The 922,746-nt window shown below is 37.8% G+C and carries 821 protein-coding genes, 20 tRNA genes, 6 rRNA genes, 1 other RNA gene, 2 pseudogenes and 1 riboswitch (2 of these 851 running past the window's edge); of the genes and pseudogenes, 387 read left to right on the forward strand and 463 right to left on the reverse strand.

Annotated features, from left to right (window positions below; genetic code table 11):
• The 15 genes from FW768_RS12355 to rpsU form a co-directional block, all read right to left on the reverse strand.
• Positions 1–1,494 carry the 5' portion of an efflux RND transporter permease subunit gene (locus FW768_RS12355; protein ID WP_153395846.1) on the reverse strand. The gene continues 1,605 nt to the left of window position 1, outside the view, so 1,494 of the gene's 3,099 nt are visible here — the first part of the coding sequence; it begins with the start codon at positions 1,492–1,494; its stop codon lies off the left edge, out of view.
• Between the two features lie 61 nt (positions 1,495–1,555).
• Positions 1,556–2,638: an efflux RND transporter periplasmic adaptor subunit gene (locus FW768_RS12360; protein ID WP_153395848.1), complete on the reverse strand. Its 1,083-nt coding sequence runs from the start codon at positions 2,636–2,638 to the stop codon at positions 1,556–1,558.
• A gap of 2 nt (positions 2,639–2,640) precedes the next feature.
• Positions 2,641–3,885: a TolC family protein gene (locus FW768_RS12365; RefSeq protein ID WP_153395850.1), complete on the reverse strand. Its 1,245-nt coding sequence runs from the start codon at positions 3,883–3,885 to the stop codon at positions 2,641–2,643.
• A 122-nt stretch (positions 3,886–4,007) separates the two neighbouring features.
• A complete protein-coding gene (locus FW768_RS12370) occupies positions 4,008–5,372 on the reverse strand; it encodes an ATP-binding protein (RefSeq protein WP_153395852.1) in 1,365 nt (454 codons plus the stop codon).
• Positions 5,373–5,375: 3 nt separating this feature from the next.
• Positions 5,376–6,056: a response regulator transcription factor gene (locus FW768_RS12375; RefSeq protein WP_153395853.1), complete on the reverse strand. Its 681-nt coding sequence runs from the start codon at positions 6,054–6,056 to the stop codon at positions 5,376–5,378.
• A gap of 222 nt (positions 6,057–6,278) precedes the next feature.
• A tRNA-Thr gene (locus FW768_RS12380) sits at positions 6,279–6,350 on the reverse strand.
• Positions 6,351–6,392: 42 nt separating this feature from the next.
• Positions 6,393–6,465: transfer RNA gene (locus FW768_RS12385), tRNA-Gly, on the reverse strand.
• An 87-nt stretch (positions 6,466–6,552) separates the two neighbouring features.
• Positions 6,553–6,633: transfer RNA gene (locus FW768_RS12390), tRNA-Tyr, on the reverse strand.
• Between the two features lie 20 nt (positions 6,634–6,653).
• Positions 6,654–6,727, reverse strand: a tRNA-Thr gene (locus FW768_RS12395).
• A gap of 91 nt (positions 6,728–6,818) precedes the next feature.
• Positions 6,819–6,891: transfer RNA gene (locus tag FW768_RS12400), tRNA-Gly, on the reverse strand.
• 88 nt (positions 6,892–6,979) lie between these two features.
• Positions 6,980–7,060 (reverse strand) — tRNA-Tyr (locus tag FW768_RS12405).
• A gap of 20 nt (positions 7,061–7,080) precedes the next feature.
• Positions 7,081–7,154, reverse strand: a tRNA-Thr gene (locus tag FW768_RS12410).
• A 110-nt stretch (positions 7,155–7,264) separates the two neighbouring features.
• On the reverse strand, positions 7,265–7,555 hold the full coding sequence (locus FW768_RS12415; protein ID WP_153395856.1) for an HPF/RaiA family ribosome-associated protein: 291 nt from the start codon (positions 7,553–7,555) through the stop codon (positions 7,265–7,267).
• Complete coding sequence (locus FW768_RS12420; protein ID WP_153395858.1) at positions 7,552–8,439, reverse strand: tyrosine-type recombinase/integrase; 888 nt, start codon at positions 8,437–8,439, stop codon at positions 7,552–7,554. The genes FW768_RS12415 and FW768_RS12420 overlap by 4 nt, the downstream gene beginning before the upstream one ends.
• Before the next feature lie 84 nt (positions 8,440–8,523).
• Positions 8,524–8,721 carry a 30S ribosomal protein S21 gene (gene rpsU, locus FW768_RS12425; protein ID WP_062697349.1) on the reverse strand — a complete coding sequence of 66 codons (198 nt, stop codon included), beginning with the start codon at positions 8,719–8,721 and terminating at the stop codon, positions 8,524–8,526.
• Between the two features lie 379 nt (positions 8,722–9,100).
• On the opposite strand from rpsU, the gene FW768_RS12430 reads away from it, so the two are divergent.
• Positions 9,101–12,937: a T9SS type B sorting domain-containing protein gene (locus tag FW768_RS12430; protein ID WP_153395860.1), complete on the forward strand. Its 3,837-nt coding sequence runs from the start codon at positions 9,101–9,103 to the stop codon at positions 12,935–12,937.
• A 155-nt stretch (positions 12,938–13,092) separates the two neighbouring features.
• Positions 13,093–13,493, forward strand: a transfer-messenger RNA (tmRNA) gene (gene ssrA, locus FW768_RS12435).
• A gap of 506 nt (positions 13,494–13,999) precedes the next feature.
• On the opposite strand, the gene FW768_RS12440 is transcribed toward ssrA, so the two are convergent.
• Positions 14,000–14,794 (reverse strand): helix-turn-helix domain-containing protein, encoded by a 795-nt coding sequence (locus tag FW768_RS12440; RefSeq protein WP_153395862.1) that lies wholly within the window; start codon positions 14,792–14,794, stop codon positions 14,000–14,002.
• 67 nt (positions 14,795–14,861) lie between these two features.
• On the reverse strand, positions 14,862–16,277 hold the full coding sequence (locus FW768_RS12445) for an aldehyde dehydrogenase family protein (protein ID WP_153395864.1): 1,416 nt from the start codon (positions 16,275–16,277) through the stop codon (positions 14,862–14,864).
• Positions 16,278–16,651: 374 nt separating this feature from the next.
• Here FW768_RS12445 and FW768_RS12450 point away from each other — a divergent pair, with 374 nt between their 5' ends.
• The 5 genes from FW768_RS12450 to pyk are packed head-to-tail and all read left to right on the forward strand — an operon-like array spanning position 16,652 to position 20,830.
• Positions 16,652–16,891, forward strand: coding sequence for an acyl carrier protein (locus FW768_RS12450; RefSeq protein ID WP_002976354.1), 240 nt, complete (start codon positions 16,652–16,654; stop codon positions 16,889–16,891).
• A 34-nt stretch (positions 16,892–16,925) separates the two neighbouring features.
• On the forward strand, positions 16,926–18,170 hold the full coding sequence (fabF, locus tag FW768_RS12455) for a beta-ketoacyl-ACP synthase II (protein WP_153395866.1): 1,245 nt from the start codon (positions 16,926–16,928) through the stop codon (positions 18,168–18,170).
• Positions 18,171–18,179: 9 nt separating this feature from the next.
• On the forward strand, positions 18,180–18,941 hold the full coding sequence (gene rnc, locus FW768_RS12460) for a ribonuclease III (protein WP_153395868.1): 762 nt from the start codon (positions 18,180–18,182) through the stop codon (positions 18,939–18,941).
• Positions 18,919–19,392, forward strand: a complete 474-nt coding sequence (locus tag FW768_RS12465; RefSeq protein WP_153395870.1) for an IPExxxVDY family protein — start codon at positions 18,919–18,921, stop codon at positions 19,390–19,392. Before rnc ends, FW768_RS12465 begins: the two co-directional genes overlap by 23 nt.
• Positions 19,385–20,830: a pyruvate kinase gene (gene pyk / locus FW768_RS12470; RefSeq protein ID WP_153395872.1), complete on the forward strand. Its 1,446-nt coding sequence runs from the start codon at positions 19,385–19,387 to the stop codon at positions 20,828–20,830. Before FW768_RS12465 ends, pyk begins: the two co-directional genes overlap by 8 nt.
• A gap of 86 nt (positions 20,831–20,916) precedes the next feature.
• Here pyk and FW768_RS12475 read toward each other — a convergent pair whose 3' ends face one another.
• From FW768_RS12475 to hutI, 6 genes are all read right to left on the reverse strand, one after another.
• Positions 20,917–22,818: a WG repeat-containing protein gene (locus FW768_RS12475; protein ID WP_153395874.1), complete on the reverse strand. Its 1,902-nt coding sequence runs from the start codon at positions 22,816–22,818 to the stop codon at positions 20,917–20,919.
• 1 nt (position 22,819) lies between these two features.
• The gene (locus tag FW768_RS12480) at positions 22,820–24,112 is read right to left on the reverse strand and encodes an aldehyde dehydrogenase family protein (protein ID WP_153395876.1); all 1,293 of its coding nucleotides are present in this window, start codon (positions 24,110–24,112) and stop codon (positions 22,820–22,822) included.
• Between the two features lie 136 nt (positions 24,113–24,248).
• Positions 24,249–25,172 (reverse strand): formimidoylglutamase, encoded by a 924-nt coding sequence (gene hutG / locus FW768_RS12485; RefSeq protein ID WP_153395878.1) that lies wholly within the window; start codon positions 25,170–25,172, stop codon positions 24,249–24,251.
• Between the two features lie 126 nt (positions 25,173–25,298).
• Positions 25,299–27,311: a BCCT family transporter gene (locus FW768_RS12490; RefSeq protein ID WP_153395880.1), complete on the reverse strand. Its 2,013-nt coding sequence runs from the start codon at positions 27,309–27,311 to the stop codon at positions 25,299–25,301.
• A gap of 399 nt (positions 27,312–27,710) precedes the next feature.
• The gene (locus tag FW768_RS12495; protein ID WP_153395882.1) at positions 27,711–28,814 is read right to left on the reverse strand and encodes a DUF695 domain-containing protein; all 1,104 of its coding nucleotides are present in this window, start codon (positions 28,812–28,814) and stop codon (positions 27,711–27,713) included.
• Between the two features lie 8 nt (positions 28,815–28,822).
• Positions 28,823–30,049 carry an imidazolonepropionase gene (hutI, locus tag FW768_RS12500; protein ID WP_153395884.1) on the reverse strand — a complete coding sequence of 409 codons (1,227 nt, stop codon included), beginning with the start codon at positions 30,047–30,049 and terminating at the stop codon, positions 28,823–28,825.
• A 235-nt stretch (positions 30,050–30,284) separates the two neighbouring features.
• On the opposite strand from hutI, the gene ruvB reads away from it, so the two are divergent.
• From ruvB to coaE, 4 genes are all read left to right on the forward strand, one after another.
• Entirely contained in the window at positions 30,285–31,307 is a 1,023-nt protein-coding gene (ruvB, locus tag FW768_RS12505; RefSeq protein ID WP_153395886.1) for a Holliday junction branch migration DNA helicase RuvB, read from the forward strand.
• 63 nt (positions 31,308–31,370) lie between these two features.
• The gene (locus tag FW768_RS12510; RefSeq protein WP_153395888.1) at positions 31,371–31,985 is read left to right on the forward strand and encodes an FMN-binding negative transcriptional regulator; all 615 of its coding nucleotides are present in this window, start codon (positions 31,371–31,373) and stop codon (positions 31,983–31,985) included.
• A 14-nt stretch (positions 31,986–31,999) separates the two neighbouring features.
• The gene (locus tag FW768_RS12515) at positions 32,000–32,866 is read left to right on the forward strand and encodes an MBL fold metallo-hydrolase (protein WP_153395890.1); all 867 of its coding nucleotides are present in this window, start codon (positions 32,000–32,002) and stop codon (positions 32,864–32,866) included.
• A gap of 9 nt (positions 32,867–32,875) precedes the next feature.
• Complete coding sequence (gene coaE, locus FW768_RS12520) at positions 32,876–33,505, forward strand: dephospho-CoA kinase (RefSeq protein WP_153395892.1); 630 nt, start codon at positions 32,876–32,878, stop codon at positions 33,503–33,505.
• A gap of 331 nt (positions 33,506–33,836) precedes the next feature.
• On the opposite strand, the gene FW768_RS12525 is transcribed toward coaE, so the two are convergent.
• From FW768_RS12525 to lpxB, 13 genes are all read right to left on the reverse strand, one after another.
• A complete protein-coding gene (locus FW768_RS12525; protein ID WP_153395894.1) occupies positions 33,837–38,315 on the reverse strand; it encodes a GEVED domain-containing protein in 4,479 nt (1,492 codons plus the stop codon).
• A 165-nt stretch (positions 38,316–38,480) separates the two neighbouring features.
• A complete protein-coding gene (locus tag FW768_RS12530; protein ID WP_153395896.1) occupies positions 38,481–41,426 on the reverse strand; it encodes a reprolysin-like metallopeptidase in 2,946 nt (981 codons plus the stop codon).
• Positions 41,427–41,752: 326 nt separating this feature from the next.
• Entirely contained in the window at positions 41,753–42,412 is a 660-nt protein-coding gene (locus FW768_RS12535; RefSeq protein ID WP_153395898.1) for a DUF6048 family protein, read from the reverse strand.
• Positions 42,378–42,851, reverse strand: coding sequence for a DUF6452 family protein (locus FW768_RS12540; RefSeq protein ID WP_153395900.1), 474 nt, complete (start codon positions 42,849–42,851; stop codon positions 42,378–42,380). Before FW768_RS12540 ends, FW768_RS12535 begins: the two co-directional genes overlap by 35 nt.
• A 4-nt stretch (positions 42,852–42,855) precedes the next feature.
• A complete protein-coding gene (locus FW768_RS12545; protein ID WP_153395903.1) occupies positions 42,856–45,333 on the reverse strand; it encodes a zinc-dependent metalloprotease in 2,478 nt (825 codons plus the stop codon).
• A gap of 36 nt (positions 45,334–45,369) precedes the next feature.
• Positions 45,370–46,776: a 23S rRNA (uracil(1939)-C(5))-methyltransferase RlmD gene (gene rlmD, locus FW768_RS12550; protein ID WP_153395905.1), complete on the reverse strand. Its 1,407-nt coding sequence runs from the start codon at positions 46,774–46,776 to the stop codon at positions 45,370–45,372.
• A gap of 159 nt (positions 46,777–46,935) precedes the next feature.
• Positions 46,936–48,471 (reverse strand): TlpA family protein disulfide reductase, encoded by a 1,536-nt coding sequence (locus FW768_RS12555; RefSeq protein ID WP_153395907.1) that lies wholly within the window; start codon positions 48,469–48,471, stop codon positions 46,936–46,938.
• A 316-nt stretch (positions 48,472–48,787) separates the two neighbouring features.
• On the reverse strand, positions 48,788–49,555 hold the full coding sequence (locus tag FW768_RS12560; RefSeq protein WP_076551643.1) for a succinate dehydrogenase/fumarate reductase iron-sulfur subunit: 768 nt from the start codon (positions 49,553–49,555) through the stop codon (positions 48,788–48,790).
• A gap of 28 nt (positions 49,556–49,583) precedes the next feature.
• Positions 49,584–51,596 carry a fumarate reductase/succinate dehydrogenase flavoprotein subunit gene (locus FW768_RS12565; protein WP_153395908.1) on the reverse strand — a complete coding sequence of 671 codons (2,013 nt, stop codon included), beginning with the start codon at positions 51,594–51,596 and terminating at the stop codon, positions 49,584–49,586.
• 15 nt (positions 51,597–51,611) lie between these two features.
• Positions 51,612–52,274 (reverse strand): succinate dehydrogenase cytochrome b subunit, encoded by a 663-nt coding sequence (locus tag FW768_RS12570; protein ID WP_153395910.1) that lies wholly within the window; start codon positions 52,272–52,274, stop codon positions 51,612–51,614.
• Between the two features lie 143 nt (positions 52,275–52,417).
• Positions 52,418–54,190, reverse strand: coding sequence for a ComEC/Rec2 family competence protein (locus FW768_RS12575; RefSeq protein WP_231128682.1), 1,773 nt, complete (start codon positions 54,188–54,190; stop codon positions 52,418–52,420).
• A gap of 176 nt (positions 54,191–54,366) precedes the next feature.
• Positions 54,367–55,449, reverse strand: coding sequence for a glycoside hydrolase family 99 protein (locus tag FW768_RS12580; protein ID WP_153395912.1), 1,083 nt, complete (start codon positions 55,447–55,449; stop codon positions 54,367–54,369).
• Between the two features lie 60 nt (positions 55,450–55,509).
• Complete coding sequence (gene lpxB, locus FW768_RS12585) at positions 55,510–56,622, reverse strand: lipid-A-disaccharide synthase (protein ID WP_153395914.1); 1,113 nt, start codon at positions 56,620–56,622, stop codon at positions 55,510–55,512.
• 135 nt (positions 56,623–56,757) lie between these two features.
• On the opposite strand from lpxB, the gene FW768_RS12590 reads away from it, so the two are divergent.
• Complete coding sequence (locus FW768_RS12590; RefSeq protein WP_062702342.1) at positions 56,758–57,267, forward strand: DUF2480 family protein; 510 nt, start codon at positions 56,758–56,760, stop codon at positions 57,265–57,267.
• A gap of 135 nt (positions 57,268–57,402) precedes the next feature.
• The gene (locus FW768_RS12595; RefSeq protein ID WP_153395916.1) at positions 57,403–58,056 is read left to right on the forward strand and encodes a DUF937 domain-containing protein; all 654 of its coding nucleotides are present in this window, start codon (positions 57,403–57,405) and stop codon (positions 58,054–58,056) included.
• A 53-nt stretch (positions 58,057–58,109) separates the two neighbouring features.
• On the opposite strand, the gene FW768_RS12600 is transcribed toward FW768_RS12595, so the two are convergent.
• Positions 58,110–58,223, reverse strand: coding sequence for a 30S ribosomal protein THX (locus FW768_RS12600; protein ID WP_082377253.1), 114 nt, complete (start codon positions 58,221–58,223; stop codon positions 58,110–58,112).
• A gap of 290 nt (positions 58,224–58,513) precedes the next feature.
• Positions 58,514–59,077, reverse strand: coding sequence for a hypothetical protein (locus tag FW768_RS12605; protein ID WP_153395918.1), 564 nt, complete (start codon positions 59,075–59,077; stop codon positions 58,514–58,516).
• A gap of 225 nt (positions 59,078–59,302) precedes the next feature.
• Here FW768_RS12605 and FW768_RS12610 point away from each other — a divergent pair, with 225 nt between their 5' ends.
• A complete protein-coding gene (locus FW768_RS12610; protein WP_153395920.1) occupies positions 59,303–59,869 on the forward strand; it encodes a hypothetical protein in 567 nt (188 codons plus the stop codon).
• A 75-nt stretch (positions 59,870–59,944) separates the two neighbouring features.
• Here FW768_RS12610 and FW768_RS12615 read toward each other — a convergent pair whose 3' ends face one another.
• The 7 genes from FW768_RS12615 to FW768_RS12645 form a co-directional block, all read right to left on the reverse strand.
• Complete coding sequence (locus FW768_RS12615) at positions 59,945–60,574, reverse strand: response regulator transcription factor (RefSeq protein WP_153395922.1); 630 nt, start codon at positions 60,572–60,574, stop codon at positions 59,945–59,947.
• Positions 60,575–60,576: 2 nt separating this feature from the next.
• Complete coding sequence (locus FW768_RS12620; RefSeq protein ID WP_153395924.1) at positions 60,577–62,784, reverse strand: tetratricopeptide repeat-containing sensor histidine kinase; 2,208 nt, start codon at positions 62,782–62,784, stop codon at positions 60,577–60,579.
• A 187-nt stretch (positions 62,785–62,971) separates the two neighbouring features.
• Entirely contained in the window at positions 62,972–63,424 is a 453-nt protein-coding gene (locus FW768_RS12625; protein ID WP_153395926.1) for a hypothetical protein, read from the reverse strand.
• A 16-nt stretch (positions 63,425–63,440) separates the two neighbouring features.
• A complete protein-coding gene (locus FW768_RS12630; RefSeq protein ID WP_153395928.1) occupies positions 63,441–64,148 on the reverse strand; it encodes an SMI1/KNR4 family protein in 708 nt (235 codons plus the stop codon).
• Between the two features lie 388 nt (positions 64,149–64,536).
• On the reverse strand, positions 64,537–65,172 hold the full coding sequence (locus tag FW768_RS12635; protein ID WP_153395930.1) for a hypothetical protein: 636 nt from the start codon (positions 65,170–65,172) through the stop codon (positions 64,537–64,539).
• Positions 65,173–65,420: 248 nt separating this feature from the next.
• On the reverse strand, positions 65,421–66,911 hold the full coding sequence (locus FW768_RS12640; RefSeq protein ID WP_153395932.1) for a hypothetical protein: 1,491 nt from the start codon (positions 66,909–66,911) through the stop codon (positions 65,421–65,423).
• A gap of 210 nt (positions 66,912–67,121) precedes the next feature.
• The gene (locus FW768_RS12645; RefSeq protein ID WP_153395934.1) at positions 67,122–68,516 is read right to left on the reverse strand and encodes an MATE family efflux transporter; all 1,395 of its coding nucleotides are present in this window, start codon (positions 68,514–68,516) and stop codon (positions 67,122–67,124) included.
• Between the two features lie 142 nt (positions 68,517–68,658).
• Here FW768_RS12645 and FW768_RS12650 point away from each other — a divergent pair, with 142 nt between their 5' ends.
• The 4 genes from FW768_RS12650 to FW768_RS12665 all read left to right on the forward strand — a co-directional run bounded on the left by FW768_RS12650 (position 68,659) and on the right by FW768_RS12665 (position 74,442).
• The gene (locus FW768_RS12650) at positions 68,659–68,949 is read left to right on the forward strand and encodes an ankyrin repeat domain-containing protein (protein WP_394349976.1); all 291 of its coding nucleotides are present in this window, start codon (positions 68,659–68,661) and stop codon (positions 68,947–68,949) included.
• Positions 68,950–69,176: 227 nt separating this feature from the next.
• Positions 69,177–71,363, forward strand: coding sequence for a S41 family peptidase (locus tag FW768_RS12655; protein WP_153395938.1), 2,187 nt, complete (start codon positions 69,177–69,179; stop codon positions 71,361–71,363).
• Between the two features lie 200 nt (positions 71,364–71,563).
• Positions 71,564–73,318, forward strand: coding sequence for an aspartate--tRNA ligase (aspS, locus tag FW768_RS12660; RefSeq protein ID WP_153395940.1), 1,755 nt, complete (start codon positions 71,564–71,566; stop codon positions 73,316–73,318).
• Between the two features lie 77 nt (positions 73,319–73,395).
• The gene (locus FW768_RS12665; RefSeq protein WP_153395942.1) at positions 73,396–74,442 is read left to right on the forward strand and encodes an acyltransferase family protein; all 1,047 of its coding nucleotides are present in this window, start codon (positions 73,396–73,398) and stop codon (positions 74,440–74,442) included.
• Between the two features lie 124 nt (positions 74,443–74,566).
• Here FW768_RS12665 and FW768_RS12670 read toward each other — a convergent pair whose 3' ends face one another.
• Positions 74,567–75,835 (reverse strand): adenylosuccinate synthase, encoded by a 1,269-nt coding sequence (locus tag FW768_RS12670; protein ID WP_153395944.1) that lies wholly within the window; start codon positions 75,833–75,835, stop codon positions 74,567–74,569.
• Positions 75,836–75,971: 136 nt separating this feature from the next.
• Positions 75,972–76,541, reverse strand: a complete 570-nt coding sequence (locus tag FW768_RS12675) for a Crp/Fnr family transcriptional regulator (RefSeq protein ID WP_153395946.1) — start codon at positions 76,539–76,541, stop codon at positions 75,972–75,974.
• 141 nt (positions 76,542–76,682) lie between these two features.
• Here FW768_RS12675 and ku point away from each other — a divergent pair, with 141 nt between their 5' ends.
• The 3 genes from ku (at position 76,683) to ligD (ending at position 80,019) form a co-directional block, all read left to right on the forward strand.
• Positions 76,683–77,468: a non-homologous end joining protein Ku gene (ku, locus tag FW768_RS12680; RefSeq protein WP_153395948.1), complete on the forward strand. Its 786-nt coding sequence runs from the start codon at positions 76,683–76,685 to the stop codon at positions 77,466–77,468.
• On the forward strand, positions 77,468–78,073 hold the full coding sequence (locus tag FW768_RS12685; protein WP_153395950.1) for a DNA polymerase ligase N-terminal domain-containing protein: 606 nt from the start codon (positions 77,468–77,470) through the stop codon (positions 78,071–78,073). The genes ku and FW768_RS12685 overlap by 1 nt, the downstream gene beginning before the upstream one ends.
• 71 nt (positions 78,074–78,144) lie before the next feature.
• A complete protein-coding gene (gene ligD / locus FW768_RS12690) occupies positions 78,145–80,019 on the forward strand; it encodes a DNA ligase D (protein WP_153395952.1) in 1,875 nt (624 codons plus the stop codon).
• A gap of 1 nt (position 80,020) precedes the next feature.
• Here the strand turns inward: ligD and FW768_RS12695 are convergent, their stop codons facing one another.
• The 5 genes from FW768_RS12695 to FW768_RS12715 all read right to left on the reverse strand — a co-directional run bounded on the left by FW768_RS12695 (position 80,021) and on the right by FW768_RS12715 (position 83,299).
• Complete coding sequence (locus tag FW768_RS12695; RefSeq protein WP_185151974.1) at positions 80,021–80,527, reverse strand: hypothetical protein; 507 nt, start codon at positions 80,525–80,527, stop codon at positions 80,021–80,023.
• An 8-nt stretch (positions 80,528–80,535) separates the two neighbouring features.
• Entirely contained in the window at positions 80,536–81,270 is a 735-nt protein-coding gene (locus tag FW768_RS12700) for an SDR family NAD(P)-dependent oxidoreductase (protein WP_153395956.1), read from the reverse strand.
• Positions 81,271–81,509: 239 nt separating this feature from the next.
• Entirely contained in the window at positions 81,510–81,872 is a 363-nt protein-coding gene (gene yajC / locus FW768_RS12705) for a preprotein translocase subunit YajC (RefSeq protein ID WP_062702310.1), read from the reverse strand.
• Positions 81,873–81,882: 10 nt separating this feature from the next.
• A complete protein-coding gene (locus tag FW768_RS12710; protein ID WP_153395958.1) occupies positions 81,883–82,392 on the reverse strand; it encodes a DUF1573 domain-containing protein in 510 nt (169 codons plus the stop codon).
• A gap of 1 nt (position 82,393) precedes the next feature.
• Entirely contained in the window at positions 82,394–83,299 is a 906-nt protein-coding gene (locus FW768_RS12715) for a transcription antitermination protein NusB (protein ID WP_153395960.1), read from the reverse strand.
• A gap of 91 nt (positions 83,300–83,390) precedes the next feature.
• Between FW768_RS12715 and FW768_RS12720 the strand changes: the two genes are divergently transcribed.
• Both FW768_RS12720 and FW768_RS12725 read left to right on the forward strand, forming a co-directional pair.
• Entirely contained in the window at positions 83,391–85,058 is a 1,668-nt protein-coding gene (locus FW768_RS12720) for an ABC transporter ATP-binding protein (protein WP_153395962.1), read from the forward strand.
• Positions 85,059–85,157: 99 nt separating this feature from the next.
• Positions 85,158–85,493 carry a DUF3276 family protein gene (locus FW768_RS12725; RefSeq protein ID WP_029295477.1) on the forward strand — a complete coding sequence of 112 codons (336 nt, stop codon included), beginning with the start codon at positions 85,158–85,160 and terminating at the stop codon, positions 85,491–85,493.
• 200 nt (positions 85,494–85,693) lie between these two features.
• Here the strand turns inward: FW768_RS12725 and FW768_RS12730 are convergent, their stop codons facing one another.
• On the reverse strand, positions 85,694–90,736 hold the full coding sequence (locus tag FW768_RS12730) for a DUF4132 domain-containing protein (RefSeq protein ID WP_153395964.1): 5,043 nt from the start codon (positions 90,734–90,736) through the stop codon (positions 85,694–85,696).
• A gap of 26 nt (positions 90,737–90,762) precedes the next feature.
• Complete coding sequence (locus FW768_RS12735) at positions 90,763–91,197, reverse strand: hypothetical protein (RefSeq protein WP_153395966.1); 435 nt, start codon at positions 91,195–91,197, stop codon at positions 90,763–90,765.
• Positions 91,198–91,754: 557 nt separating this feature from the next.
• Between FW768_RS12735 and FW768_RS12740 the strand changes: the two genes are divergently transcribed.
• Positions 91,755–93,557, forward strand: coding sequence for a lytic polysaccharide monooxygenase (locus FW768_RS12740; protein ID WP_153395968.1), 1,803 nt, complete (start codon positions 91,755–91,757; stop codon positions 93,555–93,557).
• A gap of 448 nt (positions 93,558–94,005) precedes the next feature.
• Here the strand turns inward: FW768_RS12740 and FW768_RS12745 are convergent.
• The 11 genes from FW768_RS12745 to FW768_RS12795 form a co-directional block, all read right to left on the reverse strand.
• Positions 94,006–94,081, reverse strand: a tRNA-His gene (locus FW768_RS12745).
• Between the two features lie 35 nt (positions 94,082–94,116).
• Positions 94,117–94,836 (reverse strand): bacillithiol biosynthesis deacetylase BshB1, encoded by a 720-nt coding sequence (gene bshB1 / locus FW768_RS12750; protein ID WP_153395970.1) that lies wholly within the window; start codon positions 94,834–94,836, stop codon positions 94,117–94,119.
• A gap of 74 nt (positions 94,837–94,910) precedes the next feature.
• Positions 94,911–96,560: a tetratricopeptide repeat protein gene (locus FW768_RS12755; protein ID WP_153395972.1), complete on the reverse strand. Its 1,650-nt coding sequence runs from the start codon at positions 96,558–96,560 to the stop codon at positions 94,911–94,913.
• 91 nt (positions 96,561–96,651) lie between these two features.
• Positions 96,652–97,524: a PstS family phosphate ABC transporter substrate-binding protein gene (locus FW768_RS12760; RefSeq protein ID WP_153395974.1), complete on the reverse strand. Its 873-nt coding sequence runs from the start codon at positions 97,522–97,524 to the stop codon at positions 96,652–96,654.
• Positions 97,514–97,711 carry a C4-dicarboxylate ABC transporter gene (locus FW768_RS12765; RefSeq protein WP_185151975.1) on the reverse strand — a complete coding sequence of 66 codons (198 nt, stop codon included), beginning with the start codon at positions 97,709–97,711 and terminating at the stop codon, positions 97,514–97,516. Before FW768_RS12765 ends, FW768_RS12760 begins: the two co-directional genes overlap by 11 nt.
• Before the next feature lie 75 nt (positions 97,712–97,786).
• Positions 97,787–98,629, reverse strand: coding sequence for an energy transducer TonB (locus FW768_RS12770; RefSeq protein ID WP_153395976.1), 843 nt, complete (start codon positions 98,627–98,629; stop codon positions 97,787–97,789).
• A gap of 23 nt (positions 98,630–98,652) precedes the next feature.
• Entirely contained in the window at positions 98,653–99,219 is a 567-nt protein-coding gene (locus FW768_RS12775; RefSeq protein ID WP_153395978.1) for an ExbD/TolR family protein, read from the reverse strand.
• Between the two features lie 10 nt (positions 99,220–99,229).
• A complete protein-coding gene (locus FW768_RS12780; protein WP_153395980.1) occupies positions 99,230–99,832 on the reverse strand; it encodes an ExbD/TolR family protein in 603 nt (200 codons plus the stop codon).
• Between the two features lie 59 nt (positions 99,833–99,891).
• A complete protein-coding gene (locus FW768_RS12785) occupies positions 99,892–100,755 on the reverse strand; it encodes a MotA/TolQ/ExbB proton channel family protein (RefSeq protein ID WP_153395982.1) in 864 nt (287 codons plus the stop codon).
• Between the two features lie 240 nt (positions 100,756–100,995).
• Positions 100,996–103,809: a leucine--tRNA ligase gene (gene leuS / locus FW768_RS12790; RefSeq protein ID WP_153395984.1), complete on the reverse strand. Its 2,814-nt coding sequence runs from the start codon at positions 103,807–103,809 to the stop codon at positions 100,996–100,998.
• A gap of 277 nt (positions 103,810–104,086) precedes the next feature.
• Entirely contained in the window at positions 104,087–104,563 is a 477-nt protein-coding gene (locus FW768_RS12795; RefSeq protein WP_153395986.1) for a lipocalin-like domain-containing protein, read from the reverse strand.
• Between the two features lie 198 nt (positions 104,564–104,761).
• Between FW768_RS12795 and FW768_RS12800 the strand changes: the two genes are divergently transcribed.
• Genes FW768_RS12800 through FW768_RS12810 form a run of 3 tightly spaced genes read left to right on the forward strand, consistent with a single transcriptional unit; the run spans position 104,762 to position 107,147 of the window.
• A complete protein-coding gene (locus FW768_RS12800; protein ID WP_153395988.1) occupies positions 104,762–105,739 on the forward strand; it encodes an acyltransferase family protein in 978 nt (325 codons plus the stop codon).
• 23 nt (positions 105,740–105,762) lie between these two features.
• Positions 105,763–106,518 carry a glycosyltransferase family 2 protein gene (locus tag FW768_RS12805; protein ID WP_153395990.1) on the forward strand — a complete coding sequence of 252 codons (756 nt, stop codon included), beginning with the start codon at positions 105,763–105,765 and terminating at the stop codon, positions 106,516–106,518.
• Positions 106,518–107,147, forward strand: coding sequence for a deoxyuridine 5'-triphosphate nucleotidohydrolase (locus tag FW768_RS12810; RefSeq protein ID WP_153395992.1), 630 nt, complete (start codon positions 106,518–106,520; stop codon positions 107,145–107,147). The genes FW768_RS12805 and FW768_RS12810 overlap by 1 nt, the downstream gene beginning before the upstream one ends.
• On the opposite strand, the gene FW768_RS12815 is transcribed toward FW768_RS12810, so the two are convergent.
• The 5 genes from FW768_RS12815 to FW768_RS12835 all read right to left on the reverse strand — a co-directional run bounded on the left by FW768_RS12815 (position 107,139) and on the right by FW768_RS12835 (position 111,579).
• Positions 107,139–108,371, reverse strand: a complete 1,233-nt coding sequence (locus FW768_RS12815) for a 3-deoxy-D-manno-octulosonic acid transferase (RefSeq protein ID WP_153395994.1) — start codon at positions 108,369–108,371, stop codon at positions 107,139–107,141. The genes FW768_RS12810 and FW768_RS12815 overlap by 9 nt on opposite strands.
• Positions 108,372–108,417: 46 nt before the next feature.
• Complete coding sequence (locus FW768_RS12820) at positions 108,418–108,885, reverse strand: DUF1648 domain-containing protein (protein ID WP_153395996.1); 468 nt, start codon at positions 108,883–108,885, stop codon at positions 108,418–108,420.
• A gap of 19 nt (positions 108,886–108,904) precedes the next feature.
• On the reverse strand, positions 108,905–109,621 hold the full coding sequence (locus tag FW768_RS12825; protein ID WP_153395998.1) for a C40 family peptidase: 717 nt from the start codon (positions 109,619–109,621) through the stop codon (positions 108,905–108,907).
• An 80-nt stretch (positions 109,622–109,701) separates the two neighbouring features.
• Positions 109,702–110,349, reverse strand: coding sequence for an O-methyltransferase (locus FW768_RS12830; RefSeq protein ID WP_153396000.1), 648 nt, complete (start codon positions 110,347–110,349; stop codon positions 109,702–109,704).
• A 396-nt stretch (positions 110,350–110,745) separates the two neighbouring features.
• On the reverse strand, positions 110,746–111,579 hold the full coding sequence (locus tag FW768_RS12835) for an OmpA family protein (protein WP_153396002.1): 834 nt from the start codon (positions 111,577–111,579) through the stop codon (positions 110,746–110,748).
• A gap of 90 nt (positions 111,580–111,669) precedes the next feature.
• Here FW768_RS12835 and tilS point away from each other — a divergent pair, with 90 nt between their 5' ends.
• From tilS to FW768_RS12870, 7 genes are all read left to right on the forward strand, one after another.
• Positions 111,670–113,004 (forward strand): tRNA lysidine(34) synthetase TilS, encoded by a 1,335-nt coding sequence (gene tilS / locus FW768_RS12840; protein WP_153396004.1) that lies wholly within the window; start codon positions 111,670–111,672, stop codon positions 113,002–113,004.
• Position 113,005: 1 nt separating this feature from the next.
• Complete coding sequence (locus FW768_RS12845; RefSeq protein ID WP_153396006.1) at positions 113,006–115,075, forward strand: protein-disulfide reductase DsbD family protein; 2,070 nt, start codon at positions 113,006–113,008, stop codon at positions 115,073–115,075.
• Positions 115,076–115,216: 141 nt separating this feature from the next.
• Complete coding sequence (locus FW768_RS12850) at positions 115,217–116,761, forward strand: T9SS type A sorting domain-containing protein (protein WP_153396007.1); 1,545 nt, start codon at positions 115,217–115,219, stop codon at positions 116,759–116,761.
• A gap of 51 nt (positions 116,762–116,812) precedes the next feature.
• Complete coding sequence (locus FW768_RS12855) at positions 116,813–118,312, forward strand: T9SS type A sorting domain-containing protein (RefSeq protein ID WP_153396009.1); 1,500 nt, start codon at positions 116,813–116,815, stop codon at positions 118,310–118,312.
• A 198-nt stretch (positions 118,313–118,510) separates the two neighbouring features.
• Positions 118,511–119,026 (forward strand): ExbD/TolR family protein, encoded by a 516-nt coding sequence (locus FW768_RS12860; protein WP_153396011.1) that lies wholly within the window; start codon positions 118,511–118,513, stop codon positions 119,024–119,026.
• 87 nt (positions 119,027–119,113) lie between these two features.
• Positions 119,114–119,896: an alpha/beta fold hydrolase gene (locus FW768_RS12865; RefSeq protein WP_153396012.1), complete on the forward strand. Its 783-nt coding sequence runs from the start codon at positions 119,114–119,116 to the stop codon at positions 119,894–119,896.
• Between the two features lie 78 nt (positions 119,897–119,974).
• Positions 119,975–120,796, forward strand: coding sequence for a patatin-like phospholipase family protein (locus FW768_RS12870; RefSeq protein ID WP_153396014.1), 822 nt, complete (start codon positions 119,975–119,977; stop codon positions 120,794–120,796).
• A 20-nt stretch (positions 120,797–120,816) separates the two neighbouring features.
• Here the strand turns inward: FW768_RS12870 and FW768_RS12875 are convergent, their stop codons facing one another.
• Positions 120,817–121,821, reverse strand: coding sequence for a DHH family phosphoesterase (locus FW768_RS12875; RefSeq protein ID WP_153396016.1), 1,005 nt, complete (start codon positions 121,819–121,821; stop codon positions 120,817–120,819).
• A gap of 235 nt (positions 121,822–122,056) precedes the next feature.
• Between FW768_RS12875 and rpmH the strand changes: the two genes are divergently transcribed.
• Both rpmH and FW768_RS12885 read left to right on the forward strand, forming a co-directional pair.
• On the forward strand, positions 122,057–122,215 hold the full coding sequence (gene rpmH, locus FW768_RS12880; protein ID WP_062702430.1) for a 50S ribosomal protein L34: 159 nt from the start codon (positions 122,057–122,059) through the stop codon (positions 122,213–122,215).
• A 154-nt stretch (positions 122,216–122,369) separates the two neighbouring features.
• Positions 122,370–123,080 carry a cell division ATP-binding protein FtsE gene (locus FW768_RS12885; protein ID WP_153396018.1) on the forward strand — a complete coding sequence of 237 codons (711 nt, stop codon included), beginning with the start codon at positions 122,370–122,372 and terminating at the stop codon, positions 123,078–123,080.
• 26 nt (positions 123,081–123,106) lie between these two features.
• Here the strand turns inward: FW768_RS12885 and FW768_RS12890 are convergent, their stop codons facing one another.
• The 3 genes from FW768_RS12890 to FW768_RS12900 are packed head-to-tail and all read right to left on the reverse strand — an operon-like array spanning position 123,107 to position 125,848.
• Positions 123,107–123,808 carry a tRNA1(Val) (adenine(37)-N6)-methyltransferase gene (locus FW768_RS12890; RefSeq protein ID WP_153396020.1) on the reverse strand — a complete coding sequence of 234 codons (702 nt, stop codon included), beginning with the start codon at positions 123,806–123,808 and terminating at the stop codon, positions 123,107–123,109.
• On the reverse strand, positions 123,808–125,262 hold the full coding sequence (locus tag FW768_RS12895; RefSeq protein WP_153396022.1) for a sensor histidine kinase: 1,455 nt from the start codon (positions 125,260–125,262) through the stop codon (positions 123,808–123,810). The genes FW768_RS12890 and FW768_RS12895 overlap by 1 nt, the downstream gene beginning before the upstream one ends.
• Position 125,263: 1 nt before the next feature.
• Positions 125,264–125,848 (reverse strand): riboflavin synthase, encoded by a 585-nt coding sequence (locus FW768_RS12900; protein ID WP_153396024.1) that lies wholly within the window; start codon positions 125,846–125,848, stop codon positions 125,264–125,266.
• Between the two features lie 49 nt (positions 125,849–125,897).
• On the opposite strand from FW768_RS12900, the gene pdxA reads away from it, so the two are divergent.
• The 10 genes from pdxA (at position 125,898) to FW768_RS12950 (ending at position 134,601) form a co-directional block, all read left to right on the forward strand.
• Positions 125,898–126,989 (forward strand): 4-hydroxythreonine-4-phosphate dehydrogenase PdxA, encoded by a 1,092-nt coding sequence (pdxA, locus tag FW768_RS12905; protein WP_153396026.1) that lies wholly within the window; start codon positions 125,898–125,900, stop codon positions 126,987–126,989.
• 84 nt (positions 126,990–127,073) lie between these two features.
• A complete protein-coding gene (locus FW768_RS12910) occupies positions 127,074–127,604 on the forward strand; it encodes a YceD family protein (protein WP_153396028.1) in 531 nt (176 codons plus the stop codon).
• A gap of 66 nt (positions 127,605–127,670) precedes the next feature.
• A complete protein-coding gene (gene rpmF, locus FW768_RS12915; RefSeq protein ID WP_007843326.1) occupies positions 127,671–127,874 on the forward strand; it encodes a 50S ribosomal protein L32 in 204 nt (67 codons plus the stop codon).
• A gap of 127 nt (positions 127,875–128,001) precedes the next feature.
• Entirely contained in the window at positions 128,002–128,484 is a 483-nt protein-coding gene (gene accB / locus FW768_RS12920; RefSeq protein WP_153396030.1) for an acetyl-CoA carboxylase biotin carboxyl carrier protein, read from the forward strand.
• 97 nt (positions 128,485–128,581) lie between these two features.
• A complete protein-coding gene (gene accC, locus FW768_RS12925) occupies positions 128,582–129,937 on the forward strand; it encodes an acetyl-CoA carboxylase biotin carboxylase subunit (RefSeq protein WP_153396032.1) in 1,356 nt (451 codons plus the stop codon).
• 79 nt (positions 129,938–130,016) lie between these two features.
• Entirely contained in the window at positions 130,017–130,568 is a 552-nt protein-coding gene (locus tag FW768_RS12930; RefSeq protein ID WP_153396034.1) for a YdcF family protein, read from the forward strand.
• Between the two features lie 335 nt (positions 130,569–130,903).
• The gene (gene tssD / locus FW768_RS12935; RefSeq protein WP_153396036.1) at positions 130,904–131,308 is read left to right on the forward strand and encodes a type VI secretion system tube protein TssD; all 405 of its coding nucleotides are present in this window, start codon (positions 130,904–130,906) and stop codon (positions 131,306–131,308) included.
• A gap of 309 nt (positions 131,309–131,617) precedes the next feature.
• Positions 131,618–132,865: an ornithine--oxo-acid transaminase gene (rocD, locus tag FW768_RS12940; protein WP_153396038.1), complete on the forward strand. Its 1,248-nt coding sequence runs from the start codon at positions 131,618–131,620 to the stop codon at positions 132,863–132,865.
• Positions 132,865–133,620, forward strand: coding sequence for a glycosyltransferase family 2 protein (locus FW768_RS12945; RefSeq protein ID WP_153396040.1), 756 nt, complete (start codon positions 132,865–132,867; stop codon positions 133,618–133,620). The genes rocD and FW768_RS12945 overlap by 1 nt, the downstream gene beginning before the upstream one ends.
• A 237-nt stretch (positions 133,621–133,857) precedes the next feature.
• Positions 133,858–134,601: a polysaccharide deacetylase family protein gene (locus FW768_RS12950; protein ID WP_153396041.1), complete on the forward strand. Its 744-nt coding sequence runs from the start codon at positions 133,858–133,860 to the stop codon at positions 134,599–134,601.
• Here the strand turns inward: FW768_RS12950 and FW768_RS12955 are convergent.
• Positions 134,598–135,677, reverse strand: a complete 1,080-nt coding sequence (locus FW768_RS12955) for a glycosyltransferase family 4 protein (protein ID WP_153396043.1) — start codon at positions 135,675–135,677, stop codon at positions 134,598–134,600. The two genes, FW768_RS12950 and FW768_RS12955, sit on opposite strands and share 4 nt — an antisense overlap.
• Positions 135,678–135,736: 59 nt before the next feature.
• Between FW768_RS12955 and FW768_RS12960 the strand changes: the two genes are divergently transcribed.
• The 6 genes from FW768_RS12960 (at position 135,737) to FW768_RS12985 (ending at position 143,011) form a co-directional block, all read left to right on the forward strand.
• Positions 135,737–136,714 carry a glycosyltransferase family protein gene (locus FW768_RS12960; RefSeq protein ID WP_153396045.1) on the forward strand — a complete coding sequence of 326 codons (978 nt, stop codon included), beginning with the start codon at positions 135,737–135,739 and terminating at the stop codon, positions 136,712–136,714.
• The gene (locus tag FW768_RS12965) at positions 136,711–137,898 is read left to right on the forward strand and encodes a glycosyltransferase family 4 protein (protein WP_153396046.1); all 1,188 of its coding nucleotides are present in this window, start codon (positions 136,711–136,713) and stop codon (positions 137,896–137,898) included. Before FW768_RS12960 ends, FW768_RS12965 begins: the two co-directional genes overlap by 4 nt.
• Positions 137,899–137,972: 74 nt before the next feature.
• A complete protein-coding gene (locus tag FW768_RS12970) occupies positions 137,973–139,193 on the forward strand; it encodes a glycosyltransferase family 61 protein (RefSeq protein ID WP_153396050.1) in 1,221 nt (406 codons plus the stop codon).
• A gap of 42 nt (positions 139,194–139,235) precedes the next feature.
• On the forward strand, positions 139,236–140,144 hold the full coding sequence (locus tag FW768_RS12975; RefSeq protein WP_153396052.1) for a glycosyltransferase family 2 protein: 909 nt from the start codon (positions 139,236–139,238) through the stop codon (positions 140,142–140,144).
• Between the two features lie 350 nt (positions 140,145–140,494).
• Positions 140,495–142,006: a glutamate--tRNA ligase gene (gene gltX, locus FW768_RS12980; protein WP_153396054.1), complete on the forward strand. Its 1,512-nt coding sequence runs from the start codon at positions 140,495–140,497 to the stop codon at positions 142,004–142,006.
• A gap of 48 nt (positions 142,007–142,054) precedes the next feature.
• Positions 142,055–143,011: an acetyl-CoA carboxylase carboxyltransferase subunit alpha gene (locus FW768_RS12985; RefSeq protein WP_153396056.1), complete on the forward strand. Its 957-nt coding sequence runs from the start codon at positions 142,055–142,057 to the stop codon at positions 143,009–143,011.
• 68 nt (positions 143,012–143,079) lie between these two features.
• On the opposite strand, the gene FW768_RS12990 is transcribed toward FW768_RS12985, so the two are convergent.
• Complete coding sequence (locus FW768_RS12990; RefSeq protein WP_153396058.1) at positions 143,080–143,796, reverse strand: DUF6759 domain-containing protein; 717 nt, start codon at positions 143,794–143,796, stop codon at positions 143,080–143,082.
• 143 nt (positions 143,797–143,939) lie between these two features.
• On the opposite strand from FW768_RS12990, the gene tsf reads away from it, so the two are divergent.
• The 12 genes from tsf (at position 143,940) to FW768_RS13050 (ending at position 161,015) form a co-directional block, all read left to right on the forward strand.
• Positions 143,940–144,767, forward strand: a complete 828-nt coding sequence (gene tsf, locus FW768_RS12995) for a translation elongation factor Ts (RefSeq protein ID WP_153396059.1) — start codon at positions 143,940–143,942, stop codon at positions 144,765–144,767.
• 278 nt (positions 144,768–145,045) lie between these two features.
• Positions 145,046–145,540, forward strand: a complete 495-nt coding sequence (locus FW768_RS13000; RefSeq protein WP_153396061.1) for a hypothetical protein — start codon at positions 145,046–145,048, stop codon at positions 145,538–145,540.
• A 23-nt stretch (positions 145,541–145,563) separates the two neighbouring features.
• A complete protein-coding gene (locus FW768_RS13005) occupies positions 145,564–145,992 on the forward strand; it encodes a hypothetical protein (protein ID WP_153396063.1) in 429 nt (142 codons plus the stop codon).
• A gap of 62 nt (positions 145,993–146,054) precedes the next feature.
• Positions 146,055–146,504, forward strand: a complete 450-nt coding sequence (locus FW768_RS13010; protein ID WP_153396065.1) for a hypothetical protein — start codon at positions 146,055–146,057, stop codon at positions 146,502–146,504.
• Positions 146,505–146,753: 249 nt separating this feature from the next.
• On the forward strand, positions 146,754–150,089 hold the full coding sequence (locus tag FW768_RS13015) for a T9SS type B sorting domain-containing protein (protein ID WP_153396067.1): 3,336 nt from the start codon (positions 146,754–146,756) through the stop codon (positions 150,087–150,089).
• Between the two features lie 81 nt (positions 150,090–150,170).
• Positions 150,171–153,056 carry a T9SS type B sorting domain-containing protein gene (locus FW768_RS13020; RefSeq protein ID WP_153396069.1) on the forward strand — a complete coding sequence of 962 codons (2,886 nt, stop codon included), beginning with the start codon at positions 150,171–150,173 and terminating at the stop codon, positions 153,054–153,056.
• 240 nt (positions 153,057–153,296) lie between these two features.
• Positions 153,297–156,689 (forward strand): T9SS type B sorting domain-containing protein, encoded by a 3,393-nt coding sequence (locus FW768_RS13025; protein WP_185151976.1) that lies wholly within the window; start codon positions 153,297–153,299, stop codon positions 156,687–156,689.
• A 318-nt stretch (positions 156,690–157,007) separates the two neighbouring features.
• Positions 157,008–157,796, forward strand: coding sequence for a hypothetical protein (locus tag FW768_RS13030; protein WP_153396071.1), 789 nt, complete (start codon positions 157,008–157,010; stop codon positions 157,794–157,796).
• 295 nt (positions 157,797–158,091) lie between these two features.
• Complete coding sequence (locus tag FW768_RS13035) at positions 158,092–158,865, forward strand: DUF6759 domain-containing protein (protein ID WP_153396073.1); 774 nt, start codon at positions 158,092–158,094, stop codon at positions 158,863–158,865.
• 306 nt (positions 158,866–159,171) lie between these two features.
• Positions 159,172–159,849, forward strand: a complete 678-nt coding sequence (gene trmB, locus FW768_RS13040) for a tRNA (guanosine(46)-N7)-methyltransferase TrmB (RefSeq protein WP_153396075.1) — start codon at positions 159,172–159,174, stop codon at positions 159,847–159,849.
• A 15-nt stretch (positions 159,850–159,864) separates the two neighbouring features.
• A complete protein-coding gene (locus FW768_RS13045; protein ID WP_231128683.1) occupies positions 159,865–160,566 on the forward strand; it encodes a DUF6759 domain-containing protein in 702 nt (233 codons plus the stop codon).
• Between the two features lie 5 nt (positions 160,567–160,571).
• On the forward strand, positions 160,572–161,015 hold the full coding sequence (locus FW768_RS13050) for a DUF6759 domain-containing protein (RefSeq protein WP_153396077.1): 444 nt from the start codon (positions 160,572–160,574) through the stop codon (positions 161,013–161,015).
• Between the two features lie 132 nt (positions 161,016–161,147).
• On the opposite strand, the gene rpsB is transcribed toward FW768_RS13050, so the two are convergent.
• The 3 genes from rpsB to rplM form a co-directional block, all read right to left on the reverse strand.
• Positions 161,148–161,909, reverse strand: a complete 762-nt coding sequence (gene rpsB, locus FW768_RS13055; RefSeq protein ID WP_153396079.1) for a 30S ribosomal protein S2 — start codon at positions 161,907–161,909, stop codon at positions 161,148–161,150.
• A 203-nt stretch (positions 161,910–162,112) separates the two neighbouring features.
• The gene (gene rpsI, locus FW768_RS13060; RefSeq protein ID WP_047373582.1) at positions 162,113–162,499 is read right to left on the reverse strand and encodes a 30S ribosomal protein S9; all 387 of its coding nucleotides are present in this window, start codon (positions 162,497–162,499) and stop codon (positions 162,113–162,115) included.
• Between the two features lie 6 nt (positions 162,500–162,505).
• The gene (gene rplM, locus FW768_RS13065; RefSeq protein ID WP_027375420.1) at positions 162,506–162,961 is read right to left on the reverse strand and encodes a 50S ribosomal protein L13; all 456 of its coding nucleotides are present in this window, start codon (positions 162,959–162,961) and stop codon (positions 162,506–162,508) included.
• A 344-nt stretch (positions 162,962–163,305) separates the two neighbouring features.
• Here rplM and FW768_RS13070 point away from each other — a divergent pair, with 344 nt between their 5' ends.
• Both FW768_RS13070 and FW768_RS13075 read left to right on the forward strand, forming a co-directional pair.
• A complete protein-coding gene (locus tag FW768_RS13070) occupies positions 163,306–164,409 on the forward strand; it encodes a DUF3667 domain-containing protein (RefSeq protein WP_153396081.1) in 1,104 nt (367 codons plus the stop codon).
• Positions 164,410–164,500: 91 nt separating this feature from the next.
• Complete coding sequence (locus FW768_RS13075) at positions 164,501–165,622, forward strand: DUF3667 domain-containing protein (RefSeq protein WP_153396083.1); 1,122 nt, start codon at positions 164,501–164,503, stop codon at positions 165,620–165,622.
• 30 nt (positions 165,623–165,652) lie between these two features.
• On the opposite strand, the gene FW768_RS13080 is transcribed toward FW768_RS13075, so the two are convergent.
• Positions 165,653–165,985: a hypothetical protein gene (locus tag FW768_RS13080; protein ID WP_153396084.1), complete on the reverse strand. Its 333-nt coding sequence runs from the start codon at positions 165,983–165,985 to the stop codon at positions 165,653–165,655.
• A 242-nt stretch (positions 165,986–166,227) separates the two neighbouring features.
• Here FW768_RS13080 and FW768_RS13085 point away from each other — a divergent pair, with 242 nt between their 5' ends.
• Entirely contained in the window at positions 166,228–169,575 is a 3,348-nt protein-coding gene (locus FW768_RS13085) for a methylmalonyl-CoA mutase family protein (protein ID WP_153396086.1), read from the forward strand.
• Between the two features lie 52 nt (positions 169,576–169,627).
• Here FW768_RS13085 and FW768_RS13090 read toward each other — a convergent pair whose 3' ends face one another.
• The 4 genes from FW768_RS13090 to FW768_RS13100 form a co-directional block, all read right to left on the reverse strand.
• Positions 169,628–170,518, reverse strand: coding sequence for an AraC family transcriptional regulator (locus FW768_RS13090; protein ID WP_153396088.1), 891 nt, complete (start codon positions 170,516–170,518; stop codon positions 169,628–169,630).
• A 219-nt stretch (positions 170,519–170,737) separates the two neighbouring features.
• Entirely contained in the window at positions 170,738–173,167 is a 2,430-nt protein-coding gene (locus tag FW768_RS13095; RefSeq protein ID WP_153396090.1) for a TonB-dependent receptor, read from the reverse strand.
• A 45-nt stretch (positions 173,168–173,212) separates the two neighbouring features.
• Positions 173,213–173,338, reverse strand: a complete 126-nt coding sequence (locus FW768_RS23855) for a hypothetical protein (protein WP_262885781.1) — start codon at positions 173,336–173,338, stop codon at positions 173,213–173,215.
• 129 nt (positions 173,339–173,467) lie between these two features.
• Entirely contained in the window at positions 173,468–176,200 is a 2,733-nt protein-coding gene (locus FW768_RS13100; RefSeq protein ID WP_153396092.1) for a M16 family metallopeptidase, read from the reverse strand.
• A gap of 127 nt (positions 176,201–176,327) precedes the next feature.
• Between FW768_RS13100 and FW768_RS13105 the strand changes: the two genes are divergently transcribed.
• Both FW768_RS13105 and FW768_RS13110 read left to right on the forward strand, forming a co-directional pair.
• Entirely contained in the window at positions 176,328–177,029 is a 702-nt protein-coding gene (locus FW768_RS13105; protein WP_153396094.1) for a Dph6-related ATP pyrophosphatase, read from the forward strand.
• 219 nt (positions 177,030–177,248) lie between these two features.
• Positions 177,249–178,382 carry a serine hydrolase domain-containing protein gene (locus FW768_RS13110; RefSeq protein ID WP_153396095.1) on the forward strand — a complete coding sequence of 378 codons (1,134 nt, stop codon included), beginning with the start codon at positions 177,249–177,251 and terminating at the stop codon, positions 178,380–178,382.
• Between the two features lie 110 nt (positions 178,383–178,492).
• On the opposite strand, the gene FW768_RS13115 is transcribed toward FW768_RS13110, so the two are convergent.
• Genes FW768_RS13115 through FW768_RS13125 form a run of 3 tightly spaced genes read right to left on the reverse strand, consistent with a single transcriptional unit; the run spans position 178,493 to position 180,225 of the window.
• A complete protein-coding gene (locus FW768_RS13115; protein ID WP_153396096.1) occupies positions 178,493–179,125 on the reverse strand; it encodes a hypothetical protein in 633 nt (210 codons plus the stop codon).
• Between the two features lie 51 nt (positions 179,126–179,176).
• Entirely contained in the window at positions 179,177–179,905 is a 729-nt protein-coding gene (locus tag FW768_RS13120) for a hypothetical protein (RefSeq protein ID WP_153396097.1), read from the reverse strand.
• The gene (locus FW768_RS13125; RefSeq protein WP_153396098.1) at positions 179,902–180,225 is read right to left on the reverse strand and encodes a PadR family transcriptional regulator; all 324 of its coding nucleotides are present in this window, start codon (positions 180,223–180,225) and stop codon (positions 179,902–179,904) included. The genes FW768_RS13120 and FW768_RS13125 overlap by 4 nt, the downstream gene beginning before the upstream one ends.
• Positions 180,226–180,316: 91 nt before the next feature.
• Here FW768_RS13125 and FW768_RS13130 point away from each other — a divergent pair, with 91 nt between their 5' ends.
• From FW768_RS13130 to FW768_RS13160, 7 genes are all read left to right on the forward strand, one after another.
• Positions 180,317–180,835 (forward strand): 2'-5' RNA ligase family protein, encoded by a 519-nt coding sequence (locus FW768_RS13130; protein WP_231128684.1) that lies wholly within the window; start codon positions 180,317–180,319, stop codon positions 180,833–180,835.
• Between the two features lie 67 nt (positions 180,836–180,902).
• Entirely contained in the window at positions 180,903–181,457 is a 555-nt protein-coding gene (ruvC, locus tag FW768_RS13135) for a crossover junction endodeoxyribonuclease RuvC (protein ID WP_153396100.1), read from the forward strand.
• 622 nt (positions 181,458–182,079) lie between these two features.
• The gene (locus FW768_RS13140; protein ID WP_153396101.1) at positions 182,080–183,150 is read left to right on the forward strand and encodes a DUF4407 domain-containing protein; all 1,071 of its coding nucleotides are present in this window, start codon (positions 182,080–182,082) and stop codon (positions 183,148–183,150) included.
• Between the two features lie 14 nt (positions 183,151–183,164).
• Entirely contained in the window at positions 183,165–185,030 is a 1,866-nt protein-coding gene (locus FW768_RS13145; protein WP_153396103.1) for an AAA family ATPase, read from the forward strand.
• Positions 185,031–185,157: 127 nt separating this feature from the next.
• Positions 185,158–185,745 (forward strand): phage tail protein, encoded by a 588-nt coding sequence (locus tag FW768_RS13150; protein ID WP_153396105.1) that lies wholly within the window; start codon positions 185,158–185,160, stop codon positions 185,743–185,745.
• 3 nt (positions 185,746–185,748) lie between these two features.
• Positions 185,749–186,435 (forward strand): T9SS type A sorting domain-containing protein, encoded by a 687-nt coding sequence (locus FW768_RS13155; protein WP_231128685.1) that lies wholly within the window; start codon positions 185,749–185,751, stop codon positions 186,433–186,435.
• Positions 186,436–186,537: 102 nt separating this feature from the next.
• Positions 186,538–186,738, forward strand: coding sequence for a KTSC domain-containing protein (locus tag FW768_RS13160; protein ID WP_153396107.1), 201 nt, complete (start codon positions 186,538–186,540; stop codon positions 186,736–186,738).
• A 62-nt stretch (positions 186,739–186,800) separates the two neighbouring features.
• Here the strand turns inward: FW768_RS13160 and FW768_RS13165 are convergent, their stop codons facing one another.
• From FW768_RS13165 to FW768_RS13200, 8 genes are all read right to left on the reverse strand, one after another.
• Complete coding sequence (locus FW768_RS13165; protein WP_153396108.1) at positions 186,801–188,690, reverse strand: zinc-dependent metalloprotease; 1,890 nt, start codon at positions 188,688–188,690, stop codon at positions 186,801–186,803.
• A 325-nt stretch (positions 188,691–189,015) separates the two neighbouring features.
• Positions 189,016–190,476 carry an IMP dehydrogenase gene (gene guaB / locus FW768_RS13170; RefSeq protein ID WP_153396109.1) on the reverse strand — a complete coding sequence of 487 codons (1,461 nt, stop codon included), beginning with the start codon at positions 190,474–190,476 and terminating at the stop codon, positions 189,016–189,018.
• Positions 190,477–190,649: 173 nt separating this feature from the next.
• Positions 190,650–191,354, reverse strand: a complete 705-nt coding sequence (locus FW768_RS13175; RefSeq protein WP_153396110.1) for a hypothetical protein — start codon at positions 191,352–191,354, stop codon at positions 190,650–190,652.
• 28 nt (positions 191,355–191,382) lie between these two features.
• Positions 191,383–191,883, reverse strand: coding sequence for a DUF4252 domain-containing protein (locus FW768_RS13180; RefSeq protein ID WP_153396111.1), 501 nt, complete (start codon positions 191,881–191,883; stop codon positions 191,383–191,385).
• A 12-nt stretch (positions 191,884–191,895) separates the two neighbouring features.
• Positions 191,896–193,182, reverse strand: a complete 1,287-nt coding sequence (locus FW768_RS13185; RefSeq protein ID WP_153396112.1) for a DUF4252 domain-containing protein — start codon at positions 193,180–193,182, stop codon at positions 191,896–191,898.
• A 15-nt stretch (positions 193,183–193,197) separates the two neighbouring features.
• Positions 193,198–193,872 carry a hypothetical protein gene (locus tag FW768_RS13190; protein ID WP_153396113.1) on the reverse strand — a complete coding sequence of 225 codons (675 nt, stop codon included), beginning with the start codon at positions 193,870–193,872 and terminating at the stop codon, positions 193,198–193,200.
• On the reverse strand, positions 193,847–194,356 hold the full coding sequence (locus tag FW768_RS13195; protein ID WP_153396114.1) for an RNA polymerase sigma factor: 510 nt from the start codon (positions 194,354–194,356) through the stop codon (positions 193,847–193,849). The genes FW768_RS13190 and FW768_RS13195 overlap by 26 nt, the downstream gene beginning before the upstream one ends.
• An 83-nt stretch (positions 194,357–194,439) precedes the next feature.
• A complete protein-coding gene (locus FW768_RS13200; protein ID WP_153396116.1) occupies positions 194,440–194,790 on the reverse strand; it encodes a helix-turn-helix domain-containing protein in 351 nt (116 codons plus the stop codon).
• 190 nt (positions 194,791–194,980) lie between these two features.
• On the opposite strand from FW768_RS13200, the gene FW768_RS13205 reads away from it, so the two are divergent.
• Both FW768_RS13205 and FW768_RS13210 read left to right on the forward strand, forming a co-directional pair.
• Complete coding sequence (locus FW768_RS13205; RefSeq protein ID WP_153396118.1) at positions 194,981–196,255, forward strand: hypothetical protein; 1,275 nt, start codon at positions 194,981–194,983, stop codon at positions 196,253–196,255.
• 15 nt (positions 196,256–196,270) lie between these two features.
• Positions 196,271–196,855, forward strand: a complete 585-nt coding sequence (locus tag FW768_RS13210) for a DUF6705 family protein (protein WP_062702551.1) — start codon at positions 196,271–196,273, stop codon at positions 196,853–196,855.
• Positions 196,856–196,943: 88 nt separating this feature from the next.
• On the opposite strand, the gene FW768_RS13215 is transcribed toward FW768_RS13210, so the two are convergent.
• Together FW768_RS13215 and FW768_RS13220 are read right to left on the reverse strand one after the other, a co-directional pair.
• Entirely contained in the window at positions 196,944–198,104 is a 1,161-nt protein-coding gene (locus tag FW768_RS13215; RefSeq protein ID WP_153396120.1) for a GlmU family protein, read from the reverse strand.
• A 339-nt stretch (positions 198,105–198,443) separates the two neighbouring features.
• Positions 198,444–198,695, reverse strand: a complete 252-nt coding sequence (locus tag FW768_RS13220; RefSeq protein ID WP_002976190.1) for a type B 50S ribosomal protein L31 — start codon at positions 198,693–198,695, stop codon at positions 198,444–198,446.
• A gap of 183 nt (positions 198,696–198,878) precedes the next feature.
• On the opposite strand from FW768_RS13220, the gene FW768_RS13225 reads away from it, so the two are divergent.
• The 5 genes from FW768_RS13225 (at position 198,879) to FW768_RS13245 (ending at position 203,255) form a co-directional block, all read left to right on the forward strand.
• Complete coding sequence (locus tag FW768_RS13225) at positions 198,879–200,288, forward strand: hypothetical protein (protein WP_153396122.1); 1,410 nt, start codon at positions 198,879–198,881, stop codon at positions 200,286–200,288.
• Positions 200,288–200,614, forward strand: a complete 327-nt coding sequence (locus tag FW768_RS13230; protein ID WP_034731670.1) for a nucleotide pyrophosphohydrolase — start codon at positions 200,288–200,290, stop codon at positions 200,612–200,614. Before FW768_RS13225 ends, FW768_RS13230 begins: the two co-directional genes overlap by 1 nt.
• A gap of 169 nt (positions 200,615–200,783) precedes the next feature.
• Complete coding sequence (locus FW768_RS13235) at positions 200,784–202,001, forward strand: 3-phosphoshikimate 1-carboxyvinyltransferase (RefSeq protein ID WP_153396123.1); 1,218 nt, start codon at positions 200,784–200,786, stop codon at positions 201,999–202,001.
• An 81-nt stretch (positions 202,002–202,082) separates the two neighbouring features.
• A complete protein-coding gene (locus FW768_RS13240) occupies positions 202,083–202,565 on the forward strand; it encodes a hypothetical protein (RefSeq protein WP_153396125.1) in 483 nt (160 codons plus the stop codon).
• A gap of 18 nt (positions 202,566–202,583) precedes the next feature.
• Positions 202,584–203,255, forward strand: coding sequence for a hypothetical protein (locus FW768_RS13245; protein ID WP_153396127.1), 672 nt, complete (start codon positions 202,584–202,586; stop codon positions 203,253–203,255).
• 512 nt (positions 203,256–203,767) lie between these two features.
• Here the strand turns inward: FW768_RS13245 and FW768_RS13250 are convergent.
• Entirely contained in the window at positions 203,768–205,612 is a 1,845-nt protein-coding gene (locus FW768_RS13250) for an alkaline phosphatase (RefSeq protein WP_231128686.1), read from the reverse strand.
• 248 nt (positions 205,613–205,860) lie between these two features.
• On the opposite strand from FW768_RS13250, the gene FW768_RS13255 reads away from it, so the two are divergent.
• From FW768_RS13255 to FW768_RS13305, 11 genes are all read left to right on the forward strand, one after another.
• The gene (locus FW768_RS13255) at positions 205,861–206,649 is read left to right on the forward strand and encodes an SDR family oxidoreductase (RefSeq protein WP_153396129.1); all 789 of its coding nucleotides are present in this window, start codon (positions 205,861–205,863) and stop codon (positions 206,647–206,649) included.
• A gap of 27 nt (positions 206,650–206,676) precedes the next feature.
• Positions 206,677–207,537, forward strand: coding sequence for a WG repeat-containing protein (locus tag FW768_RS13260; protein ID WP_153396131.1), 861 nt, complete (start codon positions 206,677–206,679; stop codon positions 207,535–207,537).
• Between the two features lie 10 nt (positions 207,538–207,547).
• Complete coding sequence (locus FW768_RS13265) at positions 207,548–209,152, forward strand: BamA/TamA family outer membrane protein (RefSeq protein ID WP_231128687.1); 1,605 nt, start codon at positions 207,548–207,550, stop codon at positions 209,150–209,152.
• Positions 209,153–209,522: 370 nt separating this feature from the next.
• A complete protein-coding gene (locus FW768_RS13270) occupies positions 209,523–212,669 on the forward strand; it encodes a SusC/RagA family TonB-linked outer membrane protein (protein WP_153396133.1) in 3,147 nt (1,048 codons plus the stop codon).
• A gap of 20 nt (positions 212,670–212,689) precedes the next feature.
• Positions 212,690–214,201 (forward strand): SusD/RagB family nutrient-binding outer membrane lipoprotein, encoded by a 1,512-nt coding sequence (locus FW768_RS13275; RefSeq protein ID WP_153396135.1) that lies wholly within the window; start codon positions 212,690–212,692, stop codon positions 214,199–214,201.
• Between the two features lie 165 nt (positions 214,202–214,366).
• Positions 214,367–216,712 carry a phosphocholine-specific phospholipase C gene (locus FW768_RS13280; RefSeq protein WP_153396137.1) on the forward strand — a complete coding sequence of 782 codons (2,346 nt, stop codon included), beginning with the start codon at positions 214,367–214,369 and terminating at the stop codon, positions 216,710–216,712.
• A gap of 221 nt (positions 216,713–216,933) precedes the next feature.
• Positions 216,934–217,512 (forward strand): hypothetical protein, encoded by a 579-nt coding sequence (locus FW768_RS13285; protein ID WP_153396139.1) that lies wholly within the window; start codon positions 216,934–216,936, stop codon positions 217,510–217,512.
• Positions 217,513–217,616: 104 nt separating this feature from the next.
• Entirely contained in the window at positions 217,617–218,417 is an 801-nt protein-coding gene (locus FW768_RS13290; protein WP_153396141.1) for a WxL protein host-binding domain-containing protein, read from the forward strand.
• Complete coding sequence (locus FW768_RS13295) at positions 218,410–221,148, forward strand: COG1470 family protein (protein WP_153396143.1); 2,739 nt, start codon at positions 218,410–218,412, stop codon at positions 221,146–221,148. Before FW768_RS13290 ends, FW768_RS13295 begins: the two co-directional genes overlap by 8 nt.
• Positions 221,149–221,153: 5 nt before the next feature.
• The gene (locus tag FW768_RS13300) at positions 221,154–221,678 is read left to right on the forward strand and encodes a hypothetical protein (protein WP_231128688.1); all 525 of its coding nucleotides are present in this window, start codon (positions 221,154–221,156) and stop codon (positions 221,676–221,678) included.
• A 9-nt stretch (positions 221,679–221,687) separates the two neighbouring features.
• Positions 221,688–222,257 carry a hypothetical protein gene (locus tag FW768_RS13305; RefSeq protein WP_153396147.1) on the forward strand — a complete coding sequence of 190 codons (570 nt, stop codon included), beginning with the start codon at positions 221,688–221,690 and terminating at the stop codon, positions 222,255–222,257.
• Positions 222,258–222,627: 370 nt separating this feature from the next.
• On the opposite strand, the gene rrf (FW768_RS13310) is transcribed toward FW768_RS13305, so the two are convergent.
• The 28 genes from rrf (FW768_RS13310) to FW768_RS13445 all read right to left on the reverse strand — a co-directional run bounded on the left by rrf (FW768_RS13310) (position 222,628) and on the right by FW768_RS13445 (position 258,706).
• A 5S ribosomal RNA gene (gene rrf, locus FW768_RS13310) occupies positions 222,628–222,736 on the reverse strand.
• 157 nt (positions 222,737–222,893) lie between these two features.
• Positions 222,894–225,653, reverse strand: a 23S ribosomal RNA gene (locus FW768_RS13315).
• A 157-nt stretch (positions 225,654–225,810) separates the two neighbouring features.
• Positions 225,811–225,884, reverse strand: a tRNA-Ala gene (locus FW768_RS13320).
• 82 nt (positions 225,885–225,966) lie between these two features.
• Positions 225,967–226,040: transfer RNA gene (locus tag FW768_RS13325), tRNA-Ile, on the reverse strand.
• Between the two features lie 207 nt (positions 226,041–226,247).
• Positions 226,248–227,764, reverse strand: a 16S ribosomal RNA gene (locus tag FW768_RS13330).
• Between the two features lie 1,261 nt (positions 227,765–229,025).
• Positions 229,026–229,134, reverse strand: a 5S ribosomal RNA gene (gene rrf, locus FW768_RS13335).
• Between the two features lie 157 nt (positions 229,135–229,291).
• Positions 229,292–232,051 (reverse strand): 23S ribosomal RNA (locus tag FW768_RS13340).
• Positions 232,052–232,208: 157 nt separating this feature from the next.
• Positions 232,209–232,282: transfer RNA gene (locus FW768_RS13345), tRNA-Ala, on the reverse strand.
• Positions 232,283–232,364: 82 nt separating this feature from the next.
• Positions 232,365–232,438 (reverse strand) — tRNA-Ile (locus FW768_RS13350).
• 207 nt (positions 232,439–232,645) lie between these two features.
• Positions 232,646–234,162, reverse strand: a 16S ribosomal RNA gene (locus FW768_RS13355).
• Together the 16S, 23S and 5S rRNA genes with 4 tRNA genes alongside form the textbook arrangement of a ribosomal RNA operon.
• A 545-nt stretch (positions 234,163–234,707) precedes the next feature.
• Positions 234,708–235,388, reverse strand: coding sequence for a hypothetical protein (locus FW768_RS13360; RefSeq protein ID WP_153396149.1), 681 nt, complete (start codon positions 235,386–235,388; stop codon positions 234,708–234,710).
• A 10-nt stretch (positions 235,389–235,398) separates the two neighbouring features.
• A complete protein-coding gene (gene rfbD / locus FW768_RS13365) occupies positions 235,399–236,259 on the reverse strand; it encodes a dTDP-4-dehydrorhamnose reductase (protein WP_153396151.1) in 861 nt (286 codons plus the stop codon).
• Between the two features lie 53 nt (positions 236,260–236,312).
• Positions 236,313–236,798, reverse strand: a complete 486-nt coding sequence (locus FW768_RS13370) for an acyl-CoA thioesterase (protein WP_153396153.1) — start codon at positions 236,796–236,798, stop codon at positions 236,313–236,315.
• A gap of 67 nt (positions 236,799–236,865) precedes the next feature.
• Positions 236,866–237,369 carry an OmpH family outer membrane protein gene (locus FW768_RS13375; protein WP_153396155.1) on the reverse strand — a complete coding sequence of 168 codons (504 nt, stop codon included), beginning with the start codon at positions 237,367–237,369 and terminating at the stop codon, positions 236,866–236,868.
• A 64-nt stretch (positions 237,370–237,433) separates the two neighbouring features.
• Positions 237,434–237,985 (reverse strand): OmpH family outer membrane protein, encoded by a 552-nt coding sequence (locus FW768_RS13380; RefSeq protein ID WP_153396156.1) that lies wholly within the window; start codon positions 237,983–237,985, stop codon positions 237,434–237,436.
• A gap of 10 nt (positions 237,986–237,995) precedes the next feature.
• Complete coding sequence (gene bamA, locus FW768_RS13385; protein ID WP_153396158.1) at positions 237,996–240,533, reverse strand: outer membrane protein assembly factor BamA; 2,538 nt, start codon at positions 240,531–240,533, stop codon at positions 237,996–237,998.
• Between the two features lie 27 nt (positions 240,534–240,560).
• Positions 240,561–241,310 (reverse strand): isoprenyl transferase, encoded by a 750-nt coding sequence (locus FW768_RS13390; protein WP_153396160.1) that lies wholly within the window; start codon positions 241,308–241,310, stop codon positions 240,561–240,563.
• A gap of 5 nt (positions 241,311–241,315) precedes the next feature.
• Entirely contained in the window at positions 241,316–242,206 is an 891-nt protein-coding gene (gene porG / locus FW768_RS13395) for a type IX secretion system protein PorG (protein ID WP_153396162.1), read from the reverse strand.
• Between the two features lie 213 nt (positions 242,207–242,419).
• Positions 242,420–244,915: an exopolysaccharide transport family protein gene (locus FW768_RS13400; RefSeq protein ID WP_153396164.1), complete on the reverse strand. Its 2,496-nt coding sequence runs from the start codon at positions 244,913–244,915 to the stop codon at positions 242,420–242,422.
• A gap of 2 nt (positions 244,916–244,917) precedes the next feature.
• Entirely contained in the window at positions 244,918–245,778 is an 861-nt protein-coding gene (locus FW768_RS13405; RefSeq protein WP_394349977.1) for a polysaccharide biosynthesis/export family protein, read from the reverse strand.
• A gap of 31 nt (positions 245,779–245,809) precedes the next feature.
• Positions 245,810–246,937 (reverse strand): glycosyltransferase family 4 protein, encoded by a 1,128-nt coding sequence (locus tag FW768_RS13410; RefSeq protein WP_153396168.1) that lies wholly within the window; start codon positions 246,935–246,937, stop codon positions 245,810–245,812.
• 110 nt (positions 246,938–247,047) lie between these two features.
• On the reverse strand, positions 247,048–248,034 hold the full coding sequence (locus FW768_RS13415; RefSeq protein WP_153396170.1) for a glycosyltransferase family 2 protein: 987 nt from the start codon (positions 248,032–248,034) through the stop codon (positions 247,048–247,050).
• Positions 248,031–248,807 carry an SGNH/GDSL hydrolase family protein gene (locus FW768_RS13420; RefSeq protein WP_153396172.1) on the reverse strand — a complete coding sequence of 259 codons (777 nt, stop codon included), beginning with the start codon at positions 248,805–248,807 and terminating at the stop codon, positions 248,031–248,033. The genes FW768_RS13415 and FW768_RS13420 overlap by 4 nt, the downstream gene beginning before the upstream one ends.
• A gap of 14 nt (positions 248,808–248,821) precedes the next feature.
• Positions 248,822–249,889: a formimidoylglutamase gene (locus tag FW768_RS13425; protein WP_153396173.1), complete on the reverse strand. Its 1,068-nt coding sequence runs from the start codon at positions 249,887–249,889 to the stop codon at positions 248,822–248,824.
• 149 nt (positions 249,890–250,038) lie between these two features.
• Positions 250,039–252,600: a type I DNA topoisomerase gene (topA, locus tag FW768_RS13430; protein WP_153396175.1), complete on the reverse strand. Its 2,562-nt coding sequence runs from the start codon at positions 252,598–252,600 to the stop codon at positions 250,039–250,041.
• A gap of 258 nt (positions 252,601–252,858) precedes the next feature.
• Positions 252,859–256,302 carry a T9SS type A sorting domain-containing protein gene (locus tag FW768_RS13435; protein ID WP_153396177.1) on the reverse strand — a complete coding sequence of 1,148 codons (3,444 nt, stop codon included), beginning with the start codon at positions 256,300–256,302 and terminating at the stop codon, positions 252,859–252,861.
• Between the two features lie 257 nt (positions 256,303–256,559).
• Positions 256,560–257,699, reverse strand: coding sequence for an EpsG family protein (locus FW768_RS13440; RefSeq protein ID WP_231128689.1), 1,140 nt, complete (start codon positions 257,697–257,699; stop codon positions 256,560–256,562).
• Positions 257,696–258,706, reverse strand: coding sequence for a hypothetical protein (locus FW768_RS13445; protein ID WP_153396179.1), 1,011 nt, complete (start codon positions 258,704–258,706; stop codon positions 257,696–257,698). The genes FW768_RS13440 and FW768_RS13445 overlap by 4 nt, the downstream gene beginning before the upstream one ends.
• A gap of 171 nt (positions 258,707–258,877) precedes the next feature.
• Between FW768_RS13445 and FW768_RS13450 the strand changes: the two genes are divergently transcribed.
• From FW768_RS13450 to FW768_RS13470, 5 genes are read left to right on the forward strand one after another with little or no spacing between them, the layout of a single operon-like run.
• Positions 258,878–262,555 carry an MMPL family transporter gene (locus tag FW768_RS13450; protein ID WP_231128690.1) on the forward strand — a complete coding sequence of 1,226 codons (3,678 nt, stop codon included), beginning with the start codon at positions 258,878–258,880 and terminating at the stop codon, positions 262,553–262,555.
• A gap of 43 nt (positions 262,556–262,598) precedes the next feature.
• Positions 262,599–263,513 carry a dialkylrecorsinol condensing enzyme DarA gene (locus FW768_RS13455; protein ID WP_153396181.1) on the forward strand — a complete coding sequence of 305 codons (915 nt, stop codon included), beginning with the start codon at positions 262,599–262,601 and terminating at the stop codon, positions 263,511–263,513.
• 1 nt (position 263,514) lies between these two features.
• The gene (locus FW768_RS13460; RefSeq protein ID WP_153396183.1) at positions 263,515–264,654 is read left to right on the forward strand and encodes a beta-ketoacyl-ACP synthase III; all 1,140 of its coding nucleotides are present in this window, start codon (positions 263,515–263,517) and stop codon (positions 264,652–264,654) included.
• Positions 264,654–265,085, forward strand: a complete 432-nt coding sequence (locus tag FW768_RS13465) for a hypothetical protein (RefSeq protein ID WP_153396185.1) — start codon at positions 264,654–264,656, stop codon at positions 265,083–265,085. The genes FW768_RS13460 and FW768_RS13465 overlap by 1 nt, the downstream gene beginning before the upstream one ends.
• Before the next feature lie 6 nt (positions 265,086–265,091).
• On the forward strand, positions 265,092–265,535 hold the full coding sequence (locus FW768_RS13470) for an ABC transporter permease (RefSeq protein ID WP_153396187.1): 444 nt from the start codon (positions 265,092–265,094) through the stop codon (positions 265,533–265,535).
• 353 nt (positions 265,536–265,888) lie between these two features.
• On the opposite strand, the gene FW768_RS13475 is transcribed toward FW768_RS13470, so the two are convergent.
• Complete coding sequence (locus FW768_RS13475; RefSeq protein ID WP_153396189.1) at positions 265,889–268,801, reverse strand: M16 family metallopeptidase; 2,913 nt, start codon at positions 268,799–268,801, stop codon at positions 265,889–265,891.
• Between the two features lie 263 nt (positions 268,802–269,064).
• On the opposite strand from FW768_RS13475, the gene FW768_RS13480 reads away from it, so the two are divergent.
• From FW768_RS13480 to FW768_RS13505, 6 genes are all read left to right on the forward strand, one after another.
• The gene (locus tag FW768_RS13480) at positions 269,065–269,469 is read left to right on the forward strand and encodes a hypothetical protein (protein ID WP_153396191.1); all 405 of its coding nucleotides are present in this window, start codon (positions 269,065–269,067) and stop codon (positions 269,467–269,469) included.
• A gap of 65 nt (positions 269,470–269,534) precedes the next feature.
• Positions 269,535–270,530, forward strand: coding sequence for a BtrH N-terminal domain-containing protein (locus FW768_RS13485; RefSeq protein ID WP_153396193.1), 996 nt, complete (start codon positions 269,535–269,537; stop codon positions 270,528–270,530).
• A 1-nt stretch (position 270,531) separates the two neighbouring features.
• Positions 270,532–271,290 carry an ABC transporter ATP-binding protein gene (locus tag FW768_RS13490; protein WP_153396195.1) on the forward strand — a complete coding sequence of 253 codons (759 nt, stop codon included), beginning with the start codon at positions 270,532–270,534 and terminating at the stop codon, positions 271,288–271,290.
• Positions 271,277–272,545, forward strand: a complete 1,269-nt coding sequence (locus tag FW768_RS13495) for an ABC transporter permease (protein WP_153396197.1) — start codon at positions 271,277–271,279, stop codon at positions 272,543–272,545. Before FW768_RS13490 ends, FW768_RS13495 begins: the two co-directional genes overlap by 14 nt.
• Positions 272,546–272,595: 50 nt before the next feature.
• Positions 272,596–273,024, forward strand: a complete 429-nt coding sequence (locus FW768_RS13500; RefSeq protein WP_153396199.1) for an acyl-CoA thioesterase — start codon at positions 272,596–272,598, stop codon at positions 273,022–273,024.
• On the forward strand, positions 273,021–274,154 hold the full coding sequence (locus tag FW768_RS13505) for a beta-ketoacyl synthase N-terminal-like domain-containing protein (RefSeq protein ID WP_153396201.1): 1,134 nt from the start codon (positions 273,021–273,023) through the stop codon (positions 274,152–274,154). Before FW768_RS13500 ends, FW768_RS13505 begins: the two co-directional genes overlap by 4 nt.
• 63 nt (positions 274,155–274,217) lie before the next feature.
• On the opposite strand, the gene FW768_RS13510 is transcribed toward FW768_RS13505, so the two are convergent.
• The 3 genes from FW768_RS13510 to FW768_RS13520 all read right to left on the reverse strand — a co-directional run bounded on the left by FW768_RS13510 (position 274,218) and on the right by FW768_RS13520 (position 276,945).
• Entirely contained in the window at positions 274,218–274,739 is a 522-nt protein-coding gene (locus FW768_RS13510; protein WP_153396203.1) for a DUF6705 family protein, read from the reverse strand.
• Between the two features lie 85 nt (positions 274,740–274,824).
• Entirely contained in the window at positions 274,825–275,619 is a 795-nt protein-coding gene (locus FW768_RS13515; RefSeq protein WP_153396205.1) for a DUF6438 domain-containing protein, read from the reverse strand.
• 15 nt (positions 275,620–275,634) lie between these two features.
• On the reverse strand, positions 275,635–276,945 hold the full coding sequence (locus FW768_RS13520) for a hypothetical protein (protein WP_153396207.1): 1,311 nt from the start codon (positions 276,943–276,945) through the stop codon (positions 275,635–275,637).
• Between the two features lie 172 nt (positions 276,946–277,117).
• Here FW768_RS13520 and FW768_RS13525 point away from each other — a divergent pair, with 172 nt between their 5' ends.
• The 11 genes from FW768_RS13525 (at position 277,118) to FW768_RS13575 (ending at position 285,062) form a co-directional block, all read left to right on the forward strand.
• Positions 277,118–277,657: a beta-ketoacyl-[acyl-carrier-protein] synthase family protein gene (locus FW768_RS13525; RefSeq protein WP_153396209.1), complete on the forward strand. Its 540-nt coding sequence runs from the start codon at positions 277,118–277,120 to the stop codon at positions 277,655–277,657.
• A 93-nt stretch (positions 277,658–277,750) separates the two neighbouring features.
• Positions 277,751–278,008, forward strand: coding sequence for a phosphopantetheine-binding protein (locus FW768_RS13530; RefSeq protein WP_153396211.1), 258 nt, complete (start codon positions 277,751–277,753; stop codon positions 278,006–278,008).
• Between the two features lie 77 nt (positions 278,009–278,085).
• Positions 278,086–279,285, forward strand: coding sequence for a beta-ketoacyl-[acyl-carrier-protein] synthase family protein (locus FW768_RS13535; protein ID WP_153396213.1), 1,200 nt, complete (start codon positions 278,086–278,088; stop codon positions 279,283–279,285).
• On the forward strand, positions 279,282–280,343 hold the full coding sequence (locus FW768_RS13540; RefSeq protein WP_153396214.1) for a beta-ketoacyl synthase N-terminal-like domain-containing protein: 1,062 nt from the start codon (positions 279,282–279,284) through the stop codon (positions 280,341–280,343). The genes FW768_RS13535 and FW768_RS13540 overlap by 4 nt, the downstream gene beginning before the upstream one ends.
• 97 nt (positions 280,344–280,440) lie before the next feature.
• Positions 280,441–281,196, forward strand: coding sequence for a polysaccharide deacetylase family protein (locus tag FW768_RS13545; RefSeq protein WP_153396216.1), 756 nt, complete (start codon positions 280,441–280,443; stop codon positions 281,194–281,196).
• Positions 281,189–281,815 carry a LolA family protein gene (locus tag FW768_RS13550; RefSeq protein ID WP_153396218.1) on the forward strand — a complete coding sequence of 209 codons (627 nt, stop codon included), beginning with the start codon at positions 281,189–281,191 and terminating at the stop codon, positions 281,813–281,815. Before FW768_RS13545 ends, FW768_RS13550 begins: the two co-directional genes overlap by 8 nt.
• The gene (locus FW768_RS13555; RefSeq protein WP_153396220.1) at positions 281,781–282,422 is read left to right on the forward strand and encodes a hypothetical protein; all 642 of its coding nucleotides are present in this window, start codon (positions 281,781–281,783) and stop codon (positions 282,420–282,422) included. Before FW768_RS13550 ends, FW768_RS13555 begins: the two co-directional genes overlap by 35 nt.
• A 2-nt stretch (positions 282,423–282,424) precedes the next feature.
• The gene (locus tag FW768_RS13560) at positions 282,425–283,027 is read left to right on the forward strand and encodes a porin family protein (RefSeq protein WP_153396222.1); all 603 of its coding nucleotides are present in this window, start codon (positions 282,425–282,427) and stop codon (positions 283,025–283,027) included.
• A gap of 4 nt (positions 283,028–283,031) precedes the next feature.
• Entirely contained in the window at positions 283,032–283,412 is a 381-nt protein-coding gene (locus FW768_RS13565) for a hotdog family protein (RefSeq protein ID WP_153396224.1), read from the forward strand.
• On the forward strand, positions 283,409–283,885 hold the full coding sequence (locus FW768_RS13570) for a hypothetical protein (RefSeq protein WP_153396226.1): 477 nt from the start codon (positions 283,409–283,411) through the stop codon (positions 283,883–283,885). Before FW768_RS13565 ends, FW768_RS13570 begins: the two co-directional genes overlap by 4 nt.
• A gap of 4 nt (positions 283,886–283,889) precedes the next feature.
• Positions 283,890–285,062, forward strand: a complete 1,173-nt coding sequence (locus FW768_RS13575) for a DUF2062 domain-containing protein (protein WP_153396228.1) — start codon at positions 283,890–283,892, stop codon at positions 285,060–285,062.
• Positions 285,063–285,438: 376 nt separating this feature from the next.
• Here the strand turns inward: FW768_RS13575 and FW768_RS13580 are convergent, their stop codons facing one another.
• The 9 genes from FW768_RS13580 to FW768_RS13620 form a co-directional block, all read right to left on the reverse strand.
• Entirely contained in the window at positions 285,439–286,692 is a 1,254-nt protein-coding gene (locus tag FW768_RS13580; protein ID WP_153396230.1) for an alpha/beta hydrolase, read from the reverse strand.
• A gap of 6 nt (positions 286,693–286,698) precedes the next feature.
• On the reverse strand, positions 286,699–287,064 hold the full coding sequence (locus FW768_RS13585) for an SdpI family protein (RefSeq protein WP_153396232.1): 366 nt from the start codon (positions 287,062–287,064) through the stop codon (positions 286,699–286,701).
• Complete coding sequence (locus tag FW768_RS13590; RefSeq protein ID WP_153396234.1) at positions 287,061–288,743, reverse strand: C45 family autoproteolytic acyltransferase/hydolase; 1,683 nt, start codon at positions 288,741–288,743, stop codon at positions 287,061–287,063. Before FW768_RS13590 ends, FW768_RS13585 begins: the two co-directional genes overlap by 4 nt.
• A complete protein-coding gene (locus FW768_RS13595; protein ID WP_153396236.1) occupies positions 288,730–290,265 on the reverse strand; it encodes a phytoene desaturase family protein in 1,536 nt (511 codons plus the stop codon). The genes FW768_RS13590 and FW768_RS13595 overlap by 14 nt, the downstream gene beginning before the upstream one ends.
• Before the next feature lie 132 nt (positions 290,266–290,397).
• Complete coding sequence (locus tag FW768_RS13600; RefSeq protein ID WP_153396238.1) at positions 290,398–291,282, reverse strand: LpxL/LpxP family acyltransferase; 885 nt, start codon at positions 291,280–291,282, stop codon at positions 290,398–290,400.
• Between the two features lie 112 nt (positions 291,283–291,394).
• Positions 291,395–291,649, reverse strand: a complete 255-nt coding sequence (locus FW768_RS13605; RefSeq protein WP_153396240.1) for a phosphopantetheine-binding protein — start codon at positions 291,647–291,649, stop codon at positions 291,395–291,397.
• Between the two features lie 6 nt (positions 291,650–291,655).
• Complete coding sequence (locus FW768_RS13610; RefSeq protein WP_153396243.1) at positions 291,656–292,876, reverse strand: beta-ketoacyl-[acyl-carrier-protein] synthase family protein; 1,221 nt, start codon at positions 292,874–292,876, stop codon at positions 291,656–291,658.
• 100 nt (positions 292,877–292,976) lie between these two features.
• Complete coding sequence (gene fabG / locus FW768_RS13615; RefSeq protein WP_153396245.1) at positions 292,977–293,708, reverse strand: 3-oxoacyl-ACP reductase FabG; 732 nt, start codon at positions 293,706–293,708, stop codon at positions 292,977–292,979.
• 78 nt (positions 293,709–293,786) lie between these two features.
• Positions 293,787–295,307, reverse strand: coding sequence for an HAL/PAL/TAL family ammonia-lyase (locus FW768_RS13620; protein ID WP_185151977.1), 1,521 nt, complete (start codon positions 295,305–295,307; stop codon positions 293,787–293,789).
• A gap of 98 nt (positions 295,308–295,405) precedes the next feature.
• Here FW768_RS13620 and FW768_RS13625 point away from each other — a divergent pair, with 98 nt between their 5' ends.
• The gene (locus tag FW768_RS13625; RefSeq protein ID WP_153396249.1) at positions 295,406–296,659 is read left to right on the forward strand and encodes an NAD(P)/FAD-dependent oxidoreductase; all 1,254 of its coding nucleotides are present in this window, start codon (positions 295,406–295,408) and stop codon (positions 296,657–296,659) included.
• A 39-nt stretch (positions 296,660–296,698) separates the two neighbouring features.
• Here the strand turns inward: FW768_RS13625 and FW768_RS13630 are convergent, their stop codons facing one another.
• From FW768_RS13630 to FW768_RS13650, 5 genes are all read right to left on the reverse strand, one after another.
• Complete coding sequence (locus FW768_RS13630) at positions 296,699–297,304, reverse strand: hypothetical protein (RefSeq protein WP_153396251.1); 606 nt, start codon at positions 297,302–297,304, stop codon at positions 296,699–296,701.
• A gap of 146 nt (positions 297,305–297,450) precedes the next feature.
• Positions 297,451–298,056, reverse strand: a complete 606-nt coding sequence (locus tag FW768_RS13635; protein ID WP_153396253.1) for a hypothetical protein — start codon at positions 298,054–298,056, stop codon at positions 297,451–297,453.
• Positions 298,057–298,111: 55 nt separating this feature from the next.
• Positions 298,112–298,711: a hypothetical protein gene (locus tag FW768_RS13640; protein ID WP_153396255.1), complete on the reverse strand. Its 600-nt coding sequence runs from the start codon at positions 298,709–298,711 to the stop codon at positions 298,112–298,114.
• A gap of 23 nt (positions 298,712–298,734) precedes the next feature.
• Positions 298,735–300,027, reverse strand: coding sequence for a phenylacetate--CoA ligase family protein (locus FW768_RS13645; protein ID WP_153396257.1), 1,293 nt, complete (start codon positions 300,025–300,027; stop codon positions 298,735–298,737).
• A gap of 144 nt (positions 300,028–300,171) precedes the next feature.
• Entirely contained in the window at positions 300,172–301,860 is a 1,689-nt protein-coding gene (locus FW768_RS13650; RefSeq protein ID WP_153396259.1) for a M23 family metallopeptidase, read from the reverse strand.
• Between the two features lie 329 nt (positions 301,861–302,189).
• On the opposite strand from FW768_RS13650, the gene ileS reads away from it, so the two are divergent.
• From ileS to FW768_RS13690, 8 genes are all read left to right on the forward strand, one after another.
• Positions 302,190–305,579 carry an isoleucine--tRNA ligase gene (gene ileS, locus FW768_RS13655; RefSeq protein WP_153396261.1) on the forward strand — a complete coding sequence of 1,130 codons (3,390 nt, stop codon included), beginning with the start codon at positions 302,190–302,192 and terminating at the stop codon, positions 305,577–305,579.
• A 59-nt stretch (positions 305,580–305,638) separates the two neighbouring features.
• Positions 305,639–306,019: a TraR/DksA family transcriptional regulator gene (locus FW768_RS13660; RefSeq protein ID WP_002983772.1), complete on the forward strand. Its 381-nt coding sequence runs from the start codon at positions 305,639–305,641 to the stop codon at positions 306,017–306,019.
• A gap of 79 nt (positions 306,020–306,098) precedes the next feature.
• Positions 306,099–306,344 carry a DUF6576 domain-containing protein gene (locus tag FW768_RS13665; protein WP_153396263.1) on the forward strand — a complete coding sequence of 82 codons (246 nt, stop codon included), beginning with the start codon at positions 306,099–306,101 and terminating at the stop codon, positions 306,342–306,344.
• A 16-nt stretch (positions 306,345–306,360) separates the two neighbouring features.
• Positions 306,361–306,552 carry a DUF2683 family protein gene (locus tag FW768_RS13670; protein ID WP_153396264.1) on the forward strand — a complete coding sequence of 64 codons (192 nt, stop codon included), beginning with the start codon at positions 306,361–306,363 and terminating at the stop codon, positions 306,550–306,552.
• Complete coding sequence (locus FW768_RS13675) at positions 306,552–307,190, forward strand: lipoprotein signal peptidase (protein ID WP_153396266.1); 639 nt, start codon at positions 306,552–306,554, stop codon at positions 307,188–307,190. The genes FW768_RS13670 and FW768_RS13675 overlap by 1 nt, the downstream gene beginning before the upstream one ends.
• Positions 307,191–307,202: 12 nt before the next feature.
• Positions 307,203–307,847, forward strand: a complete 645-nt coding sequence (locus tag FW768_RS13680; RefSeq protein WP_153396268.1) for a SanA/YdcF family protein — start codon at positions 307,203–307,205, stop codon at positions 307,845–307,847.
• 31 nt (positions 307,848–307,878) lie between these two features.
• A complete protein-coding gene (locus FW768_RS13685; protein WP_153396270.1) occupies positions 307,879–309,048 on the forward strand; it encodes a hypothetical protein in 1,170 nt (389 codons plus the stop codon).
• 6 nt (positions 309,049–309,054) lie between these two features.
• Complete coding sequence (locus FW768_RS13690; protein ID WP_153396272.1) at positions 309,055–309,579, forward strand: hypothetical protein; 525 nt, start codon at positions 309,055–309,057, stop codon at positions 309,577–309,579.
• On the opposite strand, the gene FW768_RS13695 is transcribed toward FW768_RS13690, so the two are convergent.
• Entirely contained in the window at positions 309,576–310,937 is a 1,362-nt protein-coding gene (locus FW768_RS13695) for a hypothetical protein (protein WP_153396274.1), read from the reverse strand. The two genes, FW768_RS13690 and FW768_RS13695, sit on opposite strands and share 4 nt — an antisense overlap.
• 139 nt (positions 310,938–311,076) lie before the next feature.
• On the opposite strand from FW768_RS13695, the gene trpS reads away from it, so the two are divergent.
• A complete protein-coding gene (gene trpS, locus FW768_RS13700; RefSeq protein ID WP_153396276.1) occupies positions 311,077–312,045 on the forward strand; it encodes a tryptophan--tRNA ligase in 969 nt (322 codons plus the stop codon).
• Between the two features lie 75 nt (positions 312,046–312,120).
• Here the strand turns inward: trpS and FW768_RS13705 are convergent, their stop codons facing one another.
• From FW768_RS13705 to FW768_RS13745, 9 genes are all read right to left on the reverse strand, one after another.
• On the reverse strand, positions 312,121–313,404 hold the full coding sequence (locus FW768_RS13705; RefSeq protein ID WP_153396278.1) for a sensor histidine kinase: 1,284 nt from the start codon (positions 313,402–313,404) through the stop codon (positions 312,121–312,123).
• Entirely contained in the window at positions 313,404–314,075 is a 672-nt protein-coding gene (locus tag FW768_RS13710) for a response regulator transcription factor (RefSeq protein ID WP_153396280.1), read from the reverse strand. Before FW768_RS13710 ends, FW768_RS13705 begins: the two co-directional genes overlap by 1 nt.
• A 104-nt stretch (positions 314,076–314,179) precedes the next feature.
• Entirely contained in the window at positions 314,180–314,413 is a 234-nt protein-coding gene (locus FW768_RS13715; protein WP_153396282.1) for a hypothetical protein, read from the reverse strand.
• 12 nt (positions 314,414–314,425) lie between these two features.
• Positions 314,426–314,875 (reverse strand): PepSY-like domain-containing protein, encoded by a 450-nt coding sequence (locus FW768_RS13720; protein WP_153396284.1) that lies wholly within the window; start codon positions 314,873–314,875, stop codon positions 314,426–314,428.
• 422 nt (positions 314,876–315,297) lie between these two features.
• Entirely contained in the window at positions 315,298–315,993 is a 696-nt protein-coding gene (locus tag FW768_RS13725) for a YjjG family noncanonical pyrimidine nucleotidase (RefSeq protein ID WP_153396286.1), read from the reverse strand.
• 203 nt (positions 315,994–316,196) lie between these two features.
• Positions 316,197–316,787 carry an RNA polymerase sigma factor gene (locus FW768_RS13730; protein ID WP_153396288.1) on the reverse strand — a complete coding sequence of 197 codons (591 nt, stop codon included), beginning with the start codon at positions 316,785–316,787 and terminating at the stop codon, positions 316,197–316,199.
• A gap of 197 nt (positions 316,788–316,984) precedes the next feature.
• Positions 316,985–317,476: a hypothetical protein gene (locus FW768_RS13735; RefSeq protein WP_153396290.1), complete on the reverse strand. Its 492-nt coding sequence runs from the start codon at positions 317,474–317,476 to the stop codon at positions 316,985–316,987.
• Positions 317,477–317,560: 84 nt separating this feature from the next.
• Positions 317,561–318,841: a methionine adenosyltransferase gene (gene metK / locus FW768_RS13740; RefSeq protein WP_153396292.1), complete on the reverse strand. Its 1,281-nt coding sequence runs from the start codon at positions 318,839–318,841 to the stop codon at positions 317,561–317,563.
• A 233-nt stretch (positions 318,842–319,074) separates the two neighbouring features.
• Positions 319,075–320,025 (reverse strand): LysR substrate-binding domain-containing protein, encoded by a 951-nt coding sequence (locus tag FW768_RS13745; protein WP_045501350.1) that lies wholly within the window; start codon positions 320,023–320,025, stop codon positions 319,075–319,077.
• 132 nt (positions 320,026–320,157) lie between these two features.
• Between FW768_RS13745 and FW768_RS13750 the strand changes: the two genes are divergently transcribed.
• From FW768_RS13750 to FW768_RS13770, 5 genes are all read left to right on the forward strand, one after another.
• Entirely contained in the window at positions 320,158–321,645 is a 1,488-nt protein-coding gene (locus tag FW768_RS13750) for a catalase (RefSeq protein WP_153396294.1), read from the forward strand.
• A gap of 104 nt (positions 321,646–321,749) precedes the next feature.
• On the forward strand, positions 321,750–322,517 hold the full coding sequence (locus FW768_RS13755; RefSeq protein WP_153396296.1) for an enoyl-CoA hydratase/isomerase family protein: 768 nt from the start codon (positions 321,750–321,752) through the stop codon (positions 322,515–322,517).
• Between the two features lie 43 nt (positions 322,518–322,560).
• Complete coding sequence (locus FW768_RS13760) at positions 322,561–322,983, forward strand: deoxycytidylate deaminase (protein WP_062698645.1); 423 nt, start codon at positions 322,561–322,563, stop codon at positions 322,981–322,983.
• A gap of 6 nt (positions 322,984–322,989) precedes the next feature.
• Positions 322,990–323,904: a site-specific tyrosine recombinase XerD gene (gene xerD, locus FW768_RS13765; protein WP_153396298.1), complete on the forward strand. Its 915-nt coding sequence runs from the start codon at positions 322,990–322,992 to the stop codon at positions 323,902–323,904.
• Between the two features lie 42 nt (positions 323,905–323,946).
• A complete protein-coding gene (locus FW768_RS13770; protein ID WP_153396300.1) occupies positions 323,947–324,459 on the forward strand; it encodes an NUDIX hydrolase in 513 nt (170 codons plus the stop codon).
• Between the two features lie 96 nt (positions 324,460–324,555).
• On the opposite strand, the gene FW768_RS13775 is transcribed toward FW768_RS13770, so the two are convergent.
• From FW768_RS13775 to FW768_RS13810, 8 genes are all read right to left on the reverse strand, one after another.
• A complete protein-coding gene (locus tag FW768_RS13775) occupies positions 324,556–325,014 on the reverse strand; it encodes a heme-binding domain-containing protein (RefSeq protein WP_153396302.1) in 459 nt (152 codons plus the stop codon).
• A gap of 4 nt (positions 325,015–325,018) precedes the next feature.
• Complete coding sequence (locus FW768_RS13780) at positions 325,019–326,773, reverse strand: Ig-like domain-containing protein (RefSeq protein ID WP_153396304.1); 1,755 nt, start codon at positions 326,771–326,773, stop codon at positions 325,019–325,021.
• Positions 326,774–326,798: 25 nt separating this feature from the next.
• Positions 326,799–328,061: a serine hydrolase domain-containing protein gene (locus tag FW768_RS13785; protein ID WP_153396306.1), complete on the reverse strand. Its 1,263-nt coding sequence runs from the start codon at positions 328,059–328,061 to the stop codon at positions 326,799–326,801.
• 137 nt (positions 328,062–328,198) lie between these two features.
• The gene (locus tag FW768_RS13790; protein WP_153396308.1) at positions 328,199–329,128 is read right to left on the reverse strand and encodes a 2-hydroxyacid dehydrogenase; all 930 of its coding nucleotides are present in this window, start codon (positions 329,126–329,128) and stop codon (positions 328,199–328,201) included.
• Positions 329,129–329,254: 126 nt separating this feature from the next.
• On the reverse strand, positions 329,255–329,797 hold the full coding sequence (locus FW768_RS13795) for an acyl-CoA thioesterase (RefSeq protein WP_062698653.1): 543 nt from the start codon (positions 329,795–329,797) through the stop codon (positions 329,255–329,257).
• On the reverse strand, positions 329,785–330,537 hold the full coding sequence (locus FW768_RS13800; protein ID WP_153396310.1) for an HU domain-containing protein: 753 nt from the start codon (positions 330,535–330,537) through the stop codon (positions 329,785–329,787). Before FW768_RS13800 ends, FW768_RS13795 begins: the two co-directional genes overlap by 13 nt.
• A 138-nt stretch (positions 330,538–330,675) precedes the next feature.
• On the reverse strand, positions 330,676–332,814 hold the full coding sequence (locus FW768_RS13805) for a TonB-dependent receptor (RefSeq protein ID WP_153396312.1): 2,139 nt from the start codon (positions 332,812–332,814) through the stop codon (positions 330,676–330,678).
• 291 nt (positions 332,815–333,105) lie between these two features.
• Complete coding sequence (locus FW768_RS13810; protein ID WP_231128691.1) at positions 333,106–333,810, reverse strand: WG repeat-containing protein; 705 nt, start codon at positions 333,808–333,810, stop codon at positions 333,106–333,108.
• Between the two features lie 374 nt (positions 333,811–334,184).
• Here FW768_RS13810 and FW768_RS13815 point away from each other — a divergent pair, with 374 nt between their 5' ends.
• Entirely contained in the window at positions 334,185–336,968 is a 2,784-nt protein-coding gene (locus tag FW768_RS13815; RefSeq protein ID WP_153396316.1) for a bifunctional aconitate hydratase 2/2-methylisocitrate dehydratase, read from the forward strand.
• 321 nt (positions 336,969–337,289) lie between these two features.
• Positions 337,290–339,557 (forward strand): aconitate hydratase, encoded by a 2,268-nt coding sequence (locus tag FW768_RS13820; RefSeq protein WP_153396318.1) that lies wholly within the window; start codon positions 337,290–337,292, stop codon positions 339,555–339,557.
• A 194-nt stretch (positions 339,558–339,751) separates the two neighbouring features.
• Here FW768_RS13820 and FW768_RS13825 read toward each other — a convergent pair whose 3' ends face one another.
• Together FW768_RS13825 and FW768_RS13830 are read right to left on the reverse strand one after the other, a co-directional pair.
• A complete protein-coding gene (locus tag FW768_RS13825; RefSeq protein ID WP_153396320.1) occupies positions 339,752–340,435 on the reverse strand; it encodes a LytR/AlgR family response regulator transcription factor in 684 nt (227 codons plus the stop codon).
• Positions 340,422–341,444 carry a sensor histidine kinase gene (locus tag FW768_RS13830; protein WP_153396322.1) on the reverse strand — a complete coding sequence of 341 codons (1,023 nt, stop codon included), beginning with the start codon at positions 341,442–341,444 and terminating at the stop codon, positions 340,422–340,424. The genes FW768_RS13825 and FW768_RS13830 overlap by 14 nt, the downstream gene beginning before the upstream one ends.
• A gap of 191 nt (positions 341,445–341,635) precedes the next feature.
• Between FW768_RS13830 and FW768_RS13835 the strand changes: the two genes are divergently transcribed.
• From FW768_RS13835 to FW768_RS13845, 3 genes are all read left to right on the forward strand, one after another.
• Positions 341,636–343,762 (forward strand): outer membrane beta-barrel family protein, encoded by a 2,127-nt coding sequence (locus tag FW768_RS13835; protein WP_153396324.1) that lies wholly within the window; start codon positions 341,636–341,638, stop codon positions 343,760–343,762.
• 41 nt (positions 343,763–343,803) lie between these two features.
• Complete coding sequence (locus FW768_RS13840) at positions 343,804–344,643, forward strand: DUF5694 domain-containing protein (RefSeq protein WP_153396326.1); 840 nt, start codon at positions 343,804–343,806, stop codon at positions 344,641–344,643.
• A gap of 136 nt (positions 344,644–344,779) precedes the next feature.
• Positions 344,780–347,005, forward strand: coding sequence for an outer membrane beta-barrel family protein (locus FW768_RS13845; protein WP_153396328.1), 2,226 nt, complete (start codon positions 344,780–344,782; stop codon positions 347,003–347,005).
• 87 nt (positions 347,006–347,092) lie between these two features.
• Here FW768_RS13845 and FW768_RS13850 read toward each other — a convergent pair whose 3' ends face one another.
• From FW768_RS13850 to FW768_RS13900, 11 genes are all read right to left on the reverse strand, one after another.
• Positions 347,093–347,803, reverse strand: coding sequence for a HesA/MoeB/ThiF family protein (locus FW768_RS13850; protein WP_153396330.1), 711 nt, complete (start codon positions 347,801–347,803; stop codon positions 347,093–347,095).
• Complete coding sequence (gene thiH / locus FW768_RS13855) at positions 347,800–348,930, reverse strand: 2-iminoacetate synthase ThiH (RefSeq protein ID WP_153396332.1); 1,131 nt, start codon at positions 348,928–348,930, stop codon at positions 347,800–347,802. The genes FW768_RS13850 and thiH overlap by 4 nt, the downstream gene beginning before the upstream one ends.
• A gap of 8 nt (positions 348,931–348,938) precedes the next feature.
• Positions 348,939–349,715 (reverse strand): thiazole synthase, encoded by a 777-nt coding sequence (locus FW768_RS13860; RefSeq protein WP_153396334.1) that lies wholly within the window; start codon positions 349,713–349,715, stop codon positions 348,939–348,941.
• Positions 349,716–349,801: 86 nt separating this feature from the next.
• A complete protein-coding gene (locus FW768_RS13865) occupies positions 349,802–350,416 on the reverse strand; it encodes a thiamine phosphate synthase (protein WP_153396336.1) in 615 nt (204 codons plus the stop codon).
• Between the two features lie 19 nt (positions 350,417–350,435).
• Entirely contained in the window at positions 350,436–351,023 is a 588-nt protein-coding gene (locus tag FW768_RS13870) for a thiamine phosphate synthase (protein WP_153396338.1), read from the reverse strand.
• Positions 351,020–352,831 carry a phosphomethylpyrimidine synthase ThiC gene (gene thiC / locus FW768_RS13875; protein ID WP_153396340.1) on the reverse strand — a complete coding sequence of 604 codons (1,812 nt, stop codon included), beginning with the start codon at positions 352,829–352,831 and terminating at the stop codon, positions 351,020–351,022. The genes FW768_RS13870 and thiC overlap by 4 nt, the downstream gene beginning before the upstream one ends.
• Before the next feature lie 12 nt (positions 352,832–352,843).
• Positions 352,844–353,050: a sulfur carrier protein ThiS gene (gene thiS / locus FW768_RS13880; RefSeq protein ID WP_153396342.1), complete on the reverse strand. Its 207-nt coding sequence runs from the start codon at positions 353,048–353,050 to the stop codon at positions 352,844–352,846.
• Between the two features lie 58 nt (positions 353,051–353,108).
• Positions 353,109–353,205: riboswitch (TPP riboswitch) on the reverse strand.
• Between the two features lie 151 nt (positions 353,206–353,356).
• Entirely contained in the window at positions 353,357–354,037 is a 681-nt protein-coding gene (locus tag FW768_RS13885; protein ID WP_153396343.1) for an RluA family pseudouridine synthase, read from the reverse strand.
• Between the two features lie 6 nt (positions 354,038–354,043).
• The gene (locus tag FW768_RS13890) at positions 354,044–354,361 is read right to left on the reverse strand and encodes a hypothetical protein (protein ID WP_153396345.1); all 318 of its coding nucleotides are present in this window, start codon (positions 354,359–354,361) and stop codon (positions 354,044–354,046) included.
• A gap of 3 nt (positions 354,362–354,364) precedes the next feature.
• Positions 354,365–355,180 (reverse strand): 3-methyl-2-oxobutanoate hydroxymethyltransferase, encoded by an 816-nt coding sequence (panB, locus tag FW768_RS13895; protein ID WP_153396347.1) that lies wholly within the window; start codon positions 355,178–355,180, stop codon positions 354,365–354,367.
• A 63-nt stretch (positions 355,181–355,243) separates the two neighbouring features.
• Entirely contained in the window at positions 355,244–355,957 is a 714-nt protein-coding gene (locus FW768_RS13900; RefSeq protein WP_153396349.1) for a Crp/Fnr family transcriptional regulator, read from the reverse strand.
• A gap of 89 nt (positions 355,958–356,046) precedes the next feature.
• Here FW768_RS13900 and FW768_RS13905 point away from each other — a divergent pair, with 89 nt between their 5' ends.
• From FW768_RS13905 to FW768_RS13950, 10 genes are all read left to right on the forward strand, one after another.
• Positions 356,047–358,425: a heavy metal translocating P-type ATPase gene (locus FW768_RS13905; protein WP_153396351.1), complete on the forward strand. Its 2,379-nt coding sequence runs from the start codon at positions 356,047–356,049 to the stop codon at positions 358,423–358,425.
• A gap of 109 nt (positions 358,426–358,534) precedes the next feature.
• A complete protein-coding gene (gene ccoS, locus FW768_RS13910; protein ID WP_153396353.1) occupies positions 358,535–358,744 on the forward strand; it encodes a cbb3-type cytochrome oxidase assembly protein CcoS in 210 nt (69 codons plus the stop codon).
• 27 nt (positions 358,745–358,771) lie between these two features.
• Entirely contained in the window at positions 358,772–361,033 is a 2,262-nt protein-coding gene (gene ccoN / locus FW768_RS13915; protein WP_153396355.1) for a cytochrome-c oxidase, cbb3-type subunit I, read from the forward strand.
• 18 nt (positions 361,034–361,051) lie between these two features.
• Positions 361,052–361,252: a CcoQ/FixQ family Cbb3-type cytochrome c oxidase assembly chaperone gene (locus tag FW768_RS13920; protein ID WP_062698701.1), complete on the forward strand. Its 201-nt coding sequence runs from the start codon at positions 361,052–361,054 to the stop codon at positions 361,250–361,252.
• A gap of 10 nt (positions 361,253–361,262) precedes the next feature.
• Entirely contained in the window at positions 361,263–362,141 is an 879-nt protein-coding gene (locus FW768_RS13925; protein WP_153396357.1) for a c-type cytochrome, read from the forward strand.
• A gap of 98 nt (positions 362,142–362,239) precedes the next feature.
• Positions 362,240–363,694 carry a cytochrome c oxidase accessory protein CcoG gene (ccoG, locus tag FW768_RS13930; RefSeq protein WP_153396359.1) on the forward strand — a complete coding sequence of 485 codons (1,455 nt, stop codon included), beginning with the start codon at positions 362,240–362,242 and terminating at the stop codon, positions 363,692–363,694.
• Between the two features lie 9 nt (positions 363,695–363,703).
• A complete protein-coding gene (locus FW768_RS13935; RefSeq protein WP_153396361.1) occupies positions 363,704–364,156 on the forward strand; it encodes a FixH family protein in 453 nt (150 codons plus the stop codon).
• Positions 364,147–364,905, forward strand: a complete 759-nt coding sequence (locus FW768_RS13940) for a sulfite exporter TauE/SafE family protein (protein WP_153396363.1) — start codon at positions 364,147–364,149, stop codon at positions 364,903–364,905. The genes FW768_RS13935 and FW768_RS13940 overlap by 10 nt, the downstream gene beginning before the upstream one ends.
• Before the next feature lie 24 nt (positions 364,906–364,929).
• Positions 364,930–365,661, forward strand: a complete 732-nt coding sequence (locus FW768_RS13945; protein WP_153396365.1) for a hypothetical protein — start codon at positions 364,930–364,932, stop codon at positions 365,659–365,661.
• Between the two features lie 78 nt (positions 365,662–365,739).
• On the forward strand, positions 365,740–366,516 hold the full coding sequence (locus FW768_RS13950; protein WP_153396367.1) for a hypothetical protein: 777 nt from the start codon (positions 365,740–365,742) through the stop codon (positions 366,514–366,516).
• A gap of 57 nt (positions 366,517–366,573) precedes the next feature.
• Here FW768_RS13950 and serS read toward each other — a convergent pair whose 3' ends face one another.
• A complete protein-coding gene (gene serS / locus FW768_RS13955) occupies positions 366,574–367,842 on the reverse strand; it encodes a serine--tRNA ligase (protein WP_153396368.1) in 1,269 nt (422 codons plus the stop codon).
• Positions 367,843–367,909: 67 nt separating this feature from the next.
• Positions 367,910–368,434: a hypothetical protein gene (locus tag FW768_RS13960; protein ID WP_153396370.1), complete on the reverse strand. Its 525-nt coding sequence runs from the start codon at positions 368,432–368,434 to the stop codon at positions 367,910–367,912.
• A 71-nt stretch (positions 368,435–368,505) separates the two neighbouring features.
• Between FW768_RS13960 and FW768_RS13965 the strand changes: the two genes are divergently transcribed.
• The gene (locus tag FW768_RS13965) at positions 368,506–369,738 is read left to right on the forward strand and encodes an oligosaccharide flippase family protein (protein WP_153396372.1); all 1,233 of its coding nucleotides are present in this window, start codon (positions 368,506–368,508) and stop codon (positions 369,736–369,738) included.
• The gene (locus tag FW768_RS13970; protein WP_153396374.1) at positions 369,725–370,333 is read left to right on the forward strand and encodes an acyltransferase; all 609 of its coding nucleotides are present in this window, start codon (positions 369,725–369,727) and stop codon (positions 370,331–370,333) included. The genes FW768_RS13965 and FW768_RS13970 overlap by 14 nt, the downstream gene beginning before the upstream one ends.
• A gap of 21 nt (positions 370,334–370,354) precedes the next feature.
• Here FW768_RS13970 and FW768_RS13975 read toward each other — a convergent pair whose 3' ends face one another.
• The 6 genes from FW768_RS13975 to FW768_RS14000 form a co-directional block, all read right to left on the reverse strand.
• The gene (locus FW768_RS13975) at positions 370,355–370,843 is read right to left on the reverse strand and encodes a hypothetical protein (protein ID WP_153396376.1); all 489 of its coding nucleotides are present in this window, start codon (positions 370,841–370,843) and stop codon (positions 370,355–370,357) included.
• A gap of 187 nt (positions 370,844–371,030) precedes the next feature.
• The gene (locus FW768_RS13980) at positions 371,031–371,810 is read right to left on the reverse strand and encodes a (Fe-S)-binding protein (protein WP_153396378.1); all 780 of its coding nucleotides are present in this window, start codon (positions 371,808–371,810) and stop codon (positions 371,031–371,033) included.
• A complete protein-coding gene (locus tag FW768_RS13985) occupies positions 371,800–372,423 on the reverse strand; it encodes a hypothetical protein (protein ID WP_153396380.1) in 624 nt (207 codons plus the stop codon). The genes FW768_RS13980 and FW768_RS13985 overlap by 11 nt, the downstream gene beginning before the upstream one ends.
• A 10-nt stretch (positions 372,424–372,433) precedes the next feature.
• The gene (locus FW768_RS13990) at positions 372,434–373,762 is read right to left on the reverse strand and encodes a (Fe-S)-binding protein (protein WP_153396382.1); all 1,329 of its coding nucleotides are present in this window, start codon (positions 373,760–373,762) and stop codon (positions 372,434–372,436) included.
• 9 nt (positions 373,763–373,771) lie between these two features.
• Complete coding sequence (locus FW768_RS13995) at positions 373,772–374,722, reverse strand: MlaD family protein (protein ID WP_153396384.1); 951 nt, start codon at positions 374,720–374,722, stop codon at positions 373,772–373,774.
• Between the two features lie 127 nt (positions 374,723–374,849).
• On the reverse strand, positions 374,850–377,003 hold the full coding sequence (locus FW768_RS14000) for a peptidylprolyl isomerase (RefSeq protein ID WP_153396386.1): 2,154 nt from the start codon (positions 377,001–377,003) through the stop codon (positions 374,850–374,852).
• Positions 377,004–377,265: 262 nt separating this feature from the next.
• Here FW768_RS14000 and lon point away from each other — a divergent pair, with 262 nt between their 5' ends.
• The 3 genes from lon to FW768_RS14015 all read left to right on the forward strand — a co-directional run bounded on the left by lon (position 377,266) and on the right by FW768_RS14015 (position 381,553).
• Positions 377,266–379,671 carry an endopeptidase La gene (gene lon, locus FW768_RS14005; RefSeq protein WP_153396388.1) on the forward strand — a complete coding sequence of 802 codons (2,406 nt, stop codon included), beginning with the start codon at positions 377,266–377,268 and terminating at the stop codon, positions 379,669–379,671.
• A gap of 223 nt (positions 379,672–379,894) precedes the next feature.
• Complete coding sequence (locus tag FW768_RS14010; RefSeq protein ID WP_153396390.1) at positions 379,895–381,007, forward strand: AI-2E family transporter; 1,113 nt, start codon at positions 379,895–379,897, stop codon at positions 381,005–381,007.
• A 168-nt stretch (positions 381,008–381,175) separates the two neighbouring features.
• Positions 381,176–381,553, forward strand: coding sequence for a DoxX family protein (locus tag FW768_RS14015; protein WP_153396392.1), 378 nt, complete (start codon positions 381,176–381,178; stop codon positions 381,551–381,553).
• A 66-nt stretch (positions 381,554–381,619) separates the two neighbouring features.
• On the opposite strand, the gene FW768_RS14020 is transcribed toward FW768_RS14015, so the two are convergent.
• Positions 381,620–382,978 (reverse strand): acyl-CoA dehydrogenase family protein, encoded by a 1,359-nt coding sequence (locus FW768_RS14020; protein ID WP_153396394.1) that lies wholly within the window; start codon positions 382,976–382,978, stop codon positions 381,620–381,622.
• Between the two features lie 207 nt (positions 382,979–383,185).
• On the opposite strand from FW768_RS14020, the gene FW768_RS14025 reads away from it, so the two are divergent.
• From FW768_RS14025 to FW768_RS14075, 11 genes are all read left to right on the forward strand, one after another.
• Positions 383,186–384,100: a DUF4349 domain-containing protein gene (locus FW768_RS14025; protein WP_153396396.1), complete on the forward strand. Its 915-nt coding sequence runs from the start codon at positions 383,186–383,188 to the stop codon at positions 384,098–384,100.
• 155 nt (positions 384,101–384,255) lie between these two features.
• Positions 384,256–385,131, forward strand: a complete 876-nt coding sequence (locus tag FW768_RS14030) for a TraB/GumN family protein (protein ID WP_153396398.1) — start codon at positions 384,256–384,258, stop codon at positions 385,129–385,131.
• 24 nt (positions 385,132–385,155) lie between these two features.
• Positions 385,156–385,665, forward strand: a complete 510-nt coding sequence (locus FW768_RS14035) for an RNA polymerase sigma factor (protein ID WP_153396400.1) — start codon at positions 385,156–385,158, stop codon at positions 385,663–385,665.
• Entirely contained in the window at positions 385,655–386,260 is a 606-nt protein-coding gene (locus tag FW768_RS14040) for a hypothetical protein (protein ID WP_153396402.1), read from the forward strand. The genes FW768_RS14035 and FW768_RS14040 overlap by 11 nt, the downstream gene beginning before the upstream one ends.
• A gap of 206 nt (positions 386,261–386,466) precedes the next feature.
• Complete coding sequence (gene pgi, locus FW768_RS14045; RefSeq protein ID WP_153396404.1) at positions 386,467–388,107, forward strand: glucose-6-phosphate isomerase; 1,641 nt, start codon at positions 386,467–386,469, stop codon at positions 388,105–388,107.
• A 62-nt stretch (positions 388,108–388,169) separates the two neighbouring features.
• Positions 388,170–389,054, forward strand: a complete 885-nt coding sequence (locus tag FW768_RS14050; RefSeq protein ID WP_153396406.1) for a bifunctional 5,10-methylenetetrahydrofolate dehydrogenase/5,10-methenyltetrahydrofolate cyclohydrolase — start codon at positions 388,170–388,172, stop codon at positions 389,052–389,054.
• Between the two features lie 6 nt (positions 389,055–389,060).
• Positions 389,061–389,690 (forward strand): 7-carboxy-7-deazaguanine synthase QueE, encoded by a 630-nt coding sequence (locus FW768_RS14055; RefSeq protein ID WP_153396408.1) that lies wholly within the window; start codon positions 389,061–389,063, stop codon positions 389,688–389,690.
• A 43-nt stretch (positions 389,691–389,733) separates the two neighbouring features.
• A complete protein-coding gene (locus tag FW768_RS14060) occupies positions 389,734–391,104 on the forward strand; it encodes an exopolysaccharide biosynthesis polyprenyl glycosylphosphotransferase (RefSeq protein WP_153396410.1) in 1,371 nt (456 codons plus the stop codon).
• A 116-nt stretch (positions 391,105–391,220) separates the two neighbouring features.
• A complete protein-coding gene (locus FW768_RS14065; protein ID WP_153396412.1) occupies positions 391,221–391,973 on the forward strand; it encodes an MlaE family ABC transporter permease in 753 nt (250 codons plus the stop codon).
• Positions 391,973–392,788 carry an ABC transporter ATP-binding protein gene (locus FW768_RS14070; protein ID WP_034726904.1) on the forward strand — a complete coding sequence of 272 codons (816 nt, stop codon included), beginning with the start codon at positions 391,973–391,975 and terminating at the stop codon, positions 392,786–392,788. Before FW768_RS14065 ends, FW768_RS14070 begins: the two co-directional genes overlap by 1 nt.
• Complete coding sequence (locus FW768_RS14075; protein WP_153396414.1) at positions 392,772–393,383, forward strand: outer membrane beta-barrel protein; 612 nt, start codon at positions 392,772–392,774, stop codon at positions 393,381–393,383. Before FW768_RS14070 ends, FW768_RS14075 begins: the two co-directional genes overlap by 17 nt.
• Positions 393,384–393,422: 39 nt before the next feature.
• On the opposite strand, the gene FW768_RS14080 is transcribed toward FW768_RS14075, so the two are convergent.
• Together FW768_RS14080 and FW768_RS14085 are read right to left on the reverse strand one after the other, a co-directional pair.
• Positions 393,423–393,734 (reverse strand): hypothetical protein, encoded by a 312-nt coding sequence (locus tag FW768_RS14080; RefSeq protein ID WP_153396416.1) that lies wholly within the window; start codon positions 393,732–393,734, stop codon positions 393,423–393,425.
• A gap of 87 nt (positions 393,735–393,821) precedes the next feature.
• Positions 393,822–394,628 (reverse strand): M48 family metallopeptidase, encoded by an 807-nt coding sequence (locus FW768_RS14085; protein WP_153396418.1) that lies wholly within the window; start codon positions 394,626–394,628, stop codon positions 393,822–393,824.
• A 107-nt stretch (positions 394,629–394,735) separates the two neighbouring features.
• Here FW768_RS14085 and FW768_RS14090 point away from each other — a divergent pair, with 107 nt between their 5' ends.
• Complete coding sequence (locus tag FW768_RS14090; protein WP_153396420.1) at positions 394,736–395,287, forward strand: DUF4251 domain-containing protein; 552 nt, start codon at positions 394,736–394,738, stop codon at positions 395,285–395,287.
• Here FW768_RS14090 and meaB read toward each other — a convergent pair.
• Positions 395,284–396,270: a methylmalonyl Co-A mutase-associated GTPase MeaB gene (gene meaB / locus FW768_RS14095; RefSeq protein ID WP_153396422.1), complete on the reverse strand. Its 987-nt coding sequence runs from the start codon at positions 396,268–396,270 to the stop codon at positions 395,284–395,286. The genes FW768_RS14090 and meaB overlap by 4 nt on opposite strands.
• Before the next feature lie 164 nt (positions 396,271–396,434).
• Here meaB and FW768_RS14100 point away from each other — a divergent pair, with 164 nt between their 5' ends.
• Complete coding sequence (locus FW768_RS14100; protein WP_153396424.1) at positions 396,435–396,725, forward strand: c-type cytochrome; 291 nt, start codon at positions 396,435–396,437, stop codon at positions 396,723–396,725.
• A gap of 24 nt (positions 396,726–396,749) precedes the next feature.
• Positions 396,750–397,037 (forward strand): cytochrome C, encoded by a 288-nt coding sequence (locus FW768_RS14105; protein ID WP_153396426.1) that lies wholly within the window; start codon positions 396,750–396,752, stop codon positions 397,035–397,037.
• Positions 397,038–397,058: 21 nt separating this feature from the next.
• On the opposite strand, the gene FW768_RS14110 is transcribed toward FW768_RS14105, so the two are convergent.
• The 15 genes from FW768_RS14110 to FW768_RS14180 form a co-directional block, all read right to left on the reverse strand.
• Positions 397,059–398,060 carry an enolase C-terminal domain-like protein gene (locus FW768_RS14110; protein ID WP_231128692.1) on the reverse strand — a complete coding sequence of 334 codons (1,002 nt, stop codon included), beginning with the start codon at positions 398,058–398,060 and terminating at the stop codon, positions 397,059–397,061.
• Between the two features lie 64 nt (positions 398,061–398,124).
• The gene (locus tag FW768_RS14115; protein ID WP_153396428.1) at positions 398,125–398,625 is read right to left on the reverse strand and encodes a tetratricopeptide repeat protein; all 501 of its coding nucleotides are present in this window, start codon (positions 398,623–398,625) and stop codon (positions 398,125–398,127) included.
• Positions 398,612–399,310 carry a peptide chain release factor H gene (gene prfH, locus FW768_RS14120; protein ID WP_153396430.1) on the reverse strand — a complete coding sequence of 233 codons (699 nt, stop codon included), beginning with the start codon at positions 399,308–399,310 and terminating at the stop codon, positions 398,612–398,614. The genes FW768_RS14115 and prfH overlap by 14 nt, the downstream gene beginning before the upstream one ends.
• 2 nt (positions 399,311–399,312) lie before the next feature.
• The gene (locus FW768_RS14125; RefSeq protein WP_153396432.1) at positions 399,313–399,858 is read right to left on the reverse strand and encodes a hypothetical protein; all 546 of its coding nucleotides are present in this window, start codon (positions 399,856–399,858) and stop codon (positions 399,313–399,315) included.
• Positions 399,859–400,023: 165 nt separating this feature from the next.
• Complete coding sequence (locus FW768_RS14130) at positions 400,024–401,415, reverse strand: RtcB family protein (protein ID WP_153396434.1); 1,392 nt, start codon at positions 401,413–401,415, stop codon at positions 400,024–400,026.
• A gap of 26 nt (positions 401,416–401,441) precedes the next feature.
• On the reverse strand, positions 401,442–402,176 hold the full coding sequence (locus tag FW768_RS14135; RefSeq protein WP_153396436.1) for a hypothetical protein: 735 nt from the start codon (positions 402,174–402,176) through the stop codon (positions 401,442–401,444).
• A gap of 411 nt (positions 402,177–402,587) precedes the next feature.
• A complete protein-coding gene (locus FW768_RS14140; protein ID WP_153396438.1) occupies positions 402,588–403,550 on the reverse strand; it encodes a M28 family peptidase in 963 nt (320 codons plus the stop codon).
• A 46-nt stretch (positions 403,551–403,596) separates the two neighbouring features.
• Positions 403,597–405,717, reverse strand: coding sequence for a methylmalonyl-CoA mutase (gene scpA / locus FW768_RS14145; protein WP_153396440.1), 2,121 nt, complete (start codon positions 405,715–405,717; stop codon positions 403,597–403,599).
• A 136-nt stretch (positions 405,718–405,853) separates the two neighbouring features.
• A complete protein-coding gene (locus FW768_RS14150; RefSeq protein WP_153396442.1) occupies positions 405,854–408,871 on the reverse strand; it encodes a reprolysin-like metallopeptidase in 3,018 nt (1,005 codons plus the stop codon).
• Between the two features lie 136 nt (positions 408,872–409,007).
• Complete coding sequence (locus FW768_RS14155; protein WP_153396444.1) at positions 409,008–411,110, reverse strand: prolyl oligopeptidase family serine peptidase; 2,103 nt, start codon at positions 411,108–411,110, stop codon at positions 409,008–409,010.
• An 88-nt stretch (positions 411,111–411,198) separates the two neighbouring features.
• Positions 411,199–411,870, reverse strand: a complete 672-nt coding sequence (locus FW768_RS14160; RefSeq protein WP_153396446.1) for a hypothetical protein — start codon at positions 411,868–411,870, stop codon at positions 411,199–411,201.
• 70 nt (positions 411,871–411,940) lie between these two features.
• Positions 411,941–413,026: a peptide chain release factor 1 gene (gene prfA / locus FW768_RS14165; protein ID WP_153396448.1), complete on the reverse strand. Its 1,086-nt coding sequence runs from the start codon at positions 413,024–413,026 to the stop codon at positions 411,941–411,943.
• Between the two features lie 55 nt (positions 413,027–413,081).
• The gene (locus FW768_RS14170; RefSeq protein WP_153396450.1) at positions 413,082–414,380 is read right to left on the reverse strand and encodes an APC family permease; all 1,299 of its coding nucleotides are present in this window, start codon (positions 414,378–414,380) and stop codon (positions 413,082–413,084) included.
• Positions 414,381–414,509: 129 nt separating this feature from the next.
• The gene (locus FW768_RS14175) at positions 414,510–417,347 is read right to left on the reverse strand and encodes an alpha-amylase family glycosyl hydrolase (RefSeq protein ID WP_153396452.1); all 2,838 of its coding nucleotides are present in this window, start codon (positions 417,345–417,347) and stop codon (positions 414,510–414,512) included.
• 245 nt (positions 417,348–417,592) lie between these two features.
• Positions 417,593–418,645: a T9SS type A sorting domain-containing protein gene (locus FW768_RS14180; protein WP_185151978.1), complete on the reverse strand. Its 1,053-nt coding sequence runs from the start codon at positions 418,643–418,645 to the stop codon at positions 417,593–417,595.
• Between the two features lie 141 nt (positions 418,646–418,786).
• Between FW768_RS14180 and FW768_RS14185 the strand changes: the two genes are divergently transcribed.
• Positions 418,787–419,659: an AraC family transcriptional regulator gene (locus FW768_RS14185; RefSeq protein WP_185151979.1), complete on the forward strand. Its 873-nt coding sequence runs from the start codon at positions 418,787–418,789 to the stop codon at positions 419,657–419,659.
• A 340-nt stretch (positions 419,660–419,999) separates the two neighbouring features.
• Here FW768_RS14185 and FW768_RS14190 read toward each other — a convergent pair whose 3' ends face one another.
• Positions 420,000–420,284, reverse strand: a complete 285-nt coding sequence (locus tag FW768_RS14190) for a hypothetical protein (protein ID WP_185113860.1) — start codon at positions 420,282–420,284, stop codon at positions 420,000–420,002.
• Between the two features lie 94 nt (positions 420,285–420,378).
• Positions 420,379–421,986: a fumarate hydratase gene (locus FW768_RS14195; RefSeq protein WP_153396458.1), complete on the reverse strand. Its 1,608-nt coding sequence runs from the start codon at positions 421,984–421,986 to the stop codon at positions 420,379–420,381.
• 221 nt (positions 421,987–422,207) lie between these two features.
• Between FW768_RS14195 and fumC the strand changes: the two genes are divergently transcribed.
• Entirely contained in the window at positions 422,208–423,602 is a 1,395-nt protein-coding gene (gene fumC / locus FW768_RS14200; protein ID WP_153396460.1) for a class II fumarate hydratase, read from the forward strand.
• A gap of 233 nt (positions 423,603–423,835) precedes the next feature.
• Here the strand turns inward: fumC and FW768_RS14205 are convergent, their stop codons facing one another.
• From FW768_RS14205 to FW768_RS14265, 13 genes are all read right to left on the reverse strand, one after another.
• The gene (locus tag FW768_RS14205) at positions 423,836–424,876 is read right to left on the reverse strand and encodes an outer membrane beta-barrel protein (RefSeq protein WP_153396462.1); all 1,041 of its coding nucleotides are present in this window, start codon (positions 424,874–424,876) and stop codon (positions 423,836–423,838) included.
• 29 nt (positions 424,877–424,905) lie between these two features.
• Positions 424,906–425,523, reverse strand: coding sequence for a hypothetical protein (locus FW768_RS14210; protein ID WP_153396464.1), 618 nt, complete (start codon positions 425,521–425,523; stop codon positions 424,906–424,908).
• The gene (locus FW768_RS14215; protein ID WP_153396466.1) at positions 425,504–426,070 is read right to left on the reverse strand and encodes an RNA polymerase sigma factor; all 567 of its coding nucleotides are present in this window, start codon (positions 426,068–426,070) and stop codon (positions 425,504–425,506) included. The genes FW768_RS14210 and FW768_RS14215 overlap by 20 nt, the downstream gene beginning before the upstream one ends.
• 123 nt (positions 426,071–426,193) lie before the next feature.
• Positions 426,194–427,129 carry a Dyp-type peroxidase gene (locus FW768_RS14220; protein ID WP_153396468.1) on the reverse strand — a complete coding sequence of 312 codons (936 nt, stop codon included), beginning with the start codon at positions 427,127–427,129 and terminating at the stop codon, positions 426,194–426,196.
• A 315-nt stretch (positions 427,130–427,444) separates the two neighbouring features.
• A complete protein-coding gene (locus FW768_RS14225; RefSeq protein ID WP_153396470.1) occupies positions 427,445–428,176 on the reverse strand; it encodes an ABC transporter ATP-binding protein in 732 nt (243 codons plus the stop codon).
• A gap of 4 nt (positions 428,177–428,180) precedes the next feature.
• Positions 428,181–429,647 carry a DUF5687 family protein gene (locus FW768_RS14230; protein WP_153396472.1) on the reverse strand — a complete coding sequence of 489 codons (1,467 nt, stop codon included), beginning with the start codon at positions 429,645–429,647 and terminating at the stop codon, positions 428,181–428,183.
• Positions 429,648–429,700: 53 nt separating this feature from the next.
• On the reverse strand, positions 429,701–431,350 hold the full coding sequence (locus FW768_RS14235; protein WP_153396474.1) for a DNA repair protein RecN: 1,650 nt from the start codon (positions 431,348–431,350) through the stop codon (positions 429,701–429,703).
• A 95-nt stretch (positions 431,351–431,445) separates the two neighbouring features.
• Entirely contained in the window at positions 431,446–431,964 is a 519-nt protein-coding gene (locus FW768_RS14240) for an SMI1/KNR4 family protein (RefSeq protein WP_153396476.1), read from the reverse strand.
• A gap of 3 nt (positions 431,965–431,967) precedes the next feature.
• Entirely contained in the window at positions 431,968–432,873 is a 906-nt protein-coding gene (gene porD / locus FW768_RS14245; RefSeq protein WP_153396478.1) for a type IX secretion system protein PorD, read from the reverse strand.
• A 36-nt stretch (positions 432,874–432,909) separates the two neighbouring features.
• Entirely contained in the window at positions 432,910–434,115 is a 1,206-nt protein-coding gene (coaBC, locus tag FW768_RS14250) for a bifunctional phosphopantothenoylcysteine decarboxylase/phosphopantothenate--cysteine ligase CoaBC (protein WP_153396480.1), read from the reverse strand.
• A gap of 124 nt (positions 434,116–434,239) precedes the next feature.
• Positions 434,240–434,563, reverse strand: coding sequence for a DNA-directed RNA polymerase subunit omega (locus FW768_RS14255; protein ID WP_027372958.1), 324 nt, complete (start codon positions 434,561–434,563; stop codon positions 434,240–434,242).
• Between the two features lie 41 nt (positions 434,564–434,604).
• Positions 434,605–435,600, reverse strand: coding sequence for an outer membrane protein assembly factor BamD (locus tag FW768_RS14260; protein WP_153396481.1), 996 nt, complete (start codon positions 435,598–435,600; stop codon positions 434,605–434,607).
• A gap of 103 nt (positions 435,601–435,703) precedes the next feature.
• Positions 435,704–436,333 (reverse strand): TetR/AcrR family transcriptional regulator, encoded by a 630-nt coding sequence (locus FW768_RS14265; RefSeq protein WP_153396483.1) that lies wholly within the window; start codon positions 436,331–436,333, stop codon positions 435,704–435,706.
• A 99-nt stretch (positions 436,334–436,432) separates the two neighbouring features.
• Here FW768_RS14265 and FW768_RS14270 point away from each other — a divergent pair, with 99 nt between their 5' ends.
• From FW768_RS14270 to FW768_RS14285, 4 genes are all read left to right on the forward strand, one after another.
• Positions 436,433–437,059: a TatD family hydrolase gene (locus FW768_RS14270; protein WP_153396485.1), complete on the forward strand. Its 627-nt coding sequence runs from the start codon at positions 436,433–436,435 to the stop codon at positions 437,057–437,059.
• Complete coding sequence (locus tag FW768_RS14275; RefSeq protein WP_153396487.1) at positions 437,052–437,777, forward strand: tRNA threonylcarbamoyladenosine dehydratase; 726 nt, start codon at positions 437,052–437,054, stop codon at positions 437,775–437,777. The genes FW768_RS14270 and FW768_RS14275 overlap by 8 nt, the downstream gene beginning before the upstream one ends.
• Complete coding sequence (gene rnpA / locus FW768_RS14280) at positions 437,777–438,151, forward strand: ribonuclease P protein component (protein WP_153396489.1); 375 nt, start codon at positions 437,777–437,779, stop codon at positions 438,149–438,151. The genes FW768_RS14275 and rnpA overlap by 1 nt, the downstream gene beginning before the upstream one ends.
• 453 nt (positions 438,152–438,604) lie before the next feature.
• A complete protein-coding gene (locus tag FW768_RS14285) occupies positions 438,605–439,204 on the forward strand; it encodes a DUF4126 domain-containing protein (protein WP_153396491.1) in 600 nt (199 codons plus the stop codon).
• Here the strand turns inward: FW768_RS14285 and FW768_RS14290 are convergent.
• The 17 genes from FW768_RS14290 to FW768_RS14370 all read right to left on the reverse strand — a co-directional run bounded on the left by FW768_RS14290 (position 439,201) and on the right by FW768_RS14370 (position 456,555).
• Positions 439,201–440,310 carry a tetratricopeptide repeat protein gene (locus FW768_RS14290; RefSeq protein WP_153396493.1) on the reverse strand — a complete coding sequence of 370 codons (1,110 nt, stop codon included), beginning with the start codon at positions 440,308–440,310 and terminating at the stop codon, positions 439,201–439,203. The two genes, FW768_RS14285 and FW768_RS14290, sit on opposite strands and share 4 nt — an antisense overlap.
• Positions 440,311–442,461: a hypothetical protein gene (locus FW768_RS14295; protein WP_153396495.1), complete on the reverse strand. Its 2,151-nt coding sequence runs from the start codon at positions 442,459–442,461 to the stop codon at positions 440,311–440,313. It abuts the gene before it with no gap.
• Between the two features lies 1 nt (position 442,462).
• On the reverse strand, positions 442,463–442,993 hold the full coding sequence (locus FW768_RS14300; RefSeq protein WP_153396497.1) for an LptE family protein: 531 nt from the start codon (positions 442,991–442,993) through the stop codon (positions 442,463–442,465).
• Positions 442,990–443,691 (reverse strand): DUF4013 domain-containing protein, encoded by a 702-nt coding sequence (locus FW768_RS14305; protein WP_153396499.1) that lies wholly within the window; start codon positions 443,689–443,691, stop codon positions 442,990–442,992. The genes FW768_RS14300 and FW768_RS14305 overlap by 4 nt, the downstream gene beginning before the upstream one ends.
• Positions 443,692–443,707: 16 nt before the next feature.
• A complete protein-coding gene (locus FW768_RS14310; protein WP_153396501.1) occupies positions 443,708–444,994 on the reverse strand; it encodes a sigma-54 interaction domain-containing protein in 1,287 nt (428 codons plus the stop codon).
• Between the two features lie 33 nt (positions 444,995–445,027).
• Complete coding sequence (locus FW768_RS14315; protein ID WP_153396503.1) at positions 445,028–445,825, reverse strand: tetratricopeptide repeat protein; 798 nt, start codon at positions 445,823–445,825, stop codon at positions 445,028–445,030.
• Positions 445,797–446,315, reverse strand: coding sequence for a hypothetical protein (locus FW768_RS14320; protein WP_153396505.1), 519 nt, complete (start codon positions 446,313–446,315; stop codon positions 445,797–445,799). The genes FW768_RS14315 and FW768_RS14320 overlap by 29 nt, the downstream gene beginning before the upstream one ends.
• Positions 446,316–446,324: 9 nt before the next feature.
• Positions 446,325–447,761 (reverse strand): tRNA (N6-isopentenyl adenosine(37)-C2)-methylthiotransferase MiaB, encoded by a 1,437-nt coding sequence (gene miaB, locus FW768_RS14325; protein WP_153396507.1) that lies wholly within the window; start codon positions 447,759–447,761, stop codon positions 446,325–446,327.
• 113 nt (positions 447,762–447,874) lie between these two features.
• Positions 447,875–448,612 carry an energy transducer TonB gene (locus tag FW768_RS14330; protein ID WP_153396509.1) on the reverse strand — a complete coding sequence of 246 codons (738 nt, stop codon included), beginning with the start codon at positions 448,610–448,612 and terminating at the stop codon, positions 447,875–447,877.
• 40 nt (positions 448,613–448,652) lie between these two features.
• Entirely contained in the window at positions 448,653–449,033 is a 381-nt protein-coding gene (locus FW768_RS14335; protein ID WP_153396511.1) for an energy transducer TonB, read from the reverse strand.
• On the reverse strand, positions 449,020–449,430 hold the full coding sequence (locus tag FW768_RS14340) for an energy transducer TonB (protein ID WP_153396513.1): 411 nt from the start codon (positions 449,428–449,430) through the stop codon (positions 449,020–449,022). Before FW768_RS14340 ends, FW768_RS14335 begins: the two co-directional genes overlap by 14 nt.
• Before the next feature lie 13 nt (positions 449,431–449,443).
• Complete coding sequence (locus FW768_RS14345) at positions 449,444–449,929, reverse strand: hypothetical protein (RefSeq protein WP_153396515.1); 486 nt, start codon at positions 449,927–449,929, stop codon at positions 449,444–449,446.
• A gap of 111 nt (positions 449,930–450,040) precedes the next feature.
• The gene (locus tag FW768_RS14350) at positions 450,041–451,774 is read right to left on the reverse strand and encodes a thiamine pyrophosphate-dependent enzyme (protein ID WP_153396517.1); all 1,734 of its coding nucleotides are present in this window, start codon (positions 451,772–451,774) and stop codon (positions 450,041–450,043) included.
• Positions 451,775–451,944: 170 nt separating this feature from the next.
• The gene (gene lysA / locus FW768_RS14355) at positions 451,945–453,144 is read right to left on the reverse strand and encodes a diaminopimelate decarboxylase (protein WP_185151980.1); all 1,200 of its coding nucleotides are present in this window, start codon (positions 453,142–453,144) and stop codon (positions 451,945–451,947) included.
• A gap of 262 nt (positions 453,145–453,406) precedes the next feature.
• On the reverse strand, positions 453,407–454,630 hold the full coding sequence (locus FW768_RS14360) for a 3'-5' exonuclease (RefSeq protein WP_153396521.1): 1,224 nt from the start codon (positions 454,628–454,630) through the stop codon (positions 453,407–453,409).
• Between the two features lie 40 nt (positions 454,631–454,670).
• Positions 454,671–454,994, reverse strand: a complete 324-nt coding sequence (locus tag FW768_RS14365; RefSeq protein ID WP_153396523.1) for a hypothetical protein — start codon at positions 454,992–454,994, stop codon at positions 454,671–454,673.
• A gap of 34 nt (positions 454,995–455,028) precedes the next feature.
• Positions 455,029–456,555 (reverse strand): helicase HerA-like domain-containing protein, encoded by a 1,527-nt coding sequence (locus tag FW768_RS14370; RefSeq protein ID WP_153396525.1) that lies wholly within the window; start codon positions 456,553–456,555, stop codon positions 455,029–455,031.
• 380 nt (positions 456,556–456,935) lie between these two features.
• On the opposite strand from FW768_RS14370, the gene FW768_RS14375 reads away from it, so the two are divergent.
• Genes FW768_RS14375 through FW768_RS14385 form a run of 3 tightly spaced genes read left to right on the forward strand, consistent with a single transcriptional unit; the run spans position 456,936 to position 459,044 of the window.
• Positions 456,936–458,345 carry an MBL fold metallo-hydrolase gene (locus FW768_RS14375; protein WP_153396527.1) on the forward strand — a complete coding sequence of 470 codons (1,410 nt, stop codon included), beginning with the start codon at positions 456,936–456,938 and terminating at the stop codon, positions 458,343–458,345.
• 4 nt (positions 458,346–458,349) lie between these two features.
• A complete protein-coding gene (locus tag FW768_RS14380; protein ID WP_185151981.1) occupies positions 458,350–458,727 on the forward strand; it encodes a rhodanese-like domain-containing protein in 378 nt (125 codons plus the stop codon).
• 17 nt (positions 458,728–458,744) lie between these two features.
• Positions 458,745–459,044 carry a thioredoxin family protein gene (locus FW768_RS14385; RefSeq protein ID WP_153396531.1) on the forward strand — a complete coding sequence of 100 codons (300 nt, stop codon included), beginning with the start codon at positions 458,745–458,747 and terminating at the stop codon, positions 459,042–459,044.
• 68 nt (positions 459,045–459,112) lie between these two features.
• Here the strand turns inward: FW768_RS14385 and FW768_RS14390 are convergent, their stop codons facing one another.
• Positions 459,113–459,865: a nitrilase family protein gene (locus FW768_RS14390; RefSeq protein ID WP_153396533.1), complete on the reverse strand. Its 753-nt coding sequence runs from the start codon at positions 459,863–459,865 to the stop codon at positions 459,113–459,115.
• Between the two features lie 108 nt (positions 459,866–459,973).
• Here FW768_RS14390 and FW768_RS14395 point away from each other — a divergent pair, with 108 nt between their 5' ends.
• The 7 genes from FW768_RS14395 (at position 459,974) to FW768_RS14425 (ending at position 465,208) form a co-directional block, all read left to right on the forward strand.
• The gene (locus FW768_RS14395) at positions 459,974–460,414 is read left to right on the forward strand and encodes a DUF6646 family protein (RefSeq protein ID WP_153396535.1); all 441 of its coding nucleotides are present in this window, start codon (positions 459,974–459,976) and stop codon (positions 460,412–460,414) included.
• A 103-nt stretch (positions 460,415–460,517) separates the two neighbouring features.
• Positions 460,518–461,999 (forward strand): RIP metalloprotease RseP, encoded by a 1,482-nt coding sequence (rseP, locus tag FW768_RS14400; protein WP_153396537.1) that lies wholly within the window; start codon positions 460,518–460,520, stop codon positions 461,997–461,999.
• Positions 462,000–462,079: 80 nt separating this feature from the next.
• Positions 462,080–462,153: transfer RNA gene (locus FW768_RS14405), tRNA-Asn, on the forward strand.
• A gap of 367 nt (positions 462,154–462,520) precedes the next feature.
• Positions 462,521–462,594, forward strand: a tRNA-Asn gene (locus FW768_RS14410).
• 63 nt (positions 462,595–462,657) lie between these two features.
• Entirely contained in the window at positions 462,658–462,849 is a 192-nt protein-coding gene (locus FW768_RS14415) for a hypothetical protein (RefSeq protein WP_153396539.1), read from the forward strand.
• A 59-nt stretch (positions 462,850–462,908) separates the two neighbouring features.
• Positions 462,909–463,670: a hypothetical protein gene (locus FW768_RS14420; protein ID WP_231128694.1), complete on the forward strand. Its 762-nt coding sequence runs from the start codon at positions 462,909–462,911 to the stop codon at positions 463,668–463,670.
• A 98-nt stretch (positions 463,671–463,768) separates the two neighbouring features.
• The gene (locus FW768_RS14425; protein WP_153396541.1) at positions 463,769–465,208 is read left to right on the forward strand and encodes a serine hydrolase domain-containing protein; all 1,440 of its coding nucleotides are present in this window, start codon (positions 463,769–463,771) and stop codon (positions 465,206–465,208) included.
• Positions 465,209–465,300: 92 nt separating this feature from the next.
• On the opposite strand, the gene FW768_RS14430 is transcribed toward FW768_RS14425, so the two are convergent.
• Together FW768_RS14430 and FW768_RS14435 are read right to left on the reverse strand one after the other, a co-directional pair.
• Positions 465,301–467,871 carry a DUF4132 domain-containing protein gene (locus FW768_RS14430; protein ID WP_153396543.1) on the reverse strand — a complete coding sequence of 857 codons (2,571 nt, stop codon included), beginning with the start codon at positions 467,869–467,871 and terminating at the stop codon, positions 465,301–465,303.
• 10 nt (positions 467,872–467,881) lie between these two features.
• Complete coding sequence (locus FW768_RS14435) at positions 467,882–468,271, reverse strand: hypothetical protein (RefSeq protein ID WP_153396545.1); 390 nt, start codon at positions 468,269–468,271, stop codon at positions 467,882–467,884.
• Positions 468,272–468,870: 599 nt separating this feature from the next.
• On the opposite strand from FW768_RS14435, the gene FW768_RS14440 reads away from it, so the two are divergent.
• Positions 468,871–471,399, forward strand: coding sequence for a DUF5686 family protein (locus FW768_RS14440; RefSeq protein WP_231128695.1), 2,529 nt, complete (start codon positions 468,871–468,873; stop codon positions 471,397–471,399).
• A 210-nt stretch (positions 471,400–471,609) separates the two neighbouring features.
• Here the strand turns inward: FW768_RS14440 and FW768_RS14445 are convergent, their stop codons facing one another.
• The 3 genes from FW768_RS14445 to rplU form a co-directional block, all read right to left on the reverse strand.
• On the reverse strand, positions 471,610–471,777 hold the full coding sequence (locus FW768_RS14445) for a bacteriocin-like protein (RefSeq protein ID WP_153396547.1): 168 nt from the start codon (positions 471,775–471,777) through the stop codon (positions 471,610–471,612).
• Between the two features lie 196 nt (positions 471,778–471,973).
• On the reverse strand, positions 471,974–472,231 hold the full coding sequence (rpmA, locus tag FW768_RS14450) for a 50S ribosomal protein L27 (RefSeq protein ID WP_027372929.1): 258 nt from the start codon (positions 472,229–472,231) through the stop codon (positions 471,974–471,976).
• A 12-nt stretch (positions 472,232–472,243) separates the two neighbouring features.
• Entirely contained in the window at positions 472,244–472,819 is a 576-nt protein-coding gene (gene rplU / locus FW768_RS14455) for a 50S ribosomal protein L21 (RefSeq protein WP_076357125.1), read from the reverse strand.
• Positions 472,820–473,004: 185 nt separating this feature from the next.
• Here rplU and FW768_RS14460 point away from each other — a divergent pair, with 185 nt between their 5' ends.
• The 7 genes from FW768_RS14460 to FW768_RS14490 all read left to right on the forward strand — a co-directional run bounded on the left by FW768_RS14460 (position 473,005) and on the right by FW768_RS14490 (position 480,439).
• Positions 473,005–473,892, forward strand: a complete 888-nt coding sequence (locus FW768_RS14460) for a neutral zinc metallopeptidase (protein WP_153396549.1) — start codon at positions 473,005–473,007, stop codon at positions 473,890–473,892.
• Between the two features lie 112 nt (positions 473,893–474,004).
• Positions 474,005–475,093, forward strand: coding sequence for an acyltransferase family protein (locus tag FW768_RS14465; protein WP_153396551.1), 1,089 nt, complete (start codon positions 474,005–474,007; stop codon positions 475,091–475,093).
• Between the two features lie 149 nt (positions 475,094–475,242).
• Positions 475,243–475,821, forward strand: a complete 579-nt coding sequence (gene miaE, locus FW768_RS14470) for a tRNA-(ms[2]io[6]A)-hydroxylase (protein ID WP_153396553.1) — start codon at positions 475,243–475,245, stop codon at positions 475,819–475,821.
• Between the two features lie 14 nt (positions 475,822–475,835).
• Complete coding sequence (locus tag FW768_RS14475; protein WP_062698892.1) at positions 475,836–476,453, forward strand: DUF502 domain-containing protein; 618 nt, start codon at positions 475,836–475,838, stop codon at positions 476,451–476,453.
• A gap of 90 nt (positions 476,454–476,543) precedes the next feature.
• Complete coding sequence (locus FW768_RS14480; protein ID WP_153396555.1) at positions 476,544–477,920, forward strand: tryptophanase; 1,377 nt, start codon at positions 476,544–476,546, stop codon at positions 477,918–477,920.
• 277 nt (positions 477,921–478,197) lie between these two features.
• Positions 478,198–479,277 carry an FAD-dependent oxidoreductase gene (locus FW768_RS14485; RefSeq protein ID WP_153396557.1) on the forward strand — a complete coding sequence of 360 codons (1,080 nt, stop codon included), beginning with the start codon at positions 478,198–478,200 and terminating at the stop codon, positions 479,275–479,277.
• A gap of 4 nt (positions 479,278–479,281) precedes the next feature.
• Positions 479,282–480,439 carry a pyridoxal phosphate-dependent aminotransferase gene (locus tag FW768_RS14490; RefSeq protein ID WP_153396559.1) on the forward strand — a complete coding sequence of 386 codons (1,158 nt, stop codon included), beginning with the start codon at positions 479,282–479,284 and terminating at the stop codon, positions 480,437–480,439.
• A gap of 70 nt (positions 480,440–480,509) precedes the next feature.
• On the opposite strand, the gene FW768_RS14495 is transcribed toward FW768_RS14490, so the two are convergent.
• Positions 480,510–481,727, reverse strand: coding sequence for a PQQ-dependent sugar dehydrogenase (locus FW768_RS14495; RefSeq protein WP_153396561.1), 1,218 nt, complete (start codon positions 481,725–481,727; stop codon positions 480,510–480,512).
• Positions 481,728–481,835: 108 nt separating this feature from the next.
• Here FW768_RS14495 and FW768_RS14500 point away from each other — a divergent pair, with 108 nt between their 5' ends.
• The 3 genes from FW768_RS14500 to uvrB all read left to right on the forward strand — a co-directional run bounded on the left by FW768_RS14500 (position 481,836) and on the right by uvrB (position 485,850).
• Positions 481,836–482,207, forward strand: coding sequence for a BlaI/MecI/CopY family transcriptional regulator (locus tag FW768_RS14500; protein WP_153396563.1), 372 nt, complete (start codon positions 481,836–481,838; stop codon positions 482,205–482,207).
• Between the two features lie 2 nt (positions 482,208–482,209).
• Positions 482,210–483,601, forward strand: a complete 1,392-nt coding sequence (locus tag FW768_RS14505; RefSeq protein ID WP_153396564.1) for a M56 family metallopeptidase — start codon at positions 482,210–482,212, stop codon at positions 483,599–483,601.
• Positions 483,602–483,858: 257 nt separating this feature from the next.
• Complete coding sequence (gene uvrB / locus FW768_RS14510) at positions 483,859–485,850, forward strand: excinuclease ABC subunit UvrB (protein ID WP_153396566.1); 1,992 nt, start codon at positions 483,859–483,861, stop codon at positions 485,848–485,850.
• A gap of 208 nt (positions 485,851–486,058) precedes the next feature.
• On the opposite strand, the gene FW768_RS14515 is transcribed toward uvrB, so the two are convergent.
• From FW768_RS14515 to FW768_RS14530, 4 genes are all read right to left on the reverse strand, one after another.
• Positions 486,059–486,280: a DUF3820 family protein gene (locus tag FW768_RS14515; RefSeq protein WP_153399915.1), complete on the reverse strand. Its 222-nt coding sequence runs from the start codon at positions 486,278–486,280 to the stop codon at positions 486,059–486,061.
• Positions 486,281–486,291: 11 nt separating this feature from the next.
• The gene (locus tag FW768_RS14520; protein ID WP_153396568.1) at positions 486,292–487,383 is read right to left on the reverse strand and encodes an AI-2E family transporter; all 1,092 of its coding nucleotides are present in this window, start codon (positions 487,381–487,383) and stop codon (positions 486,292–486,294) included.
• 16 nt (positions 487,384–487,399) lie between these two features.
• A complete protein-coding gene (locus tag FW768_RS14525; RefSeq protein WP_153396570.1) occupies positions 487,400–488,134 on the reverse strand; it encodes a beta-carotene 15,15'-monooxygenase in 735 nt (244 codons plus the stop codon).
• A 71-nt stretch (positions 488,135–488,205) separates the two neighbouring features.
• Positions 488,206–488,928, reverse strand: coding sequence for a hypothetical protein (locus FW768_RS14530; protein WP_185151982.1), 723 nt, complete (start codon positions 488,926–488,928; stop codon positions 488,206–488,208).
• Positions 488,929–488,975: 47 nt separating this feature from the next.
• Between FW768_RS14530 and FW768_RS14535 the strand changes: the two genes are divergently transcribed.
• Together FW768_RS14535 and FW768_RS14540 are read left to right on the forward strand one after the other, a co-directional pair.
• Complete coding sequence (locus FW768_RS14535) at positions 488,976–489,953, forward strand: aminodeoxychorismate synthase component I (protein ID WP_153396574.1); 978 nt, start codon at positions 488,976–488,978, stop codon at positions 489,951–489,953.
• Complete coding sequence (locus FW768_RS14540) at positions 489,937–490,563, forward strand: aminotransferase class IV (RefSeq protein ID WP_153396576.1); 627 nt, start codon at positions 489,937–489,939, stop codon at positions 490,561–490,563. Before FW768_RS14535 ends, FW768_RS14540 begins: the two co-directional genes overlap by 17 nt.
• Here FW768_RS14540 and menD read toward each other — a convergent pair.
• The gene (gene menD, locus FW768_RS14545; protein ID WP_153396578.1) at positions 490,560–492,236 is read right to left on the reverse strand and encodes a 2-succinyl-5-enolpyruvyl-6-hydroxy-3-cyclohexene-1-carboxylic-acid synthase; all 1,677 of its coding nucleotides are present in this window, start codon (positions 492,234–492,236) and stop codon (positions 490,560–490,562) included. The two genes, FW768_RS14540 and menD, sit on opposite strands and share 4 nt — an antisense overlap.
• An 84-nt stretch (positions 492,237–492,320) precedes the next feature.
• Here menD and FW768_RS14550 point away from each other — a divergent pair, with 84 nt between their 5' ends.
• Both FW768_RS14550 and FW768_RS23545 read left to right on the forward strand, forming a co-directional pair.
• On the forward strand, positions 492,321–493,271 hold the full coding sequence (locus FW768_RS14550) for an isopenicillin N synthase family dioxygenase (protein ID WP_153396580.1): 951 nt from the start codon (positions 492,321–492,323) through the stop codon (positions 493,269–493,271).
• Between the two features lie 368 nt (positions 493,272–493,639).
• A complete protein-coding gene (locus FW768_RS23545; protein ID WP_185151983.1) occupies positions 493,640–493,804 on the forward strand; it encodes a bacteriocin-like protein in 165 nt (54 codons plus the stop codon).
• 100 nt (positions 493,805–493,904) lie between these two features.
• On the opposite strand, the gene FW768_RS14555 is transcribed toward FW768_RS23545, so the two are convergent.
• The gene (locus FW768_RS14555) at positions 493,905–494,951 is read right to left on the reverse strand and encodes a PA0069 family radical SAM protein (protein ID WP_153396582.1); all 1,047 of its coding nucleotides are present in this window, start codon (positions 494,949–494,951) and stop codon (positions 493,905–493,907) included.
• Positions 494,952–495,074: 123 nt separating this feature from the next.
• Complete coding sequence (locus tag FW768_RS14560) at positions 495,075–495,269, reverse strand: hypothetical protein (protein WP_153396584.1); 195 nt, start codon at positions 495,267–495,269, stop codon at positions 495,075–495,077.
• A gap of 173 nt (positions 495,270–495,442) precedes the next feature.
• On the opposite strand from FW768_RS14560, the gene FW768_RS14565 reads away from it, so the two are divergent.
• Positions 495,443–495,793, forward strand: a complete 351-nt coding sequence (locus tag FW768_RS14565; RefSeq protein ID WP_153396586.1) for a hypothetical protein — start codon at positions 495,443–495,445, stop codon at positions 495,791–495,793.
• 40 nt (positions 495,794–495,833) lie between these two features.
• Here FW768_RS14565 and FW768_RS14570 read toward each other — a convergent pair whose 3' ends face one another.
• The 4 genes from FW768_RS14570 to FW768_RS14585 all read right to left on the reverse strand — a co-directional run bounded on the left by FW768_RS14570 (position 495,834) and on the right by FW768_RS14585 (position 502,632).
• The gene (locus tag FW768_RS14570; RefSeq protein ID WP_153396588.1) at positions 495,834–498,491 is read right to left on the reverse strand and encodes an AsmA family protein; all 2,658 of its coding nucleotides are present in this window, start codon (positions 498,489–498,491) and stop codon (positions 495,834–495,836) included.
• 367 nt (positions 498,492–498,858) lie between these two features.
• Complete coding sequence (locus tag FW768_RS14575) at positions 498,859–499,605, reverse strand: T9SS type A sorting domain-containing protein (protein ID WP_153396590.1); 747 nt, start codon at positions 499,603–499,605, stop codon at positions 498,859–498,861.
• A gap of 55 nt (positions 499,606–499,660) precedes the next feature.
• A complete protein-coding gene (locus tag FW768_RS14580; RefSeq protein WP_153396592.1) occupies positions 499,661–501,526 on the reverse strand; it encodes a T9SS-dependent choice-of-anchor J family protein in 1,866 nt (621 codons plus the stop codon).
• 41 nt (positions 501,527–501,567) lie between these two features.
• Positions 501,568–502,632: an Omp28-related outer membrane protein gene (locus FW768_RS14585; protein WP_153396594.1), complete on the reverse strand. Its 1,065-nt coding sequence runs from the start codon at positions 502,630–502,632 to the stop codon at positions 501,568–501,570.
• Positions 502,633–502,836: 204 nt separating this feature from the next.
• On the opposite strand from FW768_RS14585, the gene FW768_RS14590 reads away from it, so the two are divergent.
• From FW768_RS14590 to FW768_RS14600, 3 genes are all read left to right on the forward strand, one after another.
• Complete coding sequence (locus FW768_RS14590; RefSeq protein ID WP_231128696.1) at positions 502,837–503,322, forward strand: TlpA family protein disulfide reductase; 486 nt, start codon at positions 502,837–502,839, stop codon at positions 503,320–503,322.
• 5 nt (positions 503,323–503,327) lie between these two features.
• On the forward strand, positions 503,328–504,980 hold the full coding sequence (locus FW768_RS14595) for a DUF6029 family protein (RefSeq protein ID WP_153396596.1): 1,653 nt from the start codon (positions 503,328–503,330) through the stop codon (positions 504,978–504,980).
• A gap of 87 nt (positions 504,981–505,067) precedes the next feature.
• Positions 505,068–507,137 carry a protein-disulfide reductase DsbD family protein gene (locus FW768_RS14600; protein ID WP_153396597.1) on the forward strand — a complete coding sequence of 690 codons (2,070 nt, stop codon included), beginning with the start codon at positions 505,068–505,070 and terminating at the stop codon, positions 507,135–507,137.
• Positions 507,138–507,189: 52 nt separating this feature from the next.
• Here the strand turns inward: FW768_RS14600 and FW768_RS14605 are convergent, their stop codons facing one another.
• The gene (locus FW768_RS14605) at positions 507,190–507,984 is read right to left on the reverse strand and encodes a DUF2797 domain-containing protein (protein ID WP_153396599.1); all 795 of its coding nucleotides are present in this window, start codon (positions 507,982–507,984) and stop codon (positions 507,190–507,192) included.
• Between the two features lie 86 nt (positions 507,985–508,070).
• Here FW768_RS14605 and FW768_RS14610 point away from each other — a divergent pair, with 86 nt between their 5' ends.
• The 9 genes from FW768_RS14610 to msrA all read left to right on the forward strand — a co-directional run bounded on the left by FW768_RS14610 (position 508,071) and on the right by msrA (position 521,915).
• Positions 508,071–509,093, forward strand: a complete 1,023-nt coding sequence (locus tag FW768_RS14610; RefSeq protein WP_153396601.1) for a GDP-mannose 4,6-dehydratase — start codon at positions 508,071–508,073, stop codon at positions 509,091–509,093.
• 143 nt (positions 509,094–509,236) lie between these two features.
• Positions 509,237–509,458 (forward strand): DUF2795 domain-containing protein, encoded by a 222-nt coding sequence (locus FW768_RS14615; protein WP_002662059.1) that lies wholly within the window; start codon positions 509,237–509,239, stop codon positions 509,456–509,458.
• 127 nt (positions 509,459–509,585) lie between these two features.
• Positions 509,586–512,660 carry a preprotein translocase subunit SecA gene (gene secA, locus FW768_RS14620; RefSeq protein WP_153396603.1) on the forward strand — a complete coding sequence of 1,025 codons (3,075 nt, stop codon included), beginning with the start codon at positions 509,586–509,588 and terminating at the stop codon, positions 512,658–512,660.
• A 152-nt stretch (positions 512,661–512,812) separates the two neighbouring features.
• Positions 512,813–514,981, forward strand: coding sequence for a TonB-dependent siderophore receptor (locus FW768_RS14625; protein ID WP_153396605.1), 2,169 nt, complete (start codon positions 512,813–512,815; stop codon positions 514,979–514,981).
• 41 nt (positions 514,982–515,022) lie between these two features.
• Positions 515,023–516,219 (forward strand): PepSY-associated TM helix domain-containing protein, encoded by a 1,197-nt coding sequence (locus FW768_RS14630; protein ID WP_153396607.1) that lies wholly within the window; start codon positions 515,023–515,025, stop codon positions 516,217–516,219.
• Positions 516,219–518,342 (forward strand): TonB-dependent receptor, encoded by a 2,124-nt coding sequence (locus FW768_RS14635; protein ID WP_153396609.1) that lies wholly within the window; start codon positions 516,219–516,221, stop codon positions 518,340–518,342. The genes FW768_RS14630 and FW768_RS14635 overlap by 1 nt, the downstream gene beginning before the upstream one ends.
• 51 nt (positions 518,343–518,393) lie before the next feature.
• Positions 518,394–519,608 carry a PepSY-associated TM helix domain-containing protein gene (locus FW768_RS14640; RefSeq protein ID WP_153396611.1) on the forward strand — a complete coding sequence of 405 codons (1,215 nt, stop codon included), beginning with the start codon at positions 518,394–518,396 and terminating at the stop codon, positions 519,606–519,608.
• 83 nt (positions 519,609–519,691) lie between these two features.
• On the forward strand, positions 519,692–520,660 hold the full coding sequence (locus FW768_RS14645) for an ROK family protein (RefSeq protein WP_153396612.1): 969 nt from the start codon (positions 519,692–519,694) through the stop codon (positions 520,658–520,660).
• 700 nt (positions 520,661–521,360) lie between these two features.
• The gene (gene msrA, locus FW768_RS14650) at positions 521,361–521,915 is read left to right on the forward strand and encodes a peptide-methionine (S)-S-oxide reductase MsrA (protein ID WP_153396614.1); all 555 of its coding nucleotides are present in this window, start codon (positions 521,361–521,363) and stop codon (positions 521,913–521,915) included.
• A gap of 42 nt (positions 521,916–521,957) precedes the next feature.
• On the opposite strand, the gene FW768_RS14655 is transcribed toward msrA, so the two are convergent.
• Positions 521,958–522,812: a hypothetical protein gene (locus FW768_RS14655; protein WP_153396616.1), complete on the reverse strand. Its 855-nt coding sequence runs from the start codon at positions 522,810–522,812 to the stop codon at positions 521,958–521,960.
• Positions 522,813–523,195: 383 nt separating this feature from the next.
• Between FW768_RS14655 and FW768_RS14660 the strand changes: the two genes are divergently transcribed.
• From FW768_RS14660 to FW768_RS14685, 6 genes are all read left to right on the forward strand, one after another.
• The gene (locus FW768_RS14660) at positions 523,196–523,393 is read left to right on the forward strand and encodes a hypothetical protein (protein ID WP_153396618.1); all 198 of its coding nucleotides are present in this window, start codon (positions 523,196–523,198) and stop codon (positions 523,391–523,393) included.
• A gap of 74 nt (positions 523,394–523,467) precedes the next feature.
• Positions 523,468–525,105 (forward strand): tetratricopeptide repeat-containing sensor histidine kinase, encoded by a 1,638-nt coding sequence (locus FW768_RS14665; RefSeq protein ID WP_153396620.1) that lies wholly within the window; start codon positions 523,468–523,470, stop codon positions 525,103–525,105.
• A gap of 12 nt (positions 525,106–525,117) precedes the next feature.
• Positions 525,118–525,783, forward strand: a complete 666-nt coding sequence (locus tag FW768_RS14670; RefSeq protein ID WP_153396622.1) for a response regulator — start codon at positions 525,118–525,120, stop codon at positions 525,781–525,783.
• Positions 525,784–525,908: 125 nt separating this feature from the next.
• A complete protein-coding gene (locus FW768_RS14675; protein WP_153396624.1) occupies positions 525,909–526,115 on the forward strand; it encodes a hypothetical protein in 207 nt (68 codons plus the stop codon).
• Positions 526,116–526,134: 19 nt separating this feature from the next.
• A complete protein-coding gene (locus tag FW768_RS14680; RefSeq protein WP_153396626.1) occupies positions 526,135–526,503 on the forward strand; it encodes a DUF6232 family protein in 369 nt (122 codons plus the stop codon).
• A gap of 17 nt (positions 526,504–526,520) precedes the next feature.
• Positions 526,521–526,811: a hypothetical protein gene (locus FW768_RS14685; RefSeq protein ID WP_153396628.1), complete on the forward strand. Its 291-nt coding sequence runs from the start codon at positions 526,521–526,523 to the stop codon at positions 526,809–526,811.
• An 82-nt stretch (positions 526,812–526,893) separates the two neighbouring features.
• Here the strand turns inward: FW768_RS14685 and FW768_RS14690 are convergent, their stop codons facing one another.
• The 3 genes from FW768_RS14690 to FW768_RS14700 all read right to left on the reverse strand — a co-directional run bounded on the left by FW768_RS14690 (position 526,894) and on the right by FW768_RS14700 (position 528,791).
• Entirely contained in the window at positions 526,894–527,343 is a 450-nt protein-coding gene (locus FW768_RS14690; RefSeq protein ID WP_153396630.1) for a GNAT family N-acetyltransferase, read from the reverse strand.
• Positions 527,336–527,959: a ribosome biogenesis GTP-binding protein YihA/YsxC gene (yihA, locus tag FW768_RS14695; RefSeq protein WP_153396632.1), complete on the reverse strand. Its 624-nt coding sequence runs from the start codon at positions 527,957–527,959 to the stop codon at positions 527,336–527,338. The genes FW768_RS14690 and yihA overlap by 8 nt, the downstream gene beginning before the upstream one ends.
• Positions 527,960–528,029: 70 nt before the next feature.
• Entirely contained in the window at positions 528,030–528,791 is a 762-nt protein-coding gene (locus FW768_RS14700; protein WP_153396633.1) for an alpha/beta fold hydrolase, read from the reverse strand.
• 272 nt (positions 528,792–529,063) lie between these two features.
• On the opposite strand from FW768_RS14700, the gene mraZ reads away from it, so the two are divergent.
• From mraZ to FW768_RS14780, 16 genes are all read left to right on the forward strand, one after another.
• Complete coding sequence (gene mraZ / locus FW768_RS14705) at positions 529,064–529,522, forward strand: division/cell wall cluster transcriptional repressor MraZ (protein ID WP_153396635.1); 459 nt, start codon at positions 529,064–529,066, stop codon at positions 529,520–529,522.
• Positions 529,523–529,563: 41 nt separating this feature from the next.
• A complete protein-coding gene (gene rsmH, locus FW768_RS14710) occupies positions 529,564–530,457 on the forward strand; it encodes a 16S rRNA (cytosine(1402)-N(4))-methyltransferase RsmH (RefSeq protein ID WP_153396637.1) in 894 nt (297 codons plus the stop codon).
• Between the two features lie 100 nt (positions 530,458–530,557).
• Positions 530,558–530,923 carry an FtsL-like putative cell division protein gene (locus FW768_RS14715; RefSeq protein WP_153396639.1) on the forward strand — a complete coding sequence of 122 codons (366 nt, stop codon included), beginning with the start codon at positions 530,558–530,560 and terminating at the stop codon, positions 530,921–530,923.
• Positions 530,907–532,898, forward strand: a complete 1,992-nt coding sequence (locus FW768_RS14720) for a penicillin-binding transpeptidase domain-containing protein (protein WP_153396641.1) — start codon at positions 530,907–530,909, stop codon at positions 532,896–532,898. The genes FW768_RS14715 and FW768_RS14720 overlap by 17 nt, the downstream gene beginning before the upstream one ends.
• A 63-nt stretch (positions 532,899–532,961) precedes the next feature.
• On the forward strand, positions 532,962–534,422 hold the full coding sequence (locus FW768_RS14725; protein WP_153396643.1) for a UDP-N-acetylmuramoyl-L-alanyl-D-glutamate--2,6-diaminopimelate ligase: 1,461 nt from the start codon (positions 532,962–532,964) through the stop codon (positions 534,420–534,422).
• A gap of 34 nt (positions 534,423–534,456) precedes the next feature.
• Positions 534,457–535,698: a phospho-N-acetylmuramoyl-pentapeptide-transferase gene (gene mraY, locus FW768_RS14730; protein ID WP_153396645.1), complete on the forward strand. Its 1,242-nt coding sequence runs from the start codon at positions 534,457–534,459 to the stop codon at positions 535,696–535,698.
• Positions 535,699–535,783: 85 nt separating this feature from the next.
• Complete coding sequence (murD, locus tag FW768_RS14735; RefSeq protein WP_153396646.1) at positions 535,784–537,121, forward strand: UDP-N-acetylmuramoyl-L-alanine--D-glutamate ligase; 1,338 nt, start codon at positions 535,784–535,786, stop codon at positions 537,119–537,121.
• A 22-nt stretch (positions 537,122–537,143) separates the two neighbouring features.
• Positions 537,144–538,382 (forward strand): FtsW/RodA/SpoVE family cell cycle protein, encoded by a 1,239-nt coding sequence (locus FW768_RS14740; RefSeq protein WP_153396648.1) that lies wholly within the window; start codon positions 537,144–537,146, stop codon positions 538,380–538,382.
• 104 nt (positions 538,383–538,486) lie between these two features.
• Positions 538,487–539,584 (forward strand): undecaprenyldiphospho-muramoylpentapeptide beta-N-acetylglucosaminyltransferase, encoded by a 1,098-nt coding sequence (gene murG, locus FW768_RS14745; protein ID WP_153396650.1) that lies wholly within the window; start codon positions 538,487–538,489, stop codon positions 539,582–539,584.
• Positions 539,585–539,633: 49 nt separating this feature from the next.
• Complete coding sequence (gene murC, locus FW768_RS14750) at positions 539,634–540,992, forward strand: UDP-N-acetylmuramate--L-alanine ligase (protein WP_153396652.1); 1,359 nt, start codon at positions 539,634–539,636, stop codon at positions 540,990–540,992.
• A gap of 53 nt (positions 540,993–541,045) precedes the next feature.
• Positions 541,046–542,011, forward strand: coding sequence for a cell division protein FtsQ/DivIB (locus FW768_RS14755; protein ID WP_153396654.1), 966 nt, complete (start codon positions 541,046–541,048; stop codon positions 542,009–542,011).
• An 89-nt stretch (positions 542,012–542,100) separates the two neighbouring features.
• Positions 542,101–543,486 carry a cell division protein FtsA gene (gene ftsA / locus FW768_RS14760; RefSeq protein ID WP_153396656.1) on the forward strand — a complete coding sequence of 462 codons (1,386 nt, stop codon included), beginning with the start codon at positions 542,101–542,103 and terminating at the stop codon, positions 543,484–543,486.
• Positions 543,487–543,605: 119 nt separating this feature from the next.
• A complete protein-coding gene (gene ftsZ, locus FW768_RS14765; protein WP_153396658.1) occupies positions 543,606–545,528 on the forward strand; it encodes a cell division protein FtsZ in 1,923 nt (640 codons plus the stop codon).
• A gap of 86 nt (positions 545,529–545,614) precedes the next feature.
• Positions 545,615–546,061 carry a GatB/YqeY domain-containing protein gene (locus FW768_RS14770; protein WP_153396660.1) on the forward strand — a complete coding sequence of 149 codons (447 nt, stop codon included), beginning with the start codon at positions 545,615–545,617 and terminating at the stop codon, positions 546,059–546,061.
• 423 nt (positions 546,062–546,484) lie between these two features.
• Positions 546,485–546,895 carry a BrxA/BrxB family bacilliredoxin gene (locus FW768_RS14775; protein ID WP_153396662.1) on the forward strand — a complete coding sequence of 137 codons (411 nt, stop codon included), beginning with the start codon at positions 546,485–546,487 and terminating at the stop codon, positions 546,893–546,895.
• A 104-nt stretch (positions 546,896–546,999) separates the two neighbouring features.
• Positions 547,000–548,514 carry a GH3 auxin-responsive promoter family protein gene (locus FW768_RS14780; RefSeq protein WP_153396664.1) on the forward strand — a complete coding sequence of 505 codons (1,515 nt, stop codon included), beginning with the start codon at positions 547,000–547,002 and terminating at the stop codon, positions 548,512–548,514.
• A gap of 230 nt (positions 548,515–548,744) precedes the next feature.
• On the opposite strand, the gene FW768_RS14785 is transcribed toward FW768_RS14780, so the two are convergent.
• Both FW768_RS14785 and FW768_RS14790 read right to left on the reverse strand, forming a co-directional pair.
• Positions 548,745–548,963, reverse strand: a complete 219-nt coding sequence (locus FW768_RS14785; protein ID WP_153396666.1) for a hypothetical protein — start codon at positions 548,961–548,963, stop codon at positions 548,745–548,747.
• Positions 548,964–548,965: 2 nt separating this feature from the next.
• Positions 548,966–549,166, reverse strand: coding sequence for a hypothetical protein (locus FW768_RS14790; RefSeq protein WP_153396668.1), 201 nt, complete (start codon positions 549,164–549,166; stop codon positions 548,966–548,968).
• A 472-nt stretch (positions 549,167–549,638) separates the two neighbouring features.
• Here FW768_RS14790 and FW768_RS14795 point away from each other — a divergent pair, with 472 nt between their 5' ends.
• Entirely contained in the window at positions 549,639–551,477 is a 1,839-nt protein-coding gene (locus FW768_RS14795) for a helix-turn-helix domain-containing protein (protein ID WP_185151984.1), read from the forward strand.
• 82 nt (positions 551,478–551,559) lie between these two features.
• Here FW768_RS14795 and FW768_RS14800 read toward each other — a convergent pair whose 3' ends face one another.
• The 10 genes from FW768_RS14800 to FW768_RS14845 form a co-directional block, all read right to left on the reverse strand.
• A complete protein-coding gene (locus FW768_RS14800) occupies positions 551,560–551,970 on the reverse strand; it encodes a hypothetical protein (protein WP_153396672.1) in 411 nt (136 codons plus the stop codon).
• 30 nt (positions 551,971–552,000) lie between these two features.
• Entirely contained in the window at positions 552,001–552,360 is a 360-nt protein-coding gene (locus tag FW768_RS14805) for a hypothetical protein (protein WP_153396674.1), read from the reverse strand.
• Positions 552,361–552,364: 4 nt separating this feature from the next.
• Entirely contained in the window at positions 552,365–553,339 is a 975-nt protein-coding gene (locus tag FW768_RS14810; RefSeq protein WP_153396676.1) for an endonuclease/exonuclease/phosphatase family protein, read from the reverse strand.
• 77 nt (positions 553,340–553,416) lie between these two features.
• On the reverse strand, positions 553,417–554,421 hold the full coding sequence (locus FW768_RS14815) for an endonuclease/exonuclease/phosphatase family protein (RefSeq protein ID WP_153396678.1): 1,005 nt from the start codon (positions 554,419–554,421) through the stop codon (positions 553,417–553,419).
• Positions 554,422–554,430: 9 nt separating this feature from the next.
• The gene (locus FW768_RS14820; RefSeq protein ID WP_153396680.1) at positions 554,431–555,159 is read right to left on the reverse strand and encodes a rhomboid family intramembrane serine protease; all 729 of its coding nucleotides are present in this window, start codon (positions 555,157–555,159) and stop codon (positions 554,431–554,433) included.
• Positions 555,160–555,161: 2 nt separating this feature from the next.
• Positions 555,162–556,949, reverse strand: coding sequence for a DNA mismatch repair endonuclease MutL (gene mutL, locus FW768_RS14825; protein ID WP_153396681.1), 1,788 nt, complete (start codon positions 556,947–556,949; stop codon positions 555,162–555,164).
• 238 nt (positions 556,950–557,187) lie between these two features.
• Positions 557,188–558,015 carry a YoaK family protein gene (locus FW768_RS14830; RefSeq protein ID WP_153396683.1) on the reverse strand — a complete coding sequence of 276 codons (828 nt, stop codon included), beginning with the start codon at positions 558,013–558,015 and terminating at the stop codon, positions 557,188–557,190.
• Between the two features lie 31 nt (positions 558,016–558,046).
• Entirely contained in the window at positions 558,047–558,541 is a 495-nt protein-coding gene (locus FW768_RS14835; RefSeq protein ID WP_153396685.1) for a hypothetical protein, read from the reverse strand.
• A gap of 274 nt (positions 558,542–558,815) precedes the next feature.
• On the reverse strand, positions 558,816–560,216 hold the full coding sequence (locus FW768_RS14840; protein WP_153396687.1) for a HAMP domain-containing sensor histidine kinase: 1,401 nt from the start codon (positions 560,214–560,216) through the stop codon (positions 558,816–558,818).
• A 3-nt stretch (positions 560,217–560,219) separates the two neighbouring features.
• The gene (locus FW768_RS14845; RefSeq protein WP_153396690.1) at positions 560,220–560,927 is read right to left on the reverse strand and encodes a response regulator transcription factor; all 708 of its coding nucleotides are present in this window, start codon (positions 560,925–560,927) and stop codon (positions 560,220–560,222) included.
• A gap of 213 nt (positions 560,928–561,140) precedes the next feature.
• Between FW768_RS14845 and FW768_RS14850 the strand changes: the two genes are divergently transcribed.
• From FW768_RS14850 to FW768_RS14875, 6 genes are all read left to right on the forward strand, one after another.
• A complete protein-coding gene (locus tag FW768_RS14850) occupies positions 561,141–561,710 on the forward strand; it encodes a helix-turn-helix domain-containing protein (protein WP_153396692.1) in 570 nt (189 codons plus the stop codon).
• Between the two features lie 423 nt (positions 561,711–562,133).
• On the forward strand, positions 562,134–564,959 hold the full coding sequence (locus FW768_RS14855; protein ID WP_153396694.1) for a TonB-dependent receptor: 2,826 nt from the start codon (positions 562,134–562,136) through the stop codon (positions 564,957–564,959).
• Positions 564,960–564,968: 9 nt separating this feature from the next.
• On the forward strand, positions 564,969–566,264 hold the full coding sequence (locus tag FW768_RS14860; RefSeq protein WP_153396696.1) for a DUF5690 family protein: 1,296 nt from the start codon (positions 564,969–564,971) through the stop codon (positions 566,262–566,264).
• A gap of 14 nt (positions 566,265–566,278) precedes the next feature.
• Positions 566,279–567,433, forward strand: coding sequence for a TIGR03364 family FAD-dependent oxidoreductase (locus FW768_RS14865; RefSeq protein ID WP_153396698.1), 1,155 nt, complete (start codon positions 566,279–566,281; stop codon positions 567,431–567,433).
• A gap of 6 nt (positions 567,434–567,439) precedes the next feature.
• Entirely contained in the window at positions 567,440–568,108 is a 669-nt protein-coding gene (locus FW768_RS14870) for an HAD-IA family hydrolase (protein ID WP_153396700.1), read from the forward strand.
• Between the two features lie 260 nt (positions 568,109–568,368).
• Positions 568,369–570,225 (forward strand): LamG-like jellyroll fold domain-containing protein, encoded by a 1,857-nt coding sequence (locus tag FW768_RS14875; protein ID WP_153396702.1) that lies wholly within the window; start codon positions 568,369–568,371, stop codon positions 570,223–570,225.
• Positions 570,226–570,312: 87 nt separating this feature from the next.
• Here the strand turns inward: FW768_RS14875 and FW768_RS14880 are convergent, their stop codons facing one another.
• The 8 genes from FW768_RS14880 to FW768_RS14915 all read right to left on the reverse strand — a co-directional run bounded on the left by FW768_RS14880 (position 570,313) and on the right by FW768_RS14915 (position 582,000).
• Entirely contained in the window at positions 570,313–570,792 is a 480-nt protein-coding gene (locus FW768_RS14880; RefSeq protein ID WP_153396704.1) for a GNAT family N-acetyltransferase, read from the reverse strand.
• Positions 570,793–571,023: 231 nt separating this feature from the next.
• Positions 571,024–572,439 (reverse strand): aminotransferase-like domain-containing protein, encoded by a 1,416-nt coding sequence (locus tag FW768_RS14885; RefSeq protein ID WP_153396706.1) that lies wholly within the window; start codon positions 572,437–572,439, stop codon positions 571,024–571,026.
• A 44-nt stretch (positions 572,440–572,483) separates the two neighbouring features.
• Positions 572,484–572,849: a hypothetical protein gene (locus FW768_RS14890; RefSeq protein ID WP_153396708.1), complete on the reverse strand. Its 366-nt coding sequence runs from the start codon at positions 572,847–572,849 to the stop codon at positions 572,484–572,486.
• 201 nt (positions 572,850–573,050) lie between these two features.
• Positions 573,051–577,856 carry a DNA repair ATPase gene (locus tag FW768_RS14895; RefSeq protein WP_153396710.1) on the reverse strand — a complete coding sequence of 1,602 codons (4,806 nt, stop codon included), beginning with the start codon at positions 577,854–577,856 and terminating at the stop codon, positions 573,051–573,053.
• A 232-nt stretch (positions 577,857–578,088) separates the two neighbouring features.
• Complete coding sequence (locus FW768_RS14900; protein WP_153396712.1) at positions 578,089–580,110, reverse strand: flotillin family protein; 2,022 nt, start codon at positions 580,108–580,110, stop codon at positions 578,089–578,091.
• Positions 580,111–580,231: 121 nt separating this feature from the next.
• Positions 580,232–580,882 (reverse strand): hypothetical protein, encoded by a 651-nt coding sequence (locus FW768_RS14905; protein WP_153396714.1) that lies wholly within the window; start codon positions 580,880–580,882, stop codon positions 580,232–580,234.
• 2 nt (positions 580,883–580,884) lie between these two features.
• Positions 580,885–581,586 (reverse strand): PspA/IM30 family protein, encoded by a 702-nt coding sequence (locus tag FW768_RS14910; protein WP_153396716.1) that lies wholly within the window; start codon positions 581,584–581,586, stop codon positions 580,885–580,887.
• An 18-nt stretch (positions 581,587–581,604) separates the two neighbouring features.
• On the reverse strand, positions 581,605–582,000 hold the full coding sequence (locus FW768_RS14915; protein ID WP_153396718.1) for a YbjN domain-containing protein: 396 nt from the start codon (positions 581,998–582,000) through the stop codon (positions 581,605–581,607).
• Positions 582,001–582,122: 122 nt separating this feature from the next.
• Between FW768_RS14915 and FW768_RS14920 the strand changes: the two genes are divergently transcribed.
• Entirely contained in the window at positions 582,123–582,734 is a 612-nt protein-coding gene (locus tag FW768_RS14920) for a helix-turn-helix domain-containing protein (RefSeq protein WP_153396720.1), read from the forward strand.
• 140 nt (positions 582,735–582,874) lie between these two features.
• On the opposite strand, the gene FW768_RS14925 is transcribed toward FW768_RS14920, so the two are convergent.
• A tRNA-Leu gene (locus tag FW768_RS14925) sits at positions 582,875–582,956 on the reverse strand.
• 326 nt (positions 582,957–583,282) lie between these two features.
• Here FW768_RS14925 and FW768_RS14930 point away from each other — a divergent pair.
• The 5 genes from FW768_RS14930 to FW768_RS14950 are packed head-to-tail and all read left to right on the forward strand — an operon-like array spanning position 583,283 to position 585,344.
• Positions 583,283–583,447, forward strand: a complete 165-nt coding sequence (locus FW768_RS14930; RefSeq protein ID WP_153396722.1) for a hypothetical protein — start codon at positions 583,283–583,285, stop codon at positions 583,445–583,447.
• 14 nt (positions 583,448–583,461) lie between these two features.
• The gene (locus tag FW768_RS14935; RefSeq protein ID WP_153396724.1) at positions 583,462–584,025 is read left to right on the forward strand and encodes a zinc-ribbon domain containing protein; all 564 of its coding nucleotides are present in this window, start codon (positions 583,462–583,464) and stop codon (positions 584,023–584,025) included.
• Positions 584,026–584,037: 12 nt separating this feature from the next.
• The gene (locus FW768_RS14940; protein ID WP_153396726.1) at positions 584,038–584,277 is read left to right on the forward strand and encodes a hypothetical protein; all 240 of its coding nucleotides are present in this window, start codon (positions 584,038–584,040) and stop codon (positions 584,275–584,277) included.
• 7 nt (positions 584,278–584,284) lie between these two features.
• On the forward strand, positions 584,285–584,770 hold the full coding sequence (locus FW768_RS14945) for a hypothetical protein (RefSeq protein ID WP_153396728.1): 486 nt from the start codon (positions 584,285–584,287) through the stop codon (positions 584,768–584,770).
• 19 nt (positions 584,771–584,789) lie between these two features.
• Positions 584,790–585,344, forward strand: a complete 555-nt coding sequence (locus FW768_RS14950) for a hypothetical protein (protein WP_153396730.1) — start codon at positions 584,790–584,792, stop codon at positions 585,342–585,344.
• A gap of 13 nt (positions 585,345–585,357) precedes the next feature.
• Here the strand turns inward: FW768_RS14950 and FW768_RS14955 are convergent, their stop codons facing one another.
• The 5 genes from FW768_RS14955 to FW768_RS14975 form a co-directional block, all read right to left on the reverse strand.
• Positions 585,358–585,699 (reverse strand): YrhB domain-containing protein, encoded by a 342-nt coding sequence (locus tag FW768_RS14955; protein ID WP_153396732.1) that lies wholly within the window; start codon positions 585,697–585,699, stop codon positions 585,358–585,360.
• 23 nt (positions 585,700–585,722) lie between these two features.
• On the reverse strand, positions 585,723–588,296 hold the full coding sequence (locus FW768_RS14960) for a hypothetical protein (RefSeq protein WP_153396734.1): 2,574 nt from the start codon (positions 588,294–588,296) through the stop codon (positions 585,723–585,725).
• Positions 588,297–588,805: 509 nt separating this feature from the next.
• Positions 588,806–588,889 (reverse strand) — tRNA-Leu (locus tag FW768_RS14965).
• Positions 588,890–588,895: 6 nt separating this feature from the next.
• A tRNA-Gly gene (locus FW768_RS14970) sits at positions 588,896–588,971 on the reverse strand.
• A 4-nt stretch (positions 588,972–588,975) separates the two neighbouring features.
• Positions 588,976–589,057, reverse strand: a tRNA-Leu gene (locus FW768_RS14975).
• A 181-nt stretch (positions 589,058–589,238) separates the two neighbouring features.
• On the opposite strand from FW768_RS14975, the gene FW768_RS14980 reads away from it, so the two are divergent.
• Genes FW768_RS14980 through FW768_RS14990 form a run of 3 tightly spaced genes read left to right on the forward strand, consistent with a single transcriptional unit; the run spans position 589,239 to position 591,199 of the window.
• Entirely contained in the window at positions 589,239–589,616 is a 378-nt protein-coding gene (locus FW768_RS14980) for a DUF3127 domain-containing protein (RefSeq protein WP_153396736.1), read from the forward strand.
• A gap of 58 nt (positions 589,617–589,674) precedes the next feature.
• Complete coding sequence (gene aat, locus FW768_RS14985) at positions 589,675–590,328, forward strand: leucyl/phenylalanyl-tRNA--protein transferase (RefSeq protein ID WP_153396738.1); 654 nt, start codon at positions 589,675–589,677, stop codon at positions 590,326–590,328.
• Positions 590,315–591,199 carry a DMT family transporter gene (locus tag FW768_RS14990; protein ID WP_153396740.1) on the forward strand — a complete coding sequence of 295 codons (885 nt, stop codon included), beginning with the start codon at positions 590,315–590,317 and terminating at the stop codon, positions 591,197–591,199. The genes aat and FW768_RS14990 overlap by 14 nt, the downstream gene beginning before the upstream one ends.
• A gap of 225 nt (positions 591,200–591,424) precedes the next feature.
• On the opposite strand, the gene FW768_RS14995 is transcribed toward FW768_RS14990, so the two are convergent.
• From FW768_RS14995 to FW768_RS15030, 8 genes are all read right to left on the reverse strand, one after another.
• The gene (locus FW768_RS14995; protein WP_153396742.1) at positions 591,425–592,807 is read right to left on the reverse strand and encodes a tetratricopeptide repeat protein; all 1,383 of its coding nucleotides are present in this window, start codon (positions 592,805–592,807) and stop codon (positions 591,425–591,427) included.
• A gap of 362 nt (positions 592,808–593,169) precedes the next feature.
• Positions 593,170–594,138 (reverse strand): quinone oxidoreductase family protein, encoded by a 969-nt coding sequence (locus FW768_RS15000; protein WP_153396744.1) that lies wholly within the window; start codon positions 594,136–594,138, stop codon positions 593,170–593,172.
• Positions 594,139–594,345: 207 nt separating this feature from the next.
• The gene (locus tag FW768_RS15005; protein ID WP_153396746.1) at positions 594,346–594,921 is read right to left on the reverse strand and encodes a Crp/Fnr family transcriptional regulator; all 576 of its coding nucleotides are present in this window, start codon (positions 594,919–594,921) and stop codon (positions 594,346–594,348) included.
• Between the two features lie 53 nt (positions 594,922–594,974).
• Positions 594,975–596,357 (reverse strand): phosphoglucosamine mutase, encoded by a 1,383-nt coding sequence (glmM, locus tag FW768_RS15010; RefSeq protein ID WP_153396748.1) that lies wholly within the window; start codon positions 596,355–596,357, stop codon positions 594,975–594,977.
• A 73-nt stretch (positions 596,358–596,430) separates the two neighbouring features.
• A complete protein-coding gene (locus FW768_RS15015; protein ID WP_153396750.1) occupies positions 596,431–597,450 on the reverse strand; it encodes a DUF4421 family protein in 1,020 nt (339 codons plus the stop codon).
• Between the two features lie 220 nt (positions 597,451–597,670).
• Positions 597,671–599,704 (reverse strand): ferrous iron transport protein B, encoded by a 2,034-nt coding sequence (feoB, locus tag FW768_RS15020; protein ID WP_153396752.1) that lies wholly within the window; start codon positions 599,702–599,704, stop codon positions 597,671–597,673.
• A complete protein-coding gene (locus tag FW768_RS15025; protein ID WP_153396754.1) occupies positions 599,704–599,958 on the reverse strand; it encodes a FeoA family protein in 255 nt (84 codons plus the stop codon). Before FW768_RS15025 ends, feoB begins: the two co-directional genes overlap by 1 nt.
• Positions 599,959–600,105: 147 nt before the next feature.
• Complete coding sequence (locus FW768_RS15030) at positions 600,106–601,029, reverse strand: GLPGLI family protein (protein ID WP_153396756.1); 924 nt, start codon at positions 601,027–601,029, stop codon at positions 600,106–600,108.
• Positions 601,030–601,477: 448 nt separating this feature from the next.
• On the opposite strand from FW768_RS15030, the gene FW768_RS15035 reads away from it, so the two are divergent.
• Positions 601,478–601,975, forward strand: coding sequence for a DinB family protein (locus FW768_RS15035; protein ID WP_153396758.1), 498 nt, complete (start codon positions 601,478–601,480; stop codon positions 601,973–601,975).
• Between the two features lie 62 nt (positions 601,976–602,037).
• Here FW768_RS15035 and FW768_RS15040 read toward each other — a convergent pair whose 3' ends face one another.
• Entirely contained in the window at positions 602,038–604,788 is a 2,751-nt protein-coding gene (locus FW768_RS15040) for a Plug and carboxypeptidase regulatory-like domain-containing protein (protein ID WP_153396760.1), read from the reverse strand.
• Positions 604,789–605,019: 231 nt separating this feature from the next.
• On the opposite strand from FW768_RS15040, the gene FW768_RS15045 reads away from it, so the two are divergent.
• On the forward strand, positions 605,020–605,355 hold the full coding sequence (locus FW768_RS15045) for a helix-turn-helix transcriptional regulator (protein WP_153396762.1): 336 nt from the start codon (positions 605,020–605,022) through the stop codon (positions 605,353–605,355).
• A 126-nt stretch (positions 605,356–605,481) separates the two neighbouring features.
• Here FW768_RS15045 and FW768_RS15050 read toward each other — a convergent pair whose 3' ends face one another.
• The gene (locus FW768_RS15050; RefSeq protein ID WP_153396764.1) at positions 605,482–606,252 is read right to left on the reverse strand and encodes a GLPGLI family protein; all 771 of its coding nucleotides are present in this window, start codon (positions 606,250–606,252) and stop codon (positions 605,482–605,484) included.
• 45 nt (positions 606,253–606,297) lie between these two features.
• The gene (locus tag FW768_RS15055; protein WP_153396766.1) at positions 606,298–606,510 is read right to left on the reverse strand and encodes a hypothetical protein; all 213 of its coding nucleotides are present in this window, start codon (positions 606,508–606,510) and stop codon (positions 606,298–606,300) included.
• A gap of 629 nt (positions 606,511–607,139) precedes the next feature.
• Here FW768_RS15055 and FW768_RS15060 point away from each other — a divergent pair.
• Entirely contained in the window at positions 607,140–608,021 is an 882-nt protein-coding gene (locus FW768_RS15060) for a cupin-like domain-containing protein (protein ID WP_153396768.1), read from the forward strand.
• A 50-nt stretch (positions 608,022–608,071) separates the two neighbouring features.
• Here FW768_RS15060 and FW768_RS15065 read toward each other — a convergent pair whose 3' ends face one another.
• From FW768_RS15065 to FW768_RS15150, 18 genes are all read right to left on the reverse strand, one after another.
• Complete coding sequence (locus FW768_RS15065; protein WP_153396770.1) at positions 608,072–608,860, reverse strand: T9SS-dependent choice-of-anchor J family protein; 789 nt, start codon at positions 608,858–608,860, stop codon at positions 608,072–608,074.
• A 120-nt stretch (positions 608,861–608,980) separates the two neighbouring features.
• Positions 608,981–610,705: a M14 family metallopeptidase gene (locus FW768_RS15070; RefSeq protein ID WP_153396772.1), complete on the reverse strand. Its 1,725-nt coding sequence runs from the start codon at positions 610,703–610,705 to the stop codon at positions 608,981–608,983.
• A gap of 168 nt (positions 610,706–610,873) precedes the next feature.
• Entirely contained in the window at positions 610,874–611,608 is a 735-nt protein-coding gene (locus FW768_RS15075) for a metallophosphoesterase family protein (RefSeq protein ID WP_153396774.1), read from the reverse strand.
• 30 nt (positions 611,609–611,638) lie between these two features.
• The gene (locus FW768_RS15080) at positions 611,639–612,181 is read right to left on the reverse strand and encodes an RNA 2'-phosphotransferase (protein WP_153396776.1); all 543 of its coding nucleotides are present in this window, start codon (positions 612,179–612,181) and stop codon (positions 611,639–611,641) included.
• 18 nt (positions 612,182–612,199) lie between these two features.
• Positions 612,200–613,147 carry an ADP-ribosylglycohydrolase family protein gene (locus FW768_RS15085; RefSeq protein ID WP_153396778.1) on the reverse strand — a complete coding sequence of 316 codons (948 nt, stop codon included), beginning with the start codon at positions 613,145–613,147 and terminating at the stop codon, positions 612,200–612,202.
• Positions 613,147–613,833: an SIR2 family NAD-dependent protein deacylase gene (locus FW768_RS15090; protein ID WP_153396780.1), complete on the reverse strand. Its 687-nt coding sequence runs from the start codon at positions 613,831–613,833 to the stop codon at positions 613,147–613,149. Before FW768_RS15090 ends, FW768_RS15085 begins: the two co-directional genes overlap by 1 nt.
• A 77-nt stretch (positions 613,834–613,910) precedes the next feature.
• On the reverse strand, positions 613,911–614,417 hold the full coding sequence (locus tag FW768_RS15095) for an O-acetyl-ADP-ribose deacetylase (RefSeq protein ID WP_153396782.1): 507 nt from the start codon (positions 614,415–614,417) through the stop codon (positions 613,911–613,913).
• Entirely contained in the window at positions 614,407–615,318 is a 912-nt protein-coding gene (locus FW768_RS15100; protein ID WP_153396784.1) for an ADP-ribosylglycohydrolase family protein, read from the reverse strand. Before FW768_RS15100 ends, FW768_RS15095 begins: the two co-directional genes overlap by 11 nt.
• Positions 615,315–615,833 carry a DUF4291 domain-containing protein gene (locus FW768_RS15105; RefSeq protein ID WP_317163092.1) on the reverse strand — a complete coding sequence of 173 codons (519 nt, stop codon included), beginning with the start codon at positions 615,831–615,833 and terminating at the stop codon, positions 615,315–615,317. The genes FW768_RS15100 and FW768_RS15105 overlap by 4 nt, the downstream gene beginning before the upstream one ends.
• Positions 615,834–616,073: 240 nt before the next feature.
• A complete protein-coding gene (locus tag FW768_RS15110) occupies positions 616,074–617,309 on the reverse strand; it encodes a TIGR02452 family protein (protein ID WP_231128698.1) in 1,236 nt (411 codons plus the stop codon).
• A 12-nt stretch (positions 617,310–617,321) separates the two neighbouring features.
• On the reverse strand, positions 617,322–617,792 hold the full coding sequence (locus tag FW768_RS15115; RefSeq protein ID WP_153396786.1) for a macro domain-containing protein: 471 nt from the start codon (positions 617,790–617,792) through the stop codon (positions 617,322–617,324).
• 2 nt (positions 617,793–617,794) lie between these two features.
• Complete coding sequence (locus FW768_RS15120) at positions 617,795–618,205, reverse strand: hypothetical protein (protein WP_231128699.1); 411 nt, start codon at positions 618,203–618,205, stop codon at positions 617,795–617,797.
• Positions 618,206–618,220: 15 nt separating this feature from the next.
• Positions 618,221–619,291, reverse strand: coding sequence for an adenylosuccinate synthetase (locus tag FW768_RS15125; protein WP_153396788.1), 1,071 nt, complete (start codon positions 619,289–619,291; stop codon positions 618,221–618,223).
• A gap of 3 nt (positions 619,292–619,294) precedes the next feature.
• Entirely contained in the window at positions 619,295–620,149 is an 855-nt protein-coding gene (locus FW768_RS15130; protein ID WP_153396790.1) for a hypothetical protein, read from the reverse strand.
• 2 nt (positions 620,150–620,151) lie between these two features.
• On the reverse strand, positions 620,152–620,487 hold the full coding sequence (locus FW768_RS15135; RefSeq protein WP_153396792.1) for a hypothetical protein: 336 nt from the start codon (positions 620,485–620,487) through the stop codon (positions 620,152–620,154).
• 82 nt (positions 620,488–620,569) lie between these two features.
• The gene (locus tag FW768_RS15140) at positions 620,570–621,118 is read right to left on the reverse strand and encodes a prolyl hydroxylase family protein (RefSeq protein WP_153396794.1); all 549 of its coding nucleotides are present in this window, start codon (positions 621,116–621,118) and stop codon (positions 620,570–620,572) included.
• Positions 621,119–621,148: 30 nt separating this feature from the next.
• Positions 621,149–621,691 carry an NADAR family protein gene (locus FW768_RS15145; RefSeq protein ID WP_153396796.1) on the reverse strand — a complete coding sequence of 181 codons (543 nt, stop codon included), beginning with the start codon at positions 621,689–621,691 and terminating at the stop codon, positions 621,149–621,151.
• A 409-nt stretch (positions 621,692–622,100) separates the two neighbouring features.
• Positions 622,101–622,796, reverse strand: a complete 696-nt coding sequence (locus FW768_RS15150; RefSeq protein ID WP_153396798.1) for an NUDIX hydrolase — start codon at positions 622,794–622,796, stop codon at positions 622,101–622,103.
• Positions 622,797–622,922: 126 nt separating this feature from the next.
• Between FW768_RS15150 and FW768_RS15155 the strand changes: the two genes are divergently transcribed.
• Both FW768_RS15155 and FW768_RS15160 read left to right on the forward strand, forming a co-directional pair.
• Positions 622,923–623,561 carry a DUF1579 domain-containing protein gene (locus FW768_RS15155; protein ID WP_153396800.1) on the forward strand — a complete coding sequence of 213 codons (639 nt, stop codon included), beginning with the start codon at positions 622,923–622,925 and terminating at the stop codon, positions 623,559–623,561.
• 115 nt (positions 623,562–623,676) lie between these two features.
• Entirely contained in the window at positions 623,677–623,886 is a 210-nt protein-coding gene (locus FW768_RS15160; RefSeq protein ID WP_153396802.1) for a hypothetical protein, read from the forward strand.
• Between the two features lie 38 nt (positions 623,887–623,924).
• Here the strand turns inward: FW768_RS15160 and lepA are convergent, their stop codons facing one another.
• From lepA to FW768_RS15180, 4 genes are all read right to left on the reverse strand, one after another.
• Entirely contained in the window at positions 623,925–625,721 is a 1,797-nt protein-coding gene (lepA, locus tag FW768_RS15165) for a translation elongation factor 4 (RefSeq protein ID WP_153396804.1), read from the reverse strand.
• 169 nt (positions 625,722–625,890) lie between these two features.
• Positions 625,891–626,397, reverse strand: coding sequence for a hypothetical protein (locus FW768_RS15170; protein WP_153396806.1), 507 nt, complete (start codon positions 626,395–626,397; stop codon positions 625,891–625,893).
• Positions 626,398–626,405: 8 nt separating this feature from the next.
• Positions 626,406–626,930 (reverse strand): hypothetical protein, encoded by a 525-nt coding sequence (locus FW768_RS15175; RefSeq protein WP_153396808.1) that lies wholly within the window; start codon positions 626,928–626,930, stop codon positions 626,406–626,408.
• Between the two features lie 17 nt (positions 626,931–626,947).
• Entirely contained in the window at positions 626,948–627,499 is a 552-nt protein-coding gene (locus FW768_RS15180) for an RNA polymerase sigma factor (protein ID WP_153396810.1), read from the reverse strand.
• A gap of 203 nt (positions 627,500–627,702) precedes the next feature.
• On the opposite strand from FW768_RS15180, the gene FW768_RS15185 reads away from it, so the two are divergent.
• From FW768_RS15185 to porW, 4 genes are all read left to right on the forward strand, one after another.
• Positions 627,703–628,452, forward strand: coding sequence for a Rossmann-like and DUF2520 domain-containing protein (locus tag FW768_RS15185; protein ID WP_153396812.1), 750 nt, complete (start codon positions 627,703–627,705; stop codon positions 628,450–628,452).
• Entirely contained in the window at positions 628,442–628,960 is a 519-nt protein-coding gene (locus FW768_RS15190; protein WP_153396814.1) for a KdsC family phosphatase, read from the forward strand. The genes FW768_RS15185 and FW768_RS15190 overlap by 11 nt, the downstream gene beginning before the upstream one ends.
• A gap of 9 nt (positions 628,961–628,969) precedes the next feature.
• Positions 628,970–629,524 (forward strand): Maf family protein, encoded by a 555-nt coding sequence (locus FW768_RS15195; protein WP_153396816.1) that lies wholly within the window; start codon positions 628,970–628,972, stop codon positions 629,522–629,524.
• 87 nt (positions 629,525–629,611) lie between these two features.
• Positions 629,612–632,194 (forward strand): type IX secretion system periplasmic lipoprotein PorW/SprE, encoded by a 2,583-nt coding sequence (gene porW / locus FW768_RS15200; RefSeq protein WP_153396818.1) that lies wholly within the window; start codon positions 629,612–629,614, stop codon positions 632,192–632,194.
• A gap of 13 nt (positions 632,195–632,207) precedes the next feature.
• Here porW and tsaB read toward each other — a convergent pair whose 3' ends face one another.
• The 11 genes and pseudogenes from tsaB to rpiB all read right to left on the reverse strand — a co-directional run bounded on the left by tsaB (position 632,208) and on the right by rpiB (position 641,727).
• The gene (tsaB, locus tag FW768_RS15205) at positions 632,208–632,888 is read right to left on the reverse strand and encodes a tRNA (adenosine(37)-N6)-threonylcarbamoyltransferase complex dimerization subunit type 1 TsaB (protein WP_153396820.1); all 681 of its coding nucleotides are present in this window, start codon (positions 632,886–632,888) and stop codon (positions 632,208–632,210) included.
• 90 nt (positions 632,889–632,978) lie between these two features.
• The gene (locus tag FW768_RS15210; RefSeq protein ID WP_153396822.1) at positions 632,979–633,728 is read right to left on the reverse strand and encodes an SDR family NAD(P)-dependent oxidoreductase; all 750 of its coding nucleotides are present in this window, start codon (positions 633,726–633,728) and stop codon (positions 632,979–632,981) included.
• 89 nt (positions 633,729–633,817) lie between these two features.
• Entirely contained in the window at positions 633,818–634,189 is a 372-nt protein-coding gene (locus FW768_RS15215; RefSeq protein ID WP_153396824.1) for a YraN family protein, read from the reverse strand.
• Between the two features lie 7 nt (positions 634,190–634,196).
• Entirely contained in the window at positions 634,197–634,607 is a 411-nt protein-coding gene (locus FW768_RS15220) for a hypothetical protein (RefSeq protein WP_153396826.1), read from the reverse strand.
• 19 nt (positions 634,608–634,626) lie between these two features.
• Positions 634,627–635,118, reverse strand: coding sequence for a hypothetical protein (locus FW768_RS15225; protein ID WP_153396828.1), 492 nt, complete (start codon positions 635,116–635,118; stop codon positions 634,627–634,629).
• 3 nt (positions 635,119–635,121) lie between these two features.
• Positions 635,122–636,051 carry a S66 peptidase family protein gene (locus FW768_RS15230; RefSeq protein WP_153396830.1) on the reverse strand — a complete coding sequence of 310 codons (930 nt, stop codon included), beginning with the start codon at positions 636,049–636,051 and terminating at the stop codon, positions 635,122–635,124.
• Positions 636,048–636,734, reverse strand: a complete 687-nt coding sequence (locus FW768_RS15235) for a LysE family translocator (RefSeq protein ID WP_062700513.1) — start codon at positions 636,732–636,734, stop codon at positions 636,048–636,050. Before FW768_RS15235 ends, FW768_RS15230 begins: the two co-directional genes overlap by 4 nt.
• Before the next feature lie 286 nt (positions 636,735–637,020).
• Positions 637,021–639,174 (reverse strand): ribonuclease R, encoded by a 2,154-nt coding sequence (gene rnr / locus FW768_RS15240; protein WP_153396832.1) that lies wholly within the window; start codon positions 639,172–639,174, stop codon positions 637,021–637,023.
• 625 nt (positions 639,175–639,799) lie between these two features.
• Positions 639,800–640,051, reverse strand: a pseudogene (locus tag FW768_RS23710) (thrombospondin type 3 repeat-containing protein); the annotation flags it as partial.
• Positions 640,052–640,210: 159 nt separating this feature from the next.
• Positions 640,211–641,044 (reverse strand): hypothetical protein, encoded by an 834-nt coding sequence (locus FW768_RS15250; protein ID WP_153396836.1) that lies wholly within the window; start codon positions 641,042–641,044, stop codon positions 640,211–640,213.
• A gap of 248 nt (positions 641,045–641,292) precedes the next feature.
• Positions 641,293–641,727 carry a ribose 5-phosphate isomerase B gene (gene rpiB, locus FW768_RS15255; RefSeq protein WP_153396838.1) on the reverse strand — a complete coding sequence of 145 codons (435 nt, stop codon included), beginning with the start codon at positions 641,725–641,727 and terminating at the stop codon, positions 641,293–641,295.
• 556 nt (positions 641,728–642,283) lie between these two features.
• On the opposite strand from rpiB, the gene FW768_RS15260 reads away from it, so the two are divergent.
• On the forward strand, positions 642,284–643,474 hold the full coding sequence (locus tag FW768_RS15260) for a phosphoglycerate kinase (RefSeq protein WP_153396840.1): 1,191 nt from the start codon (positions 642,284–642,286) through the stop codon (positions 643,472–643,474).
• Positions 643,475–645,168: 1,694 nt separating this feature from the next.
• On the opposite strand, the gene FW768_RS15265 is transcribed toward FW768_RS15260, so the two are convergent.
• The 6 genes from FW768_RS15265 to FW768_RS15290 all read right to left on the reverse strand — a co-directional run bounded on the left by FW768_RS15265 (position 645,169) and on the right by FW768_RS15290 (position 653,890).
• Positions 645,169–645,990 (reverse strand): class I SAM-dependent methyltransferase, encoded by an 822-nt coding sequence (locus tag FW768_RS15265; RefSeq protein WP_153396842.1) that lies wholly within the window; start codon positions 645,988–645,990, stop codon positions 645,169–645,171.
• A gap of 114 nt (positions 645,991–646,104) precedes the next feature.
• Complete coding sequence (mnmG, locus tag FW768_RS15270) at positions 646,105–647,967, reverse strand: tRNA uridine-5-carboxymethylaminomethyl(34) synthesis enzyme MnmG (protein WP_153396844.1); 1,863 nt, start codon at positions 647,965–647,967, stop codon at positions 646,105–646,107.
• Positions 647,968–648,114: 147 nt separating this feature from the next.
• Positions 648,115–648,534, reverse strand: a complete 420-nt coding sequence (ybeY, locus tag FW768_RS15275; RefSeq protein ID WP_153396846.1) for an rRNA maturation RNase YbeY — start codon at positions 648,532–648,534, stop codon at positions 648,115–648,117.
• A 4-nt stretch (positions 648,535–648,538) separates the two neighbouring features.
• Complete coding sequence (locus FW768_RS15280) at positions 648,539–650,695, reverse strand: patatin-like phospholipase family protein (RefSeq protein WP_153396847.1); 2,157 nt, start codon at positions 650,693–650,695, stop codon at positions 648,539–648,541.
• Positions 650,696–650,697: 2 nt separating this feature from the next.
• Positions 650,698–653,145: a bifunctional UDP-N-acetylmuramoyl-tripeptide:D-alanyl-D-alanine ligase/alanine racemase gene (locus tag FW768_RS15285; RefSeq protein ID WP_153396849.1), complete on the reverse strand. Its 2,448-nt coding sequence runs from the start codon at positions 653,143–653,145 to the stop codon at positions 650,698–650,700.
• A 157-nt stretch (positions 653,146–653,302) separates the two neighbouring features.
• The gene (locus FW768_RS15290) at positions 653,303–653,890 is read right to left on the reverse strand and encodes a thymidine kinase (protein WP_153396851.1); all 588 of its coding nucleotides are present in this window, start codon (positions 653,888–653,890) and stop codon (positions 653,303–653,305) included.
• A gap of 61 nt (positions 653,891–653,951) precedes the next feature.
• Here FW768_RS15290 and FW768_RS15295 point away from each other — a divergent pair, with 61 nt between their 5' ends.
• From FW768_RS15295 to fabG (FW768_RS15310), 4 genes are all read left to right on the forward strand, one after another.
• Positions 653,952–655,409, forward strand: coding sequence for a hypothetical protein (locus tag FW768_RS15295; RefSeq protein ID WP_153396853.1), 1,458 nt, complete (start codon positions 653,952–653,954; stop codon positions 655,407–655,409).
• A gap of 9 nt (positions 655,410–655,418) precedes the next feature.
• Positions 655,419–656,093 (forward strand): 16S rRNA (cytidine(1402)-2'-O)-methyltransferase, encoded by a 675-nt coding sequence (gene rsmI / locus FW768_RS15300; protein ID WP_153396855.1) that lies wholly within the window; start codon positions 655,419–655,421, stop codon positions 656,091–656,093.
• Between the two features lie 44 nt (positions 656,094–656,137).
• Positions 656,138–657,613, forward strand: a complete 1,476-nt coding sequence (locus tag FW768_RS15305; protein WP_153396857.1) for a WG repeat-containing protein — start codon at positions 656,138–656,140, stop codon at positions 657,611–657,613.
• Between the two features lie 168 nt (positions 657,614–657,781).
• Positions 657,782–658,525 (forward strand): 3-oxoacyl-[acyl-carrier-protein] reductase, encoded by a 744-nt coding sequence (fabG, locus tag FW768_RS15310; protein WP_153396859.1) that lies wholly within the window; start codon positions 657,782–657,784, stop codon positions 658,523–658,525.
• 55 nt (positions 658,526–658,580) lie between these two features.
• Here the strand turns inward: fabG (FW768_RS15310) and FW768_RS15315 are convergent, their stop codons facing one another.
• Positions 658,581–659,621, reverse strand: a complete 1,041-nt coding sequence (locus FW768_RS15315) for a GMP reductase (protein ID WP_153396861.1) — start codon at positions 659,619–659,621, stop codon at positions 658,581–658,583.
• A gap of 37 nt (positions 659,622–659,658) precedes the next feature.
• Between FW768_RS15315 and FW768_RS15320 the strand changes: the two genes are divergently transcribed.
• Genes FW768_RS15320 through FW768_RS15330 form a run of 3 tightly spaced genes read left to right on the forward strand, consistent with a single transcriptional unit; the run spans position 659,659 to position 662,084 of the window.
• Positions 659,659–660,438 carry a prolipoprotein diacylglyceryl transferase gene (locus FW768_RS15320; protein ID WP_231128700.1) on the forward strand — a complete coding sequence of 260 codons (780 nt, stop codon included), beginning with the start codon at positions 659,659–659,661 and terminating at the stop codon, positions 660,436–660,438.
• The gene (locus FW768_RS15325; RefSeq protein WP_153396863.1) at positions 660,435–660,662 is read left to right on the forward strand and encodes a hypothetical protein; all 228 of its coding nucleotides are present in this window, start codon (positions 660,435–660,437) and stop codon (positions 660,660–660,662) included. The genes FW768_RS15320 and FW768_RS15325 overlap by 4 nt, the downstream gene beginning before the upstream one ends.
• An 18-nt stretch (positions 660,663–660,680) precedes the next feature.
• Complete coding sequence (locus FW768_RS15330) at positions 660,681–662,084, forward strand: radical SAM protein (RefSeq protein WP_153396865.1); 1,404 nt, start codon at positions 660,681–660,683, stop codon at positions 662,082–662,084.
• Between the two features lie 80 nt (positions 662,085–662,164).
• Here the strand turns inward: FW768_RS15330 and surE are convergent, their stop codons facing one another.
• Positions 662,165–662,935, reverse strand: a complete 771-nt coding sequence (gene surE, locus FW768_RS15335) for a 5'/3'-nucleotidase SurE (protein ID WP_153396867.1) — start codon at positions 662,933–662,935, stop codon at positions 662,165–662,167.
• Positions 662,936–663,397: 462 nt separating this feature from the next.
• On the opposite strand from surE, the gene FW768_RS15340 reads away from it, so the two are divergent.
• Positions 663,398–666,187, forward strand: a complete 2,790-nt coding sequence (locus FW768_RS15340) for a chondroitinase family polysaccharide lyase (RefSeq protein ID WP_185151985.1) — start codon at positions 663,398–663,400, stop codon at positions 666,185–666,187.
• Positions 666,188–666,320: 133 nt separating this feature from the next.
• On the opposite strand, the gene FW768_RS15345 is transcribed toward FW768_RS15340, so the two are convergent.
• Entirely contained in the window at positions 666,321–666,491 is a 171-nt protein-coding gene (locus tag FW768_RS15345; protein WP_153396871.1) for a lmo0937 family membrane protein, read from the reverse strand.
• A 338-nt stretch (positions 666,492–666,829) separates the two neighbouring features.
• Here FW768_RS15345 and FW768_RS15350 point away from each other — a divergent pair, with 338 nt between their 5' ends.
• Positions 666,830–668,959, forward strand: coding sequence for a carboxy terminal-processing peptidase (locus FW768_RS15350; protein ID WP_153396873.1), 2,130 nt, complete (start codon positions 666,830–666,832; stop codon positions 668,957–668,959).
• A 55-nt stretch (positions 668,960–669,014) separates the two neighbouring features.
• On the opposite strand, the gene FW768_RS15355 is transcribed toward FW768_RS15350, so the two are convergent.
• Entirely contained in the window at positions 669,015–669,518 is a 504-nt protein-coding gene (locus tag FW768_RS15355) for a superoxide dismutase family protein (protein WP_153396875.1), read from the reverse strand.
• Between the two features lie 249 nt (positions 669,519–669,767).
• Between FW768_RS15355 and FW768_RS15360 the strand changes: the two genes are divergently transcribed.
• The 9 genes from FW768_RS15360 to FW768_RS15400 all read left to right on the forward strand — a co-directional run bounded on the left by FW768_RS15360 (position 669,768) and on the right by FW768_RS15400 (position 677,914).
• On the forward strand, positions 669,768–670,670 hold the full coding sequence (locus FW768_RS15360; protein ID WP_153396877.1) for an AraC family transcriptional regulator: 903 nt from the start codon (positions 669,768–669,770) through the stop codon (positions 670,668–670,670).
• A 93-nt stretch (positions 670,671–670,763) separates the two neighbouring features.
• The gene (locus FW768_RS15365; protein WP_153396879.1) at positions 670,764–673,010 is read left to right on the forward strand and encodes a TonB-dependent receptor; all 2,247 of its coding nucleotides are present in this window, start codon (positions 670,764–670,766) and stop codon (positions 673,008–673,010) included.
• A gap of 90 nt (positions 673,011–673,100) precedes the next feature.
• Positions 673,101–673,751, forward strand: a complete 651-nt coding sequence (locus FW768_RS15370; protein ID WP_153396881.1) for a hypothetical protein — start codon at positions 673,101–673,103, stop codon at positions 673,749–673,751.
• 176 nt (positions 673,752–673,927) lie between these two features.
• Positions 673,928–675,244 (forward strand): 2TM domain-containing protein, encoded by a 1,317-nt coding sequence (locus tag FW768_RS15375; protein ID WP_153396883.1) that lies wholly within the window; start codon positions 673,928–673,930, stop codon positions 675,242–675,244.
• A gap of 13 nt (positions 675,245–675,257) precedes the next feature.
• Positions 675,258–675,551, forward strand: coding sequence for a 2TM domain-containing protein (locus FW768_RS15380; protein WP_153396885.1), 294 nt, complete (start codon positions 675,258–675,260; stop codon positions 675,549–675,551).
• A gap of 86 nt (positions 675,552–675,637) precedes the next feature.
• The gene (locus tag FW768_RS15385; protein WP_153396887.1) at positions 675,638–676,207 is read left to right on the forward strand and encodes a methyltransferase family protein; all 570 of its coding nucleotides are present in this window, start codon (positions 675,638–675,640) and stop codon (positions 676,205–676,207) included.
• A gap of 303 nt (positions 676,208–676,510) precedes the next feature.
• Complete coding sequence (locus FW768_RS15390; protein ID WP_153396889.1) at positions 676,511–676,807, forward strand: 2TM domain-containing protein; 297 nt, start codon at positions 676,511–676,513, stop codon at positions 676,805–676,807.
• 31 nt (positions 676,808–676,838) lie between these two features.
• Entirely contained in the window at positions 676,839–677,114 is a 276-nt protein-coding gene (locus tag FW768_RS15395; RefSeq protein WP_153396890.1) for a 2TM domain-containing protein, read from the forward strand.
• Positions 677,115–677,170: 56 nt separating this feature from the next.
• Positions 677,171–677,914 (forward strand): LytR/AlgR family response regulator transcription factor, encoded by a 744-nt coding sequence (locus FW768_RS15400; protein WP_153396892.1) that lies wholly within the window; start codon positions 677,171–677,173, stop codon positions 677,912–677,914.
• 15 nt (positions 677,915–677,929) lie between these two features.
• On the opposite strand, the gene FW768_RS15405 is transcribed toward FW768_RS15400, so the two are convergent.
• Positions 677,930–678,826, reverse strand: a complete 897-nt coding sequence (locus FW768_RS15405; RefSeq protein ID WP_153396894.1) for a hypothetical protein — start codon at positions 678,824–678,826, stop codon at positions 677,930–677,932.
• A 114-nt stretch (positions 678,827–678,940) separates the two neighbouring features.
• Here FW768_RS15405 and FW768_RS15410 point away from each other — a divergent pair, with 114 nt between their 5' ends.
• Both FW768_RS15410 and FW768_RS15415 read left to right on the forward strand, forming a co-directional pair.
• Positions 678,941–679,663 (forward strand): glycine-rich domain-containing protein, encoded by a 723-nt coding sequence (locus FW768_RS15410; RefSeq protein WP_153396896.1) that lies wholly within the window; start codon positions 678,941–678,943, stop codon positions 679,661–679,663.
• Between the two features lie 14 nt (positions 679,664–679,677).
• Positions 679,678–680,031 carry a hypothetical protein gene (locus tag FW768_RS15415; RefSeq protein WP_153396898.1) on the forward strand — a complete coding sequence of 118 codons (354 nt, stop codon included), beginning with the start codon at positions 679,678–679,680 and terminating at the stop codon, positions 680,029–680,031.
• A gap of 56 nt (positions 680,032–680,087) precedes the next feature.
• Here FW768_RS15415 and FW768_RS15420 read toward each other — a convergent pair whose 3' ends face one another.
• Positions 680,088–680,297: a hypothetical protein gene (locus FW768_RS15420; protein WP_153396899.1), complete on the reverse strand. Its 210-nt coding sequence runs from the start codon at positions 680,295–680,297 to the stop codon at positions 680,088–680,090.
• A gap of 80 nt (positions 680,298–680,377) precedes the next feature.
• Positions 680,378–681,565, reverse strand: coding sequence for a tRNA 2-thiouridine(34) synthase MnmA (gene mnmA / locus FW768_RS15425; protein ID WP_153396901.1), 1,188 nt, complete (start codon positions 681,563–681,565; stop codon positions 680,378–680,380).
• Positions 681,566–681,681: 116 nt separating this feature from the next.
• On the opposite strand from mnmA, the gene FW768_RS15430 reads away from it, so the two are divergent.
• Positions 681,682–682,209 carry a hypothetical protein gene (locus FW768_RS15430; RefSeq protein ID WP_153396903.1) on the forward strand — a complete coding sequence of 176 codons (528 nt, stop codon included), beginning with the start codon at positions 681,682–681,684 and terminating at the stop codon, positions 682,207–682,209.
• A gap of 63 nt (positions 682,210–682,272) precedes the next feature.
• Here FW768_RS15430 and FW768_RS15435 read toward each other — a convergent pair whose 3' ends face one another.
• Together FW768_RS15435 and FW768_RS15440 are read right to left on the reverse strand one after the other, a co-directional pair.
• A complete protein-coding gene (locus FW768_RS15435) occupies positions 682,273–684,057 on the reverse strand; it encodes a T9SS type A sorting domain-containing protein (protein WP_153396905.1) in 1,785 nt (594 codons plus the stop codon).
• A gap of 155 nt (positions 684,058–684,212) precedes the next feature.
• Entirely contained in the window at positions 684,213–686,747 is a 2,535-nt protein-coding gene (locus tag FW768_RS15440) for an ATP-dependent Clp protease ATP-binding subunit (protein ID WP_153396907.1), read from the reverse strand.
• Positions 686,748–686,898: 151 nt separating this feature from the next.
• Here FW768_RS15440 and FW768_RS15445 point away from each other — a divergent pair, with 151 nt between their 5' ends.
• The 5 genes from FW768_RS15445 (at position 686,899) to FW768_RS15465 (ending at position 690,620) form a co-directional block, all read left to right on the forward strand.
• Complete coding sequence (locus FW768_RS15445; RefSeq protein WP_062700699.1) at positions 686,899–687,123, forward strand: hypothetical protein; 225 nt, start codon at positions 686,899–686,901, stop codon at positions 687,121–687,123.
• Positions 687,123–688,220, forward strand: a complete 1,098-nt coding sequence (locus FW768_RS15450) for a glycosyltransferase (protein WP_153396909.1) — start codon at positions 687,123–687,125, stop codon at positions 688,218–688,220. The genes FW768_RS15445 and FW768_RS15450 overlap by 1 nt, the downstream gene beginning before the upstream one ends.
• Before the next feature lie 101 nt (positions 688,221–688,321).
• A complete protein-coding gene (locus FW768_RS15455; RefSeq protein ID WP_153396911.1) occupies positions 688,322–688,741 on the forward strand; it encodes a SufE family protein in 420 nt (139 codons plus the stop codon).
• Positions 688,742–688,743: 2 nt separating this feature from the next.
• On the forward strand, positions 688,744–689,715 hold the full coding sequence (locus tag FW768_RS15460; RefSeq protein ID WP_231128701.1) for a glycosyltransferase family 9 protein: 972 nt from the start codon (positions 688,744–688,746) through the stop codon (positions 689,713–689,715).
• Positions 689,715–690,620: a glycosyltransferase family 2 protein gene (locus tag FW768_RS15465; protein ID WP_153396913.1), complete on the forward strand. Its 906-nt coding sequence runs from the start codon at positions 689,715–689,717 to the stop codon at positions 690,618–690,620. The genes FW768_RS15460 and FW768_RS15465 overlap by 1 nt, the downstream gene beginning before the upstream one ends.
• A 260-nt stretch (positions 690,621–690,880) precedes the next feature.
• Here FW768_RS15465 and FW768_RS15470 read toward each other — a convergent pair whose 3' ends face one another.
• The 4 genes from FW768_RS15470 to FW768_RS15485 all read right to left on the reverse strand — a co-directional run bounded on the left by FW768_RS15470 (position 690,881) and on the right by FW768_RS15485 (position 694,661).
• Positions 690,881–691,138, reverse strand: a complete 258-nt coding sequence (locus FW768_RS15470; RefSeq protein ID WP_153396915.1) for a hypothetical protein — start codon at positions 691,136–691,138, stop codon at positions 690,881–690,883.
• 7 nt (positions 691,139–691,145) lie between these two features.
• Entirely contained in the window at positions 691,146–691,874 is a 729-nt protein-coding gene (locus FW768_RS15475) for a cysteine peptidase family C39 domain-containing protein (RefSeq protein ID WP_153396917.1), read from the reverse strand.
• A gap of 345 nt (positions 691,875–692,219) precedes the next feature.
• Positions 692,220–692,498 (reverse strand): hypothetical protein, encoded by a 279-nt coding sequence (locus FW768_RS15480; protein WP_153396919.1) that lies wholly within the window; start codon positions 692,496–692,498, stop codon positions 692,220–692,222.
• A gap of 12 nt (positions 692,499–692,510) precedes the next feature.
• Positions 692,511–694,661, reverse strand: coding sequence for a hypothetical protein (locus FW768_RS15485; protein WP_153396921.1), 2,151 nt, complete (start codon positions 694,659–694,661; stop codon positions 692,511–692,513).
• 131 nt (positions 694,662–694,792) lie between these two features.
• Here FW768_RS15485 and FW768_RS15490 point away from each other — a divergent pair, with 131 nt between their 5' ends.
• Complete coding sequence (locus FW768_RS15490; protein WP_153396923.1) at positions 694,793–695,239, forward strand: hypothetical protein; 447 nt, start codon at positions 694,793–694,795, stop codon at positions 695,237–695,239.
• 70 nt (positions 695,240–695,309) lie between these two features.
• Here the strand turns inward: FW768_RS15490 and FW768_RS15495 are convergent.
• The 3 genes from FW768_RS15495 to FW768_RS15505 form a co-directional block, all read right to left on the reverse strand.
• Positions 695,310–695,384: transfer RNA gene (locus FW768_RS15495), tRNA-Val, on the reverse strand.
• Positions 695,385–695,417: 33 nt separating this feature from the next.
• Positions 695,418–695,492, reverse strand: a tRNA-Val gene (locus FW768_RS15500).
• A 43-nt stretch (positions 695,493–695,535) separates the two neighbouring features.
• Complete coding sequence (locus FW768_RS15505) at positions 695,536–696,780, reverse strand: bifunctional folylpolyglutamate synthase/dihydrofolate synthase (RefSeq protein ID WP_153396925.1); 1,245 nt, start codon at positions 696,778–696,780, stop codon at positions 695,536–695,538.
• A 98-nt stretch (positions 696,781–696,878) separates the two neighbouring features.
• On the opposite strand from FW768_RS15505, the gene FW768_RS15510 reads away from it, so the two are divergent.
• The 5 genes from FW768_RS15510 to FW768_RS15530 are packed head-to-tail and all read left to right on the forward strand — an operon-like array spanning position 696,879 to position 701,085.
• Positions 696,879–698,204, forward strand: coding sequence for a TolC family protein (locus tag FW768_RS15510; protein WP_153396927.1), 1,326 nt, complete (start codon positions 696,879–696,881; stop codon positions 698,202–698,204).
• A 1-nt stretch (position 698,205) separates the two neighbouring features.
• The gene (locus tag FW768_RS15515; protein WP_153396929.1) at positions 698,206–698,805 is read left to right on the forward strand and encodes a SprT-like domain-containing protein; all 600 of its coding nucleotides are present in this window, start codon (positions 698,206–698,208) and stop codon (positions 698,803–698,805) included.
• Complete coding sequence (locus tag FW768_RS15520; RefSeq protein WP_231128702.1) at positions 698,799–699,881, forward strand: mannose-1-phosphate guanylyltransferase; 1,083 nt, start codon at positions 698,799–698,801, stop codon at positions 699,879–699,881. Before FW768_RS15515 ends, FW768_RS15520 begins: the two co-directional genes overlap by 7 nt.
• 39 nt (positions 699,882–699,920) lie before the next feature.
• Complete coding sequence (locus FW768_RS15525; protein ID WP_153396931.1) at positions 699,921–700,586, forward strand: hypothetical protein; 666 nt, start codon at positions 699,921–699,923, stop codon at positions 700,584–700,586.
• Positions 700,555–701,085, forward strand: coding sequence for a GNAT family N-acetyltransferase (locus tag FW768_RS15530; RefSeq protein WP_153396933.1), 531 nt, complete (start codon positions 700,555–700,557; stop codon positions 701,083–701,085). The genes FW768_RS15525 and FW768_RS15530 overlap by 32 nt, the downstream gene beginning before the upstream one ends.
• 48 nt (positions 701,086–701,133) lie before the next feature.
• On the opposite strand, the gene FW768_RS23715 is transcribed toward FW768_RS15530, so the two are convergent.
• Together FW768_RS23715 and bcp are read right to left on the reverse strand one after the other, a co-directional pair.
• On the reverse strand, positions 701,134–703,059 hold the full coding sequence (locus FW768_RS23715; protein WP_231128703.1) for a T9SS type A sorting domain-containing protein: 1,926 nt from the start codon (positions 703,057–703,059) through the stop codon (positions 701,134–701,136).
• A 169-nt stretch (positions 703,060–703,228) separates the two neighbouring features.
• Positions 703,229–703,675: a thioredoxin-dependent thiol peroxidase gene (gene bcp, locus FW768_RS15540; protein ID WP_153396935.1), complete on the reverse strand. Its 447-nt coding sequence runs from the start codon at positions 703,673–703,675 to the stop codon at positions 703,229–703,231.
• 33 nt (positions 703,676–703,708) lie between these two features.
• On the opposite strand from bcp, the gene nth reads away from it, so the two are divergent.
• Positions 703,709–704,329 carry an endonuclease III gene (gene nth / locus FW768_RS15545; RefSeq protein WP_153396937.1) on the forward strand — a complete coding sequence of 207 codons (621 nt, stop codon included), beginning with the start codon at positions 703,709–703,711 and terminating at the stop codon, positions 704,327–704,329.
• A 3-nt stretch (positions 704,330–704,332) separates the two neighbouring features.
• On the opposite strand, the gene FW768_RS15550 is transcribed toward nth, so the two are convergent.
• The 3 genes from FW768_RS15550 to FW768_RS15560 form a co-directional block, all read right to left on the reverse strand.
• Positions 704,333–704,695: a hypothetical protein gene (locus FW768_RS15550; RefSeq protein WP_153396939.1), complete on the reverse strand. Its 363-nt coding sequence runs from the start codon at positions 704,693–704,695 to the stop codon at positions 704,333–704,335.
• A gap of 3 nt (positions 704,696–704,698) precedes the next feature.
• The gene (locus FW768_RS15555) at positions 704,699–705,145 is read right to left on the reverse strand and encodes a DinB family protein (protein ID WP_185151986.1); all 447 of its coding nucleotides are present in this window, start codon (positions 705,143–705,145) and stop codon (positions 704,699–704,701) included.
• Between the two features lie 155 nt (positions 705,146–705,300).
• Positions 705,301–707,097, reverse strand: coding sequence for a DUF885 domain-containing protein (locus FW768_RS15560; protein WP_153396941.1), 1,797 nt, complete (start codon positions 707,095–707,097; stop codon positions 705,301–705,303).
• A gap of 166 nt (positions 707,098–707,263) precedes the next feature.
• Between FW768_RS15560 and FW768_RS15565 the strand changes: the two genes are divergently transcribed.
• From FW768_RS15565 to FW768_RS15580, 4 genes are all read left to right on the forward strand, one after another.
• Complete coding sequence (locus tag FW768_RS15565; protein ID WP_153396943.1) at positions 707,264–707,725, forward strand: hypothetical protein; 462 nt, start codon at positions 707,264–707,266, stop codon at positions 707,723–707,725.
• 173 nt (positions 707,726–707,898) lie between these two features.
• Positions 707,899–708,603, forward strand: a complete 705-nt coding sequence (locus FW768_RS15570; protein WP_153396945.1) for a MotA/TolQ/ExbB proton channel family protein — start codon at positions 707,899–707,901, stop codon at positions 708,601–708,603.
• A 9-nt stretch (positions 708,604–708,612) separates the two neighbouring features.
• A complete protein-coding gene (locus tag FW768_RS15575) occupies positions 708,613–709,011 on the forward strand; it encodes an ExbD/TolR family protein (RefSeq protein ID WP_153396947.1) in 399 nt (132 codons plus the stop codon).
• A 33-nt stretch (positions 709,012–709,044) separates the two neighbouring features.
• Complete coding sequence (locus FW768_RS15580) at positions 709,045–709,929, forward strand: energy transducer TonB (RefSeq protein WP_153396949.1); 885 nt, start codon at positions 709,045–709,047, stop codon at positions 709,927–709,929.
• Between the two features lie 15 nt (positions 709,930–709,944).
• On the opposite strand, the gene FW768_RS15585 is transcribed toward FW768_RS15580, so the two are convergent.
• The 9 genes from FW768_RS15585 to FW768_RS15625 form a co-directional block, all read right to left on the reverse strand.
• Positions 709,945–710,337, reverse strand: a complete 393-nt coding sequence (locus FW768_RS15585; RefSeq protein WP_153396951.1) for a hypothetical protein — start codon at positions 710,335–710,337, stop codon at positions 709,945–709,947.
• A 117-nt stretch (positions 710,338–710,454) separates the two neighbouring features.
• Positions 710,455–711,858 (reverse strand): nucleoside recognition domain-containing protein, encoded by a 1,404-nt coding sequence (locus tag FW768_RS15590; protein WP_153396953.1) that lies wholly within the window; start codon positions 711,856–711,858, stop codon positions 710,455–710,457.
• Between the two features lie 204 nt (positions 711,859–712,062).
• Positions 712,063–712,572, reverse strand: a complete 510-nt coding sequence (locus FW768_RS15595) for a DUF6973 domain-containing protein (RefSeq protein WP_153396955.1) — start codon at positions 712,570–712,572, stop codon at positions 712,063–712,065.
• Positions 712,573–712,626: 54 nt separating this feature from the next.
• Entirely contained in the window at positions 712,627–713,481 is an 855-nt protein-coding gene (gene accD / locus FW768_RS15600) for an acetyl-CoA carboxylase, carboxyltransferase subunit beta (protein WP_153396957.1), read from the reverse strand.
• A gap of 89 nt (positions 713,482–713,570) precedes the next feature.
• Positions 713,571–714,641: a class II fructose-bisphosphate aldolase gene (fbaA, locus tag FW768_RS15605; RefSeq protein ID WP_153396959.1), complete on the reverse strand. Its 1,071-nt coding sequence runs from the start codon at positions 714,639–714,641 to the stop codon at positions 713,571–713,573.
• Positions 714,642–714,710: 69 nt separating this feature from the next.
• A complete protein-coding gene (locus FW768_RS15610) occupies positions 714,711–715,577 on the reverse strand; it encodes an NAD kinase (RefSeq protein WP_153396960.1) in 867 nt (288 codons plus the stop codon).
• Between the two features lies 1 nt (position 715,578).
• The gene (locus FW768_RS15615) at positions 715,579–716,229 is read right to left on the reverse strand and encodes a CBS domain-containing protein (RefSeq protein WP_153396962.1); all 651 of its coding nucleotides are present in this window, start codon (positions 716,227–716,229) and stop codon (positions 715,579–715,581) included.
• Between the two features lie 187 nt (positions 716,230–716,416).
• On the reverse strand, positions 716,417–716,947 hold the full coding sequence (locus tag FW768_RS15620) for an RNA methyltransferase (RefSeq protein ID WP_153396964.1): 531 nt from the start codon (positions 716,945–716,947) through the stop codon (positions 716,417–716,419).
• 4 nt (positions 716,948–716,951) lie between these two features.
• Positions 716,952–717,572 carry a toxin-antitoxin system YwqK family antitoxin gene (locus FW768_RS15625; protein ID WP_153396966.1) on the reverse strand — a complete coding sequence of 207 codons (621 nt, stop codon included), beginning with the start codon at positions 717,570–717,572 and terminating at the stop codon, positions 716,952–716,954.
• 55 nt (positions 717,573–717,627) lie between these two features.
• Between FW768_RS15625 and FW768_RS15630 the strand changes: the two genes are divergently transcribed.
• Complete coding sequence (locus FW768_RS15630; protein ID WP_153396968.1) at positions 717,628–718,227, forward strand: hypothetical protein; 600 nt, start codon at positions 717,628–717,630, stop codon at positions 718,225–718,227.
• A 10-nt stretch (positions 718,228–718,237) separates the two neighbouring features.
• On the opposite strand, the gene FW768_RS15635 is transcribed toward FW768_RS15630, so the two are convergent.
• Complete coding sequence (locus FW768_RS15635; protein ID WP_153396970.1) at positions 718,238–719,116, reverse strand: bestrophin family protein; 879 nt, start codon at positions 719,114–719,116, stop codon at positions 718,238–718,240.
• A 264-nt stretch (positions 719,117–719,380) separates the two neighbouring features.
• On the opposite strand from FW768_RS15635, the gene FW768_RS15640 reads away from it, so the two are divergent.
• Positions 719,381–720,259: a cupin-like domain-containing protein gene (locus FW768_RS15640; protein WP_153396972.1), complete on the forward strand. Its 879-nt coding sequence runs from the start codon at positions 719,381–719,383 to the stop codon at positions 720,257–720,259.
• Positions 720,260–720,410: 151 nt separating this feature from the next.
• On the opposite strand, the gene FW768_RS15645 is transcribed toward FW768_RS15640, so the two are convergent.
• Entirely contained in the window at positions 720,411–720,941 is a 531-nt protein-coding gene (locus FW768_RS15645; protein ID WP_153396974.1) for a GNAT family N-acetyltransferase, read from the reverse strand.
• Between the two features lie 144 nt (positions 720,942–721,085).
• On the opposite strand from FW768_RS15645, the gene mutS reads away from it, so the two are divergent.
• Positions 721,086–723,674 (forward strand): DNA mismatch repair protein MutS, encoded by a 2,589-nt coding sequence (gene mutS / locus FW768_RS15650; RefSeq protein ID WP_153396976.1) that lies wholly within the window; start codon positions 721,086–721,088, stop codon positions 723,672–723,674.
• A 30-nt stretch (positions 723,675–723,704) separates the two neighbouring features.
• Here mutS and FW768_RS15655 read toward each other — a convergent pair whose 3' ends face one another.
• A complete protein-coding gene (locus FW768_RS15655) occupies positions 723,705–723,863 on the reverse strand; it encodes a hypothetical protein (RefSeq protein ID WP_153396978.1) in 159 nt (52 codons plus the stop codon).
• A gap of 155 nt (positions 723,864–724,018) precedes the next feature.
• Between FW768_RS15655 and FW768_RS15660 the strand changes: the two genes are divergently transcribed.
• From FW768_RS15660 to FW768_RS15670, 3 genes are all read left to right on the forward strand, one after another.
• Positions 724,019–724,507: a TlpA disulfide reductase family protein gene (locus tag FW768_RS15660; RefSeq protein WP_153396980.1), complete on the forward strand. Its 489-nt coding sequence runs from the start codon at positions 724,019–724,021 to the stop codon at positions 724,505–724,507.
• A gap of 9 nt (positions 724,508–724,516) precedes the next feature.
• Positions 724,517–725,176: a thioredoxin family protein gene (locus tag FW768_RS15665; RefSeq protein WP_153396982.1), complete on the forward strand. Its 660-nt coding sequence runs from the start codon at positions 724,517–724,519 to the stop codon at positions 725,174–725,176.
• Positions 725,177–725,268: 92 nt separating this feature from the next.
• Complete coding sequence (locus FW768_RS15670; protein ID WP_153396984.1) at positions 725,269–725,667, forward strand: ribosomal maturation YjgA family protein; 399 nt, start codon at positions 725,269–725,271, stop codon at positions 725,665–725,667.
• Between the two features lie 98 nt (positions 725,668–725,765).
• Here the strand turns inward: FW768_RS15670 and FW768_RS15675 are convergent, their stop codons facing one another.
• From FW768_RS15675 to FW768_RS15695, 5 genes are all read right to left on the reverse strand, one after another.
• Entirely contained in the window at positions 725,766–726,155 is a 390-nt protein-coding gene (locus tag FW768_RS15675) for an energy transducer TonB (RefSeq protein ID WP_185151987.1), read from the reverse strand.
• A gap of 31 nt (positions 726,156–726,186) precedes the next feature.
• A complete protein-coding gene (locus tag FW768_RS15680; RefSeq protein ID WP_185151988.1) occupies positions 726,187–727,101 on the reverse strand; it encodes a YARHG domain-containing protein in 915 nt (304 codons plus the stop codon).
• Positions 727,098–727,736 carry a DUF2306 domain-containing protein gene (locus FW768_RS15685; RefSeq protein ID WP_153396988.1) on the reverse strand — a complete coding sequence of 213 codons (639 nt, stop codon included), beginning with the start codon at positions 727,734–727,736 and terminating at the stop codon, positions 727,098–727,100. Before FW768_RS15685 ends, FW768_RS15680 begins: the two co-directional genes overlap by 4 nt.
• A gap of 209 nt (positions 727,737–727,945) precedes the next feature.
• Positions 727,946–728,269, reverse strand: coding sequence for a hypothetical protein (locus FW768_RS15690; protein ID WP_153396989.1), 324 nt, complete (start codon positions 728,267–728,269; stop codon positions 727,946–727,948).
• Positions 728,270–728,271: 2 nt separating this feature from the next.
• Positions 728,272–729,474 carry a BaiN/RdsA family NAD(P)/FAD-dependent oxidoreductase gene (locus tag FW768_RS15695; protein ID WP_153396991.1) on the reverse strand — a complete coding sequence of 401 codons (1,203 nt, stop codon included), beginning with the start codon at positions 729,472–729,474 and terminating at the stop codon, positions 728,272–728,274.
• Between the two features lie 113 nt (positions 729,475–729,587).
• Between FW768_RS15695 and FW768_RS15700 the strand changes: the two genes are divergently transcribed.
• From FW768_RS15700 to FW768_RS15715, 4 genes are all read left to right on the forward strand, one after another.
• A complete protein-coding gene (locus FW768_RS15700; RefSeq protein WP_153396993.1) occupies positions 729,588–730,082 on the forward strand; it encodes an acyl-CoA thioesterase in 495 nt (164 codons plus the stop codon).
• An 86-nt stretch (positions 730,083–730,168) separates the two neighbouring features.
• Positions 730,169–731,233, forward strand: a complete 1,065-nt coding sequence (gene thiL / locus FW768_RS15705; RefSeq protein ID WP_153396995.1) for a thiamine-phosphate kinase — start codon at positions 730,169–730,171, stop codon at positions 731,231–731,233.
• Between the two features lie 77 nt (positions 731,234–731,310).
• Positions 731,311–732,129 (forward strand): AraC family transcriptional regulator, encoded by an 819-nt coding sequence (locus FW768_RS15710; RefSeq protein WP_153396997.1) that lies wholly within the window; start codon positions 731,311–731,313, stop codon positions 732,127–732,129.
• Positions 732,130–732,297: 168 nt separating this feature from the next.
• Positions 732,298–733,488: a multidrug effflux MFS transporter gene (locus FW768_RS15715; protein WP_153396999.1), complete on the forward strand. Its 1,191-nt coding sequence runs from the start codon at positions 732,298–732,300 to the stop codon at positions 733,486–733,488.
• Positions 733,489–733,568: 80 nt separating this feature from the next.
• Here FW768_RS15715 and FW768_RS15720 read toward each other — a convergent pair whose 3' ends face one another.
• The 3 genes from FW768_RS15720 to pepT form a co-directional block, all read right to left on the reverse strand.
• Positions 733,569–733,814, reverse strand: a complete 246-nt coding sequence (locus tag FW768_RS15720) for a hypothetical protein (RefSeq protein WP_153397001.1) — start codon at positions 733,812–733,814, stop codon at positions 733,569–733,571.
• 85 nt (positions 733,815–733,899) lie between these two features.
• Positions 733,900–734,469, reverse strand: coding sequence for an energy transducer TonB (locus FW768_RS15725; RefSeq protein ID WP_153397003.1), 570 nt, complete (start codon positions 734,467–734,469; stop codon positions 733,900–733,902).
• 5 nt (positions 734,470–734,474) lie between these two features.
• Positions 734,475–735,722, reverse strand: coding sequence for a peptidase T (gene pepT, locus FW768_RS15730; RefSeq protein ID WP_153397005.1), 1,248 nt, complete (start codon positions 735,720–735,722; stop codon positions 734,475–734,477).
• Positions 735,723–736,463: 741 nt separating this feature from the next.
• Here pepT and FW768_RS15735 point away from each other — a divergent pair.
• Positions 736,464–737,312, forward strand: coding sequence for a hydroxymethylglutaryl-CoA lyase (locus FW768_RS15735; protein WP_153397007.1), 849 nt, complete (start codon positions 736,464–736,466; stop codon positions 737,310–737,312).
• A gap of 124 nt (positions 737,313–737,436) precedes the next feature.
• Positions 737,437–738,273 carry a sulfurtransferase gene (locus FW768_RS15740; protein ID WP_153397009.1) on the forward strand — a complete coding sequence of 279 codons (837 nt, stop codon included), beginning with the start codon at positions 737,437–737,439 and terminating at the stop codon, positions 738,271–738,273.
• 112 nt (positions 738,274–738,385) lie between these two features.
• Here FW768_RS15740 and FW768_RS15745 read toward each other — a convergent pair whose 3' ends face one another.
• From FW768_RS15745 to FW768_RS15760, 4 genes are read right to left on the reverse strand one after another with little or no spacing between them, the layout of a single operon-like run.
• Positions 738,386–738,712, reverse strand: coding sequence for an SUF system Fe-S cluster assembly protein (locus FW768_RS15745; RefSeq protein WP_062698447.1), 327 nt, complete (start codon positions 738,710–738,712; stop codon positions 738,386–738,388).
• Positions 738,713–738,715: 3 nt separating this feature from the next.
• Positions 738,716–739,417 (reverse strand): 3'-5' exonuclease, encoded by a 702-nt coding sequence (locus FW768_RS15750; protein WP_153397011.1) that lies wholly within the window; start codon positions 739,415–739,417, stop codon positions 738,716–738,718.
• A gap of 16 nt (positions 739,418–739,433) precedes the next feature.
• Positions 739,434–739,781, reverse strand: coding sequence for a tRNA-binding protein (locus FW768_RS15755; RefSeq protein ID WP_153397013.1), 348 nt, complete (start codon positions 739,779–739,781; stop codon positions 739,434–739,436).
• On the reverse strand, positions 739,778–740,287 hold the full coding sequence (locus FW768_RS15760) for a hypothetical protein (RefSeq protein ID WP_153397015.1): 510 nt from the start codon (positions 740,285–740,287) through the stop codon (positions 739,778–739,780). Before FW768_RS15760 ends, FW768_RS15755 begins: the two co-directional genes overlap by 4 nt.
• Positions 740,288–740,873: 586 nt before the next feature.
• Here FW768_RS15760 and FW768_RS15765 point away from each other — a divergent pair.
• From FW768_RS15765 to FW768_RS15810, 10 genes are all read left to right on the forward strand, one after another.
• Complete coding sequence (locus FW768_RS15765) at positions 740,874–741,746, forward strand: helix-turn-helix domain-containing protein (RefSeq protein ID WP_153397017.1); 873 nt, start codon at positions 740,874–740,876, stop codon at positions 741,744–741,746.
• Between the two features lie 737 nt (positions 741,747–742,483).
• On the forward strand, positions 742,484–744,064 hold the full coding sequence (locus FW768_RS15770) for a tetratricopeptide repeat protein (protein ID WP_153397020.1): 1,581 nt from the start codon (positions 742,484–742,486) through the stop codon (positions 744,062–744,064).
• Positions 744,065–744,238: 174 nt separating this feature from the next.
• Positions 744,239–744,811: a hypothetical protein gene (locus FW768_RS15775; protein ID WP_153397023.1), complete on the forward strand. Its 573-nt coding sequence runs from the start codon at positions 744,239–744,241 to the stop codon at positions 744,809–744,811.
• Between the two features lie 112 nt (positions 744,812–744,923).
• On the forward strand, positions 744,924–747,761 hold the full coding sequence (locus tag FW768_RS23945; RefSeq protein ID WP_185151989.1) for a DUF11 domain-containing protein: 2,838 nt from the start codon (positions 744,924–744,926) through the stop codon (positions 747,759–747,761).
• A 90-nt stretch (positions 747,762–747,851) separates the two neighbouring features.
• Entirely contained in the window at positions 747,852–748,382 is a 531-nt protein-coding gene (locus FW768_RS15785; RefSeq protein WP_153397027.1) for a hypothetical protein, read from the forward strand.
• A gap of 81 nt (positions 748,383–748,463) precedes the next feature.
• Entirely contained in the window at positions 748,464–748,916 is a 453-nt protein-coding gene (locus tag FW768_RS15790; RefSeq protein WP_153397029.1) for a hypothetical protein, read from the forward strand.
• A complete protein-coding gene (locus tag FW768_RS15795; RefSeq protein WP_153397031.1) occupies positions 748,906–749,352 on the forward strand; it encodes a transposase in 447 nt (148 codons plus the stop codon). The genes FW768_RS15790 and FW768_RS15795 overlap by 11 nt, the downstream gene beginning before the upstream one ends.
• Positions 749,353–749,371: 19 nt before the next feature.
• Positions 749,372–749,572: a hypothetical protein gene (locus FW768_RS15800; protein ID WP_153397033.1), complete on the forward strand. Its 201-nt coding sequence runs from the start codon at positions 749,372–749,374 to the stop codon at positions 749,570–749,572.
• A gap of 28 nt (positions 749,573–749,600) precedes the next feature.
• Complete coding sequence (locus tag FW768_RS15805) at positions 749,601–749,849, forward strand: hypothetical protein (protein ID WP_153397035.1); 249 nt, start codon at positions 749,601–749,603, stop codon at positions 749,847–749,849.
• Positions 749,809–750,186 carry a transposase gene (locus FW768_RS15810; RefSeq protein ID WP_153397036.1) on the forward strand — a complete coding sequence of 126 codons (378 nt, stop codon included), beginning with the start codon at positions 749,809–749,811 and terminating at the stop codon, positions 750,184–750,186. The genes FW768_RS15805 and FW768_RS15810 overlap by 41 nt, the downstream gene beginning before the upstream one ends.
• An 83-nt stretch (positions 750,187–750,269) precedes the next feature.
• Here the strand turns inward: FW768_RS15810 and FW768_RS15815 are convergent, their stop codons facing one another.
• A complete protein-coding gene (locus FW768_RS15815) occupies positions 750,270–750,908 on the reverse strand; it encodes a DUF417 family protein (protein WP_153397038.1) in 639 nt (212 codons plus the stop codon).
• Between the two features lie 61 nt (positions 750,909–750,969).
• A complete protein-coding gene (locus FW768_RS15820) occupies positions 750,970–751,800 on the reverse strand; it encodes an AraC family transcriptional regulator (protein ID WP_153397040.1) in 831 nt (276 codons plus the stop codon).
• A 281-nt stretch (positions 751,801–752,081) separates the two neighbouring features.
• Between FW768_RS15820 and FW768_RS23550 the strand changes: the two genes are divergently transcribed.
• The 3 genes from FW768_RS23550 to FW768_RS15835 are packed head-to-tail and all read left to right on the forward strand — an operon-like array spanning position 752,082 to position 758,746.
• Positions 752,082–756,158: a hypothetical protein gene (locus FW768_RS23550; protein WP_185151990.1), complete on the forward strand. Its 4,077-nt coding sequence runs from the start codon at positions 752,082–752,084 to the stop codon at positions 756,156–756,158.
• Positions 756,159–756,176: 18 nt separating this feature from the next.
• Positions 756,177–756,515, forward strand: a complete 339-nt coding sequence (locus FW768_RS15830; protein ID WP_153397042.1) for a hypothetical protein — start codon at positions 756,177–756,179, stop codon at positions 756,513–756,515.
• Positions 756,515–758,746 (forward strand): hypothetical protein, encoded by a 2,232-nt coding sequence (locus FW768_RS15835; protein WP_153397044.1) that lies wholly within the window; start codon positions 756,515–756,517, stop codon positions 758,744–758,746. The genes FW768_RS15830 and FW768_RS15835 overlap by 1 nt, the downstream gene beginning before the upstream one ends.
• Before the next feature lie 142 nt (positions 758,747–758,888).
• On the opposite strand, the gene FW768_RS24015 is transcribed toward FW768_RS15835, so the two are convergent.
• A complete protein-coding gene (locus tag FW768_RS24015; RefSeq protein WP_153397046.1) occupies positions 758,889–758,993 on the reverse strand; it encodes a hypothetical protein in 105 nt (34 codons plus the stop codon).
• Positions 758,994–759,210: 217 nt separating this feature from the next.
• Positions 759,211–759,696 carry a hypothetical protein gene (locus FW768_RS15845; RefSeq protein WP_153397048.1) on the reverse strand — a complete coding sequence of 162 codons (486 nt, stop codon included), beginning with the start codon at positions 759,694–759,696 and terminating at the stop codon, positions 759,211–759,213.
• 684 nt (positions 759,697–760,380) lie between these two features.
• On the opposite strand from FW768_RS15845, the gene FW768_RS15850 reads away from it, so the two are divergent.
• The 4 genes from FW768_RS15850 to FW768_RS15865 all read left to right on the forward strand — a co-directional run bounded on the left by FW768_RS15850 (position 760,381) and on the right by FW768_RS15865 (position 763,992).
• Positions 760,381–760,962 carry a DUF4840 domain-containing protein gene (locus tag FW768_RS15850; RefSeq protein ID WP_153397050.1) on the forward strand — a complete coding sequence of 194 codons (582 nt, stop codon included), beginning with the start codon at positions 760,381–760,383 and terminating at the stop codon, positions 760,960–760,962.
• An 86-nt stretch (positions 760,963–761,048) separates the two neighbouring features.
• Positions 761,049–761,615 carry an RNA polymerase sigma factor gene (locus FW768_RS15855; RefSeq protein WP_153397052.1) on the forward strand — a complete coding sequence of 189 codons (567 nt, stop codon included), beginning with the start codon at positions 761,049–761,051 and terminating at the stop codon, positions 761,613–761,615.
• Complete coding sequence (locus FW768_RS15860; protein ID WP_153397054.1) at positions 761,608–762,990, forward strand: porin family protein; 1,383 nt, start codon at positions 761,608–761,610, stop codon at positions 762,988–762,990. The genes FW768_RS15855 and FW768_RS15860 overlap by 8 nt, the downstream gene beginning before the upstream one ends.
• A gap of 36 nt (positions 762,991–763,026) precedes the next feature.
• Positions 763,027–763,992, forward strand: a complete 966-nt coding sequence (locus tag FW768_RS15865; protein WP_153397056.1) for a T9SS type A sorting domain-containing protein — start codon at positions 763,027–763,029, stop codon at positions 763,990–763,992.
• Positions 763,993–764,090: 98 nt separating this feature from the next.
• On the opposite strand, the gene FW768_RS15870 is transcribed toward FW768_RS15865, so the two are convergent.
• The 5 genes from FW768_RS15870 to FW768_RS15890 all read right to left on the reverse strand — a co-directional run bounded on the left by FW768_RS15870 (position 764,091) and on the right by FW768_RS15890 (position 770,352).
• Complete coding sequence (locus FW768_RS15870) at positions 764,091–765,194, reverse strand: hypothetical protein (RefSeq protein WP_153397058.1); 1,104 nt, start codon at positions 765,192–765,194, stop codon at positions 764,091–764,093.
• Between the two features lie 184 nt (positions 765,195–765,378).
• Positions 765,379–766,149: a T6SS effector amidase Tae4 family protein gene (locus FW768_RS15875; protein ID WP_153397060.1), complete on the reverse strand. Its 771-nt coding sequence runs from the start codon at positions 766,147–766,149 to the stop codon at positions 765,379–765,381.
• Positions 766,150–766,210: 61 nt separating this feature from the next.
• Positions 766,211–768,088: a hypothetical protein gene (locus tag FW768_RS15880; protein WP_153397062.1), complete on the reverse strand. Its 1,878-nt coding sequence runs from the start codon at positions 768,086–768,088 to the stop codon at positions 766,211–766,213.
• A gap of 373 nt (positions 768,089–768,461) precedes the next feature.
• The gene (locus tag FW768_RS15885; RefSeq protein WP_153397064.1) at positions 768,462–769,703 is read right to left on the reverse strand and encodes a hypothetical protein; all 1,242 of its coding nucleotides are present in this window, start codon (positions 769,701–769,703) and stop codon (positions 768,462–768,464) included.
• A 286-nt stretch (positions 769,704–769,989) separates the two neighbouring features.
• A complete protein-coding gene (locus FW768_RS15890; RefSeq protein WP_153397066.1) occupies positions 769,990–770,352 on the reverse strand; it encodes a hypothetical protein in 363 nt (120 codons plus the stop codon).
• Positions 770,353–771,564: 1,212 nt separating this feature from the next.
• Between FW768_RS15890 and FW768_RS15895 the strand changes: the two genes are divergently transcribed.
• Complete coding sequence (locus tag FW768_RS15895) at positions 771,565–773,097, forward strand: YifB family Mg chelatase-like AAA ATPase (RefSeq protein ID WP_153397068.1); 1,533 nt, start codon at positions 771,565–771,567, stop codon at positions 773,095–773,097.
• Positions 773,098–773,297: 200 nt separating this feature from the next.
• A complete protein-coding gene (locus tag FW768_RS15900) occupies positions 773,298–773,492 on the forward strand; it encodes a bacteriocin-like protein (protein ID WP_409017691.1) in 195 nt (64 codons plus the stop codon).
• Positions 773,493–773,541: 49 nt separating this feature from the next.
• On the opposite strand, the gene FW768_RS15905 is transcribed toward FW768_RS15900, so the two are convergent.
• Entirely contained in the window at positions 773,542–774,018 is a 477-nt protein-coding gene (locus tag FW768_RS15905; protein WP_185151992.1) for a YdeI/OmpD-associated family protein, read from the reverse strand.
• Between the two features lie 73 nt (positions 774,019–774,091).
• A complete protein-coding gene (locus FW768_RS15910; protein WP_153397074.1) occupies positions 774,092–776,302 on the reverse strand; it encodes a S46 family peptidase in 2,211 nt (736 codons plus the stop codon).
• Between the two features lie 86 nt (positions 776,303–776,388).
• On the opposite strand from FW768_RS15910, the gene FW768_RS15915 reads away from it, so the two are divergent.
• Positions 776,389–776,823, forward strand: coding sequence for an META domain-containing protein (locus tag FW768_RS15915; protein WP_153397076.1), 435 nt, complete (start codon positions 776,389–776,391; stop codon positions 776,821–776,823).
• A 90-nt stretch (positions 776,824–776,913) separates the two neighbouring features.
• Here FW768_RS15915 and FW768_RS15920 read toward each other — a convergent pair whose 3' ends face one another.
• The 4 genes from FW768_RS15920 to FW768_RS15935 form a co-directional block, all read right to left on the reverse strand.
• Positions 776,914–777,330: a hypothetical protein gene (locus FW768_RS15920; protein ID WP_153397078.1), complete on the reverse strand. Its 417-nt coding sequence runs from the start codon at positions 777,328–777,330 to the stop codon at positions 776,914–776,916.
• Between the two features lie 9 nt (positions 777,331–777,339).
• Positions 777,340–779,886, reverse strand: coding sequence for a beta strand repeat-containing protein (locus tag FW768_RS15925; RefSeq protein WP_153397080.1), 2,547 nt, complete (start codon positions 779,884–779,886; stop codon positions 777,340–777,342).
• 5 nt (positions 779,887–779,891) lie between these two features.
• A complete protein-coding gene (locus FW768_RS15930) occupies positions 779,892–780,374 on the reverse strand; it encodes a T9SS type A sorting domain-containing protein (RefSeq protein ID WP_153397082.1) in 483 nt (160 codons plus the stop codon).
• Between the two features lie 162 nt (positions 780,375–780,536).
• The gene (locus tag FW768_RS15935; RefSeq protein ID WP_231128704.1) at positions 780,537–781,244 is read right to left on the reverse strand and encodes a LytR/AlgR family response regulator transcription factor; all 708 of its coding nucleotides are present in this window, start codon (positions 781,242–781,244) and stop codon (positions 780,537–780,539) included.
• A 206-nt stretch (positions 781,245–781,450) separates the two neighbouring features.
• Here FW768_RS15935 and hflX point away from each other — a divergent pair, with 206 nt between their 5' ends.
• The 9 genes from hflX to FW768_RS15980 all read left to right on the forward strand — a co-directional run bounded on the left by hflX (position 781,451) and on the right by FW768_RS15980 (position 790,910).
• The gene (hflX, locus tag FW768_RS15940; protein ID WP_153397084.1) at positions 781,451–782,674 is read left to right on the forward strand and encodes a GTPase HflX; all 1,224 of its coding nucleotides are present in this window, start codon (positions 781,451–781,453) and stop codon (positions 782,672–782,674) included.
• The gene (locus FW768_RS15945; protein ID WP_153397086.1) at positions 782,674–783,303 is read left to right on the forward strand and encodes a DUF4919 domain-containing protein; all 630 of its coding nucleotides are present in this window, start codon (positions 782,674–782,676) and stop codon (positions 783,301–783,303) included. The genes hflX and FW768_RS15945 overlap by 1 nt, the downstream gene beginning before the upstream one ends.
• A gap of 22 nt (positions 783,304–783,325) precedes the next feature.
• On the forward strand, positions 783,326–784,609 hold the full coding sequence (locus FW768_RS15950; RefSeq protein ID WP_153397088.1) for a cation:proton antiporter: 1,284 nt from the start codon (positions 783,326–783,328) through the stop codon (positions 784,607–784,609).
• 41 nt (positions 784,610–784,650) lie between these two features.
• Positions 784,651–785,373, forward strand: a complete 723-nt coding sequence (locus tag FW768_RS15955; protein WP_153397090.1) for a DNA alkylation repair protein — start codon at positions 784,651–784,653, stop codon at positions 785,371–785,373.
• Positions 785,374–785,464: 91 nt separating this feature from the next.
• A complete protein-coding gene (locus tag FW768_RS15960; RefSeq protein WP_153397092.1) occupies positions 785,465–786,133 on the forward strand; it encodes a hypothetical protein in 669 nt (222 codons plus the stop codon).
• 16 nt (positions 786,134–786,149) lie between these two features.
• Entirely contained in the window at positions 786,150–788,168 is a 2,019-nt protein-coding gene (locus tag FW768_RS15965; protein ID WP_153397094.1) for a hypothetical protein, read from the forward strand.
• Entirely contained in the window at positions 788,169–789,416 is a 1,248-nt protein-coding gene (locus FW768_RS15970) for a hypothetical protein (protein WP_153397096.1), read from the forward strand.
• Between the two features lie 16 nt (positions 789,417–789,432).
• On the forward strand, positions 789,433–789,816 hold the full coding sequence (locus FW768_RS15975; protein WP_185151993.1) for a DUF6122 family protein: 384 nt from the start codon (positions 789,433–789,435) through the stop codon (positions 789,814–789,816).
• A 23-nt stretch (positions 789,817–789,839) separates the two neighbouring features.
• Complete coding sequence (locus tag FW768_RS15980) at positions 789,840–790,910, forward strand: calcium:proton antiporter (RefSeq protein ID WP_153397098.1); 1,071 nt, start codon at positions 789,840–789,842, stop codon at positions 790,908–790,910.
• A gap of 64 nt (positions 790,911–790,974) precedes the next feature.
• Here the strand turns inward: FW768_RS15980 and FW768_RS15985 are convergent, their stop codons facing one another.
• Positions 790,975–791,355, reverse strand: coding sequence for a group III truncated hemoglobin (locus FW768_RS15985; protein ID WP_153397100.1), 381 nt, complete (start codon positions 791,353–791,355; stop codon positions 790,975–790,977).
• A 132-nt stretch (positions 791,356–791,487) separates the two neighbouring features.
• Between FW768_RS15985 and FW768_RS15990 the strand changes: the two genes are divergently transcribed.
• Together FW768_RS15990 and FW768_RS15995 are read left to right on the forward strand one after the other, a co-directional pair.
• A complete protein-coding gene (locus FW768_RS15990; RefSeq protein WP_153397102.1) occupies positions 791,488–791,976 on the forward strand; it encodes a YkgJ family cysteine cluster protein in 489 nt (162 codons plus the stop codon).
• Positions 791,977–792,356: 380 nt separating this feature from the next.
• Positions 792,357–792,695 (forward strand): hypothetical protein, encoded by a 339-nt coding sequence (locus FW768_RS15995; RefSeq protein WP_153397104.1) that lies wholly within the window; start codon positions 792,357–792,359, stop codon positions 792,693–792,695.
• A 303-nt stretch (positions 792,696–792,998) separates the two neighbouring features.
• Here FW768_RS15995 and gdhA read toward each other — a convergent pair whose 3' ends face one another.
• The 3 genes from gdhA to FW768_RS16010 form a co-directional block, all read right to left on the reverse strand.
• Positions 792,999–794,357 carry an NADP-specific glutamate dehydrogenase gene (gene gdhA, locus FW768_RS16000; protein WP_153397106.1) on the reverse strand — a complete coding sequence of 453 codons (1,359 nt, stop codon included), beginning with the start codon at positions 794,355–794,357 and terminating at the stop codon, positions 792,999–793,001.
• Between the two features lie 190 nt (positions 794,358–794,547).
• The gene (gene dprA / locus FW768_RS16005) at positions 794,548–795,657 is read right to left on the reverse strand and encodes a DNA-processing protein DprA (RefSeq protein WP_153397107.1); all 1,110 of its coding nucleotides are present in this window, start codon (positions 795,655–795,657) and stop codon (positions 794,548–794,550) included.
• Between the two features lie 34 nt (positions 795,658–795,691).
• Entirely contained in the window at positions 795,692–796,459 is a 768-nt protein-coding gene (locus tag FW768_RS16010; protein WP_153397109.1) for a rhomboid family intramembrane serine protease, read from the reverse strand.
• Positions 796,460–796,711: 252 nt separating this feature from the next.
• Here FW768_RS16010 and FW768_RS16015 point away from each other — a divergent pair, with 252 nt between their 5' ends.
• Together FW768_RS16015 and FW768_RS16020 are read left to right on the forward strand one after the other, a co-directional pair.
• Positions 796,712–797,638 (forward strand): DUF3078 domain-containing protein, encoded by a 927-nt coding sequence (locus tag FW768_RS16015; RefSeq protein ID WP_153397111.1) that lies wholly within the window; start codon positions 796,712–796,714, stop codon positions 797,636–797,638.
• Positions 797,639–797,853: 215 nt separating this feature from the next.
• Positions 797,854–798,777: a DUF3078 domain-containing protein gene (locus FW768_RS16020; RefSeq protein ID WP_153397113.1), complete on the forward strand. Its 924-nt coding sequence runs from the start codon at positions 797,854–797,856 to the stop codon at positions 798,775–798,777.
• 68 nt (positions 798,778–798,845) lie between these two features.
• Here the strand turns inward: FW768_RS16020 and sufD are convergent, their stop codons facing one another.
• The 5 genes from sufD to FW768_RS16045 form a co-directional block, all read right to left on the reverse strand.
• Entirely contained in the window at positions 798,846–800,153 is a 1,308-nt protein-coding gene (sufD, locus tag FW768_RS16025; RefSeq protein WP_185152049.1) for a Fe-S cluster assembly protein SufD, read from the reverse strand.
• A gap of 113 nt (positions 800,154–800,266) precedes the next feature.
• On the reverse strand, positions 800,267–801,010 hold the full coding sequence (sufC, locus tag FW768_RS16030) for a Fe-S cluster assembly ATPase SufC (protein ID WP_153397115.1): 744 nt from the start codon (positions 801,008–801,010) through the stop codon (positions 800,267–800,269).
• Positions 801,011–801,028: 18 nt separating this feature from the next.
• The gene (locus FW768_RS16035) at positions 801,029–801,535 is read right to left on the reverse strand and encodes a GNAT family N-acetyltransferase (RefSeq protein WP_153397117.1); all 507 of its coding nucleotides are present in this window, start codon (positions 801,533–801,535) and stop codon (positions 801,029–801,031) included.
• A gap of 7 nt (positions 801,536–801,542) precedes the next feature.
• On the reverse strand, positions 801,543–802,991 hold the full coding sequence (gene sufB, locus FW768_RS16040; RefSeq protein WP_153397119.1) for a Fe-S cluster assembly protein SufB: 1,449 nt from the start codon (positions 802,989–802,991) through the stop codon (positions 801,543–801,545).
• An 83-nt stretch (positions 802,992–803,074) separates the two neighbouring features.
• Positions 803,075–803,404 (reverse strand): HesB/IscA family protein, encoded by a 330-nt coding sequence (locus FW768_RS16045; RefSeq protein WP_153397121.1) that lies wholly within the window; start codon positions 803,402–803,404, stop codon positions 803,075–803,077.
• Positions 803,405–803,605: 201 nt separating this feature from the next.
• On the opposite strand from FW768_RS16045, the gene FW768_RS16050 reads away from it, so the two are divergent.
• Positions 803,606–804,511 (forward strand): GLPGLI family protein, encoded by a 906-nt coding sequence (locus FW768_RS16050; RefSeq protein WP_153397123.1) that lies wholly within the window; start codon positions 803,606–803,608, stop codon positions 804,509–804,511.
• An 11-nt stretch (positions 804,512–804,522) separates the two neighbouring features.
• The gene (locus tag FW768_RS16055) at positions 804,523–805,386 is read left to right on the forward strand and encodes a GLPGLI family protein (protein WP_153397125.1); all 864 of its coding nucleotides are present in this window, start codon (positions 804,523–804,525) and stop codon (positions 805,384–805,386) included.
• A gap of 125 nt (positions 805,387–805,511) precedes the next feature.
• Here FW768_RS16055 and ypfJ read toward each other — a convergent pair whose 3' ends face one another.
• Positions 805,512–806,372: a KPN_02809 family neutral zinc metallopeptidase gene (gene ypfJ / locus FW768_RS16060; RefSeq protein ID WP_153397127.1), complete on the reverse strand. Its 861-nt coding sequence runs from the start codon at positions 806,370–806,372 to the stop codon at positions 805,512–805,514.
• A gap of 78 nt (positions 806,373–806,450) precedes the next feature.
• Here ypfJ and FW768_RS16065 point away from each other — a divergent pair, with 78 nt between their 5' ends.
• Genes FW768_RS16065 through FW768_RS16075 form a run of 3 tightly spaced genes read left to right on the forward strand, consistent with a single transcriptional unit; the run spans position 806,451 to position 808,228 of the window.
• Positions 806,451–806,771: a hypothetical protein gene (locus tag FW768_RS16065; RefSeq protein WP_153397129.1), complete on the forward strand. Its 321-nt coding sequence runs from the start codon at positions 806,451–806,453 to the stop codon at positions 806,769–806,771.
• Positions 806,771–807,097, forward strand: a complete 327-nt coding sequence (locus tag FW768_RS16070; RefSeq protein ID WP_153397131.1) for a hypothetical protein — start codon at positions 806,771–806,773, stop codon at positions 807,095–807,097. The genes FW768_RS16065 and FW768_RS16070 overlap by 1 nt, the downstream gene beginning before the upstream one ends.
• Positions 807,098–807,100: 3 nt before the next feature.
• Complete coding sequence (locus FW768_RS16075; protein WP_153397132.1) at positions 807,101–808,228, forward strand: glutathionylspermidine synthase family protein; 1,128 nt, start codon at positions 807,101–807,103, stop codon at positions 808,226–808,228.
• Here the strand turns inward: FW768_RS16075 and FW768_RS16080 are convergent.
• From FW768_RS16080 to FW768_RS16135, 12 genes are all read right to left on the reverse strand, one after another.
• The gene (locus tag FW768_RS16080; RefSeq protein WP_153397134.1) at positions 808,218–810,296 is read right to left on the reverse strand and encodes an LTA synthase family protein; all 2,079 of its coding nucleotides are present in this window, start codon (positions 810,294–810,296) and stop codon (positions 808,218–808,220) included. The two genes, FW768_RS16075 and FW768_RS16080, sit on opposite strands and share 11 nt — an antisense overlap.
• Positions 810,297–810,512: 216 nt before the next feature.
• A complete protein-coding gene (gene ribH, locus FW768_RS16085; RefSeq protein WP_153397136.1) occupies positions 810,513–811,031 on the reverse strand; it encodes a 6,7-dimethyl-8-ribityllumazine synthase in 519 nt (172 codons plus the stop codon).
• Positions 811,032–811,034: 3 nt separating this feature from the next.
• A complete protein-coding gene (locus FW768_RS16090) occupies positions 811,035–811,742 on the reverse strand; it encodes a tetratricopeptide repeat protein (RefSeq protein WP_153397138.1) in 708 nt (235 codons plus the stop codon).
• 219 nt (positions 811,743–811,961) lie between these two features.
• Positions 811,962–812,498, reverse strand: a complete 537-nt coding sequence (locus FW768_RS16095; RefSeq protein WP_153397140.1) for an adenine phosphoribosyltransferase — start codon at positions 812,496–812,498, stop codon at positions 811,962–811,964.
• On the reverse strand, positions 812,499–813,707 hold the full coding sequence (locus tag FW768_RS16100) for a hypothetical protein (RefSeq protein WP_153397141.1): 1,209 nt from the start codon (positions 813,705–813,707) through the stop codon (positions 812,499–812,501).
• A 97-nt stretch (positions 813,708–813,804) separates the two neighbouring features.
• A complete protein-coding gene (locus FW768_RS16105; RefSeq protein WP_153397143.1) occupies positions 813,805–814,821 on the reverse strand; it encodes a hypothetical protein in 1,017 nt (338 codons plus the stop codon).
• Between the two features lie 141 nt (positions 814,822–814,962).
• Complete coding sequence (locus FW768_RS16110; protein ID WP_153397145.1) at positions 814,963–816,294, reverse strand: quinol:cytochrome C oxidoreductase; 1,332 nt, start codon at positions 816,292–816,294, stop codon at positions 814,963–814,965.
• Between the two features lie 8 nt (positions 816,295–816,302).
• Positions 816,303–817,004: a c-type cytochrome gene (locus tag FW768_RS16115; RefSeq protein ID WP_153397147.1), complete on the reverse strand. Its 702-nt coding sequence runs from the start codon at positions 817,002–817,004 to the stop codon at positions 816,303–816,305.
• Positions 816,997–817,518 (reverse strand): DUF3341 domain-containing protein, encoded by a 522-nt coding sequence (locus FW768_RS16120; RefSeq protein WP_062698310.1) that lies wholly within the window; start codon positions 817,516–817,518, stop codon positions 816,997–816,999. Before FW768_RS16120 ends, FW768_RS16115 begins: the two co-directional genes overlap by 8 nt.
• Positions 817,505–818,902 carry an NrfD/PsrC family molybdoenzyme membrane anchor subunit gene (nrfD, locus tag FW768_RS16125; protein ID WP_050021927.1) on the reverse strand — a complete coding sequence of 466 codons (1,398 nt, stop codon included), beginning with the start codon at positions 818,900–818,902 and terminating at the stop codon, positions 817,505–817,507. Before nrfD ends, FW768_RS16120 begins: the two co-directional genes overlap by 14 nt.
• 25 nt (positions 818,903–818,927) lie before the next feature.
• Entirely contained in the window at positions 818,928–821,996 is a 3,069-nt protein-coding gene (locus tag FW768_RS24060; protein ID WP_153397149.1) for a TAT-variant-translocated molybdopterin oxidoreductase, read from the reverse strand.
• Positions 821,997–822,019: 23 nt separating this feature from the next.
• Positions 822,020–823,375: a c-type cytochrome gene (locus FW768_RS16135; protein WP_153397151.1), complete on the reverse strand. Its 1,356-nt coding sequence runs from the start codon at positions 823,373–823,375 to the stop codon at positions 822,020–822,022.
• A gap of 185 nt (positions 823,376–823,560) precedes the next feature.
• On the opposite strand from FW768_RS16135, the gene FW768_RS16140 reads away from it, so the two are divergent.
• The gene (locus FW768_RS16140) at positions 823,561–824,109 is read left to right on the forward strand and encodes an SPOR domain-containing protein (protein WP_153397153.1); all 549 of its coding nucleotides are present in this window, start codon (positions 823,561–823,563) and stop codon (positions 824,107–824,109) included.
• Positions 824,110–824,155: 46 nt separating this feature from the next.
• Here FW768_RS16140 and FW768_RS16145 read toward each other — a convergent pair whose 3' ends face one another.
• From FW768_RS16145 to FW768_RS16170, 6 genes are all read right to left on the reverse strand, one after another.
• Positions 824,156–825,433, reverse strand: coding sequence for a DUF6080 domain-containing protein (locus tag FW768_RS16145; protein WP_185151994.1), 1,278 nt, complete (start codon positions 825,431–825,433; stop codon positions 824,156–824,158).
• A 76-nt stretch (positions 825,434–825,509) separates the two neighbouring features.
• A complete protein-coding gene (locus FW768_RS16150) occupies positions 825,510–826,325 on the reverse strand; it encodes a T9SS type A sorting domain-containing protein (RefSeq protein ID WP_153397156.1) in 816 nt (271 codons plus the stop codon).
• Between the two features lie 77 nt (positions 826,326–826,402).
• Positions 826,403–827,944 (reverse strand): protein adenylyltransferase SelO, encoded by a 1,542-nt coding sequence (locus tag FW768_RS16155; RefSeq protein WP_153397158.1) that lies wholly within the window; start codon positions 827,942–827,944, stop codon positions 826,403–826,405.
• Between the two features lie 75 nt (positions 827,945–828,019).
• A complete protein-coding gene (locus FW768_RS16160) occupies positions 828,020–830,398 on the reverse strand; it encodes a penicillin-binding protein 1A (RefSeq protein WP_153397160.1) in 2,379 nt (792 codons plus the stop codon).
• A 6-nt stretch (positions 830,399–830,404) separates the two neighbouring features.
• Entirely contained in the window at positions 830,405–830,869 is a 465-nt protein-coding gene (locus FW768_RS16165) for a gliding motility lipoprotein GldH (RefSeq protein ID WP_153397162.1), read from the reverse strand.
• On the reverse strand, positions 830,862–832,253 hold the full coding sequence (locus tag FW768_RS16170) for a PSP1 domain-containing protein (RefSeq protein ID WP_153397164.1): 1,392 nt from the start codon (positions 832,251–832,253) through the stop codon (positions 830,862–830,864). The genes FW768_RS16165 and FW768_RS16170 overlap by 8 nt, the downstream gene beginning before the upstream one ends.
• Before the next feature lie 282 nt (positions 832,254–832,535).
• Here FW768_RS16170 and FW768_RS16175 point away from each other — a divergent pair, with 282 nt between their 5' ends.
• The 5 genes from FW768_RS16175 to FW768_RS16195 all read left to right on the forward strand — a co-directional run bounded on the left by FW768_RS16175 (position 832,536) and on the right by FW768_RS16195 (position 838,462).
• Positions 832,536–833,774 carry an OmpP1/FadL family transporter gene (locus FW768_RS16175; protein ID WP_153397166.1) on the forward strand — a complete coding sequence of 413 codons (1,239 nt, stop codon included), beginning with the start codon at positions 832,536–832,538 and terminating at the stop codon, positions 833,772–833,774.
• A 10-nt stretch (positions 833,775–833,784) separates the two neighbouring features.
• Positions 833,785–835,263 (forward strand): SGNH/GDSL hydrolase family protein, encoded by a 1,479-nt coding sequence (locus FW768_RS16180; RefSeq protein ID WP_153397168.1) that lies wholly within the window; start codon positions 833,785–833,787, stop codon positions 835,261–835,263.
• A gap of 85 nt (positions 835,264–835,348) precedes the next feature.
• Positions 835,349–836,287 (forward strand): ribose-phosphate pyrophosphokinase, encoded by a 939-nt coding sequence (locus FW768_RS16185; protein WP_153397170.1) that lies wholly within the window; start codon positions 835,349–835,351, stop codon positions 836,285–836,287.
• Between the two features lie 55 nt (positions 836,288–836,342).
• Complete coding sequence (locus FW768_RS16190) at positions 836,343–836,996, forward strand: 50S ribosomal protein L25/general stress protein Ctc (protein ID WP_153397172.1); 654 nt, start codon at positions 836,343–836,345, stop codon at positions 836,994–836,996.
• 245 nt (positions 836,997–837,241) lie between these two features.
• Entirely contained in the window at positions 837,242–838,462 is a 1,221-nt protein-coding gene (locus tag FW768_RS16195; RefSeq protein ID WP_153397174.1) for a cysteine desulfurase, read from the forward strand.
• A gap of 42 nt (positions 838,463–838,504) precedes the next feature.
• Here FW768_RS16195 and FW768_RS16200 read toward each other — a convergent pair whose 3' ends face one another.
• The 5 genes from FW768_RS16200 to hemA form a co-directional block, all read right to left on the reverse strand.
• A complete protein-coding gene (locus tag FW768_RS16200; RefSeq protein ID WP_153397176.1) occupies positions 838,505–839,167 on the reverse strand; it encodes a hypothetical protein in 663 nt (220 codons plus the stop codon).
• Between the two features lie 81 nt (positions 839,168–839,248).
• On the reverse strand, positions 839,249–840,286 hold the full coding sequence (hemE, locus tag FW768_RS16205) for a uroporphyrinogen decarboxylase (protein WP_153397178.1): 1,038 nt from the start codon (positions 840,284–840,286) through the stop codon (positions 839,249–839,251).
• Positions 840,287–840,356: 70 nt separating this feature from the next.
• The gene (locus FW768_RS16210) at positions 840,357–841,028 is read right to left on the reverse strand and encodes a uroporphyrinogen-III synthase (protein WP_153397180.1); all 672 of its coding nucleotides are present in this window, start codon (positions 841,026–841,028) and stop codon (positions 840,357–840,359) included.
• A gap of 73 nt (positions 841,029–841,101) precedes the next feature.
• A complete protein-coding gene (hemC, locus tag FW768_RS16215; RefSeq protein ID WP_153397182.1) occupies positions 841,102–842,010 on the reverse strand; it encodes a hydroxymethylbilane synthase in 909 nt (302 codons plus the stop codon).
• Positions 841,997–843,271 carry a glutamyl-tRNA reductase gene (hemA, locus tag FW768_RS16220; RefSeq protein WP_153397184.1) on the reverse strand — a complete coding sequence of 425 codons (1,275 nt, stop codon included), beginning with the start codon at positions 843,269–843,271 and terminating at the stop codon, positions 841,997–841,999. The genes hemC and hemA overlap by 14 nt, the downstream gene beginning before the upstream one ends.
• 367 nt (positions 843,272–843,638) lie before the next feature.
• Between hemA and FW768_RS16225 the strand changes: the two genes are divergently transcribed.
• From FW768_RS16225 to FW768_RS16250, 6 genes are all read left to right on the forward strand, one after another.
• Entirely contained in the window at positions 843,639–844,664 is a 1,026-nt protein-coding gene (locus FW768_RS16225; RefSeq protein WP_027381028.1) for a rod shape-determining protein, read from the forward strand.
• A 28-nt stretch (positions 844,665–844,692) separates the two neighbouring features.
• Positions 844,693–845,547, forward strand: coding sequence for a rod shape-determining protein MreC (mreC, locus tag FW768_RS16230; protein WP_153397186.1), 855 nt, complete (start codon positions 844,693–844,695; stop codon positions 845,545–845,547).
• The gene (locus tag FW768_RS23730) at positions 845,540–846,046 is read left to right on the forward strand and encodes a rod shape-determining protein MreD (RefSeq protein ID WP_153397188.1); all 507 of its coding nucleotides are present in this window, start codon (positions 845,540–845,542) and stop codon (positions 846,044–846,046) included. The genes mreC and FW768_RS23730 overlap by 8 nt, the downstream gene beginning before the upstream one ends.
• Complete coding sequence (locus FW768_RS16240) at positions 846,043–848,079, forward strand: peptidoglycan D,D-transpeptidase FtsI family protein (protein ID WP_153397190.1); 2,037 nt, start codon at positions 846,043–846,045, stop codon at positions 848,077–848,079. The genes FW768_RS23730 and FW768_RS16240 overlap by 4 nt, the downstream gene beginning before the upstream one ends.
• Positions 848,076–849,305, forward strand: a complete 1,230-nt coding sequence (gene rodA, locus FW768_RS16245) for a rod shape-determining protein RodA (protein WP_153397192.1) — start codon at positions 848,076–848,078, stop codon at positions 849,303–849,305. The genes FW768_RS16240 and rodA overlap by 4 nt, the downstream gene beginning before the upstream one ends.
• An 86-nt stretch (positions 849,306–849,391) precedes the next feature.
• Positions 849,392–849,973: a pentapeptide repeat-containing protein gene (locus FW768_RS16250; RefSeq protein WP_153397194.1), complete on the forward strand. Its 582-nt coding sequence runs from the start codon at positions 849,392–849,394 to the stop codon at positions 849,971–849,973.
• Between the two features lie 186 nt (positions 849,974–850,159).
• Here the strand turns inward: FW768_RS16250 and FW768_RS16255 are convergent, their stop codons facing one another.
• The 3 genes from FW768_RS16255 to FW768_RS16265 form a co-directional block, all read right to left on the reverse strand.
• On the reverse strand, positions 850,160–850,870 hold the full coding sequence (locus tag FW768_RS16255) for a C40 family peptidase (protein ID WP_153397196.1): 711 nt from the start codon (positions 850,868–850,870) through the stop codon (positions 850,160–850,162).
• Positions 850,871–851,207: 337 nt separating this feature from the next.
• On the reverse strand, positions 851,208–853,403 hold the full coding sequence (locus tag FW768_RS16260; protein ID WP_153397197.1) for a glutamine synthetase III family protein: 2,196 nt from the start codon (positions 853,401–853,403) through the stop codon (positions 851,208–851,210).
• A 174-nt stretch (positions 853,404–853,577) separates the two neighbouring features.
• Positions 853,578–853,982, reverse strand: coding sequence for a hypothetical protein (locus FW768_RS16265; protein ID WP_153397198.1), 405 nt, complete (start codon positions 853,980–853,982; stop codon positions 853,578–853,580).
• A gap of 162 nt (positions 853,983–854,144) precedes the next feature.
• Between FW768_RS16265 and FW768_RS16270 the strand changes: the two genes are divergently transcribed.
• The 3 genes from FW768_RS16270 (at position 854,145) to FW768_RS16280 (ending at position 858,596) form a co-directional block, all read left to right on the forward strand.
• Positions 854,145–855,836 carry a DUF6909 family protein gene (locus FW768_RS16270; RefSeq protein WP_153397200.1) on the forward strand — a complete coding sequence of 564 codons (1,692 nt, stop codon included), beginning with the start codon at positions 854,145–854,147 and terminating at the stop codon, positions 855,834–855,836.
• A gap of 196 nt (positions 855,837–856,032) precedes the next feature.
• On the forward strand, positions 856,033–856,503 hold the full coding sequence (locus FW768_RS16275) for a DinB family protein (RefSeq protein WP_153397202.1): 471 nt from the start codon (positions 856,033–856,035) through the stop codon (positions 856,501–856,503).
• A gap of 254 nt (positions 856,504–856,757) precedes the next feature.
• A complete protein-coding gene (locus FW768_RS16280; RefSeq protein ID WP_153397204.1) occupies positions 856,758–858,596 on the forward strand; it encodes a M1 family metallopeptidase in 1,839 nt (612 codons plus the stop codon).
• A gap of 84 nt (positions 858,597–858,680) precedes the next feature.
• Here FW768_RS16280 and FW768_RS16285 read toward each other — a convergent pair whose 3' ends face one another.
• Positions 858,681–858,848 (reverse strand): bacteriocin-like protein, encoded by a 168-nt coding sequence (locus FW768_RS16285; RefSeq protein ID WP_153397206.1) that lies wholly within the window; start codon positions 858,846–858,848, stop codon positions 858,681–858,683.
• Positions 858,849–859,066: 218 nt separating this feature from the next.
• Between FW768_RS16285 and FW768_RS16290 the strand changes: the two genes are divergently transcribed.
• From FW768_RS16290 to FW768_RS16305, 4 genes are read left to right on the forward strand one after another with little or no spacing between them, the layout of a single operon-like run.
• Entirely contained in the window at positions 859,067–859,825 is a 759-nt protein-coding gene (locus FW768_RS16290) for a type III pantothenate kinase (protein WP_153397208.1), read from the forward strand.
• Positions 859,826–859,844: 19 nt separating this feature from the next.
• Positions 859,845–860,381 (forward strand): GNAT family N-acetyltransferase, encoded by a 537-nt coding sequence (locus FW768_RS16295; RefSeq protein ID WP_153397210.1) that lies wholly within the window; start codon positions 859,845–859,847, stop codon positions 860,379–860,381.
• A gap of 51 nt (positions 860,382–860,432) precedes the next feature.
• Complete coding sequence (locus FW768_RS16300) at positions 860,433–861,005, forward strand: hypothetical protein (protein WP_153397212.1); 573 nt, start codon at positions 860,433–860,435, stop codon at positions 861,003–861,005.
• Positions 861,005–862,156 carry a hypothetical protein gene (locus FW768_RS16305; RefSeq protein ID WP_153397214.1) on the forward strand — a complete coding sequence of 384 codons (1,152 nt, stop codon included), beginning with the start codon at positions 861,005–861,007 and terminating at the stop codon, positions 862,154–862,156. Before FW768_RS16300 ends, FW768_RS16305 begins: the two co-directional genes overlap by 1 nt.
• A gap of 132 nt (positions 862,157–862,288) precedes the next feature.
• On the opposite strand, the gene FW768_RS16310 is transcribed toward FW768_RS16305, so the two are convergent.
• The 9 genes from FW768_RS16310 to FW768_RS16350 all read right to left on the reverse strand — a co-directional run bounded on the left by FW768_RS16310 (position 862,289) and on the right by FW768_RS16350 (position 868,629).
• Positions 862,289–862,720, reverse strand: coding sequence for a nucleoside deaminase (locus FW768_RS16310; protein ID WP_153397216.1), 432 nt, complete (start codon positions 862,718–862,720; stop codon positions 862,289–862,291).
• Positions 862,721–862,725: 5 nt separating this feature from the next.
• The gene (locus FW768_RS16315; RefSeq protein ID WP_231128705.1) at positions 862,726–863,349 is read right to left on the reverse strand and encodes an energy transducer TonB; all 624 of its coding nucleotides are present in this window, start codon (positions 863,347–863,349) and stop codon (positions 862,726–862,728) included.
• Positions 863,350–863,404: 55 nt separating this feature from the next.
• The gene (locus tag FW768_RS16320) at positions 863,405–864,325 is read right to left on the reverse strand and encodes a helix-turn-helix transcriptional regulator (RefSeq protein ID WP_153397218.1); all 921 of its coding nucleotides are present in this window, start codon (positions 864,323–864,325) and stop codon (positions 863,405–863,407) included.
• Positions 864,326–864,501: 176 nt separating this feature from the next.
• A complete protein-coding gene (locus tag FW768_RS16325; RefSeq protein WP_153397220.1) occupies positions 864,502–865,095 on the reverse strand; it encodes a hypothetical protein in 594 nt (197 codons plus the stop codon).
• A 13-nt stretch (positions 865,096–865,108) separates the two neighbouring features.
• Entirely contained in the window at positions 865,109–865,516 is a 408-nt protein-coding gene (locus FW768_RS16330) for an SMI1/KNR4 family protein (protein WP_185151995.1), read from the reverse strand.
• 226 nt (positions 865,517–865,742) lie between these two features.
• Positions 865,743–866,309: a hypothetical protein gene (locus tag FW768_RS16335; RefSeq protein WP_153397224.1), complete on the reverse strand. Its 567-nt coding sequence runs from the start codon at positions 866,307–866,309 to the stop codon at positions 865,743–865,745.
• Positions 866,310–866,558: 249 nt separating this feature from the next.
• Positions 866,559–866,798 carry a hypothetical protein gene (locus FW768_RS16340; protein ID WP_185151996.1) on the reverse strand — a complete coding sequence of 80 codons (240 nt, stop codon included), beginning with the start codon at positions 866,796–866,798 and terminating at the stop codon, positions 866,559–866,561.
• Between the two features lie 108 nt (positions 866,799–866,906).
• Positions 866,907–867,944, reverse strand: coding sequence for a patatin-like phospholipase family protein (locus FW768_RS16345; protein ID WP_153397228.1), 1,038 nt, complete (start codon positions 867,942–867,944; stop codon positions 866,907–866,909).
• A gap of 184 nt (positions 867,945–868,128) precedes the next feature.
• Positions 868,129–868,629, reverse strand: a complete 501-nt coding sequence (locus FW768_RS16350) for a M15 family metallopeptidase (RefSeq protein ID WP_153397230.1) — start codon at positions 868,627–868,629, stop codon at positions 868,129–868,131.
• A 184-nt stretch (positions 868,630–868,813) separates the two neighbouring features.
• On the opposite strand from FW768_RS16350, the gene FW768_RS16355 reads away from it, so the two are divergent.
• On the forward strand, positions 868,814–870,397 hold the full coding sequence (locus tag FW768_RS16355; RefSeq protein ID WP_153397232.1) for a Na+/H+ antiporter: 1,584 nt from the start codon (positions 868,814–868,816) through the stop codon (positions 870,395–870,397).
• 284 nt (positions 870,398–870,681) lie between these two features.
• On the opposite strand, the gene FW768_RS16360 is transcribed toward FW768_RS16355, so the two are convergent.
• Together FW768_RS16360 and FW768_RS24035 are read right to left on the reverse strand one after the other, a co-directional pair.
• Positions 870,682–871,212 (reverse strand): META domain-containing protein, encoded by a 531-nt coding sequence (locus tag FW768_RS16360; protein ID WP_153397234.1) that lies wholly within the window; start codon positions 871,210–871,212, stop codon positions 870,682–870,684.
• Positions 871,213–871,325: 113 nt separating this feature from the next.
• Positions 871,326–871,458: pseudogene (locus FW768_RS24035) on the reverse strand (IS1595 family transposase); the annotation flags it as partial.
• Between the two features lie 16 nt (positions 871,459–871,474).
• Here FW768_RS24035 and FW768_RS16365 point away from each other — a divergent pair.
• Positions 871,475–872,752 (forward strand): Y-family DNA polymerase, encoded by a 1,278-nt coding sequence (locus FW768_RS16365; RefSeq protein ID WP_153397236.1) that lies wholly within the window; start codon positions 871,475–871,477, stop codon positions 872,750–872,752.
• Positions 872,753–872,807: 55 nt separating this feature from the next.
• Here FW768_RS16365 and FW768_RS16370 read toward each other — a convergent pair whose 3' ends face one another.
• The 3 genes from FW768_RS16370 to FW768_RS16380 form a co-directional block, all read right to left on the reverse strand.
• On the reverse strand, positions 872,808–873,419 hold the full coding sequence (locus FW768_RS16370; RefSeq protein WP_153397238.1) for a YdeI/OmpD-associated family protein: 612 nt from the start codon (positions 873,417–873,419) through the stop codon (positions 872,808–872,810).
• Positions 873,419–874,558 (reverse strand): serine hydrolase domain-containing protein, encoded by a 1,140-nt coding sequence (locus FW768_RS16375; protein WP_153397240.1) that lies wholly within the window; start codon positions 874,556–874,558, stop codon positions 873,419–873,421. The genes FW768_RS16370 and FW768_RS16375 overlap by 1 nt, the downstream gene beginning before the upstream one ends.
• 198 nt (positions 874,559–874,756) lie before the next feature.
• Positions 874,757–876,298 (reverse strand): glycine--tRNA ligase, encoded by a 1,542-nt coding sequence (locus FW768_RS16380; RefSeq protein WP_153397242.1) that lies wholly within the window; start codon positions 876,296–876,298, stop codon positions 874,757–874,759.
• Positions 876,299–876,539: 241 nt separating this feature from the next.
• On the opposite strand from FW768_RS16380, the gene FW768_RS16385 reads away from it, so the two are divergent.
• The 3 genes from FW768_RS16385 to FW768_RS16395 all read left to right on the forward strand — a co-directional run bounded on the left by FW768_RS16385 (position 876,540) and on the right by FW768_RS16395 (position 878,729).
• Positions 876,540–876,734, forward strand: coding sequence for a DUF4177 domain-containing protein (locus FW768_RS16385; RefSeq protein WP_153397244.1), 195 nt, complete (start codon positions 876,540–876,542; stop codon positions 876,732–876,734).
• Positions 876,735–876,759: 25 nt separating this feature from the next.
• The gene (locus FW768_RS16390) at positions 876,760–877,455 is read left to right on the forward strand and encodes a pseudouridine synthase (RefSeq protein ID WP_153397246.1); all 696 of its coding nucleotides are present in this window, start codon (positions 876,760–876,762) and stop codon (positions 877,453–877,455) included.
• Between the two features lie 236 nt (positions 877,456–877,691).
• The gene (locus FW768_RS16395; RefSeq protein WP_153397248.1) at positions 877,692–878,729 is read left to right on the forward strand and encodes a quinone-dependent dihydroorotate dehydrogenase; all 1,038 of its coding nucleotides are present in this window, start codon (positions 877,692–877,694) and stop codon (positions 878,727–878,729) included.
• A gap of 32 nt (positions 878,730–878,761) precedes the next feature.
• Here FW768_RS16395 and FW768_RS16400 read toward each other — a convergent pair whose 3' ends face one another.
• On the reverse strand, positions 878,762–879,649 hold the full coding sequence (locus FW768_RS16400; protein ID WP_153397250.1) for a hypothetical protein: 888 nt from the start codon (positions 879,647–879,649) through the stop codon (positions 878,762–878,764).
• 16 nt (positions 879,650–879,665) lie between these two features.
• Entirely contained in the window at positions 879,666–880,910 is a 1,245-nt protein-coding gene (locus FW768_RS16405) for a DUF445 domain-containing protein (protein ID WP_153397253.1), read from the reverse strand.
• Between the two features lie 255 nt (positions 880,911–881,165).
• Between FW768_RS16405 and msrB the strand changes: the two genes are divergently transcribed.
• The 3 genes from msrB (at position 881,166) to FW768_RS16420 (ending at position 882,876) form a co-directional block, all read left to right on the forward strand.
• Positions 881,166–881,612: a peptide-methionine (R)-S-oxide reductase MsrB gene (gene msrB, locus FW768_RS16410; RefSeq protein WP_231128706.1), complete on the forward strand. Its 447-nt coding sequence runs from the start codon at positions 881,166–881,168 to the stop codon at positions 881,610–881,612.
• A gap of 17 nt (positions 881,613–881,629) precedes the next feature.
• Complete coding sequence (locus FW768_RS16415) at positions 881,630–882,019, forward strand: DUF7079 family protein (RefSeq protein ID WP_153397255.1); 390 nt, start codon at positions 881,630–881,632, stop codon at positions 882,017–882,019.
• 98 nt (positions 882,020–882,117) lie between these two features.
• Entirely contained in the window at positions 882,118–882,876 is a 759-nt protein-coding gene (locus FW768_RS16420) for a murein L,D-transpeptidase catalytic domain family protein (RefSeq protein WP_153397257.1), read from the forward strand.
• Between the two features lie 109 nt (positions 882,877–882,985).
• Here the strand turns inward: FW768_RS16420 and fabF (FW768_RS16425) are convergent, their stop codons facing one another.
• The 6 genes from fabF (FW768_RS16425) to FW768_RS16450 all read right to left on the reverse strand — a co-directional run bounded on the left by fabF (FW768_RS16425) (position 882,986) and on the right by FW768_RS16450 (position 888,227).
• Positions 882,986–884,227: a beta-ketoacyl-ACP synthase II gene (fabF, locus tag FW768_RS16425; protein WP_153397259.1), complete on the reverse strand. Its 1,242-nt coding sequence runs from the start codon at positions 884,225–884,227 to the stop codon at positions 882,986–882,988.
• 80 nt (positions 884,228–884,307) lie between these two features.
• On the reverse strand, positions 884,308–884,733 hold the full coding sequence (locus FW768_RS16430) for a PaaI family thioesterase (RefSeq protein WP_153397261.1): 426 nt from the start codon (positions 884,731–884,733) through the stop codon (positions 884,308–884,310).
• Between the two features lie 10 nt (positions 884,734–884,743).
• Positions 884,744–886,012 (reverse strand): acetyl-CoA C-acetyltransferase, encoded by a 1,269-nt coding sequence (locus FW768_RS16435; RefSeq protein ID WP_153397263.1) that lies wholly within the window; start codon positions 886,010–886,012, stop codon positions 884,744–884,746.
• Between the two features lie 11 nt (positions 886,013–886,023).
• Positions 886,024–886,629, reverse strand: a complete 606-nt coding sequence (locus tag FW768_RS16440) for a TetR/AcrR family transcriptional regulator (RefSeq protein WP_153397265.1) — start codon at positions 886,627–886,629, stop codon at positions 886,024–886,026.
• 229 nt (positions 886,630–886,858) lie between these two features.
• Entirely contained in the window at positions 886,859–887,275 is a 417-nt protein-coding gene (locus FW768_RS16445; RefSeq protein ID WP_062698185.1) for an OsmC family protein, read from the reverse strand.
• 91 nt (positions 887,276–887,366) lie between these two features.
• A complete protein-coding gene (locus FW768_RS16450; protein WP_153397267.1) occupies positions 887,367–888,227 on the reverse strand; it encodes a helix-turn-helix domain-containing protein in 861 nt (286 codons plus the stop codon).
• A gap of 272 nt (positions 888,228–888,499) precedes the next feature.
• On the opposite strand from FW768_RS16450, the gene FW768_RS16455 reads away from it, so the two are divergent.
• The 11 genes from FW768_RS16455 (at position 888,500) to FW768_RS16505 (ending at position 907,023) form a co-directional block, all read left to right on the forward strand.
• A complete protein-coding gene (locus FW768_RS16455) occupies positions 888,500–889,378 on the forward strand; it encodes an AraC family transcriptional regulator (protein ID WP_153397269.1) in 879 nt (292 codons plus the stop codon).
• A gap of 416 nt (positions 889,379–889,794) precedes the next feature.
• A complete protein-coding gene (locus FW768_RS16460; RefSeq protein ID WP_185151997.1) occupies positions 889,795–892,692 on the forward strand; it encodes a SusC/RagA family TonB-linked outer membrane protein in 2,898 nt (965 codons plus the stop codon).
• Between the two features lie 11 nt (positions 892,693–892,703).
• Positions 892,704–894,329: a SusD/RagB family nutrient-binding outer membrane lipoprotein gene (locus FW768_RS16465; protein WP_153397270.1), complete on the forward strand. Its 1,626-nt coding sequence runs from the start codon at positions 892,704–892,706 to the stop codon at positions 894,327–894,329.
• 189 nt (positions 894,330–894,518) lie between these two features.
• Complete coding sequence (locus FW768_RS16470; protein ID WP_153397271.1) at positions 894,519–895,820, forward strand: MFS transporter; 1,302 nt, start codon at positions 894,519–894,521, stop codon at positions 895,818–895,820.
• Positions 895,821–895,855: 35 nt separating this feature from the next.
• Entirely contained in the window at positions 895,856–896,827 is a 972-nt protein-coding gene (locus FW768_RS16475; RefSeq protein ID WP_153397272.1) for a glycoside hydrolase family 130 protein, read from the forward strand.
• A 124-nt stretch (positions 896,828–896,951) separates the two neighbouring features.
• Positions 896,952–899,186, forward strand: coding sequence for a GH92 family glycosyl hydrolase (locus FW768_RS16480; protein WP_153397273.1), 2,235 nt, complete (start codon positions 896,952–896,954; stop codon positions 899,184–899,186).
• 33 nt (positions 899,187–899,219) lie between these two features.
• Positions 899,220–900,647, forward strand: coding sequence for a glycoside hydrolase family 125 protein (locus tag FW768_RS16485; protein WP_153397274.1), 1,428 nt, complete (start codon positions 899,220–899,222; stop codon positions 900,645–900,647).
• A 120-nt stretch (positions 900,648–900,767) separates the two neighbouring features.
• Positions 900,768–903,179 carry an endo-beta-N-acetylglucosaminidase H gene (locus tag FW768_RS16490; protein ID WP_153397275.1) on the forward strand — a complete coding sequence of 804 codons (2,412 nt, stop codon included), beginning with the start codon at positions 900,768–900,770 and terminating at the stop codon, positions 903,177–903,179.
• 147 nt (positions 903,180–903,326) lie between these two features.
• Positions 903,327–904,184 (forward strand): ROK family protein, encoded by an 858-nt coding sequence (locus FW768_RS16495; protein ID WP_153397276.1) that lies wholly within the window; start codon positions 903,327–903,329, stop codon positions 904,182–904,184.
• Positions 904,185–904,205: 21 nt separating this feature from the next.
• Positions 904,206–906,476, forward strand: a complete 2,271-nt coding sequence (locus FW768_RS16500) for a GH92 family glycosyl hydrolase (RefSeq protein WP_153397277.1) — start codon at positions 904,206–904,208, stop codon at positions 906,474–906,476.
• 49 nt (positions 906,477–906,525) lie between these two features.
• Positions 906,526–907,023 (forward strand): cupin domain-containing protein, encoded by a 498-nt coding sequence (locus tag FW768_RS16505; RefSeq protein ID WP_153397278.1) that lies wholly within the window; start codon positions 906,526–906,528, stop codon positions 907,021–907,023.
• A gap of 91 nt (positions 907,024–907,114) precedes the next feature.
• Here FW768_RS16505 and FW768_RS23735 read toward each other — a convergent pair whose 3' ends face one another.
• The 6 genes from FW768_RS23735 to FW768_RS16535 all read right to left on the reverse strand — a co-directional run bounded on the left by FW768_RS23735 (position 907,115) and on the right by FW768_RS16535 (position 913,586).
• The gene (locus FW768_RS23735) at positions 907,115–907,219 is read right to left on the reverse strand and encodes an MFS transporter (RefSeq protein WP_317163093.1); all 105 of its coding nucleotides are present in this window, start codon (positions 907,217–907,219) and stop codon (positions 907,115–907,117) included.
• Positions 907,220–907,414: 195 nt separating this feature from the next.
• Positions 907,415–910,114: a TonB-dependent receptor domain-containing protein gene (locus FW768_RS16515; protein WP_153397280.1), complete on the reverse strand. Its 2,700-nt coding sequence runs from the start codon at positions 910,112–910,114 to the stop codon at positions 907,415–907,417.
• 67 nt (positions 910,115–910,181) lie between these two features.
• A complete protein-coding gene (locus FW768_RS16520) occupies positions 910,182–910,541 on the reverse strand; it encodes a hypothetical protein (protein ID WP_231128707.1) in 360 nt (119 codons plus the stop codon).
• A 19-nt stretch (positions 910,542–910,560) separates the two neighbouring features.
• A complete protein-coding gene (locus tag FW768_RS16525) occupies positions 910,561–911,190 on the reverse strand; it encodes a hypothetical protein (protein ID WP_153397284.1) in 630 nt (209 codons plus the stop codon).
• A gap of 78 nt (positions 911,191–911,268) precedes the next feature.
• A complete protein-coding gene (locus tag FW768_RS16530; RefSeq protein WP_002982671.1) occupies positions 911,269–911,955 on the reverse strand; it encodes a response regulator transcription factor in 687 nt (228 codons plus the stop codon).
• An 83-nt stretch (positions 911,956–912,038) separates the two neighbouring features.
• Positions 912,039–913,586 (reverse strand): sensor histidine kinase, encoded by a 1,548-nt coding sequence (locus FW768_RS16535; protein WP_153397286.1) that lies wholly within the window; start codon positions 913,584–913,586, stop codon positions 912,039–912,041.
• 469 nt (positions 913,587–914,055) lie between these two features.
• Here FW768_RS16535 and FW768_RS16540 point away from each other — a divergent pair, with 469 nt between their 5' ends.
• Positions 914,056–914,541: an SRPBCC family protein gene (locus tag FW768_RS16540; RefSeq protein WP_153397288.1), complete on the forward strand. Its 486-nt coding sequence runs from the start codon at positions 914,056–914,058 to the stop codon at positions 914,539–914,541.
• A 126-nt stretch (positions 914,542–914,667) separates the two neighbouring features.
• Here FW768_RS16540 and FW768_RS16545 read toward each other — a convergent pair whose 3' ends face one another.
• The 5 genes from FW768_RS16545 to FW768_RS16565 all read right to left on the reverse strand — a co-directional run bounded on the left by FW768_RS16545 (position 914,668) and on the right by FW768_RS16565 (position 919,605).
• Positions 914,668–915,009, reverse strand: coding sequence for a hypothetical protein (locus tag FW768_RS16545; RefSeq protein ID WP_153397290.1), 342 nt, complete (start codon positions 915,007–915,009; stop codon positions 914,668–914,670).
• 410 nt (positions 915,010–915,419) lie between these two features.
• Positions 915,420–917,465, reverse strand: a complete 2,046-nt coding sequence (locus tag FW768_RS16550) for a S9 family peptidase (protein ID WP_153397292.1) — start codon at positions 917,463–917,465, stop codon at positions 915,420–915,422.
• Positions 917,466–917,618: 153 nt separating this feature from the next.
• Positions 917,619–917,867, reverse strand: a complete 249-nt coding sequence (locus FW768_RS23860) for a T9SS type A sorting domain-containing protein (RefSeq protein ID WP_153397294.1) — start codon at positions 917,865–917,867, stop codon at positions 917,619–917,621.
• Positions 917,868–918,183: 316 nt separating this feature from the next.
• Positions 918,184–918,924, reverse strand: coding sequence for a uroporphyrinogen-III synthase (locus FW768_RS16560; RefSeq protein ID WP_153399946.1), 741 nt, complete (start codon positions 918,922–918,924; stop codon positions 918,184–918,186).
• A gap of 12 nt (positions 918,925–918,936) precedes the next feature.
• The gene (locus FW768_RS16565) at positions 918,937–919,605 is read right to left on the reverse strand and encodes a DUF4271 domain-containing protein (protein ID WP_153397296.1); all 669 of its coding nucleotides are present in this window, start codon (positions 919,603–919,605) and stop codon (positions 918,937–918,939) included.
• A 76-nt stretch (positions 919,606–919,681) separates the two neighbouring features.
• On the opposite strand from FW768_RS16565, the gene FW768_RS16570 reads away from it, so the two are divergent.
• The 4 genes from FW768_RS16570 to FW768_RS16585 all read left to right on the forward strand — a co-directional run.
• Positions 919,682–920,398: a polyprenol monophosphomannose synthase gene (locus FW768_RS16570; RefSeq protein WP_153397298.1), complete on the forward strand. Its 717-nt coding sequence runs from the start codon at positions 919,682–919,684 to the stop codon at positions 920,396–920,398.
• Positions 920,395–920,763 carry a DUF4296 domain-containing protein gene (locus FW768_RS16575; protein ID WP_153397300.1) on the forward strand — a complete coding sequence of 123 codons (369 nt, stop codon included), beginning with the start codon at positions 920,395–920,397 and terminating at the stop codon, positions 920,761–920,763. Before FW768_RS16570 ends, FW768_RS16575 begins: the two co-directional genes overlap by 4 nt.
• A gap of 71 nt (positions 920,764–920,834) precedes the next feature.
• Positions 920,835–921,965, forward strand: a complete 1,131-nt coding sequence (tgt, locus tag FW768_RS16580) for a tRNA guanosine(34) transglycosylase Tgt (protein WP_153397302.1) — start codon at positions 920,835–920,837, stop codon at positions 921,963–921,965.
• A 17-nt stretch (positions 921,966–921,982) separates the two neighbouring features.
• Positions 921,983–922,746, forward strand: the 5' portion of a protein-coding gene (locus tag FW768_RS16585; RefSeq protein ID WP_153399948.1) for an LptF/LptG family permease. 346 nt of this gene lie beyond the right edge of the window; only the first 764 of its 1,110 coding nucleotides appear in the window; its start codon is at positions 921,983–921,985; its stop codon lies beyond the right edge, outside the window.

A 922,746-nucleotide genomic window follows, 5' to 3' on the forward strand; every position in this document is an offset into this window, starting at 1 on the left:
GGAAAGAACCGGAACCAGGGTTAGCGTGAATATCAATGCTCCCATCAGTGCAAAACCCAGGGTAAAGGCTAAAGGTGAGAACATCTTTCCTTCTACTTTCTGAAATGAGAAAATAGGAATCAGGGAGGTAATGATGATCAGTTTTGAGAAGAAAATGGCTTTTCCCAAACCTGTTCCTGTCTGCTTGATCCAGCCTCCTTTGGCCAGTTTGTTGAACTTTTCAGTTCCGTATTTATGTGCTTTATGATCGAGCATTACGAAGAGCCCTTCCACCATGACGACGGCTCCGTCTATAATAATCCCGAAGTCTACAGCTCCCAGAGAAAGAAGGTTTGCGCTCATTCCCGCCAGTTTTAAACACAGGAAAGCAAACAGCAGGGACAAAGGAATGATGATGGAAACAATCAGAGTTGTTCTCCAGTCTGCCATAAAGATCAAAACAATTACCGTTACCAGTACAATCCCTTCAATCAGATTGTGCATTACAGTGTGTGTGGTAAAATCCATCAGGTTATCTCTGTCGTAGAAAGTAACCATTTTCACATCTTTTGGAAGGATTTTTTCGTTGAGTTCTTTAATTTTCGCTTTTACTCCTACCAGAACCTCTCTTGGATTTTCTCCTTTTCTCATCACCACGATTCCTTCCACGGTATCATCATGATGATTCAGGGCTGCCTGCCCTACTCTCGGCATAGAGCTTTCATGAACATCTGCAACATTCTTTACCAGCACAGGATTTCCACTGTCGTTATGTATGGTAATATTCCCAATATCAGAGATGGATTTCACAAGTCCTATGCCTCTTACCACATAAGCCTGCCCGTTCTTTTCAATAACATCTCCTCCTACGTTCAGGTTACTCTTGGTAACGGCATCATATACCTGGAGTGGCGTAAGATTGTATTTATCCAGTGCCCGTGGATCTATACTTAATTCAAAAACTTTGTCCTGGCCTCCAAATACATTGATATCTGCTACTCCGGGAACTCCTCTTAAGGCTCGATCGATAACCCAGTTCTGAAGGGTAAGCAGTTCTCTGGAGTCTTTGGTTTTACTTTCAAGGGTATATCTGAAAATTTCACCGGTTGGCCCGTAGGGTGGCTGTACTTCAGGATCTACCTCATCAGGAAGGCTAATGGTTCTTAATTGGTTATTGACCTGATTTCTGGCAAAAGTATCATCCACCCCGTCGTCAAAAAGAATTTTCACGATAGAAAGACCAAACATGGTAGTACTTCTTACGTTTGTTTTCTTTTGAACCGGGCTCATGGCCAATTCGATGGGGGTGGTAACGAAACGTTCGACTTCTTCGGCACTCCGCCCATTCCATTGGGTTATAATGACAATCTGGGTATTGGTAACATCAGGAAAAGCTTCAATGGGCATATTTTTGAAGCTGATAAAGCCTGATATTGCTAAAATAGCAACCCAGATAAAAGTAAAAGCTTTATTCTTTAAGGAAAAAGCAATTATATTTTTAATAAATTTATTCATGATTGATTACATTGATGACCTAAAAAAGCCGTTGAAAGAATTTTAAAACAAAGTTTAAAAATTAGCTGTTCAGGGAACGGTAAATCAGTAACTGGTTGTTGGTGATCACTTCTTCTCCTTCAGACAGGCCTCCTCCCACATAGGTAACTTCTCCTACCTGCTTCATTACTTTTATTTCTTTCACTTTAATGTCGGTTCTGGATTTAAAAACCACTACAAAGCTTCTGTTGTCATCGAAGATCACTGCTTTTGAGGGTACGGTAAGCGCTGTGCTGCTCTCAGAGCTGGAAACCTTTATCGTTGCTTTGCTTTCCGGGATCAGGAGGCCATTAGCATTATCCAAAACAACTCTTGCCTGCATGGCATTGGTTTCGGGATCAATGATCTTAAATATTTTATCAATTTTTCCGTCAAAAATTTTATCCGGGTAAGATAAAGTGGAAACCTGAGCTTTCATTCCAAGGCTGATCTTGTCTATATCAGATTCGTTTACGTTCATGATGGCCCATACATTGGTGGTATTGGCTACATCGAAGATATTTTCGCTTCTGTCACTTCTCAGCTGCATATCTTTATTGATATTTTTCTGAACAATGTATCCACTGATTGGCGCTACAACACTGTAAATATTTCCTTTTTTTACATTGTATACCGTACTTACCGCGGTAGCCCTCTGCAGTTGGTCCTGTGCTTTCTGCAGAACACTTTTGGCTTCCAGAACTTCTCTTTCTGTGGTCAGCTTTCCTTCAAACATTTCTTTAGCTACCCTAAGATTGTTCTGGGCAACCACCAGATCAGTTTTAGCATCACTTACGTCTTTCTGTACTTCTGCGAGTTCTGTACTTCTGATGGTGGCCAGAACCTGCCCTTTTTTCACATAATCGCCCAATTCTGCATTTACGCTTAAAACGTTTCCTCCTACTAAAGGGTAAACATCAATATAACTGTTTTTATCAGCAGAAATTTTTCCGTAGAAATTATATTCATCTTCTATATATTTTTTTTCAACTTTGGCGAGAGAGATGGAGCTCAGCATGGTATTGCTCAGTTCAAACCCTTTTTTGGCCTGCGGCCTCACTTCTTCTTTTTTTCCGCAGGATAGTAAAGTCAGAGCGATCAGTACAGGGATAATATATTTTTTCATGATTAATAGAAGATTTTGGTTTGTATTAATTGATTGAGTTGTTCTGCAGACTGGATGATCTCATTTTTCATATCATAGATCTGAAGGGCTGTCTCCCTGTAGCTGTCCATAAAGTCTGTAAACTCAATAAGGTTTACATTCCCTTTCCTGAAGTTTTTCATCATCCCGTCATACACTAGATCCATATTATTAAGATCTGTTGTTTTGATCTCTGCCAGCTGATCGTATTGGGTTTTCCATGTTTTATAAGCTGCCCGGACTTTTGTTTCAAGGTTTAATTTCTGATAGTCTGCATTTTTCTGATTCTGCTGAATGGCATAATTCGCTTTTTCAACATTTCCCTGATTGGCTCTCCATAAAGGCAGCGGAATAGCCACCATAAGATTCACTTCATTTTTAAATGTTCCTCCGTTCTGGTCCCATCCGGCACCTACGTTCAGATCCGGAACATTCATAGATTTTTGCCACTGGGCGTATAATTTGCTGTTTTCTATTAATTTTAAATAATACTGATAGTCTGCATTGTTTTCCAGCGCTTTCTTTTTAAGTTCTTCATCGTCACCAAAAGGCTGGGCAGCCAAAATATCCTTTGCTTCGGCATCGGAAATCCGGGGTTCAATATCTTCGGTAATCCCTGTCAGTAGTTTTAAGCTCTGTTCGAATTCAAGAATATTTTTATTAATTCCCAGCTTATCATTGTTCAGCTGGATCACAAGGCTCTGTAATCTTACTTCGTCTTTAAGGGAAACGTTTCCTTTTGCCGACTGTACGCGGTAGGCACTCAAAAGGTCATTCATATACCCTAATTGCTTATTGGTATTGTCAAGTTTAAGTTTTTCGTAGTAGAGATTGAAATAAGCAGTACGTAGCTGGGCCCTTAAATCTACAAGCAATTGAGAAAACTGTAACTGGGCCAATTCTTTATTTGATTTTGCAAAAGCAATTTCATTCTTCTTTTTCCCGCCCATGTAAATCAATTGGGTAACCTGGGCTCCTTTTGCATGGCCTGCATCAAATACTTTATTTCCTTCGGGATTGTAAGCATTAATCTGGCCGCTGAGCTGAGGAAGCTCCCAGATTTTTGCCTGCAGAATATCTGCATCAGCCATGTTGATGTTGTATTGTTCTGCGAGAAGCTGTAGGTTATTGCTCTGAAATGCTTCTTCACACTCCACAAGCGACAGCTCCCGCTGCTGCCCTGCCATGAATGAGGAAATGGCAATGAGCAGTCCGACAATCTTGTTCATTCTTTCTATTTATCAACAAAATTGCCTCTACAGGATTAAAATGCTCTTAAAGATTGCTTAAAAAAAAATTAAATTTTGCTTGGGTAAAAAAGTCTGTGGCTAAACGGAATATTCCTGACAATTTATTTATTGAAAATTATACTGAATTTATTAAGATTTTCAGATGGTGAAGAATATATGATCTGCGCACCATGATATTCAAGAATTCTTTTAACGATACGAAGCCCAAGGCCTGAGCCCGAAATATTCTGTGAATTGTTTCCTCTCATAAAAGCCTCAAAAAGCCTGGATTGCTCCTCCTCCGGAATCGTATTACCATGAGAAATAACATCTACCATAAGCTCTTCATTGGTTTCCGTAATGAGGACATCCATTTCTGCATCATCAGAATATACTGCGGCATTCTTAAACAGATTAATAAAAACAATAACCAGCAACGACTGGATTCCATTGATGATAAGAAGACCATTTTCAGAAGTATCTTCAGAGATGAGAAAATCCATTTTAAGCGTTGGGTAACTTTTTTCAACGGCTTCAAAGGCTTCAAAGATCACTTCATCAATTCTTACTTCTTCATAAATACTCTGGATATTTTCTTTATCAAATTTTGTCAGCAGCAGCAAAGAGTTTGTAAGATCAGATAACTGATAAATATCGCGTTGGATTTGTTTTAAAGAGGATAGCGTTTTTGGGGAATGTTCTTCAAATTTGATCAGATTTTCCAACTGAAAGGCCATTCTTGTAATGGGAGTTCTGATCTCATGCGATGCACTGGCTGTAAAATCTTTCTGTGACTGAAAAACATCATCCAGCCTGCCAATCATGGTATTGAATGATTTTGCCAATACATTGATCTCATCATCAGACTGCCGGACAGGGATCTCTGTAGTCAGCTTATGAGCCGTCACTTCTGAAATTTCCTGGTTAAGATCTTCCAAAGGACGTAAAAATTTTCCCATGAAATAATAACTCAAAAAGCCGATAAGAAGCGTACTCATTACATAGGCTGTAATCAAAAGATATTTCAGGAATGCCAGCTTTGATTTGCCATTGGTATCAAAAGCACTGGTAAGAATATAATAATTTTCACCGTTGATATTGCGTAATGCCGCATAAATCTCGGGAACTGTTTTTTCTGTATAGATGATTTTCTTTTCATCTAATTCTTTAAGCAATGTATTATCCCAGGTTACGTTCCGGTCTTTGATTGTACTGTAAATAAGCTCTTTCTGAGCATTAAAAATTAAAATCGTTTCATTCAGAAGGATATTATCCGAATTTTCATTAAAAAAAACAGGGGCTTCTTCTTCAAAATCCTTAGACTTTGAAATAAAATGAGTGGTAAATTCCAGACGTTGCCTGAATCTTTCTTTGAATTCGTCTCTTCGAAAATCATTAAAGGACAGGTAAATCACCGCCATTACCATTGCAAAAAGCAGGGAAAAAGCGATGCTGAGCGTTAATGCTATCCTTCTTTTTAACGACATTTATTATAACGGGCTTAAATAATATCCAAATCCTGAACGGGTATGAATAAGTTTAATTTTAAAATCTTTATCAATCTTTTTCCGTAAAAAGTTAATATAAACCTCTACGGTGTTGGTATTCGTATTAAAGTTATGTTCCCATACATGTTCAGTGATCTGTTGCTTGGAAACGGTTCTCCCCTGTGCTTCGGCCAGATAAACCAGCAGCTGGAATTCTTTCAGGGTAAGGGCAATTTCATTCCCTGCACGGTAAACCTTCTGCTCAGTTTTATTAATGATCAGATCATCTACCCGAATAATATCCTGATCTGTGGTATCTGACGGCGCTTTTCTTCTTAGAAGGGAGTTCATTCTCAGTAAAAGCTCTTCAAACTGGAACGGTTTTACGAGATAATCATCTGCAAGACGGGTAAAAGCATCCTTTTTATCGGAGATATCGCCATAAGCCGAAATAATAATGATAGGCGTATTCTTATCAAAGGAACGAATAGTCTGACAGACATCAAGTCCATTTATTTTAGGAACATTGATATCGAGCAGATATAGAGCATAGGTATTGTTCTTAATCTGGCGGAGAAAAGTTTCTCCGTCATAGATCTTATCACAGGTAAAATTATTTGATTCTAAAAATCTGCAAAGCTCCGCAGAAAGAATAAGATCGTCTTCCAGTAAAAGAATATTCATCAAAATTTATTTTACACGAATTTAACGAAAATTTTATGGTCCCGGATCATCCATAAAAAATAGATAGACAGTTTTAATTAAATTTTAAGCTGTAAATGGAATAATACAGATTATAAACTCACAAAAGATAAAGGATCAGTTTCAAAATTTGGGAAGAATATTTTTTATTAATTTCTGGCTTGCAGGCATAAAAAAATCCCGAAAAAATCCGGGATGATAGTGAGCCAACTACGGGACTTGAACCCGTGACCTCTTCCTTACCAAGGAAGCACTCTACCGCTGAGCTAAGTCGGCATTGAACCAAAAAAATCACACTGATTAGCGTGATTTTCTTTGAGCGGAAGACGGGGGTCGAACCCGCGACATTCAGCTTGGAAGGCTGACGCTCTACCAACTGAGCTACTTCCGCAATTTTGTTTCCAAAACTATTGGTAAACGCTGTGCAAAACTAAGAAAAACTATTTAATCCTGCAACTTTTTTTTCTAATATAAAATGTGGGGAGAGCAGGATTCGAACCTACGAAGCCGAAGCAACTGAGTTACAGTCAGTCCCATTTAGCCACTCTGGAATCTCCCCAGATATTTTATATTAAATTGAGCCTCCAGAGGGATTCGAACCCACGACCCCGAGATTACAAATCACGTGCTCTGGCCAACTGAGCTATGGAGGCATTTTAATATTTCGACTGAAAGCGGTGGAGAAACTCTACTCTACGCATTTCAGTAGTGAAAAAAAAATCACCCTTTTTGAGTGATATTTTGAGCGGAAGACGGGGGTCGAACCCGCGACATTCAGCTTGGAAGGCTGACGCTCTACCAACTGAGCTACTTCCGCAATTTTGTTTCCAAAACTATTGGTAAACGCTGTGCAAAACTAAGAAAAACTATTTAATCCTGCAACTTTTTTTTTCTAATATAAAATGTGGGGAGAGCAGGATTCGAACCTACGAAGCCGAAGCAACTGAGTTACAGTCAGTCCCATTTAGCCACTCTGGAATCTCCCCAGATATTTTATATTAAATTGAGCTTCCAGAGGGATTCGAACCCACGACCCCGAGATTACAAATCACGTGCTCTGGCCAACTGAGCTATGGAAGCATTTAATAAAAAAGAATTCAAAAGATCGCTGTTCCCTTTTTGCGAGTGCAAATATAGAACGGATTTTTTGAATTCTCAAATTTTTCTATAACTTTTTTTAAACTTTTTTACTACGCCATTTCTTTTTTCTTGATTAGTAGCTTTTTAGCAGTATCAACACAAAGGTCTAGACTTTCTTCAAAACTGGCAGATGTCTTTTTTACTACAATATCGTCTCCCGGAACCGCTAAAATAATTTCAGCTGTTTTATTCGCTTTATCGGCGTTATTTTCAACTTTCAGAAAAACCTTACACTCATGAATTTTATCATAGAAGGTATCTAATTTGCTTACTTTTTTGTCAATGTGTGATTCTAGTGGTTCGTGTGGAGTTAAACCAATTGATTGTACTGTGATCTTCATAATTCTTCTTTTTTAGACGCTCTAGGATGAGCCTGATTAAACACTTTTTTCAATTGTTCAATATTAGCATTCGTATAGACTTGAGTACTTGCAAGACTTGAATGCCCTAATATTTTCTTTACTTTGGAGATCTCCGCCCCATTATCCAGAACATGTGTAGCAAAACTATGCCGCAGGATATGAGGGCTTCTTTTTTCTTTTGTTGTTACAAGACTAAGGTACTTATTAACTACCACATAAACAAATTTTTCATTGAGTTTTTTACCCTTTTTATTGACAAAAAAATAGGTTTTATGTTCGTCCGTAGGTTTCCTTATTTCCAGATAACTTTCAAGCAGCTCCGAAAGGCCTTCGGAAATCGGAATAAATCTTTCTTTATTCCCTTTTCCTATTATTTTCAGTTCGTTTCCGCTTATATTAACATACTCAAACATCAGGCCACAAAGTTCTGCTTTCCGGATTCCGGTCTGATATAACACTTCCATAATACATCTTTCGAGAATATCATGTACTTCTATAAATATCCGGTCATTGAGATCCTGCATTTCCTCCTGTGACATAGGAATCTGTTTTTCAGCATAAAACTTCAGAGAAGACATCCCTTCTGCCGGAGAAATTTTAATTTCTCCTATTTTTAAAAGGAAAAGATAAAAACTTCGCAGAGATGATAATTTTCTGTTGATGCTTCTTTTTGAAATTCCATTTTCGCTTAATTCAATGATAAAATTCCGGATTACTTTTTTGTCAGCTTTGGAAATGTCATCTGAAGATTCTGTTCTGAGGAAGAAATAAGAAAAATCTTCAAGATCTTTTTTATAGCTTGTAATGGTATGAGGAGAATACCTCTTCTCGAATTGTAAATATTCTAAAAACTTATATAGCATTTACGTAGGGTATAAAAACAAAAATTCACCTCTCAAATATACGTATTTAAGAAGTGAATTAATGTATGCGATTTAAGAAAATTCTTAAGCCTGCTCTTCTTTGCTAAGATTTCTCTGCTTGTGAGCAGCTTTCAGTCTAGCTTGTCTTAAAGTTACAGAAGGCTTAATAAACTGTTGTCTAGCTCTTAATTGACGAACTGTACCTGTTTTATCAAATTTTCTTTTATATTTTTTTAAAGCTCTGTCGATGGATTCACCATCTTTTACTGGAATTATTAACATATTTTACATCTCATTTTGGATTGCAAAAGTAATATATTTTCATTAAACAACAAAATTATATCCAGTAAAAAAAGATAATGGGTTTTAATTTCAACTAAAAACATTATAAAAACAATAAATCAATATCCAAATCAATGAAATACATTTAATATTTAAAGTTAAATTATGAATTTATTCAAAATAAAATAATAAAACATTAAGATAATCATATTTTGATTAAATTTGGATTTTTAAAAATAATAAAACAAAACAGCCATGAAAAAATAATTACTCTTATTTATAACCTTCTTCCTCTCAACTCAGCTTTTTATTTTTTTACCCGCCCTAAGTAACAGCAGATTATATCAATAAAAGTCATTTTAAAAAAACACTTCCAGATATGCTAAAAAAAATACTTTTTACTATACTAGCACTCTTTTACCTATCTCTTACCGCACAGGAAGACTGCATTTCAGCGATCACGGTATGTGGAAACTCCAATATCAATTACACACCATCAGGAATAGGAAATATTAATGAAAATTTAGGAGGATGTCTTTCATATGAAAATCATTCAGTCTGGTATAAATTTACCATTGCAACCAGTGGCACCCTTACCTTTGACATCACCCCAACAGGACCTGTCGATTATGACTGGGCAGTTTATGGCCCGAATGTAACCTGCTCCAACAGAGGAACCCCTATCCGCTGTAATGCCTCCGGGGAAAACGGAGCTACAGGACTGAATATGAGCAGCACACAGACTTCCGTACCCGGAGGCTTCGGCCAGCCAAGGTATTGCAAATATATGGATGTACTCGCCGGGCAGACCTATTATTTATATGTAGATAATTGGTCGACCACTGTTTATACATTTAATTTAACATGGGGAGGTACTGCTACTTTTGTTTCACCTTTCAATAATTCGTCTGCAGCTCCCAATCCATTTATACCACCGGGAGCTCCGGGACCGAATGCCAATTCACCGCGGGAAATCCCAATCTGCGGAAATACAGCCGTTTTCGATTTCAGTTCTTTATCAGCAGGAATATTAAACGGAAATCCCAATTTCACGGTTACTTATTTTAACAATGCCAATAATGCGGCTACCGGAACGAATCCCATCACAGCTCCAACCACCGTAAACACTACCAATACTTACTATTATAATATTAACTATCAAGATCCAAACAGCCCTGGAAGTACGATCAATGCCTGCAAACAGACCAATGCCATTGTTTTCAGAAACAAAAGTATTACTGCTTCAATAACACCTTCGGCCACTGTTTTATGCCCGGGAGGAAGCATTACCTTAACTTCTAACAACCCCACAGGAAATACATGGTCTACTGGAGCTACTACCCCTTCTATTACAGTAACTTCTCCGGGGACTTATACTTTAACAACTACCAATGGAACATGTACGAGCGCTCCGGTTTCTACTACGATTACTCAAGATACGGATCCCGCTGTAAGTATTACAGGAAATTTAGTACTCTGTGAATCAACCAGCACGCAGCTTACCGCTTCTTCCACAGGAACGGGAAACACTTACACCTGGTCTACAGGAGCAACGGGGAATACTATTTCGGTTTCAACACCGGGAACCTATACGGTTACTGTGAAAACCCCTTCCAACTGCCAGTACACAAAATCTGTCACGGTAGCACAAGGTGTGGTTCCTGTTGTTCAGAATTCAAGCTTGAGCCAATGTTCAAATACGGCAACAGCTATTTTCGACCTTACCTCATCGCAACCCAATATCAGCCAAACAGCTAATGTAAGTTTCGATTATTATGTGAATCAAGCAGATGCGATTGCAGGAAATACGAATACAATTACGAACCCAGCAACCTATAATTCAGGTAATGCAACGATCTATGTCCGGGTAAAATCAGCAATCTGTTCTAAAATTGCACAATTGCAATTAAATATTACGCAATCGACCGCACCGAGCATTACAGCATCTTCGTCTACGATATGCTACGGAGGGAATGTTACCCTCACATCAAGCATCAGCACCGGAAACACCTGGTCTACAGGAGCAACAACCCCATCGATCACCGTTACAACCGAAGGCATCTACACTTTGACCAATACAAGCGGAAATTGCACCAGTACTCCCGTTTCAGTTACTATAAATAAAGAGAACGACCCGAATGTGACCATTACAGGAAATTTATTACTGTGTGACCAAACCAGCACACAACTTACAGCTGCTTCGGCGGGGACAGGAAACCTCTACACCTGGTCTACAGGAGCAACAACACCAGCGATTACTGTAACGTCTCCGGGAACTTATACTGTTACTGTGAAAACGCCCGCCAACTGCCAGTACACGAAATCTGTTACGGTAGCACAAGGCATTGTTCCTGCTGTTCAGAATTCAAGTTTGAGCCAATGCTCCAATACGGCAACAGCTATTTTTGATCTTACTTCAGCACAACCTAATATCAGCACAACTTCAACTGTAAGTTTTGATTATTATGTGAATCAGGCAGATGCGATTGCGGGAAATGCGAATACCATTACGAACCCAACAACCTATAATTCAGGTAATGCTACCATTTATGTCCGTGTAAAATCAACAACCTGTTTTAAAGTAGCCCAGCTGCAGCTTTCCGTTACCCAATTCCCTGTGCCAACGATCAGCGCATCTTCTACAACGATATGCTATGGAGGGAATATCACTTTAACTTCAAGCAATGCAACGGGAAACACATGGTCCACAGGAGAAACAACCCAATCCATCACCATTACAGCTCCCGGCACCTACACTTTAACGGGGGCAAACGGATTGTGCTCAAGCGCACCGGCATCCATTAGCATTTCGGCAGAAAACAATCCGAATTTACAGGTTTCCGGAAATCTTTCTTTCTGCCCGGGATCTTCAACTATACTGACCGCTTCTTCACAGGGGACAGGAAATACATTTACATGGTCAAATGGAGTAAATGGAGCCTCTAATACGATTAATATACCCGGCACTTATACTGTTACCGCTACAACACCTGCCGGCTGCCAATATCAAAAATCCGTAGTCGTAACTATGGATAATGCCATCATTGTAAATATTGCTCCACCGGCACAGATCACCTGCACCAACCCGCAAATCACACTCAATGCAACAGCTTCAATCTATCAGCCCGGAGCCACATTCCTATGGACAGCTTCTAATGGAGGGTCTATTATTTCAGGAGGCAGTACTTTGACTCCTACCGTTAATAATGGTGGAACTTATACTCTTACCATTACAAGTGCAGCACCTTTAGCATGTACCAGCCAGGCTTCAGTAGTGGTTAACAAAAACATAACCCCTCCTACTATTGCTATTTCTGCACCTAAACTTACTATTTGCCTTGGGGAATCTGTGGTTCTTACTGCCACAGGGGCTGCTACTTACACCTGGACAGGTATTCCAGGCAACGGAAGCTCGCAGACAGTGTCACCTACTACAACCACAACGTATACGGTAACCGGAACCGGAGTTAATGGATGCGCTGCCCAGACGCCGGCTACAATAACAATTAATGTTGTTCCTGAAATTGTTTCAACCCTACATGACATTGAAATCTGTAAAGGAGACAAAGCTATTCTGGATGCAGGATTCGGACCTAACTACACTTATTTATGGAATACAGGAGCAACCACCCGGACCATTAATGTAGAGCTTGAAGGAAATTATTCAGTTACTATAAGCAACGGAGTCTGCTCAAAAACATTCACTGCTACGGTAAGGTATATTGTTACGCCTGAAATCCTGAATATTATTTATAAGGACAATACCTTAACGATCAATATCAAAAACAGTGGAAACCTTCCGGCAGAGTACTCCATAGACGGAGGGGTAACATGGCAGTCATCCAATATATTCACCAACGTACTCAGAAATACTCAATATCCTATTAAAGTAAGAAACAGAGGAGCATTATGCGAAACGAATACAACTTATTATACGTTTTTCATGTCCAATGTTATCACTCCAAACTATGACGGCATTAATGATGGGATTGATTTCAGTATCATCAGCAGATATGGAAACTTTGAAGGAAGTATATTTGACCGATACGGAAAATCGATTTTCAAGGTCACTCCTAAAAATCCGATATGGGATGGTAAATATCTTAACGCCCCACTTCCTACGGGCAGTTACTGGTACCGTTTATTCTGGGAAGATAAAATCAGTAAAAAACCTGTAGAAACATCAGGCTGGATATTATTAAAAAATAGAGATTAATTTTTATACAACTGCCGACAATCTATGAATGTCGGCAGTTTTGTTTCACCCCTATGAATCAGAATCCTCCCCTTATTACTATAATTAAAAAAAGCAATGGCCGATATTAACGGTATTTAAACAAAATATTCTATATTTGCAGTCACTTTATTCATGGGGTTGACTGGTTTCGACAGCAAGACCAATGGGTAAGTAAGCATGCAGAGAACCGTAGCGCGATCTCTATAATCCCTTGCTACAAAATTTTAACTGGCAACGAAGAGTTCGCTCTTGCAGCTTAATATCGAAGTATAGTAGATCAAGCGTTTTCCCGAAGATTTCAGTAGGGAAGCAAGATATTCCACAAATGCTCTGTTCTGCGGCGTTTGATTCTGGGATATAGGAATGCGGAAATAAGGTTTTAGAAACTTCGGCTAAAGCACGAAAATTTAGAAGATAAGCTGGAAGTTGGGTGTCTGCCCTCTGCCTCCAGTCGAAAACCAATGGTAGAATAAGCATGTAGAAAGCTTATGTATTGCTTGTTTGGACGAGGGTTCGAATCCCTCCAACTCCACTTTTTAAACTAGAGAGAATTTGTATATAATTACACTTTCTCTTTTTTGTTTTTCCCAAAGCCACTCAAAAACGTCTTACCTTATCTTTCTATTATAAAAGTCAATATCACAAAGCAAAAAAAATCCCCGAATTGCTTCGAGGATAAAAACTAATAACCATGAAAACTCAAATAAATGAGAATCATGGCAAAGGTACTCATAAATAATGAATAACAGCAAATAATGAAGCCGCAAATTGCAGTTATTCAAAATATCAATTGCTTTTTATTTATATATTTAGTCCAACTAAAAAACTATAAACCATGAAATACAGGATTATCAGCAGCTTTTCTATTGAAGAGATATAAAAAGAAATAAACAGTTTATTATTGCAGGGCTGGAAATTTCAGGGAGGTATATGAATATACGAAAAAGGCTTCATTCAGGCTGTAGTAAAAGATAAGTAAAATAAAAGGGGCTGGTTCAAAAAAGAGCTAGCCCCGTTTATGATTTCTTATACAAGAAGATGCTATAAGGACAATTTACTAGGTGGCAATCCAAATTGCTTTTTAAATGCAAATGAAAAATGGGAAAGATCTTCAAATCCGAGATCCAGATAGATATCCGAAATCTTTTTCCCTTTTTCCAGAAGATAACGGGCTTCCTGTAACCTTCTTTGAAGCAGCCATTTTCCGGGTGCTGTTCCGAATATCTTTTCAAAATCTCTTTTAAAAGCAGCCAGGCTTCTTCCGGTAAGGTAGGCGAAGCGGTCAAGTTTTACATTAAAATGGTAATTCTTCAGCATAAACTCTTCAAGATTGATCTTGTAAGGTTCGGAAATATCATAGAGAATATTCTTTAATGACGGATCATATCCAAATAATAGCAGCAATGCTTCTTTCTGTTTTAAGAAAGCCAGTTCCGGAGATTTATTTTCTAAAAGATCCTGATAGTGCAACAGAGATTCCATAAAATATTTCAGATGCGGAACATGTGACAGCTCTATAAAAACAGGAGTTTTAACTTTTTCCGGAACTGCAAAACGTTCCTCTGTGCTCATCTGCTTCAGCATTCCGTCATCAAACCTGATGGATAAAGATTTAAACCCTGCTCCCTCACCTGGTTTTTTCAAAAACTTTAATAACTGATTTTTCCTGACAAGATATACATCTCCGCTCCGAAATACCTTCCTATTCTCCCCGTCATTAAGTTCCATCTCTCCTGAAATTACCATAGACAAGGCATTGTAAGAAACAAACTGCTCGCCTTCACGAAAAACAGTAAAGTAGCAGGAATAATTGATATAATTTAAGTCTTCAGACATTTTTATACGATTCATATTGAACGAAACCTTTCGGTCTGACTGTTAAATATACTGCTTTTAATTATTTTTATATTAATATTGATTTAGGCTCCAGATATTCTTCTAAACCATATGCTCCAAATTCTCTTCCAATTCCCGACTGTTTAAATCCACCGAACGGAGCCAGAGGATCATGCTTAAAGCCGTTGATACAAACCCTTCCGGCTTCAATTTGTGACGCGACATTCAAAGCACGTTTCTCATCCGCAGAAGAGATATAAGCAGCCAATCCATAAGTGGTATCATTGGCTATTGCAACAGCTTCTTCTTCATTTTCATAAGGGATAATGGATAGTACAGGACCAAAGATTTCCTCCTGTGCAATCCGCATATCGTTGTGAACATTGGTAAAAATAGTAGCCTTTACAAAGTTTCCGTTTTCAAGACCTTCGGGTTTTCCAATACCTCCTGCTAATATCTCTGCTCCTTCTTCTATTCCAAGCTTAATATAAGATTGTACCCGTTCGTATTGCTTTTCAGAAACCATGGGTCCTACATTGGTCTCTTCATTAGCAGGATTTCCAACAACAACCTGCATTGCAGCTTCTTTTGCAATGGTGTTTACTTCTTTGATTTTTGAACGGGGAACCAGTAAACGCGTAGGCGCAATACAAGCCTGGCCACTGTTCATATAAGCTCCAAAAACAGCCTGAGGGATGACCTGTTTCAAATCTGAATCATCAAGAATAATATTAGGTGATTTCCCTCCAAGTTCCAACGTAACTCTCTTCATTGAATCCACGGCTCCTTTAGCGATCATTTTACCTGTCTGGGTAGAACCCGTAAAGGATATCTTAGCCACATCATTACTATTAACAATCTCATTCCCCACAATACTGCCCAATCCGTTCACCACATTAAAGATACCTTTTGGAAGGCCTGCATTATGAAAACACTCCATAATAACCTGTGTCTGCAATGCACTCATCTCGCTGGGCTTTACCACTACCGTACATCCTGCTGCAACGGCAGTCGCAAACTTATTGCAGATAAAGCTGTTGCTGGAATTCCAGGGAGTAATAATTCCTACAACGCCAACCGGTGTCATCTGTACCTGAGTATTTCCGGCCTTCCTGGTAAACTCGAAATCACGTAAGGTCTCTATCATATGATCAAAACCTCCTACCATATTCTGAAAGCTCATGGTACAAAACTGTCGTGTTCCTCCATATTCCAGGATCATGGTTTCAATAAGATCTTCTTCACGGCCCTGTACAGATTTCTTTAGATTTTCAAGAATGACAATACGTTCTTCTATAGTTGTTTTCGAAAATGTTTTAAAAGCTTCTTTTGCTGCGGCAATCGCGTTTTGTGTATCTATTTCATCCCCCAGTACTACTTCTCCAATTTTCTGATGGTTTGAAGGATTAATAAGGTCAAAGACTTCAGTACCGTTTAATCCGGTAAATTCACCATTGATGTAAGCTTTGTCTATACGTTTCATAGGTATGTATGTATTTATTTTAATTGTACAGGACAAAGTTCCGATAATAAGGATCTCATCATTTTGTTGTAAAGCTCAATTCAACTTTGTTAAAAAGCTCAGCTTAATCATTCATGTTTGTTTCAGAATGATGAGGTAGGGTGAAAAAATGGTTCTTTTAGCAATAGCTGGCTAAAAAAAATCAAATCGGTTTCAGATAAAATCAAATTCAATCACCATATAATATATACAAATATAAACTCCTGAAAACGAAAAGACTAAAGTTTTATTATCCAAAATCCGGAATCGTTGTCCACAAAAAAGACTAAAAAAATGTTTTATCGTAAAGAATTTTATATATTTGCACCATCTAACAATTAAAAAAATAATTTACTATGTCAGACATTGCATCAAGAGTAAAAGCTATCATCGCTGATAAGCTTGACGTTGAAGAAACAGAAGTAACTCCTGAAGCTAGCTTCACTAACGATCTAGGAGCTGATTCATTGGATACAGTTGAACTTATCATGGAGTTTGAAAAAGAATTCAACATTCAAATCCCTGATGATCAGGCTGAAAAAATTACTACTGTAGGACACGCTATCGCTTATATCGAGGAAGTAGTAAATAAATAATATTCTTCAACAAAAAAGAAAATTTAAAAAGTTTATGGAATTAAAAAGAGTAGTTGTAACCGGTTTTGGCGCAATAACACCGATTGGAAAAAATGCAAAAGAATACTGGGAAAATCTTGTGAAAGGTGAGAGCGGTGCAGCTCCGATTACTCTTTTTGATGCCACAAACTTTAAGACCAAGTTCGCTTGCGAAGTAAAAGGGTTCGATCCATTGCAGCATTTCGATAAGAAAGAAGCTAAGAAAATGGACCGTAATACTCAATTGGGTATGGTAGCTGCTAAAGAAGCAGTGGCACATTCCCGAATTATTGAAGACAATGTGGATAAAAACAGAGTCGGTGTCATCTGGGGTTCAGGAATCGGAGGTTTAGAAACTTTCGAAACTGAAGTTTTAGGTTGGGCCAACACTGAAATACCAAGATTCAACCCGTTCTTTATTCCTAAGATGATCGCGGATATTACGCCGGGACACATCTCAATTGAATACGGATTCCACGGGCCGAATTATACAACGGTATCTGCATGTGCGTCTTCTGCAAACGCTTTAATTGATTCCAAAATGCTTATCCAGCTTGGAAAAGCAGACGTTATTGTGTGCGGAGGCTCTGAAGCAGCCGTTACAGCAAGTGGTGTTGGTGGATTCAATGCAATGATGGCACTTTCTACAAGAAATGATGATCCTAAAACAGCATCAAGACCATTTGACAAAGACAGAGATGGATTTGTACTGGGTGAAGGTGCAGGATGTATCATCCTTGAAGAATATGAGCACGCGGTAAAACGTGGTGCCACAATTTATGCAGAATTAAAAGGAGGCGGTATGAGTGCAGACGCACATCACATGACGGCCCCACATCCTGAAGGCTTAGGCGCTTACCTGGTTATGAAAAACTGTATGGAAGATGCAGGCTTAACTGCTGATGAAGTAGACCACATCAACATGCATGGTACCTCTACTCCATTAGGAGATATTGCAGAATCCAACGCAATTTCAAGACTATTGGGTGAACACGCTTACGATATTCAGATTAATTCTACAAAATCAATGACTGGTCACCTTCTGGGTGCTGCTGGTGTCATTGAAGCTATCGCTGCGTTGGGAACTATTATTCATGGTATTGTTCCTCCTACCATCAACCATTTTACTGATGATGAAAATATTGACAGCAGACTTAACTTTACGTTTAACAAAGCTGTGAAAAAAGATGTAAAAGTAGCCATGAGCAATACTTTTGGATTTGGCGGGCACAACGCTTGCGTTCTATTTAAGAAAATCTAAATTTACTGAATGGAGTTACAGAAATACTTTTCTAAATTCCTTCTCAAAAAAAGAAAAAGAAAATTAACGGAGAGAGACTACTTCCTTAGTACTGAACTGAACAAAATGTTGGGTACCGAGGTTCAGAATGTCGCGCTCTACCGTGAAGCTTTTTCTTTGAAAAGTTCTTCTAAAAATCAAGACAGCAATTATGAAAGGCTTGAATTTTTGGGAGATTCTGTTTTGGGTACCATTATTTCCTGCCATCTGTTCCAGACTTATCCTCAGGCCAATGAGGGCTATCTGACACAGATGAAATCAAAAATCGTAAACAGGAAAAACCTTAATAAATTAGGAGAAGATCTTAAGCTTACCGACCTTCTGCAGAAGCAGGGTTCTGCAGCTTTAGGTGAAAATATCTCCGGAAATTTATTTGAGGCACTTATTGGTGCCGTTTATCTGGATTTTCAGTATGACGCCTGTAAAAGAATTATTCTTGAAAAGCTTCTGACCCCTACGGAAATCAACAAGCTTGAGAACAAAATTGTAAGCTACAAAGGCCTTCTGCTTGAATGGAGCCAGAAGAAAAAAGTAAATATAAAGTACGAAACCTGCGAGGAAATCCAGGCGAATAAGGCGGTCGTCTTCAGGTGCCATGTATGGCTGGGAGATGAAAGAATAGCTAACGCGGCAGAGACTTCCAAGAAAAAAGCAGAGGAAAAGGCAGCACAGAGGGCATTTTATATTTTAAACAAAAAAGAAAACATACTTGGAAATTCAAAAACTTTATGATCTGGATGATATAGAATTTGAAGATATTGCCATAGGATTGGTAAGATTAGCAAAAGATATACCCGCTCATGAGTTTTTCTACAAAATAAATCAGAACAACGGCCTCAATTTTTCCAGAAAGAAGGATCTTGTCTTTCACGGGGACTATTATGACTATTTTTTTCCAAGATTTGAAGCCTACCACAAGTCTACCAGGACTTGTTTTACATTTATTTCAAACCGGTCTTCGGAAAGTAAGCAAAAAAAACTACAGACCGAGCTCTTCACAGGAGAAGAAAACATTAAATTTTTATTAAATAATCAGGCAGATGTAGAATATATTCTGCATAGTTCGGAACAATTTCCTGATTTTTCCGTAATTTTGCTCCCTGAAAATCTTGTGTTTCCGATACAAGATTACACACTAAGTTCTGACGAAGAACTTTATCAAATTATCCAGTATTATGAATAAGTATTTAAAGAAGACAAAAATTATCGCAACACTAGGACCTGCTTCTTCATCGAAGGAGGTCATGTTAGGACTCATGAAAGCGGGTGTTGATATTTTCAGAATAAATTTCTCACATGCGGATTACGACCTGGTTCGAAGCAATATTGACATCATCAGAGAACTCAATAGAGAATACGGCTATTCAGTAGGAATCCTAGGCGACCTTCAGGGACCAAAGCTGAGAGTAGGCGTTGTAAAGGAAGGTTCTTATCTTAACCCGGGAGATATCCTGACATTCACCAATGAAAAAATAGAAGGTGACTCTACCAAGGTTTATATGACCTATCAGCAGTTTCCTCAGGATGTAAAAGTGGGGGAAAGAATCCTTATTGATGATGGTAAACTGGTACTGGAAGTAACGGAAACCAATGAAAAGGATACGGTAAAGGCTAAAACAATTCAAGGGGGTCCTCTGAGCTCTAAAAAAGGAGTAAACCTTCCTAATACCAATGTATCTCTTCCTGCGCTTACGGAAAAAGATATTCAGGATGCTAACTTCATGCTTGACATGGAGGTTGACTGGATTGCTCTTTCATTTGTACGCCATGCACAGGATATCATTGATCTGAAAAAGCTGATTGATGCCCACCCGAACGGTAAATTCAAAACACCAATTATTGCGAAAATTGAAAAGCCTGAAGGGGTTAAAAATATTGATGAAATCTTATTGGAATGTGATGGCTTAATGGTTGCCCGTGGTGACTTAGGTGTTGAAGTTCCGATGGAAGAAGTTCCTGCGATCCAGAAAAACCTGGTAGAAAAGGCAAGATTCTATTCAAAACCGGTGATTATTGCAACCCAGATGATGGAAACTATGATCAACAGCCTTACGCCGACAAGAGCGGAAGTAAATGACGTAGCCAACTCTGTATTGGACGGTGCTGATGCGGTAATGCTTTCCGGAGAAACTTCTGTAGGAAGATACCCGGTGCAGGTAGTGGAAAACATGGCAAAAATTGTAAAGAATATTGAAATGACCCATTTTTATCAGCATAAAAATGAGCCAATCGAGAAAGATTACAACTGCATCGATGAAAGATTCATCACCAACAGGGTATGTCTTGCTGCGGTAAGAATTGCTAAAACAACCAACGTTTCTGCTATTGTTACGCTTACACATTCCGGATATACAGCATTCCAGCTTGCTGCCCACAGACCGAATTCCCATATCATTGTATACAGCGGTAACAAAAGAGTAATCACCATGTTAAACCTTCTTTGGGGAGTACATGCTTACTATTATGACATGAAAAAATCTACGGATGAAACGATTATCCAGGTCAATATGTTAACGCATAATTACGGGTATATTGAAACCGGAGATTTCGTAATCAACATCAATGCTACTCCATCTTACGAAGGCGGAAAAACCAATACATTACGATTGACAACTGTCTAAAATAAGTAATAGGCAATAGGCAAAGCTACTTTTTGTCAAAGCATACAAAAAAACTCCCGGGATATTTTCTTCCGGGAGTTTTTGTTTTATCTAAAGTCTTCTTCGTCAAAATTATAATTCAGTTCAGATGCTTTTATTGAATTCTTATAGATGTCCAGTAAAATTCGCCTGTCAAAAAAGCCAATGCCTTCTTTCATTGCAGGAGGTTCATAATCAAAACCACCAGGATAAAACTCTTCCCCGTCTTTCTGTATCAGTGAATACCCAAATCTTTTTCTGAGTACAAAATATCTTTCCGCATAAAAGCCTTCCTCTACCTCCTGAACATCTTCCATTTCAAAAGGAATAATCACTTTATTATTTTCATCTACCGCTCCTAACTTTTCATCTTTAATAAAAAAGTAATATCCATTATCATCATTCCCTCTTTGATAGCGGTCATATTCTGAAGGGATAACTTTTTTATTTCTTGTCATAACGCCCACTTTTTTATCTTTCCAGATCACGGCTACAGATGGATCAGAAAAAGAGCTTATGCTATGATTTTCAAACGGAATTATGACTTCACTCTTATAATTAAGGATTCCGGAAGCTCCGTCTTTTTTAAAAAGAATCCAATATTTTCCAATATTTTTTTTATCTTCTTCTTTATCCGGAACGATGAAATCAAAAGCAATATCGAAAAAGCCTTCATCATATATAAAAGGAATAATCACCTTATTTTTATGATTGATCAATCCTTTCTTCCCCTCCTTATTAATGGCCAGAAAATACCCTGTATCTCCCAGCGGAGCCAGTCTTTTGTATATCTGGGGAATAATTATTTTCAGATTGGAGTTTCTGATCCCAAAATTTTTATTCTGTCCGGCAACGATATATTTTTTACCGGGCATCCAGAATGACTCATCAAATACCCTGTTGGTTTCCGGGTCATAAACATTAACAATAGTTTTATTGTCTTTATAGGTGGATAAAAGAATAAACCGGTTTTGATACAAGTCTGCCCGATGGTATTTAAAAGGAGTTACAGGTTGACCTTTTTTATTGATTAAACCTACAGAACCTCCTTTCAAAGCTTCATAGAAATCCCCTGCTTTCAAAATTCTTTTATATTTTTCAGAGATAATTTCGCCTTTTTCATTGACTAAAAATGAGCCACTCTTTTGTTCTAAAGCGATTGTATTTCCATTAAAGCTGTAGCTTAACAAACTTGTTTCTGTGTGAGTGTCTTCTCCATAAGGCTGAAAATCTTTGTTTAACAGATACCATGTATACTTTTTGTCTTTCTCTACCAGTCCGAAATAAAATTTGTTAAACGCAATCATATCCTGATACCTGAAATTCGTGAGATGTTCTCCCTTCAGGTTTACCAGATCACTTTTCCCGTCTTTTTTTCTTTCTTTTATAAAATATTCAGATAATTTATAGGTATTGGAATCTATGGAAAGAAAGGAATCGGTTCCAGATTCATATAGAACTTTCATATCTTTTTTCCTGATGAGCTGATCAGCTTGATAGCCCTTCCCAATCCAATACTCATCAGAAATGCTTTCTACGTCCCTGAAATAGTCGCTTACCCGCATTCCTTCTTTATCTATAAAATAATACATGGGTGTGGTATCTTCTTCTGTACATAGATTTTCCGCACTACAATTACGGTCTATGGGAACATTTATTTTTACCTTCGAATATCCGTATTGATCAAAAGCAGAAGCAGAAGTATATTCGGGCGGAATGATTTCTTTACCGGTCTGATCTATAAATCCCCATTGCCAGCTATAATTTCCATCCTTTAAAACTCTGGCTCTTCTTTCATCCGATTTTCTAGAAACCTTCTGAAACATGCCTATAAGTTTATATTTTTCCTGAAGGCTTTTAATATCCGTAGAATCTGTCATCACCCCATAACGGTCTATTGGAATAAGTTTTTGTGATGAGAGCAAACCAAAGCCAAGGCAGAGAAAAAAAGGATAGACCGTTTTCTTCATGTTAATTTCCAACGATGGTTTTCGCCGTCACAAATTCTTTTAAAGCCAGTAAAGAAAGTTCTGTTCCATATCCTGAGGCTTTGCTTCCACCGAATGGAAAACGCGGATCAGAACTGGTCATTCTGTTGATATTTACCGTTCCTGATTCAAGATTTTCAATGAAATATAACTGACGCTCTTTGTTGGCCGTCCATACAGAATTGGAAAGTCCGAAAGGAATATCGTTCGCCATTTGTAAAGCTTCTTCGTCATTTTTTGCCGTCATAATCATTCCCAGAGGTCCGAAAAGTTCCTCTTTTAAAATAGGATTTCCCTCCTTAACCCTTATTAAACCAGGTTTAAATTCGTTTTCTGAGATTCTTTCCAGAGGAATAATGATTTCTGCACCATTTTCCAAAGCTCTGTTGAACTGAGCTTCCAGTTCATCCGCGAGGTCAGGCCTTGCCATTCCGGCTAATTTGGTTTCCTTATTTAGAGGATCTCCAATTTCATATTTTTTATATTCTTCAATGAATTTCGGTAAAAACTCATCTTCAATTTTTTCAGCAATGATAAATCTTTTTGCTGCTGTACAGGTCTGTCCGCAGTTTTGAAGTCTTGATTTCACTCCGAACTTTGCTGCTTCATCCAGATTTGCATCTTCAAAAATGATGAAAGCGTCACTCCCACCTAACTCAAGCAAAGATTTTTTAATATTTAAACCAGCGATAGAAGCTACTTCTCCCCCAGCCTTTCCGCTGCCCGTTAAGCTCACTCCTTTTACAGCATCATGTTCAAGGATTTCCTTGACAGCCTTATGTCCTACTTCAAGATTCTGGAAAACTCCTTCAGGGAAACCTGCCTCTAAAAGAACTTCTTCAATTGCGTTTCCGCTTCCGAAACAAATTGAAGCATGCTTAAGAACCACGGTATTTCCGGCTAAAATAGCAGGAACAGCAAACCTCAGCACCTGCCAGAAAGGAAAATTCCAGGGCATCACGCCTAAAATTACGCCTTTCGGAGCATAATGAACTTCAGAATAAGCAAATTCAGACACCACTTTTTCAGGTTTTAAAATATTTTCTGCCTCTGCATAATAATTCATCATTAGGGCACATTTTTCCACCTCAGCAATTGATTCTGAAATGGGCTTATTCATTTCCGTAGTAATGATCCTTCCAAATTTTTCCGAATTATTTTTTAAAATTTCTGCCGCCTTTGCAATCAGCTTCTGTCTTTCTTCAAACGGCACTTTTCTCCATGATGAAAATGTCTTATCTGCTTTAATAAGTTTATTTTCAATTAACTGTTCCATAATTTAATTTCTGTTTTAAATTCAAATCAATGAATTTATTTAATGCTTCTTCTTTAAAAGCATCATGAAAGCAACAAATTTTGTTCCTTAAGTTTATATAAAATAATGATTTTCTCTATTGAGACAATATATGTTCTTACACCATAAACCATTCATTCAAAAGACAGGCTGCCAGCCTTGCTGTTCTGTCCTGAATATCAAAAGAAGGATTTACTTCTGCTGCATCCAGTGACACTACTTTTTTATTTTTTAAGATATGCCTGTAAAAATGCATGAAAGTAGCATCCGCAAAGATCCCGTTGTAGGCAGAAGCTGATACGCCGGGCGCAATGGAAGCATTGAATACATCCATACAAATAGTAAGATAGGCATAATCTACGTTGTCCAGCAATTCGTCAATACGCTGATAAATGGATGGAAGGTTTTCAAAAAAGAGTTCATCGGCAAGAATGTACTTCATCCCGTACTGATGAGCGGTATCAAAAAGTTTTAATGTGTTTGAATTTCTCTGGATTCCTATGTGCAGGGAATTGATTGGTCCTTCCTGTGCAATCTGCCAGAATCCTGTTCCGGAGCTTGGCCCTACTTTTTTTTCCGGCTGTCTATTATCAAAATGAGCATCAATATTAATGATCCCTATTTTCTGTTCCGGAAAAGCAGTTTTCACTCCTAAATAATGGGCATAAGTTACTTCATGGCCTCCGCCCAGCACTAATGATTTTCCTCCTTTTAAAAGGACTTTTGATACATTTTTAGCAAGACTGTTCTGAGCCGTTTCCAAGTCTCCGTTTTCACAAGTGATATTTCCGAAATCCAGCAAAGAAAAGTCAGGGAAAATAACCGGAAAATTGGACATATTTTTCCTGATCACATCAGGTGCATCCTTTGCTCCGAGGCGTCCTTTATTTCTTCGTACTCCTTCATCTACGGCAAAACCGTGCATAACGAAATCATTCGTTGAAATAGTATCGTAATTGTGTTCATCTTTTACTCTCTGAAACAGCCTGTGGAAAAGAAGCTCTTCTCCATCCAGTCTACCCTGCCAAATATCTTGAAACATAATCCTTTAAAATTCAATTTTAGTCACATCATTATATCCAGTAAAGCTAGCTAATATTGTTTAGATAAAAAAGCTCTGTTCATATATTATGCAAAGAATTTAGGATAAGAATAACTTGAGCTTATTCTATTCTTTTTTCTGATTGGCATTGCTGCTGATGAACATTTCATTTCGTTCTTCTGAAATAATTTCCAAAAACCGTTCATAATGCTTCAGCACGTCAGAAATTAATTCATTCTTGGTAAAATACTGCACATCATAACCTTCTCTTCCGTCTCCAAAATAGGATCTTGGATAATGGGTTTTATTATCATCAATTTCCGGCAGGTTTTCTTCATTCATGATATGTTCAGAAACTGTTTTTATCTGATTTTCGATACCGTAGACAAAGTTATTCACAACCCCCTGATGGATTTCTATTTCTATTCTGACAGGATTTTCACCATGATTTATCTGCGCTTTAATTCCGTTGGTCGCAAATTCCTGCTGCAGTTCTGTAAAGGCTTCTTTGCCTTTCACCTGAATGAAATGGTCTACGGAAGCATTATCTTTAAAGGAAACGATATTTTTTAAACGTTCTTTCCAGAATTCACCAGACCATGGAACAGTAGACACTGAAAAGTTTCTGTCATAATATTTTTGGTCTATCACCAATCCTTTCATCAGGCTTACCATAAACAGAATTACTACAATGGAAAACGGTAATGCTGTAATTAAGGTCATGCTTTGTAGTGCTTTCAAACCTCCCACATTCAGCAGTAAAAGAGAAAGAACAGCCAATAAAACACCCCAGAATACAACCTGCCATTTTGGAGATTTACCGGCATTTTTGGTGGCAATACTGTTCATGACAAATATTCCCGAATCTGCTGATGTAACAAAAAAGATAAGAATGATAAGAATCACGAAGAATCCTGTAAATTCTGATAAAGGCAGGTACTCTAAGAACCGGAACATTAATGCGTCCGGATCTGTGGCAAACTGACTTAACTGCCCGTTGGCAATATTTAAATCAAACCAAATGGCACTGTTTCCGAATACGGACATCCAGATAAAATTGAACAACGTTGGTAATATTAAGACTGCAAGGATAAATTCTCGTATTGTACGCCCTTTGGAAATCCTCGCAATAAACAAGCCTACATATGGAGACCAGGAAATCCACCATGCCCAGTACAGGATGGTCCAGTCGTAAAACCATGGCAATGCATTTTTCTCATAAACATGGGTATTGAAGGTAAGATTGAAAAAGTTATTGATATAATTTCCCAGTCCTTCTGTAAAACTTCCGATCAGATATACTGTTGGTCCCAATATCAGCACAAAAATCAGGAGCCCTATCACACTAATGACATTGATATTACTTAAAATCTTCACTCCTTTTCCTACTCCAGAGATGGCAGACATTACGGAAAGAGCAACAAGGGTAACCACAATGATGATCTGATACATAAAACTGTTCTCAGGCGTAATATGAAGGATATTCAGTCCGGAACTGATCTGTACCACTCCAAATCCCAGCGTGGTAGTGATTCCAAAGAAAGTACAGCATAAGGCAAAAACGTCAATAGCATTGCCCCATTTTCCGTTGATCTTATTTTTTAACAAGGGATAAAAGCAGCTTCGTAATGAAAGCGGAAGCCTGTAACGGTAAGCAAAGTAAGATAAAGAAAGTCCTACCACTCCATAAATAGCCCATGCATGGATTCCCCAATGGAAAAAGGTATAGAGCTGCGCCTGCTTGGCCCGGCTTACATAATGATTATCCGCAAAAACGTCTGAAGAATAATGCTGCATGGGTTCAGCCACACTAAAATAGATTAATCCAATCCCCATTCCTGCGGCAAACAGCATGGAAATCCAGGAAAAGAAGGAATATTCCGGCTTACTGTCATTCGCTCCCAGCTTAATGTTAGCATATTTACTAAACAGCAGATATACCAGGAAAATTACAAAAAGCGTTACAGACCAAACGTACACCCAATTTAAATTAACGAATATGAATTGTTTGATTTCATTCAGGATATTTTCCGTTGGTTGTGGATAAACTGCAGACAAAAAACAGGTTCCTATAATAAAGAGCAAACTCGGAATAGTGACCCCTTTGTTAAAAGTAGATCTAACATTTTGAAAATTCATCTTTTTTATTTTCGAATTTATAGTATTGACAAGTCTTCCTGGTATGGGATATAGCTGTAAAAAAGTACTGAGAAATAAGAAAATATCCAGGTTTTCCGGGATCTCCGGTGCACTTAAGAACTATTGAAAAATGCGTTATTTATCTAAAAATCAACGCTAATCGAGGCGCAAGATAAGAAAACTTATAGAAAATATGAAAAATATGGAGGACTTTATGATTTTATGATATCGGCTTTTAAGGCCACTTATCTAATGAAACTTAACCTGCAGATGAAAGATCTACAAAAGCTTTAAGGTATCCCGCAGATTTCACAATTGACACAGATCTTTACAATTTTTCAATACTTACAAATTGGGTAAAGAATAAAAAATGCAGAAGAAAAATTCCTCTGCATTTTGTTAAACGGCATTATTGTAATATTTAAAATACTGCCAATATTTATCTTTAAAGATTCTGAATGAGGCTTTGTATTCAGGGTTGCTATCTTGTATTGCTTTAAAAATTTTAGAAATTTCTCTGAAATCTTTTCCTGCAAAATAGCATTCCTTGACGTTATCAGCAGTCTCTCTACCTATATACAAATATCCTTTCTCTTTCAGTTCTTCAATAGCTTTATCTTCAATATCGCTTAATTTTTCAAAATCTTCTTTTTCAGGAAGTCCGTCATTGTTATCTCCATTATATTGAAATTTAAGAACAGAAATCCAGGGATAAGAAGCCTTTGCATCATATTGTAGTAATGGAAGATTCATGCAGGCAATAAGCGGTCTTTCATTGCCTAAAGTAGCTCTGAGAACAGAAAATGTATCTTCTTCATTAGCTCTTTTTACCTTTTCATACTTTTCTGTAAATTCCTTCTCTCTCCATAGCAGGAAATCTTTCAGCTTTTCAATAGGAACCAATTCTTTTTTTGCCTGATCTTTTCCAATGATATTGAATACATCAATTTGCGTTGCGAAATTCAATTCACCTAAAAAATGGTCTAAAAATATACATATTCCGGTGGTAATCTGCCCTTTATTTTCTTCATTTACACCTTCGTAAACAAATGTAAGATCAATTTCGTCCGGATATTCTTCCGATTCGTTGGAATAAAAGAAAACATTATCCCGTGTAAATTCATAACCGTTCATCTGAAGGGCTATATGATCTATATTTTTAGCCGGTTTTAAAGCGGTAAACAGCCAATGATTGTACTTCGGGGCAGCATTGATTAATTCTTCAGCAAAAACCATATTTTTTATTTCTCCGTCTACCGTAATGATGAGCTCTGCAGTAGTATCATCAGACATCCCTGTAAGAAAATAGAAGTGTTCATTGATCTGGCGCAGTTTAGGAGAGAGAACATCAAAAAAGTCCTTTTCAATGGATGACACCTCTCTGTTTTTCACAATTTCGTAAAAATCTTTCTCTCTGGTCTGAAACCAGTTCCAGAAGTCTTTATAGGTACGAATTTCCTGTCCTGGATCTTTTTTGCCGAGGATTTTATCAAAAATGCCCATAAGAGTGTTTATTTTACAAGGTTTCCATCAATATAAACATGTTCTGCACTTAAGCTTCCCTGATTGTAAAGGATATTCTGGAAGTTATTGGTTTTAAACGTCACAAAGTCTGCTTTTTTACCAGGTTCCAGTTTCCCTCTGTCTTCCAGATTAAGAGCATACGCAGCACGGTAAGTCATTCCTGCCAGAACTTCTGCCGTCGTCAGTTTTTGGAATGTTGCCAGAATAGAAGCCTGGGTAATTAAATTCCCCATAGGTGCCGATCCCGGATTCCAGTCACTTGCAATCGCTACAATAGCACCTGCATCCAGTAATTTTCTTGCCGGAGTAAATTTCTCTCCCAACCCTAAGCTTGCCCCCGGAAGTGCTGTTGCCACTGTATCCGATTCTGCTAAAAACTGAATATCTTCATCAACCGTTGCTTCCAGATGATCTGCGGATTTTGCTCCTACTTCCACAGCTATTCGAGAACTTCCCGGGGTAAACTGGTCTGCGTGAACAGTAATTTCAAAACCTAAGTCTTTAGTTTTAAGTAAGAAATCTTTACTTTCTTCTGGCTGGAACGCAGATTTTTCAATAAATATATCGACACGCTGTGCCAAGTTTTCTTCTTTTACTTTTGGTAAAATTTCGGTAAGAATGTATTCTAAATATTCAGGATTGCTTCCTTCGAAGTCTCTAGGCTTTAAATGAGCAGAAAGACAGGTGGGAACTAAAGTAGCTTTAGTGGACTCCTGTGCTTTTTTGATGATCCGAAGCATCTTCAATTCATTTTCCACATCCAGACCGTAACCGCTTTTTACTTCAATGGTTGTAATTCCAAGATCAACCAGAAATTTGATTCTTTCTAATAATGTTTTCAGCAATTCTTCTTCTGAAGCTTTTCTTGTGTGCTGTACAGAACTCCAGATTCCTCCTCCACTTTCAGCGATTTCCAGATATGTTTTCCCGGCGTTACGCATTGCAAAATCATTAGCTCTGTTTCCTCCGAAACAGATGTGCGTATGTGAATCTACGAAGGCAGGAAGAACAACCTGTTCTCCTCCCATCTTTTCAATTTCTATTGTTGGGTTTTCTGATCTTAACGTATCAAAATTTCCAATTTTCTGAATGATATTGTTATCTACTACAATTCCTCCGTCAACAATAATTTCCAGTTGCTCATCAGAAAGTTTTCCTCTTAATGGTAAGTTGGCAAGTGTTACTACCTGCCTGAATGGTCCTAGTAATTTCATTTATTTAGACTATGGGTTAGAAGATGAACTATTTAATTCATGATTTCAGATCAATCATAATTTTAAATTCATAGTTCAACTTTAATATTTCCTCTCAAAAATACTTAAAATATCTCAATATATTAAACTCATTACGCGATCTGCTTTCATCCCGGCCCTGGTCTCTGTGCTTTTCTCAATCTGCCTTTCAACCTTATTCTAAATTTCCTATCTTTGAAGTAAATGAAATGAATTAATGCCAGATTTTTTACATCCAGATAAGGAAAATTACTCGCATGAAGAGCTTATGCAGGAAGAGCAGATCCGGCCCCAGAGTTTTAAAGACTTTGCGGGTCAGAGAAAAACGTTGGAAAACCTTGAGGTTTTTGTATCGGCTGCCAAAAGACGTGGTGGCGCTCTCGATCATGTTCTTCTTCATGGTCCTCCGGGCCTGGGTAAAACCACTTTAGCGAATATCATTGCCAATGAACTGGGAGTAAACTGCAAGATTACTTCCGGCCCTGTATTGGATAAACCGGGAAGTCTGGCGGGACTGCTGACTAATCTGGAGGAAAATGATGTTCTTTTTATTGATGAAATTCACCGTCTTTCTCCTGTAGTGGAAGAATATCTTTATTCTGCGATGGAGGATTACAAAATAGATATTATGCTGGAAACCGGCCCTAATGCACGCAGTGTACAGATCGGGCTTAATCCTTTCACTCTGGTAGGAGCTACCACCCGAAGCGGAATGCTGACTAAACCCATGCTGGCCAGATTCGGGATTCAAAGCAGGCTGGAATACTATTCTGTAGAGCTTTTATCTATGATTATTCAGAGAAGTTCAAGAGTTTTAGGAAGCACTATTTATGAGGATGCAGCCATAGAAATAGCCCGAAGAAGCCGCGGAACTCCAAGAATTGCCAATGCTCTGCTGAGAAGGGTACGCGATTTTGCTGAAATAAAAGGGAATGGTGAGATTGAAATCAACATTACAAAATATGCCCTGAATTCTCTTAACGTAGACGAGTTTGGTCTGGATGAAATGGATAATAAGATCATGCGTGTCATGATTGAAAATTTTAAAGGGAAACCGGTCGGAATTTCCGCTTTGGCAACCTCTATCGGAGAAAATCCTGAAACTGTAGAAGAGGTGTATGAACCATTCCTAATCCAGGAAGGTTTTATTATTAGAACACCGAGAGGAAGGGAAGTCACTGACAAAGCCTACAAACATTTAAATATTTCAAGACCTAAGAATCCGGGAGAACTTTTCTGATTCAGGGTTTTAAGTTCAAGGTTCAGATTTCAGAGTTTAAAGTTAATGAGAAGTTATTAGTTTATGTTTATTCCTAAATTATACAGAAGTGAAGATTTCGATGTGATGAGAACAATTATCAGCGAAAATTCTTTTGCTTTATTGATTTCCTCGGTGGATAAAATCAGGGCCACCCATTCTATGATGATGCTTAACGAAAATGATCCTGAAAATGTTTATATTGAAACTCATATTTCCAAAGCCAATCCTCAGGCAAAGACTTTAAAGGATGGCGATGAAGTACTGTGTGACTTTTTAGGAGCCCATACTTATATTTCAAGCAGCTGGTATGATCATATTAATGTTTCAACATGGAATTATGAAGCGGTACAGATTTATGGAAAAATACAGTTAATGAACTCTGAAGAGCTTTATCTGCATCTTGAAAAACTGACTTCCAAGTATGAAAAATTTCAGCAGTGTCCGATGATGGTTAAAGATATGGGACAGGAATTTGTAAAAAAGGAAATGAAAGGGGCTTTTGGGCTGAAGATCATTCCGACGGAAATATTCATCAAACAGAAGCTTTCGCAAAACAGAAAAGAAGGGGATTTTCAAAGTATCATTTCACATCTTGAAAATTCTTCTGATATTTATGGAGCAAAGATTGCTGAAAAAATGAAATTAATACAGAAATAATAATCAAAATATATATGAAGCTATATCCAATACAATGTGGAAAATTTAAACTGGATGGCGGTGCCATGTTTGGCGTCGTCCCAAAGAGTCTGTGGGAAAAAACCAATCCTGCAGACGAAAGAAACCTGATTGAACTGGGAACCCGTTCACTGCTTGTTGAAGACGGAAAGAAACTAATCCTGATAGACTGCGGTCTGGGTAATAAACAGGATGATAAATTCTTCGGGCATTACTCGCTTTGGGGCGATGATAACCTTGATAAGAATTTAAAAAAATTCGGTTTCATAAGAGAAGACATTACGGATGTTTTCCTTACTCACCTTCATTTTGACCACTGCGGAGGTGCTATTGAATGGAATGATGACAGAACGGGATACAGACCCGCCTTTAAAAACGCACAGTTCTGGACCAATGAAAACCACTGGCAATGGGCTACAGAACCTAATGCCAGAGAAAAAGCCAGCTTTCTGAAAGAAAATATCATTCCAATGCAGGAAAGCGGACAGCTCAACTTTTTACCACTTCCTACAACAGGAAATTACGGATTTGCCCCTGATTTGAAAATGGACGTGATTTTTGTGGACGGACATACCGAAAAACAGATGCTTCCGGTTATTCAGTATCAGGAAAAAACAATTGTCTTTGCTGCGGATCTTATTCCTACTGCAGGACACATTAACCAGGTGTATGTAATGGGCTATGATACAAGACCTCTCCTTACTCTTGAAGAGAAAGGAAAGTTCCTGAAACAGTGTATTGACAATGAATATTTACTATTCTTTGAACACGATGCCCATCATGAACTGGCCAGTCTTAAAATGACAGAAAAAGGAGTAAGGCTTGATGAAACCTATAGTTTTAATGATGTTTTTGGATATTAATTTTTAATCATGGAAGAATTACATTCAGAAACACAGAAAGCAGAACCGGAACCATCACCCAAGATTATTGGACTCACCGGAGGAATAGGATCAGGAAAAACAACGGTTGCCCGTTTTATTGAAGAATTGGGGTTTCCGGTTTATTATTCGGATGACAGAGCAAAAAGTATCGTCAACGATAATGAAGATTTAAAAATAAAGATCAAAGAATTATTAGGAGAAGATGCCTATGATAAGGATGGTCTTTATGACCGGAAATTTGTTGCCGGAAAAGTTTTCAACAATAAAGATCTGCTCCAGCAATTAAACGAGATCATTCACCCTGCAGTAAGAATTGATTTTGAGGAATGGGTAAAAAAACAAACGAAGTATCTGGTTTTTAAAGAAACAGCTTTATTGTTTGAATTAAAACTTAACAGGCAATGTTATAAGTCTCTTTTAGTGACGGCAGAAGATAATATCAGAACCAAGAGAGTGATGGACCGTGATGGCAAAACCTACCGCGAAGTAGAAGCTGTTATGGAAAAACAGATGCCTGAAAAAGATAAAATAAGACTGGCAGACTGTATTATCTATAACAACACTAATCTGGAGGATCTTAAAGAACAGACCGAAAAGATCATTTTTACTATTGAATAAATCAATTCCTGTTAACTTCTTTATTTTACATTACAGAATTGAAACCATAAAAATAAGCCCTCAAAAATGAGGGCTTATTTTATTTAATCTGAGTTCGGGCTAAGAAGGATGATTAGTTATAGGCATTGAAGCTCACTGTTAAATCAAACTGCCTTAAAAAGATAAAGTACTTTAAAATTTAAAGAATCATCCTTAATATTCTAACCTATGAACCTCAATTGATACTAATCTACAAGCTTTCTCATGGCAGCCGGAAGAAGGGTTTTTAAAAATTTTGAAACCAAAAAAAAGCCCTCATTTCTGAGGGCTCATTTTATTTGAAATTTATTGATTATTCTTTGATAAATTTCTTTTGTACGGTGTTACCGTTGTCATCAATATCAATTACATATACTCCGTTGATCAGTCTGCTTACATTGATCTGGTTGTTTAACAGAATACCTTCTGCGATCACCTGACCTGCTGCATTGTAAATTTTATATTTCGCTTTTTTGCTGATATTTTTCACAAACAACACTGAACTTACAGGGTTTGGATAGATCATGATATCATCCTGGTTCAATGAATTCGGAACACCTTGTTTAGCAATTCTTACAGAATAGTCTTCAACCTCTCCGTTCTTCATATTCACACAGTTTACTGGAATACCATCTCTTTCCATTGCAACTCTCATCACAACATATTTATGAGTAGATGTACTTACGAATGCATCAGCCGGTACACTGAATGTTCCTGATACAGGAGTTGTTGTATTCGGTGGTGAAGTAAATACTCTTTCATTGATATCAAAGTATCCGTTTCTGTTAAAGTCAATCCATACAGCAATACCTTCATTATGATTAGTACCAGTCCATTTTTTCTCGATTGAAATCTCATTTCCTGTAGATCCTTGAACAAGTTCAATGAAAGCACCCGGAACTCCTGTATAATCTGTATAGCTTGATGCTCCTGATTCATTCTTCATTTCAGGTCTTCCGTTAGGTTTTACTGTAACTTTAGAAATATGTTCTCCCGTAGAGCTTAGTGCTCCCATCTGGCAGTAGATTACGGTTGGTGTTGTGAAATAGTACGGAGGAGTATAAGTTCCAGGGGTACCATTACATACGTTCACAACCTGCATTTCATATCTCGTAAGTTCAGTTAATCCTGTGATTGTATAAGTAGGATTTACTGTTGTAACTGTTGTCCAGCTCGGAATACCTACTTTTCTGTATCTAAGGATATATGTTGCTCCAGTGAATCCTTCCCATACTACTTCAGCACTTGTTGGAGTAAGCTGAGTAATTGTTAATCCCGGAGGAGGAAGTTCACAAATTCTATCTGTTGTAAATACTTTTGGATTAGAATATGGATTAATTCCAGATTCTCCATTACACTTGTTCGCCACTCTTACTTCATAAGTAGTATATGGATCCAGGTTGTTCAACTGGTACGTGTTAGTAGGAGGTACAATACCTGTAATCTGATTCCAGGTAGTTGTTCCAACTTTTCTCCATTCAAAAATGTATGTTGAACTAGCTACTACCGGAGCCCAAGTAATGAGTGCTGAGGTAGAAGTAATATTACTTACCGTAACATTCGGAGGAGTAGGATCACATCTTGTTGTGAATGTCTTTATTGGTGTAAAGTTTCCTGTTACTCCACCACAAACCGCAGCAATCTGAACTTCATAAGTGGTAGCATTTGCCAATCCTGTAATAACAAGTGGAACGTTATTCAGAACAGTAGAAGCATATACTTCTGTCCAGGTTCCAGGAGGAGGTCCCTGTGTTCTGTATCTTACAAGATACGTAACTGTAGTTGCAGGACCATTAAAAGCAATTGTCGCAGAGTTGTGTGTAGGTGTAATAGTAGGCTGGTTTGGAGTAGTTGATGTACATGGTCTGATTCTTACCGCATAATCTTCCACTTCTCCGTTAGCCGCATTCTGACATATTGTTGGTGCGCTTCCACGTTTCAATACCACTCTCATTGTGGTAGTATACTGTCCTACATAAGCATCAGCCGGAACATTGAAAGTTCCTGTAATAGGAGTAGTTGTATTTGACGGTGAAATAAGGATACGCTCTCCTGTTTCAAACTGTCCGTTTCTGTTGAAGTCAATCCAAACTGTAATAGCATCACTATTGGTTGCTGCTGTCCAGCCTTTAGCTACAGAAATTTTATTACCGACAGAACCTGCATCAAGAGTGATCAGAGTTTCCGGTGTTGTGTAGCTGAAATAATTGGTCTGTACAGTAGTGTTACTCATTACCGGTACACCAGGGTTAATAGAAGTAACGGTTACATTTGAAATGTGGTCGTTAGTTCCTGTACCTGTCATATCACAATATGATAACGGAGGTGTAGTAAACTGTACTGCTGTAGAATATGCTCCCGCAACACCTGTTCCACACTTGGTAGAAATCTGTACATCATATTTAGTCTGCTCTAAAAGACCAGTAATGGTATAGTTATTTACCCCTGCTGCTAAAGGAACAGCTGGAATAGTATAGGTACCAGCTGTTGCCAGTTTCCATCTGATGGTGTAAGAAGCGTTTGCAACTGCATTCCAATATACTGTAGCTGTGTTTGCAGTAACGTTGGTTACTGTAATATTGGAAGGCGGAGCATTAGTACATGCCGGCTGATCAACCAATTTTACAGCATAATCTTCTACTTCACCATAAGTAAATGTACCACAGGCTTCAGGAGCACTGCTTTCTCTTAAAGCGACACGCATACGGGTAGTAAGTGCACCGCCATAAGCACCTTCTGCTACGGTTGGTACGTAGAAAGTTGCAGTAACCGGAGAAGTAGTATTGCTTCCGGAAGTTAAAACTTTTTCTGAAGGCTCAAATACACCATTTCTGTTAAAGTCAATCCAAACTGCGGTTGCAAAAGACCATTGGTAATCCGGCCATGTCTTGGTAATTGTAACCGTATTATTATTTAATCCTCTTGATAAAGTAATCAATCTTGTAGCGTCAGTAGTATAGTCCGTATAATTACTGAAACCAGAAGTACTTGTCACTGGTATACCACCTGTTGGGTTTACTACAACTTTGCTGATATACCCATCAATTGTTGCACTTGTAGAAGCTGCAGCGCAATACGTAATAGGAGGAGTGGTAAAGAATACTCCGGCAGAGAATGGTCCCTGGTTTCCATTACATTTGGTCGCAATCTGAACTTCATACTGAGTCTGTTCAGTCAGACCTGTAAGAGCCAAACTTGATGTCAGAGGTGTATTTATGTTAACTGTTGTCCAAGCTCCGTTAGGTGCTACCCTATACTGTACTACATAGGTTGCCCCGGTTGTAGGGGTCCATGTTACAGTAGCTGAAGTAGGTGTAATACTGTTCACTGCAATATTGGCAGGAGGTGCTGTAGTACAAGGCTGAAGAGCCTCACTTACCAATATCAGCCTTGGAATATTAGAATATCTGGTGGTTGCTGCAGGAGGAGATGCAGGATCTGCATTGGTTCCGTCTTCATAGAACATCATTCCTCTGTTGGTACCAGCAGCATACTGTCCCCAGCTTGTAGCAGCATCGGCATAACCAGGAGAGTTCTCATCCACTGCAATTACAATATTACTTGTTCCATCCCACACGAACGGAGTGGTAAGAGGAATAGTAACCCATTGTCCATTAACAAGGTTAGGAATAGTTCCCGTAAACACCTGCTTCAGGTTAGGTAAAGTAACCCAGTTTGTTGTACTTGAGAAATTATTTTGTGTAGTATTTCCCATATACACTACCCAATTATTATAATTGGTCTGAGGTGTCGTAGCCGTACCTACAAAAAATTTGATGGCAGTAATATAATTGGCTGTACCTGCTGCTGTTATTTCCGCAGCGGTATAAATCTGCTGTGAGTAGTTGTATCCGTAATAGGTCTGTACAGGCAACGGCCCCGTAAGAGTTCCCTGCCCAATCTGACCAGGAGTAAACGACGGACCTGCCGCCCAGGCACTTTTATCTGTACCAGAACACACTGATCTTACCCACCAGTAATACGTAGTACCTGTAGTCAATCCAGGAATGTTAACCGTAGTACCTGTAACAGGTGTACCTGGTGTACCTGCTGCAGGAGGTGTATTGGTTGTAGTATAATAATATTCATAACCATTAGCCGGAGCTGTTCCCTGAGGAGCCCATGAAAGTCCTGCAGAATTAGCTCCTACAGTAGGGACTGCCAATGATATAGGGAAAAGACATGAAGGCACTGAGAATGAAATATTATCAATAGATGCCGGAGGGTTTGATCCCTGTGAGGCATCATTAACCCATTCAAATACCAGACGCATAGTACCACCAGCAAATGTATTAATAGCTAAGTTGCTAGTAGAATAATTTTGCCAGGTTGACTGAAGTTCAAACCGCCCACCACTTACCAGTGTTCTTCCGGTACCGGTAGTAATTGCCGTTCCCGGAGTAAGAGTATATGTGGTAGGAACCAGCCATACTCTTAAATAATCATAGGTAGACTCTCCGTTAGCTTTCCAGTCAAACGAAAAGTTACCAATAACAGATCCTGTCGGAATGGTAATATCCCTGTAGGCAAAAGTAACACTTTTGATACTGTTGTCATAAGCATTGGTAGTTCCGTTATCATCAGAAATGAAAAGGGAATTCCCGGGATTTCCGACCACGTTACCGTGCACCCATTTGTTGGTCTGGGTACCATTCAAAATTGTGAGATCATTACCAGCCGTAAAGTCCTGGCTATAGGGTAATGTCGCAGGTGTCTGACCATAAAGCTCTGATACAAAGCCAATGTTTATCAAACACAGAAGAAGTATTAAAGAAGTAAAGAGTTTCTTCATAATGTTCTCATTATTATATTAATCATACAAATCTAATCATTTTTCATTACTAATCTCACAGGAACAAGTATTTTTTTTGTAAAATTTTCATAATATTCGTTTTTACATCATAAAATAAAAAATCCCCAGGAAACCCGGGGATTAATGCTATTTTAAGCGAATCGGTTATTTTTTGATGAACTTAGATCTGAATTGATCTTTTCCTTTATCATCTATAGTGATCACATATCCACCTTTAATTAAAGAAGAAACATTGATCTTTCCACTGTTGATATTTCCATCACTTACAAGCTGGCCGGCAGCATTATAAATTTTATAGGCAGCTTTATCTGAAACTTTTGTTACGTTCAGGATATCGCTTACCGGGTTAGGATAGATCTGGATTCCGTCATTAGCTTTTTTAATGTCGCTTGTTCCTAAATTTGGTGAAGTTACAACAACATTGTAGTCTTCAACTTCTCCGTATAAACCTACAGTCCCACATGGAGGTGTAGAAATTACATAAGGTGCCGACTGGTAATAGAATACACTGGCTCTCATTCTTAATCCCTGTCCTATAACAGCATTAGCCGGAACTGTAAATGAAGCTGTAACAGGGTTCTGTGTATTGGTTGTTGCATTAGAAACCATTAAAATTCTTTCGCTATCTTCAAAGCTTCCATTTCTATTGAAATCGATCCATGCAGTTACCATTTCCGGAACAGGAGTACTGGTCCATCCTTTTGTAATAGACAGTGTATACTGGTTACCTGCTACCAAATTGATCTGCAATGCAGGATTCGTAGTATAATTGGTATACACACTAGGACCTGAAGGGTTACTCGCTAAATTTCCTAATGATATGTTGGCAATATGATCATCTGTTCCGTTTCCGGATTGTACGTTACAATATACAAGACCTGGTGTTGTAAATCCTGAAGATGCAGAATAAGTTCCTGTAGTTCCAGAGCAAACTGTTGCAATTTGTACTTCGTATGCAGTTCCATCAACAAGGTTTGGCAATGTTACTGTATTTGAAGATGTATTAATAGTCTGCCAAGTCGTCTCACTTACTTTCTTATATCTTACAACATAAGTAGCCGTTGGTACCGGCGCCCAAGTTACTACAGCAGAACTAGGGGTAATGTTACTTACACCAATACCGCCTGGCGCAGTACCATCACAAGCGATTAATGTTACTACATTGATTGCTTTAACTGCATAGAATACATTACCTATTGAAGAAATTCTCAATTTAATGATCTGCCCATTCAATGAAGAAGGGAAAGAAAACACTTCTGAGCCATCATTGGCTGTTGTATTTGAAAGAACAGTCCATGATGTTCCATTGTCTGTTGTATAATCAATTTTAACATTCGCAGAATTGTATGGAGCCGAAGTTGTATTGGCCACATCCCATTCAACGGCAGTTGGTGAGTTATGATATACATACTGAGTATTCACTTTAAATGGTCCGTCATTTCCAACTACAATGGTTTGTGTTCCATAATTAGTCTGCTGTTCTGCAGGGTTTGGGTTATTATCTCTTACGGTTACAGCAAAGTTGGTTGTTCTTGCTACTTTAGAAACAGATTCCCAACCGTTGTTTGAATTATCCAACACTCCGTCAAGCACTGAAGATAATTTAGGGAAATATCTTGTAGGACTTGTACTCGCTGGCTGTGATCTGAATGTAGCCCCTGAAGTAGTCGTTCCAAGATTATTTTTATCGATAACAAGTGCAGCATTATCAATCTGTTCCCATACATAAGTAAGTGGGTTATTTTCCTGATCTGTAGCAGAAGCAGTCAATACAAACGCTGTTCCTTTAGGGATATTATAAGTAGGTAATGCAGCAACAACAGGAGGGTTGTTGGTAACCGGAGTTTCTACATCACATAACTTGTTGGTAAGATTGGTTTGAATCTGCTGGATGCTCACATGATGAAAAAACGGGTCAGAATGTGCTTGAACATCCGTAGTAGCACCAGTAATACCGGCATATCCCATAATAGTAGTCCCTGAACCTGGTTCAACATTCTTTCCGGCGGGTTCCAACGCATGGGCAAAGGTGTGGTTAGCTCCAAGCTGGTGGCCCATTTCGTGAGCGACAAAATCAATATCAAAATTATCCCCTACCGGGCTTGTACTCTGAGTAAAGGCAGATCCTTTTGCTCTATCAGTAGTCGCAACCGGAGATATACATACGCAACCGATACATCCTGCATTTCCGTTATTTCCCGCAGCATTAAACACGTGGCCTATATCATAGTTCTCGCTGCCTACCAATGATGTAAGCGTCTGCTGCAACTGTAAATTTAAATTGTTCGAATAGGGATCTGAGGTAGCATCTGTAAAAATAATATTCTCAAAATCCTGAACATTTAAGTGAAGAGCAAGGTCTTTTTCGAAAACGGCATTTACTCTTGTCATTGTAGCGTTCATAGCCTGAAGTGCCAATGGTTTGGTACCTCCATGAAAAGTAGTGTATTCTCCTGTAGCAGAAAGAGCCAATCTCATGGTACGGTACTTCTTGTCTGAGCTTCTGGAGAAATCTGTCGGCTGGTTATTGAAATTCTGCCCAGATCTACGCATTTGTTCTATCTGATGAACTTCATTTGGATTTTCTGATGTAGTACAGACAAAACTTTTACCTTCCGTGTTTACCGTTTTAGGATGAACGCCATAAAGTGTTTTATCTGCATTCTGTGGATCAATAAATTCATATTCCCCGCCTTTGATAATCATAGACTGGAAATCATTCGGAGCCAATGAGAATCTCAGGTATTTTTCAGGATCATCAATCCCAACTCCCACATAGGAGCCTAAATTATACCTGTCTGCAAGGGACTTTACAAGAACCGGAAAACTGTATACATTAAATTTTTCAATTTTCCCACTCAATGTCGGAATGGAAATAACCACTGGCTTACTTCCTTTTCCCATTTCCTGGGCATTTTTAAGCTGGTCTCTTAATAAGTTAATGTCCAGTTTGAAATTCTGCCTCACCATTCCGGTAGGTGATTTCAGATCAATTGACTTGACTTTTGTTTCCGGTTTAGCGGGCGACCACTGTGCGAGGGCCGTTCCTCCTACCAAACTTAAACATAAAGTAGTAATAAGTTTTTTCATAAATTACTTTTTAACAAATTCATATCTGGCAAAAATATAAAAAATATCCAACGAAACAGCCAAAAAGATAACTTTAAATTAACATAATAACATTAAAATCAATTATTAAACAACAAAAAAGACCAACAAAACGAATAATCAAATTAAAAAACAAAAGATAAAAATCAACAATATGAAAACAAATAACACATTATTTACAGCAATAAACACAGTAAAACTTAATTTATTGTATTTTAAGAAAATAACACTATTTCTTTTTTCATTCTACCCATAAACATAAAACTCCGGAAGTACCGGAGTTTTATGTCTATATCATTATTTATATTTTAAAACTTATAGGCAATATTCCATGCAAAGCCCATATTGAATTTGGAAGAACTTCTGCCAAATCCCGGAATGATCATTGGTGATATATTATCCTGCTTAGAAGTATATGCAAGATATCTTGGCTGAAGGTTCACATCAATATAAAAGTTAGAGTCAAACAACTGAACTCTGCCTCCCAGTGTTCCTTCCACCCAGAAAGAAGATTGAGAGGAAGACGGAAAGGCTACTGAGGAAGTACTTCCCCCAAATCCACGCACCGGGATAGCCATATATTCCTGGTTGTAAAAAGCTCCCCCAACTTTACCTCCGGCATAGAAACCATTGAACGGATTTTCTGTATCTTTTGCCAGCATATAAAATGCTCCCAACTTCACAAAAGGACCGCTTGCTTTGGCATCATACCCATTCTTCTGATACACATTTTTTTCAAAGCCTGCTTCAGCAATGGCATGAACATTTTCCTTTATTCTGGAAGAGATAAACCCCTGATACAGCATACGGTCTGAGAAAAAAGAGACCCCGGTATTCAGTGCATCAAGACCTACCATGAAATTAGGCTCGTATTTCCATTTGGTTTTCTTTGTTTCTTTTTCTTCCTGAGCCAGCGTCAGTATTCCGATCAGGCTAAAAAAGAAGGTAAATGCTAGTCTTGTCCTCATTCTCTATTTGATTTTGTGCTACTTCCGTTGCTTTTACAGGATCAGCTGTTATTAATTCTGCTTTCAGATTCTCATAGGATTTTTTTACACCACATCCCGGAGACACATAGGTAGCTTTTGTGGTATAGCTTATTCTTACCTGAGATTCTTTTCCCTTATCTTCTAACCTCACATAAACATCGGTATAGGCGTTATCATCCACTCTTAAGGGAGCAAGTACTGATTCAACATTCTGCTGTCTTCCCAGCTCCACTTTTCCGGAACCATAATCTACGGCAACATAGACGTTTTCCAACGCCTTAATTTTGCCATCCTGAGACTTGAAGCCTATTTTCATTCGCGGGGTTCCCTCTCCGCTTTCACAGATATCATCATCTCCTCCGCATGACCAAATCATACAAAGGCCACATAATACTATAAGGTATCTAAGGTATTTCATATTTCTATTTTGGGTCTAAAGCTTTTTCTATTCTGAAAACAAGATCTTCATAGTGGTATTTATTAACGGTATTGGGATCTGTTTTTACCGAAAGTTCTTTCTTTATTGTATTTAAATTACCTCTGGCAATGGCAGCAACATCAGATTTGTCTGAAACTTTTGTATCCACAAGTTTAATCAGGTTATCTACATAGCTTCTCTGAAGGTTTCTTCCATATACATCAGGATTCTGCTTTTTAATAATCGAATTATTAAGGTCTGCAAAAAGATCAATCACAGTATAGGTATTCTGATCAACCGCTTCCATCTGATACATATTCTGTAATACAAAAGGACTTAAAATTCTTGTAAGAACACCATTCTGAATTTCTTCAACCGTTTTTACAGGTGTTTTTCCTGTTTTTTCAAATATCTCTTTTTTAAGTAGCCATTGTGGTACTGTAAATACATTCTCTTCTAAAAATCTCATGGCTTCCTGCTGATCTTTTTTAGCAACTGCTTCATATACTACTCCGGACTGTTCTGCTGTTTTAGGAGTTTCCATCTGGCCACCAATGTATTTTGAAACATGTCCTGTGTACCTTCTGAATTGTGACACAACCTGATCATACATCATTCCAAGGTTTTCATAATCTTCATTTGGAGTCGCCGTCCATTTGTCAAGATTATCTATAATTCTCTTCAGGTTCTTGATTCCGTACGTACTGGCCACCATGGCATTATCTCCTACCTGCTCGCTCTGAGATCTAGGATCCAAAGGATTGGTTTCTGTACCAAACCAAAGTCTTTCATTCTTCAGGTTTTTAATAATCCATTTATTCAGATGCTCTTTTTCAGCATCCGGAGTATTGTACTGATAAAATCTCCTGTATCCCCATTCAATGGCCCAGTCATCATAGTCACCAATTCTTGGCATAATTCCTGAATCACCAATATTATCTTCCGGCTGTGCAACATAATTAAATCTTGCATAATCCATGATGGAAGGGGTATGACCATTTTTTTCCAGCCATTTTTTATCTCTTAACTTTTCAACGGGCACGGTAGAACTTGAGCCAAAATTATGCCTTAATCCTAAAGTATGTCCTACTTCATGAGAAGAAACAAAACGGATCAGTTCTCCCATCAGTTTATCATCAAACTTTACCTTTCGGGCTCTTTCATCATTAGGTGCAGCCTGTACAAAATACCAGTTTCTCAGCAGAAGCATTACATTATGATACCAATTGATATGGCTTTCCAGAATTTCCCCTGTTCTCGGATCGGAAATAGAAGGTCCTGAAGCATTGGGGACATCTGAAGGTTTATAGACAACGGCAGAGAATCTTGCATCTTCAAGACTCCATTCTGGATCTGTTTTAGGATCCGGAACTTTTGCGTACACCGCATTTTTGAAACCTGCTTTTTCAAAAGCCTTCTGCCAGTCGTTCACTCCCTGAATCAGGTAAGGAACCCATTTTTTAGGGGTTGCAGGATCAATATAGAATACAATAGGTTTTGCAGGCTCTACCAGTTCTCCTCTTTTATATTTTTCAAGATCCTGAGGTTTAGGCTCCAGTCTCCATCTTTTTACCAGAGAAATTCTTTTTACTCCCTGAGGATCTAAATCGAAGTCTGTATATCCGACTGCAAAATACCCTACTCTTGGGTCAAAATAACGTGCCTGCATCTTATTTTCCGGAAGAAGAACGAAAGATGAGTTAATCTCTACGGTATAGTTTCCGCTTACTTTCGGAAGATCGGCCGGTGGAATTCCCGGTAAAGGTCTGCCTAAGGTACGTGCAAAAGTTTTTGTGGTATTAACTTCTATATTTCCAGGGAATGATTTTACGAAGTTTACAAAAGACATATCTTTCTGAAAAGCTCCTACTTTGAAGGCTTCTTTATTCCTTACAGAGAAAGAAACCATTTCATTGTCAGAATTCAGGAGATCTGTTACCTCAATTACTGAAGATTTCTTATCATTTCCGTATGTTTTTACATCAAAAGATTTAATGATAGATTGCACATTATTTCTGATCACAGAATTATACATATCTGATGTAGAATCTTTTGCATAATCTACGTACGAAATAGATCTAAGAAGGATTTTATCTTTTGGACCTTTTTCAAAGGCAACTACCTGCTGGCCGATTTGGTCTCCGGCATAACCGGTAGTTCCCGAACGCATTCCTGCAGCTGCTTTGGTAAGTCTTGTTACCAAAAGGAATTCCTTTTTCAGCATTTTGTCAGGAATCTCAAAGTAATATTTATCTTCAATTTTATGAACGGTGAAAACACCCTGATCCGAAACTGCTTTATCGGTAATGATCTCTTTATAGGATTTCATAGCCGGTTTCTTCTTCGGGTCATCTTTTTTTACTTTGGCTGTATCTGTTTTTACTGCCGTAGAATCTTTCTCTTGTGCTTTCAATCCACTTTGTCCCAATGACAGCGCCAGCGCAATGAGTGCTGCATTCCTAAGGTTTTTCACTTCTTTCATTTAAAATTTTCAGGTTATATTTTCAAATTTAACTCATTATTTTTTAATCAACAGGGCTATATTTTCAACATGGTGCGTCTGTGGAAACATATCTACAGGAAGTATTTTCACCAAGGTATAGTGTTCTTTCATCAAAGCAAGATCTCTGGCCTGTGTTGCTGAGTTACAGCTTACATAGACTACTTTTTCCGGGGAAAGCTTCAGGATCTGTTCTACCACTTTCTGGTGCATTCCGTCTCTTGGCGGATCTGTAATTAACACATCGGCTTTAGGGTGATTTTCAAGGAACTCGTCATTAAAGATATCTTTCATATCTCCACAGTAGAAAGTACAGTTATCAAGACCATTGAGCTCTGCATGCTCTATTGCAGCATCAATCGCCTCCTGAACGGATTCTATTCCGATGACCTGTTTTGCATTTCTTGCTACATATTGTGCAATAGTTCCTGTTCCTGTATATAGGTCATAAACAACTTCAGTTCCTTTCAGATCTGCAAATTCCAGGGTTTTTCTATATAATTCAAGAGCTTGTTTATAATTGGTCTGAAAAAAGGATTTTGGACCTATTTTAAATTGAAGTCCATCCATTTCTTCCATCAGATAGCCTTCACCAAAGTAAACGTTGATATCCAGATCGTAAATAGAATCATTCGGTTTTGGATTGATGGCATATACCAGTGTTTTAATCTGAGGGAATTTTTCCAGTAAAAACTCAAAAAGCTTTTCTCTGTTTTCTTTATCTTCCTGATAAAGCTGGAATAATACCATCCACTCTCCTTTGGAGTTTTGTCTCATCATGAGTGTTCTCAGGAATCCTGCATGATTTCTTACATCGAAAAATTCAAGGCCGTTATTATCGCTGTATTCTTTTACGGCTAATCTTATGGCATTGGACGGGTCTTCCTGAAGGAAACATTCTTTAAGATCAAGAATTTTGCTCCACATTCCCGGAATATGGAAACCAAGGGCATTCTTATCGTTGATATCCTCCTGTGAATTGACTTCATCCAAGGTCAGCCAACGTGCATTGGAAAACGAAAATTCCATTTTGTTTCTGTAGAAATATTGTTCTTCAGCACCCAGAATCGGCACGGTTACAAAGTCATCAATTCCGCCAATTCTTTTGATATTATTATAGACTTCTTCCTGTTTGAAATCGAGCTGTTTTTCATAGCTCATATTCTGCCATTTGCATCCACCGCAGGCTCCGAAATGGATACATTTAGGTGCTGTTCTGAAAGGAGATTCTTCTACAATTTCTATGGCTTCTGCTTCAAAATATTTGGATTTAGCCTTCTTTACTCTGGCATTTACCAAATCCCCCGGTACTGCTCCTGAAACCAAAACAGTTTTACCATCCTCAGTTTTCCCTATGGCTACTCCTTTAGCCCCTGCAGCCAGAAGCCTGATATTTTCAAGAATTATATTCTTCTTCTTTTTCATCCTTAAAATTCAATTTTTTCTAAGACTGGATGGAATCTTTCGGTCTCATCCCTCAATTTCTATTTTTCTAAATTATAAAACCTTCCGGCTTTATCCCGCAAAAATACAATAAAAAAAAACCTTATCCGAGGATAAGGTTTTCATGTATGTTAAAGTTTACTATTTTACAGGTTCAGGCTGTGGATTTACAGGTTGTGCTGGCTGTGAAGGGTCTACCATCATTCCTCCTCCAGGCTGAAGCTGGATATTAGGATTTACTTTAGGGGCTGTAAGACCCGTCTGCTTGTCCAGAATACTTACCAGATCCTGTTCTCCGATATTAACAAAAGATCTGCTGGCAATTTTACCGTCTTTATCAATCACTACGAAACATGGCAGCTTAAATCCATAGATTCCGTATTTTTTTGCAACGTCTGAGTTCAGACCTCCTTCACCGTATACATTTACTCCCGGAATACCTTTCAAAAGAGCATTGCTTGTTTTGATAAACTGATCTTTTGTATCATCTAAGTTCACAAATGTGAAGTTCATTTTAGATTTATAGAAATTCACTACTTCTTTCAGAATTGGAACAGTTGCTTCTGCGATGTAGGGATTCCATGATGCATAGAATACAAGCATTGTTGGTTTTCCTTTTCCTTCTGAAATTTTATATGATTTCCCGTCTTGTTTAATTAATGAAGCATCCGGAGCTGCCTCTCCAACTTTCACACCAGTTATTGCCAGGTGAAGATCTTTTAAACTCTTTTTAATTCCACTGTCTTTGATCTCTTCATTAATGATCTTAGAAACTCTGTCCAGTGCTTTAGGATCTGCTCCCGGACGCATATCCTGAGCAGCGATAAATGAAAGAAGATAATCTTTCTTCGTCTGTGGCGTTTCTTCTTTCTGGCTTTTCAAAAACTGAGAGAATAGTTCAGTTAAAGTTACCCCAGGATTATTAGCTACTTTAGGCTCAGCGAATTTCTGGAAATCAGCGTTATATTTGTTTAGTAGGTAGCTTCTGTAGATAGGGCTTGTCTTCAGCATTTTATCTTTATTCTCCTGCAGCTTGTCTTCATAATCCGTAAAGGCTTTTGTTACTTTAAAAGCTGGGCCTTCTGACATTTTCTTCATCATTTCGTACTGCGCCATGATGGTAAGAACCGTACTTGAAACATCCATTTTCTTCCATTCTACGATGTCGTTATCAGGATTGAATTTCTTGATGTTCTCATCAATATTTTTCTTGATGTCGCTATCTATTTTCTGAACTCCTTGAAGAAATGTTTTTTCATCTTTTCTCATCAGTTCAGGAACGTTTGCTTTCTGTGCATAAGTTCCAAGATATTTTTGGGTAGCTACAAAGAAATCGTTATTCTTTTTAGCATCACCGGTAATCACATATTCCATAGGGAATGTAGCACCGTTACCGGAAATATTTAAAGTTTGACCTGCTTTTAAATAAATCAGATTTCTTTTCTCTCCGTAAGAAATCTCATACATCCCGTCTTTCGGGGCATCAAAGGAACCGGAAAAATTTCCGTTTTTATCTAGTCCTAAATTCACCAAAGGTAAGGTAGCAACACCGGAAGCCTCTATCAGCTCAATTCTTTCCAACGGTGATCCACCTGTGATTTTTCCTTTTACTTCAACTTTTTTTGAACAAGACATCGCAAAAACCGCGATGATAAACAATAAAAGATATTTTTTCATTTCAATTTTTAATATTACACAAAAATACGCTTTTTAGGGCTTGTTAATTCACCCTGATTATTTTTTTTGAAAAATTTATAACAACCCTTTAATAAGGCATTATACAATGCTTTTTATCTTTGTCAGATTCTCTGATATTCACAGAATCTGCTGAAAGACCATTTTCACTGTACATTATTATATGCTCACCAAATATAGACTTATTCTATAAAGAGCACCAAGTACTTTTCGGAACTTAACAAACTTTAACAGGAAAATAATTAAAAAAAATCGTCTCCAAAAATGAAGACGATTTTTTATTGTATTTAAATCAATTCTATCCCTGATCTACAAGAGCAGCCATGTATTCTCTGTTCATTCTTGCGATATTCTCAAGAGAAATACCTTTAGGACATTCTATTTCACATGCTCCTGTGTTTGAACAGTTTCCGAATCCTTCTTCATCCATTGCCTTCACCATGTTCAGAACTCTTCTCTTCGCTTCTACTCTACCCTGAGGAAGTAAAGCATACTGAGAAACCTTAGCTCCCACGAATAACATCGCAGATCCATTTTTACAAGTAGCTACACAAGCTCCACATCCGATACAAGCTGCAGCATCCATTGCTTTATCTGCATCTTCTTTAGGAACAGGAATTGCGTTGGCATCCAATGTATTACCGGAAGTATTCACAGAAATGAAACCACCTGCAGCCATTACTCTGTCGAATGCGCTTCTGTCTACCATTAAGTCTTTAATCACCGGGAAAGCAGCACTTCTCCAAGGTTCAATAACGATCGTTTCTCCATCTTTGAACATTCTCATGTGAAGCTGGCAGGTTGTGATACCTGTGTCCGGCCCATGAGCTCTACCATTGATGTAAAGTGAACACATCCCGCAGATTCCCTCACGACAGTCGTGATCAAAAGCGATAGGTTCTTTACCTTCGTTAATTAAATTTTCGTTCAGGATGTCTAACATTTCCAGAAAAGAAGAATCTGTAGACACATCTGATATTTTATAGGTCTCAAACTGACCTTTAGATTTATTATTTTTTTGTCTCCAAATTTTCAGCGTAAGATGTAAGCCTTTTTTTGCACTCATAATGTTATATTTATAGGTTGGAGATTATTTATTTGTAACTTCTAGTTTTAACCTCGATGTTGTCATATATCAGTTCTTCTTTATGCAACACTTCCGCATTGATATTTTCACCCTGATATTCCCAAGCTCCGACGTATTTGTAGTTTACGTCATCTCTTTCCGCTTCACCATCCGGAGTTGCATGATCCCAACGGAAATGTCCGCCACAAGATTCTTCTCTGTTTAGCGCATCGATAGCCATTAATTGACCTAATTCAAGGAAGTCTGCTACTCTGAATGCTTTTTCAAGTTCAGTGTTCATACCTTCACCTTCACCAGGTACTCTTACGTTTTTCCAGAAGTCATTTCTTACTTCTTCAATTTCTTTGATTGCTTCTGCCAATCCTTCAGGAGTTCTTCCCATTCCAACTTTGTTCCACATAATGTGTCCCAGTTTCTTGTGGAAGTGGTCTACTGAATGAGTTCCTTTGTTGTTCAAGAAGAAATCAATTTTATCTTTAATTCCTTTTTCAGCTTCAATAAACTCACCTGAATCGGTAGGAATAGTTCCTGTTCTGATGTCTGCTGCAAGATAATCTGCAATCGTGTAAGGAAGTACAAAATATCCGTCTGCAAGTCCCTGCATCAAGGCAGATGCTCCAAGTCTGTTCGCTCCGTGGTCTGAGAAGTTAGCTTCACCAATGACGAAACATCCCGGAATAGTAGACTGAAGGTTATAATCAACCCACACACCTCCCATGGTATAGTGAACTGCAGGATAGATCTTCATTGGAGTTTTGTAAGGATCATCGGCTGTAATTTTTTCGTACATTACGAATAGGTTACCATATTTCTCCTCAACCCAGCTCTTTCCTAGATCATAGATCTGCTGATCAGTTGGATTATGAATATGTTTTTCGATAGCGGCTTCTTTACCTTTCTTCATGATCTCTGTAGAGAAATCAAGGTAAACTCCTTCCTGAGTATCATTATTTTCGATTCCGAATCCGGCATCACATCTTTCCTTGGCTGCTCTTGAAGCAACGTCTCTAGGTACAAGGTTACCGAATGCAGGATATCTTCTTTCCAGATAGTAATCTCTGTCTTCTTCTTTAATATTTTCCGGTCTTAATTTACCTTCTCTGATGGCTACTGAATCTTCAATCTTTTTAGGAACCCAGATTCTTCCTGAGTTTCTTAGTGATTCAGACATCAAAGTCAGCTTAGACTGCTGAGTTCCGTGAACCGGGATACAAGTCGGGTGAATCTGTACGTAGCAAGGATTAGCGAAATATGCTCCTTTCTTGTGAATCTTCCAGGCTGCGGAAACGTTTGATCCCATTGCATTGGTAGAAAGGAAATATACGTTTCCATACCCTCCTGAAGCGATTACTACAGCGTGAGCAGAGTGTCTTTCTATTTCACCTGTTACCAGGTTTCTTGCGATGATTCCTCTTGCTTTTCCATCAACAATGACAAGGTCTAACATTTCGTGACGGTTGTACATTTTGATTCTTCCTTTACCGATCTGACGGCTCATGGCAGAATAAGCACCTAATAATAATTGCTGTCCTGTTTGTCCTTTTGCGTAGAAAGTTCTTTTTACCTGAACCCCACCAAATGAACGGTTATCTAACTGGCCGCCGTAATCTCTACCGAAAGGAACCCCTTGGGAAACACATTGGTCAATAATATTAGCAGAAACTTCAGCCAATCTGTAAACGTTGGCTTCTCTTGCTCTATAGTCACCACCTTTGATGGTATCGTAGAATAATCTGTATGTTGAATCCCCGTCACCCTGATAGTTTTTAGCAGCATTGATCCCCCCTTGAGCGGCAATTGAGTGTGCTCTTCTTGGAGAATCCTGATAACAGAATGCTTTTACATTATATCCCTGCTCTGCCAAAGTAGCAGCAGCAGAACCTCCTGCCAAACCTGTTCCTACAACAATAATATCAATCTTATCTCTGTTGTTTGGGGCAACAAGGTTCATATGGTCTTTATGATTTTTCCATTTATCCTTTAGAGGACCTGCTGGAATTTTTGAATCTAATTTACTCATATTAGTATATTGATATTATTGAGTTACAAAGTGATAAATTGCGATAAAAATAAAACCTGCAGGAATAAGGATTGAATACCATTTTCCGAAAGCTTTAATTACCGGAGTATATTTTGGATGTCTTGCACCGATTGACTGGAATGAAGACTGGAATCCGTGAGCTAAGTGTAGTCCTAACAGAACAAAAGAGATCACGTATAGAGCAACTCTCCAAAGGTCTGCAAACTTCTCGTGCAGTTCCGGCCAGAAACGTTCAGCATCAGGAGCTTTTCCATCAACATACTTATATGTAATTTCATGAAGCCAGAAATCATATAAGTGAAGCGCAAGGAAAGCCAGAACAACAGCACCGGAAATAATCATATTTCTGGACATCCATGAAGAGTTCACAGAAGGGTTGTTTGATTCGTACTTTACCGGACGTGCTTTATTATTCTTGATTTCCAATACAAATCCCATTACAAAATGGAAAATTACTGCAAAGCCAAGAATAGGCTGCATTAAGAACTGCACAAACGGATTATAGCCCATAAAGTCAGATGCCGTATTGAAAGCATCACGGTTAAGAACTGATAATAAGTTGGTTGTCAAATGCAGTATAAGAAAAATCAGCAAAAACATAGCTGATAATGCCATAGCATATTTTCTACCTATCGTAGAACTCGTTAAACCTGCCATATAAGTTTAAATTTGAATTTCCACAAAATTAAGAAATGTTAACAATATCGAAAAGTGAGAAATCTCACAATTAGCCAGTTTGTAACCTTTCTAAATAAGAATCTAATCCGTTGTAAATGCAGGAAAAATGAATTTCAAAAAGGTTATTTTAAATCATAAATTTCACCTTCATATTCAATACGTCCTGTCGTCATTGGAAATGTCTTTAAATTAAAGCTCCGGACCCGTCTGGAAGAGCAGTAAGGGTTGATAATAAACTTCCGGATCTTCTCTTTTTCTGAGCTTTCAGAAATCCAAAATTCAACTTTATTTCCTTTTTTTATTGAAAAAATTCTGCTTTGATTTACCTTATAAAAAAGAATTTCACTCCTTTGACTTTCATACACATTACATCCTGTCCGAAAAATAAAAAATACAACCATTACTGCCAGCAGTCTGGTCCCGTTTCCAAGGCTGTATTTCCGGAGCAGAACCCCCGTCATATAAACCATTACAAAGAGGAGAAACACTTCAACCACATTCATCGGAATATTTGTATAAAACAATGATTCAAATTTTGCAAACCAATGAATGACTTTCAAAAGAATATCAATAAAGAAATCATAGATTACATTGAGCAATGTGAAATCGAGCTGCAGAGTGATAAGAATGGTCATCAGAAATGAAAATACAATAACGAATTCCGAAAAGGGTACGATCAGGATATTGGCAGGAAAGGAAATAAGGGAAAACTGATGAAAGTAATACAGAACCAATGGCAACGTTGCGAGCTGTGCAGACAGTGATAGGGTAACTGTATTGAACAGTAGTTTTTTCAAATAATGATCCTGTTTAGGAAAATACCGCAGCAAAGGCTGATTCAGCCAAAAGATGCCCAAAACAGCCAGAAAGCTAAGCTGAAATCCCACGTCAAAGATCTGTTGCGTATCCAGACACAGAATAATCAATGCCGACAGGGAAAGGGAATGAAGCAGGTCCGGTTTTCTCTGAAGCAGTACATATACAAAATATACACTCAGCATAATACATGAGCGGACTACCGAGTTTCCGAATCCTATGAATCCTGCAAATAGCCAGATGAAAAGCAAACTTATGACCACCACATATTTTCTGAAGTACAGAGGGCAGAAACGGGTAAACAGAAAATAAAAAATACCGAAGATTACAATAACATGTGTTCCGGATATCGCCAGAAAATGAACCAATCCTGACCTGCTGAAATCCTGTACGGTATCAAGATCAGTTTCTGTCCTGTCTGCCAGAATCATTCCTTTTAAAAACTCCCGGGTTTTACCGGACATTTCTGCATGATCAATTTTCTTCAGTACATGAAGCCGCTGCTGCTTAATTTTTTCAGCAAAGGTTAAATCATTCCTTACAGATGACGATACTTCTCTTGAAATATAACATTGATATTCAATACCATTCCTTTTTAAATATGCTGCATAATTAAACTGGAAATCATAGGGCGGCGGCTCCGGTTTTGAAATGTAAGCTTCTGCTTTATAGTAATGTTTAAAATCCAGTTCATTATTCTTTTTAGGGATATAAATGACCGCTGACAACTTTCGATTTCCAACCTGAGCCTCTGCTTCATATTTTTTATTTTTCTCAGTAGAATTTAATTTTTTTGAGATTTTAAAAACAATTGCTTCACTGGAAGAAAATGAATATTTCTGAGGCTGAAAAGTATTGAAAAAATGAAGAGCCACAGCTACTCCGAAAAACATCAGCCCCAGCAGAACCGGCTTTGATTGATGCAGCCAATAAGAATGAAAAAAATTCAGAATCAGGATCAGAATACAACCTGAAATGACAAAATAAACAGATTTTCCACTCAGCAAAAAGTGATCCTGAAAAAAAATCCCCAGAATAAAGCACACGGTAAGAGTAAGGATAGGCTGTTTATTCACCATCAATATTTAGACATAAAAATTATTGATTTCTATGTCCTGCTGCTAACACTGGTTTTGCAGAGTTACAGCATTTTCACCTAATGAATAAACAATAGGAAGCTTTAATATTTACTATAAAACCAAGAGTTCATAAAAAAATTAAAACTATCCTTTATAAAATCGTTTTGTACCGGAATTTATTTTTCCAAGAACCGGTCTGCCAGTCTTTTGGTTTCTTTAATGTAAAACCGTGGATCTTTTCCATAATCTTCGTAGGTAAAATCTCCTGCCTTTTTAGATACTGCAGGTTCTATCTGTGTTCCCTCATGCCATTCGTTGAATGAAGTTACACCTATCAGTTCCGGCTTAACTTTTATGGCTGCATCAAACATTCTTTCGTAATACTTTCCGTTTTCTCTGCTTTTAAAATTTGCTCCATTCCAGGGTCTTATTCTTGTATCAGAATATCCGGGGCCAACACACGGAATAAAAATAAGACGATGTTCTTTTGCATATTGGGACAGGTAATCCCAATTGGAAACTGTACTCCCGAAGACAAAGCCTTCACTGGCAAAGTAAGTATAAAATCCATCAAAGCCTGCCTTATCAAAGAAAACCGCATCATTTTTTTCTACCCATAAACCAATATAAAGGGCATCCAGATCTGTTTTCCTGAGTGTTTCCTTTCCGTTTTCGGAAAGTAATTTCGACCATTCTTCCGGAGAAATTTTATAACTGTCGTATACATAAAACAAAGGCTTCCCCTCTTTTCTGTAAAAAGCATGATGGCCGGAATAGGTATGAATCAGATAGGAAATCTGTTCTTTAAATTCAGAAATATTTTTATAGAAAGGCTCTATATGAAAGGCAATTTTAAGCCCCTGCCGGTCAGCGGCATCAAGATATTTTGTAACACTTTTATCGGTATATGAATCTTTGCCCAGCCAGCTTATGACGACAACTCCAACGCCGGAATCTTTGATCATTTTCATATGTTTACCGATAATTTCAGAATCATTGGAACTGTAATTTCCTAAAGCCGGATAGAAATTAGCTCCGATATCGTCACCGCCTTTATAGTTTCCCAGATTATTCCATTGAGGATCTTTCCAATGCGGAAGAATATCATGATTCCAGTGATGATACTGTCTATCAACAGCAGGATTTCCGTACCAGCCGTAATAGAAGACCTGTATCTTTTCCCGTGCACTTTGCGCAGAAAGTTCTGATAATGAAAAGAGCACTATGAAAAACGCCAGTAAATTTTTAAAATAATTCATGTTAATCCGCATACACTCACAGTATTATTAACAAATTGCTCTGAAATATCTATTCCATAATTATGATCTCTGTACTTTCATAATTACTTCTGCAGCATGATCGCTGGCCCCTTTTCCACCCAACTTTTCTCTTAAAAGACTATAATCGTTCAGTACTTTCTCTCTTGTTTCTCCTCCCAGCATTTTATTCAGTTCGCTCACCAGATTTTTGGTAGTAAGATCATTCTGAATCAGTTCTTTTACCACTTCCCGATCCATAATCAGGTTGACCAGGGAAATGTAATTGATATTTTTTACAAGCCTTTTCGCAATCGCATAAGAGATACGGCTTCCGCGGTAGCATACTACCTCAGGAATATTCAGCAATGCGGTTTCTAAAGTGGCGGTTCCTGAAGTAACAAGCGCTGCTTTGGAACATCTCAGCAGATCATAAGTTCTGTTGGAGACAAAATGCACATTGTCATCTACATATTTCTGATAAAACTCCTTCGGAAGACTTGGAGCACCGGCAATCACAAACTGATAATTTTTAAAATGCGGCCTTACGGAAAGCATGATCTCAAGCATCTTTTCCACTTCCTGTTTTCTGGAGCCGGGAAGAAGGGCGATGATTTCTTTTTCATTCAGTCCGTTTTCTTTTCTAAAATCTTCAATACTAATGTCCTGAAGCGTAGAAATCGCATCAAGCAATGGATGTCCTACAAAGTGAGAGTGTACTCCGTGTTTTTTATAGAAATCTTCTTCAAATGGAAGAATCACCATCATTTCATCCACGTATTTTTTAATAATCTCTACTCTTCCTTCTTTCCATGCCCAAAGTTGAGGAGAAATATAATACACGACTTTAATTCCGAGCTCTTTTGCAAATTTTGCAATTCTTAAGTTAAATCCCGGATAATCAATCAGGATGAGTACATCAGGTTTATTATTCTTAATATCTTCTTTACAGAATTTGATGTTGTTTAGAATGGTTCTCAGGTTCATGGCAACTTCCAGAAACCCCATAAACGCTAGATCGCGGTAATGTTTCACCATTGTTCCGCCCTGCTTCTGCATAAGATCTCCACCCCAGAACCTGAATTCTGCATCAGGATCTTTCTGTTTAAGGGCTTTCATTAAGTTGCTTCCATGCAGATCTCCGGAAGCTTCACCTGCAATAACATAATATTTCATTTCTTTCGAAATCTTTTTTATTTGTACAACCTTCACACCATTTTTATCATGGGAGGTTATCTATGATCAAGATAGAGAACAAATTAAGTCTGGTATAGATCTAATTTGTAAATTTGCTCAAAGATAATGATAAAAATGTCAGAAGAATTTGAAATCCGAAATAAAGTTGCGGAAAGTGGTTTAATCAATTTTGACCTTACCGATCTTGTTCCGAAAGGCGTAAGAAAAGGGATTGACCTTAAAGATTTCCTGTTTATGGAAATGATTCTTAAGGAAAAGGATTTCCGCGAAAAAGTGGCAGCCATTGATGTTGAAGAATATCGTGACGCCTATGTTTATATCTATAATTCCGCAGAAGCTATTGTTCCTCTCTGGGCCTATTTTTTGTTGACAGCTAAACTGACAGATGTTACCAAAAAAATTGTTTTCGGAAACCGTGAAGATCTTGAAGTTATCCTGATGCATAATGCTATTCAGCGCTATGATTTTGATGAAATGAGAGGAAAAAGAGTTTTAGTAAAGGGTTGTTCAGATAAAGAGATCCCGGAAAATGCCTATATTGAATTGGTTGAGCAGCTAAAGCCTATTGTAAAATCTTTAATGTTTGGTGAAGCCTGTTCTAATGTGCCAATTGTAAAGAATTAATTTTTCAGAAATCTGAACATCAGGCTGCCTGTTTCTAATAATTCTAAATTTTAACAATAATTATGAAGCTTAGAAATTTTATCAGGCATATTTTTTGATAACTTTGGTTCACTTAATAATTAAATAAACACAAACATGAGTTTAATTGACCTACTTACAGGGAACACCAGCAATCAGGTTGCTGAACAGGCTGAAAATAAATTTGGAATCAGCAGAAACCAGATTATTGCTTTACTGGCAGTCGCTGCCCCTCTGATTATTTCTTATCTCAGAAACAAATCACAGGACTCCAAAGAAGCAGAAGCCCTGAACAACGCTCTGGATAAAGACCACGATGGAAGTATCCTTAATGACGCTTCACAGATCGAATCAAGACAGGCAGAAGGCGGATCTATCCTTGACCATATTTTTGGCGGGCAAAAAAGCACTGTAGAGAACCAACTTTCTCAGAATACAGGAATCTCCATTGACAAAATAGGACCAATCCTTGCCATGTTAGCTCCTGTTGTAATGGGCTATATCGGAAAAGAAAAGCAGCAGAGCAATGTAGGTGCAGGTGGTTTGGGAGATCTTTTAGGAGGAATCCTTGGAAATGCATCCAACCAGGCTCAGGCTCAACAGTCTAATCCTTTGAATGACATTTTAGGAAGTGTTTTAGGAGGAGGACAATCCCAATCTTCAGGAAGCCCGTTAAATGACATTTTAGGAAGCGTACTTGGAGGTGGAAACAACCAACAGCAAAGTGGCGGCTTAGGCAGTATCCTTGGAAATATTTTAGGAGGAAAATAATTTAATTTGTATACCTAGAAAAGGCCGGAGAAATTTCTCCGGCCTTTTTGCTTTTACGACTTTGCTTTGTTTTCAGCAGCACGTTTAGAAGATTTTCTCGGTCTTCTTTTTCCATAGCTTCCCGAATTGATCTTACCTCTTCTTGATTTTTTGTCTCCTTTTCCCATAGTAAAGTATTTTTTGATTGAAACGAATTTACAAAAAACCACTTAAAACACAGGGAATAAAGCTGTTAAAGTTTTTATAAAAGAGGGAAGATGGAAGCAGGAGGATGGAAGTTTAATACTACCCCGTTTAGCGGAAAATCTATTTATTTGGTCTGGATTAAAAGGTTGGAAATTATTTTTAGTTACAGATATTGATCATCACTATCACTTATTACTCATTACCTATTACTTATCTTCAAGCTTCATCCATCAGAATCCCTTTCCTAAACCAAAGCTATTTAAAAATTTCCCTATCCTTCAAAATCGCCACAGTCATGCTCTTTGAAAAGTGACAGAGCTTTTTGGGTGGTAAAATACCTGGATATTCTTTTGTTATTCAATTCCAGTTTCTGTCCTTCCATAACAAGCTCATAAACGGGGGCTTTATCTATCTGAGTTAAAATATAAGTTCTTTCCGGTGTTTTTAGAATCGTTTTGTTTCCCTCATTAGAGAATGAAAAATCATTGATTTCGAAAATATCTTTTTCATCGCAGACGTTGGTCCATACCATTTTATTCTTTGTCACAGATAGGCTTGCCAGATCGCATGAATAACAATTGCCAGAGAACTCTATTCCATATTTCTCATATACATTGGTACTTTTACTGTTCAATACATCAATAGGAACCAATGTTGAAAAGTCGCCCGGCAGCTCTGGGTCTGCTACTGTCTTCTTTGCCGGAATAAGTACAGCATTTGTATCTGTTTTTTTTATTTCCGCAGAATCTGTTTTATTTACTTTTCTTTCTGCAGAAGGTGAGCAGGCAGCCAGAAAAGCGATCACTACAGAAAAACTGATGATTACATTTTTCATTTTTATAAAATAATTTACAATATTTGATTTACTGTTTGTAAAATTGTCTAAAATACCCCGTTCAATATATCCCTGTTTTCAGCCATTTCTGACCTGTATGAGGCATTTTATCGGCTACTGATCTAAATTCAGCAAGGCTAACCCAGCTGAAAAACCCCTGAAACCAGCCAGTGTTTATGGAACCAAAGTCCAATATCTTTGCAGCAGTTATTTAAAAGATATACCATGAAAAAAATAAGCTTAACCCTCCTTTTTTCTTTATTAAGTGTAATAACTTTTGCACAGTCGCTGAAAGTAGTTATCAAACAGGACGGAAAAGTAATCAAGCCTGTCAATGATGTTTATGATCTGAAAAAATCAGCTTTCCAATTTGAAATTACTTCTACGGATCTTGAAGGTTTTTTAGTGGGAGCTACCACAAATAAGGATATTTACGCAGCGGCTTTAGGTGTTTACAGTGCTGAAGTTCCATGGTTTCAGAATACGGGTATGGCAGAGGAACTGTATAATAAGGACAAAGAAATGTTTTTGATGGATCAGGCACCGTCATATTGGTACTACACCGATGCTAAAGATCACAGATTTGATAAAAACCCTAAAGGCAGCTTAAAGCAATGGACGGGTACCCGCACGATTACTAGATTTTATGATGTGCTGGTAGATCAGCCTATCAATTTAAAAGATTTTGACGGGAGAGTTTATCTGTTAATGTACGAGCCTGTATATAATGACGAATATGATTTAACAGGAAAGAAAAACCTGTTCCAGGCTGCATTGAGGTTCAAAGATTAATAATAAGACACCTAATTATTTGATTTTATATAAAAAAGGTCTGCTTTTACGATGTAAGCAGACCTTTTTGTTAGATTATTCGATAATCAAACCGTATTCTATGGCCAGTTTAATGGCTGAGCTCAGATTGGCGGTTTGAAATTTTTCAATAAGATTTTTCCGGTGGCTTTCTACGGTATGCGGGCTGATAAAAAGCTTTTCTGCCATTTGATTGGTCGTAAGTCCTCTCGCGGCTTCAGCCAAAATTTCCTTTTCTCTTCTGGTAAGTTTCGGAACCTGACTCAATCCGTCCGGTGATTTTTTCTCCAAAACAGACCTTGTCTGCGAGCATAAAAACTGTTGACCGGTATAAACGGTATTAATACCTTCCAAAATTTCGGAAACTGAAGCATTTTTCTGAATGTATCCCAAAGCACCCTCCGCCAAAGTACTGTTGATTACAGGCAGTTCATTGTGAACGCTGAGCATGATAATCTGAAGGCGTTCGTATTTTTTCGTTAAAGGTTTGATGAGTTCAATACTGTTGGTATCTGCCAGATTAATATCCAGAAGCAAAATATCGACAGCCTGTTTTGCCAGACCTTCATTCATTTCTGAAACGTTTCTGAAGCAATCTACCACATCTATGGTATCACTGTTTCCTAAAATATTCTTCAGCCCTTCCAATAGAAGCGGATGATCGTCTGTTATAGCTACTTTTATCATGTTTAATGAATAGGTATTTGAAGTTCTATGCTGGTGCCAATATTCAGTTCGGACCTGATGTTCATCGTTCCTTTTAAAAACTGAACTCTTGACTCTATATTATGGAAACCGGCTGTTTTTCTCACATCTAAACTGGCTGGATCAAAACCTTTGCCGTTGTCCTCTACTGTGAGATTTAAAATATTCTCTTCTTCACTGATCTGAATAATAATTTCTGAAGTTTCAGCATGTTTTATGGCATTGTTGACCAATTCCTGAATAATCCTGTACAGGATCAGCTGCTTTTCTTCTGATATTGAATTGGTGTAACCGATCAATTCAGTATGGATGTCTAACGCACTGTTGGACATGCGGGAAGCAAACTCTTTAATGGCTGTTTCCAGACCGTATTTCATGAGTAAATCGGGCATTAAATTATGTGCGACCCGTCTCAATTCTTCTACGGCGCCATCAATCTGGGTAATTGATTTTGAAATTCCTTCTTCTATATTTCCGTATTGATGGGGACTCAAAGAGGACAACTGAAGTTTGGTTCCTGAAAGTAAACCTCCCAGTCCGTCATGAAGATCACGAGCCAGACGGCCACGCTCCTGTTCCTGCCCTTCCAGCAATGCCGTAAGTGTTGATATTTTTGAATTCTGCTTTTCTTTTTCCATGGCCAGAGCATGCAGTTCATCTCTTTGCTTCAGTGAATTCGCCCTTTGTTTATAGGCATACAGCAATAAGATGATCAGAACAATGGAAACCACAATAAAAATAATATAGTAAGTACTGATCTTTTCTTTGAAGGCTAACAGCTTTTTATAGTTGTTGATGTCGTTGTTCTTTTGCCTTGTTTCTAATTTTGCCAAACGAAGCTGTTGTGCTCTTTTTTCGGATTCAAGCTCTGAAAATTTCAGCCGTTCCCGTTGATTTTCTTCTACCAGTTTTAAGTTGTTATAAACCTGTTCACGCTGTGCTCTAAGGATGTTGATTAACCTGATCTGCTGTGCCTTTTTATCACTCTCCAGCTGCAGTTTTATATATTTCTGTTCCTGCCGTTCTTTCTCAAACTGCGATTCCAGCCTTTTGGTTATATCCAGTTTTTCCTGATCGTAAACGCTTTTGTATTTATCTACATAACTTTTATAATAAACCAAAGCTTCTTTGTAATTACCCTGCTCTTCGCTGATTTGGGACAGAGATTCAAGAATTGACAGTTCTATATTGTGATCTCTCACAGGGCTTTTACCAATTTCCATGGAAGCCTTCAGAAAGTAAGATTTAGCTAAATCATAATTTTTATCCTGTATGGCCAGCTCTGCCAGAATTCCAAATGAAGAGGCAATATGGATGGCATCGCCGGTTTCCAGACTTACCTTGTTTGCTAATTGGGCATATTTCATTGCCTTTTCTTTGTCAAAACTGGTGTACAAGTTGGCTAAATTGATGGCTGCATAGGAAAGATTACTCTTATTGGGCATCACATCCTTGCTTTTGTTGAAAGTGGTAACCGCCTGCAGATAGTACTGCTCTGCCTTATTTCTCCAGTCAATATTTGATGGACTCTGCACATATTTTTGCTCGTACACGTAACCCATCCGCATATACGCATCGAAGATAAGATTGGGATCATTCTGTTTGGATGCCAGCACCAGAAACTGTTTGCTGTATTTTTCTTCCAGCTGGTATTCATTCAGGTTAGAATAAATGGTGGACAATTCTTTAACTACGGTAGCAAATCTTCCATACAGAGTAGAAGTTGTTGGTGAATTTTCGTAATAGTCGATAGATTTCAGGTAAGCGGCAACGGCATCGGTCGTTTTATTGTTACGTACTAAAACCCATCCTTTTGCATATTCAAAATAACCTTTAGCTTCTTTATTATCTGTTTTTAAGCTATATATTTTTGCCAGGTCCAGACTTTTTGACGATTCAGCTTCTTTATTGTCTAGCCTGTAATTCATCGCCTGAACAGCATATAGAATGGTGGCATACTTTCCATCAGCCTGTTTTATTGCGACGGGAATATTGGCTTTTAAAATCCGGTATGACTGATCTTTGTCATTATGTAGAAATAATGCTTTGGCGTATTTGGGAGCCAGATTTAACCGTTCTGTTGTTTTATCTGAAGCATTGTTATATTCCTTTTCCAATCTGCTTACAGCATCCTGTGCCTGAGCAAAAAACGGAAAAACCAGTACAATCCATATAAATAACAACCTGTGCATCAAATCCTTATCTCTATTAAATTTTATTATCGTAAAGAATGTAAATATAGGCAAAATACCCGTGATCTATTTCTGAGCCATGTTCTTGGGTGAAAGATTCCTGCCTTTCCGCTTCTTCACTTCAAAAATCATTCTGAGCAGTCCGTCGTTTTAGAAATTTTAAGGCAGCTATTAACTCTTAGGTCATCTATTTTTTCATAAGTTGTAGCTGTTTCCCTTGTTTCACCATAGTAAAAGCCATGGTTTCTGCTGGTTTAAAAATCTTTACAGGTGCTTCACAGGTTCCTGACTGTCTTATACTATCAACTTCCATTTCTATCCGGTTGACTTCCGTTAAATAATATCTTCCGTATATTTCAGTAAAGCAGTCGTTTCCACATTCCCAGCTATCATAACTTTCAAATTTTTCGTCATCCAAAAAGTTGATTGCGTGAAAATTGAAAATCAAAGCAGTGTCTATTCTTGGTGACAGATCATAAGTTTTCTCACCATCCGGCTTAATAAGTCCGCCTGCATCAACAATCCAATGCGTATTTTTCAGATCATTCGGAACATTTGTTTTTTTTCGTTCAGGATCTTTGCAGCTAAAGGTCATAACCAAAATGAGGCACAAAAATGGGAAAACAAAAGTATTTTTCATAGCTTTATTGATCTATTTACTCTGTATAATCAAATTTTGTGTTTAATTTTTCAAAGGCGATTTCCTTCTGAATGAGCTTTTCAAGTTCGTCAAAAGTCAGCAGACCTTCTGCTTCAAATTCGCGGCCATTCGGTGCTTTGTAGGTATATTCAAAAATATCACGTTGATAAATCCCTTCTAATATTTCAATCTGATTAGATGTTAAATATTTACGGTGGGTTCTCAGCTGATTGTGTAAATTCTTTTTGATTTCGTCTTCAGAATCCCCTTCAAACATAGAATATTCATCCATTTCGGTTAAAGATTCCAGAAGCTGTCTGAAGATAAAATCCTGTAGGTTTTTGGCTAAAATTTCAGCTTCAGAATCGTCATGTGGAAAAAAAGTAACCGGAATTTCACCATTGACTTCCATATCCAATTGAAAAACATACAAATCGCCGGCTCCATTTTTCGCAAAAGGAACCATTTTGTATATGGGATTGATATCGTAGATTTCGTGGTTAATGATTTCCCTGATTGCGCCAGGGTAAGCCACCGGATCCCAGATTTCAATATCATTCCCAAACAGAAGCAAAGGCGGATTTTCCTTTAGAGTGGGAAAAACATGGGTGTACCAACCGCTTCCTTCCGTACCCCAATCAAGCATTTTATCATCGTATAATTGCCTGTAAAGCGCAGGGTAGGTAAAATTAAATTCTTTTTCTAAATCTTGAAAAGTGGTCATTCTTATACTATTTTGTTTATTGATTTTTATACAATATAACTTTTTATTTTGTCCAGTGAGACGACAATCCTGCCAAGATCAACTATTACTTTTACAGCTTCTTCTTCACTCAGTTTTATTTTGTTACTGTTTTTACCCATTGTTTATTACTGTGTGTTTGTTCGAAATAAGAATTTTTCATTTTAATCCGGGGTGAAAAAGAAAGCTATAAAAGTTATAAAAATTAATGTCTATCTAAGGGTGAATAGCCGGCATTAACTATAATGAAGTACTGCCAGAGGTTTTACCGCTTTATTTTCTAATAAAAATTGAGTTTAAAGGTATTAAAAGAGGATGAATGAAGATATCCCTGATAATAGTGGTTTTTTATGCATTGGTTGAAATCCTTTCAATAATTCATTTCTTTTCTGGCTTCTTTTAATATTTTTTCAGCTTTCAGCCTTATCTCTTTGGGCAATAAGCTGAAGTTGGTATCTTTTACTTCACGATACTGATCTTCTTCCTGAAACGGGATCCAGCCGGTAATTTTTGATTTTGATAATGTTTTACCACCCATATTCGTGTAAATAATCACCTTAAGAGGTTTTGCTTCCAGACCGTCTGATTCTTCAAAATAAGTAAGATAAAACTCAGGGAAACCATTCTTGTCGGCATCACCTATTTCACAGAAATTGATCAGATATCTGGGCTGGGCCAGACCTTGTGAAAAGTCTTTAAAGGTTACCTGTGGAATTAATCCGCCATGATCTTCCAGAAAAATACCCGCGTGTAAATCTTTTGGATTCTCCCCTAAATAAGTGGGACTTTTAGCTTTGCTTTCGTTCAGAAACCAAATATAACTTCCATTGTTAGGGACAAATGCCTGCACAATCATCACCGGATTTCCTGATAATGGATTTCCAACCTCATCAATAATCTCCTTGTATTTTTTATCTGAAGAAAAATATACTCCTGTCCGCATTTGGGCAAAAGATAGTACACTTACAATACAAGCGCCAACAGGTAAAAGCTTTCTAAAAATCATAGTCTAATGTTTTTTCAATGTATTATTTAACCTCAGTTCGGAATAAAAAATCTGATGGATGCAGGTTTGAAGCTGGATGATGGAAGAGGGAAGTTTTGAAAGTCATTAAGAACAAATATTGATCTGTTTTTATTTAATTTGATTTTCTGGTAGCTTTCAATATGTATAACTAAAAGTAATTTCCAGCCTCCTTCTTCCATCTTCCAACCTTTTACCTTTTAACTCCTTAACCCGAATTCTCCGGTTATTTAATTCTCTTTGTATTCTTTTCCTGAAGCAATGTCAATATAGTAATAAATGGTTTGCCCTGAATTAAGCTTAACACTCACCTGTCCGTCCGAATTAATGGAGGTATAACTTTTTGATCCTATACTTTTCTTATTCTTGTTGTCATAAAGTGTATACAATCCGTTTTCCTCTTTTTGAAGTGTATAGATCTGTTTTTCTGTATCCAGAACCGAGATCGCATGATACTCTGGCCTGATCTCCCAGGCCTTGTCATGACTATTCCACAAGCCCATGGTTCTCCGTTGTTTTTCGTCTTCAACCCGAATCAGATACAGGTTATTCATCCCTTGATAAGAGTTTATCTTTCCGAATTTCCAGTTTTTGTTTTTGTTATTGAACTGATTGGGTAAAATCATTTTTCTGTCGGGCCAGACCAGGTTTCCGACCTGATCCAGAACCTTGAAATTATACGTATCAATAGAATCTGTAACATTTCCTTGGGTATCAATATAAAGCCAGTCGTACGCCCAGATATCATGATCATAATTAAAAACACCAAGCAAAAAATAAGGTGAATTCGTTATGGAGTACACCAGAGAAGTTTTCTTTATAAAATCGATCTGTGAAGCCGTGGCCTTTGTAATTTCTTTTGGGAATGCCTTTTCATATTGTGGAAAAGGGTAAACCTCATCGTTTCTGTTATCTGCTAAAAGCTTAGGAACTTCCGGGTTATATCGTTCTTTATTGACCTCATTCAGCATTATGGTTTCCTTTCCAAACCGCATTAAAAGTGTTTCAGTTCCTTTCAGCCCGCTGTGAATTGGTTTTTTCTGATCCAAAACATACATTGAAAAAGTTGCATTGGAAGCTTTGATAAAGCGTTTATTTTCCAGTAATTCAGCAATATTCTGCTCCGTTTTATGTAAACGGCCTTGTTTGATTTCGTAAAGGGCTTCGTTCCAGAAAACATGGCTTTCATCTACCGAAACAAAATTCAGGTAATAACTATCCTCCAGATACGGAATGTCTTTATCAAGTAAGATTTGTTTCGTTTCTACAACTCCGATCTCAATTTTATGATACGTTTGTTCTTTCTTGATACCCCCTCCTAAGATATTCCAATCCCACTTCCAGGCAGGCATTTTCTTTTCGTATTCAATATCTTTTTTATAAAATGTAAGTCCGTTTACTACATTTAGACCGATTGGGATGGCTGAAAAATCCAGAACTGTTTTTCCATTTTCGTCTATAACAGCATATTCATTTTTTTCATTTTCAACAACGGCAAAACCTGTAGAAGTAAATATGGACGCACTCCGGAATTTTTGATTGCTAACAGGTTTCAGACTTGTTTTATCCACATAAATAAAATCATTCTGCTTCGTTAAAAACGGAACATTGTTTATGGTTTTTGTTTTTGAAGGAATTAACTGAGAATTATCTTTTTTTTCCTGTGTACAGGCTGCCACTGAAGCCAGCATACAAAAGATACTAAATAGGGTTATTTTCATGCTTCAAAATTCTATTCATCTGAGTAATCAATATTAGAGAGAATTGAAGCATAAGACAATCCCGGTTATCAGCCATATTTCAGGTGGGACAAAAAATAAAAAACGGCTGTCAATATGTATTAACAACCGTTTTCCCTGTTTTAATTTAAAAAATATATTGAGCTTAAACTATCATCTTAATCTTTAAAAACTTTCCTCCTTCTGTCTTACTCATACTTTCACCATTTTCCATTTTCCTTTTTTGAACAGAATAAAAGCGACAATCGTAATTAAAGTTTCGGCTGCCGGAATAGATATAAAGACGCCTTTCGGTCCCATTTCCATATGTTTCGAAAGAAAATAGGCCAGCGGAATCTGAAACAGCCAGAATCCGAAAAAATTCACCCATGTTGGTGTCCAGGTATCTCCCGCTCCGTTAAATGCATTGATCATGACCATTCCTATTCCATAGAAAATAAAGCCGGTACTCATGATGTGTAGTGCATTTTTAGCAAAAGCCTTAATTTCGGTTTCCTGGGTAAAAAATCCTACCAGAAAATCTCCCAACAGGAAAAAAATGAGACTTACTGCCAGCATGAAGATGACGTTATACTTTACGGTTTTCATCACAGACTGTTCTGCTCTCAGCATTTCCCCGGCTCCCATATTCTGTCCCACCAGCGTAGACGCTGCATTACTCAGCCCCCAGGCCGGAAGCATAAAGAACATCATCAGCCTCAAAGCCGTCTGATAACCTGCGGAAGCATCTTCTCCACCCGTGGTAGCAACCAGTTGGGCAAGAAAAATCCAGCTGCATGAAGCAATCACAAACTGAAAAATCCCGGGTGTTGCAATTTTCACAATAGATTTTATCAGCTCAAACTGTGGCTTAAAATAAGACAGCCTGATTCTGATCTGGGTATCTGCAATTAAAAGATGATAGAGCTGATAAATAACCCCGATACTTCTTCCGATTGTAGTAGCCAGAGCTGCTCCTGTCAGTCCCATAGCAGGAATAGGCCCGAAACCTTTAATCAGTACCGGACACAGGATAATATTGGCAATATTGGCAATCCAGAGGGATTTCATGGCAATGGCAGCATTTCCAGCGCCTCTGAAAATCCCGTTGATCAGAAACAAAAGCATAATAATCACACTGCTTCCCATCATAATCCTTGTGAAATCCTTTCCATAAGCTGCAGCTTCCGGTTTTGAACCCATCAGAATTAAGATTTCTTCGGCAAAGACCACACCCAGTATGCTCAGAATAAAAGTAACAGCAAATGATACCAACAGAACCTGTGCCCCACTCCTGGATGCCTTCTCCGGATTTTTTTCACCAATTCTTCGGGCTACCAAAGCAGTTGCCGCCATACTCATCCCAATCGCAATGGAGTACATCACAGAAAGTACAGATTCTGTAAGGCCAACCGTCTGTATTGCATAGCCGCTTTCTTTTAAATGGCCTACAAAATACAGGTCAACCAGTGCAAAAACAGATTCCATCGCCATTTCCAGCATCATTGGGATGGCTAAAAGAAGTACAGCACTTCTTATGTCTGCTTTTGTATAGTCTGCCTCCTCTCCGCTTAATGCTTTTTTAATAAAACTGATATATTTTGACATGCTGCCGGATTTATTTTAAGCAAAAATATTGATTCAAAACTGAATGATACTTAGCATATGAAAAGTTTTTAAAGAATACTTTTTTATTATCCAAAAATAAAACAACAACAATTTATTATCGTAATACAATAAATATTTATACATTAACAACTGTTCCAAAATAGAGAATACCTCCTATTCATTGCTGTCACTGGCCATTAAAATGAACAGTAAGGAAGTCTTTCAAAAACTCTTAGAAGAAAAGGCTAATCTGGAGAGTGTCTGTGACGGTAAAACCCCATTGATGTTCGCTGCAAAATATGGGAATACAGAAATGGCAAAAAAACTTCTGGCAGCAGGAGCCCAAAAAAATACTAAAACAGAAAGAGGATACACCGCTCTGGATTATGCAAAGAAATATGACGAACCAGAGGTCATCAAAATTTTAGAATAAATTGATTTACATCACCTATATTGTACCCGGATAACGAACATCCGGGAATTTTTATATATGCGATTCATCTGGATTATACATCATATGATCAAAAATTCCCCCATTAGGCACATATCTGTTAAAGTTTCCTTAAAAAGAAAATCTACAATTATAATATTTCCATAAAAAAAGCGTTTTGTGTAGCATATAACCTGTTTAACTCCCTAGATTTGGGAAAAATTAAAACCATGAAAAAAAACATTACAGCATTTCTTGCGCTTCTGTTTTTCGCCAGCTATCAAGGCCAAACGAAAATTGACAATCTGAATTTTGAAAATAATGAAAATAACCTTCCGAAATCATGGACTATTATTGATGGAGGAAAATCAACGATCTCGATAGATGGAAAGGAAAAATATGAAGGAAAATATTCTGTTTTGGCAGAAGCTCCGGAAAAAGCTGATATGGTAGGCATGATGCGTATTCTTCCTGAAAATTATGCCGGAAAGAAAATTACTATTTCCGGCTATATCAAAACAGAAAATGTAACTGAAGGGTTTGCCGGATTCTGGATGCGCATCGATCCGAAAATAGGATTCAATAATATGCAGGATAAAGGCATCAAAGGCACTACACCCTGGACGAAATACGAAACCACCCTTGATCTGTCTCCTGCAGAAACCAAAAAGATCTTCATCGGTACACTTTTAACAGGTAAAGGGAAAGCCTGGTTTGATGATATTAAAATTACCATAGACGGCAAAGATATCCAGGAAGCGGCCGTTTTCCAGAAAAAACAATTCAATGCCGATCTTGATAAAGAATTTGACAATGGCTCCAAAATCAGCAGTATTGATCTAAGCAAAAAGAATCTTGATAATTTAAAGAACCTTGGCCTCATTTGGGGATATTTAAAATATTACCATCCCAATGTTGCTGAAGGAAAATACAACTGGGATTATGAGCTTTTCAGAATCCTTCCAAAAATCAGCGGAACCTCAGCACAGGAGAGAGACAAAATCCTTACAGAATGGATTAAAGGACTGGGAACTTTTCAGACTGAAAAAATAGCTATTGATTCCAAAAACGTAAAGATCACTCCGGATCTGAACTGGATTACCAATTCAGGATTTTCAAAAGAACTTTCTGATCTTCTTCTCCAGCTAAAAGATGCTAAAAGGCCTAAAGCCAATTATTATCTGGATTTCTATGAAGGGGTAGGAAATCCTGATTTTGAGCGTGAAAAACCTTATGAGAACAGTACATATCCTGATGCAGGCTTCCGTCTTCTTTCCCTGTACAGATACTGGAATATCATTCAATATACTTTTCCGTACAAAAATCTTATCCAGGAAGACTGGAAAGGGGTTTTATCTGAATTTATTCCGAAGTTTGCAGATTCCAAAAATGAAACAGAGTATACGCTTTCCACTTTAGAAATCATTGCAAGAATCCATGACACTCATGCCAATGTATGGGGAGCTAATAAAGCCCTGGAAAAACACTTTGGAGCAAGGTATTCTCCTGTAAAGCTTGTATTTGCCGAAAATAAAGCGGTAGTAAATGGTTTTCACAATGATCAATTGGGCGCTGAGACAGGATTACAGACCGGAGATATTATCACCGAAGTCAATGGAAAGTCTGTTGCCCAAATCGTAAAAGAGATGCTGAAACTTACTCCGGCATCCAACTATCCTACCCAGCTCAGAGATATTGCCAAAAAACTTCTAAAAAGCAATGTAGAGACCGTAACCGTTAAAATTTCAAGAAACGGAAAATCAGAAAGCAAAACGATAAAAACCTATGAATTTAAGGATCTGAATCCTAAAAAAGAGACGAGAGAGTTCTTTAAAATGCTGGATGATAAAACGGGTTATTTCTTTATGGGAAGCTCAGACAGCAAAAAACTTCCGGAAATTTTCGAGCAGATGAAAGGTACGAAAGGGATTGTCATTGATTTCAGAAGCTATCCGCCTGATTTCGTTGTATTCTCTATGGGAAAACTGCTGAAGCAGAATTCTACCGATTTTGTAAAATTTACCCAAACTACCAATCAGATGCCAGGTCTATTCACCTTTACTCCAAATCTTGCAGTAGATGGGAATGGTGCTGATTATTATAAGGGAAAAATCGCCATCCTGATCAATGAAACTACCCAGAGCAGTGCTGAATATCATACTATGGCCTTCAGAACAGCTCCTACTGCCAAGGTTTTCGGATCTACAACTGCCGGTGCAGACGGAAATGTTTCGAGAATTCTTCTTCCGGGAAATATCAGCACCATGATCAGCGGTATCGGCATCTATTATCCGGATGGAAAAGAAACCCAGAGAATAGGAATTGTTCCCGATGTAGAAGTAAAACCTACTGTTGAGGGAATCAAAAATAATAAAGATGAGGTGCTGGACAAAGCACTTGAATGGATCAAAAGCTGATCTTAAAGTCTTTGAGACCAATTTTGAGGCTGCACGCTTCATTTTACCACAAAACAAATTCAAAAAACTTCCGAAAGGGAGTTTTTTTGTTTATAAAACTTTCAAAAATCCTATCTTTGCACCCTGAATTCAAAGTCCGATAATCAAACTCTGAAAAACCAGACTTTGAATCTTAATCATTGAACTTTAAACAAATAATTATGTTTCGATCACACACCAACGGAGAATTATCTCTGAAAAATCTAAATGAAGAAGTTACACTTTCAGGATGGGTACAGACTATCCGTGATAAAGGATTTATGATTTGGATAGATCTTCGGGATCGTTACGGAATTACCCAGCTGGTTTTGGACCAGGAGCGTTCTTCTGCGCAGCTGATGGAAGAGGCTAAAAAATTAGGCCGGGAATTTGTGATTCAGGTTACCGGAAAAGTAATTGAAAGAGTAAGCAAAAACCCTAATATTCCGACAGGAGAAATTGAGATTTTAGTTGAAAAACTGTCAATCCTTAATGACTCTCAGCTTCCCCCATTCACTATTGAAGATGAAACAGACGGCGGCGAGGAACTGAGAATGAAATACCGTTATCTGGATATCAGAAGAGCACCGGTAAGAGATAAACTGATCTTCCGTCACAAAATGGCTCAGAAGGTTAGAAATTACCTTTCAGACGAAGGATTCATTGAAGTGGAAACACCAGTACTGATCAAATCTACTCCGGAAGGAGCGAGAGACTTTGTGGTGCCGAGCAGAATGAATCCGGGACAGTTTTATGCCCTTCCGCAATCTCCACAGACATTCAAACAGCTTCTGATGGTAGGCGGTATGGATAAATATTTCCAGATCGTAAAATGTTTCCGTGATGAGGATTTAAGAGCGGACAGACAGCCGGAATTTACACAGATCGACTGTGAAATGGCTTTCGTGGAGCAGGAAGACGTTATGAATGTTTTTGAGGGAATGACCAAAACCCTTTTAAAAGATATTACAGGAAAAGAGTTCGGAGATTTCCCAAGAATGACTTTTGCCGATGCGATGAGAAAATACGGAAACGATAAACCGGACATCCGTTTCGGAATGGAATTCGTAGAGCTGAACGAACTGGTAAAAGGAAAAGATTTTAAAATATTTGATGAAGCTGAGCTTGTTGTAGGAATCAATGTAGAGGGATGTGCAGAGTATACAAGAAAACAGATCGATGAGCTTGTTGACTGGGTAAAACGTCCGCAGATCGGAGCTTCAGGAATGGTTTGGGCGAAATTCCAGAATGACGGTGTGAAAACATCATCGGTAAACAAATTCTATAACGAAGAAGATTTAACGAAGATTATCGAGAAATTCGGAGCTAAGGAAGGCGATTTAATGCTAATCTTATCCGGAAATGAAAATAAGGTAAGAGCTCAGCTTTCTGCTTTAAGAATGGAGCTTGGAAACCGTTTGGGATTAAGAAAAGGAAATGAATTCGCTCCACTTTGGGTTGTAGACTTCCCACTTCTGGAATGGGACGAGGAAACCGGAAGATACCACGCGATGCACCACCCTTTCACTTCTCCTAAACCTGAAGATACTCATTTGATTGAAACTGATCCCGGTAAAGTAAGAGCCAACGCTTACGATATGGTTCTTAACGGAAACGAAATCGGAGGAGGTTCTATCAGAATTTTCGACAAAGACCTTCAGTCTAAAATGTTTGACCTTTTAGGATTCACCAAAGAGGAAGCAGAAGCACAGTTCGGATTCCTGATGAATGCATTCAAATACGGAGCACCTCCTCACGGTGGTTTAGCATTCGGATTTGACCGTTTAGTGGCGATCCTTGACGGAAATGAAGTAATCAGAGATTATATTGCATTCCCTAAGAATAATTCAGGTCGTGATGTGATGATTGATGCTCCGGCTTCCATTGCAGAAGCACAGCTGGATGAATTGGAAATTAAGCTGAATTTAAAAGCATAAACCTTATCAAAAAACAGTTAATTTGTTGGTTTAATATAAAAACCAACAAATTAACTTTCTTTCTTCATTAAAAAGAAATGAATATAAAGCTAAAACATTACAATGAATTAGACGGTGTAAGAGCAGTTGCCGTTATCATGGTAATGTTTTTTCATTTTTTTCAGAATATTGACAGCTCCAGCTCTATCATAAAGCTTAGCCTTTTCGGAAAAACAGGTGTTTCGTTATTTTTTGTATTATCAGGATTTCTCATTACCCGGATATTACTGAATACCAAAGAAAAGACATCTTATTTCAAATCATTTTATACAAGGAGAGCCCTAAGAATATTCCCTCTATATTTTTTATTTCTTTTCATCTATTATTTTATTTTTCCGTTGGTTTCGGATTGGCATTTAGCCAGTTTCTCCGAACAAATCTGGTACTGGACTTTTACACAGAATTTTGCTATGACCTTTGGATGGGATAATTTTGGCCCTAATTATTACTGGTCTTTGGCTGTAGAAGAACACTTTTATCTGTTCTGGCCGTTAATTCTCTATTATTGTCCGATAAAAAAGATTAAATGGACCGTTTTATTCCTTTGCATCCTTTCTTTTTTAACAAGGGTTATTCTTATTAAAAATAATATTGAAGAATCTCTATTTACTTTCGCAAGATTAGATGAGCTGGCTCTGGGTTCATTTCTGGCCATCCTGGAACGGGAGAATAAATTAATAAGCAGCAACTCAAAAAAATTCTTTGCAGCTTTTATCATATCATTGTTTCCTTTATTCTACCTTACTTTTAAAAATGGTTCCTACTCTCTGCTCGATAATAGTATAAGGCATCTAGTACTTGGGCTTGTCTATACAAGTTTTGTGGCTTTCATCGTATCTGTTGATTCAAAAAACAGGATAAAACAACTCCTCAACACTCATTTATTCAGCTTTACAGGGAAGATAAGCTATGGACTTTACGTTTACCATCCCACCTGTTTTTTAATCATTCATTACTATTTAAAAAATACCAGCATTATCCTCAGCTTTATTTTAAGCTTTGGATTGGCCTATATTATTTCCATATTGAGCTACTATTTTTTTGAAAAAAGATTTTTAAAACTGAAAAATAAATTTCCCAACTAGACTTTATTCAAGTAAAAATCTCCCTATACAAAAAGATACTTCAGAACTGCCAGAATACCCGCTAAAATGTTGATCTTGAAAATGTCTTCAGTTCTATTAAAAGAAAGTTCCGTTTACAGGAAATTTACTTCATTTTCAAAATCTCCTCTCTCCCCGGTCCGGTAGAAAGATAAGCCACAGGGATTTTCAGTTCCTCTTCCAGAAAGGAAATAAATTCTTTTAATTCATCCGGTAATTCTGAAATTCTTTTTATTGCCTTAACATCGGCATCCCAGCCTTTCAGCCATTTAAGGACAGGTTTTATATTTTCAGAAAGCCTGCCTGAAACGGACTCCATGCTTCCGTTTTCCAGTTCATAATGAGTACAAATAGCGACTGACTTCATTCCGCTCAAAACATCTGCCTTTGTAAGAACCAGCTGGGTAACTCCGCCGACCATCACAGCATATTTCAAAGCAGGAAGGTCAAGCCAGCCTATTCTTCTGGGCCGTCCTGTATTGGAACCGAACTCATGGCCTATAGTTCTTATTTTTTCTCCCTCTTCATTAAAGATCTCCGTTGGAAATACTCCGTTTCCTACTCTTGTACAATAGGCTTTAGCAATACCATAGATCTCACCGACTTTTTTCGGGGAAACACCCAATCCACTGCATGCCCCTGCTGCCGTAGTTGAGGAAGAGGTAACGTAAGGATAAGTTCCATGATCAATGTCCAACATTACTGCCTGGGAGCCCTCTGCCAAGATCTTTTTCCCTTCAGATAAAGCATTATTCAGATAGATTTCCGTATCTGTGCATCTGAATTTCTTAAGAAAATCCACTGCATCAAAAAATTCGCTGCTGATCTCTTCAATAGAAGGCAATATCATATCTCCTCCGGCAAGAAATCTGTAATCTCTTTTTAAGATTTGCTCTGTTCTATTTTTAAAATCCTGGGAATACATATCTTCCACCCTTAAGTTCTGTCTTAAAATCTTGTTGGAATACGCCTGTGCAATGCCGTTTTTGGTAGTTCCTATCGTAGTATAATCCGGATTTCCCTCCATAAAAACATCCAGAAGCTTATGGGTCGGAAGTACGAAATGGGCCTTTCGGGAGATAACCAGATTGTTTTCCGGGTGAATGCTTTCATCAAATAACTGCAGATTCAAAATCTCTTTTTTCAGGCTTACCGGGTCTAAAACTACCCCCGTTCCGACAACATTCTGTAATCCCTTCATAAAAATCCCCGAAGGAATTGATTTAAGGGTGATTCTTTTGCCATTTCTCTCAATGCTGTGCCCTGCGTTCGCTCCACCGTTAAAACGTGCTGTAATGTTGTAGTTTTCGCTGATGAGGTCTATAAACTTTCCTTTTCCTTCATCTCCCCACTGCAATCCTAATACAATATCCATATTTAAAATTTTATGGTACAAAGCTATGATCGTTATAAAAGGCGGCCATTGTCATTTGGCAAAAAAGTTCTTTTTAAGAAGAAAGCCGGAAGAGGGAGGATGAAAGTTACAAATACTATACCTTCGGAATGTCTATTTAAAGAATATTTCTTCTTATCCTGCTTAATGAAGAAGGAGTAATTCCGAGATAGGAAGCCAGCATGGATTGAGGAACCCTGTTCGCAAGGCCCGGATAATGTTCCAGAAAATGGATATACCGGGATTTTGCATTCAGATTGAGCATGGTACTGGCTACTTTAAGCTTATTTTCGGCAACAAAGGCATGAAGCTTTGAAAAAAGAACAGGCCATGCTGAAATTTCATTTTCCAACATTTTAAAATGATCAAAATTGATCTCCAACAGAACGGCATCTGTGATAGCTTCAATATATTCATTGGACGGAACCTGATCGGCAAATCCGTGAAAATCTCCGATAAACCGGCCTTCATAAATAAAAAAACGGGTAAAATCATCACCTTGCTTATTATAATATAAAGAACGGAATACACCCTCTTTCACAAAAGCAATCTTACGACTGACTTTTCCGGCTTCTACGAAAACATCACCTTTCTGAATGACCGTTTCCTGAAGCCCTTCAACGATCAGCTGTTCTTCTCTTTCATTCAGTATTCCGAATTTCCGGATATAATTCAACAATTCTTTCATATTAAAAAAGAGTCCTTTGGAAATTTAAAGGTAGAAAAAACCGCTGTAAAAGCCATTGCCATTTGGCAATAAAGGATAGAAAATGTACCACACGCGCTTTCATCGGCATGCTAATTGATTGATTTTTAAAAACGTAAGACAATGAAAGCAATTTGGAATGGCGCCATTGGCTTCGGTTTAGTAAATATTCCCGTTAAAATTTACTCCGCCACCGAAACCAGCAAACTGGACCTCGATATGCTCGACAAATCTGACTTTTCTAACATCAAATTCAAAAGAGTAAATGAAAATACGGGAAAAGAAGTGAAATGGGAAAACATTGTAAAAGGTTATCTCATGGATGATCAGTACATCGTTCTGAACGATGAAGACTACGCAGCAGCAAATCCGGAAAAAACAAAGATACTTTCCATAGACCAGTTTGTAAAGGAAGATGAGGTAGACAGTGTTTATTTTGAAACCCCTTATTATCTGGAGCCACAGAAAAATGGTGAAAATGCTTACAGGCTTCTGCTGAAAGCTCTTGAAGAAACCGGAATGGCCGGGATAGGAACTTTTGTGCTTCGTGAAAGTGAGGCCATCGGACTTATCCGTCCGTATAATGATGACATCCTTGTTCTGAATCGTCTGAGGTTTGATCAGGAAATCAGAGATTACGCGGACCTGAAAATACCTGCTAAAAAAACTCCAAAGCCTGCCGAGCTGAAAATGGCCGTAAGCCTTATCAAGCAGCTTTCACAGGATTTTGATCCTCAAATGTATAAAGACACCTATTCTGATGAGCTGATGAAGATCATTAAGCAGAAAGCAAAAGGTAAAAATATAAAAGCTCCAAAAGCTGAACCTGCCAAAGAAGGCAAAGTGATTGACCTGATGGCTCAGCTAAAAGCAAGTTTACAGCATTCTAAATCTAAATCCGCATCCTGATGGCTCTTAAAGATTATCACAACAAAAGAAAGTTCGATGAAACCAGCGAACCGAAAGGAAAAACAAAAAAAAGCATAGACAAACTTATTTTTGTAGTTCAGAGACATGCCGCAACGCGACTTCATTATGATTTCAGACTGGAAATGGAAGGCGTACTGAAAAGCTGGGCTGTTCCGAAAGGACCTTCGCTCGATCCGAAAGATAAACGTCTTGCGATGATGGTTGAGGATCATCCCTATGATTACAAAGACTTTGAAGGCAATATTCCGGAAGGTAATTACGGTGCCGGACAGGTAGAAGTCTGGGACAGCGGGACCTACGAACCTCTGGAAGAAAACTCTAAACTGTCTGATGAAAAGGAGCTGTTAAAAGAACTTCACGCCGGTTCGTTAAAATTTATTTTGCACGGAAAAAAACTGAAGGGTGAGTTTGCCCTCGTTAAAATGAAAAACACAGAAGACAATGCTTGGCTGCTGATTAAACATAAAGATGAATTTGCAGAGAGTTCTTATGATGCGGAAGACAACACCTCACCCAAATCTTTGGTAACGAAATTTTTAGAGGAAAAAAAAAGCCTAAAAAACAACGGAAGAAAGAAGTCATAACTTCAGAAAAAAGCTTCAGAAACTTTAATTCCCTAACGAATGAGAAGAAGCTTAAATCCTTCATCAGACCAATGGTTGCCAAATCATCTGAAAAAGCATTTGATGATGAGAAATGGATCTTTGAAATAAAATGGGACGGCTATAGAGCCATTGCAGACCTCAGCCATGATGACCCCTTATTCTATTCCCGAAACGGAATTTCGTTTTTATCAAAATTCGGAAAAATCGCAGAAGACTTCAGCACTCAGAAATATAAGATGATTCTGGATGGTGAAATTGTGGCTTATGATCATAACGGAAGACCTAGTTTTCAGCTATTACAACAGATCGGAGACAATCCTGAGCAGGCTCTGGCTTATCAGGTCTTTGATCTTCTTTGGCTGAACGGCTATTCCACCGAAGATCTTCCCCTTCTGCAGCGGAAGGAACTGCTTAAAGAAGCTTTAACAGAAACAGAAATCATTAAATATTGTGATCATATTCCGGAAAAAGGAACTGCCTTTTTTAAACAGATGAAAAAAATGAAACTTGAAGGGATGATCGCAAAAAAAGCAGATAGCCGATATATTGAAAATCACAGAACCGGTGACTGGCTGAAAATAAAGTTCAGCAATACAGATGAAGCTATCATCTGCGGTTTTACAGAGCCGAGGGGTTCACGTGAGAGCTTCGGTGCATTGATCTTAGGAAAATTTATGAATGGTAAACTTAAGTACTGCGGTCATACAGGAACCGGCTTTAACAATGAATCATTAAAACAGCTTCACCAACAGCTTCAGAAACTGACTATAAAAACCTCTCCGTTTGAAACGATTCCTAAAACCAATATGCCTGTTATCTGGACGAAACCTGAGCTGGTTTGTGAAATTAAATATTCGGAAATCACCAAAGACGGCATCTACCGCCATTCTGTTTTTGTAACTCTCCGGGAAGACAAAGAGCCCGAAGAAATTGCAGAGGCTGAAAATAAATTAAGTTCAAACCGCAAACATCCAAAAATAATGAAAGCCAAAAGTTCGTTAAAAAAAACTGAAAATTCTGAAAAAGAAATTACTCTAAATAAGCATAAGGTAAAACTTACCAATCAGGATAAGATTTATTTTCCAAAAGATGGTATTACCAAAGGGGATGTGATAGAATATTATCAGTCTGTTGCCTCGTATATCCTTCCCTATCTTAAAAACCGGCCTTTGTCTCTGAACCGTTTTCCGAACGGCATTGAAGAGCAAGGCTTTTATCAGAAGGATGCCGGTGATAGCATTCCTGAATGGATCAAAACGACACAGGTCTACTCGGAATCCAATGATAAATATATTGATTATATCTACTGTAATGACAAAGCAACTCTGGCTTATCTGAATAATTTAGGCTGTATTGATCTCAACCCATGGAACAGTTCCCTGCCCGACCTGGAACATCCTGATTATCTTGTTCTGGACCTTGACCCATCAAAAAAGAACACATTTGATGATGTAGTTGAAACGGCCCTGCAGGTAAATGAAGTTTTAAAATCCGTTAAAGTGAAAGGCTATTGCAAAACTTCCGGAAGCACAGGAATCCACATTTATATTCCGATGGATGGGAAATATGATTTTGAACAGGTAAAAGATTTTGCACACATCCTGATGAAGCAGGTAAATGAAAAACTTCCCAAAATCACTACTCTGGAAAGAAGTCTTCAGAAAAGAGATGATAAAAAAATCTATCTCGATTATCTGCAGAACAGAACAGGACAGACTTTAGCGAGCGCATATAGTTTAAGGCCTAAAGAAGGAACCGCTGTTTCTATGCCGCTGGAATGGAATGAACTGAAACCTGGATTGAAACCTATTGACTTCAATATTCATAATGCGCTTGAAAGGATTAAAGAGAAGGGAGATTTATTTAAACCCGTTCTGGAAAAGGGAATTGATATGATGAAGACATTGGAATTGTTGCAGCCATAAATTAATAAAGCATTTCTTTAATTAATTTACTATACTCTTCCTGTTTTTTAAAGTCCCTGCCCATGTCTGTATCAATTTCATATTTATCCTGAAATTCAAGGTGCTCTTTATACATATCATCATATGTTTTTTGAAATTTTTCTATAAAGTCCTGTGAACCTTTGATCTCGACATCTATTTTCTTCTGCAATTTTTTTGCGAATATTTCCGCAATATCAAAATGGCCCTGCTCATGGGCTAAAAGTTGCAGTGTTTTATACTCAGGTTTTACCCAAGATGACAATTGATCAAAATCAGCATATATTTTAACTTTAATTCTTCCTGTCCAAATAGATTGTGATAAGATTTTGAATTTTATACTGACTGAAGAAACAGCAGCTGCCGTACTTATACCAATTTCACCCTTAAAATCATCAAATGACAACCTATTTTGGCGATTCCATTCAAGGTTCTGTTGTGAAAAACATAAAGAGGGTATTAAAATAAAAATTGATAGCAATAGTTTCATAATACAAATCAAGGAAGTTTTGCGACCAGGCTTTCCGGTAATATTTTCAAAATCAAATAAATAATTTTCCACTTAAAATTGGGAACAATAGTAAAGGTATTTCCAGCATTCACAATGAATTTCGCTACATAGTCCGGTTCCATAATCAGAGATTCATTCAGTTGCAGCCCTTCATTGATCTTGGTTCTGATGTAGCCAATCACCAAAACATTTACAATAATTTTTCTGAAAGCAAGCTCCTGTCGTAACCCTGCTAAATACTGGGTAAATGCAGCTTTCGTACTTCCATATACAAAATTGCTTTTTCTTCCCCTTACTCCGGAAAGCGAAGACAATCCGACAATCCTTTCCAGATTTCTATTGCTTTGATCCGTTGCAATGATGTTTAGGATAGATACCGCCCCCATATAATTAACCTGCATCATCTGGCTGGCTCCTTTAAAATCTTTTAATGCTTTTTCATTATCCACTAAAAATCCGGCAGCATACACCACAATATGAGGTTTTGCAGGAAGGCTGTCATAAAATGACTGGTGAGAATCAAAATCTACAGCGTCAAAGTACAAAATTCTGATTTTTGAAGCATCCAGACTGTTCTCTGTCACAAATTTCTCCAGTGATCTGGTATCCCGTGAAGCCGCCATTACTGAAAATCCTTTTTCAATATACTGTTTTATACACTGCTTGGCCACATCTGAATTGGCTCCTAAAATGAGAACGTTTTTGCCTGTATTCTGATTCATTCCACAAAGATATTTTATTTGTTTTTATTGGATGAAATAGAACAGTCTTAAATATACATCCGATTATACCAACTAAACCCGACAGGCTTTAGAAACCTGTTAGGTTTCAATTAAGATTCTCAAAATACAGAGTTCTATATCTCTAATCAGGTTATTTCTCTTTAAATTCTTTTTAATAAAAAAATCCGGCGCGGTGAGCTTTGCTCACCGCGCCGGAAAAATATCTTCAAACTGAAAAATTATTTTGTTTCAGCTTCATTTTCTTTTTTATCTGCTGTTTTTTCAGCAGCTTTTGCCTTATCTCCAAAACGCGCTTCAGTAAATTCTCTTGAAACCGCTGCTTTTTCGAATTTCAGCTTTCCGGATAATGTTTCAATAACGAAACCATCGTCCTGAACTTGGGCAATTCTTCCGTGAAGACCTGAAGTAAGCACTACTCTGGTTCCTACTTTTAAAGTTTCCTGGAAGTTCTTTTCCTGTTTTTGCTTTTTCATTTGCGGTCTTATCATCAGGAAATAAAAACCTACAAACATCACACCCATCATGATCAGCATCATTGAAGAAGATCCTTGTGGCTGTGCTTGTAAAAAGATTGTTAACATATAAGTTAAATTAAGGTTGAATGTTCGCTGTGAACGTTAATCTGATTGGAGACTTCTCTACATTGGCGAATACATCTGCATACTTCTGAACGTTTCCGTCGAAGTTAGTAGAATCAAAATGCAATGTAATTTTTCCTTTTTTACCTGGAAGAATCGGTTCTTTCGTAAAATCAGGAGCTGTACATCCGCATCCTGGCTTTACTTCAGAAATTACTAACGGATTGTTTCCAGTATTGGTAATTTCGTATACGTGCTCTACTTTATCTCCTTTTTTGATTTTCCCAAAATCGAAGTTGCTTTCACCTAAAGCCACTGTAGTTGATGGCTGGGTAGAAACCTGCGCAGGAACACCTGCCTCAGCGGTTACAGGAGTTACTGCAGAATCTGCAGGAGTACCAGCTGCTGAAGCTGTAGAATCTGTTGTAGTTTCAGTAGTCTGAGTTTCTTTGTTTTCTTTTTTGCAGGAAACCAAACCAAAGCCTATAATAGACAAAGCGATAATTGATAACGTCTTTTTCATGTTAAATTCTATTTTGATCTTTACAATATTTATCCAAAATTCCGTTAATGAAAATATTGGAACGGTCTGTAGCAAATACTTTCGCAATTTCAATATATTCATTAATAATAACTCTTGAAGGCGTAAAAGGAAAATTATCCAGTTCAGAGATGGAAGTTGACAAAATTACTTTATCCATTAAAGAAACTCTTTCCAGATCCCAATTTTCCAGTCTTTCTTCCAATTTCTTTTCATTGATTTCCCAGTTATTCAGCGTATCTCTAAGCAGTTTGCTGGCAAAAGTTTTATCCTCTTCATCTTTGATCATTTTAATCAGAGTTCTGCTTTCTTCATCTTCTTTCAGAAAACCAATTGTTTTCTGCACCATGGAATTGGCAATATGGATATCATCATACCATGAAAGTTCTTTGTCCCCTAAATAATCATGAAAATCATCATTTTCAGCGATATATCTTAAAAACAGTTTTCCAATGAACTTCTGATCATCTTCAAAAGAATATCCATCTTCTTTCATGAAATCCTGATATCGTTTTCCTGCAGTGATTCTCTGGAAAGTCTTCACCAATAAATCATCATGCATATCCCACTTCAGCTGTTTGTGCTGGCCTGTAAAAAATAACCTTTCAGGGTTTTCTTCCAGTTTAATCAGGATCTGGTTGTTGATGAATTTTTGGTTAGGATTGATATCAGCATCAGTTTTAATGAATTTATTTTTCCCGATCTCGATCTGGTTTTCTGCCAGTTCTTTGAGGGCTACTAAAAAATTCAGCTGATAGATGTATAGATAATAGATTTTCTCTATTCCTGAGAACATATTTTTCTCTAAAACATCAAACTTTACAGGATTCTGGTAGTAAGAATACACTGTTTGTACTACTTTTTCACGGATTTGTCGTCTTCCTAACATTCAAAGAGCTTTTTTATGGCTGCAAAGATACAAAATTTAAAATTGATGAAATTCGTAGTATGGTCACATTTTCGTAATTTTGTAAAACTTTATGAAAGCGCTAAAAACTTTAAACCCCTATTTTTGGAAACACAAAATACTTTTGTTTTGGGGGTTCTTATTTATCATTGCCAGTAATTTTTTCAATATATATAAAGTTCAGTTTATCGGAAAATCTGTAGACCAGCTTGCTGATATGAAAAACGGAAGTCTTGGCTTCAATAAACAGGTACTTATTTATGTGGCAATCATTGTGGCCAGTTCTCTTCTGACAGGTTTTTTTACATTCATGATGAGACAGACCATCATTGTAGCTTCAAGAAGGATTGAATATGAATTGAAAAATAAAATCTACAGGCATTATCAGGATCTGTCTTTAACAGATTACAAGCAGACCACCATCGGAGATCTGATGAACAGGCTTAGTGAAGATGTGGTTGCTGTAAGAATGTATCTTGGCCCCGGTGTAATGTACGTAGTGAACATCATCGTTTTGGTTGTGATCACGGCCATCTATATGGTGAGTACAGATACGTCTATGACTTTATGGACTCTTCTCCCGCTTCCGATCCTGTCTTATCTTATATTTAAGGTAAGTTCTATTATTAATAAGAAATCGAAGGTCATGCAAAAAAGCCAGTCTGCGATTTCTACATTTGTACAGGACAGCTTTTCAGGAATCCGCGTAGTGAAGTTTTTTGCTAAAGAAAAATACATCGAGAAAAACTATGGCATCAAAGTAACGGATTATCAGGACAAAGCTTTGGATTTAGCCAAAACAGAAGCATATTTCTTTACCATTATTCTATTTGTAATCGGGCTTTTGAATGTTGCTGTGATCTGGATTGGAGGACAGAAATATATTGCAGGAGAACTGAGCGTGGGTAAAATTGCAGACTTCTTTATGTACATCAACATCCTGATATGGCCATTCTCTTTGGTAGGTTGGGTAACTTCAGTTAACCAGAGGGCTGAAGCCTCAATGCAGAGGATCAATGAATTTATGGATAAAAAATCAGAGATTGTAAATACCAACTTTGAGACTTATCCAATTAAAGGGGATATTGAATTCAGAAATGTGACTTATGTTTATCCCAATACAGGAATCACAGCGCTTGACAACTTAAATTTTAAGATTAACGCAGGTGAATCACTGGCCATCATGGGTAAAACCGGAAGCGGAAAGTCTACTATTGCTCTCCTGCTCTGCCGATTGATTGATCCCACGGAAGGAGAAATTCTTATTGATGGGAAAAATCTTAAAGAGCACAATCTGGACAATTACAGAAAATTCCTTGGTTATATTCCTCAGGAAAGCTATTTATTCTCAGATTCTATTGAAAATAATATTGGCTTTGCCATCGATAACCCTTCTCATGAGAAAGTAGTGGAATATGCAAAAATTGCTGATGTAGATAAAAATATTATTGAATTTAAAGAGCAGTATAAAACACTTGTAGGTGAACGCGGAGTGATGCTTTCGGGAGGTCAGAAACAGAGAATCTGCATCGCCAGAGCCCTGATCAAAGACCCTAATATCATCATTTTTGACGACTCTTTATCTGCTTTGGACACCAAAACGGAACAGAATATTCTTGAAAATATTGACAAAAAAATTCGTAACGCTACTTCCATAATTATCACACACAGAGAGTCTAGCGCTCAAAAAGCAGACAAAATCCTCAACCTTACCGAAATTGCCAATTCTGTAACCGCATAGCCGTTTCATTCCCAATTGTTAAATAAATCATAAAAAAAATTTTGTGATTAAAAGAATTCTTTTATATTTGTTCTTAACAAGATTAAAAAATATCTAACAATGAGTGAATACAAGGAACGCCATGAAAATGAAATTTTCACTAAGGTGTTAAAAGCAGGGAGAAGAACTTATTTCTTTGATGTGCGCGAGACGAAAGCAGGAGATTATTATCTTACGATTACCGAAAGCAAAAAGAATTTCGGGGAGAATGGGGAAGCTACATTCGAGAAGCACAAAATTTATCTTTACAAAGAAGATTTTAAAAGTTTTCAGGAGATGTTTAATGAGTCCACAGATTTCATCATTAACGAAAAGGGTGAGGATGTAATTTCAGAAAAACATGACAAAGACTTCAAAAGCAGAACCTACACAATTGATTCTGACGACGAAGTTTAAAAAAAGAATATCTAAAAACACAAGCATCTGAAAAAGGTGCTTTTTTTTGTATCTGAAAATGTGCAGATCAAAGTACAAAACGAGATCAGGTTGTAAAAACTTACTTTGCCTTGATAAATACCTCTAATGGACATTATAACAAAAGGTACACCCTTGAAAGTGTACCTTTTTAGTTTTATAAAAGCTTTACAATTGATCTTCTATACAAATTCTCTTTTGATCTGGGAAAGTATAGTCGGATCCTGTATTTCATTGTCTTTGGCCAGCAATAAAACTTTAGACAGAGCTTCCGCAGATTTTGGATCATCATCGGCAAAAGGCAAGAATAATCTTCCTCTGTGCTGTGAATGAACGGGAAGTATGGACAGATAATTGCCCGGAACCTGATGCACAACTGCACTGCCCAGGTGAACACTGTATTCCGCCATTTTTCCTTTAACCAATACGTGTGAGCCTTCAATTCTTACATTATCCAGCTTGAAAAGTTTTGCTGTTTCCTTCATCAATACCGCCCTCATTTCAATGGAAGAATGGCTCGCCTCCGGATCTACATTTCCAACGTGGGCAACCGATACCACCAGATCCACATCACGCATGACCTCAGAGAACAGCCTCGGGTTAATCTCTTCAAAAGGAATATTCTTATACGTTTTCAATGAATGGAATTCTATGGTTTCCAGGGTCGGGCTCTCTATATCGGCAGGTGAAAACCAATCAGCCATCGCATACAATTTCACCTGAAAGCCTTCTTTATGGTAGACTTTCTGTAATCCTTCTTCGTGGTCTACTTTCCATCCTCTTGTTTTCAGAAGGGCTAAAGTATGTTTCGGCTGGATCTGATGCCCTGCATAACGGCGTGATATAGATTTTTCCTTCAGTTCATCAGGAGTCGGCACGTACAATTCCCTGAAAATCTGTTTGAACGGCTGGATCAGCTTTTCTGTAAAGCAGTAATGCTGATAGTCACTCCACACAGAATTATGATGCAGATCCACACAATGAGCAATACGCAGAGTATTATCTTCGCTTAATTTCTGAATTTCTCCATGGGTATTCACCAGATTTCCGTTATGGAAGAACCCTATTTTCCCGTCATTGGAAATAAACACCAGCTTTTCCAGATGTTTTACAATAACCGGATGTTCAAATAAATTTTGAATTTCAGCAAAAAGGAATTCATCCCCCCTGATCATTGCCTCTTCCAAACCTTTCCGGGAACGGGTCCACTGCTCACGCATAATCTTCCTATAACTACCCAGCTCCAGAATAGCTTTATCTTTTTTAATTTTCGGCGGAATTGATTTCAGCTGTTTATCATCCCGGAACACGACAAGCTCGGCTTTCCCGTCAGTTTCTATGATTAAACCTACCGTTACACCATCTATTGTTACTTGTGTTTCTTTTGACAGCAGGTTTTGGATCTGTTTGGTTTCCATTGCCCAGGTCAGCCGGATTGGATCAGGATAGCCTGCATTTCTGGCTAAGTTTTCTAAAGCAACTCTTACCGCCAATGCTTCACTGGCCTGCTTCATAGAGCCAAATTCACGGCTTTCTTTTTTGAACTGCTGTATATATTCGTACCGGTTCAGTACATCTTTCTCCGGGTTGGTTTTACTTAACGGAACAAGTCCATAGACACGGAGAAAATCCTGATCCCGTTTATCTTTTACTTTAGCCGTTACTTCTTTTATTTTCAGACTTCCGGTAAGAGTGTCAGAATAAAGCCTTGCGCGGCGGTGTCCGTTTCCGTCAGAAATATATTTGGCGGATTCGTAAAGCATTTCCCAGCGGGTTTTCCCCAATTCTTTATATGCCTGAGTAAACCAATCTTTATCTACTGCCCCGTCTTTAAATTCCTGAATATCCACAGATGAATATTTTGCAGCCTCACTTTCCAGCTCTGAATTCTGTTCCTGATAAGCCCCGGTTTTAGTATGGGCATGCATCCACCAAATCGCTGAATCCAGACCTTTCCAGCCTAAATAACTACTGATTAACTTCTGCCATTGCGGAGCATACACAGCAGCCTGTATCAGGCGTAATTCTGTAATATTCTCCTTTTTCACCATTTCGTTGAATGATTTCTGGGTATCTGTCTCCAGAGGATAGCACTGAGATAACAGATAAGAAAAGAGCTTCTGCTTGGTCATGCTTTCATTGCCATAGCTGTATATATAATTGGCATACAACCCGGATTTACCCAAGCCTTTCAGGATCTGCACAAATCTGTCTGCCCCGTAAATTGCCCGGAATTCCTGTACAAAGTGGGAAACAGCAGTATTGGCATCACCACGGATAAGTTCTACGTCCAGGAATTTGTTCTGTATTTCTTTGATCATCGGTTTCAGGAAAGGGAAAATTTCCAGCAGCTTCTCGCTGTTCTTATAGAATTTAACAGTCGTAAGGTTTCTTATGACGGAATCTCCCGTGAAAATTCCTTCGTACAGTTCATCTTTGGTAATGATCTTCAGTTCGTACGCTTTACAGAATAAATAAAAATCCGGAACAGTATGTTTTACATTTTCCGGCAGTCCGTTAAACTGCATCCAACGGAATAAGTTCCATAACTTGGTTAATTGCTCATCTGTAATTTTCTGGTACGGAACTGCATCTAAGAACAGATTAAAAAATCCCGTCTGCTGCCAGCCGTTTCCGTCATACCTATAATAATAATCGTTTTCTTTTGCTTTATGATTGATAATTTCCTCCGGAAGATTGGCAAACAAAGTACTGCAGATATCCAGTAAGAAATCTGTTCTTTCTTCAAATACAAATTTATACCGCAGGGAATCCAGAATGTACTTAATAGGATTATCCCAGAAATAGCCTCCTTTTTTAGGATTCGGAAGGACATCCTTACAATAGAACACATAGTTTTCAAGAAAATCTCTGAACTTTTTACGGTCGCAGCTTTCCGCAAAGGTCATCAGGAAAAGATCTCTTGGCTCAAGCCCCGAATCTTTATACCATTGCTCCCAAACTTCATGCAAAGGATAATTCTCAGCAAGCTGTGCACCTGTAAAGCCTTCGGTGTTTCTTTTCATTTGTGTGAAACTATTTCCCAACAACTGCTTTTGCATTGATCCATCCCAGTTTTCAAATTCGTATTCGTGGTCTTTATGTTTCTGGAACAGGTCATTCAGTTTTTTCAGTTCTGCCTTTATCTGACTTAATGGCTGTGTGAAACCGTATTTTTCTTTTTTAACAGCCTGTGCATATACTGAATCCGTCTTCACTTCCGGTAGCTCAAATTTAGAAATAACCTTAGGATCATAGAATCCAAAGCCATTTTCAGGAGAAAGCTGTTCTTTATCCCCGGAAGGATTAAGCTGGTCAAGAAGATTCTGTTCCCTCTCAGAGATCTTTGTTTTTTCTGAATATTGTTTTGTCCATTCCGTGATTCGGGCCGGCACTCTTCTGTTTTTTTGAAGCTGAAGCATGAGATCGAGGGAAGCTGTTCTCTGCTCTACATCTCCTTTGGTCATTAGTTCTTCCACAAACGGAACAACCGCTTCATCTTCCTGCTGGATAACCAGTTCAATCAGTTTCTTACGGAGTGTTCCGCCTTTTCTTTTGAACATATCGAAGAAAGTCATTACCTCCTCTTTATTCAGAGGATTCTGAAGGAGCACATTAATTCCTGAAGCAATCAAAGATTCTCCCCTGTCCTTTATAATTCTGAAAGCAAATTCTTTCTGAAAAGGAGTAACAGCATTTTTCTTTTTCCCCATTCCGTAAGAGAATGAATAGCAGTAAAAGTCTCCTAAAAGTGCTCTCGTTAACTGTTCACGTAATGAAAGTTCAAACTGATCGAAATAAGAAAGTACCAGATCCAGCTTTGCTTTATCTTCTCCCACCAGGTAGAACATTGAAGAATAGAAATTACTCTTATTAAAAGCAGCATTAAGCCACGAGAATATTTTTCCCTCGAATTTCTTTTCTTTTATGTCTATCTTTTGGGTTAATTCATGAAGCTTCTCAAAGAAATCCGGGTAATCTGCATTATTGATATAGAATTTTGAAACTGTATTCACACTTAACAATGAAGATAAGGGATACCCAACAAATGCCAGAACCTGCAGATCGTCTTCCTGTATTGCTTTATAGAATAACGGCATCTGAATATAAGGATCTCCGGTTTCCACAGCAAATTTTACAGCCAGACATTTTTTTTCCGTATTTCCTTTATCAAAGAGCTGGTGCAGATAAGGAACTGTTTTTTCCACATCCCAGACCGCCTGCACCCAAAGTGCCATATAGACTTCGTTATTGTTTTTACTTTTTATGGCATTAGGAATCTCTTCCGGATTATTGAAATAGGTATCTGCTAATGAAACAATGTTTTTTACTACTGATTCTTTTTCTGCATCCCATCCCAAACCGGTCCAGGTATCAATAGCCCGTACAACAGAAGAAAAACGGGTAAGTTTATGCTCAAGAATTACATGAACCATGTACTGAAGGGCTCCGATACTGGTTTCATCCAGAGCTTCGAGTATAGTTTGGCGAAGACCTTCCTGTCTCTGGGCTGCCAGCAGCAACTTTTCAACTAATTCCCAGCAGTGCTTCTGCTCACTGTTTAGTAAAGCCTTAATGATATTTCTGGATACTTTTCCTTCTGTATGCTTATTGAAAATGATATCCTCAATCAGTTGGTAAACAGCTTTATTCCCTGTGTCGATGGCTGCCGACCATATATAAAACTGATATGAATTATGAGTTACCGCCTGATCATTGATGATCTGTTCTTCCAGTGAAAGATCATAATGCTGATTACCACTGCTGTAATTATAGATCATCGGAAACTTTATCAGCTCTCTCAACAGGTTAACCTGGTTAAGCAATAAATACTTCTCATTATTCGGGGCCCGGAATGAACGGCGATAATATCCCGTCTGGTACATTTTATAAGCCATTTTATTCCAGACATATTTCACCAGATCAGCATGAGCTCCAAAATAATAGACCAGTAATTCATAGTACTCTTTATCCTCCCAAATATCAGATTTGATGTACTGTTTAAGCTTTTCTGTCTCTTTAGAGCCTACAGTAAGTTCCTGATAATAATCTGTTTTTCCCTTCAGCAATAGCGCCATCTCTGCTACATGTCTTTTAAGAATAGGCTTATCCGGAAAGACACGAGAAGAAATATTTCCCTCTGCCAGTGCTTTAAGATCTTTTTTTACTTTTTCATAATAATTGCTGACGAGGGTCTTTGATTTTAGTTTTTCTGTAATTTCCATTTATATTGTTACTTAGTGTGATTATTTTACCAATAGCTTCCTGCCAGAAAGGTGAGCCTGATGAAAGTGAAGGTATATTCCTGACTCAGATCAATGGTCTGGGCTAGGTTTTCAAGCTGTTCATCATTATAAAATACAGCAAACAATCCGTCTTCAAAAGCCTGAATGGCGTTTTCCTGAGCTTTTGCCAGATCTGCTTTCTTTTGATTGTAAATGCTTCCGAACCCTACTTTTCCAGTATCGGTAAGGATATTCAGATAATTGTCTACAGGGATTTTAGCATCATCTTCGTCTTCCAATTCAAATGATTTTGTATTAAATGCTTCAACTTGCTGTTGAACAATACGCTTTAATAGCTCTTCCAGGGTAATACTGTTTTCTGAATATCCTATTTCAAGCTTCTGTTCTGCAAGAACGGGATGTTTCTTTCCTAATTGTTTTACAGTGACCTTTATTTCCATATTTGAAGTTAGTGTGGACTAAATATAGGGAAATTTTCAGCCTCCATGTGTTATATTCACCTTTTTACCGCTTATCAAACTCCAGCTTTACATTAAAAAAAAATCTATACATCCCATTTATTTTTAAGGAAATAAAAATGAAAAAGCGATATTATTTAGTGTTTTTGATTGTTTTCAATAATTTCCGATGATCTATACAATATAAAAATGGATAAATAAATTTGAAAATCAGATAATTATCAACAATTTCCCTTAAGACTTACTCTTCGTTTATGCTTCTTCCTCGTAATAAATTGGAATATATACTGATCTTTTATCGATTTTGGCTGAAAAAAAATTCTACTTAAATGTTTTAATAAAACACATTATGATACTATATTTTACATTTTATATTGTATTTTTTATAATTTCTTTTAATTCTATTTAATTTTTATTGAAAATCATTTAATTTAAAGAGTTTCTGTAAATTTGGAAATTGTCTTTTGGATATTTAAGATGTTGTAAGAGCTATGATTTAATTCAGAGATTGATAAAAAACCAACTTAAAATATATAAATATGATTAACCGTAAATTCTTTTTTCCGGTATTATTAATTCTGGCCATACTTGTGCCTTCTTTTGCTAATCTATCAGCTCACGGATATGTGGTAAGCCCCGCTTCACGGGGATACCAGGGAAGTCTGGATAAAGCCACAATAGGTTATGGTGCAGCATTGGCGTTGTATGGAACAGTTATTAATGAACCTGGATCCTTAGAAGCTCTTAAAGGCTTTCCTGCACTTGGACCTGCAGATGGGAAAATTGCTTCAGCAAATGGAAGTATAGGAGGAAACACTCTGCTGGACATTCAAACTGCTGACCGTTGGAAGAAAACAAATATTACAGCCGGTGTGAATACTTTTATCTGGAAATATCTTGCTTATCACGCAACAGCGAAATGGCATTATTATATGACCAAACCCGGGTGGAATCCAAATAAACCTCTTACCCGCCAGGATCTTGAACTTATAGGAGAGGTATCACATAATGGTACACCACCACAAGACAATATTCCTCACCATATTACAGTTCCGGCTAACCGTACAGGGTATCATGTTATCTTAGCAGTATGGGATGTTGCAGATACCGAAAATGCATTTTATAATGTAATTGATGTAAATGTAACGTCTGGAACAGGAATTTCCATACCACCGGCAGTACCAACGGGTCTTGCTCAAGTGGGAGTAACAAGTTCTTCAGCTAAAATCAGCTGGACACAACAGGCAGATGCTGTGTCCTATACTGTTTTCCGAAACGGCCAAAGTTTGCAGCAAGTGAGTGTGGCACAATTCGAAGACCAGGGATTGTCTGCCAATACGGTTTATACTTATGAAGTACAGGCAAAAGGTTCTAACGGATTGATATCAGGAAAAAGTACTCCGCTTACTGTAAAAACAAATAGTGAAGGAATTCCGGAAAAGCCTGTAGCGCCAACAAACCTTCATTCAATGGGAGTAACAGAAAACTCCGTTTCAATAATGTGGACCGCTTCAAGCCACACCCAAGGAATCAAAAACTATCAGATCTTTGAGAATAATATTAAAATTGGAGAAACTGTACAAACCCATTTTTTACGTTCAGGTTTATCCCAAAATACAGAATATCGTTATACTGTGAGAGCTGTTTCCATGAATGAACAGCTATCTGAATTCAGTAATGAATTAAAAATCAGAACCAAGACAGCATCCCCGGGTGGAGGGCAGATATATTGTGGGGCAGAGCAGTATAAATCTGCCAATGCATATGCTACAGCCGGGACAAAAGTCTTCTATTCCTGCAGAATCTGGAAAAACAAATGGTATGCGAATCCAGGTGAGCTTCCGGGAACAGATATGGTTTGGGAAGAAGTGAACATATGCAGCGAAGGACCAAACTGCATGTCTAATCCTCCTGTTACCTATTGCGGATCTCAGGAATATAATTCGATAAAGGTTTATCCAGCAGCCGGAACAAGAGTGTTCTATGCATGTAAGATATGGGAAAACAAATGGTATGCGAATCCTGGGGAAGCTCCGGGAGCAAATCCTGTATGGAAAGTAATAAGTGATTGCAATGAAGGCCCGGCCTGCTCAACAGGAGTTACAAATAGAGAAAGTGCTCTTTCGGTAATAGTATCTGACAATATGATCAACTTTGTACCGGAAAGCCAGTACGGGAAAATAAACCGGGTGAGCGTAATTAACTCTGGTGGAATTGAGATGATATCTGCTTCTTCCCCTGCAAAAAACAGCATTAACATCAGCCATCTTCAACCCGGAATCTATTTTGTGAAAATTCATTATAAAGATGGAAACAGGATCACTAAAACCATCAGAAAATAATAGATAAAAATATAGAAATATAAATGGAGGCTATCTCACTTTTGAGACAGCCTCTTTTATTTTTTATCGCTATTCCTTCCTAGTCCAAAAGAGAGAAATTACTATTTGGAAGTCCAGTCAGAATAATCCGGGGCATTAAATAGCCAGATATGACAAAGAAAATATCAACTCCTGTAAAGCCTACTTTAAAAAAAGAAAATTTAAAATGATATAGCAATACGCAACTACAGATATTGCCCGGAGAAAGGAAATATCATTTCTGAATTTCATGAATCAATTTTAAAGGAGATATTGACGAATCATCAAATATTCTCAATTCAACAAAATTGGTAAGAAAGCTTTTAAAAGTAATTTACAAATCGTAAGGTTGTACGAAATAATAATCTTCTTTTTATGAATTGAAGTTGTATAAAAATAAAAAAGTACACTATAAAAGTGTACTTTTCTTGGGTGAATGATGGGTCTCGAACCCACGACCTTCGGAACCACAATCCGACGCTCTAACCAACTGAGCTACAATCACCGTTTTGTGAGTGCAAATATAGGAAAGATTTTTTAATTACAAAACAATTCCATCAAAATTTTTCAAAGCAATTAACTTTTCTGTTGTAAAGCCCTCAGCATAAGCAACTCCCGATAATCGACCTAAATCCTGAGCACGGTAGGTCAGGCTCTCAAAAAAGTCTTTTGTGGCAATCGGAGTGACGGGTTCTTTAGAAGCCGGGTCATAAAACTGAGTTTTGAAAGCCATGCAGGCCTCAATTTTTTTATCCAGATGCTCAGAGATGTCAATAACGAATTCAGGTTTGATATCTTTCCACTGAATATAATGGAAAATATGCTTTGGTCTCCAAACTTCCTGATTTTCTCCATCCAGAACTGTTTCAATTTTTCTCAGTCCGGACAAAAAGCACGCATCCGACACTAATTTCGCTCCTTTTGCATGGTCCGGATGTCTGTCATCAATAGCATTGGCTAAGACGATTTCCGGCCTATATCTGCGGATCATTTTTACAATCCTCATCTGATATTCTTCGGAGTTCATTAAAAAGCCGTCTTTCATTCCAAGATTCTCTCTTGCTGAAACCCCCAATATTTTTGCAGCCTCTGTGGCTTCTTCTTTTCTTGTTTCATCGGTTCCTCTTGTTCCGAGCTCTCCTTTGGTAAGATCTACAATAACGCAGGTCTTCCCTTCCGAAATCATTTTGGCTATCGTTCCGCCACATCCCAGCTCTACATCGTCAGGATGTGCTCCAAAAGCAAGTATATCTGTTTTCATAGTATAAAGATAAGCTTTAAAATAAAAACTTCCCAAACATTACGAATGGGAAGTTTTAATATCTATAATTTAAATTATTTATTGATCTCTGCGTTTAATTTTACAGCATCCTGATAACTTGGATCAAGCTGTAAGGATTTAGCAACATAATCTTTAGCTTTTGCAGCATCAGAGTCTTTTACCATATAAGCTACAGCAAAGTAAGCATAAGCAAGAGTTTGCTTATTAGCATCTCTATCAGCTGGTTTTACTGTACTGATGAATTTTTCATAAGCAAGTTTTGCTGCATCATTATTTCCTGCCTGCTGGTAAGAGTATCCCTGACTGTAATAAGCCGGAGCCCAGTCCGGAAGAAGGGCAATCATTTTCTGCCATGTAAGAACAGCACCATTCCAGTTTTTAGCGTCCTGATAAGCAGTTGCTAACTTGAATAATGAATCTGAATCCTGTGAATTTTCAGCTACTTTTTTCTTAAGTGCTTCAATTTCTGGAGTAGTAGGACCTTTATCAGCTTCTGCCTGAGAAGCTCCACCCCCTGCAATATTCGCTAATTCTACATCCCATTTCATTGTTTCATCTTTTGCAGCTTTAGCAATAGCAATTTTCTGCTGTGCTTCGTTCGTTAAAGCTGTTTTCTTAGCCGCATCCGTTTCTGTCTTAGCTAAACCTGCTGCGATAAGTCCCTGAAGCCCCTGGTCTGCAGGCTGGATTCTTGTTTTCTCTGCCTGAGAAACAAAAGTATCCATATTTTGTTTTGCTTCTGCGTAGTTTCCATCAGCATAAGACTGATATGCTCTCAACTTAAATTTGATTGGATCTTCAATTTTATCAAAGATTTTATCTAATACAGTTTTAGAGTTTGCATAATCTTCGTTAGTGAAATATAATTTAGAAATTTCTAATTGTGTATATGGATCTTCGTCAGCATATTTTGTATAGTTGATAAGGTCCTGAGTAGCTTTTGCGTTCTGCTGGTATCTGATGTCATAAGATGCCAGAGCTTTGTAGGCAGGTGCGTAAGTAGCATCTACACCAATAGCTTTATCAATACTCTGTTTAGCCTGCTGCCATTGTTGTGCAGCCATCCATAAAGTCGCCATTCTTGTATATACAGACGCTTTATTTTTAGCTAAAGGAAGTGCTTTGTCGTAAGCAGACATTGCTTCTCCCGGGTTTCTCTTCAACCTATAAGCATCCCCCAGTGTATAGTAGAAATGAGCAGGAACTCCTTTCTTTTCAGCTTTCTCAATTGCTTTTGTAAGATATTGGATTGCTGCATCCGGAGCACTGTTTTTTTCAAATAAAGTCAATGCTTCAGCAGCTCTGAACAATACTTCAGGATCTTTTTCTCTAGAATCAGTTACAATTTTCTGAATTTCAGTGATGGCGCTTTTATCACCTTTACCTAATTTTACAGTAGCCAGACCGATTTTGTTTAAAAAGCTCTTACCATCTGCAGCCAGACCTTTGTTGAAACTTTCGATAGCTTTAGCATAATCAGGCTCTCCTTGCTTTAAATAAGTATTTCCTAAGTAGAAGTAATTCTCAGCACTAGGCTCTTTCGCGATCATATTCGTGAAATTAGTTTTTGCCTGTGCAAATTTATCACTGTCTATGCTGTTAATACCGTCCTGCAGCGTCTGTGCAGAAGCGAAACCAGCAAAAAATACTACGGCTGCTCCAAAAGCAATCTTCTTTACATTCATAATCATTATATCTTTCATTTTATATTTTTCTATATTCGAGTTATATTCTACGCAATTTTCAGACCAAAATGTTATTTATCTGAAGGGTAAAATACGATTTTAATATTTATTAACGCATTTGTACCTCTCTCTTATAGAGGTTGTAAGGCTGTAATCCTTCTTTTTCTACGATCATCTGCCCCAGCTGGGTACATGAGTATCTGATAAAGCCATTGGCTATGTTAAAATTGCCTTCATTGGTTAAAAAATACAGGACACGGGTGAATGGATACTTCATTTCACGCATTCCTTCAGAATCAGCGGTATATAGCTTTCCTTGATCCTGTATCGGAAGGACTTTTACCATTTCCCTCAGTTTTTGAGAGGTTTTATCATAAGGTCTACTGAATGTGTTAAGCCCAATAACACCAATCTTTCCCGGATATTTCCCCAGTTCTTCAATAATATTCTGGTTTCCCGGAATGATAGAGAATTTAAGATCTTTAGGTTGTTTTTTTAATTTCTGAGCGACGAAGTTCAGGTTACTGGAATTGGTTCCGTCAAAAATGAAATTCTTATCATCAGATTCCATCCCATTTTTAATTTCATCCATAGAAATACTTTCTTTAGGAGAATCTTTAGGGACAACAAAAATGACAGCATCTGCTGCAAATTTAGCGGGAAGAAACTTCAGATCTACCTGTTCTTCATAAGTTTTCTTTTCTTCGGGAGTGAGATCTCTGGACATTACTGCAATTCTCGCTTTGTCATTAAGAAGATCAATAAAACCCAGGTCTTCTTTCTTGGTAACCACTTTGATGTGTGTATCCGGATAATTAATCATATATCCTTCTGCCAAAGCTTCTGTAACGCTTTTGAAGGATTCATCCGCAAGAATGGTAAGATCCCCTTTATGATAAGACGGAGATTTTTCTTCTTTTTTGCAGCCTACAGCGATGACACTTAAAACACAAAGCATCAATGCTTTACAACTATTCTTCATTTCCTGAATTTTTAATTTTTGCAACCGCTCTATAGATTCTAAAAATCCCATAAAGAATAAGCACTGCTCCCAGTGCATAAGCAACGGCAGGCTCCAGAATCGTAAAGAAAAACTTGTAGACAATAACTACACCTCCCAATACGATATAAAACAATCCTGTAATTAAGGATAACCAATTGAACATCATGTAACAAAAATACCAAAAAAAATAAAAAAGAGAAGCATATGCTTCTCTTTTTCTTTATAAGTTGAATAAGAATTATTATTCAAAGTTCATTGTGAACGGAACGCTATAGTAAGATCTAACGCTCTCCCCGTTTCTTTTCGCAGGAGTCCATTTTTTCAGTTTCTTAACTACACGCACTGCTTCATTGTTGAAGTCGCCATTTGGAGATTTCTCTTCAATTACAACTCCGGAAACGGTACCGTCTCTTTCTACAACGAATTTAAGCTTAGCTTTAAGCGTACCTTCACCTCCTTCCATTAATGAAGTATCAAAGTTTTCCCCAAGGAACTTTCTCAATGCTCCCATACCTCCAGGATATTCTGCAGACTGGTCTACATCTTTGTAGATCTCGTTAGGGTTATTCGTCTTCACCTCTGCAGTACTTGCTTTAGTACCTGTAGATGGCGGTGGTGGCGGTGGTGTATAGGCCGGAGCCTTTACTCCTTCCTGATTTTGTAAACCAGTAGTCGTTTCTAACTGCTTAGAAATCGGCGGTGGAGGAGTTTCAATTTTCGGAGCTTTTACAGGCTCAGGAACCACGTTCTGGATCACCTCAATTTTCTCTTCCTCTTTTGGAGGTGGAGGTGGTGGAGGTGGTTCTTCTTCTTTAGGCTGCTCGATAATCGGATCTTCTTCAATAATATTTAATAGATCTGCCTTTACTTCCTGTTTAGGCGGAGCTGTAAGATTCTTGATCGTAAGATAGATGAACGGAGACAAAGCCATAAGTAGGAATAAAGACGTTCCGACAATAAAAGATTTTGTCAAAAGTCTAGGATACTGATGTCTAAGGTCATAGGCACCATATTCCTTGTTTCTATTTTCAAATACGATTTCGTCTAAAGTAAGATTCTGACCGTATACATTTTCATCTGCCATAGATATACAATTTTATGGTTAAATTACTTTGTGGCAGCCGGTGCAGAAGCACCACCTATTTTTTTCTCGTAAATTGCTTTTTCCCAAGGCTTCAAGTCGGTTACCCCGTACTGTTCGCTTTTGGTAATGGCCATTTCATCAAGAATATCCACGAAGTTTTTATATACAGCATCGTCAGTCGGCTTAATGATCACCGTAAATTTGGTTTGATCTGCAGCTCTTGCTTTTGCCTGCTCAATAACTTTTCTGATTCCAGCTCTGTCTAAGGTAGTTTCATTAAGATTCTGATCGTTCAGGGATGTATTATCCTGCTGATGCCAGAACACTTTGTTGTCTTTACCTAATAATATTGAGATAGAGTTCGAAAGTTTAATTTCTGTTGGAGGTGGTTTTTTAGTTTCATCTTTCGGTTTTGCCGGAAGACCCAAATCCATAACATTCGGTTTGCTAAATGTAGTTGTGAACATAAAGAAGGTAATCAATAGAAAACCCAAGTCCACCATCGGAGTCATATCAACTCTGGTACTCTGCTTCTTGGAACGTACCTTGCCGCCTTTGGCGCCCTTATCCTGTACTTGTACTTCTGCCATTTCTAATGATTTACGGTTTACCTTCTTGTGATGTAATCAACCAAAATTTAAGAAAATCAATATCTCTCAAACCCTCAAACAGGCTTTTAACTTTAGGGTATTCGGTAGTAACGTCACCTTTGATTGCTAATTTGTAATCAGGATTAACGCTTAAACTCTGTTGTACCCAGTCGATTAACTGCTTATTTGTACTATCCATCGGAATCCCTGTAGGACTCTTATAATTTTTCTGCTCATCTTCAGACAGATCGAGATAGCCTTTCAGCTGGTTCATAGGAACCCCGATTGCCTGTACTTTCTGGAAAGCAGCTTTTTGTTTGTTGTCAAAAGTCATTTTATACTTTTCACCCATTTTTTCCAAAAGCGCTAATCTTTCTGATGCGTTTTCTACTGGTTGGAAATAGAATTTTCCGTCCGGTGTAGCATTAATAGTCATAAGACTGGCATCAGGAAGAAGTTTTTCAGATATTGAAGATGGCGGTTTAATCTGCTCCACGTCAGGTTTTTTAAACTGAGTGGTCAATATAAAGAACGTAAGTAGTAGGAACGCAACGTCACACATTGCCGTCATGTCCGTAATTACTCCGTGTCTTTTTGGTTTGACTCTCGCCATTATTATTAATGATTTTTAATTAAACTTCTTTTTACTTACTGCAAATTCCTTGCTAATTCTTAGTTGAATTCAGCGAAAGACTGCTGGATGCTCATAGCGATCTCGTCGATCTTATAAGTTAATCCGTCAATTTTAGAAGTAAAGAAGTTGTAAAGGATAATAGCGATTGCTGAAGTACCAATACCTAAAGCCGTGTTGATCAATGCTTCAGAAATACCTGTAGAAAGTGCAGCAGCATCTGGAGTACCACCACCTGAACCTAACGCGAAGAATGCCTTGATCATCCCGATTACCGTTCCAAGAAGTGCTACTAGCGTTGCAACAGTTCCTAAAGTAGAAAGGATCATCATGTTTTTCTCAAGCATTGGCATCTCAAGAGTAGTAGCTTCTTCGATAGCTTTGTTAAGAGCTACCATTTTTTGCTCTTTATTTAAAGTAGTATCATGAGAAAGCGCTTTGTAAGTAGTAAGACCTTCCTTCACTACGTTACCAACAGAACCTTGTTGTCTATCACACTCTTCTAAAGCTTCATCAATTTTGTTTTTGTTCAATAAGCTTCTTACCTGAACTACGAAGTTGTCTAAGTTTCCTTTACCAGCAGCTTTGCTTAGTACGAAATATCTTTCAAAAGAGAAAACAATTACAGTAATCATGAAAGTAATCAAGATTGGTACGATAACCCCTCCTTTGTAGATAATACCTAAAAACGACTCTGGGTGAATGTCTTTTCCTTCAACACTTGAAAAGGCTACAGATCCACTTCCTAGTTTGTCTGCATCTTTAAAGTTTCCTGGGCTTCCAAGAACGAATAAATAAATACATACTCCTATAGCAAATAGAATAGGAATAATAACAGCTGGATTTAAACCTCCTGCTTTTCTAGCAACTACTTGCTCATCATTTTTTGAAACATTCATTTCCATATTTAACTAAATTATATTGTTTTAAATTTTTACAGGGTGTAAATTAAAGGCAAAATTAATTAAAATGCAAGAGTCTTAAATAAACATTTTGCATTTTTTTGATAAAGAAAATTTAATACGATTTCGATATAATAATTATTTTTAAAAATTTTATTTATTTTCCCCAATTTTAACATTTGGGTTAAAAATTTAAAAAAATAAGCCCTTCATTTTTTTTAATTTGCCAATGTTAATTTTTTTTTAAATTACGATATTCACAATACGGTGAGGCACAACAATGATTTTTTTAGGGGTTTTGCCTTCCAAAATCTGTTGCATTTTTTCATCTGCAATCACCAAATCTTCTACCTCCTTGGCAGATAATTGAGCTGAAAGTGAAATTTTGAACTTCATTTTACCATTTACACTTACCGGATACTCAATTTCATCTTCAATCAGATATTCTTCATTCAATACCGGGAACTTTTCAAATTCAATAGAAGTGTCATGTCCCAGTAAACTCCAAAGCTCTTCACAGATGTGCGGAGCATACGGAGAGATGATAACGGCTAATGGTTCCAAAATATTGCGCTTGTTGCATTTTATTTTTTGCAGCTCGTTCACAGCAATCATAAATGATGATACTGATGTATTGAAAGAGAAGTTTTCAATATCGTAAACCACCTTCTTTATTAAGGTATGTAAAACTTTGTATTCTGCCTTTGTAGGCTCTTCATCAGAAACTTCAAAAACATCTCCGTTGAAATACAGGTTCCAGAATTTTTTAAGGAAACCGTAAACTCCGCTTAGTCCTTGGGTGTTCCAAGGCTTAGACTGCTCTAATGGCCCTAAGAACATTTCATATAGTCTTAGCCCGTCTGCTCCGTATTCATTACAGATATCATCAGGATTCACTACATTATATTTTGACTTGGACATTTTTTCTACTTCACGGTCTGTGATGTATTTTCCATCCTCTAAAATAAATTCAGCATCGGCATAATCCGGTCTCCATGCTTTGAAAGCTTCTGTATCTAATTCATCTGAAGTTCCTTTTAATAAGGATACATCAACGTGAATTTGTTGTGTTGAATAATTTCCTGCTAAATTTTTAGAAACATATTGGTTGGTTCCGTCAATTCTGTAGACAAAAGCACTCATCCCAAGAATCATCCCTTGGTTGATCAGTTTCTGGAAAGGCTCATCATGATTGATATATCCTCTGTCTTTTAAGAACATATTCCAGAAACGGGAATACAGTAAGTGTCCGGTAGCATGTTCGCTTCCTCCTATATATAAGTCTACCTGTCCCCAGTAATCTGAAAGTTCTTTATTGGTGAAAACCTCTTCATTTTTCGGATCCATATATCTAAGGAAGTACCATGAACTTCCTGCCCATCCAGGCATTGTGGATAATTCTAAAGGGAAAACCGTTTTGTCATCAATTAAATCTGTAGCAACCACCTTCTGGTTTATCTCATCCCATGCAAAAGTTTTTGCATTTCCTAATGGCGGATCTCCGTCTTCAGTTGGTAAATATTTTTCAACTTCCGGAAGTTCCAAAGGCAATGCAGAAGTTGGTAACGTGTAAGGCATTCCATCCTTATAATATATAGGAACCGGTTCTCCCCAATAACGCTGTCTTGAGAAAATAGCATCACGCTGTCTGTAATTGGTCGTTCCGTGGCCAATTCCTTTGTTTTCAATTTCTGAAATTATTTTTGATTTGGCATCGTTATAACTCATTCCGTTTAAGAAATCAGAGTTCACACAAACCGAATCTTTAGAATCAAAAGATTTCTCCTGAACATCTTCTTCAGTTTCTACAACTTTTTTAATTTCCAGATTAAATTTCTTTGCAAATCTGTGATCACGTTCATCATGTGCAGGAACAGCCATTACCGCTCCTGTTCCGTAGCCCATCAATACATAATCTGAAATATAAATTGGCATTTTTTCTCCGCTGAACGGATTGACTACATAACTTCCGGTGAAAGCACCGCTCACGTTTTTCACGTCAGCCATTCTGTCTCTTTCTGTTTTTTTGGAAGTTTCTTCTATATAAGTATCTACTTCTGCTTTTTGTGCGTCTGTAGTAATGGTTTCCACTAAAGGATTTTCAGGAGCCAACACCATAAATGTTGCTCCGAAAATGGTATCAGGCCTTGTAGTGAACACTTCAACAACCTCATCGTGTCCTTCTACCTGAAACTTCACCTGAGCTCCCTGAGATTTCCCGATCCAGTATTCCTGGGAATCTTTCAAAGGCTGCGGCCAGTCCAAAGTAGCAAGTCCTTGTAACAGTCTTTCAGAATAAGCTGAGATTCTCATGCTCCACTGCATCATTTTTTTCTGGAATACAGGGAATCCTCCTCTTTCGGATTTCCCGTCTTTTACCTCATCATTAGCCAGTACTGTACCCAAAGCCGGACACCAGTTTACCGTTGTTTCAGCTCTGTAAGCCAAACGGTAATTTAATAAGATATCTTCTTTATCCAGTTCTGAAGCCTTTTCCCATTCTTCTGCGGTGAAATTTAATTCATCGTTCTGATTGGCATTTAATCCTTCTGTTCCTTTTTCCTCAAAATGACGGATCAGGGTATCAATAGATTCGGCTTTGTCTGTATCTTTATTATACCATGAATGGTACAGCTCGATAAAAATCCACTGGGTCCATTTATAATAAGAAGAATCGGAAGTTCTCACTTCTCTGCTCCAGTCGAATGAAAAACCGATTTTTTTCAGCTGTTCTTCATATCGGTTGATATTCTGCTCAGTAGTTACAGCGGGATGCTGTCCTGTCTGGATGGCATACTGTTCAGCAGGAAGACCAAAACTGTCATAGCCTACCGGGTGGAGCACATTAAATCCCTGATGTCTTTTATATCTCGCATAAATATCTGATGCAATATACCCCAGCGGGTGCCCCACGTGAAGCCCTGCCCCGGATGGATACGGAAACATATCTAGAACATAAAATTTAGGTTTGTCTGTGTTATTGGAAGTCTTGTACGTTTGATTTTCCTCCCAGTATTTCTGCCACTTTTTTTCTATCTGCTGATGATCGTAAAACACTTTATTATAGATATTAGATGTTAAACTCCAGATTTCAGGTATTGTTTAGTTCTGAAATCAAGATTCACAAAAATAATGATTTTAAAGGAAATGGAGATTTAATTTTTAATTAATTGCCGGAGATGCATTTAGAGCCTGTTTCAGTTTTAAGATAAACATTCTAAAAGTGAAGTGCACTTAATGGTTTAAAAAGTTAAATGACCAATCCTATTTTCGACTCATTATTAAAAAAAAAATCTCATCCGGAGATGAGATCTTTATCTTATGCTAAAATATATTATTGCTGAGGAATTCTCTTCATCGTATATGTTCTCGTCTTAAATACATTTGGGTTTTCTGTATTTTCTCTGATAGCAAGATTCAGGGTAGTTTCATTAAGGGTAACAATCTTCCCACTTGCAGGCTCTACAGTTCCCTGGTATTTGATCACCACTGTTTTGGCACTTTTATCATAGGTATACGTAAAATTACGGTCTGATGATATAGCACACTGCCCCGGAGTTGCAGAATCCCCCCAATCTGTTCTTTTACCTACAGTTTCTGTATTGAACCTCCATCTGGAATCTTTCTGACAAGTGGTATAAGTAATCTCGTCTGAAACCGGAGTTTCTCCTGTCTCTATAGTGGTAACAACTTCTTTGTATGGCTGCCATACACCTACCAACGGATATTCCATTTCATTATCGTTGTCGTTATTACATCCTGTAGCTACAAATAATGATAAACCTGCAAATAGTAATGCTAATTTCTTCATATACTCAAATTTTCAAGCGCTAAAATTATAATTTTTTTGATTTATATTACTATTTTTTGTGAAAAATTATTTTACAATTCTATATTTCTGCCAATTTTAACACAAGACAGATCAAAATCTGTCTTATTTAATAAATATTGAACCTGCTGAAACACCCGTATTGTATTAAAAAAGTTATTTTTGTAGCAAAGAAAAAAAATGCAAAACATAACGAAAAATAATTTTGACTTTATCCGTGTTCTCCTCGCTTTCATTGTCTTTGTTGGACATCTGGGAGCATTAAGCTTCTCTAAAGAGCTCGCCGTTTTAGAAAACAGCCCCGTAGAAATTGCCGTTTTTTCGTTTTTTGTGGTCAGCGGATTTTTAATTGCGCGAAGTTATGACAGATCATCCAGCCTTAAAAGCTATGCAAAGAAAAGATTCAACAGGATTGTTCCCGCTTACCTGTTGGTTGTATTTCTTTGTGCGATCCTGCTCAGTCTGGTAAGTACACTTTCTTTTTCGGAATATTTCGGCAATACGCAGGTTTATAAGTATTTGTTCTGGAATTCTCTTTTCCTGAATTTTAAAGCTCCCTGGCTACCGGGCGTCTTCGGCAATCAGGCTGTAAACGGAGCACTCTGGACCATGAAGGTAGAAATGTGCTTTTACATTGCTGTTCCCCTGATGTTTTTATTATTCGGAAAAAATAATAAATACAGAACGACCAGTCTGATTGTACTATATTTTCTTTCGCTCATTTATCTCAATTATTTTGAAATGGCTGGGAAAATTTCAATGTCCAAGCAGCTGCCGGGATCACTGTGTTATTTCATAGGAGGAATGTTGATTTACTTTCATTTTGATCAATTCATCAAACACAAGAACATCCTTTTCATCATCGCTATTATTACCGTATGGATTGATCTGTTTTTCAAAATAAAACTATTCTCCCCCATCATGATCAGCATCATTGTGCTGTATATCGCCTACTCTTTTAAATTCCTGAATAATTTCGGCAAGTATGGGGATTTCACCTATGGAATCTATATATTCCATTTCCCTATTATCAGAACATTTCAAACAACGGGTCTTTTTGCTGATTACAATCCATATCTCATGAGTTTTGTATGCATGTTCGTGGTGATTGGAGTAGGAATTGCTTCATGGCATCTGTATGAAAAGAAATTTTTATAATTTTGAACGATATAACGACACAAATGCAAGACCTCGTCTCCATCATTACTCCATGTTACAACTCTGCAGAATTTATCGAAGAAACGATACAGTCTGTTCTTAACCAAACCTACCAGAACTGGGAATGGCTGATTACTGATGACCTATCCAGGGACAACACCGTTGAAATCATCAGAAAATACAACGATCCGAGAATAAAACTACAGGTCCTAGAGAAAAACGGAGGAGCAGGAAACGCCAGAAACAAAAGCCTTGAAAGAGCCACGGGAAGATATATTGCGTTCCTAGACTCTGATGACTACTGGTACCCAGAATATCTGGAAACGATGACAGGTTATATGCAGGAACATCATGCAGAGCTTGTATATTGTAATTATTCAAGGTGTAATGAGCAGCTTCAGCCTGTTCTTAAAGATTTCGAAGCAGACAAGATTGTTACGTTCTCTAATCTTCTGAAAACCTGCAGACTTGCTCCGGTTTCTACAATGTATGATACCAAAAGAGTTGGTAAATTTTTCTTTCCTATTAAAAGCAAACGGGAAGATCATGTGATGTGGCTAAACCTTTTAAAAGTAATCCCGGAAGGCAAGCCCTTAAAAAAGACCCTGGCAAAATACAGAATGCGCGAAAATAGTGTTTCCAGAAAGAAAAAAAATATCATCATAGATCAATATCTTGTATATAAAGATTTCATGGAATTCTCTACTATAAAATCACTTTATTATACCGCCAACTGGGCTGTGAACGGGTTCCTTAAGTATTCTAAAATTTTCAACTGATGGAGTATTCAAAAGAATTCAAAGCGGCACTGAGCGCTTTTTCAAATATAGAAAAGGACAGGCTTATTTTCAGATTGCTGAAGAAAGACAAGCTCCTGTCTAAAAAGTTATATTTCGAGCTTATAGATCCGGAAACTACGGACGATAAAAGAAACGCCATGGAGGAGAACGTTGCAGAAAAAATTCTTCTGGCTTCCAAATACATCGGCAATTCTCAATATTTTCTGAGTGTTATCCGGAAAATAAGTGCAGAGATTACAGAACATGTTAAAATAACTACCGATAAATTCGGGGATGTTTCGCTTAATTTACTTCTTATCAACAAAATTTTAGAATACAATAGCGATCTCAGCAGGCAAAGGTTTGATCATGTTTATAAATTATACCTTTATATTATCAATAAAGTATTTAAAGCTCTGATACTTGCGAAAAAGCTGGATGAAGATTACTGGCTGGAAATTGATGACTTCCTGAGAACAACCCAATCCGGCATAGAAGAAAATCATTACCTTCTGAAATTATCCACCAACAACGGCCTGGATATGAACTGGCTCCGCGATTGTGAAAGCATTCCGGAAAATATAGAACAAATCATGAAAGGGATTAAAAGCCAGGGATTTTTAAAATAAAATTTTCTGAAGGATAAGTTCTGTGGAATTAGGTTTTTCTTCTACAAATTTTCCGGCATTCTGAGACATTGATTCAAGCTCTTCTTCATTATTGAGAAGGAATAAAATAAAATCTGCGGCGGCATTTTCTTCAGAAAAAGACTTACCTCCTTCTGCAGCAATCAGGTCATCTGCTTCCGGATTCTTTTTGTAGTGATTCCCAAAAACTACCGGGATTCCAAATGTTGCTGCTTCGAGAATATTGTGAAGCCCTGCATCATGAAAACCACCTCCTACTACTGCTATATCTGCATAGAAATAGAGCTTTGACAATAATCCGATGCTGTCTATAATTAAAATCTGAGATTCTTTTACAGCTGCTTCAGCATTGTTAATTTCACTGTATACCAAAGCATCAGGGAAGATACTTTTTAGATGCTCTACTCTTTTCAGATCATGAGGTGCTATAATTAATTTCAGATCTGCATTTTTCCTGAAAACTGTTGCCGCTATTTTCTCTTCCGCCTGCCAGCTGCTTCCAAAAACCACGGTTTGTTTACCGTCAATGAATGTATTGATATATTCTACATGATTATCACGCTTCTTAAGCTGTTTTACACGATCAAACCGCGTGTCACCCGCTACCGAAGAATTGGTAAGTCCTACACTTTTGGCAAGTGCCATAGAAAACGGCGTCTGATGAAAAAACCAGTCAACATTTTTCTGAAGCTGCTTTACAAACCATTTTCCATACGATGTGAAGAAAGACTGTCTTTCATAAAATAATGCGGAAACTACATAGATTTTAGTCCCTTTATTTTTAAGCTCAGCCAAAAGGTTATACCAATAATCATACTTCACCGTAAAAAATAGTTCAGTATTAAATTGTGATACAAAGTCTTTTACAATACTTTTCTTATCAAAGGGAAGATAGCAGATCACATCTGCGTTATATTTCTTTTTAATCACATTTTCATAACCGGAAGGTGAAAAGAAAGTTACCAGAATTTTATGATACGGATAATTCTCTTTCAACTTTTCCAAAACAGGAAGACCCTGCTCATATTCCCCAAGGCTGGCCGCATGCATCCAAATAACTTTATCGGAAGGTGAAAAAGCGTTTTTTACTTTTTTCAATGATTCTTTTCTCCCGTCAACTCCTTTTTTAGTTTTATCATTAAATAACGAAAAAATCTTCATTCCGAAGATAAGAAGACTAACAAACAGGTTATAAAAGAAGGACATCTGAATTATTTTTTAAATTTAATTTTATGACGATATTGAGGAGATATCATTTAAACAAACCAATAAAAATAAAGACGGTGATCAGGCTTCCGAAAATAGCCAGAATAGCTCCTCCAAAAGGAACCCGTGGCTTTACGTTTTCATCAAAGGTATAGCGGAACATATAATCCTGGAGATTCATGAAAATCAGAAGTACCAAAGTAAGTATCCATCTGACAAAAATTTCCATGATCAGAAATTGGGCATCTTTGTTCTGTTCGGTAATTTCTACCGGAAAATTAACAGCATTGGCATACCTTACCGCAAAAGTGAGCACTACAAATAAAGCAGCTGCCACCCCCGGCATCAAAAAGGCGGACTTCCGGCCTCCGAAATGATCTGCTTTTCCATAAAAATCAAAGTGAACAGGAATTTTCTCCGGAAGTGTTTTGTATTGCTTCAGAGTAAATCTCCAGAAGAAGATCACCAATCCAAAATTTAAAACATCAAAAGCGGTCAACAGAATATTCTCCATTTCAGGCTGATTTTAAAGTTTAAAGCACATTTTTAATCACTCTCAGCTTATGAGTGTGTTTATTCATTTCTTTATTAAAGATCCCTGTGGAGTCTAAAATATCAATTCTTACTTTTCCTGAAGCATGAATGATTCTCTGGTTATCCAGCATGATGCCTACATGAATAATTTTTCCTTCAGGATTTTCAAAAAATGCTAAATCTCCGGGCTGACTTTCTTCAACAAAAGTCAGGGGCTCTCCTACTTCTGCCTGCTGATAAGTATCTCTTGGAAGCTTAATCCCATGAATTTTATATACCAGCTGCGTAAAACCGGAGCAGTCTACAGCAAAAAAACTTTTACCTCCCCACAGATAGGGAACATTCAGAAATTCTTTGGCAGCCAGAGCAATACTTTCGCGCAGATCATGGCTTCTTCTTGAAGCCACTGCAGGAAATTCTACTTCAGACCCCATGGAGAGAAGTGTTTTTCCATCATTCATCAGCACGGAAGAAAAGTCTTCAGTGATCACGGTAACTTTTCTTTTTTCCAGCTCCTCATCCGTTACAGGTTTCAGCTGTTTGGTATCCATCCATCCTTCGTACCCGTCATAATGCATTTTTATCCTGGTCCAGTTTTTATTCACTTCCAGAATGTCTGCGCTTTCTCCAAACAATATTTCCGTAACAATTTCCGCTTTATCAGAACCTTCTGCCCGTACCGGTGCTACAGTGACTATACAAATTCCTTTGTTCATTTTATTCATTTAGAAGTTAAGAAATTGAACGGTTCAGAAGATATAACATCCCTAAATCCCTCAATCTCTATATCTTTTAATTACTTCCTGCGAAGGAAGTTTACTCCGTCCCGCAAAGGTAAAATAAGATTTTCAAAATCATCATCTTTTGCAATTAAATCGTTCAGTTCTTTAATGGACTGTGTTGATTTTTGTTTAGGATTTTCTTCCAGAACTTTTCCGTACCACAAAACATTATCAAACATTACAACAGAGCCTGATTTTGTTCTGGGTTTTATCAGTTTGAAATATTCAGCATAGTTTTCTTTATCTGCATCAATAAACACGAGATCAAAAAACTCATCTGTTTCTTTCAGAAATTCTTTTGCATCCTGAAGCCTGAAATTGATCTGTCCTGCATATTCACTGTTTTCAAAATATTTTTTCGGCAGATAGGCAAGATCTTCATTGACATCCAGTGTTGTTATTTTTCCTTCACCAGATAATCCGGCAGCTAGACATAAAGTAGCATATCCTGTAAAAGTTCCTATCTCAAGAACATTCTCAGGCCTTATTATTTGGGAAATAATCGTCAAAAGTCTTCCCTGCTGATATCCGGAGATCATGTGAGGCTGTGTTGTTTTCTGATAGGTCTCTCTTCTTAATTTTTTCAAAATTTCAGGTTCTGAAGAAGCGTGGGTTTCCAGATACCGGTCCATTTCAGGATTTTTTTCTTCGAAAAAGCTCATGCTGCAATTTTTTTGTTATTCAAATGTACTTAAAATATAAGAAAAACCCTCCATTCCGGGGCTATTCATCAAGATATACGGTGATCACGATTTAAAATACCGTAAAAACACGGATACCCTGGCATTCATAATAACGATACATTTGCAAAGAACAAAGGGTAAAAACACTAAAGGAAAAACAATGAATGTGGCTGAAAAACAAATTAACCAAGAGAATCAGAAGACCGCAAAGCCAACAAGCAGAGCGGTTTCTTCGTTAAAAAAAACTAAAACCGAAATATCCAGCTCATTTTTGCAGCGAATTATTTCCTTATTGAAAAAAGAAGAATTAATTTGATTAAAAAAAACAGATCCCGAATTTCTTCAGGATCTGTTTTTTATTTTAAGTTATTTGCATTACTTCTTAGGAGCAATATCCATCAGTTTCATAAACTCATCAAGTTTAGGCATAATGATGATCTCTGTTCTTCTGTTTTCCGCTCTTCCGGAAACACTCATATTAGTTGCCTTAGGATTGTATTCAGAACGTCCTCCCGCAGTGATCCTTGCAGGATCTACCCCAAATTGTGTCTGTAACACTTTTGCAATAGCTGTACCTCTCAATGCAGAAAGATCCCAGTTATCTTTTGGCAGATTAGGAGAACTTAGTGGAGCATTATCCGTATTACCTTCAATTAATACAGAATATTTATCGTAATCATTAATTACTTTCGCCACTTTCCCTAACACTTCCTGAGCTGCAGGCAGTACATTGTAATCTCCTGTTTTGTATAGCATTTTATCTGAAAGCGAAATCATAACTACTCCTTTCAGAACTTTCACTTGTACATCATCATCCGTTACATTATCCAAAGATCTTTTCAGCTTGTTAGATAATGCAAGGTTAAGACTATCGTTCTTAGCATTATTAGAAATCAATTGTTTGATGTAAGAATTAGACGCATTGATCTCCCCTACCAGTTTATCGATATTAGCCGAACTTTTCCCTGTATTGGACAAACATGCATCCAAAGATGATTTTAAAGCATCATGCTGGCTTTTCAACAGATTGTTTTCACCTGCCAATGCTGAATTCTGAGACTTTAAATCCTGAATTTCTCTTTGTCTTTCTCCAATATTTTCAATACACTGCTTATAGTTTGTGCTCAAAGCGTCATACTGTTTTTTACTGACACAAGATGTCAATCCCAGCGCCATTGCAGAAACTGCTAAAATTTTAAAAATCTTCATAAGTAATCATTTTTAGACGAATCAAAGTTAGGGAAATTCAATTGAATTATATGGATTATCTTTGCATAAAAGAAATTCCCAACCTAAGTCTTGGAAAAAATAAGTTTAAAAAATGAGTTAAAAAATCTGGTCAGCCATCCGGAAAAACGCAGTTATCTTCTGGCGGTGAGCGGAGGTGCAGATTCTATGGTTCTGGCTTCGCTGTTCAGGGATTTCAGAGATGAAATACAGAATTCAGAATTCAAAATCCAGATTGCCCATATCAACTATAAACTGCGTGGAAAAGACTCTGATCTCGATCAAGAAACGGTACAGGATTTCTGCGAGAAAAATAATATCCCGTTTCATCTTTATGAAGTTTCAGAAAAAGACAGAAAACCTGAAAACTCTATCCAGCTATGGGCCAGAGAACTCCGTTATGATTTTTTCAGAAAGATTAAAGAACAGGAACAACTTGAATTCCTGGTAACTGCCCATCATTTGAATGACCAGCTGGAAACTTTTCTTATCAATTTATCCAAAGCATCCGGAATTAAAGGGCTTAGCGGAATTCCTGCGAATGACAACCACATCCTGCGCCCTCTTTTACATGTTTCAAAAGACGAGATCTATAAGTTTGCTGAGAAAAACGATATCGCTTTTCGGGAAGACCTTTCCAATAAAAAAAGTGATTATTTGAGAAATAAGATCAGAAATGAGATTGTTCCGAAGCTTTTGGAAACGAATAATCATTTCCTTAACAATTTCAAAAGAAGTATGTTCTATCTGAATCAAACCAAAGATTTTGCTGAAAAACAGATTCAGGAGATTGAAAATAAGCTCACCGTATTTAACCCTGACCATAAAATCTTATCAAAGGAAAAGCTGGATCAGGAAAGTGATTTCGTGAAGTTTGAGATTTTAAAAAAATATGGTTTCGACCAGGAGAATGAAATCCCCAAAATTTTCAAAGCAGAAAACGGCAGCTCTTTTTTTTCAAAAGAGTATCAGTTGATCGTCAGCCGTGATGAATTCATTTTTATTAACCTGAATTTAAAACAGGAAATCAAAAAAGAAATCATTGTTGCCGAAAATATTGATCTTAGTGAAGCTTTGCTGACTATCAATCTTCAAAATTGTATTGAAGATATTGATGGAATTAATAATAATTTCAACTGGGATTTTGATGCTGAAAGAATTCAATTTCCAGTGTATTTAAGAAAACAACAGGACGGAGATGAAATTTATCCTTCGGGATTTTCAGGTAAAAAGAAAGTCTCTAAGTTTTTTAGGGACGAAAAATTATCTATTTTAGCGAGGCAAAAAATTTGGATCCTGTGTGACAACAATAATTCCGTTCTCGGAATTATTCCGTTAAGACAGGACAGAAGATATGCAAAAGGTGAGAAAACGAAGCGTGTTCTCAAAATTTTTAATGAAAAGTAAAATGAAATTTAGAAACTGGTTTTTAGCAGTCCTCCTATTTTTAGCGGCAGGAATCAATGCACAGATTAAAAATCCCGTAAAATTTAAGTTCACCGTCAATGACTTAGGGAACAATCAGTATGAAGCTGTTTTGAATGCCACCATGGAAAGCGGATGGCATATTTATTCCAAAGATCTTCCTGAAGATACCGGGATTCCTACTGAATATAAGGTTTCAGGGAAAAATATTGAACTGATTGGTAAATTCACCGAAGTCGGTAAAAAGCACGAGGAATTTTCTGAGGCTTTCGGAGGAACTATTGTATATTACTCCAATACAGCAGGCTTCAAACAGAAATTCAAATTAAAAGATCCCACAAAACCCGCAGACGTTACTTCTGAAATTACCTATCAGACCTGTGATGACAGGGTGTGTCTGGCTCCCAATACTTTAGAATTCAACCAAAAAGTTACTCCAAAAGGTGTTGAGGAAGCAGCAGCGACTGACGAAACGGCTGAACCAGCCAAAGATTCCGCAAAAGTAACAGAAACAGTTGCTACAGATCCTGCAAAAGGAGAAGTAACGATTACAGAGGCTTCTAAACTGGACCCAAAACAACTGAAAATTGAAACCCTTGATTTCCAGAAACCACTAACGGACTGCGGAACAGCCTCAACAAAGGTGGATGAAAATTACTGGACCTATCTGTTCTTAGGGTTCATCGGAGGATTAATTGCCTTACTGACCCCTTGTGTATTCCCAATGATTCCACTAACGGTTTCATTCTTTACTAAAGGAAGCAAGAACAAGGCAAAGGGGAAAAGAGATGCATTGATCTATGGATTTTTCATCCTTTTAATCTTCGTTTTGCTAAGTCTTCCGTTCCACCTAATTGATGGAATTGCCGGAAATATTTTCAACGAAATTTCTACCAGTGTATGGCTGAATATTGCGTTCTTCATCATATTTATCTTCTTTGCAGGTAGTTTCTTCGGATACTACGATATTACGCTTCCAAGCTCTATTGCCAACAAATCTTCAAAGGCTGAGGAAGCAGGAGGAATTATCGGTATTTTCTTTATGGCTTTAACGCTTGTGATTGTTTCATTCTCATGTACGGGCCCTATTCTGGGAAGTTTATTGGGAAGCGCTGTAACAGGCTCTACCAACGTTCCGATGCTGCTTACTTTTGCTCTGGCAGGGTTCGGACTGGCATGGGCGATTGTTTTTGGGCTACTGGCTTTATTCCCTCAGGCTTTACAAAGTCTTCCGAAATCCGGAGGATGGATGAATACCGTGAAAGTGGTCTTAGGTTTTGTAGAATTGGCACTGGCTTTAAAATTCTTATCCAAAGCTGACCTGGTTTCCAAAACATTCTTCTTAAAAAGAGAACTTTTCATTGCAATCTGGATTATCATTGCATTAGGCCTCGCTTTATATCTGTTCGGGCTGATCAGATTCCCGCATGACGATAAAAAACCTAAAATCTCCATTACCAGAAAGATTTTGGGGGCTTTGGGAATGGGTTTTGTGATTTATCTGATTCAGGGATTAATTCCTTCTGACCGTCCGAAACTTCAGCTGTTAAGCGGAATCCTCCCTCCTCTGAATGTAAGTTATTTCCATGACGAAAAAGACGGCATCTTAGGAATGCATCCTGAACATGATTTCTTTAAAGCCATTGAAATTGCGAAGAAAGAGAACAAGCCTATCCTGATTGATTTTACCGGATATGGATGTGAAAACTGCCGTAAAATGGAAGAATTTGTATGGAGCGAACCGGATATTTTACCAACGCTTCAAAACGATGTTGTTCTGGCTTCTTTATATGTTGATGACAAGGAAGAGCTTCCGGAAGACCAGAAAACAAAGATTGACCTTGGGGACGGACAGATCAAAAAGGTAAAAACTATTGGGGACCGATGGAGCTTATTCCAGCAGGTCAACTTCAATAATAATTCCCAGCCTCACTATGTTTTAATAACGCCCGACGGAAAGGTAATCAACACTCCGGTTTCAGGATACATGCCGAAAGAAGATTTTAAAAAATTCCTCGAATGCGGCGTAGAGTATTTCAAAAAAAGTAAATAACAATAAATAAAAAAGACTGTTTCATTTTGAAGCAGTCTTTTTTGTTGCCAATCAAGCAATATTTCTAATTTACTGTTGATATAACAACAGGTATTATTTTTTTTAATAATTTAGAACATTGATAACCAATCACAAAGATCTATGAAATATTTTAAATCTATTTTCTTCTTCTTTATCATTTCCTCCGGCATTTCTGCACAAGCTCCTTCTATACAATGGCAAAAAGCTCTGGGTGGAAATAGCTGGGATCAGGCACATTCTGTTCTACAGACTTCGGACGGAGGATACATCATGGCCGGCGAATCTTCTTCTGCCAACGGAGATGTTACAATAAATCATGGAGCTGCGGACTTCTGGATCGTCAAGCTAAATACTTCAGGAGCTATACAATGGCAAAAATCACTGGGTGGAACTCTTGATGACGTTGCCAATTCCATTCAACAGACCTCTGACGGAGGATATATTATTGCCGGCGCGTCTTCTTCTACCAATGGAGATGTTACCGTAAATCATGGATATTCCGATTACTGGATTGTGAAGTTAGATTCTTCAGGAAATATACAATGGCAGAAATCATTGGGTGGAAATAAAGAAGATATAGCCCATTCTATTCAGCAGACTTCTGACGGAGGATATATTATTGCTGGTGAATCTTATTCTACCGACGGAGATGTTACCGTAAATCATGGATATTCCGATTACTGGATTGTAAAGCTGGATACATCAGGAAGCATGCAATGGCAGAAGTCATTGGGTGGAAGTTCTTATGACAGAGCACGTTCAGTCCAACAGACCTCTGACGGAGGATATATTATTGCTGGAGGATCTCTTTCTACCGATGGAGACGTTACAGGAAACCATGGTCAGGAAGATTTCTGGATCGTAAAATTAGATTCTTCAGGAAACATACAGTGGGAAAAATCATTGGAAGGCAATCTAGCTGATTTTGCAGAATCTATCCAGCAAACATCAGACGGGGGATACATCGTTGCCGGCGGGTCCAACTCTGTTAACTCTGAAATCCCGGTAACGTTTGGAATCTCAAATTATCGTGTAGCCAAATTAGATTCTGACGGAAATATGTTATGGCAAAGATATTTCGGGGGCAGTGGCAACGATTATCCCAACTCTATCCAGCAAACTTCTGACGAAGGATATATTGTTGCCGGAGGAGCTGCATCTTTAGACGGAAATATTACAGGAAATCATGGACTTGTTGATTATTGGATCATCAAATTAGATTCTTCAGGAAACATGCAATGGCAGAAATCATTGGGAGGAAGTCAATTTGATGAAACACATTCCATCCAACAGACCAGTGATGGAGGATATATACTCGCAGGCATGACCGCTTCTGCAGACGGGGACATTACAGGATATCATGGAGACGGTGATGCCTGGATTGTAAAATTAAATGCCAAGCAATTAAGCACTGCAGAAAATCACCTGGGTAATAAACCCGCTGTTTATCCAAATCCGGCAAAAGATTTTGTATATATCAGCCCATTGCATGGTGAAACAACCATCAGCATTACAGACATGACCGGAAGAAAATTATTTGCTCAGAAATACAATGACCAAAAGGCAGCCATAAATGTCAGACAATTTACAACAGGTACTTATTTCATCCAGGTAATGCATGAGGATAAAATAATTGTTTCTGAAAAACTGCTGATCAGCAAATAGAACAACAACAAGAAGACTATCATCCTAAAATCAACACAAATTCAGTACTTTATGAAATATTTTAAATTTATTTTTTTCTCCGTTATGATCTCCTCCGGCCTTACAGCTCAGAACAATACCATAGAATGGCAGAAATCATTTGGAGGCAGCCGGATGGAACAATCTCCGGATATTCACCAGACTAATGACGGAGGGTATATCATAGCAGGTTCTTCCAACTCCATTGATGAAGGTATGGGCAACCATGGCTTTTTCGATCAATGGGTTATCAAGGTGAACGCTGCAGGAACTGTTGAATGGCAAAGATCCTATGGAGGCACAGCAGATGATAAAGCCAACTCTGTACGGCAAACTAATGACGGAGGGTATATTGTAGCCGGTTCCACCCGTTCAGTTAATGGAGATGTTTCCGGCAATCATGGTCAGGAAGATTTCTGGATTGTAAAGCTGAATTCCACAGGAAACATAGAATGGCAGAAAACCTTAGGCGGAAGCGGTAATGATGCCGCTAGGTGTATCCGCCAGACACCTGATGGAGGGTATATTGTAGCGGGAAAATCAGAATCCAATGATGGAGACATTACCGGAAATAACGGATATCTGGATGGCTGGATTGTAAAACTTGATCAAAACGGAGGAGTCACATGGCAGAAATCTATTGGAGGGCCCAATTTTGAAGAATTCAGCTCTCTTGAACTCACGGCAGACGGAGGATATGTAATGACTGGTAATATAAGCACGAGCAACAGCGATTTTAATTACTGGATCGTAAAAGTAGATTCTTCAGGGAACACCCAATGGTCAAAAAATTACGGTGGTTCTGCTTCAGATACCGCCAATTCATTAAAACAAACTCCCGACGGAGGCTATATCATTGCAGGAAGCTCCAACTCCAGCGATGGAGATATTACAGCTAGTAATGGCAATTATGATTACTGGGTCATCAAATTGGATCCCCTCGGAAATCTGCAATGGCAAAAATCTTTTGGAGATCACCTGTATGATCATGCTTTCGGTATTGATAATACAGATGACGGAGGGCTTGCTGTTTTAGGTTACTCTGCTACAACAGATACAACCAACCCCAGTTCCAATGATTATTTACTGATAAAATTAAATGCTAACGGAGATACAGAATGGCTGAGAAGATATGGCGGCACACACGATGATTATGCATCCGCTCTACAGCAGACTGCGGACGGGGGTTATATTATGGCCGGCGTATCTAATTCTTTTTCTGTTTCTCAAGGCAATTATGACTACCGGATTATAAAGCTGGGACCTGACACACTGGGAACAAACGAGAATACATCTCCTCTACAGATCTCATTTTCTCCTAATCCTGCAAAAAATGTGGTTTACATAGGCCATCTTCCTGGTGAAACAGTAATAAATATTACTGATATGTCCGGAAGAAAATTATTCAGCAGAAAATACAATGAGTCAAAAGCGGCCATAGATGTTACTCCATTCATCAACGGTGTATATCTGGTTCAGATTCAGCATAAAGGAAAAATAATTTTATCTGAGAAATTAATCATCAGTAAATAATAAAAACCTCCTTAAAATATCATAAATCATTATAAAATAAAAAAAGATTAATCGATTTTAAATGTTAAAATTGAATCATTTTACAAAATCAACTACCAAATTAAAAATTAAGGTATAAACTTTGCATGGATTTTTTCAAATAAAGATCAAAAGTTCAATCTTTATTAAAATTTGTTTAACATTTAAAAACTATGTACCATGGCTGAAGTAAACACTCAGGAAAAACAAGGCGGAAAACAAAAGAAAAAATTAATCAGGGTAGATATGACCCCAATGGTAGATCTGGGGTTTCTATTGATCACCTTTTTCATGTTTACCACTAATTTTACAAAACCCAACGTAATGGATTTAGGACTGCCCGCAAAAAGCCCTGTTCCCACTACTAATGTAATTGATGACAAAAATCAGATTACTTTTATTCTTGGTAAAGACAATAGGGTATTTTATCATCAAAGCAATGAGAAAGAGCTAAATACAGCTAATTTAAAAGAAACGGATTTCAACGGCGTAAACATTTCAAAGACTATTTCTGAAGCGTTTAAAAAAGCTCCGGTTCCGAGTAATTTCACGGTCATTATCAAACCAACAGATGATGCCAATTACAAAAACTTCGTAGATGTTCTCGACAATGTTGCAATCTCTAAAAAAGAGCGATACGGCATCGCAGATATAAAACCTTGGGAAAAGAAAGTTTACACTGAATTAACTCAATAAAAGCAAAGGGCATTTTTACAATGCTCTTTTTTTATTTAAATTTGAAACTGTAACGAACTTTATTTTAACTGTAACACGATTGAAATCATGCTGAATTTTGAGAAAAAAGGAAACGGAAAAGAAACCCTGGTACTACTTCACGGCTTTATGGAAAATCTTTCAATATGGAATGATATGGAATCTCATCTTTCCAAAGATTTTTCTCTGTTAAAAATTGATCTCCCGGGACACGGGCAGTCTGAGGTTTTTGCGGAAGTTCACACTATGGAACTGATGGCAAATGAAGTGAAAAAAGTTTTAGACCACGAAAATCTTCAAAAAATACACCTTTTAGGGCATTCTATGGGTGGTTACACAGCATTAGCCTTTGCCGAAAAGTATCCTGCCTCTCTTAAAAGTCTTACCCTATTCTTTTCTACTTACTTTGCGGATGATGAAGAGAAAAAACAGCAACGCATCAAAAGTTACAGGATCATCAAAGATGCATTTGCCCATTATGCCAGAGCCGGCATTCCTAATCTGTTCAACCCTAACGAAAGGGATATTCTGGAAGGAAAAATTGAAACCGCACTTGAAACCGCTTTATCAACCAATAATCTGGGAGCTTTAGCCTGCGTAAAAGGCATGGTAGAAAGAACGGATAAAAAGCACATCATGGAAAATCTGGAAGCTAAAATTTTAGTATTGGCAGGAAAACATGATAATGCTGTAAAAACGGATGCCATGATTAAACATCTTCCGGACAGAACAAATATAAAATCATATATCCTGGACTGCGGACATAACGGGCATTGGGAAAAACCAGCCATCTGCGCAGAGATCATCAATACTGAACTTCTTCATAACCTGCCGAAAAAACTGATCCTGTAAACGGACTTTATCAGCTTGGAGAGATATACCAATTCTATATTAAAAAATCTTGTATATTAGTAGGGAATAATTATTTCAATGGGTTTATTCTCCTTCAAAAAAAAGCAACCGCCGGTCATCGGCCTCACTCTTTCCGGGGGCGGAATGCGGGGAATCGCCCATATTGCAGTCCTCAAAGCCTTGGAAGAATACGGGCTTAAACCTCATATTATCTCAGGAACCAGTGCAGGTTCTATTGTCGGTGCTTTTTATGCTTTCGGAAAAACGCCAGATGAGATGATAGACATCGTTAAACAAACGACCTTCTTTTCCCGGTCTTACCTGAAGCTTTCCAAGAACGGAATTTTCAGCTCGAATTTCATTTTAAAACTTTTTAAAGATCATTTTCCTGAAGATGACTTTAAGATCCTGAAAATACCCGTTTATGTTACGGCCACAGAAATGACTCACGGAATTGTTGATTTTTTCTCTGAAGGTGAACTTTTCAGACCGCTTCTCGCTTCATCAAGTGTTCCTTTTATTTTACCACCGGTAAAAATTGATGAAAAAATATATGTAGACGGCGGAGTTCTGGATAACCTTCCTATTGAACCGATTATTGACAAATGTGATTTTCTGATTGCTTCTCATGTGAATTCAATAAGCTATGACGAGCTTAAAAAGATGAGCCTGATGAAAGAATTTGACAGAATCCTCCACCTTGCCATCGCCAAATCTGTTTATTCTAAAGCCAAATCCTGCGATATCTTCCTGGATCCTCCCAAGATGACCAAATTCAGCTTATTCAGCAAAAAAAATCTGGATGAAATGTTTGGCGAAGTATATGAATACACTTGTCTGGAACTGGAGAGCAAAGGATACACAAGGGGCTCTTTTCTAAAACCAAAACAACAGGTATAGACTTTTATCTTTCTATGGGGTTAAAATACTTCCCCTTCTACCTTCTTCTTAAATGTTTCTATCGTATCCCATAATGATTCATCAGATTTCCCTCCGGCAGCATTGATATGCCCTCCTCCATTGAAATATTTTCTTGAGAACTGGTTCACATCTACATCATCTTTGCTTCTGAAAGAAATTTTAATAAAATCTTCATACAGATCTTCCATAAAGAAAGCAGACATTTTCACCCCGACAATACTTAAACCATAATTCACAAAGCCTTCTGTATCTCCTTTCTGGAAACCAAACTCTTTAAGCTCATTTCTTGTAAGAGACAGAACAGCAACCTTTCCGTCATTTACCACCTCTATTCTTCCCAATACTAAAGCAAGCAGATGAAGACGGGAAACCGTGTTGGTATCCCAGGTATTGGAGGTAATCACCGATGGATCTGCTCCCTTTTCTATTAAATTGGCAATAATCCTATGGGTAGCAGCACTTGTAGAACGGAAACGGAACCCTCCGGTATCTGTCATAATTCCGGTATACAGACATTCTGCAATATCCAGATTCACCAGCTGTTCTTTATTCAGCGCTTCAATGAAATGATAGATCATCTGGGAAGTAGCGGGAATTACGGTATCAGAATATACAAAATCAAAGTTTTCAGGCTGCTGATGGTGATCAATCAGAATTTTCTTAGCAGAGGCTTTAGTCAGCCACTCCCCTAGAAGGCCTATTCTGGAAGGAGAATTAAAATCAAGACAGAAAATCACATCTGCTCCGCTAATCATATCGAACGCCAGTTTTCTTTTGTACTCTCCGATGATCACTTTCTTAGCTTCCGGCATCCATTTCAGAAATTTCGGAAAATCATTGGGTACAATTACTTCCGCATGAATTCCTTTTGTCTTTAAAAAATGTTTCAGCCCCAGACTGGAACCAATAGCATCTCCATCCGGATTATAATGGGTAAGGATAACGATTTTGTTCTCAGGAGTAAGTAATGTATTGATTTCTAAAAGTTCTGCAGGTGTAAACATCCGGTGTTTATTTTTCTTTAATTTTAAGTTTTCAAAGATAAAGCTTTTAAATAAATCATTTAAATATTATTTTTGCATCCGGAATTTGCCTTTCCTTCGGGATTTGTAAATAATTGATTAAAAAATAGATCAAATAATTTCAAAAAAAGATAGTTAAAGTTTGTAACTTATAATTTTTTCTATATCTTTGCAACCTGAAAATTAATAGATATAATTACGATTTAAATATATAGTAATGAGTAAAAGAACATTCCAGCCATCAGAAAGAAAGAAAAGAAACAAACACGGTTTCAGAGAAAGAATGTCTACGCCAAATGGAAGAAGAGTTTTGGCTGCGAGAAGAGCTAAAGGCAGAAAGAGATTAACTGTAAGTGCTGCACGCGCTAAGAGATAATTTCTACATTATCATATACAAATCATGCTTGAAAAGAAGTTTTTCAGGCATTTTTTGTTGTTAAAATTTACTAAAATTTAGGTTCTTTAAGCTTCTTTTGTCTATTTTTAAGATCTCAAAAAATATTTTAGAAATAGCACGTTAAAATTGAATTATGCCACATACAAATATCTCCGGAGATAATATCATAAGTTTACAACACGCAAAGATTGCGCAAAAAAGCTTTACTGTTCTTTCTGATGTTAATCTTAACATTAAAAAAGGAAGATTCTGCTACCTTATCGGAAAGACAGGTTCCGGAAAAAGTTCCCTATTGAAAACCCTTTACGGACACATTCCGTTAGCAGCAGGGCATGGGGCTGTAGTTGGTTTTGATCTTGCTAAAATGAGACCTTCAGACATTCCCAATCTGAGAAGAAAACTGGGAATTGTATTCCAGGACTTCCAGCTTCTTTCCGACAGAACCGTTGAAAAGAATTTGAGATTCGTTCTTGAAGCTACAGGCTGGAGCGATAAGGTAAAAATGGAAGACCGCATCAACGAAGTATTGGGAAGCGTGAACATGAAAAGCAAAAAGCACAAAATGCCGCACGAACTTTCCGGAGGTGAGCAGCAGCGTATTGCCATTGCGAGAGCTTTATTGAATCACCCGGACCTGATCCTTGCCGATGAGCCTACGGGAAACCTTGACCCGGAAACCTCCAATGAAATCATGACCTTACTAAAGCAGGTTGCCCTTGAAAACGGAGCCGCAGTAGTAATGGCTACCCATGACTATCATATGATTCAGAATTTCCCGGGAGAAGCGATCAGATGTGAAGACGGTAAAGTTTCTGTACTGGACACAACTGAATTATTTGAATAAGAAAATTAAAGGAACAAAGTAATCCGTTAATCTTTTGTCTTAAAAACATGAAACTCTTTGGTGAGTTCAAGATATTGGTCCGAGTATTGTCTCGGACTTTTTTCTATCACAAAATCAAATTCCGATAGAGATTTTTCAGTTAAAGAAAATTCAAGAATCAACCTTTTGGTTTTTGAATTTTCAATCCCCTGAATATTAATTCTTCTTATTAAAAATAGATGACTTTCAAAAGCAGCCTTGATAAACACCCCTCCGGCTTCTACCGGAATAATAACAGATAAAATCCCATCTTCACTCAGAAACTTCACAGAAGCCTCTATAAGCTGCCTGAAATTCAGTTCAACAGTCTGACGTGCAATCTTGTCTTTTTCAGATCCGGATTCTTCAAAATAAGGAGGGTTGGAAACGATAAAGTTGAACTTTTCTTCTGTTTCAAACGTCTTTAGATCCTGATGCAAATTATTCAGTCTTGAATGATAGGGGGAATTTTCAAAATTAGCTTTTGTAAGAGCGACAGCGGCTGCATTAATATCCAGTCCAAGAAAAGATGCATGCGTATTTCTTTGTGCAAGCATCAATGAGATCAGCCCGGTTCCCGTTCCGATTTCCAAAACACGGGAAGCATTTCCCACATCAGCCAAAGCACCAAGCAGCACACCATCTGTCCCAACCCGGAAGACTTCTTTTGCCTGCCGGATTTCAAAATTTTTAAACGTAAAAGATTTCACTATAGATTAGTAGGGAGTGTAATAATGAATGTTGATCCTTTTCCTACTTCAGACCTTACCGTAATTTCCCCTTTATAGTCTTCAATCATTTTTCTGACCATAGAAAGACCAAGTCCCATTCCACTGTTTTTCGAGGTAAAATTCGGTTCAAAGATTCTTTCGTACATATTTTCTGGGATTCCGATTCCGTTATCCTGAACAGAGATCATCACTCTTCTCTGATGCTGTTCCACATCTACATTAATAATCAGTTTTCTTTCATCACTTTCAGCCTGTTTCGCATTGGTAACAAGGTTGGTAATAATTCTGGAAAGGTAGATCCTGTCCATATTGATCATAATATTTCCTTTATTGGAATGCATAAAAATACTGTCATCATTGAAAACACGAAGAATATCTTCTACTTCTGTATTCAGGTTGATCACTTCATTATTTTTTTCCGGAAGTTTAGCAAACTCAGAGAATGCCGATGCTACGGTAGCAATCAGATCGATCTGGTCTACCATCGTTTTACTCATCTGTTTTACTCTTTCCCTAATATTCGGATCTTCAGGATCAAATTTTCTTTCAAAATTCTGAATGGTAAGCTTCATTGGCGTAAGCGGGTTCTTTACTTCGTGTGCCACCTGCTTTGCCATCTCCCGCCATGCTTCTTCCGAGGCCTTGAAACGAAGTCTTTCTTTCTGATCCTGAATCTGTAGAATCATTCTGTTATAAGCTCTTGCCAAAGCATTCAGTTCATCATTTTTATAATATCTGATGGGACGCATTTCATTTTCAAACAACGTGATCCTTGTAATCATATCAGAAAACTTCGTAATATTCTTCGCAAGACCATTAGAAGTAACCCAGCTTATCCAGATACTGAACAGAATCAGGAAAATATCTACCAGAAGAATGTATTTCACAAACTGATTCAATACATCAAAATAAGCTGATTCATTATGATATAAAGGAATATATACAATTCCGATAGGTTCCAGATCATTATTTTTCAAAAGCAGGTAAGAAGAAGTAAGCCCCGCATCTTTGGTCTTGTCATACCCTCTGATATCAACCCTTGCTTCAGTAGCCAGAATTTTATTAACAATATAGAGGGGGATCGTTTTCTGATCAATCTGGGTTTCATCTTTATTAGAAAGAATATAATTCCCTTTAAGATCATAAATAACAATATCATGCTGATTGATATCTGCAATTTCGAAAATCTTGTTTCCGAGTACCTTGGAAATATCCTCTGTTTTTACTAGCGTCTGGCTGACTGCATAATCCAGAAATCTCATGACCGCATTGGTCTTCTCCTGCATTTCAATATTACTCTGTTCCTGGGAATTCTTCCTCAGTACAAAATAAGGAACAAGTGATGTGGCAACAACACTTAAAAAACATACCAGCAGAAACCCGAAAAACACACGGTTTCTTAAACTATACCCTTTGTATTTATTGATTGGCATCCTACTTTTTAATTAACCTAGCAATATACTTACCAATAATATCAAATTCTAAATTAACTTTATCTCCGGTTTTGAGATGCTGCATATTGGTAAACTCCCAGGTATATGGAATAATCGCTACAGAAAACTGTTTTTCTTCACTTTTTGCCACCGTAAGACTGATTCCGTTTACGGTAATTGATCCCTGAGGAACCGTTACAAAACTGCCATCATCCTCATATTGTATGGTCACAAAATAGCTCCCATCTTTATTTTCTATCCCGATTACTTCACCAGTCTTATCAACATGCCCCTGAACAATATGACCATCAAGTCTTCCATCCATCTTCATGCATCTCTCAAGATTTACCACGGTTCCCAATTCCCATTTTCCAAGATTGGTTTTTTCTAAAGTTTCGTTGATAGCAGTTACCACATAATGATTTTCCTTAATCTCTACAACGGTAAGACAACATCCGTTATGGGCCAGACTTTGATCTATTTTCAGCTCATTGGTAAACGGACACGTAAGGGTAAAATCAATGTTGCTCCCTTTTTCTTCTATTTTTTCAATTACACCGACTGCCTCAATAATTCCTGTGAACATATTATTTTTTGCTAAATTTGTAAAATTATAATCTTCAAAGATAATCAAAATGAGCCCAAAAAACCATAAAGTACGAGTAGGAATTTCAATCGGTGATTTCAATGGCATCGGCCCCGAGATCATTATGAAGTCTCTGAAAGACAAAACCATTACGGATTTTTTCACTCCAGTGATTTTTGGTTCGGGAAAACTATTCACGTATCAGAAAAACATTTTCAAGCTTAACCTGAACTTCAATTACATTAATGAAGCATCACAGGCTCAGGGCGGAAAACTGAATATGGTAAACCTTACCAAGGAGAATGTGAATGTAGAAATGGGTGTTCCTACAGAAGAGTCCACCAAGATGGCTATTGATTCCCTGGAAATGGCTACGGAGGCTCTAATGAAAGGAGACATTGATGTTCTTGTGACTGCTCCGATCAACAAAGATGAAATGGTAAAAATGGGCTTTAAACATGCCGGCCATACAGGATATTTTGAAGAAAAATTCAACAAAAAAGGACTGATGTTCCTGGTGACTGAGGATTTAAAGGTGGCTGTTTCCACCCACCACATTCCTATTGCTCAAGTAGCAGAAAACATTTCCAAAGAGAAGATCAAAAAACAGATAAGAGCTCTGAACCAGACACTGATCGAAGATTTCTGTATCCAAAAACCGAAAATTGCTGTGCTTGGACTGAATCCTCATGCAGGAGATGGCGGCGTAATAGGACGTGAAGAGATTGAGATCATCGTACCTGCTGTAAAAGAACTTTCAGACAATGGAATTCTGGCTTTCGGACCTTTTCCGGCAGATAGTTTTTTCCAGCCTAATAAATACAGAAGTTTTGATGCGGTCTTAGCAATGTATCACGACCAGGGATTAGCTCCTTTCAAAACCCTTGCTTACGAAGAAGGTGTAAATTATACAGCCGCACTTCCATTCATCAGGACTTCTCCGGATCATGGAGTAGCTTATGATATTGCCGGGCAAAACATAGCCGATGAGCAGAGTTTTACTGAAGCTATCTTTACAGCTATTCAAATTTTTAAAAACAGAAGTGAATATAATGATCTGATGAGCAACCGTCTACAACCAAGAAAACTGAATGTTGATAACGGAATAGATGAAGATCTCCCTGATGAAACTGAAGCATAATTTGTTAAAACAAATTTTAAATTAATTTGTTATGGATTTTATTTGTTATTATAAAAAAATTGCATATTTTTGCACACTCATTTTATGGACAAGTTAAGAAACTATGACGTAAGCTTTTCAGGACTTAAAAACGGAAAGCACGAGTTCAAATTTGAGATAGATAAAACGTTCTTTCAATTATTTGACACTGAGCAGGAATTTACAAATCCTAAAATAGAAGTGAATATTCTTTTAGAAAAACACACTACTTTTTTAGAATTTGAGATCAAAGTACATGGGACGGTAGAACTGATTTGTGATATTACCAATGAAGAATTCGACCATCCTATTGAAAACCACATCAAGGTTTTAGTGAAATTCGGAGAAGAATATGATGACAGCGAGGAAGATGTTATCACCATCCCGGCGGGAGACCATGCATTTAATGCAGCACAGTTGATTTACGAAAACGTACAGCTTTCTATCCCGATGAAAAAACTTTCACCCAATGTAAGTGATGAAGATCTGGAACTCCTTGATCAGTTCAGCCCGAAAGATATTGAGGAAGCAGAAGAGGAAGAACATGAAAGTGATCCCAGATGGGATGCCTTGAAAAAGTTAAGAGACAATAATTAAATAAAATAATTTAAATATGATGAGATGATGAATCTCATCGCTCATCAATTAAAAAAGTTATTCAAAATGGCACATCCAAAGAGAAGACAGTCGTCTACAAGAAGAGATAAGAGAAGAACTCACTACAAAGCTGTAGTTCCTCAATTAGCTAAAGATGCAACAACAGGAGAGCTTCACCTTTACCACAGAGCTCACTGGCATGAAGGGAAATTATACTACAGAGGAAAAGTAGTATTGGAAAAAGAAGTAGCAACTACTGAAGAAAACTAAGAGACGCTTTTCGCTGAAAAAGCCTCATTTTAATACAAAAACCGTCCAATTTTGATAAAATTAGACGGTTTTTTGTTGTTTTTTATGTTTTTTTGGTATCTTTGGCTCAAAATCAAATATCAAATTTATGGACATTAAAGACATACAAAATCTTATCAAGTTTGTATCTAAAGCTGAAGTATCAGAAGTAAAGTACAAAACTAAAGATTTCGAAATCACTATTAAAACTCCATTAGCGGGAAGTGATGCAGTATATGCACAGCCTGCTGTATACCACACAGCTCCTCAGGCTGTAGCAGCTCCGGCACCGGTAGCAGCTACTCCGGCAGCATCTGCTGAAAAAGCGGAAGCAGCTTCTGATGATAGCAAATATGTAGCGATCAAGTCTCCAATGATCGGTACTTTCTACAGAAAGCCATCTCCTGATAAAGATGTATTCGTAAATGTTGGTGATGAAGTTTCCATCGGAAAAACGGTTTGCGTAATTGAAGCAATGAAATTATTCAACCAGATTGAATCTGAGATCAGCGGTAAAATCGTTAAGATCTTAGTAGACGATGCTACTCCGGTAGAATATGATCAGCCACTATTCTTAGTAGATCCGTCTTAATTGAGAACTTAGATGTTAGACATTAGATGTTAGACTAAATTCTACATTAAATAACATTATCTAATTTTCAAATTATCTAATTTTCAAATTGAAGAAGATGTTCAAAAAAATATTAATAGCCAATCGTGGCGAAATTGCAATGCGTATTTTACGTACTTGTAAAGAAATGGGGATCAAAACCGTTGCAGTATACTCTACTGCTGATAAAGACAGTCTTCACGTAAGATTTGCTGATGAAGCGGTTTGTATCGGTCCTGCGATGAGTAAAGACTCATACTTAAAAATCCCTAACATCATTGCTGCAGCGGAAATCACCAATGCCGATGCGATCCACCCTGGTTACGGATTCTTATCTGAAAATGCTAACTTCTCCAGAATCTGTGAGAGAAACAACATCAAATTCATTGGTGCTTCTCCTGAGCAGATCGAAAAAATGGGTGATAAGGCCAATGCCAAAGCAACCATGAAAGCAGCAGGTGTTCCTTGTGTACCTGGTTCTGACGGATTGATTGAGTCTTATGAGCATGCCGTAAAAGTTGCTGAAGAAACAGGATATCCAGTGATGATCAAAGCTACTGCAGGTGGTGGAGGTAAAGGAATGAGAGCTGTATGGAAAGCCGAAGATCTTAAAGATCACTGGGAATCTGCCATTCAGGAAGCTGTAGCAGCTTTCGGAAACGGAGGAATGTATATGGAAAAACTGATCGAAGAGCCTAGACACATCGAGATTCAGGTTGCGGGTGACCAATTCGGTAAAGCTTGCCACCTTTCTGAAAGAGATTGCTCAGTACAGAGAAGAAACCAGAAACTGACTGAAGAAACTCCTTCTCCTTTCATGACTGACGAACTTCGTGAGAAAATGGGCGACGCGGCTGTAAAAGCTGCCGAATTCATTGGATATGAAGGTGTAGGTACTATTGAATTCCTTGTAGACAAGCACAGAAATTTCTATTTCATGGAAATGAATACAAGAATCCAGGTAGAACACCCTATTACTGAACAGGTAATTGATTATGACCTGATCAGAGAACAAATCCTTCTTGCAGCAGGAACTCCTATTTCAGGAATCAATTATTACCCTAAATTACACTCTATTGAATGCAGAATCAACGCTGAGGACCCTTACGCAGATTTCAGACCTTCTCCGGGGAAAATCACAGGATTAAACATTCCTGGCGGACATGGAATCAGAGTGGACACTCACGTTTATTCAGGATATACAATCCCTTCCAACTATGACTCAATGATTGCAAAGCTTATTACTACGGCACAGACCCGTGAAGAAGCTATTGCTAAAATGAGACGCGCTTTGGAGGAGTTCTATATTGAGGGAGTAAAAACCACTATTCCTTTCCACAGACAACTGATGGATAATGAGGATTATCTTGCAGGAAACTATACTACAAAATTCATGGAAGATTTTGTAATGGATAGAAAATATGATAATCACTAAGATTATTTAAAATAAAAACTTTAAGCTGCCTCTTTTTGGGGCAGTTTTTTATTTTTGTACTTATTCAATCGTGAAAGTGATGTTGAAAAAAATTTTTAAATATATTCTGATTGCAGGTATCTTCTGGTTTATTATTCATTCTCTTTATATTACGTATGATGGTCTTACGGACGCCAGACAGAAAGCTGATCTTGCTGTAGTATTCGGGAATAAGGTGAATGAAGACGGAACACTTTCACCCCGGCTGAAAGCAAGGCTTGATAAAAGTATTGAACTGTATCAAAAAAAGCAGGTCAGAAATATACTGGTAAGTGGCGGGTTGGGTAAAGAAGGCTACTGGGAAGGCACAGAAATGAAAAAATACCTGATTAAAAATAAAATTCCACCAACATCTATTCTTGTGGATAACTTTGGGGATAATACTGAAAAGACAGTCCTCAATACCATAAAAGCAGCAGACAGTTTAAAATACAGTACACTTATTTCGGTATCTCAGTTTTATCATCAGACAAGGATAAAAAAATTATTTCGGGAGCATCATTTTAAAAATATTGAAAGTTCAAGCCCAAAGTATTTTGAAACAAGAGACCTTTATTCTGTTTTCAGAGAATTTTTTGCTTATTATTTATAGAAGAGTAGTAAGTATATCAATAAAGATCCTGAACATCATTTTGAAGCCGGATTTATTGATCATATGACTTTCTTTGTTTTTACTAAACTCTAAATTCAGGATAGATGAAATTAACTTAACCTCTCTATCCATCAAACATTCCTGTATACAGACTACTGCAAATCATATAAATAATTGATTCACAAACATCAATTTACCTAACAATCGTTAGTCGCACTATTACTACACTTTTTAAAATTTATACCTATTTTATTTTTTTCTACCGGAATTACTTCTATTTTTGGTGACATAAGAAATCAAATCACAGAATATTAATCCATAAAAATTTACAAATCATGGCAGAAAAAAATTCGAGAGGAATTTTAAAATTCAACGGAGGAGACGGTCAGAAACTATTAAAACTGAACTATAGTGTATCTAGATCTACAGACGTTTCAGGACGTGTAGCATCAGACCCGTCCAACGCTCTTATCAAAATTACAGTAGAAGCGACTGAAAAATCAGATATCCTTGAAAGCTTATTAAACGGAAAGTATAAGCCAACAACAGGAGAAGTTACCTTTAACAAGTCTCACGAAGAAGGTACACTTACCACTTTAAAGTGGAACAACGGATATGTAATCCAACACGAAGTAGACTTCGATGCGATAGATGACAACAGTATGTATATCAGCTTTGTCATAAGTGCAGAGCAGATTGATCTTGGAACATCATCTTTCCACGGAGACTGGCCATCTTAAAAAATGCCGCTTTATAATAAAAACTAACAAAGACAGAATGGCTATGGTCATTCTGTTTTTTTATCTTCATAGTTCAATAATCGCTAATAAAGAAACCAGAACTGTAATTCAACATTATAAAAAATATCTGTGGCTAAAAATGCTTGTCTGGAAAGATATAATACCTGCATGGCATGACCAGACCAAGAAATATTTTCTGATACAGCTTCATTCAGCCTTAAAATACACTTTAATTCCATGCCTCTGCGCTATTCCATTTTAGTTGATGCATCTCATTAATAATGCTTAAATTTGTCAAAAACCAAAAATATGTCAACAGCAGAAACAACAAAAAACTCACAGTATTTTATTGACCTTGAAGACAGGCATGGAGCACACAACTACCACCCTCTTCCTGTAGTTCTTGACCGCGGAGAAGGCGTTTTTGTATGGGATGTGGAAGGTAAAAAATATTATGATTTTCTTTCAGCATATTCTGCTGTGAACCAAGGGCACTCCCATCCAAAGATCGTAGGCGCATTGGTAGATCAGGCACAGAAACTGGCTTTAACATCAAGAGCTTTTTACAACTCCAAACTGGGAGAATATGAGCAGAAGATCACTAGCCTATTTGGGTTTGACAAGGTTCTTCCGATGAACTCAGGAGCTGAGGCAGTAGAAACCGCTGTAAAATTAGCAAGAAAATGGAGCTATGAAGTAAAAGGAATCTCTGAAAATGCAGCAAAGATCATCGTTTGTGAAAATAATTTCCACGGAAGAACGACAACTATTGTTTCTTTCTCCAACGATCCCGATGCCAACCAGAACTATGGACCTTTCACACCAGGGTTTATTAAAATTCCTTATAATGATATTGCTGCTTTAGAAGAAGTTTTAAGCAGAGAAGCCGAAAATATTGCTGCTTTCTTAGTAGAACCCATTCAGGGGGAAGCAGGAGTTTATGTACCAGATGAAAACTTCCTGAAAAATGCGTCTGAATTATGTAAAAAATACAACGTTCTTTTCATAGCAGACGAAGTTCAAACCGGAATCGCAAGAACCGGAAAGCTGATCGCCTGCCATCATGAAAATGTACAGCCGGATATTCTGATCTTAGGAAAAGCACTTTCCGGAGGAATGTATCCTGTATCTGCCGTTCTAGCAAACGATTTTATTATGAATGTGATTAAGCCAGGACAGCACGGATCTACTTTCGGAGGAAATCCTATTGCCTGTGCGGTTGCCGTAGCGGCATTAGACGTTGTAGCTGATGAAAAACTATCCGAAAGAGCGGAACATTTGGGACAGGTTTTCAGAGCTGAAATTGAAAAAATCATCGAGAAAAATGATCTTATTACCAAAGTAAGAGGAAAAGGACTTCTGAACGCCATCCTGATCAACGATACCCCTGAAAGTTCCACAGCATGGAACCTTTGTCTTCAGCTAAAAGAAAATGGTCTTCTGGCTAAACCTACCCACGGAAATATCATCAGATTGGCACCGCCATTGGTGATTACAGAAGAACAGCTTTTAGATTGCGTAAAAATCATTGAAAAAACGATCACAGAATTTCGTTAATGAAACTATCAGTCTGTTATATTATTTTTAACGGAGAAAGAATCATTGAGAAAAGTATCAGAAGCGTTTATGAAATTGCTGATGAAATTATTGTCGTTGATTCTTTTTCCATGGACAAAACTGAGGAAATCTGTACTGGGTTTCCGAAGGTAAAATTTATCAAAAAAAAGTTTGAAGGATTCGGCGACCAGAAAAATTATACCCTGGCACAGACTTCAGGCGAATGGATCCTTTTTCTGGACTCTGACGAAGTTCCGGATGCTACGGCTGTACAGGCTATCAAAGATATTCTGAACAGCAGTTCTCCCGCCTATAAAGTATATACCATTCATTTCAACAATATCCTGCTGAAAAAAACAATCAGATACGGAGGTTGGGGAACTGTATGGAGAGAGCGGTTCTTCAAGAAAGGCCATGGAAAATATTCTGATGACCTGGTTCATGAAAGCTTCATTACTCAGGATAAAATAGGAAAACTTCCTGGAAATATAGATCATTATACCTATAAAAGTATTGCCCACCATATTGAAAAGATTAATAACTATACGCAGCTGATGGCGGAAAAAAAGGTAGCTAACGGTAAAAAAGTTTCCTTATTCAAAATCATATTCTCCCCTTTCTTTGATTTTATGAAAACCTATTTTTTCAAACTGGGCTTTATGGATGGAGTGGCAGGATTTTATATTTCCGTCACCGGAGCTTTTTATACCTTCCTTAAATATATTAAGATCAATGAAATTCTTAGAGTTAAATAAAGATCTTCATATCAAATATCAGACAGCCGTAATTTTTACTACGGCTGTCTGATATTTATACCTTTAACTCCTTATTTTAATATATTTTTAAGCTAGTGCTTTCAATTTTTAATTAAATTTGAGGAGTATAATAACAGATTGTTATTTGCGTCAAATAAAAAGCACAATATGGATCTCCGGAACTTTTATATGTTTTGAATTCCATAAAAAATAACGGGATCTTAAATTCAGATAACCATGTTCAGATTCTTTAAAAGAATACTTGGATTTTCAAAAGCAGAAAGTGTCCGTATTCTCATGTATCATAAAGTTCAGCCTGAGAAAAACATCTCCGGAAAAGATACATTAGCTGTTTCTGTGGAAAATCTGGAAGAACAGCTTCAATACGTTAAAAACAATTACAATACCTTATTTTTCACCGAACTGGAAGCCAACAAAGCTACAGAACGTAAACTGATCCTGACTTTTGACGACGGCTACCTTGATAACCTGCAATACCTGGCTCCTTTGCTTGAAAAATATCAGCTGAAGGCTACTATTTTTATTCCTACGGAGCTTATTCAGAATGATGAAACAAGTGAGCAGCGCAGCCTGATGACCTTTGAGGAAATCAGGTCTTTAAACCGTAATTTTATAGAAATCGCCCTTCATAGCCATTCTCACAGAAATTATTCACAAATAACGCTTCAGGAAGCTTCAGATGATCTTCAGAAAAACATCAGCACTCTTGAGGAGAAAAAAATACCATTTACTAAGGTTCTGGCTTACCCTTACGGCCAGTTTCCTAAAAAAGGAGAAGCTAAGAAAGCATTTTTTACCATGCTGGAAAATACAGGCATTACCTCAGCTGTACGTATTGGAAATAATATAACTTATTTTCCGTGGAAAAACAAATTTGAGATCAAAAGGATTGATATAAAAGGGAGCGACAGTTTTGATCTTTTTAAATGGAAACTGAGACTTGGAAAAGTTAAACTTTAGTTCAGCAGCTCACCATATAGTTTTTCATATGCATCTGCCATCTCTCTATATCCAAATTTCAAAGCTCTTTCTTTCAGCTGTAAAGCATATTCGCTGGCTTTCGCTCCATAGGTCTGCATTCCTGACGCGTATACCTGCTGCATATTTTCTGCTGAGAAATCATCAAAATAAAATGCAAGATCCCCTCCTATTTCCGGAAGGCTCGTCAGTCTGCTCAGAAAAACAGGCTTCCCAAAATACATGGCTTCTACAGGCGGGATTCCAAAACCTTCTGCCAGTGAAGGATGGCAATATGACTCACAATGCTGAAGAAGAAAATATTTCTCATCATTATTTATATTTTCCAGAATATGCACTCTGCTTTCCAAACCTAAAGCTTTCGTTTTCTCCAGAAACTTCTCTTTATAGGCTGATTTTGCAGAAGAAGTTACCAATACAAGGTCTCGGTCGTTTTTTGTCAGAAGATCCAGCAGTACTTCCTGGTTTTTCTTGGGGAAAAGCACTCCGATATTCAAAATATATTTTTTTCCGATGAAACTATATTTATTGTTAGAATTAAAATCTGTAATTTCGGGAAAGATCAGTCCGTTATATATGACCTCAACCCTTACATCCTTATTCAGTATGAAAAGATGTTTGTTTTTAAGGAAGTCTTTCTTTACAAAATCCGAGATGCAGACAATGGCATTTGCATTTCCTATATTCTTCTGGACAAGTCTGGTACTCTTTTTGACTTTCTTTTCGGAACTGTTGTCGTGCAGAAAATTAAGATCATGAAGAGTAACCACTTTTTTTTGCCCACTTTTGATATGATGAAAGTAATCAGAAAGCTGGTGGGCGGTATGGATCAGCGAAAAAGATCCGGTACTGACAGGAATTTTTTTCTGCCAGAACTTCCAATCGAGAATAATGAACTTACTCTTCGTTATTGGCATGTTCTTTCTGGGACCATAAAAAGAATACTCAAAATCAGAAACTTTCTCATCCAATCCCCTGATCAGGGAGATGCATACATTGGCAATTCCCGACTTCGGGTACTTCAGTCTTTCGGCGTCGATAAGAATTTTCTTTCTCATTATAATCGGGCTTTTCGCCAAAAATATAAATTTAAATATGAATTTTTTATTTTTGCACTATGAAAATTTGTTTAATTAGTTTCGACTTCTGGCACTATGATGAGCATATCGTGGATAAACTGAATGAGAGAGGCATTCAGGCTTGCCATATCAACATAGGATCCTTCACTCATAAGAATACGGGAGAGCGTCTGAAGAACACTTTCAGCAAAATTTTCTTAGGCAAAAACCCGAAATATCATAAAAGACAAAATTTCATCCTCGAATCACTTGAAAAAATTGGAAAACAAGATCAGATTCTTGTGATTAATCCCGAAGCTATTGATGAAGAGATTCATCAGAAGATCAGAGAATATGCTGACCGCAACATTGCTTACCTTTACGACAGCATGGCCAGAAACCCGGCCACCCATCTTCTGCACTATTTTGATACGGTTTTTTCTTTTGATGATGAAGACGTAAAAAATTTCGGATTCGAAAAGATTACTAATTATAATTATCTTGAATATCTTCCGGCAGAAAAACAGCATCCTAATTTAGACTTATTCTATATTTCTTCTTATGACCAAAAAAGATTATCTGCCTTAAATGTACTCATTAACAGACTTTGTTCTCTGAAAGTAAAATTTGAAGTATACATGGTGGGTAAAAAAGGGTGGAAAAATAAACTGAACCAGATCTTCGATAAAAAGAATATAGAAATTCTGAAGTTTGGAAGAAGAAAGATTCCCCATCACGCACTGCCTTCTTACTATAAGAATACAAAAGTGGTTCTGGATCTGATGCGGGCTGATCAGACCGGGCTTAGTTTCAGGATCTTTGAAGCAATGGCCCTGGAAAAAAAGATCATTACAGATAATCCTACTATTTCCAGTTACGATTTTTACAATCCTAATAATATTCTGCTGCTGAATAAAAACTTCAGCAATGTAAGACAGGATTTTTTTGAAACGCCATACGAAAAACTGCCTGAAGCAGTTTATTATAAGTATACCCTGGATCATTGGGTGAATACTGTTTTTAAACTGAATTCATGAAAGAAATCAAACATGTACTTATTGTAACCAAAGAGTACAAATGTTCCCGGACGCCAAAAGTAGGCGGAACCGGTACTTTTTACAGAAACTTATCCGAAGAACTGGTAAAACGAGGTATTTCGGTACATGTTTTTCTGATCTCAAAGTACGCTTTCGATATTCAGGAAGATGGCGCGACTATTCATTCTATTAAAGATATCTTCAAATCTAGCCCCGTTCTTGAATTGCTAAGATCCGCTACCGGAAAACTGAAAGTTCTGGAGCCATTACATTTTAAGATCTATCTTTCGGAGAAAAAAGCGATATCAGATAAAATCAACAGTTGGATCAGGAAAAACAACCTTCATTTTGATGTTGCAGAGACCCATGATTTTGACGGACTGGCACTTTCTATTCCTCAAAATATCCCTTATGCTGTACGATGCCATGGCTCATGGTCTGTACTGGAAAAATATTTCGGCTATAAAAAAGCGCATAAAGGACGTATTTTCTGTGAGAAAGAAGCTTTTAAAAAATCCGAACATATCATTACGATATCCCGGTACAACGAAACGATCAATACCAACCTTTTCAATATTAAAAATCCGAGACTGATCTACAACGGAGTGGATGAAAAATTCTATAGCCCTGATGAAACCATTCAGATCATACCTAAATCTGTTTTTTTCCTGGGAAATGTTACTTTTGAAAAAGGAGCAGAAACCATGATCCGTGAATTTATCAAACTTAAAAAAGCGCATCCAGAAACTTCCCTGCATTTTATAGGAAGACCCAACCATTATCCGGATTACGTTAAAGATCATGTACAGGAACCGGAGATCAGAAATGCCATTCATTTTCTGGGCAACAGAAACGGAAAAGAAATTGTAGAGCTTATCAGCAAAGCTGAAGTAGTATGTTTCCCATCTAAAGGTGAAAATTTTAGCTTATCTTTGCTGGAAGTAATGGCCCTGCAAAAAGCTGTGGTATGCTCCCCTATAGATTCTTTTAAAGAGGTCATACAGGATTCAGTGAACGGTCTCATTGCTGATGAAGAAAACTTTCACAAAAAAATAAGTCTTATTTTTGAAGACAATGATCTGAGAAACCGTCTCTCATTGAATGCCAGAAAAACTGTAGAATCAGCTTTTGGTATTGACAGAATGGTTGATCAAACGATCAGCTTTTATCAGGAAATTCTGTAGAAATGTACACTTTCTTTCTATCATAAGATCTGAAATAACAGCCAATAATCTTAGATCATCCCAAGTTATAGAATATGAATGCAAAGGAACAAATTGAGAATCTAGAGGTTGAACTTAAAGCCCTCAGGAGAAAATATTATATCAAATCATTTTTCAGGAAAGCCAAAAGGCTTGTCACTGATTTTTTACCACTGGATTCTATTCCTGCTGAATATTGTACAGAAAGAATCAAAATAAAAGAAAAACATGAGGGAGATCTTTATCTTCCCAAAACATTCGGGTCACAGCAGGTTTCTGTAAAAACACCTAAAAATGAAGTGGAAATCTTTGCACTGCAGAATGTGTTATGTATTCCTGATTCCACATACTTTTTAGACATCAAAAAACAGAAGATCTTTTATGAAAGATGGCATGATGATGACCGGATCATTTATGTGTATAATACTGTGAATCTGATGCAGCATTCTATGACACTGGCTAAGGTTAAGAATCACAAAAACATCTATTATAATGAGGAAGCCATTTTTCTTGGGGGAACGTTTACATTCAACTATTATCATTTCCTGATCGATATTCTTTCAAAAATTGAATTTTTCAACCATATTCCGGATGCTAAAAGTAAGCTGATTGTTGTAGATTCAGATGTGGAAAAAGTTGAAAACCTGAAAGAGCTTTTACAGTTCTTCCTGAAGGATTATAAGATTGTATTCCTCAACCACGATAAAAACTATTATCAATTTAAAAAACTGTGGCACATCACCAGCATTAATTATGCAGTTCCGAATATTATGCCGGGGGAAAAATATGATGCACGGTTTGCTAAAATATCAAAAGAATCTCTTCAATACCTAAGAAAAACCTGCTTTGACGGCCTGGATATGAGTAAAGTACAGGTACAGCCTGTGAAAAGGATATTTATTGCCCGAAAATCTAAGTTCAGAAAATATAATGAAGAAGAAGTTCTGGAAGTTTCAAAAAAACATGGCTTTGAGGCAGTATTCTTTGAAGACCTGAACATTCATGAACAGATCTACATGGTAAATAATGCAGAATATATCATAGGCCCAAGTGGTGCGGCATGGACGAATCTGATCTTTGCCAATCCGGGAGCTAAAGGACTTTCCTGGTACAGTGCCGTATGGGGAGATTTTCCTATTTTTTCTACTCTGGCTGCAGAAATGAACTTTGATCTGAATTTTTATATCTATCCTCAGGACGAAGAAGGTTTCCACGAAGATTACAGACTGGATCCGGATATTTTTTCTCAAAAGCTGGAAGAAGTATTAAGCCTTTAATATCATTTCATTCCCTATCTGTCATATTCGTACCTTTGCCTCATGAATAATCCGCCTCTTGTAAGTCTTGTTATCATCACAATGAACCATGAAAAGTTTATTGAGCAGGCTTGTATGTCTGCTATTTCACAGACTTATCCCAACTATGAGATCATTCTTTTGGATAATGCCTCCACAGACAAAACATTTGAAAATGCAGAACGGGTACTTTCGCAGTTTACTCAACATTATAAGCTGATCAGGAATACTGAGAGTTTTGGGGTTGCTAAAAATATCAATACAGCAGTTGCACAGGCTTCAGGAAAATATGTTTCCCTTCTTTCCGGAGACGACTGGTATACGGAGGACAGCCTGGCAGAAAAGGTGGCTTTCATCGAAAAAAATACTGTTGACTTTATCCTTTCAGATGGGTATAGATATTACCAGGATGAGGATAAAATAACAGAAGTCTATACTCATAAAGAAAAGAAAAGAGTAATGGACAGCATGGAGAATTTTTTTCACGAAAATGTTGCTGAAAACAGAACTGCCAATGTAGGAACTTTTGTAAAAAGAGAACTTCTGGTACAATATCCGTTTGATGAAAACATCAATACCGAAGATTGGGACATGAATCTGAGACTTACTTCCAAAGGTTATAAGATAGGGTTTATCGATAAAAAATTATTTTATTACAGAATTCTTTCAACCAGTTTATCGAGAAACTGGAAACTGATGGAAGATTCGTATAAAAAAGTGACAGGAAAATACCTGAATTATATCAAAGCCGATAAAGACCTTGATCAGAAATACAGACTCCAGCTGCTTCATTTCAAATATGAGGTTTTACTTTCTGATACGCAATCAGAATCCGAAAAGAAGAAATTGCAGATGGAATGGAAAAAAGAAAAATACAGGATCAAATACAAAAATCCGGTTCTGTTCTTTAAACTGCTTATGTTAAAAAAATAAATAACGTGAGTTCGGGTTAAGGAATTTAAATTTAAAAGACCGGAAGATGGAAGAAGCAGGCTGGAAGTTAATTTTAGTTATAGGTATTGAAAGCCTCCGGAAAGTTAAATAAAAACAGATCAATATTTGCTCTTGATGACTTTCATAACCTCCCTCTTCCATCATCCGACTTCAAACCTGCATCTATCAGATGTTATTATCCCGAACTCTGAGGTTAAATACAACGGATAGAGTTATTTTTAACTTCATCTTTTTTATGTTCACAAGCCGTAAAAAGCCTGAAACCAATTTATAAATCATCTTTAAAAACGCATAATTTTAAGTAAATTTGCACCAAAATTTTAATTGAAATGGAGAAAGTAAGAGTACGTTTTGCTCCAAGTCCAACAGGACCTTTGCATTTAGGAGGCGTAAGAACCGCATTATATGATTATCTTTTTGCCAAAAATCAGGGCGGAGAATTTGTATTGAGAATTGAAGATACAGATACGGCAAGATATGTAGAAGGAGCTGAAGAATATATTGAAGAAGCTTTGGAATGGTGTGGAATTATCCCGGATGAAAGTCCTAAAAAAGGAGGAAAATTTGCCCCTTACAGACAATCTGAAAGAAGAGACATCTATGACCGGTATACCGAGCAGATCTTAAAAACAGACTATGCTTACCTGGCGTTCGATACCCCTGAAGAACTGGATGCCATCCGTGCGGAATACGAGGCAAAAGGTGATGTTTTCTCCTATGACAATAAAACCAGAAACAGACTGAGAAACAGTCTTGCTCTTTCTGAGGAAGAACTTCAAAAGTTATTGGCTGATAAAACACCGTATGTGGTACGATTTAAAATGCCGGTAGACCGTATTCTGAACCTTGAGGATATCATCAGAGGAAAATTCTCTGTGAATACCAATACCCTTGACGATAAAGTTCTGGTAAAAAATGACGGAATGCCGACCTACCATTTTGCCAACATCATTGATGACCATGAAATGGAAATCTCCCACGTGATTCGTGGGGAAGAATGGCTTCCTTCTCTGGGGCTGCATACTTTATTATACGAGGCAATGGGCTGGGAAGCGCCTCAGTTTGCTCACCTTTCTTTAATTCTAAAGCCGGAAGGAAAAGGGAAATTAAGTAAAAGAGACGGTGATAAATTCGGGTTCCCGGTGTTTCCACTAGATTTCAAAGATCCTGTAACAGGTATTGTGTCTAAAGGGTACAGAGAGAACGGTTATCTTCCTGATGCCTTCATCAATATGGTTGCCCTTCTTGGGTGGTCTCCTGCTGACGACAAAGAAATCTTATCTCTGGATGAAATGTGCAAAGAATTTGACCTTCATAAAGTACATAAGGCAGGTGCACGATTCAGCAAAGAAAAATCGGAATGGTTCAACCACCAGTACATGCAGATGAAATCTAATGAAGAGCTTCTTCAGATCTTAAAAAATACGGACCTTGATCTGTCTGGTGCTTCAGATGAGAAGCTACTAAAAGTGATTGGCCTGATGAAAGAGAGAGCCACTTTCCCTAAAGATATTTATGAAAGCGGAAAATTTTTCTTCGAAGCTCCGGTATCTTATGATGAAAAGGCATCCAAAAAAGCATGGAACGAGGAAACATCTGCTATTTTAGGTGATCTTGCTGAAACACTAAACGGAACGGAAACCTTCAACGCAGAAGCTTTAAAACAGGTTGTTCACGATTTTGCAGACAGCAAAGGCTTGGGAATGGGGAAAGTTATGATGCCTTTACGCCTCTCTTTAGTGGGAGAACTGAAAGGACCAGATGTTCCGGACATTCTGGAAACCCTTGGAAAAGAGGAAAGTATCTCCAGAATAAACAATGCTATCAATAATTTTAAATAGGTTCCCATAATTTTTCATAAATTTGAAAGATTTAATTTACTTCAAGAAATGGAATATTTAAGTTTCGAACTTCCTATCAAAGAACTAATGGATCAACTTCAGACTTGTTCTTTAGTAGGAGAAGAAAGTGGTGTTGATGTAAAATTAGCATGCAGCCAGATTGAGGATAAGATTTTAGAAAAGAAAAAAGAAATCTACAGCAACCTCACTCCATGGCAGAGAGTACAAATGTCCCGTCACCCGGATCGTCCATACGCATTGGACTATATCAAGGGAATGACAGACAAAGGCAGCTTCTTAGAACTTCACGGAGACAGAAATTTCGCTGATGACCCTGCAATGGTTGGCGGTTTAGCTACTCTTGACGGTCAGAAAGTAATGATCATAGGAACCCAGAAAGGAAGAACGACCAAAGAAAGACAGCACAGAAGATTCGGGATGCCGAATCCGGAAGGATACAGAAAAGCTTTACGTTTGATGAAGCTTGCTGAGAAATTCAATATCCCTGTCATTACTTTAGTGGATACCCCAGGGGCTTACCCAGGATTAGAAGCTGAAGAAAGAGGCCAGGGAGAAGCTATTGCCAGAAACATTTTTGAAATGGTACAGCTTAAAACTCCGATCTTCACTTATATTATTGGAGAAGGAGCCAGTGGCGGTGCATTAGGAATTGGCGTAGGAAATAAAGTATATATGTTGGAAAATACGTGGTATACAGTAATTGCTCCGGAAAGCTGCTCGTCTATTTTATGGAGAAACTGGGACCACAAGGAAGATGCAGCCAATGCACTGAACCTTACTCCTGCAGATGCTTTAAGAGAAAAGTTTATTGACGGAATCATTGAGGAACCGCTTGGAGGTGCTCATTATGACCCTGAAACCACTTATTTAAACCTGAAAAATTCTATTTTACAGAATATCAAAGCTTTTTCCAAATTCACAGGACAGGAGCTTGAAACCCAGAGACAAGAGAAATTCATTGCGATGGGACAGTTTAAAGGATAAAAAAACAAAACGGTTAAGAAAAATTTCTTAACCGTTTTTACTTTAGTTTTCTTCTTATTAATTTATTTCTATTCTGCTATATTCAGTACCAGCTCAATATCCTGAGTAATTTTTTTCGAAGAAGAATATTTCGCATCGCAGATGGACGTACTCAGTACATATTCTCCTTTATCAATCAGGATAAAATTCTGTCCTTTGGCCGGAACATTCATGCTGTACGCTTTTTTCCCATTGATCTTTATGACCAGTGGACAGCTGGATTTATTTCTGATATTTACATAAGCTTCATTTTTTCCCGCATCATTATTAAAAAGATGGGTAAGCATGGCAGCTGTTCTTTTAGCTTCATCACTTGGTTCAGATTTACTTGATCCTGCACTTTTCAATGATCCTGCAGAGGCATAGTTTACGGTTCTTTCAGTTTTTGCAGGTGAAGAAGTATTGGATGCTAATGTTTTTCCGCTTTTTACTTCGGTATTTTTAGCACTATTTTCTGTTTTTTCTCTTCCCACCGCCATAATAGCAGGTTTCGTTTCCGAAGATGAATTATCTGCAAGAATGATCTCCACCAATTTTCTTTTAAAGAAATCGGTTCTGGCATGTCCGGGATTCTGTTTAAGGAAACCTGCAATTATTCTCGGCTCTTTTGACGTTTCAGCTTCCTGTTCCGTATAGATGATCACCGTTTCTTTTTCCACAACCGCTTTAGATTTCGTTTTTTTCTTTTTTTGCGAGAAACCTAAGGTAAAAATGCATAGAAATATGAGTAGAAAGATTTTTTTCATTAATCAAGGCTTTAAAATAGTATTAAATATATCAATAACGTGAAAAGTCATTTTTTAGTTTATCATTAAAATTATTATCTTTGCACTGCTTTAAAATTAAGCTAAAAATTAATACTAATCTTAAATAAAAAATAATAGATATTATGTCTTATACACCAGTTGCTGCAGACGTAGCGAAATTAAGAAACCAAACAGGTGCAGGTATGATGGACTGCAAGAAAGCTCTAGTTGAAGCTGAAGGAGACTTCGAAAAAGCTGTAGATATCCTTAGAAAAAAAGGACAGAAAGTAGCTGCTAACAGAGCTGACAGAGAGTCTTCTGAAGGTGCTGTAATCGCAAGAGTAAACGAAGACAACACTTTAGGTGCTGTTATTTCTTTAAACTGCGAAACTGACTTCGTTGCTAAAAACGAAGCGTTCATCGAGCTTGCTTACGAATTAGCTGAAATGGCTATTTTCGCGGCTACTAAAGAAGAGCTTTTAGCTACAGATTTCCACGGTCTTACTGTTGCTGAGAAATTAATTGAGCAAACAGGTGTTATTGGTGAGAAAATCGAGATCGGAACTTTCGAAAGAATCGAAGGACCATTCTTAGGTGCTTACATCCACGCTGGAAACAAAATTGCTGCAATCACTTCTCTTTCTGCAAAAGTAGACGGAGCTGACGAAGCTGCTAAAGCTGTTTCTATGCAGATTGCTGCCATGAACCCAATCGCTTTGGATGAAAATGCTGTTTCTCAGGAAACTATTGACAAGGAATTAGAAATCGAAAGACATAAACTTGTTGAAGAAGGTAAGCCTGAAAACATTATCGATAACATCCTAAAAGGTAAAATGCAGAGATTCTACAAAGACAATACTTTGGTACACCAGGATTTCATTAAAGATCCAAGTATCTCAGTTGCTGATTATGTAAAATCTGTAAACGGAGACCTTAAAGTAACTGGATTCGTAAGAGTAAGCTTAGCTTAATTCATCTTATTCAGAAAAACATATGCCCCGGAGCTCATTGCTTCGGGGCTTTTTTATATTTAATCGTAGATTAATTGCATAGAATATTAGACTCCTCTGATAGGGCTAAAGCCCATTCTATTGAATATTGATGTCTTTTTAATTATTTATAGCTATAAAAAATTTATGGAGGTTGATCTTTATAACGTCCTCCTTTTTTCTCTTAATTTCAAACCTACCTCTTTCGGGGTATTTTTTTTACCGGTGTGAAGGCGTAGATTTGCTATAAACAGCCAGACATGAAATATCTTATCCATCGATATATCCTAATACTGTCTATTTTAACGGGATCATTCTTCTTTTCCCAGAAAGCTGCCACAGTACAAATCCTGAATCTTTACCTGAAGAAAGATCTAAAATTGCAGTTAAAGTCCAATCGTTTTGAAGATACTTTAAAAATAATTGCTCCCTATCAACTACATAACGGCATTTTATCTATAGAAATAGAAACGAACGGAAGCTTTCATTATATAGAAAAGCAGGAAGTTCTTCTTTCTGAAATCACCGGAGTGGCCAAGGATATTAATGTCGTATTTAAAACCCGGCAGGACGCAGTAAAGACAATACGACATTATACCGGAAAGAATAAGGACATCCCGGGATATGAGAATACGGGAAGTATGTTCTTCACAGGAATAAGACAGACCCTGAAAAATGAATATCTTGGCAAAGCTCTGTTGAAAGCTTTTGCAAATGATGGCTACACCATCAGCATCCTTCACTGGTATGATTAAATAACCAACAAATAAAATAAATCATGAAAATCACCCCCTCTTTTATTGTACTGCTGTTATGTCTTTTATTTACAGCTTGTCAACCTTCAGGAACTCCTGACAATTTTCTCCTGATGGATCAAAACATTCAGCTACCGGAAGGTTTTTCTAATGCTGTGGAAAAGAAATACAGTGTTCAGAAGAATATTGATAATACCGGAGCTGTATGTACGTTTGATGTTACTACCTTAGAAAAAGCGCCTTCTAATTTTGTAGTGAAAAACATTAAGATCACATTAAACAAAGGAGCACAAAATATTAAATTTAAAGCCTTGGTACACGCTCAAAACTTAAATCTTGGTACAAAAAAGGCATATAACACCTATTGTACAGTAGAAATAAAAAATGAAAAATCCGGTAACGTCATCAAAATTTATGTTGTCACAGCCCAAGGAAAAGTCAATGTGCTGTAATCACCGGTAAAAAATAATAGTCCCATCAGGATTAATTCAAAATCCATTATATTCCACAAAAAATGTCTGATAAAACCCGTTTCACCGATCAGAATAAAACAATTTCCGATTTCTATGATGAAGTCTGGGTAGTCTGCCCCGTTTGTGAGCAGAAAGCATTGGCCAAAACTGAGAAGGAACAGAAAAAAGCAAGATTGTACTGTCCCGGTTGTGGTTATAACAAAGAAACCACCATGGAATCTTGCATTTTCGGATACAAAACACTCATTATAAGAGCCGCTCATGTTTACTTTGGAGCAGAGCTCTGGCTTCAGCATTCTTTTAAAGATGATGTATTCTGTGCTTATAACGGCAGCCATCTGGAATACTTGGAAAAGTATATTGCGGCTGATCTCCGGGAACATAAAGACCGTACTCATTTTACACTTCTTGAAAAACTTCCCAAGTTTTATCATGAAGCTAAAAACCGGAAATCACTTTTAGCGATCATAGGAAAACTGAAGAAAAAATAAGGCGATAAATAGGAAGCAAGAATGCACGATTTGCCGTCAACCTAGAAAGTATGCTATTAATCAATTGAAAGAGCCCTGAAAATGGGTTCTTTTTTTATTGTTCATCACCGAAGAAAGATTTATTGGTGTTAACAAAATATGACGTAAATTTTAAATATTCGACAATCCATCAATAAAGATCAATTGTTTAATTTTTTTCTATAAAAAATTGATTATTAATGCTTAAATTTGCGGCCCTTATAGTAACGCATGAAAAAATTTCTACTCGCTTTTTGTACATTTTTCTGTTTATTAGTCAATGCACAATTAGATACAGAGCACTGGTTTGCTCCTATGTCCGCAAGTTCTCTTCAGGGAACTCCAAAATGTTATTTATATCTGTCTACCAATGAAGTTACACCTTTCCAGGTTCAGGTTTATAATAACAACACTGTATTTTCTACCGTACAGGTAAGCAAAGGAAATCCGGTCCAGGTAACGGTTCCTTATCAATACATGATTTCCTCTACCCTGTCTAACCTTTTTACATCCAATTCTATGGGACTGTATGTAAAAGGAAACAAAAAATTCTTTGCCAATTTCAGGTTTACGGTTCCTAATCAGGCTGAAATTATTACATCAAAAGGGCTAGCGGGTATCGGAAAAAACTTTTTCGTAGGAACAGCTCCTGTTACTTCAGCAAAAGAACACGTTAACTCAACGGTGGGAATTACTGCTACAGAAGACAATACTACAGTGACTTTATCAGGATACAACCCTGGTGTTGTTTTCTCTGACGGTGTTTCGGCTGCTTCAAGAACCTTTACTCTTAACAAGGGTAAATCATATATTATTGAAGCTAAAAGTACACTCTCCACAGCCAATTTAAGAGGGCTGATCGGAGCAAAGATCACAGCAACAAAACCGATCTCTGTAACGAACGGGAATTTCAATAGCATCTATACTACTCAGAACAGTACGAATGTTGATGTACTGATGGATCAGGCTGTTCCGGTAGAAAGATTAGGTAAAGATTTTGTACTGGTAAAAGGAAACGGGCCGGCCGCCTCCGGAATGGAAGCCGCATTGGTCATCGGTACGGTAAACGGAACTGTCCTTACCATCAACGGAAACCCTGGTAACACCGTTACCCTGAACGCCGGAGAACACCGAATTATCCCGGGAACCAACTACAGCACCCAGGGAAATAATATGAGCATTTCCTCCAATAACAATGTTTATGTCTATCAGCTTCTTGCAGGAACTTCAGGAAATACTGTTTATGCAACAGGAGGAATGAACTTTATCCCGCCACTAAGCTGTTTTCTTCCTAAAGAGATCAATGAAATAGGGTTTATCAACAGAATTGGTGTTGATTATTTTGATACCAAACTTAATATCATTACGCAGGCAGGTGCAACAGTCGCCTTTAACGGAGCTACTCCTGCAGCTTCTACCGGTCCCTATCCTGTAGCCGGAAATGCGAACTGGGTAACTTATTCTATACCGTATGTTTCAAACACGATAACGGTAACTTCTACAAAACCTGTTACTGCAGGTATCGCAGCAGGAGACGGAGCCGTAGGATATGGAGGTTATTTTGCCGGATTCTCTTCAGTACCAGCGATTACCAAAACCGGAGACTGTTACACCGGGGTTCGTCTTGAAGTAGACAGCAGCTATGATTCTTACCAATGGTATTTTAATGGAAATCCTATTAACGGAGCCACCACATACTTTATTAATCCTGAGCTATACGGAGCAGGAACCTATACCTGTTACATCACAAAGAACAACTGTGAATCCAGAATGACTTATGAGTATGAATATACTTTATGTCCGCCCATCTCAACCACAATATATGATATCGGTTCGTGTAATACGAAAGTGATTACGCCTGTATTTACCAACTCAACTCAGACCATTAATCCTTCCCAAACCAGCATCATCGTACAGCCAACCAATGGAACTGTAGCTATAAATCCGGCTAACGGACAGATTACATACACTCCTAATCCGGGTCTTACAGCTGATGCAACGGATACATTCACCTATTATATCTCAGGAAACGGAAATCCTGCTGATTTTGAATATTTCAAAGTCAACATGAATATTGATGTTCTTCAGACGCAAAATGCTACGATGTCATCCTGTGCGGGAGCTACCGGAAACGGGACTTATAATCTTACAACGGCTGTTGTTACTCCGGATACAGGTACTACAGCAACGTATTTTACCAATGCTAACTTAACAGGTCAGATTACTATTCCTACGACTTATACAGGTCCTGCGGGAACAATCTACGTTAATGTTACATCTTCATTCGGGTGTAGCAAAACAGCACAAATCACTTTAACTCAAAATCTTTCCCCTAATATCAATACAGCCAATTTCAACGCGAATTTCTGTGATGATGATTTTGATGGGATCATTAATGTTAATTTCAATAACGTAACTCCTCAGATTGTAGCTAATTCTGCCAATTTCACTGTAAAATATTACCTTACCCAGGCTGATGCTACCGCAGGAAACAATAATAACCTTCCTTCGAACTGGACATACACTGCCAATACAACGGTATATGTAAGGGTATTTTCCAATGTAAGCGACTGCCCTTCAGCTTTTGGACAGATCAATTTTACGATAGGAGCCAAAATTCCACTGATCACAGCAAACGCAGTGGCTGATATCTGTGATAATGATCTTAGCGGATCGGAAGCAGTTAACCTTAATGACTATAAGAACCTGTTTACTCTGGATCCTAATATTGTTCTGTCATTCCATTCTACACTGGCCAATGCTCAGGCAGGAACGAACGCTATTTCTCCAAATCAGAATATTACGTCTGTACATACTTTCTATGTAAGATTTCAAAGTACTACAGGATGTCCCAATACCGGTACACTGAAGCTTACTTTAAAAACCCCTAAAAAATCTGAAACACTGCACGATCAGGTGGTATGTTCTAATGATAAAGCAATCCTGAATCCAGGTCCCGGATTTACGTCTTATCTATGGAGCACTGGTGCCACTACTCCAACCATTACGGTAGGAGCAGGAAACTATTATGTAGATCTTGGATTCAACGGATGTGTATACCGCCAGTATGTAAAAGTAACAACAGCACAGGCTCCTACCATTACCAGAATAGACCTGGCGGGGTCTACGGCAACAGTATATGTAACCGGAGGTACACCTCCTTATCAGTATTCCCTTGATGGATTCAACTACCAGCCTTCTAATGTTTTCATGAACTTGTCAAGAGGAATTCATAAAGTATATGTGCTGGGAGCAGACGGATGTCTTCCTGTTTCTAAAGAATTTTTAGTGATCAACCTTGTGAATACCATCACTCCGAACGGAGACGGAATTAATGATGTTCTTAACTATTCTGAGCTGAAAATAAAAGATAATGTAAGCATAGAAGTAGCTGACCGCTATGGTGCTTCTGTTTACCGTTCGGCAGACAAAAATTATATTTGGGACGGAAAAGTGAGCGGACGCAGTATTCCTACGGGAACTTACTGGTATGTAATACGATGGACAGAACCTGATACTAAATTATCAGTTTCCTATTCCGGATGGCTTTTAATTAAAAATCGATGATAAAAATTAACTTTTATTTACATTTCATTAACACTATTTGAAATATTATTTTAATTTTGTAGAAATCCTAATCCCATACACATGAAAAAATTTCTACTCAGCTTAGTATTGGTTTTTTTGACGGTAAATATGGTTTTTGCACAAAGGGACACCGAACACTGGTTTGCTCCTATGGCCGCAAGATCACTTGCTCTATCGTCTGCTAAACAGGCATTATATCTGTCTACAGATTCTACCACTCCTTTTGATGTAGAAATCTACAGCCGAAATGCTACCGGCTATCAGCTGCTGGCAACAAGAACGATCAGTAAAGGCGACCCTAAAACATATGATGTAGCAACAGCAGTAATGACTACTTCAACTTCTACAGAACTCTTCAAATCGGTAAACAAGGGTCTGTATGTTAAAGGAACAAAACCATTTTTCGCCAATTACAGATTCAGTGTAACCAGTCATGGGGAAATATTAACCTCTAAAGGTAAAGCTGGTATCGGAACTAAATTTTATGTAGCTACAGCCCCTGTACTTGCGTCATCATCATTGATGCAGTACCTTAATTTTACGACAGGGATTATGGCTACAGATGACAATACAACGATCACTGTTACAGGATATGATGCGGGTGTTCAGTTTACCAATGGTACAACAGGAGCTACTGTTCCCACGATGAACATCACTCTTAATAAAGGGCAGTCCTACATCATTGAAGGACAGATGAACAACGGAACCAATGCAGCCGGATTTATCGGTGCTAAAATAGAATCCAACAAACCGATTTCTGTCACCAACGGAAATTTCAATGGTCAGTTTGCCCTTCCGGCGACTTCCGCTCTTTCATCAGATATTGTGATGGACCAGTCTGTTCCCGCAGACCGATTAGGAAATGAATTCATCATGGTAATTGGAAATGGTGGAACCACTAAAGGAATAGAAGACGCACTTATTGTAGCCACAGAAAATAACACCGAAGTTTACCTGAACGGATCAACATCTCCTGTTCAGGTTCTTAATGAAGGACAGTGGATGAGAGCAGGGCAGGGTCCAAACGGCACATTTGTTAACCCTTATATCGATCAGGGAAGCGGGCACCTGAATATGCACATCAAAACGTCAAAAAATGTATACGTATACCAGATGCTTGCCGGGCTTCTCAATACTGAGGCAACGGTAGGATTCAATTATATTCCACCGTTAAACTGTTTCCTTCCAAGAAGAATTGATGAGATAGGAAAAATAGAAGAACTTCCGGAAACCAGCAGTAGCGGGGCTAAAAATGTAAAATTAAATATCCTGACTGAAGCGGGAGCTACCGTTACCGTTACAGCCAACGGAGCCCCTCCTACCAACCCAACAGCAGCACAGGGACCTTTCCCTGTAGCCGGAACTACAGCATGGGTATCTTACTCCATTCCTAATGTTACCGGAAATGTCACCGTTACTTCTACAAAAGCCGTTACTGCAGGGATTGCTGCAGGAAGTGGAGCTGTAGGATATGGAGGTTATTTTGCAGGATTCTCTTCAATTCCTGTTATTACAAAACGTTCCGGAGAATGTGCCCCGGGAATCATATTGGAAGTGGATGACAGCTATGAAGGATACCAGTGGTACCGAAATGGAAATATCATCGTTGGAGCAACAACCAACGTATATGCTCCAACGCTTTCAGGAAACTATACTGTAAGAGTAAGCATGGGAACATGTCCACCTCTTACCACCCCAATTTATAAAGTATTCAGCTGTTTAAAAGAAACTACACAGGCTCTTAATATTTGTGCAACCAGAGTGATTACTCCTGCATTCACAGCATCTTCACAAACTCCGGTGCCTGGTACTGTAGTGATTGTTACTCCGCCTACCAATGGTACTGCAGTTGTTAATCCTAACGGAACGATCACTTACACTCCTACAGCAAATTATAACGGACCGGATAAAATTGTTTATAAATTCTGTGGTAACGATACTGAATTTACAGATTGCGAACAGATCACTTTAAATCTTACTGTAGTTCCGTTCGTCGTAAAAGATGCAGAGATCAAAGCCTGCTGGTATGACGTAGCTCCTTATGCTTATTTTGATCTTACAAAAGCTGACATCACAGATTATACTTTAGCTATTAAAAAGTATTATCGTACAATGGCAGACCTTAATGCCGGAACCAATGAAATTACCCCTGCTGATAATTTCCCTGCTACCGGAGGTATCGTTTTTGTTAAGGTAACAACTCTTGAAGGATGTATGGCCATTTCAAAAATTACGCTTACCCCGCTTCCTATCAGAAAATCACCAATTCTGGTAGATCAATATATCTGTATCGATAGCAGAACCAACCTGGATGCAGGTCCTGGATATGATTCCTATTTATGGAACACCGGAGCAACAACATCATCTATTCAGGGTGTTGGAGTTGGAGAATATTCTGTAATACTGGGTAAAAACGGATGTTTCTTAACACAGATTGTAAGAGTTAGAAAAGCTGAAGATCCGGTGATCTCTCAGATAGAAATTTCGAATACCACTGTAACAGTAATAGCCAACGGAGGTAAAGCTCCTTATAAATATGCAGTAGACGGACAATCCAACTGGCAGGATTCTAATATATTCACAGGATTGACCAGAGGACAGCATACATTCTATGTAAAAGATGCTTACAACTGTAATCCTACTTCTGTAGAAATTACCGTTCCGAACCTGATCAATGCCATTACGCCAAACGGTGATAATAAAAATGATTATATTGACTACAGTGAATTATCTTACAAAGAAAATCTTTCTTTCATGATCTATGACCGATATGGAAATAAGGTATTCACCGGAGATAAATTCAACAACTACAAATGGAACGGAAGACACTTTGACAAGAAAATACTAACCGGAACGTACTGGTATCACATCAACTGGAATGAATCTAACAAAGAGAAGACTCCAATTAAGTATACCGGATGGGTTTTAGTGAAAAATATAGAGTAAACGAAACTTTACTATGAATTTCAACCACGATTATAAATCGTGGTTTTTTTATGTATTAAATGTAAACTCAATAATAAAAACAGACAGCCATAAAATATACAGGCTGAAGCTTGGCCAAAACAGGGAATAGCAGATAAACAGTAAAACTTTCAAAACCACGAACTTAAAATCGTGGTTTTTATTATTTTTTAAGGCATTAATACAATTTATTATTAAATTTGTGATAAACCTGTAATCTGAATGAAGAAAATTCTATCTTTTTTATTTATATTTTATATTTTCACCTCTATTTCCGGCCAGCTGGACAGAGAGCATTGGTTTGCCCCTATGGTTGACAGAACAGGTAATCCTGATCGATATCAGAAGCTCTATTTATCAACAAACAGAACTACCTCTTTTCCAGTCAGCATCTACAATAATAATATCCTGATAGGTACTGTAGATATCAGCAAAAATAATCCTCAGAAGTTCGACGTATTAAGGTCGTACATCATTACTACCCAACAGGCGGATTTGTTTACGCCTACCTCTAAAGGCCTCTATCTGAAAGCCGAATTTCCTTTTTATGTCAATTTAAGGTTTTCAGTTTATAATCATGCGGAAATCATTACCTCAAAAGGGATTCCGTCTACGGGAAAAAACTTCTATGTAACCACTGCTCCCATCTCCGTTTCCAATCCCATACTGAATTTTATGACCAGTATTCTTGCCACAGAAGACAATACCACAGTTACAGTAAACGGATATAAACCTACAGTACAATTTTCAAACGGAACAACCGGAACAACCAATCCTACGATGACTTTCACGCTGAACAAAGGGCAGTCCTATATTATAGATGGTCTCGGTACCGTAAATACGGATGGATTTATTGGTGCAAAGATTACTGCTAATAAACCCGTAAATGTCACCAATGGAAACTTTAACGGTCAATATTCCGGAAATATAACAACCAGCTCCGATATTTTAATGGATCAGTCGGTTCCTGTTGAAAGGCTGGGAAGTGAATTTGCTTTGGTAAAAGGAAACGGCGGTATAGGGGCTAATATGGAAGGTGCTATTATTGTTGCTACTGAAGATAACACGTTAGTATATGTCAATAATGAAATTCCGCCTGTAGCTACTTTAAATACCGGGCAGTATTTTGTTATTCCTGATACCAAATACCAAAACCAGGGAAACAACCATTATAACCTTTATATCAGAACGTCCAAAAATGCTTATGTTTATCAGATTCTTGCCGGAGACTCCACAACCGGAAATGAGTCAGCTACCGGAGGTTTCAATTTTATTCCGGCTCTGAACTGCTATCTACCCAAACAGATCAACGAGCTGGGTTTCATCAACGAAAATTATGTTCTTTCCAACAACAATCCTCTGGGTATTCTCAATATTCCTACCAAACTGAACCTTATCACTGAAAGAGGGGCCAGTGTTACAGTAAACGGAGGAGTTCCTCCCGCAACAACAGGACCATTCAACATGACTGGAACCACCAACTGGGTTACCTATGGCATTCCCAATGTTTCAGGAAATATTACCATTGTTTCGGACAAAGCTATTACTGCTGGGATTACAGCAGGAAGTGATGCTGTGGGATATGGAGGATTTTTTGCTGGTTTTCCCACACAGCCGGTTATTCTCAAATCCGGAGGTGATTGTGTTCCCGGTATTGTACTTACAATAGATCCTATTATTTATGACTCCTACCAGTGGTATGTCAACGGTGGGATTATTCCCGGCGCTACCGGATCATCCATTACGCCTACACAATCAGGATACTACACCTGTTCCGTAACGATGGGCAGCTGTGCACCTTTGATTACAGAACAATTTAAAGTACAGAATTGTACAAAACTGACTACCGTATCTTATAATGTCTGTACTCCACTGACAATAACTCCTACATTCAGCAGCTCGGCACAAACTCCTGTAGTCTCTACCATTGCTATTACTACAGCTCCTGCGCTAGGAACCGCAACAATAAACCCAACAACCGGAGCAATTACCTATACCCCTACCCCGGGAGCTTCCGGAACGGACACCTTCACGTACACGTTCTGCGGCAATGATCCTGTTTTTACAGATTGTGAAACGGTAACGGTTACCATTAATATAGAATCACTAACTGTTAGCAATGTACCCCTCAGAGCCTGTAATATCAACGGGCAGGGAACTTTTAACCTGACAACCGCGAATGTTACCAATAACTCACCAGTAACCATTACTTATTATCCAACTCTTATCGACGCGCAGACTGAAAATGCAGCCGCCCTTATTACAGCACCTAATACCTATACTGCACCTGACGGAACCATTGTATATGCCGTTGTAAAAAATTCGATAGGATGTAAAAGTATAGCACAGATCACTCTTTCATTATATAATCTGGCCATTGTTCAGGATAATTATACAGGGGTTTTCTGTGATGATAATTTCGATGGAACAGTTAATATCACCTTATCCGCTATCACTGCCATTGTATTGAATAACCCGACCTATTTTACCAATGTAAGGTATTATGCTTCATTGACTGATGCCAATGCGGGAAATAACAATACACTTCCGAATAACTGGAGCTACACCGCTGTTACAACGATTTATATAAGAGTGGATTCTCCCGATGGATGTGCTGCAGTGATTAAGCCGTTAAAATTCAGTATCGGAGCAAGGGTTCCACTGATTACTACAGCTGCATCTGTTACTCTCTGTGATGACGATCTGGATGGAGTAAAAACAGTCAGTTTAGCTTCACTTATTCCGTCATTTACATTAGACCCAAGTGTTACGTATACTTTCTATGCTACTTTAGCTGATGCACAGAATAACACCTCTCCGATAGCCGCATCGGTGACCGTTACCACAGCTGCCCAGACGTATTATATCCGGTTTGAAAAGAACGGAGTGTGCCCTGAAGTCGGCTCGATTAGAATTACTCTTAAAGTACCTAAAAAATCAGATATTTTAAAAGATAAGATCATTTGTCCTAAAACCACCACGACTTTAGATGCAGGCCCCGGATTTGAAAGTTATCTGTGGAGCACAGGTGCTACTTCACCTTCCATTACCAATGTTCCTGCGGGAAGTTATTGGGTAGACCTTGGCTTCAATGGTTGTGTTTACCGTCAGAACGTTACGGTGTCAGAATCTCCACTGCCTATGATCACTTCAATTGAAATTAACGGATCTACTGTTACAGTAGGCGTAAGCGGAGGAACTCCTCCTTATGAATATTCTCTGGATGGAGTTAGCTGGCAGAGTTCAAATGTTTTCAATAATGTACCGAGAGGCAACCACACTGTTTTTGTAAAAGATTCCAACTACTGTGCGGAAGTTAAAAAAGAGTTCGCCTTGATCAACCTGATCAATACAATTACTCCAAACTATGACGGTCATAATGACCAGATTGATTATTCAGCCTTAATGGCCAATGATAATCTGGAATTCAGGATATTCGACCGGTATGGAGCAGAGATCTTCAGAGGAACTCCAAGCAACCGGTACATCTGGGACGGAAAACTGGGCGGAAGACCTGTACCTACGGCTACCTATTGGTACTTCATCAGCTGGACAGAATACGGATCCGCTATTTCGGTGAAATATTCAAGCTGGCTTTTGGTAAAACACAAATAGCCTGCATTCAATATAATGAAAATAAGATGAACGGACCGGAAGAAGGAAGAGAAAGATTAGAAATTATTGTTGGATATATACTTTCTGAAAGTTATCCTAAAAATGATACTATTCAATGGGGGTTTCTTCCCTCTTCAAACCCTTAATTTCTGCATCTGGCAGGTAAAACCGACCTTCTTCTGTTAGTCATTTCTTCATTTGTAAAAGCTTATAACATTCATTAACAGTTTACTATAAAAGTTTAATATAACTTTAACCTGTAATCGTCATCTTATAAGGTATAAATTGCTGTATTTCTGCGTAATTTTGCCCCCATATATGAATAAGCTATTTACCCTTTTTCTGTTGATTTTTATAGTAAAGATCAATGCACAGATATACTCCGGAGAGGTGTTTTTAAAAGATAACTCGATTCTGTATCTCAACCAGGTCTACGTTACCAATCTGAATACCCAGAAAACCGTACTTACCGATTATAACGGAAACTACAACATTCCTGCAGCGCCCGGAGATGTGATCCGTTTTACTTCTATTGTTACAGAACGGAAAGATGTAAAGCTTACTTCTCAAATGCTTCAGCAAAAAAATCTCATCGAACTGAAGATTGCTTATTATGAAATTCAGGAGATTGTGATCAGCAGATTCAAACCTACGGGAAATCTAAGATATGATGTTAATTCAATAAGAAAAGAAGATAAAGGACTGGCTCTTAAAAAAGTGATCGGGCTTCCTGAGCCTAAAGGAGACGGAACTTCTCCGGAACTTCCGGTTGCCGGGCTTAGAGACGGCGGACTTACCTTCAGCTTAGGCAGCATCTATGATCTTCTTTCAGGCGAAAGAAAGAAAAAACAACGTTATATGGCTTATGAAAGGATGAATAGTTCTGTAACCCAGATTAAAAATTACCTGGGAACAGAATACTTTCTTAAATTTAAAATTCCGGAAAACCTGATCGATAACTTCCTGCAGTTTGTATATACCTCTGAAAATATACAGGGCTATGTACTGGCAGGCAATTTTGAAGCCATAAAAGTTCCGATTGAAAAATACCTTCCGATCTATCAAAAAAGGCTTAAAAACTCTAATCTTCTGGAAGTTGTTAAATAAAAATAAGGCAGGTCACCCATGGAATGACCTGCCTTTTCAATATTTTCATTGATTTTTTTCAAATGCAAAAGCCATATCTGAAGATAGCAGGCTGACCAGGATTAGCTACCTCTGATTATTATGCATTTTAAAAATCCATAGTATATATTTTTAAATATTCAAAAATATGTTTATTTTTATCTCACGATAATGTGTTTAAAATAAACATAATTCTATTTCGTTATCATATTAAAAGCTAATTACCCCCAAACACAAATTAAGAGGAAAACATTTTTTTTAAATTTAAAATTTGTTAATGAAAAAATTACTTTTATTTTTTGGTTCGGTTCTCTTCATCAACCTGTCTGCCCAGAAAAAGGGAAAAGACTATGCGGATATTCTAAAAAGCAAAAATATCTATGAAATCAATGCTTTTTTAAGAGATGCTCACCCTGATGACCCTAAAAGATCCGTTCTGAAGCCGCGGGTAATGGAAATGATGAAAGAATACATTAAAAACGCTCATCCGGCAGACCAGAAAGTAAAAGATATGCAGGAAATGCTGGCTCTGCTCAGAAGAAGACCTTCTACCAAAATCAGTTTCGATGAGATGAATGCCATTATCAAGCAGAAACAGATTGCAAAATATAAAGCTGAACTTGCCGCCAAACAGCCGACAACGGTATATATCCCAAGTACTGCCCAAAATACGTATGTGGTAAATACAACAGCCAATACTGCCATACCTAATGCAGAAGCAGAAGAATTCAATATGCTGATGGCCGTAAACCCGGTAGAACATCAGAACCGTACTGTAAAAATATTAAATTCATTATTTGATAATGATCCGAATAGCAAAGAGAGCATTGTACTGATTCAAAATAAATCAGACTGTAATATCATCGTGAGAATGGAGGGCGTAGGAAACACCAAATACAGGCTTGCTGTTCCTGCTCATGGTGAAAGTTCCATTGTTATAGACAAAGGCCAATATCTCTTCACCAGTTTGGTATGCGGGGCACAATATGCTTCACAAAAGACGATTCAGAAAGCGATTATGGTGGCACTAGGAAGCTCAGGTACGCAATAAAATCATTATAAATAACCTGAGATTTCGGGTTAGGAAGTTTGAGCATAAAGGTTGGAAAATAGAAGTTACTTTTAGTTATAGATACTGAAAACCACTGTAAAATCAAATTAACTAAAAAAGGATAACCAAATATTATTGATAACCTTCAGAATTTCCTTCTTTCATCTCTCAGCTTCAAACCTGTATCAATCAGATATTCTTACCCCAAACTGAGGCTAAATACGCTCATTGCATGTCTTTTAAAGATAAAAGGCAAGGTATTCTGTGCAAATTTTGTTACTTTTGCAGGATTTTATAAATGACTCGATGGGCAAAAATAAATTAGCAAGATTCGCAGAAAACAAAATATTACCAAACGTTATTCAGCCAACAAGAGAAGAAGCTTTAGAAGGCTTCCCGCTTAAAGGAAAATGGAGAGATGATTTTTTTAAAAACGAGAACCCTATCGTTCTGGAGCTTGGCTGTGGAAAGGGAGAATATTCAGTAGGTCTGGCCAGAACATTTCCTGAAAAAAACTTTATCGGAATTGATATCAAAGGAGCAAGATTCTGGTTCGGCGCTAAGGAGGCTGTGGAAAACGGTATGAATAATGTAGCCTTCCTAAGATCACAGATTGAACTTGTAGATCATTTTTTTGCAGAAAACGAAGTAGACGAAATCTGGATTACGTTTCCCGATCCACAAATCAAATACAAGCGTACCAAGCACAGACTAACCCATCCTGATTTTCTTAACCGTTATAAAAAATTCCTAAAACCGGGAGGAATCATTCATTTAAAAACTGATTCCGAGTTCCTTCACGGCTATACATTGGGATATTTGCAAGGTGCAGGTTATGAGATTATCACTGCTCACCATGACATCTATGGCGCTCCGGAATACGATCCAAACACAGAACATTTAAGAGATATTAAAACCTATTATGAAGAATTGTTCTCTTCTAAAGGTAAAACAATAACTTATATAAAATTCCGTATAACCTGATGAAATAAAACATTGATGAAAAAAAAATTTCTGACCATCCTTCTCTTCACATTTCTAATCCCTAGCTTTGCTTACACACAGAAAAAAAGCAAAGAAATCCTCAAAAGCACAAATATCAAGGAAATAGAAGAGTACCTTAAAAACGCCCACCCTGATGATCCAAAAAGAAGTGTCCTGAAACCCAAACTCATTGCACTAAAGAATTCTGAATGGACCAAAGGGGCTAAAAATGCCAAACCTATGGAAGCCAGACCTGTCATTACGGATATTCCCAACAGGTTTATGAGAAATTCAAGCTCTGCAGATGCCGAAGAATTTAAAAAGCTCATCGCAGAAACCTCAGATCAGCACAAGGAAAAAACAGTAAAGCTTCTGAACGCGATGTTTGATGAGGACATTACCCGCAAAGAAGCCGTATTGCTCTTCAGAAATAATTCAGACTGCAATATTATCCTCAGAATTGAAGGAAAAGATTTTTACAACCTTGCTGTTCCTGCACATGGGGAAAACTTTATTGTTATCAATAAAGGCTCTTACAGCCTCAACAGTAATGTGTGTGATGTAAAATACACTTCACAGAAAGACATAAAAAAAAGTATATTTGTAGTGATTGAAAATCCGGGGGCACGCCAGCCTGAAGTTAATCAGAATCAGGAAACAAGCTCTAAGGAAAGCTCCCAGGCTAAACCTTCAAAAAAGAAAAAATCTAAAAAATAACCGGCATGAAAAAACTGTTCATACTTTCCGGAATCTCAATAATCCTTGCCAGCTGCAGTGTGAATTACGGCAGCTATCCAAACCGAAATCCTTATCCTTCTTCAGGGTCAGGAAACAGCAACAGTGCTGCCAATACCGAAAGAGAATACAATGAGCTTATCAAGACCTATAAGCCTGAGACTGCTGATGTTCTGAATGATTTACTTAATTCAGATTCTCCATCCAATCCTAAAACTTCAATTTCTGTACAAAATGGTTCACGATGTAATATGGTACTTACCGTAAGCAGCAACGGATTCTTTAAAAAGATCCCCATTGCTTCCGGGAAAATGGGCTATACAATGGTTCCCAAAAATCAGAATTATAAACTCTCCGGAATGCTGTGTAATTCGCCTTATCAATCAACAAAATACATAACGAGCTCTTATTCTATAAAGCTTTCCAACTAAAAATAAGCCCACATTGTTCTGTGGGTTTTTCTTTGTACTGATTTGCCCTACAAAAGATTAATAGAAATAAAATAACAAAAAAAACGCTGGACCTAAATCCAGCGTTTTTCCTATATTAAAGAAAATCCTTAATTATTCTGCATCAAAATCAGCATCTGTATCAGCAGATACTTTTTCTCCTTCTTCTTTAGATTTTTCTTTATCAGCTTTTCTTTGAGACTGACCTTCTTTGATAGAATCAGAAACAATACTCAAGATCATATCGATAGATTTAGAAGCATCATCGTTTCCTGGGATAACGAAATCTACTTTTCTAGGATCAGAGTTTGTATCAACGATACCGAAAACTGGAATACCAAGTTTCTTAGCTTCAGTTACCGCGATGTGTTCTCTTAAGATATCAACTACAAAAATGGCAGAAGGAAGTCTAACCATGTCAGAGATAGATCCTAAGTTCTTCTCTAAGTTAGCTCTTTGTCTGTCAACTTGTAATCTTTCTTTTTTAGATAAAGTTTCGAACGTACCGTCTTTTTTCATTTTGTCGATAGAGTTCATCTTCTTTACCGCCTTTCTGATAGTAACGAAGTTCGTTAACATACCTCCAGGCCATCTTTCTGTAATATAAGGCATATTAAGTTCAGAAGCGTGTTTTGCAACAACTTCTTTCGCTTGCTTTTTAGTTGCTACGAAAAGAACTTTTTTACCTGCAGAAGTTAATTTTTCTAAAGCGTTACAAGCTTCATCCAATTTAACTGCTGTTTTATGTAAGTCTACAATGTGAATACCGTTTTTCTCCATAAAAATGTATGGAGCCATATTTGGGTTCCACTTTCTGGTCATGTGACCGAAGTGTACGCCAGCCTCTAAAAGGTCTTTTACATTTGCTTTTGCCATGTTTTCTGTTTTTGTTAGTTTACTTTCCGTCTTTTAAACAATCAACAACTTCTTTAGATGGGAGAAGCGTTTGGATGCTAAACGTAACGGGCAATTTTTGCTTTAAGCTTCAGGCATTAAGCCGTAGGCTTTGAAGCGAATTAAAAATTTTAATAAGTTTTTCAAAAAGCTTATTGCATATTGCTTTAAGCTTACCGCAATTCTTAACGTTTTGAGAATTGGAATCTCTTTCTTGCTTTTTTCTGACCTGGCTTCTTTCTTTCCACCATTCTTGCGTCTCTTGTAAGTAAACCAGCTGGCTTTAATGCTAATCTGAACTCAGCGTTGATTTCGCATAAAGCTCTTGAAATACCTAATCTGATAGCTTCTGCCTGACCTGTATTACCACCACCGAATACGTTTACGGTAACGTCATACTGACCAACAGTCTCAGAAAGGATAAACGGTTGGTTTAATTTGTAAACCATCACGTCTGTAGAGAAATATTCTTTAGCATCTTTACCGTTTACTGTAATGTTTCCAGAACCTGGTCTTACATAAACTCTTGCTACAGAAGTTTTTCTTCTTCCGATTTTGTGAACTATAGACATAATTAATTATTTAAATTCGTTAACATTAATTGTTTTTGGCTGTTGAGCTTCATGTTTGTGCTCAGTTCCTTCATATAAATAAAGGTTCTTAAGGATAGCAGCTCCTAATCTGTTTTTAGGTAACATACCTTTTACAGACTTCTCTAATACCTTTAAAGAATCTTTCTTTTGAAGTTCAGCCGCAGTCATAGACTTCTGCCCACCAGGATATCCTGTATGCCAGATATAAGTCTTATCAGCCCACTTGTTTCCGGAAAGTGTAATTTTCCCAGCATTCAAAACGATTACATTATCACCACAATCTACGTGAGGTGTAAAATTCGTTTTGTGCTTACCTCTCAAAATCTTTGCAACCGTAGAAGCTAATCTACCTAACGGCTGTCCTTCAGCGTCTACCACAACCCATTCTTTATTCGCAGTAGCTTTGTTCGCTGAAACAGTTTTGTAACTTAATGTATTCACACGTTTTAGTTAAAGATTAAACATAATTTACCCCTAAAAGGGTGTGCAAAGGTACAAATAATTTTTGTAACAGAAAAACATATTTTATTTTATCTATATAATGTGGCCTAACTTACGGTATGTTAATCGCTTTTATCATAGAAAATACCTTTGGCATAAATCTTGTAAAATGATTGGGCGTTGAAAAAATGTTCCTAAGATTCTAAAAACACAGATTTAAAGCAAAGAGTTTCTTCCCTCAACTCTTTTTTATTGCTTTTTCTTTAAAGATTCCCTCAAAAACTTATCAATATAATTATTATATCCCTGAAATAATTATATTTGTTTCCACCATATTTCACTTTATGAGCCACGGAAAATTAAGAGAAGACAAAACCTGCCTGAACTGCGGACATCAGGTTGAAGAAAGGTTTTGCCCACATTGCGGACAGGAAAATATTGAACGCAGACAACCTTTTCATTTTCTCTTCACCCATTTCATTGAGGATTTCACACACTATGACGGACAGTTCTGGAAAACCATACAATACCTGTTTACCCGCCCCGGAAAACTTACCCAGGAATATCTGGCTGGTAAAAGACAGGTCTATGTAGCTCCTGTGAAATTGTATATATTTATAAGTTTCATCACATTTTTTCTACCCAATATCTTACCTCATCCAAAAGAGGAAAATCAAAAAGCCGATCTTATCGAAGTAGAAACAAAGTCAAAAAAAGAAAAACAGAAAGCTGCCACAAAAAACATTGTAAGTGAATTACAAAAGGAGGGTGTTATATCCCATGAGACGGCCAATGCAACTCAAAATGCATTAGACGACACATTAAAGATAGAAGATGTTGAAGGAAAAAAGGACATGTATCACCTTACATTCGATACCAAAGAGGAATCTATTATGAGTGCTTATACAATAGAACAATACGATTCCATTCTCGCTAAAGACAACTCAAACGCCCATAAACTGATAAGACCAATTGCAAAAAAGGTGTTTGAATTAAAGAAGGAAGGACTCAGCAAAAAACAGATATGGGAGAAATATAAAAAAAACTTTATCCATACAATACCTAAAGCCCTTTTCGCTTACCTTCCTGTATTTGCATTCTTTCTTTGGCTATTTCATAATAAGAAAAAATGGTGGTACTTTGACCATGGCATATTTACGCTTCACTATTTCTCTTTCCTGCTATTGACAATACTGATTTTAATAGTAATAGAAAGAATTATGAGTTTTTTACCGGACTATTCACTACTAAACATACTCGATGCATTAACAACCTTAGGTCTTCTTGCCTATATGACGGCTTATTTCTTTGTAGCCCATTACAGGGTATATGAAACGAAGAAAAGAGTAAGCATATTCAAAGGTTTCCTACTATTTCTTGTCAACAACATAGGGTTACTTCTCATGTTTTTAATCTTAACATATCTAAGCTTTGTAATGCTTCATTAAAATTAATTTTACTTTAAAGATATCCGTAAAAGCGTACTGATATAATTCATTTATTTCCTGAAATAATTATATTTGCGCCAAACTCAAAACTATGAGCCACGGAAAACTAAGAGAAGATAAGACATGCCTGAATTGCGGAAACCAGGTGGAAGAAAGATACTGCCCACACTGCGGACAGCAGAACATCGAAAGCCGGCAGCCTTTTTATTATCTTTTTACTCATTTTATAGAAGACTTCACTCATTATGACGGGCAGTTTTGGAGTACCGTAAAAAACCTCCTGTTCAAACCGGGAAAACTTACCACAACTTATCTCGAAGGAAAAAGACAAAAATTCGTTCCTCCGGTAAAGCTTTATATATTTGTCAGCTTTGTCACCTTCTTTATGTTTGCTATTTTCCCTCCTTTCAATCTCAAAGATTTTGATAAAGACAAAAAGGAAAATAAAACAACCCAGACAAGCCAGCCTCAAAAACTGGCCCTGCAGGAAGCTATTAAAGCTATTGAAGCGCAAAAACGGGAGCAAAAAGACTCCGCTAAAATTGCCCAGCTTACTGAAGGACAAAACTATCTTAAGGATTCTCTGAAGTTACAGAGTTTCCAGGAAGGCCTTGAAAGCACGATAGATACAGACAAGAAAATATCTGATAGCAGCAGCTTTTTGGGCTACAAGACCCAGGAAGAATATGATAAAGGAATGGCCGGTAAAAAACGCCCGTTCGGTTTTATAAATGATGCTTTTGCCCATAAGTTTTTCAGCCTGAAAAAAGAGGGGGTAAAAAAAGGAGATATTATAAGAAATCTGGCAGAGACCTCTTTTCATCATCTACCCAAAGCTTTATTTATCTATCTTCCGGTTTTCGCCTTCTTTTTATGGATATTCCACGGCAAGAAAAAATGGTGGTACTTTGATCATGGTATTTTTACCCTGCACTATTTTTCATTCTTATTGGTAAGCATCTTGATTTTTGCCATCTTAAACAGAATTACAAATGCATTGGATAATGCTTTTCTGACTACATTAATCCGAATAGTGATGATCGCAATTATAATTTATGGATGGGCCTATTTCTTTGTTGCTCACCACCGGGTATATAAATCCCACGGCGTTGTCAGCATTATCATCGGGGGAATTATATTCTTCCTCAATATGTTTGCATTCTTGTTTTTAGTGACCGGATTAGCCTTGATCAGCTTCCTGATGCTCCATTAAAAGGAAAATATTTTGTCTGAATCCAAAGGTTTACTGGCGAAGCGATTTGCTTCCTCTGAAACTGGCAATTAAATAATACACTACAAAGACCGTAGAAAATTTCAGAATAGACGGAATAGCAAGCTGAAGATTAAAGAGCAGACTTCCTATCAGAACCAGAACTCCCATTGCCGCAAAAGACAATCCCAGTTTTTTAGGCAGCGAGAAATCGGGAGTATCCAGATAGTAAGCAAGCCCCCATGCACACCCGAAAGCAACAGCATAATAAGCGTCCACTGCCATATCCTGTGAGCTCAGAAAAAAATAATTAATAAGGAAACTCACAACGGTTCCCAACGCGAAATAAATCAAAGCTTTCTGCATATCCTTAAAATATGGTGCAAAAGTAGAGAATTTAATTTTGAGAAGATGAAAATACCGTGATTTTGAAAATAGAATCCAATAACCAGCTCTTATACCTGTCACTTTTCCGATCCCAAAACCTTAATTTGGAAAAAATTAATTAAATAGCATTATTTAATAATTTAAAAATCAATAAACTATAATCAAACATAGGTTCTTATTTTATTATTATATTTGAAAATTCAGAAATTTTCTATTTTTTTATGGAAACCCAAAAATATACTCCAACCAACAAAGTCAGAATCGTAACAGCCGCATCTTTATTTGACGGCCACGATGCTGCGATCAATATCATGCGCCGTGTGATCCAGGGAACCGGATGCGAAGTTATTCACCTTGGCCACGACAAATCTGCAGAGGAAGTTGTTAATACAGCCATCCAGGAAGATGCTAACGCCATTGCCTTAACATCCTACCAAGGCGGGCACAATGAATATTTTAAATATATCTACGATCTTTTAAGAGAAAAGAATTCACCGCAGATCAAAATTTTTGGCGGCGGCGGTGGAGTTATCCTCCCGGAAGAAATCAAAGATCTGATGTCTTACGGAATCGACAGAATCTATTCACCGGATGACGGCCGTGAACTTGGTCTTCAGGGAATGATTGACGATCTTGTTCAGAGATCTGATTTTGCTACCGGAAAAGAGGTTACAGCGGCAGATCTTGAAACCATCAGCTTTGAAAACCCTACGAGTATTGCCCAGATCATCTCTGCTGTTGAAAACTTCTCAGAAGAAAAACCAGAATTAGTAAAAGCTATTGACGAGAAATCCAAAGATCTTATTATTCCGATTATCGGGATTACAGGAACCGGAGGAGCCGGAAAATCATCTTTAACAGACGAACTGGTAAGACGCTTCTTACGTTCCAATACCGATAAAAAAATTGCCATTATCTCAATTGACCCTTCGAAAAAGAAAACGGGTGGAGCATTACTGGGTGACAGAATCCGTATGAATGCCATCAACGATCCGAGAGTTTACATGAGATCCATGGCGACGAGAGAAAACAACGTTTCGGTATCGCCATTCATCCATTCTGCATTGAATGTTCTGAAACTGGCACACCCTGATGTCATTATTCTTGAAACTTCCGGTATCGGGCAATCCGGTTCAGAAGTATCTGATTTTGCAGATGTATCCATGTATGTAATGACTCCTGAATATGGAGCTTCTACCCAGCTTGAAAAGATCGACATGCTAGATTATGCAGATCTTGTGGCTTTAAATAAATCCGACAAGCGCGGAGCTCTGGACGCCCTTCAGGCTGTAAGAAAGCAGTTCCAGAGAAACCACCTTCTATGGGAAAGTCCATTGGAAGATATGCCGGTTTATGCTACCAAAGCATCCCAGTTCAATGATCACGGAACAACAGAACTTTACAATAGACTGGTTTCAAAAGTGAATGATAAATTTGCAGGACTTGATCTGAAAAATTTCGTTGAACAGGAAGTTACTGAAGAAGTAACGATCATTCCTCCAAAAAGAGTACGTTATCTTTCGGAAATCGTAGAAAATAACAAACAATATGATGCTGTAATCGAAAAGCAGGCTGAGCTTGCCAGAAAAATGTATCATATCGAGGGAGTGAAAAGCTTCCTTTCCAATGAAGTTCTGGAAGCGGAATATCAAAAGGCAGAAAAAGACCTTCAGCAGGAAAATATTGACTTCCTGAAGACATGGGAAGATACAAAAAAGGCTTTTCATGAGGAGTTTTATTCCTATTATGTTCGTGGAAAAGAAATTAAGGTGGAAACCTCAACAGAATCTTTATCCCATTTAAGAATTCCGAAAATTGCCCTTCCGAAATACAATGACTGGGGAGATCTCATTCAATGGAAAGGCCAGGAAAATCTTCCGGGAAGTTTCCCTTACACTGCAGGAATTTACCCATTCAAAAGAACCGGTGAAGACCCTACGAGAATGTTTGCGGGAGAAGGAGGTCCGGAAAGAACCAACAGAAGATTCCATTATGTATCTGCGGAAATGCCTGCAAAACGTTTATCTACAGCTTTCGACTCAGTAACTTTATATGGCCAGGACCCTGCTCTACCACCGGATATTTATGGAAAAATCGGTAACGCGGGAGTATCTATTGCCACGTTGGATGATGCAAAAAAACTGTATTCAGGGTTTGACCTTGTGAATGCGCTGACTTCTGTATCCATGACGATCAACGGACCTGCTCCAATGCTGCTTGCGTTCTTTATGAATGCTGCCATTGACCAGAATGTTGAAAAGTACATCAAAGAGAATGGCTTAGAAGCTAAAGTAGAAGCTAAGCTTAAGGAAAAGTTTGACGATAAAGGTTTAGAAAGACCTCAATATAACGGAGAGCTTCCACCATCCAATAATGGACTGGGGCTTAAACTCTTAGGCTTAACAGGAGATGAAGTAATTCCTGCAGAAGTTTATGCTGAAATTAAAGCCAAAACAATTGCTACTGTTCGTGGAACTGTTCAGGCTGATATTTTAAAAGAAGATCAGGCTCAGAATACTTGCATTTTCTCTACTGAATTTGCCCTAAGATTAATGGGTGACGTTCAGGAATATTTCATCACGGAAAAAGTAAGAAACTTCTACTCTGTTTCCATTTCAGGATACCACATTGCAGAAGCAGGTGCCAATCCGGTTTCCCAGCTGGCATTTACACTGGCTAACGGTTTCACGTATGTGGAATATTACCTGAGCCGTGGAATGGATATCAATGATTTTGCACCGAACTTATCCTTCTTCTTCTCCAATGGTATTGATCCTGAATATTCAGTGATCGGACGTGTGGCCAGAAGAATCTGGGCAAAAGCCATGAAACTGAAATACGGAGCAGATGAAAGAAGCCAGATGCTGAAATATCACATCCAGACTTCCGGACGTTCGCTTCACGCTCAGGAAATTGATTTCAACGATATCAGAACAACGCTTCAGGCATTATATGCGATCTACGATAACTGTAACTCTCTTCACACGAATGCGTATGACGAGGCCATTACCACACCTACCGAGCAATCCGTAAGAAGAGCAATGGCTATTCAGTTGATTATCAACAAAGAATTAGGTTTAGCGAAAAATGAAAACCCGCTTCAGGGGTCATTCATCATTGAAGAGCTGACTGATCTTGTGGAAGAAGCTGTTTATGCTGAATTCGACAGAATCACAGAAAGAGGCGGTGTGCTGGGAGCTATGGAAACTATGTACCAGCGTTCTAAAATTCAGGAAGAATCCATGCATTACGAATGGCTGAAACATACAGGTGAATATCCAATTATCGGGGTGAATACTTTCCTTGGAAAAGATGGTTCACCAACGGTGCTTCCGGGAGAGGTGATCCGTTCCACTGAAGAAGAAAAGCAGGCTCAGATTGAATCGCTTCATAACTTCCAGAAAGCGAATGATGATAGATCTGAAGAGGCATTAAAACAACTTCAGCACGCAGCGATTAACCAGCAGAACTTATTCGGAGTGATGATGGATGCTGTAAAATACTGTTCTCTGGGACAGATTACCAACGCTTTATTTGAAGTTGGGGGTAAATACAGAAGAAATATGTAACAGACCTCTGTAAAAATAATTTTAAGACCTCATCATTGTATGAGGTCTTTTTTTATGCCGTAAACCCTCTGGGAGAAACCCCAAACTGTTTTTTAAAATTCTTGCTGAATGATGAAAGATCTGCAAAGCCACAGGCAACAGCAATATCAGTAAGGGAAAATCCTTTATCTTTTAACAGTTGGAGCGCCAGGTTCAGTTTTTTCCGGGTGATGTACTGATAAGGGCTTTCGTTGAAAAGCTGCCTGAACAAACGGAAAAAATGATACTCCGAAACTGAAGATGCTCTTGCTACTTCTTCAATATTTTCTATCGAAATGAAATGTTCATCTATATAATTTCTGGCAGCAAGCATTTTCCGGTAAAGCATTTTCCGGGTCTGTATTTTAGAAACATTCAGCTTTTGCACCTTGTAAAAATCAGGAGCATAAACGGAAACAAGATTTTCCGCCAGCAGATAGTAAAACTCTTTGTTAAATTCAAACTGATGGTCTGTCTGATAGGAGATCTGTCCTGAAATCTGCTGCAGCTGCCTTCCGATACTATTATTAGAAAAATGGCTTTTATTTTCCACAAAGCTCTCCGAAGTAAAAAAAGTAACCAGCTCCGGATCTTGCTCTGTTATTTCCGGACAGCGGAAGCCGTTAGCCACATCCGACATGATCTCCGGGGCAATATCGATACACAATCCTTTAACTGCTTTATCACTTTGAATCAGCAGTTTTCCGTTAGAAAAATGATTCCCTACAAGAAACTCTCCCTTAGATACTTTAAACAGGTTTCCGTCAATCAGGTACTGCTCACAGCCTTCCGTTACAAATTTCAGACTGAAACTCCGGAACAGGACATCCGTCTTCAGCTCACGAAAAGATGAAAAGTTGACCAGGCTGCTTTCCCTAGGCAGTTTAAGCTTCCTAAAATTATCCTCTGAAAGACGGTTGAACATATCATGTGTTTTTGTTCAGAATAAGTCGGATGGTATATTAGAAAAGTTACAGTTCCTTTATCTATTCCTACTGTCTTATTCTTTGCCACTAATACACAATTTTTTTATTTTTCAATCGCTCTCAGACTCTACAGATTGAGTTGATTTTTTGATTTTTTTATAAGATCTCAAAATAAAAGCCGGACATGAATGCCCGGCTTTGTTATCTGGTTTTAAAATTTAAATTTTCACACGTTCTTGTTCTGTTTCCGAACCTCCACTTTCACGTACTTTCAGGTTTTCTCCTTTACTGAAACGGTAGCTGAACGATAATGAGATCACCCGCGAATCAAAGGTGCTGTACCATGACGCATTAGCATTCTGAATATTCCGGATCTGCCCTTTAATCTGATTGGTATAAAAAATATCAGACACATTCAGCTTTAATGTTCCTTTATCCTTCAGAATTTTGGTAGATATCCCTGCTCTTACTGAACCTACCGGAGAAATCAGGAACTGTCCGGATAATGCTGCAGACTGGTACTGTCCTGATAACTCTGCGGTCCATTTTTTACTGATTGCAAACTGATTGGTAGGCATGATCACCCAGTTCCATTTGGAATCATTCAGGCTTTCGGTATATACCTGGCTGCTGAAACGGTTGGAAGAAAGTGCGGTGTAACACTGCAATGTCCACCATTTTGTAACAGAAACAGTTCCGTTGAATGATATTCCGTAAGAAATCTGTTTAGCAAAATTTCCGGGACGGCTGTAATAAATATTGTTTCGCTGCTCATTGGTTTCCGAGATCAGATTATCAATATAGCTGTAGTTCAGTCCGAAAATATATTTTTTATTCCATGTGTAATTGAATTCTGCATTGTAAGAAAATGTAGGTTCCAGAAACGGATTTCCTCCATAGAACGTAAATTTATCCATAGGGTAAGTAAACGGATTCAGATCCTTATAATTCGGACGGTCTATTCTTCTTCCCAATGAAAGCCCGAATACATGATTCTGCAGGGAATCTGCTCTGTACTGCACATAAAATGTAGGGAAAAGGCTTGTGTATTTTTTACTGAACGCGGAATCCCTGACCATTGGATTTCCTTTCTGGTATCCTTTAATATCAGAATATTCCATACGCAGCCCGGCCTGAACAGAAAACTTACTAAAGTCTTTTGAATAGTTGGTATATACGGCATGAATGTTCTCTTTATAGGTAAAATCATTAGAAAACTGATAGTTGGGTATTTTAATCCCGTTCATCACATCTCTGAAATCTGCCACATTATTCGTTTTCACAAAACTTGATTTTGCTCCGAAGCCTAAATTACCTCCTAATGCTTCTACTCCACTATAGTCTGCTTTGATCGCTTTGATTCTGATATCTGAAGGGAGCTCAGAATCCATTTGGGTCTGCTCTATGACACTTCTGTCCGGATTCAATATGGCATTGTACAGGTTCTGGGAAACCCTGGAGTGGTAATTAATATGGTCGAAATTCACACTCAATTCCTGTTTATCTGTGAACTTATGGTTCATATTGAGGTTGATGGCATCATTTTTAAACCGGATTTTCATCGGATTTTGGGCTTCTACCAGACTTACCGTTTCATAATCCGCATTCTGAATAACTGCATTGTTCGCAATATTCCGGTCTGACGGATTGATAAAGCCGCTCAATACAATTCCGAGGGTAGTTTTGGGAGTTGCATAGAAATCAGCTCCGACTTTTGCGGAATGGGTTCTGCTACTCGGTGTGATATAGGAATTCTGGGTAAATGTTGAACTTCTGTCTCCATTAGGGGTAAAATATTCTCTTGTAATGGTGAGGTCCTGGTAGGTTTCATTTTTATTCAGGCTGAAATTGGAGAAAAAATTCCATTTTTTGATTCGATAATTGAAATTGGCGCTGTTGTTGGTCCTCATGTGTTTTCCTTGTCCATAGGCAAGATTTATCCCGCCGTTAAACCCTCTTGCAGCATTTTTCTTAAGCCTGATATTGATAATTCCGGCATTTCCTGCGGCATCATATTTTGCAGGGGGATTGGCAATCACTTCAATGGTTTCTATACTGGAAGACGGGATGGAACGCAAATAATCAGCTAGATCTGAAGCAGAAAGGTAAGAAGGTTTATCATCAATAAAAACCTGTACTCCGGATTTGCTTTTCATCGAAATATTACCGTTCATATCTACACTTACGGATGGTGTTTTTTCCAGAACTTCTAGGGCTGTTGTTCCGGCGTTGCTGATTAGCGCATCGGGATTCACTACAATCCTGTCTATTTTTTGAGTAACAAAAGGTTTTTTGGATGTAATTGTCACTCCTTCTATTTCTTTTGTCCCCGGGTTGAGGCGAATTTCGGGAAAAGTTATCTTTCCTTCAGAGGAAATAAGTGTTTCGGAAATAAATTTTTCATACCCCGTTTGTTCAATCACCAGCTTCACCGGTTCTGAAACGAAATCTTCAAATTCAAAATTTCCGTTCTGATCGGTAATTGTTGTTTTCAGCACCTCATCCCGATCCGCTTTCATAAGCATCACTGTGACATTAGACATCGGCTGCCCGTTTTTCCCGTAGATACGGCTACTTAAAGAAGATTTCCCCTGGCTGTAAAACCAGGAAAAGCTCAACAATAACAGTAAAATGCATATTTTTCTCATAGTGTTCAGATTAAAATTCAAGATTCATGGTTTATGGTTCAACGTTTAGAAACTCTGCAGCCACTGACCGAAACTGAACCCTTTTCTAAAAATAAACAATGCTGCTGCTACGATCATAATCCCCAGCAATATTTTCGCCGGTGTGGATTTCCAAAAATTCTGAGATTTCATAATGATTTATTTTATTCTCAAAGGTAATATGCGGGAAAAAATATGACTTGTCAAATTCTGCTAATTTTCCATATAAGAAAAACCCGCAAACATGATATGCGGGTTTATTTCTGAATTTAAGTATGCAATTTATTTCTTGTTAAAATCTCCTGCAAACACAGATGTAAGCTTATCTTCGCTGATATATTTTCTAAGTACATCATTTACCTGGCTTACTTTCAAGGCAGATACTTTTGCTTCTAAAGTATCATAATCCTCCAAAGGAATACCGTATTGAAGCTGGCTGTTAACAAGCCCCATTAAAGTATTGTCATTTCCTAATCCTGTTTTTCTTGAGGTTAACCAGGAATTCAGATTCGATTTCAGTTCTTCTTCGCTAAAACCTTCTTTTACAGCCTTATTAACTTCTTCTTTCAGAGCCTTGTTTACTGCATCTTTTTTCGTAGGATTAAAGAATGCGTACCATCCCCAGGATGAAACGTTATTATCCGAAGGTACATTCATATAAGATCCGGCTCCGTAACTGATCCCTTCTTTTTCACGAAGTCTTGTAGGAATTCTGGAGGTAAGGAATCCTCCGCTGCCCAACATTTCATTAGCAATGATTAACGCCGGATAGTCAGGGCTTTTTCTATCCATAGAGAAGCTGATTTTTCCTACAGCCGCTCCGTTCTCTTTATCCGGAGTCAAATATTCCTTATCCTGTTTTTTAGTGGCAAAGAGTTCAGGTTTGATTTGCTCATAATTGGATTTTGAATTCCATTTTGCAAACGTACTTTCAAGTAACGAAGATACCGTCTTGGAATCCAGGTCTCCAATCACAGTCCCTACTCCATTATTGCTTCCTAAAATCTTATTATAAAAATCTACAAGTTCCTGTCTTTTAATGGTTTTATTGGTTTCAATCTGCTCTTTGAAAGACGGGGTATAGAAAATGCTTTCTTTAGGATAGCTTGCTGTAATTTTTTCAATTTCGGTGAATGCCAGAGCCTGAGGATCATTTAAAGAGCCTTCCAGATAAGTATTATATTCATTGACTGTTTTAACGAGCTCTGCTTCAGGGAAGCTGGATTCTGTAAGAATTTCTTTCATTAATCCCATTACTTTTGGCAGATACTCTTTATACGTATTCACATTAGCATATAAAGTCTGTCCTCCAAATGAAAAATTGATGCTGGATTTCCACTGATCGAGCATATCCTGAATCTGTTCTTTTGTATGAGATTTTGTTCCTGTTTTCATGACCTGCGCCATTAAAGCACCAATCTGGGATTTTCCACTCAGATCTTTGGCGTTACTTACCGGGAAGCGGAAGCTTGCGGCTACTTTTCCGCCCTTAATTTCTTTCTTAATAACGCCGTATTTCATTCCGTTGCTTAATTTTCCTTCAGAAAGATTAGCCTTCAGGTTTTTAATACTGGCTTCAAAAGGAGCCACTTCTTTTTCAAGAGCTTTGCCTTTATAATCTTTCGTCAGTGTGGCGATCTGATCATCAGAATATTCCAGATTTTTAACCCTTACTTCGTCTTTGGTTGGGATGAATACCCCTACAGTCCGGTTATTGGTTTTAAAATATTTATTCGCCACCTTCTGGATATCTGCCAAGGTAAGTTTCTCAATATTATCACGGTACAGCATTCCCAATTTGTAGCTTCCCGCTCCTACAATCTCCGTTAAACCAATTGCAAAATTGATGGTATTGTTTTTATTATTCTCAATTTGCTTTAAAATTTTGGCTTTTGCCCTGTTGACATCCTGTTCTGTATATTTAATGGCAGCCACTTTATCCAGTTCAGCTCTGAAATCACTTTCCACCGTCTTCACATCTTTATCTGCCGGAACTTCCAGGCCGAAATACATAAAAGCAGCATCTCTCACGGTTGGCTGGTAAGAATATACTGAAGCTGCTTTATGAGAATCAATCATCGCTTTATACAAGTAGCCGGAAGGGTCTGCTGTCAAGATTTCTGACAACGCATCCAATGCTGCATAATCTTTATCTGCATAAGGTGCTGTATGGTATAGAGCTCCTACAATTTTACTGTCTCCCGAACGTTTCAATTCTACAAAACGCTCTCCATCCTGTGCCGGCTCAACCGTATAAGTCTGATCTAAAACTCTGGAAGGTCTCGGAATCACCGAAAAATATTGAGAAATATAGTTCAGAGCCTGCTTTTCATCAAATTTACCGGCTACAATAAGAGTGGCATTATCAGGCTGATAATGTTTTTCATAGAACCGCCTCAATGTTGGAGCTTTTACTCTTTCAATATCTTCTTTGCTCCCGATGGTGCTGTTTCCGTAATTATGCCACAGGTAGGCCGTTGATACAATCCTTTCCATCAGAACATCTCCGGGTCTGTTTTCTCCTATCTCGAATTCGTTCCTTACTACGGAGAACTCTTTGTCCAGATCAGTCTGCAGAATCGTAGCGTTCACCATCCTGTCCGCTTCCATTTCCAGGGCCCATTTCAAGTTGGCATCACTGGATGGAAAGATTTCGTAATAATTTGTTCGGTCATACCAGGTGGTCCCATTGGCGTCACCTCCTTTATCAGACAGCTGTTTTTTTATATCACCTAATTTTTTAGTGCTTTTAAATAACATATGCTCAAGCAAATGGGCCATTCCTTTTTCTCCGTATCCTTCATGTTTGGACCCGACATTATAAACAATATTTACCACCATATTACTCTGGGAAGGGTCTGGAATCAAAAGAACTTTCATTCCGTTAATGAGGGTATACTCTTTTACCCCTTCTGTATTGCTTATGAATTTTGGAGTTTCTCCTTTTTGTGAAAATACGGGATTTACCATTCCCGTAAAAAACAAGACCGCGGTCCCAATGAGCAGGTTTTTCATGTGTTCTTAATTTTAGTTCTGTTAAATTTAAAACAATTACATCTTCTAATCAAAAATAAACTCTGTAAATCAACAGAATATTCTATTTTTTATCATAAAATTGCAGGGTAAAACAGAATCAGCCTGTATGAATCCCAAAGCCATTTTCAACTGGAGCAGCGGAAAAGACTCCGGCCTTGCGTTATTTAAAATTATTCAGGAAAACAAATATGAAGTAACCGCTTTATTAACAAGCATTAATAAGGAGTTTCAGCGTATTTCCATGCATGGTGTTCATGTATCTCTATTAGAAAAGCAGGCAGAAAGTTTAGGATTTCCTTTAATTAAAATGGAACTTCCCAAAGAACCTTCCATGGAGGAATACAGCGCTATTATGGATAAGACCATGTCACGCGTAAAATCTATGGGAGTTACCGCTTCTATTTTCGGAGATATTTTTCTGGAAGATCTTCGCCAATACCGTGAAGACCAACTGAACGCTATCGGAATGGAAGCAGTCTTTCCGCTTTGGAAACAGAACACCGCTGAGCTTATCCATGAATTTCTGAACCTTGGCTTTAAAACCATTGTAACCTGTGTCAACGGAACTTATCTGGACAAAAGTTTCGCAGGACGGATTATAAATCAGCAGTTTCTTGATGATCTTCCTGAAAATGTTGATCCCTGTGGCGAAAACGGAGAGTTTCATACATTCACTTTCGATGGTCCGATTTTTAAGAAACCGATTCTTTTTGAAATCGGGGAAACGGTAAAGAAAACGTATCCCAAACCCAAAACAGACTCTGAAGAAGAAGGAGAATATGTTTTCTGGTTCTGTGATTTGAAATGAGAAAGGAAGCTCTTTCTTAAAATTTTTCTCAGGTAATGATCTTTTCTTAAAAATTCTTTTTTTGTGACAATCCGATACGCCAGAATTGCAGGCCGTAGATAATCTTTATCCATAAAACCACTTCTTTGATAAACCGGAAGTTCTGTGAAAGTTTTATCCACGGTTTTGATTTTTCTTTTCTATTCTTTTTGATTATTTTTAGCCTAAACTTCAATACAAATGCCGAAAATTTTCAATTCTCTTTTTTCCGTATTATTTCTTACTATTTTTATAACAGCCTGTAAGAGTTCTTCCGAACCCATCGAAAAGCCGGTTGATAAAAAGTTAGTTATCGACTCTACCATTGCCGTTTTTCAGAAAATAATTCTTGAACAGCAGATTGATTCTGTTTTTAAAAAGTATCATTTTAATGGAAGTGTTGCAGTATTTAAAGATTCTCTGCAGCTGTACAGAAAGGCCAATGGCTATTCGAATTTTAAAACCAAAGCTAAGATTGACAGCGGGACGGTATTCGCCATCGGTTCTGTAAGCAAGCAGTTCACGGCAGTTCTTATTCTTCTTCAGATGGAGCAGGGAAAACTGAACATTCATGATAAAGCCTCAAAATATCTGAAGGAATTCCAGCTTAAAGAATATGAAAACATTACGATCCAGCAGCTTTTGAACCATACTTCCGGGCTGAATACTTTCGGCGGAAAATTAATGTTTAAAAGCGGTTCTGATTTCTTCTATTCCAATGACGGATTTAATGCATTGGGAAAGATTGTTGAAGCCGTAACCGGAAAATCTTTTGATGAGAATGCCCGGGAACTTTTTCAAAAAGCGGGAATGAAACATTCTTCAACAGGAGCTGTTTTTAAAGGAAATAATTTTGCCAGCGCTTATCTGGGCAGCGGAAAAACATTTGAAGAAGTTCCTAATATGCCAAAAAGACTGGCAGGAAAAGACATAGGAACACCTGCGGGAGGTATCCTTTCTACCATCGATGATCTCCATATCTGGAATAACGCCCTTTACAGCGGTAAGATTCTGAAAACAGAAACGCTTAAACAGTTTGTTTCCAAAAGCGCAGAAAGACGGCATCAGATTTTTGGAAAAATGGGTTATGGTTATGGAATTATGCTGAATATCGGGCAACCTGAAAGTTATTTTCACAGCGGTTATGTAAAAGGTTCTCCTTCCCTGAATATCTATTATCCACAGACTAAAACTTCTGTACTTATTCTGTCTAATACGGCGGACGAAGAGAAAGGAAAAGGCTCAACCTTCAGACCTCATATTGAAATTAAAAAATTGACAGATGCTCTTGAAAATTCGGTGGTAAAGATGAAGCGTGATACTGCAAAAATTTAGTTAATCGTTTTATTCTCCTGAAGTTTCCAGGAAGTCCTGTATTTTGCAAGGGCTTTTTAATCAAAACAAATACTAACGTCATCAATGTAAAAATAACAGAAAATCTTTGCTTAAATCAAAACATTAATTCTTCGGGCGCTGTTATATAAAAGCTGGATATTGGTCAGCATCCCATAGATGAAGAACGTTCTCATCACATCTGAATTGAATAAAGACGCCGTGTCATAAAGGGTAAACCGGTTAAAAAAGAAATATACACCGGCACAGACTATTGCCCCGATAAAGGTATTTCTCAACACCAGCGGATGAAAACTAAACTGAAGGTAGTGGTAAAGGGTCATTTTTCTCCAGATAAAATTGTAAAGCAAAAGGCCGACTGTTACCATCCACAATGTCATCTGCAGATAGATAAAAGCATCTGTACTGAAATAGAACAATGCAGAAAGTAGAAATGAGGCAATCACTGCATTTACTGCAATATTCCTGAACCTTGCCTGAACAGCAATCTTTTCAATTCTGGCTATTTTCCTGAATGAAAATCTATCTGCTCTTACCATTTCCAGCTCATGCTGCCAATTCATTTTGGTTGTAAGAAAAGCTTCCTGAAATCCGATATTCTTTTCTTCCATCAGATCTGAAATCTGAAGCATGAAATGGTCTTTAATTTCTAAAAGCAGTCCGTAGCTTAATTTTTTTGATGTGAGATATCGTACGATCTCATTCTCCTCTATAATGTTGATCATGTATTAAGATTAGTTTTTATTTTTTATTGTTCCGAATGTTCCGCTATTACTTCAAGCTTCTGCTGGGGATTCTAAAAAGCTCTTTATCCTGTTTAACGTTTTCTTATGCTCAAAAAAACTGAAAAGGGCAAAAATACAGCCTGTTTGTACCAGGAAAGGAATGATTAAAGTTATCAGAAGCATGAAAACATCAGAAGTAGTGTGCTCTCTGAAAAACTGATAGGCATAATGTCCGTTTTTCCCTGTAATCTGTACCATCGCAATCATACAGGTAATCATCAGCCCCATATTTTGCTGGTACATCGTGTAAAAACATTTCCCTTTGTATTTGAAATCTGTTCTCATGTATTTCCAAATCCTAATGTTCAAAAGCCATACACATCCCATGACCAGAAGGAACATTCCGTTCAATACTCTGAAAAGTATGCCGTATTCTTCCTGATTTCTTGACAGATAGACCAGCATCAGATTAATCCCAAAAAAGATCAGCCCGATAAGTAATGATTTTTTCAGGAAGCCATTATATTTTTCCTTTATTATTCTTTTGGCGATCATAGGAATTTTTACAGGGAAGAACATCCGGTAGTTCACTGTTTCAAATTCTCCCTTCCAGGATTCTTTTGCCTTTGAGAAAGCACTTTCAAAACTTAAATTTTCATTGAGCTGGATATCCTGAATCTGGGTGATCACGTGGTCTTTGATCTCCAGTAAAACATCAAGAGGGAGCTTTTGGGAAATCAGATACTCCATTACCAGAATCTCCTGTCTTTCAGTCATCATATATTAAAGATGGTGTTGAGGTTGAGCAGATAGTTTTTCATTTCATCTTCATAAACAGCCTGCTGTTTTTTCCCTTTTTCTGTCAGCAGATAATATTTACGGTCTCTTCCGTTTATTTTCTGGACTTCTGAAGTGATAATTCCATCACTTTCCAGTTTGTGAAGCAGTGGATAAAGTGCTCCTTCCGTCATTTCCAGCTCGCCCTGGGTAAGCTCCTTTGCTCTTTGAGTGATCTGATAGCCGTACATTTTCACCTCTTTTGAAAGCAGCTTCAAAATAATGTTCTGTAACGTTCCTTTATATAAACTGTTTTTTTTCAATGATTGTCGTTTTATACCTTACAAATCTATGCATAATTTTCTTATGCATATAGATTTTATGTAAAAAATTTTATCTTGCTTCATGCAAAAAATGTATTTCATAGCTGTTTATCCACCTCAGGAGATCATTGATGAGGTCAAGGTCTTTAAAACAGATCTTGCTCTTGATTACGGGAACTCAAAGGCACTGAACAATGATGCCCATATTACTTTATTCCCCCCTTTCTCAAGAGATCTGGAACTGGAAAGTGATATTCATACGGCTTTTCAGAAGATTGACACCCATATTCCCCCTTTTGAAATCATGTTAAACGGTTTCGGAAGTTTCCCGAATCCTAAAAATCCTGTTTTATATGTAAAACCGGAATTCAACGAGAATTTAAATCAGCTTCATCAGCATGTTATCCGGCAGTTCAGCTTTAATAAATATTCTTTTTCACCACATATGACAGTAGGATACAGGGATCTGACCTTTGAAAATTACCTAAAAGCATGGGAAATATACCAAGACAAGGAATACAAAACTAGTTTTTTAGTTGATAAAATTCTGTTACTCCGACATGATGGAAAATGGACGCCGGTTGCTGAAAAGTATCTGAGTGAAAAATAAATGTAACTGTTTTCTCAATTTCCGGATCTGAGCAAAAAATTCCCTGTAAAACCCTATCTTTGAACCAATGATTTCAGAGAAAATAATTTTAGGTATTGATCCGGGAACTGCCATCATGGGCTTCGGTATTATTTCCATTAAAAAAGGCAAAATGGAACTGGTCTCCATACACGAACTTATCCTCAAAAAATACCCCAATCACGAAACAAAACTGAAGTATATTTTTGATAAAACATTAGCGCTGATTGATGAATACCACCCCGATGAAGTAGCCCTTGAAGCTCCTTTCTACGGGAAAAATGTACAGAGTATGCTGAAACTGGGCCGTGCACAGGGCGTTGCCATGGCCGCAAGCCTTTACCGAAATATTCCCATCACCGAATATTCTCCTAAAAAGATTAAAATGGCGATCACCGGAAACGGAAATGCCAGCAAAGAGCAGGTAGCAGGAATGCTGCAGAATCTCCTGAAATTAAAAGAATTCCCCACCAAATACCTCGATGCTTCCGACGGTCTTGCCGTTGCCGTATGCCACCATTTTAACTCCGGAACTTTGACGGATACTAAATCATATAGTGGATGGGAAAGCTTTTTGAAGAAGAATCCGGATAGATTGAAGTAGGATAGGAAATATAAAGATTCAATTGATTTTCAATATTCATAAGATTTTACATTTCCGTTTCTATATAGATAGACATGGTCTCTACCTTTACGTTTGACAATGCTGCCTCCCTTTCGAAACTGATGATATTCATACATATTGAATTCTAATCTTTTCCCATTGTCAAGCATTAAAACGATAACTCCATGATTTGAATAATCTCTTTAAATACGGTCTATTTTCCTGAAAAATAATCATTTACATTTTGTGCTTTTCTGTTTTCAGACTCTTTCTTTTGGTATTCTTGATAAAGGAAAAAACAGCCAACCGCCAGGCCAAACAGAATAAGACCTGAAATATTGATAAGTTTCTGCGTGATTTTACAATTTCACGAATATTAGTTTTTATGAAGCTCATCAATTGACCTGAGATTTAATCATCTGATAATATCAGATTTCAATCTACAGATAATTTTTGAAACTTTACCAGTAAAAAAACAACAAATCATCAAACCCGGAATAAACAAATAAAATAAACTGACAATCAATATTTTAAATCAAACACCCGAATTACTTGGCAAAACATAATACTATCTTTTACATTGGTATGGTTTTTAGTACTACATTTGTATAAATTTTCAATTATGAAAACAAACCAACAAACTATAAATCAAGCGAATCACTCAATAAACTGGTTCCAGAAGTTTCTGATGGTATGTTCCGGAGGAAACATTCATATTTTAAGAAAAACACCAAGCGAGTGGAATAAGTTCTCAGGCATTGGGGGGATTGTTCTTTTCACCGCCGTATTTGCGACTTTATCGGCAGGATATGCTATGTATACGGTGTTCGATAACCTCTGGACTTCGGTGGGTTTTGGAATACTCTGGGGGCTGATGATTTTCAACCTAGACAGGTATATCGTTTCTTCCATTAAAAAAACAGGAACATGGTGGAATCAGATTTTAATGTCTATTCCCCGTCTGATCCTAGCTACTTTTTTAGGAATTATTATTTCCAAGCCACTTGAACTTAAAATTTTTGAAAAAGAGGTCAACAAACAGCTGAATACCATCATTCAGAGAAACAAAAAACAGCTTCAGGGTGAGATGAGCGGAAGAATCCTCCAGCAAAGCGGACCTTTTGAAACAGAGAAAAAACAGATTGCAGAAAAAACAGCACAATACCAGAAAGCATACGACTCTGCTGCTGTAGAGCTTGAAAAAGAAATTCTGGGAAAACAATCCGGGCTAACCAGTGGAAAAGAAGGATACGGGCCGAATGCCAAGCGTAAACAGGAACTGAAAGAACAAAGAAAGCAGGACCTTGAAAACTTCCAAAAACAAACGGCTCCAAGACTGGAATATTTAGACAAAGAAATTTCAAAAGTCTATACCAATCTGGAAACAGAAAGAAAGTCTACAGAAACTTTCGAGGATAAATTCAACGGGTTTGCAGCCAGGCTTCAGGCATTGGATGAACTTGGGAAAAATTCAGCCATTATCGGACTGGCAGCTGCCTTTATCATGGGGCTCTTCATCTGTCTTGAGATCTCCCCGGTTCTGGTAAAACTAATTTCCCATGTAGGACCTTATGATCACCTTCTGGAAAAAACAGAAAATGATTTCAGGTTATATGCCAGGGAAAAAATTGAAAAAGGAAACGCCCTTACCGATTTCCGCATTGATGATTTTAAAGATAATTTAAAAAAATAACGTATTTTTCATTCATGATTATTGATAAAGAAGAGATTCAGAAGAAAAAGAAAAAGCTGGACGACTGCAAAACATTCCTGAAAAAAGAATTCATCGGGATAGACAAAATTATTGATGATTTAATGGAATATATCCAGATCTGGTATCTGATTCCGGAAATCCTTACACGCCCTGTTGTGATCAATCTATGGGGTATGACCGGAGTTGGAAAAACAGATCTGGTGAGAAAAACCGTAAGTTATCTTGGATTTCAGAACCGTTTTGTGGAGATTGAGCTTAGCAATAATGATGAAACTTCCTGGAGCAAAAGCGTTTCTGATATTTTCCAGAGCAACCGCCTCAGTGATGAAAAACCAAGCATTGTACTCTTTGATGAGATCCAGCGTTTCAACACCATTGAAGCCGACGGAACCCCTGTTCCCCAAACACGATACACTGATTTCTGGGAACTTCTGAGTGACGGGCGCCTGAGCAAAAGAGAACGCGACGATCTGGAGCATTATCTGTTTTCCTACCTTCTCCGTAAAAAGGAAAATGAACGGCGGAAAGGAAACGGAGAAACAGAAGTGGAAGAAAATCCATATCTGAATCTATGGGACGCCAAAGAGCTTAAAAAATACCTCAGCATGGAAGATGATGTGATGAGCATCATCGATATGAAAGAGGAAGATATGATTAAGCTGATCCTAAAAAAGCAGAAAGAGAAAAAGATTTACGAACCTGTAGATTACAGTAAAATGCTGATCATTATCAGCGGAAATCTTGATGAAGCTTTTCAAATGTCCCGTGAAACCAGTGAAGCAGATATAGATGCTAACATTTTCCATGCTTTCACTAAGAAAATAACCGTAGTGGATATTAAAAATGCATTATCCAGAAAGTTTCGTCCTGAGCAGGTGGCAAGATTTGGAAATATTCACCTGATCTATTTTTCTTTACGAACAGAAGATTTTCAGAAGCTAATCCAAAGAGAAATCAATAATCTCAAACAAAAAACAAAGTCAAAGTTTGGAATCAGTTTAAAAATAAACAAAAGTATCAATGCCCTTATCTACAGAAACGGAGTATTCCCGGTACAGGGTGTGCGTCCCGTTTTCAGCAGTGTTGTTGATATTCTGGATACCAACCTCAGCAAATTCCTTTTTGAAGCGATTACCCATGATGACAAAACCATAGAAATTAATTATCTGGATCAGCAGAAAGCTATTGCCGGAAAGGTTGGAAGCAAAATCATCGAAATTCCCTATACAGGAAGAATTGACAGTATTCGCCAGTCTAATCAGCCGGATACAGTGGCTAACATCAGCGTGCATGAATGTGGTCATGCTGTTTCCTATATTTTGTATACCGGTTTTGCTCCGTTACAGCTCAAAAGTAAGGTGGCCAGCAGCTATGCGGCCGGATTTACTTTTCCACACCAGATTCACGATACTAAAGAAAGTATTTTGAACAGGATAAAAATTTATCTGGCAGGAGGAATTGCAGAAGAAATTATTTTTGGGGAGAAAAATGCCAGTATAGGAAGAAGCCATGATCGAGAACAGGCAACAGCCCTTGCTGCAGATTATATCCGAAAATATGGTTTTGATGAAGAATACCAGGCATGTTATAGTCTTGAAGATTATCCGCATCGCATGCAACAACATCTCACTGATGCAAAAATTGAAAAGCTGATGCAGGAACTTGTACAAAAAACAAGGGAGGACCTTCTCATTCATCTTGATCTTTTAAAAGAAATGAGCCGAGAGCTCAGCCAGAAGGGAAGCATGCAGCCTAAAGAAATTTATGATACAGCTAAAAAATACAATCTGGACATCAGAATAAGAGAGGAAGGTTATCTTCATATTACGAATTATAACGCAATGCTTGACTCTCTATAAAAAATCTACAGTTTAATAGATATACATTAATAAAACATTACCTTTTAGTTAATTCTAAAAGGTTTTTTCTATATAATTAATTTATTGCAGAATATTCTATAACTTTACTATCACTAAACTGTTTGTCATGAAAAACTTTATTATTGCATGTACACTGCTAATCTGCAGTGCATTTAATTCTACTTTAAAAGCTCAGGTTGAACCTTATTTAGGACAAATTATTTTTGTTCCTTACAGCAGGGTTCCGAATGGATGGGCTGAATGCAACGGCCAACTGATGTCCATTAGTCAGAATACGGCACTTTTTTCTCTGTTAGGAACTACTTTCGGGGGTGACGGGGTTAATACTTTTGCTTTACCTGATATGAGGGGAAGATCCATGATTGGGCAAGGCCAGGGACCAGGGCTCAGTAATTATGTTGTAGGGCAAAATGGAGGCTCAGAGTCCGTAACCTTATTATCTTCTCAGATGCCTGCCCACTCACACACTATCAATGCAGTAACTTCAGAAGGTAACGAGAATACCCCTACTGGTAATCTTCCGGCAGACACTAAAATTCTGGATAAGGAATACTCCAGCGCGAATGCCAATACTACCATGAAAGCCACCATGGTAAACCCTACGGGAGGCAACCTGCCTCATGAAAACCGATCGCCTTTCCTTGCCATAAGATGCCTTATAGCATTACAGGGAATTTATCCATCTTTTAATTAATAAATGATGAAAAGTTTATACTTATTAGCCCTGGTTCTGGGTGGCTCAGTCTCTGCACAGACGATTACTTTCAATGGCTGTCATAATTTGTTTGACAATCAGAATTTCGTATTCACTAAAACCGGAGTTGATGCCCAAAATAAGAATATCTACATCACAACACCGGTGGATGGACAACCTTGCGGAGGATTAGGCTCCTGCGAATTTAAAATTCAATGGAATAATTCTTTATCAAGATGGGAATTCCTTGCGGATGACGGTGACGGAGATTTTGCAACTCCTAATCTGATCTACTATAATTCTACCGGGAACAATACCAGTCCGAGACCGCCAAGTAATACATTTGGATTGTGGGTTGAAAACACTGCCATTACCAGTGGACAATGCGGAGGAAATCTCAACGGAACCAATTCCACAATGACGGGTGATGTACACAGTACCTCATTGGGAACTTCAGAACTTACAGCCACGAAAATCCGAATTTTCCCGAACCCGACTTCAGATGTGATCTATATTTCCGGAATTAACGATGGTAAAGCCATACAAATCTATAATATAGACGGAAGGCTTGTAAACTCAGAAGGATTTGCTGAAAAAATTAATGTCTCAAAGCTTTCTACAGGAACCTATCTTTTAGTTGTTACTACTAAAAATTTCGAAAAACTTGAATTCAAATTTGTAAAGAAATAGAAACAGGAAGCTTTACAGCATTCATGATTATCAAACAGCCTTTAGATTTTTCTGAAGGCTGTTTTGTTATCCGTAAGGAATGGTTTTTGATGGAAATATCCTATGCCCTCAAGTGTTGTCAATAGTTTTATTTATTTCCCGGAAACTGAAATATTGAGAATTATATATCAGTCAGGAGCTGTATATGATTATTTTAAAGTTCCGTTCTCTATTTATAATAAATTCAGCGCTGCAAAATCTAAAGGGAAGTTCTTGAATACTGTAATAAAGCCCAGATTCAGGTATACTAAAAAAGCAAACTGAAATTACATCAATAAAAAATGCCTCCAAATAAATGGAGGCATTTCAGGGTATATTGAAAAAAATTATTTAATGATCAGTTTGGAAGTTTTGCTTTCTTTTCCATTGGAAATCTGTACCATATAAACTCCTTTTTCAAGTTGCTGGTCAATTTTGTAGATTCCGTTTCTTTCTTCAGTTACAGATGGACTTGCAACAAGTCTTCCTGACATATCAGAGATTGAAATTTTCAGATTCTTGCCATTTTTAGCTTTAATGAATACCTTATCTCCTGTAGCTACCGGATTAGGATAAATCACTAGGTCATCATTATCAGCTTTTACTTCGCTTGTTCCAAGGGTTGTTACCAATTTTACAGAATAATCTTCAATCTGTCCATAGTTTAGCTGTCCACAAGGAGTATAAGAACCATTTACATCAGCTAAAACTCTCATACGAAGCGGCGTGTTCATTGTTGCAGTTGCCGGAGGGGTAAAGTTAGCTGTAAAAGTTCCCTCAAAATCAGCATTGGTTGGAACATTATTACCCGTAGCAACTAACTCAGTAGCTTCGAAAGTTCCATTATTGTTATAATCAATCCAAACTCTGATTGACTGGCTTACGCTAAGTCCTTGTATAAATCCTACCTCAATGGTCTGCTGTTGTCCCACTAATAAAGGAGTATAACCATTTGCAAGACAACCTTGAGAATAATCTATATAATATCTGATATCACCTGGCCAGGTAGGAGCAGATGCATTATTAATCTGTCCTAATTTTACAGATGTTGGACCTGCCAAGAAAATATCATCTCCTGAAGCCCCTCCATTACTAGGATTAGTAACACCTGTAGGGTTACATGTAGCTGCAATAGGTGCAGTAGAAACAGATGTAGCAGGAAGTGCTGTTCCTCCCTTAGAGGTTGTTAAGCTGCTTCTGATCAACATGAATAAATCCTGTATTCTCTCCCCTTGTCCAGCTGTAAATTTCTGAGCAGTTGAGTTAGAATAATTCATCATATTATATTGTACACCCTGATAGTTTGCCCCAGTACATGTATTCGTTGCAGAATTAGTAGGAACCGGCCACGCCCAATAACCACTTCCTGATCTTTCAGTGTCACACACTCCATCATCATCACTTTCACAGTTTGTTGTTGTTGGAGGACAATAATCTGGATCTCCTGGTATAGCATCATAAGTACCTCCTTGAAAAGTATGATATAATCCCATTGCATGACCAAATTCATGAGCAAACGTTGTATCATAAGCATTAGTTACTACTCCTGCCTTCATAAAAGACTCATAGTTACTATCCAAATTGTTCGGGAAGGCTGCAAATCCCATTAAACCCTCGTTAGGGCTAGGATCTCCATTAAACTGAGTAATCAGATAAATATTAAAATAAGAGGCTTCCGGCCAGTGGGGAGCTAATCCTTTAATAGCATTCCTGGATGCTCCAGTAGTTGTTTGGTATGCCATTCCGGATGCATTGTACCCAGGAAGAGAAGTTGCGTTATATCTTACAATACCTGTTGTAGCAGTACAGTTCGGACTTCTTTTTGCCAAAACTAATTTAATAGGAAATACTGCGGGAGTACCAAAATCAGCAGCTGGTGCACCAGGTGTTCCAGGAGCTGGCCAAGGATGGGTACCAGCATACATCTTATTAGCATTCTCTATCCAGGTCTGAATCTGAGCATCAGTTCTTGCAAACTGAGGATCATTCCCCTCAATCACGTGAACAACTACTGGAATTTCATAAACATCATTCACTTTTTTAGCAGATACAGATAGAGGATTTGCTTTTCTTTCTGCCTGAATCTTTTTAACCAACTGGTCAAAAACCTTTCTCATTCCAGGATTTTCTCTATCCTGAGATTTTAAAGTTTCTTCAAATCCACATATTCTCTGTTTCTGTTGTGCAGATAGAGAAAGTGAAAACAGCATAGCTCCATAAAGGAAAGTTTTCTTCATTTTACAAATATTTTTAGTTTTTAAGTTATTTAATAATAGATTGTTTAAGTGTCTGTTATCAACTCTTAAAAAGAATCTATTTTAAAAGATCAATATAGTTAGTAGAGAAAAATATACTTTTGTTACATAAATAACATTATTTTTTTACCACATTATTATGTTATTTATGATTTTAAAAATGAATTATCTCTTTTTTTATTAAAATTAAAAATACAATTAAAGAAATATTTTTCTAGTAAAAAGATTAAGCCACGGATATAATAGATATCATCAAAAAAACCACATGTGATAGTGTGGTTTTTTTGATTATGCTGAAAATTTTATCTTATAAAGAATAATTCGGAGCTTCCTGCGTGATAATCACGTCATGAGGGTGGGATTCTTTTAATCCGCTTCCTGTGATCATCACCATTTTGGTATCTTTCTGTAACGCTTCAACATCTTTAGCACCACAGTATCCCATACCGGCTCTTAAGCCTCCTGTCAGTTGGAAAATTACATCTTCCAGCTTTCCTTTGCTTGGAACTCTTCCTTCAATTCCTTCCGGAACGAATTTTTTAGCTTCACTCTGGAAATACCTTTCTTTTCCTCCTCTCTTCATTGCGGAAAGACTTCCCATTCCCTGGTATGTTTTGAATTTTCTTCCCTGGAAAATAATTTCTTCACCCGGTGCTTCGTCGGTTCCTGCTAACAGTGATCCTAGCATTACTGCTCCTGCTCCACTTGCAATAGCTTTTACAATATCTCCGGAAAGTTTAATTCCTCCGTCTGCGATTACTGCTACATTTTTAGTTTTAGCATATTCGTAAACGTTATAGATGGCAGATAACTGAGGTACTCCTACTCCTGCCACAACTCTCGTTGTACAAATAGAGCCAGGGCCTACTCCTACTTTTAAAACATTGGCTCCTGCTTTAATCAGATCTTCTGCAGCTTCAGCTGTTACAATATTTCCACCTACAATATCCAGATCCGGATATGCTTTTCTGATTTCTGAGATTTTATCCAAAACTCCTTTTGAATGTCCGTGAGCAGAATCAATACCGATAATATCAACACCTGCCTGAACCAGAGCTGCAATTCTGTCCAGAGTATCTTCTCCTACTCCTACACCGGCACCTACAATAAGACGACCGTTGTTATCTTTGTTTGCATTCGGGTATTCAAGTTGATTATCAATATCTTTGATGGTAATTAGGCCTACCAGTTTATTGTCTTTATCAACAATCGGAAGCTTTTCCACTCTGTTCTTAAGAAGGATTTCTTTTGCTTTCTCAAGGTTGGTATCTTTATCAGAAGTGATCAGATTATCTTTGGTCATGATCTCTTCTACTTTCATATCAAGATTCTCCTGATATTTTACATCTCTGTTGGTGATGATACCGATAAGAACATTATCTGTATCTACCACCGGAAGACCTGAAATTTTGAACTTCGCCATCATCTCTTTGGCCTGGCCAAGAGTATGATCTTTAGAAAGGGTTACTGGATCTGAGATCATCCCGTTTTCGGAGCGTTTTACTCTGTTTACCTGTGCTGCCTGCTCGGCAATCGGCATATTTTTATGGATAAATCCTAACCCTCCCACTCTTGCTAGAGCAATAGCAAGATCAGCTTCTGTAACGGTGTCCATTGCAGCGGAAACGATCGGAACATTCAGCGTAATTTTGTCGGTAAGTCTTGATTTTAATGATACCTGGTTAGGTAAAACTTCTGAATAAGCAGGGACTAGAAGAACGTCATCGAAAGTGATGGCTGTCTCTACAATTTTGTTATGAATAGACATCTTTACTTTCTTTGCAAAATTAGGTTATTTTGATGAGATATGAAAATCCTTTTTGATAGTTTAAATAAAATTTAATAATCAATAACTTAAATCAAAAAACCGTTCTTATGTGAACGGTCTTTTTGTACAAAATAAAATTAGTATTATATGAAACTACTTGTTTAAGTTTATTATTATTTTACAACCTGTCCGCTTTCATCCAGCTTGTCAATGTGCGTCTGATTATTCTTATCAATATATACTTTAAGGCGTATACGGCCATTGGTATCTTTTATAAAAAGTCCTACATCTCCGTTGGCAGCTTTTCCTGCAAAAAACCGCTCTGTAGTCAACTTTCCTTCTGTTCTTAATTTTGCATAGGCTCTTTTAGAAGCAGCAGGGTCATTGAGACGTTTTAATGAATCTTCAAATTTTATAATCTCTTCTAACGGGAAATCATCCGGACGATCCCATAATTTCAGGCCATAGGTTCGATTTTTTTTATCTCCTGTTCCTTCCGAATACTGAAGCTGCATGATCTGATCTGTTTTTTTCTGATCTACAGAATATACCATCCCGGATCCGTTTTCATCTGCTCCGTATACAAGCCCGCCACACTCATAGCCCAATTCATTGAAGAAAATGATACCGGCATTTCTTTCTCTTGGTTCCATACTTTTATTATTGACCATTCCGGGATGCTGGCGTTTCTGGTTGCTGAGTACCATTTTCAGCTTCCCGTCTTTTTCAACAATATTGATCCGTTCCACATCTATTTCTTCAAAGCGTTGTTTTGAATTCTGATCCTTAAATGCCAGAAAGAAAAATAGGATACATACTATAGTGAGAGATACTGCATAAATTTTAAGGATACGCACTTCTCTGATTAATTTTTCCATATTAAAAGTGTTTGGTTGGTATGAATAATTATTTATCAGAAGCAGCATTGATCATCTTTGAAATATCGTCAGGCGTAAAGTTTCCTTTAACATCTACAAAGACCAGATCTTTAGCTGAGTTGACCGTAATCAGCATATTCTTAATGGCATCACCGTTTTGTTTTACCCGGATATTTACATTATCGCCGTCATGTTTGATGGTGGCCCATTCTTCATAATTATTCCGGTTCAGGTAATCAGCATAGTCTTTCAGCATTGAACTGCTGCCATTTTCAACCGTCATCACCTTTATCTTGGAAATCTTTTTAACCAGGTTGATTACGTCTTCATTTTCACCATCTTCTCTCAATGCTTTTTTAATGTAAGGCTTGGCAAGAAACATAGGAACATTCACACTTAGAAACCGGGCTCCTTCAAAATCATAATCTTTATCTTTAAAGAAAGCCATATTCGGTTTTCCGGATACTGCACATGACTGAAGCATGATGATAGCCAGAATAGCACAAAAAATGTTTTTAAGAGTTTTCATGGTTTTAGTTCTTTATTTAACTTGTCTGAAACTGCCTCCGGAAACTTTATCAACCTTAACATCCAGCTCAGGATTTCCTTTTAATCTTACTGCAGCCCCAGAAGAAGCTCTTACCTTTAGTTTATCTGTAACAAACAGGGAAAGGCTTGCTCCTGATGTGGATTCTGCTGTAGCGGTACCAATTTTAAGATCATCAGCCTTACAGGAAGCACCACTGCTAATATCAATGGTAGCAGATCCTGCCTCACCAGATAAAACAGCACTTGCTCCACTTGAAGTGTCCAATGCTAATTTTGGGGTGTTAATATCCACACTCGCACTGGCTCCAGAATTAACATCTATATTGGCTGTTTCTCTGGCATTAAATTTACCTTTAATAACCCCACCCGATGACCCATTAATCTTTAATTTGTTTTCTGTTACAAGATTAACCGCTGTAAAAATAGCTCCGGTAGAAGTCGTTATTTCATTAATATGGGGCGCAGATACGTTGACGTTAAGATTTTTAAATCTCAGGTTTCGTACTCCTTTGTTATCTACATAAATCCTTAGAACTCCGTCTTCAACTTTGGTGATGACGTATTGGAGCTTATCTGCATCAGCAAGCACTTTTACACTTCTTGTATTTTCCTGCTTATAAATTACGTTTACTCCCAGACTGGCATCAATTTTAGAGAATTCTCCAACATTTCTGCTGTCACCATTAAGGTAAGACGAGGCATTGTCTGAAGCAAAAGAGTTTTTTGTAGAAGATTGTGAAGAACTTACGGTTGTTTCGCTGGAATTGATGATTTTATTCACATCAGACAATTTCATTTTACCGTTGAGAATAAAAATAATATTCTCTTCTTTGGAATCTACGTTGAAGACCAGATTTTCCAGATAATTGTCTTTTTCAGTTTCAGCCAGGAATTTCATAGAAACACCATCACTGTTCATAGACATCAGCTCATTGAATTTAAGGCTGTTTAATGCCCTGTTTACTTTATTGGTCTGCTGTTCATTCAGTTTGATATGTTCCAGGTTTTCATCTTTCAGATGATCAGGAAATGTAATTTTAGGAATAATCAGGAGCTTAAGGCCGTCTACCTCATTCAGAATGGGTTTGATCTTGCCAACATATTCGTCGTTAATATCAAGGGTATTCAGTAATTTGAACATGGGTTTCTTAATATTGATGGACGTTACACCACCGCTCTTCTCAAAATTCTGGAAAAGCTGGTTGAGCTGTTCAGTCTGTGCGGAAAAAGTCACAAAACTGCTTAAAAAAATGGTTAATATATATAATATCTTTTTCATGGGATTGATTGGGGTTTAGTATTCATTGTCAATGCTTTCATTTTTCTGGGAAGTGGCTACTGTTTTTTTAAACTCATTTCCCAATTTCATAAAGGAATATTTAGCAACATCTATTGCTTCTTTTTCACTGGTGATTCTTTTTCCGTTGACAATCACGTAGGAATCATCATATTGTGTAGAATCATTTACATCTTCAGCTTTTTGGACGGTAGAATTGCTTACATACCTTGGTTTTGATTCCTTTTTCAGGCGTCCTCTTTTTGGAAGGATCTCATCCATAACATCTTTCTCTGCCACTGGATTATCCTGAAAAATAGAATCTTTTTTAGCTCCGGAAATAGAATCTGTATGGTTTACTGCTACCTGCTCCTGATGATCATTATTCTCTTCGATAAATCCTGATTTCTGTTTCAGCACCTCATCTTTCACCAGCTTTTCTTTATCCTGAACACTGGAATTCAATCCGTTAAAGACAAAACCAATGCTGAGCAGGATAAGCAGTCCGGCAGCCAGCCAGCCCCATTTCGGAAAAGAAGGTTTCTTCTCCAGCGGAATGACCGGAGCTTCTTTTGTTTCGGGAGTTCCTTCTTCTGTCTGCTGAAGGAAATCATCGAAACTCCAGTCCATTTTTTCTTCTTTTATTTCCCGGAAGATTTCGTCGTATTTATTTTGAAATTGATCTTTGCTCATAGCTCATCAGTTGTGAAATTTGTTCTTTTACTTTTTGCCTGGCACGCATAAGATTTACTCTTACCGCATTTTCTTCCATTTCCAGCATTTCGGAAATTTCGGATACCTCATATTCTTCTACGTCTTTCAGATGGATTACCATTTTCTGTTTTTCAGGAAGCTGATTGATAAAACCAACAATATACTCCTTCAGGTTATTAATATCCATGCTGTACAATTCTGATCTGTGAAGTTGCAAATCTGCAAATCCCAGCTTCACATCATGATGCTTTAGGCGGTTCAGGCACTCATTCCGTACAGATTTCAAAGCATAGGAGCGGAAATTTCCAAAATGCTCCAGTTCATCTTTTTTCTGCCAGAACTTCATCATCAGGTCCTGTACTACGTCTTCGGCCTCATCACTGCTCATCACGAATCTTTTCGCAAAACGATACATCTCGTCTTTGAGAATAAACACCGTATTCTTAAAAGTTTCTTGGGTCATGAGTTTTGTTTCTATAGGTAAGACAACTGCCTTTTTATTTTTATTACATCATAAAATAAAAAAAACTTCATTTTTTGAAGTTTTTATTTTTTATCGAGAAGTTGCCGGAGATAAATGATCTCAGCATCTTTATCTTTAAGCCTTTGCTCGTACTGTTCTATCAGTTTTTCAGGAAGTTGATTTTGATAAATAAAACCATTATTTCCTCCATGTACATTATCATAATGAAAAGAGAGTCCATCATTACTCAGGAAATCCAGAACGCTTACTTCTAAAACTTTTGCAATATCCTCTACCTGAGAAAAAGCGGGCTTACTCTTATCATTTTCAAAATTAGAATAAGTCTTCTGAGAAACATTCAGCACCTCTGCCAGATATTCCTGAGTTAAATTTTTGCTGATCCTTGCCTTTTTCAGTTTTTCTCCTAGAGTCATAACACAATGTATTTTTACCAAAATTACATATTTTTTCCTTTAGAAAAATAATACGGAAATCAGTAATTTCTAACTATATTTTATTTATGTTTATTTCATAAGTTTGTGAGGTAATAAAAAAACAATTATATTTAGTTCACTAAAATTCAAATGTGTATGAGAAAAAAATTAAATCTAAAAAGATTGCTCCTTGTTCTTGGCAGCATTCTTTATCTGTTCATGTTCCCGTGAAGATCTTCTTCAGCAGGAAAATCCAAAAGAAACTGCATCTGTTTCTTCAGCCAAATATGCTTCCCGAAGTTTATGGAAAGAAGATGATGTATATATCGGGAAAGTACAGAAGGTTTTCCTGAAGCATGCCAATCTGGAACGCTTTAATACGGCATATGGTGAACTATACTGGAATTATGCGATGAGCTTTGGCCAGTTTGGTGAAAAATATCTGCTGGTTCCTATTGTGAAAAAAGATAAGGTTGTCCTTTTGATGGAAGCGGTAAGAAAAGGGGACAGGCTATATTTCTATGAAAAGAACGATACGGATCTTTTGACCTTCTTCCAGCACGTATTATATTCCAACATCATTAGCCACAGCGAAGTAATAGATGGTAATCAGGTTGCTGCTAAAGCAAAATATGTATGCTCTACAAGAACTATCGTGATAGGCTGCCTGAATGGACAAACAGACTGCGAACCGGTAAGCTATTCTCACATGGTTTGCGAATGGCAAGAAGACAGCGGCGGAGGTGTTCCACCTAAAAGCTTTCCTCCATTGGGAGATCCGTTTGGAGGTGGTGGGGGAGGTGGTGGTAGTGATGGATATGAATATCCTGACCCACCGGATCAAGATCTTTGCGGTAAAGTAAAAGCTCAAAATAATGACTCTAACTTTAAAGCTAAAACAGAATATCTAAAATCAAAGACAAGTAATTCTTATGAAAGCGGCTTCAGAGTTGGAAATCCAGCACCTGGATCTGGACAAACAGGAGCACAATACCAAGAATTAAGTAATAAACCTGGAACTACAGATCTTGATTTCAAAATTTTCAATACTACTTATGGAGTCATGCACTCTCATTACGATGGTTTAATACCAATATTTTCTCCTGGTGACATTAATTTATTTATACAATTGCTTAAGAACGCCAAAGCGAATAATATACCTTTAAGTGAAGTTTTTTTATCTGTAGTTACCAGCCAGGGAACATATCAATTGAGAGGAGATGATGTTAATGTTGATGGTTTAAGCTTGTATTCTTCTGCTCAGATTGAAGCTTTAAATATAGAATATTCAAAAATGATAGGAAATCCTAATATTTCGACAGAAGGTTTACAGAAAGGTTTTTTGGAGTTTATGGAAAAAAATATGAATATTGATGGAGCTAAACTTTATGAAACAAATAGTGACGGAAGCAGTAAACAATTGCAAATCACTGGTGGAAATTTCACAACATCTAATTGTCCATAATTTAAAAATAAAAAAATGAAAAAAATATTAGCCATTTTATTAATAACAAGTCTAAACTCTATTTCTGCACAACAAGTTTTTCCAATAAACACTCCAAAAATTAATATTCCTAATGGAGCTTATTATAAAGATTTAGAAGGAGAACTTAATCCTTATATTGGAATCTGGAAAGGAACTTGGGAAGGAAAAACTTTATATCTACAGTTGAAGAAAATCAAAGACAGATCTACAGCAAATGACGGAAGCTACTATGACTCTGATCAAATAGTAGGTGAACGTAAAATAATATCTTCAAATGGTGCTATAGAAGTTGACAGAATTACTAATTTTGATCAGAGCGCACCTGAATTTTATGGCATCTTCGGTCAATATAAAAATTTCGCGCAAAAGTACTTACTATTTCAACCTAAAGATATGTGTAACAAAACAGCCAATGTAAATATTTCTTTTACAGATGCTCAAAAAACACAAATGAACTTGAGTTTCCAATACAACCCTCTTGGAATAAACGAATCCTGCCAGTATTACAATCAAATTATGATAGAAGGAAAAGATTGGCCTTTCAATTTTCCTAAAAATATCACTCTAACAAAACAATAAGTTAAATTCAAAATAATTTCATCATAAACCTTGTTATTAGCAAGCCTTATGTTTAAAAAACCTCCGGAAAATACCGGAGGTTCTGTTTTTAATAGGTATCAAAAATATGCTTTAAAATAGCTTTGTCATCGTCTGTCAAAGGAACTTTTCTTCTGGCCATGGCTCTTTCAGCCACTTCATAAACTTTGTCCAGCCTGAACCTCTCATCATCTTTCAGTCCGCCCCATGAAAAGTTTTCTACAAGATTCGGCGGGAAGCCAGGTTTGAAGATATTAGAAGCCACTCCAATCACAGTTCCGGTATTTAATTGGGTATTAATAGCGGTTTTAGAATGATCTCCTACAATAAGTCCGGCAAACTGCAGCCCTGTATCTTCAAATGCTTTCGTACGATAGTTCCAGAGCTTCACCTGACTATAGTTGTTTTTAAGGTTGGAAGAATTAGTATCTGCCCCGAAATTACACCATTCCCCGATTACTGAGTTTCCTATAAAACCTTCATGGCCTTTACTTGAATAACCAAAGATAATAATGTTATTCACCTCACCACCCACTTTACAATGTGGTCCTATAGTAGTGGCACCGTAAATTTTAGATCCCAGATTGAATTTAGAATCCTCTCCCAATGCAATAGGACCGCGGAGATTACACCCTTCCATCACCTCAGCATTTTTCCCGATATAAATCTTTCCTGTTTTGGTATTTAACGTTGAAAATTCTATCTGGGCTCCTTCTTCAATAAAAAGATCTTTTTTATCTCCTAAAAAGCCGTTGGTTGAAGAAAGCTCTTGGGAAATTCGTCCTTTGGTAAGAAGATCAAAATCAAAATCGATGGCATGATGGTTATAGGTAAAAAGGTCGGCTGGTCTTTTGAAAAAAATCAGTTCTTCCTTAATATCTGTCATTTTTTCAATCTGGTTCAAAGAAAATCCTTTCATATTAATTCTGGCAGCGACTAATTCATCTTCATACACCAGAGCTTCCCCCTGCTTGAGCTCTTTGATCTGCTGAATCACGGTTTCAGTCGGCAAGAAATTGGTAACAAGGAAAAGGCTTTCCTTATCTTCCGGCTCTTTGAATTTATGCTGAAGGTAGGTTTCTGTAAAGTAGGAAACTTCGGTATTTTCGAGGATCTTTTGCCATCTTTCAGAAAAAGTAAGGATACCACACCGCATGGCAGCAATGGGACGGGTAAAGGTAAGCGGAAGAAAATCTTCCCAGTATTGCGCGTCTGAAAATACTAATTGCATTGTTTGGATGTTAAAAGTTAGTGATCAGAAGCAAGTACTGAAAGATGCCGGATACATTTTGTATTTCGGGACCAATATTCAGTTTCTACTTCTGCCAAAGCAAAAATACGAAAACACAGGAATATAAAATATTTTATATCATTGAGTTTATCCGTGATGTTATAGGTTTTGGCTAAAGCCAATGAATTTTTATTTATTTTTTTTAACAGGCTAAAGCCTTTTCCAATTGAATATCTTCAGCCTTATTCATATTTGTAGGTTTTACAAAAAAGATCGGCTTTTATCCACAAAAAAAGTCTCCCAAAACTGGAAGACTTTACTATTTTTAGATTCAAAAAATTACTTAGCGAATTTTTTGTATTTGTTCATGAACTTATCAACTCTACCTGCAGTGTCAACTAACTTCACTTTACCAGTGTAGAAAGGGTGAGAAGTTGAAGAGATTTCCATCTTGATTAGAGGATACTCCTGTCCTTCGTACTCGATAGTGTCTTTTGTTTCTGCAGTGGACTTGCAAAGAAACACCTCGTCGTTACTCATATCTTTGAAAACAACAAGTCTATAATTTTCTGGGTGAATTCCGTTTTTCATAATACAATTTTTAAAAAAATTAAAGTTTGCTTTCGAAATAGTAATGGATATTTCTCTGCTAATTTTAGGTTGCAAAAGTACAATATTTTTTCTAAATTCCAAATACCCTATTCATTTTTTTTTCTTGATAAGAAATTCAAAGTATTTTCGTTAAATTTGGAATCTATTTAAACTTTAATTTCGATGAAATTCAAATTATTACTGGCTTTTTCTTTCTGGATGCTTCTAGTAACGGTATCATGTAATAAAGACGATATTACGTTTGATGCTCCTTCACAGCTGTTAAGTTTTTCAAAAGACACGGTATTCTGTGATACGGTTTACCATCAGGTGCGTTCTGAAACCTATGCTGTAAAAGTATATAATAATGAAGATAAAGACGTTCTGATCCCAAGAATTAATCTGGAGAAAGGGGCTTCGTCTTTATACAGAATCAATGTAGACGGAAAACCGGGATATGATTTTAAAGATGTTCCGTTGAGAAAGAAAGACAGTATGTATATATTTGTCGAAATTGCTCCCGAGGCTACGGGGCCGGAAGCTATTGCTGAAGACAAAATTGTTTTCAACAGTGGTGCCGGGCAGCAGCATGTCACTTTATTTTCAGTTGTTCAGGATGCTGAATTTTTCATCCAGACTCCTACCAACCCTAATGTCATTTCCAATCATACAACCTGGAATAATAATAAAGCGAAGATCATCTATGGTGATCTGACAATTGATCCCAATATCACTCTGGATATCCAGGCCGGAACAAAAGTTTATTTCCATAAGAACAGTGGAATGAAAGTTTCAGCAGGAGCCTCTCTGAATATCAACGGGGCACTAAACAATGAAGTTATCCTTCGTGGTGACAGAAATGATCCGTATTATGATACCATTCCTAAAAACTGGAACTCTATCAGAATGGAAGCTACGGCCAATCTTAATATGAATTTTGCAAGACTTTTCGGAGGGACAAGAGGAATCGATATGAAACAGGCCAATGCCAATATCAGCAATTCCTTTATTCACACCTTTCTTGAATACGGAATTTATGCTGTAGGTTCTACCGTAAATGCAAAAAACCTGGTGATGAACAATTGTGGAGAATCCTGCATCGGAATTTTCAGAGGGGGAAACCACAGCTATATTCATTCTACGATTGCCAATTATTCTAAAACCATGGGCAGTTTCAACAGGCTTGGAATCTTTGCTACCAATGAATGGAAGAATGCTTCCGGACAAATGGAGCAGGGAGCGCTTCAGCGTCTTGATATCAAAAACTCTATTATTTTTTCAGACCGAGATAATTCCGTTAATTTTGAACCAACTCCCGGGCAGCAGTTTGAATACCTGCTTCAGAACACATCCATAAAATATTCCGGAGTATCAGAAGCCGGTTTCGCGTTTGATAATAATATGAATGTGGTGCAGAGCTTTAAAAATGAAGATCCTCAGTTCCTGAATTATTTTGCAGCAAAAATGAATCTGCGCGTTAAGCCTGCTTCTCCGGCAAGAGGAAAAGGAAATACCACCGTGGCAGGAACAGTACCACTCGACATTGTGAATGTATCAAGAACAACCAACCCTACTTTAGGAGCTTATCAATAATGGAAATTACACAGCTGCAGCAGCAGGTAGATGAATGGATCAAAACCATCGGGGTCCGTTATTTTAATGAACTGACCAATATGGCTATGCTTACCGAAGAAGTAGGCGAAGTCGCAAGGATCATTGCCAGAAGATATGGTGAACAGAGCGAAAAAGAAAGTGATAAAAGCAAAGATCTGGGAGAAGAACTTGCAGATGTACTGTTTGTTACTTTATGTTTAGCCAACCAAACCGGAGTGAATCTTCAGGAAGCTTTTGATAAAAAAATGAAGATCAAGACCGACCGGGATAAAGAAAGACATCAGAACAACGAGAAGCTGAAATAATATGAAGAGATCATTCAGATGATGAGCACAATCTGCCGCTTCTGGAGAAAAAAAAATTACGGTAAAGATGGCTTTCACCTCATTGAACTGTATGATCAGAACGGAAATTTATTCTGTTATGCCGATCAGGATGGGGTAAAATTTTATAAACAATGAAGCAACAATCAAAATGAAGTTAGAAAAATCAAAATTAATAGGAGATAAAACCATACAGATCAGCGGTTCGAAAAGTATTTCGAATCGTTTGTTGATTTTGGAAAGTTTATTTAAAAACATAAAAATCGGAAACCTTTCCAACTCGCAGGACACTCAGCTTTTAAAAAAGGCCTTATCTGAAAATACAGAAACAGTGGATATTCACCACGCCGGAACAGCCATGCGTTTCCTTACCTCTTATTATTCTATTATGGAAGGAAAGACTACAGTTCTTACCGGATCCAAGAGAATGAAAGAAAGACCGATCAAAAACCTGGTGAGCGCCCTCAAAGATCTGGGAGCAGAAATTGATTATTTAGAAAATGAAGGTTTCCCCCCATTAAAGATCACCGGAAAAAAGATCACTCAGAATAAAGTGAATGTTCCTGCTGACATTTCCAGCCAGTTCATCACTTCCCTTCTTCTGATTGCCGGGAAACTGGAAAACGGATTGGAAATTCATCTTGTCGGGCAGGTTACTTCAAGATCTTATATTGAAATGACCCTTGATATCCTGACAAGATTCGGAATCAAGAACAGCTTTGAAGGAAATACAATAAAGGTAGAACGTTTCGATGGAGAGGCAAAAACTGCTGACTATGAAGTGGAAAGCGACTGGAGCTCGGCTTCTTACTTCTACTCTATCTGTGCATTGGGAAGAAAAACCATCCATCTGAAAAGCTTCTACAAAGAATCTACTCAGGGAGATTCTGCTATTGCCGGAATTTATGAGAAATTTTTCGGAATTAAAACCATTTTTACCGAAGATGAACATAAAATCACCCTTCAGCCGGAACCCAATTTTACTTTCCCTGAAAAAATCGTTCTGGATATGAACAACTGTCCGGATATTGCACAAACCCTTTGTGTAACTGCTGCTGCTTTAAAAATCCCATTCGATATTTCCGGACTGGGAACTTTAAGAGTGAAGGAAACCGACAGACTTTTAGCTTTATACAATGAGCTGAAAAAACTGGGGACTGAGACGGAAATCACAGATCTGACAATCAAATCAGTCAGCTTCGGAGAACCGGAAGAAAACATTTCCATTAAAACGTATCAGGATCACAGAATGGCTATGAGTTTTGCCCCGTTCTGCCTGATCAAAGAACTGAATATTGAAGATGAAGAGGTGGTGGAAAAATCGTATCCGTTGTTCTGGGAAGACCTTGAAAGTGTAGTTACCCGTTAATTTAAAATTGAAAATACGGTCATTTGAAAATGCTATGTCATATTATTTCGAATTACCGTATTTTTATACATAATTCCAATCATGAAATACCTGATCTTATTCACATTGTTTCCTGCACTTCTTTGGGCACAATACTTACGGCCTAACGAAGAAATTGTCTATTCCTTTGAAACTAAAAACGGGAAGAAAATGACTTTGGTAAAGGATAAACAAAATGAGTATATCCAATACCGGTTTGGAAGTAAAAACAAGATTGAAATGGAATTTCCCGCGGAAAGAAACAAAGAAAGCTGGAAAAAATTCACTTATAATTCCTATTACAGAGGCGGAGGAAAGCAAAATGCCGGAATGGAACTTAATTATCTCTTATTTACCAACAACGACTACAGCTACAAACTTTACAGAACCTATCAGGCAGAAGACGAATCATTTTCTGCCGGAATCATCATTACAGACAGCAAAGACAAGGAAACTGATATTGCCGGCAGCTATAAAACAGTGAAAGGACGTCTCAACAGCCTGGAAGATAACAAGCTGATCAAAAAAGAAGATTTCGGTCTATAACTTCAAACCCTGTCCATAATGAGAATCCCTTTCTTTACTGCCCTTCTGCTCAGTGTAAGTTTTCAGGCACAGAACCTGAAAGATTTCAATATCCCCAAAGGCTATCAGAAAATAACAGAGATTAAAGGAGATCTGGATAAAGACGGGAAAGATGAAACAATATTCGTTTTCAATACCAATATAAAAAGCAATTCTCAGTTTGATAACAATAACGGTGTCGTGAGAGCCTTGTATATTATAAAAGATAATAACGGAAAATCTCAGGTCTGGAAAGAGAATAAAACACTTCTTTTTTCCAGTGGAACAGGATTTTATCCCAAGGACAATTCGCTGAACATTGAAATTAAAAGCAATACTCTTATTGTGGAGCAACAGTTTTCTACCAATTCACGACACACTCAGACTTACCGCCATATTTTCAGATTCCAGAACGGAGATTTTTACCTCATCGGTTCCCGTGATGAGTTTAATGATACCTGCGACTTTGAATTCCTGAATGAAATTAATTTCTCCACAGGCAAAGCCGTTATTGATAAGAAATATTCGTCCTGTGACGATGATGTCAAAATTCCTGATGATTACTATAAAGAATTTATCCATCCGTTTAAACCACTGATCAGGATGAATGATTTCAGAATTGGAGAAAATAAAATCAAAGTTCCCGGCTCGGATGAGTATTTATACTTTTAGAATACCTGGCTGATTTCCATTTCAACCATTCCCTATCCCCCTTTAAATACAGAGACCTTCAGGTTATCCACATACTTATCCACAAAGTTATCCACATTAAAGAAATAGAATTTTATTAACCACAAGGATAAATAATAGCAGAGGATTTCCTGATTGGATCAACATATTTCATCACCCTTTATTTCCTTTAACCTTATCAAATTAGCTAAAAAAGATGCCAACCTATTATTGATAACCTTCAGACCTCCCTCTTCCATCTCCCAGCTTCCAAGCTCGATAAATCAAAAATTCTTATCCCGGACTAAGGTTAACTTTATACTTATCCACAGAGTTATCCACAACTGGAATAAACCATGAAATGAATTACTGTTTATCAATAGCCAAACAACAAAAACAATTAAACCGCCTGTAAATAAGGCAAATTGCTCATTTATTAAAATACAATTTTTAATTTCAAAACGATTATATCCTTCCTCGACTGACATTTATACACATTGTTATCCACAACTTCTTTATTTCCTGATTCCGTACGCTTCCATAATCTTATTAAAGATCTCCGTATTTTCGTATATACCGGTAAATTCCCTTGAATTGGGTCCATAAGCAAACACACTGGAAGGAACAGCCGTATGATCATTCGTGCTGAAATTCCCGAATACCCAACCATCTTTAAGGCTTCCGTCAAGAAGGGTCAATCCTCCGGTTTCATGATCTCCGACAACAATCACCAGTGTTTCTTTATTTTCGTCGGCAAACTTCATGGCTTTTCCCACTACTTGGTCAAAATCCAGTAATTCAGTCATCAACTGCTCCAGGTTGTTACTGTGCCCTCCTCCATCGGTTTGTGAAGCTTCTACCATCATGAAAAATCCTTTTCTATTATCCTTCAGGTCATTCAATACCATATCGAAAGCATCAGCCAGCCAGTTTCCTCTTCCTTCGGTTACTCTTTTTGAAGCCAGAGGATCTGCAATAATCATACGTCCGTTGATTTTATTGACCGATTTCAAATCATCATAAATCTCAACTGCAGCCTCTTTGAATTTCTGCCTGTATTCTATTGATAATCCACCAGATGGACCTCCAACTAAAATCTTAGTTTTAGAATTAATAAAATCCATCATAATATTTCCCGAGTTGTTTCTATTATCTGAATGAGCATAAAAATCCGCCGGTGTAGCATCTGTTATGTCTCCCGTAGAAATAAGTCCGGAAACCAACCCTTTTGCGGCAACAATATCAGGGATCTGAGCAAGTGCTTTCCCCATAGCATCTACTCCAACAAATGTATTTTTAGTTTTCACTCCCGTGGCAAAAGCTGTTGATCCCGGTGCCGAATCTGTGATATAAGCATTGTATGAACTGGTTTTGGACAGCCCGGTTGACTTCATATTAAAGACATTCAATTTTCCTTTATTGGCTGTAAATGCAGCATAATATTGGGAAAGAGAAGTTCCGTCCGGAATCAGAAGAATAACGTTTTTCAATTTTTTACTGATTCCGTCTGATTTATAGGAAGGAGTATACACAGGATAGTCTTTTGTATTCTTATAAAAATTCTTTGGGGCAGCATTCAGAAATTTCTTAAGATCAGGAATATGATCGGTATTGATAAAATCCACATTGCTGTTCATAAGATTTACCCAGGCATTCGGGAAATCCGGAGCTCCGTAAAAACGGATCTGCTTCTGTTGACGATGTGCCTTTTCTACCGCATCTTTTATTTTCTCCGTTTCCTCATCCCGGGGAATTCCTTTTCCATTCCATTGTATCAGATCTTTCAAATCTGCACTGAATATTCCTATCCTTTTCAATTGGTCCTCCCTATAGCTTTTATCAAGGTCACCATCAAAATAAAGATAATCCGGATAACTTTTAAAATCTTCAGGCTGCGGCCTTCCTCCTGTTATCACAATTTTAATTCCAGGACAGCTGGTAATCTCAGGATATTTTTTTAAGCTGGCCGTCAATATTTTCAAAGTCGTTTTATAATCGTTTTTAATATCAATCAGGAGCTGGAGCTTTTTATCAGCTTCAGGATAAATATTTCCTTTATTCTGTTTGATCTGTTTTGAAATGTTATTCAGATAAAGGGTCTCCAACGTTCTTTCCGGAGACAGCTCTTTTTCGGTATGCGCTACCAGAAGTTTTCCTTTCACAGGAAAAACGTCCGCTTCTATTGACCCGAATCCTGCATAATAGGCTTCCCAAAACGGGATTTCCTGTAAATAATCATTATGAGAGTGGGCATTATTTACATGGTATCTCAGGTAATTTTGTGCCTGGTTTTTTGAAAAAATGGCCAGCATCAGGAAAATGCTGATCTTTTTTGAAAGCTTTATCACAGAGGTCATCATGTTCAAGAAATTTATTTTTAATAATAGAATGTGCAAAAATAGAACAGTACGTTCTCCGGTGGGTTAAGGTATTTTTATGTTTTCATTAAAAAACAGTACCCGCCATTACTAAAATTCATGTTTACATTATAATAAATAGCAGATTCACTTTTCTTTTTTTACATTTGCTGGAAATACGGTTCAGGATTCTGAGAAAGATCAGGAACCGGAAAAGAATCAATACAAGTCTAAAATTCATATATCAATAAATGACCATCATCATCACAGGAACCTCATCAGGAATCGGTTTCGTACTGGCAGAATATTTTGGGAAAAATGGCCATAAAGTATACGGTTTAAGCCGAAAGCATACAGAAAGCCAGTATTTCAGGTCTATCCCTACAGATGTTACCGATAATAATGCCGTACAAAGTGCCATTGAAGAAGTTCTGAAAACGGAATCCAGGATTGATGTTCTGATCAATAATGCAGGAATGGGAATGGTAGGAGCTGTAGAAGATTCTACGAAAGAAGATATTTTAAAACTTTTTAACCTGAATCTTGTGGGTGCTGTTCAGATGATGAGTGCTGTTCTTCCTGCAATGCGTAAACATCAATTCGGAAAAATCATTAATGTTTCAAGCATCGGAAGCGAAATGGGACTTCCTTTCCGTGGTTTTTATTCTGCTTCAAAATCTGCTCTGGACAAAGTAACAGAAGCCATAAGGTATGAAGTATATCCCTGGAATATCGATGTATGTTCTTTACATTTAGGGGACATCAAAACCAATATTGCAGAAAACCGGGTAAAAACGAAAGTTTCTGAACCTTATAAAAATATTTTCAATAAAGTATATGCCTTGATGAACGCTCATGTAGGTGAAGGAACAGAACCTTTGGAAGTAGCCGCTTATGTTGAAAACCTGTTGGGGAAAAAGAAATGGAAAGCCCATTATTATTTTGGTAAGTTCGGACAGAAGATCGGAGTTCCTTTAAAGTGGATTCTTCCACAGGGAACCTATGAAAATCTGATGAAAAAATATAATAAACTGGACTAATTTCAGTTTAAATATACGGTATCAGCCATGAAGAATATTATTTTTTTACTGCTTTCATCATTTGTCTTTGGCCAGAAAGCCACCTTATTTCCTGCAAAAAAAGGAGATCAATGGGGTTTTGTTGATCAGAATAATAAATTGGTGATTGCACCCCAATATGATCTTGCCTATCCTTTTAAAGAATATAAAGTATACAATCCTCAGAGCAAGAACTATACTCATGTGATGTCTGCCCATGTCCGCCTCAATAACCAATCTAAATGTATTGCAGAAAACAATACTGAAATAGACTGTAAAAAACTTGAAGATCCTTCAGAGGTGACGGATGATTTTACGTCAGCTACAGAAACGGAAGTAAAAACAATGGAGAGAAAAGCCGAAAATGAAAAGCAGGACATCATCAGCCAGCTTCCTAAAGATATCCAGGAACAATATGAGAGAATTGATGTTTTTGCAAAATCAACACCTCTGTTCCTGGTAAAAAAGAATGGTAAAAGCGGAATCATCAACAATACCGGAAAATTAATAATCCCTGCTGATTACGATTATATTGAAGCACATGGTTATGAGACATCACCAGGTAAATTTGAACCCTATATCATCGCCGGGACATATACCAGCACCGGAGTACATCAGTACTTTACTAAAGATGGCAAAATATTTTTAGAAAATTATCAGCGCTATTCCTCAATTCATCAGTTTGGAAAATTAACCATTGTTGCTGATAAAAATGGCAAGAGGAAAATATACAACTTGCCTGCCCGAAAGTACATCAATGATAAAACATATGATAAATTTTCCTGGTTTACAGATGGAATGATGCTGGTTGGAAGAGACGGAAAAGAGTTCTACATTGATGAATCCGGAAAAGAATATATAGCAAAGTAAAAATCATTATTTGATCCGTTTATTCACCATATTGCTTTTCTTATTCTGCACTTTCTTTAAAGCGCAGACCAAACAGTACTGGCTTATTGATACGGAAACCAATATCCGGAAAAAGGTAAAAGATTCTGCTTCTGCGGTAAAGTTCCTGGACTCTCTTTCACAGAATAATTATTTCTTTACCCAGCTGAAAGAGGTAAAAGTAAAAGGCGACAGTACGGAAATCTTCTTTGATAAAGGAAAAAACTACAACGAAACCTATGTGGACCTTTCGGATGTGATTGTTGATAAACTGAAAATTCAGAAGGATTTTTTTACTAAAAATTTAGATTCTACCAAGAAAAGCATTAATAAAAAATATATTGATGACGGTTATTCTTTTAGCCGGATCAAATCAAAATATAAAGGCCAGAAAAACGGGTATCCCGTCATTGAGCTTGATATTAACAAAAATGATAAGCGAACCATTGACGGTTTTGTGGTAAAAGGCTACGAAAGAGTTCCTAAAAGGTTTATGAAAAATATTGAAAAGGAATTCAAAGGAAAAACCTACGACGATAAAAACCTTCTGGCCATCAGCAAAAATTTCCAGAGCCATGCTTTCGTTACGCTGGAACGGCCACCTCAAACTTTGTTTACGAAAGATTCCACGAATATTTATTTATTCATGGAAAAGAAAAAGACCAATACTTTTGACGGGGTCATCGGTTTCGGAAATGATAAAACGGAAAAGTTTACCCTGAACGGAACCCTGAATGTGAATTTCAGGAATATGTTCAACGGTTTTGAAACCGTCAACCTTTACTGGCAGAGAAACCCTGATAAAGGGCAGACTTTTGATCTTCAGGCCGATATTCCTTATCTTCTTAAATCGAATGTGGGTATGAACCTGAAAGTCAATATTTTCAGACAAGACTCTACTTTTGCCAATGTAAAGTTCCTTCCTGCTTTTTATTATAACATCAATAACCGTAATAAAATCGGGCTCAGAGGAACCCTTGAAACATCGAGCATTATTGATACGCTGTATGTTCAGGGAAAAGATTACAACAAAAAAGGGATCGGGATCTGGTTTGAAATGACGGAACCTACAGATATTGATCTTTTCCTTTATAAAACAAGAATCAATGCCGGTTATGACTACCTGACCACAACGTATACGAAAGATAATATCAAAGCCAATCAGAACCAATTCTATTTCTTCGGAGAGCATAATTATCATATTTCCGGAAACCACTTCCTCAACATCAAAGCGGAAGGTGCCATGATGGATTCTAAAATAGAGTTCTCCGCCAACGAATTATACCGTTTCGGAGGCTGGAATTCCATGCGGGGATTCAATGAAAAATCTCTCGCTGCCGATTTCTATTATTACGGAGGGCTGGAATACCGCTATCTGATAGGCAGCCAGGCATTTTTTGATCTTTTTGGACAGTACGGTCAGCTCAATAATAAATCGCTCAACGTCAAGCCGAAGCTCTACAGTGTCGGGCTCGGGTTTAATTTCTTTATTCCGATCGGGCTGATGAGTTTCCAGCTTTCCAATGGTAATGAGTTTGGAAATCCTTTTAAATTCAATGATATTAAAATCCATTGGGGAATTCTGAGCAGATTCTAAAAGGGGAATATTAAACTTTTCTTACAGGACAAGTATAAAATAAGTTTGTTTAAACTTAACTACAAAAGTTATTTTTACAGATGACATGATATCATAAAAGTTCTCTAAAGAATAAAAATCACTAAAGTGTTTAAAATAAAACTTTTGTGACTTTTGACTACGCCGAACCTTCGGTTTGTGGTTTAATAAAAAGTATAAACAGCTTCATCAATAAATAATATAATAAAGCAAAAACTGCTATATAAAAGGAAAATTTCGTTTTATCAAAATGTTAATTATAACTGTTAAAAAATATTAAAATCATATTTTTATTTTAATACGGTCGTAAACTTCAGGTAATACTGTGGGGCTAAATTTGCCCTCAAAAAAAATGAAGAAGACTCTAGCTTCCTTTGCAGTTTTTTTACTTCCCCTTTATCTTACTGCCCAAGAAATTAACATTTCCGGAAATGTAAAATCCGAGAACGGCTCCCAAATCTCCGGAGTCAGCGTCACCGACAAAAACACCGGAAAGACCGCAATTACCGATGAAAATGGAAATTTTACCATTTCAGCCAACCCGAAAGACATCCTTGAGTTTTATGCTCCTGATTTTTCACTTTTCACCGTAGAGGTTTCTTCCAAGAGAGAATATTCCGTGGTATTGAGAAAACCACAGGAAAAACAGATTGAAGGTGTTGTAATAACCGCTTTGGGAATTGCCAAAAAGAAAGAAAAGATTGGCTATGCCACTCAGGAAGTCGGTACGAAACAGTTTGAAACCATTACCACACCAAGCATTGGTAATTTATTTTCCGGACAGGTTGCCGGACTGAACGTTTCCAATCCCACAGGAATGCAGCAGGCTCCCCAATTTACGTTGAGAGGAAACTCAAATCTGGTTTTTGTGATTGATGGAGTAATTGTAGAGAAAGAGGTTTTCCAGAATTTAGATCCAAACAATATTGAAAACATCAACGTTCTGAAAGGAGCAACAGCCTCCGCTTTATATGGTTCCAGAGGAAGATACGGAGCAGTTCTGATCACCACAAAATCAGCGAAAAAGAAAGGCTTCTCTGTTGAATTCTCCCAGAACACCATGGTTACGGGAGGTTTTACCAATCTTCCCAGAACCCAGACCGAATATGGAAACGGCTCTCACGGAAAATATGAATTCTGGGACGGAGCAGACGGAGGAGTTAATGACGGAGACATGATCTGGGGGCCAAAATTCACACCCGGTCTGAAAATCGCCCAGTGGAACAGCCCGATCCGGGATAAGGTAACAGGTCAGGTCATTCCATGGTATGGAGCAGTAAACGGCACACAATATAATGATAAATCAAGATATGAAAGAGTTCCGATCGACTGGCAGTATCATGATAATTTAAGCACATTCCTGAAACCGGCAGTCATCAATAACAACAGTTTCTCTGTAAGTTATAAAAATAATAAAGATATCTACCGTCTTTCCGGGAATTTCATGAATTATGATGACCGGATTCCCAATTCATACCTACAGCGTTACGGAGTCAATTTCTCTTCGGAAAATCATTTGGGAGAAAAACTGATCTTTGATACTAAGCTTAATTTCAATCAGACCTTTACCCCGAATATTCCCAATTACAATTACAACCCAAGCGGGCATATGTACACCATCCTGATCTGGATGGGAGCCGATGTAGACGGAAGGGACCTTAAAAATCACATGTGGATTCCGGGAAAAGAAGGAACGGCACAGGCCAACTGGAATTATGCATGGTACAATAATCCATGGTTTGGAGCTGAATATTATAAAAATAAAAACCGAACCAACGTTATTAATGCACAAACCGGCCTTGAGTATAAAGCCACTCAGGATTTCTCAGTAAAAGGCAAAATATCTATTGTAGAAAATCACAATAAGCAGGAAATATCAAGTCCATATTCCTATTTCAACTATGATGCTCCTAGAAGCGGTGGATATATTCTGAACGACTCTAAAACATGGAATCTCAACTATGATGTACTGGCCACTTACAAGAAGAAAATATCTGACAATTTCGATTTTACAGTAAATGCAGGAGCCTCGACGTTTTACTACAAAAATGATATCGACAACGCATCGACAGACGGACTGAAAATTCCTGAACGTTATACGCTGGAAAACTCCATCGGAGCTTTAAAATATTACGACTACCTAAAAGAAAAGCTGATCTACAGTGCATATTCAACGATTGATATCGGATTATACAATGCTTTTTTCGTGAATATTTCAGGACGTAACGACTGGTCTTCCACCCTTCCGAAAGCCAACAGATCTTACTTCTATCCTTCTGCATCGGTAAGTGCCGTTATTTCCAACCTGTTCACGATGCCGAAAGCCGTGAATATGCTGAAACTTTCCGCTTCATGGGCAAAAGTAGCCTACGACTTCCAGCCCTATTCTATCAGGAATTATTATCTGAACAATAAAGGAATTACATTCAATGGAAATCCTACCAATTACTATCCTACCATCCTAAATGTTGAAAATTCTTTGAAACCGGAACAGACCAAGTCTTATGAACTGGGATTAAGCGCAGGTTTATTCAACAACCGAGTTACATTGGATGCCACGTATTTCAGAACACTGGATTACAATAACATTCTTGAATTCCCGACAGCACAATCGTCGGGATTTACGTCACAATATGTAAACGGGAATGAGTATACGACCAAAGGTTTTGAGATTTCACTAGGATTGGTTCCAATAAAAACAGCCAATTTCACATGGAGATCTTTAATCAACTGGAGTACTTATGAGCAAAAGCTGACTTCTATTTACGACAATATGCCGAACTACAACAACATCAAACTCGGCGAAAGAATGGACAGCTTCTACGATTATACCTGGCAGAAATCACCGGACGGAAAAGTTATTCTGAATGCCAATACAGGAATGCCTACCAGAGCCAATACTCCGAGCAATTTAGGTCATTTCAACCCGGATTGGACCTTCGGCTTCAACAATACCTTCAAATATAAAAAGCTTTCTTTAAATATTGGGATTGACGGAAGTATTGGCGGAGTGATGAGATCTCAGGTTGTAGAAAAAATGTGGTGGGGAGGAAAGCATCCGAATTCTACCGCATACAGAGATCTTGAATATGCTAATCCGGGAACGTATTATTTTGTGCCGGATGGTGTTAATTACAATGCAGCTACAGGAACATACACACCGCATACCAAACCGATAAGCTTCCAGGACTGGGCACAGAATTATCCGTACCAGGCAAGGGTTACGGAGGATGAAAGTAAATTATTCGCCAATGTTTTTGACCGGACTTTCATCAAACTGAGATCGGTTATTTTAGAATATGATTTCTCTTCCCTTCTTAATCCTAAAGGAATGGTGAAGAATTTAACGGTGAATGTTTCAGCGTATAACCTGGCGATGTGGAAAAAGTCTAAAAACCTTTACTCGGATCCGGATTTCCAGCTTAAAGCCAAAGACTCCAATGATATTCAGGACCCTTCCAGCAGATGGTTCGGAATCGGGTTTAATCTTAAATTTTAATTCAACAACACTTCAGTACAATGAAAAATAATATAATTCTCAATTTAACAAAGCTGAAAAGTGCTGCTATAAAATCATTATTTGCAGCAGGAATTCTCATGATGGCTTCATGTGAATCCAGTCTTGATACCATCAATGAAAACCCTAACGACCAGTCCAGCGTAGACCCGAAAGTCCTTTTAACCTATGTATCTATGAATACTTTTCAGGTAAACGGTGAGAATATGTACGCTTCAAGAATGATGATCGGGACAGACGGTGAAAATACCTATCAGTATATGAAATGGAATGAAGCTTCTTTTGAAGTGTACACCAAAGCTCTTTTGAACACCACAAAAATGATGCAGGAAGCAGAAAAAACCGGCAATAAAAATTATCTCGCAATTGGTAAATTCTACAGAGCCTATCATTTCTTTAATCTAAGCATGAAATTAGGAAGTATTCCTTATTCTGAAGCAGTAAAAGGAGAATCTAAAATTATCCAGCCGAAATATGACAGCCAGGAAGCAGTGATGGCAGGTATTCTTACAGAACTGAAAGAAGCCAACGACCTTATTAATTCTACAGACAAGATTGAAGGTGATATTATCTACAACGGTGATGCCTCCAAATGGAAAAAGCTGATCAATTCATTCCGATTGAAAATCTTGATAACCCTATCTAAAAAGACCACTCTGGGAAGCTACAATGTGGCCGGAGAATTTGCTTCTATAGCAGGTAACCAGCCTCTGATGACATCTATCGGAGATAATGGTGAACTGAAATTTGTAGATGCCGCAGACAGCCGCTACACCATGTTCAACAACAGCGGTTATGGATCGAGTTTATATATGGCTGATTATTTCATTAATATGTTCAAAGACAGACATGATCCGAGGCTTTTCACATTTGCCGCGCAGACTACCGCAGCTAAGGAAGCCGCAAAACCTATTACAGATTTTACGGGATATAACGGAGGAAATCCTACTTCTCCTTATTCTGACAATGCAGCTCTGATCACCGCAAAAAACATATCAAAAGTGAACGACCGTTTTTATAAGGATCCTACGAATGAGCCATCTTCGGTATTAAGCTATTCGGAACTGGAGTTTATTTTAGCAGAGGCAACAGCCCGCGGATGGATTTCCGGATCAGCAAAAACCCATTATGATAACGCCATCAAGGCTAGTTTCAACTTTTATCAGACGTATGTGAAAAACCCGAATCAGTATTTTGCAGGATTCGATGTCAATCAGTATCTGGCTTCATCCATGGTGGTTTATAATGATTCTGATCCACTGCAAAACCGTATAGAAAAGATCATGACTCAGAAATATATGACGATGTTCCATCAGGCTCAATGGACTTCCTATTACGATTATCTGAGAACAGGATTTCCGAATTATCCTTTGCAGACCGGAGTTTCGGCACCGTTCAGATTCAGGTATCCACAATCAGAGTATAATTACAACAGCACTAATCTGAAGGCAGCTCTTAATGCACAATACGGAGGAAGCGACAATATTAATTCTAAACCCTGGTGGCTTCAGTAAAGGATTGAATGCCAGAGAAGGATACAGAAAGAGACTATTCGTATGGTAATCTCCAGAGATTACTTACAATAATCTGATCCCGAATTCAGGTCAAATAATTTATAAAAATCAGGAAACCGCAGGAAAATCCTATTAACTTGCGGTTTCTTTCTATTACGACAGATTATGAACAGAAGAGAATTTTTAGAAAAATCAAGTCTTTTGCTGGCAGGATTAGGAACTTCAAGCGTTCTGCACCCTTCCATTTTAAAAGCCCTTACCATTGAACCTGCTGCCCAATCTACTTTTTATGATGCGGAACACGTGGTGATCCTGATGCAGGAAAACCGTTCCTTTGATCATGCTTTCGGAGCACTTAAAGGAGTAAGAGGCTTTTTAGACAAAAGAGCTTTCATAAAAGAGGATGGCCATTCTGTATTTTTTCAGAAAGGAAATTCCGGAAAATATGCCTCGCCTGCACGGCTGGATCTTAGAAATACAAAATCCACATGGATGAGTTCATTGCCCCATTCATGGTCTGACCAGCAGAAAGCTTTAAACAAGGGAAAATATGATCACTGGCTGCAGGCAAAAGCTTCAGGCAATAAAGATTATAAAGATATTCCGCTTACTTTAGGTTATTATAACCGGGAAGATCTTCCGTTTTATTACCAGCTTGCCGATGCATTTACGATCTTCGATCAATATTTCTGCTCTTCTCTTACGGGAACTACTCCAAACAGGCTTTTCCTTTGGTCCGGAACACTTCGTGAGCAGCAAAATGGCAAAGTAAAGGCTAATGTTTACAATGAAAATATCGATTATGATAAAGCAAGACAGGCCCGCTGGAAAAGCTTTCCTGAAATTTTGGAGGAACAGGATGTTTCCTGGAGGATCTATCAGAATGAAATCAGTCTTCCGAAAGGAATGTCCGGTGAACAGGAGGCCTGGTTAAGCAACTTTACAGATAATCCTATTGAATGGTTTTCCAGTTTCAATGTAAAATTCTCCAAAGGCTACCATCAGCATATTCCTAAAATGATTAACCATCTGAAAAAGGAAATTGAAAAGAAGCCGGAGCAGAAAGAAAGACTTGACAAGATTATCCGCGAGCTGGAGGAAGACCAGATTCAATATGATCCTAAAAATTATTCAAAACTATCGCAGAAGGAAAAGAATCTTCATGAAAAAGCTTTTACTACCAACAGCAATGATCCTAATTATTGGGACCTTGAAATCGGGCAGGATGAATATGGACAAAGACTGGTAGTCCCGAAAGGAGATGTCCTGTTTCAGTTCCGGAAAGATGTTGAAGAAAAAAAGCTTCCGCTGGTTTCATGGCTGATTGCCCCTGAGCATTTTTCAGACCATCCGGGATCGCCCTGGTATGGAGCATGGTATATTTCAGAAGTACTGAACATTCTCACCAAAGATCCTGAAGTATGGAAAAAAACGATCTTCATTATCAATTATGATGAAAATGACGGTTATTTTGACCATGTTCTTCCTTTTACTCCTCCATTGAATCCCAACCAACCAGTTGACATGAACAGCAAAGAAGGCGCAGAATATGTAGACCGTTCTCAGGAATACATGAAAACACTTCCTCTGAAGGATCATGAAAGAATTGAAGGAACTGTAGGTCTGGGCTATCGGGTGCCAATGATTATTGCTTCGCCATGGACGAAAGGCGGTCTTGTGAATTCTGAAGTTTCAGACCATACTTCTGTTCTTCAGTTCCTGGAAAATTTCATAAAGAAAAAGACAGGAAAAGACGTTACGGTAAATAACATCAGTGATTGGAGAAGAGCGGTATGCGGAGATCTTACGTCTGCTTTTAATACAGCTAATGTAAAAGCTCCCCAAATGGATTATATTGATCAGAAAGATTATGCAAGGACGATCAATGCAGCCAAAAGCAAACCTGTTCCAAACCTGAAATGGTATGCTGAAAGTGAGCTTAATGAAAGGCTTCTTGATATTCAGGAAAGAGGGATCAAGCCTTCTAATCCACTTCCTTACCATTTCCACGTTAATCTGGAAAATAAAAAAATCCATATGGAGAACCTGAAAGAAAATGGTGTTCCGCTGATTATTTATGACAGAGCGATGTTCGGTAAAGGAGCTTCCTATTATTCATATGCATTGTATGCTAAGCAGGAAATGAAACATGAAATATCCGGTCAGAACTATGACTATGAAGTTTTTGGCCCGAACGGATTTTTCAGAAAATTCAAAGGCAGCATGATCCCGGAAACAGAAGTACTTTTTGTGAATAGAGCTTCTGAACATAAGGCTGAAATTATTTTCAGACAAAAGAAGAAAGGAAATATCAATTTAGTACTGGAAGATCTTTACGAAAAAAGCCGGAAAAACATTTCGGTGCAGCAAACTGAAGAAAAAATGACAGTTGATCTGGCAAAAAACAAAGGCTGGTATGATCTAAAAATCATATCCGGTGACTGTATCTGGCATTTTGCAGGAAGACTAGAGAACGGAAAAATGTCTGTTACCGACCCACACTGGATCTAGGAGTTATTGATATACTTATTGAGCCTTACGCCCTCAGGTGTAAGGCTTTTTGTTATGATTACAATCATAAGAGAATATATTTTTTTATTCTAATTTGCATTAATAATTCACAATCGTAATAACATATAACATAAAAATAATTAACAATATTCAAAAAATAAAAAATTATTTTCATATTATTTCGATTATTGTTAATTTCACTTCATTAAACAACCTACACCATGAAAAAATTAAACTTATCCCTTGCGATAGTATTATTTACTTCAGTATTCGCTGGAAACCTGAGTGCACAGGATACGAAAACAGACAATCATACCGTGACAATTTCTATCCCGGAAGTTGCCCTGGTTGATATTGAACCTGCTGCTACTAAAAATATTACCCTGGGATTTACAGCTCCCGATGAAGCCGGAAATCCCATTATTCCAAGTACAGCAAACACTACGCTGTGGCTTAATTATTCTTCCATAAAATCTGTTGCAGATCCTACCCGTAATGTGACTGTAAGCATGAATGCCATCATTCCAGGGGTTGACCTTCACGTAACTGCGGCTGCGGCCACCGGATCCGGAGGAGGTACATTAGGAACATCTGCAGGACTGCTTACATTAAGTGGTGCCGACCAGATCATTATCTCCGGCATTGGAAGTGCATATACCGGCAATGGTACCAATAACGGACATAATCTTACGTATGCTCTTGCAGCAGGAAGCGGCCCCGGAGGTGTAGCAGCTTATGCAGATTTACAGGCAACCGCCACTACCATAGCTACCGTTACTTATACGATATCAGATAATTAGAATTTAAACACCATTCTATTCTGCCTTTCAAAAACAAGAAGAAGTTGTCATTCAGTTTCTTCCTGTTTTTGTATTATTTATGATTTAACCCTAAACTTTATATGATGATGAAGCGTATTCTTCTTTTAATCACCCTGATTTTGCAGTTCAGTTTTTTACATGCCGGTATTGTGATTCTCAACGGGCTTACGCATTCTTACTCAGTAGAAAACGGAAAAGTTTATAAAGGAAAAATTGCTATTGAAAATACAAGCAATACTCCTCAGAATGTAAAATTATTTTTACAGGATTTCGCCTATCATGCGGATGGGACAATCAATTACACATCATTGCATACCAATAAACGCAGTAATGGAGACTGGATTAAACTCAATACCAATCTGATTACTCTGAAAGGCAAAGAAAAGACAGAAATATTCTATGAAATCACAGTTCCTAATCAGACACTAGCCCCCGGAAGTTATTGGAGCGTCATCATTGTAGAACCTGTAGATGACATAAAACCCAGCGAAAATAAAGCGGGAGTAAGCATTACTTCTGTGATAAGGTATGCTATCCAGGTCATTACAGATTATGAGGCAGAAAAGGCCAAACCGGAACTGAAATTTGAAAGCGTAAAAGTAGAAAAACAAGATGGCAGGCAAACCGTAAAAATTGCAATAGCCAATAATGGAAGTCTTTACTGTAAACCAACAGCATTTATTGAGATCTATAACAGTAAGACCGGTGAAAAGCTTGGAACCTATTCAAGCTTAACCATGGGACTGCTGCCTAATACCTCTAAAACATTTTACATTGATATCAGTAAGGTACCTGTAGGTAAATATAGAGCTACGATAATGACCACAGACGAAGAAGAGAATGCTTTTGCACTCAATGTGGAATTAGAAGTAAAAAATGATTAGAACTTGGACTTTATTTATTATCCTATTATTCCCGATATTTTCTTTTTCTCAACAGCAATCCAGCCCGTTGATCAGTAAAAGAGATAGTCTAATGCCGGGAACGTCTACTTCTATTCCCTTTACATTAGAAAATAGTTCAGCGGAAAACAAGGTTTATGATATTTCGGCGACCACGTCAGATCCGAATATCGTCCCTATTTTAGCAAAAGGAGAACTTAAGATGGTTCCTCATGAAACTTCAGTATATCTGCTTCCATTACGTATTACAGCAGAAACAGCTAAGGGCCTCTATACAATAACATTGAACATTACAGACCGCCATAGCGGGATATCCTTTGTAAAAACTTCACAAATTACCATTTCCGGGAGCAGGAAACTTTCCCTTAAGGCATTAAATTCTCCGGAATTTATAAGAGCCGGAGAAACCATTCATTCTTCATTTTTACTGAAAAATAACGGGAATGTAACGGAAAATGTTATTCTGGAAAGTAAAAATGCCATTATTGATTATGATACATCAATAGTCTTAAGCCCCAATGAATCTAAAGTTATCAACGTACACAAACTAACCAGCCCTGATCTCAGGCAAAATGAGGTTCAAAATCTGAATCTATCAGCATATTCAAAAGATAGTCCTGAAGAAAATCAAGATGTTTACGTAAGTACCCAGGTTATATCGGTAAAACCTTTGGAAAATGACATTTACCACAGACTTCCTATTGCGGCCTCTTTGTCTTTCATCGGCATGCAGAATATGGGTGTTTACCAGGATGGTTTCCAGGGTGAGCTGTATGGCAAAGGAACATTGGACAAAGACAATAAAAACCAGATTGAGTTTCATGCAGTAACACGCAATCCTGTAGAATTTAGTTCATTTACTCAATATGAAGAATATTTTGTCAACTATAAACGGGATCATCTTTTCGTTCATCTTGGAGATAAAACTTATTCTTCATCTTATTTAACAGAGTTTGCAAGATATGGGCGCGGGGCGGAAATCCGGTATGATTTTAATAAAGTAAGAGTGGGTGGATTCTACAACCATCCCAGGTTTTTCAAAGATATTAAAGATGAATTTAATATATATTCAACCTTCAGGATCCGGAAAGAATCAGAAATCTCTACAGGATATCTTTACAAAATTCCAGAAAAAAGAGAAATTAATTATGGAGATGGAAGATTAGATTCTGAAGCCCATCTTCCTTATATTAAGGGAAAATTCAAACTTTCAAGAAACATCAACCTTTCCGGGGAATTGGCTTACAGCACGACAGAGAAAACAGAGGGAACAGCTTATATGATGCAGACCGAAGCTATTTTTGAGAAATTCAACGGAAGCTTAATGTATATCAAAACAAGCCCAAAATTTGCAGGATATTTTACCAATACAGATACCTTCAACGGTAATATTTATTATAACATTACCAAAAAGCTTAGCGTTTTTGCCAATTATATGCAGGATGTCAAAAATTTCCAGCGGGATAATTTATTGCTGGCGGCACCTTACAGAAAATACTTCCAGTATGGAGTACAATACAAATATCTGTCTAATGGATTCATCATCCTTAATAACGCCTATCAAAAGTACCAGGACCGTTTAGAGCCTAAGCAGTTTGATTATAATGAACGATTCTTCAAAATCAGTATTAATCAGCAGATCGGAATATTTCAGATCAATCTCGATGGGCAGTTGGGTAAAACTGATAATTACCTTACGGAATTCAGTGGAAATTCCAGCCTTTATTCCGCCAATATTTCATTTCAAAAATTCAGGACATCTTTTAATGTGTTCGGAAGTTATGCTATCACTTCAAGATATCAGCTACAGAATCAGAAAAATCTTTATTATGGAGCAAGAATATTCAATAGATTTTCCGATAAAACCAGTTTAAGTATATTTTATCAGAACAATTATATCCCTGAAGAATATTTTAAAGACAGAAATCTATTTGAACTTCTGTTTCATCAACAGTTGTTTCCGGGGAATGAGCTTGATCTTTCAGGAAGATATTCATTACAAAGAGGAGAAATAGGAAAGAAAGATTTTATATTTTCCATGCGGTATACCTGGCGTCCCAACATTCCGGTGCAGAAAACGACAGAGTATGTTTCTTTATCTGGGAATATCAGCAATCTCGGCATAAAAAAGACAGAGGGAATAAAACTGATGCTTGGAAGCTACATTTCCATTACAGATAAAGAAGGAAATTATATATTTAAAAATGTTATTCCAGGTAATTATTTCCTGGAAATAGACCGTTCAACCACAGAAATCAATGATATTCCCACACAGATTTTCCCTGCTACTCTTTCTCTTATGAATAAAGAAAACATTTTCAATTTTGGATTAACAGCCGCAGCCAGTATAAAGGGGCATGTTCAGCTCCAGGAAACAGGAGAAAAAGAAAATACGGGTATTGATAAAAAAGGAAAAAAGAAAAGAGAAAGTATTATTGTGGAAGCTAGCAGCAACGACCAGACCTACCGTAAAATATGTTTTGTTGGAGAGGATTTTGATTTCACGTATCTCCGGCCGGGTAACTGGACAGTCAAAGTTTACCGAAACGGCCTTGATAAACGGTATAAAATTTCAACAAATCAATTTCAATTGAGCCTACAGCCAGCAGAAACAAAACAATTAAATATTAGTGTTGTTAAGCAGCCGGTAGAAATCAAATACCAGCAGGAGTCCTTAAAAGTAGGATATAATGAAATAAAAAATAAGAAATAATGCTGATGCGATCCCTATTATCAACTATAGCTTTTATCTTATCTGGCAGCCTCTATTCTCAGACTGCCAATATCGCTGTTACCATGACGCTGCCCGTTGTAACTTTAATGGATATTGAACCTTCAGGAAATATAACTTTAAATTTTACGCCACCTACCGAGGCTGGAAATGCCCTGGTGAATCCAACCCCCAATACATCAAAATGGATTAATTATACTTCTGCAATTGTCTCCGGAGGACTTACCAGAAGAATTACAGCATCTGTGAATAAAGTTATTGACGGGGTGAATATAAGATTACAGGCTGCTGCTGCTTCCGGAGCCGGAGGAGGAACATTGGGAACTTCTTCCGGACAGGTTACTCTTACTACGACTCCTGTTACTATTATCAGCGGTATTGGGGGTGCTTATACAGGCAATGGTACAAACAACGGCCATGGGATTACCATTTCATTAGTTCCCGGCAATTACGCCAATTTACAGGCTCAGGCTAATACAGTTATTAACATTATTTACACCATTACAGAATAAAATTGAAAAATGAAAACCAATAGTCGCTTTCTCCGGAAAATTTTCTTAAAAAAATATCTGTACATCATTTCTTTAGTGATCGGTAGCAGCTTTGAGGCTCAAACAATAAGTATTGCAGGAAGCAACTGGGCTGTAAGCGTTCCCACCATTACTGAAGCAGGAACCAACTATACCGGAACATACGATAATCCTAACCTACTGACATTATCCGGAACCTTACCAGGATCTTTCCTGAACCTTCTCACAAGTGCCGGCGCCAAGATCAGTATGCACTATGTTCCTACTTTATGGAATAGCAATCTGCACCTCTTTGCAAAAAGAAGTGGAGGAACGACTACTATCAATGGTCTTTGCATCTTATGTACGGCTACAATCAATGGAGGAAATACCAATTATATAGAAATTCCTCAGGCAACAGCAGCAACGCTTTCTACAATAACCTTTACCGGCGTATTAGGTCTTGGTAATAGTGTAAATTATGCTGATATTGGTGTACAATTGGAAATACGCGGTGCTTCTGTTACAATTCCTGCTGCTGCATATAGTACACAAGTAGTCTTTACCATAGGTCCAAATTGAATTCCTTGGCATCTATAAGAAATTCAAAATCTGAAATTAATGTAAAAAGTTTTCATGAGCATTTTCCCGCTATCCGCTCATACTCCTCACGCCATTAGCTGTTCCCTGCCTCAATCCTTTCTTTTCCATCCAGTTGCGGGGTAACCGTTGCTATCGGGGCTAGGGTTTATCAGCAATAGATAATGGCAGACAAAGATGGGTAACAGCTTACTGTTTTTAAGATAAATAAAGCCGCTTCGCTTATTTTTGAAATACAAAGATTTGATCAGGTATCGCTTATTACCTATTCCCTAATTCCTTCTCCCTATTGCAGTATACAACAAAAAAAAAGTCTCATACAAAACTGTATGAGACTTTCTAATAATATAAAAACTGGCGGCGGCCTACTCTCCCGCTTGTCGCAGTACCATCGGCGCTGGTGGGCTTAACTTCTGTGTTCGGAATGGGAACAGGTGAGCCCCACCGCTAAAACCACCCTAAAGAAGGTATATAGCTGTAGGCAGTAGGCTATAAGCTTCAAGCTTACAGCGTAAAGCATACTGCTTTTTTATCGATAAAAACTTTCACAAAGACAAAACCTTAACTGCGCATAAAAGGCTTGTATAATTTAAATTATATTTGTTATAGCAACCTATAGGCTATAAATCTACGGGTAATTAGTACTACTCGGCTATGACATTACTGCCTTTACACCTATAGCCTATCAACGTGGTCATCTCCCACGACCCTTAAAAGATGTCTCATCTTGAGGCGAGTTTCGCACTTATATGCTTTCAGTGCTTATCTCTTCCAAACGTAGCTACTCAGCGGTGCACCTGGCGGTACAACTGATACACCAGAGGTTTGTTCAATTCGGTCCTCTCGTACTAGAATCAAGCCCTCTCAAACATCTAACGCCCGCAATAGATAGAGACCGAACTGTCTCACGACGTTCTGAACCCAGCTCGCGTGCCACTTTAATGGGCGAACAGCCCAACCCTTGGGACCTTCTCCAGCCCCAGGATGTGACGAGCCGACATCGAGGTGCCGAACCTCCCCGTCGATGTGAGCTCTTGGGGGAGACTAGCCTGTTATCCCCGGAGTACCTTTTATCCTATGAGCGATGGCCCTTCCATACGGAACCACCGGATCACTATGTCCTGCTTTCGCACCTGATCGACTTGTTGGTCTCACAGTCAAGCACCCTTATGCCATTACACTCTACGCACGGTTACCAAGCGTGCTGAGGGTACCTTTGAAAGCCTCCGTTACTCTTTTGGAGGCGACCACCCCAGTCAAACTACCCACCACGCAATGTCCTTCAATTCAGAAGTTAGGCTCCAAGTAAGTAAAGGGTGGTATTTCAACGTTGGCTCCACCAACACTAGCGTGCCGGCTTCAAAGCCTCCCACCTATCCTACACATTACTTACTCAAAGTCAATACGAAGTTATAGTAAAGGTTCACAGGGTCTTTTCGTCCCATTGCGGGTAATCGGCATCTTCACCGATACTACAATTTCACCGAGCTCGTGGCTGAGACAGTGCCCAGATCGTTACACCATTCGTGCAGGTCGGAACTTACCCGACAAGGAATTTCGCTACCTTAGGACCGTTATAGTTACGGCCGCCGTTTACTGGGGCTTCAGTTAATGCCTTCGGTTTAACCCTAAGCACCTTCCTTAACCTTCCAGCACCGGGCAGGTGTCAGACCCTATACAGCATCTTTCGATTTAGCAGAGTCCTGTGTTTTTGATAAACAGTCGCCTGGGCCTCTTCACTGCGGCCACCATTGCTGATGGCGTCTCTTCTTCCGAAGTTACGAGACTATTTTGCCTAGTTCCTTAGCCACGACTCACTCGAGCACCTTAGGATTCTCTCCTCGACTACCTGTGTCGGTTTTGGTACGGGTTGCTTCAATTCGGCTTTTCTTGGATCAGATTACACTACAGCAGCTTCGCCCGAAGGCTAGGCCTTGACTATTCCGTCAGTCTCCAGCAGCTACATCCAACCGTCCCCTTTATTCTTGAGCAAGTATGGGAATATTAACCCATTGTCCATCCACTACCCCTTTCGGGTTCGCGTTAGGTCCCGACTAACCCTCAGCTGATTAGCATGGCTGAGGAAACCTTAGTCTTTCGGTGAGGGGGTTTCTCGCCCCCTTTATCGTTACTTATGCCTACATTTTCTTTTCTATCCGCTCCACAATACCTCACAGTACTGCTTCGGCGCAAATAGAATGCTCTCCTACCAGATATACCCCTAAGGTATAAATCCATAGCTTCGGTAATATGTTTATGCCCGATTATTATCCATGCCGGACCGCTCGACTAGTGAGCTGTTACGCACTCTTTAAATGAATGGCTGCTTCCAAGCCAACATCCTAGCTGTCAATGCAGTCCAACCGCGTTGCTTCAACTTAACATATATTTGGGGACCTTAGCTGTTGGTCTGGGTTCTTTCCCTCTCGGACATGGACCTTAGCACCCATGCCCTCACTGCCGACGAACATTTATTAGCATTCGGAGTTTGTCAGGAATTGGTAGGTGGTGAAACCCCCGCATCCAATCAGTAGCTCTACCTCTAATAAACTTAACATCGACGCTGCACCTAAATGCATTTCGGAGAGTACGAGCTATCTCCCAGTTTGATTGGCCTTTCACCCCTACCCACAGGTCATCCGAAGACTTTTCAACGTCAACCGGTTCGGTCCTCCACTCTGTGTTACCAGAGCTTCAACCTGCCCATGGGTAGATCACAAGGTTTCGCGTCTAATCCTACTAACTAACCGCCCTATTCAGACTCGCTTTCGCTCCGGCTCCGGTACTTAATACCTTAACCTCGCTAGTAAAATTAACTCGTAGGCTCATTATGCAAAAGGCACGCCGTCACAGCTTAATGCTGCTCCGACCGCTTGTAGGCGTACGGTTTCAGGTTCTATTTCACCCTTCTATTCGAAGTGCTTTTCACCTTTCCTTCACAGTACTTGTTCACTATCGGTCTTTCAGGAGTATTTAGCCTTGGAGGATGGTCCCCCCATATTCAGACAGGATTTCACGTGTCCCGCCCTACTCATTTATCACTCAAATATGCCTTTCATATACGGGGCTATCACCCTCTACGGCTGTTCTTTCCAGAACATTCTATTAAACATATATCAGCTTTTGGGCTAATCCGCTTTCGCTCGCCACTACTTACGGAATCTCTTCGATTTCTTTTCCTCCGGGTACTTAGATGTTTCAGTTCTCCGGGTTTGCTTCCCCTAAGGGATGACATGTCTTCAACATGCCGGGTTGCCCCATTCGGACATCTGCGGATCTATTCGTGTGTGCCGATCCCCGCAGCTTTTCGCAGCTTACCACGTCCTTCTTCGCCTCTGAAAGCCTAGGCATCCGCCATACGCCCTTAACGATTTCTTTCCTATTTTTAGGTTACTCAAGCGCTTTTATGCGCTCGGTTTTCTCTTTGTGATGTCTTTACCGTTAATGTCAATGATCTTTAATGCTATTTCTGCTTTAACCCGCAAATATTGTTTTTGGCTCTATTTGCTTTTTTAAGATTAAAACATCCACTATGTGGAGAATAAGGGAGTCGAACCCTTGACCTCCTGCGTGCAAGGCAGGCGCTCTAGCCAGCTGAGCTAATTCCCCCTCTAGGTGCTGTAGGCTTTACGCTATAAAACCAAGGCTTAATGCCTCCAGCTTAATGCTTATTGCTTACCGCTTTAATTAGTAGTCTCGGGCAGGCTCGAACTGCCGACCTCTACATTATCAGTGTAGCGCTCTAACCAGCTGAGCTACGAGACTGTCTGTTAGACTAACAGATTTCAGATAATAGATACCAGACTTAGCTTTTTCTTTTATCTTTCCTCTCGTCTCAATCCCTTTTACTAATTTCTAGTGGGTGTTGTATTGTTTTATATATCAACCAAATAAAAAACTAAAGCTGAACTTTAAGTAAGTTCGTGTGTATCTTACGATACTTAATTTTGTTTAACGTTCTTCAACGCTCTAAAATGAGATGTTCCAGCCGCACCTTCCGGTACGGCTACCTTGTTACGACTTAGCCCTAGTTACCTGTTTTACCCTAGGCAGCTCCTGTTACGGTCACCGACTTCAGGTACCCCAGACTTCCATGGCTTGACGGGCGGTGTGTACAAGGCCCGGGAACGTATTCACCGCGCCATGGCTGATGCGCGATTACTAGCGATTCCAGCTTCATAGAGTCGAGTTGCAGACTCCAATCCGAACTGAGACCGGCTTTCGAGATTTGCATCACATCGCTGTGTAGCTGCCCTCTGTACCGGCCATTGTATTACGTGTGTGGCCCAAGGCGTAAGGGCCGTGATGATTTGACGTCATCCCCACCTTCCTCTCTACTTGCGTAGGCAGTCTCACTAGAGTCCCCAACTTAATGATGGCAACTAGTGACAGGGGTTGCGCTCGTTGCAGGACTTAACCTAACACCTCACGGCACGAGCTGACGACAACCATGCAGCACCTTGAAAAATGTCCGAAGAAAAGTCTATTTCTAAACCTGTCATTTCCCATTTAAGCCTTGGTAAGGTTCCTCGCGTATCATCGAATTAAACCACATAATCCACCGCTTGTGCGGGCCCCCGTCAATTCCTTTGAGTTTCATTCTTGCGAACGTACTCCCCAGGTGGCTAACTTATCACTTTCGCTTAGTCTCTGAATCCGAAAATCCAAAAACGAGTTAGCATCGTTTACGGCGTGGACTACCAGGGTATCTAATCCTGTTCGCTCCCCACGCTTTCGTCCATCAGCGTCAGTTGTTGCTTAGTAACCTGCCTTCGCAATTGGTGTTCTAAGTAATATCTATGCATTTCACCGCTACACTACTTATTCCAGCTACTTCAACAACACTCAAGACATGCAGTATCAATGGCAGTTTCACAGTTAAGCTGTGAGATTTCACCACTGACTTACACATCAGCCTACGGACCCTTTAAACCCAATAAATCCGGATAACGCTTGCACCCTCCGTATTACCGCGGCTGCTGGCACGGAGTTAGCCGGTGCTTATTCGTATAGTACCTTCAGCTAGATACACGTATCTAGGTTTATCCCTATACAAAAGAAGTTTACAACCCATAGGGCCGTCATCCTTCACGCGGGATGGCTGGATCAGGCTTGCACCCATTGTCCAATATTCCTCACTGCTGCCTCCCGTAGGAGTCTGGTCCGTGTCTCAGTACCAGTGTGGGGGATCACCCTCTCAGGCCCCCTAAAGATCGTAGACTTGGTGAGCCGTTACCTCACCAACTATCTAATCTTGCGCGTGCCCATCTCTATCCACCGGAGTTTTCAATATCAACTGATGCCAGTCAATATATTATGGGGTATTAATCTTCCTTTCGAAAGGCTATCCCCCAGATAAAGGCAGGTTGCACACGTGTTCCGCACCCGTACGCCGCTCTCTCTGTCCCGAAAGACAAATACCGCTCGGCTTGCATGTGTTAGGCCTCCCGCTAGCGTTCATCCTGAGCCAGGATCAAACTCTCCATTGTATGTTTGTCCCGAGCTCACTCAAAGTTTCTTAACGCTTTAGTTTTTCCTTACTTGGTTGTTATATTGTATGTCAATGATCTTTATATCTTTCCGCTTTCATAAAGAACTCTCTCTGTCGTTCTGTTCCTTATTTGCGGTTGCAAAAGTAATAACTTATTTCTTAATGACCAAATGTTTTGAAAGAAAATTTTAAAGTTTTTTTAGTAACCTTAACCCCTCTCTAAAACTCAATCCTTAACTCCTGCGCTTCCCGGCAAACCGGACTGCAAAGGTAAACATTTTTTTTAATTCCACAAAACTTATTTTATAAAGTTTTTTCGGTCTCCTTAAATGAATACTTAGAGTGTTTTTTATTCTTCTGCGCTTACTGATAATCTCTCGTTTTCAGTGCGGCAAAGATAACAACTTATACCGTCATAAAACAAACTTACTTAACATAAAATTCATATAATATTTATATTGTGGATAAGTATTGTCATAAGATTCTATTTTTGAATACGTTAATGGAATAGTAGACTTATCCACAATAACAGATTATTAGTTAATAGTTGTGGAGAGATCCTCAAAATACTGGAAAACAAGATGGAGACCAGGAATAAAGCCAGGAAAAAAAACTTCAAAGTCTGGAGGATAAGCTAGGTTTAGTGTAAGGAAAATATTAGAGGAAACATGTGGAAAACGGACTGGATATAAAAGGAAGTATTATTATAGAAAACAATATTTAAGAACTGGAAAGATTATTTTCAAACAAATCCCACAGGCAGCACGGAACTTCATGTTTAATAATTCTCGCTAATCAGGCGGATTGAGCAGATCTTTATTTTACAGATATTAAAAAATATTGTTAAAAATATTGGAATCTAGATTTTGGCTAAAGCTTTTCTGTTCTGCTTTGCTGTAAGCAGGCTTTAGCCCGCTTCTATTGAATATATTGTTTATCAATTAAATGTTTCTAAAAGTTTAAGACAAAAAAATCCCGTACATTATTTTGTACGGGATTTTGTATTCTTTATTTTGATTAATCAGATATTATAGCTACAGGCCGCCCTTACAGGACTAGCAAATCCAAAACATAATATGAATCTATGCTATTAACAGGGCGCTCCTACGGAGCTTACCAGCGTACTGCTTATAGCTTATAGCTTATAGCTTATAGCTTATAGCTTATAGCTTATAGCTTATAGCTCAAAAATAATGGGTGCAGTATACAACAAAAAAAAGTCTCATACAAAACTGTATGAGACTTTCTAATAATATAAAAACTGGCGGCGGCCTACTCTCCCGCTTGTCGCAGTACCATCGGCGCTGGTGGGCTTAACTTCTGTGTTCGGAATGGGAACAGGTGAGCCCCACCGCTAAAACCACCCTAAAGAAGGTATATAGCTGTAGGCAGTAGGCTATAAGCTTCAAGCTTACAGCGTAAAGCATACTGCTTTTTTATCGATAAAAACTTTCACAAAGACAAAACCTTAACTGCGCATAAAAGGCTTGTATAATTTAAATTATATTTGTTATAGCAACCTATAGGCTATAAATCTACGGGTAATTAGTACTACTCGGCTATGACATTACTGCCTTTACACCTATAGCCTATCAACGTGGTCATCTCCCACGACCCTTAAAAGATGTCTCATCTTGAGGCGAGTTTCGCACTTATATGCTTTCAGTGCTTATCTCTTCCAAACGTAGCTACTCAGCGGTGCACCTGGCGGTACAACTGATACACCAGAGGTTTGTTCAATTCGGTCCTCTCGTACTAGAATCAAGCCCTCTCAAACATCTAACGCCCGCAATAGATAGAGACCGAACTGTCTCACGACGTTCTGAACCCAGCTCGCGTGCCACTTTAATGGGCGAACAGCCCAACCCTTGGGACCTTCTCCAGCCCCAGGATGTGACGAGCCGACATCGAGGTGCCGAACCTCCCCGTCGATGTGAGCTCTTGGGGGAGACTAGCCTGTTATCCCCGGAGTACCTTTTATCCTATGAGCGATGGCCCTTCCATACGGAACCACCGGATCACTATGTCCTGCTTTCGCACCTGATCGACTTGTTGGTCTCACAGTCAAGCACCCTTATGCCATTACACTCTACGCACGGTTACCAAGCGTGCTGAGGGTACCTTTGAAAGCCTCCGTTACTCTTTTGGAGGCGACCACCCCAGTCAAACTACCCACCACGCAATGTCCTTCAATTCAGAAGTTAGGCTCCAAGTAAGTAAAGGGTGGTATTTCAACGTTGGCTCCACCAACACTAGCGTGCCGGCTTCAAAGCCTCCCACCTATCCTACACATTACTTACTCAAAGTCAATACGAAGTTATAGTAAAGGTTCACAGGGTCTTTTCGTCCCATTGCGGGTAATCGGCATCTTCACCGATACTACAATTTCACCGAGCTCGTGGCTGAGACAGTGCCCAGATCGTTACACCATTCGTGCAGGTCGGAACTTACCCGACAAGGAATTTCGCTACCTTAGGACCGTTATAGTTACGGCCGCCGTTTACTGGGGCTTCAGTTAATGCCTTCGGTTTAACCCTAAGCACCTTCCTTAACCTTCCAGCACCGGGCAGGTGTCAGACCCTATACAGCATCTTTCGATTTAGCAGAGTCCTGTGTTTTTGATAAACAGTCGCCTGGGCCTCTTCACTGCGGCCACCATTGCTGATGGCGTCTCTTCTTCCGAAGTTACGAGACTATTTTGCCTAGTTCCTTAGCCACGACTCACTCGAGCACCTTAGGATTCTCTCCTCGACTACCTGTGTCGGTTTTGGTACGGGTTGCTTCAATTCGGCTTTTCTTGGATCAGATTACACTACAGCAGCTTCGCCCGAAGGCTAGGCCTTGACTATTCCGTCAGTCTCCAGCAGCTACATCCAACCGTCCCCTTTATTCTTGAGCAAGTATGGGAATATTAACCCATTGTCCATCCACTACCCCTTTCGGGTTCGCGTTAGGTCCCGACTAACCCTCAGCTGATTAGCATGGCTGAGGAAACCTTAGTCTTTCGGTGAGGGGGTTTCTCGCCCCCTTTATCGTTACTTATGCCTACATTTTCTTTTCTATCCGCTCCACAATACCTCACAGTACTGCTTCGGCGCAAATAGAATGCTCTCCTACCAGATATACCCCTAAGGTATAAATCCATAGCTTCGGTAATATGTTTATGCCCGATTATTATCCATGCCGGACCGCTCGACTAGTGAGCTGTTACGCACTCTTTAAATGAATGGCTGCTTCCAAGCCAACATCCTAGCTGTCAATGCAGTCCAACCGCGTTGCTTCAACTTAACATATATTTGGGGACCTTAGCTGTTGGTCTGGGTTCTTTCCCTCTCGGACATGGACCTTAGCACCCATGCCCTCACTGCCGACGAACATTTATTAGCATTCGGAGTTTGTCAGGAATTGGTAGGTGGTGAAACCCCCGCATCCAATCAGTAGCTCTACCTCTAATAAACTTAACATCGACGCTGCACCTAAATGCATTTCGGAGAGTACGAGCTATCTCCCAGTTTGATTGGCCTTTCACCCCTACCCACAGGTCATCCGAAGACTTTTCAACGTCAACCGGTTCGGTCCTCCACTCTGTGTTACCAGAGCTTCAACCTGCCCATGGGTAGATCACAAGGTTTCGCGTCTAATCCTACTAACTAACCGCCCTATTCAGACTCGCTTTCGCTCCGGCTCCGGTACTTAATACCTTAACCTCGCTAGTAAAATTAACTCGTAGGCTCATTATGCAAAAGGCACGCCGTCACAGCTTAATGCTGCTCCGACCGCTTGTAGGCGTACGGTTTCAGGTTCTATTTCACCCTTCTATTCGAAGTGCTTTTCACCTTTCCTTCACAGTACTTGTTCACTATCGGTCTTTCAGGAGTATTTAGCCTTGGAGGATGGTCCCCCCATATTCAGACAGGATTTCACGTGTCCCGCCCTACTCATTTATCACTCAAATATGCCTTTCATATACGGGGCTATCACCCTCTACGGCTGTTCTTTCCAGAACATTCTATTAAACATATATCAGCTTTTGGGCTAATCCGCTTTCGCTCGCCACTACTTACGGAATCTCTTCGATTTCTTTTCCTCCGGGTACTTAGATGTTTCAGTTCTCCGGGTTTGCTTCCCCTAAGGGATGACATGTCTTCAACATGCCGGGTTGCCCCATTCGGACATCTGCGGATCTATTCGTGTGTGCCGATCCCCGCAGCTTTTCGCAGCTTACCACGTCCTTCTTCGCCTCTGAAAGCCTAGGCATCCGCCATACGCCCTTAACGATTTCTTTCCTATTTTTAGGTTACTCAAGCGCTTTTATGCGCTCGGTTTTCTCTTTGTGATGTCTTTACCGTTAATGTCAATGATCTTTAATGCTATTTCTGCTTTAACCCGCAAATATTGTTTTTGGCTCTATTTGCTTTTTTAAGATTAAAACATCCACTATGTGGAGAATAAGGGAGTCGAACCCTTGACCTCCTGCGTGCAAGGCAGGCGCTCTAGCCAGCTGAGCTAATTCCCCCTCTAGGTGCTGTAGGCTTTACGCTATAAAACCAAGGCTTAATGCCTCCAGCTTAATGCTTATTGCTTACCGCTTTAATTAGTAGTCTCGGGCAGGCTCGAACTGCCGACCTCTACATTATCAGTGTAGCGCTCTAACCAGCTGAGCTACGAGACTGTCTGTTAGACTAACAGATTTCAGATAATAGATACCAGACTTAGCTTTTTCTTTTATCTTTCCTCTCGTCTCAATCCCTTTTACTAATTTCTAGTGGGTGTTGTATTGTTTTATATATCAACCAAATAAAAAACTAAAGCTGAACTTTAAGTAAGTTCGTGTGTATCTTACGATACTTAATTTTGTTTAACGTTCTTCAACGCTCTAAAATGAGATGTTCCAGCCGCACCTTCCGGTACGGCTACCTTGTTACGACTTAGCCCTAGTTACCTGTTTTACCCTAGGCAGCTCCTGTTACGGTCACCGACTTCAGGTACCCCAGACTTCCATGGCTTGACGGGCGGTGTGTACAAGGCCCGGGAACGTATTCACCGCGCCATGGCTGATGCGCGATTACTAGCGATTCCAGCTTCATAGAGTCGAGTTGCAGACTCCAATCCGAACTGAGACCGGCTTTCGAGATTTGCATCACATCGCTGTGTAGCTGCCCTCTGTACCGGCCATTGTATTACGTGTGTGGCCCAAGGCGTAAGGGCCGTGATGATTTGACGTCATCCCCACCTTCCTCTCTACTTGCGTAGGCAGTCTCACTAGAGTCCCCAACTTAATGATGGCAACTAGTGACAGGGGTTGCGCTCGTTGCAGGACTTAACCTAACACCTCACGGCACGAGCTGACGACAACCATGCAGCACCTTGAAAAATGTCCGAAGAAAAGTCTATTTCTAAACCTGTCATTTCCCATTTAAGCCTTGGTAAGGTTCCTCGCGTATCATCGAATTAAACCACATAATCCACCGCTTGTGCGGGCCCCCGTCAATTCCTTTGAGTTTCATTCTTGCGAACGTACTCCCCAGGTGGCTAACTTATCACTTTCGCTTAGTCTCTGAATCCGAAAATCCAAAAACGAGTTAGCATCGTTTACGGCGTGGACTACCAGGGTATCTAATCCTGTTCGCTCCCCACGCTTTCGTCCATCAGCGTCAGTTGTTGCTTAGTAACCTGCCTTCGCAATTGGTGTTCTAAGTAATATCTATGCATTTCACCGCTACACTACTTATTCCAGCTACTTCAACAACACTCAAGACATGCAGTATCAATGGCAGTTTCACAGTTAAGCTGTGAGATTTCACCACTGACTTACACATCAGCCTACGGACCCTTTAAACCCAATAAATCCGGATAACGCTTGCACCCTCCGTATTACCGCGGCTGCTGGCACGGAGTTAGCCGGTGCTTATTCGTATAGTACCTTCAGCTAGATACACGTATCTAGGTTTATCCCTATACAAAAGAAGTTTACAACCCATAGGGCCGTCATCCTTCACGCGGGATGGCTGGATCAGGCTTGCACCCATTGTCCAATATTCCTCACTGCTGCCTCCCGTAGGAGTCTGGTCCGTGTCTCAGTACCAGTGTGGGGGATCACCCTCTCAGGCCCCCTAAAGATCGTAGACTTGGTGAGCCGTTACCTCACCAACTATCTAATCTTGCGCGTGCCCATCTCTATCCACCGGAGTTTTCAATATCAACTGATGCCAGTCAATATATTATGGGGTATTAATCTTCCTTTCGAAAGGCTATCCCCCAGATAAAGGCAGGTTGCACACGTGTTCCGCACCCGTACGCCGCTCTCTCTGTCCCGAAAGACAAATACCGCTCGGCTTGCATGTGTTAGGCCTCCCGCTAGCGTTCATCCTGAGCCAGGATCAAACTCTCCATTGTATGTTTGTCCCGAGCTCACTCAAAGTTTCTTAACGCTTTAGTTTTTCCTTACTTGGTTGTTATATTGTATGTCAATGATCTTTATATCTTTCCGCTTTCATAAAGAACTCTCTCTGTCGTTCTGTTCCTTATTTGCGGTTGCAAAAGTAATAACTTATTTCTTAATGACCAAATGTTTTGAAAGAAAATTTTAAAGTTTTTTTAGTAACCTTAACCCCTCTCTAAAACTCAATCCTTAACTCCTGCGCTTCCCGGCAAACCGGACTGCAAAGGTAAACATTTTTTTTAATTCCACAAAACTTATTTTATAAAGTTTTTTCGGTCTCCTTAAATGAATACTTAGAGTGTTTTTTATTCTTCTGCGCTTACTGATAATCTCTCGTTTTCAGTGCGGCAAAGATAACAACTTATACCGTCATAAAACAAACTTACTTAACATAAAATTCATCTTCATTTAATAAAAAGGACATAAACGGCTGTAATGCAGGGAGAAAAATTTCAAACTATTGTTTAATTATTCACCAAAATCTTACATCAAATGAGTTTTATTGTTTTTGTTGTTGATAAATCAGGCTTAAAAAATCAGCATACGATTTTTCCAGTCCTATAATATCTCCTGATTTAAGATTTAAACCGCCTATTCCAGAGGTATCGGATTTAACTTTTAGTGATGAAATCTGAAAATATAAATTCTCATCAGCTGTTTTAGGCTGGATCTTAATTGTGGAGCCTAGCAGTTTTTTTGTTGACATCGTATAAACTTCGCCGGGAATAATCTCCAATGTAATAAAAGATCTTGGCGAGAGTGTATAATCTTTTTTATTGATATTTATTTTCTGATCTTTTTCTGAGGATGCAAATATATACAGCATTCCTTTCTCGGTTATCAACTTTTCTTTTGGTGTATAATATAATGCCAGCCTATAGTTGGAAGGATTGAATGGCTGTGGAGCCCCATCTACATTTTCAAAGGGTTTTAAAGCAATTGAATTGGCTCCAATTTCTTTTGCCTTCTTATAAACTACCGAAAAAACGGCAGCATCCTCTTTTGAAAATCCCTGCACATCAATTACACCGAGATATTGTGCATCTGTTACGGCATCAAATTTTCTGTATAAAAATTTATCTGTGTTCTCATTGATTTTCTCAACTTTTGTAAGATATATGTTCTGTGCACAAAATAGCTGAGTACACAAAACAGAAAAGGCCAATGTTAGATTTTTCATATCAATTCTATTATGGTACCAGGATTTTGACACATTCTTCCAGACTGTTCTCCCAATGTTTTGGTTCTATTTTATAGGTCTCTTCTATTTTATCTAATGACATGGTGCTTCTTGCCGGTCTTTTTGCCGGAGTGGGATACTGTTCTGTAGTGAGAGCGTTCAGCTTTACCGAAGATTTGGAGAATTCAGCAATCTTTTTGGCGAAATCGAACCAGGTAGCCTCAGGATAATTGGAGAAGTGGAAAATTCCAAAAGTTTTAACCGGCGCTTCAATAATATTCATAATCGCTTCAGCCAAATCGTTCGCATTGGTAGGCTGGCCAAACTGATCGGCAACGATTCCCAGTTCATCTTTTTGAGAAAACAGATTCAGCATTGTTTTAACGAAGTTTTTATTGAACTCTGAATACAGCCATGATGTTCTCAAAATAATGGTTTGGGGATTAATTTCCAACGCCAGTTCCTCTCCTTTTCTTTTTGACTCTCCGTATACTCCTGTTGGGTTGGTAAAATCATCTTCTGAATAAGGAAGATTGGTATCTCCATCAAAAACATAATCTGTTGAAACATGAATCAGGATACTTTTATTTTCTGTACATGCCTGAGCCAGATGAGCTACCCCATCTGCATTTACGGCAAATGCTTTTTCAGTTTCTTTTTCTGCAAGATCAACGGCTGTGTAAGCTGAAGCATTGATGCAGTAATCAGGTTTGTTATCATAAAAGAAGTCGTTAACCTGATCTTCGTTCGTGACATCCAGGTTTTTTGAGTCGGTAAATATAAATTCGTAGGCATTTTCAAAATCAGGGGCTATTTTCCTAATGCAGTTTCCCAATTGTCCGTTGCTGCCTATTACTGCTATTTTTTTCATCTGTAACTTTATATGTATGGTTGTAAATTAGGAATACTCCTATTGGTTATTCGTTATGAATTTTTTGCGTTCTGTGATCTTAAGAATTTAACTCTTGGCTGAAAGTCCTTTTGTTCCAGATCTACATAGAACTTGTGAAAGGTTTCTTTAATATCTTCAGGATGAACCTCGGATCTTCTTGTCTTAATATTAAAGTAAATCACGGTAACCCATAAAACGGCATGAACTGTTTTTTCATCCAGGCTTTTCATTAGTATTTCCACTTTTGCAGTTCTGTCTTGTATTTCAATCGTCTTACTGCTGATGACTACCTGAGTGTTGTATCGTACTTCTTTTAAGTAAGCGATCTCATTCTGAATGGCAATCCACGTACAGCCGGTCTGTTTAGTATATTCTTCGTATGTAAATCCGTAAAATGTCTCTACATGATCTTCCCTTGCATTGAACATATAGTCCAGATATTTTACATTATTCAGATGTCCTATTGGATCACAATCGCTGAAACGGACTTTTACCGTGGTTGATACTTCTTTTTCCATGGTGCAAAAATACAAAAAAAACCGCCTCTAAAGGGGGCGGTTGAATTTATAAAACTTTGTTAATTTCTTAGTTAACTCCTAGTTCTTTCTTTACAGCGGCGGTAGCATCGATACCTCCTTTGTAAATGAATGCCTGAGAGTTTGAATCCATGATGTAGTCATATCCGTTTGCTTTAGCAACTTTTTCTACAGCATCGTTCAATTTCTTTTCAATTGGTCCGAAGATCGCATCTTGCTTTACCCCAAGATCTTTTTGAGCTTTCTCCTGCATTTGTCCGATTTCTTCACGGATTTTAGTTAATTCTGCTTCTCTGGCTTTGTTTTCATCAGCCGTTTTCTTAGGGGCTTCTTCAGTATACTGCTTTAGTTTAGCTTCACCTGCGTCTACTCTTTTCTTAATTTCGGCTTGTTTTGTATCTAGGAATGTTTTTAGTTCAGCATCAGCTTTTTTCTTTTCAGGCATTGCATTAAGAACTGCAGATACATCTAAAGTAGCCATTTTCTGAGCTTTTGCCATACCTACTGATACAACCATCATCACCGCTGCAAATAATACACTTAATTTTTTCATAACTGGTTAATAAATAATTTAATTTGTTTGTTAGATTTCAAATGTGTGCAAAAGTTAATTTGTATTATTTTTTACTTTTGCTGTTACTTTTTTCTTTTTTTTCGGTTCCTTTCAACAGAATGTCAAGAACTTTCTCGGTATAATCATACCTTTTTTGAAGAAAAAGCACATTGTTACTTGTTTTATCAAGAACCGTGCCCAATCCGTTTTTCTCTGCCATCGTTTTAATGGCCCCCCAGATCTGATCCTGGAAAGGTAAAACCAGATTGGTTCTAAGCTTTGTGATCTCTCCATTGGCACCGAATCTTAAACTTGTTGTTGTTTTGATGCTTTTATCAAGATCCATTACTTCTTTTTCTCTAAGCTTCAGCTGGTCGCCGATCAGTAAAACTTTTTCACTTTCAAATGCTGCCTTTTTTCTTTCGTACTCAGACTGCAGGTTTTGAAGTTCAGACTGCCAGGTATCAATCTGGGCGTTAAGTCTTGCTTCTGCTTCTTTGTACTGAGGCATTTTACTTAAAATTTCATTGGTATCCACCACGCCTACTTTCTGGGCGCTAAAAATCCCGGCAAGCAGTAATAATACAAATGTGAAAGTTATTTTAAAGTTTTTCATATCTTATGAATTATAGTGATTGATTCATCAAGAAGTGGGTCTTCCATCCAGATGGTTCTGTTCCGGAAATTGTTTTATCAAATCCATATGCGAAGTCGAACCCGATCAAACCAAATGCTCCCATATAAACTCTTACCCCTACTCCGACTGATCTTTTCAACTGGAAAGGATTGTAAGTGCTCCATGAGTTCCAAACGTTACCACCTTCTGCAAAAGTTAGTGCATAGATTTTTGCCGTCTGGCTCATTGAGATTGGGTATCTTAATTCTAATGTAAATCTGTTATAGATGGTTCCACCTCCTTTCTGAGTAATATCTTCTGTTTCTCCACCGTAAGTAGATGCATTTTCATATCCTCTCAAAGGAATTAGTTCACGACCGTCATATCTACCTCCGAAAAGTCCGGTTCCTCCTACATAGAATCTTTCGAAAGGCGGAGCTCCAAGCTGCTTGTTATATCCATCCATGAATCCCATTTCGGCAGAGGATCTCAACACCAGTTTTCCAGCAATTTCGTTGTATACGTCAGCCTTGAACTTGATTTTGTAGAATTCCATCCACTTATATTTGTTGATAGGGCTCATTGTAGAGTAATCTTTATTACTGAACAGTGAATATGGAGGGGTTAGTTTTGCAGAAAGTTCGATATTAGAACCCATTGTTGGGAAAATCGGGTCAATTCCGGCTGAGTTTCTGCTTAAACCTAAGTTGATACTGAGGTTATTGGCATCTCCATTATATTCTGTTGTATCTCCAAACTGGAACGGATAGTTTTTGAAGTTATACTTCTGAAACTGAATTCCTGTATATAAAGAGAAATAATCATCCGGCCAGTTCAATAGTCTGTTCAGACCTGCTGATGCAGAGAAAATGTTCAATTTCTGGGCATTTCCATAAGTATCATTATATTTTACTCTGGAATTGTTCACACTTACAGAAAGCGCTGTTTGCTTTGTTCCGAACAACCATGGCTCAGTAAATGAGATTCCGTAGTTCTGGAAGTACTGTCCTGCCTGTGCCTGAATGGATAAGGTTTGCCCATCTCCCTGAGGTACCGGTTTAAAGTCTTTAAACTTAAGGAAGTTTCTTAGTGAGAAGTTACTGAACGTAAGTCCTAATGTTCCGATAAAGCTGTTACCACCGTAACCTGCCTGCAACTGAACCTGAGAAGATCCTTTTTCAACAAGTTTCCAATTGATATCTACTGTATTATCCTGCTGGTTTGGCTGGATATCCTGCCCTACCTGCTGAGGATCAAAGAAAGACATCCCTGCTAAATCAAAGTAGGTTCTCTTGATCTCTGTTTTTTTGAAAAGTTCTCCCGGCTTTGTTCTTAAAGCTCTTAATACAACGTGGTCATGGGTTGTTGTATTCCCCTGCCATGTTACTTTATTCCAGGTAGCCTGTTCTCCTTCATTAATTCTGATCTCAAGATTTACGGCATCACCCGATACGGATTTTTCTACCGGAGTAACATTGGAGAAAAGGTACCCATTGTTCATATAAACAGATTTGATATCTGAATCATCTTCTTTTCCTCCGTCTTCGCCTACTTTTTTGTTGAAACCTACGGCATCGTAGATATCTCCTTTTTTATATCCTAATAATCTCTGTAATTGTTCTGTAGGGTATACGGTATTTCCGGTGAATGTAATATCTCCGATATAATATTTTTTACCCTCTTTCAGTTTTACATTGATTTCGTAATTATTTCTTTTGTTTCTCCATACAGAATCTGAAACGATTACCGCATCTCTATACCCTAACGAGTTATAGTAGCTGATAAGACTTTGTTTGTCTTCCTGATACTTATCTTCAATAAATTTTGAAGATTTAAGAATACCACCAATTCCGAATCTCTTTTGTTTGGTTTCTTTGAAAGCTTTCTTTCTAAGTTTAGCATCGGAAACGCTTTGGTTGCCTTCAAATTCGATATGGTCAATTTTGATTCTTTTCCCTTTATCTACATTGATGGTCCAGTCTACCATAGACGGATCGTTTGCATTTACTTTATCCTGAATGGTAATCTTAGCATCAGCAAAACCTTTTTTTATGTAGTCTTTAGGTATTTTAGTTTTAAGACTTGATATAAGGTTCTGTGTAATCTTAGTACCTGGCTTCAGGTTATTATCTTTTATAAGCTTTTCATTTTTGGATTTACCAATCCCTTTCCCTTTGAATTTTACTTCTCCAAGGTCTTTAAGGTCTTCCAGGTAGAATCTCAGAACGACAGTTTGTCCTTCAATACTCTGAACATACACCTCTACTTCTGAAAAAGATTGGGTATCCCATAGTTTTTTAACAGCATTGCTGATTTTCTGTCCCGGGATGTCCACAACTTCTCCTTTGCTTAGACCTGTAAATCGTAAGATCTGAGCGGGTGTATATTTTTTGACCCCATCTACAACAATGTCCTTAAGTGTGTAAGTTCCTGCTTCATTTTCTGCATGTACAGCACTATTTACTTTTGTACTGTCCTGAGGAGTTACTTGTCCATAAAAATGTGCAGAAGCAGCAAACATTATGATGGGTAATAGTCTAAACTTCATTTTATCGAGTCTTTCTTTTCTTTAAATTTATTGGGCTTTTATCTGATCGCCGGTGAGACCGTATCTTCTTTCTTTGTTTTGATAATCTACAATACATTGGAAGAAAATATCTTTGGTAAAGTCCGGCCATAGGACATTTAAAAATTGTAGTTCTGCGTAGGCAATCTGCCAAAGGAGAAAATTGCTTATTCTTATTTCTCCACTGGTTCTTATCAGCAGGTCTACAGGAGGAAAATTTTTGGTGTAGAGATAGCTTTCAAATAGTTTTTCATCAATATTCTCTGCTTCTACTTTTCCTTCTTTCACATCAGAACTTATATTTTTCACGGCTTCCAAAATTTCATTTTGAGAGCCGTAGCTAATTGCCAATACTAAATTTCCTTTTGTGTTTTCTTTGGTAAGCTCTACTACACGTTCAAGCTGTTCTCTCACAATGGAAGGCAGTTTCTCAAGATTCCCGATCACATGCATTCTCAATCCTTTGCTGAAAATTTCTTCGGCTTCCAGCAATAAGGTTTCTACCAACAGATTCATCAGGGTACTGACTTCTTCTGCGGGACGGCTCCAATTTTCGGATGAAAATGTGTAAAGTGTTAAATAGGGTATATTGATCTCATTACAAGCATTAATGGCACTTCTTACAGCATTAATGGCATTCTTGTGACCGAAAGATCTTTCTTCGCCACGGGATTTTGCCCATCTTCCATTACCATCCATAATGATGGCTACGTGTTTTGGTAAATTCTCAGAATTTATTTTATCTTTAATCAACGACATATTCATTAATCACAATAACATGGAGGTCTTCCGAAAGAGTAAGTCAGTCCTAAGCTGAAAGTATTCATCCAGTCTTTGGATCTTCCATCACCAATATTTCTTCTTCCGATAAACTCTTGCTCTCTTTCTTTGGAAACTGCATAATAATTTCCAGACTGCAGCAGCGAACCGCCTGTAGCAGGATCTAATATATCTGCATTAAAAGAAGATTTTACATCTTCAGATAATATTTTGCTGTGATCCAGCTGATCAGTCAGCGTATATCTGAATGTAGCTTCTGCAAAGATAGCCCAGTTATGGTTAAACTTGTATTTCAATCCTACTCCAAAAGGAATATGCATTGTCACTTTTTTCCCCAATGAATATTCTTCAGTAGTTTTGAAGTCTGATTCGTTGATAGGAGCCTGCGCCACACCATCGGCATCTCTTCTGAAGTCATTCACCAGATTTGCTTTAGGGGCATCAAACATTAAAGCACCTACACCACCGAAGATGTATGGGCTTACCATGCTTATCTGCTCGTTATTTACCGGAAAAAAGTTGTATTCAAACATTAAGCTTGCCTCATATACGTTATTTTTTCCGTATGAGTTTCTTTTCACTCTGTATTCTTCTTTTGCCGCTTTATCGCTGAACTGAATCTGGTTATAGCCTAAATCCAATCGTACAGTCTGATGCGGGTTAAAATTAAATCTGTATAATATGCCTCCATAAAACGGGAAGCCCCATTCTGACGCTCTGTCTAAATCCAATGGCTTTTGTAAGATATAATTGGTTCTCCCTACGTCCCCCACAAGATTACTCATCCCCAGGCGAACTCCCAATTCATTTCTTTGTGCTTTAACACTTACCATTCCAAGGAAGGCAAGAAAGCTAAACAATAATTTTTTATTCATAAAAGAATATGGATTTATGGTTATTTTAAAATTTAATTTTTGCAAATATAAAACATTTTTATATTAATGATATTCTTAATGTTTAGTTAAAAATAAACAAAAAAACATAATTTGTTATAAAGTAAACGGCAAAGTAACGAAAATATTCTTTTTTTCACAGAATTCAATTACTTAAAATATAAAGAAACCCCCAATGGATGAGGGTTTATAACTTTATTTTTTATTAAATATTGCCTGTACCTTATTCCTTATTTTTATCAATAGAGGTTCTTTATAGTTTTTATCTTCATCAAAATACCCGTAGCCATAGCCATATCCGTAGCCATATCCGTAACCATAACCCTGCTTGGTGGTGTAATCATTATAGATAAGCCCCAAGTGATTGATTTCATTAGCATGGTATTTTTCGGTAATCATCTTCAGCATATATTTTTCGGTATATTCATGACGTACAACATAGATGTTGGCATCTGAATACTTCATTAATTCATATGAATCCGCAACAAGACCTACCGGTGGAGAATCGATGATGATAAAATCATATCTTTCTTTCAGTTCTTCTATAAACCTGATATTACTTTCACTCATCAAAAGTTCTGACGGGTTAGGCGGAATAGGCCCTGATGTAGCAACATCCAGATTCGGGATCTTGGTTTTATTGATAATCTGATCTATTCCAACCTCTCCTGTAAGGTAGTTTGAAATACCATATTTGTTATCAATATTAAAGTCTCCGAAAATCTTAGGTTTTCTAAGGTCCATTCCTAAAAGAATAGTCTTTTTATCACTTAATCCTATTACAGAAGCCAGGTTGATGGACACATATGTTTTTCCTTCGCCTCCGATGGATGAAGTTACTAGGATGATTTTTCCTTTTCCGCTTTCGTTGCCTTCCATCAGGAATCTCATACTGGCCCTGATACCCCTGAATGCTTCTGAAACAGATGATTTAGGCTGCTCAAGAACGGTAAGCATGTTCTCATTACTGTTGTTTCCGATTACTCCCAGAAGAGGAATTTTGGTTGCACTCAACAGTTCTTTAATGTTACGGATCTTGTTATCCAGCACTTCACCAATCAGGATAAATGTTAGCGGAAGCAGTAATAACCCCAGCATAATAGCCATTTTTATTCCTTTTACATTCGGACCTATCGGAGCCTGTCCAAGATTTTTGGCCGGGTCAATTACCGTAATATCCGACTGATTGGTAGCCACTTTCATCTGGGCTTCATTCTGTCGTCCCAAAAGACTGTTGTAAGTAGCCTCAATCATATTATATCCTCTTTCGGCATCCAGATATTTCCTTTCTTTTTCAGGATAGGAGATGAGATCGGTATTCGCTTCAGCAACCTGTCTGTCTATTTTATTGATTTCATCATAATATCTGGTATAGTAATTTCTCAGACTTCCGGAAGATCCTGCTCTTGCTTCATTGATAAGCCTGTTAATCTCTTTCATCGGCTCAGAATTAGGCTTATAGATCGTTGCCATTTCTCTCCTTTTGGTATAGAGTGCTTTCAGCTCAGACACGGAAGCAGAGAAAAATCCGTCTTCAAAACCGGCAGCATTGGTACTTATCATTTTTTCAAAATCCTGGGATTGAAGCGTATTTTTAATGTTGTTCAGCGAACTAATTTTGCTTACAAGGTCTGCTTTCTTCGCTTCAAGATCTTTAATTTTTTCTAAGGATTTCTCATCCCTGTCTTTAATATTATAAAGCTTTTCGGATGTCTTCAGAAAGTTAAGAACAGCGGCACTTGAATCTAGTTTTTTGCGAATATTATCCAGATTGCCCTGCAAATAAAGTTCTGTATTTTTATTAACGATATTTTTATCCGCTAATCTTTTTTTCTGAAGTTCAGCAACCGATTTATTCAGGAAGTTTACCGTACTGTTGAGATTATACCCTTTTTTGGTAATGAACATGATGGTGTTGATCTCCCTGTCAAAATCTACTCCAATTGTGGACACAATTTCGTTAACACTCTGATTTATAGAGGTCAGGTTTACAATGATATTATCTACCTTAATCTTAGGGGAGACCGGGTTTTTAAGCAATCTGAATCTAAGGTTTGGGGCATTATACCATTCATTAATCTTAATGATTTTATTGGCAGGTCTGGCATATTCATTAATAGACTGCAAACCCTCAGTTTCATAACTGTACAAAGAGGAAGACTGCCCTTCTTCAGGAAGAATCACTTCATAAGAATCACCTCCTTTCGGGATCAGGGTAATAGGATAATTAATCTGCTGAAGATGTTTCTTATCAATCTGCAGGAAAATTGGTGAATCTGTTCTATCAATATAGGTTGACTTGATTAGTCCTTTGGTAGAATAATTAACAAACAAATCCAGCTCTTTTACCAAAAATTCGTTGTGAGATCTGGACAACAGCATCTTTTTAAGATAAATTCCGTCCTGATTTCCACTTTGTCCCCAAATAAAGTTAATTGACTGATTGGGTGTAAAATAACTGGAGGTATTATTGGATATACTCAGAGAGAGATCTGAAGCAAAAACATTCTGAGCATAATATTTACTATATACCCACGAGATGATATACCCTAAGAACAGCATGAAAATAAACCAATACCAGTTTCTGAGTATCCGTCTGAGAAAATGTTCAATATCAAACAACGCAAACGATCCGTACTTCTCCTTCTGGGGCTCGTTCTTCCCTATTTTTTCGTCTTTACCTGGAATCATGATTAAAGGTTTTTAAGAAGAAGATAAATTGACAATGCGGTAGTAATTACCGATACTCCGGTCGTTAAAGTCTGTATTGGATCTTTTCCGAATCCATTAAGACTCTTTCCTCTGGTATTCAGATAAATTTCATCCCCGTTTTGTATATAATAGTAAGGAGAATTCATAATATCTTCACGGGTAAGATCAATTTGAGCTTTTTTAATTCCTTCCGGAAGTTTTCTGTGAATAACAATATTTTTACGGTCTACGGTTCTGTTCAATCCTCCATTAATTGCCAATGCTTCTGTAATGGTTAATGTATTTTTATGGGCTACTTTTTCTCCTGAAAGTCCTGTTGTTTCTACATCTCCTAAGATGTAGTAAGTGATTCCATCCGTATTCAGCCTTACTTCAGCTTTTCCTTCCTGAAAATTTTCATTTACTTTATCCTGAAGTTCTTTGGTAACATCTTCAAGTGTTCTTCCTTCTGCTTTAATATATCCAATTCCAAATACATTAATATCACCTTTGGAATCCACTTTCAGCCCGTTAAAATAGAAGTTCATATTTCCTCCGCTGTTGGTGGAGGTAGCTCCCCCGAACCTTGTTGCCATAGTATTGACTCCTGCCCCGGTTCCGGTTCCTCCGGAAGTATTGAAGGTGGAGTAAAACTGTGCTGCATCTCCTTTGGGAGTGGTTACAATATTAAGATTAAGAATATCATTTTTGGTAATTCTGTAAACGGGAATATTGTAGGGAATAAGACCTTCTTCATTAATCACAAGGCTTTCGCTGGGCTGCATGTATCTTACATCTTTTTTAGTGATGCAGGATGTAATAAAAAAGGGTAATATTAAAAATAAATACTTAAAGTTCTTCATCATATTTGAATATTGTATGCAAAAGTAAAAATTATATTGATATTTTCTTGTTATTTCGTAAACGATAGATCAGATCCGGCAGATAAGCTCCTAAAAAACCAAGCATAATAATGATCAGCAGCAACAAGTTGATATTGATATGTCTTAAATAATAAGCTACTGCCACAATCAGAAGGTAATACACAATGATATAAAATGTGGCCCTTCTATGGGTAAGGTCCAGTTTCAGCAATTTATGATGGATATGGTTCTTATCTGCATCAAAAGGGGATTTCTTATTGCAAATCCTTACAATAATCACGTTAAGCGTATCTACAATTGGCAAGATAAGGATGGCGACTGCAACAACCGGAGCCGACTGAAGGTGGTATCTTGGAATATTAGGAAGTTCTTTATCTATAAAAATATCAATAAAGCAGATGGAGGTAAATGCCAGAAGGAAACCGAGAAGCATAGAGCCTGTATCTCCCATAAATATTTTATTGGTTCTGTAATTGGACAGATTATAATAAAGAAACGCCAGAACAGTTCCAATGATCACGACTGATAAAACAACCAGCGGATAATTGTACTCTCCAAGTCTGTAATAACTGATGCCAAACAAAGCACTGCAGATTACCGAATATCCTCCGGCAAGTCCATCAATACCATCAATGAGATTAAAGGCATTAATGAGTACAATAAAGGTAATAATGCTGAAGATCACACTTATCACATATTCCAGCTCATAAATCCCGAATATTCCGAATAAGCTTCTGATCCTGATATCTGAACCAATCACAACAAGTGACGATACAATGATCTGGGCAACAAGCTTTTTATAGGCTCTCATCACCACAATATCATCCATCACACCTATATACAGGAGAATGATAAGTGATGCAAACAGAAATTTATAGAGGTCAAAAAGTTCGTAAGCAAAGATTGAGGCACAGATTCCAATAGAGTAAAAAATAGCAATTCCGCCCAGATTAGGAATCTTTCTGAGATGGGAACTCCTTACTCCCGGCTCATCCATCAGGTTCTTCCTTCTGGAGATTTTAATAATGGTAGGGATTGAAAAAAAGGTAATTAAAAAAGAGAACACGAAACCTAATCCTATTTTCACATAAAAAATAGAAATTCCTGATTCGCTTAAGAACAATTCAAAATTCTTCATTTTTTTCCTTATCAAAGCACCTATCGTCTCTAATGAAAACAATGACAAGAGATTACAAAATCCGTTCGCTAAAGTTTTACTGTCCGAAACAATTGTACTTGCATTTGTGTTTATATCAATTTTCTTATCAATTTTTTCTGTCCTGCAAAAAACAACAGATAAAAAATCTTTTTTTTCAATGGCAAAGATAAAAGATAATTCTTACCAAAACGACTATACTTCAATATATCTTGATTTTTTATTCCTCTTTCTTTCATGAAAACTGTCAGATCATCAGCCATTTTATAAAAATCTGTTTCGTTTTTCACATACGCCAGATAGGCAAGAAAAGAATAAACCCCTTCAAAGATCTGAAAATTTTTCAATTCTTTTCTTTTATGGGAATAGCCGGATTTTTCAAAAACCAATTCCACATCTTTTACTGCTTTCAGAATATCCAGCCCTCTTTCGGTATGAGTTTTTGTGATGGAATCTGTACGTTCCAGATATTGGTAATGAAAGTTTTGGGTCTGTGCAATTGTACTGCATTCCAATAACAGTTGCGGAATCAGCTGAATATCTTCAAAATGAGCTCCTTTTTTAAATCTTTTATGCTCAAAAAGTTCTTTTTTAAAGAGTTTATTACAAGCAAAATAGCTAAGATCTGAGAATACGGAGAAATAATCTTCCAATATAATCTTTTCAGGCATATCCGGAAGCTGCGTCAGCTTTTGGGTGATATTTCCGTTCTGGTCTACCTTCTGAATATTGCAGATTACTATTTTAGCATCATGCTTCTCTGCCAGCTGCAGCATCTCTTCAAACATCGCCTCCTTTACATAATCATCACTGTCTACGAAGCCGAGATATTCTCCTGAAGCCTTTTCTATTCCGAAATTCCGGGCATCGCTCAGACCTCCGTTTTCTTTGGTAAAAGCTTTTATTTTTTGGGGAAATTTTTCAGCATATTCCTGAATAATCTGCTCCGAACCATCGGTACTGCCATCATTAACAGCCAGAATTTCAATATCCTGAAGACTTTGGCTAACTAAAGAATCAAGGCATTTTGCCAGATAATTTTCAACGTTGTATATGGGAACAATGATAGAAACTTTCATCTGCTGTTGTGTAGGTTGATAATGCTTTTAACTAAAAAACTGCTGAATTTCTGATATCCCTGTTCGTTCAGATGAAGCGGATCTGCATAGAGTTTCCGGTCTTTATCGAAATCAGAACTTACTTCATCAAAATTCAAAAGGATGATCTTCTTATCCAGACCCTCATGCTCCAATTCTTTCAGAAGTGTGTTTCTATAGTCCTTTATTTCAAATCTTTTTCCATTGTTCAGAACTAATTCTCCGCCTTTATTACTTAGGCTGCTCAGGATATTTTTTCTTTCAGAATCTTCTTCGAGACCAAATTCAGGAAGAGGAATGACAACGGGTTGAATACCGTAATGTAACAATGTATTAATGATCATTAGCATATGATGAGTATAAAAATCAGGGCCCACATGGGTAGCCGCATCATTTACTCCGGCAATGATAATACAGTAATCCGGCTTCTTTTCAATTATTTCTTTGGAAGAAAAGTCCTCCTTTTCACTCTTAAACAGATTTTCATAAATACGTTTGGTCTTGGCTCCCGGATTTCCCGATGAATAAATTTCGGCATGAAGTCCCTGCTCCAGAAGTTTGGTTTTAAGAAGAGAATCCAGATTCTGACGAACTACCCAACTGTCTCCGATAATTCCAATCTGAAGTCCCTCATGTGGCTTAGTCTGGGAAGCAAAATATTTTCCCTGATTGGCATAGGAGTATTTATTCCAGAAATAGGCTGTGCAGAATACGCCTATCAGTAGCACAACGGTTATAAGTATCTTTTTTTTCATTTGTGTGTATTGTGTTAAAAGGTAAGCCTGGGATTAAGCATTCCTCTTTTAGCTTCTTCAAAATCTTTTTTTGAACAGGGAGTACAGTTTTCTATATTCTCATCATCTCCGAAATACCACAAATTACTGAATGTATCCCTCTTAAACGCATACTGATCTTCACCAATCAAAACATAAAACAGTTCATACTGCCTTTCTTTCGGATGTGACCTCTGAATATTGATCCCTTCAATAAGATACCAGATCATTTGTGCCAGCAGTTGATGGTTCAATTGGCTTTCTGTATAAATATTATAGTTAAAAATTCCTACAGATTTCAGATTACTGCTCAGTCCTATTTCTTTCATATAGGCGCAGATTTCTCTTCTGTTTAGTCCATTTACCTGTGGATTTACGGAAAAGGGTTCACTAAAGCTTTCAATGGCATCGCAGTTGACAGTTACCAGATCTGCTTTTCTGAAGAAAGGTTCTGTTTTTTCAGTGGAATTCATCATTTCTGCCAGGCGGATGATATCAAACTGTACTTCTTTGATCAGTTTTACAGAATCTGCTTCATTGAGATGCTTCTGGTAACCTAAGTGATGATAATTTTTAATTGAAAAGTTTTTGGAGCCCAGTATCTTCCCTAAAAAGGTATACTCATTAATTTTTTCGCCCTGCTGAAGAGAAATAATATTGCTGATCTGGGTATAATTGATATTTTTCTGATGAAAGTTCAGAGCCGAGAAAAGTGAAAAGGCAAAATCGTTAGATCCTCCGATGATGACCGGAAGTGCTCTTTTGTAATGACAGGCAGACAAGACCTCCTGTAAAATATAGTGCGTATCCTGAACTGATTTCCCTGATACCAAATCTCCAAGATCGACTACCGGAATTTCAAAATCCAGCTGTGAAAGTCTGTAAAATTCTTTTCTGATGGCCGTAAAATCCTGTACTTCCGCATCACCGTCCGCCCCTCTGTAATCTGATACAAAGAGAAGGACAATGCTGTCTTCTTTTATATTTTTCGTGATTCTGCTGCCTATCTGCCAGCTTTCCGTTTTGAAATTTCTTGGCGAAATGATAAAATCTTCAAAATCCATATTTTAATTCAAAAATTGGGAGAAATAATACTGTATTAATTGAGCAAACATACAAAAAAACCAGTGCAAGTCTGTATTACTCCGGATTTTTTATTGAAAAAAAAGCCGTCAACACTACTGTTAACGGCTTGGTATAATTATTTTTCTGATTACTTCTTTTTGGCTGCCGGTTTTTTTGCAGCTGTAGTTTTCTTGGCGGTTGCTGCTTTTTTAGCGGCAGGTTTTTTCTTTTCTGCAAAAGCATTTTTATCCTGGTCGGTAATCCACTTTTTAACCTCATCTAAAGAAACGTCTTTCAGTTCTTCAGCATCGTATTTGGTATCATCTTTTTTCTTCGGAATTTTGAACATTGCTTTTCCGAATTTCACAAATGGTCCCCATCTTCCGTTTTCAATGGAAATTTTTTCTTTTTCCCACTGCTGGATATAACGGTTGGCTTCTTTTTCCAGTTTAGCATCAATTAATTCGTTGATGTCACTCTGGGAAAGGTTTTCAAAATTATATTTTTTAGGAACGTTTACAAAAATATCTTTGTATTTGATGAACGGACCAAATCTTCCTGTACCTTTTGTTACCGGATCACCTTTATAAGTTGCAATGGGTGCATCTGCCTTTTTCTTTTCATGAATAATTTCCTCTGCACGGGTCTGATCAACGGATAACGGATCTTCTCCTTTCGGAATGCTGATAAATGTTTCACCCCACTTTACGTAAGGACCAAATCTTCCAACGCCTACTGAAACCGTCTGCCCTTCAAAATCATTCAGATCAAAAGGAAGCTTGAACAACTCTAAAGCTTCTTCAAAAGTAATGGTTGCAATATTCTGACCTGTCATAAGTGATGCAAATACCGGTTTTTCCTCATCATCCGTTTCCCCAATCTGAATCATCGCTCCAAATCTTCCGATTCTTGCATGAACATTCTTACCGGTTTTCGGGTCCACCCCTAACAGCCTGTCTCCTGTAGCACGGTCTGCATTCTCTTCTACATCTTCAATTCTCGGATGGAATTTGGAGTAGAAATTCGTCATCATTTCCTTCCATTTCTGATCACCATTGGCAATCTCATCGAAACCTTCTTCTACTCTTGCTGTAAATCCGTAATCCAGAATTTCTTTAAAATTATCGGTAAGGAAGTCATTAACAACCTCGCCTATATCTGTAGGAATAAATTTATTTTTATCACCGCCAAATTTTTCTTCAAGAACCGCTTTTTTGATCTTATCTTTGGTTAAAGACATTTTGATCACTTCCCGGATCTGTGGTTCAATTTCACGCTTATCCACATACTCTCTGTTCTGAATGGTCTGAATAGTCGGCGCATACGTAGACGGGCGGCCAATTCCCAATTCTTCAAGCTTTCTTACCAGTCCTGCTTCGGTATATCTTGCACTTGGTTTGGTAAATTTTTCAGATGCTGTGATTGTTTTATAACTTAAAATCTCTCCTACCTTAACTTTCGGCAGTAATTTTTCGTTGTTTTCCTCATCATCATCTTCTGTTTTTACAATTCCGTAAGCTTTTAAGAAACCATCGAAAATGATCACCTCTCCCTGTGCTTCAAAATTCTGCGGCAGGGAAGCGTTTCCTATTTCAATTACGGTCTTCTCAATCTTGGCATTGGCCATCTGAGAAGCCAGTGTTCTTCTGTAAATTAATTGGTATAATTTGTTCAGCTGAGCATCGCCGATACTCTTTACTCCGAAATCTGTAGGACGGATCGCTTCGTGAGCCTCCTGTGCAGAAGCGGACTTGGTAGTATAATTTCTTGGTGCTGAATATTCTGTTCCGTATTCTGAGATGATTTGCTTCTTGGCTCCTTCAATGGCCTCCTGAGAAAGGTTTACAGAGTCTGTTCTCATATAGGTAATGTATCCTTCTTCATACAGTCTTTGTGCCAGACGCATGGTATTTGTTACATTATATCCCAGTCTTGAAGAAGCTTCCTGCTGTAGCGTTGATGTAGTAAAAGGAGCAGATGCAGAACGGGTTCCCGGTCTTGTTTCAACATTCAGAACTTTGAATTCTGTTGTTTTAGCCTGCTCAAGGAATTTTTCAGCCTCTTCTTCTTTTTCGAAGTCTTTTTTCAGTTTAGCTGCAATTTCCTGCTCTGTTTTATTTAAAAAGATTCCATCCAGCTTAAAGCTTGCTTTCGGCACAAACTCACGGATTTCTTTTTCTCTTTCAACGATTAATCTTACGGCTACCGACTGAACTCTTCCGGCAGATAATCCCGGCTTTACTTTTTTCCAAAGCACCGGAGACATTTCAAAACCAACAATTCTGTCCAGTACTCTTCTTGCCTGCTGGGCATTTACAAGATTCTGATCAATATCTCTTGGATTTTCAATAGCTTTCAGAATGGCATTTTTAGTAATCTCGTGGAAAACAATTCTTTTCCTGTTTTCAGGTTTTAACTTTAATTCATCCGCAAGGTGCCATGCAATAGCTTCTCCTTCGCGGTCTTCATCGGAAGCCAGCCATACCATTTCTGCTTTCTTTACAGCTGCTTTCAGCTCAGTAACCAATTTCTTTTTGTCTGCAGAAACCTCGTAATCCGGATCAAAGGTGGCAAGGTCTATTCCCATTCCTTTTTTAGGCAGATCACGGATGTGTCCGAAGCTGGATTTCACTTCAAAATCCTTTCCTAAATACTTCTGAATAGTTTTTGCTTTTGCCGGGGACTCTACGATTACTAAATTTTTCGACATTCTAGAAATTTTTGCAAAAGTAAAGCTTTTTTATTATATACATTTTGTTCTGTCTGTTTAATTTGACAATTAGATAGGTTTAATGGGCATTCCAGAAAGCACCTCCAGAGGTATCAAGTTATTTATACAGTACCAGTTAGGTTAAAAATAAGCAAGGAAATAGAATTTTTCATCAATGGTGATAGATGTAAAGTATATGCATATAAAAAAGCAGGACGGAAAACCCATCCTGCTTTTTGTTTAATTCTGATGATAACCTTATTGTTTAATGACTTTCACTCCTGTTTTGGAATTATTTATTCTTATCAGGTACACTCCGGAAATTAAAGAAGAGACATTTATTTTTCCATTTTCAAATTTCCCGGATTTTACAAGCTGGCCCGATGCGTTGTACATCTGATAATAATAGTCCTTACCCTCTTCTGCATTAATATAGAGCACATCCTTAACCGGACTTGGAAATAAAGTGATCTTTGTCTCTTTCATTTCTTTCACATCAGAAACATTCAGAACATCAGGAAGCTTATTCAATGAAAGCGACATAATCTGAGAACCCAGAATAGGTCCCTCTTCTTTTCCTTCTGCATTATACTTTATTTTTACACATCGGCAGCTCATCCCGAAATAAGGATCATTATTATCATGGAAAGCAATGAAACGATTCGCCGTAGAGGCTGTATTAAATAAAATATTGACGGCCCTACCTATGTAATTGGAGTTTAAAGCTCCTGTCCATACTCCCGGATACTGATAGTTAATGACATTGAATGTTCCCTGCGGAGTCTGATTTCCCATAACACTCCTGAATCCCCGTGATCCTGAATTCGGATAATTTCCTGTCACATAAGAGGCATTGATAAACATATACCCAATAGTAGAAGTTGTAGAAGGGTTTCTGACTCTTGCCCCGGCATAATCTGTAATGGCACTATAAGATGTGGCTATATTTTTATCTTTCTTGTACCACGGGGTTTGTCCGAAATCCTGAAATGAGACGAGCGAAACACTGGTAAGATCCGGGATTCTCCAACCTTCAGGACATGGATCAAAAGGTGATTTTTTACCACCATGCCCCCATCTGTCCGGTGCCATATTCGGTTCGCTGGCAAGCCAGTCTGTGCCGTTGGTATAATTGGGGTTTCCGCTGTTAAAAGGTGCAAAAGCACTCGGGACCATATATACCAGAGGATTCTTCACAGAATAGGATAATATTTTAGCTACTTTATCTGCAGATTGATCTGAATCCTGTATGTTGGAGGCAGCAGCATAGGTATTAAAAGGGATAATATAACTTCCTGCCAGATTATTGTATGCAGCGGGAGTAAGCGTAGTATAGGCTATGGTTCCGGCAACGGTTGCGGTGCCCAGATAGATGTTATAGGAACTTCTGTTATCTGCATTCTGAAAAACAGGAATCGGGTCTTTCCGCCCCCATTGATAATGCATTCCGGCAGACGCTCTAATCTTCGCAAGTTCAGCTGTATTAGGAGTAAGAGGATTAGCTACAATCGGAAAAGCTTCTGCAGCCCCCAGGTTTCTATCCATAAACTCTGTTTTGAGTACGACATCTGCTTTGTTGACGTAATTCACATAGTTCGTAGCCTCCAGCGCAGGAATTTCTGTAGTATAGGTGTAGGAGCCTAATCCTGTATCGGTAATCCAGATATGCCAGCTCCAATAAACCGGAGCCGAGATACTTCCGTTATGCAGGGTTACTACTGCATTTCCACTCTGATTAGGATTAATCTCCACCGCTATCCGGGAATTACCGAGATCCTGAAGTGACGAGGGAGAAGCATTAATCATAGAAACCTTGCTAATCAAGCCTGTGTTTGTAGTCCATAGTACATTCGCTTTTAAGCTGTTAAAACTTGACGGATTGAGGATATCCGGATTATTCAGCATCTGGCTTTGTATTGAGAATGCTTTATTCACAGGAATTTCAATGGTGGAAGGCTGTGCACTTTTGACTGCCTGGTAGGTATTCGGATCATCAATTCCTTCTTTGTACTCTACCGAAGAAGCCAGGTATTGTGTCGGAAAATCGTAGCTATTGACAGTATACAGAGGGTCTTTTATACATCTGCATCCATTAGCATCCGAGGTATACATTCCGGACGCCGGCATATAAAAAAATCTTCCTTTAATATTAGGGTAACCCGGATCAGGGATATCAGGCTGTCCCTTATCCGGAATCATCGTCAGCCCTCTTACACTTACAGCCGGCGAAGCATCAAAATGTCTGGCAAGTGTTGCTGTCCACAGCGCAGTGTGATGCTGGTCACTATATTGCCCAAGATGAGCATTCCGGATCAGCTGTCCGGATCCTGGAAATACTCCCATATTTAACCCGCCTACGTTTGAAAGATCGAACCCTAAATTTGGATATACTTTGAAGCCTGTCATAAATGCAGGAGTTCCCATATCGGCAGGCTTGATAATATGATATCTGTTGGCTTCAAAAACATTTTTGGGCATATTGGTTCTTACTCCGAAAGGTGAAAAATCAATTCTGATATCATCGGTATAAGATTGAGAAGCAAGATTGGCCACCAGCATAGACGGGATCCGCCAACCATTGGGACAGGGATCATAAGGAGATTTATCCCTGTAAGGCTGCGCACTACTGTCGTTGTTATAGTCTGTTTTGATTTTCCCCTGTGAATTGTCAGACCACAAATTCAGCTCTGACAGTTCGCTGTCTGCCATTCCGGCAAGTCTTCCGAACCAGTTGACCGGCAAATTGGCATTGTTATTATAATAGGCCTGGCCACTGTTATCATCTTTATTAATATAGATGAGACTTAACGGATTTTTCACTGAAAGCATAATATTTTTACCGACTTCTGCATTTGAGAGCAAAACAGTTTTTGTAAGAGCATCAATATTGACGGCATTGGTAAGATTCTTGGCTCCTCTGTGCCTTACTCTTCCTATAGATCCTGATACTTCATAAAAATCATTCGCTCTTGTGATTAAAGGAGGAATAGGATCTTTTCTTCCCCACTGATACAGTAATCCAATACTACGATTCCAGTCTGAGGAGGTGATGGAGCTGCTTAATGCCCCGAGATTACGGTCCATCCATCCCCAATCAGCATCAGGAATTGGCTCTATTGTTCCGTCTGATCTTAATCTTTTAATTTCATTAAAACTTTTATAAGTAGATCCATTAGTAGGATCATCTGTCACCCAGACATGCCAGCTCCAGTAAATATCCTTGTTTATTTTAAGCGCTATAACTGCATTTCCTTTTTTTGTTTTATTAATGGGAACTTTTATTTTCGCATTTTCTCCGGAATCAAGAATTTCTAATGAGTAACCGGGGTTGGATCTGATCAGTCCATGAGCGTCTTCCCACAATATTTCCGCTGTCATCTTCCCGGATGGAATTCCGCTACCTTTAAGATAACCGCCATCGGTCCACATGGCAAAAGCTTTTTTCACCGGAATAATTAGTCCTTCTGCGGCAAGGGACGGGTCAAAAATATAGCTATTCGGAGCTTTTGTCCAGTCAGGAGCTTCTGCTTCCCGAAACCGATTAGGAGCAGTTCCATCCAGTTCATTTCTTTTAGATATATCCTTTCCGTTTGTATCTTCTACAAAGGAAGAACTTTCTTTTACTTCTATACTGTTTTGGGCATAGATACTCGTCGACACGAGGCAATATATTGCCACCAAAGTTTTAACCAGTTTTTTCATATCCTTGGATTTGTGTGTGTATTAAAATAGAAAATGCAATTTTTAAGCCTCAAAGAAAATAACTCTAATATTGTATTAACAACGAAATAATATTAATATTATATTAAAAATGAAATAATATTAAATAATTATCAATACAATCATTCATTTACAACAATAAACAATATCAGGATTAGATTGTTCAGAAAAAGCAATACAACAAAAAAGACAGCCTAAAGCTGTCTTTTTACTATTTTAGATTTAAAAAATCGATCTGATTATGGAAGCACATGATTTCTGTAGAGTTCTACTGTAAATCGTCCGATCTTAATATTATTAAAGAATCCGAAAACTACAAAATTGAAGACAACAAGAGAGATAATGAATGCATAGATCGCTTTTTTCATTCCATCTGAAACCACATACATGGAATTGATGATGATGATATATGAAAATGCTATAAATGTTCCTGCAAGCCTTGAAGAAAATATAGGATTGTTCCTGAAGATAAAATAGAAACAAATCCCAATTACTGCATAATTTCTATGATACTCGTAATAAGGGTAAAGCTCTTTCATTTTGGTATCAAAAGCAAACAGGAAAAATGTGAGGATAACCATCATTCCTTCCGGAATTCCGAAACCACCATTCAGCCTCTGAACAGATTCTTCCATATATCCGCTGAAACCTTCTACAAGCAGATTATCTGATGCCATATCATTCAAAAAGCTACCAAATGCCCTGTACACCTCAAATGGTGACAGAAACACAGAGGTAATGATTAAAACAAGCATTATGGGTTTATTCAACGGTATCCGCGCAAGCCAGTACATGGGAAGGAACATATAGCAGACACTGTGAATTCCCGCTCCGAGAAATATAAAGAAGAGGTAATGCCAGAATTTCTGCTCTTTAATATACCGTATCGCAAAATAGACAATGAAAGTTCCCAGATTCTGCCTGATCTGGCCACTTTCCCCAACAAAAAAGTTAGGAATAAACATAAACAGCGTAAATGTAAAGGGATAAAAGGTATTATCCTCGGTATATTCTATCTTAAAGATTATCGCAATGATAGCAATAACCAGGGTAAGCATATAAAAGGGAGCATTAAAGATGTTCAGCAGGATTTTATTGATCAAAGTATAGAGCCATTCCACATCGAGGTGGTCAGGGCCTTCCATATGGAGCATCTTCATAAAGATACTCTGGTAACTTTTCATATCTGAGTAGATATACAGCCCTTTATAACTACCATAATCCGGTCCCACATTATCTCTGAATCCTACAAGAATGATTAAGTAGATCCCCAGATACCAGAACCATTTCTTTTCTACTTTTTTCCCAAAAACTTCCTGGATGCTGAAAAACAGCATATAGATCATTGCAATGATAAAATATGGATGCAGTAAACTCATGCTGATTCTGAAGAATTATTAAACTGATAATAGGCAACAATGATTCCTGTAAGAAACAGTGGCAGGAAAAGCCTTACTTCCCAGTAAAGTCCTACCATGGTTATCATAAGAAGATAGGGAGTGGAAAAAAAAAGATATTTTTCAAAAACAGCCCTGTTTTCCTTGCTTGTGCATAGTTTGTATATAAAATAAAGCACTATCACGGTAAAAATTAATCCTGCCAGATTAAAGGGGCTTGAAAAATTTCTATCGATATAAATTCCTTCTACAAAAGTCACGGTTTCCTTTCCTACGATCATTCTCAGGATTAAATAAGGAATAATGAAAGCCAGAACCAATGGAATAATCTTCCAGACTATTTTATAATTCCCAGACTTTATCTCTTTTATATTCACAAATACTGCTGCAAAAAATGCAATATTCAGGCAGGCTGTTTCTCTTACAAAGGTAGACAGCGCTGTAAGTACAATTAAAAGATAAAAATATATGGGGTTTTGTGTATGCAAATATTTTAATGTCAAAAGCATTCCCGTCAGATAGCAGCACAATGCGATGGTATCACAATTGGTAGGTGCATATTGCGTAATGACAATAAAGAAAATGGACAGCAGGTGAACAACTCTTCTTGCATTGATATTCTGAAAGCAGCTTACAGAACTAAGCTTGTACAAAACATTCAACAGCACAGAGCATAATAAAAAGAAAATGCTGTTCATCAAAAAAAGTCCGTGATAGAAAGGGGTTCCGTTCTTGGAAAGAAACTCTTTAAAGAAAATAAGAGGGCCGTTAATCAGAGTGTACATCAGATCGGTCATCTGCACACTGAGATAATTCGGGATTACCCTGTATGCATATACGGAAGTAAATAAATAAGATGGCGTTTTTTCTGATGTCTTCAGTCTGGTATAGGACGATTCAAATCCATAGTAAGACATGGCAAACAAAAGAAGGGGGAGTACTATTACAAATAGAAATCCGTTTATTTTTTCATCATTCTTTTTCAACATATCTAAAACAGATTCTTATTTTTTTAATAATAATTGAGGTTTAAAATACATTTCATTAAAGGGAACTTTTGCAAAAGTAGAATATTTTTTTATTCTTCCTAGAATATTTTATTGATTTTCAGACAAAACTTATCGTCTAAATGTTTTGAACTAATACTGAAAAATTTAAATTTGCAGACTCGATTTTACAAGGTAATGCATCATTTCTTTATATTTTTATATTATCTGATCTCAAAAAACAAAATTCTTTCTGTGGCTGCTGCTGTGGGAATTGCTTTGATATGTGGATTTTTTGCTTCAAAAATAAATTTTGAAGAAGATATTAACCAGATAATCCCTAAGAACGAAAAATCTGATCTTACCGCTAAAGTCCTTAAGCAGCTTAATTTCTCGGATAAGATTATTGTCATCATAGAGAACAAGTCTAATGAGGATAGCTATCATCTTTCTGAGACTGCAGATACTTTCATGAGCAAGATTGAGCCTCTGAAAAAATACATTGGTGCTGTACAGGGAAAAGTAAATGACAATGAAATTTCCGAAACCTTTGATTTTGTCAACCAGAATCTGCCACTGTTCCTTGATAAAAATGATTATAAGGAAATTGAACGAAAGCTTCAGAAAGACAGCATTGCCCAACAGGTAGAAAATAATTATATTGCTCTGGCTTCTCCTACAAGTCTTGTCACAAAAGAATTCATCAAAAAAGACCCTCTGGGAATTACCTATCTGGGAATTAAAAAATTAAACGCTTTAAATATCAGCCAGGATTTCAGGCTTGAAGACAATTACATCGTCACCAAAGACGGAAAGAGTCTCCTGCTTTTTATTGAACCTAAGAACAAAAGCAACGACACGAAAAACAATGAGGCTTTTATTGACCAGCTTAATACAGTAAAGGATAGTATCAACAAAGAATTCAAAGGAAAAACAGAGCTCAGCTATTTTGGCTCTCCGGTAATCGCAGTTGCCAATGCCAAACAGATCAAAAAAGATATTCAGAATACCGTAATGATCTCTATGACGGTACTTCTGGTGCTTCTGATCTATTATTTCAGGAACTTTTTCACTCCAATTATTGTATTTCTTCCCACCGTCTTTTCTGTATTATTAGCCCTGCTGATTCTTTACTTCATTAAAGATAAAATCTCTGCCATCTCTCTAAGTGTAGGAGCTATACTTATTGGGATTACTATTGATTATGCCCTGCATATTCTTACCCACTATAAACATAATAACAATATTGAAGAACTTTACAAAGAGATTACCCAGCCAATTATACTGAGCAGTGCCACAACTTCCGTATCTTTCCTATGTCTGGTTTTTGTACGTTCTGAAGCCTTAAAAGATCTTGGAATTTTTGCTGCCATCACGGTAATTCTTTCTTCAATAACGGCGCTGATCATCGTCCCCCAGCTTTACAAACCAAAAATAAAAGAAGGGAAACCCAGCATCAATTTCATCGACAAGATCGGGTCTTATCCTTATGAGAGAAATAAACCGCTGATTATTGGCTGCTCTCTTCTCATTATTGCGTGTCTGTTCGGATTCCGGCATGTTGGATTCAATGAGGATATTGGTGACCTGAACTATATTCCCAAAGAATTAAAAATAAGTGAGGCAAAACTTCAGAAGCTTTCTGATATTACGTCTAAATCTATTTATACCATTTCTTACGGAGATTCTGAAAATGAAGCTCTCACCAGAAACTCCCAGCTGGCTCATTTCCTTGAAAAAGAAAAGCAACAGGGAAAAATTTTAAGCTACAACTCACTGGGAAGTGTTGTTCTTTCCGAAAAAGACCAGCAGCAGAGAATAGAAAACTGGAAAAAGTTCTGGGATGGAGACAAAAAGAACAGAACCATTTTGGAATTAGTGAACAATGGGAATAAGCTAGGCTTCAACAGCAGTGCATTTACCGGCTTCAATGATGTTTTAAATAAAGAGTATCCGATATTAAGCCTGAAAGATTACGAAAAGGTAAAAGCCCTGCAGATCTCTGAATTCCTAAGCAGTGAAAAAGGATTTTACACCGTTTCCAATGTGGTAAAAGTGGATGAAAAGAAAAGAGATGCTTTTATTAAAGATATTGAGAAACAACATGAAGCTCTGGCTATCGACCGCCAGCAGATGAATGAAAACTTTTTGGGACTTCTGAAAAGAGACTTCAGTACCCTGATCAATTATTCTTTACTGGCTATTATTCTGACGATCATTGTTTTCTTCAGAAATTTTGAACTGACCGTCCTTACCATGTTCCCTATCGTTCTGACCGGAGTGGTAACAGCAGGTATCTTATATTTTCTGGGTCTGGAACTGAATATTTTCAGTACTGTGGTATGTACTCTTGTCTTCGGAGTCGGTGATGATTTCAGCATCTTCCTTACCAAGGCTATGCAGAAGGAGCACACTACAGGAAAAAATGAGCTTCCTACATACAGAACTTCAATTATTCTGGCTGTATTCACTACTATTTTATCCATTGGCTCCCTGATCTTTGCTAAACACCCCGCCCTTCATTCTCTGGCTTTGGTTGCCCTGATTGGAATGTTCTCGGTAATTGTTATTACTTCCACATTATATCCGTTCTGGTTCAGGCTGCTGATTACCAACAGAGCGAAAAAAGGACTTTCCCCCATCACTTTCAGATTATTCCTGCGGTCTGTATTTTCATTTTTGTATTACGGACTGGGAGGGTTTGTATTTTCACTGATCGGAAGTATTTTCATCAGAAGAGCACAAGGCAGAACTCTGGATATCATCAAATTGGTTTTGGCTAAATTTTTATCCTCCGTATTGCACACGACCCCTCTCGTAAAGAAAAAGGTCATTAAAAATCCGGCAGAAGATTTCAGTAAACCGGCTGTGATCATTGCCAACCATACTTCTTTCCTCGATACTCTTGCCATTGCTATGGCTACCCATAAAATTATATATCTTGTCAATGACTGGGTATATGACTCCCCGGTTTTCGGAAGACTGGTAAAAGCGTTGGGCTTCTATCCGGTTTCACAAGGAATAGAAAATGGAAAGGAAAAGCTGAAAGAAAAGATTAATCAGGGGTATTCTCTGGTGGTTTTCCCGGAGGCAGAACGTTCCTATACCAACGATGTTAAAAGATTTCACAAAGGAGCATTTTATCTGGCTGAAGAATTCGGATTGGATATTCTCCCGCTATACATCCACGGAAATTCTGAGGTACTTCCCAAAGGAGATTTCATCATCTATGACGGAAGCATCACGGTGAAAGTTGGTGAAAGGATCAGCAAAGATGATATGAGTTTCGGAAAAAACTATTCTGAAAGAACGAAAAAGATCAATGCCTATTTCAGACAGAAGTTTGCAGAGCTCAGAAATGAAATTGAAGATGAAAATTACTTTAAGAAAAAACTGTTCTTAAGTTATTTATACAAAGAAAGTGAGGTAGTAAACGAGGTAAAAGCTGACTTTAAAGCCAACAAATCTGTTTACTTTGAATTGAATAAACACATTCCGAAAGAAGCCAATATCCTGCATATAGCTGATGATTTCGGACAAAAAGATGTTCTCCTTACCCTTTATCAGGCCGAAAGAAAAATCTTTTCTCTGATTCAGGATGACGAGAGGAGAGCCATTGCAGCTCATAATTATCTCGTAAAAAGAAGAAAACTTCATTATATAAAGAATGTTTCTGAAGTGACTAAAAGTATCGATGTGCTTCTGATTTCGGATAAGAATTTTGATATCAGCTCGCTTCAGCATATTCCCGGGACCATTATTTACCTGAACCAGGAATCTTCGCCCCTGAACCATTCGGATTATCATGAAGAATTCAGCTCTGAAGCAATAAAAATATTCAAAAAACACTAAATAAATATGAAAAGCATATTTTTGTAACCGCTAAAGAATATTAATGAAAAAAAATATACTCGTTATATATTACTCACAAACCGGGCAACTGGAAGATATTGTGAAAAACATGGCTCTGCCTTTTGAAGCTAAAAAGGAGGAGTATGATGTCACGTATTACAATATTCGCCTGAAAGAAGATTTCCCTTTTCCATGGCCGGAAGATGTTTTTTTCGATACTTTTCCGGAATCTTACCTTCAGATCCCGAAAGAGATCTTACCCCCTTCTGATGAGATTCTGAATAAAAAATATGACCTCATCCTGTTCGGTTACCAGGTTTGGTATCTTACCCCGTCTATTCCGATCATCTCTTTCCTGAAAAGCGGATTTGCAGAGAAGATCCTGAAAGACACAGATGTGGTTACCATTTCCGGAACCCGCAATATGTGGATGCTTTCCCAGGAAAAACTGAAGGTATATTTAAGGGACCTGAGGGCAAATCTGGTAGGAAATATTGCTTTAGTAGACCGTCATGACAATTACACCAGTGTACTAACGATCCTTCGATGGCTGACTACGGGGCAGAAAGAAAAATCAGGAATGCTTCCTGCAGCAGGAGTTTCGGATGAAGAAATTTCAGGGTCTGTAAAGTATGGCCGGATTATAGAAAAACATTTCAGTAACAATAGTTTACAGAACCTTCAGCCTGAGCTGGTAAAGAACGGAGCCATAGAAATCCGCCCTTTCCTGGTACGGGTAGAAAAAGTAGGAAACAAGATTTTCACCGTATGGTCGAACCTGATTATCAAGAAAAAAGAAAAACGTCCATTGCTGATAAAATTCTTTAAGGTATATTTGATGGCGGCGATTTGGATTATTTCACCGGTCGTTCTGGTTTTACACTTACTGACAACCCCTATTTTCTGGTTTAAAAGACAAAAACAAAAAAGATATTTACAAGGAATTAATTTAAAATAGAATGTACGACGTATTTATAACAAAAGCATCAGCATATTTACCGAATAACCCGGTATCGAATGATGAAATGGAGGCCTATTTAGGTTTGATTAATGATGCTCCTTCTAAAGCGAGATCACTGATCTTAAGAAATAATAAAATTACGACAAGATACTATGCTTTAGATAAAGAAGGAAATCCTACCCACACTAATGCACAGCTTACGGCAAATGCTATTAAAGGACTGTTCGACGAAAATTTCAAAAAAGAAGACATGAAGCTGCTATCGGTAGGAACTACCTCTCCTGACCAGATCCAGCCTTCACACGCTTCTATGGTTCACGGCGAACTGAACATCGGAAAATCTATTGAAATTAATACCGCAACAGGCCTGTGCAACTCCGGAATGAATGCGCTTAACTACGGGTTCCTTTCAGTAAAAGCTGGTGTACACGAAAATGCGGTATGTGCAGGTTCCGAGAGAATGTCTGCCTGGATGACTGCAGATAAATTCAACCATGAAGCTGAAAATTTAAAACTACTGGAAGAAAGACCTATTATCGCTTTCAAAAGAGAATTCCTGAGATGGATGCTTTCTGATGGTGCAGGATCTTTTTTACTGGAAAATAAACCTAGAGAGAACAGTATTTCTTTAAAGATTGAATTTATAGATTTCTACTCTTATGCTCACGAAATTGAAGCCTGTATGTATGCAGGATGCGATAAGCAGGAAGACGGAAGCCTTAAATCATGGGCCGATTATCCTTCAGATGAATGGCTGAAGCAGTCTATTTTCGCCATCAAACAGGATACAAAGATCCTTGATAAATACATTCTGGTAAAAGGTGCTGAAAGTTTAAGATCTTCTTTCGATAAACATAACCTTGATCCTGAAAAGATTGATCACGTTCTGGCTCACATTTCGTCCGGCTACTTTAAAGAGGGGCTGAAGGATGAATTTGCCAAAAAAGGAATGGATTTCCCTGCAGAAAAATGGTTTTACAACCTTTCTGACATCGGAAATATTGGGGCAGGATCTATCTTTGTAGCACTGAAAGATCTTATGAATTCCGGAAAACTGAAAAAAGGGGAAAAAGTTCTTCTGTGCGTTCCTGAAAGCGGAAGATTTGCCTATTCTTGTTCATTATTAACGGTTTGCTAATGGAAAACAGACTGCCTACAACCGACAAGGACTTTGTGGAAAGCCTTATTCCGCAGCGTTATCCTTTTGTAATGGTTCATGAGCTGGCTGAATTTTCTGAAGACCGCCTGATTTCAGGATTTGAAATCAAAGAAGATAATATTTTTGTTCAGAACGGTATTTTCCAGGCATCCGGACTGATTGAGCATCAGGCACAGAGTGTTGCTTTACATACCGGATACAAATATTATTTATTGGGAAAAGAAGCACCTACCGGATATATCGGAGCCATCAAATCTTTCGAAGCAGGTGCTCTTCCCAAAACAGGAGACCAGCTGATTTCGGAAGTAACGATCCTCAACGAAGTAATGGGCGTAACATTGGTAGACATCGTTACCAGACTGAATAATGAGATCATTGCAAAGTCTCAAATGAAAACTGCAGTAAAATAACAGGGAATGGAAATTAAGGAAGACCAACTCATCAATATACACAACTTTCTGCCGCACCGCACACCGATGCTGATGGCAGATTATATCCTGGAATTGACCGAAGAAAAGGTTGTAACTTCCTTTGAAATAAAAGAAGACAATGTCTTTGTCCACAATAATAAATTTGCAGAATGCGGCCTGATTGAAAACCTTGCCCAGACCTGTTCCTCCATCATGGGACAAAGCTTCTTCGAAAATCCTGAAGCAGATACCAAAGTGATTGGTTTTATTACCAACATCAAGAAGATAGAAATCTTCGCTCTTCCCAAAGTTGGAGATAAGATTATTTCCAAAGCTTCACTTATATCACAGTATGAGAATATCTGCAATATTTTCTGTGAAACTTTTCACCGTGATGAAATACTGATCAGGGCAGAGATCAACCTTTTTATTCAGGAGGTGAAATCTTAAAAATAAATTCAACCGATACAAAACCGTACATGATTGTGCGGTTTTTTTGTTTTATTATGGGCAATAGGTTTGGGATAAAGCCAATGGATGGTTTGGTTAATTGTAAGGCGGGCTAAAGCCCGCCTCTATTGAATATGTATAGCTTTACACTTATTTATACTCATCATCTGACATGTATGTTTTCTATAATTATTATCATTACCAACCGATAAAAAACACCAATTTCTGGTCCTCTATTTCACGTGAAACATTGTCACCTCTGTGAAACCTTCATAATCAGGGAAGGATTATTTCATACAGCAAAAAAGCGGAACATTTCTGCTCCGCTTTTACAATTATTTAAACCAAAAGGATTAGTATCCGAAGATCTCTTCAAGAGAAACTTCCTCGAACTGTCCCATTTTGTTGATGGATTCCATGTTCAGGTTTTCCTTCTTACCGATAATAGCCGTGTTGTATTTCACCGGTTTTACTTCTGTGTTATAGAAGTTTGTAAGCTGCGGTAATGTAAGCCCCTGGATTTCAGAATAAATATCTTTTCTGATGTCATAGTTAACCCCTAGCTTTTTAAGTGCCAATTGATTGAAGTAGATATTCGTTCTGTTGATTCTGTTGGACGCAATCTGCTTCAATGCAGAACCTCTCGCGTTTTCAAACTGTACCGGAATCTGTGGCAGGGAAACCATAAGATCATTCATCGCATTAACCGCCAGAGGAAGTTTGTTTGACTGTGTACCGATATAATTCGTGATATAGTTAGGATGCCCTTTTTCAGATGCTGTTCCGTAAGAAACATAAGCAGTATATGCTAATGATTTACTTTCTCTGATCTCCTGGAATACGATGGAAGAAAGACCTCTTCCGAAATATTCATTGAATACGTTCGCTTTTCCGAAGTTTCCAAGGTTTACGGTATTTCCTTTTGCTACTTTAGACATCTCCATCTGTACCATGTCATAGTTGGTGAAGTACACTTTTCCTTCAGTAGCCGGTTCAGGATATTCTTTAGCTTTTGCTGGCTGAAGGCTGGCTGTTGTGATGTAAGGTTTCACCGCTCTTTCCAACCCTGACTGTTCTTTTCCGTAAAGGAAAATCTCATAAGGATATTGAGTTAACGCTTTAACCTTCTTCGTAAGCTCAGTTGCATCCATACTTTCAAGACGTTCTTTGGAAACGATGTCTGTCATTCTGGAATTCTTTCCGTATTTAGCATAGTTGGAAAGAGCTGCCATGATTCTGGTTTTATCTTTTTTAGCAACCGCTCTTGACTCCAGCATTGTTTTAACCGTTTTGCTATAAATATCCTTATCCGCTTTCACATTCGTTATCCAGTGGTTCATAAGCTCTACTCCTTTCTTCATATTGCTTTCTAGACCGCTCAGCGTAACAATGATCTGATCATTGGAAGCTCTGAAGCTGTTGGTAATTCCTAATTTATAGAACTCTTCTTTTAACTGCTCCGGAGTATATTTATCCGTTCCAAGATATTCGAAAAGTGTTAAAGCGATAGGAAGCTCTTTATCATTATCCGTTCCGAAAGGGAAGATATAGCTTACCTGGGCAACATCATTATATTTGTTGTTCACAAAGCTTACTTTCTTGTCTTTGATCTGAGTTGTTTGGATGGCTGCATTGTAATCAATAAACTCAGGTTTGATCTCTGCTACTTTTGTACTTAAAATATTTTTAAGGAAAGGTGATTGAGCTTCTCTGTTCAGCTTGATCGGAGTAATTCCCGGGTTTTCCACACGGACAAGTTTATCATTCACTCCTTTTTCCTTATTGATTACTACATAATTATCTTTAAAGAAATTGTTCGCGAATTTTACCACATCTGCTTTGGTGATCTTTTCATATTCGTTGATCTCATCCAGTTCCTGCTGCCAGCTTCTTTCATTGATATAGGAATCATAAAGATCTGTTGCCAGTCCGTCCGCAGTTTCCCAAGTCTTCATACGCTGCACTTTCTTCTCGTTTACGATAGCCTTCAGCATCCATTCAGGGAACTGTCCTTTTTTCACAAGATCCAGCTGCTCAAGAAGAAGTTTTTTAGCTTCATCAAAGCTTTGCCCTTCTTTCGGAACCACTACCATTACAAAAGCACCGTATGTTTTATAAGGTGATTCGTAAGCACCGGCTCCTAAAGTTTTCTGTTTTTGGCTGATATTAAGGTCAATAAGTCCGGCATCACCTCTGTTGCTTAGGATTTTAGAAACAACATCCGCCAGTCTTGCTTCCTGAGTACCGTAAGAATCTGTTCTCCATGCCAAGGTCATTCTAGGCGTAGTAGGACTTTTTACTGTTCTGGTTACAATCTGGGTCATTGGTTCCTCGCTTACCATTTTCTTCATTGGAAGCTCTTTATATTTAAAGGAACCGAAATATTGGTCAACTAATTTGATCGTTTTATCATAATCAAGATCACCTACCAATACAACCGCCATATTATTAGGAACATAATATGTATCAAAATATTTATGGATGGCTACCATAGACGGGCTTTTCAGATGCTCGGAAGTTCCGATTGTTGTCTGCTGCCCGTTCGGGTGCTTAGGGAAAAGAGCTTCCAGCATCGCATAATTTACCAGACGGCCGTCATTATCCTGGGCTCTGTTGTATTCCTCATACACCGCTTCCAATTCTGTGTGGAAAAGACGCAGAACCAGTTCCGAGAAACGTTCTTTTTCTACTTTCAGCCATTTTTCAAGCTCATTGGATGGAATATTATTTTTGTAAACCGTTTCATCAAGAGAAGTATGGGCATTGGTTCCCGTAGCTCCCAATGAAGAAATAGCTTTGTCATATTCATTCGCAATAGCATACTTGGAAGCTTCCTGGGAAACTTCATCAATTTTTTTATACAGCTCTCTCTTCTTTGCCGGATCTTTTTCCGCTTTGTGCTGTTCATAAAGATCAGAGATCTGCTGAAGCAGAACCTTTTCCTTTGCCCAGTCCTGAGTTCCAAGATGTGAAGTCCCTTTAAAAACCATGTGCTCCAGATAGTGAGCTAATCCCGTATTGTCACTTGGATCATTGTTAGACCCTGTTCTTACCGGAATATAAGTCTGGATTCTTGGCGCGTCATCATTTTTTGCCAGATAAACCTTCAGTCCGTTTTTCAGAGTGTATACCCTTACCCCGGTCTGATCATTTTTCACAGTCTCGTAGGAATATCCCTGGCTGTCCGTTACCTTCTGTGTATCAAATTTCTGTGCCATAGCATTCAGCATACAGAAAACTGAAACAGAAATAAAAAATTTCTTCATAACAGTTATTTATTTTTAATCTAAATTTCTAATTGGGATTAGTCTCTATAACCAATACAGTTGTTACAATGAAATTATTACGTGTTTTGACCTAAAGACTTTTACGCAAAAATAGGCCTTTTTCACAGCCAGCGCCCTTGGACACTGTTGATTTTTAACATGATTTACATATTATGTATTTTCACTATTTTAGCCACCTGATTAAAAGAATCAAAAAAAGGGAACCTTATTCCATCTGAAATCTAAAAAATAATACTGTTTGCATGAAAAAACAAGACCTGCCTCAGGACGAAAGCAATCTGAAGTCTGCCAACATGACCGAAGTCTTGTATGTGACGGACGAAAACGACAATTACACAACCGCCAACAGCACGGGATGGGATGCTAAAAAAGCCGCCCTGGACGAATCTATGGAGCTTATTCATGAGAGAATTGAAGAAGCAAAACAAGACGTGGCTAACGGGAAAGTAAGTCCGATTATCTATTTTATGGAACTGAATAAAATGGACCTTGCTGTACTTGCCGCTTATGTGGAAATGTGGCAATGGAGAGTGAAAAGACATGCTAAACCTAAAGTATTTAAATCTCTAAGCGAATCTGTATTGAAAAAATATGCGGATGCATTTGGGATTTCAACAGAGGAATTAAAAAACTTCAACGGAAAATAAAATGAATCCCGGTATCAATCCGATACCCATTCATTTGACTATGAAAAAGACAATAGCTGAAAAAAATGAAACTAAACTTTGAACACCATCAGACCGCCCATTGCGAAAACGGTGTCGCCTCCAATCTACTGCTTAACAAAGGCTTAAAACTAAGTGAACCTATGATCTTCGGGATTGGTTCCGGATTGTTTTTTGTCTATTTACCTTTTCTGAAAGTAAACTTTGCTCCCGGCTTCAGCTATCGTCCGATGCCCGGCGCTATTTTCAGCAAAGCAGCTAAAAGACTGGGAATCAAAATCAAAAGAGAAAAATTTTCGAATCCCGGAGATGCCCAGAAAGCACTGGAACGAAATTTAGAACAGAATATCCCTACGGGACTTCAGGTAGGTGTTTTTAACCTTGCCTATTTCCCTGAAGAATATAAATTCCACTTCAATGCCCACAATCTTGTGGTATACGGAAAAGAAGACGGAAAATTCCTGATCAGTGATCCTGTGATGGATTATACAACCTCTCTTACCGAAGCGGAACTTGAAAAAGTAAGATACGCCAAAGGAGCTCTGCCTCCGAAAGGCCATATGTATTATCCAACTTATATTCCGGAAAATGTAAATCTGGAAGAAGCTATCAGAAAAGGAATTAAAGATACCTGCAAAAATATGCTTGCTCCCGTTCCCCTTATTGGTGTAAAAGCGATGAGATGGGTGGCGAGAAGCATTCCGAAATGGGCAGAAAAGAAAGGAACTAAAGTCACCAACCATTATCTGGGACAGCTGATCAGAATGCAGGAAGAGATAGGAACCGGAGGCGGCGGCTTCAGGTTTATTTACGGAGCCTTTCTTCAGGAAGCCTCAGTGATTCTTAAAAATGATGAGCTAAAGGAGCTTTCCAAAGAAATTACAGCTATTGGTGATCTTTGGAGGGATTTTGCCGTTGATATTGCCCGTGTTTACAAAAACAGGAACTCTAAGAGCAATATTTATAACGAACTTTCTAAATCCATGCTTCATATTGCTGATCTGGAAGAAGCTTTCTATAAAAAACTGAGAAAAGCGATCTGATATGGCGGAGAATATAATTGAGATCAAAAATCTTTATAAAAAGTACAAAAACGCCGATGAGTTTTCAGTGAATGATATTTCCCTGAATATCGACAGGAATGAAGTCTATGGAATTTTAGGACCTAACGGAGCAGGAAAAACTACGTTGATTTCTATGCTTTCGGGATTAATCAAGCCTACTTCAGGACAGTTTAAGATCAACGGCCTGTCTCCTCAGAAAGACAGTTTCAAAATAAAGCAGATCATCGGAATTGTTCCTCAGGAATATGCGCTCTATCCTACTCTTACGGCCAGAGAAAATCTGATGTTCTTCGGAAGTCTGTACGGTTTAAAGCATAAATATTTAACCAAAGCGATTGAGGAGGCCTTAGAGATCATGGGACTTTCAAAGTTTGCTGATAAAAAGGTAGAACAGTTCTCAGGAGGAATGAAACGCCGATGCAACCTCATCGCGGGAACTCTTCACAATCCGAAAGTATTATTTTTGGATGAACCTACTGTTGGAGTTGACGTACAGTCTAAAAAAGTGATCATCGACTTTCTACAGGAGCTGAACAAGAACGGAACCTGCATTATTTATACTTCGCATCACCTTTCTGAAGCAGAGGAATTCTGTACCAAAATTGCAATTATAGATAAAGGAAGAATTCATGCTGTGGGAACACCGGAAGAGCTTGTTGCCCAGATCGCTAATGCCGAAAACTTAGAAGATGTTTTCATTTCATTAACCGGAAAAGAATTAAGAGATGTTGTTGTATAAACTGTGGAGAAGCTTTATTAAAGAAATCCTTCTGTTGAAAAGAGATATCGGGGGAATCGTCATTATTTTCGTCATGCCGCTTCTTCTGATTGTAACCATTACCCTGATTCAGGATTCCACTTTCAAAAACCTTGAAGGCTCAAAGATCCCGATTATTTTTATTGATAACGATCAATCTGAGGTTTCAAAAAATATAAAAAATGAGCTGGAAAGCAGTAAAACATTCCAGCTGCTGACCAACTATAATGAGAAATCTGCCCAGGAAGCCGTGTTTTCCGGTGAATACCAGATGGCCATCGTCATTCCTGAAAACTTAACGAAAGATTTAAATTCAAATATTGACTCTAAAGTTCAGACGATCGTAAGTTCGTTCGGACTGGAAGGAGATTCTGCAAAAACACCGAAACCAGCTCCAAAAGCCAAGGAAATCCACCTTTACTTTGATCCGGCAACCAATGTAGGATTTAAAAACTCGGTGATGAATTCCGTGAATAAAATGGTGTTTGAGATCGAAAATAAAAAGATCTACAAAGCTTTCCAGGACCAGCTGGGTACGGAAGAGAATCTTGAGGAAAACAAAAACCTCATCAGCTTTAAAGAAATTACGCCGAAAAAGGGAGCTATGGATGTAATGCCGAATTCTGTTCAGCATAATGTTCCTGCGTGGACTTTGTTTGCCATCTTCTTTATTGTGGTTCCGCTCTCCATTAATCTGGTCAAAGAGAAGAGCCAGGGAACGAGCGTAAGGGCAAGGATCAGCCCGACCCCATACTTTGTTCATATTTTAGGAAAAACATGTACGTATCTGATCATTTGTATGATTCAGTTTCTGCTGATGGTAGCAGTAGGCGTTTACCTTTTCCCGTATATGGATCTTCCTGCTTTTGATGTGAGCGGAAAAATGTTCCAGCTGATGACTGTCACCCTGTTTTCAGGATTAGCGGCCATCGGATTTGGCGTTTTACTGGGAACTCTGGCAGATACTCAGGAACAGTCGGCACCGTTTGGCGCTACTTCAGTAGTCGTTCTGGCAGCGATCGGAGGAATCTGGGTTCCGGTTTTCCTGATGCCGGAATTTATGCAGACCGTAGCCAAATTCTCCCCTATGAACTGGGGGCTGAATGCCTATTATGATATTATTCTGAGAAATAGTGGTATTGCAGGAATAGCCAAAGAGCTGGCGTTATTGCTGGCATTTTATGTGGTGATGGTTTCTGTTTCCATTTTTTACGAAAGAAAACGTCATAATATTTAATATATTTCATCATTAAAATTTCCGGGATTTCCGGTAATCATAAAAACAAAATGCAGTCTAAAGAAAACAGATTAACCTGTACGGAAGAAGTAAGGGTAAGGTTCAATGAAACAGATCCGCTGGGCATTGTCTGGCACGGACATTATATCGTTTATTTTGAAGACGGAAGGGAAGCTTTCGGAAGGGAACACGGACTGACTTATCTTGATATTCAGAAGGCCGGATTTGTAACACCTATTGTAAAAAGTACGTGTGAACACTTTCTCCCGTTGAAATATGGGGAAACTTTCAGAATCGTCACTACTTTCATCAATTCTGTTTCTGCTAAGCTGATCTACAGGTATGAACTTTTCAACCAGGATGACCAGCTGGTGTGCAGCGGAGAAACCATCCAGGTATTCTTAGACAATAATGGAGGTTTATGCTTATACAATCCTGATTTTTTTCAGGCATGGAAAGATAAAATGGGATTATCATGAAGAAGGAAACCTACATTACAGACTATAACTGCGTCACTCCCTTAGGATTTGATATTTCTTCCAACTGGAACGCTCTTGTGGAAGGAAAATCCGGTGTAGCACTACACAAGATCATAGATAGTCAGGAGGCTTTTTATGCTTCAATGATCGATTCTGAAAAACTGGAAGAAGAATTCCACAGCCGTTTTGAGGACACTCATTTTACAAGGCTTGAAAAAATGTTTCTCCTAAGCATGGAACCTTTGATGAAAAGGCATCAGGTTTCTGAGGAAACAGCTTTCATTTTATCCACAACCAAAGGAAACATTAGTCTTTTAAAGAATCAATCTAAGCTTCCGGAAGACGTTTATCTATCCAAACTGGCTCAAAAAATCGCGGATTATTTTGGTTTTACCACAAAACCTATTGTAGTTTCCAATGCCTGCGTTTCAGGGGTGATGGCTATTGCTGTTGCCAAAAATATGATTCAGGCCGGAAAATATAAAGATGCTTTTGTGATTGCGGGTGATGAACTTTCTGAATTTGTGATCTCAGGGTTCAATTCATTTCAGGCCATTGGAGACGGGCCGTGCAAGCCTTATGATAAAAACAGAAACGGAATCAATATCGGTGAAGCTGCGGCAGCTGTTTATATCACCTCTTCCCCCTCTGAAAATGAAAAATTAAGGTTTAAAATATTAGGAGACTCGGCAGTGAATGACGCGAATCATATTTCCGGGCCTTCCAGAACGGGAGACGGTCTGTATGCCAGCATCAGAAATGCGATGGCTGAGGCTGAAATAACAGCAGAACAAATCGATTTTATCTCTGCCCACGGAACCGCCACCCTTTACAATGATGAGATGGAATCTATCGCTTTCAGCAGAATGAATCTTCAGCATGTTCCCCTCAACAGTATGAAAGGCTATTACGGCCACTGCCTGGGCGCATCCGGTCTTCTTGAAAGCATTATTTCAATGGAAAGTGCCCTTCACGGAACATTAATTCCTTCAAAAAACTTTGAGGAAATAGGTGTTTCAGAGCCACTGAATATCATCAGGGAAAACCAGCAGGCAGAGATTAAGTATATTTTAAAAACGGCATCAGGCTTTGGCGGATGTAATGCGGCGGTTGTTTTGGAGAAAAAATAAAATAATACCCTTTCAGGATTTTTGAAAGGGTATTTTTATGATAAAATTATTTTAGAATAGAACTTACTGTTTTGTCAGAACAATATTATTAGGTATATCAATAGACCAATCTGTAGGGCTTTGACCAGGAAGAATAAATCTTACACCCTCCTGATTTTCAACTTCTATTATCTTGATGTGAGTAGAATCTATATAAGATATCTTCATCATTATACCTTTATTTTTATGCGGCATAAATACAGTTAATAGATTAGGATGATTATCTTCTGTCAATGCTTTAATTGATCTTTTTTTATCGCTAAAATCGGTATTGCTAAACATTGTGTTATCCTCTGTTATTTGCCCATTTTTATAAATTTTGTGAAAACCAATAATTAGATCTAACCTATCAGAACTTGTTTCAATAATTTTTATATTATTTTCTTTCTTCATGATTAATAGGAAACCATTATTGGTATCTCCCCATTTCCATGTTCCTGCAAACTTGTCAGCATTGGGATCTAGTCTGTGGTAATTGCTTTGAGCAGAACAGTTAGTAAAGATTACACAGAATATTATAGTTAGTAAATAAATTATATTTTTCATTTTTTGCTTCAATTATTGAAGAAAGGCCTTATTCAAAAACAGTAATGAAGTTTATTAGCTATGAGTATAATGAATTAAAAATATCCTATCTTTCTAATACTTTTTTCTTATCTGTACGGATAAGGTTTACTTTTTGATCCAGTCCGTACAAAAAATCAATTAACTGCTGTGCAATAGTTGGCGGAAACATTGATTTAAAATACTTTCTTTCTCCATTATAGTAGAGGATCAAGGTGGTTACCGCTCCGTCATGCCCTTCTTTTTCAGGAAATGACCAGCTTTTTAGGTTGGAGCTTTTCAAAATATTGATCAATTCATCATATAAGGCCTCTGATAGCTGTCCTTTAAACTGTCCTGATCGATCTTTATTATTCAAGACTTCCCCATCCCAATAAATGTTCCGGTTTTTATCGATTTCTAAGTCAATTACCGAACAAGTTCCAAGGCAACCGGTTGTATGATACACTATTTTTTCAAATGAAATTGATGGATCTATATTATACTTCTGCCTGATAAAAGTTACCTCTTCCCTATTTCCAAAATATTCTTTTGATAAATCAGATACAGGGCGAAGTATTAATTTTTTTTTGCTTAGGCTTTTGATAAAAAAATCATATTTGTTCAAATATTGTTTATTTGATCCAACTTTTGTATACTCAGAATAAAAATTGAGGCTGTCACCCGTAATATTTAAAGGGAGCTGCTCTTCTTCTTCCAGCGTACTTAAAATATTAAACCTATTGCCTTTCTCTTTTATTACGATAACATCATTATTCTTTGAGATCCAGGTATCTTGTAACTTCTTTTCTTGTCCGTGTAGTTTCAAAGAAATAACAATGGTAAAAGAGAACAATATAAAAGTTTGTATGATATTTTTCATAGTATCTGGCTTAAGTTACGGACATTTTGTACCCTTTTGTTTTCCAAGAGTTGTATCTCTTTCATTTGCATTAAGGACTTTCTCTTCTTCAGTCATTGTAGTTATTCCAGCTTTAGCCATTGCTTTTACTGTTTCTGGAGGTAGATTAGGGTTATAAGCGGATAAAATATTTTCAAGTGTACTTAAAAAGAATCCAACATTTTGATGCCCTTCCTTAAACCCAAATCTATTCACAATAGTTCCATCTGGCGCATAATCTGCACCTGTTACATAAACAGGATATGTTTCATCAAATTGTGCTTGTCCTAGACGTTTAAGTTCAAAGTCTAAATAAGCATGTGCTACTTCATGATACATGGTTATCAAAATATATTCCTTTGTTGCATTTTTTAACACATTATCATTTAGAAAAATAGTAGCGAAAAATTTATTACTATCTGGTTTAGAAACAGTACTTGTAATTCCATCTTTATCTCCTAAACCGCTTTTACCTTTAAATGTAATTCTATAGTCGTCATTATTTTGGAAAATATCTTTTAATACTCTTGCTAACTCATTATTCATATTAGGTAATTGCTCCAGAAGACTTTGAGCACAAGGATAATCTGTTAATTGATTGATTATATCCTGATTAGGATTTTCCTCCGGCGGATCAGGATATTCATATCCATCAGCTCCTCCACCTCCACCACCGCCTCCAAACGGATCTCCCAATGGGGGAAAGCTTTTAGGAGGAACACCTCCGCCACTGTCTTCTTGCCACTCGCAGACCATATGAGAATAGCTTACTGGTTCACAGTCTGTTTGTCCATTCAGACAGCCAATGATGATGGTTCTTGTAGAGCATACGTATTTTGCTTTAGCAGCCTTGTTACCGTCTATCACTTCGCTGTGGCTGACGATATTAGAATAAAGTACATGTTGGAAGAAGGCTAAAAGATCAGCATCGTTCTTTTCGTAGAAATATAGCCTGTCTCCTTTTCTTACCGCTTCCATCAAAAGGACAACCTTGTCTTTTTTCACAATAGGAACCAGCAGGTATTTTTCACCAAACTGACCAAAGCTCATCGCATAATTCCAATACAGTTCACCATACGTGGTATTGAAACGTTCCAGATTGGCATGTTTCAGGAAAACCTGCTGTACTTTCCCGATATATACATCATCTTCTTTCCATAAGCTTCTGGAAGCATATTTAGCTGAAGAAGCAGATACTGCCTCTTTTGAGGTTTCCTGCTGAAGAAAATCTTCGCGGGCACATGAATAGATAGAGAATGCTGCCAGGAGAACCAGAAGCAGCTGTCTTACATTTAATTTTTCTCTCATACATTTTGTTTTCTAGCGGATTAAATATAATTAATTTTTCCCAATTAGGTGATTTTTTAAAAAATAATTTATCCCTTATTCTGTATGTAACAACTTTCCGTTATAAACCAATACCCAACAGTTATCATTTCAAATTATTTTATATTTGTAAAAAAAAGCAATGTTGCTGACCATGAAGAAAACAACCCGCTGCATCATAGAACATTCAAAAATAACCGTTGATGAAAACCTTATTTTTGAAAGTCACAGTACCTCTTTTCAGGAATTTGCAAAAGAAGCTTATAAAAGTTTAGAACTCAGCTATCCTAAATTTCATAAAATGGATAACCTGAGCAAGCTGGCTTTTCTTGCCGCTGAAACGCTTTTAAAGGATGAAGACCATAGCCGTACCGCTCTGGTTTTTGCCAACTGTTCTTCCAGTCTGGATACCGATCATAAATACCAGGAAACCATCAATTCGCAGGAAAATTATTTTCCGAGCCCCGCCGTATTTGTATATACCCTTCCCAATATTTGTGTAGGGGAAATCAGCATCAGACACAAAATGCAGACTGAAAATGCCTTCTTTGTTCTGGAAGAATTTGATGAGCAATTCTTAAACGATTATGCCGAGCAGCTTCTTTTATCCGGAAAAGCAGAAAAAGTTCTCTGCGGATGGACAGAACTTTATCAGGATAATTACAAAGCTTTTGTATATTTGCTGACCTTATAAAAAATTAAACACTATAAATACAATGTACCATTTTGAATTGTAAGGATTGATATACGGATACATTGTTGAATTGGTACATTATTAAACTATTTTATGGAAAACTTAAAAACTGAATTAAAGCACAAAATCATTGAAGTTCTTAACCTTGAAGATGTTTCCGCAGAAGAAATTAAAGATACAGATCCTTTATTCGGAGGAGGATTAGGACTTGATTCTATCGACGCTCTTGAACTGATCGTTCTTTTGGATAAAGACTACGGAATTAAATTATCTGATCCTAAAAAAGGAAAGGAAATTTTCCAGTCTATTGACACTATGGCGAAATTCATTGAAGAGAACAGAACGAAGTAAATATAACAATGTAACAGTGTATCAACCTATCCATCATTGGTAAACTGTTACATTCATGCATTGTTACATTATTTAAAATGAGTCAGAAAATTGCCATAACAGGAATGGGCATCATTTCTTCCATCGGAAACAACGTGGAGGAAAATTTTGTTTCACTGAAAACCGGGAGACATGGTATTTCAGACATTCAGATGTTTGAAACCCGTCACGCAGGAATATTCAAAACCGGTGAAATAAAAAAATCTAATGAAGAACTTGTACAGCAGCTTCAGCTTTCTGAAGACAACAATATTACAAGAACTTCTTTATTGGGTATGGTTGCCGCTAAAGAAGCAGTAGAAAGTGCCGGAATCTCAGATATCAACGGATACAGAACCGGGCTGATTTCTTCCACCAGCGTAGGCGGAATGGATGTTACTGAAAAATACTTCTACTCTTACGAAGACTTTCCTGAAAAGCAAAAATACATCGATGCTCATGATGCGGGAAATTCCTCACTGGCCATTGCTGATTATCTAGGTTTGAAAGGAATGGTTTCTACCATCAGTACCGCCTGTTCATCGGCAGCCAATGCCATTATGATGGGGGCAAAACTCATCAGAAACGGAGTGCTGGACCGCGTCATTGTTGGCGGAACGGATTCTCTTTCCAAATTTACCCTGAACGGATTCAACACGCTGATGATCCTCACTGATTCTTACAATACCCCTTTCGATAACGACAGAAAAGGTCTGAATCTGGGAGAAGCAGCCGCTTATATCGTTCTTGAATCTGATGAGGTGGTAAAAAAAGAAAACAAAAAGGTTCTCGCTTATCTTTCCGGATATGGTAATGCCAATGATGCCCACCACCAGACCGCTTCTTCGGAAAACGGACAGGGGGCTTTCCTTGCCATGCAGCAGGCTCTGAAAGTATCAGGACTGAACAAAGAAAACATCGACTATATCAACGTTCATGGAACAGCAACACCTAATAATGACCTTTCTGAAGGAATTGCCATGATCAGGATATTTGGTGAAGGACAGGTTCCTGAGTTCAGCTCTACCAAAGCATTTACCGGGCATACGCTGGCAGCAGCGGCAGGTATTGAAGCAGTGTATTCTATTCTGGCCATGCAGCATGGAGTTATTTTCCCGAACCTGAATTTTAAAACGAAAATGGAAGAGTTCGACCTTACACCAATCACTGAGTTGAAACAGAAAAGCATCCATCATGTCCTTTCCAATTCATTCGGATTTGGAGGAAATTGTTCTACTTTAATTTTTTCAAAATCATGAGTGCCGTATACATCAACAGTGCATCCTGCATCTCAGTTCAGGATACTTTAAAAGAGGACTTTTTTCAAAATCTCAACCCCGAAAATTCGGTTCAGACCTTAAAGGCAATTGATCCGAATTATAAAGAATTTATTCCTCCTGCCATGATCAGGAGAATGTCCAAAACGGTAAAAATGAGTTCCGTTGCTTCTCATTATGCGTTGAAAGAAGCCGGAATTGAGCAGCCGGACGCCATTATCGTTGGTACCGGAATGGGGTGTTCCCAGGATTCTGAGAAGTTTCTGAAAAATGTAATCGATAATCATGAAGAATTCCTTACCCCTACATTCTTCATCCAATCAACACACAATACCGTAGCCGGGCAAATTGCTCTGGGGCTGCAGTGTCACGCTTATAATTTCACGTATGTCAACACCTCTTCTTCTCTGGAATTTTCATTTCTGGATGCCAAGCTTCAGATTAATGACGGGGAAGCAGACAACGTTCTTGTTGGCTCTACAGACGAGCAGACGGGCAGAACAATGGAATTATACTGTTTAAATAACACCATTAAAAAAGAGGAAGATCTTCCTGCTGATTATCTGCATTCGGAAACTAATGGAGTAATTTGGGGCGAAGGGGCAGCTTTCTTCGTACTTGGAAAGAATAAAACAAATAATTCTTATGCCCAGCTTAAAAACATTCAGATCAGCAGTAAAGTAGATTTGGATGAAACCCAGGATTTTATTGATGGGTTTTTAGCTCAAAATAATGTAAAAAATGAAGACATTGATGCTGTGATCCTTGGATTCAGCGGAGATGCAAAGTCAGACCTGTATTATACCAAAGCTGCGGAACTTTTTCCGGCTTCTACCCTGTTGTATTATAAACATCTGAGTGGAGAATTTAATACGGCAAGCGGTTTTTCAACGTTTATGGCCTGCCATATTCTGAAAGATCAGCAAATTCCGGATGTGATGATGATCAATGATGTGAAAAAAGGAGAGGTCAGAAATATTCTACTTTATAATCATCTGGCGGGAGAAGATCACAGTCTGGTACTTTTGGAAAGGGCTTAGATTTTGATTTTAAACCATTAAGATCTATAAACTGTAAGGTTAATTTAACGTTCAGGAACTTTGATGCTGAAACTTAAAAACAATTAATGATTTGCCCGTGAAACACTATCCATTTATACTATTTTATCTTTTCTGCAACGTGATGATCTATGCGTTTCATGGAAGCTTTTGGGTGTATCTGGCTGGATTTCTGGCTTTTTCTGCGGTGGTAGTATGGGGTTCTTTCGATATTGAACTGGGATATTTTGTCAACAGTATCACCCATAAAAGAACAAGGATCAAAGAAACAGCATTGACTTTTGACGACGGGCCAACCGAATTCACTCCTAAATTTCTGGATCTTCTGAAAGAACATGAAGTAAAAGCTACTTTCTTCTGCATCGGGAAACAAATTGAAAAGTATCCTGAAATTTTCAAAAGAATTATAGCAGAAGGACATACCATTGGAAACCATACATTATCCCATTCCAATTCAACCGGCTTCCTATCAACATCAAAAATGACAGAAGAGATTGAAAAATGCGATGAGGTCATGATGAAGATCGGAAATATTAAAACGGATCTGTACAGACCTCCTTTTGGCGTTACCAATCCGAATATCGTCAAAGCCATCAGAAAAACAAACAAGACAAGCATCGGCTGGAATGTCCGTTCATTGGATACCATTATTGATGACGAAAAGAAAATTTACAAAAGGGTAACTCAAGGCCTGAAGAAAGGCAGTATAATCCTTCTTCACGACACTTCTGAAAAAACGTATCGGGTATTGGCTGATTTATTGTTATTTTTGAAGGATAAAAAATACTCAACGTTTACCGTTGATACTCTTATAAAATCAAAGAAAAATGATTAAAAATATTGCTTTTGGAGCGTTTTTATTAGTTTCTGCGTTATTTTCTGCACAGAATACTTCCATGTCTGCCACAGAAGCCAAAGCATTTGTTACAAAGGTTTCATCAGAAACCCAGGAAATCAAAACCCTGCAGAGTGATTTTACCCAGACAAAAAAAATGGATTTTCTGGACAAAAGCATCGTTACTTACGGCAAAATGTCCCTGAAGACGCCCAATACGCTAAGCTGGAGATATACCAAACCGTATCAGTACAGCATTGTTTTTAAAGACAACAAGATCTTCATCAATGATCAGGGGAAAAAATCTTCTGTAGATGCCAAAAGCAAAACATTTGAGAAGATCAATAAGCTGATTGTGGGAAGTTCAAACGGAAAAATGTTCAATGACCCGGAATTTACAGTGGCTTATTTCAAGAACGGAAACTTTAATATTGCCCGGTTTACTCCAAAATCCGCCCAATTGCTGAAATATATCAAGCAGATTGAACTTCACTTTCCTAAAAACCAATCTACGGTTTCACAGGTGAATATGACAGAGCCTTCAGGCGATACCACCAATATTGTTTTCAAAAATACCAAGATCAATGCTGCCATTGCTGCGTCAGAGTTTAGTCTATAGTCTGGTCTTCATCCTGCTTATTTCCTGTAAAACGTATCAGCTTACAGGGGCAAAACCTGTTTCATACTCTGAAAAGACTGTTGAAAATCTGTATTTCTCTTCCGGTGAAGATTATGTCTACAAATGCCAGATGGATATTTACAAGAATCACGTAAGCGGAATTCTGATCATCAAGAAACTGAATGAAATAACACACCGTGTTGCGATGACTTCAGACTTCGGAAATAAATTAATTGATTTCGAGATCTCTGAAAATGATTTTAAACTGAATTACGTTCTTCCTGATTTGGATAAAAAAATCGTCATTAATTTCTTAAAGAATGATTTCCGGGAACTTCTGCGTAAACAATATCCGGTGAATGAAACTTTTGAGAATGGTCATTCGAAAATATTCCTGTCTAAAATGGATAACAAAACCTATTATCTGTTTTTCGGAAAAGAAAACGGACTGTTGAAACAGATCGTGTATACAAAGAACAATAAGGAAAAAATCGATTTTACTTTTGATGCAAAAAAACATATCTTCGCAGATAGTCTGAACCTTCAGCATAAGGATTTCAAGATCAATATAAAACTATACCAAATAACAGAAACTGAAACTAACTAGCCATGAAAAAACTTATTATTTTATCATTCGTACTGATATCAGCCTTGTCTTTTGCACAGGTTACTTTCAGCCCGGGAATCAGAGCAGGTGCTAATTTTTCACATTTTTCCAACACTGAGCAGTATAACTATTATTATGCAGAAGAGTTTCCCAATGCGGCCAAACCTTATCTGGATTTTAAAACGAAAACCGATTTTTATATCGGATTTTTAGGAAACATCCGTTTTACAAAATTTTATGCGCTTCAGCCTGAAATTAATTATTCCAGACAGGGTGCCAAAATAGATACCAATGTGAATAACTGGAACGGAACAAAACTTTCTGTATCGTATTTAGGATTTCAGCTTGTCAATAAGTTTTATTTCAATAAGTTTAATGTCCATGCAGGCCCAACTGTGGAATTTGTACTTGACAATAAGAATTTTGAACCTCAAAATAAAGTCGATCTTGGGATAACTGCTGGTGCAGGATATGATATTACGCCCAATCTGGGTATTGAAGCCCGCGTAAAAAAAGGATTTATTCCTGTAGAAGGCTATAATAACAACCACTATAATGTAGTTTTCCAGACCGGACTCTACTATACATTTAATCTGAAAAAATAAAATCATGCAGACGCTACTTACAGACTTTTATACTTTAGAATCCTATGAAAAAGGGGAAAACGGAAGTTTTACAGCCCATATCAGCCTGCACAAGGAACATGATATTTTCAAAGGGCATTTTCCGGGAAATCCGGTGACTCCGGGAGTCTGTATGATGCAGATCGTAAAGGAACTGGCTGAAAAATTCACCGGCTCAGAATTATTTTTAAAAACGGCGTCGAATGTAAAGTTCATGGCAATTATCAATCCTTTTGAGACACCGGATCTGAAGCTGCAGCTGGATATTACCGAAGACGAAACAGATGTTAAAGTAAAAAACATCACCTCTTTTGGCGAGACTATTGCATTAAAAATGACGGTAAGCTATAAAAAATTAATGTCATGAAACTTATATTCTCTTTAATAACAGCCTTTATTCTATTCTTTCAGACTGATCTTGAAGCTTTAAGAAACAGCTATGCAAAGGCTAACTCATCCAACACCAATACAGAATCATTCATCAACCTGGCAGAGAAGCAGTCCGGTTCTGATGCGGTTACTTCCGGTTATAAAGCTGCTGCTCAGATTATGGAAGCTAAAATTGCCAAAAAGAACAGGAAAGCACTCGTAAAAAACGGAGCAACCAGTCTTGAAAGCATTATCAAGAACAATCCGAATAATATTGAACTCCGCCTGATCCGATTAAGCGTACAGGAAAATATTCCTAAAATTGTAGGCTACCGCGGCAGCATCAAAGATGATAAAGCTTTCCTTATCGACAATTACAGTAAGCAGAATACAACGCTTAAAAACTATGTTAAAAAGTTTGCCATGCAGTCCAAGTCTTTCTCAGATACTGAAAAAGCATCTTTAAAATAAAACCATGACCCTTCCTGAAGTACAGAATGTAATCTCCGAAAAAAAGATTTGCATTTTAATACCTACCTACAATAATGAAAAAACTCTGAAAAGAGTGATAGACGGTGTTTTAGATTACACTGAAAATATTATTGCGGTAAATGACGGCTCTACAGATGCTACACCTGATATTCTGGCCCAATATCCACATATTACGGTTATTACGCTGGCAGAGAACCAGGGAAAAGGAAATGGTCTGAAAACCGGCTTTAGAAAAGCTAAAGAACTCGGCTATCATTATGCCATAACGATTGATTCAGATGGACAGCATTATCCGGATGATATTCCTGTTTTTGTAGAGACTCTTCTTCAGGAAAAAGAGGATGTTCTCCTGATCGGGAACCGTAATATGTCTCAGGATGGAATTCCGAAAAAAAGCAGTTTTGGGAACCGTTTTTCCAATTTCTGGTTCTGGTTCGAAACCGGAATCAAGCTGGAAGATACCCAATCCGGGTACAGATTATATCCCCTTCTTAAAATTCCGAAGAAATATTTCACCCCAAAATTTGAATTTGAGATCGAAATTATTGTAAGGACTGCCTGGAGGCATGTTCCGGTAAAGAACGTTCCGATAAAAGTATTATATGATCCGGCAGAGAGGGTTTCCCACTTCAGGCCGCTCAAAGATTTTACACGAATCAGCATCCTGAACACCATCCTGGTAATCATTACCCTTTTTTATATTATTCCGAGAAACTTCGTGAATAACTTCAAAAAAAAAAGTTTTAAAAGATTCATAAAAGAAGATGTTCTGGAAAGCGACGGAAGCAACCGTATCAAGGCTTTTTCCATTGCGTTGGGGGTCTTCATAGGGCTTTCTCCTTTCTGGGGATTTCAAACCCTTCTGGTGATCAGCCTATCTGTTCTTTTTAAACTGAATAAAGTACTGGCATTTGTGTCTTCCAATGTAAGTCTGCCCCCTTTTATTCCTTTTATCATAGCAGCTTCTCTTTTTTTAGGAGCTCCGTTTGTGCAGGGTGACAGTAATATCCTGGGCCAGGACCTCAATTTCGAACTGGTAAAAAATAATCTGCTGCAATATGTTATCGGAAGTTTTATCCTGAGTACAGCTTTATCTTCTATTTCTGGAATTGCCGTTTTTCTTTTCCTGAATAAACTCAATCCTGAGAATGATTAGGAGGGAATTTACTTTTCTAGAATCGAAATTGTCCATTATACAATGTTTGTTTTTTTATCGCAAAGGGTTTCATTCTATACCGCTTAATCAACTCCGTTGATTCGATGAAGCGGGCATTTTAACCATCCACTTAGTCAGTGACGAATTTGCTTTTTTAAAAATCAATAGCATAATTATGTGAAAATCTTCTTGCCACTAATAAATAATTCGTGCATTAGTGGCAGAAAAAAATAACCTCATTAAGTCAATAAATTAAGCTTAATGAGGTTATTATCGAAGACTTATAGGGCATTAATCTTCTATTTTCAATTGTGGATAACTTGTTAGTAACGTATTAGCAAGCTATCGATAACTTGTTAAAAAACTGATATTCAATTTATTTTAAAATAAACTGTATAAGATCATTTAAAAATTCCTGATCCACATTTCCTTTAATTCCGTAGTCTTTTGGAGAAGGAGTTCCGGTACCTTTGATAAATATGTGGCTTAGGGACGGATACCATTTGAAAACAGCTGTTTTATCATTTTTAAGAGCATTTTTCCAAAGACTGAAATCTTTTTCCGTAACCTGATAGTCTCTGCCTCCCTGAGCAAAGAACATCGGTGATTGGATCGTCTTTACCTCATCAAGCGGTTTATAAGTCTGTAAATATTTCCAGTAAGCACCCGAAAGACCTAAGGGAAGTTCAGACGATGGTGTATCTGCAGTAAATTTCCCCGAATTCAAAAATGCTACCTGCTTTTTGATATTTTCCACTTCTGTCTGCGGCAGTCCGGCAGGATTTACTTTATGAATATACTCATACTGATCCAGGATCAGATCCTGCATAGGTCTTGCATTTCCTGCCATAAAAATATATTTTGAAGCTTTGGCTTTCCCGGCTATTCTCGGCATCAGATAAGCACCCAGACTATGTCCCAGAACAATAATCTGGTAATCTTTATAATCTGCGTTAGTTTTAAAATAGTTTACCACATTGACAGCATCATTAATAGTTTCATCCGCTGCTGTAGACTGTTCGCTGAAGGTTTCCGGATTAGAATTGGTACGCTTATCATAACGGTATGAAGCTATTCCATTTTTGAAAAGATCGTCAGCTATATCTTTAAAAGGCCTGTTATCTCCAATCGCTTCATCCCTATCCTGAGGCCCAGAGCCGTGAACAAAAACAACCAACTTCTTCTTTGAATTCTGTTCAGGCACCAGCAGTGTTCCTTTTAACTCAATATCTCCGCTTTTAATTTTCAAAGCGGTTTTATCATCCGCTTTATCAAAAATCTTATGAGGCACCAACAGGAAACCGATGATCTTGTTCTGCTCATTAAAGGTGATCAGGATATCCAGTTTTGATTTTTCAAATTCTGAATAATAGTAGTATTTATCATTTTCCTGATTAACTTCCACAACATTTTTAAATGCTCCCAGATTACCTAAAATCTGATCTACAACACTTTTAAGGTCTGTTACAGGAATCTCTCCCGCTATGGAAGCATCAAAAGAGGCATGGGCCTTTTCTGTATTTTTATCCACCAGAAGGGTTTTAATAAAAGTATTTCCCAGATCTTTCCTCTCCTGGGCAAATGAGACTAATGATACTAAAATCAAAAATAAGATGAATGTTTTTTTCATGGTAATTTATTTATAAACGACATCCGAAAATGATAACGGACTCATCACAATGGTAACAAATATTGCGATAATAACCAGAACGATCTGTATTGTATTATGGGTTTTCTGCAGATCCTCTTCTTTAACCTCGAAAGAATACTTGATCTTTTCCGGATTTCTGATAATTCGCCAGATAAATACAAGAATAGCCAGATTCAGCAGAATGGGAGCAAAAAGAAACAGCTTACTTCCAAAACCGTCATTCTTTCCTCCGTATCCATGAATCGGGATAATATCCGGAACAGAAGTGTATATAGTGAACAGATACACCGTGTAACAAATAATGATCACAAAAGGGATGCAAAAGAGAAGCTTGATATTTTTAGAGATCATTTTAATTTTTTTAGCGTTTTCTTCAGGTATTTTTCTACATTTTTCCGGTCCGGAACTGTAGTAATTTCTTTGGTAAGGGCTGTTTCAAAGGCAGTTTTAGCTTTTGAATATTCTTTTTTATTGAAGTAATATTTTCCTGACTGATAATATACAAGCCAAAAATCGGGATTCAGAGATTCATAGTAAGGGATGAAATCTTCTGTAAGCACTATATCTTCAATGTCGGCAGCATTATTAACCTCGGTACTCATCAATTTATACTGTTCATATTTTTCAAAGTCTTCAGAATCTGCAAACGGATCTCTGGCGATGTTTAGTCCGGTTCTTGCTTTCAGGCTTTCCGCAGTATTTTTGTCTGAAAAGATCTCATTAAGATCATAGCAGACAAATTCTCCCAGCTGATAAGGATTTGAAGAAACCCACACCAGTTTTTTCTCCGGCGAAAAGATCACGGCATGATGAGCGAGCAGCTGGTTAAGCGCTTTTTCGTTTCCATAGCCTATTTTCTCATGCTTCAATCCGGAACGGTCTCTTAAAATAGCCGCCATTTTTTCAGGGTTCAGCTTTTTATTTTCCTGCAACAATTCCTGCAATTTTTCATAGCGGTACTCGGAATGACTTTCCGCAATATGTTTCTGATTCCTCTTATCTTCTCTATAAGCATCAGACTGGAAGTGGTTGGTACAAATAAGCTGGCTTGTATTCTGTACTTTATACACACCGAAATTTTTCGGTGAAACTTCAATAATCACTGCATTCTTATCATGAGCACTACCTACCAAAATAGATTCGGATACAAATACTTTTCTTTTTTTAGCGATGGCAATAGCTTCATCAATATTTTTTGCATACTGAAGAATTTCTCTTGTCACAAAGGAAATCGGAGTTTTAGCGGTCAGCGGAATTTTAGATTTTCCGGCATTGATCGTCACGGTAATGCCTTCTTTGTTCATCCCGGAAACAACCCCCGTCATTCCCGGCCAGCTTACAGATATGTAGGGAATTCCGTTTTCAGGCTCTACAAATTCTATCAGCTTATTTTTAGCAAAATCTTCTCCAACATAGAAATCAAAATTCCTTCCGATGAGAAGGTCTCCGTCTTCTGTATTTTCATTCCATACAGCAAGCGAAGAACAGCCAACCATAGCAAGATCCTGCAAGGCATGGCCAATGTCATGGGCTCCGTGAAGATAGAGGCTTCTCAGGTATTTTGGAGCAATAAAATTGTATTTATCAGATGAATATTGAGATAAACCGTATAGTTCTGCCTGGTAATCTTCTCTTACATTGAGGTACATCTTCCGGTTGTACCATTTAAGAAATCCACGCAGCAGTTTCTGCTTAAATTTTGACGGTACAAATCCCTCCACTTTGGAAAAGAAGATCTCTTCCTGATGCTGCATCAGGTTCTGGGTAAGGGCACCGTTGTTATATCCAAGCTGCAGAGGATTGCCTTTGATATACAATTCCCACAGCTGCTGTTTGTTTTTTGTTAAATAATTCCTGTTGAAGCTGAATGTTGAATCATTAATCTTTTTAACATTCGGAGTTTCCAACTTATATTGACTGATCTCCGGAATATGACGGACAGATTTTGAAACCCCGCAGGAAGCGAGCATAAAAAGAAGGATAAAATAAGCTCTCCTGCTTCCGGAAAACAGCCTGTTATAGTTTTTCATTATTCTTGATCATTTGGGTCAGGCGGGCATCAATATGTTCTTTTCCTAAGATTTCCGCACAGGTATTAAAAGCGCCTATCGTTACCCCGAGAATTCCGTGCATATTCACAGACTGTCCGGTAAGAAACAGGTTATCAATCTTCGTTCTTGGTGAAACCATTGTCTTTAAAGGGTTATCCGAACTCTTCATATATCCATACATATTTCCCTCTAAACTGCCGATATAATCCCGGTAAGAAAGCGGTGATGAAGTATAAACACTTTTAATAGAATTTCTTAGTCCCGGAATTTTCTTTTCCAGAGCTTCAATCATTCTTTCCGCTTTTTCCAGCTTGAATTTTTCATAAGCCGCCCCCCGTTCGTGTTCCTCTGCAACAGTATTGACTGTTGTCTCCCAGATTCTCACTTCTTCGAAATCCATATAGGAAATGGCCGTGAGGCTTTCTGCATATTCCGGATGATGCTTGGACGGAGTGGAAGAAAGCATATAGGTTACGGGCCAATTTTCCTTGGTATACTGATAAGCATTCCACACCTGTTCTTCCGATTGATAGTGGTACAGGTTATAATTGAAGTTCGGAACTGAATGTGGTTTCAAAACCAGATAGACACTGAAGCATGAAGAAACGGGTTTCCAGCTTAGTACTCTGTTCAAAAAAGACTTTTTCAGCCTTTCCTCTCCGATGAGTTTTATTGCTGAACGGATTTCTATATTGGAAATAAATTTTTTCGCTGTATATTCTTTTCCGTCACTGGTTTTTACGGAAGTTAAAACATCATTTTCATTAAAAATGAATTCAGAAACCTCGGAATGTTTATGAACTTCTGCTCCATATTGCCGAAGCTTCCTGATGAGCAGTTTTGAAATCTGGCTTCCTCCTTTTACGCATTTGTATGCGCTCTGAATATAAGAGTTTACAGTTAGTGCGTGTACATAGAACGGTATATTTTCAGAATCTCCGGCGTATAGAAAATTAGATCCCAGCAATACAGCCTGTAGCTTTTTATTCTGGGTAACGGATTCTATAAATCTTTTGGTGTTGAGATGCAGGATCTCTTCATTATAATTATCTTTTCCTACGACATGATATCTTGGAAACTGTCCGCAGACATACTGAATTTCTTCGCAGTAGTTTTCCAGGTTTTGCTTTTCTCCGGGAAAATAAGCGGTGAGCTGTTCAATGAAGTTTTCATATCCCTGTGCGTGAGGATATTCAATATTCTCATCTTCAAAACTTATTTTATCATAACCGTCTTCATCCATTTGATGAAGTTCCAGCTCATCCATGATCTCAAGATAAGAGAAAAACTGATGGAGATTCTGTCCTTTTGAAAGCCCTCCCAGATAGTGAACTCCAGTATCAAAAATCAGCTTATCCCTTGAAAAGGTCTGCAGATTTCCGCCGTATTGGTTATTTTTCTCCAGAACGCATACTTTCAGGCCTTCTTTCGCCAAAATAAGAGCCGAAACAAGGCCTCCCAATCCGCTGCCGATCACAAGTATGTCGTATTCTTTTTTCAAAAGGAGAAAGTTGAGTGTTTTTAATTAAAAAATTCAGAAAATAAGGGATTTTAAATGCTTATTCTTTCTACAATCCTAATTTTCCAAATGATTTGAGTCTGTTATTTAGTTTTCGGGATAAAATTAGAAAAATTAATCCATATCATCCCAAAAATCAAAATAATTGAACCACTGAAGCGGATATTTTTTAATCATCGATTCAAGATTCTGTACATAGGAATTAAGAAGTCCCTGAGAATCACGGTTTTTAATATTCTGAGCAACCCTGGCATATAAGTGATAATGAAGATTTTTTTCTTTCATCACATATACATAGACTACAGGTACCCCAAGGCGGGAAGCAATAAGGAAAGGACCTGCAGGAAATTTTGCACTTTTCCCCAGCAGATCTGCCTCCAGATATTTGGAACCTTCAAAATAGCGGTCTCCGGTAAAACAGATCAGTTCATTGTCTGATAAAGCTTTATTGATGTCGAAAATATGCGACATATCCTCTTTTACGTAAATGAATTTGATATTGCTCTTTTTTACGGCTACTGTTTCAAGATATTCTTTAATAACGGTTACTTCCTGATCTGTGGTTACCAGGTTGATCTGGCAGTCAAAGTCAATATCGGCAAAGAAATGTTCTGCAATTTCAAAGTTTCCGATGTGGGCACTGATCAGGACTCCTCCTTTTTTCTGGGCGAGAAGGTTTCTCAGATTTTCAATCCCGTCAAATTCATAAGTATATTTTTCCCGCAGTCCTGCAGAAATAGCTGTTTTATCGATCAAAACCTTTCCAAAGGTGAAATAACTTTTAAAAACTGAAATTTTGGCCTTCCAATAGCCGTAATTAAGTCTTTTTCGGAAATAATAAAAGATATAGCGGTTGCTTCGGTTCAGAAACAAAAAATAGTAGGAAGCAACAAAATAAAGAACAAAATAGGAACTCCTGATTCCGATATTTCTAATACACCAGACGAATATTTTGTATCCTGTTATGGTTCCTTTAGATTTACCTTTCCACTTGTTCATATATATAATTTACCAATGTAACAGTATACCAATGCAACAATATCTTTCATTGGTACACTGCTACATTATTACATTGGTACATTTTTTAAAAGAATAAAGATTCAATCTATAATTAGGCGTTTTTTTCTGCGATCTTATTTTCAATAGTTGTATAAAAATCGTCAAACGTGATCATTTTCTTAAAGTCTGCTTCTCCTAATTTCACCCCGAAATTAGATTCAATGATTACCACCATATCTATATAATCCAGACTGTCTAAGCCCAGAGTGCTTTTAAGATTGGCATCATTGCTGATCTCATCACCATCCACTTCGAATTCGTTTACTAAGAAATCATTAACGATGGCAACAATTTTTTCCCTTTCCATGTTTTTCTAATCAAATTTTTTAACAATTAATGCGGAGTTGGTTCCCCCAAATCCGAAAGAATTCGACAAAAATACATCAATTTTTTGATTTTTCGTTTTTGGGACTAAATTTATCCTTTGAGCTTCATTATCAGGATTTTCCAGGTTAATATTCGGTGCCACGAAATCATTCTGCATCATCAGAATTGAGTAAATAACCTCACTTGCCCCCGCCATCCAGCACTCATGTCCGGTCATTGACTTGGTAGAACTTACCGGAACTTCTCCTCCAAATATCTCAAAAATAGCTTTTGCTTCATTGGCATCTCCAATCGGAGTAGATGTTGCGTGTGCGTTAATATAATCGATATCTTCAGGCTTTAATCCGGATTGCTTCAAAGCTCTGTCCATTGCTAAAGCCGGCCCGTCTACATTTGGTGTTGAAATGTGCCCGCCATTGGACGAGAACCCATACCCGATGATCTCTGCAATGATTGGAGCACCTCTTCTTTGCGCTGACTCCAAGCTTTCTACCACAAGGGAAGCAGCTCCTCCGCTTGGTATAAGGCCATCTCTTCCTGAATCAAAAGGTCTTGAGGCTTTTGTAGGCTCCTCTTCTCTTACCGAGAACACACCTAAGCCGTCAAAACTGGCCATAGAATATTTATTGGTTTCCTGTGCTCCTCCGCAGATGATCATATCCTGAAAACCATTTTTAATCATCATATAGGCTAATCCTAAGGAATGCGATCCACTGGCACAGGCTGCGCTGATGGTAAGATTGATTCCTTTCAGCTTGAATATCGTTGAAAGATTCATCGTTACGGTAGAATTCATTGATTTAAAGATCGCTCCCGATCCCATCAATGTTGTATCTTTCTTTTCTCTTGCAATATCTATGGACTCCACCACTGCCTGAGAAACACTGTCGTTTCCATATAAAATACCTACTTCATGGGCATCCAGAAATTCCTGGTCTATGCCTGCCTGCTTTAATGCGTCTGTGGTAGCCAGGTAAGCATACTCGCTTTCCTCCCCCATACTTACGCGCTGGCGTCTGTTAAGGAGATTTTTAAGATCCGGTTTCGGAACTACTCCGGTAAGTCCTGATCTGAAACCAAATTCTTTTCTTTCCTGCACTAAAGCAATACCGGATTTTCCTTGATATAGGGATTCTTTGACTTCTTCCAAAGAGGTCCCGATGCAAGAATAAATTCCCATTCCGGTAATTACAACCCTATTTTCCATTTATTTATATTGAATTTAACAATGTATCAGTCTAGCAATGTAACAATATTTTCATTGAGATCAATCAACAGTGGACTGATACATTGGTATATTGTTCTATTTATGAGTAAATTCCCCCGTTAATATTCACCACTTCACCAGTAATATAAGAAGCTTTTCTTGATGCTAAGAAAGCAACCAGATCGGCAACTTCTTCCGCTTCGCCAAATCTGTTGGCAGGAATCATTGCTTTAAGCTCTTCTTCGTTAAAATCCTGGGTCATATCTGTTCTGATAAATCCCGGAGCCACTGCATTTACGGTAATATTTCTTTTGGCAACTTCCTGGGCAAGTGCTTTTGTGGCTCCTACCAAAGCTCCTTTTGCAGCAGAATAATTGGTTTGTCCTGCTGTTCCTTTTACTCCGGAAACTGAAACCATATTGATGACTCTTCCGTATTTGTTACGAAGCAGCTTCTGAATAAAAAAGTTGGTTACATTGAAGAACCCGTTCAGACTGGTATTGATTACGCTTGTCCAATCTTCATTCTTCATCCACATGAACAATCCGTCTCTGGTAATTCCGGCATTATTGACTATTACTTCTACCAAAGCATCCGGGTTATTGTCCTGCCATGCTGTAAGAATATTTTGAGTTTCTTCGGCATTGGCTACATCGAACTTAAGAATTTCTCCTGTAGCACCAAGTTCCTGTACTTTAGCCAGTGTTTCTCTTGCTGCAGCTTCATTGGAAGCGTAGTTAATCAGTATATGATAATTTTTTTCTTCTGCCAGTTTCAGACAGACAGCTCTTCCAATACCTCTGGAGCCGCCCGTTATAATTGCACATTTCATGTGTTAGCTGTTTAGTTTTAGTTTTTTTAAGTTAACTTTTAAATCCCTAGTTTATTGACAATCCAACCGTATTAATAGTTACATGGTCTTTAAATATTTTTTAACTTCCTCCAGATACGGATACATCACCATATCGCTGGAGAATGCAGGAATAATCTTTCTGATTTCGTCATAAAGCTCTTTGGTAGAAGACGAAATTTTATCCTGAAAATCAAGATATTCAATAGCCTGAATGATGGTAATCGCTTCAATAGCCAATACTTCAAATGCATTCTCTATTACTTTTCTACAAATTACGGCTGCATTGGTTCCCATACTTACAATATCCTGATTGTCATTATTATTAGGAATACTGTGTACATACATGGAGTTCGACAGCATCTGGCTTTCTGCCGTGGTAGATGTTGCCGTGAACTGAACGCCCTGCATCCCGAAATTGAAGCCTAATTTACCTAAATTTACAAAAGGAGGCAAAATTTCGTTGATCTTTGCATTCAAAAGGTAGTTCAACTGCCTTTCGGCAAGCATCGTCAGTTTGGTAACAACGATCTTTAATTTATCCATTTCCAAAGAGATATAATCCCCGTGGAAGTTTCCTCCGTGGTAAACGTGCTGATCTTCTACATTGATAATTGGATTATCATTCGCTGAGTTGATCTCATTTTCGAGAACATTCTCCGTATATTCCAGTGTATCCAGAACCGGACCTAAAATCTGCGGAACACATCTCAATGAATAATATTCCTGTACTTTTTCTTTAAATACTTTTTCCTGTTCTTCAAAATGAGTGTATAGGTGATCTTCTCTTTTTCTGATTAATTTACTGTCAGCAAGATGGGCTCTCATTCTTTCAGCCACTTTCTGCTGTCCATAGTGTTTTTTGGTACCGTTCAGTGCTTCAGAAAGGTGATCATCATAGGCCTGTACAATTTCATTAATAGCACAGGAAAGCCTGATGGAGATCTCCGTCAATTGATTGGCTTTATAGGCATTCACAATCCCAATCCCGGACATCACGGAAGTTCCGTTCATTAAAGCAAGTCCTTCACGGATTTCTACTTTTATAGGCTCCAGTCCTTCTGCTTCAAAAACTTCTTTGGTCAGCTTTCTTTCCCCTTTATAAAAAACTTCCCCTTCTCCGATAAGAACTAAGGCAAGATGGGCAAGTTGTACAAGATCGCCACTGGCTCCCACGCCTCCGTGTTCAAAGATCAATGGTGTAATATCTCTATTGATTAATTCTGTAAGCAGATGTACAACAGATTGGTGTACTCCTGAATTTCCAAGTGAAAGAGTATTCAGCCTCGCCAGCATACAGGCTTTTACTTCCTGCGCAGGCAAAGGGTTACCGATTCCCGAAGAGTGGCTTCTGATCAGGTTATACTGAAGCTGGTGGGTATCTTCATCACTGATCTTGAACTGTGCCATTGGGCCAAAACCTGTATTCACACCATATATTACTTTATTCTTTGAAAATTCCTTTAAAAACTGAAAACTCGTCTCCACTCTGTCTAAAAGTGTTCCGTCCAGTTCTATTTTTTCGTTTTCAATAATGATCTTTTGAAAATCCTTCAGTTGTAAAAAGTTATTTATTTTCATCAATTAAAAGTAATAGTTGATAATTTTGTAAAATATTAATTATTTGTCACTAATTTTGCGGCAAAGATAAAAGTTATTATTAAAATAAAAAATCAAAGATGAGCAAAGAATTTGTTGATGTTCTCGTAATCGGTGCTGGACCTTCCGGATGCGTATCTTCTTCATACTTAAAGAAGAACAATATCAGCGTAAAAGTTGTCGAAAAAACAAGATTTCCAAGGCTGGTAGTCGGAGAAAGTCTGATCCCGAGGGTAATGGATCATTTTGATGAGGCCGGGCTCTTTCCTGCTTTAGATAAAATGGGGTTCGAGAAAAAGCTGGGTGCACGTTTTCTTCGCGGCGATGAAGTCTGCATTTTTGATTTCAGCAATAAGTTCGGAGAAGGCTGGGACTGGACCTGGCAGGTTCCGAGAGCTGATTTTGATAATACTTTGGCCCAGGAAGTAATCAACAAAGGTATTGACCTTGAATTTGAAACGGAAGTCATCGGGATTGAGTTCAACGGAACGGATTCTGTGACTACTGTAAGAACCAAAGACGGGGAAACGAAAGAAATACATGCTAAGTTTGTGATTGACTCGAGCGGATATGGCCGTGTACTTCCACGCCTGTTAGACCTTGAGAAACCTTCCAAATTATCTCCACACTCTGCTATTTTCTCTCACGTAAAAGATATCAATCGTGAAGAAGGCGAAGAAGGAACACTGATTTCTTTTGACATTATAGAAACGGAAGTATGGCTTTGGGTAATCCCTTTCTCTAACGGAAATACAAGTTTAGGAATTGTAGGCCCTACGGAATATATTGAAAAGCTTTCTGAAAACGGAGATCCAGCGGAAGCACTGAGAAAGGCCATTTCTCTTTCTGACTATTATATCAAACGTTTTGGTGATGTGGAATTTCTTTTTGAGCCGAGACACCTGAAAGATTATTCATGCTCTGTGAAAAAGCTGTACGGTGACGGATTCGCGTTAACCGGGAATGCTTCAGAATTCCTGGATCCTGTTTTTTCATCAGGAATGGCTTTTGCTACGGAATCAGGAATGCTTGCCGCAAAACTGGCTGTAAGACAGCTTAACGGTGAGAAAATCGACTGGCAGAAGGAATACACCGATTATATATTATACGGAGTAGATGTCTTTACCACCTATGTAAAGGAGTGGTATACCGGAAATCTTCAGGAGCTGTTCTTTCATCAGCCTGAAAACCCTGATGTGAAGAAAAAGATATGTGCCGTACTGGCCGGATATGTCTGGAACAAAGACAATCCTTTTGTAAAGAAACACGACACTGTGATTAAGAATCTTGCCAGCCTCATCAAACTTGAAAAAGAGCAGCAGGAACCATCATAAAAAAGCGGTCTGAACATTCATTCAGACCGCTTTTCATTTTTATTTAATTTCTTTACTGATAGCTTTTCCTAAGAGCTTACCGGTAGCTTCATAAGCCGCAGCGATTCGTCCGTATTCCCAAGAAAATTCACTGTTCATCTTTTTCCCTAAAATTTTATCACCTTGTAATTTCATGATTATTTTTGAGGGATTATCAGTCTCGACAAAAGCCAGCTCTGAAGTCAGTTTACCTTCCTGAGAACCGATAAATCCGCCATACCAGCCCGCGTAGACCCATTTTGTATCAATGATTAGAGTGTATGTTGTTGCAGCATTACTTTTAAAGACTATTTTCTTCGACTTATTATTAATCCCATTTAAAAAGTGCTCCAGATAGCCAGACTCTTTAAATTTTCCCCATTGAACAGCCCAGTTTCCCCAGGCGGCTTCTCCTTTTTTGGCTGTAATATCTGCTTTCCTGTTTTCAAGGTATTCTGCTTCCGTTAAGTTCTTTTCATGGAAAACCACATTATTGAATTTCAGCTGAACATTCACTTCTGTCTGACCTTTTAAGAAATCAAAATTACCCCATTCATAATTTATTTTATTCTGGGCAAAAGTCATTGTTGTAATAGCCGCAAATAACAGCATTAGTAATTTCTTCATGGTTATTGATAATGTTTTTAAAATAGTAAATATAGATGAAAAGTTCCTTTTGCAGAAATGTTAAATTTTATTTCGTTCCACCTAAAACCTGTTGTTCTTTCATTAAGAACAATAAAAAAGACTGCTGTTGGCAGTCTTTTTTATGATTATTTTACTTCTCTTTCAATTTTCTGGGCGAGTGTCTTCCCTGTTTTGGCAAAACCTTCTCCTACTCTTGTTTCGTTGTTGAAGTTACTTCCCCACTGATCTCCCGGCGCTTCTATACTTTCTATATCACACAGTACTTTTTTCGTTGTACTGTCAACAAAAGTAAGTTGTGTTGTTACTTTTGCCGGCTGCTTCATGATCCCTGCATCCCATCCCGGATAAACCCATTTTACTTTTACCATCAAGGTGTATGGTCCTCCAGCATTTTCTTTCAGTTTAGTGTTGATATTTTCTTTAGAAAGAACTTTGTTGAATATCATAATAAATTTGGGATTCCAAAGTTCTTCTTTACTTCTTTCCCATTGCTTTTTCCACAGTTCACCGGAGCCTTCTGTTTTTTTATTCAGTTCTTCAATTCTTCTGGGAATATATTCTGCTTCGGTGAAGTTTTCTTTTAATAGTTTCATTTCAGAGTAATCGAAAACAACATTTACCGTTTCAACTCCTTTTAAGAATTTAAGATCTCCACTCTGGATTTTCATTCTCTGAGCCATCGCTGTAACTGATATAGTCATAGCGAGTACTAATGATAATAATTTTTTCATAGTTGATAATTTTTTTAGGTTATAAATTAAAAGCTGTTTTTATTGAAACCCTCCATTATTTTTTGGTATAATGCTCTACTTTCAGGGCAAGCATTTTGGCTGTCTTTGCGTAACACTCAGCCATTCTGTCGTTATTATTGGGAACTCCGAAACCGTTGTCTCCGGTAGCTTTTATTCCCTCAACAACCATTAAAACATGATCTGGATTTTCTGTTTCTACAAAAGTCATTGTGCTGTTGAGTAATGAGGGATCACTTGCAAGAGGCATGAATGCCCCCATATGAATCCATTTGGGTTCAACGATAAGGGTATATTTGGTTTTCTCGAAATGGGTTGAGGCTTCAATTCTGGTATTTTTATTCCACGATGTTAAAAACTTTTCAGGAAAGGTTTGTGTTTTGGTCAGCTCCCAGTCTGTTTTCCATTTTTCAGCTTCTTCTTTTCCTTTAGAGGCCTCAATTTCGTTCATTCTTTTGGTTATAAACTCATTTTCTGTAAAATTCTTTCTTTCAAAAGTTACTCCTTCAAATTTGAAAACTACTTTTAAGAATTTTTCACCTTTTAAGAAATTATAATCTCCGGAAATAACTTTTACTCTCTGTGCCGTTAATGCCGCTGAAAATACAAGCAGGAGAAAGGCAAAAAAATTTTTCATGGTTATGTGTATTGGTTATTAGTTTATCTTAAATCTATAAATGTAATCGGCTTTCTGCTGTTGGGATGAAAAACTGTTTTAGACAAGATTTCGAAATCAATCATTTCAATTTTCGGGCTTACCCTTAGTTTTGCACGGAAATGGTCTCTTACTTCATTCACAAAATTTTCATGATCGTTCTCTGTACTCAGCTTGATAATAATTTCATCCAACCCGATCTCATTAGACTGAATAACGATCTGATAGCATAAAATAGTATTGAAATCATTTAAAATATCATTCATTGCAGGTGGATACAGCGTTGTCCCTTTATATTTGATCATCTGCTGTTTTCTTCCCACAACCGGCCCCAATCTCATGGTATTTCTTCCGCATTGACACGGTTCATAATGCGCTTTCACAATATCCCCTGTCTTGAATCTAAGCAGAGGAATAGCTTCTACCCCCAGTGTAGTAATGGTTAATTCCCCGTTTTCACCTTCCTTTACGGGCTCTTCATGATCATCTAAAATCTCTGTGATAATGAGTTCCGGATGATGGTGTCCCCCGATCTGGTATTCACATTCTGTAAAAGCCGTGCTCATTTCCGTTGATGCATACGTAGAGAACAGTTTGATATTCCATTTTTCTTTAATCTTCTGGGAAAGAATATTATCTGTAAAATCCTGATTTTTGATGCTTTCTCCTATACAAACCGCGCCGTATACACTGGAATTTTTATAATCGAGACCATGTTTTTCGGCATAATCAATCATTTTCAGAAGGAACGAAGGAACCGTAATCAGATATTTAGGCTTATACCTGAAAATAGAATCCCATTGCAGTTCAGGAATACCCGGCCCCATTCTCACTACGCTGGCCCCCATTTTTCTCAGGCCTAAAAAGTAGGCAAGACCAGCCATGAATCGTTTATCAATTGTTGTAATCATCTGCACAACGTCTCCTTTCTGAATTCCTGCACAGGCAAAAGAAATGGCTTCATTGTAGGCCAGTCTTTCCAGATCGCTGTCAGACAATCCAAAAGTCACAGGATCTCCTAAGGTTCCCGATGTAGTGCTGTAATCAACAATCTGGGTCTGAGGAATACAGAAAAAATCATCGTTATTCTGCTGCAGGTCATTTTTGGTAGTCGTCGGAATTTTCCGAAGATCTTCCAATGTCCGGATCTCCGCAGGATTGATATTGTGTTCTCTGAATAGTTTCTGATAAAAAGGTGAATGTACTTCAAGATAAGCCATAAGTTCCTGAAGCTTCTGCTCCTGAAACTTTTTTATCCCCTGAATGTCTGATTTCTCTATAGCCGGATGAAAGTCCAATGATTTTAATTTTGGACAAATTTATTAAATTGTAGCATGTATTCAGGTAAAATGTATGAGTGATTTTCAACCGTAAGCTTACACAAACCTTTATCAGCTATCATCCATCCTAATAAAGTCTAGCTGATAAAAATTTGTCTATTATTATCTTTGAAAAGTAAAAGTTTGTGTATTTGTATTTCCGGCTGTATTGATTGTTGTCACTTTTAAAGTATGCAATCCTGAACCTTTGGAGCATTTTTCATCAAAAGTATAAACAAAATCATCCTTCACACGGGCAAACCGGAGCCATTTCCCATCCAGTTCTGCACGAAATGAAACAATGTCCCCGACTTTTGTGCTTCCTTTTAACCTCAAGGATCCTCCATTAATCAATACGCCATCTTTCCAACCGGGAGAAACAGAAGGCAGGCTGTTATCCAGAACCAACTTTGCTGTACCCAGTCTGTTAAACTTTCCTTCAATCCAGTCTCCGTCCCAGCCTCCTTTTATAGCTTTTGTATCACTTCCATAATCCAGCAGGATAATTACTTTCTCTTTTTCTTCCTTGTTTAGTTTTCTGCTAGGTTTTATTTTCAATGTATAATCATCGTGAACCGGAATATATGGATTGTGAAGAATAATAGTATTGGAAACCGAACCAGTTCCTACATCCGGTTTTTCGGACATGTTGAAATTTACAGCATCATAAATCTCATTTTTCCCCAACCTGAGTTCTGCATTTTCAGAGGAGATTGTTTTTTCCTGATCAGGTATCACAGCTTTATCCGTAGAAAAAACTTTATCATTAACTTTACTTAACTGAACTTTTGTTGTCAAACGGCTTGTATTTCCATTCACATCTTTCAGAATAATTTCAATATTGTGGATTTCTTCATCCTGAAGATTAATAATTCCTGATAAATTGGGACGGCTGTAATTCTGAAGTTTCATACCCGGCAAGGAAGATAAATGCTGGATCGCCGTTTTATCTCTCATAAATTTAGTGTAATCTATACAGCCATTAAGGTAGCGGGTATCATCGTAACTTACTTTGTCGATAGAAAAACCATAGATGAGCTTTCCGTCCATAAATAACTCTGCCTGATAAATTCCCAAATTGAACCCCTGATTGGCTTTATCTACAGCTTTAATTCCCAAACTTATTATTGGGGAATTAACTTTCATTACATCAGCAGTGTAATTATTTCCTGATTTTTTAACAGTAACGCCGTTAGCTCCCGGCTCATAGATACTGAAACGCCTGTTATACCAATACAATCCGCTGATTATAGGAGCTAAATGATCAGGAATGTTAAAGCCAAACAGTAAAGGATTCAGGCATTCTTCTGTTTTGGTATCCCGTATTTCAAAGTGGAGATGTGGGCCCGCCGAACCTCCTGTATTTCCGCTTAAAGCGATCAACTGTCCTTTTGCTACAGGAAACTGTCCGGGCTGGAAAGTAATATCCTGCTCCCATGTTTCATCTTTGTACTGTTTTTCTTTGAGGTATTCATCCAACTTATCATAATATTTGTTTAAGTGGGCATACACTGTTGTATAACCATTCGGATGGGTAATGTACACCGCATTTCCAAAACCATATCTTTCAACTTTAATCCTGCTTACATAACCATCCGCAGCAGCAACCACGGATAAATTTTCCTGACTGTTCGTTCTCAGATCCAGTCCCATATGAAAGTGATTGGTACGAACCGCACCAAAATTGGCGGCAAGCTGCATGGGAATATTCAGAGGGTTTCTGAAATAGTTTTGGGGATAATTATTCTGGCCCTGAATGATGATAGTGTGGATAAAACCAATAATAAGCATCAATTTGGAAAAGATTTTCATACTGCATCTGGTTTTTTAGGTCTACATTAAATATACGGGTATTCAAGCAATGATCGTGCTATTTTATTGCCGTAAACTAAGCTGGTTTTTATTTTTCAAGCGGGCTAAAGCTCATTGCTATTGAATAAAAGAACCCCAATTTGTTTGTGAACAACAGTGTTAAAACTCACTCATTCACCATTCACCATTCACTTTTTAGCATTCTCTGCATTTATATTTCTGAGATTGAAGTTTTTAATAGAAATTACCTAAATAAAACATATCTTATAAACCGACAAAATTCACTAAATTTGCAGACTTAATTAATCAACGATATTGAGATATTTACAATGAGCCAATTTAAAGAATACAAAAACCTCAACCTTATTGACGTAGCCGACAATGTAGCGGAATTTTGGAAACAGAATAAAACGTTTAGTAAAAGTGTTGAGATTCGCGAGGGCAATCCCGAGTTTGTTTTTTATGAAGGTCCGCCTTCAGCAAACGGTATGCCCGGAATTCACCACGTAATGGCCAGAGCATTAAAGGATATTTTCTGTCGTTTCCAGACGCAGAACGGAAAACAGGTTTTCCGTAAAGCGGGCTGGGATACACATGGACTTCCTGTGGAGCTGGGCGTAGAAAAGGAATTAGGAATTACCAAAGAAGATATTGGCAAAAAAATCTCTATTGAAGACTATAACAGGGCGTGCCGTGAAGCGGTAATGCGCTATACGGATGTCTGGAACGACCTTACCGAGAAAATCGGGTACTGGGTAGATCTTGAGGATCCGTATATCACCTACAAATCCAAATATATGGAAACAGTATGGTGGCTGTTGAAGCAGTTGTATGACAAAGAATTATTGTATAAAGGATACACCATTCAGCCCTATTCACCAAAGGCGGGAACAGGACTTTCATCCCATGAGCTGAACCAGCCGGGAACGTATCGTGATGTTTCTGATACTACGGTAGTGGCTCAGTTCAAAGCTAAAAAAGAATCTTCTGAGCTATTCGGTGATATAGACGGCGATGTGCATGTTCTTGCATGGACGACGACTCCATGGACGCTTCCTTCCAATACAGCCCTTGCCGTAGGAAGAGATATTGAATATGTTTTGGTAAAAACGTTCAACCAATATACTTTTGAACCGATAACGATCGTTTTATCAAGAGTTCTTTTACCAAAAGTTTTCGGTAAAAAATATACGGAAGGAACCGATGAAGATTTCGCCAATTATACTTCAGAAAGCAAAGTAATTCCGTTCAGAATTCTTAAAGAATTCACCGGAGAAAAACTTGCCGGAACACAGTATGAGCAGCTGATCCCTTGGTTTACACCGAATGACACGCCTGAAAATGCTTTCAGAGTGATCTTAGGTGATTTCGTTACTACGGAAGACGGTACAGGTATCGTTCACATCGCGCCTACTTTTGGTGCGGATGATGCCAGAGTAGCAAAAGAAGCAGGAATTCCTCCAATGTTGGTGAAAGATGAAAATGATAATCTTGTTCCTCTTGTAGATCTTCAGGGTAAATTCATCAAAGGAGAAAATGTTCCTGAAGTATTTTCAGGAAAATATATCAAGAATGAGTATTACGATGAAGGAACTGCTCCTGAAAAATCATGGGACGTAGAACTTGCGATCCTTCTGAAAACGGAGAACAAAGCTTTCAAAGTAGAAAAATATGTCCATTCATATCCACACTGCTGGAGAACAGACAAGCCGGTATTGTATTATCCGTTAGATTCATGGTTTGTGAAAATGACGGCTGTAAAAGACAGACTGGTTAACCTGAACAAAGAGATCAACTGGAAACCGAAAGCTACCGGTGAAGGACGTTTTGCCAACTGGCTGGAGAATGTAAACGACTGGAACTTATCCCGTTCAAGATACTGGGGTATTCCGTTGCCAATCTGGAGAACAGATGACCTGAAAGAAGAAAAGATCATCGGATCTGTTGAAGAGCTTTACAATGAGATTGAAAAATCTATTGCAGCAGGCTTCATGAAGGAGAATCCTTTCCAGGGATTTGTGATCGGAAATATGTCTGAGCAGAATTATGCTTTAGTTGATCTGCACAAAAATGTAGTGGATAAAGTAGTTTTAGTTTCAGATTCAGGAAAAGCAATGAATCGTGAGAGTGACCTGATCGATGTATGGTTTGATTCAGGATCAATGCCGTATGCACAGCTTCACTACCCGTTTGAAAACAAAGAAATGATTGACGGAAATAAGGCATTCCCTGCTGACTTTATTGCAGAGGGAGTTGACCAGACCCGTGGATGGTTCTATACACTTCATGCGATAGGAACTGCTGTTTTCGACTCTGTTGCTTATAAAAACGTAATGAGTAACGGTCTTGTTCTGGATAAGAACGGACAGAAGATGTCAAAACGTTTAGGAAATGCGGTAGATCCATTCGAAACCCTTTCTGTATACGGTCCGGATGCAACGAGATGGTACATGATTTCGAATGCGAATCCGTGGGAAAACCTGAAGTTTGATATTGAAGGAATTGACGAGGTGAGAAGAAAATTCTTCGGAACACTTTATAACACCTATTCGTTCTTTTCGCTTTATGCAAATGTTGACGGCTTCAATTATTCAGAAAAAGAAGTGGAAAACCGTCCGGAAATTGACCGATGGATCCTTTCTGAGCTGAATCTTTTAATTAAAGAAGTAAAAGCATTCTACGAGGATTATGAACCTACAAGAGTAGCGAGAGCCATCAATACTTTCGTTAATGACAATTTAAGTAACTGGTATGTAAGATTGTGCAGAAGACGTTTCTGGAAAGGAGATTATTCTGATGACAAAATCTCTGCTTACCAGACTTTATATACCTGCCTTGAGGTAGTGGCTAAACTGTCTGCTCCAATTGCTCCGTTCTTTATGGATCAGCTGTATCAGGACTTAAATAAAGTAACAGGAAAAGAAAACTGTGAATCTGTACACTTAACGGATTTCCCTGTCGCTGATGAAAGTTTAATCGATGAGGATCTGGTTGAAAAAACTCATCTGGCTCAGACCATCACAAGTCTGGTACTGTCTATCAGACGTGCAGAAAGCCTTAAAGTAAGACAGCCGCTTCAGAGAGTTCTGATTCCTGTTCTGGACAAGAAAACAGAAGAGCAGATCTTAGCCGTGGCAGACCTGATTAAGCAGGAAGTAAACGTAAAAGAACTACAATTAATTAATGCTGAAGAGGCATCTCATTTAATTGTAAAGCAGATAAAACCGAATTTCAAAGCACTGGGTCCTAAACTGGGCAAAGACATGAAAACGGTAGGCGGAGAGATCACCAACTTTAATGCGGAACAGATTTCCACCCTTGAAAAAGAAGGAAAAATTGATATCCAGGGATATGAAATCACCCTTGATGATGTGGAAATTTCAACGAAAGATATCCCGGGATGGACGGTTACTTCCGATGGAAAAACCACTGTGGCATTAGATTTGACGTTAACCGATGAGTTAAAATCTGAAGGAATCGCGAGGGAATTCATCAATAGAATCCAAAACCTGCGAAAAGAGAAAGATTTTGAGCTGACAGACCGAATCCAAATCTTCATTGAAGAAAATTCACCTTTCATTGAAGATATTAAGAAAAATGAGGAATATATTTCCTCCGAGGTCTTGTCAAATAAAATAGAAATTGTATCTTCACTTTCAAATTTTAACGAAATCGAAATAGATGAGGTTAATTTTAAGATAAATGTCGAAAAAAATTAACAAGTAGTTATTGTATTTCAAATTCCATTTCATAATTTTATTAAAAAAGAGAAAAGAATATGTCAGACGAAAGAGTTAGATACAGCGATGCTGATTTACAGGAATTTAAAGCGATCATTAAAGAAAAAATAGAAAAAGCTGAAAAAGATCTTCAGCTGATCAGAGAAAGTTTTATCAATGACCAGAATAATGGTACTGATGATACTTCCCCTACTTTCAAAGCTTTTGAAGAAGGAGCTGAAACGTTGAGCAAAGAACAGAACTCTATTTTGGCAGGAAGACAGGAAAAATTCGTCCGTGATCTTAAGAATGCGTTAATCAGAATCGAAAACAAAACGTACGGTGTTTGCAGAGTAACAGGAAAATTAATTCCAAAGGAAAGACTTCTGGCCGTTCCTCATGCTACGCTGAGCATTGAAGCGAAAAATATGCAGAAATAAGCCGTAAGGTTTGTAAAATAATATTGGGTTTATATCGTATTCACGGATACTATATAAACCTAATTTTTAATATACACCCATGAGCGAAGTCATTATTTTAGTTATTATCGTTGCAGCTGCCCTGCTGTTCTTCAACAGGGAATGGATCAGGAACAGATTTTTCCCGGTTCAGCATACCAACTATACGATTGATGACCAATTTAATTCCGACAAACGTGAAAGGGAAAAAGAAATCGACAAACTGTTAAGCAAAATGGGCAAAAACGGAATCAATGACCTCTCTGCTAAAGACAGAAAAAGACTTGATGAGCTGTCCAAAATGTAAAAAATAAAACAAGAAAATGGAATCTATCATAGTACATCCTAAAAACTCTATGGAGCTTAGCGCACTGAAAAGTGTTTTAAAAGAAATGAACATTAAGTTCGAAAAAGCACATGTTAAAAGTTCGTTTAACGGACAGAAAGTAATCAAAAAAGCGAGCGATAATAAAAATGTAAAAGCTTCAAAACCGTCAAAACCTAAAGGACTGTAATGAAAAAGATCTTAGCGATAACATTTCTAGTGTTATTAATTGACCAGGCTTCAAAAATTTACATCAAAACCCATTTTAATCTGGATGACAGTATTTCTGTTTTGCCAGGCTTTAAACTTACTTTCGTAGAAAATCCGGGAATGGCTTACGGGCTTCATTTCGGAGGGATTATCGGAAAATACTTTCTGGTTATCCTGAGACTATTCCTGATTGGGGGAATGGTGTATATGTTCAAAAAATGGCTGAAAGAAGGAGCTTCCAATTATCTTTTAATCCCAATGGCTATTATCTTTGCCGGAGCCATCGGAAATATTATCGATGGTATGTTCTATGGACTGATCTTCGACAGCGGAACGGTTTATGACGCAAGCATCGACCGATGGATCGGATACGGTGGAGTTTCTAAGTTCGTTCCTTTTGGCAACGGTTATTCTGCCTTTATGAAAGGATGTGTGGTAGATATGCTTCACTTCCCGCTGGTAGACTGGAACGTTCCTGAAAGTGTTCCTTTAATCGGAGGAAAACATATTGAATTTTTCAAATACATTTTCAATGTTGCCGATTCAGCGATTACCATAGGAGCAGCCTTATTATTAATATTCAGAAAAAAGGCTTTCCCTAACGGTCTTGAATTTTAAAAGGAATTCCTGATGAAAAAAATAATCAAAAATATTTTTAAAACTTTCCTGCTTCTTCTTGTTGCAGGAATTATTTTTATAGCCTGGGCTAACTACAGCATCAGGCAGGAAAGCAGCAAATTTGTATCCTATAGCATTGCAGATGTTCCCCCAACCAAAACCGCTCTCCTTCTGGGTACCGGGAAAAACCTCAGCAACGGAATGCCGAACGCTTATTTCTATAACCGTATTCAGGCAGCCGCAGATCTATATAAAAGCGGAAAAATCCAGTACATTATCGTAAGCGGGGACAACAGTACCAAAGACTATAATGAGCCGGAGGATATGCAGCTTGCTTTAGTACAGAATGGAGTTCCTCAGAACAGAATATATCTGGACCACGCAGGATTTCGTACATTAGATTCTGTAATCAGGGCTAAAGAAATCTTCGGACAGACCAAATTGGTTATCGTTTCGCAGAAGTTCCATAATGAAAGAGCTGTTTTTCTGGCCAGAAAAAACGGAATGGAGGCTTTCGGATATAATGCCCCCGATGTGAATAAATATGCAGGTTTAAAGACCAATCTGCGGGAATATTTAGCCAAAGCCAAAGTATATTGGGATCTTATTTTCAATGTTGAACCAAAATTTGGTGGAGATAGGATTGAAATAAAATGATTTTAGTACTTTTAAGATCTATAACCATGCTATGAAAAAATCTTATTTTGGACTTTTTATAACTTCTTTCCTGTTTCTCCTTTCCTGCGGTGGGAAAGATAAAGACACGGGATATACCGATATGCTTATGGGAATCTCTCAATCTTCCATTGATTCTATACGGAAGGCAGAAGATAAAAAACCGGTATATCTGAAGAAACTTACCTTTGATGTAGATTCCGCGTCATCGGTAGACTTAATGCTTCCGCTAGGCAATTATCTTAAGGAATATTCTTTTTCAAGCCCCAACATCCATCTTTCTGATCCGGAACACCCTACACAGGTGGAGGATGAATCATTGCTGCCTTTAGGAATCAGTATTAAGAATAATTTTTCTGATGATGATTCCGGGGAAGTTCTTATGATCGGGAACTCAGATAACCCCAATATTTATCCTGTTTCAGATATTAAAAAATTCAATCCGGCAGAAAAAATCCTGCTGGAAGATAAAAACACCCTGATTTTTATCGATTCTTTCGGTGATAAAAAGCTGTACTACAGACAATATGATCCTTCAGCAAAAAGATATTACCTTTACACTGCAGAAACACCAAAGTATAATGACGAAAAGCTTCAATACGCTTCATTGTTTTCAGCTTATAAGAAAGCGAGAAACCTGCTTGCCTTTGATAAAGAGACCTCTCCTGAAAATCTGACCTGGGAAAGGATAAAACCCGGACTTTCGGAAATTGAACTGAAAAGTTACGACCGTTATTACACTTCGCTTCAGAAAGAATTAAAATATTTCATGAAAGACAATGATAGTACTGATATCAAGAAGACTAATTTCGACCTATATCTCTATCGTGATAATAACCACAGCCAGAAAGGGATAGACCAGACAAAACTGCTTGCGGATTCCAATTTTTCAGGAACTTTTGAGGAGATCCCGTTTGAAAACCGCTTTACAGACGGCTATTTTCAGGGGAAATACAGATATGATGATAAGCTTAAATTTGTTAAAAGGATCAGCAGCAACAGTATTCTTGTAAGTGCAGAAGATACTGACAGCTATTCATACAGCAACCCTCCGGGGTATTTTATCATCAGTTCGATAAAGACTGGTAAAGGACAGTTTTACCTGATCAGCATGACCAATAAGGACGGCAATGATATTGTTGCTCTTATGAATGATTACTTCAGTAAACATTTAAAAATCTAATTCACCATGAAGCCAATATCTGCCCTGTTATTATGTTCTCTGATCCTATTCTCCTGCAATCCTGTTGGAGAGAAAATATCCGATGAAACCCCTGTAGATCCTCAGCTCGTCAGTACAGAAGACCATCTTGATCTGAAAAAAGGCGATGTTCTTGTGGTCTGGGGAAAGCTGGATGCCTCTTTTATTACCAATGGTATTACTCCTTCATTCAACCTGATTTACAATCTCAGCCTCGATGGAAATACGGTAAGTAATGCTACTCTGCCGATGTTTTCAGGTTCAGCAAAGAGAATCAATTCCGATTACTCGGTACAGGAAGACGAAGAAGAAGACAAACAGGAATCCACCACAGACAGTACTGAAATCAGAGAAGGAAAATTAGTGAAAGCATCCTGGCAGTTTGAACAGGAAATCACCCGTATCCCTATTGAAAAAGACGGTAAATATACCTTCGATTATAAGATAAAATCCAAAGGCAGTGACGGAGAAAGCATGTTCAATAAAGCCGCGATTATTTTAAGGAAGAATTAAGCTTTTATTTTTTTATCATTCAGTGTCTGGTAGGCAATATAATATATTCCGTAAAAGACAATAACCGTCAGAATCAGGGCAATGGAAGCTGTGTTTTTCAGGAAATCCATGACGTAATCTTTAAAGATAAATTCCTGTGCGTAAATTCCGCTGTAGAAAGGATATACTTTTATAGCGGTTACAATCAGTCCTAAAACCAAAGGGAAAATCCAGGTGAATCTTTTGATGTAGGCTACAGTAACAAAAGCAGCAATATAGATAACGCACGACAGAATATCGTCCGTCTTTCCGGCCATAATTCCTTTTCTGAACTGAAAAAGCAGAAGCAATGTTATAACAGCAAGGTGTATTTTCTTTGCTTTGTTGGTATTGGCAGGAGCCAGGAATTTAATTTTATCATCAAACCGGATCATTAAAAGTGAAATAATATTAACGACAGGAATCCAGACCGAAGCGCCGGCAGCACCGTAATATTTATTTTTCAGAATACTTCTTTCTTTTAAAAACTGTCCTGTAAACCTGGAGCTGATCACAAAGAATATAATCAGAACTATCGTACTGATCCATCCGAACATATTCATATTTTTTCCAAAGAAATCCAATTCAAGCTTGAATGCACTTTCAAGAAGGGCAAAAAAGACAAATATCACACTGGTGATCATAATGAAAGAAGTTGTCCAGAAATATCGCCCGGCGTATTCCAAAGCATTTTTTGAAAACGTATAAATATTTTCACCTTTCATGATACATCCCGTCAAAAATAAAAACGCTCCTAAATAAGCTGTACTTTTGATGCTGCTAAGGAAATAGTAAATCAATGTGACGATAAATTCCGTTGATTTTGAATCATAAGAAGCAGAACCAATCAGATTTTCTATAAATCCTAAATCTGAATGATATAAAGAAAATAAAGCTAAATTCAACAGAAAAAGTTTTCCAATGATATTTTTACCTTCTGGTTTTTCTTCAGCCTGATACCTTTTGGCAATAACCCATACCGCGATAAGCTGCAGAATAAGGTAGGTCCATTTTCTCAGGGTAACAGAATTGATACGTTCTTCAAACGAAACATAATAATCCACTATATCACGAATGTCTTTCATAAAGAAACAGAACATCAACAGAAACGGAAGGATAATGAGAACAGACTTCCATCGTTTATTCACGATAAAATACCACAGAAAAAATAATGCATTGAGCGCATATGACAGATTATCCAGTATTTTAGAGAAAGTATTGGGCTGCTCAGGATCAAAATATCGGGTCACAAAATCTGTAACCAGGCAGATTAGAAATAAAACCCAAAGGCTTTTAACGGCTTTGAAAAGCTTCAACGACAAAAAATGGTTATTTTCCATGTTACAATGGTGTTTTTACAAATATAATCTAAAAATTGGTTACAGAGGTTTCTAAAACATCCGTCTTAAAAAGAATTTGCCAGCCACTGCAATCTTTAGTATTTTTGTTTTTTATTTTTTAATCAAATAATTTAAACAAATGTCAAGAATTCTTACCGGCATTCAAGCCACCGGAACTCCCCATCTTGGAAATCTTCTTGGGGCCATCATTCCTGCAATTGAACTTTCCAAACAGGAAGGAAATGAATCATTTTTATTTATTGCGAATCTTCATACACTTACCCAGATTAAAGATGCGCAGACGTTAAGACAAAATACCTACGAGATAGCTGCGGCTTGGCTTGCTTGTGGACTAGATACCGAAAAAACATTTTTCTACAGACAGAGTGATATCCCTGAAACCTGTGAACTATCTTGGCATTTATCATGTTTTTTTCCTTATCAAAGATTAACATTAGCTCATTCATTCAAAGATAAAGCAGACCGTCTTCAGGATGTAAATGCAGGGTTGTTTACATATCCAATCCTTATGGCTGCTGATATTTTATTATATGATGCGGAGATCGTTCCTGTAGGAAAAGACCAGCTTCAGCATCTGGAGTTTGCAAGAGACGTAGCTTCAAGGTTTAACAATCAGATGGGAGAAATTCTTGTTCTTCCTCAGTCTGAACTTCAGGAAGACACAAAATATGTTCCCGGAACAGACGGCCAGAAAATGTCAAAATCCAGAGGAAACATTATCAATATTTTCCTTCCTGAAAAAGAACTGAAAAAACAGGTCATGAGCATTGAAACGGATTCCAAGGCTCTGGAAGAGCCTAAAGATCCTGAAACCGACAAAGTTTTTGCCATCTATCAGCTGATTGCTACTCCTGAACAAACCGAAGAGCTGAGAGCAAAATATCTTGCCGGAAACTTTGGATACGGACATGCTAAAAAAGAATTGCTGGATCTTATCCTGGTTCGTTTTGCCAAAGAAAGAGAAACGTTCGCTTATTATATGAACAATCTTGATGAGCTGGAAACAAAACTGCAGCAGGGTGCTGAGAAAACCAGACCTGTTGCTCTGGAAACCCTTAAAAGAGTAAGAACAAGTTTAGGATTTTAATTCTGAATTTTAAAAATATAAGAAACAGGCTGCATCAGTTTTGATACAGCCTGTTTTTTTATTGTATGGCTCTTTTCAGGTTTTATTTTTTGTAAGAATGAAGCTGTGCATTCCTTCTTCAAACTTATAAATCATCTCCCAGCCCGGATATTGTTTGATGATAGTCTTAATGATCGACAATCCCAGCCCGGTAGAGCTATGATCTGATCCCTGCTTATAAAAACGGGTAAATATCCTTGAAGAATCCAAAGGTTCAGAGACCCCGGTATTCCGGAAGATTATCCTGTTATCTTCAATGACAATATCTACAGCTCCTTCCTGATAAGTATATTTCACAGCATTTTTAAGCAGGTTGGAAAGCAGAATATCCGCAAGATCAGGATTGAAATCCGCAATAAAATATCCTTTTTCCTCTGTGCTCACTTTAATTTTTTTAAACTCGATAAAGTCTTCGTAATTTTTTATCAGCTCAGAAATCTTTTCATTAAAATCCAGTTTTGAAGTTTGATTAAACTGACTGTTTTCAATTTTAGAAAGCATCAGAAGAGACTTGTTCAGCCCTGTCAACCTCCGTAGATCGCCTTTTACTTCGGTAAGAAGATGAAGACTGTTTTTGTCAAGATTTTCATTCTGAACCGCCAGATCAATCTTATTGATCACAATGGCCAAAGGGGTCTGAAGTTCATGCGATGCATTTTCAATAAACTGCTTCTGCTGATGAAAAACCAGTTCATTCCGCTCTATCATCTCATTGATTTCTACATTCAGCTCCTCAAACTCCGTAATTGAATAATCCTGAGATTCCTGAACAGAAGAGATCCCGAACTGATACTTTTTAAGCTTATCCAGGATTGCATAAAAAGGCCGCATTGCTTTATTCAAAAGATATCCATTGACCACCACAATACTGATGACAAGCAAAATATACAGTACAATTAAAGCTGTTGTGAGATCATACACCAATTCATCCTGTTCCACAGTGGATGTTCGTATTTCCAGGCGTTGACGTTTTCCGAACTGATCGATAAAATCCGTTTCAAGAACCCTGTAAGGCTGATCCTTATCATCATACTCCATATAAAACATTTTATTATACAGCCTGTTCTTCTCTTTATATTCCGATTCTGAAATAGGTTTGATTTTGAATTCATTAAATCCGAAATCTTTGCTATCCAATAGTTTAGGATCATGATAAACAGCCTTAATAATCTGTATTTTGCGGTCTTTCAGTCCATCATCCACATTATCATAGACCTCATCCAGAATATAGGCATAGAAAAGTCCTGCCCATACTGCAATAATCAGCAGAAGGATGACGATCAGATATTTTATCGTGTAATATTTTAATGAAACTTTCATCAGACAAATTTATATCCTATTCCGTAAACAGCCTGAAAATCGGCTTCTGCATGAAGTGCTTTTAATTTTTTGCGGAGATTTTTAATCTGGGAATAAATAAAATCCAGACTGTCAGCCTGATCAATATAATCTCCCCATATCGCTTCTGCCAAGGTAGTTTTCTGAAGCGTTTTTTCCGGCTGAATCACAAAATAGTATAACAGATCATATTCTTTCCTGTTCAGAACCAACTCTTCACTGCCTACTTTCACAATCCTGTTTTCCGGATCAACAGAAATATTCTTGTATATGATTGTATTTTCCCCGTCCTGATTCTTTCTGCGGATTACAGAACGGATTCTCGCCATCAATTCTGCAAGATGGAATGGTTTCGCCAGATAATCATCTGCCCCTATTTCCAGCCCGGCCACTTTATCATCTACAGAGTCTTTAGCCGATAAAATGATCACAGGATCTTTTTTATGCATTTTTTTGATCTCCCTCAACAGTTCAATACCGTTTCCGTCCGGGAGCATAATATCCAGAAGGATACAGTCATATTCATAAGAAATGATCTTTTCAAGCCCCGAGCTGTAGTCTTCAGCATATTCCACAATAAACTGTTCAGCTTCCAGAAAACTCTGTACAGTTTCCCGCAGTTGTGGTTCGTCCTCTATGATTAAAATCTTCATACCAATTGTAGTTTATCTGCAGTCAGCAGGAATGGTTCCGTTAAACACTATCAAATATATAAAATTATAACCTCCCGATCTGGAGGCTATAATTGATCTTTTATTTAAAAATTGGTTTTTATATGTCGTCCGTCTGCATCAAAAGTGAGGCAAAGGCCATTCATCAGACTTATTTTGTAAGCATTGAATTTTTTCTCAATAGAATCTACAATGCTGCATGGATAGTGTTTTGTTAAAAAAGACACTATTATTTTTCTTACTCTTCCGGATGAAGTATTTCCTCCGTTTCCGTTGATTATATTCCAGTTTACCATAATATCAGGATTTAAAGTGTTCATCAATACGTTGTATTAGTCATCAATTTTTTTGAAGTTTCCTTTGCTGTCGAATTCCAGATCCAGACCGTTGGAAAGTTCTGCTTTGTAAGACCATCTTTCCTTCTCAATTTTCACGATATACGTATTCGGAAAGTTCTTGGAAGCATAATTTCTGATGGAAGCGGGGATAAATCCATATGGTAGTTTCTGATGTTTTCCGTCTACTTCTTTCCAGTTTCCGCTGCTGTCAAATTCTACTTTCGTTCCATTAGCCAGATATACTTTATATTCATCAACACCATAGATCGCTCTGTCTTCAATGACTGAACCTACAGCAATTCCTTTAAAGTTAGCAGCAAGAAAGTTCTTTGCGGTTTTGGGAAGCTGATTGGCATTGATGGCTCTGTCCTGTGCGAATATAAAACCACTTGCCATCATAAAGATTAACATAAATGCTCCGGTAATTTTTCTAAAATTTTTCATAATGCTATATTTTTCTGTTGTTATTCTGGAGCAAAGTTCAGAATCAATTTGGGAAAGAATTAGGAAAGGAAGAAAATGAATGAAAAAAATAAGAATGTAGATATTGGTTATGATCAATACATTTTCTCAACGCAAAGTCGGTGATTGACACCGTTGATTTCAGAAAGTAAAAAAGGACATCAACTCTGTCGAATCGATGAAGCAGATATATTAACCAATTAAAAAATCTGCTGATTTATGAGGGAAATTTTCGCCCGCAGATCGAGCAGATAACGCAGATATTTTACTTTCTGCGTATTATTATTTTGCTGTAAAACATTATAAGTTTTTGAAACCTATACCTTTTATTTTTAGCGTAAACATCTTCTGATTTGAGAGATAAAATATTCCCAAATCAGAAGATGCTTTTATGTTAAGAGTTATTACAGATATTCTTTAATCTGTTGAAGGTGGGTAATAGCTTTCAGCCCATCCCTCTGTTTATCTTCCTTATAAACATTGAAAAAGATGGCATCCATTCCGAAATCTGTTGCTCCCATAGCATCTGCAATCCAGTCATCACCAATCAGAATACTTTCTTCTTTTTTCGCTTCAGAAAGTGCCAAGGAGTATTCGAAAATTTTAGGATCAGGCTTTCTTATCCCTATGGCATCTGCACTGGTAATGGTTTTGAAATAAGGGGCAATTCCGGATAGCGTACATTTTCTTTCCGTTACTTCCTGAAAACCATTGGAAATAATGTGAAGGGTATAATTTTTCGCCTTTAAATATTCCAGAACATCTTCTGCTCCTTCTACCAATTCATTATAACCCACGATATTATCGAGGAAATTTTCTTCAAAATAAAGGGAAAGTTCTTTATTATCTACTCCAAAATGCTGAAAAGTATCATAAAAACGATGTTCTCTCAGGTATTCTTTACCAATAATTCCGTCTCTGATCTTTTCCCAGAGATCTTCGTTGATGTCATGGTAGACGGAATGAAACTCTTCAAAGTCAATATTATATCTCGAAGTGATATCCTGAGCTTCAAAAAGATCCTTAATAGTCAGATAGGCATTTCTGCGGTGATCCCAAAGCGTATTGTCGAGATCAAAAAAAACGTGCTGCATTTTCATACAGCACAAAGTTAATCATTTTAATTTTTCAAAATAGGATAACTTTTGCCCTTGCTTTTCACAATTTCAATGCTTTTGGAAAAGTTGAGCAAAAAATCAATTGTTTGTTTCTTAGGTTTCAAAGTTTTCACTTTTAAGGAATCATTTTTTTTCATAGGCGAAGAATGTTTTCCTTTAAACGTGAAATTTTTAAAAATATTATCCTATCGTGTCAATACAATATTATTTTCATCCATGATTTTTCTCAGGTTAATCAGTGCATACCGCACTCTGCCCAAGGTGGTATTAATACTCATATTGGTATGATCAGCGATTTCTTTGAAGCTTAACCCGTCAAAAAATCTTAATTTGATCACTTCCTGCTGATTTTGTGGTAAAAACTGAAGCATTCTCAGTAAATCCTCCTGAATCTGAAGAGTAACCAATTGATCTTCAATATTTTCCGAAGGTTCTCTGATCAGATCAAAAATAGAATACTCATCGGTTTCAAAAGTTGTTTCTGAAACTTTGACGTTTTTTGCTTTCACTCTGAAATGATCAATAATAAGGTTGTGTGCGATCCGCTTTGCCCAAAGAATGAATTTTCCTTCTTCGTTGTAACGTCCTTCTTTCAACATCACGATAATCTTCATGAATGTGTCCTGAAAAACATCATTGGCCAGATCTTCATCATTAATTTTGTAAAAAATGAATGTAAACAGTTCTCTCTGATGACGATGGATAAGGGTTGATAAGGCCTCCTCGTCTCCTTTCTGGTAAAGGGAAATTAGTAAGCTGTCCGTTTTTGATTTCATAACTCTTCTCAATAATAAAATATTTGCAGACCAGCAATTCTCCAGATATTTCATCTGGCTCTAGCCGTAAATACAAAACAGTTTTTTAGAGTAAAGTAAAATCAATAGGCGGTACAATTATTATATGGTGTAAATATAATAATTTTTTAATAACTGTTAACCTATTATTAATTTTTTCCAAAAAAATTTAAAAAAAATCACTTAAACATATCGTGAATAAAGACAGTAGGGACATTTAATGTAAAATTAATATTTAGTCCTTTCATCTCTTTTCCGTTTAATCTGGTATCTCCAATCGGAAAAGCATACCCTCCGGTAAGATCCAGCATCCCAAAAAGTGTAACGCCCACTTTGGGAGCAACATATTTATTCGTTCCTTCTGCACCTACCAGAAAATAATAAGAATGATAAAAATCTACGTTTTTTTCGAAATTAAGAAGAACATCTGCCTGAAGTTTCGGCATGATAGCAAATTTTGAATTTGTAGAACCCATCATAGCTGATGCTCCAAGCCTGTAAATCACATCATCATTCTTCAGGAAAAGCAGTTTCCCGCCCACGTCTCCAAAACTCTGGTTCTGGTATGTATATCCTACACTGACCATCTTATGCATCGTGTACTGTGCTTTGGCCGCTATGCTCAGGAAAAATATTGAAAGTAGGGTAACCGCCGTTCTAAAACTCATCATCTTTAATTTATTTATAATGTAAAATTAAAAAAAACTGCCTTACCCGAAGATAAAGCAGTCTATTTATTCTATATGAAGAAAAAATTAAATTCCGAAAGCGGCTTTAATCTCATCTACTTTATCTAATTTTTCCCATGTAAAGAATTCAAGATCTTTCAGGGTAATCTCATTTTTCTGGCCTTTGTTGAACGTTTTGTCAGCTACATAATGTTCTTTCCCCATATGCCCGTAAGAAGCTGTTTCCTGATAGATTGGGTTTCTTAATTTCAGATGCTGCTCAATAGCATAAGGTCTTAAATCAAAAATAGAAGATACTTTTTTAGCAATATCACCATCGTGAAGATCTACTTTTGCGGTTCCATATGTATTGATATATAAACCACAAGGCTCAGCTACCCCAATTGCATAAGAAACCTGTACCAAAACTTCATCAGCGATCCCTGCTGCCACAAGGTTTTTTGCAATGTGTCTGGTAGCGTATGCTGCACTTCTGTCCACTTTTGAAGGATCTTTTCCAGAGAAAGCACCACCACCGTGAGCTCCTTTTCCTCCGTAAGTATCAACGATGATTTTTCTTCCTGTAAGACCTGTATCTCCGTGAGGACCTCCGATTACAAACTTACCCGTTGGGTTGATATGATATTTGATCTCGTCATTAAATAAAGCTTTGATATCATCAGACTGTTGTGCCACCACTCTTGGAATAAGAATATTCTTGATATCTTCACGAATTTTGTTCAGCATTTCCTCTTCTGTTCCGAAATCATCATGCTGGGTAGATACTACGATAGAGTCAATTCTTACCGGCTTGTGGTCATCAGAATACTCAATTGTTACCTGGCTTTTTGCATCTGGTCTAAGGTAAGCAATTTCTTTACCCTCTCTTCTTACTGCAGAAAGTTCTTTAAGGATAGTATGAGCAAGATCCAATGCAAGCGGCATATAATTAGCCGTTTCATTGGTTGCATATCCGAACATCATCCCCTGGTCTCCAGCTCCCTGTGCGTTAGCTTTTGCGTCGAAAGACTCATCGTTTACTGCTCTGTCAACTCCTTGGTTGATATCCGGAGACTGTTCGTGAATGGCAGAAATAACCCCGCACGAATCTCCATTAAACATATATTCTCCTTTGGTATACCCTATTCCGTTGATCACATCTCTTGCGATGGTCTGTACATCAAGATAGGCATCAGATTTTACTTCTCCGGCCAAAACAACCTGCCCCGTAGTTACCAATGTTTCACAGGCTACTTTAGAGTCTTTGTCATAAGCCAGAAAATGATCGATTAAAGCATCGGAGATCTGATCGGCGATTTTATCCGGATGTCCTTCTGAAACTGATTCAGACGTAAATAAATAAGACATATTATTCTTTGTTTTTTTAGATTAAAAAATAGAGGAAGAAAATTAAGAATAAATTGCCCGGAAAAAGAAATACTGTTTTAGCATTTTTTTATAGAGGTTGCAATCAGGTCAAATTTTTCCTCGTTCATAAACGTCTGCAAATTTAAGTACTATTTTTTTAATACTCAAAAATTTTGTTTACTAATTATATTTTTATTGAAATTACTGACTTATATCATTTTAAGTCTCCCCGATTACTGTGGCTTGATGCTCACAAATTCCTTGGGACTTTCATGATAATTCAACTTTAACTCCAATGAATTTTTAATGGAATGCGATAATTCATCAATGATTTTCTGCTTGAAAGTAGGCTTATAATAAATAATGCTGATCTCTCTGTACGGGAAAGGTTTTTTGAATCTGAAAACATTTTTCTTCTGTTCTTCAGAGAGCTGGCTCAATGCCAATTCAGGCAGTATGCTGATTCCTCCCACCTTATCTACCATATGAACAAGAGTCTGGATGTTGGAAGCCAGGAAATCTAAGTTCTTAGGCTTTAATGTATTTTCTTTCAGATGGCAGATATTTTCAAACTGATTTCTAAGGCAGTTTCCTTCTTCAAGAAGCCATACTTTTTCCACATTCAGTTCTTCCGGAATAATATATGAATTTTTCTTGTTGGCTTCCGTATTAGAGCTGTAGATCATCAGTTCTTCATTGAACAGGAAGTCCTGGTAAAACTCATCAGCCGTATCATAAGGAGTAGAGATAATTCCCGCATCCAGTTCACCGGCTTTAAGAGCTTTGATAATATTATCTGTAGTCATTTCCTTTACATTCATCTGGATCTTTGGATTCGCCTCAAGAAATTTAAAAATCTCAGTTGGCAGAATGAAAGAAGAAACGGTAGGAATGATCCCTAAATTGATGGTTCCACCCAGAATATTATTTAAAAGATTAGCCTTATTTTTTAGTTCATTGACAGATTCTATTATTACCTTTGCCTGATCAATGATCTGAAGCCCTACATCAGTAGTACGGATCGGGTGAGTGGTTCTGTCGAAAACTTTTACATCCAGTTCATCTTCAAATTTTTGTATCATTGCACTTAGTGTTGGCTGCGTAATAAAGCAGGCTTGAGCTGCTTTACCAAAATGTTTATACTTATCTACCGCGATAAGATACTCCAATTGCTGAATGTTCATCTGATTAATATTATCTATTACAAAGATATGATGTTTTTGCAATCAGCAATCAAAAATTCAAGTAAATTTGATATTTAATACGTCTGTATATGACAGCATACAAGGGAAAACAATCATACAAATCATAACTATATGGATTCTAAAAAATTAACGCTAAGCAATGGCGCTCCTTATTTCGAACATCAGGACTCCCAGACGGTAGGTCCAAGAGGACCTGTACTTCTTCAGGATTTCATCCTTCAGGAAAATCTTGCACATTTCGTTAGGGAAAGAATCCCTGAAAGAATTGTACACGCCAAAGGAAGCGGAGCCTACGGAACATTCACCGTAACACACGATATAAGCCAGTATACCCGAGCTAAATTATTTTCAAAAGTAGGAAATTCATGCAGAATGTTTGCCCGCTTTTCGACAGTTGGAGGTGAAAAAGGAAGCGCAGATACGGCAAGAGATCCCAGAGGATTTGCCCTAAAATTTTACACTGAAGACGGGAACTGGGATCTTGTAGGAAACAATACGCCGGTATTTTTCATCAAGGATGCTAAAAAATTTCCGGATTTTATCCATACTCAGAAAAGAGTTCCTAAAACCAATCTGAAAAGCGCCACGATGATGTGGGATTTCTGGAGCCTTAACCCAGAATCTCTGCACCAGGTTCTTATTTTAATGTCAGACAGAGGAACACCTCATGGCTACAGACATATGCATGGATTTGGATCGCATACTTTTTCGATGATTAACAGTCAAAACGAAAGAACATGGGTGAAATTCCATTTTAAAACCAAGCAGGGCATCAAAAACTTTACGGATGCTGAAGCGGTAAAAATGGCAGGAGAAAATCCGGATTTTGCCCAGGAAGATCTTTGCAATGCTATTGAAAACGGAGATTTTCCTAAATGGACTTTATACATTCAGGTAATGACGGAAGAACAGGCTAAAGATTTCAGATGGAATCCTTTCGACGTTACCAAAGTATGGTCACATGATGATTTCCCGTTGATTGAAGTAGGAGAAATGGAGCTGAATGAAGTTCCTGTCAATTATTTTGCCCATGTAGAACAGTCTACCTTTTCTCCAAGCAGCCTGATTGATGGAATCAGTTTTTCACCGGATAAAATGCTTCAGGGAAGATTATTCTCTTATCCTGACGCCCACAGATACAGAGTTGGAGTAAACGCTCATCAACTGGAAGTAAACCGCTGTCCTTTTGCTGTAAACAATTACCAAAGAGATGGGTTTATGGCAGATTCAAGCTACTATCAGGATAAACCGAATTATCACCCAAATAGTTTTGATGACATTAAACCGGATCCGGCTTACAAAAACTATGAATATGAATTGGATAGCGCCCATGTAGCCTACTACAATCGAAATGAAAATGATGATGATCATTATACCCAGCCCGGACTTCTGTATACTAAAGCCATGAATGCTGAAGACAGGGAACATCTGATCAGCAATATCGTAGGAAGCATGAAGGCTATAGACGGCCCTAAGAGAGATGAAATCATCAACCGCCAGTTATGTCACTTTTTCAGGACAAATATTGAACTTGGCATGAAAGTGGCATCACAGTTAAACATTAATATTGATGCAAATATGATGAATCACTCAAAGTGAGTATTTTGAAAGATAAATCAATTAAAAGGAAAAAAAACTAACATTTTTTCCTTTTTTTTGTAAAAAATTCATAATTTGCAGAAAATAATATTTCAAAGTGGAAAATGAGTTACGATAATATATTATTAAAAAAAGAGGACAAACTAGCTGTCATTACCATCAACAGACCTGAAAGTTTAAATGCTTTAAACGCAAAAACGATTCAGGAAATCAGTTCAGCAATGGACGAACTTAACGCAGATAATTCCTGTAGAGTAATTATTCTGACAGGAAGCGGAGAGAAATCATTTGTTGCCGGAGCTGACATTAAGGAATTCAGTGATTTTGGACAGGAAAAAGCCGAAGAACTGGCCAGAAATGGGCAAACTATCCTGTTTAACAAGATTGAAAATATGTCTAAGCCTGTAATTGCAGCTGTCAACGGCTTTGCATTAGGGGGAGGTTTAGAGCTTGCTATGGCGTGCCATATCAGATATGCATCGGAAAATGCCAGACTAGGGCTTCCAGAAGTAACTTTAGGATTGATTCCGGGTTACGGAGGGACTCAAAGGCTCCCGAAGCTTGTAGGAAAAGGTATTGCCAACGAAATGATCTTTTCAGCCAAAATGATCCCTGCTCAGAAAGCAAAAGAGATCGGACTGGTGAATGAAGTATACCCTATTGAAGAATTATTAACCAAAACAAAAGAATTAGCAGGAATCATTGCCAACAACTCACCAATGGCAATATCCAAGGCCATCCAGGCCGTAAACTTATCTGACACGGATAAAGGTTTTGAAACAGAGATTCAGTCTTTCGGAGAACTTTTTGATATGGCAGATAAGAAAGAAGGAGTTACCGCTTTCCTTGAGAAAAGAAAGCCTAACTTCTAAAGATTTTTAATCCAAATTATTTCGAAAAAACTAATGCTGCGGTATGAATAAGTTTGACAAAGCTTATCTAAAAATGGCCCAGGAATGGGCAAAACTATCCTACTGTAAGAGAAAACAGGTAGGAGCTCTTATCGTAAAAGATAGGATGATTATTTCAGATGGTTACAACGGAACTCCTTCTGGGTTTGAAAACTGCTGTGAAGATGAAGAGGGGAAAACACACTGGTATGTACTTCATGCGGAAGCCAATGCCATATTAAAGCTGGCCGCTTCCACTCAGTCTGCTCATGGTGCGACGTTATATTTAACACTTTCGCCGTGCAAAGAATGCAGCAAATTGATTCTGCAGGCAGGAATTACAAGACTTGTGTATATTAATGAGTATTCGGACGACGACGGGATATCGTTCTTAAGAAACCATAACATTGAAATAGAACAAATATCGGACTGTGAACTAAAAAAATAAGCACAAATGACTTGGGATGAAAAGATCAAAGATTTTGAAATATTTCTTCGTTTCGAAAGAAATTTTTCAGAAAACACGCTCGACGCCTATATTCGAGACATCAAAAAATTAAAAGATTACGCCATAGAGGATCTGGCAAACGTCGGTCCAGACTCTATAGGTTACGAAAATTTACAGGAGTATATTTTCAATCTTTCCAAACAAAAATTCAGTGAAAGATCTCAAGCCAGATGGATCTCTTCTATAAAAGCTTTCTTTAAGTTCTTGCTTGAAGATGAGTTCAGAGAAGATAATCCTGCGGCACTTCTTGAAGGTCCTAAACTGGGTTTGTATTTACCGGATACCTTAAGCCTGCAGGACATCAATAAGATCATTGCAGCTATTGAGATAAATACAGAACTAGGAAAGAGAAATCACTGCATCATAGAGGTACTTTATGGATGCGGGCTCCGTGTTTCTGAACTCATCGATCTTAAAATATCGAATATCAACTTCAAAGAACAGTATATCAAAGTAAACGGAAAAGGGAATAAAACCCGTTTTGTTCCTTTAGCTGATTATACTGCTGAACTTCTGGAGACCTATATTAAAGAGGTCCGTTCAAAAAGCAAGATCAACAAAAAGTATGAAGACACGCTGTTTCTGAACAGCCGTGGAACCTCTATGTCCAGGGTGATCGTATTTCTGATTATCAAGGAACTTACAGATAAAGCCGGGGTAAGCAAGAAAATATCTCCGCATACCTTCAGACATTCTTTTGCCACACACCTGCTTCAGAACGGTGCAGACCTTCGTTATATTCAGGAAATGCTGGGACATTCCAGTATTACCACTACGGAGATCTATACCCATTTGAAAACGGAAGAACTACGGGATGTTATCCTGAGTTATCACCCGAGAAATATTAATATTACTCAATAAAATGAAGTTCCATCTGCTCTTTGAAAAAACAATTATAAACAGATGAAATTATTGAAATACTGCCCAAATTGCGGCAGAGAAAGTCTGCATTGGGACGGCGAAAAGAAATGGAGCTGTCCCGAATGTAGTTTCACCCTCTACAACAATGTTGCAGGTGCCGTAGCCGTCGTCATTCGATGTGGAGACGAAATTTATCTTACCCGGAGAAACAGAGACCCTAAAAAAGGAAAACTTGACCTCGCCGGAGGTTTTGTAGATCCGAAAGAAAGTGCGGAAGAAACCTGCCGGAGAGAACTTTTCGAAGAGCTACAGCTTGATGTAGATATTTCAAATTTAAAGTATATCACCAGCCTTCCTAATGTATATCAATACAAAGAAATTGATTACAATACGATTGATCTCTTTTATGAATATAATGTTGCTGAGAAGTTTGAGGTTAATCTCGAACTGTCAGAAATCTCAGAAGCTATCTGGATTCCTTTGAATCAACTGAATCTTGATGATATTGCTTTTGATTCTCAGAAGAGATTTTTTGAAGATTATTTAAAGAAGTAATTTTATACTATATATCCCCTTAGAAAATCTTAGGGGATTTTATTATGGGTAATGTGGTCAAAAATAGTTGGTATTTTTCAGAAAATAAATGGTAAATCAATAGGTTTTTGATTTCAGCATTTCCTCAAAATAGTTGATAAGCAGTGTTCTTTCTGCTTCTGAAAGGTTAGCTTCTTTGTGATAGACAATATAGCCCGGCATTGGCATTGTTTTACTCTGAATGGTCTGAATAGATTTATTGAGCATATTTTCTTTCAGATCTTTATTATAAGTATCCCAGACAGAGAAATTAAGATGTTCCCTGCCTTCATTGATATGGCTTTTTACCGACCATGAAACCGGAGCAATGTAAGCATATTTGGGATAAACTGTTTCATTGGAATGACAGTCATAGCAGGCTCCTTTTATCAAAGTTTTGATTTTCTCCGGTGCCTTTTTAGCATCTACAAAATTCACGGCAGCATCTACGGGTTTGTTTACCTTATCTACCGGAATAAACTGAACCATTGCAAAAACAACCAGTATCCAGAATATAACTTTCTTTGCCGTCTTCATTTCTTTATTTTACTGGTGTCAGCACCGCATTTTCCGATTTCAATTCTTTATTCACTTCTTTCTGTATAGTTTCTTTAGGTGTTTCTGTTGAAGAAGGTACAGCATTCTGCGCAGGAGTATTTCCTTTTGGGTTATCCAAGGTCCTTGTATCTTTCAGATCCCAGTCTTCTCTGGTTTCCCACAATGCTCTTACGACTGCTTTCTTGTAGAAAATATAAGAATCTTCAGCAAAAGTTTCCGTGGTAAAATCGGCTTCATCCCAGTATTTATTTCTATTATTGTCTACCAGGATCCTTACGATATACTCGTCGGGTTTCAGAATATCAAATTTGATCTTATCTCCCGTTATATATTTTGAATAAATTACCTTTTCGGAGGAATCTAAAAGCTGGATCCAGTAATTGGTTGTTGGTGCATTAGTGAGCGTAAATTCAAGGCTTCCAAAATCTTCAACTTTACCCACTTCAAAATCGAAACCTTTAGACTGTGTATTTTTAGCATAGAAAGATGATACTGTCTCTTTCGGAATGATAAGCTGGTATTTTTTCCCGCTCACAAAATCTGATTGAATATGAATCTCATATGGGTTGGTTTCCGATATTTTTGCAGTGAACTCCTGAGTGGTAATGCTGTCTTTTTTCAGGCTCCATTTTTCAGGGTTGATCTTATCAATAATATAAGCCGATCTGACAATGAAATCTGAATTCGGGGGCAGAGAAGCACCTCCGTTATCAAGATCCATCGCATTCTTTTTATTGTATTTATAAAATACAGAAACTGTATCTTGTTTAACGCCTATATCATAGCTGAATTTAAGATTGTCTGTTCCGGTCTGCCCTAGTCCATTTTTCTCAGCATCAAACCAGATTCTGACAGAATCAGACTTAGGGCGATGCGTAACTTTAATATCTTGAAGTTTTTCATTAACGGAAAGAACTTTTACTTCATCAGGATTTCCAGTGAAAGTCATTAAGATCCCTCCCGGAATTTCTTTCATTTCCTGATATTTCAGTGGCTTTTTGGAAGGATAAATTTTCATATTGAGACCTGAAATCGATTTCTCAACATCAATAGGTTCTTTCTGAAATCCTATTTTCTCTTTTCCGGGATCGTAAACAGAATTCCCGTTTTCATCATCAAAAGCAATGATTTTATATTTTCCCGGCGAAAGATAGTTGAGCTCATAATATCCGTCGTCATCAACTTTTGTTATATAATAAGGCTTTTGTCTGTAATTGATGGTATCTTTTACCTGATAAAGGCCAACAACAAGCTTATTTTCGTTGGTTTCTGTTTTCTTTTTGATGGCTGTGGCATCACTAATTACCCCACTCACATACAGATCATCCAGCTTCTCTCCTGTGGAGAATGCAAAATTAAAATAACGCAGAATGTTGGCTTCATTATTATCCGTAATAGAGTTTCCGAAATTGAAGTTATACGTTGTATTGGCCTGCAAAGTATCTTCCCATTGAATCAATATAAATTTGTTTGCAATATTGGACGGAAGGATTCTTTTTATATTTTTGATCGGCGGGGAAATGATCAGGTTTTTATTAATATCCTTAAGACTTATATATTCATCAAAATCCAGCCGAAGCTCCCGGATATCTCTTTTTACATTAACTCTGGTGGTATCAATATTTGAGCTTAAAAATTTCGGAGCCAGGGTATCTTTCGGACCTCCTACAGGGGAACCTACTCTTGCACAGGAGAATGCAAGAATACAGATGACGAATAAAAAAAGAAGTCTTTTCATGAATATATTTAAGCAAAATTAAACATTATTCTCCATAAACTTCATGTCCTGCTTCTAAAGTATCTTTATTATCATTCATCACGCTGTGAAGTTTGTCTTTCTGAACCGGGAAATCTTCAAATAATCCTGACAGTGCAAGAGCTGTATATACTTTGTTTGAATATTTGTTTCCTATCGCCACAATGGTCACTTTTGATTTTAACAAATGGGCAAAAACGGAATTGGTACCGTGCCACCAACCATTGTGATAGGTTAACTTTTCACCATTATCGAAAATCTTCATTCTGAAACCAAGACCGTAATTATTCATTCCGGCTTTTTCATTGCTGTAAGGTGTAAAGATCATCTGCATCAGTTCCGGTTTCAGGAAATCTTTTGAATACATAGCTTTTGAAAAGTTATAAAGATCTCTTGGCGTGGTATACACATTCTTATCTCCATAAATAAGATCCAGACGGTCTAAAGGATAAAGCCTGTTTGCTCCGTAATAGAAAGACTGTGAAGCAGTAGGAATATCTTTTTCCTGAAAGATGAAGCTGTTATTCATTTTTAAAGGAGTAAAGACCATTTCTTTCATCGCCTGCGGGAAAGGAGTTTTTGTTACTTTCTCAATGAGCAGGGCCAGCATGGCAAAGTTGGTATTACAGTACATAAAGCCGGTATCTGTATCTCTTGCCATATCAGGCTTGTATTTGATAATCATATCCAGAATATCCTGATTGGTAAGAAATGTTTTTGAAAGTTCAGCAGGAGCCGGCTGTATTTTTGTAATAAAATATTCGTATTTCGGAAGACCGCTTCTTTGGTCCAGCAATGTCTGTACAGTTACATTAGGATAAGGAAAACCTGGAAAATATTGGGTAAGATGATCTGAAAGCTTAATTTTCCCGGCTTCTACCAGTTTCATCATCGCCATAGCCGTAAGTGTTTTTGAAACAGATGCTACGTGCAGGGGTGTATTCTTATCAATCGGCATCTGGTTTCCTTCTCTTCCGAAACCTCTGTAATTTTCATACAAGATCTCATCTCCTTTTGCTACCAGAATTCCACCGCTCAAATCACTTCCCTCCCAGATCTTTTTATAATACTGGTCAATATACCCAACCAATGATTGTTTATCTGAAAGCTGTCCGTCCGCCTCCGTAAAAACGTTATCCAGATCTACATTTCCATAGTTCGGAAGATTGGTTGTGCTTACTGCTGAAATCTCTTTGGATTCAGATTTTTTATTGCAGGAAAACAGGGATAAAAAAACAATTAAAATAAGTATACAATTGCGCGTCTTCATGTGGTTCAAAAATGAGCGGCAATTTAATAAAACTGTAAAAAAAATATTGGATATGAAAGGGATATTATGAATTATTTAACATTGTCACAGAATAAAAAGCCAAAAACATAAAATCAGGCCACACTCTTTTGTTTTCACTAACAATAGGAGGACACAATCTTATCCACAATAAACTGTGCCAACTTTTCCTTACTTTGGTGGGTCCAGCCTGCAATATGAGGAGTAACGATAGCTTTTTCAGATCCAAGAAGGTATTTGAGGTCTTCATTTTCAGTTTCCAGATGTTCGAAAGATGATTTTTCGTATTCCAGAACATCAAGACAAGCTCCTTTTATTTTTCCGGATTTCAATCCCTCAACTAAACTTTTAGTTTCTACGTTTTTCCCTCTCGCTGTATTCACGAAATAAAAGTCATTTTTCATCTCTGAAATAAACTTTTGATCAACAAAATAATGGGTTTCGGAAGTCAATGGAATGTGAAGGCTTACCACTTCTGCTGACTGCTTCAGCTCTTCCAGACTGACCTGTTGTGCAAATTCATCGGAAAGCCCAGGAAGAATATCATGAAAAATTACTTTACACCCGAATCCGGAAAGTCTTTTTGCGGTAGCTTTTCCCATATTTCCGTATCCTATAAGGCCTACGGTTTTCCCAAGCAGTTCGTCTCCTCTGTTCTCTTCACGCTTCCAGATTCCGTTTTTTACTTCCTGTGAGGCAATAAACAGACGGTTCATCAGAATCAACAACATTCCTACGACATGCTCTGCCACAGAATCCCTGTTTCCTTCCGGTGAATTGATCAGCTGAATACCAAGTTTCTCCGCTGCAGGAATATCGATATTTTCCATACCTGCTCCTACTCTTGCAATGAATTTCAGATTTTTACCTTTCTCAAGAAAATTTTCATCTAAAGGAATGCGGCTTCTGATGATCACTCCGTCGTACTGTTCAATTTTATCACAAACCTCATCATAAGAGGATGTAAAATCTTCTTCCAGCACAAAGTTTTTAGCAAGAAGCTGTTTGGTGATAAGGGGATGGTTTTTATCTAAAAGAAGAATTTTCATATTAAAAAACACAAATAACACTAATTTAGTTTTACCAAAATATCCACTGCATTTTTTTCATTTTATCCGGCACAAATCATTTGTGAAAATTTATGCCGAACATTGTGTTATGAGTGTCTATATTTTCTATTTTTTATCTTTTTTAGGTTCCTGAGGTTCCTGGAAAAGTTTTTTAAGCTCTACGGATTCCAAAGGTTTCATTCTCCCGGAAAGAATCAATGAAAGCTCTTTTCTTCTGAAAGCGGCAGCATGTCTCAATTTTTCCTCTTCTGTTTCCGGGATCATATCCGGAATAGGAATAGGACGGTTGAATTCATCTACAGCAACGAACGTATATATTCCTTCATTAGTATGGATTTTTTTCTGGTTGATCGGATCATCCAGCCAAACATCCACGTACACTTCCATAGAGGTAGAGAATGCTCTTGAAACTTTTGACTCAAGCACGACTACTCCACCTTCGGGAATAGGATGATTGAAGGAAACGTGGTTTACCGAAGCCGTTACTACTCTTCTTTCACAGTGTCTTGCCGCGGAAATAGACGCACAACGGTCCATTTTTGCTAAAAGTTCACCACCAAAAAGGTTTCTGAGAGAGTTGGTTTCGTTCGGAAGAACGATATTGGTCATAATGGTCAGGGATTCTGACGCTTTTTTTACTTTTGCCATTTCTTAGTGTTGTTTGGAACTGCCGGAGCTGATTTTACTTGTTGCCCGGCTGGTTTTATCAGTGAATCTTTCTTCAGAGAATCAGACACTGCAGGGACTGGTTTTTGTACAGGGTCTTTCGTGGTGTCTTTGGGAACAATCCTGTGTGTTGATGTCTGTACAGAGACAGTATCAAAGGATTTCTTTCCGAAAAGCAATTCTCTCTGAGTAAATGCATAGTATACGATACCTGCAACCGGAACTGCAAAAAGGAAGGTCCAAAGAATGGATTTTTTTAATTTATAATCTTTCTCCCGGTTTTCTGTAATGCGGACTTTTTCACCATTGTTGATATCGGAAATTCTGATTTCTTCCAACCCGTAAAAGTCGGGATGACCGGATTCTATTCTTTTCCCTTTAAAATGGGTATCTCCTTCTTCAATTATTACGGTTCCCAGATTCTGAATTTCCAGAACCTGTTCAGCCTGCAGTTTTTTCTTCCAGAAATCGGTCTGGATCTTCAGGTCACTTTTGGAAGCTTCAAGAGACATCTGTTTTTGTGACGCAATAAAAGCAGCCAGCTCATCAGATACCACCTCATAATCCACTGCAAAGACAATCTCGCTTGCAGGCGGAAGAATGCTTCCGTTTTCAGAATTAATGATTGCTTTCGAATTTTTAAGCGAAAACACACCGAAACCCGGAACCGTCACAGTACCAAATTGTTTCAGATATTCTAAAATGTATGCAGAAATATTCATTTGGCAGCAAATTTATAACTTTTTCATGACTTTTGAAGACATTTCCTTCAATATGAAAAAAGACCACCTAAGCAGTCTTTTGATGATTGTGTATTAAAACGAAAGGATTAAAACCTCTTTCACACTTTAATTTCTCTATTATTGAATTTTCCAGCTGATCCCGAACATAAAATTAGTTCCTGCCTGCGAAAAATAATAAGGAGATCCTTCATAAACAGCTCCGTTGTTAACATACTTTTTATTGAACAGATTGTTTACCAGTAATTTCAGTGCCATATCGTTATTAGCGATTTTAAACTGGTACTGAGCATTAAAATCAGTAAGGAAATAATCTTTTAACTGTAAATTTTTATCTTCTGTGTTATCCAGATACTGCTTCCCCACATATTGGTTCATTAAAGCAAACTGGAAACTCTTTGAAGGGTTGAACTTCAACCCTAGATTAGCAATAATATCCGGAGAGAATGATATCTGGGTATTTCCCAAATTAACTAAATTTCCTTTGTTCTTGATATTGAAATCCTCATTTCTGTTCTGGCTTAAACTCAGGTTTCCGGATACTTCCCACTGCTTCGAAAGTTTTGCCAACGCTCCGATCTCAATTCCTCTTCTGTAACTTTTCCCTGAATTGGTTCTGATGAACGCGCCCACATTATTCAGTTCCCCATTCAAAACCAACTGGTTAACATAGTACATATAGTATAAATTCGCGGTAAATGATACGATGCCGAACTGTTTTTCAATTCCCGCCTCAAAATCGTGCAGCTTTTCAGCCTTCACATTGTTATCGCTCATCAGATCGTCTCTGTTAGGCTCACGGTGGGCATGGGCATAGGAAAGGAAGACTTTCCCATTTCCGATTTTATAATTCACTCCGGCTTTCGGATTAAAGAACAGCCAGTTTTTATCAAGATTTCCGCCTTCTCCATCTCCTGCTGTAATAATCTTTGTATTATAATCGATATTTCTGAGCTGAAGATCTCCAAAGAACTCAAAACGATCTCCCGTTCTCCATAAAGCTTTTGCAAAACCTGCCAGTTCGCTTTTTACGGAACGGTTTCTGTAGTATTCATATTCATTAATCTGAGGAAAATAAACTCCGGTCACGTTCCCGAAATGCCTTCCGTAATACTGGTTGGCCACCACTCCGAAATTCAGGTCTACATTCTCCAGTTTTCCGTAAAGGGTGGAAACCATTCCATAAAAGTCATTGTCCAGCCATTTCTTTCTGATAAAATCTGTTACCTCAACCGGGGAACCATTTACGATCGGAACCGCAAGGTTATAATCTTGGTAATGCGTTCCCTCATCATCCGTTTCATCTACCCTTTTATAATTTTCATAATACCCTCTTCCTTTGGTATAATGCAGAGTTGTTTCTAAATTCCAGCGATCACTGAATTTCTGCTCCCAAAGTAACTGGTAATGATTTTGTCTGTAGTTATCCGTTTCATTATCATAAAACTTCTCTTCTCCCGTAAACAAATCGGTATACTGCCCCGAATAATTGAACTTAGGATTAGTTTCCCAGGTTTCCCGGTCAATACCGTTCCATGCCTGATATGTTTTTTCTTTACCCCCAAAAGCCATCAGGCGAAGCCTTGTTTTACCCTCTTCAAATAATGCGGTAAAGTTATAAGAATCCAGATTGGATGAAGCCCGGTCAATATAACCGTCAGAATGAATTTTTGTATACCTTCCCATTACAGACAGCCTGTCTTTCCAGAATTTTCCGGAACCTAACTCTGCTGAATATTTGTAAGTATTGAAAGAACCATAACTGTCATCCGTTTTGAAGTACATTTTCTCATCCGGTTCTTTTGAAATCACATTAATGCTTGCCCCAAACGCGGAAACTCCGTTATTGGAGGTCCCTACTCCTCTTTGGATAACAATTTGTGAAGCGGAACTCGTAAGATCCGGAACATTGACAAAGAAAGTCCCCTGACTTTCAGAATCATTATACGGAACACCGTTCATCATCACATTGATCCCTCTTCCTGCAACTCCACGGATTCTGAATCCGGTATAACCAACACCATTTCCGGCATCGGAGGTAGAGATCACAGAAGTCTGATTTTTTAAAAGAATCGGAAGATCCTGCCCTAAATTTCGGCTGTCAACATCTTTCTGAACATTGATGATTTCTTTGGCAACGGGAAGTCTTTTGGTAAAATTAACGGCCTCAATTTCCCTGGTTTTCAGAGAATCTTTATTCTGTGCCTGGATAAAAGCGGCAGAGCCTACGGTAAGCCCTAAAAAAAATAATCCTTTCATTCTATAAATCTTTAAAATTTAATGAATAAAAGGGGCGGATTATGATGAATAATGAGTAATTGATAATAAGTAATATGTTGAGAATTTCTCATTATCCATTACCTATTGCTCATTTTTAATTTCCCTAAACAGCATTATCCGTTCCAGGTTCATTGGGTATAATCTCAGCTTGTTACAGCACCCCTTTATTTCAGCCGCGAAATTACAAAAAATAAACGGAATAACAGAAAACACTATATATCAGATAACCAACAGTTATTTCATAAAAGTAAAACTATTATAGAGAAAGTTCTAATAGGTTTTATTATCTGCGTCCACATAGTAATAATTGGTTCCGTCTTTAGTTACTTCAAACATTTTTCCGAGCTTCCAGCTAAAGTTCCTTTTGATATTGGAATATTCAAAAGGGATGATAACTTTATTATGAACATCAATCACCCCGAACCTGTCATTATGGGACGCCACAATCATAGGATCAGAAACATCATCCCCTTCCATGATGAATAAATACTGATATTGGGGGTAAATCTGAAACTGCTTGTAATCCATAGGGTTCATAAATGTTGCCTTTTCGATGATTCCGTAAAAACCGTTCAGTACATAGGCCTGATAAAGCTGCTGTTTATATTCTTCGAATTTGCATTTTCCGAGATCTGCTTCTTTGAACTGATATACTCTTTTTCCTGTCTTGTCTACACGATAGGAAATCATATCTTTTTCTACTGTAGCATAATTTTTTGTACCAAATTTTCTAACTTTTACATTCGGAGAATTCAGAAGATTACAGTCTTCATAAAAGAATACAGCAATATGGTATTCCGGCTGGATGATAAATTTTCCGTTCTGATTAACATACCCGAATTTTCCGTCTTTTTTCTTTGGAATGAGAACCGGGAGATCCTGCTTGATCACCACAAGATCCGGATTAGTTTTAGGTTCTGCAGGACTCTTTTTTGCGGCTACTTTCCCTACATTCTTAACCGGTATTTTTTTCACAGATTTAGTCTGCGAAAAAATGAAAATCGAAATAAAAATGCACAAAAAATTAAGGATATTTTTCATATTCATCATTTGCCTGCAAAATTACGGCCAAAAATAGAAATTATCAAATTCATATTTATAAAGAATCTAAATAATTTCATTCTTATAAAATAGTAAAATTTCGTAATTTTGGGGAACATTTTGAATTGTTTAATAATTTTAAAACTTTTAGAAAAAGTGTAGGTTACACTAGCTTTTATACCGGTTAATATCGCGACTTGGAATGCGAAAAAGATCAAAATGTTATAAACCCAGCCGGTAAAGAAGAAAGACAGCATCAACAGCTGCTTTTTTAAGACACCTGCCTTTACAATGAAAGAACTTCTATTATGAATATGTATAAGGATTACATCAAAGAGATTGAGGAAAGAAAAAACCAGGGGCTTCATCCAAAACCGATTGACGGTGCTGAATTACTAAGCGAAATCATTGCACAGATTAAAGATTCAGACAATGAATACAGGGCAGATTCTCTTAAATTTTTCATCTATAACACCCTACCGGGAACGACAAGTGCAGCAGGCGTAAAAGCTAAGTTTTTAAAAGAAATCATTCTTGGTGAATCCATAGTAGAAGAAATATCTCCTGCTTTCGCATTTGAATTATTATCTCATATGAAAGGAGGTAAATCCATTGAAGTATTATTAGACTTAGCTTTAGGTGATGATGCTGTCATTGCTAAACAAGCTGCAGAAGTTCTTAAAACTCAGGTCTTCCTTTACGAAGCCGATACCAACCGTCTTAAAGAGGCATACAACAGCGGTAACGAAATCGCAAAAGAAATTCTTGAAAGCTATGCACAGGCTGAATTCTTCACAAAACTTCCTGAAGTAGCTGACGAAATTAAAGTGGTTACTTTTATTGCTGGCGAAGGGGATATTTCAACAGACTTACTTTCTCCGGGTAACCAGGCTCACTCAAGATCAGACCGTGAACTTCATGGTAAATGTATGATTACGCCTCAGGCGCAGGAAGAAATCAAGGCTTTACAGGCACAGCATCCTGATGCAAGCGTGATGCTTATCGCTGAAAAAGGAACCATGGGAGTAGGTTCATCCAGAATGTCAGGGGTAAACAACGTGGCTCTTTGGACAGGTAAACAAGCCAGCCCATATGTACCATTCGTAAATATTGCTCCGATTGTTGGAGGAACAAACGGTATTTCTCCTATCTTCCTTACTACCGTTGATGTTACCGGAGGTATCGGTATCGATCTTAAAAACTGGGTAAAGAAAACAGACGAAAACGGAAACCCTGTCCGCAACGAAGCTGGAGAAGTCATTCTTGAAGAAGCTTATTCAGTAGCTACAGGAACTGTTCTTACCATCAATATAAAAGAGAAAAAATTATATAACGGTGATCAGGAGCTGATTGACATTTCTAAGGCATTAACTCCTCAGAAAATGGAATTCATCAAAGCCGGAGGTTCATACGCTATTGTATTTGGTAAAAAATTACAAACATTTGCCGCTCAGGTTTTAGGTATTGAAGCACCCACTGTTTTTGCTCCGTCCAAAGAGATTTCTCATGAAGGACAAGGCCTTACAGCTGTTGAAAAAATCTTTAACAGAAATGCCGTAGGTACAACGCCAGGAAAAGTATTACATGCCGGTTCTGATGTTCGTGTACAGGTAAACATTGTTGGCTCACAGGATACGACAGGTCTTATGACTTCTCAGGAACTGGAATCAATGGCTGCAACTGTCATTTCTCCAATTGTTGACGGTGCATACCAATCAGGATGCCATACCGCTTCTGTTTGGGATAAAAAAGCTCAGGCTAACATTCCTAAGCTGATGAAATTTATGAACGATTTCGGATTGATTACAGCCCGTGACCCGAAAGGTGAATACCACGCAATGACTGACGTAATTCACAAAGTTCTTAACGATATTACCGTAGATGAGTGGGCAATTATCATCGGAGGAGACTCTCACACAAGAATGTCTAAAGGAGTGGCTTTCGGAGCCGACTCTGGAACGGTTGCTCTTGCATTAGCTACAGGTGAGGCTTCTATGCCAATTCCTGAATCTGTAAAAGTAACGTTCAAAGGTGAAATGAAACCTCACATGGACTTCCGTGATGTGGTACATGCTACTCAGGCTCAGATGTTGAAGCAGTTTGGAGGAGAAAACGTATTCCAGGGAAGAATTATTGAAGTTCACATCGGAACACTTCCTGCTGACCAGGCCTTCACCTTTACAGACTGGACTGCTGAAATGAAAGCGAAAGCATCTATCAACATTTCTGAAGACAATACCCTAATCGAATCATTGGAAATTGCCAAAGGCAGAATCCAGATCATGATCGACAAAGGAATGGATAACCACAACAAAGTTCTTCAGGGATTAATTGATAAAGCAAATAAGAGAATTGAAGAGATCAGATCAGGTGAAAAACCAGCACTGACTCCGGATTCCAACGCTAAATATTATGCTGAAGTTGTTGTAGATCTTGATGTGATTGTTGAACCAATGATTGCTGACCCGGATGTAAACAACGAAGATGTTTCCAAGAGATATACCCATGATACGATCAGAGATCTTTCTTACTACGGTGGAGAGAAAAAAGTAGACCTTGGTTTCGTAGGATCTTGTATGGTTCACAAAGGTGACCTTAAGATTGTTTCCCAGATGTTGAGAAACCTTGAAAAACAACAAGGGAAAGTAGAATTTAACGCACCTCTTGTAGTGGCAGCTCCTACTTACAACATCATTGACGAGTTAAAAGCTGAAGGAGACTGGGAATTATTAGAGAAATATTCAGGTTTTGAATTTAATGACAATGCTCCAAAAGGGGAGGCCCGTACAGAATACGAAAATGTAATGTACCTTGAGCGTCCGGGATGTAACCTTTGTATGGGTAACCAGGAAAAAGCAGCGAAAGGAGATACCGTTTTAGCTACTTCTACCCGTCTTTTCCAGGGAAGAGTGGTTGAAGATTCTGAACGCAAAAAAGGAGAATCTTTATTGGCTTCAACTCCGGTAGTTGTGCTTTCTGCCATCATTGGAAGAATTCCAAGCATTGATGAATATAAAGCTGCTGTAGAAGGTATTGACCTTACTACTTTCGTACCTTCCATTAAGGAATTAACAAGTACAAGCGCTCACTAATTTGATTAATACTTAAGTCGCAAGACGATTTAAAATAATATAATTGAAAGATTTTAGTCCTCCCGGACTTAAAATCTTTCAATTTTTTGTTTAGAATGTTTCTATTTTAAGATAGTTACGTTTTTTTTTCAATAAAATCCAGAAAATAAATTCTATTTTTTCTTAAATTGAAAATTATAAAATCTATTGATTTTAGAATCAAAATACCCCCTGTTTCTGGATTATAGGAACGTTTTTTGATGTATAAAAAATTGATTTTTCTTTTTCAATCGCTGAAAAAGAAAATATTCATTAATAAAAAAAACAAAACTAAAATAAGATATGACTTTTGATATTGATATGATCAAAAAAGTGTACGAGCGTTACCCTGAGAGAATTGCTATAGCAAGACAAATCGTAGGAAAACCTCTTACCCTTTCAGAAAAAATTCTTTACACCCACCTTTGGGAGGGGAATGCTAAACAAGCATATGAAAGAGGAAACTCTTATGTGGATTTTGCACCGGACAGAGTAGCCATGCAGGATGCAACAGCGCAAATGGCGCTTTTACAGTTCATGCAGGCCGGAAAAGCTAAAGTTGCCGTTCCTTCAACAGCACACGCCGATCACCTGATCCAGGCGAAAGTAGGGGCAGATAAAGATTTACAGGAAGGTATCAACAAAAATTCCGAGGTATTTAACTTCTTAAGTTCTGTATGTGATAAATACGGAATCGGGTTCTGGAAACCGGGAGCAGGTATCATTCACCAGGTTGTCCTTGAAAATTATGCATTCCCGGGAGGGATGATGATTGGTACAGACTCCCATACGGTAAACGCCGGAGGACTAGGAATGGTCGCTATTGGTGTAGGAGGTGCTGATGCAGTAGACGTAATGGCCGGAATGGCCTGGGAGCTTAAAATGCCTAAACTTATCGGGGTTAAATTAACCGGAAAAATGAATGGATGGACTTCCGCTAAAGATGTTATTCTGAAAGTAGCAGGAATTCTTACCGTAAAAGGAGGTACAGGATGTATCGTAGAATACTTTGGTGAAGGAGCCCAATCTCTTTCAGCAACAGGTAAAGGTACAATCTGTAATATGGGTGCCGAAATTGGTGCCACTACTTCCACTTTCGGGTATGATGACTCTATGAGAAGATACCTGGCTGCAACAGGAAGACAAGATGTAGTAGATGCTGCTGATAAAATTGCAGAACACTTAACTGGTGACTCTGAGGTTTATGCCAATCCTGAACAGTATTTTGATCAATTAATTGAAATCAACCTTTCTGAGCTTACTCCACATTTAAATGGACCTTTTACTCCGGACTTAGCAACTCCAGTTGCTGAATTCAGAGCGAAGGCTGAAGCAAACGGATGGCCGCTTGAGGTTGAATGGGCACTTATAGGCTCATGTACCAACTCTTCATATGAAGATTTATCAAGAGCTGCTTCTATTGTGGAAGATGCCGTATCTAAAGGGGTTAAGCCAAAAGCAATCTTAGGGATCAATCCAGGTTCTGAACAGGTAAAATTCACAGCAGAAAGAGACGGATTCCTTAATTCTTTCAGAAAATTTGAGAACGCCAGAATCTTTACCAATGCCTGCGGACCATGTATCGGTCAATGGGACAGAGAAGGCGCTGAAAAAGGAGAGAAAAACTCTATTATTCACTCTTTCAACAGAAACTTTGCAAAAAGAGCTGATGGAAACCCGAACACTCATGCTTTCGTAGCCTCTCCGGAAATGGTAGCTGCTGTAGCAATCTCAGGAAGACTAGACTTCAACCCAATTACAGATACTCTAACGAACGAAGCCGGCGAACAGGTAAAACTGGATGAGCCTAAAGGCTCTGAACTTCCTGCAAGAGGTTTTGCAGTAGATGACAACGGTTATCAGGCTCCATCGGCAGATGGTTCCAGCGTTGTTGTGAATGTAAGTCCTACTTCCGACAGGCTTCAGTTATTAGAAGAGTTCCCTGCTTGGGACGGTAAAAATATTGAAGGCGCAAAAGTACTGATCAAAGCTTTCGGAAAATGTACAACTGATCATATTTCTATGGCTGGACCATGGTTGAAATACAGAGGTCATTTAGACAATATTTCAAACAACATGTTGATTGGAGCAGTAAACGCTTACAATATGGAAACCAATAAGGTTAAAAATGAGCTAACCGGTGAATACGGTGAAGTTCCGGCTGTACAAAGAGCTTACAAAGCAGCAGGCGTGCCGACCATTGTTGTGGGAGACCAAAATTATGGTGAAGGTTCTTCAAGAGAGCATGCTGCCATGGAGCCGAGACACCTTGGAGTAAAAGCGGTATTGGTAAAATCATTTGCGAGAATCCACGAAACCAACCTTAAAAAACAAGGGATGCTTGGAATTACTTTCGCTAATGAAGCTGATTACGATAAAATTCAGGAAGATGACACAGTGAACTTCTTAGACCTTGACCAGTTTGCTCCAGGAAAACAATTAACTTTAGAATTCATTCATAAAGACGGAACTAAAGACATTATCATGGCCAACCACACCTACAACGATCAACAAATTGATTGGTTCAAGGCTGGTTCTGCATTGAACCTGATTAAACAACAAGAGAAATAATAAGAATTAATTGTTAGATTGATTAATCATAAAAAAGGCAGTTTCTGAGGAAGCTGTCTTTTTATTTTATGTCTTTCAAAAAGAATTTAACCGAACCCTGTATAATAGTCTTTTTTAACCTCTCACTGATGTTGCAGATTAAGCAGATTTTTGATAAAAAAAACATCCAAATCTTATAGGTTTGAATAGCTTACTTATTTTAGCTTATTTAACAGATTTGCTCTATAGCTCTCCCCAATCGGAACTTCCTGTTCAGATTCCAATATCACTTTCTTAAGGCCTATATTTTTGATTTTATCCAGATTGATGATAAAAGATTTATGAATCCGTATAAAATCGTCTGAAAGCTGGTTCTCCAGAGATTTCAGGGTATCCAGAACAATATATTCCTGATCTGTTGTACGGATATTTACGTAATCTTTGATGCTTTCAATATAAAGGATGTCATTATAATTGATCCGGTGCTGCTGCCCTGAAGATTTAACAAAGAAATATGACTCTCTTTTATTTTCATGAAAAGAAAAACGCTCCCGGGCTTTTTCCACGCTTTTATAAAATCTATCAAAAGAAATCGGCTTCAGAAGATAATCTACCACATGATGTTCATAGCCTTCCAATGCATATTCAGAATAAGCAGTCGTTAAAATATACTTGTGTGAATCTCCTACGATTTTCATAAAGTTGATTCCTGTAAGTTCCGGCATCTGAATATCCAGAAAGATAAGATCACAATTATTAGTCCGGATATATTCCAACGCTGTAATGGGGTTTTCTGCGGAGAAGACCAGTTCTAAAAAGGGAACTTTCCGCACGTAATTTTCCAGCAGCGAGATAGCCAGCGGTTCATCATCAACAATAATACATTTAATGGTTTTCATGCGGAAAAGTTATTTTCAAATCTACAACAAATTCAGATTCATTTTCACGAATAGACAACTGGTGAGCAGGATATAAAATTTCAAGCCTTTTCCTGACATTTTCAATACCAATTCCTGAAAAATCATCTTTAGATCTGTTGTTCTTAAAATTATGAAGATAAAAATGCAGCGATCCTTTTTTATCAGATATTTTAAGTTCAAAACCTTTATCTCTGAAATCACCATGTTTAAAAGCATTTTCTACAAACGGAACCAACAGCATGGGAGAGATTCCCTGATCCGGATTATTAATATTCTTTTCAATGACAAGCAGTTCCGGGTTTTTAATTCTTAAACTTTCCAGAGCGATCAGGCTTTCAATATAACCTATTTCTTTTTCCAACCGGATCAAAGGCTTTTCAAGGTCTTTTGTACTGTACCTCAGTAAGCGGCTCAGCTCTTCTATCGCAGGAAGCGCCTTTTCAGAATTTTGATATACCAAAGAGTAAATATTATTCAGGGAATTAAAAATAAAATGCGGATTGATCTGCGTTTTCAGTGCCTGAAGTTCTGCGTCTTTCTTTTCGGTCATGAGTCTATTCTTTTCAGTTTCCATCGCAGAATACAACTTAAAAATACATAGAACCGTACTCACAAAAATGGTAATAAAGCTGAAATAGATATTATCATAGAAGTAAAAGGCAAGTCCGGTTCCTTCTGCATAATTTCTTATTCCAAATAAAGCAGGCAAGAGCGTCTCCTCCACAGAATACCGTATAATGACAAAACAGAAAACACTTATAAAATACCCGATAATGATTTTATAGAATTTATTCAGATCAAAAAATTTCGGAACGACCCAAAAGTAATTAATGTAGAAACAGCAAAAACTGGTGATGAAAAAAGTAACAGAAAAAACAAGATATAGTTTACTCAGTTCTTTCATACTAAAATTAAATTCGAGCACTTCTTTGATGAAATAGAGGCACCAATAGAAAATATGCAGGGATAAAAGCTGTTTCTTTTTCATCGCATAAAAATAAAAGTTACACCAGACAAACCCTACAAATTTTCGATGAACCCTGTAAAATTTCCGATAAAACTTATTTGTCGTCAAAAAATAACCGTTTCATCTAATTGCTGTTGCCCACTCAGTTTTTTCCTGATAGCTTTACAAAAAATAATACAAGCCCAATATCGGCTATTATTATAGAAATAAACATGAAAAAAATAACCATTCTCACTTCAGCATTATGCAGTATGTTTTTCTCTGCCCAAACGACGGGCGATACTGTAAAAGTGAAAATCATTGAATCTATATCTCTGGAGGGAAAGAAAAAAATTATAGAACGGAAGGTAGACCGCCTTGTGTATGATGTTCAGAACTCAATGGTCTCACAAGGGAGCTCCGGAACAGAGGTTCTGGCCAACACACCTCTGCTAAAAGTTGATGAAGACAAAGGACTTCTTTCTATTATAGGGAAAAGCGGTGTTTCTGTAATGGTCAATGACCGTATGCTGAATCTTTCAGGAACAGAGCTGATGAATTATCTGAAAAACCTTCGTTCTGAGAATATTGCCAAAATTGAAGTGATCACCACTCCTCCGGCTAAGTATGACGCTCAGGGAAACAGCGGAATCATCAATATCGTTCTGAAGAAAAACCAGAACCTGGGATGGAGCGGCTTTCTGAATTCGTACTACAAACAGGCTACCTATGCAGGTTTTGGAGGAAGTACAAGCCTGAATTATCAGAATAAAAAACTAAAAGCTTCATTAAAACTCCGTGGCTACGATGAAGACAAGCGTTCTGTAGAAAACTATACTGTGAGCAGCACCCGTTCATCTGTGAGCCAGGATGACAGGCGGGACATGAATGACGGCCTGGGAGCCAATATCAACCTTGATTATGCAGTGACTGAAAAATCAAATTTAGGTCTGATTTACGACATTGCCCGTGGACATTCTAATATGGATATTGCTTCTTTTCAGAATTATTTTAACGGGGATGCTGTTATCCTGAGAACCAATACCAATTCTAAACATCGTTCAACCTCAAAATCCCAGATGCTTAATTTATATTTTGATCAGAAATTGGGAGAACATAAGCTAAGTATAGGAGCCAATTATTATGGAAATTTACCGGAAAACAATGTTAATTTTATAACGACTGATCTTTCGGATTCGGCGGAGAAGATTGTAAGAAACCTTTCATCTGTTGATTATAAAATTTATTCGGGACAGGCAGATCTTGCTTTAAACTTAAAAAAAATTCAGATGGAAACCGGACTAAAGTACAGCCAGTTTTCCAACCGTTCAGACATCGGCTATTTTAACCTGACCGGAAGTGACTATATCATAGATCCGGAGAGAAGTAATCTTTTTGATTATGATGAAAAAAATTATGCAGCATACATCAGTGCGAGCAAGGATTTTGGCGAAAAATGGTCTGCAAAGCTGGGTTTCCGGTATGAATATACCGAAACGAACGGATATTCACCAACCACACTGTCACGATCTGAAAATAAATATGGAAAACTATTCCCATCAGCCTATATTTCCTATAAAGCCAATGAAAATAACCAGTTCAGTCTGAATTATTCCAGAAGAATCAACCGTCCTGGTTTCCGGGCCCTGGATCCGTTCAGATGGTACTCCAATCCTTACAGTTATTATGCAGGAAATCCAAGTCTACTGCCTGCCTTCAATGATAATATAGAATTCAATTATATTTTTAAGAATAAGTGGTCTGCTAATCTGTATTACCAGAGATCTACCAGTAATTTTGACCAGATCACTTTTCCTGACGGAATTTATATGACCAGCACGTATGAAAACTATTATAATCAGAACAATTACGGAATCAACCTTAATTATACCGATACGTTTTTCAAAATGTGGGAAAGCAGTCTATCCGCCTCATACAGCTACAGCGATACACAGATCACCAAATTCAATGCTGTGGTTATGAACGGGCAGTCATTTTATTATTCCACCAACAATACATTTCGTCTGAATAAAGAGAAAACTTTTTACTTTTTTCTTAATTACTGGCAGTCTCTTCCGTCCAAAGGAGGAAATTCAACCTCAAAAAGCAATGCCAGCGTGAATGCCGGGGTTAAAATGAGCTTAATGGATAAAAAACTTCAGATGAATCTATCTGTCAATGATATTTTCAGACAGGCGGGATACAGAGGAAGTGCTTATTATGAAGATAATGTACAATCTTTTAATAATTACTGGGATGCCAGAAAACTGACTTTAAGCGTTACTTACAGTTTCGGAAACCAAAAGGTAAAATCCAACAGCAGAACAGTTGATTTTGAGGATAAAAACAGAGCGAACTAAACTTTAAAACAAAATTTTTTAATCATAAAAAAACAATAACCATGAAAACTTTTTTTTATACACTCCTGCTATGTCTTCCTGCATTGATGACCGCACAGAAGAAACCTTCAGACTATTTTCAAAATCCAAGGACCAAAGTTCTTGTAGTAGGTACATTCCATTTTGATTATCCTAATCTTGATGCCCACAAAACCCTAAAAGAAGATCAGGTGGATGTACTATCTCCGAAAACTTCAAAAGAAGTGACTGAACTGGTCAATTACATCAAGAAATTCAAGCCTACTAAAATCGCTATCGAAGCCTGGCCGGAATGGAATGCCAATCAGAAATTGAAGGAATACAACGAAGGTAAGCACCGTGACCAGCGTGATGAACGTTATCAACTGGCTATGCGAATCGCCAAGGATCTTAAAATTGGGGAACTTTATAGCATAGATGCAGGATCAGTTCTGGATGACATGATGGAAAAAATAGGCAAAACAGATTCCCTTTATTTTAAAAACCTCCTTCAGGATTATGATTTTAAAAGCGACGATCCTATATCCCAGAGTTTTACTTCACTCTATAAAGCTTCTGAGCCTAAAAACTTTAAGTCCCTGCTGGATAATTTTATGTATCTGAACAGTAAAGAGTACCATCAATACGGCTATGGAGTTTATCTTAGCGGAGATTTCAAGCTGAGACAGTACGATGGAGCAGATATGCTGGCTCTGTACTGGTATGACAGAAACCTGAGAATGTTCAGAAATATGCAGAATATCCCTCACAGTGCTGAAGACAGAATCCTTGTGATTGCCGGTAATGGCCATGCTGCAGTATTCAGACAACTTCTTACGTTTTCCGCAGAATATGATTTTGTAGAATTTTCTTCACTTAAATAGCTCTTTCACTACTCATTATCATAAAAAATTATGGTTCTTACAGATCTTTTTAAGGAACTAAAATTTCAATTTTAAAATTTCTTTCGTAACAAATTTCATTTTCCGGCGTCTAACTGAATAGATGTAAAAAAACATTATGAAAAAAACTATATTGACTTTATCCCTGTTGGGCTCTATTTTCGCCTATTCACAGGAAAAGAACAATACCACGAAAGAAAAGCAAATTGAAGGGGTTGTCATCACCAAAACTAAAAAAGCCGTTGAACAAAAGGCAGACCGTACTATTTTCGATTTTTCAGAGCAGCCTCAGCTGAATACAGGAAATGTTCTTGAGGGAGTAAAAAAACTTCCGGGATTGGTTTCCACAGATATTGCAGGAATGATGTATCAGGGGAAAATGCTGGATGTCTATCTGAACGGAAGGCCTTTAAATATTACTTCTAATGACCTGAACTCCTTTCTTGAAGGGATGCCAGCCAACTCCGTAGACCGAATTGAAGTCATTACACAGCCGGGAGCAGAATTTCCTGCTACTTCAGGAGGGGCTATCATGAATATCATCACGAATAAAAATGCCAATAAGTATTTAACGGCTACCTATTCCGGAAACTATTCATTCTCGGATTATGATAAATACAGAAGCAGAACAAGCAATTCTGTGAATTTAAATGCCAGAAACAAGTATTTCGGATGGCAGTTGAACGTGGGTCAGAATTACCGTGAAAACATGATGCTCAACCAGCAGGACGAATTGCTGAACAGCAATACGGACAGGGTAAGTCGCGGCTATTTTGCCAAAGCCGGGGTTACTTTTGATCTTGGGATAGACCGACTATTGTTGAACTATGACATTTATCACAACAATAATGATAATTACACGCTAAGCAGCGGGTTTGCCACGAAAATAATTCCGGATATTACCAACCCTGATGGATATTACCTGAAGGATTATACTTTTAATAACAATTTTGATGCGTCAAATTCCAATAATGTAAGACAGGAGGCGGTAGTAACGTACCAAAAGCGTTTTGATGATAAATCGAAAAAGCTTGATTTCCAGTTTGGTTTTACAAAATCTGATAATAAATTCAACCAGGACAACATCCTGAGATATGAACGTTTTACAGACGGTCAGCCAGTAAATAATTTTACCGGAAACATCCTGAACAACAGCACGGATATGAGAATTGCGAATCTAAAAGTAGATTATTCTCAGCCGATCAAGCTGATGGATGGAGGTAAGGTAAGCTTCGGAGGTTTATATGAAAAAATGGATTTCGATACTGAAAGCAGAGGAATAACTAACTTGGAGTACCAAAGACAGACGGCATCCACTTATCTTGAATTCCAGGCTAAGCTGAAAAAGTTTGATTTCATTTTGGGAGGCCGTGCCGAGAATTATGATATTTCCGGGGTTACCAGAGTGTACAGTTCACAAAAAGGTTTGGTAGAAGCGGATCTTATTCCTTTCAATAAGTTTAAATTCTTCCCGAATGCCAGTGTACAGTACAGTCTGATGAACCAGGTTAATGTTATTGCGAATTATAACAAAAAAATCAGTCTTCCGAGTATTTCAGCCCTGAACCCGAACAACACAACGTTTGGAGGCCCCAATACTCAGATCAACGGTAACCCGAACCTTCAGCCGACTATATTTGATAACTATGAGGTGAAAGTTTCTGCTTTTGACTATGCTTTTGTGGGATATAGTGTAAGTTCAGCAAAAAATCAGGTAGCACAGCTTATCATGAGGGACGGAAAGAACCTGTATAACCAGCAGGTGAATATTTCCAATATGAGAATCCATAATTTTAATGTGGGTCTTCCGATTCCGTTTATGATTTTCAGCAAGCCTATGAGCGAAATTATGAAATTCAACTTCAATCCTGACAAGATCAACTTTATGTATCTTTATGCAGGATACCAGAAGCATGAAATTGATGACCTGAACAACAAAGGGTTCTGGATCTTCAACGTAATGACCCAGTTACTTCTTCCTAAAGAAATAACATTGAATGCCAATTACAGTTATCTAACCCCGAAAGGAAGTTACTTCTATTTTACGGCAGACAAACCATTCAACAACTCTCTTAACCTTACTTTGACCAAGAAGTTTATGGATAAGCGTTTAACGGTTTCTCTGTTTGCGAATGACATCTTCAATTCTCAGGTAATGCAGGCTCATTCCAGCCCACTGCAGGGAGTACCGGTAACGATTCGTTCTAAAAATGACACGAGAAATTTCGGAATCTCAATCAATTATAAGATTCCAACCAAAAACAAACTGGCAAAAGAAGATCCGAACATCCTAAACCAGACTAAAAAAGAAGAAAGCGGAGGGGTAATGCAGACCCCGCAATAACAGATAAAACAGAGGCAGTAGATGATTACTGCCTCTTTTTATTTTTAAGATTTTTTATAAGCAGAACGACCGACATCCTTTAACCTATTAAAAATCTACGGTCTGAAACCGCCAGCCTAGTGTATCCACCAAGGTTAGTTGGTTTAAATTAACCGGAAGGTGTGCAATAATTTTTAAAGCCTCCATGGCCATCATACTTCCTATTATTCCTGGCAGAGCTCCCAGAACACCAAGACGGTCGCAATCTGGGATATCTTCATCAAAGGGAGGTTCAGGAAACAGGTCCCTTAGGTTTTTACTGCCGTTATGATTAAAGACAGCAACCTGGCCTGAAAATCCGAAAATACTGCCATACACCAAAGTCTTTTTTAATTGTATACAGGTATCATTCACCAGATATCTTGTTGAAAAATTATCTGATCCATCAATAATAATATCGTATGGATCAAGAATTTTTCCGGCATTGAATTCATTGATTTTTTCCTCAATTTCTATGCATTTAACCTGATGATTGAGATTTTCCACAAACTTCGCTGCGCTTTTAGTCTTCGGCATTCCAACAGTATGTTCATTATGAATGACCTGACGGTTCAGGTTATGGAGCTCAACCTCATCAAAGTCTGCCACTCCAAGCATTCCAATTCCTGCTGCAGCCAGATACTGAATAACAGGGCTTCCTAAACCTCCGGCTCCTATAATCAGAACTTTGGCGGCCTGAATTTTCTTCTGACCGTCCAATCCTATTTCTTCTATAAATATCTGTCGGCTGTATCGTGCAAAAACATCTTCCTTTTTCATATAGATGATATAAAACCATTATAAACGGGATCCCAATCTTTCATCACAGGATCATATCCCGCCTTTTTAATAACCTTCCTAATCTCTTCCATACTGCGCTCGTCACTGGTTTCAAACTGTTCCAGAGATTCTTTATCCACAGCATAACCACCGGGATTTGTTTTGGAACCTGCACTCATGGCTGTTGCTCCCAGAGAAATAATATGATCCCTGAATTTTTCGTTTTCACGGGTGGATATAGAGATTTCAAGGTCTTCATTCCATATCCTGTAGGCACATATCAGTTGCAGAAGGTCTTTATCTTCCATGATAAAATTAGGCTCAATAATTCCTTCTGCTGGCCTAAGTCTTGGAAATGAAACTGAAAAACGGCTCTTCCAGTATGTTTTCTGTAAGTAATCAATATGAAGCGCATTAAAAAAACTATCCACTCTCCAGTCTTCCAGGCCTAGCAAGACGCCAAGACCTACCTTATGGATTCCCGCTTTTCCGATTCTGTCCGGTGTTTCCAGTCTGAAATGAAAGTTTGATTTCTTTCCTTTCGGATGGTATTCTTTGTAGACCTCCTGATGATAGGTTTCCTGATATACCAACACAGAATGCACCCCATCCTGATGAAGCATTGAATATTCTTTTTCCGACAACGGCTGTACTTCGATTGAAATATTGGCAAAATGAGCTCTGAGCAGACGAACAGCATTGCGGAAATAAGAGACTCCTACTGTTTTATTGGCTTCACCGCTTACCAGCAGCACATGATTCACTTCCATTGATTTTAAAACGGAAGCTTCCACCATAATTTCCGTATCCGAAAGCCTTTTCCGTCTCAACGGATTATCAAGGCTGAAACCACAGTATGTACAGATATTCTGACATTCATTACTGAGATACATCGGGGCATATAACTGAATTGTTTTTCCAAAACGTTTCTGAGTGGCTGCTCTGGTAATTTTCGCCATCAGTTCCAAATTTTCAGCAGCGGCCGGAGAAAGCAGGTTTAGAAAATCATCCAGTGTTTTGTTGCTTTTCTGAAGACTGTGCAATACATCAGAAGGAGTTACTTTCTCCAGTCTTATTTTTATTTCATCCCAGTGATAGCGTTCAAAAATATCTTTAAAGCTGCTCATTACCAATATTATTCAAATAAAAATGAAGTTAACGGGCTGGAAGCCTCCGCATGATTGATCACTGCCCCAAGCCCAGATTCAAATGCTCTTCTTCCTGCAATTACCCCTTCTTTAAAAGCAACCGCCATATTCACAGGATTTCCTGCTACAGCGATGGCTGTGTTCACGAGAACTGCATCTGCTCCCATTTCCATGGCTTTGGCTGCATCTGAAGGTGCTCCTATTCCGGCATCTACCACAACAGGAACATTGCTCTGGCTGATAATAATCTCCAGAAAATCCAGTGTTCTCAATCCTTTATTTGTTCCGATTGGTGCTCCCAAAGGCATTACTACAGCAGTTCCGGCATCTTCAAGACGTTTACAGAGTACAGGATCTGCATGAATGTACGGCATTACCACAAACCCAAGCTTTGCCAGTTCTTCCGTTGCGTACAGGGTTTCAATAGGATCCGGAAGAAGATATTTCGGATCGGGATGAATTTCAAGCTTAACCCAGTTGGTTTCCAGAGCTTCCCTGGCAAGCTGAGCCGCCAATACCGCTTCTTTAGCTGTTCTTGCTCCTGAGGTATTGGGAAGCAGATGTACATGGGTGCTTTTCAGTGAATCCAGCAATCCGTCTTCCTCGGCCTGAGAATCAATTCTTTTCAGGGCCATCGTTACCATATTGGTTTCTGAAGCGGTAATAGATGCTGCCATTTCTCCAAGGCTACCAAATTTACCGGTTCCCAGAAACAGTCTTGATTCAAATACCCGGTCTGCTATTACTAATTTTTGATTATTCATATTCAATTATTTGCTTTTTCTAAAATCATCCCCTAATCTCAATTTTCATTTACAGCGGGTAACGGAAAATTGAGTTTATTCCGATTTTATATCATTACTTTTTTAAAATCTTCAATCATTGACGGCTGTCTGGTAATCTCCCCTGAAACTGCAGCTCCATAAATACCGATCTGCTGCAAGGGTAAAATATCTTCAAGGGTAACGCTGCCAATTGCAAAGATCTTCGGGATCTCCAATGATTTTTCTTTTATATTTTCAATGATGCTGCGATATCCCTCAAAACCAAGAACAGGGCTCAGCTTTTCTTTGGTAGCCGTAAACCTTAAAGGGCCCAGACCAATATAATCACATGGCTCATTCATCCTTTGAAGAACATCGGTTATGGTGTTGGCTGTCCCTCCTATTATTTTATGATCACCCAAAATCAGCCTTGCTTTTTCAACCGAATCATCATTAAGCCCTAAGTGAACTCCGTCTGCATCGGTTTCTTTTACTAATTGGATATGGTCATTAATGATAAGAGACGCACGGTATTCTGAACACAGCTTCTTTGAAACTTCACAGAGGTTAATCAATTCATTTCCCTGAGCATTTTTCCACCGGACCTGAACCCACTGTATCCCATTATCCAGAGCATTCCGGATATTAAGCTCCTGCTCTTTTCTTGTATTTCCCTGTGATATGTATTGTAATTTTTCCATTGTTGATTCATTATTTCGATTACAAAAGAGAATTTTTCCTGCAGTTTTCAAAGGTTTGTAAAGAATGATTACTCTCCCAGATTCCGCCCAGCAGAGCCACTCCGTCCACTCCATAATCCAACGCTTCTCTGATATTATTTTCATTGATTCCGCCCAGCGCAACCAGTTTTACATCAGGATTGCTCCGAGAAGATATTTCATGAATGGTTTTCGTATTTTCACCATATCCTTTTTTCGAAATACTTGGAAAAACCGGGCTGATAAAAGCATACTCCCATTCTTTGTCCAGCTTATTGAAAGCTTTAATATCATGAACAGATGTTGAAAGAATACCTTTACCGATGTATGTTTGATGCTCTCCATTCAACCGTGCTGTTTCCCTGAAATGAAGACGTGAGATATTATACTCGTCAGCCACTTCATAATGACTGTGCAATACCAGCTGAGGATAAAAAAGTCTGTCGATCCCATTAAGAAAATCCAGCATTCCATTCATCCCGATAAAAGGTTTTCTGATGTGGAGCAGTTCCAGTCCTTTCCGGAACAGTTGATTAATCATTTTCGTTTCATCAGGAATCATCAGTTCAGGAGTGATAACAATGATCATATATAAATTTCCTTTCCTTTTTCTATAAACTCCTGAGATTTGCCCAGCATTCCTTTCTCGGCAGACTCTCTGATTTCCTGAGTAATTTTCATGGAACAGAACTTGGGTCCACACATCGAACAGAAGTGGGCAATCTTTGCGCCTTCCGCCGGAAGGGTTTCATCATGATAAGCTCTGGCGGTATCCGGATCTAGTGAAAGGTTGAACTGATCTTCCCATCGGAATTCAAATCTTGCCTTGCTTAATGCATTGTCTCTGTACTGTGCGCCGGGATGTCCTTTTGCCAGATCGGCCGCATGAGCCGCCAGTTTATAAGTAATGACTCCATCCTTAACATCTTTTTTATTGGGAAGTCCCAAATGCTCCTTTGGTGTTACATAACACAGCATGGCACACCCGAACCATCCAATCATTGCAGCGCCAATTCCTGAAGTGATGTGATCGTAGCCCGGGGCAATATCTGTTGTTAACGGGCCTAAGGTATAAAACGGCGCTTCGTGACATTCTTTCAGCTGTTTATCCATATTTTCTTTGATCATGTGCATCGGGACGTGACCGGGACCCTCAATCATGACCTGTACATTGTGTTTCCAGGCTATTTTCGTCAGTTCACCTAAAGTTTCCAGCTCAGCAAACTGTGCAGCATCATTAGCATCGGCAATGGATCCGGGACGAAGACCATCTCCTAAGGAAAAAGCCACATCGTATTTCTTCATGATCTCACAGATCTCTTCGAAATGGGTATACAGGAAATTTTCCTTATGATGATAAAGGCACCATTTTGCCATGATGGAACCGCCTCTTGAGACGATTCCGGTCACTCTGTTAACCGTTAAATGAATATATCGAAGCAGAACTCCCGCATGAATGGTAAAATAAGATACTCCCTGCTCTGCCTGTTCGATAAGGGTATCTTTAAAAACTTCCCACGTCAGATCTTCAGGAATTCCTTTTACTTTTTCGAGGGCCTGGTAAATAGGAACGGTACCGATAGGAACCGGGCTGTTTCTTATGATCCACTCTCTTGTTTCGTGAATATTTTTTCCGGTGGAAAGATCCATAATGGTATCTGCACCCCAACGGCATGCCCAGACCGCTTTTTCAACTTCTTCTTCAATGCTTGACGAAACAGCGCTGTTTCCAATATTCGCATTGATCTTTACAAGGAAATTCCTCCCGATAATCATGGGTTCACTTTCCGGGTGGTTGATGTTATTCGGAATTATTGCTCTTCCCGCTGCAATTTCATCTCTTACAAATTCAGGAGTGATCTTGCTTTTGGGAGTATTGGCTCCGAAACTGTTTCCTGAATGCTGAAAAGCCATTTCTTTTAAAACCGATTGCAGCTGTTCAATTCTTTGATTTTCGCGGATCGCTACATATTCCATTTCCGGTGTAATGATACCCTCTTTTGCATAATAAAGCTGGGTTACTTCTTTCCCTTCTCTGGCCACTTTAGGATTGTGGTTATAGGAAAAACGCAATTCATCAAGACCGGTGTCTGCAAGGCGGGTCTTTCCGTATTCTGAAGTGATACTGTCCAGAACATGAACATCTTCCCTTTCAAGAATCCACTGTTCCCGGATTCTCGGTAAGCCTTTCAGAATATTAATCTCTGAACTTTCATCGGTATAAGGTCCCGAGGTATCGTAAACCGTTACCGGAGGATTATCTTCAAGAGTACCATTGGTGAGTTTTGTAGGGCTTAACTGGATTTCGCGCATAGCGACCCTTACAGGATGTATTGTGCCTTCCACATAGACTTTCTTAGAGTTGGGAAAAGGCGAACGTGTGATTGAATGAGCCATAACTGTATTTTATTAGCCGCCCTGGGCAGCTGTGATGATTAATACTGAATCTTTATCATTGAGAATGGTCTCTGCCCAGGCGGACAGCGGAATAATACGGTTGTTGAGGGCTACGGCAATTCCTTTTTTCTTTCCGGGGAGTTCCATAGCCATTAGTGCTTCCAGATTTTCGGGAAGTACAGCAAATGTTTTTCGGGTGTGGTTGATTGTAAGTTCCATTCCTAATAATTTTAAATATACTTTAGGAATGGCTGTTATTGTACAATAGAATGCACAGCAAAAGTCACCTACTTTTCCCTACGCTGGTATGATCCAGATCAGGTTCAAAGGGTAAAGTCTCAGTCTGTTGTTCACAGACACCCCTAAAGTATGGGACGAAGTTAGTTATTTTTTCAGAACAGGCAAAATTTAGTTTTTAAACAAAAACCATCAACAAAATAATATTTTATTGATGCAATTCATTGCACATTAAATACAAATAAAAGAATGCCATAAAAAAACCTGCAGAAAATTTGCAGGTTTTTTTTATTCATCACAAGCTCTCCAAACGGCATCATTCTGTGGAACGGGAGCGGTAATCTCTATTTTTTCCTTGGTAACCGGGTGAATAAACTCCAGTTTTCTCGCATGAAGATTAATTCCTCCATCCGGGTTGGAGCGGGGAGAACCGTATTTAAGATCTCCTTTGATGGGCACTCCGGTTTTAGAAAGCTGGGCACGGATCTGGTGATGCCTTCCTGTTTCCAGATCAATTTCAAGAAGCATATAATTATCCAGTGTTTTGATCACATGATAGGTTAAAATTGCCTCTTTTGCACCATCTGTAGCTTTGGGAAATACGATTGCTTTGTTGTTCTTTTCGTTTTTCTTTAAATAATGAACCAGCCTTTGAGTTTTCGGGATCATTTCCTTACCCACTATTGCCCAATAGGTCTTTTTAATTTCCCTGTTTTTTACCATCTGGGTAAGACGGGAAAGCGCCTTGGACGTTTTGGCATAGATTACCAGACCTGAGGTGGGCCGGTCTATACGATGAACAAGACCGAGGAAAACATTCCCCGGTTTGTTATCTCTTTTTTTTATAAAATTCTTGATGGTCTCTAATAATGATTCATCACCGGTCTTATCACCCTGTACAAGCTGACCGACTTTTTTATTGACCACCAGAAGATGGTTGTCTTCATATACAATCTGCTCCTCCATCATCTGAATTTATCTCGGTCTGTTGGCCAATGAAAGGATAATTCCTCCTAAAAGCCCCAACGTTTTAATCGCTGAAAGTTTTGAATCATCCGGCAGAAATGCTCCTACAATACAGATCAATGCTGCGCCGTACATCGCATACGACAGATTTTTGTTTAAAAATAAAGGTGCCTGAATAAAGAAGCTTGCCCCTATCAGTACATAAAACACCTTTCTTGAAAGAAGATGATTGATTTCCGGAGAAAATAAATTAAACCAGCCTACAGCAAGACAGATCAGTGCTGCAATAGACAATATTCCCTGAAGTGATTTCTGTTGATTGTTCATAGATTAATAACTTTCACTTTCATTTGGAAATTCAACACTTTTCACATCTTTCACATATTGGGAAACGGCTCCTGTAATTTCAGTATAAAGATCAAGATATCTTCTCAGGAATTTAGGACTGAAACCTTTGTTCATCCCCACCATATCATGATATACCAGAACCTGTCCGTCACAGTCTGCTCCTGCACCGATTCCGATGGTAGGAATAGAAATGCTTTCGGTAACTTTTTTAGCTAAATCAGCCGGAATTTTTTCCAATACAATGGAGAAACATCCCAATTCTTCTAAAAGCTGTGCATCAGCAATCAATTTTTCAGCTTCCGCTTCTTCTTTTGCTCTTACTTTATAGGTTCCGAATTTATAGATAGACTGGGGCGTTAATCCCAGATGTCCCATTACCGGAATCCCAGCATTGATGATCTTTTTAATGGATTTGGAAATTTCTTTTCCTCCTTCAATTTTTACGGCATGTGCACCGCCTTCTTTCATCATTCTTACCGCAGACTCCAATGCTTTTTCAGGATTACTCTGATAAGTTCCGAAAGGCAAATCTGCTACAACCAAAGCTCTGTCGGTACCTCTTACCACACTTTGAGCATGATAGATCATCTGATCCAATGTAATTGGGAGTGTAGTTTCAAAACCTGCCATTACATTCGCGGCAGAGTCTCCGATCAAAATGGCATCCACACCTCCTGCATCTACCATTTTAGCCGTGGTAAAGTCATAAGCGGTAAGCATAGTTATTTTTTCCTTGTCGAATTTCATTTTACGCAAGGTTTCAGTTGTAACTTTTTTAATTTCAGAGTGAACAGACATAATGTATCTATTTTTTAAAAGTTAAAAAGTCGGCTTGCGCCGACTTGAATTTTTGTATGATTTTTATAAAACTACGTGACCTAGTTTCATGAGTTTGTCGTGATTCAGGATTTTGATATTTCTTCCATCTACTTCAATGAGATTGTCTCCTTTAAATTCAGAGATCAAACGGATGGCACTTTCGGTAGCAGTACCGATAATGTTGGCAATTTCTTCTCTTGTTAAAGAAATTTTGATGAACCCTTCCGGATCTACACCTAACTTCTGTTCCAGTAACAGTAATATTTCCGCTAATCTTTCTCTAACGGTTTTCTGAGCAAGGAAAGTAATGGTATTAGATGACTCTCCCAATTCGTAAGAAATTTTCTGAAGCATCACAAAAGACAACTGCGGATCTACCTCAAGAAGGTACATAAAAATATCTGCAGGCAGGAAAATGCATTCAATATCTGTCATGGCCTCAGCTTTTGCCTGGAAATTTTCCCCGCAAAGCAATGAACGATAGCCGATAATGTCCCCTTCTTTAATAAATCTTAAGATCTGATCTTTGCCGAAAGCCCCTGATTTGGATAATTTAGCGGCCCCTTTTTCCAGAACAAACACTCCCTTTGGTGTTTCTCCATCCTCAAAAATGGTATCATGTTTCTGAAAACTCAGTCTTTTTTTGCCGTTAATATATTTTTCAAAATCTACACTGGAAAGTCTTTCCTTAAAAGATTTATCATTAAAAACTCTGGCGAACCTCTCTTCAATTGCAATCTGTTGTTCCTGCGACATTTTATATGACATTTATCACAAAAATAGAACTTTTTAACTCGATAAACAAAAAAAATTGTTATAATTTTGTAGTTCAATATTTTAGGGAGGTGAGCGAGAACTGTTTTCATTGTGGTCAAGGTATAGAAAAAGAGAGAATTCTGTTTGATGAAAAGACTTTCTGCTGCAATGGCTGCAAGTCTGTATACGAGATTCTGAATACCAATAATTTAAGTAATTTTTACGAGCTTAATAAAAGAGCAGGAATCCGTCCAAGTGATGAAAGCTCTTCACAGTTTGATTATCTTGACACTCCGGAGATCTTCGAAAAGGTCACTGATTTCTCGGAAGGAAACACCAGCCTTGTCACTTTCAAAATCCCAGTAATTCACTGTTCATCATGTATATGGCTATTAGAAAGCCTTCATACCCTGAACAAAAATATTAATTACTCCCAGGTTAACTTCACCCGCAAGACCTTACAGATTTCATTCAACCATAACGATTTCAAATTAAGCGAACTAGCTAATTTTTTAACCAATTTAGGTTACAAACCTGTCATCAGCCTTGAAACAGCAGATAAAAATGTAGATCATCTGGACAAATCACTGTTGGTAAAATTTGCGATTGCCGGATTTGCTTTCGGAAACGGGATGTTCCTTGCGTTCCCGGAATATGTAGGTGGAGAAGATTATTGGATGGAACATTATAAAGGTCTTTTCAGAGTTCTTATGTTCCTGCTGGCCTGCCCGGTTGTCTTCTATTCAGCTTCGGATTATTATAAATCAGCGTGGTATGGGCTGAAGAACGGAATTGTTAACATTGACGTACCCATTGTATTGGGGATCTTTGTTCTGTTCGGAAGAAGCGTCTATGAAGTAGCCACCAATTACGGTCCCGGATATTTTGATACTTTGTGCGGACTCCTCTTCTTTATGCTGATGGGGAAAATTTTCCAGAAAAGAACCTACAGTGCGCTTTCTTATGATAGAGATTACAAATCCTTCTATCCTATTGCTGTTACCAAAGTTGATTTTGAAGGAAAACAGGATAATATTCTTCTTTCTGAAGTTAAAGTAGGAGACCGGATTTTAGTAAGAAACCAGGAAATCATTCCTGTAGATGCCATCCTGATTAATGGGGAAGGAAATATCGACAACAGCTTTATTACCGGAGAAAGTGTAAGCATCAGTAAACAGCCCGGAGATAAAATTTTTGCAGGAGGAAAACAAATCGGATCTTCATTGGAACTTGAAGTCATTAAAGATGTCGATCAGAGTTACCTTACCCAGCTATGGAACAAAGAAGCTTTCAAAAAGCATGAAACGGGGCTTGATACGCTGACTAACAGCATCAGTAAATATTTCACATTCATCATTTTAGGCATTGCCGTGATAGCCGGAACGTATTGGGCTTTTATCGATCTGGAGAAAATGTTCCAGGTAATTTCTGCCATCCTGATCATTGCGTGCCCTTGTGCTCTTGCTCTATCTGCGCCGTTCACTTTCGGCCACATTATGAGGATATTAGGGCGGAATAAATTTTACGTAAAAGACACTCTTACGATTGAAAAAATCGCTAAGCTTGATACGATTGTTTTTGACAAGACCGGAACGATTACCCATCGTAAAAAATCAAACATCAGATATGAAGGTGCTGAAATTAGTGAGTTCGATACTCTAAATATCAAAACTCTATTAAAAAACTCCAACCACCCACTTTCAAAATCACTATACGAGTTCATTGAGGTGAGTGATGATTATTTCACCGTTGAAAACTTCAAAGAAATTTCCGGAAAAGGCTACGAGGCCGAAGTACGGGGAAATCTTTACAAAATTGGTTCTGCACGATATAACAACCAGGAACCTAAAAACCTGGAAACTGCGGTCTATATTAGTAAAAATGGTGAATTCTTAGGGAAATTTATTTTCAAAAACGAATATCGTCCAAAACTGAAAGAGCTCTTCACAAAACTTACTGATTACAAAATATTCATCCTGAGCGGGGATAATTCATCAGAGGAAAAACAGCTTAAGGAGCTTATTCCTAACTTCAAAGGAATGGCTTTCAACCAAAGCCCGGAAGACAAACTGAATTATATCAAAACCCTTCAGGATCAGCATATGAAAGTGGCCATGCTTGGAGATGGTCTTAACGATGCCGGAGCATTGAAGCAAAGTAATGTAGGAATTGCTATTGCTGATGATACGAACAGCTTTACTCCATCTTCCGACGTGATTATGAACGGTGAAAAAGTGGTCACTCTGGATAATTACCTGAACGTTTGCAAAGGCTCTATCACCATTGTAAAAATGACATTCATAATCAGCTTCCTTTACAATATTGTTGGTTTAAGTTACGCAGTTACAGGTCATATGCATCCGCTCTTCGCTGCAATCATCATGCCAATCAGTTCCATTACTGTTGTTACATTTACTACACTTGCTACCTGGATTTTAGGCCGGAAACATTTCAAAAAACAGGCTTAAAGCCTCTTATTTAGACTGATTTTAAATTAGCTGAAATCGGCATTTCGTGATGAATGTCATTATTTTTCACTAAATTTGAACCCCGAAAATAGGTTAATTTTGTTGTCCAATGGATATTCTATATTTAATGATCGTCTGCAGTGTTTCTTTAGCTGCGATCTTCCTGGTCGTATTTATAGTGTATGCCAAAAAAGGGCAGTTTGAAGATGATGAATCTCCGGCTGTCAGAATCCTTTTCGATGACGAGAGAGTAGTCAGAGAAGATGATGAAAATGGCGACAAAAATAAAGACGACAAAAAAATAGGAGAGAATAAATAAATTTGAGAAAAATAGTGAATAGTTGATATGGAAACACAAAAGTTTAGTTATGACAACAGTATTGTCCGTGCGTTCCTCTATGCGACCATCATCTTTGGTTTTATAGGGTTTACGTTTGGGCTTACGGCGGCATTAATGCTTTTCTACCCTGAATTACCCGAATTCTTTTTCGGAACTGATGACACAACCATCAATAGTCTTGCCTCCGGCAATATTCAAGGGCTAATAAACACTCATGGTGCATTTGGTTTTGGTAGAATCAGAATGCTGCACACCAACACCGTAATCTTTGCATTCGTTTGTAATATTGTTTACGTTGGAGTATACTACTCTACACAGAGATTATTAAAAACAAGAATGTATAGTGATACATTGTCATGGATTCATTTCTGGACCTGGCAGTTAATGATCGTTGCTACGTTCATTACCTTCTTTATGGGGATCAATACATCAAAAGAATATGCAGAACATGAATGGCCAATTGATATATTAATTGCTATATCATGGATCATTTTCGGGGTGAATATGATTATGACGATTGCTAAGAGAAGGGTTAGACACCTTTATGTGGCGATCTGGTTCTATTTGGGTACATGGGTTGCAGTAGCAATGCTTCATATCTTCAACAACCTTGAAGTTCCATTATCTTTCGCTGGCTGGAAATCTTATTCTGCTTATGCAGGAGCAAAAGACGCTATTGTACAATGGTGGTATGGTCACAATGCAGTGGCATTCGTACTGACAACTCCGGTTCTAGGTTTAATGTATTACTTCTTGCCAAAAGCGGCAGACAGACCGGTATTCTCATACAAACTGTCTATTATTCACTTCTGGTCATTAATTTTCGTATATATCTGGGCTGGTCCTCACCACCTTCAGTATACAGCACTTCCGGCATGGGCACAGGCTGTGGGAACAGGTTTCTCAATCATGCTTATTGCACCATCATGGGGGGGAATGCTAAACGGGCTTCTTACCTTAAGAGGTGCCTGGGATAAAGTAAGAGAGAATCCTATTCTTAAGTTCTTCGTAGTGGCAGTAACATGCTACGGTATGGCGACTTTTGAAGGTCCTCTTTTAGCAACAAAAAACATCAACAAAATTGGTCACTTCACAGACTGGGTTATTGGTCACGTACACTTAGGAGCTCTTGGATGGAATGGTTTCATGGCATTCGGGGTTATCTACTACCTGGTTCCAATCATGTGGAGAACAAAAATATGGTCTGTAAAATTAGCTAACTGGCATTTCTGGTTAGGGACATTAGGAATTATTTTCTATGCAGTACCAATGTATATTTCAGGATTTACACAAGGATTAATGTGGAAGCAGTTCAACCCGGACGGAACTCTATTATGGAAAAACTGGTTGGATACAGTAACTGCAATTATTCCTTACTTCAAAATGAGATTCTTAGGAGGGTTATTCTATATTTCAGGAGCTATCTTAATGATCGTTAACGTAATTGCTACGGTAAGAAAAGGATCATTCCAGAAGGAAGTACCTGCAGAAGCACCTGCTTTAGCTAATATCGGAAACAAACGTAAAGAGGGAGAAGGATTCCACCTTTGGTTGGAAAGAATGCCAATGTTATTGACTGTTCTATCTTTATTCACGATTTCAATTGGTAGTATGGTGGAGATCATTCCTACTCTATCTCTTAAGAAAAGTGTACCTACCATTTCAGCGGTAAAACCTTATTCACCACTTGAACTGGAAGGTAGAGACATCTATATCCGTGAAGGATGTAACGCTTGTCACTCTCAGATGATCAGACCGTTCAGAGACGAGATTGTTAGATTCAACGGTAAAAACGGACAGTACTCCAAAGCAGGAGAATTCGTATACGACAGACCATTCCTATGGGGTTCTAAGAGAACAGGACCGGATTTACATAGAGAAGGAGGTAAAAACCCAAGTTCTTGGCATTACAAGCACATGTACAACCCAAGATCTACCTCTGCTGGTTCTATCATGCCTCGTTACCCTTGGTTAATTTCTACCGATTTGGACAGATCTAAAATGGTAGACAAATTGAAGCTGATGAAGAATACATTTGATGTACCTTACACTAAAGCTGAAATTGACTCTGCCAATACATGGGCAGATAATCAGGCGAAGAAAATTGTGAAAGATATCTTCTCTGAAGCGAATGACCTTAAAACGGAATACGCTAAGAAACCTCAGGGAGAATTAGAGAAAAAAGAGATTGTAGCTCTTATCTCTTATCTTCAAAGATTAGGAACAGATATCAAAACCACTGAAATCAAAACAGCAAGTAATAACTAAAAACATTAAAAGGTTCACATGATTCCTCAGAACTTTAAAGATATATTATCCAATACAGAAAACGCTGGTTTCTACCAGACGTTGGCTCTGATTTTCTTTTTGCTGTTCTTCGTAGCTTTAGTAATCTATGTTTTTAGCAGGCCTAAGAAATATTACAAAGAAGAAGAAGAGGCTCCTCTGGGGGATGATGAAGATGACGATTTTAATTTAAAAAATTAAACTATTTATTATGAAACAAAGAACACCTGTTGTTGTAAACATCTTAATAATAACCGGACTTTTAATAGTTTTTTATTATTTATTTGTACAGAGCTACTCGTTCTTAGCCTCTCCTTATTTCTGGGGAACTGTTGTGATCAGTGCCATTTTAGCATACATCCACAGTGCTATTGGAGATTTGATTGAGAATAACAAATTCAAAAAACTATCTCCGGAAGAAAAAGCAGCTTACCTTGCAGAGAAGAAGATACCTTTCTTAAGAAGAATGTATGACGCTGCATTCAAAAAGCAATCTGAAACGGAAGAGAAAGACATCCTTATTGACCACGGTTTCGATGGCATTATGGAACTTGACAACCAGTTACCAAAATGGTGGGTAGGTTTATTCTACTTTGGGACTGCTTTTTGTATTGTATACATTGCAGCCTACTCTTTTACAGACTTCGCACACCCGTTAAGCGAGTACGAGAAAGAATATAAAGAGCAGATGGCAGCTATTGACAAATACATGAAAGAACAGCCTCCAGTAACAATTGAATCTGCGAAGTATTCTGCAGATAACATTGCTGCCGGTGAGGAAGTATTCAAAACCAACTGTGTTTCTTGTCACTCTGATGGTGGTAGAGGGGGTATCGGACCCAACCTTACTGATAACTACTGGCACAACCAGCCTGAAAAAACCTTATTCAAAAACGTATTCCACGTTGTAGAAAATGGGGTAACAGGTACAGCGATGCAGGCTTGGGGTAAAAATGGGGTATTAACAGGGACAGACATCCAGAATGTTGCCGCTTATGTATACCACATTAACCAGGAACAGCAGCCAATTACTCCGGCTCAGGGAGGTGCTCCACCATATGGAGATGAAGCTCACTGGGAAAAAGAATAATTTAAAAAATTAGAAAACATATGAAAAAAACATAATTTGTTATTAGATTAAAAAATAGTAACGAATTATGTTTTTTCTTTTTTTAAAACCTACACAATATGTCAGACATAGAAGAAACAGAAGTACGAGGCGGACAGGGACAGGTTCTGGACCCTGAAACTTACAGAGATTCTATAGGGACAATGGAGCAATCCGGAAAAAGAAGATGGGTATTTCCAAGGAAGCCAAAAGGGAAGTATACCAACTATAGAAATATTGTAAGCTATCTTTTATTAGTCGTTTATTTTACCATACCGTTTTTGAAGATCAACGGAAATCCATTCTTTTTATTCAATGTTATTGATAGAGAGTTCTTCATTTTCGGACAACCTTTTTATCCACAGGACTTTTTCATCCTGACTTTAGGCGCTATTGCCTCCTTAATTTTTATTATCGTTTTTACGATTGCATTCGGAAGAATTTTCTGCGGGTGGATATGCCCTCAGACAATTTTTATGGAATCCATCTTCCGTAAAATCGAGTATCTTATTGAAGGGGACCGTAACAAGCAGATGAAGCTGGACAGACAGGAATGGAACAGTGAAAAAATCTGGAAAAGAAGTCTGAAATGGTCCGTATACATTGTAATCTCACTTATCATTACCCACTTTATGTTTATGTATATTGTAGGCTATGAAGAAGTGATCAAAATTGTATCCGAAGGACCGTTTGCCCATCCTACCAATTTTATGGTGATGATTCTCTTTACCGCCGCATTTTATTTTGTATTTGCATGGTTCAGAGAGCAGGTATGTACATTGGTGTGTCCGTATGGAAGGCTTCAGGGCGTTTTGATTGATAAAGATACCATCAATGTTTTCTACGATTTTAAGAGAGGGGAAAACAGATCCAAGTGGAGAAAAGGAGAAGACAGAAAAGCAGCAGGAAAAGGGGATTGTATCGATTGTCACCAATGTGTTGTGGTATGTCCTACAGGAATTGATATCCGTGACGGGCAGCAACTGGAATGTATTAACTGTACTGCCTGTATTGATGCCTGCGATGAAGTAATGGAAAAAGTAGGGCTTCCGAAAGGACTGATCAGATATGCTTCCGAAAACGAAATTGAAAAAGAAACACAGTTTAAATTTACCGGAAGAATGAAAGGATTTACAGTATTCCTATTCCTTCTGGTTGGGTTTTTAGGCTTCCTTCTGTACAACAGAGGAGAAATGGAAGCCAAGTTTATTAAACCTGCGGGCAGCACATTCTTCGTAAGAGACGGAAAAATTACCAATACCTATAATTATACTTTCTTAAATAAGACGAACGATAAAAAGATCGTGACGATAAAAGTGATCGATCCTGCTCACGGAGAGATTACCTACAGTGCTTCAAGCAAGATTGAGATAGAACGCGATAAAATTTCCAAGGGAACTATCAATATCAGCTTCCCAGAAGGTGAAATGAAACTGTCTAAACAGAATATCACTATTGGCGTTTATGATATGAAAGGAGAACTGGTAGATTCTTACCAGACTTATTTTGAAGGACCATTCAAACTGCAATTTTAATTTTAGAAGATGAAAAACTTTAGTTGGGGACACGGTGTTGTTATTGCATTATTTGCATTCATCGTTTTTATTTTATCCATGCTGTTTCTATTCCCGAACGGGCAGAAAAACTCTGAAATGGTAACGGACAATTATTATGAGGAAGAACTTCAGTATCAGGATGTGATTGATGCTAAGAAAAGAGCTGACGAACTGCAGGAGAGACCTGTATACAGCCAGGGAAAAGACGGAATTAAAATCACTTTTCCAAAAGATTATAACAATACCAATACTACGGTAAAATTTGTTTTAAACAGAACCGACGATCAGAATTTAGATATCAAAAAATCTGTACAGCTTGATGCCAGCCAGTCATTTGTAATCCCTTCACAGGTTTTAAAGATGGGGAATTACACGTTAAGACTATCCTGGACCAAGGATAAAACAGACTATAGAATGGATTATGATGTAATATGGAAATAGGACTTGTTGTATCGGCTATTGCTTTAGGATTTGCTTCCGGTTTTCACTGTATCGGAATGTGTGGCCCTATTGCCCTGTCGATGGGACTTACCAAAAAGCAGGCAGCTAATTTCTACCTCCAGAACCTTACGTATCAGTTTGGCAGGATCTTTACCTATTCCCTTTTGGGAGCTATTTTAGGAATTGTGGGAGAAGGATTTGAAATGGCAGGCTTCCAGCAATATCTTACCATTACGGCAGGAATTCTTCTGATCGTTATGGCGTTATTTTCTTTTGGAGGAAAAGATTTCGCCTCAAAAATACCTTTTCTTTCAGGGTTCTTATTTTCTGTAAAATCGAATTTAGGAAAACTGCTTCAGAAAGCTGATTACCGATCCAGATTTACTACAGGAATCCTGAATGGCTTCTTACCCTGCGGAATGGTTTATATGGCCCTTACCGCAAGTCTTGCAGGCGGAGGAATATGGCAGGGAGCTTTATATATGGCTTTATTCGGATTGGGGACCCTCCCGTTCATGTTTGCTGTAGTTTTAGCCGGAAATCTCATGAATCAGGCTTTTAGGCTGAAAATATTAAAAGCCGTCCCTGTAATTATGATCATTCTGGGAGGATTGTTTATCCTGAGAGGCCTTGAACTAGGTATTCCTTACATTTCACCAAGAGCCGAAGCAATGGGCATCTCCAAAGACCATAATAGCGCTAACTGTCACATTGAGGGACACGATCATACCTCTACCAACTGTCATTAAACCAGTCTTTTTTATTTCATTTCCATGAGGAAGCTATTTTTTGTATTGATTACCAGCCTTTTTATCCTACAATCTTGCAATGTAAACTCCGAAATTGTTTTCCATAAAGATGCGACATCTACTTCTGTGACCGATATTGATATGAAACAGTTTATCGCAGAAATGAAAGCGGCTACTCCAGATTCTTTAAATGAGTACAGCGATCTTGATAAGTTTCCCTCTGCCTGGACAAATCTTCAGGAGCTGGAACAAAAGAGTAGAGAAGTAAAGGACACCAACCCGGAGCACATCCGGATCATGAAAAAGATCTTTATGAAAACCAACAGAGAAAATGATGAACCTACTGGTGTTTCTCTGAAAACAGAATATTTCACTCAGGATGATTACTCCATACTCAGCCATTATATTAAAGTTGAAAGACTGCCTGTTGATCAGAACATCTTCAATCTCTGGGATGGAAAAACGCTTACTATCAATACAGAAAATTTTAATCTGAAAAATATTGAAGCTTCTATAATCTCGAAAGCCTCCAGAGACAATCCTCAAAAGATGGAAAGCATGATGATGATGTTCTTTAATAGCATCAGCACAAACCTGAAATTTGAGAAGAAAATAAAATCAATCACCGGAAAACATGACTGGCTGAAGCAGATTGATGATTACACCGTAATGATCAGTTATAACCTCAAAGCTCTGTATGAACAGGAAACAGCACTTAAAAATGCGGATAAAAATATCGTGATCGTTACTGAATAACAGGAACTGCTGAATTCAGCAGTTTTTTTGTTGGTATCCGTTTTGTAATAATAATTTCAACCACAAAAAATTTCAACAATGATAAAACAGATACAATGGATATGGGCGGCCGTACTTTTTGCTGTACTGCAGTCCTGCTCTATTAATACAGAAACTACTTATTATAAAGATTCCGCTACAAGTATGCAGTCCAATATTCTTATGGATAAAAGTGTCATGGGAATGATGAGCATGCTGGGTACAGATTCCCAGAAACTTAAGGAACTGGATAATCTTCCCACGGAATGGAAAAGCCTGTATGATGTTCAGAAAAACGGAAAAATTACCATTAATGAAGATTCTGCAAAAGCCCTGAAAAAGCTCTATATGAAAGTAAATAAAGACAAAGGAGAAATCCTGGGCCTCTCTTTAAAATATGATAAGCTGATGCCTTCAGAAATCACACAGCTTCTGAACAGCGACAAACGTCTGAAAAAAATTCCGCTTCAGGATATTGCCGTCTGGAACGGAAAATCGCTGACCATCAATACGGATAAATTTAACTCTGACGGAATCCTGAAAATCCTGGAAGAAAAAGATCAGCCCGAAAATACAGTCCCTCAAACTAAAAGTGACTCTATTGAAGCGTATGGAAAGCAAATGGCTTCAGGAATGGCCGGAATGCTCAGAATGTTCAATCTTACGTTTACCAATACTCTGAAATTTCAGAAACCCATTAAAAAAATCGAAGGAAAGCATGATTTTGTAAAACAGATCGATAACAAAACAGTACAGATCACGGTAAGATCAAATGACCTGATCGACAATAAAAATCTTGTAGATAAGGATAAAAAAGTAGTGATAACAACAGAATAAAAACATAAAAAACCCATCCGATGCCGATGGGTTCTATTTTTAAATCACTGATCTTATTTAGCTGATCAGATCAAATCTCGCATATTCTGCAATTTTCTTAGGAAGTTTAATTCCTTCCGCTGTCTGATTGTTTTCTAGCAATGCAGCCATAATTCTCGGAAGAGCCATAGCGGAACCGTTCAGCGTGTGTACCAGCTGGGATTTCCCATCACCTTTGTAACGGCATTTCAGACGGTTAGCCTGAAATGTTTCAAAGTTGGATACTGAGCTTACTTCCAGCCACATTTCCTGTGCAGCACTCCATACTTCAAAATCATAGGTCATTGCTGCCGCAAAACCGGTATCTCCACCGCAAAGTCTCAACACTCTGAAAGGAAGTTCAAGATCAGTAAGGATTTCCTTGATATGTTCTACCATTTCTTCCAGAACCGCATAAGAGTTCTCTGGCTTTTCAATTCTTACGATTTCAACTTTTTCGAACTGGTGAAGACGGTTCAGACCTCTTACGTGGGCTCCGTAGCTTCCCGCTTCTCTTCTGTAGCATTGTGAAAAAGCGGTATTCTTTACAGGAAGATCTTTTTCATCAAACAATACATCACGGTAAAGGTTGGTTACAGGAACTTCAGCGGTAGGAATCAGATATAAATTATCTTCGTTGATGTAATACATCTGTCCTTCTTTATCAGGCAGCTGCCCTGTTCCAAATCCTGAAGCTTCATTCACAACGTGAGGCGGATTAACTTCTGTATATCCTTTATCCACATTTTTATCCAGGAAATACTGAACCAAAGCTCTCTGCAGCCTTGCTCCTTTTCCTAAATAAACCGGAAATCCTGCTCCGGCAATTTTTACCCCCAATTCAAAATCAATCAGGTTGTATTTTTTGGCCAGTTCCCAGTGAGGAATTGCACCTTCGCCAAGACCTTCCACGTCATGAGACTGATAAATAATCTCGTTATCATCAGCAGAAGCCCCGCTTTTTACCTGCTCATTAGGAATGTTTGGTAACTGATATAGAATATCCAGTAATGCCTTTTCCGTAACATCTAACTGGGACTGTAATTCTTTACTCGACTCTTTGTATTGTGCTGTTTTAGATTTTGCCGATTCTGCTTCTTCTTTCTTTCCTTCTTTCATCAAAAGCCCGATTTCTTTGGAGATTTTGTTGATCTCGGAAAGCTGCGAATCTAATTCAAACTGGATTCTTTTTCTTTCGTCGTCAGCAGCAACAGCGTTGTCTACCAACTCAAGATTTTTGAATTGTCTTTTTTTAAGACCTTCTAAAACGCGTTCTTTATTGTCGCGCAAAAAATTGACTTGTAACATTTTATTTAGATGTTAAATATTAGGATGTTAAACTTATGTATCAAGTTAACAATTTACAAATTTAAAATTATTTTACGATAGTAACCTTATTTATTGAATTAGGTTCATCTGCTCCTTTTGAAAATACAGGATTTCCGTTGTATAATACTTCAGAAACCTGAAATAAGGAAGGTGTCCATCGGTAGTGGACCTCCATAACATCACTTTCAGTAACCGTCTGATCACCCACTTTTTTGGAGTAAGTAAAGGTCATTCTGGAACGGAAATTCTTACTATCAGGGCTGATGGAATCAAATACTATTCTTTTGGCTCCGGCAATATATTCAAAATAATATAACGAGTCAGTCGTCATTTTAAGCGAAATCGGTACCGGAGAAATATCTTTATCACCATTAATATCATTAACGGCATAGCCAGTATACGATCCCGGTTTTTTAGCGTTCAGCAAATCTTGTCCTGCACCATTGGTCACATAAATGTTCATGATCTGGTCAATTCTCTGTAAAGAATCATCATCACGCCCGCATGAAATCAGTAAAAACAGAATAGCACTAAACGTTGCTGCAAAAAAATATTTGAAGTTGAATTTCATCTGCTGTTAATTTTCAATAATCTTTTTTATGCAAATGTATAATTATATATTTGTCCATGTAATATTTTAACATGTTTTTAAACAAACTCAAAAGAATAAACGGCAGCCACGTTACCACCATCTTCAAAGGAAATTTCATTTCGAAGTTTGTACTGGTGATCGGAGGTCTTCTTTTGGCTAAATATTACGGATCTTCAGAGTATGGTATTTTCAGCATTTATCTGAGTATTATGAGCATATTCGCGATCGTCCTGAGCCTGGCGCAGGAACACCAGATTATGCTTGAAGGAAATGAACACGAGATTAATAATAACTTCAGTGCTTCAGCCATTATTTCTGCTGGTTTTACCCTGATCAGCTTTTTGCTGGTATTTCTTCCTTTCCATATTTCTAAAGATATTATGTTCTTAGGAGTTTTTTCCGGATTTATCTATTTATTTACGAATAACGCTAAATTTCTTCTGGCTAAAAAAAAATTGTTTAAACAGGTCTCCATCCTAACCATTATAGATTCTGTTGTAAGTTTTCTTTTTCAGGTGGTGTTTGTGTTCTTTAAAATAGAAAATGGTCTTGTTATCGGCAGTTTAATTGGCTTTCTTACTGCTTTTTTTGCCGCAATTTATTATTCCAGGAAGTATTTTGTAAAACCTGATTTTCAAAGGTACCTCACCAACACGAAAAAAAGGCCTGAAATTTTTAAATACACCTACCCTTCCACACTGATCAATGCCCTAGGCAACAACATCATGCCGATTCTGATCTCGCTTTATTTTGCAGACTCGCTGCTTGGAGAGTATTCTTTAGCGGTAAAAATCATGTCTGTTCCCCTTCTTCTCATATCCTCTTCCATTGCAACGGTATATTATCCGAAAGCTGCAGAAATCAATAACCGGGGGAATAGCAGAAGCGAACTGTTTGCTTATACAAGAAAGATGAGTCTTATGAACTTTTATATCATTTTCGCCCTCTATATTCTCATCAATGTAGCCGGAATTCCGGTTCTGAAACTATTTTTCAATAAAAACTGGGAACATCTGGGACTATTTATCTTCCTGATGTCGTTCGGATACCTGACGCGAAGTCTTATCAATCCCATTTCTGATGTATTACTAATTCTGAAGAAAAGTAATGTAGCCCTTGTTTTTAACATTTACCTTTTCCTCGCCAATATTGCTGCAATCCTGATTGGAAAAGAAAAAGGAATCAGCTATCTGGTGGGTATTTTTTCTCTGTTTTTGTTTTTAGGCTATGGATTTTTGTATTTTTACATCATGTTTATGCTGAAAAAGAATGAATCCGATTAAAAAATTTATTGAGTACCAGATATTTCACCGAATTAATAATTTTTTCTATCCGCAGTATTACCGTCAGAAGTACGAATACATGCTTCCTCATGTTCTTTTTTTTCAGTACACGGTTCCGCAGAAATTTCTGAGAATTAACGGAAAAGTCCCATGGCCGGTTCATTTCACTTCAGAGGTAAGAGCCTACCAGAATATTAAGAAAGGGATTTTATGCGACCCCGGAGACAATCCGAATATCTATATCCAGGCAAATAACGGTATCATTATCGGAAGCAATGTAGGATTTGGAGCCGGAACTTCTCTTATCTCTGCGAATCATAATCATAATGACCACAGCATTCACGATAAATGTCCACCGATTACCATCGGAAACAATGTATTTGTGGGAACCAATTCCGTAATTCTTCCGGGAGTTACCATAGGAGATAATGTAGTTATTGGAGCCGGTTCTATTGTTGCTAAAGATATTCCGTCGAATTCTATTGCCGTAGGAAATCCGTGTAGGGTGATCAAACAAAAAGAACCTTATATTGAGGACTTTTCCCAAACGGTTTTCAACAGAAAACTGCCTGAAGGCTTCAATTTAAAGTTCTAAATGTTATGTTATGCTATATTTTTAAGCAATACCTGCTGCCCAGCTTTTTTCAAGCGGAAGTAAGAAATGACTTAAAAAGTCCAGGTATGTATTTTTAGAGAAGTCAAAAACCTGAATATCTTTAGATAATTCTCCGTTTCTTAATTGGGTTTTAAAGTCGATTAACTTTAATGTTTTCACTTCACCATTCTCTACAAAGCTGGCTTTCATCCTGTCGAAAAGTCCAAGCTTGTACTCTTCATCAATCTCTCTCATCACCTTCCCTAAGGCATCAATACTGCATCCTGAAGCCATTTCTTTCTCTTCGTCTACACAAACCACAATAAACTGATTTTTTTCAATTTTAAATGAGGAAGAAAGCGGTTTTCCGTGAGCTGCCCAAGTGGCAAGGAAATCGAACAGTTTTTCAGTAATTATTTTAGCCTCTTTTGTTTCAAAAGGTCTGGATGCCGGGTATATAATCACTCTGTAGTCGTTGGTTTCTACAATATTGGATTCTTCAATTTTCATATCTAAATATTTATTTTTTTCGGATATAATTTCCCACTTACATCTTTGTTTATCAATCAGAGAATCCTGTAAGATGATTTCTATATCCTGTCAATTTTTAAAGTATAAAATTAAGAAATATTCCTGAGTTTAAGACAAAGAAAAACCCAGGACTAAGTCTGGGTTATTTATTTTATGGATAAGAATTTTATAAATCTTCCGCTTCAGCAAGAAGTTCTACAATATCTTTTACGGCTACTTCTGTATTCTTATTGAAATGCTTCACTCCATCCGTCATCATTGTATTACAGAAAGGGCATCCGGTGGCAATTACTTTAGGCTCAAAAGATAATGCTTCTTCTGTTCTTTCGATGTTGATGTCTTTATTTCCTTTTTCAGGTTCTTTGAACATCTGCGCGCCACCTGCACCACAACACAGACCGTTTGTTCTGCAACGTTTCATTTCTACCAACTCTGCATCCAGCTTTTCAAGAAGTATTCTTGGTGCTTCGTACTCATCATTGGCTCTTCCCAGGTAACATGGATCGTGGAACGTAATTTTCTTTCCTTTGAAAGCCCCTCCTTCAATCTTTAATCTTCCTTCTTCCATAAGGGTTTTAAGGAACTGGGTATGGTGAACCACTTCGTAATTCCCGCCAAGACTAGGATATTCATTTTTCAGGGTATTGAAACAGTGTGGACACGCGGTAACGATTTTTTTCACTTCATAGGCATTTAATACCTCAATATTGGTAAGGGCCATCATCTGGAAAACAAATTCGTTTCCTGCACGTTTTGCGGGGTCACCGGTACAGCTTTCTTCCTGTCCCAGAACGGCAAATTCAACACCTATCTTATTCAATATTTTGCAAAATGCTTTTGTAATTTTTTTGGCACGGTCGTCAAAACTTCCGGCACATCCAACCCAAAATAAAACTTCAGGGGATTTTCCTTCGGCAGCATATTCTGCCATTGTTTTAATTTGCATTCTTTTTCTGTTTAATTAAAAAATCAGCATAGTATTCCTTAGCTTTTGTCATGATTTCTGCCGGAACTACCGAAACATACAGAGGATTGGCTTCATCATAATTGAGATATTTCCAGGATCCTTTGGTTACTTTATCGTTCAAAGCTATAATCATGCTCTCTTTACTCATTTCCAAAGCGGAATCATTGACAAATTGTGCTTTCATTCCCTGCATTTCCATCATCTCCAGCATCATCTTTTTCTTATCCTCATCAAATTTTTCCTGAAGAAAGGTCATTTTCATTTTCATGGGATAGGTAACAAAAGCATATTTTACATCATCTCCTGTTTTAAAGATCTGTGATACACTGAAAGCATTCTTATCGGCATTTATAATCTCTATTTTAAATTCGTCATTGCCTTCAAGCATGGCTTTGAAAGAGTTGGACAATGTATTTTTGTCCATTTTTTCAAAAATTCCGGGATGGGTCATATCCAGCATCCTGTCATAGTCCTTCTTTTCCAGCAAGGTCATGAATGACTGTGAATCTTCAAGGATTTTCTTTTCATCTGCTGACTGTGCCATCATAAAGGCTGAACAGATCAGCAAAAAGGTTAAGAATAGTTTTTTCATCTGTCAGGTTTTAGTCATTAGCCCAATTCAGACGGTCGGCCTGGTTATACTGCCAAGGAGCAGCATTGTTTTCCACATTGGTCATCATAAGATTTAATTCCTGCGGAGCAGCAGACTGTTCCATCACAAGGAATCTTCTCATTTCGAAAATGATGGAAAGCGGATCAAGCAGTACCGGACAGGCTTCTGTACAAGCATTACAGGTAGTACACGCCCAAAGTTCTTCTTTGGTGATATAATCATTCAGAAGTTTTTTGCCGTCATCTACGAATTTTCCGTTCTTGTCTATATTTTTTCCTACTTCTTCCAGTCGGTCTCTGGTTTTCATCAGGATCAATCTTGGAGATAGTTTTTTTCCGGTAATATTAGCCGGGCAGACTGAAGTACAACGTCCGCATTCCGTACAGGAATAAGCGTTCAGAAGCTGAACCTGATTCAGGTCGAAAATATCTTCAGCACCAAACTTCGACGGAACATCTGCTTCTGCTCCTTCTGCCGGAGCAGCGTAAGGATCAGCATTAGGGTCCATCATCAGTTTAATTTCCTTGGTTACTGAATCAAGATTGTTGAATTTTCCTTTTTTATCAAGGTTGGCAAACCATGTACTTGGAAATGCCAGGATAATATGCAGGTGTTTTGAATAATAAAGATAGTTCATGAAGAAAAGGATTCCCACAAAGTGGAACCACCACGCCGCTTTTTCTGTGAAGAACAGGAATCCGTCACTGAAACCATTGAAGATTGGTGCCAATACAGTAGAACTGATTGGAAAACTTCCATGCTCAGGAAGGAGACCTCTTTGCTGTAAAACCCAGTCTGCGGTATTCATTTTGAAGAATGCCATCATAAGGGCAAATTCAATGATAAGAATCCAGTTGGCATCATGTTTCGGCCATCCGAAAAGTTCTTTCATCGTTAATCTTTTCACCCCATAAAAGTTTCTTCTGATAAAGAATACCACCACACCGATGACAACAAGCAACGCCAGAACTTCTAATGTTGCTGTAAAGAAATTATAGAAACCATGTCCCAGAATTGAAGCCAGAAACCTATGGGTTCCAAACAATCCATCAACAATAATCTCGATAAGTTCGATATTGATGATAATGAACCCTACATAGACAAAAAGGTGAAGAATACCAGCTACAGGGCGTTTTACCATCTTGCTCTGCCCCATTGCCACTCTGGCCATGGTTTCCCAGCGTTCCGATTTCCTGTCGCTTCTGTTGATTTCTCTTCCCAGTTTAATATTTCTGTAGATCTTCTGCAGGCTTTTGGCAAACAGCCCGAATCCGGCAACCAGTAAGATCAGAAAAATAATGTTATCAATGTACTCCATAAGGCTATTTTAGTCTTTATTGTTCTTTCCAAAAACTGAGAAATTGATGTATCTCTTAGGGTTGGCTTTCATATCTTCAATCAGGGCATTGAGGTTAGTAGAAGCTGAGTTCAGATTATTATAAAGCTGCTCATCCTTCATCAGTTTTCCTAAGCTTCCCTGTCCGTTATCCACTCCTGCAATCACCTGATTCAGTTTTCCTACTGTAGCATCCAGATTGGCAATCGTAGCGTTTAGTTTTTTAGTATCAATGCTTTCTGCAAGATTTCCGTATTTATCCAGGGTTACTTTCCCGCTTTCCATGGTAACGGCTGCATTATCGAGTACTTTCTGAAGTTTTGGATCATTATGTCCTACAAGGTTGTTTACGCTTCCTGCAGTAGTCTGTAAAGCGCCTACGGTTTTATTAAGATTGGCCAGAAGGGCTCTGATCTCTTCTCTGTTCTGTGCATTCACGACCTGATTGGCATTGGCCATCAAAGAATCCACCCTATACAGAACGGTCTGAAGCTGATCTTTTACAGGGCCTACCTGAGACGAAAGACTTCCCAGCGTTCCCAGTTTGAAAGCTCCCTTCAACGTATCTCCGTCTTTTGCAGTCGGACCTCCGTATACAAGATTTACTCTCATTTCTTTTCCGGACATCAGCCCCGGCTCAAAAATCTCAAGAGTTGAATTCTTGGAAAATTCGAATTTATCATCTACCGTAATCTTTACGATGAAATTGATCTTCCCGTCTTTGGAGGTCTGGGGAATGATTTTATCAACCTGCCCAACCTTTAATCCATTGATAGAAACCGCAGAAGACTGTGCCAGCCCTTCTACATTATCATATTTCGCGTAAAATATATTATCGGTAGTAAAAAGGCTTCTGCCCTTCATGAATTGAAACAACAACACAAAGCCTACAATAGCCAAAAGTGCGATCACACCAGCTTTTAATTCTTTACTGAACTTCACTTGCTAAATTTTTTCTAATGAGCAAATATAATACATTTTAAATTAATGTTTTTCTTTATTGCTCTGCGTTAAATACAAAAAACCACCAGAAATATCTGATGGTTTTCTATCTGTAAAAATTGATTTCTTATTGTTGCTGATTACCCAGCTTGTTCCAGATCTCGATTCTGTAATCTTTGATATCTGCATTATCCTGAAGGCTCTTCATCCAAGCCTGTCCGAACATACCAGAGTTTCTCTGAGTAATAGATTCTGTGAACTGCTTAAGATCTCCAGGTTGTTTGTTTACTGTTTCCGACTTTTTGATCAGTACATAAACTCCCGTTCCTCCCTCAATAGGGTTAGAAAGTTTTCCTTTCGCCACTCCAAATGCAGCACCTGCTACTTTAGGCTCCATAGCACCTGCTACAGAAGGGTTAAGCATATTTACCTGAGCAGATTGTTTTGCAGATGCAAATAATTTAGCGATCTGATCTAAGTTAGAAGCTTTAGCTCCTGCAATTTTATCAGAGATTTGCTTTGCAGCCAGTTTATTTTTAACAATCATTTCGATCTGATCTCTTACTGATTCAGGATCTGCAAGACCTGCTTCCTGTTTTCCGTTAAGATATACTACGATCTTATCTCCTGTTCCTTCAACAGTAAAGAATTCTGTATCTCCTTTAGCTCTTTTCTTATCAAAAGCCCAACCCAGGATCTCACCATCTTTATCAGTACCAAGTCCCTGAAGCTGACCGTCAAATCTTTTAGCCGTCTTAGGATTAGAGAACTGGTAATTTCCTTTTTTCGCAATGTTCACGAAATCGTTGAAAGATTTCCCTTGTACCTGCTGAATGAATTTTCTTGCTTTCTTGTCAGATTCTGCTTCTGTAGCATCTGAAGGCTTCACCTCTTTTACAAGGTTAGCCACTTTATAGCTCATGGCACCAGATTTTTTATCTTCAACATTGATGATATGGTAACCAAACTGAGTTTCTACTACTCCTGTAGCTCCTTTAGGGTTCTCTGCTAAGAATTTAAGGAATTCCGGAACGAAAGGAGTTTCTGGTGTAGTCCATCCTAAACTTCCTCCCTGTGCTGCAGAGCTAGGGTCATTAGAAAGCTTGATAAAGTCTGTGAATTTACCCGGATTTGCTTTTACAATAGCTCCGATAGAGTCTGCTAATTTTTTAGCCTGTTCTTTAGATCTTGTAACACCTTCCCCTGCAGGGCTTCCTTTGAAAGCAATAAGGATATGTCTTGATAAGGTAGAATCTGAAGTCTTTTTATCTAAAAGCTTAGAAACCACATAAAAGTTCTGCTCTTTGTAAGGTCCGAAAACCTGTCCGATAGCAGCTGTAGGAATCTGCGCCTGAATAGTCTGAGGCAGCTGGTTAGGCTTCATATACTGAGCATTGAAAGGCATATCAGAATTAGCCATTACAAACATCGAATCATTTTTCGTGTTCTGGAAATTCTCCGTTCCTCCACTCGCATCTGTTCCTCCTGAATACAATTTTGTAATTTCTTTCTGAGCGGCTGCATCATCTGCTGCACTAGGCTGAGAAGGGAAATATACAATCCCCAGGTTTCTGCTTGGTTCAGCTTTGAACATTACAGGGTGCTGATTGATATAGTTTGCAAGATCCTGTGTAGAAACATTGATCTTTGTTTTCTGAAGGTAAGTAGCATAATCGATCTTTACAAAATCAATATCAGCAAGCTGGTCTCTCTGCTTCATCAGCTCTTCAGCTTCTTTCTTTCCTGTAGTGATCCCTCCTGAAATATTGGCAAACACCTGTCTCGCCATCAATCTGTACTCGATTGTTTTTCTGGTTTTCATCCACTGGTTATATTCCTGTGGATCGGTGCTTTGTAATGTTTCAACCTGTTTTTTTAATTCTTGTGTTTTAAAATTACCTTTCTCATCAAAGAACTGTTGATTCTGAGCAAACATCTGGTCGTACTGGATCTGATTCCAGAAATAATCATCTGTCATTTCAAAGCCCAGTTTCTCAAACTGCTGCTTGATGAGTTTAGATTGTACAAGTAACTGCCAAGCCTGCTCTTCAAGTCCGTTTTTTGGACGGCCTTGCTGATCAGCCTGCTGCTGCAGCACGAAAAGCTGGTCATTGAACTCTTCGCGGGTGATTTTCTCACCGTTTACTTTTCCTAAAACATCAGGATTTTTACCAAAAACCTTGTCGATACTGTCCGGGTTCACCAGAAACGCTAAAAGCGCCAATGCAATCACCCCCATTAATAGCCAAGGCTTACTCCTAATCTGTCCTAAAATTGCCATTTTATAAATTATAGTTTTTTATCAGTTTGCGAAAATACACATTTTTAAGAAATTAGAGAAGCGGAACTTCTTTATTTTAATTTTTTTCCAACAGAAGGTATCGAAAAAAGGAAATTTTGACCATATTTTTTATCAAAAAACAAATGGCATAAGTATTGTGCATTTTAGAAGACCATAATATGCTTACCATTTTCAGCGCATATTGTGAGTAATCAATTTAATGATTTAAAACGAAGATGACAATTTGTCACCCCAAATAATTATGACGAAATTTGAAGATATGAGTTTAGAGGAAATGATCAGCGATGGGTTTGATATTGTAGCTGAAGAGATCAATCTTTCAGACTTTTCGGAGACGGATAAGAATTCCGAGCAGAAAGTATTCCCTATTCTTCCCGTAAGAAATATGGTGATGTTCCCGAACGTGGTAATTCCTATCACAGCCGGAAGAAAAACATCAATACAACTTCTTGAAGAAGCTCAGAAAAACGGAGATTTCATTGGAATCGTAAGCCAGAAAAATTCAGATCTGGAGCAACCGGACGAGAAAGATATTTATCAAACCGGAACGCTTGCCAAGATCATTAAGATCATTAAACTTCCTGAAGGCAATATTACGGCTATTACAAAGGGATTTCACAGATTTAAAATAAAGAAGATAGTAGATACAAGCCCTTATTTTAAGGCTGAGATCACGAAACTAAAAGACTCCAGGCCTAAAAACAAGGAGGAATATGAAGCATTGCTGGAAAACATCAAAGATCTGGCCCTGAAAATCATAGAACTGGATCCGAACATCCCTAACGCAGCTAATTTTGCTATTAAAAATATCAGCAACAATGATGATCTTCTGAATTTCATATGCACCAATGCCAGTTTCTCATCCCTTGAGAAGCAAAGACTTCTTGAAGAAAAAAATCTGATGGAAAGAGCCAATAAGTGCTACGAAATGATGCATGAGGATTTCAGAAAGCTGGAGCTCAGAAATCAGATCCATCAGAAAACCTCTAAAGATCTTGATAAGCAGCAGAGAGAATATTTTCTGAACCAACAGATCAGAACCATCCAGGAAGAGCTTGGAGGCGGCCCTGAAAGTGATGTAGAAGACCTCATCATTAAAGCCAAAGCCAAAAAATGGAACCACGAGGTGGAAGAACATTTCCAGAAAGAGATCAACAGACTACAACGTCAGAATCCTAATTCCCCGGACTACAATGTACAAAGAAACTATCTTGATTTCTTTACAGATCTTCCATGGGAAACCTATACAAAAGATGTTTTTGATATTGCAAAAGCAGAAAGAATATTAGACAAAGCTCACTTCGGACTGGAAGACATCAAGAAAAGAATTCTTGAGCATATGGCTGTTTTAAAATTAAAAAACAATATGAAGTCTCCTATCCTATTGCTTGTAGGTCCTCCGGGAGTGGGGAAAACTTCTTTAGGAAAATCGGTTGCTGATGCATTAGGAAGAAAATATGTAAGATTATCTCTGGGTGGGCTTCATGACGAAAGTGAGATCCGCGGTCACAGAAAAACCTATATCGGAGCGATGGCCGGAAGGATTCTTCAATCCATCAAAAAATCGGGCACTTCCAATCCGGTGATTGTACTGGATGAAATTGACAAGATTGGGCAGGGGCTTCACGGAGACCCAAGTTCCGCATTGCTGGAAGTCCTTGACCCTGAACAAAATAAATCATTCTATGATAACTTCCTGGAAATGGGATATGACCTGTCTAAAGTAATGTTTATTGCTACTGCCAACTCTCTTTCCACCATTCAGACTCCACTTTTGGACAGAACGGAAATTATAGAAATTGCAGGATATACCCTGGAGGAAAAGACTGAAATTGCCAAAAGGCACCTCATCAAAAAACAGCAGGAAGAAAATGGACTTGACGCTAAATCCTTCAAGCTAGGCAATGTTGAGCTGAAACATATTATTGAAGCACACACTTCAGAAAGCGGGGTAAGAACTCTTGAAAAAAGGATTGCTTCTATTGCCAGATGGACAGCCCTTCAGACAGCTCTGGCAAAGGAATATGATCCGAAAATTTCAGTAGAAAAAGTAGATGAAATCCTTGGTGTCCCAAGACCAAAAAGCTTATCTGAAATCACGGGAGTTCCCGGTGTTGTAACAGGGCTTGCCTGGACCAGCGTAGGTGGAGATATCCTTTATATTGAAAGTATTCTAAGTAACGGAAAAGGAGCATTAACGATGACCGGAAACCTGGGAACCGTTATGAAAGAATCTGCAACGATTGCTTTAGAATATATCAAAGCCAAACATGATGAATTAGGCATTCCACAGGAAGATCTGGACAAGAAAAATATTCACGTCCATGTTCCGGAAGGAGCTACTCCAAAAGACGGCCCTTCTGCCGGAATCACAATGCTGACCTCAATGGTTTCTTCATTTAAAAACAAAAAAGTAAAACCTCATCTTGCAATGACTGGTGAAATTACTTTAAGAGGAAAAGTTCTTCCGGTAGGCGGAATCAAGGAGAAACTTCTTGCGGCAACCAGAGCAGGAATCAAGGATGTTATTCTTTGTGAAGCCAACAGAAAAGATGTGGAAGAAATCAAAAAGGATTATCTGAAAAACCTTACTGTACATTATGTAAACAGAATGGAGGAAGTCATTGATATTGCGATCGAAAATTAATTTATAACATATCAACTCTCAATAAGGAAACGTGTCTCATATTTTTGGGATGCGTTTTTTTATTGTAAACATTCATTTCATTATTCTTAAAACCTACCAAAATAAAGGTACCACACGACCAGTCTTTTATATTTCACTTTAGAAAAGAAATATGTTAATTAAACTAAAATGAACTTTCAATTCGACAGGTTTTCTTATTTTTATCCTACAGATTTGAAAAATTATGAACTTTCTCAGACTTCCATTCCTCGTCAATCTCACGCTTGTTGTTATTTCCATCATCGGACTTGGCTATCTGCTTGCACTGGGACAAAGCATTTTAGCACCCTTCTTTCTGGCTTTTTTAATGGCCATGCTCTTTCTTCCGGCTGCTACTTTTATGGAGAGAAGATTAAGGTTTCCAAGATCTGTATCCACTATGACCTCAGTATTTATCATGCTGGCGATTTTATCGGGGCTTATTTATTTTTTCGGATCACAGCTTTCTGATTTCAGTAAAGATATTCCTCATCTCAGGGATCAGGTAACTACAGTGTTCAGCAGCCTGCAGCACTGGGTTTCTAAAACATTTAACGTAAAAGTTGATGAACAGCTGGATTACATTAATCAGGGGTTGAATAAACTGCTTTCTTCTTCGGGTGTGATTCTCGGCTTTACTTTCGGAATATTTTCTTCCGGATTCGGGTTCATTGTATTCTTTACCCTGTTTTTCATCTTTATCTTAAATTACAGAAGGATTCTGAATAATTTTATTGTGACTGTGTTTAATGAGAAACATAAATCCAGCGTACAGGAGGTTGTCACTGAGATCCGTGTAATGACGAAAAAATATATTTTCGGACTCTGTCTGCAGGTTTTAATTGTTTCAATACTCACTTCTATTGTTCTTACTGTTTTAGGGGTAAAATATGCCGTTCTTCTGGCTGTACTGACAGGTTTATTGAATGTAATCCCCTATCTGGGCATTTGTATATCATTATTAATCTCTTGCTTTATTGCTTTTGCAACCGGCACACCTTCTACATGCATTTATGTCGCCATTGGATATATTGCCGTGCATATTGTTGACGGAAATATTGTTTTACCTTTCGTAGTAGGCTCTAAAGTAAAGATCAACGCTTTATTTTCTTTCATCGGAATTATTTTGGGCGAACACCTTTGGGGGATTGCAGGAATGTTCCTGTGTATCCCGGCTATCGCGATCATTAAAATTATTTTTGAAAGAGTGGAAGGGCTGAAGCCTTGGGGAAAATTGCTTGGAGAGGAAGAAAAGCCCAATAAAAAGAAAAAGAGCTACAAAATCTCCAAGAATATTACGTTGAAGGAAATGGACTGATGGATGGGCAATGAGTAATGGGTAATTGGCGATGGGTGATGAGCAATACTTTCTTCAATTCAGAATTTTGAAGACCGAACTTTAATTTTACACGAACAATGTGTTTTTATTCATAAATTAATAAAAATATGATGTTTTTATTTTACATTTGATATAAAATCATCAATCATGAAAATCGTAAAGTTTATTATTTGCCTGTTGTTCGGTCTTATGTTTATTAATGCAGGGTTGAACAAGTTTTTTCAATATTCACCCATGCCTAAAATGACTGACGAACAGTTGAAAATTTACGCTGCATTCAATGAAATCGGCTGGCTGTTTCCATTAGTAGGTATTGTAGAGATCATTGGCGGTATATTATTCATCTTCCCCAAAACCAGAGCATTGGGTGCTATTGTAATTCTCCCTGTAATGGTTGGAATTGTTCTGCAAAATGTATACAGAGATCCAAGCCAGGTAGGTATCATCATGGCTGTTGTTCTTTCTCTAATCAATATCTGGATGATTATTGACAATAAAGAGAAGTATAAAAACTTAGTTAGTTAGCAGGTACCAGACTACAACAACGCAGCTTAATACCTGCAACCTATCTTCTACTTCCTATCACCTATTTCAAATAAATGCACTGAATCCCGTGATTGATCTTCCCACGATCAGGGAATTGATCTCTTTTGTTCCTTCATAAGAGTAGATGGCTTCTGCATCTGCCACAAACCGTGCGACATCATATTCCAGTAAAATACCGTTCCCTCCCATTACCTCTCTTGCTCTGGAAACAATATCCCGGGTTCTTAGCGTACAGAAAACTTTGGCCAGTGAAGCATGCTCATCTTTTAATATGCCTTCATCCTGCATTTCGGAAAGTCTGAAAACCATAGTCTGCATTGCGGTAAGATTAGAAAGCATCTCCACCAGGTGCCCCTGAATCATTTGAAATGAGGCTATAGGTTTTCCGAACTGCTCTCTTTTCCGCGTATAATCCAATGCGCTTTCATAGGCTCCTCTTGCACATCCGGTAGCCATCCATGCAACTCCGGCTCTGGTCATCCGCAGAACCTTTCCGGTATCTTTGAATGAATCTGCATGCTGCAGCCGGTTTTCTTCAGTAACCAGACAGTCTTTCAGCGTAATCAGTCCATTTTGGACGATTCTCAGAGCCATTTTTCCTTTGATTTTCTCAACGGAATATCCGGGATTATCTTTTTCAACAATAAAGCCTTTCACTTCACCGCTATCCAGATCTCTGGCCCAGATAATGATTACATCGGCGAATGTGGCATTTCCGATCCATTTTTTCTGGCCGTTAAGAATCCAGCCTTCGGGTGTTTTTTTACAGGTTACCGTCAATCCGCCGGCAGCTCCGGATCCTACTTCAGGTTCTGTAAGACCAAAAGCACCGATCTTCTCAAACTTCTGCATCTGTGGCAGCCATTTCTGTTTCTGTTCTTCTGATCCGCAAATATAAATAGAACCCATTGCCAGACCGGACTGCACTCCAAAGAAGGTAGCTATGGAGGCATCTATCCTAGCCATTTCCATCGCAATAACCCCTTCCATCAGAAATGGCATTCCCGGACAGCCGTATCCTTCATAAGTTACTCCGCAAATGTTAAGCTTCTGAAATTTCGGGATCAATTCGAAAGGAAATTCGTCTCTGAGCCAGTAATGGTTGACCAGAGGTTTTACTTCTTTTTCCATGAATGTTCTTACTTTAAGCTGGATTTCCCGTTGTTCCGGTGTCAGGGTATGATAAATATCGTAAAAATCACCATCTATGGGCGGAAGCTCTTTCTTTTTTTTATCCGGGTCCAGCATTTTCATTAATCCGTGCAGCTGTTTATCATCCAGCTTAGAGAAATTATGCATCAGTTTCGGAAGATCTACTTTTTGAGAAATAGAGCCCAATTGTTCAAAATCTATGGATCTGAATAATTCTATTACATTTCTGATTTTGGAAAAAGTATTTGACATAGTAATGATTTGTGGGATTGATTTGTAAAAGATAAGCAAAAATTACTCCGAAAACAAAGCCAACCGTTCATAAATATTTTACAAAACACTCATTTACAATCCATTAAAACAGAATTTCTCTTTACAAGTTTTTTACGCTGGATTTTCAAAGGTTACAAAAGATCCTGTCTGAACTTTGGGATACACAAAACCTTAAATATCAACGCTATGAAAACGACGTACCTTAAACTATCACTATCTGCTGTTCTTTTATTAGGAACTTTTTCATGTAAAAAAGGAGAAGCTTCCGCCTCTGAAATAAAAGCATACGAAACGACAGATTCTGCTGCAGTACCTATCACAGACAGTATATCTTCTGCCGCTTCCACCCATGTAAAGGATAAGCAGTTCATTAAAACTGCAGATGTAAATATGGAAGTAAAAGATGTTTATGAAGCAACGGTTTCCATTGAAAAATCAGTTCAGGAACTGGGAGGTTTCGTGACCCACAGCAATCTTACCAGCAATGTAGTTTCTGAAAACACCTACAATACTTCCGGAGAAGAAGCAATGCTTATAAAAAAATACCAGACAGAAAATACGATGCAGGTTCGTGTTCCGGCTGAAAAGCTTGGTGAATTTTTAGCGTTGGTTAATGATAAAAAATTATTTCTTAATTCAAGAATCATTCATGCGGAAGATGTGACCTTCGATATCAAATATGCTGAAATGGAAGGTACAAGAATCAAAAAGACAGGCGATAACATCAGTAAACTCAAAGCGACAAAAGATAAAGTAGAGCTGGATGATCAGAATATGTCGGAGGGAAATCTTCAGAAGCTGGCCAATATGAACACCGGAAACGATCTTCAATACAGCACCATTGACCTCTACATTAAAGAGCCCCAACTGCGCATTGCTGAGATTGCCGTTACCAATATAACCAATATTGATAATAAGTATAAATTCAATTTTATATATGATGCAAAAAATGCTTTTGTAGAAGGCTTTTATCTGATTCAGAAGATTACAGTGGGTCTTATTACTGCCTGGCCGTTTGTCTTGATCATAGCTGCCGTGATTTATTTTTTAAGAAAAAGAAAAACAATAAAACCTGAACAGCCAAAAATTTCAGAATCCTAAAAACTACCCTAACCAATTGGTTATCATCATAATTTTAGATTTTACAGACCTCCTTTTTTAAGGAGGTTTTATTTTTTTTCAAAAAAAACTGTAACGACTTTCCAAGTACTATTACCTACTGTTTAAAAGAACAGAAAATCAAAAAAAATAATATCATGAAAAATTTAGTAAAACTTGGATTCGCAGCATTAACATTAATGACTTTTATAACAGCCGGCGCACAAGGTAAAAAACAGACCAACGAAAACAGTGTTCTCTGGGAAGTAACAGGAAATGGCCTTTCAAAACCTTCTTATATTACCGGAACCTGCCATATTATGTGCAGTAAGGATTTTGAAATAAAACCGAAAGTGACAAAAGCTCTTGAAAAAACAGACCGCTTTGTGATGGAAATCAATTATACAGATCCCTCAGAAATGACAGCATTGCAGGGAATGTTCCAAACCGACAAAAAATTGACTGACCAGCTTACGACAAATGAAGCAAAAGAACTGGATAAAATTCTTGCTGATTATGGAACCAATCTGAAAAATATGGACAATTCTTCCTCTCAGGCGCTCTACGCTCTGATCTCAATGAAAGCTGTTCCATGTCCGCAGACTGAAATAAAATCTTATGAAATAGAGCTTTTACAGGCGGCCCTTAAAAGCAAAAAGAGCATTGGCGGACTTGAAAAAGTGGAAGACCAGCTAACCTCTATCAACAAAGCGTATGATCTGAAAGAAGTCATCAAACAGCTGAAAATGGGCAAAGAATATGAAAGTCTTCTTAAAGACATGGTGGAGGCGTTCAAAAAAGAAGATGTACAATCGGTTTACACTCTGTTTAAAAATGATAAATTTATGAACGATAAACAAGAAAAAGCAATGCTTACTGACCGAAATAAAAACTGGGCAGAAAAAATGCCGGACATGATGAAAAAAGAAAGTAATCTTTTCGCTGTAGGCGGTGCTCACCTTATGGGAGATCATGGAATCATTAAATTGCTCAGAGCAAAGGGATATACTGTAAAGCCTGTATCAGATCTATAATATAACCCAAACCATGAAATTATCGTGAGCAGTCAAACTGAAGCTACGTTTTTAAAGCTAGTCAATCAGCACAAAGGCATTTTATACAAAGCCTCCCGAATCTATGCTGACTCTACAGAAGATCGGGAAGATCTTCAGCAGGAGATTCTCATCCAGCTATGGAAATCTTTCCAGACTTTCAAAGGAGACAGCGAATTTTCCACCTGGATGTATCGTGTTGCCATCAATACAGCGATTACTTATCTGAAAAAGGAGAAGAAAAGAACCCAGAACCAAACTGATGCTCCTGAACATTTTGAAGTACAGAGTGAAGATTACAACCCTGCAAAAGATAAGCAGCTGGAAATTTTTTACAATGCCGTTCAGAAACTCAATCCTTTAGAGAAAGCCGTGATCTTCTATTTCATGGAAGGAATGTCCCATAAAGAAATCGGAAGCAATCTGGGTCTCAGTGAAGGTAATGCCCGTGTAAAACTCAACAGAACAAAAGAAAAAATACAACAAATCATAAAAAAAACAGGTTATGAATTTTGATCAATTAAAAGAACAATGGAATAATGAAGAAAGCAATGTTCATATTCCGGACACTATAGAACAGTTAAAAGAAAGCAAACACCCTATTGAAAGGATCCGGAAAAGCATGAAAAAGGAATTTCCCGCACAGATACTCGCTGTTATTCTGATTGCGTTTTTTCCTTTACAGTTTAAGTTTCCTTCCTCTCAGTATGTTATTTATTACACATCGTATGTAATGATGGCAGTCATATCCTGCTATTATCTGTTCGGATTTTATCAATTTTATAAACAAACCGGTATTTATACCGGTAACACGAAAAACAGTCTTTGGAAAATCTATCATGAGCTCCGTCTCAATATGGAAAGGTATCAGTCTTTCGGATTTCTGCTCCTTCCGCATTTTTTAATTACTATCGGGCTAGTGATCTACAATACTCTTGAAGAAAAGGGAAAATCACTGAGCGGACTTTCGGAAGGATACCAACAGGCTTTAATTCTGGCTGTGCTTATCGGAACACTTGGACTCGTTACAAGCATTGTCTTATGGACGAAGTACGTTTATGGACGTAATGCCAAACAGCTGGAAAAGATTCTTGATGATATGGACGAATAAAGCTAAAATCTTACAGAAACCAATAACCATGAAATCCCCGGACCAAATTCCGGGGTTTCTTTTTTAAAAAAATGTTATTTATCATCCTCAAATTTAATTGAGGTTTTATTTTTCCTTAAATTTGCAGATCGGAAATAAAATGATAAGAATTCTGATCTTTTTTTTGACGGTTCTTTTCATTTTCTGACTCACATAATTCTTACCCTATGCTATCAAAAATAAACCCTATACACACTGACAGCTGGAAAGCTCTTGATGAACATTTCGCGGGAAATGATTTCGACCTGAGAAGCCTTTTTCAGTATAACCCGAATCGTTTTAATGAATTTTCCATCCAAAGAAATGATTTTCTTTTTGATTATTCCAAAAACCTGATCGATTCAAGAACGAAAGCTCTTTTATTAAAACTTGCTGAAGACTGTCAGTTAGAAGATGCCATTTCCAAGATGTTTTCGGGAGAGAAAATTAACGAAACGGAAGGAAGGGCGGTTTTACACACTGCTTTAAGGGATTTTTCAGATAAGGAAATTCTTGTAGACGGTGAAAATATAAAGCCTCAGATCAGAAAAGTTCTTGATCATATGAAGGCATTCTCGGAACATATTATTTCCGGAGCGCATAAAGGTTTCAGCGGAAAAGAAATCACAGATGTTGTCAATATCGGAATCGGAGGATCTGATCTTGGCCCGGTGATGGTATGTTCTGCTTTAAAACATTTTAAAACAAGACTGAACGTTCATTTTGTTTCCAACGTAGATGGCAATCATATTGCTGAGACTGTTAAAAACCTGAATCCGGAAACCACATTATTCATCATCGCTTCCAAGACCTTTACTACCCAGGAGACGATGACCAATGCCTATTCAGCCAAAAACTGGTTCTTAAAGGCAGGAAAAGAAGAAGACGTAGCAAAACATTTTGTTGCTTTATCCACTAATATCCAGGAAGTTAAAAAGTTCGGGATTGCAGAAGAAAATATTTTTGAATTCTGGGATTGGGTTGGCGGAAGATATTCCCTTTGGAGCGCTATTGGCTTGAGTATTGTTCTGGCAGTAGGCTACGACAATTTTGAACAGCTTTTAAGAGGAGCATTTGATACCGACCAGCATTTTCAGACGGCTGACTTCTCAGAAAATGTTCCTGTTTTAATGGGACTTTTAGGAATCTGGTACCGTAATTTTTACGCAGCCACGAGCTATGCTATTCTTCCTTACTCTCAATATCTGGACAGATTCGCTGCTTATCTTCAGCAAGGCGATATGGAAAGTAACGGAAAATGTGTAGACAGAAACGGTGAATTTGTAGAATATGAAACAGGACCTATTATCTGGGGTGAACCCGGAACCAATGGACAGCATGCTTTCTATCAATTGATCCATCAGGGAACAGAATTGATTCCTGCAGATTTCATCGCGTATGCAAAGAGTCCTAATAAAGTTTCTGATCACCAGGATAAATTACTCGCCAACTTTTTTGCTCAGACTGAAGCACTTGCCTTCGGAAAAACGGAAGAGGAAGCAGAAGAAGAACTGAGAAATTCCGGTAAATCTGAAGAAGAAACAGACAGGCTGTTAAACTATAAGGTCTTCCACGGAAACACTCCAACTAACTCCATATTATTCAAAGAATTAACCCCTCTCACATTAGGACAGTTAATTGCGATGTATGAGCATAAAATTTTCGTTCAGGGGGTAATCTGGAACATTTTCAGCTTTGACCAGTTCGGGGTAGAATTAGGAAAGGTATTAGCCAATAAAATTCTTCCGGAACTTGAAAATAATGAAGCCGTAAGTTCTCACGACAGTTCTACAAACGGGCTGATCAATTATTATAAAGAGAATAAATAGAATCAGCTGGCTTCAGCATACCATTGTATTCAATAAATCTAAATAAAGTAAAAAAAGTAAAAATGGCAGAAATTCTTGACGGATTAAAAGTATCCAAAGAAATAAAAGCAGAGATCAAGGCTGAAGTAGAAAAGATTCTAGCGTCAAAAAGAAGAGCACCGCATCTGGTAGCTATTCTTGTTGGAAATAACGGGGCAAGTAAAGCCTATGTGAATGCTAAAGTGAAAGACTGTGAAGAAGTGGGCTTTCAATCAAGCTTAATTAAATTTCCAAGTACAGTTTCTGAATCTGAATTACTGGAAAAAATTGATGAACTGAATAAGTCTAAAGCAGTTGACGGATTCATCGTTCAGCTGCCTTTACCGGATCAGGTTGACCAGGAGAAAATCATTAATGCCATTGATCCAAGAAAAGATGTAGATGGCTTCCACCCTGAAAACTTCGGAAAAATGGCACTGGAAATGGATACCTTCCTTCCTGCTACCCCTTTCGGAATTTTAACGCTTCTGGAAAGATATAACATCGAAACCAAAGGGAAAGACTGTGTAATCATCGGAAGAAGTAAAATTGTAGGAAGACCTATGAGCATCCTTATGGGAAGAAAAGATTTCCCTGGAAACTCTACGGTAACCCTTACTCACTCTTATACTAAAGACATTGAAGAATACACGAAAAAAGCTGATATTGTTATTACAGCTTTAGGAGACCCTCATTTCCTTAAAGGAGAAATGATCAAAGACGGAGCTGTAATTGTTGACGTAGGAATTACAAGAGTAGATGATGATTCTCCAAAGGGATATTATCTGGCAGGTGACGTAGATTTTGACAGCTGTGCCGCTAAAGCAGGCTGGATCACACCGGTACCCGGAGGAGTAGGACCAATGACAAGAGCTATGCTGATGAAGAATACCATCATCGCTTATAAAACATCGGTTTATAACGACTAATTTAAAATGAATAAAGAACAAGATATTTTATTAAAAGAAGGTAAAATGCTCCCTGTGATGGAGCATTTTTACACTTTACAGGGAGAAGGGGCACACACCGGAAAAGCCGCCTATTTTATCAGACTGGGAGGCTGTGATGTGGGTTGCCATTGGTGTGATGTGAAAGAAAGCTGGGATCCCAACCTTCACCCATTGATGAATGCGGAAGAAATTGCAGAAACAGCTGCAAAACATTGTAAAACAATTGTTCTTACCGGCGGAGAGCCTCTAATGTGGAACCTGGATATTCTTACCTCCAAATTAAAAGAACTGGGATGCAGCATCCATATTGAAACTTCAGGAGCTTACCCGATGAGCGGACAGCTGGACTGGATCACACTTTCCCCAAAGAAGACAGGTCTTCCGAAAGAAGAGATCTACCAGAAAGCCAATGAGCTTAAAGTCATCATTTTCAATAATCATGATTTTACTTTTGCACAGGAACAGGCTGCCCAGGTTTCAGAAAATTGCAGGCTTTATATGCAAAGTGAATGGAGCCGGCGTGATGAAATGTATCCTAAGATCACTGATTTTATTCTGGCACATCCGGAATGGCAGGCTTCTGTTCAGACTCACAAATATCTGAATATCCCGTAAAAATACGTAACTTAGCCCTTCGTATCCGTTATAACACCGATAGATGCAGAGAATTCGATACTCTAGATACCTGAAATCGATCATCATTTTGCTTGACCTTCTGGTTATTGCATCTATTTTTATATTCTTTTTTATCAGCAGAAACGAAGATTTAAAGTATCATGAGGAAACCTGGTATCAGAATATTTTCTCTCTGATACTGCTATTTTTGTTCTGGATACTGCTGAGTGGCAGGACAAAAATTTACAATATCCCGAGAAACCTCACATACACCTTGTTTCTGGAACGTCTTCTGGTACACTTTTTATTTTTTATACTGGGTGTTCTGCTGATTGGAAAAGTAAGTAAAAATGTATTTTTCACTTCGGATATTTACTGGCTTTCATTTTACCTTTTTTTCTGTATTTTCTTTACGAAGTCTATTATATTCTTTTCTATCAAATATTTTCGTTCTTTGGGGATCAACTACAGGAACGTTATGTTTTTGGGAGAAACAGATGCTACAGACATTTTAAAGAATATATTTCAAAACAGGAAAGATTACGGATATAAAATCTTTGAATATGAAAAATCCGATATCAATGACTTAGACCTAGTGAACTTTTGGAAAAAAAATGGTATTCACACCCTGTTTTTATCAACAGAAAATAACTTCAGCGAACAAGAGGAAACACAGATCTTCCGGCTGGCAGAGGACAATAAAGTACACGTATCCCTGATACCGAGTATTACCCAAAGTGATTTTTTCCTTTATGACTTAGGCTATATTCAGACGCAGCCTATTCTTAATCAGGCAAAATATCCTTTAGACTATTATGCTAATTATCTGGTAAAAAGAACTTTTGACATGGCATTTTCCATTATCATATTGCTTTTTATCTGTTCATGGTTATTCCCGATTGTTGCTCTTTTCATAAAAGCAACTTCAAAAGGGCCTGTTTTTTTTGTTCAGAAAAGATATGGTTTTCACGAAGAAGTATTTGATTGTCTTAAATTCAGAACAATGGTTGTAAACGATCAGTCTGCCATTAAAACTACAGAAGAAAATGATTCCAGAATCACCAGTATCGGAAAATTTCTGAGAAAGACCAGCCTTGACGAACTTCCACAATTCATTAATGTATTGAAAGGAGACATGTCTGTTGTAGGGCCACGCCCTCATATGCTGGCTGTTGACAATTATTACAAACCTAAAATCGGGAGATACAGTTTGAGAAGCATGGTAAGTCCGGGTATTACCGGTCTAGCTCAGGTAAGTGGTCTGCGGGGAGACTATGGAGATGTGGAAATAGAAATGAAAAAAAGAATTCTTGCCGATGCTTTTTATGTGCGAAACTGGAGCTTTGTTTTGGACCTGGTGATCATTTTCAAGACAGTTTTCCTGGTTATCGGCGGAGATAAAAACGCGAAATAAGTTAAACATACTAAGGAACAGATTGAGAAAACCCAGTGGGTTCTGAGGTTCAATATCGTTCAGACCTTAAACTCATTCTTAACTTTAATTAAATAAAAAAAGTCTAATTTAGCAGCATGTTAAAAAAGTTTTTCACAGCTGTAGGAGAATACATTATCCTGCTAGGTAAATCCTTACAGAAGCCTCAGAAAATGAGGGTTTTCTGGAAGCTGTTCATGAGAGAAATTAATGATCTCGGAGTCAATTCTTTTGGGCTTGTGATCTTCACTTCTATATTTGTGGGAGCAGTAGTTGCTATCCAGATGTTCAATAATTTTGATTCTTCTTCTTTCCCGATTCCGCCTTCCTTCGTGGGTTATGCTACGAAAGCAGTTTTGGTTCTGGAATTTTCGCCCACCATTATCAGTCTTATCCTGGCGGGTAAAGTAGGATCTTATATTGCATCCAGTATAGGAACCATGAGGGTTTCCGAGCAGATTGACGCATTGGACATTATGGGGGTGAATTCGCCCAACTTTCTGATACTTCCAAAAATTTTCGCCTGCGTTATTTTCAACCCTATTCTTATTGCCATCAGTATCGTATTCGGTATCGGTGGAGGCCATCTGGCAGGTATGCTTACCGGGAACTGGACTGAGAATGATTATATAGTAGGGATTCAGATGTATATGCCGAACTTATTCGTGTATTATGCATTTATCAAAACTACTGTATTTGCTTTTATCATTGCTACGGTCCCTTCCTATTTCGGGTATAACGTAAAAGGAGGATCACTGGAAGTAGGTAGAGCAAGCACCCAGGCGGTGGTATGGACAATGGTATTTATTATCATTTCCGAATTAATTTTAACCCAATTAATATTAAGCTGATGATTGAGGTAAAAGATCTTAAGAAGAGTTTTGGCGATGTTGAAGTACTTAAGGGAATTTCAACTTCTTTTGACAAAGGAAAGGTAAACCTGATCATCGGGCAGAGCGGCTCGGGAAAAACTGTTTTCCTGAAAAGTTTACTGAATGTATATCAGCCCTCATCAGGAGAAATTCTTTTTGATGGTACGGATATCAATACGATGACCAGAGACCAGAAACAGCATCTGCGTTCGGAAATCGGGACCGTATTTCAGGGCAGTGCACTTTTCGACTCGCTAACGGTGGAAGAGAATATCATGTTTCCGCTGGATATGTTTACAAACCTTACATTCCGGGAAAAAAAGAAAAGGGTTTTTGAAGTGATAGGCAGGGTACACCTTGATAAAGCGGGCAGAAAATTTCCGTCTGAGATTTCCGGGGGAATGCAGAAGCGTGTGGCCATTGCAAGAGCCATCGTGAACAACCCGAAATATCTGTTCTGTGATGAACCGAACTCGGGACTTGACCCTTACACCTCCAATATTATTGATGACCTTCTTCTCGAAATTACAAAGGAATACAACACCACAACCATCATCAATACCCACGATATGAATTCGGTAATGACAATTGGTGAAAAAATTGTATACCTGAGACTGGGAATTAAAGAATGGGAAGGAAATAAGGATGTTCTTATCACCGCAGGCAATAAAAATCTTATTGACTTCGTTTATTCTTCAGAACTGTTTAAAGAATTGAGAGAATATCTACTTGAAAATAATAAAACGATTGAAAATACAATCACAAAAATAGACGATAATGAAAAAGGTACTTAGTATAGCATTAATCGGGTTCTCTATGTTGGCTACTGCACAGATCTCACTGGCAGGTAAAGCCAACTTAATATTCCCGACAGGTTCTCCTTCATGGAAAAATATCAAGGGAACGGTAAATGATGCGATTGACGGAACAGGAAAAAACAATGCAGGTTTCAATGTAGGACTTTCATTAAAAGTAGGACTTCCAACTTCACTTTTTGTAATGCCGGAACTATATTATACTCACTTCAAAAATGAATTTACTACCGAGAATACTACTTTCGATGTAAAAAGCAACCGTATTGATATGCCGGTTCTTGTAGGGTATAATGTATTAGGAAATATGCTGGGGGTTTTCGTAGGGCCAGTGGCAAGCTATAATTTGAGTACGGATAATACATACAATGATTTTAAAGAAAACGCCAAAAATAATTTTACAGTAGGTTACCAGTTCGGAGCCCAGCTGGAAATTAAAAAACTGATTGTGAATGCTAGATATGAAGGGGCTTTCAGTAAGGATGAGAGAAACTTCATCAATAAAGTTTCAGGATCAGAAATCAGATATGATAACAGGCCTAACCTATTTATGGTAGGTTTAGGATATAAGTTTTAAATCAATCGAAATAACAACTATAAAAAAGCCCTCTAAATCTTAGATTTGAGGGCTTTTATTCTGTTCCTGAAGTTCTGCTTCGCGTTTGGCAATCTCAGCCGCCTGTTTTTCCAATTCTTCTTTATCCTTCTGCAGCTGTTTAAATTCCTTTTTTTTCTGCTCAGCTTTAAGAGCACTTCCTTTACTCATATAACCTACCATTCCTCCAATGATCAGCCCGATTCCTACACCAGCCATCATTCCCATCATATGAGAGAGAGTAATTTTTTCAACGGTAAAATCCGTTGTAAGGTAAAAAAGCAGTGCTGAAACCGCAAGCAGTATAAGCCCGGTAATTGATAAGCTCTTCATAATATCGTGTTTAGTGGTTGTAGTAAAAAAGCCTTACTAATTTACGAAAAAATAAAATAAGGCTTTATACAAGATTAAAAATTCAAATTATATCTTTCCTCCGGCAGCTTTATAATATTCTAAAGCTTTCGGAAGGTTTTTATTGATATCGGATATTCTGGTTTCCGGATTCGGGTGGGTAGAAAGGAATTCCGGTTGTCTCGCTCCTGAAGAGGCTGCTTCCATTCTGTTCCAGAATGGTACTGCTTCTCTTGGGTCATATCCTGCCATAGACATCAGGTATAATCCCATCTGGTCTGCCTCAGATTCCTGGCTTCTTCCATATTTCAATAAGGCAACCTGTGATCCGATAGGATACGCCTTTTCAAAAATACTTGCCCACTGTGCATTGGAAATTGTACTTCCTAAAATAGCTCCTCCATACTGGGCCATCATCGCCTGAGAAATTCTTTCATTTCCGTGACCTGCCAACGCATGGGAAACCTCGTGTCCCATTACTACTGCAAGACCATTATCATTTTTTGTCACCGGCAGAATTCCTGTATATACGGCAACTTTCCCACCGGGCATACACCATGCATTCAGTTCATTACTCTGTAACAGATTGAATTCCCAGTTGTAATTCGCCAGATCTGCTGACCTTCCGATGTTCTGATAATATTTTTCCGCAGCACTTTTTATCCTGCTTCCAACACTCACTACTCTTTTAGCATCTGCGGTACCGGTGATGATCTTAGATTTAGACAATGTCGTTTTATATTCCTGTGCAGACATTGTTAATATTTCTGAATTATTGGCGATCTGTAACGAAGACCTTCCCGTAATCGGGTTGGTTGTACAAGCTGAAACTGTCAGAGCAATAGCTCCTATTCCTAATAGTTGTGTTATTTTCATTGTTCGAGTGGTTAATAATTCAACATTTACAATTTCTATTCCAAAATGGTGAAGAAGGAATATATTTGCATACATTTTGCTATTTAAAATTAACAATAATTATGGTTATGAAAAAGTATATTTCACTTATATTTATTTTTGGATTTCTATTTTTCTTTCAAAGCTGTTCTTCACAGGCTTCAGCAGATCCAAAAACAGTAGATGCTCTGGTAAATTCCCAGGATTTCACATTCCATGCACAGCGTGCCAACACCACCAGCTATGATGTGATCAGGATTATGAATTCCATGCCGAATTCCACTGCATCAAGAATGCTTGACCTGAACGGAAATTATACCATCGAAATGCATCAGAATACCATGGAGGTTGTTCTGCCTTATTTTGGAAGAACATTTAACACCACCTTCGGAAACCGCGATGGCAGCAGCTACAGATTTAGTTCCAAGGATTTTACAGTGCAGAAATCTCAAAATAAAAAAGGCACCTGGACTCTAAAAATCAAACCCAACGATGTTCAAAACGTAGATGAAATGTATATAGAAGTTTTTAAAAACGGAAAGACCTTTGTATCCATCAGAGGGAATGACAGACAGCCGATCACCTATGACGGTTATATTTCAAAAAATGAAGAAAATAAAAAGGAGGAAACTAAGCCCTAATCCTTTTTTGACAGAAACTTTTCAACAAATAACTTTGCTTCAGTACTTGGATTGGAAACCATTTCTGAAGCATTTTTTTTGTGCATAAGATAAGCTTCTTCTACAGAATCACTTTTTTTCATCAGGGCAAGAATATATTCCTGAACCCAATATTCAAATCTTTTTTCTGCCTGCTGTACACGAACCTCTTCAAAGCGGCCAGCTTTCTTTTTAAGGCTGATGAATTCATCAATTTTACCATAAACCTCATCAAGCCCCTCATTATTTAAAGCTGAACCAAGCAATACAGGAATTTTCCAGTTTTTTTCTTTTGGTGGAATAAAATCTAAGGCACGTTTCAGCTCCAGTCTTGTATTTTTGGCTTTCTGTAAGTTGTCCTGATCTACTTTATTAATGAAAATAAGATCTACCATTTCCATGATGCCGCGTTTGATTCCCTGAAGCTCATCTCCGCCGCCAATAATTTTGAGAAATAAAAATACATCTGTAATATCAGCAACTAAAACTTCGGACTGCCCTACTCCTACAGTTTCTATCAGAATATAATCATAGCCTGCTGCTTCGCAGATCATCATTGTTTCAAATGTTGTATTCGCAACACCTCCTAAAAAACCGGAACTTGGGGAAGGCCGGATAAATGCATTTTCTTCTCTGGCCAGTTCTTCCATTCTGGTTTTATCCCCTAAAATACTTCCCTTATTAATAGAAGAGCTGGGATCTATGGCCAGAACTGCTACTTTTTTGCCATTGGCAATAGCAAGCCTTCCAAAACTCTCAATAAATGTAGATTTTCCGGCACCGGGAACTCCGGTTATTCCTACGCGGACAGATTTTCCGGTAAAAGGCATTATACTCTTTAAAAGTTCTTCTGCCTGGGTTCTGTGTTCTGCTTTTTTACTTTCAACTAATGTAATCGCTTTTGCAATCAGGCGTTTATTTCCTGATCGTATTCCTTCTATTAGCTCTTCTGTAGAAAATTTCATTGATCCAAAATTAATAATTAAAACTGAATAGTCAATAATATAAAGGCATAACAAAAGAATCCTTTCTGTTATTAATTTTTATTTCTTCTAAATTAAAACTACTGTAAATCTACCCAACGGGAAAGGGAAATTCCTACATTTGTTATTAATCAAATATAAGAAACATGAAAAAAATAGCCGCTGGCACATTACTTACCGGAATTTTATTAGCATCCTGTACACCAAAAGCTTCTACCGCATCTCCTGCGGGACCTGCTGTTTCTACGGCTGAACAGATGGCACAAGGGAAAGTAATTTTTGAAAATTCGTGCGGAAAATGTCATAAATTACCAGATCCTACGGCTCATACATCTGTACAATGGGTAGGCATCATGAACTCTATGGCACCGAAAGCTAAACTGAATGACGAGCAGCACCAGTGGGTTTATGATTATATTGTTTCTGTGAAAAAATAAGCATCATCAACAAAAATAAGGGATATGAAAAAATTAATTTTAAGTATGGCTGCCGGTTCTGCATTTCTTGTATCATGCGGACCTAAAAGCACGGCTGTAACAGGCCCGAAGTATACGGCATCTGAACAGCTTGTTCAGGGTAAAACGATTTTTGAAAATTCATGTGCCAAGTGTCACAAACTTCCTGATCCTGCCAAACATGATGATCAGGGCTGGATAAAAACGTTAAGCAGAATGGCTCCAAAGGCCAAATTAAATGACGAACAGCACCAGATGGTTTATGATTATCTGATCTCTGTAAATAAAAAATAAGCTTTCTTTCGAAAGCTTATTTTATTTCAGTGCTATCCCTAAGCCCGGTTTTCCGGAGAGTATAATCGTTCCGTTTTCCACATGATTTCCGGAGGCATAATCATTGGAAATCAGACTGGCTCCGTCCAGGTCTGCAAAATCGGTGAGTCCTGCCAGAGCACAACCGGCAGAGATTCCAACGGTAGATTCTGTCATGCATCCTATCATTATTTTATACCCCAGTTCTTTTCCTTTTCTGATCATTTCCAGAGCCGGAGTAAGTCCTCCGCATTTCATCAGCTTAATATTGATGCTTTTATAATAGGGGATCAATTTTTCCAGAGAATCTATATTCCGGCAGTCTTCATCTGCCATCCAATTGGCAAAACCCTCTTTTTTTAAAATGGCATACTGATCAACCGGTCGTGGCTGTTCTATATAGGTAAATTTCTGTATTTCTGAGTTTTCCTGAAGCCAGATACAATCTTCTTCTGTAAAACTCGCATTGGAATCTAAGGCAATATTCCGGTTAAGCTCCAGCAGTTTTCTGATATGATCTTTATTTAATCCTTTGCATTTCACTTTAAATTTGTTCCAACTACTTTCTTCCATTTTCCGGATCTGATCTTCACTATTTCCTACTGAAATCGTAATAGAGCTTTCTGCAAGGTTTTCAGACGGGAGCCTGTTCAATTCAATAAAACTTTTATTTTCAAGCTTTCCGAATAGATCCCAATAAGCACAGTCTAATGCTGACAACAGAAACAGATGCAGATTCATTGCAGAAATAGTTCTGAAAAATTCTTCCGGATGAACAATTGACTGCCTTTCCAGCAAAGGCTGAATTTCTTTTAATTTTAAAACAAAATCCTGAAGGTTAATCTGATAATAATCTATGCCTACACATTCTCCATATCCTTTGAAATTCAGGCAGGATAATTCTATGAGCAAAGCTTCTCTTCGGTCATAGTTTCCGTAAGCGATGGAAAATGTTTCTTTCAGCAGAAGCTGTCTGATATCGAAATTGACTGTTATTTTCATCATTTTAAGTTATGGCAGAAATAAGATTTTAGAGTGTTTCATCTATTAAAACTACAAAAAAGGAGACTTATTTTTTCTTTTTTTTACTTTTTGGCATTTTACTTTTGATAAATTTTTCTTTCTCCTTCAGCTTATCTGTCATATTTTGGGAAAGACTGGTTTTCCTTGCTTCTTTAAGAGATTGTAGCGCTTTTTTAAAGTCTCCTTTTTTCTCAAACAAAAGCGATTGGGAACTGAAAAGGTCTGTCTTATCAATTCCTTTAAGTTTTAAAGCAAATTCTATTAATTTTTCTGCCTGATCATAGTCTTCATTATTCAAGAGACAGCTGATATAATATTTGGGGATGTTGATATTGCCGATATTATTCTGTAAAGCTTCTTCAAAATAAGCTTTTGCCGTTTCATAATCTTTCAACACTTCAGAATATATTCTTCCCATCAGACAAAGACTGTCGGCATCCTGCGGATCATAAGCCAGGGCATAGTTTAATGCTTCCAGACAGTCTGCGAGGTAGTAAGGATAGTTGTCTACCGCTTCAAAGTAGTATTTATTTTTAGTTAAGGTCATTGTTGTAGTTTTTAAGTTCTTTTTTCAGAACATTTCTTTGTTTTTTGAAAGACTTGTCCTCTTTGTTCTTTTTAAAATCAGTTCCGGTAAAGGTTCGTACCGGATTTCCTCTCTGTACCTGCAGATGGTTATTCCAGGTATCCTGCATCCGTTTTTCCAGCTGGCGGATGTAAAGTCCTGCGACTCTCTCTTTCAGTCTTGACACAGCCAGCTTTTTATTCTCCAGCTGCGAGCGTGAGTCCTGTGCGAATACACTTTCTCCGGTAGGTGTATGAACGGCGCGGACCGCTGTGTTTACCTTGTTCACATTCTGGCCGCCGCTTCCCTGGCTTCTCGTGGTCTGGAACTGTATATCTTTTTCATTGAAATTTATTTTTTCCAGTCCTTCCAGCTCAAAGATTCCGATAAACCAGTTGCTTCGTTTATGAAGTTTTCTGAACGTACTTTTACCGGTCCAGCATATACTTCCCAGCCAGCTTTTCAAGAATCCGGTAATGTCTTTTCCCTTTAAAAGGATGGTTACCGATTTCAGGGTAAGGTTTTCATCCCCACTCTCGCGGTGGATGATTTCATAATCTATTTTGTTGTCTTTAACCTCCTCAAGGAAGACCTTCAGAATTTTCGCAGTTACCCACTGGCATTCCAAAGGCCCTCTTCCTGAGGTGATCTGAATTAATTTTTCCATTATTACTTTGGTATTTTGCTTAATAAGGGATGACCAACCGGATCCGTTCCCTTTTGTAATAGTTCTTTTGCAGCCATTACTGCCCAGCATTTATCACTTGAATGAATGTTTCTGTAGAATGAAAGTAAAACATCAGGCTTCACAACCGCAAATCCATTGGTTTCTATGGTTTCAAGATCATTTCTTTCAAAAAAATCGATGGTGATCCTGTGAAATTGATCACTTTCCAATTCTACTGTTTTTTCATACCTCCGGAAATTTTCTTTACTCTGCAAATGATCGTAGCGGGTCCAGACTTTCTGAAAGCCGTTCTGCTGAAGGATCATTACTACTTCTGCTACATTTTCCTTTATTACAAAAACATCAATGTCTTTGTGGTCATGTGCATGTTTATATTCCGGATGTCCTGTTTCTGACATGAAATGCCATGCCCAGCCTCCTGATATAATAACTTTATTTTTTAATTTTTCTAAAATTTCAAGCCCCAGACGGATTCTGAATTCCGGCCAGACCTCTCCATACCTTTTTATGTTATGTGGTGCTCCCATTTTTTTGTTTTTTGAGATTAAAATTGAAGGTTATACAGTTCTGTTGATCTGTTATTTTCAGAACTTATATAAACCTTATAGGTTTTTGAAACCTATAAGGTTGTGGCTGCAAACTATCTTTCTGCAAAATTTTCTCAACTGATTACTGTAAACAATTAATCCAATTTATTTATCCATTCTCACGATTCTCGGCTGGAATGTTCCCAGGATGTCTACCAGATCACTCTGTGCATTCATCACGTCATGAATATCTTTGTAGGCCATTGGAGCTTCTTCCGTATTTCCGCCCATCAGAGTGACTTTCTTTAATTTCAGTTCTTTTTTGATGTCATTCTGCGTGAATAAACTTCTGCATTCTGCTCTTGAATGGGCTCTTCCAGCTCCATGTGAAGCTGAATTCAATGCCTCCGGGTTTCCTTTACCACGAACGATGAATCCCTTAGCTGTCATAGATCCGGGAATCATTCCCAGCTCATTTTCACTGGCCGGAGTGGCTCCTTTTCTATGAACAATGACTTCTTTTCCGTTGTGAATCTCTTTCCATGCAAAATTGTGATGGTTTTCGATGCGGGCTTTTACTCTTCCTCCCACTGCTTTTACCAGTCTTCTGTGAATATCATCATGGCAGGCAGAGGCATAGTCTCCGGCCAGATTCATTGCTGTCCAGTATTCCAGTCCCAGATGGGTGTTCAGGTCAAGCCAGGCAAACTGCTGGGCTTCTTTCGGAAGCGGGCACTGCTCTACGGCTACTCTTGAATAGTATTGAGCAATTTCTGCTCCCAGTCCTCTTGATCCGCTGTGCGAAAGGATTCCCAGATATTTACCTTTGGGAAGGCCAATCTGTTCGTCTTCTTCTGTGATTTCCACTTCACCGAATTCTACGAAGTGATTTCCTCCGCCGGAAGATCCCATCTGTTTGATGGCTTTTCCTTTTAATCTTCTCAGAATAGGGATCAGATCAAAAGTATCCCTCTCGAAAATTTCATGTTCTGCATGAGATTTGTGGGTCTCATACATACCAAATTTGGTATGTTCGGCCAGCGCTTTTTCATATTTTTCTCTGGCACCGTCAAGATATGAAACCGGGGTATCCAGAATACTCAGACACATTCTGCATCCTATATCCATACCTACTCCATAGGGGATCACCGCGTTTTCCACAGCCAATACACCTCCTATCGGAAGACCGTAACCGCTATGCGCATCAGGCATCAGCGCTCCCTGTACCGATACCGGCAGCTTTAAAGCCGTATACAGCTGATTTTTGGCTTCTTCAGAAATATTATTTCCAAAGATCTGAAAAGAGGCACGCTGAGTATTCAACATTCTTTTTTCAGTTTTCTTTGAAGACAGCAGGGATTCCGCGATCTGTCCGAAGGTTAAGTCTTTTTCATAATTCTCCGGATTGAGCAGAATTTCCTTTAAAAGAGATTTCACATAATGAATATTTTTAGTAGCAAAATTTCTTTTCATTACCTCCAAAGCCACGTTGATACTTTGATTGTTCGGATAGCCCAGTTTTAATATATCTTTTCCTTTTAGTTTTAAATTTCCCATTGTTTTTGTTTTAAATAATAGCGGACTTAAATGTCCAGAAAGCTATCTGCAATTTCTGTTGCAGACATTGTGCAGGCAACATATTTCCTGCGTTTGATAAGATCTGTTTTATACTTCATTTCCCAGCTGTAGGATCTGCCATAAATGGTTTTATGAATGATTCCTTTCACTGTATGTTGCCCTAAATACGACTCCAGTTCTGCACATTCTTTTTCAAGTTGTGCATCTATTGGCTTGTAGTGGGTAATCATATGAGGTCTTACTCTCAGGGTAAACCTCCAGGGTTCAATGAATTCGTAGTAAATCTGGTTTGATTTCCGGAAAGGACAGTATTCTTCTTTTTTCAGGAAATACTGCTTTTCTCTTGGGGTAAGCCCAAATTTCGGACTGATCCAGGAATATGAAGATATACGGTTGAGTTTCTGCTCCCGTTCCACATATATTCTCCGCCCTGATTTTCTTTTCTTTTTCAAAAACTGGCGGCTTCCGGAATACATATAGGTATTTATTTTCTTCAGAATCCCTTCGAAGAATGCTCCGTCTTTGCTTCTCATCACATCATCCCTTACCACAAAGAATCTTACAAATCCTAATTGGTAGGGTTCATCCAGAGGAATCATCGGCATATTTCTTCTTATCTCCCAGAGTTCATCACTACGTTTATATTTTTTTCTTATCTGTTTTTCTACATCTTTTTTAATTGTTCTTTTTCTGTTTCTTACGCTTCTTAGGCGGTGAAACAGAAGGTTATCATTTTCCATTTAATAGAGAGATCAGAGGTGAAGTATCAAAACTTTATTTCTGATACATCACATGCATTCTTAATCAACTAAAATTTCAGTTGACGGGTTTGACAATGACGGACTAATGATTCTGAACATGAAAAGTTCAGGCATTTTATCCTGTAATGACACTAAAAAAGATTCCGGGAAAACTTCTGAGTTTGAAATATTGCGCAATAAAAAACCCGAAATCTTGGCGACTTCGGGTTTTGATATTTCGTTATACTATTATTCTAAGAGTGTACCAAACCACGAAGCCTTTCCGCCATAAGCGGTAATCCAGCTGTAGAATTCTGATTCGTTTTGAACATTGCTTCGTTGTTTTTAATGGGTTAAACTTGATTTTCAGGTGCAAATATATAAATTTTTCTGATCTTTCAAATATTTTTTTCACTTAAGGTGAATAATGCTGAGAAAAATGGCATCAATTACCTTTGTCATTCTATTGATATCAAGCGTTTCCAGGGTATCTGTAGTCTGGTGATAATTTTTGTTCCTGAAAAATGAGGTATCGGTGATCATGAGAGCGGGAAAATCAAATTTCCAATAGTTCAGATGATCAGAAAAATCTACTCCCTTTACAAATCCAGGAGCTGGAAAAGTTTCTGTTTTTATCTGGTTTGAATCTTTAAAATGATCTATAAAGTTTCTTACAAATGGCCCTGCCCCGCTGAACTTTTTAACAAGTGTAATGAAATCTCCTTTATTTCCGTAAATCCATGAGAGCGCACCAACTGGGAAATCCTGAGATCCTTTTTCATCTTTAAAATAGCCGATCATTTCCACGCTTGCCATACCATAAACATCAATTTTATTATCCTTCAGGTATTTTGCGTGAATATAGCTTCCCATATTTTCGGTTCTGAAATAAGGAGGTTCTTCCAGCGTATAGGTAACCAGATCTATCCGGTAATCCAGCTTTTGTCCTTTAAGCATTCTGGAAAGTTCCAGAAGTGCAGTGACTCCCTGCTGATCTCCACAGACGTCATAATGGGCGCCTATGATGATTCTTTTGCTATTTTCTGTCCCAAAAGAACAGATTACATTTTTATAGACCTTTCCATCTACCTGATACTCCTGAAACACTGTACTGTCACTGTAAGTTTCAAAAGTCTGATGGATATAATCAGCCACAGCATTCAGCTGATCAATATTTTTATGATTCCGGAATTCCTGGGTTTGGGTAAGTGCTGTTAAATGTTTTTTAACCTGTTCTGTGTCTGCAGGAACCGGGGATTTTTTTACAGTTTTATCTTCTTTACCTGAGATAAACAATAAAATTCCTGCAAAAAATAAGCCTACGAAGAGAATCAGCTTTTTCTTCGCAGGCTTTATTATATTTTTAAAACCCATAAGGTGATGCTTTTAATTTCTTTACGGAAATTAAAGATTTTTCGGTTTAATTTTCCAAAAATCTCTCTAAGATTTCTACAGCACATTTAGGAAGATTGGTTCCGGGGCCGAAAATAAAGTCGGCTCCGTTCGCATAAAGGAATTCATAATCCTGCTGTGGAATTACACCTCCCACAACGATTGTGACATCGTCTGCACCTAGTTTTTTTAATTCTCCTACTACTTGGGGAACCAGCGTTTTGTGCCCTGCAGCCAATGAAGATACACCCAGGATGTGGATGTCATTTTCTACGGCTTGCTTTGCCACCTCTTCTGGGGTTTGGAAAAGTGGTGCCACATCTACGTCAAATCCCATATCTGCAAATGCTGTTGCCACAACTTTGGCGCCTCTGTCGTGACCATCTTGTCCCATTTTAGCCACCATAATTCTTGGGCGGCGTCCTTCTTCTTCTTCAAATTTTTGGGTAAGATGAAGGGCTTTTTCAAAGTATTCATTTTTTCCGGCATTCATGGCATAAACTCCAGAGATTGTTTTAATATTAGCTTTATATCTTCCAAAAGTTTCTTCCATGGCATCACTCATTTCGCCAAGGCTAACTCTTCTTCTTGCCGCTTCGATACACAATGCCAGAAGGTTTCCTTTTCCTGTTTTCGCGCTTTCGCGGATTTCGTTCAGGATCTGTTCTACAGCTTCAGCATTTCTTTCTGCTTTTATTTTTTCCAGTCTTTCGATCTGCTTCCTTCTTACTTCAGTATTATCAATGTCCAAAATTTCAATATCATCCTGTTTTAGGGCTGTTCTGAATGAGTTTACTCCGATGATGAATTCTTCACCACTGTCTATTTTTGCCTGTTTTCTGGCCGCAGCTTCTTCAATTCTCATTTTTGGAATTCCGGCTTCGATGGCTTTGGTCATTCCGCCCTCCTGCTCTACCTCATCAATGTATTTCATGGCTTCTTCAATCATCTGCTGGGTAAGGTTTTCTACCAACCCGCTTCCGCCCATAGGGTCTACCACATCACAGATTCCGCTTTCCTGCTGAAGAATGATCTGGGTATTTCTGGCGATCTTTGCAGAATAATCTGTCGGAAGGGCAATAGCCTCATCCAGAGCATTCGTATGCAGAGATTGTGTTCCTCCCAAGGCAGAAGATAACGCTTCAATAGCTGTTCTCGTGATATTGTTAAAGGGTTCCTGTTCTGTAAGTGACCATCCTGAAGTCTGAGAATGGGTTCTTAATGCCAGTGACTTCGGGTTCTGCGGATTGAACTGCTTTAAAAGGGTGGCCCAGATATATCTTGCCGCACGCATCTTTGCAATTTCCATAAAGTGATTCATCCCAATAGCCCAAAAGAATGAGAGTCTTGGTGCGAAATCGTCTACATTCATTCCTGCCTTGATTCCGGTTCTTACATATTCAAGACCATCTGCAAGGGTGTACGCCATTTCCAGCACCGGAGTAGCTCCCGCTTCCTGCATGTGGTATCCTGAAATGGAAATAGAGTTGAATTTCGGAATGTTCTGTGAAGTATATTCGAAAATATCTGCAATAATTTTCATGGAAGGTGCAGGCGGATAGATATAGGTATTTCTTACCATGAATTCTTTCAGGATATCGTTCTGGATGGTTCCTGAAAGCAGCTCCTGCTTCACGCCCTGTTCTTCTGCCGCTACGATATAAAATGACAAAATAGGAAGTACGGCTCCGTTCATCGTCATAGATACAGAAATCTGATCCAGCGGAATTTCGTTGAACAGAATCTTCATATCTTCTACAGAATCGATGGCTACCCCTGCTTTTCCTACGTCTCCAACCACTCTTGAATGGTCAGAATCATATCCTCTGTGGGTGGCAAGGTCAAAAGCTACGGAAAGACCTTTTTGCCCTGCGGCAAGGTTTCTTCGGTAAAATGCGTTGGATTCTTCGGCAGTAGAGAATCCCGCATATTGTCTGATGGTCCAGGGTTTCTGTACATACATGGTGGAATACGGCCCTCTAAGGTAAGGTGCAATTCCCGGAGAGGTCTGCGTTAATGTTTTATTTTTAACATCTTCCTGGGTATAGGATGATTTTAATTCCAGCCCGTCTTTTTCAAAACTGTAGATTTCTCTTTCCTGAGGAGCTACATTAAAGTCAGGTTTTTTCACAGAAATTGTCTTTCGCATTCCAATAATTTTTGTCTCTGTAAAGTTAATTTTTTTGGATGAAACATGAAACTTATGTTAACGCTCTGTTTTTCTGATTTTTAACATAAAAAAGACCGGACTAAATGCCCGGTCTGAGTATTGATATACGATCTGATTATTTTTTGATCAGTTTCGTGTTGTATGTATTTTTATCGTCTTTGATTGTGATGACATACATTCCTTTGATGAGTGATGCTACATTGATTCTCTGACCATCTATAGCTCCTTCCTGAACTAATCTTCCGTCTGCACTATAGATCTTATAATCTGCTTTTCCTTTCAAGTTTTTAACTTCTACGAAAGTATCTGCAGGGTTAGGATAAATAGAGATTTCTGATGCTTTTGGATTGTTAGTCTCATCTACAGCTAATCCGCTGGTGATCTTAACCGGGAAGTCTCTGAATGATCCTCTGGAAAGCACTCCAGGTCCTGATGGAACAGAAGGGCTTCCACATGCGTTAGGAACCGCATTGAAGAAACTGCTGGCTACTCTCATTCTTAGAAGTTTATTTCCTGAGTAAGCATCTGCCGGTACAGTAAATGCAAATGATCCTATATGGTATCCGTTGTTGTTAGGAAGAGCACTTCTTGAAGCAATCATCTCTGAAGATTCAAAAACTCCGTTCCTGTTAAAGTCAATCCACACCTGGAATCTGTCATTATACTGAGGTCCTCTATTAGCATAATTTGCATAGGCTAAAGTATACTGTGTTCCTTTTATTAGGTTAATAACCTTACTTGGGTTTTCTGTATAATCTACATAAGTTCTTGCAATACTAACAGGGTCATTCCCTTCTAAATGCTCCAGATTAGATAGATTTAACTGTAACAGAGCACTGTAATATGGGCTAAGTGCATTGTTACCTCCGGTTGTAATCAGACAGTAATCTACTCCTGTTTTATATCCTTTTGTTTTAAAGGCATGGTTTGGAGAGAATGTTCCTGTCACACTGTTTACAATAGCAGCTACCTGCGTCTCATAATTTGTTTCATCTTCAAGAGTATTTAATACTACAGAATTTGTCGGACTTGTTGCATTAGACCAAGCAGTAGTACCTACTTTTCTATAGTTAATAGAATACGTTGCTCCCGGTACATTATTCCAGGAAACTCTGGCTGTTGTTTTGAAAATTTCTGTATCTATTGTAGAAACTCCTGTAGGTGCATTTGTAGTAGAAGTAGGTGCAGTACCAATAGTGACTGCTGGAGATACAGCATAGAATATATTGTTTATGGCAGATATTCTTAATTTAACAGCTCCGTTTATAGTACTTGGCATCTGTACTGCATAGCTTCCCGTATTTGGAGTAGAAGCTACTAGATCTGTCCATGTATTCCCATTATCGGTTGTATAATCTATCTTTACATTAGCTACATTATAAGGAGCAGCATTTGTGTTGGCTACATCCCAATAGATTGTATTGGAAACATTATTATATAAAACAGAAGCAGAAGTAAGGCCATTGAATTTAAATGGTCCGTCGTTACCTACTGTAATGGTAACTTCGGCAGAAGAATGCATTGGTTTAATATTTCCATCTCTTACTGTTACAGCATATTTAAGAGTTCTAGGAATATAGGAAACGGTTTCCCAATTTACCTTATCCGTCAATACTCCGTCCATTACGCTTGAAAGTCTAGGGAAGTATCTTCTTCCACTTGCTGTACCCGGAACAGATCTTGATATAGCTCCTATTGAGTTATATCCCCAACCACTGTCTCCTGATATAGAGTTGGTATCTCCTACACTGTCATTTTGCTCCCAGGTATAGTTTAACGGGTCTGTATCAACTGCTGAAGCCTCCACAAAGTAAGCCGTTCCTTTAGGGATGCTATATGGTGTAAGAGCAGCCAGTGCAGGTGGAGTATTTCCCTGAATATTTTCAACGGTACCACATGTCGTTTTACCTTCCAAGTTGGTCATGATCTGATCAATGGACTTGTAATGGAAATAGGCATCTGAATGAGGCTGAAGATTATCCTGTGTAATTCCTGCATATCCCATAATTGTCGTTCCTCCTCCTGGTTCAACATTGGCCCCTGAGCTTTCAGTACTGTTTGAGTAGGTATGGTTTCCTCCCAACTGATGCCCCATTTCATGAGCAACATAATCTATATCAAAATTATCTCCGCTTGGCGGGCCATCTGCCGGAGAAGTGTAAGCTGATCCTTTTCCTGTAGGAACAGCGGAAGTAGGGCTTACACACACACATCCGATACATCCGGCATTACCTCCACCTCCTGTGGCACCAAACAAATGTCCGATGTCATAGCCAGCATTGGTTACTTGTTGTGTTAAAGTATTCTGAAGTTCTATATTCCAGTTACCCATTTCATCAGCATCTGAATATGGATCATTGGCTACATCATTAAAAATAAGCCCGGGAATATCAAGAACAAGCAGCTTAATACCAAAATCTTTTTCAAAAACCCCATTCACACGTCCCATTGTGTTATTGATCTGAGTAATAGCTTGCGGAACTCCTCCAAAATGAGCCGTATATTCACTGGTAACTGAGATCGCCAGTCTATACGTTCTATATTTTGTGCTTGAAGGCCTGTTAGTAATACCTACATTAGAAAGATTTTTTTTTCCGTGTTGTTCTAATGCATTTATATCTAGTATATTCTTTTCACCGGTAGAACATTCAAATCCGTGTTCTCCTGCTGTTTTTTTTGTCTTATAAAAAACACCGTATGTCTGCTTATCTTTTGATATTGGTTCAATGAACTGAAAAACCCCATCTTTGATAATCATAGACTGCATTTCTGTAGGTGCTGTAGTGAATCGTAAGTATTTAGATGGATCATCTACTCCTACTCCTACATATGAACCTAGCTGGTATCTGTCTGCCATAGATTTCTCCATAACCGGATCACTATATACGGCAAATTTCTCCATCTTTCCTTCTGCTGTGGGTAAAGAAATAATAACCGGAGCAGCTCCTTTTCCTGTCTCTACAGCATCTTTCAGAATATTTCTAAGAGACTGTAAATCTACTCTGTACGAGTATTTAACATCTACCTCCTTTCTGATCTCAGAGGTCTTTTGCGAGGCGGGCGACCATCTCTGCGCATTAAAGCTGGCGACACCCGCAGCTAATGCACAAACTAGTAGAATTCTTTTTTTCATAACTTTTCTAACTGAATAGAATTAATAATTTTTAAATATCCAGAACAAAATTAGCGAATACCCTTAATATAGAATCAAAAAAAGTGGATAATTTCAATAAAATCATCCACTTTAATTATTTTTATACTATTTAACTCTATTTTTTAATTCCCATCTCAAATAAAGCAAAAGAAATAAGATCCGCATTTTCACCAATTACCTGTTCAGTTGATCTACCTGCTCCATGGCCGGCATTTTTCTCAATTCTTAACAAAATAGGATTTTTACATCCCTGTTTTTCCTGAAGTTCAGCACCGAATTTGAAAGAGTGAGCCGGAACTACTCTATCATCATGATCACTGGTAATAATCATTGTTGATGGATAGCAGGTTCCTTTTTTCACATTGTGCACCGGAGAATAAGATTTAAGATATTCAAACATTTCCTTATTGTCTTCTGCAGTTCCGTAATCATATGACCAGCCTGCTCCTGCTGTGAATTTATTGTATCTCAGCATATCCAGAACACCTACCCCTGGGAAAGCTACTTTTGCCAGATCTGGACGCATGGTCATGGTTGCCCCTACCAAAAGTCCTCCATTTGATCTTCCGGAAAGTGCCATATATTCTTTTGAAGTATAGCCTTTGCTCTGAAGATATTCCCCTGCAGCAATAAAGTCTTCAAAAACATTTTTCTTCTGCATTTTTGTTCCTGCATCATGCCATTTTTTACCGTATTCACCACCACCACGGATGTTTGGAACGGCATAAATACCTCCGTTTTCCATCCAGATAGCATTCACTACGGAGAAGGCAGGTTGTAAACTAATGTTGAATCCACCATAAGAATAAAGAATGGTTGGGTTTTTACCATCAAGCTTGGTTCCTTTTTTATAGTTGATCATCATCGGAACTTTTGTTCCGTCCTTTGAAGTATAGAAAACCTGTTCTGAAACGTAATTATCGGGATTAAACTTCACTTTAGGCTTTTGATATATTTCTGATTTTCCTGTATCAGCATTGAATTTATAGGTTGTTCCCGGTGTAATATAATTGCTGAAAGAGAAATAAAGTTCTTTTTCCGTTTCTTTACCTCCGAAACCTCCAACATTTCCTTTCCCCGGAAGGGTAATTTCTCTTACCAGTTTTCCGGTTTTGTCGAATTGTTTTACCTGATCAATAGCATCAATCATGTAGGTTGCAAAGAAATATCCTCCACCAGAAGAGATTCCTAATACATTTTCTGTCTGCGCAATGACATCTTTCCATGTTTCAGGCGCTGGATTTTTGATGCTTGTTTTTACCAATCTCATGTTTGGAGCATCTTTATCAGTGAAAATGAAAAGATCATCGCCTTGTGTATCTACAATATTGGCATTAATGTCAAATCCTTTTACGATCTGTACGAAATCACCGCCTTTTTTAAGGTCTTTAATATAAAGTTCGTTTCCGTTTGTTGCATTAGCCGCTGAAATAATCAGGTATCTCTGGTCTTCAGAAACTCCTGCTCCCAGGTATCTTCTTGGAGTTTTATCGCCACCGAATATCAACTTGTCCTCAGACTGTTTTGTTCCCAGTTTGTGAAAGAATACTTTATGTTTATCAGTCATTCCGGAAAGCACAGTTCCTTCTTTCGGCTTGTCATAGCTAGAATAATAGAAGCCTTCATCGCCCTGCCATGAAATTCCGCTGAATTTTACGTCTACCAGGGTTTCATCAATCTGTTTTTTGGAAACGGCATCAATGATGATGATCTTATTCCAGTCACTTCCGCCTTCAGAAATAGAATAGGCAGCAAGGTTTCCTTTTTTGTTGAATGACGGCTGTGAAAGTGATGTCGTTCCTTTATCAGAGAATTTATTAGGATCTAAAAATACTTCTGTTGTTTTGGTCTTATTATTTGTTCTATACAGGATAGACTGGGCCTGAAGGCCATCATTTTTATAATAATAGGTATAATCACCTTCTTTGAAAGGCGCTGAAATCTTTTCGTAGTTCCAGATGTCTCTCAACTGGTCTTTGATCTTATTTCTGAAAGGAATCTTTGAAAGATAGCTCTCACTATAGGCAACTTCTTCATCCACCCATTTTTTGGTAGCATCCGAATCATTTTCCAGGTCTCTGAACGGATCAGAAACGGCATTGCCAAAATAGGTATCTGTCTGGCTTCCTTTTAATGCTTTAGGATAATTCATTTTTTGAGAATAAAAAGATGCTGAAAACAGAACTCCAGCAGTTAATAAGATAGGTTTAAAATTCATGTCGAACGATTTTCTCAAAAATACGTAAAGTATATGAAATAAAAAAAGCCCCAAAAATCAGGACTTTTAATCAATATTTTTATCATGGTTAAGAACCGAAGCTCTCGAAATAAAAATCAGTAAGGGAAGTTACAATTTCATCAGGGCCTCCGTTCCAATAATAAATTTTCCCACCTTCTGTAAGCTGATATAAGCTGAACTGAAGTTCCGTTGTTACTTCTTTATCTGCATTTTTAAACTTCTGAACACTTTCTGCTAAATACTTCTTCAGTTCTTCCGCTTTAATTTTCTTTGGATCTCCGGACGGACCCTCAGGCATTTTAGAAGGGACTTTAAAGCTAACTGAATAAGTAATCTCAGCTATTTTCTGATCTTCCACGTACTCATTCTGAACAATTTTCACTTCTTTAACGGTAACTTTACCATTTTTGAAATTATCCATCATAGCTGTAAAATAATCTTCCGCTTCTTTTCTGCTGGAATCTCCTGCTGATTTTGAAAACGCGGATAAAAAACCGTTTGTACTTGTTTTCAGTGTTTCAGCAGATACTGTTTTAAAATCTACCTGATAAGCATCCTGTCCTTCCACGGTTGGTTTCAGATATTCATTTAATTTACTGAGTACAGCAGGATCATTTTTAACGAAAGTCCCGAAATACATTTCAAAGACTTCTGCCGGTTTCTTTACCTCAGCCTGTGCCATCAGATTCTGCCCGATCATGGCCAGAACAAATAGCAAAACAATTTTTAAATTCTTCATATTCATTTAAGTGATTAAAGTTTTATGCAAAAAAAAGCTCCTGATGAACAAGAGCTTTCTATATTGTTGTTTATAAATTTTCTTCCTCTCCTTTCATCTTCTCTGCATTTTCCGCCATGATCACAGCATCAATCATTTCAGAAATATCGCCGTTCATATAGGCATCCAGATTATACATAGACTTGTTGATTCTGTGATCCGTTACCCTTCCCTGCGGATAGTTATACGTTTTGATCTTTGCAGAACGGTCTCCTGTAGATACCATGGTTTTTCTCTGTGCCGCAATATCTCCCTGAACTTCCTGAAGTTTGATATCATATAGTTTTGCACGAAGCATTTCCATAGCCAATTCACGGTTAGCCAGCTGGGAACGTGCCTGCTGACAAACTACTACAAGCCCTGAAGGTTTGTGCGTCAGCTGTACTTTGGTTTCAACCTTGTTTACGTTCTGTCCTCCTGCACCTCCTGAACGGGAAGTCTGCATTTCAATATCTGCAGGGTTAATTTCTACATCCACTTCTTCTGCTTCCGGAAGTACTGCAATGGTAATCGCCGAGGTATGTACTCTTCCCTGAGATTCTGTTTCAGGAACACGCTGTACACGGTGAACCCCTGATTCAAACTTCATGATTCCGTACACGCCCTCTCCTTCTACTTTCATGATCAGTTCTTTGTAGCCTTTTGCAGCTTCATTGGAATCTGTTACTTCATGTTTCCATCCTTTTGCTTTAAAGTACATGGTGTACATTCTGTAGATATCTTCTACGAAGATAGCCGCTTCATCACCACCGGTTCCGGCACGCAATTCTACGATCACGTTTTTGTCATCAGCAGGATCTTTCGGGATCAACAGAACTTTTAATTCTTCTTCCAGTCCCGGAATTTTTGCCTGTGCTTCCAGCTTTTCTTCTTTAGCAAGGTCTACAAGATCTCTGTCTGATCCGTCAGCAATAATCTCTTCAGATTCCTCTATTGCATCCAAAGCACCTTTATACTGGTCGTATACTTTTACAATTTTTCCTAAATCACTGTATTCTTTGTTCAAAGAAGAATATTTTTTCTGGTCAGAAATAATATCAGGCTGTATAATAAGGTCCGCAACCTCATTATATCTTTGTTTTATAGCTTCTAATTTTGGAATTAATGATTTAGACATTGTAGGATTTTTGAGAGTGCAAAGATAAGAATTATTAATTCAAATTAAAAACCCTTTAGTTTTCTGATTTAGAAAGTCTTCGGTCCAGCAAATACAAAACAATCCCAAACGCTATAATTCCCAACCCTATGAGGCTTTCTCTGGGATTATGAACCAATGTAAAATAAAGGATATAGAGGCTGAACAGGAGAAAAACTGTTGGAAAAATGTAAAAAAGATTAGATTTGAAAATTTTCCGCTGTTCTTTTTTAAGGAAAAAAACAGTAGAGATGGACAGGCTTGCAAATAACTGAAGAATAAAAGCGGTATAAACAAATATTTCTTTGAAACTGCCTGTGAGAATAATCACAGCTGCAATCCCTGCATGAGTAAAAATTGCCCGTACCGGAATTCCTTTTTTATTGCTGACGGCAAGTAACTTCCATAAATAATTTTCTTTAGCAAAAGCCTGTGTCAGTCTGGAACCTACCCACAAATAACCGCTGATTGTAGCAATCAGCTGAAGGGCAATAAAAATATTGACCATTTTCCCAAAGCGGTCTCCAAGCATATTTCGGGCGGCTTCCCCCATCACATCTTCCTTTCCTGCCAATTGGCTTATTGGGGCATGTTTCAGCATAATAAAGTTAACAAGAAGGTAGCTTACCGTTACAAACAGGGTTCCCAGGATCAGAGACTTAGGAAGATTCCTGTGAACATCTTTTATTTCTCCTGCGATATACGAGGCAGAATTCCATCCGGTGTAGGCATAAGTAACAAAAACCAAAGATGTTGCAAAGGCAGGAAGCATGATTTCATTCTGCCAGCTGTCATCAAAATTCAAACTATTTCCGGCTGGGGAATCTGAAAGAAAAACGCCCAAACTTATCAGAATAATTATAAAAGCAATCTTGATGAAGGTGAAAAAATTATGAAACCGGCTTGAGGTTTTCAAGCTGAATGACAGACTCAACCCTATCAGAAATATGACTATGATCGCAAAATTATTTCCGAAGGCCTCATTAAATACCGAAAGATATTTTGACATGGCAAGTGCAGCCAGAGCAACAGGCGAAGAGAATCCGATAATTAAAGAAATCCAGCTGACCAGATATCCGAATACCGGATGATACGTTTCCTTGAGATAAATATAATCTCCTCCGTTTCCCTTGAAATAAGATCCCAACTCAGCATAGCAGAACGCTCCGAACAATGCCAGCATTCCTCCGATAATCCATAGCAGGAAAATGCTGTATGTATTGGTAATATCGGATAACTGAAACCCTAAAGTAGTAAATATCCCCGTTCCGATCATATTGGAAACGACAATGGCAGCCGCTGTTTTCCAGCCTATCTTGTGTGAGTCCGTATTCATTCCGTTAAAAATATATCTTCAAAAAATTCTCTTTTGGACCAAAGCTTTCTGGTATGTTTCATTATGTGAGTTCTGGCAAATAAATTTAAAAAAAGCAAATCTGCTGATCTGCAAATTTGCTTTTTTATTTTACTTTATAATCATTTTCTGAATAGCTGTTCCCGTTTCCGACTTCAGGTGAACCAGATAGGTTCCGACCGGATAGCCCGTTTTCAATTCATAAGTTCCGTTTTCATTATTCAATTTAAAGGAGCCCATTTTTTTACCGCTCATATCGTAGATGATGATTTCCCCGTTTTTCACTTTATGATAAATGAATTTTGCCATACCGTTTTTCACCGGGTTATCTGCAATTTGAAGAGATAGTTTATGGGCTGCATTCTCATCAACCACAGAAAGAGATCCGGAATAATTTCCGAAAATCCTGAATTCTCCCGGCTGCAGCGTAATCGGGGCTGTTGTGGAAGCAATATTGGAAATTGTATTATCCATCAGGTTCTGCCACTGCCCTGTGTAAGGGAAATAAGGCACTACATTTTGAGCTGACGTAGCAAAATTGGCCAGAACTACTACATTTTTCATTCCGCTAATGGAGTTATCATAAACATAAATTCTTGTAATCAGTCCATTAGGATCATTCGTAAGATTATTTGACTCTATAGTGTATGTCTTTGATTTGAAAACCTGATGAGTATTTCTGATACCGATTATTTTAGCCCAGGTATCATACACCGATTTTCTGTTGGTATTGGTATCATATCCTAACGTAAAGGCAATCGGTTTTTCATCTGTTCTGCAACCGCTGTTGATGCTTCCGTCTGTACATCTGTTGATGCTGAACTCATATCCAAGTTCACCAAACTGCCAGATCATTTTCGGGCCGGGAATGGTAAAGAATGTGGCACCGAACGTTTTCATCCTGTCAAGGGCTGTGTTCAGGTTTTTAACATCATAAGTTCCTTCAACAGCACCATACGTCAGATTTTTAAACATCAGACGTTCTTCATCATGACTTTCTCCGTATCCTACAGCATGCATATCTGTAAACCCATGAAGCGTATGATTCATTCTGTCATAATTGCTGTTTTCTTTATAGCCCATTGTATTCTGATTGTAAGCGTCAGTCTGTTTATTCCAAAGTAATACTCCTTTCCCTTCAGAGGTTCTGTAGTTCGCCCATTGCTGTTCTTCGGCATCCGTGCCCAGGTGTTCAAAGATCATATAAGAATTCGGATCTGCAGCCCACTGTCTGTCTGCATAGTATTTCATAATGTCTACCCGGTCCTGCTGATAGGAATTGGTACAGTTTTCATCATTTTCAGAGCAGCTTTGGGTAAAACCTTTCGTTAAATCCCAACGGAAACCGTCAATTTTATATTCTGACAACCATTGCTGCAGACATCTTTCAACATAATACTTCGTTGACGAACTTGTATGGTTGAAATCATTAAATACATTGTAAGAATGTTTAGGAACCTGATTGAAATAAGGATTATTGGCTGCAATATCGCCGTAACCGTCTCCATCAGGATCAATATTCCAAAGTCTGGCTAAAGGAGAACGTCCTGTTGCGTGATTAAAAGCAATATCTAAAATCACTGCAATTCCGTTCTGATGGCACAGATCAACAAACTCTTTGAACTTTTCAGGAGTTCCATATGCTTTGTCTAATGCATAATGAAAGGAGGTGTTGTAACCCCATGAAAGATTTCCTTCAAACTCCATAATAGGAAGTAATTCAATGGCATTGATATTCAATCCTTTTAAATATGAAATCTTACTGATCAGCGACTGCCAGTTTTTTTCCTGGGTAAAATCTCTGAGTAACAATTCATACACCACCAGGTTTTCCTTGGCTGGCCTCTGGAAGTTGGTTACCTGCCAGTTATAAGGCGCCTGTCCTGTTTTAAAGATAGAAACTTCAAAATCCTGTCCTGCAGGAAACTGAGGAAGCCCCGGATAAGTGGCACTGGAGATCCACTGGTCATCATAGGAAGACAAGATCTGCGGAGAAAAAGGCTCTGCCACTTTTTTCAGATCATTGGTTCTATATTGGAAGGTATACAGCTGTTGAGGCGTCAGGCCGGTAATTTCAATCCAATAAAGATCTGGATTTGTGGTATCCCGTTTCATTAAATAAGAATCATTCACCGCCCAGTTATTAAAGCTTCCGATTACGTGTACGAAGTTCTTATAAGGCGCATAAAGAGCAAGACCTATTTTAGTCTGATCCGTCGGATGATAATTAATTCCCTGTCTGATCCAGCCTGGAATGGCCTCCGAAACCACATTTCTCGGAACCTGAAGTGTAAAATTTACTTTTTTTGAATTTGAGGAAGCATCTGATGCTGTCAGTTCCATTTGGGCATCCTGAGTTACAGTATAGGTGTAAGTGTAAGACTGCGAAGGGGCTGTAACCGAATTCACTACTGCTCCGTTGGCTTTTAACTGAAATGTTGCATTGACATTGGTTGTCGCAGTAATATTGATGGTATTTCCCGCCGGAACCGAAGTAAGACTGTTGGGTGCAGGATTTGTCAGGTTGATATTTAAAACCCCGACATTAACGAAAATATCCGGTGACGTCTGATGGGATCCTGTTTTATCTTTTAATAAAAATCCAAATCTTCCGATTCCCGTTCTTCCATAAAAAGCAGTAGGGGTAAAAGTTAAAGAATAAGAATCTGATGCGGCATTGTAATTCAGTTTATTTGATTCGTTGGAGCTATTCCAGCTGCCATTGGTAGGGCAATCCTGGCTGTTCTGATAGTTTGTATCAAAAGACCATGTCCATATATATATTTCGTGGTTGGAAACTCCCCAGCCAGACTCATCGATCTGATCCCCGGGAACCGTTAACGTAACGGCATCCGTCTCATTAAACGGGTTTGGAGTGATTGTATAGTTAATCTGTCCAAAGACTACTCCCACAATAAACAGAAAAACAATGGAATATAACTTTTTCATATCTTATTTTTTATCGAATATAGGATAATTTTTTTTTCGTTATACCATTTTCTATGGAAGCAATTTTAAAATATTTCAGTTTCCAGGGAAAAGAATCAGCCAGAAAAAGGCCCATGAAAATATTCATAAGCCTTTCCAATAAAAGTAATTGTAATGAACTATTTTTTTATTTATTTCTAAATATAAACTGAATTTTAAATGGAGGTCGACAAAAGCTTTTATTGATCAATCAAACGATATGGATATTAATTTTTAATCACTTTTTTAGAAAAACGTTGTCCATTCTTCAATTTCAATTCTACCATATAATTTCCATTGGGAAGCCCACTCATGTTGATCTGATTGTCTGAAAACTGTATATTTATTTTCTGGCCTGCCATATTGAACAGATTTACACTGTCAATCAGGGAATCTGCTTTAATATAAAGGATATTCTTTGTAGGATTGGGATAAATTCCGATGGTATTTGTTCTGATCGTTTCAGATATTCCCAAAACGGGGCCTGATTTGATACATCTTACTGCTGCCCCCTGTCCCCTTGGGGCCCCTGCCGAAGGATTGGCATTTATTGTTCCTACATAGAGATATTTTGCTCCGAGGGTGGAAGTATCTGAACTCCAGAAATAGCCACGCTGTCCTACAAATGTAAAACCTCCGTTTCCTGAACTTCTGTAGCCCGATGCCGGTAGTTTCAGATGGCTACTATAGGCTGTTGCCGGGTTATTGATATTTTCTGCCCCAACAATCATTTCCCACTCTGTCTGTGTAGGCATCTGCCATCCGGATCCTACGGCTTTGCAAGGATCTATTCCTCTGCCCGGTGTTACATTTCCCAGATCAGAAGCTGTCCATTGGTCTCCCCCCTGAAATTCGGCCCACCATGCAGGATCTCCGGCTACATAAGAGCTATTCCCGGCCAGTCCTGATGGAAAATTTTCATCCGGAGCAGCTGTAATTACTGAATTTCTCAGCTGATGCCCGTCATCCCATCTTCCCCATTGGAAAAGATCGCCGTATGAAGCTGCATCCGCTTTATCTGTTGCCACCTGAGAACTTCCAAGGTTTTGCTGTAACCATATTTTCCCATCACCTCCTCTTACGGTGGTATAGGTAACAGACTGCCCCAGATACGTGAAAGTCACACAGCCTGTATCTCCCGGAGTATTTCCAGGATCTGTATTATTGCAGTTCTTTGATGTAAGTGATGTTTGCTGTCCATACACAAAGCTTCCGGCAGCTATTAAAGCCACTAAGCCCAGCCCTATTTTATGCATTACCAAATGTAAATGTTGAATCATCTTCATTATTATTTTTAATTATTCTAAATTTAATTTAATTTTGCGCAAAAGTAATTTACCTGATTAATCCGGAGTTATCATTTCCGAACTTTTTGTTATCGTGTAAAGCTTTTATTATTGAAAATGTACCCTACCCGTAATATGAGAGAAGAGTCTGGCAACGGATTAGTTTTCAGTTCAGGAGATATAAAAATCATCATGCATGAAGATCTCCGCTCTGAAGCGTTCCTAAGATCTGATATGACTGAAAGCAGAAGAAGCTTTAGTCTTGTTTTTATGCTCAGCCCTGCTATTCATCTTGAAACCTCAGACTGTGCTGCAAAGTTTATATTCAGAAAAAACCAATACATCCTTCATTATTCATCTCATGAAAATACAGCTGAACTCTGGACAGCGCATCAGGAAGGATTAAAATTCGTTCAGATCCAGATCAATTATCAATATATATTCAACCTGATAGAACCGGACTCCAGCAAAGAAAATGCGTCTATCCTGGAAAATATGATCCGTAATCATTATATTTTTCTTCATAAGGAAACGCCTCCGGAAATGACGGTAGAAATGCACATGATTCTGAAAGAAATTATCTCTTATTCTAAAAAGGGAGTAATGCAGAAGTTATTTGTTGAAGCCAAAGTCATTAAGCTCCTGATGCTTGTATTTGAACAATTCAATGAAAAAGATGCGGCTCACATCAATTCTCCTGTTTCTTCCAGGGTTAGGAAATTCATCGATGAAAATTATCATCAAAACATCCGTGCTGAAGAGCTGGGAAAGTTGATGGGAATCAGCCAGAACAGAATACGGAAGACGTTTAAAGCACAGTATCATATAACAGCTGCCCATTATATCCTGGAACTCAGAATGCTAAAAGCAAGGAAAATGATTATTGATGAAAACATCATGATCAAAGAAATCGCGATTGAGTGCGGATATGAATATGTACAGAATTTCACCCGTGCCTTCAAAAAGAAATTTGGGGTTTCTCCTGAAAATATGAGAAACGGGAGATGAAAAAGAAAAATATGATGATTATCGTTTTTGGGTTAATGCAGAATTTTCATTCTTATACCGCTAATTTTAGAAGCCAATTTCAATTTTTAGCGGATGATTCCAGTCTTGAATTTTGTATACTTTTTTTTCAAGAAAAAGTATAATGAGAAAAAATAATTCTCAGCTTTCTGCTAACTCTGTTTTTTTGTCTATCCTAAAGTTTTGCATCTAGTCTGTATTACCTTAATAAATTTACGCTCTTCCAATAAAAAAACCGCTTAATTTCTTAAGCGGTTTATATATGTTGTTTTGCTTTGATATTACTTTTTCAGAATTCAGGTGAAAAAGCAATGACAATCAATTAATGATGATGTCCATGATCGTGGATGAAAGGTCCGTTCCCTTTAGGCTGGCTGAAGATTACCTCTACACCTTCCTGCTCATTAAGTTCTTTTCTTCTGATATCTTCAGGATCAAAAGGTTTTACTTTTCCGAAATATTCTTTCAGACCTTCAGTTAACCACATTGGGATAACCAATCCGAAGAACATGAAGATACACCAGAATCCTACTAAGAACATAATTATAAAGAATACAGTCCAAAGGAACTGGTAGAACGGCCAAAATGCTGATAAAATCGTTATCATTTCTCTTAAAGATTTTAGGCAAAAATAGGACTTTTTATTTTTTTACACAAAAGATACAAGCCCTATTTTATAATTTATTTTGATTTTAAACTAATTAGTGAGCAAGATCTGCAAAGAAATCATTGCCTTTATCATCTGTAATGATGAATGCAGGGAAGTCTTTTACCTCGATCTTTCTTACTGCTTCCATTCCTAATTCCGGGAAATCTACCACATCTACGGATACAATATTGTCTTTGGCAAGAATTGCAGCCGGGCCTCCGATAGATCCCAGATAGAAACCGCCGTATTTACCACACGCGTTGGTTACATCTTTACTTCTGTTTCCTTTGGCCAGCATGATCATACTTCCTCCGTGGCTTTGGAATTCATCCACATAAACATCCATTCTTCCGGCGGTAGTAGGTCCGAAACTTCCAGAAGCCATTCCCTCCGGAGTTTTAGCCGGTCCGGCATAATAGATCGGATGGTTTTTGAAGTATTCAGGCATTGGTTTTCCGCTGTCGATGATTTCTTTGATTTTTGCGTGGGCAATATCTCTGGCAACGATCAGGGTTCCGTTTAATTTTAATCTTGTTTTGATCGGATATTTTGAAAGCTCGGCCAGAATTTCAGGCATCGGCTTATTCAGGTTTATTTCAACCGCTTCTTCTAAATGCGGCGGAGTGTCAGGCAGGAATCTTTTCGGCTCTGTTTCTAACTGCTCCAGGAAGATCCCGTCTTTGGTGATCTTTCCTTTGATGTTACGGTCTGCAGAACAGGAAACTCCCATTCCAACAGGACATGAAGCTGCGTGGCGCGGAAGTCTGATTACTCTTACGTCATGGGTAAGATATTTTCCTCCAAACTGAGCTCCGATAGCACTTTCCTGGCAGATTTTCTGAACTTTTGCTTCCCATTCCAAGTCTCTGAACGCTTGTCCTGCTTCATTTCCTTCGGTAGGAAGATTATCATAGTATTTGGCTGATGCTTTTTTTACGGCCGCAAGGTTCGCTTCTGCTGAAGTTCCTCCGATAACCAGCGCAAGATGATAGGGCGGGCATGCCGCTGTTCCAAGATCTGAAATTCTTTCTTTAACGAATTCTTCAAGAGATTTTTCGTTCAGAAGGGATTTTGTCTTTTGGTATAAGAAGGTTTTGTTGGCTGAACCTCCTCCTTTCGTTAAAAATAAGAATTCGTAATAGTTTCCTTTCTTAGCATAGATGTCGATCTGTGCCGGAAGGTTTGAGCCTGAGTTTTTCTCGTCAAACATTGTTAAAGGAACGACCTGGGAATATCTCAGGTTTCTTTTCTGATAGGTATTAAAGATCCCTTTGCTTAAATATTCACCGTCTTCAACTCCGGTGTAAACATCTTCTCCTTTTTTCCCCATCACAATGGCTGTTCCGGTATCCTGACATGAAGGAAGAGCACCTTCAACGGCTACTGCTGCATTCTGTAACAGGTTGTAGGCAACGAATCTGTCATTATCTGTAGCTTCAGGATCGTCAATGATTCTTCTAAGACTTTCAAGGTGTGAAGAACGAAGCATGAACGATACATCTGCCATTGCTTCTTCTGCAAGAAGTTCTAGTCCTTTCGGATCAATGGTTAAGATTTCTCTGTTTCCTAACTGTTCCACTTTCACATAATCTGATGTAAGTTTCTTGTACACCGTATCATCTTTCTGAATCGGATACGGATCCTGATATCTAAATTCCATATTTACTTTTTTCGAAAAATTTAAGTCGTGTAAAATTACGCAATGATATTTTCCTTGTCTTCAAACCATGAGTAAAATCAGTCATTTAAATCAATATTTATAATGATTATAAATTGTGAGGTTCTGAGTTAATAAGTAACTTTATAGGAATTAAATAATCAGGCCGCAAAACTCTTTTAAATGTGGCAGAAAACCAAACAGATTATAAAATTTCAATCACAATGAATTACAGAATAGAAAAAGACACTATGGGCGAGGTTCAGGTACCTGCTGACAAATTCTGGGGTGCACAGACTGAGCGTTCAAGAAACAATTTCAAAATCGGACCGGAAGGTTCGATGCCTCACGAAATCATTGATGCTTTTGCTTATCTGAAGAAGGCTGCAGCTTATACCAATGCGGAATTAGGTGTACTTTCAACAGAGAAAAGAGATATGATTGCTAAAGTATGTGATGAGATTCTGGAAGGGAAGCTTAACGATCAGTTTCCTCTGGTGATCTGGCAGACGGGCTCCGGAACACAGTCGAACATGAATGTCAATGAAGTCATTTCAAACCGTGCTCATGTGAACAACGGCGGAACTTTGGGAGATCAATCGGAAGTTCATCCGAATGATGATGTGAATAAATCACAGTCTTCTAACGACACGTATCCAACAGCCATGCACATTGCGGCTTATAAAAAAGTAGTGGAGACAACCATTCCTGCGGTTGAAAAACTTAAAAATACCATTTCTGCCAAAGCGGAAGCTTACAAAGATATTGTAAAGATCGGAAGAACCCACCTGATGGATGCCACTCCGCTTACTTTAGGACAAGAGTTTTCAGGATATGCTGCCCAACTGGAATTTGGTTTAAGGGCTTTAAAAAATACGTTACCTCATCTTTCGGAACTTGCATTAGGCGGAACTGCTGTTGGTACGGGTCTGAACACCCCTAAAGGTTATGATGTAAAAGTAGCCGAATATATCGCCCGATTCACGAATCATCCTTTTGTAACCGCTGAAAATAAATTTGAGGCACTGGCAGCCCATGATGCGATTGTAGAGTCTCACGGTGCATTGAAGCAGCTTGCCGTTTCTCTATTCAAAATTGCTCAGGATATCAGGCTTCTTGCTTCAGGTCCGCGTTCAGGAATTGGGGAAATTCTCATTCCGGAAAATGAACCTGGTTCATCTATTATGCCAGGAAAGGTAAATCCTACCCAGAATGAAGCGATGACGATGGTTTGCGCCCAGGTTTTAGGAAATGATACAACGATTTCTTTTGCAGGAACCCAGGGGAATTATGAACTGAATGTTTTTAAACCGGTAATGGCTTATAATTTCCTTCAGTCTGCACAGCTGATTGCCGATGCCTGCATCTCATTCAACGATCACTGTGCTGTTGGCATTGAGCCCAACCGTGAAAGAATTAAAGAGCTTGTAGACAAATCCTTAATGCTGGTAACCGCGCTGAATACACATATCGGGTATGAAAATGCAGCAAAAATTGCTAAAACAGCCCATAAAAACGGTACTACCCTGAAGGAAGAAGCCATCAACCTCGGACTTTTAACGGCTGAACAGTTTGATGAATGGGTAAAGCCTGAAGATATGGTTGGCAGCCTGAAATAATACATTAACTAACAACTCTATACCATAGAAAAACCTCAGAATTTCTGAGGTTTTTCTATTAAAATACTTGGTGAATAAAAAGCCGGAAGTTGGAAGTTATTATTTAACCGATAATTCTATATCAAAATAATTTTTAATGGCTCTACAATTCAATAAAGCCGGATTGTCTTTTTAAGGCTGCATTGACTTCCCTCCCCCTGCTTTCTTTCTGTTTATATGAATGGTTACGTTTTTTACCACCAAAGTCCTACTCCGAAAACCAGGGCTTTATCATTTTCAAAGCGGTTGTCTTTAAAGAAATTTCCAAAGTCTTTTTTCACGAAAATACTGAAGTCATTGTAGGAAACTGTGAACTGTCCGCCATAGATGAAAGGATTAACCTGATAATTTTCTCTTTCGCGCTGGCTGATCCCGTCTCCTTTGATGATGTTGTTGGTAGACATTTTCACTCCGCCATATACATTTGCCCCTATTTTTAATCCTTTGTGATAATCCCTGTACTGCACGTCCATCCCTGCATTTTTCAGCTTAGAGAAGTTATATTGTATTCCCAACGGCATCACGATGTATCCTGTTCTCAGTTTACTTTTGTCTAAACCTTTATCATAATTTGCCAGATAAACATCCGCATTTCCGTCTTTCGTAAAAAACATATTATTATCAATATTCAGTGTTCTCCAGGAAAATCCAATCCCCGAAATCAATCCCCATGCGCTGGTTCTGCTGAACTGGTAATTGAATTTAAGTCCAAATTCAAAGTTTCCGGCATAGCCTAAGTTTTTATCAAGACTATTATCCGCCTTATTGTTCGTAAGATTCATGATTCCGTATGAAATATATCCCCCGACATCTTTTGTAGGACGAAATTTCTTCAGAAGCTTTTCTTTTAATTCTTCTTTTGAAGTCACATCAGAATTCAGCAGGGAATATTTTACCTGTTTCTGGATAACCGTATCCAGATCAAAACCAAGGTCTTCGATTCTTTGATCTATTTTTTCTGAATAACGATCTGCAATAGCTGCTTTCTGTTTATCAAATTCAGACCTTTCAAGGTTTTTATTCTGAATTTCAAGCAGTTCTGCTTCCATATTCTTTTTTTCTTCCTGGATGATCGCATCTATTTTTCTGGCGTATTCATCTACTTTTTCCTTTACGATAGGACTTACTTCATTGTCTTCTTTTGACGGGAGGTTAAAGGTCAATGTCTTTTTTTGTGCATACACCGAGCCGGATAACAGGCACAGGAATCCCATCAGGATAAATTTCTTGATCATATTATTAATTTTTTATTGTTAAAAAAGGGTTATTTTCCGTTCAGATCTATTGAAGCAACGTTGCTTTCCTTGGTTTTCTGAATGATATCTTTATGCTCCACGGAAAAGAGCAGTGTAGAAGGATCCACATATCTTTTCTTTTTTCCCCGAACCTTTGAAGAATCTTCTGTTTTTGCTATAATTTTCTCTACAGGAATTTGCGGAACAGACGGAATAATCAAGGGGGCTTTTTCTTTTACAGAAAGCTTTTGTGCTTCTTCTGCCATTGCTTTTGAAGCAGGAATTTCTTTAATAATTTCAACAGATCTGTTATTTTCCTGAATGATATTTTGTTTTTGATCTGCCAAAGCAGGTTCTATGTCTTTATTTAGATTTACAGGGGTTTCTTTCCCTGATGTTTTCGGCTTTATCTCAACCATATTACTATTTACAGGGGGTTCTTTTTCGGTGTTAAAAAAGAGAACGAATCCTAAACCGAAAGCAAGAATCACACAGGCTGCTGCCAGAATCCAGTTCATCTTAAACTTTGAAGGGGCTGCTGCCGTCTGCATTTCAATCTCCGCCCAAAGATCTCTTGAAGGGGCAATCTCTCTTTCCTCGATCTGCTTTTTGATGCGTTGGTCTAAATTATCTCTGAGTGTGTTCATTTTTCATTGTTTTTTGTTGTTGAAGATAAAGTGCTCTTAACTTCTCTTTGGCGCGAAACAACTGGGTTTTGCTTACTGAAACAGAAATCTTCAGCGTCTCGGAAATTTCCTGATGTGAAAATCCTTCCAGAACATATAAGTTAAAAACCATTCTGTAGGCATCCGGAAGCTGGTCTAAAAGGTCCTGGGCATTGAAATCGAAGACTGGATCTTCGTTGTGGGTTTCAACCAGAACTGCAGGGTTTACATCATCAATATAAAAAACCGTTTTGTGGCTTTTGATAAAATTGAGGCATTCATTCACCACAATTCTTCTCGCCCAGCCCTCAAGATTTCCATCTCCCCGAAAAGTTTCAATATGCTTAAAGATTTTGCAGAAAGCTTTGATTACACAATCTTCTGCCTGATACAAATCACTGACATAGCTTTTGGCCGTACTCAGAAATTTCTTTACGTTCTGCTCATAAAAAACTTTCTGAGCAGCCGGGTCCTGTCTTTTCAGGCGGCTTAGCAAATCTTCTTTTTTATTTCCGAACAAAAGCTTCATGATTAATCTGTTTCTATTATAAAGACAACGAAAGTTTAAAAAGGTTACACAAAAAAAAATTTTTTTTGAAAAAAGGTAAAAGGGTAATAAAAAAGACAGAAATAACTTCTGCCTGTATTCTGATTATCCTGAAAAATCATCCAGCATATTTCTGGTAGGAACAAAGAAAAGGGTTCCTGTAACTGCTGTACTGAAATCCAGTATCCTGTCATAGTTCCCCGGAGGATCTCCAATGAACATATTGGTCAACATTCTTTTGGTAGTACTGAATGTACTTGCATAGGAAATAAAATAAGTTCCGAATTCATTGGAAGAAGGGCTTCCAAATGGCATATTATCTCTTACAATCTTCAGTTCTTCTCCATTTTCACCTTCAATATTAGCCAGAGCAATATGTGAATTGGAAGGTTTTACATCATCGGACATTTCAATATCGTTTTCTTTGGATCTTCCGATCACTTTTTCCTGCTCCTGTGTGGAAAGGCTTTTCCAGGCATCCATATTGTGAATGTATTTCTGAACAAAAAGATAGCTTCCGCCTTTATACTGAAGATCTTCATCTCCTACTTTGGCAAAAAAGTCCCTGTCATCACCATGCGGATTTTCCGTACCATCTACAAACCCCAGAATAGAGCGGGCGTCCCAATATTTAAACCCGTGAATTTCCAGAATGCTTTCCGCAACGGAACTGAGAAGTTTTGAGATCTCAATCGCCATATCAAAGATCAGGCTTTTATTATCTGCCCTCAAATGAAAATGAAGATCCCCCGGCGTGGAAACCGCGGTATGCTTTATTCCTTTTATTTCTTCAAAAACAGCCAGTTCTTTAGGAAGCGGTGTAGGAAGTTCCAGCTTTTTCCAGGCTTCAGCACCTATTCCCATGACACAGCTTACTCTGCTGTCCGGAAACCTGTTGAAACCAGAATTATTAAGATTGAGAACCAAAGCACAGAGCTGTTGAAAAACATCTTTCAGCTGCAGGCTGTCGTGAAGTTTCCAGACCATAAAAATGGTATTACTGTTAGGGTAATCCGTAACATTTTGCGATTCTATTCCCATGTTTTCCTTTATATTTTTTTAAGCTTGACTTAAATTTAAGAAAATTATCAAAACTTAAGTGCACTTCTATTCATAAAGTATTCAACTTAAAACGCCCACAGCATTAAATCTTTTGTGCCCCTAGTAGTTGGAATAATTCTTTGCCACGGATGCAAGAATTTATCAGTGTATCCGTGGCAATAAAACTTTTGTACCTGTTGTGGTTAAAAAAGGGTTCCCACAGATCTCACAAATTTCACAGATCTTTATGGATATTTTTATATTCTTGCGGATCAGGCAGATTACTCAGATTTTAATAAACTTGATGAATACAATTTAAACAGGTTCCTGGGCTGCTGCTGGAGATGAAACCTGGTCTGCAAAGTATTGTTCCAGGTCTTTCAGGGTTTCCGGATTGGTTCTAATGTCTTTTACAAGCTGGCCTTTATTCACCACCACAATTCTATTGCAAACTTCAGTCGTATGGGAAAGATCGTGGCTGGATATCAGGAAAGTAACCCCGTCCTGCTTTGATAATTCTTTGATCAGATTTTTAAGTTTGATCTGGGTAGACGGATCCAGGTTGGCAAATGGCTCATCCAGAATGATGATTTCAGGATTTCCGATGATAGCGCCTACAATTCCTACTTTTTTCTGGTTTCCTTTAGACAGGTCCCGCACATATTTTCCAGACTTTAAAATTTCGCCATTGAAAAGGTCATGAAATTGTTTCAGAAACTCGTCTACCGTTGCTTTATTCTGCCCTCTTAATTCACCGATAAAGTAAAAATATTCTTCAGGGGTAAGGTACCCGATTAAAAATGTATCGTCTACAAATGCTGAAACCTTGCTTTTCCATGCTTCAGATTCATTCACTTTAATCCCGTCAATACTTACAAAGCCTGTTGATGCCTGAATAAGATCAAGCATAAGGCTGAAAAGGGTTGTTTTTCCGGCTCCGTTGTTTCCTACAAGGCCGAAAGTTTCTCCATTAGGAATTTCCAGATTCTCTATGTTAAGAACAGTTGCTGTTCCGTATGTTTTGGATAAATTATTTATAGTAATCATTGTATTAACCTTTATTTTTGAATGCGTCTATTGTACTGTATTTTTCTCTTTTATAATGCTTTACGATAATATCGAAGATCTTTTCTCTGATCAGAAAGCCAATCAATCCCAAAACCGCAATACTTATTACGGCTCCTGTCATCCCAAAAATGTATTTTGACAATGCGAAAACCGCCATAGGAAGAAGCATCTTAGGAATCAGAAGAAGTAAAGCCTTAATGTTAAAGCTATTTTTCTGTCCAAATCTCTTTTCTTTTGAGTTAAGGTCGATCTGGGTTTTGTTAAATGCACCCGACCAAAGCGTAAACTGGGAATTAACCCCGATATTATAAATCCCTGCTGCTAAAAAAGTCACATAAATTTCCCAGCCGAAATATACATAAGCCAGAGCAAGAATCACTGAAGCTGCAGTCACAATATTCATCAGCCACCATTTTGCTTTTAAATATTCTTTGTAAGGAACATTCAGGGTCATCATCAGCGGATAATAAGAGCTGTCAAAAGCAGGAACACGCTGTCCGAAAAGAAACTGAAATCCTCCTGTTACAAACAGTCCCATAAACATCATCATCGCTGGGGTTTTATACAATGGTGATGAAAACATAAGCATTCCGTAGAAAAGAAAGAGAAAACTGCCCAGAAGGATTCCTTTGGTCACTTTATTCCTTTTCAGCATTTTAATATCATTATTGATGAAGGTTCCTATCACCCCATACTTATTGAGGAAAGCGATATTTTCTGTTCTTCCGACTTCTTTTTTAGCCTCAAGCCCCTGATCCAGATAAAATACTTTACGCACATGGTTGAAACTTATTTTCCATAAAGCAGAAAACAGGATTACCGCAATGACCAAAAAGTAAGGTTTATCGTAAAAACTGTAGAAGAACTTTTCAGAATAGGAAAGCACCGGAATAATATTGTAATAAGCCATCCCTCCCACTGCCAGAAAGATACATCCTATAATAATGGCAATGGTTTCTTTATCATTGAAAAGGATATTGATAAAGTTGTTCAGATAAAACAACAGAGATATCCCGATAAACCAGGTTAAAATACCAACAAAGCTGTATCCGTTAAACAAAGCAATCCCGCAAAATGTAACAAAAAACAAAGAATTTAACCAGCTGAATGCTGAAAGAAACGTTTTCGTCAGCATATAATTGACGAGGGTATTCTTAGGAATATTGAGGGTAAGGAACGGCTTGATGTTCTGGGTAGGCATTTCCTGCCATATGTACTTCATGATCAGGTCTACCGCCCATGCTGCTATCAGAAACCGGGAAACCACTTTCAAAGGATCCTGATGTATTTCTTCCTGTATATAGAAGAAAGCAATAAAAGCACCGCCTGCCAGACAGGCCATAAAATAAGCAATCCCGATAAACCGCAGGATCTTCATTGCAAGATTCACTCCTACAGAAGTACCACGGAAAAAGCTTTTAATCTCCAGCTTGAGGAATTTTAGAAACATATCTTAGTTTTTATACATTAGTAAAGATAATGTAAGATATGTTACAGAATTTTTCAGCCAATCAATTCTTTTGCCTGTGCCAATGCAGCATCCGTAATCTTACTTCCGGAAAGCAGCTGTGCAATTTCGTTCAGTTTTTCTTCATCGCTTAAAGGAACAATGGTAGATTGGGTTTTCCCGGCAATGTCCTGTTTCAGAACTTTATAGTTATTGTTTCCTTTGGCAGCAACCTGAGCCAGGTGGGAGATAACGATAAGCTGCATATCTCCTGACATATCGCGCATCAGGTTTCCAATCTCTTCGGCCACTTTTCCGGAAACCCCGGTATCAATTTCATCAAGAATAAGGGTAGGAAGTTCATCACTTTCCGCAATGATTTTTTTGACAGCCAGCATCACTCTTGATCTTTCTCCTCCTGAAATAGCGGTCTGGATTGGTTTTAAAGGGAATCCTGAATTGGCCTGGAACAATAACTGAATGCCTTCTTTTCCAAACAGGTTAAATTCCGGTACATCTTTCAGATCAATATCTACTCTGGCTTTTTCAAGACCTAATTTTTTAAGAAGCCCTTCTGCTTTTGAGATAAAGACAGGAACGGATTTCTTTCTGTTTTTAGACAGCTTTTCAGCCAGAGACTGAAGTGTTTTTTCTTTTTTGGAAATATTCTCTTCTATTTCTTCAATGGCTGCTTCCAGTTCTGAAGCGCCTTTCTGCTCTCCCGCCAGCTGGTCTCTCAGTTCAATCAGCTCATTAAGATCTGAAACGTTATGCTTAAGCAGTAAGGCGTTGATTTTATTATTAAGTTCAGTTAGAAAGGCCAGATTTTCAGGATTAATTTCTATTCTTTCCGCTTCATGTTCAAGCTCGGAGATGATATCCTTCAGTTCTACGAAGGAAGTTTCCAGCCTTTCATTTAATTCTGAAAAGCTTCCTGAAACTTCAGCAATCCTGGACAGCTTATTTTTAGCTTCATTAAAGAAGGAAAGAATTCCCACTTCTTCCTGATGGAATCTGGAAAGAATCTGCCCGATATTTTCAGAGATCATTCCTGCATTTTCCTGAATAGAAAGCTGGTTCTGCATATCTTCATAATCTACATCATCCAGCTTCAGTTCTTCCAGTTCATTGAGCAGAAATGTTTTATAATCACTTTCCTTTCTGTTTTCCAGAAGCAGAGTCTGGAGTTTTTTTAACTGAGTTTTAAGGCTCAGGAAATCTGAAAATACATTCTGATATTCTTCAATTAACGTTTTATTTTCAGAAAGTCCGTCGATAATCTTAAACTGGTATTCAGGAGTGAATAAGTTGGAGGTTTCAAACTGAGAATGAATATCAATCAGCTGCGAAGACAATTCTTTAAGGATATCAAGAGTAACCGGAACATCATTGATGAAGGCTCTTGATTTTCCTGAAGGAAGTATTTCCCGTCTGATAATTGTCTGATGTTCATAATCCAGGTCATTTTCTATGAAGAATTTTTTGAACTGATTATTTAAAGCGAATTCAGTTTCCACAATACTTTTTTCTTCCGTGCTGGCAATAGACTTCACATCTGCTCTTTCACCAAGAATAAGTCTAAGAGCTCCTAAGATAATAGATTTTCCTGCTCCGGTTTCTCCGGTGATTACCTGAAGACCGTTATGCAATGATACATCAAGGGTATCAATCAGAGCAAAATTTTTAATGTAAATTCTTGAAAGCATGGATAATCCGCGTTTTTATCAGAGGTTAATATGAATTGTAAAAATAAGTTTTTTTAGCGAAAGCAGAAACGGCAGACATCGATTAAATATGAGACTTATACTTTTGAAATTTCAGTCAGCAGTTCATAGAAATCTTGGTACTGATATTCGAATGTTTCAGCATCTTCGTGATCCCAGCGAACTACAGCGTTATGATGGTGCGTATCAAAACACAATAATCCCCAGTCACTGTATAGGGCAAACGGAATATATCCTTTATCAAAAAGAAATTCTCTGGGGTAGGTATCTAACATCATTTCACGAAGAGAGGCTCTCCATACATTAATTGGATGTGGGCAAAAAGAAATCTCTGAGATCTGAAGCTCGTAAAAATGTTTATGTTTCAGGAACTTTTTAAAATCTTCGGGGAAAACAAATCCGGTTTCTGCTTCAAGTTCCTGAAGTTCAGTATCGGTTACCGTACTTTTAACGGGAAGCCAGAATTTCCATTCCTCATCTGGCTGATCCGGGGCAAGCATGGCTTCTTCAATATCGCAGGGAAGCTGATTGGCTTCATTTTCTACCCAGGAATTAAGGGTTCTGTCAACAATTTCTTCAATCGTTTCTTTTATCATACCTTAATTCTTCCATTTGCTCCATTTATTCTCCGTGTATTTTGGAGAAAGAGTCATCATCAGCTGCTTAAGATCATTCATCACAATTCCACCATTGTTTCCGGAATTGAAAATATTGAAGATCTCATCACTTTTATTGTCTATGAACAAATTGAAAAAATAGGCCTGCTGGAAAGAGTTTTCATACATTTTCAGCTGCATAAGCGCATCAAAGATTACTTTTTTCGCTGTGGTCTGATCCTGATTGAACAGATTATCTAACCCGGCACGGTGATAGCTGTACATCGCAGAACGCAGCTGACTCCAGTTTGGATTGATAATTTCGTTGATCAGAATGGTACGGCTTCTCGGTTCATTGATGGTATTCCAGCCTTCATAATTCCTGTTCTGGGAATTCTGAGCGATCTGCTGTGCTTTAGAGAACCATGGTGAACCGCCCATAGACTGAAAGCTGTCGGCATCATACCCTAAGATCAGGTATACATAAAAGCTAACCACATCAATCAGGTTTTTTCCTGAAAACTGTCTTTCGTTAAAAACAAGATTCTCATTTTCAACATATTCAAAAGCAAATCTCTGATCCTGAAGATTAACGAGTGGTGACTCATATGAAGTATTGTAAACCGGACGTACCGCCTGAATGACAATGCTGCCTTTATATCTGTTTCCGTCCTTCTCAGCAATAACGATGGCAAAGTTGCACTTTACTTTTTCAAAGTTCTGAAGCTTTTTACCGGTCCAGCTTGTATTATTAACGAAATCCCTGAGACTTTTCTCCAGAGCTTTATAGGCCTGCTGGTTACTTCCTCCCAGCTGCTGGGAGTTAACCTGCACATTGGCAAGCAATTCCTGGGAAAAACTAAGTTGATATATAAAAAGCAGGAAAAATAAGCTTATGATTTTTTTCATTATCTATTAAAAATTGAGAACGGAAATTTATTAAAATTATTTTAAAAGTTGAGCCTCAACGAAATCCAGAATATCTCCGGCAACTTCCTCTTTTGATTTAAGGTTAAATTCTTTCTTTTCCGTTTTGGTAAATATTTTAATTTTATTGGTATCGTTTTTAAAGCCTGCTCCTTCGTCACGCAAAGAGTTCAGCACGATCATATCCAGGTTTTTCTTTTCCAGCTTTCCTTTGGCGTTTTCTTCTTCATTCTGGGTTTCCAGGGCAAAGCCTACTAAAAACTGGTGGGTCTTTTTCTCACCCATTGTTTTAAGAATATCGGGATTTTTAACCAGTTCAATCGTCAGGTTCTCATCATTCTTTTTAATTTTCTCTTTAGCAATTTCTTTCGGGGCATAATCTGCAACAGCAGCGCTGGCAATCCCAATATCTACACCTTCATAAAATTCAAAAACTTTGGTCAGCATTTCTTTTGCCGAGGTTACTCTATGTAAATCAATGGCTGCATCATGGGTAACCAGTGAGCTTGGTCCTGAGATCAGAATGACCTTTGCTCCCCGTTTTGAGGCTTCTTCTGCTAAGGAAAAGCCCATTTTCCCGGACGAATGATTTCCGATGAATCTCACCGGATCAATGGCTTCATAGGTTGGCCCTGCGGTAATAAGCACTGTTTTTCCTTCAAGGCTTTTGGTTTTCCCCGAAGAAGCAAAAAAATTTTCAACGGTATTTCCAATAGTTTCCGGCTCTGCCATTCTTCCCTGTCCTACCAATCCGCTGGCCAGTTCCCCGCTTTCCGCAGGAATAATTTTATGACCATAGCTTTCTGCCAACTCAAGATTTTTTATAGTGGAAGGATGTGCATACATATCAAGATCCATAGCCGGAGCAATGAATACCGGGCATTTCGCAGACATGTAAGTCGCAATAACCAGATTATCACACATTCCGTGGATCATTTTTGAGAGGGTATTGGCGGTACACGGCGCCACGATCATCACATCCGCCCATAAAGCGAGCTCCACATGGCTGTTCCAGTTTCCGTTATCACCGTAAAAATCGGAATAAACAGGTTTTTTGGAAAGGGTGGAAAGGCTCAGCTTGGTTACAAAATGCTCTGCATCGGGAGTCATGACCACCTGAACTTCAGCCCCTTTTTTTATAAAGTCCCTGATCAGGAAATGGATTTTATAGGCCGCAATTCCTCCAGAAACAGCGATAAGTATCTTTTTACCGGAAATACTCATTTAGTTTTAATTTTTTGAATCACTAAATTACTTATTTTTTCGCACAAAGACGGTTTATCCAACGACAAAGGTCATAAAAGAACTGAATTCCCTTATGACCTTCATATATAAAAAACACAAATGACTATTTTCTGTCTTCTGTCTTTCTGAAATAGATATCTTCGTTTAACCACTCTTCAATAGCAATTGAAGTCGGCTTTGGAAGTTTTTCGTAATGCTTGGAGATCTCAATCTGCTCTCTGTTTTCGAAAACTTCTTCCAATGTGGAATTGTGAACAGCAAACTCATCAAGTTTATTGTGAAGTTCCGTACGGATCTCCGCATTGATCTGCTCTGCTCTCTTTCCCATGATAACAATAGCTTCATAGATTGAACCTACTTTATCTTCAATCTTATCTTTATCGTAAGTAATAGTATTTACTTCTGCTTTTGTATCTTTTACACTCATTTTGAGAAAATTATTTTATTTTAAGATGGCAAATTTACGAATTATCTTTGAATTTTGAAAGTCGCTGCCGGCGGAGGGGTCTGAAGTGCCGCACTGTCCCTCTGGATCTGCATTGCTTTCTTTTCATTGCTGATCTGATCTTTGATCTGCTGGTCGGTTTTATTCTTTGCAGCCAGCTTTTCAGCTTCTCTTTTCTGTTTTTCTGTCATTGCTGCAATTCTCGCTTCAGTCTGTTTTTTAACAACAACGAAATTCTGTTTTTCTTTTTCCAGCTTTCCTCTCAGGTCTACTGCTGTTTTGGAATATTCTGTATTAGGAAGTTCTTTTTCTACCATTTTAGTGTAAGAAAGGGCACTTTCAATACGTTCATCCTTAAGGTCATAAATAGATTTTGTTGCCAGTTCATAACGGGACTTCATGATATAATCATAAATCTTCGGACGAAGTTTTGTACTTGGGAAATCTTCCAGAACATTATCCAAAGCTACGTTAGCCGCTTTATAGTCACCCATTTTGAAATACTGTCTTGCATTTTCATAGGCTTTGAACTCTAATTTATAAGACAGTTCATCAATAAGCTGGCCTATATTTTTAGATCTTTCTGAGTTAGGATAATTATTCAGGAAATCCTGTAATTCATTGATTGCTGTTTCGGTAGTAGACTGATCCAGGTTATAATCCATAGAACCTTCATAGTAACATAAAGCAGACATATAGGAAGCTTCTTCCGCTCTCGGATCTTTAGAAAAGTTTACAGCAAAGTTCTTAAACTGATGTCCTGCCAGTTTGTAGTTCTCATCGTAATAGTTGGCATAAGCGGTATTGAAACCTACATTAGGAAAATCATCCGTTCCTGCCACAAGGTTGGTAAGTCTGTCGTAAAGGGCTAATGCATTCTTCCACTTCTTTTTAGCAAAGTTTTCATTAGCTGCTTTTAAGATAAAATTCTTGTCAGCACTTCTCATGGCTCTTTCCTGCTGGCTTACGCATGATGAAACCACTGCTACTGCAAAAAGGCCTAAAATATATTTTTTCATATAAAAAATTCAACAGTTTTCGGATTACACAGCCGATTTACTAATTTGCAAAAATATAACTTTTTTGCCAATAGATTTTTTTTTATGAATATTTAACGTAATTTTAGTCTGCAGCGTATCCTAAAATTGCAAAAACACTGAGTAAAAGATTCATTCTTACTTTTTTCTCTGCTTCTTTGGCATAGGCTTCTTCGTTTTTGCTGGGCACATAAAGTTCATAGAAGTTTTTGTTGCGGATAACAAATAATGTGGAGCCGATAATCATCGTAAGAATGTCTTCGGGCTTTGGGGTAAATGTAAAAACTCCTGAAGCAACTCCTTTCTTGATCACCTCATCCAGTTTTTTTACAAAAAGCTGATAGAAGTCCAGTAATTCGTCTTTCAAATTATCGGTATGCCTTAGCTCCTGGGTTACAAAACCATGGAAATAGTTGTATTTGAACAGTTGGGAAACAATATACTTGATCATCTCACGCATCTGCATCTCAGGTTTTCCTTCTTTGATGGTATCTGCAAATTCAGAAAAATTTTCTCTGGTTTTCAATACTCTGTACTGATAGAGATAAGACATCATTTTTTCTTTGGAACCGAAATAATAGGAAATCATCGCTACATTGATGTTTGCCTTGGAACAGATGTCTCTTACAGAAGTTCCCTCGTATCCTTTTTTTGCGATCAGTTCCTCGGCAATGTCAAGTATGTGGATCTGTTTTTCTGTAAATTTTTTTCTCATTGAGATGCACTTTGAGTAAAGTTAAGAAATTTTTAACAGATTTATAAACGTTCGTTTAATAATTTTAAATTAATTTTCTGGATAATTGTATTTTTGGGAATGGATTTTTTTGATTTTCATCACCATAAGAAAAATATTACGTACGGGATCTATAATCTGGACCTTGGTATAACTCCCAGGAGTCATCTTTATTCAGCAGGGATTCACCCTAAGGATATTGATGCGGATTTTATGGAAGATCAATTCAGATGGCTGGCATCCTCGATTTCTGAAAACTGTTTTGCCATAGGAGAATGTGGACTGGATTCTATCGTTCCGGTTCCTCAAAAAATTCAGGAGAAAGTATTTCTAAGGCAGATTTATTTATCCAATGAGGTCAAAAAACCGCTTATTATTCATTGTGTAAGAAAATTTTACGAGGTGATTTCTTTAAAAAAAAAGGCTGAGCAGGCGATGATCATTCATGGTTTTAATAAAAAGAGAGCAATTGCGGAAGATCTGCTGGCCAGGAATTTTTATCTGAGTTTTGGAAAAGCTGTTTTGTATCAATTATCTTTGCAGGATATTTTAAAGGCAGTTCCTTTAAATCAACTCTTTTTAGAGACTGACAATGATGATTTTAGTATTGAAGAACTGTATCATAAGGTCTCTGAAATAAAGGGAATTTCACTGGAAACGCTGAATGAACAAATTTTAGAAAATTTATACACAATAAAAAATGGATAAATACTGGCTGGAAAGAACGGAGCTTCTGATCAAAGAAGCAGGATTGGAAAAACTGAATAAAGCCAATGTTCTGGTTGTAGGATTGGGAGGTGTAGGATCTTTTGCTGCAGAATTTCTGGTGAGAGCCGGAATCGGAAATATGACAGCCGTAGACGGCGATACCGTAGATATTACCAATATCAACAGACAGCTTCCTGCTCTTCATTCTACGGTAGGAATGCATAAAGTAGATGTGGTTGCTGAGAGACTGCTGGACATCAATCCTCAGCTTAACCTGATCAAGATTAACGAATTTCTTAATCCTGAAAGAATGGATGAAGTGCTGGATTCGGGCAAGTTTGATTATGTTCTTGACTGTATTGACAGTGTTACGCCCAAATTATGTCTGATTAAAGCCGCCAGAAAAAGAAAGATCAAGCTCGTCAGTTCTATGGGAGCCGGTGGAAAAATTGACCCGAGTAAAGTAATGGTAAGGGATATCAGCAAAACGCAGAACTGTTATCTTGCCAGACAGATAAGAAAGAGACTGAAAAAAGAGAAAATCAATAAAGGGTTCAGATGCGTCTTCTCTAATGAACTTCAACAGGAGGAAAGCCTGAAAATGACGGACGGAAGCAATTTTAAAAGATCTTTTTATGGTACCATCAGCTTTATTCCGGCTATCTTTGGTTTATATGCAGCCGCCGAGGTCATCAACTATTTAGTGAAACAAGATTAATGCAGCAATTTAACTATCCCAAAACAGAAAAGCTCAAAAAGAATACTGAGATTTCTTTACTTTTTGACAAAGGTAAATGGAGAAGCTGCGGCCCACTCAGAATCATCATTCTGAAAGATAAACCCGGACAGCCGGTGGAAAGTACGCGAGTAGGTGTTTCTGTTTCTAAAAGGTATTTTAAAAAAGCAGTGCATCGAAATCGTATAAAGCGCCTTTTAAGAGAATGTTATCGTCTGAATAAGGATTTATTCAAAAGTTCTTTCGGCGAAAAAACAATTGCCATGTTGTTTTGGGCTTCTTCGGAAATGCCTCCGAAATTTCAGGATGTTCAGGCGGAATTTATCAAACTGTGTCAGATGCAGAAGAAGTCTTAATTGGCTGTGAAATACTGAAAGGCTAAACACAAAAGATCCGTGGCATTTGTGGGAAATTATTTTTTAACCACAACAGACACAAAAGTTTTTACACTTTAGTTATATATAAGTTTAATGCTTTTTTGTGTAGAAGTTCACAAAAGTTTTTAAAAACTACGATTTTTATTATTCATTAGATTAAAAATCTGCGTAATCTGCCTGATCCGAGAGAATATAAAAACAATTGCCACCGATGCACAAATGAAAATCTAATACTTTAACTTTACTCATAGAAGCACATTTAAGTTAAAAAAATCTGTGTGAGAATAAAAAAGCTTCGGGGATAAAGAAGCCTTTCTGCATGATCATAAGCCAGCCATTCCAATGTTTATTTCTTTACAATAAAAACAGATTAGTACAATTTATGCTCCGGTTTTTGTAACTTTAGGGAAAACAATAAATCTGAAAATTAATATGTTAGACAACATTCCCTATTTTTCTTATGTTCTCAGTGCGTTTATCGGCATTGGTCTTGCAGCGGCAACAGGTTTCAGAGTATTTCTCCCGATGTTTGCCGTAAGTCTTGCCTCATACCTTCACTGGATTCCCATGAATGAGAGTTTTGAGTGGCTTTCCGGTCTTCCTGCCCTAATTACAACCGGCATTGCTACCATTGCTGAGATTTTAACTTATTATATTCCGTTTGTAGATCATTTGCTAGATACCATATCAGTTCCGATGGCTACGGTAGCCGGATCGATATTATTTGCCAGCCAGTTTGCAGATTTGGGGACATTTCAGCAGTGGGCGCTTGCATTAATTGCAGGAGGTGGGACAGCAGCAACCATCAGTTCGGGCTTTGCCGGAATCCGGGCAGCTTCTACAGCGACAACGGGCGGACTGGGAAATTCTGTTGTGGGAACTACTGAAACGGCAGGGGCAGGTATTATGTCTGTATTGGCCATGGCCGCTCCTTTTGTTGCCGCAGTTTGTGCTGTAATTCTTATTATTCTGGTTGTTGTTTATGGCCGAAAAGCATGGCGGAAACTACGGAAAACGAGTATAGAACCTTAGCTAGAGCATTTCAGGTCTGATGAAGGATCATCTTTGGTAATTAACAGCCTGATTCTTTCTGCATCTTCCGATAACTTCAGTTGGCAATAGTAGGTAAACAACTTGCTTAAAAGCCTATTGTTATGATCGGGAATCAGTTTTTCATACTTTTTCAGAGCATTGAGGGCTTCTTTTTTTCTGTTGAGCATAAGAAGATATGCTGCAGATCTTAGAAATAATACTGTTTTTTCCGAAGGAGCTAAAAATGTATCTCCGTTATCATTTTTAGCGGTTTCAAAGATCTTTGCCGGGTCTGTATTGTCAAAGTCTCTTCCTATTTTATTAATTTCTGACAGAGCCTTTTCATTCTGATTTGTCATGATGAATATCTGAATTTTCAGATTCTTATAGGCTATAGCATCGAAATCGGATACATTTTTGTTTTTCTCTGCTGTACGAATGATATTCAGAGCTTCGGGGTATTTTTTCAATGAGAATAAAACCTGAGCTTTATTAAAAAGAGCCAATGAGTTATCCGGATCTGAAGCCAACACTTTGCTGTAAATATTTAAAGCGTCCAAGGTTTTTCCTTCCGAGGTCAGGTCAGCCGCCCGGTTCAGCATTTCATCATGATTTTCCTGAATGGTCTTTTTCCCGGTGAGATATTCTGTAATCAACGGAATAAACTCTTTTGTCATTTCCTGATAATACGTGAGGTATTCTGCATCACTTGGGGAACGAGGCTTTCCACCTGATAGAAATTTATCAAAAAACTGAGCTGTTATTTCAACATCAAAGTTTCCTTTATTATAAACCGCTACGACGGAAATGGAAAAGTTACAGTATTTATCTTTTGTTTTATTAATCTTATCAAAAAATGCAGAACCTTTTATTTCTTTAAAAGAATTAAAAGATGATCCTGTTGATTCCCACCCTCGGCTTAACAGGGACTTTGCCTGTGGCATTTCATTTAATCTGGTGATTACAGCTTCCTTACTCAAATGTTTTACGGGAAGTATTGTTGTATATTTAAGCGTGCTGACAGGGAATTCTTCATCAAGCCTGACCTGGGCAGACGAAAAGGAGATAAAACTCAGCAGAAAAATACACACCAAGCGTATGCTCATCTATTTACCGCTTTTACTGTCGTTAACTTCCTTGATTTTAGCATCAAAGTATTCTGCTTTTTCAGGATGCTTTTTCTTTAAAATTCCAAATGCTTTAATGGCTTTGCTGTACAGTTTCTGTTCAAAGTAAAGATTGGCCAGTGTTTCTGTCATCAGATGGGAAATATCATCATTTCTTTCTTTGACAACATAAGAGCTTTCTTCTTTCAGCTGACTGATTCTTGGATTATTTTCGATGAATGTTTCGATTGCTTTTTCTTTGATCACCGTTTTTTCCTTTTCAACGTCTTCAGTTCTGTCGATTTTCAGCCAGCTCTGCCATGTATTGATAAAACCGGGAACATTACTGTCAAGAACTGCCTGGGCAGGCTGTTCCGGTTCTATATTTTGTGCCGTTTCTACTTTTTCAGTTTCATTTTTAGCTTCACCACCAGACCAGCTTGAAATATCTGAGCCGAAGAACGAAACGCTCATTACCGGAGCTTCTTCCTCCTGCGAAGTTGTTTCATTGCTTTCTTCTTCATTTTCCGCTGTTTCTAAAGCCTCTTCTGTATCTTCCTGAACAGTTTCTGTCTCTGTAACTGAGCTTTCAGCTACGATTTCTTCCTGTTCTTCTTTAACGGCCTGAACAGGTTCCGGCGGCGTTATATCCTCAGTTTTAACTTCTGGAGAAGCGGCTTCTTTGGAAATCAGAGAATCAGGAACATGAGTATTTACACTCATAGGTTTCCACGCTGTATTGACTTCATGCGTTGTTTCAGGTTCTTTTGTTTCTTCCTCGGGAATCTCTTCTGATTGTTCAGGTTCCTGGTTTTCAGCAATATTTTCTGCAGCGGTTTCTTCTTTTAATTTAGGTTCATCACTTCCTGTTGACCAGAAATGGAAATTCTGGGTTTCAGCAAAACTAATCTCATGATCTTCCGCTTCGGGTTCTTCTACTATATTTTCTGCTGCAGGTTTCGTTTCCTTCATCTTCTTTTCAACCTCCTCAATCAGACGTCTCATTTCTTCCTCGTGCTTATTGATTGATGGCTTAACAACAGCTTCTGCAGTCAGCATTTCTTCTGTATTCGCAGCCTGAATCTTCACATCAGACATGAAGGACTCTGTCCCATGGAAACTTATTTCAGCATCATCCGCCTGCTCTGTTTCAGATGGAGCTTCTTCTGCAATATTATTTTCTTTCTGACCAGCTTCCGGAGATAAACGTTCTACCTCATGGAAACTGATATCATTGTCTTCAGTGATTTCTTCTACTTCTTCTTCCGAAGACTGTTCTTCACTGATGATTTCCTCAGGTGTAAATTCTGCACTCGCTTCTGCTTCTTCAACTGCTTCTTCCTGTTCTTCAGAAATTGTTTCTTTTGCCTCTGAGTTAACTTCGTCATCAACAATTTCTTCCAAACGCTCAATTTCATGAAAGCTCTGATGATCTTTCTGGGCAATCTCTTCTTGTTCTGTTGGATCTGAAAGCTGGTCTTCGTTCACAATTTCTTCAGGGGTAAACTCAGTATCTGCATCCGGAGTTATACCGGCGTCTGACTTTTCGTTTTCCTGCTGAACTGTTTCCTGAATAAGGCTTACAGGCTTGGAAACAAATTCCGTCTTCTGGGTTACCAGCGTTCCGGATTCCAGGGTGGATTCAAGATCTATCGTTTCTGCATGCTCTTCATTCAGGAAGTTTTCTTCACCTTCAAACAGAATTCTGTTTCTTTCTCCGTTCACATAGATATGTGTAACTTCCTGGGGAATGTTCAGCATACAGGCAGCTATTTCGTCCTGCTTTTCTTCCGTTTTTGCAACAGTCTCCTCTCTTTTAATAGGAAAAGCTTTGTCTTTATACCCGAAGCGTGCAGGTTTTGCAGCCGGTTTTACAGCCTGCTTCTCTTCAGCCGTTTCAACGGGTCTGGATTCCGGACGGATTTTACCATTGATGAGCTGATAAAGGATTTTTTTATCTGTGGTATACGCAGCAGTTGTGGAGAGCTCTTTCTGATAATTTTCCTGATCATAAAGGTGAACTCCATATAAATGTAGTGCCCTGATGTTTTGAACATATGGAAAGGCATGAATTTCTTCTTTCAAAAGATTTAGATCTTCTGACTGAATATTTTTCGGATTCTTTAATAATTCTAAAACTCTGGGATTCATCTTACCAATTCGCTACAATATCGTTAAATATCTTGTTAATAATTCTGTCTGTCACTATCTTTACCTGAGAGGCTTCAATCTCGCTCTGGGTCAGGTTACTGTTAAATACGGCTTCGTCTGTATAGGCTCTGTCAAAGCTTAGCTCCGAATGCAATTTATTTTCATAATGTACTTTTACGGTAATCGTCAGTTTACTCTGTGCCTGCTGAACGACACCTCCCGAAGGATTTTGCTGTGTATTTGAGCTGATTGTAGTAGGCGAGAAACCATAATCTGAAATTTCACCTTCTACCAGAATATCCGGATTTGATTTGGTTCCTTTTAATGTAGTCCTCTGCAGAAACCTGTTCTGGATATCTGTAGAAAACTGCTGGGAAAGGGTTGGGTTCACCAGTGATGCATTGTTTGGAAATTCACTGATCTGAATTGTTTTTTCGTCTGTCAGGGAAGATAAAGATCCTCCTGTAAACGAATAACACTGCTGAAACAGCGAAAGAATGACAAATCCAAATATTATTTTTAATTTACTCATACTGTTTTTTGATTTGAGCTTCCTAGAATATTTTTAAAGGAAGCATATTTAATACAGATCCCAAGAGGTATTGTAAATAAAAGACCAATTCCGCATACAATAGCTCCTAACTGAGAAATAATTCCTACCACAATAGTGAACAGGAAAATCATAAAGAAGTTTCTTCTGGCCAATTTCCAGGAAATTGAAAAAGCTTCTCTTACACTGCTGATTCTATACAGCGAAATTAAAGGCTGTACAAAATACATCGATATTGATACTACAAAAAGCAGAACAATAACGAGCAGAAACCAGATTCCCATTCCTCCTGCAAATAAAGCCACACCGGTATCAGATAGCTGCCCATCAGACGCAGAAGCTGCAAACAGAATAGGAAGCAGCGATAACTGAATCGGAATCATAATGATAAATAATATGACAAAAAGAAGGAGGAACAGTTTCAGATAGGTCACAAAATCTGTAAAGTCAAAAATATCTCCTGCCTGTACTTTCTGCCCTTCATCTACTTTTCTGCATATTTTATAAAAATTTCCTAACGCCATCACTCCTAAAAAAGGGATAAGGCTAATAAAAAAAAGGAGTAAGGTTGCTACTATAAATCCGCCAATATCTTTTTTAAAAAGATCTACACCTTCAGATATGAATTTTCCTATATTCATCTCATATCCATTGGTGGCCGTTACATCAAAATTCTTCATTTTTCTTGTTTTTATTTTAGTCTTCCAGGTTATATTGTTTTATTTTTCTGTATAATGTTCTTTGTGAAATCCCCAGTTCATCTGCAGCTCTGTTCCTGCGCCCTTTATGCTTCTCCAATGCTTTGATAATCAAATCTTTTTCATTATTCTGAAGGGACAGGGATTCTGGTCTGTTTTCTTCTACTTCAATATCCTCAATATCTTCATAGCTGTCTTCAGGAGCTGAAATAATAGACGGAGTCTGCACCACCGGGGTTTTATCCTCAAAATACAGTAGGGAATTATTATTTACAGGAGCCTGCTGAGTTTCCGCGGCATAAATTCTATTGATCAGGTTTTTCTCCTGATTGCTCAGATCACCTGCACCTCTGTTCTTGATGAGTTCCGAAGTTAAGGATTTTAAATCATTAATATCATTCCTCATATCGAAGAGAATTTTATACATAATTTCTCGCTCGCTTCCGAAATCGTTCTGCTTTTGGGCGGTCTGGTTATTCACAACCATCGGAAGGTGGGTTTCCATCGGAATATATTCAGCCAGTTTTTCTACCGTGACATTTCTGTTTCTTTCCACTACAGTCATCTGTTCTACCAGATTTCTCAATTGGCGGACATTTCCGGGAAAGGAATAATTATCGATATAATGAACTGCTGCAGGATCTAACTCCAATTCCGGCATTCTGTATTTTTCTGCAAAATCAATGGCAAATTTCCTGAACAGCAGATGAATATCTCCTTTTCTTTCTCTTAAAGGAGGCATGTCGATCTGTACGGTATTTAAACGGTAAAACAAGTCTTCACGGAATCTCCCGTCCTGGATGGCCTTCATCATATTGACATTGGTAGCAGCCACTATTCTTACGTTGGTTTTTTGTACCTGTGACGAACCTACTTTCATAAATTCACCGCTTTCAAGCACCCTTAAAAGACGGACCTGTGTCTGCAGGGGAAGCTCTCCTACCTCATCCAGAAAGATGGTACCGCCGTCTGCCACTTCAAAATATCCTTTTCTGGTAGCCGTGGCTCCGGTAAATGCTCCTTTTTCGTGTCCGAATAATTCGGAATCTATGGTTCCCTCTGGAATGGCACCACAGTTAACCACAATGTAGGGCTGGTGTTTTCTTTTTGATTCTGAATGAATGATTTTAGGAATAAACTCTTTTCCTACCCCGCTTTCCCCGATCACCAGCACGGAAATATCCGTAGGGGCTACCTGGATTGCTTTTTCCAAAGCCCTGTTCAATGCAGGATAGTTTCCTATAATTCCAAAGCGGTTTTTTATATTTTGTAACTCGTTGCTCATAAGTAAATGTTTGATTATTGATTTAATTCGGGCTTACAACGCTTCAATCTGCGTTCTGTAAACTTTGTTGAAATGATGGGTATAGGGATCTTTCATGATCTTCCCTTCATCATACGTTTTTAATGCTAACGTCTTTAAATCCAGATAATCTTTGTTTCTAATCTTAGAAACTTTACTTTTAAAGTATATATTCTCAGCAAAGTCGTATGCTTTGCTTTGTTTTTCGAAGTTTTTTAAAGCCAGATCATATTGTCCCAGCTGAAAATAGGTAACTCCCAACTGGTAATGGTCATACAGGCCTTTGAAATAGTTTTTGGAAGCCAGAAGTTTTTCAATGATATCGACAGCTTTTCCTTTCTGACCTAAAGCACTGTAAGACAATGCTCTTACAATATCTAAATGATAGTCGCCGTTTTGTGATCGTCCCAGATCTTCAGGGTAATATTTTTTCAGTTCTTCAAGATCCTGAATGGCGCCGTTATAATCCCTCAGAAACTCAAACCTGCACCATCCTCTGTATCCAAGATGTCTTTTCGGGTCTAAAGCAACGGCTTTATTAATGAGTATCCTCCAGGTGATAAAATCCCCGTTTTTAAGATAGGGAACGGATTTCTCCATATAGGCATGAGAAAAATCCGGACATAACTCAATGGCTTTATCAAACCCTTCCTGGGATGCACTGGAACCTTGTCTGTCGGAAGCCCAGTTGTATAACTCACAAGCTTTTTTGCAATCCTCTCCCTCTACTGCATTACAGTTAACCTGTGCAATAGTATTGGTGTAAACGATAAGTAACAAAAAGCTAAGGTAATACCTCTGAAACTTTTCCATTTTCAATTTTATAGGTTAAATACTGGTAGTAATCTACTTTAAAACCTTCTATTTCTTTAGGCTGCCATCCGTCCAGCGATCTGGTGAACTGCAGCAGTTTTTTTTCCAGTTCCGGATCAAAATCAGAGTTTTCCAGATCCGAATTCATATGCTGTACTCTGAACAGTCCTGTTTTTCCTTCACAATTTACTAAAAATCTGACCGTAATATAGCCGTTGGTCTTCTTTTCAGAATGAATATTTTGTCTATTCAGTTTTTCAATAATGGCAATCTTCTCTCCCTTATAATCAAATTCTTTAGCTCCGTGATAATACTGAAAGCTGAAGGGTCTGTCTTTTCCTTTTCCGCATTTTTTCAGATCCGTATCATCCAGATTCTTATCAAATTCAATATCTCCAACAGTATTAGGATATTGTCCCGCTGCTTTTTCTGTCTGACACGACATCAGAATGAAAGAAAATAGGGCAAAGAAAGAGACTGCTTTGATCAAAATCTGAAATTATTCCCCTATTCTCCCTAAAAGTGTGCCCTGTGTATTGTCATAAACAAAAACATCCACAATGTCGCCAATTTTCTGCCCTTCCTGTTTATCGAATACACAGACTGCATTCTGTGAGTTTCTTCCTTTCCACTGATCTTTGTTCTTTTTGGAAATTCCTTCGATCAGAATCTGGTGTGTTCTTCCCACGTAGGATTTCATACGATTTCTGGAAAGTTCACCCTGAAGCGCAATCACCTCAGCCAGACGTCTCTGCTTCACATCTGCAGGAATATTGTCTTCCATTTTTTTGTGTGCAGGTGTTCCGGGTCTTTCTGAATAAGCAAACATATAACCATAGTCATATTCCACTTCCTTCATCAGGCTTAGGGTATCCTGGTGATCTTCTTCGGATTCATTGCAGAATCCAACGATCATATCCTGGGAAAATGCAATGTCCGGAACAATTTCTTTGGCCTGCTTAATCAGATCCAGATATTCTTCACGGGTATGCTGTCTGTTCATGGCCTGAAGCATGTTATTACTTCCACTCTGTACCGGAAGGTGAACATATCGGCATATATTTTCATGCTTTGCAATCATTCTGAACACGTCAAGGCTCATATCCTGAGGATTGGAAGTAGAGAATCGTATTCTCATTTCAGGAACCGCTTTAGCTACTAAATCAAGCAGTTGCGCAAAGTTGACGGCTGTTGCCTTCTGCATTTCCGAAGCTTTGGCAAAATCTTTTTTAGGACCGCCTCCATACCATAAATAAGAGTCTACATTCTGCCCTAAAAGGGTAATTTCTTTATATCCGTTTTCTGCGAGATTTTTACATTCTTCAATGATAGAATGCGGATCTCGGCTTCTTTCTCGTCCCCTGGTAAACGGAACCACGCAGAAGGTACACATGTTATCGCAGCCTCTGGTAATGGTTACAAATGCAGCCACACCGTTTCCGCCTAAACGAACCGGATTAATATCTGCATAGGTTTCTTCTTTGGAAAGGATTACATTGATGGCGTCTCTCCCGTCTTCTGTTTCCTGTAAAAGGTTAGGAAGATCTCTGTAAGCATCTGGTCCCACAACAAGGTCAACCAGCTGTTCTTCTTCCAGAAATTTAGTCTTCAGCCTTTCAGCCATGCAACCCAAAACACCGACGGTCATATTCGGTTTTTCTTTCTTCAGGTTTTTGAACTGGGAAAGACGCATTCTTACAGTCTGTTCCGCTTTTTCACGGATAGAGCATGTATTCAGAAGGATAAGATCTGCTTCTTCTACTTTCAGAGTGGTATTGTATCCCTGTTCGTTTAGAATAGAAGCCACGATTTCAGAGTCAGAGAAGTTCATCTGGCAGCCATAGCTTTCTAAAAACAGTTTTTTAGAATTTTCCGGTCTTTCAGCAATAGCAAAAGCTTCTCCCTGCTTTGTTTCGTCTATATATTTTTCCTGCACGGTAATCAAATTAAAGGTTTGGGACTTAAAATTCAGTGTCTTTTCACATTCAATTTTAAATCCAAAACAGATTAGTCTGCAAAGATACAAAATATTGTGACAGAATGGCAGGGCTATCTTTCATTGAATGTAATTGAAAATTTTACAGGAAAGGCTATCCTTTGTTTGATTGGAATATTAGAATATAAAGCCGGCTTCCAGACCTTTTTTAGTCTTGAAAGCGTTCTCATAAAATTTATATTAAAATTTTTATCATCTATTGAGGGATAAATTCTCGGATTAATAATATGCCCCTCTTCGTTTACATAAAATTCTAAATTAACCTCACCATTAATATGATAATCCATAAAAAGCGTCTGAAAATTATCATGAAAGTCCTTGTTAAATTTCTTTAAGCCACCGGGATACTGTGAAGACATCACAAAAGCATCTGCATTATATCCAGTTTTATAATTACTCATCAAATCTTTAGGGTAAAAGATAAATTCTGTAACTGCTCCAAGGGTATTTCCTTTAACTTCAGCAGGCTTCCACCCTTTGAGATTTTTCAGAACTTCCATGGAAAGGTCATATGCACATTTATTTTTTGCAATATTCAAGGTATCACTATCTTTTACCAATTTAACACTGCCCAAAGCGGTAACAATAATCCTTGGCTGATAAATTTCTTTTCCATCACATTCTTTCCTGTTATTTATGATGAGATATTCGTGTGCATCTTTATAAAAGGTTACTAAACCTCCCTCATAAAAATCCTGTCCTTTGGGATAGCTTTCCAAGACATTCATTTGGGCATAAAAAGTCTGGCCCATTGCTGATATAAAAAACAACATTAGAAAGTATTTTTTCATCAAATTAATTTTAATCTGGTTTTGTGTTTTTGTTTATTTTTCAAAATTCTCTTGGAGGATGAAATGTGAGCGGTAATCTGAAAAAAGACTCTATAAGCTCGCCCTCTTTCTTAGCCGGGGTCCATTTTTTCTTTCTCATTCTTTTTATTCCGTCAAGAATTCTTTGGTCAAACTCTGCATTTCCTGAAGATTCCTCCAGTGTTACATTTTCCATTTTCCCTTCTTTGCTGACGGTAAAAGTTACTACCAATTTAAATGGCTCTTTCCAGACAAAATCACTGAGGTCAATCTGTTTTGCGACTTCAGTCCTGAAAACCCCAAGTCCTCCAGGCTTTTTAATTGAATCTGATATTTTTTCCTGAGCTTTTATATTTAAAGAAAAAACAGTTAAGAAGAAGATTAATATTCTAACCGATCTCATAAGTTCCTGTAGTAAAATTAACCTTAAAAATATACTTTGATTCTACAGCTACTCCGTCTTTCATCGCCGGTTTCCATTTTCCTTTTACTTTTTTTAAGGCGTATTTCACGTCATCAATAAACATTTCACCGTTTTTGATCTTGGGAAGAACATCCAGGCGGTCCATTTTACCGGTTTTATCAATATTAATCACAAAAGTTACGGTTCCGTTGATGGCATAGCTTTCAGCATCCACATAAGCGTGAAGCATATTCACAAACTGTTTTCTGAAGGCTTCATCGCCTCTTGGAAATTCGGCTCTTTGTGTGTATCTCGGGATTTCGCACTGCATTGTGTTTTGAGAGAATCCTTTAATTCCAATGAATAATAAGGGTAATAATAAAAGGTATTTTTTCATTTGTAAATGGCTATTACAAGTCTGTTCCTATGGAAGAGAAACTCATTTTAAGCTTAATCTGTGAAGTCACAGGCTGTCCGTTGCATGATGCAGGTACCCAATTCTTTTTGATTCTTCTTACCACATATTTCATATCATCAAAAAAGTAGGTACTGTTGGCTACTTTGGGTGAACCTTCAATCTGGGTTACTTTTCCGGTCTGGTCTACCGTCATGGTAAAAGTAAAATCACCGTTCAGAACGTAGAAATCAGAATTAAGATAATCATACATATATTTTCTCAGGGTATCTTTGTAAACAACTACGCCTCCTTCAAATGCTGCAGGCTTGAAATCATTACAGTTTTTGACAGCCACCTGTAAAAGCGGTTCTTTGATGTCTATTTTTAACAGATTTTTATTATTCTCGGTAATAAAATTATCGTCCCTTTCTTCAACATCCTGCTGTGCCCAAGTCAGATTGGAGGCAAGAAGTGCTATAAATAACATTAAAGCTTTCATATATGATAAATTATTAAAATTACTTTAACAAAGGTAAATATTTAATGCCTTTTTAAAAAAGAAAAACTTCACACAAATGCGTGAAGTTTTCTATTGTATTGTTTCAATGTGCTATAGTAGTCCTTTAATATGTTTATAATTAGATTTAACGGTATCCAGAACTTCTTCCATTTTTCCGCCCAGCATGAGCTGCGCCATGGATTTTGTCATTCCCAGCACCTGATCCAGCTCAATTTTCGGTGGAAGTGCCAAGGCATTCGGATTGGTGAATATATTGAGAAGATAAGGTCCCTGATGATCCAAGCATCCCCGGATTGCTCCTTCTACATCTTCAGGTCTATGGACATTCTTTCCCGGATATCCCATTGCCTGGGCGACCATCGCGAAGTCCGGATTAATCATATCTGTTTCGTTATCCGGCATTCCACCTACTTCCATTTCCAGCTTTACCATTCCTAGGGCTCTGTTATTGAAAACAATGAGCTTTACCGGAAGTTTATACTGAAAAATAGTGGCCATGTCTCCCAAAAGCATAGACAACCCTCCATCACCGCACATTGCAATAACCTGCCGGTCAGGATGGGCCAATGACGCTCCTATAGCCATAGGCATTGCATTGGCCATTGACCCGTGATTGAAGGATCCCAGCATTTTCCGTTCTCCGGTTCCTGTAATGAATCTTGCTCCCCAGACACAGCACATTCCTGTATCTACTGTAAAAATAGCATTTCTGTCTGCTAAACGGTCTAAAGTATGAGCTACATATTCTGGCTGAATAGCGTTTTCTTTACCAAAATCCCTTACATAAGAAAGCTGGTTTTCTTTTACTTTTTCATAGAATGCAAGCTGCTCATTAAGAAAATCCGCATTGGTTTTTTCCTGAAGCAGTGGCAGCAGGGCCTTAATAGTTTCTTTTACATCTCCGGCCAGTCCCAATTCCAACTTTGCCCTGCGGCCAAGTCTTTCGGGACTTTCATCAATCTGAACAATCTTATTTTTAACAGGCATGAATTTCTGATAAGGGAAGTCTGTTCCCAGAAGGATCACCAGATCTGCTTCGTGCATGGCATGATAGGCTGAAGGAAATCCCAGCAGCCCCGTCAATCCTACTTCATTGGGATTATTGGGCTGAATCTCCATTTTTCCGCGGAAAGAATATCCAACGGGTGCTTTCAATAGTTTTGAGAGTTCAATAACTTCAGCATTCGCCTTTCCAGCTCCAACCCCACCATACAGTGTTACTTTTTTACTTTGATTGATAAGATCTGCAAGCTGTTTCAGCTCATCATTTGAAGGCCGAATGATAGGATGAGTTCTGAATATCTGAGTCGATGTAGTTCCCTCTTCTGCATCCAGTTCAGAAACATCTCCCGGAAGGCCGATTACAGCTACTCCTTTTTTTGAAATAGCATGCTGAATAGCGGTCTGCATAATTCTCTGCACCTGTTCCGGTCTGGTAATCATTTGATTGTAATGACTGCAATCATCAAATAGCTTTATGGTATTGGTTTCCTGGAAATAGTCCATTCCCATTTCATCACTCGGGATTGTGGATGCAATCACCAGCATCGGAACATGGGAACGGTGTGCGTCGTAAGCTCCATTGATCAGGTGAACATGCCCCGGTCCGCAGCTCCCCGCACATACTGCAAAACCATCAAGTTCGGCTTCCGCAGCAGCAGCATAAGCTCCTACTTCTTCATGTCTTACGTGAATCCATTGTATACTGCTTTTTTTGACGGCTATATTAAGATGGTTGAGGCTATCACCTGTAACGGCGTAAATTCTTTTCACATTGGCACTTTCGAGCATTTCTACAATCTGCTCAGCTACGTTTTTAGCCATAATTCAATATTTTTTTGGTGGTTGTTTTATTCTGCTATCTCTATCAAATTTAGGTAATAAATTCTAAACTGGTCACTATCTGATATTAACATTCAGATAAAGAAATCAGGTTTATTCACAAAAAAACTCCGCAAATTACTGCGGAGTCTGATATATACCTTTTATCAATCTTAGATTACTTCGATCTGGTTTCTCAGCAGATCTTCAAATTCGTCTCTTTTACGAATCAGATGGGCTTTTCCATCTAAAAACAGAACCTCAGCAGGCTTTAATCTTGAGTTAAAGTTCGAACTCATTTCAAAACCATACGCTCCGGCGTTATGGAAGACAAGGATATCTCCCTCTCTTACTTCATTCAATTTTCTGTCCCATGCGAAAGTATCGGTTTCACAGATATTTCCTACTACTGTATAGATTCTTTCGGCGCCTTTAGGGTTGGAAAGGTTTTCAATCATATGGTAAGAATCATAGAACATTGGACGGATCAGATGGTTAAATCCTGAATTCACTCCTACAAACACAGTTGCCGTGGTTTGCTTAATCACATTGGCTTTTACCAGCAGATAGCCACTTTTTCCAACTAAGAATTTTCCTGGTTCAAACCATAATTCAAATTTTCTTCCTGTTGATTTCGCGAACTCTGAAAGTACTTTTTCCACTTTTTTACCCAGCGTTTTTACATCTGTTTCCTCTTCACTGTCCTGATAAGGAATTTTAAATCCGCTTCCCATGTCCAGGTATTTAAGATTCGGGAAGTGTTCAGATAGCTCAAGCATGATATCCAGAGCCTGAAGGAAAACATCAGGGTCTTTAATTTCACTTCCGGTGTGCATATGAAGCCCTTCCACATTAAGATTGGTACTTTTCATCACTCTTTCGATGTGACGGACCTGATGAATAGAAATACCGAATTTGCTGTCGATATGCCCTGTTGAAATTTTATAATTTCCGCCTGCAAAAATATGTGGGTTGATTCTTACAAGAATCGGATACGTGTTTCCGTATTTATTTCCGAATTGCTCCAGAATAGAGATATTGTCAATATTGATATGTACACCATGCTGCATTGCTTCTTCAATTTCTGCAAGATCTACACAGTTGGGTGTAAAAAGTATTTTTTCTTTAGGAAATCCTGCCTTCAATCCAAGCTTTACTTCATTTATTGATACACAATCTAAAGAGGCGCCAAGGTTCTTGACATACTTCAGAATATTAATGTTCGTCAGCGCTTTAGCAGCATAAAAGAACTTTGTGTGTTTTAAAAAAGATGATGTAAGTTTTTCGTATTGAGTTTTAATAGATTCAGCATCGTAAACGTACACCGGTGTGCCATGTTCTCTGGCAATCTGTAGCAAATCTTTTGAATTCATAATTTCATTTTAACATAAAAAAAGGCAGATTCTTCGAAAAGAGTCTGCCGCATTGATTATTTTTTTATGCAAGACAACCCTTTTAAATATTCCAAACCTTAGAGAACTTTACAGCTCCCTTTTTTCCAGTTTTTATTTGTTTAAAATTTTGCATTGCTTCCTTTTATTTTTTGCAAAAATACTATTTATTTTTTTATTTCTTGAAAATTGATTTGAAGAGCCTTTTCTTCCGATGAAAATTGCCTCTATTTAAATTTCTCTATTATTTCGGCAAAGGTAAGGTCTCAAAATCGCCGCGAAGGAGCGCCAGCTGTAATTCATTATTTAAATCTGCTGAAGAAAGAGGAAGGTCTATTTTCAGTTTGGCAAGCTTGCTGAGGGTTTGTATCTGCGTGAACAGCTCATAAAAACCATAAGATATAACTTTTCCGTTATCAATGATTAAAAATAATTTTTCGCCCAGTTTTCGGCCGGTACCCAGCCAGAGTTCGTTTCTTTTTCTGAAATCTATTTTCTTTTTGAAAGCATTGATATCATTGAATTCCTCATGAGAGCTGATAAATTGTACTGCTTTTGTGCCCTGGGTGAACGACCTGAATTTCACGATTGGCTTTTCTGTTTTATTCAGTTTATTCTTCTCAACAATGTATTTGTTATTTCTGAAGTAAAGTCCGAAAGGCAGACTTTCTCTTTTCTTGATATTTTTAGAGTTAAGAATCAGCCTGGCAATAATATCTGTGCCTGTAAGCTCATAATTGATCTGTTCCACATCTTTCTGAACCTGCTCCCATTTCTTAGACTTGGAATTAAAGACCTTTTTTGAGAATTTATTAATATCCTGAACATAATCTGATAAAATAATCTTTCCGGCTTCATTCTGAAAATACACAAACCCTTTTTCATTAGGCAAATCTTGTGTAAGTTCTTTGATCTTGTTGATATAGCTTTTGGCATTCGACTCTTCATGCTGCTTCTGAATGATCTCATTTTCCGTGTCTTTTGAGGCCAAAAGCTTGAATAGTTCCAGCGTTGCCCTTGCGTCTCCGTCAGCCCTGTGATGGTTTGTAAGAGGAATTCCTAATGACTTAACCAGCTTTCCCAAAGAGTAGCTTACCTCATCAGGAATTAGCTTTTTAGCCAAAGGAATGGTATCCAGCGTATTAATCTTATAATCATAGCCTAACCTTTTAAAGGACTGGCGCAGCATTCTATAATCAAAATCGATATTGTGACCTACTAATGTTGTATTTTGGGTAATCTCTATAACTCTTTTGGCAATTTCATGGAATTTCGGAGCTGTTTTCACCATTTTCGGGGTGATACTCGTCAGTTTCTGTACGAAAGGAGTGATGTCACTTTCCGGATTGACAAGGGATATAAACTGGTCAGTAATTTTCTGGCCATCATATTTGTAGATGGCAATATCTATAATGCATTCATTTCTATAACCTGCACCATTACTTTCTATATCTATAATTGAATACATTGAATTTTCTTGCTATACTGCTGTTTTTTTTAAGTTCAAATTAATAATTCCTGTCATAAGTAGTCCGAAACACCGTGTCAGAAGACTTAATGCATACCCCATGCCATAGGTCTGCAATGGCTGAAGCAAAGCTTGTTGAGCATCTTTCACATGAGAAACAAATACAGCCAAAATCACATACAGGCATATGAATGAAACAATTCCTCCAAATAACTGGTGCATCCACCTTTTTATCTGCCAGCAATGGCAGCCCTGCTAAAATAACAAAAAATATGTCAAAAACAGTAAAACGTTCATTAATGCTGTCCATAATCAGCTTCAAAACGGCCAGGCCTACAAAGTAAAAAGCTGATATTCTTTTCATAACAGTTATTTTTTATGGATTATAAATTGAGTTTTTATCTTCTTCTTCCACCCAGCCCGAACATTCCGAGAATAGCTTTTGCACCTTCCCTCATCAGTGTAGAGGTAAAGGTTCTGCCTGCTTTGCTCTGAAGCACCTGTTCAAACATTCCCGGTTCTTCTTTCACTGGTTTTGTTTTTTGTGTCGGAGCTGAATTCTGAACGGCCTGCTCCATTCTGTTTGTTAACATCTCATATGCTGATTCACGGTCTATAGCCTGTTCATATTTAGCAACCATGGCAGATCTTGAAGTCAGTTCCGAAATTTCGGCATCATTTAAGACATCCATTCTGGATTCTGGCGAAATCAGATAAGTGTGCACCAGTGGTGTTGGAATTCCTTTTTCGTCCAAAGCTGTGATAAATGCTTCTCCAATTCCCAGATTCTGGATCAGATTGGAGGCATTGTAGAATTCGGTAGTCGGATAATTTTCTACGGCTTTTGAAATCTCTTTTTTATCTTTTGCCGTAAAACCTCTTAATGCATGCTGAATTTTAAGTCCCAGCTGTGACAATACATTTTCTGGAACGTCTCCAGGAATCTGTGTAATAAAGTAAATTCCCACACCTTTGGAACGAATAAGCTTTACCATGGTTTCAATCTGAGACAAAAGCGCTTTTGAAGCCTCATCAAAGATAAGATGTGCCTCATCAATGAATAAAACAAGCTTTGGTTTTCCGCTATCCCCTTCTTCCGGGAAAGTCATATAAATCTCCGCAAAAAGTGAAAGCATGAAAGTAGAAAATAGCTGGGGCTTATTCTGAATATCAGATACCCTTAAAATATTAACCACTCCTTTTCCGTCTCTTGTTTCAAGAAGGTCCTGTACATCAAAGCTCAGTTCACCAAAAAAGCTGGTTGCTCCCTGCTGCTCCAGCGCAACGATTGATCTCAGAATAGCTCCTAAAGAAGCCGGAGCAATTGATCCATAGTTAGCAGCAAGTTCAGCTTTTCCCTGTGCATTATCTGTAACATACTGAAGTACTTTCTTCAGGTCATTCAGATCAATCAGCGGAAGCCCTTTATCGTCACAGTATTTAAATACAATGGACATAATACTCTGCTGGGTATCGTTCAGTTCAAGGATCTTGCTTAGTAAAACCGGACCGAATTCAGTTACGGTAGCTCTTAATTTCACTCCTTTTCCTCCGGAAATACTCATCAGTTCCACCGGAAAAGCCTGCGGATTGTAAGGAAGCTGTGTCTTTGCATACCTTTCTTCAATAACAGGATTTATCTGCCCTGCTTCAGCAATCCCTGAAAAGTCACCTTTTATATCCAGAACTAAAGAAGGAATCCCTGCATGAGAAAGCTGTTCTGCAAAAACCTGCAGTGTTTTGGTTTTACCCGTACCGGTAGCTCCTGCGATAAGACCATGTCTGTTAATCGTTTTTAAGGGAATAGTAACATTCACTTCGGGAACCACTTCCCCGCCCAGCATTCCTTTTCCTAATATAATGTGTTCTCCTTTCGGAGTATATCTTGCATTCAGTTCTTCAATAAATTGTGCTTTATCTGCCATTTGTTCTTTTTTTAACATATAAATATAAAAGTTTTTGTAAAATATTCAGTTATTAAAATAATATTCCGGAAAAATCGGAGGTAATATCTCCGGAAACGCATTTTCAAGCCGTGTCACCTGCAAATTTTAAACCATGGAAATAAAAAACATGAACAAACTACCTTATCAGCTGGCAATACATAAATATTTTCATTTAGCAGACATGATAAAAAACAGTCTACAAAATCAGTATTCTTTTACATGCTTTTTTATCTGAAAACAAAGGACTTTACCATTGGAAAAGCATCACATATTGACAGAAACTATCGTCCGGATTTAACATTTCATTTACATTTCATCTAATACTTTGTATCTTTATCTAAAATTTTAAAAAGACCCTCATGAAAATTGAACAAATATATACGGGCTGTCTGGCTCAGGGAGCTTATTATATTGTATCAGAAAACGAAGCTGTTATTATAGATCCACTCAGAGAGGTAAAGCCTTACCTTGACCGTCTGGAGAAAGACAATGTTACTTTAAAATATATTTTTGAAACTCATTTTCACGCTGATTTTGTCTCAGGACACCTGGATCTGAGCAAAAAAACAGGTGCCCCTATTGTATACGGACCTACTGCTCAGCCTGAATTTGAGGCTGTCATTGCTGAAGACAACCAGATCTTCGAGATTGGAAAAATAAAAATAAAGGTTCTTCATACTCCGGGTCACACCATGGAAAGTTCTACATTCCTTCTGATTGATGAAAACGGAACTGAAACTGCTATTTTCACTGGAGACACGTTGTTCCTTGGTGATGTAGGAAGACCTGATCTTGCTCAAAAAGCCACCAGCCTTACCCAGGAAGATCTTGCCGGAATTCTATATGACAGTCTTCAGAATAAGATTATGCCTTTGGATGACAGCATAACGGTTTACCCTGCACACGGTGCCGGTTCGGCCTGTGGAAAGAATATGCAGAAAGAAACCGTAGATATTTTAGGAAATCAGAAAAGAACCAATTACGCTTTAAATCAGCCGGATAAAGAATCTTTTATCAGGGAAGTGCTTGACGGACTTACAGCCCCGCCAAAATATTTCGGAATGAACGTTGCCATGAACAAAGGCGGTTATGAAAGCCTGGATGTGGTAATGAACAAAGGGCTTACTCCTGTTCCTGCAAATGATTTTGAGGCATTGGCAGAAGAAACAGGCGCTTTGATTCTGGATACCAGAAGCCCTGTAGAGTTTCACAAAGGATTCATCCCTAATTCTGTGAATATTGGCTTAAAAGGAGATTTTGCACCATGGGTAGGAACTCTTATCGTAGATGTAAAGCACCCGTTACTGCTGGTAACTGATGAAGGAACTGAAGAAGAGGTAATCACTAGATTGAGCAGAGTTGGTTTTGATAATGTATTGGGATATCTGGACGGAAGTTTCAACGCATGGAAAAATGCTGGCAATGAAACGGATGAGATCAAAAGAATTTCTCCGACAGAGTTTGCGGAACAGTTTGATGATAATTCAATTGTTATTGATGTAAGAAAGCTTGGTGAATATACTTCCGAACATATAGACAATGCTTACAACAAACCTCTGGATACCATCAGTGACTGGGTACACAGTATTGATGATTCTGAACATTTCTTCCTTCATTGTGCCGGAGGATACCGAAGCATGATAGCAGCAAGCATCCTTAACTCACACGGAATCAGAAATTTCACTGAAATAGAAGGTGGATTTAATGGAATCAAAAAAACAGAAAAACTTCCGACAACTGATTTTGTATGCCAGTCAAAAACGTTGTAAACTAATGAAAGGAACAATTTTCGGATTCATTTTCACATTATCTTTAGCGTTAACATCCTGCAATACAACCAGTAAGACAATCACTCCAAGGACAAACCTCCGTGAAGTGGTTAACAGTTCAGATGTTACCTTAGTGGATGTAAGAATTCCTGAACAGTATAGTGCGGGAACGGCAAAAGGTGCTATCAACATTCCTCTGGCAGAAATACAAAATAATATTGATGCTCTTAAAGGAAAGAAAGTTGTTGTTTTCTGTAATAAAGGGATTCAGGCAGATCAGGCCATGGAAATTTTAAAGAAAAACGGGATGGAGGCTTACGATGGAACCAGCTGGAAAAATGTAAAAGCCATTCAGGATGAAAAACAATCCGGAAAACCATAAAATCTAAAACCAGAATTATGTCACAAAAATTTCAGGAAATCATTAACTCGGAGAGACCGGTACTTATTGACTTTTTCGCAACATGGTGCCAACCGTGCAAAGTACAGTCTTCTGTTTTGAATACTGTAAAGGAAAACGTAGGCGAAGGAGCCAGAATCATAAAAGTAGATGTAGACCAGTATCCAGCCATAGCGGCTCAATATGGGGTACGGGGTGTTCCTACTCTCGCGGTTTTCAAAAACGGTGAACTTTTATGGAAAGAAAGCGGAGTTCACGATGTTAATACATTGACGGAACTGCTTAAACAATATGCTTAAAAATTTTAAGGCCGGGATTGAGATTAAAACAATGAATATTTTGTCTGCATTTCAATCCCGGCTTTACTTTATAATTCAACGGTAAACTGATCTCTGTCATTCAGAAACTGGAAGTGCTGTCTGAAGCTTTTTAGTTCTTCCATATCCAGGTTGGCAGAAACAATATTTCCTTTCTTTTCCGAAATTTCTTTTCCGTCCGCAAAAAAGCAGTGTGAGCTTTCCTGATAGAAAAGGTTGTTCCCATCGGTTCCTGTTCTGTTCAGCCCAAAAACAAAAGCAAGGTTCTCAATCGCTCGGGCTTTCAGCAGATGTTCCCAGGCTCCCACTCTTTTTTCAGGCCAGTTCGCCACATATAAAATGGCATCATAGTCATCATTATTTCTTACAAAGACCGGAAAACGCAGATCATAACATACCTGCAGCAATATTCTGAATCCTTTATAATTAACAATTACCCTTTTATTTCCGGGCGTATATACTTTATCTTCTCCTGAAAAAGAGAACAGATGCCTCTTATCATAAAAAACAGTTTCAGCATCAGGCTGTACAAAATACATTCGGTTATAAAACTTTCCATTTTCTTCCACCGGAGCGCTTCCGCAAAATGCTGCATTTTTTTCACGGGCAATCTTTTTCAGGAATTCCAGAGATTCTTCATTTTTATCTGAAACTTCCGCGGCATCCATACAAAAACCTGTAGAAAACATTTCGGGCAATAAAAACAGATCTGCGTTGTGATCTCTGAATTGTCCTTCGATCAGCTGAAAGTTTTTGTCTTTATTTTTCCAGACAATATCTAGATTAAGTCCTGCAATTTTCATAAACTTTGTTAAAAAACTTCACTAAAAATACGATTTTCCATTGATTTCGGTTCTATTTTTGATGCGGATATTTTTTATTCATCACATTCAATTAAAAATGTAAAATTTATGAAGAAATTGCTTTTTGTGTTTATGATCTCTTTTTTCGGAACAGCAGCCTATGCTCAGGCGTGGACGGGAAAAGGTGACCAGAAGATTCAGCTGGGACTTAATGCCTGGGGATACGGAACAGGAGTAACAGGAACTTATGACTACGGGCTAAACAAACTTATATCCATAGGAGCCGGGCTTAATGCATATTTCGGCGATTATAAAGACAATGATAAGGATAACCGTGTTTTTGTTTTCGGAAGACTGAACTTTCACCTTCAGGAGGCTCTTGGACTACCTTCCAAATGGGATATCTATCCGGGAGTTGATCTTGGGGTTTTAGGAAAGGATTTCGGGATCGGAGCGCATATCGGAGCCCGATACTATTTCACTGAAAAAGTGGGTGTTTTTGCCGAAGTGGGCAACAATGGCAGTCTGGGAGTTTCTTTCAATCTGTAACATCCTTACAATATATGACAAAGCTTCTCATTTCGAGGAGCTTTTTTATTTGGCATAGTTTTGATAATTGTTACCTTTGCAAATTAAAATCTAAAATTTATTAATGGAATTAGCAATCAAGATTTTCCAGTTCATACTAAGTATTTCTATTTTAGTAGTTCTTCATGAGCTTGGACATTTTTTACCAGCGAAATGGTTCAAAACCAGAGCAGAGAAATTTTTCCTGTTTTTCGATCCCTGGTTTTCAATTTTCTCAATGAAGAAGATCAACGGAAAATGGCAGTATAAATTTATATCCAAAAACCTTCCTGATACAGAAATAATTGAAGTAAACGGAGAAAAAAAGGAGGTTCCTATCGATATATCAAAGCTTCCGGACAACGACTGGAGAAAGCATCCTGAACAGACCAAATACGGTATCGGGTGGCTTCCTTTCGGAGGATACGTTAAGATCGCAGGAATGATTGATGAGAGCATGGACAAAGAGCAGATGAAAAAGCCTGCACAGCCATGGGAATTCAGATCTAAACCGGCCTGGCAGCGTCTGATCATTATGCTTGGAGGGGTTACAGTAAACTTTTTCCTGGCATGGATCATTTTCGGATGTCTTTCCTATTTTAATGGAGAAACTTCTTTTGACACGTCTAAAGTGGATGCTCCGATGCATTATACGGAGATCGCCAAAGCAATGGGCTTTAAAGATGGAGACAAAATTTTAAAAGTAGACGGAAAAACTCAGAATAACCTTGACAAATTATCTCTTGATATTTTATTAAGTGATCAGATCACGGTGTTAAGAGACGGAAAAGAACTTACTTTCAATACGAATGACGACGGAAAAGCAATGGCATTCAAGGATGAAAATCCAAGAGCATTCCTTACGCCTAGATTTGCAGCAGTAATAGATACCATTGTCAATCCTAAAACAGCAGCAGCTGGTTTAAAAGTTGGTGACCAGGTAACTTCAGTGAACGGACAGAAAATCGCTTATTATGATGAATTCCGAACTGTTGTGGGTAAAAATCCGGGGAAAACAATTAATGTAGAGGTATTGAGAAACGGAACACAGGTTCCTCTGAGCCTTGAGATTTCCAAAGAAGGAACTTTAGGAATTTCTTCTTATAAACAAATGGATAAATATGCAAAAACTGAGCATTTCACTTTTGCACAGGCTATCGGAAGAGGCTATACAAGAAGTATCGAGAGTTTAACGTACCAGGTTAAGCAGTTTAAACTAATTTTCAATAAGAAAGTTCAGGGATATAAGAAAGTAGGCGGACCTCTTGCGATTATCAAGAATATGCCTGTAGAAAAGTCTAAAGAAGGCAAAGTATCGATCAACTGGACTATGTTCTGGGGCTTCACTGCAATGTTCTCTGTATGGCTGGCTTTCCTTAACCTAATCCCAATTCCGGGGCTTGATGGCGGGCACGTACTGTTTACATTATGGGAAGTGATTACTGGAAAACCGGTTCCACAAAAGATACTGGAAAATGCCCAGATGGTTGGAGTTATCTTCCTGCTTGGATTGATGGTACTGATCTTCGGAAGCGACATTTTCAAAGCCATTACCGGAAGTTTATAAGATTTTTGAATTTTTTTCAGAAAATATTTGTAGGGTATAAATATTCGTCCTATATTTGCACCACTTAAAACAAAGGACATTCCTCCTTAGCTCAGTTGGTTAGAGCATCTGACTGTTAATCAGAGGGTCGCTGGTTCGAGCCCAGCAGGAGGAGCAAAAAGACTTACAGAAATGTAGGTCTTTTTTTGTTTATAATCTTTTGATAAATTAAACGGATCAGGCTAGAAGTTGAACTAGACTAAAACATATGGTTAAATAATCTTATGTGCAATTATTTTTTATCACAAAAGAATTTGCGCTTACAATATTTCATCTAAATAAGTAAAAACAGCTTCATCATCAAAGATGACTTCTCAATTTGTACACATAGCCTAAATACCATCAAAAAAAATTTAAGGTTTCCACAATTTTATTTTCCTGAAAAATAAATGGATAGCTGATTTCGTTTAATATTAGGAAATAAAAATTTGCTTGGTACTGATATTCCTATTATATTTGCACCACTTAAAACAAAGGAAAATTCCTCCTTAGCTCAGTTGGTTAGAGCATCTGACTGTTAATCAGAGGGTCGCTGGTTCGAGCCCAGCAGGAGGAGCAAAAAGACTTACAGAAATGTAGGTCTTTTTTTGTTTATGTGTAAAAACTAACTATTAAAATCATGAAAAGTAAAAAAGGTCCATCCATTATTTTCATCATTCTGGCGATCATTATAGGATCGGCATTGTACAAACAATTCGACATTGAAAATCTAAAATTTAAGAGCACTGGTCTCGCAATTCTCTATTTCGTCACTCTTATATTCTGTGTTTATATTCTGATAAAAGATTATATCAATAAGCCCAAAGAATAACTTCCACAATGATCATCTATTTTCAGTAATTTCACAGTCAACATTATCCAAATTAACAGATGAAATTCAGATTTTTAGTATTAGTGCTGCTAATGTATAGTTTCATTCACGCACAGGACGAAGAACTTGATGCTTCTAAAAAAGCAAATGTCAACAACATCATCTCTTTATTTAAAAGGAACAATGTAAATGACATTTCAAATATGATCAATTATCCTTTACAGAGGAAATATCCTATTCCTGATATTAAAAACAAAAAGGAATTTAAGCAAAGGTTCAGTGAAATTTTTGATAAGGTTCTTATCAGGCAGATTGCCCATTCAAAAACCAGCCAATGGTCGGAAGTCGGTTGGAGAGGAATCATGCTGGATAACGGACTGGTATGGATAGACAGCTATGAAGGAAAGATAAAGGCTGTAAATTACGAGAGTCCTTTTGAAAAAAATTTAAGGAAAAAATTGATCCAAAAGGAAAAAGAAAGCGTACACATTTCCTTGAAAAAATTCGAAGTTCCGGTATATAAAATAAAGACGAAACAATACCTCATCAGGATTGACGAAATTTCCGACGGTAAATACAGATACGCTTCCTGGAAACTAGGCAGCAAAGAAAATACCCGGCCGGACCTTATTTTGAATAACGGCGAACTGGATTTTCTGGGAAGCGGTGGAAATCACGTGATCACCTTTACCAGCGGAAATTACACTTATAAAGTTTACAGAAATATCATCTCTGAAGAAAACGGTGCAGACGCTGCTCTTGAAGTAGAAAAAGACGGCCAGAATATTTTAAGCCAAAACGGTACATTAACAACCGACTAAAAAAAATACACATATTCTTTCTCAAACGATTTACCCATTCCATGTAATGAAATAAAAGCCGCAATTGTCCTATTAGAAAATAAAACCATCCCCAATCAATGAAATTATCTTTTCTGTTCACCTTATTTTTATCTTTTCCCTTCCTGGGATATTCACAAAAAACAGATCCTTCAAAATCAATTGACCACTACATAAAAGAGGTGATGAAAAATAGTGATATACCCGGACTGGCTGTCGGGATTATCAAAAATAATCAGGTTATTTATCAGAAATATTACGGTACTGAAGCACTTGAAAGCCCTAAAAAAGTTAATCCCGGCTCCATGTTCAGGGTTTATTCCACAACGAAACTCATGACTAATGTTGGTGTTTTTCAGCTTATTGAACAGGGAAAGATCGCTTTGGAAGACCCTATTTCAAAATATTTTGACAATCTGCCGGAAGCATGGAAGGAAGTAAAAATAAAACATCTTCTGACCCATTCTTCAGGGGTTCCCGATATTATCTACTTCAATGATATTTCCGTTGATGCATCCAATATGGAATCACTGGCACGATTATTCAATGAAAGAATGGATTTTAAAACAGGTAATGAGTACAGATACAATCAAACCAATTACCTTCTGCTTACCATGATTATTGAAAAGGTAACAGGGCAGCATTTTGAAGACTTTATTATCAACAATCAGTTTCCGGATTCCCGAAAGGAAGTGGTATTCTCGTCCAATTCTCTGGAAAACATCCCCAACCGGATTGTAAAATATGATTACAACGCACAAACAGACCGATATGAGAAATCAAAACACGTCAGCGGTGTGAGATCTCATTCCGGGAACGGCCTTGCCATTACCCTTCCTGCTTTTTTAAAGTGGAGCATTCAGTTCAATAAAAACAAATTTCTGAAGGAACAAACCAAGGAAATGATGTGGCAACCTTTTGTTTATGAAAATAGTACATACCCTTTTGCCTACGGTTGGGAAATCAACAAAATGAATGGGATTTCATCCTATGGGTTTTCCGGAGGCAATGTAAGCGTTTACAAAATTTGTCCGGACAGTGATTTATCCATTATTATCATGTACAACGGATACAAAGGATTCCCGGTTCAGTATCAGATGGTCAACCATATTGCCCAGATCGTAGACAACCGTCTGAAAGATCCCTATTCGTTAGCCGAAGAATCCATCATTTCCGAATTCATGAAAAAAGGAAATCCTGATGCAGAAAAAAAATATTACAGCATTAAAACAAAGAATCCGACATGGGATTTTGAAAATACCATAAATACTATTGGCTACGTCCTGCTTGGGCTTTCAAGAGCCGAAGAAGCTGTCAAAGTTTTTGAAATGAATGTCAAAGAACACCCAAAGTCAGGAATGGCTTTTGACAGTTTAGGTGAAGGTTATCTTGCTGTTAAAAACTACAAACTTGCTTTAGCAAACTATACAAAATCTCTTGAGCTGGATCCTCAAAACAATAATGCCGAGAACAAGATCAAAGAGATCAGACAGACCATGGAAGCAGCTGATAAAAAATAATTGATATAGAGCAAACCGTTTCATAAAAAAAAGACTTACGCATCTGTGTAAGTCTTTTTTTTAATTATTTAATTGATTCAAAAAATTATAGATCACCTGTTGATTTGCGAGGTGATGGTAGAGTCGGTTATCTTATCATCATTTGCCAGCAGGAGTGCTTTTGAAATAATCACAGACAGGCCGTTATCCCCTTCAAAAGGTAAAAACAGAGCATTACCCGCATCTTTTTTACTTCTATCCGGAACAATACATAAGTACTGGTCATTGGGCTCCATCAGGATATTAGTACTTCCGATATGAATTTTATAAGTTCTGATTTTCCCTTTCACCACTACAAACTTATCTTCAATATGAGTAACGGATGCTATTTTCAGGCGCGGGATAAGATTCTGGAGTATTTCTTTCCTGTTCTTGGCAATTTCAGATAAATTACCAAAGGAATAAGACTGCCAGTAATCTCTGTACGCTGGCAGACCTCCGGAATCACTCCAGGCAGGATCATTCCCGACACTGGCGACTCCTACAAAAAGATCCACATCTCTCATCGCCTCTGAAAAAGCAACAGCAGGAACATCTATAAGATTCATCACCTCATTGGTTTCCGTATTAATGAACCTGATCTGGTCTGTCGTTACATAATTCCAGATTCCTGTTGCATTAAATTCATCATTGGCATTTAAGGCATTCACCCAGTATTCAACGGAAATATGATATTCAGGCATCATCAGCTCAGCCGTATCATTGTCTCCGCCATCCCACGCACCAATAAGTCTTGCTTTCCAGTTTCTGTCTTTAGCCAGCGTAACATACTGATGCTGTTTAAGGATATGGGAAGCCATCCTGTTACTGTATGTTCTGGTGTTGATTTCTGCTTCCGTAAGAAGGTAAATTTCCCGGTAGGCCTGCTTAAACGGCTGCTGAATTTCACCTTCCATTAAAAACTGCCTCCATGCCCTGACTTCAGTAGTACCGCTCGTTACCGGATGCCATAAAGAAACGGTGTCATACTGTTCAATATCAATACTATTGTAATCAATATCAATCCACTCTCCTTTCAGATAAACAGCCAGCCTCTCTTCTTTTTCTTTTGAAAACTTAAAGATCACTTTTCCGATCACAAATGAAAGAAGCCCATGGTTAAGATATTTTTCTTTAAAATAATCAAGACTAAGAACTCTGCTGCTTCTCATCATCCTGTCGAACCTTTCTTTTTGAGACGAAGTAGTCTGGTCAATCTGTTTTTGGGTATCTTTGATTTTCTTCAGTTTTGCAGCCGCATTGTCTTTTACTGCTTGTGGAACAGATTTTTGTTCTGAACCGTCCGGCTTCAACCATTTTAAAACAGATTTTCCGATTCCTGTCAGTTCAAGAATGCAGGTATAGCCCTCAATTTCATAAGTTAGCTGATGATCCTTCAGTTTAAAATGATCAACAGCTAGATCTTCAATTTCTGTTGAAGAGATCTTTAATTTTTCTGCCGCTTCATTGATGTATTTTTCAATAAGATTCAGCGTATTGTTCTGCTTAATTTTTAGTTTTAATCTCGAAAGCTGCGCAATTCCATCCAGACCTTTTGATGCAAACAGTGTATACAGACAGGCATTTCCTATACCCGCTGCAGCTGGTCCTTTTTCAGGAATTTTTTTAAAGCACCGCTCTGCCAATCTACCGATTGTCTGTATGGTGGCATTATCATGAAACCATGACGACATCCAGACAAAGCCTTTAACTGCATCAGCATTCAGAGCGCTCAGAAATTCACTGGACTGATAAGTATACACCTGATTATTATACCGGTGCTCATGCTGTGTTATCGATTCTTTAAGATTGATGATAAACCCGAACCAGTCATGGGTTACTTTTTTAAATTTATCAGATCCCAGGCGGTCAATAACTCCTTTTGCTTCATTCAGAAATTTTTGAGAGGGCTTACCTCCTGAAGCTTTTTGCGCTATAGCAACAAGTTCGAACCAACATGATTTTTCTTCTTCTTTCTGAGCATCTATTAATTCGTTGGCAAAATCTCTGAAAGCATCTTCTCCTAAAAAATAAACCGGCCTGAAAACATTGCTTCCATCCCCTGTTTTATGAAGGTAAGATTTAATTTTTTCTTCCAGTTTAATATGTTCTTTGTAGTAATAAGCCTCTGGTTTTTTCTCAAAACTTAAAATTTCGTTGAGAACTTTTCTAATGGATTCAGGGGTCTCATCAGGAAAGCTGGACTCGACCTGTTTAAACCATCCGGCAAGCGGCCAGGCAATAGCTCCGTGGTTATAATAATCTGACTCAGCCGTATGATTACAGAACGCCTGATATATATTCAGCAGCTTGTCTTCCCCAAGTTTTATCTTAGATTTAAAGAGGGTCTGGATATACGAAAAAGCCATCTGGGTTTCTTTATACACCGGATCACTGGAGGTATTCCTGAAAGATTTCTTTTTTTCAGCAGCAGTGGTCAAAAACATAATAAAATCTGCTTTCTTATTATCATCCCATTTTTTAACCACCTCATTGTAAATCTGTACATCTGAAAAAGTGATTGTATAAAAATAATTGGAAACCTTCTCATACTGCCCTACCGACTGCTTTAAAGTATCCCGGAACTCTTTATTTTCTTTATTTTCTAATCCTACAGCGGATTTTATCTGATCTAATATTCCCATACTTTGAAGTTTATCCCCCTACAAGCGGAGTAAGTTTGATAAAGGAAATTTTTGAGTTGCTTTTCAAAACAATCTTCTGATTCAGATCATCTACCTGTTCATTATCCACAAGAATAAAAAAACCGTTCTTCTGAAAGGCATCCAATGCGATATAAGTCTGTTTTTCAGCATCTATTAGCTGTTTCTTTTTCAGTTTATAGCCATTAAGCGTTTTTTCTGCGTCCAGAGGTTCAACAAGTCCGTTGAAATATTCAGGCAAACGGCTGTTATAGTTTTCCACTTCTATGGAAACTCTTTTATAAATAAGTTCTTCCACAGAGATGATTTCATTTTCCACCCGGATTTCGACCTGATTGGTGACGGTTCCGTTCAGAAGCTCATCAGAAATAATGATATTCATGATTAATAATGTGTTTAGATTAAATTACAATGGCTTTATACCGACTAAAGTAACCATTTTTCCTGTAATTTTTAACATTATCCGACAGAATATCACGCATTCAGGTGTACTCCCAACTCCAATTGTGGAAAACATGTGGAAAACGTATTAGTATGCTGTTAAAAGCAGATTAATAACCTGTTTAAAAGCATCTGAAAACCTATGGATAAAGCGTGGAAAAGATGTGGATTCAAAGTGAGGCATCTGTGAAAAAGGTCTTAAAACACGTGGATAAAATGTGAATTGATACAAAATCAAATGCAGAACAATCTACAAAAACAGTATCCCGTTCAGGTAATCAACATTCTTTTTATTTTTACAGATTTCTTAATTTCAGAGCTTTATAGAGTTATCCACATCACGGTTAAAAAATCCACCGTATCCACAACAGATATCATAGTTATAAACATTCCCGCAGAACCTCTTATATCACACAATCTTATACAGTTATTTTCGTTACATTTGTAGTTTTGTGATTAATCGCATAAAACGTTAAAAATTATGATCTTTTTACAAGAAACTGCACGCTTTTTGTTTATGCTAATTGCCTGAAGAACCAAATGATGTTAAACAACAACTTTAAATATTACAATCTCTTTTTTCTGCTCTTTATATCCAGCCTGACGTATGCCCAAAATATAGCGACCGGGAGAATTGTTGATGCAAAAACCAATAAAGAAATTCCAGGTGTGGATATCTTTATCAACGATAATACGGAACCCGCTTTAAAAACTTCATTGGGAAGTTTTACCGTGCAGTCCGACAGCCTTATATCCAAACTGAAATTCTCGAAAAAGAATTATATTACCGAAACGGTTACCATCGTTCCCGGAAGTACGGAAAATATCTTTGTGAAACTTTCACAGGAAAAAGAAAACACCATCGCCGAGATTGTTATCCACAACGAAAAACCTAAATACAAGAATAAGAAGGAGAATCCCGCATACGCCATTATGCAGGAAGTATGGAAAAGGAAAAGAAACAACGGGTTAGAGAAATTCGATACGTACACTTATAAAGAATACGAAAAAATTCAGTTTGATGCGAATAATCTGGATAGTGCATTTATGAGTAAAAAAATCTTCAATAAGTTGGATTTCATCTTCGACTATGCAGATTCTACAGCCAGCGGAAAAATCGGGCTTCCAATTTTCCTCAATGAGTCTATTTATGAAAATTACGGAGAAAACAAACCGGGGAAAAAGACGAAAAGACTACTGGTAGCTCAGAAAACATCAGGATTTCAGGACAACCAGGTCATCACCATTACTGCTAAAAATCTCTATCGGGATATTAATATTTACGATAATACCCTGAATTATTTTGACATCGGATTTCCAAGCCCTGTCGGAACCAATGGATTCAGTACTTATGATTATAATTTAACAGACACCATTTCTATTCACGGGGAAAACGCTTATAAAATACGCTATCAGCCTAAAAGGAAAGACGTTCTGGCCTTCCAGGGTTATCTTTATATAGATACGGATAGCTATGCCGTTTTAGGTGCTACTTTAAAATCCACGCAGAAGATCAATGTTAACTTTATTAATAGTATTTCCACCGAGTTGGAATATGACAATCCGGACGAAAATACATTCCTTCCTAAAAAATTCATCACAGAAATAGAATTAACTCCTTTCGCAAAAAAGAGGACTTCAAAAAGTATCATTGCCAAGAGGACTGTAGATTATTCCCAATATGATTTCAACAAACCTCTTGATGACAAAGTATTCACCCGCAAACAGGAAGAGTATGATGATAAATTTGTGGATAAAGATGATGCTTATTGGGTAAAAGCAAGGCCGGACACCTTATCGAAATCTGAACGCGGAGTTTATGAAATGCTTGACAAGCTTCAACAGACCCCAAAATTCAATCGTATTGTTAAAATCTACGAAACCCTTGCATCTGGATATTATAACGCCTTTAAAGGTATTGACATTGGCCCAATTTTCTCTATCTACGGCAAAAATGAAGTGGAAGGCGATAGGATAAGACTTGGAGCGAGAACCTATTTCGGCCAAAACGATCCATGGAGACTTCAATTTTATACAGCTTACGGATTCAAAGACCAGCAGGTTAAATACGGAGCTGAAGCCCGTTATATGTTCAACCGGGTCAACAGATTCATGATTGGAGCAGGAACCAAAAGAGATATTGAGCAGCTTGGGGTGCAGCTTACCACAGATGACGGAATCATGGCTCGAACTTTCGCTTCTTCCACCCTATTTGCAAGAGGAGAAAACGCCTCTTTAAGCACGATCAATAAAACCAATATTTTCGCCTCTATTGAACCATGGAAAAACTTTCAGGTAAGAGTAGACGGAACTTTACAGAGCATAAAATCTGCTAATCCTGAGAAATTCAGCCTGATGTATTACCGCAATGGTGATCTGCGAAAAACAGTTAATGACTCTCACGTTACATTAAGTCTTATCGCAAGACCGGGAGCCAAATTTTCACAGACCGGGGTTGACCGTTATGAACATGGTACTTTAGCGCCAACCATTATATTAAGATACACCAGAGGTATTGAAGGGCTTTTCAATGCAGATTATAATTACAACAAACTTCAATTCATGTTCTACAAGCCTATACTGATGGGAAGCTGGGGAAAAACACTGGTAAGTTTTGAAGCCGGAAAAACCTTCAACACCCTTCCTCTGGCATTGCAGAACGTGATTCCTGGAAACCAATCCTACAGCCTGGCACCGAATACTTTTGCCCAGCTTAATTATTATGAGTTTGTAGCAGATACGTATTCCACTTTACACCTGGAGCATCATTTTAATGGAAAGATTCTTTCATTCATTCCTTTGATCAAAAAACTGAAGCTTAGAGAAATTGCATTTATCAGAAGTGCATATGGAACTTTGAGCGATGCCTCCAAAGCAGTCAATGTAGATGGATTTAAATATTCTGCACCCAGCGAACAGATCTATTTTGAGTACGGATTCGGAATTGAAAACATCGGATTTGGGAATCTGAGAATTTTCAGGATTGATTTCAACTGGAGAGGAAATTATCTTGACCGACCTGATATTTCAACATTTGGCGTGAAAGCGGGATTCCAGGTAGGATTCTAAAGGAATAAATTAACAAACTAAATAAAAAAAATAATTTAAACCAAGGCAATACTTTTTGCTTTGGTTTTTATTTTCCCCACCATCAATTCCATTGGATTTTAAGTTAAAACAACAATCCTGCTCAATAAAGCTTATCCTATAAAAGTTTACAATTTCTGCATAAAAAAACCCGACAGAGTCGAGGTTCATTTTTCAATACTATTATTTATATTAACATGGACAAGGATCCGCATCAATAATCATATTAATGCAGCGTAATCTCTGTTGAGGCGTCCATGAACACCATTCTGCACAGGTAGTTGCCGGAGGTGGACAGATCATAGCTCCTCCCTCAATTGTTCTCAGTTGTTTTTTTGAAAGTTTTCTTAGATTTTTCATAGTATTTTGTTTTAGTTTTTTGCCTACTCTATATGCTTTTCGGCTCCCGCAACTGATTTGTTATTTGATTGTTAACAAATATAAAAATATTTCACCAACAAAAGAATAAATGAAGAAAAAATTTATTTTTTAACGAAAAAACATAAAAAAAAACCTCAGCAGATGCCGAGGTTTTTATTTTTATAAAACGCTTAAATTATGCGTTCGGTTCTACAGATACGAAAGATCTGTTGTTTGCTTTCTTTCTGAAAACTACTTTACCGTCTACTAATGCGAACAAAGTGTGATCTTTACCGATTCCCACGTTATCACCTGGGTGGTGCTGAGTACCTCTTTGTCTAACAATAATATTTCCGGCAATAGCTGCTTGTCCTCCGAAAATCTTCACACCTAATCTTTTAGAGTGAGACTCTCTACCGTTCTTGGAACTACCGACTCCTTTCTTGTGTGCCATTTTATTACTGGATTATTTATTAAGTGCTTTAAATTGATCGATATTCTTAATGATAGCAGCATCTACTTCTTCATGAGTAAGAATATTCTTTTCTAATTCCACTTTAACTGCTTTACCTAAAGTAATTAAAGTTTCTCTGTTCTCTTTAGACTGAGACAAGTTGTTTTTCTTTAAGTGGTAGTTCAACTCGTGATCTTCACCAAAGTTAACAGTTGCATGGTCAGAAAGAACTTCTGCTTTCACAGTTTCTTTTTTAGCCGCTTTTTTTGCTCCACCTTCAAAACCTGTAATACCAGTGATTACGATTTGAGTTAAAGATTGTCTGTGACCGTTTTTCACTTTGTAACCTTTTCTTCTTTTCTTTTTGAAAACGATTACTTTATCAGCTTTAACGTGATCTAGGATCTCTGCTTCCACAGTGATTCCGCTTACAGCTGGGGCGCCTACAGTGATTGCTCCGTTTACAGTAAGAAGTACTTTATCAAAAGAAACTTTTCCTCCTTTATCTCCTTTTAAACGGTTTACAAACAACTTCTGGTCTTGCTCAACTTTGTATTGAAGCCCTGCTATTTCTACAATTGCAAACATTGTTTATAAAATTTTTAGTTATTTCGAGGTGCAAATATAAGAATAAATTTCTAAATAACTTACAATCAACAATCTATTTTTTCACTCCAAAATCATATCACTATGCTTTGAATAATTTTTAACAGTAAAGTGCTAATAGTTAACATATAATTTCATACCTTCGTTATCACCAAAAAATATTTTATATGAAATTTAATTTTAATTCCTGCCTATTTGCAGGAGCTCTAGCTGCATTCTTGCTTACAGGATGCCGTGATGACAAAATGGAAGAAAGTGTCCTTCCTGAAACCCAGACTGAAAGTTCAAAAATCGAACAGCCCGGAGAACTTGAAAAAGTCTGTTATTATGTAGATCAGTACTGGTCTTCTTCTTCAATTCTGAAAACAGCACTTCAAAATTCTACAGATACTAACTTCATGAATGCCCAGATGACCAAAATTGCTGGTCTTTGGGGAAGAAGCAACCCAACTCTGCGTTTCGTAGATGACCCTTCCAATTTCAATTCTACGTACAACGCCATTTCTTATTCCACCGGAAAAATTTATTACGGTTATGCCATCTATTATGACGCAAAAAACAAAGGCGGTGATATCGTTAATGCCATGATCCTTGCTCATGAGTATGGCCATCAGCTGCAATATATCTTCGGGCTTCCTTCTGTAAACGAGTCTACAGCCAGACCTAACGAGCTGGAAGCGGATGGTTTTGCCGGATATTATTTAAGAAGACCAAACGGTTATAATAAAACCAACTTCTCTGAAATTGCTGCAGCATACGAATTTGCACAGAGTATTGGTGATTATCAGACCTCCAGCCCGGGCCACCACGGTACTCCAGCGCAAAGAAGATCTGCAGTACGTTTAGGATTCCTTTTGGGACAGTATGACCTCAATGCATCCAACTTTGATTATAATTTCTTCTATTATTATCAGGGGGTATTGAACGGAACATACAAAATGGGCAAAAACTCACAGAATCCGGAAATTGATGCTTATATGAGCCAGTATATGGATGAATTGAGAAAAATCCAGTCCGGAGAAATTTCTGCGGAAGAATTCAAGCACCTTAAGTAAACATTCATTTTTAGCATATTTAATAAGGCGGCAGAGCATTCATGTTCTGCCTCTTTTGTTTATTTGATAAATAACTAAAGTTTAATTACTTTTGACCCATATCCTGTAATATATGAACAGAGACCTCTACATTGATTTTGCCAAGGGAATGGCAACGCTTTCTATTATATTCATCCATACCGCTTTCTGGTCGGGACAGTTTTATATTCCTACGGAAGTCAGGGTATTTTCCCTGGTCTTTGATGTGGCTCTTTTTTATGCCCTCAGCGGAATAACGTCAGGCTCGAATATAGAGAAAACATTCTACAGGCTTTTAAAACTGCAGATCACTTATATGATCTTCGTGACTTTCCTATTCTTTTTAGATTATTTTTTCAAGGTCTTCGGACTGTCTTTCTTTTCATTGGAATGGCTGCAGAAGTTTTATTCAACATTTGGATCTAAATATTCCACAACCGGAGTTTCCGTTTATCCTCAGTGGCAGAATCTTGGAAACTGGTACCTTCACCAGTATACCAATGCCGATACTTTTCCTGTAGTGATGGGAAGTTTCTGGTATCTGAAAGTATATTTTATCCTGGCCGTATTTGGGGTTCTTATATTACGTTTCTTTCCAAAGCATATCAACTGGTTTATTGCGCTGTGCATCGGCCTGACCTTAGTTTTTAACGTTTTCCTTGAATATTATCCGGCAGGACAGGTGGGCTATGTTGCCTTTTATCTTGCTGTTTTTCTGATTGCACACCAAATGCGGGGCAAAAAAATTCCGACAAAAATAATCCCCGTATTATATGGTCTTGTTGCCGCAGCTTTAATCTGGATGTTCTGGTATTATGGAAGCGAAATCTTCTATAAAATCAACAAAAATAAATTTCCACCGAAAATTCCTTATATCATCTGGTCTTTATTTTCTTTGACTACCTTATTTGTATTGTACAACAGATTAAAGATTACTAAAGAAAGCTTTGTAACCCATATCGGAAAGAATGCTATTTTCTTTTACTTCGCACAAGGGATAAGTTCATCATTGGTATATTTCCTGGTAGTACCATTGAAAGAATATATGCCTTGGTGGCTATTGATGGTCATCATATATATTATTAACATCATCCTGGCTTTCATCATTGCTTCGGGTTTAAAGAGAATAGATACTCAAGGATGGAAAGTTCTGCAGTTTTTAAGAAATAAAACAGCCATCTGATCTGCCGGGAAAATCTTCAAAAATAAAATGCGTTTGATCATCAATAATTACGGTTATCATTTGAACAAAAACCAACAGAAAGTAAATTCTGCAAAACCAAAAGCATTGAATATGTCTAATTTGTTTTATTTTTACAAAAAATTTACAACATGTTTAAGTTGAAACTTCCTACCGATCCAAGGTGGGCAAATATTGCGGAGGGAAACATTGAAGAAATTTTAACGGATCATGCCTGGTGCGAGCAGAAAGCAGCGACCAATGCCATTGGACTGATCACGATGCTTCCGGAGTATCCTGAGATCGTTACAGAGCTTCTTGCTATTGCGCAGGAAGAGCTCGATCATTTTAACCAGGTTCATGAGATCATCAAAAAAAGAGGCTACCGTTTCGGAAGAGCCCGAAAAGATGATTATGTAAATGAACTGGCTAAATTCATCATTCAGGGAAGCAGAGAAGACCTCATCGTAGATAAAATGCTTTTTGCAGCGATGATTGAAGCCAGAAGCTGTGAAAGATTCAAAGTTCTTACAGAAAACATTAAGGATGAAGAGCTTAAGGAATTTTATAGAGAACTGATGATCTCTGAAGCCAATCATTACACCACTTTTATAGGTTTTGCAAGACAGCTTGGCGATCCTGAAAAAGTAAATAAACGATGGGATGCATGGCTGGAGTATGAAGCTAATATTATTCAATCTTACGGAAACAAAGAAACAATACACGGTTAAAATAAAAACAACCCTTGAAAAAGCTAAGCTTCGAAAATATTGCCAATTTTTTTCTGAAAAATTTCTTTCAGGGACTGGTTATTATCGGTCCTATAGGCCTTACTATATTTGTAATCTGGTATATCGTAAGTGCTATCGACAATATTATTCCTTCGGTTGCAAAGGAAATCCCGGGGCTGGTATTTGTTTCAACCATTCTATTTACAGCTATTCTCGGATATTTAGGAAATAAGTTTGTAGTGGGGCGATTTTTTTTCGACACTATGGACAGCCTTCTGGAGAAAACTCCGGGAGTTAAGCATATCTACACGCCTACAAAAGACGTTATGTCCTCATTTGTAGGAGACAAAAAGAAATTCAACGATCCTGTCTGGGTAAAGACTAATGAGAATCCGGAGATCTGGAGAATCGGGTTTTTAACTCAAAAAGAGATGTCGGACGTTGACAAACACAATTACGTTGCGGTATATCTACCTCATTCCTATGCTATTTCAGGATGGGTAATTGTTACGGAAGAAAAAAACATCAAACCTGTTGTCGGAATGACTGCAGCTTCAGCGATGAAGTTTGCGGTAAGCGGCGGTGTTGCCGGATTTCATTCTGACGACAATATATTTAAAGCTCCTGAATAGCAGCCTTCTGCTCCTTTACGTATATACTTTGATGAATTTGAAATTATTTTCAAAAAATTTTCGTTAACAATCTAATAAATAACATAACGCATGAATTTACCGTACGCGGAGCCTTTCCGCATTAAAATGGTGGAAGAAATTCGCCAGTCTACAAGAGAAGAAAGAGAGCAATGGCTTAAAGAAGCTAATTATAACTTATTCAATCTAAAATCGTCACAGGTTTTCATCGACCTTCTTACCGACTCAGGAACCGGAGCCATGTCTGACAGACAATGGGGAGCCCTGATGACCGGCGATGAAAGCTATGCAGGATCCCGTTCTTTCGAACAGCTTCAGAATACTGTTGAAAAGATCACAGGTTTTAAATATTTATTGCCTACCCACCAGGGAAGAGCGGCAGAGAATGTTCTGTTCTCTGTGTTGGTAAAAGAAGGGGATGTTGTTCCCGGAAACTCTCATTTTGATACCACAAAAGGTCATATTGAGTTTAGAAAAGCACACGCCATCGACTGTACGATTGATGAAGCTTTCGACATTAATGACCTTCATCCTTTTAAAGGAAATATCAACCTTGAAAAACTGGAAGAGGTTTATAAAAGCCATCCGAAAGAAAACATTCCTTTCTGTCTGATCACCATTACCTGCAACTCTTCAGGTGGACAGCCTGTATCTTTAGAAAATATGAAGGCTGTAAGAGAACTTTCAGACCGTTACGGAATCCCTGTTTTCTTTGATTCAGCGAGGTTTGCAGAAAACGCTTATTTCATTAAAAAAAGAGAAAAAGGTCAGGAAAATCGAAGCATTAAAGAAATCTGCAAAGAGATCTTTTCCTATGGAGACGGGATGACCATGAGTTCTAAAAAGGACGGTTTAGTAAATATCGGAGGATTCATTGCCTTAAACAGTGAGGAAGTTTTCAGAAAAGCCTCTAATTTCACCATTATTTACGAAGGATTTATTACTTACGGAGGAATGGCCGGAAGAGATATGGCTGCCCTGGCTGTAGGTCTTGATGAAGCTACTGAATTTGCTTACCTGGAAAGCAGAATTTCTCAGGTGGAATATCTTGGGAACAAATTGATAGAGTATGGAATTCCGGTTCAGAAGCCAATTGGAGGACATGCCGTATTTATTGATTCTCTTAATTTCCTTCCTAATGTTTCCCGCGAGGAATATCCGGCCCAGACTTTAGGTCTTGAGATTTACAAAGAAGCCGGTATCAGAACTGTTGAGATCGGAACTTTACTGGCAGACAGAGATCCGGAAACTAGAGAAAACCGTTATCCGAAATTGGAGCTGGTACGTCTTGCTATTCCAAGAAGGACCTATACCAACAATCATATGGATTATATTGCCGCTGCTATTAAAAATGTATATGAAAGACGGGATGAGATTTCAAAAGGGTACAAGATTACCTGGGAGCCAGATCTGTTAAGACATTTTACAGTACAGCTTGAAGAAGCATAAAAAACAGAACCGGGATCTACTCCCGGTTTTTATTTATTATAGAAAACAAACTCTACTTTCAAGGAAGAAGGTGTTTTCACAATTCGGTTTACATTTCAGCATTTATAAAAAAACACAATACCTTATGCTTTTCATTTTATTAATTCATGATTTTAAACCGGAGTGATTTATTTTTTTCAAATCATGAATGTTTTTAATTTACATTTGCACATACTTAAAAACGGTTTACCCATAAAGTAAACCCAAACACTAACTTGAAAAACTCCATTATTCCGAAATGAACAAAATTGCTGTCGTGGGCGCCGGTATATCTGGCTTAAGCATAGCGGGTTACTTAGAAAAGCACAATTTAAATTATCACATTTATGAACGGAGAGAGAAGGATGATTTAACCGGTCATGGCTTCCTGCTTCCTCAGGAAGGGATCGAATATCTATCCCAGATCGTGGATCAATCCCAACTTTTTGAGCACGGTAATTTTTTAAAGAAATATATCCGGTATTCTCATAAAGGAGAAATTCTGGCAGAAAAGGATCTGGATAATGTTTTTGTCATATCAAGGAGCTCTCTGATCCGGATTTTAGCTCAAAATATTCCAGAAGAAAAAATCACTTATGGAGAAACACTTACTTACTCCCCTGTTCAGCAGGGTAAATTAATAAGAACCGACGGTTCTTACCTTGACTCTGACATGATTATTGTTTCCGACGGCTCTAAAAGCAGGATCAGAAGGGCAATATTTAAAGATGAGAATATGCGGATGGTAAGAGAGAACGAAGTGGTTAATATCATCAAATGTAATGATATAGCTGCCCGTTTAGACAGCAATTTCATGAAATTCCATCATGAAGATGGGGGACTGACCTTTGGAATCCTTAAACTTTCTGCGGATACCGTTTTATGGTACTCTCAATTCGACAATGAAAAGTACAAAATCGGTGAACAATGCTCAGTAGACAGTCTTAAAAAATACATGTTTGAGGTTTTTGATGATTGGAACCCTCTCGTTGCTGATATTGTGAAAGGCTCCAGCTACGAAAATGTACATCTGTGGAGGGTTTACGAGCTGGAAAAACTGAATCCTTTTCACAAAAACCATATTGTTTTCATCGGGGATGCTGCCCATCCTCTTATTCCTTTTACCAGCCAGGGAGTCACTTCCGCATTAAAGGATTCTTTTACTCTAACTCAATATCTGCTTCAGGAAAAAAACATAACAGAAACTTTCAAAAAATATGAAGCAGAAAGAAAACCGGAAATCGAAACCCATATCAGGAACGGAAGAATCCTTCTTGATCAGTTCCTACTCCCTCTTAGCCAGCAATCAGAAAATATTTTACCCATCTCATATAAATAAAGCAATGTTTACGAATAACGATATTAATTTTGAAGCCTTAAAAAGAAAAGCCTACAACGGAAGATGGGCTGCCATAGAAGACGGAATCATTCCTCTTACCGCAGCTGATCCGGATTTCAGGATAGCTCCAGCTATTGAAGAGGGAATTATAGAGTATTTAAAGGATGGTTATCTGAGTTACGGCCCATTCTCAGGTCTTCCGGAATTTAAGAAAAATGTTGCAGAACATTTTAACACCGAAAAGCATGGAACCTTTACTCCTGAAAATGTATTGGCTATCAACAGTGCTGCACAGGGGATGTTTCTTATTGCGTCTTATGTACTTTCTCCGGGAGATGAAGCCATCATTTTAGATCCTGTTGATTTCCTGTTTAAAAGATCGGTAGAAGCTGCAGGAGGAACCGTCAGATTATGTCCTGTAGATCATACTACCGGAGCCATAGATTTTGAAAAAATGGTTGCATTAATTAATCCGAAAACGAAGCTGATCAGCATCTGTAATCCTCACAATCCGCTTGGAAAGGTTTATTCTAAGGAAGTATTGAAAAAAATATCCGAAATTGCCTCTGCCCATAACCTGTGGGTAATGAGTGACGAGATATGGAGTGATATTATTTATGATCAGAAAGATTTTCATACTTACTCTTCCGTTTCGGAAGAAGCTAAGAAGAAAAGCTTTACAGTTTACGGGTTTTCAAAGTCATTCGGAATTGCCGGATTGAGAATCGGGGCGGTTCTTTGTAATGATGCTGAAATTCTTGAAGATTTCACGGAAAAATCAAATTTTAATTCTACCATAGAAGGTGTTTCCACGTTATCGCAGATTGCAGGAAGTGTAGCTATAGAAAGAGCAAAGCCATGGTATAAGGAATTCCTAAGTCACCTGCAGAACAACAGAGATCTGGCTTTTAACCAATTAAGCCATTCCGGAATTTTGACACCCAATCTGCCTGAAGCCACTTTTGTATTGTTCCCGAAAATTGAAAACGGCATGTCCAGCGAAGAATTTACCCAACATGTTTTACAGTATGGTAAGGTTGCTGTTGTTCCCGGTTCAGAAAGATGGTTTGGAAAAGGAGCAGAAGGCCATATCAGGATTTGTTTTTCCACTTCTCAGGAGATTTTGGAAGAAGGGCTTGACAGGATTATCAAAAGCTTTTAGTAGAACCAATTTTTCTATCTGTAATTTAAAAATTAAAAATCTCCTGAAAAAATTCTCAGGAGATTTTGTTTTATTTCTTTGAAATTTTATACAATTTCCCGCTATCTGTAACAGCATATAAATTACCATCCATTCCGCTAAGAACATCCCGAAAACGCTCATTCTGGTCTGCAAGCAGGCGTTCTTCTCCCACTACTTTATTATCTTTCATCACAATCCTGTTGATATGCTCACCACTCAGGCAGCCAATGAACAGATTACCTTTCCATTCTTCCATATTCCCGGTATAAAAAGTAACGCCACTGGGAGAAATAACAGGATCCCAGTAGTAAACAGGCTGCTCCGTTCCCTCTTTCTGTGTGATTCCCTGCCCTACTTTCTGGCCGGAATATTCAATTCCATAGGTAACATCGCCCCAGCCGTAGTTTTTTCCCGGAAGGATCAGGTTGATCTCATCTCCTCCCCTCGGCCCCATTTCAACATCCCAGAGATTTCCATTAGCATCAATAGCCAATCCCTGCGGATTTCTTATTCCGTATGCATAGATTTCGGGCTTATATCCTTCTTTTCCTACAAACGGATTTCCCGGAGCAGGTTTTCCTTCTTTAGTAATCTTCAATATCTTTCCTAAATAATTATCTGTTTTCTGGGCATATACCCTTGTAACCTTATCTGATCTTTCCCCTGTACTTACAAATAAATAGCCTTCTTTATCAAATACAAGTCTGCTTCCATAATGTTTATCTCCGTCATAAGAGGGTTCTGCCCTGAAAATTACTTTAACTTCTGAAATGCTTTTCAGGTCGACAGACAGTTTTCCTTTAGCCACTGAGGTCAGATTTCCTTTTCCGAAGGGTTCTGAAAAACTGAAATAAATAATACTATTCGTTTTAAAATCAGGATCAAGTGCTACGTCCAGCATTCCTCCCTGCCCTTTGGAGTCTACTTTGGGAAACCCTTCAATTTTTGAGACCTGTTTCCCGTCTGCGGAAACCACATTCATATGCCCTTTCTTATCTGTAATCAGAAATTTTCCGTCAGGCAGGTTAATGATTCCCCATGGACGGCCTAAATCTTTATTCAGAATTTCTACCTGATAATCTCCGGCAGTCTTTACCGCCTTAATCCTGGTTTGTCCTTTAAAGGCCGGCTGATAATCTGAATTCGGTTTTTCTGTTTCCACACTACCATCACTTCCGGTCTGCTGGGCCTGTACAGAACTCTTTTTACATGAAGTAAGGAATAATGAAAAACTTAGTACAGGAATATAAAATTGATTGAATTTCATAAGATTAGGATTAATCGGTTATCAAATTGAATGGAAAAATAATGCCATAAAAATTTGCAGGATTAAATTTTTATTCTACATTTGTAGAACAAATTACAACATTGTAGAATGAAAGAGATAAAACTAACCGATTCTGAAAAAGATCTCATGGAAATTCTTTGGGACAAGAAAAAGATATTCATGAAAGATATTCTGGAATCTTATCCCGAGCCTAAGCCCGCTGCTACCACTATTGCTACCCTGCTGAAAAGAATGCAGAATAAAGACCTGGTAGGCTATACACTGTATGGAAATTCCCGTGAATACTATCCGAAGATAGAGAAAGGGGAATATTTCAAAGAGGAAATGACCTCTATGATTGACCGTTTTTTCAATAGTTCTGTTACTCAGTTTGCATCATTTTTTACATCCAATGCCAAACTTAGCCAGAAACAGTTGAAAGAACTTCGAAGTATAATAGACGAACAAATAAAGGAATAGCTATGTTTTTGATCATTCTGAAAATTATTCTAAGTTCATCCCTATTCATTGCAGTATATTATTTGTTGCTGGAAAAGGAGAAGATGTACAGATTCAATAGATTCTATCTGCTCGGGTCACTTATTCTGTCTTATACTATTCCTTTTATAACGGTTACTTCAGAAGCTCCGATCACAGAAAACAGCCCAAAACCTCAGTTGATCTTTGAGGAAGCGGTGCAGCAAATTGTTTTTGTACAGCCTGCAGAAGAGAGTTTTGACTGGATGAATCTCGTATGGATCCTTTACGTGGCAGTCACTTTTATGTTGTTAATAAGGAGTATTTTATCCATAGTTGCAATAAAAAGAATACAGGGAAGAAAACAGATTTACCAGCAGCATAATGTTGTTCTAACTCAAAAAAATCTTTCGCCATTCAGTTTTTGGAACACCATTTATCTGGGAGAAAACTATGTACAAAATGATGTGATTGATCCAAGGATATTTCTGCATGAAAAGAGCCATCTTGATCAGAAGCACAGTATTGATCTTATATTTATTGAACTGTTAAAAATCTTTTCCTGGTTTAATCCTGCTCTTTTTCTGTATAAAAAAGCAATGATCACCAATCATGAATTCCTTGCCGATGAAGCTGTTCTGAATAGCCAGTTCAACATTAAAGACTATCAGAATTTAATTCTTGATGAAATGATCAATAGCCAGAATCTTTCCCTGATCCATTCATTTAATTTTAATAATACCAAAAAACGATTTATCATGATGAACGCTAAAAAATCTAAACTTATTTTGCTTAAAAAAGCCGCCGCTTTTACTGCATTTGTGGCTGCAGCAACCCTGTTTGCTGAAAAAAAATATGTGAACACCAGTGCTGATGCAGGCTCTTCAAAAGAGATTACTTACAAAAATTCAGACCGCGCAACAACTCCTGATCCATATAAGGAATTTAAGGATATTTTAAACAAATATTCCGATCTTCTGAACAACAGACAATATGCTGAGTTTTCTAAAACAATCACTGAACAGGATAAAGCCAGACTGGAAGAACTTTACTCCCAATTAACAGATGCTCAAAAAGATGAGCAGAAAATCACTTTCATTACCGTTCCTACTTTAAAAAAACGGACGCCTACTGAAAATGAACTCAATTCTTTTTTAAACAAAAGCAATTATGCGGTGTGGATTGATTCAAAAAAAATAGAAAACAGCACTTTAAAAAATTACAAAACTTCCGATTTCTCCCATGTATCGATCAGCAAAGTCTATAAAAATGCGAGAACAGCCAGAAATCCACAGCCTTACCAGGTAACTCTGTTGACTCATGCTTCTTTTGAAAAGTATCTGAAAGAGAAATCTGCTACAGCAATGGGATTCAAGGCACAGGCATATAAAAAGTGATATTATTTCACCAAAAACTCATCTAATATTAATGAAGATAATAACACCAATTTCCTGCCTCAATATATTTTGAACATTCATAAACAACAAGCGCTATTATTTTAGCGCTTTTTTATTTTAAGATTCTCACAGCTTGATAATTTCCTTTTTTCACAAACAATATTCCTTACTTCATTATTCTTATTCTGAATTCGCATTAAAATACTTTATTCTGACTAATATTTTCTTTCGTATTTTTGTTGTATACATCATTTCCTATGAACTTTAATCTTCACTCAGAATATAAACCCACCGGCGACCAGCCTCAAGCTATAGAAAAGCTTACCGAAGGAATTGAGATTGGTGAAAAATACCAGACTCTTCTTGGAGTAACAGGCTCCGGAAAGACTTTTACCGTTGCCAATGTTGTACAAAATGTACAAAAGCCAACGCTTGTCCTTGCTCACAACAAAACACTGGCAGCACAGTTATTCATGGAATTCAAAGAGTTTTTCCCTAACAATGCTGTTGAATACTTTGTGAGTTACTACGATTATTATCAACCGGAAGCTTATATTGCCACAACGGGAACTTATATTGAAAAAGACCTTAGCATCAACGAAGAAGTTGAAAAATTACGTCTTTCTGCTACCGCCAGCCTTCTTTCAGGAAGGAGAGACGTATTGATCGTAGCATCTGTTTCCTGTATTTATGGTATTGGGAATCCTACGGAATTTCACAAATCATTAATTTCAATTGCCATCGGCGAGAAGGTAACCAGAACAGCACTTCTCCACTCTCTCGTCAATGCATTATACGCCAGAACTTTAAATGAGTTTCAGAGAGGAACCTTCCGGGTAAAAGGAGATGTCATTGATGTTTTCCCTGCTTATGCTGATAACGCCATAAGAATACAGTTTTTCGGTGATGAGATCGAGAAAATCCAAAGCTTTGATCCGGTAACCGGAAATGTAGAGGCCAATTTTGATCAGATCCAGATTTACCCTGCCAATCTCTTTGTTACCTCAAAGGAAACCTTAAACGGAGCTATCAGAGAAATTCAGGATGACATGGTAAAACAGGTTGATTTTTTTAATTCTGTTGAAAAACCTTTGGAAGCAAAACGTCTTCAGGAAAGAACCGAACTCGATCTTGAAATGATCAAAGAATTAGGCTACTGCTCGGGAATTGAAAATTATTCCAGGTATCTGGACGGAAGACTTCCGGGAACGAGACCATTCTGCCTGATCGACTATTTTCCAAAGGACTTTTTAATGGTCATTGATGAAAGCCACGTTACAGTTCCACAGGTTCATGCCATGTATGGCGGAGACCGAAGCAGAAAAGAATCTCTGGTGGAATACGGCTTCCGGCTTCCTGCAGCGATGGATAACAGGCCTCTTAAATTCGAAGAATTTGAGGCCATGCAGAATCAGGTAATCTATGTTTCGGCAACCCCTGCTGATTATGAACTGGAAAAAACCGGAGGCGCCTATATTGAACAGATTATCCGTCCAACCGGGCTTTTGGATCCAATTATTGAGGTAAGGCCTACTTTAAACCAGATTGATGACCTGATGGAAGAAATCCAGAAAAGATCGGATGCTGATGAGCGAGTACTGGTAACTACCCTGACCAAGAAAATGGCTGAAGAACTTACCAAATATTTTACAAAGTTCGGAATCAGAACAAGATATATTCATTCCGATGTGGAAACTTTGGAGCGTATTCAGATTATGCAGGATCTTCGTCTTGGTCTTTTTGATGTACTGATCGGGGTCAACCTATTAAGGGAAGGCCTAGACCTGCCAGAAGTATCTCTAGTAGCTATCCTTGATGCTGACAAAGAAGGAATGTTGAGAAGCAGAAGATCCATGACACAGACGGTAGGACGGGCCGCGAGAAATGTGAACGGAAAAGCCATCATGTATGCCGATAAGATTACAAAATCGATGCAGGCCACTTTGGACGAAACAGCCTACCGCCGTACCAAGCAAATGAAGTACAACGAGGACCATGGACTTGTTCCTCAGGCCTTGAATAAGAAAATATCTGAAAATCTGGTGGGCAGAAGCAAAGATTTCCCTGATGAAAAATACACTCAGAAAGAGATTCTTCAGAAAGCAGCGGAAACCAAAGCAAGCTATGGTGGTGAAGATCTTGATAAAATGATTTCCCAGAAACAGAAAGAAATGGAAGCAGCAGCTAAAAATCTTGATTTCATTAAAGCAGCAAAGCTAAGGGATGAAATTGCCGCATTAAAATCCTGATAAAGAAATAATAGATAAAAAATGAAGGCACCATATATCCTAACCCGGTTATTATCAAAAGGGAATTACATACTGAAAAGCAAAGCAATGGCTATAATTTCAAATTTATCAAAAAATAAAACTGATACAGGAGAAAAATAATACAAGAAATATAAAGTTTCGGGCGGCATCTTCGATGCCGCCCGAAACTTTTACAGGTCAATACTATCTACTTTCTGACTGATGCCCTGATAGGCGCCAATAGATCCATAAGACCGTTTAATTTTATTTCATATACCGTTGCAAGCTGCATTCCCAACTTACCTTTAGGCATTCCGTTTCGATTGAACCATTCCAGATAACTGACAGGGAGGTCAGCAAGAACAGTTCCTTCGTATTTTCCGAAAGGCATTTTAACGACGCATATTTCTTTTAATATTTCCGGGTTTATTCCTTCCACTTTTATATGATTAAATCAACTTTATTATCTCCTTCTCTGTCTTTATCTGATAGTTGCAGCTCAGGCCGTGTTTCTTCTTCTGAAAATTCATTTCTATATATCTGAATAAGAAGAAGGGTAAATGAGATCAGAATAGGACCAAAAATAAGGCCCATAAATCCAAAAAGATTCATCCCCATAATAATTCCGAATACGGTGTTAAGCGGATGGATATTTTCCAGCTTTTTCAGAAGGGTAAAACGAAGCAGGTTATCGGTAAGTCCGACCACCACCACACAGTAGGCGGCAAGTCCAAGTCCTTGCCCTGTATTTCCTTCCGCGATCATAAAGATACAGACGGGAATATAAACAATGGCAGCACCTACAACAGGAATCATGGATGCAGCAGCGGTTAAAGCGAAAAGCAGTACCGGACTTGGCGCTCCAAAAATAAAATACCCAACCAACCCGACAATACCCTGACCTAATGCTACAACAGGAATCCCGATCGCATTAGCCATAATCAGTTTTCTGAGTTTATCGCCGATCAAAGAAATATTGGCTCTTTTTAAAGGAGCAGAAGAGCTAAGAATTTTTTCAAACAACCTAGGCCGTTCCAGCATAAAATAAAGGATAAAATACATGGACATCACTACGGTAAGCGTATTGAAGGTTCCGCTGAGTGCAGACGTTGAAAACCTACCTGCAGAACTCTTCAGCTTGTCCATATTTTCCTTGCTGAGAATATCAAATTCTACCTTTTTGTAAATATAATCATGGATCTTATCCAGAAACACATTAAACTTAGCCATATAGGCCTGAGCATTTCCCAGCTTCTCGATCAACAGATCAGCGATAAAGTAAATTGGAAGAATAAGGATAATCAGACTCGCAAGCATCAGAACAAGTGCCGAAAGCCAGGGTTTCCACTTCTTTTCCTCCTGCAGATAAAAATTATATCTGCGGCAGACTACGTAAATAGTAATTGCCCCAAGTACTGAAGGAATAAAAAGCGAAAGATTAAAGCAGATCAGTCCTGCAAGCACCAGAATAATGGCCAGCAGGGAAACCTGTTTTATGACATTACTGCTTATCTGTTTATCCTTATTCAACATTAAATTTTATTTTTAATTACTTAGTTAGTATCTGTCTTGGCTTCCCTAAAAAGGCACAATACACAGAATAGGCAACAATCATAATAAACGGAGCAGTAAGAATGATCCCTATTCCGCAAAGAATGATTCCGGCAATAGAGATTAGTCCACCTACAACTGTTGCCCCAAGAAATGTTCCGTAATTTTCTTTAGCAATATTGAAAGACTTTCCTAATGCTTCAGTAGCAGAAGCGTTTTCAAATAACAGAATCGGGTACCCCAATAGCAATAAAGGATACACAAAAAAGGCCGGAATTACGCATAAAGCCAAGGCAATACTCGAAATAATCCCTGAAAGGAAACTATAGATCAGAATATTGACAAAATTCTGACGGTACCCAATAAAAAGATCCCCAAACTCAATCTGGCTCTTGGTATTGTACTTATTAACAATGTAAATCAATCCCACATACAAAGGAGCAAGCAAAAGCCCCAAAAGACTGGATAATGTAAGATACATGGTAAAACCGGGAGCATTCCAGTAGCTGAAACTGGAGTAGTCTCCTCCGCTATTTCTCATTTCTTCCATCATGGATGTAGAATTAAATCCACTGATAGACTGCACGATAAAGCTACCGACAAAGTAGATTACCATAGCTACAATGCCGTAAAGGAAGACCCCTTTATACATTTCAAAAGCATGCGAAATAATAGATCCCGTATCTTTGTTTGGAACGGATCCCTGCTGGTCAAATTCGTTAAATTCAGACATAGTTTAATATTTAATGATTCCATCAAAATTAACTTTTTTTGACAGAAAATCATATTAAACCCATGTAAATTTTATTGTTTTTCTGAAAAAATGGTTTTATAAAGAGAATAAACCATGGCATTCCAGAAAGGAAACGTGAATAGTCCACCTACAAGAAACAAGGCAAAACCAGCATATTTAAAAGCAATAGCAACCAGAATTCCTACCCATATCTGTACTGAATATACCCTGAGCGCCTTAAAATTCAAAGATATTGCTTCAAAAATTCCTTTGTTCATAAAAAACATTAGCGGGGCTACAAAAATGGTTACTGAAACCCACAGTACAGCAAGAAATACAGTAGGAATTCCCATCCTGTAAATCATTGCCCAAAACAGGTAATATCCGGCATATTTAAAAAAATTAAATCCGTTATACCCTACAAAAAGGTCTCTCAGTTCAATTTTCTCATTCAGATCAATCTTTCTGAAGATCTGAAACAGTCCCAGATTCAACGGAAAAAGGAAAACCGATGTTCCCAGGATAGCATAGCTGAACATCTGATAATTTTCAGTAGCAGCAAGTGCTGAAAGCTTCTCCATGTAAGCTTTACTCCCCTGTTTTAAAGCTTCTGCAAGTTCCTGGTTCTGTTCCCAGATTCCGTATCTCTCTGCAAAGAAAAACATCGAAGTAAAAAACATAGCGAAAAACACAATGGAAAACATCAGCTGAAAAATCAAGGTCTTATTCCAGTAAAAAAACGCCTGCTTTAATATAAATTCTGCTCCCGGTCTCTGAGGATATCTGTTCTGCATCAAAAATTTTTTATGCAAAAGTAATCATCAATAAGTATTTTTGCCGAATGTTTTCAATGAATCATCAAAAATTTATGAAAATGGACGAACTTTCCCTACAGAAGGTTCCTTACTTTTTCATGATCGACTTCCTTTCGGAAAATATAGAGATATATACAGAGTCTGAAATAGAAAAGCCAGGCTTACTAATTGATTTTCAAACATTTTCAAACACAAAAAGGAAACCTAAACTTAACAAAAATATTGAATGGAAATCCTTTCCCGAAACATTAGAAAGTTTTAAAATAGGATTTGATAAAGTTCAGAAAAATATACGCCTTGGAAACTCTTACCTTGTAAATTATACTAGAAAAACTGAAATTCAAACGAATTTAAGCCTTGAAGAAATTTTTTATCATTCAAATGCGAAATACAAAGTTTTTTATAAAGATTTTTTTGTATTTTTTTCTCCTGAAACTTTTGTAAAAATTATAGACGGCAAAATTCTGACCTACCCGATGAAAGGTACTATTGACGCATCAATAGATAATGCCGCTGAAGTATTGAAGAACGATAAAAAGGAAAAAGCAGAGCACTATACGGTAGTGGATCTCCTCAGAAATGACCTCAGCATGGTAGCAGATGATGTAAAAGTGGATCAGTTCCAGCATATCGACCTCATCAAAACCTGGCAGAAAGACCTGTACGCCATGAGCTCTGAAATATCAGGAACAATAAAACCTGAATTTGAAGGAAAAACAGGAAGTATGATGAAAAAATTGCTTCCCGCAGGTTCCATACTGGGTGCGCCCAAGCCAAAAACGCTGGAAATTATTCTGGACGCTGAAGGTTATGACAGAGGATATTATACAGGAGTCTGCGGCTGGTTCGATGGTAAAAACCTTGACAGCTGCGTTATGATCCGTTTTATTGAGAAAGAAGAAGATCGTCTGTATTTCAAAAGCGGAGGCGGCATCACCCATATGAGCAGATTAGAAGACGAGTATCAGGAAATGAAAAACAAAATCTATGTCCCAATTCATTGAAAGCATTAAAGTAGAAGATCAGGAAATCTTTTTACTGGAATTACATCAGAAACGTGTTAACCAGACCTTCACTCATTTCGGGAAAGAAGGCTCTATTGATCTGGCCAAAATCTTTAAAAACCTTCAGCATGATGAAGACGGACTTTTCAAGCTCCGGATTTCTTATGATCTGGATAAAAGGGTCAGAACACAGATGATTCCTTATGCTATTCCTGAGATCCATGATTTTCAACTGGTTGAAAATAACAGCTTTGACTATTCCTTCAAATTTGAAGACCGGAAAGAATTAGATAAAATGAAAATGAAGTCTAAGGCAGAGGAAATCATTATTGTTAAAAACAACCATATTACTGATACTTCCTTCTCCAATATTCTCTTTCTTAAAGGTAAAGACTGGTTTACACCATCCTCATACCTTCTGAACGGAGTACAGAGACAAAATCTTCTGAAGCAGAAAAAAATAAAGGAAACAGAAATCACCCTGCAGAATATCAAGCAGTTTTCCCATTTTCAGCTGATCAACGCCATGAATGACTTTGATGATATGTTTATTTATCCGATAAGCAGAATTACCAACCTGCCTGGAAATGAAGAATATCTGGACCTTTAATTTCCTTTCATAAACTCGAAATACGCTTTCTGAACATCTGCACTGTTCTTTCCATAGGTATTTACTTCGAGGATTTTCGGTTGCGTATCAGGCTTGAAGAAATTCTCAAGAACCCTGTCGAGTGTAGGTTCATCCTCTACTTTAATATAGGAGAAACCGAAATGCTTCGCCAGATGTTCTGCATGCTTCCGGTGCTTTGTGGCAATAAACTCATCTAAAGTATTGGGATTGGCATTGCCCGGTCCCGGAATGATCTTAAAGATATTTCCTTCCCCGTTATTGAAAATAATAATTCTCACAAACGGTGGAATGTATTGATTCCACAACCCATTGATGTCATAGAAAAAGCTAAGATCGCCTGTAATTAAAAGGGTTGGATTAGCATTTTTAATGGCAAATCCCATTGCTGTAGACGTACATCCATCAATACCGCTTGTTCCTCTGTTGCAGTATATTTTTCTCTTTCCAAAATCGAACAGCTGAGCGTAACGGATTGCCGAAGAGTTGCTGAAATGGACATTATAATTTTCCGGGATGGTCTGTGATGCTTTATTAAAGAAATAAAAATCAGAGAAATCAACCTTATTCAGAAACTGCTGATGTCTGGTATCTTTTTTATCCCTTAAAACATCCCATAGGTTGAAATAAGGTCTCGGTTCAAGATTGATGAAATTTAGAAGCTTTGAAAAGAAAACTTCCGGTTTTACTTCAATTTTCTCCGTTAGGGAGAAATAGGTATCCGGCTGCCATACTTCATCCAGATGCCAGTGCTGTTTCGGGCGGGCTTTTCTTAAAAACTGTTTTACTTTTTTAGAAACTACATTCTGTCCTACCGTAATCAGAAGATCCGGAGCATACGTTTTATAATCTTCTTCCGTGAAATTAAAGATATAGCGGTCTATATGTCTGAAAAACTTTTCATGATAAAGATTGGAATTCGCTTCGCTTAAAACCACTACCGAATGATTTTTAACCAACTGTGTAAGCTGATTTTCAAGCTCAGGGCTATAATCCCTCGTCCCGACCAGAAGCATGATCCTTTGGGAGGTATGCCAGTCTGCAACAAGATTGGATGGAATCTCATAGTCTTTATGCTTGATGGTTTTTTCCACTGTAGGAAAAGCCGGAAGCTCAGAAACCAGTTCATATAAAGGTTCTTCTAAAGGAATATTGATATGTACGGGACCCTGCTTTTCAAAACAAAGCTCAATTGCTTTTTTAATGAGATCAAAATTAACATCTTCTGCCCCGTCTTTGCTGTCTTCCAAAAGCTGGAAATCACCGTAAGAATGCTGATGAAAAATATCCCTCTGTCTGATCGTCTGCCCGTCAAAGATATCAACAAAATCAGTCGGTCTGTCAGCACTCAGGATTAAAAGCGGAATATTCTGATAAAAAGCTTCGGTAACAGCCGGATAATAATTAGCCACAGCAGAACCACTGGTACAGGTAATTGCCACCGGTTTCTTCTCACTTTTTGCCATACCCATTCCAACAAAAGCCGCACTTCTTTCATCTACAATGCTGTAACAGTTGAAAGCATCAATCTCTGAAAAATGAATCGCCAAAGGAGCATTTCTTGATCCAGGAGAGATCACAACGTCCGAAATTCCGTACTGCTGAAGAAGATGGGCAAGTATCTGAATACTTCTCTTAGAAGAATATTTTTTCATACAGCAAATTTAAATGATAAATAATGATTTTAAAATCATTTGAATTAAAAAAAATGTAATTTTGCTATTCGTAAATTTCTAAAAATGGATAAAATACCTAGTGTAGACCTGCGTGATTTCCTTTCGGACAACCCGGAACGCAAACAGAAATTTGTAAATGAAATCGGAAAAGCTTATGAAGAAATTGGTTTTGTAGCCTTAAAAGGCCATTTTCTTGATGACAAACTAGTAGATGATTTATATGGAGAGGTAAAAAACTTTTTTGACCAACCAACGGAAACAAAACAGAAGTATGAAATTCCGGGAATTGGTGGCCAGAGAGGGTATGTAGGATTCGGTAAAGAAACTGCAAAAGGTTTCAAAAAAGGAGACTTAAAAGAGTTTTGGCACTTTGGACAGTATGTGTCTGATGATTCAAAATACAAAGCTGAGTATCCTGACAACGTAATCGTTGAAGAACTTCCAAGATTCAACGAGGTAGGTAAAGAAGCTTACCAGATGCTTGAAAAAACAGGCCAGTACGTACTGAGAGCATTGGCACTTCACCTTGGTCTGGATGAGTTTTACTTTGACGATAAGATCGCTGAAGGAAATTCTATTTTAAGACCTATCCATTATCCGCCAATCACAGAAGAACCGGATGATGCTGTAAGAGCAGCAGCACACGGAGACATCAACCTTATCACACTCCTAATGGGTGCTCAGGGTAAAGGACTTCAGGTTCAGAACCACAACGGGGAATGGATTGACGCCATCGCAGAACCGGATGAATTGATGATCAATGTTGGTGATATGCTTTCAAGACATACCAACAACAAACTGAAATCAACAATTCACAGAGTGGTAAACCCACCTAGAGAATTATGGGGAACTTCAAGATTCTCTATTCCCTTCTTCATGCACCCAATCAGTGCTATGTCTTTAAATGCCCTTGAAAACTGTGTGGATGAAAATAATCCAAAGTTATACGAGGACACAACAGCAGGAGAATTTCTGCATGAAAGACTGATAGAATTAGGTCTGATCAAAAAATAAATAATACAAAAAGTCAATAGCTGATCGTTAGTCGGTTTTCATAACCGCTGGTCAGTTATTGACTTTTATACTTCCTTTCTACAAGGTTCCTCTTAGCAGACTCCATCTGCGGTCAAGTTCTTTTTTTTCCAACAATTTTCACCCGGAAAACGTTTCAGAGAATTCTTCAACAGTACAAGAGAAGCAATTTCTGCCTAAAAATCAACCACTTACACTCAGTTATTCATCTAAAAAGGTAATAAATGACAGCGTAAAGCTTTATTACTATGATTTTTCAAACATTGATTAATTAAAAAGCTTTTTATTTAGCAAATGAAAAACATTTTTAATTATATTTACCATACTCTTAACTTTCAAATTAAAACAATATGAAAAATCTAAAAAAACTAAACAAAGGGCAGTTAAAAGGCATTTCTGGTGCTGGAATCACACGTCCTGAGCCAGACTTCTGCATGTATTACTGCAATGGCATGATTGTTTGTGCAACCTGCAGTGATGATTTTAAATGTCCTGAAGGAGATCCTACAATGTAAGACTCTGAAATATTGAAAATTATAACAGCCACCTTTTCTGTGAAACAGGTGGTTATTTTATTATACTGTAAAACCTCTCAGGCAACAGAAGAATAAAACATCAGTCAAACAACCTCAGCTGCTGATCTTTAGCTCCTGTAAAACCTGCTGTAGAAAGTTTAGGAAACGCTCCTCCATCAAAGAATTTTTTCCTTCCGATCTTAAACGTGTTATGAATCATTTCCGCAATATTACCCTCCCCTTTCTGCCTGTCAAAAAGTTTTTTCTCTCCTAATTTTCCACCACGCATAGAACGGATCAGGTTCAGCACTTTTTGCGCCCGGTCCGGGAAAGTTTTTTCGATCCACTGCACAAAAACAGGTTCAACAGTATCATTCAGCCTTACCAGGGTATAGCCGAAACTTTTAGCTCCTGCCTCCGAAATAGCTTTCAGAATTCCTAATGGCTCATCACTGTTCAGACCCGGAATAATGGGTGCTACCATAACATGCACAGGAATATGGTGTTCAGAAAGAATTTCAACTGCTTTCAGTTTATTCTGGGATGAGCTGGTTCTAGGCTCCATCTTTCGTCTGAGCTCTTCATTGATGGTGGGAATACTCAATGAGACAGAAACAAGATTTTGTTCTGCCAAAGGCTGTAGAATATCCAGATCTCTTAACACTAATGCATTTTTTGTCAGCACATTAACAGGGTGACGGTAATCAAGACACACCTTGAGTAATTTTCTTGTGATCTCAAATTGCCGTTCCGCAGGCTGGTAACAATCTGTATTTCCGGAAAGCAAAATTGGTGCAGGCTTATATCCTCTTTTCTGAAAAAATTTTTCAAGGAGTTCCGGAGCATTTTTCTTTACCATGATTTTTCTTTCAAAATCAATTCCGGCACTGTATCCCCAATATTCATGGGTTGGTCTTGCAAAACAATAAGAACAGCCATGCTCACATCCCTGATAAGGATTCATAGAATATTCCATCGGAAGGTCTTCACTTTTTACCTGATTGACGATTGTTTTTGGAAAAACTTCTGTGAAAGTTGTCTTCATTGTTTCGAAATCTTCATCCTCGGGCTCAAAAGTATACCTGTCGAAACGGTTGATTAAGTTTCGCTGAGCGCCTTGTCCTTTTATGAAATTTCCGTTCTGCATGATGGTGTAAAATTAGAATGGTTTTTTTATAAAATAATGAGTTTTAACACTAAAGTTATCCACAAAAAAATCCAGCCCTTTCAAAAGTGCTGGATTTAAACATAAATTAAATATATTCTTTTACTACTTCACTGCGTAAAATTCTACCCCATGGTATTCATCCTCCTGGTTCTTTTCATCAAAATGTCTGTGATAATCCGAATAGGTATCACTATATTTTTTATCTTTTTTAGTCAATATTTTTTTAATTCCTATAAAACTTAATACTGCCAAAAGTCCAACTCCTCCTGCCAGTAGAACTCCAACTTCTTTTTTCATATTTTGTCCGATTTATTGATTTACCTATTGCAAAAAGTGTACCTATTCTTTTTTTTCAAATTATAAATTTTGTTAACATTAGACTTTATCATCATCAAAAATGTAATCTGTTTTTTTATTAAATTTAGCAAAATAATGGTTTAATTATTGCACTACCCTTAAAAAATATTATTATGGAAAATTCAGAGAACTTTGACAGAATGACCACTTTAAGCCAGGTTATGAAAACATTGTCAGAAAGAGGAATACACAGGGAATTCAGAATGAACGAAAACTGTGAAATGAAGTTTGAAAATTCTGACACTATATACAAACCTTCTGATCTGACCATTTTAAAAACATACCGTTTTGAAGGCGACAGCAACCCTGACGACAGTGCTGTTTTATATGTAGTAAGGGACTATGCCGGAAACCGCGGCATGATTATCGACTCTTATGGCGCTGACAGCAATTATCCCGGTGAAAAGTTTGATGAATTTCTAAGAGATATTCCGGTTCAGGAAAGTGAAGAATACAATTTCTAGATCTATTTTTGACCATTACGTTTAAGATCTTGTCCCGAGGCTATTCCGCTTCGGGATTTTCTTTTTTCTTGAACACATTTCGTAAAAATCCTTTCTTCTCCTTTTTTTCCTCCTGAGGTTTAGGTGTTTCCTTTTTTCCTTTTTGGATCTCCTGCTTAATTTCCTTTACCGATTCTTTCATTTCCTTTACAGAAGAAACCGCATTTTTTACAGTCTTTTCCGTTTTATCAACATTCTTCCCAATCAGGGTTTTCTTCAGGCCCTGTTCAACTCCTTTCCAGAAAAGATTAAAGAATGACTTTGTAGGATCACGCTCTACCCCTTCCACATCAACAGCCTCTGGAAATTTACCGGAATTGGATTTCAGGAAGAGATTCGCCACCGCAGTTAAAACTCCCTTTTTCTCGTGATTATGCTTATTTAAAACAGCTATTTTCAGATCTTGATGTTTCAGGTTGAATGTACCATGCAGCCCGGCAGGGTTCCCTTTAAAGCTGAAGAGCATTTCCTGGATCGTCCCTGAAGTTGCGGTCACATGAAGGTAAGGCCTGATAAACGGATTAATTCCACTGGCCGGAAGATTGGACGTTTTTCCTGAGATCGCAAACGCATCATTCTGATCTGCCACATCAAAATTCCAGTTCACAGAAAGAGGAGCCAGATTCATAAATGAACAATTGATCTTAATATCAACACGGGTCGGCTTTCCTTTTGTTTTTGCTGAATTCAGGTTTTTAACATTCATATTAAAATTGCTGAATGTCAGCTTTCCTGGTCCAGCACTTTCAGGAGTATCTTCTTCATACACCAACACCGAGTTTTTCAGATCCAGATTATGAACCAAAACCGGAATTTTAACAGACCTCAATAGCTTTGAATACAAAGGTTTTACTTTAGGATCGTCTTTTGGAATCTTACTTCTGAAGATATTGGCATCTGCAGTCTGAATCGTCACATTAGATGCATTGATTGATTTTTGATTCGAAAATAAATCCCAGTTTCCATCTGCGGTGATCTGGGATGCTTTCAGATCATACAGATCCCGCTCCACTGGAATCATTCTGATAAACTGAGTTCTCGAAACGAGAGGCTTCATGGCAAAATTATTGATCTGGACTTTATTTTTATTCAGCTTAAGAAGCCCGACGCTTAAGTTATAAAATTCTGTTCTGTAAGTGAAATTTCGGGTGGTCAAGAAATAGTCCTTCACCTTAAGATCCAGTCCTTGGTTATTAGGCTTTGGTGTAATTTCAACAGCATTGACAGTTGCATTCAAATCATGAAATGCCAGCGGTTGTTTCCCTTTATCATAAACAATACTGGAGTTTTTAAAAGATATTTTCTGAATTTTCACAGACCCAATCATCCCAGGCCCTGTTTTTTTCTCTGGCTTATTTTCTCCGGCTTTAACAGTACCGTTGACATTTTCAATGAGCACACTCTTAAGATCCAGATTTAACTTCCTGTTGACAAACTCAAATTTATCAATATTAAATGCCACAAGATTGGTTTTCATATCCATTGTTGTTTTCCCGGTCGCCGCAGTTCCCGGTTTCAGCAGAATATTTCTGAGCTCTCCTCCTTTGGGATTTAATGCAATACTTCCGACTGTAAAATCCTGATGATTGGAGTATTGTATATTTTTTCCTGAAAACAGAAAATCTTTATAGCCTACCGGAATCACTTCTGATGCTGTGACCTTGTCAAATTTCAGCTGATTGATATTTAAATTAAGACTTTGAGCATATAATAATCTGTTCCCATCAGGTTTATTGATTTGTACGGAAGCATTATTAAGCTTTACACCATCCAGGTTAACTTCGAAATCGAGCTTTTTTTCTGATTTTTTCGGCTGAACTCCGGTATTATGAACGACAAGAACGGGATTTTGAAAATCAGCATTGCTCAGGGATATTTTATTTTTCCTCAGCACCACATCTTTGAAATCCATTTTAGAAATAGAAAATTCGAATAGTCTGGTTTTCTGAGGATAATACTTTTTAAACTGGTCAAAAGGCAATAGCGGAATCAGTCTGAAATTCCCAACTGACATCTGCCCGTCTGTTGTGCTGATCGTACTGATGGTGATGGCATACACATTATCCGGGCGAAAGAAAAAACGTTCTCCACTGATATTATAACGATCAAAGACAACGGGTAATCTATCTTCTACCGACTCTTCTGTCATCTGAAGATTTTCAACAAACAGATCCAATTTCTGTACCGATAAAAACTTTTGTCTGGTATGCTTAAAAATATTGATCGTTCCGTTATTGATCCTGATGTTTTCGAATGAAACAGGGTTTCTTTTCTTACCAGTTTTCTTGTTGACAGGTTTAGCTAAACTGATATTCAGATTGGGATTGGCTAGCAGAAGGTCTGATGAGCTTATCTTTTTATTGAACAGAGCATCATAAATTCCGAAGCGGCTGATCTTTAAAGTATCAATTGTTCCCTGCAGCCCTATAACGTCAGTATTCTGCGGGTTTTTATTGTTGACGGTAATTCCTGATGCCAGAATATTTCCTGTTCCCAGGTCTATATCCAGTGTCTTATAAGAAACTTTATAATTGGTATTCTTTTTAATATAATCAGGAAGCTGAGTTTTAAGCCACATATTGAGACCGAAGTTGGCTACCAGAAGAATAACCAGCAGGACTCCGAAGCCCCAAAGAAGTCTTTTAACCCATTTTTTCATATTGTGATTTAGTTTTAACTACCTTAAATATAAGGAATTTAATTTTCCTGTAATTTAAATCCATAAAATAGTTTAACATCAATTAAAATTAACCTCAGTCCAGGATGGAAGTTCCTTATTTACATAGTTTTGAAGCTGAGAGCCGGAAGAGGGAGGCTATAGAGGTCATCAATAGTATGTTTTGATCTGTTTTCATCTCTTTTAAAATAATTTGATTTTACAGTGGCTTTCATTAGAAAAAACTAGAAGTAACCTCCATCTTCAATCCTTTAATCTTAGCTTCCTTAACCTGAACTCTAGTAAAATTAATAAAACAAAAGCAACCCACGAATGAGCTGCTTTTATAGATATACTAAAACTGAATCAATTATTTTTTAATCACTTTTTTTGAAATAATTTCTCCTTTATCATTTTTCAAAGTAACGATATATGCTCCCGAAAGCAATACTGAAGAGTCTATTAGATTTTCACCTTTCTTAATGCCTCCCTCTGATATAGTTCTTCCTTCCATATTGTATATGGAGTAGAATCCATTTTCTTTAGATATAATCTTAATGTTATCCATGATCAGAGTTGAGTAAATATTGGCAAAAGAATTTTGATCCTTTTTTACATCACTTACATTTAACACCGCATTAGGGTTATATCTATAAGTAAATGTTACAGGAGTTCCCAATTCATTATTAAAATCATCAACCATATAATATTTTATGACATAGTCAATAGGAAATGTCCCTGATCCGGTATCTGAATTCCACATTGTATATCCATTGGACACTTCTGAGTTCGCTCCTATGCTAATTGCAGGTTTTGAATTAGCAGGATAAACAGCATTTTTCGTGACGAAAGGCAGGCAGGTGCTTAGATAACAAAACTGAAAACTGCTTCCTGTAGCATTCACTATATCTGTAATTTTTATACGAATATTGATTGGAAATCCTGAGGTATTTTTGATCTTATAATGAAGATTTGCCGGCATTTCATTCACTGTATTATAAGTAATGATTTGTCCATTAGCAATTGGAGTTCCATCTTCTTTGGCTAAAGCAATCTGAGCTTTACTCTGGAAAGAAAAGAGTAAGCATAACAATATTGTAATATTAATTTTTTTCATAATCTTTATTAAACCGGGAAGATCCACGTAAGACCTCCCCGAATTTTTGAAATTGTTATTTAATAATTAATTTTTTAGTGATTGGTTCTGAACCTTTTTCTTTAACAGAAACGATATACGCACCTTTCACCCAATCCTGTACAGAAATTGAAGTATCCGGTTCTACTCCTGATTTTTCTAAAACAACCCTTCCGCTGGCATCAAAGATTTTCAAATCTACTTTTCCTTTCGTCTGTATTTTGATAAAATCTCTTGATGGATTAGGGTATATAACAAGATCATCAGCATCTGTTTTCTCATCATGAACACCAAGCGTACCAGTGATGGCAAAAGGTCCTGCAGCATTAACTATTTCTCCGGTTGTTGCATCTATCAGAAGCAATATGGCTTTCATTTTGCTAATATTATAGGCGGTCGGGATATTAGCTGTAAATGTATAGTTCACTGTTTGTCCGTCAGTAATAGTAGCGGGTATCGAACCTGCCTGCCCTGCATATCCTCCTAATAACATTCTACCCACATGATTATAAACCATATCTGCGGCAGGTACCGGATTAGGTTTATTTTCATATCCTCCCATAGGAGTTGTAGACCCTGCATAATAGTTAACCTGATTATATCCAGCTGCAGTTCCTTTCACATCGTTTTCTATTAATACTGCTGCAAACCTAAAGTTGGCATTTGTAATGTTTGATCTGAATACTGCTGAAGCATTCAGCGTAAGGGCTTGTCCAGCCAAAGCAGTAGTTGCATTTAATGCTGCCGGAATTATTAAGGTTTTTCTTTCATTAATAAACGATGCAAAACTTACTGATACCCCCTCATTCAGTAAACTTCGGTCCACATTCATCCCTGGAAATCCACTAAAGTTCGCATTGGTATCATACTCATCCACTTGCATTGGATCTCCATTGTGTACAGCAATCCCTATAAAATCATTAGGAAAACTGTTTGTCGCATTCTCCATGGCAACCGCTCCTCTTGGACAATATCCGCACCACGTCCCTGTACCTTCTTCAATAACTACTTTTTTAGGTGAGTTTTGGCTTACAGTGGTAAACTTCGTTGCTAGTGTGTTATCTGCAGGCGAAGAATCCGAAGTTCCGTTCACCTGACTGATTGAAATATTGAGTTTTTTTTCTGTTACTGAAGCAAAATTTACAGCAACAGGATGGGTAATTGTCACTTCTTGTTCAAAACCCAGAGGGGATGCTAATGGTATGGTAGAAATATGATCCGCTATTCCATCATTCCAGTTAAGAGTAACGTTATTAATACTCTGTGCTCCATTATTCTTAACAGTTGCTTTAATAGAATAATCAGTATTTATAAGTCCGTAACGATTTAAAGAAACATTTTTAAGAGTAAAATCATTATTCGGAATAGTTTTTATCTGAACCTCATCTATCAGGAGATAATATTGATCGGTACAATCATAATGCCTAAAGGAAAGATATACCTGCTGCCCAATAAAAGAACTCAGATTAATAGATCTGTACTGAAGACCTCCAACAGCTACTGTTTCAGTATAAACAGGTGTGGAAGCAGTAATAGTCCCAGCTGCATTAGAAGCTGTAACATATATTGAATATTTATCTTCAGGATAACCGGCATGAGTTACCTGAGCATACGTTAAATAAACATTAGAAGCAGTAACAGTGCTCAAATCGATCAACGGCGATGTAATCAAATTATTGGGAGTAAGTGCCACATTATTTTGATAAGAATACGAAATCAACGACCCTGCTCCCAAGCTTGGGAATCCGTTTGAAGCATTTATAGTCGCCCATTGCTTTCCGTCTCCGTCCAGATCAGTACTTGTCCATCCGTTTAATCCTGTATTAAAATTCTGACTGTAATAAGTCTGTGATTGATGTATTCCAAACATGAGAATACACGCCATAAATAGAATCTTTTTCATTCAGTAGTTTTTTAGTTGTTAATATTTTTAATTCATTAGGTTTATAAAAATTCGTAATTATTTGTTGCTCCAATTTTTTCTTCTCTTACATTGAGCACTGCTCCGGCTCCATCTAATACTGCAACAATGATTTTAAGATGGTTACGGTTATAATCTGAGGGAATAGAGAATTGGAATGATCTTGCGTACTCACCAGACACCACTGTTTGTTCATCAGGAATATTTTCTCCCGCCACAGAAGAAGTCAGCTTATTCCGTAAAACATTGTGATGTACATAATCATAGATAGTAGGAGGACCTAAGGCTGGGATATAATTCTTTTGTTTACCCACAAGTTCATCTTCTACGATAAACGCTGCAATCTTAAGTCCTGTAAAATTTTGTGCAAATGAAACCCTGGTATCAATATTCAGTGTATTACCGGATATAGCAGAGCCTATTTTTATCCCTATTTTGCTGGAAGCCTTTAATTGAGATAATGGCAACGACATATCTGTATAATTTTCCATATCCTCCCACATTGTATTTCTATTGATAAACATTGTAGGCCAGCCCAGATCTGCTCCGGTAACATTTTTAAAAAGTTCAAGTTCTGTACTTATAGCATTAGACCAGGGATCTTGTCCGCTTGGCCCATGTACGCCAAGAAAAACAAATCCGTCATCAGTTTGCAGTGTGAGATTTTTAGCCCTTGCACCAGCACGGGTACAGTTCCCACACCACGTTCCTGTAAAGTCCTCGTACAGAATCCGATGTTTGAAGTTTATACCTTCATTAACAATTGCCGTTACAGAAATCGGATTTACCGGAAATGCTTTATATTTTGCAGAAACAGTATAAGTCCCTTTTTCTCCGGGAGTATAAAGATTACCGTTAATGAGCTTATCATTAACATAGATCTCGGTTTCCGCAGTAATATCATGATTGAGATTATCTTTTACTTTAAATGTAAAAGTTTTTCCTAATAATTTTTCATTACCTCCTTCAGAAGAAATAATCAGATAGGTAGCTGTAGCATCGCCCTCATCGCTCTGAGATCCGCTACAGGAAAGGATTAAGAAGAGTGAAAATATCACACAAAAAGGAAACAATAACTTTTTTTTCATAATCTTATTAAGTATTTAGTTAAAAAAGAGCATTTTCAAAATTTTATAAAGCTTATTTTAATAGAAAGTTTATTTTTTACATATTTTATTTAAAATATTTCAATGAAATCATGCATTTTAATAAATATTTCGCATCGAAATTATGGATTTATTTTAATATTGACAATAAAATTATATATTTGTCATCAAAAAATAAAGAATACTATGTTGAAAATGATTTTATCGGGATTCTTAATCTTCTGTTTAGGTTTATGTCTTGCTCAGGAAGTCCCTAATGTATCTATTACGACCTTAAATGGTGAAAAACTTAATGTTTCAAAAATTGACTCTTCAACACCTGTGGTGATGAGTTTTTGGGCCACGTGGTGCCTACCCTGTATGGAAGAGCTTACCACTATCAATGAAAAATATGAAGACTGGCAAAAAGAAAGCAAGTTTACTATCTATGCAGTCTCAACAGACGATTCACGTACTACGTCAAAAGTAAAAACCGTTGTAAAAAGTAAAGGTTGGCCGTATACCATACTTCTTGATCCCAATCAAACTCTTAAGCGTGCTCTAAATATCAACAGCATCCCTCATGTAATTCTCGTACACAAAGGAAAAATTGTTTACTCACACGTGGGTTATTCTGCCGGGGATGAGGATGAACTGATAAAAAAGATTAAAGAATGTAACTCTATACATTAATTTCTATGCGGCACAAATCAATAAGTATAGTATTACTGTTCTTTAGCATTAAGTCTTTTTGCCAATTATCAGTAAACCTGGAATCCAATTCACAATATTACATAGACGATAATAAAATAAAGCTTTCAGAAAACGAAGCTGACCAAAGGTTCAGATCAAACAATTACCTGAACGTCAATTATAAATTGAAAAATTTCACCGTTGGCGCTCAGCTTGAATCTTACGAACCCAAAGCCCTTCTTAACTATTCGCCTGCTTTAACCAAAACCAACCTTGGAACTTATTTTGTGAATTATAACAATGAAAAAGCAGGAATAGATATTACTTTAGGTCACTTTTATGAACAATTTGGAAGCGGTTTAGCATTGCGGGTATGGGAAGATAAGCAGCTAGGGATCTCTAACTCTTTACTGGGTGGAAAAATAAAATACACAGATCCGGACCAGATTGTAACCCTAAAAGCTTTATTAGGAAAACAACGATTCGGATTTAACCTTTCTGACGGCGTTGTTGGAGGACTGGATGCGGAAATGAGATTGGATTCCCTTATGAAAGTGAAGGATTTCAGATCCAGCATAGGCTTTAGCTATGTAAACAAATATGAAGACAATAAAGAAAATTCCCTATATCCTAAAAATGTAAATATCTACTCATCCCGGCTTAAAATGGAGTATTCTAAATTTGCCCTGGAATTTGAATATCTATACAAAACCAAGGATAATATAAAACAGGTATCTACACTGGATCCCAACAATATATTTTCAGGAAATGCCTATCTTCTCAATCTATCCTATGCAACTGACCGGTTTGGTATTATTGCAAGCTTAAGAAGACTGGAAAACTTTAATTTCTATTCTCAAAGAGACCAGATAGGAAATATTTACCATAATTCAGTTCTGAACTATGTTCCCGCGCTCACCAAGCAGTACGACTACAGTCTTGCCAATATTTATGTCTATCAGGCACAACCCCGGCTGGCATTTCTTCCTCAAAAAAAATCAGGTGAAATAGGGTCTCAATTTGATATTTTTTATAAAATAAAAAAAGGAACACCCCTGGGAGGGAAATACGGGACCGATCTGTCACTTAACATTTCCAACTGGTACGGACTGAAAGGAACTTACCGGGCCTACATCAATAATATAAGAGATTACAAAACAGACTTTCTTGCATTAGGAGAAAAATACTACTCAGATCAGAGTCTTGATATAAGAACAAGACTGAAAGATAACTGGAAAATTGCTTTGGTGCTCATTAATCAGTTTTATAATACGTACAGAACCGAAGAAACTTCAGGAGAAGTAAAAGCACAAACGGTTGTTCTGGATAATATTTACAGATTTTCTAAAAGTTCTGTAAAGCTGGAACTTCAGCATCAATGGGCTGAAGGCTATCATGGAAATTGGGCAGCAGGACTTCTGGAGTACAATTTCAACAAAAACTGGTCATTCTTCATCAATGATCTGTATAATTACGGCAATCCGGACAAGGAAAAACAAATGCATTACTATACAGGAGGACTTGTTTTCAGGAAAAACAGCACGAGAATTCAGGCATCATACGGAAGACAGCGTGGAGGATTATTGTGTGTAGGCGGAGTTTGCAGATTCGTGCCTGAAAGCGCAGGCTTTTCATTAGGAATAAGTACCAGCTATTAGTCTTTCCTCTTCTATTTTTTATTTAAAAAGATACCATATTAAAATCAATACAGTTCAGCATTCTCAAAATTTTTAATGAAAAGTAAAATGAAATTTAGAAACTGGTTTTTAGCAGTCCTCCTATTTTTAGCGGCAGGAATCAATGCACAGATTAAAAATCCTGTAAAATTTAAGTTCACCGTCAATGACTTAGGGAACAATCAGTATGAAGCTGTTTTGAATGCCACCATGGAAAGCGGATGGCATATTTATTCCAAAGATCTTCCTGAAGATACCGGGATTCCTACTGAATATAAGGTTTCAGGGAAAAATATTGAACTGATTGGTAAATTCACCGAAGTCGGTAAAAAGCACGAGGAATTTTCTGAGGCTTTCGGAGGAACTATTGTATATTACTCCAATACAGCAGGCTTCAAACAGAAATTCAAATTAAAAGATCCTACAAAACCCGCAGACGTTACTTCTGAAATTACCTATCAGACCTGTGATGACAGGGTGTGTCTGGCTCCCAATACTTTAGAATTCAACCAAAAAGTTACTCCAAAAGGTGTTGAGGAAGCAGCAGCGACTGACGAAACGGCTGAACCAGCCAAAGATTCCGCAAAAGTAACAGAAACAGTTGCTACAGATCCTGCAAAAGGAGAAGTAACGATTACAGAGGCTTCTAAACTGGACCCAAAACAGCTGAAAATTGAAACCCTTGATTTCCAGAAACCACTAACGGACTGCGGAACAGCCTCAACAAAGGTGGATGAAAATTACTGGACCTATCTGTTCTTAGGGTTCATCGGAGGATTAATTGCCTTACTGACCCCTTGTGTATTCCCAATGATTCCACTAACGGTTTCATTCTTTACTAAAGGAAGCAAGAACAAGGCAAAGGGGAAAAGAGATGCATTGATCTATGGATTTTTCATCCTTTTAATCTTCGTTTTGCTAAGTCTTCCGTTTCACTTAATTGATGGAATTGCCGGAAATATTTTCAACGAAATTTCTACCAGTGTATGGCTGAATATTGCGTTCTTCATCATATTTATCTTCTTTGCAGGTAGTTTCTTCGGATACTACGATATTACGCTTCCAAGCTCTATTGCCAACAAATCTTCAAAGGCTGAGGAAGCAGGAGGAATTATCGGTATTTTCTTTATGGCTTTAACGCTTGTGATTGTTTCATTCTCATGTACGGGCCCTATTCTGGGAAGTTTATTGGGAAGCGCTGTAACAGGCTCTACCAACGTTCCGATGCTGCTTACTTTTGCTCTGGCAGGGTTCGGACTGGCATGGGCGATTGTTTTTGGGCTACTGGCTTTATTCCCTCAGGCTTTACAAAGTCTTTCGAAATCCGGAGGATGGATGAATACCGTGAAAGTGGTCTTAGGTTTTGTAGAATTGGCACTGGCTTTAAAATTCTTATCCAAAGCTGACCTGGTTTCCAAAACATTCTTCTTAAAAAGAGAACTTTTCATTGCAATCTGGATTATCATTGCATTAGGCCTCGCTTTATATCTGTTCGGGCTGATCAGATTCCCGCATGATGATAAAAAACCTAAAATCTCCATTACCAGAAAGATTTTGGGGGCTTGGGGAATGGGTTTTGTGATTTATCTCATTCAGGGATTAATTCCTTCTGACCGCCCGAAACTTCAGCTGTTAAGCGGAATCCTCCCTCCTCTGAATGTAAGTTATTTCCATGACGAAAAAGACGGCATCTTAGGAATGCATCCTGAACATGATTTCTTTAAAGCCATTGAAATTGCGAAGAAAGAGAACAAGCCTATCCTGATTGATTTTACCGGATATGGATGTGAAAACTGCCGTAAAATGGAAGAATTTGTATGGAGTGAGCCGGATATTTTACCAACGCTTCAAAACGATGTTGTCCTGGCTTCTTTATATGTTGATGATAAGGAAGAGCTTCCGGAAGACCAGAAAACAAAGATTGACCTTGGGGACGGACAGATCAAAAAGGTAAAAACTATTGGGGACCGATGGAGCTTATTCCAGCAGGTCAACTTCAATAATAATTCCCAGCCTCACTATGTTTTAATAACGCCCGACGGAAAGGTAATCAACACTCCGGTTTCAGGATACATGCCGAAAGAAGATTTTAAAAAATTCCTCGAATGCGGCGTAGAGTATTTCAAAAAAAGTAAATAACAATAAATAAAAAAGACTGTTTCATTTTGAAGCAGTCTTTTTTTATAATTTTCTATTTTATTACCAATTCAATTACATATCCCTCATGCCCTCTTACATTGATAAAATCTCCTCCTTCAAAACCCAGATATTGCCCTTTAATTCCAACTAGTTTTCCTGTGAATTCCGGTTTTTTATCCAATGTGAAAGAACTTACTTTTGCAGGCTTTTCATAAGGGTAGTCAAATTTCCATAAATTTTCACCTTCACTGTAGAATTTCTGGAAGTCTTCCGGGAAATATTCTTTTATTTTTTGTTGAAAATCAGCAAGATCAATCTCACCTTCAAAATCATCTTGAAGCATTTTCTTCCAGTTAGTCTTATCAGGCAGATGTTCTTTCAAAGCAACCTCTATCATTCCTGCTTCGTAGCGGTTTTCAGTTCTGGCAATCGGCAGGGCAAAAGTAGCTCCCTGATCAATCCATCTCGTCGGAATCTGGGTATTTCTTGTTACCCCCACCTTTACATCCCCAGTATAGGCAAGATAAACAGTATGAGGCTGCAACTGGATTTCTTTTTCAACTTCCAGATCACGCTCAGCAACTCCTAAATGTGCTGTAGATAGTTCCGGCCGGATAATCGTGTCACTGGCATAAGGACTTTCAAAAAAACAGCTTTTACAAAAACCCATCCTGTAAATTGGTTTATTTTCACCGCAGTTTACACACTGAAATCCAGTATGTCTGATATGCAGTTCTTTTCCAAACAGCTCATTCATATGAATAAGATCCCCTGAAAGATTAAGATAATATTGAATCGGCTGTGCGTCGAAACTTGTCATTTTTAAAATTTGCCCTTGAAACTGCATCGTATTTATATTACTTTTTTAAGTAAATTTAATGATTATATTTTCAAAAAGTAAATTTATATTTTTGTACGGAAAAAAAATCACAAATGGTTTATCTAATAACAGGAGGAAGCGGATTCATCGGATCACATTTAACAGAAAAATTATTAAGAAATGGACATTCTGTCATAAACGTTGACAATTTTGATGATTTCTACAGTTATCAGATCAAAATTAAAAATACTTTAGAATCTATTGGTCAAAATTCGGATTTTACATTTACTGACAAAGAGTCGGATATCCGGCAGCTGGCCCAGCTTACACAATCCAACAAATACACTCTTTACTATCAAGATATTAGAGACAAAAAAGGACTTGAAAACATCCTCAAAAACCACTCTATTGATATGATTATTCATCTGGCCGCTCTCGCCGGGGTACGCCCCTCTATCGAACGCCCACTGGAATACGAAGAAGTCAACGTCAGAGGAACCATGAACCTGTGGGAACTCTGCAAGGAATTTAATATTAAAAAATTCATATGCGCCTCTTCATCAAGCGTTTATGGAAATAACGAAAAAATCCCTTTTGAAGAAATGGATAATGTGGATAACCCTATTTCTCCTTATGCTGCAACCAAGAAATGCGGGGAAATTTTAGGACATGTATACCATCAGCTTTATGGTATCGACATGATTCAATTGAGATTTTTCACGGTATATGGCCCGAGACAGAGACCGGATCTCGCGATTCATAAGTTTACAAAACTAATTTCTGAAGGACATGAAATTCCTTTCTATGGCGACGGAAATACAGCCAGAGACTATACTTATATTGATGATATTATCGATGGAATCACCAAATCCGTCCTTTATTTAGAAGACCACTCCAATGTCTATGAAGTCCTTAATCTGGGAGAGAGCCAGGTTATTACTCTATCTGAAATGGTATCCATAATAGAAAATACACTTGGAATGTCTGCCATCAGAAAAAATCTGCCAATGCAGCCGGGAGATGTCAAAAAAACCAATGCAGATATAGCAAAAGCCCGGACATTAATAGGCTACAAACCAGACACCGACTTCCAAAATGGCATAAAAAAATTTGTGGAATGGTTTTTGAGAAAATGACATCAGGTACGTTGCTGACATAGCTGCAATGCTTTCTATGACGGACAATGAACAAAAATTAATTAAAAAGAATTGAAAATCAAGTAATAAAAAAGCGTATAATATAAGCTATTTTTATACTTTTGCAAAAAAATCAGAAAATTATGTACTGGACATTAGAATTAGCCTCATATCTAAGTGACGCACCTTGGCCAATGACAAAAGCAGAACTTATTGACTATGCAATCAGAACTGGTGCACCTATGGAAGTAGTGGAAAACCTTCAGGCTATTGAGGACGAAGGAGAAATCTATGAATCAATAGAAGAAGTTTGGAGTGACTATCCTACAGATGAGGATTTCCTTTGGAACGAAGACGAATATTAATTAAAGCAATAAGCTTTAAGCACAATGCTTAGAGCTTTTTTGCCCTTTTTCAGATATAAAATTCACACGATAAGCGTGTCAGTAAAACGCTTAAAGCATCATGTTTTAAGCATAAAGCAAAAAATTTATGAGTTTTTTAAACAAAGTTCTTAAAGGGTTTTTGGGAGACAAAAAAGCGCAGGACCTAAAAGAAGTAAAAAAAGTTGTAACAAAAATCAAAGCTGTAGAACCAGCCATCCAACAGCTAACTGATGATGGACTGAGACAAAAAACTGCTGAATTTAAAGAGAACATAAAATCTGCAACCAGCAAAATAACAGCTCAGATAGAACAGATAAGAGAGCAGGTAAAAAATTCAACTAACGTAGATGAAAAAGAAGCTCTTTTCTCAAAGATTGAATCTCTGAAGAAAGAATCATACGAAATTGAAGAGAAAGTTCTTGGTGAGATCCTTCCGGAAGCTTTTGCCCTGGTAAAAGAAACTGCAAGAAGATGGGCACAGAACGGAGAAATCCGTATTACAGCAACAGACTGGGACAGACAGCTGGCTGCTGCGGGTAAAGATTTCGTAGAGATTCAGGGGGATACTGCGATCTGGAAAAACTCATGGGACGCTGCCGGGACTCCTGTAGTCTGGGATATGGTCCATTATGATGTTCAGTTTATCGGAGGGGTTATTCTTCACAGCGGTAAAATTGCCGAAATGGCAACCGGTGAGGGTAAAACCCTGGTAGGAACATTACCTATTTACTTAAATTCACTTCCCGAAAGAGGAGTTCACGTTGTAACCGTGAATGACTACCTTGCCAAAAGGGACTCCGCATGGATGGGGCCTCTTTATCAGTTCCACGGAATGTCTATCGATTGTATCGATAACCACCAGCCGAACTCGGACGGAAGAAGAAAAGCATATAACTCAGATATTACCTACGGAACAAATAACGAATTCGGTTTTGATTATCTGAGAGATAACATGGTAACTTCACCTTCAGAACTGGTACAGAGAGAACTGAACTTCGCTATCGTAGATGAGGTGGATTCTGTATTGGTAGATGATGCAAGAACACCTTTAATTATTTCCGGTCCGGTTCCTCAGGGAGACAGACAGGAGTTTGATGTTCTTAAACCTTCTATTGACAGAATTGTTGATGTTCAGAAGAAAACAGTTTCTACCATTTTCAATGAAGCTAAAAAATTAATTGCAGCAGGAAACAACAAAGAAGGAGGATTTAAACTTCTTCAGGCTTACAGAGGTCTTCCTAAGAACAGACAGTTAATCAAATTCTTATCGGAAAGCGGAAACAGAGCATTGCTTCAAAAGACTGAAGCTCAGTATATGCAGGATAACAACCGTGATATGCCGATTGTAGATAAAGATCTTTACTTCGTAATCGAGGAGAAGAACAATCAGGTAGACCTTACAGACAAAGGTGTAGAATACATGTCTCAGGGGAACTCTGATCCTAACTTCTTCGTTCTTCCGGACATCGGAACTGAGATTGCTGAAGTAGAAGCTAAAAACCTTACCAAAGAAGAGGAATTTGAAGCTAAAGAAAGATTGTTCTCTGATTTTGCTGAAAAATCTGAGCGCGTACACACCATGAGCCAGCTATTGAAAGCCTATACGTTATTTGAAAAAGATGATGAGTATGTAGTGATTGATGGCGAGGTGAAAATTGTAGACGAGCAGACAGGACGTATCATGGAAGGAAGACGTTATTCAGACGGTCTTCACCAGGCAATTGAAGCTAAAGAAAATGTAAAAATCGAAGCGGCAACCCAGACTTTTGCCACGATTACCCTTCAGAACTATTTCCGTATGTACAACAAACTTGCGGGGATGACGGGTACTGCTGAAACAGAAGCTGGCGAACTTTGGGAGATCTACAAACTTGATGTAGTGGTAATTCCTACCAACCGTCCTATTTTAAGACATGACAGACAGGATTTAGTTTACAAAACTAACCGTGAAAAATATAACGCTGTAATTGAAGAAGTTGAAAAGCTAACCGCTGCCGGAAGACCTGTTCTTGTAGGAACAACTTCTGTTGAAATTTCACAGTTGCTTTCTAAGGCCCTTCAATTAAGAAAAATTCAGCACCAGGTATTGAACGCGAAGCTTCACAAAAAAGAAGCAGAAATCGTTGCCGGAGCAGGACAGCCGGGAGTTGTAACCATTGCAACCAACATGGCGGGTCGTGGTACCGACATTAAGCTTTCAAAAGAAGTAAAAGAAGCTGGTGGTTTGGCCATTATTGGTACAGAAAGACACGATTCAAGACGTGTTGACAGACAGCTTAGAGGTAGAGCAGGACGTCAGGGAGATCCTGGAAGTTCTCAGTTCTATGTATCTCTTGAGGATAATCTGATGCGTTTATTCGGTTCTGAAAGAATTGCTAAAATGATGGACAGAATGGGTCATAAAGAAGGTGAAGTTATCCAGCACTCTATGATCAGCAAGTCTATTGAAAGAGCTCAGAAAAAAGTGGAAGAAAACAACTTCGGGATCAGAAAGAGACTTCTTGAATATGATGACGTAATGAACAAACAGCGTGACGTGATCTACAAGAGAAGAAAGAACGCTCTGTTCGGAGATCACCTGAAGTATGATATCACCAACATGATTTTTGATGTTGCCAATTCTATTGCAGCTAAAGGAAAATCTACCGGAAGCTTTAAAGATTTCGAATATGATATCATCAAAACCTTTACCATGGAATCTCCGGTTTCTGAAAATGATTTCAAAACGAAAAACCTTCAGGACCTGACCAATATTTTATTTAAAGCGGCTCAGGAAGATTATCAGATGAAGCTTAATCTTCTGAAAGAAAAATCATTCCCTATCATTGAGAATGTATATCAAAACCAAGGGTCTATGTTTAAAATGATCCAGGTTCCTTTCTCAGACGGACATAAGACAATGACCATCGTAGCCGACCTGAAAGAGGCTTATGATACGCAGTGTGAAAGCCTTATCAACGATTTTGAAAAGAATATTACCCTTTCTATCATCGATGAAAACTGGAAGCTTCACCTTCGTGAAATGGATGACCTTAGAAGATCTTCTCAAGGTGCCGTTTATGAGCAGAAAGATCCGCTTGTGATTTACAAACAGGAATCATTCCACCTATTCAGTGAAATGGTAGACAAAATGAACAAAGAAATTATTTCTTTCTTATATAAAGGAGAAATTCCTGCTTAGGAAATAATTAATAAAATAAGTTAAAACCCCGCTTCATAACTGCATGAAGCGGGGTTTTATTATTTAGCGTATAATAAAATTATGATAAATATCAATTAAGTTATTTATTTAGAATAATTAAAAACAATATATTTGCAGAAAATTTGACTTTCATGAAAAATGTACTGATCTGTGCTTCTATGCTAAGTTCTATGCTGGCTTTCGCCCAGAAAAAAGATACCATCAAATCCAATGCTATTGAAGAAGTTGTAGTCAACGGAAGGTATTATCAGAAATATAAGCTTAATGAAGTTTCCGGATCATTAAGACTTCAGACTCCTATTATAGAGCTTCCGCAAAATGTACAGTCAGTCAGTTCACAGGTTTTATCCGATCAGATTACCCTCAACATGTCTGAAGGAATTGTGCGAAACGTGAGCGGCGCAAGAAAAGTAGAACACTGGGATAATGTCTATTCAAACGTTTTCATGAGAGGAGCAAGTATCGCCACTTATATGAACGGAATGAACGTTTCTTCCACATGGGGGCCTATTAACCCTGATGCATCCATTATAGACAGAATAGAATTTGTGAAAGGGCCTGCCGGATTCATGGGATCTATGGGAGACCCTGCCGGATTTTATAATGTAGTTACCAAAAAACCTACGGGAAAATTTGCAAACAGTGTAAGATTCACAACAGGAAGTTACAATCTTTTCCGAGGCGAAGCTGACCTGGATGGCGTTCTTATTAAAAACGGGGTATTGGATTACCGCTTAAACTTAATGGGCAGCTCCAACAAATCATGGGTAGAAAATGACAAAACAAGCAAAATCATTATTGCTCCTTCTATAACTTTCAGGCCTACAAAAACAACGACTTTTACTGCACAATATAATTTTCAGCATTTAAAATTCAACCAGCCGGGTGCCTATATCATGTCGAAAGAAGGCTATGCCACACTAGGGGTCCACACTAACTTTAATGATCCTAATTTTAAAGAAACTAAAGTAAGAGATCAAAGCTTATTCTTAAGCCTGGATCAAAAGCTTTATAAAGACTGGGTATGGAGCACACAGTATGCTTATATGGACATGAACTATGATGGAGGTTCATGGTGGGGAGATTTCAGAACACCTTCTGACCCTAATATCTTTTCAAGAGACCTGAGCAACTGGCAAGCTATCGGAAAAAATCATATTTTCCAGACTTATTTAAGAGGAAGCCTGAATACAGGAAATATTGTACATAAAATCATTGCCGGATTTGACTATGGAGACAGAAAGTACCAGGCTGATTTCTCTTCAATGGGAAGCGGAGGCTCTATAAATATTCACAATATCATGTATGGTGTAGATCCTGCTGCCCTTCCTTCACAAGATGCTTATTTCCTGAACAGAAATGCCGCATTCTATGATGATGAAGGAGTAAAATATACTTCATATTATGCACAGGATCAGATTGAAATGTTCAATAATAAGCTTCGTCTTACTCTGGCAGGAAGATATACCAGCGGAACAACTTATGCAGGATATCCCAATCTGGGTGAGGTTACTCCTGATAAAGCCGGAGAATTTACACCGAGAGTAGGTGCAAGCTATTCCATCACAGAAGATTTTTCCGCATACGGAGTATTTGACAAAACATTCTCCCCTCAGTCCGCCAATACTTTTACAGGTTCAATATCGGCTCCGTTAAAGGGCCAGAACATTGAATTTGGTTTGAAAAAAGACTGGTTCGGAGGAAAATGGAATTCAACATTTGCGGTATATGAGATAAGAAGGCAAAATATTTTAACCAAAGATTTTGTAAACAGTACCCCTTCAAAAACCTTCTATTATGCTAATGGAGAACAAAGAGCCAGAGGTTTTGAAGCTGATCTGAAAGGAGAAATTGTAAAAGGTCTGAACATTATTATCAATTATGCTTACACTGACGCCAAAACCATTAAAGACACTAATCCGGAAATTCTTGGAGCGGCTTCCCCGGGGAATGCTAAAAACGTACAAAATACCTGGGTTTCTTATCACTTTAGCGACAGCTTATTAAAGGGATTCGGTATATCTGCCGGTTATCAGTATCAGGGAGGAAGAGTTTCCTGGTATGGCACAAATTCCGGAAACCAGTCATTGCCTGATTACTTTGATACCAATTTCGGAATCACCTACAGGGCTAAGAAGTTTGATATCAATCTGATGCTTAACAATGCTTTGAACAGAAAGCTGTTCAGTGGTTACTATGATCCGGGATACAATACACCGAATGATACAAGTGACGATAAATACGTATGGATCTACAATGCCCCGCGCAACTGGAGACTATCAATAGGATATAAATTTTAAATAATGAAAAGTTAGCCCTTCATCGGGTTAACTTTTTTGGTATGAAGAAAAAACATCATCATAAGAAGAAAACTTCACCTGCAAAAAAATGGTCTGCCAAACTGCATCTGTGGTTTGGTTTGTCCGTTGGAATCATTGTTTTCATTGTTTCACTGACGGGAACTCTCTATGTGTTTAAAGACGAAATACAAAACAGTCTGCGAAAGGAGGCTATTTATGTAAAAGAAACGTCAGCTGAACCCATTTCTATTCATGTTCTGAAGGAAAAAGTCAGCACAGAGCTTAATGAAAAATTTCCGTTGAATTCTGTGGAAATTCCTTTGGATAAAAATAAGTCCTACCGCTTTCTGTACTATGAGAAAAATAAAAAAGGGTGGAATTATTTTGAAGAAGTAAAGATCAACAAATTAGTGTACGTAGACCAGTACAACGGGAAAATTTTGGCAGTATATGATGAAAAATATAACTTCTTCAACATCCTGAAATACATCCACTGGAGCCTCCTGCTCAACTCCGAATGGGGGAAATATGTGGTAGGTATCCCTACCGTTCTCTTTATCATCATGCTGATCACCGGGATTGTTTTATGGTGGCCGAAAAATAAAAAAGCGAGAAAAGGACGCTTCTGGTTCAGCTGGGAGAATGTAAAGACCTGGAAACGCAGAAACTATGATCTTCATAATGTATTAGGATTTTACGCTTCATTTATTGCCCTGTTAATGAGTGTTACAGGAATCTATTTCGCTTATCCGTATGTGAAAAATACCATTCATTTTACGTTATCCGGAGCGGCAGACCTTCCCAAAGACAAAGAAATCAAGTCTCCTGATTCGCTGATGGCTAAAAACAGTTCAGTATATGATCTTACGGCACAACAAACGAGAAAATTATATGCAGGATCTGCCAGCTTCAGAATTCCTCTGAGCGGAAAAAACAAGAAAGGAAAAGACCTGAAGAATATTCCGATAACGATTTACGGAGAGGAAGGAAGATTCAGCGAAAGAAACACCCTGGTCTTCGACAAATACTCAGGAAAACTTCTGGCCAATAAACCTCATCAGCAGTTAAGCAATGCTGAAAAATACGCGAACGCCAATTATGACATCCACACAGGATCTTATTTCGGGCTGTTCGGGAAAATCATCTGGTTCATCACCGGGCTCATCTGTACCTCACTTCCTGTAACAGGATTTCTGGTATGGTGGGGAAAACAAAAGAAACAAGGAAAGAAAATATAATGAAAAAAGCGCTTTTATCAGCTGCGTGTTTAGGGTCTGTTACGGTTTTTGCACAAGTTAAAGACAGCACCCGGACAAATGATGTGGAAGAAGTTATCATGACCGCTTCCCGGAAAAAAGAAAACATCAAAGAAATACCAAGCTCTGTAACCGTTGTTGCTGAAAAACAGATTCAGTCTCAGCTGACGGTCAATTCAGATATTACAAGCATTCTTCAGTATACCGTTCCCAGTTTAGGAACCAATTCCGGACAAACGTCCAATACCGGGCAGACTTTAAGAGGGCGCCAGGTTCTTGTTCTTATTGATGGAATTCCACAGTCTACTCCGCTCAGAAACGGAGCAAGAGATTTAAGAAGCATCGATCCTTCTGTTATTGAAAGAATTGAAGTAATCAAAGGAGCATCTTCCATTTACGGAAACGGAGCAGATGGAGGGATCATCAACTATATCACCAGAAGAAGCAAGTCTGATAAGAAAATCTCCGGACTGTCACAGATCGGCTTTACGGGCCAGCCTTACGAAGGCGGTGGTACCCTTGGGGTAAGAGCCAGCCAGCTTTTATCCGGGAAGATCAATAAGTTTGATTATGTATTTTCTTTAGCCTACGAAAGAACAGGTTATATGAAAGATGCAGACGGCATCTATCTTACCCCGACTTACAGCACTGCCAAAATGAACAATTACAATGGTATGCTGAAATTGGGATATAACATCAATGCTGATCAGAGAATTGAAGCTTCCTACATTGGTTACGCATCAAAATCAGATCTTAACTTAGGATTAAAGACCGGAAAGTATGGCATTTCTCCAACCATCGGAGACGGTGTGGGAAAAAGCCTTGAAACTACACCTCAGGGAACACCAAAAAATCATAATTTCAGAATCAATTATGACAACCAGAATATGTTCTGGGGAAGCACTTCACTGAACTTTAATGCGTATATGCAGGATTTCAAGACTGTATATGGCTATAGCGACACTTTCTTCGGCGGCGGGCAGTCTAATGTGATTTCCAAAAAATACGGAGCCAGAATTAATTTTGACACCAAATTATGGAATGCTCAGAATTCACAGGCCGAAATCATGTACGGAATGGATATCCTGAATGACCAGACGGTACAGAAGCTTGAAGACGGCCGCTACTGGACCCCAGACATGAGCATGACCAATCTTGCCCCCTTTCTATTGATAAAAGTGGACCTTTTAAAGAAACTTACCTTAAAAGGAGGTCTCCGATATGAAAACATGAAAGTTAAAGTAGGTGATTTTAACACGCTTTCTACGCTTAAAAGCGACGGGACTTTTACGCAAAGTATTTTCGTGACAGGCGGAAATCTAAAATACAATGCCTTGGTAGCCAATCTTGGGGTACGATATAACATCGAACCTTTCCTGAATCTGTTCGGAAGCTTCTCACAGTCCTATTCCATCAATGAACTGGGAAGGATATTAAGAACCTCAACCCAGGGAACCATCCAGAATCTTGAAACAAAACCAATCATCGTTAATAACTATGAATTTGGAGCTACGGGACAAATTTCAAAATGGATCAACTATGAGATCACTTCTTATGTGAGTACTTCAAAACTAGGAGCTTCATTTGTGCAGAGCCCGGACAGAGCTTTAACCATTCAGAGATCCCCTGAAATTGTTTACGGTGTGGAAGGATTCTTACATATTACCCCTGCTAAATGGATCAATTTCGGTGGAAGCTACAGCTGGATGGAAGGAATTACTTCATTAAAAGACGATGGTGATTATTCTGCGAAGATCAACAACAGCAGGATTTCTGCTCCGAAAGTCCTTGCCTATATCCAGGCAAAACCCATCCCGGCCCTATCCCTTGGAATTGATATGCTTCACGCTTTCCAACAGGACAGATTCCAGCCTAATACCAAAACCGGATTATTCGCTTACGGAGAAGGTTACGTTCCTGAATATACTGTCTTCAATTTCAAATCAAGCTATGAGATCAACAAAAACTGGAAGGTCTCTCTTGGTGTTGAAAATATATTCAATATCAATTACCAGCCTGCTATTGCCTGGTGGTCTGCCAGAGATAGTGAATTTGTGAACGCACCGGGAACCAGAGGAACCTTAATGCTGGAATATAAATTTTAATTAATCTAAATAAAAAGTAAAACTTATCTTTGTTTTGCTTTTACAACCCATATGAAGAAAAAACATCATCATAATAAAAAGAAACCGGGATTCTTTAAAACATGGTCGGCCAAACTGCATCTTTGGTTTGGTTTGGGAATTGGGTTCCTGATCTTTATAATTTCCATTACCGGAGCATTATATGTCTTTAAAGACGAGGTGGAAAACTTTACCCGTAAAGATGTTATCTACCATAACGAACAGAATATTGAACAAAAGCAGGTTCTTCCGATCAAAGTGATGGAAAAGGCCGTTGCTGACCAGGTCAAGGAAAAATACCCTATCCACTGGGTTAATGTTCCTATTGACAAGAAAATGTCATACATGTTCTTCTGGTACGAACATAATACGAAAGCCTGGAATTATTTTGACGAATACCCGATCTATAAGCAGGCGTATGTCAACCCCTATACCGGAAAAGTGTTGAGGGTTTATGATGAAAAGAATGGATTCTTCAACATTGTAAAGATGATCCACTGGAGTTTCCTTCTGAAACAGGATTGGGGAGCCTACGTTGTAGGAATTCCTGTTATTATATTTGTGATCATGCTGATTACAGGAATCGTGCTCTGGTGGCCGAAAAATAAAGCCGCAAGGAAACAGCGTCTCTCCTTCAAATGGAAAAATGTTAAAAGCTGGAAAAGAAAGAACTACGACCTTCACAATATCCTTGGATTTTATGCCTCAATCTTTGCCTTAATTTTCTCCATCACCGGATTATTCTATGCTTTCTTTGTGGTTCAGGCCATAATTTATGTACTATTTTCTGGAGGAGAAACAAAATATCCGGACTTTTCCCACATCAAAACCAAAGCACCCATTGAGCTGAGAACAGAAGGAACACTAGATAAGATTATCAATACCGTAAAACAGAAATATCCCGACTCTTACGGTTTTGCCATCGACCTTGGGCACGAACATATGGACGATCATGAGCACCCGAATTTCGAGGTGTATGTAAAGCATCTTTCCTACTCTTATCATAAGAGCAGCAGCCTGATCTTTGATGAAAACTCAGGAGAACTTCTTCACACTCATGATCCTAAGGATAAAAATTTCGGTGAAAAAGTGGTCAATGCCAATTATGACATCCATGTCGGTGCCATTCTGGGATTACCTACTAAGATCATCGCATTCATTGTCAGTTTAATATGCGCCTCTCTTCCTGTTACAGGATTCATGATCTGGTGGGGAAGAAGAAAAAAGAAACCCGCCAGAACTGCCTGAAACTTTTTTAAATAAATGTTTTGTTAATAATCTATTAATACAATCTTTTTTATAATTTTAACCCTTTAGAATTACAAATAGAAATGTCATTAATAGATTTATCAAAACAAGTTGCCCTGGGAATTGACATCGGAGGAACGAATACCAAGTTCGGAGTAGTAAACCACCGCGGCGAAGTACTGGAAAAAGGAAGTCTGAGAACCGACGCATACGATAAGGTAGAAGATTTCATTGATGCTCTGCATGAACAGGTACGCCCTTTAATCGAAAAACACGGCACAGAAAAAAACTTTGACGGAATCGGAGTAGGTGCTCCTAATGCCAACTATTATAAAGGAACCATTGAACAGGCCCCTAATCTGCCATGGAAAGGTGTTATTCATTTCACGGATCTGATGACGGCTAAATTCAATCTTCCGTGCAAGGTAACCAATGATGCCAATGCAGCCGCTCTTGGAGAAATGCTTTTCGGAGCCGCCCGCGGAATGAAAGATTTCATTATGATCACCCTGGGAACAGGTGTTGGAAGCGGAATTATTTCCAACGGAAGCCTGATCTACGGACATGACGGTTTTGCCGGAGAGCTGGGACATACCATTGTAAAACCTGGAGGAAGAAAACACTGGAGTACTGGATCTGAAGGAAGCCTAGAAGCCTATGCTTCTGCCACCGGAATTGCCATTACAGCAAAGAAAATGAGAGCCGAATTCCCGGAATCCATGCTGAATCAGTATCCTGAAGACGAGATCAACTCCAAAACAGTACATGAATGTGCTTTGAAAGGAGACCCGATCGCTATTGAGGTTTTCAGATATACCGGACAGAAACTGGGTGAAGCTTTAGCCAACTTTGTGATGTTTTCTTCACCAGAAGCGATTCTTCTTTTCGGAGGCGTAATCAAAGCTGGGGATTTTATCCTGAAACCGGCCAAACTCTACATGGAAAGAAACCTTCTGCCGATCTTCAGAAATAAAGTAAAACTGGTTTTCAGTGAACTGGATGAAGCCGATGCAGCCATCTTAGGAGCAAGTGCCCTTGTATGGGAAAAATAACAGAGTAAATTTTATATATATATTAAGCAGTCATTAATGGCTGCTTTTTTTGTTCATACACATATACAAAGATCTTCTTATCAACCATTAACGAGTAAAATGATTCGGTATCTGTGACAATGAATTTTTTAACCACATTAGTGGGATTTGTGGAATCTATGGGAAATTTAATTCTTATTGATATGATAGCTTGCTTTTTTTCACGCAAAGTTCATGTATAGGCAATATTGATTTTAAGGGAGCAAAGTGTAGAATCAACTTCGTTGATCCGATGAAGCGATAGACCAGCCTTCGGCTCTTTCAATGATGAAAACAGATCATAAAAAATTGCTAAAAATCTTTGATTTTTTTTGCGCCTTAAAAACAGCATAATGGTTAAAAACCTTGCGTCCTTTAGCGTTTAGCCAACAAAAAATCTGCTCAATCATGATCAGCAAGAGAAAAATAGAGGAGGACTTTAATCCGCCTAAATAATAGAAAAACAATCCACTGGCCTTAGCCCAAACTTATATAATCTGCAAAACATAATAAATAAAAAATTCGTGCCTCCGTGGCATAAAACATTTCATTAATTTATAGTTTTTATCGATGCAAACATTCACATTATTTGTATTTAAAACCATCAAAGTTTTTCTTATTTTTGATTGGTTTTTCGGGGTTACAATCCTTCAAAAACAACGAATAAAAATAATCAATTACAATGGAAAATAATCAATTTGAGCAGATCACTTTCGGAGGCGGCTGCTTCTGGTGTGTGGAAAGCTGTTTTAATATGCTGAAAGGAATACAGTCTGCTGTTTCCGGATATTCGGGAGGCCACAAAGATAATCCCACCTATGAAGAAGTCTGTACCGGTGAAACGGGACATGCAGAAGCTGTACAGATTACTTATGATCCTGCTGTTATTTCTTATGAGCAGCTTATGGATGTATTTTTCTTCCTTCATGATCCTACCCAGCTGAACAGACAGGGCAATGATATCGGTACCCAATACCGTTCGGTTATTTACTATAAAGATGATGCGGAAAAAGCTAAAGCAGAAGAAGCTTTAAAAGTGTCTGAAGCTTCGGGAAGATGGACCGGAACTTATGTTACAGAACTTACAAAGTTTGAAAAATTCTGGCCGGCAGAACAATATCACCAGGGATATTATCATGAAAACCCAACACAGCCTTACTGCAGTGCAGTGGTAGGACCGAAGATCCAGAAGTTCAAAAAACATTATGGAGAACTGGGAATGCTGAATATAGAATAAAAAATAGTAAAAGAGAGATAAAATAAAGTTTGTCTCTCTTTTTTATTCCTCTGCCACTATTGTATCTTTTTGCTTGCCTGCATATTTGAAGATAATCCAGGATGTTGACCGTCTTAATTCCCGTCCGGTATCCGGATCCACGCCGTCATCCGTAAAAAATTCAACTTCATTATTGTATTTCGAATACCATGTTTTTCCTGTGGCATTTAGATCTGTCAAAGTATCTTTTCTCATAATTCTTCTAAAAAACATGAAATCATGTTTGTTCATAGCAACTATTGCTAGCCCTGGTCTGATATAACTACTGTCAGTCCCTATATACCTTTCTCCATTCCAGTACATATATTTCTTTTCAGCTGAAGCTCCCATTGACATAAACCCAAGGGCACCCGAATAATCTTTATTGACTTTCTTATTATTGGAAAAAAGTACATTTCCGGTAACCAGACAGATGAGCAAAGCAATTTCCATAATACCCATACCGTTTTTCTTCATAAAATCCGGCATCTTAAAATGCTGCTCATTTGTAATATTAATATTGATCTTAGACAGGTTCTCCGTAATAGATTCTTCATCTTTATCCACACTTATTCTCACCGTTGTGGAATTAGCAGCTTCATCTGTTCTAATAAAAGTTCTGGAAAACTCTGAAAAATCTCTATAGCCTGCATATTGGCTAAGCTTATCAAGTTTATAAGGTTCAATTTTGACTTCCACACCCGTCTCTGCAATATAGGCATCATAATACCTGACTAAGGTTCTATCTGCAATATCAAAATTCAATGTATCACTTAAATATAGACTTAAATACAAAGCTATCCCATTTTTCGTATCCCTTCCTGAGCCCTCTTTTCCTAGTCTAAAAACCTCATGAATTAATAGTTTTACCTTGGACATATTTAGTTTTTTACAGCCGTTACAAAATAGGTAATTTTTCTTCATACCACATTACGGATTTCCGTAACACGGCGCCTGTCCATTCTCTGTCTATTGGTGTCCGTCTTTTGTCTTAGTCCCGTATGAGCATTTTCTCCAAATTTGCCATAGAAATCAGTGACAAACAAAACATTACAAAAACAAAAATACGAAACTGATTTCAAATGACCAGATAAAACGGAGGTAAAACTCCGGGTTGGGAAGCAGATGTTTTCTCCTCCGTTTTTGAAGGTTCACTTCCCAAAAATTTAGAAGCGCTTCAATTTTTTTTAAACATGTAGCTCTACCTGTGATCGGTTTCGCGGGCAACTACAGAAGTCCCAAATTTTTAAATTTTTAAGAAGATGATACAGTTCATTCTAATGCTAATCGCTTTAGCATTCTCAAATAATAATGCCCATACAGTAACAGATAATAACGGCCAGAATCCGGTAACCGTGCAAAATGATGGTGGTGGAGCAGGGATAGATCCGGGAGAGCCAGGAGAACCTGTAGGAGGAAACTCAGGTCAATTGCCGCCGCCGCCTCAACCTAAACCTTAATAAGAACACTAAAATACCGGGACAGATTGTACAAATCTGTCCTTTTTCTTATTTTGCATGTAAAACAAGCAGCTATGAAATGGTTATTATTTATCATGTTAGGATTAGCCCTATTCTCCTGTAAGAAGAAAAAATATATAGCATATGATAATAAAAATTACAAAAAGGCAAGAATTTGTAGAGAATCAAATTCAACAGATTCTGCATTTTATTATTATAACTTGGCTAAAAATGATTATCTTAAAACTAACGACTCGTTAGGGATAGGAAAATCCTTAGTAAATATGGCTATGATTCAGACTAATAAAGGAGATTTTTTTGGAGGAATTGAATCTTCATTGGAGGCCAATAAGTATCTTAAAAAAGAAAAAGATAGTACTATAAGAAGTACGTTAGCAACAAATTACAATAATATTGCTTTAGCATTTCATTTCCTTAAAAGTTTTGACAAATCCTTTGACTTTTATTTTAAAGCTTTAACATATATAGAAAATGAAGATGATAAACTTTTATGCTATAACAATATTGGTGATGTATTAGTTACACAAGGAAATTTTAAGTTGGCTAAAAAATATTTACAAAAGGCTTTACTCACTAATAGTAGCATTAATTACTCAAAGGCCCTAAATAATCTTGCAAAAGCCAAATACCTCGATGATGAGAATTATGATCCACTTCCTGAATTATATCAAGCATTAGAAATTAGAGAGAAGAATAAAGATGAATTGGGAAAAAACTCTAGTTTTGAAACTCTATCAGAATATTTTGCAAAAAAAGATAAGTCTTTGTCATTATCCTTTGCAAAAAAAATGTTTGAAACAGCTGTCAATACTAAAAGGCCAAGCGACCAAATACTAGCATTACAAAAAATTATAATACTAGATCCTCAAAATTATTTAACAAATTTTCAAAAATTTGTTTCTATCAATAGTGATCTCCAAACAGAAAGAAATAAAGCAAAAAATCAATTTGCATTTGTCCGTTATGATTTAGAAGGAAAAAGAGCCGAAAATGAAATACTAAAAGCTGAAAGCTTAAAAAAGAATTTCGGTTTATTAACTTTATCCGTTCTCTTAGTTGGCGGAGGACTTTGGTATAGAAAAAGAAAAATAAGACTTCAGCAGGAAAAAGAACTCGAAGTAAAAAACACCGAGCTCAAAATGTCCAAAAAAGTTCATGATGTTGTAGCTAACGGCATTTATCAGGTAATGACTAAGATAGAAAACCAGGAAAGCTTCGATAAAGAAAAGGCCCTTGACGAACTTGAATTTGTTTACGAAAAATCAAGAGACATTTCCTACGATAAACTGGATCAGATGGGCAGCCCAAAAGATTATAAGGAGAAAATATCCAATCTTATCGCTTCGTTCAAAAACGATGATACAGAAACCTACACTGTAGGCAATGAAGATGAAATATGGACTGGCCTACCCCAATCGCATTTTGAAGAAATCTATCAGGTCATCCGCGAACTGCTCGTGAATATGAAAAAACACAGCCGGGCATCACGTGTCGTTTTTAAATTTGAAAGATTCGAAAATCAAGTTGAAATACACTATACAGATAACGGAATTGGAATTCCTAGCGATATCATTCATAAAAACGGCCTTACTAATACGGTTTCCCGTATGGCAGCAATACATGGAGCTATTATTTTTGACACCAAAACCGAAAAAGGACTGAAGATCAATATTTCATTTCCTGTTTCTTAAAAAAGTAAAAAAATGTTCGAAAAAATCTTAATAGCCGAAGACCACGAAAGCAGCAGTATCTCTGTACAGAAAACACTAGAAGACCTTCATATTACCAATGCAGATTATGTGTATTATTGCGATGATGCATTAGCTAAAATCCAAAAATCCATCCGGGAAAATGATCCGTATGATTTGCTCATCACCGATCTTTTCTTTGAAGAAGACCACCGTGAGCAAATCATAAAAAACGGAACTGAGCTCATCCAGAAGATCCGGGAATTGCAACCCTCCATTAAAGTGATTGTTTTTTCTGCAGAACATAGATCCGGAGTAATAGACTCCCTTTTTACCCAATACCACATCAATGGCTACGTCCGTAAAGCAAGAAATGACTCAAAAGAATTAAAAAAATCCATTGCTTCTGTTTTTATCAACGAAAACTATCTGTCTTTCGACCTGAAACAGGAAGTTAAAAAACTCAACAGCTACGAATTTACAGCCTATGATATCAACATCGTCTCTCTCCTTGCCAAAGGAATTCTTCAAAAGAATATTCCAGATCACCTTAAAGCAAAAGGAATTACTCCCAACGGCCTGAGCAGCGTAGAAAAAAAGCTGAACAGCTTAAAAGAAGACCTGCAGGTAACCAGTAACGAACAGCTTATTGCGTTTTGTAAAGATCTGGGGGTTATTTAATATTTCAAATACTCATGATACAGCCTTTCATTTTTTTGAGAGGCTTTTTGTTTTACGGATTCCCGTAAGGATTGGGTTTTAAAGGATATTACTTTTGAAATATAAATCAATTAAAACAAACGATTATGAAAAAGTACTATGTAAACAAAACAGCACAATCTAATGGAGATCATGAGGTGCATAACGAAAATTGCTTATTTCTGCCAAATATTGAAAACAGAAAATACTTAGGTATATTTTCCTCTTGTGAGGAGGCCGTAAGGGAAGCAAAAAAAGAGCATTCAAGATCAAACGGTTGTTATCATTGCTCAAATGCCTGTCATACCAAATAATCAAAACAAGACTTAGATCATGGAAAACGAACTTACATTTTACCAAGACGGGTTTGTAACAGTTACACAATCCCGGTATGTTACCGAATCAAAAACATATGCCATGAGAAATATATCTTCTGTTCATGTTTTTGAAATAATTAAAAGTAAAACTAAAGCAGTATTAATGATCATTTTCGGATTATTTCTTCTTTTCTCAAAGGATATTTTCTGGATAGGAATAATAATTATCGCTTTAGGGATCTTGTGGCTGTTGTCACTTAAGAATGAGTATGCTGTGAGAATAAGCACGAATGCAGGAGAAGCTAACAGTATCACTTCAAAAAACAGAGATTACATTCAAAAAATCGTCAATGCATTAAATGATGCCATCATTCATCGAGGTTAATTAAAAACAATTCTACTATGAAAAAACTACTCTTCACCACCCTCTTAGGCTTAGGTCTATTACTTCCTGCCAGCTTCACGGCAGCACCACTAAAGTCTAAGTCTGAACTCTCTAACAAAAAGCCAAAGAAAAAAAAATCAAAAAGCAAAAAAAGCAGCAATAGCAGAAGTTTCACCTCTTACTCCTCAGGCAGAGGATGTACTTATAATGGAAATCAACTTTATGTAGGCAAAAGAGGTGGCTGCTATTATTACACTGGAAACAGTAAACAATATGTAGACCGTTCCTATTGCTCAGGGTGTAACTAAGCTTTTATCACCCTGCTTTCAATCAAAAAAACTAAAAACACTCATCATATATCAAAAAAGCGAAGATCTCTCTTCGCTTTTATTATTTTCTGACCATTTCCGTATGCGGAATATCGTCTTCCAGATATTTTTTTCCGGTATCTTCAAATCCGAATCCGGAGTAAAACCTCAGTAAATAATCCTGTGCAGAAATTCTTACTGCTGTTGTATGAAAACGGTTTTCTATCGTCTCCACAGCATATTGTATCAACTGCTTTCCTAAATTCTTTCCTCTTGCTATTTCAGTAGTAAGAACTCTTCCTATAGAAGTCTCATCATATTTGATACCCTTATCAAAAATACGGCAGTAAGCAAGAATATCTCCATGTTCCTCTGCCCATATATGAATAGCTTTCTGATCATAATTATCCAGATCAGGATAAGGGCAGTTCTGCTCTATGACAAATACATCAATACGTGCTTTCAAAATAGCATACAGCTCCGGTACGGTAAACTCATCAAACGTTTTGATCTTCCAGACTATATTACTCATCAAAAGTGACATGATTAAGCGTTAAAAAGTCGTTTGTCTTTTCAATGAAATCCAGAATTTCACCGCAGCCTTCCTTCTTTTCAGCCGAAGTAACATATAATTCCGGCAGATCTTCCCAGGCCTTATGCAGTTCATTCTTGTAATTTTCTACATTCTGAATGGCAACATTGGGTTTCAGCTTATCAACTTTTGTGAAAACAATGGAAAAAGGAACTCCGCTTTCTCCACACCACTGAATAAACTCCAGATCAATTTTTTGCGGAGTATGCCGGGAATCTACCAAAACAAAAAGATTCACCAGATTCCTCCTGTTTAAAATATAATTGGTGATCAGCTTTTCAAAATCCTTTCTTATAGACTTGGAAACTTTGGCATAACCATACCCCGGTAAATCGGTAAGATACCAGTTTTCATTTACTAAAAAATGATTGATCAGCTGTGTTTTTCCCGGAGTCTGTGAAGTTTTGGCCAGATCTTTATGATTCATCATCGCATTGATCAGGGACGATTTTCCTACATTAGACCTTCCGATAAAAGCATATTCAGGAAGTGTAGGCTCAGGACAGTCCTGCCATTTTCCGCTGCTCTTTACAAAATTTGCTGTTTTAATAACCATTTCTCGAATATTTTTAGAAAAATAAACCATTAAGAAAAGCTCTTAATGGTCATTTATATGTTGTATGTATTTACACTTTATCTTTTAACCAGCTGTACAGAGTTTCGTTGAACTCATCCGGTTTTTCCATCATGGCAGCATGTCCACAGTGATCAAGCCAGAACAGATCTGAATTCGGGATAAACTTATGCATATCCTCTGCTACTTCCGGTGGTGTTACATTATCCTGTTTTCCCCAGATCAGACAAGTCGGGGTTTTAATCTTCGGAAGATCATTCAGCATGTTGTGCTTGATGGCACTTCTTGCCAGCATCACCGTTTTGATTCCTTTCATTCTGTCGTTCACTACAGAAAATACTTCATCTACAAGATCTTCTGTTGCAATCGCCGGGTCGTAAAAAACCTCTTCCGTTTTCTTTCTGATATAGGAACGGTCATTCTTTCGGGGAAAACTATCTCCGAAAGTTCTTTCGTACAGACCTGAACTTCCGGTAAGAACAAGATTCTTTACCAGATCCGGTCTTGCCAGGGTTAAAATAAGCCCAACATGACCTCCCATTGAGTTTCCTACAATAGTAACAGGTCCTGAAATATGGCTCTCAATAAACTTGATAATATATTTTGCAAGCGTGGTAAGATTCGTATTGAGTACCGGCAGATCATAGATCGGCAGCTGAGGCACATATACCTTGAAACCTCTTTCCGAAAAAAAATCTACCATTTTATCGAAATTACTCAAACCACCCATTAAACCGTGCAACAGCACCAATGGATGTCCTTCTCCCGCCTCTACAAAAGTATATTTCTTTTCTTTTTTTGTACTAAATATCATATAATGCCTTAATAAAGCCTTGCAAAAATACAAATTAAACCTCAAAAATATTTTGATTACCCTAATTTAAAATAAAAATAATATAATCTCCCCCTTTTTCTTCATTTTTTTCAAAACCACTTTAGTATGGCCTAAATAAGACTTTTCACAACAATCCGGATACCAGCTACTTATCCCTTAAAAACTAAATCTTTAATAAAACTTATTAACATTAAGTCAAAAAGTGGGAAAAAGTGGGAAATTTTGGAAACTTTTATATAAATTTGTCCCAAATGAAAAATTTCATTGGGACATATGAGTGTAAAATTGACGACAAAGGCCGCTTAAAAGTTCCTTCATCTTTAATCAAACAGATGGAAAACTTCGACGATAAGGCGTTTGTAGTCAAGAGATCTGTGTTCCAACCCTGCCTGGAAGTTTACCCAATGAATGCATGGGACAAACTGATGGGCAAAATAAATAAATTAAACAGATTCATTAAAAAGAATGCTGATTTCATACGAATGTTTACGGCAGGCGTAAAAACAGTAGAACTGGATAATGCAGGAAGGCTTCAGATCTCTAAAGACCTGGTAACCTTTGCAAACCTTCAGAAAGATACTGTAATTACCAGCGCAGGAGAGCTTTTCGAAATTTGGGATAAAGAAGCCTATGAAAAGGTGATCGCAACCAACGAAGCCGATTTTGCCAGCCTTGCTGAAGATGTGATGGGCTCTTTCGATGAAGAATAAGAACCACGCAGTTGTAGCGTGATAAAAAACACAAGTTAAGCATGTACCATAACCCCGTTTTATTAAAGCAGAGTGTTGATGATTTGGTGACGAATCCGGACGGAATATACGTGGACTGCACTTTTGGAGGCGGAGGCCACTCCAGGGAAATCCTGAACAGGCTTTCGGACAAAGGAAGATTGTTCAGTTTTGATCAGGATCTTGATGCTCTTAAAAATGCAATTGATGATCCCAGATTTACACTGGTAAACCAGAATTTCAGATTTCTGGAAAACTCCCTGCTGATGTATGGAGTTCCTCAGGTAGACGGAATCCTGGCAGACTTAGGCGTTTCATCCCATCAGTTTGATGAGGCAGAAAGAGGATTTTCAACAAGAAGTGATGCCCCTCTGGACATGAGAATGAACGTGATGCAGAATCTTGATGCTAAACGGGTGATTAATGAATACGGAGAAGAAGAGCTTGCTGACATTTTCTACCACTACGGAGAACTGAGAGAAGCAAGAAAGCTGGCGAGAGAAATCGTTCATCACAGAAAAACGAAGATCATCAATACCACGGAAGACCTGAAAAGGCTATTCAGCTACATTCCGCCCCATAAGGTTAATAAATTCTATGCCCAGCTTTTCCAGGCCATAAGAATTGAAGTAAATCAGGAGCTGGAGGTTTTAAAAGAAATGCTCGTTCAGGCCTACAACGTTCTGAAACCGGAAGGAAGACTGGTCGTTATTTCTTACCATTCATTAGAAGACCGTCTGGTAAAAAGATTCTTAAAGAACGGAATGTTTGAAGGTGAACCGGAAAGAGACATCTACGGAAATTATAAAAAAGCATTTGAGCTTCTGAAAAGTAAAGCGGTTATCCCAGACAGTGAGGAAATCGAAGAAAATTCCAGAGCCCGAAGTGCTAAAATGAGAACAGGAATTAAAATATAAAAGTGAATTGTGGAAAGTCAATAGTGATTTTTTCACATCACAAAATTGACAATTGACCACGAAGTGAATTCACTGCAAAGCAAATTGACAAACAAATAAATTGGCAAAAAGAACAACAAATCGCCCCCAGAAAAGACTCACTTTTATAGACATTATAAAAGGAAATTTTCTGAACCGTGATGAAATCAAAATACATTACAAGTATTTTCTGTTGTTGTTCATCCTGATGATGGCCATGATTTATAGCAACCATCTCGTCAACAAAAAAATTAAAATTGTTAATGCTTTAAAAGAAGAAACAGAAGAATATAAATCAAGAAACGCTTACGCCCAGAGTAAGCTGATCAAAGTAAAAATGGAATCGGAGCTGGGGAAAGAAGTAGCAAGGGATTCTTTAATGACCCTTGAAAATCATCCTCACAAACTGCTAATTAAACTAGACAGTACAGATGCAAAAACAAAATGAATACGACAACAAACGTAAAAAAACGTTAAGGTGGGGCTATCTCTTCGCAGTGGCAGCTCTGTGCGTATTCGTAATGTTTCTTACAAGGATTGTAATCCTGCAAAACACTAACGTTCAGGAAATTAAAGACGATTACATTAATAAAAATTATCGCGAAGCAACCCTGAAAGCTGCCCGCGGAAACCTTTTCGCCTCAGACGGTTCTATTCTGGCTACCACCGTAATGCGTTATGACATCTATCTTGATTTTAAAACTATGAAAGACAGTGTCTACACCAACAATATTGGGGCACTTACTGATTCTTTGAGCAAAATGTTTGGAAAATCCAGAGGAGAATTCAGACAGAAATTTGATGAGCAGAAAAAGAAAAAAAACCAATACTATACCTTAGTAAAAGGGCTAGATTTCGACCAGTACGACAGAATCCGAAACTTTCCGATCTTCAAAAAAGGAAAAAATAAAGGAGGATTTATCGTTGACAGAAACTACAAAAGGGAATTAGCCACTTCAGAAATCGGAGCCGGAACCATCGGGATGGATAACGGTGAATTAAAATCCGGACTGGAAGGTGCTTTCTCCAAATACCTGACCGGAACCGACGGAAAAAGACTGGAGCAGAGAATCAATTCCTCTCAATGGAAACCAATTGATTACTGGAAAGTTAAGGAGCCTGTAGACGGAGAAGACGTATATACAACCCTGGACCTTAGAATTCAGGATATTGCACACTCCGCGTTAGAAAAACAGCTTATCAATTACGAAGCAAAGCACGGAACCGTGATCGTGATGGAGGTAGAAACCGGAAAAGTACGCGCGCTTGTCAACCTAAAAAGAACAGAATCAGGCGAATATGAAGACTCTTACAACTACGCCTTAAAAGATAACATCGAACCCGGTTCCACCTTTAAAACCATCTCTCTGCTTGCCGCAATGGATGACGGCTTTATTGATGAAAACACCACAGTAAACGTAGGAAACGGAGTATGGGTTTATGCCAAACAAAGAATTTCAGACGGCCACGGTGGAGGAACCTACGACATCAGTGATGTTCTTGCAAAATCCAGTAATGTGGGTACCGCAAAACTGATCACAAAATACTATGCAGAAAAACCACAGATATTTCTGGATCATCTGAAACGCTGGAAATTATTCGATAAAATGGATATCGAACTGCCGGGAATCACAAAGCCTAAAATCCTGACCCCGCAGCACTCGAGATGGAACGCTGCTACCCTGGCCTCCATTTCTTTCGGGTACTCCTCAAATATCAATCTACTACAGTTAACAACTTTCTATAATGGGGTTGCTAATGGTGGTAAAATGGTGAAGCCACTTTTCATTGACAAGATCATGAAAGACGGAAAAGTAATGTACAGCGCCAAGCCGGAAGTAATGGTCAACAAAATGGCTTCCGAAAAAGCAATTAAAATGATGACCAGCGCTCTGACCAAAGCCGTAGAAAAAGGAACCGGACGAAGCATCTTCACCCCGAACCTTAAAATGGCCGGAAAAACAGGAACGGCAAGATTTGAATATTGGCTTCCTGGTCCAATGAAATACCGTGCTTCATTCGCTGGTTTCTATCCCGCGGATAGTCCGAAGTACACCTGCTATGTAATGGTCAGCGAACCCAATACAGCAAAAGGATTTTATGGAGGAGCCGTTTCTGCACCCGTATTTAAGGAAATCGCAGGAAAAACATTCCTGAAAACACCACAGAATATTGAAAAAGAAATGCTGGTAGACAAAAGGGTAGACCTAAGCAAAATGGTTGAACCTAACGTCAAAGTAGCAGTTAATGATAAACAAATGCCTAACGTAGTAGGACTTATTGGTAAAAATGTAATTCCACAACTGGAAAACTTAGGATACCGTGTCGATTACAAAGGAGTTGGAAGGATCAAAGAGCAATTCCCACTGGAAGGTACTACGATCAGCAAGAACCAGAGAATTTATTTATCGCTGCAGAATTAATAGAAAAACAAAGTCCCGAAGGGACGATTTAACAAGGAATAGGATGCAATCCTATTAATAAAAATGATAATAACAGAATTAGTAAACAGAATCCCGGTAACAGCAATTCATGGCAACAGCAGCCGTGAAGTTACCGAATTGGTGTTTGACAGTAGAAAAGCTACAGAAAACTCCCTTTATATTGCAATAAAAGGAACTGTTTCTGATGGCCACTCTTTCATTTCCTCAGCAATTGAAAAAGGAGCCGCAACAATTGTCTGCGAAGAACTTCCGGAAGTATTGGCAGAAAATATAACCTATATACAGGTAAAAGATTCATCCAAAGCTTTAGGACATCTCGCTTCTAATTTCTATGGAAACCCTTCCAGAAAATTAAAACTGGTAGGAGTTACAGGAACCAACGGAAAAACATCTGTCTCTACCCTGCTTTTTGATGTTTTCAAAAATATGGGCTATGATTCTGCCTTACTTTCAACAGTTGAGATCAGAATAGGAGAAGAAATCATTCCCGCCACCCATACCACTCCGGATGTGATCACCATCAATAAAATTCTGGCTGAAGCAGTGGAAAAAGGATGTGAATTTGCTTTTATGGAAGTAAGTTCCCACGGGATTGCACAAAACAGAATCGAAGGATTGCACTTCAAAGTGGCAGGATTTACCAATCTTACCCACGATCATTTAGATTATCATAAAACCTTTGGCGAATATCTTAAAACCAAAAAAAGATTTTTCGACGAACTGGAAGGTACAGCCGTTGCCATTACCAATGTTGATGACAAAAACGGAAATGTGATGCTTCAGAACACCAAAGCAAAGAAAAAATCTTATGCTTTGAAAACGATGGCAGATTACCATGGAAAGCTTCTTGAAGTTGATTTTAACGGAATGCTTTTAAATTTCAACGGAAAAGAATTCTGGACAACGCTGACCGGAAAATTCAATGTCTATAACCTTCTTTTGGTTTTCGGAATCGCAGAAGAACTGGGTTTTGAGCAGGATGAAGTTCTTCAGGCTGTAAGTAAATTAAAAAGAGTTTCCGGAAGATTTGAAACATTCAGATCAGATGGCGGAATTTTCTTCATTGTAGATTATGCCCACACACCAGATGCCTTAGAAAACATTCTGGACAGCATCAACGATATCAGAACCAAAAATGAAAGACTTATCACTGTTTTTGGATGCGGAGGTGACAGAGACCACTCGAAAAGACCTGAAATGGGAAATATTGCCACCAAAAAATCAACACTGGCGATTATCACTTCAGACAATCCGAGAACAGAAGATCCCGCGCAGATCATCAAAGAAATTGAAGCAGGCGTTGAACCTCAGAACTTCAGCAAATACACTTCAATTCCAGACAGAAAAGAAGCCATCAAAATGGCTATAAAATTTGCAGAACCGAAAGATATTGTTCTCGTAGCCGGAAAAGGACACGAAACCTATCAGGAAATCAATGGTGTAAAACATCATTTTGACGATAAAGAAACGATTAATGAACTTTGGAAATTAATGAGTAAATAGAATTTAAAACGATCATTAATTAAAACTTGACAACATGCTATACTATCTATACGAATACTTAACCAGCCATGGAATCCATATCCCCGGATTAGGAATGTTGAAATACATTTCCTTCCGTGCAGGGATCGCCGTGCTTTTTTCTCTGGTCATTGCTCTGGTTTACGGAAAAAGAGTAATCAACTACCTGAGAACGAAACAAATGGGTGAACTGGTACGCGATCTTGGATTAGACGGGCAAAAGCAGAAAGAAGGAACCCCTACCATGGGAGGACTAATCATCATTCTGGCAACCATCATTCCGGTCCTACTATTTACAAGGATCACTAACGTCTACATTGTTCTCCTGCTGGTTTCTATGTTATGGATGGGTGCAATCGGTTTTCTGGATGATTATTTAAAGAAAATCAAAAAAAATAAAGACGGTCTGAGCGGTAAATTTAAAGTAGTCGGACAGGTGGGACTGGGACTGATTGTCGGAATCACCATGTATTTCCATCCGGACATTACCGTTAAAAGAAAATATGCCGATGCAAAAGTAGTGAACCGGAACAATGTAGAACAAAACTTTATGCCTACAGAAAAAATTACAGTCTCTACCGTTCCTTTTGCTAAAAATAATGAATTCGATTACAGCGGAATTCTGTTCTGGATGAATGATAAAGATGCCCATGAGTGGGCATGGATTGTCTTTATTCCTATTGTTATCTTCATTGTAACCGCCGTATCCAACGGAGCCAACATTACAGACGGTATAGACGGTCTTGCCGCAGGAACCAGTGTAGTCATACTGCTCACCCTTGCATTGTTCGCCTACCTTTCCGGGAACATTATCTTCGCAGATTATCTCAACATCATGTTCCTTCCGAATATGGGAGAAACCACCATTTTTGCAGTAGCCATGGTAGGTGCCGTAATTGGCTTTTTCTGGTACAATACCTATCCTGCACAGGTTTTTATGGGAGATACCGGAAGTTTAATGCTGGGAGGCGTAATTGCCGTTCTGGCCATTATCCTGAGAAAAGAATTACTGATTCCTGTTTTATGCGGAATTTTCTTAATCGAAAACCTATCCGTGATGCTTCAGGTAATCGTTTTCAAATACAGAAAGAAAAAATATGGGCTGGAATATGCCCAAAACAATAGACTGTTCAGAATGTCACCATTACACCACCACTATCAGAAAGAAGGTTTCCACGAAAGTAAAATCGTGAACCGTATGATTATTATTGGAGTAATACTGGCTATTATATGTCTGATCACACTGAAAATGAGATAATTTTTGTAAAAAGTAGAAAGTATTGATGTAAAAGACACCCTTACATTGTACGTTTTACAATTTACATTTTACAAAAAAATTAATTATGAAAATAGTTGTTTTAGGAGGAGGAGAAAGCGGATGTGGTGCTGCTTATTTGGCTAAAAAACAAGGTCTGGAAGTTTTTCTTTCAGACAAGGGAGCTATTAAGGATCACTACAAACAGTTTCTGACTGAAAATGAAATTGAATTTGAAGAAGGAAATCACAACGAAGAAAGAATTTTAAACGCAGACTGGATTGTAAAAAGCCCGGGAATTCCCAAAAAGGCAGAAATCATCCATAAAATTCATGAGAAAGGAATCAGACTTTCCTCTGAAATAGAATTTGCGTCAGAATTCACCAATGCTAAAATTATCGCCATCACCGGAAGTAACGGAAAAACCACCACAACTTCCCTGATCTATTATATCCTGAAAAATGACGGATTGAATGTAGGCTTAGGCGGAAACATTGGCTACAGCTTTGCCAGACAGGTTGCTGATGAAAACCATGAATATTATGTCCTGGAAGTAAGCTCTTTCCAATTAGATGATATTCAGAACTTCAGACCTTATATTTCCCTTCTATTGAACCTGTCTCAGGATCACCTGGATCAGTACAACTACAACTATGAGGAATATGCATTGGCTAAATTCCGAATCGCTGAAAATCAGGAAAATGACAATTTCTTCATCTACAATAAAGATGATGAAATGAGCAAAAATATTCTTGAAAAACTGGAGATCAGAGCCAAAATGATCCCTTTTTCAACCAAGGAAAAACTGGCAGAAGGAGGTTTTATCAATGAAGATAAAATTGAAGTTAAGATGAAAGATGAGTTCACCATGAAAATTGATGAACTTTCACTTCTCGGAAACCACAATGTTGCCAACAGTTTAGCCGCATCTATTGCAGGTAAAATACTGGAAATCAACAATGACAGCATCAGAAATTCCCTGATGACTTTCCAAGCAGTAGAACACAGGCTGGAATTTGTAACTGAAATTGAAGGAGTAAAATACATCAACGACAGTAAGGCAACCAACGTAAACGCCACCTATTACGCTTTAGAAAGTATGAAAACGCCTACCGTATGGATTGTAGGAGGACTGGATAAAGGAAACGACTACTCAGAAATTGAGGATCTGGTGAAAAGAAAGGTAAAAGCCATTGTCTGCCTTGGAATAGACAACCAGAAGATCATAGACTTCTTTAAAAACAAAAAAGAATTCATCTACGATACTTCAAGCATGGAAGAAGCCGTAAGAATATCAAAATCTCTGGCAAAGAACGGAGATACCGTTTTACTTTCCCCATGTTGCGCAAGTTTTGATCTTTTCAAAAGCTATGAAGACAGAGGAAAACAATTTAAAGAACAGGTATTAAAAGCCAATGGCCATTAGCCAGAAGCCAATAGCATTAAATATGGACGAACAGAACACAGAAAGCAGATTTGAATTTCTAAAGGGCGATAAAGTACTTTGGATGGTCATTCTTGTGATTTCCATTTTCTCTATCTTCCCTGTATATTCTGCAAGTTCAAATCTCGAATACATTGTCAATAACGGGACCACCACCGGTCACGTTATCAAGCATATGTTCTTTGTAGTCTTAGGTCTTGGAATCATGAGACTGGTAGGAACCGTAAAATATGAATACATCGGAAAACTCAGCAGCATCCTGCTGGGCCTGATGATTGTTCTATTGATCGTTACCATGTTTACGGGCCAAACCATCGACGGAGCCAGTGCTTCCAGATGGCTTAAAATTCCCGGAACTCCAATTTCATTCCAACCGTCATCATTCGCCTTTTTAATGCTGATTATTTACCTGTGCAGATATTTAACAAAGAAAATAACCAGAGAAAGACTCCCGATAGAAAATATCATGTACATTTTCGGGCCAATTCTTCTTGTATTTGTACTGGTAGCCAAGGATAACGGTTCAACCGCTTTGATGATTCTAATGGTTTCCGTAGTGGTTCTCATCATAGGACAGCTTCACTGGAAATACATTGCCGGATTTATCTCCGCATCATTTGTAGCCATTGTCTTCTTCCTGCTGATTGCACTGAATACCAACATGATCGGAGGAAACCGTGTACATACCTGGATGAGCCGTATCGAAACATTTACCTCCAGCAAGGCCAAAACAGCTGACGTAGATGACGAAAGCGTAAAAGCAAAAAACTATCAGGTAATGCAGGCTAAAGCAGCCATCGTTCATGGTGGAATTACCGGAATGGGGCCAGGAAAAAGCGCACTGAAACAAATGCTTCCCCAGTCTGCCTCCGACTTTATCTTCGCCGTTATCGTAGAAGAATACGGATTGATAGGTGCCGCCTTTCTGATAAGCCTCTATTTGATTATGATGATCCGGATTGTCATGATAGCCAGTAAAATGCCCGCCTTTTTTGGGTCGCTGCTGGTGCTCAGTCTCGGGGTAATGATCTTCATACAGCTCTCAGTAAATATAGCCGTTGCCGTCAACCTGATTCCAGTAACCGGACAGCCGCTGCCACTTATCAGCTACGGAGGAACCTCAATGCTGGTAACCTACCTTCAGCTGGGAATTATTTTAAATATAAGCTCAAGAATACAGATCTACGATGAAGAAGGAATGGGCAAAAAACAAAGCATAGCAGAAATTAACGATATCGCATAAAACAAAAGTCCCAAAGGGACGATTTAACAAAGAATAGGATAAAATCCTATTATATTGAAATTTGAATATTGAATTAAAATAAAACCGGGCACGGCCCCATTAAAATGAACAAAAAATTAAAAGTAGTATTATCCGGCGGCGGAACAGGAGGACACATCTTCCCGGCAATCGCCATTGCAGACGAAATCAGAAAAAGATTTCCTGATACAGAATTTTTGTTCATCGGAGCCAACGGAAAAATGGAAATGGAAAAAGTTCCTCAGGCCGGCTATAAAATTGAAGGAATTGATATCGCCGGAATAGACAGAGGGAACCTTTTATCCAATCTGGGCCTGCCTTTCAAAATTCTGAAAAGCCTGTCCAGATCCAAAAAAATCATTAAAAGTTTTGCTCCGGATTTTGCTGTCGGAACAGGTGGTTTTGCCAGCGGTCCGGCCTTATATGAAGCAAGCAAAATGGGAATCCCAATCTTTATTCAGGAACAGAATGCCCACGCAGGAGTAACCAATAAGATTCTGAGCAAGAAAGCAAAGGCCGTATTTACAGCCTATCCGAAAGTAGAAGGCTTCCCAGCAGAAAAAATAAAATTCCTGGGTAACCCGATTCGTGAGAATATCGTTACCGGAATGACGGAAACCGCTCTTGCCAAAGAAAAAATGGGAATAAGCAAAGATAAGCTGACCATCCTTTCCGTAGGCGGATCTTTGGGCTCCAGAACATTAAATAATGCCTGGAAATCGCATTTAAATGACATCATAAACAAAGACTATCAGCTGATCTGGCAAACAGGAAAACTCGATTATCAAAATATTATTGAAGAGACAAAAGATGTTGATACCCGAAATATCCAGATACGTGAATTCATTAAAGACATGGAACTGGCCTATTCCGCAGCAGATATTATTGTTTCGAGAGCCGGAGCCATTGCCATCTCAGAACTGGCCGTAGCAAAAAAACCGGTTCTGTTGGTCCCTTTCCCGTTTGCGGCAGAAGACCACCAGACCAAAAATGCCATGAATCTGGTTGAAAAAAATGCAGCCAGAATGGTAAAAGACTCTGAAATGCAGGAGAAATTCTGGAACACCTTATCAGAGATTTGCGAAAGCGAAAATTTAAGAAAAGAAATGTCTGACAATCTGGAATATTTTGCCAAGCCTGATGCCGCAAAACAGATTGTAGACGAAATAATGAAAAAGTTGTAGAAAATAGTAATAACAATACATTCTACATCATAGAGTAATACAAAAAGAAATGAATATTTTAGAAACATATCAGAAATTTTACTTCGTCGGAATCGGCGGGATCGGGATGAGTGCTCTGGCGCGTTACTTCAACGCATCAGGCAAAAAAGTATTGGGATATGATAAAACCGATACCAAACTGACTCAACAGCTGATGAAAGAAGGAATTGATATTGCTTTTGAGGATATTCTTGACGAAAGAATTACTTCCCTTCACAAAGAAGACACTCTGGTGATCTATACTCCGGCTATTAAAACACTGGGAATCCTTGATTATTTCAATCAAAACCAGTTTGAAGTTTTAAAACGTGCCAAAGTATTAGGACTGATCACAGAAAATACAGAATGTATTGCGGTAGCCGGAACCCATGGAAAAACCACCACCTCTACTCTGGTTTCCCATTTGTGTAAAGAAGCAGATCTTCCTTTCTCATGCTTTTTAGGAGGAATTTCTGAGAACTTTAAGTCTAACTTTCTGTACAATGGAACACAATATTCAGTAGTAGAAGCGGATGAATATGACAGAAGCTTCCTGAATCTTTCTCCGGACTGGGCGGTTATTACCTCTACCGATGCAGACCATCTTGATATTTATGGCGACAAAAGCCATATTGAGGAAGGATTCAGACAGTTTGCAGCACTGGTTCCGGAAGACAGACAGCTGTTTGTGAGAAAAGGACTAGAAATAGGCAGAGCGCATCAGACCTATGCCGTTAATGAAAAAGCAGATTACTATTCAGATAATCTGCGTATGGATCACGATAAAATCTATTTTGATTTCCATACCCCGACTGAAACCATAAAAGATTTCGTTTGGGAAATCCCGGGTATCCACAACGTGGAAAACGCCACGGCGGCATTGGCTATCCTGCACAATTTAGGCGTAGATTTTGAGACCCTGAAAAAGGCAATTGCCAATTTTAAAGGCATTAAGAGAAGATATACCAAACATATTTATCCAAACGGTAAAATCTACATCGATGATTACGCCCATCATCCAACAGAGATCAATGCCGTAATGAGTTCAGTAAGAACTTTTTATCCGGATAAAAAATTATTGGTGGTATTTCAACCGCATCTGTTCAGCAGAACAAGAGACTTTGCTGACGGATTTGCGGAAAGCCTCAGCAATTCTGATGAGCTGATCCTTCTGGACATCTATCCTGCAAGAGAACTTCAGGAAAATTTTGAAGGAATTACCTCAGACTGGCTTTTGGAAAAAGTAACCTTAGATAAAAAAGAAGTATCAGCATTATCCGATGCTTTTGAAAAGATAAAAGAAAAAGATTTTGACATTCTTCTAACCGTTGGCGCAGGAAATATAGACACCCTGTACGACCCTGTTTGTGAATGGATTTCAAAAATATAAGTTTAATCCAAACTGAATAAAAAAACTTGCGGCAATAGCGCTTATAGAAAAAAATGAAAAAAAAATACAGAATATTAAAAATTGCGGTCACTGTGATCATCTTAGGATTACTGCTGAGTTTCTCATTAAAGAGATTCAGTGGTCAGAAGATTACGGACCAAAAGATTTCTGTAAAAATGAATGAAAAAACACCGGTTTACTTTATCGATGAAAAAGATATAAGAGCCATTGTCAAAAAAGAAAACCCTTCAGGAAAAGTTGGAGATCTCAATATTCCCGCACTGGAAAAGAAGATTAACTCCCTTCCTGCCGTAGACAGTGCTAATGTATATTTAAATCTAAATGGTAAACTGAACTTGGATATTAAACAAAGAGTTCCTGTTTTCAGACTTAACAAGGACGGAAGAGATTTTTATGTAGACCAGAAAGGAACAGAGTTTCCTATTTCAAAGACCTATTCTCATCCTTGCATGCTCGTAACGGGAAATGTAAAACCCGAGGAATATCAGAAGCTGGCTGAATTGGTAGAAAAAATAGACAAAGATAATTTCAGCAAAAAATTCTTTATCGGAATCTCCAAATACAAGGACGATTATAATCTCCTGACCAGTGAAGGAAATTATAAAGTAGAAATAGGTGATCTTGATAATATTGAATTTAAAGTAAAAGGTTTTAAAGCGTTTGTAGAAAAATACCTGGTCTATCAGGATCCTCAGAAATACAATATGGTCTCCGTGAAATACCAAAACCAGATTGTAACCACTTTAAATCCTTATTTTAAAGAAAATGACAGTATTCTGAAGGCAGGAAATAAGGAGCTTGCAAAAGCCCCAATCCCTACATCAGCGAAGAAACCTGATTTAGCACCCAAACCCGCTGAAAAAAAGAAACCGGCTTCATCCTCAGCAAAGCCAAAAGAAAATATAAAGCCAAAAACAACGGCCAAACCAAAGGAAACGAAGAAAGCAGAGAAAAAGCCAGCAGCGGCAAAGCCCAAAGCAAAGGTCAAAATAGAATAAAATCTAGTCTCAGAAAGACATTTTAGCACAAAATTGGATAAGATCCAATCGGGAAAAAAGTAGAAAAAAAATCAAATCGATATAAACAAATGGAAAATCAAGAGTATTCAGTAGGTCTGGACATCGGGACAACAAAGATTGTCGCGATTGTCGGAAGGAGGAATGCACACGGGAAAATAGAAGTTCTCGGTGTAGGGAAGGCCAAAAGTCTTGGAGTTCATAAAGGTATTGTGAACAATATCTCACAGACCATTAATTCAATCAAGGCTGCCGTTTCTGAGGCACAGTCCAGCGCAGGTGTTCCCATCCGTAAAGTCACAGTCGGTATCGCAGGAAAACACATCCGTTCACTGCAGCATTCCGATTATATTATGCGTGAACATCCGGATAAATTTATTACAGATGATGACATTGAAGCACTGAAAGATCAGGTAAAAAAACTGGTTATGCTTCCCGGTGAAGAAATCATCCACGTACTTCCTCAAGAGTATAAAGTAGATTCCGAAGGCGAAATTCAGGAACCTGTAGGAATGCACGGAAAGCGTTTAGAAGCTAACTTCCACGTTGTAGTGGGACAGATGGGCAGCATCCGAAATATCGCAAGATGTGTAAGAGAAGCAGGCCTGGAAATGGAAGCCCTTACCCTGGAACCTCTAGCCTCTTCAGAAGCAGTACTTACCAAAGAAGAAAAAGAAGCCGGTGTTGCTATCGTAGATATTGGTGGTGGTACTACAGATATAGCTATTTTTAAAGATAATATCATCCGCCACACATGCGTAATTCCTTACGGAGGAGGCATTATTACGGAAGATATCAAAGAAGGCTGTTCCATTATCGAAAAACATGCAGAACAGCTGAAAGTAAAATTCGGTTCAGCAGTTCCCGAATTGGAAAAAGACAGTACATTTGTTACCATTCCCGGACTTCACGGCAGACCAGACAAAGAGATTTCTCTAAAAACTTTAGCACAAATCATCAATGCCAGAGTAGAAGAGATCCTTGAAATGGTAAATACAGAATTGAAGGCGTACGGTGCATTTGAACAGAAAAAGAAGCTTATTGCAGGAATTGTCCTTACAGGAGGCGGTTCAAACCTGAAGCATCTTCGTCAGCTGGCCAATTACACAACAGGTTTCGACAGCAGAATCGGTTTTGCCAATGAATATATTGCCAACGATAAAAACCAGTACCTGAAAGGTCCGGAATTTGCTACCTCTATCGGCTTGCTTATGGAAAGTTTAAAGATCAGGGACAAGAAGCAAAATGCTGATATTACAGAACCTGTTTTGGAAGAACAGAAAACAGAAGTTACGGACAGCATACAGGCAGAAACGGTACAACAACAGGTTCAGCAGGCTGTTCCCGTTGAGGAAAACCCCGTTTTAACCGAACAGCAGGAAAACAAAAGAGCGAAACTGACCTTTGGACAGTCACTCATGGAAAAAGTAAAAAAATTCTTTGAAGAAGTAGAATAAATATAAATGATAAAAGATGTGATAAATATTATCAGAAATAGCAGGAGATTTATTATCTTAAACTAAATAAAACATTTATCAGCCATCGTTATCAGTTATCAATTATTAAAAATATAGTTATGGAAAATATAGGTACACAAGGATTTTCATTTGATTTGCCAAAAGGAAATTCATCCATTATAAAAGTGATCGGTGTAGGTGGCGGCGGAAACAATGCTCTGAAACACATGTACGAGAAAGGAATTCACGGAGTAGATTTCGTGATCTGCAATACAGATGCCCAGACTTTAGATAATAACCCTGTTGCCAACAAAGTACAGTTGGGAACTACCATCACTGAAGGCCTTGGTGCCGGCGCTGATCCTGAAGTTGGAGAAAAATCAGCTATTGAAAGCATTGAAGATATTAAAGCTGCTATGGGCCAGAACACGAAAATGGTGTTCATCACTGCCGGAATGGGTGGTGGTACAGGTACAGGAGCCGCTCCTGTTATTGCTAAAGTAGCCAAAGACATGGGAATTTTAACGGTAGGTATTGTTACCGTTCCTTTCAGCTTTGAAGGAAAAAGAAGATTAGATCAGGCTGAAAACGGCCTTGATAAACTAAAAAATAACGTTGACTCATTAATTGTCATCAACAACGATAAGCTAAGACAGCAGTTTGGAAATCTTGGATTCAAACAGGGATTCTCCAAGGCAGACGAAGTTTTAGCCAATGCAGCCAAAGGAATGGCAGAAGTTATTACGGGATATTTTGATGTAAACATTGACTTTAGAGATGCTAAATCAGTGCTTCAGAATTCCGGTACAGCTCTGATGTCTACAGGAACAGCTTCCGGAGAGAATAAAGCTGAAGAAGCCGTAAGAAAAGCTCTTGACTCCCCGTTATTAAATGACAATAAGATTACAGGAGCCAAAAATGTACTGTTACTGATCAGAAGTGGCGCAGAAGAAGTTACCATGGATGAAATAGGTATCATCATGGATCATATTCAGAAAGAAGCAGGAAATACCGCTGATATCATCTTCGGAGTTGGTGCAGATGAGGAACTGGGAGATGCTGTAAGTGTTCTTGTTATCGCTACAGGATTTTCCAATGAGAACAAAAAATTTGCAGGACCTACAGAAAAAATCAGAATCAGTCTTAATGACAATTTTGATGCTCCAAAATCTTCACCATTCAAAACAAGAGAAGAAAGAGAATCTGCTCCTGAGGCAACACACGATTTTGGCAGAAAAAATCTTTTCAGATTAGATGACGAAGACCATAACACTCCACAGTTTGGTTCTACATCTATTGAAAAAAAAATGATCATTGAGGAAGAGGAAATTAAAACAGAAATTAGATTTACAGACAAAGAAGATACCCTGAATACTCCTGAACAGGCCTGGAAAAATGAGGAAGAAAGCAGCCAGGACGCCTACAACCTGTTTTCTATTGATGATGAAGAGGGTGAAGATCCAAACGATTTAGAAATCCAGTCTTTCTCATTTGACTTTGAAAATAAAAAAGATGAGCCTCAATCAGGAAGCACTTTCAATACCTCTTTTTCAGAAGAAAAGCCTGTAGAATTCAGCTTCTTTGTAAACCAGCCTTCATCCAATGAACCAAAGACTGATTTCGGGCAGCCTAAGGCAGAATTCAATGCACCTGTAAGTACTTTGACTGAAACACCGGTTCAACAGACTGAAACGTTCTTCCAGACAAAACAGGAAGAACCAAAAGTTGAAATCAAACCTGCAGTTGAGCATACAACAGAACTGGAAACTCCGAAAACGGAAGAGTCTGAATTCACGTTTGTCAATAAAGCAGTAGATCAGGAAAGAGTATTGGAAAGAAGAAACAAGCTGAAAGAGTTCAATTCAAGATATCAGAGTTTTGACAGCTCCAGCGAATTTGAATCTATTCCTGCTTTCAAAAGAAAAAATATCTCTATCGACGGAGCCAATGCCTCAGACCAGAACATCAATACCTATCTGTCTGATAACAACGGATCTATGCAGGTGAGAGAAAACAGATTTTTAAATAAAGACGTAGATTAATGCTGATGGCAGATAGCTACTAGCAAATGGCTTTAAAAGTCACATCAAAGCGAGCAGCTAACTGCCAGAAGCCAAAAGCATAAAACATGAGTTTAGAAAATACCATAAGCGAAGCTATAAAAACAGCCATGAGAGCAAAAGACAGAGTTGCTCTGGATTCTTTGCGTGCTGTAAAATCTCAGATCTTACTTCTGCAAACAGAAGCAAGAGGTGCTGAAGTTTCTGCAGAGCAGGAAATTGCAATTCTGCAGAGAATGATCAAACAACGTAAAGACTCTTTTGAACAGTTTGCTGCACAGGGAAGAAATGACCTTGCTGAAGTAGAAGAAGCACAGATGAAAGTGATTGAGCAGTTTCTGCCAAAACAGCTTTCCTTAGAAGAGCTGGAAACAGAGATTAAAAATATTATTTCAGAAACCGGAGCCGAGTCTATTAAGGACCTGGGAAAGGTAATGGGAGCAGCTTCAAAAGCATTAGCCGGAAAGTCTGACGGAAAAAGTATTTCCGAGATGGCTAAAAAACTCCTTTCTTAGTTGGCCGTTGAAAAACACCAACCTATTTATAAGGATATCCAACCTTTGCATATCGATTTGATTAAAGAAGCCCGAAATTGTTTAATTTCGGGCTTCATTTTTGGGATATTCAAGATTATTAATTTCAGTTTAATAATATCTAAAACTGAAAAAGAGCTCATTCAACTGCCTCTTAGGCTGTATTGAATAATTTGTTTGCCTGAGGGAAAGCCGTAATTGTTTTTTTCATGGTCCTTTGTTTTTCAGAATCATTTCAAATTTAACAATTATTTTTCATTATTTGTTATTTTATTTTATATTTTTTCAAATATTATTGAATTATTAATATTTAATTAATTTTCTATGCCTAAACCATTGATAGTTTTTATGTATTGAACAAACGTAAAGAATTGCTTAACTTTGTAGGGATAAAAAACAAAATATATGTATCCAACAGATTTAGTAATGCCTATGAAGGCTGAACTTACAGATAAAGGTTTCGAAGATCTAACAACTCCTGCTCAGGTAGAGGGAGCATTAAAGCAGTCAGGAACCACCCTATTAGTGATCAATTCTGTTTGCGGATGTGCTGCCGGAGCTGCAAGACCAGGTGTAGTATATTCTTTGACAGGAGATAAAAAACCTGATCATTTAACGACTGTTTTTGCAGGATATGATACTGAAGCAGTAGTAGAAGCAAGAAAACACCTTGCTCCGTTCCCTCCAAGCTCTCCATGTGTAGCGCTTTTCAAAGACGGAGAATTGGTTCATATGCTGGAAAGACATCATATTGAAGGTAATCCTGCCGGGGCTATCGCTGCCAATCTTCAGGCTGCTTATGATGAGTATTGCTAAGAAACAATAATCTAAATAATAAACCGTTACAAATTTTGTAGCGGTTTTTTTATTTCATGCTATAAAAATTTTCTGAAAATCCAAATATCATTATATTTGTTGAAATGGCAACAAAGGCACTCTTCAATACGGTAGTCAACTGGTTTATCCGCCAAAGGATAGATCAGATACAGAATTTCATGAACCATCCTATTGAAACCCAGAAAGGTATACTTTTCTCTCAGCTCTTCCATGCGGAAGATACAGAGTACGGAAGAATACACGGTTTCAATTCGATTTCAAGTTATCAGGACTTTAAAAACAAGGTTCCGATTGTAACTTATGAAGATTTTGAACCGTATATAGAAAAGGCAAGACAGGGCTGCAAAGACGTAAGCTGGCCCGGATATATCAAGCATTTTGCCAAATCCTCCGGGACAACGAATGCCAAAAGCAAATTCATTCCCATTTCAGCAGAGAGCCTTGAATACTGTCATATGAAAGCCGGGAAAGATATGGTTTCCATCTATGCCAATAACCATCCCGAAAACCAGCTTTTCACCAACAAAAATTTACGCCTTGGGGGAAGTTCTGAACTATATGCAGATTTCAACACTAAATTCGGGGATCTGTCTGCTATTTTGATTGATAATCTTCCGTTTTGGGTGGAAATTACCACCATACCCAGCAAAAAAGTTTCCCTGATGTCTGAATGGGAAAGTAAGCTTAAAGCCATTACTTCAGAAGTAAAAAATGAAGATGTAGGAAGTATCCTTGGGGTTCCGAGCTGGATGATGGTTCTTCTGCAAAGAGTTTTAAAGGAAACAGATGCGGAAAGCATTTCTAAGCTGTGGCCTAATTTAGAGGTGTTTTTTCACGGCGGAATCAGTTTTAAGCCCTACAGGGAGCAATACAAACAGATCATCGGAAAAAACATCAATTACTACGAAATTTATAATGCTTCTGAAGGCTTCTTCGGAATCCAGGACCGCTCGGATAGTGATGAAATGCTGTTGATGCTGGACTACGGAATTTTCTATGAATTTATTCCTATGGATCAGTTTCATTTTTCAAATCCGAAGGTTGTTAGTCTTGAAGACGTAGAAATCGGGAAAAACTATGCAATGGTTATTACCACAAATGGCGGACTTTGGAGATACCTTATCGGCGATACCGTTGTTTTTACCTCCATCAGCCCGTTCAGAATAAAGATCACAGGAAGAACCAAACATTACATCAATGCTTTCGGGGAAGAGCTCATGATTACCAATGTAGAATCTGCTCTTTCCAAAGCCTGCGAATCCACAGGAGCCTCTATTGCAGACTTTACAGGAGCTCCGGTTTTCATGAAAGGAGATGAAGGAGGTGCCCACGAATGGATCTTTGAATTCAACCGGCACCCTGACGACCTCGATCGTTTTATTGATGCCTTTGACCAGCATCTTAAGACCATCAATTCTGATTATGAAGCCAAAAGATATAACAACATGACCCTGAAAAGGCCGATTGTACATATTGCTAAAGATAATCTGTTCTATCACTGGCTGGAATCCAAAGGAAAACTTGGCGGGCAGAATAAAGTGCCAAGATTAAGCAATGACCGGGAATATATCGATCCTTTACTGGAAATGAATAAATAAAAAACTACCGCAAATGAATTTGCGGTAGTTTTTTATTTATTAGCCTGTCTTAAGTTATGAATCCGATTTCTTCATAAAAAAAGACATAAAAACAGCAAATAAAATACTGCTTAGCACTAATACAAAACCACTCTTCCCAGTAATTTTATAATCAGAATTGAGGAAACAGTTCAATCCTGAATTGATAGAGAAGAATACAATTATTAGCATCAGTTTTTTCAAATTCATCACTATTTAGATTTCTTTAATAATTTTGTTACGATAACAATTCCGGCAGCGATGCTTCCTCCGAAAAAAATTCCCCATGAGAAAGATTTTTTAATATATTCCTGTATTAAACCTGCATTATCCGCAGAGAGCATGGTATAGACGGACGAATCCAAAAAACGTATCAGAGCAATAATAAACAGAGCTACAAACACAATCATTGAAATATTTTCTTTTTTCATGGTTATTGATTTTTATTCGTTTTGAACAGGGTAAGTACTAAAAGGGAGCTAAACAGTATAAAACCTAAAGCACTGCAGTAAAATTTCCAGCCATTGGGAAGGTCTATGTTTTTATAAGCAGTAAGAAAACTGTATACTGTCATAAAAGCAAGCATGACCAAACCTGAAATTCTGGTAGTTGTAAGCATTAATTTGTTTTTCATAGTCGTTAAAGTTTATTTTTTTTAATGTTATATAATTATGTTTTATTTAAAACTTATAAAAGGTTGGAAGATAGAAGAAGGAGGCTGGAAGTCACTTTTAGTTATAGATAACGAAAATGTCTGTAAAAATCAAATTAGCTAAAAAAGATGGCAACCTATTATTGATGACCTTCAGAACCTCCATCTTCCATCTCCCGGATTACAAGCTCTAAATCAAAAATTCTTATCCCGAACTGAGGTTAAAATGGTATTCCTTTCTGTTGTTCCAAATATATAATCACAAGTTTTCTAAAAACAAATTTTCCTTTTTACGCAGTATGCAAAAAATTAAAATATCTTTGTTTAAAACCACAAAAAGCTTCGCAAATAGGAAAAAATAATTTTGAAGACAGAAAAAACAAAAAAATAGACCATTGATAATCAATACATTTTAAAAGAAATGCAGGTAAACAAAATATTTCCTTATTTTGAAATGAAAACATTAAAAAAAAGAGAAAAAAAGTATTTTAATTTACTTTTATTCAATATTCTTATATTCTTATTGGGGGCATCTTTTAGACAACAAGAAGATAACTCTTCAAAAAAAATAGATTTTGAAAGTCTCCGAAACAAAATATCAGTCATTTCGAAAGATAGAAAACAAGCATTTTATCTCACTCAAAAATATATAGAGCTTGCAAAGAAAAATAACCAGGTTGAAGAAGTAATAACAGGCTATGGATTTGCCACAACGTATGCTCCTGATAGTGAAAAAGCAAAATATGGAGATAGTTTAATTATAGAGTCGGTCAAAACTAAAGACAATCGGTATATCGGTATGGCCTATGCCAGTGCCGCCAATGCAAATTTTAAAAATTACGACTATAAAAAAGCATTGGAAATGGCGATAATAGCCGATGATTATCTTAAAAATGATACTTCTAAAGAGTTCGCTTATGAAGGGCTGTTTACCATTGCCCGGCTTAAAAATAAAATCGGGGATAATATTGAGGCACAGAAGATAGCCAATGAAATATATGAATATTACAAATGGAAAAAGGAAAAGAAAAACACCGCTGATATTAGATCTTCCTATATTTACACCTTAAATACTTTAATAAGAATAAACTCTGCAATCAATAATTTTGGCCAGAATACTATTCTATTAAAAGAAGGTTATTCATTTATTGAAAACAATCAGGATGTTGCTTTTTATTTGGCAGATTTCATCTCATCCGATGCGTTTAATGAGTATTCGCAAAGAAAATATTCTTCTGCTATTGAAAAATTAGAAAAATCTTTAATTTTATACAATGATTCTGATAACCATTTCTATGAAAAGTTTTATCTGGGAATGTGCTATTGGAAATTAGAAGATGATGAGAGAGCTCTACCTTTTTTTCAGGAAATCATTGATGATTATAAAAAAACAGGGAAAATATCTTTAGAATTTCGTCCATCATTTGAGTTTTTTATAGATTATTATAAGAAGAAAGGAAACAGAGAAAAGCAGCTCATTTCAGTAGACGAGCTTTTGCAATACGAGAAAAAATTTAAAGAAGAACAAAATAATATTGCTCAGAAATTAAAGACGGATTATGATGAAAAAAGGCTTGTAGAAGAAAAAGAAAATCTGCTCTCAGACCGGAAAAAAGAACGCTGGAGCTTTATCAGCGTAGGAATCTTAGGAATTATCGCTGCTACAGGTTTTTTCATGTATCAGAACAAAAAGAATAAAAGCCTGCAGCAAGCCATTCAAGCTGATGTTGCAGAAGAGTTGGATAATACGGAATCGTCCGGAATAGGTGATAAGGATAAAGAAGAAATACCTTCTCTAAAAACGACTATAATTTACGAAAAAGAAGAAAACAATCCATCAGAAATAGCTCCTGAAGAGGAAATTCCCATTGTTTACAGCTTACAAAATCAACAAAAAAACAATCCCTTGGAAATTGATTATGAAGCTTATTTACCTATCAACAAACACACTGTTAAACAGCTCCTTAAAAGCTTAGCTGATTTTGAAAAATCCAATAAATATCTGGCTTCAGACTTAAGATTAAATACTCTTGCTGAAAAATTTAATACGAATGATAAATACCTGAGCCGTGTTATTAAAATAAAAACAGGAAAAAATTTCAACAATTATATTAGTGATCTTCGCTTCGCCCATCTTGAAAGCATTTTAAAGAGCGATACTGATTTCAAAGAAAAAAAAATAAAAGAAATTGCTAAATATCTTGGATTTGGAACTCCCGAATTTTTCGCTACTGCTTTTAAAGAAAAATATGGCAAGACACCAAGAGAGTATTTTGAAAACCCTGACCTTTAAATTTGTTTCTATTCTATTAAAATAAAACGCACAAAAGCCCAAAATTGGGCTTTTGTGTGTTTTAAATAGAAATTATATTAATTTATTTCTTTAAGTCTTCTTTTACTTTCTTAGCAGCTTCCTCTACTTTTGATGCACCTTTTGCTGCGGCCTCTTTAGCGTCTTTTCCGGCTTCCTGAACTCCGCTTTTAATATCTTTTCCTACTTTATCAAGATCCTGCTTTGTTTTATCTGCAGTTTCATCAATTTTATCTTTAGCTTTCTGAGCAGCATTGTCTATTTTATTTCCGGCTTCATCTACCTTTGTTTTTACATCTTCTTTGGCTTTATTAATCTTAGAGGTATCCACACCAGGGCCCTCCGTTACGGTTGTAGAAGTAGTAGTTACAGATCCGTCCGGATTTTCAACCTGCTCTGTTTTAGTTGTTGATTTTGTACACGATACTACAGCCAGTGAAATCATTACGATTGCGGCTAAAACTTGTTTTTTCATATTATATATTTTTTAAAGTTAAATGATATTCTATTGTGTTTTGTTCTCAGCCGCGGGAGAAGCTGTTTCTTTCTGCTTTTTCTCAGCATCGGCCTTTTTCTTCTCTTCTTCCTGTTTCTTTTTATTTTCTTTTTCCAGCTCTGCTTTCAGTTTTGTCTCTTCATCCTGAAGTTTTTTAGCCTGTACTAAAGAATCCTGATATTTCTGTGAAGACATCCTGATCTTACGGACAATATCTATTGATGTTGCTCCATTTGAAAAAGAATCAACAGCTGTTGTATCATAATTCATCTTTACTTCCTGTTCTCCTTCAAAACCGTGAGTTTCTTTCTTTGAACAGGCAGCCATAAACAGCAATATAATAAAAAGTACAGCAGATAAATTTTTCATGGAACTAATTTAGCAGAAATTCAGCAATTACCGGATAATGATCCGATAATTTTACAGACTGATCCACTTTATAGCTTAAAGGAATAATGGATTTTGAGGTGAAGATATAGTCAATTCTAAGAGGAACCTTATAATCATGAAAACTGGTAGATATTCCGTTTCCTACGGTGAGAAAAGCATCCTGAAGATCTTTTCCCAGACTATAATATTCATAAGAATTCGGTACAGAATTGAAATCACCCGCCAGAATTACCGGATAAGGAGAGAAATCAATAACCTTTCTAATTTTTCTGATTTGTTCTTCATGGGCTTTAAACGTTGGCGTCATATGAGAAAGCAGGGTTGAAATTTTATCTTTCTGTTTTCCAAAACCATCAAACTGAAACATAGATTTATGAAGTCTGAAAGGTTCCAGATAAACGTTTACCACTCTTATGATTTTTCCATTGATATCAACATCTGCATAAAATGAATTCCCTCTTGAATTATCCTGAATCAATTCTTCCTGTCTAACAATCTTATGTTTTGTTTTAAGAATTACGGTAGGATATTTTACAAGATCTTTTCTTATAGCTCTGTTCGTGTCTTTTTCCTGAACCAGAATAATATCGGCATTCTGATCCTTGATATATTTTTTTACTTTATCCCAGCCAAAATCACCGTATTTCACATTGAATGTAAGCACTTTAATATCTCTGATTGTTCTTACATTGGCTGTTTTGGGAGTAAAATTCACCCATCTTCTTATTGGATTATAGAAAACCAAAATTCCCAAAGCAAATACAATGGCTATTTTTTTTCTTTGAAATACCCAGATCAGCGTCATCAAAATATAAGTAATAATCAGGTAAGGGAAGCCCAAAGAAAGCAAATTAAGATTTCCCAAAAGATTAGGTGGAATCCATGCATTCCCTAATGTGCACAGCAATAAAACGGCAACGGCAATATGTAGAAATAGCAATATCTGGTTCGGCTTCATGAAATAACGATCTAGGTACGGATTTTTTTAATCAAAAACCCTACCAAGCCGATAAATTTTAACTAATTTTATGATTATTAGTTCTTTAATGAAAAAGTTGCGACCACAGGATAATGATCTGAAAACTTTACAGTACGGTCTACTTTATAGGAAATAGGCTGTATGGATTTTGAGGTAAAGATATAATCAATCCTGATTGGAAATTTGTAATCATGGAAGCTCGTAGCACTCCCTTTTCCTGCTTTCATAAAAGCATCTTCCAACCCTTCAGATAGATGATAATATTCGTAGGAATTCGGCACTGAATTAAAGTCTCCCGCCAGAAATACCGGATACGGAGACTGATCAATTCCCGTCCTGATTTCACTCACCTGATCCTGATGCTTTTTAAAAACCGGAATAAGCTTTTTTACAATATCCCGCAGCCTTCTCTCATCCTGTTCTTTATCACCATCCATCTTCACCATCGACTTATCAAATTTATACGGTTCCAGATAAGCGTTAACAAAACGATATACCTTTCCTCTGATTTCAATATCAGCCTGGCTGGCATAAGCATTATTCAGGTCATAGTTTCCTTCAATCAGACTTTTAGTATCTACTATCCTGTGTCTGGAATAAAAAGCAAGAACTCCGTTATTATGTGTAATTTTAACTTTTGACATCCCTTTTATTGTAAACTCACGTCCTCCATCTTCCTGAAGCACAATTACATCTGCATCCATTCTGTTCAGGTACTGCTCTATTTCCTGAGCTCCAAGAACTCCAGCTTTTATATTAAAGGTAACCACTTTGATATCATCTGAACTGCTTTTCTTATCAGGGGAATAATTGATCCATCTTTTAACGGGGCTGATAAAAATCAACCCAACCAGCATAAACGCAAAAGTTCTTTTTTTCCAGCTGAAAAGCCAGAACAGGGTACAGATGATATAAGCCGCAATAAGAACGGGAAATCCTAACGAAAGCAGATTGAACCACGGAAATATCTTAGGCGGAATATAAGCATTCATTAAGGTTCCCAACAACATGAACAAAATGCCCAAATGCAGGATAAGTACGATGAGGCGGAAAACTTTCACAGCAGGTCTTTAATTGAATCGGTACAGATGCTTCTTCCAGTTTCGTGCCAGAATCCATCCCACCAATGCTCCTCCCACGTGAGCCAGATGAGCAATTCCTCCTCCATTTCCGGAAACTCCAAGGTATACAGAAACTATAATAACAATAGGCATCAGATATTTTACTTTTATAGGAACCGGAATAAACATCATCATAATCTTTGAATCCGGATAAAGGGTTGCAAAGGCAGCCACCACTCCGAAAATTGCACCAGAAGCTCCTACCATTGGAGTTGCTACAATACCTCTGAAGTTTTCCAGCAGTTCTTTTTGTCTCAGGACAGATTCTGCATTTCCTGAAAATTCAACGCTTGCGCCCGACAAATATGCATTTACATTAAACCCCAGTTGTTGTAGTTCACGGGTATATTGCTGTGCTTCAATAAAATTCCATCCGTTAAAGAGGAAAAAAGCTCCTAATCCACTTACGAAATAAAGGATGAGATATCTTCTTTCTCCCAAGGTCTGTTCCAGAATAGGCCCAAAACTATACAGGGTCAGCATATTAAACAGAATATGCATAATACTTCCATGCATAAACATATGGGTAATGATCTGCCATGAATGGAAGAACGGAGAAAAAGGATAAAATCCGGCAAGGTATTCTATGGCCTTACTTCCCAGAAAATAGGAACCAATAAATACGATGATATTGATTATGATAATATTTCTTGTAATGGGCGGTATATTGTTAAACATCTTTAAAATTTGTTTTTAAAATCATTAAACGGAACTTCGTAGAAGCATCTTTTCCCATCCGGTAAAAATTCCGGGAAACCTAATGCTGTAAAGTCTTTAATCACCTGTTCCGCATCTTTTTTATAAATAAAATCGAATCTTGATTTCGACTGCATTTTGCTCCATTGGTTATGATAATAATGCATGAACTCTTCTTCTGTTTTATATTCCAGGATCTCAAACAGGTTTTCGAGGAACTTCATCGCCTGTGTTTCTTTCAGCCCTTCCGGAAGTGAATCTATTCTGAGTACACTTTCATGGGCAATTTTCATTTCGAACCCCAGTTCCGGAAGATATTTTTTGAAAGCATTATATTTTGTCTTCTCTATTTCATTCATATGATACTCCAGAGAAAACAGCAGCGCATGACTGTTTGTATTTGATTTTCTGGTGGATTTGTTATTTTCCGAAACCAGCAGTCTGTGCATTCTTCCCAGATCCAGCATCAGCGTCACATCTCCTTTATTGAACAGCCAATACCCGTTCGGAAGCCTCATCAGGTCTTCATCAAAATCTTCATCTTCAAACAAATTGATCTTAGAAGGTTCTGCAGTGATATTCTGATGATACATTTCCGTAAGATTCTGAATTTCTTCCGGCTGTACATTTCTTTCTTCCAGAAACGGATTATAATCTTTATCAACAATAATTTCAGGCATCTTGATCATTCCCCCGCCTCCACCATTGCCTTTGCTTGGGATAGGTTTGTTCATCATTTCATCCAGCTCCGGATCTCTGTCGAAATCAAGACTTGGAGAAACGTTATAAATTCCCAAAGATCTTTTAATGGTTGAACGCAGTAAAGCAAAAATAAGGTGTTCATCCTCAAATTTCACTTCTGTTTTCTGCGGATGAATATTCACATCTATTTTCCCCGGATCCAGTTCCAAATAAAGGAAAAAAGAAGGAACGTAGCCTGGTAACAGCAATCCTTCAAAAGCTTCCTGAACCGCTTTGTTAAAGTATGGGCTTTTGAAATACCTTCCGTTAACGAAAAGAAACTGTTCGCCCCGGTTTTTTTTAGCACCCTCCGGTTTTGCAACAAATCCGTGAAGCTGGCACCAAACGATATCTTCTTTAATAGGGACAAGCTGTGGCTGAAGTTTTCTTCCGAACACATCAACGATACGCTGCATCTGGCTTCCTTTTCTCAGTCTGAAAACGGCTTCATCATCATGGAAAAGAGAGAATTCCAGGTTTTCATGAGCCAATGCCACACGCTGGAACTCATCAATCACATGACGGAATTCAACATTATTATTTTTAAGGAATTTTCTTCTTGCCGGAACGTTATAAAACAGGTTTTTCACCATAAAGTTGGAGCCGTCTGCGGTCTGCACCGGGTCCTGAAACTGGAAAACACCTCCTTCAATGTAGATATTGGTTCCGATTTTGGCATCATTCTGTTTGGTTTTCAGTTCAACCTGAGATACCGCAGCAATAGAAGCCAATGCTTCCCCTCTGAAACCTTTGGTAGCGATCTTAAAGATATCTTCTGTTCCTTTGATTTTGGAGGTGGCATGTCTTTCAAACGCCATTCTGGCATCTGTCTCAGACATTCCTTTTCCGTCATCAACTACCTGGATCAGGTTCTTGCCGGCATCTCTTACGATCAACTCTATTTTAGTTGCTCCAGCATCAATAGCATTTTCCAAAAGTTCTTTCACTATGGATGCAGGTCTCTGCACCACTTCCCCTGCCGCAATTTGGTTCGCTACATGATCCGGTAAAAGCTGAATAATATCTGACATAAAACGTGTAATCAACTTACAAAAATAGTCAATGAAATCGGGAATTAAAAGATTAAAGCCGTGAATTACTATTTAAATTATCAACAAATCAACAATCCTGCCGGAAATGCCGCTGGCAGAAAACCTTTGACAGTCTGTCTTCATTAAAAAAGAACAGTCCTCTGATTGCTCATAACAAACAGAGGACTGATTCACAGCTAGTTTACACAAAAAATAATACTGATATTTACTTTATAATTTAGTCTTCAAAGACAAGCTTTCTTTTTTCCTTTCTGTTAGGAATTCCGTGAATTTTGTCATACAGATAGGCCAAAATGTTCGGTTTTTTATAAATTCTGCTGTATCGGTATCTCGTATTGAAGTGTCTTACATGAATTTTGTAAGCATCATATCCGATGACGATCAGAAGACAGACACTGATGACATAAAACACTCTAAACTCGAGGTAATAATAGGTCAGTCCTGAGAATACCGCTCCTAAAACATAGGCCGCCATAATACTCATCAACAGTTTTGCCCTTCCGATCAGTTCTCCGTTTTTACGGTATTTTTTCTGGGTAAACATGGAGAGTAAAATTCCAAGGTCGGTAGTGGTTCCCGTAAGATGGGTTGTTTTTACCGAGAAATTGGAAATACTTGCTGTGAGACCATTTTGAAGTCCCGTGGCAAAAAGCATCAGTGCGACCAGATATTCTGTTTCTTCCAGTGTTTTCTGATAATACAGCTGGCCGTATACTCCTACGAACAAAAGACATATAATCTCTAGTACGATTGGCATTGCATGAGCAAAATATTTACTTTTTTTATTAAAGTTGATGACGATGAAGTTGGACAGGAAACTTCCAAAGAAGAATAAGAAGATCCACCCTCCTACTACTGCTACCTGCGTCCAGTTGGCTTTACTGATCTCTGCCGCTAAAATGGCGTAATGTCCCGTTACGTTAGACGTAAATGAGAGGAAAATCAATAGAGAAGCTATATTTATAGTACCTGCAGTGAATGCAGTCAGCGTTCCCAATCTGATGTTGTCTCCCAACGTTCTGCTGTTACTATAATTTCTTAACATTTTTTCTTTTTTTAAATCGTGGGTTTATTTTTTAGGCTTCAACAAAGATCTCAGCCAGTCTTCCTCTTTCCGGAAGCCTTTCAGGAACTTCTACTTTAACTTCCTGAGACTGCAGTTCTTTACATTTTTTGATATAAGGAATAAGGTCGAATTTTCCTTTTCCTTTACTTTTAATAGATGGAGAATAGTAAGCCTCCTCAATATTCTCTGCTTTCACATATTGGTTGAATGTTCTCTGGAAGCTTCCCGTGAAAATATCACAGACGATCTTATCGACTAAATGCGGGTATTTATTCCTGATGATACCGTAGGCGTCACAAAATTCTTCCGGTCTTATCTTACTGAATATGGTACTCTTGGTATTGAATAAAAGATCCCTGATAGAATCTCCCTGGTCATATCCTGAAACAAGAAGTATTTTATACTGATTCTGATCTTCCTGTGAATCTTTCTCTTTCAGTACTTTTTTCAATATGTTTAAAGACTCAAGAGAGTAATCTGTTGCAATTAAAATTGTTTTAGCCATGTTCTTTATGATTTTGTTTTGTGTTGATCTTTTTTGATGATACAAAACTAGAACGGCCAGATTAGAAGATCTTTGGAATGGAATTAAAATGTGATTAAAGAGATTAAAATGAGATTAGAAAATTGTTAACGGGAGTTAACATGGCGGAAAAGGAGACGGTATTATTATTGAAAATCAACTACTAAGATTTATGCACCAATAAGAAATAAAGGAGCTGTTTCTACATCTAAAATTATAAATACGCTTTAAAGAAATCAAAGAGGCACTTTGAAATTTACCCTTCCGGATACATGCTGTAAAAATTCGGGAAGCGCATCTGTACGGTGGTTCCGTGGTTTTCGTGAGAACTTACGATCAGTTCTCCCTGATGCATTCTTACGATATTTCTGGCCAGAGGAAGCCCGATTCCATAACCTTCATAGTTTTTGGTATTGGAAGCTCTGAAAAACGGATCGTAAATCTTATTCATTTCCTCTTCAGGAATTCCGATCCCGTTGTCTTTTACGATAATGTATACATCGGTATCTGTAGCTCCAAGCGATACTTTCACCTGCTGGAAATTGGAATATTTACAGCCGTTACTGATGATATTGGCTACCGCGAGGTGTAAAAGCTGTTCGTTGCCCTGCACTTTCAGTTTTTTAGGATTATCAGGAAGCATACTGATATCCAGATAGATATTATTTCTTGAGTCTATTTTCCTTAGTGTTTCGATAACATCCCATAGCAGCTGATCAATTCTTACCTTATCCATTTTCTGGATCTTACCGTCAAAACCGGTTTGTGCAATCATTAATAGTGCTTTGATCTTTCTGTCCAGCTTTTCAGCTTCATCCAGAATGATTTCAAGGGTTTCTTTGTATTCTTCTGCTGTTCTGCTGATGGAGAGCGCAACATCTGCTTCGCCCATAATTGAGGTAAGCGGTGTTCTTAGTTCATGGGAAACATTTCCGATCAGGTGATTCTGGGTTTCAAAGGAGGTTTCAATGCGGTTGAGCATTCCGTTAAAGGTATCCACCAGCTCATTCAGCTCCTTATTATCAGGCTGTGCCTCCAATCTCAGGTGAAGATTTTCAGAACTGATCTCCTTTACTTTTCCTGTAATTTTCAGGATCGGCTTAAATAAGGTTTTAGACAGATAAAAAGAGAAGATCATACTGAAAAACAGGGACAGTACAATACAGGTAATCAGTGTTCTTTTTAAAAACCCGAGGTAATAAATAACATAGTGGTTTTTAGCTGAAGCAATGGCAATGTAATCTTTATCATCATACCTGAAAGTCTGGCCTATGTAGTAAAACTCTTCATCGTTATAATTGGCTTCTCCTTTTTTTACGATGTTTTTGAAAAAAGAATCCGGGATATGTACCTCCTTAGAGATCTTTGTGAAATTGGAATCCGAAGGAACAGCAAAAACATAATCCCTTTCCATGGGAAGTTCTTCGTCATTCAGGCTGTTGAGAATATAGTTTTCCGGAAGATCAAGGTGGTCTTTACTTTTTTCGATCTGTACAATAGTAGCCGTACGAATCTTCAGCAACTCATAAAACCTCTGATGTGAAAAGTTGACGATTGAAAAGTAAACCAAACCGCTGAACAGCAAGATGATGGCCGTAAAAACCAACATCAGAAGCACCATCGTTTTGGTCTGATTTGTGACAACTTTATTAAACATTCATTAAGGCTTTTTCAAAACATATCCCATTCCTATTACCGTATGGATCAGCTTATTATCCTCGTGACTATCCAGTTTTTTTCTTAAATAATTCACGTAAACATCCACAACATTGGTTCCCAGTTCATAATTAACACCCCAGACGGCATCCAGAATTTCTGCTCTGGAAATCACTTTTTCAGGATTGTTCAGAAAATACAGCAGCAGCTTATACTCTGTAGAAGTCAGTGAAATATCTTCTCCTGCACGGGTTACTTTTTTAGTATAATCATTAACGACAAGATCAGAAAACTGAAATACATACTCATTATCAGGTTCCGGTTCTGCTACTTCCTGCGGCACATGATTATGACTTCGTCTTAAAAGAGATTTTACACGCGCTACCAGCTCTATGAATTTGAAAGGTTTCACCAGATAATCATCTCCTCCGCTTTCCAGACCCAGAACGATATTTTCTGAGGTTCCCAATGCCGTTAAGAATAAAATAGGAACACTCTGATTGGTTTTTCTTATTTCTTTGCATACATCCAGACCATTCATTTCCGGAAGCATAATATCCAGGATAACCAGATCAAAATCATTAGCCTGTACCAGCTGTACACCTGTACGCCCGTCAAAAGCAACAGAAACTTCGTATCCGTTTTCCTGAAGTCCCTTTTTTATAAAAGATACTACACTGGTTTCGTCCTCGATGAGAATAATCTTTTTCATTGAAATAAGGAATTCCACAAAAATAGGAAAATTTTTTCTGGAGACCGGGAGCCAAACAACAAGAAAGTTAAGATTCCGGTTTTAAAGCAACCTCCGATTGAATAATAATTTTGAGTGAATTGATCATCTCCTCCACACAATCTATACAGAATAATATTACCTTTGTCTTCCATCTTATGGTGAAAAAAATAATTCAGGTTAAATGATAATAGTATGAATGACTTTTTAATAGGTATCGGTAAGCGATTAAAGGATATTAGAAAAAAGAATAATTTAACCATCAATGAACTGGCCTTTAAAGCCAATGTGAGCAACGGCCTTGTTTCCCGGATTGAAAACGGAAGAACAATTCCCTCTCTTCCTGTTTTACTTGACCTGATTCAATCTCTGGAAATTGATGCCAGCTATTTCTTTGAAGGTGTAGAGAAAAGATCTCATGCTAAATTCATTTATGTTCCCAAAGAAAGCCAGCAGGTCATAGAAAAAGAAGTTGAAGCTGAAGGCTTCAGATATATGCACATTTTCAGTAAAAGCCTTCATTCTTTAGGTTTTGAAGCTGTGCTACTAACTCTTGAACCTCATTCCAAAAGGGAAAAAGTGATTACCGATGCCTGGGAATTCAAATATATTCTGAAAGGAGAGGTAAAATATATCATTGATAATGAAGAAATTATTTTAAAAGAAGGAGATTCTTTATATTTCAACGGTAAATTCCCGCATGTTCCGGTAAGCATCAGTAATGAAAGCTGTGTAATGCTTGTTCTCTACTTCTATACTGCTTAATAAAAGTAAACTTTCTCTCAGCGTTTGATATTGATCCTACATAAATTCTGTTAACTTCTTCAGGCAGAATTACATTTTTATATTCACTTTCTTTAGAAATCCAGCCAATCATTTTTACAAAAAGTTTACTATTTGTAAACTTTTGAAATCCTGATTTTATTCAAAATGAACTTTATATTAACAAAAAAATGAATTTCTTCTAAAAACGAAAGTCTTTCAACCAATCTATCAACAAGTCCAAAACATCTTAATATAAAGGTATTTAAAATAAATTTCTAATTCTTATCTCACTTTTACAATACTTTTTCAGGTAAAATAGAAGTAACAAACGGCCTGAATTTATTAAACAATACTTAACATAAAATATTTATATATATTAAAATTATTAGCGTGATTTGCATGAAAAATTTAATATATGTAAAAATGAAAACAAATTTAGAGAAATTACTTACCCTTGTTTTTGTCTGTTTTATCATTTTTGTTTCAGCACAGAAACAGTTAATTATAGGAACAGTTCTGGATGACAGCCAGCCTTTACCAGGTGCCTCCGTTAAAATAAAAGGTTCATCTAAAAATATAACCACCGATGTTGACGGAAAGTTTACCATCAATGACATCAAAGAAGGTCAATACACCTTACAGATCAGCTATATCGGCTATGAAACCGCAGATATAGAGATTAGTATAAAGCCTGATGAGACGGCAGATCTTGGAATGATAAAGCTTTCCCAACCCCGAAAAAATATTGATGAAGTGGTAGTAACGGGAACTTTAAAGAATACCGAAGCAAGAGCTTTAAATCTTCAGAAAAATGCCATCAACATTACCAATGTTATTGCCTCCGACGGAATCGGAAAGCTTCCGGACAGGAATGCCGCAGAAACTGTACAGCGTGTACAGGGAGTGTCTATAGAAAGGGACCAGGGAGAAGGAAGATTTGTTTCATTAAGAGGACTCCCTCCCTTCTGGGCTTCTACAACGATCAATGGAAACAGGCTTCCAACCGCTGAGGAAGAGACTACTTCAAGGGCTACAGCCTTCGATTTTTTCCCTACAGAACTCATCTCTTACGTACACGTTAACAAATCTTTCACTCCCGATCTGGAAGCAGACGGAATAGGAGGAGGAGTAAACTTTATTACCAAAACCCCTCCCATGAAAACGGAATTCAGGGCAACGATCGGAAGCGGATATAATGCCAAAGCAGATAAGGGAGTTTATAATCTCGGCCTTTTATACGGCGGAAGAACAAAGGATAAAAAGTTTGGGTATTTATTTAATTTTGCCCACTTCATCAGAAACTGGTCTACCGATAATTTTGAAGCTCGGAGAAGTGGTGATGAAGGTGTTTTCAGAATGGAGCTGCGTGATTATAACGGAGTCCGGAAAACAACTGGGATCAATGCCGCTTTTGAATATGTGCTGTCTCCCAAAACGACCTTCTACGTCAAAGGAATGTACGGAACTTTATCTGATAATGAAATGCACTATAAGCACAGAGTCAGATTTGATAAATTCAGTGCAGCGAACAATACCGCCAGAGTAGAGCTTCAGAATATTCATAATCTCCTGATCACCCAGCTTACTTCTGTTTCTGTAGGCGGAATTCACAATTTAAACAAAGGGAAAATTGACTGGGATTTATCTTATTATGATAATCAGTTCAAATACGGAAATATCCCGGATAAGCAAAACAATTCTTATTATGTGATTAAATATACACAGTCCGGAGTAGGCATTAATGCGGATTATATGTCAGACCGCGGAAACGGCCCGAGAGCTTACTGGAAAGCAGATGGAGGAAAATTAGATTACAAAAACCCGGATGCTTTATTTGGTTTTTACAGTGATCCGAATTTCAAAATGGACGCTTCACAAATGAAATTCACTGATCTTGAATTCTATAAGGTTTTTGTACAGGAAAAAGATAAGATCGTTGCAGGATTCAATCATGAAATCAATACTTCGGATAAACTTACTTTAAAATACGGTTTCAAGTACAGAGATAAGGAACGTAATGCAAAGTTCTCTGATATTTTCTATACCTGGAGCAATGGAACAGCACCTTTTCTTTCAGATTACGCCCAATACATCACCACCCAGCCCAACGCCCCTAAATACCTCAGTGATATGAACGTACATTTCGGAAACACCTTTGGGCCTGTACTTTCTGCCGGAGGAATGAATCAGTTCTGGTATGACAACCAGGGAAACCTGAAAATCAACACGGCAGATTCTGAAGCCCTGGAATATAATAAAGCATTAGGAAGAAACTTTGATGTTTTTGAAAAGCATGCCGATGCCTATGGAATGGGAACGTACAAAATCAATGATAAAATTACGGTTTTAGGAGGAATCAGGTTATCCAATACCAATACCCGCGTAAAAGGTTATAATGTAATTGATAATGTGTTGACTCCTGTAGAACATACCAAAAATTATCTGGCTGTTCTTCCTATGCTCCACCTGAAATATTCCTTAAATGATAAAACCAATCTTCGTTTTGCAGCAACAAGAACTTTTTCAAGACCGAATTTCGGAGATTTAACACCGGGAGGAACTTATATTGAAGCTGATAACGAATTCAAAGGCGGAAATCCCAATCTTAATCCAACGTATTCATTGAATTTTGACCTGATGGGAGAATATTATTTCTCAAATGTCGGAATCCTGAGCGGTAGTATTTTCTACAAATCCATTACCGACCCTATTTTCCAGGATTCTTTTATCGGAAACTATAATGGAATGACCGGGGTACAGTTTTCTGCTCCGAATAACGGAAGTGCAGCATGGCTGGGTGGTATTGAACTGGGCATCAATAAAAGGTTTGATTTCCTTCCCGGATTCCTTCAGTATTTCGGAACCCAGGTCAATGCCACTTTCATGACTTCTGAAATGGAAAAACCCAGCGGAAGAAAAGTAAAACTTCCCTATCAGGCTAAAGAACTCTATAATGTACAGCTCTTCTTTGAGAAAAAGGGATTCAATGCAAGGCTGGCTTATAATTACAAAGGAAAATATGCTGTAGAATATGCAGAAGAGGATCTTAATGACTCTTATTATGGAAAATACAGCAGTCTGGATTTCGGTGGATCTTATCAGCTTACCAAATATCTTTCCCTGTATGCTGACGTCAACAACATTCTGAATAAGCCTCTGATCTATCATTTCGGAAAAAATGAAGACCGTCCTGAGCAGGTAGAATATTATGGAGTGAGATGTAACCTTGGTATTAAACTGAATTTTTAAACCACAGTAATGATCAAAACCTCCCATCAAAAAACAATGGTAATTCTGAAAGCGGCCTTCGCTGCTTTCGGAGTCTACTTCTGCATGTATGGTTTCAGGAAACCGTTTACTGCCGCCTCTTTTGAAAGCCTTTCTTATTTTGGGGTTGACTATAAGATCCTGATCATCATTGCCCAGGCAGTAGGATATTTTATTTCAAAATTCATTGGCATCAAATTTATTTCTGAACTGAAACCGGAAAAAAGGATCGTTTATCTCTTCGGATTTATTACCGCTGCCGGGCTTGCCCTTCTTGGATTTGCTGTTGTTCCTGCTCCTTATAATATCATCTTTATGTTTTTCAACGGGATCCCATTGGGAATGATCTGGGGAATCGTTTTTTCCTATATCGAGGGGCGTAAAGCTACAGAAATCATCGGGTTATTTTTATGTTCCAGTTTTGTGGTGTCTTCCGGATTTACGAAATCGGTCGGGAAGTTTTTAATGGATACATTCCATATTTCAGAATTCTGGATGCCTTTTTCTGCCGGACTTGTTTTTATTATTCCCCTGATTATTTCCGGGTTGCTTCTTGAAAAAATTCCGCAGCCTTCTGAAGAGGATATCCTGCTTAAGAATAAAAGGCAGCCCCTTAACGGCGCTGAGAGAAAGAAACTGATCCGAAGATTTTTCATTCCTATTACCTGTATCATCTTTCTGTATGTATGCTTAACGGTTTTGCGGGACTTCAGGGATAATTTCAACCGTGAAATCTGGGACGGAATGCATTTCAAATTCGACAGTTCTGTTTTCACATTAACAGAAATCCCGATCGCAGTAATGGTACTGCTGATCTTAAGCCTGATGGTAAGGGTAAAAAACAATAAGAAAGCATTTGCTTATTATCACTATATCCTTTTGGCCGGAATTCTTACCGTGGGGTTTTCAACATACCTATTCCAACAGAACCTGCTGTCTCCTTTTTTATGGATGACGGTCTCAGGATTCGGGATGTATATCTGCTATATTCCTTTTAACGGAATTTATTTTGACCGGATGATTGCGGCTTTTGAAATGAAAGGAAATGTTGGTTTTCTGATCTATACCGTAGATTCATTCGGGTACCTCGGAAGCGTTCTGGTGCTGCTTTATAAGAATTTCGGTTCTTCCCGTACCTCATGGCTCAATTTTTATATCGGGCTGAATTATATTATTACAGCCGCCGTATTCATTCTTTCGGTGATTGCTTTTCTGGCGTTCAGAAAAAAGCATAAGCCGAAATCAAACTCTAACCCATTCATCAATTTCGATACTTCGAAAATTTAATAAATTATACCAAAATGACAGCAAAATTTGATTTAATCGTTGTGGGAGGCGGAATTTTAGGAACATTCCATGCTTATCATGCTCTGAAGAAAAATCTTAAGGTAGCTTTACTGGAAAGAAACTCAATACCTCAGGGGGCTACTGTAAGAAATTTCGGACAGGTAGTTCCATCCGGAATGGACCTTAAATGGCAGAATTTCGGAAGGGAAAGCCTTGCCCTTTATAATGAACTGCATCAGCAGGCAGATCTTACCATCAGAAAAAATGGCTCAGTATATATTGCATCCAATGATGATGAAGTTCAGCTTATTGAGGAACTCTATGAGATCAATCGGAATAATGATTATGACTCTGTTCTGCTATCCAGGAATGAGTGCATCAAAAAGTATGATGGACTGCGCTCGGATTACTGTAAAGGAGGTCTCTTTTTCCCACAAGAACTGTCTGTAGATTCTGCTGATATGATTGTAAAACTTCATCAGCTGCTTCGGGACAAAATGGGATTACAGATCATTTATAATACGACTGTTGTTGAAACGTATGAAGACGATCAGAAATGTGTCGCTATTACAGCTGACGGAGAAAAATATCTGGCTTCCAGGATTATTATTTGTGGCGGACATGAGTTTAAAACATTATATCCTAATGTATTCAATGAGAGCGATCTGGAAGTAAGTAAACTTCAGATGCTTCAGACCAAACCTCAGGGAATTTATTCTCTTCAGGGAAATATTCTGACCGGGCTTTCCATCAGACGGTATGAGTCATTTAGTGAATGTCCTTCTTTCCAGAAAATCAAATCGTTAGAAGACCCCAATTCATTTGAGAAAAAATACGGAGTTCATATGCTTTTCAAGCAGGCACTGGACGGCTCAGTCATTCTTGGAGACTCTCATGAATACGCAGATGCTAAAAATGCAGACGACCTTGGTTTTGATCTTAATATGGAAATTGATGAATTCATGATCCATGAGGCCAGAAAAATCATAGATCTTCCTACTTACGAGATTCAGAGAAGATGGTTTGGGGTCTATTCACAGTGTAAAACGAAAGATATTTTCGAACATAGCCCTTCTCCGAATATTCATATTGTAACAGGAATCGGAGGAAAGGGAATGACGGGAAGCGGTGGCTTCTCAAAGTTTAACATAGAAAAAATTTACGCATAAATTTCAATGAAAAATATAGAATTACTGGTTCTGGATATGGCCGGAACAACAATTAATGAAGATAATGTAGTCTACAAAACGCTTACAGAAGCCGTTAATGAGCATGGCTACACCGTTAGTTTAGATAAGGTTCTTGTAAGCTGTGCCGGAATGGAAAAACTGGAAGCCATTACCAACCTGCTGAGAGAAATTAACGGAAATGAAGAAGATGCCGTTATTATTTTTAAAATTTTCTCTGAAAAATTAAAACAGGCTTACCACAACCTTGATGTAAAGCCTATCAACGGAACCGAAAATTTCTTATTAAAAATGAAATCCCTGAATAAGAAAGTTGTGCTTAATACAGGGTATACTTCTGAAATTGCCCAGCAGCTTCTAAGCAAATTACAATGGAAAGAAAATATTCATTTTGATGCTCTGATTACAGCGGATGATGTTTCGGAAAGCAGACCAAGCCCTGAAATGATCAATCTGGCTATGAGGAAATTCAATATCGCTGAGCCTGGCAGCGTCTTAAAGGCAGGAGATTCCGTCATTGATATTGAGGAAGGTAAAAATGCTGGCTGCGGATTGACCATTGCTGTTCTTTCCGGTGCACAGAACAGAAAAGAGCTTGAAAAGGCAGAACCTGATTATATCTTTAATACCATATCTGAGGCTGAAAGCATTCTTTAAACTTTTCTTTCAACAGTACTTATTTTATTCAGCCTCAATTTAATTTAAACACAGCCGCACAGAAGTTTTATTAACAGGATGTGCCGTTGTGTTTTTTAATATCTCTATTTTCCATTCAAATCGTGATTTAAAGTAAATTTTTAATTATCAATTAATTAACTTTTTGTTTATATATATTTACAAATAGTAAACTAATTTTACAATTATTAAAAATAAATTACTATTTGTAAACATTTCTCTTTCAAAAAATATTTTTTCCTATGAAAACAAAACTCTTTTCAATGGCAGTTATAATGAGCTGTTTATTAGGTGCACAAACCAAAAAAGTCCTTTTTATTGGAATAGATGGCTGTCGTGCCGATGTCATGATGTCTTCCGGCATTCCAAACATCCAAAACCTCATCAGCCAGTCCATTTATTCTCTGGATGGTTTATGTGCGGCCACAACCTGGAGCGGAAACGGCTGGAGCACGATGCTTACAGGAGTATGGCATACGAAGCATAATGTACAGGACAATAATTTTACCAGTCCCAATTTTGCCAATTACCCTGATTTTCTCACCAGAGCCGAAAGCCATAATCCCAATTTAAGAACAATCTCCCTGGCACACTGGACTCCCATCAATGATAAGATTGTTCAGAACGCAGATGTAAAAACCAATTTCGGAACAGATCTGGCGGTAAAAAATGCAGCGGTTAATGCTTTACAGAATGATAATCCTGATATTTTATTCGTTGATTTTGATGATGTAGATCATGCCGGACATTCTTACGGTTTCTCATCCAGTGTTCCTCAGTATGTTTCTTCTATACAGACTACAGATTCTTATATTGGAGAGATCATATCTGCAATGAAAAACAGGGCTTCATATCATAATGAAGACTGGCTTGTTGTGTTAACCACAGATCATGGAGCTGTTGATAGTTCTCATGGTGGTGGAAATCTTTCGGAAAGAAATATTTTCACCATCTATTCCAATCCAGGATTCACCCCACAGCAGATCAGTAAGACTGTTCTGGAATCTAATAAAACGTTTAACCAACTTAGCTTTCCGGCCGGAACTTATGCGAAACCTGGCAGCCAGACGCCTTTTAACTTCGGAACCAGCCAGGATTTTACCATTGAATTTTGGGTGAAGCCCAATGCCGCCTATTCAAGTGATCCGGTGATGATCAGTAATAAAAACTGGGCAAACGGAAAGAACAAGGGAGTGGTTATCTCGGGATATTCCGGGCAGACCTTTAAGATGAACATCGGAGACGGAACCAACCGGATTGACCTCGTTGGCGGTAAAGCAGAAACCGGAAAGTGGAAACATATTGCGGTAAGTTTTGACCGTGACGGCCTTGTCACCCTGTATGAAGACGGCGTTCCCGTAACTTTTGCCAAAATGAATACCATCGGAAATATAGACTCAGGACTCCCGTTAACGCTAAATCAGGATGGCACCAATACCTATGACCCTAAACTTGCAGCCTCCTATAAAGATGTCAGAATCTGGAAATCCGCTCTTCCCAACGAGGTCATTGCCAACTGGGCCAATCAGGATATTACACCTGCCCACCCTTTCTATGCTCAATTATTAGCTAACTGGAAATGTGCTGAAACTTCAGGAAATACTTTAGTCGATTCTGGTCCAAATGCCAATCATATGACCATTACCGGTTCTCCTACGTATAACACAGGGATTACTTCCGCATTTAAAATCTACAACTATGGCTCTACCACAAGAGAAACGGATCACCTTCCTACTGTACTCAACTGGCTTTGTATCCCGGTTCAGCCTTCATGGGGAATTGATGGTATAAACCGTATACCAGCCTGTTCAAACGAAAGTTTAGCGGTAAAAGAATCCTATGATGACATAAAAAGCGATTTTAACGTTTATCCCAATCCGGCATCAGAAAGCATAAGCATTGTTTATACTTCTGACGATAAAGAAATCCGGGCAGATATTTTGGATGCCAGAGGAGTTTCTTTTGCTTCAAAACAATTAAAATCCCCCAAAGGAAAGTATCACGAAAAGCTTGGAATAGAAGGGCTTTCTGCGGGAATGTACTTTATCAGGATCAGCGGAAGTAAAGAATCTCTTACAAAATCCTTCATCAAAAAATAAAACAGTAAAGTAATCAGATTTAATTTTTTAGATATTAGAACAAAGATATTTCTATCTGCGTTCTAATATCTTTTTTTATTCCAGAAACTACAGATGTAGCTCCATCTGTACATCCGCCCGGTCATATGCGGGACTGGTAACCGGCATATGCTGAAAACCTAATTTTTCGTAGAGTTTTATCGCAGGAACCAAAACTGAATTGGTCTCCAGAAAAACCCTTTCCGCTTTTAGCTCTTTTGCTTTTTCTATTAAAGTATGTCCCAGCAGATACCCGATTTTCTTTCCCTGAGCTTTAGGGCTTACCGCCATCTTTGAAAGTTCAAACGTAAGGGGTTCATTATTGGTTTTTACCAGGGCACAGGTTCCTACCACTTCGCCATTGAGCAAAGCAAAAACAACATGACCGCCTTTATTCAGAATCTGTTCTTCAGGATGATCCAGCAGCTTATAATCGCCGGGTTCCATGATAAAGAACGTTTTGATCCATTCTTCATTCAATGTTTTAAAAGTCTCTTTATACTGAGGCTCAAAATTGACAATTGTTACTTCATTATTTATATCACTCATCACTATATATTTTAATGTGGGTTCGGGTTAAGGAGTTTAAATGTAAAAGGCAGAAAGATGGAAGAAGGAGGCTGGAAGTTAATTTTAGTTATAGGTATTGAAAGCCTCCAGAAAATTAAATAAAAACAGATCAATATTTGCTCTTAATGACTTTCACAACTTCCCTCTTCCCTCATCCAGCTTCAAACCTGCATCTACAAGATATTCTTATCCCGAACTGAAGTTATTTTATTAAATTCTTTTTTTAATCATTTTACCCAGTTTCTCCAGGTCGCTTTCAACACGATCGGTCCATTCTAAAGCATAATTCAGACGCATGCAGTTCTGATACTGGTTGTATTGTGAAAACATTCTTCCGGGAGCAAAGTTGATCTTCTGGCTAAGCGCCACATCGTACAGATCTTCCGTGCAGATCTTTTTATCCAGTTCCAGCCACAGCATAAAACCTCCTTTCGGCTCAGATATTTTGGTGTTATCCGGGAAATACTGGGTCACCGATTTCTGAATCTGAAGATAATTCGCATACAGCTTTTTTCTGAACATCCTTAGATGATGGTCATAGCGGCCATGTTCAAGGAAATCAGCAATAACATCCGAAAATAAAGAAGGCCCTGATACCGTCTGAACCAATTTCTGACGGATGATCTTTTCTTTAAATTTTCCCGGGGCTACCCAACCCACTCTATAGCCCGGCGCCAGTGTCTTGGAAACTGAGCCTACCCACATTACGATTCCGGCTTCATCATAAAATTTGCAGGGTCTTGGTCTCCCTGCTCCGAAATAGATATTTCCATACACATCATCTTCAACCAAGGGAACATTATGTTCAGTAAGCATACTCACCAGTTCTTTTTTGTTCTCATCCGGCATCTGGAAACCTAACGGATTGTTGTAATTCACTACGAAACAGCATGCTGAAAGGTCAGGAAGCACTTTTTTCAACGCATCCAGATCTACTCCGGTAATAGGATGGGTGGGAATTTCCACGGCTTTCAGTCCCAGCAGCTGAATCGCCTGAAGGATTCCGAAATACACCGGACTTTCTACGGCAACAGAATCACCCGGTTGGGTAACGGCCATCAGACAGTTATAAACGCCATTCATAGCTCCGGAAGTGATTACCAGATCATCTTCCGTTATTTTCCCTTCCATCACGATGGACCATTTGGCAATTTCACGACGGAGACGTTCACTTCCCTGTACCGGCTCATAATTCGTCCCGCTGTCGTGTTTTCTCTTCATCACATCAATCATGCATTTCTTCATCTTTGCAACAGGAAGAAGACTCTTGCCCGGAATTCCCAATGCAAACTGGGTTACATCTGTTCCTGCAATGGTTCCGAATACTTTACCGATAAGATCTTCCGGAGTATTTTCTCCTTCTGAAACCTTTATTTTGCCTACTGAAGGCAATGCCAGTTTCCGTTGGGAAGTCTGGCTTACATAATATCCGTATTTAGGACGCGACTCTACCAGAGAGCGGCTTTCCAGCTCCATATAAGCCTGCTTTATCGTATTTAAGCTAACATTATAAAGTTTCTGGGCACTCCTCAAAGAAGGCAGCCTGTCCCCATACTGTAGGGTTTCACTTTTGATCTGCTCGGTGACGGAATTGGCTATTTTAAGATACAGAACATCTTTAGACATTGAATTCAGGTTTTAAGTAAATGTACAACTTTCTCCAGGCTTTGTTAAAAATCCAGCCAGCTGATCATGCTTTTGATGCTGCTTTTCAGCTGTTCCGGATTCCGGAAATTAGAAGTTGTGTTTTGCTTAAAATAACTTTCTGCCTTGAGATAAAAATTTTGTTTGTCTGGTTCTGTGGCTTCTTTTTTATGATAAATTTTAAAAGTAATTCCTCCCTTTTCATGGATCACAAGGCTCGCAAACATGATGATTTGCCTCCGCTTTTTCGCCAAAAGAAAAGGAACCCCAAAATCTGTATGGACAGCTTGGGCAGGCTGCCTCTGTAAAAATATATTCTTCAGCACAGGCATATCTGAAATATACACCTCAGCATATTGAATCTGCTCTTGATATTGAACTGTTGTTTCCATCGTATTTTATTCTTTAGCTAAACAAAATTATGGAGTATTCAACATTGGATACAGATACAGAAGTATACAATATTAAGGGTACAGACTGAATATAATTCGTCTGAACCGGACAACAACCGTAGATTTTACAGATGATCATTTATTAAAAACAGACTGCTCCTCATTGGAACAGCCTGTCTGGTGATATTTAAAATCTCATGGTTATTGTTCTGTTTTTCTCAAAGCTTCTTTGATGCCTTCCAATCCGTCTCCGAATTGAGCCAGCAAAGCAACAATCTGGGACATCCTGTCATTTTCTCCCAGTCCTTTTAAGGTTTTATTCTTTACAAATGTCTTTTTGATCTCGTTCCAGCGTTCATTTTCCTCTTCTGAAATCACATCGATCAGTTCTTTAAGTTTAAGCATATTGGCTTCTGCACCGGTAGTTAAAGTCTGGGATTCATTCTGATAATGATCAAGAACAATCTGAATGACTTCATTCTTTTTTAAGATCGGCTGGATCTGAGCAATCAGCTTATTCATATTACGATACGATCCCTGCAGTTTGAACGGCGGTTCATTTCTGTAATCATCAGACATGGCTGCAGATGCAATATATTCCCTGTTGACTTTCAGGATCATGTTTCTAACCATAATGGTGTTTTCCAGCACCGCTCTGAAATCTGCGATCTCGTTGGAACTGAAGTTTCCTTTAAGGTTATCTGCAGGATTATTTGTTATCACACATTCATACAGTTCGTAAAGGTTATCAATTCCCGGTTGGGTAAGCCTGGTGAGATATTCATTAGACATCAGGGAATTTTCAATTAAGCTCAAATCAAAGAGATCTGTTCTGGCACCTGAAATTTCTCCGAGGTTATACGTATCCGAACGGTTGGCCAGCATATCCGGAATTTTAAACTTCTCGCCATTTTCCGTATATGGGTTTCCGGCCATCACAAGGCAGAATCTCTTGGACCGGAGGTCATAGGTTTTGCTTTCACCGTTGTAGATTCCTTCTATTTTTCTCTGCCCATCGGCAAGGGAGATGAATTTTTGCAGGAATTCCGGGTTACAGTGCTGAATATCATCTAAATACAGCATGACATTATCTCCCATTTCAAGAGCAAGATTCAGCTTTTCAAGCTCCTGTCTGGCTCCTGCATTTTTAGCTTCCGAAGGATCAGTGGAAAGAATGTCATAACCAAGAGATGGTCCGTTGATCTTCATAAAAACCAGTCCCATTCTTTCCGCCATATATTCCATAAGAGTTGTCTTTCCATAGCCCGGAGGCGATACCAGAAGGAGCATTCCCATACGGTCGGTTCTTTTATCTGAACCTGCTGTTCCCAGCTGTTTTGCCAGATTGGCCCCGATCAGCGGAAAATAAACATCATTGATCAGCTTATTTCTTACAAAAGAGCTGAGCACCTGAGGTTTAAAAGTATCCAGCTTCAGTGCTTTTTTCTTTTCACCCACCCAATTGTATTTCAGATCCTGCAACTTTCTGTATTTAGGAACGGTAACGGTATTGAAATGGCCTAAACGGGATGCAAATTCAAAATAATTAAGAGGATATTCCGTATCTTTTTCAAGAGACTTAAGATCCTTTATGGTTGTTTCATAAGAAACATGTCTGATATTTTTCGGATCAAACTTCTGGGTGATCAGGAATGCCGCAGTTTCACAGATTACATTTTCATCCGCATTAGGATCAAAGGCTTTCAGGGCGCTTTCTGCTGTGTAATAACAGGCTGAAGGGTATATATACATTGCTTTGATCTGTTCTATGAATTCAAGGTCTTTACCTTTTTCTTTTAATTCTTTTAAAAACAGTTCATACAATGCTCCTGCCTGTTCTGTGATAAGGAAGCTCTCACGGTTTTCCTGTTTCAGATATAACGCCGCATTCGAAAAATCTGTGTTATCCAGAAATTTGGTCTCTGAAGCAAAGGTTCTGATCTCTTCTGATAGTTCTTTCAGCAGATACTCAAATCCCTGAGTGTTGGCAAATGAACGGGAAATTATTTCCGCGGCTTCAAACTGTCTGGTATAATATTCTTTTCTTTCTTCTTTTAAAAAGAGCCAGAATAACTGGGCCAGAGCTCTTTCTCCGGCAGAAAACCTCATCAGGCCAAGTTCATTATGCATTTGCTGCAATTTTGAGACAATCACCTGTGCATCTTTATCGTGAACTCCCTTTACGAGACCTTCTCCGAAATGTGCAGCAGTGAACTGTTGTACTGCCGCTTCATTTTCCGGATCTGCTGCTATTTTTTTATGGGTTGAAAATACATTCCAGGCCAGGTATTCAAATCTTTTAACCTGAGCATTTTCTGAAACGAATTCCTGATTCCAGACTTCTCTGAAATCTTCTGTGCCATCAAAGAGAAGCGGCTCATAGAAGCTTGTTCCTGTAAGATGATAATAATATTGTGCATTTCTGAGAACAAGGGTAAGATCCAACTTCTGTTGGTTCACTGCAAATTTGTAGTCGCCGAGCGCAATAATGCTTTCTCCGTCCGCATAGATTTCTTTTTTATCCTTCAGCTTTCTTACGGCTTCCTGCTGGGATGTTTTTAAAAGGGTCTGGATCTCTTCAGATTTAGCAGAATCTTCCAGCTCAGCCAGCTGCCTCGCAAGATCCCGTGCTTTTTCAACCATCAGGTCTGAAGCATAATATCCATTAATTTCATTTTCAGAATCAAAAGATTCGGCTTTGGTCTGTACCGATTTCAGGATTCTCTGAGCGGCCTCAAAAAGATTCTGAGTTCTTTTATTTCTGGCTTCGGTAAGCTGCACCCTTTTGTTCTGGAAGTGTCCGTAAACCTCTTCCCTTTTCTCTTCGATTTTCTGGATGAATTCGTCAAAATCAACGAATTTTGTTCCCATTTCTTCCAGCTGAATGGAAAGTTTGGTCAGGTATTCATCACATTTTTCAGGGGTTTGAGAAAGTTCCAGAAAATTAATAACCGATTGGTCAAATAAGGTAATCTGCGCCTGAAAATCTGAAGCCAGCTCTTTTCCGGAAATCTCCCGCTTTCTTTTTCCGAGTTCCAGTCTTTCCTGATTGAGACGGGCAAAGATCTGGGAAATATTTTCAATGATCTGGGTAGACTGTGAGGTGTCTTCTATTTTAAGGTTGTTCACAATGTCTACCAGAAGTTCAAGCTGCCCGGAAAGCGTATTGATATTCTCTTCAATGACTTTAGCATCCACAGCCTTCTGAAGCCCCGTGATTTCTTCTGAAATCTGCTGAGCTTTTTCCTCATATGGCAGTAACGCACCTTCCTGAAGCAGAAAATCTACACAGGCATTGGACAGTTCAGTATACCGGTCAGCCAATGATTTTTCCAATGAATCCAGAAGCGCTGTATCTGCATATTTCAGTTCTCTCGCTCCGGTTACTTCACCTCTTAACGTTCTGATCTGGGAAAGAGCATCAATGTATTCTGTAAGCTGGGAATAATGAAGTCTTTTGGTATCATCAAGTATTTTCTGGCAGGAAAGTTTTATTTTCTCTAAAGCTTCCGCCGTATTTTTTCTCTGTTCTACAACTTTTTCGTACTCATTGATGGCTGAATGGGCAATTTTCCGGATCTCTTTAAGCGGCTGGTTCAGGTTCTGAACTTCATTCTCACCTAAAAAGTAATAGGTATCCAGAATAAAGGTGGAAAGTTTGACAATATCATCATATAGTCCGCTGTAAGAGTCTTTTTTATTCAGAAGGGTGATCAGCTCCTGGCTTTCTGCCATTACCCTTACGATATCTTTGTTTCCGATTTTGTAAATCAGGCTGTCTGCTTTTTCAGCATTCGGCTGCAGCTCTTTGGAGAAAGGAGTCTGCCAGATCTGTGCAAGATGATGTTTGGTGGTTTCAATACTTTCCCTTAGATAAATAAGCTTCCCATCATTCAGAAGGGAGAAGCCGCTACACCGGATGGGTGTTTCTATGGTCTGGGTGATAATGTTGTAAGAGATCAGCTGATAATTATTGGTTTTATCATCATAGAACACATACAGGAAATTCTCTCCATTGGGTTCTGTTACTGTTTTCAGGTAATACAGCCTGTTCTGATCCTGTGAGATTACTTTCAGCCCTCCGGTCTGTAAAGCATATCCATTGGAAAATAATACCCCTTGATTTTCAGGAAGCAGCAACCCTGAATATTTCAGTGCATCTGCCCTCGAAACGGTCTTTTCCTTGTGATTATAAATGAAATAGCGTTCTGTTTCCTGGTAAGGTTTTATTTTAAACAAAACAAGGTTATCCAGGTCGCAGAAGTGGATCTCGGCATCATCGAGATTCTGGTCTTTATGGATGACGTCCTCGGAATAGATTCCTTTTCCGGTGTCTGTATTGTCTTCTACCTTGATGGTAATGTCTCCGCCAATGCTTTCTACAAAGACTTTATCTGCCAAAGAAATATGCGGATGTTTTCCGGACCGCTGCATATCTCTTGTGGCTTTTGTCCATACGAAGCCGTGCTGCTGCGGATATGATGTTTCCGAAGCACTTCTTGAATCTACATAAGTAAGCTGATTATCTTTGATCAACCATTTGAAAGCCTTGATATCTGAAGTACTCTCTGAAAGCTGGAAAACCATATAGAGATAATTCTCTGTAAAAGCGAACCTTGCAAAGAAGGTATTTCTGTAATATTTGTAAAGGTTTTTGAATTCGTCAATAAAAACCTCATCATTAATCAGGGTATAATCCTGAGGTTCAAAGCGGTTTTTATTGATTGTGTATATTGAAAAAACATCTGAAATATTAATTTCCGTCTGCAGTCCCAGGTGCGCATTGGATCCGAAGATGAGCTGATCCCCTAGAGAAAATATATCTTTGGCGATACAGTTGTGATCTGTAGAAATCCTTTCGTTGGCAATAAGAGAAAAATCTATTCCTCCGAAGATACTTTTACGGCTTTCATTAAGCTTTTGAAGTCTTTGGATCAGATCATTCTTCTGCTCATTCAGACGGTTCTGAATAATTTCGTATGTTCCGGAATTAAGTTTTTCTGACATAGTGTTGGATTAGGTTGTCATGGCTACCGTAATCGTAATACGATAGATCTTTTTGTGGAACTTATAATGCTTTGCTTTTATCTTCATCTAAACCTTATAGGCTTTGAAAACCTATAAGGTCTGCTTCATAAACAGATAATGTATTTTTAATTTGATTATCAATACGTTAACTATATTTAGCAAAGTAAAAAACTCTCATTGAAGAATACATTGTGAGTTTTTTGATGATGTATTAAATAGAGTTATTGTTTACCGGTTTATTTTCCACACCAAGATGTTTTGCCATGTCCAGAGCTCTTTCCAGAATGCCTCTCTCCTGCTGATCTGCCACTCCGTTCAGTTTAAAAATCAGGGAAGCGATGCTCATATTTTTAATATCATCTGTTGAGATCTTGTATTTGTCTACCATTCCCATCACTCTGCCAATGATATTTTCACCATCCCCCAGAAGGTTATCTCTGAGAATCTGGGCATTTTCACTATGATTTACGAATTTATCCAATCCTTTTCCTGCTGAAACCTGGCGGATCACATTATCAAAGAAGGTGTTATCTCCTCCTACAATATCAATCTTAGCCGATTTGAAGGCTTCTGCCAATACCAGCGACTGTGCGTCTGCAATATCTTTCTGAACAGCAATCTGAGCCAGTTCTACTTCTTTTTCTTTATTCAGTTTCAGACGGAATTCTTCGTGATCTTTTCCGGCATCGTTCAGTTTCTTCATGGCTTCTGCTTTCTCATTGATTCCAGCCGCTTCTGCTAAGGCTTTTTCTTTGATTACTTCTGCCTGAGCAATTCCTTCTTTTTTAACAGCTTCTGCTTTTTTCTCGATTACTACTGCTTCTACAATACCCTGTCTTTCTGCAGCATCAGCTTTAGCATGCAATACCTGAGCTTCAGATAGGCCTACTGTTGCTTCTTCTTTCGCTTTGGCATCAGCAATGATTTTACGTGCTTCTGCTTCTTTTTCTGCTGCATCTCTTTTGGCCTGGGCTTCAATCACATATTTCTGAGCATCTTTTTCTGCTGCCAGCCTTCTGGATTCCGCCGCTCTGGTTTCCACGATCAGTTTTTTCTCTGCCTCCTGAGTGGCTACTGTAATTTCTACCTGCTTGTTTCTTTCTGCAGTTTTGAATGCTTCAAGGTCTTTAATGCCCTGCTGTTCTTCCACCACTGTTTTTTCCATGGTCAGACGCTCACGGATCGCATCCTGAATGCTTTTCTTTTCGAGTTCGATGGCTTTGTCTTTTTCAATCTGTGCCAGGGAAACGATCCTTTCTCTTTCTGTAGCTTCAAGAGCTTTGTCTTTCATCACTCTTTCTGTTTCTACAAGATCGGCACGCTCTTTATTTTTAGCAGCAATAACCACCTGACGAAGCTTATTTTCTTCTGCAATCTGCAGTTTTTCTTCTGTAGCAATTCGAACCGTTTCATATCTCAGACGTTCTTCTTCTTCTACTTTTAAAATTTCTGCATTTTCACGAGCCTTGATGTTGGCTACTTCTCTTTTTTGAGATTCTTCTTTTTCCGCCAGCTGTTTTTCCAGTTCCAGGATGGCCTCACGGGCTTCAACATTTTGTTTTGTGATTGTTTTTTCCTGATCTCTGCGCACCTGGTTCGCTTTAATATTCTGGTTTGCTGTAAGTTCAGTTATTTTTTTGATCCCCTCAGAATCTAAAATATTATCTTTATCAAGTTTGTCAATTGAAGTCTGTTCAAGATAGTCAATCGCACAGTCGTCAAGGACATATCCGTTCAGATCTGTTCCGATAATGTGAAGGATTTCCTGGCGAAATTCGCTTCTTGCTTCGTATAATTCAGTAAAATCAAATTTCTTTCCTACCGTTTTAAGGGCTTCTGAGAATTTTGCTTCAAACAGTTCTCTTAAGGTACCTGCATCAGAAGCTCTCTGACATCCGATGGTTTGGGCAACATTGACAATATCATCTACTGATTTGTTGACACGGATAAAGAAAGCTACCTGAATATCGGCTCTCATGTTATCTTTACAAATCAGCCCGGCTTTTCCTTCTCTTGCGATTTCCAGCTTTTTTACGGAAATATCCATAGATTCCATACGGTGAATGATAGGGATTACAATACCTGCATTAAAAAATACTTTCGTTCCGCCATATCCTGTTCTCAAAATAACGATTCCCTGAACGGTCTTCTTATACATGGATAAGATCCAGAAAACCAACCCGACTGAAGCCACTACAGCAACAATAATTCCAGCAATAAAAGGTAAATTCATAGTTTATTAATGTTTATTTATAGGTGAATGTGTTTTTTGTTTTTTTCTAAAAATATTGAATCAGGATATCCAGGATATAGCTGAATATAATCATAAAAATAGAAAGCATATCTTCAATTTTTTAATATCTCATTGATTTCCGTACGTAGTAAATTCTTTTATCATAGTCTTCGTCTACAATCATGACGTGCGTTCCGTATTCCAGCTTTACTCCGTTTTCACTTTTTACCATCAGGGTCATTGGATCACTGCCGATAAAGACTTCCATCATTCCGATTTTTTCATCCTGTATGCTGGATTTCAGCCTTCCTTCTCTTCCCAGAAAATCATGGGCTACCTCTCCTTTATGGTTGATCTCTTTGAAAAACGGGTTTAGTGGTTTTAAGATCAGCTTTGTTAACAGCATTCCTGCAATGAGCAATGGAAATAGGGCTAAAATTCCCAGCCACGTAGGCATTGTTATGAAATAGTTCAGATAGAAAGAACCTAACCACGCGATCAGAAGTGACAGGGTAAGGAAATAAGTCATCGGAACAATATCCAGATTAAGAAATTTCAGGAACTGCATCCATGCGGAGGCATCGTGATCAGCAATATGAACATGACCGTCCGGAGAATCGGTACCTGTATCCAGGTCATGGTGTATTCCCACATCAATATCCAGTCCGGTGAGTATGGTAAATATCCAGTATATCACCGACAGGATCAGCAAAACGCTTAATACGGTGTTTACCGGGGAAAATGCTGTGTTTAAAAATTCCTGAAAGGTCATATTTAGCCTTTTTTAAGTGTTTCTTTTAACCTGTTCAAAGCTTCTTCGGCTTCGGTGTCTTTAGTACTGACCATGGCATCTATTTCTTCATCAATACTTTTTCCTGTTTTTGAAATATCGGCATAGGCCTCTGCAACAGCTTCCTGCTGCACCACTCTTTCTTTAAGTTTCTCCAGCATGGTTACGGCGCTGCTGGTATCCATCTGGGTCATTTTCTGATTGATGTCTCTGGTGGCTTCACTTACCTGAACCCTTGCTTTCAGGGTAATTAATTCATTTTCCCATTTGGCAATACTGGACTTCAGATGAGTGATGTTCGTCTGCATTTTCTCACAATCAGCCTGAAGCTTTTCATGTTCTTTCTGCAATGAGGCTGCATTTTCTTTAGAGGAAGTCTGTCTTTTCAGGGCTTCTTTGGCCAGACGGTCAGCTTCAGACGGATCTGCTTCTCCTTTTTCTGCCTTCTGAATGATCATCACCGCTTTGTTGTAATAATCTTCTGCTACCTGTTCTTCTGTTTCTGCCGCATTTTTTTTACGGATAGCCAGTGCTTTCAGCTGAGCCAGCGCTTCGATGCTTTTACCCAGCTCTTCTTTCATTTCCCGGATCCCCTGTTCGGTTAGGTTGATGGGATCTTCAAAGCTTTCGATCACCGAATGGATCTCTGCTTTTCCTATTGTTAATAGTCTTTTAAAAATGTTCATGACAATATCTTTTGTGAATTACTTACTCATTTCAAGCATTTCGTTGGCAAATTCCCCTACGAGAATTCCCAGTGAATTGATGGAGGCCATTACTTCGTTTTGCGCCATATTATCTGTAGGAAGAGTATCTCTGAAAATGACCCGTTTTCCCGTTTGGTCCAGAACAAACGCTCCGTGTACAATATCCCTGTTTTTCTGAAGCAGGCTTCTGTATATTTTTTCTGTGGGATTTTTTATTTCGAAAAGAAACTGCTCCATGATCAGGATCGAATCAGATATAATAAGGATCATATTCTTGATTCCGTTGGATTCCTTTTCGATGATTAAAATTCTCTGAGCTTCATCTTCCAGCATGATATTAAACTCATAATCTAACAACCACTCTTTGACTGTTCTAAATATTTGATTTTTCATGACGGCTGGTTTTAGTTGTTTAAAATTCTTACACAAATATAAAATAAAATTTTCAAAATGCAAATATTTTTAGCATTCATTTGTTTGATATTTGTCTATATTTGCAAAAAAGATTAGACAAAATGAGCTTTTTCGGAACCAATATCAAGAAAATAAGACAGGTTAAAGGATTGAGCCAAAAGGCTTTTGCCGATCTGTTTGATTTAAACAGAGGGGTAATCAGCTCCTATGAAGAAGGACGTGCCGAGCCCAAAATTGAAACAATTCTGAAAGTGGCCAGCCATTTTAATCTGAATCTTGACAAATTACTGACTGAAACCCTACAGGTAAACCAGTTAGCCAGTGTTTCTGACATTGACCAGCTCATGTTTTTTCCGGAACTGGCTATAAAAAATAATGTCGAAGAGGCAAAGGAGCCGGAAAATAGCTCAGCCAACGCCATTATATTGCAAAAAATATTAGCATCTGTTAATCTGGTGTATGAATTCACTCCTCAGAGCCCCCTGCTTTCACCTTACCATTATGGAGACATCTTATTTCTGAATAAAGCAGAGTATAAAAACAACCAGCCCGGCACTCTTTTTACCCTTATAGATGGACACTTACAATATGCTTCGGAAGATCATTCAGACCTCTATAAAGTGGTAGGATCTTTTTCTACTTCGGAAAAAAATATTTTCATGGATATCCTGGAAAGGCTGGAGTTATTAGAAAAAACTATTGGCAGAAAATAAAGAAAAAACAGGAGCTTAAGACTTACCAAAAGTCATCTCATTTTTTGAGACAGATCCGTTATCTACAACTATTTAAATCATTAAAAAACAAAAACTCTCTGCCGTGATCGACAGAGAGTTTTAAAGCACTATTGGCTTAGTGCGGATGAAGGGACTCGAACCCCCACGCCTCACGGCACCAGATCCTAAGTCTGGCGTGGCTACCAATTACACCACATCCGCAGGATTTATCTGTTGGCAAATATAGGATTTTAAATTAAATTTACAAAACAAAAATCCTGAGTATTCCATAAAAAATACCAAGTATTTGATACCATATGTGTTAGGATTTCATAAATTTTTGTAGATTAGTTTTATTGAAAAAGAGCCTGTATTTAGTCTGAATGTGAAACAAAAATTTCCGTTAGCTGAAGTATAGCAAAAAATTTCATCTTACAAAACTAAAGCTGCCATGAAACCCCATTTGCTGTCCCTGCTCCAACTTTCTAAGAATATCTATTTGAAAAGCCATAAAAGGATCTCCTGATCTTGGAAAAACACTGTTGTTTATGACGTATTTTCCGGAAAACCTGGCATTTAAAGAACAGAAAATAGTTAACCTCACCCAGAACGAATATGACCAACTGACCCTCCATCTGGAAAACGGAACAACAATTTTTCACACCATTGATTATGGCGACCAGTTATTTATTGAAAATGAAAAAACAATCTGAATGAATGCTTTCAAATGAGAAAACAAAAAGAAAAATACGCGAAATGCCCGTGCTGCTCCATAGAGAAGCACAGAACAGAAATTACAGTCTGTCTGTCGATTCTTGGAAAGATCATCGTCAAACACTATAAAATGCCCGCTACTGATGCTTACGAAATGTTGATTGACAGTAGTTATAAATGGGCCTGTGACGACTGTTTAAGCCGTAAAAAAGCCATTGTTGCATTTCCCATATTCCAAAGTAACGAGCTGGATTCTTATTTAGCTTACTATGATACAGACTTCACCTGCAGAACCTGCGGAACAGACTTTAAGTTTACTAAAGAAGAAAAAAAACTCTGGTATGAAACATTAAAATTCAGAATGGAATCAATGCCGGTGAATTGCTTACCTTGCAGAAAGCAAGTCCGTTTGTTGAAAATTGAAAATAATACCCTTTCTGAAATCCTCAAAAAAGATGACCATGAAATTTCAATTGAAGAACTCAAAACTTTAGTTGATATTTACACTCGTTGGGGTAAGCAGGAAAAAGCAAAATATTACGAAAGGCTGATCACAAAAAAGCTTAAATCATCATAATATTCACAGACCATGAAAAAGTTCTCCAGAATTCTAATTGTTATACTGACCATCATCAGCACCTTATTACTTTTAGCCATGATCATTGCCTGCATCGCTATGAACGTAAGTTATTGGGGCAGTACAATGGGTAATGAGGTATCTGGATTTTATAACGCTGCGGTACTGATGACTTTCTTTATAAGCCTACCCACAATAGCTTTATGGTACATTTTATTACAACAAAGAAAACAAAATATCAACTCTAAATAACCCAACAATGAAAATCATTATGGCTTCCCTGTTCATGCTGATAAGCATTCTTTTTATGTCGAAAAAAGAAGCTGGCAACGGAATTGAGGGCACATGGAAAATGAATCTGTATACTATGGATTCAGATACTCTGTACATTGAAAACTCTGAGAAGTATACGCTCAGTTATTTTGAAAAAAACATGAAAAATCTTGCAGATACTGAAGAAAAAAGGAATAAAATTAAAGCTGAAGGCCAGAAATTATACAACCAATTTAAAACAGTTGAGTTACAGATTAGTAAAAATACCATTCAGTCTTACCGGTCTGCCGGAATGCTGACTGAAATAAATTTAAAATATAAATTAATTGACGGGAAAATTATTCCCGATGAGAAAGGAAATCAAAAACACCAATATACCATTGATTTTGATAAAGACACTGATATTCTGACCATAAAACAGGGTGGCCCTGAGATGAAAATAGTGAATAGGTATTCGAGGGTGAAAAAATGATATTTTGCCTGAAAACCGAATGAAAACAGTACAACAACTCCTCCATATGAAATTCTTAACCTTCACTTTATTCCTTATTCCATATCTTCTTTTCTCACAATCTTCTCATGCTGACAACCAGAATTCCCGTTTTTTCGATTTTGATCAGATTGATCATTATTCCATAAAAATAAGCACCGATGAGATTTCTAAAATGGAGTTTAAAAATCAGAAAAAAGACGCTTTACTCCGGGAGATCATCAGAGGAAATTACCCTGAGAAAGCAGACGATACTATCTCAAAAACATTAACGGATCATGGTTTTAGCATAAAGACTGTAGATAAAGCCCTGCATCCTGAATTAAACGATATTTTCAGTGAAAAAGAATGCAGTGATCATATCGGCGGAGGTTTTTGTATTCCGACTTTCAGGGATATTCTGGTTTTCCTGAAAGATCATCAAGTAGTTGGGGTTGTTAAACTATGTTACCAATGTCGTTTTGCCATCATAAGAGGAACACAAAAAAGTGTGAGAAACTTTGGAAGCTGCGGGGATTTTCTGAGGCTGGAGAAGTTACTGGAAAATAAACCATGATTTCACCTGAAAATTATTTATAATCAAACCGATCTTCATCTGGGTACCAATAAGTATCTAAAGCTGAAGTGAAAGTACCATTTTCATAGGCTTCCAAATAATCTTCTAAACTGCCTGATGTACCAAAACCAACCACCCTGCCTGTTTCTTTTTCAACTAAGAAAGGAGCATTGCCTACCAATGACTTATTAAAGTTTCCTGTCAAAAGGTATTCTTTAGAATTATAATGGTAAATATTACCATAAGATTTTTTAATAATATCATCTATAACTACTTCAATTTCACTCCCTCCAAATTCTCCGCGTCTTTTTAAATAACGTTCTGCTATTGATAGCATTTCTTTCTCTGTTAGCATAAAATTAATTTTTTAATGAGTTATTATTTTACTTTTAAATATTTAAATCCACCTCCTTCTGCTGGGGTATAATTTCTATTATATTTACTTTGAAGAAAGTTTTGAAATTCTCTTGTTGGTTCAAATACGATATGCTCTCCTGTTTGGCCATCAAATAGATAAAGTTTTTTGTCTTTTTTTATTCCTACAAAATAATGCCCCTCTGTACTTTTTGTTATACTATTCACTTTCTTAACTCCATAAATAACCGCTATATCATTATTATTTAGTAATGCCTTCAATCTCTCAAATGAACTTTGAAAAACACCATTTATAGTCGCTGCCTCTAATGGTTGAAAGCTTCCTCCTCCAAACTTTGGAGACACTTCTTCAAAGTTTTGGTATCCTGATGGTTTAGCTGTTCGTAGTTTTCCTGTTTTTAGAAACTCAACTAAAACTTCAGCTGTATTACCACAATTTGTTCTACTTACTTGTTTTACAGCATCACCAACTGATTTATGATTAAAATAAGGCATTGCTTCTTCTATGTGATCAAATGGCTTTGCAATTGTTTTTGAGAATTGTTCTGCCCCTTTTTCAAAAGCCTTTATTTCTGCTTCAATTGTTGTTTCTACAATAGAATTGCCTGGCGGGACATGCCCACCCAGATGTTCTAGCTCTTCTACTAATTCTCCCCCATGCAATTTACTCCATTTTCTGTAGAAATTGTGCATTTCGGCTTTGGTAAACTCGTCTATAACTTCACCTTTATATACAGCAGCATAGCTTTCTGCAAATTTTCCCTCCTTTTTTCCGGATAAGAAAAACACTCCGTTTTCGGCAATTTCTTCTCCCACTGCCCTGTACTGTGAACTCAGGAAAATTTCTTTAGGCTCTGCTACTTTTATCGTATCTTTTGTGAAATTGGAGATATTGGTTTCCAATGCTGCTTTCAAAACCAGAGTTTTAAGATAATTCCTGGCACTTCCGTCTCCAATTTTTGCAAGCAATTTTGCTGCTCCAATATAAAATCCGCCAACAATAGTTAAACCGGCTAATGCAAAGCCTCCTGCCAAATAAACCTTTTCCCAGTTTTCTAAAAAAATTTCTCCTTCAGATTTTGCTTCAGGGTTGTCAGGGTCTTTACCTATTTTGGCAATTTCTTCTTTAAATGCCTGTATTGTAAGGTCTGCCCCTGCCAGAGACATATCGGCGGCAGCTAATAAAATAAAGTATGGATTTCCCGTTGTTGCCAATGTTGCAACACCGAGCACAATGGCAACAAGATTGGCCGCAATACGGATATTCTGATGTACAACCGCCCATTCTTTTTCATCTGCCAGTGCCTTCAGATAAATGGCCGGAACCAGGTACGTTTCTTCTGTTCCTCCACTAATATCTATGAGGTACACCATATCCAGAGGGTGAAATTGTGCCCCTTCATCCAGATCTTGTGTAACGGTTTCTGTTGCATTGGGATCGCCCTCTTTACGAACTATTTCCACCCTTTTCTGCACCTCCTTCTGCTGCTGTAAGAAAAACGTATCTCTATACCGATCATTACTCCCCTGGAAAATTCCCATTTCCAGAATATCACTGTTGATTTTATACCCTTTGCCGATGGTAAAGGTTTGGGCTTCTTTTTTCCGCTTATCATTATTGGCAAACAGTGAAAATAACATCATGATATTGGCCAGTATCATCCGGTTGCTTTGCATTCTGCCATCATGCTCTGTACTGCCGTCTAAATTGTAATAAATCCTGTTCAGCTTATCCGGATTTTCCCGAAAATACTTAAGAACAGGAATGGGGTCTCCAATGGCTTTAAAAATCTGTATCACTGCAGAGCTGCTATCCCTGAAAATATCTGAATCATCAGCTTTTGAAAGTATTTCAAGATGATTGAAAAAGGTGACATAATCAATATGCACAAAAAGATTAGGAAGAATCGTTTCGGGGATATTTTCATAAATGAATTTCAGCGCTTCAGGATTTTCATGTTTTTTGAGAGCATCTGCAAAATTCTTAAGGAAGTATTCGTAATCATCCTTATAATTATCAATATCACCATAGCCTAATATGATATTCAGATCCCTAAATTCCTGATATGAACAGGTTTCCAGAATGATACTTTTCTCGGGTATTCCTTCATATAAAAAACTGATCCTGTAATACATCTTTTCTTTGCCGGCCTCTATTTCCTGAGTAATTTGAGCCTGATCCCATTTTGCCGGTACATTTCCTGTTTTTGAATTGAGATAAGCTTTCAATCTTATGAAATTGCCTCCTGAAAGAGAAATACTTGTATTTCGAGTAGCAGTTTTGTAATCTTTCGGATTGTATTCCAGAATATAGTCCCTCATTCCATTATTTGCATATTTAATTTTTGAAACGAGAAGCTCCAGGTTAATATATTCGTCCGTTTGCCAATCTGCAGCTTCCGAAATCTGAGGCAGAGCAAGCGTTATAGCGTTGTCCTTTTGCAATGATTTATCTGGCTGTACTGTTTTGCCAAGAAAGCCTTTCGGGGAAATTAAATTATGATATGAAGACTTCAGTATTTCTTTACTTTCTTCGTCAAAATCATCAAAATCATTATAATAATTTTCATCACTCATTGTTTACAAGTTTTAAGGTTAGTAAAAGGTAAGTATGAAAACATTCTCAAATGAATTAAGTAAAAGGTTGATTTTAAAGCTCCTTTTAAGGGAAATAAAATATCCAGAATAATCTTTAATTTCATTTTCTGTGTTTTCTTATTGCAAATATCCATGCTGAAAACGACACAACTTGACGTATTAAAAATTATTTAAGAAAGTAGATGTATTATATGAACTCGATTAAAAAGAGTTGATATTATCATGAAATAAGTGTATAAAACGATTTGAATTCGAAGAGTATAGCCCAATCTATTGAGTTGAAGGAAATAACAGATATAAATTTCCTTAAAAGGACCTCTTAAGTTCCAAAAGTATGAGAGAAAAGTTGATTTTGATGCAGTCTGTAAATTTTTGTATAAAATATGGAAAGGGATAATATTCAGTGAAATATTTTAAACCCAGTCGTATTTCAGGTACCTTTTAAACATAAAAAACCCTCTGTTAACCGAAGTTACAGAGGGTTTTAGTACCCCGGGCGGGACTTGAACCCGCACGCCAAAAGAGGCACAGGATTTTAAGTCCTGCGTGTCTACCAGTTCCACCACCAGGGCATGGTGTGGAGCGAAAAACGGGATTCGAACCCGCGACCCCAACCTTGGCAAGGTTGTGCTCTACCAGCTGAGCTATTTTCGCATAGTGCGGATGAAGGGACTCGAACCCCCACGCCTCACGGCACCAGATCCTAAGTCTGGCGTGGCTACCAATTACACCACATCCGCATGTTGCTATTTTATATTTAAATTTTAAAGAGCTTGTCTCGTTTTTGTGAGTGCAAATATAGGGCATTTTCCTTTACCTCCAAACTTTTCAGGAAAAAAAATTAAAATTTTTACATTTTTTTTCTGTGAGACCTGATATTACATTTCATTTTCTTACTTTTACAACGTTAATAATTACAATATGGAATTACAAGGAACGGTAAAGAAACTTTTTGATGCTCAGACTTTTGCGAGCGGTTTCCAAAAGAGAGAAATGGTTATTTTAACCCAAGAACAGTATCCACAGCCGATAAACATAGAATTTTTATCTGATAAGATCAGTTTATTAGATAACCTTAAAGAAGGTGAGAACGTAAAAGTAGGAATCAACATCAGAGGAAGAGAATGGGTTTCTCCACAGGGTGAAACGAAATACTTCAACTCTATTACAGGATGGAGAGTAGAAAAAGTATTCGATAATGCTTCAGAACCTACTCAGGCTGCTCCGTCTCAATCTGCTTCTCCGGTTTCCAACGAAAACCCTTTCGCTGGTGACGATGATGACGATTTGCCATTTTAATTAAAAAATAAAGATCAAATATAAATCCTGCTTTCTCAAGTGGGATTTTTTTTCAACAATGTTCCGACTAGACGAAAACGAAATTTCTTTTCCCGACCCCGAAGTTTACGATGGTCATGAAGGGTTAATTGCTATTGGCGGCGATCTGTCCATAGAGCGTATATGGTTTGCCTACCAGCTGGGTATTTTTCCCTGGTATAATCCCGAAGAGGAAATACTATGGTGGTGCCCTGATCCCAGATTTGTACTGTTTCCTCATGAAATAAAAGTATCGAAGTCGATGCGGAAAATACTGAACCGGAATGTTTTTACCTTTTCAGAAAATCAGAATTTCAGAGAGGTTATCAGAAACTGCCAGCAAGCCACCAGAAAAGAGCAGACCGGAACCTGGCTTTCTGATGAAATGATGGAATCTTTTATTAAACTGCATGAATACGGCCTTGCCAAGAGCATCGAAGTATGGCAGGATCATGAACTGGTTGGCGGGTTTTACGGGCTTCAGATTGGGAATGTATTCTGCGGAGAAAGTATGTTTGCCAAGGTAAGCAATGCCTCAAAAGCAGGCTTCATTCACTTTGTAGAAAGCCATAAAGAAACCCTTGATCTTATTGACTGCCAGTCGCATACCGAACATCTGGAAAGTTTAGGTGCTGTAATGATTCCTAAAAAAGAATTTTTAAAAATTTTACACGAAAACAATGAACGCGGATAAAGAAAAATGGGTCCTTCTGGTAGTATTAAGCATTATCTGGGGATCATCGTTTATTTTAATTAAAAAGTCTCTGGAACATTTCAATCCGTACCAGGTAGGAGCGCTCAGAGTACTTATTGCGGGAATTATTCTGATGCCGATTGCGATTTCAAAATATAAACTTTTTCCTAAAAAGCATCTGAAATGGCTTATTCTGGCTGCATTTACCGGAAATTTCATCCCTATGTTCCTGTTCCCGATCGCAGAAACGGAGGTAAGCAGCAGTATTGCTGGGATCATCAATTCCATGATGCCGATCTTCGTCATTATTGTAGGAGCATTGGTCTGGAAGTTTGAAACCACCAAACAGCAGATTATTGGGACACTAATTAGCTTTACAGGGGGGTGTTTACTTGCTTTTGGAGGGGGAGATGGTGAGGATGGAAAATTTAAACTTATTCCGATACTCCTTCTATTATTGGCCACTTTGTGCTATGCAATGAGTACAACTACGGTAAAATCTAAACTGATGGAGGTTTCCTCCACCATATTATCAGCTTTTGTATTTTCGTTTGTTTTATTTTTTCCTTCTGTGATTGCCTTAACGTTTACTGGCTTCTTTTCTACGTTTAGCTTTACTAAAGACAATATGCTTGGACTGATGTTTGTAAGCCTTCTGTCCATCTTCGGAACCGGACTGGCCATGATGATGAATTACAGACTGCTAAAAGTATCCACACCTCTTTTTGCCTCAACCGTAACCCTGTTGATGCCTATTGTAGCCATTGCCTGGGGTTTTCTGGACGGTGACAGGTTATCTTTAATGCAATTTATAGGAGCTGGGATCATCATTGCAGGACTGATCTTTTTAAGGGCAAAACCTAAGAAATAAGGAAGCCTGAAGTTACCTTTTCGGCTATATCTTATAAATCTGTTTTAAAAGTTGAGAAGATAATTTTTTATTAATCGCAATGGTAAACAAAGCCGCTTCGCTTAGTTTTGAAATACAAAGTCTTCGTATTACTTTGCTAAGTCTACGCCTAATTCATATATTCTTTCACTCAAAATAAAAAGCCTGAAGGTATTCCTCCAGGCTTGATTATTCATTAATTTCTTCTTATGAATTTTTCTTTTTCAGCTTTGTTCTTGCTTTCTTCACCTCATCTTTGATGAAAGGATATTTTTTCTGCATATCCTGTACAAGAGATGAATCAAGACTTAAGGCTTTCTGAAGAGATTCAGCTCCTTTTTCCTGATCTCTAAGATTTAGGTAACAGTTACTTAGCTGATAATATAATTCTGCTCTGTCATGTGCCTTTACAGCTCTGTTCAAAAGGGTTACCGCTTCTTCATATTCCCCTAAAAGCATCAGTACTTCTGAATAGGCATACCAGTTATAAAACCTCGATGGTTCTGCGTCTACCAGCTTTTTAAGACAATAAAGACTTTCTTCAAATTTTCCTGAATCGATGAACAGGAAAGCCAGTCTTTTCTGATAGTCAAGATTGTTTTCATTTAGCATGGTGGCTTCCTTAGCAAAGTGAAGGGCCTCTGACATTCCGCCCATTTCCTCGTAAAGGTAAGATTGCTCCATCATGGCAAGATAGAACTGGGGATCTTCCCTCAACGATTTCTGAAATGCGTTAAGCGCTAATATAGGCTGTTTCTGCGCTTTATAGCACAATCCTATTTTGTAGAAGGTGAAAGCCTTGGTGTATTCCAACTCAAGCATTTCCTCATAGACCTCCACAGCTTTGTCATATTGTCCCAAAGCCTCATAACAGGCTGCTTTATTAGCATATACTCCTACAGAATTTGAATTGATGGCCAGCAGATAATCATATCCTTTTATAGCTTCATCATAATTCTTACGGTTAAAATAGAACTGTCCATATTCAAACCATGCGATTTCAGAATAGGAAAATTCATCTAAATATTCATTAAGAAAGGCAATAGCCTCCTCGCTCTTATTCAGGTCGCTGAAGCAGATCATACAGTTTTCCAGCGAATATTCATCCGTAGGATCTTCTTTCAGTGCTTTTCTGTAATGCTTAAGAGCGTTAAAGGGATCTCCTAAGTTCACATATTCATCTGCAATAAAGTTATGAAGGAAGTTTTCTTCTTCTTTCAGTTCTAAAGCTTTTTTACAGATTTCAATGGATTTTCTGGGATTTCCCAGGTTCGAATAATACTTGGCATAACAGACCATGAAGTCTGTGTTTTCCATTGATGAGCCTTTCAGCTCGTCAATAAGATCTTTTGCCGTATTATAGTCTTCCCATTCCAGAAGAATTTCAAGTCTTTTGATCTTGATATCTAATGAATTGGGATGAAGCTTAAGGCCATAGTTAACAGCATTGTCTGCGTAGTTAAAATCTCCCAGCTCCAGGTAATAAACAATAATATCTTCCAACTCCTCAGTATCGAAGTAGAATTCATCATTATTTTCCATCATTTCCTCGAACTTTTTTACCAGTTCATTTCCAAAATACTCTTCCAATAGTGTCTTCTCTGTCGGCCTGATGTCTGAATTTGCTTGCAGACCTCGGCAAACCTTGTTTTAATTAATAATAAAAAACTTCTGAAACTGAATTTCAAATGTTTATGCAAAGTTGCAACTTTTTTTTGAATTACCTGTTTCGTAAATTTCTATTTTAAAGATAGCAAAAAAAGAAAACAATATGAAAAGATTGTGGATAAAAAAAGGAAATTATGGATAAGATGGGAAGATGGGAGCCGGAAGAGGGAAGTTATGAAGGTATGAGGGATTACAGGAAATCCTTTAAACTAATGTTCAATAAAACTATTATTTGTTTAAAGCAGAGCAATATCTTCCAGCCTCTCTCTTCCAGCTTCTTTTCTTTAAATGATAATAACCAGCCTTTTTCCACCCGGAATTTCTTTATTCCAGACCGTTTCTATGTCTTTTATCTCTGCGGTTTCAGTATATATTTTAATTTTTCCGTCTGCTGCTGCCTGAAACATTTCCGGGATAATTTCTGAGAACAAAAGTTTTGATTCCTCAGGAGTCCAGCTTCCCAGCCCTGATCCGGAGATCTGAATATCTGTTCCTCTCAGAATCTGTGAAGATAACTGAAGGGTATCACCGCTCATGCCGCCTACAGAAACCAGTTTTGTTGTACGGGAGAAGGTTCCGTTTCCTTTCATGGCTGCAAGGATCATTTCCACAGAATGCCCCCAGATGTAATCTAAAACAATATCAACCGGAGTTTCGCTGTGAATTTCCTGTATTCTTTTTTTGAAATCTTCGTCCTGTATTTTTAAAGAAACCGTTTCATCTGCACCCAGACTGAGCAGAGATTGTAATGATTCTTGGTTTCTTCCGGTCACAATAATTTTCCCGGCACCGTACAGTTTTGCAATCTGAAGAGCAATTTTCCCGGTTACTCCGGTTGCTCCGTTGATTAAAACGGTATCTCCCGGCTTCATTCCGGCTTTAAATTTCAACCCCATTGCTGAGCCCATCACGGCATTAGGAAGTGCGGATGCTGTAACAAAATCTAATCTTTCAGGAATCTGAACGATAAGATTACGATCTGCCATCGCTTTTTCTGCTACGGTTCCTTTCTTGCTGAAAAAATATACTTTCTGCCCATTTTCCAGGTATCCGGCGCCATCTGTTCCTATAATTCTTGGCTGGTGGGCTTCACTGCTTACAGAATAATGATTTCCTCCGGCTATGGCACGGTCAAGGTTTTTAATAGATGCCGCTTTTACCATTACCGGAATCCCTTTCTCTGTTATTTCCGGATCCGGAAAATCGGCATATTGAGGAATACTTTCTTTTTCAAATACAACTGCTGCTTTCATTAGGTTTAATTTTTGTACAAAATTAGGTTTAGCGAATATCAGAGTGCAATAACATTTGTTATTAGTTTCAGGAGGGAAGATGGAGATTTGAAGAGGGAAGTTTATTACCATCCTGGTATAACTAATGATTTTTCAAATCAATAATTATAGGATAGAATAGTATTTTAGGAAAAATCATAACTTCCATCATCCCGGCTTTCTTCCCCACTACTTTTCTTTCAGAATCGCACTTTTTATCCTGCTCAGGTGTACTGTGGTAATCCCTAAGTAGGATGCAATATAATGCTGGGGAATTCTCCGGATGATTTCGGGGCGTTCTTTGGCCAGACTGATGTACCTCTGTTTCGGGGTATCTTTAATGAAGGAGAAAAAGTGTTTCATATAATCGAATACCCTTTCAAACAGGGAATCCATGAACATATTCCTGAGTTCTTTGTCTTCATATACTTCTTCCAGGACAGCCTCTGCATCAGATTTACTGATCTTCCACAAAATACAGGGCTCTATCGTCTCAAAAGAAACCATACTCGGAAGCCCTTTCCTAAAGCTTTCCAGAGAAGAAAACATGGTATTTTCCATGAAAAACTGGAAGGTAACATCTTTTCCGTCATTATTATACCAGGCTCTTACCACTCCTTTTTCTATATAGTAGGCATATTCTGATATTTCTCCTTCCTGTAGAAGCAGGGTTTTGGCCGGAACTTCCATACGTTGGAAACAACGGTGAAATTTCCGCCATTTTTCTTTGGGAAAAGGAAAACGGTCCTGAATATGCTCAAACATATGAATATCAAGAAAAAAGAACGAAACTGTTTCTGTTCCGTTCTTCTTTATATTTAGATTAAACTTTTAATTTTTGCAATGATAGCATCTCCCAGCTGATCTGCTTCTTCCTGGGATTTTGCTTCTGTATAAATCCTGATAATAGGCTCTGTATTTGATTTTCTAAGGTGAACCCAGTTGTTTTCAAAGTCTATTTTTACCCCGTCTACTGTAGAAACTTCTTCATTTTCATATTCCTTTTCCATTTTGGAAAGGATCTCATCTACATTGATTTCCGGAGTAAGTTCGATCTTCTTTTTGCCCATGAAATAGCTTGGATACCCAGCTCTTAATTCCGAAACAATTTTATTTTCTTTTGCCAGATGGGTTAAAAATAAGGCTACTCCTACCAAAGAATCTCTGCCGTAATGAAGCTCAGGGTAAATAATACCTCCGTTTCCTTCGCCGCCTATTACTGCATTTTTCTCTTTCATTAAAGTCACAACATTCACTTCTCCTACGGCACTTGCAAAATATTCTGAATCGTGGGTTTCCGCAACATCCCTCAGCGCGCGGCTTGAAGAAAGGTTGGAGATTGCAGCTCCTTTTTTATGTTTCAACAAGTAGTCAGCAACGGCAACCAGGGTATATTCTTCTCCGAACATTTCTCCTTTTTCATCAATCAGTGCTAATCGGTCTACATCCGGATCTACTACGACTCCAAGGTCTGCATTTTCTTTTTTAACCAGGTCGCAGATATCTCCCAAATGCTCTTTCAAAGGTTCAGGATTGTGTGGGAAATGTCCTGTCGGCTCGCAGTATAGTTTGATGGTTTCGCAGCCTAATTTATCCAATAACATCGGAATGGCAATTCCTCCTGTAGAGTTTACAGCATCCAGAACCACTTTAAAATTTTTCGCTTTAATGGCTTCTGCATCTACCATTGGAAGGTCAAGGATCTGTTGGATATGAATATCGAAAGCGTCGTCTCTGGTTTCGTATTTCCCAAGATCATCTACTTCAGCATAGTTGAAATCTTCATTTTCTGCCAAAGCAAGAACTTCTGCTCCGTTTTCACCACTGATGAATTCTCCTTTATCGTTTAAAAGCTTAAGGGCATTCCATTGTTTCGGATTGTGGGAAGCAGTAAGAATAATTCCTCCGTCTGCTTTCAGTTCCGGAACCATTATTTCTACGGTAGGGGTTGTGGAAAGACCAAGATCCACCACATTGATTCCTAATCCCTGTAACGTAGCGGTAACCAGAGAAGAGACCATCTGCCCTGAAATTCTGGCATCTCTCCCGATGATAAGGGTTAAATCTTTTTTATTTTTATTATTCTGAAGCCATGTTCCGAATGCAGAAGCGAATTTTACGACATCCAAAGGAGTCAGGTTATCATTCACTTTTCCGCCAATCGTTCCTCTGATTCCTGAAATAGATTTTATTAATGACATTCTGCTTGATTATTTTTTTAGTTGTTATTGTGTTTATTGTTCCTGAACAAAGATACTTAAAAAGACTTTTAACTTATAAAACCGGGATCTTTTTCTGCACGGCATCATAAGTGTTTTTTACGGCTCTTGGCGGTGCAAAACGGTAACCGATGTATAAAAGTCCATACATGGAATTACTCTGTACAGTCTGGTTTTCTTTTTCTTCATAAGCCTGTGCATTGATATTGAATTTACCCCCAAACAAAAATCGGTCCGTATTATAGCCAATATGTAATCCTGTTGAAAATCTAACGGTCATATATTGGGTATTTTCCTTTGTAAAGGTTCCGTCTCTCTCATAGCTGCGGCTGTTGGAAAACATCCCGCCAAGACCGAATGAAACGTGTGGGGAAACGTTTACTTTTTTACTGATTATCCAGTTATAAAAGTAGCCCATGCTCGCCCCAATGTTATATTGGTATTCTTTAGATTTCTGCCCATCTATCACATCTCTGAAAATGGACAGGTCGTAATCTACAATCGGTACCCAGCTTCCCCGGCTTACACTCTGCCATTCCCCTTGCGTATAGGTACTTTTCAGGGAAAAATCGTTCTTGAGAACATAGGCTGTAGATCCTCCGAAGCTCTGCACTCTCAGATCAGGGAATTTAAGATACGGATCTCTTCCTTCCTGCCATCCAGGATACAGGTCTTTCATATTGTCTATATAGAATCCTTTTACATTTTTATAGTAAACGGTCTGAATGAATTTTTTCGGGAAGAATCTGAACCTGATATCGGTATAGGAACTTCTTCCTTTCACATCATCATCGCTGTTTCCGGGAAGAAAGTTGGGCGCAAATGAAAGGGTGGCACTTATGATCCTGTAATCCAGAGATAGAGAAGCTCTGGTTTTGTTATTGATTGAAAGAGAGGTTTCTTTTGCCTGCTCCTCCGGTCCTTCCGTAAAGATATACTTCTCAATATTGGTATCAAAGTTCACGCGAACCATCACCTGATCCGCATAAGATTTAATAGTGGTAGTATCGGTCTGGGCATTAGCCCATGTTACTGCGAAAGAAAACAGAAGTGCAGTTACTGCTTTTAAGTTCAAAATTGAAACGGTTTTAGTTTAAAGACCGAAAATTACTACATTTTTTTCAATTTGAATTTAAAAGCATATTAAGAACAACCGCAGTCTTTGTCGCAGTTTGTTCTTTTGGAGCTGAATTTTTTCGGTGCAAAGTTTTTTCTGAGTACCTTAAATAAAGAGTAACAGGCAAATGCAACGATTAATGCCACAAGGATGTACTGAAAGATTAATGAAGTGTCCATTATTTTAAAATCTGATATACTATCATTGATACAAAATATGCCAAACCTGTCATCATCGCCACCTGAAAGCCAGTCCATTTCCAGCTTTTGGTTTCTCTGTAGACCGCTGCAAGTGTAGAAACACACTGCATTGCAAATGCATAAAATAAGAGTACAGAAACGCCTGTGGCAAAGCTGAAAACTTTCTCACCGTTTGGTTTTACGTCTCTTCTCATTTTATCAATCACTTTCACTTCAGGAGCGTCTTCTTCCAGACTGTACAATGTAGACATCGTTCCTACGAATACTTCTCTTGCTACAAAGCTTGTCAGAATTCCTACGCCCATTTTCCAGTCGTAGCCCAGAGGCTCAATAAGAGGCTCAATGCTTTTCCCCATTCTTGCCAGGTAGGAGTGATCCAGCTCAACGTTTGCTGCAACCATCTCATCAGGCTTTTGTTTCGGACCGAAATAACTCAGGAACCAGATAATGATACTAACAATGAAAATGATCTTTCCTGCTCCTGTAATGAAGTCCCATACTTTTCCCAGGACCATTTTAAGATCATATCCGAAAAGTGGTTTTTTATAGGCGGGAAGATCCATTACAAGATAGGTTTTACCTTTATTTTTAATAAACCGGTTAAGAATTGCTGCAGAAAATAATGCCACAAGGAAGCCTAAAAGGTACATTCCCATCAGTACAAGGGCTTTATATTTGATTCCCAGAAAAGAATTATCTGAGATAATCAGCCCAATGATGATACTATATACCGGAAGTCTCGCGGAACACGTCATAAAAGGAGTTACCAGGATGGTAAGCAGTCTTTCTTTCACGTTTTCGATATTTCTTGTAGAAATAACTGCAGGAATAGCGCAGGCTGTTCCCGAAACCAATGGTACAATACTCTTCCCGTTTAGTCCGAAGGGGCGCAAAAGGCGGTCCATAAGGAATACCACTCTGGCCATATATCCTGAATCTTCCAACAGGTAGAGAAAATATAATAAAATCCCGATCTGCGGGGCAAAAACAACAATTCCGCCAATTCCAGGAATAATTCCGCTGGAGACAAGTGAATTGATGGGTCCTTCCGGAAGGTGTTCTCCCGTGAAGGCGGAAAGCCATGAGAATAAATCCTCAATCCAGGTCATTGGATATTCAGCCAGGAAGAATACACTCTGGAAAATAACCAAAAGAATTCCAAGGAAAACGACATAGCCCCAAAATTTATGAACCAGTATTTTATCTAGTTTTTCTGTCAGCAGCTCTTTGAATTGCGGTTTTTTAGAAATTACATTTGCAAGAATCTTATCAACAATCTGGTATCTTCTTACGGTTTCCTGAACCTGTAGTCTTTTAGGAACCATACTTTTAGCTTCCGACTCGTTCATCAGATCCTTTACAGATTCTATCTTTCCCAGATCGGATCCTGAGGACAGACTTATCCAGGCTTTATATTCATTGTCAAACCCTTTGTGAGCTGCAATTTTCTGAATAAAATCTTTATGTTCGGCCGGAGTTTCAAAAGAGGTTTTTGCTGTTTTGGCAAAATCGTTTGTCAAAACCGCTTCTTTGATTTCCTCTATTCCCAGCTGTTCTTTAGCATTGGTCTGAATGATTTTACATCCTAAAGCCTCTGAAAATTTCTGAATATCAATGGTAATTCCTCTTCTTTCTGCCTGATCAATCTGATTGACCACAAGGATTATAGGAACACCCAAGTCCTGAATCTGCTGGAATAAAAGCAATCCTCTTTTTAGGCTTAATGCTTCAAGGATGTAAATGACGCCGGCATAATTTTCCTGCTCATCTATCAAAAATTTGGAAAAAATAGCTTCGTCTTCGGAACTTGGATAAATACTGTACGAGCCCGGCAGATCCACTACCTCAACCTCTTCGTTCTTATAGGTGTAATTCCCGGAATGACTAGCAACGGTGACTCCTGCATAATTTCCGGTTTTTTGCTTTTTGTTACAGAGTGCATTGAAAACCGTAGACTTTCCTACATTGGGGTTTCCTACTAAAAGTACCTGTTTTTTCTTGTTTGCCTGCATTAATTCAATTCTTCAACAATGATATACTCTCCTTCTTCTTCACGAAGGGCGATACGGCTTTTTTCTTCTCCAAATTCCACATACATGGGACCATTAAACGGAGCCTGATACAATATCCTGAAAACGGTTTCCGGTAGAAGTCCCATTTCAATGATCTTGTTGGGCATTTTTAGGTGATCATTATCATAACCCAATATCTTCCCTTTTTTATTTTTGGGGAATCCGCTTAATTTATGTAAATCCTTCTCTTTCAAAGCCTGAAATTTTAGTAAATGCAAATATACGTTATTTAAATTTAATCTAAATAACGATCCGGCATGAAAGAAATCAACCCAAATACATTGCTGTACCTGGGTTGATTCAAAATATAATTTAGTTGATATGAATGCTTATTCTGAAGCCTACTTTTCTACCTTTTCAACATTCCCTACACTTAACTTTGTGTATGGCGGCTCGATAGGGTTATCATTGGCATTGTAAAAGTCTTTGTATTGTTTTTCCTGTTTTTTCATCATGTCTCCAAGTGTTCCGTCCATACCGGGAATTGTTTTGGAAAGCATTTCCTGTGTCATCATTGGGCGTACTGTTGCAAAAGGATCTTTTTTGAAATCGTTAAATGTCTTCTCAAATTTCTCTCTTGTTAACTCTCTTACTTTTCCTCCTGTAGCCTGGGCAAAAGTTTCGATATATGAAAACTCTGTATAATCTTTTACTTTTTTATTTCCCTGCAGTACCCATGAATAATTTTTCTGATCATCTTCTATCTTTACAATAAGCCCCGGAAGTCCCCAGAACTTGTAAGGTCCGTCCTGAAAAGGAATATCTGTACTGAACCATGCTGTCCATTTTCTTCCTCCAAATTCGGTGGTTGCTTTCTGGGCATTATATTCTCCTATTTTTTGCTTATCGTTAAGAATCTTCCAGTTAAACTTCAGATCTTCATTATACCCTATATTGCTAGGAATAAACCCATTGGCTATTTTATCTGTGTACTGAATTTTCATTCCCGGATAAAATTTATATACCCTTGCTGAAATTTTTGGTGTCTTGATTGACTTTGAAATGTCTTTCATCATTCCGGCCTTCTGCATGGCTTCAAACTCTACCTTCATAATAGAATCCTGTGCTATGATGGTGTAGTCCTGATAAACAGATCTGTTTTTATCTGTAATATCCAGTACGGTAATCACCTTATCCAGCTTTGCAGAATCTTTTTTAGGCTTAAAAGTCAGTTCATAAAAGAACCTGTTGGCCGTTTCTTTAGATTCCTGAGCTCCTGCAAAAGCAAAAAGAGCAATTAAGAATACAGAAAATAGCTTTTTCATTGTTGTGGCGTTTATCAATTAGTGATTAAATGTTGAAATATGTTACAGTTTTTTTATATTTTTTTATTTCAATTTATTTTAACAATCTCATTATCAATAACATTAAATACATATTTTTGTTTTATGCCTTTGCTTTAAAATTAGGGCCAAAATTAGAAGTACGTTGAGATTTGGAGGAAAGCTTAAAGAGCGAGAGGGAAGTTTTATTATGTCTGGGCTCAGCAGCAGTCCTGTTTATCAACTTTATTTTTCCAACCTCATGCGCTTCCTAATTTTACCAAAATCTGATTCCTATAAAATACTTTTAAAAGGGCATTTCTTGTACTTCGGACTCCGGTAACTTCCCTCTTCCAGCCCCTAACTTCCTGTCTTCATTAAAATTATGATTTCATTAAAACATTTTAGGCAATAAAAGTTTTACCTTTAATGGGCTTAAAAACAAAATATTATGGATACTTTATCACAACTTAGAGACGAGCTTGAAGCCGAGTACCACACCACCAGAAAGTTTATAGACGCTTATCCCGACGGAAAAAACGACTATGCTCCGCATGAGAAAAGCATGAAAATGATGCCGCTGGCCACCCATCTTGCAGAAATTTTTGAATGGCCGAATACCATGCTGAAAACTTCCGAACTGGATTTTGCCAGTGGAGCCTTTCAACCGAAACATCTCTCCGGCAGGGAAGATCTCCTCAACACCCTTGATGATAACTTTAAATCCGGAAAAGAGGCTCTTGAAAATGCCAAAGAAGACGATCTTAATGATACGTGGGCATTGAAAAACAATGGTCAGGAGCTGGCAAAATGGACGAAATACAATTCTATCCGGCATGCCCTGAACCAGATTACTCATCACCGGGCACAGCTGGGCGTTTACTACAGGCTGAATGACATTCCGTTGCCGGGAAGTTATGGCCCATCTGCAGATCATCCGAGTTTTTAGAAACAATATTGATTACTGATATAACAGAAAAGAGACCGTCTTTTGAACAGTCTCTTTTTAATTTATTTAAAGTTGAATTTTACGCTGAGCATCACCTGGCTCGGACGAAGTTGTACCCTGGTGTATGATACACTGTTTGTAACCTGGTTGATATTATATGTTTCAAATACTCTTCTGTTGGCAATATTCATCCATTTCAGTTCGAAATCTATTTTCTTTTTAGACCATGAGAACTGATAAGAAAGGTCGTAAAAGGCATTGTTGTATTTTTTCTCACCGTCCCCTGTATTCACCTGATCCCAATTGAACCCTATGGTATGGTTTTCTATCGGATAGAAATAAGCGCCAAGATTATGGTTAAAGCCTTCGTTTATACCTAATCTTCCTCCCTGGGCGTTTAATCCTACGTTATCCTGCTTATTTCTGGAAAAGCTAAGGTTATAATCTATACTCATCCAGTTGAAATAGGTATTGTTAAATTTAAATCCGTATGCCTGTGTATTGTTTTTACTCAGATACTGTGTGTCGTCAAGGAATGCATCTGCTTTTGACAAAGTATTGCTATAGCTTACCGACATATTGGTTTTGAATTTCGGGAAATATTTTCCTATCTCGGCACCGAACCTGTTGGTTTTTGCATGATTTTCCTGCTCTTTATACCTTGTTAAGGTGAAACCTGTATTAGTATCCAGGAATGGAGATGCAAGAAGGTTTCTTTTGCTGTCACCCAAAGCATAGCTGATATTAAAAAATAAATTATTCAGCGGGTTTCTGTATTCAATTCTTGAGCTTGCACTTTTTGAAGTGGTTTGTGGAATTGGATTATTCGGATCCATTACATTAAATCCTCCCGGACTTAAAAGAGTATATCCCGCATAAGCTGTTTTAACATCACCAAAGTTGTTACTGATATTACCGCTTACACTTGCTTTGAAAAAAGAAGCAAATGAATATTGTACAAAAGCATTCGGAGTAAAGGTCGTTTTATTCAGGGATTTATGAACATTACGAAGATCATCTTCTGCTTTAATGGTATTGAAATTCACAGGAAGATTGGCAAATAAAAGCCATGATTCAGATTTATAGTTAATACCTAGTGATCCTGAAGGATTAAATTCTGTGAATCTCAGGTTGTTTTCATATTCCGGACCATCAAAGGTTGGCGCAATATCTCCCGGAATTGTTGGATTAGGAATTGCTGTTCCCATAAAGTCTGTATTCAGTTTTTTGGACGAGAAATCAAGGGCTACCTGTGGAGTGAACGTCCATCCTTTTTTACTAAAGCTGATATTGGCAGAATGGGAAGTTTCTAATGTTTTAAGCCTCATACTCTGCAATACTGATGTACCCGGAGCAAAAATGATAGGTTTGATAGAGTCTACAACAGGATTTCTATATAATACCTGAAGGTAATTAGCCGGAGAAACCTCTAATGTCTGTCTGTCATCCTGATAACTGATGTAGGATTTAAAATTAACCATTTTTTCTTTCCATGGTATAATGGTGCTTAAAGAGTTCTGAAATGAAGAGGTAGGAGATTCTACCGCCTGGTTTCCAAGCCTTCCCACTCTGGTTGCTACGGCACGATCGCCATTCCAGAACTGGCTGAAGCTGGTTGTATTTTTAAAGAACCCCTTCTTCGCGTTTTTTGTAAAGATTAATTCTCCTTTCAGCTTATCTGTATAGAAATTATTTCTGGTGCTGGTAACTACCGTTGACATCGGTCTGTTGTCCCTCGGACTGAATACTTCTTCCGTGATATCTTCTCTTTCTACGGCGTTATTGGTATAATTGGCGTTGGCTTTCAGCTCCCATTCTTTCTTTTTATCGATGTTGGTCAGATAATTGGCCGAAAGATAATGTACACTGTTCATCAGGTATCTTTTTACCGGAAGATTCGGGGTGCTGGCATTCTCTACGTTCAGCCAGTCATTCTGGGATGCATTAATTCTTCGTCCTTCCCAGGAGCTTCCAAATGCAAGAATATTTCCTTCATTTTCAACCTGCTCCCCCATGTTGTTGGTTTTATAATTGACTACCCACTGGCTTTTCTGTCCGAAAAACATTGGGGTAAGCTTTACATTCCAAAGCCACGGGTCTCCGAAACCGGAACCTACCTCTCCTCTTCCTGTCATGGTTACGGAGTTTTTCAGCTTGATGTTGATGGCTGCCTGATCGGAAGGTACTTTATCCTGAAGGATTTTTACCGGCTGGTGATTTTCAAGTACTTCTACTTTCTGTACGGCATCTTTTGGCAGAGAATTGTTGATGGTTCCGTAACCACCTTCCATAAGGTCCTTTCCGTTAACATAGAATTTATTAATCGCATTCCCCTGATAAAGAATGGTTCCGTCTTTATTGACTTCAACCCCCGGAATTTTCTTCATTACATCGGCAAGCGTCCTGTCATTTTGGCTACCGAAAGCTTTAAGGTCATATGAAATGGTATCTCCTCTTGCGGTGATCATCCTGGTTTTCAGCTGTACTTCCTTTATTTCTGTAGCTTCAGATTGCATTTTGAAGTTCTGGGTCTGATCGCTGTTGCTGATCTGCTTAATCAGTGATTTCTGGTTGAATGCCTTTACCTTAAGGTCTACATTGGATTCTGAAGAAGTGAATGTTACTTTGTATTCTCCTTTAGAGTTGGTAATCCCGTATGCCAGAATAGCATCTTTACCAGGTTCCTCTACGGTAACACTGGCACTGGGAATAGCCGTTCCATCCTCATCAGTAATCTTTCCTGAAACTGTTTTCTGTGCCATGGCAAGCACTGTAAAGAAAAGCATCAGAAATAAAGAAATCTTTCTTTTCATAGTTTATTATTTGACTAATTAGTTTGTTACTTGTGTTTTTTGTTACACTTTTTTAAAGATGTATTTTATGAGGAAAAGTTAAATCGCTCATTAACACTATAAAACTAGTGATAATTTTTGTTAATAATTTATTTTTTTATGCGTACTTCTATTGAAAGGAATAAATTTTTTTCCTGTTTTTTATTTTTAGTAGGGCTAAATGCATAAATTTGTACAAAAGCAACCTTTATTATGGGAGTAGGTACCAATCTCAAAAGATTAAGAAGCAAAACAAAATTTTCTCAGCAGGAAATTGCAGATATGCTTGGATTAGACAGGAATACATACACGAATTGGGAGAACGAAACTACGGATATCAAATCGCAGTATATCCCGAAGCTGGCTGAAATTTTTAATGTCAAAATTCAGGACCTTTTTGATAGTGAAAGAAGGTTAGAAATTTCAAATAATACTTTCGATAATAAGGATAATTCCGTAGGATTAATTATTTTCAATATTTCTGATAAAGAAGTTATTAGCAGTTTCAATTCTAAACTTGAAGAACTTATTAATAGCCTGAAAAAATAATATTTTTCATCAGAATTTACTTTACAGAAACTTTGACTTCTCTCAGCATAAAAACATCTGTTTTATTCTACAGCTTGTTTATAGAGTATCATACTGAAAGAAATCAAAGTGTTTTTTGCTAATAGACTATTCAAAAGGTTTTAATTCTAAAGGATTGTTATACATTTTCTTCACTTTATCAATCATTTCCTGTGTTTGTTTTCTAAAAGCTTCATCATCGATTGGAGGAAAGGCTGCAAGCGTAAACTTCAGATTATAAACAGCTCTTAAAAAATCCTTTTTACTAAGTTTTTTATATCCATTTAAGTTGAATTCATATTCATTTAAATCTTTTTCTATTCTGGCTATGGTAAAATGATAATCATTCCGTGTATCATATAGCTCAAAGATTAACCCTGGTAAACCTGTAAATTTATAAGGTCCTAAAGATTGTGGATATTCTTTAGAAAAATAGGCAATCCACCTTCTTCCAAATTTATTAGTTGCCGCCATCTGACATTTTACACCATTAATCACTTTTGTATCATCATACAAAACCCATTTTGTTTCTGCATCTTCTATATACCTAAAACGATTGTTTTTATAATCACCAAAAACATTTGTGACACCATTTTTTCTTATAATTCGTTCTTCTAAATAATCTGCAGCTGAAAGACTAATCCCGCTTTTTTTTGTCAAATTATCTTTCTGTCCTGTATCGGATAAATAGTTATTATGTCCTGAAAAATAATAATCCTGCGAATTTCCTATTAAAATAAATTGTTGATCGCGTTTATATTTTTCACCTAACTGAAGGGTAGTATTGTATGTGACTTTTAAGGTTGTTTTGAGATCAAGTTTTTGAGAAAAACCCGTCACAAAAAATAACATTATAAACAATAAAAAATATTTTTTCATATTCACAAAGCAAATGATAGGCAGAATTGAATTCTGCCCATCAAATTAATTATTAGGATTAATTATAACTTTCACTTTTGTTCCACACTCAAGTTCATTTGCAGTTGCAATCCATTCTGCCATATCATTATAGGTATAGCTATCTGGAAACGTTGTGTAGTGTTTCACCCCACAGGTAGAAGTCCATACGGCTTTTACCGCAGCTAACGCCATCACGGATATCCCGAGCATGACGGAAAATAAAATTCTTTTTGTCATAAGTTTTGTTTTAATGAATTAAAAAATAATTTTTCCCGGTCCCGGAAGCCTTGTCTAGAATAGGAATCCTGACCGGATGATGCATCATAAAAACAAAAAGGAGAAATACACTTCAGGCAAGCAGTTCTGAAGTGTTCTGCTGACTTTCCCATTTGTGTTATATCACAAACATATGAAAAATAAAACATTATATATATAACAAAACCAGCAAATTATGCTGCATTTATTAGGCATATTAATAAAATAAATACATTTAAAATAATAAGTTAATTTTTAGCTATAAAAAATTTCAGGGTACTATTTTTTTGCAATATTTATAGTTTTTCAGCTGAAAAAAAATCTTCAACATTCAATTTTTTAATCATAACTATTATGGCATATTAAATCTTTAAAATCCGGACCTAATTTTGTAAATTAGGTTTTTCTATTTATTTCATCCGTCTGTAACCTTTTATGGATAATATTGTCTTATTAAAAGGAAAAAATGCAGAACATGATAAGAAAGGACAGTTTAATATATTTTTATTTAGTCTAAATAGTTAAAAATGATTTGAATCATAGATTAAAAAAAACTTAAACACTGATTCATATATATTTATTTAATAATTTTGTAACATAAAATTTATAGAATGGGAATTATTTTAAAGCCTATAGATGTTGTAGATGATATTTCAAAAGAAGATTTCTACGAAAAATATCTTAAGCCCAGGAGGCCCGTTGTCATCAAAAATATGGCAAGAAAATGGCCTGCTTATCAGAAATGGACAATGGACTATGTGAAGGAGACGGTAGGAGATGTAATAGTTCCTTTATATGATAGTTCAAAGGCTGATCCGGCAGCTCCGATTAATACCCCTACTGCCGAGATGAAATTCGGTGATTATATAGATCTTATTCAGAGAGAACCTACTGATTTGAGGATTTTTTTCTTTGATCCAATAAAACACGCGAAAAATTTATTACAGGATTATATTTCACCTAAAGACCTTATGGGTGGGTTTCTGGATAAATATCCGTCTATGTTTTTCGGAGGGAGAGGCTCTGTAACCTTCCTTCATTATGATATTGATATGGCCCATATTTTCCATACTCATTTTAATGGAAGAAAGCATGTAAAATTATTCGAATACAAGTGGAAAGAGAGACTATATCAGCTTCCTTATGCTACCTATGCACTGGAAGATTATGATATTGACAATCCTGACTTTGAAAAATTCCCGGCCCTTGACGGTATAGAAGGAATTGAATGCTTCCTTGAACATGGTGATACTCTTTTCATGCCCACTGGATGGTGGCACTGGATGAAGTATCTGGACGGAAGTTTTTCAATCTCCCTGAGAGCCTGGGACAAATCATGGGCTGTAAAAGCTCATTCATTATGGAATCTTACCGTACAGCGTAAGTTTGATGATATTATGAAAAAGAACTTCAAAAAGAAGTATATGGACTGGAAAGAAAAGAAAGCTATTATAAGAGCTGAACTGGCCCTGAAAAGAGGCCTGCCGAGATAAATAAAAAGACGCCTCAAATTGAGGCGTCTTTTTCTGTTATTCAGTTAAAGCTATTTTTTAATGATTTTATATGTTTTTTCAGTTTGTCCTTCTTTAATTTTTATGAGATAATTTCCTGCTGTCAGATCGCTTACATTTACAGCTGCCTGATCTGAATTTACCATTTCTTGTTTATGCATTTTTCCTGTAAGATCATAAACAGTTATTTCAGACATTTTGTTTTTATTTTTAATGTTTAAAATATCCGTTACAGGATTCGGGTAAATGGAAGCTTTACTTAAAGCGGCTTCAGAAGTTCCGAGACTGTTTGAAGAGATTTCAAAATCATCGATCCCGATAAACCAGATATTATTTGTTGAAGAATAGAAGGCAATATAAATGGTCTGCCCTATATATGGCGTAAGATCGTAGCTGTATTTCGTCCAGGCTGTCGGCGGCTTCACTGCGGCTGCCATTGTATTCGTAAAGGCATCGGCAGTAGGCGTAGTAGTTGATATTTTTACATCAAATTGTTCTGCCAAACTGGATCCTTTGTTTCTGCTCCAAAAGGACAGCTTATCCGATACTCCCGCCGTAACTGTTATGGCAGGGCTTATCGCATAATCATCGTGTGCTGTGGAGCCATACTGCAGTCCTAAGAAATGAGACCCGGAATGCGAATCAACAAGAGAGAGACTGCCCGGGGCCCAGGCTTTCCATTCTTTCTCAGGATCTCCTCCGTTAATGACTGTCCAATCTGACGGCATCGTATCCGAATCGAAACTTTGTGAGTACTGCTGCGCTGAAAGGCATACGGGCAAAAAACCCATGATCAATAGAAATTGATAAATTTGTTTCATAAGTATTGATTTTATACTAATTTAATAATTTTAAAACAAATCATTAAAAAAATAAATCAAAAAATTATTTTATACGAAAAATATCAACTTATTTATTCAAATTATTACTTAATAGATTCTCTACAAAATTCTGTAAACAGGATATTGCCTGAATGTTTTTTCTTCAAAATAAGGTGAGTGTCTGTAGACCCAATCAAGCTGCGCCTCTCCGTCTTCCGCAAATTTTTTATCTGATGCTTTCTGAGCCTCGAAAGCTTCTTTAAGCTTTTTATCTTTCTTCAGTAATTCAGCTGCGGTATCTTCAAAAATATAGGCTGAATAATATTCTTTCTGTGCCAGAATTCCATCAAATAAATTCCAGTTGAAAAAAGAGTCTAATGCTTCAGGTTCAAGGGTTTCAATGATGTATTTTACTCCAGGCTGATCGGTCGGAACAATATAATCTCCAGCCGAAAAAGAATGCTCTTTTTTAGCCGATTCTACCGTAGTATCAAAGTGCAGATAATGTCCTTCATAAGGATTCTTTACTGTTTTGAAATCCTTGATTTTATATGATTCAACTGTAATCATACTGTCTTTCTGAACGGGTTTCATGACGATCCGATTTCTCCTGAACTCTTCAAGAACCCTGTACTGAGACTGAGGAATCACATAATATTTCGGAATGGTAATGTATCCTGTAGGAACAGCCTCGGTAAACAGTTTTATTTTCTTTGTAAAAGGTTTGTTTCGGTCATAATACAGTCGTGGTTTGCCAGAAATCTCACTGGGTTTATAACTTCCTTCATAGCCTTTAAAATCCATGGTAGAAAATCGGGTTGAATCTATCTTCCAGCGGATTCCGTATTGCTGTCCGGCTTGGTATTGCTTTACATTATCAATCCGGAGCTGTTTTATCTTTTTATAGTCTTTATCCAGGTTATGAAGGTTTACCAGCATGTATTTGTAGGTAGCATCCACTCTTTTATCATACGGTTTGAGCATGTGGGTCTCTGGAACAGTTCCTAATGAGTTGAATAAAGAAGTATAGCCCGTAGAATATCTAGGTGAATCTTCAAATGAAGCAAAACCGATATCCGGAACATCACCGTGAATATTTACATATGGGGTACTTTCGTAGCCAAGTTTCTTCATCTCTTCAAGATTGGCTGCCTGATAATTTTTATAAAAATAATCTCCCAAAACATTTCCAAGACGTTCTTTGAAAGTAGAAATATAGGTGAAAGTATACTGATAATCTGCCCCGTTACTTACATGATTATCGATAAACACATCCGGTTTCAGCCATTGATAGATCTCCTGAAAGCTTCTGGCATTTTTGGAATCTGCTTTGATGAAATCCCGGTTCAGGTCATAATTTCTTGCGTTTCCCCTGAAACCATACTGTTCCGGCCCATTCTGGTTGGCTCTTGAATGAGAACTTCTGTTCAGCATACCACTAATGTTATAGGCTGAAATCGCTGCAACAACAAAGTTCTGAGGTGTTTTTATTTTCTTTACTGCCAGATCCCGCATCAGCATCATGGTGGCATCTATTCCGTCCGGCTCACCGGGATGTATTCCGTTGTTGATGAAAAGAATGGCTTTATCTTTTCTCAGCTTTTCAAGGTCTTTTTCAGGAAAAGGGTTGTACAGAACAACATAAATAGGCTTTCCATTGTCATCTTCGCCTTTTTTAAGGTATTGGATGGTATTAAAATTTTTCGCCAGATCCTGATAATACTCATTCATTTCCGAATAGGTAAGAGTCTGATTTCCATTTCCTTTTTCAAAAGGGGTCTGAAAGTTTTTCTGTGCAGATAGAAAGGAACAACTTAGGATCAACAGAATATAGTGCAGTTTCATAAGCAATATTTGGACTTCAAAATTAAGGAACTACAATTAAAGAAAAATCAATTTTCTGATTAAAATTATTGGAAAAAGAAAACCTCATGGATTTTGAAGTCCATGAGGTTGAGGCATTGTCATTTCTGTATTTTAAAATAAAATTTTCATTGTTTTTTAGGGTGTACATTAATCGTTATTCCTTCCTTTTTCATCCGGGTATAAAGATGGTAGGGAATCGCTCTGCCAGAATTCTTTAGTATCAATATCCAGTATAGTAAGGGCTCCTGTAAAAGCTGCGCCTGTATCAAGGTTCCAAACGTTGGCTTTATTGACAGGTTCTTTGCTTCCGATATATAAAGTCGGGGTGTGGCCAATAAAGATTTCATGGTACAAAAGCAGCCTTTTAGGATACAATTCAGAACTCTTTTCCAGTTTGGTATCCATTGAAACAGCTGTTTCCCAAAGGGTTCTGTCCCAATGATAGTTGCTGGAATAGACTTCTTTTTCAGGACCGTGCATGGAGGAATATCCGGCATGAATAAACAAGCGGTTCTTTTCATCGATATGAAAATTTTTCATTCTCTGAAAAAATTCAAGATGAACCTCCAGCTCTTCCAAAGAATAGTTTTTATAGCTTTCTACGGTGCTTTTTCCTCCATTGAAAAGCCATACATCCGGTTCATTTCCAAAAGCAATCCAGTCTTCACACCAGGCATCATGATTTCCTTTGATAAAGATACACTCCTGCTCTTCTGAGAGCTTCTTTAAAAAAGTGATTACTTCAGAAGATTCACTCCATCCGTCTACATAATCTCCAAGAAAAACCAGGCGGTCCGACTTTGAAACCTCTGCCCTTTCCAGAACCTGTATTAAGGCTCTCAACCCTCCGTGAATATCTCCTATTGCTAATGTTCTGCTCATTTCTCTCTATTCGGTTTAAAACTCTGGCTTTTACTTTGAGATGTATTTAGCCTCAACAAAATCTGTCAGCCAGACTCCGTTTGCAGAGAGGTAAAACAAAACTCCGTCTTCAGCCATTTTCCCTGTTCTAATGGTTAAAATAACAGGTTTTCCGTGTCTCATCCCAACTTTTGTTGCGGTCTCTTTATCAATGCTTAAATGTACATGCTGGCGGCTTCTTTTTTCAATTCCTTTTTCCAGGATTGAGGCGATATTGGTTTCTGCTGTTCCGTGGTATAGATATGCAGGCGGGGTTTGTGGTTCAACGCCCAGATCAATATCAATGGAATGGCCCTGGCTGGCTCTTATTTTCGTTTTATCTTCATTGAAAGCAAAACGTTTTTTATTGTTCGTTTCTACTACCTCATCCAATTCTTCAACGGTAAAGAAAACACTTCTCTTCGCTGACTTTGTTCTCAGTTCTTCTACATCTGCCCATCCGTTTTCATCCAGTTTCAGCTGAATGGTTTCCGGGTGATGCCTCAGAATAAGGCTCAAAAACTTACTTATTCTTTTCTTTTCTATTTCGTTCATAACTTATGTTCTTAATCATTATACTATTGGGAAATATTTATTCTCCAATTTTTCGCAAAGTTCTGCAATATCATCTTTCCTTACCAACTCTGCGATCCAATCCTGCGGAATATTTCCAAAGCCATAATAAATACCTGCTATTCCTCCTGTAATTGCTCCTGTGGTGTCTGTATCTTCACCCAGATTCACGGCTTTCAGAACGGCTTCGGAATAGCTTTCCGAATTCAGGAAACACCATAATGAGGCTTCCAGACTATGCAAAACGTAACCGCTGCTTTTGATTTCGTCTTCGGGATAGCTTGAAATATTGTTCTTTAAAATCCGTTCAAATTGATCCATTTCGTTCTGTGAACAAATGGGGGTATAATCCAAAAAATGGATTACTGTTGCCTGCATTTTTTTATATGATTCATTTTTTCCAGTTCCATTCATAATTTCCAACAGAAATTCAAGATAAATAAAACACGCTAATACGGAACGAATATGGGCGTGAGTGATGGAAGAGACTTCTTTAATTATATCAAACCTCTGCTCTATCTTAAAATTTTTAATGTAAAACAACAGGGGTAAAATTCGCATTAAAGAACCATTTCCATTATCATATTCACTGGTCCCTCCACATAGTTGGGGAGCAATCCCCTTACTGATCTTATGAATGGCCTGTCTGGTAGCAATACCAATATCAAAAACCCGTCCATGAGGTGTCCAGATTTCTGCATTATACCATTGAAGAAACTTCAATGCGATATTTTCCGGATCATATCCGTTACATAGGCTGTCCGCAAGACATAACGCTAAAGAACTGTCATCACTCCATGTTCCGGCAGGCTGATGATGTGTTCCTAAAGCTCTCATTTTAGTGACCGGAGAACGTCTAAGTTGTTCTCTGCTTCTGAATTCTACAGGAACTCCCAGCGCATCTCCAATACAAAGCCCCAGAATTCCTGCTTTTACCGTATTTTTCATTATGCAAGATTAACCAGCTTATCAAACAGCAGTTTCATTCCCTGAGTTGCGGTTTCTTTCATTACGACAGCTCTCTGCCCATATCCGAATCCGGTTTCATTAGGATTGATAACAATCAGGAGACAGTCATCTTTAATATCGTGGATCAGTCCGGCTGCCGGATATACCTGCAAAGAGGTACCAATTACCAATAAAACATCCGATTCTTTTACAATTTCCCGGGCAGGCTGGAACATAGGAACATCTTCTCCGAACCATACGATGAATGGCCTTAATTGACCTCCGTCTTCTGCTTTATCCCCGATATTGATATCCTCCTTCTGCTCATAGATCAGATCTTTATTATTGCATGAACAGGATTTGAACAGCTCTCCATGGAGATGAAGAATATCTGTAGATCCTGCTCTTTCGTGCAGGTCATCAATATTTTGGGTAATGATCTGAACTTTAAAATGCTTTTCCAGCTCAGCCAGCAGATAATGAGCTTCATTGGGCTGTACTTGATGCAGCTGGCGTCTTCTCTGGTTATAGAACTCCAGTACGAGCGCAGGGTCTTTTCTCCACCCTTCAGGGCTTGCCACATCGGTTATATTATGATTTTCCCAGAGCCCGTCTCCGTCTCTGAATGTTTTTATTCCGCTTTCGGCACTGATTCCTGCGCCGCTTAATATGGTTAGTTTTTTCATTGGTTTATAAGTTTTATTTCGTTCACTTAGCATTTTATTTGCCACTGATGCACGAATTTTTGTTGAATATGCGGAAGCTAGTTTAAAAGCTTCCTGTAAATTTCTTCATTTTCATCATCAAAACAGACAAAAATAACTTTTTCTATACTTTCTGATTTGAATTTTCTTACTTCATTCACAGCAATTATTCCCGCCATTTCTTTTGGAAATTTATAGATTCCTGTACTGATATTGGGAAAGGCAATACTTTTTACGTTGAGACTTTCTGCCAGGTTTAATACATTTCGATAGCAGCCAGCCAGAAGTTTTGAGCACCTTTCTTCGTCTCCGTTCCAGACCGGACCTACCGTGTGAATGACATAATCAGCAGGAAGGTTTCCAGCAGAGGTAACTACTGCTTCTCCCGTATTACATTTTCCTTGCCTGTTTCTGATTTCGATACATTCTTCAAGGATCTGTTTTCCGCCTGCCCGATGAATAGCTCCATCTACTCCGCCACCACCAAGCAGTGAGGAATTGGCAGCATTAACGATAGCATCTGTATAGATCTTTGTAATATCTCCTTTTATCAGTTCAATGTTCATAAAATCTGCTTTTTTTCCAGTTTTCTACCTCATCTATCCAATCAGGACCCATATTTTCTTCACAGCACAAAATGCTTACTCCTCCGGCTATAGCACAGGTGGTATCTCTGTCTCCTAAAGCAGCAACGGTATTCCACAGGCATTCTTTAAAATTGTTCCGGTATCTTGACAACATCCAGATGACAAGAGGAACGGTATCCTGAGCGGTCATTTTTACTCCGTTTCCTAATGTTTGCACCAACATTTCGATGCCTGGATTTCCATCCAGATAAAGGACTTTGTTCAGCTTACTTTTCATATCAGAATCATCCAGCTCATTTTGGATATTCCGGATAAATTCCTGCTGTCCAAATTTTGCCAATCCCAGTTTTTCCTGAACGGTAAAGGCAGCAGCCAGAGCAACAGCTTTTGTTCCTTCTATAGCTTCTTTATTCGCATGGGTTACTTCACAGGAAAGTTCTGCATTTTTTTTAAGCTGTTCTATATTATCATAAAAATAGGCCCCGATTACGGATGCTCTCATTGCACCGCCATTTCCCATGGAACCCTGCCCTTCAAATTTAGCCTGGGAAACATCTTTCCAATATTCTCCGTTTTTCACAGCCCTGAAATACTGATGTATGGAAGGCCCGTATCCTCTGTTCATGTCCAGATAGTAGTTCCTGGTAAATTCTTCTGCAAGAAAATCCTGATTAACCTTTCCAAATTTTTCCAGCGATTTAAAAATGGCCACTGCCATAATGGTGTCATCAGTAAAATCCAGATTAGTCTCAGGAAGAATTCTTTGATGAATATAGCTTTTCATCAGGCTTTCTTCACCAAAAAAGCTTTCTCCAAAGGCATCACCGATGGAAACTCCTGTCAGGGACTTTGAAGCGAGGGAAAGCCTGTCTGTTTTCATAGCTTTAGTCTTAGTTTTTTATTTAAATGTTCATCATCAAACAGCAATGGTTTTTCTTCGGGAATGATCAGGTTGTCCAGATCTCCGTTTAATACGAATGCATGCTGCTCTTTTACAAAATCTGAAATATTTTCAATGAAAAGAATATCTTCCCGGGCAAAGGAACGGGTAAATTCATTCCTAAGACCAATCTGTATGGCTCTTCTTTCCTGCTTCTGTCCGAAAGGATCATGATCCGGATCCCATTGTAATCTCACAGAAGATTCTTTCACCTGATTCTGCCATTCTTCTCTGGACACTCCCAGTTTTTCATCATAGGAAGAATATACCGCATTTTCAAAGTACTTTTTGAAAGCTTCTTTCTTTAGATGAATAGCCAGAACGTATTCCTGACCTTCTTTGGTTCCCCAGCCGTTACGGTACATCATCCAAAGGAAATTGGGTTTTATCCAGGTCATCCTTTCCAGACTGAAAGCCCCTCCAAAATATTGGTTTCTCACGGCAAATTCTCCTATTTATTTACGATAGGACTGATAGACTATAATTTTTTCATCATCGTACTGTGCCATGATATGATGCCCTTCCCTAGGCCAATCCTGTAATTGTTCTTTATATTTTTTAAGTTTAAAATTCATTTCTTTCTGTTTTCAACGGTTTTGTAGTCTTTATCCAGGATAATTATATTTTCCTTTCAGCATATTCAACCCAAATTCTCCTATCTGGAAGCTGACTAAACAATTCTCCTCTTGTCAGTTTCATGATATTTCTTCAAAAGGTCTCAGCATTTCTTCTTTTTTCTTGGTCATCACAGCAAAGACCACTCTTTTAAATTTATTTTTATATTTTCCCTGAAGGTGTTTTTTAAACAACCCTGCAATTTCTTTGGGATCATTTTTAAAAACTCCGCATCCCCAGGCACCTAAGATCAATACTTCATTTTCTCTATGAAAAGCAAGTGCAAGCATTTTATCTATTCTCACATCCATTGCATCTGCTATTTCATCCTGCCTTTCCGGTTCCTGTTTCCTGACAACGCCTGCATTTACTGCCGGAGAAGTAATGAAATTACATATAACAGGTTTTTCGAGCAGTTCTCCTTTATCTTTTCTGAAAACGGGAACTTTAGGACTGTAAATCATCATATCTGTATAGAAACAGGATTCCATTGCCCGATGAGCCTCATAATAGTAAGGAGCCTGAAGCAGGCTTTCATATAATCCTGAAGTTCTTGCCAAGCTTTCTTCCTGTGCTTCTGCTCCGTTGATGAATCCGCCACCCGGATTTTTTGCTGAAGCGAAATTAAGGCACATCAGCTTCTCTGGATTTTCTTCTTCGGCTAATTGTAAAATAGCTTTCAGTGAGCTGCAGTTCCAAGTTTCAAACTTTGTTTCAAAAATAAATTCCGGCAGCCGGACTTTTGTAAATCCCTCAAGTATTTCCGAAGAGTACAGAATCGTTTCATTTTTGCTGATTTCCAGCTCGTTTTCTATGTTTATTTTTTCGTTGTTTTCGTTTATATAATATTTTCTGGCAAGGATCTCCAAAGTATCTTTTGCCATTCCTTTATTGGTCATCGTTAGTTTTTTTATATTGAATAATAAATTCTCCACCTCATCGTTTGCCGGTTTTTTAAAGTCTTTTCCCATAAATACTCTGAGCACTTTAATTTTTCCTGCGATGGCTTCATTGAATGTTTCAAGTTCTTCAGAAGGAACCCATAGCTCATTATGGTTTCTGGCTCCTACATTTTGAGCGGGATATTGATCTGCTATTTCTTTAAGCACTTCAAAACTTGTTACAAAGCCCAGAAAATTTCCGGCTTCATCTCTGGTATTCCACTTTTCAGCAATTTCGGAGGCGTAGCTTTCATCCAGCACCGGGTAAAATATTGGCTGCCAGTCCAATCTTGGAGGGAATTTTTTATATCCGCTCTCCATGATCAGAATCATTTCTTTTTCTCCTACAGGTCTGTAAAGTGTTGTTGTTTTCATTGCTTTTATTTTTTATCCGAAGTCGTAAACGTATACTTCGAGATTGTTTTTTAATAGTGTTTTTTCAATAATGGGTTCTATTTTTTCCCATTTTCCTCCTGCCAGTCCGCATCCTATTCTCGGCATGTGGATTGTGGCATTGATCTGTAAGGCTTCTTCTGCCAGTTTTTCCAGACATTTTTCGACAGCATCATATCGAATGGGTGGAATTCCGCCGGAGTTGGTGATGATTTTATGCTGCCCAATCATATTGGCTATCCAGATTTCATCTTCAACTTTTACCAATTGGATTTCACCAAGATAAAAATTTCCTCCGCTTTTAAACCATTGTCTGTATTTGCTTTCCGGCTCTTTCCATTTTCTGGAAATGGCTGTTACAAAACCTTTTCCCCAGCCACCAATATCGTTGCAGATATGGGCAATTATTTTGTTTCCTTCAGATTCCGGAGCTGTGGCGTCACCTTGTATATAGTGCATTTTCATGGTTATTCTATTTTTATTTTACCTGAATTCAGGCATTTTTCAATATTTTTCAAGGTACCGCTTTTTCTCTTTGCGTCTGAATTAAAATCTACCCCGAGAAAATGGGTGCACTGTGACACACCGTAATCATCCCGTTCAGCATCAGACTGAAAGCCTCCGGAAAAAGTCCAGCCGGCAGCTTTTGTTTTAAAAGTATTGATCTTATATCTTGGTTTTATCCCGATATGAAGGATGGTTACTTTTTCGGTTTTATCTTTCAGGTATTCCATCATTAAGGTATCTGCTCTGGAAAAATCGCCTATAATAAACTCACAGTCAGCAAGGTCAATATTTTTTAACGGGGTAACATATAATTCATGGAATTTATCCCAGGACAGGTTTCCGTTTCCAAATGCATATATCTTTTTCATCATGAGTTGTGTTTTTATTTATTTCAATTGTTTAAAATCTTTTGAAAACGGTGAATATGATCCGTACACTGTTTCAAATTCTGTTTTTAGTTTTTCGTATTTAAATGCTTTCTCTGTCTGATCCAGGCAGGTAACCACAAGATTCTTGCGGGCTCCGGAAATATAAGCTCCATCCAGCAGCAATGCGTAGTTCAGAAGATCATAATCCAGATTACCGTAACGGAGCTCTTTCTGATATTCATTGAAAACACAAGTTTCCTCCTGATTGTTCTTTAAATCCATACGTTTTTCATTACTCATCCAGCCGCTTCCATGTCGTGTGGAATAATTTCTGGTCACATAATACATTTCTATGTCTTCAATGTTCAGTCTTCTACAGATCTCATAAGCATTTTTCGAAGTGGTATGAGCGTAGGTCACATTAGGAAATACGCCGTGATCCATATCCAGAAGAATTCCCTGGCTTCCTTCAAAAATAAGGTTATCAAAAGATTCCAGATATCTGTAATCACTGATCTTCCAATCAATCTGATCTACTGCATTCAGAAAAACATCCAGTTCTTCCCGGATCTGGTCCTGATCCATAAACCCGTAGAAATAAGCGATTCCTTTCAGCTTTTCGATCAACATTTCACGTGGTGCAATAAGATCGGCAACAAATAGTTTATAGGGACTTTCATGCCTTTTCATTGTGGCCCCGATTCCTTTTCCGCAGGTTCCGTGTTCCAGATTTCTCGTATTGGTTCTGTTCTGCCACACATCAAAAGGAGTTGTTACTTTTGCCAGGGGATGAATATGAAGTTCAGTATTTCCGTTTTTCATTTTCAATTCTTCCCTTTCATTCAGCATAAACACAGGATGAATGGTACAGTGTTCGGAAAAATAAGACGGCAATCCTCGGAGCGCTCCGCTTGCGAAGCTGGAATGCACATGCTTTTCATTGCCAATCATTACGGTATGTGCTGCTTGCTGTCCTCCTGAAAACCTGATGACAACAGAATCTGGGTTCCGGCTTGCCAGAAAATCTGTGGTGATTCCTTTTCCTTCGTCACCAAAACCCAGTCCTATTACTATTTGTGCCTTTTTCATTGCTTAAAACATTTGAATACTATCCAGCCCGCTTACAATTCCGGTTCCGGAAGTACTGTTTTTAAATTTATCACATACCACTCCTTTGATAAGATCCGGAATTTCTGTGTGATCCGTTATAGATAAACAGTTTTTACCCAGCAACTCCTTCCATCCTTTATCCGCAGCTAATGCCTGGCCTGAATGCAGAACACTGATGTGATATACTTCATACCTTTTTTGAGCTTCTTTCAGCAGCTCTGTATGGGTATAGGTATGCTGACCGGTTCCCATAATTTCTCTTATGGCAGAAGCGGGAAGAACTTTAAGGCAAGGCTCGTCTCCTATTGTAAACAGTAACCCTTTCTGATTTCTTTTCTCAAAGGCATCTGTTCTGGTATGAAAAGCGGCAAAATACCACGCCAGAAGATAACTTTCTCCCCCGTTACCGCCGCCGCCGGATTCAATATAGGTGCGGGTAAGCCACATATCCAGTTCATCATCACCTGATTCAAACTGCCCTACCTGCAGCGGATAACCGTCGCATTCATGGTCCCCGATTCCCAAAAATAAAAGAGCGGGATCTGGAACTCCTCCCTGCATAATTCCTCCCATTAACTTAGGAAGACCTTCTTTGATCAATTCGTGGGGAATATGTCCCATGCTTCCCGTTACATCCAGTCCTAAAATAATCGGAACTGAATTCGGATTGGCTTCAGAATCCCGGGATTCCCTGAAAGAAATTCCTTTTGGATTCATAGATTCGTGCGCCATTCTTTTGGCATTCTGAGTGAAAATTTCACCGGCTGATTTTGATCCGTATCCTTCTTTTCTGGCTTTTGCAAAGCGAGCGTCCAGATCATATTTTGTACCTCCCATAATTAAATTGTTTTTCCGAATAAATATTCAAATCTTTTTTTGGTTACTTCCAGCTGAATATTTAAGTTTCTAATGATTAATGATAATTCCATGTCTTTCTGAACAAATTCTTCGGGATGAAAATCCGCAAAGGTTAAGCTGTTTCTATCCAGAGGGCTGATATCGATAAGGCCCTCCTGTTCACGCTCCATCCTCTTTATCCTGAGCTCAATATCTTCTACCGTCCTTCTGTAAATTAATTCTGAATCTTCCCCGATCGTGTGTGCACGGTCTTTTCTGATCTGGTCATTGTTTCTCTGTAGTGATTCAATGAACCTTGATTTCAATTCGTCTTCCATGTTGGCTGCATTTAAATTATTTGTGTTATTTTAACGCTAATTGAAAATGACATAGTTTTACACTGCTTTTGAGCAGAATTATTTACACGTTGGTGTACATTACGTCGGTTCTCAATACGTATTTTGTTCCACTGATCAGGGTTTTTCCTTCATGTCTTAACGGATGATAAAAAACTAATGCTGATCCTTTTTTCGGTGCTACTGTAAATAAGCGTTCAAATTCTGTTTCACCTCCTTCGAAATCATCATTCAGGTAGATCATGAATGTATAGAAACTTTTCTCATTTTCGTTGCGGATATAGCTTCCGTCATGATGCATTTTAAAACGCTGTCCCGGAGTGTATTTATAAACCCTGAACATTTCATTAAAATCATGAATTTTATAATTTTCATGAAATTCAGGAAGAAAATCATAAGCTCTTGTAAAAAGCTTTTCCGCCAGATCACGGTCGAAGATCATCAGCCTGTCATTATTTCTTATTCCTTTACTCATCAGCTGCTTTCCGTGCATGGTGATTTTGGCTTCTTCAAAGACTTTTTCCTCTGAAACGGCAATGTATTCATCACACTCTGTATCGGTGAGAAAGCTTTCAATCAAAAAGATCTGCGGATGTAATTCTATTTTTTCCATAATTAATATTTTGTGTTGATGATCGTGTTTTTACCTTCTTAATTCATCTCTTACTTCCATTAAAGCGAAACCTAAAAGATTTTCTCCGTTCCACAAAGATGGATTCTGCGCTCTTGAATCTGATTCCAGCATTCCGATTCCCCAAATGTTATCATACGGGCTGGCTTCTACGAGAATTTTATCTTCCGTTGATATCAGGAATCCTTGTAATTTAGAATTTTGTGAAAATTTCAGAAGGTTTCCTCTCTTTACAATTTCATATTTATGCTCATCCCAAAGCTGTGGATCAAAGTTTTTTACTTTTCTGCCTAAAGATTTTACTTCATTCGGAGTTTTAGCCTGCAGGATTCTTTCAAGTATTTTCTCATCATCAAATAATCTTGCCTTTCCAGCCATCATATAATGTTCAGCTGTAGGGTATTCTATTCCGTTTTCTTCAAATGATGCAGGAAACCACTGACTGAAGCATGATTTGGTAAGTTCCTCTTTTACTGTGTGTCCCCAGAAGAATAAAAATTGTATCGCTTCATTTTTCTGAAATTTTTCAATAATATGCTGTAGAGTGTAATTCATGATTGCGTTATTTATACACAAATTTAAAGGATAATTATTTTACACACCAAATTTATTTGTGTTTATTTTACACTAAATAATTTAACCAACTGATTATCAATGGATAAATTTTATTCATAAAAAATATTGGAGGAATTTCCGTGGGATCGTTTTAATTGGAATGGAGATGTACCGGACTATATGATCTTGAAATTTCAAGGCGGGAAAAATCCGCCTCTATTGAATAAAGAGATCTTTATTGATTAGAAGGCTGTATTTCATATACACCATGTTAAACCCCAGACAATACCACTAAAAATAAATTAACAGGCTATGAACTAACCATTTATATTGAATAGAAAACTACTATTTATTTCTGGTTAAAGTTCTCAAAATTGAATAGGATTAGGTGCAAATTGAAATGAAGAATTTATTTGATTTCAAAATAGAAACCTTCTTTTTCGAGTTCCTCATATTTTTCCTGATTGAAGGTGAAGAGTTTGCCTGGTCTTCCGCTGCCTTCTTTTTTAACGTTGTTGGTTTCGTTGAGAAGTCCGTAGCTCATCATCTTTTTACGGAAATTACGGCGGTCGATTTCCTGCCCAATGATGGTTTTATAAAGGTTTTCAAGGTCTGAAAAAGGAAATTCTTCATTGAGAAGGTTGAAACCTATCGGTTGGTAACGGATTTTGGTACGCAGTCTTTGCAATGCGGTATCAATTATAGTTTTATGGTCGAATGCCAGAGACGGAAGTTTATTTACACTGAACCATTGGGCATCTTCAGCATCAGAATCGGCAAACAGCTCGTGATAGGAAGGGTTTACAAGGCCCAGATAAGCCACAGAAACTACCCTGTTCCTCGGATCACGGCCTACCTTGCCAAAAGTATAGAGTTGTTCCAAAAAATCGGGCTTTATGCCCGCCTCTTCATATAATTCTCGCTTTACTGCAGTATCTACGTCTTCATCATCCAAAACAAGCCCTCCAGGAAGCGCCCAGCCTCCTTTGAAAGGTTCAATATTTCTTTTTATTAAAAGGATCTGAAGATCTTTCTTATCGAAATATCCGAAAATTACTGCATCTACAGCTACTTTTATATCCTGTAATTTTTTTGGAGACTCCATATAGGCTAATTTGCGTTACGATTACACAAAGGTACGATTAATAATAACATGAGAAAAATAATTTACTGCATAATAAAAAGGCTTACCTTTATGTTATCAATATAAACCACTTAAAATTAATTGATTATGAGAAATTTACTATTCGCCTTATCAGTTGCATTTTTATGTATCGCCTGTGAAAAAGGCAAAACAACCACAGATAAAGAATCTGATAAAAAAGATTCTGCTTCAACAGCATGGAAGCCTGTAGATTCTGCTGCTGCGACTAAAGCCTGGATGGAATTTGCCACCCCAGGTGAAATGCATAAAATGCTCGCCAAATTTGACGGAAACTGGACCGGTACCACCACCACATGGATGGAAGAAGGTGCCCAACCTATGACCAGCCAGTCTGAATGCACGAACAAAATGATTTTTGACGGACGTTACCAGCACAGCACTTACAAGGGTAATTTTATGGGAATGCCCTTTGAAGGGATGAGTATTATGGGTTATGATAATGCCAAGAAAAAGTTCATAAGCACTTGGATTGATAATATGGGGACAGGAATGATGCATGCCGAGGGAGATTGGAATCCTGCTAAAAAATCCATTGAGTTTAAAGGAAAAATGACAGACCCCAGCCGTCCTGAAAAAGACTGTGATGTAAGAGAGGTCTACACCTTTACGGATGATAACAACCACATGCTGGAAATGTACGGCCCAGACTGGAAAACCGGAAAGGAAATGAAAACAATGGAGATAAAATTTGTCCGCAAAAAATAAAATACAGGAAAAACACCTTCCGGGAAACAGTGATTTTACTTGTTGATTTATAAAATGTTATAGCCAACTTTGGTATAGATAAAAACGGAAATAACCAGAAATAATTTATACCATCATGAAAACTTTATTAACAGCCTTAATAGTAGTCATTATTATTATAGGCGGAGTATTAATCATTGTTGTAGGGAAAAGACCTTTCCCTGAACCGGAATGTATTGTATGCGGAATCAATCTTATAAGAATATTGGGTATTGCCGAAATTATTCTCGGTCTCGGTGCCCTGATAATTCAGTCTAATATGATTGAAAAGCAGAGAAATTATTGAAAATAAAAGACCGGCACAAATACCGGTCTTTTTTATGATTAGTCATTTAGTTTCAAAACTGCCATGAATGCAGACTGCGGTACTTCTACTCTTCCGATCTGCTTCATTTTCTTCTTACCTTCTTTCTGTTTTTCCAAAAGTTTACGTTTTCTGGAAATATCTCCTCCGTAACATTTTGCGGTAACGTCTTTTCTTAAAGCCTTGATGGTTTCTCTCGCAATAACTTTTGTTCCAAGAGCTGCCTGAACAGCAATATCAAACTGTTGTCTCGGGATCAGTTCACGAAGCTTTTCACACATCCTTTTACCGATATAGTATGCATTACTGTCATGAATCAATGATGAAAGTGCATCTACCATGTCACCATTGATCAGGATATCCATTTTTACAAGCTTGGAAGCTCTGAATCCGATTGGGTGATAATCAAAAGATGCATATCCTTTAGAGATGGATTTCAATCTGTCATAGAAATCGAAAACTACTTCTGCTAATGGCATATTGAAAATCAGCTCAACTCTTTCTGATGTTAAATAACTTTGATTAACAATCTCTCCTCTCTTTTCAATACACAGAGTCATTACTGAACCAACGAAGTCAGACTTTGTAATGATAGACGCCTTGATGAAAGGTTCTTCTACTCTATCCATCGTGGAAGGATCCATCATTTCAGATGGGTTATTGATCAAGATCGGAACTTCAGGTTCTTTTTTAGTATATCCGAAATAAGAAACGTTAGGTACCGTAGTAATCACGTTCATATTGAACTCTCTGTCAAGACGTTCCTGAACGATTTCCATGTGAAGCATTCCTAAGAATCCGCAACGGAATCCGAAACCAAGAGCTGCCGAACTTTCTGGTTCGAAAACCAAAGAAGCATCATTAAGTCTTAATTTTTCAAGAGAGAATCTCAATTCTTCAAAATCTTCAGAATCAATTGGATAGATACCAGCAAATACCATTGGCTTTACTTCTTCAAAACCATCGATAGGCCCGTCTGCCGGCTTCTCGAAAGAAGTGATGGTGTCTCCTACTTTTACTTCACGGGCATCTTTTATCCCTGAAACCAAATACCCTACATCTCCACACTGAATGGTTTTCTTTGGAACCTGTTTTAGTTTTAAAGTACCTACTTCATCTGCTCCATATTCTTTTCCAGTTGCAAAGAATTTGATCTTTTCATTTTTAGAGATACTTCCGTTCACTACTTTAAAATAGGCTTCAATCCCTCTGAACGGGTTGTATACCGAGTCGAAAATCAAAGCCTGAAGCGGTCCGTCAGGATTTCCTACCGGTGCAGGAATTCTTTCAACAATCTGCTCCAGAAGGCTATGAACTCCTTCTCCTGTTTTTCCTGAAACCCTTAATACGTCTTCATATTCGCATCCGATAAGATTCATGATCTCGTCGGTTACTTCTTCAGGGTTGGCAGAAGGAAGGTCAATTTTATTAAGAATCGGGATAATAGTCAGATCATTTTCCAATGCAAGATAAAGGTTACTGATCGTCTGAGCCTGAATACTCTGTGCCGCATCTACAATAAGAAGGGCTCCTTCACACGCAGCAATTGAACGGGAAACTTCATATGAGAAATCTACGTGTCCCGGGGTATCAATCAGGTTTAAAATATATTTCTCTCCTTTATATTCATAATCCATCTGGATCGCGTGGGACTTGATGGTAATCCCGCGTTCTTTCTCCAGGTCCATATCATCCAGGGTCTGAGACTGCAGTTCTCTTTGGGTAACGGTGTTGGTATACTCCAAAAGACGGTCAGCCAAAGTACTTTTACCGTGGTCAATATGAGCGATTATGCAAAAATTTCGTATGTTTTTCATTTAAGAACGTTGTAATTTGCAAAGATAAAAAAAAGCAAGACATTTTATCTCTCTTATATTCATTGTATTAAATTATTTAATTTTTTGCCCAAAATACAGATGCTGTGAAAATTAAACGGCTCTCACAAATCGTCTTGTAAGAGCCGTCCAACATTAAAAAAATAAACTATTATGGGTTTTGTTTAGGCTTCACATTCCCATGGTTGTGAGGCTTTCTTTCATTCATTTTATCTCTCATCATTCCTTCGGACTGAAAGAGCTTCAGTACTTTCTGACAAGGAATCACCTGCTGCATTTTATCTGCATACTTCTTTCTGTTATCCAACAACTTCTGCCCTACCTCAAAACTCTGCTGAAGTTTGGCTTTTGCTTCATCATCCGATAAAGTTTCGGGATTAAAGTTAGGATCAAACTGGCTTTTGATCTGTTTCTGATTTTCCAGATATTCATTGTAAAGCTGTGTAAATTCAGCCTTATCATCCGCATCAATATTCAGATTATCCATGACCATATTGTTCCTGAACTTGGTAAGAAGTGCTTTTCTTTCTTCCGGAGAAAGATTATTGATTACTTCTTTTCTTTGTTTAGGGTCCATTTTTTTCCAGTCATAATCTGCACTCTGGGCATTCAGACCAAAACCATAAATAATAAAAAGCGCAAATAATATCTTTTTCATTTTTCTTATTAATTATATAGATCCAAATAAACGTCCTGGGTTGAATTGCTTGCCAACTCTGCTATTTCAGAATTGGAGAATGAATCCAGATACTCATTCATTTGAGTTTCTTCTTTCTTTGATACAGCTTTCACCGGCTGTGCAGTTTCTTTTACATCACCATTATCCCTAAGAGAAGAACCGTTATTATTCATTTGATTTCCAGCTGTTTGATTAGTATTTTCAACAGAAGTTAAATCTGATTTCAATGTTTCATAAGCAAGTTCTCCTTCAGTTGCAGAACCTTGTTTTTCTGCTGCATAAGCTGCTTTAGGCTGAAGCGCAGAATCACTATCAGAATTAAAAACATAGGTAACTCCAAATATCAAAGCTACGGAAGCCGCTGCCGCATACATCCAGTTCAGTTTGAAAACAGGTGCTTTTTTCTCTGTTTTCACTTCACTCATTACCCTGTTCTGGATATTTTCAAATAATTCATCCGGAACTTTGTAAATGTTCTTGCGTTCTAGTTTTTCTATGTCGAACTCTTTCATCTTTTGTTGTTCAAAAATTATCTTTCGTAATTTTCTTTAATATAATCTTCTATCTTTTGTTTGGCATAATGATAATTTGTTTTAAGGGTCCCTACAGACATATCTACAATTTTAGATATTTCTTCGTAAGGAAGATCATCATAATACCGCATCATAAATACCAGTTTCTGCTTTTCTGGCAGACTTTGTATAGCATTCTGAAGCAGGATCTGTATTTCTTCTGCATCACCTTCTGTATTGTCAGCAACCAGATTCTGCATATGATACTCTGCATTTTCATCAGTTTTCTGCATTTTCTTCATCTTATTGACCTGCTGTAATGCTTCGTTGGTAGCAATCCTGTAAAGCCAGGTATACAGCTGGCTGTCATTTTTGAACTGGTGAAAATTCTGGTAGGCTTTAATAAAAGTCTCCTGCAATGTATCCTGAGCAAGATCGCCATCCACAATAATTCTTCTGATGTGCCAGTACAACCTGCTCTGATAAGCATCCATCAAGGCACGGACACCTTTATCCTGGCTCCGTGGGTTTTGCATCAACGAAATAATTTCCGCGTCCTTGATCTTCATAAGATGCTATCACTGTTTTGGATTACAAAAATAACTGAAAGTTAAATTACTTATTCAATTTTTAGTCCAAATATTACAAATAATATGAGCGGGTTACACCAAAACCTTTACTCCACTTACTTTATAAGGAAATATCAAAAATTTCCTGACTGCCGGTTTGTCCTTTCTTTTCTGAACTCACCGTAAAATATTATCTTTGTTAGATGCAAAAAGTAATCATAGGTTCAGGAAATGTGGCCTATCATATGGCCAAAGCTTTTACCCTAAAAGGTATTCCAATAGCTCAGATCTTTGGAAGAAATGAAGAGGAACTGAAGAAAATTTCAGAAGAGCTCAATATTCCTTATTCCACGAAAGATTTGGAAGATGCTGATCTGTATATCATCTGTATCAGCGATAATTCTGTGGAAAGTGTTTCTAAAATTATCACGAAAAAAGATGCTCTTGTAGCCCATACTTCGGGTTCTCTTCCCAAAGAAATACTGGCAGGGGAGTACAGAAAATCAAGCTTTTATCCCTTACAGACTTTTTCAAAATCAAAAGAGCTTGAATACGAAAAAATTCCTTTTTTCATTGAAGCTGAAAATGAAAGTGATAAAAAGATTTTGTTTGAATTAGCATCTCAGATTTCTGAAAATGTGATGGAGAGCAATCATGAAAAGAGAAAATACATTCACCTTACTGCTGTTTTTGCCTGTAATTTTGTGAATCATCTGTTCACAAGAGCCAAAGAAATATCTGATTCACAGGAAATTCCCTTTGATTATTTCCTTCCGCTTATTGATGAAACGGTTCAGAAAATTCATGAAATTGAACCTAAAGATGCTCAGACCGGGCCTGCTGTAAGAAATGACCTTAGAGTTCTGGATCTGCATGAAAAGCTGTTAAAAGACGAAAGTCTTGAAATTTATAAAATAATGAATCACTCAATTCAAAAAATGTATGAGTTATAAAGAGAAATTAAAAGATATTAAAGCCTTTGTATTTGATGTAGACGGAGTTTTTACAGATGGAAGTGTCTATCTTCTTCCCGGAGGAAATATGTGCAGGGTAATGAATGTCTTAGATGGATACGCTGTAGTTAAAGCCTTAAAAAACAATTATTTAATAGGGGTAATCACTGGTGGAAATGATGAAATGGTAAAACATAGGATCAATTATCTAGGCATAGAAGATTACTATCCAAAATCACACAACAAAATGACTGATTTTGAAGACTTTAAAACAAAACACAACCTCAAAAATGAAGAAATCCTTACGATGGGCGATGATCTTCCTGATATCCATATCATGGAAAATTCTGCCATTGCAGCCTGTCCGGAAAATGCAGTTCCTGAAGTAAAAGGAATCTCTGATTATATTTCTTCCAAAAAAGGCGGAAGCGGGGCAGTACGTGACGTGATCGAGCAGGTGATGAAAGTTCAGGGTAACTGGCACGATGATAATACCCAATCTGTATAAAAACGGCTTATGAAAATACTTTTAGCATCCCAATCTCCAAGGCGGAAGGAACTTCTTTCCGGTTTAGGTTTTGATTTTGAGGTCGTAAAAATAGACTGTGAAGAAATTCTTCCGGACATCATCAGAGTGGAAGAGGCCGCCGCTTATTTATCAGAATTAAAGGCTGATGCATTTGAAGGCCAGGATGAGGATGAAATTCTGCTGACTGCAGATACGGTAGTGGCCATTGACGGACAGATCCTCGGAAAGCCTAAGGATGAGAATGATGCCCGAAAAATGCTCAGAAGCCTTTCCGGAAAAACACATCAGGTTTTTACAGGAATTACGCTTAAAAAAGCTGATAAAACGGTTACAGAAACTGATGTAGCTGATGTGGAACTGGATGAATTAACAGATGACGAGATAGAGTATTATATTCAGAAATACAAACCATTTGATAAAGCAGGAAGCTATGGTATCCAGGAATGGCTGGGAATGGCCAAGATTAAAAAGATCACCGGAAGCTTTTATACCATTATGGGACTTCCTACCCATTTGGTTTACAAAATTTTGAAAGAAATATAAATATTATTCATTATAAAATTTTATTATTTTTACAAAATCATCAAACTGCTGATAATAAAAAACGCATTAGCGAGTTATAATTGAATAATGAAAAAGAATATTTTATTCCTTTTAGTGATGTGCATCGTTGCTTCCTGTGCTACCAGAACAAAAAAGCCGGAACAGCGTTCAAAGCTTCTAAAAGGGTTTTCCACATACTATAACACCCTTTTTAATGCAAAAGATGCATTGAACAGTGAGTTTACGAGCCGAGACAAGGGACATAAGGATAATTTCTATGCTCCCTATATTCCTATCCTTACCTATGAAGATCAGCCTTTGGGAAGTGATCTGGGACAGAGTACCGCCTTTGCAGAAAACTCAATGAAAATGGCACAGGTAAACACGCCTGCACCCATGGACAGCAGAGGAGGACCTCCTTCCGGAATGCCTCCGGGAATGCCGGGGAATACCGGAATGCCCGGTTCCTCTGATACTCCTCAGAAGGGAGCTACCACTTTAGAAATTGCTGAAGCCAAAGCATTGAAAGCCATCAATAAATATTCTGTTATCAGAAACGGAGAGGAGAAAAATAAGCAGATTTTTGATGCTTACATGATTCTTGTACAATCCAGAATTTACCAGAATAAACCTTTGGAGGCACTGGACGCTTTAAATTATGTTTTTACACACATGAAGGAGGATAAAAGACTTCCTTTAGCGAGAATTTATCAGGGTGCCGCTTATGCAAAAATCAAAGATTATCATAAAGCTCATGAAACTTTTGCCAAGCTGAAAGGGGAGGATATCAGTAAAAGCTATTCCAAACTACTGAGCATTTATTATTCTGAATCTCTTCTGGATGCGGGGAAAAAAGAAGAAGCTGCAAAAGAACTTGATAATGCTTTCGAACTGAATTCTGACCGAAAACTGAAAAGCAGAATTGCTTATCTGAGAGGGCAGGTTCTTGAAAACCTAAACCAGAATGAAAAAGCCAGAGAAAGTTATACCGCAGCCTACAAATATGCCAATGATTTTGAATTTGAGGTAAAATCCCAGATTGCTATTGCCAAGACCTTTAACGGAAAAGGAGACTATAATGGTGCTAAAAGTTATCTTGAAGGCATCAGTAAAAAAGGAACTTACGGTTCAAGGAAAAATGAATTTTACTATGCTCTAGGCTTAATGGCTAATAAAGCAGGAAAAAAAGAGGAAGCCCAGCAGTTTTTCAAGAGATCACTGCATGAAAAGGTTTCTGATCCACAGGTACGCGGACTTACCTATTACGAAATAGGGAAGAGCTACCTTGATAAAAATGATTATATCGGGGCAGGAATCTATTATGATTCTGCTTTGGTTGCCATGACTTATGAGCCGTCTAAAATCCTTTTAAAGGATCAGTCTGCTTATATTAAAAAGATCTCCAAGAATTACTATCTGATCAAAAAAAATGACAGTATTCTATCTTTAGCGAAGATGAGTGAGGCTCAAAAAACAGACTTTTTCGGCAAATACATTGCAAAGCTGAAGGCTAAAGAAGAAAAAGAAGAACAGGAAAGAAAACTTGCGGAAAGGAATAAGGGTTTTGATTCCGGAGATTACAGTGCCAATTCTATTTTTGCCAATAGTTCCAATGCTTTTGAAGATTTTGGAGTTACAACGAAAGGATTTTATTTCAGTAATACAGGAACGGTAAGTAAAGGAACCTCTTCATTTAAACAGATCTGGGGAGACCGTGCTCTTGCTGATAACTGGCGTTATTCTAAAAAAATGGCTTCTATTGAGGATATGAAAAATGAAGCGCTGGGCGTAGCAGCTGCACCCAATCCGAGGCGTTTTGAACCAGCCTATTATATTGAGCAGATCCCTACAGATCAGGGTAAGCTGGATCAGCTGAAGAAAGACAGAGATACTGCATCATTAGGATTGGGTATTATGTACCAGAATTATTTTACCAACACACCACTGGCTACAAAAACGCTGTATGATCTTGTAGATGTAAAGCCGGAAGAAAAGGTAATGCTTCAGGCGTTGTATGAGATCTTTGCCATGAACTATGAAAAGAATCCGCAGGCTTCTGAAAGGGCAAAACAAATTCTTTTAACGGATTATCCTTATACTTCTTATGCGGAATTTGCCAGAAATCCGAAAAACGGTTCATTCGTAAAATCTTCTGAAGATGTTGAAAATGAATATAAAAGAGCCTATGCACTTTATGAATCCGAGAAATTTACGGAGAGCAGGGATGTGATTGATCAGACCATTCAGAAGTTCCCTAAGGATGCCCTGGTTCCCAAGTTTTACCTGCTCAATGCTTTCAATGCGGGAAAAACCAGCGGAAAGGAAGTAATGATTCTCCAACTGGAACAGGTAGCCCTGAATTATTCCAAAACCCCTGAAGGGATTAAAGCCAAGGAAATGCTGAATTACCTGAAAAGCGAACTAAGTTTCCAGGCTACCGATAATAAAGGAAATGCAGTTCCTCAACAGCCAATGGGAGTACCTGCACAGCCTGATCAGATTCAGAATAATGGGAACATGCCACAGAGTCCTCCGGGGAGTATAAACAGCGGAATGCCTCAGTCTAGTGATTCCCAGCCTAAGCCCATGAAAAATAAAGGGTTTACGCCTTCGTCTAAATTGAAGGAAATACAACCAACAGAAAACCTTCCGGTAAAACCTAAAAAATAAAAAAAGCGAAGATTTATTCTTCGCTTTTCTTTTTCTTTACTCCATGAAAATCTTTTAGATAGAAGGGTTCGAAGTAAGCAATATCTTCCAGATCTTTTTGATCAAGCTTTTCTAAAGTTTTCTTGATCAGGTATTGTGCAGAAGGGTAGATATCATCTCTGAATTCAGCATCAGGCAGATTCAGAATTTCCTGCGCTTTTTTAGCACCATCTCCTACAAAAATCACTTTTTTATTCCGGAATTCTTCAAAAGAATTTTCATCAAGAATCTTAGCTTCGGTTCCTGAGATTTCTTTTCCTGTCACACCTTCATAAACGGCCGTATAAACCTCCATTCTTCTTGCATCGATCAATGGCACTATAAATTCATAGTTACTGCCTAAAAAGGGCTCTATCATGCTTTCCAAGGAATTCACTGCCATCAGCGGAACTTTTAGTCCGTAGCAGAAGCCTTTTGCAGAAGCTGCTCCGATTCTTAATCCGGTATAAGATCCGGGACCCTTTCCTAAAGAAACGGCTTCAATGTCGTTCATAGAAATTCCTGCTCCTTCCAGAGCCCACTCTACAAACGCATGAAGGCTTTCTGATTGTTTATAGTTTTCGGACACCTCTTCACACAGGCACAGCAGCTTTTCATTGTCTGATATGGCTACGGAACAGTTTTTAGAAGAGGTTTCGAGATATAGTATTTTCATAAGATAATGTACCTGTTTAACAGTATAGCAATCATCCGATAGTCAGAATGCTAAACTATTTTTATGCAAATTTAAATCTTTATTTTGATACTATTTCCTGTAAATCGTTCTCGGTTCTGCCTGAGCGCTTGGATAAATCGTCATATCAGAAACCGTAACATGTTTGGGAGCATTCACACAATAAGCAATGGCATCAGCAATATCTTCTGCTTTCAAAGCGTCATAGCCTGCGTATACCGCCGCCGATTTTTCCTGGTTTCCTTTAAACCTTACCATAGAGAAATCAGTTTCCACGGCACCTGGCTGGATGTTGGTTACTTTAACCCCAAATTCTGTCAGTTCAAGACGCATTCCTTCGGAGATCACATCGACTGCTTTTTTCGTCGCACAATAGACTACACCGTTGATGTAGGTCTGTCTTGCCGCTACTGAACTAATATTTACAATATGACCTGTATTTCTTTCTTTCATAGAAGGAATAATCATCTTTGAAACATATAAAAGACCTTTTACATTTCCATCGATCATAGAATCCCAATCCTCTGTCTTTCCGGCAGAAAGAGGATCAAGGCCATGGGCATTTCCTGCATTATTGACCAGTACATCAATATTTTTCCATTCTTCAGGAAGTGAATTTATAGCAGCTTCAACCTCTGTGAGATTCCTTACATCAAACTTTAAACTAAATATTTCGGCAAATGCGGATAATTCAATTTTTACTTCTTCAAGAACTTCCGTTCTTCTTCCGCAGATAATGATTCTGTTTCCCTGTTTTGCGAAGAGTTCCGCTGTGGATTTTCCTATTCCGGATGTAGCTCCGGTGATGAGTATTGTTTTCATATTTTTTTACTGTAGCAATGGAGCAGTTTACCAATAATTATATCCGCAATTCATACATTGTTCCATTGCTAGATTGTTAGATTATTCAATTAATTCGCATCCAACGCCTGAAAAGCATCGGCTATATGTTCTACAATTAAGTTTTTATTTTCATCGGGAAGTACGGAGATGATGTCAAACCTTACTTCATTGTGTTTATTGAATTCTTCCAGATAATGATTGGCTGCAGATACAATAGATTTGATTTTAGTCTTGGTAACCGCTTCCTGAGGCAGCATAAAAGCATCTGTGGATCTTGCTTTTACTTCGACAATGACAATAAGATCCTCTTTTTCTGCAATAATATCGATTTCAGCCTTTTGAAAACGAAAATTTCTGACCAGAATTTTATACCCGTTTTTTAAAAGATAATCTACAGCCAGATCTTCTGCTTTTTTCCCGAACTCGTTATGATCAGCCATTATTTAATTATTTAAAAGATAGTGTATGATTTTTTGCCACTTTCACGCTCTTATTTTTACAATCCCATGAAAATTGCCGGGTGAAAATCTGAAATTCTGATTTTTGGGGAACGGAATACATTGTATCATTCCAGTTTTCCGGATTAATATGAACCAGTTGATCTACTGTAAAACCCAATTTATTTTCAAGTTTATAGGTTTTATAATCTGTATGATCAAATTTACCTCTGTTCCAAACCGTTCCTCTGTCACGGTATTGGTATAAAGTGTAGCTATCATCACACGGGCATTTCTCTTTCCGTTCAAGCTTCAGGCTTCTGTGAAAAAAGATAAAATAGATTCCTATGGTAATTAAAAAAATGATATATAGAAAACCTTTTATCCTGTTTGGGGTAATTTTACTTTCTTCAGACTTCATTTGGAGAACAAATCATTTCTTATTTATTAAACCTTACCGCTTTTCCTTCTGATGCTAGCTCAAATTCCTGATCTATCCATGCCATAAGTCGGATATGAAAATCCAGAAAAAGATCTTTTCCTTCATCTTCAATCATAATCGTAGAAACATCATAAGGAATTTTGATATATTTTTTCTCATTATTTACCCGCACTTCATAACTTTCATGTGATAAGCCTGAAGGGGAGTAAATGATTTTATCTGTTGTATTCTTTTCAGGTAAAATTACTTTCAGCCCGGATCTCATTATCATTTCCAACTGTTCCTGTAATTCCCGGGGTAATTTATCTTTTATTCTGGAAAAGCGTCTCTGCTGCCTTCTTTCTTCATCATTATCGGGAAAATAGCCGGGATCGAAGTACCAGAAAAACTCCAGCTTAGTCTCAAAAGTTTCGGAAACAGACAGATTCTTAGATATAAATTCTCCCATAAAACCTGGTGAATAGCTATATTTAAGAAGGAAATCATCCATTTTTTAAAACTCAATCTTAACTTTATCAGCCACTTTTACTTTGGCATTTCCTCCAATTAAAAGGGGTCTGTTATCCTTTATGTGTCCGTTCGGAAAACCGAAAACAACCGGAAATTTATATTTTGAAATTCTTTCTGAAATTAGGGTATAGGCAAATCCGTCAAAGCTTTCTTCGTAATCCTTATTATCCTTTTCATCGCCCATATTGGTCATTCCTCCTACTATCAAGCCTTTTATCTTTTTGAAAACTCCGGCAAGCTCCAGGCTCATGATCATCCTGTCCAGTGCATAAAAGTTTTCACCGATATCTTCAATAAACAGGATTTTATCTTTAAAATCGAAAGAATAAGGGGTTCCCAGAAGGGCATAAATAAGGGCTAAATTACCTCCTATCAATTCTCCTTCCATATTCCCCGGTTTATTCAATTCATAAGATTTTAAGGCATATTTAAGCTTTTTCCCTTTTAATACATCAAAAATCAGATCATAGCTTTCCTCTGTTACCCCGAAACTTGATGTTTTGATCGTCTGCCCGTGAATGGAAGCAAATCCTTTTTTCAACAGGTAACTCTGGATCACCGTATTATCTGAATAGCCAATATACCATTTAGGATTTTTGGTGAAATTTTTCAGATCCAGATGCTGAACCAGATGCTGGCATCCGTAACCTCCTCTTGAGGCCCAGATGGCACTGATTTCCTTATCGTTTAAAGCCCAGTTGATATCTTTTATTCTTTCCTTTTCTGTTCCGGCGTAGTTGTATCCGTTTGAAAACTTGGTATACAGATGCTCACCCAATACAGGTTCAAAGCCTTTTTTTCTGATCATTTCTATTCCCTTTTCCAGTTGGGAAACCTCTACAGCTCCGGCAGGGGAAATAACAGCTATTTTAGCCCCTTTTTTCAGGGGTTCCGGAAAGATAATTTTTTTCATTTGGTCTTTTGGTATTTAACTTCTTTTTTCTCTGCTTCTTCCAGCTGCCTGTCAAACTGATTGAATTTTTTAAAGCTCTGCAGGAAGATAAAGAAACTGAAAACGATCAGAATGACTCCAACAATTCTTCTGATCTGGTTGGCCAGCTTCTGGGTTAATTTATCATGAAATTGTTTTGCAAGGAATATTTTAGCCAGATCAATGCACAGATATGTACCGATCACGATGCTTATATACAGAATGAAACTGCTGGTATCAGGATACTGGTTTCTTACAGAAATTACTGTTACCAGCCAGAAAAGAATGACTCCTACGTTCAATAAATTAAAGAAAAACCCATTAAAAAAGGTCTTAAAATAATTCTGACTGATGATTTTTTCTTCTCCGGGCATATGCATTTTGGTTTTGGTGACCATCATGACGATTCCGTACACAAAAATCAGGATAGAGGTAATTCTGTAAAAACCAGGATGTTTATCAATTAATGTTACAATATCTGCACTGGCATAATAAGCAGCAACGATACATAAAAGATCAGCTGTAATCACGCCCAGATCTAAAGACAAAGCATGCTTTGGTCCTCTGGAAAAGCTGGTTTCAATGAGAAGGAAAAAAATGGGTCCTATAAAAACCAGACTCAGCATGAATCCTAATACAATAGCAGAAAGTACGAGTTCAAACATTCAATAATATTTAAAATGAAAAATAATTTTCATTCCGTTTTATACAAAGTTATACTTTATGATTTAATTATTCAATAAAGTTGTGATATATCAACTAAGTTTTAGAGCTGATTATGTTTTCAAGAAGGAAAGGAAGCAGGGTGATGGAAGAGGGAAGTTTTTACAGTCTTAAGAACAATATTTGTGATAGGTAAGAAGAAAAAAGATTGATAAGGGATACTTTTTGATATAAAAAAGGCTGCTCCTGTCCGGAACAACCTCATTTTATTTTTTATTTAAAGTTTCGTTAATCAACAACCTTAAAGTCCAGCTGCTTCTGGATCAGATTGGCTTTCACTACTTTAATATGAACTTCATCACCCAGCTGATATTTTTTCCCGGTCCTGTTACCGTATACCGCATGTGACTTCGCATCATAGGAATAAGAATCGTCTACCAGATCTCTTAATTTGATAAGTCCTTCGGCTCCGTTTTCAGGGATTTCAACCCAGAAACCAAATTCTGCAACGCCTGAAATCACGCCTTTGAAAGTTTCACCAAGATGTTTTTCCATGAATTTCACCTGCATGAATTTAATGGAATCTCTTTCTGCATCTGCAGCAAGTCTTTCCATTGCACTGCAGTGTTTTGCTTTTTCTTCCAGCTCTGTCTTGCTTGGAGATTTTCCTCCGTCAAGATAATGCTGTAAAAGACGGTGGGCGAGAAGGTCAGGATAACGTCGGATAGGAGAGGTGAAGTGACTGTAATACTCAAAACCAAGACCATAGTGACCGATAGGTTCTGTAGAATATACCGCTTTACTCATACTTCTCATGGCGAGCGTTTCAATCATATTTTCTTCTCCTTTTCCTTTCACATCATGTAAAAGCTTGTTCAGAGATTCTGCCACTTTTTTGGTATTATCCAGATTCATTTTATAGCCGAAAGTAGATACAAAATCTCTCAGTGCTTCCAGTTTTGCAGGATCCGGATCGTCGTGAACCCTGTAAATGAAAGTATTATTGGATAAACTTCCTTTACCCGTTAATGAAACAAATTCAGAGACTTTTTTATTGGCTAAAAGCATGAATTCTTCGATCAGGTGATTGGAATCTTTACTGATTTTAAAGTAAACCCCAATTGGTTCATTATTTTCATCCAGATTGAACCGCACTTCACTTCTGTCAAAAGTAATGGCTCCTTTTCTGATCCTTTCTTCACGCATGATCTTCGCTAATTTATCCAGCGTATTGATTTCCTCAGCTAAATCTCCCTGGCCCGTTTCTATACGTTCCTGAGCTTCTTCATAAGTAAATCTTCTGTCTGAATGGATTACTGTTCTTCCAAACCATTGTTTCTGGATCTCAGCTTTGTCATTCAGCTGAAAAACTGCGGAAAAGGTGTATTTATCTTCATTCGGACGGAGTGAACATACATCATTACTCAAAACTTCCGGAAGCATCGGAACCACACGGTCTACCAGATACACGGAAGTTGCTCTTTTATAAGCTTCATCATCCAGAATCGTTCCCGGCACTACATAATGAGAAACATCTGCAATATGAACCCCTATCTCCCAGTTGCCATTTTCCAGTTTTCTGATGGATAGGGCATCATCAAAGTCTTTTGCATCTTTAGGGTCAATAGTAAAAGTACAGATATCCCTCATATCCCAGCGTTTTGCAGCTTCTTCATCGGTAATCCTTCTGTCGATCTTATCTGCATCCAATTCCACTTCTTCAGGGAAATCATAAGGCAGTCCGTATTCTGCAAGAATAGAGTGAATTTCTGTTTCGTGCTCACCCGGTGCGCCTAATACCTGGATAATTTCTCCCTGAGGGTTTTTATCACCCGGTCTCCATTCTGTCATTTTCACGATGACCTTATCCCCGTTTTCAGCACCTCCGAATTTTGTTTTTGGAATAAAAATATCGGTATTGATTGTTTTTTTATCACATACAACAAATCCAAAATCTTTATGGGTAACCACCTGGAAAGTCCCTACAAATTCAGTTCTTGTTCTTTCCAGAACTTCCAGTACTGAGCCTTCCAGTTTTTTCCCTTTAAAATGATAGGTTATAATCAGAACCTTATCACCCTGTAACGCATCTTTTACATTTTTAGAATGAATAAAGATATCATCTTCCAGACCTTCAACGTTTACATACGCATTCCCGGATTGATTAAAATCGATAATTCCAGTTAGTGTTCCTGCAATTTCCAGGTTCACAATATATTTTCCTTTGTCTACTTCTTTGATCTTTTCAGATGCCTGAAGTTTGTGAAGAGCCTGAATTACCTGCTCTCTCTGTCTTGGATTCTTATGATCTATTCCGTCTGCAATCTGCTTATAATTATAAACTTTAGACGAATTAGCATTCATAAAACGGAGGATTTGTCTCCCGATATCCATTAATTTATGGTCATTTTTCTGACTTATATATTTTCTTTTTTTTGACATTTTAATGTTAATTTAATTGTTATGAGTTCTCATAATCCGCTTTTGAAATTTCAATAACCGAGCCGTTTTTGAATTCAAAATAACAGATAAGATCTCCCAGCTGTACTTCAGCTTTGTTTTTCTTTTCTTCCGTATTGATATACAAAGTAATGAAATTACTCTCAGGGATTATCAATTCTTTCGTATTTACTGTTTTCACAAAATTGCCCTTTGCATTATAAACAATCCTGTAATCCAGTTTAGATTGGGGAACTCCTTTAAAGTTCAATTGTTCTAAATATTCACCATAGTAACCAGCCACTGCAGATCTTGGAATCGGAATAATGGTTTTTTCCGGAAAAAGACTGACAAATTTCTTAAAGTTTCTTTCATCCCAAAAAGATTTGAATTTCAGGCTATTTACCAGATTAGCTGCAGAATAGTCTGTTCTGTCCATTCCACATCCTGCTGTAAAAACATTAATAACACCCACATACACTATTTTATGTTTAACTGATTTTTTATCAATCTTTTTAAAAAGCAGGTCTGCAAGCGCATGAAAATTATATCCCTTTATACTGGCAGTAAAATCCTCTTCAACTTTTTTAAGTTCCTCCTGTGTATAATAATGAGGAACATAAGGAGCGCAACCTTGGAGCTCAACGGTTCCCTTTACAGTTGGGCACGCATCATCCTTATCCAGAATACCATCACCATCTGTATCCAGCCACGGACAGCCATTGTTTTCCTGAGGTCCTGCTACTGTAGGACATAGATCATCTCTATCCGGTGTACCATCACCATCTGCATCCGGCCAAAGACAGCCATTATTTTCTTCCGGACCGGCTTCTTCGGGACACTTGTCCAGATAAAATAGAGTCCCATCTCCATCCGTATCAGAAAGACATATTTTTTTGCTGAATTCTTTTCTGCATTTTTTAAAAGCCTCCTGGTTTTCTATTTCCTGAGCATGAAGAAAACTTATAACTAAAAGTAATAGTACAGATGCTTTTATTTTCATTGGGTATTAGTTTTTAAAATTTTATTCTATCAATTTTTAGTCCAGAATTATTCCACGGTTGCAAGCTTCCTCAGGTTTGTATCTTATTTTCGTAATAAATCCTTTGTTGCAGTTACAGTCTGCATTTTCTTCGACAAATTTTGACTGCATTAAAATCGGAATTCCTTTTTCATTAATTATATAAGACTGCGTCAGATTATACTGCTTAATATCTTTTTTGAATCCAGTTTCATAATGTTTGGCAATACGAATCTCTGAGAAGAGTTTCCCGTTTTTATACACGCTCTTTTTATAAAACGGATCGTCTTCAGTCTCATGAAATGTAAATTCATTAAACTCATTTTCCCGTTGGTGAAAAGTATAAATTAATTGATCATTATTGTTAAACAAATTAAAAAATACTTCATAATTTTTATTATTCTCCTGCTCTTTACTGTAGAAAATAAGGTAGTTCTTTTTGGAAGCAGGATTATATTTATAGTAATCCGGAAACTTTATATTCTCAACAGTTCCTTTATATGAAAATTTTCTGGAGTAAGAATAATAAAACGGCAGTCTGTCTTTCTCACTGTAAGACCATATTTTCGATTGCCCATATTCATCATATCTTATACTGTCTTTGTAAAAGCATGTAATATCTTTCTTCTTCATTCTAATCAGATACTCTGAAAACTCATCTTTGAAATCTTCATATCTTCCAAAAAATTTTAAACCTTTTGAAAATGATATCTCCGAAATATTTTTTCGGGGATTTTCCATACAATAGGTTCTGAATTTTTTTATACTGCATTCCAGTCTGTCTCTTCTATCCAGCTGCCCAGATACCCCAATAAATAAAAACAGAAAAGGAAAGGTCAGATAAATTCTCATAAAATTAGTCTATGCAAGGGTAATTTTTATTTCAAGTTCAAGTTTTAGTTTTGTTTCCAATCTATTTTAAAACTATAAATTTCGTTTTATAAATTCAATACAAATATGGGGAAAGTGTGGGGAAACCTATGATTAAATTGTCTTTAATTTTATAGGAAATACAGAATGGTAAACTCTGTAAGGCAGTGCAAAGATATAAAATAAAAAATAAATAAGGCCTGTAATATGATTTACAGGCCTTTATATTTTTAGCAAACTGCGATTTTATCAACTCTGTTCTGGTGTCTTCCACCTTCAAAATCTGTAGTGAGAAACTTTTCAGCAATTTCAATAGCCAGTTCCTTAGAAATAAACCTTGCCGGCATTGAGATCATATTGGCATCATTATGTTGTCTTGCCAGTGATGCAATCTCCGGCATCCAGCATAAGGCACATCGAATCTTCTGATGTTTGTTTGCTGTGATCTGTACTCCATTTCCGCTTCCGCAGATTAAAATTCCGAGTTCATTTTCCCCGTTTTCCACAGAAGTTGCGGCAGGGTGTACAAAGTCCGGATAATCCACACTGTTTGTGGAAAACGTCCCAAAGTCCTGAATTTCAAATCGTTCTGAAAGATAGTTTTTAACAATCTCCTTGTATTCATAGCCTGCATGGTCTGCAGCAATCGCTATTTTTCTTTTCATAATACCTTTATTAAGTCTTGTATAGATTTTATTTCATGACAAAGGTAAGAATAATAACAATTGATGTTAGTAAACCGGGAGTTAATTGTGAAAAGCCGTGTGAATAACTGTGGAAAACTTTTATCAAGTTTATATTTTTTAACATTAAATTATTTCGTAATGGAAAATTAATCTGGAAACTTTAACCACAATTTTCAAAATCTTTTTCACAGGTAATCTTAAGTTTTTCCATAAAAAAATTACTAATAATGGTTTTCTATCAAAGTTATCAACAACTGTGCATAAGTATGTGAAAAGACAGGTTTACAATATTTTACATTGTGAGTTAAATATGAATTGTATCAAAATTAAATGTTATCAATTTTTAGCTTAAAACTTATCCCCGAAACTAACAATACTCAACAACAAAGACATTATTCTTTTTTTTTAAAGAGAAAAAATTGTTGATTAATGAATGTTGAGACTTCGGGAAAGTTTTTGAAAACTTTTGTTTCAATGAATCTGTTGAAAAAGTTTAAAACCTTACATTTGTGAAACGAAAAATTCAATGTTACTTATGAAAACAATCAATGATTTCAATTTTAAAGACAAGAAAGCTTTGGTTCGTGTGGATTTTAATGTTCCACAGGATGATCAGCTTAATGTAACGGATAATACTAGAATCGTTGCGGTGAAGCCCACAGTAGAAAAAATTCTTAAGGACGGAGGTTCTGTCATCCTGATGACCCACCTAGGGAGACCCAAAGGAGAAGTGAAGGATGAATTTTCTCTGAAACATATCAAAGACGAGGTTTCGAATGTTCTTGGACAGGAAGTGAAGTTTGTTGAAGAATGCGTAGGGGAGAAGGCTGAAAAGGCTGCTTCTGAGCTTCAGCCGGGTGAAATCTTATTGTTGGAGAATCTGCGTTTTCATAATGAAGAAGAAAAAGGAGATGAAGCCTTCGCAGAACAGCTTTCTAAATTAGGAGATGCTTATGTGAATGATGCATTCGGTACCGCCCACCGTGCTCATGCTTCTACTGCTGTAATTGCAAAATATTTTTCATCAACTAAATTTTTCGGTTTACTGATGGCTAAAGAACTTCAGGCAATAGATAAAGTTCTGAAGGGTGGCGAGAGACCCGTAACTGCTATTCTAGGAGGGTCTAAAGTTTCAACTAAAATTACCATTATAGAAAATATACTTCCTGCCATCGATAATTTGATCGTAGGAGGTGGTATGGCTTTCACTTTTATTAAAGCATTGGGAGGGAAAGTCGGAAATTCTTTAGTAGAAGAGGATAAACTTCCTTTGGCTCTTGAAATTCTAGGTAAAGCTAAAGAACATAATGTAAAAGTATATCTGCCATCTGATGCTATCATTGCTGAGAGCTTTAATAATGAAGCGGATAGAAAAGAAGCTGATATTTATGCAATCCCTGAAGGATGGATGGGGCTTGATGCTGGTCATAAATCAAGAGATCAGTTCAATGATGTACTGCTGAACTCAAGAACTATTCTTTGGAATGGTCCTATCGGAGTTTTTGAAATGTCTAATTTCGCTGGTGGAACCATTGCTCTTGGAGATAGCATTGCTGAAGCAACTAGTTTGGGAGCTTTCTCATTAGTAGGAGGTGGTGACAGTGTTGCTTTTGTTAAGCAATTCGGTTACGGAGATAAAGTAAGTTATGTTTCTACCGGTGGTGGAGCAATGCTTGAAAGTCTTGAAGGATTGGAGTTACCTGGTGTAGCTGCGATCAACAATTAATAGAAAGATCATAGATATTTTTGAAACCTGCTAATTATATTAGCAGGTTTTTTTACATATAAATTTACTCATAAAATGCTTTATTCATCGGATTTTAAATGTGTTTTAAATATAACCTCAGGTTATACCTTGGGTAATACTTTGATTCCGTATGATTTATAATTTGTTCTTATTCGCCTTTGAAAATTAGCATTTTTTTTTCGATATTTTGACCATAATTTGATAGATTGTGATTGATTTATTTTTGTGTTTATTGATCGTATTTTGCTTTTCTTTTGAAAAATATATTTAACCTGATTTCGGGTTATGGAAACTAAGATAATGGACTGGAGCTGGAAGTTAGTTTTTTTTAAGATCATTGAAAAATTGTTTCTGGATTTTGTACGTATTAAAACTCTATGAGAATTAGATATTGATCAGGTTTATTATCCTTTCGCTCCGTAGGAGCTCACCTTAGATTATGTATTAATTTCTATGAACAGAGTACTCCTATGGAGCACTTTTAAAAATTCAAATAACTCCTATTTTTTATTAAATTCATATATTAATCATAGGCTATAACTCTTTATTTAAGTTAGAATTTCTTATTTCAAACTGAGGTTAATAGGAAGGTTCAAATTGAAATTTATTCTCGGAACTAATTATTTTATTTTACACAGTATTGAGGTATCATTGCTTGATGCTTTAAAGTTATCTATATTATATTGATTTTTATTTATTTCATACATTAGTTATAGTGTTGTAATTGTTTGATTATTAATATTTAAACTGTTTTTTTATTTGTATGATATAATTTTATTTAGATTCTCTTTGTTAGTTTTAAATTTGGAATATGTATTAATCCTGTGAAGTTCTTTTTTTCAGAAATTATTCCATTATTATTTTAATTGCTTTTTTCTTCCAACTTAATGCTTGTTCTTAAATTTCAACAAAATATTTCTCAATGCTCATGAAAATATATATTGCTCGTTTTTTTGAACGTAATTTTATTTTTTCGAAATCTGAGGACTAAAAAAATTTATTTTTCTCCTGTTTCGGTTACAGATTTCTGTGATTTAAGAACTGCAGTAATTTTTGAATTGTGTTTTCAGAAGTATGATTATGTATTGAGTAGGGGGAGGCCTGGTCATTTTTTACCAAACCTATTTTATTAAAATTAATTTAAAAGAGAAAATATGTATTTTTTAGTTTCTCTTTGTCTTTTATTTTCAGGATGAAGTTTGCCATTAGGAGTCTTTTCATATTCATTTTTGGCTTTCAGTTGAAAAAGCATGGAAAAATGACTTTCAGAATCATGGCTTAAATCGATTTTCTGTAATTTTCCATGGTTTTATATGTTAATTAAGAAAATAAGCTTCAAATGCTGTGTTTTTGAAAGAATTTACTTTTAATAAGCCTTATTTTTACTTTTTTAGCTTTAATTTTCTTTGATTTTCCCTGATGCTATTTTTTTTAATAATTTAATTAATGAACAGTTAATTTCATTTTTTCATATTATGAGTTTGAGTCTCTTTTTGTAAGAATTAAATAGGGTAGTGCGGAAGAAAATTAATTTGATTTTAAATAACGAAGAAACCATAAGCTTCTGTCCTGCCTTTAAAAAATAAAACTCAGGAAATTTTTTCCTGAGTCTTGTAAATTTAACGTTAATATGCTGAAAAACGACCTTCATAAACGCCTTTAAAATCGATTTTCTATCTTTTTTCGATAATGTATATCAAACTGGAATATTCGTTCGAAAAAAGTGCCTTTACGTTCGAAATTGTTCCGTAAATAGTCGCTTTAAACCAAAATAGAGGTGATTTTTTATATTTTTCGCTTAACATAGAGATGTAATATGAGTCCAGTATCAAAGGTTTGATCTTCCTCATTTTCCAATCCGGATTTTTAGAAATTAAATTTTCCATTCCATTTTTTGAGAAATGATAAATATGTCTGGGTACATCATAAGCTGCCCAATATTCTTTATAGTGTAAGGCGTCATAGGAAGTAGGATTGGGAACAGCAATAATAAGAAGTCCTTTGTCTTTTAATTTCCCATGGAAAATTCTGAGCATCTCATCCTGATTTTCGATGTGTTCAAATACATGCCATAATGTAATTGCATCCAGGCTTTGATCTCCTATTTTTTGAATATCATCAATAATCGTTGTTTTTGTTATTTTTGCCGTGGCTGCTTTTCTTGCATCTGAATCTGGCTCATAACCGTAGGTCTCAAAATCGTCTTCAATATACTTTACAAATTCTCCGGCACCACATCCGTAATCCAGAACTTTGGCACCTTTATGTATTCTCTCTGCAAGGATATTTCTTTTGTAGTTTAAATTGAAAGACTGAAGAAATTTATATACCTTTTCTTTTAAGCTTCCTGAATCCTGATGATGGGAAATATAATCTTCGCTTTCATAATATCTGGAAATATTGGATGGGATAGGGGTGGTTTTAAAAACACCTTTTGTATCTGTTTCCTTAATCTCAAAAATTTCCTGTGAAAGAAAATGATCTTTTATTTTCATTAAACTCTATCTTTTTATATTAAAAATTAAGATATCTATAAGTTTTAGCTAAGCTCATAAATACCTTAATTTTTGCTTTATTTTTAAAAATGTTTCACGTGAAACATTTTATAGTTAACGTCCTAAATAGACCAGCAAAACGTTGATATCAGCAGGGGAAACACCGCTGATTCTTCCTGCTTGTGCTATTGTTTTCGGTTTTACGTTGGTCATTTTCTGTTTTGCCTCTGCAGAAAGGCTTGAAAGCTTGGTATAATCAAAATCTTCAGGGATTTTAATATTTTCAAGACGGTTAAGTTTGGCAACATTTTCCTTTTCCTTTTCTATATACCCTTTGTACTTGATATTAATTTCAGCCTGCTCTCTTACTTCGTCATTGTATTGAGATGAGAATTCTTTGATGGCTTCAATTTCATCCAGCTTTTCTAAAGTCATATTAGGTCTGGTGAGGATCTGTGCAGCTCTGTATGCCTGATCTACAGGACTGCTTTCTATAGATTGCAGAATAGGGTTGATTATTCCTGGTTTTAAAGAAGTTTCGCGTAGAAACTCTTCAAGTTTTTGACTTTCAGATAGTTTTGTTTCTACTTTTCTTAATCTGTCTTCTTTGGCAAGGCCTAAATGGTATGCTTTCTCCGTTAATCTGATATCTGCATTGTCCTGTCTTAAAAGAAGTCTGTATTCGGCACGTGAAGTAAACATTCTGTAAGGTTCCTCAGTTCCCTTTGTAATAAGGTCGTCAATAAGAACGCCGATATAAGCTTCATCTCTGTTAAGAATGAATTCTCCTTTTTCGTGTACTTTATTGTGGGCATTGATGCCGGCGATTAAACCTTGTCCTGCTGCTTCCTCATATCCTGTTGTTCCGTTGATCTGTCCTGCAAAATATAAATTGTCGATCAGTTTTGTTTCTAACGTATGCTTTAGCTGGGTAGGAGGGAAGTAGTCATATTCAATGGCATAGCCCGGACGGAAAACTTTTACATTTTCAAATCCCGGTATATGTTTCATTGCTTTGATCTGTACATCTTCCGGAAGAGAAGAGCTGAATCCGTTTACGTAAATTTCTACGGTCTTCCATCCTTCGGGTTCTACGAAAAGCTGGTGTCTGTTTCTTTCTGCGAAACGGTTGATTTTATCTTCAATACTTGGACAGTATCTTGGCCCTAAACTTTGAATGGTTCCATTGAACATTGGACTCCTGTCAAAACCTTCTCTTAAAATATCGTGTACTGTTTCATTAGTATATACGATATGGCAGCTTAGTTGTTTTGTTAATTTCGGAGTATCAAGATAGCTGAACTTTTGCGGATTTTGATCTCCTTTCTGTTCTTCCATTTTTGAATAATCCAAACTTCTTCCGTCTACTCTCGGTGGAGTACCGGTTTTCATTCTTCCTGCTTCAAATCCTAAAGATACCAATTGTTCTGTGATTCCGAATGCTCTTGGTTCACCCATTCTTCCTCCGCCTAATTGTTTATCTCCAACGTGAATTAATCCATTAAGGAAAGTTCCATTAGTTAGAACTACAGATTTTGCTTTAATCTCAATTCCCAAAGAAGTAACAACTCCGGTTACTTTATTATTTTCAACAATAAGCTGTTTTACCATATCCTGAAAGAAATCAAGATTGGGTGTATTTTCTAAAGCGAGTCTCCATTCTTCAGCAAAAAGCATTCTGTCATTTTGAGTTCTTGGTGACCACATTGCGGGACCTTTTGAAAGGTTCAGCATTTTAAATTGTATGGCAGATTTATCTGCTACGATTCCGGAGTATCCTCCCATCGCATCAATTTCACGGACGATCTGTCCTTTCGCAATTCCACCCATTGCCGGGTTGCAACTCATCTGTCCGATGGTCTGCATATTCATGGTAACAAGTAGGGTCTTTGAACCTAAATTGGCTGCCGCTGCTGCTGCTTCACAACCTGCATGTCCGGCACCTACTACGATTACATCATATGTTTCTGAAATCATTTTGTTATGCTTGTTTTAAGCCTTTTAATTTTAATATTTCGCGAATGTTTCACGTGAAACATTTTCGGAAAATGCACTGTAGATGATTTCTTATTGTGCTTATAATTGAATGAGTTAGGAATCGGGCTTTAAGTGATTCTTCAATTTCTAACCCTTTAAATTATAGTATTTGTTCAAATAGAAATCTTCTTTTCTACGCATCTCTTTTTCCTCTTCTTCAGTCTTGTCTTTGTATCCTGCAAGGTGTAAAATTCCATGAGCTAAGACCCTTCTTACTTCTTCTTCATAATCTCTGGATAGAGTAGAAGCATTATCCGAAACGCGCTGCAAAGATACAAAAATCTCACCGCTTATTGTTTTGCCTTTTACATAATCAAAAGTGATGATATCGGTATAATAATCATGCTGTAAATAATCTTGATTAATCTTAAGAAGGTATTCATCATCACAGAAAATGTAACTGATTTCACCTAGTTTTTTTTCTTCTGAAAGAATAATATCTTCCAGCCATTGCTGGTAATCTGTAGCTACAGATTCCGGTAAGTTTTCGTAAAAGAATTGTATCATTGTATTAAAACCAGTGTCCTAATATAACACTGAATATGCCTTTTTGATTATTTTTTAATGAATGGCTAAAGTTTATTTTAATCTGCCCGAAAGGAGATTTATATCCGGCTGTTAGCCCAAGTGAGCTGAAATTTACCTTGGCTGCATCTTCAAAACTTATATCGTTGGAAAGATTGGCAAAGCTGAAATTTCCGCTTAGAAAATAGTTTTTATTGAATTTAAACTGAACATCGTTTGAAACCAATATCACATTGTTAGCATTCAGTTGGGCAAAGTAGAAGCCTCCGAAGCTTTTAAAATTAACCAGATTCTGTTCAAAAATTCCACCCAGTCTGTACTGGTAAAATTCCGGAAGATCATCACCAAGGGTAATTCCACCGTATAAATTCAGGCGGTAAGAGAACTGCTTAGACAGAGGAATATTCAGTCTGATATCTGCCTTTATCTGGATCACTCTTTTTTCTACTTCAGATTTGAGGAGATCAATTACTTTTCCTTCTGTATTAATATAAATACCTCTGGAAGGAAAATCTTTATCATTTTGAGTATCACTCTTTAAAAATACATATGGATTCAGAAAACGCATATACCGCTTATTTAAGCCGTTTATTTCTGCTCCGAAATAGTCATGGCTGATTCCGCCTCCGATCGCAAATTTATCCTTCCAGACAGACTGTATAAAGGCTTCATTTCGGAACCATTCCCATTTATCCACTACATTATTATCTAAGTTCTTTAAATCAATCGTCATTCCGGAAGAATAAATTCCGAAACCGGGAATATATCCATTATCAATAAAGTAATTAAGATAATATCTTGGTTTATCTCCTACAACTACATCCAGTGAAAGATTAGAGTTTTTGGTTAAAAGCCTCTTTGCGGAGTAATTTAAAAGAAGTCCGGTCTTGAATATTTCATCATAATGAAGACCTACCTTTAAAAAATGACGGGCTTCATCTTCTGTTACGTAGAGCTTGAGATAGCTTGCATCATTTTCAGAAATGATATCGTAGTTGATAAACTTGTAATTATTGGTGGCAACCAGTCTGTCTATTTTTTTATTTATACTTCCATAAGTTTGCAGAGAGGGGAGGCGAAGACCCATTTTTCCCAAAACATAGTTTTTACCGTAAATACGTCCTCCATCTAAAGCGATACTGTCAATCTTATACACATTGGAGTAGATTGGATTGATGCGTTGTCTGAGACGGTCAAACTGCCGTTTCGGAAGCTGGTCCAGTATTGAGGTATATTTCATCCCTTCCGCATACCCGCTGTCAAGAATTTTTTTCTTGTCATCATAGCTGGTTGCGGACATTCCTTTCAGATTAGGTTTGATATTGATGTCTGTATATTTATATTGTCTTTTCGTATCTCTTTTAATTCCGAAATCAATTACCTGGTTCAGAATTGAAATAATATTGCTTAAATCCTCTCTTTTTGAAAGATCCTGGTTAAGGTCCACCCCGATGACGATATCGATTCCTTTGTCCTTTAAAGGCTTTGAGGGATAATTAACCGTCATAGCACCATCAATATAAATACTGTCGCTAATTTTTACAGGGTCCATCAGAGAAGGAAAAGCAGAACTCGCCATAATAGACTGTACGAGATCTCCTTTTTCAAAGATCTGCATATTGCCGCTTTCCAGATTGGTGGCTACACACATAAAAGGAATGGGAAGCTTCGAAAAGTCGTCGATATTGGAAACATTCTTGAATAATTCTTTAAGAAGATAAACATTCCTCTGCCCAGTGCTGATGGAAGAAGGCAGTGACATTTTTCCGTTCTTTAATGGAATGGATAAAAGATACTTGTCTACTGATTTGTTGAAAAAAGAAGATTCCTGTCTGGATTTCGGATCCATAATTAAAGAATAGAAGTCTGTGTCCATGACAATTTTTTCTATTTCCTTTCCCGAATAACCTGAAGCATACAAACCACCTACAATGGCTCCCATACTGGTTCCGGCAATATAATCCACTTTTACTCCTAGGGAATCTAATACTTTCAGTACTCCGACATGTGAAAAACCTTTGGCTCCTCCGCCCGCAAGCGAAAGACCTATTCTGGGATTTTTCGGAATGACCAGATCCTTTTTTACCTGGGACTGGATCATTAGTAAAGGGAATATGAAAAATAGAAACAGGAGTTTTCTCATAACTAATCTTTTATATAAATCCGTTTCACCCGGGGTGAAATGGATGTTAGTACTTCATAGGTTATCGTTTTGCAGTAGCCTGCAAATTCTTTTAAGCTGGGCTGCGCATTAAAGATAGTAACTTTATCGCCTTCTTTTACATTCGGGATATGATCTACGTTTATCATCATCATATCCATACAGATATTTCCAACAATAGGAGCCAGTGCTTTGTTTACACCCAGGCTTCCTACCTGATTTCCTATCATTCGGGGAATTCCATCTGCATATCCTACAGGAATTGTTGCGATCTTTGCAGCATGATCTGGTTTGTATTTTCTGCTGTAACCAACTGATTCTCCGTTTTCTACAGTTGAAATCTGAGAAATAACGGTTTTAAAGCTGACAACAGACTGTAATTGTTTTTGTATTTCACTACTTGGTGATTCTCCAAGCATTCCTATTCCGATCCTCACCATATCATACTGATGGTTGGTATAACTTGTTATTCCAGAAGAATTCAGGATGTGGCGAAGGGGGGCATACCCTAGTTTTTCAATTAAATAAGCAGAATTTTTGTCGAAAACTTCCAGCTGCTTTAATGTAAATTCTTTTTCTTCGGGCATGTCTGAAGAAGAAAGATGGCTGAAGATACTCTGAACCTTCAGGTTTTTATTACTTAAAGCTTCACCTAACTGATCCAGTTCAAAATCTTTGAAACCAAGTCTGTGCATTCCGGTTTCCAGTTTAATATGAATTGGATATTTTTTGTCGTATCCTGATTTTTGTACGGTATCGTAAAACAGTTCCAAAACTCTGAAACTGTAAATTTCAGGTTCCAGATTATATTCAATGATGGCATCATAGCTGTGTTGCTCAGGATTCATCACAATAATAGGGGTGGTAATCCCTTTTTTGCGAAGTTCAACGCCTTCGTCAGCAAATGCTACCCCTAAATAATCAATATGATGATGCTGTAAAAATTCTGAAATTTCATAGCTTCCCAATCCGTAAGCGTTGGCTTTTACCATAGCCATCATTTTGGTTCCCGGCTTCAGCAGGGATTTATGATAGTTGATATTATGAAGAATAGCATTCAGATTGATTTCCAGGACCGTATCATGTTTTCTGAGTTCAAGAATATCTTTAAGCTTCTCAATTTCAAATTTTCTGGCTCCTTTCAGCAGGATGATCTGGTTTTCAATTTCAGTAAGATGCTTACTGTCAATTAATTCCTGAGTGCTGATGAAAGTATACGTTTTAGATTTAAACAATTCTTTGAATTTTGATATTTTGTCTCCGATCAGGAATACAGAATCAAACTGCTGTTCATTCACGAGTTCGGAAACTTCTTCGTAGAGTTCTTTAGAATTGGAATTAACCCCGACAATATCTGTCAGAACCAATGATTTTTTAGATTTATTATATTCCTTCAGAAACTGAAGAGCTGTTTTCAGAGAATCCAGATCAAGGTTAAAAGAATCATTGATGACAATATTGTTTTTAATTCCCTCAATTGCTTCAAGACGCATTTCTACGGCTTTTAAAGTATTGATCTTTTCTATGATTTTCTGATTGTCGATATGAAGTTCTTTCAGAACTGTAACAAGGGCAAGAGCATTTGTTAAGGTAGCTTCGTCTCGTTGGTGAACAGGGAAGGAGATCTCTTCATCAAAATATTTCACAATGATTTTTTCATCTTTTGAAGGATAATTTTTGATGGAAACCTGATTGTTTTCTTTAAGACCGTAGGAAATTAATTTTCTGCTTGAATATAATTCTTTTATCTTTTTGTCTACCAAAGAATTGTCTCCGTTATAAATAATAACTTCAGAATGTCTGAAAAGGATGATCTTTTCATCAATCAGTTCTTCTTCAGAATTAAAATTGGCTGCGTGAGCCGTTCCGATGTGAGTAAGCAGTCCGATTTGAGGATGGAAGATATTCTCCAGTTTCTCCATTTCATGCGGGTGGGAAATCCCTGCTTCAAAAATTCCCAGTTGATGAGAACTGTTGATTTGCAGCAACGATAGAGGAAGGCCAATCTGAGAGTTAAAGCTCTTCGGGCTTTTCACAGTTGGAAATTCATTCCACAAGCACTGATAAAGCCATTCTTTTAAAATGGTTTTTCCATTGCTTCCGGTAATTCCTATAGATTTCAGTGCTGCATTTTCAAAATGATATTTAGCTAATTTCTGAAGAAAATCCACGGCATTTTCAACAATGATCCATGTTACATTTTCAAACTGCGGATAATGATGTTCTGAGATAATGATATCAATTCCCCTGTCAATAGCAGCTTCAATAAATTTTTCTCCCGAGTTTTTATGCGTATTTACTGCAATAAATGCGGTATTCTTTGTTGAATAGATGATTCTGCTGTCAAAAGCTATGTTTTTTACTTCCAGATCCTTATCACCAATCGTTTGCGAATTGGTAGTGGCTGCAATTTGTTGTACTGTATAGTTCATTGATACCCCTTCTGCTTTATATTTTAGTTGGAACTGCAAAAAGGCAAAATTGCAAAAGTTTAAAATCTATCTGTTTTACTTTGCAACATTACAGTTTTACTTTTCCGTTTTCCATTTATTATTATTCTATTTAATGAATCTGTAGATCCCTTTAAAGTTACTTTCTCTTCAAAAGCACTTCATCAATAAAAACCCTGCGGCTTACGGCTTCATAGCTCTCTGTTTCTCCCAGTTCCACAAGGTCATTGCCCTGTGAGGTTCTCATGGAATAATTGGCCAGGTTGCCTGTTCTCTTGCAAATAGCATGCACTTTTGTAACATATTCGGCGGTAGCCATCAAATTAGGCATCGGCCCGAATGGGCGCCCCAGAAAATCCATATCCAGTCCTGCAACCACTACTCTTATCCCGCTGTTGGCAAGTTCGTTGGCAATATCTACAATGCTTTCATCAAAAAACTGGGCTTCATCAATACCTACTACATCACAGTTGGAAGCCAGAAGGAGAATTTCATTGGGATTTTCTACTGCTGTACTGCGGATTTTATTGTGATTATGGGAAACAACATCCTCATCAGAATACCGTGTATCCAGTTTGGGTTTAAAAATCTCTACATTCTGTCCCGCCATCTCTGCTCTCCTCAGTCTTCGGATCAACTCTTCGGTTTTTCCGGAAAACATAGAGCCGCAGATAACTTCCATCCAACCACTTTGTTTGGAATGATTAATTGTATTTTCTAAAAACATTTGTTAAATTAGCCGTATATTTTTAAGATCAAAAGTAAGCAATTTTAACAAGATTCTTAATATGCAGAACATCCAAGATTTAAAGGAAAAAATTTTTTTTGAATCCAAGAATATCATTGATATTTTGGACAAAATAAATAACGTAGACGAATTACTTTCCAAGCAGGATCTTGTAGATGAGCTTGCCAACAGGATTTCTTTTCTACGGCTTCTGGAAAAAAATATTGATTATTTCATACCGGATCATTCCGGCCAAACCTCAGAAAATCACTACCATTCTTTTGCTTCCGGTGAACAGGAAACGCAGGATTCCGGTAATGAGGTTACAGAGGAAGAAGCTATTTTCAATAATGAACTGAATGAAATAGATGAGTTTGAAAATGAAAATTTTGCCAGCGAGTCAGCTGATGAAGAAGGTGTTTTTAATAGCCAGATTGAAGAGATTACTGAAAATGAATTTCATGAAAATATCATCAGTTTTGTAGAAGAAAATACAGATTCTACCCAGGAAAATTCCGAAAATGGAATAACGGATGAAGAAGCCATTTTCAGTAGACAGCTGAACGAAATTGATGAGAATGAAACCTCTGAGAAAAAAGAGATTATTTTCAGTTTCGTAGATGAAGAAAGAATTCTTGCGGATGCAGAACCTGATGATGAAGAAGATATCAGCGAAGATCTTTTTACCGATAAAACAACAGAAGAGGAAGCAGTTTTCAATAATCAGTTAAATGAAATTGATGAATCTGAAAATGAAGAAGAGAAAATCACTAAAACTGCCGTCAGAGATACTCCGGAGCGAATAGAGATCATTCCAAGTATTTTTGATACAGAAACGCTGGATGATGAAATATTAATTGAAGAAACAGAAGAATTCATGAATTCTGATATGATAATGGAGCAGGGAGAAATGGGAAGTGATGTTTCTAATGTAGAGAATATTCTCAGCGAAATAAAAAATGATCTTCCTGCAGAAGAAAAAAGTACAGAAACTGAAGTTGGCGAAGTTCATGACAGAAGGAAAATTGTAGAAATAGACAAACATGCTCAGGAAAACGATACCGAAAGGCATGCCTCCGATGAAAGCTTTGAAGATCTGGATGCCTATCATGAAGAAAAGAAGATCCGTCTGGCCAATATAAAAGGGCTGAAGGCGGTACAATCTCTTTTTGATGATGATCCTTTAGAAAGAGATATACCTAAGGAAAAACCACCGGTTCTTTCAGAAAGAGAGGACTTGGGAAGTATCCTGAAAACCAATATTCCAACCCACCTGATGGAAGCAGAAAAAACAAAACCTGAATTTAAACTTGATTTAAATGACCGGATTGCTTTTTCGAAAATGCTCTTCGGAGGAAGCCAGACTGACCTTAATGATACGGTGGCCCAGCTAAATCACTTCAAAAATCTGGAAGAGGCTAAAGAATACCTGAGCGACCTGTATTATGAAAGAAAATGGAGCAAGGTGGATGAATACGCCCAAAGGCTCTGGATATTGGTAGAAAATAAATTCTTATAATTTTAAATTTTGAGCGGAATCCTATATTTTGTTCCTACCCCCGTAGGAAATCTTGAAGACATGACCTTCAGGGCTGTAAATGTCCTTAAGGAAGTTGATTATATTTTGTGTGAAGACACCAGAACATCCGGAATACTTTTGAAGCATTTCGAGATCTCTAAACCTTTGAAATCTTATCATCTGCATAATGAGCATCAGGCCACTGAAAAAGTGATTACTGATCTTAAAAACGGGCAGAATATCGCTATTATTACGGATGCGGGAACTCCCGGAATTTCAGATCCCGGTTATCTTCTTGCAAAAGCGGGAGCAGATAATGATATTGAAATGATCTGCCTTCCCGGAGCTACAGCACTGATCCCGGCATTAGTTGTTTCAGGTCTTCCAAATAATGAGTTTCTGTTTGCAGGATTTCTTCCGCAAAAAAAAGGAAGACAGACCAAGCTGAAACAGCTGGCCGAAGAGAAAAAAACCATTGTCCTGTACGAAAGCCCGCATAAGATCAATACCACATTGGAGCAGATCAAAGAATTCTTCGGTGAAGAAACCAAAGCAAGCCTGAGCCGGGAAATCTCTAAAAAATTCGAAGAGACTAAACGCGGAACGATCAATGAATTAATTGAATTTTCCAAAAGTAAAACTTTAAAAGGGGAGATCGTTCTTATTGTCAATAATTCCATTTAATTTCATTGAAAAAATTAGTTTTTGTATGCTGTACATCGTTATGTATGGCACAGACCACTCAGTACACTAAAATCCTTTTATCAAAAAAGACAGGAAAAGAAGTGACTTCCTATTCCGGAGGCTATGGGACGGCTTATGATTTTAAAACCAGGTCTCAAAGTATCGTCGATTCCTTAGGTAATATTACGTTTGAAACTTCTCCTAAAGAAAGGGTTTCACATATTGTAAAAAACAGGTTTATCCTCACTTCCGAAGAATCCGCCCGTGTAGTTGAATCAGCGGTTATCGATGAAAAAGGAAACAGGATGATCCCATCTGATAACCAGAGTTTCAATATGCCATGGCTCAGCAATGAATGGATCATATCCTCAAAGCAAGGTAAAGATGCCGTTTACGATTATAACGGAAAACAGATCATTCCTTATTCGGACAGGATAAGGCTTGCAGGAAAGAAACGGTTTTTCGTTTTGAAGGAGAATCAATGGTTTCTATATGATTTCCGGGGAAAGCAAATGAGCAGCAGAGGCTTTAAAAAAGACTATGATTTTGAAGGTGAAAGAGCACTGATCATCAATGAAAACGGACAGAGTGAAATCATTGGAACAGAAGGACAGACCCTTCATCAGTTTTCTAAGCAAATAGTTAATATCCATTCCTATCCTTATCTTATTACAAAAAAACAGTCAACCGGAAAATATGGTATCATAGACACCGAAGAAAATATCCTTGCAAAAGAAATCTTTGATGGTGCTGTACCAGAATATTTCAGTGGCCAAAACTATATTTATCTGAAGAAAAAAGGGAAAACAACTGTTTTTAACAAGAAGGAAAAGAAGTTATATCCTAACAATTTTAAAGATCTGGTTCCTTTATCCAAAGATCTTTTCAGCTTTTACAGCAATTCTGCAAAAAAAACAGGAGTTGTCAATCTGTCGGGAGAAACAGTAGTCGCGCCGGAATACGATTTTGTAAAAAGTTTTAAGATTTCAGGAAAAGATTTTATTTATCTTAAAAAAGAAAAAGAAGAAAAGCTTCTGAATAAGGATCTGCAGAACATTCTGGATGCAAATACCCAGGTCATTGCTTTTTATCCAGATTTTCTGATCATTAAAAAAGATAGTGTTTATTACACATTTTCAGTTTCAAACAGGTCTTTAACTGTGCTGAAAGATATTGTTTTCATTAAAGAACAGGAACCCGATTTTTATAATATCCTGAACCTGTATTCAAAACCGGCAGTTTGTAAAAATAGCAGTAATTTATATGGCATCCTCAACGAAAACGGCAAAGAAATTGTTCCTTTCACCTATGATGATATTGTGGTATTTGAAAATTCTGAAAATGAAATTATCGTAAAAAAAGACGGCAAATATGGAGTAATTAACTTTCAGAATGAACCTCTGAAAGAAATTGTATACGATAAATACGTTTGGCAGAAAGAAGTTCTGAAGCTTGATAAAGACAGGAAAACAGACGTTATTTATTTCACCAGATTTAAGAACATCGGCAGCAGTCTTTAGTAATATGATAAAAAACAGCGAAAAAAAATAAGTAATTTGATGATTTGGAATGCATTGAATAACAATTTATAATATCTTTGCGCACTGTTTAATCCATATAAAATTAAATATACTATATTGCCGTTTTCCAGAAACGGAATAATTGTAAGAATATAATTGTCAAGAGATATGAAACTATTAGAAGGAAAAGTAGCGCTAATTACAGGAGCTACAAGAGGAATCGGAAAAGCAATCGCTGAAATGTACGCTAACCAGGGTGCAAAAGTAGCTTTTACTTATGCCGGCTCTGTAGACAAAGCTAAAGAATTAGAAGCAGCTTTAAGTTCTGTAACCCAGATTAAAGGATACCAGTCCGATGCATCAGATTATGATGCTGCTCAAAAACTGATTGATGATGTAATGGAGGAGTTCGGAAAAATTGATATTTTAATCAACAATGCAGGGATTACAAAAGATAATCTTCTGCTGAGAATGTCTAAAGAAGACTGGGACGTAATCATGAGAGTAAATCTGGATTCTGTGTTCAACCTTACTAAAGCGGTGATTAAACCGATGATGAAGGCTAAATCAGGATCTATCATCAATATGACTTCGGTTGTTGGAATAAGCGGAAACGCAGGACAATCGAACTACGCAGCTTCTAAAGCTGGGGTTATTGGATTTACAAAGTCTATTGCAGTAGAATTAGGCTCAAGAAACATCAGATGCAACGCTGTCGCTCCAGGATTCATTGAAACTGAAATGACTGCCGTTCTGGATGAAAAAGTAATCCAGGGATGGAAAGATCAGATCCCGGCAAAAAGACTTGGACAAACCGAGGATGTTGCCAATGCATGTGTTTTCTTAGGAAGTGATATGGCTTCTTACATTACAGGACAGACATTGCAGGTAGACGGAGGAATGTTAACTTAATAGATAACAAAAAACGATAAAAAAGCCAGATCTTTACGATCTGGCTTTTGTTTATTTAATCTTTAAAGACTTGGTTTTCCTGCTCCTGTACCCTGATAAAAGTAGTTCTTTTAGAAAGCTCTTTAAGTTTTGATGCTCCTACATACGTACACGTAGAACGCACACCACCGAGAATATCCTTTACGGTTTCTGAAACCGGTCCTTTGTAAGCAGCTTTTACTGTTTTTCCTTCTGATGCACGGTATTCAGCAACACCACCAGAATGTTTATCCATTGCTGTTTTGGAACTCATTCCGTAAAACAGGCGGTATTTTTTTCCGTTTTCTTCAATGATCTCCCCGCCGCTTTCATCATGTCCGGCAAACATTCCGCCAAGCATCACAAAATCAGCACCGCCTCCGAAAGCTTTGGCTACATCTCCCGGAACCTTGCAGCCTCCGTCGGCAATAATATGACCTCCCAGTCCGTGGGCAGCATCAGAGCACTCAATGATTGCAGAAAGTTGTGGATAGCCTACCCCTGTTTTTACACGGGTGGTGCAAACCGAACCGGGGCCAATTCCTACTTTGATGATATCCGCTCCGGCCAGAAGAAGCTCTTCCACCATTTCTCCGGTTACTACATTACCTGCCATAATAATCTTATCCGGAAAATTAGCTCTTGCGCGCTTCACAAACTCCACAAAATGCTCAGAATAGCCATTCGCTACATCAATGCAGAGAAACTCAATTTTCGGGTGCTTTTCGATGATCGTTCTGAGTTTCTCTTCATCAGCCTTTCCGGTTCCTGTACTTAAAGCGATATACTGATGAATGCTATCAGGCTGGCTGTTAAGAAATGCACTCCATTCTTCAGGCGTATAATGTTTGTGCACTGCTGTGATGATTTTATCTTTAGCAAGTTCCAACGCCATTTCAAAAGTACCAACTGTATCCATATTGGCGGCAATCAGCGGAACACCGCTCCATTTTTTTTGAGTGTGTCTGAAGGTGAATTCCCTTTCCAGATCAACTTCCGAACGGGATTTTAAAGTTGAACGTTTGGGACGGAACATGACATCCTTGAACCCCAGTTTTATTTCATATTCTATACGCATCTGGTAATTATTTATCAGAATAAAGGTAGTGAATAATATGAAATGGTTTATTTTTGAACCTATGGATTTTCCTGTAACTTTTGAAATCTTCGGCCGTACGGTTCTTGCACATCCGCTTTTTGAAGCGGTAGGAATGTTCCTTGGGATGCGGTATTATTTTTATCTTAAAAGAAAATCCAGTGAGAAGCTTTCTTTCAATACCTCTGCTGCCGTATTGATAGGAGCCACAGCAGGAGCATTAATCGGTTCCAAACTCATCGGAAATCTGGAAAATCCGTACATTATTTTTGAAAACTTCAGCTTTACAAAATTCTGGTCTAATAATACGATCGTAGGAGGTCTTGCTTTCGGATTGATAGGGGTAGAGCTGGCTAAGAAAATAGTACATCATAAAGAAAGTACGGGAGATCTGATTGTTTTTCCGCTGATGCTGGCCATCATTATCGGAAGAATAGGCTGCTTCCTGACCGGAATTTATGAAGAAACCTATGGAATTCCTACCAGTTCTGTTTTTGGAATGCATCTGGGCGATCAATATCTCAGGCATCCTGTTGCCCTTTATGAAATTGCTTTTTTAATGATACTCTGGATTGTCTTAAAATATATTCAGACCCGGAATAAATTCGCTTCAGGATTTGTTTTTCAGTTATTTATGCTCAGCTATTTTACATTCCGGTTTTTCCTGGATTTTATTAAACCGAGAGCTGAGATCATCGGAAAACTTGGAACGATACAGCTGGTATGTATTTGTGTAATTATTTACTACATTTATACCATTAAAAATACCCAATCTCTCTATTTAAAATATTCAAAATGAAAAATTTAACAATTCTGGAAGCAGGAGGCCTGTTGGGTCTGGTGATTATGATCATCGGTTTGATCATTCTGGGAGCACTTTTGATTTCGCTGGTCATAACGGTTATCGTAAAGATGATCTATGAATCTAAGGATGAGAGAAAATTCAGTAAAAAACAGTTTATACAGACCATGCTGATCTGTCTTCTGATTTGTGGTCTTATCAGTGGATATATTTGTGGATGAGTATTTTAAAATTAAATTATGCCAGTAAGAAATTATACCTATTACGATTATACCATCAGCCTTTGCCCTGATTGCCTTAAAAGGGTAGGAGCCAAGATCATTATAGAGGATGAAGCCGTTTTCATGACGAAAAGATGCCCGGACCATGGGTTTTTCAAAACAAAAATTGCTTCAGATGTGCAATATTATAAAAACATAAGAAATTACAACAAAGCATCAGAAATGCCCGTGCATTTTGGAACGGATGTGGAATATGGATGTCCTTACGACTGCGGGTTGTGTGTAGATCACGAGCAGCACAGCTGTCTTTCTATTGTGGAAGTGACGGATCGGTGTAATCTAACCTGTCCTACGTGCTATGCTATGTCTTCTCCTCATTACGGAAGCCACAGAAGTCTGGAAGAAATTGAGGCCATGTTTGATACCATCGTGAAAAATGAAGGCGAGCCGGACGTGGTCCAGATCAGTGGGGGAGAACCCACCATTCATCCAGAGTTTTTTAAGATTATGGATATTGCCAAATCAAAGCCGATCAAACATCTGATGTTGAATACCAACGGAATAAGAATTGCCAATGATCCCGGATTTGCTGAAAAACTGGCATCTTATGCTCCTGAATTTGAAGTCTATCTCCAGTTTGATTCTTTTAAGCCGGAAGTGCTTGAAGATTTCAGAGGTAAAGACCTTAGCTCAGTCAGAATGAAGGCACTGGAAAAGCTGAATGAGCTTAACCTTTCCACCACCTTGGTGATTGTGCTCCAGAAAGGTAAAAATATTGATGAAATAGGGAAGATCATTGAATTTGCCCTAAAGCAGAAATGTGTAAGAGGAATTACTTTCCAGCCTGTAGAAATTGCAGGAAGAAACAGGGAAGATTCTGCTCATGAGAAGATTACCCTGACGGAAGTAAGACAGGAAATTCTCAACCAGTTTCCGCTTCTTAACGGGGATGATATTATTCCGGTTCCTTGTAATCCGGATGCTTTGGCAATGGGATATATTCTTAAGCTACAGGGAGAAATCATTCCTTTGACAAGATATATCAATCCTGCAGATCTCCTGAACAATGAATCCAGAAATACCATTGTCTACGAACAGGATCAGGGACTTCATATGCAGCTGCTGGATATCTTCAGTACAGGGATTTCTGTAGATAAAGTAAAACCTAAGGTGAACCAGTTACTGTGCTGTCTTCCTGAGGTATGTGCTCCGGATCTGGATTATGATAATCTATTCAGAATCATCATCATGAATTTTATGGATGCCCATGATTTTGATGTAAGAGCGGTAAAAAAATCATGCGTTCATATTGTAGATAAGAACCTGAAGCTGATTCCTTTTGAGACGATGAATCTTTTCTACAGAGATGAAAAGAAAGAATATCTGGAAGAACTCAGAAGGGAAGATAAAGTTTTATTTTAATAGAAAAGGGGCGGAAATTATTCTTTCACGCCCCTTAAATGTATTGTTTACCGGATATTGTCATATTCCGGCTATATAAATCAATTGAAATTCATTACCTCTTCCAATGTTTTCATATACTCATAAGCCGTAAGATCGAACTTCACCGGAACAATGGAGATATATCCGTTGGCTAATGCTGTTTCATCAGCATCTTCAGATTCATCCATATTGTTGAAATAACCAGTAAGCCAGTAGTATTTTTTTCCGTGTGGGTTTACCCTTTCGTCAAAGCTTTCTTCCCATTTGGCGTTAGCCTGTTTACAAACTTTAATTCCTTTGATTTCTTCTGCAGGAAGTTTCGGGATGTTAACGTTCAATACAATACCTTTCGGCATGGGGTTTTCCAGTGTTCTTTTTACAATATTCTGAATAAACTCCTTAGCTTGAGTAAAATCAGCTTCCCAGCTGAAATCCAGCAAAGAAAATCCAATAGCAGGAATTCCTTCCACTCCGGCTTCTACAGCCGCAGACATGGTTCCTGAATAAATCACATTGATTGAAGAATTAGCCCCGTGGTTGATTCCTGAAACGACAATATCCGGTCTTCTTTTCAGGATCTTGTCAAGAGCCATTTTTACACAATCTACAGGCGTTCCGCTGCATGAATAATCAGTCTGCGGCCCGTCAAGGGTTACTTCTTCGTAGCTTAACGTAGAATTGATTGTAATAGCGTGGCCTTTTCCACTTTGAGGAGAGTTAGGTGCAACAACAATAACTTCCCCTATTTCGTTCATAAAATTTATAAGATTTCTGATTCCTGGTGCGGTAATTCCATCATCATTAGTAACCAGAATAAGTGGTCTTTCCATAAAAAAATTGATTTTAACAAATAGTGCAATTTAACTTTCTTTTATTCTGAGAATAAGAAAATTAATTTACCTCAAAAGTAGATAAAAGTTTTCAAAAATAAACGGTGTTCTTACCAAAATTGAATAGAATTGATGTCCTGAATATAAGATAAAGGACAGACATTTTATAAAACAGATTGTTTTTGTAGTAATCTTTTCAGATGATCGATTTTTTAAAATAATATTTTATCGTATTTTGTAAAAATTATAATAAAATATAAACATTTTTAATTATTTCATATTAATAAATGATGTAAATGATAAAAAAATCATTAAAATATATTTTGAATAGTGAATAATTTATTGATGTAGATGGAAAAGATGTATTTTTACATAGTCTTTTATTTCATAATCAAAGAATTGGATGAAGTGGCAGAAAATGAAGACTTAACACAAATTTTAGTTAACAGAAAAATATATATTATGTTTCCCAGAGTTCTATTATTTTTGATTGTTTTAAGTTCCGGCTTCCTGAAAGCGCAGCTTAGCGAAATAAACAACGTCAAGACAAAGTATATCAACTGGCTTACGGATGCTTCGATAACAACTTACTCGGACAATAATGTGAAGGCACTGTATAATAAATATATTCAGCAGGCCAACAGTGTGGAATCTACCATTAATAACAATTATAACTTTGATTCACCAGGAGTAGCTTGGAATATGGTAAACTCTTCTGATGAAAGTGCATTAATAAGCCTGGTAAACAGCAATCTTTTTTACCTCGTAATGGCTTACCATCTGAAAGGACCCATTGTGAATGGTCAACCCTCCAATCCTAAATACCATAGCCCGCAGCTTAAAGAATTAATTCTTAAAGTATTTAAATACATCAAAGACAAAGGGATAAACAGTACAACCAATTTTAAACTTTCTGTGGAACCTGCTATGGAGCGGATAGCAATGGGGAATTCGAGCTTTGGATTGAGAAGTTCTCCTTTAGGAGAATGTGTACTCCTTATGAAAGATGAGTTGGTTCAGGCTGGTGAGTTTTCACATCATATGGGAATTTTGGAGGGGTTTACTTCCTTTATAGATCCCTCCAACCCCAACTATCATTTTACGTATTCTGGATGCAATACTGATGTGATACGTTCAATGATGCACGTCCGCCTATGTTATATCTTGGCGTTGGATGATACTGCTCCGCAAAAACTGGAGAAAATGAATTTCCTGTATCGTTTTATGAATAACTCATTGTCTATTGCAAGCGGATGGGCAGATATGATTAAACCGGACTTTACTGCCTTTCATCATTTAGGTGCCTACCCTAATTCATATGGGGCAAATGGACTTAGTGTTGCCGCTGTATTGAATTACATTCTTAAAAATACAGCGTACGAGTTAAATGCCACTTCAAGAAACAATCTCAAAAATGCACTGATGGCTTATCAGAAATACAGTGCCGATTTTGAGATTCACAGGGGCTGGACTGGCCGTTTTCCCAATACCACAACACCTCTTCTTACTATCAGATCCGCTTTTGCTTTGTTGTATGCTGCAGATCCTGTTGAAAACCTGGAAGCAGGTCAGTTTTTTAAACAGATTTATAACATGCCCGGAGGTGGATTTAATCCTGCGGTTACATCGGGAACGGGAAATACAATGTCTATGGGACAGATTGTTATCAACATTAAAAATAATGTTTCATTGTTGCCAAGTAACTCAATTACAGAAGGACAGTTCAGCTTCCCTTACGGAGGGCTTAGCGTTCACAAATACAATGGTTATCATGTTGCTGTAAAAGGAACCAGTAATCATATTTGGCATTACGAAAACAGTGCTACAGAAAATATTTTCGGAAGATATATTTCCGCCGGAGCAATGGAAATTCTTTCTGCGGGGACTTTTAAAACAAGACTTTCTAATGGTTTAGGAGTAGCAGGGACAAATGGTGCTGTTACAGATAACGGATGGGATTGGAGCCATCTTCCCGGAACAACGGTTGCCAATATACCATTAAGTGCTTTTCCTACGGGAACTCATAGATTATTTAGTGGAAAAAAATTCCTTGCTCATGCTTCGCTGGATAATAATGGAATATTCGCCATGGATTATAAGGATGCCAATTCCGTTACAGGAGCTTCTGCACTTAAAACGGTTTTCTTCTTTAAAGACAAAATGCTGTGTCTGGGCTCTGAGATCAAAGATGCGGGAGGAACATACCCTATTCATACAACCCTATTTCAGACAGGCCTGCCTACTGCCGCTACCCCTACAAATATAAACGGAACTGTTCAAACCGGGCTTAATGTGAATTTTTCACAAAGTACAGGAAATGTATGGGCTACGGATGCTGTAGGCAACGGATTTGCAATTCCTTCAGACGGTTATACAGGTTCGGTAGTAATTAAAAGGAGTACCCAACAGTCCCGTAATCAGGCTAATACTGCGGATACCCAAGGGGATTATACTACGGCCTATATAGACCATGGTACAGCCCCTTCTTCAGGTAAATACCGTTACGGGATCATTATGCAGGGTGGAGCAGCCGGTGCGCAGAATATGGCGAATAATTTTTCCAATTATTTTGAGGTTTTTCAGCAGGATAATAAAGCCCATGTGATGAAATCTGTGGAAGACAACATCTATGGTTATGCTGTTTTTGATGCGTCATCCGTATTCCAAAATGATAAAGTGATTTCTGTAAATAAACCATCGATAATAATGACTCAAACGCTAAATAGCGGAAATAAACTAAAGGTAAGCCTTACGAGTCCACTGGGACTTTTGAGTGATAATGAGAATTATACTTTTAATCAGATATCCGGAACGGCATCCCGTTTTTATCAAATACCACAAGTTGACCCTGTAAAGCTTACTCTGGCTGGTAAATGGCAGCTGGAATCTCCAAACAATAATATAAACATTTCTATTACAGGAAATAATACTGAAGTTACCTTTAATACCATCAACGGAATTACGATTCAGACCACTTTGATTCCTGAAGTTTTTCTGGGAACTCAGGAGATTGGAAATAAGGATGCTGCTTTTTCCATATATCCGAATCCAACAAAAGGAAAAGTCACAATTATCTCCATAAAAAAATCTTATAAAAACCTGAAAGTTTATGATCGTTCAGGAAGAGATATTTCTTCAATAATTGCAGTGGAAAAAAATAAAGATAGAAGTATCCTTGATCTCAGTTCATTAGTATCAGGAACATATACGGTATGTCTTGATAATGACTGTAGGAAGATCATTAGGAATTAAAAGAATAATTAATTCCGGCTGATAAGAATTGTAATCCGGAGACTCTAAAAAAAACAGGCTTTAGCAAAATCTGAAAACAGTATCTGCTGAAGCCTGCTAATTGATTTAATTAAGTGGTTTTACAAAATTTAAATTACTCAAGAGGCTTTCTGCCGGTAATAATATTGTAAAGGATAACAATAATTGCTATAACCAGTAGAATGTGTATCAAATAGCCTGTGCTGATGCCCGGTACTATTCCTAACATTCCTAAAAGCCAAACAACGATACAGATGACCGCAATTAACCATAATAAACTTCTCATGATATTACATTTTAAAGTTATGTAATTAAATACCAGCATATTTTATGCCTTTACGTCATTAAATTCATTTTTGTGGTATCTTTTTATTGAGGTTTCCTTTATAAAAACATTCGGAAAGAAATAAGAGAGTTTCCCTTATTTCCAACCAAAGCTCCTAATAACAGGAGATGATTAAAAGGTGTTTCATTATTTATTTTCTTCTTTTAATAAAAAAAGGGAAAACTATTCGATATTTGTAAATAAGGTATTAAATTTGATCGTTTGTAACAGGACCAAAATTACTGCTACTAATTATAATACTTATTTTTAAAAAAAAAATTAATAAATAAAGACAGTTTATGTGGAAAAATTTCAAACTGAATAAATTTTTACTCCTGATTCCATTAACAAGTCTAATGTTTTGTTTCAACTCGCCAAAGAATGATGACGAAAAGATGCAGACGATTATGGTGAGCGTAAAAAATACACTTTCTTATTTGCATTACAGCCCAAAGCCTATTAATGATGCCTATTCGAAGGACGTTTATAAGCATTATTTCGAACTGGTAGACCCTGCAAAAAGATATTTCCTGCAGTCGGATATGGACGAATTCAGCAAGCACGAAACAAAGCTTGATGATTATATTAACCAGGGAGATCTTACCTTCTATAAGCTTACCATCGACAGGCTATATCAAAGGGTTGATGAGATAGATAAGATTACTCAGGACATCTTCAGCAAACCAATTAATCTTCAGGAAGATGATGCACTTACCCTGGAGCCTAAATTAAAAAAAGTCCCTACTACCAAGCAGGAACAGTATAATGAATGGAAAAAATACATCAAGTATAATATTCTTCAGGAAGTTGAATCAATGAACAGCAAGGAAGAAGCTCAGAAAGAGAAGAAAGATTCCGTTCAGAAATTCAAATTGAAAGATACCATTAAGCTTCAGGTGCTTACCCAGGATCAGAAGATCAAAAAAGCAACAGATGAGGTGAAAGACCTGGTAAAAGATACCTTTACCCGATTCAAAAAGAGAAAGAAAATGGATTGGTTTACGGTGTATATGAACGCTTATACTGAAGTTTTCGATCCGCATACCAATTATTATTCTCCAAAAGATAAAGAAGATTTTGATACCCAGTTTACAGGAAAAGTAATCGGTATCGGTGCCATTATCCAGGAGAAAAAAGGAAATCTTTATCTTGGAGCGTTGACAATCGGAGCTCCGGCATGGAAGTCCAAACAGCTTTCAGAAGGAGATAAGATCCTGAAAGTAAAATCAAAGCCGAAAGATGATGCCGTAAACGTTGTAGGAATGCTTTCTGATGAAGCCGTAAGACTAATCAGAGGAGAAAAAGGAACTCCTGTGACATTAACGGTTCAGAAGAAAGACGGAACCATCAAGGATGTAACAATGATTCGTGAAGAAGTAGCCATTGAAGATACTTTTGCGAGAAGTATTGTTGTGAACTCTCCGAACGGAAAAAAGTACGGATTTATCAATCTTCCAAGCTTCAATGCTGATTTTGAAGATTCTAAAGGAAGAAATGCCTCCGATGATATTAAAAATGAGATCATCAAGCTGAAAGGGCAGAATATTGAAGGAATTGTTCTGGATCTTAGAAACAACGGAGGAGGTTCTCTTACAGAAGTAGGGGATATTATGGGACTGTTTATGGAAGCCGGACCTTATGTTCAGGTGAAAGACGGAAACGGAAAAATTCAGACTTTAAAGAATAAAAATGAAACACCAATCTGGACAGGGCCGCTTGTCATCATGCAGAACGAACTTTCTGCTTCAGCTTCTGAGATCCTTGCCGGAGTAATGCAGGATTATGGAAGAGCGATGATTATCGGTTCTCCGCAGTCTTTCGGAAAAGGTACTGTGCAGACCTTTGTAGACCTGAATAGATTCTTAAATACAGAAGATGATTTCGGATCTTTAAAACTGACGATTCAGAAGTTCTACAGAATATCCGGAGAATCTACCCAGAGAAAAGGAATTGTTTCCGATATCCAGATGAAAGACTTCTTTACCTACGCGGAAGTAGGAGAGCGTTATGATGATTTTGCGCTGGCATGGGATAAAATTCCTACCACCAAATACCAGAAACTGAACTATTTCAATATCCAGGCTCTTGAAAAAGCAAGCGCTGACAGAATGGCTAAAAACAGCAACTATCAATTATTGCTGGAATCAGCCCAATGGAGAGAAAAATTGGATAAAGAAGAAAGCATTACACTGAATATCAATAAATTCAATGACCTGATGAAACAGAGAAAATCTCAGATCGAGAAATTCAAAGCTTTAACAAAATTTGAAAACGGATTGAAATTCATGATGTATCCAAATGAAATTGAAAGGGAGAAAAAAGACGAAGCATTCAAGAAAAAATCTGAAATGTGGATCAAAAACCTTAAAAAAGATCCATACCTGCAGGAAGCAATGAATATCGTTTCCGATATGGGAATGAAATCATAACATAAAAAAAGACCGCCGATCATCGATCGGCGGTCTTTTTTTATTGAATAACAGATTACTTAATTTCTACACATCCCACTCTTCCGCCGGCATTTCCGGTAGGCTGGGTATGGAAGTCATCAGCTGCTGCATGTACAATCAGTCCTTTTCCGATGATGTTTTTAGACTCATCTGTACAGCCAAGGCACCATTTATTGGTCTTAAAGGTTAAAACGGCTTTTCCGCTCTGGTCAGCAGTCAGGTTACCTATATCTCCCATATGAAAATGCTCGGCTCCCCATTTTCCGTGGTCATCTTTGGCAGGATTCCAGTGGCCTCCAGTAGAAGTTCCGTCAGCGGCAGAACAGTCGCCTTTTTCGTGGATATGTACAGCATGAATTCCCGGAGTAAGATTCGTTACCTCAAGTTTCATCACAACTTCATCTCCTTTCTGGGTAAATTTGGCAGTACCGCCTGTTTGTGTTCCGCTCTTAGCGTTTACTGAGTACGTTTTCGTTGTACAGCAAGAAGCTGCCAGAAACGCACATCCCGCTAATAATGCTAATGTTTGTCCTCTCATTTTTTAAATGATTTATAGTGATTTTAATGATAAATGTATAAAAGATTTTCCAAAGCGCTTTATGATTTCAATCGTTTTTTACAATTGTCTCCAATAAAAAAAGGCACATTGCATTTTATAGCAGAATTAAATTTTTTCTTTTTACTTTCTACGAAGAGTAAAATGATGGATATGAAATTAAAAAAACGCAATAAAAGACAACTTAAATTTTCTTTATTCTGATACCTTTACAAATTAGTATTTTTTGAATTGGAAGATTATAAAAAGAGGATTATCAAAACGATCTGGTATATAGAAAATAACCTTGACACAGACCTTTCGTTGGAAAAAATAGCGGAAGTAGCCGCCTATTCGCCGTTTCATTTCCATAGAATATTTAAGCTTATTACAGGTGAAACACTTCAACAGTATATTCTCAGGAAAAAAACTGAAAAAAGCGCATTTTATCTGGCTGTACACAAACACCTCGATATTAAGGAGATCTACCTTGAACTGGGTTTTGCCAATCATTCGGTTTTTAATAAAACGTTTAAAAAATATTACAGGATGTCTCCTTCAGAATTCCGTAAATCTGCTCCTGCATCTTTTCACAAGATTGTACACGTTCCAAGCAAGAATGGACAAATTGATACGGTTTTCAGCCCATACATTTGCAATGTCGAAAACCTATTAAACTGGACAAAAATGAATTTAAAAATTGAAGTTAAAGAGCTGCCGGAAATGAATCTGGCTGCGGTAATGAGCCTCGGGCTGAGTAATGTAGAGCCATCGTATAATGTGTTGCTTGACTGGGCTGTAAAGAAACGGCTATTTCCCGGAGAAAATATCAAAATGATCTCTGTGTATCATGACAGCTTCAAAGTAACACCACCGGAAAAAGTCAGGATTCACGCATGTATGCTTTTAGAAGAAAAGCTGAAAGAACAGGAAGGACAGATTTTTTCTGAAACCATTGAGGCCGGAAAGTTCATTGTAGGAAGCGGGGAGGTTACTCTCAATGATTTTGAACAATGCTGGGTTTCCCTATTTTTATGGATGAATGAACATCATTATTCAATGCAGAAAACATTTCCGTTTGAGATCTATCATTCTAACTTTAAAGAACATCCTGAAGGAAAAATGATCGTGGATTTCTGCATTCCTGTTCATTAATTACCATTCAGTAATAAAAGAATACCTTTCAGTAATAAATTTTTTACAGGAAGGTATTTTTCATCTTATTTTTGATTCAGAAAACAACATTCCATGAAAATACAAGGACATAAAATACTGTTTCTGATAGCTCTGCTCACTTTTATAACGGGATATTCCCAGGTGAAAATTTCAGGAAAAGTAACCTTTAGAAATAAAGGAGTAGGTGAGGTAAATGTCACCTTAAAAAACACATACGATGGAACAACAACCGATGCTGAGGGTAATTTCTCTTTTGAAACCTCAGAAAAAGGGAGTCACATACTAACGTTTACTCATCCAAAGTATGAGGAGACTGAAAAAGCTATTGTTATTGACAATCAGAATGTCTCTTTCAATGCAGAACTTAAAGAGCAGATCAGTGAGATTGATGCTATAGTTGTTTCCGCGGGCTCTATCGAAGCCAGTGATAAAAAAAGGGCAACAGCACTTCTTACTCCTATAGATATCTATACCATAGCGGGAGCGGACGGACAAATCTCTTCTGCATTAAATTATCTTCCGGGAGTTCAGAAAGTCGGAGAAACAGGCGGACTTTTCATCAGAGGAGGAACGGCATCAGAATCCAGGATTTTTATGGATGGAAGCCTTATCAATAATTATTTTTCCAATTCCATACCCGGAATTGCAGGAAGGGATCAGTTCAATACATCACTGTTCAAAGGAAATGTATTTTCAAGCGGCGGATATTCTGCATTATACGGACAGGCGCTTTCAGGGGTTTTGATGCTGGAAAGTGTTGATCTTCCGGATCAGAGTTCATATGATTTCGGGATTTCACCGATATTTCTTAGTGCAGGATTTCAAAAATTAGGGAAGGATCAGCAGCATTCTTATGGCGCTTCTTTCAGTTATTCTCTTCTGAGCCTGATGCAGAAAGTATTCAACTTCAATACAGATTTTATCGATGCTCCAAAAGGATTAGACGGGAATTTTAATTTCAGAATTAAAACAAAATCAGGAGGAATTTTAAAATACTACGGAATGTATACCTCCAACAAAATGGGAGTAAAATCAGAAAGTCTGGAACCCGGATATGATTTTTCACTGGTGAGATTGAAAGGACAGAATACCTATCATAATCTGTCATTCAGACAAAAATTCGGGAAATACCTTCTGAATGTAGGAACTTCTTATTCTTTCAACAGTTCGGATCTTAACTTTTCTACAGAAACAAATGAAGTTGAATCGGGACGGACCACACTTCTGACAGATGGCAACTACATTAATTTTAAAGCAGTTGCTGACCGGAAAATCAACAGGATCAGCGCTGTTAGAGCCGGGTTTGAATTGAATAATACGGATGAAAAACTAAATTTTGAAGCCATCCGAAAGAATTACAAAGACCTTATCTCTTCTGTTTTTGCAGAAACAGATCTTGGATTCAGCAATGCATTATCCGCTAAAATCGGAGTAAGAGCAGAGCATTCCTCTTTTCTGAACAAAAATAATATAGCACCCCGTTTTGCGCTGGCCTATCGCCTTGCAGACCGCTGGACGACCTCTTTAGCTTACGGACTCTTTTATCAGAACCCGGAAAGCAAATATATCAACGGTCCTGCAGATCTGGGTTTTCAGAAATCACAGCATTATGTCTTCCAGCTTCAGAGAGGAACGGAAGGAAGAACCCTGCGCCTTGAAGCCTTTTATAAAAAATATGACCAGCTGATAAAAACATTCAATATCACACAGGGAAATTCACAGAATCAGCAGACCCAATCGGCTTTAAATAATGATGGATACGGCTATGCTAAAGGAATAGAGCTATTTTGGAGAGATAACAATAAAACATTTAAAAACATTGATTACTGGATTACCTATTCGTTTCTGGATTCCAAAAGAGACTTCCTTAATTATCCGGTCAGTTTAAAACCAGGATTTGCTGCAGAACATACATTTTCAGCTGTGGTAAAAAGATTCATACCGGAGTGGAAACTGGGAGCAAATCTGTCTTATACCTATGCCAAAGGACGGCCTTATTATGATATTGTTTCTTCTTTTGGAGATGGAAGAGCTGTTAACTATACAAGGAATGAAGGGCGTCTGAAAGATTATAATGCACTTAACGTGAGCTTTAATTATATTCCCAGCATCGGAAAAAAAGACGCTAAAGCTTTCACAGTCTTTGTATTGAGTATTTCCAATGTTTTGGGAGCGAAAAATGTCTATGGATATAATTTTTCTGTGGACGGGGCAAGAAGTTCGGCCGTCGTTCCGCCAGTGAATACCTTTGTTTTTGTAGGGGCATTTATCAGCTTCGGAGTTGATAAAACACAGGATGCTATTAATAATAATTTATAAAAATAATGGGAATTAAATTGTAATAATACAATGTTTTCTGCGAAATACATATCTTTGATAAAAATATAATTAATCTTAAAAATTGATGTAATGAAAAAATATCTATTAAGTTTTGCTTTTGCTTTTATGAGTTTAACAGCTTTTGCTCAGACCGATTATGAAAAAGTAATGACAGAAAAAATTGCCAAAATAGAAACATGCAGAACTGCCGAAGATTTTCAGGCTTTAGCCAATGACTTTATAAGAATTAATGCCAAAGAAACCAAAGAATGGCTTCCAGGATATTATGCTGCATTTGCTTACATTCAAAAAGGTAGAGTTTTGATGAGAGACGGTAAACTGAAGGAACTTGATAATGCAGCCTTAGAAGCAGAAAAATATCTGGCTGGAGCTACGGGGGTATTAAGAGGAGATAATGCAGAAACCCACCTTCTTAGAAAAATGGCTTATTCATTAAGAATGATGGTTAATCCACAGCAGCGATATAAAACAGCTGGTGCTATTGCTGAAGCTGAAATGAAAGCCGCAGAAAAGCTGGATCCGGAAAACCCTAGAATTGCCCTGATTAAAGCAGAAGATGTATATTTTACTCCAAAACAATACGGAGGAAGCAAAGCTAAAGGGGTAACGATGTTTAAAGAAGCATTGGCAAAGTTTAATGCATATACTCCAAAATCAGCATTAGATCCGAACTGGGGAAAAGCAGAAGCCGAATATTTTATCAGCCAGCCGGTAAAATAAAAAAAGGATGAAAAATTATCTTTAATAAAAGATTCTTTATTCCTGTCTCAAATAAAATTAACCTTCATTCTATGAAGGTTTTTTTATACCATTCAGGAAGGGAAATCTACCCTTCAGTGAGAAATAATTTTTAATATCTTTAATAGGGACTAATTTTGGAGTAATAAAAAACCAACATGAAACGTAAAGATCTAATCATATTATTCTGGGTATCGCTGGGGACAGCCTTGTTCTTCTTTCTGTTTTTTAATTCTGAAAAGACCTTTTACAACTTTTTCATCACACTGCTCATCTCAGGGATGTATTCTTTTGTGATTGGCATTGGAAACGGGGTGATCAGTGATTTTCTGGACAGAAGATTCCCTTGGTCTGAAGCAACCAGAACCAGAGCTGTTTTAAGTATTATTTCTATTATAGTAAGTAATTTTATCCTGGTTTACTTTTGCAATTACATGAACTTTGTCGTGATTCAAAAGGCCGCAACTCCAGAAGTTTTTTTCTCTAATAAATATGGGTTGACGAACTGGTTCATGATCAATATCGCTCTTCTGATCTCTGCTTTTCTACATGCGAAAGGCTTTGCAGATGAGCTGAAGAAAACCTCCAAAAAAGAGGTGGTGGAGCAGAAATTGATTGCCAAGTCGGCCAACGCACAATTTGAAAGTTTAAAGAACCAGCTTGATCCCCATTTTCTTTTCAATTCATTGAATGTTTTGAGTTCTTTAATTGATGAAAACCCACAGCAGGCCCAGAAGTTTACCTCCTCAATGTCAAAGATATACCGTTATGTACTTGAACAAAAAGATAAAGAGCTGGTAACGGTGGAAGACGAGATAGAATTTGCGAAAACCTATTGTGAACTTTTAAAAACCAGATTTGAAGACAGTGTTGACTTCACTTTTGAAGTCAACAAAGAGGATTACCGGAAGTATGTAGTACCGCTTTCACTACAGCTTTTGCTGGAAAACTGTATCAAACATAATTTTGCCACTTCTTCAAGACCTCTGGCTATTAAAATATTTTCTGATCATGACACCTTGTGTATAGAAAATAACCTCCAGGTAAGAGAACAGATCAAAGAGAGTTCGGGAATTGGACTTGCCAATATCGTTCAGCGATATTCACTGCTTACCAAAAGAAATGTATTTATAGAAAAATCCGGGGATTATTTTAAAGTAAAACTTCCGGTATTGGTTACTAAGCCTAATGTAGTCAGTATTCAGCCGGAAGATAAAGATAAAGCTTATGAAAGAGCCCAAAAACGGGTAAAAGAAATAAAAGGGTTTTATGCCAATCTTATTTCTTACTGTATTGTCATTCCGTTCCTGATTCTTCTAAATCTTTTAACCAATCCGAAACACATCTGGTTCTACTTTCCGATGCTGGGGTGGGGAATAGGGCTTGCCGCCCACGGAATGAGCGTATTTGCGATAGGAAAGAACTGGGAAGACAGGAAAATCAGGGAAATTTTAGAAAAACAAAACCAACAATAAATCTATAATGATTATGGAACATTTAGATACCAGCAGCATCCGCTATAAAGAAGCAGAGAAAAGAGTAAAAAAGTTGAAAGGTTTTTATATGTCTGTATTTGTTTATCTGGCTGTAAACCTCTTCATTCTGTTCGTAAACTATACAGATCTTAATCCAGGTGAAAGTATATGGAGAATACAGTATTTTGTTGTTCCCATTGTCTGGGGGATTTTGATCTTACTTTATGGCCTTACCGTTTTCTTTCCCGGATTTATGCTGGGGCGCAAATGGGAGGAAAAGAAGATCAAAGAATTAATGAAAAAATAGAAATACATAAGGGCTAAAAGGAAAAAAAAATCGCTTTTTAGTCCTTTTACCTTTTCGTGCTTTACCTTCTCAAAAAATAGATCTATATGAATTCGTTACAAATTATATTTTACGTTTCAATGGCCGCATGGTTTCTCAGTGAATTTCTTTACAAGAGAATCCTTAAATCTACAAAAGATGACCAGAAGGATAAAGATAAGTCCAGTCTTAATGTTTTGTGGCTGGCCATTCCTTTTTCTATTGCTGTTTCAATAGCAGTGTCTAATCTCACCAATTTTTCCATTACCGGCAAAAACTGGATTCTATATCTGGGAGAATCATTTATTCTTATCGGAATTATTTTACGGTTTGTGATCATCAGGTCATTAGGAAAGTATTTTACGGTAGATGTTACGATAAAACAGGACCATAAAATCAAAAAAGAAGGATTTTACAAATACCTCAGACATCCTTCTTATGCTTTTTCTCTGCTGACATCGTTAGGTCTTGGGCTGTATCTGGACAACTGGCTGTCATTGATACTGGCTTTTGTTCCTCCGTTCGTTGCTTTTGCCTACAGAATTAAAATTGAGGAACAGGCTCTTATCGAACAGTTTGGGAACGAATATATTGAGTACAGGAAAAAAACAAAGAAACTGATTCCGTTTATCTATTAAAAATCACTTTAGTTCGGGATTATAATTTCAGATTTAAACAGGTTTGTAACAGGGAGCTGGAAGAGGGAAGTTATGAAAATCATCAATAATAAATGATACCCTGTTTTCAATCTCTTTTTTTGTATTTTAATTTGACCTTGAATATTTATAACTAAAAGCTACTTCCATCTCGTCTTTGGTATCTTACATTTACCATTCAGTCACCATAATTTACCGTTCAGTTATATAAAGTTGAATCAGGCTGGTTTTCCGCCTTACCTTTGATTCAACAAAATAACAAATCAATCTTTAAAACAGAAAATTATGGAAACAACATCATTCACTAATGAGACACTTGCTTATGAAAAAGCATCTAAAAGAGTAAAAGAACTGAAAGGATTCTACGGAAATCTTACCTCATACTGCCTGGTTATTCCTTTTTTATTGGCTCTGAATCTTTTAACTGCTCCTAATCACTTATGGTTTTTCTGGCCGGCACTGGGATGGGGAATCGGAATCGCCGCTCATGCAGTCAACGTTTTCGGAATTGGAAAAGACTGGGAGGAAAAGAAGATCAGACAATTAATGGAAGAAGAAAAAAGAAATACCAAAACATTATAAACTCAATTTTAATCTAAAAAAACGTACTGCCATGAACTATAATAATGCCTACACAAGAGTAGAAAAACTAAAGAAATTTTATAAAAACCTTTTATGGTTTACAATCGTAGCCGGAGTGCTTCTTCTTAGAAAATATATGAAGTATGGAACCCTTGATTTTTCAGTAACAGGAGGCTCTCTGCTGCTTACCATTTGGGGAATAGTCCTGACTGTAAAAGCCGTTGACTTATTTATTTTTGATGATCAATGGGAAAGAGGAATCGTGGAAAAACATTTTAAAAACAATAAAAAATCAATTGATTTTTAGATTCTCTCTACTTTTTTCTAATTTTATTCCGGATTTTAACCCCAAACTCAATATCTATGATCAAAACTGTCATTATCGAAGACGAGAAACCTGCTTCAAGGAAATTAGAACGTATGCTGAGTAATTTTCCTGAAATTGAGGTAGTTGCTAAAATTGAATCGGTAGAAGACGGAGTGGCCTGGTTTTCAGAAAATGAACATCCGCAGCTGATCTTTTCAGATATTGTACTGGGTGACGGACTGTCCTTCGATATCTTTGAAAAAGTACCTACCAAAGGTTTTATCATCTATACCACAGCTTTTGACCAATACACTCTGAAAGCATTCAAATTGAACAGTATAGATTATCTTTTAAAACCCATTCTGGATGAAGATCTTACAACAGCAGTAGAAAAGTTTAAATCATTTATTCCATCAGATAATACAACGGGTTCAGAGGATATTAAACAGCTTATCAGAAAAGAAAAGTCTACCCTTTCCAGAGTTCTGGTGAAGATAGGTTATAATCTGAAGATCGTACAGACCGACGAAATAAGCTGTTTTTTCAGTGAAAATAAGATCGTATATCTTCAGACAAAAGAACGTACTTACCCTTCAGATTTTACATTGGATGAGCTTGAGGATGTCCTTGATGAAAAGAAATTTTTCCGGACAAACAGACAGTTTATCATCAATTCAGATCATATTAAAAATATTCACACCTCGCCTTATTATAAAGTAGAACTTGAGTTTCAGCCGCAGGAAGAAATCACGGTCAGCCGTGACCGGGTGAAAGATTTTAAAGACTGGTTGGTAAGCTAAAAAACGAACACATAGTTATCTGTAATCTATCCTGTTAGATTCTGTATCTTCAAGTTGTTTTATAATAGATTGGGGAATCTCATCACTGTCAATCGGAAAACTGACGGAGTCTGAAATAAAAGTCTTTCTGTCAGCTTTCTGAAATATTTCAAAAAGAGCAATAGGCTCTTGATTAAAACTGATACATGTACTTATAAAATGCAACTCATGGAGCTTATAGTCTGGATTTTTGAGCTTTTCCTTGATATCTTTTATCCTTGAGATAAAATGCCGCTGACGGATGAAGGTATTGCTGTTCATGATGATGAATACATAGTCTGAATAGGCGGTAACTTTTCCGAAATATTTGTGATGGTCGCCCCCGCTTCTTTCAATAAAGTATTCTCCGGTAGTTTCAGATTTGTAGATTTCCATTGCAGAACGCCAGATGCGCTCTTCTTTTGCCTGTAAAGGGTTTTCCGGAAGATTCCTGTTATAAGAATACCAACAGCCCATAAGACGGTCTAAAAGGGCTGTATTCTGACTGACATTATTAAGATCGATTTTAAGGTTATTAAAATTAAAAGCCTCCGTATTGGAATTGATGAAGTCAATATAATTTGAATATCCTAAAACCTTGACAATACTGCTCAGTTTAGCTAGGTTCGGCCTGCTTAAATCTGCATTTTCATTGTGTCTGTACTTTTTTAGTTTATTAATGATCAGGTGCTCATACAGATAATTCAGACCAAGAAGATCCGGTGCTTTTTTGATTCCCTTCTCTGTTTGACTGGCGGAGATCAGTTCATTCAGTTCCTCACTGATATAGGCCCATTCGGTCTTGGTGACATCCTCCCAATGATTTTTCTTTAAGAAATGACGACTTAAAAAATTCATTAGCTTTTCCAGATGTAAGATATCTTCTTTTTTCATGAATTTATTTTATAAGACTAATTTAAGATTTTTACAGAACTAAAAAAGACTATTGAAAGACTTTTATATTTCAAAATCAAAAGATATTTGAATAGAAAAATAAAAGTAAAGACAATGGAAACAACAATGCAATTAAAAGACGAATCTCTCTGGAACAGATTACAGGGATTTTCATTAGATGCTTCCGATGCCGATTTCCCTTTTTCTAAAAAGCTGGCTAAAGAAGAAAACTGGACTCTGGACTTCACCAAAAAAGCAATAGAGGAGTATAAGAAATTCATTTATTTGTGCTGTATTCTGCCTCACGGCGCCTCACCCAGTAAGATTGTAGACAAAGTATGGCATATGCATCTGATTTACACCCAAAATTACTGGGAAGAATTTTGCCCTGAAATCCTCAGAAGAAAGCTTCATCATCATCCTTCAAAAGGCGGGCAACAGGAAAAATGCAAACACCAGGACTGGTTTCTGGATACCCTCAGCCAATACAAAACCATCTTTCAGAAAGAAGCTCCTGAAGACATCTGGCAGGAAAAAACACCCGAAAAGAGCAGGAAAAACTGGTTAAGGAAACTCAGGATTCTTCCGTTGTTTATGATCCCATTCTTACTGTCATCCTGCCTAGGAGAAATTCTGAGCACTTTAGGAATGATCTTCTTTTCCCTATTGGGAGTTACTATTTTCGGATCTGTCATTTCATTATTCTCTGGCAGCGATGGAGAAAATCCTAAAGGGAAAGATGATGGAAGTGCCGGAGGTAGTTGTGGAGGAAGCAGCTGCGGTGGAGGTGGAGGATGCGGCGGGGGTTGTGGGGGGTGCGGCGGATGTGGTGGTTAAAAAAATGATAAGCTATGAAAAATATATTCATTCATTTAGTTCCGGTAATTACTGGCCTGATATGGCTTTATACGGAAAATCAGACCCTCAATCCGGTAATGGCAAAAGGTCCGGACTTCCTGAAGTTTTACCTGATCCTGATACTGGGAACCTATCTCGTCACTTTTTTCTTAAAACGATCGGGAGAAACAACTTTGAAAACTTCACTGTATTTTATCTTTTTTATATTGATTCTCGGAATCATCAAACTGGTCAGAGGAATCAGCCTGGGAAAACCGGTTGGCTTTCTGGTAATGATCCTGATCCTGGAATTTATTGTCATAATGGTTGTTATGTCGTATCATGTCAATCATAAGACTAAGGTCTGATTATTCAGAATAAAATAAAAAAGTAACCCGAAACAGATTGCTTCGGGTTATATGATTTAAGATTTCTTCTGATTTTCATGATCCGTTTTAAGACCGTATCTCCTGATCATGGCGGCAGTAATGGCTACCAGCACTGCACACAGAAAAAGCTCTGATTTTTCAGGGTGGTAAATTTCCTGGTAAATATTGTATCCTAATAAAAGAGATACAAGGAATAGCAAAACACTATTGGCTGCAGCATACTGATGGTTTGAAGTCGTTTTCATAATGATATTTTTTATTGTTATTTACTGAGTAAGTATGACAATATAGAATACGTTACAAAAAAAATCAAAAATTTTTCTTTTTATGAAATAACTCCGCTTCCAATCAGCTCTTCCCCAATATACCAGGAAGCAAACTGTCCTTCTGCAATGGCCGACTGCGGCTCATCAAATTCAATATAAAAAGCATCATCAAACTGATAAAGAACAGCTTTCTGCAACGGCTGCCTGTATCTGAATCTGGCCATTACCTCCATAGATTCTCCGTTCTGAAGTTTCATGTCTTCCCGTACCCAATGCAGTTCAGAATTATCAATTTTTAATGCCTTTCTGTACAATCCCGGGAAGCTGTGACCTTCACCTACAAAAAGAATATTGTTTTCCATATCTCTGGAGACGATAAAACAGCTTTCCTTATGCCCGCCTATACCTAGGCCTTTACTTTGTCCGATCGTAAAAAACTGGGCACCCTGATGCTTTCCGATTACTTTTCCGTCAGATTTTTTATAATGGATTTTCTGGGATAAAAATTCAAGCTCTTCCTGTTTTGAGGAAAATTCAGGAGTTTCACCAGCAAAAAGTGGTGAATCTTTGAAAATTTCAACAATTTCCCCTTCTTTTGGAACCAATTGCTGCTGTAGAAACTGGGGCAGACTTACCTTTCCAATGAAACACAAGCCCTGAGAATCTTTTTTATCAGCGGTTACAAGTCCGATTTCCTTTGCAATTTCCCTAACCTGTGGTTTTGTAAGTTCCCCGATAGGAAACAATGCCTTAGAAAGCTGATCCTGGCTCAGCTGACATAGGAAATACGATTGATCTTTATTGTTGTCTTTTCCGGCTAAAAGATGAAAAATTTCCTTCCCGTTTTCGTCAAACGTTGAGTTGACTCTGGCATAATGTCCGGTCGCGACCTTATCAGCACCAAGAGACATTGCTGTTTTCATAAAAACATCAAATTTTACCTCACGGTTGCATAAAACATCAGGATTTGGGGTTCTCCCTTTCTCATATTCAGCAAACATATAATCTACAATACGCTCTTTGTAGAGTTCACTCATATCAATAACCTGGAAAGGAATTCCCAATTTCTGAGCTACCATAAGCGCATCATTACTGTCTTCAATCCAGGGACATTCATCCTCTAAAGTTACCGACGCATCATTCCAGTTCCTCATGAACAAAGCCACGACTTCATGCCCTTGCTGTTGTAACAAATATGCTGTAACACTGGAATCTACACCTCCGGAGAGGCCTACTACTATTTTCATTCTATTTCAATTTTACGGAACTCTTAACGGGAGTCCTTAGTTTGATCCGGCAAAAATACAATTAAAAATATTCGTAAAAAAACCATAATTTTAAACATTGACAAAAACAATAGTATATGAAAAAGTTTATTATTCCTCTGATGCTGATGCTCTCAGTACCTGCGTTTTCACAGATTTCAGTAGGTACCCCGGCTCAGGAAAACAATAAATGGACCTTTGGGGGCGGAATTGGCCTGGGCTTCGGAAGTAACAGCGCTTTTTATTTGCAGGCTTCACCCAGAGTAGGATACCGGCTTACCAATGATCTGGAAGCGGGAGTTATGGGAAGTGTTTCCTGGCAGACTTCGGACTTTTACAGGTCAACAATGTTCGGGGCAGGGCCGTTTGCCAATTACTATTTTGCAAGATCATTCTATGTAGGAGCCAATCTTCAGCACTATTTTATCAATTACAAAGATAAATACTACGACTATAAATTCAATGAAGAAGAAACGGCTTTGTACTTAGGAGGCGGTTATATGCAGAGAATAGGAGGGAATTCTTTCATGCAGATCGGATTGATGTACAATGTTTTATGGAAAGAAAATTCCAGCGTATTTTCAAGCGGCCTGATTCCCAATATTGGTTTTGTAATAGGGATGTAATCTTCAACCTATTGTAAGAGCTATAGAACAAAAAAACACCGGGAGTTTTTCCGGTGCCTGTTGCTATTTCTTAATGATCAGTTTAAAGGTTTTTACGGGGGTTTTATCTGTTTTACTGACAGATAAGAGATAGCTGCCGTTGTCCAGTTTACCGGCAAGCCTGAAATGTTCTTCCCTGTTTTTTGAAGTTGCGGCAGAATAGACAAGTCTTCCGGACATATCGGAAATGTTGATCAGATAGGATTCTTTTTCTAAAACAGATCCTTTTAAACTGAAATTTCCGTTATTGGGGTTGTTGTAAAGAATCAGATCCTTCGATGAGTTGGCTTCAGCAGTAGAAAGGACCGTTGAGCTGAACTTAGCCAGAAAACCTGCTTTTCCGCGGGTTTCAGTAGGCGGATAAATAATATTTTGCTGGTGTCCGTTAGCTGAACTGAATCCATTTGGGTTTTCGGTGTTACCAAAAAGGTAGAATGCATTTGTGTTTTTTGAGAATTTACAGCCAATATCTGTAAGATATTGATATCCGTCATTTTCCATATTATTAAATCCTCCATAATAAGAAGTGAAAAGATGTGATCCTGAAGTGGTAAACATAGAAAAGAAAGCATCATCTCTTGTCGGATTAGGCTTGGTAGGAACAAAAGTTCCGGGTGATGCTATGTTCTGACTTCCCTGCGAAGTTCCTGCGATGAGTATTTTGTCATCTTTTACATCAAGAAAGTTGTAGGAAGATACAAAATCAAGGTCGTCTCCTCCCAGGTAAGTGCTCCATGCCCGTTTTCCGTTTGAATCGAATTTAGTCAGGAAAAGATCAAGCCAGCCTGTAGACTGCTGTTTATAAGCTCCCGAAGTAGCATAATAGGTGCTGAGATTTACGGTAATACCTGCCATATAAATACCGGTAGAAGTTGCTTTTATACCAATAATCTGACCGGATGCTGTCTGAGGAATTCCATAATAAGTCCCCCAGATCCTTTTTCCGGTATTTCCGTCAATTTTAGAAAAAAACTGCTTTGATTTTTCTGATTGAAAAGCTCCTGGAGTTGCAAGAACAGAACTCGTTTCATCAAGATCATCGCTTCCTGCAATATAAAGATCATTGCCATAAGCATTGAGGCAGTAAATGATTTTGGAAGGCGTGTAAGTTGCCCATATTTTCTGTCCTTGGGGATTAAGCTTTACGAGATAAGAATTGGCTAGTGATGTGCCGTTTATATCAGGTACAATGGTGAAGGCAGGCTGAAATGTTCCGGGATCTCCAAGGTTCTGCCAGATCGTTGTACCAGTAATATATATATTTCCCTGTTCATCGTCTGTCAGAGTATATGAGCTTCCGCCGGGGATATAGGTTTTCCACAAAAGCTGGTTGTTTTCATCATATTTTGAAAGAATGGTATCACCATCTGTTACCGATTCGGGAAGCCAGACTCCGGAAGGCAGTGGTGGTGAGTTTGATTCTGCTCTCTCAATATAATAGATATTTCCTGATTGGTCTCTGAAGCGGACATATTTTCCAGTGAAGGGATATTCTGAAAGAAGCATATTTCCGGATGAAGAGAGCTTTGCGTAAAATTCATTGGTATAAGGCGGTGTTGCTGAAGGAGTAAAAAGATGACCTCCGGGAGTAACAAACTGGTTGTAATAAAGGGTAGGCTGCACAGGATTATTTGCATCATGGCCCGAAATCCCATCTGCTGTAATAGAATGAGTGCCAGGGTCTTCATAAATAGATGAAATTTCAGTATTGAACCCCCCAAAATAAGTAGCCCAATCCCTTTGATAAGGAAAGTTTTGTGAGTATAAAAGAGAAGGGAATAATATGAGAAACAGATGTTTTGATTTCATAATTTATTTGATATTTCGTGGTTTTTAGTTAGTTATTCACAAAAATAGGAAAACAAAAACGAATAATATTCATGAATTGGTATTTAAGCGAAAAAATAAAACAAAAAAGCATCGGAAAAATCCGATGCTTTTCATTATGATTAAATTATCTACTTTTAAGATTGAGAAGATTTTTCAGCCGTTTTTTTAGGCTTTGAGGCCTTTCCGGTCAATCCGTCTTTCGCTTCATTCAGATCAAGAATTACTGTTTCTCCTTCATTAAGCTGTTTGTTGACAAGCATTTCAGCCAATAGGTCTTCAATGTATTTCTGGATGGCACGTTTCAGTGGTCTTGCACCAAAATCTTTATCCCATCCTTTTTCAGAGATGAAATCTTTAGCTTCATCAGTAAGTTCTACTTTGTAACCTAGTTTTTCCAGTCTTCCGTAAAGCTTGTTCAGCTCAATATCAATAATTTTCTTGATATCATCCTGTACAAGAGAGTTGAAGATCACAATATCATCAATTCTGTTCAGGAATTCCGGAGCAAATGCTTTTTTAAGGGCATTTTCAATTGTGCTTCTCGCTCTTGAATCTGAAGTAGTCTTTTTAGCCGAAGTACCAAATCCTACACCATCTCCGAAATCTTTAAGATCTCTTGTTCCGATATTGGAAGTAAGGATAATGATGGTGTTTCTGAAATCAATCTTTCTTCCTAAGCTGTCAGTCACGTGGCCTTCATCCAGAATCTGTAAAAGAATATTGAATACATCAGGGTGAGCTTTCTCAATCTCATCCAAAAGAACCACAGCATAAGGTTTTCTTCTTACAGCTTCTGTTAGCTGACCTCCTTCTTCATATCCTACGTATCCCGGAGGCGCTCCTACTAATCTTGAAACCGCGAATTTTTCCATGTATTCACTCATGTCAATTCGGATCAGAGATTCATCAGATTCGAATAATTCTCTTGCCATTACTTTAGCCAGCTCGGTTTTACCAACCCCGGTTGTACCAAGGAAAATAAATGTTCCGATAGGGCGGTTAGGATCTTTCAGACCAGCTCTGTTTCTTTGAATGGCCTTAACCACTTTCTTCACAGCATCTTCCTGTCCGATCACTTTTCCGTTAAGCTTTTCATCCATCTGAGCGAGTTTATCAAGCTCATTTTTGCCCACTTTCGTTACGGGAACTCCACTCATCATAGAAACCACTTCCGCTACATTTTCTTCTGTTACGGTTTCTTTTTTCTCTTTTACATCTTTGTCCCACTTATCCTGGGCAGCATTCAGTTCCATCTGAAGACGTTCTTCTTCATCTTTCAGTTTTCTTGCTTCAAGATAATCCTGAGCTTTTACTGCTTTTTGCTTCAGTTCTTTGATATCTTCGATCTTTTTCTCAAAATCAATGATTTCAGTCGGAACTTTCATATTTTTAATATATACTCTGGAACCGGCTTCATCCATTGCGTCAATCGCTTTGTCCGGTAAGAAACGGTCCGTAATATATCTTGACGTAAGATTAACACACGCTGCAATGGCTTCAGGAGTATAAATTACATTGTGATGCTCTTCATACTTATCTTTAATCTGGTTCAGGATCTGAATCGTTTCATCAATAGAAGTAGGCTCCACCATTACTTTCTGGAATCTTCTTTCCAAAGCACCATCTTTCTCTATATACTGACGGTATTCATCCAGAGTAGTCGCTCCGATGCATTGAATTTCACCCCTTGCCAAAGCAGGTTTGAACATATTCGAAGCATCTAAACTTCCTGTGGAACTTCCTGCTCCTACAATGGTGTGAAGCTCATCAATAAACAGGATCACATCACGGTTCTTTTCCAGTTCCGTCATGATAGCCTTCATTCTTTCTTCAAACTGACCACGATATTTTGTTCCTGCCACCAAACTGGCCAGGTCTAAAGTAATCACACGTTTTCCGTAAAGAACTCTTGATACTTTTTTCTGTTGAATTCTTAAAGCCAACCCTTCTGCAATTGCAGATTTACCAACTCCCGGCTCCCCGATAAGAAGCGGATTGTTTTTCTTTCTACGGGATAAGATTTGAGAAACACGCTCAATTTCCTTTTCACGTCCGATTACAGGGTCTAATTTTCCGTCTCTTGCCAAAGAAGTTAAGTCACGGCCAAAGTTATCCAGTGTAGGCGTTTTACTTTTAGCTGAACCTAAGTTTCCTGTAGGCTTTCTCATCTGCTCAAATTCCTCTCTTTCATCATCATCGTCATAAGCACTCATTTGTGGTGCTTGCCCGGAATTTTTAAGCATCGTCTGATATTCTCTTGAAACTCCTTCATAATCAATGTCGTAAGCTCCTAAAATGTTGGAGGTAGGGTCCTCATATTTATAAAGAATGCCTAAGAGCAGATGAACGGTATTAATTTCATTGCTTTTATATTGTCTGCATTCCAGCTCTGCACGTTTAATGGCATGATCTGCCATCTTAGTGAAAGAAATATTGGTAACCTCCTCAGAAATAGGATTTAAACTTGCTGTATTTAGAGTTTCAATTTTTCTTCTGATTTGTGTTAAATCCGCATTAAGGTTTTGAAGGATTTCTTTTGCAGAGTTTTCCGTCTTTATAATACCTAAAAGTAGGTGTTCTGTATTAAGAAATTCACTTTTCAGCCTTTTAGCTTCGCTCTTGCTTTGTTTGAACACCTGGCTCAAACCTTGTGAAAACTTATAATCCATAATATATCTCATTAGAATAAAGGCTGCGGTGCCATTTATTCATTATCTAAATTACAAATATTTTACCAAAAAACAATTAATGACTTTATGGCAGAAAAAATTTTATTATCTTATTGAAAATGATTAAGTTTGTGATCCTTAAAATTTCCCCATGGATTCCAATATCACAACCTATATCGGTTATTCTGCTTCAGTTTTTATCGTACTGAGTTTCATTCTGAAAGATGTAAGAAAAATTAGGGTGGTCAATATGATCGGCTGTATCTGCTTTGTTATTTATGGTATCTATAACGGATGGCTTTGGCCGGTTATTATTCCGAACGGATTGATCTGCTTTATACAGATCTACCATCTGATGATCGGAAATAAAAAATAATGAAGAAAAAAATAATCACTTCTGCATTCAGTAATTTATATACAGACCAGCGTATAGAAAAGGTTTGCAGAACTTTATATGAGAACGGATATCAGCTCGAACTGATAGGAAATGACTGGAACGGGGCTGAAAAAATGGAACGTCCTTACCCGTTTTCCAGAATACATTTAGTTTCCAGCAGCTTAAAAACGGCTTATTTTGAATTCAACTGGAAATTGTACCGTGAATTAAAAAAGAAAGCAGATCACAATACGATTCTTCATGCCAACGATGTGGATGCATTGCTGCCGAATTATCTTCTTTCTAAAAAGCTGAATATTCCCCTGATATTTGACAGTCATGAAATTTTTTCAGAAATGCCTGCCATTCAGGGCAAAATGTCACAAAAATTATGGAGGTACCTGGAGAAAAGCATCATTCCGAAGCTTGATATGATGATAACGGCAAGCGAAAGCTATGCCAGGTGGTTTCAAAATAGATACGGAGTAAACCCTGTTGTCATCCAGAATGCTCCGAGAAAAATAGACTTCACAGAAAAAATCCCGGAAAACTCTCCTAAAATATTTTTGTATCAGGGAGTAATCAACCCTTTTCGCGGAATTGATAAAGCCATTCTGGCCATGCATCATCTGGAAGGAGTTGTTTTAAAGATTGCGGGTGACGGACCTCAGAAAAAAGAATATGAACAGCTTGTCATCAGGGAAAAGCTTCAGAATAAAGTTCAGTTTTTAGGAAAGCTGAACCCGGATGATTTGAGAAAGATTACTATAACGGCAGATGTAGGAATGAGTATTGAAGAGAATGGGGGAGACAGCTATCTGTATTCACTGCCTAATAAGGTGATGGATTATATTCAAAGCCGGGTTCCTGTAATTTTGACCAGTTTTCCTGAAATGAAAAATATTAGAAACCTGTTTGATGTAGGTGAGATTATTAAGGATCACCAGCCTGAAAATATTGCCACAGCAATAAAGATTGTTTTAAATAAAGGACGGATATCTTATCAGAAAGAGCTTGAAAAGGCTTCAGATGCTCTGTGCTGGGAAAATGAGGAAGTAAAACTGCTGCAGGTATTTGAAAAAGCATCCCGGTCTTAGGGAGTCTGCAGATTTTAATCAGCATAATATTTCAAATAAAAGCTTAAGAAAAACTTAAAATTTCTAAATTTAGTATCTTTGCATTAAGAAATTTGTGAAAAATGACCATTAGAGAAAAACAGCAGGAAATTATCGGAGAATTTGAGTTTCTTGAAGATTGGGAGCAAAAATATGAGTATATCATAGATCTTGGAAAAGAATTGAAGGGGCTACCGGAAGACAAAAAAACTGAAGAAAATCTGATTAAAGGATGCCAAAGTAAGGTATGGATTGATGCTGAATTCAAAGATGGAAAGCTTTTTTTCAATGCAGATTCTGACGGAATTCTGCCAAAAGGTATTGTTTCTCTTTTGGTAAGCATTTACAGTGGTCATTCTACACAGGAAATTCTGGATTCTGATTTTGAATTTATTTCTGAGATCGGATTGCAGGAGTTTCTTTCACCTTCCAGAGCGAATGGGCTGATGGCCATGACGAAACAGATCAAATTTTATGCAGTAGCGTATCAGCTAAAGTCTTAGTCGTGACCAGAATTTTAGCATATCGTTTTTCGGCTTTTGGCGATGTTGCCATGACAGCTCCTGTTTTCAGAGAATTTCTGGAACAGAACCCCGATGTGGAGATCATTATGGTTTCCAGAAAGAATTTTGAAAGCTTATTTACAGGAATTCCAAATGTGACTTTCAAAGGAATTAATCTGGATGATTATAAAGGTCTTTTGGGTTTAAGAAAGCTTGCCCATGAGTTAATCAAAGAATTCAATCCTGATTTCATCGCTAACCTTCACGATGTCATCAGAACGAAGATCCTTGACAGGATTTACAGAAGGCGAGGGCTCAAAGTTTTTAAAATAGATAAGGGAAAAGAAGAAAAAGAAGAGCTTACCGATGTCTGGAATCTGAATAAAGTACAATTGAAAAGGACAGTTGAGCGTTATGCCGATGTTTTCCGTAATATGGGCTTTACTGTACAGCTTTCCAATCAGCTGAGGCCAGCGCCAGGTCCGAAATCGGGAATAGGTTTTGCTCCTTTTGCCCAACATAAAGGAAAAATGCTTCCTTTGGAAAAATCATATGAACTGGCAAAAATATTGGCTCAAAAACACACCATATACTTTTTTGGCGGAGGGAAAAGAGAAACAGAAACCCTTGAAAAGTGGGAAAGGGAAATTCCAAATACTAAAAGCCTTTCAGGAAAATTAAGCCTTAAAGAAGAACTGAATAAGATTTCAGAACTGGAGCTGATGATTTCTATGGATTCTGCTAACATGCATTTGGCCAGCTTAATGGGAACCCGATGTGTTTCTGTATGGGGTGCAACACATCCTTATGCAGGATTTCTGGGCTTTGGGCAGCGTGAAGAAGATGTGGTGCAGGTTAAAGATCTTACCTGCAGGCCTTGTTCTGTTTTTGGTGATAAAGAATGTTACCGCGGAGACTGGGCATGTCTTGAAGAACTTGATGTTCAGAAGATTGTTGAAAAAATCCAGCTGTAATGATGCTTTCAGTATGTATTCCTGTATATAATTTTGATGTTCACCAACTTGTTTCTGATTTGAATAATGAGATCAGAATAAATGACATTGATGCCGAAATTATCCTGATTGACGATGCTTCTGATATTCATTACCGGGAAATTAATCAAAATCTTCAAAATGAGGTGGAAAATTTTATTTTCCTTGAAGAAAATATAGGAAGATCCAGGATCCGGAATCTTTTTTATCAATATACAGCAGGAGAGTATCTATTGTTTCTGGACTGCGATGGCAAGATTACAGATAAAAACTTCTTAAAGAATTATATAAGCTTTATACACGGGAATCCGGATACTGTTGTTATCTATGGTGGAAGAAATGCTCCAAAAACCGCCTCAGACCCTGAACACTATCTAAGATGGAAGTTTGCGGTAGAAAGAGAGAACCTGCCGGTTGATCTGCGCCGGAATAAACCTTATTTAAGCTTTCAGACGAATAATTTTGTCATTAAAAGAGAGATCTTTAAAAAAGTGAATTTCAATCCTGATTTTCAAAAATACGGGTATGAAGATCTTCTTTTTGCCATGGAATTAAAATCCGAAAAAGTAAAGATCAGCCATATTGATAATGCCATACTCAATAATGATCTGGAAAGCAATAGTGTATATCTTGGAAAAGTAGATGAATCTGTAGAAAGCCTGGCTAAAATGCTCAAGGATGACAGTCTAAGGTCCAAATTGGCAGAGGTTAAACTGGTCAGATTGTATTATCAGCTTTATAAAACCCCGTTTGCTTTTTTTATCAGAATCTTTTTAGGAAATAAAGGATTGAAGATGGTAAAGAAAATTCTTTTAAAAGGAAATGTCAGTCTCAGATATCTTGATGTTTATAAGCTTGGGTTGCTTTTTAAGAAGATGAAGGGATAGAAAATCTCTTCAAAACTGAAGAGACTTGGATCCGTTTTGGGGGATTAAAGATAAGGGGTATTTCCCCATTCAAACATAGGTGGGGTGTTCTCTTGGGGCAATCACGTAAGAATAAACTCTCTGAAATTTATTTTTTATAAAGTTTTTTCCAGAGAGTTAGGAATAAGTTTAGGTGTTGAATGAGGAAATGTATAAGGTATGAAAAAGAAAAACCATTCTTGAATTACAGCAAAGAATGGTTCTGTTTAGAAATATTAAGGTTAGCTTTCTTCTATAGGAAAAACTTGTCTCACAAACTTAAGAAGCTCTTCAATGGCTTTAAATTCTTTCTCAACAGGAATTTGCCCAGTGAAATAATTAACATTCATTTTATCACCATTTTTCTCTATTCTAAATATTGAATCCAGCTTAAAATTTCCATTTTCTGGAATGCCAACTGTTAATGAATTAATAAGATTATGATACTGAGTGGCATAACCTAATTCTTCTAGTTTTTCTGAAATCTCTTTATAGTCCATAATTAATTTATTTCACTTTATATTTATTTGCCCCTGCTTTTACCCAAGAATAGACAAAATCATCTAGATTTACAATAACTTCTACACCATTTCCTTTACCTATTCCTTCAATAGGCCATGGATCTCTAATGTAAACTTTACTATCAATAATTTTATCTACAATAACAGCGTGCTTTTGACCATTTAATGGATGAATAGATGCTAGCCAGCTTCCTTCTTTAGAAATGTTTTTTAAAATATCAGGCATTACTTCCTCTGTATTTTTAAAATAAGAAAGAGCTTCAATATTCTTACCTTTGAAAACATCCTCTAAAGCTAAAACCATTCCTAAATCTATTGTTCCAAATTCTTCCGTAGTACCTGCTAGTTTTCTTATTGCTGCTTCTGTCATTTCTATTCCATGATCTTTAGCTAATTGTCTGATACATGCAGCAGCGCAAGACATACTATGCTCCTGAGCAATCATGCTTCTGGAAAGAACTTCAAGATATTTTAAAATTCCTCCTGTACCTGTTCCTATTCTAGGTTTCAGAATCTTATTCCAGAAAGCATTTACCTCTTTAAAATCTCCTTTGAATATAGGTTTTTCTTTCCACTTGAAAAGATAACCATCCGCTTTAGACAAAATTTCAATACCCAGTTTCTTAAAGCCAATTCTGGTGCTAGCAAGAATATTGTAAATGCTTTGAACTTTCCTACCTCTCAATACAACTTCTTCAATTTCTTCTGCTGTCATGGCTAAGTCCTCAGCTTTAGCTCCATTCTTAGCTCCCTGTAATAGTTCCTCAATAAACTTGAAAAACCCCTAAGCACTAGGACAGGCTGCAAAGAATTATTTACACCCTGAAAACACCCTGATACATATAAAAATTAGTATCGTGAGAATTATGTTCATACTCTAGGGAATGGCATCTCAATTTTGAAAAATCAATACTCAGAAAATAAAAGCCAAGCAGTTTTCTTAAAAATTGCCCGGCTCTTTATCTTTTTATGCTTAGAAAATCTTTACTTCTCTATATTTCACGAATATGCCTAATCATTTACTTAATTTACAGACATACTCTCAGTATCGAAATACTTTTTACTCGTTATCTTCAATTTTTTCCAATGATTGTGGTCCTAATATATAAGAAATCTTCTTAGATATTTTATCTATCAGTACAAAATATGATTTTGTACTATATTGATTGTTTTTGTCAGCGACTGCGTCATAGCTTAGAAAATAATAATCTTTAGGTTTTTCATTAGAAATTACATGATTTTCTCTAATCCCCACATATTCAATGCTATTTTTAACGAATTCTGTACTAGAATCTAAAAGGTAGTTTTCAACTTTTTCTATAAGTGCTTGTTCTTTCATTTTTAATATTTTTTAATTTGGAAAAGGTATGTTATTTTCTTTTAATAAAATTTGTAATTTGAACTTTAATGTGTCATAATACTGGAAAGCATGCCCCAAAGGAGGTGTGCTTAACTCTTCTGGAGTGAATTTATGTTTTTTTGAATACTGTACCAATCTTTCATAAACATATTTTTCTCTCATATATTCGTGTATTCTATTTTCAATAGTCCAAGGCGTTTTGCTGACATGTGCGTTTTTAGTATATACTTTAAATCCAATTTTATACATTTCTTCTGCATGAAAAGATTCATGGATTATAAAATATTCAGTTACATCATCAACATATTTTACAGTATTAGTATTAGGATCAAAAGCAGCTAACACAGTAGGATTATCAAAGCTTTCAACTCTTTCAAGCTTAGTTCCGAATTTCTTTTTTAAAATTTTAGCCCAATCTTCTATTTCCACCTCAGATAAAATTTTACCTCCATACCGACCAATTCCTTCAATATGACTATTTTCAAAAATTTCATCAAGGCTCTTACCTTTTTTCAATCCAGAAAATAGTTCCTCCATCCATTTTATAAAAGATTTGAATCCTTTTGCACATGCTTTTCCAAAGCTAACAACAAATCGCGCAAGAAATGTTAATAAATCTGTAATTCCTAATGTTACAGCAGACATTGCTTCCCTTGTAATTACTTTTAACAAACTTGCTGCTTTTTGTACGTAAGTAGTTCCTTTTATGATGTTACCCGCACCTTCGGTGAAAATCAGAAGTAAAATATTAATGATGAACTCAAAAGCGATAACTCCTGAATAATATGCAACTGTATAACGAGAGGTATTGTCCCAATATTTTTTTAGCATGCTAAACATCCTTTCAAAATCAGACTTGGAGATTCCTCCACTTGAACTGAACAGGTCTTTTACACCTTTAAAAAATACAGGAGCATTTGCAAGAATCCAATCTAATACATCTTCTGCCTTCTCTAGTAAATCTCTTCTCTCTTTATACTGTTCATAAGATAAAGCCATTGTTGGTTGGAAAAGAGCCTGTAGGATATATAAAATACACTGTAAAAGACCAACAAGACCACTGTTGATACCACAGTAAAAAGCATTAGCAAGTTTCAAAACTTCTACACTTATCTTGGCTAGTTCTACCAATTCATCCTTAACCTCAGAAAGGAAGTTTTTAATAGTATTAATGACACTACTAATCTTCTCTACAAGTCCTTTAAAAGCATCAGGAAGATGTTCTATAGAAGCATCTTTAACCTTACTCGCTGCCTGTTTCACTAGCTCCCAAACCTGAGTAAAAGCAACTTCTGCTCCCTGAACAAAAGGATTATTTCCAAGATTTTCAAAGAATTCTGATGCCTTATTCATATTGATAGGTATAGGAGTTACAGCTCCACCAATTATAATAGGTACAAGAGGGGAATAGTTCTTAGCTTCTGGATTGTAGTTTTTCTCTGTAGGCTTTAAACTTTCTAATTGTTCTGCACACCACCCAAAAGCATCAGCAGGGATGGAGGTAATATTACCTATGATTTCTTCAAATCTCCTCTCCCCAGTGTAGTATTGATATTCTCTCATCAATGCATCACGAACAAGAGTGGCATTAATCCTGTCTCCCTCATAAGTATATGCTAACTGTGCTAAGTATGCAGCCTCATCTTCCATAGAGGTAATATCCTTGAAAAATTTTCCACCAATAGAAGAAGGTAATGGTTCAGGAAATCTCTTAAATAGAGTTACAAAATAATCTCCCATCTTAGCAATATAAAAGCCTCCTGCAAAGTTGGATTTCTTAGAATCAGGCTTCTCATAAAAGAGGAAAAGACTTTGAGGCTCTCTTTTGTTAGCATTATAGCTTCCTAATACTTGAGAACCATTCTCACAAGGCAGCACTTCTGCTCTGTATTCATATCCTTTCTTTCCATTTTCGTTTACACCAGTTGAAGGAAATACAGATACAGGATTATCTGTAAGATAAGAATACCCTAAAGGAGTATTTCTGTAGTCATGAAATGGGCTTCTGTAATCAGGAGAATCATCTTTGTTGATAATTGTATTTGCAAAAGCATTGTTTCCTGTAAATCCTTGATTTACTTCTTCAAAAGAGAGTATTTTGAATTGAGATAAATCACCAAATTCGTCATCAAATTCTTCCATAAGCTGTGTTTTAGTAATTAATATTTTATTTGATGTTTCTAAAAGCAAAGCTAATATTCACTCACGCCAAAACTTGACGTGTTATATTTTGTTGTGTAATCTATAATGAAAATCTTGAAAAGTCTGATTTTATGACTAGTTGGAAGAAGTTTAATCAAGTTGTAAAAACAGGTAACTTTTATGATATTTCAGATAAGAATAATCCTGATGATGTGAACCAAGTTCATTTCTCCACTTTTAACTATTTTGGTTACTTTAATAGAATAAATCTATTTAATTCTGATGAAGATAAAGATTTGTTTAGTTTTATGTTTAGTAAAGAATTACTAACTAATTGTCTAGTGGTGTTTTACAAGGAGGTTGAAGAAATGGTTAAAATTATAGTAGATTATTTAGGAACAGACAGTAATGATAGAGGGTACTTTAATGAATCTGAGATTGATGAAAATAATCATTGGTGTGGAAGAATATGGGATTTTGGTGATTTTCAATACAGATTGGTTAAAGATAAAGTATATTTTCAGTTTTATTATGATTTTAAAATAGATAACCCATTTCAAATTAATGATGTGGGTTAAAAAACTAACTCAAAAATTCTCACGTATTAGAAAAACAAAAAAAATCTCCCTTGTAAAAGAGAGATTTTTGTGGGTCCTGAGGGATTCGAACCCCCGACCCTCTGGGTGTAAACCAGATGCTCTGAACCAACTGAGCTAAGAACCCGAATTTTTTTGAAAGGTTTCGTTTCCTTTTCTGTGGGTCCTGAGGGATTCGAACCCCCGACCCTCTGGGTGTAAACCAGATGCTCTGAACCAACTGAGCTAAGAACCCTCTTATCTTTGTTTCCTCGATTAGAGTGGTGCAAATATACGACTTATTCGGATAATTGCAAATTTTTTTCTAAAAATTCTCCAACAACAAAGTTGCTTCCGCCGATAAAAATCATTTCTTCCTTTGTACATCGTTCTTTTGCAGCGAGATACGCGTCCTGTACAGAATCAAAAATTTTATAAAAAATTTTCGCCTCCTGAAGCAGATTTTCATAATCTTTGGGATGTCTTCCCCTGTTGATGGACGGTTTGGCAAAATAAAACTCAGAATTTTCCGGAAGAAGAGTCATCACTTCATCTATTTTTTTATCATTTACAAACCCCAAAATGACATGCTTATGCTTGTTAATAGTATTGAGCTGAGAAAAAACATACTCTAATCCAGCCTGATTGTGTCCCGTATCGCAAATAGTAAGCGGATTTTTGGAAAACTCATACCATCGGCCAATAAATCCTGTATTTCTATGAACATTTAACAGACCCCATTCAATACTTTCATCGGAAATAGGGATGTTTAGTTTCTTCAATTCTGAGACGAGAGCAAGTACAACACGGATGTTTTTTTGCTGATAGTTTCCCTGAAGATCAGATTTGAGATCAGTTTGTATAGGGGTAGCATCAATAAATGGAGCTTTTTCCTCAATGGCTTTATTTTGAAGTATATTCTTTACTGTTTCATTTTCGTCACCAGAAATTACAGGAATACTGCTTTTGATAATACCAGCCTTTTCTGCTGCAATTTTTTCGATAGTGTTTCCGAGAATATCCTGATGATCCAGCTGAACGTTGGTAATGGCAGAAACCAATGGTTTTATAATGTTCGTAGAGTCCAGTCTTCCTCCCAATCCTACTTCAATAATGGCAAAATCTACCTGTTTCTGATAAAAATATTCAAAAGCCATGATGGTGGTAAACTCAAAAAATGAGGGACGGATATCTTCCGGGAGCTTTTTAAGCTTTTGGATAAATTCATAAACAAATTCTTTATCACAGTTGGTTCCGTTCACTTTAATGCGTTCTGTGAAGTCAATAAGATGAGGAGAATTGTATAATCCCACCTTATATCCGGCTTCCTGAAGCACAGAGGCGAGCATGTTGCTTGAAGATCCTTTTCCGTTGGTTCCTCCAATGTGGATGCATTGTATTTTATCCTGAGGGTTTCCGAAGAAGGCACAGAGCCTGCTGATATTGTCCAGACCGGGCTTGTATGCCTTTTGGCCGTCAATCTGATAATTGGGAGCCTGTACAAAAAGCCAGTCTACCGCTTCCTGGTATTGTTCATATGTCATGATGCAAAATTCTCAAAAGTTTTAATAACATGAAACAATAATTTTTTTAAACTGTAACTTTTTTATATTTGGTACGTCTAATATGGAAAATTCTTAATATGAAAAAAGTTTGGATTATCGTTTTTGGATTAAGCTGTCTGGGGCTGAGTGCTCAGAAGAAATGGTCCTTAAAAGAATGTGTAGACTATGCTGTAGAGCATAATCTTCAGGTTATCCAAAATCAGTATAACAAACAATCACAGGATGCCAGCCTTAAAATCGCAAAAAATGGATATCTGCCTACTTTATCAGCTAATATGTCGAACGGAGTAAGTTTCGGGCAGGCATCGTTAGGTGCCGGAAGTTTCAGAAACGACAGATTCAATAACAGTGTGGGAATTGGGGCGGATATATTGGTCTATAATAACGGAAGACTGGAAAAAAGCGTCAGAAAAGCCCAGTTTGATGTAGAGGCCAGCCAATATGATATTGAGACGATTAAAAATGATATATCTCTTCAGATTGCTCAACAATATCTGACAGCTCTTTTGAACAGGGAGATTGTTAAGATTTCTCAAAGCGCATTAGAAAATGCTCAAAAGCAATATGACAGAGCCAAAATAACCACCGAAGTCGGAACCACTGCCCAAACTGTTTTAGCAGAAGCCGAAGCTGCATTGGCCAGAGAAAAACAGAACGTTAAGAAAGCTGAAATTGATGTCGGAAGAGCATTATTTGCTATTGCCCAGCTTTTGCAGCTACCTGACTATAAAGATTTTGATGTGGAAAACGTAAATGTTCCTGAAACGTTGGATTCACAGCTGATAACAGCAGATGAGGTTCTTACTACGGCTTATGAAATACAGCCACAGATTAAAGCCGCAGAAAGTAGGATAAGATCTGCCGAGGCTCAGACAGAAGTTAGTAAAACGGCTTTCTGGCCTACACTGACAGCCAGTGCCGGACTTAGCACTTTCTATAATTATCAAATATCAAAAGGTCAGGAAGGTGTTGTTCAACCTGGATTTTTCAAGCAATACAGTGATCAGTTCGGACAAAATGTTGGATTATCACTGAATGTTCCTATTTTTAATAAAGGAATAACAAAATTACAGGTAGAGCAGTCCAGGATCAATGAAAGCATTGCTAAAAATACACTGGATCAGCAGAAACAGACAGTAAGGCAGAATGTTCAGAAGGCCCAGTTTGATGCTGATGCCAATTATGAAACTTATTTATCTGCTGTGGAAGCAGAGAAGAGCACAAAGCTGGCTTTAGAATTTGCCGATAAAAGCTATGCTGCAGGAAGAACAACTATTTACGACGTAAATGTTGCCAGAAATAATTATGCAAACGCACAGGGATCAGTTGCACAGGCAAAATACAACTATCTTTTCAGCCTTAAAATGTTGAGTTTCTATGCGGGAATTCCATTAAGTTTATAAAATGCCAATCCAATCGTTAGAAAAATACTTACCCCAAAATACACTTAAATACTTAAAAATCTGGTTTGCAGATTATTATATTCATATAAAAGTAACACGCAACAGGAATTCCAAATTAGGCGATTACAGAAAATTGCCGGACAACTCCCATGAAATAACCGTAAACTCTACGCTTACACCACCGCTTTTTTTCTTCGTGCTTACTCATGAACTGGCTCATTTGATTGCCTTTGAAAAATACGGAAGAAGAATCTCTCCTCATGGAAGCGAGTGGAAAGAAGTGTTCAGAAATATGCTTCTGGAAAGCCTTGAGGTATATGATGAAGAATTGAAACCAATTATTGTAAAATTTTCAAAATCTCCAAAAGCCAATTTTATGGCGAGTCCTGATCTTGTAAGATATTTTCATACTGAAAAACAGGATGATAGGCTTTATTTCATCGAAGAGCTTCAAAAGGGCGATTTTTTTATGTACCGCAACGAAAAGTATTTATTAGAAGGTCTGATTAAAAAAAACTATCTTTGTAAGAATCTGGCTACTGGAAGGAAGTATTCTTTCAAGCCTTTGGCTAGGGTTGAAAAATGTAGGCAAGAATGTTAAAATCAGATAGATACTGTGTTATTATGGCGGGAGGAATCGGAAGCCGATTCTGGCCAATGAGTACACAGAAATTTCCAAAACAGTTTCAGGATATTTTAGGGACAGGACGCACTATGATTCAGCAGACGTACGACAGAATCAGCAGGCTCATCCCTAAAGAACATATATTCGTGATTACGAATAAAGAATACGTGGCGCTTTCTCATCAGCAGCTTCCGGAAATTCCTGAAGAAAATATTGTGGGAGAACCTCTGATGAAAAATACAGCGGCATGTAATCTGTACATGGCCAATAAGATTGCTGAAATAAACCCCGATGCTACCATGATTGTACTGCCGGCAGATCATCTGATTCTGAAGGAAGATATATTTTTAGAAAAAGTTGAGCTGGCTTTCGACCTGGCAGCAAAGAATGATTATCTTGTAACATTAGGAATTACTCCTACAAGACCTGATACCGGGTACGGATATATTCAGTTTGTAGAAAAGAAAGGATCGGAATATTTTAAAGTAAAAACGTTTACCGAAAAACCCATTCTGGAAATTGCCCAAAGTTTCCTGGAAAGCGGAGATTTTCTGTGGAATGCCGGAATATTCATCTGGAATGTAAAAAGCATTCATCATGCTTTTGAAATGTATCTTCCTGAAATGATGCAGCATTTTATGGCCTGTGAATATAATTCTGAGAAGGAAAATAACTGTATTGAGATCATTTACCCGAAAGTTCAGAAGATCTCTATCGATAACGGAATATTAGAAAAGGCTAAGAATGTATATGTTATCCCTTCTGATCTGGGATGGAGTGATCTGGGAACCTGGACTTCCGTGTACGAAAATACAGAGAAAGATAAGGATGGAAATGCTGTAAAGCTAAAACATTTACTGGCTTATAATTCAAAAGGAAATATCATCCGTCTGAAAAATAATAATAAAGCGGTCATCATTGACGGGCTTGAAAATTATATAGTGGTAGATACGGATAAGGCGCTGCTGATTTGTCCCAGAGATAATGATCAGCTGATCAAAGACTATGTTCTTGATTTAAAAAGCTTCAAGAAAGGAGATAAGTTCATGTAAAATAGATAAGTTGGTATACTTTCTGTTGATTTTGAGATTATGATAAAAACTACAACACGAATCATCGCTTTTATTTTTTTGTTTTTGGGAATTCTTGGATACGCCCAGGAAAAAAAAATAAAATTTTCAAGTATTTCCAATATTTTACAGCATGTTACTCCGAATGATAAGGTGGATTCATGGGTGTTGGTTTACAACAGCTATGGAAAAAACCAGGAAATAAAAAAATCCGGAGGGAAGATAGAATATACGCCGCAATTTTCGGGATTTAATCTATTCCCAAGCGAAACCAGCTTTTATTATATTGCCTATTCTACGGGAGGAAAAATGAATTATATAACAGACCTGGAAGGGCTTCGAAAATTTGTGGGAAAAATTGATAATGCCGAAGAAGCAGCTATTTTGCTTACTGCAGGAGACTATATGGTAGACGAAGAATTCACAGATATTGCCGGAAATTACTATGAAGATTCTTCAAATTATTATCTTGATCTTGGAAAGCTGACGTCCAAAGAATGTCCTTACCAAAAGACCCATTACACCCTGACTGTTAATAAGTCCACAGGTGTTATTTCCAGTATAAAAGATAACGGAACTTATATTGAACTTTACAATAAAAGATGTCCGAATAACCCAAGGCTTTTGAAAATCCAGAAAAAAGAAGAACCGAAAGATGACTCTAAAAAAACAACCAAAAACAAATAATACCTACGAAACGGAACGGCTGATTCTTCGCCCGATGGGTGTAGAAGACCGTGATTTCATCTTTGAACTTTATAACAGGCCTAAGTTTATTCAATATATCGGAGACCGCCATATTAAGACCCTGGCTGATGCAGAGAATTATATTACGAATAGATTTCTTCCCCAGTTCGAAAGATTGGGCTATGGAAATTATCTGATGATGACCAAAGAAGGAAATAAAATAGGAGGGGTAGGAATCTTCGAAAGAGAAGGACTGGATGTTGTAGATATAGGATTTTCGCTATTGGAAGAATTTGAAGGGAAAGGCTATGCCTATGAAGCTGCAGCAAAAGTAAAATCTATAGGAATGGATGATTTCGGATTGAAGAAAATTTCTGCAATTACTTCGAAAGATAATTTTTCTTCCCAGAAACTGATTGAAAAACTAGGACTTCAGCTCAAAGGATATGTAACTCTTCCTGAGGATGATGAGGAGCTCATGTATTACGAAACGGAATAAGATTTAATAACTGCGGCGGCCAAAGGCCGCCGCAGTTATTATTAATCGTTATTTTTTTATTATTTTAAATGCTTTTACAGATCCGTTTTCATATTGGAATGATATGATGTATAATCCTGTTTTTAGGTCTCTTACGTCAAGCTCGGAAGCCGGAGCCAGATTTTTTAAACTTCTTCCGGAAATATCATTAATCTGAATAGATTTAATTCCTTTCACATCTGAAATTTTCAGAACATCAACAAAAGGATTCGGATAAACTGATACTTTTACCTGATCTGTATTTACTTCTGATACCGCAAGAGGAACAAAAGTAAACTCGTAGGCTCCCATATCAGGAGAGGCTCCCCTTGCAGTTCCATCGAAATCGGTTGTTACTTCAGGAAGGGAAGTGCCGGTATTGTTTAATCCTGAATTAGAACTGGAATTCAGATGAAGATCTGTAGCGCTTACAAAAACGGGCGATACATTCAGTGAATTAACGTTGCCTCCAAATCCGGTTTGAATATCTGTAAGAGTGGTTCTGTTAGAACCTATGAACCCCAGCGCAGTTCCGGTGGTATAATAATCATTATAATTAATATTTCCAAAAACCGTATTGGCTGCCGTAGAATAGATAGCAAATCTGGATCCGCTGGTTTTATTATTGGCAAAAATATTATTTCTTACATCCAGGGCATTAGCCGCTGAAACATTGGTAGCACCTCCTAAAACGTACAATGCGCTTGAGGTTCCTGTTTCGGAATTAGAAGTATTAAGATTAACAGTGTTGTTGTATACTTTATATCCGGCTCCGGAAAACGCATAAATTCCTGAAACCTGCCCGGCTCCTGTTGCCTGGACGTCTGAAATTACATTGTTATATACCAGGGCATTGGCTGCTGTGGATGAAGACCCCAGAAGAATTCCCTGCATAGGATTTCCTGCTGTCCCTGTATTTTTAAGACCGGATATTTTATTAGAGTAAATAGTGACATTAGGTGTCGCTCCTCCAAGGTATACTCCGGCACTGTTTACATAAGCCAGAATCCCGCTGATTTCAGTAATTGTATTATTACGGACAACAGTGGCAGTATTGGTGGCTCCGGGGGTGATTGCAATTCCTGTAGCATAATTAACACCTGTGGTCGAGGTTGAGGTGTTTTTAGCACTTATGGTATTTCCAAATACTGAAGCATTGTTAGTTCCTGTAGAAATGTTAATTCCTATAGAAGCTCCTGGGGTAGCAGAGGTTCCCGCACTTGGGCGGACGAGAGCAATTGTGTTGTTGCTGATTGTAGAAGTTCCTCCAATCCCGGATACCTGAATTCCAATTTGGGAAATATTAGTGTTAATGGTATTACCTGTAACCAACAGATTGTTCCCGTTGCCGGCTGTTGTTGCATCTGCACTAATGAATACACCATTGTATCCGTTTTTGATATCGTTATTTTGAACGGTAATATTATTAAAATATCCGGCTGCTGTTGATGCTCCGCCTGCAATGAAAAAATTGGTGGAAGAGTTACCTGTATTTAATAAAACCGAATTTTTAACAACAACATTAGTTAGTGGCGAAGCAGCAGAGGCAGAGCCAATAATAAGCACTGTAGGACTTGTTGTTGAAGTGTTGCTGAAAGTAAGATCTCTGGTTGTTCCTCCTGCAGTAGAAGAGCCGTCAATGGTAACATTGGACCCTAAAATACGGATAAGCGGATTTGAAGCAACAGCTCCGCTGATCGTAGCAGCAGAGGTTGGTTTGATAGTAAGAGAAGAATAGGTGGTAACAGCATTCAGAACAGCCGTTGTGGTTTCTGTAGTGTTAGCCGTTACACTTAAGTTAATACTTCCCTGGTGTGTTCCCGTGTTTATAGCATCAAATGCATCTTTAAGCGTTGGGTAAGTTGCAGTGGGTGTTCCTGCGCTGGCAGTCACATTAATCTGTGCATTAGCATAAAGCCCTATAAGCATAAGGCTAGAGAATAATAATTTTTTCATAGGTTTAAATCGTTTTTATTAAAAATACAATAGTTATGTATAATGAAATAAATCTAATCAAATTTTGATAAAAAAAGAATGATTTTTATAAATCCGAAGAAATTTTAAATGGAAAAATTATTATTCTAAAGTTCTGTTTGTTAATTTTTTACTGTAAATTGAAAGAGTGTTATTCTAAAATTTGCTCAGCAGCTGTTTTTGAAGTCACCTTTTCAATAACCCTTGTGCAAATTCCATTTTCATCAAAAATAAAAGTGGTTCTTACAATTCCCATATAGGTTTTTCCAAATGTTTTTTTCTCCTGCCAAACGCCAAATTTTTCAATAATGTCATGGCTTTCATCTGCAATGAGGTCATATGGAAAAGCAAACTTGCTGTGAAAATTTTTCTGTTTTTTTACAGTGTCTCCACTTACTCCCAACAATTGAAATCCTGCTTTTTTAAGCTTGGTATAATTATCACTCAGGTTACAGGCTTCCACGGTACAGGTCGGAGTATTAGCCTGCGGATAAAAGAAAACAACCAGCTTTTTTCCGATTAATTTTGCTGAGGATATTGTTTTTTCATCCTGATTTACCCCTTCAAATTCAGGTAATTTGTCTCCAACTTTCAACATAATGATTTATTTTTGTTCAAATTTAAGGGTTACATGACAAAAAAGCAAAGAGCAGAACTCGTTCAGCAGGAATTAGAAAAATTATATCCTACAACACCTATTCCGCTGGATCATACAGATCCGTATACATTAATGGTTGCCGTGGCTCTTTCTGCCCAGACAACAGATAAAAAAGTTAACCAGGTTACTCCTGATCTTTTCGCCGTAGCCGGAACACCGCAAAGAATGGCCAGACTGGAAGAATTCGAAATTAAGGAACTGATCAAAGAAATAGGATTATCCAATACAAAAGCCAAAAACCTGAAGAGAATGGCAGAACTTTTACTGGAAAGGCATAACGGTATCGTTCCGCAGACTTATGAAGAATTAGAAGCGCTTCCGGGCGTAGGACATAAAACTGCATCTGTTGTCATGAGCCAGGGATTTGGTTTTCCCGCTTTCCCGGTAGATACACACATTCATCGTCTTATGACCCAATGGAAGCTTACCTCAGGAAAGAATGTGGTGGAAACGGAAAAAGATGCCAAGAAACTATTCCCGGAAGAAGTATGGAATAAGCTGCATCTTCAGATTATTTTCTATGGCAGAGAATATTCTCCTGCGAGAGGAAAGGGAGAAAAAGATTTTATCACGAAGATGATGTTTGAGCAATAAAATTTATTTCTTTGGTAGGCTTTTTTGTACAAAATCCTGATTTAGTATCTGTGTAAACAGTTCTTTGTAGAGAGCAGTAGCCAGATCTGTACTGATATCTGTAAGTGGGTCTTCATATTCCATAGAAAGAGATCCCCAGCCGTTTGTTGAAAGAACAACATGGCAGAAATCATCCTGTATAAAACTTTCAACTTCAATGTTGAATTCCCGACAAAGAGCAATGAAGCTGGTATAAATATCCGAATTCTTAATTTTTTCATCAATGGTGTTGATGACTAGGGTATTGTTTCCTTCGTTTCCTTGTTTCTTCAAAATTACTTCTTCAAAGCTGGAGGTATTAATGACAGGAGTAAACGCTTTTTTCATATTTTATCTATCAAGTAATCTTCTGTGATAATTAATCTGTCCCAGATGATAATCCAGATGGGTAATCAGGTGGATCAGAAAATATCCTGTAGTCATTTTATCTTCAAAAACAACAAGAGGGTATTCTTTTTCAAGATCTTCCGGAGTTAATTGGCTGAGAACAGTATTGATCATGGTTAATGTTGCCTCAACTTTTTCAGTAAGCTCTGTTTTGGGAATGTCTTTTAATGAAAATTCAATATCCCGGTTTCTGATGTAGCCAGTGTTACCAAGGTGTGCACCTATAAAATGATTGAGGTTTCCAATGAGATGGAGACATAGGTTTCCCGCAGAATTAGAGATGTTTTGATCCGTTTTCCAGATCACAGCTTCCTGCTGATACGCTTCGATTTCCGCTTTTAATTTATTCAGATCCCTATTATAAAGAGATTGGAGGCTTTCTATGATCATGTTTTAGTGTATTGTGAGTTTTAATTATTGAAGAAAATCAAACCAGATTTCTTTCCTTTAAATACTTGCTGTTAAAATTATAAAATTTGAGCATTCATTTAAACAAAACATAAAAAAATGGGATCATCATCAATGTCCCATTTTCTTATTATTTTTTATTTCTGTTTCTTAGCCCAGAGCTTCATTTTTCTGTCTAATACATCCAGCGGAAGGCATCCCTGGCTTAATACCTCATCATGGAAGCTTGCCAGACTGAATTTTGTACCCAGCTCTTTCTGATACTTATCTCTCAGTTCACGGATCTTTAGTGAGCCGATTTTGTAGCCCAGAGCCTGTCCCGGCATTGCCATATATCTTTCCACTTCAGCGGTTGCGCTGGCTTCGTCATAAGAGATATTGCTTAGGAAATATTTGATGGCTTCTTCTCTCGTCATCGTTCCCGTATGGATTCCTGTATCTACAACAAGTCTTACCGCTCTCAGCATCTGATCACTTAAATAGCCCATTTTCTGGTAAGGATCGGTGTATAGACCGAATTCAGGTCCCAGAGTTTCACAATAATGAGCCCAGCCTTCACCGTAAGCTCCAAACCAACCAAATCTCATGAATTTGGGAAGCTTTGTGTTTTCCTGCTGCAGAGAAACCTGATAATGGTGCCCCGGAATAGCTTCATGAAGGAAAAGGGATTCCATTCCTGAAGTTACATTGAATTTTGAAGGATCAGGAAGCGGCATATAAAATATTCCCGGTCTTTTTCCATCCGGAGTTCCCTGGATATATTCTGCACTGGCACTGGCTTCTCTGAATTTCTCGGTCTGTCTGATTTCAAATTTCGTTTTTGGTGTGACACTGAACATGGTTTTCAGCTTCGGCGTAATCTTCGTCAAAATACCGTTGAATCCGTCCAGAACTTCCTTAGACGTTTTATAAGGCATTGCTTTTGGATCTGTTTTTACAAAATTGATGAATTCTTCCAGAGATCCTGTAAATCCTAACTGTTGTTTTACCTTTTCCATTTCAGCACGGAGCATAGCCACCTGCTGTAGCCCGATTTTGTTGATTTCTTCAGGACTTTTCTTGGTGGTAGTCCAGCTTTTTGCATAATACCTGTAAATCTCATTTCCGTTAGGAAGACTGTTATAGCCATCGGTATCCCTCGCTTTCGGAAGATATTCTTTCTCCAGGAAAGTTCCCATTTTGGTATAGGCAGGAATGATCTTTTTGGTGATGATTTCTTTATACTGTGCACTGAACTTATCTTTCTGCTCTCTGGTAAAGTTTTTCGGGAACTTTCTGATCGGTCCGTAGAAAATATTTTTTTCCATATCGGAAGTGGTGATCTCCTCAGCTTTCATTTGAGGAATCATTTTTACCACCAGTTTTTTAGGAAGCACAATCTTATTGCTGATCCCTTCACGGAAATTTTCCGTGGCAGTATTCATCCACTCAGGGAATTTTTCCATTCTTTTCATCCAGTCGCTGTAATCCTTTTCTGTTTTAAATGGCTGGCTTCCTTCACCGCTTCCATAGAGAGGAAAAGTTAGAGGCAGTCCGCCAAACTGTGTAAAAGGAATATATTCAGGATGATAAGCATAAGCTTCGGTTTTATCTTTTAAAGTATAATCCAGCACATCATATACCACTTTATCTTCATCCGAAAGACCTTTATAATCTACACTTTCCAGCTGCTTTTGCACTGAATTATAAAAAGCGATCTCACCAGAGATAAAATCTTTGTCGATGTTGATCGGAAGCTGGTCATTATATCGCAGATCTCCCTGAGAGGTAGCCTCCAGAGGATATAATTTAAGAGCCTGTTCATAATAATTGGCTGCAATAGAGTCCAGATTGGTCGGGGTCACTTTTGTCAGGGGTGAATCTGATTTTTTGCACGAAGCAAGTCCTATCATCAGTCCCAATCCTAAAATGCTTTTTGATAAAATGTTTTTCATTTTCAAAATCTTTAGGAAACAAAAGTAAGTATTATTGCGATATACAGAATAATTGATGAATGATTTAAAAAAATAATTTTCAAAATATTTTCAACTTAAGATCAATTTTTTATCTTTGTCTAAAACGTTTAACAATCATATTATTACAGCTCTTTTTTAAGAAATAATGAAAGGGATTTTAAAAATTTACCATCCGGACGAGACCCTAAAATACAATATCAGAAATACTTATTGTAAAGCGGTATACAGCAACCAGCAGCACTTTCTAGAGGTTGAAGTGATCACGGATGACGGACTGGATCATGTAGACGATGATTCACTGCAGTACAACTTTCCACAGCTTTCACTTGAGGTTTTCGATTTTCCGATTGAATCAGCAGAAATAGAAGGAAAGACCATTATGATCAATGATTCCGAAGAAGACACCTACACTGAGGTAGATCTTTTCGACGATGAAGAAGCCTTTATTTATGATAACGAGCTTCTTTTCGAGAAAAACGAAGAAGGAGAACTTCAGGTCATCTGGAAGGGAACCATTGATGATTTCTATACCGGATCTGATCAGCCGATCCCATTCCGATTAAAATGCGAATTTAAGCAGGACGACATTGAAGTAGACGAAGACTAAGCACTTCAGTTATCCTTATTTTATACCAGATTTCTTTTCAAAAACTCTTTTGGAAAGAAATTTGCTGTTGATGTATTATAACAAATTTAAGTTGTTTTTAAGCATTTTTTAAGAAAGCAATTCATAATATTCCACTACATTTGTCGTTAAAACTTTTATAAAAATTCACATTAATGCTGTTAACGGAACTTACTCAGATTTTATTTGCACAAATTACTGCACCTGCAGTTGCAACAGACGATTTAGAATTTTCATTTTGGAAGATCATGTTCCACGGAGGAGCTTTCGCTAAAATAGTGATGGTAACCGTTTTGGCTCTGGGTGTATTTTCTCTATACCTGTTTTTTGAACGTTTCTTCTTTATTAAAAGGCTAACCTCAAAAACAGATTCCAATTTTATGGATAATATTGAAGATTTTATCAAAGAAGGAAAGATAGAATCTGCAGCTGATTACTGTAAAAGACAGAACTCCCCTGAAGGAAGAATCCTGGAAAAAGGAATTTCGAGATTGGGACGTCCGGTTTCTGATATTGTAAGCGCTATGGAATCTCAGGCGCAGGTAGAAGTGGCCAATATGGAAAAGAATCTTAACCTTCTGGCTGTTGTGCCGAGTATTGCACCAATGCTGGGGCTTTTAGGAACAGTAATCGGGATGATTATTGCTTTCTTCAATCTTTCTCATGCAACCGGTTCTTTCTCACCAAAAACACTATCTGAAGGTATTTATACTGCATTAGGGCAGACGGCGGTAGGTTTGGCTGTAGCAATTCCTGCTAACTTTTTCTACAATATCCTTTTGACAAGAATTGATAAATTTGTATTGAAGGCTCAGAATATGTCAGGTGAATTTTTAGACCTTATCAACAAACCTTTATAATTCTGTTGTATGAAAATTCAGAGAAGAAATAAAGCTAACCCCGAATTCAGCTTGGCAGCGATGACCGATGTGATCTTGCTGATGCTGATATTCTTTATGATCACGTCATCAGCAGCCAATCAGAGTGCTATTGATGTAAAGCTGCCCAAAGCGGGAGCTGTTGAGGATAATATTCCCAATCCTCTTACCGTGAGCATAAAACCGGACGGATCTTATTATGTAGACGATAATCCGGTAACAAAAGACCAGCTGGAGCAGATCATTGTTAGTAAATTAACAGGTCAGACCAATAAATCCTTCACGATAAGAGCTGATGAAAATACGCTTCACAAAGATTTTGTATTTGCAATGGAAATTGCTGAAAAGCATAAATTTAATGTAGCTATTGCAACCGTTAAAGACAAATAATAAAGCCGGAATACCGGCGGAATATATTGTAAAATGAGAAGTTATACTGTAAACAAAAACGAAGAAAACCGCGACCGGATAAAAAGCGCATTGCTTTCTGTTCTGATATGGGCTGCTGTCCTTCTTTTTGTTTTTTTATATAAACTGAAACCCGATCTGGAGCAGCAACCGGAAGTGGTTACCACTATGCTTGTCAACTTTGGGGATAACAGAAACGGTAACGGAATTGAAGAACCTGCCGATCAACCGGGAAGCCTGGCTGCTGCAACAGAAGACGTAACTCCGGAGCCTGTAGAAACGCCTGTTCCTGAGACAAAAACAGTTGTGAAACCAGAGCCTGCACCTGAACCGAAAAAGAGAGAGGTTAAGGAGAAGATCATCACCGGAAACAATTCCAAAGTAGCAGTTCCTAAAAAAGAAGAATCTAAGAAGGCTGATAATAAAGCTTCTGCCAGCTCAAGTTCTTCAAAGGCTACTAAAAAAGCAGGGGCTGCAACAGCCAATTCTAAAACAGGAACCGGAGATGGCAAAGGAAATGCAGCTATTGGAAACCTGATCAGAGGAAGAGGAACGAAAGCCGGAAGTCAGGGAACAGGAGAAGGAATAGGTAATGCAGGAGATCCTTTAGGAGGAGACGGAAATGGAGACAGCAAAGTAGGAATAGACCGAAAACTGACGGGCTACATTCCCGGAACAATGGGAAGAGGAGGTGCACAGCCTTCACACAGTTGTACAGCCAGCGGTTCCATTACCATTGCCTACACTGTAGATAAAGCCGGAAATGTAGTGTCTGCGAGAAGAGCAGGAGGAGTTTCAGATCCTTGTGTTTCTTCCACTTCTGTAGCGTGGGTTAAAAAATATGTGAAAGCTGAAAAAGCAAGCACATCTTCCACCGGAACGTATAAAATTACATTCTAAAAATACAAAAGCACTTTATTCAAGTGCTTTTTTTATTTCATTAATTCTGTTGATGACCGGAAGGGCAAAAATGCCGCTGGTCTGAAGATAGAGCTCATAAAACGTTTGGGCCTTATCCAGAAAATCATTGTTCTGATCTTGTTTTCCTTTAAAATAGAAAAGGTTTCCCAGCATTTCGTAGTAGTCTTTGCGATCTCTTTCCTGTCTTTCGTTGACAAGAGCGATCATTTCTTCTTTAGTCATCGAAGAAACCTCAGTAAAACTCATTTTGAAAATATCTCTCATCAGCGTATCGAAATCAAGCTCTTTCTGCATCAGGCTTTCTTCCGGTTTATCCAAAATCAGTTTTTCCAATGCCTGAGTTAACTGGCGGATCAGTCTTAATGTGAATTCTTTATCTGTAATCATGATGTTTTTATTTGTTGCTGGTTACTGGTTATGTTCGCCAGTTTAATTGAACGTATTTTATAAAGTTATTTATTTTTCCTCCTAAAAGTTTATATTGTTCCTGTTTTTAATAACTCATCAAGCAAAAAACAGATAAGCCAATGCAATCGATGTAATAACTCCAACCAAATCGGCCAGAAGCATAGCAATTACGGTGTATCTCGTGTTCTTTACAGCTACGGCTCCAAAATATACGGCAATCACATAAAACGTCGTATCTGAGCTTCCCTGAAGCACGGCTGCCAGTTTACCCTGGAAGCTGTCTGCCCCAAAAGTGGCCATAGTATCTACCATCATTCCTCTGGCTCCCGAACCGGATAAAGGTTTGATCAGAGCTGTAGGAAGTCCGTCTACGAATCTTGGATCGAAACCGGCGGTATTCGCTACCCATTTCATTCCGTCGATGATTACATCAAAAACACCGGAAGTTCTGAGTAATGAAATCGCGATCAGCATTCCTACCAGATAAGGGATGATCTTCACACAGGTGGTGAAACCTTCTTTGGCTCCTTCAATAAACGCATCAAAAACATTGATCTTTTTATAAACAGCTCCTAATACGATCGCAAGGAAAATAAACAAAATAAGACCGTTGCTGAGTACTTTACTGAAATCATCCAGTTCATCTTTGCTTAAACGAACCAGATAGAGCACGAGAAGCCCGATTATAGCAGAAATTCCACCTACATAAGCAATCACTATCGGACGAAGAAGGTTGATCTTCTGATACAAGGATACAATAATCATCGCAGCCATTGTTGCGGCAAAAGTAGCGATCATACACGGAAGGAAAATATCTGTCGGGGTTTTGGATCCCATTGATGCTCTGATCGCAATAATGGAAACCGGAATCAGCGTCATTCCGCCCGCATGGAGACACAGAAACATGATCTGTGAATTACTGGCGGTATCTTTATTCGGGTTTAAAGTCTGAAGACTTTCCATCGCTTTAAGGCCGAAAGGAGTTGCAGCGTTGTCCAGACCGAGAAGGTTGGCACTGAAATTCATCAGCATATGCCCGAAAGCCGGATGGTTTTTAGGAATGTCGGGGAATAATTTGGAGAAAAAAGGCTGAATAAAACGGCTTAAAAGGTTAATTCCGCCAGCTTTTTCAGCAATACTCATGAACCCCATGAATAATGTCATAATTCCAATCAATCCAATACAGATCTTTACGGCTGTTTCGGAGGTTCCGATCACACCATCTGCTTCCTGAACGCGGTAAACTTTTACATTTTGTTTTAAAGAATCTGTTTTATAATGAATTCTGCTGTCTGCAAAATCATTTTTTTTCATCAGGCTGTCCTTAACAATAGGAGAGAGGCTGTTCATTGGCTGAGCGGCAATCTGAACCGTATCACCACCTTTTCCCACCACCATATCGTTGAAAATGGTCTTGTAGTGACTGGATGAAATGTATTTTATACTGGCAATGGCAATGGCAATAATAATAAAAGCCGACCAAATTCTGCTGAGAACCATCTGATTGATTTAATTGATTAAACTTATTAAAAATACTTTAAACCGCAAAAGACCCCAGAAGATTTAAAGAGTCATGTTTCTATAAAGTTAATAGGATTCTGTTGAGGAATGCTTTTAAGTTTTTGAAAATCATCTGTTTTAATGTGATACCCGTTAGAGTTTTATAGATTTTTTTGCGTATTCTATGCGTGAAAATAAAGTAATTTACTCTTCCAGGTAGACAAGATGTCCTTCAAAATCATCATCAAGGTTCTTCAGGACTTTGGCCTCATCCATTTTTTTAACTAGGCCATCTATAAAAAAACTTTTTTCAAAAAACTGACGGTGAATTCCCGGAAGGAGTTCCATAAAATAATCCATACCGATTTTGTTGTTATGAAGATCCATTTTGGTTTCTAAAGGCTTATTGGGAAAGAGTTCTTCATGCATATCGGTCATTCTTTTACAGAAATCCAGTGCTTTTTCAGGAGAAGAAACCTTACAGCAGTACATCATGATGAAACAACACCATAGTGCGTGTCTGAAAGAGTTTCCAATTCCGTTATTAGAGGCGGTTTCGGGAAATTTTTTCTGCGCGATGGCAAAAGCCTTTACCGTTGCATGAAAGCTTAGTAAAGCAAAAAGAGGATGAGGAAGGATAAGCGATAAAAGACGCATAATCTTTTTAAAGCTCATACTTCGGATGGTATTAAAAAATATCTTAAAAGTCCTCATAAATAAAAATCTCTCCCCAATTAGAGAGAGATTGTATTGTTTTTGTTACAGATACTATGCTTTTACGGCTAATAAATTAACTGTTTTTGCTACAGTATCCTGAATTTCTGTTCTTTTAACAATGAAGTCTACAAATCCTTTTTCCTGCAGGAATTCAGAGGTCTGGAAGCCTTCCGGAAGGTCTCTTCCGATGGTTTCACGGATTACTCTAGGACCTGCAAAACCGATCAGTGCACCCGGCTCAGCCATAATAATGTCTGCCGTCATGGCGAAAGAAGCGGTAATCCCTCCAAAAGTAGGGTCACACAGATAAGCGATGTATAAAAGTCCGGCTTCTGAAAGCTGGGCCAATTTAGCCTGAACTTTAGCAAGCTGCATCAGGGAATACGTTGCTTCCTGCATTCTCGCTCCTCCGGACTGACAAATGATCATATACGGAAGTTTGTTAGCGATACAATAATCTACCGCCCTTCTGATCTTTTCACCCATTACAGAACCTAAAGATCCTCCAATGAAAGCGAAATCCATACATGAAACCACCATTTCGGTTCCTTTTACGGTTCCTACTGCATTTCGGATAGAGTCAGTAAGCTTTGTTTTGGCTTTTACTTCCTTTAAACGGTCTTTATAAGGCTTTGTATCTTTGAAGTTCAGGATATCAATACTTTCAACATTGGCATCCAGTTCTGTGAACTTACCTTCGTCAAAAAGGATCTCAAAAAATTCTGCACTTCCTATTCTTACATGAAATCCGTCTTCAGGAGAAACGTAATTATTTCTCTTCAGTTCATCATGTTCCACTATTTTTCCTGATGGAGTCTGGTGCCATAGGCCTTTAGGAACATCCTTTTTTTCATCAGTAGAGGTGGTAATGTTTTTTGCTTTTCTTTTAAACCAGTCGAATGCCATTTTATATTAGTATTAATGTATAAATGTAAAATGTATTAATGTAAACGTGTCCTGATGGATGTTTTTACATTAATACAAATGTACAGTTCTTATTTTAAAGTATTTACGTTATTTAAATCTTCAAACGCTTTTACCAGTCTTGTAGAGAAAGTTTCCTCACCTTTTCTAACCCATACTCTCGGGTCGTAGAATTTCTTGTTAGGTTTTTCTTCTCCTTCAGGGTTTCCGATTTGTGATCTCAGGTAATCGATGTTGTTTACCATATAATCTCTAACCCCTTCTGTATAAGCAAACTGAAGGTCAGTATCAATGTTCATTTTGATCACTCCGTAGTCGATCGCTTCTCTGATTTCTTCTAATGTAGAACCAGAACCTCCGTGGAATACGAAATTGATCGGCTTGTCTGCTGTTCCGAATTTCTCCTGAACATATTTCTGAGAGTTGTCAAGGATTTTTGGTGTAAGAACCACATTTCCTGGCTTGTAAACTCCGTGTACGTTACCAAAAGCAGCAGCGATGGTAAAGTTATCAGAAATCGCTTTTAGTTTTTCGTAAGTATAAGCGATATCTTCCGGCTGTGTGTATAGTTTTGAATTGTCTACGTCTGAATTGTCAACACCGTCTTCTTCACCTCCTGTTACTCCGATCTCTACTTCAAGAGTCATCTGAAGTTTAGCCATTCTTTCAAAATATTGAACTGAAATGTCTAAGTTCTCTTCTAAAGATTCTTCAGAAAGATCAAGCATGTGGGATGAATAAAGAGATTTTCCGGTTTGTTTGAAGAATTCTTCATTAGCATCCATTAGTCCGTCAATCCAAGGTAATAATTTCTTGGCACAGTGGTCTGTATGTAAAATTACAGTTGCTCCGTAAGCTTCTGCTAAAGTGTGAATATGCTTTGCTCCGGCAATTGCTCCTAAGATAGCAGCTTTCTGTCCGTCATTGCTTAATCCTTTCCCTGCGTTGAAGGCAGCGCCTCCGTTTGAAAACTGGATAATAACAGGTGAATTTAATTTTGCTGCAGTTTCCATCGTAGCGTTTACGTTGCTAGAACCAATTACGTTTACTGCAGGCAGTGCAAATTTGTTTTCTTTAGCGTACTGAAAAATGTCGGTAACTAACTGACCTGTGGCAACTCCTGCCGGAAAAATTCTGCTCATGTTTTACTTTTTATTTTTATTATTAGGCGTTTTTAAATTCCTGTAAAGGTAATCATTTTTGAGGAATTACTAATTTCTTTTGTCCCTGCCCCAAAGCAGCTTCTGACGGATCGTTTCGTAGAAGCTTAAATGGTTAGGCTGTACCAGAAGGATCTGGAAATCCGCCTTTTTGATGATAATTTCTTTATCAGTTTCAATATGAATCAGCCTGGAATCCAAAGAAAGGGAATATTGAGGAACTCTGCTTTCTACTTTAAATTTGATCTCCACCCTGTCATTCACAACTAAAGGTCTCACATTCAGATTGTGAGGGGCAATAGGAGTGATGACGAAATTCTCGTTATTCGGGGAAATGATCGGGCCGCCACAGCTTAAAGAATAAGCGGTAGAACCTGTAGGGGTAGAAACAATAACCCCGTCACCCCAGAAAACATTCAGAAACTCATCATTAATATAAGAGTCTACAGTAATCATAGAGGTGGTTTCTTTTCTCGAAACGGTAACGTCATTCAGAGCATATGGGAAAAAATCATCAGATGTTGGTGAAACAACCTGAATAACCGCACGCCGGCTTGTTTTAACATCTCCTTTTAAAATGGCATCCAGCTCTTTGAATGCTTCTTCTTTGGTAAAGCTTGCCAGAAATCCTAATCTCCCGGTATTTACTCCCACAATCGGAATTTCAAGATCTTCAATGAAAGTAAGCGAGTTCACAATGGTTCCGTCGCCTCCGAAAGTAAAAAACAGGTCTACTTTCTTATCCAGAAGATCCTGCTTATTGTTGAAGGTTTCAAATATCTTCGAAAACTGAAGGGCCTCAGCCATTTCATCGTACAGAACAGATTTTACACCTCTGTTTTCAAGCTCAGAAATGAACTTGCTTAAATATAAAAAAGTATCGAGGTCTTTTTTCTGGGAGTATATGGCAGCCTTCATGTTAGATTTCTATAAATTTTTGGAAAAATCCGAACCGGTTTTTAAACAGATCTGATTTTTCATCAGAATAAAATTTTTCAACGATTCTATAATCGTACCGGTCAAAAGTGGAGTCTATCGAGGATAAATTTTCATGGCTGATCTTGATGGTCACATGAATGACTTCATCCGATATAAAACTGATAAATCCACCGTAAAATTTCGAATTATTGCTTTCTACAATATTGGCGATTTCCGTCATCGAATACTTTCTTGCAGGGGTTTCTATCGTAAGGATAGCACCGCTTTCAGAAAACAGGGGATAACGGGACAGGTCCTGAAAAATATCTTCACTGGTAATGTAGCCCTGGTATTTTTCATTTTTGTTGATCACCGGAATAACATTAGCGTTGAAGGTATGGAACAAACGGATGCTGTCCATCAGATTACTATCCTCCAGAATCGTAAATCGTTCAAGCTGGTGTTCAAGATCTTTCAGAACTCCATTGGCTTCATACAGGAAATCTTTGGCGATAGCTCCGTAGAAGTGATGGGATTTTTTGATGAAAACATGAGAATATCCAAAATCTTCTAATGTATCTCTTGCTGATTCAATTGAGTCAGTCAGGCTAAAACACGGAAAGTCCTTTGAGATATAGTCCTTGATAAACATTGTGCTAATTTATAAAAAATTAAATGAAATAATTTCTGAAAACAAAACTTTTTTTCTGGAAAAATAAAAAAAATGAAATTAAAATTTGTTTGTAAAGAAAAAAAAGGTACCTTTGTCGCCTTTCATTTTTACTTTTTATTAGATTTATTTCAAACTGCACTGTCTACTAAGGACATATGCAGTTTTTTTATTTTAGGGCTTTTGCAAATTCCCACATCACGATTCCGCCGCATACGCTTACATTAAGAGAATGTTTGGTTCCCAGCTGAGGAATTTCAAGGAAAGTATCAATATTCGGAAGTGCTTCATCGCTGATTCCCTCCACTTCATTCCCTAAGATCAGGGCATATTTCTTTGATGGGTCGATGCTGAAATCAGTAATCATTCTGCTGTCGGAGGTCTGTTCAATGCCAATAATCTCATATCCCTGGGCTTTATAGTCGCTGATCGCTGTGTTGATGTCACTTTCATGGCCCCAATCTACACTTTCTGTAGCTCCCAGTGCTGCTTTGTGAATCTCACGGTGAGGAGGCTGAGGGGTAATACCACAGAGAATAATTTTTTCAATAAGAAATGCATCCGCTGTTCTGAAAGCCGCACCTACATTGTGCATACTTCTGATGTTGTCTAAGATAATAACGAGTGGAATTTTCTTAACTTTTTTAAACGTTTCCACATCAATTCTGTTAAGTTCTTCCAGTTTTAATTTTTGTACCAATGTTTTATTTTGTAGAGATTAATTGTCCGTCTTTATAGACTTCTGTTTTTTCAATGCTTCCGTCTTCACGGTAATGAATTCTGTTTCCATGGCGTTTGTCGTTGACCAGTTCCGTTTCCCGCTGGAGCTTTCCCGAAGGATAATAAACCTTCCATTTCCCCTGGGCCAGACCTTTTTCATAGAACCCAATCTGTTTTACAGATTTTCCGTCTTCATGATAGAGCTTGCTCTCGCCATCCAGTTTCCCGAATTTATAATTGGAGACTTCATTTATTTTTCCGTTCGGAGAGTAGAAAGTAGCTGTAGAATTATCGTCATAGATGTTTTTTTCACCATTTCTGAAATATTCTTTGGAGGCAAGAACGCCGTTTTGGTTATAATAAGTCCATTCTTTAGACTTATAGCCTTTCTTGTTTTCACCTTTCGCCTTTACTTTTCCGTTCTCATAGTAATATACAGCGTCTCCGTCTATTTTACCTTTTTTCCATTCCACGACCTGCTTTACCTGTCCGTTTTCATAAAAATCTTTGCAGGAACCATCCTGTAAACCGTCTTTAAATCCACAGGGTTTTTGTGCTATAACCCACGTTGAAGTAGAGATCAATAGCAGAAAAATGTATTTCATAGATTTTTTTATTTCAAAAATAGCAAAATAGTTATATTTGATTTAAAATATTAGTATGAAAAAAATATCCGTTTTACTGTTGTTGGTATTGGGTTTTATTTTTATGAAGGCACAAAACACCTATTTTCCGCAGGTTTTTTTTGATAAAAAGATAGCCCGTGATATGCTCAGCTTCGGAAATTCCACCATAGAAGGGGTTGCTTCCACTAAACAAAAAAATAACTGGGGAATCAAACCCGTATTCGGAACAAAACATTATGCTCCCAAAGGAACCGTTGTGATGCTTTTTCCTGTAACACCTTATTTTGAAGAGTTCTATAACATGAGGAAGAAGTATGAAAACAAAAAAACTACGGTTTACATGTCTGAAGAAGCCTTCAAATATAAAATTGAAGCCTTAACGGATGATCACGGACGTTTTAAATTTGAAAAACTGAAACCCGGGAAATATTATCTTGAAACCATCGTTAATTTCACAGCAACAGCCAGCTATCAGGAACAGACGGGAAGAACAGATACCTATAACGGAATGGGAGGGTATATGTATTCTTCACCAATTTATCAGACTTTTTTCTATGGCTACTCAGCCGCCAACAGGGAGAGTAAATTTGTAGAAATAAAACAGGACGGAGAACTCAAAGAAATCAACCTTTAAGGCTGATTCCTTATTTTTTGCTCATGATCTGATGAACATTTTTTTCGATATTCTGAGCTAATGTTTCCATTGGAATATCATTTTCATCATTATTAAAAGGATCTTCAATCTCTTCTGCAATAAGTTCAAGGCTCATCAGCACGTAATATACAAAAACGGTAAGAGGGATCATGAAAAGCCCGATGGTAATTACATAAGCAATAGGAAGCGCAAATACATAAAGGATAATGAACTTCTTAATGAAAGAAGAATAAGAGTAAGGAATAGGAGTGTTTTTAATTCTCTCACATCCTCCGCATACTTCCAGAAAGCCGGATAATTGGGTGTCCAGATAAAGCATTTCAATTTCTGAAATTTTACCTTCTTTTTTCAACTGGTTCAGCTTATGGCTTAAAAGGATGATAATTTCACTTGGCCCGTGATTTTTAAGTGATTTTTCAATTTCAGAATAATCTTCATCCAAAGCCAGTCTCGTAGATTCTTTGGAAAGGTGCTTGGCTAAAAAGTGAGGAAAATATTTTAAATATCGTGAAATCTGTTCTGCATCCTGGCGGTTATCCCCAAGAATGGTATTGATCTTTATGGCAAAGTTTCTGGTGTCGTTCACTAATTTTCCCCAAAGTTTTCTCCCTTCCCACCATCGGTCATAAGCCGTGTTAGTTCTGAAAACGAGTAAAAGAGACAACACAAATCCCAGTAAAGAATGAATCATTCCTACATTGCTGACAGCGGATTTGGACGTCAAATGGAAATATTCAACTTCTAAATACTGAATTCCCCAGGAATATAACCCTACAAGAACCATACTAGGAAACAGAATTTTTAAAGTGTCACTTTTATGTAAGCTGAAAAGGATTTTCAGGAAATGTTTGGTGTTGTAGACTCTCATAAATTTACTTGGTATTACAAATATAATTTTTTTTCATTTTATCTGTTTTCCGTACGAGACATCCTGTTTTAAAAATATTTTGTGTCTTTGGCATAAATTTTTTTTAATGTCTCGGTAAATAATCTTTCAGCTCCCATAAATTCTATAGTTTTCAAGGATAAGAGAAAGTCATTGATGGAAAATGATAACGAATATTAGCTTTAAGTTTCTGCAGATTTTAAAAAAACACTATTTTTATTTCACATTAAATAACAGAAAAATAAAATGATCCTCGAAAATGTAGATGTTGTTAACGATATCAGCAAAGAAGACTTTCAGAACAACTATTTCAGGAAGCAGAAGCCGCTTCTGATTAAAAATTTTGCAAGCCGCTGGGATGCTTTCGATAAATGGAATCTTGCCTATATCCGTGAAAAAGCAGGTGATCAGGAAGTTCCTTTATATGATAATAGACCGGCTGATGCCTCTAAAAGTTCAGACGCTCCGGTAACACATATGAAAATGAAGGAGTATATTGATACTATTAAAAGCAAACCCTCCGACCTTCGTATTTTTTTCTACATTATCACAGACCGCCTTCCGGAACTGCTGAAAAACTTTACTTATCCGGATCTGGGGATGAAGTTTTTTAAAAGGCTTCCCACATTGTTTTTCGGAGGCAGTGAAGCTCACGTTCTGATGCATTATGATGTAGATCTGGGTGATTTTATGCATATTCATTTTGAAGGAAAAAAGAGAATTCTGCTGTTTGATCAAAAGCAGTCTCCTTTCCTGTATAAAGTCCCATTATCTGTTCATACCATTTATGATCTGGATTACGAAAATCCGGATTACGAGAAATTCCCTGCATTGAAATACGCCAAGGGCTATGAAATTTTTATGGAGCACGGAGATGCCCTTTTTATTCCGGGAGCATTCTGGCACTTCAACCGTTATCTTGAACCGGGTTTTTCCCTTTCACTAAGAGCACTTCCCAACAAGCCGAAAGTTTTTGCCAATATGCTGTACCACGTTTTTATCATGCGTTACACAGATAAGATTCTGCGTAAACTGTTTAAGGAAAAGTGGGTGAACTATAAGCAGAAATGGGCCTATGAGAAAAGCTCGGAGGCGTTGGAGAAACATTTAAAAACAGGGAAATAGTTTTTTAGACAGGAAGAAGGAAAAGGGAGGATGGAAGCTCTGATTTGTTCTCAACATTATTTTTGAGCAGCAATAGATTTTAAATATCAGATAGGGAAAATTTGAAGAAAAAGTACTTTTGTTTTTCTGGTTTCAAAAACTTCCCTCTTCCTTACTCATTAATCAATCCGAAAATTTTGGCATCCACAAACTTTCCTTTCTCAAAGAAGAAATCGCGGAGAAAACCTTCTTCTTTAAAGTTAAGAGATTTTAAAAGTTTTTCAGAGGCAATATTGGCAGGATCGATGAAGGCATCTACCCGGTGAAGCTGTAGGGTTTCAAATCCAAAGGTTAAAATAGGAAGAACAGCTTCTTTCATATATGAGTTTCGCCAGAATTTTGGATTCAGCTCATATCCAATCTCAGCTTTATAATGTTCTTTGTGCCAGTTGTGATATCCGCAGGTTCCGATGACTCTCTTTTCAGATTTAAGCTCCAATGCCCAGCGGAATCCCTTTCCCTTCTCGAATTCACCATTGAAATGAGTGATGATATTCTGAGCGTCTTCTATGGTTTTAAAAGGAGCCAGGTCATAATATTCCATTACTTCATTAAGAGAAAAGTATTCAAACAGATCTTCTGCATCATCAGGAGTAAGCTGCCTTAAGATAAGTCTTTCAGTTTCTAATACCGGATAGATCATTATGGTTTATTTTACTGAAAAATACGATAAATATTTTGTTTTGAAGAACATTAGTATCAAACAATATCTCCGGATGGCGATTAATTTCTGAACAAATTACAAAGCGTGAATTTATTTTTTTAAATTTGGACCTCATTTTTTATTATGGCAAAAACGAAGAAGGAAACCCCGCTAATGACGCAGTATAATACCATCAAGGCAAAATACCCTGATGCACTTCTGCTGTTCAGAGTAGGGGACTTTTATGAAACTTTCGGGCAGGATGCCGTGAAAACATCCCAAATCCTGGGCATTGTTCTTACCAAAAGAGCAAACGGAGATGGAAGTATAGAATTGGCCGGATTTCCACACCATTCAGTAGACTCATATCTTCCCAAATTGGTAAGAGCAGGAATGAGGGTGGCCATCTGTGATCAGCTGGAAGACCCTAAAATGGTGAAAGGAATTGTAAAAAGAGGCGTTACAGAATTGGTAACACCGGGGGTTACTTTTAATGATCAGGTACTGAATTCAAAAAAGAATAATTTTCTTCTTGCCCTGCATAAAGAAAAGGAAAAATACGGAATCGCTTTGGTAGATGTTTCTACCGGAGAATTTCTGGTAAGCGAAGGAAATTTAGACAAGCTTCTGCATATCGTTAATACTTTTGATCCAAGTGAGATCATTTATCAGAGAAGTATGCAGATGCCGGAACAGCTGAAAAATAAAAGTGCTTTTAAGCTTGAAGACTGGGCTTTCCAGTATAATTTTGCCTATGAAAAACTAACTTCTCATTTTAAGACCAATTCTTTAAAGGGATTCGGGGTAGAAAATCTTCCGCTGGCCATTACAGCTGCAGGAGCTATTTTTGCTTATCTGGTAGAAGATACCCATCATAATCTGCTCGCCCATATTACGAAATTGCAAACCATTCCACAGGAAGATTACCTGATGATGGACAGTTTTACCCTGAGAAATCTGGAAATTGTTTATCCAAGCAACCCTCAGGGGAAGTCTCTTCTGGATATCATTGATAAAACGTCTACTCCAATGGGAGGAAGGTTGTTGAGAAGAAGAATTATCCTTCCTTTAAAATCGGTGGAAGAGATCATGAGAAGGCTTTCCCTGATCGACTTTTTAAACGAAAATGACAGCCTTAAATATGAAATTTGTCAGCTGTTGAAATCTATTTCAGACCTTGACCGTCTGATGGGAAAACTGGCTGCAGAGAAAATATCTCCGAAAGAACTGGGATATCTGCGTCAGAGTTTGATCAATATTCATACAATAAAAGGACTGCTTCATCCGCATGCTGATGTATTGGCGTGGTTGGAACCGTTGTTTGATCTGGAGGAACTGATTAAACTTTTACAAAGCCGCCTCAACGAAGAACTTCCGGTGAATATTTCAAAAGGAAATATCATTAAAGAAGGTGTTTCTGAAGAATTGGACCGCCTGAGAGGCCTTCAAAGTAAAGGAAGAGGTTTTCTGGATGAAATGTGCCAAAGAGAGATTGAAAGAACGGGAATTTCGAGTTTGAAAATTGATTTCAACAATGTTTTCGGCTATTTTATTGAAGTAAGAAATACGCACAAAGATAAAGTTCCGGGTGAATGGGTAAGAAAACAAACCCTTGTGAATGCGGAGCGATACATTACCGAGGAGCTGAAAGAATATGAAAACCAGATTCTGGGAGCTGAAGAAAAAATAGGAGTTCTTGAGAATGAGCTGTACAGAAATGTATGTTCAGAAACGATGATCTATATTGATCAGATCCAAGGGAACTCCAATATTATTGCCCAGCTTGATGTGGCTGCAGGTCTTTCTGAGCTTGCTGTTTCTGAGAGCTATACCAAGCCTGTTCTGAATGACGGTTTTGCAATAGACCTTAAAGAAGCAAGGCACCCGATTATTGAAAATGCCCTTCCTTTAGGGGAAAAATATATTCCGAACGATATCTTTTTAGATAAAGATTCTCAGCAGATCATTATGGTTACAGGCCCGAACATGGCCGGTAAATCAGCGATCCTCCGTCAGACCGCAATTGTATGTCTTCTGGCGCAGATCGGGAGCTTTGTGCCTGCCAAACATGCAGAGATCGGAATGCTGGACAAGATTTTTACAAGAGTAGGAGCCACTGATAATATTTCTGCCGGAGAATCTACATTCATGGTAGAAATGAATGAAGCAGCCAATATCCTGAACAATATTTCCGAAAGAAGCCTTATTCTTCTGGATGAGATAGGAAGAGGAACCTCTACCTATGACGGGGTTTCTATCGCATGGGCTATTGCAGAATATCTTCACCTGCATCCAAGCCAGGCCAAGACTCTGTTCGCGACACACTATCATGAACTGAACGAGATGACGGTAAATTTTGACCGTGTTAAAAATTTCCACGTTTCTATCCAGGAAAATAAAGGGAATATCATCTTTTTAAGAAAACTGATTCCGGGCGGAAGTGAACACAGCTTTGGTATTCATGTGGCAAAACTGGCCGGAATGCCTGCGAAAGTAGTCAACAGGGCTAATGAGATCCTGAAAACGCTTGAAGCGAGCCGTACTCAAGGTGGAAATACCTCGGAAAGCATCAAACGGGTAACGGAAGAGAATATGCAGCTTTCTTTCTTCCAGCTGGATGACCCGGTCCTGGAAAATATCAGAGAAGAGCTTACCAAAATAGATATCAACACGCTGACACCTATTGAAGCTTTAATGAAACTGAATTCGATAAAAAAAATGATTGGAGGTTAATCCAATCATTTTTTATTTCAGAGAATAAGACTAACAGCAGTATCCGTCTTTACCTTTCGGCCCGATAATCAGAAAATGACTTACACCTCTGAGTTTGCATAAACCTTCTGCGCATGCTCCGGCTCCTCCGTTAATCTCTTTCAGCTCGCTTTTAGTGAGTTTTCTTTTTTGAATGCTTGATTTTTTCATATTATTTAGATTGGGTTGTGTATAATTCAAAACGGAGTGATTAAAATATTATTGTGTAAGAAATAAATACAGTCTTCTGAATAGTAATAAAGTAAAAAAACGGGCTATTGTAAAGATTTACTTCAGGCCAATGAATTAATTTGTTATTTTTGAATATGAAGAATTGGATAACACTATTATTTATCTTTCTCAGTTTCACGGTATTTAAAGCCCAGCAATCTGACCTGAAAGTAATGAAATATGAAGAACTGGAAAAGCGTATTCAGCAGGAAAATGATCAACTGCTGGTCGTTAATTTCTGGTCTACCACCTGTGCTCCTTGTGTTAAAGAGCTTCCTCATTTTATGGAAATCAATAACAAAAACTCAGGGAATCCGAAATTTAAAATGATTCTGATTTCCCTTGACAGGCTGGCTGACAAAGAAAGGGTAATGAAATTCATAAAAAATAAAAACCTGACTGCTGAGGTGATTCTTCTGGATGACATTAAAAGAATGAATACATGGATTCCCAGGTTTGAAAAAAACTGGGACGGAAATATTCCCGTTACCCTATTCTATAAAAACGGGGAAAAAGTATATTTCAATGATGGAGAAATGAGCAGGGAAGAGCTGGAAAAAACAATTAACGACAATTTGCAATAAAAATAGAATATGAAAAATTTAAAAATTCTACTAACAGCATGTATCGCAGGATTAGGGCTGCTAAGCTTCACCGCGGTCAATCATAACGATAATAATCCTGTGCAAGTTAATGCTTCTTCTGCTGTGAAAGGCTATGAGGTAGGGGACGAAGCAACCGATTTTAAACTGAAAAATGTTGACGGGAAAATGGTTTCTCTAAGCGATTTTAAAAGCGCTAAAGGATTTATTGTCATTTTCACCTGTAATCATTGTCCGTACGCTAAAAAATATGAAGACCGGATTATTGAACTTGATGAAAAGTTTAAAAATCAGGGATATCCGGTAATTGCGATCAATCCTAACGATCCCAATGTACAGCCGGAAGATGGCTATAAAGAAATGATTGTCCGGGCCAAGCAGAAAGGATTCACCTTTCCTTATCTGGTGGATGAAGGACAGAAAATCTATCCACAGTATGGAGCCACCAAGACCCCGCATGTTTTTGTGCTGAAGAAAGAAGAAGGGAAAAATATTGTGAAATATATAGGGGCTATTGACAATAATTATGATAACCCGAATGATGTTTCAGAATACTATGTACAGGATGCTGTGACTACACTGCTGAAAGAGGGAACTGTAAAAATGCAGAAAACAGTCGCTATCGGGTGCACCATAAAAGTAAAGAAATAAATATATTTGCCTTACGGTTTGCTATAGATCGGTATTCTTAAGAGTACCGATTTTTTATGGCTAAAAATTTTAATGACCCCAAAAATCTAACCATGAACTTTAAATTCAATCTGAAATACTTTCTTCTGACCCTATTTCTCTTCCTGATAGAAATTCTCATCGCGACAAAACTGGCAGGTATATTCTTTGTAAGAGCCTATCTTGGAGATGTTATTGTGGTAATACTTCTGTATACACTGGTAAAAAGTTTTATCAGGGTAAATAATGAAAAACTGATTTTCGGAATCCTTATCTTTTCCTGTCTGGTAGAATTTGCCCAGTATTTTAAGATCGCGGAAAAACTAGGCTTCCGTCCTGGAAGCCTGATGTATATTATAATAGGTAATTCATTTTCATGGATTGATATTCTGTGCTATGCAGCAGGAGGCTTGATTCTGTACCTATTTGTAAAATATAAGCCTCAAAAAACAGATGAGATTAGTTCAATATAGATTGTACTAAAAAAGGCGGAAGTTCTCCAGATCAGGAATGTATGAAGCATCAGGACTGGTTTTAACTTCCATCCTCCCTTTTCCAGCTTCCTTTTTGTCTATTCAAGAACAAAAACAAGAGGTTGTCTCATCTTTGCCTTCACTTTCACCCCGTCTTTTTCTGCGGGAACCCATTTGGTGGTTACCATTTTCAGCGCTCTTAAGAATTCATTTTTTACAAGCTCGTTTTCAGATGATTCTATCGCAAACTGGCTCATGCTGCCGTCTGGCTCTACTATAAATGTAGCAATTACCTTGGCGGTTTTTATATTCTCCTTGGCAGGAATAGAGGTGCGGAAGTTTTTCAAAAACTGCTGCACAAAAGCTCTGTGCCCGCCAGGGAACTCCGGATTTTTAAAATTGGCTAACGTATCCTGCGGTTTAGGAGACGGGTCAATAGGCGGCGGAGTAATCTGGGCAAAAGTTGAAATGGCCCAGAACATTATCATAAATATCAGGTATTTTTTCATGCCGTTAAAATTATCTTCCAAAACTGTCATATTTGTCTTCAGCATATTTGATAAATCGATTGAGAAGGGCTACATTCTCTTTTTCCATAGGAGAAAGGTCTTTATCTACATTGCCGGAAACAGGAATATACCAGTCAGTCTGCTCAAAAAAGTTTCTGTAGGTTTCTTTTTTGAAAGAGTAACCATGTCTGGCAAACACAGAATTTTTAATGATCTCAAGATCCAGTTTGCGTAGGTTTTTGATATCTTTTTCAGCTAGTTTCTGTTTGGAAGCATTCAGGGTAAAGACGGCCTCAGATGCTACTCTGTTTTTGGATATGGTATAGCTTTCCGTTTTGCCGTCACTGTCTGTATATTTTTCTACAAAATCTTTAGGGTTGCTCCAGTCTACAAGATTGGAGTCCGGATCAAGCATGAAATTCGGGTTGTAAACAAATTCTTTCTTCGCTAATTTAATTGTTTTTAAAGGGGCTTTTACTGCTTTTTTATTGAAAGCATTCCATTTACCAGTCATGCTGTCGCCAGCCAGTTTTACTTCAAATCTGCCGTCTGTTTTATCGTTTCCGGGCTCATCCAGAACGAAAGACTTTGAGGTTTCATTGAAAATACCTCGTATCGGGCGCTGGTTTCCATTAACGATGCTTTGTCCGTATACACTGTCTGCTGTAATCCTATTGATTTTCAGAGAGATTCTTTTGTAAACAGTTCCGTCGAATTCAGATCCATCGTCATCAGTCATTTTTTCCATTCCGGCAAATTCTCCGGTGTAGATTCCGTAGTATTCTTTGTGAACTTCGGGAATAACGGCAGAGTCTCTTTTTGCCGTCAGGGAATCCTTTGTTTTCCCATCAGTTTTGCCATCTTTTTTGCAGCTTACCAAAGAAACGGCCAGCAAAGAGACAAGAGTGTAATGTAAGATTTTCATATATGTTTTTTTGAGATTAAGTATTCAATTAAAAGGATATTAGGGATCCAGCCGAGCCATGCAATGATCTGGTAAACATCCATAGGATTCGGGTGGAATAAATATACGATAATAACTTTCCATATTCGTAGGGTGACGGCTGATAAAGTAAGAGTAAAACTCCGCCACATCCAATGCTTGTGTTCCGCGAACCGTTTCTGCCTTGCCAGCTGATAAGCTTTATAAGTCGTAAACCACCACAGTGCACCTAAAACAACAAATGAGATCTTTGATAAAATACCGCCATTCGCAAAAATTCCCATATAAATTCCGGAAGGGGCAGCACAGATCAGAATCAGAAAAAGATAGACTTTTCCGGCAGTACGATGAAAATTCTTTACCCCGAAATTCTTCCTGAGAATAGCAAGAAACCCGGAAAGCAGCACAAAAATACTGGTATAAACATGAGTATAGAAAAAAGGAAGATACTCTGGTCTTTCGTGAACTTCAGTCTGCTTGATCATTAAGAAACTCACATTAGGATCCAAAGGAATGTATTCCATTGTGATCTTCAGCATCAGCGAAAAGAAATATCCAAATCCAATGAGTAAAAGGATTTTAAAGCATTTAGAAATATTTTTTTTGACCAATAGCATTTTAATCCGTTAAGCTTATAAATGATTTAAAGTCATAGGAATTTTATATGTTGATTTAACCGGCTGCCCATTTTTAGTTGCTGGTTTCCATTTTGTTTTTAAAGCCTTTACGACACGTCCATTTCTTTATTCAGTAGTCAAGTGTAAAGGAACTGTATATTGGGCAGAGACAAGCATTCCGTTACTTTCTGCCGGTTTCCATTTGGATTTCAGTGATTTATGGCTCTTTCTACTTCGTTATTGAAATCAATATTCTCCCCGGTTACTACTATATTTTCTATTTCGCCCTCAGTATTAACCGAAAATTTTGCTTGCGAATAAAAACGCCCTTTTAGCCCTTTTAATCGCTTTAAATTGATCTTTTCACTAATGTCTACCCGTAGCTTACTTATTCCTCCGGGGTATTCAGCTGATTGATAGCTTTTCTGGCCCTTCCCGAGAGAACCCTGAGGAGGAGAGGTTTCTGTTGTCTGTATCTGTGCAAAGACAAAATTAAATCCGATCAGAAATAATAATAATGACAATTTTTTCATCGTTATAAGGTATTTAAATCCTGTGCAATCAGCCACCCCTCACTCCAGCAGGCTTGAAAATTAAACCCTCCCGTTACCGCATCGATGTTCAGGACCTCACCTGCAATATAAAAATTCGGGAGCAATTTTGAAGCCATGTTTTTAAAGTTAATTTCCTTTAAATCAACGCCTCCGGCGGTTACAAATTCATCTTTAAAAGTAGATTTTCCGGTCACCGGAAATTTCTTTTTACAAAGATTTTCCAGTATTTTCTGCATTTCCTTTCCTGAAATATTAGCCACCTGTTTGTTGAGGTCTATTTTTGAAATATCCAGGATTTTTTGCCAGAATCTGTTGGTAATATCAAAGATTTTAGATTGTCCGATAGACTTTTTAGGGTTATTTTGTTTAAAGTCCTGGAAAATTTCTTCTGCATCATCTATGGCTATGGAGACAAAATTGACCTCAATTTCAAAGTTATACTTCAATTTTGCAAGACTAATGGCTTCCCATGCAGAAATCTTCAGAACTGCAGGCCCGGAAAGTCCCCAGTGCGTAATCAGCAATGGTCCGCTTTCATCTGTTTTCAGTTGAGGAATTGAGATGCCGGCATTTTCAAAACTGGTTCCCGGAAGATCTTTTAAAAGTTCATCTTTAATATTGAAAGTAAAAAGGGAAGGAACGAGGGGAACGATCTTGTGCCCCAGGTTTTCAACAATTTTCAATGATTTTGGTGAACTTCCGGTAGTGTAAACTACATAATCTGCTTCAAAATCTCCGGAATTGGTCTTTATGAGATACTTTTCATCCTGTTTTTCAATTTCTTTTACCGTGCATTTTGTTTTTACTTCAATATTTTTCTTCTGGATTTCATTCAGGAAAGTATTGATGATCGTCTGGGAAGAATTGCTTTCAGGAAAAGTTCTGTTGTCATTTTCAATTTTCAGCGGAACATTGCGCTGATCAAACCATTCCATGGTATCTCCGGGTTGAAATTTAGTAAAAACGCTTAATAATTCTTTATTCCCTCTCGGATAGAACTGAACCAGTTCTCTGGGATCAAAACAGGCATGCGTAACGTTACATCTCCCGCCTCCGGAGATCTTTACCTTTTGCAGAACGTCTGAATTCTGCTCTAGAATCGTAATGTGATATTTCTTTTCGTCAAGATTCGATGCACAGAAAAACCCTGCTGCACCGCCTCCGATAATGATGATCTTTTTCATGTATAGGTAATCTTATGCTGAAGATTATTTTTCCAAAAGTACAATTTTTATAAACCATCTTATTTGAGTATTTTTGAAGATTATAATTTAATCATACTAAAAACGACTTTTACATGATTTTCTACCATACATTCGAAGTACGCTGGAGTGATCTTGATGCAAACAAGCACCTGGCTAATTCATCATACGTTCAGTACTGTGCCCAGGCCAGAATGGCTTTTATGACCAAAGAAAAAATGGGGGTTACCCAGTTAAGCAGATGGGGAATCGGACCGGTGATCCTGCACGAAAGGTATTCATTTTTCAAAGAAATTTATGCTGATCAGACGGTCATTGTAAGCGTAGAAATTGACGGATGTTCTGATGATTCAGCCATCTACCGTTTCGTTCACAAATTCTATACTCCGGATGGTGCACACTGTGCAACCGCTGAGGCTACAGGCGTATGGATTGATATGATGCTGAGAAAAATGACGACACCGCCGGATGATGTGGTGGAAGCAATGAATAAATATAAAACCCCGGAAACCGTAGTGCTGAGCAAAGAAGATTTCAAAAAGTTTCCTTTCCATCCGCATAATATTGATCCGGCAGAATTTACTAAATAATTCAACGTTCAAGTTCCGAGTTTAATAGTTCCGAATTGATTTGCAATTATTAATACTTTTTACACTGAACATTAATACAAGAAAATATGTTTGAAGATAAATCAGAGGAATTAACACCCATCTCAAAGCTGGGAGAATTTGGTCTTATTAAGCATTTGACAGAGCATTTTCCGCTTACCAATGAATCTTCGGAGCTTGGTGTGGGAGATGATGCCGCAGTTATTAATCCTGAAAATAAAAGAGTAATCCTTACGACCGATGTTCTGGCAGAAGGCGTACATTTTAACCTGGGTTATGTACCTTTAAAGCATTTAGGATATAAAGCGGTGGTGGTAAACCTCAGCGATATTGCCGCAATGAATGCCGTTCCTACACAGATTCTGGTTTCCCTTGCTGTTTCAAGCCGTTTTCCGGTAGAAGCACTGGAAGAGATCTATGCCGGAATTCAGGCAGCCTGTGCAAGATACAAGGTTGATCTGATTGGAGGTGATACTACAAGTTCCAATTCAGGGCTGGTGATGAGCATTACTGCAGTTGGAATTGAAAATGAAGAAAATATTGTCAAAAGAAGCGGAGCAAAACCAAATGATCTTCTTGTGGTTACAGGTGATTTAGGCGGAGCGTATATGGGACTTCAGATTCTTGAAAGAGAGCATGCCGTTTATCTGGCCAATCCTGATATGCAGCCGGAAATGGAAGGGTATGACTATATCCTGGAAAGACAGTTGAAACCAGAGGCAAGAACAGATGTTAAACAAATTCTGGAAGAACTGGGTATTAAACCAACTTCTATGATTGACATTTCGGACGGTCTGGCTTCTGAAATCCTTCACCTTTCCGATCAGTCTAAAGTAGGATTCAGACTGTATGAAGAGAAGATTCCTCTGGACAGTCTTACCATCTCTACAGCTGATGAAATGAATTTAAACCCGGTAATGACAGCATTAAGCGGAGGTGAAGATTATGAGCTGCTATTCACTATCTCTCCAAATGATTTTGATAAAATTAAAAATCATCCTGATTTTACTATTATTGGTCATGCGGTGGAAAAAGAAGACGGAAACTTTATGGTAGCAAGAGGATCTAATCAGTTAGTTGCTCTTACGGCCCAGGGCTGGGATGCTTTTTTAGGCAGCCAGCAAAATCAATAAAATTATATTTAATTTGAATATTGTAGAAAACCGCAGCACTTTTTTGCTGTGGTTTTTGTTTATGAACAGCTGTATCTATGAATTTACCAGAAAAAGAAATCCCTGTCCATCATCTGACTTCCGAAGAATTTCAGTTCAGTACCCTGGAAACAGGACATCCGGAGAATTTTAATGATGTTCACCGTCATAATTTCTTTGAGATCATCTGGTTCGGTGAAATTAAGGAAAACAGCTTTCTTGAACTGGATTTTGAAAGACATATTCTTCGCCATGGTCAGGTCTGCATTATTGCTCCGGGGCAGGTATTTAATATGAAACTGCGCGGTGAAAAGGGGTATGTGCTTGCGGTGTCGAGGGAAATATTTAAAGAAGCATGTGCTATTGAGCCTGTACTTACCGGAGGAACGGTTCCTTTTTCTTTAGATAATCAAAGTGAAAAAGCCTGTAGCAGTATCATTTCACTCATAAAACAGGAATATGATGGTGCTTCACGAATTGATCTGCTGAAAACCTATCTGAAAGCATTTTGTATTATCATTACGGAGCAGATGAATGTACAGAATCCGTTAGCTAAGGAAAAGCAGCGTATTCAGGAGTTGATCAGCCTGATAGAAGAACATTATATTGTTCATAAAGATACCCGTTTTTACGCAGATGAAATAAAGATAAGTCCTCATCATCTTAATGATATTGTCCGTCTTTCAAGAGGTACAACCGTAAAGAAAATGGTTAATCAGCGGCTTTTGCTTGAGGCTAAAAGAGAACTTAGCTTTGGGGCTTTGACGGTTAAAGAAATTGCTTTTAAACTGGGGTTCAGTGATGCTTCTTACTTTTCCCGGTTTTTTAAAAAACAGACAGGGCAGAATCCTGAGGGATTTAAACAAGGGGATCATTGATCTTCAGAATGTTCCTTTTATTTTAGCTTAAAAGGTAGAATAAAGGTGTGGGTGTAATGGTAAATCTTCAGTTTGTGCTGGTCTTCCTTCAGTTCTTTTATTGAAAGGTCTTGGTTTTTCAATCAATTTTGCAGACAGAAAACCGCCTGTGAAGGCTTATTGCTTTTTATGAAGAATTTGAATCTGGTAGTGTTTATTCTGGCACTGCTCAACACGTTGGAATCCCTTAGTATAGACCTTTATCTGCCAGCTTTCCCAAGTATGGCCCAAATTTTTAAAACAGATATCGGGCATATTCAGATTTCAATTTCCGTATTTTTTGCCGGATTTGCCTTTGGGCAATTGCTTTGGGGCCCTTTGTCTGATAAAACAGGAAGGAAACCCATGCTGTACTGCGGACTTCTGCTTTTCATTGCCGGAACAGCTGCTATATTTTTCACGGCTAATATTTATGTTTTATGGGTGATGCGTTTTCTGCAGGCTTTTGGAGGAAGTGCCGGTATTGTGATCGGCAGGGCTATTGTGATCGATCTGTATGACAAACAAAAGTCGGTCGCTATTTTTTCACAGCAGTCTCAGATCAGCGGAATTGCTCCGATTGTTGCTCCGTTGCTGGGAAGTGTATTTCTTAAATTCTGGGGTTGGAACAGTTCGTTTGCTTTCTTGGGTATATTGGGAATGATTACTTTGTTTATGGTGATCAGATATATTCCTGAAACCAATTCCAAAATAGAAATCCAGGATCAGATAGAAAATGAAAAGAGTTTAAAAGAGCAGTTGAAATTCATTCTTTCCAATAAGGATTTTATCAATAATACCATGATCGGGAGTATTGCCTTTGCTTCCCTGATCATTTATATCTCCAATGCCCCTTTTTTATTTATGAAACTTCACGGTTTCTCCAGTGGAGTATTCAGCTTGATATTCGGGTTTAATTCTTTGGCTTTAATTACGGCAGCATACCTTACTCCAAAGCTGGTTAAAAGGATAAAAGACACTAAGCTTTTGTTTATGGCTACTGTTGTATTATTGTCTGTTTGCTGTCTTCATATCCTTATTGCAGCTGGAGATCTTTCGGTTGCTTTAGAAATCGGGATGCTGTATCTGTCATTGCTGGCTATAGGAATTCTGTTTCCCATTACTTCTGCCCATGCGCTGTCTCCTTTTAAAGAAGGTAGGGGAACGGCTGCTGCTGTGATGGGATTTATGCAGCTGATGGTTACTTTCCTGCTGTCTGGATTAGCAGGATTTTTAGAATCGGATTCTATTATCCCCATGGTGGTGATGCGGGCAGGAATTGCCCTGATTGCCGTATGGTTCGGCTGGCGTTCCCTTACAGGTAAAAAAGCTTTTATTTAACGACCGGAAGAGACTAAAAGGAAAGTTTGCCATAAATAGAGCATAAAAAAACCGGATGAATATTCTTCCGGTTGATTTTTTTAATAAGGCTGCTCTTCACAGATTTGTATAGGCTCACAACCTCCGCCACCTCCACCGGGATTTCCGCCGCCAACAGATACACAGGTTCCGGGATTTCCGTCATCAGCCATTTCACAGGCCTTTCCAAAAGTGCACTCACAGTCAGACCAGCAATAGGCAGAATCTCCGTTCATATGACAGCCTCCTCCGCCGTTTCCAAGAATCAGAATAAGGTCCTTTCTTAAAAGTTTTTTCATTGTTTTCATAATAAAAAAGTTTTTGTTAATGATTGGTGATCAGGTAAATATAGAAAAAAAATAAACCCGCTGTACATTCAGCGGGTTGTATATTTTATTGTTTAAGGTTTAGATTTAAAGGAAGGACAACGGCTGACATTACCGGTTTTCCGTTTTCTTCAGCAGGTTTCCATTTTCCTTTATCTTTGATCTTGTAAAAAGCGGCTTCAACAAAAGTATTCACATCTTCATTATTCCCTTTTACTTTAGGTTGGAAGACGTTTCCTTTAGCATCTACAGCAAATCTTAAGGTTGCTTTATAAGAGCCAGCCGGATAATTCAGAAAAGATAAATCTACAGCCTCATTTAAGAGTTTTTGAAAAGCGGCTTTTCCTGTTTCATATTCGGCTTCCTTAGTTACCTTTTGTGCAAAAGGAGGTGGAGCGTCCGTTATTTTCTTCTTTTCTTCCTCAGAAATCTTCTCTAAAGCGTTTTCATAGGCGGAAATTTTCTCTTCCGTAAGAAGCCATTCCTGCTTGGTTCTTTCATCATTAGGCTTGGGGTATTTTTTGTACAGAGCCTTTACCTTCCTGTCATACCGAGAGTCTGCTTTCAGGAAGGCAGAAACCTGTGCATGGCTGACAGCAAAGATTAACATGAATAAGAACACTGAGAATCTTTTCATCAAAACTAAGCTTTTACAATGTTAATGATGACTTCCGTTGCTTTTTCCATACTTTCCAGAGCAACATATTCATAAGGACCATGGAAATTAATTCCTCCTGCAAAAATATTCGGACATGGAAGACCCATGTATGATAATTGAGCACCGTCAGTACCTCCTCTGATCGCTTTAATTTTAGGCTCAATACCAGCGTCTTTCATCGCTTTGGCTGCAAGATCTACAATATGCATTTTGCCTTCAAACTGCTGTTTCATGTTTCTGTATTGTTCCTTAATTTCCACTTCAGCAGTTCCTTCACCATGTTTCTGGTTGAATTCAGCGATTTTTTCCTCCATGAATTTCTTTCTGCCTTCAAATTTATCAGCATCATGGTCACGGATGATATATTGAAGTTTAGCTTCAGAAATATCAGCATTGATGTCCATTAAATGATAGAACCCATCAAAACCTTTAGTGGTAGCTGGGGTTTCTCCGGCAGGAAGCATTTGGGCAAATTCAGCGGCTAAAAGGGCAGCATTCACCATTTTTCCATAAGCATATCCCGGGTGAACACTGAGACCATGGATTTTTACTACAGCACCTGCTGCATTAAAGTTTTCATACTCCAGTTCACCTACTTCTCCGCCATCCATCGTGTAAGCCCATTCCGCACCGAATTTGGCAACATCAAACTTGTGTGCTCCTCTTCCGATCTCTTCATCAGGCGTAAATCCTACGGCAATTCTTCCGTGCTTGATCTCCGGGTGGGCGATCAGATACTCTGCTGCAGTTACAATTTCTGCACATCCTGCTTTATCATCTGCTCCCAGAAGAGTATTTCCGTCTGTTGTAATGAGGGTCTGGCCAATATATTTTTTTAAACTTTCAAATTTTGAAGAAGACAGGGTAAATCCTGTAGCCTGGTTTAAAAGAAGATCGTTTCCGTCATAATTTTTCCAAACCTGAGGGTTTACATTTTCCCCGCTGAAATCAGGCGAGGTATCATAATGTGAAATAAACCCGATTGTAGGTCTGTCATCATTTTCAAGGTTAGAAGGCACATAGCCCATGATATAGCCGTTGTCATCTATTGAGACATTTTCTAAACCAATTGTTCTCAGTTCTTCAGTAATATATTTTGCAATATCCCACTGTCTTGCTGTTGAAGGTGTTGTTTCACTTTCAGCATCACTGGTTGAATATATTTTTACATAGCTGAGAAAACGGTTCAGTAATTTCTCTTTCCACAATGGGCTAAATTCTATTGTACTCATCAGATATCATAAATTTGAACAAATATACAATGTAATTTGTTCATAATTTGCACGAATGCCTGTATATAAATTCAGATAGACTATATTGAAGAATACGGTCTAATGTTGCGTTCGGATATTTTCCGGAAAATTAGTTTATTAAGCTCTCTTTATGAACCCTTTATAAAGGTTTTTAATAATAAAAATAACACCAGCAGTAACAAAACCAAGCTCAGCACCTCTGCAACAGGCTTCAACTTTTTCATCAGTTTATACCCTAGAATGATTTTTTTCTGCTCTTTATCGTCATAATTGTTCATATCTCGTCTAATGTGTGTTTTTTTTAACAAATTTATATCATTTTTATCTGATAATAGACTGTTTTTTTAATAAAATATATAAAAGTATAGTTATTTCAAAATGGAATTTAGGCGAGTAAGATCATTTGTTTTATATTTTTAATTTTTTCACAAAATTTGATCTCTAGTGATCACAAAATCATAAAGAATAATTAAAATATTTAAAAACTAAATTTTTATTAAAATTTCTTTTTTAAATACTAATGTTGAATAGATCTGATGTACTCTTTATCTGGAAATAACCGGAAATATTATACCCGGGATAATTTATTTGTAAAGAAATATAAAGTATTGAAATTATAAATTGGAAGTAAGCTGTTGAAAATCAAAATAATCTTAGATTTGTATGCCGTGTATATCAAATTATTTAGTTTTATTATATTTGAGAAAATCAAAAAGTACAATGTTTCTTACCGAATGTCCTAGAGATGCCATGCAGGGATGGGGAGAATTTATCCCTACCAACAAAAAAATAGATTATATCAACTCTTTGATGGAAGTTGGTTTTGATGTATTGGACTGTCTGAGCTTTGTGTCTCCAAAAGCAATTCCTCAGATGGCTGATTCTTATGAGGTTGCTGAAAATATTGATAAATCATTATCCAATACCAAAGTTTCTGCTATTATCGGAAATTACAGAGGGGCAGAAAAAGCTTTAAAACATCCTTCTGTGGATATTTTAGGTTTTCCGTTTTCTATTTCGGAAACGTTTCAGCACAGAAATACCAATAAAAGTCAGGAAGAAGCTTTTGAGGAAATCATTAAAATGCTGGAGCTGACTAAAAATGAAGGAAAGCAGCTGAATATCTACTTTTCCATGGCTTTTGGAAATCCGTACGGCGAAATGTGGAAGTGGGAAGACGTAGATTTCTGGGCGAAAAGATTTTCAGAAATAGGAGTTAAAGATGTTTTACTGTCTGATACAACAGGAGTTGCAACTCCGGAAACGATAGCTCTTTTATTTGAGAAAATTCCTTCCCAATATCCGGAAATTAATTTTGGAGGACATTTCCATAACCGATATGAAGATTCTTACTCCAAATTAAAAGCGGCTTACGATAAAGGCTGCCGAAGATTCGACAGTGCAATCAAAGGAATAGGAGGGTGTCCGATGGCAAAAGATGATCTTGTGGGCAATATGCCTACAGAACAGGTGATCAATTTTATGAGTGTTGAAAAAGTAGATCATAATCTGAATCTGCTGAATTTCGAAAGCTCATACAATAAAGCAAAGGATATTTTTCATTTTTAGATAAAAACTTTAACAGATTTAGCAAGCATACGTATCCGTTTGATCTGTAAGGTTTATAAAATATTAATAGAAGCGGGCTTTAGCCCGCTTTACTTTAATTAGAATTAACACCAAAATAAACAAGATGTCTCCAATAATCTCATCATCCGAATTAAAAAATATTTCAGCAGAAAACCTCATCATTCTTGATGCCAGAGCTGGAAAAGATATGCGTCAGAACTATCTTGAAAAACATATTGAAGGAGCCCGTTTTATAGACCTGGATAACGATCTTGCTGAAATAGGTGAAGATGCTGCGTTTGGTGGAAGACATCCGCTTCCGGCTGTTGAAAGGTTTGCAGAGACTCTTGTTGATCTTGGAATATCCGAAGACTCCCGTATTGTTATTTATGATGATAAAAACGGGGCTAATGCTGCTGCGAGGGCGTGGTGGATGTTAAAAGCATTCGGATTTGAAAATGTACAGGTTCTTGACGGAGGAATGCAGGCTGCAGAACAAAACGGAATTGAATTTTCTTCAGGAGAGGAAACTTTTGACAAAGCTCTATTAACTGAAAAAGATCATTGGATTTTGCCTGTTGTAAGCCTTGAAGATGTTGAAAATGGGCTGAGAAATAATTCATCTGTCGTTATTGATGTACGGGATGCATACCGTTACAGAGGAGAGTCAGAGCCTATTGATCTGGTGGCAGGGCATATTCCGGGAGCTATCAATATTCCTTTTTCGGAAAACCTTGATGAAACTGGGAGTTTCCTGAAGCCAGAAGTCTTAAAAGAAAAATATTCACAATTATTACAAGGTAAACCCGAGCATCTGATTATTCACTGTGGATCAGGGGTTACTGCATGTCATACCATTTTAGCACTGAACTATGCAGGATTCAATATTCCTGATCTTTATGTAGGTTCCTGGAGCGAATGGAGCCGTAGAGAAGGGAAAGAAATTGCAAAAGATATTTAGAAAAACAAAAAACCTCAGATTTATTTCTGAGGTTTTATTATTTTAATGAAAGTCGAAGGTTGGGAGAGAATTTGAGTGATCTGTAAAAGACAGTTAAACCTCTGCCTTAGATTTAAAGCATTCCCAATTCAAACTTGGCTTCTTCGCTCATCATATCTTTGTTCCAGCTGGGCTCGAAAGTAAGCTCCAGATCAACGCTTTTCACGTGTTCTACTTCTGCAACCTTATCCTTTACTTCCTGTGGCAGAGTTTCAGCAACGGGGCAGTTTGGAGTGGTAAGGGTCATTATAATTTTTACGTCAGCGTCATCAGAGATCTGTACATCATACACCAGTCCTAATTCGTAAATATCCACCGGAATTTCAGGGTCATATACGGATTTCAGTACTTTGATGATTTCCTCACCAATGTCAGCAATTTGATCGTCAGTAAATTTCATTTTTTAATCTAGATTGATATTCCTTTTCAACAAATCTTCCTGACGCATGCGCCGGAAAATATTTGCCAAAGTTAAGACATCTTTTTCACAATAGTCCACTATTCGCTGCAAGTCTTTTTCTATGTAGTAAATTGATGAAACCATTGAGCCGTCTATATCGTCTTTAGGAGTGGGAATACCAAAGACATGAGCCAGTAATTCCAGAGACACAAAACTTTTATAATCCCCAAATTTCCAAAGTTCCATGGTATCAATATGCGGAATTTCCCATGGCTTTTTCCCAAACATCTGGAAGGGGACAGGAGGCTGCATACCGTTGATCAGAAACCGTCTTGCAATCCAGGGGAAATCAAATTCCTTTCCGTTATGGGCACAAAGGATCACGTCACGAAGCCTTGGGCTGTTGAAGATTTCCCCGAATTCCTGCAACATTTTCTTTTCATCATGTCCGGAGAAACTTTTTATTTTCAGGGTTTCATTTTTTTCAAGCATTCCTATGGTAATGCAGATGATCTTCCCGAATTCGGCCATAATACCGGCTCTTTCATAAAATTCAGCAGCTGAAATATCGTCTTTTCTCTGAAATTTGGTTTTTTTGTCCCAGAGATGCTGCTCGGTTTCAGATAATTCATTCCAGGATCCTGCCTGAGGAACCGTTTCGATATCAAGAAATAAAATTCTTTCTAATGGTATATTCTGTATCATAGGTGTTTTTTATTGATTATCCCACCTGCATTCCGTTTTTTGTAGGCAGGGAAGGGCTTAGAAGGGTAACATCTTTTTTGTCTTCCCCATACAATCCCAAAACAAGGCATTCACTAAAAAAGTTGGCAATTTGTTTTTTAGGGAAATTAACAACGGCTAAAATCTGTTTGCCTATTAATTCTTCTTTTTGATAAAGTGATGTAATTTGTGCTGATGATTTTCTGATTCCCAAATCCCCAAAGTCTATTTCCAGCTGATAAGATGGATTCCTCGCTTTTTCAAAATCATTAACTGAAAGTATGGTTCCGCAACGGATGTCTATTTTTTCAAAATCGGCCCAGGTAATATCTGGTTTTGTGGTCATGGTAGTGTATTAATTAAATGTTCAACTTCTGTTTTTTGTTCTGCATATTTTTGCTGTAGTTCTGAGCTTTCACCCATTCTTTTATAATATTCCAGGGCTTTTCCACCGAAAAATTTCTTATGAAAGTCTGAAACATCCGGAATTTGAGGAAAAACGGTATGAAAAAGCATTTCATAGTACGCCTGAAACTCTCTTTCATTTTTGTCTTCTATTACTTGTCCGGGTGCTTTCTGGCGAACATGCAGCATTTCATGGGCGATCATATTGAGGACAAGGTTCAGGTCAAAATCAAATAAATTCCGCGGAATCATAACGGTTTGCGGACCCCCCAGTACTCCCTCTGCCGTAAGAAGCATTGAGGTTGGTGAAAGCTCCTGCCTGAATCCAAATCCGGCAAAGTTCTCATGTTCCAGATTAAAAGAGTGGATCAGATATTTGGCGGCATCCAGAATCTGGTCATGTTCTTTGTAAGCATCAAGATGTAAATGGATCTGCTCAAAATTCATAAACAATATGTTTTATAACAAATGTATTAAAATAACCTGATTTCAGATGAAGAAAGTTAGAGTGAAATGGCTTATTGGTAAGTGGATAACAGAAAATAATGATAAGGATGAAATTTATAATGGTTTTATTGTAAATAGATATATAAAAATAAATGAAATTGAGGCTTGCTGTTTGAGAAAACAGAACAGTCTGTTCTGTTCGTTCGTGTTTTTACCATTCTATTGCGGGTTTCTATCAATCTATTGGAAGGATAAAGAATTATCTTTGACCCAATTTTTAGATTTCATAGAAATTCACAGTCCACTCTATGTTTCTAATTTTTATTTCTTGCCTCTTACCGCAGTCTGCGAATAAGTTTATAGAAATATTTTTTTTCATCAATTGTGTTTATTAAACCATATTTTTTATAAATATGGTTTTTTTGTTATAATTATATCCAGCAGATGTTTTAAATTATTAAAAATTGACTGCTTTCATAAAGCATTATGATTTATAATATTTATTAAATACACTTTATTTTAGAAAAAATATTATATTTATAGCGGTTTATGTGTAGAAATTTCTAAACATAACATAATCACAGAGATGAAAGAATTTTCAATAGAACCGTTTTTACACGCAGAAAATAACCAGAAGTCTATCAATACGAAAGAGATTTCGGAACTGCTTGTGCTCAGGCCTGAACAACTTTTAAAGCCTCATAAAATATCATTTTATGCCGTTAATTTTTATTGTGAAGGGCGGGGAAAACATTCTGTTGACTTTAATTGCATTGATGTTAAAGAAAAACATATGCTGTTTCTATCTCAAAATCAGATTGCTCAGTTTCATGATCCTGTTTCCTATAAGGGCAGGGTGCTGATTTTTACAGAAGATTTTCTCTGCAGAAATAATATTCAGACCCAGTTTTTTGGATTGACAAATCTGTTCAACGATCCTTTGAAAATGCCGTATGTGTGTGTAGAAAGCCGCTTTGAAGAATTGTTGTCTCTTTTTAATTTTATCAGTGAAGAGCTTTCAAGACCTTACAGTGAGCTGCAAACCTGTATTTTGAACAATTATCTGTTTAATATTCTGCTTATTGCAGATCAGTTGTATAAGCCGCAGGACCATATTCTGGATACCCATCCATATAAGCTTCTGGTTTCTAAGTTTAAATCTTTTGTCAGCCAGAAGTTAAGCAGACAATATACAATACAGGATATTACAGACCACCTTAATGTAAGTATAAGAACTCTCGAAAAAGCATTTGTTGAGATAGAAAAAAGCACTCCTAAAAAATGGATGGCTGAAAGAATGGTTCTGGAAATTAAAAGAAACCTGGCGTGTAAAGAATATAATATAAGTGAGGTTGCCTATAGTTTAGGATTTAATGAAGTAACCAATTTTACGAAATTTTTTAAATCAAACACCGGACTTACTCCGAGCCAGTTTAGAGAAAATCTAGGGCCGGTTTAAAGAGAGTATCAACTTCTGAAGGTCTGTTTTGCTTTTTATCAGGGTTTGTTTTTATTATTATCGTGAATTTAACAATATTTATAATTTGTTGCTAATCATCCATTTGTATTGATTTTTTTTATTGTTTGTTCCTTAATTTGGTAAATGATACAGTTTATTAGTAGGAGATAGAAGTCTACTTTTGCACTGCAAGTTTATAAAGAGCTGCGATTCTAAAAAACAATGAAATGAAAAAAAATAGCAAAGAGACTCAGATCAGAGTTTACTCTTTGCTTTTTTACAAAGCGGGGATCTGTTATAAGGATGTTCGCTTTTTTATCATTTTTATGCGGCTTTAGATAAGGATGCCGGAAATATGAAAATATAATTTTGTGATATCACAAAAGAGCTTATCAGAATAAAAGATAAAACACAGCTGAATCCTTTAAATAGAGGAGTCAACGAAAAAAACTTCTGAACGGATGTCTGAATAACTCCAATTGTAAGAAGTGGAAATAAAAAATATAAACACAACCCTATAACCAGAAAAAAATTATGAAACAAGATACATCAGCTACTGTACCTGTTTAATGAGCAGGTATGTATTCAAACCCGGGCGTTTCTGCCCTTCCAATTCTTTTATTTTTAAATTTTTCATTTCCGAAAAATGATTAATGTTTTATTCCGGAGTCATTAAGCTTTTGGAATAAGTAGGATTTATGTTTTAGCTGTCATTTTCCGAATATTAGTACACTTGGATGAATAAATTATTTCTACCTTTTGTTTTACTGCTGTATATAGCCGTAAATGCTCAGGATACCCTAAAGTATAATACAATTTATACGAAAACGTATCTTGAAACCTCTCAAAAAAACTTTAGTCAGGCTGTGAAAACGGCTGATTCATTGTATACTGTATCTGCATCTCCATACTTTCAGGTAAAAAGCCTGATGCTTTTGGCTTCATTATATCAGCAGTCAGGAGATCTCAAAAAATCTATCGGTTATGCTCATAAAACTGAAGTACTACTCGAGGATTCTGAAGACTACCTTTGGAAGGCTAAGGTTTCCGGCTTTTTAGCAACCCAGTATCGTCTTTTGAAGCTTTATAGCCAGTCTAAAAAATATTCCCTGAAAACCTTTAATTTCTGCGACAGGATAGAGAATAAGAAAGTCGCCAATATGACCAGAGGAATGGCTATGCAGGAGCTAGCCTATTATGAGCAGGAACGTGAGCAGTTTCATAAATCGAATCAGTATATTCTTAAAGCCCAAAAATATTTCAATGAATCCGGTCAGAAAACAGATTTCTTTTCTGCAAACAATGAACAGCTTCTGGGGCTTAACTATTATTATCTGAAAAATCAGGATGAAGCCCTGACCCATTATCAAAAAGCGATGGGGCTTAGTAAAGAACTTCCGGAAAGCCATATCACCGGTTTAATTTACAATGGCCTTGCTCAGGTATGTATTGAGAAGGGCGATTTGAAAAATGCCAAAAAATATCTGGATCTGGCCGAAAAAATTTCCGGGACATCAGGATTTCTTCAGCTGAAAAATGCGGTATACAATACTGCCCAGCAATATTATCTGAAAACAAATGATGTCAGAAACTTAACAAAAGTTGCCATAAAAAAGGATTCGGTGAACAAGAAAATCACTGAAAAAAGTAATGCTTTTATTAACGAATCCTACACCCGGCTGTATGAACAGAACAATGAAATATCGGAAGGCAGTTTCAGAAAAGATGTTATCATCTTTATTGGAGCTGTGCTACTCATCTTGATTATCGTTGGATTTATGCTCTATACAAGAATAAAACACAAAAAAAACTTACAGCGGTTCAATGAAATCCTTAAACAAGTGAATAAAGAAAGAATATCTGAGAAAGAGCCGGTTGAGGAAGCCGAATCTTTTTCAAAAGATATTGAAGAAAACGAAAGAAGAACAGAACAGGAATATTCAGTTACAATGACCACTGCCACAGAAAGAAAAATACTGATTAAGCTATACGAATTTGAAAGGTCTGATATATTTACCAATAATAATATTTCACTTCCTTATCTGGCCTCACTTTTTGAGACCAACACAAAATACCTTTCATTTATTATCAATACCCATAAGAAGAAAGATTTCAATAACTATATCAATGAGCTCAGAGTTTATTATGTGATAAAGAAATTGAAAATCAATCCAAAGTACAGGAAATATAAAATTGCAGTTCTGGCAGAGGAAGCCGGTTTTTCTTCCCAGAATAAATTTGCTACTATTTTCAAAAAAGTAACTTCAATGTCTCCTTCTCTATTTATAAAACATCTTGAAGAAGAGAAGGTGAAATAATCATCCGGGAACTTTATCATTTTGAGGAAAATGGTAATAGAATGCCTTTTAAAGCGGTTTTTAGCGCATTATCTTTGTGCCTGTCAGAGGAGGGTTGTCTGGTCACTGTACCGATCAAATCTCATAAACTGTATTATTTATGTCTGCAGTTTATAATATCCTGACACAGGAATAATGAATAAAAAAACGCAAATAGATGTGCTGCCGGGTATACTTTCTTTAAGGAAGTGGATTACGCTGTGTATTCTTATTTTAATCAGTGTTTCTTCAAAATTCCATGCACTATCTTATAATGAGCGAATAGAAGGCTTAGGACAGAACGTAATATACGTAACCAAGGGTACAACTATTTTTATTGGAGATTCCAATATAAAAATAAAACAAGTCCTGATTTCTAAAGAAAACAGGAAAATAAAAATCAGACAGAATAAGAAACCGAAAACTGTAAAATCTTCAGATAAAAGAGAGCAGATCAAAACAGAGCAGATCAAAGCAGCGGCTATTCTATATTCCAAAAACTCTTCTTCCGGAAGTGACCTGTCCGTTCCGGGCAGGAAAGACCTCTTTTTTATTGCTTCAACAGGAGAAACTCAAATAAAATCATCACTTCATAGATCTGTGGATGTTCTTTATGTTCAGAATTATTTATACGGAACCAGTATCGTCTCCGGAAGTTTGGATGAGCTGTTTTTAGAACACCATTTTTCTGAATCCCATGCCATAAGGCCACCTCCTTTTATTATTTGATTTTTAACGTATTAACTAAAATTCTCATGCTTCTTTTACTGGAGCACAGGTAAGTTCATGCCTGAATCTGAAAATGAACGAACAATAAATGAATGAATTAATGAAAAATAATATGAAGTATCATCTACAGTTTAGAGCTGTAATAACTTTTGTATGTCTGTTGTGCAGCGGATGGCTTTTGGCAGACGGCTCCAGGAATTTGTACCCGTCAGGTGCTACCGGGCTCCGTGCATTTTTGAGATCAAGCACCACTACCACAGATAGCTGGCCTTTCGCCAATGAAGGAACGCATTATGTATATGCCATACCAGGAGAAATCATTACTCTGGCTTCAAGTGCACAGAATGGAGGAACAGGAAGAATACGGCTTTTTGCACCAGATGGAACACAGGTTGTTAACAATACTTCCAGTGGACAGATTTCCAGCAGAAGTGCAGAAATTGCAGGACCACAGCTGTCTGGGCAGACAGGGGGAGGCAGATATACACCCATCTATCATCCTGTAACAGAAGCCGGTATTTACCGTGTTGAGTTCGTGGGACGGGCAACATCAGATCCTTCCACAACAGTAAGTGCAGATAGTAACTGGACGCAAAGCAGTACCAATGCCGGAATTGCAGCATGGGACGTATCCGTTATTAATACAGGCAATACAGGATTTGTGCAAGGACGTGTGTATGCCAATATCCTGAATCTTTCCAACGGAACCTCTTCTGCAGCTACTGATGGATTTTATGGATTGGTATATGTACTAACAAAAGACGGATACACTTATAGAGTAAATAATAACGGGAATAATGGACTTTATTTTACTTTTTATGCGAATAACAATGGGTTTATAGATCCCACTACACAAAATCCTGTTTATAAAAGTCTTGACCAGTCCACAACCGCTTTTTTAACAGGAAAAGCACATAACCCCAATTTAGCCGATACTTCTAAACACATTACCCATAAACTGTTCTACAGCCTTCCTGCGGCAGATTTGCCAACAACATCATCAGGAGCTGTTCCGGGAGGTTCTACCTGGCTTAAAAGCACAGTAATTGTACCAGATGTGACAGGAGTTCAGCTGGTAGGAGTTGATGGAACACCAGCACAGGTAAGTGGGAAAGGAGGATATATTAAATTTAACGCAGGGGCTCCCGGGCAGTATAAAATTGTGATCCAAAGCATAGCAAATCCGGCTGCTTTTGTTACGCGTACCCTTACGGGACCGTCTGTAGAAGGAGTTAATTCTATTTTCTGGGATGGAAAGGATGGTTCCGGAAATTCACTGCCAATAGGTTCAGTACCAGCAGAAGTAACGGTACAGCTTCAGGGAGCGGAAGTACACTTCCCGTTCATTGATATGGAGTATAACAGGAATGGAACAATTATCCAGCTTCTGGATCATACCAATCTGAGTAATGTAGCATCAGATCTTGTTTACTGGAATGATACTGATATTCCAAATGGAAGCACCGGTACATCTTCTAACCCTAAAAACAATACCCACCTGCCTCCGGTAAACAGTGCAGGAATCAGCAGTGTAACTAACGGACATATCTGGGGAGTAGGAGGATCAGGAACCTCCGGGCTGTTCGGAGATGTAAGGTCAATTGATACATGGACTTTTATCAAAGGAAATGCAGCGACAATTGCTACCACTGTGGAAGTGAAAATTGCAGACTTAAAAGTAACCCAGGTAGTACCGGATAAATCTGCGGTTTCAGTAGGAGAACAGCTTACCTACACTGTAAAAGTGAAAAATGACGGTCCAAGCGGTGTTACGGAAGCTCCGTTTACTTTTACTCTTCCGCCGGGTCTGGATCCGCAGTCTCTTGTTTTCACAGCCAACGGATGCGGAAGTGAATCGACAGCAATAACTTACAATCCTGCGACACGTACTTATTCGTCTGCACTTAATTTGCCTAACGGATGTGAAATTACCTATAAATTCACTGTAACGGTTACTGCTTCTGCAACACCGGGAAATTTAACAGTAAAAGCAGGAATACTTCGTCCGAATGACGTAACCGACCCGGATGCAACCAACCCTAACCCTGCAGTTCCACCTACCAATGCAGAATATGAATGTGCGAATAACGGGTTAGGAGGTAATTGTAACAATTTATTGAATAATGCCAATGTAATGTTTTCTCCAACGCCAATATGTACGGAAGATGTTCAGGGGAATGCTTTCAGTACAGAAGACGGAGATCCGGTAACTTTCTCTCAGCCAGCCACCGATTTTGGTTTTGTCTTCGATATTTATACGCTTGATAATTCTTTTAACCTTAACATCAACGGAACTCAGCTTGCTACGCAGGAAATTCAGTTTTCTACAGCTGTTCCGAATATCCGTTTCGCAGACGGATCTGTTTACGGATCGGGTGGAATACCTGAAATCTGGCAGATCATAGGAACATCTTCAGCCCCTTCAGTAAGAGTAAATATCAGTGCTACAGGAGCGGTAACATTATTCGGTAGTAAGACATCAGGAGGTCCGTTATTTCCTTTGGAATTATATAATGGAGCAACCTTTAATATAATAACCTGGAACGTAGCATCAGCCAATATCGTTACAGCAACACAGGTGGTGGTAGGTCCTACTTATATGACCGGTTACGGATCAGGAAAGAAAATCGTGCCTTGCCATTGTATCAAACCTGGAGCAACAGGTACGCCGGACAGCTATGCACAGATCGGAATTCTTACCAAACCATCGATTACTGCTGCGAACTGGCCTAAAAATGTTCCGAACGGGCAGCTTGTTCTGGATAGTGCCGGAAAAGGTCTTGTGGTTACTCATATGACCACCGCTCAGAGAAATGCTCTGGTTCCGGTGGAAGGAATGGTTATTTATAATACAGATTTAAAATGTGTTCAGCTTTACAGAGGTACCACCCCGGGAGTAGATATTTCCCGTACCGGATGGAACTGTATTAAAAGAGGCTGTAACGAATAACAATAGGTGATTAAGTTTTTAAAGATTGCCGGGATAACTGGAAACAAATATCCTGGCAGCTTTTTAACGGATAAAAAAATGAAATTAAAAATGAGAAATATAATAATTACATCAATAGCTCTCTTTTCTGCAGCTTTATTCAATAATATAAAGGCTCAGGTAGCATTTGGTAAAGATAATGTAGCGAACCCGAGTGCTCTGGTAGAATTTGGTCCGGGGAATAAAGGGATTATACTACCATCAGTTGCTTCAGCTTCAGGAGCGGTAGGAGGGACTTTTGTTTTTAATACGGCCGATAAAGCAGTGGAAGTGTGGGAGGAAAAAAACAATAACAATACCGGAGGCTGGACTTCGCTTACGGATCAGGGACAAGGTATTCTTCATGCTTTATTTAATACAGGCACAGATGCAGCAGCAACAGCCGGAGTGATTATCGGAGCAACAACAACAAGTAAGCCAGGAACTCTGGTGCTGGAATCTACAACAAAGGCAATGGTTTTACCTGTAGTGACCAATCCGCATCTGACTATGAAAAGCTCAGTAGCAGGAACGATGGTATATGATACGGCTTCTGATATGCTGGCTGTATATGATGGAACGAATTGGAGCTACTGGAAATAAGAAAATCATCAGTTTAGTTTTGAGCTGCAGAATGAGGGGTAGAAATAGTCCTCTTCTGCTGCTTTTATAAGTTAAAAAAAAATGACAAAAATTAATAATTTTCATACAATGCAGATGATCATGAAGGTTTTAACAGTCATGATCCTTGTTATTTTTTTAGTCCTGGCCTGCGCACCTTGGAATACAGCTGTCAAATTTGTTCTTCTCGCTACGGGAGCTCTCCTGCTGAGACTATTCCTAAAGGCTAAATGCATTGAATATGAATTCTCAGGAGAATGCATAACGATTAAAAGATTTCATCCTTTTTACCAACGAAAAAAGATGTCGCCTTTCGCCGAATTTCCAAGACAATACCTCAAAGATTTCGTGCTTGAAGAAAGACAGATGGTTTCCAGCCTGGTTATTGTGCTGGATACGGAAAAAAGAAAAGGATTCAAAATGAAACTTCAAATAGCGGGTTTTAATAATCAACAAATAAAAGACCTTACAGATTCACTGGAAAGTATAAAAAAGACGAATAAAAATGAATACTGATTTTAAAAATATCCATGTTGGAAAACTGGTAAAAAAGAGAGTGGCAGAATGTGAGATTGATACATTCAGAATATGCAGATTTTTTAAATGTACGGAAGATGATTTGAAAATCATGTATCAGCAGCCGGATATGCCCTCTGATCTGATGCTAAAATGGAGTAAGTTATTGGAATACGATTTTTTTAGAGTGTATTCACAGCATCTTATATTATATTCTCCCCCGGCCAATGCCAATCTGAGCAGACAGACAGACAAGAAGAAATCAGATCTTCCCCAATTCAGAAAGAATATTTATACAAAGGAGATCATTGATTTTATTATGGAATTGATCCTTACAGGAGAAAAAACAAGATATCAGGTGATAGAAGAATATAGAATACCCAAGACCACATTGTATAAATGGATGGATAAATACAGTAGTAAAGCAGCCAGTTAACTTAATATACAAGTATAAAATGATACTAACTGAAATGATCCTGATCGGGAAAACAATTGAAGAAGCAGAAGAACTTGTAGGGCAGAAAACAGTAAGAATGTACAGCTCAAGATATGCTTTTGAATTAGAGCGTTATTGCTTTGGTATTTTAAAAAGACGTCTACATATTTCTACCTGTAAGGGAATCATTTATGACTGTCATTTCAGAATAGATCTGTAAAATAAGCCAATCAAAAATTCCAGATTTTATGAAACCAGACAAGCAACTGTACGAAAAAGATTTTCTTTTGGGGCTCTCAAAAAAAGAAGTCATCAATGAACTTGGACACGGATTCAATTTTTATCCGGATGATATCTGGTATTATGAAATAAAGAGGACATGGTGGGGAATGAAAACGGTTCTATTCCTGATTTTCCGAAACGGAAAGCTACAACACAAAAACATTAAGAAAGTATATGGAAAAGTATATAAAACCAAACTACCAGAAAATCTATAGTGATATTATCACCAGAAAATACCCTGATAAAGAAGAAAAGTGCAGATCTATCCTTACCAAAAAAGATCTTTCAGTAATGGATGTTATTAAGCTGAACAAGCTAATTTTTACGAAAGATGTAATGCAGGATACACTCATCAGCAATCAGAAACATCGTTCATACGATAAACAGACCATACTGCAGATCCTGAAGTATCAAAAAGAAAATAACATGAATAACAGTGAATTGGCAAGACACTTCAGCCTTAGCCGTAATTCTGTAGCGAAATGGAGGAGGATATTTTTAGGAGAAGAAAACTCTGGAAAGAAAATTGCAGCTAAGGATCTTGTATATTAATGAATTTTTGAATAAAATTTATTGGCGGTGGCTCCGAAGGAGCCACCGCCAATAAATTAGCACAGGGGGGCACAGAGAATTTATTAATCATTTTTATCCGGAATGGAAATTCCGCCTTTGGCGAATATCTTTTTTAAGCTGTCTGAAAGCAAGACCAGCCCGGCAGCCATCATGATAATGTCCTTCAGAACAAGACGTCCGGCTCCTGATAAATAAGGAAATCCATGCTGAGGTGTGGGAAAATCACCACCGAGATCAGGAACATATACTTCCGGGGTAGTAATCAGAAAAGACAAAGTAACTAAAGACATCAGGAATGTTAATGCTCCGCCAGCCGCTCCAATTTTGGGAAACCATACTCCCAGAACAACCAGAATCCCTATGATGACAATCACACTGCCAAGTCCGTAAGAAAAAATATAAGTTCCGTTTTCTTGGTGCCAGTCTATATTTCTCTGAACAACTTTTCCTTCCGGATTCTTATAAATAGTATATTCCGGAACCATTTTATTTTCCTTATTAAGCACTTTATTGGCTGCATTTTTATAAAAGAAATTCATAACAGGACTATTCGCGACAAAAGGGACGATTCCCTCTGCTTCATACTGAAATGCTTTTAATCCTCCAATCCATGCCATAACGATGAATATGGAAACCCTCAGAAAATTAAGGAAGTAAGAGTCCAATGCCGTAAGACGGTTAAGTAATCTGTTGTGCTGCATAATTTGCTTTTCTACAAAGGTATTGAGGCACAAGCCTCTTAAAAATAGAGATATCAGGATATTACATGGACATTTTTGCCACTACAGAGATTCCTACCTTTTCTCTGTATTTTTTAGGAGAACAGCCAACGGATTTCTTAAAATACCTGCTGAAATAAAATTCATCATTAAAACCTAGCTCAGCAGCAATTTCTTTCACAGATCGATAGGTAAGATGAAGCAGTTTTTTGGCTTCCAGAATGACTCTTTCATTAATAAGCTGGCTGGGAGTTTTACCAAATTCTTTCTTAATGGTTTTGCTTAATGTTCCGCCAGTGATATACAGTAGATTACTGTAAAACGCAAGTTCCTTTTCCTCCTTAAAATGAAGATCCAGCAGCTTTCGGAATTCTCCGGCGTGTTTATTAGCGGGTGTTTTATGGTAAATCTCATTCTGCACTATATTGATTTTCTGTTTGCTGCAAATGGCAAGGATCAGCTGAATATAAGTTTTAATAATTGATGCTGAAAACGGATGATCTTCCGAATTTTCAAGTTGAACATGATTAAAAATTTCCAGAATCAAGGCATAATTTTCCTTAGTGAGCTGTATGGCCGGGTTTAAATAGATATTGTTAAAAAGAAGCCCATTACAGGCAACTTCTTCTTTATGATATTCTATACAATAATAATCACCATGGAAGAAAAGACAAAAAATCTCCTGCCCGGAATGTGGTACCAGATTTAACTTCTGAAAAGGAGAAAGAAACAGGACTGTACAGTCTTCATAAAAATAATTAATGTGATCTACAGAAAAAACGCCAGACCCGTTCAGTAAAATGACACTATAATTTTCTGTCGTAAGGTCTGTGGGAAAATCAGATTGATGATAAGATTGTATGTGTACAGCCATGGAATAAATATAGGAAATCTCAACTGTATAAGCTTAATATTACTAGTGGGGATTGTTTTTCAAAAAAATATAAAACCTGTTTTTAATACGTCGAGTTCTGTCGCTTCCGGCTCTGATATTTGCATCAATAAAACACAGAACATGAAAATAGACTTAAAAAATAGGGGTGGACATCCCGCCTGATACCACCTTAAAAAATAAGGCTTACATCAAAAGTCATTATTGAAAAAAAGACTTTTCTTATTCATTTATTCAATAAAAAACAATCAAAATCACAAAAAATGAACAACATTGAAAACAATGCTGCCGAAACTCCGGCAGAAAACATTCCATCTCAAACCCTGTTTAGATTTGTAAGCTTAAGAAGCCCCCAGCTTTCTGATGAAAAAGAACAGAATAAAAGATTTATTCTGATTCCTGAGACCTATAAAAATGATAATACATTTTATATTCCTGTAGTAAATGCAGTAGGCTCAAAACAAAGGAAATTAATTGAATGCGCTGCTGCTTTTGCCAGTAGTCCAAAATGTATTAGCAGCGATCCTGCCAGTTTACATAATTTATCAAATTTTAAAAGAAATTACAAAGCAGTTTGTGAATTTGGAGCATGGATTGTAAAAAACAAAGATACCCACACTGCCCAAGAAATTCTTGCTGTAAGAAATACCTATTTTGCCGGGCAAATACAACCTACTCCTGAGCCTGCCGATATCTGGAATAACCTAATTTACCAGGTCGTGACACAAAAAGACTTTTATATTAAAGAAACGCTGATGCAGGCCTTACTTGCCATGCATGTTCTGCCGGCCGTTAATGAGGAAACAACAAAGATATTAGTAAATGCCAAAGTAGTTCTTCCTAAAGAATTAATGCTGGATGACAAACCTCTTCCGGCGTCTGAAACGTTCTCAAAAGCCGGAGCAAGAGAAGCAAAAGAAACAATTCCTACAGAGGAAATGAGAAAGCAGCAGCTGGTTTCTGTAACAAAAGCAAAACTTGAAAAATATGCAGGACTAAAGAAGAACCTTTCTGCAATAGAAAGAAGATATAGGAGGGAATATCAGACAGAATATGAAGTTTACCAGGAAGGGTATCAAAGAGAAATTGCTCCTATTATTGAGCGCTATAATCTTGAAGTAGCTGAAATGAGAGATAAATACTGTCCTACAAGAGCTCCCGGCGAAAAATATGATCCGGCAGATCCATGCCAGCAGATCCCAAAAGTTCCAGAACCAGTCCTTCCAAAATTTGATTTCCAGTTCCGCCCGGAAATAGAAGCCGGAAATTTAGAATTGGAGCTTAAGCCTGATAATATGGAGGCGCTATTGGATATTCTTGGGTTTGATTTTCCGCAGGATCAAATCAGTAACCGTGCTGCAGCTCCTGGAACTCCGAATCTTAATGAATTACTGGATGGAAGAAACACTTTTTCAGAAATCAATGCTCTGATCAAAGAAACGGAGGAAAAGTGTAATACGATTATTGCAGAAAATACAGAAAGCAATACAGAAGTTTATACCAGTATTGGAGGGGTTATTGTTCCTTTAACAAGAACTGTTTCTGTACCGTTTACTTACCAGATTTGTCCACGGGTTTTATATAAGAGGTATGCACTTGATCTTTCTTTAAATGTTCCGGATGCTTCCTGGGATGTTTCCGGAGTATCATATGCCCTGATTGAAAGCAATGGTAATTTGAATGCAGACAACGATGGATTCTGGTTTGTAAAATCAAGAACAGGAAATACTATTTTCTTAAACAACCTTTTAAAGGAAGGTGTTGAATATGCTGCTTTACAGGATTCCTCTTTTGATATTAAAGTCTATTTTACCAACGGAAGAATGGCTCAGTTCAGAACCAATGGAATTAGCACAAGATCATGTATTTCTTCCCAATTTGAACTGCTGGTTGAAGAAACAGAAAATCCTCCGGTTGTCATTGAGGGTGAACAGAACTTCATCCCTTCAGGATTTGGATTTAAACAAATAGGGATTGCTGATTATCTGAAAGTAGAACAGAGTACCCATGCTTATGTGGAAGGAGAAGTAGCTCATATTGAGAATATCATGGCAAGAGAATACCGTGAAAAATCTACCCGAAGATTAAGAAGAAGCGAAAATACAACCACCTCCTCTTCAGATACTGAAAGAGAGCAGCTTTCAGATACCACTACGGCTAACCGCTTCGAAATGCAGTCTGAAGTATCAAAAATTATGCAGGAATCCAATGATTTTGCCGGCTTTGCTAATGCAAGTTATAGAAGCCCTAATGGATTATTCTCTCTGAATGCAGGAGCTAATTATGCCAATCACCGTTCCAAAGATGAAAGTACAAGACAGGCGGTGAGTCAGGCTCAGGATATTACTGCCAGAGCAATGGACAGAATCGTGACCAAAGTTCATGAAGAACGGATTGAAAAGATCATTGATGAGTTTGAAGAAAACAATTCCCACGGATTTGATAACCGTAAAGGGGATAAAAATGTAGTAGGAGTGTACCGTTGGGTAGATAAACTGATGAAAAACCAGATCTACAACTACGGTAAACGTATGATGTTTGAATTTATGGTTCCGGAGCCTGCAAAACTTCATTTGTTGGGAATGGCTTCTCAGAAAAAACCGGATCAGGTAACTTTGGTAAAGCCGGAAGACCCAAGAACCTCTTCTGTAATGAAGCTTGCTCATTTTGGAGATCTGGCGAATGATAACGTTCTCAAGTACTGGACAGCGAAATATAATGTTGAAATTCCAGAAAAGCCAATTGAATCTTACAGCGTTGGAAAATCAATGAGCGGGCAGTTTGTCAATGAAAACAGTGCCATCCAGAATGCATCCTTTAAAGATGAAATCCAGATTCCGGATAATTATGTGGCTGTAAAATGTGCAGCAGGATACAGTGCGGCAGGTGATAGCAGCGCAACGGCGATGTGTATTCTGGTAGGAGATCAGACGTTCTATATTCACGGAAGGTGGTCCCAGCTTGAAATGCACCCTAGACAAGTTCTTACAATGCCTTATTCAAAGTCCATTCCTATTTCTACTACTTTCTACGAGGCTTTTTCAGGAACAGTGAATTGTGTGGTTGATCTGGAGTTAACAACCGAAGCCAAAAATGCATGGTATCAGAAAGTTTTTAAAGCGATTATAGACGCCTATGAAGATGCTTTGGTGGGGTATAATAATAAACTTGGAGAAGAAAAGAATAAGGCTGTAGAAATCAAAGGTTCAAACCCGATGTTCTACCGTCAGATTGAAAATACCATTCTGCGTAAAAACTGTATTTCATATCTGTCAGACAGAACTTCCGGTTCTACTCATGGCTACGGATTAGAAGGGCAGACCAGCGGTTCTTCCTTCAGAGACTATGAAACGGTTTTAAACAGCAATCTTGATAAATACACCGCTTTTGTGAAGTTTATGGAACAGGCTTTTGAGTGGGAAAATCTTTCCTATAACCTGTATCCCTATTATTGGGGCAACAGAGAAAACTGGATGGATCTTTATCAGGCTGAAGACACCGATCCGTTGTTCAGAGCCTTTATGCAGAGTGGTATGGCGAGAGTTGTTGTTACGGTACGTCCGGGATTTGAGGACGCAGTACAATTCTATCTGGCCACCGGAAAGATCTGGAACGGAGGCGAAATTCCTGTCATTGGTGATGAATTATACCTGTCTATTGCAGATGAAATGAAGGAACCCAAAGGAATGAAACAAGGAAAAGCCTGGATGACAAGGCTTCCAACGTCTCTAAACATCCTTCAGGCAGAAAGTATCGGATTGAAAGTGAAACATGCGCTGCCTTTCAGTACAGAAAATCCGGATGATTTTGAAGTACCGTCAGAAGTGATTACAGAAGATAAATTCAATTTTGAAAAAGATAACAGCTTGCTGGGCGGAGGTATAGGTGAAAAATGGATTGAGATTACGTTTGATCGTATGGATAAATATTCTAATATTTATTCGATGGATGATAATTCCGTTTTCCCCAGAATATATGAGTGTATGGGAAATACTATTACAATTGAAAGAGATGCTGCCTGGAGTGCAACGGAACTTTCAACGGTCTTCTACAAAAGTTTAGCATTTGAATTATCCGCAATTGATGGGTTAAAAGCTGTTCCTACTGGAAATAATGGATTAACATTTAAAATAGATGTTAATAAGATAAAAACATTTACATTCAGAAAACCAGATGATAATGATGAATATGGTTTGTTAAAGTTTGTAACTGATGGGCAGGATTACCTTAAAATTTTATCTCCTGAACAATACCGTGAAAGAGTTTTAGATAAAGATAGAATTGAGCTTACAATGAATGATTTTACAGATAAAGCTCCTCTTTCCAAATTCCTAGTTTAATCCCTTAAAATTTAACCCATGAGCCGTGTAAAACACGAGGCTATCTGGCAGCACGATAAAGTGCTGCCTTATATCCTCACGACCTTAAAAGATAAGATTAGTGAGATTACTGCGGTAGAAAAGATATTCCTTTTCGGAAGCAGGGGCCGGATTCCTTTTGAACAATGGAAGGATCTGGAAGGAAAAGACTGGGACGTTATGGTACAGACCAAATACAAACTGAAGAACGCTCAGATTCTGGTAGATAAAGATTATTACGTGGATCTTCTTGTTCTGGATGAAGAAAGGATCAAAACGTATTATTCAGGAAATAAACTGACGATGGTTTTCCCGGAGAACGAATTAAAAATACCGTGATGAGCTTAGAAATATTAAACAATCCTTTATTGGGCAGCTCCGAACATTCTTTTTTTAAAACAGACAGCCCTTCTTTCCCTGTTTTGAAATCACCTTCCGAACAGAAACAGCTTACAGCAAAACAAATTGCTAATACCTATTATGATGGAAAAGCCGCTCTGAGTGGTAAGGGTTTTCAGATCTATACAGATGATCCCATATTTGGAGGAAATATAGAAGAGGTCGTTATTTATCAAAGTATGTACAGAAAGACCATTGAAGGAATTGATGTGATTCTTTTTGCCAGTAAAGACGGAGCTTTTCTTCTTCAGCGTTATATGGAGGCGCTGCCGGATAGTAATCAGCTGATTCTTTTCCTGGAAATTAATGATCAATATAATTACAGCACGGTAATGCGGGCTGTGGCAGGTGCGGAGCTTACGAAAACTAAAAATAATTCCTTTGACGATATTCTTAGTTTTACAAGAAAACATCAGGTTACTGTTTCTCCAAAAGCACTTGAAGAGCTGATCAAAAATGAAATTTATAGAAATAAAGTAAGTTTCATTAGCTGGTTTCTGGGATTAAAAGATGCCAGCATCGGTAAGATATTTAGTTTCTTTAAACAGGAAATGTTAGAAGGAGCTGCTGATTTTTTTATAGAAGGTATCGCAGATAATATTGCAAAACTCAGGATTACTGAAAATGGCTGGAATCCCTATCCTAAAGAAGGTGAATACGATCCTGTTTTTATTCCAGATGCACTTTATAAGGAACTTAAAAAATTCTATGAACATGAAGGTCAAAAGAATCCGTATGAAAATCTGGAAGGACAGAAGAAAATAAATGCCCAAATTGTAAAAACCCTGTTTGAAAAAATAAATGATGTTAAAACAGATTTTAGTAATCTCCTGGCTAATGCAGAAAATTTCTTTCCTGCTTTTATTTTTAAGAGAATTAAAAAATCCATCAACTTCTTTTTCAACCAGATAGATAAAATTGAAAGTTTTCTTATCGATCCCCTTACCGGAATGCAGCATATTATCTATAGAGGTCATCAGATGACTAATGCTTTTCTGTGTGGGATTTACAACAGTCTGATTGATATTATCGCAGGAATTTTTTCAATCATTGGCTTTATTTTCAAGGCAGTTGCTGCTATGGATAGAGTGAATGACCGGAAAGTTGAATATGGTGAAATGTTCCTTGAGCTAACGGAAGACCTTATGGAGGGGATTATGAACTTTGATTATCTGGACTTTTTTAAACAATGCCTGACCTTTCAGATAAGAACCATTATTCGTCTGGTAGCATGGATTGAGGAAAAAGTCCCTCAGCTGACTTTTGAAAAAGCTTCTTACTATTATGGATATATCATTGGGATTATCGTAGACATCGTTGTTGAAACGCTTCTTACCGGCGGAACAGCTGCGGTTGCTAAGCTGGCTAAAACGGTAGAAAGCTTTATATTAAATCCTCTTGAAAAGATTTCCAAAGCCGTTACCCATGCCGGAAATTTCATGACAAGAATCCTGGAGTTCATTAAAATGATGCTTCGCGAATTTAAAAAAGGAACAAAGGAAATTTTTTCTAAATTAGAGAAAGTTTTAGATGAGGTCTTTGGATTGGGAGATGAAGTAGCGGATCATGCTCTGACGCCTGCGGAGAGAAGAGTGAAGGAGAAGCAAAAGAGAGCTCAGAATAAGTTTGAGAGAAAAAGAAGAGGAGGAAAGTATAATTTAGAAGATGTAGATGAATTAGGTTCTAAACCAGCAACAAAAGAAGAGTTGTTAGATTGGGATAAAAAAATTAAAATCTTAGCATTTAAGGAAAAGGGGAGGTTTAGATTAGCGACAAAAAACACTCCAGCATATAGATATATAGAAAAGAATAATATTGCAGCATATTTTGATGCTCATGAAATACCACCTGTAATATGGTATAAAGAAGGTTCTTCTAATTATGTAATTGCCCATGAATATTATCATTTGGAAGAATTTTGTAAAATTGGAAAAAAAGCTTTCACTAAAAAAGATTTTGGCACTTTAAAAGAAGCACTTGTGAATAATATATTGCGTGAGAAATATGTTGCTGAAAGATTGCTAGAAAATGCAGAAATACTAAATTTATCCTTGAGTGAATTAAAACATATTAAATTGTACTATCAAGAGAAGATTATTCTACCAGCAGTTAATTTGGGAGTGGAAATGATTCCAGAATTTATTATAAGATTTAAAAATTACGGACTATGACAGATAAAGAAATAATAGAAAAAGCAACTAAAGCTTTAAAAGCATTAGATTTACTTGCTGATTATAACAGTATTGGAGTATATAGAGATATAAATCCTATGATCTTGGAAATGAATCCTGACATTGAGTTTCAGTATTCGGTTCATTTTAACTTTAATCCCCCGGTTCTTGGAACTGGAGCTGCTATAACAGTCGATAGAAAGACAAATAAGCTATTGAAGATTATAACTAAAAACGGATTATACAAAGTCCCAGAAGAACTACAGTAATTTTTACTGCTTCAGAAAATATTCAAAACTTTTAAATCAACCAGCATGATTCCCATGCTGGTTTTTCTTTTTTTGGTTTTAGATTAGAGAAAATTTCAAGAAAGATGAATTAAAAAAAGACCGGCAGTTTTAAACTACCGGTCTGATTAGCAAAAAAAATATCTGATATCGATTTAATTCTCTCCGAAACAAAGCCTACTTGGCTACATACGTATAATTCTTATTATGGGTTTGTCCGGCAACTACCGTTGTGGTTACATTGGTTTCTACGCTTCCTCCTACCTCAGTTTTGTAGCTCACAGCAATAGGGCCTCCGTCATGATTGGTAACATGGGCACTTAAATTTCCAAAATTAAAAGGTTTCACGGTTTCAAGAACATAGGTTTGAGTGGAACCTGTAAAATCATTTATTCCCAGGATAATATCATCTTCATTTCCCTGTGTGACACCGTTTATTTTCCATACCGGGGAGCCGTACTGGCTGGCATCATGGTTTCCTGCCGCTATTCCGAAATCCACCTGGTCGTTAGAATCTGCTCCGTTTATTGTAATGGTCATTTTCATATTGGCCTTCGCATTGGAAGGGTCGTCATCATCTTTACCACATGCTACAGATATGCTTCCTATAGCTATTACAGTAAGAAGACTGAAAATAATTCGTTTTGTCTTTTGCATTTTCATAATACTACTTTTGAATGTTGATCCTGCAAATGTAGTGCTGGATAAGCTGTCCGAACAATACAGAAAAATCAGGATTTTTATTCTCCCTGAAATTAGGTAGAAGGAAGAGTATATGAGAGTTTCAATGGGAAAAGATTCGATAAACAGAGGTGATTAGAAAGCTCAAAATCTTGTATTTCAAAATAAAATAATGGAGACTGTAAGAGACGGTTTAAATTTTACATTTCTTCAAGTCTTCAAAAAGACTAACGCAAAGTTGATGAATAATTCCACCTTATTTTGAGTCATCAAAGTGATGCGACTTCATCGCTGATGAAGCGGAATGTTTATCCATACGCATCAACGAATCAACCGAGTTGATTACAGCCTTTGCTCCCTTAAAGTCAGTAGTTTATAAAATGAAAGCTTTGCGTGGAAAAAACACATCGCCAGTATATTATCTTTTTAATCAAAAAATACTCAAAGAATGTGATTTAAATAAAGATGTGAATGTTATACAAAAAATCAAATTTAGAAATTTAAACAGGCTTTCAGATATTATTGAAAATTTATGATCTGTAAATCAGGTGATTGTCGTGTTGTTTGGCCTTTTTTATAAAATTTCATGCAAGATTTTCCAAAAACCGGGTTTTACTAATGAGTACTCAAAATCAATGAATGTTTAATACAGTAAAAAATAATGTAATGAAGAATCTGATAGTACTTAAATTTTTTGCGGCCATTTTAGCCGTAGGAGTAATTTTTACTCTGTTTGCCTCATGTCTTGATGATAATGATATTGAGGCTCCCCCCGTAAAACTGGAAGATCTTAAGGGGAATTACAGAGGAAGGCTGATTACTGTTCAGGGAATCTCCAGAACAGAAAAGGCAATAGAATTTAGAACAAAAAAAGATACCATAACATTTGCGGAATTTCCGGTAAAAGAAATTGTAAAATCAGTGATAAAAGACCCTGTAAAAGCAGACGCGGCACTGGCTGCCATTGGAAAAGTGAAATATAATCTGAATTACACTTCTGTATTGTATGCTGATAAAAATGTAATAGAACTGACTTTTACTCCTGAAAAACTGGCATTTCGGATTCCTGTTGACGGAGTTAGTAAAAATGCCGTGATCACATTAGCTGCTAAGCAAAAAGGGTATTTTGCAGGACTGGACAGATCGTTGAGATTTGGCCTGACTGCCGAAAGAATCACAGTAGACGGAACAGATTTAGATCCCTATGAAATCATTTATTATAATTTCCCTTATCATCTGAAGAATTGATAGAAATAACAAATAGATAGATACCGTTTAAAAGATCCAGTCTATTTTTGCCCTACCATTTAAAAAGCCGGACGCTGTAGCCATACATGAAAGAAAACAAGGAGCAGATTTTGATTAACCGCCTTCTGATAAAAGAAGAAGCTGCCTGGAAAGAACTTTTCGGAATTTATTCCGGAAGCCTGTCCGGGGTCTGCTCCCGCTATATTGCTGAAAAAGATGATGTAAGAGATATTTTGCAGAATAGTTTCATTAAAATGTTCCGGTCAATAGACACGTTTGAATATCGGGGAGAAGGATCGTTAAAGGCATGGATGATGAGAATTGCAGTGAATGAATCACTAAAACATATCAGGCAGAATTCCGGTTTTCAGACCACAGCCTGGACTTCCGATTTTCCTGACACTCCGGAAGAAGAAGAGCCTGATCTTGAAGAAGTTCCACAGACAGAGGTCATGGAAATGATAAAAGCACTTCCGGATGGATACAGAACTGTTTTTAATCTGTATGTATTTGAGAAAAAAAGCCATAAAGAAATTGCGGAGCTGCTGGGAATAGCAGAAAACTCTTCAGCTTCACAGTTTCACAGGGCAAAAGGACTACTGGTCCAGAAAATTAAAGAATTTAAAATGTCCAAAAAAGCACAATATGAATAACCGGTGGCTCAATGATCTGCGCAGCAAGATGGAAGACCATGAAGAGGATGTTCCGGATGGGCTGTGGGAAGATATCAGGGATGAATTGTTTTCAGAAAAAAATGAGAATATAATTCCTGTGAGCCTTAATTCAGGTTCAGAAAATGGAGTCGAAAATAAAAATATGTCTGTCGGAAGCCATAAAGCCTGGCTATATCGTATTGCGGGAATTGCAGCAGCTGTTGTTCTGTTATTTTTTACCGGAAAGCTGTTGCTGGAAATGAATGCAGAGACAACGGAGAGTAGGAGTACGGCCAACTCTGGAAAGAAAGATCAGATCGCGAATTTCGGAAGGGAATCAGGCCATTCAGAGGTCCCGGATACTGCACCAGGTATCAAAACCGCAGATCCGGAAAAATTTAGTGTTTCAAAAGGCATGGTCACAGGGAAAAATATAGATGAAAAAGTACAGAAGAATACTTTTGAAAGTAATATCAACAAAGAAATTTCAGAAGAGAAAAGGAATGTTTTTGACTTAAGATCACTGCAAAATAAAGAGATTCCCGGCCAGAATTATGTTCTTACTCCAAAAGAAGAAAAAGAAAAAATTGATGAGGTATCTGTTGCGGATGAAACATCTTTACAGGAGAAATATGTCAGAAATGATAAATCCAATCAAGGAAAACAACATTCTAAGAGGTCATGGATGCTGAGTATGTTGACGGGAAATGCTTCTTCAAATTCTTCCGTACAGCAGTTTTCGGGATATGCTTCTATGAGTGGAAATCCAATGATTGTTGATGAAGTGTGGAGTGCTACAAGTACCGAAGACGACCCGTTAACCGAAATTTTACTGGCCAATCAGAGCAAAGAAGTAGAAGCAAGAATAAGACATAAAATCCCTGTTACTTTTGGCCTTTCGCTCTACTATAATCTTGGAAAAAGATGGGGCGTTGGAACAGGAGTGAACTATACCAAGCTTTCGTCTGAACTTCATTCCGGAACCAGCTCCAACTATATCAAAGGGGAGCAGACCGTTCATTATATCGGCATCCCTGTTCAGATCAATTATAATGTGGTGAAAAAAGGGAGGTTTACAGGATATGTTACGGGAGGAATGATTGCGGAAAAACCTGTGGCAGGAAGTCTCAAAACAAAATATATTGTCAACGATGAGGTAAAGGAAACCTCAGAAGAACGCCTGGATTCAAAACCAATACAGTTTTCAGTCAATACGGCGGCCGGACTTCAGCTGAAGGTGATTGATAAATTCGGAATATATGCAGAACCGGGAATCGGTTATCATTTTAAAGATAATAGTGGACTTAACACGATCTATAAAGAAAAACCCTTACACTTCAATGTAAAATTCGGGGTCAGGCTGCTGCTGGACTGACCTGTTTACTTGATTAACCCTTAACGATTTATATATATGAAAGCAAAATTAATGTTTTTGGCTTTTCTATTCATCAGTGCCATGAGTATAAAAGCCCAGTGTAATCCTACCATCACCAGCCCGAGGCTTGGCGTAAAGTTTCCGGACAAAATTTTGTTCTGCAATACGGAAAACGAAGTCCTTTCTACACAGGCATTCGGCACCTATCAATGGTATAAGCAGGCATGGACCTGGCAGACGCCTAATAACAATCCTTGGGAACCCATTCCGGGAGAAACTTCACAAACCCTCACCATTAACGGGAATGATGACCAGCTTTATTATTTTAAAGTAGCGGTAACCCAGGGAGACTGTTCAGCAGAAAGCCCTGCGGTAATGGCAGACGGATTTGTTTATGGACTTCCTTCCATGATCAGCACATTCACTCCCGGAACTTTTGAGCAGATAGGAGACGGGGAATTTAACATTTGTGCAGGAGCATCCGTACAGTTCAGCAATGCGTTTCCTGTGGTATACGGAACCCATACCTGGTACAAATGTATTCCAAGTATTGCGCCGCCTTCTGTGGGAGATGAGTGTGTTATTGAAGGCGAAACAGGAGATTCCTATACTGCGACAGAGTCCGGGGAATACGGTTTTTATGCCTGTACAGAATATTGTCCGGATCAGTGTGAGTTTTTAGGAACAGCATCATTCATCAAACTGAATTTCGGAAATTTTGAATTTTGCAGTAACCTGGGAACAGGAGAAACAAAAGCTAAAGACAACAATCTGAAAATTTATCCGAATCCAACAGCTCAGTTCCTGTACATCGGAAAAGAATCAGATAAAACGTACAGCGAAGTTTCTATCATTGATGTATCCGGAAAAGTGGTCCTGAAGAAAAACGGACATCAGTATAATGAAGCAATTGATGTAAGCAGATTGGTTCCCGGAAATTACTTCGTTCTTTCGACCGATACAAAAGGAAATGTTTACAAAAACAAGTTCATCAAAAAATAAAAGATCAACATGATCATCCTGAGTTAGTTTTTTTATGCTTAATAAGCCGGTAATCCTATACCGGCTTATTTTTTATACAGGGAATTATATCAGTCTGATTAAAATATTCTGTAGCTGATTCCAAGCCAGAATCCACCTTTCAGAACTTTTTTATAAGCGATCTCAGGCTGCTCCGTATATTCTTTATCCTGCTGTAATTTGTCAGATAAAACTTCTTTAAAAGCCCAGTTATAACCGGCATTAAACGTAATGTTATTAGTCATAAAGGTTCCTCCGAGCAGAAACCTGAGCTGTGTATCCAGATCAATTCCTGCTCCGACATTAAAGCCTATTTTGGTTGTTGAATTCCTGAAACCATACAAGAAGTGAGCTAAAGTCATGGCCCCTAAAGACATTTTACCCCGGTCTTCTTCCCTGATGGTATAGGCATTATTTGCGTTTTTATCAGATACATAATACTTACTGTTGACAGGAGCAGCAAGAAATAGCCCGGAACTGAAGTAAGCCTTAAATTTACTTTTTGAAGTGAAAGTTGTTACATCTTTTTTTTCAGACTGTTTAATTGAATTATCTTCAGGAGGGGTGAAGGTCAGTTCAAAAGTATAATCGGTACCGGCGGTTGTAAATTTTCCCAAATCCATTGTTGAATGCTTCTCATGGACAAAATAGGAAACATCGTTCATAAGGGAATTGAGCTTTTGAACGTCTGTAAAGGTATATGATGAGGGGTTGTCAGAACTTTGATAAGCCGCTAACAGAGTATTTTCTTTTTTAAATTTTTCGATTTTAGTCTTTATATCTTTTGAAAAATAGGAGTTTTTCAATAGTGCATCTATTAATATTGCCTCATTATAAAGTTTTTTAAAGGCTGCATCTCTTTCTCCTTCTACTACATTCATAATTTTAAGATCGGGAGAAATATCTCCGGACATTGCTTTTCGCAGAAAATCAAAAATTTCTTTGATTTTATCCTGCTGCTTTATCTGCAGTGATATTTTATAGTAAAACGGATTAATATTGATCATTTTCAGCTGATATTCTGTATTATTCTTAAGCTCATGAGGAGTTAATTCTTTCAGCTCGGATTTAGTATTTTTCACAAAATAACCGGATCTTTCAAAATCATAATAAATGGTATTTTCTTGGGAATGAATTATGCAGTACACGCATAGGAGCAGCATAAATAAAATTTTAGTTTTCATGACAGAGGTATTTAGTATCACAAATTTTACATTTTTGCTGGCTTGGCGCAATACCCCAAAAGGGTAATCTTATTTCTTTGAAAACCTCCTGCATGAAATAGAAAAGAGACTATCTCAAAAGTGAGATAGCCTCTTGATTTTATCAGAAAAATATAATAACTGAATTTGAAGCCGGAAAAAAAAGTTAACGTTTTTCCCCTTTCAGAAGCCATATATAGACTTCTAGCTGAGAGTCACTGTTAAACCAATCTCCGTTACGCCAGTCTATATAGTTATCCAGTTCTTCATCCATGCCATATATACGGGCGTCACCGCCTGAATCTTCATACACCAGATCTACATGTCCTGTTGCACCGTATTCTTCGTAATTATGAGAATCCAGATAAATAATACCTCCATAACTTTTCCATTTTTTTGTTTCTGCAATGAAGGTGTCTAATTCATCGTCCGATTTAATAGGTCCGTCTGATTTAAGAGTCGGTGTACCCAATTTCTGTTTCAGGTAAGTTCCCATTTCATCAGCAGAAAGAATATACTGATGTTTGGGGTTGATATTGCCTGTCCAGGTACTTCTTTTATTTGAGGTAGTATGCTCAGGAATATAATATCCTGCATTGTTGAGTGCCCACGAGAGTTTAATAGCACAGGTGTTTTCTCCAAATAAGCTTTTCCATCGGTCTTTCATAGGACCTGATGTTCCGGCATTATATTCCTTTTTTAATATCAATTGTCCGTCTTTTTGATAATTCTTTTTAATCTTATCATAATCCCAGATCGTTTTAATGCTTCCGCTTTGAGATTCAGGAGAAAAGAAATCAAGATCATTTGCACTTTCACCCGTATTGGGATTAACCCCTGTAAAATAGGCGGCATCTTCAGGCAGCCATCGGGTAAATGCTTCGCTGCCTTGTCCCCATGTATTACTTTCCCAGGGATTTTTAAAATTATTTGCCATAGTAATGTGATTTTTTTGAAAACCCGTTATGGCGTTTCACCATAACGGGTAAGGTGATTATTTATACTTTTTCTGCAGTAGGGCTACAGCCACATCCTCCGCTTTGGGGTACATCGCAGCATTCTGAGAATATCTTTTTGTACAGTTTTGCCTGTTCAGCAGCGTCGTTAATCTGACTAATGATTTTCATTGCCTGGCTGATTCGTTCTTGTTCCTGCTCCCATTTTTGGGTTTCTATCTCCAAACGCTTATCAGATTGCTCTATGGAAGATTTCATTCCTGAATTCTGTAATCCTAAAGCCTCATTGTTTAATTCAGCGGCTTCTACAGCAGAACCCTGTAAGTTCTGGTTGTAGCAATCCAGTGCTTCTCCCTGGCCTAATAACGCGTCTACAACAAGGGAAGGAGTACGCATTACCCTGTGGGTAACATCCAGTATAATCCCATCTACCGATTTGTCTTTATAAACCTGCTTTAAGCCTTTACGCTTACGTACATAATACGTTGTTTTTGCCGGAATTTCAGGATTGATGCAGTTTCCAAGCTTTTCTTCAACTTTTTCAATAAAGCTCGATGGGGTACCTTGGAAATCGTAAATGCTGCATAGATAGCTATATACTTGGTTTTTAACTTCATTTACCGCAGAGTCATCCACTAATATTTCATTAAGCAGTTCCGGAAGCTGAGCCAATTTTACCGTTCTTTTGCTTTCAGGGAAACCGTTATAATAAACAAATGAAACATCGTACAGATAGGTGATACTGAAATATTCCTGTAATAACTGGCGGAAAACGAAGTTCAGCACACGGCTTTTATTGATGTTTTCAAGTTCGCGGACAATAGTCTCTTCGTTTTCATTAATACGAACGCTGCTGCTTTCAGAATTCACTTCAATCTGACGCATGCTGTCAGCCTTGGATACGTGATGGCTTACAGATCCTACAAGATTGCTCACCTGCGTCTGTACGCTGGAATTGAAAGTAGATCCTTCGGTATTGCTTCCCTGTCCGCCACCGCCACCACCGATGGATAAGAATCCAAGGTTAAGACCAATGCTACCACCGGCATTCCATCCTCCGGTTTTAGAAGTGGTTTCTTCTTTGGAAGATCCTGTTGTAAACTGGGTTTCTTTTTCTACAGTATTCTGAAGATCGTCTGCACTTGATTCGCTGTAGCTGTCCAGTACGTTCTGCGACTGTTCTTTTTTGGTTTCATCGTGCTGATAGGAACGGACGGTGATGGTTGTTTTTTCTCCCGGAAGCAATGAGAATGTTTTAACGGTTTGTCCCGCTCCGTAATCTCCAAGATAAGAAGCCATTTTAAGATGCAGAACCATACTCAAAGTGGGAGTGGCCTCCTTGGGTCTCGGAATATACAAGACTTCCGGTTTTTTTGAAAAACGTTCAACAGCTATAGGCATCAACCCTTTGGATAGTTTTTGTGCAATTAAATCATCATCAATGAATTCTGCTTTTACTATATCCTTAATGTTGACAGTGGGAAGTATACTTTTCACTTCTGCAATTCTTGTTCCGTCATTTTTTACAGCCTGCAGCTGGATAAGCTCCGGTGAAATAGTTTTTGCCTGTTGCAACTTGTTCAGTAAAGTTGTTTTGGTAATGGCTGATAATTCCGTTGCCTGAAGCTTAATGTTTTTATCAAGAACAGCAAAGTTCTGAATAAGGTTATTATCCGTTTTGATAGCCTCTTTGATTCCCTGTGTATTGAGCTGTTTTATCTCATCAATTGCTGTCCAGTAAGTAGATTGTGTTTGCGTATACTGTTCTTTTTTAAATAATTCCTTACGGATATTAAGTCCGACGTAACTTACAGAATTGTAAGTGGTTTGCTGAGGCAGGTTATAATTTAAGATTGATGCCTCTCCATTATCCTCCAGCTTTACAAAAGGAGGTTTTATAGTACATGATGATTTGTCCATGAAAATAAATTTTTAAGATTAATAAATAGTTTTTTTTGCGCGCTTTTGATAAGGTGTAATCTCTTAAGTGATTGAATCAAAGGTATTACAGCATAGCGCCAAAACTTGACGTATAATATTTTGTCTTGAATTTATTTTATAGAAAGAGGGTAGAGTCGGGATGAATCTTTTAACTCAGGAAAATTTGAAATTTTTAATAATTGGACTTAATAGAATGTCTTATACCAATGGATTTGGATTTCTTATGAAGGAATAATATCAAAATATTTCACACAAATTAAAAGCAGAAATATCCCATCAATAATCGATTAAAACAAAAGGATATGCTCTGCGAAATATACACTTCCGAAGAGTACATCTTTATATTGACGGACTATCTGTTAAACGGATATTCATTAACCCAGTGAAAACCACGCTTGTTAAGCGGGTAATCTTCCTTTTTCTTTGTTTTTGTCTCTATTCTTACCATGTCGCGGCCTATATTTCCTGTGAAAACAACAATGTCTTTCTGAGTATTGTAATGCAGAGATGCATATATATTGTCCTGTTCCGTTTTACGGAGTGTAAGTGTTTTTTTGCCCGTATCTATAATCCCCTGAAAAGCCTTAGTACTATCGTTGTTACGAATTATACTTGCCCGGCCGGCATAGCTGATTAATAGTTTTTTCCATCCGAGAGAATCAGTGCTGCAGGGCGGTACTTCCCGATTGTTTACCGTAAATTTTTTAACAATATAGGCCCCTTCCATAGGTACAGCAGGAGGGGTATAGAAAAACATGGATGAAAAACTGAATATAAAAAAAACAAATACAAAACACTTCAGACAGATAAGGGTAATACGCTTCCACCTTTTGTCGGCGGTTCGTTTTTGGAAACGCAACTGTGATGGCTGATGGAGAACAAAAAAACGATACAGCGCAATGGCATCACCACTTACAATAAACAGGCAAAATAAAACAATATGGCTGGAAAATATTTTTACAGGGACATCGTAAAAAAAGTTCAGCAGAGCCACATTGATCATCACGGTCATGGAAAAAAGGGCACCAAAAGTCTTGGTACGTCTGAAAAGAAGCAAAAGTCCGCCAATACTTTCCAGCAGTCCGGAAACAAAGGTGTATCCTTTGGAAGCACCCATCATAGTCCATACCACACCCATGGGCGACATATCGCCAACCTTTTTTTCCAGTCTCCCAACGGTGTTTGCAGGGAACTGCCCGTCATGCAGCTTTGCAAATCCATATGAAAGCATAATCATGGCTACATAATAGCGTACTACTACCACCGTAAACCAATGAAGGTCTTTAAAGGTGCGCTGTCTTTTATCAGCAAGAAGTACAACGAGTGCAACCACTGCCGCTAAACCAATATTGATAAGTACTACCCAATAATCTAATGTGGTATCGCCGCTGCCGGTCATTTGTATATATTCTACCTTCTGCTGCTGAAAAATATTTTTACACAACCACAGTACTCCTTTTTTATATACCTCAGCCAAAGGTGAAAATTGCGAGCTAAGCATAAAAATGTACACATAAGCAATAGAATACAAATGCAGGAAACGTAATGCAACATTACGTTTTCCTGGGTTGGAAAAATTGGAGGTATTATCCATGGCAGTAGTATTTCATTTTTAAAGATAATGAAATTGAGTTTACTTATACTAGCAAATAACAACAAAAAATGATGGAAGAACTGGCTGATAATGTTTTACAAAATCTATAAACCCTGCACGAAAACGGTAATTTATTTTAGCAACAGATACTTTAGGCTTATATATACCCAAAGATATGAACAATGCATCAGATAGATATAAACACAGACGGTACGAATTAACGTACCGTCTGTAGTGTCTTTTATTTGGATTTATTAGAGCCTTGTACGGGCTATTGAATTAAATGCTATTGAAAGATAGATCCGCAATCTACTCCCACAGTTTCCATTTTTTCTTTTATACCCATTTTTTCAGCCTGCTTTATCAGTTCTTTTGGAGGTGTTTGTCCGGATTTTAGGCTATTCAGCTTATAAAACACTTTAAGCTCTTCAAGACTTAATTTTTCACCTAAATCTTTTGTAAAGCAATCCGCAAATTTTTCAGACTTTTCTTTAGAGGTACCGTCTTTCATGGTCTCTTTAGCAAGATTGTTATGCATTGTTTTCAACATTGAAGCTTTAGTGTCAGTTGACTTTGCTTTTGATTGTGCCATTGCCATCTGAGTACTGCCTAAGATGATGATGCAAAATGCAAAAAATAGTTTTTTCATGGTTATTCAGTTTAAAAGTTAAAAATAAGATTATTTTTGATAATCATATTGTGCGCATTTAAAATACAGCATACTGATCAAAATCTATGGCAGACTGTTCACTGACTCCCATAAAAAAAATATGAATCTTTATATCAAAATTACTTCATATCAGACATAAATATACCACTCAATGAATAAACGTTGGCGTTGGAAGTATTTTCGTTAATTAAAGACATAGTTGAAAACATGAGTCTTAAAATGAAACTTAAGAGCAATAATTCCAGACGACGATAATTTAGCTCCACAATCTCAAATGTCTCACTTGTGTCATTGTATTAAAATCTTTCCGTCTATTCTTTGTATCATAGAATATTATCCGCTTAACCCTATGATTTTCAAAGTATCAATTTTATCAAAATAAATTCGGGCGAAATTTTATGCTTTCAGATAGACTATACTGTCTTTTTATATTTTTATTATGATAAACGGAAAAAATGTATTATATTTATTTCACAAACAGTTGATTAAGCCCTAATGATCTTCTGAATTTTTAATCAGGATTTTTAAACATAATTAAATTGCGCATTCTTACGTCCTGAAATGACTTAACGTAAAACTATTCCAGGAATAGACGGAGAGAGGCTTCATTTAAAAAGTAAAAACAATTTACATAACCAAATAAAATTTATTAATCATGAAAAAATTTAAAACATTTAAATCAGGTACACATGAAGTACTTACAAGATCACAATTAAAAAACATACTGGGGGGAGGTAGTTGTTGTTGGCATACAACAGATTGGAAAATATCACAATGTGGCCTTAGTATGTCAGATGCACAAATGCTTGCTAGTGGGGATCTTAAGTGGTGTTGTAGCAGTTGCTCAAAATCTTTTTCCACCTCCTTAACAAACCCTGACTAAGGTTTTTTCTTTTGCGACCGATAATTAGAAATTATCTTAATAACTAACTTTATAACTCAAACTTCGGCAAAATTGCTGAAGTTTTTTCTTAATGTTTTAGGGATAGATCTGTGTAGATGATGAACTTTCCTGTTTTGTTGTATAGTGACGGCTCAGAAAGAAGTAACTCCGCTTATGTCACACCTTGAAAAACCAGTACGTTTTTATTAAAATATTTCCCCATCATCCATTTTCTGATAGAAAACTATCCACCCAAACTCCTGATTTTCAAAATAACATATTCATTATTTTTACTTCAAAAACACACCATGCTGATCAAAATTTATGGCAGTGCCATTCACGGAGTTGCTGCGCAAACGATTACCATTGAAGTAAATGTTGATACCGGAGTAGGATACCATTTAGTGGGACTTCCGGACAATGCAATAAAAGAAAGTAGTTACAGGATCTCTGCGGCCCTGAAAAATGTAGGCTATAAAATTCCGGGAAAGAAAATTACCATCAATATGGCACCGGCGGATCTTCGTAAAGAAGGATCTTCTTATGATCTTAGTATTGCGATTGGGATCCTGGCGGCTTCAGATCAGCTTCAGGCAGAAAATATTCATGACTATATCATTATGGGTGAACTTTCCCTTGACGGAAGTCTGCAGCCCATTAAAGGAGTGCTTCCCATTGCTGCTCAGGCAAAAGAAGAAGGGTTTAAAGGAATTATCCTACCGATGCAGAATACCCGTGAGGCAGCCATTGTAGAAGGTCTTGAAGTATACGGAGCCGAAAATATAAAAGAAGTTATTGATTTTTTCAACGAAGGACAGCCGCTCAGGAAGATAAAATTAGACGTAGAAAAGGAGTTTCAGGAGAAAATTGCCCATTTTCCCTTTGATTTTTCTGAAGTGAAAGGGCAGGAAACGGCCAAAAGAGTAATGGAAGTAGCCGCAGCCGGAGGGCATAATATTATTCTTATCGGACCTCCGGGAAGCGGAAAAACGATGCTGGCTAAAAGGGTTCCGAGTATTCTGCCTCCACTGACATTGAAGGAAGCTCTGGAAACCACCAAGATCCATTCAGTAGCCGGAAAAATGGGAGCAGAAACATCTTTAATGACAGTAAGGCCTTTCAGATCGCCGCATCATACCATTTCAGATGTTGCTTTGGTAGGCGGAGGAAGCTATCCCCAACCCGGAGAAATTTCTCTTGCCCACAACGGAGTTCTTTTTCTGGATGAAATGCCGGAGTTTAAAAGGACTGTCCTGGAAGTGATGCGCCAGCCCCTCGAAGACCGTGAAGTAACCATATCCAGGGCCCGGTTTACCGTCAACTATCCTGCAAGTTTTATGCTGGTGGCTTCCATGAATCCAAGCCCCAGTGGTTTTTTTCCTGATGATCCTAATAATACCTCATCAGCTCTCGAAATGCAGCGTTATATGAACAAGCTTTCAGGACCGCTTTTGGATAGAATTGATATTCATATTGAAGTACAGAAAGTTGAATTCGAGCAGCTTTCAGAAAAGAGAAAAGGAGAAAAAAGTGAAGTGATCAGAGAACGGGTACTGAAAGCAAGATTTACTCAAAATGAAAGATATAAAAATTTGAATATCAGTTATAATGCTCAGATGGGACCTAAAGAAATTGAAGCTTTCTGTAGTCTGGATGATACTTCGCTTACCCTCATCAAATTAGCCATGGAAAAACTTAACCTTTCCGCAAGAGCATATGACCGCATTCTTAAAGTTGCCAGAACCATTGCAGACCTTGAAGGAGAGAGAAATATACTTTCCGGACATATTTCGGAGGCTATACAATACAGAAGTTTAGACAGAGAATTTTGGAATGGATAATTCCGGAAATCTTGTTTAGTGATGGCAGATAATGACAATTTTGGGTGTGTTGGTTTTGTGATATATTGTTTTTGTTTGTCGTAACTAATTAAAATTCAGGTTAAAAGTATTGTTTGTTTTAGATTTATTTCTATATTTAGGGAATTAAAGCGTTGCCCGAAAAGCTGATAGAGTAGGGACCATAAAAAAATTAATTCAATATGAAAAATCTAAAAAAATTAACAAGAGAGAACATGAAATCTGTACAAGGTGGTTTTGCCTGCTATTGCAATGGGACTTACAAAGGTGAGTACTCATCCGTTATAGCATGTGTTAATGATTGTGGCGTAAGTACAGGGCCTACTAAACCCACAGAACCTACAGAGCCCACAAAACCTGTATTAACAGCCAGCTAAAAAATATTTCCTTTTTTAGGCTGCCCTTAGCTCTATGCTTTGGGCAGTTTTATTTTCCTTTCTTCCCGTTTAAGATCATCTGGATCATCTTCACTTTCCTGCTGTCTCGGGTCTCGGGCTTCTTAGCCTCTTCAATCCAACGGATATATTCTTTTTTATGCGTGTAACTCATCTTTTCAAACAGCTCTTTTGCATCAGGATTTTCATTGAAAACCGCATCAATATCTTCTGCGATGTCTACAGTTCTTTCTTCTTTATCCTCCATGATAGAAACTATTACTTCATCTCCAAACGTTTTTCCAAGCTGTTTTCTGATCTCCTGGGTGACTCCAATAATATGGCTGTCAGATTTCATTTTGGCCAGACTTCCATGGTATTCCACTACACCATCAAATAGGGCTTTGATCTTTATCTGTCCCTTTTTACCGAAAAGTTCTTCCACAGAAAAAGGAAATTCTACAAATGCAGCGTTTAGTTCTCCATTTTTCTGAATCAATGCCTTAAACTCTATTGCTTTAGTTTTCATGATCATTTATTTAAATCAAAAATAAAAAAACCGTGGAAATTATTTCCACGGTTTCATTATAGATCAGATAAGATTATTTTTTCTTCTTTTCTTTCTTAGGCATTTGAGTTGTTCCTGAATTTTTAGTCTTGGTATCAGGAGGTGTATTTTCTCCTCTTACAAGCTTTAATTCGTCAATCAGCCTTCTTGCACCAGCATACTTGTCAATCGTCCAAAGAACGAAACGTACGTCAACATTGATCGTTTTCTGCCATTCCGGTTCAAATACGATATCACCGCTTAATGCTTCACTATTTCCGTCGAATGCAATACCGATAAGGTTTCCATCTCCGTCAATTACCGGAGAACCAGAGTTACCTCCAGTAATGTCATTGTTAGAAAGGAAGTTTACAGGCATATATCCTGCAGCATCAGCATACTGCCCAAAATCTTTAAGGTTATAAAGATCAATCACTCTTTGAGGCAGATCAAATTCTTCATCATTTTTCTTGTATTTTCCTACAAGACCGGCCATATCCGTATAATAGTTATCGGTAACTCCGAAGTAATTTCTGTCTTCTCTGATAGGTAATTTATCTACCGTTCCGTAAGTTAATCTCATGGTAGAGTTAGCATCCGGATAGAATTTTTTCTCAGGCATAGCTTTCATCAGACCAGCTAAGAAAAGACGATTGTTTTTAGCAAAATTATCATCTACATTTACATAGCTTTCTGCAACTGCTTTTTGATCTGCTACAATTCCTTTTGACATTTTCCAAAGCGGATCAGCATCAAGCTTCAATGCATCCGGGTTCAATAAGAAATTCGTTGCAGATGTCTTGTTGGCAAAAATTGAAGAGTAAGCTATATTAGAAAGATTCTTAGCATCTAATCCTAAGATTGTAGCAGAAGCGATGTCTTTGTTTGTTACTCTTGCCTGGTAAAGTGTAGTCATTGCCACTAGCATTTCTCCTTCCAGAGCCGGATTGAAGTTTTCATAAGCTGCTTTGATGGCTGCTTCAGTTTTAGCCTTCATTGCAATTCTTCCCTGCATATCCTGGGCAGCGTATGTTTTAAGAACAGAACCAAGCTGAAGAGCTAGGCTCATATACTTTGCATTTCTTGTGAATTGTGATGCATAGTTTCTCTCAACATTTCTGTCAGAAACCTGCTTGTAATAAGCTGAAATATTTTCTAAAACACCGTCATACATATCATTTCCAGCCATCATAGACCATGTTCTGTATGTACTTTCGATTTTCTGTTTGTCAGAAATTGTTCCATTCTTTTCTACCGCATCAATAGTTCCCTGTCTGTTTTTCCAGTAGTTGGCTACAGAAGCATATTGAGAAGCATAATTAAGCTGAGTTGCTTTATCTTTATCCATATACTTCTTCATGACATCCATTGCCATTTTAGAAGCTTCTACCCAGGCCGGATAATCTTTGTTTACCATCTGCTGGATTCCATAAGAAGTCAGGTAACGGTTGGTTCTTCCCGGATATCCCATGATCATAGAGAAGTCTCCCGGTTTGATTCCTTTAAGAGAAACCGGAAGGAAGTGTTTAGGCTTCAATGGGGTATTGCTTGGAGAATATTCTGCTGGATTTCCGGCAGCATCAGCATATACTCTGAAAACAGTGAAGTCCGCAGTATGTCTTGGCCACTCCCAGTTGTCTGTATCACCTCCGAATTTACCTAATGATGAAGGTGGAGCACCTACCAATCTGATATCTTTGTAATCCTGATATACGAAATAATAAAATTCATTTCCGTTGAAGAAATCTCTTACCACAACAGTGTATTTCCCATTTTCAGAGTTTTCTGTCTGGATCGCTTTCGTTTCAGCATCAATAATTGCTTTTCTCTCAGCTCCAGTCATATTGTTGTTCAGCTTGGAAGTGATTCTTTGGGTAGCATCATCCATTCTTACTAAAAATCTTACATAAAGATCTTTTGCATTGAATTCATCTTTCTGCTTCATTGCCCAGAAACCATTCTTAAGATAGTCTTTTTCAGGAGTAGAAGCTGCTGCTACAGCACCATAACCGCAATGGTGGTTGGTGAAAATAAGTCCTTTATCAGAAACAATTTCACCAGTACAGAAACCTCCAAAGCTTACAATTGCATCTTTTAAACTGGAATTGTTTACAGAATAGATTTCATCAGGTGTCAGATGCAAGCCTTCCTTTTGCATGTCGACCCCGTTAAGTCTTTTGATGAGCATTAACAGCCACATCCCCTCATCCGCCCTCATCTGAGCAAAGCCCAGCAAGAAAGTGAACAGTAGAAATAGTCTTTTCATTTTATAATATAATTTTTGTGTCGCTAATTTACTAATTTTTACGATATTCTGTCCCGGATTGGTATGAAAATGGAATGATAATCCGCATGAAAAAGATACTATTGGCACTTTTTGCAGTTTTACTCCTGGGAGTTGTTATCAATTGTTCATCAATACCTGAAAAAAATCCGGGTCTTCAGAGGCAGTGGATGCTGATTTCGTTTGACAAATTTTCAAAAGAAGAATTGATGAAAAATAAAGCAGAAGTAAATCTTACAGCAGAAATGAAAGGCGGAAAAATTCACGGAGGGGCCTATATGGGATGCAACAATATGTTCTTTACTTCCGAATTTAAAAACGGGGGGAAGGTAAAAATTTCCGGTGTGGGAAGCACAATGAAAGCCTGCCAGAATATGGATCTGGAAAGCGCCTTCATCCAGAAATTTGACAAAATGACGAAATACTCCGTGGAAGGACATTTTCTTACTCTATCTGATGAGAACGGGAATTCAATGAAGTTTGTTGCAGCAGATTGGGATTAAGTAATACGGGAAACTACACTAAAAATAAAAAATATTATGAAAATAGAAAAAAGTCCGCAGCACGCGGACTTTTTTAAACCTGGAAGGTTATCAGTTTTTGGGAATAGTCTTTTTAATCTCCGCTAAAGTTGCAGTATTGGATAGCCCAGTCTGGTTCCGGGCATTTTGTGTTTTTACTGCGGTGCTTCTGGAGGCCTGTCTGTTGGGAATTGATCTTTTAATTTCATCAAGACTGGCTGTATTGGGAAGCATTGTTCCTGAATTGCCGGATGTAGCTTTAGGCTTTTGCTCCTGTTTTTTTACTTCCAGTCCCTGTTCAGAGACAAGAGCTGTCTGAGGTGTTTTCTTCTCAGCATTTAGCTGTGCTTCTTTCATCATTTTAGATTCAAATTCTTTAATCTGTTTTAAAGCAAGGGTTTGATCTTCTGTTTGGGAAACTTGTTTGTTTTCCTGAGCATAAATCCCAGCTCCTATCAGAAGAAATAGAGTAATATATATTGATTTCATGACAATTTATTATTTGATGTTAACTAATACCTGAATTTTTCCGGGCTCATTCTGGCTGTAATCCTGAAGTGCTTTACCGATGACCTGCCCTATTCTGACTTTTTCAGGATCAGCTTTCATCGCAGTACCGGGTTTTGATGAGGTTACCAATAAGTCTCCTCTTTTTATGGCACCACCTTCCAGACATACTTTGGTGGGGATTACTCCGATTACTCCCATTGGAACTTTACCGGAAAGGTCAGAGTCAATATGTTCTTCTGCGAGAAGTACTCCCGGTTTGGTAGCATACACTCCGGCCACAAGATCAGAATATGGCTCTGAAGACTTTTCAACTGTACGGTCAGTATTCGTTGAGATTACCAGAATATCTCCCATTTCATATTCAGAAACAGAACCTTCTACATCAAAGGCTTCTGCAACGTCCGCTCCATTGGTTTGAGTTCCTCCGTTAAAGAATCCCCGTCCGGCTTTATTAATTCGGGCAACATTCGCATTGGCACTTTGGAAGACTGCAAGATTTCCTGAAGCACCCGTATGATTAATAAGAATTCCGGAACCTGTACCTGTAGTTGTTACATGAACTACTGGCTGGCCATTGCTGGTATTGTAATTGGCGAACCTTCCTGCTTTACCGGTTCCAAAATTAGGAACAAAGCCTGAAACAGCATTGCCGGTTCCGTCGCATGATGCCTCAATACCATCACCGTTTCCTCCGGCATTGGCAGTCATTCCATTTCCGTTTCCTTCCGTTAAGGCTAATAAAGCAGGACCATTTCCTGTTGCATTGCTGGAGTAGAATAATCCGCCGTATCCTCCGGTACCGGAAGACAGCCCGTACACACCAGCGGTACCAAAATTGGCAAAAATTGAATTTACTTCACCCTTTACAGCCGCTGAAGTCCCTGTAGTACGGTCTACTTTGAAATTTCCGGCGATTCCGTTACCTATGGTGGTCACGGTAATTACATCACTGTTGTTGTCTTCATTGAAAATATTGAATCTTCCTGCTCTTCCCGTAGCAAAAGAAGGAACCCAGGCGTACAGAGCATTTCCGGCTCCGTCAATATTAGTTTCTACACCATTACCGTCTTTACTGGCGTTGGCAGTAATAGCATTTCCGTTTCCGTCGTTAATAGAGACCAGCGAAGCTCCGTTTCCGGCAGGATTGGAAGCATGAAATAATCCGGCAAACCCTCCTGTACCTGAAGAAACACCAAAAACTCCGGCAGCTCCAAAGTTTCCGAATATGGTTTTTACTTCGCCTCTTACCGCTGCTGCAACACTATTGGTATTGTCTACAAGGAATGAAGACGCATTACCAAGAGTATTATCCGGAATGTTACCATTGCCGTTGGTGATCACTTCGAAAGTATTTTGTGGGTTGGTTTGGTTAAAGTTTTCAAATTTTCCGGCACGTCCGGTACTATTATTCAGTCCTACCTGTCCGTAAACCCCGATCGCAGTTCCTGCTGTATTCGTAGCAACAAATCCACGTACTCCATATCCGCCTCCATCGTTACGGCCTACAACAGCTCCTGCAATATCACTGGTTGTTCTTCCCACTACAGCTTCTCCGGCGCCATTGTTGTCTCCCACAACCCCAGCTGAAGTCTGGGCACTGGTCATTCCATGCATACTGAAACCACTGGCTGTTGAACTTTTAACTCCGGCTCCGTTTCCTGTTGTGGTTACGTTTATTATCGTTCCGTTTCCTACACTGGAAGCATTAAGAACATTATTGGCGTTAGCATTATTGAAAATAGCTAGGCTTGCAGGAATTCCACTATTACTGGTGGCAGTAAGCCCTGTTCCTGTATTGCTGTTGGCATATACTCCTGTTCCGTTAGCGCTTGAATTCCCATAAACCCCTAATCCGTTGGGAGTAACCCCATAAACTCCCCAACCGCTTCCGTTCTGGCTTCCCCAGGTACCAATTCCTAATCCTCCTGTACCATTATTGATACCGCGGACAGCAGAAGAAAAGCCGCCGGGAGCTGTACTGTTGACAATTCCCCTTACAGCAGAAATACTTGAGGTCGTAGTATTGTTAACACCTTCAAGAGAGGTTCCGTCTCCGTCATTGGTTAATGAAAACAGTGTTGCGGCATTATTTACTGTAGCAGCATAGGGAATTGCAAAGCTACCACCTCCACCTCCAGCAGATTTTGCATACATAGCGTAAGGAACACTTAACAGCTGGCTGGTTCCTGTGATGGTATAATTGGTTCCTCCTGCAGGATCTGTTTCTGTTTTAAGATAATAATTTCCTGAAGGCCAGTTGATGGTTGAAAAAACTCCTGAAAGAACAGTTCCTGTCCCTATTTCAAGGCTGATAAGACCATTAATATTGGTATTTCCGGTAAGTCTTTCCGAATAAACCAGTGTTCCGGCAGGAGATCCCTCCAGTACACTTACTTTTACGGCAACATTCTGATTAGTTAAAAGCTGGCCGGAGCCGTTTCTCATGACGGCCTGATAGCTCATTTTTTCCGGAGCCTGTGCAAGGCCCATAAATAAGCCCAGCATGATCCCCAGTGAAAGTAATATTTTTTTCATGGTAATTATTTTTTGATGATTTTAAATGTTTTCAAATGTTTTCCGCTCTGATTGATCCGGATGATATACATGGCGGAAGGAAGAGAAGAAAGATTAAGTTCAGATTTGATCTGTAGAATAACGTCTTTTCTGATCAGTTTGCCCTGAGCATCAAATAGCTGATATTCTGCATTTTTGTAGTTTTCTGAAGTGAAATCAATGTACAGGTAATCCCTGAAAGGATTGGGGTAAAGTAGAATACCTTCCTGTTGTACTGTATTTTCATAAACAGAGAGCGTTGTGATTTCGTAGGCTTGCTGTACACCCTCTATGATCTGGGCACTGGAGCCTTTGTAAAGATAAGCGGTCTGTCCGATACTGTAAGAAACTGAGCCTCCGCCTCCTGATGCATCTGTTCCTGTGGCAAGAACGGCTGACTGTGCATTTAAAAGGCTGACGGAAAGAGTAAACAGAATGAGAAAGAAGCCTTGAATAGATGTTCTTTTCATATGAATTGATTTTGTGGTTATTAATAGGTTATCCCGTTTTTTTAATGAAATTTGGGATTACTAAATTACCACATATCAAAACCGGATATGGGGAAAATAGACCAACGGCAGAAAAAATCGACCAACGCCGTTTTTGAGTAAAAATGTTGGTATTCAGATATTTTACTGGTCAAAGAAAGAGAGATTGTCTTTGTAGGTTCTGCCGATAGGGAGTTTTATATTGCAGGTTAGTTCTACTTCGTGGTAGTTTTTTCCACGGATGAGGTACCGTGGGATGGCATAGCTTCTGTGTATTCTTACAAATGATGAAAAGACGTTTTTGTGAAGAAGGCTTCCTAACGAATCCAGAACACAGTGTTTTTTTTCGTAGGTGATGATACGGGTATAATCCTTCAGGGCCTCCAGGTATAAAATATCCGTTATTCTGATGTGGGAGATATTTCCGTTTTCTTTTATTCTGATGCAGTTGCCACCGAGAATGGCATCAAAACATTTACATTTTTCTTTCGTTTCAAAAAAATCAAAAACTCTTTGCATAGAATCATGAAAGCGTTCCATTTTCAAAGGCTTGGTAAGAAAGTCCAGTGTATTGAGTTCAAACGCGCTGACTGCTGATTCGGGGTGGGAACTGATGAAAATGCAGGCGGGTATCTTATGGGCTATTTTTTTGAATTCCAGTCCACTCATTCCGTTCATAACCGTTTCGGAAATCAAAAGATCTATGGGGAATTCAAGATAAGGAATTGCTTTTTCTGCCGAATCGAAAGAAGCTATAATCTCTATGTTTTTGTATTGTCTGAGATAATGCTGAAGAACCAATCTGTCCAGTTCATCATTATCAATGATCATACATCTGATATGGGGAGTCATGAGCTGTTGGATGTTAGTTTTATATTTAAATCTGAATTTAAATGTTTTAAAATCAGAAAATTGCAATATAAAGTTAGTGTTTTTTCATAAAAAAGAAATATTATAATCTTAAATTAACATTAAAAATGCAGTTAATTAAAAATAGATTTTGTTTTTTTTCCTGAAAAATGGTAACTTGTGAAAATCACAAACATAGATAGAACTTAATGCTAGAAAAGAAAGAACATAATTATGAAAAGGCGGTTTTGGTAGGTTTGGTTACCAAAGACCAGGACGAGGAAAAACTAAAAGAATATATGGACGAGCTGGAGTTCCTTGCCTACACGGCAGGAGCAACAGTTGAAAAAAGGTTCACCCAAAAATTATCACAGCCGGACTCCAAAACGTTTGTAGGGAGTGGGAAAGCACTGGAAATTAAAGACTATGTGAAAGAACATGAGATTGGAACAGTGATCTTTGATGATGAACTTTCCCCTTCACAGCTTAAAAACCTGGAAAGGGAAATGGAAGTCAAAATATTAGACCGGACCAATCTTATTCTTGATATTTTTGCGCAAAGAGCGCAAACGTCTTATGCAAGAACCCAGGTGGAGCTGGCACAGTACGAATACCTGCTTCCAAGACTGACAAGAATGTGGACCCACCTTGAAAGACAGAGGGGGGGAATCGGGATGAGAGGTCCGGGGGAAACCGAAATTGAAACAGACCGTCGTATCATCCGTGACAGGATCTCTTTGCTTAAAGAGAAACTGAAGACCATAGACAAACAGATGGCCACCCAGCGTAACAACAGAGGAAAGATGGTGCGTGCTGCTTTGGTGGGATATACCAACGTAGGAAAATCTACGCTGATGAACGCCCTTTCAAAATCAGAAGTTTTCGCTGAAAATAAGTTATTTGCAACGTTGGATACTACCGTAAGAAAAGTGGTGATTGGAAATCTTCCGTTCCTGCTGACGGATACCGTAGGGTTTATCAGAAAGCTCCCTACTCAGCTGGTAGAATCATTTAAATCTACTTTGGATGAGGTGAGAGAATCGGATTTACTAATTCACGTGGTAGATATCTCGCATGAAAGCTTTGAAGATCATATTACGTCAGTTAACCAGATTCTTCAGGAGATTGATGCCCACAGAAAGCCTATGATCATGGTTTTCAATAAAATTGATGACTTCAGCTATGAGAAAAAAGATGAGGATGATCTGACACCTTCTACCCGTAAAAATATTTCATTAGAAGAGTGGAAAAAGACCTGGATGGCTAAATCCAAATATCCAACCGTTTTCATTTCTGCTCTTACGAAAGAAAATTTCCCGGAGATGAAGAAAATGATCTATGATGAGGTAATGAAGATTCATATTTCCAGATTCCCATACAATGATTTTCTTTTCGAATATTTCGATAACGACGACGAAGAAAACAACGATTAATGAAATATCACTTTTTCCTTTTATTCCTTCTGTTTTCGGTTTTTGGATTTAGCCAGAAATCAAAAATTGATTTAAAAAGTATTGAGAAAAACCTCAAAAATCCGGACTCTCCTTACAATTACGAGAAGCTTATCTTTAAGTACAAAGGATTTCCAAAATCTCTGGACAGCATCGAAGCCCAGCATCTTTACTACGGAAGGAATTTTAGAAATGATAAAATTTCGACAACAGACGACCGTTTTAAAAGCCTTGCGGATGCCTTTAAGCAGAATCATTTTGCAGATTGTATCAAGCTGGGTAAAGATTTGTATGATAAAGACCCTACCAATCTGGACGTTCTTCTTATCCTGCTCCGTACCTATGACTCCCTGAAAGATGCCAATAACTTTGTCCATCATTTGAGCCAGCTTCGGGCACTGACTAACGGCATCAAAGATTCCGGAGACGGAAAATCCGAAAAAACAGCTTACCTGGTCAATTCTGTAGGAGACGAATATATTCTGCTGAACATTCTGAACATTGGAAATGGTTATACCCGAAGTTCAAAACCTGCCAAAGACGGAATGTTTGATATCTGGGAAAAAGACAGTCAAAAACTTTATATTAAAATACTTTATTTAGACTTTTAAAATTCAATAAAAAAAACACTTAGTGGAGTTATATTATTCATTTTCAGCATTAATAGTGCTAGCGTCCATATTTGCCTACCTGAATTACAGATTTCTGAAACTCCCGAGTACGATCGGAATTATGGTAATTGCCATTGTGGTTTCCATTTTTCTGGTGATGTTTGGGGAAACAGTACTTCCGAGAACATTCGGACATCTCAATAAATTGATGAACAGCATTGATTTTACAGAAGTCCTGATGGGGGCCATGCTTAACTTCCTTCTCTTTGCAGGAGGAATTCACATTAATATCAACGATCTTAAGGAACAGTTTCGTCCAGTACTGATATTTTCTACAGTAGGTGTGGTAATTTCTACATTTGTTGTAGGATTTGGAATGTTTTATCTCTTACCGTTCGTAGGGATCAAGCTTCCTTTTATCTATTGTCTGGTATTCGGAGCCCTGATTTCTCCTACCGATCCGGTGGCTGTCCTGAGTGTTTTGAAGCAGGCTAAAGTTTCAAAATCATTAGAAACAAAAGTAGCCGGAGAATCTCTTTTCAACGACGGTATGGCTGTTGTGGTATTTACCGTAGTTATGCAGCTTGCGATTGGAAAAGAAGTGGATCTGGGCGTTGAAAGCATAGGATTATTACTGATGAAAGAAGCCGGGGGAGGAATCCTGCTTGGGGTCCTTCTGGGATGGATAACCTCCAGGCTGATGCGTGAAGTGGATGATTATATTATTTCGGTTCTGGTAACTCTTTCTGTAGTAATGGGAGGATATCTTATCGCCAGACAGATGCATATTTCAGGACCTTTGACGATGGTTGCTGCTGGTCTGTTTATGGGGAATTTCAATGTGAGGTTCAAAATGAAGTCTGTTACTCAGGATTATCTGATTAAGTTCTGGGAACTGATTGATGAGATTCTGAACGCTGTTTTATTCCTGTTCATAGGATTTGAACTTCTGATGATCAAAGATCTTAAGCATTTTATGCTGCCTGGTCTTCTTGCTATTATCGTGGTTTTACTAGCCCGTTTTATTTCGATCTGGGGACCAACGAAATTCATGTCTTTAAGAACAAGGTTTAGTCCGCAGACTGTAAAAGTGCTTGTTTGGGGAGGAATCCGTGGAGGGGTTTCCATTGCATTGGCGATGTCTATTCCGAAGAGTGAATACAGCGAAATTATTTTAAGTATTACCTATTGTGTAGTCGTCTTTTCTATTATTGTTCAGGGACTTACCATTGCTAAAGTGGCCAATCCTAAGCAGATTGCAAAAGAAGAGGAGGAGCAGGAAAGTATTGTTCTGGAAGAGCATTAATATCATAACTTGATCTGTTCATCATAAATATCGTTTTAAAGATGGCCAATAATATAATCAAAGAGATTAAGGAAGCCTTAGCTGTCTTGTCCATTCCTGAAAAAGCGGAATTCTTTCCCAGATTTTTCAAAACAGGAAAGGGAGAATACGGAGAAGGAGATCTCTTTCTTGGAGTGAAAGTTCCGGATCAAAGGTCTGTAGCGAAAGAGTATTATGATAAAATAAGCCTTGAAGAATTGAGCATACTGCTTTCATCAGAGTATCATGAGCATAGGCTTACAGCTCTCTTTATGCTGATCACCAAGTTTGAAAAAACAAAAGACATCAGAATAAAAGAAAGAATTATTACTTTTTACCTGAACCATCTTCCCCATGTCAATAACTGGGATCTGGTAGACTCAAGCTGTTATAAAATATTAGGACGGTATGCTTTTGAAAATCAAAAAGAAAATTTATTGAGAGACCTTTCAGATTCTGATGAAATGTGGCATAAAAGAATAGCCGTTGTGGGAACGATGCATTACGTTAAAAAAGGGTCGTATGAACTGACTAAAGAATTTGTCACCAAAAACCTGAAACATCCGCATGATCTGATGCACAAAGCAAATGGCTGGCTGCTAAGGGAAATGGGGAACAAAAACGAACAGGAACTGATCTCTTACCTCAATCAATATTACAAAGAAATGCCAAGAACCTGCCTGAGATATGCCATTGAAAAACTTGATGAAGACCTTAGACAGGATTATCTGAAAGGGAGAGTATAAAGGCATCCCTTCAGATCATAAAAAAACCAATGGAATCCGGTATTTTACACCGATAAAAAATTAAGTAGTTTTGTATTTTAAAAACTCAATTATGAAGAACGTAATCAGGTTGTTTTTACTTTGCTTTCCTTTGATGCTGCTCACAAGCTGTTTTGATATTGTAGACAAAGCCTCCGTAAAAGCAGACGGAACAGGGGAATATACCATCATTGTGAATGCCAGCAAGAGCAAAACAAGACTGGCTTCGATCTCTAAAATGGAAACGATCAATGGGAAAAAAGTTCCGAAAAAATCTGAAATTGAAAATAAGATCAGTGAAGCGGCCAGAATTTTCAAGGCAACCCCGGGAATCAGCAATGTAAAGACTACGATGGACTTTGATAATTACATCATTAAGCTAAGCTGTAATTTTAAGAAAATTGAAAACATCAATGCCGGGCTGGAGCAGCTGAAATCAAAAAATATTCTTGGGAAAATGATTCCTACCCAGATTTACGGACAGAGCCTTGAGAAAAAATCGTTTACCAGAAATAAAGTAAACACTTTTAAAGCAGACTACGATAAAATGAGCAAGGCAGATAAAGAAGTATTCAATAATGCTAAATATACTTCTGTTTTGCAGTTTGAAAACACTATAAAATCGCAATCTAACAGTTCTTACCAGCTTTCTCCCAATAAGAAAGCCGTAAAACTTGAAGCAGATGTTTTAGACCTGATCCTTCAGAAAAAACAGATGCAAAATATTATTATCTTTCAATAAAAAGTACTTTTCAGCCATGAAATCTATCCTATTAAAAACACAAAAGATCACCTTTTTACTTTTTGGTTTTGCGCTCGCTTTTGCACAGAACAGCATGAAGCTTCCTAAAGATGCCGTATTTTATATGGAAATCAATGGGAAACAGCTTAATAATAAAATAAACTGGGAGAAATTTAATCCTTTACTGCAGGAAATAACGAAAAGCAGCAAAGAAAAAGCCTCATGGAATGATTATTCCAAAACCGGGATCAAATATGATGAAGTTCAGTACCATTATGCCTGCTTTAGTGATTCTGTAAAAACCTATACAGCTCATTTTATTTTAGATAACAAAGATAAATTCAAAGAGTTTATTAATTCTACAAAGAAAAAAGGACAGGAAGTTTCCCAGAAAAATAACTACTCTTATGTTGATCTGGATGATGATGTATTTGTTGCCTGGAATGATAAGCGCGCAGTACTGAGTCTTGTAAGCTATACCAAACCTTATAAGGATTTATGGGCAGAAGAAGCAGTGGCAGACAGCGCCGCAATTGCAGTAGATTCAACAGCTGAAGCAGTAATAGACAGTGCTTATGTAGTAGAACCGGAAAGACCTTTTAACTATAAAGAGGAAATAAAAGATCTGAAAGACCAGATCAAATATCTTAAAGAAAGCATCAAAGAAAGCAACACTGAAATTACGAGAATTCAGAAGGATATCAAGTATCTGGAAAAACACCATAAATATCCTGAAGAGAAAAAGCAGCCGGACTATGAAGGGGAAGACGAAATGACTGAAGAAGAGGAGTATTCTATTGCAGAAGCAGATTCAGCGTATCAAAAAGAACAGGATTCTATCAGAAGAGAAAACTTCAAGGTTGTGAAAAAACTGGCAGAGGATGCATTCGACCGGTATTTCAGTTCAAATTTAGAAATTGAAGTGCCTAAGGATAAACTTAATTTCCGCGATGCCAATTCAGATGTTTTTATCTATACAGACTACGGAAGAATGGTGAATGAAGGGCTTTATGGGAGAATGATGAGAGGATATAATTTCAGTCAGTTCCTTGGAAGAGCGTACAACTCGGATTCTGCTTATAACCTGTATTTTGATAAGGATAAAGTAAAACTGATTAATAATTATCAGCATAAAAATTCCGATATTCAGAAGAGTATTTCAGAGGTTTATAAAGGAAAGAAAAACAAAAAGCTGGCAGCACTTATCAACGATAAAAGTTTAGGATATTACGTGATGAATATCAACGGAAGAAAATCTTTTGATATGATGTATGATCTGCTTAAAGATACAGGAGAAGGAGAATATCAGAAAGAAATGGAACTGGTGATGGAAACCATGAAGATCATTCTGGATGAAGAGGCGATCAGCAAAATAGCCCCAGGAAACGGGATTTTCGTTCTGAATGAGCTGAAGCCAAAAACAGTGGATTACACAGATTACGAATACGATGAAGATTACAATGCAAAAGAAGTGAAAAAGACGAAGGAAGTAATGGTTCCTAACTTCACCTTTGCATTTGCTACGGAAAATGAAGGCTACTGGAACCGTGTTTTCAATTTACTGGTGACCAATAAAGATCTGGCTAAAAAGTTTACAAAAACAGGAGATTTTTATGCTTTTAAAGATGAAAAGGGCGGAGGCTATCTTGACCAGATGTTCTTTACGGTGAAAGACGGTGTCGTTTATCTTACTTCTTTTAAAGATAATATCAATCCTAAAAACCAGTCCGAGGTTTCTAAAAAATGGGCAAAAGATTCATCTAAATATCCGTTGTCAGGAAGACTGGATCTGCAGAGAGTTTTAGTAGGTCTTGAAAGAGAATTCAAGAGCCCTTCAGAAAGAAAGACTTTGGATCTGATCAGAAAAAATGTAGGAGAAGTGTATTATAAAACAGAGGTGAAAAACAACAGCATTCAGACAGAAGCAGATTATAACATCAAAAATTCTTCTGAAAACAGCCTGATGTATTTCTTTGATCTTTTCGATGAAATTTATAAAATAAAAGAAGCCGATAAAAAGCCACCTATATTATAAATGAAGAAAAAGAAACTGATTGCCTGGCTGATCATTCCGCTGGCCGCCGTTATATATTTTGTGTTTTTTTATAAAGACAAAACCTTACAATTTGTCCCGGAAAATGCAGATGCTGTGGTTTTGATTGATGTGAAGAAACTGGCGGGACAGTACGTTTTCAGTCTTACAACACATCCATCGTTGTGGTTTAATGATGCAGAAGAAAAAAAAGAACATATTGCTTTAAAAGATTCGGGGATTCGTATCCCCGATTTTTTGCAGATATTCCACCTGAAGAATACGAAATTCACCGAGTGGTACACTGCGGTTGAACTCAAAGATCAACCCAAATTTCTAACCTATTTAAAGCAGCAGAAGTTTAAAGATAAGGGGAATAGTCTTTATCAGAAAGACCAGATTTTCATTAAAATCGGAAAGGGTTACTGTATCTTCGGGACTTCTGACCGGGCTTTAAAAAATACGGATTCAGATTTTTTTAAGGCTTCAGAGAAGAAAAAATATAATGCAGATCATTTCATCAACAGAACATTAGGAAGCTTTTCTTTTATTTCAGGACAAAACATCAGTAATTTTTCCATTGATCTCAGGGATGATGAAATTGAGATTAAAAATGCTGATGGATCGGCAGACTTTACTTCTGTTATTGCTGAATTTCAAGGGAAGAGCCACTTTTTAGAAATGCAATTGGATGCCGGAAATATGAAAAACCTTAGCCGTTTTTTTAATAAAAGCATCAGTGATTCAGCTGGGATCAGCCATATGAAAGGTATCGCTGATCTGGAGCAGGTAAACGATACCATTATCACTTACGGGTATGATGATAATTTCAATGAAGTGGAGCAGAAAAGCTATCAGAAGATTGTTCAGCCTAAGTATGCTATTTCACTTCTAACTCCGGATCCTGAGAAAACATGGGCCTATTTTCAAAATAAAAAATGGATCAATGCACAGAACCAGCTGACGATTATTCCGTTTCAGCCGAATACGGTGTCTAAAAGTCAAAAAGCGGTCATCATAAGATCTTCCGGAAATCTGGAACCCCTGTCTCGGAATGAGAAGGAAAATTATATTTTTATCAGAAATAATGCTTTGCTCTATTCCTCTTTAAAAAGTTTAACAGAACGCGAGAAGAAATTGATGTCAGATATAGAGTATATCTTTTATGGAAACAAAGGGCAGGACCATTATATTAAACTGAAAGCAAAGAAAGGAGATCTTCCTCTCATTTTAAGGAGATCATTTTTATAATAAAAACGATTTGTAGATGACGGTGCCTTCTGAAATTATATTGATAAAACAAATCACTCATTACTTTTTACATCTGGTGTTTCCGGTGTTTATTGCCTTGGTTTTTTTTCGTGAAAATTGGAAAAAGGCTTATTTTATTATGCTGGCTACCATGCTTGTGGATCTGGATCACCTTTTTGCCAATCCTATATTTGATCCGTCCAGAAACAGTATTGGGTTTCATTTTTTGCATTCATATTACGCTATTGCTGTTTATTTTTTAATGCTGTTCTTTAAAGGGAATATCAGGATTGCAGCTGTTGGTCTTTTATTCCATATGTTGACAGATTTTCAGGACTTTAATCTATGGGGCATTAAAATATCATTAATATTATCTCAGGATATTTCAAAATTCATATAGTTTTTGTATTTTGTAGACACTTTATGAAATTAAAAGAACTTTTACATTACACGTATATTTTTCCCATTCTGGCAGTAGTTTATTATTTTTCCGGATTGATGGGAGGAGGAGTCATTTATGATGTTATTGCAGGGATCCTGCTTACAGGAAGCGTTCTGTCAGCAGTGCATCATGCCGAAATGGTCGCTCATAAAGTAGGAGAACCCTTTGGAACCATTATTCTTGCGCTTTGTATCACTATTATTGAAGTGGCCTTAATTATATCACTTATGGTTGCCGGAGGAGATCAGGCCATCACGTTGGCCAGAGATACTGTTTTTGCTGCGGTAATGCTTATTCTGAATGGTATTTTGGGAATCTGTATTCTGGTAGGAGGGGTAAAATATCACGAACAGTTCTTTGCCAGAACATCTGCAACGACTTATCTGGTAAGTATTGTTTCTATTCTGATCCTGACATTGGTTCTTCCTAATTTTACCTCAAGTGTCAACGGTCCTTTCTATAATGAAGCTCAGCTTGTTTTTGTATCCATTGCCTGTCTTGTCATTTATGGAGTATTCCTGATGGTTCAGACGGTAAGACACAGAAGCTATTTTATTGTGCCTGATGAACACCCGGAAGAACATTATATCCCGACATTCACGAAAACAGTGATAAGCTTTGGATTCCTGGTTGTCTGCCTGGCAATCGTTGTAATGATGGCAAAAGGACTTTCAGGAACTATTGAAGATATGGTTCAGAGTATAGGTGCTCCAAAATCTTTGGTAGGAGTGATTATTGCTGCAGTAGTGCTTCTTCCTGAAGGGGTAGCGGCTATTCGTGCGGCAAGAAGCAATCAGATCCAGTCCAGTTTAAACCTGGCATTAGGTTCTGCACTGGCCAGTATAGGACTGACGATTCCTGCGGTTTCTACGGTGTGTATTCTGTATGATATTCCTTTGGTGCTGGGATTGGATAAAAAAGATATTATCCTGCTTTCGCTCTCCGTATTTATCGTAATGCTTTCATTAAGCCGTGGAAAGACGAATATTCTTTACGGAACAGTGCTTTTAGTGAATCTGGCAGCGTATATTTTTACAGTAATCGTTCCTTAAAAACAGGAAGTATAATTGTGGTTTTTTGAATTTATAGGCTAGGAATAATCTATTCTGGGGTCTGCTAAAGTCTTCTTGCCAGTTCCATTTTGAAGGCCATCAGTTTAGCGATATTTTCGGATTTGTAGACCGCCATATCAGCATTTTCTCCGATGAAATTTTCTTCAATGGTCTGTTTCCAGAGTTCCAGCCAACGGTTGAAATGTTTCTGTTCCATCGCCTGGATTTCATTGATGGGAAAGTGCACCCCCATAGGATTTCCTTTGTAAGTCATCTGTCCAAACAGAATCGATTCCCAGAATGAATACATTTTAGGAAGATGTTTGTTCCAGTCTACTTTGGCGATATCGTTGAAGAAAAATCCAATCGTCTCGTCCTTAACTACTTTGGTGTAAAATGAATTGACCAGATGTTCAATATCTTCTCGGGATTCCAGTTTTTTCATAGTCCAAATGTACAGTAAATTCAATTGATAAATTCAATCCTTAGCTTGATAAATTTCATGAAAACAATATTTTATCTTTGCAAAAGAAAAGCAGACTGCCTCATGGGCAAATGACAATCAGGCAGAAAGAATATGGATTTAGATTTTTACAAAAAACAGGCTTTACAGAAGCAAAAGGAACATAAGAAGTTTTTGGACGGATTAAAGAAGAAACCGCCTAAAAACCTCGATTATATCGTCCAGGAAACCCATGATGAAGTGTTTGATGAAATCAACTGTCTTCAATGCGCCAATTGCTGCAAAACTACAGGACCTTTATACACCGAAAAGGACATTGAACGTATTGCGAAGCACCTCCGGATGAAACCTGCAGATTTTGAAACGAAATTTTTAAGAGTGGATGAAGATCAGGACAAAGTGCTGCAACATCTTCCGTGTTTTTTCCTGAACAGTGATAATACATGCTCAATTTATGAAGTAAGGCCTAAAGCCTGCCGCGAATATCCGCATACCGACCGGAAAAAGATCTACCAGATCAATCACCTGATGCTGAAAAATACAGTAATCTGTCCCGCAGCCTACGAATTTGTAGAGAAAATGATGAAGAATATTAGCCGATAAAGCCTGAAGAAAGGAAGTTTAAGAATTCTGAAAAACAAAAGATTGTCATTTTAACAATCCTTTAGGAGCAATCCGCCTCAATTAGTTATTCTATTGGAATACTTTCAGAAGTGCGCTTAACTGTGAGAAACTTCCATCCTCCATCTTCCTTTCTTCTCATCAAAAAATTTCATTAATTTTTGTATTCAATGTTCTGTAAATGGCTTTCATAATTAGGCTTAACCACAAATAACTCCCATTTTCTAACCTCCATCTTCCATCTCAACTGCATTTTCAAAATTCCTCTTAAATAATTATAAAGTACGTTAAATAAGGACTTTACAGATAATTTAATGAAAAATGTTTCGTTTAAACTAAACAACCATTTAAAATATTACATTATGAAAAAGTTAATCTTGGCGGCAGCATTTATGGCAGCCGGAATAGTTACCGTATCAGCCCAGACAGAAACAAAGAAACCAGCTGAGACTACCCCTGCTAAAACTACGACAGCCCAACCACAGACAACGATGCCTGCAGCTACAACTACCGGAACCGTTTCTACAGATGCCGGTGCAACAAAACAAAGCACTACAGCCACAGCGACCGTTGATGGCGCTACGGCTGCTCCAGCTACTGAGGCGACGATGAGCGCAGAAGTAAACACAGAAGCTACAAAACCTTCAAAAGCAACCAAAGAAGATAAAAAAGGCAAAAAGAAAGCAAAGTCATCAAAGTAAATATTTCAGCAAACAGAAAGTAAGTCCTGAAGCATTCTTGTTTCAGGACTTTTTTATGGTAAAGCTTGTTTAATAAAAAAGTCTAAACAGCTTTTGTATTAAAAATTGCCCAATAATAATTTTTGTCCTGCTTTTCGGCTCGTTTTATTACATTCATTTCACAGATAAAGAGCAGCCTATTTAAAAATAAAAAAAGCGCTGTACAATACAGCGCTTTCTCCTTTCACTTTTTACTTTTTTCCCATTGTCCCGGGAACAGGCTATATCAAAAAAGGCCGGGAATTTTCCCAGCCTTGGTTTATTTTATACCACTCCTTGAGCTAACATGGCTTCTGCAACCTTCACGAATCCGGCAATATTGGCGCCTTTTACGTAGTTTACATAACCATCCTCATCTTTTCCGTAGTCTCTACAAGCTTTGTGGATACCGATCATGATTTCCTTCAATCTTGCATCTACCTCTTCAGAAGTCCAGTTAAGACGGATAGAGTTCTGCGTCATTTCAAGACCTGAAGTAGCAACACCTCCGGCATTGGAAGCTTTACCAGGAGAGAATAACACTTTATTATCAAGGAAATAGTTGATAGCATCTAAAGTAGAAGGCATATTTGCAGCCTCAGTTACACAAAGACATCCGTTCTCAACCAATTTCTTAGCATCTTCAAGATCTAATTCATTTTGAGTTGCAGATGGGAATGCTACATCACATTTTACATCCCAAGGACGTTTTCCTGCGTGGAATTCAGCAGATGGATATTTCTTAGCATAATCCTCAGCTCTGTTGTTTCCTGAAGATCTTAGTTCTAATAAATAATCAATTTTTTCTCCACTGATACCATCTTTATCATAGATATATCCATCAGGTCCAGAGATGGTTACTACCTTCGCTCCAAGCTCAGTCGCTTTTTTGATCACTCCCCAGGCTACGTTTCCGAAACCTGAAACCGTTACTGTTTTACCTTCGAAATTCTGTCCGATAGTTTTAAGCATCTGCTCTGCGAAATATACTACACCGTATCCTGTAGCTTCAGGACGGATTAGTGAACCTCCATAGGCAAGACCTTTTCCTGTAAGTACACCGGTAAATTCATTTCTGATTTTCTTATACTGTCCGAATAAATATCCGATTTCTCTTGCTCCTACACCAATATCTCCTGCTGGTACGTCTGTTTCAGGACCGATGTGCTTGCATAATTCAGTCATGAAAGCCTGGCAGAAACGCATTACTTCCATATCAGATTTTCCTTGAGGATCGAAATCAGAACCTCCTTTACCTCCACCCATCGGAAGAGTCGTCAGTGAGTTTTTAAATACCTGCTCGAATGCTAAGAATTTAAGAACTGACAGGTTTACAGTAGGATGGAAACGGATTCCTCCTTTGTATGGTCCGATTGCAGAGTTCATCTGGATTCTGAAACCTCTGTTTACCTGGATCTCTCCTTTATCATCAACCCATGGAACTCTGAAAATAATAATTCTTTCAGCTTCAGCCATTCTCTCAAGAAGTTTCATGCCTGTGTATTCCTTTTTAGTCATAATAAACGGAATTACAGTTACAGCAACTTCTTTTACAGCTTGTAAAAATTCTGGCTCATTAGGATTTTTTGCTTCAATTTTTGCAATAAACTCCTGGATTTTCTGGTCAATATTATATTGTTCCATATACTAAGGTTGAATATTATTGTCAACAAATTTAATTTTTTTTTCAAGATTCACAACACTCTATTTTAACATTGTTAAAAATTAAATAATAATGTTTCGAAATATTATTAAATTGATAATTTGTGTTTAAATTTTATTAAAAATTAAATGTTATGTCTTAAATAATGCAATATTAAGAAATCGTTAATTCTTAAATTGCGGTAAATTGTCTCCCGGAAAATGATTTTACTTTCCCTAAAAGTTCTAATTCTAAAATAACAGGCAGTATTTTGTATGAAGAGATGGAAATTTTCTGCGCCAGATCATCCAGTGTGATCTGTGGATTCTCTTTGATGGATTGATATACTATTTGTTGATTGTCAGAAAGTTGAGTGATTGTTTCACTGTATGGAAAGAGTTCCTCCATTTTCTCTCTGGGATTGTTGATCCCCAAAGAATCTATAAGTTCTCTTACCATAGAAATGGTGGCGGCTTTGTTCTGGGAAATCAGCTGGTTGCATCCCTGGCTGTAAGGATCTGTGATTTTTCCAGGAAGAGCAAAAACTTCCCGGTTATAATCATTGGCAAAGCTTACTGTACTTATAGAACCTCCTCCGAATGCTGTCTCTACAACAATTGTAACAGGTGATAGTCCTGCTATGATTCTGTTTCTCTGGATGAAATTTTCCCGGTCAGGTTTTCTGGACGAGTTGAATTCAGTCAGTAATGCACCGCCTTCCTGAAGAATTTTTTCAGATAGTTTTTTATTTTTTGATGGATACAGGGTGTGAAAGCCATGAGCCAACACAGCTATTGTAGGAATTTTATGATGAACAGACTGTTCATGAACTTCTTTATCAACCCCTAAAGCCAAACCGCTTACCGATATATATTTTGAAGATTGAGTAGCCTCGAAAAAATCCTGAATGAATTGTTTGCCGTAGGAAGTCATATTCCGGGTGCCAACAATACTTATTTTGGGAGCATTTTCGTCAAAACTTCCCTTCTGGTAGAGAATTGCGGGAGCATCGGGACATTCGTTAAGCAGGGAAGGGGTTTCATTTAGGTGTCTCAGTCTGATCTGTACCCCGTTTTTTTCACAGAACTTCAGCTCCTGTTCTGCAAATTCCAGATGTTCTTTATTTCCGATATCAGAAACCGTTTTCCGGCCCAGACCTTCCGTTTTAGAGTACTCTTTTTTTGCTCTTTTCCAGGCCTCTTCGGCACTTCCGAAAGTTTGTATCAGTCTGTGAAAAAGAATATCACCAATAAGGCTGCATTCGCGGAGAGCAATAGTGTAAAGGTGTTCATCAGAGATCATTATGCGTTTTTTATCAAATGTAGTAAATTAAGTTTTATTTTCTCCTTAATTCATCCAGATGATCCCAGATATCGTCTCTTTTTTTATAGGGAAGCTCCATGAAGTCCTCCGGGTGATTTTCTTTATATTCCTGCCATAACTTGTCGTCTTTTTCATTGTAATAATTAGGAAACTCCCAAATAAACTTCTTTTTTTTCTCGCCTACTTTTTTAAAAGCAAATGCAATAATACTTCCTACCACAGCTCCGGAGAGATGGGCCTGCCATGAAATCCTGCTCGGCTCCTGAAGGTTGTAGAACAACTCTTCAGGAAACATACCCCACACAAGACTGCCATAGTATAATACGACCAGCATGGATATGGTAAGCAATTTCATATTCCATTTGAATACTCCGCTGAAAAACAGGAAGAAAGCCAATACATACACCACTCCGCTGGCTCCTATGGTACAGGTATACATATATTCACCTGTGAGAATATCAATAGGAGGAAGCAGCCAGACCAGAAGCCCTGTAGCAAGCCATCCGGTAATGAAAACTTTATTAGCTACCTGAGGGTAAAACTGGTATAAAAGAAACATCAGGACAGCAATCGGAATAGAATTTCCTATAATATGATCTATATTTCCGTGTAAAAAGGGTGAGGTGATTATTCCCAGCAATCCTTCAGGCAGCAGAGGAATAATAGCTCCGAAACAGCTTTGGAAAAAGCCCTGCATCTGGAGGAAATAGCCGAACCACATGGCTGACAGCATCAGCAAAGGATAGAGAACAGCTCTTTTGGAAACAACGTTTTTAAACATGCGGAAAATATGTCAAATCAAAAGCCAATGATAAATTTCGGAAAATTTGTCGAGGTATTTTTCCGGAACCGGTTATTTTAAGACAAAAGGGATTAAATTTTAACACGAAAACGTAATATTCTGACATTGAATTTACTAAATCGAAATAGCATTTAACTGTTTAAATTCAATAGTACTACATGATTTTACAGACTGAATTTTTTTTAAACAAAAATTATATTAATATTTTTGCATTGAAAATTATTTATTGTAATGAAGAAGTTTTTGTTGATTCTTTCCTTTTCTATAGGGATCTATACAAGTGCACAAGAAGAATTGAAAAAAGATTCGGTAGTGACAGATACCGTTAAATACTGGTCGGTTTTAGGAAAAAACAATTTAATGATCAATCAGGCGGCCTTTTCAAACTGGGTTGGCGGGGGAGCCAATAATGTAGGCTGGCTTGCCGGGGTAAACTATAATATCACGTATGAAAAAGACAAAGATCTTTGGGAAAATATTATCGTGATGGATTACGGCCAGAATGATACAAAAGGAGTAGGAGTAAGGAAAACACAGGACGTCATCAATATTTCAACCAATTACGGGAGGAAATTTTCTAAGAGCTGGTATTTTTCTTTAGGTGCCGGCTTCCAATCTCAGTTTTCTTCAGGATATGAAGACGGCAACAACCCGGAAGCAAAGAAAATCTCAAACTTCATGGCTCCGGGATACCTTAATCTCGGTATGGGTATCACCTACAGACCAAATGATAATCTGACTGTAACGCTTCGTCCTACCAATGCCAGATGGACCTTTGTGTTAGATAAAAATCTTCAGCTTGCAGGAAATTATGGTTTGAAAAATGATGGCGATTCTTCATTGCTTCAGTTCGGTTTCCTGGGAACAGCTTTGTATAAGGTAAAACTTATGGAAAATGTAAGCATCAGCAATACTGCTTCCGTCTTTTCAAACTATCTGGATCATCCGGAAAGACTGGTTCTTGCCTATGGAGCAGTATTAAATCTGAAGGTTAATAAATATATCTCGTCCAACATTACCTTGGATTTGTTGTACGATCATAATCAGATTCAGAAAACACAGCTTAAGCAGACCTTGGGCATTGGTTTCGGATATACTCTGAATAACGGAGTAAAACGTTCGGATCGTAAGGACAGCCAATGGTGGCTTAAGAAATAATTTTTTTAAATATCCTATAAAGGCGCTTCATTATAGAAGCGCTTTTTTTGTTCAGAAACAAAAATATTATAAGTTCATTTGGCATATTGTACGTTGTTTTTATGGTATTATTCAAGTTTTTAATGTATTAAATACTAGTTTTAGTATTTCAAAACAAAGTGATTAGTATTTTAACAAAAATTATATGTATATTTTTGTATCGAAAAATCTTAATTATGAAAAAACTTTTATTAGCTGCTTCCATATCTGTTGGAATCGGCGTAATGGCTCAGGAGACAAAGACAGATGCTCCTGCAGCTGATACCGTAAAAGCCTGGTCTATCCAGGGACAGAATACATTAATGCTGAACCAGGCTGCCTTTTCTAACTGGGTAGGGGGAGGAGCCAATAACGTTGGTTGGCTTGCCGGAGTAAATTACAATCTGACTTATGAGAAGGGTAAAGATCTTTGGGAAAACATTATCATTCTGGGATACGGGCAGAATAATACCAAAGGCATCGGAACCAGAAAAACCCAGGATGTTATTAATCTTTCCACGAACTATGGGCGTGAATTTGCTAAAAATTGGTATATTTCAGGCGGAATGAGCCTTCAGACGCAGTTTGCAGCAGGTTATGAAGATGGAAATAATCCGGATGCCAAGAAAATTTCAAACTTCATGGCCCCGGGATATCTTAATGTGGGGGCTGGTGTAACGTATCGTCCTAACGATAACTTTACCATGACTCTTCGTCCTGCCAACGCCCGCTGGACCTTTGTTCTGGATAAAGAGCTGCAGACTGCCGGAACCTATGGTCTGAAAAACGATGGCGACTCTTCTTTATTTCAGTTCGGTTTCTTAGGGACAGCCATCTATAAGCTTAAAATCATGGAAAATATGAGCTTGATCAATACAGCTTCTGTATTTTCCAATTACCTGGATCACCCTGAAAGATTGGTTCTTGGCTACAGCGGAATCCTCAATATGAAGATCAATAAATTTGTTTCTACCAATATTACGCTGGATCTTCTATACGACCACAACCAGATTCAGAAAACCCAGCTGAAACAGACACTGGGAGTTGGTTTTGCTTATAATATAGACAATGGTAGAAAACGTTCGGATAATAAAGATAACCAATCATGGTTAAAGAAATAACGCAGTCAGCATAAAAAACAAAAAAGCACTTCATTTGAAGTGCTTTTTATGTATCAATTGTATATGGATTAAAATTCTATATCTACTCCAAGCTTTTCCGCTAATAATTTTGATATTTTTTCTTTAAGCGGTTCAATATCGATGTTTTGCATCGCATCATTAGCAAAAGCATATAAAAGAAGAGCTTGCGCCTCTTTTTTAGAAATACCTCTCGCTCTTAAATAGAACAGAGCATCTTCATTCAGCTGGCCTACGGTACATCCATGAGAGCATTTTACATCATCTGCAAAAATCTCCAGCTGTGGCTTAGTATCGATAGAAGCGCCTTCACTCAGCAATACGTTATTGTTTTGCTGATAAGCATTGGTTTTCTGGGCAATTTTATCTACAAAAACTTTTCCATTGAAAACACCGTGTGCATTGCCATCGAAGATCCCTTTATAGTTCTGGTAGCTTTCACAGTGAGGGAAGTTGTGGTGCACTGCTGTATGATGGTCAACCAACTGATCTTTTCCAATGATCGTAATCCCATTCATGAATGAATTGATATTTGATCCGTTATGAATAAAATCAAGGTTGTTTCTTACCAGTTTACCCCCGAAAGAAAAGGTATTTACAGTGGTTAAGCTGTCTTTTTCCTGTCTTGCAAAAGTATTGTCAATAAGATAAGACGTGTTGTTGTCATTCTGAAGCTTATGCCAGTCTGCTTTTGCATTGGGATGAGTAAAGATTTCAGTCACCGAGTTGGTCAGAACATATGTGCTGTCAAAATTGTGGTGGCTTTCAATAACCTCAACCTTAGCGCCTTCTTCTACGATCAGTAAATTTCTGGTATTGTAGAAGGTGTTTTCTTCCTGGTTCTGAGAAATGTAAAAAACATGGATTGGTTTTTCAATGACCACATTTTTAGGAACCTTCAGGAAGAATCCATACTTGCAATAAGCAAGGTTTAAGTTCGTGAAAGCAGTGTCTTTAGAAGCAATTGTATTAAAATAAGTGTCAAAAACCTCTTTGTGTTTCTCATCATTCAAAGCATAGTTGAATGAAAGGAACTCTACATTTTCAATAGAAATTTTGGACAGTTCTTTATGAAGTTTACCATTTACAAAAACGATCCAGTCAAAATGTTCCTCACCTAAATGAAGCTGGTCAAGCTGTTCTTTAGTGATATTGTGACTTTCTTTCGGGAAAAAATTATAGTTTTTCTCTGTGATCTCTTTTAAGCTGGTATATTTATATTCTTCGTCTTTTTTGGTAGGGAAACCCAGGTTCTCGAATTTCTGAAGCGCCTCTTTTCTGTTTTCATCCAAAAATCTATGACGAAGAGTCTCCAAGAATTCACCGTGGTTGTCAATAATTTGATCGTATAAAGCCATTACTGATATTTCGGCCATCACACCTGATTTATATATTTAAAATAATAATAGTACCGCGGTTTTTCCGCATCTTCAGAAAGGTTTGATAAAATCCCTTCCAAAATATTTTCTTCTTAGTTAAGAAGCCAGTCGTAACCTTTTTCTTCAAGTTCTAATGCCAGAGACTTATCACCGGTTTTGATGATCTTTCCGTCTGCCAGAACGTGAACAAAATCAGGCTGAATATAGTTAAGCAATCTTTGATAGTGAGTGATCAAAAGTACTGCGTTTCCTTCATTTTTAAAATGATTAACACCATCTGCAACAATTCTTAAAGCATCAATGTCTAATCCTGAATCGGTTTCATCAAGAATAGCCAGTTTAGGATTAAGCATCATCATCTGGAAAATTTCATTTCTTTTCTTTTCTCCTCCTGAGAATCCTTCGTTCAGAGATCTTGAAAGGAAGTCTTTCTTGATACCTAGTTTTTCAGATTTTTCACGGATCAGGGCAAGCATTTCTTTAGCAGGCATATCTTCCAGTCCGTTTGCTTTTCTGTTTTCATTCAAAGCTGCTTTGATGAAGTTCGTTACAGAAACTCCTGGAATTTCTACAGGATACTGGAAAGAAAGGAAAATTCCTTTGTGTGCTCTTTCTTCAGGGGCGTCTTCGCTGATTTCCTCTCCTTCGAAAAGAATTTCTCCGTCAGTTACCTCATAATCTTCTTTTCCTGCAATGACAGAAGAAAGGGTAGATTTACCGGCTCCGTTTGGCCCCATAATCGCGTGAACTTCACCCGGTTTTATTTCAAGATTAATACCTTTTAATATTTCTGCGCCATCTTCAATTTTGGCGTGAAGGTTTTTAATTTCTAACATTTTATTTGCTTAAACAAATTATTTTTGAATTCTATATACTAAACTTTCAGGTTGACCCGGGACATCATTAAGGGTCCCGATTTGTATCATACCTGCCTTTTCCAAAACTTTAACAGAAGCTATATTACTGGGACGGACAATTGCGAGTATTTCTTCTTTATTTTCCTCATTAAGCCCAAAATCTATAGCTTTCTTTGTGAACTCTGTGGCGTATCCTTTCCCCCATGCTTCGCAAGCCAGGCGATAACCTAAATTCAGCTTTTCTTCTTCTCCATAGAGTTTATAGCTCAGTCCTCCAAAACCTATTGTGCTTTCGGGAATATCCTTTTCTGCAATCACCCAGCCTCCGAAATTATACTTTTCCCAATGCTCAAGCATTCTGGCAAATGTGCTTTCTGCCTTTTCAAAACTCATCGGTCCGCTTGGATTATGAATATTGGTCCCAGGATCATGATTAATTTCAAAGAATCTTTCAAAATCTTCTTTTACAGGTTTTCTTAAAATTAATCTTTCTGTAGCTATCATCTCTTTATTACCCTACTGATCCTTCCAATGAAATTTCCAATAGTTTTTGTGCTTCAATGGCAAACTCCATCGGAAGTTTATTTAAAACCTCCTTGCTGAAACCGTTAACAATCAAAGCAATGGCCCTTTCTGTATCAATACCTCTCTGGTTACAATAGAAGATCTGATCTTCACCAATTTTTGAAGTCGTTGCCTCATGTTCCAGTTGAGCGGTAGGATCTTTAATTTCAATATATGGGAAAGTATGAGCCCCACATTCATTACCCATCAACAGAGAGTCACACTGAGAGAAGTTTCTGGCTCCTTTGGCAGAAGGCATTACTTTTACCTGACCTCTGTATGAGTTCTGAGATTTTCCGGCAGAGATCCCTTTGGAAATAATCGTTGATTTCGTATTTTTTCCGATGTGGATCATCTTTGTTCCTGTATCAGCATACTGATGATTATTGGTTACAGCGATAGAGTAGAATTCTCCAATCGATCCGTCACCTTTCAGGATACATGAAGGATATTTCCAGGTTACGGCAGAACCAGTTTCAACCTGTGTCCATGAGATTTTTGCATTTTTCTCGCAAAGCCCTCTTTTCGTTACGAAATTGAAAACGCCTCCTTTTCCTTCTTCATTTCCAGGATACCAGTTCTGTACCGTTGAATATTTAATTTCAGCATTATCCATTGCAATCAGTTCAACTACAGCGGCGTGAAGCTGGTTCTCATCTCTTGACGGTGCAGTACATCCTTCAAGATAAGAAACATAACTTCCCTCATCGGCAATCAGAAGCGTTCTTTCAAACTGTCCTGTTCCGGCCTGATTAATTCTGAAATATGTTGAAAGTTCCATTGGACATTTTACTCCTTTAGGAATATAACAGAAACTTCCGTCAGAGAATACCGCGGAGTTCAGTGCAGAGTAAAAATTATCACCTCTCGGAACTACTTTTCCAAGATACTTTCTTACCAGGTCAGGGTGGTTTTTAATGGCTTCTGAGATGGAGCAGAAAATAATTCCTTTTTCCATCAGTGTTTCCTGGAAAGTGGTCTTTACAGAAACAGAGTCCATTACAATATCTACAGCAACTCCTGAAAGCCTTTTCTGTTCCTCAATATTGATTCCCAGTTTTGCAAAAGTCTTTAATAATTCAGGATCTACTTCATCTAAGCTTGCCAGTTCCGGTTTTACTTTTGGAGCAGCATAATAACGGATAGCCTGAAAATCAGGTTTTTCATATTTAATGTTGGCCCACGTCGGTTCCGTCATTTTAAGCCAGATTCTGAAAGACTCCAGACGCCATTCTGTCATCCATTCCGGTTCTTCTTTTTTAGCAGAGATGGCACGGATGATATCTTCATTCAATCCAATCGGGAAATCTTCATAATCAATTTTGGTTTCCCAACCGAACTCATATTTTTTATTTTCTAGATCGACTCTTAAATCGTCTTCAGTATATTTACTCATTATTATTTTTTAGATTTCAGATTTTAGATTTCATTGGCCAGAAACATGCTGAGCCTTGAAATCTAGGATCTTATGTCTTTTCTCTAAAGACTAAATGATTCGCCGCATCCACATGTTCTGGATGCATTAGGATTGTTAAAAACAAACCCTTTTCCGTTCAGTCCTCCTGAATATTCAAGAATAGTTCCTGCTAAATATAGGATCGATTTTTTATCTACAATAATTTTAATGTTATTGTCCTCGAAAATCTGGTCGGAATCTGTTTTTTGGTTGTCAAACTTCAAAACATACTCTAAACCAGAACATCCTCCACTTTTAACCCCTACTCTTATATAATCTTCAAAAGGATTAAAGCCGTCTTCTGTCATCAGCTGGATGGCTTTTTCTTTTGCGTGATCTGATACTTTTATCATTGTATTTATTTAGAATGATTTAATGATGCAAAAATACGAACTAATTTCCGCAATCTCAAATCGAAGATATCTATTTTAATGATTCTGTTCTTAATAGCATGTTTTTTAGTTAAAGTTATATAAATTTTTCCCCTGTCATCTGAGAGACTCTGTTTTGGTTTAACTTTGAATTATATTTTTCATCTATAAAGAAAATTAGTAATGAGACAAAGATTACTTGGCTTTTTTGTGCTGTTAACAACACTGTTCTATGGGCAGACGACAAGATATATTTATGAAACATCTGTAAATCCGGACTCCATTAATCTGGTGAGTATGAAGAAGGAAAGGACTTTTTTGGATATTAAGGGGGCCCGGTCTTTATTTATCAGCGAAAATAAATTGATCAGAGATTCTCTTTTAGCGTCTTTTAAACCGGAAGAAAAGGGAAGCAGCAGAAAAGAGGAGAAAAGTTTTTCTAAACTCAAATTAAAGAAACCTATTGAACCCACTTTTTTTGAGTATTTTATCATGAAAGATATTCCGGAACAGAAAGTGCATTATTATGAAAGGGCAGCGGGAAAGCCTGTGTATTATCAGGAAGACAGACCTGTGAAATGGGAAATCACCAATATTGTGGAGAAACAAAATGGATATTCTGCTCAGAAAGCCATTGTTAATTTCGGAGGAAGAACCTGGACTGCGTGGTTTACAAAGGACATCGCTATTTCAGACGGCCCATACAAGTTTTCCGGATTGCCGGGATTGATTGTTAAGCTCGAAGATGACAAAGGAGACTATAAGTTTGATCTTGTTAAAAAAATTATGGTTAATAATGCATTTGAAGAAGCTGTAAATGAAGAAGCCAAACAAAGTACAAGAATTAATTTTAATGGAGATAAGGCAGCGCTGGAGTTAGAGTTTAATAAAAACAGGAGAACAATGACAGCCGGGAATACTAATTTCACCGGCGGAAGACACGGAGGCGGAATAGATGGAGGCGGCCGTTCGGGAGGAATGCACAGGGGAATGGGAGGCGAAAATAGTAATCTCTCTATGCAGGGTTCCGAAATAGAAAACTTAACAATGAAACATGATGTCAATCAAAACCCAATTGAATTAAAATAAAAAAAATATACATGAAAAAATTAGGAATCATTGCTTTGGCGTTCTTTATGCAGCATATTTCTGCCCAAACTAATAGGTTTGTGTATCAGGTGACTATGAAACCGGATGCAGAGAACAAAAGTGATATAAAAACAGAAAATGCTTATCTTGATATTTCACCTGAAAAGTCTGTATTTTACTCTGAGAACAGAATAAAAAGAGATTCTATTATGCGGAAAGCCTTTCAGGGTGGAGGTGACAGAGTAAACTTTAGCAGAGAGCAGATGGAAGGCCTGAGGAGCAATATCAATTATTCTGTTGAAAAAGATAAGGCCAATCAAAAAACCTATTTTAAAGACAGAATAGGAAGGGATATTTATTCTTATGAGGAAGACAGACCTCTGAACTGGAAAATTTCTTCAGAAACGATGAAGATAGGAGAATATAAAGTTCAGAAGGCTGAAACTGATTTTGCAGGAAGAAAATGGACTGCCTGGTTTTCTACAGATTTACCTTACCAGGATGGGCCTTATAAATTTGGAGGACTTCCGGGACTGATTGTGAAAATTGAAGATGACAAAGGAGATTATTCTTTTGACCTGATGAAAAACTATAAGATTACTGAATCGCCAAGCCTGAATCAGTTTGGAAATATATTGAAAGTAAAAAGAGCAGATTATCTGAAGCAGCAGGAAAAATATAAAACAGATCCGATGTCATTTATGATGGCTCAGGGCGGCGGCGGTTCCGGTGGTATTTCTGCTCCAATTAGAGTTGGAGGCGGAGGAAGAGGCCCTGGCGGAGGCAATCAGAATCCGGCAGATATGAAAAAGAGAGTAGAAGAAAGAGTAAAAGAGGAAGCTAAGAAAAACAGTAATCCTATTGAGCTGAAATAAAAATAAAAACCTGAAGATCCCTTCAGGTTTTTTTATGTTCTTAGTGATTCAGAATAATAGTGTTCAAATTCACATGATGGCTGTTAGAAGTGGCAGGCAGGGTTGTAACTTCCAGTTTCCATTCTTTATTTCAAAAGCTCATCAAATGTATTGCCCTGTCTGATATCTCCGGTATTATATCCTTTCATAAACCATTCTTTACGCTGTGCGGAAGAGCCGTGGGTAAAGCTTTCCTGGTTTACATATCCCTGAGATCTTTTCTGAATATTGTCATCTCCAACAGCTTGGGCAGCATCAATGGCAGACTGAATGTCTCCGGGCTCCAGAACTTTTCTGGATTGGTCTATTCTTTTCGCCCATACCCCTGCATAAAAATCAGCCTGTAGTTCAGTGGCTACTGAAACACGATTCATCTGGGCTTCAGAATATTCTCCACTTCTTCTTAACTGATCTACTTTCTGGGTAGTTCCCAGTAGAGTTTGTACGTGGTGTCCTACTTCATGGGCCATTACATAAGCTACTGTAAATTCGGTTACCTGTGCCCCGAACCGCTGCTGAAGTTCATTGAAGAAACTCATATCCATATACACCGTCTGATCGGCAGGACAGTAAAATGGTCCCATAGCCGATTGTGCAGGACCGCATCCTGAACGGGTAGCATCTTCGAAAAGAACAATCCTCGGAGCTTTATATTCCATATTGTTTTCTTTAAAGATCTGATCCCAGGTAATGATGTTCCATTTTCCCATCATATCTACCATTTCCCCGATCTTTTTTTCATTGGCTGTAAGCTCTCTTTGCTGGGAACTGCCGGAAGACTGTACGCTGCCGGAATTCAGTATACCGGAAGGATCACCTCCCAGGAAAAAAACAATGGCTGCTATTATTAAGGTCCCGAGTCCGCCTCCTACAATCATTCCTCCTCCGCCACCTCCGGAACCACGGCGGTCTTCAACGTTTCCGCCTCTGTCGTCTGTCCATCTCATAGTAATAAATTTTTTGAATTGTAAATTTAAAATAATATCGTTACTAAATGACTACTTTTGTGAAAAATTAAAAACTACGTGAAAAAATTTAAATGTTGGCTGTTGTTGACTGGAATATTGTCACTTACAGCATGTAAAGAAGTGAAAGAGGATGAAGTGAATACTGTAGACAAGAAAGGATCTGTTGAGACGCAGCTTTCTGTGGAACATATTGAAAATGCGGATGTTTTGGTTACCAAACATAAAATATGGAAAGACAATAAGCTTTTTAAAGAGATTATAAAAAAAGATACTATTCCAAGTCTTGGGGATACACTGGTAGGAGGAGATGACAATGACGGGAATAATCCTATTGCGAAGACGAAAAAAGATTACGAATTCTTTATAACGGTTCAATAATGAAAAAGTCCGGTTCTATAAAATTACTTTTTGTAACAGGAATTTTAGCGGCCTGTTCTCAGGAAAAACCCAAAAATCAGAATGAAAAGAAAGTCTATATGAGATCTGATACTACAGCTTCTTATTCCAGATCACATGGTTTTGTGGCGGGGCTTCTTCTGTTTCATGCATTCAGACCTTACGGATCTTACAGCCATGGCTCTTATCAGAAAGCGGGATATTACAGTGATGCAATTAGCAGCAAATCCAATATCGGAAGAAATACCTATAAAGGAAATGTAGTAAGAGGTGGATTAGGAAAAAGCGGTTTCAGAGCATCATCATAAATTATGGAAAGAATTCAGTCACCATTCAGAAAAAACTGGCAACATAAGCTGGAAAATCTGGGATTCGGATACCATTCTCTGGACGGCCTTTATTGGGATGAAAGCCATTATTATCAGTTGAGTTCAGAAGAAGTTAATAAGATCGAAACGGCAACTTCGGAATTATGGCAGATGTGTCTGGAAGCCGTGGATTATATTATTGAAAAAAATCTCTGGGCCAAATTCAATATCCCTGAATGGTTCCGGAAGTATATCATCACAAGCTGGGAAGAAGATCACCCTTCCGTATATGGAAGATTTGATTTTGGATTTGACGGAAAGAACCTGAAACTGCTGGAGTTTAATGCGGATACACCCACTTCGCTGTATGAAGCATCGGTGATACAATGGTACTGGCTTCAGGAGATGTACCCGTATAAAGATCAGTTTAATTCCATTCATGAAAAACTGGTTGCTTATTGGAGCTATCTTAAAAAATACATGAATCCGCATCATATTTATTTTGCCTCGCTTACCAATATTGAAGACGTAACGAATGTGGAATATATGCGAGATTGTGCTTCTCAGGCAGGATTTGATACGGAATTTATTCCTGTTCAGGATATCGGCTGGGCGGATGAAGCCGCAGAGTTTATTGCCGGAGACCATTCCATCATGGAATATATTTTTAAACTTTACCCCTATGAATGGATTCTTCAGGACGGTTTTGGAGAAAAATTAGTGAAAAACGATTTCAGATCGCAATGGATTGAGCCTGCCTGGAAAATCCTGCTCTCGTCGAAAGCGATTCTGCCTGTACTCTGGGAAATGTATCCCGGGCATCCTTATCTGCTTGAGGCTTATTTTGAACAGAGACATCTGAAAGATTTTGCTAAAAAACCAATTTATTCAAGAGAAGGAGCCAACGTTACCCTCACCAGAAATCATATTCCGGTTGAGCAGAATTCAGGAGTGTACGGTAAAGAAGGTTTTATTTATCAGCAATTGTTTGATCTTCCTGCTTTTGAAGGAAATTATCCGGTCATAGGAAGTTGGGTCATAGGACAGGAGCCTGCCGGTATCGGGATCAGGGAAAGTATTCACCTAATCACCAATAACCAGAGCCGTTTTGTACCTCACCTTATCGGTTAAGCTGCTTTTCTTTAAGCCAGTATGACGTAGACTGATAGGCGGAAACTGTTTCGTCTACCAGTTTCTGCTCAGGCTTTTTCAGCAATTTTTCGTTATAATAAAGTTTGAATTCAGGAGCAAGGCTGCTTGGCTCCAGATCCAGACTGTACTGTTTTACTTTTTTTACAGGCGAAATAATCGTCAGGCGGTTATCTTTTACAAATCCTAAATCCTGATATGTTGCAATATAAGCCTTCGGCTGAAATTCTTTTTTGAAAACATCCTGCCCTAAGAACTTCGATTTATAATTAAAATTAAGCATTCCGAAGAGAGTAGGCATCACGTCGATCTGTGACATCAGCCTGTCAAATTTCTGAGGCTGAATGAACCCATCAGAGAAGATCATAGCCGGAATTCTGTATTTATCCATTGGAAGCTCTGTTTTCCCCGCACTGGAAGCACAGTGATCCGCAATGATTACAAAGACTGTATTTTTATACCAGTCCTGTTTTTTAGCCATTTCAAAGAACTTTCTAAGGGAATAATCTGTATATTTTACACCTCCGTCCCTTGATTTTGCCGTTCCCGGAATATCAATTCGTCCTTCAGGATAAGTAAAAGGCCTATGATTGGAAACCGTCATCCAGTGGTTGAAAAATGGTTTCCCTGACTTAGCTTCTGCATTCATCACCTGGATTGCTTTTTTAGCCATATCTTCATCAGCTACGCCCCAAACATTGGCAAAAGAGATTTCTTCCGGTTTAAAGCTATTTCTGTCAACAATATCATAACCGTTTCCACCGAAGAAGTCTTCCATATTATCAAAATAGCTGTAGCCACCATACAGGAACTTCACGTCATATCCTTTGGATTTGAAAACACTTCCTGTGGTAAACTTGTTTTTATTATCATCTCTTTTGATAATACTTTCTCCGGCTGTAGGAGGAATGCAGAGGGTAAGGGCTTCAAGACCTCTTACGGTTCTGTTTCCGGTAGCATAGAGATTGGTAAACATCAATGAGCGGTCTGCCAGGCTGTCAAGGAATGGTGTGATCTTTTTGGTTCCGCCGTAATGTTCCATAAAATCAGCAGAGAGACTTTCAATAGAAATCAAAACAACATTCTTTTTAAGTTCAGGCTGTTCTGCAACAATGTTTCTCTGTAATGTCTGTTCAGCATATTGGCTTAAGAAGCTTTTTTCTGCCTGCTGTTGGTTGATTTGTTGGTAAAACTGAAAATAATCCAGCTCATTATGGGTGAATGCCCAATAAAATTTAGGAAGACCGTTGTCTTCAATTTCGTCAGCAAATACATTATCAGAACGGATCTGCATTAACGAAGATATGGCAAGAAGACTGATTCCGCAAAGCACAACAAAGGTTCCCAACAGGATCATTTTCTGCTTGATATTCGGGAGATCCAGAAGCTCTCCTTTTGTTTTTTTATAGATAAACCATGTTACGATGGCTGTAAGAGCTATGATGATTGAAAATAACGGAATAATAGGGTAGCTTTCCATGATGTTTCCGATAACTTCGTTGGTATAGATCAGGTAATCTACGGCAATGAAGTTATAACGTACTCCGAATTCGTTATAAAAGAAATATTCACTTACACAGTTGAAAATGATGAGAAGTACATACAGAAACAGGGTAATAAAGTATAAAACGTTCCGTATTTTAATCCTTTGAGTCGGAAGGAAAAGCATTAATCCGAAAAAGAGTGTCTTTATACCGACAAAAGTAAGAGCGACTTCTGAAATAGAACCTCCGTATTGCTTGAAAATATTGTTAGGAATAAGCCAGATATATAGGAAGAACAGGACCAGAGCCCCGAAAATAAGGTAACCATATGGTTTTTTATACTTGGAATCGGAAATAAACAAGAAGTAAACAGCTAGCAATGAACTGGCGAGAATGAATACAAAAATATCATTCAGGAGGCCAATACCCAGCACTTTTATGATTTCAAAGAATCCGAAACTTGCTGTTGTGATCGGATGGAAAAAGAATACAATCCTTAGTATCAGTGATATAATAAGATAGAATATTCCTAAATACAAAAAAGGAGTTATTTTTTTTGAAAACATTTTGTGTAAATCTTTGTTAATTTTCGCAAAGATAGCTTTTGTACACAACTTTTAGTGATAAAAAGTAAAAACATGATATTTCTTATCCATTTTTTAATTTTTTTTAAAATATGTTAAGGCAGAGAAAGTTCTGGAGATCATGATGTTTAAACGTGATCCAATAAAAAAGGACTATTGAAAAATAGTCCTTTGTATCGTTAAGCTGTATTAACAGGTTTAAGAGTGTCCGAAACCTATGTTTCCTTTCTTCTCTGAAAGGTTCTTTTTGAAATCGATCATTCTCAGAGCGGTTACGGCTGCTTCTACACCTTTATTTCCCAAATCACCGCCGCTTCTTGCTACAGACTGTTCTTTGGTATCGTCTGTAAGTACGCAGAAAATGGTAGGGGTATCTGTCATGATATTGCAGTCTTTGATTCCTTGTGCTACTGCAGAACATACGTAATCAAAATGAGGGGTTTCTCCACGGATTACGCATCCTATAGCGATTACTGCATCATATTTTCTCTCTTTGCAAAGCTGCATGCTTGCGTAATTCAGCTCAAAGGCACCCGGAACCGGGAAAAGTTTAACGTTTCCTGGTTTTACGCCTTCTTTTTCAAGAATTTCCAAAGCTGCATCACGAAGATTGTACGTTACAAAATCATTCCACTCAGAAAAAACAATGCCGATAGAAAAATCTTCGGCATTAGTTATATGAAGTGGCTTGTAATCGGAAAGATTAACTGTTGCCATTTTTTAAAAGTATTTAGTCATTTCAATATAAGAATCAGACATTCCGTTGTCATAATCCTGATATTTCTCGTCAATAGTAGAGAAGTATTTTTTAGCTTCAGCATTTTTCTTTAATCCTATTGCAACAATACCTGCTTTTCTTGTGAAATAGTAGGTTGTATAAGGATCACTTGATGCTCCTGCTGCTTTGTCTAATAAAGCTAAAGCTTCATCATTTTTATTAAGTCCGGATTTTGCATCTGCCATTGCTCCGTATTTCAGAGCCATTAATGTTTTATTGTCAGATGAAAACTGATCGAAAAGATCATAAGCCTCCTGGAATTTTCCTTCTTTGAATTTTAATAATCCGGCATTGTATCCTGAAAGTTTACCTACTTTTGTATTTGAATATTCGTTGTATGTTCCAACAAATCCAGGATTAGCTGCAGATTTTCCACCCAAAGCTTCTTTATCCTTTCCATCCATCTGGTTTTTCTGAGCAGCTAGGAAACTTTTTACGGCTTCAGCGTTTTTAGGAGCTACTACAAACTGCTTGTAAGCAAAGAACCCTAAAACACCCAATACCAAAGCACCAAAAACAATACTTAGTGGTTTTGAATATTTTTCAAGGAATCTTTCAGTGTTTAAAGCTTCTCTGTCAAGGTCTTTAAAAAACTCAACGGTTTCTTTACCTTCTTGCTCATTCTGAGCATTCTTTCCCAATTTTGCCATAAATTTCTAAAAATTGAAATGCAAATTTAATTGTTTCTGAATGATTTACAAAATACTTTGTGAGTATTATTGATTTTATTTAAATAAATAGAGTGAATTGTCAATGATGAACCTTGAAAACGAATCGACTCCGCTCTGAACGACTTCTCTGATGCTGCGTTTTTATATGCTTGTCAGTTGCTGTCATGCTGAGCGGAGCCGAAAATATTTTTATAAGATCTAATATTCTAAAATATGATAAACTTCTGCGTTAAATTTTTTCAGCTTTTCATCACCATTCAATCCTGTCAATCCAATCAGGAAGCTGAATTGGGATACAACTGCTTCTTGTTTTTCAACCAGTTTTGCTGCTGCTTCTGTGGTTCCGCCTGTGGCCAGAAGATCATCATGGATCAGAATTCGCTGCCCAGGTTTTATCTGCCCTTCACGGGTTTCAATGATGGCGCTTCCATATTCCAGATCATAGCTTTCTGAGATTACTGGGGGAGGAAGTTTTCCCGCTTTTCTGATGAGAATAAAAGGAACTTCTAACGCAACCGCAATGGCGATCCCGAAAAGATAACCGCGGCTTTCTATTCCACATACAGCATCTACCTTTCCTTTACTGAAAGCCACAAGATCAGCAATAACATCCTCATAAAGCTTCGGATTTAAGAAAATGGGGGATATATCCTTGAACTGTATTCCGGGAATAGGAAAATCAGGGATGTTTTCAATGGTTTCGTTAAGTCTTGTGATCAGTTCTGCTGATGCCATTTATGGATTTATTTTATAGCTGGAAATTTTCCAGTCACCGTTTACATTTTTAAGTCCGAAAGTAACTTTTAATGAAGTTGTTTTTCCGTTTTTATCCGTTACATCATAAGTAGCATTTACGCTGGCACTGTTGGTTGTTGTTCCATTGGTACTGATGTTTTTTACGCTTACATTTTTCACAGAACCAAATCCTGAATTAGGATTGGAGAAAGATTCATAGCTTCCCCATCCTGGGTTGTTGGAAGCATCATAAGCCGCTTTAAGGTTTTGTGAGCTTACATTGCTTAAGAACTTGGTTACCGTATTTTTCGGATCAGCAGCAGGTTGTTTAGGTGCTGCCGGTGTTGTTGGAGTCGGCGTTGCATTTGGATCTGTAGTAGTACCTGGAGTTGTAGATCCCGGATTATTTGGATCAATAACAGCACTTGGATCTTGATTGACAGCGGTAGAGTCCGTTTTTGGAGCAGCCGGAACCTTAAGAGCGGAAGGATTTACATCAAGCCCGATCTTAGACATTTTAAAAGTTTTAGCTGTTGTTTTTACAGACACAGTAATGTCAATTTTATTGTCTACCACTTTTGCAGCAGGAATGGATGAGAATTTAAGATTAAATCCTTTGAAATTATTATCCTGCATCAGGTTTTTAGCGGTAGCAAGCTTTACTCCGTTGCTGAATACCTCTAAAGTTGCTTCAAGACCTGCTCCGGTGAATGAAACGGGTTTTCCTGCAATATCTACTAATCTTGGAACGATCTGGATAGCCGTAGCAGCACCTGTTCCGTCATCTCCTGTTGGATTGGCAGTAATCGTTAATGAGCTTGCTTTTACGTCATTAGGGTCCGTTTCTTTTGCTTTGTCATCCCCGAAGATATTCATTTCTCCAAGAGATGGCGGGGCTGTACTTGCCCATTCAATGCCGTTTTTCTGAGCGACACCGTCAGCCATGGATAGGATCTCAGGTACTTTTTTACCATTGATAAGTTTTCCTAAGGCTTTAAGTTCCTCCACATCTCCATCAGCTTCCACACCAAAGGTCTTCAGAATATAAAGAGCTTCATTGAACTTGATCTGGTTAATCGTTGAAAGGCTGGAAGTCATATCATTGATACTGGACTGCAGCGTTTTAGTATTCGTAGCATCTACATGATCTTTCTTGCATGCTGTAAACAGCAACAAACTGAAAATAAGTAGCAAAGAAAACTTTTTCATTTTTATTTGGTTTGCTACAAATTTAGTAAAACCTTTATTAATACTGGATTTTTATTTTACTTTATGTTTTCCAAAAGTCTGAATCCTGCTATTTTCACTATTTTTTATTAGGCTGTTCCTTTAAGTCACCTTTAAAAAAGCTGCTGAAAATAGTCTGCATATTAGGGAATGAAGAGTCCTGCCAGTAGGATGCATTGTAATTGCTGTTATTTTTATCAAACTTCACTTTCTCAATATCATTGTCATTGCTGAAGCTAAATTCTGTAGGATAAAAATTATTATAAAGAATGATCTGGGTATAATCCGGTTCGCTCTTATGTTTCAATTTTACAAAGGCTACTTCGTTATATTCCAGGAAATCCTTGAGTGTTTTTTCTGATTCTTTTTCGAAAGACATATTCAGGATGGTTCTAATATCAAAGAATCTAAATCCGAATAGGGAAAATTCTTTTTCCTGAAGAGCGGCACCGGTTACTTCAATCTGATCTTTACGGTCACCTTTCAGTTCTTTAATGGTATTTTTCTTTGTTTTATATTCTTCGGGATTTCCTACATTTTTTAGCTTAGGAATCTGAAGCGAACTTCCATAATCCCAGGATGCTGTTTGTTTTTTCTCTTCTTTAGCATCGGTCAGTCTGAATACTCTGTATTGCTCAACATTGGCACTTTTCAGTTTTTTTGTTTTGTTGTCAAAAATATAGGTGGCAATACCGTCTGCATAACTGTTAAGTTTATTGTTAACTGTTACATAGGCATTAAAGTTTCCTTTAATGAAAATATATTTTGCAGGTTTTGTGTTTTTGATGATCACTGCTTCGATTTCTTTTACCTGATCATTGATCCTGATTATTTCCTGACTAAGGTCTGCATAAGAAAGAGTGGCAACAGGAAAATTGTTATACACCAGCTGGAATTTTTCCTGATCCGGGCTCAACACCTTTTTATCAATCTTTCCGTCAATATCAGAATAGGCGAGAATACTCCCGTCTTTGCCAAAAACTGAAACTTTGGGAAGAGGTTTATTTGTTTTTTCAGAAACGAAAGTAATGGTCTGCGCCTGGATAAAGTTGAACAGAAATATGAATACGGAGTAAATTAATAGTTTTGTTTTCATAATAAGAAATTGTTTTTAGTGGTTATATCTTCTTTTTTATAGACGTACAAAATTCAGAATGGTTGCCTGATGACTTTGGTCCATAAAAAAAGACTGATCATTACAATCAGTCTTTTTTTCTTTATTTCTGTTACAAAATCCTTAGAAAGGATATTCATAAATTTCAGATTCGTGTAAGAATGGGTTTCCTGTAGGGATCAACTTCAGTTTAGATAAAGCTGAAAGTACAGTAAACATAAATAATCCAACAACAAATAGAACAGCTCCCAGAATTAATAAGAATACTTCAGGAGTTTTCCAGTATGGTCCTACCGTTCCAGGCATTACCATGTTGAAGTAGTCTAAGATGTGTCCTAAAATAACTACAACAGCCATTGTTGTTACTACTTTGTAATTTCTCTTGATGCTGCTGCTTACTAATACCAATAGTGGTAATAAGAAGTTGATGATCAGCATTGGTAAGAAAGTAGGAGAGTAGTGCTGGAATCTTCCGAAGAAGTAGTTCACCTCTTCCGGAACGTTGGCATACCAGTAAAGCATGAACTGTGCAAACCATGTATACGTCCAAAGCATACTTGTAGCGAATAGGAATACTCCTAAATCGTGTAAGTGGTTATCATTGAACTGTGGAAGGAAACCATTTTTCTTAAGATAAACACTTAAAAGAATGATTACCGCAATACCACTTGAAAGACAGCTAACCATTGAATACCAGATATACATTGTAGAATACCAGTGAGGGTCAATAGACATCAACCAGTCCCAAGCCCAAGCTGCAGATGCAAATCCGAAGAATGCAATATAACCTACAGACCATCTGTAAAGCATTTGATACTCTACTTTAGACTTAGTTTCGTCTACTTTCTTAGATTGAGCCTTAAGTTTCCAAGCGAAGAAAGAAGCACCAATCACATAGATTAAAGTTCTTACTGCATAGAAAGGAATATTTAAGAATTTCTTCTTTTCAAATAGGATCACATCAAAGTGAGGATCTTTAGGATCAGTTAAAGCCGGATCCATCCAATGGAAAAGGTGTCCGTTATGAGTGATATTTAAGATCATCATAATAATCAGAATAGCACCTCCGTAAGGGATAAAAGAAGCAATAGCCTCCATTACTCTTGTAATAATAATTGGCCATCCTGCGTGTGCTGCGTGCTGAATACAGTAGAAAAACAGTACAGCACAACTTACTCCAAAGAAAAAGACAGCTACAAAGTGAAGAGAAGCTAAAGGCTGGTTGTGAACCTGCATTTTAGCATGTTCCAAATGAGCCTGGTGATCCTGTGGACCTACCATTTCACTTGAGTGGGTAGGGGCAGTATGACCTGAAGCATGAACAGCTTCCATCATTTCTCCTATCTTAACATCATCCAGACCATGGTTCATGAAATAACCGGCACCGAATAGAATTAAACCTACAACAAGAAGTATTATAGAAGTTGATTTTAATTTTGGTGAAAAACTATACATTTCTTTTCTTATTTTTTAGTTTCGGTAGTCGTTTCAGTTTTTGCTGCTGCTGGAGTTGCCGTAGCTGCTGCCGGTGCTGCTGCTCCTTTTTTGAAAGCATTCATCACATACATGGCTACTCTCCATCTGTCACCAGGGTTTAGCTGTCCTGCATAAGACCCCATCGCGTTTCTACCGTTAGTTAATACATAATGAACAGATCCTACAGTAATTTCTCTATCTGCATAGTTTGGAACTCCTGAATAGGCTCCGCTCTGTACTATTGGTCCTTGTCCATCTCCTCCTGTACCGTGACAAGCTGCACAGGTACGCTCAAATAAGAATTTTCCTCTTTCAATATCTTTCTCTGCATTAGCAGGATTCAAAGGAGAGGCAGCAATCTTTTTGGAAGCGTCATACCCTGCATTGTACTCGTCAACATTTTTAGGTAAAAGACTTTCTTCAAAAACTCCGTCTTTGTTCTGAGCTACGGTTCCTTCTACTGGAGAAAGTCCGGTTGCTCCGTTGTTTTTAACGAAAGCAGGAATTTCATTTTCATGATCGGAATAAGCATCCTCAGCTTTCATCAATGGATCGTAAGCTACAGGAAAATACATATCCGGGAAATATACTAATGGTGTATTTTCTTTTGGTCCGCAAGAGTTAAGTAAAACGGTTGTTAAACCTAAAACTGCTGTAATTCTTAATACGTTCTTTTTCATTTTAAGCATCTTTAACAGTTATTTCTTCAACTCCAGTTTCAATAAGCAACTGTTTTACAGATTCTACATCATCAGTTACAAATTCCATTAAAAACTTGTCATCGGTAGTTCTTGGATCTGGGTTCTGAGCCGGAGCTCCCGGATACATTTTGTTTCTAACCAAGAAAGTTAAAGACATCATGTGAGCGGCACAGAATACCATTAATTCAAACATTGGAACTACGAATGCAGGCATATTGTGTCCCCAGTCAAAAGCTGGTTTACCACCAATATTCTGCGGCCAGTCATGGTTCATTACGTACCATGTTATAGTAGCACCGATGGTTACCCCATAAAGCGCATATATAAATGCGGCATCAGAAATTCTTGTTTTCTTTAACCCTAAAGCTTTGTCAAGTCCGTGAACCGGAAACGGAGTATAAACCTCGTTTATTTTGATTCCTTTATCGTTGAATGCCTTAACGCCGTTCATTAAATCGTCGTCGTCAGCATAAAGTCCGTATACAATTTTAGTGGTGCTCATCTCCTTCTTTTGCTTTATAAGTTTCACCTGAGATTTTCAAAATCGATTTTAATTCAGCCTGTGCAATTACAGGGAATGTTCTCGCATATAATAAGAATAATACAGAGAAGAATCCGATTGTTCCTAAGTATACACCTACGTCAATGATCGTCGGCTTAAACATAGTCCATGATCCTGGTAGGTAGTCTCTTGAAAGGTTGATAACGATGATATCAAAACGCTCAAACCACATACCGATGTTGATGATCAATGCAACGATGAAAGTCCAGATAATGTTCGTTCTTAGTCTCTTAAACCAGAATGAAGCAGGAACTACAAGGTTACAGATAATCAGTGACCAGAAAGCCCACCAGTAAGGTCCAACAGCAGCACCTGGAGAAAGATAAGTAAAGTCTTCAAATCTTGATCCGGAATACCATCCGATGAAATATTCAGTAGCATAAGCTACAGTTACCATACCACCTGTTAAGATGATTACGATGTTCATAATTTCGATATGATACATTGTAATGTACTCTTCTAAGTGACACACTTTTCTTGCAACCAACAATAGCGTCTGTACCATTGCAAATCCTGAGAAGATCGCACCGGCAACGAAGTAAGGAGGGTAGATTGTAGAGTGCCATCCTTTAATAACCGAAGTTGCGAAGTCAAAAGATACGGTAGTGTGTACTGAGAATACAAGCGGCGTTGCTAAACCTGCAAGAACCAAAGATAGTTCTTCGAATCTTTGCCAGTGTTTTGCTTTACCACCCCAACCGAATGCAAGGAATGTATAAATCTTTTTAGTCCAAGGCGTTTTCGCTCTGTCTCTGATCATTGCAAAGTCAGGGATTAGTCCCATGAACCAGAATACTGTTGATACTGAGAAATACGTAGAGATTGCAAATACGTCCCAAAGTAGAGGAGAGTTGAAGTTCCCCCAAAGAGAACCGAATTGGTTTGGTAAAGGGAATACCCAATATCCTACCCAAACTCTACCCATGTGAATTACCGGGAAGATTGCTGCCTGTACAACCGCAAAGATCGTCATCGCCTCTGCAGATCTGTTTACAGACATTCTCCATCTCTGTCTAAATAATAATAATACTGCGGAGATTAGGGTCCCGGCGTGACCGATACCTACCCACCATACGAAGTTGGTAATATCCCAACCCCAGTTAATAGTTCTGTTAAGCCCCCATGCTCCAATACCTGTTCCGATAGTATAAGCGATACATCCGAATCCATAGATGAATAGAACTAAGGCTGCATATAATGAGATCCACCATAATTTACCTGCTCTTTCTTCGATAGGTCGTGCAATATCTTCTGTGATATCGTGATAAGTTTTGTGACCAATAATTAGAGGTTCCCTTATCGGAGCTTCGTAATGTCCTGACATTTTTTACCTATTTATTATTTAAACTTTATTTTTCTACTCTGTTTCTTACTTTAGCGTGATAGAACACATTTGGCTTGGTTCCGATCTCCTCTAGTAAATAATATCTTCTGTTGCTGGAGTATAATTCTCTAACTTCAGACTCTTTGTCATTCATATCTCCGAACGTCATTGCTCCGGTAGAACAAGCAGCAGCACATGCACAAGAGTTCTTGAACTCATTGTCTGTTACTTTTCTGTTCTCTCTCTTAGCAGCTAGAATCGTTGCCTGAGTTTCCTGGATACACATTGAACATTTCTCCATTACCCCTCTTGTTCTTACAACTACGTCAGGGTTAAGTACCATTCTTCCTAAATCATTGTTCATGTTGAAGTCGAACTTATCATTCAGGTTATATGTAAACCAGTTGAAACGTCTTACTTTGTATGGACAGTTGTTTGCACAATATCTGGTACCGATACATCTGTTGTAAGCCATGTGGTTCTGACCTTGCTTACCATGTGAAGTAGCCGCTACCGGACATACTGTTTCACAAGGTGCGTGGTTACAGTGCTGACACATTACTGGCTGGAAGATTACATCTGGATTATCTGCCGGGTGGTTCAATGCCCCTCCGTCTCCGAATGCTGTCCCATATAATTCAGGTACTGCCATTCCTTCTTTCAATCCTTCGTATACTTCTACCTTCTGTCTTGAAGAATAGTAACGGTCAATTCTTAACCAGTACATATCTCTTGACATTCTGATCTCTTCTTTACCTACTACAGGAACGTTGTTTTCAGCCTGACAAGCAATAATACATGCTCCACATCCTGTACAAGAGTTCAGGTCAATAGATAGGTTGAAGTGAGGTCCGTCTGTATCATCAAAAGCATCCCAAAGGTCAATTTTTCTCGCAGGAAGTGCTCCACTGATGGTGTGGTATTCCAAAGGCTTGTTCCATCCTTTGTGTTCGTCATCGAAAGGTACGCTGATGAATTCTGCCAAAGGAACTTCTTTAGCAATCTCATAACGGCCCATTAATGTATTTTGAAGCTGGATACCTGCAAATTCATGGCTTTCTCCTGTTTTTTCGATCTTAACTCCTGAAACAGCTAAGTTAGAACCATCAAATAAAGGATATGCATTTACTCCGGTATCAGCAGTTGCTCCTGAGTTTTTCTTACCATAACCAAGCGCAAGACCTACTGATCCTTCTGCCTGTCCTGGTTGGATGAATACAGGAACATCTTTTATTGTTACTCCGTTTACAGTAAGGTTTACAATTGAACCGTCTAACTGCATTCTTGCATTAAGATCGTTATCGATAGCAAACTTTTCTGCATCTTTTGGAGAAATAGTCAGATAATTATCCCAAGACATTCTAGTCAACGGATCCGGTAATTCCTGAAGCCAAGGGTTGTTAGCCTGAGTACCGTCACCCATTGAAGGCTTGGTGTATAATACCAATTCTAAATCAGAAGCTTTGAAGTTTCCTAATTCAGCAACAGCCTGAGCTCCATTTCCTCCTGTATAAGCTAGTGTTGTAGCGTTAGAAGAAGTATTGATCCCGTTATATAAAGCTTTGTTGAAAGAGGTACCTCCTAAAACTGAAGGTGCATTGGCTTTTAAGTAATCGTAGTAGCTGTTGGCAGCATTATTTTTACCATTTTTCCAAACCAATAGAGATTCTTCAATCTGTCTTGATTTGTAGATCTTCTGGATTGTAGGCTGCATTAATGAATATACTCCGGTCTGAGGCTCAATATCTCCCCAAGACTCTAACCAGTTAGCTACCGGAATAACAGCTTTCGCTGCCTTATACATTTCATTTTTCTTATCAGCAACAGCAATTACGTAAGGAACTTTAGTTAAAGACTTCTTGAAATCTTCTCCTTTCGGGTGAGAGTAGATAGGGTCTACATTGTTCGCGATCAATACGCCAACCTGACCACCGTTTACCCATCCTAAGAATTCCTGGTATCTTGCGTTATCAAATTCTTTAAGTAAGTTAGCTTTACCTGTGAAAGCAACTGAAGTTAACTTCTGGTTGATTAAGTGCGCTAAAACCTGAGCCCCTTTTGAACCGTCAGCGAAAACAACAGCTTTGCTGCCTTTTGCATTAAGTTCTTTCGCAATCTCAGAAGCTGCTTTATCTGAAGTGCTGGCTCCTCCTACGATTACATTGTAAACTTCAACTAAAGTTTTGTTTACAGCACTTGGCTTTAATCTGTATCTTGAATCTGCGTTAGCACCTGTTAAAGACATGTTGGCTTCCACCTGAATGTGTCTCAACATGTTCGGACCTGGCTTTCTAGCTGCCGCATAAGATGTTTCTAAGCTTGCAGCGTTGTAATCTCCTAAGAAATCAGCTTGGAAAGAAACTACCAATTCTGAACCTTTAAGGTCGTAAACTGGTAAAGCTCTTTGTCCGAATACTTCCTGAGCAGCATCTAAAGCTGCAGAGTAAGGGAAAGCATCATAAGTTACTAATTCTGCTGTAGGATATTTAGCTTTGAATTCAGCAAATAATTTTTTGAAAGTAGGGGAAGGTAAAGAGTGTGATAAAAGTACAATCTTTTTACCTGCTGCCTTGGCCTCATCTAATCCTTTAAGAACGAAGCTGTCTACTTTATCGAAAGTTTCGTCTTTACCCTCAAATTTAGGCTGCTTTACTTTATCGTTATCATAAAGAGAAAGTACACTTGCCTGAGCTCTTGCGTTAGTTTTACCTAAATCACCAGCTGCCGGGTTCGGATCAATTTTGATTGGTCTTCCTTCTCTGGTTTTTACTAAAACGCTGGCGAAATCGAAACCATCAAAATAAGTTGAAGCGTAATAATTTGGAACCCCCGGAATGATGTCATGCGGTTTTACCACATAAGGGATCGTTTTAATAACCGGAGCTTCGCAGGCAGCCAGTGTTACCGCTGCCGTTGAGAATCCTAATAATTTTAAGAAATCTCTTCTTGAAGTACTTGATCCGTTCTGTTCAGCATCTCCAAGGAAATCTTCTACCGGAATTTCTTCCTGAAACTCTTTCTGAGCCAGCTTATTATTTAAAGCTGGATCTTTAAGTTCATGAATACTTCTGAATTGTATTTTGTTTGAAGCCATTTATACTTCTAATTTTTTAGTTATTAATAATGACATTTACCACACTCAAGACCTCCAATTGCATCTACAGTGATCTTACCGCCGTCTTTAGGGTATTGTTTTTTCAACTTGTCGTGTAGATTCTTGAAGTACTCTTTATTATAACCGTTGTTCATATCAACCTCAGTTGTTCTGTGACATTCGATACACCATCCCATTGTAAAGTCGTTAGCCATCTGAACAACATTCATTGTATCGATTTTTCCGTGACAAGCTTTACAAACAACATCAATTTTGTTGTTAGGATTTTTCTTGTTGAAAGAGTTGATGATCGCCTGCTCACCTGCTACTACGTGCTGAGAGTGGTTGAAGTAAACGAAGTCTGGCATGTTGTGGATTCTTGTCCATTCAACTGGCTGTGTTTTTCCTGTGTACTGTTGTTTTGCAGGATCCCAGCCTGTTGCAGCATAAATCTTCTGGATTTCTCCGTCGTAGAATGCTTTGTCTTTTCCTGGCTCAAGGTATTTACCGTTGTATTCAGAAATGGTTCTGTGACAGTTCATACAAACGTTCATAGAAGGGATTTCAGATACTTTTCCGTATTTAGCACTTGAGTGGCACAGCTGACAGTCGATTTTATTTTCTCCAGCGTGGATTTTGTGCGAGAAATAGATAGGCTGTTCTGGTTTATACCCTTTGTAAACCCCGATCCACATAATCCAGTTCCAAACTCCATAAGCTGCTAAAATAGCAAGGATACCTAATGCTGCTTTACCTACATAGTGGTATTTCTGATAGATTTCACTGAAAGATCTAACTCTTGTTTCGTTTAGTCCGGCTAAGTCTTCAGATTGACCTAATTTAACCAATTGTCTTAGTTTAATTAAGATCCATACTAATAAACCTGCGATTGCTAAAAGAGAAATGATCACAATGTTTGTTGTGGATTTGTCTGCCGGAGCAGCTGCAGTCTCTCCTCCTGGAGTTGTTTCTGCTGTTTTTTCCGGTTCTGGTGCCGGAGGATTAGTTGTAAAAGCTAAAATGTCGTCAATATCCTTATCGGTAAGATTTGGAAAGACCTGCATTTCAGTCTTGTTATACTTTTCAAAAATTTCATTGGCGTATTTGTCTCCAGAAGCTCTCAGAGCTTTGTTGTCCTTGATCCACTTGTGAAGCCAATCTTTGTCTACACCACCTTCTGTCTTTACACGTTCTACAACTCCTTTCAAAGGAGGTCCTATTACCTGTTTATCCAGCGCGTGACATGCAGTACAATTCGCTTTGAAAAGTTTCTCACCATTTTTTGGATCGCCGTCTTGCCCGTAAATTGAAGCACTGGTTGATAGCAATAAGCCTATTGCGATCAACGTTTGTTTATAATGCTTTCTCCAACTAATCATTTAAATTATCTTATGTTAGTAAAATATTGAACATTCAATCAATTCCGCAAAAATAATATTTTTAACAGGAATTTAACGGTATATGGAAAAGGGAAAATATCATTTACGTTTAATTTGTATTGATTCTAAATAACCATGTTTGGTATAATTTTTTAATTTGTATAAATTTGCGGAAACAAGTTTAAATGAGAAATTTAATCAAAATATTTTCGATAATATCTTTATTCGGATTTTATACCATTGAGGCACAGCAGGTTGTTAAAAAAGATACCCTTGCGGGAACTGAGCTTACCATGACTATGGACTCCAAAGTGAGTGCAGCTTTGGAAGGCATCGAAGGAAAGTGTTCTAAAACTGTATCTACAGGTACGGTGAAAGACAATACTGTGGATAGTGGTACAACTATTCCCACAAAGCCTTCTAAAATTTATGTTCCGAACAGAGAACTTACGAATGCGGAAATCTGTCGTAAAAATCCTAGAATTTTAGGATTTAAGATCCAGATTACTACAGTGAAAAGTAATGAAGAAGCAAATGAGGTAAAAGCATATTTCAGAAAGCGATTTCCTAATCTGAAAGTGGAGACGGATGCTTCTTTAAGGCCCAACTATAAAATTCTGGCGGGAAGTTATTTTACAAAACAAAGTGCAGCCTCTGACCTTTCGAAAATAAGAGAATACTTTAAATCGGCTCTTGCAGTACAGTACAGAATTTTCTGTTCAGAAGCAAAATAAACCAATTATAATACAGTATAAAACTCCGGAATTTCCGGAGTTTTTTTTATTGATAATAGCGATTCAGAAACCAGAAAAAGTCTGACATCCGCAGGGTATTATTGACTGCCAGAAAAATGAATAAAATGCCTGTCGAAACGGTTAAAAATGTCACGATCTGAGGCTGTTTTTTATAGGCATAAAAAAGCCATCCCAACAACAACGGATAGAGGAAAACGAAGTGTCCGCCGTAAATATATGACGTGTGGAGCCCGAACCTCATGATGCAGTGAATGACAATGTCTACAAGGAAAGAAATCATCAGGATCTGGACCAGTTTATTGTTGAAATTTTTAAAATAACTCCAACATATCAGAGCTAAAAGAATGACTATGAAAATATAAGGAAACAGGGATGAATAAGGTTCCATTAAAAGACCTTTGAAATCAAATCCTTTCATATTGTGTTTATCGGTAATCATGAAGCTCGGAAACAGAATATTACCTCCGAAAAAGTAAGAAAGGATCATATCCCAATCCGGAATAGATTCTACATTGGAGAACTTTTCATATTGCTGGTTGGTTTTTGAAAAAATGTTCTGGTATTTAAAATCAATCCTGAATAAGTATAAGAATACAAAGCTGGCTGTCGTAAGCATTACTCTGAAAACAGCATTCCCAAATTTTTTCCAGTTTCTGAAAAGATCTTTTTCAAAGGCTACCGGAATAAAAACTTTGACCAGATTGGTGATGGTAAGCCCTCCGATTGAAATTCCGGCCAATACCATCGCGGATCCTGCAATTTTTCCGTCTTTTTTAAGTTTTATGGCTGCATAATAGTTATATAAACTTAGCAGGAAGAGCGTATAAGTGAAGTTTTCAGGAGTGAATGAAAGAATAATATTGGTCGAGAAAAATCCAAAAAATAGAAGGATCAGAAGACTGATTTTAAGCGGCAGCTCGATAATATTTTTAAGATATTTAAAAATTTGAAGCATGCACAGACTAATGGCTGTATTGCTGAACCAAGCCAGTGTTAGTCTGAAATTAGCGTCCATTTTTCCGCCTGAAATAAAAAGAGCAGTCTCTCTTATCCAGTTGAAGAAATAATAGGAGAGAGGGTGCCTTTCAAAGCTTCCGCCGGACATTACAATCGCTTTATTATCAAAGCTAAAATAGGCATCCCACGGAATCCTGCTGTCAAAAATAATTCTGTAGTTAAGGGCGATGTAAGTACCTAGAATTCCATAGCAGATAAAGAAAAACAGGAAAACAGCCAGCTCAGTACGAGAGGACGGGAATGCCAACCTTAAAAAATGGATGATTTTTGTTTTAATAAAAGACATGGATCTATTTTTTTGCAAAAGTAAAAATAAAAACCTCACCGGATTGGGTGAGGTTTATGATATTTAATAAATAAAATTATTGTTTGATTACTTTTTCAGAAACAGATGTTCCGTCAAGGAAGTCTACTTTTAATAAATAGATTCCTTTTGGAAGTGAAGAAATATCTGTTTTTTCAGAATTATTTATTAATAAAGATTTACCAGTCATATCAAATACCGTAGTGGATTTGATTTTTTTGTCTGTCTTTATGTTAATTTCACCTTTGGTAGGATTCGGGTAGATGTTTGTTGAGTGATTAGCTTTACCATTTGCTTCCTGAGTAGACAGTGTTCCACTTGCTAAGACTCTTATATCATCAATTGAAAGGCTGTCTGCATCGGTAGCTACATAACGGAATCTAATTTTGACATTTGCCTGACCAGCATATGGAGTTAAATTAACAGTAATTGCTAATGTTTCATAATCATCATAAACTCCATAATTTTCTTCAACCCATACCTGAGTCCATGTAGTTCCCCCGTTTGTTGAAACTTCAACTTTTAAATCTCCGTTGGCGAACGGAGCAACCATGTACTCATATCCTATTTTAGCGTTGAATTTTAGAACAGGGTCGGTTGTTCCGGCTAAACTAAAAGAAGGACTTGTTAAATGAGCATTATTGCTTTGTGCAATCCATCCGATAGCTGCAGATTTTCCTCCTGTGATGTTGAATGTTGCTTGACCTTCATCATCAAACATATCTGTTGTGAATGCCCAAGGTCTGGATGCTACTGTTGAACCCGTTGTCCATCCTGTAGGAGGAAATGTCGTTCCTTGAAATGTCTCTGATAATATTTGTGCATTTCCAAATATTGAAGAGGTTAGTAAAATGAAGAGTAATTTTGTTTTCATTGATTTATACGTTTAAATTTACTTGTAAATATAGTAAAAAAACATAATATCAACATATTTAATTAATAATAATCAATTTAAGAACTACAAGAAAGAGTAGAGCACCCAGTTGTTTCATCATAAGCTGAAGGGCGTTTTGCAGACCATTCAGGATAAATTTCTTCGTAAGGATTTTCCAAAGCTTTTGTGAGCTTATTCAGCATTTCGGTTTTTCCATGGGTAATCTCTTCAATACATTCATAAAGAAGATAGTTTCTAAGGGTAAATTTAGGATTTGACCGTCTCATCAATGCCAAAGATTCTTCAGTTGAAATTGTATTGGAAGTGATTCTGGTTTGATATTGCTTGATAAAGTTCTCCAGCTTTCTGAATTTTTCTTCAGTCCACACAGTATAAGAAACATTTTCAAAAAGAGATCGGGTATCCTGAGTAAAGAACAGCTTTTCCAGCTGATTGAAAAATAAAGTATAATCCAGTTGGAGTTCCTGCATTAAGCCCTGCCAGTTGGTGAAAAAATCTTCATCATCTTTTCGCAGTTCATCAAATCCAAATTTTCTGCAGAGCATTTTGTCGTGAGCTTCCCAGAAATAGGTTCCGTAATGATTCAGTGTATCTTCTAAAAATGTCTCATCTTTGATTAACGGGTGAAGTGCATTGGCAAGTTGCCAGAGGTTCCATTGGGAGATTTGCCCCTGCTTTCCGAAGGCGTATCTTCTTCCCGGAAGATCAGTGGTGTTTGGGGTAAAGTTTAAATCATATTCATCCATCATAGAATAAGGTCCATAATCAATAGTCAGTCCTAAAATAGACATATTATCTGTATTCATTACCCCATGTACAAATCCAACCCTGAACCATTCAGTCATTAAATCTGCTGTTCTGGTACAAACTGCAGCAAAGAAGTCTTTATATTTCTGTATCCCTTCCGAGGTAATTTCCGGGAAGTAATGATCTATAGTAAAATCAACAAGATCCTGTAGGGTATCATATTCTCTCTGGGCAGACATTAGTTCAAAATGCCCGAACCGAAGGAAGCTTTCGGCAGTTCTTATCACCACAGCTCCTTTTTCCAGTTGGGGATTGCCGTTGTACATCATATCCCGAACGACATCTTCGCCGGTTAAAGCAAGGCTTAAAGCTCTGGTAGTAGGAACTCCTAAATGATACATGGCTTCGCTCATCAGATATTCACGTACCGAAGATCTCAGTACGGCTCTGCCATCTGCATGTCTTGAATAGGGTGTGGCTCCGGCTCCCTTCCATTGTATTTCTGTTTTCTTTCCTGCAGTATTGGTGATTTCTCCAGCCAGTATTGCCCTTCCATCTCCAAGCTGGCCGGCCCAGTTTCCGAACTGATGACCTGCATAAGCGGTAGAATAAGGGTGAATATTTTCCGAAAGATTATTTCCGACAAGAAAATCCAGGTCTTTTTCTTCATATTTTCCCAATCCAATTTCATCTGAAAGACTCTGGTTGAAGACAATCAGCTGTGGATGATTAAAACCAGCGGGCTGAGTGGAGGCAAATAAAACCTTTGGAGTGTTTCTCTGTATAGTATTGCCGGATAAGTCTCCGGGAAATATTTCAGTAAAAGGCTGTCTGATCTGTTCAATATTCATCCATCAAAGGTATTAATTAAAAAAGAAAAGACCTTCCAAATTAATGAAAGGTCTTATGTATTGATAAAAGAGAATTTATTTATTGAAATCTACATTGTCTGATGAATGAAGGTTTTCATTGATATTTTCTTCTTTCTTTTCTGTGTTATTCTTTGGAGTAGGATCGGCAGGTCTTGGGTTTTTGATCTCATCGATGGTCTGAAGACCTCCTTCATCACCATAGCCTTCACCTAGTCCTTTAAGATTTGAACAGCCGTCTTTCCAGTCTGATGGGCGGGTGAACTTGTCGTCTGGTGTAATTCCTAAACTCTTATCTGCCCATACTTTCTTCATGAAGATCGCCCAGATTGGGAGTGCCATTTTCGCACCCTGACCTTCACCAGTTCCGTAGAAGTGGGTAGCTCTGTCTTCCCATCCTACCCAGGCTCCGGTAGCCAGTTTTGGAGTGATTCCCATAAACCAACCGTCAGAGTTGTTCTGTGTAGTACCTGTTTTGGCTGCAATTTCCACAGCTTTTGAAATCCCTCTTCTTCCTAATTCTCCTGAAGCAGTTCCGTATTGTGAAACGCCCTTCATCAGTTCAATCATGGTGTACGCGTACATTGGATTCATTACTTCTTTAGGCTCTACATTAACTTCTTTGATCACTCGTCCGTTGGCGTCTTCAATTCTCCAGATCATCTCCGGTTTATTGTAGTTTCCATAGTTGGCGAAAGTACTGTAGGCACCTAGCATTTCATAGATGGTAATATCTGATGAACCTAGTGCAATGGTATTGTTTCTAGGGATATCTTCTGTAACCCCCAGATCTCTTGCAGTCTGGATTACGGCATCTACACCCGTCATTTCAATAAGACGTGCTGCTACCGGGTTTTGAGAATGAGCTAATGCATCTTTTAAGGTAAGCATTCCTCCTCTTCCCGGAACATGCCATCCTTTGTGGTCGTAAGTTCCGTTAGAAACAGTGGAACATGGGGTCATTCCAAGTTTCATAATAGCAGTGGCATATACGAAAGGCTTGAAGGTAGATCCTACCTGTCTTTTCCCTTGTTTGATGTGGTCATACTGGAAGTGCTGCCAGTCAATACCTCCTACCCATGCTTTGATCTCTCCACTTCCCGGAACCATAGACATTAGACCTGCCTGAGCAATCTGTTTGTGATATCTGATAGAGTCCCAAGGTGACATTTCAACTTCTTCTTCTCCGCTCCATGTGAAACGTGATGTTTTGATAGGCTTGTGGAATTCCAATAAAATAGAATCTTCTGTAATTCCGGCTGCTTTCAGTTGTTTGTAACGCCCGGTTCTCTTCATTGCCTGGGTCATTACACTGGTCACCTGCTTATCTGTTAAATAATAGAAAGGTCTGTTTTTTCTGCCTCTTTGTTCTGCATCAAATCTTTTTTGAAGATCTGTTAAGTGTTCCTTGATTGCTTCTTCTGCATACTTCTGCATTTTTGAATCAAGAGTTACATAGATTTTTAGTCCGTCTTTATAAAGATTCAGTTTTTTACCCGTCTCTTTTTCGTTGGCTTCAAGATACTTATCAATTTCCTTTCTTAAATAAAACTTATAGTAAGCCGAGTAGTCATCATTAATATTTTTAATGGGATGATAGTCTACCTCAATAGGTGTGTTAACTGCTTTATCATAGGTTGACTGGTCTATATATCCTGTTTCAAACATTTGTTGTAAAACAACATCTCTTCTTCGCTTGGCACGCTCAGGGTTTCTCATAGGGTTATTGGCAATAGGAGCTTCTAACATGGCTACAAAAACCGCTGCTTCAGGAAGGGTAAGTTCCGAAGTTTTTTTGTTAAAGTAAATCTTGGAAGCCATTTCAATACCATTCGCATTATAGGTGAAATCGAATTTATTGAAATAGAGGGTAATGATTTCTTCTTTGGTGTAGCGCTTTTCTAAACTTACGGCAACAGACCATTCTTTTAGCTTTTGGATCCCTCTTTTAATAGGATTTTTAGATGGATTTTTAGTAAATAAAAGTTTAGCCAGCTGCTGGGTAATGGTAGAACCTCCACCTCGGTCTCCTCCATATCGTACTGCTCTCAGAATAGATTTTAAATCGATACCGGAATGCTCCTTGAAACGTTCATCTTCTTTAGCCTGAAGAGCATATATAAGATAAGGAGGAAGGTCTTTATAAACGATAGGCTGTGTTTTTTCTTTTTCAAACTTACCTAAGGTAACCCCGTCTGATGAAATAATTTCAGAAGCTACATAGATGTCTGGGTTTTCCAGTTCTTTTACATCCGGCATTTCCCCAAGAAATCCCTGGGAAACAGCAAAGAAAAGTCCTGAAATTCCTAAAACTACCGCAATGAGTCCAATCCAAATAAATTTAACCCATCTCTTCCATGAGTTATTTTTCTTATTTTTGGGAGGAAGAGGGAAGGTTTTTCCCCTGTTTCCTGCATTTTGTTTGTTGTCTTCCATTTATGGTTACGGTTTAGCCGTTTCTATTTTTACTCCAACATCCTCTATTCCCGGAAGGTTATCATTCCGCATCGCCTGGATCAGCCCTATTTCATATTTCCCTTTTGTTGGAAACTTATAATTCGTTCTATACTGAAACAAAACTTCCTTCGTGTCACCAAAACCTGTACCAAGCCATTCGCCGTTTGGTTTTGCCAGAACATAATTCAGGGTATCAGTTTCCTTTTTCTTGTTCTGAAGATTGGTGAAATTCACGATAAATCTTATATTGCTGTAAGGATAACTATTGTTGTTTCTTACAACAAATATAATATTTTTAAGATTCTGCGGATCTGAAACTTCAAGATTAAATTTCTGTTCACTTTTCTTATTCCATTTATTGTTAACAGAACTCATGATGACTTCTTCTCCTGAAGAAGAAGTACAGCTAAAGAAAAGGATAAGGGTAAATAATCCTAAAATTTTATACATCTTTATCTTTTTTTGGCGGGTATTTCTTTTTGAATTTCTTTTTGTTCGGGTTGTTGTTTTGAGATTTTTTCTCACCATCAGCTCCGGTTTCTGCCTTTTCCACTTGTGCTTTTGGCTGTGGGTTTGGTTTTTGCTGCCTCTGCTGATTTCCTGAATGAGCATTTGGATTTTCAGGTTTTTCAGAACGTTCCGGTCTTTCTTGCCTTTCCGGTCTGTTTCTCTTTTGTCCCTGTCCCTGATTTTGTGGGTTATTATTTTGCTTATTCTGGTTATTTCTGTTTCTGTTTCCTCTGTTTTTCTTTTCGAAACGATCTACATTGTTTTCCTGGATCAGATCAATAGTCTGCATAGAAGTATCAGGCTGTTTAAGATCTTCTAAAGGAAGTGTCTTTTCTCCGCGTTTGTTTTTGGAGATCAGTTTTTTTACAAGGTCGATATCAAAATCATACCATGCAATAGAGTTTTCCACATAAGCAAACCACATTTTCTTTTTGAAAACATCTATTTTGATGCAGAATGCCCGTCCTTTTTCGGTGTCTAAAGTGGTTGAAGAAGATGGGAAATGGCTCAAAGCATCCAGATAACTATCCAATTCATAATTGAGACAGCATTTAAGCTTACCACACTGCCCTGCAAGTTTCTGGGGATTAATACTCAACTGTTGATATCTAGCCACATTGGTATTGACAGACCTGAAATCTGTAAGCCAGGTGGAGCAGCAGAGTTCTCTTCCACAAGATCCTATTCCTCCTACTTTTGCAGCTTCCTGTCTGAACCCAATCTGTTTCATGTCGATCTTTGTTCTGAAAGCCCCGGCATAGTCTTTGATCAATTGCCTGAAATCCACTCGGTTATCTGCTGTATAGTAAAATGTGATCTTTGATGCATCACCCTGATACTCTACATCGGTAACCTTCATCTCAAGGCCGATGCGATGAGCGATCTTTCTGGCCTCAAGTTTTACACTGTCTTCTTTTTTTCGCACTTCCTGCCAGACCTCGAGGTCCTTCTGGTTGGCTTGTCTGTATATTTTCAGTGCAGATTCATCAGGAAATTTCTTCTTTTTCATCTGAATCTTTACTAATTCTCCCGTAAGGCTTACTACGCCTACATCGTGTCCCGGGCTGGATTCTACTGTTACTACGCTACCTATATGTAAAGGAATATTGTTTACATTCTTAAAAAACGATTTTCTGTCATTTTTAAATCTAACTTCTACAAAATCACACCTGTTCGGCGTGGGATTGTTGATGTTAGAAAGCCAGTCAAAAACACTTAATTTATAACTATTCCCGCAGGTATTTACATTTTCACAGCCATTCGCGGTCTTTTTAGGTCCGCACGAATGTGTAGAATCGCCGGATGTTTTGCATCCACAACTCATATCACTATTATTTGTTTATAATCTTGCAAATTTATGTAAATTTATCTTTACGCAATTCTAAAATACTTAAATATTCAATAACATCCTTGTTTAACATTAAACGTTAAAATCTTAATTTATTATTGTAAGGCCTAAATCACTAAAAATTATAACATTATGGATAATAATCATCAAAGTATTATTTTAAACATAATTTTCTTTTAGGATATTGTTTAAAATATTGGGAATTATTAACAAGTGTATTTAAAATAACTTTATATTTGGGTTATATAATAATAGTCTATGAAAAAAATATTAGTATCAACTGCTTTATTGGCGGGTGTTTTGGCTTATGCAGGAGGCTTCAGGGTTTCTCTGCAAGGGGTGAAGCAATTGGCAATGGCACATACTAGTGCTCATGCCGAAGATGCAAGTGTGGCATTCTTCAACCCGGCGGGTATGTCATTCATTCCTTCTAAACTGAGTATTGTTGCAGGAGGATTTGGGGCGAGTAATAAGGTGACTTTTCAAAACCTGAATACTTTACAGAGTACGGAAACTGATAATCCTCTTGGAACACCTATCTATGCTGCAATTGCATATAAGCCGATAGAGAATTTATCAGTTGGTTTTAGTTTTTCAACACCTTTTGGAAGTACCATTCAATGGCCTAACGATTGGGAGGGGAAAGAGATGGTGCAGAAGTTAGAACTAAAAAGTTTTTATTTTCAGCCGATGGTATCTGTGAAACTTGCTCCCTGGATGTCATTCGGTGCAAGTTATATCTATGCTAAAGGAAAAGTAAACTGGGATAAAGCCGTTACGCAATTCGGCGGACAACTCAATATTAAAGATGAAAAAGCCAGTGGAAGCGGATATGGATTCGGATTCTATTTCAGACCTGATCCTAAGCTGGATGTAAGTATCGCTTACCGTTCTCCTGTAGATATGAAAGCTAAAAAAGGAACAGCAACATTCCAGTTCCCGTCAGCTAATATTTATCCGCTTTTAGGTTTGGATCCAAGTACCGGACAGGATAAATTCACTGCAACCCTTCCTTTGGTAGAAGAATACACAATTGGTCTTACCTATAAAGTCACTCCTAAGTGGTTAGTTTCAGCGGACTTTAACTATCATGGATGGGAAAGATATGGTAAGCTGACATTAGATTTTGCAAACGCTCCGGTTGGAAATCAGGCAGATCCTACTGTTCTTGTAGCTTCTAAAAACTTCAGAAATTCCAAGACCTTCAGATTGGGAACACAATATGCATTCAGCAATATGATCTTTGGACGTTTGGGTGCTTACTATGACGAATCTCCTTACACCGATGATCATTTTATTCCTGAGACTCCTTCGTTCAATACCTATGTAATTACGGGAGGACTTGGATTTAAATTAAAGCAATTCGGAGTTGATATAGCAGGTGGATATGCTATACCTCAGGCGAGAGACGTAAACAATGCGAATCTTGGTTTTTACGGACAGGCAAAAGCTAAAGCATTCTACTTTGGTTTAGGTTTATCTTATAATCCTTTTTAATTAAAAGACTATGAAAAAAATTATAATATCAACACTTGCTGTTTCTGCACTTCTTTTTACAACAAGCTGTAACAACGACTTTGATACTGATGTAAAAGATATTAAGGTAACGAATGGCGAGGCGAATTTCTCAAAATACATAGCCCTTGGAAACTCATTAACTTCAGGTTTCAGAGATAATGCTCTCTATGTCGACGGGCAGAATGAATCCTATCCATTAATGTTGGCTACTCAGATGAAACTTGCCGGCGGAGGAGAGTTCAAGCAGCCGATGATGCCTAATAATAGCGGAGGTTTTACCAACCTTGCTAATCCTGCAACAGGTGATTTTTATGGTAAAATTACTTTAACAGTGGGGTGTAATAATGCTTTGGCTCCAAAACCATCTGCACCGGGTGCTCCGTTAGATAATGTTTCTTCCGGCGGACCTTACCAGAATCTTGGGGTTCCGGGAGCGAAGTCTTTCCATTTGGGATTGGGTAATTATGGAGCATTAAATCCTTATTATTCAAGATTCTCAACAGGAGTAAGTCCGGTTGCAGCAGCTGTTGCTCAGGCGCCTACTTTCTTCTCTCTTTGGATTGGTAATAACGATGTTCTTTCTTATGCTACCAGTGGTGGAACAGGGGTGGATCAAACAGGAAATCCCAATCCTCTTACCTATGGGAATAATGACATTACAGACCCTACACTTTATAAGTCTACGATCAATTCTTATGTAACTGCGCTTACCGCTAATGGGGCAAAAGGAGTGTTGGCAAACATTCCTAATGTAACGACAATTCCGTTTTTCACTACAGTGCCTAGTAAGCCTATTTCTAATCTTTCCGATGCACAGGCAGCACAGCTGAACACCGCTTATGCTCCTTACAATGCCGGAATTTTACAGATGAAAACAATGGGAGTGATTACTGATGCTGAATATCAGAGCAGAGTGATCAAGTTTACTGCCGGAGCCACTGCAAACGGAGCCATAATATTGGATAAAGATCTAAAAGACCTTACTGTATATAATCCTGGATTGAAGTCTTACAGACAGACAACAAGTAATGATTTTATCATTTTACCAGCTTCAAATCTGCTTAAGCCTTACGACGCAACATGTAATCCGCAAGGGATAAGCGCAGGGACTGCAGTTCCTTTAGAAGACAGATATGTTCTTACAGAAAAAGAAACGGCAAAAGTAATGACTGCCACAAAAGCTTATAATGATGCGCTTAAAGAAATTGCCTCAGCAAAAGGGCTTGCTTTCGTAGATGCAAATGCTAAAATGAATGAGCTGGGTGGGCAATCCGGAATTTCATGGGATGGTGTGAGATACACTGCTAAATTTGTAACCGGAGGCGCATTTTCACTGGATGGAGTTCACCTGACAGGAAGAGGATATGCTGTGATTGCCAACGAATTCATTAAAGCAATCAATGCAAGATATAAATCTACTTTACCACAGGTAGATCCTAATAAATATTCCGGAATAAAATTCCCGTAATCATACACGAAAATAAAAACTTAGAAACCACAAGAACAAATCTTGTGGTTTTTTTTTAAATTTGCAAAATCTTTAAAAAGTAAAAATGGCCGATCAGTTAAGTTATCTATTTTGTACAAGGACGAGCAAGGACTTGGCAGAAAAAATTGCCCAGTATTATGGGAAAGAATTAGGAAAAATCAACTTTCAGGAGTTTAGCGACGGGGAATTTGAACCTGTTCTGGATGAATCCGTAAGAGGAGGAAGAGTTTTCTTAATCGGATCTACTTTCCCTCCTGCAGACAATCTTTTGGAACTTCTTCTAATGATTGATGCAGCAAAAAGAGCTTCCGCGAAGAGTATTACTGTTGTAATTCCTTATTTCGGACTTGCAAGACAGGACAGGAAAGACAAGCCGAGAGCTCCGATAGGGGCAAAATTGGTTGCTAACCTGTTAACAGCAGCAGGGGCTACAAGAGTAATGACAATGGACCTGCACGCAGATCAGATCCAGGGATTCTTCGAAATTCCGGTAGATCATCTGTATGCTTCTACTATTTTCGTAGACTACATCAAATCTCTGAACCTGGATAACCTTACCATTGCTTCTCCGGATATGGGAGGTGCGAAAAGAGCGAAAAACTATGCAGGCCACCTGGGTGCAGAAGTTGTAATTGCTTATAAGGAAAGAAAAAAAGCGAATGTAGTAGAGGAGATGTTCCTTATTGGTGATGTAGATGGGAAGAACGTGATTCTTATTGATGATATGATTGATACTGCGGGAACACTTTGCAAAGCTGCTGAGATCCTGATGGAGAAGGGAGCAAAAACAGTAAGAGCTATGGCTACTCACGGAGTGCTTTCAGGAAAAGCTTATGAGAATATTGAGAAATCAAAATTACTGGAAGTTATTGTAACTGATTCAATTCCTGTGCAAAATAATTTGTCATCTAAAATAAAAGTGCTATCTTGCGCCCCGTTATTTGCGGACGTGATGAAGATGGTTCATGAGCACCAATCAATTAGTAGTAAGTTTGTTATTTAATTGATTTTAAACGGATTGCAAATTTAAATCAGAACAAATTTTTAAATTTTTATAAATGAAATCTATTACAATTCAAGGTACAAAAAGAGAAAGCGTGGGCAAAAAGTCTACAAAAGCTTTACGTGATGCTGAATTAGTTCCTTGTGTTGTTTATGGAGGTGAGGCACCTTTGAACTTCTCTGCAGAAGAGAGAGCTTTCAAAGGATTAGTATACACTCCTGAAGCACACACGGTATCTATTGAAGTTGACGGAAAAACTATTCCAGCTGTTCTTCAGGATATTCAGTTCCACCCAATTACAGACAAAATTCTTCACATTGACTTCTACCAGTTATCTGATGATAAGCCGGTTATTATGGAAGTTCCAGTAAGAATTACAGGGCGTTCTAAAGGTGTTGTTGCTGGTGGTGTTCTACGTCAGTCTTTCAGAAAACTAAAAGTGAAAGCTATTCCTGCAAACCTTCCTGATGAGATCGTTGTAGATGTAACTCCATTAAGAATTGGTAACAAACTTTATGTTGGAGGAATCAAAACTGAAGGATATTCTTTCATGCACCCGGACAATGCAGTTGTTGTAGCTGTTAAGATGTCTAGAAATGCAATGAAAGGAGGTGCTGCTGCAATGGATGATGAAGATGAAGAAGAAGCAGAAGAAGTGGCAACGCAGTCTCCTGATGTTCCTACAACAGAAGAAAAATCTGCAGAATAAGAATTTCTTATTTAGACCATATAAACCTGTCAATTTTTTGACAGGTTTTTTTGTGCTTAAAACAGAATGATAATAAACAATTACTGAATTTAAATTTTCTATTTATCAGCATTCTTCACTTGGAATCATTGAATATTTCTATCAAATGACAACGATCACCTCTTAACCGGGTACCTCCTTTCGGAAAAAAAGCCGTAAATTTGAAGTGTTCTAAATAAGAACGTTTTAATTTAAAAAATAAATAAATGTTTGACATTCAGGAAATAAGAAACCAGTTTTCTATATTGAGCAGGGAAGTGAACGGTAAGCCGCTGGTTTATTTAGATAATGCAGCTACATCTCAGAAGCCAAATTCGGTTTTAGAAGTCTGTCATGCATATTATACAGAGATCAATGCAAATGTTCACCGGGGAATTCATACATTGAGCCAGCTGGCAACAGAAGAAATGGAGCTTTCCAGAAGAAAGATTCAAAAATTCATCAATGCTGAACATGATTTTGAAGTAATCTTTACAAAAGGAACAACAGAAGGCTTAAACCTTATCGCTTATATCCTGACACAGAAATTAAAGAAAGATGATGAGATCATTATTTCATATCTGGAGCACCATTCCAATATTGTTCCATGGCAAATGCTGTGTGAAAGAACGGGGGCTAAACTGCGTGTTATTCCAATTGATGAAAATGGTATTCTTCAGCTGGATTATCTGGATCGGTTTTTAAGCGAAAAGACTAAGGTGGTTTCTGTGAATCAGGTTTCCAATGCATTGGGAATCGTGAATCCTATTGAAGAGATCATTGCCAGAACCAGAAAAAATACGGATGCCTATATTGTTATTGATGGAGCACAGTCTGCACCTCATTTCGATATTGATGTTCAGAAACTGGATTGTGATTTCTTTGTGTTCTCCGGTCATAAGATGTATGCTCCGATGGGAACAGGGATTTTATATGGTAAACGTGAAATCCTGGAAGAGTTGCCGCCGTTTCACGGAGGTGGAGAAATGATTGCAACCTGTTCATTTGAGGGAACTACTTATGCAGGACTTCCGTTTAAATATGAAGCAGGAACCCCTAACGTAGGCGGAAATATAGCTTTAGGTGCAGCAGTCGATTTCATGGAAAAAGTAGGAAGACAGAATATTCAGAATCATGAAAATGCATTACTGGAATATGCACAGCGACAGCTTTTACAGTTGGATAACATTAAAATTTATGGTGAAAAAGCCAAAAGAACAGGTGTTGTTTCCTTTAACTTGGAAGGAGTGGGTATTTCTTCAGATGTAGGAATGATCCTTGATAAAATGGGTATTGCTGTAAGAACGGGACATCACTGTACGCAGCCGATTATGAATTTCTTTAATATCGCAGGTACGGTAAGAGCCAGTTTCGCAGTCTACAATACTTTTGAGGAAATTGATCTTCTCGTAGAAGGTGTTAAAAAGGCGCAACGAATGCTTTCATAATAAAAAAATTAACCTCTGGATGTTCAGAGGTTTTTTTATAGTTTATTTCCAGATTTCCCACCATTTTTTATTGAGGGATTTGTGTTCCTGATTGCTTTCGCGAGTGTCATCACCTCCATAGGTTAATGAATATTCTTTTATGTTCATTAATTTTTTAATTCTATTGGCGTGTGGGCTGTGGCTCAGTATTTCATCTGTCAGCATACAATAAAGAACTTTTTGATTTTTAGAAAATTGTTGATAGTTCTGTTCCACAAAGTTCAGAATCTTTCGCTGATGCTCGCCATGTTCTTTGGCTATTTTGAGATAGATAACCAGAGCCTGCTCTCTTTTGCTGTCCTCCTGGGTAAATATGATATTTTCGATATACTGAAAATTTTCTTTTTTAATCTTTCCATACATTTGAGGGACCACAATGTCTGAGAAAAATTCGCTGTATTCCTTTGAATGGGTGGCGTAAATTCTTTCGTATAGTAAGATGTTGGTAATCTCATCTATATCGCATTCCAAGGCTATTTCTTTAAGCTTCTGAAATGTTGTAATAAAAAGGCCCGGGTCTTTACTTTGCCGGAACTCAATAACCTGATCCACACACAAAGATATTTTGCCATATAACTCAGTATTAATTTCCTGCTTTTTCTCTTCACTGGTTTGATTAACAAAGTTCATAAAGTCCTCAAAATTAGGATTATTTTCGTTTTCCATAGATTTAGTTTTTTTGATGTAAAAACCTCATAAGTTTAAAACTCATGAGGCTTATTATTTAGGATTGTATTCAGTTTGTATTTAAAATTCAGAGTTTGGTTTCCAGTCCACAACAGCTCTGATGAAGGCTTCAGCATTTTCTACCGGGATATTAGGAAGAATTCCGTGTCCAAGGTTGGCGATATAACGGTCTTTTCCAAAACGGTTGATCATTTCAGTCACCATTTTTTTGATTGTTTCAGGAGTGGAATGCAGTCTTGCCGGATCAAAATTTCCCTGAAGGGTCATCGTATGATTGGTTAAAGTTCTTGCAAACTCAGGAGTGATCGTCCAGTCAACACCCAATGCAGAAGCTTTGGAGATAGTCATATCTTCCAGGGCAAACCAACATCCTTTTCCAAATACCACAACGTGGGTTAATGGGCTTAATGCTTCAACAATCTGGTTGATATACTGCCATGAGAATTCCTGATAGTCAGCAGGAGATAACATTCCTCCCCAGGAATCAAATACCTGAACGGCAGAAACTCCTTTTTCTACTTTTCTTTTAAGATAAGCAATGGTAGTATCGGTGATTTTCTGAAGAAGTAAGTGAGCTGCTTCAGGCTGCTGGAAACAGAATGATTTCGCAATATCAAAAGCTTTGCTGCCTTTTCCTTCTACACAGTAGCAAAGAATCGTCCATGGAGAACCTGCAAAACCAATCAATGGGATTTCATTGTCCAGTTTCTGAAGAGTGAGTTCAATAGCGTCAAAAACGTATCCTAAGGTATCATTTACATCAGGAACTTCAATATTCTGAACCTGTTCTGCTGTTCTGATAGGATTATCCAGCCAAGGGCCTACGGATTCTTTCATTTTAAAATCAATTCCCATAGCCTGGGGAACCACTAAAATATCAGAGAACAGAATGGCAGCATCCAGAGGGAATCTTCTGATTGGCTGTATGGTAATTTCTGCGGCAAGTTCAGGAGTCTGACATCTTGTAAAGAAATCATACTGATCACGAAGAGCAATGAATTCCGGCAGATATCTTCCGGCCTGTCTCATCATCCATACTGGAGGCCTTTCAACGGTTTCTCCGCGGAGTGCTTTTAAATATAAGTCGTTTTTAATCATAATTTATTTAAACTTAAAACTGTCGTCCTGTCTTTTCAGGCAGTTATTATTGATGGATCTTAGAAGATTTTTAAAGCTCTTTTTTTATCAGTTCAAAAATTGAAATCAAAGTGTTGCCCTCTGATGTAAAGATCTTCTCTTTTGTATATTTTCTAAGTTCTCCGGAAGTTGTTTCGCCTATCGAAAAAATTTTCATGCCATCCAGAGAATTTAATTTTGCAAAACTACGAACTCCGCTCGGACTAAAAAAAACTGCAGCATGATATTTTTCAGATACTGAAGGATATAGTTCTTCTGTCGTGTAAATGGTAATCTTTTTATATTTAATATTCTGTAAAGGAAGATCTTTGTCCAGAACATCAATAGCCAGATTGCCGCAGAAGTGAAGAAACTTTTCGTGCTGGCATTTTCCAATAATAAAACCGGAAAGGGATTCAGCGTTTTTCAATACTTTAAAAGTGCCGAAACCATGTTTTCTAAGTTCCCGTTTTGTCTTTTCTCCAACACAGTAGATTTTATTATAGTTCTTTACGGTAAAATCTTCGTTGGGTTTAAAGCCGTTTTCAAAAAATGAAGTAACACCATTGACACTTGTAAAAATTAAAGAGTAATTTTTAAGGTCAAACGGTGTTATTCTTATCGGTGAAGTCTTAATTACTTCAACACAGTCAGCTGAAATTTCCGGGCCTAATTCTCTGGATATAACGGCAGGGTCTATGTTTTTGGTAAATAAGATTTTCATTGTTGGTAAGCTTGATGATGGAAGGTAAAGATAAGAAAGTAATAAAGACTGAAATTAATGATGTAAAATCAGTCTAGATCTGGCTTTTGATTTCCGCCATTAATTCTTTTCCTCCGTTCTCAAGAACAGCTTTTGCGAACTTTTCTCCAAAGTTTTCTGTTTCATTGTACTCGAAATTCTCATCAGTAGCAATACAGTTCTTTCCGTCCAGTGAACATAATGCTGCTTTAAAGCGAATCTGATTTTCGATGATTTCTGCAAAAGCGCCAATAGGGGCAGTACAACCTCCTTCCAGTGTGCTCAGGAAATTTCGTTCCATTTCTACACAAATCTGGGTGGATTTATGATTAATCTGCCTTAAGATTTCGTTGATTTCTTTTTTGTCAGAGTGTCCGGCCACTGCAATTACGCCCTGTGACGGAGCTGGGATCATCAGTGGAAGCATTTCATAATCAATGTCCATTTTCATCCTTTTGATTCCGGCTAAAGATAAGATGGTAGCATCAAAATCACCTTCCTCCAGTTTCTGAAGACGGGTTTGAATATTCCCACGGATATCTGAAAACTCAGCATTTGGATAATTTCTGAGCCAGAATGCTCTTCTTCTCAGGCTGCTTGTTGCCAGTTTAAGTTCGTGAAACTCTTTGTTTCGTGCTGATTCCTTACGAATAAGAACATCCTGTGGATAATCTCTTTCCAGATAAGCAATCAGCTCAATATTTTGAGGCAGCTGTGTAGGGACGTCTTTCAGAGAATGTACGGCAATATCGATCTCGTCATTTAATAATGCAACATCAAGATCTCTCGTAAAAACTCCTGTAATTCCCAAAGAATACAGCGGCTGGTTTAAGTTCTTATCGCCTGAAGATACGATAGGAACAATTTCCGTTAAATAATTATTATTTTGAAGGTGCCTCGCAACCTCCCTGGCCTGCCAAAGTGCAAGTGCGGAATTCCTTGTTCCGATTCTAATGCTTTTCATTGAATTCGTTGTTTGGTTGTTCAACTAATATTTCGTGCATTAATTTACTAATTTCTTCGGCTTTTAAAGGGTTGTCTATAATATATTTTGCAAAACGGTTGGTGATTTTCTGTATCATCTTATCAGAAAGCTCCATGTCCGTGATGTTTATGTATTTATTTTTTTTATAAAAATTATGCATTTCATTGCGTTCCATGTTTTTCAGAACGGCTTTGAAGTGGTGAATATTCGGAGCCAGTTTTCTTTTTTTCTCCCATTCAATAAAGTCTTTCATCAGTTCTTTGATGATCTTCTCTGCTTTTGGGATCTCTTTTTCCCGTTGCTGAATCGTTTCCTGAATCTGTTTGGAAAGTTCATCCACATCAATCAGCGTTACGTTTTCATTTTCGATAATATTTTTTTCCACGTTATGCGGGATGGAAAGATCTATTACCAGGGTTTCCTTTCCGTTGGGAAAATGAGACTTGTTAACGATGGGGTGTTTGGCTCCCGTTGCTACAATCAGGATATCCGTATTTCTAAGCTCCTTGTCAAAATCAGAATAATCAACATGAGGAATATTATATTTCTGAGAAATCTTTTCAGCCTTCTCCTGAGTTCGGTTAGCGATCTTTATTTTCGGCTGATAAACATGTTTTACCAGGTTTTCAACAGTATTCTGACCAATTTCTCCCACACCCAGAAGAAGAATATTTTTTTCAGTAATCCTTTTCTGACTGTTCAGGATGTAATGAACAGCGGCATAAGAAACAGAAGCAGCTCCGTTGGAAATGCCTGTTTCATTTTTAATTCTTTTCGAAATCTGGATCGCAGCATTGATTGCTCTTTCCAGATAAGGGTTTGAATTCTGCCTTTCTTTCTTAAAACGGCTGTATGCTTTTTTTATCTGCCCGATAATCTCAAAATCTCCAATAATCTGGCTTTCCAGTCCTGCGGCTACTCTGAACAGATGGATCAGTGCTTCTTCTTTGGTGAGAATATTGGCAAACTGAAGAAAATCGGTTAGATGTACTCCGATAGTTTTGCAGTATTCCTCTGCCACCAGAAGATAATTGGGCGAAGTGGTGTAGATTTCGGTTCTGTTACAGGTAGAAACCACAAAAGCATCACCAAGATCCTCATTGTGGATTCGGGTAACGAAGTTTTTAATATTCTCATCAAAGAATGCAAACTTGCCTCTGGTTTCTACATCAGCCTTCTCGTAGCTGATGGAAAGCACTGCAAAATTCGATGTTTGATGGATGTTGGAATACTGTAACATAAGCAGTCGCAAATTTACGTTTTTTTTCATTAACCGTCCTCTGATAATGTATATGATAATTATCGTAAAAAACTATTTGACTACATCCGATTATTGGTGCTTTTTATTAAATTGATAGAATAGAAGAAAGCTGAAAAAACAATTTATCGCCCCTAGCAAATGAACAGATTTGCGAATTTTTCCGTGATTTTGCCTTTCCTCCCTCTTTCCATGAATTTTAGTTTAAATCAGGCTCTGTAAATGATTAGGGCAAAAGTTAATAAATGATTGTAAATTTTAATAAAACTTTAACCAAATTATATGCTCGTTAAATTTCTTTAGTAGTGTTAAATTTATATCTTTGTAAACTTAAAATCAGAAGAAAAATATGAGTTTATTCGATATGTTTACGCAAGAAATTGCGATAGACCTTGGTACTGCCAATACCCTTATCATCCATAATAATAAAATTGTTATAGATCAGCCGTCAATTGTCGCAATTGAACGTTCTACGGGTAGACCGATTGCTGTCGGGGAGCAGGCTAAACATATGCAGGGTAAAACTCACGAAGATATTAAGACTATTCGTCCGCTAAAGGATGGAGTTATTGCAGATTTCCATGCTTCGGAGCATATGATCAAAGAATTTATCAAAAAAATTCCTGGAATTAAAGGTAAATTCATTCAGCCGGCACTAAGAATTGTGATCTGTATTCCTTCTGGTATTACTGAAGTTGAAAAAAGAGCCGTAAGAGACTCGGCACAGAAAGTAAATGCAAAAGAAGTAAGGCTAATTTATGAACCAATGGCTGCTGCAATAGGAGTAGGAATTGATGTTCAGAAGCCTGAAGGAAATATGATCATCGATATAGGTGGAGGTACTACCGAGATTGCTGTAGTGGCTTTAGGAGGTATTGTATGTGATAAATCTGTGAAAATTGCAGGAGATGTATTTACCAACGATATTGCTTATTATTTAAGAACTCACCATAACCTTTACATCGGAGAAAGAACAGCAGAAAGAATCAAAATTGAAGTAGGTTCTGCGGTTGAAGATCTTGATGTGGATATTGAAGATATTCCGGTACAGGGAAGAGATCTTATCACAGGTAAGCCAAAAGAGATCATGGTGGGATACAAAGAAATTGCACGTGCATTGGATAAATCCATCATCAGAATTGAAGATGCCGTAATGGAAACACTTTCCCTTACACCGCCGGAACTGGCAGCTGATATCTATAAAACAGGTATTTATCTTGCTGGTGGAGGTGCATTATTGAGAGGTCTTGCAGACAGATTACACAAAAAGACCGGTCTTCCTGTTTTTGTAGCAGAAGATCCGTTGAGAGCTGTAGTACGCGGAACCGGTATCGCCCTTAAGAATATGGATAAATTCAATTTCTTAATTAAATAATTTTAACTTTTTACGACTTTATATCTGAATGGGATTTTTGCTGAGATTATTTTCGAAGAACGCTCTTTTTGTCTTCTTTATATTTCTGCAAATTATTGCTCTCATTTTGATATTCTCTAAAAACGCCATGCAGAGATCCTGGATTGCGGGCCAAACGGCTGCGCTGAATTCCTGGGTTTCCGGTTATATTGATGAAGGGGTTTCTTATCTGAAGCTGAAACAGACCAATGAGGATCTTGTAGCACAGAATAAAGCTCTGATGACCGAACTTTACGGTAAGGAAGGAGCAAAGAATCCCATGTTCAGAAAAGTTCATGATACTTTAGGTGGTGGACAGATCTATACTTTTGTTGATGGTGAAATTGTTTTCAACAGTATCAACAGAAGAAATAACTATTTTACAATTAATCGTGGCCGTAGAGACGGGGTTTTTCCTCAAATGGGGGTAATGGCTCCTAGGGGTATCGCGGGGATTGTGATCAATTCTACAGACAGTTATGCATTGGTTCAGTCTGTATTAAGTGTCAATACAATCAGAATTAATGCTGCCCTTAAAAATTCCGGATATTTTGGAACATTAACGTGGAATGGAGATAATTCCAGAGTGATGCACCTTGCAGATATTCCTAAATATGTTGCTTTAAAAATAGGAGACACCGTTGTTACAGATGGAAAATCTGCTATTTTTCCAAAAGGGGTAACGATAGGAACTATTGCCGGATATTCAGTAGACAATAAAACAGGCTTCTGGGATATCTCAGTAGAGCTGAGTGAAAAAATGGGAGCGTTGAATAAAGTGTATGTCGTGAAAAACCTGAAAAAAGCTGAAGTGCAGAAAATTCAGGACACGATGCAGGCTGTAATAAAAAAGGAAAATGATTAGCAGGACTTTATTTACCGATATATTGATCATGATTTTTCTTGTTGCATTACAGATTTTTGTATTGAACAGGATTACTATTTTTGGGAAATATACTCCGGTATTATATCCTGTATTTGTAATGTTTTATCCCTTTTTCAGAAATAAATTTCAGTTTTTAGCGCTAAGCTTTTTAATAGGGCTTTCTGTAGATGGGTTCCTCAACACATGGGGAATCAATGCTTTTGCAACAACACTTATTGCGTATTTCAGAACATTAATCTTCAGAACTTCTACAGATACATCTACAGACTTTTTTTCTTTTCAGTCCCTTCAATGGGCGCAATTTTTGCTGTTTCTGTTTTCCAGTATCTTCCTGCATCAGCTTGTAGTGCAGTATATTGAATTTTTTAAGTTTAGCAGGTTTTTTGAAATATTACTTAATGTTGTGATAACAAGTATAATTTCCTTTATATTTATCGTTATTTATGCATTAATATTTAAAATCAAACAAAAAGTTTGAACACACGTTATTTAAAAATCTTTTCCATTCTCGTTGTTATCGCTCTTATTTTTGTAGCGAGGCTTGCCTATTTACAGCTGTTTACAGACCGGTATGCTCTGAATGCAGCTAATACTTCCATTAAGACAGAATATGTAATCCCGCAGAGAGGGGTTATTTTTGACAGGAACGGAAAGATCCTGGTAGGAAATCAGCCTGCCTATGAAATTTCATTTACCCAGGCCCTGATGAAGCCTGATTTTGATACCTTGGGTTTCTGTGGGCTTATGCAGATTTCTAAAAATGACTTTATCAACAGAATCAATCTTATTAAAAAAGAAAAATATTATTCAAAGCTGACCCCTATGACGTTTATCAAAAACCTCAGCAGGGAAGATATTGCAAGAGTACAGGAAATCATTTTCAAATATCCGGCATTCAGCATTGTTTCGAGACCTCAGCGTCAGTATGAAGTTTCTACTTCCGGAAACCTTCTGGGGTATACCAGTGAGGTGAATGAACGTGAAATAAAAAAAGATTCTGTATACTATTTACCGGGAGATTTCATCGGAAAAACAGGAGTTGAAAAATCTTATGAAAAAGAACTTCGTGGAGTAAAAGGGGTGAAATATATCCAAAAAGATATCAAGCTCCGAAATATTGGTTCTTATAAAAACGGATCTTTAGATAAAGATGTAATTACAGGTAAAGATATTACGTTAACCATTGATTATGATCTTCAGAGAACAGCTGAAGAAATGTTGGTCAACAAACACGGTGCAATTGTAGCTTTAGATCCTAATAATGGAGAAGTATTGGTTGCAGCAACCGGACCGGATATTGATCCGAACCTTTTCACAGGGCCCTATAAGTCAAAAAATTTATATGCCCTATCAAAAGATACTCTTTACGAAAACAAACCTACTTTTGACCGTTCTTTACAGGCCGGATACCCTCCGGGATCAACGTTCAAATTGTTGACTGCCCTGGCGGCAATGCAGATGGGAGTTATGGATGAAAAGACTATTTTTCCTTGTGGAGGCGGATTTTTCTATAAAGGTAAAAGAATTAAAGGTCATGGTGGAGCAGATCCGCTGATTCCTTCAATTCAGGTTTCCAGTAACTGTTTCTTCACTTATGCGTTTATTGCAATCATCAAAAAATATCCGGGAAATCCGTCAAAAGGTGTTGATGAATGGAAAAAGATCATGAGCAGTTTTGGAGTTGGTGAATTCTTGAATAATGATTTTGCCGTGGGTGCAAAAGGAAGAATCCCTTCAGGAGACTTTTATGAGAAAAGGTTTAAAGCCATCATGAAGGCAAGTGGTTCCCAGAGAACTGATTTTAAAAACTGGGATGAAATGTCAACCGGTGCTATTTATAACGGGATGGGGCAGGGAGATGTTTTGGTAACCCCAATTCAGCTGGCCAATTATGTAGCAGCTATTGCTAACAAAGGATGGTATTATACCCCTCATATTGTAAAAGCAATTGATGGAAAACCAAATCCTGATCCAAGATTTAAGGTTAAACATAAAACCCTGGTTGATGAAAAACACTTCGAACCGGTTCTGAAAGGTATGGAAGCGGTAGTTCTGAGAGGAACGGCAAGAGGGTTGAAATCCAACGACTTTACACAATTAGCTAAAACAGGTACAGCTCAGGTTCCGCAAGGAAAAGATAATTCTATTTTTGTATTGATTGCCCCGGCTGATAAACCTAAAATTGTTGTAGTGGCAGTAATGGAGCATGCCGGATTTGGAGCTACGTGGGCCGGGCCGGCTTGTACGGTAATTGCTGAAAAATATATTACAGGTGACTTGAAAAGAGAGAATCTGTATAAAAAGATGATTACCTCGAGTTTCATGCCTGAGTATAAAAGGCAATGGATTGCAGATTTAAAACGTAAAGGTTTATATGTTGATCCTAAACCTGATTCAATCAAGCAAAAAAGAATAAAAGATAGTCTGGAGCGGGTGAAGCAGCAAAAAGCCAAACTTCAGAAAAAGATAGACGAAGAAACTAAAAATAACAAAAAACCTATAAAGCAATGAAGTGGGCAGAAGGAATAGATAAATTAGGTCTCGGACTGTATTTCCTGCTTTGCATTTTTGCTATTGCCAATATTTACAGTGTTGATCAGAAGCTGGGAGAAAAGCAGCTTGTATTCTTTTGTATTTCTTTGTTTGTAGGGCTTGTGATATTTGTAGGAAGAAGTAAGTTCTTCGAAAATATGGCAGGAATAATCTATATAGGCGGGGTTCTGCTGCTGATTGGTTTGTTTCCTTTTGGAAAAGAGATCTTGGGACAGAAGAACTGGTATAAGTTCGGAAGCTTTACCATGCAGCCTGTAGAATTTGCAAAAATAGGAACCGCTCTGATGCTGGCGAACTATGTTTCCGGACCAGACTTTAATCTTAAAAATAAAAAATCCCTTTGGACAGCACTTGCTGTTATAGGAATTCCTGCGGCTGTGGTGCTTGCTATTCCTGATGTAGGTTCCATGCTTGTATTTATAGCCTTTTTTATTGCTTTATACAGAGAAGGACTTAGCGGAATGCTGTTTGGGGTTGGATTTATTTTCGCAGGAGTATTTCTTGTTTCCCTGGCCATTCCTCCTCTGTATGTCGTTATTACGATATTGATTATTGCCGGAGTTTTAATCGCCATGAACTACCATAGAATGTCATGGGATGTGATTTCTATTTCAGGTATTTCGGGATCTATTCTTCTGCTTTGCGGACTAGCTTTTGGATCGCCTTATATTCTGGAAAAGCTTCCTAAGCACCAGAGAGAAAGAATTGAAGTGCTTTATAAAGGAGAAAAAGCATTCCGGGATACTTCAGGGTATAACTTATTATATTCAAAAACAGCAATCGGATCTGGAGGACTGACCGGAAAAGGATACCGCGAAGGATCTGTAACACAGGGGAAATTCGTTCCGGAACAGGAGACCGATTATATTTTCTGTACCGTTGGAGAAGAATGGGGGTTTATAGGAAGTGCTGTGCTGGTTTTATGTTATATGGTCTACATCGGACGGATCTACTATCTTGCAGAGCGCCAGAAATCCACTTTTAACAGGGTATTCGGCTATTGTTTTGCCTCGATTCTGCTGATGCACTTTTCAATCAATTTAGGGATGGTTATGGGGCTTTTCCCTACCGTAGGAATTCCGCTCCCGTATTTCAGTTACGGAGGAAGTTCTTTGCTGGCTTTCTCTATGATGACTTTTATTTTCTTTAAGCTGAACTATTCAGACAAAAATAGTCTTGTTTAGCAATAAGTTTTTTATTCAATAGAAATTACAACAATCCATATTTAAATTTTGAGGAAGATTATTCTCAATATAATTCCTGTTTACTTATGAAAGATATATATGCAGTTGACCAAAACTTCGAGAATACAGACCTTGTCCAGTCTCCATTGGAAAAAGGAGAGTATGAAAACTGTACTTTCAGCAACTGCAATTTTGAATATACAGATCTCTCCGGTTTTACGTTCACGGATTGTGAATTTTTGGGCTGTAATCTCAGTATGGTAAAGCTGGCCCATACCGCTTTCCGAAATGTTTATTTTAAAGAATGTAAAATGCTGGGTCTTCAGTTCAGTGAATGCAACGTATTTGGCCTTTTCTTCAGGTTTGAAGATTGTATGCTGAATAACTCTGTGTTTTACGGAACTTCTATAAAAAAGACACTTTTTAAAAATTCAAAATTAATTGAAGTAGATTTCACAGATTGTGATCTTTCAAATTCTGTTTTGAAAGGATGTGATCTTTCCGGAGCCGTTTTCGATCATTCTAACCTTGAAAAAGCCGATTTGCGGTCATCGTTCAATTATTCTATAGATCCTGTCGTAAATAGGCTTAAAAAAGCTAAATTCTCTTTGTCTGAAGTATATGGTCTGCTGTATAAGCTGGATATTGAAATCGATAAGGGCAATTAACAGTCTGGAAATTGGATTAAGCATTCAATTCAATAGAAATGGGCTTTACTCCATTCATTCATAAAGATACATTCATCTGGCTTTAGCCGAAACCTCAATACAGACATTGTAATTATTCAGCAAGACACAATAAAAAAACCGTCAGGATTTTCTGACGGCTTCATTATTTAAATCAATTATTTAAAATTAAAAACTTGCAGTGGCTGCTGGAGTGGCAGATGCTAAATTATTGTAAGCATCTCCGTTTTCATTGATTACTCTTTTTGCGAATCTGTATTTAGGTCCCCAATAAGAATCATTCAGTGACGAAACCATCACTCCTTTTGAAGTGGCAGCGTGAATAAATTTCACCTCGCCCTCTTCAGTAACACTTTCTACAATACCTACGTGAGAGATTCTTCTTCCGTGTGAGAAGAAAATAAGATCTCCTTTCTGAAGGTTTTCTTTTTCAATTCTTTCACCTTCCTGAGCCTGGGAAGCAGCTACTCTTGGTAAGCTTAATCCTGCCGCAGCTCCGAATACAGAAAGAACGAAAGCTGAACAATCTATACCTTTTCTGGTCATTCCTCCGTATCTGTAAGGAGTTCCAAGGTAAGTTTCAGCTTCTGTAAGAATGTTGTCGATAGTTTTATTGTATTTGACTGCTTTTGCAATCTCAGAATTTTTAATAGCCTTTTTCGCGTTGGCGATAGATGCCGCTTTTTCAGCAAGGAAAGAATCGATGAGTCTCTGCTTATCCTGCTCCATTTTCTTGTTGTCAATAGAAGCTAGTTTGGCATCTGTTTTGTATTCTTTAGTGTAAGTTGCTGGTTGTGAAACTACATAATTTGTAGCGCAAGACTGTAATGAAACTGTAGAAACTAAAGCAACTAAATAAAACAAAACTCTTTTCTTCATATATATTTGATTATCTGTGTTAAAAGGAATATTTATTTTCAAAAGCATTACAAAAGTAGAGATTCCGAGCAAAAGACCCCTGATATGATAATTGTCAGGATCTTATTTTAACACTATTTAACATATTATTTAAGTATGTTAAAGAAAAACAAACCGCAACCGCCTGTTTTTGGTAAGTCTGCGGTTTTTTTTATTAAGATTCTTTAACAAACGCTATCGATTTTCTTCTATAAATCATGGTTTGTGAATTTAAACTCCAATTTTTCAGGATGTTAACAAAACAAAAAAAATCCCCGGAAAACCGAGGATTTAAAACTAATATGGAACTTTACAGATGTTATTTTGTAAATAACATTTCTCTATATTTAGTCATTGGCCAAAGTTCATCATCTACCATCATTTCAAGATCATCAGAAGCGTCTCTGATCGCATCGAATAATGGTTTTACTTTGTTGCAGTAATCTTCTGCCTGCTTCTGACTATCTGATACGGCTTTCGCTGTTTCTCTCGCTTTAATAAGGTCTTCAACCCCTAATTTAATTTTAGCAACATTTTCAGAAATGCTTGTAATTAAACTCATCTGTTCTTTTGCCAGTGATTTGAATTCCTTGTCTCCGAAAATCTCTTTTAATCCTTTAACGTTCTCAATTAATCGGTTCTGATAATTTAAAGCAGAAGGAATAATGTGGTTTCTTGCGATATCACTTAATACCCTTGCTTCAATATCAATTACCGTGGAATATTTTTCTAATTTGATCTCGTTTCTGGCTTCAACTTCTCTGTGCGTGAACACACCAACTTCTTCATAAAGATCAAGGAACTTTTTGTTCATTTCCTGCTTAAGAGCTTCAGGAGTGGTTTTTAAGTTGTTCAGGCCTCTCTTTTTTGCTTCTTTAGCCCAGTCGTCAGAATATCCGTCTCCTTCAAACATAATGTTTTTACATTGCTTGATGTATTCTCTTAATACGTTGAAGATTGCTTCATCTTTCTTAAGGCCTGTTTCAATAAGAGCATCCACCTCTTTTTTGAAGTCATTCAGTTGCTTGGCTGCGATGGTATTCATTACCGTCATAGATTCTGCACAGTTGGCAGAAGAACCTACCGCTCTGATCTCAAATTTATTTCCTGTAAACGCAAAAGGAGAAGTTCTGTTTCGGTCTGTATTATCAAGAAGGATCTCAGGAATTTTTCCTACAACGTTTAATTTTAATTCTGTTTTTTCTTCCGGGCTCAGTTTTCCGTTGGTTACTTTTTCAAGTTCTTCCAACACGCTGAACAGCTGGCTTCCGATAAATACGGAAATGATTGCAGGAGGTGCTTCATTAGCTCCAAGTCTGTGGTCGTTACTTGCTGATGCAATGCTGGCTCTTAAAAGATCAGCGTATTCATATACAGCCTTAATGGTATTCACGAAGAAGGTAAGGAACTGTAAGTTTTTCTTAGGATTTTTTCCCGGGCTTAAAAGATTTTCTCCAGTATCTGTCGCTAAAGACCAGTTGTTGTGCTTTCCGCTTCCGTTTACTCCTGCGAATGGTTTTTCGTGAAACAGAATGTGGAAATGGTGCTTGTGTGCTACTCTTGCCATGATGTCCATCAATAAAGAGTTGTGATCTACTGCAACGTTAACTTCTTCAAACATCGGAGCCAGCTCAAACTGGTTGGGTGCTACTTCATTATGTCTCGTAGTTACCGGAATTCCCAGTTTCATACACTCAATTTCCAGTTCTTTCATAAAGTTCATTACCCTTGTAGGAATAGAACCGAAGTAGTGGTCATCCAGCTGCTGTCCTTTTGCTGGAGAGTGTCCTAATAATGTTTTCCCTGTGATCACAAGGTCAGGACGTGATTGGTATAATGCAGAGTCAACTAAGAAATATTCCTGCTCCCAGCCTAAAGTAGGAGTTACCTTCGTTACGTTTTTGTCAAAATACTGCATAACGCTGGTTGCAGCTTCATCTACAGCATTCAAAGCTCTTAAAAGAGGGGCTTTATAATCCAGAGTTTCCCCAGTATAAGAAATGAAGATCGAAGGAATACAAAGGGTTGTTCCCATGATGAATGCAGGAGAAGTAGGATCCCATGCGGTATAACCTCTTGCCTCGAAAGTATTTCTGATTCCTCCGTTCGGAAAAGAAGAAGCATCCGGTTCCTGCTGAATCAGTAAGTTACCGCTGAATCTTTCAATCGCTCTGCCTCCTTCAATCGGGGTGAAGAAAGAATCGTGCTTTTCAGCAGTCGTTCCTGTCAAAGGCTGAAACCAGTGAGTATAGTGGGTTACTCCTTTGCTCATCGCCCAGTCTTTCATTGCTACAGCTACCTGGTCTGCAATATGTCTCTGGATCTTAGTTCCTTTCTTTACAGCATCCATAATAGACTGGAATGCTTCCTTTGTCAGATATTCTCTCATAGTTTCTTCTGAGAAAACATTCTGGCAGAATAATTCTGACAGTTTCACCGGAACCTCAACCGAGTTGTCTCTTCTGAAGTCCTTAAATGGAAGGGTTTCTAACGCTTTGAATCTTAAAGTTGACATAATAAGGTTAATTTTGTAGGGCAAATTTACAAAAAAAATGAATTGAAAATGTTTTTACCCTAAAAAAATAAGGGGTGTTTTGAAATTTTATTTAATTTTTGCGTAATAGTGGTGTTTTTGATAGGGTGTGAATGATATATTGTTATTATATCAGTATGAAGATAGGAGCATTATTCAATTTTTAAGATCTTTTCTGAAAATAAAAAGGAATATGATCAGAAAAATGAGAAATGAACAGATAAAGTCCTTTAAACAATGAGTGTCATAAGTACCGGAAGTGTATAGTATCATATTGGTTATGATAATGGTAATTAAATAGGCTGCAACTTTTTTCCGGGAAATGATTTCCGTTATGATGAGCATAACTGCCATTTGAATGACAATCATCAACGGAAACCTTTCAAACATTCCATAGATCCCGGGAAAGAAAGCAAACAATATTACTTTTGCTATATGAAAGAAATCGGGCTTTTCTTCAAACTCGAACAGAAAGAATACCGCTCTTATGGGATAATATATAAAAATATGACTGAGCCATATCTTCCAGAAAAGAGGAATTTTAGTGATTATGTTTTTCATGAAGTTAATGAGTTGCTACAGTACATCTGTCCGAATATAAATATAAGAAGAAGATATCATATTTCAAATATGTCTTTCTGTCAGTACGTTTTAAACAACTTATTAAAAGATAGTTAAAATAAGTTGAGCGGAGATTTTGTATATTTGTGTGAAATTTATTTTATGACAAATTCTAGAGCAAGAGAAACAACAGAGGCTATTGAAAGATTATATATCTCTATGAGACACTTATTTTATAGAGGGTTTTTCAAACCGGGAGGTGTTTCGGGAGAGAGCATCAGAAGCTTGCTGAAAACAATCAATCCAGAGATTTACGGTACGATGAATATCCCCAATAAGCTGGAGCTTGATGGTTTGATGTATGTTTTAGACAGGCTTCCTGAAGGGATTGAAGAATGTGCTTTTATTCATCTTACATCGGATGAAGGGTTTGATAAAGGAAGTTTCGAACCAATTGTACCTAAAAAAAGAAGAAGAAACTGTTATAGGATAGACGAACACCAGATGAATATTGAGGTTCTTTTGGGCCGTTCCGAAATTTATGACATTCTTACCCACCTTACCTTCTTATTTATAGAAGCTGATAAAATCCGTAACCTGGCTTTCATCAAGGATGAAAACTGGAAGCCTACACGCGCCTTCAAAATTATTGAAGAAGTGGTGAAGGGCGAAAAGAAGTTCAGCAGAAAAGAAAAAGAAGTGGCCCTTATCCACCTTTCTTCTTTAATAGGAAGAACTTTTGACGAAACATTAAACGCTTATAATACGTTCGGGGATGATCAGAATCCTGACCGTCTGTTTAAAATCATCTACAACTTAGGTAAAGTAAGTCTAGAAGATGCTAAACAGACCAGAGAAAGAGAAATTCACTTCAGCGCTATATTAAAGGAAAGAGTAGGGCATCATTATTTTGGTGAAAAATGGGCCAATACAGTAAAAGACGTTTTGTTTGAAAACAACCTTCACATGCGACCGCTGCATATTATTTCTGCCAATATGCACTCTGTGAAAAATATGCTGTATGCCAATGATGCATTAAAGAAAAAACAGACCAAAGAGGTAGATTATAAACTGTACGGTGATATTTCCGATAAAAAAGAACTTCGTGACAAGGTTTCCAAATATGCCTTGGAGGAAGGAATGATTTATATTAATGATAAGAGCGGAAGTAATATTGATGTTCAGATCATTGACCTAAGCAAAACAGATCTTAAAAACACACCGTTCGGAGATCTTAAATTCGGAGGAGATGATGTGGTAATGGTCTTTGACTACGCCTTTGGTGAGCAGGCTTATGAAGTAATGGATGAGTTGCTGAGGCCTTACGAGCACAAAGGAGAAGTTTACATGATGAAAGTAAAGTCTGTTTCCATTATGGGTAAAGCGGGAATTCTTGCCGGAGGAAAAGGAGATATTATGATTCCTACGTCCCACATTTTTGAAGGTACAGCAGATAACTATCCTTTTGAAAACGCCCTGAAGCTTGATGATTTTATAGATGATGAACTGAAAGCTTTTGAAGGCCCGATGATCACGGTTTTAGGAACATCACTTCAGAACAGGGATATTCTTTCCTATTTTATGAATACTTCATGGAAAGCAATTGGTCTTGAAATGGAAGGAGCACATTATCAGAAAGCCATTCAGGTAGCTTCCAAGATCAGACACCATATTTCACCGGATCTGTTTGTAATGTATGCTTATTATGCTTCAGATAATCCTTTGGAAACAGGAAGTACACTATCTTCAGGAGGTTTGGGCCTTACAGGAGTAAAGCCAACCTATCTGATTACTTTAAGAATCCTTGAAAAGATTTTACAAAGCGGAAAGAAAGAAGTTTCGGCTAAAAAATAATTGTAATTAAAATTATAAAAATTAACCTCAGATGTTTTTGCATTTGAGGTTTTTTGTTTTCAGATCTAAATAATTACAGGGTTAATATATAGATCCAGAAGAAATATTCAGGAAAAATCTGCATAATCTGCCTAATCATAGAGTTAGAAACAATTCTTTAATTGCTTATCTTTAGGAAAATCAAAATATCAAAATCATGAGCTCAGCTTCACAATTAGCTAAAAGATTCAGGGAAGTCCTGCTGGATGGTCTCTGGATTGCCAATACCAATTATAAAAACCAGCTTTCTGATGTTAGCTGGGAACAGGCGGTCACAAGAGTAGGTTCTTTAAATACGATAGCAATGCTCACCTTTCATATCCATTATTATATAGCAGGAGTTAAGAATGTTCTTGAAGGGGGTGAACTCGAAATAAAAGACCAGTTCAGTTTTGATCTTACCCCTATTGAATCTCAGGAGCAATGGGAAGAACTGTTGAATAAATTGTGGACGGATTCGGAAAGATTTGCATTATTGGTGGAGCAGATACCCGATGATAAAATAGATGAGGTTTTCGTAGATGAAAAATACGGAACCTACCGAAGAAATATAGACGGGATGATTGAGCATGCTTATTACCATTTGGGACAGATTACTCTGATCAGAAAATTGCTTTCTGATATCTAAAGCTGAACACCTGTCTTCATAATATAAAATCCATTTGCGAATACACTGCGTTCGTAATTGAGCTGGACACAGTATAAGTTGCTTCTGAATGAGAAGGAAATTTAAAGAATAATACTGAAAAAATATAACTCACAAACATTTAACAAATCAGATAAAAATCAATCTAAAACCATAATGAACAGAATAAAGCCTCGGATAACTCCTATTTGAGGCTTTTATTTAATTTACCTACCTTTAGAAAAAATAAATTTTAAATGAAAAAATCGGTTGCAATCCTTTTTGCGTTTATCATTTCACAATTTCATGCCCAACAGGGCCCTTATTATCAGCAGGCTGCGAAGTACAGAATGGAGATTGATGTTAATGCTGAAAAATTTACCTATCAGGGAACCCAGACTTTAGAATATACTAATAACTCACCGGACGAACTGAAGGTGGTGTATTTCCATCTGTACTGGAATGCCTTTAAACCGAATTCTATGATGGATCAGAGAGTAGCCGGTCAGGGAAAAAACGGAGATTCAAGGCTTCAGAAAGACGGCATTTCAAGATTGGCTTCTATTCCTAAAGAGGAAGAAGGCGCTCAGAATATTCACTGGATCAAACAGAATGGTAAAAATCTGAAATTTGAGATCCAGGAAACGGTAATGAAAGTATACCTCGCAGAACCCATTAAACCGAATTCCACAACAACTTTCACAATGGATTGGGATGCTGTCATTCCACAACAGATCAGAAGGAGCGGAAGAAATAATAAAGAAGGTGTGGATATGACCATGACCCAGTGGTATCCGAAAATTGCAGAATATGATTATGACGGATGGGCCACTTTTGATTATATCGGACGAGAATTTCATGCTCCGTTTGCCGACTTTGATGTAACGATTAAAATCAATAAAGATTACGTTGTGGGAGCAGGAGGAATCCTTGAAAATCCTGCTGAAGTGAAAGGCTATACCGCTGACGCTAAAATCAAAGCAGACAAAAATAAAAAAGCAGTCTGGAAATGGACCGCGAAAAATATTCTGGATTTTGCATGGAGCGCAGACAGAGACTACTCTGTTGAAAACTTTGATGTTCCGGAAGGCCCGAAAGTATATCTGGTCTATCAAAAAAATGATAAAACTAAAGTATGGGCGGAAGCACAGCCCTATATCACCAAATATTTCCAGATGATGAATACGCATTTCGGAAAATATGTTTATCCGACATATGCATTTATCCAGGGAGGTGACGGAGGAATGGAATACGGAATGTGTACCATGATTTTAGGAGAAGCCAAAAGTATAAAAGATTTAATGGGATTAATGGCCCACGAAGGTGCCCATTCCTGGTATCAGCAGATGCTGGCAACCAATGAGCCGATGCGCCCGTGGATGGATGAAGGATTTACAAGTTATGCAGAAGGATTTGTGATGCATCAGCTATTTCCTGAAGATCTTCCCAATCCTTTTTATAAAACATTAGATGCTTACAGGAAGTTCCTGAAGAAGGGGATTGAAGAGCCTGCAGTATGGCTGGGAGATCATCATGATAACGGTACATCCTATACGTATGCCTCTTATGTGAAAGGAGAATTATACCTGGTGCAGCTGGGTTATATTATGGGTGAAGAGAATCTGGCAGAAACCTTAAAGCAGTATTATGATCAATGGCATCTGAAACATCCGTCAGACAGGGATTTCCTTCACATTGCGCAGAAGGTTTCCGGAATGGATCTTAAGTGGTTCCATCATTACTGGATCAATACAACAAAAACTATTGATTACGGAATTAAGGATGTGAAATATGATGCAAAATCTACAACGATTACGTTGGTCAATAACGGACAGGTTCCTATGCCGATCGACTTCAGTATTGTGACCGCAGATAAAAAAATTATCAACTACCAGATTCCTGTGAATTTGACGCATACATGGAAAGAAAAGGACATCTATGGTGATTTAAAAACCCAACCGTACTGGCCTTGGACTCAGAAAGAATATATACTGACTATTCCTTATACAAAATCACAATTAGCCGCCATGGCTGTTGATTTCAGCCAGAGAATGGCCGATGTTAATCCGGAAGATAACTTTGTTGAGGTGAAATAACCGGCAAAAATTAAAAAAGGGGGAGTATTGAAAAATATTCCCTTTTTTAATGGATAAAAATGAGATTAATGACTATAGTATTCCTTATGAATGACAATCTTTATAGGATCTAAAGCATAGCTCTTTACATGGGTCAGGCGGGCATACGGTTCCGGGACATCGTGCGGGTATTCCGCTTGGCATAGGGCATAAAACATCACCGCCAATGATAGATTTTAATCCGCTTCTGGAAAGTTTTTTTAAGTTTTTCATAATGATTAATTGATTAGTGATGCTCAAATGTAAAGAGCTATAAAGAAAATTAATAAGCTCAATAAGCAACTGCGGAGGGTTTTTTAGTAAGTGAAACGAGAATTGTGCTAAATGCATTAACAACGATCTTAAATTAATAGAAATATCGAACAGATTTTTAAGCAGAAAGCCTTATTTTTACAATCCTTTTTTTAACCCGTAACTGTTTAGAAAATCAAATGAATTCAATCGTCATCAACGTAGGAAACAGCAATATAAGATTCGGACTTTTTAACGGAGACAACTGTGATATTTCATGGGTGATCAATACCAAACCGTACAGAACGGCAGATGAGCTGTATGTACAGATGCTGATGCTGTATCAGACGTATAAAATAGAACCACAGGACATCAGTAAGGTGATCATAGGATCTGTAGTTCCCCAGCTTACCAAAGTGATCAGTTCGGCAATTAAAAAAATCCATGGAATTCTTCCGGTTATTGTAGACCGGACCACCCCTTCGGGAGTACAGGCCAAATCCAAACAGATGGGAACCGATATTTATGCCAACCTTGTAGCGGCCCATAATATGTATCCGAACAGAAAGAAGATTGTAATTGATTTCGGAACAGCGCTCACGGCAAGCTGTGTGGCAGAAACAGGAGAAACATTAGGCGTAATTATTGCCCCGGGAATTGTAACCTCCCTGAACTCCCTGATCAGCCATACCGCCCAGCTCCCTGAAATTGAACTGAAAAAGCCCAAATCTGTACTGGGACTGGATACGGTAACCTGCATGCAGAGCGGAATGGTTTACGGGTTCCTGGGAATGGTCGAAGGCTTTATAGACCGTATCAATGATGAGGTGAATGATGACTGCTTTGTTGTAGCAACCGGAGGCGTTTCTCATGTTTATAAACCTCTGACTGAAAAGATCCATGTCATGGACAGGCTGCATACTCTGAAAGGACTTTATTTCTTAGGAAAAGACCTTTAGTTATAAATAAAAACCTATCATGAAAAAACTCAATGAATTCCCGGAAATAGAAACAGAAAGGCTTGTTCTTTCAAAGCTGAAAGAAGAGGATCTTGATCTTGTCACGGAATATCTTCAGGATCGGATTTTTTCAGATCTTACCTCTAATATTCCGTTTCCTTACACAAGAAAGGATGCCGAATTCTGGCTGAAAATGTCTGAAGAAGCATTTTATAGGAATACAGGTTATACATTTGCTGTCCGTAATAAAGAAAGGCAGATCATAGGAGCTATCGGCCTTCACGATAGGGATGGTGATAAAGCAGAGCTGGGTTATTGGATGGGAAGGCCTTTCTGGAACAAAGGCTACATTACAGAAGCTGCAAAAGCGTTGATTGAGTTCGGATTTAAGGAACTGCAGTTTAATAAGATTTATGCGACTTATTTCCTTCATAACCGGGCCTCCGGAAGGATTATGGAAAAAATAGGCATGGAGCAGGAAGCACTTTTGAAACAGCACCTTAAAAAGGATGATGAATATTTCGATGTGATGATGTATTCCATCTTCAGAAAATAATTCTGATTTTAACTTTTTGTGGAAGAAGGAATCCAATCTTAAAATATTTCCATGAAAATAATTTACTCGTTGTTTGCTCTCATCACCAGTATTACTTCTTTTTCACAAACAAAGCTGATTGCTTTTAAAAGCCATAGTGGAGGTACTGAAAACTTTACCAAAGCGGTTTCGGAAGACCTTTTCGATGCCAATTTTTCTAATCTCGGCGCTGCACCTCAAAAATTTGTAAAGGATGCAAGGCTCGATTCTGTGATTATTCTTAATGATAATGAAGCCATTCTGGTGACCAGCTCTTCCGATAAATTGGTACCCAAAGACAGGAGAGATAGCAGAAAAGTATGGACACCGGGAAGAGAGATCGTGAATAAACCTCTTTTTTCAAAAAAAAATATAGACAGTGTAAAACAGGTTCTGAAAAGAGATTATTTCTTCGTTAATGACGTAGACAGTGTTGTTTTTGTGGAATATGATAAAAAAAATAAAACCTATAAGCCGATAAAACCTGCCGCAGTAAAACCTGCCAAAGAAAAGTCTGAAAAAACTCCGAGAGGTCTTTTATTGGGAGTACTGATGATTTCCGGAATTTCCGGATTATACAACTGGAAGAAAAATAAAAAGAAATAATGAGCGATAAGCTTATCAGCTGGGCAGGAACTTTTTTTCTGCTTTTCATATTTTTTTTTCCGCTGGATTTTCTGGGGGATTTTCAGAGGGAAATTACCGTTTTTCTATTCGGTGATCTTACAGAATGGGTAGCAAATATTGTTTTCGGATTGGAAAATGTCAGAATTGATTTTTCTTCGGATAGTATTTCTATGCTTGTTTTCATAGGAATTCTACTGGTACTGTCATTGGGTATCACAACGTTGGTCAGCCCGAAATATATTCAAAAGGTTCTCTCTTTTTCTAAAGAAGCAATCGTTGTATATCTGGCTGTAGTTCTGATGAAATATGGCTTTGATAAAGTTTTTAAAGCCCAGTTTTATCTTCCGGAACCCAATATTCTTTATTCCCGCTTTGGAAATCTGGATCGGGATATCCTCTTCTGGAGCACGATGGGAGTTTCCCGGTCTTATTCTGTATGGACCGGTGGGATAGAACTTCTGGCAGCACTTCTGATTCTTATTTATCGTACAAGAGTTCTGGGATTGCTGATTGCTGTTGGTATTTTCATCAATATAGTAGCGATCAATATCGGGTTTGATATTTCTGTAAAGCTATTCTCCCTGATTTTACTATTGATGACGGTTTTTGCCTTGAAAGATGACTGGATTCCGATTTTCCATTTTTTAGTGTTGAAGAAAGAAACAAAGCTAAATGAAACCCGGGATGTACAGGGAATGTTGCGGCCGCTGGGTGTATTTATTAAAACTGCTTTTCTTGGATCATCATTGGTCCTCATCTTGTTTCCCTACATCAGCTCCGGGAATTATAATGATGATATATCAGAAAGGCCTTCTATTCATGGTGGTTTTAAAAATACAGATGAAAATTCAGATCTGCAGTATATTTTCTTTCATCGTAATCATTACCTGATTCTGATGGATAAAAAAGAACAGATGAGAGATTTTCATTATGCTTCAGGCCCTAGAGGATTATTTCTTCTTAAAGATGATGATGGTAAAGAAATTCATATGAATATTTCTTACGAAAAAAAAGACAGCCTGATCATTCTTAATTGGGGAAGCGGCGAAATCCGGGCAAAAGAGTTAAACTGGAAGAAAATGAATGCTTTACGGCCTCTTTTTCACACCGTAATAGAAAAAGTAGAGTAGAATATGGATGAGGTAAACTCCGGCTATACCGGAAAACTTTTCTATTGAGTAGAAAATTCTTACAATAAATCTTCAGCTGTTTTCAGGCTGCAGGAACTTCCACCTTCCAGCCACCATCTTCCTTACCCTTGTTTATCTTTTGCTTTTGAAAAACTCTTTAACAATCGCAGAGCATTCGTTTTCCATAATTCCGATTACCATTTCCGTTTTGGGATGGAGGGTGAGGTGTTTATTGATGAAGCCGCGTTGTTCGTCTCTTGCTCCAATCACTACTTTGGAGATTTGTGACCATGCAAGGGCGCCTGAGCACATCACACAAGGTTCAAGGGTGACGTAAAGCGTACAGTTTTTCAGATATTTTCCTCCAAGAAAATTGGCTGCTGAAGTGATCGCCTGCATTTCTGCGTGGGCTGTAACATCGTTTAATGTTTCAGTAAGATTATGAGCTCTTGCTATGATGCGGTTGTTGGAAACAATCACACATCCGATGGGAACCTCATCTTTTTCCAGGGCGGTTTCTGCTTCCTGAAGCGCCATCTTCATATAATATTCGTCGGTAAACATAGATTTTATTCAAGAGTTAAAGTTAAAGGAAGCTTGAAACGGTACCTCACAGGATCTCCTTTAACAAAAGCCGGGGAAAACTTTTCAGCAACAGAGTAGAGCGCAATTTCTGCCTGTCTGTTGAAGGTGAAATTATCACCCTGAGCGTGAACATTGCTGATGCTTCCGTCCTTTTCTACAATAAAAGCAACATTGGTTTTTACGGTTTTCGTTTCGGTATAAACACCCTCTGTATAAAAGAGATCAGCCACTTCCTGTCTCAGGATATTAATCCCGCCGGGATAATTTGCGGCTTTTTCAACGTCTGTGGGTTTGTCAGAATTGTTATCAGATAAATGTTTCTGCTTACCGATTCCCTGAAGGTCTTCTATATTTCTTACTTTCAGCAAAGCGCCGATGAGTGCAATGTTTTCAATGCTGTCCATCTTTTTCATGAAAAGCTTATAGTCACTTTTAATGCCGGCTTTTACAAAAGTATTCGTCTCTGAATCAAACTTCTTTTTAAATTCTGAATTCAACATCATCCTGTGCTGATTATAGTAGCTCTTCACGAGTCTGAATTCTTCTTTCTGCTGTGCAAAGCAAAATGAAGAAATAATACAGCAGAGAGAGAGTAATAATGCTTTCAAGATGGGTATATTTATGTAAATATAACTAAAAAATATGAGATGAAATGATTATTGATCAGCTTTCAAGATAGCGGTTCAGGGACTCCTGAAGATGGGTGCGGATGTCATCAACTAAACATTTCGGTTCTAAAACGGTTACCTCTTTTCCATAAGAAAGAATTTCCTGCATAAAATCATAAGTAGGATGGAGAAAGAACTCAAAATAGATCTCTTCCGGTGTTTCTTTGGTTTCTTTCTGTGACTGGTGAAGAGGGAAACTCCTGATATATTCTCCCTGATGGCGGCTGCATTTTAAGACAATACTCTGGGGGTTCTGTTCTGCAAGATTCATCACACCAAAAGCATTTTTGAAATGTTCTCTGAAGTTGTAGTTGTATTTTTCCCTGAATTTGTTTTTGCTTACATCAAGATAGTTCACCCTGTCCAGCCCGAATGACTTTAGCATTTTGTCTTTCGTATCCATCGCAATCAGGTACCATCTGTCTTTAGATTCCTTTAAAGCAAGAGGATGAACCTTGCGGGAGGTCATCAGTTTATTTTTGTAGTTGTAATGCTCAAAACTAACCACTCTTTTATTGCGGATGGCGAAGAACAGATCATAAAAGTGCTCAATTCCGGTAGGTTTTCTGCTTTCGAAAAAGATAAAATCTGAAAAATCAGGATGAAGGTTTAAGGCATTGCTTACCTGGAAAGATTCCAGCAGTTTTTGGTTGTATTCATCCACTTCCATGATGGGGCGGCTTTCTATATAATAACGGTTGTCGCCTTTTTTCTTGTTGTGGATAGAAAGGTTAAAAAGATCGGATATCTCACGGATGTCGCGCTGAAGGGTACGGATGGAGTAGCTTTTGATCTCCGCATCCTGAAATTCAAAAGAGTTCAGAAGGTATGCTTCCAGCTGAGGGTAGGTAGCAGGAGAGCTTTCTAATCTTTTGATGATTAAGGCATATCTTGTCAGATAAAAATCTTTTTTCATGAGTTTATTTTTAAGGTTTTGCTTACTCTGTAATCGTTAGAAAACGTGTTAACAGAACGGGCTTAATGGCTAAAGTTCTATGTAACAAAGATATGTGCTTAATGCGACAAAACGTGTCGTATTTTATTTTTTGTGAATGAGATTTAAGACTTTTTCTTACAAGTTTTGGCTAAATCCTACAGATCTATTTTTTTCTCTACTGGTGCAGCATGAGGATTTCCTGATTCAAAGTCCATTGTTGTTGTGAAAATCGTTTTTGTAAAAGGTAAGAAATCTCCGCTTTCTACATCCAGATAGCGCAATTGTGAAATACCAAAAAGGCAGGATTCGTTTTCGTATAAGGATATTTTTACAGTCAGATATTTTTTACCATTATATTCAAAATAATGATCAAAACGTTCAAAAATTGCAGAGAATCTAAAAAAATGAATGCCAAAATCCCTTTTCTCATATTCTTCCTTTTGAAGGAAATCGGGAGGAGAGAGGATAAACCTTTCGCTGGCGTCCGGATTACAGATAATAAGTTTGGTTTTGTCCACTCTGCTAATAAAAGCAATGCCATTGAAGTCAGGACAAGGCATATGCCCAACCAATTCTGTAGAGTACATATATTTTCTGTTATTATATTTCCATATGATTACAGATTGATAGTGGTAAAAATCTCCCGGAAATGTAAGGATGTTTTTTTTAGGGTCTTCATAAAAGTTTCTGTCAAACTTAAAATAATTGTGATGGTAATTTAAAGTAAAGCTTTCAATATAATTGATCATTCAGTTTATTGTTTTAAAGTTCTTCAATAGAGTCTATGGCTAAAAAATCTTCCAGATTCCGGTTATAGAATACAGGTTCCACTTCATCATACCGGAAAAGAAAGATGGATCCGTTTTTGCTCCCGTTTCCTGTATAAATACAAATGATATGACCAATTGGCGTAGTGGCAAAAGGAAGATATTCCCGGGGAATGTGCTGCTCCGTAATCTGAAAACTGTCTATACTTTCTTCCATCCGGGAGTTTCCATACTTTATGCTGTCTAAATCATAGGAGTTTTCCCCGGATTCCAGAACACCGCCGTTATATTTTAAATAGAGCTTTTTTAGATTTTCGGGCATAGTGAAGCCGAATTGTTTTTCAATATGCTCTATATCTTCTGTGGTAATAGGTTGTTCCTGTTCTGTGATTTTGGTTTTCATTTTCATTATGGTTTTAGTGTGGAAATTGATATGAAATCAAGAACAAATCCTTCATTTTCCAGCATTTTGATTATTTCATTCTTTTTTTCATGAACAATGATTATCGTAATCTGATCAAGATCTCTGTAATCGTCTAAATAAGGGAGGATTTCTTCAAATAATAACATCCATACTTCTTAATATAGACAATGCTTTTAAGATTATAATTTTCATAAAAACAGATCATTTATTTTATTTCATAAACGGTCATTTTTCCATCTTCATTATCCTCCCGGCTGTTATAGTACTCGTTAAATATAAAAAGTTCAGGAATTTTGTCATTATTGATGTCCATGCTGTTAAAGGTAATCCAATCCATAGATTCATAGTGGCGGACCGGTAATTTTATTTCGTTATATCCTTTTTTGTACAGAAAATAATCTTCGCCTTTTTTTCTGATCTGATAATCTTTTGTATCCCGGTTAACAGCCTTATCAGAATATTTTTTAAAGTCCAGATTCATTAGCTCCGACTGGAATTTATAAGTCTTGAACATCTTTGTTGAATCATTTTTTTTAATTAAAGGCAGAATATCCTGGTTATCGTTCAGGAAAACTCCGTTTTTCCAGACTTTAAGATGAGTATCATCCTGATAGATGCAAAATAGGCTGTCATTGGTATATGCTTTTGCATCATCACCATACGTCTGCTCTGTGAAAATCTTATTAATTTTCAATGGCTTGGGAAGCTCTGTGATATTCTCTTTTTTACATCCGATCAATATAAACAGCAAAAAAATGAATGGATATCTCATGGTTTTATTTTAGTCTGTGGAATATTACAAAAAAAACCGCAACTTTTGGTGTTGCGGCTGAATAAAATGTTCATGGTTTCCTGTATCAGAAATACAGGTTTATCTATCAATTATTAAACACGGTTCCGGCTGCTCATCATTTTGTGATTGGTGATTTCAAAGGTGTATTGGCTGTTTAATGAGACTGTTATAGGCATTGCGAGAGATTGCAAAGAGCGATGAACAGCGCCGGAACCTGTTGTGTTAAAATTATCTGGGTGCATCTTCTTCAAGAATATCTTCTTCAAAATCTTCCTTAAAAAAATGTTCAATGTCATTGAGATAGTTTTCATAATCCATCTCTGCATGTTCGATGTCGCTCCATTCTATGGTATAGAGATCGGTATCGAAAGCGGTATCCGGGTTGTGATCTGGTGTTTCCATGTTGGGTGCTTTAAGGTTTAGCGGGCATATTTCAGGTTGTCCCGTATAAATTGATGTTGAATTCAAAGGCTTTTAAAAGTTTTAAATGATTATTTTTTTTGTCTTTGTTGATGCTTCAAAGATATCCGTGGAAAGCGACAAAACTTGACGCATTAAAAATCTTTTTTACTTTTTTTATATTTTATTTCTGATCAGTTTTTGTACAATCTGATTGAGGCTTTCACGGTTGTCATCAATATAACTTAATCCCGCCTGGATTAGATTTTCAATATTGGACCTCTTTACATTATCCATTGCAGGAGAAGCATTTTTTAAAGATGGATTCAGACGGTAATAATTCTTCTGATTCCTCATTCCTAATGTCTGAAACATCTGGCCTAGCTGATAATCTACAGTTTCTGCATTGGCAGACATTAAAATATCAATGATAGGATTTACCCAGCCAATCTTCCCGGCTTTCTCCATTTTCTTAAAAGAATACGGTCTCGCCTCAATTCCTGTTCCTATAGAAACAATGATCATATCGTTTACGGTTGGATGATTGGCTTTCTGATGGTTTTTCAGAACCTCTGCGAAAGGAATTTTCCTTGCTTCGGCATAAGCACAGAGTGCAGGATTGTTGGCAAACATTCCTCCGTCAATCAAACTGAAAATCTGCCCGTACATCGATTTTATCTGTACTGGTCTGAAATAAGTAGGAGCAGCAGAAGTCGCTCTACAAACGTCTTTTACATAAAAATTATCTGTGCTCAGATGAGCCTCCCACGAATTGAAAAGCTTGGCTCTTCTGTTCTCTATATCATAGCTGGTGATTAAACATGGTTTTATAAATTCTTTAAGCTCAAGGTGTCCAAAAAAGTCATTCAGGTTTTTTTCAAGTGCTTCCTGGGAGATCTTTTCGTTCAGCAGGCCAAAAGGATTGACCAGCTTTTCCCAAAAAGAGACCTGAAATATATCTCCGCCCTTCTCAGCATATAATTCTAATCCTTTCTGAATAGAATATTTTGCCTTCCGGTGCTCATCAGGACATAAAATAATAGAAGCGATCAGCCCTCCGGTACTGCTTCCGGCTACCAGATCAAAATAATCACCGAGCCGGGCACCCGGGTTGTCATAATGCTGGAGCTGTTCCTCTATGTAACGCAGAATAATACAGGTAATAATTCCTCTTATTCCGCCTCCGTCCAAAGAAAGAATGGTGGTCTTTTTCATGATGTTTGGTTGGTTTTTTTTAATAACAGGTCCTGAGATAACTAAAACCAACAATCTGCCGATGAAAGCTGATGCTGGTTTTAGTATTGAGATCTCAGGTAACTAACATTTTCCTATGAAACAAAGGTAGACCGGGGAAGCGACAGAACTTGTCGTATTTTATTCAATTTCAAATAAAAGAAAATTAAAAAATCACATATTGCTGTTGGTCCTTTGCCATTTTAGAAAGGTTTCTCCAACTGGTTTTTACCATACCTTTCTTGGTTTGAATATTCTTTTTCTCAAAATGAGGGAGGTCTTTAAAGGTTTTCCAGTTTCCGCCCCAATCCCAGCCGTGTCTGGCGAAAATTTTTACACATTCGTACCAGTCGGCAACCTTGTCATTATCCCAGTCTTTAGCCGTGTCCCAGCTTGCCGTTTTCCCGTCAATCATCAGGCAGATGTCTACAGCGAGTCCGTAATTGTGAATACTTTGGCCGGCTTTAGCATTGGTTACCTTTTTTCCGGAAGTAATCCTTCCGATAGCATACAGCCTTTCCTGTTCTTCCATAGACCTCAGTCCCTGCGTAATTCTTACTTTAGCCCTGCCGGTAAGGGCTTCGTCACATTCTCTAATGATCTGTCTTACTTCTTCTCTTACTTCCGGGTGAAGCTTATTGATTCTTTCTGATGTTACTTTATCCATGAGTTTATTATTATAAAACAAAAGTATAGACGGTAGGCGACAGGACTTGACGTGTTTTAATTGAATTCTGAAATTTTTTATCCGGAAATCCGATTACATAAAAAAATAGTAGAAAAAATGATCTCTAAATTTTTAAAAATCAAATAGAAGTGGTAAATATGAAAGATAGAAAACATAATACCGAATGCACACGATCTTACCTTTTTTGCTGGCTATGGTGGCTGCAATTGTTTTGTTGAATATGTGGGCTGCCAGACTGAAAATTGCTTATCCGATTTTACTGGTTGTATTCGGCCTGCTGGTCAGCTTTGTACCCGGTCTTCCGGCTGTAAAGATCAATCCGGATCTTATCTTTTTTATTTTTCTGCCACCTCTGTTATTTGAAGCTGCATGGACAATCTCTTTCAAAGAAATGAAAAGATGGTGGCGGATTATCGGAAGTTTTGCTTTTCTGGTGGTCTTTTTCACTGCGTTTACGGTAGCCATAACCGCTAATTATTTTATTCCTGGCTTTACCATTGCACTAGGATTCCTGTTAGGCGGAATTGTATCTCCTCCTGATGCGGTGAGTACGGGAGCTATTATGAAATTTGTGAAAATTCCCAACACTACATCAGCAATTCTGGAAGGCGAAAGTCTGTTGAATGATGCTTCTTCACTGATTATCTTCCGCTTTGCACTGGTTGCTGTAGGGACAGGGCAGTTTGTATGGCAGGATGCGTCTCTGGATTTTTTATGGATGGTGCTGGGAGGACCTGTTATTGGGTTAGCGCTTGCCTGGATTTTTGTACAGGCTCATAAACGGCTTCCTACAGACGCTTCATCAGATATTGCGCTTACGTTGATTGAACCGTACCTCATGTACTGGGTAGCAGAGCAGTTTCATTGTTCCGGGGTGTTGGGAGTAGTATTCGGAGGGCTGTATATGTCGAATAAGCGAATGATTTTCTTAAACAGTACCAGCCGTATAAGAGGATACAGTGTCTGGGAAAGTTTTGTGTTTATCCTGAATGGAATTGTCTTTTTACTCATTGGGCTGGAGCTTCCTGAAATTGTAGGCGGCTTGCGCTCAGAAGGGATTCCCCTGAAGACAGCTATTCAATATGGAGTTCTGGTAACGGGAATTCTTATCGCAGCACGGATCGTAAGTTCTTATGCAGCCATGATTGCTACTCTTGTTTTCAGACCCGGTGTTGCTCCAAGAGCATCTTCTACCAAAAGGCGTTTGATGATGCCGCTTGTACTGGGTTGGACCGGTATGAGAGGGGTAGTATCACTGGCTGCAGCGCTGGCTATTCCTATTACCCTTGAAAATGGTCTTCCTTTTCCCAACAGAAACCTTATTCTGTTCATTACTTTTGTAGTCATACTGCTTACTCTTCTGGTGCAGGGGCTTACCCTTCCTTATGTAATCAGATATCTGCGCCCTTTTGATGATTTTATCAATGAAGAAAAAGAAAATCAGGCCAGACAGGAGATCAAGCAGAAGTTGAGGCAGCATGTTTATCATTTCCTGAAAAATAAACATGAAAATGGACTGAACAGCCATGCCGGAATAGAGCGGATGCTGAAACACTGGGAAGAAAAAAATAAAGCTGATGAAACAGAATGGATGAATGAGAAAACCAAGGCCGTTTTCATTGAAATGCTGGAAAGTCAGAGACGGTTTCTTTCAGAACTCAACAAAGATCTGTCGATTGATGAAGAATTGATACGCCATCAGCTGTATCAGATTGATCTGGAAGAAGAGCGGATAAAGATGATTTAGCCCCATTGCAGACGGATATAACCCTGAAAGAGAACTGAATTTTCGAAAAGTAGCATTTACTTTTGGTAAGAAAGTTCTAACATCCATCGTTTTTTGAGATTAAACATTTTAATTAACAAAATTCATTGTAAGAACAAATTTCCAAACTACAACTAGAATCAAAACCGATATCGGTCCAGCCTCCAAACATATTATTCATCATCTTTTCTACGGATACACATATTAAGTTTTAAACAAAAAAATCCTCTGAAAAGAGGATTTTAAAAATTAAATTTTTATAATAATTATTTTTTGATTGCAAATTTAGCAACTACAGTTTTTCCCTTTTGAAGCAGTAACATATCACCTTCAATCGTATAACTATCTGTGCTTTTTAAAGCTGCAATAAATTCATTTTCCATTTTAGTTTGGTCGCAAGCCACTTCTGTGCTATTAACATTGGCGAACAATAATTTCCCCGCTTCAACTATTTGATAATCTCCTTCTACAGTATTACAACCTGTAAATCCAGAAAATCTTGCTAATCCAGAATCTAAAGAAATGAAATAATCTTTATCTGTATTGTTTGTTACAGCGGCTCCATTTAATTCTGATAAAACCCATTTGTTTTCAGATATTGACAATTTTCCGGTTGCTGGATCGATTGTACCTGCAGGTTTTTCTGCTGATGCAGTGTTAGCACCATCAACCGTAGTTTCTTTTTTAATTGCTGTAGTGTCGTTTGTTGTGTTTGCATCAACATTTGTAGTTTGGTCTTTTTTGCAGCTTGTCATCATCACTAATGCAAGAGATGAAATAAGATAGACTTTTTTCATGGTAAATTAATTTAAGTTTTTTTTAAATTTGTATCGCAAATGTAATATTAATAATAGTTTTAACGATATAATTTTCAATTTTTATTGCTTTTTAATGTATATCTGTTTTTCAATCATACTCCTGTAATGGCCGCTATTACTAATCTGTCGAAGATTTTGTCGCCAAAATAAGGGCGATTTAGCTTATAAACGATTTCATTGAGAAAGCTGAAGATTTCTTCTTTTAAAATGATAATTTTGTATTAGATATTCACCATCCGTTATGTATGCTCTGGTAGATTGCAATAATTTTTTTGTTTCCTGCGAAAGGACTCTGGATCCTAAGCTTGAAGGCAAACCCGTTGTGGTTCTTTCCAACAACGACGGTTGCGTGGTGTCCAGAAGTAAAGAGGCACAGGATTTGGGAATTCCAATGGCAGCACCCGCTTTTAAATATAAAGAGCTTTTTAAAGAACATGATGTAAAAAGCTTTTCTGCTAAATTTGAACTGTATAATTTTAAAAGTCAGGAAGTCATTGGGGTCGCAACATCGTATGTTGATGTAAAAGATTTTGAAGTATACAGCATCGATGAACTCTTTTTAGATCTGACGAGTTTTAAATATGTTAACCTATATGATTATTGCCTGAAGATTAAAAACGAGATTAAAGAAAAAGTGCATATTCCGGTAAGTATTGGCATTGCTCCTACTAAAACCTTGTGCAAAGTTGCCAACCGGATTGTAAAAAAATATACCGATCAATTTGAAGGAGTTTATATTCTGGATACTCCTGAAAAAATTGAAAAAGCTTTGAAATGGCTTCCGATAGGGGATGTCTGGGGAATAGGGCGGAGACTTTCTGCCAAAATGCACGACAGCGGCGTCTATAAAGCCTGGGATCTGCTTCAGAAACCTGAAATCTGGGTACGAAAGATCATGGGAATTCACGGAGTAAGAATGATTAATGAGTTGAAAGGAATCCGCCAGCTGGAGCTGGATACACCATCTCCTAAAAAATCAATTGCGGTTACCCGGAGTTTCATGGAAATGCTTACCAAAAAGGAAGAAGTCCGCGAAAGGGTAGAGACTTTTGGAATGTATTGTTCGGAAAGGCTTCGTAAGCAGAATACCTGCTGTAAAATGGTCACGGTTTTTGTACAGACCAACCGTTTCAGAAAAGATCTCCCCGAATACAGGAACGCCATGACACGAATTCTTCCCAATCCTACCAATTCCTCCATTCTGATAGGAAGGGTAGTCAATGAATTGTTTGAAGCGATTTACAGAGAGGGGTTTCACTATAAAAGAGCCGGAGTAATTGTCAATGACTTTGTTCCCGAAAATGAGAGACTGATCAGCCTTTTTGAAGAAGATACCCAGAACCAGCACCTTCCGGTGATGAAAGCGATGGATGCTATGAACAGAAAATTCGGAAAAGATAAAGTCCGCCTCGGAAGTATGAGCGGGGAAAATACATTCGGCCGTGCAAAACTATCTCCGGAGTATGAGGCTTTTCTAAAGAACAATACTCTGCCTGAAGCGAACTTCAGATTCCATTGATTATTTAGTTACGTTTTTTCTAGATCAATGATCTGAAGAAAAATATCCTTTGAACCTACTTCCTTTCATATTTCCAGTTTCTTCCTTTACCTTCTGAGATCCATTCCAGAGCCTGTTCCATTCTTTTATGACGGGTAGTTTCTGTTTTAGCATCCATAATCCAGTTGATATACTCTTTCCTGAATGATGGTGAGGCTTTCTCAAAAATATGCAGCGCTTTTTGATTGGCATTTAAAGCTGTCTGAAAATAATCAGGGACTTCAGTTTCTATTTTGGAAGGAGCTGCTTTCTTCATTGTAACACCCATATCCGTAAGTTCCATGGCTTCCTTAATGGCTTTTTTCAGCAGAATTTTTGACGGAAGATCCTCCATTCTGGTGATTTTGCCTAGACTGAACATATTGCTTTTTTCAGCGTTGGTTTCCAGTTCCTTTATCGTTTTCATTTCCTGATGAAGCCAGAATCCGAGACTGCAATATTGCTTGAAAGCGGTAATCGAACATAGAATTTTCCCCTTATACATAAAAGTAGGAAATTTCCATTTGATGGCTTCTTCAGCATCAGGGCATACCTCATGAATTGTTTCACGAAGGTAATGTAATATCGGCTTTGCAAAATCTGGAGCCTGCTCGATGTATTCATCAACTTTTGCGTTGTATTTTTCCATTATGAGGTTTGAAATAGTTGTACGGTTTCATTAACAAGGAATCTCACCTGATCCGGCCTTCCCCTGTCATTCTTAGGATTGTTTGAATAGCTTCCGGTCTTTACAATAACCATATTGTGTTCCGGAACTACAATAATATACTGCCCCTGAAGTCCAAGGAAATAATAATGTTTAATAGGGTTATCATGATTGATCCAAAGTCCCAGACCATAAATTTCGTTTGATTTCTCGGTGGGGGTCCGCATCTGCTCTATAAATCTTTCATTCAGAACCTGGGTTGCTCCGACTTTCCCATTATCTAAAAACAGCTGTCCCAGTCTCGCAAAATCCCTTGCGCAGGCGTGAATACAGCAATACGTTTTTTCCATACCATGATTGTCAGTACTCCATGTTGCATCTTGTTCCATTCCCAGGGGAATCCAGAATTTTTCAGATAAATAGCTGGCGAGAGGTTGGCCAAGTGCTTTTCTCAGGGCAAAACCAAGCAGCTGCGTGGAGCCGCTCTGGTATTCAAACCGGATGCCGGGTTCCTCTTTAAAACTTCTGGAAAATACTGCTTTCACAAGACTTTTCCCGTAATACGCTTTTGCATTGGGAAGAAAAGGGTTATTGTAATCTTCATTCCAGTCAAGGCCGGCTTCCATCTGAGCCAGATTTCTGAGTGTGACCTGGCTTCCGAATGTTTTTTCTTTAAATTCAGGATAGAAATCAGACAGTTTCTCGTCTATATTATTAATGATGCCTTCTTCAAGAGCTTTTCCTAAAAGCATCACGGTTACCGCTTTTGCCATAGAAAAAGAATTGGTATGTGAAAGTTGGTTGTAACCTTCCCAATATTGTTCGTGAAGAATTTTGCCATTTTTAATGACAATGAAAGCGGCTGTTCTGGAGCGTTTTAAATCCTCAGTGATGTTTTCCGGAAGTTCCTTTTTATTGTATTCGGAGTCTTTTGCCCAGAGTTGAGGTTCTCCCGATGCAACAGGGTTGCTGGGAAAAAGATTCCCGTCATCAATATAAGCACTTGATTTTCCTTTCAGATAGGTTTTGGAAATGCCGCTGAATAAGTAGTCATATCCAAAAAGATAGGCCGCTGCCACCCCGAGTGCTGCGCCGCCTATTACATATTTCAATACTTTCATAGAGGTATGAGTATCAGTCCTCAACAAATTTAAAATAATTTTGGAAAGAATTTGAAGATGAGAAAATAAATGCACTATTTTATTTTCCGTTCTGAGTTTGATTCTGTTATCAAATCTTTGATAGGGAATATCCTGGAAAGTTCTTTTTCAGTCTGTTTATTTTCATGAAAAAAGCCCCGATAAATCAGGGCTTTGGGTCTATAGTTTTGAAAGTAAATTTCTGAAGTTGGTCTTCTCATCAATGATTCTTCTGAGATCAGCAACCGGAACTCTTTCCTGCTGCATCGTATCTCTGTCTCTGATGGTTACCGTATGATCCGTAAGAGAATCATGATCGATGGTGATACAGTAAGGAGTACCAATGGCATCCTGTCTTCTGTAACGTTTTCCGATGGCGTCTTTTTCTTCGTAGAATAAGTTGAAATCATATTTCAGGTCGTTGAAGATCTTTTCTGCATATTCTGCCAGGCCATCTCTCTTCATCAACGGAAGAATTGCTGCTTTGATTGGTGCTAATGCAGGTGGTAAAGACAATACTGTTCTCTCTGAACCGTCTTCAAGAACTTCGTCTCTTAAGCAATGAGCAAAGATAGAAAGGAATAATCTGTCTAAACCTACTGAAGTTTCAACTACGTAAGGAACATAGTTTTCGTTTCTTTCAGGATCAAAGAACTGAAGCTTTCTTCCTGAGAACTCTTCATGAGCCTTCAGGTCGAAATCCGTTCTGGAGTGAATACCTTCCAGTTCTTTAAATCCAAATGGGAAATTGAATTCAATATCAGCGGCAGCATTGGCATAGTGAGCCAATTTCTCATGATCATGGAATCTGTAGTTGTCGTTTCCTAATCCTAAAGCTAAGTGCCAGTTCAGACGTTTTTGCTTCCACTGTTCGTAGAATTCAAGTTCCGTTCCCGGAGCTACGAAGAACTGCATTTCCATCTGTTCGAATTCACGCATTCTGAAGATAAACTGTCTTGCAACAATCTCATTTCTGAAAGCTTTTCCAATCTGGGCGATACCGAAAGGAAGTTTATGACGGGAAGTTTTCTGTACATTTAAAAAGTTTACGAAGATCCCCTGAGCGGTTTCCGGTCTTAAATAAAGATCCATCGCGCTGTCTGCAGATGCTCCAAGCTTAGTCCCAAACATTAAGTTGAACTGTCTTACTTCCGTCCAGTTTTTGGAACCTGTATCCGGATCAGCAATTTCAAGTTCTTCAATCAAAGCTTTTACATCGGCAAGGTCTTCATTTTCCAGAGATTTTGCCAGCCTTGAAAGGATTGCTTCTCTTTTTGCCCTGTATTCCAGAATTTTTGGATTAGTCGCTACAAACTGATCCTTATCAAAAGCATCCCCGAATCTCTTCGCCGCTTTTTCAATTTCCTTATTCTCTTTATCTTCAATTTTAGCGCAGTAGTCTTCCACCAAAACGTCAGCTCTGAAACGTTTCTTAGAATCTTTATTATCAATCAATGGATCGTTGAAAGCGTCTACGTGGCCTGATGCCTTCCATGTTGTTGGGTGCATAAGGATTGCCGAATCAATACCCACAATATTTTCGTTAAGCTGTACCATCGCTTTCCACCAGTATTGTTTGATATTATTTTTAAGTTCGGCTCCGTTCTGTCCATAATCATAAACAGCGGATAAACCATCGTAGATCTCACTAGAAGGGAAAATAAAACCATATTCTTTAGCGTGAGAAATCACTTTCTTGAAAACATCTTCTTGCTTTGCCATAATTTTTTTAACGTCTGAAGTGCAAAAATAGTGAAAAAGCGGGAAGTTGAAGGATGGAAGACAGAAGTTTTTATATACAAGAGAATTAGGAGCCGGGAACCTGCTTTCGATACTTGCTTTTCGGGTTTTTGGCAGCGGCGGCGGAGCCGCCGCTGCCAAAAACCCGAAAAGAGCTCAGACATCCCACTCAATCCGTGTTAAGTCTCGAAAATTTATTGTACATTTAAAATAGAAATTTATTATGAAAAAAAGATTCGAATATAAAACAGTTATTATTGAGCCTAAAGGATTTTGGGGAAATAAATATGAACCTGCTGAAATTGATAAAACTTTAAATCAATACGGAAGTGAGGGTTGGGAACTGGTGACTGCTGAAAGTAGAGATTATGGAGGAACTTTTTATGGCGTTATTTATACCTTTAAAAGAGAGCTGTAGAACTAATTATACTTAGTTTTGCAAAATGTTAGAAATTCTTTATCGCGACGAACACCTCATTGCTATCAACAAACCCAGTGGATTATTGGTTCATAAATCTTTTTATGCAGGGGCGGCAGATACTTATGCTATTCAGGAGTTGAAGAAACAGATTGGGCAAAAAGTGTATCCTGTGCACCGTTTAGACCGAAAGACTTCAGGTGTTCTTCTGTTTACTTTAGATAAAGATACCCTTAGAATCATGAGTGAGCAGTTTGCATCACGCGAAGTGGAGAAGAAATACCTGGCAATTCTTCGTGGTTGGACGAAAGAAAAAGAAACCATCGATTATGATTTAATCAATGAAAATGAAGTTAAGCAAAATGCTGTTACCAACTATCACCGTCTGCAGACTTCGGAAATTGATTTACCTTTTTTAAAACATCAGACTTCCAGATATTGTTTAGTGGAAGCGATCCCTGAAACGGGACGGTTTCATCAGCTGAGAAAACATTTTAAACATATTTTGCATCCTATTTTAGGCTGCAGAAAACATGGCTGTAATAAACAGAATAAGCTGTGGCTCCAGACATTTGGTATCAACAAAATGACGCTCCATGCTCATCAATTGATTTTCAATCATCCTGTTACCAACGAAAAAATGATACTGAACGCTACGATAGATGAAGAATTCAAAAGGGTAGGAGACCTCCTAAACTTTGACCTGAGCCTGTACTCCTAGCTGTCATTGGGAAATATTTTGATTACCCCATATTTCTTTCACAGGTCTTTAAAATTTAAGGATTCAAAAAAATATGCATCTTCTGCGAGAGAAAATTTTTAGTCTCAATATTTTCTCTACTACAGATTGTGGTGTTGTCTTTTATAGATTCTGTTTATAAAACATTTTTCCATAAAATATCATAGGGTAACCATAGATTAATTTTAAATTGAGTATTTTTGTAAAACTTTTTTTCAATGTACAAAAGTATCATCAGACCTGTTCTCTTCAAATTTGATCCCGAGGAAGTTCATCATTTTACATTTTCAATGCTTAAAAATTTTGGATTTCTCACCAAATTATTTTTTCCAAAACCTATTGAAGATAAACGTCTGGAAAGAGAAGTTTTCGGCTTAAAATTTAAAAATCCCGTAGGACTGGCGGCCGGTTTTGATAAAAATGCCACATTATTCAATGAATTAGGGGACTTAGGTTTCGGATTTGTAGAAATCGGGACGGTAACCCCAAGAGCTCAGGCAGGAAATCCTAAGAAAAGATTATTCCGTTTAATTGAAGATGGCGGAATCATCAACAGGATGGGCTTCAACAATGATGGTCTTGAAGCGGCTATCGAAAAGCTGAAAGGCAACAAGGGCAAAATAATCATCGGTGGAAATATCGGAAAAAATACAGATACCACTCCGGAAAACTATACCCAGGATTATCTGGACTGTTTTGAAGGTCTTCATCCCCATGTAGATTATTTTGTATTGAATGTAAGCTGCCCGAATGTAGGAAGCCACGCCAAATTGGAAGATGTAGACTATCTGCGTGAACTGATTACGGAAGTGAAAAAAATCAATCAGTCAAAACCTGTACAGAAACCCATATTACTGAAAATCGCTCCGGATCTTAACAACAGCCAATTGGATGAAATTGTTGAGCTGATCGCAGAAACAAAAATAGACGGAGTGATTGTTTCCAATACCTCCGTAAACAGAGACGGTTTAAAAACTTCGCCGGAAGTATTAGCTCAAATAGGAAACGGAGGCTTAAGCGGAAAACCTATCCGTGAGAGAAGCACAAAAATGATCCGGTATCTTTCTGAAAAAAGCAACCGTGCGTTCCCAATCATCGGAGTAGGAGGAATTCACTCGGTGAGAGACGCAATGGAAAAATTAGATGCCGGAGCAAGCTTAATACAGCTATACACCGGATTTATCTATGAAGGCCCGGGACTGATCAGCGAGATCAATAAAGAACTTTTAAAAAGAGCCGGCAGGTTGCCAAGATAAATACAAAAAGAGAGTCAGTACGGCTCTCTTTTTTATTTTGATCTTACTATGGATGAATTCTTTATGTCAACTGTAAATGTATAAGGAGGAGAAGACGCTGATTTACCTACTTTATATTGAATGGTTTTTCTGTCTTTAGATTTTATTTTTGAGGTATCATAAATAGATTCCAGACAACTTTCTGTCAAAAACTCTTCGTAATTTTTAAAATTCCAGTCTTTTGTAAAGTAAAGAATGCGGTAGCCTTTCTCTCCTTCGCTGGCCCCGCATCTTCCACAGGCATTAAAGTTGGAAGTATGCTCAAAATACAGCAAAACTCTGTTCCCGTTTTCCCCCGATGTATAGGAAATCAATTCATTCCCGCCGGCCTGGTTAATAAAATCGAAGGTATTGATCTTTTTATTATTAGGCAGAGACAGATAATTGTTATAACGATAGATCATGTTATTTTCAGTAAGAAGTTCTGCCGGTTGAACTTTTTTGCCCAGATGAAAGCTGCCGGAAATTATACTTTTTTTTGTGTAGTCACGATCGAAGAGAATATATTCTTTAGGATTCAATGCCTGAGCGAGTTCGTTCGTTTTCTCCATTTTCTGTGGGGAGGTGATCTGCTCTTTAAGTTTTTGAGAATTCAGTTTTTGCTGAGTTCCGAAATTATACAATGACAGTTTGCCATAATCATAAACTCCGGTCAGAGGGATTTTCTTCTGATACTTATCATAGTAATACCAGCCATCTACAAAATACTGATACAGGCTGCAATCTGCGATACCCGCATAATTAAGCTGCATGGTAATAGGGATTCCTGCAATCTGGCCTTTGAAAATCTGTGATGAATCCGTTACAGATTTCAATTCAATCTTTTGACTGAAACAGCCAATAAAAAAGGAAAGGAATAATACAATAAACGTTTTTTTCATGGCTAGTTTTTCAGTTTTAAAGGAAGAAATGGGCAATCGTATAGATGATAAGCCCCACCAGACCACCTACCAGAGTTCCATTAACACGGATAAACTGCAGATCTTTTCCAACTTCCAGTTCCAGTTTTTCACTCAGTTCTTTTCCCTGCCAGTTTCCAACCGTTGTACTGATGAGGTTTCCGAACTGATGGGTATTTTTAAGAATATATTTGTAAGCCGTAACGCGAACCCAGTGGTCAATTTTGTTCTGAAGACTTTCATCTGTCTTTAAATTCTGTGCAAACTTATTCAGGTTTTTAGAAAGATAGTTTTTTAATGCAGAATGTTCTTCCTGCAACTCCTTCATCAGCGTTTTTTTGATAGAAATCCAGATGTCGTTGGAATATTCTTCCAGTTTATCATTTTTCAGAAGTCCGTTTTTGATGGTTTTAAATTCGTCGTTCCATTTTGGATCTTCTTTAAGATCAACAGAAAATTCATGAATTTTTTGTGTAATCAGCGTTCTCACTTCATGCTGAGGGCTTTCTTCTATTTCCTTGAAAAAATCAGAAAGTCCGTCTGCAATCTTGTCTGCAATTTTATTGTCTACAAAAGACGGAATAAACGTGTAGCTTCCTTTTTTTACCCGGTCTTTAATCATTTCATCATTTTCCAGAATATATTCCTTGATCTGTCTTGAAAGGTTGGTGATGATCCTCTGATGGTCATTTTTTTCCAGAATATAACCGATCCCGTTTCCTACTACTTTATTGAGTTGAATATCATCTGTCATTTCAGACACTTTTTTGCTGATAAACTGGCTCACTGTCATATCATCAAGTTTATTCAGAATGTCAAGAACAATATCCGAAATATTTCTGATCAGAATATTCTGATTCTTTTCTTTCCCCAGCCAATCTCCTACGAAGTTTGAAATTTTAAGCTTCTGAATATAGGGACGGATATTCTGAGGAGACAGGAAATTGCTCACCACAAAACTTCCGAGATTATCTCCCAACCGTTGTTTGCTATTCTCAATCAGATTGGTATGAGGAATAGGAATTCCCAAAGGATGGCGGAATAAAGCGGTAACAGCAAACCAGTCTGCAAGCGCTCCGACCATCGCTGCTTCTGCAAAAGCACGCACATAGCCGATCCAATGAGAAGTATTGGACTTCTGTAATAGGCTGGTCACAATGAAAATCACCGCCATCAGAACAAATAATCCTGTGGCAAATGCTTTATATTTTCTGAGCTGTTTTCTTTTTGCGTCATCATTCATATTCTCAAATTTACTAAATTTGACTATCAAATCATTCAATATTTAAACCATAAAAGATAGAAACGTGTCTCTGAAAAATGCAAATAAGCAGAAAATTAAAGATTTTCAAAATCTGAAGTGCTTTTACATCTCCTCTCTCTTTTGTGGATAAGATACAAGAATTTAAAACTTATGATGAGATTTTTAGTTTACATCATCATATTAATTTTTCTGCAAGGATGCAGGCAGAAACATCAACCCCTTAAAATCACCTCCATGGAAAATAAAGAAGCAAAAAATAATCCATACTATTCCAGAACAGATACCACAAAACTCAACATTTCCAATGATGAATGGAAGAAAATCCTCGCTCCTGATCTTTATGCTATTGCCAGAGAAGCCGCTACAGAAAGAGCTTTCACCGGAAAGTACAATGAATTTGATGAAATCGGGGAATATTATTGTTCCGTTTGTGGAAATCATCTGTTCCGTTCTACTTCTAAATTTGCCAGCAGTTGCGGATGGCCGAGTTTTTTTGAAGCCGATAAAGAAGGCGTTTATTACAAACGAGATCTTGCCTATGGGATGGACAGGGTAGAAGTACTATGCAAAAGATGCGATTCTCATCTGGGACATGTTTTTGATGACGGTCCGAAACCTACAGGACTGCGTTATTGTATGAACTCTGTGAGTTTAGAATTCGTCCCGAATTCTGAAAAATAGTTTTTTAACTGAATGATATGGAAGTGCTGGAGCTCACGGATGAACGGAAAATGGTTTGGAAGGCATTATCCGAATTATACCTGGATACGGAACTTCAGGAATCAGATTTTCATTATGTAGCTCTTACGTTTTTTAAAAGTCCCTTCACTTTTGAAGAAATTAGAAAAATTGATCAATATGAAGTTTTTCCTGTTCTCTTTTTCAATCTATTAGATCCGGCCGGAGAATGGGCTGGCTTTGAGGAAAAAAGATTAGTTAAAAATATTATAAGCTGGCTCGGCTCAAGAAGTCAGTTGGATATTTTTGCGCTCAAATGTATTTATCCTATTTATGAACCGATAAATAGGAGTTATTGGAAAAAACTGAAAGAGGTTTATAATCAAATAGATGAATCATCGCACCGTTAAAGTTTCTTAAATTGAGTTAAACTTTTTAGAGTTATAATCTGCTGGTAATTATGTTTTTATAATTTTGCCTCACTAATTTGGAATTAATATAGTATTGAATGAAAGGATTTTATAGCGTATTAGGCCTTGTTTACATGGTCACGACTTCATTCTATCTTTCTCCCAGACCGGCAGTAAAGAATGAGAATGTCCCCACAGTAAAAACTGAAAGAGTAACCGACACGAAATCTGAGAAGACTACAGCTGCTGTATCTTCGTCAGAAGCATTATTCCAATCTATTGCATTTGATCCTGATCACGAAATGAACTTCGAAGTTTTCTCAAAAGCACTGACAGGATTTGAAAATCTGAAAAAAGCAGGATTGCTCAATCAGGAGTCGCATTTACTAACCATCTGCGATTTTTCTATGTCCTCTAATACAAAAAGACTTTGGGTAATTGATCTTAACGACAAAAAAGTATTGTTCAACTCACTGGTTGCCCACGGAAAAAATACCGGCGAAGAATTTGCTACGAATTTTTCTAATACGGAAAGTTCGCAGCAGAGCAGCATGGGATTTTATATCACAGATGCAACCTATAGAGGCGATAACGGATTTTCTTTAAGATTGCTGGGAATGGATAAAGGTTTTAATGATGCCGCATACAGAAGAGCAATTGTAATGCATGGAGCAGATTATGTAAGTGAACAATTTGCCGCAACGCACAAAAGAATCGGAAGAAGCTGGGGATGTCCTGCTATTCCGAGAGATCTTACACAGCCCATCATTAATACCATCAAAGGAAGAAATCTTCTCTTTATTTATTATCCCGACCAGAAATACCTTTCTTCGTCGGAATGGCTAAAAGAAGCATAAAAATAAAAGCAGTCAATTTAATGGCTGCTTTTATTTTTTATTAGTATGAGATTCTATATTATAATAACCCCTAATATCTGCTAGATCAGCGAGAAAATAAAAACTCCCTTTATTTAAACTTCTTGAAAATCAAAGTGGCATTGTGCCCACCAAATCCAAAAGCATTACTCAAAGCATAATTGATCTCCTTCTCTTTAGCCTCTCCAAAAACAATATTGACATCTTTCGGAATATTTTCATCAATTTTATGAAGGTTAATCGTTGGTGGAATAATTCCGTTTTCCACAGCTTTGATGGATAGGATGGCTTCTGCCGCCCCTGCCGCTCCTAATAAATGTCCGGTCATAGACTTGGTGGCACTAATGTCGAGCTTTTTACTGCCGTTAAACAGCTTGCTGATCCCTTTCAATTCCACAAGATCGCCAAGCGGAGTAGAAGTGGCATGAGGATTCAGATAATCAATATCTTCAGCATTAATTCCTGCTTCATTAAGTGCGAGCTGCATCGCTTTAATGGCTCCTACACCATCAGGATGAGGTGCGGTCATATGATAAGCATCGGCAGTCATAGCCGCCCCAACTAGCTCTGCATAAATTCTGGCTCCTCTTGCTTTAGCGTGTTCGTATTCTTCCAGAACCAGTGCTCCTGCACCTTCTCCCATAACAAAGCCGTCTCTGTCTGCATCATAAGGACGGCTGGCTGTAGCCGGATCATCATTTCTGGTGGACATGGCCTTCATAATGGAAAAACCTCCTATTGATGCCGGAGAAATGGCCGCTTCTGAACCTCCGCTGATAATTACTTTCGCTTTCCCCAGACGGATATAATTAAAGGCATCCATCAATGCTGTATTTCCCGTTGCACAGGCTGAAATCGTGGTATAATTGATTCCCTGAAGACCGAATTTCATAGAAATCATTCCCGAAGCCATATTAGCAATGAATTTAGGAACAAAGAACGGATTGAATCTTGGCGTTCCGTCTCCTTTCGCAAATTCCATCAGTTCGCTTTCAAAGGTCCACATACCACCCTGCCCTGTTCCCCAGATCACTCCCGTATCAAAAGGGTCCATATTCGGAAGGTCAAGCCCTGAATCCTGAATGGCCTCTGCAGATGAATACAGGGCATATTGGGTAAACAGGTCGCTTCTTTTTATTTCGTTATGGGTGAGGTGGACTTTCGGGTCAAAGTTTTTAACCTCACAGGCAAAATGTACTTTAAATTTCTCTGAGTCAAAATGAGTAATGATTCCTGCACCGCTAACTCCGTTAATACTGTTGTGCCAAAAATCTTCGACATTGTTTCCCAAAGGCGTCACTGCGCCCAGTCCTGTAATGACAACTCTTTTCATATATACGTATCTATCTTTTTAAGGGTCATAAGTCGCCACCATCTTTTTGTTTGAAAGAATCAATGATGGTGATTTCATACTTAGTTATTAATTTTGAATAAATTGGAGGTTCCTCTGGCAATAAGCCTTGTCTTGTCTGCATTCCATATTTCGCATTGGGCATTCACAAACTGCCGGCCTCTTTTTATAATTTTTGTTTCGGCTACAATATTATCATTTTCTTTTGCAGTTGAGAAATAATCAATCACATTATTGATGGTGGTGATGAAAGAATTTTCATTCAGAGAAAACATAGTAGCTCCAATGATATCGTCAATAATGGCTGCTGTTACACCGCCGTGAAGATTTCCGATCGGGTTCAGCCATTCCGGCCTTACCGTATACTGAAATTGAAGATGTCCTTCTTCCGCAGAAATGACAACTGGATTAAGCCATTTCATAAAGGGTGATGGCGACTGGCTGAATTCTTTTCCTATAAATTGCTGAAGCTGTGTTAATCTGTCCATATATTTTGTACTATTTTTCTATAATCATCGTAACACCCTGTCCTCGAGCGGCACAAATGGAGATAAATCCTTTTCCGCTTCCTTTTTCATGGAGAAGCTTGGCCATTGTAGCAATGATCCTGCCTCCCGTGGCAGCAAAAGGATGAGCAGCTGCAAGACTTCCTCCTTTTACATTCAGCTTATTTCTGTCGATCTTTCCTAATGCTTTTTCCAGTCCGAATTTTTTCGCCAGATCATCATGTTCCCAGATCTTCAGGGTAGCAAGAACCTGTGCGGCAAAGGCTTCATGAATTTCATAAAAATCAAAATCTTCCAGTCTCATATCTGCTTTTCTGAGCATTCTGTCGGCTGCAAAAACAGGTGCTAAAAGAAGATTCTGTTTGTTTTCAACATATTCAATCCCCGCAACCTCTGAAAAAGTAATATAAGCCAGCACGGGTAGGTTATTTGCTTTTGCCCATTCTTCCCTGGCCAATAATACAGCGGAAGCTCCATCTGTAAAAGGGGTTGAGTTCCCGGCAGTCAGCGTTCCATGCTGTTTGTCAAATGCAGGTTTCAGTTGCGAAAGTTTTTCTAAGCTGGTATCACGACGCAGATTATTGTCTTTATCCAGTCCAAAAGCTGGTGTAATCATATCATCAAAAAATCCTTCATCATAAGCTTTTGCCATATTTTGGTGGCTTTTTAAAGCTAATTCATCCTGTTCTTCACGGGAAATTTCATAATATTTTGCGGTAATTTCTGTGTGTCCGCCCATAACCAGGCCGGTTTTGGGTTCCTGTCCTTTGTAAGGAATGGGCAGCCAGTCTTTAAGCTTGGGACTTAATAACTGTTTTATTTTTCCAAATGCTGATTTCTCTTTATTGGCTTTTAAAAGAGCTTTTCTCAAACGGAGTGAAGATTCAAAAGGAATATTACTCATGGCTTCTACACCGCAGGCAATTCCGCTTTCTATCTGGCCTAATGCAATTTTATTTCCGATATAAATGGCGGCTTCAATTCCCGTATCACAAGCCTGCTGAAGATCACAGGCCGGAGTTGCCGGATCTAGGGATGTATTCATAACAGATTCCCGGATGAGGTTGCTTTCGGAAATATGTTTGATAACGGCACCTCCCGCTACTTCCCCCAAAAGCTTTCCTTGTAGATGGTACTGTTGTATCAGGCCTTTGAGTGCAGCTTCCAGCAATTGCTGGTTTCCCTGATCTGCATACGCTGTATTGATTCTGGCAAAAGGAATTCTGTTATATCCTACAATAGCCACTTTTTTTGTTTCCATAATCTCTGTTTTTAAGATGAAAGGATGATGAGTTCGCAATCGATTATTTGGGTGATCCTGTCCAGTGCGAGGTTCAGGAATTTTTCTTCATCAGTAGTTTTGGAAAGCAATATCCCGCCTTCAATGAGCATAATGAAAAGAGCTGCATATTCATCGGGATGAACATCAGGGTTGAGCTCTCCGTTTTTCTGCCCCTGTTGAATGACTCCGGAAATCTTATGGGTCCAAATTTCAAAAGATTCTTTGACTTGGTTTTTCAATGCAGGAAAAGAATCATCCGCTTCAGTGGCTGCATTCATAATTGGACAGCCTCCGTTGGAGAAAACTGAACGCCAGTTTTTTCTGTAAAAAGCTACGAATGCATAAAGCTTATCCACTGTTGTTGGAAACTCGTCCCCGAAAGACCGGCTCATGATTTTGCTCAATTGGCTGGCATTGTATCGGTAAACTTCAATAGCCACTTCGTCTTTATTCTCAAAATTTCCATAGATACTCCCTTTTGTAAGGCCTGTTGCCTCAGTAATGTCTGATAGTGAGGTAGACATATACCCTTTAGTATTGAATATAGATGCCGTTCTTTCAATAATAAACTGCCTGGTCTTTTCTGCCTTTGACATTTTTATATCTTTTTTTTCAATACAAATATACGGAAATATACCAATCGGTATATTTTTCTCTTAAAATATTTCATCACCTGCAAATCAGTTTTATTATTATCAAAAAAATCAGCTCAATCAGCAAGAATAAAATAAACCATTAAAACCAGTCAGAAATAGGAACTGCAAGGCATTTTCCTAATGTTTTCAAACTTACTTTTAATGGTTTAAAAAGAAATTGAATATAATCTTATGCTAAAGTCGCATTCAGAGTAATTTCAAAATTGAATGCAGCACTTACCGGGCATCCCTCTTCAGCGATTTTAGCGTACTTTTGGAACTCTTCTTCAGAAATTCCCGGAACTTTTGCTGTTAAAGTCAGTTCAGATTTTGTGATTTTTCCGATACTTGGGTCAAGAGTGATGACGGAAGTTGTTTTTAATTCTTCAGGATTGTAACCTGCCTGGGAAAGTTCCGCGCTTAGTTTCATGGTAAAGCATCCCGCGTGTGCTGCTGCCAGAAGTTCTTCAGGATTGGTTCCTACACCATCGGCAAAACGGCTGTTAAAAGAATACTGAGTTTCGTTTAAGGTGGTACTCTGAGTAGTTAAGTGTCCTTTTCCTTCTTTGATGGTACCGTTCCAAACGGCTGTTGCGTTACGTCTCATAATGTTTGGTTTTTATTATTGATATTTTGTATTGTTTTTTGATATGACAAAGGTATTGCAGTTTATAGCTGGATTCAATAGATAAAAAGACTTAAATATTGTACTTTTTTCCTGAAGTGTAATTTTTTTTGAAATTGGAAGGAGTGCTTCCTGTTTTTTGAGTAAATAATCGGTTGAAATAGGCTGGATCTTCATATCCCAGATTATAGGCGATCTCCTTAACAGGTTTATCCGTATAAAATAATAACCTTTTGGCTTCCAGCAAAATTCTGTTAATGATAAACTGGTTGGGAGATTCGAGTCTAAGGCTTTTAAATTTGTGCGTTAAAGTTTTCGGAGCGATATGAAGCAGCTCGGCGTAATCTGATACATTATGTTTCTTCCTGAAATGAATTTCCAGATGTCTGCTGAAATCTCTGAAAACATCAAGTTCGGTACCTGAAATTTTTACAGTGTCATGATCAAGATTTTGTTGTTTCCATTTTCTGGTGGCACGGATGATAATCTGTTTTACATACGTTCGTATCATTTCTTCAGCCGAAGAATCTTTATATTCAAGCTCTTCTCTTATATGTTGAAACAGCTTTTTGAAATCTGTTGCTTCTTCAGGATCAATTTCAACAAATGGAATTTCAAATACATTATGGAATAAAAGCCCATCGCAGGCTACTTCTTTATCATGAATCTGGATACAGTAAAAATCACGATTATAATAGAGTAATAAAGCCTCTTCTTTTCCCTTTTCAATCTTCATATGCTGTCCGGTAAGAAAAAATAAAGAAGGTTTTGAAGTTTTGTAATGGCTGAAATCTACTGTTAGTTCATAGCCTTCAGGAATGAAAAGGATTTTAATGTCAGATATGAAAGCATTGCTTTGAACGGCTTCCAGATTTCTTTCCGAAAACACTTCAAGCCCCAGTTTTTTATAATGATCTTCAAAAATGAGCGGCATAGAATTACTTTAGTTTAAAGATACGAAAAGAAATGAAGGCGACAGAAGGAAGCCGAAAGTTATTATTGTGTATAGATTTGTCTCCTGTTAAGCTAATATATTTCCACTTTTTTAAGGTGAATTAAGTCGTAAGGTTATCTGGCGGATACGCTATTTTCAAATTTTTAACAAAAAACAGATAAAAAATAAAAATTATATATTAGTTGATTGTTTTTTTATCAATTTTGTAAAAGTACTGTATTTGATTTATAACTTAATTTTTTCACCCACTCATGAGCAAGTTAGAAAATATATTGAGAGAAATAACACCGTTATCTCCCGAAGACAGTTTTCTTGTATTTGACCGTATCAAGGCATCGTTTGATTTTCCCTATCATTATCATCCGGAAGTAGAGATCAACTTTGTTTATAAAGGAAAAGGATACCGGCGGATGATTGGCGACCATACCGGGGAGATCGGCGATTATGAACTGGTGCTGGTAGGCCCGAATCTGCCTCATTGCTGGGCCAATCACAAGTGTAAAAACAGAAAGACTCACGAGATTACCGTACAGTTCAATCAGGACTTTTTTAACCAGTCGATGATGGATAAAAATATTCTGAAGCCCATTAGTAATCTGATGAAAGATTCAATCAGGGGGATTTTGTTTTCACCGGAACTGGCGGAAAAACTGAAAGATTCTTTTCTTAATCTATCCAAAATGAGCAGTTTTGAATCTTTTATTGAAATTATGAAGATTCTGAATGAACTGGCCACTGCGGAAGACAAAACATTGCTTTCATCGTACAGTATAGAACTGGAGACGTTTGCTGATAATGATAAAATGAAGATTGTTCATGATTTTGTCCATAAGAATTTTGAAAGTAAAATATCTCTGAATGATGCAGCATCACTGGTTAGTATGAGCAACGTTACCTTTAACAGATTTATTAAAAAAAGAACAGGAAAAACTTTTGTGAATTACCTGAATGAAATCAGGATCAGTTATGCTGCCCGATGGCTGATGGAAAAGAATCTTACGGTTTTTGAAACAGCTTTTGAAGCCGGATTCAACAATATTGCCAATTTCAACAAGGTTTTTAAGTCCATAAAGAAAACAACACCCACTGAATTTAAAGAACAGTTTAAAGGAGTGAAAAAAATTGAATAGAAGTATAAAAAGTTAAAAATTATACTGTTAATTATCAAAATCCGGATCATTGTATCCGGATTTTTTGCATTAAAATACCAAAATTTACTCCTTAATTGCTCTAAAACAGACTAAAAAGCATGCTGAATTTCATGATTTTATTTGGTCGTAATCTGTTGGTTTTTAGTTGGTATTGTACTGTTTTTAAATAGACCTGAAAAAATAATATCGTTTTATGATAAAATAGTGTTATATCTGGCTGTTTACAAAATTTAGATTTGCTAATGTGAATTAAATCTTAATCAAACTTTAAATTATTTGAAGCTTTCAAAACATAATGTTGCGAAAAAAATACAACGAATGTGTTTTAGGTTTTAAAATCCTATTTAAGGAAATGTAATTAATTCTCAAATAAATCTAAACTAATCCTAAACCTTATGAGAAAAACTGTTATACCGGTTTTATTAGCTATTTCTTTATCTGCTCATGCACAGGAAACGAAGAAGGCAGATACTGCTAAAACAACCAAAATAGAAGAAGTGGTTGTTACTTCTTTGGGGATAAAAAGGCAGGCGCGGTCTTTAACCTATTCGAGCCAGCAGATTGGCGGGGATGAGCTTACGGAGGTAAAAACGCCTAATCTTCTCAATTCCATCAACGGAAAAGTTTCCAACGTGCAAATCAATAAAACCAACGGTGGGGTCGGAGGATCTGTGAGGGTGGTGATGAGAGGGGATAAATCCACAAGAAACAGCCAGCCGCTGTATGTGATTGATGGAATTCCTATTATCAATGGTGTTGGAGGTCCGAATGTAGATTTTTATGCTTCTATGCCGGATGTAGGAGATATATTGAGTACTATAAATCCTGAAGATATAGAAAGTATTAACTTTTTGAAAGGGGCATCTGCTTCGGCTTTGTATGGGTCACAAGGAAGTAATGGAGCTGTATTGATTACGACAAAAAAAGGTAAAGCAGGAAGAAGCAATATAACCTATTCAACCAGTCTGACGATGGATAATGTATATGCTTTGCCTGAATTACAGAACAGCTATCTGCAAACGATACCTTATAATCCTTCCGCAGGGGCAACAGGATCTTTGCAAAGCTGGGGTGCAAAAGGAGAATCCAAAGATTATACAAAAGATTTTTTCAGAACAGGAATGACCTGGATTAATAGTCTCAGTTTTCAATCAGGAAATGAAAAAAGTACCAACTTATTTTCCTTTGGTAATACAACGAATAAAGGGGTAATTCCAACTTCTTCTTTTGATCAGTATAACCTTAATTTCAGAAATTCCAGTAAGTTTTTTGATGATAAACTCACCTTGGATGTCAATGTAATGGCCTCTATGCAGAACACAAAGAATAGGCTTACTCCAGGTTCTTATTTTTCACCTCTTACTAATCTTTATTGGTTGCCAAGAGGTATTAATTTTGATAATTTTAGTGGCGATAATTATACCTATTTTAATCAGGAAAGATATTTGCCGGCCCAAAATTGGTGGGCGGTTGCTCCTGATGGAAGCTTCAGCGTAGAATCCCAAAACCCATATTGGATATTAAATAGAAATGCTGTTACCACCAAGAATAAAAACTTCTATGGTTCAGCAGCGCTAAGTTATGCTATTAATCCATGGCTGACAGCAAAAATCAGAGGAAACTACAGCTATTTTGATTCTGATACGCAGAGAAATGTTGCTGTTTTCTCATTACCGGTAATATTAGGAGGAAATAATAATGGTAAAATTTACAAAAACCTGTATGATAACAGATCTACTTACGGAGATGTTTTATTAAGCGGAAACCCACATATCGGAGATAACTTTACTCTGGATTTTACGGTGGGCGCAAGTATTAGTGATAAAAGAGCTTCTGTAACCAGTATAGAAAACAATCTATTGGTGGTACCTAATCAGTTTACCTTAAATAATCTGCAATGGACAGGGCAAAATGGAAATGGACAAAATTATACAATTACAGGTACAAGAAGACAGGATCAATCTGTTTTTGCAAGTGCTAATATTGGATTTAAGAATAAGCTATATTTAGATTTGACTTTCAGAAATGACTGGTCATCTACTTTAGCCGGGTTAGGAAATGTTTCTTTCGACTATGAATCTGTAGGGGTGAATGCCATTCTATCGGATATCGTAAAACTTCCGGATTTATTTAGTTTCTGGAAAGTAAGAGGCTCCTATGCGATTGTAGGTAATGCTTTGGATCCTACATTTACCATGCCGCAATTAATTTTTAATGCAGGAAATATCGTAGGAACATATAGCGCCTATCCAGTTGTTCGTGAGGGCTATGAATCACTTTTTCCAAGGCCTGAAGAAAATAAAACGTTTGAAGTAGGAACTGATATTCGGTTATTTAAAAACAGAGCGAGACTTGATTTTACGTATTATAATTCCAACAATTCTCATCAGTATCTTCAGGGTATTGAGGCTTCCTCAGACCTTTCTGTAACTTTTGGAGGAAAATTGGATATTAATGCTGGTAAAATACGAAACACAGGATTTGAATCTTCTCTGGCGGTAGATATTTTCAAAAGAGAAAAGTTTTCATGGACATCAATACTTAATATATCTGCCAACAGGAATAAAATTGTTGAACTTTTCCCTTCACAATATTTCAATGATTCCGATGAAAAACTTTTTACCCTGTTAGGAGGAGGATATAACAAATTGAAATTAGGTGGTTCTTTTGGTGATATTTATGGAAAAACTTTTAAACGTGATGGGGAAGGAAGGATTATTGTAAGCGATCATGGAGTTCCTTTATTTGATACCGGGGCTGTAGACTATTTAGGTAATCCGAATCCTAAATTTATGCTTGGTCTCAATAATTCCTTCAGTATAGGAAAACTTAATATAGACTTTCTGATAGACGGAAGATTTGGCGGAAAGGTATTAGGGTATACTCAAATGATGAATGACAGATACGGGGTAAGTAAAGTAACTGCAGATGCCCGTGATAATGGCGGGGTTACCATTAATAATGCAGTGACCGAAAATGGACAGGCCTATACAGGGAAAACAGATGCAAAAGAATACTACGAAGCAGTTTCTAATGTTGAGGAAGCTTATATGTATAGCGGAACCGCTATAAGATTACGTCAGGCTTCAATTTCATATACATTTAATCTGAAGTCCGGATTTTTGCAGAATGCAACGGTCGGAGTAACAGGATCTAATCTTTTCTTTTTATACAAGAAGGCTCCTTTTGATCCGGAACAGGTGTCAGGCGTAAATCCGGGAGGTGTAGGAGTAGATATGTTTGGTATGCCGATAACCAGATCTCTAGGTGTTTCATTAAAAGCAACTTTCTAATCTTTACAGCAATGAAAAATAAAATAAAAACAATATTAATCGGAGGATTGGTAACCTCTTCAATTTTAAGCTGTACAAGCGATTTTGAAGATATTAATTCTCAGTATTCAGGTCTTGGAAGTGAGCAGTTAAATGCTGATTTTGTACAACTGGTAAATCCGCTAAAGCAGATGCAGAGAAATCTGGCACATCCTACAGATTGGGTTTATCAGCTGCAAACCAATTTAAATGCAGATATGTATAGTGGTCTTTTTAGTACTGCCACGGCATATAACGGAGGTAAAAATAATACCACTTATTTTATAATGGACGGATGGAATGAAAGAATAATGATGACCCAGCTGGAAGATGTTTTCCAGCAGATTAAGAATTTTTCCACCGTTTCAGCAAAAAACTATGCAGGGATAGATTTCTCCCATTCATTGGCCGTTTTACAAATATTGAGAGTAATGGCCTCTCAAAAAGTTTCAGATGCACATGGCCCGGTAATATACAGTAAGTATCTGACGCCAAACCCTAATGGAATTACCGATGTAGACAGCCAGCAGGAGGCCTATAATCATTTTATCCAGGATCTTACATCAGCAATTACTTCACTTCAGAAAAGCATCGGTACCGAAGATCAGTCAGTTCTTAAAAAAGGAGATGTTGTATTTGGTGGAAATGCCGCTTCCTGGGCCCGTCTCGCAAATTCATTGAAATTGAGACTGGCCATGAGGATTAGCTATGCAGATCCGGTAAAGTCAAAACAATATGCTGAGGAAGCATTAAGCTCTTCAGCCGGTCTGATCGAAACTAATAGCCAGAATGCATTAGTAAGTTATGGTGGTGCTTCTCCTTTATATAATATCATTTATTCATGGGGAGACTGCAAAATTGGAGCCCCTTTAATGGCTTATATGAACGGATTTAATGACCCGCGGATTTCATCATATGCCAAACCGGCAGTTGATCCTACAGTAAACGGACAATACATTGGAGTAAGGCTTGGGGTTGATATGGGAGGAAGTAAAGACCGTTATGGTAACTTTTCCCAGCCAGCTGCCACCTCTGCCGCCGGAGATTATTTTTCAAATTCTGATGGCAAAAACAAAATTATGACTGCCGCAGAAATCTGGTTCCTGAAAGCAGAAGCAGCCATCAGAGGCTATGCCGGAGCAGGAGATGCAGGAACCAATTATAATAAAGGAGTTGAAATGTCCTTTGCAGAATGGGGAAAAAGCTCTTCATATGCAACGTATATAGAAGATGCCGTTTCTGTGGAAGCTCCTTATATTGATACTAAAAATGCATCAAACAGTATTCTGGCAGGAAGTCCAATGCTGAGCACCATTACCATCAAATGGAACAATGGAGATTCTTTTGAAAGAAAGCTTGAGAGAATCATAACCCAGAAATGGATTGGCATTTATCCTGACGGACCCGAAGCGTGGGCAGAACAAAGAAGAACAGGCTATCCTGTGATTTTCAAAAATGTCCTGAATGACAGCCAGGGAACCATTAGCACCGATGCCATGATCAGAAGAGTTCCTATCCCAACCAAATATAGAAATAACACCCTGAATTATGCACAGGCTCTACAGTACCTTGGCGGTCCTGATACAGGAGGAACAAAACTGTGGTGGGATAAAAAATAATACTTTTCAGAATCAATTATAAAGAAAACAGAAGGCCGTCTCGAAAAATAGATTTAATTTGGTTTTTTTTCATACCGGTATAGGAAAATCTTTAGCATATTCGTTTTTTAGATTATTCTTTTTTAGTTTCGTTGACGCCGGGATGATACTTTCGAGAGGCCTTCTTTTCTTTAACATTTTAGTTTGAATATGGGAAAAAACAATTCTGAGACACGTTCAGTACAACCTATTTTCTGGATCTCAACATTATACTTTGCAATGGGAATTCCCTTTGTAACCATTAATGCTGTTTCCGGAATTATGTATAAAGACATGGGTGTTTCAGATGCAAAGATTACCTTCTGGACGGGGCTTATTATGCTTTCGTGGACTTTAAAGCCTCTCTGGAGCCCCTTTCTGGAAATCTATAAAACAAAAAAATTCTTTGTCCTTTTTACTCAGGCAGCCATAGGAGTGCTTTTTGCCCTGATCGCATTAAGTCTTCCTCTTCATGATTTTTTCAGGTACAGCATTGCTCTTTTTGCAGTGGTTGCTTTCTGCGGAGCCACACACGACGTAGTAGCAGACGGTACCTATATTACCTTTCTCTCTAATAAAGAACAGGCAAGATATATCGGCTGGCAGGGCGCATTCTATAATCTGGCCAAAATTATCAGCAGTGGTGCTTTGGTTTATTTTGCCGGAGTTCTGGAAAAAACAAAAGGAGTTACCCATGCTTGGATGATCATCATGGGGGTGTATGCTCTTATATTTTTCGCTTTAGCAGTTTATCATTATTGGGTATTGCCGAAAGAACAGAAAAATGAAGAGGACAAAAAAGATAAAAACGCAGGAAATATCCGTAAAGAACTGCTGGAAGTAATCACATCCTTCTTTACCAAACGGAATATATTATGGTCGGTTATGTTTATCATCTTATACCGTTTTGCCGAAGGATTTGCCATTAAGATCGCGCCTTTATTTTTTAAGGCTCCGAGAACAGCAGGAGGATTAGGATTATCCACTTCAGATATCGGCCTTATTTATGGAACATACGGCTCTGCGGCATTTATTTTAGGATCCGTACTGGCGGGATATTTCATTTCGGCAAGAGGACTTAAAAAATCCCTGATCTGGCTTTGTTGTGCATTTAATATACCGTTTGTAGTGTATGCATTGCTGGCGCATTATCAGCCGGAAGATCTTTTTTCAGTAGGCTTGGCTGTAATAACGGAATATTTCGGTTACGGATTTGGTTTTGTAGGACTGATGCTGTACATGATGCAGCAGATTGCTCCCGGAAAACACAAGACGGCCCATTATGCATTTGCCACAGGAATTATGAATCTGGGAGTAATGATTCCCGGAATGTTCAGTGGAATGATCAGCGACTGGATAGGATATAAAATGTTTTTCATCTGGGTGCTTGTTGCCACCATACCGGCATTCATTGTAACATTGCTGGTTCCGTTCCCGTATCCTGAAAAACCCAAAGAAGAACCAATCAGTTAATTAATAATCAAAAAATAAAAAAGTAACACTACTTTATGACATCTCAATCAGTAATGATCCCTTGGCAGGACCGTCCGAAAGACTGCAGCGATATTATGTGGCGTTTTTCAGAAAACCCAATTATCAGCAGATATGCAATCCCTTCATCCAACAGCATTTTCAATAGTGCAGTTGTTCCTTTTGAAGACGGATTTGCAGGCGTTTTCCGGTGTGATAACAAAGCCGTACAGATGAATATCTTTGCCGGCTTCAGTAAAGATGCCATTCATTGGAAGATCAACCATGATCCCATTGAAATGAAAGCCGGGAATACCGAAATGATCGAATCCGATTACAAATATGATCCGCGCGTAACCTTTATTGAAGACCGTTATTGGATTACCTGGTGCAACGGATACAATGGCCCTACCATCGGAATAGGATATACCTTCGATTTTAAAGAATTCTTCCAGTGCGAAAATGCCTTTCTGCCTTTCAACAGAAATGGGGTGCTTTTCCCTGAAAAAATCAACGGGAAATATGCCATGCTGAGCCGTCCGAGTGATAACGGACATACCCCGTTTGGAGATATTTACATCAGCTACAGCCCGGATATGAAATACTGGGGCGAACACAGATGCGTAATGAAAGTTACCCCCTTTGAAGACAGTGCCTGGCAGTGTACCAAAATAGGAGCAGGACCGGTACCTATCAAAACCAGTGAAGGGTGGCTGCTTTTCTACCACGGAGTAATCAATACCTGCAGAGGCTTCAGATATTCTATGGGAGCTGCATTGCTTGACCTGGAAGACCCCTCAAAAGTATTGTACAGAACCAAACCATACCTGTTGGCTCCGGCAGAAATGTATGAGCTTACGGGAGATATTCCTAATGTGATTTTCCCGTGTGCTGCATTAACTGAAGGAGATAAGGTAGCTGTGTATTATGGTGCTGCCGATACGGTAGTTGCTGTCGCATTTGGATATATTTCAGAAATCATTGATTTTATGAAAAATAATTCAATATAATGGTCTGAAAACTTTAATAATATCGATAAAACCTATGCTTTTACCATACAGTATTGTTATTATGATTTTCATATTCCTAAATAAACTCTTATCTTAAAAAAAATTTGAGACCTTCCTTACCATTATGAAAAAAGAACTGCTTATATTTTTAGTAACAATCCTGCTTTCACACAACGGAAATGCACAGCAGCGAAAGGATGATGTCCTTTCCTGGGTAGATCCGTTCATTGGGACAGGCGGCCATGGCCATACCTTTCCGGGAGCTACAACGCCATTCGGAATGATACAGCTCAGTCCGGACCAAAATACCAAAAGTGGGGATTGGGACTGGTGTTCAGGATATCATTACAGCAGTAAGACCATCATGGGTTTCAGTCATAATCACCTTAGCGGAACCGGCTGGGCAGACCTTGGAGATATTCTTGTGATGCCTACGGTAGGACAGATCAAAATGCTTCCGGGATCGGAAGATAAACCAGAAACAGGATACCGTTCTACATTCAGCCATGAAAGAGAAGCTGCTTCGCCGGGATATTATTCCGTTATGCTGGACAGCTATGGAATTAAAGCAGAATTGACTGCCTCACCAAGAGTGGGATTCCATAAATATACCTTTCCTAAAAGTGAAGAATCCAATATTATTATTGATCCGGTTAACAAAATTTTCGGAAATGTGTATCATACCCTGGTAAGCATAGAAGGAAATAATAAGATTAAAGGATACAGCTACAGTACAGGCTGGGGAGGAAAAAGATTTGCCTATTTCGTGATGGAATTTTCAAAGCCTTTTAAATCCTATGGGGTGTATTCGGAAGGGAAGATCAGAAATAATGAAAAAATGGCTCTTGCCAAAGATGCCAAAGCGTTTGTGAGATTTTCTACGGAAAAAGATGAAGGTATTGAAGTGAAAGTTTCCCTGTCTCCGGTAAGCACAGAAGGAGCACAGGAAAACTTTGATTCCGAAGCCAGAAATGTTGACTTTGCAAAAGCCAAAGAAACAGCTCAGAAAACGTGGAGAGATCTTATCAGCAGATTTCAGGTGACAGGCGGAACAGATGATCAGAGGAAGATTTTCTATACAGGAGTTTATCATACGTTCATTGCTCCTAACCTTTATATGGATGTCAATGGTGATTACGTTGCCGCAGAAGAAAATATGAATACCAAATGGTTTACCAACTACAGTACGTATTCTTATTGGGACGGTTTCAGAGCAACACATCCGCTGTTGACGATCATGGACCAGAAGCATACAAAAGAATTTGCCAATTCTCTCATCAGCAGATATACAGACCGTAAAGATCATATGCCGATCTGGGAATTATGCGGGTATGACAACTTTTGCATGTTAGGCTATCACAGTACTTCAGTGATCTGGGATGCCATTTCCAAAGGGATACCCGGTATTGATCACGAAAAAGCATTTGCTGCTATGAAAGATGCTTCTTTAACTGATAAGATGAGCAGTAGCGACGGTGGCGGTGGCCTGAATGACTATATCAAATTAGGATATTCACCTTCCGAGAACGGAGCTTCTGTTTCTGCAACTCTGGAATATGCTTATGACGACTGGTGTATTCAGCAGTTAGCCGAAAAATTGGGAAAAAAAGAGGAAGCAGAAGTATACAGAAAACGATCAATGAATTTCCTGAATACCTTCAACAAAGAGAATAATCACTTCTGGCCAAGAAATAAAAAAGGAGAATTCTTACCTGATTTTGCCCTGAATGACTGGAAAAAACTTCAGCCGCACTGGGTTTCAGGAAATATCTGGGCCTATGATTTCTTTGTGCCGCATCAGATTGATGAAATGATAAAGCTATATGGCGGAAAAAAAGGATTTGAAGAAAAATTGGACAAAACCTTTACCGAAAAACTGAATATGCAGGGAGAACAGCATGTAGATATTTCAGGATTTATCGGATCTTTAGGGTTTGGAGACGAGCCGGGACATCATGTTCCTTATCTGTACAATTATGCAGGAACTCCTCATAAAGCCCAGAAAATGGTAAAATACATCCGTGATAATATGTATGCCGCAAAACCAGATGGAATTGTGAATAATGAAGACTGCGGGCAGATGTCAGCATGGTATATTTTCTCATCATTAGGATTCTATCCGGTAACGCCTGGGAAACCTGTATATGCCATAGGAGCCCCTCAATTCCCGAAAACATCTCTGCAGCTGGAAAATGGAAAAACCTTTACGGTTATTGCAGATAAAATTTCCGATAAAAATATCTACGTTCAGAAAATATTCCTGAACGGAAAAGAATACAAAAGCTGGGAATTGAATCACAGCGATATTATGAACGGAGGAGAGCTGAAATTTATCATGGGAAGCAAACCTGTACAATAAATCTAATAAATAATAAAGAAATAAAAAGTATCAATGGAAAGGAGAAAGTTTATTAAGACAAGCGCACTGGCGGGAGCCGGACTGCTGTTTACCCAAAATGTTTTTGCTAAAAACCTGGTTACAGAAGATTTCCCTGTAGTCCGTGTACCTAAAGACAAGAGACATTTTACCAGTGAGTCCGTGGAAAATGCCATTGCTGCCTTCAAAAAGAACGTTAAAAATAAAGAATTAGTCTGGCTTTTTGAAAACTGTTTCCCCAATACATTAGATACAACAGTATTTTATAAAGAAATCAACGGTACACCGGATACTTATGTGATTACCGGAGATATTGATGCTATGTGGCTCCGCGATAGTTCCGCCCAGGTTTTCCCTTATCTGCAGTTCTCTAAAAAAGATGAGAGGCTTCATAAGCTGATCTCGGGAGTAATCCATAAACAGACAGAGTTCATTCTTAAAGATCCTTATGCCAACGCATTCTATAACGACGATAAGAAAATAAGCAAGTGGAAAGAATACGACCACACGGATATGAAACCGGGAACCCATGAAAGAAAATGGGAAATAGACTCTCTGTGTTACCCGATTCGTCTGGCCTATCATTTCTGGAAAACAACAGGGGATACCCAACCTTTTGATGACAAATGGCTGAAAGGGATTAAACTTACCTTACAGACCTTTATTGAACAGCAGCGCAAAAAAGATCTCGGACCTTATAAATTCGAACGCACCACTGCATGGGCCACAGACGGAGTTCCAATGGGAGGCTATGGCTATCCCACAAATCCTGTAGGACTGATCAGTTCCATGTTCCGTCCGAGTGATGATGCTACCATCTATGGATTTCTGATTCCATCGAATTTATTTGCTGTAGTAAGTCTTCGCCAGGCCGCGGAAATGGTTTCAAAAATTAAAAATGAAAAAACATTGGCTGCACAGCTGAACAGTCTTGCAGATGAGGTAGATGCAGCAGTCAAAAAATACGGTATTTATAACCACCCTGAATATGGGAAAATATATGCTTTTGAAACCAACGGATTCGGAAGCTATAACCTGATGGATGATGCCAATTGCCCAAGCCTTTTAGGATTACCATATCTGGATGCTGTAAAAGCTGATGATCCGGTTTACCTTAATACCAGAAAATATGTATGGTCAAAAGACAACCCGTTCTTTTTCAAAGGAAGCCTGGCAGAAGGAATAGGAGGTCCGCATATTGGCCTTGATATGATCTGGCCAATGAGTATCATCATGAAAGCACTTACCACCAAAGATAAAAATGAGATCAGATGGTGTATACAAACGCTGCAGAAAACCCACGGAGGTACAGGCTTTATGCATGAATCCTTTCACAAGGACAACGACAAGAAATTTACCAGAGAATGGTTTGCCTGGGCAAACACATTGTTCGGAGAATTATTATGGAAAACATTTAACGAAAATCAGGATCTGCTGACTTAAAATTTCAGATCCTTAAGGTTCCGTTTACTCTTTTTTGCGATATCCCTTCTGCAGAACTGGCATTTCTCTGATCAGTCTGCACAGGAAACTGCATATTTAAAAAAACAAAAAAATTATACTATGAAAAAGAACTCCATTCTTGCCGCACTGATGCTTATGGCTTGTCAGACAGGGGCTTTGCTCAAGGCGCAGCAACTTGATCCCGTAGGAATATGCTACGTGGAAGTAAACAACAGCAATATGCTGAATGCCGGGTCCTATACCTTGCAAAACAGTGGTAAACAGCTTTTTGATGTTGCTATTATTTTTGCCGCAAACATCAATTATGATACTTCCAAAAGCAGAGCTTATATTTCCAGCAACAATAACGTTACCAAGGTCCTGAACGATGTCAATACCTATGTGAGACCATTACAGCAGAAAGGAATTAAAGTGCTGCTGGATATTTTAGGAAATCACCAGGGAGCCGGAATTTCTAATTTCCCGAACCGTGAAGCAGCCCGTGATTTTGCCAGACAGATTGCCCACACTGTATATACGTATGGTTTAGATGGAGTAGATTTAGATGATGAATATGCCGGATATGGAAACAACGGGACGGGACAACCCAACAACAGCTCATTTGTTATGTTGCTGCAGGAACTTAAAGCGGCAATGCCTGATAAGCTGATCACTTTTTATTACATAGGCCCGGCAACGACAAGACAAAGTTACAACGGCGATGCAGCCGGAAATTATATCAACTACAGCTGGAATGCCTACTACGGAACGTACAATGCTCCTGTTGTACCTCCTCTTGATAAAACAAAAATTTCTGCTGCAGCAACATGGATACGTAATACCAATCCTGATTCTACAACAGCTTCTACACTGGCAACGCTGGCTACCAATACGAAAAATGACGGTTATGGCGTATTCATGTGGTATGATCTGGGAGCGACAGATGTAGCAAGTTACCTAAGCACAGGATCCAATATCCTTTACAATGAAAATACCCAGCTTACCGGACAGCTTTACTCATGGGCGCAGGGACAGTCATGTGACCCGCCTTTAGGGCTTGAAGCTGCCAACGTTACTGGAACTTCAGCTACTTTGAAATGGACCTCCAATGCTTCCCAAACCTATAATATTGACTATAAGCCAGCCAATTCCACGACTTGGACGAGTGCCGGAAGCAATTATTCAGGCAGCAGTATTGTTATCAATAATCTGACCCTAAATACAGAATATGACTGGAGAATACAGTCCAACTGCTCTCCAACACTCACCAGTACATATCTGTTTGCCCCACGCTTTAATTCGGGAAACGGATGCGCAGTCCCGGCAGGAATTAAATCTGAGAGTTTTCTCGGGAATACCACTAAAATATCCTGGGATGCCGTAGGAACTGCAACTTCTTATAACCTTCAGTATAAAACAGCTGCGGCTTCAACCTGGATAGATGTTCCGAATATTTCAACCACAACGTACACACTTCAGAATCTTACGGAGAATACCAATTATGTCTGGAGAGTACAGGCCGTATGCGGGGCAGGAAATACCAGCGCTTATTCAGCGGATACAGCATTTAACAGCGGTTTCGCTCCGGTTCAGAGCCCGGGAGCTAGATCGATTTCTTTTAATGGAAGTACCCAATATCTTAATGCCGGACAGTTTAACTTAAGTGGAAATGCCCTGACAATTGAAGGCTGGGTAAAAGTAAATGCATTTAAAACTGGCTTCCCTTATATTTCGTCTGTAGCCGGAATTGAGGTGGGAGATAATAATTCCGCAATCCTGCGATTCGGAGATGGAAATCTTGCCAATAATAAGCTGCAGTTTACTTTAAGTTTCGGATCATCTCAGGTAAAGCTGAGCAGCACTACGGCATTTGCCACCAATACATGGTATCACGTAGCAGCAGTATATGATGGCGCCTCTATGAAACTTTATGTTAATGGGATTGAGGATGCAAGTAATACCGTTTCCGGTAATTTTACAGCAAACGGGATCCTTTATCTGGGAAGAAACTATGACAACTCACGTACTCTAAACGGTTTTTTGGATGAATTCAGAGTTTGGAAAAAAGCATTGACAGCTCAGGAGATTTTAGATCATAAATGTAATGTAGCGGCAAATGCCATTGGTCTTGAAGCCAACTGGAAAATGAATGAAGGAAGCGGAATCGGTGTTCTGGATGCAACAGCAAATACCCATTTTGCAACAATGATTAATATGACCAATACAAACTGGAGAACAGATGTAGCCTGTTCAGATCAGTTATCAGTAAAAGAAAGCAGATCAGAGAAAACAGACCGTTATTTATATCCGAATCCTGTTAAAAAAGGAAGTGATCTTCATTTTGCAGCGAACGACACCACAGCAGATGAGGTAACGCTTTACGATATGTCAGGAAAACTGATGGTCACACAGAAAATAGATAAAAATGGTACGGTCATCAATACGCATAACCTGTCTGCAGGAACGTATATCTATAAAATAAGTTCATCTGATAAGAAGATTCTGACATCCGGAAAAGTGCTGGTGAAATAAAACCAGAAATAATAGAATACATAACAAAAAAATAAAAATTAGGGGATTTTTAACTGAGACTTAGAACGGACATCCATTAGTGCTTAACTTTGCTTTTGTTGTCCGTTTGGGTCACAGGTTTTTTTGATTATAATAAAGTAAGATATAATGCAGAATATAATAGGAATAGACATAGGCGGGTCCCATATTACGATGGCCCAGGTGGATCCAGCTAAGCGTGAAATCATTACGGGCACCTATATCAGGGAACATGTAGACTCTTTCGGTTCCAAGGAAGATATTTTTTCAGCCTGGGTTTCAGCCATTGAAAAGGGTATGCAGGGACTTGTTAGAGAACATCTTTTAATAGGGATCGCAATGCCGGGACCTTTCGATTATGAAAGCGGAATTTCCCTGATGCAGCAGGGAAAATTTATCGATATATATCAAGTCAATATTAAAGAAGAGCTGGCAAAAAGATTGGAGATTTCAGAGCAGCAGATCCATTTTGTGAATGATGCGGCAGCATTTATGGAAGGAGAAGTCTTTGGAGGCTGTGTGCAGGGATTCCGAAAAGTGTTCGGAGTAACTCTGGGTACAGGACTGGGAACAACCTTCTACAATGGTGAGTTTGCCACTGATGAGGATCTCTGGGATTCGCCTTTCAGAGAGTCTATCTTTGAAGATTACCTGGCAACACGTTGGTTTGTGAAACGCTATGCAGAACTTACGGATGAACAGATCTCAGGAACAAAAGATTTATTGGATAAGCCTTTGGAAATACAGGCTCAGATATTTAATGAATATGCAGATACTTTCTCTGAATTTATTGTGCAGCATGTAAATCATTATAAACCGGAAGTTTTAGTTATAGGAGGAAATATAGCCAAAGCCTATCCTCATTTCGAAAAAAGATTTATAAAAAACTTAAAGGAGAATAATATTAACTTGCAGGTTAAAATCTCTGCCATCTTTGAAGATGCCGCTATTCTGGGAGCAGCCAGTTATGCAAAAAAGCTTATATAAATTAACAAACGAAAAGATACAATGAAGTTTATATTATCTGCCTGCTTACTTTTGTTACAGGCATTGGCCTTAGGTCAGAATATATCTCCTGCAGATTATGTAAATCCGTTGATGGGCACCCAATCCAAACCATCCTTATCCAATGGAAATACCTATCCGGCGATCGGGCTTCCCTGGGGAATGAACCTCTGGACACCGCAAACTGGAAAAATGGGAGACGGATGGGCATATACCTACGATGCTGATAAAATCAACGGTTTTAAACAGACGCATCAGCCTTCTCCATGGATGAATGATTATGGAGCATTTGCCATCATGCCGGGTGTAGGTAAGCCAAAGTTTAAAGAAGAAGAACGCGCAAGTTGGTTCAGTCATAAAGCAGAGACCGCAAAACCTTATCATTACAGTGTTTATCTGGCAGATATCAATGTGACTACAGAACTCACCCCAACAGAAAGGGCCGCGTTTTTTAAATTTGATTTTCCGAAAACAGACAGCGCTTATGTTGTTATTGATGCCTTAAATAAAGGATCTTATATCAAAATCATCCCAAAAGAAAGAAAAATTCTGGGCTATACCACCAAATATGCCAGAGGAAAATATGAAAATTTTAAAAATTATTTTGTCGTTCAGTTCGATAAAGATTTTGATCTGACAACGCTTTGGAAAGATAATGCCTTGGTAAACGGGCAACTGGAAATTACAAGTGAACATACAGGAGCCATCGTAGGTTTTAAGCTTAAAAATAAAGAAAGTGTTTATGCGAAAATAGCTTCTTCATTCATCAGTTTTGAACAGGCAGAACTCAATCTGAAAAGAGAGATCGGAGGCAGAAATTTTGAACAGGTAAAAACAGATGCCAGAAATATATGGAATAAAACACTGGGAAAAATTGAAGTAAAAGGAGGAACCGATCAGCAGATGCGGACATTCTATTCTTCTATGTACAGAACACTGTTTTTTCCACAAAAACTATATGAAATCGATGCCAATAATAAAATAAAACACTGGAGTCCTTACAACAGCAAAATTCTGGATGGAAGAATGTTTGCCGGAACCGGATTCTGGGATACCTTCCGTGCTTTATATCCATTCCTGAACCTGGTATATCCGGGCATCAATGCAGAAATGCAGGAAGGATTAGCTAATGCTTACAAAGAAGGAGGTTTTCTGCCTGAATGGAGCAGCCCGGGATATTCTGACATTATGGTGGGAAATAATTCTGCATCAGTAGTGGCAGATGCTTATATAAAAGGCATTCGGGGTTATGATATTGAAGCCCTCTGGCAGGCCGTTAAACATGGAGCCAATAACGAAGGTCCTATTGATGCAGTCGGACGTAGAGGAGTTCAATATTACAATACGCTGGGTTATGTTCCTTATGATGTAAAGATCAATGAAAATGCGGCCAGGACTTTAGAATATGCTTACGATGATTTTGCAATTTACCAGCTGGGAAAAGCTTTAGGAAAGCCAGCTTCAGAAATTGATATTTACAAAAAGAGAGCATACAATTATAAAAATCTTTTCGACCCTGAAACCGGATTGATGAGAGGTAAAAATAAAGATGGAAATTTTCAGGCTCCGTTCAACCCGTTCAAATGGGGGGATGCCTTTACAGAAGGAAACAGCTGGCATTATACATGGTCGGTTTTCCAGGATATTGAAGGGCTTTCTAAACTGATGGGCGGTAAAAAGAAATTTGAAGCCAAACTGGATGAAGTATTTTCTCTTCCTCCGATTTTTGATGACAGTTATTACGGAAGCGTTATTCATGAAATCCGGGAAATGCAGATCATGAATATGGGACAATATGCCCACGGAAACCAGCCGATTCAGCATATGATTTATCTGTACAATTATGCCGGAGCACCTTATAAAACACAATATTGGACAAGACAGGTGTTGGACAAACTGTATCAGGCAGCTCCAGATGGATACTGCGGAGATGAAGATAACGGACAGACTTCTGCATGGTATGTATTTTCGGCTTTAGGATTTTATCCTGTAACTCCTGCTACAGATCAGTATGTCTTAGGAGCACCTTTATTTAAGGAAGCCATAATTCATCTGGAAAACGGAAAGAAAATTGAAATAAAAGCATCGGAGAATAATACGGAGAATTTCTATGTGAAATCTTTGAAAGTCAATGCTCAGCCATATTCCAGAAATTGGTTAAGCCACAAAGAACTGCTAAAAGGAGCAGTTTTGGATTTTCAGATGGATAATAAGCCGAATAAAGAAAGAGGCTCACAGGAAAAAGATTTTCCTTACTCAATGTCTACAGAATAATGAAACAATACTTATTTTTGGAAATAATTTTAAAAGCAATACAAAAAGTATGAGTGTAGTGAAAAAAGAAGTATTCGATAAAATAGAAAAAATGCTTGGTGCACAGGGTTTTAATCTTGTGGCAAAAGATGATACAAGGCCTTGGGGCGGATTCTTTGTGATTGATGAAAATCAGGCACAGGATTTTGCCAACCGTTATTTTGATGGAATTGATGTTAACAATCTGAAAATAAGCGGAAAATTAAGCCCTAAAATCCTTATCGTAGCCCCACAGGCACGATTGAGCTGGCAGTATCATCATCGCAGAGCTGAAATCTGGCAGGTTGTAGAAGGCACGGTAGGAATTAAAAGAAGCACTACAGATGTAGAAGGCGAGCTGAAAGAATACCACCCGAAAGAACAGGTAAAGCTGCAACAGGGTGAAAGACACCGTCTGATTGGCTTAGATGGTTGGGGAGTAGTTGCTGAAATCTGGCAGCATACGGATGTATCCAATCCTTCAGATGAAGACGATATCGTAAGAGTGCAGGACGACTTCGGAAGATAATTGAAATCAATACAAAATAAAAATCCCATTGACAATTCAATGGGATTTTTTATTAATAACTCCTACCAGTATGGTTTGCATAAATGCAGAATCAGATGCCTACACCTGTAGCTTTAAAGATTTCGGGAGCATAGTACATGATCGCATTGATTCCAGTGATCTGTGAAAATACAGCGAGCAGAATAGCAATAATCAGAACCCGTTTTAATCGGGATCCCTTTAAATCTGAAAAAGAAAAAAAGTTTCATCTTTCAATGATCATCTTTCTCTGTGGCTGGTCAAAACAAAAAACCTTATAAACGTTTTATGGTCTATAAGGTCTTTATTTATTTTGATTATATATATTTCTGTTTTAAAAATGGTAGACTGAGATTAACCCCGGGTCCGTCATTTAAAACGTTACATCCAGCCCCACGTAGAAGTTAGCCTTCATAATCGGGGCATAAACCATTCCACCATCAAAATAGTTTCCGAAAGGATTTCTGAAATCAACAATGGCGTTCTTTTGATAATAGGATGTTAAATTTTCTCCACCAACATAGGCTCTGATCTTTTTGTTGAAATTCCTTGAGATCTGTGCATTCAATACCGCATAGGAATCAGAATATACAGGAAGCTGGAATTCCGCAGGATTGCTGGAGGTATCAGGAAGTCTTTGTTTTCCTACCCAGTTCAGCGTAGTATCAAAGCTCCAGAACCCGCCTTTATCATTTTTATTGGTAGCATAAGCAAGGTTAACGAAACCTCTGTGCTTGGCCATGAAAGGAATCTCTCTTCTTCCATCGATATAATCAGCCTGTACATCATAATATTTATAAGCAAGTCTTACGTCGAAATTTCTGAAAGGAGTAAAATCCCACTGAGTCTGGAAAGAGTTGGCGAAAGATTTTCCCTCTAAATTGTAAAAAGTAAGCTGCTGAGGAGATCTGTCTAAATCCACAAGCACCTGATCCTGGAAATCTGTTCTGAAAAAATCGGCAATTACAGTAGATTTTCGTCCAAATAACTTGAATTCCTGTTGTAAGCTGGCTCCGTAATTCCATGCAATTTCCGGTTTTAAACCATAAATATTCCCATTGTTCGGAAGAATCTGAATACTTCTGTTTGATGCAAAATACTGTTGATTTTCAGCAAAAACATTAGCTGTTCTGAATCCTCTCCCCGCAGAAAGTCTTAAGATGGTCTGTGGAGTAAAGTCATATTTAAAATTAACCCTCGGAGTAAACTGAGTGCCCGCAAGATTATGGAAATCTACTCTGGAACCCGCTACCAATGTATATTTTAAACCGGTTAAAGTATACTCGGCAAAGATACCGGGAACAATTTCATTTCTTCTCAGATCATTCGTTAAATACGTTTCTTTATAACCATCATATAAAAAGCTTGCTCCGGCTTTATACTTATGATTGGTATTTTCGATGATGCTTTCAAAAATCAGATTGGAATAATAGGTCTGCTGCTGCCCATTATAATTTCTAAGACCAAAAAAACTGTCCTGCTGATGGAATACATACTGGTTCATCCAGCCTAAACTTTGATAGGGCTTTCCTTTGAATACATAACCCGTTTTATTCCATACCTGAAATCTTGAAATATCAATTCCCACACCATAAGCAGATTGCTTATCCTGCGTCAGCTTTTTATCAAATCCGGTTTGTCCGGCAGTTCTTTCATCCCGGATAAAATTAATTCCGAAATGTGATCCGAATCCGGATTTCTCAAGATCGTTGAAATTAAGAAGATATGCTGCGTTGATCTGTGTTCCTTTCGGTCTGTCCAGGAAACCATCATCATTCATATCCGTATCTCCGAAAGTTCCGTTTCCATGAAGCAGGAATGTTTGTGACCATTTGTCGTTGATAGGGGATACGCTGGTAATATTAGCTTCTGCTCTTCCGTTGAAATCCGAGAATAGATTCAGGGAAGTTTCCGGCTCCTTCGCATTTTTCAGAAGTTCAGTATTAATCTGTCCGGTGATGCTTTCATAACCATTGGTAACGGTACTTCCTCCTTTTGTCAGCTGAATACTTTCAATCCATCTTCCGGGAATAAAATTCAATCCATAAGCAGATGCCAGACCTCTGATCTCCGGCAGAAGTTCTTTGGTAAGGCTGGTGTATTTTTGGTCCAGACCCAGCATTTTCAACTGTTTTGTTCCTGTAACGGCATTGCTGAAAGAAACATCTACTGTTGCATTGGTTTCAAAACTTTCAGACAGATTACAGCAGGCGGCTTTTAAAAGTTCTTTTTTATCAATATTAAAAACCAGTCCGACTTCTTTTTTACTTAAAGCTGTTGCTGCTTTAGAACCTGTCACAACAACCCCGTCAATACTTTTTTCATGTTGGGAGTGGTCTTCTTTAGATGCCGTTGTCGTATGTTCTTTATGATCTTCATGTTTTGTGGTTTCCTCTTCATAGTGAACTTTTGGATTCGCTTCCCCGAAGGTAAACTCCCTGTCATACAGACAGCATCCCGGGAGACCATTGTAAACGGTATCAGATGCTTTGAATTTTTCGTTATCATGGCCTGCATCAGCAATTGCTTTTAAAATTTTATCTGATGAGGTTTTTGCAGGATCAAAATTCAACATGACAATCTGCTTTTCTGCATTCCATTCTGCGGTATCTGCACCGGCTCCTTTTGCGGCCTTTTCAATTCTGGCTTTACATGAACCACAGTTTCCTCTTACGTAGAACTCGTTGTCTTTTTTAGCACCGGACTGGTGGTCATGTTGATGAGCTTCGGTTGGTGAGGGCTGAAGATCTCTTTCGTAATGGCAGCATCCCGGAAGCTTTTCATAGGTTTCGTTGGATGATTTAAATTTTTCGTTGTCATGGCCTGCCTCAGCTACTTTTTTGAGGATGTCATCAGCAGAAGCTTTATCCGTTTCAATAGTTAAGGTTTGCAGATCAATAGAATAAACTGCCGTTTTAGCGCCTGCTTTTTTAGCTGCTGATTCTATTCGTGATTTGCACATCTCACAGTTCCCTTTTACTTTGAACTGGTTTTTGGTAAGGTTTTGCGCTGATATAAAGTGTACAGACAGGATCAATAGTCCAAGTATCAACCTGGAAATATATAATTTCATTTTGTTTAAAGTTTAGATTAATTAAAAAACGGTTCATTAAAGATGTAATGAACACTCCGTAAAATAATTAACCTATTTTAGGCGGTTGCCAGATTTCCTTTAAACGGTCTGATAAATAAGGGTCTGAATACTGAAACTGCGGATTTTTATTCTTTTTATAATAAGAAAGTTCAAAGCGCAGATTTTTTGAAAAAGGGGTTTCTATAAAGGTATAGCATGCAACGCATGAGGAACAGCAGTCATCATTGCATGACGATTTTGTTTTGCTGTCATGGCTTTCTTTTGAAGAATGATTTTTACAGCAGTCGCTCTTCTCAGACTTTGCTTTGCAGCAGATTTCCTGCATAGATTGGGCATAGAAGCTGTCCTTGGGAACTAAAAAAATTCCCAGACAAAAAACAACTGCAAGAATGTGAAACAGCTTCATGATTGCAAAAATACGAAATTTATGGTAAAGGATCACCAACTTTTACCGCGCAGTTGTGCCATGGCTCTCCGTGAGCCGGGTTTGCTTTAGGTTTTTCTCCTGTCGGTTGTGGAGCGGGTACCGGAGCCGGTGTGTTCTGTGCTATATTTTGAACGGGCTGTGGAGCCGGAGCAGGCTTGCTGTTAAGAGGCTGTCCTACAGGGATATCACATCGATGTCCGGGTTGTCCGTGTGGAGGATTCATTCCCGGAGCGGTTTTTACCTGCTTTCCGTTATTATCAATCATTACTTTTCCCGGAGAGAGAGAGTTGGGATCAATGTTGATACTGTTACTGCTGTTTGCCGTTACAGTATTAGCAGCTGGCGTTGGTGCCGGACTGCTGCTGAGTGGCTGCCCTACAGGAATATCACATCGGTGTCCGGGCTGTCCGTGTGGAGGGTTCATTCCCGGAGCAGTGGCCATGGGAGCCGGATTGGTATTGGACTGGATTCCTGCCTGATCCATCAGGGAAGCTTTAGGAGAATTTACGGCCATACTTGGCGGTGGTTGTACCCCTGCTTCTTCTTTCAAATAAGTGGCTTTATCATCTTTCTTACACGAAACGGCAAGTACGGAAATAGCGATAACGCTTAAAAATATATTTTTCATATCCAATCGTATGAAACAAAATTAGCAAAACATTTTCAATTGTTTTGCTAATTTTTTATTTATAATCCGTTTTTAGGTTTAATTTTTAACTAAAAGCCTAAATCCTTCTCCGTGTACATTGATAATTTCCAATCCTTCATCATCTTTTAGCAGCTTACGAAGCTTGGCAATATATACGTCCATACTTCTCGCTGTAAAGTAATTTTCCTTCTTCCAGATCTTTCTCAGAGCAAGGTCTCTCGGCATGAAATCATTTCTGTGGATGCAAAGAAGTTTAAGCAGCTCATTCTCTTTTGGAGAAAGCTTGTATTCTTTGTCACCTACTTTAAGCTGTCTCAACATAGAGTCGAAGAAAATATTACTGATCTTGAATTGCTCCTGCTCTTCATTTTCCAAAGTAGAGCTTCTTTGAAGAATCGCTTTGATTTTATATAAAAGAAGTTCCGTATCGAATGGCTTGGTAATATAATCATCGGCACCCAGCTGATATCCTTTAAGAATATCTTCTCTCATATTTCTTGCCGTAAGGAAAATGATAGGGGTATTTTTATCGATTTTTTTTACGTCTTCTGCTAATGAAAACCCGTCTTTTTTAGGCATCATCACATCAAAAATACAGATGTCAAACTCATTCTCTGTAAATTCCTTCAATCCCTGTTCACCATCTGTTGCTAAGGTTACCTCAAAGTTATTGATCGTTAAATAATCTTTCAGCACAGCCCCGAAACTCTGATCGTCTTCTACTAATAATATTCTGTTGCTCATAATTTTAATAATTAAAAATTAATAAATAAGAATGAACGTTCTCACTCTATCTTCGTATATTTTGTTATCTGATTTTATCTATATCAGCTCATTGGCAGCTTAATCACAAACGTACTTCCTTTCCCTTTGTGAGAGTCTACTATGATCTGTCCTTTATGCAGTTCTACAATTTTCTTTACATAAGAAAGTCCCAATCCTTGACCTTTTACATTGTGAATGTTTCCGGTTTCTTCCCTGAAGAATTTTTCAAAGATCTTCGTTTTATTCTGGGTTTCCATTCCCATTCCCTTATCGGAAATTTCTATCACATACCAATGTCCTTCATTTCTTGTTTTTACATGAATTTCCGGGGCTTCCGGGGAATATTTATTGGCATTATCCAGTAAATTGACCAACATGTTTGAAATGTGGAATTCATCAATTTTAAAAGTGAAGTTTGATGCATTGAATTCCTGAGTAAGCGATCCGTTTCTCTGTCCTACAATAAGGTTGAAAGACTCCGTAGTTCTTTTGATGAGTTCCCTTACATTGGTCTCTTTTAGGAATAGCTCTACTTCATTTCTTTCAAGCTTTGACATATTCAGGACATTTTCTACCTGTTTTTTCATCCTAAGATTCTCCTGCTTAATCAACTCCGAATAATATTTTACCTTGTCCGGGTTAGTCGCAATCTTGTCATTGGCCAAAGAGTCTGTAGCTACTGAAATAGTGGCCAGCGGAGTTTTAAACTCATGTGACATGTTGTTGATGAAGTCTGTTTTTACTTCTGCCAGCTTTTTCTGCCTCATCATATAGTTGATGGAAATAATGTAAATTCCCAGAATGGTAAGTAACGAAAGGAAGGTTCCCAAAAGCATTGGCCAGTTGTTCATGGCCAGGGAATATTCTTTTTTAGGGAAAACCAAAGCCAGGGAATACAAAGTCGTGTTTTTATTATCCGTAAAAAGGGGATAGCTGTAAGTATTGTTATCCTTTTTTTCTTTAAAGGCCTTGTTTACAATGCTGGTAAGTTTATTACTCTTATCAATAACTCCATAACCGAATTTTGCAGTAATTCCTTTCATTCTTAGTTCCTTGGCAATAACGGAGTCCAGAATGGTAGGGTCAACTCTTTTGGTAATGGGAAGATTGGTGCCGACAATTCTTACGAAATTTTTAATGGAATAATCACCGCTTTCTAAATCATTGTTGATCTCGGTGGTAAGAAGTTCACGGTTGGCTGTATCTCTTTTAACCTTGTAAGCAGCCTCATCAGTATACAAGGTGGTTAAATTAACAGAGTCTCCTTTTTTAGAAATCGGAAGCTGTGTTTTAGAGATGATATTTTTGGAGTAGATGATCTGTCGTTGAGTTCCGGAATCCTGTACCTGTTGAATGGTTGTTAATGAGGGCTGGTCCTTACTGGCCAGAATATCATTTCTGAAGTTATTGTTGTCTTTATTTAAATATTTATCTACTTCAATCTCTTCAATATTTTTTGAAGTATTTTCTAAAGCAGCATACACTTTATTGGAGAATTCCTGTTCCAGTGCACCGTAATAACCTTTCAGCCAATAAAATTGGAGCGTAACAAAGACAATCAGTGAGATTGTCATAAACACCGAAATTATTGGGATGAATTTATTATTCATTTACAGTTTTTTATATGTTTGGAAAAAATGAATGTTAAAATTAATTATTTTAAGACTTCATAAACAAAAAACGAGCCAAAAAATTGTGTTATTTCTCTTAAAAGTGTGTTTTTTAACGTTTATTTATGAATTTAAGAGTACTAATGCATTCAATAGATTAAGAGCTGTAAGTAATTAATTCCCTTTCAGCAGAATGTTTAAGTAGGCATTTAAATCCTTGTTATCAATTAGTTTAACATAGTAAAGAATATTTACAGATTTAATATTCATAGAAAAAAGAAGTTGCTTTAAAGGATAGGGAGAAAATTCAATGTTTTAAAAAAATTAACGAAAAAAATTAAATATTTTTGTTGAAAATGTCAACTTTGAAATGAAAATATATTACTTTCTTAGGCTTGGTTGTCTTTACTTGCCATATGAAAAGTATTCTCCATCTATAAAATAGTAACTTTATCAAAAATAATTACTTATGGAATCGAATATCATGTTCAACAAAGATTTTGAAGCGAAAACAGTGTATGTCATGAAAATTTACAATGCAGACGTTTCGAAAGTGTGGGATTATTTTACACAATCCGGATTATTAGATCAGTGGTGGGGCCCAAAACCGTGGAAATGTGAAACTATAAAGCAGGATTTCAGAGAAGGTGGAATCTGGCTATATGCGATGGTTGGTCCAAATGGCGAAAGAGGTTATTCGCAGTCAAAATATGGTGAAATTATGGAGCATAGAAGCTTTGACTGGATGAGTGCTTTCTGTGATGAAAACGGGAATATCAATAATGATTCTCCACAGTCCAACTGGCTGATTGGTTTTACGGGAGTGGAAGAAGGAACAAAAGTGACCATTAATGTTCATTACCAGTCTCAGGATGTCATGAATAAAATGCTGGAAATGGGATTTGAAGAAGGCTTCAAAATGGGGCTTACCCAATTGGAAGAAATTTTAGGATAAGGAGATATGGCTAAGCTGTAGTAGATGTAAGAATACTTAGTTTTATAACGAATTAAAAAAATCAGCCTCAGGAATGAGGCTGATTTTTTTATCTGGTCAAGCGGATTTTTTATGAACGTCCGCATTTTATATCAGATTTTCTTCCTGAAAATATTGAATAATCGCCTTTTTCATAAGAAGGGTCTGTTCATTCGGTCTTAATTCCGGAAGTTCTTCCAGCTGCTCAAAATGAGGCCATCCGTCTTCATAATGAGTGAATTTATAATAACCGAAGGGTTCCAGCAATCTGCACACCGCAATGTGTATCAGATTCACTTTATCGTCTTTCGTGTATTTTTGCTGACCGCTTCCCAGCTCCTGAAGTCCAATCAGAAACAAAAGTGTTTCAATCGGCGGATTTTTTTCAGTCTGGAAATGGTCTTCAAAAAACTGTTCTATTTTTTTCCAGTATTCGGATTCGTTGATCATAACTTTATAAATGGTAAATAATGATTGATAAATGATAAAGTTACTGCTTTAGCATTTTTCTTTACGAAGAAGTTACTTTTAGTATTTCTTCAGTTTTTGTTTTTATATCTGTTAAAATTTCTTTTTCAGCAAATTCCAGTTCTTCCAACATTTCAAGCCAAAATAAAGTTTCATCAGTTTCCTCTATTACAACGGAAATTTTGAAAATCTTTCAGCTTTTGATCTTGCCCCTGCACATTGCTCTATAATTGGCAGTCATTAAAGTTGAAGATCGGAATATTTGCTTTCTGATCACTTAAAAAGTTTCACTGAAGGTAGTTTTGATAATTCCTTAATGATTGTGATGGCCGGCTGCTTTGTTTTGGAAGCAAAAATTGTGTTATAATCCGGACTATCTATCCACTTATCATTTATGAATGATCATTTATTTTCAACAGGAACGCATATTCCAGAGCATCTTCTTTCAGTGATTCAAATCTTCCGCTTGCTCCGCCGTGGCCTGAGCTCATGTCAGTTTTAAATAACAAAAGATTATGGTCTGTTTTCAGCTCTCTTAACTTTGCTGTCCATTTTGCAGGCTCCCAATACTGAACCTGGGAATCGTGAAGACCAGTTGTGATCAGCATATGAGGATAATCTTTAGCTTCCACATTATCATAAGGAGAATAGTCTTTCATATAGTGATAATATTCCTTGTCATTTGGATTTCCCCATTCATCATATTCCCCGGTTGTTAAAGGAATAGTTTCGTCAAGCATTGTGGTTACCACATCTACAAAAGGGACCTGAGCTACAATTCCGTGGAAAAGTTCCGGTTCATAATTAACAACGGCACCTACCAGGAGACCTCCGGCACTTCCACCCATAGCATACAGATGTCCGGATGAAGTGTAGTTTTCTTTGATCAGATGTTTCCCCGCGTCAATAAAATCGAAGAATGTGTTTTTCTTGAAGAGCATTTTTCCGTCTTCATACCACTCTCTTCCCAGATATTCTCCACCGCGGATGTGGGCAATGGCGTAAATAAATCCTCTGTCCAGAATAGATAGCCTTACATTGGAGAAGCTTGCGTCTACAGTATGTCCATAACTTCCATAGCCATATAAAAGCAATGGTGTATCTGCTGATTTTTTAGTGTCTTTATGATAAACCAATGAAATAGGAACTTTAGTTTCCCCGTCTCTGGATTCTGCCCATATTCTTTCTGAAATATAATTTTCAGGAAGGAATTGTCCTCCGAGAACTTCCTGCTGCTTCAGAAGTATCGTAGTTTTTTCCTTCATGTTGTATTCATAGGTAGAACTTGGCTGTGTAAGGGATGTATAGCCATAACGAAGCACTTCAGTATCAAATTCCATGTTGATGCCGATGTACGTGGTGTATGTAGGATCAAAGAAAGGAAGATAATGGGATTCCTGGGTTCTTTCATCAATAATTTTGATCTGCAGAAGTCCCTGCTCTCTTTCTTCAAGAACGAGATAGTCTTTGAAGATCTCAAAACCTTCCAATAAAACTTCGGCGCGGTGAGGGATTACATCTACCCAGTTTTCCATACTACAATTATCAATTTTCGTTTTTACAATCTTGAAATTGATAGCATCGTCTGCATTGGTAATGATGTAAAACTCATCTTTGTAATGTTCTACGGAATATTCAAGGTCATCTATTCTTGGCTGAATGATAGTCCATTCTGCAAAGACATTATCCGAAGGGATGAATCTATGCTCATCGGAAATCGTGCTTGAACTTGCAATGAAAATATATTCCAGCGACTTGGTTTTGAAAACATTGACATCAAAGGTATCATCCTCCTCATGAAAAATAAGAATATCTTCTGAAGCATCAGTTCCAAGCTTATGCCTGTATACCTGGAATGCACGCAGGCTGTCATCTTTTCTGATGTAGAAAACATGCTCGTTATCATTCGCCCATACAGCTTTACCTGTAGTATTCAGAATCTGGTCAGAAAAAATCTCTCCTGTAACCAGATTTTTGAAATTGATGGTGTAAATTCTCCGGCTTACATTGTCTGTTGAAAAAGAAGCCAGCTCATTATTCGGAGAAACGGCTACACTTCCTACCTCAAAATAATTCTCCCCTTCAGCAAGGATATTGACGTCTACTACAATTTCTTCCGGGTTGTCCAGTGTTTTATGTTTTCTGCAGAAGATAGGGTATTCTTTTCCTTCTTCATAACGTACGATGTACCAGTATCCGTTGAAGAAATAAGGAAGAGATTCATCATCTTTCTTGTAACGGGCTTTCATTTCTTCGAAAAGCTCTTCCTGAAGAGCCTCCGTATCTTTCATGATGAATTCTTCGTAAGCGTTTTCTTCTTCCAGATATTGGATTACTTCGGGATTTTCCCTTTCGTTAAGCCAGAAGTAATTGTCAATTCTTCTGTCGCCGTGTATTTCAAGTATTTTTTCTATTTTTTTTGCTTGTGGAGCCTTCATCCGGATTTTTTAATTTTTTAAGGTGCGGATTATCATCTGTAGGATATTTTCTTTTTAAAAGTACAGAGATTTTATGCAGTATTAAATTTTGTTCAAATATAAGAAAGGCTATCAAATTTTTGATAGCCTTTATAGTGAATGTTATCTGCATGATTATTTTTTTATTGCTTTAATCGTTTTTACCGTTCCGTCTGTCATTTTTAAATGGATTAAATATAAGCCTTCTTTTAGATCATCCAGATTAAGAAAAGAAGATGGTTTTTCAATTGTTTTCATCAGCCTGCCGGAAATATCCATAGCAGACACTGATTTTGCGTCCGATATGTCGGAAATGGTCAGAATGTCTCTGAAAGGGTAAGGAGATACCTGAGATTTTTTAGTACTCTTAAAAAAGAATATTATTGCTTTTGTGTTGGAATAATTACGTTAAAATGATCTGTTGTTAAATTATTTTATTGGAACTTAAAAGGAATAGGCGTGTAAAATGATCTGTTGTTAAATTATTTTATTGGAACTTAAAAGGAATAGGCGTGTAAAATGATCATGAAAGTAGTAATTCAGTTATTTTTAAATATTTATAAAAGGATTTTAATGAACTGGGTAATTATATTTTTATAGGGTAAATTTTATATACTGCTTGAATTGATTAAAAAGTGTCAAACAAAAAGCCGTCTTTCCTGTATGAAAAGACGGCTGCATTTATTTTCTGTATGAAAGACTATTTATGAAGAGCCTTAATATACTTTTCCAGAGCCATGGTCATAGATGGAGTTTCCTTTGTAGGAGCCATCAGATCTACCTTTAATCCTGCTTCTTCAGCAGCAGCCAGTGTAGTGTTTCCGAAAACACCAATCTTTGTTTCTTCCTGCTTAAAGTCTGGGAAGTTCTGCTGCAGAGATTTGATTCCCTGAGGGCTGAAAAAGATCAGCATGTCATAATCCTCAATGGTAATATCCGTAAGATCGCTGCATACCGTTCTGTACATGATCGCTCTTGTCCAGTCTACATTGGCAGTATCCAGTGTTTTTACAATATCCGGGCTCAGCACGTCTGAAGACGGCAGAAGGTATTTTTCAGATGGGAATTTTTTGAAAAGAGGAAGCAGGTCCGAGAAATTCTTTTCTCCGAAACTGATCTTTCTTTTTCTGTATACAATATGTTTCTGCAGATAATTGGCAATAGCTTCAGACTGACAGATGTATCTCATCGTGTCAGGAACTGAAAAGCGAAGCTCTTCAGCCAGTCTGAAGTAGTGGTCTATCGCATTTTTACTGGTAAAAATAATACCGGTATACTGCGTCAGATCTATCTTCTGCGTTCTGAGTTCTTTGTTGTCAACTCCTTCGACGTGGATGAAAGGGCGGAAATCAATCTTTATCTTTTCCTTCTTCGCTATATCCAGATATGGAGAGGACTCACTTGGCGCTGGTTGAGAAACCAATATAGACTTTATTCTCATCATTGACTTTTATTAAAAAAATAACAACTTCCAAAGCAACAATAAAGGTGCAATTTGGAGGGTGCAAATATACAAAAATTTATAATACCATTTTTGAGGAAGAATATTGTTTTTGTGAAACAAATAGAAGAAAACCTTGAAAATGAATACAAAAGCAAAGAATGAAAAATAATATAAAAACATTTTATTTCTGTCTACGGGGAAATAATAGTGGGTTACACAAAGAATTATTAATAAAAATGACAGAATAAAATAAAATTTGGTGGAGGTGAAATAAAAAACAGACCATTTTTTGCCATCACCTATACTTTGATAAAATAAAAAACCTAATGCCGATTTTGTCAGATAAAAAATAACAACTGCCAAAAAGGTATACCCGAATTTATTAAGCTGATATCCAAAAAGCTGAAGATCGGCGATGTATTTCGGAACAATAGGAATATATTGGGAGATGAGAACAGAAAGAGTAAGCGCCATTACGCAGGATGTAATCATCCAGCTCGGCAGGTTATTGCTCGCATCAAAATATTTCTGCAACAGGAAGTCTTTCAGGCTGGCATCTCTTTCTATAATATTCATCATGAAGACATATAAAAATATACATCCCAGCAGGATAAAAATTACCCAATCATTGTTCTCAGGTATTCTTACGTGGTTTATAAAGTTTTGTGATAACGGCAAAGGAATATTTTTTGCAAAATTATAGATTATTTTGTATAAAATAAAAAGGTTAAATAAACTATCTTTGCAAACTGAAATGAAAAAACTAGTCATTATCCCGACCTATAACGAAAAGGAAAATATTGAAAATATTATTTCCGCAGTTTTTGCATTGGAAGATGACTTTCATATTCTGGTTGTAGATGATTCCTCTCCGGATGGAACAGCTGAAGTGGTAAAAGATCTTCAGAAAAGATATCCCCACTATCTTCATCTCTCTGTGAGACATGTAAAAGATGGTTTGGGAAAAGCCTATATCCACGGATTTAAATGGGCTATTGAAAATAGGTATGACTACATTTTTGAAATGGATGCCGATTTTTCACATAATCCCAATGACCTGCCAAAGCTTTTTGAAGCCTGTCTTCAGGCAGATATGGCCATCGGTTCACGCTATTCAAAAGGAGTAAATGTGGTCAACTGGCCTATGGGAAGAGTTCTTCTTTCTTATTTTGCCTCCAAATATGTACGGTTTATTCTAGGACTTCCGATTCATGATACAACAGCCGGTTTTGTCTGCTTCTCAAGAAAAGTACTGGAAGAGATAGGACTTGATAATGTAAAGCTGAAAGGATATGGATTCCAGATTGAAATGAAATTCAGAGCCTTCAAAAAAGGGTTTAAAATTGTAGAAGTTCCTATTATATTTACCAACAGAATTTTAGGCGAAAGCAAAATGAACGGAGGAATTATTCATGAAGCTGTTTTCGGTGTTTTAAATTTAAAATGGAAATCAATAATCAACCGGTTATGAAAAAACTGATCTTCATTTTTGTAATAATGTGCATGTTTTCATGCGGCGACTATATCGATAAGCCTAAAAACCTTCTCGATAAAGAGGTTATGGCTGAAATTCTGGCCGATCTGGCTCTTAATGATCAGGCCATTAATATGTATCCGAACAAAAATTTAGAAGCAGGAACAAGATTTGTATTGAAAACCCATAATGTAAAATCTGAAGACTTTGTAGAAAGCTTCAAATATTATGTTGTTAAAGATCAAATGAAGGGAATTGCAGAAGAATCCCAGCTTATATTGTTGAAAAAAGATCCCAAAGCGGAAAAATATATAAAGGATAAAATGAAGAACAAGGGAGAATTGCCGGTTCTCAACAGATAATCATAATGAAGAAATGTGTTTCATCCGCAGAAACACCAACCGTTTACAACGGTTAAGCAAAAAATATACAGATGAAATTTTTTAATATAGAAAAAACCTCTGAAGGAAAAGCAAGAGCAGGAGAAATTACCACAGATCACGGGAAGATACAAACTCCCATTTTCATGCCTGTGGGAACGGTTGCCAGTGTAAAAACAGTTCATCAGAGAGAATTAAAAGAAGACATTAAAGCCCAGATTATTCTGGGAAATACCTATCATCTATACCTTCGTCCCGGAATGGAGATCATGCAGCAGGCAGGAGGGCTTCATCAGTTTATGAATTGGGATCTGCCGATTCTTACTGATTCAGGAGGCTTTCAGGTGTTTTCACTTTCCAAAAGCAGGAAAATGTCTGAAGAAGGGGTGAAATTCAAATCCCATATCGATGGAAGCTATCACATGTTTACTCCGGAAAAGTCTATGGAAATCCAGAGACAGATTGGAGCCGATATTTTCATGGCTTTTGACGAATGTACACCTTATCCGTGTGAATACAATCAGGCTAAAACATCAATGGAGCTTACCCACAGATGGCTAAAGAGATGTATTGACTGGACGGAAGAGAATAAAGAATTATACGGACACAAGCAGAGACTTTTCCCAATCGTTCAGGGATCTACCTATTCCGATCTTAGAAAAATATCCGCAGAAGTAATTTCAGAGGCCGGAGCAGAAGGAAATGCAATAGGTGGACTTTCCGTAGGTGAACCTGAAGAAGAAATGTACAGAATCACTGACGAGGTGACGGACATTCTTCCGAAAGAAAAACCAAGATATCTTATGGGAGTAGGAACTCCATGGAATATATTAGAGTCTATCGGTTTGGGAATCGATATGATGGATTGTGTTATGCCAACAAGAAACGCAAGAAACGCAATGCTGTTTACATGGCAGGGTGTGATGAATATGAAAAACGAAAAATGGAAAGCTGATTTTTCGCCTCTGGATGAATTCGGAACAAGCTTCGTAGACCAGGAATATTCAAAAGCTTATCTTCGTCATCTGTTTGTATCCAAAGAATATCTTGCAAAACAAATTGCATCCATCCATAACCTTGCATTTTATCTTGATCTGGTAAAAGTAGCCAGAGAACATATCATGGCAGGAGATTTCTATGAATGGAAAAATTCTATAGTTCCGGTATTGAGACAAAGGCTTTAAAATAAAGAAAGAACATGATCAAAATTATAGACAGATACATCATCAAAAAATATCTTGGAACATTCAGTTTCATGCTGATCCTGCTGTCTATAGTTGTATTGGTTATTGATGTCCAGCAAAAGATTCCAAGGATAGAAAATGCTAAAGCCATTGATCCGAAGCTGGATTTGGTGTACTTTCTTATTCACTTTTACCCGTTCTGGATTCTCAATCTTGTTGTAACATTCCTCTCCATTCTGGTATTTATTTCTGTTATTTATTTCACCTCCAGAATGGCAAATAATACCGAAATTGTTGCGGTAATAAGCAGTGGAGCAAGTTTTCACAGGTTTGCAAAACCTTATTTATATACTTCAATTCTGATTGCTGTACTATCCCTTACGGTAAATCACCTCGTTCTTCCGTGGGCCAATATTAAGAAAAACAGATTGGAGGCCTACACCTATAATGCGGCCAATAAAGAAAAAATTCTTGGGACAGCCCCTGCATCTGCACAGCTTAGTAAAACAGAATACATCTTCGTTAATTCCTGGAATAAAATGGAAAACAGAGGGTCAGGTTTCGTTTACCAGAAATTTGATAAAAACAGAAAGCTGATGTATGAAGTGAAAGCTTCCGAAGTTACCTGGGATAAAAGTAAAAAACAATTCGTCCTTTCAAGTTACTTAGAAAAGACCATTAATAAAGATGATACAGAGAAACTGAATAGTGGTTTTGATCTTAGAAAAAATTACGGGCATACTCCGGAAGAACTTTTCCCGAATGAACTTCTCGGACAGAA

The organism is Chryseobacterium vaccae, assembly GCF_009602705.1.
Taxonomy (GTDB): Bacteria; Bacteroidota; Bacteroidia; order Flavobacteriales; family Weeksellaceae; genus Chryseobacterium; species Chryseobacterium vaccae.

Coding starts and splice junctions, on each gene's coding strand:
- fbaA (WP_153396959.1), bottom strand. CDS start 714,641: ATGAGCAGAATTTTTCCGGCAGGAGTTGCCACAGGTCAGTTAGTTACC.
- FW768_RS15815 (WP_153397038.1), bottom strand. CDS start 750,908: ATGCAGCACAACAGATTACTTAACCGTCTTACGGCATTGGACTCTTAC.
- FW768_RS13245 (WP_153396127.1), top strand. CDS start 202,584: ATGAGAATCCCTTTCTTTACTGCCCTTCTGCTCAGTGTAAGTTTTCAG.
- FW768_RS16200 (WP_153397176.1), bottom strand. CDS start 839,167: ATGGAAAACGAAAATAATCCTAATTTTGAGGACTTTATGAACTTTGTT.
- FW768_RS13960 (WP_153396370.1), bottom strand. CDS start 368,434: ATGAAATTCAACTTCAAATATTTTTTTGCAGCAACGTTTAGTGCTATT.
- FW768_RS14990 (WP_153396740.1), top strand. CDS start 590,315: ATGAACGCGGATAAAGAAAAATGGGTCCTTCTGGTAGTATTAAGCATT.
- rnpA (WP_153396489.1), top strand. CDS start 437,777: ATGCAGCAATTTAACTATCCCAAAACAGAAAAGCTCAAAAAGAATACT.
- coaE (WP_153395892.1), top strand. CDS start 32,876: ATGGAAGAATTACATTCAGAAACACAGAAAGCAGAACCGGAACCATCA.
- FW768_RS15265 (WP_153396842.1), bottom strand. CDS start 645,990: ATGAAAATAAAAGATCATTTTCTTTCACAGGAAATTTTTGAGATTAAG.
- FW768_RS14635 (WP_153396609.1), top strand. CDS start 516,219: ATGAAAAAAGCGCTTTTATCAGCTGCGTGTTTAGGGTCTGTTACGGTT.
- FW768_RS14495 (WP_153396561.1), bottom strand. CDS start 481,727: ATGAAATTCAATCAATTTTATATTCCTGTACTAAGTTTTTCATTATTC.
- FW768_RS13005 (WP_153396063.1), top strand. CDS start 145,564: ATGAAAATCACCCCCTCTTTTATTGTACTGCTGTTATGTCTTTTATTT.
- FW768_RS14380 (WP_185151981.1), top strand. CDS start 458,350: ATGAAAGGAACAATTTTCGGATTCATTTTCACATTATCTTTAGCGTTA.
- FW768_RS14690 (WP_153396630.1), bottom strand. CDS start 527,343: ATGAGTAATATAGTCTGGAAGATCAAAACGTTTGATGAGTTTACCGTA.
- FW768_RS13725 (WP_153396286.1), bottom strand. CDS start 315,993: ATGAAAATGCAGCACGTTTTTTTTGATCTCGACAATACGCTTTGGGAT.
- xerD (WP_153396298.1), top strand. CDS start 322,990: ATGACTTGGGATGAAAAGATCAAAGATTTTGAAATATTTCTTCGTTTC.
- FW768_RS13575 (WP_153396228.1), top strand. CDS start 283,890: ATGACCCTTCCTGAAGTACAGAATGTAATCTCCGAAAAAAAGATTTGC.
- FW768_RS14290 (WP_153396493.1), bottom strand. CDS start 440,310: ATGAGCATACGCTTGGTGTGTATTTTTCTGCTGAGTTTTATCTCCTTT.
- FW768_RS14040 (WP_153396402.1), top strand. CDS start 385,655: ATGAATTTTGATCAATTAAAAGAACAATGGAATAATGAAGAAAGCAAT.
- FW768_RS15215 (WP_153396824.1), bottom strand. CDS start 634,189: ATGGCTGATCATAACGAGTTCGGGAAAAAAGCAGAAGATCTGGCTGTA.
- FW768_RS15285 (WP_153396849.1), bottom strand. CDS start 653,145: ATGAACTATACAGTACAACAAATTGCAGCCACTACCAATTCGCAAACG.
- FW768_RS13650 (WP_153396259.1), bottom strand. CDS start 301,860: ATGAAAATCTTTTCCAAATTGATGCTTATTATTGGTTTTATCCACACT.
- FW768_RS12810 (WP_153395992.1), top strand. CDS start 106,518: ATGGAGTATTCAAAAGAATTCAAAGCGGCACTGAGCGCTTTTTCAAAT.
- FW768_RS13210 (WP_062702551.1), top strand. CDS start 196,271: ATGAAAAAAATATTAGCCATTTTATTAATAACAAGTCTAAACTCTATT.
- FW768_RS15390 (WP_153396889.1), top strand. CDS start 676,511: ATGGAAACAACATCATTCACTAATGAGACACTTGCTTATGAAAAAGCA.
- FW768_RS15155 (WP_153396800.1), top strand. CDS start 622,923: ATGAGAAATTTACTATTCGCCTTATCAGTTGCATTTTTATGTATCGCC.
- FW768_RS13085 (WP_153396086.1), top strand. CDS start 166,228: ATGGAAACCCAAAAATATACTCCAACCAACAAAGTCAGAATCGTAACA.
- FW768_RS13360 (WP_153396149.1), bottom strand. CDS start 235,388: ATGAAAAATCTAACATTGGCCTTTTCTGTTTTGTGTACTCAGCTATTT.
- FW768_RS14240 (WP_153396476.1), bottom strand. CDS start 431,964: ATGATAAAAGAAACGATTGAAGAAATTGTTGACAGAACCCTTAATTCC.
- FW768_RS12805 (WP_153395990.1), top strand. CDS start 105,763: ATGCAAGACCTCGTCTCCATCATTACTCCATGTTACAACTCTGCAGAA.
- FW768_RS15395 (WP_153396890.1), top strand. CDS start 676,839: ATGAACTATAATAATGCCTACACAAGAGTAGAAAAACTAAAGAAATTT.
- FW768_RS16405 (WP_153397253.1), bottom strand. CDS start 880,910: ATGAATGATGACGCAAAAAGAAAACAGCTCAGAAAATATAAAGCATTT.
- FW768_RS15750 (WP_153397011.1), bottom strand. CDS start 739,417: ATGATACAGAATATACCATTAGAAAGAATTTTATTTCTTGATATCGAA.
- FW768_RS14800 (WP_153396672.1), bottom strand. CDS start 551,970: ATGAAAAAACAAGTTTTAGCCGCAATCGTAATGATTTCACTGGCTGTA.
- FW768_RS13495 (WP_153396197.1), top strand. CDS start 271,277: ATGTTGTTGTATAAACTGTGGAGAAGCTTTATTAAAGAAATCCTTCTG.
- FW768_RS14310 (WP_153396501.1), bottom strand. CDS start 444,994: ATGAGCAACGAGTTACAAAATATAAAAAACCGCTTTGGAATTATAGGA.
- FW768_RS16485 (WP_153397274.1), top strand. CDS start 899,220: ATGGAAAGGAGAAAGTTTATTAAGACAAGCGCACTGGCGGGAGCCGGA.
- FW768_RS13640 (WP_153396255.1), bottom strand. CDS start 298,711: ATGAAAAATTTTTTTGCCTTTCTCCTGCTTGTATTTTCAGCGGCATTA.
- FW768_RS15070 (WP_153396772.1), bottom strand. CDS start 610,705: ATGAAACTGCACTATATTCTGTTGATCCTAAGTTGTTCCTTTCTATCT.
- FW768_RS14865 (WP_153396698.1), top strand. CDS start 566,279: ATGACAGCAAAATTTGATTTAATCGTTGTGGGAGGCGGAATTTTAGGA.
- FW768_RS13530 (WP_153396211.1), top strand. CDS start 277,751: ATGGAAAACTTAAAAACTGAATTAAAGCACAAAATCATTGAAGTTCTT.
- FW768_RS13130 (WP_231128684.1), top strand. CDS start 180,317: ATGTATTTCATAGCTGTTTATCCACCTCAGGAGATCATTGATGAGGTC.
- fabF (WP_153395866.1), top strand. CDS start 16,926: ATGGAATTAAAAAGAGTAGTTGTAACCGGTTTTGGCGCAATAACACCG.
- FW768_RS12845 (WP_153396006.1), top strand. CDS start 113,006: ATGAAATTTAGAAACTGGTTTTTAGCAGTCCTCCTATTTTTAGCGGCA.
- FW768_RS15345 (WP_153396871.1), bottom strand. CDS start 666,491: ATGAGAAGTTTATTATGGTTAATTGCGGTCATCTGTATCGTTGTTTGG.
- ligD (WP_153395952.1), top strand. CDS start 78,145: ATGGTTGCCAAATCATCTGAAAAAGCATTTGATGATGAGAAATGGATC.
- FW768_RS14155 (WP_153396444.1), bottom strand. CDS start 411,110: ATGAATTTTAAACCTATCTTATTAACTGCTGGAGTTCTGTTTTCAGCA.
- FW768_RS15790 (WP_153397029.1), top strand. CDS start 748,464: ATGACAAAAATTAATAATTTTCATACAATGCAGATGATCATGAAGGTT.
- FW768_RS14530 (WP_185151982.1), bottom strand. CDS start 488,928: ATGCAGAACAGATATCCTCAGAGACCGGGAGCAGAATTTATATTAAAG.
- FW768_RS15060 (WP_153396768.1), top strand. CDS start 607,140: ATGGGAATTATTTTAAAGCCTATAGATGTTGTAGATGATATTTCAAAA.
- FW768_RS14375 (WP_153396527.1), top strand. CDS start 456,936: ATGAAAATTGAACAAATATATACGGGCTGTCTGGCTCAGGGAGCTTAT.
- lpxB (WP_153395914.1), bottom strand. CDS start 56,622: ATGAAATATTATGTTATTGCAGGTGAAGCTTCCGGAGATCTGCATGGA.
- FW768_RS13475 (WP_153396189.1), bottom strand. CDS start 268,801: ATGAAGAAATTTTTTATTTCTGTTTCAGTTTTCTGTATGCTGAATGCT.
- lon (WP_153396388.1), top strand. CDS start 377,266: ATGACGAAATTTGAAGATATGAGTTTAGAGGAAATGATCAGCGATGGG.
- FW768_RS14880 (WP_153396704.1), bottom strand. CDS start 570,792: ATGAGTGATATAAATAATGAAGTAACAATTGTCAATTTTGAGCCTCAG.
- FW768_RS15220 (WP_153396826.1), bottom strand. CDS start 634,607: ATGAAGTCTGAAGAAAGTAAAATTACCCCAAACAGGATAAAAGGTTTT.
- FW768_RS14685 (WP_153396628.1), top strand. CDS start 526,521: ATGAAAAAACTACTCTTCACCACCCTCTTAGGCTTAGGTCTATTACTT.
- FW768_RS15290 (WP_153396851.1), bottom strand. CDS start 653,890: ATGTTTTTAGAAAATACAATTAATCATTCCAAACAAAGTGGTTGGATG.
- FW768_RS13490 (WP_153396195.1), top strand. CDS start 270,532: ATGGCGGAGAATATAATTGAGATCAAAAATCTTTATAAAAAGTACAAA.
- FW768_RS13735 (WP_153396290.1), bottom strand. CDS start 317,476: ATGATGAGTTTTAGAACGGCGGTTACCCTACTTTCAATATTTTTCCTG.
- FW768_RS16330 (WP_185151995.1), bottom strand. CDS start 865,516: ATGAAAACCAAAATCACAGAACAGGAACAACCTATTACCACAGAAGAT.
- FW768_RS12370 (WP_153395852.1), bottom strand. CDS start 5,372: ATGTCGTTAAAAAGAAGGATAGCATTAACGCTCAGCATCGCTTTTTCC.
- FW768_RS16370 (WP_153397238.1), bottom strand. CDS start 873,419: ATGGAAAAATACAACGCAAAAGTTGATGAATACATCGAGCAGGCTCCA.
- FW768_RS13175 (WP_153396110.1), bottom strand. CDS start 191,354: ATGGAAAAATTAATCAGAGAAGTGCGTATCCTTAAAATTTATGCAGTA.
- dprA (WP_153397107.1), bottom strand. CDS start 795,657: ATGATCTCTGATGAACACCTTTACACTATTGCTCTCCGCGAATGCAGC.
- FW768_RS13660 (WP_002983772.1), top strand. CDS start 305,639: ATGTCAGACGAAAGAGTTAGATACAGCGATGCTGATTTACAGGAATTT.
- mutL (WP_153396681.1), bottom strand. CDS start 556,949: ATGTCAGATATTATTCAGCTTTTACCGGATCATGTAGCGAACCAAATT.
- FW768_RS13845 (WP_153396328.1), top strand. CDS start 344,780: ATGAAAAAAACTATATTGACTTTATCCCTGTTGGGCTCTATTTTCGCC.
- mnmG (WP_153396844.1), bottom strand. CDS start 647,967: ATGATTTCAGAAACATATGATGTAATCGTAGTAGGTGCCGGACATGCA.
- FW768_RS13380 (WP_153396156.1), bottom strand. CDS start 237,985: ATGAAAAACTTTAAAATAACTTTCACATTTGTATTATTACTGCTTGCC.
- FW768_RS13635 (WP_153396253.1), bottom strand. CDS start 298,056: ATGAAAAAATTATTATCATTAGTACTCGCTATGACTATATCAGTTACA.
- FW768_RS15575 (WP_153396947.1), top strand. CDS start 708,613: ATGAAAATTCAGAGAAGAAATAAAGCTAACCCCGAATTCAGCTTGGCA.
- rsmH (WP_153396637.1), top strand. CDS start 529,564: ATGTACCATAACCCCGTTTTATTAAAGCAGAGTGTTGATGATTTGGTG.
- bshB1 (WP_153395970.1), bottom strand. CDS start 94,836: ATGAAAACAGATATACTTGCTTTTGGAGCACATCCTGACGATGTAGAG.
- trpS (WP_153396276.1), top strand. CDS start 311,077: ATGTCAAGAATTCTTACCGGCATTCAAGCCACCGGAACTCCCCATCTT.
- FW768_RS12490 (WP_153395880.1), bottom strand. CDS start 27,311: ATGAATTTTCAAAATGTTAGATCTACTTTTAACAAAGGGGTCACTATT.
- FW768_RS14930 (WP_153396722.1), top strand. CDS start 583,283: ATGACGTATTTTCCGGAAAACCTGGCATTTAAAGAACAGAAAATAGTT.
- FW768_RS16305 (WP_153397214.1), top strand. CDS start 861,005: ATGAGCGATAAGCTTATCAGCTGGGCAGGAACTTTTTTTCTGCTTTTC.
- FW768_RS14655 (WP_153396616.1), bottom strand. CDS start 522,812: ATGTCCAAGGTAAAACTATTAATTCATGAGGTTTTTAGACTAGGAAAA.
- FW768_RS16300 (WP_153397212.1), top strand. CDS start 860,433: ATGAAAATAATTTACTCGTTGTTTGCTCTCATCACCAGTATTACTTCT.
- FW768_RS14790 (WP_153396668.1), bottom strand. CDS start 549,166: ATGAAAAACAAATTAATGCTTACAACTACCAGAATTTCAGGTTTGGTC.
- FW768_RS15720 (WP_153397001.1), bottom strand. CDS start 733,814: ATGAAAACAATGAAAAAACTTTTAAGAAAGGACCTTATTCTGATTCTT.
- FW768_RS16115 (WP_153397147.1), bottom strand. CDS start 817,004: ATGCTTAAAATGAAAAAGAACGTATTAAGAATTACAGCAGTTTTAGGT.
- FW768_RS12670 (WP_153395944.1), bottom strand. CDS start 75,835: ATGGATATTGTATTAGGATTGCAGTGGGGAGATGAAGGAAAAGGAAAG.
- FW768_RS14115 (WP_153396428.1), bottom strand. CDS start 398,625: ATGACCTTAACTAAAAATAAATACTACTTTGAAGCGGTAGACAACTAT.
- FW768_RS14415 (WP_153396539.1), top strand. CDS start 462,658: ATGAAAAGTAAAAAAGGTCCATCCATTATTTTCATCATTCTGGCGATC.
- guaB (WP_153396109.1), bottom strand. CDS start 190,476: ATGTCTATTCATAACAAAATTGTAGAGACAGCCATCACTTTCGATGAC.
- FW768_RS12815 (WP_153395994.1), bottom strand. CDS start 108,371: ATGTCCTTCTTTTATAACCTGTTTGTTAGTCTTCTTATCTTCGGAATG.
- FW768_RS14430 (WP_153396543.1), bottom strand. CDS start 467,871: ATGGGAATATTAGATCAGATAAAATCCGCTGTAGGATTAGAAAATAAA.
- FW768_RS12480 (WP_153395876.1), bottom strand. CDS start 24,112: ATGGAACAGTTAATTGAAAATAAACTTATTAAAGCAGATAAGACATTT.
- FW768_RS15955 (WP_153397090.1), top strand. CDS start 784,651: ATGGCCAATAATATAATCAAAGAGATTAAGGAAGCCTTAGCTGTCTTG.
- FW768_RS15830 (WP_153397042.1), top strand. CDS start 756,177: ATGAGCCGTGTAAAACACGAGGCTATCTGGCAGCACGATAAAGTGCTG.
- FW768_RS14645 (WP_153396612.1), top strand. CDS start 519,692: ATGTCATTAATAGATTTATCAAAACAAGTTGCCCTGGGAATTGACATC.
- FW768_RS13820 (WP_153396318.1), top strand. CDS start 337,290: ATGACTTTTGATATTGATATGATCAAAAAAGTGTACGAGCGTTACCCT.
- ccoG (WP_153396359.1), top strand. CDS start 362,240: ATGTCAGACATAGAAGAAACAGAAGTACGAGGCGGACAGGGACAGGTT.
- FW768_RS15635 (WP_153396970.1), bottom strand. CDS start 719,116: ATGAGAGTCTACAACACCAAACATTTCCTGAAAATCCTTTTCAGCTTA.
- FW768_RS12870 (WP_153396014.1), top strand. CDS start 119,975: ATGGGTTTATTCTCCTTCAAAAAAAAGCAACCGCCGGTCATCGGCCTC.
- FW768_RS13515 (WP_153396205.1), bottom strand. CDS start 275,619: ATGAAAAATATCATACAAACTTTTATATTGTTCTCTTTTACCATTGTT.
- FW768_RS16465 (WP_153397270.1), top strand. CDS start 892,704: ATGAAAAATAAAATAAAAACAATATTAATCGGAGGATTGGTAACCTCT.
- FW768_RS14550 (WP_153396580.1), top strand. CDS start 492,321: ATGGATAAAATACCTAGTGTAGACCTGCGTGATTTCCTTTCGGACAAC.
- porD (WP_153396478.1), bottom strand. CDS start 432,873: ATGAAAAAAATCATAAGCTTATTTTTCCTGCTTTTTATATATCAACTT.
- FW768_RS16095 (WP_153397140.1), bottom strand. CDS start 812,498: ATGGCATCAGCAGAACTGATCACAAGACTTAACGAAACCATTGAAAAC.
- FW768_RS15980 (WP_153397098.1), top strand. CDS start 789,840: ATGAAATTAAAAGAACTTTTACATTACACGTATATTTTTCCCATTCTG.
- FW768_RS16035 (WP_153397117.1), bottom strand. CDS start 801,535: ATGATAGCTACAGAAAGATTAATTTTAAGAAAACCTGTAAAAGAAGAT.
- FW768_RS12760 (WP_153395974.1), bottom strand. CDS start 97,524: ATGAAGAATAGTTGTAAAGCATTGATGCTTTGTGTTTTAAGTGTCATC.
- FW768_RS14570 (WP_153396588.1), bottom strand. CDS start 498,491: ATGAAAAAATGGGTTAAAAGACTTCTTTGGGGCTTCGGAGTCCTGCTG.
- FW768_RS14010 (WP_153396390.1), top strand. CDS start 379,895: ATGAACTTTCTCAGACTTCCATTCCTCGTCAATCTCACGCTTGTTGTT.
- ybeY (WP_153396846.1), bottom strand. CDS start 648,534: ATGATACAATTCTTTTACGAAAACTTACCGGAATCTGTAGCTACAGAT.
- tgt (WP_153397302.1), top strand. CDS start 920,835: ATGAAATTTTTTAATATAGAAAAAACCTCTGAAGGAAAAGCAAGAGCA.
- miaE (WP_153396553.1), top strand. CDS start 475,243: ATGTTTAAGTTGAAACTTCCTACCGATCCAAGGTGGGCAAATATTGCG.
- FW768_RS13600 (WP_153396238.1), bottom strand. CDS start 291,282: ATGAACAAGTGGAAAGGTAAATCTAAAGGAACCATAACAGGATACAAA.
- FW768_RS12885 (WP_153396018.1), top strand. CDS start 122,370: ATGCCACATACAAATATCTCCGGAGATAATATCATAAGTTTACAACAC.
- FW768_RS15695 (WP_153396991.1), bottom strand. CDS start 729,474: ATGAAAAAGATCATCATTATCGGAGGCGGTGCAGCAGGGTTTTTCTGT.
- FW768_RS15570 (WP_153396945.1), top strand. CDS start 707,899: ATGCTGTTAACGGAACTTACTCAGATTTTATTTGCACAAATTACTGCA.
- FW768_RS16505 (WP_153397278.1), top strand. CDS start 906,526: ATGAGTGTAGTGAAAAAAGAAGTATTCGATAAAATAGAAAAAATGCTT.
- FW768_RS14780 (WP_153396664.1), top strand. CDS start 547,000: ATGGCAACAAAGGCACTCTTCAATACGGTAGTCAACTGGTTTATCCGC.
- FW768_RS13410 (WP_153396168.1), bottom strand. CDS start 246,937: ATGAAGAATTTTGAATTGTTCTTAAGCGAATCAGGAATTTCTATTTTT.
- FW768_RS15945 (WP_153397086.1), top strand. CDS start 782,674: ATGAAATATCACTTTTTCCTTTTATTCCTTCTGTTTTCGGTTTTTGGA.
- FW768_RS14630 (WP_153396607.1), top strand. CDS start 515,023: ATGAAGAAAAAACATCATCATAAGAAGAAAACTTCACCTGCAAAAAAA.
- FW768_RS15880 (WP_153397062.1), bottom strand. CDS start 768,088: ATGGACAAATCATCATGTACTATAAAACCTCCTTTTGTAAAGCTGGAG.
- FW768_RS15190 (WP_153396814.1), top strand. CDS start 628,442: ATGAGTTATAAAGAGAAATTAAAAGATATTAAAGCCTTTGTATTTGAT.
- FW768_RS14140 (WP_153396438.1), bottom strand. CDS start 403,550: ATGGGTTTTAAAAATATAATAAAGCCTGCGAAGAAAAAGCTGATTCTC.
- gdhA (WP_153397106.1), bottom strand. CDS start 794,357: ATGGAACAATATAATATTGACCAGAAAATCCAGGAGTTTATTGCAAAA.
- FW768_RS14190 (WP_185113860.1), bottom strand. CDS start 420,284: ATGATAACGATTTTATCAGCATTTTGGCCGTTCTACCAGTTCCTTTGG.
- hemA (WP_153397184.1), bottom strand. CDS start 843,271: ATGTTACAGTATTCCAACATCCATCAAACATCGAATTTTGCAGTGCTT.
- FW768_RS13760 (WP_062698645.1), top strand. CDS start 322,561: ATGAATAAGTTTGACAAAGCTTATCTAAAAATGGCCCAGGAATGGGCA.
- FW768_RS14215 (WP_153396466.1), bottom strand. CDS start 426,070: ATGAAGCTTTTGTTCGGAAATAAAAAAGAAGATTTGCTAAGCCGCCTG.
- FW768_RS16480 (WP_153397273.1), top strand. CDS start 896,952: ATGAAAAAAGAACTGCTTATATTTTTAGTAACAATCCTGCTTTCACAC.
- FW768_RS14340 (WP_153396513.1), bottom strand. CDS start 449,430: ATGAAAAAATACCTTTTATTATTACCCTTATTATTCATTGGAATTAAA.
- FW768_RS15860 (WP_153397054.1), top strand. CDS start 761,608: ATGAATAACCGGTGGCTCAATGATCTGCGCAGCAAGATGGAAGACCAT.
- FW768_RS12770 (WP_153395976.1), bottom strand. CDS start 98,629: ATGGCAGATGAAAATGTATACGGTCAGAATCTTACTTTAGACGAAATC.
- FW768_RS15250 (WP_153396836.1), bottom strand. CDS start 641,044: ATGAGAATTTATCTGACCTTTCCTTTTCTGTTTTTATTTATTGGGGTA.
- yajC (WP_062702310.1), bottom strand. CDS start 81,872: ATGTTAACAATCTTTTTACAAGCACAGCCACAAGGATCTTCTTCAATG.
- FW768_RS13220 (WP_002976190.1), bottom strand. CDS start 198,695: ATGAAAAACGGAATTCACCCAGAAAATTATAGACTTGTTGTTTTCAAA.
- FW768_RS13890 (WP_153396345.1), bottom strand. CDS start 354,361: ATGAACAATCAACAGAAATCACTTCAGGGAATATTGTCTATTGCAGCA.
- FW768_RS14980 (WP_153396736.1), top strand. CDS start 589,239: ATGGAATTACAAGGAACGGTAAAGAAACTTTTTGATGCTCAGACTTTT.
- FW768_RS15115 (WP_153396786.1), bottom strand. CDS start 617,792: ATGAAAATGCACTATATACAAGGTGACGCCACAGCTCCGGAATCTGAA.
- tsaB (WP_153396820.1), bottom strand. CDS start 632,888: ATGAAAATACTATATCTCGAAACCTCTTCTAAAAACTGTTCCGTAGCC.
- FW768_RS16155 (WP_153397158.1), bottom strand. CDS start 827,944: ATGAATATTGAACAGATCAGACAGCCTTTTACTGAAATATTTCCCGGA.
- murC (WP_153396652.1), top strand. CDS start 539,634: ATGAATATTTTAGAAACATATCAGAAATTTTACTTCGTCGGAATCGGC.
- FW768_RS14345 (WP_153396515.1), bottom strand. CDS start 449,929: ATGAAAGCTTTAATGTTATTTATAGCACTTCTTGCCTCCAATCTGACT.
- FW768_RS13445 (WP_153396179.1), bottom strand. CDS start 258,706: ATGTTGAAAAAGAATGATGAAAAAATAAACGGATTTCTATTTGTAATA.
- FW768_RS13835 (WP_153396324.1), top strand. CDS start 341,636: ATGAAAAAAATAACCATTCTCACTTCAGCATTATGCAGTATGTTTTTC.
- lepA (WP_153396804.1), bottom strand. CDS start 625,721: ATGAAAAACATACGAAATTTTTGCATAATCGCTCATATTGACCACGGT.
- FW768_RS15715 (WP_153396999.1), top strand. CDS start 732,298: ATGAAGAATTTGAATCTGGTAGTGTTTATTCTGGCACTGCTCAACACG.
- FW768_RS13250 (WP_231128686.1), bottom strand. CDS start 205,612: ATGATGACCTCTGTGATAAAGCTTTCAAAAAAGATCAGCATTTTCCTG.
- lysA (WP_185151980.1), bottom strand. CDS start 453,144: ATGAATTCAAAAGATTTGCTACAGATTGCCAGAGAACATGGCACACCG.
- FW768_RS15465 (WP_153396913.1), top strand. CDS start 689,715: ATGATGCTTTCAGTATGTATTCCTGTATATAATTTTGATGTTCACCAA.
- FW768_RS12730 (WP_153395964.1), bottom strand. CDS start 90,736: ATGGAAATTACAGAAAAACTAAAATCAAAGACCCTCGTCAGCAATTAT.
- FW768_RS14230 (WP_153396472.1), bottom strand. CDS start 429,647: ATGTTTCTAAAATTCCTCAAGCTGGAGATTAAAAGCTTTTTCCGTGGT.
- FW768_RS12720 (WP_153395962.1), top strand. CDS start 83,391: ATGAAAGCGCTAAAAACTTTAAACCCCTATTTTTGGAAACACAAAATA.
- FW768_RS15525 (WP_153396931.1), top strand. CDS start 699,921: ATGATAAAAACTACAACACGAATCATCGCTTTTATTTTTTTGTTTTTG.
- FW768_RS15725 (WP_153397003.1), bottom strand. CDS start 734,469: ATGAAAAGATTCTCAGTGTTCTTATTCATGTTAATCTTTGCTGTCAGC.
- FW768_RS15690 (WP_153396989.1), bottom strand. CDS start 728,269: ATGAAAAAATTGTCATTATTATTATTTCTGATCGGATTTAATTTTGTC.
- FW768_RS13965 (WP_153396372.1), top strand. CDS start 368,506: ATGTTTTTAAACAAACTCAAAAGAATAAACGGCAGCCACGTTACCACC.
- thiS (WP_153396342.1), bottom strand. CDS start 353,050: ATGGAACTTACAATCAACCACACCCGAAAAACATTTGCTGTACTTCCC.
- FW768_RS13425 (WP_153396173.1), bottom strand. CDS start 249,889: ATGGATTTTGAAGATTTTATCATTTCGCCAAGAAATTTCAAAACGGAA.
- rpmA (WP_027372929.1), bottom strand. CDS start 472,231: ATGGCACACAAGAAAGGAGTCGGTAGTTCCAAGAACGGTAGAGAGTCT.
- rocD (WP_153396038.1), top strand. CDS start 131,618: ATGTCAACAGCAGAAACAACAAAAAACTCACAGTATTTTATTGACCTT.
- FW768_RS14350 (WP_153396517.1), bottom strand. CDS start 451,774: ATGGCTAAAAACGTAGCTGAGCAGATTGTAGAAATGCTCGAAAGTGCC.
- FW768_RS14085 (WP_153396418.1), bottom strand. CDS start 394,628: ATGAAAATAACACAACTATTAGGAATAGGAGCTATTGCTCTGACAGTT.
- ku (WP_153395948.1), top strand. CDS start 76,683: ATGAAAGCAATTTGGAATGGCGCCATTGGCTTCGGTTTAGTAAATATT.
- FW768_RS13565 (WP_153396224.1), top strand. CDS start 283,032: ATGCAGACGCTACTTACAGACTTTTATACTTTAGAATCCTATGAAAAA.
- FW768_RS14270 (WP_153396485.1), top strand. CDS start 436,433: ATGGATTTTTTTGATTTTCATCACCATAAGAAAAATATTACGTACGGG.
- FW768_RS14525 (WP_153396570.1), bottom strand. CDS start 488,134: ATGTCTGAATTTAACGAATTTGACCAGCAGGGATCCGTTCCAAACAAA.
- FW768_RS13730 (WP_153396288.1), bottom strand. CDS start 316,787: ATGAAATCAAAAACGGACAGCTTACTAATTTCCCTTTACCAGAAAGGA.
- FW768_RS13675 (WP_153396266.1), top strand. CDS start 306,552: ATGAAAAAGATCTTAGCGATAACATTTCTAGTGTTATTAATTGACCAG.
- FW768_RS13000 (WP_153396061.1), top strand. CDS start 145,046: ATGAAATATCTTATCCATCGATATATCCTAATACTGTCTATTTTAACG.
- FW768_RS24060 (WP_153397149.1), bottom strand. CDS start 821,996: ATGGCTTCAAACAAAATACAATTCAGAAGTATTCATGAACTTAAAGAT.
- FW768_RS13165 (WP_153396108.1), bottom strand. CDS start 188,690: ATGAAGAAAACTTTCCTTTATGGAGCTATGCTGTTTTCACTTTCTCTA.
- FW768_RS14220 (WP_153396468.1), bottom strand. CDS start 427,129: ATGGGAATAGAATCGCAAAATGTTACGGATTACCCTAACAGTAATACC.
- FW768_RS16400 (WP_153397250.1), bottom strand. CDS start 879,649: ATGAAAAAAACGTTTATTGTATTATTCCTTTCCTTTTTTATTGGCTGT.
- tsf (WP_153396059.1), top strand. CDS start 143,940: ATGTCTTATACACCAGTTGCTGCAGACGTAGCGAAATTAAGAAACCAA.
- FW768_RS16105 (WP_153397143.1), bottom strand. CDS start 814,821: ATGAAAACAAAACTATTAATTTACTCCGTATTCATATTTCTGTTCAAC.
- FW768_RS15445 (WP_062700699.1), top strand. CDS start 686,899: ATGGATTCCAATATCACAACCTATATCGGTTATTCTGCTTCAGTTTTT.
- FW768_RS12655 (WP_153395938.1), top strand. CDS start 69,177: ATGAAAAAAAACATTACAGCATTTCTTGCGCTTCTGTTTTTCGCCAGC.
- FW768_RS16070 (WP_153397131.1), top strand. CDS start 806,771: ATGAAAAAGTCCGGTTCTATAAAATTACTTTTTGTAACAGGAATTTTA.
- FW768_RS15550 (WP_153396939.1), bottom strand. CDS start 704,695: ATGAAAAAAGCGTTTACTCCTGTCATTAATACCTCCAGCTTTGAAGAA.
- FW768_RS15260 (WP_153396840.1), top strand. CDS start 642,284: ATGAAAACAATCAATGATTTCAATTTTAAAGACAAGAAAGCTTTGGTT.
- FW768_RS13255 (WP_153396129.1), top strand. CDS start 205,861: ATGACCATCATCATCACAGGAACCTCATCAGGAATCGGTTTCGTACTG.
- FW768_RS14335 (WP_153396511.1), bottom strand. CDS start 449,033: ATGAGATCGGTTAGAATATTAATCTTCTTCTTAACTGTTTTTTCTTTA.
- FW768_RS12515 (WP_153395890.1), top strand. CDS start 32,000: ATGAAGCTATATCCAATACAATGTGGAAAATTTAAACTGGATGGCGGT.
- FW768_RS12725 (WP_029295477.1), top strand. CDS start 85,158: ATGAGTGAATACAAGGAACGCCATGAAAATGAAATTTTCACTAAGGTG.
- FW768_RS12445 (WP_153395864.1), bottom strand. CDS start 16,277: ATGAAACGTATAGACAAAGCTTACATCAATGGTGAATTTACCGGATTA.
- FW768_RS15235 (WP_062700513.1), bottom strand. CDS start 636,734: ATGTTTGAACTCGTACTTTCTGCTATTGTATTAGGATTCATGCTGAGT.
- FW768_RS13555 (WP_153396220.1), top strand. CDS start 281,781: ATGCTGCCATTGCTGCGTCAGAGTTTAGTCTATAGTCTGGTCTTCATC.
- FW768_RS15375 (WP_153396883.1), top strand. CDS start 673,928: ATGAAACGTAAAGATCTAATCATATTATTCTGGGTATCGCTGGGGACA.
- pepT (WP_153397005.1), bottom strand. CDS start 735,722: ATGAGTACAATAGAATTTAGCCCATTGTGGAAAGAGAAATTACTGAAC.
- FW768_RS14090 (WP_153396420.1), top strand. CDS start 394,736: ATGAAAAAGTATATTTCACTTATATTTATTTTTGGATTTCTATTTTTC.
- FW768_RS13185 (WP_153396112.1), bottom strand. CDS start 193,182: ATGAAAAAGATATTATATATATTAACCATTTTTTTAAGCAGTTTTGTG.
- FW768_RS13985 (WP_153396380.1), bottom strand. CDS start 372,423: ATGAAAAAACTATTCTTAACCTTTTTGCTGATCTGTTCAGCCTTTATG.
- FW768_RS14295 (WP_153396495.1), bottom strand. CDS start 442,461: ATGAATCCCAGAGTTTTAGAATTATTAAAGAATCCGAAAAATATTCAG.
- FW768_RS14370 (WP_153396525.1), bottom strand. CDS start 456,555: ATGGCAGATAAAGCACAATTTATTGAAGAACTGAATGCAAGATATACT.
- FW768_RS14330 (WP_153396509.1), bottom strand. CDS start 448,612: ATGAAAAAATACTTTCTAATGTTGTTTTTTATATCAGCAATGGGCCAG.
- FW768_RS12910 (WP_153396028.1), top strand. CDS start 127,074: ATGGACAAGTTAAGAAACTATGACGTAAGCTTTTCAGGACTTAAAAAC.
- FW768_RS12540 (WP_153395900.1), bottom strand. CDS start 42,851: ATGAAATACCTTAGATACCTTATAGTATTATGTGGCCTTTGTATGATT.
- FW768_RS16110 (WP_153397145.1), bottom strand. CDS start 816,294: ATGTATAGTTTTTCACCAAAATTAAAATCAACTTCTATAATACTTCTT.
- FW768_RS15700 (WP_153396993.1), top strand. CDS start 729,588: ATGATTTTCTACCATACATTCGAAGTACGCTGGAGTGATCTTGATGCA.
- FW768_RS13015 (WP_153396067.1), top strand. CDS start 146,754: ATGAAAAAATTTCTACTCGCTTTTTGTACATTTTTCTGTTTATTAGTC.
- FW768_RS15040 (WP_153396760.1), bottom strand. CDS start 604,788: ATGAAAAGAAAGATTTCTTTATTTCTGATGCTTTTCTTTACAGTGCTT.
- FW768_RS13035 (WP_153396073.1), top strand. CDS start 158,092: ATGAAAAAATTACTTTTATTTTTTGGTTCGGTTCTCTTCATCAACCTG.
- FW768_RS13800 (WP_153396310.1), bottom strand. CDS start 330,537: ATGAATATTTCTGCATACATTTTAGAATATCTGAAACAATTTGGTACT.
- FW768_RS14275 (WP_153396487.1), top strand. CDS start 437,052: ATGGATAAATACTGGCTGGAAAGAACGGAGCTTCTGATCAAAGAAGCA.
- FW768_RS16090 (WP_153397138.1), bottom strand. CDS start 811,742: ATGGCAAAATTGGGAAAGAATGCTCAGAATGAGCAAGAAGGTAAAGAA.
- FW768_RS23855 (WP_262885781.1), bottom strand. CDS start 173,338: ATGAAATCTCAGAATTTTTGGAAATCCACACCGGCGAAAATATTGCTG.
- FW768_RS15670 (WP_153396984.1), top strand. CDS start 725,269: ATGAACTTTAAATTCAATCTGAAATACTTTCTTCTGACCCTATTTCTC.
- feoB (WP_153396752.1), bottom strand. CDS start 599,704: ATGCAGGCAAACAAGAAAAAACAGGTACTTTTAGTAGGAAACCCCAAT.
- FW768_RS16550 (WP_153397292.1), bottom strand. CDS start 917,465: ATGAAGGCTCCACAAGCAAAAAAAATAGAAAAAATACTTGAAATACAC.
- FW768_RS16515 (WP_153397280.1), bottom strand. CDS start 910,114: ATGAAATTATATATTTCCAGGTTGATACTTGGACTATTGATCCTGTCT.
- ftsA (WP_153396656.1), top strand. CDS start 542,101: ATGGAAAATCAAGAGTATTCAGTAGGTCTGGACATCGGGACAACAAAG.
- FW768_RS23550 (WP_185151990.1), top strand. CDS start 752,082: ATGAACAACATTGAAAACAATGCTGCCGAAACTCCGGCAGAAAACATT.
- FW768_RS13925 (WP_153396357.1), top strand. CDS start 361,263: ATGAAACAAAGAACACCTGTTGTTGTAAACATCTTAATAATAACCGGA.
- uvrB (WP_153396566.1), top strand. CDS start 483,859: ATGAACTTTAATCTTCACTCAGAATATAAACCCACCGGCGACCAGCCT.
- FW768_RS16475 (WP_153397272.1), top strand. CDS start 895,856: ATGACATCTCAATCAGTAATGATCCCTTGGCAGGACCGTCCGAAAGAC.
- FW768_RS15185 (WP_153396812.1), top strand. CDS start 627,703: ATGCAAAAAGTAATCATAGGTTCAGGAAATGTGGCCTATCATATGGCC.
- fabG (WP_153396859.1), top strand. CDS start 657,782: ATGAAACTATTAGAAGGAAAAGTAGCGCTAATTACAGGAGCTACAAGA.
- FW768_RS15850 (WP_153397050.1), top strand. CDS start 760,381: ATGAAGAATCTGATAGTACTTAAATTTTTTGCGGCCATTTTAGCCGTA.
- FW768_RS13270 (WP_153396133.1), top strand. CDS start 209,523: ATGAAGAAGACTCTAGCTTCCTTTGCAGTTTTTTTACTTCCCCTTTAT.
- FW768_RS23715 (WP_231128703.1), bottom strand. CDS start 703,059: ATGAAAAAATTATTATTCTCTAGCCTTATGCTTATAGGGCTTTATGCT.
- FW768_RS15230 (WP_153396830.1), bottom strand. CDS start 636,051: ATGAAAAAAATTATCTTTCCGGAACCCCTGAAAAAAGGGGCTAAAATA.
- FW768_RS13920 (WP_062698701.1), top strand. CDS start 361,052: ATGATTCCTCAGAACTTTAAAGATATATTATCCAATACAGAAAACGCT.
- FW768_RS13695 (WP_153396274.1), bottom strand. CDS start 310,937: ATGGAAAATAACCATTTTTTGTCGTTGAAGCTTTTCAAAGCCGTTAAA.
- FW768_RS15630 (WP_153396968.1), top strand. CDS start 717,628: ATGAAAAAAATATCCGTTTTACTGTTGTTGGTATTGGGTTTTATTTTT.
- FW768_RS12430 (WP_153395860.1), top strand. CDS start 9,101: ATGCTAAAAAAAATACTTTTTACTATACTAGCACTCTTTTACCTATCT.
- FW768_RS15365 (WP_153396879.1), top strand. CDS start 670,764: ATGAAAATACAAGGACATAAAATACTGTTTCTGATAGCTCTGCTCACT.
- FW768_RS15210 (WP_153396822.1), bottom strand. CDS start 633,728: ATGAAAACAATACTCATCACCGGAGCTACATCCGGAATAGGAAAATCC.
- FW768_RS16260 (WP_153397197.1), bottom strand. CDS start 853,403: ATGTCAACTTTAAGATTCAAAGCGTTAGAAACCCTTCCATTTAAGGAC.
- FW768_RS16145 (WP_185151994.1), bottom strand. CDS start 825,433: ATGTCTTTTATTAAAACAAAAATCATCCATTTTTTAAGGTTGGCATTC.
- FW768_RS14625 (WP_153396605.1), top strand. CDS start 512,813: ATGAAAAATGTACTGATCTGTGCTTCTATGCTAAGTTCTATGCTGGCT.
- FW768_RS16210 (WP_153397180.1), bottom strand. CDS start 841,028: ATGAAAATCTTATTTACCAAAAACATAGACCCTGCCGTTATATCCAGA.
- FW768_RS14555 (WP_153396582.1), bottom strand. CDS start 494,951: ATGCAGAACGGAAATTTCATAAAAGGACAAGGCGCTCAGCGAAACTTA.
- FW768_RS12475 (WP_153395874.1), bottom strand. CDS start 22,818: ATGAAGAAAACGGTCTATCCTTTTTTTCTCTGCCTTGGCTTTGGTTTG.
- FW768_RS16165 (WP_153397162.1), bottom strand. CDS start 830,869: ATGTATAAAATTTTAGGATTATTTACCCTTATCCTTTTCTTTAGCTGT.
- FW768_RS15810 (WP_153397036.1), top strand. CDS start 749,809: ATGGAAAAGTATATAAAACCAAACTACCAGAAAATCTATAGTGATATT.
- FW768_RS13525 (WP_153396209.1), top strand. CDS start 277,118: ATGAAGAAAACAACCCGCTGCATCATAGAACATTCAAAAATAACCGTT.
- FW768_RS16175 (WP_153397166.1), top strand. CDS start 832,536: ATGAAAAAAATATTAGTATCAACTGCTTTATTGGCGGGTGTTTTGGCT.
- FW768_RS15005 (WP_153396746.1), bottom strand. CDS start 594,921: ATGTTTGAGCATATTCAGGACCGTTTTCCTTTTCCCAAAGAAAAATGG.
- FW768_RS15855 (WP_153397052.1), top strand. CDS start 761,049: ATGAAAGAAAACAAGGAGCAGATTTTGATTAACCGCCTTCTGATAAAA.
- FW768_RS13705 (WP_153396278.1), bottom strand. CDS start 313,404: ATGAAAGTTTCATTAAAATATTACACGATAAAATATCTGATCGTCATC.
- ypfJ (WP_153397127.1), bottom strand. CDS start 806,372: ATGAGATGGACAGACGACAGAGGCGGAAACGTTGAAGACCGCCGTGGT.
- FW768_RS15910 (WP_153397074.1), bottom strand. CDS start 776,302: ATGAAAAGACTATTTCTACTGTTCACTTTCTTGCTGGGCTTTGCTCAG.
- FW768_RS16490 (WP_153397275.1), top strand. CDS start 900,768: ATGAAAAAGAACTCCATTCTTGCCGCACTGATGCTTATGGCTTGTCAG.
- pgi (WP_153396404.1), top strand. CDS start 386,467: ATGCTATCAAAAATAAACCCTATACACACTGACAGCTGGAAAGCTCTT.
- FW768_RS13280 (WP_153396137.1), top strand. CDS start 214,367: ATGAACAGAAGAGAATTTTTAGAAAAATCAAGTCTTTTGCTGGCAGGA.
- FW768_RS14520 (WP_153396568.1), bottom strand. CDS start 487,383: ATGTTGAATAAGGATAAACAGATAAGCAGTAATGTCATAAAACAGGTT.
- FW768_RS16170 (WP_153397164.1), bottom strand. CDS start 832,253: ATGAGTTGTGGATGCAAAACATCCGGCGATTCTACACATTCGTGCGGA.
- FW768_RS15430 (WP_153396903.1), top strand. CDS start 681,682: ATGAAAAAGTTTATTATTCCTCTGATGCTGATGCTCTCAGTACCTGCG.
- FW768_RS15320 (WP_231128700.1), top strand. CDS start 659,659: ATGAAATGGTTTATTTTTGAACCTATGGATTTTCCTGTAACTTTTGAA.
- gltX (WP_153396054.1), top strand. CDS start 140,495: ATGGAGAAAGTAAGAGTACGTTTTGCTCCAAGTCCAACAGGACCTTTG.
- FW768_RS14725 (WP_153396643.1), top strand. CDS start 532,962: ATGATAATAACAGAATTAGTAAACAGAATCCCGGTAACAGCAATTCAT.
- FW768_RS16450 (WP_153397267.1), bottom strand. CDS start 888,227: ATGCCGCTCATTTTTGAAGATCATTATAAAAAACTGGGGCTTGAAGTG.
- FW768_RS16020 (WP_153397113.1), top strand. CDS start 797,854: ATGAAAAAACTTTTATTAGCTGCTTCCATATCTGTTGGAATCGGCGTA.
- FW768_RS15965 (WP_153397094.1), top strand. CDS start 786,150: ATGAAATCTATCCTATTAAAAACACAAAAGATCACCTTTTTACTTTTT.
- FW768_RS13805 (WP_153396312.1), bottom strand. CDS start 332,814: ATGAAAGGATTATTTTTTTTAGGGCTTACCGTAGGCTCTGCCGCTTTT.
- rpmH (WP_062702430.1), top strand. CDS start 122,057: ATGAGTAAAAGAACATTCCAGCCATCAGAAAGAAAGAAAAGAAACAAA.
- FW768_RS15035 (WP_153396758.1), top strand. CDS start 601,478: ATGGATACTTTATCACAACTTAGAGACGAGCTTGAAGCCGAGTACCAC.
- FW768_RS16460 (WP_185151997.1), top strand. CDS start 889,795: ATGAGAAAAACTGTTATACCGGTTTTATTAGCTATTTCTTTATCTGCT.
- FW768_RS14905 (WP_153396714.1), bottom strand. CDS start 580,882: ATGACCTTTCAGGAATTTTTAAACACAGCATTTTCCCCGGTAAACACC.
- FW768_RS16055 (WP_153397125.1), top strand. CDS start 804,523: ATGAAAAAATTAGGAATCATTGCTTTGGCGTTCTTTATGCAGCATATT.
- FW768_RS14135 (WP_153396436.1), bottom strand. CDS start 402,176: ATGGAAAATGATAACCTTCTGTTTCACCGCCTAAGAAGCGTAAGAAAC.
- FW768_RS15675 (WP_185151987.1), bottom strand. CDS start 726,155: ATGATAATGTTCTGGGCCATTTCAACTTTTGCCCAGATTACTCCGCCG.
- FW768_RS14260 (WP_153396481.1), bottom strand. CDS start 435,600: ATGAAAAAATATATTTTAGGCCTTTTTGCAGTAGCAGTGGTTTCATCA.
- FW768_RS16435 (WP_153397263.1), bottom strand. CDS start 886,012: ATGGAAACAAAAAAAGTGGCTATTGTAGGATATAACAGAATTCCTTTT.
- FW768_RS15440 (WP_153396907.1), bottom strand. CDS start 686,747: ATGGATTATAAGTTTTCACAAGGTTTGAGCCAGGTGTTCAAACAAAGC.
- rnr (WP_153396832.1), bottom strand. CDS start 639,174: ATGTCAAAAAAAAGAAAATATATAAGTCAGAAAAATGACCATAAATTA.
- aat (WP_153396738.1), top strand. CDS start 589,675: ATGTTCCGACTAGACGAAAACGAAATTTCTTTTCCCGACCCCGAAGTT.
- FW768_RS16290 (WP_153397208.1), top strand. CDS start 859,067: ATGAATTCAATCGTCATCAACGTAGGAAACAGCAATATAAGATTCGGA.
- FW768_RS12950 (WP_153396041.1), top strand. CDS start 133,858: ATGTTCAGATTCTTTAAAAGAATACTTGGATTTTCAAAAGCAGAAAGT.
- FW768_RS23545 (WP_185151983.1), top strand. CDS start 493,640: ATGAAAAATCTAAAAAAACTAAACAAAGGGCAGTTAAAAGGCATTTCT.
- FW768_RS15775 (WP_153397023.1), top strand. CDS start 744,239: ATGAATAAAAAAACGCAAATAGATGTGCTGCCGGGTATACTTTCTTTA.
- sufB (WP_153397119.1), bottom strand. CDS start 802,991: ATGAGTAAATATACTGAAGACGATTTAAGAGTCGATCTAGAAAATAAA.
- FW768_RS12960 (WP_153396045.1), top strand. CDS start 135,737: ATGAAAATTTGTTTAATTAGTTTCGACTTCTGGCACTATGATGAGCAT.
- FW768_RS15195 (WP_153396816.1), top strand. CDS start 628,970: ATGAAAATACTTTTAGCATCCCAATCTCCAAGGCGGAAGGAACTTCTT.
- FW768_RS14585 (WP_153396594.1), bottom strand. CDS start 502,632: ATGAAAAAAAAGTTATTGTTTCCTTTTTGTGTGATATTTTCACTCTTC.
- FW768_RS13435 (WP_153396177.1), bottom strand. CDS start 256,302: ATGAAAAAACTGGTTAAAACTTTGGTGGCAATATATTGCCTCGTGTCG.
- FW768_RS15755 (WP_153397013.1), bottom strand. CDS start 739,781: ATGACCACAAAACCAGATATTACCTGGGCCGATTTTGAAAAAATAGAC.
- FW768_RS14390 (WP_153396533.1), bottom strand. CDS start 459,865: ATGAAAATTGCAGGACTTAATCTAGATATTGTCTGGAAAAATAAAGAC.
- FW768_RS15065 (WP_153396770.1), bottom strand. CDS start 608,860: ATGAAACAAATTTATCAATTTCTATTGATCATGGGTTTTTTGCCCGTA.
- FW768_RS15415 (WP_153396898.1), top strand. CDS start 679,678: ATGAAAAATATATTCATTCATTTAGTTCCGGTAATTACTGGCCTGATA.
- FW768_RS14915 (WP_153396718.1), bottom strand. CDS start 582,000: ATGAAAAATCAAATATTTAGAACAGTCAAAGAGTGGTTGTTAGATTAT.
- FW768_RS12835 (WP_153396002.1), bottom strand. CDS start 111,579: ATGAAGATTTTTAAAATTTTAGCAGTTTCTGCAATGGCGCTGGGATTG.
- FW768_RS14305 (WP_153396499.1), bottom strand. CDS start 443,691: ATGAAGAATTTTGATGTAACGGCCACCAATGGATATGAGATGAATATA.
- FW768_RS15785 (WP_153397027.1), top strand. CDS start 747,852: ATGAGAAATATAATAATTACATCAATAGCTCTCTTTTCTGCAGCTTTA.
- FW768_RS14225 (WP_153396470.1), bottom strand. CDS start 428,176: ATGATTACTATAAATAATTTATCCAAAACATACGGAACAGCAACTGTT.
- FW768_RS16575 (WP_153397300.1), top strand. CDS start 920,395: ATGAAAAAACTGATCTTCATTTTTGTAATAATGTGCATGTTTTCATGC.
- FW768_RS16365 (WP_153397236.1), top strand. CDS start 871,475: ATGTATGCTCTGGTAGATTGCAATAATTTTTTTGTTTCCTGCGAAAGG.
- FW768_RS12545 (WP_153395903.1), bottom strand. CDS start 45,333: ATGAAAGAAGTGAAAAACCTTAGGAATGCAGCACTCATTGCGCTGGCG.
- metK (WP_153396292.1), bottom strand. CDS start 318,841: ATGTCTTATTTATTTACGTCTGAATCAGTTTCAGAAGGACATCCGGAT.
- FW768_RS13975 (WP_153396376.1), bottom strand. CDS start 370,843: ATGAAAATTGAAGAATCCAATATTGTAGAAACCAACGACTACAGAGTG.
- FW768_RS16275 (WP_153397202.1), top strand. CDS start 856,033: ATGAGCTCAGCTTCACAATTAGCTAAAAGATTCAGGGAAGTCCTGCTG.
- hutI (WP_153395884.1), bottom strand. CDS start 30,049: ATGAAATTACTAGGACCATTCAGGCAGGTAGTAACACTTGCCAACTTA.
- FW768_RS13770 (WP_153396300.1), top strand. CDS start 323,947: ATGAAATTATTGAAATACTGCCCAAATTGCGGCAGAGAAAGTCTGCAT.
- sufC (WP_153397115.1), bottom strand. CDS start 801,010: ATGTTAGAAATTAAAAACCTTCACGCCAAAATTGAAGATGGCGCAGAA.
- accB (WP_153396030.1), top strand. CDS start 128,002: ATGGACATTAAAGACATACAAAATCTTATCAAGTTTGTATCTAAAGCT.
- FW768_RS12420 (WP_153395858.1), bottom strand. CDS start 8,439: ATGCTATATAAGTTTTTAGAATATTTACAATTCGAGAAGAGGTATTCT.
- ccoN (WP_153396355.1), top strand. CDS start 358,772: ATGGAAACACAAAAGTTTAGTTATGACAACAGTATTGTCCGTGCGTTC.
- FW768_RS14945 (WP_153396728.1), top strand. CDS start 584,285: ATGAAAATCATTATGGCTTCCCTGTTCATGCTGATAAGCATTCTTTTT.
- FW768_RS12560 (WP_076551643.1), bottom strand. CDS start 49,555: ATGAGTGCAAAAAAAGGCTTACATCTTACGCTGAAAATTTGGAGACAA.
- FW768_RS12415 (WP_153395856.1), bottom strand. CDS start 7,555: ATGAAGATCACAGTACAATCAATTGGTTTAACTCCACACGAACCACTA.
- FW768_RS13180 (WP_153396111.1), bottom strand. CDS start 191,883: ATGAAAACTCTTAAAAACATTTTTTGTGCTATTCTGGCTATCATCATG.
- FW768_RS14445 (WP_153396547.1), bottom strand. CDS start 471,777: ATGAAAAATCTAAGAAAACTTTCAAAAAAACAACTGAGAACAATTGAG.
- FW768_RS15385 (WP_153396887.1), top strand. CDS start 675,638: ATGAATTCGTTACAAATTATATTTTACGTTTCAATGGCCGCATGGTTT.
- FW768_RS16375 (WP_153397240.1), bottom strand. CDS start 874,558: ATGAAAGTATTGAAATATGTAATAGGCGGCGCAGCACTCGGGGTGGCA.
- FW768_RS15400 (WP_153396892.1), top strand. CDS start 677,171: ATGATCAAAACTGTCATTATCGAAGACGAGAAACCTGCTTCAAGGAAA.
- FW768_RS12580 (WP_153395912.1), bottom strand. CDS start 55,449: ATGAATTATTTTAAAAATTTACTGGCGTTTTTCATAGTGCTCTTTTCA.
- FW768_RS13510 (WP_153396203.1), bottom strand. CDS start 274,739: ATGAAAAATATAATTTATTTACTAACTATAATATTCTGTGTAATCTTT.
- FW768_RS12965 (WP_153396046.1), top strand. CDS start 136,711: ATGAAAGAAATCAAACATGTACTTATTGTAACCAAAGAGTACAAATGT.
- FW768_RS12825 (WP_153395998.1), bottom strand. CDS start 109,621: ATGAACAAAGGAATTTGTATAGTCACTGTAGCACCGGTACGGGCAGAA.
- FW768_RS14505 (WP_153396564.1), top strand. CDS start 482,210: ATGTTTTTGATCATTCTGAAAATTATTCTAAGTTCATCCCTATTCATT.
- FW768_RS16355 (WP_153397232.1), top strand. CDS start 868,814: ATGCACACGATCTTACCTTTTTTGCTGGCTATGGTGGCTGCAATTGTT.
- FW768_RS15340 (WP_185151985.1), top strand. CDS start 663,398: ATGTTTCCCAGAGTTCTATTATTTTTGATTGTTTTAAGTTCCGGCTTC.
- FW768_RS13935 (WP_153396361.1), top strand. CDS start 363,704: ATGAAAAACTTTAGTTGGGGACACGGTGTTGTTATTGCATTATTTGCA.
- FW768_RS13535 (WP_153396213.1), top strand. CDS start 278,086: ATGAGTCAGAAAATTGCCATAACAGGAATGGGCATCATTTCTTCCATC.
- FW768_RS13090 (WP_153396088.1), bottom strand. CDS start 170,518: ATGTTCAACCGTCTTTCAGAGGATAATTTTAGGAAGCTTAAACTGCCT.
- FW768_RS13160 (WP_153396107.1), top strand. CDS start 186,538: ATGCCCTCAAGTGTTGTCAATAGTTTTATTTATTTCCCGGAAACTGAA.
- FW768_RS15875 (WP_153397060.1), bottom strand. CDS start 766,149: ATGGCAAATAATTTTAAAAATCCCTGGGAAAGTAATACATGGGGACAA.
- FW768_RS13745 (WP_045501350.1), bottom strand. CDS start 320,025: ATGAACATTCAGCAATTGGAGTATCTTATCGCGGTAGATAAGTATAAA.
- FW768_RS16350 (WP_153397230.1), bottom strand. CDS start 868,629: ATGGATAAAGTAACATCAGAAAGAATCAATAAGCTTCACCCGGAAGTA.
- FW768_RS12535 (WP_153395898.1), bottom strand. CDS start 42,412: ATGAGGACAAGACTAGCATTTACCTTCTTTTTTAGCCTGATCGGAATA.
- surE (WP_153396867.1), bottom strand. CDS start 662,935: ATGGAAAGACCACTTATTCTGGTTACTAATGATGATGGAATTACCGCA.
- FW768_RS12630 (WP_153395928.1), bottom strand. CDS start 64,148: ATGACCACTTTTCAAGATTTAGAAAAAGAATTTAATTTTACCTACCCT.
- FW768_RS13785 (WP_153396306.1), bottom strand. CDS start 328,061: ATGAAGACGCGCAATTGTATACTTATTTTAATTGTTTTTTTATCCCTG.
- FW768_RS12555 (WP_153395907.1), bottom strand. CDS start 48,471: ATGAAAAAATATCTTTTATTGTTTATCATCGCGGTTTTTGCGATGTCT.
- FW768_RS12685 (WP_153395950.1), top strand. CDS start 77,468: ATGGCTCTTAAAGATTATCACAACAAAAGAAAGTTCGATGAAACCAGC.
- tssD (WP_153396036.1), top strand. CDS start 130,904: ATGGCAGAAAAAAATTCGAGAGGAATTTTAAAATTCAACGGAGGAGAC.
- nth (WP_153396937.1), top strand. CDS start 703,709: ATGACAAAAAAGCAAAGAGCAGAACTCGTTCAGCAGGAATTAGAAAAA.
- FW768_RS15560 (WP_153396941.1), bottom strand. CDS start 707,097: ATGAAAAACATTTTATCAAAAAGCATTTTAGGATTGGGACTGATGATA.
- FW768_RS14160 (WP_153396446.1), bottom strand. CDS start 411,870: ATGAAGAATTTAAAAATTGTTTTGCTATTTGTTCTGGCCATGATCGGG.
- FW768_RS13400 (WP_153396164.1), bottom strand. CDS start 244,915: ATGATTCCAGGTAAAGACGAAAAAATAGGGAAGAACGAGCCCCAGAAG.
- FW768_RS16310 (WP_153397216.1), bottom strand. CDS start 862,720: ATGTTTACCGACGAATATTATATGAAGATGGCGCTTCAGGAAGCAGAA.
- yihA (WP_153396632.1), bottom strand. CDS start 527,959: ATGGTTATTAAAACAGCAAATTTTGTAAAGAGCAGCGGAAAATGGCAG.
- FW768_RS14565 (WP_153396586.1), top strand. CDS start 495,443: ATGGAAAATTCAGAGAACTTTGACAGAATGACCACTTTAAGCCAGGTT.
- FW768_RS15530 (WP_153396933.1), top strand. CDS start 700,555: ATGACTCTAAAAAAACAACCAAAAACAAATAATACCTACGAAACGGAA.
- FW768_RS12495 (WP_153395882.1), bottom strand. CDS start 28,814: ATGGGCATTTTTGATAAAATCCTCGGCAAAAAAGATCCAGGACAGGAA.
- FW768_RS15710 (WP_153396997.1), top strand. CDS start 731,311: ATGAATTTACCAGAAAAAGAAATCCCTGTCCATCATCTGACTTCCGAA.
- FW768_RS15045 (WP_153396762.1), top strand. CDS start 605,020: ATGGGAGTAGGTACCAATCTCAAAAGATTAAGAAGCAAAACAAAATTT.
- FW768_RS14150 (WP_153396442.1), bottom strand. CDS start 408,871: ATGAAAAAAAGAATTCTACTAGTTTGTGCATTAGCTGCGGGTGTCGCC.
- FW768_RS14610 (WP_153396601.1), top strand. CDS start 508,071: ATGGTTTATCTAATAACAGGAGGAAGCGGATTCATCGGATCACATTTA.
- FW768_RS15660 (WP_153396980.1), top strand. CDS start 724,019: ATGAAGAATTGGATAACACTATTATTTATCTTTCTCAGTTTCACGGTA.
- fabF (WP_153397259.1), bottom strand. CDS start 884,227: ATGAAAAGAGTTGTCATTACAGGACTGGGCGCAGTGACGCCTTTGGGA.
- FW768_RS14180 (WP_185151978.1), bottom strand. CDS start 418,645: ATGATTCAACATTTACATTTGGTAATGCATAAAATAGGGCTGGGCTTA.
- FW768_RS13465 (WP_153396185.1), top strand. CDS start 264,654: ATGGAAAACAGACTGCCTACAACCGACAAGGACTTTGTGGAAAGCCTT.
- FW768_RS13585 (WP_153396232.1), bottom strand. CDS start 287,064: ATGATCTCTAAAAATATCAAGCTTCTCTTTTGCATCCCTTTTGTGATC.
- FW768_RS14130 (WP_153396434.1), bottom strand. CDS start 401,415: ATGGGAAATTTAAAACTAAAAGGAAAAGATATATTAAAACTGGGCTAT.
- FW768_RS14235 (WP_153396474.1), bottom strand. CDS start 431,350: ATGCTTTCAAGAATTTACATTAAAAATTTTGCTCTGATTGATACCCTT.
- FW768_RS16470 (WP_153397271.1), top strand. CDS start 894,519: ATGGGAAAAAACAATTCTGAGACACGTTCAGTACAACCTATTTTCTGG.
- FW768_RS15590 (WP_153396953.1), bottom strand. CDS start 711,858: ATGGTTCTCAGCAGAATTTGGTCGGCTTTTATTATTATTGCCATTGCC.
- FW768_RS13070 (WP_153396081.1), top strand. CDS start 163,306: ATGAGCCACGGAAAATTAAGAGAAGACAAAACCTGCCTGAACTGCGGA.
- FW768_RS14195 (WP_153396458.1), bottom strand. CDS start 421,986: ATGGAATTTAGATATCAGGATCCGTATCCGATTCAGAAAGATGATACG.
- bcp (WP_153396935.1), bottom strand. CDS start 703,675: ATGTTGAAAGTTGGAGACAAATTACCTGAATTTGAAGGGGTAAATCAG.
- FW768_RS13690 (WP_153396272.1), top strand. CDS start 309,055: ATGAAGCCAATATCTGCCCTGTTATTATGTTCTCTGATCCTATTCTCC.
- FW768_RS16250 (WP_153397194.1), top strand. CDS start 849,392: ATGAAAGATATATATGCAGTTGACCAAAACTTCGAGAATACAGACCTT.
- FW768_RS14460 (WP_153396549.1), top strand. CDS start 473,005: ATGAAATTTAATTTTAATTCCTGCCTATTTGCAGGAGCTCTAGCTGCA.
- FW768_RS14940 (WP_153396726.1), top strand. CDS start 584,038: ATGAAAAAGTTCTCCAGAATTCTAATTGTTATACTGACCATCATCAGC.
- thiL (WP_153396995.1), top strand. CDS start 730,169: ATGTTTGAAGATAAATCAGAGGAATTAACACCCATCTCAAAGCTGGGA.
- FW768_RS12900 (WP_153396024.1), bottom strand. CDS start 125,848: ATGTTCACAGGAATTATTGAGGCAGTCGGTGTAATTGAAAAAATAGAA.
- FW768_RS16390 (WP_153397246.1), top strand. CDS start 876,760: ATGTTAGAAATTCTTTATCGCGACGAACACCTCATTGCTATCAACAAA.
- FW768_RS14440 (WP_231128695.1), top strand. CDS start 468,871: ATGATGTTAAACAACAACTTTAAATATTACAATCTCTTTTTTCTGCTC.
- FW768_RS16535 (WP_153397286.1), bottom strand. CDS start 913,586: ATGAATAATAAATTCATCCCAATAATTTCGGTGTTTATGACAATCTCA.
- FW768_RS14465 (WP_153396551.1), top strand. CDS start 474,005: ATGAACAGAGACCTCTACATTGATTTTGCCAAGGGAATGGCAACGCTT.
- porW (WP_153396818.1), top strand. CDS start 629,612: ATGAAAAAGAATATTTTATTCCTTTTAGTGATGTGCATCGTTGCTTCC.
- FW768_RS13275 (WP_153396135.1), top strand. CDS start 212,690: ATGAAAAATAATATAATTCTCAATTTAACAAAGCTGAAAAGTGCTGCT.
- FW768_RS15680 (WP_185151988.1), bottom strand. CDS start 727,101: ATGAAAATCTTACATTACACTCTTGTCTCTTTGCTGGCCGTTTCTTTG.
- FW768_RS12970 (WP_153396050.1), top strand. CDS start 137,973: ATGAATGCAAAGGAACAAATTGAGAATCTAGAGGTTGAACTTAAAGCC.
- FW768_RS15125 (WP_153396788.1), bottom strand. CDS start 619,291: ATGAAAAAGGCACAAATAGTAATAGGACTGGGTTTTGGTGACGAAGGA.
- FW768_RS15920 (WP_153397078.1), bottom strand. CDS start 777,330: ATGAAATCAATATATATTACTCTATTTCTTCTGATAGGAGCTGGGATT.
- FW768_RS16075 (WP_153397132.1), top strand. CDS start 807,101: ATGGAAAGAATTCAGTCACCATTCAGAAAAAACTGGCAACATAAGCTG.
- prfH (WP_153396430.1), bottom strand. CDS start 399,310: ATGGAAAAATTAATTCAGATCACCTCAGGAAGAGGGCCTTTGGAATGC.
- FW768_RS14385 (WP_153396531.1), top strand. CDS start 458,745: ATGTCACAAAAATTTCAGGAAATCATTAACTCGGAGAGACCGGTACTT.
- accC (WP_153396032.1), top strand. CDS start 128,582: ATGTTCAAAAAAATATTAATAGCCAATCGTGGCGAAATTGCAATGCGT.
- FW768_RS15455 (WP_153396911.1), top strand. CDS start 688,322: ATGACCATTAGAGAAAAACAGCAGGAAATTATCGGAGAATTTGAGTTT.
- FW768_RS13115 (WP_153396096.1), bottom strand. CDS start 179,125: ATGATCAACATTATAGAGGAGAATGAGATCGTACGATATCTCACATCA.
- FW768_RS13850 (WP_153396330.1), bottom strand. CDS start 347,803: ATGAAAAAGGAAGATGTTTTTGCACGATACAGCCGACAGATATTTATA.
- FW768_RS15640 (WP_153396972.1), top strand. CDS start 719,381: ATGATCCTCGAAAATGTAGATGTTGTTAACGATATCAGCAAAGAAGAC.
- FW768_RS15685 (WP_153396988.1), bottom strand. CDS start 727,736: ATGCTATTGGTCAAAAAAAATATTTCTAAATGCTTTAAAATCCTTTTA.
- murD (WP_153396646.1), top strand. CDS start 535,784: ATGAAAATAGTTGTTTTAGGAGGAGGAGAAAGCGGATGTGGTGCTGCT.
- FW768_RS15970 (WP_153397096.1), top strand. CDS start 788,169: ATGAAGAAAAAGAAACTGATTGCCTGGCTGATCATTCCGCTGGCCGCC.
- FW768_RS13940 (WP_153396363.1), top strand. CDS start 364,147: ATGGAAATAGGACTTGTTGTATCGGCTATTGCTTTAGGATTTGCTTCC.
- FW768_RS16050 (WP_153397123.1), top strand. CDS start 803,606: ATGAGACAAAGATTACTTGGCTTTTTTGTGCTGTTAACAACACTGTTC.
- FW768_RS12700 (WP_153395956.1), bottom strand. CDS start 81,270: ATGAATCAGAATACAGGCAAAAACGTTCTCATTTTAGGAGCCAATTCA.
- FW768_RS16120 (WP_062698310.1), bottom strand. CDS start 817,518: ATGAGCACCACTAAAATTGTATACGGACTTTATGCTGACGACGACGAT.
- meaB (WP_153396422.1), bottom strand. CDS start 396,270: ATGAAATTTTCTACAGAAGAGCTAATAGAAGGAATACGATCAGGAAAT.
- FW768_RS14600 (WP_153396597.1), top strand. CDS start 505,068: ATGAAATTTAGAAACTGGTTTTTAGCAGTCCTCCTATTTTTAGCGGCA.
- FW768_RS12365 (WP_153395850.1), bottom strand. CDS start 3,885: ATGAACAAGATTGTCGGACTGCTCATTGCCATTTCCTCATTCATGGCA.
- FW768_RS13790 (WP_153396308.1), bottom strand. CDS start 329,128: ATGAAAATTCTTCTTTTAGATAAAAACCATCCCCTTATCACCAAACAG.
- FW768_RS12675 (WP_153395946.1), bottom strand. CDS start 76,541: ATGAAAGAATTGTTGAATTATATCCGGAAATTCGGAATACTGAATGAA.
- FW768_RS14775 (WP_153396662.1), top strand. CDS start 546,485: ATGTATCCAACAGATTTAGTAATGCCTATGAAGGCTGAACTTACAGAT.
- FW768_RS13470 (WP_153396187.1), top strand. CDS start 265,092: ATGGAAATTAAGGAAGACCAACTCATCAATATACACAACTTTCTGCCG.
- FW768_RS12605 (WP_153395918.1), bottom strand. CDS start 59,077: ATGAAAAATGTAATCATCAGTTTTTCTGTAGTGATCGCTTTTCTGGCT.
- FW768_RS14675 (WP_153396624.1), top strand. CDS start 525,909: ATGAAAAAGTACTATGTAAACAAAACAGCACAATCTAATGGAGATCAT.
- FW768_RS15885 (WP_153397064.1), bottom strand. CDS start 769,703: ATGGATAATACCTCCAATTTTTCCAACCCAGGAAAACGTAATGTTGCA.
- FW768_RS14490 (WP_153396559.1), top strand. CDS start 479,282: ATGTTTACGAATAACGATATTAATTTTGAAGCCTTAAAAAGAAAAGCC.
- FW768_RS15985 (WP_153397100.1), bottom strand. CDS start 791,355: ATGAAAAAACTGGAATCCCGAGAAGATATTGAACATCTGGTCAATTCA.
- FW768_RS13405 (WP_394349977.1), bottom strand. CDS start 245,778: ATGAAGAACTTTAAGTATTTATTTTTAATATTACCCTTTTTTATTACA.
- FW768_RS13830 (WP_153396322.1), bottom strand. CDS start 341,444: ATGAAAAAGAAACAGCTTTTATCCCTGCATATTTTCTATTGGTGCCTC.
- FW768_RS14700 (WP_153396633.1), bottom strand. CDS start 528,791: ATGATATTTAGTACAAAAAAAGAAAAGAAATATACTTTTGTAGAGGCG.
- ftsZ (WP_153396658.1), top strand. CDS start 543,606: ATGGAAAATATAGGTACACAAGGATTTTCATTTGATTTGCCAAAAGGA.
- FW768_RS14840 (WP_153396687.1), bottom strand. CDS start 560,216: ATGTTTAATAAAGTTGTCACAAATCAGACCAAAACGATGGTGCTTCTG.
- FW768_RS23945 (WP_185151989.1), top strand. CDS start 744,924: ATGAAGTATCATCTACAGTTTAGAGCTGTAATAACTTTTGTATGTCTG.
- FW768_RS16345 (WP_153397228.1), bottom strand. CDS start 867,944: ATGAAAAAGACCACCATTCTTTCTTTGGACGGAGGCGGAATAAGAGGA.
- FW768_RS16285 (WP_153397206.1), bottom strand. CDS start 858,848: ATGAAAAACTTAAAAAAACTTTCCAGAAGCGGATTAAAATCTATCATT.
- FW768_RS16500 (WP_153397277.1), top strand. CDS start 904,206: ATGAAGTTTATATTATCTGCCTGCTTACTTTTGTTACAGGCATTGGCC.
- FW768_RS15145 (WP_153396796.1), bottom strand. CDS start 621,691: ATGAATTACACTCTACAGCATATTATTGAAAAATTTCAGAAAAATGAA.
- FW768_RS14670 (WP_153396622.1), top strand. CDS start 525,118: ATGTTCGAAAAAATCTTAATAGCCGAAGACCACGAAAGCAGCAGTATC.
- FW768_RS16360 (WP_153397234.1), bottom strand. CDS start 871,212: ATGAAAAAAGTCTATCTTATTTCATCTCTTGCATTAGTGATGATGACA.
- FW768_RS12590 (WP_062702342.1), top strand. CDS start 56,758: ATGTCAGAAGAATTTGAAATCCGAAATAAAGTTGCGGAAAGTGGTTTA.
- FW768_RS13145 (WP_153396103.1), top strand. CDS start 183,165: ATGATTATTGATAAAGAAGAGATTCAGAAGAAAAAGAAAAAGCTGGAC.
- bamA (WP_153396158.1), bottom strand. CDS start 240,533: ATGAAGTTTAGACTATTACCCATCATAATGTTTGCTGCTTCTGCACAT.
- rodA (WP_153397192.1), top strand. CDS start 848,076: ATGAAGTGGGCAGAAGGAATAGATAAATTAGGTCTCGGACTGTATTTC.
- FW768_RS15085 (WP_153396778.1), bottom strand. CDS start 613,147: ATGAAAAATACGGTAAAAGCAGGAATTCTGGGGCTTTGTATTGGAGAT.
- FW768_RS15480 (WP_153396919.1), bottom strand. CDS start 692,498: ATGAAAGAACAAGCACTTATAGAAAAAGTTGAAAACTACCTTTTAGAT.
- FW768_RS14870 (WP_153396700.1), top strand. CDS start 567,440: ATGAAAAATATAGAATTACTGGTTCTGGATATGGCCGGAACAACAATT.
- FW768_RS12525 (WP_153395894.1), bottom strand. CDS start 38,315: ATGAAGAAACTCTTTACTTCTTTAATACTTCTTCTGTGTTTGATAAAC.
- FW768_RS16455 (WP_153397269.1), top strand. CDS start 888,500: ATGAGCAAGTTAGAAAATATATTGAGAGAAATAACACCGTTATCTCCC.
- FW768_RS15625 (WP_153396966.1), bottom strand. CDS start 717,572: ATGAAATACATTTTTCTGCTATTGATCTCTACTTCAACGTGGGTTATA.
- FW768_RS16160 (WP_153397160.1), bottom strand. CDS start 830,398: ATGGAAGACAACAAACAAAATGCAGGAAACAGGGGAAAAACCTTCCCT.
- FW768_RS13415 (WP_153396170.1), bottom strand. CDS start 248,034: ATGAAAGTTTCTATCATTGTTCCCATATACAACGTTGAAAATTATCTG.
- FW768_RS16265 (WP_153397198.1), bottom strand. CDS start 853,982: ATGAAAAACATAATCACTAAAATTCCTCTTTTCTGGAAGATATGGCTC.
- FW768_RS14110 (WP_231128692.1), bottom strand. CDS start 398,060: ATGATGAAAATAACAGTCAATTTCGATATCAGACAGCTTCTGCTGAAA.
- FW768_RS13560 (WP_153396222.1), top strand. CDS start 282,425: ATGAAAAAACTTATTATTTTATCATTCGTACTGATATCAGCCTTGTCT.
- FW768_RS15140 (WP_153396794.1), bottom strand. CDS start 621,118: ATGGAAAAAATAGAATTACATCCGCAGATCTTTTTGATTGAAAGCTTT.
- rplU (WP_076357125.1), bottom strand. CDS start 472,819: ATGTTTGCAATTGTAGAAATAGCAGGGCTTCAATACAAAGTTGAGCAA.
- FW768_RS13605 (WP_153396240.1), bottom strand. CDS start 291,649: ATGGAAAGGGAAAAAATTGTTGCCATCGTTAATGATTTCTTAGTAAAC.
- FW768_RS13870 (WP_153396338.1), bottom strand. CDS start 351,023: ATGATCATTGTTATCACTCCTGAACTGATGATTCCTGATGAAACGAAA.
- FW768_RS13840 (WP_153396326.1), top strand. CDS start 343,804: ATGAAAACTTTTTTTTATACACTCCTGCTATGTCTTCCTGCATTGATG.
- FW768_RS12755 (WP_153395972.1), bottom strand. CDS start 96,560: ATGAAAGATATAATGATTATGAATGTAAAGAAGATTGCTTTTGGAGCA.
- FW768_RS13215 (WP_153396120.1), bottom strand. CDS start 198,104: ATGCAATTAGTATTTTCAGACGCGCAATACTGGGAAGATTTTCTTCCG.
- FW768_RS16440 (WP_153397265.1), bottom strand. CDS start 886,629: ATGTCAAAGGCAGAAAAGACCAGGCAGTTTATTATTGAAAGAACGGCA.
- FW768_RS15765 (WP_153397017.1), top strand. CDS start 740,874: ATGAAAGAATTTTCAATAGAACCGTTTTTACACGCAGAAAATAACCAG.
- FW768_RS15410 (WP_153396896.1), top strand. CDS start 678,941: ATGGAAACAACAATGCAATTAAAAGACGAATCTCTCTGGAACAGATTA.
- FW768_RS14855 (WP_153396694.1), top strand. CDS start 562,134: ATGAAAACAAATTTAGAGAAATTACTTACCCTTGTTTTTGTCTGTTTT.
- FW768_RS13885 (WP_153396343.1), bottom strand. CDS start 354,037: ATGATGGAGGAGCAGATTGTATATGAAGACAACCATCTTCTGGTGGTC.
- FW768_RS14580 (WP_153396592.1), bottom strand. CDS start 501,526: ATGAAAAAGATTCTATTTATGGCGTGTATTCTCATGTTTGGAATACAT.
- FW768_RS14885 (WP_153396706.1), bottom strand. CDS start 572,439: ATGTCTAAAGATGTTCTGTATCTTAAAATAGCCAATTCCGTCACCGAG.
- fabG (WP_153396245.1), bottom strand. CDS start 293,708: ATGAAATGTGCAATTATAACGGGCGGCTCCAGAGGTATTGGAAGAGCT.
- secA (WP_153396603.1), top strand. CDS start 509,586: ATGAGTTTTTTAAACAAAGTTCTTAAAGGGTTTTTGGGAGACAAAAAA.
- FW768_RS15610 (WP_153396960.1), bottom strand. CDS start 715,577: ATGAAGGCTGCCATATACTCCCAGAAAAAAGACCTCGATACTTTTTTA.
- FW768_RS14820 (WP_153396680.1), bottom strand. CDS start 555,159: ATGTTTAACAATATACCGCCCATTACAAGAAATATTATCATAATCAAT.
- pyk (WP_153395872.1), top strand. CDS start 19,385: ATGAATAAGTATTTAAAGAAGACAAAAATTATCGCAACACTAGGACCT.
- FW768_RS14210 (WP_153396464.1), bottom strand. CDS start 425,523: ATGAACACACTCAGAGATAATTTAGACCAACGCATCAAAAAGCAGATC.
- FW768_RS16295 (WP_153397210.1), top strand. CDS start 859,845: ATGAAAAAACTCAATGAATTCCCGGAAATAGAAACAGAAAGGCTTGTT.
- scpA (WP_153396440.1), bottom strand. CDS start 405,717: ATGCGAAAGACAATTTCTGTGAAAAAACCTGACTTTAATGTAGCTCCT.
- FW768_RS14175 (WP_153396452.1), bottom strand. CDS start 417,347: ATGAAAAAGTTATATTCCATTGTTTTTCTGTTTATTGTGGGAGTAGTC.
- FW768_RS15090 (WP_153396780.1), bottom strand. CDS start 613,833: ATGAAAAAACTAACCATATTAAGCGGCGCAGGAATCAGTGCCGAAAGC.
- FW768_RS14560 (WP_153396584.1), bottom strand. CDS start 495,269: ATGAAAAAAGAAGTTGGAGTTCTACTGGCAGGAGGAGTTGGACTTTTG.
- FW768_RS15930 (WP_153397082.1), bottom strand. CDS start 780,374: ATGAAAAGAACATCTATTCAAGGCTTCTTTCTCATTCTGTTTACTCTT.
- trmB (WP_153396075.1), top strand. CDS start 159,172: ATGGGCAAAAATAAATTAGCAAGATTCGCAGAAAACAAAATATTACCA.
- FW768_RS16380 (WP_153397242.1), bottom strand. CDS start 876,298: ATGGCAAAGCAAGAAGATGTTTTCAAGAAAGTGATTTCTCACGCTAAA.
- FW768_RS13075 (WP_153396083.1), top strand. CDS start 164,501: ATGAGCCACGGAAAACTAAGAGAAGATAAGACATGCCTGAATTGCGGA.
- FW768_RS23730 (WP_153397188.1), top strand. CDS start 845,540: ATGATTAGCAGGACTTTATTTACCGATATATTGATCATGATTTTTCTT.
- FW768_RS13235 (WP_153396123.1), top strand. CDS start 200,784: ATGAAGTTAGAAAAATCAAAATTAATAGGAGATAAAACCATACAGATC.
- FW768_RS14835 (WP_153396685.1), bottom strand. CDS start 558,541: ATGGCTAAAACAATTTTAATTGCAACAGATTACTCTCTTGAGTCTTTA.
- FW768_RS14900 (WP_153396712.1), bottom strand. CDS start 580,110: ATGAATTTACCTTTTATTGCTGGAATTATTGTTGCTGTAGTGGCTTCA.
- FW768_RS13715 (WP_153396282.1), bottom strand. CDS start 314,413: ATGAACACTTTAAATCCTGATATTATGGTAAACTGGAATATAATCAAC.
- FW768_RS14065 (WP_153396412.1), top strand. CDS start 391,221: ATGTTAAAAAAGTTTTTCACAGCTGTAGGAGAATACATTATCCTGCTA.
- FW768_RS15900 (WP_409017691.1), top strand. CDS start 773,298: ATGAAAAATCTAAAAAAATTAACAAGAGAGAACATGAAATCTGTACAA.
- FW768_RS14810 (WP_153396676.1), bottom strand. CDS start 553,339: ATGAAGCCGAACCAGATATTGCTATTTCTACATATTGCCGTTGCCGTT.
- mnmA (WP_153396901.1), bottom strand. CDS start 681,565: ATGAAAATAGTAGTAGGCCTCTCCGGAGGTGTAGATTCCAGTGTTACA.
- FW768_RS15820 (WP_153397040.1), bottom strand. CDS start 751,800: ATGGCTGTACACATACAATCTTATCATCAATCTGATTTTCCCACAGAC.
- FW768_RS15835 (WP_153397044.1), top strand. CDS start 756,515: ATGAGCTTAGAAATATTAAACAATCCTTTATTGGGCAGCTCCGAACAT.
- FW768_RS13200 (WP_153396116.1), bottom strand. CDS start 194,790: ATGACTCTAGGAGAAAAACTGAAAAAGGCAAGGATCAGCAAAAATTTA.
- FW768_RS16545 (WP_153397290.1), bottom strand. CDS start 915,009: ATGATCAACGAATCCGAATACTGGAAAAAAATAGAACAGTTTTTTGAA.
- FW768_RS12850 (WP_153396007.1), top strand. CDS start 115,217: ATGAAATATTTTAAATCTATTTTCTTCTTCTTTATCATTTCCTCCGGC.
- mutS (WP_153396976.1), top strand. CDS start 721,086: ATGGCAAAAACGAAGAAGGAAACCCCGCTAATGACGCAGTATAATACC.
- FW768_RS16415 (WP_153397255.1), top strand. CDS start 881,630: ATGGAAGTGCTGGAGCTCACGGATGAACGGAAAATGGTTTGGAAGGCA.
- FW768_RS13825 (WP_153396320.1), bottom strand. CDS start 340,435: ATGAAAACCATTAAATGTATTATTGTTGATGATGAACCGCTGGCTATC.
- msrB (WP_231128706.1), top strand. CDS start 881,166: ATGGAAAATAAAGAAGCAAAAAATAATCCATACTATTCCAGAACAGAT.
- FW768_RS12565 (WP_153395908.1), bottom strand. CDS start 51,596: ATGAGTAAATTAGATTCAAAAATTCCAGCAGGTCCTCTAAAGGATAAA.
- FW768_RS12765 (WP_185151975.1), bottom strand. CDS start 97,711: ATGATGTTCAATTGGTTATCCTTAATTACAGGATTGTTTTATATCGTA.
- FW768_RS14955 (WP_153396732.1), bottom strand. CDS start 585,699: ATGCTAACAGAGAAAGAAATGCTATCAATAGCAGAACGTTATTTAAAA.
- FW768_RS12665 (WP_153395942.1), top strand. CDS start 73,396: ATGAATATAAAGCTAAAACATTACAATGAATTAGACGGTGTAAGAGCA.
- FW768_RS16420 (WP_153397257.1), top strand. CDS start 882,118: ATGAAAGGATTTTATAGCGTATTAGGCCTTGTTTACATGGTCACGACT.
- FW768_RS13300 (WP_231128688.1), top strand. CDS start 221,154: ATGCGATCCCTATTATCAACTATAGCTTTTATCTTATCTGGCAGCCTC.
- FW768_RS13970 (WP_153396374.1), top strand. CDS start 369,725: ATGAATCCGATTAAAAAATTTATTGAGTACCAGATATTTCACCGAATT.
- FW768_RS16195 (WP_153397174.1), top strand. CDS start 837,242: ATGTTTGACATTCAGGAAATAAGAAACCAGTTTTCTATATTGAGCAGG.
- FW768_RS12635 (WP_153395930.1), bottom strand. CDS start 65,172: ATGATTTTTAGAAAGCTTTTACCTGTTGGCGCTTGTATTGTAAGTGTA.
- FW768_RS16385 (WP_153397244.1), top strand. CDS start 876,540: ATGAAAAAAAGATTCGAATATAAAACAGTTATTATTGAGCCTAAAGGA.
- FW768_RS15050 (WP_153396764.1), bottom strand. CDS start 606,252: ATGAAAAAATATTTTTTATTGTTTATAATGTTATTTTTTGTGACGGGT.
- FW768_RS12945 (WP_153396040.1), top strand. CDS start 132,865: ATGAAACTATCAGTCTGTTATATTATTTTTAACGGAGAAAGAATCATT.
- FW768_RS15055 (WP_153396766.1), bottom strand. CDS start 606,510: ATGACAAAAAGAATTTTATTTTCCGTCATGCTCGGGATATCCGTGATG.
- FW768_RS14255 (WP_027372958.1), bottom strand. CDS start 434,563: ATGAGTGTAAAAGATACAAAAGCAGAAGTAAATACTATTACTTACGAT.
- FW768_RS14605 (WP_153396599.1), bottom strand. CDS start 507,984: ATGCAGTTTCAAGGGCAAATTTTAAAAATGACAAGTTTCGACGCACAG.
- FW768_RS16150 (WP_153397156.1), bottom strand. CDS start 826,325: ATGAAAACAAAATTACTCTTCATTTTACTAACCTCTTCAATATTTGGA.
- FW768_RS14020 (WP_153396394.1), bottom strand. CDS start 382,978: ATGTCAAATACTTTTTCCAAAATCAGAAATGTAATAGAATTATTCAGA.
- FW768_RS12855 (WP_153396009.1), top strand. CDS start 116,813: ATGAAATATTTTAAATTTATTTTTTTCTCCGTTATGATCTCCTCCGGC.
- FW768_RS15170 (WP_153396806.1), bottom strand. CDS start 626,397: ATGAAAAAGATATTATTTGCGCTTTTTATTATTTATGGTTTTGGTCTG.
- FW768_RS16135 (WP_153397151.1), bottom strand. CDS start 823,375: ATGATTAGTTGGAGAAAGCATTATAAACAAACGTTGATCGCAATAGGC.
- FW768_RS15490 (WP_153396923.1), top strand. CDS start 694,793: ATGACTAGTTGGAAGAAGTTTAATCAAGTTGTAAAAACAGGTAACTTT.
- FW768_RS14755 (WP_153396654.1), top strand. CDS start 541,046: ATGAAAAAAAAATACAGAATATTAAAAATTGCGGTCACTGTGATCATC.
- FW768_RS13625 (WP_153396249.1), top strand. CDS start 295,406: ATGAGCAAAGAATTTGTTGATGTTCTCGTAATCGGTGCTGGACCTTCC.
- serS (WP_153396368.1), bottom strand. CDS start 367,842: ATGTTACAAGTCAATTTTTTGCGCGACAATAAAGAACGCGTTTTAGAA.
- FW768_RS14170 (WP_153396450.1), bottom strand. CDS start 414,380: ATGAATACGGACTCACACAAGATAGGCTGGAAAACAGCGGCTGCCATT.
- FW768_RS15160 (WP_153396802.1), top strand. CDS start 623,677: ATGAAAACTTTATTAACAGCCTTAATAGTAGTCATTATTATTATAGGC.
- nrfD (WP_050021927.1), bottom strand. CDS start 818,902: ATGTCAGGACATTACGAAGCTCCGATAAGGGAACCTCTAATTATTGGT.
- FW768_RS13900 (WP_153396349.1), bottom strand. CDS start 355,957: ATGTCGCAGGAACAACAGATTGCAATTGAAGAGAGGTTCGCCAGAGTT.
- fumC (WP_153396460.1), top strand. CDS start 422,208: ATGAATTACAGAATAGAAAAAGACACTATGGGCGAGGTTCAGGTACCT.
- menD (WP_153396578.1), bottom strand. CDS start 492,236: ATGAAAAAATATTCTTCTAAGAGAAGTATTCAGATACTTGCCCATCTT.
- FW768_RS15295 (WP_153396853.1), top strand. CDS start 653,952: ATGCAGAACATCCAAGATTTAAAGGAAAAAATTTTTTTTGAATCCAAG.
- FW768_RS15505 (WP_153396925.1), bottom strand. CDS start 696,780: ATGACATATGAACAATACCAGGAAGCGGTAGACTGGCTTTTTGTACAG.
- FW768_RS12450 (WP_002976354.1), top strand. CDS start 16,652: ATGTCAGACATTGCATCAAGAGTAAAAGCTATCATCGCTGATAAGCTT.
- FW768_RS15665 (WP_153396982.1), top strand. CDS start 724,517: ATGAAAAATTTAAAAATTCTACTAACAGCATGTATCGCAGGATTAGGG.
- FW768_RS13865 (WP_153396336.1), bottom strand. CDS start 350,416: ATGGAAAAATTACAATACATATCACAGGGAAATACAAGAAAAGAGCAG.
- FW768_RS15420 (WP_153396899.1), bottom strand. CDS start 680,297: ATGAAAACGACTTCAAACCATCAGTATGCTGCAGCCAATAGTGTTTTG.
- FW768_RS15580 (WP_153396949.1), top strand. CDS start 709,045: ATGAGAAGTTATACTGTAAACAAAAACGAAGAAAACCGCGACCGGATA.
- FW768_RS13455 (WP_153396181.1), top strand. CDS start 262,599: ATGAAAAAAAATATACTCGTTATATATTACTCACAAACCGGGCAACTG.
- thiC (WP_153396340.1), bottom strand. CDS start 352,831: ATGGCTCATTCAATCACACGTTCGCCTTTTCCCAACTCTAAGAAAGTC.
- FW768_RS14205 (WP_153396462.1), bottom strand. CDS start 424,876: ATGATCAAGAAATTTATCCTGATGGGATTCCTGTGCCTGTTATCCGGC.
- FW768_RS12575 (WP_231128682.1), bottom strand. CDS start 54,190: ATGGTGAATAAACAGCCTATCCTTACTCTTACCGTGTGCTTTATTCTG.
- FW768_RS13620 (WP_185151977.1), bottom strand. CDS start 295,307: ATGAAAATAAATAACTTTTTACAACTGAAGGATTTTCAAAAGATCATT.
- porG (WP_153396162.1), bottom strand. CDS start 242,206: ATGAATAAAAAATTATTGTTTAGCTTTCTTGCCTTCCTTGGAATGGTA.
- FW768_RS14875 (WP_153396702.1), top strand. CDS start 568,369: ATGAAAACAAAACTCTTTTCAATGGCAGTTATAATGAGCTGTTTATTA.
- FW768_RS15895 (WP_153397068.1), top strand. CDS start 771,565: ATGCTGATCAAAATTTATGGCAGTGCCATTCACGGAGTTGCTGCGCAA.
- FW768_RS15110 (WP_231128698.1), bottom strand. CDS start 617,309: ATGAAAACAACAACACTTTACAGACCTGTAGGAGAAAAAGAAATGATT.
- FW768_RS13080 (WP_153396084.1), bottom strand. CDS start 165,985: ATGCAGAAAGCTTTGATTTATTTCGCGTTGGGAACCGTTGTGAGTTTC.
- FW768_RS15075 (WP_153396774.1), bottom strand. CDS start 611,608: ATGAGCAGAACATTAGCAATAGGAGATATTCACGGAGGGTTGAGAGCC.
- FW768_RS13140 (WP_153396101.1), top strand. CDS start 182,080: ATGAAAACAAACCAACAAACTATAAATCAAGCGAATCACTCAATAAAC.
- rpsI (WP_047373582.1), bottom strand. CDS start 162,499: ATGTCTATAGTTCACAAAATCGGAAGAAGAAAAACTTCTGTAGCAAGA.
- FW768_RS12875 (WP_153396016.1), bottom strand. CDS start 121,821: ATGTTTACACCTGCAGAACTTTTAGAAATCAATACATTACTTACTCCT.
- FW768_RS13485 (WP_153396193.1), top strand. CDS start 269,535: ATGAAACTAAACTTTGAACACCATCAGACCGCCCATTGCGAAAACGGT.
- hemE (WP_153397178.1), bottom strand. CDS start 840,286: ATGATTAAAAACGACTTATATTTAAAAGCACTCCGCGGAGAAACCGTT.
- FW768_RS15905 (WP_185151992.1), bottom strand. CDS start 774,018: ATGAAAACTAAAGCAATAGAGTTTAAGGCATTGATTCAGAAAAATGGA.
- FW768_RS16430 (WP_153397261.1), bottom strand. CDS start 884,733: ATGGACAGATTAACACAGCTTCAGCAATTTATAGGAAAAGAATTCAGC.
- FW768_RS13440 (WP_231128689.1), bottom strand. CDS start 257,699: ATGAGTTTACTGCATCCATATTTTATCATTGCAATGATCTATATGCTG.
- FW768_RS14890 (WP_153396708.1), bottom strand. CDS start 572,849: ATGGAAACAACAGTTCAATATCAAGAGCAGATTCAATATGCTGAGGTG.
- FW768_RS14030 (WP_153396398.1), top strand. CDS start 384,256: ATGAAAAATTTAGTAAAACTTGGATTCGCAGCATTAACATTAATGACT.
- FW768_RS14500 (WP_153396563.1), top strand. CDS start 481,836: ATGAAAGAGATAAAACTAACCGATTCTGAAAAAGATCTCATGGAAATT.
- FW768_RS14285 (WP_153396491.1), top strand. CDS start 438,605: ATGTTAGACAACATTCCCTATTTTTCTTATGTTCTCAGTGCGTTTATC.
- rnc (WP_153395868.1), top strand. CDS start 18,180: ATGGAGTTACAGAAATACTTTTCTAAATTCCTTCTCAAAAAAAGAAAA.
- FW768_RS14000 (WP_153396386.1), bottom strand. CDS start 377,003: ATGGCAATTTTAGGACAGATTAGGAGTAAGCCTTGGCTATTAATGGGG.
- hutG (WP_153395878.1), bottom strand. CDS start 25,172: ATGTTTCAAGATATTTGGCAGGGTAGACTGGATGGAGAAGAGCTTCTT.
- FW768_RS12610 (WP_153395920.1), top strand. CDS start 59,303: ATGAAAAAAATAAGCTTAACCCTCCTTTTTTCTTTATTAAGTGTAATA.
- ccoS (WP_153396353.1), top strand. CDS start 358,535: ATGGATATTCTATATTTAATGATCGTCTGCAGTGTTTCTTTAGCTGCG.
- FW768_RS16325 (WP_153397220.1), bottom strand. CDS start 865,095: ATGATCAATTATATTGAAAGCTTTACTTTAAATTACCATCACAATTAT.
- FW768_RS16015 (WP_153397111.1), top strand. CDS start 796,712: ATGAAGAAGTTTTTGTTGATTCTTTCCTTTTCTATAGGGATCTATACA.
- FW768_RS13305 (WP_153396147.1), top strand. CDS start 221,688: ATGAAAACCAATAGTCGCTTTCTCCGGAAAATTTTCTTAAAAAAATAT.
- FW768_RS15095 (WP_153396782.1), bottom strand. CDS start 614,417: ATGAACATTGAACTGATAAAAGGAGATATTACAAAGATCTATACAGAT.
- FW768_RS13020 (WP_153396069.1), top strand. CDS start 150,171: ATGAAAAAATTTCTACTCAGCTTAGTATTGGTTTTTTTGACGGTAAAT.
- FW768_RS13570 (WP_153396226.1), top strand. CDS start 283,409: ATGAAACTTATATTCTCTTTAATAACAGCCTTTATTCTATTCTTTCAG.
- FW768_RS16255 (WP_153397196.1), bottom strand. CDS start 850,870: ATGAAGAAAAGAGTTTTGTTTTATTTAGTTGCTTTAGTTTCTACAGTT.
- FW768_RS15735 (WP_153397007.1), top strand. CDS start 736,464: ATGTTTCTTACCGAATGTCCTAGAGATGCCATGCAGGGATGGGGAGAA.
- mreC (WP_153397186.1), top strand. CDS start 844,693: ATGGGATTTTTGCTGAGATTATTTTCGAAGAACGCTCTTTTTGTCTTC.
- FW768_RS15305 (WP_153396857.1), top strand. CDS start 656,138: ATGGCACAGACCACTCAGTACACTAAAATCCTTTTATCAAAAAAGACA.
- FW768_RS14895 (WP_153396710.1), bottom strand. CDS start 577,856: ATGTCAGAAAAACTTAATTCCGGAACATACGAAATTATTCAGAACCGT.
- FW768_RS13120 (WP_153396097.1), bottom strand. CDS start 179,905: ATGATGACTGAAAGACAGGAGATTCTGGTAATGGAGTATCTGATTTCC.
- FW768_RS13990 (WP_153396382.1), bottom strand. CDS start 373,762: ATGGAGTACATTGATAACATTATTTTTCTGATCTTACTGGTTGCCGGA.
- FW768_RS14795 (WP_185151984.1), top strand. CDS start 549,639: ATGAAAACATTAAAAAAAAGAGAAAAAAAGTATTTTAATTTACTTTTA.
- FW768_RS14665 (WP_153396620.1), top strand. CDS start 523,468: ATGAAATGGTTATTATTTATCATGTTAGGATTAGCCCTATTCTCCTGT.
- FW768_RS15760 (WP_153397015.1), bottom strand. CDS start 740,287: ATGAATTTTGAGCAGATCCATTTACATCTTGATGCTTACAAAGAACAT.
- FW768_RS14680 (WP_153396626.1), top strand. CDS start 526,135: ATGGAAAACGAACTTACATTTTACCAAGACGGGTTTGTAACAGTTACA.
- FW768_RS15325 (WP_153396863.1), top strand. CDS start 660,435: ATGAAAAATTTAACAATTCTGGAAGCAGGAGGCCTGTTGGGTCTGGTG.
- FW768_RS13815 (WP_153396316.1), top strand. CDS start 334,185: ATGAATATGTATAAGGATTACATCAAAGAGATTGAGGAAAGAAAAAAC.
- FW768_RS15595 (WP_153396955.1), bottom strand. CDS start 712,572: ATGAGGACTTTTAAGATATTTTTTAATACCATCCGAAGTATGAGCTTT.
- FW768_RS13950 (WP_153396367.1), top strand. CDS start 365,740: ATGATAAAACAGATACAATGGATATGGGCGGCCGTACTTTTTGCTGTA.
- pdxA (WP_153396026.1), top strand. CDS start 125,898: ATGAGCCCAAAAAACCATAAAGTACGAGTAGGAATTTCAATCGGTGAT.
- FW768_RS14485 (WP_153396557.1), top strand. CDS start 478,198: ATGAACAAAATTGCTGTCGTGGGCGCCGGTATATCTGGCTTAAGCATA.
- FW768_RS13755 (WP_153396296.1), top strand. CDS start 321,750: ATGAGTTACGATAATATATTATTAAAAAAAGAGGACAAACTAGCTGTC.
- FW768_RS15890 (WP_153397066.1), bottom strand. CDS start 770,352: ATGAAAAAACTATTTTTTGCATTTTGCATCATCATCTTAGGCAGTACT.
- FW768_RS12715 (WP_153395960.1), bottom strand. CDS start 83,299: ATGTTAGGAAGACGACAAATCCGTGAAAAAGTAGTACAAACAGTGTAT.
- FW768_RS13050 (WP_153396077.1), top strand. CDS start 160,572: ATGAAAAAACTGTTCATACTTTCCGGAATCTCAATAATCCTTGCCAGC.
- ruvC (WP_153396100.1), top strand. CDS start 180,903: ATGATTTCAGAGAAAATAATTTTAGGTATTGATCCGGGAACTGCCATC.
- FW768_RS13045 (WP_231128683.1), top strand. CDS start 159,865: ATGAAAAAAAAATTTCTGACCATCCTTCTCTTCACATTTCTAATCCCT.
- FW768_RS14770 (WP_153396660.1), top strand. CDS start 545,615: ATGAGTTTAGAAAATACCATAAGCGAAGCTATAAAAACAGCCATGAGA.
- FW768_RS14365 (WP_153396523.1), bottom strand. CDS start 454,994: ATGAAAAGAATATCAGCTTTTTACTTTGTAGGCCTGGCCGTTTTGAAG.
- FW768_RS14535 (WP_153396574.1), top strand. CDS start 488,976: ATGTTTTCAATGAATCATCAAAAATTTATGAAAATGGACGAACTTTCC.
- FW768_RS13375 (WP_153396155.1), bottom strand. CDS start 237,369: ATGAAAAAATTAAGTGTATTATTTGCAGCGGTGATGATGGTTGTATCA.
- FW768_RS15355 (WP_153396875.1), bottom strand. CDS start 669,518: ATGAGAGGACAAACATTAGCATTATTAGCGGGATGTGCGTTTCTGGCA.
- FW768_RS15180 (WP_153396810.1), bottom strand. CDS start 627,499: ATGAAGATCAAGGACGCGGAAATTATTTCGTTGATGCAAAACCCACGG.
- FW768_RS14595 (WP_153396596.1), top strand. CDS start 503,328: ATGCGGCACAAATCAATAAGTATAGTATTACTGTTCTTTAGCATTAAG.
- FW768_RS14590 (WP_231128696.1), top strand. CDS start 502,837: ATGTTGAAAATGATTTTATCGGGATTCTTAATCTTCTGTTTAGGTTTA.
- ruvB (WP_153395886.1), top strand. CDS start 30,285: ATGCCAGATTTTTTACATCCAGATAAGGAAAATTACTCGCATGAAGAG.
- FW768_RS12600 (WP_082377253.1), bottom strand. CDS start 58,223: ATGGGAAAAGGAGACAAAAAATCAAGAAGAGGTAAGATCAATTCGGGA.
- FW768_RS14660 (WP_153396618.1), top strand. CDS start 523,196: ATGATACAGTTCATTCTAATGCTAATCGCTTTAGCATTCTCAAATAAT.
- FW768_RS12895 (WP_153396022.1), bottom strand. CDS start 125,262: ATGCCAATCAATAAATACAAAGGGTATAGTTTAAGAAACCGTGTGTTT.
- FW768_RS15475 (WP_153396917.1), bottom strand. CDS start 691,874: ATGACAGCAGAAGAAATTGAAGAAGTTGTATTGAGAGGTAGGAAAGTT.
- FW768_RS13520 (WP_153396207.1), bottom strand. CDS start 276,945: ATGAGAGAAAAATTAAATGTAAGACAGCTGCTTCTGGTTCTCCTGGCA.
- FW768_RS14395 (WP_153396535.1), top strand. CDS start 459,974: ATGAAGAAATTGCTTTTTGTGTTTATGATCTCTTTTTTCGGAACAGCA.
- FW768_RS13285 (WP_153396139.1), top strand. CDS start 216,934: ATGAAAAAATTAAACTTATCCCTTGCGATAGTATTATTTACTTCAGTA.
- FW768_RS14075 (WP_153396414.1), top strand. CDS start 392,772: ATGAAAAAGGTACTTAGTATAGCATTAATCGGGTTCTCTATGTTGGCT.
- murG (WP_153396650.1), top strand. CDS start 538,487: ATGAACAAAAAATTAAAAGTAGTATTATCCGGCGGCGGAACAGGAGGA.
- FW768_RS15555 (WP_185151986.1), bottom strand. CDS start 705,145: ATGATCATAGAAAGCCTCCAATCTCTTTATAATAGGGATCTGAATAAA.
- FW768_RS12645 (WP_153395934.1), bottom strand. CDS start 68,516: ATGTCAAAATATATCAGTTTTATTAAAAAAGCATTAAGCGGAGAGGAG.
- FW768_RS13710 (WP_153396280.1), bottom strand. CDS start 314,075: ATGAAGATTTTAATCATAGAGGACGAACCACAACTGCGGGAAACTGTA.
- FW768_RS12735 (WP_153395966.1), bottom strand. CDS start 91,197: ATGGAAATAAAGGTCACTGTAAAACAATTAGGAAAGAAACATCCCGTT.
- hemC (WP_153397182.1), bottom strand. CDS start 842,010: ATGAAAAGCATTAGAATCGGAACAAGGAATTCCGCACTTGCACTTTGG.
- FW768_RS16520 (WP_231128707.1), bottom strand. CDS start 910,541: ATGAAGCTGTTTCACATTCTTGCAGTTGTTTTTTGTCTGGGAATTTTT.
- FW768_RS14050 (WP_153396406.1), top strand. CDS start 388,170: ATGGCAGAAATTCTTGACGGATTAAAAGTATCCAAAGAAATAAAAGCA.
- FW768_RS14015 (WP_153396392.1), top strand. CDS start 381,176: ATGAAAATCGTAAAGTTTATTATTTGCCTGTTGTTCGGTCTTATGTTT.
- FW768_RS13225 (WP_153396122.1), top strand. CDS start 198,879: ATGAAATTCAAATTATTACTGGCTTTTTCTTTCTGGATGCTTCTAGTA.
- FW768_RS13540 (WP_153396214.1), top strand. CDS start 279,282: ATGAGTGCCGTATACATCAACAGTGCATCCTGCATCTCAGTTCAGGAT.
- FW768_RS13680 (WP_153396268.1), top strand. CDS start 307,203: ATGAAAAAAATAATCAAAAATATTTTTAAAACTTTCCTGCTTCTTCTT.
- hflX (WP_153397084.1), top strand. CDS start 781,451: ATGCTAGAAAAGAAAGAACATAATTATGAAAAGGCGGTTTTGGTAGGT.
- FW768_RS14920 (WP_153396720.1), top strand. CDS start 582,123: ATGAGCTTTTTCGGAACCAATATCAAGAAAATAAGACAGGTTAAAGGA.
- ribH (WP_153397136.1), bottom strand. CDS start 811,031: ATGGCAACAGTTAATCTTTCCGATTACAAGCCACTTCATATAACTAAT.
- FW768_RS15520 (WP_231128702.1), top strand. CDS start 698,799: ATGTTAAAATCAGATAGATACTGTGTTATTATGGCGGGAGGAATCGGA.
- FW768_RS15080 (WP_153396776.1), bottom strand. CDS start 612,181: ATGAACGAAATAGAAAAGAAAAGAATAAGTAAGTTTTTGAGCCTTATT.
- FW768_RS15585 (WP_153396951.1), bottom strand. CDS start 710,337: ATGATTACAGATAAAGAATTCACATTAAGACTGATCCGCCAGTTAACT.
- FW768_RS16530 (WP_002982671.1), bottom strand. CDS start 911,955: ATGAGCAACAGAATATTATTAGTAGAAGACGATCAGAGTTTCGGGGCT.
- FW768_RS14950 (WP_153396730.1), top strand. CDS start 584,790: ATGAAAACAGTACAACAACTCCTCCATATGAAATTCTTAACCTTCACT.
- FW768_RS13670 (WP_153396264.1), top strand. CDS start 306,361: ATGGAATCTATCATAGTACATCCTAAAAACTCTATGGAGCTTAGCGCA.
- FW768_RS15450 (WP_153396909.1), top strand. CDS start 687,123: ATGAAGAAAAAAATAATCACTTCTGCATTCAGTAATTTATATACAGAC.
- mraY (WP_153396645.1), top strand. CDS start 534,457: ATGCTATACTATCTATACGAATACTTAACCAGCCATGGAATCCATATC.
- FW768_RS13665 (WP_153396263.1), top strand. CDS start 306,099: ATGAGCGAAGTCATTATTTTAGTTATTATCGTTGCAGCTGCCCTGCTG.
- FW768_RS12595 (WP_153395916.1), top strand. CDS start 57,403: ATGAGTTTAATTGACCTACTTACAGGGAACACCAGCAATCAGGTTGCT.
- FW768_RS13100 (WP_153396092.1), bottom strand. CDS start 176,200: ATGAAAAACCTGCTCATTGGGACCGCGGTCTTGTTTTTTACGGGAATG.
- FW768_RS14480 (WP_153396555.1), top strand. CDS start 476,544: ATGAATTTACCGTACGCGGAGCCTTTCCGCATTAAAATGGTGGAAGAA.
- FW768_RS15175 (WP_153396808.1), bottom strand. CDS start 626,930: ATGAAAGAGTTCGACATAGAAAAACTAGAACGCAAGAACATTTACAAA.
- thiH (WP_153396332.1), bottom strand. CDS start 348,930: ATGAGCAGCTTTAAAGATATTTTTGAACGCTATCACTGGGATGAAATA.
- FW768_RS14640 (WP_153396611.1), top strand. CDS start 518,394: ATGAAGAAAAAACATCATCATAATAAAAAGAAACCGGGATTCTTTAAA.
- FW768_RS16140 (WP_153397153.1), top strand. CDS start 823,561: ATGAGAAATTTAATCAAAATATTTTCGATAATATCTTTATTCGGATTT.
- FW768_RS13030 (WP_153396071.1), top strand. CDS start 157,008: ATGAATAAGCTATTTACCCTTTTTCTGTTGATTTTTATAGTAAAGATC.
- FW768_RS16010 (WP_153397109.1), bottom strand. CDS start 796,459: ATGTTTAAAAACGTTGTTTCCAAAAGAGCTGTTCTCTATCCTTTGCTG.
- FW768_RS12360 (WP_153395848.1), bottom strand. CDS start 2,638: ATGAAAAAATATATTATCCCTGTACTGATCGCTCTGACTTTACTATCC.
- FW768_RS16495 (WP_153397276.1), top strand. CDS start 903,327: ATGCAGAATATAATAGGAATAGACATAGGCGGGTCCCATATTACGATG.
- FW768_RS13550 (WP_153396218.1), top strand. CDS start 281,189: ATGATTAAAAATATTGCTTTTGGAGCGTTTTTATTAGTTTCTGCGTTA.
- FW768_RS13110 (WP_153396095.1), top strand. CDS start 177,249: ATGCCGAAAATTTTCAATTCTCTTTTTTCCGTATTATTTCTTACTATT.
- FW768_RS16280 (WP_153397204.1), top strand. CDS start 856,758: ATGAAAAAATCGGTTGCAATCCTTTTTGCGTTTATCATTTCACAATTT.
- FW768_RS15100 (WP_153396784.1), bottom strand. CDS start 615,318: ATGAAAACAGACAGGCTTTCCCTCGCTTCAAAGTCCCTGACAGGAGTT.
- FW768_RS15000 (WP_153396744.1), bottom strand. CDS start 594,138: ATGAAAGCAGCAGTTGTATTTGAAAAAGAAAGTATTCCTCAATATGCC.
- FW768_RS13290 (WP_153396141.1), top strand. CDS start 217,617: ATGATGAAGCGTATTCTTCTTTTAATCACCCTGATTTTGCAGTTCAGT.
- ileS (WP_153396261.1), top strand. CDS start 302,190: ATGAGCCAATTTAAAGAATACAAAAACCTCAACCTTATTGACGTAGCC.
- FW768_RS15800 (WP_153397033.1), top strand. CDS start 749,372: ATGATACTAACTGAAATGATCCTGATCGGGAAAACAATTGAAGAAGCA.
- rpsB (WP_153396079.1), bottom strand. CDS start 161,909: ATGGCAAAAGCAAATGTAAAAGACCTTTTAGAGGCTGGCGTACACTTC.
- FW768_RS12830 (WP_153396000.1), bottom strand. CDS start 110,349: ATGAGCTTTTTCGAAGAAAAAAATCCTGAAATGGACCGGTATCTGGAA.
- FW768_RS15655 (WP_153396978.1), bottom strand. CDS start 723,863: ATGAAAAAATCAAGCATTCAAAAAAGAAAACTCACTAAAAGCGAGCTG.
- FW768_RS13500 (WP_153396199.1), top strand. CDS start 272,596: ATGCAGTCTAAAGAAAACAGATTAACCTGTACGGAAGAAGTAAGGGTA.
- panB (WP_153396347.1), bottom strand. CDS start 355,180: ATGTCTGTTCACTCTGAAATTAAAAAAGTTACAACTGAAACCTTGCGT.
- FW768_RS12375 (WP_153395853.1), bottom strand. CDS start 6,056: ATGAATATTCTTTTACTGGAAGACGATCTTATTCTTTCTGCGGAGCTT.
- FW768_RS13505 (WP_153396201.1), top strand. CDS start 273,021: ATGAAGAAGGAAACCTACATTACAGACTATAACTGCGTCACTCCCTTA.
- FW768_RS13795 (WP_062698653.1), bottom strand. CDS start 329,797: ATGGCAAAAGTAAAAAAAGCGTCAGAATCCCTGACCATTATGACCAAT.
- FW768_RS15135 (WP_153396792.1), bottom strand. CDS start 620,487: ATGGAAGACGAATTGAAATCAAGGTTCATTGAATCACTACAGAGAAAC.
- FW768_RS14360 (WP_153396521.1), bottom strand. CDS start 454,630: ATGTATTCAATTATAGATATAGAAAGTAATGGTGCAGGTTATAGAAAT.
- FW768_RS16185 (WP_153397170.1), top strand. CDS start 835,349: ATGGCCGATCAGTTAAGTTATCTATTTTGTACAAGGACGAGCAAGGAC.
- FW768_RS12695 (WP_185151974.1), bottom strand. CDS start 80,527: ATGAAACTATTGCTATCAATTTTTATTTTAATACCCTCTTTATGTTTT.
- FW768_RS12820 (WP_153395996.1), bottom strand. CDS start 108,885: ATGGAGAATATTCTGTTGACCGCTTTTGATGTTTTAAATTTTGGATTG.
- FW768_RS13580 (WP_153396230.1), bottom strand. CDS start 286,692: ATGAAAAAAACATTCATCTTATTTTTGATTTTAGTATCATTAGTCTCA.
- FW768_RS14540 (WP_153396576.1), top strand. CDS start 489,937: ATGTCCCAATTCATTGAAAGCATTAAAGTAGAAGATCAGGAAATCTTT.
- FW768_RS16190 (WP_153397172.1), top strand. CDS start 836,343: ATGAAATCTATTACAATTCAAGGTACAAAAAGAGAAAGCGTGGGCAAA.
- FW768_RS12795 (WP_153395986.1), bottom strand. CDS start 104,563: ATGAAGAAATTAGCATTACTATTTGCAGGTTTATCATTATTTGTAGCT.
- FW768_RS14935 (WP_153396724.1), top strand. CDS start 583,462: ATGAGAAAACAAAAAGAAAAATACGCGAAATGCCCGTGCTGCTCCATA.
- FW768_RS14315 (WP_153396503.1), bottom strand. CDS start 445,825: ATGGAAAAGTTTCAGAGGTATTACCTTAGCTTTTTGTTACTTATCGTT.
- FW768_RS14300 (WP_153396497.1), bottom strand. CDS start 442,993: ATGAGTAAATTAAAAATAATATTTGGATTTGTCATTCTTTCGCTGTTT.
- FW768_RS12865 (WP_153396012.1), top strand. CDS start 119,114: ATGCTGAATTTTGAGAAAAAAGGAAACGGAAAAGAAACCCTGGTACTA.
- FW768_RS15435 (WP_153396905.1), bottom strand. CDS start 684,057: ATGAAATCAAAACATCTGTTTCTCATATTATTCCCTTCTCTTTTATAC.
- FW768_RS15280 (WP_153396847.1), bottom strand. CDS start 650,695: ATGAGAAAACTCCTGTTTCTATTTTTCATATTCCCTTTACTAATGATC.
- FW768_RS13010 (WP_153396065.1), top strand. CDS start 146,055: ATGTCTGATAAAACCCGTTTCACCGATCAGAATAAAACAATTTCCGAT.
- rpsU (WP_062697349.1), bottom strand. CDS start 8,721: ATGTTAATAATTCCAGTAAAAGATGGTGAATCCATCGACAGAGCTTTA.
- FW768_RS13295 (WP_153396143.1), top strand. CDS start 218,410: ATGATTAGAACTTGGACTTTATTTATTATCCTATTATTCCCGATATTT.
- FW768_RS12930 (WP_153396034.1), top strand. CDS start 130,017: ATGTTGAAAAAAATTTTTAAATATATTCTGATTGCAGGTATCTTCTGG.
- FW768_RS15510 (WP_153396927.1), top strand. CDS start 696,879: ATGAAAAAAGTTTGGATTATCGTTTTTGGATTAAGCTGTCTGGGGCTG.
- FW768_RS12510 (WP_153395888.1), top strand. CDS start 31,371: ATGTTTATTCCTAAATTATACAGAAGTGAAGATTTCGATGTGATGAGA.
- FW768_RS16100 (WP_153397141.1), bottom strand. CDS start 813,707: ATGAAAAAGTTTTCTTTGCTACTTATTTTCAGTTTGTTGCTGTTTACA.
- rseP (WP_153396537.1), top strand. CDS start 460,518: ATGGAATTAGCAATCAAGATTTTCCAGTTCATACTAAGTATTTCTATT.
- FW768_RS12780 (WP_153395980.1), bottom strand. CDS start 99,832: ATGGCGAGAGTCAAACCAAAAAGACACGGAGTAATTACGGACATGACG.
- sufD (WP_185152049.1), bottom strand. CDS start 800,153: ATGGCTTTATACGATCAAATTATTGACAACCACGGTGAATTCTTGGAG.
- FW768_RS13460 (WP_153396183.1), top strand. CDS start 263,515: ATGTACGACGTATTTATAACAAAAGCATCAGCATATTTACCGAATAAC.
- rpmF (WP_007843326.1), top strand. CDS start 127,671: ATGGCACATCCAAAGAGAAGACAGTCGTCTACAAGAAGAGATAAGAGA.
- FW768_RS13750 (WP_153396294.1), top strand. CDS start 320,158: ATGGATTCTAAAAAATTAACGCTAAGCAATGGCGCTCCTTATTTCGAA.
- FW768_RS12860 (WP_153396011.1), top strand. CDS start 118,511: ATGGCTGAAGTAAACACTCAGGAAAAACAAGGCGGAAAACAAAAGAAA.
- FW768_RS15975 (WP_185151993.1), top strand. CDS start 789,433: ATGACGGTGCCTTCTGAAATTATATTGATAAAACAAATCACTCATTAC.
- rlmD (WP_153395905.1), bottom strand. CDS start 46,776: ATGAAAAAGAAGAAGAATATAATTCTTGAAAATATCAGGCTTCTGGCT.
- FW768_RS15315 (WP_153396861.1), bottom strand. CDS start 659,621: ATGCGTATAGAATATGAAATAAAACTGGGGTTCAAGGATGTCATGTTC.
- FW768_RS14185 (WP_185151979.1), top strand. CDS start 418,787: ATGAGAGAAGAGTCTGGCAACGGATTAGTTTTCAGTTCAGGAGATATA.
- FW768_RS13945 (WP_153396365.1), top strand. CDS start 364,930: ATGAGGAAGCTATTTTTTGTATTGATTACCAGCCTTTTTATCCTACAA.
- FW768_RS13720 (WP_153396284.1), bottom strand. CDS start 314,875: ATGAAAAATTTTAGAAAAATTACCGGAGCATTTATGTTAATCTTTATG.
- FW768_RS13150 (WP_153396105.1), top strand. CDS start 185,158: ATGAAAAACTTTATTATTGCATGTACACTGCTAATCTGCAGTGCATTT.
- FW768_RS14845 (WP_153396690.1), bottom strand. CDS start 560,927: ATGAAAAAGATTATTCTCATCGAGGACGAAACCAGTGTAGTATCTTTT.
- FW768_RS16320 (WP_153397218.1), bottom strand. CDS start 864,325: ATGAAAAAAGATTTTTATCTGACAAGATATGCCTTAATCATCAAAAGA.
- FW768_RS13260 (WP_153396131.1), top strand. CDS start 206,677: ATGAAGAATATTATTTTTTTACTGCTTTCATCATTTGTCTTTGGCCAG.
- FW768_RS16045 (WP_153397121.1), bottom strand. CDS start 803,404: ATGATAAAAGTATCAGATCACGCAAAAGAAAAAGCCATCCAGCTGATG.
- FW768_RS15330 (WP_153396865.1), top strand. CDS start 660,681: ATGCCAGTAAGAAATTATACCTATTACGATTATACCATCAGCCTTTGC.
- FW768_RS13105 (WP_153396094.1), top strand. CDS start 176,328: ATGAATCCCAAAGCCATTTTCAACTGGAGCAGCGGAAAAGACTCCGGC.
- FW768_RS13155 (WP_231128685.1), top strand. CDS start 185,749: ATGATGAAAAGTTTATACTTATTAGCCCTGGTTCTGGGTGGCTCAGTC.
- FW768_RS14265 (WP_153396483.1), bottom strand. CDS start 436,333: ATGAGAAAAAAATTTACAGAAAAACAGATCCACATACTTGACATTGCC.
- FW768_RS15565 (WP_153396943.1), top strand. CDS start 707,264: ATGAAAGGGATTTTAAAAATTTACCATCCGGACGAGACCCTAAAATAC.
- FW768_RS14055 (WP_153396408.1), top strand. CDS start 389,061: ATGAATAAAGAACAAGATATTTTATTAAAAGAAGGTAAAATGCTCCCT.
- FW768_RS16335 (WP_153397224.1), bottom strand. CDS start 866,309: ATGAGATATCCATTCATTTTTTTGCTGTTTATATTGATCGGATGTAAA.
- FW768_RS14785 (WP_153396666.1), bottom strand. CDS start 548,963: ATGAAAAAAGAAAATATTTCAATGATTGTGTTTGTAGCTCTGTTTATT.
- FW768_RS15225 (WP_153396828.1), bottom strand. CDS start 635,118: ATGGATGATTTCCTTCTTAAATATAGCTATTCACCAGGTTTTATGGGA.
- FW768_RS13190 (WP_153396113.1), bottom strand. CDS start 193,872: ATGAGCAAAGATCAATTTCAAAATAAATACGACGAAATCTTCCGGGAA.
- FW768_RS12975 (WP_153396052.1), top strand. CDS start 139,236: ATGAATAATCCGCCTCTTGTAAGTCTTGTTATCATCACAATGAACCAT.
- FW768_RS15795 (WP_153397031.1), top strand. CDS start 748,906: ATGAATACTGATTTTAAAAATATCCATGTTGGAAAACTGGTAAAAAAG.
- FW768_RS14420 (WP_231128694.1), top strand. CDS start 462,909: ATGAAATTCAGATTTTTAGTATTAGTGCTGCTAATGTATAGTTTCATT.
- FW768_RS16525 (WP_153397284.1), bottom strand. CDS start 911,190: ATGAAAAATATATTTTTAAGCGTTATCGCTATTTCCGTACTTGCCGTT.
- FW768_RS15405 (WP_153396894.1), bottom strand. CDS start 678,826: ATGAAAAAAGAAGATATCTTACATCTGGAAAAGCTAATGAATTTTTTA.
- FW768_RS12440 (WP_153395862.1), bottom strand. CDS start 14,794: ATGTCTGAAGACTTAAATTATATCAATTATTCCTGCTACTTTACTGTT.
- coaBC (WP_153396480.1), bottom strand. CDS start 434,115: ATGAGTATTTCCGGTAAAAAGATACTTATCGCTGTTTCTGGAGGAATT.
- FW768_RS12800 (WP_153395988.1), top strand. CDS start 104,762: ATGCAAAACATAACGAAAAATAATTTTGACTTTATCCGTGTTCTCCTC.
- FW768_RS15615 (WP_153396962.1), bottom strand. CDS start 716,229: ATGTTTATCAAGGACTATATCTCAAAGGACTTTCCGTGTTTTAGCCTG.
- FW768_RS13980 (WP_153396378.1), bottom strand. CDS start 371,810: ATGCAAATTAAAACAATGGCAGAATATGCTGCCGAAGGAAAATCCCCT.
- FW768_RS15865 (WP_153397056.1), top strand. CDS start 763,027: ATGAAAGCAAAATTAATGTTTTTGGCTTTTCTATTCATCAGTGCCATG.
- FW768_RS15770 (WP_153397020.1), top strand. CDS start 742,484: ATGAATAAATTATTTCTACCTTTTGTTTTACTGCTGTATATAGCCGTA.
- FW768_RS16570 (WP_153397298.1), top strand. CDS start 919,682: ATGAAAAAACTAGTCATTATCCCGACCTATAACGAAAAGGAAAATATT.
- FW768_RS16560 (WP_153399946.1), bottom strand. CDS start 918,924: ATGAGAATAAAGTCTATATTGGTTTCTCAACCAGCGCCAAGTGAGTCC.
- FW768_RS12710 (WP_153395958.1), bottom strand. CDS start 82,392: ATGAAAAAGACGTTATCAATTATCGCTTTGTCTATTATAGGCTTTGGT.
- FW768_RS12615 (WP_153395922.1), bottom strand. CDS start 60,574: ATGATAAAAGTAGCTATAACAGACGATCATCCGCTTCTATTGGAAGGG.
- FW768_RS14720 (WP_153396641.1), top strand. CDS start 530,907: ATGCAAAAACAAAATGAATACGACAACAAACGTAAAAAAACGTTAAGG.
- FW768_RS15485 (WP_153396921.1), bottom strand. CDS start 694,661: ATGGAAGAATTTGATGACGAATTTGGTGATTTATCTCAATTCAAAATA.
- FW768_RS16180 (WP_153397168.1), top strand. CDS start 833,785: ATGAAAAAAATTATAATATCAACACTTGCTGTTTCTGCACTTCTTTTT.
- FW768_RS13860 (WP_153396334.1), bottom strand. CDS start 349,715: ATGAATAATCAAAAATTAGTAATAGCAGACCGGGTATTTGAATCAAGA.
- mraZ (WP_153396635.1), top strand. CDS start 529,064: ATGAAAAATTTCATTGGGACATATGAGTGTAAAATTGACGACAAAGGC.
- FW768_RS15645 (WP_153396974.1), bottom strand. CDS start 720,941: ATGATCTATCCGGTATTAGAAACTGAAAGACTTATCTTAAGGCAGCTT.
- FW768_RS14830 (WP_153396683.1), bottom strand. CDS start 558,015: ATGTTAAGAAATTATAGTAACAGCAGAACGTTGGGAGACAACATCAGA.
- FW768_RS13630 (WP_153396251.1), bottom strand. CDS start 297,304: ATGAAGAAATTACTAATGCTGTTATTTGCGGCTATTACAACAATGACT.
- FW768_RS15990 (WP_153397102.1), top strand. CDS start 791,488: ATGGATTTAGATTTTTACAAAAAACAGGCTTTACAGAAGCAAAAGGAA.
- FW768_RS12740 (WP_153395968.1), top strand. CDS start 91,755: ATGATTAACCGTAAATTCTTTTTTCCGGTATTATTAATTCTGGCCATA.
- FW768_RS13420 (WP_153396172.1), bottom strand. CDS start 248,807: ATGAAAAAAAAGATACTTATAACCGTTGTGCTACTGATAGGCGTATTC.
- FW768_RS12625 (WP_153395926.1), bottom strand. CDS start 63,424: ATGAAAAATACTTTTGTTTTCCCATTTTTGTGCCTCATTTTGGTTATG.
- FW768_RS14070 (WP_034726904.1), top strand. CDS start 391,973: ATGATTGAGGTAAAAGATCTTAAGAAGAGTTTTGGCGATGTTGAAGTA.
- FW768_RS14125 (WP_153396432.1), bottom strand. CDS start 399,858: ATGGGAGCACCACATAACATAAAAAGGTATGGAGAGGTCTGGCCGGAA.
- prfA (WP_153396448.1), bottom strand. CDS start 413,026: ATGTCTAAATCATTAATTCCAAAATTAGAAGCTATAAAACAAAGATAT.
- FW768_RS12620 (WP_153395924.1), bottom strand. CDS start 62,784: ATGCACAGGTTGTTATTTATATGGATTGTACTGGTTTTTCCGTTTTTT.
- FW768_RS16540 (WP_153397288.1), top strand. CDS start 914,056: ATGGAATCGAATATCATGTTCAACAAAGATTTTGAAGCGAAAACAGTG.
- FW768_RS14575 (WP_153396590.1), bottom strand. CDS start 499,605: ATGAAAAAAATTAATATTACAATATTGTTATGCTTACTCTTTTCTTTC.
- FW768_RS14805 (WP_153396674.1), bottom strand. CDS start 552,360: ATGAAAAATTTATCTGCTGTACTTTTTATTATATTGCTGTTTATGGCT.
- FW768_RS14615 (WP_002662059.1), top strand. CDS start 509,237: ATGTACTGGACATTAGAATTAGCCTCATATCTAAGTGACGCACCTTGG.
- FW768_RS13390 (WP_153396160.1), bottom strand. CDS start 241,310: ATGTCGTTGATTAAAGATAAAATAAATTCTGAGAATTTACCAAAACAC.
- FW768_RS15915 (WP_153397076.1), top strand. CDS start 776,389: ATGAAAAAGATACTATTGGCACTTTTTGCAGTTTTACTCCTGGGAGTT.
- FW768_RS15845 (WP_153397048.1), bottom strand. CDS start 759,696: ATGAAAATGCAAAAGACAAAACGAATTATTTTCAGTCTTCTTACTGTA.
- FW768_RS13780 (WP_153396304.1), bottom strand. CDS start 326,773: ATGAAAAGACTTCTTTTTTTATTCGTCATCTGTATTCTTGCATTCTCC.
- FW768_RS15745 (WP_062698447.1), bottom strand. CDS start 738,712: ATGAAATTTACTGACGATCAAATTGCTGACATTGGTGAGGAAATCATC.
- FW768_RS15030 (WP_153396756.1), bottom strand. CDS start 601,029: ATGAAAAAGCTATTTTCTGTATTCTTAATTGCTCTTTTTGCTTTTGCA.
- FW768_RS13610 (WP_153396243.1), bottom strand. CDS start 292,876: ATGGAAAATAGGGTTGTAATTACCGGAATGGGAATTTATTCTTGCATC.
- FW768_RS14850 (WP_153396692.1), top strand. CDS start 561,141: ATGAATGACTTTTTAATAGGTATCGGTAAGCGATTAAAGGATATTAGA.
- accD (WP_153396957.1), bottom strand. CDS start 713,481: ATGGCATTCGACTGGTTTAAAAGAAAAGCAAAAAACATTACCACCTCT.
- FW768_RS13025 (WP_185151976.1), top strand. CDS start 153,297: ATGAAGAAAATTCTATCTTTTTTATTTATATTTTATATTTTCACCTCT.
- FW768_RS15150 (WP_153396798.1), bottom strand. CDS start 622,796: ATGGAGTCTCCAAAAAAATTACAGGATATAAAAGTAGCTGTAGATGCA.
- glmM (WP_153396748.1), bottom strand. CDS start 596,357: ATGTCATTAATAAAATCTATTTCAGGAATCAGAGGAACGATTGGCGGA.
- FW768_RS12785 (WP_153395982.1), bottom strand. CDS start 100,755: ATGGAAATGAATGTTTCAAAAAATGATGAGCAAGTAGTTGCTAGAAAA.
- topA (WP_153396175.1), bottom strand. CDS start 252,600: ATGTCGAAAAATTTAGTAATCGTAGAGTCCCCGGCAAAAGCAAAAACT.
- FW768_RS15925 (WP_153397080.1), bottom strand. CDS start 779,886: ATGAAAAAAATATTACTTTCACTGGGGATCATGCTGGGCTTATTTATG.
- rpiB (WP_153396838.1), bottom strand. CDS start 641,727: ATGAAAAGAAAAATAGCGATTGCTGCAGACCATGCAGGCTATGAATAC.
- rfbD (WP_153396151.1), bottom strand. CDS start 236,259: ATGAAAAAAATAGCAGTAATAGGCAGCAACGGACAATTGGGAAACTGC.
- FW768_RS15515 (WP_153396929.1), top strand. CDS start 698,206: ATGCCAATCCAATCGTTAGAAAAATACTTACCCCAAAATACACTTAAA.
- FW768_RS15870 (WP_153397058.1), bottom strand. CDS start 765,194: ATGAAAACTAAAATTTTATTTATGCTGCTCCTATGCGTGTACTGCATA.
- FW768_RS15935 (WP_231128704.1), bottom strand. CDS start 781,244: ATGACTCCCCATATCAGATGTATGATCATTGATAATGATGAACTGGAC.
- FW768_RS14435 (WP_153396545.1), bottom strand. CDS start 468,271: ATGAATATCATTATTTCTGATGAGCTTCTGAACGGAACCGTCACCAAT.
- aspS (WP_153395940.1), top strand. CDS start 71,564: ATGTTTCGATCACACACCAACGGAGAATTATCTCTGAAAAATCTAAAT.
- FW768_RS13685 (WP_153396270.1), top strand. CDS start 307,879: ATGAAAAAATCTTATTTTGGACTTTTTATAACTTCTTTCCTGTTTCTC.
- FW768_RS12955 (WP_153396043.1), bottom strand. CDS start 135,677: ATGAGAAAGAAAATTCTTATCGACGCCGAAAGACTGAAGTACCCGAAG.
- FW768_RS15740 (WP_153397009.1), top strand. CDS start 737,437: ATGTCTCCAATAATCTCATCATCCGAATTAAAAAATATTTCAGCAGAA.
- FW768_RS15960 (WP_153397092.1), top strand. CDS start 785,465: ATGAAGAACGTAATCAGGTTGTTTTTACTTTGCTTTCCTTTGATGCTG.
- FW768_RS16080 (WP_153397134.1), bottom strand. CDS start 810,296: ATGTTTTCAAAAAAAATAACTCCTTTTTTGTATTTAGGAATATTCTAT.
- FW768_RS13240 (WP_153396125.1), top strand. CDS start 202,083: ATGAAATACCTGATCTTATTCACATTGTTTCCTGCACTTCTTTGGGCA.
- FW768_RS14105 (WP_153396426.1), top strand. CDS start 396,750: ATGAAAAAATTAATTTTAAGTATGGCTGCCGGTTCTGCATTTCTTGTA.
- FW768_RS13775 (WP_153396302.1), bottom strand. CDS start 325,014: ATGAAGACGGCAAAGAAAGTTATATTCTGGATACTGGTTGTTTTTGCA.
- FW768_RS14080 (WP_153396416.1), bottom strand. CDS start 393,734: ATGAAGAGCTTATCAATTACCGGGCTTATACTGCTTGCGGTTTCAGCA.
- FW768_RS14100 (WP_153396424.1), top strand. CDS start 396,435: ATGAAAAAAATAGCCGCTGGCACATTACTTACCGGAATTTTATTAGCA.
- FW768_RS16225 (WP_027381028.1), top strand. CDS start 843,639: ATGAGTTTATTCGATATGTTTACGCAAGAAATTGCGATAGACCTTGGT.
- FW768_RS12570 (WP_153395910.1), bottom strand. CDS start 52,274: ATGGCAGGTTTAACGAGTTCTACGATAGGTAGAAAATATGCTATGGCA.
- FW768_RS14740 (WP_153396648.1), top strand. CDS start 537,144: ATGGACGAACAGAACACAGAAAGCAGATTTGAATTTCTAAAGGGCGAT.
- FW768_RS15470 (WP_153396915.1), bottom strand. CDS start 691,138: ATGGACTATAAAGAGATTTCAGAAAAACTAGAAGAATTAGGTTATGCC.
- FW768_RS14860 (WP_153396696.1), top strand. CDS start 564,969: ATGATCAAAACCTCCCATCAAAAAACAATGGTAATTCTGAAAGCGGCC.
- FW768_RS14425 (WP_153396541.1), top strand. CDS start 463,769: ATGAAATTATCTTTTCTGTTCACCTTATTTTTATCTTTTCCCTTCCTG.
- FW768_RS15130 (WP_153396790.1), bottom strand. CDS start 620,149: ATGGGAGGTACAAAATATGATCTGGACGCTCGCTTTGCAAAAGCCAGA.
- FW768_RS15995 (WP_153397104.1), top strand. CDS start 792,357: ATGAAAAAGTTAATCTTGGCGGCAGCATTTATGGCAGCCGGAATAGTT.
- FW768_RS12530 (WP_153395896.1), bottom strand. CDS start 41,426: ATGAAAAAACTTATTACTACTTTATGTTTAAGTTTGGTAGGAGGAACG.
- FW768_RS15380 (WP_153396885.1), top strand. CDS start 675,258: ATGGAACATTTAGATACCAGCAGCATCCGCTATAAAGAAGCAGAGAAA.
- FW768_RS15350 (WP_153396873.1), top strand. CDS start 666,830: ATGTGGAAAAATTTCAAACTGAATAAATTTTTACTCCTGATTCCATTA.
- FW768_RS16395 (WP_153397248.1), top strand. CDS start 877,692: ATGTACAAAAGTATCATCAGACCTGTTCTCTTCAAATTTGATCCCGAG.
- FW768_RS13095 (WP_153396090.1), bottom strand. CDS start 173,167: ATGAGAAAAATATGCATTTTACTGTTATTGTTGAGCTTTTCCTGGTTT.
- FW768_RS16270 (WP_153397200.1), top strand. CDS start 854,145: ATGACAAATTCTAGAGCAAGAGAAACAACAGAGGCTATTGAAAGATTA.
- FW768_RS16445 (WP_062698185.1), bottom strand. CDS start 887,275: ATGAGACGTAACGCAACAGCCGTTTGGAACGGTACCATCAAAGAAGGA.
- FW768_RS12640 (WP_153395932.1), bottom strand. CDS start 66,911: ATGAAAATAACCCTATTTAGTATCTTTTGTATGCTGGCTTCAGTGGCA.
- FW768_RS15120 (WP_231128699.1), bottom strand. CDS start 618,205: ATGATGAAAAAGATATATGCATTTGGAAACGGAAACCTGTCCTGGGAT.
- msrA (WP_153396614.1), top strand. CDS start 521,361: ATGGAAAATAATCAATTTGAGCAGATCACTTTCGGAGGCGGCTGCTTC.
- FW768_RS13230 (WP_034731670.1), top strand. CDS start 200,288: ATGGAAATTACACAGCTGCAGCAGCAGGTAGATGAATGGATCAAAACC.
- FW768_RS12985 (WP_153396056.1), top strand. CDS start 142,055: ATGGAATATTTAAGTTTCGAACTTCCTATCAAAGAACTAATGGATCAA.
- FW768_RS13195 (WP_153396114.1), bottom strand. CDS start 194,356: ATGACCCAAGAAACTTTTAAGAATACGGTGTTTATTCTCAAAGACGAG.
- FW768_RS14025 (WP_153396396.1), top strand. CDS start 383,186: ATGAAAACGACGTACCTTAAACTATCACTATCTGCTGTTCTTTTATTA.
- FW768_RS13480 (WP_153396191.1), top strand. CDS start 269,065: ATGAAAAAACAAGACCTGCCTCAGGACGAAAGCAATCTGAAGTCTGCC.
- FW768_RS12990 (WP_153396058.1), bottom strand. CDS start 143,796: ATGAAAAAAATCTTTCTACTCATATTTCTATGCATTTTTACCTTAGGT.
- FW768_RS15370 (WP_153396881.1), top strand. CDS start 673,101: ATGAAAAAATATCTATTAAGTTTTGCTTTTGCTTTTATGAGTTTAACA.
- FW768_RS14960 (WP_153396734.1), bottom strand. CDS start 588,296: ATGAGTGATGAAAATTATTATAATGATTTTGATGATTTTGACGAAGAA.
- FW768_RS14910 (WP_153396716.1), bottom strand. CDS start 581,586: ATGAACATTTTTAAAAGACTATTAACAATAGGAAAAGCAGAGATCCAT.
- FW768_RS14060 (WP_153396410.1), top strand. CDS start 389,734: ATGCAGAGAATTCGATACTCTAGATACCTGAAATCGATCATCATTTTG.
- FW768_RS15805 (WP_153397035.1), top strand. CDS start 749,601: ATGAAACCAGACAAGCAACTGTACGAAAAAGATTTTCTTTTGGGGCTC.
- FW768_RS13370 (WP_153396153.1), bottom strand. CDS start 236,798: ATGGAAAAAGAAGTATCAACCACGGTAAAAGTCCGTTTCAGCGATTGT.
- FW768_RS12775 (WP_153395978.1), bottom strand. CDS start 99,219: ATGGCAGAAGTACAAGTACAGGATAAGGGCGCCAAAGGCGGCAAGGTA.
- FW768_RS13590 (WP_153396234.1), bottom strand. CDS start 288,743: ATGAAAAACTATAACAGGCTGTTTTCCGGAAGCAGGAGAGCTTATTTT.